An 811,094-nucleotide genomic window follows, 5' to 3' on the forward strand; every position below is an offset into this window, starting at 1 on the left:
ATTTCTTGCACTAGAATTTCAGAGCTAATTACTAATTATTGGTAATTATTGGCTTGACCACTATGGCTTTTAGATTGAAATTATAGAAAATTCAAAATCTTGAATCACGTCAAGGATACGTAATTGACTTCTGAAACCCTAATCAAAAATCAAAAAAAGAGAAAAAACTTCCAGCTTGGATATTGAAAAGCTCTGCAAAATACTTAAATATCGTTTTTACACTTTCTTGTGCGGAGATCTTGAAACCATTTTCTCAATAGTACTAAAAATAAAATTACGATTCAATCTCGAATACAGATTAAAAATATTATCTAAAAAAAAGACAACGTTACTGTCACTTTTAGAGAGGGAATATAAAAAAATTATGATTTAATCGTTTATGCTGATGGCATTCATTCTAACGTCAGGCAATTAATTTTTAGTGAAGAAAATCAATTTTCTCGTTACCTAGGTTATCGTATTAGAGCCTTCATCTAACCAAATACTGCTAATATTTATAATGCATTTTATGCTTATTTTTTCTAGAAAAAGAGGTCGCTATTTATTCTGTAGCTAATGATAAATTGGATAATTTTTTTATTTATAAATTACAGAAATCGCTTTAAGGTAATGCTAAGAAAAGATTGCGCAAACATTTTAAAGAGCTGAATTAGCAAATACTTTATATATTTATAACCTTAGAGCAAGCTAAAGAAGTTTTTTTGAACACTTTAACATAAATTAAAATGCTGAATTGCTACCAAAACTGCGTTGTATTGGTAGGCAATGCTTGTCAATGTCTAACTTTAATGGCAGGACAAGGAGCTTCAATGGCAATGGCTGGAGGCTATACATTATTGACAATGTTGCATCAAAATAGGAGCAATTATCAACGTGCCTTCCGTACTTATTATCAAAAATTACTGAAACCTCCTATCTAACGGAAACAAAAAGACACTCGTCGTTTTATCTGATCGTTTTTACCTAACACGTGCTTCGAGCTTTTTTTACTATTATTTTCTTTCAAAATTTATGACGTTTCCATTTTTTTTGCAAAATTAATTTTTAAAAGTTTATTAAAATAAGACTTGATTTTGACCTAATTAAAAGAGTTAGGTCACTTATATGAGAGTGCTCAGTCATTACGGTCGTTCTATTCATTTCAGAGTCAGCACATTATTTTTAGAGCAGTTTGATAACATTAAAAATCAAAATGATCTATAAACACTTAAATATAAAACATGAATTAACTGATTAAGCTTCGTATTAATTAATAAAAATTTTATCATGCATGATTGTGCAAAATCCAATTATTAGGGTTTTTAATAAGAAAATAAATATAATAAAAAAGTGGATTTAATATTTCGATATTATCGTAAGTCTATATTTATTTTCATTAATAATTTATATAAAGAGTTTAACAATCAATCATACACTCAACAGAATCACTAAGGATCCTGCCATAAAGAGCAATACCTTTGGAGGCAAACAACGAATAATAAATGCAGACAAATGGGCAGTAATCCCTTAACCGACAATTAACCTTAGTATAATAGGCCAATGGGAAATAGCGCAATCGCCTTAAAAAGGTGAGAGAAAAACTCACTGAAATAAGAAATTCAGCGAGATTGGTTTGTATACCTTGGCTCTTCATTATCTCGCGCCAGAAGAGATGATAAGACGATTGTCCCCCATCCCGCCACAACCAACCACATCAGAAAATCCATCTGAAATACTGATCGGAATGAGGAGGTATAACCGGTGAGAAGGCTTTTCTTGTCTAATATTTTATGGATTAGCTGAATTATATTTTCATCCAATTAATTTTATGAAATACTCGATATAAGATGATTACTCCCATTCCAAACAAATAAATAGAAACAATAAGCTTAATAATATTTTCAGCTACTTTTATTAAAAAAATAGGCTCCAATGATACTCTACTAATAATTCTCAGAAGAATAAGGCCACGAAATAAACGGTAATCAATATTTTCAAACATAGCATGTGATAAGCCTGAAATACCCGTTGTTAGAATTTCAGCAGCATGAATTTCTCCACTCGCAGCGCTTAGATCAATTTCCACAGAAAGCAATATACTCATACTAATACGTAAGCCATCCGTAATGCACCATCGATAATCTGCATCAAAAATCCAATGCCTAAAAATATTGAAAATTCTAACAAGGTTACTTCTTCCGAGCTGTAATTTTAATTTAAAATATTTTCTAAAAAAAAGGTGACCAAATTCTCCTTGATAATAAATCGGATCGATCTCAAAAGTGGGCCGGGATGCAGGATAGGTTTTGGCATATTTTCCTTATAGAGCTTTGAAAATCTCTTGCAATTCAAGATTGTCCTCTATAAAGAGCAAAAGCGCCCCTGCGCCAATATAATTAAAGGCGCATGAGAAGGAAATATGGGAACGAATCCGAACGAATCCGTTGGCTTAAAGTGATCAACTGGAACTCTCTTTCTATATAAAATAAGCCTAAATGGATACAAATAAGGCTATTTTGATTCTGCAAGGAACTCCGTTTGAGGGAGGTCCACATCAGAATTTTTTTAACCGTGATTTACGTTGCTTCCCTTGTAATTCTTGTAGAAAGACAATATCTGCATTCAGGGAATGCAGTACTTCACAAATATCGGGCAGCACAAAACGGACGATTGCAAATGCTAAACCTCTTATGGATGTTAATAAGAAATAATAGTTAAATTATTTTGATTGGTTTTCAGACTTTCAATAGCCTTCGCCAATTTGTGTAAATCTTAGCCACCTCTGTATCTATTGAATTCATATTATAACAGGTTATCATATTATAAATAGGTTATAATAAGTTATAATAGAAGTATGGTTTCGAATAATCCACCATTATCCTTGTTTGATTCACTAGAATATGTCAAAAAGCAAACACTTTCCTCATCTCTTTATCCCGAGTACAACCAAAACGATATCGAAAAAGCCTTGAATTTTTTGAAATGTTACACAGGTAGTCAAGGAACTTTTAATTCTTATAGACGCGAAATTGAGCGCTTGCTACATTGGTGTACGTTAGCTGTTAAAAAAAGCTTAAATGAAATAAAACGGGAGGATATAGAAGCCTTTGTGGTCTTTTGTCAAAATCCTCCCAAAAATTGGATTGGGATTAGCAAACTTCCTCGCTTTATTATCAAAGAAAGTAAACGTATTCCTAATGCAAAATGGCGGCCTTTTGTAGTTACTCTTTCTAAAGTGCAGTATCGAAAAGGTCAGCAGCCCAAAATAAAAAATTTCGAACTCTCTCAAGGAGCTTTAAGAGAACTCTTTGCAATTTTAAGCAGTTTTTTTAATTATCTTTTACAAGAAGAATATATAAGAGCTAACCCCGTCGCGCTGATCCGCCAAAAAAGTAAGTTCATCCGAAAAATTCAAGGCCAACCTAAAATAAGACGACTTTCAGAACTACAGTGGTATTATGTCATAAACACTGCCACAACCTTAGCCGATAAGAATCCAGAAATCCATGAACGGACTCTTTTTATCTTGTCAATCCTTTATTCTATGTATTTACGGATATCCGAATTGATAGCAAGCCCGCGTTGGATGCCTAAAATGAATGATTTTTTTCGTGATAGCAATGGTAACTGGTGGTTTGTGACCGTGGGTAAAGGTAATAAACAACGGCAAATTGCTGTAAGTGAAGCCATGTTAGAAGCCCTCAAACGATGGCGAAAACATCTTAATTTATCGCCGCTGCCTTCTCCCGCTGATAATTCACCTCTGCTGCCACGAATAAAGGGCAAAGGTCCTATTCAGAGTACTAACTCTATTCGAAAAATTGTCCAATACTGCTTTGATCAGGCTGTTTATCAGTTAAAAGAAAACGGCTTTGAAGAAGAAGCTGAAGTGCTCCTTGAGGCCACCGTTCATTGGCTTAGACACACAGGCATCTCCGAAGATGTAAAAATTCGTCCGCGTGAACATGTGCGTGATGACGCCGGTCACAGTTCGAGCGTTATTACGGATAAATATATCGACATTGAATTACATAAACGCCATCAATCCGCTAAAAAGAAGTCAATTTATTAACGAAGCGGCGATTTTGTTAGGTAAGGCGCGCAATGCTAACAAAAAACTACTAAAAGCGATTATCGCGACCATATACATGGCAACACTCAAGGCTAAGGTATAAAGCAAATAGCTGGCTTGATAAATAACATTTACGAGATGGGAAGATAAATGTGCTATTGCTTGCTTTTCTGAGAGAGTCCCAGTCAAAATTCCGTTTATTTGTGATTCATGAAGCTGGGCTATTGGGCCTAGTGAGCAAGGAAGAAAGATAAATAAGTCGTCTGTTCACATGAAAAGTAACTGAGCCTATCAAAGCAAGTCTTAGAGAACTTCCGAGTTGCCGAAAAGCCCCCCAATATTCCACCACCAATCCCTCTTTGATGAGGAAACACGGTGATAAGACCTGTACTGTAACCATTGGGCATGAAATCAGAAGTGGAGTAGCAAAACCCAAGGCGAGAAAACTAGGAAACATCCAAATATATTCATATATTCCTGGGTCCATGCTGTTGCCAGAAGTTATGTCATACCACAAGAAGGGCTCCAAAGCTAATGGGTAAGCATAGGCTTAAACTATCACTCCTGCAATGGGTCCTTATAAAAATTAAAGGAATGGTTACCAGCAACATCAAAAACTCAGCTAAAGCCCAGTTAACATTTGACCAAACTGCAAAATATCTTGAATAAAAATCATCTAGAAAAAAGTATAAAAGCTTCCTGTATCAAAATCAATACTAATAACGCCTTGGAAAAAGCTATTTTTAAAAATTCTAAGTTCCACAAGTGGATTTTTTAACCAACGCTCCAGGACTACAAAGAGAAACCTGGTTAATAAACTCGTTATCAAAAGGCCTCAAATTATCAGTGAACACCACCCCAAAGAAGGAGCTTCCATAAAAGTTAAAATAAAACTAGATAAACAAATAGCTAACAAAGCAAACCTAAGCCAATCGATAGAAATTCTTTCTTAGCACTGAGTTTTAGGAAAGTTTTAGGAAAGTTTTAGGAAAAGATTTCAAGAATGACAATGGCTCCCTATCGTGGGAATGATAAAAGCACCTCTAATTCCCTGAATAGCTCGACTAACGATAACACATAGCCCTAACTGATCCATCGCACACAAGAGCGATGCCAGAATAAAAATTAAAAATGATCGTTCCTCCCAAAAACGTGCGATGATGGCTAATTAAATCTCCAATCTTTACTCCGAAAATTACGACAGCTGCTAAACTCAGAACATAGGCATTGATTATTCAATCTAATACATGACTACTGGTATTCAGATTACGCTTCATCTGGGGAAGCACAACAGAAACTGCTACTGTTTAATGAATAAAAATTAATGAAAATGCTGTTGCCATTGCAACTAAAACTCAGCATTTTTGATTACTATTATTTTTACTAGAGTTTTGAGAAGGTATGTTCATGTATTAATTTTTTAGGCTTCAAATTTGCTGAATTTTGATAATGAGTTTTTGATTTTTATTGGCTAAAATTAATTTAAAAATTTTAATTAATTGATCCAGAGGAATTTCCCTAATCACCCCGTCACCCAAAAAATAAAGTATCCTGTCCGTAAAAATAATTTTGGATTAATAAGCTTTCTTCCAAGAGTTTTTCGACTATAGTGAAGGAACCCTTTTGTAAAAACAAGGTAAAGATTTCTGTTAATTCAGAGAGGCTAATATAGCGAAAATTGGGATTATCAGAGTTGCCAAAATTAGCTGTCTTAATGTAAATTCAAGATTGCAATTCTTCATTTCCACTCGATAATCTTTCTATTTCTTCTTTATTCCCTTCCAATAGGGTTTTTTAAATCAGACAATGAAAACCTGCTAGAAAAAACGGAATTCAATTTATCATATCAACCCTTGGAAATGGAAAGGCGTTAAAAGAATGAACATTATTTTAGAAAATAATGTTCGGAGGAAGTTTTAGATTGAGCGCCTTCTTACAGATAATTATTTTTGCTTCTTAATTTGCTTCTTCGATTTTTTTACTTTTTTTCTTAATTAAAAAAAACTGCGCAGTTCACAATTGAAGTACATACCTTTTTTTATAAAAGGTAAATAAAATTTTTTCAATAAATTTATTTATAATCAATAACTTAAAAATAACTCTCTTGCCAGCGACGACCACCATCATAAATTTCGTTTATGATAAAACCAAAAGAAAGGGTGTCTAACTGGGACTGGTTTGAGAGAACTTGGCTTTTGAGATACCACAATCTTCAGTATACTAATAGACTGAGTGATCTCTGATATTTAAATCTTTTATGGAATTCAAGTGAACGAATTAAAAAGCTAATGAAGGGGGGGGAGGAGAAGTTGAAAACTTGCTTTCTTTCGAGCCATGGTTTTGAGTGGCTCGCCATTTTTAAAATGGCTTTACAACACGCTAATAATCAAGTAGTGACCGATTGGAAAGCTATCTACTCCGGGAGCAAATAAGACTTTGTTTCACAAACCTTTATGAAGAAAACAATAAAATAAATTATTTTCGATTAGCTTTAAAAAGCGAAATACCAAAAGCATTTAGGAGAAAAACCTGGAATTCCTTACGTGGTACCAGTCGATAGCCCGAGTAATTAATTTCAGCGAATCCAATCAGAAATCTCAATTATTAGAATCTTAATCCAAAATTTTGATGGGCTTTAATTAGCGGTAGTAATAAATTTATTAACGCAATGTGGAACAACATTCCTCTCTTGAAGACACTTTTTTGTGGACAAATAATTTCTTTAGCGACTTACGGGTTGGGAGGTTTAGCATAGGATTAATACTTCTGCTAGCCTATCAGATCAAATCAATAATTTTCAACACGCCTTAGCGAGCGGGCCAGGTTGACATTATAAAAGAGATATGGAAGAGCAATCTGATTATAAGCTAGTGGGCTATTGGTAAAGCGTACTTGACCGATTCTGAAGGAAGAAATTGGGAAAATTCTACACCTTTAAGCGATGTCGCTATTAATTTTCTATATGCTTTAATAAGTGACTGTAAGGAGATAGTCAGTGTTTTTTGGTATAACTATCATGGGTTGACAGCGTATGTTCGTGAAGAAAATAATACGAAAAATAATATCGCTCCTTCATTACTACTAGCGGCGTTTAGAAGCACATTAAAAAATCATGATAGTTACTTTGTAAAGGCTCTATGGATAGAAAAGATAGAATAACTCTATATTAATTAAGTTTCTTTAGAGTAATGCATTGAAGATTATAAAACCAGCTTATGCATTTGCATTTAGATTCTGGAAATAAGTAGCTTTCTTTGGGACAATGAAGAGTTAAAGAACTAGTTTTGGGGATTTGAAATCAATTTCGGCACACAAAGAAAAACAGCTTTCTATATTACATTGCTCAAAAATTTTAAGTTCGTATTAGCCAGCCGTCAATTAACCCACATAAATGCACTTTGGTTAAATAACAATCGATTGCACAACCTCATTGCTTCTTCTAATTATTAAGGAATTGGTCTTTAAGTAGTTTCAGTACCTTCACCACAAAATTTATCGACATGCTGGATTTAAATACCATTAAGGACACCTTTAAGCCATGATCGGATGGGAAATTCGATAAATGAAATAATTCTGTCTCTTCTCCAAAAACGATTGGGCAATTAAATGATTCAGAAGCTCTTAGTGCTTCGAGACGAAGCAGATTAAACCCTAGCTTGTTTTTTTGCGTCTTACCCCATGATGGAAGAAATTACACCAAGCAGTTCAAATTTAATGATAAAGTTGAATTTAATGATAAAGTTTAGCTAATAAGAAAATTATTCAGATTCTTCCATCCATTTAGTTAGCGCATCCACGATCTTTTGTGCCTGCTCATTGCTAGAAATAGTAAACTTGTAGCGCTGTTTAAATTCACCAGAACGTTTTTGATAGCGCCGAATGGTATAACTCACCGGATTATAAGCTTGTTTCGATCGGTTCCAGGTTTGGATCTTATAAAGAATAGTGCACCAGGCACCTTTTGTTAAGATGACTTTATCAAGCTGTCTAAGCGTGACAATACCATCTTCAACATATTCGACTGTTAAATCATCAATTGTTTCCGACACGATTCTTCCTCCTACTTTAAATAAGTGATATACGTTTGCTTTGGGAGGTTGTCAAGTATTGACTCTTAGTGATCATTATTGAAAAAAAAAGTATAGAGGCGCGTATAATGACTCTCTTCGTTAGTAGGATGGCTTTCAAAAACGACTAATTCTTTGGCTGTAGTGAACCAGATTATCACACAGGATTGAATTAAAGTTTGTGATAAAGCGGCGTAATTTTTCTAACGTAATATGGAGCAAGTAAGGGCGACCCTCGCTTTCAAGCTCCACCTTTTTAGCCAATCCATTTATTCCATGAAAAAAGCTCATTAAGGCTGCTGGAGTTTTCCAGCTAAGCTGCTACAATTTCAGTTTTTTTTAGGAGGAAAATAGTCTATCTTTATATGTGGCTATTAGCGTTCTGATATCGTTGCTGCTATTTCACTTATGTTGAGCATCCTTATTGGAGCTGTGCCTTTTTCAAAGGTTTATTCGGGCTTTAGTAAGCCTGCAGTTATTACTGTAGCTTGTGTAATGATTATTTCTCAAGTAATTACGTGTTTGGAACTGATAGATTTTATTGTTCACAAAATTACGTTTGCCACTAAAAGTCGGATCCTCAATCTAGCCATTTTATCAATAATTAGCAGCACATTATCGACCTTTATGAATAATGTTAAAGCGTTCACCTTCGCTCCTATTAATGCCGATTGCCCTAGCGTCAGCCATGGGCGGATTATTAGTCACATTAATAGGCGACCCATCCTAACTTACTGATTTTTTCTTACTACGAAAGTTTTACGGGCCAACCGTTTGACATTTTTGATTTTGCTTACATTGGATTTTTTGTTGCCATAGCAGGAATTTTATTTATTGCATTGGTCGGCTGGCGTTTGTTGCCTCATCGTAAAGCACCTAAACAAACAGAAGAGATCTTTCAAGTCCAGTACTATTTTACGAAAGTTAAAATTACAGAAAAATCAACGGTAGTGAAAAACACTGTAAATGATTTTGAAAAATTAATTGAAGCAGATTTTTAGATTATCAAATTAATTCGTAATAAGAAGAAATATTTTGTTTTATCACCCGATAAAAAACTCTAAATCGATGATATTTTAATTGTAGAAATTTCTTTAGAAGATTTACAAGATCTTTTACAAGCAGGGAAACTAGAATAGTCAGCGATAGAACGTTTTCTTCAGAAATGTTAAATTCCGAAAAAATTGGCCTTTTGGAGGCCGTAATTCCACCAGGATCGCGAGTAGAAAATCGTTTGTCTAAATTCCTACAATTGTGAGCGCGCTATCGTATTAATTTATTAGCTATCGCTTGGGAAAGGGCCCCTTTTCGCCAACCCCTTCATGAGGAATAGATGTTGGCATAAAAAGATGGGCTTTTGTTCCCGTAATTATTTTCGCAATAGCGATTTTCCTTTCCACTATGCAATAGCTTCCCCTGGAAGTGTCTTTCGGAGCAGCCGTTCTGGCTTTATTTATTATTGCTTCTCTTGCTTCCCACTCGATTAATTTACGAAAGTATTGACTTGTGGGTGATTGTTTTACAGGGGGTTATGATCCCCGTGGGAGAAGCTTTACAGTCTTACCGGCGGTACGACGCTTATCGCTCATTTTATTCTTTTAATTAACAAGCAATATCCCACATTTATCATTTTGAGATTAATTATGATTATTACCATAATCATCTGATTTTATAAACAATGCAGAAACAGCAGTAGTGATGGCTCCTATTGCCGTCGCAGTGACCAAAACCATCCACGTTCACAGAGATCCTTTTTTTAATGGCTGTCGCTATAGGAGGAGCTTCATGTTCTTTCTTAACTCCTCTATCGGTCGTTAATTTTATGGGCCTGGTGGGGCCCCTTTAAGAAGGTAAAGAAGGAATTTCTAATTCTTTAAAATTCCAAAGGTCATGATCCATCAATTGGCTAGGTTTAAGGCTTAATATTGCTTAGTGCCCGCAGCATGTTACTTGGTACTTTTAGATTTTCTTTTGTTAACTCATCAATGAACTGCTTTACTCACCGATGCATGAGGTTTTCTTTAAGAACCAAAAAGATTACAAGGAATTAATGGGAAACATTGTTCTTGAGCATATTTAATAATGTCTTTTTCCTGACAATAAGCTAAAGGTTGAATAAGGATATGACCTTTATTGTCAGTTAATATTTGGGTGGCATCGAACGAATTTGACCGTTGTAGAAAACAGAAAGGAGCAATGTTTGAATCAAATCGTCTCGATGATGTCCAGAGGCGATTTTGTTAAAGTCATGTTCTTCAGCATAGCGATAATAATACCGCGACCTAATCGAGAACATAATGAGCAGTAGGTTTTACCTTCCGGAATTTTATCTTTAACAATGGAATAAGTATCACGAGTGAAAATTTTATAGAGAATTCAATGACTTTTCATCCGTTGACGCAAGGCAGAATCATTCCACACCGGCTGAGATTGGTCAAGTATAAATTCAAAAATATCAAATTTGTAATTACCCTCGGTGCGAATCAGATTAAGGAGCTTTAAAAGAGTATAAGAATCTTTACCGCCCAATAAACAAACCATTACTCGATTACCTTTATCAATCATACGATAGTCATTCATGGCTTTCTTAGTATAATGAAGCAGCTTTTTTCAATAGGAGTTTGGCCGGTCATAGGCAGGTTATATTCACTTCATTCATTACGCTAATTCAATGGCTTATGTCTGTGGTGAGTATTGCAGGGGCTTTAGAGATAAGCCCCTGACGGAAAAATCCTAGCTATAGTGAACGTCGGCGAGCGCCATCGAAGGCTAAAACGCCCTGCTCCAAAGCTCATTATGAAGAGTCCACCGTCCACCGATGATAGAAAAGTTTTTCGTAAAATGCTGCATTTGATTAGTGGCTTCCTGAGCTTGATAGGTCCAAAAGGTATGAAAGACAAAAGTCACCGCTAAAACGAAGATTAACAATAAAAACTCAATAAAAACGCACCAAATCGATCGAACCATCCGAAAAAGACTAGTAATCCCTCCACTAAATTCAAAAATGATCGCTAAAATCAATAATATCCGAGGCGAAGAGAATCCAGCTTGAGTTATCGTTGATAATGTCCAATTATAATCCATGATTTTGGTAATGCTCGCAGCAATAAAAATGAGCGATATTATAAGACTCGTCCAATTAGGGGGGCGGCCCAAATCCGAGGAACAAAAAAACCTTTTGCCATAATATTTTCTCCTTCAAATAAATTAATTTATAGTATAGCCGGTTATCTCTCTGTTAGTACATACGCTTAGACTGATTGCCGTATGGAAAATATTTTTAAAACAGAACTTATCCGACGATCCCAAACGAATTTTGCCCGGGTAACTCAAATTACCACTCCACACGGAGTGGTAATAACGCCCGCATTTATGCCTGTATGCCTGTATGCCTGTATGCCTGTTAGCACCCATGCATTCGTAAATCACATCTGATACCTCACGATTTAACTCTCACAAACAGCCAAATTATTTTAGCTGGGAATACCCCTAGCATATGTTGGTCGCTCCTGGTTTGGAAGTTATCGAAGCAGCAGGTGGGATGCCATAAACTTATAGGTTGGAATAAACCCATGTTGATGGATAGTGGGGGATTTCAAGTTTTTAGTTTATCCAAAGGGAATATTTGTAAAATAGATGCGGAAGGAGCCCATTTTAAACACCCGCTTTCAGGAAAACCCGCTTTCAGGAAAAATTGTTCATTTGACGCCTAAATTCTCTATTGAAACTCAAAAAAAATAGGTGCCAATATTATCATGGCATTTGATGAATGTACCCCAAAAAATGGCGGCCAAGAAGCCACCTTATCTGTCTTGGAACGAACACATCGCTGGCTTATCCAATCCAAAGAAGTTTATGACCGAGTACCCTACTTCCTCCTACGGCGATCGGCAAACCCTCTTTGGTATCATTTAAGGCGCAGCCTCCGCGACTTGATAGAAAAAGTACTCAAATTCGCTATACCATTGGTGTTAGACTTTCCCCACAAGATTTAATTGATGTCGCGTCGCCCCAGGGTGCGGATATTTTCGATTTTGTGTAGCCCCACCAGAAACGCACGTCACGGTGCTCTTTATCACGGTCACTGTGTGGCTGAAAAAGACTGGGGGGGGGAATTTGTGAGCGAATTTGTGAGCGAATTTGTGAGCGAATATGAAAGTGGACGAATACAAATTAAAAAAAGTCAGTATGCGAGAGAGGAAGCACCTATTCTTGAATCTTGAAGGCTATGCTTGTTATACGTGTCAAAATTTTTCCTGAGCTTATCTGCATTACCTTTTCAAACAAAAATAAAAACCCTATGCTCAATTGGCTTGTATTCACAATACTTATGTTATGCAAGAAACTTGACATTTCTTGCATCAGTTGATTTAAGGAGTGGAGGCTTTTCCAAGTTTTCAGGTGAGAGAGTAAGAGGTAAAATTTCTTTATGAAATCGTTGTTAATCTTATTATTCATTACCTTGAGTCCTATCCTTACCTCCGAAGCAAAAGTTTATCAAATTGAAATGATTGTTTTTTACAACCGACTTCCCAAAATAACGGAATGGAAGAATAGTCGACTTCCGCCTCTCCTAATCTTAACTTTCTTAGTGCGAAACAAATTAAGCCGCTTCCTGCCTCGCAATTCCTTTTAAAAAACGAGCAAACCGAATTGAATGAAAATCTGGGGTATCACACCTTATTGCATTTAGCATGGCAAAAATCGATAATTCATTTACCTACTCATCCTATGCGTATCGAAGGCGATTGGGTTTAAGGTTTATTTTGCGCTAATGTTCAACATTATTTTAATATTTCTTTAGCTTTGCTTTTTAACCAACCAAATGGATTAGGCAATTTTTATATAAGTCAGGAACGACGTATGCGAAACAATTATTTGAATTACCTGGACTTTATCTATTACGGGGTACTACTATTACGGGGTACTAATTAAAATTATTCTTCTTACTTGAAAGTTAGTCAGGGTCATTTTTAAACTTATTCATGTTCGGGAGCTACTCGATAAATACCGGGGGCATTACGAAGATATCCTTTATAATCCATCCCGTATCCGAATACATAATGATTTCCCACTTTTAAGCTGCTAAAATCGGCAGATGCAGGACCACTAGGTAACCGAGCATCGCATTTATCTACTAAAACAGCAGAATAAATCGATTGTGCTTCTTGTTCTTTACAAAAGTTAATAATAGCACCCAAAGTGACCCCTCCATCTAAAATATCATCGACGACTACCACCGTGCGACCTTTCATTTTACAAGTAGGTTTGACTTTCCATTCCAAATTTTTACCTTTCGTATCAACGCGATAACGTGTAGCATGGATATAATCTACTTCTAAGGTAAAATCTAACCGGGGTAATAAATTTCCAAGCGGAACAATCCCCCCAACTACTACACATAAAAAAATAGGATTAGAAGAAGACAGAGCTGAGCTAATTTCTATAGCCATCGTATCCAAAGCAGCCTCCACTTCTGTCTTAGAATAAAGACAGGTAGCTTTTGCAAATACTTCACGAATATGCTCAGGTAGAATCATCGGAGCATCCCACTTTATCAGTGCTCCCTCGACCGTCGTGTCCATTATCAATTCCTCCTTTCGCTGTTTTTAAAAATACTCCTTCCGGGAGATAAACAGTTTGAGTAGGGAAAGCACACTCTGCTTCATATTGAGAAATAACATTTATAATTTCCAAAATTACTTTCTGCTGAATAACCTGAAACTTTACCCATTCCGTCGTTTTGGTGAAAGCATAGACCAACATATTCAGCGAGGAAGAGCCAAACTCAAAGAGATTCACAAACAAAGTGTGGGTAGTATCAATAGCGGGATTCTTTCGTAATCTATCCTCAATAGCTTTCACTAAATCGGGGATTTTTGCCGCGTCGGAATAACGCACGCCCACCGTAATTTTAAGGCGTCGGTTTGTCATTTGGGAAGGATTTTCAATAGCAATATTGGATAAAATGCCGTTAGGCACATAAAGCGGACGCTTATCAAACGTCCGGATGCGTGTTAAACGCCAACCGATATATTCTACCGTCCCTTCAATTTGACGATCCGGAGAGCGAATCCAATCACCCACGGAAAAAGGGCGGTCCCAATAAATCATCATCCCACCGAAAAAATTGCCCAAAGTGTCCTTGGCAGCAAAACCAATTACAGCCACTCCCACCCCACCAAATGCTAATAAAGCAGATATTTTCACACCGATAGTTTGGAGAAACATTAATAAAATGAATACGATAATGACAACACGCATCAATTGCGCCAAAGCATGTATACTGGTTTCATCGCTCATCTTACCAACGCCCTGGCGTGCTCGAGCAGTTAGGCCATCTTCTAATTGGCGAAGAAAACGCATCACAAACCAAAAAACAACGACTAGAGTGAAAATAAGGCGTGCTGAGGATGAAGCGTTTGAAAAATCCCCATTGAAGGCAAATACTTGAGCGATAGCAGAAGCAATGAAACTTAAGGCAATCATCCAAACGTAAATTTGGAGGGGTTGATGGAGCGCCTGTAAAAAGGAATACCGCCAAATACGGTTTTTTTGTTTAAAGCGAGGTAAAAGACGACAAAAAATCACCCATTCCAATAAGCTTGCTCCACTTCCTAAGGCAACCAGTAAAGCAATTTTAATGATTAAATTCTTCATATGGAATTGGATAGCTCGCCCCATCATTCGTGAGCTAAGATAGTACAACAAAACAAAGTATTTTTCGAATGGTTCTAAAAATTTCCTTACAGATCTCATTTCTATAACGGAAGAGAATGTGGGAGGAGAAGAAGGTGAGGCGTAAAGGAAGAAAATTGGGTTTAGATGTTTAATTTTGACTTAAATACGCGTAAGCGTTGCTCCAATTCCTAGTTCCGGTAATTGGAAAAGTTGTCTAAAATCGCGATAATCCCCTGAGTGGTTATTACAAATGGTTATTAAATCGCATCCTGCCTCTAGTGCTTCACCGGCTCGGTCGGAATACCCACCCATAATAGCAGCCCCTTCCATAGTGAGATCATCGCTGATAATAATTCTGGTAAATTTAAACTGTTCACGCAAGACGGTTCAAAGCCAGTATGGGTGAAACCCTTCGGGTTTATCATATCAAAAGCATGATACAACAACATATGCTGGCATAATCGCATCTAATTGGTAGCTGAGCCTCGAAAAAGGATGTATATCTACTTTCCATACCATTTTCCATACCATTTCACAATCACGGGAAAATGGGTAGGCAATGGTGAGAGTCGCTCGCTACCCACCCCGCCGTGACTGGGGAAATGTATTAGCTGGCATCTCATTGCTGTGAAGCGTCTCAAATAATGACGCTGCTGGCTAATGCCGTTACTACGGCAGGATCAGGAGACTGAAGCTTCACTCGGCAATCACTTCTCCTTTCTTCTGATCCACATCTAAAACAGGGATCAGATTAACCCCAATTCCTGCATCTTTTAATTCTTTAATAGTATTAAGTAATGGTTAATTGTCTTTGTAGCGCTGTTTTTGCTTGCTCAGGATCACTACTGTAGATTTGGCCGAAATGGCGCATATTCGGCAAATCTGTAAAACCTTCACGAAAGCGTTGAACACGCCCGCCTTCTTGGTCCACGGTAATAAACAATGAAGCATTTGTTTTTTTAATTTTAGAAGTGAGAGAACGGAGTCGGCTAGGGTCCTCATAATTACAGGAAAATAAAATCACTCCAGCGATAGCAGGATGTTCGAGTAATTCATGCTCCTCCGCAGAAAGCTCTATAATTTTCAAGATCAACAATGGCAAATGCCAAATCGTTTATTCCTTATCTTTCGCTGGCTTATTAAAAGCACCGGGGAAATTATGTACATTCCCCTTCATTGCGGGACTTTTAATCTTAGCAGAGCCTTGTTTTTCCATTTCGTCAATTCGCAAGATCATGTGCATGGGTATATAAGTTCGTTTTACTCCTTGAAATTCGGTTTTTAGCTTTTCCTCTGAGGGATCAACAACCACTGAGGAATTATCATTAAAAACCAACTCCTCCATTTCAATAAAGCCCATTAAGCTTTCTTCAGAAATATATCTAGCGTAAATTTCGTAAACTTTTTCGTCTTGACTAAAGATAACTTTATAAATTCGTTGTTTTTCTTCCATCGTAACCTCAAGATCCTTTCATCTCATTTAAATATTGAATTTCTTCAGGGATAGAATCTGGTTCCAAAACAGTGCTATCTTGAGGAAATCTCCCAAAACGACGAATGATATTGTAATGATGGTTGGCGAATTTAAAAAAGCTTTCGTAAATGATTGGGGTTTCTGGTAGTGCCAATTCGTATAACATTTGGTATCCGCGCACGAAAATCTCCTGGTAATGTAAATTTTCCGCAATGTAATAACGGAAGATAATAAAATAATAAAATACTCACTCAATGAGACTCAGTTTATAGTCTTCTTGGTGTTCGATACCATTAACGCATATGCCCAACCAAGGTATAATCATCCTGAGCGAATGCTTTAGGGGAATCTCGGTATATATGTCGTGAAAATTAATCCAAAACAATAACTAAGGCCAATTAGCCAGGAGGTATCTTTTCCTATTCCACGTATTGACCCTTGATAGCCTGTGTAAGATCGGCGGAGAACCGCTGGCTAATCTCCTGATCTACTTCAGAACTTTCACCAAACCAAACACGCGCACGATTTCCCTTGCTCGTCATTCTTTCACCTATTTTTTTGCTAGGTATACCCCATCCTCTGGAAAAAGAGCCTCGAACAATTCTATGAACAATTCTATAATATCGTGATTATCATTCGAATGCAGCCCAGCGACCCCCGGTTTGCCTATGAGAATCTCATCAGGAGAGCTATGAATGTATATGAAGCGCCTCATGGTATTATCCTCCCCGGTCTCCTAACCGATTCTTGCCCACTTCCAGGCCCGGCAACCATAAGGATCCGGGTCAGAATCCAATCGTACTCAGGATAAGGCAATTTGAGTGCCAGAGTATAATCCCTACTGTAGGGCGACGTTCCATAAAAACAGAGTACTCGCCGGATATCCCGAACCAATCTTAGCCCGAATAATATGCCCCCTTGGAGTTTTCTGGCTATCCTTAAGTTCCTACCACTCCTTTTAAGGCAGTAGGTAATTGATATTTTTTTGTTTTTTGGTCACCCTCGAAAAGGATTAACGTTTAAGTAGGTATATGAACAATTACATGTATCATTAAAAACTAAAATACGCCGCGAAGGTGCGGGGTATTCAATCTACAAATGTTTATTGACTTCTATAACGGGACTAGTCGTTATCAACATCACCATTATCGGATTGATCACTACTTTGATCAGCATTACCATTATTGTTATCTTGGTTAGTTTGCTGATTAGTGCTATCGGCATGCTGATCTTTATCGTTATCGGCAAGCAATAACTGACTTGTCATACTAGCTAATAAATTTTGCACTACAAACGCTTTAGCACCTAATGCTGGCAAAGCGATTATACTGCTTAACCTCAAATTTTGTTATAAACCGGTATCTTTCAAATAATCTACAATGCCTTCGATCAAATTTTCCCTATTGCTATCAAACCATTTTGCATAAGGCCACTGTCGAAGCCAAGTTAACTGTCGTTTAGCTAACTGACGCGTAGCAACAATCGCCTTGTACCGCATGGTTTCATAATCAGAGTCACCTTCCAAATACTGCCAGGCTTGGCGATAACCTACAGTGCGAAGCGCGGGCAAGGTAGGATTTAAATTTCGTTGATACAATTGCTTAACTTCTTCTAAAAAGTCTTCCTGCAACATTTGATCAAAACGTTTTTCAATGCGTTGGTGTAAATCTTCCCGATTGGTGGGGCTTACAATGATGTTGATAAACTGGTAAGGCAAAGCCCCTAATCGTTTTAAGTTTTGATAATTCGATAAAGGTTGTCCTGTTGTTTCATACACCTCTAACGCTCGTTGAATACGCTGAGCATCATTCTGATTAATTTGCAGGGCAGATTTTGGATCGATTTTTTTTAACTTCTCATACAAAGCTAGCCAACCTTTCTCTTCTGCTTCTTTCTTAATTTTTTTTCTAATCATGGGTTGGGCGATGGGCAAATCGGAAAAGCCATGTTCTAATGCGTGAAAATACAACATTGCCCCCCCCACTAACAAAGGGATTCGATTTTTTGCATGAATAAGTTCGATTTCTTTTAAGGCATCTTTATAAAATTGACCAGCAGAATACGGGACTTCGGGCTCACAAATATCAATCAAATGATGAGGCGTGCTTTTTAATTCCTGAAGAGTCGGTTTTGCGGTACCAATATCAAGACCACGATACGCCATCGCTGAATCCACACTGATAATTTCAAAGGGTAAAAGTTGTGTTAAGGTAATGGCGAGTTGAGTTTTACCGCTAGCTGTGGGACCCATTAAACAAACAACGTGCTTTTCCATCTTATTGTCCGCGTAAAAATAATCTATCTAATTCTTTAATCTCAAATTGCTTCCAAGTAGGCCGACCATGATTACATAACCCACCATGCATAGTTTTTTCCATATCACGCAATAAAGCTTCCATTTTTTCTAGAGTTAAACGATAAGGGGCGTGGATTGCTGCATGACAAGCTAACGAGGCCAGTGTGGCGTTAATTTTTTCTTCCATGCGTAAAGTAGCCTCATGAACAATAAGGTCCGCAAGTACATCGCGAATTAATTTTTCAATATCAGCTGCTTTGATTAAAGAAGGATGACGACGCACGATAATTTTATCGGAATCTAATAATCCAATTTCAAACTCAAGTTCTAAAAATAAATACTGATTGGCTTGATATATCGCTATTTCTTGAGGGTTCAAAGTAACATGTAGAGGAACAACCAATGATTGAGTTACTATTTCCCCCTTTTCTTTTTCCCGTTTCATTTTTTCATACAAGATGCGTTCATGCGCCGCGTGCATGTCTACGATGACTAATCCCTTTTTATTTTGAGCGAGAATATAAATTTCATGTAATTGTGCTAACGCATGACCTAAAGGATAGTCGAAAGGGGGTTCTACTAATTCACGATTAGGTGTTATTTTCTTTTTTTTATACAAAATGATGTCTTCTTTAAGTGAAAGGGGTAAATGTGGTACATGAGCTATTTGTAGATTATTCTGAATATTTACTTTTTTAACAGGAGATTGAATGCTAGTCTCAGAAAGTCCGGGTCTTATTTGAACTAATGCTTCGGATACCGCATGAATAATAAAATCTCGTACCCAGTGCCGGTCTCGAAATCGAACTTCTTGCTTCGTGGGGTGAACATTCACATCCACTAAGGAAGGATCCACTGTAAGATAAAGGATATAAGCAGGGTGTCGCCCATGAAATAAAACGTCGTGATAAGCTTGACGAACCGCGTGAGCAATTAATTTATCTCGAACAAAACGGCCATCGATGTAAATGAATTGGAGATCCGGTTGGCTCCGCGTATAGTGAGGTTCAGCAATATATCCTCGCAAGGATAGTCCTGACTGAATAAATTCGATGGAAAGAGCGGATTGTAGAAATGCATCACCGAGAATACTTTTGATGCGACTCATTCGATCGGAAGTTGTAAGGGCTGCTCGAAAATTCATTATTTCTTTTCCATTATGATGAAGAGTAAATCCGATCGAAAAATGACAAAGGGCAATCCGGTCTATTACCCGTTCGATATGCTGAAATTCGGTGGTGGGCGTTCGCAAAAATTTCCGTCGTGCCGGTATGTTATAGAAAAGATCTTGAATTTCCACTGTGGTCCCTTGTGGGTGGGCCGCGGGCATGGGTGAAGTAAGATTTTCCTCTAAGTTACTAATAAAATAGGCAAAATTTGCTTCACATTGCCTTGAGGTCAATTGCAATCGAGCTACAGCTGTAATACTAGCTAATGCCTCACCTCGGAAGCCTAAAGTAATCACGCGCTCCAAATCTTCGACATTTTTAATTTTACTTGTCGTGTACCGCTCAAGGGCTAAGGGTAAATCTTTATAATGAATTCCCCTACCATTATCCTGGACGCGAATTTGTTTTAGGCCACCTTGGAGAATATCAATTCGAATCCGGGTTGCCTCAGCATCAATACTGTTTTCAATCAACTCTTTAACCACAGAAGCAGGCCGTTCAATCACTTCTCCGGCAGAAATTTGATTGGCGGTTTGATCACTTAGTCGATGAATGCGCATAGCTAGATTAATTTAATGTGCTACTTGGGAGAAGAGCCTAACGGATTTTTGGAAAATCTGCTAGAAGGAATTGCTATTATGACAGCTAACTTCACTTACGCAGCTCATCGTCTGAGAACCTTGATGAAAATCATCCTGCATGATAGGTTTTGCCATTACATCGTCCATTCCGACATCGAAGCACCGCTTGCGATCATGAACAAAAAACATGAGCGGTCATTGCCACAATGGGAACATGTTTCCTTGGAGCCTCTTCCCGACGAATACACTGAACGGCTTCGAATCCATCCATGTCTGGCCAACCAATCTCCTCTCCAACATAATTTTAGATTTTTTTGATTAATTAAATTGTCTTCGACGACGATAACATTCATTTTAAAATTATGATCTGGTTTATGATATACAAAATTATTAACGGCTTTTTTATCTAGCAAATATGAAGTTTTTTGAGTAATTACCTCAGTTTCTTTTTTGTAAATGGAAGGGAATAATGCACATGAACTTGGAACCCATCTACATTTCATTTCATTACTTACGTTAATAGTATACCCCCTATTTTCTCAACAAGTTCCTTGATATACCGAATTTACTTGTTGGAAGCGATTAAAAATGGAAAAAAGATTAGATTTTTCAATGCCTATTTCTGTATCTTCCACTGTAAAACATACCGTTATTTTCCAAGCGCTTCTACAGAGATAACCTACGGTTAATTGCACATATAACTTTATGTAAATTTTATGGCATTAGATAATAAATTTATTAAAATTTGTTTGATTCGTTTTTTATCTCCATCAATTTTACTGGAAATATTTTATTTTATGGAATTAAATTTCTATTATAGCCCTTTTCTATAAGTATGACTAGCTAAATCCTCTTTGATCTCCATTTATCAATTCATAAAGATAACTCATAAAGATAATCTACCTACTTCCAATTTTGCAAAATCCAGCACATCGTTAAGTAACGCTAATAAATTTTGACCTGCTTAAGCGATCATATTAAGCCCTCCATATTCGCAATTCATGACTCATCATGGCTAAAAAATCAGATTTACTTTGATTAGCCTGTTCTGCCAGCTGTTTTGTCTCACGTAATTCTTTATTCAATTCACGCAGCCGTAATTTTTCTCCGCTGATATCTTTTGCCACTCCTAATATACACAATACATTAATCCATTAACTGGGATTTTGATAAAGATAAAGAGCTTGACAGCTTTTTCCAAAAATATGTTCAAAGATAGGGTTCACATACAGGTAAGTATAAAAATCAAAAGAACGAACCTAAAAAAATATCCTGACTTACCTCTGCCAAATCAAAAAAGAGCGGCCCTAATTTATTAGAGATATACCTAGGAATCCTGAGCATTGAATTATTCCATGAAATTCCTTGCTCACTAGTGATACCATTTTTCTAGTTTTTAACTCCAGATAATGGAAAAAAACATTCTCCTGGTCCAACGTGATTACCAAGCTAAATTTGCGAATAAGTTTTAGAATTTTAAAATCCAGATTCACCTATTTTTTTTGTTATTTGATTTTAGGAATTAACAAAATCTGACCTATTCGGATTTGAGTAGAATAAAGATGATTGATTCGCTTTAAAGCGGCTAAACTTACATTAAAAACGCTCAGCAATATTTAGTCAAACGGGTCTCCTTGCAAAAACCTGTAGCGCTCTTGCTGAACCCGTTGATTGAATTTGCCATTCTGCAAGCCAAGTTCCTCGTGGCGGGCTATGGACGAAATAGGTCCGAATTCCTTGCATTAAAGCAGAGGCAATACGCTGCTGATAAACTGGGTTTAAAAGTTTGTGCTCTTCATGAAAATTAGAAATAAAACCCGTTTCCACTAAAAGTGAAGGAATGTCTGGAGATTTCAATACGACGAAAGCGGCTTGTTCCACATGACCATGGTGCAACCCCCACCCCCCTACTTGGTATAAAGCATAAATAATCTCCTGTCCAATAAGCAAGCTAGCATGAATCGTAGCCGTCTGAGACAAATTGATTAAAACGGATTTGAGCAAATTATTTTTATCGCTGAGATCTACCCCGCCCATCAATTCTGATTCATTTTCATACTTAGCTAACCACCGCGCAGCTTCACTAGTTGCTCCCCGTTGAGATAACGCAAACACAGTTGCCCCATGAGCATCAGAATTTTTATAAGCATCGGCATGGATAGCAATAAACATATCGGCTCGATATTGTCGAGCGATACCTAATCGTTGGCGAAGCGTCAAATAATAATCCCCTTTCCGGGTTAAATAAGCTTTAAATCCTAGCTGCCGGTTAATATCTTGCTGTAAATACCTTGAAATTTTTAATACAATATCTTTTTCATGAGCACCTCCCAAGCCTATTCCACCTGGATCACGTCCTCCATGCCCTGGATCAATTACCACAATTACGTCGCGTGATCGATTAGGCAATGAGGAAAATTGGATCGGCGAAGGGGCTGTCTTTTGAGGGGAGTGTGCATTTTTGAAAGAAGAAACCGCCTTAACAGAAAAATTAAAATCAATTATCCACTGAGGATCTTTTCCAAGATATTCAGGTTTCAACACAAACGTTTTTATTTTTACAGAACGTTTTAAATCGAAAACAATCCGCAACTCATTTTTTTTACGGACTGCATCGCGAATTCTTTTAATAGGTGTATCTTTTAATGAAGATTGATCAAAAAGCTTAACCGCATGAACATTTGGAAAATCAAAAACTAGGCGGTCAGGATGAGATAATTGAAAATAGTGATAATAAAGCATTGGGCTAATTCGAAATATTAAACGACAACCTAGTTCTTGAGAATAAATATGTAAGGCTATGATTTCATTGTTTTTAGCAACCCCACTTAAAGGTATAAGCAAAACAATTAAAAATAGCCAATATTTTCGCATAAGCTACCTTAACAATGCTTATGCGTAGTTGGCAAGGGGTCTTTTCAGAGTGAAAACCATACATATAAGCTAATAGCCTCTCCTCTAATAATAGCCTCTCCTCTAATTTAAGATAAAGAATCAAACACTAAATTTGACAATGCGCTTTTTACCTTGAATATCAATTTTAATCCATAAGGTAGGAGAAGGAAGAAATTTTCCAGATTTTTCAGGCCATTCTATCAATAGAATAGGATTATTTTTTAAATAATCACTTAAACCTAAATTCAAATAGTCTTCAGGTTCCTCCAGCCGATACAAATCTACGTGGACGACCTCTAAGGTCGATAATCTATAAATTTCTACTAAAGAATAGCTAGGGCTTTTAACGAAGCCTTTATACCCGAGTCCCCGTAAAAATCCGCGCACTAAAGTTGTTTTCCCAGCACCCAACTCTCCTGATAAATAAATAACAGCCCCTTTTGGGTAATAATTTGCTATTTCTTCACCCAGTAAAAGCATGGCTTTCTCACTCGAAATAATTTTAGGAGTAAAAGAAATAATCAAAAGTATTTACTTCCGCTAGGAATTCACTAAAGTACGCAAATGAGGGAACAAATCCGTAGCCAATAATCCTCGCTCCCCACCTTCCTTGGCAGCACGATCTGCCGCCAGCGAGTGAATAAAGACTCCCGCCTGAGCAGCCATCATGAAGCTTAATCGTTGAGCCAACAAGCCCCCGATGACGCCACTCAAAATATCTCCCATACCACCGGTAGCCATGCCAGGATTTCCTGCAGAACAAACAGAGATCTCCTCTTCTCTTCCTTTAATTAAAGTGCCGGCTCCTTTTAAAACTACTACGCCCCGGTAACGCTGGGCCAGTTGTCGAATCGCCTTGAATCGATTGCTTTGAATTTCGTGACAAGAGACATTCAATAATCGCGAAGCCTCACCGGGATGAGGAGTTAATATCCAATCTTCTCGGTAAATAGGGCTTTCTGCCAATAAATTCAAGCTATCAGCATCAAGCACCTTGGGAGTTCTCGTAAGTAATACTTTGTTTAATAAAGCTTTTGCCCAGTCTGATTTTCCTAATCCCGGCCCAATTACTACCACAGTAGCTGATTCAAGGAGGCTCTCTAAGTCATCCGCCTCAGCTACTTGATAACACATTAATTCGGGTCGCGATCCACTTACAATCGGTACATGCTCAGGACGAGTCGCAACAGTCACTAATCCGGCTCCTACCCGAGCAGCAGCTTCAGCCGCCATACGGACTGCTCCCCCCATTCCATAATCACCGCCAATTACTAATACATGGCCATAATTACCTTTATGAGCATCACGTTCGCGTTGGAGAGGGAGCAAAGATTGTACGTAGGACCAATCCAATAATTGGGTATGGGTTTTTACCTGTGTGAATAAAGAATTAGAAAGACCCAATGAGGCTAATACGAGTTTACCACAATAAGCTGGTGCTCGAACGGTATATAATCCTTGTTTCAATCCTATAAAGTTAATGGTTAAATCGGCTTTTACAGCCGTTGCCTGTACTTCTCCCGTATCGGCGTTAACACCCGAGGGGACATCAACTGCTAGCACAGGTTCTTCGGCTTCATTAATCGCTGTTATAATTTCAGTGTAGGGTGACTGAATTTCTCCTTTTAGACCACTTCCTAAAAGGGCATCTATGATCACCCCCCCTTCGAAACAAAGTGGGGAAGGAAAAGGTTGAATCGAAATGCCTTGTTTTTCACAAGCCTGGGCTGCTTGAGCAGCAGGACCGCGATAGTCAGTAGGTTGGGCTAGAGAATAAACCGTAACCTTAAAACCTTGCTGATGCGCCAAACGGGCGATAACCAATCCGTCGCCACCATTGTTTCCCTTTCCGCAACAAACTGTAATTTCTTTAAGGGTAGGCCAATGCTTGATCAGGCTTTTAAAAGCAGCTTCCCCGGCACGAACCATGAGCTCGTAGGCATCGATACCAGATTCGGCTGCCAATTGCTCTAGTTCACGGATTTGGTGATTCTGATAGAGTGCGACCATTTATACCCCAGTAAGGTAATGCCTATTCTATAACTAATTTTCCTCTTCAACCACAAAGTCGATTTTGCGCTCATCCAGGTCTACACGAACTACAATGACCCGAAGCGGGTCACCCAGACGGTAAGTTCGGCCGCTACGCTTTCCTCGCAAGAGATGATGGATGGGGTCATGATGATAGTAATCATTCTCCAACGCCGTTATATGAACTAAACCTTCAACATAGATTTTGTCTAACTCCACAAATACACCGAATCCAGTAACATCCACAATGCGGCCATCAAACACTTGCCCCACTTTATTCAGCATATACTCACATTTCAGCCGATCTATCGCATCTCGGGTGGCTCGATCCGCTCGCCGTTCTGACATGGAGCAATGTTCACCCAAAACTATCAACTTTAGTTCATCGTAAGGGAACTTCTTCACTGATCTTTTTTGCAACCGGTGGCAAACTCCCCGGTGAACAATTAAGTCAGGATAACGTCGAATGGGAGAAGTAAAATGACAGTACCCTTCATAGGATAAACCGAAATGACCTACGTTCTCGGGAGTGTAAATGGCTTGGCGCAAGGAGCGTAACATAACGGTTTGTAGCAAATGCGCATCAGGACGTTTTTCAATTCGAAGTAATAATTTTGCATAATCCATAGAGGTTGGCTTATCACCTCCCGTTAATCGAAGTCCAAATGCCCTAAGAAATTGCTTAAGATCGTGCAATTTTTGTTCATCTGGTCCTTCATGAACTCGATATAAGGTGGGGATATTTCCTTCTTGCAAGAAATGCGAAGCCGACACATTGGCAATTAACATGCACTCTTCAATAATCCGATGCGCTTCATTACGAACCATTGGAACGATCCGTTTAATTTTACCTCTCTGATCAAATTCAATTCGAGTCTCAGTCGTATTGAATTCAATGCTCCCCCGTTTTACCCGTTGTTTTAATAATTTTTGATACAACCTATATAAATTTTTAATGTGGGGTATCATTTCTGAATTTTTAGTTTTTTCACCTCGCAATATTGCTGCCACTTGGTTGTAAGTTAATCGAGCGTGGGAATGAATAACTGCCCGATAAAATTTATAGGTTTTTATTTTCCCTTCCGAGGAAATATACATTTCGCAAACGACGGCTAATCGATCTTGGTGGGGGTGAAGCGAACAAAGATTATTTGACAGAGCTTCCGGCAACATGGGTATAACTTTTTCCGGAAAATATACCGAATTACCACGTGCTTCGGCTTCTTGATCTAAGGCACTGCCTAATTTTACGTAATGTGAAACATCAGCAATAGCTACATAAAGCACGAACTCGTTTTTTGTCCGTTCACAATAAACGGCGTCATCAAAATCCTTAGCGTCTTCCCCGTCGATAGTTACTAATGCCAGATGGCGTAAATCATTTCGTCCTGCTTTATCGTGCTCCAATACCTCAACAGATAACTGTTTTGCTTCTCGGAGTACTTCCGAAGACCATTGATAAGGAAGTTCATAGGCACGAATAGCAAGTTCTACCTCCATGCCTGGAGTTAGGTGATCACCAAGAATTTCTATTATTCGTCCTAATGCTTGTCGTCGTTTTCTCGGTTGTGCTGTTATTTCAGCAACGACGAATTGGCCAGGTTGAGCTTTGCCCTGCTGTCCGAAAGGAATTAAAATGTCCTGAGTGATTAGCTTATTATCCGGATCAACAAAAGCAATACCACCTTCTTCAAAATAGCGTCCTACAACTTGGTGAGTATTTCGCTCCAATACCTCAACAATGGCCCCCTCACGTCTTCGCTCCCCTCGATTGGTAAGGCGAACTAAAACCACATCATCCGTAAATACTATACGGATTTCTCTGGCTGGCAAAAAAATATCTCCTGAGCCATTGTCGGGAATTAAAAATCCAAAACCATCTCGATGAGCTTGAACACGCCCTCGAATTAATTCCATTTCTTGAACTAAAGCATAACTACCACATCGATTTCTGATAAGCTGGCCATCCCGAGTCATTGCCACTAAGCGTCGATGTAATCCCTCTTTTTCTCCTGATTTTTTCAACTCAAAAGCTGTTAGTAAATGTTTGAAACTAACCGGGCGATTGATTTCTTTCAAATATTGGATAATAAGTTCTCTGCTGGAAACGGGATGCTTATATAAAGACGCTTCCCGCCTATAGTATGGATCTTTTTTTCGATAGGGTTTAACCACTACCTCCCCTTTTGATTGACTTTTCGCGAGTTAGATAATAACTCATCTATACTATTATTGTAATTGCGAATGAAAGGGGAAAAGAAATGGATAAAATCCTTATGGTTAGTTGCTTCTTTGCTGCCCTGTCGGGATGTGCGGAATACAGTCACCCTCCCACCCGAAATCTACAATCCGCTCATTGCCAAGTCATTGAAAATCAATTAGTGAGGGTTTATCCCTCTCATTCGCGATTGGCGTCCTACTACTGAAAAAGCTAAATTATTGCGAGCTTATCATTCGTATGACTGTGATAAGTTCAGGAGCGAATAAATTTTCATAAGCTCAATGATTATTCGATGGTATCGGCTTTGCGCAATAGCTGATGTTTTTTTAGCAATGATGGTGAGGGTGTACACATAGTCGGTACAATTAATAAAGTAAACATTGTACCAACAACATACCGGTGGCGATTACTAGTACAATATTAAACCGGCTTACAGCACCAGAACCTGTAGCAATCAAAAGAGGAACCACTCCCCAGAACCATGTCTGCTATTGTCATGAAGATTGGACGCAATCGGATAGCAGCCGCCTTTTCAATGGTTTCTCGAATAAACAATCCTTCTTTCTCTTGCAGCTTATTAGCGAATTCCACCATTTTTGAGCAGCATCCACAATTTTCATTGCCGCCAAGTAAATATCTTTAAAGGACGAAATAGACGTAACAATAAACTGTACCGGCAGGCCCATCCCACCGCTAGGGAAAGACGCTAACGGAAAAACGGATGTTTGCAATCCGGCCAAATTATTGAGCGCGGGTTGCAAAAACTGTTGTGCTTCTTTCTGAGTTTGTTCTCATTCGTCCCATGGCTTCATAATCATTCCAGCTAATACTGTATTTATAGTTCTAAAGCCCGTTAATCACGAAATAATTCTCAAGTAAAGAAAGTTGTTTAAAATATTTGGCGTATTCATCCGAATAAGTCTCAATATAATCGATATTAGAGTATTGGGCCTTGTGGGCTTGAATAAATAAAACTCCTTGATCTTCTTCAGGGACTAGTTCTGAAGTCTGAAGTGGTATTAATATAAAAAAGAAAACAACTGGCTAAAACCCCAATAGCTAAAACAATAATTAATGGGCAATGATCCAAAACAGCTGCTAGTCACTGAGAATAAAATTTCTTCATCCGATCGAATGTCCGATCAACCCACTGAACATAACGTTGCTTTTCACTATTTGGAATTAATAATCGAGAACACGTCATTGGTGGGTGATAAGGTTAGTGCAATAATTCCGGATACAATCACATATCCTGTTAAAGTAAATGTGAATTCAGTAAAAAGAGCTCCCGTTAACCCTGTCATAAATTCAATCGAGGCATAAACTGTTGCCAGTGTTAACATCATAGAAATGATAGATAAATCAATTTCTCGGGCTCTTTAATAGCTGCATGGAAACTATCCATCCTTTCTTCAACATGTCGAAACATATTTTCAACCACAATAATTTTATCATCAACAACTAAGCCAATCACTAACACCATCGCTAATAATGTCAATAAATTAATTAATTGAATAATCTAAGAACCACACGAAAAAACAAATATCGATTAAAGAAAGTGGAATAGTGACTACAGGGAATGGTCATGGGCCGGATAGAACCTAGAAAAATAAAAATAACAACAATTACAATAATTGTAGCTTCTAGAATAGTTTTTAAAACTTTAAAAATTGAAGCTCTAATGTATTGAGTAGCGTCGTAAACTACCATGGAATGTAAAGAAAACGGATAATTTTTTTTGCAAGGTCGGGTAATATTTTTTTAACATTAGAAATTACATTTAATGGATTTGCCGTAAATGTGGTATTGATAGAAATAAACGCTGCCGTTTTGCCATTCATTAAAACTGAGGAATCATAACTTTGTGCTCCTAAATCAACATTCCCGATGTCACGTATTCGAATTAGAGTATTTTTTTCTTTTTTGATTACTAAGTTCTCAAACGATCGGACGTTTTAAACCTCGGTCTTCGCCTGAATGTAGAGCGCGTAATAAAATCACTTTTTGTTCCGCCGCTGATTGAAAATTGTTAGCTAAAAAATCATAAACTACATCTTTAGGAGTCACATTAAGAGCAGCCATGCGTTGCGTATCTAACTAAATTCGCATAGCAAAAGGTTCACCACCAAAAATCTGCACTTGGAAGACCTCTATAAGGAATTCAATGATTGCAAGCTAACTAGAGTTTCTCCTGCATTAACATAGTTGGCCAAAATTAACCTGTCAAATGCCAATTTTTCTGGAAAAAGGAGTGTGAACATTTTTTGACTGATGGCAACTAATGAATTATTAACTTGAGCTTCGGCTCGCTGTAAATTTACCAATGCTTGATCATAATCGCTTTGCAAAATTGCACCTACCTTAAATAAAGCTGCTCTTTGCCCATAAACAATTCGATTTAAGTTAAGTTGTGCTTGGTTGTTTTTCAAATTTTGGATATCCGTAGAATCATCGAGCTAAATTAAGGATTGCCCTCTTTTAACTAATTTACCGGATTCAAAATCAATTCCTATAATTGTTCCGCTCACTTCTGAGCTGACATTGACGCCGTTTATTCCTGCTAAACTACCTACCGACATTACGGCTGCCAATTTTCACGGATTGTTTTCGTCGTTGAGACGGTAACAAGCGGAGAAACATATTCCTCGGTAGCTCTTTTAATAAAATAAGTCCGCAGGGCATGAAAAACTAAAACTAAGAGTAATATCAGGATTAAAATGGAAACGACAATAACACCGACCAAGCGGTCCTGCATTTTGTCATTTTGAGATACTCCCTGTCAAAATAATCCTATGATATCATTATGCACCAAAGTTTCCTAATAAGCCCCGGGTGGCACAGTTGGATAGCACAGTCCCCTCCTAAGGGACAGGTCACAGATTCAAATCCTGTCCGGTGCACCATTGTGCACCATTATAAAAAGCGAGGTAATTATGGTCACACGAATTGAAAAGGATAGTATGGGGGAAATTGAAATTCCTGCTGATAAGTATTATGGAGCACAATCCCAGCGTTCATTAATTAATTTCGCCATCGGTCGCGAAACTATGCCACCTGAGCTTATCCGAGCCTTTGGAATTTTAAAAAAGGCGGCTGCTCTCACTAACAATGACTTGGGTAAACTCTCTTCAGAAATTTTAACTTATATTATTCAAGCGGCTGACGAAGTCATCGAAGGTAAATTGAATGACCATTTTCCACTGAAAGTATGGCAAACCGGCAGTGGCACCCAAACCAATATGAATATTAATGAGGTTATTAGCAACCGAGCTATTGAATTAGCAGGTGGAAAACTCGGAAGCAAAAATCCTATTCATCCCAATGATGACGTTAATAAATCCCAATCATCAAATGATACCTTTCCAACCGCCATGCATATTGCTTGTTCTGAAATGATTGCTCATCAACTTATACCCTCTGTAAAAACCTTACGCGATACCTTGCAAAAAAAATCTAATGCTTTCGCTCAGATTATTAAAGTAGGACGAACTCATTTACAAGACGCTGTCCCTCTTACTTTAGGCCAAGAATTTTCAGGTTATGTGGCGCAATTGGATCATAGTTTAGAAGCAATTACTAATGTTTTACCTGTTCTTTATCGATTAGCATTAGGAGGAACTGCCGTTGGTACAGGGCTAAATGCGCCACCCCAATTTGCTGAAAAAGTAGCGGAACATATTGCAAAATTGACAAAATTGTCTTTTTACTCTGCTCCCAATAAATTTGGAGCAATAGCAGCACACGATGAAATTGTGTTGGTGAGCGGGGTTTTAAAAACACTTGCTTGCTCATTAATGAAAATTGCTAATGATATTAGGTGGTTAGCCTCGGGACCTCGTTGTGGAATTGGAGAAATTTTTATTCCGGAAAATGAACCAGGCTCCTCAATCATGCCAGGAAAAGTAAACCCAACCCAATCTGAAGCTCTAACAATGGTATGTGTGCAGGTAATGGGAAACGACACAACAATTACGATTGCAGGATCTCAGGGTAATTTTGAGTTAAATGTTTTCAAACCAGTAATGGCATACAATTTAATTCAATCTATCTATTTATTGACAGATAGTTGCCGCTCTTTCAATGATCATTGCGCCATTGGTATCAAACCGCACAAGGAAAAAATTGATGCTTATCTTAGAAATTCTCTAATGCTCGTGACTGCCTTAAATCAAATTATTGGTTACGATAAAGCATCTGAAATCGTCAAGAAAGCTTATAAAGAGGGCTTCACAATTAAAGAAGCCACGTTGAAACTAAAATATTTGACAGCCGAAGAGTTTGAGAAAGCTATTAATTCTCAAAAAATGGTGGGACTTTAAAAATTTCTATAATCGATTACCGATACGGTGCCAACGGACACGGTGGTTGTGAGAATCCCAACTCATCCACACAAATAAAGCACGTCCAATAAAGGCATTGGTTGAGACAAATCCCCACGACCGGCTATCATCGCTGTCATCTCGATTATCCCCCATTACAAAATATTTACCTTTAGGTACTAGAAGGTCTTTAAAGTTTTGAGCGGGGCGATCAAGGCGACAGAGAATTAAATGCTTAATCCCATTTAGATTTTCTTCATATTCTTTAGCTTTCCAGGTTTTACCATCATCGCCAATTTCAAGTGTATCCTTGATAAATCTCTGAGAAATTTTTTTTCCGTTAATAGAGAGAACTTTGTTTTGATAACTAATATGATCGCCAGGAAGTCCAATAACACGTTTAACAAAAGTAACAGCTGGATTAACCGGCCACCGGAGTAAAGCAATTTGTCCTCTCTTAGGCTCGCCGATAGTAACAAATTTTTTATTCCATAAAGGAAAATATAATCCATAATCATATTGATTAACTAAAATTAAATCCCCCGGCATAATCGTGGGCTCTAAAGATCCCGTCGGAACTCGGTAAGGTTGGAATAATAATGAGCGAATAATTAATACAATTAATAAAATAGGGAAAAAAGAATGTACATAATCGATAATCATTGGATGTTTAGCATTTTTCTCGATAGGTATTTTTTTTACGCGATGCCATATAATATCAACTAAACAAATTATCCCAGTAAAAATAGCCAATAACGATAAAATATTGAGAAAATCAAAAACCATTTTAATTATGTTCTCTTAAATGTTAGGGACAGAATAAATAGCAATGCCTCGGAAAATATAGGAAGATACCCCCCTTTTTACGGCCCCAGGGATAGTATGACCAAACAGAGTCACGATAATTGCATTAGCCCCACCTTGTGCCGCCATTTGTTTGACATATTGTTGAATTTGCGCCTCTCCTTCCGGGGTAGCTTCTTTCGAAGAATATTCAACATTCATATAACCGAGCTGTTTATATACATACGGGACCATTACGGGATTATAAAAATTTACTTGGTCTAGAGAAGTAGGCGGGACCAGCGGAACGGTTGGCAAAAAAATACCTTGAGGAGCAAGCTTAAGTGGTGGGACCGATAAATAAACAGCAATTACTACAATTAAAGCAACCGCTACAGCAACAACACTGCGCTTGGTAGCATCTGAATCCAATGTCATCTCTCCACTTTTCAAATTTTAACGATCTACACTTTATCACGGAATCTAAAGAAAGCCAAGAATTTAGGAGTTATTATAAATTCTGTCTAATTAGTTCCTTGTAGTTCTTTGAGACTGCCTTCACCTTGTGATTGTTCAGAAATATTTATTTTAGAAATAGACGCACTACTACTTAAGTTTGATGTAAATTTAAAGATGTAAATAAAGTGGGACGAGCAGACCTTGGTCGGGAAAGATTTCGTTTATCATTATCATAAGGAATTAACAAGGTATAAACGCCGGCGAGGTTTGTGGCCCAACGGAGCATCATGGGATTTTAATTAATGAATTACCTTTGGTGAAACTCCAGCTAACCGCGTAGCTACACCGCAATCAATTTGAGAATTCATATTAAAAAGAAGAAAAATAAGGGAAGTTAGGGATATAAGGGCAACTTTATGCTATTTAGGCCACATTTCTAATAATAAACGCCAAAGCTAATAATTTTGGTACATATTCCCGAATCTCATTAGGGAGTGGTAAGTCCCAGAAATTGGTACCACAGTCCGTACGTGCGTTGTATTGTTGAGCCGCTTGGACTCCGCCAACTCCTGCATCATAGACCGCCATAGTGACCATCCAATCATGAAAGTACCCTTTAAATAGAGATAAATAATTTAAAGCAGCCCTGAGTAGCTACTACAATGTCTCGCCTGGCGTCATACCACCAATTTGATCTCGAGCCCTAAACTGGACACCGTACCCAGCATCATCTGCGATAAACCTGTAGCTCCCGCTGCTGAAATAAGAAAAGGGATCATAGCCACTTTCGAGCATCGGCAAGAGCGTAAATTCGGCAAACATATAGCGTTGTTGAGTTTGCTCATATCATATACATAGTAGTAAATATAGGGAACAGAATTGGAGAGCATTTGGTTTAAAATTTGCTTGTGACTCAAAAACCACTGGACGCGTATTATTGCTGTCTAATTGAAAATCGGCGATCAAAAAGGCCAAAGATTCGTAGTTTGGTCTGTATCGGGTTGTTAAAAGGCAATCCCTTTAAGAACCATGCCATGTAAAGCGCTATTAATTGCGTCTACTTCTTGAATGGCTTCCGTTGTAGCGGTGAGAATCGACGTAAGAATACGCGGGACATCCCGATAACACTGCACTTAGCAATGCTCAACAGTAATAAAAAGGTTATGCTAATAAGATTCCTCAATTCCCCACCCCTTTTTTTTAATCTCTTCTTAATGTACCCTAGGAAGCTTAAAGTAGTATTAACACTCCCCTTAAAGGATGAAAATTAGCTTTTTATTTTGTCGTGTACAGAGTAGAGTGCCCCAGGGCTAGAAGAAAAAGTTTCTGCGAAATCAGATTCGCCGGGATGCTCAGAAGATCCACTGATATAATTTAAAAAGCGATTACGATTCTCTGCTTGAGAAACTACACTGCCCTTAGCCTCCAGAAGCCCTAACTCTTGCATCTTTTAGCTCAGCCAATTTGCCAGACACTCGTGGTTATTTTTCCTCGCCAAATCAAGAGTAGTAGAAACCTCACGCTTCTTGCCAAATTGAGTAATTTCTGTGGTGATTAATAATTTTCGTTGTTGTGGGAACTCTGCTTGAAAGAAAAACCATTTAACAAAATCAAAATCGCACCTTCTGCAAAGAAAAAGTAGCGCCAATTACATTCTGTAAAAAATGCCATATTACAGAAATCAATATCTTGAAATTTTTTGGGTTTAATAGATGTGTACAAAGCTATAGTTTTTGGCGCATTATTTTCAACCTCTTTATAAAAAGGTTTTGGATTTTAGACCCACTGAGCGAATATCTCTTGAGGCATTATCTCCTGAAGCCATTTAACGATAGTGATGTGATCGTATTTACATGCTTTTTTAAATAGTTTTTTATAATTCCCTGCCAATTCATTTGGGTCAATCCCATTATCGGTAATCATCTCAGTATAATAAGATTTTACAGCTTCCAACCGTCCTTTTTTTACAAGCTCGAATTAGATCTTCTATAGAGAGTTTCGAGAGTAACCATTCCTTCCCAAGGAAGACACTCGTGTAAAAGAACCATTCTTCCCATGGAAAAATAGATGATCTTTCTTTTGTACTCTTTATTTCTGGAAACACCTCTTGATGAAACCAAGTCAAAATTTCCCTCCACCATCGGGGGTTACTAACTCCTCTCATAGTATCTCTATAATCATTAATAATAACTTCTAGAGACACATCCTCATTTCGACCCAATTTTAATGAGTCAGGCATTCTCTTAATTCCTTCGTGATTAATGAATTGAATATATCTAGCTATCTGTGTTCTTTTTGACAAGAAATATATAAATAATCCCTATAACTAAGTGCTCCATCTTCCTTAATAAATAATTTTTTATAATCGTTAAAAACGAACTCTTCTTTAATTATTTTTTTTATAAATCCGAAAAACTTCAGAACGGATTTCTCTTTTAAATTCCTTTTTAAATTCCTTAAGGGTAGATAAAAAATTTTTTGAATTTCTAGGATATTTTAGGGATATCATCAAAGAAATTTTTTCTATAGCCATACCGGTAAATATCTTCTCATCTAATTATAGCTCGATTATATATAAATTTAATGAATCTTATTTTATTTTTATTAAAATATTATTAAACTTACACTTTGTTAGTTACACTTTGTTAGCAAGTTAGAAAAACCTTCCGATTTTCGGGACCCTCATTCTCTCTTAACCACAAAGGAAGTATTTATTGAAATATGCTATAGTTTTGATATGGTATATCTTATGCAAGAAACAAAACAATATATCACTCGTTTAATTGAAATCGATCTCGACCATCGAGAAATAGACAAGCGTTTTAAATTCTATTCCATTCACGGACATTAGATTAAAATCAAACTAAATTTTCAGTTTACGGACCACGATCCTATTTGCTATTGCATTAATTTTAAAGAAATTAAGCGCTTCGATGGCAATGGTTAGAAGATATGCTGGATCATGGTTTTTAGGCTAATCCTCATGATACCGTTGTTATCGATGCTTCCCATAAAACATCTAGTAAACTCTATTTAATGCCTTTAAATGGCACAGGTAAGTTGTATTGTAATCCAACAACCGAAACTTTCCCGGGAAATCTTTCTAGCTATCCAGGTTTTGTTTAGTGATTTCCCTCATCTTAAAATCTTTTATATCTGATTTTATGAAACGCCCAATTACCAGCTTGATACTTACAAAAAAGTATTTCCGAAGAAGAAAGAAAAAATTTTTTAGATTATCATTATCAAGAGATTAAAAGATATTCTAAAGAAAAAGGGAAATTAGAATACGATATTAGAAAATTGAAAGGAAATAAAAATCGTGGACAAGTCAATAAAAAACATACTTAGAGAAACACTCATTAACTTATAAAATTAATGAGCAATTAAACTTTTTACAAGAAAAAAACAATTTTAACTGAGTAAATAAAAATATCTCTGATCACGTAGGTGAGGATTTAGAAATAGCGGAAGCGTCACTTAAAAAAAAATGTTTTCGATTATCCTTAAAATTTTTCTTATTGACACCAAAAATGATTACAACGTCATTGATACACCAAAACGAATATCTAAAAATGTATATCCATGAAATACTGTATGGACGCTATAAACCACAACCCAAAGCCTATCGTTTTCCTAACATCAATCCTAAAAATGATATCCATATGATTGGACTAAGTAAGAGTTCGCAGTTTAGGTGCTCACCATTTTCTTCCGATCGAAGGAAATTTATGGTGCAGTGTTATATATGGGGGTAAACTATTAAGCTTATCTAAATTCAAGCGTATCGTAGATTTGGTAATGGTAAAACCTCAAATTCAAGAAGAAGCCATTGAGGCGAAATAGCTGATGTTTTAAAGCAAAGCAATTAATTCAGACAAAAGGCGTAGGAATTTATATGATGGCGCATTTTTGTATGCTATGGCATGGTGTGAAGGCTGATATTATCACATTCTCAAATTATGCCAAACGTGGCATTTTCGCCAAGGACGATTTTGTTTTTGCTTCTTTCATACAAATACTCTCTTATACACTACCCAAAATTTAAATTTTAATACTCAATCCTCATCTTACTATCAAAGCATCTCGCAAAAAGCCTATAATATATCTAAGGGAGCAGGAGATAATAATGCCAAACATTCTACGCCAATTATGGGAAAACATCGTCCCTATCGTGGGTATGACTGTTTTTGTCATTTTATTTATTATAGGAATCTTTCTTTTTTCTTATCTTTCAATTATTGGCGCTATTATTGGCTTAATACTTTTCATCATTGCTTTTATTCAATTAAAAATAACCCAACGGAGGCGACAAAAGAAAAAGAAACCATCGCCATCGGGCCGTACTATTGAACACGATGACAATCTTTAATTTAAAAGTGTTAAAGGGGGGGTGAAATCTTTTTTCAAATCATGGGCCACTCCTTCGTGTGTTAAATGGCCACAATAAACATTTAGTCCATTTAAAAGATGAGGATCCTCTAAAACCGCTTTGCGATAACCCTTATTAGCCAATGCCATGACAAAAGGTAAAGTGGCATTGTTCAACGCTAATGTGGAAGTACGCGGCACAGCACCCGGCATGTTAGTCACACAATAATGAACAATATCATCGACAACGTAAGTAGGTTCTTTATGAGTCGTAGGTCGGCTTGTTTCAAAACAACCCCCTTGGTCAATAGCTACATCAACCATGACTGACCCTGGGCGCATTCGCTTTAGAATCTCGCGTGAGACTAATTTAGGCGCCGCCTGACCTGGCACTAAAATAGCCCCCACCACAAGATCAGCATCTGTTACGTATTGCTCTATGCTACCCCCGGTTGCATAAGCAGTATTTAAACGACCTCCAAATCGGAAGTCTAATTCTTCTAAACGACGTAATGATTTATCAAGCACGGTTACTTGCGCTTTTTTACCCATTGCCATACGGACCGCGTTCGAACCCACTACCCCACCGCCAATAATTGTCACTTTTCCGGGATAAACGCCCGGAACACCACCCAACAAAATTCCACTCCCGCCAGCGGGTTTTTCCAAACAATGAGCACCGGCCTGGATAGCTAGACGCCCTGCCACTTGGCTCATAGGTGATAAGAGCGGCAATCCTCCCTTGCTGGAAGTAACCGTTTCATAAGCAATAGCAATACAACCCGATTTCACCAATGCATCTGCTTGCTTAGGATCAGGAGCTAAGTGTAAGTAGGTAAATAAAATTTGCCCTTCTCGTAACAAACGATATTCGCTCGGTTGTGGTTCCTTCACTTTAACGAGCATTTCTGCTTGTTGATAAAGAGATTCAGCCGTATCGACAGTAGCTCCCGCTGCCATGTAGGCTTCATCAGTAAAATTGATAGCACTGGCTGCATTGTGCTCAACAATAACTTTATGACCTCGATTTACAAGTTCACGAACGCTATAAGGAGTTAATCCCACACGGTATTCTTCCGTTTTTACTTCTCTTGGAACGCCTATTAACATGAATTTATCTCCGATTAATAACTAATTTCAAAAAGAGCCTGTTCCCATTGCGATAAAACTTCGTCCAAATCTACGACTAAGCCGTAATCTACAACTTGAAATATGGATGCGTCGGGGGTCTTTATTAATGGCCACAATAATTTTGCTGTTCCTCATACCCACCAAATTCTGAATAGCTCCCGAGATGCCTACAGCGAAATAAAGCGTGGGCACTACGACTTTTCCCGTTTGACTGACTTGAAAATCATTATTTAGGTGCAAGACCGGCATCAACCACGGCACGAGAAGCCCCCACTGCGCCTCCTAATTGATCTGCAATTTTTACTAAACGTTCAAAATTTTCTTTATGTTTTAAAGCGCGTTTCCCAAAAATTACAATTTTTGCCGAATCTGACTCGGGTCGATCTTTCGCATGATCTTCTTCGTTAATAAAAATAGAAAGATCGTTTCTTGACGCAAACTCAACTTTCTCAATCGGCGCTGATTTTTTACCCAGTTCATAGGGGGGGGGGGGGACCGTAAGTCTTACAGTAAACACTTGAATAGGATACTGAGAAGAAACAACAGCAATTGCATTCCCGGCATAGATAGGCCGTTGGTAAGTTTTTCTATCGAGGATCGCTATAATATCGCTAATTTGCTCGACATTCAGCTTTCCCGCTAACCGAGGCAAGATATTTTTTCCAAAGGTTGTGGCCGGCGCAAGGAAATAATTAAATTTATTAGCATAATGTGCCAATAAGGGAGCGATGCTTTCCGCTAAAAAATGCTGGTAACACTCAAGATCCACTAACAAAATATTGTCTATACCTTTTATTCGAGTAAGCTCTTGCGCAACAGCTTGGCAGCGATAACCTGCCACTAAAATCGAAATGGGTAGCTTCAATCCACGTGCTGCAGTTACATTAGACTGCGTGGATGAGTGCACCTTAACATTATAATGCTCAGCCAAAACAAGAACACTCATGGCAAAACCTATGCTTCTTTAGAATATTTAATAATTCATTATAATTCATTGATAGTATTTACTTTAATTCTTCTGCTTTTGCTTTTCTCCGCGGGATGCTCAATTTTTAAAATTTTTAAATGGGGAGATAGAGTCACGTTAAGCTCTTAGGGAGTTAATGTTTTTTAAAGGTTTATTTTTTGCTTTCATAATATTTAGGTAATGTCGTATATCAAGGCGTGTTTAAGCGCAAATCAGTGGTAATTACCGCCGGCAGCCGAAGCGAAATACTTTCGAGTCCTCCATCCACTTCTAGAGTAACTCGCACCCGCCCCTCTTCAATTACACATTCTGAAACACCCCCCCCCTGAGGCCAATCTAATAAGGCCACTGACATTTGACCCGTTTGCTTGCAATCATTATCAATTGCTTGATTACCCAAAAACGAGCGAGGGGGATTCTCTTTCAACGACAGATTTAAGCAAGTGCGCTACTTGGATCAGTTCTGGAAGTTGGTCCGTAGTTATTAGAATGCCCCGATCCGCCCCATAGCAAGCGCGCTGCGCAAGGTTTCTTGGCAGCTCGCTGAGTCAATAGAAATTACAATAACTACAATAACTTCCTGTGCTAATCCTTTATCTTTTAAGCGAACAGCTTCTTCAACAGCAATTTCATCAAACGGATTCATGGCCATTTTTACTTGATCGGTTTTAATTCCTGAGCCATCAGCCTTTACTCGGATTTTTACAGCCAAGTCAATGACTCGCTTAAGGGTAACCAAAACCTTCACTCAAAAATTTCCTCAAAAAACTGAATAGCCTCAAGCCAGGAACCCTTATTCCACTTGCGGATTGTAAACGCTACCCATCTTAAAATCATTAGCCTCGGAATTAATAAATGCATGCATAGTTCCACCAAAAACGTGCAATTGCCAGTCCACCTTCGCTTCCGTCATTTTTTTTTCAAATTTGAGCACAACATCTGGGGGGCCCCGCCCCATGGGGCATCATATCCGTATAAAGCTAAAATTTTTGTTTTTATATTTTTGCTGGGACTTCATTGTAGGCTTGCAATAACCCATAAAAACTTAGCATTCCCTTCAAATCAGCCCCACTTCATGCTAAATCTAGTACACAAAGCCCTACAAAAAATATCCCATGGCAGCAATTTTTATTTTGGCTACTACGTCAACTTGCTTAGCCGTCTCTAACCCCATCATCAGTCGATGAACCAACATCTTGCGATCTTCCATAAAAGGCTGCATTAATTTTCGATTGCTTTCTAGCCCATCACCTAATACGCCCTCTTACCATAAACATCCATTGCAAAATCGACATAACCTAATTCAGCAAGATGACGTCCTTTTTTTTCAATAAAATCATCTCGACCGCGCCAAGCATAAGCAATAAGAACGATAGATCGTTTTTGCTTCGTTAAATCTTCATAAGCTACGTAAGCTTGTAATAGGGTGTGTTCATCTCGATAATCGATCGTCTGAGTATCTATCTTCTGACCTCCTTTCAATAACTGAAGTTGAACCTAGAGTCAAATCAGGTCTATTTGCTAAAAATAATTGCGTAGATAGTACACTTCTTTTCTTAGCCCCACAAATGCCTTACTCTGTACTCTACGAAAGAAAATTTGCACCGCGAATCAATGGAATTCGATGTATCAATCGTGGATGCAGGCCCGCTAGGTTAATAATAATAAGCGCTGCAATTCGTCTTTCTCAATCAAAAACCCTTCAATTTCGATCGCAATTTTAGAAAAAGGCGCAATTGTCGGAACTGTCGGGGCCCACATTCTATCAGGCGCTGTATTAGTTCGGGCTTTAAAATAAATTACTTCCCCATTGGAAAGAACAAGAGACGCCGCTTCGGTTTCCAGTTACTCACGATGCTTTTTATTTTTTAACAGAAAAAAGCTTGGTCAGTTCCCAAACCAAAAAATTATGAAAAATAAAAATAATTATATCATAAATAAGTTTGGAAAATTTTTGTAAAGGTTAAGTGAGCAAGCAGAGAATTCGGGCGTTAATATTTTTCCAAGCTTCACCGCCGCCAATCGATTGCTTTTCAATAAAGAAAGGTGCCATGGTGGGTGTTCAAACAGGTTATAAGGGGTTAAACAAAGTGGGACAACCCACAGAACACTATCAAACTGGGCTTAATTTATACGTAAAACAAACTTTACTTGCCGAAGGGTTCCGAGGATCATTGACGGAAGAATTAATCCGACATTTTAATTTACGTCTTAACTCTGATTCTCAAAGTTATGGGATTGGAATTAAAGAATTATGGAAGATTTCTCCTGAGAAAAATAAAAAAGGTTCTGTCATCAACACAGCGAATTGGCCTTTAGATCGTAAAACTTATGGGGGATCTTTTATTTAATTATGAAAATAACCTACTTGCTCTAGGTCTTATTGTGGGACTTGATTATCAAAATCCTTAATTAAATCCTTTTAAAGAATTACAACGACTTAAAATACATACCTTTATCTGACCGTTATTAGAAAATGACGAATGCGTGGGGCTATGGAGCCCGCGCCTTAAAAGAGGATTACAATCCATTCCCAAAATTACTTTTCCGGGACGAATACATAATGGTTGCGCAGCTGTATTTTTAAATGTAGCGAAAATTAAAGGTACTCACACAGTCATGAAGTCAGGAATTTTAGCAGCAGACACAATTCTTCAGGAAAAAATTTTCAATCCGGTCAAGAATTAAAACAATATTCAGATGCCGTCAAGCGTTCGTGGATTTGTGAAGAACTCACTACAGTGCGAAATATAAGGCCTGATTTTAACAAAGGATTTATTGGCCAGGCCTTCTCTATTCTGCCCTAGATCAGTTTATTTTACGTGGCAAAGCAAGCAGCCTTGACATTTCATTATCAACCCGATCACCCCAAGCCATTAAAACCCGCGAAAGAATGCCATAAAATGCTTTATACTAAACCAGATGGAAAATTAACCTTCGACAAATTAACTTAGGTGTATTTAACAGCTACTCGCCACCGTGAAGATGAATCTTGTCATTTAATCGTTAAAAATCCTCAAATCGAAACTAAGATAACAATTGCTAAATATGCAGATCTTGAACAACGTTATTGCCCCGCCCAGGTTTACGAAATTATCAAAAAACAAGGGCAGCCCCGTTTACAAATCAACGCCTCGAATTGCATTCATTTCCAAACCTGCGCGATATAAAGGATCCTGCTTAAAACATTCAGTGGGTTCCCGTTCCCCTAAGGACGGTGACGGTCCTAATTATTCCAATCTCTGATTAATTTTTTCTCTGATTAATTTTTAATCCCTCCACTCTACACCTCGCCTCTAATTCTCTTCCTTCAATTATTTTTCTGAGCCCTCTATATTGCTCTTTCAGAAAGCGTTAATATAAAACTTATGGAATACCAAGATTATTATAAAATTTTAGGCATTTCACGTAGTGCAACGGCCGATGAAATTAAAAAGCGATATCGGCAATTAGCCCGAAAATATCATCCCGATGTCAGTAAGGAACCGAATGCAGAAGAGAAATTCAAGCAAGTAAAAGAAGCTTACCAAGTTCTCAAAGATCCTGAAAAACGCAAGGCTTACGATGCCATGGGTGCGGGGTGGAAACAAGGAGAAGACTTTACTCCTCCTCCCGGTTGGGAATTTCATCCTCGCAGTGAAGCTTCTTATCAAGAATTTCGTCAGGGCGATTTCAGTGATTTTTTTGAAACCCTTTTTGGAGTATTGGGCGCAGGCAGAAGATGGACTCGATCGGAGTTTAGTCAGCGAGGCCAAGATCAACATAGTCGTGTAACTATTAATTTGGAAGAAGCTTTTCGGGGCACAACCCGAACACTCACTTTTCAAGAGCCAACGCTTAACCCACAAACCGACCAAGTAAATTACACAACACGAACCCTCCGAGTAAAAATTCCCGCGGGGGTTACACAAGGCCAACAAATCAGATTGCAAGGGCAAGGTTCACCCGGGATAGGGGGTGCGCCCAACGGCGATCTGTATTTGGAAATCCATTTACAGCCCCATCAACTCTACACGATAGAAGGCAAAAATATCTATTTAAATTTACCTGTAACGCCCTGGGAGGCAGCACTGGGTTCTAAAATCACGGTTCCCACCTTAGGCGGTGCTGTTGACCTCACTTTGCCTTTAGGCTCTCAAACAGGGAAAAAACTTCGTTTAAAAGGACGAGGGTTCCCTGGGAAGCCCCCCGGAGACCAATATGTGTTTCTAAATATTTATATCCCAGAGCCTAAGACAGATCAGCAAAAACAGTTATACCAAAAAATGTCGGAACTCATGCATTTTAATCCACGTAAAGAATTATTGAGACAATCATGATAAAACAAATTTTTAAAGGTATTATCGTGGAGCAGTCTGCATCGCTTAATCTGGAAGAATTCTGCCAAGCGGTGCATTTACAGACACAAGTGGTTATTGAAATGGTTGAACATCAATTAATCAAACCTGAAGGTAGTGCTCCCAATTCCTGGCGATTTGATAATGCTTGCCTAAAACGCGCAAAGATCGCAGTAAGTTTTTATCGCGATCTCGAAGTTAATATGCCTGGAATTGGTATTGCATTGGACCTCTTAGAGAGAATCGAATATTTGGAACAGCGCTTACAAACTCTGGAGTGTTTTGAAAAATAATAAGGAGAGAAAAAATATGTTGCGATCATTACGGATGATGATTTTAATAATTTCTCTTTTTATTTCCCTATAGAGTTTCGTCCAAGACGACTATCCGTGGTGCTTTGGCACCTAGAATGGAAATTATGTACTGACGTCCTTCTTATAACGGTAATGTGTTGCTCCAATCTTCAACATTAAATCATTATAAATCTGCCATCCAACATTTAAATACGTTTATTTATTCAGCCGCTTTATTCTTTATTTAAGAATAATAAGAAACAATGGGGATTTTAAATTCGCCAATATTCTATATTACTAAGCAGAACTTGGCTACTTACCATTAACTACTGGATGGAAACAAATAACATTCATACCATTATGCTTTTTCCCTCGATTTACCCGTTTCAACCACTTTTATCAAACAATATCCAGATCCTAAAAATTAGATTTCTTATGTAGATTAGGCAAATTTAATGGCCTATGAATTTTATGGAGGCAATCCACCCACCCTACACAGAGCTTGATGGTGCACTTGGCGAAGTAACGGCTTCTTATCTATGGGAAAGCTCCCGACTATTCCACCGTAGCTATTGCCAGAACTTTATCCCTTTACACCCAATTAGGAATTCCCAAACGAAAATTAGTTGTTGATTTACCTTTATATGGTAGTATCAATTATATTTCTGAAGTTAATTCCGAAAATAATAATGGCTTCCACAAAAAAAGTTATCGATGATCGCCCAAAAGCAAAAACAGGATCCTGTGTTCATCAATACACATCTGCACAACCGGATTTCGCCAAGGGTAAACACGCCTATTGAGTCACTCATCTGATTATGCAATCAAAAGAAGCTTGTAAGTTTTATGATTTTATTGGTTACCCCGATCTCAAAGCGGCTCGAGAAACTGTCGAATTTATAAAAGAACAAGGTTACCTCGGGGCTGCCCGCATGGCAAATTTCTTTTGATTTACCTTTTAATTATCCAGAAGCGTTTCTTAGAGCCATGTATAAGGGTCTCCACTAAAAATTTAAACCAAATTTTTCAAATAATTTCTAAAAATTGTACGAATAAGAGTTAGTCCTATTGCAGCCACAAGAAATAATTGTCATGGCTTCGATATGGCGAATATCTAATAGCATCACAATAGCTAAGCCGGGCGCCGGAAGATGCTCTAATTTAAGAAAGAATCATTAATAATAAGGTCAAACCCACAGATAAACTTGCTGCTATTTCAAAATAAATGAAAAGAAGGATTAGCAAGAGGTGCAATGAGGGAATAAAATACAATAAAATTAGCAAACAAACGGCATGGCTTCACCGACAAGCATTGCTATGATATACCCTCCAATTATTTTAAGTGGTTTGGCAACCACCGAATTAGGAACACAGAAAACGAGAAATGTACTTAAAGCTAATGTGCTTTCGTCAGCCACCCAAATGATTTTTCCACGAGCAATTTTATTTAATTTTATCAGTACCATCCACATAAAAATCATGTCATCCAGGCACTGAATAAGTACATGAGTCCAATGAGCCCCTCTTTCAGCTTACTTATTTTCTTATTGATTTTCTTTCAGAGTTTTTTCACATAACCGCTCAATTAGAAATGCAGCATGAATTTCGAGTGCCGACAAATTCAGAGCATTTTGTATTTGAATTGCAGTTAATTGTTTAGCTTCTTCAAAGGTTTTGTTTTCAAGCCAGCGACAGACATATTCACAAGCCGCAATGGCGGTAACAGACCCATAAGCCTGAAATTTCGCTTCTTTTATTTTAGTCTGATCATAACGGACATAAAGCCTAAATAAGTAACCTTGCTCGCGAGTCCCTATTTCTCCCTGCTTTACCTGAGGATCTGCCTCTTGCAATATTCCTACATGTTGCGTATCCAAAAAATAATCTAAAACTTCATTAGAATAACGCATGACTTGATCTAATTGATTAACTTTTTCTTAACCTTCTCCCAAAGAGGAGACATTTCGCGCAAGCGATTCACTTGCTCCACAATATGGACAATCGCTGCATCGATTTCCTCTTTAGTAGTAAATCGTCCCAAGCTAATGCGAATAGAATTATAAGCTTCTTCTCGGTTTAACCCCATTGCCAATAATACGTGAGAGGGATTAGGATTTGCAGAATTGCACGCTGAGCCACTCGAAATTGCTACTTTTTGTAATCTTACCATTAACGATTCACCTTCCACTCCATCAAATCGAACATTCAGACATCCGGGAATTCGTGGAGCTGTTTCAGCATTCAGGTGAACACCATCCAACTGGGATAGCCCTAACCATAACCGATCACGAAACTGAGTAATATTTTTTGCATCATCTATCATGCGTTCTTGAGCTAAGGCAAAAGCTTTACCCATACCCACAATCTGATGTGTGGCCAACGTTCCTGAACGTAAACCTTTTTCATGGCCGCCCCCATGAATTAAAGGTTCTAAGCGGACGCGAGGAGTGCGGCGCACATATAAAGCTCCAATACCTTTTGGCCCGTAAAGTTTATGGCCCGAAAAAGACATTAAATCGACTTGCATATAATTTAAATCAATAGGAACTTTACCTGCACTCTGCGCAGCATCTACATGAAAAAGGACGCCGTGTCGGCGCGTGATTTCACCAATAGCAGCAATATCTTGAATAACGCCAGTTTCATTATTGACATGCATAAAGGACGCTAAAATTGTATCCGAACGAATAGTGGCTTCAAATTGGGCCAAATTTAATAAGCCATCACCTTGAGGATTTAAATAGGTGACTTCAAAACCTTTAGAAGAGAGATAAGCACACGTGTCCAGTACAGCCTTATGTTCCGTGCTTGTAGTAATGATATGCTTACCTTTACGATGGTAAAAAGAGGCCGCTCCCTTGAGGGCCAAATTATCTGATTCCGTTGCGCCGGAAGTCCAAACAATTTCTTTAGGATCGGCATTTACTAACTTCGCAACAGACTCGCGTGCTTTATTGATTAATTCTCGCGCACTCCATCCATAAGCATGACTTTCGGAAGCGGGATTTCCGAAAATTCCTTCCTTAGTTAAACAGGCTATCATTTCCTGCACTACAATGGGATCGACGAACGTAGTCGCCATATAATCGAAATAAATAGGTAATGCCATCATTTCTGCCTAGTGCCAATACGATAAAACCACGTACACAATGCTAAGAATACAAGGATCCCCAACACGCTCGCTATTGGAGAAAACCCTTGTCCTACTAACGCTAATGCATTAGCACTTCCCATTATAACAAACGGAATCGCTAAAATTACTCCCATCAAGGAGCTCCCTGCCACCATTCCGCAGGCCATTAATACTCCGTTTTGATGGCTAACCATTCTGCCCTCTTCCTCTGAACGTTCTTTTATCTGCCATGGCTTTTTAACTAAAAAACTTACCAACCCGCCGATGACTACAGGGGTAATTACCTCGGGGGGTAAATAAATACCCAAACCGACTGCCAAAGCAGGCAACCTAGAACTACGGCGCTTTAGAAATTCATCGATTGTGATAATAATGACAGCCACTATCCCACCAACAATGATCATTCCCCAATTAAGATGACGGGTTAATACCCCCTGAGAAACAGCCGCCATTAAGCCCGCTTGAGGTGCTGCCAACATCTGGGAAGGATCCATTCCCGGACGTGGGTAAACACCACCCATGCCATAAGCATCGAATAGAAGTTGAAGCACGGGACCGATAACAAAAGCTGAAACGCCGACACCGATTGCCATCATTAATTGTTGCCGCCAGGGCGTAGCCCCCACCATTTTACCCGCCTTAAGGTCTTGGATATTTTCTCCCGTAATCGAACCAATACCCGCAAGAATAGTAGCAATTACAATAACCACAGACGCAATATAATGTGCCTGCTCCGATTCGCGAACACGAAATATTAGTAAGAATAAAAATGAAAGCAACAAAATAGCAGTAATCAAAAGACCTGATAAAGGATTGTTGCTTGATCCTACTAATCCACAAAAATAACTCGATATGGTTGCTAAAAGAAAGCCAATAATTACTACATAAATAACCGAAATAAAAGTTACAACCCATAAATAATCGACAGTTGCTACAATATGTGCTCGATGTAAATAATAGAAAGTATAAAAAAATAATGAAGCGGCAATAACTAAAACACCGACAACAACCCACATCGGTGGCATATCCATTTCAGTTCGTAAGCGCTTACCCAAACCTCCTTCTAAACCTTCTCGAAAACCAATAAAAGAAAGACGCATTCTTTTTGCAATAAGTTTCAATAATCGAAATAATGTCCATATTCCGCCGACGAGCATTGTCCCTACGCCGACAAAACGCAAATGCGTATCCCACAACTGCGTAGCTGCATCATAAGCTGAAGTTACATTGGCAGGTAATCCATAATAAAGTCCGATAAAAGGCAATAGGATTAACCAACCTACAAAAGCTCCGGTAAACAAACTCACGGCTACTTCAAAACCCACAATAAACCCTGCCGCTAAAGTGGCAGGAGTAAAACCTACCGAAAAACCAAAAATAGTTCTCCCCATAAATGTCCACATTTGCAAACTATCAGTGACCACTTTTAAACCAATTTGTGCAAAAGCTACTAGCCCACCGACTAAGCCGCCCTGAGCCAATAATTTCAGTCCGGCTTTTCCTTGTGCACTCATTCTGAGAACATTTCCGATAGCCGTTCCTTCAGGAAAATGTAAGGCAGGGAGATTAAGCATGATTCGACGCAAAGGAACAGCAAATAAAACCCCTAAAAGTCCCCCTAGTAAAGTAATAATAGCCGTCTCCCAATAAGAAAAACCTTTCCAAATATGGAGAAAAATCATAGCCGGTAACACGAAGGCTATAGCAGCTGCAACACCTTCCCCCGCAGAAGCTGCTGTTTGAATTAAATTACTTTCTAAAACATTATGTTTTTTAAACAGCCGTAAAATTCCTAATGCAAATACTGATGCGGGTATGGAAGCAGAAATGGTGGTCCCAATTTTTAAAGCAAGATAAGCGTTGGCTGCCGATAAAATAACAGCAAGAAGAATAGATAATATAATGGCTTTAAAAGTAAATTCTGGCAGTTGAGTAGAAGCTGGGATTAATGGTTCATTTTCTCTATTAGTATCATTCACTGATATTTCCTTAACTAAAATAGGAATAAGATTTTAACAGTAATTGTCTCGTCTATAAATAGTACTTAGGATGCCTCAAATAATACTTAGGATGCCTCGTAAAATATTCAACTCAGTTTCATCAATCTCAGCGCGGTTGAAGAGACGCTTTAACCTTTTCATAAGCATTTTGGGTTGCTTAATATCTATAAATTTAACCGCTTAGTTAACGGCTATTAGCGTTTTTTCCAAATGATGATAAAATCCAGACATTTGTTCGGCAGTTGCTTTTTCGGTTAAATTTTTCTGATGGTTTTTTGCTTTCCTTCTAATTGAAGGAAGCCATGCACATTTCATACGTAATAATTTGCACAGCTTGCGCTAAATTTAAAGAGCTGAATTCTTTTTCGGCTGGTATTGTCACATGATAATGACAATAAGAAAGCTCTTCATTTGTTAAGACATGATCGTTCCCGCCCAAATACGATCGCTATATTTCACCCACCTGTGTAACAACTTGTTTACCACACCGCCGTACGGTTTTCAGAGGCCATGTCAATGTATGATCTCGGGCGCTGCTTCCATACACAGAATTACAACCCTTGAGTACTGTATTTAAATCATCGACCACAATGGCTTGAGCCAAGATATCATCTGCCCCTGCCGCCCAAGCTGTAGCCTGCTCATGCGGAAAAATTCCGGTTGAACCAAGTACAATCTTGAGAAGCCCATGTTTTTCATAGCTCGAACAGTGGCACCGATATTTCCAGGATGGCTAAGGTTAACCAAAACTATTCGAATGTGATTAAATATCGCGGAATCATAACATTAGCCTCCCTATTGATAAAAGCAAGGAGAGGAAAAATTCCTAAGCCAGAAGCCATAATCAGAACTTCCTAGTAAAAATCTAGGTTACTTTTAAAGGCATAAGTCACATGTTATCATTCTAAACCCTATGACTACCCTAAGGAAGTACACTTATGCACCCAATGCTTAATATCGCTGTTCAAGCTGCCCGCAACGCCGCACGCATCATTGTTCGTTTTGTAGACAGACTCGATACGGTCGATGTTAAAGAAAAACATCAAAATGATTTCGTTACCCAAGTAGATCAACTTTCCGAACAAGAAATTATTCAGACTATTCAGAAGGCATATCCGGACCACACTATCTTAGCTGAAGAATCGGGTCTTCATAAATCTAAAAATGATTTCATCTGGATTATTGACCCTTTAGATGGCACTATTAACTTCATTCACGGTTTTCCTCAAATAGCAATATCTATTGCTTTAAAGTATCGAGATAAATTGAGTGTAGCGGTTGTATATGACCCTCTCCGTCAAGAATTATTTACCGCTACCCAAGGGGGCGGTGCTCAATTAAATAATCGTAAAATCCGGGTTAGCACTCGCACAAAAATAAACGAAGCGCTTGTTGGTACGGGTTTTCATTTTAAAGAAAAGGCACTTTTTCAAACATATCTTAAACTTTTTGAAACTATTTTTCCTCAAACTGCAAGTGTTCGCCGTTCAGGTGCAGCCGCTTTAGATTTAGCCTATGTAGCAGCTGGACGTTTAGATGGTTTTTGGGAAATGGCCTTAAAACCATGGGACATGGCCGCGGGAATTTTACTCATTACCGAAGCAGGCGGTTTTGTAGGTGATTTTCAAGGAAAAAATGATTATATGGAAAATGGAAATTTAATCGGCGGTAATCCTAAAATTTATAAAACCCTACACGAATTAATTTTAAAAAAGACAATTACCAATCATCAAATCGACCTTAATGACAGAAATAATTAGAAATAGTTTCTCGATTAGGCTCAAAATTTACTCTATTTTTAATTCTTATGCAAAGAAACTGTGGCACAATTAATTTCTCCCGCATTTAACTCATCAATTGCTTGCATGTAATCAATATTAGGCCACAGGAGAAATCCAATCAGTAGCTTTCTTCTATATGGAATGTTCCACCTTGTCTACAACGACTTTTTTGACACATTGATAAGGATACTCCGAAATGTTTGTCGATTGGTTCGTGATAACATTCAATTGCTTTTTGGCAAATTCATTACCTGAATCTGCAGTAGCTTCATAAAAACTAATAGCCCTAGCTCTGTCTACTAGCTCTATCTATTGGAACGCCCACTCCAAATTGATAAATATGATCTAAAGCGAGATTGGCTTCCGTGCTTCCTGGCTTTTACTGCTTTTTCGTAAATAAATACGAGGTGAATCTAAATCAATTTTCTGAGCCACCCCAGTTTCACTCATTAAACCCAATTGATACCATACGTTAGGATCATTTTGCTTTGCTGTCCATTTGAAAGCTTTTAAAGCTATCATCGGTTTGAAGCGAACGCCGAACCCTTTCAGATACATTTTTGCTATTTGAAGGGTGGCAGGAACAGACTCATACCGGGAGGCTTGCGCGTAGACTTGAAAAGCTCTTTAGTAATTTACTGGAACTCCTTTGCCATACTCACTCATACATCAAACCTAAATTGTATAATACTTGAGGATTATTTGATTCAACAGCCACTGTATACCATTCTATTGCTTTAGCATAGTCGTAAGTCGTATTACTCATTTCATAAATAAAACCAAGACCAACTTCAAAAAAACATAATGTTGAGCTTCTGATTTCGTTAACCATTCAATAGCTTTATCCACACTACGATCTATCCCCTGCCCAAAAGTAATACATATTTCCCAATAAAAATTGAGCAATCAGATTCCCTTGATCTACAGATTTTTGGTACCACTCTAAAGCCTTTTGATAATTTTTTTTAAAAAACGATTCCATGTTCGTTTATAAATCCTAACTTTAATTCGGCAGCAGGATCTTCTTTTTCAGCTAATTGTTGATAAATATCCACCGCTTTTTTTTAAATCTTCGGAATCAGAAGGGCTAATCAAACAATAATCAGCTAATATTAACTTTATCGTAATGTTCCGCAGCCTTAATAAGGACAGACAAAAAGTTCTCTCCAGGTTTAACATAGAGATTTTGCTTTGCTAAGACCGCTAGATTATAGTGAGAAAAATCATTTCCTTGCTTTGAAGCCTTTTCTAATAAGTGGATACCTTCTTTCTGCTTCTGTTTCTCAGTAAGGTAATAAGTACCCAACATAAGTTCAGCAATCGCATTGTTTTCTTCAGAATTTTTTTTTAAAAAACTCCATAGCTCTTCTTTATATGACTATTAATTCCAATACCACAATCATATAAAATAGCCAAATAACATCATCAACTTCGTATCTCTTAAACTAGTCGCTTTTTTAACACTCTCGATGAGTTTTTCAGATTCGGGAATTAATTTCTTTTGCTACATATAAAAATAACCCAATGCAATATTTGCATTTGTTATACCTTCTTCTGCAGCTTTCTGATAAAGCTTATAGACGAGGGATAAATTCTTTCTTTGTAGGGAAACATTATTGCTAGGGTTAAGCAATCCACTTAAATAAAGTTCTGCCAAACGAAAAGCAGCCACTGGTATAAGCTACTATTAACAGTCAGATTATACATTACCTTTGCGTTATCAAAATTATTAAAAATAGTTTTCCCTTTCACCTTAATACAATATTCATAAATAGTGCCCGAAAAAAACTGTGCCTGGGAATTTCCCTTTAGAGCTGATTGGATGAGCCAATTAATCGCTTTCTCATAGTCTTGGGAAACGACTTTCCCTTGTAAATAGAACAGACCTAGTTCATATTCATCTTTAAAGTCTTCTTGCTCAGAAAATTTTAGATAGTACTGAAAAGCAGTCTGCGAATCTTTTTATACTCCGAAACCATTATCATACATATCTGTCCTAATTTAAACAGCGTTTGAGGATTTTCAAAATAAGCCTGGCTTGATTAGTAATTTAAAAGCTTGCTGATAATTAACTACACCAACGGGTACTTAAAAGTATAATAAAAGACTACCAATTCAACATTTTCTTTTTGGTAATTAAATCGTATCATATAACTTAAGATTTTTCCGGCGATATATTTTGAGGTTCTGTTAAATTAAAATTTAATTTAACAATAGAAGCTTTATGAGGGTTATAGGGCGCGGCGTCATGGTTAAGGAATTTGAAGTTCCCGCAATTTAAGAATCTTTTGTTTTCACTCCATTAATTTTCTGTAGTTTCTAATTAGCTCGTTTGCTACCGTTTGAAGAAGCTTTTTCTAACCACTCAAATTGCTTCTATCTTATCTTTTCTATCTTTGCTTTCATAAAGAATATTACTTAGTAAATATTGAGCTTCAGGATAATTATGCTTTTCAGCTGCTTTCATGCGCTAAATCCTTCCCATCCGTTTATCACCCAGATGTTTACTGGATAAAAAAATCTTTTCTAATTGGTACTCCGCCAACGGAATATCACTTTTCGCTGCTCCAACAATATATTTTTTTGCTAGATCTTTATTTTTTTAACTCCCCATCCATATAGATAACTAACTAATGCCAGTAAATAATTGGGCATTGGTATCTGCTGCTTTTCTAAAAAAGAAGAGCATTTTCTAAATTTTTTTGTTCGGTAAAGTAATAATTTCCTAAATACAACTGAGCAGGCAAATATTTTTGATCTGCAGACTACGTCATTAACTCAAACCCATTAGAAAAATTTCTTCTAACGCCATAACGATTCATGTATATCATGGCTAATGGCTAAATAGAAGAGCGCTTCACCATTTCTTTCTCAGAAAGTTCTTTCAAACCTTTTTCAGCAGCTTAGTAATTTCTTTAGTAATAATCTTGAAAAACTAAGTTATTTTCTCCAAATCTTGATGAAGATAAAAACAATAACATGAGAAGGCTTAATAACCTTTTCATATTAGTCGTCATTTATATCGCTGTTATCTGCTACCATTTTTTCTTTGGATCTATCAATAAAATCCCATGCCACCGCATGGCACTAACCACTCCGTTAGCAGAATCAATATTTTTAATCCCAATAATTTCCTTGATTATTATCGCTAAATCGAGTCCATGGAAATTTACATATATCCAATACTTCCCTACAATCAATCACTTTAAATTTCAAGAGATCACTTCCCTCATTGGTACAAATGTATTTCAATCTCTTCTGATTGGTCGATAGAACAGACCAATTATGAGGAGCTATAGTGGTATTGATATGAATGATGTAAGGGTCTTCTCCCGTGCTGACCTGAAAGAGATTAACACCTTGATTAGAAATTTTATGAATAAAATAAACCGTTTTTTGGATGATATTGACCAGCAAGTTGCAGTACTAAATTATAATAATCAAATTTATATCTTACAGGATAACAACTATAAGGATAGCGGAGTATTTTTTCCTAAGCGCTGATCATCAGTCCACTTAACTAGGGTTATTATTAATTTTCGATGGATTATGCTGATTTAACTCATTCCCTAATAGTTAGTTTTTCAATCACCACTTTTGTTCCTAAATGACTGTCTTTTGTTGCAATATCAACAAAATTTTCATTTAGCCATCATTTAGCATCTTGTTTAAATAAACGAACACAACCATAACTGTCTCAGTACTCTGTAACTTAATTAGAGCCATGAAGAGCAAATTCTTTATAAAAGAACATGCAATAGGGCATGATTGCTCCTCAACTCGTCTCTACCGGGAATACATTAGATTTGCATCCTTCTCTTTTTTTTATGAAAAACATAAAATATATCCGTAATGGTTAAAGGAACGATTAACGTCGTGAGAAAAGTTTTTTCTTGAAGAAATAGGACCCCCATTTAACTAATTGAACTTGCTGATCATATAAGCTCCTCAGGCCAATTGATCTTGATTTACAATGATTAATTTTTCATCAGGTTTTTTAATTTGAAGTGGAAATGGAGAAATACTATAAAGGTTCGTATTTTAAATCCTTTGGTACAACTATCGTTTTACCAGGATATAAAAAAGTATCCGTTCGGTTCAACCTTTGGACTAGATCGCATTGATTTTCATCCGAAAACAAATTTTGCCAGGGTTACCCTTTTTGAACCTTGATGCACTCAAAACCAGGCTTGTTACATAATTGTGCTCCATAAGTTCCATAATAAGTTGCATTAGGAGAATCGTTGACAAAAACAGTTGATAAACCCAAAAGTGATATGAAGAATGTAATTATTGCCTTTACTATAGCCTTCACCAATTTTTTATTCTCGATTAAAGATATAGCCAAAAATACTAAATTTTTCGAATTTCCAGCAAGGCAAGCACGCGCAGGAAGTTTCGTTATCATAAAAAAATATGCTTTCGTCGTTCCGCGGATTGTACCAAAAATCAATTGTTTTATAAGAGTTTTCTTGATATGAGGACAGCCGTGGGAGGATGATTTTAAGAGCAGGTGAGAATGAAAAACTAACAACTAAGGTAAATTATCTTCAATTTTTTTAGGGGAGCGAATGAGATGTTGTCGGTTAAGACCGAACGTAACGGCCAAGGAACTGGCTATGTAGATGGAGGAGTAAGTCCCGATGATGATTCCGATGATTAAAGCCAAAGTAAAAGGTCGCAAGGTGGTACCACCAAAAATAAATAAAGCCACCACAACAATTAATGTTAAACCTGAGGTCATAATGGTTCGGGATAAGGTTTGATTAATGGATAAATCTACAATTTCCATTGGAGTGCCACAACGAACTTTGCCGAAATTTTGGCGAATTCGATCATAAACTACGATAGTATCATTAAGGGAATAACCTATGACCGTTAAGACTGCTGCCAATACAATTAAATTAAATTCTAAATGGAAAAAAGAAAAAATTCCTAAAATTAATATGGGATCATGAATCAAAGCAATAGCAGCACTTAAAGCAAAGCGAAATTCGAAACGTAAAGCGATGTAAATCATAGTAGCAATTAAGCCTACAATGACAGCTAAAATCCCATTCGTCATTAATTGCTGCCCCACCTGCGGACCGATATAATCCAACGATCCAATAGTGCCACCGGGCATCGCTGCTATTAATTTTTCTTTGAGCTGCTCTTGGATTAACTCTTTGTGCGGCGCTATACGAACCAAAATATGACGAACATCATAAACCCGGACTACTGTTTGAGGAAAACCTTGATCCGCTAAATTTTTTCGAATCGCAGATGTATCAACCGGTTGCGCAAAACTCACTTCAACCTGAGTTCCTCCCGTAAAATCCAATCCTAAATTTAATCCATAAATAAAAATAGACATTATAGAAGCAAGAAAAATAATGGCTGAAAAAATACCAGCCCATTTACGTTGACGCATGAATGGAATTTTGGTATTAGCTTTAAAAAATTCCATTACCATTTACCTTCAACAAGTTTAGGTTTAATTCCAATAGATAATCGGGAAACGCCTCGACGTCCATAAATCAAATTGACGACGGCACGAGTAAAGAAAATCGCCGTTAACATGGAGGAAAGAAGTCCAATTGTAGTGGTTACCGCAAATCCTTGGACAGGCCCAGAGCCTAAAGCAAATAAAACGATCATTACAATCAATGTCGTCACATTAGCGTCCACGATGGTAGCAAAGGCACGATCATATCCCGCTTTAATGCTTGCGTGAAACGACATCCCGTTCCGAAGCTCTTCACGGATCCTCTCGTTAATTAATATATTGGCATCTACGGCCATGCCCACGGTTAAAACAATTCCGGCAATACCGGGCAGTGTTAGTGTTGCGCCTAAAATTGACAGTACAGAAACAATAAAAATTATATTTAATATCAATGCGATATCAGCAATAATTCCAAATAAGCAATAATAAAATGCCATAAGTAAAATCACTAACAAGGCACCAATCTCAGTAGAAAGCACACCCATATGGATATTTTCTTGGCCAAGGCTAGGACCCACTACCCGCTCCTGAACAAAATCCACTGGAACCGGATAAGCACCGGAACGCAGCAATAACGCTAAATTCTTAGCGTATTCCATAGTAGAAAGATTAGTGATTTGAAAATCATTTCCTAAAGCCGTCTGGATGGTCGCGATGTTAATTACCCGTTCCAGCTGACGGTGCCACGTAACTACTTTTCCGTTTTCCAAATGCCGAGTGGTTTGGGTTTCCACATATACCACCGCTAATGGTTTACCCACATTTTTCTCAGTAATTCGATTAAAAGAAGACACTTCACTACCACTTACCCGAATTTGTACCGCGGGGCGGCCAGTTTCTCCAATAATACTTGAGGCATTAATAATTGAAGTTCCCTTTAAAACTACCTGCTGCTTGAGTAAGACAGGTTCATTTTCATAGGCATATAATTTTGAACCAAAAGGCACGGCCCCTGTTTTAGCAGCTGTTTGAGCATCGTGCTCCACATCAACCAATTGCAAACGGATGGTAGCCACTTTACCAATAATATCTTTTGCCCGGGCAGTATCTTGGATACCTGGGAGATCGACACTAATATGACTTTCTCCTTGCTGTTGAATTACTGGTTCAGCCACACCTAGCTCATTTACCCGTGTTCGAAGAATACCAGTAATCTGCTCGACTGCATTTTGTTGGATTTGATGGAAAGCTTCCTTGGAAATAGTCCCTCGAATGTTTAGCCCTTGGCCTTGAAATTGATAATCCCTGAATTTTTTTTGTAATAGATTCATTCCTTGCTCACGCGCTTGCATATCGCAGAAATGGATGATAATTCCCTGTGAATCACTGCTCATATTAGTATATCGAACTCGTGCTTCGCGAAGAGCAGCAGTGATACTATGAACATCTCCGCCTTCCTGGGCCTTAAGCATAGCATCGACATCAACGTCTAATAAAAAGTGAATCCCTCCCCGCAAATCCAATCCCAATCGCATGGGTTTGGCGCCAATCGCTTGGAGACATTTCGGAGTACGGGGCGCTAAATTTAATGCGACTGAGTAATCTGTATCCACACTCGCTTGGATCACATCTTGTGCTTTGAGTTGAGCTTCCGTATTAGGAAAGCGGACTAAGATTGAATTCGCAGTGCGTTGAAAATATTGGTAAGGAATACTCTGAGCATTCAGATTCGATGCAATCCGTTTTTCTAGCTCCGGCCTAATAGACACCCCTTTTTTTGCCGAAATTTGAATGGCTGGATCTTCACCATATAAATTAGGGAACGCATAAATCACACCCTCTAGGATGAGAAAAGCGAGCAAAATATAACGCCAGAGCGGATATCGATTCATGCTTTACCTTAAGCAAAAAAAAATTAAATCGAATCGATGGTGCCTTTAGGCAATATCGAAGCAATCGATCCCTTTTTCACAGTGATTTCTGTGGCTTTGCCTATTTCAAGCACAACGAAGTTATCTTTTAATCGCGTTACTTTTCCTGCAATGCCTCCAGTCGTCATAACTTCATCTCCAATGGTAATATTTTCCAGTAACTGCCTTTGTTCTTTCGCTCGCTTAGCCTGGGGTCTGATTAACAGAAAATAAAAAACCAAAATTAATAAGAGTGGTAACCACAGCATCGACCAAAAGCTTCCAGGATGAGGAGGTTGTTGGGCGACAACTGGCGCACCATAGGCCGTACCAATACCTAAAAGATTCAAAAGACTCATAGTTACTCCTCGTAGTTTAGGCGCTTGAGCTCACCAGAAAAAAGCCTTAATGTACCGTTTTCAAAGCCAAGACGCAAATTTACTGTATGAGACATTCCATTATCCTTCTCTCTTATCCTTCTTGACTTTCATTCTGCATCTTCTACACTAGTATCATGTTAAATTTCAAACAAAATCAAGTGATTGCCGTAGGCCTTTCAGGAGGTGTGGACTCCTCTGTGGCCGCACTCACCTTAAAAAAAGCAGGATACAAAATCTTTGGGCTTTTCATGCAAAACTGGGAAGGCGACAAGAATGACCCTATGTGCACAGCCGAACAGGATCTAAGCGATGCCAAGGCCATTGCGGATCATATTGACATCCCTTTATACACGATCAATTTTAGTAAGGAATACTGGACCAATGTTTTTCAATATTGCTTGGACGAATTTGCTAATGGTCGAACACCTAATCCCGATGTATTATGTAATCGAGAAATTAAATTCAAATCCCTACTTGAACATGCTAAAAAACTAGGCGCAGATTATCTTGCTACAGGTCATTATGCCGGCTTGCAAGAGGAAAACGGCTATTTTAAGTTGTTAAAAGCCCGTGACGAGAACAAAGATCAAAGCTATTTTTTGTATCTTCTCAATCAATACCAATTGGCTCATAGCTTTTTCCCCCTAAGTAATTACCGAAAATCTGATATTCGAGCAATAGCAAAAAATGCGGGTTTAATCACCCACGCCAAAAAAGATAGCACAAGCATTTGTTTTATTGGTGAGCGCAAATTTAAGGAATTTCTTAGCGAATTTTTATTGGCACAACCAGGAAATATGGAAACACCCGAAGGCAAGGTTGTCGGCAAGCATGACGGTATCATGTTCTATACTCGCGGACAACGCAAAGGCCTTCACATCGGTGGTCGTCCTGATAGTAACGAAAAGCCTTGGTACGTCATTGATAAAGACGTTAAGCGTAATGTATTAATCGTGGGTCAAGGGCATGATCATCCTTTGCTCTATACCAAAGAACTCTCTTTTTCCAACGTGCATTGGATTCAAGGCAGTCCGCCTTCACCACCCTTGACCTGCAAGGCTAAAACTCGCTACCGTCAAGCAGATCAATCGTGCATCATTTCATCGCTTGCTTCGGACCACTGTCGGGCAGTGTTCGAAAAACCACAACGAGCCATAACAGCCGGCCAATCTGTAGTTTTTTATTTAGGGAATCAATGCTTAGGTGGAGGCATTATTGAAAATGATCGTTCACAAACTTTCTGAAAAAAATGTAAGCCATGCGAAGGTGGCACTCCTGCGCTTACCAAAGAAGAAGTTACTAACCTAATGGAAAGATTAAATACGTGGGAATTAAATGAAAGTGTGCCGCCCAAATCAGAAAAACATTTCGTTTTAAAAATTTTTATCAGACAATGAGCTTCGTTAATGCAATTGTATGGATTGCCAACTAAGAAAACCATCATCCGGATCTTGAAATTAGCTATAATCACTGCCTTGTAAAATTCATTACTCACGCTGTTAAGGGCTTGTCGGAAAACGACTTCATATGCGCAGCTAAAATTGATAATTGATCGGTTAATCGATTAATGTTGATAAGTCCTCTACAACCAGCGGCCCTTCGCGCTGCAGATACCTTTCTTCACTGGGGTAATTTGAAAGGTAATGGTATTAGTCTCGCTGTTAGCACTCTCGCCGCTAAAAATTTTGGACCTCTATTGTTAATCACTTTGGATGTTCATTCCGACAATCGTTTTCTCCACGCGTTGTCCTTTTTTTTACAGCTAAAAATGAAACACCCATTTTACATTTTCTCACATGGTAAACTTTACTTTACGACCACTTCTTTCCCCACCAAGATATTATTTACGAAAGGCTGCTAACTCTTTACCAGTTACCTCGTCTTTCACGGCGAATTATAGTCCGTGCCTTTCCTACCCTTATGCAACGTCTTTGTCCCTCTGATCATTTAGAAAAAAAATAACTTTGTACTTCATTAAGCAAAAATTTTCATTAGAAAAAATTGTGAAAGACTTTTATCTGGTGGTACCGTCCTATTCAGCAAGTTATGGAACATGGAGAATACGCTTAATGAGGATCCATTGTTGACATTTTTCCAATGGGAAGTCCTTTACCTTATCGCATTGAATTGTTCGACAATGAAGTCGTTAGTATTGGTAATTTTGATCCAGAAACCCAATGCTCGCTTGAAAAAATAGAACCGATTTTCTTATTGCCGGCACGTGAATACCCGCTAACTGAAGAAGCGATTACCCGCTTCCGCCAGAGCTGGAGAGCTAAATTTTCAGGAAACCCACAAGATGCTCCTCTTTATTAACAAAGTCAGTGCAGGAAAATCGGCAACGGGCATATAATATTATTTACCTTTATTTTTTTAGAATACCCAAAGCCTTTTTCTTATCTACCTCAAAATATGGTCATTATTTTAATCGGAGATTTAGAGGCATCTGCTAAACAATTTTAGCATAAGGTAAAAAAATCGTTACGAACAATTAGGCTACGACGTTATCCGACCGTTATATGCTCCTGACAAAATATTTTGGTCATTAAGATTTCATCGAAAAAAAGACTAGTATTATTTTGTGCCGAGACAGCAGCTCGCCGCGAAACTTTATTTGATTTAATGAAAGAAATCGAAATTACATCTATCCAAAGTAAAAATTGGCAAGATTTTTTAACTAAAAGTGAACCCTATAACATCACCATTGCCCCTCTCGATCAAGTTATTTTATGTTCTAATCTTCCTTTTATTCTTATTTCAAAATTTCAACTATTCAGCGAGCAAGTATGTCAACACCGTCTAGAAAAAGACAAAAAATAGATCCCAATTTATTAATTCGTAATTTGAAAAAATTGCACATTAGCAATCCTGTAGTTCATATTCAACGTAGCATAGGTCGTTATATGGGTTTATAAACTATTAAAACAAGCAAAAATAAAGACGAATTTTAATATTACGATATGCCGACAACGATAAAATTTATGTTCGTGTTTCTTCATTAAATTTACTTAGACTGCTACTGAATACTGTAAAATCAATCCATCTTGTTTTAGGAGTTTATGAAAAAATCTATTAGAGCGTTATGCCAATGTTCTTATCAGGCTAAAAATAAATAAAGTAATTATTTTTCATGGCCTTTGACTCAATAAGATAAATTGTCTCGGACTTGTAGATGTAATAGAAATCAACGAATATACAAAAACGTATTATTAGCTTGACCCTAAAGATTAGGGTCTTAACTATTCTTCTTTATTAGAGATTAAAGTTAGCAATACCAAAATTAAATTTTTATCCCATAAATGATACATTTTTAATACTAGCGTTGTGTTCTATATTACAGGAGAAACCCTTTCTATTATGGCATAAATTGAGCTAGTACATTAAACTATTAAAAATAGGAGCATTATTAACTATAATTAACCAATTATAGAAAAAATATTATGAAATATTATTTTAAAGAAATTTTGGGAAATAAAAAACAGGAAATCAACTGATTAAAATATCATTTCCCTTATGAGAAAAGATCCCATTCCTTAAAAAAATATTTTAAACAAACTTTACAGTCAGAAAAAATTAACATTATTTCCGAAATTAAGAATAAGTCTTCTTCGAATTAAAATTTAGCTAATATTTCAGATTTCCTTATTTTATCTAAAAATATCTTCCTGAAGGCACTTTAGCTTTATCAATTTTAACTTATGAATTTGCCTTTAAAGGTTCCATTAACGATCTTAAAATAATCAGTACTCTATTTAATTCTACTTCTATTTTTTTCGAAATGATTTTATATTGGATTTTATTAAAATAGAAGAAACTGTTTCAGCAGGAGCAAATTCTATATTATTAATCCTTTCTATTTTAAAATAAAAAACTCAAGATTTATTTTAAACTGCCAAGGAATATAGTATTGATACGTTAATTGAAGTACACAATCGTAATGAATTAGATTACGAACTTAAAATTGACGACAATAATATTGGTGTTAATAATCGAAATATGACAAATTTTTAGGTCGATCTAATAAACGCTTTTTGATTAAAACTCTATATTTTAAATTCTGTTCTAAGCGTTTCTGAGTCCGATATCCAAACTTTGTATGATGCAGAACGTTACATTTTTTATGGATATGACGAGATTTTAATTAGTGAAGTTTTTTTTAAATCCAAAAATCTTAAAAAAATTTATTATTAATATTATACAGTAATTATGATTAATAATATTTACATAAAGATATGTGTTATAAAAGAGCCATTTCTTATAAAAAAACTTTTTATTAAGCTGCTAATTTGATTTGGAATAATTACTTATTCCAAATCAAATTGCTATATGAATATAATTACTGCTCAAGAAATTTCTGGTGCACTCAGAAAACCAGGCAGTACGCGGATTGATATATTTGTCGACTATTCAGACAAAGAAATCAAAGATTTTTTTCGAGATCTACTAAATTAAAGTTATCCAATTTCAAGGTTATTTATATAAATCAGAACGTCATTTGTTACTAAATTTTATAAATGTATACATTTCTTAACAGTTAATAAAGAAGTGATTATTATACCTGACAATGTGAAAGGTACGGATCATTTAAGAGAAAACCGTGACTTCATTTTATTTGATAATTCTAAAGACAGAAGTTGTGAATCCTATGATTTAGTTAATTTTAATTATATGGGAAAATTTTGCTACTTTATTTTAGGTGGACTTTCATCAAAAAATATTTTTTAAGCAGTTTAACTAACTTCACCTTATAACATCGATATATCCGGTGGTGTTTAAGATACCGAAGGAAATAAAAATATTTTTCTCATTCAATCATTTATTTAGAATACTTCCTCAAAATCATGTAACAAAAATTTTTTGAATAGTGTAAGGGGTCGTTTTGAGACTTTTGTATGCTATTATCTTTCTGAAACATTAATAGCATCTGTTAAAGAACTATAAGAAGTAATGAATAATTTTGTTACAACTTCAGCCTTTCAATAGTAATTATAGGCTATTATACATAATTATTCAGGTCGACCAACTCCCTTAACCGAAGCAAAGCAATTGAGGGACACCCTTCAGGGTCCATGTATTTTCTTAAAACGAGAAGATCTGCTTCATACTGGGGCTCACAAATTAAATAACGCCTTCGGTCAATGCCTTCTAGCTAAAAAGCTTCGAAAAACTGAATAATCTTAGAAACAGAGTCAGGACAACACAGTGTAGCTACAGCTACCTCTTATGCTTATTTCAATTTAACCTACGATATTTATATGGGCGCTAAAGAGATCGAACGTCAATCGCCCAATCTAGAAACGATGAAATATTAGGCGCTAATGTAATTCTTGTTACCACAGGATTTCAAACTCTAAAAGACCCCGTTAATAAAGCATCACAAGATTGGTCCGCTTCTTATGAACACACGCACTATTGTTTAGGATCGGCTTTAGACTCCCCGCCCCCACCCTGAAATGGTTGCTTTATTTCAATCGGTCATTGGTAAAGAAGTGAAAGAACAGATTCATGCGCAAATCCAGAAACAACCCGATGTAGTTATTGCTTGCATGGGAAGAGGTTCAAATGCCATTGGTATTTTTCTATTTTTATTGAAGATCCAAACGTGAGTTTAATTAGGGTAGAATCCGGCGGGAAAGGTCCCTCATCTCAACGAGTACGCAGCACGTATTATGTAAAGGCAAAAACGGCTGTTATATGGGTACTTACACTTACGTTTTACAAGACAGATACGGATAAATTGCTTCCACCACTCCGTTTCAGCGGGCTTGGATTATCCCACAATTGGTCCACAACATTCTGCGCTTTATGAAACGGAACGAGCCACTCATACAAGGGCCAGTGATGAAGAAGCTTTACCAGCATTTAAATTACTGGGTCGAATTAAAGTTATTATTCCAGTACTAGAATCCTCTCATGCTTTAGCTTATCTAATTACTCATGGGAAAAAAATATTTACTCAGAACGATAGTATTATTGTTAACTTATCGGGACGAGGCGATAAAGATTTACTACAAGTAATGCAATATGATAAATCGAATTGAATAACCGATAAAAAAACATTCTGGTTATGTCATCTATTTATTTACTGGGAATGGCAGATTGCACTGTTCGCTGGAAGCAATGCTTGCTTTAGTGAAAGGTGGAGTAAATATTTTAGAAATAGGGGTCCCTTTTTCAGATCCCATCGACGATGGACTAATTATCCAACAAACAGCAACCCGAGCTCTCGCACAAGGAATTACTTTTCAAGCTGTCCTTAAATTAATAAGTACGTTTAGAACATACAGTCAAATTCCCATTATTTTATTTACTTATTTTAATCCCCTACTCGTTACATGCGAATAAATTTATTATCAAATGAAATTAGACGGTATTGATGGTTGTCTTGTAGTCGATTTACCTCCGGAGGAGACGCATCATCATTATACCTTATGTAGGGCTACGGACTTTGCTCCTATTTTGTTAATTTCCCCTTCGACCTCTAAACGAATTAAAAAAATTGTTACTTTCGACCAGGGAATGCTCTATTATGTTTATCGCAAATAAAATCCTAAACGACTTTACCGGTTTTCACAGGGTTCGAAATTACTAATAAAGAAATGGCAGTACAAACCCTAAAAAATCGTATGGTTTTTTTATTAGTTCTTTATTTGTAAAAGCAATTTCTGAAGGAATTAGAGGCGAAGCTTTAAGTGCTCTGGAGCAATCGATTAATCCCTTTCCGCTGCCCCCGAAAACCAGCGCGATTAAATAAATATTCCTTAATCTCTAACAAAATTTAAGAATAAGGTTGAAGTGCTTTCCTAATTTAGGCGTACAATTACAGCAACCAATGAGGGTGTACGTCTCTATAGATGGGGAAGATGATAACCCAAATCATTGGGAGCAATAATGACTTTAATGTGACTTTCCCCAATGAGATAGGCTAAAACAAACAACTGTTCAATAGCCTTTATTTCCTAACGGAATACAACCAATAGAATAATGGTTCCCATGGATGAAAATATCATCACCGAAATTACGTCAACCATCTAATTCGGCATGATATTGGTCAAAAGCGTTGGGATAATTAAGCATTAGCGAAAGATCAAATCGACTGTCGGGATTGTAACCGACAATGTTATAAATCCCTTCAGGCACTTGATGATCGCGATCATGAAGTTTAGGTCCAGGGCCTCCACTGGAAAAAGCTAAAATAGAAAAAGAACGAATATAGTGCCAACGACCACTACTTCGAGTCAACAATTACATTCGATGCGTATCCTTAAATACTAATAATGAATTTTTTTTAGGGAGATAGGGAACTCCAGCCCGCTCAAAATAAGGTTCTAAATTTTCCGAAGTATAAGTTTGATACTTTTTAATTACGCTTGCGGTACTACGCCAAGGTTTATAGGGAGAAGCTACACAACCGTCAAATGTTACTAAGAATTAAAGAAGGGAAGATAAATTTAATAACAGCCAATAAAAATCTATGACTCATAAGCACTTGATATAAATAACATTAATTTAATTTGGGAAAAATTTATAATGTTATATTTCAGAAAATATGCTTAAACAAGTAAAAGACATATTACAGTCATTTGCAACCGCGGCAATCCATGAAGTTACTAAGTCCAAAGCCCCCTTCACCCGAGGCTCCTATATGTTATTATCTTCTAAATTCTTAAGGAGACTACAGCTAGGGCAATGGAAATGAGCCAATTAGTTTTTTATCGCTTCTTTCGGCATTCACTTCTCCTTCTCTTTTTAATCGTTTTATACCCTCCCGCTGCTATTATTTATGTGGTACACCAGCGTAGTTTTAGATGGCTTTCTAAAAACTTTACTTCACCTCTTTATTCAAGAAGGATTTTTTACAGGGCTGTCCCGTATCTGGGGCCCTGTTTTCTTTGGAACCCAGAAAGGGTGGCTATAATCGGAATTTTTATGGTTGTCCAGCTCCTATTAATACGAGTCATGCTGGTCAAACAGTTCAAAGGTTCTCATACATCAAAAAAATATTCCTGTTTATAAAGCGAAAGGGGTAACTTATTTTTTTCTTTCATTAATTTTATTTTACCTTAGCGCTTATCAATTGTATTGGCTTTCAGACACGATCGTTTACGATAACTTTGGCAGAATTTTAGGCACATTAAATATTTTTAGTTTATTTTTTCTTGTTTCTTTATTCCAAAGGCCATAACTTTCCATCTACTTCGAATCATAGTGCAAGCGGTAATTTTATTTTTGATTATTACTAGGGTACAGAACTTTATCCACGAATCCTTGATTAGGATATAAAAACATTTATGAATCGTCGTTTTGGAATGATGAGATAGGCAATTATTGTTTTGTCATTTTCTGTAAAACAATATCAATTATATAGCTTAAGTAATTCCATACTAGTAGCTCTCTCAATCTAACTTCTGTACATTAAAAAATTTTTTTTGATGTGAAACAGCATATTTATGCTCCTTAGACATCATGTACAATCGAGCTAGTCTTTATATTTGTTTGAGCTTTTTAGTCTGAGTTTTAAGTGTTTATACCTCACCTATTTTATATCTGGTTAATCACCCTAATCATTTAAGTAAATTAGGAGTTAGTTTAATTCTTCTTTTAGGTGCAAGATGTATCTTTTTATTAATTATCTTCCACATGCACAGTGGAAAAGAGTAAAAGCCACTAATGGAAATTGAAAAATTTAGGGCAAGAAGACTAAAATAATTCATGCTACTTATCTAAAAAAAAGACCAAAAAGATAATATTATTAGCCTATAGTTGGTAAAGAATTTCTTTTCACTTTTAATACCTTCCTAAAATCGGTACTGACTTATTTTACACTATGTCAGCAATCTTCTCGGATACCCTTATTATTTCTATGTAGTATTTTAACGATGCTCTTAATTCACCGTTTACTTTGCTATCAAAAGCACTGTAAAAAAATATAGTCCATACTAAACCAATTATTTTCAACAGGTTTCTAATTAAATCATTCCCAATTTTTTAATTATTAAATTATGTTCTGTATTAAAATTTAAAAAATCCTCAGCGACTTAAAGGTTTTATGATCAATAAAACAATCATTATTAAAAAAACAAAGCCCCTATCATAATCACAACTTTGGACAGGGCAAAGAGCTTTTTATTATCAAAAAGGCGTAGATACTTGGACAGATGAAGTGCCTTTTATATTACTAGTAATCCTTATATTGCTTCCACTTATTCGAAAATAGTAATTTTCTTCATTCAAAATTAACTTAAAAAAACCAAAATCTATAGTTTAACCTTTTTATATTTTAGAATTAGGTACGGGAAGTGGTCAGTTTAGTTATTTAGTTCTCAAAAAAAAACATTCAATTAAAAGAGAAATTGAGTTTATCTAAAGTTGATATTCGTTACATAATTAGCAATTTTATATAAAATAAAATTAAATTTTTTAAAAAACTATTCTATATTAAGTCTATTTCTATAAAAAAATTATATTTTATAATTTATTATTTAGAAAACTATGCTAATATTACTTTAATATAAGAAAATACGATCTGAAAACCTCATTCATTAAAAAAACCTTTGATTATTTTTTCCAATTATATTTTTAATAGCGTTAAAAGCAATTTCTTTTCTATTAAAAATTTTCAATTAAAAGAATTTCTGATTACCTTGAAATAACATAAAAAAATTGACATAGAAAAGGTCTCTATTAATTGAAAAAATTAAAATTGAATTTAATGAACGTTCCATCTCCGATAATTATTACTCAAATTAAATAATAGACCTAATCTTTCACTATTACAAAGAAGTGCTAAAAGATGCACAATTATTATTTCCTATTGGCGCCATTCGTTGCCTTGAGAATTTAAGTAAAATTAAAAAAAGAAAGTTACTGATAATTTCCTCAGATAAAGGATTTAACTCTTTGTAAGAACTGGACGAACTTGATTATTCGAAACTCGATTTCTATGATAACTTTTCCTTAGATTAATTACCAATGCTATTGGAGAATACTTTAAACGAAATCAAGGGGATGTTTTGCCAAAACTCCACGAGATAGCTTATTGAGCATGATTGGCGCCTATGGATTCGGCTTCGATGAATTTTCATTAATTCAAAGGGGCTGCTTTAGGATAATATTGAAGGCTTCAGTCCTACAAATTATTTCATTTGTTATGAACACCTATAAAATACAGCCGATAAAGTATCTCTAGAAATATTTTTATTTTTTTGTGTCTATCTTAGTGGAATACTTTTTTATCAAATTTATTCTGAAATAATTAAGAAATTAAAAAAATGGAGGATCAAATACTTGCGCTATCTCAAAAAAGAACCTGCCCTCGGTGGTCATCAACAATTTTTACTTCTTACCCGGGTATTATGATGATATTTTCTTTTCTTTAGGACTTATTTTCTATGAACTTGATTAATATAAAACCGGCATTCATTATTATTTAGGGTCTGAAAAACAATTCTAACCTTGTTTTCAATCGGCTTACAATCTTAGCCTATGTTACTATTATGACATGCAATATTTTTTTTAACTGTTAATTTCTTTAAAAAAAAATATTTGAAATTTAATCCAAAAGCAAAAAGGCTAAAGATTTACTTAAGAAAGCAACACCTAAAATTAAAAAATAATTACTTATATTTAATTATTACTGGTTGACTTAACGATAAGTCTCTTTAATAAAAAGTATAATAATTCCTTATATAAATAACCCTATTGGCATAAGTATAATTGTCCGCTGTATAAATATAGATACCGTTTTCCAATCGTCCGTCCCATAGCCAATCTAAAATGTTACCTACCACCAGTTTAAAAATGAAACCTCCTATCATAATAACGAAGTTAGTAAATGTAATGGCCGTTCCTGAAATTTTATGCGGATTATTTTCTTTACCAAAGTAAAGCATAAGGGATGGAGGCCACAACAAATACCAAAAATTAACAATAAATGATAGAAAAAGGATAGAAAACGTAAAAAGATAACCAATGGGCAAATAAAACAATACTTGAAACAATAGTTGTAATACTTGGAACAATAGTTGGCAAAAAAGAATAAAAAAGTAAGTTTTTTTTACAGGTCCAAAAAATATCTGAGATAGCTCCGCTAACAAAACTCGATACAATCTAGCCAATTAGTATTATACCGCCCCAAGCTACTTGTTCAGGAGTGAGATGATGAACGTAACGCAAATACGGAATTGCCCATATCTAAAAACACAGAGTAAGGTAAATAAAGTAATGAGCCAACGCGACGCCGGTAAACCACATCTGTCGATTTTTTATAATTTTCTATAAGAAGTCGCCTAATTGCCGATAACCTAAACGGCCATTTCCCAATCATTTTCCTCTAGCAATCTAGGTTTATCTTGAATAAGTAGCCATATGAGCAGAATTAGGCCTACACCAACAAATAATGAAATATACAAAGCAAAATAGAAACTATCTACTTTTATAGCGCGAGTCAAATAAATATCGGTGAAAATTGCAGTAACCATGCCACAACTTGTGACAATACCCCTTACCGTAGCAAAATATTTTCAAGGCAAGCAAGTCAAAGCCAATTTTTAGGCCGTGACATAAGCGAAAGCGGCACCAAACCTCACAATAAAAACGGCCAATCAATGCCAAATCAAATAATTCAAAATAAGCGAAAACTGATATCCCCCACGTTACTAATAGCAATAATTAATGAGCGATTAGGACTGATATGATCAAACCAATACCCCCCCATAGGTAACTGCATTGGAGGGATAGGAGAAATAATAAAATGAAGTTAATAAGCCAAATCCACCTGCTGTAATATGAAATAGCTACATAATTCGTATTCCATTAGACTTGGATGGACTCGTAGCAAATAGGCAAAATAATAATAACCAATTACATTAAAGAAAATAATCCATATTCAATTTTCTCCGCTATATTCTTGTTTTTCTATATTGCTTCATATATTTCCTTATATATATTTTATTGATGTCACCTCCAATAATCTCAAGTGTTGAAATTTAAACAGACCAAGAGGCCTAATATAAATACCTCATTGAATGAACAGCGTCAATGGAGGTTATGCCATTGACGGTACTCTTACGAATCCCTAATTATTATTATCCTCATCCCCCCATCGCTAGGGCGTAGTATAGAAAATAACCTAAAGAGCGAAGGATTTACTGCCGATTTATTCATCACTTCATTTTTACCTCTTTACCTCCGGCGAGAACTTCTAACTTAGTGTTTTTTTGAACCTGACATGTTGAAACAATTATAAATTGCTCACTCTCCGGATTGTGATTCTACCTCTTCACACTCCTCTAGGTTTTCCATTCGCTGATAGGTTCCCTTTGAAATTTTACGTCTTAACAACGAACGATAGAAGTCCTGACCCAAAAGCTAACACTCCACCTCCATTCATAATTGTCGCGTAAATTTGCAAAAATTTCCTATAAAAATCTTTCAAAAAAAGAAAACCAGCTGCCCTTCCACTCTATTCCTTCAGCTTCAGTCTCCATGCCGGCTCCCAATAAAAAAGAAGACCAAAAACTCCGATCAAGACCAAATTCATACAACCTACATTTTAAGCCAATGGCTATTTGTATTACACCAAACAACAAACGAAGACATAAAAAATTATTGACATACGTCTATACGTCTAGAAAATTAAATGAGGCTTTTGGATAAAAAATAACATTAACTAATGAAGTTGCTACTCTTAACCTCTTAACCATTGATACTCTCTCCCAATCCCTCATGTATGCGATTCCAACCTCTTTGAGCCATCTTTTATCCAATACAAAAATGGGTAGCAAAGGAACCTAAAGCAAGTCCACTTAAAATTAACGTCTTCATAGCTTTCAAAGTAGAATGACTCCATTTTTTACAAAAACTTTACGATTTGGCCAATTTTCAGATATTTTTTGTATCGATCTAAAAGACAACAAGACTAGATTACCGAATAAATAGGAATCCTCTTTGCTAATTTTGAATGAAAAACTCGGAAATTTTTCCATCTCTCTTGGGAAAGAATTTTTTTCTAAATCAAGTTCATTATCATCCGTACACCTATTAATTATAGCGAAAACACCTTTACCTAAAGCTTAATATACCAAAAGCACGCGTTGATACCGAAGCTAAAAATATAAAAAATGTGTTAAAACCTCAGAACGCTTCATGGTTTCCAATCTAGGGAATTTCTTTAGCTTCATCATATCCCACAAGGAATTCTGAAATCCTAGAAACTATAGCGACGGCAAACATCGCTCCGGAACTAAATTTTTGTACTATGCTTTTATCCTTAAAGATTTTTATAATAAACTCACCTGAATATTTTCTGTAAAAAATTTGCATAATTCAGTTTAATAGACTGCTAGAAAATAGCAGTCTCTCAACCCCCCATCTTTATAATTCGAACTACCAAAATTAAACTGATAAAACTGTCCAAAATCGAATTAAATCCATTTGTAATTAAAGTAAGTGATTTTCACCCCTTTTTTTTAATATTTGAAATACCTCTCTAGTAACCGGTTTCCTTTGGGCAGTCACATTAATGCTCGGTTATTATTTAGGCTCAGGTTATGGTAAAGAAATGGAAAAAACTATAGGGGATGGCTTATTTTACAGAAATGGAACTTACACACTTCCTCACGATTTTTATGAGTCGTTGATAGGCCTTCCCATCCACATCCTCTAAGTAATTTACTCGTTCCTATTGCCCCCAATTTGTATCAGACGATTTAGTTAATTCCCATGCCTTCGCTGTAGTGGCGAAGAGATATTGGGTTTCTTTTCTCAAAGAACTAACAAGGACATAAAAACGTTTAAAAAAAACAATTGGAAACGACGATGACCCAACGTGACTTTTTAAATACAGATGAGACTACTTTGACAGAAATCGCTTAACCCCGCAGTCAGTGGATTAACAGTGACCAGCTATCAATTGAAGGAAGTATTCTACGATCAGAAAGAATACCAAAATGGGTTTACCACTAATTTGCTTAAAGGGTAGAAAACTCCAAGCTTTCTACCCTTTCCACTCGCTTCACTCATTTCTGAAATGTTAACGCAGAAGAAGTTTCTCGATGATCCTTCAACGAAGGATCTCTTTCTTCTTGAGTAGCTCCTTTAAAAAACTTTAAATTACTGGAAGAAAGTTTAATCGAATTGTTTTCCTTTTCCAATAAATGCTCTTTAGTGAGTAATAATGCTTCTTTAGGATAATATTTACACATTAACGCATTCAATATAGCACAGGTTTCTTTATCTGGAATACCAGAAAAATTACTCGGTCGAAAATGCATTTGGAATACTGTGACGACTGCTTTTGTTTGTTTGTCGAGTATACCTGTCTCTTCAATTGGATAACCATAAATTTTCAATTTTTTTAGCCATTTAATATCAACTTCCTTACTTGGAATGAGTAGTTCTGATTTTTGTTTTTCCGGCTCATTATAACAAGCTCCAATTCCATCGTTCATATAATTTTTTCTAGGGAAACAAATGGCTTGGATCAACTTTTCTCTCTGGGGCTATATTGGCGTCTCCAACAATTCGGGTAGGAGTTATAATTTTATTACCCTGTTCATCTCTATAACGCCGGATAATATCGATGCATAATTCAATTAGCGTTTCAATTTGATAATCAGAAAAAAGAAACCATATCCGTTCTCCTTCTTTCTCAATATAACCTAAATTATCGATGTATCATTTAAATTCGTTCTACCCTACCACCAACTGACACCAGCGTGCTAAGCTCTTTTTTTCCTCTAGAACTAATCCAAAAACTTCACGCTGTCCTTCAACAGGCTCCTTTGGTACCAAATAATGTGCGCTTACCCCACTTTTAGGATTCATAAATGTTGCTAGGGATTTCTAGAAATTTTCTGCTGTGTAATGCAATGCAATATTAAAAATCAAATACGATCATTAACGTTTGTCGAAGAATAACTAATATTAATATTATTAAGGTATAACTTTCTCTCCTAGGTTGAAAAATAAGAATTGTTTTATTTTTTTTAATTTGACCAGATGTCTACGATTTTTCAACCAATCGGAAAATTTAATACCCTGACAGAATTTTATTTTAAAAAATAAAAATTAATTTTTTATTATTTTTTATTAATTAAAAATCTCAATTAAAAAAAATTCATCACTGGTGTGCGAAGTAAAAAAATAATGGCATCGCCAAAAGGTTTCCATCAGAAAATTAAATTGGGAATACCCAAGTAGCCGCTAATACATTGTCTAGTATAAATCGGGTTCAAACGGACGAGAATGGAAAAGGAGTAAATCTAATTGATTGGTTTATGTCGCGCCCGGAGGGATTCGAACCCCCGACCAACCGGTTCGAAGCCGGTTACTCTATCCAACTGAGCTACGGGCGCCCAAAGGGAAACGCATCTTATCACAGCTGCCAACAGAGCGCGAGAACATCATCTTGAATCAAGACTCCCGATTTAAATGCTAGGCTTACACAGGGAGCCACTCCTCTTGAAATTCAGTCTTTAAACCCTATATATCTAAATATAATAATTAATATATTATTAATTAACCGTTAACCAAAAGGAGATCAATTATGGCAAATATTCAAAAACACCCACAAAGTCTTTTAAGTCATTTGCAACAAGATATTAATCGTTTATTTGAACCTTTTGGATGGTCTACAGAAAGCCAGCTATGGGATGCTTTTTCGACAGAATGGTTCCCTCGTATTGATATCAAAGACATGAATGATAATTATGTCATCCGCGCCGATATCCCCGGCGTCGACCCTAAAGAAATCGAAGTTTCAATGGAAAATAACGTTTTAACAATTAAAGGAGAAAAGGAAACCGAAACTGAAGACAAGAAAGAGGATTTTTTAAGAGTCGAGCGCACTAAAGGGGCTTTTATTCGTCGTTTCAGCCTTCCAGAATCTGTAAACGCCGAAAAGATTAAAGCAAAAAGCAAACATGGCGTATTAGAAATCTCCATCCCCAAAATGAAACGCTCTGGAATGCAGAAAATACAAATTGAAAACGAAAATAATAATTAAAATTAAATGGTTATTTAACAATATTCATTCACTATAATAGTGTAAGGAAGGAGGGATTTATTTAATTTCAGGAAGCGTAATTAGTTGGATCGCTGTGGTTCTCTTACTTATTGGGGGGTTAAATATTTGACCATATAATAGCTTTTTTACGAACCATTTATGTCCTTATTATATATTGTATTAGCTGCTATATTATGGTTTATTTTCCATCTCACACGAAAGTAAGAAATCCAGTAACCTTCTTGCTCGTGCAAGAATAAATGGGGTTAGAATTTTCTGACCCCATTTCATCCCGATATAGTAACAATCACTCGACGGCAAAAATTACTACACGATGTTCCCAAAAATAAATGCCTTGCCAGGTACCTCTAGAGCAAGCTTATTTGTCTTGAATCCGAAAGGTAAGGCTTGTTTAAGTTAGAACACTGCACAAATACAACCGGTATATCATCAGACCCTTCTTCGATATGTTTAAAAATGGCGTCTCCATCAAGAATAAAGCACACCATAAATCTCTCCAAATCTTTGCGAACAGTGAGATCCACATTTCCACAAACAATAAGCGATCCACTCATATGCTGAATAAATAAATGACACAATCTTTGTTTACACTCCGAACTTCGAACAACGTCATCGACGGAATCCGTAATATCGATCGTTTCTCGCCCTTTCTTTTGGAAATTCAAAATTTTTTGGTGAATCACTGATTGCAAAACCTTATTCATCCCTTGACGCAAATTTTGGATTTTAAAAAGCTACTACTCGTCGAGCCAGTCCCGCCTTTTTCATCGACTCTACTACTTCGTCTAAATCTTTGTAGGCGCCAGGCACTTCTTCTGCTACTCCGCGCAGAGTACAACTACGTATAGTAATACCTTAATGCTTGGCGACGGCTCATCGAGCGATCTACCCCATGACTAGCGGATGAAAAAGCTTTATTCTCATTTTCGGAATTATTTACCAATAGATAAGAAACCGTGTTCATGCTTTCCCCAATAATTACCGGCTGGCCAATTTCTCGATATTCTGCAGGAAGTTGTTTTTTCCCTGGTCAAAACGCTCGTTTTTTCCCTTTATGGTAGATAAAAAGTGAGCATTTTACCATCCACCTCGTGTTCTTCTTTTTTTACAGGTATTATGTGAAACATTGTACAGCGTTTCAATGCAAGTTCCTGGAATTACTTCATCAAAAACTTCACATGTGAGATCAGTTAATATTTGGAGATTAGCCAGAAGGCAAAACAACCCCCAAATATTTTGTCTCCTTTGCTAAGCTCACCAAAATAATCACTTCCAATTTTGATACCATAAGCCTTGAGATCCACAATGGATGGAAATAAGGATTTGCCCTCCTCAAAAAGGCGATAAGCTTTAGCTGCCTGTTTTATCCAAAATTTTATGGACGAGCTGTATTGATTGAGCTGTATTTCTAAATAATGGTTTCTAGAACCTAAGGTCCCCATTTCATTGTATTGGCGTTTTTTGCTAGCTCAAAAACATTCTTGGGAATGGGTCCCTTCATTTGGTCTTGCTCTTCTACGAAAAGTAAATCTTCTTCTATCCCACAAAAGCCTCGCTTGACCGTCCAGTGAACCCCCACTCTTAAGACCTCCCTCCATCCACTCAAAAAGGCGAGAGTTTTAAACGACCACCCACTCCGACATCTGTTGGAATCGTCTGATAAAGGGCTTCTGCTAGTAGTTTGTTCTCGATACTCTTTTAATCCCTTCCAGGTTAAATCCGTTTGCAAGCAACCGATTCCACAAGAAATATCGAATCCCACGCTGCCCGCGTAAATAAATTCCTCCCTGCTGAAGTGAAGGTCAAAAGCAGTGACACCCCAAAAGGAAGCTATAGCCACAATAGGCGCGTCCGGCATTGGCCATGGCCACGCGTTAACTAACTCGGGCAATTGAGCCATGTTGGTTATTTGTTCAAGCACTTTATCGTCCATTACTCGAATAAGAGATTCACTACCATAGATTCGAATAGGCACAGACAAGTTCCTTTGCTCGCACAAGATCCAGCAGTAATCATTGATTTTTTTAAGTTGGTTGATATCCATCACTAGATATTATAGTCAGCCAGATAATTTACAACCTCAAACATCAACGACGTATTTTGCTTCCCATTGGCTATTTTCTTTCTTTACCGAAAGCATGGTTAATCTAGCTCCCTTCACTTCGGTCCCCCGAACCGTTTCTTCCGTCCATTTTTCTCCAACACCTTTAGATTTCCAATATTCCCCCTGATGACTAAGCTCAAAATGAGAAAATATCAGATTGTTTGCTCGCGCTTCGGCGACCAATCGATTAAGCCAAGTCAACAAAGCAATTTAGGAATCGCTTTCATTAAATTGAATAGGAACTAATTTTTTTTTAATTTGTGACAAGTCATCAACCATGATGGCAAAGAGAGCCTCAGCAGTGTTGATAAAGACCTATTCAATCATTTTACCTTGACCGATATGCCGATATCCGCTTCATGGTCGAAATAATTATTCTCAGTTATTGGAATCGAGAAATTCCTTTCGGGGAATTGCTATCATCGTTTCAAGATCTCCAAAACGACAACCTTCTTCGATTAAATCCGCATAAAGTTCACCATTTAAGCCCGGTTTCATGTTGAATAATTCGCGCTAAAAAATCCTGCGCTATTCCATTCACCTTCTCCCCATCCGGAAGATAAGTTTCGTAATGTATCACATTCCAGCGAAAAATCTCGCCCATTTTTCCGGTACCGAATAATAATCCTCCCAATCTTTCGTTTTCCCTTCTTCTTTAATGGCTTTATAGCTCCGATTAATCCAAACCGTTAATGGTAAAGTATTATAAAAATCCTTATGAACGATTTTTGCTTCTTCGAGAATTTGTATCAGAAAAATGCACAGCGGAATACCAACCCGGGTCGCGGCTAATACCGTAGGCTTGCCATTAGGGCTTTCCAATGACTTTATAAAAGTCTTAAGGTCTTGGATAATTTGTTTGACTTGATCCGGCAAAGGAAAAATTACCGACTCCGCCGAAATGTGTAATATATCATGCTGTGGCTGATCAATAGTAACAATATTAATACTAAAAGTATAATTAAATAAGATTTTCCTCGAAAGATTAAATTTTGAAATTTTTTAATGCGAAATTATTCATTCCCGTATTCCATCAAAATTTATGATTAAGAAATAATTAAATTAAAAATAGCTGTAAAATTATAAGGTTTCGTTAATAAATATCAATAAAAAATTATGAGCTGTTCGGTACGAAACTTTTTCAGGGCTCATCCCAAAAATTACATTGACTAACTCGTCTATTGAGTATTTCCTGGAATCTATTTTCGATCTACACGGTTCCTCAAATGATTTACGACCTTACTGGTGATAACACGGCTTGGGTCTGGAAGCAACTACAAAAAACTTATGGTCACGTTTCTTTTATCGACAAAGGTTCTAAAACACTTCATGCACAACTTGATTCAGTCCATCCAATTTGCCATTGATATTAGTTATGAAAAATATACTTGGGTAAAGAGCTTGTTATTGGAAGAAAATAACTTCGAATTAGGAAGAATATTTTTAAAGCAAAAAGAAGAGATCGCATGGGCAATAACCATTTGGGGAAAGTGCCTCCAACAGTTCTGACATATTTTCTAGCTCAACGTGAAATTTGTTGAGTCTATTGTATTATTCTCACGCGTGAATTAGAAAATATTTCTTTTGATTAAAAAGAAGAAAACACTAAAATAGTAAACCAACTACTGAATTTTTTTATCTTCGTTCTTGATAAAGAAACTCAAGCTCAGGTATCAAAAGTGTTAACTTATTATTACCTATTTCCTAAAGACATCACCGAAATTTTTGACCGAGCTAATGCCAGCCGCTCAGAAGGAAAATATAAATTAAGTTAATTTTTACTATTATCAAGTTATTCAACTGGTTGAGAGTTTAAGTGGTTAATCCTTTAAGTGGTCAATCAATAGAAACGATATCTGAGAAAGAAGATCCAGAAGAGTTGAAGCTTATCTCCATATACTGATGTGCACGCTTGTTATGCGAATTTTCTGACACTGCAGAAAATAGCAAACAAATATTCTTAATAGAACAAGCTTCGACTATTACTGAAAGGATTATTCAGGAGGTTAACTCGGAAAAAATTGAAGGATATGGCGGTTCAGTTCAATCAAAGAAAATGGGCTTAGTTTAAAAGAGATGATTGAAACAATTAAGGAAACCAACTACGCTCAGACATTAATAAGTCGGAATATTCATAAAAGCCGAAGGGATAAATTAATTAATTCAAAAAAGGGAATAACATGCCTTCTGAAATACAGCTGTACTTATCATCTTATCCTTTTTAAGGAAGTGATGATGATTCAAAAACATCTCTTGTTCGAATTAGTAACTTTATTAGGAAAGTGATTAAAGGCAAAACATCCAGTGAAATTATTCCTATCATACTGTCAAAATAAACGGCAATAAATTTCAATATCAGCTAAACTATCCTATTCAATTTCTTCATTTAGAATCTCCAGACAAACTCACTCCTCAACAAAAAGACCTGTTACATCGTCTTATAAAACAAACTCAGAGACGAAATGCTTTCTAAAATAAATAAATTTCATCTGCTACCTTATACATTATATAAACTCATCGACAATCTAACAATCTAGAAGCGTATGTCGTCATTTCTCATGAAATTGACACCCCAGGCGAGCTAAACCCCCTTTTTCAGTTGGATAATCAACCACTCTGGCACTATGCCATACTAGCTGAAAAAGCGATTTACTCATGCCCTTAACGAAAGAACGACTCTAAGCCAAGCACTCATAAATTGAGAATTATTGTTAAATAGCCCCTTCCTGGATATGCTTTCGATTATAGTTCATTTACTTTGAATAAAAATAATCCTGACGATTCAATAATTAAGGAATAAAATATTATACGTGCTGTTTATTATTCTCCAGTCTGTTTCGTTGATGACAAAAATACTTTTCAGTATCAGAAAAAAGAGCATAATAAACTCCTATATATAAAAATCGGGTCAAAAAATAGAAAGAGAAAAAAGAGAACAACTGATTTCTGACTTGCTTTATATCTCTACAGAGGCTAACACAGAATTAGTTCCACACGAGTCCATAGTCATTAGCAATCAAAATGAGGTGAGCGAAGTTAGAATCGTATAAGCCCATTTAGTAAAGTAAAGCTTTAGGAACCTATAGTTTTAAAAAAATTAATTACAGCGAAGTTTTAGGCATCATGATAGATAGGATCGCAGCCCTAGGGGAGCTCTATTCGAAAACGAAAACCGTAATACCTACTCTAATGCACGGAGACTTACATAACAGTAACCTTCTTTATGAACGAAATGCGCGTTCTAATAAGCTGAATATTAGAGTATTCAACTTTAACGCTTTAGAAAAAGTGAGATCGAAAGAGGCCCTTACGGAGCTTCATCTAGCCACCATAAGATTGCAAAGAAAGCCTTTTGAAAATACGTTCTTCTCACTTTCCCTCTGAAGTTAAGAAACATAAAATAAGAACATTGAAGCGAGACTATCTCAACTTAAAAATTCAGCTTGGATTTTTTCTTTATGAATTTTTAGAAATTCAAGCTAAAATTAGCAGCTGGAGAAGCTGAAGAAACAATTAAGCCACTGATAGACAAAATTACAACAATTGACATAAGACTATCCGTTTATTGAGCTTCACAATCTCACTTTAGAAGATATTTTTGAACTCGAAAGATTCGTGTTTCTATTCCCTCACCTTCAAAAGAATAAGGAATTAGAATGCAATCCTCTTTTCGAACTAATTAATTTAATTTCAAAATATAACGACCTCAATGAAGCTAAAAACCATCTTGAACAATTAAGAACATTAATTTAATCACTGAAAGAAAAAGGAGTTGACCTATCTCTTTCAACTTAAACTCTTGACCAAGATAAAAATTTATTTCAATCTTGTAAGAAATATATGGCCTATGATATCGAATTTACAGAAGTTCTAAATCGTGATTTAGACATTTGCAAATTAAAATTAATATTCGATCAGCTCTTATCAAACTGTTAAAAGCCAAAATTTTCTATCGAGAATAATCCTTACCAAGACAGTTTTGGCCAAGTGCAGTACCCTATTCATCTAATGGAAAAAAGACCAAATAGTAAATTTGGATAAAGTCCAATTTATCTTTTGTTCCACCTTGTCAAGACAATTAAAAACGGACCTGATAAAAATGTTTGATATAATTCAATCAGATACCCAAACCCTCGAATCCTTAAAAAAACGTTAAAAGGAAAATAGTCTAAAAAAAGTAGCTTCAGAAAATTTGCATCAAATTTACAATGAACAATTAAATAAAATTAATCAAACAATACCCGCAATTGCATCTCTTCTGGAAAAAAAATTCAGATTATCAAAATCGTCCTGAAGAGCCCTCTGCTGAGGAAATTACAATCGTACTAAATGATATCAGGTCCAGAAAAACAATACGATAAAATTTATTATAGTGTTGACCAGCGCTACCAAAGATTATTCTATTTTAGACGATAGACTTTTTAGTTCGAAATTTATTTCCGATATCTTAACTCGTCCCTTAAGTATTGTTCTTACCTCCATCCGATGGGTATTTAAAGCTAACACCAATAATTAGTCGCAAAGCTTTTAAGTGCAAGCGCCCCCCATTCCTGGAATTAAAAAAAGAAATTTGTCAACATCTAGAAACTCTTCTCCAAGAAAGTTAAACTTTATCTCTTAACGTGCTTAAATTTTCTTAATAATTTTTCTTATCTCAATAAAAATAATTTAATTTTAATTATTATTATTGAACAATCTATCCGATAATATTGTAAATTATTTTTCTACCATTGGAGGTCCCATGTCTCACGAGTCTCAAAATTCTTCACATAACGAAGACTCTCAACAGCCTTTTTACAAAATTCAGAAGTGGAGTTGAGCACTCCTTCAAATGGTGGGTGCTTGCTATTCAAAGCCCAACTCTGCACACTTTTCTGGGTACCCAAACGTCCTAGCGATGAAAATCGAAGACTAGCCCGAGGCCATCACAACCTTAACTTAATGTAGATCCAGAACGTGCAGCCCCTATCAATAAATGCTGTGAAGATCCTACTCAAGACATCAATCCTTGGATGATAAGAATCTACGACTTTTTCGCTGATTTAGCTGTCATTATCGAACGTGCTTATAGTGGCTTTTTTTATGGCTATCCAAAAATCAATACCGATATGGATATGGGTCTTATTAAAGAATTTGGCGGCCACCCGGAAAAAGATTCTTGGATGCCTATTGTTAATTGGGTCCTGACTAGCGTATTTGGTATTGCTGTTTCAGCCAATCTCGTTCATGATTTTATGGCCGTCGATCCGACTGAAGACGTTTTTGCTGCTGACATCCAAACAAATCTTGGAAGAAATAGATGCGATTTGCATCGCTGCTTTAGACGATAACAACTTAAGAACATTAATTCCCACCCATACTATAGTTTCAGTAGTGCTTGGAACTATTTATTATGATTTTATTACCCGCGATAAATTTAAATCCACGCTGTGGAGTTTATCACTCGCGTCTTTGAAAATCTCTCTGACAAAAAAGCGTGGGAGGAAGAATTTATCTATAATATTCTTAAATTTACCAGCGAGGCATCTGAAGCTCTTTTCCCAATCTTTAATAATATAATTAATCGTTCTGTCGCCGACACTTATATTACCTACGACATACTACAAATGTACTCGGAAAAAATATCTAGGAAACCAACATTCGATTCAATCGGTATTGTGGTCGGGCTACCTGCCTTGGCAATTGCTATTACTATGTTGAGTTAACGAACCCAGCGCACAATACGATAATATTTCGATCGCTCCCTAATATTGTTGTGGATACGCAGGGCAATGAGCATCTTCCTGCCCACGATGTTGCTGGTCATACAGTGACAAGAACTTTATTCAGCTTAAATCGCTCTATTTGCGTTTCCGGTTTAATAACCTATGTGCTCTTAGACCAACATACTATAAAAGCAGCTGTAGCAAGTACGGTTACCGGGATTTTGACATTAGGCCACGGCTTTACACGCTAAGGCTCAAAAAAATAAAATCTAATAATGCGCAAAGACAGCCTGTTGTATATACCCCTGAAGAATTATCTAACATGACCTCGGAACAATTATTCGATGCGATGCTATAACTAAATTCGATGCTATAACTAAACTGGCTGTTAATGATGGTCCAAGAGTTTAAAAATTCGTAACAGTAATTAATGTGTTGGCTTTAGTGGCACGCCAAGTTGGGTTTATCCGATTTTTGTGGACACTCTTTCAGTACCAGACTTACCGCTTAAGGAAAGGAAATGATAAATTTACCTGCTTTGGGTATTTTATTTCAACGACCTTGCATTTTATTGTAAAGAGGTACTAGATGCTTGGAGTCAACATTTAACACGCCGCAGGATTTGTAGAATAGTAATAAGGAGAAGAATAATTACCACGACACACATTAGATCTCAAAAAAGCTAATACACCTTCCTTCTGACTAGCTAAATCGGATTGGAATCCTGATTTTCTGAAAAGCGATTGCTGTGAATGGAGATGAACTCCCCACAATGAGCTACGGAAGCACAGGAAAATAGAATACCCCCAATTCCAGGGAATGGGGGTATCTTTATCTGAGAAGGAAGCATTACTAATACCTCACTCAAGAGCTGGACCTCTAATATTTTCAATTATGGCTCCAAAGATTGCAAAATAAAATTCAACGCTTTAATGAAGGGAGGAAGTCCCCAGCGGGGAACTCCTAGCAGGGAAAACCAAATCCAGCCCCAGCGCCGCTCTCTCTAAAGAAGAATCAGAGTTAATAGGAACAACTTGTATCATTAGGCCTACGTGTGTTTAATATTTTAGATAACTGCAGAGGTGAGCTTTAAACAGGCAGCTGAATTTTGGGGAGAAGCATCCCTATTGTCTTACTCTCATGTGTGCGTTTTTTCTTTAATCACTACCCCTACGATAGCAAAACTGATTTCTTATCCTGAAAATTCGAGAGTTCCAGGACAAGCGGTTGCTGCTGCTTATTTCATACATTCGACTGCTCAATTTCTAGGAATAATTTTGTCCTTGACTCAGCAAATAATTCAACTTAACCTGACATGATTTTCCTTCTTAAACTCATTTCCAAGTATGATGTGTATACTTACAACCGCGTACTTTGGTGTAAGAACTGCTCAGCTATCTGGACGGTATCAAGATTTTATCGATAATTTCCCTCAGGAGTAAGCAACACAATCTCTATTAATTGCTTTTCAAAATCCACATCGAACAACTTATATTATTTGCAAGACATTAATTTTAATGAGTAGAGCAAACACTTTACTTTATTCTCTGACAACCAGAGTATTAGAAAATCTGCTTCATTATGGATCCCTATTTTCCGATCAATTAGAAAAGGCTGTTAAAAAGGTTCCTGAGGAATGGTGGACCCACTTAGCGACATTTTCATAACGCTTTTCTCATTCTGTTTTTCCTTTTTCAGAATGACCTAATCCTGAAAATAGTAATGCAGTTCTTATGGAATATGCCCTACTCTCCAATGTCTAATGAGCTTAATTAGCATTAAAGCGCTCGGTAAATTAACTCAACGTTTACCTACGTTTATTCAATTGAAAATAGTGTTACGACTATCCCTACTTACTGTCGGAAACCGATCGCGCTTAGTATTACAGCCGAGTCGCTTATCTTCGATTAGTATCTCGTTGCAATTCAGAAAAAAATATCGATTTAAGATATTTTTATTGAGTTCAAGAAGAATTAGAGAACGCCATTTATGCCTATGGCCGTGTTCGATCTACCTTCTCTTACTTTAAAAAAGCTAAACAAAACATTAAATAATGCAAAATAAAAAATTGGATTCGTTCACAGAATTCGGATGCTCTGGATTCAGCGCCCATCATATCATTACCATACCGCCATCTAGATTTGGAAGAATTAAAAAACATGGCATCCTTTTATAAAGCGGATGAAAAAGAGAAGAAAATAGCTTTCTCTTATCTTTATTATTGACTAGTGGTTGATACTCTGGAAAAAAATCAGGAATTTCCAAGTCACCACTTATCAATCAGCTGAGACTAAAAACTATTTCCGTTCGATTTATAATTGTAGATTCATGTTCGAATGTTTCGCTAAAACAGTAAAAAACAAAAAATCAAAATTAAGCTTTTAGATCAAATAAAAACTTACTATGAGATCGTTCAGAAAAATGTGGGAACGATAACGACAAATGACTGAAATGAAAGCTTGCTCTCAAAGCAAGCAAAAAAACGTTTTCATCAAATAGCTTCCAAGATAAAATCTACTCAAGCTAAATTAGATCCTAGCGCGAGGATGGATCGAGCATCCTGCAGGATATAAATTATTTAAAATTGGCTTTTTAATTATGAGGTTTTCATGACGTCCCTTCCCATTCGCAAAACCGTTTGGATTCTAGCGCCAATGGTAATGGCCCTAGCATTGGCAATGGATTTTTATTTACCCGCCGTTCCCAGCATGTCGACGTTGTTCCACGTGTCGGCAGGAAAAATGCAACTTACCCTAAGCCTTTTTATGCTGACTTGTGGCCTGGTTCAACTCATCATTGGACCCTTAGCCGATCAATTATACGGGCTCCGGCCAATTAGTTTCCTTTCTATTGCAATTTTTACGCTAGGATCGCTTCTTTATGCGACTGCCAGATCGACTCCACAACTAATTCTCTATCGTATCACTCAAGCTATTGAATCCGTTGGAATGCTCGTTGTAGGCTTTACTATTGTTCGGGATCGTTATCATGGCAAAAAAAGTGGTAAGACCTATAAGTATTTAAATGGCATTATTGCTTTCTCTCCCATGTTCGTGCCCTTTCTGGGAAGTTATTTGGATGTCCATTTTGGTTAGCTAGCTACTTTCCTTTTTTATTAATCATTTCTTTATCAGCCGTTTTAAGTATCTTACTGACTGTACCGGAATCATTACCCAAAAACAAAAGGGTTCCGCTAAATACCAATTTATTAACCGAATTTTTTCAATTATACCTTCGCTACCGCTATGGGCCTGAGCTATCTTTTTATCTTCTGCTCAATTTCACTATACATCATCCGGCTGCTTGAAATTCTTGAGTTAAATTACGGTTATTATTTCGCTTTTATGGGAATATCCTTTTTCATCAGTAGCTTACTCTCAGTCTATTTTGTCGGGAAAATTGGTATCTACAAAACAGTTACTTTAGGATTTTTTATTTCACTGCTTGGTGAAATAGTAATGACTGTTTGATATTTTAGTGTCGGCCTGACAATTGATGGTTTTATTTGGCCGATGCTTTTAATTGGTATGGACGGAACCTTTGGCCTTGAGGCTGGTAGTAGCAATGCAATGGAAGCCTTTGGTGATACTGCTGGTGCAGCAGTTGCTTTAAGTAGTTCTTTTCGATTTTTGTTTTCCTCTATCGTTGGCATGGTGGTTATTACCAAAAATATTTCATCCAATTTGCCTTTGGCGTTATCTGCTGTTTTATTTGGTATAGTTGGATTAATCTTATTTTTAAATCAAAGAAAACCATTGATTATTATTCATCGAAAAGCCTTATAAAATTTAAAATTAATTTGTTAGCCCTCAAAAAAAGCTTGCTTTTCTTTGAACTAGAACGAAGGAATTCGAATAATTTCTATTTTCTTTAACGCTTGAGTAATAAGTACTTCTGTTGGCAATAATTTTTCTGTTTCTGAAATTTCTTCTTCTTTGGCTTTTGTCTCTGTATTTTTAGAAGTGAATAAACTACAACAATCTTCATAAGGACGTTTAGAAATTCGAAAGTATCAATTTTTTCCGTTCGATCAATTATCTCTTGCTTATAAAAACTAATTAAAGGCCTCAGGATAGGCAAATTGCCCACTTTATTAATAACAGCGATGTTTTGAATGGTTTGACTGGCTACCTGTCCTAAATTTTCACCAGTAATAAGCGCTTGATAAGAAGGCGTTGAAAGTTTTTTCGCAATATGAATCATAAACTGACGATAAATAATCGTCCATGTGGATTCTGGTAGCTTTTGTTAACTGACTCCTGAACTTTGGTAAAATGAGGAATATATAAATTTATTTCTCACAATTTTCATTGCGTTAGTACACGAGCAAGATCGACAACTTTTTATTTTCCTTTTTCGCCCGTGTAAGAAAAACTGTGAAAGTAGACAGCGTCAATCATCATTCCGCGTTTCAATAAAGTCTAAGCCTGCCACAGGGCTATCAATCCCCCCTGGATAAAACAAGCAAACCACGGCCAGCAACACCAACCAGAAAGCCTTCTGACCCTCTCACATAATCAAAATTGGTGTATCCAAATACTCCTTCTTTATGTACTTCAATAAAAATAGTTAATTGAGGTCAGTTAAGATCGACCTTCAACATAGGAAAACGTTGTAGAACCTTTGTACCTATTTCTCTATTAATTTCTATAGAATCTGAAGGAAAGATTTTAAAAGAACGTCAGGCATCGACGCAAAAAGTTAAAGTCTGAATATTAAGTTTTCCAAAATGCGAAATCATTATCTCTGCAATTTCATTCAAATTACTATTAAGTGGTAAGCGAAAAGATTGAGAAAACGCTACTATTCCAAAAATTCGCTTCAATTCTTCTCGATAATACGAGAGCATTTTATCTTCTACTAAATTCAAATAAAGCTATCTACGTTCTTTTTCTAAAACTCTTTCCTCAGTCCCAGTGGCCAAACGAATATTTTCAAGCAGAGATGATTCGAAAATATGACGATTTTTTTCGCTTAAGCGCAATTTCACCGTATTTAATTAAAATTACCTTTTTCATTTTTATTCGACAATCAAGCGAAAATTATCAATTATCGATTTAATACTTTCCACGGTATAGAAAATTTCATCCTAAGTAGTATAAAAAGAAAAACTAAATCTAATTGCGGATTGTATTCACCTAGGCGATAAACCAATTGTTTTTAAGATGTGACTCGGCTTACGTTTTGTCCCTCTACATGCTGAACCAGCTGACACATAAATTCCTTTTTTTCGAGAGAATGCATTATTACCTCTGAAGGGATCAAACCAAAGGAAAAATTCAAAGTATTTTCAAGCGTCTCCGCAGGAGAATTAATCATTATTTGTAGAATTTTTTTAATTCTTCTAGGAAATAGGGTCTTAAATCTTACAAATGCTTTTGAGTCGTTTCAACCTTGGATAAGCAAGTTTAGCCTCTTCAGCTAATCCCACGATATCGAGAACATTTTCAGTTCCCGAGCGTAAACCAAACTCTTGTTCTCCCTCCGGTGATCAAGGGTTGAATCGGTATTTTTTTCTTTCACATAAAGAGCGCTACTCCCTTTCAGGCTGTGAAACTTGTGGTCACTAATGGAATACAAATCAATATTCAAGATATCTACTTCCCGATTGCCAAATGCTTGAGTCCCGTCTACAAAAAAAAGAATGTCTTTGCGCTTCACCTTTATTACTTTAGCGATCTACCTCCACCGGATTAATGGTTGCTAATTCATTGTTAACATGCATGATGGCTACTAAAAAGGTATCCAGCTTTATCGTTTCGATCACCGATTCCGGCGAAACTTTGCCGTTAGAGTCGATCCGTGTGAAATCAACAGTCACCCCCCCTTTTTGTTCAAATTGTTTCAAAGTGGTTAAAACAGAATGATGCTCTATCGGTGTTGTGACAATGTGAGTCCCGTGTCACTCCGTAGCCTCAATCGCTCCCTTAACCGATAAATTGACACTTTCCCTGCCAACCACCGGAGGGTAAAAATAATTTCTTGCTCTTTGGAGCGCAACAATGCACTGAAACAGCGACGTGCCTCATTTATAGCCCTCCCTGCGTCGATCCCTCTGCGATGAAGACTAGAGGAATTTCCGTAACTCTTTAAAAAAAATGAAAAATTTTTTCAGAAACTTCTGGGGCCACTGGCGTTGTTGCGTTATTATCCAGATACACTTCAAATATAAGTAGATTATACTAGAAAGCCTTGTTCCCCGATAATTTACTTAAAAATTTGGGGAGGTCTCTACGGAAGAACGTTACAAGCACGCGATATTTATATCTTTTTTCAGGATTATGTCGTATAATACTAAAGCCGAGCATAGATTCGTTTGGGTTTTTTTCTGTGACAGTTCCTGACATTCTTGCAAAAGCATTTCTATTTCTATAACCGAAGGAAAATGACGATGAGTCAAAATAAAGTCTATGTAGGGAGCTTGTCATATAATGTGACAGCTGATGATCTTCAATCTTTTTTCGGGCAATATGGCGATATCGAAGAAACCAGATTAATTACGGACCGCGAAACGGGCCAATCTAAGGGCTTTGCTTTTATCACCTATGCGAACCAAAATGGAGCGCAAGCTGCCTTGGTTGCCAACGGCGTTGAGCTACAAGGCCGTAAAATCCGAGTCAACATTGCACGAGATAATAACAGTAATGGTAGCGGTCGCCGACGTGAAGGTAGTGGACGCGACGGTGGAGGCCGACGAGGTCGATTCTAAATATCACTGCGAGCGAAGCGAGGAACTACTTCGCTTCGCTCAAAAGCCACAAAGATTTCCAAAGACTTCAACAGCAAGTTATTAATACTCTAAAAGTCACTAGTTAAAATAGTTTCTGGTGCTTGTGTAAATGCTTTCCTGTAAATCTTCTCGATATTTTTGAATTAAAAATCGAGTGCGTTCTTCTGTGAATTCAATGTGACATTGCAAACCATACACTCGCTCGTTGAATCGGACGATTTATCTCGGGTATCCTCTGCTGCTTTTTGCTAAAATTACAGCCCCTTCTGGTAATCTCATCATGTCTTTATGCCAATGCATACTTAAAAATGACTTCAGAAAATGCGGAAAATATGATCTTTTTCCCTTTTTTTCTGGGCTACGCAAAGGCATAGATCCCAAAGCTACGCTGAATTAACTGGCTACCCTAAACAAATTCCTAAATTAGACCTCCCTACTTAGTTTGCTGATTGGACCAGCTCATCTCTTTGTAGGTAATGATAGAGATGATATACGCAGGCACTGCAGACCGCCCATGAGAATAAGAAAGTCAAAAGTTTCTGGAGTAGGCAAACATTCACCCGCGTAACTTTGAGTACGTGAAAACACATAGTTTTTCGCTGCAACCCAATTGTCAGTCGTCCCCGAAACCTTCATAAGGGGCATGTGAAATTATCTGAATACACATGAGTTCATTTTAACATAGAAAGGTTTCTTCTAAATACAGCTATAAAGTCTTCACCCAATGTAGGTTCTGGCAGATAGTTTTAGTAGCTTCATCAAAGAATATGAGAATAACCATTAGTTTGCGAAAAATTTCCATTACTTAACAAATACGAACGTTCCGTTGTCTCATGTGGCTCATAGTTTGTACGTGGCCTTTTAAAAAGGCCTGCATTTAATAAACTCGAATAAAAAATTCGAATAAATGTTTTGAAGATGCGCCGTAAAGGTAGAATTAGAAGTTTCTCCCGCTACTAAAATTTCTTCTAGTTCTTCTTTGCGAGTTGAAGTTTTATTTTCATTCTGATCAAATACTTCTTTCTGCTGACTGTTGTTCCCAAAAAAGTGCTTTAATAAGTTCTTCACCGTTGGCTGTAACTTCAACGTCCAAGCCGAATAGCTGTTGAGTTATTGCCAACAAAATTTGGATAAAAATCGCTAGATAAATAAGATCCAACATTTTTAACACACTGGCTTCAATATCGAGAAAAATAAACTCAACTTTATTTTTATCTCTCGTCAGCATTCGAGAAAATAATTTCCAAAAACCATTGGTAACAAAACTAACCGAAAAAGATTAGCAACTGCACTAAAAAATAAAGTTCACCAATAAGAAATAGAACTCGATAGAATAGGTAAATTTGTTTGATTTAAGTATAAAGCCGTGCCACAGATATAAGACTAACTAACACCTTTGGCAGAAAAATAATTAATTTAATCTATTCAGGAACACTTGTTCTATTATTCCAGGTTGACTTGATATAATGACTATAATCTTTCAAACTGCTCCACGAATCCGTCATCATTTGTAAAAAAAATTAAGTTCTCTAGGTTCTCTCAATTGCTTACAAATATATTGCACAAGCTTTTCCAATGTCACGCCGTAAATATCATCCACTAAACTTCGCGCCACATAAAGATATAACATTAAAAATGAAAGTACGACAAGACCTTTAAATACCTAAGATTTTTCTTCATACTGAACTACATGAGCCCTAATAGTTTTAGGCGTATTAGCAATATAGTCTACTAGCGTTAAAGTCATACAGACTTGGCCAATAAGAAAAACGCTTTTTTGCAATACCTTATTGAAGGTATTATAATCTTTTTCTTGATTGTATATTTTTTTGTGTAGCGATCTAAAATCCATTATTTTTAAAAATAAATTCATTGCTTCTTCAGAGCTTTTTTTTGATTTTTTTATAATTTATAGATTTCTTTAATCTGCTCTTAATCCAATAAAGACCTTTGATGAATATTTTTTTTGAATACAGAAGAAAGCAATTTCTTAAAATTTTCTAATACTTTAGTTGCAACTTCAAGATCACGATAGAGTTTCCATTCTTCATCTACATAAGGTATAACTGGATAAATAGGAAAAATATTATTAGCTATTAATTTAACTAACAATATTCACAACTTTTCACTTCCAGTCCAATGTAATGTGAAATAAGTAAAAGCTACTATCAACACTTTCTTCATACCTTTCTTTTCCATCCAGGGAATGAAAGAAAACGTGAAAGAAAAATTAGCAGAAAGTGTCCATGAAAAAAATAAGAGCTAAAGATTTTTTTAAATCCGTGCAAAAGTTTATGTCTAAGGCGAGGATCTAAATTTTCTAACATATCTCGATCAAAAAAATTTTTATTCTGCAAAGGAAGTTCTACCGCAGAACCCATGATTTTCTCAAAGAAATCAGAGAGAAAATAACCATTCAATATAGTATTTAATACAAATCCGCTGTACGCGGCAAACATTGGATCCTGCATAAGTGCCGACAACTGTATTAGCTTTACCCCTTCATTTAAAGTGGTTAGAAAAAATTGAGAGGCAAGAACACTAATTAGATGGGCCAAGATTTTAGTTTCGATTCCTTTAGTTAGGAATCTTCTAAATTCTTTATTAAAATCAGTTTGTAACAGCATAAGAAAAGAATTTAGGCTCGGAGAATTAGTAGCCGAAACTGCTACGTGTGGAATTACTTCTTTGTGAGATAAAGATACTTGTTCTTCACTCTCATGTAGACTACCGTTCTGAGCTTCCTTAAATTGGGGGATAAAATATTTACTTACATGGGATTTAGAAACGAAGCTGGAAGCATTATTTTTTGGATAAGTTTCAAAATATTCTTGTTCCATCTGCCATAGACCATTCACAATCTCTGCAGAAACGTTTTTACAACTTGTCCTCCTGATGAGTGAGTTTTAATGGTTAACCACTTTAATTTCATATAGAATTAATAACCTTTTTAGGAAAATTACGGTGCATCTCCTACTGGAACGAATAAATTAATAGCACCTTTACTTGAAGGATAGCTTGCAAGATTTAACCCGCGCCATAACCATAATAACTTAAATTTAATCTTGCGGTAAGGATGCGTACACCCTCTGGAAATACGATAGAAAAGTCTCCTTTTTTCAATAAACTTACAATCTTATTTAATACAGTTTTTGAATTTTACCTAAATAACTAATGAAACGACTAAACAAATTCGACTCATAAAGTTTTGCCAAAGGGATATTCCAAGAAAATCTGGAAAAGCGCACCCAATAATGCCAAAATCGTCAAAAAAAGTTAAATGATTAGCACGGATAAGAATTGGACTCTTATCTTTTTTTAAAAAATTGACGAAATTATTGCCGCACTTCACGCTTATTTTTTTATTTTATACTGACGAATGCGTCAGATATAGAAAGTAAAGATGAAATAAAGCGTCAGAAAATAAAGAAAGGAAAAGCTCGTTGGAAACGTAAACTCAATGTGACTTAATCATCCTATGGTTTTTAACCCTAGACAATTAATTCTTCAAAGTCTATCTAGCCGATAAGTTACCTCTTAAATAGGCATTGATCAACTTTCTATTGGAATCTATTGGAATAGTATTAAAAGTATTAAAACTAGATCCCGTACTTGGCCTATCCAGGAATTATCAGCACTAGCGACGCAGGGTAGCTCCTGCACCTATCTAGAAATTTTATTTTTTTTAATTTATAGTTAAGACTAGTTAAGATGGATTTCTATAAGATCACTTCAATTGACAAAGGAGGCTTTAAAAAAAGGACCCAAGGATTGTGTATAGCCCTAACTAATAGGGAGTTCTTTAATGGCTTTTTCTGAAATGTTAGTTGTGCGCAAACTTCTTCCGAAAGCATTAAAGTCCAAGTTCGAGTAACAGCTCTATCGCACGTTGGTGTTAGAGCAGTAGTTTTTAGTGTCAAGAAACAAAGCAGAGGTTTCCTAAGATACTTAACCACTAAAACTGGCCCTGCTAATGCTACCTATAATTTTGGTTTGCGAACGACGGCTGGCAAAGATGTCAGTTGTAGATCAGTGAAATTGATGAATGACAGCTTATTTGAATTGAACTACAATGGCAAAACCTGCAAACTTAAAAAAGTTATTTCAATGAAAAAATAATAGGAGTCATTTCCTTATTCGATGATTCATTTTACAGCCACCTATACGGACTTCTACCAACTTACTATAGGACAGGTTTATTTCCTGGAAGGAAAAAAAAATCAGGTGGCTGTTTTTGATTATTTTTTTCGTAAATTGCCCTTTAAGGGCGGATACGCTATCTTTTCAGGATTGGAAGATCTGCTCACTATCCTTCAGCAGTTTAAATTTAGCAAAAGAGATATTGATTTTTTATTTCACCAAGGTTTTCATTCCGAATTTCTTCATTATTTAAAAAACTTCCGATTTAATGGCAACGTTTATGCTTCACAGGAGGGGGATCTTATATTCCCCACTCGCCCAGTATTAACCATTGAAGCTCCACTCATTGAAGCTCAAATTATAGAAACGTTGATTTTAAATATTCTAAATTTCCAAACGCTTATCGCTACGAAAGCTAGCCGAATCCGCTATGTGGCGGGAGACAAAAGGCTTATTGATTTTGGATTGCGACGAACAGCCGGATTAGCAGGCTATTATGCCAGCCGCGCTGCGATAGTAGGCGGTTTTGATGCTACCAGCAATGTAATCGCCGGACGTGACTACGCTATTCCAGTTGCAGGAACAATGTCCCATTCTTTCGTACAAAGTTATGACAATGAATTATCGGCCTTTCGTGATTTTGCTGAAAGCCGACCCCAGGATTGTGTTTTATTGGTCGATACCTATGATACGCTAAAAAGCGGCGTGCCAAATGCTATCCAAGTAGGCAAAGAAATGGAGTCACGGGGCCAGCAATTAAAAGGTGTACGGCTGGATAGCGGTGGTCTTAGTTATCTGGCAAAAAAAACACGTAAAATGCTAGATGAAGCCGGTCTTTCTTATGTGAAAATTGTAGCTTCTAATCAGCTCGATGAGTACGTAATTAAAAGCTTATTAGAACAAAAATCACCTATTGATATTTTTGGTGTCGGAACCAAACTTGTTATTGGCGAACCAGATGGTGTTCTAGATGGAGTTTATAAACTCGCTTTTAGTCACAACAAACCTCGTTTCAAACTTTCCGAAACACCTACTAAAATAACATTACCTTACAAAAAGCAGGTGTATCGACTATTAGATAACCAGGGCAGTTTCCTAGGAGCCGATGTTGTTACTTTAGTTGATGAAAAAGATACAGACATCATGTATCACCCTTTTGAATCACTAAAATTCTTTCACATTAAAAATTATAAAAAAGAAGCGCTTCTGCATAAGATAATGGAAAATGGTAAACGATTATCTCCTGCTAAAACGCTCAATGAAATAGCAAAATACAGCCAACATCGCTTAAGTTTGTTGCCAGAAAAATATAAGCGTTTTAATAACCCTCATATTTACAAAGTAGGATTAAGTAGTGAGCTTAATGAGAGACGTAACCATTTAATAGAAGCTTATAAAAAAAATGAAAACTCTAATCATCGTCGACGTTCAAAATAATTTCATGGCTGGAGGTTCTTTGGAAGTTCCTAATGCCGAAGCCATTATCCTGGTTATTGATAAATTACAGCCTCAATTTGATCTGGTAATAGCAACCCAAAATTTGAGATCCTAAAAATCATAAAAGTTTTGCTTCTAACCCATCCAGGAAAAAAGCCTTTTGATAAAATTGTATTGCATGGCCTATAACAAACGCTGTGGCCTGAGTATTGTGTGCAGGAATCAGCAGGTTCGTAATTCCATCCCTAAATTGGAAACAAATTCTATGAAAGTCCTTTTTAGGAAAGGGATAAATCCAGAAATTGATAGTTATAGCGCTTTTTATGATATTGACCATCAAAAAAGCACGAGCCTTTCCGGTTTACCTTAGGGGAAAAAGTAACTGATGTTTATTTTTGTGGCCTCTGTGCAGATATTTGTGTTTATTTCACTATTAAAGACGCGTTGCAAGAAGGTTTTCGGTCCTTTTTAATTGAAAAAGCACCCCCCCTTTAGACGAAAAAGCGTTCCAAGCCATTAAAACGGAATTGTTACATAAACAGGTTAATTTCATAACCGATCTCTAATCTTCTCAGACAGATTTTCAGATTCAGCAGTAGAGTAGATTTAGCATTGCTAGGTGTGGTATCCATCTTTTTACTCTCTTAATCATTGGAGGAGCTAAATTAGAATGAGAATTTTAATAAAAAGGCTCAGCGTGAGGGCCCGGGCTCTATTTATCTTTTTAACAAACGTAATGAACGTGTCTTTCTACGTAACAAGTACGATCGCCCCCATACACTAATCACAATAACGGGTGTAAAATAGACACGACGGCAATCGTAATAATAATGTTCATGGCCCATAGAGGCACCTGCCATCATGCCAATAGCAGTACCAAAGATATGAGTCCAGCAGCTAAAAATTCACCGCTATGATGATAATGATGATAATGATGATAATGATGATAATGATGATAATGATGATAATGATGATAATGATGATAATGATGGGGATGATAGGGTCCCCCATAAGATGGCGTTGCAGCAACAATATTTACGATACCTAAGACCCCAGCTAAAGCAGCGATTAAATTTTTTCTTTTAATTTTGATATCGTTATACTTCTAAAAGGGTAAGGTTACAATCTGGATGAAATATTGCGCTATTCTCAATAGTTGATCAAATTTTACCCTAGCAGAAGGGAGAACGGGCTTCTAACAAATTTTGCTCTCTAGTGTCTGTATTGTATCTACACCTTTTTAAGCCGCCCTTGCCTGCTTTTGCTGACAGGGAAGCTTGTACAGAAATGAAGTCAGCAAAGACCGCTAGGGGTTAGCGGGGGCCAGTGTGAATAGTAACTAGTTGAATGTTAGCAACTAAGACTAATTCACTTCCCAGTTAAGGCACGTTTTGTTGCGGTTGATCAGCCCGCATAACCATAAGATTTTTGGCATTTCGCCAATATATTGGGGAAATTGGAGAATAAACAAAATTTATCCGATGCAAAAAGTAGAGGTTCGAAAACTGTGCATTGAGATTTTTCAATTTTATTTTCATCTGACTATAAACTTCTTGGCGTAAAGCTTGCTCCTTTTCAGCCAAGCTTAGCTCGAAATTGATATTTTAAATCTTATACTGTTGTCCCGCCTAAGAAAGATCTTCAATTTTCTGTCTTAAATTATTAATCAAGGTTAAAGACAATCGTGGGGTGGCTTCCATGCTTAATTCCTCTAATCCGCATTATTGATCCTGTGCCATATTAAAGGAATCAATGTGCCACGTCTTCCCATTACTTAATTCTTCAAGTTTTTTGAGAACTTGGTCTTGGATAACATTAAATTCTTTTTCCTTTTCCTTAGTAGTCGCATTTACAGAAATCCTAACTTCAGCAGAATTAGTGGTCACCCATTTTTTTGTTGCTAATAAAAAAAATGATATTTAAAGTTGATGCGGATTTTCCAGAAACAGCCACTGTATCACTGTATAAAACAAGTTCAAAATAAAAGCAACGGAAATCAAGATTGATTTTTTCAATTTACTCTCCTCCACCCATCTCTTTTATCTGAAAGACAAGTGCTAAGAGTAGTTAATCTAGATGAATAAGATCATTTTCAGTAGATTCAATATACCAAGAAGTATTAAAAAATTCCACTATAGAAATTTACAACCTTCAAGCTGCAGGTTTTTACATTACTTTCCAATGCTCTTTGAAAGATAAGTATCAATATTAGCAAGACGAGATCCAACGTACAGTTATTTACCTTCTGAATATAGAATCCATCATATAATTAGTATATCTGTTTTTTTCTGAGGAAGTTATAAAAAAACACGAGCAGATTTTTGATTTTCTACCCCACGAACCTACTCTTTCAAAGTTAATTCTTCCTTAGAATATAGTGAATTTATTATTTCTGAATAATTTATTCTATCTCTAAAAATCTGCCTCTAAAAAAGTAGGTATCTACCATCTACACATCCCCCCCCCTTTTTTTAGATTTCTTACTAAAAATTTAAAAAAATATTAAATACCACTTTCAGGATAACTATTACCTCTGTACACCAAAAAAATAGAAAAACAGAAATATCGTCGTCCAGAGACTTCACCGCAGGACAACTAAAATGGGTATTTTTTTATTTTTTCCTGTACAAAGACTATTTCATTTCTTAACATTTAAATTTATTTTAATTTTTGGAAATATTACCTAATTTCTTATTTGAATCTCTGATTAAAAATATTAAATTTTTAATTGTAAATAATTATCCTCCTTAAATCATGATCAAAGAACTTGTGAAGGACGAAAGCGCTAATAAAACTCGTTTGATAAAGATGCGGGCAATGAGTTAATTTTTGGGAAAGTTTTGGAAACCATAAAGGGCGAATCAGGTAACTATTGATTATATGGCGCGCCCGGACGGATTCGAACCGCCGACCGCCTGGTTCGTAGCCAGGTACTCTATCCAACTGAGTTACGGGCGCGCGTATTTATAGCTAGCAAGTTTCCTACCTCAGTGCCTCAGGAAGAAACGACCGATTTTACTATAAGTGGCTGCACTGTCAAAGGTTACGACTCCATGATCTGCAACCTATTGATTAGGATTTAGACCCATAATGCGTTAATTCCTGAAGAAGTTTTGACCTTATAAGACCTAAGACGTAAATGCAGCTATACAATTCTTTTTCGGGAATGGGCGAAAGCGCTTCTGTTTTTAACTCTTCTGAAATATGGTTAATTCTCTTTAACATTCTCTGTGCCTTTGAAGTCGGATGGACAGTTTTGCTACGCCAATCTTGAGAATCCGGATGCCACTCCACCCAATTATCTTTTTGTAATCAGTCGATAAGCCGCACCAATGTTGGCCCTTCGATATCCATCTTTTGGGCTAATTCCTTTTAGCCCAACGGAAAAGCTGAACGAGAGAGATTTAATAAAGCTCGCCACTTTGCCTGACTCAAACCCAGCGGACTTAGGAGCTTATCTAACACCTGGCACCAAGCGCGTACGGTTTGGAAAAGAGTCATCAAAAAAAGTTGTGAGTCTATAAGATCAAATTAATAGTAAGCTATTCGATAGTATAACTACTATCTTATTAATTTCGAAAAGGTATCCATCAATAAAATGTCAAAACTTATCAAATCGAAAAAGTATGGCATCGTCGTTCTAATTGTAGCGTTGCTACTCGCTTCTTTTTATGTATTCGCCCGCGGATAAAAAACTGGTCATCTACTCCTTTTCGCCTATTACTGTGGCTAGAGCTGTAATCAAAGCAACACCTATTGAATAGAAAATCCCAGTAAATACTGAGCCTGTTCAATCCGTAGCGATCATGTCGCAGATCTCTGGTATTTTAAAAAATTGATCTTACTCCAGGCCAAACGGTAAGAGCAAGACAGCTTTTATTTGAGATTGACCCTGAGCCTTTCAAAGCTAAATTAGTTCAATCCAAAAAAAGTTTTTTTTAAAAAATCAAGCTCAGTTTAATTACACAAAGATAAATGTTCCTTTAACGGGTAAAACAGGAAATCTCCCCTTCAAAGGTTGAAATTTAATTACAGCAGAAAACGGCCAACCTCTTGTCACGATTAATCAATTAAATCCTGTTTTAGTTAATTTTAATTTACCGTAACAGAAACTTTCTAAGCTGCTCAGTTATCAACGTCTAAACTCAATTATCGTCGAAGTAATTAACGAAAGTGGAGATAAAATTTTAGGAAAAGGTAAATCAACCTTCATAGATAACACTGTAAATTCGAAAACGGGGACTGTGTTTTAAAGGCACCATTGATAATACTCAACAACTCCTATGGCCTTTACAAATGGTCAAGGTAAAATTAATTTTAGCAACAGAAAAATGTCCTCGTTATTCCCAGTTAAGCTATCAAAATCGATGACGAAGGGACTTTTATTTAAATGGTAATGAATGGAAAGGAGGACGGTTGGTTAGAGGATATTGCAACTGTAGAAAACAGTTTTTCTAATGATAAAGCCAACACATGATATAATGGAAAACATTGTCCAGCGGCAACCCAATTCCAACACTGTATCTGTACAAAATATTTTAAAAGAACTCCCTCTCCTTTACAAAAAATTTACTAGGAGGCGCAGAGATTGAAATCCTTTATAATCGTTGTTCCTTCATTAAGGATTCTATAAAAGACGTTTAATTCACTTTACTTTTTTTTTTGCGTTATTGGTTATTGGGGTAATTTTTCTCTTTCTTAATAATTTATTGTCAACCGTAATAGCTATTATGTTTCCACTATCCGTTTCTGTTGTTTCGACCTTTGGATTTATGTATTTATGCGGATTTAGTTTAGATAATCTCTCCTTAATGGGATTAGTGTTAGCTTTAGGATTTATAATTAATGATGCTGTTGTATAGTCTTAGAAAATATTATGCGCCACGTAGAACAAGGACTGGATCGTTTATCGGCGAGTTTAAAAGGTTCTAAAGAAATTGGTTTCACGGTCATAGCAATGACATTATCATTAGTTGCTGTGTTTCTGACTATCTTTTTTTATCGATGGAGTAATCGGCTGTTTCTTCGATGAATTTTCCGCCGTTGTAGGAATTGCTATTTTAATTTCTGGTGTGATTTCATTGACTCTAATCCCGATGCTTTTCAGCCGATTTATATCCTACCTCAGAGTTCCTTCCAAGTAGGCGAAATTTAAAATTTATTTCGATCACATTAAAAGCTGGTATGAACATAGTCTACGCTGGACGATTTCACATATAAAACTAACACTTTTTAGTTCCTTAATTATCCTTATTTTAAAGGGTTTATTATTTCACTTTGTGCTTAAAGGTTTTATTCCTTCAGAAGATACCGATATGGTATTTGGAAACGTTCAAGCTTTGGAAGGAATTAACTTTCCTAATTTTGTTACTCAACAATAAAAAGTTGCTAAAATTATACAGCGCAATCCTAACATCCAGTCATTAGTATCTTCCGTAGGACAAGGCGTAAGCGCTATAAATAGTAGTAATATCAGGCGACTTATTATTCATCTTAAACCAAACGGATCAAAGAAAATTAAATGCGGATCAAATTATTCAACAACTATGTCAGCAATTAAAATCAATTTCTGGGTTGAAAGTGTTTCTAACCAATCCTCATGCTATCAGAATTGGAGGTAAAATAAGTAACAGCAATTACCAATACGTGCTTCAGAGTACCGATTGGGATTCATTAGAAACTAGAAACTGCTGCTTAAAAAATTGCAATCGCAAATAGCTTAATTCAAAGGTGTTCATAGTATAGATTCGGATTTGCAATTAAACAATCCTGAAATGAAATTGCATATATTATTGGACAGAGCAGCGGCTTTAGGCATCACACCAGCACAAATCAAAATAGCCCTATAATCTTGTATATTGAGGGAGAGAAATAAGTAGTATCATGGACGATAAGCGGTGATTACAAGGTCATCATGGATATCGATCCGAGTTATAAAAAGAGTCCCAGCGATATAAATTGATTAAATTTACGGCGCTCCCGTCACGAGTCAAATGGTGCCTTTAAGTACTCTCTCTGTAGTTAAAAAAACAGAAAGCGTAGGTCCATTGTCTATCAGCCATTATGGTTAATTTACCTTCTATCACGCTTTCATTTGACGTCGCTCCGGCTATTTACTAGGCAACATCACACAACAGATTAATACTTTAGCCAAACAAATATTACCTTCCAATGTCTCAGGATCTTTTGTTGGAACCGCTCAAAAATTCCAACAATCACTTACCAGTTTACCTCTGTTATTACTATTTACTATGCTTGTGATCTACATGGTTCTCCTCGCTATTCTCTACGAACATTTTATTAGTCTCATCACCATCTTAACCGCTCTACCATTTGCTTTTGACGCATTACTTTCGCTTTTCGTGCTTCACCACCACGAATTAAATTTTTTAGTTTTATCGGTTTGATTATGCTTGTTGGTTTAACAAAGAAAAATGGAATCATGATGGTTGATTTTGCTTTGGAAGCTAAGCAAAATCAAAATTTATCTGCTAAAGAAGCCAATATTCGATCCTGTTTAATTTGTTTTAGACTGATCATAATGACTACACTAGTTGCTTTGGTAGCTACGATTTCTATCCCGCTTTGGCTCGGCCCGAAGAGAGAGGCGCGTAGTGCCTTAGGAATTGCGGTGGTTGCTGGACTATTTCTTCTTACAACTGATCACCCTGCAAGCAACCCCTGTTTTCTATGTAGTAATGGATAATCTAAGCATCCCATTTCACCAAATCAGAGCAAATCAAAAGAAAGCATTAGAAAATAACCTCATAACAGACGAAATTGATCTGTCTGAAACAAGTCAGGTAAATTAAAGCATATAAACAACAACGATTCCAATGATTTTTTTTAGAATATCAGATAATAGGTCCATTCAAGCTTACGAATTCATCATTACAAATGCCTATCTTGCCCTGAAAGGCGGTGAACATAATCCTGATCTTATATCGAAATCCAGCGATCCCCTCTCTAGCCTTTGTGGGAAAAAGTTTTTAGAGAAAATATTATCCTTCCTTAAAGCTCGAGCACCTTCAATTACTCAGTTAGTTGCCCATGTTGAAGCTTCGCACCGAGCACGAGAGAAACAACGGCGAGTTTCTTGTTTAAGCGCACTTACGGAATTACGTAATGGTTCGCTTCAGTGAGATAGAAACCTATAGTGGTTCCGAACTGCAAGCAGGGCCATCCGCCTCTATGCTGCTATTGCGCTATTTTCTGAATAGTGGGCATCACTGGATACAGATTCGAAAAATAAAATTTAAAACCTGTAGCACAACGGGCAAACAATCGGAAGTGTCTTTGATATTATTCTTGATCCTTCCAGTGCAGTCGATCGTATCGATGCGCAATACTGCGTCGAAATTAAGGGCGGGATTTTGGCCGGGGTGCTAGCCTCCGAAACAGTACAGCGGAAACTTCATGAAATGGACGATTGGCTGTCTTTCCAGCCTTGGAGCCATTCAGAACTTGATGAAATGCAAAAAATACTTCTCCGTGAGATAGAAAGAAACAAAGAAAACCCCCTGCTGTTTTTGACGCTTTCTTTCTGAGATATCCCCTTTCGAGAGCAATTAAATCATTGATTGAGAATAATATACTGTCTTATAAATACATCGCAGTAATAGAAAAACTCAATCCTTTATTAAAACAAAACTAAGAAAGCTTCGTTTCAAGTATTCTCAAAATAGAAGACCTTGATGAGCTCAATATTTTTTATCTCATATTACGAGAAAAACAAAATTGAAAAAAAGTCTATTTATATTGGAGAATTAGCGGTACTTTCAAAAATTGCTTCTTTATCTGAAGAAATAGATTATGAAAACTTAAGAAAATGCTATTCTTTTTGCCTAATTTAGAAAGGATAGCGGAATGGATAGAGGAACAATATGAATCCCAACGACGAGAATGTGAAAGCCTATTATACTTTGGGATTCAATCAGATGCAGTTGAGGTTGTAAAAATTTTCCTAAAAACGGGCGTAACCCAAATGCCTGGCACGAAGAAATCATGCTTGATGTGGGAGAACAATGTGATGCCTTGGACACGGAACGAAAATAGCTTAAGGCTGTAATTTTGGAAGTGGATTTATAGCCGACGACTTGTACATTATTGTGGGTGGACGCTAGGATGAATGGATTGATATAGAAACGCAAGGCAGTCAGCTTTCTCAATACGATACCACTTCACGTAGCGATCGCCGAGTACCCATTCCCTTTAAGGTCTCTGTTCCCGCATTTAAATTTGCCTTTGAAAAAATCCAGCATCGTGGCTGAATTAACGAAACGATGCGCTAGCTTGAAGAATCTTGATGAGATAAAAGCGATTATAGATAGTGGTCGATGATCGAAGCTCTCTGCTTATATTAATAATCTTCCATCACTTTGAGAAAAAAAGGGAATTCTTATAAAGAGCTATTGACAAAAAAAATGGGCGATTAATATTCATTCTATTTAAATACAAAACTACCATTTTGGAATTGGATGTCGATTTTGGCTATTTTCTGATTTAATGAAACAATGTGACGACCATTTTGTAGATTAATGGTTAGTTTCCACAAGCTATTCGACTTCATTTAGAACGGATCTTATTTTTTGAGAAAAAAGCTGGCTCATTTAGCGATTATGCATCTTTTAGAAAAAGAAAATAATAAGAAACATCGAATGCTGCAGCCTTCATTACACTTATTATTGATTAACACACAAATACAAAGCGTCGTTGACAAAGCTCAACACAGCCACTTTGGCTGCTTCAGCCTGAAATGTATTACGATACTGTTCGTAAAAAATGCAATTTCTTCTCAAATCAGCCATTGACTATGATTACATGGAAGTGGTTGTCACTTTAATCGATCAAGGTATCGAGGTTGAACGATCCCTTCCAAAGCAGATAAACCCCAGCCTTCTGAACGTTGTGATGTATGGGATCGTTGCTACAAAGAGTTGGTATAAAGCCTATATTAAATCAGTAACTCGTAACAACCTTTTGTATTCCATGAACAGAATAGAATTGAAATAGGATTACGTTAGGGACCGAAAAGAAACGGCTTGCCGAATACGACATAATGTCTACATCAGAAAGCAGAAGAAAGCAGAAGAAAGCAGAAGAAAGCAGAAGAAAGCAGAAGAAAGCAGAAGAAAGCAGAAGAAAGCAGAAGTACGCCGCCTCCCCCTCCCCATATAGAGAAAACGCTGTTTGATTATGCTTTTTAGCAAGGAAACAAAAATAAGTGAGACTTGTTATTGAAAAAGGTTTTCTGCTTTCCCCTAATTTTTTAAAATTGCTGTACGCATCAGACAGATTGGACGATATTGTGACTTATTTTACTCTGTTATCTTCCAGAAAATCTAACACTCTTTTTCTCAATATAAAAAAAATATATCAGGCATTGACCTGAGAACAAATAAGTTCTTTTAGCGAAGCATCTAAAAAAACAGCTATTTTTTCTCTTTAGCAATAAAGATATGCATTCCGTACTACAAAGATTTACTAAAAAAAAGAGATTAGAGATTTAAATAATTTCATTTTTATGAATTTATTCTGTCAAATACATAAAACCAAGTAACGGAGAGGTAATTTTTTTTACTTTTTTTACGACCTTCACGTCTTAAAACACGAATGAACAGAGCGGAATTGAATAGCTTTGTCACTGAAGACCATTCCCTCCCACATAGGAGCCATTCTACGCTGTTTAGAACCAGGAAATCTGGTAGATTACGCATCTAGGGCACCAATCTACCCTAAACCATTGTTAAAATGAAAAATTTTATCTTGATATATGAGCTTAGGGTTTGTAGCTCATAAAATTGGGTTGTTTAGTTCTTACTTTCGATCAATGTATCATTCGATAATGCAAGCTCCACAAAATCCACAAAGAACCACCAATCAATACGACTAATATCACTATGGTGAATACGAAAGACATTAAATTCATTTGACTTTGTTCATTTTTTACGTTTAATCGTAAAAAGAAAATAACCTGAACTATAAATTGGACAAAGGTAGATACAAATATAATGGCCAACAGCGCCGTTTTAGAGAGCGTCGTGTACATTACAGTCATAAAAGAGATTAAGGTAAGGATCACGCACAAGATCATTCCAGTGATGTATATACTTAATTTTTTCTTTCCAGTGCCGTACGTTTCTTCAGAGAGTATCTCACTCATATAATATGACCCCCATTAAATAAACAATTGTGAAAAGGAAAATCCAAACGATATCCAAGAAATTCCAGAACAAACCCAAATAAACCATTCGTCTTGCTGTATTTCGATTAATTTTCAAAATCGGTAATTGAATGATCATAATCAATATCCACAACAAGCCCATCGTAACGTGAAAACCATGCGTTCCTACAAGGGTAAAAAAGGCAGAGGCAGAACCGCTCACGTTCCAGGCATAGTTCTCAGCGCTTAAATAAATAAATTCTCTCACCTCCATAATAACAAATCCGACACCTAATATAAAAGTTAATACCAACCAGAATATGAGAGCGGGCAATTTATTTTTATTAATTCCAAATATGGCTAAGCAATAAGTAAAATTACTCGCCAATAAAAAGAAGGTTTCAATCAAAACATAAGGCAAATCAATGAATGGCTTTAACGAAGGACCAACCGCTCCGGGATGATGTAATACCAAAAAGGTAGCAAATAACGAAGCAAATAAAATGCAGTCAGTCATAATGTAAAGCCAAAAACCAAAAATATCCGTTGCGTCTGAATCCTGATGGTAATCAGGTCTAGTAGTAGCTGACGCGTGTGTATTCATGATAATGCTTCCTCATAATGACGTAACTCAGTTTGTTTTACTGTTTCGGCTTTAACATAATAATCAATATCTCGACTAAAAGTTCGAGTAATTACGGTAGCGATCACTCCAATCAATCCAAGAATGCTAGGGATCCACATATGCCAAATAATGGCAAATCCAAAAACCCCAGAAAACATAGCGATAAAGAAACCGGCTGAAGTATTTTTTGGCATATGGATATTTTTATATTGAATATCTTGTGGATTGACACGCCAGGGACGGCCTTTCTTTTTCGCTTCTTGTTTTTCAATCCAGAATTGATCCCTTTCCTCCACTTTCGGAATAAAAGCAAAATTATACAACGGCGCAGGTGAAGCCACCGACCATTCCAAAGTTCGACCATTCCAGGGATCCCCAGTATTATCACGCAACTTATGACGATTCTTGATGCTCACGATAATCTGAGCGATTTGCAATAAGATGCCGATCATAATCAGAGCTGCACCACCAGCCGCAACAACGAAATACGGTTGCAAGGTGATATCCGCATAATGATTGAGTCGGCGCATTACTCCCATTAGCCCGAGAAGATAAAGGGGCATAAATGCAGCATAAAAACCCGCTACCCAAAAAACAAAAGACCATTTTCCCAAGCGTTCATCAAGTCGAAAACCAAAAGCTTTCGGGAACCAATAAATTAATCCGGAGAAAAATCCAAACAGAACACCACCGATAATCACATTATGGAAATGCCCAACTAAAAATAGACTATTATGAACCTGAAAATCGATAGACGGCACAGCCATCAATACCCCTGTAATTCCTCCAATCGAAAAAGTAATAAAAAAGGCAAATACCCAAAGCATTGGAGTGCGCATAATAATTTTGCCTTTATACATGGTAAAGAGCCAGTTGAAAATTTTGACTCCAGTAGGTACAGCGATAATCATTGTTGCAATACCAAAAACGGCATTCACATTTCCCCCACTGCCCATGGTAAAGAAGTGATGAACCCAAACGATAAACGAAAAAAAGGTAATAACAACAGTGGCATAAACCATCGTCACATAACCAAATAATTTCTTTTGACTAAACGTAGCTACAACTTCGGAAAACACACCGAAAGCAGGCAAAATTAAGATGTAAACTTCAGGATGTCCCCAGGCCCAAATTAAATTGATATACATCATCATATTTCCACCAGCGTACTGGCTGAAGAAGTGCATTCCTAAAAGCCGATCGAGTGTTAACAAGGCCAAACTAACAGTTAAAATAGGAAATGCAAGAGCAATTAGAATCATTGAACTAAATGTCGTCCAAACGAAAATAGGCATCTTCATGAAAGTCATGCCCGGAGCACGCATCTTAATCACAGTCGCAATGAAATTAATACCCCCCAGAAGGCTCCCTACGCCCGCAATCTGTAACGACCAAATAAAATAATCCACGCCCACTGTGGGGCTATAATACAATTCAGAAAGTGGAGGGTAAGCCAACCAACCTGTTCCTGCAAAATCGCCTACAACGAGAGAAATGTTACATAACATCGCCCCAACAAAAGTCATCCAAAAGCTGAAGGAATTAAGATAAGGAAAAGCGACGTCCCTGGCACCGATTTGTAGTGGCAAAGCAATATTGGCAAGACCAAATACTAATGGCATGGCCACAAAGAAAATCATAATAACACCGTGGGCCGTAAAAATTTGATCATAATGTTGGGGAGGTAAGAAACCAATATTCGCGCCTGCTGCTATAGCTTGCTGCGAACGCATCAATACAACATCAGAAAACCCCCGCAGCAACATGACACCGGCCAAAAGAACATACATGATGCCAATTTTTTTGTGATCTACGGAAGTTACCCATTCATGCCAGATGTAAGACCATTTTTTAGTAATCGTGATAAACGCTAAAACTCCAAAAAAAAACACAGCCATGAAAATGCCAGCGCCCATAATAATTGGGGTATGAAGAGGGATAGCATCAAATGTCAATTTACCTAAAAAAAGTTCTCTTAACATCGCTGATCCTTTTATTAAAAATTAATAATGAGACTCTTTATGTTCGCACTGAGTGGACATTCTAGTTGTTTTCATATACTTTATCATTATCTGTGAAAATAAATTAGATACTACTGACGAATAATAATGCACAGGTTCTTTGATAGAAGGTTGAATAAGCTTTTGGTACATGGGTGTGGTTAATTTCTCACCTGATCGCTTAACTTCAGCAAACCAACGTTGCAATTCATTCGGTTCCACCACTTTCACATCAAAACACATATCCGAAAATCCATCTCCATTATATTGGCTATCAAGCCCTTCATAAGTTCCATCTATTGAAGCAATTAAATGCAAGCGTGTTCGCATTCCGGCCATGGTATAAATTTGGCTTCCTAACTGCGGAATAAAAAAAGCGCTCATTGGAACGTTATCGTTAGTGAACATAAATTCAACCTGCTTACTCCTAGCAATCTCTAAATAGTTAACTGTAGCAATATTTTGTTCTGGATAAATGAAGAGCCATTTCCAGGGCAAAGCTACTACCTGTATCACCATCGGTTTCCCCGCCCCTTTTATTATTATAGGGCGATAAGGATCTAATTTGTGGCTCATTGTCCACGTTATAATGCCCAGAACAAAAATAATGGCCATTGGAATGCCCCACCATATCGCTTCTAACAAAACGCTATGGCCCCAATTCGGCTGGTAATCTGAAGTTTTATGACTGGCGCGGTAACGAACAATAAAGGTAAAGCTCATGATGAAAACGGGTATGACTACGATTAACATCAAGGCAAGCGAATCAAAAAATAACTGCTTTTCTTCGTAGGTTATTACCCCTGTAGGACTCAGAATGCCAGTCATCATCGTACGACAGCCTACTAAAGTAAGGACACTTAAGATGCTTAGGCCAAATAAGGAAAACTTCACCATTTTTTTCAAAGAATTACAAAGTTTTGCGTTTCTCTTATCAATCATCGCAACTTCCATAGTTCATTATTTAACCAATTTTTTATCTGGTAGGGTACTTTTTTCTGCCATAATATATTGTTAATATCGTCTGGAGACAACACCTAAAGACAAAAAATGGAGATTAAAAAATTCTCATATCTTAATTTTTGCTCACTGCTTCCGTTTAGTTTCTATTATTTTGTCCCTTCCCTGGTGGGAATTCTGTTCAACATGGACGATGCCAAAAATATGATCAAGATAATATAAATATACAATGAGTCAGGCTATATTATGGGTGGTGTTCTCCCCATCATTTTTGACTCTCTAGCGTTCATGCAAAATAACAGTTTTGAACCAAGCTGGCAAATTGGAGTCACTATTATCGGCCTTTTCATGTTAGCTGTTGGACTTTTTTGAGTAATCTTCGTGAATGCTTCGAAAAGCTTAATAGAAAAAGATCTGAACAAAGTTCTTTTTTGTTTGGCTTCTTCGGTCTGATTTTGGGATGTCTTTTAATTTACGTTGATTTTTTTCTCCCGTTGTGGCTTACCATCCTCAATAACTGTTAATAATATTACAGCCTCAGCTAATTTTTCTAACAAGGTAAATGTAATTCCCTTTTAAACCCCTTTGTTAATCTTTTCAATTTTTCCAAATATCATCCAGAACAAAATTTCCTTAATAATTATTTAAATTAGAATTATTACAATGCACCGGAATAAATACATTCTGAGTAAAATAAAAAATGGAAAATAAAAAATGAAATTAACAATAAAGATTAGCTACACAACTTGAAATTAGAAATTAACCTACATCAGGCTCTATAAGATACAAATGATGAGTATAATTCAGCTCAAAAATAGACAAGGGGGTGAGAAGGATTCAAAAACGTTCGGGAAAGATATAAAAATATTTATAAACTCATTCAAACAAATCGGCAAAAGGGAATAATTAACGATGTTCTTAACCAATATTTTCTTGAAGCATGGCTAGAGATACTTCAAACTAAAGAAAAATATCTTACCGAAAATCAAATTAATAAAGAAAAATTCTCAAAAATGATTAAAAAATTATAAGAAATAACAACGTCGTTAGAATTTTTCTATGTAGAATCTGATAACTTTTATACCACTATAAAATCTAAAAAATCGAAAGAATTTTTAGATTTTATATATTTTTTAATTGTATTGTAAAGATATTTTATAGCAAATTAAAAAATTTTATCACTCTTGGCAAAAAAGAAACTAATAAAATTAAATTGAATTATTACTATAATTTTGAACAAGACTTAATCGATGAGTCAGAAAAAGAAGAAATTAAAAATAACAAAAATAAAAATTTATTAAAAAACGCTTATGCTTTTTTTTAAAATCTTCTGCTCGATTTTATAACATTTCTGACAAATATCAAGAAACCAAGAAAACTAGAAAAAAATTAAAAGAAATTTTTCATCGTTTAGGTAAATTTAATCTGTCAAAAGGTAAAAAAAGAAATTCTCTACCCTATCCTAAAACAGAGTTTAAAAAGAAAAAACAATTTTAAATGTTACTAACAACAAGGTAGATCTCAATCAAAACGAAGAAAAGATCTACATGAAAAAAATATAAAACAAACTCTTGCCGAAATATCTTTATTTAATAAACCTACATTTTATAGTCGATTATTTTTTTTTGGAAATAGTTATCCTATCTTATTATACGAAAGGGAATAAAAAAGAGGCGGATCAAGTTACTAATTTCTAACTATTTTTTTAGATAACTATATCTAAAAATATTCTTAATTAATCTTAGAACGAATCTTTTTCATATAAAATAATGCTTTCTGATTATTTATACCAACTTAAAAAACGTTATAAAAATTATTTAGAAAAATTTTTCATTAAAAATATTCCGAAGCTTATCCCACTTTTTCTTTAGAAGATCTTAAAGAAAAAGATTTAAAAGATTATTTTATCACAGGAACGATAGATTATTATTCTGGACTAGAAGCTCTTTAGTTTGATAAAAAGCAGTTAGTCACTTTTTTTAAACGCTACTCTCAAAATAACATATAGACTTATTACCTAAAATGAGCATTACCTGAAAGAAAAATATAAGGTAAAAATCATATTTCTAGTTTCTAGTTTCTAGTTTCTAGTTTCTAGTTTCTAGTTTCTAAAAATGGATCTACCAATTATGCTTTATGTAAAATTGTTATGCGAACTTATTAAATTTTACATTGATCGCAAAAATATGGATTATCTTTTATATTTTACTATATTTCACTAAATTGAACCCACCTTTAATTTATTAGTAATGTACTCAACTATTGGAACATTCTTTAAAATTTGAAAAAAAATAATAACTAAACATGCAAAAGATTATGAGATTTTTAATAAAATTCAGTCACTAAAATTTATATTCATTATCAAATAAAATAGGATATCATTTCTATCTTAACCATTAGTTTCTTAAAACATTTTAATGAAATAAAAACAATAGAGAAAATATTAGAAGAACATATAGATTTTTCCATCTCTCTAGTAGGTCTAAAGTGGGCTCTAAAACTCTTTACAAACATCCATTGCACTTTTTAGAAATTAAGTATCAAAAAATATCTGACGAAAAGAAACAAGCAGAGGCGATTTCCAAAAGTTGGATAACATCAGAAAACTGTTAAACACTTACTTAAAACAGACTTAATGTCTTATCTTTTAAAAGACATTAAGTCCCTGCTCTAGATCTCTCCTAATGAGTTCACTTAGGCTGAAACGACAAATCTCCTTCCTTGTATGTCAATCTAGGCCAATTTGTTAGCCATTCATTATATTGATGTAGTCCGTCCAGTAATTTCATACCAAGACGCTTATATTCATTGATGGTCAACTATCGAGTTCTTGTTCGAGTGCATCAATAGATAATCCTATATAATCCAGCTTATGCTCCCATATACTCACCAAATTAGAACCGCATATAGAACAAAAAGTTTTTATAATCCGCTCTGATGAACAATATTTTGATAAATATCTCCACTTAACCCACCCACTAACCCACCACTTAAAAATCCTTTTCCCTCATGGCTGAAGCTGTTCAAAAAGCAGTACCATTCCACCAACGTCAGAATGAAAAATAGCAATTTATAATCAGCCCAAGTTCACTATTTACCTCATGGCCAATTTTCTAGAAAGGCATTATCCAGTTATTTTTTTATCTCAGTTATCCTTTATCCTTTAGTTTGATTATTTCATTTATTTAATTAAAAATATAATAAAATTCCTCTATTAGAGCAACATTAAAGGTGGAGAGTGGGAAATAGAAATTTTTTATTTTATGCTATCTTTTGAAAAATATAAAACTATTTAAGGAACTACGCCGTGAAATTCCAAAAATTACCTAAAGAATTTTCACCACGAAACTTGGAGAACTTGAAAAAGACAAAATTATTGTTAGTTATCGCCCATTTGGCGAACTTTGCTACATCTATTAGCTTATTTAAAAAAAATGCAAAACTTTTTATATTAAAAAGCCAACAAAAATTTAGTACCTAAAATTCTATTGGTATTTTAATTTGAGTAACTTTTTCCTATTTTTTCTGGTTATTTAAATACTAATACTCGATTTTATCTGAAGGCATATTTTTATAAATTAAATTTCCAAAAAAATTTGATATCACCTATTGGCGTACCAACCAGAATTTGAGGTAGACTTTGTTTAGGGCATATAAAAGTAGCTTTTGAAGTAAAATTAGCGAACAAGTCTATCAACAGGATTTAAAGAGTTTAATTAGTTTTCTGAAGAGTATCCTAAAGCAAAATCGTTTTTGTTTAAAAAAAACCATATCAAGGACTTTATAATTATTAAGAATATTGATCGTGGAATAAAAGATCACTCCGCTAACTACATAAATAGCTCAATTATTTTTTTAAGCCTCGAAATACTAGCTTATCTTGATTCTTTAATTTAGCTCTTTTAGAGCTCGATTTAAAATGAGATAAAATGATTTTTTTTATTTTCTAACTTCAATTACATCTTATAAAATAATTAATACCAAAAACAATTTAGATATCAAAAAGAAATTTAAGTTCTAATATATGCTAAATGGATCGCTTATAAATCTATTACGTAGACTCAAAAGGTATACCTAAAAATAAAATAAGAAGCACAAATACTAAAAGAAAATCGTATAAAAAAATTAAATTGTATTGTTTTTTTATTTAAAAAAAGTAAAATTAAAATTAACTGAACACTTATAATATGCAGCGAAACCTTTTGAAATAATACTCATAATTTAGAAAATATTGGTTAGCCATATTAAAGCAATACGAATCTGAACCATAATGAGATAGCTTAAATTGCTGGATATTTTTTGTTTATTGCCTCAGAAAATAATCTGCCACCTCTTACAGTATCATCAATAGTGACACTAAATTATCTTATTATTGCTACGATTATCAATTCATAAGGTAAAATATGATATATTTTACCTTAAATCGATAGATATTGTTTCACTTACGTTGCTAATATTCTTTAAAAGAATAGCTGAGAACTCCACAAAAAGAATATAAACTATTCCTGAAATTAATTGAGCATATCTCATCGTTTTAATACGTATTTCTCAGTTGTGTTCTTCGCCAATATATCTGGACGTTTTAAAGCCTTGGATAATAATGAGCATACTTAGCACTTTCCAAAAACCTTCCTATTATAAAATCCATATATGCCTATAAATAAAAGAATAAATGTTGCGAGACCATTTTCCTAAGCACTACCTTTAAGATTAATTCCTTTCAATAAAAACGCGATTAGTAATTTTTAATAAAATGCGATGCTAATAATATGGGCTATCTATGCCAAGTACAGGATCTGATAAATAATCAATTTTAGGGATCCAACCAGTTTTTTTTTAAATTATTTTTATCTCGGATTTAACATGATTAATATTATTGAATACTCCCGACCAAACCGTAAATGATTAATATCATTCCAGCCATAATTAAGATTACCAAAACACCGTCGATTTTTAGTAATAAAGGATCAGAAATTAAAAAGCTACCCCTAATAATCGAAGATAAAGTCGTAACAGTTTCTAACCAACAATTCTTTATCTCGCAATTTTTTATTAAAAAAATAAGTAAGCTAACTATAATGACGGCTAGTGTTACCATCATAGATTCATTTCTCCATCATAATTCCTTTTGTATATGAAAGAGAATTTTTAAAAAAACTAATTAACGTTAAGTACTAACTTAGACAATGATGTTTCAAATAGCTTCTATGAAATTTAATTTCATGAGTAAGTCATCCATTCTTTTTTTACCACTTTAGCTTGAGTTATGGATCAACTCTGCGCTAATTGCACACCCCAAGATAATAATTTTTGAAGAATCATAATGAGACATACGTTGTAAAAGTTTTTCACCAACTTACTTTTATATCCACGGACCCTCTAAAATATGCGTATAAATAAGCACGAGTGTGTACTAGTCACGCAAAAGTCACGTAATAATTTCTCACACTCAAGGTATATACTATTTGTTTAATACTAGCTCTAAGGTTGCAAAATATACGCTTTTTCTATATCATAAATGTATGAAATTTTAGTAACGACTTGGGAATTCTTTGTCTCTGAAATACAAGAAAAAATCGTAGAGCCTGGAAAAATTATTACTACAGCAGGTATATCTACCGATATTGATATGGCATTAACATTGGCTGCCAAAATTTCAATGGTCGCTCTGTTTGAGAAAATTTAATAAAGATAGGCTATAAAAAATTACGCAAGGAACTAGACAGTATTGACAGTGCTCCACCTCTTGAACGGTAGTTATCCTACACAATACACATAACCGAACAGTCATCGTATGGTGGCTTGGCTGGTTGCGCTAGTCTATAGGTTACGAAGGTGTTTTACTTTGTAATCAAAGTTACACAACCTCCTGCAACTTTTTCACGAAATTCTTCAGAATAGCATTCCAGTCTACGATATCAACTAAAATAGGCAAATCGGAATTTGAAAATTCAAATTTCAACCCATTTATGGTTTCAATGGGAATTGGTTTAGCACCTATTACCACAAGATCTTGATCAGAAAATGTTTTCCCTCGCCCAGTCTCACGCAAACAAAAAACTTTCATCTATATCCGGCAAGTGTTTCTTTAAAATCTTTTTTTATTAATGCTAATGAATTTAAATCTAAGTCAATCATTGTTTTGCTCTAATTCTTTGAGCGAAGCTTTCACTGCTGGTGAAAATTGGATGGCAATATCATAAACATATTTTTTATTTTTTCATTGTTAATGAGTGGGCTGCGGGTCTCATTAAATTCAAATCAAAGAGAAGGATTGTTAATCAATTTTTTTAGCTGCTAATCGAAATAAATCTTTCTTAGTTCTAGGCTCTGCTTCCTCGGGCCCAACATTTAACTTTATCCAACGCTGTAATAATTTCCAACCCAACTCATAAGTGTATTCAAAACGCTGACTAACTGAATCACGAACAATGTGGGCGGCAATAATGTAGGCGGCAATATTTTTAGAAAGGTTGTTAAAATAATCAATCTCTTCTTCAAATGAGCAGATTACCTAATCTACTTAGATCCAGAGCCATAGGAACCTCAATATAATCTGGTGCCCGGGGCCGGACTCGAACCGGCACGGGTTATTCACCCGAGGGATTTTAAGTCCCTTGCGTCTACCAATTCCGCCACCCGGGCATAAAGATAGACAGAGAAATCTATCTAATTTTTTAAGCAAGGCTGAGGCCGGAATCGAACCGGCGTATACGGCTTTGCAGGCCGCTGCATAACCACTCTGCCACCCAGCCCTATTAAGTTGGTAATGTTAGCTTACTCTGATATCTGACTCAACCAATAATTCATGCCATGTGCACGCCAAACATAGATCTGCGATAGAGACGTAAAACAACAGCAACTAGAACAACTGCAACGAGAACAGGAGTAGGAGGAAGTTCCTTCTGGCGAATGGGCGGAAACAGACTAATCCCGACACAAAGAAGTTTCTCATCACCAAGTAATCGTTCACAGCGTTCTTGGAACTTTTGATCCTTGGAATTCTCACCTAATTCTTTGATCGCCATCTGGAGCCCTTCTCGACATTTTTGTGCCAGAGCTCCGTGCAACGCGCTACTGGAGTGGCATTATATATTTGTAATAATGCAACCATATAAAACAAATTCTTAGCTTTTTTCAGCTGCTCTAATTTTTCTTAAATTTTTCGTTAGGGGGGGGGACTGCCTTCAGAAACTCTCCAGTTTGGTGAGCTTTCTGCAAAGTTCTTTCTAAAAGAGAAATGCTATTCTTATAGCAGATAATTAGGTGAAATAACCTTTTTTAGTAGAAGGTGAACAGAACGCTCCTGCCCATGATTCAAGCAGTACGTAAAGCCATCTCGCCCTGATTCATGTGGTATAGATCTCATTTCGAACCTCAGCTCAGGGTGGCCCAATAAAAAATTTAAACTTTTTTCATACCCATTTTTTTAGCTACTGCTACTAAGGGGGGTCATTCCATCGCCCCTTTCTGCGAGAAGATCAGCACCTTTATCAATAGTTTCAAATAAAATTCCCATTCTCTGCAACTGCTAAATAAAGCAGTGGTTGTCCCATCGGGTCTGCGGTCCATAATATTGGCTCCGCTTTCTACCAAAAGTTGCATACAGGCGAAATGACCGACCCTGTTGAGCCACCTGACAAATGAGAGTATCTCCTCGTACCGTGTATCTATTCTGCCAAAAGCTGAGAAATTCTTTTTAATTTAATTACTTCCAATTCCTGACCCCTTAAGCTCACTTGAGATTTTTCATCACTTAATTTTTTATTCGCCATCCTATCCAATATCGCTATATCCCCCCCTTATTCGTTCATGATGAATTTTTCGTTTTTCATCGCCAAAAAGAATCTACCATTCCTCCTCGCATTTTCTAAATATTACTAATTTTCCTTGTCGTAGTTGGATTTTTTCTTCTTCAGAAATTATTTCGGGAATTTCTTGATATGATAACTTGGTAATTACAAATTTCTATGCACCGATTAATAACTTTAAAAACAGAATAATTAATAGAAACATGGCTCTTTTTGTTACCTAATAATTCCTCTAACATGAAATAATGACCCTGACGGGTGGCCTCGCCTCCATAACGGTGAGCCCTCTAAACCTGAAACAACGAAAGGATTAGCGCCCACGCTCTTAATAGCAGGCTTGCACACTTTCTAAAAATCACCATTGCCCGCTGCATAATGAAGCGCTGTAGCCCCTATTTTCGTTACTTGCTTAAGATTAGTCTTGAGCCAACCTTAATAATTCTTCTATCAAATATTTAATTATCTCCGTACGATGATATCAGGCAGCTAATATCAAAACTGGAAATTTGTCACCAAAGGGATTCTGCTTTCCGTTTATTACTAGATTACGGTACACATTCCAAATGACCATTTTTAATAGCTTTATAAAGCGGTATATCTAAATAAATTAAATTTAACTAAATCTTCTTCGGAAAGCACCTTCGTCAAAAGATATTTCCCTATTTCAAAATATCCTTTTTTCATTGCTTGTCCAAAAGCTTTAATTGTTTTTTTTAGAAATGAGAAACGTTAGTTCTATTTCACGTAGGAATTCCATACAATGCGAATATCCTCCGCTTATTATTTTGCTATAACCCGTCTCACCTTTAGTTAGCTGACAGAAAAGAAATATCCGTACCTTCATTAAATAAAATTCCTGCCCTTATTAAATTGCCCCAGATAAGCGCACCATAAAGTTCGTCGTTTTGATTCAATGCGCGACGATGTCTTAGTGACTCGTTAAGAAGATTTTCTTCAGAAAGAGGATTTAAATTTTCAGAAAACTGATGGGTAGGTAGGATCTGGGCTTTTTTTTCCTAGTTGGCCTGTCTTCTCTATCCACGTTTCCTGCTCTGAAACAAAAAAACTTCACATCACACTCTTGATCATTATTACTTCCTAAATATAAGTAGACTTTCAACTCTTTCGTAATGTTGACTAATAGAGAGGAACATTTATTATTTAGAAGTAATCTAACTAAATAATAGAGATAAAAATGCTAATATACTAAAAAACAAAGTCTCTCTTCGCCTTAATAGGGTTAACCTCTTTAGTAGGCCCTTTAAAATCTGCTTTAGTAGGGGGGTATTTATTATACAACGCCATTTACTGGACTCAACCTGAATCTCGGAGTCGCTGTCGTCATTCCCCAAGTTAATCAAGAAAGTTATCAATTAATCTCTAGTACAGATCCTGATATGATAGGAATTAGATATTTACAGATCCCAATGGTATTTTTTCCAAGACAAGATAAGAGGAACGCGAGACCTTAGTCTCAGCTATAATTTTACTTATAAACATTTTCTCATTGGTCTTTCGGTTAACGCCCAATTTAACTAACTACAAACAAAACAAACAGTATACTCAATCTGTTGATCAGGCGGCCTTTAATACACCACATCGACCCTAAAGCTCACTCATCAATTGGAGCTTTTAGCTAAATTAGGTTGGCTTGTCAACGAGAACAGTAACATTTACCTAAAACAGCGGGGGCACAGCGGAGTCGATTTAAATATGCCTATAGTTCGACACTAAACGTCGAACGAGAAGATTTGCCCGCTTATTTTGCCAATTTCTCGCTGAGTAATAAGACCTTATCGACCCGGATGGTTTAATGGGATTCGGTGCCAAGACCCTGCTCTCGCCCCACCTTATTTTAGGTATGAAGTAAGATTATACCCGCTATGGGAAAACTGGTCGACTCTACTAGATCTACATCGATGGAGATAAACGATGATATAATTACTGTAATACCCACACTAAAAGTTAACGTCAACAACGTTATGGTTCGTCTGACATATTACTTTAGCTAGGATGGCTCAGGGGGGGGAGTATTCCTCTTACAAAGTTCCCGCCACGGCTTGCGGGATACTGCCGATAAAACTGGGTATTGTTCGTCGACCAAAGACCGCTGCACAACATCATCGTCAACATGTTTTCTTGAAAGGGCGTGAAACTCTGCCACAATGATAGTATGTAGTGACACATGAGCAGCCATCAAACCCAAGCATAAGCATAAGGGTGAGGAAAAAACTAAAAAAGAGCTATAGCATAACCAGATATTTTTATCGATGAGTTGCGCTAATTCCAACTACGCAATCACCATTTGCTTAGACAACACCATTTCCTTTCGCGCTTATATCTCTACCAATCTTAAGGTCATGCGTTTTTTCACTGCGCTCTTTGTACGAGCGAAATAGCGTTTCTAAAAACGAAACCAAAAGCTTAAATCATTTAAGTCCCCACAACACATCATTCAGTATCGTTTTAATGTAGCTGTGCATTAACACACCCAAATAATAAGTCATATAAAGATCAATTAAAATCTACTTTCTCGCCAGCAATACATGCTCCGAGACCAAATACCCGTCTATTATAACGCCGAAATCGGAAACCACACCAACAACCCCATCGGTTGGTACTACTAACATTTTTTTGGCTTTTCAAAAACCTTTACCATCGTTTGGACAAATCGTTCGACCCATTTTTCGTGAGCAAAAAGACAAAGAGTTTGAGCAAGAAAAAACTGACCATAACAAGACTTTCTTTCAGTTTTTTTAAAAATTCACCAACATCATTAATCATTTTTAACCCAATTTTTGTATCTGACCGTAAAGTAGCCGCCCTTGCTAAGTTGTTAAACGCACATGACTTTGCGCAAATTAAATTACATAAACGCGTCCGCTCCATGTGCCGTCCAGTCTTTTACCGGACCGCTAAAGCTTTTGTCTTTACAATTTTCTTTAGCTCGATAAAGCCGAAGCGCTGCCAACCCTTTCTTAGAGTTCGTTTCATAAAATTCATACTGATCAATAAGGGCTCACACCATTTCAATGGCATCCGATTTGTAACGAATGCGGGGAACACTTTCTATGGGCTCGGATAATAAGGTTCTATAACTCTCAATGATTAAACATGCACTGACAAACTCACGCTTTTTCGCATCATGCGGCAAATAATGGCGCCAGTACGTAAATGAAAACTGCTTCTTAATTTTTTTCAAGTACCTTCACATAATGATTAAGCGCTTCGTTGAAATTTTCATAGTAATAAATAAAACGCGATAACGCTTATCCAAAGAGGGTATCCTTTGAACCTACCAGAGATAGCCGTTCGTCCCGTTTTTTGATTGATACCGATGTCCGAAAGCGTATTGATGGGTAAACGGGAAATCGGAAAATCTTTTATTCGTCCTTCTTTCGGCACGTCGCAACCCCCTTAGAAAAATAAGCACCCGGCAGGCCAGCTTCAAACGAACAATAAAATTCCTGTTGAATCATCTCTTCTCAAATACGGCTCCTTCGCAATTTATTGATTTCTCATGGGGTAATTACCGGTGTGCCATCTCGCCGTTTGGTATCGTCTACCGTTAACCGTTGCAAATACGAATTCGGATTATTTAGATTATTTTGATAGAGATAATAAGCATGATTACGCCCGTGCGGTGTGAAAAAATGCTTGAGAATTATTATCTTCTATTAAAATCGGCGTTAAATAATGCAGTGCCAAAGGATCAATTAACGAATACTCCTACCAAGCAATAAATACAGGGTTCGTGCCCATGTACAAATCGTAATTATCCATTCCGGAAAGTTGATAAATCGACCTGTTTTAAAAGTGAACTTACAGATTGGAGTGATTGACCTTGGAAATCATTGATCGGGGAATGTAATCCAAAAACCGTTTGGCATTTTTGTCAATTCCAAACCAAACTACTCTTTTCGCTTGGGATAGCGTTGAGAAACTGTGTAAACAAACACACACACACATTGTTGCGCCAAAGTAACCATAATATTCAGCGATTTATTATCTTTACCAGCGCACCGGTGTTCGATATCGATTGAATTTCGATAGCCGTTAATAAAAAATGCGCACATCGTGTCAAACTGATAACCCCGTGGATAAAACCGATAAGGAAGATAAATGATACTCATCGTTATAATTTCACAAAAACACTTACATAGGTCGTTGGCGAAAGAAATCGAAAACGGTTTTCCTTGTGCTTTTTGTTGTTCATTTACCGAAGTTGCCTCTTCCGTTTTCCCATGAGGGCGGGTAGAAAAAAAGTCATGCCCGATGGCGCAAAATGTTCATCTAAGCCTGTGGGTTGTCCACTCCACATAACTGTAAATGTGCGACGCAAGTTTGAGTATGGTTAACGCATGCTTCTCAGACCTTACAGAGGATCCCGGCGGATGAGACGAAAAATCCGATAACAGAAAATGCGCACCGGATCCCACGCCACTTAATTCAAGAAACTAACCCTTGTAATACTTTCCTAAGGAATCCATAAGCTTTACCCCCGTAGGTGAAATTTTTTTAGGTAATAGAATTTGTCTTTCTCAAGCGGGGCACGCAACTGACCCTGCGTTTCGAGACGAACCAGTGTTCCCATCATCAAAGACACTCGCATCCGAAATGAGTAAACAATGCGCTTTTGAATCCACTTTAAACGATTGCTTAAGGACTGTCATACTGTATAAACGCCTAACACGCGCCCAACCCACAAGATTAATTAGGTGCATACAATTAGGTGCATACTTTTATTGGCTTTCCAATCCGCCTCAGCACTTTTTCCTCGGCCACCCACCACAGGAAGCCATTGCTGTGGAATCGTATTCCACCACAACACAAAAAGATCGTAAAACTTATCACCTCTAAAATAAGTCTTTGATAGTGGACTTCCTATCGTTTGATTAATGATGGGTATCCATCCCAGTACCGCAGCTAATCGGCTCGATAATTGAAGGTCACCGGTTTTAGAAAGCTGAGAGATAATATAATCGAGCATCTCCTTGACCGTTGATCCCTTATTAAAAGGTGTGTGCTAGCCAACGCAATGCACGCCATCATTGCCGTTGGTATTTTTCAACAAATCCGATCTAAGAGTTAAAAACCCTTCGCCCTCACTACTTTGTGCCGCTAAAATAGCCGTCTCCGTATCATTCATCTTCCAAATATAATCGGTGGCAGTTTTACCAATTGACGATCCGCATCACTTACGTTTTCTGTGACAGCGTATAAAAAGCCCCGCTACCACACCACTCGAAGGTAGCCAGAGTCATCATGGAATTTATGCAATAACATAAAAAAATGTTAGGTCCCCTGACGATTCGAAAAATGCTAACTCAAAGCGATATCTTACACGATTATGATTTTCTTACCAGTATAATTTAATCTCGTCCAGGATTTGTTACTCCAGTTTTATCATTTGTCAAGTTTGATCCCAAAATTCTAAAGTTGTTATAGCAACCTCTACCAGAAAGCGATTGAAACCCTCTTGCTGTTTCTGGACTTTATAGCAAGCATCCGGAAACCGCGATTAAAGCTATTTTAGAATCCCTTTCTCGTTACCGCCATATTTTTGATTCGGAATTAATTAAAAAATATTTTCTGAAACAACTTTAAAAGCTTTTCTTTCCTAGATACGCTTATTTAGTAATTTATTGCTTTTTCACAAACGATTATCAAAACTTAAAATTTATAAAATATAAGACTCAAATAAAATTGATAACTATATATTCATTACAAACTAGCACGCCTGGATTCTTCTAATCATATAGCCGAGATTGACCAAATTATAGCCGCTCACTCACGATTAATATTGAAATATTTTTCACCAAAAATTTTTAAACCTATCAATTTAAGCTGGATTAGCAAAAAAATTATTAGGGAAATATTTAGCTACACTAAAAAAATAAAAAAGAAAATTATAATTCTCCGGTTTTTCCTATAAGAGGTTTATTCCATTGAGGATTACCCTCTCCAACAAAAAAATAGTAGCAGCTGAAGCATTGAAAGACGTAATAGGGGGGTAATATTAATTTTGAAATTTTAAAAAAGTTAAAAAACAACCACCCGGCTCTCTCTGACGGCAATCTTGCTAAACTATTTTACGCTTGTGAAATAATTGTGAGGTATAAAAGTCTGCTGCTTCCAACTTCGATTCATTGGAAAGTTCATTTATATTCAGGCGTTGACAACATGAAAGACTGAATTCTTCAGTATTACGACTAGCACTCTTTGTTTAGTGATTTTGGAGCAGCTAATTTCTTGTTAGCTAATTTCTTGTTATTTACTTAATGAACTAACAATTGATTTAACAATTCCAGGCCCTTGATAGATCAAGCCCGTATAAATTTGAACTAAAGAAGCTCCTGCCTTTAAAAAGGCTTCAGCATCTTCAGAAAAAAAAATCCCTCCCACCCCAACAATCGGAACAGCGTCCTGCACCAACTTATGAAGTTGTTTAATAATGATAAGGGTTTTAGGAAAAAGTAGCTTACCGCTGAGCCCACCCTTTTCATTTGCGTGCATCAACCCTTCCACTCCTTGACGACTATTAGTCGTATTCGTAGCAATCAAGCCTTCTAGACGATGTTCTAAAGATAACAATGCGATGACTTTTAATTGTTCCAGCGTTAAATCCGGCGATATTTTTAAAAGTAATGGCACATGTCTTTGATGACGGTCCTCCAACCGACGCTGTTCTTCTTTAAGCTGACTGAGTAATTTTGAAAGATATTGTTCAGATTGCAATTCTCGTAAGCCGGGAGTGTTGGGAGAAGAGATATTTATTGTCACATAATCTACGTAAGGATATGTTTTTTGAAAACAATATCGATAATCCTCATAAGCATTTTCCAAAGAAGTTGTTAAATTTTTACCGATATTTACCCCGACAATACCCTTTACTTTTCGCTTTTTGAGTTGTTTCACGAAATAATCAACACCCGCATTATTGAAACCCAAACGGTTAACTAACGCTTGTACCTTTGATAGACGAAATAAGCGGGGCTTTAGATTGCCGGGTTGGGATTTTGGAGTCACTGTGCCTATTTCCACAAAACCAAAACCAAGTCCAAGTAATGGATCTATGTAATCACCATTTTTGTCCAAGCCTGCTGCAAGCCCAACCGGATTTGGAAATTGCAAACCAAACGCTGAGATAGGTTTTTGTGGAAAATGCTGTAGATATCGTTTGATCATCCAAGGACGGAAAGATGATTTCAAAGCAGTTAAGGTCAAATAATGCGCTTGTTCGGGTTCTAACTGAAACAATAAAGGACGCAAATATTCGTAAATCATAAAGCCAACTTTTTTGTCCATATCCGCAACATCGCGTTACTTACTTTCTGCAGTTTATAACAAACTTCCCGCACTTCAATTCCGTAATCTCGTTCCTGTAAAAAACCATAACTGCCCCCCGAGCGAAGCAGAAACTTCCTACCCTGCTCATCCAAAAGCGGAAATACGCGTACTTCTGAGGCTGAGGACACTCGGCAAAGTTCGCTAATAACGAGCTGTGGTGAAGTTTGTTTACTTTGGAACAGGAGATCGGTACATAACATTAACTCAAATTGAAAATCTTCGAAAGAAAATCAAGGTAAATGAGCAAATTGATAGTGGTCTTCTATTCGGCCTTGAGAATAATTATTTACAAAAAAGTTGTGCATAATGATTCGAAACGCTGAGGATATTTTCCAGGGTCTTCTCGGTCTTCTCGCCTTGTTCTTGAATTCGATCTTCGTAATGTAAAGTTGGGTCACTAAGTCTTGAATAACCTTATCAACATGCGCGGACATATCACATATCTAAGAGTTCAAGATGATCATAATGAGAATCAGCACTCACCACGCTGATGTACTCGGCTTAATACATTTCAGCATTAAACGAAACCCTGGAAGGATAATCTAAAATTTTTAGCTTCCAATCATCGTGGGTTAAAGTAAATATAGCTTCGTAATCCGTAAGACAATGAACCAAACTGGAAATTAATGGGGTATCTCTTGAAGCCCTTATCATGTTATCTTCCATATTGAATGGTTAAAATAACGAAAACTTATCAGGAACTTCCCGCTAAGTAACTCAGGTATTTATTTGAAAATGAAAATAGTCACCTATGTTGCTTACGAGAGTAACTGAGCTCCATTATACTAAGGTAATCATAACATGATTCACGGAATCAATTTCCAGCTCGATGATACCGTTCACATGCTACGCCAAGGAGTACAACAGTTTTCTGAACAAGAAATTACTCCTCGAGCAAGGGAAATAGATGTGACGAATCAATTCCCACGCGATCTTTGGCCCAAGTTGGGTGAATTAGGTTTTTTGGGAATTACGGTCGATGAAAAATACGGGGGCACCCATATGGGCTATCTTGCCCATGTAGTTGCTATGGAGGAAATTAGTCGTACTTCGGCTTCCGTTGGATTAAGTTACAGTGCCCATTCTAATTTATGCGTTAATCAACTGAGTCGTTTTGGTACGGAAGCACAAAAACAACGTTATTTACCCAAGTTAATTAGCGGAGAGTATGTTGGTGCATTGGCTATGAGCGAAACCGAATCGGGCTCCGACGTCATTAGTATGCGCCTCTCCGCCAAAGAAGAAGCAGATGGATTTATCTTAAATGGCACTAAAATGTGGATTACGAATGGTTTTGAAGCGGATGTGCTAATTGTATATGCCAAAACTGATCCCACCGTCGGGTCACGTGGCATCAGTGCGTTTTTAATTGAAAAAAATTTCCAAGGTTATCGAACTGCTCAAAAGCTCGATAAATTAGGGATGCGTGGATCAGATACCTGCGAATTAGTTTTTGATAATTGCAAAGTGCCCAAAGGAAATGTATTGGGGGAAATTAATCGGGGTGTTCCCATATTGATGAGTGGGCTTGATTACGAACGGCTTGTTCTCGCCGGTGGACCCTTGGGAATAATGCAAGCCTGTTTGGATTATGTGTTACCTTATATTCATGAACGCAAACAATTTAAAAAATCTATAGGTGAATTTCAATTGATTCAAGCTAAAATAGCTGATATATATACCGCATTAAACGCCAGCCGATCTTACGTATATGCGGTAGCCCAATCGGCCGATCGTGGGAAAATTTACCCCAAAGATGCCGCCAGTGCGTTGATGTTTGCTGCTGAAAATGCTACCCAAGTGGCTTTGCAAGCTATTCAATGTTTAGGTGGTAATGGATATATTACGGAATTTCCGGTAGAACGATTTTTGCGTGATGCTAAATTATACGAAATCGGTGCGGGTACATCAGAAATTAGACGAATTGTAATTGGCCGTGAGCTCTTTCAAGAAGGTAAACAATGATAAAAGATCCAATTGTTGTCGTAAGCGCCACGCGTACGCCAATGGGCCATTATGGCGGGTATTTCAAAGAAACCCCTTCGAGTGAATTAGGCACTGCAGCAATCAAAGCGACCGTTGAACGCGCCGGACTTGAGCCAGAAAATATCGACGAAGTCATTATAGGTTGTGTACTCTCCACCAAGCAGGGACAAGCGCCCGCTCGGCAAGCCGCTATAAAAGCAGGGCTTCCGGCGAATATTCCCTACACCACTGTTAACAAGATGTATGGCTCTAGGATGAAAGCTATTATGTTAGCCCATGATGGGATTCTCGCCAGCTCTTATGAGTATGTTGTTGCTGGCGGTATGGAAAATATGTCTGTGGCCCCCTATCTCCTTATGAAAGCTCCTTTTAGTTATCGACTGGGGGACACAACCGAATTTATGACCACATGATTCTGGATGACTTAGAGGATGCATATGATACTAGAAAAGCCATTGGTGTATTTGCAGAAAAATATTATGTCAATAAATATCAATTTTCGCGAAAAGAACTGGATGATTTTACTCTTACATCATTAACTCGAGCAAAAAAAGCAAACGAAGATGGGACTTTTTCGCAAGAAATTGTTTCGATTACAGTAAAACACGGGAAAGAAACTATTGAAGTTATTAAAGAAACTATTGAAGTTATTCATGATGGAAAATGCTCTGAAAGCTAACCCAGAAAAAATCCCCCATTTAAAGCCTGCTTTTAAACCAGATAGATTAGTAACAGTAGCAAACTCCAGCTCCATTTCAGATGGCACAGCGGCACTAATCTTCATGCGACTCTCAGAAGCAAAAAAATTGAATATCCGACCAATGGAAAAAATTGTCGGCCATTTCACTCATGCCCAAGAGCCTGCCTGGTTTACAACAGCACCAATTAACGCTATCCAAGGCTTATTAGGAAAAATTGGTTGGAAAAAAGAAGAGGTCGATTTATTTGAAATTAACGAAGCCTTTGCCGCTTGTTAAAATGGCAGCTATTAAAGAAATTGGTTTACCGCATAAAAAAGTTAATCTCTACGGAGGGGCTTTGTGCGTTAGGTCATCCTATCGGGGGCTTCTGGCGCGCGCATTATGGTCACTTTACTCTCTATTTACAAAAAAATAATTTGCAACGCGGCATCGCCTCTTTATGCATCGGCGGGGGAGAAGCAACAGCCATTGCAATTAAAAGAGAAACTTTTTAAAACCTATCTAACTCTCCCACCCTCCTTCCTTTTCGGGGAGGTTAGGATCAGTATGAGGTGTTAAAAGGAAAAAGATCATCTATGCCAAAAATTATTTCGAAAATAAAAACTAACAGCGATGAATTTAAGAATAACAAAAACGCCATGGACGCACAGATTCAAGAACTGGAAAGAGTGCTGTCTGAAATTAAGCAAGGAGGCCCGGAAAAAGCTCGCAACCGTCAACGGGAACAAGGAAAATTATTAGTACGAGAACGTATCGATCATTTATTGGATCCGGGTTCTCCTTTCGTAGAATTCTCTACTCTCGCTGGTTATCAACTTTACGATGACACTGTGCCTGCAGGAGGCGTCATCAGTGGAATTGGCCAAATTGCGGGACAAGAATGCGTAATCGTAGCTAATGATGCTACCGTTAAAGGCGGCAGCTATTACCCTATTAGTGTAAAAAAACATTTACGTGCTCAAACTATTGCAGAAGAAAATAACCTCCCCTGTATCTATCTCGTCGATTCTGGCGGAGCTTACTTACCCAAGCAAGATGAAGTTTTTCCTGATCGCGATCATTTTGGTCATATTTTTTATAATCAAGCGCGTTTGTCTTCCAAAAATATTCCACAAATTGCTGTCGTTATGGGATCCTGTACTGCAGGAGGAGCCTATGTCCCTGCAATGGCGGATGAAGTAGTCATGGTAAAAAATCAAGCGACTATTTTTCTGGGTGGCCCCCCTCTCGTAAAAGCAGCAATAGGCGAAGTGGTTACTAGCGAAGAATTGGGAGGCGCCAACGTTCATTGTCGACTTTCTGGTGTAGCTGACTATTTAGCTGAAAATGACTGGCAAGCACTCAAATTAACTCGAAATATTGTAAATAACCTGAACCGTAAAAAAAATATCTCCCTTTATATTTGCACTCCTCAAGAACCTGCTTACCCTATTGAAGAACTTTTAGGAATCATTAACACGGATCCCCGGCAACCTTATGATGTTCACGAAATTATTGCTCGATTGGTTGATGGTTCTTCATTTGAAGAATTTAAAGCATTGTACGGAACCACGTTAGTTTGTGGCTTTGCACATATTTATGGTTATCCTATAGGGATTATTGCCAATAATGGCATTCTCTTTTCCGAATCTGCGCTTAAAGGTGTCCATTTTATCGAATTATGTAGTCAACGTAAAATTCCTCTAGTTTTTTTGCAAAATATCACCGGTTTTATGGTCGGTAAAAAATATGAAAATGCAGGCATTGCTAAACATGGTGCCAAAATGGTTCATGCTGTCGCATGTACAGAGATTCCGAAATTCACTGTTATTATTGGAAATAGTTACGGTGCAGGAAATTATGCTATGTGTGGTCGTGGTTACGATCCACGATTTTTATTTATGTGGCCTAATGCACGTATTGGAGTTATGGGGGGCGAACAAGCTGCAAACGTCTTGGCACAAGTGAAACGCGACCAAATGAAACGGCACAGCGAAATATGGGATGGAAAAGAAGAAGCTCAATTTAAAGCCAGTATCCGGACTAATTATGAAGCACAAGCTAACCCTTACTATTCCAGTGCTCGACTATGGGACGATGGTGTTATTAACCCTCTCGACACTCGTCGAATATTAGGTCTTTGCATTTCTGCAAGCCTAAATGCACCTATTCGGGAAACCCGTTTTGGAATTTTTCGAATGTAGAAAAAGAAGGATAATCATGAATGAATTTACTTATATCCGCCAACGTTATGAAGAAAATATAGGTTTAATTACTTTTAACCGTCCTGAAAAACATAATGCGTTTGATGAGCAATTTATTTCTGAATTAAAACAAGCTTTACAACAAGCAAATCACGAAGAAACGTGTCAAGTCATTATTATCAATGCGGAGGGGACAAATTTTTGCGCGGGTGCCGATTTAAATTGGATGAAACGTATGGCAAAATTCACTCGTGAAGAAAACGAAGCTGATGCACTCGCTTTTGCCCACCTTTTGCAATTGATTAATCACTTGTCGAAACCTAATATCGCCTTAGTTCAAGGAAATATTATTGGGGGAGGTATTGGTTTAATTGCTTGCTGCGACGTTGTGATTGCTTCTACCGATGCTAAATTTTGTTTTTCAGAAGTTAAATTAGGACTAACCCCTACAACTATTGCACCTTACATCATTCGCGCTATTGGATATAACGCTACTCGCCGCTATTTTCTAACGGCGGAATTTTTCAATGCCTTAGAAGCGCAAAAATTAGGACTTCTCCACCACGTTGTTAATCAGAATGAATTGCTAACAACTGGAAAAAATCTCGCTAAATTAATTATCCAAAATGGTCCACAAGCTTTATATCAAGTCAAACAATTGCTCAATAATTTGTATCCAATTAACGAAACTGTTATTTCGCAAACTGCAGCGCTGTTAGCTACCATTCGTTCTTCCAAGGAAGCTCAAGATAGAATTCAAGTATTTTTAAAAAATAAAGTCTAATCAGTAGTTAAGGAGTTCAGAATCTCTATATTTCGCAAATTATTAATTGCTAATCGCCGCGAAATTGCTTGTCGAATAATTAAAACGGCTACAAAATATGGCATTAAGACTGTTGTAGTTTATTCTTCGATTGATAAAGAGGTGCGTCATGTCAAATTAGCTGATGAGTCTTTTTTGATCAGTCCGTCTCCTCCTCCTGCAAAAAGTTATTTAAATCGTCAAAAAATTATCGACGTTGTTTTGCTGGAAGCAAAAGTGCAAGCTATTCATCCCGGTTATAGATTTTTATCTGAGGATGCAAAATTTGCCAGTCTATGCCAACAAAAAGAAATTATTTTTATTGGTCCCCCTCCTCAAGCTATTAGTGTTATGGGAGACAAACGCGAAGCCAAGCAATTAATCGAAAAAGCGGGTGTTCCGGTGGTGCCAGGTTATCAAGATACTTTCTAAGATTTAAACATATTGCGCAGGAGTAAGCTATAAGCATAGGATTCCCTCTTTTAATTAAAGCAGCTTCTGGCGGCGGGGGAAAGGAATGCATTTGGTGAGCAATAGTAACGACTTGGAAAACGCACTGCGATCCGCGCAACGCGAACCAAAATCCAATTTTGATGATGATACTGTTTTCTGGAAAAATATATAAAACCGGCGCGCCATCTGGAAGTGCAAATCTTTCTGAACCAGAAAGGTGATGGCATTTATCTATTCAATCGAGATTGTTCTATTCAACGTCGCCACCAAAAAATTATTAAGGAAGAGATTACCGCACAATTTTAAAAAACTACCCGATAAAAAATTTGGGAAACTGCTATAACAGCAGCCAAAACTGTTAATTATGAAGGCGCCGGAACGGTCCAATTTCTGGTAGATCAGTCAGAAAATTTTTACTTCATGGAAATGAATACTCGTTTACAGGTTAAGCATCCGGTAATGGAAATTATAACTAGATTAGATTTGCTAGAATGGTAATTTAGAATCGCTAGCGGCGAATCTCTTTCCTTGTTTCTAAGAGCAAATCAAAGTAACAGGAGATGCTTTTGAAGCGTGGATTTATGTAGATCGCGAAAATAATTTCGCTGCCTCTATTGGAAAAATAACTTACTTTGACTTACCTCCCGAAGAGGAATGAATACGGTTCGATACGGGAGTCACTCAAAATGATATTATTACTCCCTATTACTCCCCCTCATCGCCAAATTAATTGTTCACCAAAAAGATCGAGCAACTGCTTTACAATTATTACAAAATACCTTAGAAAAAAATTTTATTATTGGAATCGATACAAATAGATCCTTTCCCCACAAAATTTGTGGAACTCAAGCCTTTAAAGAGGCTAAAATTCATATAACATTAGTTGAAGCTGAAATCTCCAGAATTCTTAAAAAAGAATTATTACCTGACGAGATTTTATTAATTGTTTGTTTCACCGAGTTGCAGCAATAAAAAACGACAATTAAAAAATTAGCTTTCCAATCAGTAGATCCTTACTCCCCGTTGTTTATTCACGACAATTGGCGTTTGTTTTCACTGCCTAAAAAAATATTACAATTTTGGTATAAAGAAGATAGCTTCGAAATTAAAGCTATGGAAAAGCCCAATGGTGATGAATTAATTCTTCTTGAGCGTTCATTTTTGATTAATGAGCAAAAGCAAAATCATCAACAGTTTAAAATTATTTACAACAATCAAGTTTTAGAAGCAGCAGCCATTCTTTGTGAAGAAGATTGGCATATCTTTTATAAAGCGAGCCATTTTGTACTTTCAAAGAAAAATCCTAAGGCTTCAATGACTAACGAAGAAATTACTGATAATCAATTTATTGCTCCCATGTCAGGAACTGTTATTGAATTTTTGTTGAACCTAATCAATCAGTAAAAAAATCGATTGTCTACTTATCTTAGAAGCCATGAAAATGGAGCATACTCTCACCGCCCCTAAAAATGGAGTGATACAAGCCCTAATGTGTAAAACCAGTGACTTAGTAGATGAAGGCGTACAGCTTTGAAATTAAACTAAGGCTTGTCATAGCTAATTAACAACCAGCTTAAAAGCTAACCAAAAGATTACCATCTTTTACAATAGCTAAAATAGCACATATCTAGCCTGCCACTGAACCAACCGATCACAATGAGTAAAAGTGGTAGGATTTAGCATGAAACTGATTGTGCGAAGTACCGCTCCAAAGCCCCGGCCGAGCACGGTTTTTAACGCAGCATGTATACCATTATTTAATCTATGAATGAGGGCCGATAGGAGACCATCGGGGGGGAGCCCTGCAACCTGATAAGAGGGCCATACAAATTACTCCAAAAATTAAAAAAATAAAATTGCGAAACCTAGGTTTAGCATCTAGTATCTCCATTTTGTTTGGTTGAGCTGCCATCTTATCATGATGGCAATAACAAGACGACAGCTCCACCTCAGATATTATCTCATGCTGCAATGGAGGATATGACAATTACTTGGGAATCAGCTATGGAGCAGTACATTTACCTAGCGCGTTCATGCGAGCACCTGCTTTCGTCGTTGCCCAACCATCCCATCGGCTGTGCAGAAAAATGGATATTACCAGCAACACATCGGTAATTGCTCCAAGCACCTGCTGGATGAACAACGAATTCTGTTTAACGAGGAGGTCTACAGCCTACTACTAATAAAAAAATTGCTAAAACACCGATAAGGGACTTTCCAAAAGTTTTCACTTTTATTTTTTTACTCCATATAAATAAAATGAAAAAGTCATTTTGTATCAAGAATAGCATATAATCAAATATGCAGACAAAACTTCAAAAAATTCTGGCTTAGTGATTTTACTGCCATATGATGAAAGAATTCTCGACAATTTAGCAATAAGGATGGTAAAAAAATATTATGACCTTACAACACAGAGTTTATCTCTTTTTTTATTCTTTTTTGGTTTAGCGCTCAAAAGCTCTAATTATCTGTTTTTACCTTTTCAAATTCGCCATAATCAGTTTAAACACAGACTTTAAAAGGTCGCTATTATGCAAAAAACACACAATTTAAGAATAAAAACTATACGGCCCTTGATCCTTCCCGCTCTTCTTATCGAAGAGTTACCCCTAACAGATACAATTGCCAGCCAGATAAACCAAGCACGAACAGCCGCGAAAAGCATTATCCATGGAGAAGATGATCGCCTGTTGGTGGTTGTCGGCCCTTGTTCCATACACGATTTTGCAGCTGCTCTGGAATACGCTTCTCGCCTTAAAGACTGCATGGCCCAATACTCAAGTGAATTATTTATTATCATGCGAGTTTATTTTGAAAAGCCTCGCACCATTATTGGATGGAAAGGTTTAATAAACGATCCCCATTTGGATGGCAGTTTTCAAATTAATCAAGGTTTACGGATCGCCCGACGTTTGCTTTTAGATATCAATCAGTTAGGAGTGGCCACTGGTAGTGAATTTTTAGACACTATTATTCCCCAATACATCTCCGACTTAACGACCTGGTCAGCCATCGGAGCTCGAACCACTGAAAGTCAAATCCACCGAGAACTCGCTTCAGGACTCTCAATGCCCATTGGCTTCAAAAATGGAACAGCAGGAAGCATACAAGTAGCTATTGACGCTGTCCTTACTGCTCATCACTCCCATCATTTCTTGGGTGTCTCTGAACAGGGCATCGCCGCTATTATCAGCACTACAGGTAATCAAGACAGTCACGTTATTTTGCGTGGTTCCACTCAAGGCACTAACTATGACCCGATAACAATTGCAGAAACTGTAAAAAGATTAAAGTCGGCCCATTTATCTCCCTCGATAATGGTCGATTGCAGCCATGGTAATAGTGGCAAAGATCATAAAAAACAAATGCAAGTTATAGATTCAATTTGCGAGCAGATCCATCAAGGAAATCTCTCAATTTTTGGCATCATGATTGAAAGCAATTTAATTCAAGGCAAACAAGCTCTAGAATCTGGTAAACTGCTAAAGTATGGACAAAGTATCACTGACGCTTGTATTTCCTGGGAAGACACAGAAATAGCATTTAGTAAATTGGCTGAAGCTGTTATTGCCCGGCGTCACGAGAATGAAGAGAAAACGAGTGTCCAATAATAGTGAAGCTTTAATTAAACTACCCAAAAAAAAATCGACGAAATAGATTATCAAATTCATGATTTGCTTAATCAAAGGGCACAATACGCGTTAGAAATTGTGAAAGTCAAGATAGCAGAAGATGGGAAGCTTACGAAATTTTATCGTCCTAAACGGAAAGCAGAAATTTTAGAAAAAAAATCACTACTCAGAATAAATGACCTTTACTGGCGGAAGAAGTCGCCACTATTTTTAAATCCATCATGAAAAAATGTCGAGATCTGAAAATTAATAATTATCCGGAATTAAAAAAATGAAATCGATTGGCATCCAAGGGGCGAAAGGTAGTTTTTCTAAAATTGAAGCTCAACAATTCGCAAAGACATATAAGATTACAAATTTTTCACTTAATTATTTGATATCTTCAAAAAATTTATTTCGAGCTCTTAAAAATAAAGAAATTGATTTTGGCATTTTTACTATAAAAAATGTCCAGGTCGGCATCGTTATTGAGAGTATCGAAGCGTTGGCTAAATATCGTTTTCAAATTGTAGATATGTTTCACATTCCAGCGAGTCAAAATTTAATTACTCTTCTTAGAATTTCAATAAAACAAATTACGGAAATTCATTCTCATCGTCAGGCTCTGAGTCAATGTCTTCAATTTTTAACGACGAATTTTTAAGGCTTCCCTATCATCGATGAGAATGACACAGCAGAATCCGCTCTCCTCTTGAAGGCCTGTGAATTTCCGAAAACCGCAGCTGTTATTGCGAATAAAGCTTGTGTATAACTTTATGACTTACAATTCTCTAAAGAAAGACATTCACGATCTTAAAAACAATCTGATTTTATTTTTAAGTGTCAAGCGTTATGAAGAAAATGAGTAACATAGTTAATATTTTAGGCCGTGGTAGTTTTAGCGCATTACTAGCACAATTATTTCTCCCTGATTTCAACGTCAAAGTTTATGATATTGTTTCTAAAAAAAAGACAATCTTCTAGTTATTTCACTACTCTTAAAATTCTCTTAAAATTATAAACTATTTTGTCACTTTAGCTATTCGCTCTTTTGAAGAAATAATTTAAAGCATTACAAGCTAAATTAGGAAAGAGCACTAGCATTATCAATTTTTGTTCCGTAAAACAGTTACCTCGTATAAGTGATGTAAATGCATCTACCCAATTCTACTGATATTATTGCTATCCATACCTCCCTTATTCGGCCCTGATTCATTCAAAAAAGATCAACGATTGAAGATAGTCATGCATCCCGAGAGGGATCTCTATAATGTGTATGATTTTTTTTTAGAAAAATTATTTTTTAAGAAAAAATTAAAGTTTTAGAAATGACACCTGATCAACATGATAAATTGGTAGCCAAATCACGAAGTATTACTTATTTCATTTGATGCTGTTTAAAAGCAATCGATTCACGATCGATAGAAATCGATATTGTCGGTTATTGTAATTTATTAGCTTTTATAGAACAAAATTTAAACGATAACCGTAAAATATTTATTGAGTTACAAACATAAAATTCTTATGCGCTTAAAACAATTGAAGGTTTTATTAAAAAATATATCGAACTGCAAAGAGAAATTAAAAAAAATCAATAAAATTCTTTCATGAGGTATTGGTATCGCTAATCATAATTTTTTTCTCCACTAACGCTAATTTTTTAATTAACGAATGGCAAACGCTACAAGAAAAAATATTAAAAATGATAAAACCTATTAAAGATAAGACAAAAACAAAAAAAGAATAAACTTTACTTTCAGATCAGAAATTAAATGATATGCTCAATGGATCTTTATAATCTTTTTGAAGCAAAAATTAATTGGCTACGGTTCCGTTACAAAAGCATGTCTTTATTTAGTAGTGATTCGAGATGATATTTTCAAAAATAATCCTCGCGAAAATAGTCTAGAAAAAAAGAATTAGAAAAAATTTTTCCTGAAAGTTTAAACGAAGTGCAACAAAAATTGAATGATCTTACCAATTCTCATCACAACCAATGGCAAGAAAAACAAGAGACGTGGAGCCAACAATTAGCCATGGCACTAAACTTAAAAAATGTTTTCCTCTCAATTCTCCTCTCAGAAATTGAAATAAAAGAACTAAAAGATCAAGAACCCTTGTCAGAACTTAGCAATCGTTTTGTCAATTTAAATATTTCTATGTCGTTTATTACTGTCAAAAATTTTGAAAATTATTATCGTTTAAAAGTTTATTTGACCATTCACAGCGCTCTTAGTCGCCAACAACAACCAGACGATGAGTCAATCCTCAACAAATTGTTAAAAAAGTTAGACACTAAATTTAAAGGAGATTCACTAGGAAGAAACACAACTTCTTAAAATTCAATGGGCTGAAACAAAATAAATCATTAAGCTTATATAACTACTCTTATCCGATAACTTGATTAATGAGCATCCGTTGCCGTTCTACTTCGTACAAACAAATTCCACACGCCACAGAAACATTTAAGCTTTCTATACTACCTCGCAGAGGAATTTGTGCTAAAAAATCGCAATATTCCTTTGTTAAATGACGTATCCCTTTGCCTTCGCTGCCCAAAACGATAGCTACATCTCCTGTTAAATCAATATCTTGAATGTGCGAATCCGCATCGGCCGCGGTCCCAATGATCCAAATCCCTTGTTCTTGAAGCCAACGAATGGTACGCGCTAAATTCGTCACGCGAATAAAGGGAAGCATCTCAACCGCGCCGCACGCCACTTTGCGAACAACAGGCGTTATTCCAACCGCCCAATCCTTAGGTACAATCACAGCCTGGGCGCCCAACGCCTCAGCACTTCGAAAACAAGCACCTAAATTATGTGGATCTTTTACTCCGTCGAGAATTAATAATAATACAGAGGTCTCACGATTTCTTATTACAGTTTGTAATACATTTACATCAAGACTTCCAAAATTTTTACATTCAGCAATTATTCCCTGATGTTTTCCCCAAAAAATATTTAATTCCTTGCGAGAAATATATTTAACAATTACACCTGATTTTTCAGCTATTTTTATAAGGGATTGTAAACGTTGATCTTCCCGATTTTTTTGCACATGCAAATTGATAACAGTGTGAGGCGCCGTTTCTAAAAGAACTCGCACAGCATGGATTCCATACACAATTTTTATATTGTTCATATTTTGATCAATCGTTCTTGCAGAATATTTAACTTCATTAAGATATACTAAATTTAAGTGTAATAATTTATATTTAAAAACCGAAGGACCGTAACTCCCATGAAGCGCTTTTTATTTCGTTCTAGTATTACAATTTTTATCAGCGTTTTGTTTATTCTTTTTTTAGGCTGCGCTTCTCAAATAAAAGATGGCCCTCCTCGATATTATGTGGACGTTAGTAAAATTCCTAATGCAAAACCAAAACCCCTCTCGCGTAGTAAATATGGAAATCCATCCTCTTATGTGGTTAATGGAAAACGTTACCGAGTTTTAAAATCTACACACGGATATGTACAACACGGTATTGCCTCATGGTATGGGACCAAATTTCACGGACAATTGACTTCAACACGCGAACCTTACAATATGCTGGCAATGACTGGAGCAAGTCCTATTTTACCTATTCCTTGTTTTGTGCAAGTAACTAATTTAAGTAACGGTCGTTCTGTCATTGTCAAAATCAACGACCGAGGTCCCTTTGCCTCTCATCGCATTATTGATTTATCCTATGCAGCAGCTAAAAAATTGGGTTATGCCAACAAGGGGACTGCATTTGTAGAAGTTAAAGGGATAGACGTCTATCACCACATTCCTACTCGATCAATAATGCTCGCAAAATCGTCCACTCCTATATCACATTCCCTTCATTCCTCTCATTTATTTTTACAATTAGGAGCTTTTCGGCAGGCCACACATGCTGAAAGTTTAAAAAGAGAATTAAGTTCTTACATAAGAAAACCCATTCTTATTTTAAAAACAATTTATAATCAATTACCTATTTATCGAGTGCAAATTGGACCCCTAACGAATATTAGTGAGTCTGATTATCTCCATAAAAAACTTAAAAAATTGGGCTTTGGAGAGGCTGTAACCATCATCAGCGAAGAGTAATCAATGATAACTATGACTGAAAAAATCACCTGGCAAACTGTTCTCAATGAAAAAAAACAAAAACCTTATTTTCAAGCTATTTTAGATTTCGTCAAAAAAGAACGTAAAGCGGGGAAAACTATTTACCCCCCTCAAAAAGATATTTTTAATGCATTGAAATTAACACCCTATGAGACGGTTAAAGTAGTTATTTTGGGACAAGATCCCTATCACGGGCCTAATCAAGCCCACGGGCTGGCCTTCTCTGTACGTCCTGGCGTCGCTTTTCCGCCTTCTCTCCAAAATATCTTCAAGGAACTGCATGAGGATTTAAACGTTCCTATTCCTTCTCAAGGAACTTTAGAAAAATGGGCCAAACAAGGCGTTCTATTGTTAAATGCAGCTCTGACCGTTGAAGCAGGCAAACCCCAATCCCATGCCTCTATTGGGTGGCATCGTTTTACGGACCATGTGATTGCTAGTTTGAACGATCATCATCCTAAAGGGATCGTATTTCTTCTGTGGGGAGCTTATGCACAACAAAAATCCAGTTTGATCACCAATATCCGACACCGAATCTTAAAAGCCCCCCATCCCTCGCCTTTCTCGGCAAACCGGGGGTTCTTCGGATGCCGACATTTTTCCAAAGTTAACGAATTATTACGTGAAATGGGCCGTGAGGAAATCGATTGGACACTAGACTACCTAATCCAGTCCCACGACTCCTATTAGTTACGCGCTTCTAGCCCCTGTGTTGAGAAGATGAGATTCAAGCTCCTTGCTTGATTTGACATTTTCTGGTCTGCCAGATAGAGTTTTACGCCAAATGCCGAGGTGGTGGAATTGGTAGACACGCAAGTTTCAGGTACTTGTGGGGGCAACTCCGTGGAGGTTCAAGTCCTCTCCTCGGCAAACACCCATAAGATACGAGAATGCTCAAAATTTTACAGTATCCTAATCCACGATTAAAAACCGTAGCGAAACGGGTTGAAACCTTTGATGATGAATTACAGAAAATCATCGACGAAATGTTTTTGACTCATTACAACACCAAAAATTGTGCAGCCCTAGCTGCTACCCAACTAGATTTAAAGAACCAAAAACACATCACCGTTATCGATTTTTCTCTGGAAAAAAATCAACCCTTATGTCTAGTTAACGCAGAAATTATTGAGCGAATAGGAAAGTGCGCAGAAGAAGAAGGCTGTATGTCAGTTGGTGGAGGCACTTTCGAAAAAATCAGTCGCGCTGCTAAAATTAAAGTACGTGCGCAAGATCGTTATGGAAAACCACTAAAGTTAGAAGCCGATGGATTTATGGCAAAATGCATTCAACATGAATTAGATCATTTAAACGGCATCATCTTTCTAGACCATTTGTCGTCATTAAAACGAAGTCGAATCGATAAGCGATTAGAAAAGTTACGAAGACATTATAAATCATCCGAAAATATGGGCTCCTAGTGAAAACATATACTGAAATAGGTCCGCTTATTCAAACCCACGTTACTTGGCAAGCTTATCTTCAATTATGTAAGCCACGTGTCGTTTTATTAATGATATTAACAGCCCTAGTGGGAATGTGTTTGGCTAGTCCCGGTATCGTGTCCTGGCGTATTTTATTGTTCGGTAATTTGGGGATCGCGCTTGCTGCCTCTTCTGCAGCCGCGTTGAACCAGATTTTAGAGCACCATCTGGATAAATTAATGCATCGAACTAGCTGCCGTCCTATCGTGCAAGGCAGAATCAGTCGGCGAAATGCAATTATCTTTGCCAGCATGTTAGGTGTTTTATCTATGGTAATTTTGGTCAGTTTCATTAACTTATTTACAGCACTCTTAACTTTTGCCACACTTATTGGCTATGCGGGTATTTACACACTTTATTTAAAACACGCCACTCCGCAGAATATTGTTATTGGAGGATTAGCAGGTGCCGCTCCTCCTTTATTAGGAGGGGTAGCCGTCACAGGGCACATCAATTCACCTAGTTTAATCCTTCTGCTAATTATTTTTATTTGGACTCCTCCACATTTTTGGGCACTTGCCATTCACCGTATAGATGATTATGCCAAAGCAAATATTCCTATGTTACCTAACACTCACGGCATTCCCTACACGAAATTAAATATTTTATTTTATACGCTGCTGCTTGCCGTAATTAGCTCACTGCCTTTCATTATTGAAATATCGGGATGGATCTATTTTTCCAGTGCTTGTCTTTTAAATTTAGGTTTTATTTATTGGGCGATTCGCTTATTTGTGAGCAATGATTCCAAAATATCGATGCGAGTTTTTCGATACAGCATTTTGTACTTGATGCTTTTATTTTCAGCCCTACTTGTCGACCATTATTTTAATTTATTGATAAATTAATTTTTATAAAAATTCCTTTCTCCCCTTAATCCCTCTACTACGGTAGAGGGATTAAGGGTTGCTCTCTCCAGCTAAGGAAGAGGGAAAAACGCGGGCTTCTTGTGCTTGAAAAATTTTTTCACGTACAATAGTGTGCTTTCGCTCTGGACCTGTAGAAATCATAGTAACAGGGACTTCCAACAACGCTTCAATACGTGCAATATAATCACGGGCTTCTTTAGGCATTTGATTATAGTTAGTAAGCCCATAAGTAGAAATTTGCCATCCGGGCATTTCTTCATAAATGGGCTCGCAAGTTTCTAACAGGAACTGATCGAAAGGAGACTCGTCGAGCAATTCTCCATTACAGAGATAGCCTGTGCATAAACGAATAGTTTCAAACTCATCCAATACATCTAATTTGGTTAACACAATACCCGTCAAACTGTTTACTTGAATGGATCGGCGCATACTAATTACATCAAACCAACCACAACGCCGAGGGCGACCCGTCACTGAACCAAATTCTTTTCCTCGCTTTGCCATTTTTGCCCCATCTTCATCCTTTAATTCTGTGGGGAAAGGTCCGGCACCAACGCGAGTCACATAAGCTTTCGTAATTCCTAATATCTGATCAAAATAGACGGGGCCAAAGCCGCTACCCGTAGCAGCTGCTCCTGCTGTGGTATTTGAAGAAGTAACATACGGATAAGTTCCAAGATCCACATCCAACAAGTAACCTTGCGCCCCTTCAAAAATAATATTTTTTTTCTCTCGACGTAATTCAAATAATAAAGCAGTTACATCTCCGATCATTGGCCTTATTTTATCTCTTATTTCCATTAATTGGTCATAAATCTGGATATAATTGAGAGGTTTTTGCGAATAATATTCCAACTGGAAATTATGATAAGCAGTGGTTTTTTTTATCTTTTCTAACAAGACATCAGGATGCAACAAATCCGTTGCACGAATACCTCGGCGGGCTACCTTGTCTTCATAAGCAGGGCCAATTCCTTTACCAGTGGTGCCGATAGCTTTATTTCCTAACGCAGTTTCACGTGCCATATCGAGCGCAATATGATAAGGCAACAATAAATTACAAGCGGAACTAATTCTAAGTCGATCTGTTACTGGAATCCCTTTAACTTCTAGTTGTTGGATTTCTTCCATTAATGCCGCGGGAGATAAAACCACTCCATTTCCGATCAAACAAAGAATGTCTTTTCGTAAAATTCCCGAGGGTATTAAACGCAAAACTGTCTTTTCACCATCGATAATTAAAGTATGCCCTGCATTATGGCCACCCTGAAAACGAACCACTGCCGCAACCTTATCTGTAAGCATATCGATAATCTTACCTTTACCTTCATCCCCCCATTGGGTTCCCAGAATTACTATATTCATCAACTCATTCTCCGTTAACTGTCAACATTCCTAAATAACTGTTGGTAATCCTTGCGTTGTGTTTCTAAACTTAAATAAAGATGCCCCTTTTGATCACTCTTTTCAGCCCTTACACGTCCATCTTGATCTTGTATAAGAAGGGAATATCGATATGCACCAAAAGAGTACGTTCACCACTATTTCTCTTTAATGTAAAGTTGGCCTTTTTCCAATAAAAAGATTCGATCCATTTTTGCGGATAAGAGGCGGTTATGCGTTACGATGATAAAGCTCGTATTGAGAGAACGATTTAGTTGCAAAGTCAAATCAGCCACCTGCTCGGCAGTTTCTTCATCTAAATTGCCTGTGGGTTCATCGGCGAGTACACAACGAGGTTCCGTTACTAAAGCTCGCGCGATAGTGATTCGTTGCTTTTCTCCTCCTGATAATTCTCCAACCCGATATTTTTGTCGATGAATTAATCCAACTTTTTCAACATAAGCGATGGCTTTTTCTTTTACAAGCTTAGGTTTCATCCCTCGAATGAGCAAAGGGATACAAACATTTTCCAACACATTAAATTCCGGCAATAAATGATGGAATTGGTAAACAAATCCTAAATATCGATTACGTAATAATCCTTTTTCTCGCTCCCTAAGACGATTGATATCTTCATCTCCCACCCATATTTTTCCTGCCGTTGGTTTATCCAAACCACCTAACAATTGTAAAAAAGTAGATTTTCCTGCTCCTGAAGCACCCACGATCGCCACGCGCTCCCCTGGTGCGACAGAAAAATCGACCTCATGTAAAACAGGCACGTGTAATTTCCCTTCGAGATAGGTCTTACTCAATTTATCGCAACGAATGACCGATGTTTCTTTATTCATATCGCAGTGCTTCTGCTGGTTCTGTTCGAAAAGCAATCAGAGCCGGATAAATAGTTGCAATCAAACTCAACACTAAGGCAATAACAGAAATGTTTAAAACGTCCAACCATTGCAATCGAGAAGGAAGAAAATTAACGAAAAAGACTGAACTTTTAAGGAATTGAATATGAAAAAGATTTTGAACAAAATTAACAATAGCTGTTGTGTTCCATGCCAAAATAACTCCTCCGATTATGCCAATTAGCGTACCAATTAAGCCAACTATGGCTCCTTGGATAACAAAAATTGACATAATAATACGGGGACTCGCTCCTAACGTTCGTAAAATGGCAATATCAGCCCGTTTATCATTGACCACCATCACAAGTGTTGAAACTAAATTAAATACGGCTACCGCAACGATCAATAATAAAATAACAAACATGATCGTCTTTTCCATAGCAATAGCATTAAAAAATGAACCAAACTGCTCCGTCCAATTTGTTACCATAAATCCGTTTGTAAGGGCATTTTGCAATTCTCGAGAGACAACTCCTGCTTGATAAATATTTTTTATTTTAACATGTAATCCACTTCTTCCTTGGGGAAATAGTTTCATTGCATCAATCATATTAATGTAAGCAATTCCCGTATCAAAATCAAAACCGCCTTTCACACTAAAAATCCCGCTAACAGTAAAACGGCGAAATTGAGGAAACACCCCCAGGAGTGTTGTTGTAGCTTGAGGAGTGAATAAGTTGACTTTATTTCCGAGAGATAAACCTAATTGGTTTGCTAATTTTTTCCCCAGAATAATATTATAATTTCCTGCAACTAGACTGTTTAAATGCCCTTGCACCATTTTTTGATCAAGCTTTGAGACTTCCATTTCCTGCGAGGATAATATTCCCAAAACATTCACCCCACTAACCACTCCTTTATTACTCAGCATCCCCATCCCCGTGACAAAAGGAGCTGAAGCAATAATATTAGTGTTAGCATTAATGGTCTTTTGTAAAGTCGGCCAAGTCTTAGAAATATCTTGATCTGATAGAATCGTAACTTCAGGCGCGATCGCAAAAAACTGAGTTCGAATCTGATAATCAAATCCGTTCATTACAGATAAAACTACAATCAATACCGCAACGCCTAAGGCAATTCCCAGCATAGAGGCAAGAGAAATGAAAGAGATAAAATGATTACGGCGCTTAGCGCGTGTGTAACGCAAGCCAACATAAAGAGCAAAAGGCCTTATCATAACGGGTAACTATACTAAAAAAACAGCCGTTGGGATAGCCTTGATAGTCACCAACCACAGAGTAAAATGCAGATTATGAGATATTTAAATAACAACTTAGCTAAAATCACCGAGTTATTAAACGATGGAGAATTCCATAATGGGACCGTTATTAAACAACAGCAATTGAATGTTAGTCGCACTGCGGTATGGAAATCCATAAAAAATTAAAGAACTATCAAATTCCAATAAAATCTCTAAAAACTAAGGGCTATTGTTTAGCTCAACCATTAACCTTATTAGACAAACAAAAAATAGTTAGCACTTTAGAAATAAAATCAATTCCACTCGAGTTGTTCGAACAAGTAGATTCTACCAACGATTATTTAAAAACAGCATCCCATCCAAACAAGCTGGCAATTTGCATTTCAGAGATGCAAACAAAAGGTAAAGGCCGATTTTACCGGCCGTGGCATTCGCCCTTTGGACAAAATATTTATTTATCCTTAAAATATTCTTTTGATAAAGATATCAGTGAGCTAGCCGGTTTAAGCTTGGTATGCGGGCTCGTGGTATGTCGCACTATTGAAACAATTTGTCATTTATCTTCACCTATTTTTATTAAATGGCCAAATGATATTATATGTGATAATAAGAAATTGGCTGGTATTTTAATTGAAATTCAAGCAGAAACCCACGGATTCTGTTCCGTTATTATTGGTATTGGCCTTAATGTTAATATGCAAAACGATGCTGACCAAAAAATCAATAAGGATTGGACATCCTTAATAAATTTAACTGAAGCCTATTACGACAGAAATAAGCTCTGTACGGCATTAATTAATTATTTGATTCATTATCTGGAAACTTTTGAAAAACACGGCCTTAGGTTCTTTCAAAATCCCTGGCGAGAAAAAGATTATCTTTTTAATAAATTCTTAAGTCTTAAATCAAATCAAAACGAATTCCAAGGTATTGGAGCTGGAATTAATGAGAAAGGAAATTTAATCCTAAAATTAACTGACGGATTTCAAAAAGCATTTTCTTCCGGCGACGCTACTTTAAAATGAAATAACTCTGATCCGACTCAATCCTTCCCGACTTTACCCTACCTAGCTCTTTCCCATTAGTGAGAGGAAAATAAGCTTCTTTTTTTGAAAAAATTTAATACTGGTTGAAGGGAAAGGTGATCTTGTGGATTCTCTTCGTAACGGACGATACCCACACAAGGCGCTTTTATCCATGTTTTTAAAGTTTGAATATTTTCATCAATTGCTATTGTTTGCGATTCTATACAATTTGCTACCCATCCTATAAGCGGAATTTTCATTTGATTTATTGCATTCACAGTCAAAATAGTATGGTTTAAACAACCTAATTTAATTCCCACCACCAAGACAACAGGAATATTTAATAATTTCACAAGATCAGCAATTGATTCTTCATCATTCAAAGGAACAAACCATCCGCCTACTCCCTCAACAATAAACACATCACTAGAAATTAAAAGTAATTTATTTATTTTTTCTACCAATACACTAGTTGTTAAACGCAAATCTTTCAATTTCGCGGCAATATGCGGGGCAATCGGCGCTTCAAAAGCTACCGGATTAATCAATTCATAACGCTTTTTTACCGAAGAAGCCTCTTGTAGAGCAAGCGCATCTTCGTTGCGAAGCAAACCATTAATATTCCGACATCCGGAAGCGATGGGCTTTATGCCAAAGGTAGAAAATCCTTTGCCCGTGAATGTTCGCAGCAAGGCTGTACTTATATAAGTTTTTCCTACGTTCGTATCCGTTCCAGTAACAAAAAATTTTATAACCATATCTAAATCTTTCTGCAAATAAAAAATCCAATCCGATAAGTTAACTTGACTTTTACTTCATCCGTAAATTTTAAAATCGGCTTAGCTGACAAATCTGATTTTTTCCTCAGAACCAGACAATTTGCTCCAATATATTTGATGGAACGAACTGCTTCCTGTAAAGTTTTAAATTCATTGATAAAAACTTTTTCTTGATAAGAAAGAATCGAAAAACCACTTACTGTCAAAAAATTTATAATAATCTCTGGTGGATAAAATTGATTTCGAGAATTTTCTCCCAATTCATTAAATGTCCCTTTTAAAGGAATTGAAAAAGCCATTATACCGGAGGGAATCAATTGATAAGAAAATGTTTTAAAAGTATTCCTTAAATCTAAAGACCATTGCAACCCCATATTACAAAAAGCTAGCTGCAGTGAATTTTCAAAAAACAAAAAATCATCAAAATCAGCTAAAATAAACATAACTTTAGAATTTCTAATTTTTTTTTGAGCTTCATCCAAAAGGCTATTACAGAAGTCAATCGCATACATGCTATTAAATGAAAAGACCGAACTAATTTCTTGTGTGCTAACTCCAGTTCCACAAGCAAAATCAGCAATAACTTCATAATTAAATTCTATTTTTTTTAACTGCTTCAATAGTTCTTTGCAAATTTTTGCCGGCATATAACTATATGCATCATAGGTTTTAAATGCTCTATTGAAAGAGCGTTGTATACGCATTTTTTTTTCATTAAACATGATTAATAAACTTTAATAACTGAGTATAAAAATTCTTCTGATGTGTTAAAAAAGCTAAATGCCCGGCTTCAGGAATGACATGAATTATAGCGCTGGGATTTAAATCGTAAAGTTCTTGAGGTTTTAACTTAATAATAACATCTCGCTCTCCTAAAAGATAAAATAGCGGTATTTTAATTCTTTTATAAGCCTCTCTGATATCAGATTCGAACAAAATTTTTAAATAGTTATATAATAAATCGCGATGTTTTTCAAAATTTAGAGAATTTTTAGTTAGCAAGTCTTTATAATGAAGCACCTTATTCGGATAGTTGACCATAGCGAGAAAATAATTGAATAAACTAGCAAAATTTCTTTCCGCTAAATTAATAAATTCATTGGCTTCCGCTAAAGAAATCCCCGACCATCCCTCTTCTTGAATAAAGCAAGGGGAACTCGATAATAAAATAAGTTTTTTTACTTTTTTTGGAAACTGAGCAGCTAATAGAATTGCAATTAAGCCTCCTAGAGACCATCCTATTAACGTGGTGTTATCCGGTATCGAACAAGATAAATTGTAAGTAACCTTTTCCAAAGTCAATTCTTCAAGATTAGGCAAATCGATTAAGAAAGACCCTTTTAAATACAAACTACTTTCTCTTAAAAGAGAAGACTTAAATCCCCATCCCGCGATAAATGCCATTGAAGACTTAACTAACATAGAAAAAAAGCAAGGTGATAAAGGAGTTGAATGATTTGCTCCTCAGTGTGTAAGCAATTTAATGAAATTCGAATTCTGGCAGTACCTTCAGGAACACTCGGGGGACGAATACAGGAAATAAAAAAACCCTTTTCCAACATTTTTTGTTGAATCCATTGAATTTTTTCATTGTCTGCAACAAGCAAACACCTAATAGGTGTTTCATCCTCGGATATTAATTTAAGACCTCTATTTTCTGCTTGTTGTATAAAAAAATGAACAAGTTCATTGAGTCGTTCTCGTCGCCAATATTGCATTTGAACAATTTCTAAGGATTTTAAAGCAGCCACACAAAGAGCGGGCGGTAAAGCAGTAGTGGTACGATAGCTTCTAGAAAATTGCAAAACGCCCTCTAGAATATCTTTCCTACCCGAAACAATAGCACCTGAACAACCAAACGCTTTTCCCAAAGGAGTTATAAGGCAGGGAATTTCTAATTGAGTCAATCCCCACTTTTCGCAACTTCCACCTCCATTTTTCCCTAAAACCCCAATACCATGAGCATCATCTACAACAAATAAAACATTTTTTCCATCAATACAGTGATTAATTGCCAGTAAGGGTGAAAGATCACCTTCCATACTAAAAATACCTTCTGTAATCAAAATATTAGGTTTTTTTAAATGTAATAGATAATTAAAATGTTCTAAATCATTATGTCTAAAACGATAATTCTGAGCCTTTGATAATTGAATGGCATCAAGTAAAGAGGTGTGACAAAACTTATCTGAAAGAATAACATCCTTACGCGCCGCTAAAGAAGTAATAACTCCTAAATTTGCCATATATCCTGAATTAAAAAAAATTGCTTGATCTCGCAATAAAAATTCAGCAAATTTCTCTTCTAATTGTTGTTGAGGTTTAAAATACCCTGATACCATTGCCGAAGAGGTGCTTCCAATTCCATAGAGTTGAATCGCTTTAATAAAAGCTTCTTTTACTGCTGGGTGATTGGCTAAACCCAAATAATCGTTATTACAAAAATTAATACAACACTGGTCATTAACTTTGATCAAATTATTATGTTCTCGTCCTGTAATAACAAAACGCTTTCTTAAAAGTGAATTTTCTGCATATCGATCTAGTCTGTTTTTGACTTTAGCAACTAGCATAGCAATCTACACTTGTGCTGGAAGAGGGATCTTAACACCTAATCGATTTAATAAATTAAAATCGCGATCTTGTCCTGGATTTTTTGCTGTCAATAATTTATCTCCACAAAAAATTGAATTTGCTCCCGCCATAAAACACCAGGCCTGTAACTCGTCAGTCATTTCTTCACGTCCCGCAGACAATCGGATCATTGATTTTGGAAATATAAGCCGAGCTACAGCAATGGTTTTTATAAATTCAAAGGAATCTAAAGGCACTGCCTTTTCTAAAGGCGTACCCTTCATGGGAATGAGCTGATTAAATGGAATACTCATTGGCGGCTCTGGCAGTTGATTAAGTTGCAATAATAATTCAATTCGATCTTCTCGCGATTCCCCCATTCCCAAAATACCACCACAGCAAACATTAATCCCCGCATCTCTTACGTTTTTTAAAGTATCAATTCGATCTTGGTAGGTCCGAGTACTAATAATTTTTTGATAAAAATTAGGAGAAGTATCTAAATTATGGTTATAAAAGTCCAAGCCTGCTTGTTTTAAATCATGGGCTTGATCTTTATTAAGCATTCCCAAGGTTACGCAGGTCTCTAAGCCTAATGCTTTAACTGCTTTAATCATTTCAAGGACCTTTGGCAGCTCTCCTTTCGGTGGACTTCGCCAAGCTGCACCCATGCAAAACCGTTTAGCACCATTTTTTTTAGCCAGTTTGGCTTGTTCGATAACCGAATTAATGTCAATTAATTTTTCTCGCTTAAGGCCAGTTTTATAATGACCACTTTGAGTACAATAGGCACAATCTTCTGGACAAGTTCCAGTTTTTATGCTCGATAAGGTGCAAAATTCCATTTCTTTGATATCGAAATTTGCTCGATGCACACTATAAGCTTTGAAAATCAGTTCGAAAAATGGCAACTCAAATAAATGAGAAATAGACTCTTGACTCCAAGTCTCCCTTTCCATATAGAAAACCTCTTTTATTGTTGAAGACAAAAAGTTTATAATAGTCTTTCCAATTAGTCAACCAACCAAAAATAATGAGTTAACGATATGGAATCTCTTGAATTGCTAGATCTTAAACATGTCTGGCATCCTTGTTCGCAAATGAAAGATTATGAAGAATTCAAGCCATTAGTGATTAAAAGCGCCTTGGGTAGTCACATTAAGCTTCAAAATGGCAAAAAATTAATTGACGCTATTTCTAGTTGGTGGTGTAAGTCATTGGGGCACAACCATCCATCGTTAAAAACAGCTTTAAAACAACAACTAGAAAAATTTGAACATGTTATTTTAGCAAATACGACTAACGAAGTTATCGTCGAACTCTCTCAGCAATTAGCTACGCTGATACCCTTCTTAAATAAAGTATTTTATACAGGGGATGGCTCTTGCGCTGTTGAGGTAGCAATGAAAATGAGCCTGCATTCAAGGATTATTACTGGCAATCAAAAACGAACAAAGTTTATTGCTTTAAAAAATAGTTATCATGGAGAAACTGCGGGTGCTCTTAGTGTGAGTGATCTTGGGCTCTATAGATCTCCCTATACAGCCATGTTATTTGAACCTTTTTTTATCAGTGAGATTCCCTACGTTTCCAATATTACGGTTGACCAATGGAATGATTGCACTCACCAGTGGAAAGTGATTGAACATTTACTTGAACCCCATGTGGAAACCGCTACAGCTGTTATCGTAGAACCAATCGTTCAGGGAGCGGCCGGTATGAAAATTTACAGCCAAGATTTTTTAGCCCGACTCTCTCAATGGGCTAAAACACATAATATCCATTTAATTGCAGACGAAATAATGACAGGTATAGGGCGAACTGGAAAGATGTTAGCCTGTGAACACGCCAAAGTTATCCCCGATTTCGTCTGTCTTTCAAAAGGTCTTACTTCAGGTTGGTTGCCTTTCAGTGCGGTTCTGACGCATGAGGAAATGTACAACTATTTTTACGACGACTATGAAACCGGCAAAGCTTTTCTCCACTCCCATACTTATTCAGGAAACGTATTAGGAGCCAGCGTTGCTCTCGCTACCTTACAGACTATTTATAAAGAAAATCTATGCGAAAAAGCCGCCGCCTTTAGCGAAATTCTACATAAAAATATGAATATTGTTTCTGAAAAAACAGGTCAATTAATGAATATTCGAAACATTGGTGCCATAGTCGCAGCCGATTTGCGTTATCATCCCGCTTGTCCTCAACTGGGCTATGAGATCTATAAAGAAGCTATAAAATTGGGCGCCTTACTACGTCCTCTAGGAAATACAATTTATTGGTTACCGCCACTCAATATTGAGCTCTCCGTAATTGAAGAATTAAAAGACATTACTATCGATGCCATAGAACAGGTATGTGCCCGTATTGATGTTCGATCGTTTCCTTAACTTAATTTCTTTAACTGATTAAAAAAGTTGTCATTCTACCTTAGTAAAATGACGATTTCTAAACTCCAACTTCTTCAATATCTAATAAGTAGTACTACATAGCCAATTTTATGAGCCCAATATCATTATTTACACCAAGTGTTTCAAACATATTGTAACGATAGCCATTCACCATTACACTAATTCCTTTAATTAAGAACAATAATACTTCTATTTCTTATTTACTGAGTTGACTGAATGGCGAATTACCACTCGCTTTTCTTAAAGCCAATTGAGTCGCGATATTAGGGTTTAGATAGCGTTGACCACTGTGAATGTGAATTGCGCGAATGGCTCGTTCTAATTCTGCTGAGTTACTGCATTTAGTAATAAATCGATGTACGCCTGCTTCTAAAAGTTGAAGTGGCAGCAATTCACTTTTCATCGCTGTTATGACCAATATTTAATATCAGGATCTCGTCGCAACATTTTCTTTGCTACTTCCAAACCATCTGTATCGGGTAAGTAAAAGTCTAAAATCACGACGTCGCGATTTTTTTCTTGTTTCATCGTCAGACCTTCTTCCCCCGTGCTAGCCCCTCACCTACAATGCGAATCCCTTTAATAGCAGACAACATGAGACGGATACCTTGACGAACTCATACCTGATCTTCGATTAAAAGAATATTAATCATGAGAATTATTCTTTGAAATAAAGAACAACCATTGTAATAAATTGTAATATTATTTAAAGTTTAAGTACACTAAATCTATTTATTCTAGATAATTCTTAAAAATTTGATGAAAATGCATTTTCCTCTAGAAAAAGAAGAATGTTAATTAAGAAGTATATTGCACACTTCGTAAGCATAATTTTTAGGACTAATTGGAAAATTACCAATCGAAGTTCATCCAGTGTTTAAGCTTGAGTAACGGGATTTTCTTCTTTATAATCTTACAAACAATTTCTAATTACCACGAAACTAAAGCGATTTTTACCTGTAATTTGTTCATGCGTGTATCACAAACTTTGATAAGATGTTAAAATATTATATCTATTGCTAAGTGCCCACTCCAGCACTGTGCTTAAAATCCGATTATTAATCGCGTTACGTTCGTCAGATAGAGCCAGTGAGTCAGGTCAAACCAGAAAAAAATAATTTTTCTCATACGTAATCTAAATTTCTAAAAATTCCCAATGGGTTGGCGTATGAACGGGTATCAGTATCAGTAGGGTTAAGGAAGATTGTTCCACAGATAATAATTTATATAATTTATATAAGTGCTTAAGAGAGTATGGAGGATTTCATGTCCTTGTGCAATAAGACCACCTACTCCATATACGGGAAGTGTAAGAGTCGCTTTGCATGTGACTTTACCCGCTTTGATTATTTCCGCTACGTCCCGTAAAAAAGATTAATATCCCATTCACAGAAATAATAGTTTATAAAAAGTCCACCTCTTAGAAATAATTCAATTATATTGTGACCTTCTTGATTGTTATTTTGTAAACACCAGTTTTTTCTTACTAAGGGACTCAAAGTAGTAGTTTGGAGGACTGATCGATCCATCAAATCAAAAAATAAGAGCTCAGAATAGGGTTGATTCTGATCTAAAAACTATGTAAATAAAATCGAGATTGTTTTTGTCCAGCCAAACGATAGAATATTTTTGGTTGGCAAATCTTAAATACTTCTTTATGCTAAATGTGGGCACGGAAGCAGTAGCCATATGTGCCAAGTGTAATATCGTGTTGACACAAAAAGCATAAATTATTGCAAGTCGCAGCTCCAAAGGATTAGAAAAGTGCCTTTCTGTAAATTATTCAGCAATAGGTAAATTTTCTATTGTAATTTATCAGGATAAAAACTTTCCAAATCAGGATATTTAAAAGAAACTCTTTATCAGGATATTTAAAAGAAACTCTTTGGGATGGTTGCTCTAATATGGATTTAAAAAATTGAAAAATAAATTTATACAAAAGTTAAGAGCAAAAAAGTGTAAAATTTTAAATTTCTATAAAACTCTAAGTAGGCTCTTTAAGATAATATTCCTTTTTCATTGAACCACCTGATAAATGCATCAATAGATGGTTCCTCAGGAACTCTTCCAATTTTTTTATATTGATGCTCAAAATATCTTATTAATATTTCATAATTCCTTTTTCGTTGTTCTTCCATCAATGGTTTTCAAATTTTTATTAGTATTTCTCATCATAGGCTTTTTATAATCGAGGAAAATGATTATACTGGTTAAAGATTAAAATTTTATTAAGTTTTTTTAACATTGAATTCCCTAAATGTGTCAAATTAATATTGAGTTACATTCCCGAAACAGAAGAAAAGCCTTAGCGTATATTTATCTTGTGGGTTCTACCACCACTATTCTCGGAAGGACTTTAAAAAATTCTGAATTAAGATAGCCTCTTTTAATAGAAGGAACAATTCTTATTGTATCTTCTTTTTATGTCAATTTCAGAATTTAACATGCTCGCCTAGAACCATTACTGGAAAACGACCGCCGGATCTATAGAGATGTGAGACTTTATTCCTTATTAATTCTAGGTATTATTTCTCTCTACGACTCCGCAGAGGTTTACAATAATTCCTGTAGAGTTTGGGATTGGCGTAGCAATGGGCGTGGCTTTTCTTTCTATCTCATCAATTTATGAATTAATAGTGCAACGTATGCAACACAATTCTGTTCATCCTAATAGAATATTTATTAGGAGAGATCGGAACGAAGAAAATCCAGAAGAAAATTCTGCCTTCAAAAAATGCTTTTCTAGGTAATCATCTATAGGGGATAAACTAATTTCTCTCATAGTCTAGTCTTAAAAAGACATCTTATCTAATACAATTTCTAATACGTACCTTTTTTGATATAACATAAATTATGATTCAGCCATAAAATTACTTGTTGAAGAGTACTATTACATTAAGGAATCAATTGATCATAACTGTCAAATTGATTGAAAATATAATTGTTTCGTAATAGTAAATAATACGATTAATAATATTTTTCCATTTTAAGTTTCTTACTCGTTAATATCTAACATTATTAATAATTCATAGCACCGTTGAGCATTTAATATTTTAATTAACTGTAAAGCCCTCTCCAAAACTCATACTACCATAAAATTAGTATAGGCATTGTTATCCACGCCAGGCGTTGGACTATTAGAGTATTTTTTTTTTGAAATTCATCTGGGTCCATCATACCTTGAATTCCATAACGATCAGAATCGAAATTATAAATAATTAAACTACTCCAAAAACGCGCTATCTCAAATATCATCTCTCGACTATAACGTGACATAAATTTAAAATTCTCAGTATGTATAAATAATATTTCAAAATGTTATAAAAAACTGCAATATTGATATGTCTTTTCGAATTGATATAATCGGGCTACTAAGTATTATAACTTGGATTTAAGTTAATTATTTACGTTTCTTCCTCTTCATTACTCCCACTTTTCCAAGGAAACATAGCTCCTTTAAATCTATTTCTTTTTTCCGATTGACGTGCTTGGAATAAACTCCTATAACTGTATAATAATAATGATCAAGTAATTTCGAAGTAATTTTCAGAAAATGAAAATTAAAAAAAGGAGAGGCATAGAGTTCATCTCAAAAAATATCCACCTGATACGTTTCGCCATGCAAACCGCGGGCACGAGCTCCTACGTCGAGGTCCCTAAGTACAGAAAGATAGTTTGTAATAAATGAAAACTATTTGGTTTGAATTTTCAAATCGTATCGTTTCCAAAACCGTTCCAAAGCGAGTTCATCCGCTATCACTATCTTGGAAAATCGATCAACGATAGTTAAAAGCTTTCGACTACCAAAAGCCATATTAGTAATTACTTTATCGAGAGATGTAAATAATAAAATTATTTTGATTTCTATAAGAAATTTTTTTTTCATAAAATACTATAAATTTTTAAGATACTTTTTTAGTTTGGATAATGTCGGCATTTATTTCTATCATTTTTTGATTCTGATATATTTGCGTCCGATCTGTTAGAACGATAAGTATTTACGATTGACTTGTCGTTGTGCTTAATTGAATCATGTTTTACAATCTATTAAATCTGAATTCTGTTAAATGATGCTGTGCTAATTGTCGATAACGAGCAACCCAATTATTAATAATATTTCTATAAATACTCGAACGTATCTCAATTTCACCATACCAATTTAAAGGCATCAGCTTATATTCAATAGCCGAAAAATGAGGATTAGCCATAGAGACAATAGGTCAGGTAATATTCTTGTTTTACGATTTTTTTATCAACTACAAAAAAATTGTTGTTTTAAAATTTCCTGAAATAGATCTAAAGTTTGTTCATATTCTTACAAACTAGTTTCATTTAAAACAACCCGATCTTCATTTAAGTGTCGCCAAGAAAGAGGTAACCAGTTTGGACAATTAACTAAGTCTTCATTAGTAACATTCTAACCTGAAATTTAAATCGTTAAACGATTGTAATATCCAGAAATATAAGTTTCTGTGTAATGAACGCGATCATATTGAACTTCTTCCCAAGCACCTCGGGTCGAAAAATAACCGTTTCCTAAAGTACATAGAGTTTCTCGAAAATGCTGTTGAGGGGCAATAAAATAACGATATTGTAGTTGCCATGTTTCCATTTTATGCGATTTGATAGAAGCTGATTAACGACTGTAGAAATTTTTTAACTTCGTTCTTATCTTTTAAAATCATAGCGGCTTTTGTTCTACGTTGTTCTTGAGAAACGAGAATACCTAATCCACAATTTTTAACTGCTGAAAAAGTATCCTAGTCCGTAACATTATCCCCAATAAAAATTAGGTAAATACCAACGTAATGATGGATTAATAGTTCCATAATATGTAATAAGGCTTTACCTTTATGCCAATCAACAGCGGGTCGAAATTCGAAAACTTTTTTACCTAAATGTTTTTTTATTGAGGATGTAGTTTTAAAGTTCTATCAATTTTTTCTTTGATTACTGTAAGATCCTCAGATTTTACTAAACTATAATATATAGATAAGGATAAAATTTTATGTTCAATGATAATCCTAAGAGTATTTTGAAGTAATTGTGTCAATAAATTATAAATGTTCGATACAGCTTCTTTATATTCTGTTCCAATCGTGAAAGTATTCTGAGAAAGCAGATCAAAAATTTTAAATCCATGATTACCTACGTAAAATAATTATTTTAAAACAATCAATTGGTACAAACTCTCTAATTGTCATTTACTTAAAATCAAAACTGGCATGTATTGTTATAGATTTATCAATACCTCACAAATTTTATCAGTTAAAATGGGGCATGTTCAGGATTATCTACTACTGGTGTCAATGTTCTATCGTAATTCTAAAAAAACAACCACTTTTTTATTGCTCGATTGCTTGATAATACAAGGTAGACAATTTAATGCGTTAAGAAGTGACAGAGGAATATGTTACGACAATTCTTGAAAACGAATCATTCCAAAGTCATCAACTACCCAATCTCTCCCTTCTCGCTTTAACGATTCGCATAAATTTGAATTACGAGAAATCCCAATAATTAACTCAAAACAACCTCGCACCGAAGCCTGTATTCCTGACAGTGCATCCTTGAAAACCACGCAATCTAAAGGAGCAGTTTTTAATTGGGTAGCTACTTCTAAAAGCATATAAGGTTGGGGTTTTCGATTTAAATTCATTTCTTGACTGGTAATACCATTGATTTAAATTAAAAATAAATCTATGATCCGTGCCCTTTCCAGTAATGTTTGGCAATTTTTACTGGATGATACCACACCTACTCGAACTCCTTCTTACCTAAATTTTTACATTAATTTAATAGTAGAAAGAAAAACTTTAATTTCTTTTTGATTCAATAAATCAGAAAATATATTATTTTTCCAATTGCTAAATTCGTAAAGGGTATTTGTATCCTGAGTATCCTCAGAATCCCCAGAAGGAAGTTCTAATCCTCGAGAGAGTAGAAAACTCTTAATACCATCGATACATAACTTACCATCCACATAGTAGAAATAGTCCTCATAGGTAAACGGAAGTTGCATTTTGTCATAACGTTCAAAAAAGGCATTAAACATAATCTCCCACGCTTCAGCATGAAGCTGGGCCGTATCGGTAATAACGCCATCCATATCAAAAATTGCAGCTTTTAAAGGAATTAAATTTGCTTCGAAGATAAAGAAGTCGGCGAAAAGAGATAATTATTTTAGCATATGGCGCTAAAATATTTGGGCTATCGGGAAAACCTTTGAGGGGAAGATCTTTTTTTCTGCTTCACTTGATTTGATTGGCATATCGATCATTTTATCAGTCAGGGCAAAAGCAAGGCAGCCAGCCTACTGTCGAAAAATAAAAAAATAGCCCACAGCAAAAAAGACATGGCGCCGATAATAACCGCTCCAATACCAAACCCCTCAGCTGTTATAAAGACCGAAAAAGGCAGAACGCGTAAGTCCTTAGTCTCAGTACATGTTTTTCTGTATAGGATTCTTTAACGGTGCGAGCTGTGCTAAAAAAGTATGTTTCTACCAATCCAATCGTTAACCATTTAGCCATCTCAAACGCTGTTTTATAAACCCTCTTACATTTTGAATTCCCTGGGAGCGTAAGATTTGATTTACTTCAATTTCTAAAGGCCTTGTGACTCCATAAATAGGGTGGGACTTTGGAAAGGAGATGTACTTCTAAGCCATCAGGCATTTGATTCTCCTTGGAATTGCTGTAGACAAGAAAGTTGCAGACCGTTTAAAGCTTTATCAATTTCAATCACTCCATATTGCACAACTAATTTAATTAACTCAATATCATTTCCTACTACATTCAACTTTTCAAACATTTCAATAGCGGTGAGAGTACACCGTCTTAGTACTAATATGTAATTGTTTAGCAATTTCTTCTGCTTTCATCCCTTTGGCTAGCAAATAACAAAACTTCCATTTCTCAATCACTCAAGTCATCAAACGGTAACTCCGAAGCAGTGTCTTTCCTTAAAGCTAAGCGGCTTACCACCACCGAACTATAATGTATCACTGACCGCTATGCACTGCACGAATGGCATGTTCTAACTCAGTTAGTAATGAATCGATGTACGCCTGCTTCAAGAAAACGTATAGGAAGCAAGTCATTTTTGATCCCTGTAACAACTAGTATTTTAATATCCGGATCACGACGTAAAATTTTTTGGGCAAGCTCAAGGCTATTCGTATCAGGTAGTTGAAAGTCGAGGATAACCACATCGGGTTCTTTTTCCAGTCGCAGAGTAAGCCCTTCTTCCCCGGTACTCGATTCTCCCACTATAGGCATGCCCTTGATTTGTTCTAGCATCAAGCACATACCGCAACGAATCAATACATGCTCTTCGATTAAAAGAACATTGATCAAAGATTATTCTCCCTCTCAATGCTACTCCATCATAGAGGAGGCTTACTGCAATCAAATCTCATATAAAAACAGATGTAAAAGCAAATAGTTAGCGAAGACATGAAAGTTTTTCTCATTTTCACTCAATTTAATAATCACCTTAACCGAATCCTAAGAATAGCTCGATATAATATGGATGATGTTTAACCAATTTGATTAAGGCACGAATTTAAAGTATGGATCCAATAAAATACACAGACCTGAAGTAACTTACGCTTACGTAGAGCAACGCCTTAGATTATACGATATATCAATCCTCTTCCTCCACCAATTTATAGCGGAGATGCTTCTTATCAGAATTTAGTCACGAGAATTGAATTGCACAACAATCATTTACCCACTTATAATTTTTTCAACCTGCCTGAACTATTCAACCTTATCTTTACAGTATTAAAGAATTATTAATGTCTACTTCGTTAAGCATCCTCAATGGGCGGCCCGTAAATATATTTGAATTTTTTTGATGACAAATAATTTACAAAATGACGCTTTTATCGGATTGTTCGAAATGGGATTTTCAGGAAAAGATCTTTACAAAAAACTGGGTGGCACAGGCATTAGCTTGCTTTATTGGCTTACCAATAAACCATGCATGCCGGCAATTATTCAAAGAGCTTTTAAGAGTAAAACCAGAATTAATGCAAGAAATTTCTGCAGAAGCATTTTACCGTACGGAAATAGCGAGAGTTAAAGTATCCACATTTTACGGGTCAACACCTACCCTGATAGAAGATCGTTTCTCCTAGAAATATTGCCCCAAAATCCTCAATTGACGTAAGGAATTACAGCAGAAGGAAGCCCTTTGTCGTCCTGTGCTCCAAGAACTTGAACCAGGAGCGGCTCTGGCATTTTATTGGCTTATTGGTGCTGCAGATAGAGAAGCGTATGACCTACTTATGAGGTTTCTCGATACTCCGGAGGGGATAATCTAAAACATCAGGGGTGAAGACCTTTGTTGCCCTATTTTAATGGGTCCTTATGAATGCGCCTCTACACTGTTTTTGCTTGTTGATTTCTACTCACGGCGTAAAATTGTGTTTGACAAACTACTGGAAACTAAACCTAAATTACTTTCAGAAATTTCTACTACGACACTCGGACGACGCTTGGCCACGCCGCCATGGGAGAAAGCATTTCTCCTTTTTATTTACTCACCACCTTATCCGAAGGTATAGCGTTACTTGATCGGATGGTAATAGAAAATTCCTCCCTCGCTTTCGAAATCACAGCTCCAATCCTCCAGCATCCAAGTGCGAAGGAAGATGATGTTGCGGGGGCTTCTCCTTTCTTTTGGGTAACAAAGTCTCCTGAAGGCCTAAGCCTATTAACAAAGTTATTTATCAAAAATCCTAAGTTGGCAAAGAAGATTAGCGGCACAGCATTATGTTCTCATAATAAGACAAGGCCCTTATGTGCGTGGCTCTCCACATTCTATAATTTAGCTAGCACCAAGGAAGGCACTAAATTACTTGCATTATTGATAACAAAAAATCCTGAATTTAGTTAAAGAGATTTCCTCCAAAGCGCTCTATAGCCTCGTTTCGCCAAATCCGTCCACTAAAATTTTGGCTTTTTATATGCTTTTTGCCCTTCCCTATGGCTTCCCTATAGCCGCTCTCTCCTTTCTCAACATATGTTAGAAAATCCAAACTTGATACACAGGCTCTTACTAATGAAATCGGCTTAGAAGCCCTGTGTTGTGCCATTCCAGAAGGACAATCTTACCGTCAGTTCTTCTGCACTTTTTTGGCTTAGCGGAACGTCTGAGAGGAGACCGCTTCTCTCTGGCAACTCCTAGCAAAAAATTTCCAATTAACCTTTAAAATTTCAGCGAGGGCACTTTATCAAGTCATCATTCAAGATCCAAATAAGGGTGCTTCGTTATTCTTTTTGTTTGAGCGCCTGTCCTTAAGGTAGAGCGATGGCTTAATGATCTATTTACTGAAAATCTCAATTTAGTAAAAGCAATTACGATGGATATATTTTCCTATTCTCAACCACCCAATACCTATTGCGGCTGTTCAGTACTTTACTTTCTTAGCTTACGCGATGGGTTTAGATGTGCATAAAAAATAATAGTGGTTAATTCCCCAATTACTTCATGAAATTTCCGCCACTTTGTTTTTTTCAACCAGCCTCGAGTAATTAAGATAGAAATTCTGCTGTTTATCAACTGGCCAGGACCTCTAGAGAAGATTAGTTTTATTAAAAAAATTACTGACTAGGAGTCCTCAACTCAACTCGCAAAAGAAATTTCTACACGAGTACTTTGCAATCTGACTACGAGATCAACTGCCAGCGATTTACATCCTTCTGCGCTTTGTTGGCTAACCGGTTCGCCCAGAGCCAACGAGATTTATTTGCATTATCTGAAGCTTTATGCGACCCGCTAACCTCAAACACTCACATGAGTTTACCTACTTTTTTTTGGGGGGGATTGTTTCTTCTTCTCCCGGAAGAGCCTTAGAGCCTTACTTATGGAATTATTAAATGCCAATGAGGAATTAGCCCTAGAAATCACAACTCAGGCCATCAGCCAACCAATGACAAGAGAAGCCAGCACAGGAACTACTGCACTCTTTTGGCTTACTACTTCTCCGGATTATATCATCCTTCTCAGGAAAATTTTAACTGTTAATCCACAAGCCTTCTAAAATAACCACAACAGCGCTTTGTCGAAAAGTTAGAAGAATGGTTGCGGGATTTTCACGATTTTCGATGTTAATTCGCTCCTAAGATGGTTGTGAAATTTTAAAAAATTTAGTTTCTTTAAATGAGAATTTAGCCATTAATTTATGTCTAGAATTTTTAACCTCGAAAAGAAACCCTGAAAAGAGAGTCTGCCAGTGATATACCTCATCGCTTAAAAGGTCTATATTACGTGATCATGGAATTATTGCAGCCCGTGAAGAAAAATTTGGTTCGAGATTAAATTGACGAAAGTTCTTTCTCGCTGGCAAAAAAAGAAGAAATGAAGAATGAAATGAATATTTTGATAGTAAAAGTGGAGAAAAGAGATTCATCTTTGTTATTCAGATCCAAACACCATTTACATTCTCAAGAAAATGGTCAAGATCAAAAGGAAGAGGAGACATCTAAAAAAAGCCTGTTCGCATCCCTTTGGATAATCTATTAAATAAAAGGCCTAGCCCTTTCGCTGCTTGCATTTTCTAGTCTATGATCAGATGTTGAAGCATAGCCCTCGGTTTGAGATGAAAAAAAAGCTATCTCTCTTAACTCCTTTTCTTAAGAAGGCCGTTAGGAAACAAAATTGATTTTCGATTGATTCCGATAAATTAATTACTAAAACATCCCCACCCCCCCCCTAAAAAATATAATTACTTTTTTAGTCTTAATTAAATTATTTTAATAAATCTAGGAAATAAGTTAACAAAATATTAATGGAAACTAAAGACACTTGCTCTGGCTGAATGGACTATATACCCTAAATAATTTAATATTTCTCTAATATTTATCTGACTCTAATAGCTTATTCCTAACTAGGAGCTTAAAGATAAGGTACGAGGACGATTCTCCTATCAGGCAGATATTTAGTCTTAAAGATTTATTTTCTTTCGAAAGGTCAACTTTTACTACTCCCTTAATCATAGATATTCAACAGAAGGTTTAGAAAGTCGAAGGTATCAGATTCTAAGGGAGTAGGACGCGCAAGCTATTCTTTTTTAGATAATCAATTGAAGCATTTAAAAAGGCTTTTAAAAAATTAAGGATATAAAAGAAACTCACCTCATGTGGAAAAACAATCCGAAATTACGCATTTTTTTCTAGCTCAACCAATTAGCAATATTTCTGGAAGTCTACAAATCATATCCTTATGGGAATTAACTGATTTTTTTTCGATTAATTCTCGTCAGCGGCAATAATTTAATTATCAATGAAATGTGGTGGAATAATCCTTATAACTCACTGTTAAAATATGATTTTTTACGGCAGAAGAATTCATAGCTACATTGATAATCAAGCCGTTGGCCTGTTCGCTTGCCCTTGAAGAACAAGCAATCAATTTCGCACACATTTAACAAGTCACCATACCAAAATAATTAAATCAATATGGCAAAATCACGGGAATCCCTTCCTTAAGTCATTGCAAAAATGGATATCAGCTGAACGCGAATTCCCCAATTTACCCTCAATCTCAAATTTAGACGCTCTTTTATATTTTTACTATGCACTGGAAAGTCCCTACGTGCTACGTGTCCGTTATTTTGAAATATGGAAAGGAAGGAAATAACCTCTATTTGCGACAATGGCTATAGAGCGGAGAGGTTGATTTAGAATAATAGAATCAGTGCATTTCACTGATTACTTTGATCAATTACCTCCAGTGGGCTTTAGAAGCAAAGGTTGAGTGAAGTGAATTAAAAGCTGAATTTATCTGGAACTATAATAAATTATTAACATACCTTTTGCAATCCAGAATGTCCTCATGAGGTATTAATAACAACCTTTAAAATCTGCCTTAAGAAGTAAAAATCTCTGTTTTTAGCTAAAATCTGGGACAGTAATAGTAATATATCTACTTACGTCACATTTATATAAGCATTTCTTCTAGTCCAATGCTCCCCTTCCAAACTTTAGTCGAACAAGATTTTCAATTATTTTTAAGAAGTTATGCTTGCTAGATAGTTTTGTTTCTTTGGAATTATAACAAAAAAATTAAAGGCTTGGTACCAAAGAGACGTTCCTGACTTTAAGAAACCTTTTTTTGATTCAGATACTCTGTTAATTAACAACTTTAATCTCTTACTGAAGAGCCAGATATCTTATTTCTAACTAAATAAGAGATGTTTAGGGATTTAAAGGACCTCTACCTCTACGGGCGGCTATTATTTCCATGCTCTTCCCGAAGAAAAAGAAGAGCTGGTTAAGCTTGTCTTGATCAGTTCAGTTATCTACCTGAGGAAGATTCTATAAAAGAAAAAAAGGAAAGGATCGCCTTCTAAGGTCTAAGGATCGCCTTCTTTTTATTAGAAAATTTATTAACTGGTTTGATGACCCGATTATCCTGACTTCGGTTTTTAATAGTATCAAATTTATTTTAGAAAACAGAACTCCTCCTGAAAAAGAGATGGAAATAAAAATTAGTTCCTTATTAAAAAAACCCAAATAAACACATTAACTCATCAAAGACCTCATACTCAAAATTTTTATTTCTCGATCTATTCCACAAGACCGAGCAGAACCAGATAAACCTCAAGACAGCTCACAATACTCCTTCAGAATTCCAGGACAAAAACAAGTTGAAATGATAGGCTTATTGGTATTTTTCAGTATAACAGGTAGGAGGATTATCCGGCTTTATCAAATAATTTTGCTACTTCTATTTACCTTGCTATCATAGGTCTTTGTGGTAAGATTACCATTTGATTTTATTTACCATGATAGTCTATCTACTGTCTTTGTTTTCATAAAGTACAAAACTCAGAAGAAACCCTCTCTCTGCAAAAATGTGGGATAACCGGCTGAATTGATAAAAAAGCAGCTACCAATGAAAATTTATTGCCAGCAGGCTTTTTTTATAAGTTTCGACTACGTCCAAGATGGCGCGCGAGCAGTAAGTTATTTATAAAATTCAAAAGCCTGCATAATTATTACATTGTTTATTTGCTTAATAGTGGCGGAGGTAGTGATATTTTTTTCAACTCTCAGTCAAGTTCGTCGTCAAGGCAATAACCTGATAATCCACTCGCTCATCAGCAGCGATCGTTGCAACGGCGGAATTGCCGAGGTCTCTATGAAAGACGATTCTTTAATTTACGGAATTCAACCTCACGCCCTATGATTTTTTTAGAACTGGCGAAACATAATCTCCACCATCTAAACGCGTATACTGATTTAGCGGCCTGCGACGGCTGTTGTCAGGCTATCGCAACTTTTAAACAATAATTAAATCAACCAATTGGAAAAGAACAGCTAATTTCTGTTGATTTAAATGAAGCATTAACTCGCAATACCTCTCAGGCTTCTTTTAATAAACTTATTACAGAATATCAAAAACAAGTTCAAAAACATTTAACTCCTGCAGAATTTAATGAATTTGTAAAATCTTTTAACTTTAAATGTTCAAAGAAAAAGTAATTTAATTAAGAATTATAACATTTCTAACATTTTCTTGCTTAGAATCTAATTTTGATATTCTTTTTAGAAAAAAATTATCCTCCCAATCCCAATATTGAAAATTAAATTAAAGTTACCTACCTATATTCTAGAAAAATAATAATTACTGTTAAAAAATGAAAACTATTCTCAACAAAATTTTGTTATACCTATTTGGTTTTAGATTTATTATTAACGCATCTGCTCTAACTCTGCATTTCGATGGCTTTATAAATTGTTAAAAGCAGCTGGGCTACTCTTAAACTTCAAGATTTAAAAATTCATATTTCTCACTTGGAGACAATATTAAAAGCTATTTCAAAGGTCTTCTCATGATTGAAAAAAATTATTGGAATACCTTATGTTATCACCCTTACTTAATTAAGAAAATTAACTTTATGGGGCTATCTGATTATTATGGTTATTATGATATGCTTTACCAAACAACATCCTAATCCCCAAAAAAATTTCGACTCAAGAAAAGGTAATTTAGATCTCTTCGGTTAAGTATTCAATCTAAAAATAAAATTAATTGGATTGACTCTCTTCATGTTAAATTAAAGAATGATGAAGGTATAAAAACTTACTTATGAAAATTAAAAATTCATAACCTATCCTATCCTTACCCTCTACCCTCTGCCTTCTTTTATGAATATTTTGATGAATTACTTTTTAGAAGTGAACAGTAAGCCCTCTCTATTTGGAAGCTATAGGAAAAAATTTTTCATAAAAATAAATAGTTAGAGTAACAATCTTAATAATCAAAAAAATAAAAAAATAATAAGTATCTTTAAGATAATTTTAATTCCAACTGGTAATTATATAGTTCTTTAGTCACTAATTCACGAAGAAATAGAAGAAATAGAAGAAATAATAAATAAATACGATGGGTAGATTATTTATTAATCATTTTCATAAAGATAATCTGTTTATCGATATCCGTCATCCGTCATGATGATAATTTTAATACTAGTGAAAAATATAAGATTATTTGTGAGTCACCTTTATGAACATCTATCCCTCCAAGCCCAGGCATAAATTAATGCCACCGGTGACTACGTGAACCAAGAGCCGCTTGCAAATAATCGTGAGAGAAATGCCCAATCCCTTATGATCATTTTTTACGCCTATACGAAATAGAAAAATATAACATGAAAAAATGCTTAGGCTAATCCAAAGCGAAATATATGGAGAAGTTACCAACGGCTAGGAAAAACATCATTTAGTAAGCGATTATTGTTTTTTGCAGTCACTAAAAAAACAAAATCTTTATATTAATCATGCACGGCAATTTGAGAACTTTATGTTTCCGGGAAGAGAAGATGAACTTAAAGAATTACAACAGCTTATCAACCGCCATTTTCAAGCAGGGCTTTATTTTGAGACTCGCCTTTCTCCAGGACGACACGCTTTTTTGTTCAACGATGATAATTTAATGGAGGGAGGGATCTCCATCCTCTCACAAGATCCCTCGCTACGCTCGGGATGACAACAACGGAAAAGCTCAAAATATTTATCTGAAAGTCTAATATGGTATTAGTCTTTAGAAGACTAATACTTAACTTAACCATTAATAATGAAAATAACAGAATTTGACTGGCCTTTCTAGGCCTAACTTAATTAAACTTTGAACACAGATCCCGGCTTTCCCCATTTTTGTTCTTTATCTTTATTAGAATTCTCGTTATTTGCAGGGGTTTCAGTTTAATCTGTAAAAAAAACAATGCGATGCCGTGCCTGAATTGCTCGCACTTTTTGCTACATGTTCTCTATCGTTGTTGAAGGCAAATGATTAAGAAGACAACATGTTGCTTGAAATGGCATCATAACAAACCCTACCACTAGCGCTATACCCATCTCTATTGCTCTGTCATTTAACGAGGATTTAGTTCTCTTAGAATGTTTATGTTCTTCAAGCATGCTACATCCAGAATTTAGGGAGTAAAAAGTCATATAACCTCTCTAAAATACTTTACTACACGCATTATATCCCTCTCCTCCTTAAAAAAAATTTCATGAAAGTTTCAAAAACTGCTTTATAGTACTATTTTTCGTGTTGGTAAATTAACGGTATCTGAAACCAGATATTTTTTACTGAGAAAATGAGGTGTTAATATTGAGTATTTTTTCAAATAAATTCATTGACATGCTTAGGCGTGGGTTAGAACTAGCATTAAAAAAGTCCTCTTAACCGATGCAGCCAAATGCCAGGATCCCTTTGAGAGTGGTACTAGTTTGGCTTCTTTTAATGTTTTCCTCTGTTCCTCTTTAGAGAAATTATTTCTGAAAAAAAGTAAAAGAGATAAACTGATCGTTAAAATGCACTATGAGTAGGGTTACGCTTTGCAAGCAATTGCACAAGCACTCATTTACATTATACGACTGTCAGTAGAATTATCAATGCGACCGAATCGAACTGATAATCAAAGACCTGCCAATCAATTGATTAAATTGGCGGAGAGAGAGGGATTCGAACCCTCGATGGAGCTTTCGCCCCATACTCCCTTAGCAGGGGAGCGCCTTCAGCCAACTCGGCCATCTCTCCATTAATTGCCTTTTACCTGGAACTTCGTGGGTGCAAGGTCAATAATTTTCGGGTCCCCTCTCCAGCCTCTGCGAGGCAAGCATAATAACACTCCTCTCAACAGAAATAAAACGAGTTATTTTCTCAATCTTAAAATTTTAAAATTTGAATGAAGAATTCAACGGATAGAAAAACAAAAATCCTATGAAATAAAACAAGATGAAAGAGGGAACGGAAAAAATCCAAGATATAATCTCACCAGCTGCGGGGTAGAAATTACTCAGATTCAGAAGTCTTTTCAGTGCAAACTTCGCCTTCTGGCTTCGCTAGTTTTTCCTGTTGAATCCGCTCATAAATTTCTTCGCGGTGAACAGAAACCTCTTTCGGTGCTTCAATCCCAATGCGAACTTGGTTGCCTTTCACACCAAGAACAGTCACCTTGACGTCGTCTCCGATAATCACCGATTCACTAATACGTCTCGTTAGTATTAACATCTTCCTCTCCTTCTTTGGAGGAATCCTTACCTGCAAGCCTTTGGGGCGAAACCTCCCTATCTTTAATTTTAGTACAATCGAGAGCCTTAAGCTCCCCGGTCTTCGAAAGACTTTAAGATAATATCGGAATTCCCTAATAAATCAATAATTTTTTAACTTACAATCGAGGTTAAAGGCTGAATGAAGTGTCCGGGCGCCCACTTCCAGGTACTTCTCATCAATAACAGCGGAAATTTTAATCTCAGTAGCAGTTATCAAGTGGATATGAATCCCTTCCTGCCCTAGGGCACTAAACATTTGGGAAGCGATACCTGCATGGGAACGCATCCCAACACCTACTAAAGAGATCTTGGCAACCTCGCTATTACCAAGTACGGTCCAGGCGCCAAGCTCTTCTGCTACTATTTGCATGATAGGATAAGCTTTTACATAATCATCCCGCTGCAAGGTGAAGCTAAAATCGATCTTCATATCCACGGTGGGGACATTCTGAACGATCATGTCCACTTCAATATCTGCCTTCCCAATAGGCCCAAGAATGTAGCTAGCTAATCCAGGCCTTTCTGGAATCCCTTGGAGGGTCAGTTTCGCTTGACGTCTTTCAAAAGCAATGCCTGATACAAGCGGCTGTTCGATACAATCCCGTTCGTAAGTAATTAAAGTTCCCAGTCCTTTTCGTAGGCTGGACAATACGCGAATAGGGACCTGATATTTCCCCGCAAATTCGAGAGATCGATTTTGAAGTACTTTAGCACCTAGGCTGGACATTTCCATTACTTCGTCGAAAGTGATCTTCGAAATTCGCCTCGCAGCAGGAACGACCTTAGGATCACTGGTATAAACTCCGTCGACATCGGTAAAAATTTGACACTCGTCCGCTTGCAAAGCAGCAGCTAAAGCAACCGCGGTAAGATCAGACCCTCCTCGGCCTAAGGTGGTAATCTCACCAATTTCACTAATCCCTTGGAATCCAGCCACCACCGGCGTACGCCCTTCTTTTAAATCGGCCAATAAAATCTGAGGATCAATATCAATAATTCGAGCTTTTTGGTGTTCGTTAGTAGTCCGTAAACGGATTTGCGCAGCGGTATAAGAATGGGCGGGACAATTTCGGGTCTCTAATGCCATACTGAGCAGAGCAGCCGACATTTGTTCACCCGTTGATATTAATGCATCATACTCGCGCAAGTTGGTGTCAGAAATGGAACGAGCTAGTTTAATCAACCGGTTTGTTTCACCGTACATTGCAGAAACGACTACAACCACTGCATGCCCTTGTTGACGTGCTTCCGAAACAATATGAGCAGTGTTCTGTATTCTATTAATGTCTGCAACAGAACCGCCCCCAAATTTTTGAACGATTAATGCCACGTCGATGACTCCAATTTAATTTTAGCAGTTCCCAAGAAGATCCTTGTTAATGTTTTAATGTTCCAGCTGTTGCTGTTAATTTCTCTTTTACCCATTCGTATACCGAGTCCAGAGCTTCATTTAATCGCTCTGGAGAATCTCCTCCTCCTTGAGCCATGTCAGGACGACCCCCGCCTCTTCCTCCGACTTGTACAGCCACAGACATTAATAATTCTGTGGCATTAAAATAATCTAAGGAATTTTTTGTAACCCCCGAAATCAGCTGGACTCGGTCCTTTTCTACTATAGCAAGTACGATAGCCGCTTTTCTAAGTTTTTGCTTTAATTCATCAACCATAGCACGTAAGGTATCGTGATCTACGGCTTCTACTTTTGACGTTAAAACCTTTACCCCTTGAATATCGACTGCCTCATTTATCAAATACGAAAGCTGCTGTGAGGCCATCTGTCGTTTTAATTTTATTAACTCTTTTTCTCTATTACGATTTTCTTCTAAAACTTGATTCAGCTTTAAAATCAATTTGTCCCTATTTGTTTTTAATAAATTACTTAAATTTTCTAACTCCTCTTCTTCGGTTTCAATATAAGATAGCGCTACCTGGCCAGTAACCGCTTCAATACGACGAATACCCGCAGCACAGGCAGATTCAGAAACAATTTTGAATAAACCAATTTCTCCGGTCCGTTTGGTATGAGTACCACCACAAATTTCAGTAGAAAAATCGCCCATTTTTAAAACACGAACTCTTTCTCTATATCGTTCACCGAAAAGGGCTAACGCTCCAAATTCTTTTGCCTCCTCAGGTGTCATGACATTGACATTAGAAGTCAAATTAGCTTGAATTTGCTGATTTACTAATTTTTCTACAGCTTGTAATTCTTGCCGGATCATGGGACGCGGGTGGGAAAAATCAAATCTCAAATGCTTGGCTTCTACAAGAGAACCCTTCTGCATGACATGATTACCCAATACCCGCCGCAAAGCTTCATGCAACAAGTGGGTGGCTGAGTGATTTCGCATAATATCGAAACGTGAACTATCCACCTTTGCTTCCACTTTGTCTTTGACATGCAAAGTTCCTTTGACCATTTCACCTATATGCAAATAAACGACCCCCTGTTTTTGGGTGTCCTTAACACGGAATCTCCCGAATTCAAAAAATAAATAACCCCGGTCTCCCACTTGCCCGCCGGATTCAGCATAAAAAGGAGTTCGATCAAGTACGACCACTCCTTTTCTTCCTTCATTTAAGACAGTTACCGGCTTATTATCTTCCAAAAGCACAGTTACAGAAGCTTCTGCATTTAAAGTCTCATAACCAATAAATTCGGTTTCACCGCTAATGTGTACTTTTTGAGTGTGATCAAGAGTAAACTGTTGGGCTTGTTGAGATTGTTCTCGTTGGCGCTCCATTGCCTTATTAAACCCAGTATAATCCATCGTAAAATTACGTTCTCTAGCAATATCCGCCGTTAAGTCCGGAGGAAAACCGTAAGTGTCATATAATTGAAAAATCATCTCGCCAGGAATTTCTCGATGAGACAACTCGGCCATTTCTTGATCTAAAATCTTAAGACCTTTTGATAATGTTCGGGAAAATTGAATTTCTTCCTGATAAATAACTTGTTCAATAATGGGCTGAGTTCTATAAGGTTCGGGATAAGCATCCCCCATCACTTTTGTTAAGGGAGTTACTAACTGATAAAAAAAGGTCTCCTGTTGTCCAAGTTTATAACCATGGCGCACGGCACGACGAATAATGCGACGCAAAACATACCCCCTTCCTTCGTTAGAGGGAATAACACCATCCGCAATAAGAAAAGCAGCCGAACGAATATGGTCCACAATTACTCGCATGGAGGTATTGCGAAAATCATCATTACCAATCAACGATCCTAAGGTCTTTAAAAGATATTGGAATAATTCAATATCGTAATTGTCATGAACGCCCTGCATCACTGCCGCAATACGCTCAAGTCCCATTCCAGTATCAACAGAAGGTTTAGCTAAAAGATACAATTTACCAGTTAAGTCTCTGTTATATTGAATAAATACTAAATTCCAAATCTCCACATAACGATCCCCATCCGCGTCGGGACTTCCCGGTGGTCCTCCGGCTACGGTGGGCCCGTGATCGTAAAATATTTCTGTGCAAGGACCGCAAGGTCCGCTATCTCCCATCTGCCAAAAATTCTCTTTTTCGCCGCATCGAGAAAAACGCTGGGGATCAATTTTCATTTCTTTAAGCCAAATGGCTTCACTTTCAGGATCATTTCCAAAGACGGTAACCCACAAACGCTCTTTGGGTAACTCTAGAACTTCCGTTAAAAAGCGCCAAGCATAGTCAATCGCTTCCCGTTTAAAATAATCTCCAAAACTAAAATTCCCAAGCATTTCAAAAAAAGTATGATGGCGGGACGTATAGCCCACATTTTCCAAATCATTGTGCTTCCCTCCGGCTCGCATGCACTTCTGTATAGAAACAGCACGCTGATAAGGACACCTATCAATGCCTAAAAATACATCTTTGAATTGGACCATCCCGGAATTCGTAAATAAAAGAGTCGGGTCATTTTCATTAACTAATGAACTACTTGAAACAACTTCATGATCTAGTTTTTTAAAATATTCAATAAAAATTTGACGTAATTGATTGCTATTCATGTAATTTGACATTTTTGTATCCAATTTTGTATCCAACGATAGATGTGTTCTGAATCAAAACCTCGTTGCATTAAAAAGCGGACCAACCGAGCAGAATTCTTCTTAGTTATCTTGCTCCTGATATTTTTTTTGCAAAACTGAGACAGCGCTTCCCACCAAAACATTTCATCATGAGGAATATATTGGCGGACCAATGAATCTGTTATTCCTCGATGTTTAAGTTCTGCTACGATACGATGAGGACCAAACCCTGCAGCGATACGTTGACGCACATAAACTTCAGTATATCGCTCATCACTTTGAAGACCCTCAACAGCTAATGATATTATCAAAATTTCCACTTCTGAAAGTTTATAACCCTTATTTAGAAGTTTTTGCTTTAATTCTAGCTGGGAATGCTCGCGTCTTGCCAATAAAGCAATAGTGTGTTCACGAAGCTCCATCATTCTATCACGGCAGTTTCTTCAGCTGTTTTTTCTCCACTTTTTTGCTTCGACAATAATTTTTCTCGTAAACGAGTTTCAATTTCTTTTGCAACTTCCAGGTTTTCCATTAAAAATTGGCGAACATTTTCTTTCCCTTGCCCAATGCGTTCACCATTATAGCTGTACCAAGCACCTGCTTTTTCGATAAGTTCATTTTTAACACCAAGCTCGATTAATTCGCTTTCGCGCGAAATACCCAGCCCATATAAAATATCAAATTCCACTTGACGAAACGGCGGTGCTACTTTGTTTTTGACCACTTTGACTCGCGTTTCACTACCCATAATTTCTTCACCCTTTTTAATCGATCCAATGCGGCGAATATCCAATCGCACTGAAGAATAAAATTTTAGTGCGTTTCCACCTGTGGTGGTTTCAGGACTACCAAACATGACACCAATTTTAATTCGTATTTGATTAATAAATATTACCAATGTATTGGATTTCTTGATGTTAGCGGTAAGTTTACGCAATGCTTGTGACATTAACCGGGCCTGGAGTCCCATATGAGAATCACCCATATCTCCTTCAATTTCAGCCTTGGGCGTTAAAGCAGCCACTGAATCGACCACCACGACATCAACAGCAGCGGAGCGAACTAGCATATCGGTGATTTCTAAGGCTTGCTCTCCAGTATCAGGTTGCGATATCAATAGATCGTCAACATTAACACTCAATTTTTGAGCGTAGACTGCATCTAGAGCATGTTCAGCATCTACAAAAGCGGCTGTACCACCCATTCGTTGACAAGAGGCGATCGTTTGAAGTGTTAAAGTCGTTTTTCCGGAAGCCTCTGGACCATATATTTCTATTATACGTCCTCGAGGCAAGCCGCCTACGCCCAATGCAATATCCAAACCCAGTGAGCCTGTGGAAATTACATCGATATCTTTAATAATACCAGAATCACCCAGCCGCATAACTGAGCCCTTGCCAAATTGGCGCTCAATTTGGGACAAGGCAGCGCTTAACGCTTTATTACGATCATCCATTCTTGCTCCTTAATAATCGATTTAAAATAATTACACCACAAGTATAGAATTTTCTCACAAAAAATTGTGCAAGTATTATTCCATAAATAAATCGCTTAGGTATTACCGTATCTTTTAACCGGTAACAGATTTAAGCAAACATTTTAATCCATAAGCAATTGCCGAATCCCGAACGTGTTTTCGTCCGCTTTCAAAATGAGCTTTGTAACATTCTACTTCGCCCGTTTTTTTTGCAATTCCAAACCAAACGGTCCCTACAGGTTTATCGGGGATTCCTCCGCTAGGCCCCGCAACACCGGTAATACTCAAAGCGATATCAGCATGACTTCGTTTCAAAGCTCCTACAGCCATTTCCCGTGCTACTGTTTCACTAACCGCGCCTTCCCGTTTTATTAATTGTGGGTCTATTTCCAAAAGTTCTTCTTTTGCACTGTTACTGTAGGTAATAAATCCACGTTCAAACCAAGAAGAACTTCCTGGAACACGCGTAATCACTCGACAAAATCCACCCCCTGTGCAAGATTCTGTCACTGCCAATTTCATTCCCTTTTCTTTTAAAATTAATCCGAGTTGACGGCTTAAAGGATAACTATTAACATCCACTGTAGCTCCATGGTGAAGATAGACTGGAGAATTTAATAAATCATAACAATACCTCTTGAGTATCACCAGTGCTTTTACTAAGCTTTCAGGGACATGGACACTCGAATAAAAGCACAACCTTATCAAGAAGATTTCAGCCAACATACCCCAATGATGCAGCAATATTTGCGGATCAAAAAGGAATATCCAGATCTTTTAGTCTTTTACCGCATGGGTGATTTTTACGAATTATTTTATGAGGATGCTCAGAGAGCCGCTAAATTATTAAATATTACTTTAACCACTCGCGGTCAGTCCGGGGGCCAAGCTATTCCCATGGCCGGGGTTCCTTATCATTCCGTAGACAATTATTTAACTAAATTAATTCGTCTCGGCGAATCAGTAGTTATTTGCGAACAAATTGGCGATCCAACTACCACTAAAGGACCTGTGACTCGCGAAGTAACCCGAATTATTACTCCAGGTACCGCGAGTGACGAAATTTTACTAGAGGAACATCGAGATAATATTCTAATGGTGGTTCACCAAAGAAAAAACATTTTCGGCATTGCTACCCTGGATATCACCAGCGGTCGATTTTTAATTCAAGAGGTTGCTACCGAAACCGAACTTCTTGCAGAAATTGAACGTATTTCTCCTGCTGAATTATTAATTAATGAAGAAATGCAGATCGAATCACTTAAAGTAGAGGTCAAACGTCATCCTCCCTGGGAATTTGATCGTGACACCGCAACAACGCTCTTGTGTCAACAATTTCAAACTCAAGGATTGGATGGTTTTGGGGTCACGCATTTGCCCGTTGCCATTGGCGCCGCCGGTTGTTTATTGCAGTATGCAAAATATACCCAAAGAACGGCTTTACCCCATATTCACTCTATTCAAGCCGAACAAAATGAAGAATCCATTCTCATGGACGCAAGCACGCGTCGTAATCTTGAATTAATCAACAACTTGCAGAGCGAAGAAATTCATTCCCTTGCTTGGGTGTTAGACCGAACAGCAACCCCAATGGGCCGTCGATTATTGCGACGATGGATAAATCGTCCCCTACGTGATCAAGCTCTATTGCAAAAAAGACAAAGCGCGATCACACTTATTTTGAGAAAAAAATTTTATGCTGAGCTGTGGGAAAATATACGTCCTATTGGGGACCTAGAAAGAATCATCGCCCGAGTAGCTTTACGTTCAGTACGGCCTCGAGATTTAATGCAATTGCGGCAGGCGTTAAGTTTAATACCGACTTTACATCAGCAATTAATTTTCTTATCGGCAAGTGAATTATTAGAACAAATTAAAAATAGACTGGGTCGTTTCGATGATTTATTTCAATTATTGCAAGACGCAATAGTAGAAAATCCTCCAGTTGTCATTCGTGATGGGAGCGTCATTGCGCAAGGTTTTGATTCAACTTTAGATGAGCTTCGCAATCTAAACAGAAGTACTCATCAATTCTTATTAGACTTAGAACAACGCGAACGCGAGCGGACAAAAATAAACACGCTAAAAGTTGGTTATAATCGAATTCACGGATATTACATTGAAATTTCACGGGCACAAGCAAAAGAAGTACCTCCTGAATATATTCGCCGGCAAACATTAAAAAATGTGGAGCGATATATAATCGCCGAATTAAAAAATTTTGAAGATAAGGTTTTGAGTAGTCGCTCTCGAGCGTTAGCTCGAGAAAAAGAACTTTATGAGCAATTATTGGATGTGTTAATTGAAAAGTTAATCCCGTTACAACAATGCGCAATGGCCATTACCGAATTGGATGTATTAAATAATTTAGCAGAACGTGCGGATACTCTTAATTATTGCGCTCCACAATTTTGTGATGAGCCCGTCATTCATATTGAAGCAGGTCGCCATCCTGTGGTGGAAAATGTAATGCCCGATCCATTTATGCCAAACGATACCTGCCTTGATGACAAAAGGCGAATGTTAATAATTACCGGTCCAAATATGGGTGGCAAGTCTACTTATATGCGACAAACTGCTTTGATTGTGTTACTCGCTTATATCGGCAGCTTTGTACCTGCAAAAAGTTGTCGTGTGGGCCCAATCGATCGTATTTTTACACGCATTGGTGCTGCAGATGATCTCGCTAGTGGACGATCGACCTTCATGGTCGAAATGACGGAAACGGCGACTATTTTGCATAATGCTACTGAGCGAAGCTTAGTGTTGATGGACGAAGTGGGGCGAGGCACGAGTACATTCGATGGTCTTTCGCTCGCTTATGCATGTGCCTCTTATATAGCTACCCAATTAAAAGCTTTCACTTTATTCGCTACACATTATTTTGAATTAACCGGATTAGCTGAAATATTTCCCGCAGTCAGAAATGTCCATTTGGAGGCCGTGGAACATCAAGAAAAAATTGTTTTCTTACATGCTCTCAAGGAGGGTCCTGCCAGTAAAAGTTATGGGTTGCATGTTGCTCAATTGGCTGGAATTCCTCGAACTGTCATTCATCAGGCGCGTCAAAAACTAGAAGAACTTGAAAATTCAACTCGAGGAGAAAAGCACTTAATGCCACAACAAAACGAACTCTTTTTATCTGAAAATTCTCTGCTAATGGAAATAAATAAAATTAACCCCGATAATCTGACACCCAAACAAGCCTTGGACATTCTTTATTATTTAATTGAACTTCGACAAAAATCATGAAACATCCTTATCCCGATATTGCTATTATTATTCCTGCTTATAATGAAGAAACCAGTATTCGTTACTATTGTTGAACCTGTTTTTTCTTTTACTGATAAAGTTATTATAGTTGATGATGGGAGCACAGATCAAACGGTAATGCAATTGGAAGATTTTCCCATGGCACTTCTTAGAAATGCCACCAATCAAGGTAAAGGTGCCAGCTTAATGCGCAGTTTTCGTCATCTCCAGGAGTCATCTCCAGGAATTAAATGTCCGTGCCGCTATTTGCATGGACGCCGATACCCAACATGATCCTCATAACATTCCTAAATTTATTCAAGCAATGGAGGAATACCCCAACCATATTATCATCGGTGCGTAAACCTATGATGCGGAAAGCGCTCCTAAAGCGCGGCGACGTGCGAACCTGATTGCTGATTTCTTCATCTCCTGGGCTGCCGGACATTGTATTATCGATACCCAATCGGGTTATCATCTCATCTCTACCCTTGTGATTTTCTCTATCAATGCCTGCGTAGGCTACGTTCTCAACGGTTTGCTTTTGAAAGCGAAATATTGATTCAAGCCAGTCGTCGAGGCTATCTACTTACCCAAAAATTTTCGCCCGAGCCATTATAAGCCACTGATTGATACTGTAAAAATCACCTGGATGGTGACATGGAAAATTATTACCCGTGGATTTTGCTTGCCCGGCTTACGGCGTACACTGCTCAAACCTAACAAAATCGCGGATTTTGAAAAAGAGAATTAAATTTCACGCTAATCCCTCTTTGCGGATAGAGGATAAAATTGATCCATAGCCTCTTCTATGGGACCATTATTTAGTTTGGCTTCCTCGAGTAACCCAATGACAGAAAAACATCCGAAAGGCCTCTATCTTTTATTCTTTACCGAGTTATGGGAACGATTTGGCTTCTATACAGTATAACCACTATCATCATTCTTTATTTAGTGCAATCCTTGCATTTTACAGATCAAAACGCTGACTTATTTGTATGGTGCTTTCAGCGCCCTTTTATATTTGATGCCCCCTTAGGGGGCTTTATTGCAGACCGTTATATTGGTTTCCCAAAAACCATTTTATGGGGCGGCTGCTTATTTATACTCGGCTATCTGCTCACAGTACTCCCAAGCCAGCAGGGTTTTTTTATTGGATTGGCTTTACTGGTTGTGGCTAATGATCTTTTTAAACCCAATGTATCTAGTATTGTGGGAACCCTTTATAGAACGGACGATCCTCGTCGAGATGGGGGTTTTACTCTCTTTTACATGGGAATTAATGTGGGTTCACTTATTCCTCCCATTTTCATCGGTACAGTAGTTCATTACTACGGGCTGGCATGCCGGTTTTCTATTCGCTGCATTGGGCATGGTTATTGGTATGATTACCTTCCTCATTGGGCGTAAACGTTTAGGTAATCGCGATCTTCCTACACAAAGCCCTCTTAACAGCTTCTCAGCTAAAATCAAATTTAACACCGTATTATGTTTAAGGATTATAGCGAGTGTTGCTCTTATTAAACTTTGTTTTGATTTCCCGGCTTCAACTAACACGATTGTAGTTATTGGTACTTTTTTAATATTCCTTGCCGTAGTTTATTTCCTTCTCAAAGAGAAACGTGCACAACGAAATAAAATGACGGCAAACCTTATCTTAATTGCCATTTCTATTAGCTTTTGGGCTCTCTACAATCAAACCTTTTCTTCTTTAATGTTATTACGCTGATCGTAATATGGATACCCGCTTGCTTGGCTTTAAAATTGATGCAGAATCTACTCAATTTTTTAATCCATTTTTCATAATTGCTTTGAGTCCACTCTTAAGTCGCTTATGTATGGATCAGTCTTAACAAGAAAAAAATTAACCCTTCGATACCTACTAAGTTTGCATTAGGAGTTTTATTCGTTGCTTTAGGGTTTTTATTGCTAGCTTTTGGTACGCGATTTTTTGGTATTAATGGGCTCACTTCCCCCTGGTGGCTTATTTCAAGTTATTTTTTACAAACTATCGGGGAATTGTTTTTATCGCCTGTGGGGCTTGCTATGATCACTGTTCTATCACCCCCACGCTTAGTAGGGTTGATGATGGGAGTATGGTTCCTCTCTCAATCAGCCGCTTTCGCCATTGCAGGATGTTTGGCCACTTTAGCTTCGGTGCCTGCTCAACTTTCCCCGATCCGCTCGTTATCGATATACTCCCACGCCTTTTTGGTATATGGCATAATTACTTCTATACTTACTATGGTTGGCTTTGTGTTGATTGCACTATTAAAACGATTGATTCGAACATCTGAAGAATCAATTACTCAGGGAAGTGTCGACACTGAAATTAATGCAAAAGCCATTTAGAGGAAACAGGCCATTTAGAGGAGACAGTAACAACATAAATGACGGCAAACCGACCACCCGCTAAAAATAAGATCCGCGAATTATCGAACCTCATTCTAAACGCAGTCAAATGGAGCTACACTGTCAAAAAAAGATTTCTTTAAACAACAAATTTAAAAAATTACCCGCAGTTGATTTGGATTATTATTAAAAAAATAAACTCGGTTTTGATCCCGATCAAAAATTACAAGAATTTTATGACATAGAACTTCGCATTAAACATGAATCAGGCAAATATAATGCTGTCAACACCTTGATCCAACCCCGTTACCGAGAATATCGTGATGTCATTCAGCTTTTGAAAACTCGCGGAACAAAGCAATTTACGAAAATTTCTCAAGATCTTTAAGAGTTCGGAAGATTCTTTTTATGCTAATGCACCGACTTTAAAAGATCTCTCAGTAGTAGTAGTATAGGTAAAACCTTAGAAAACGTTGGCGATAGAACTCTTACCGAAAAAGATGAAAATAAATATTCTGCTAAAGAAGCCGTAAAGATTTTTAAGCCGACGGCTAAAAAAATATTTGGGCAAAGATTAGCAATTCATGTTAATAGTCAATGATGATATTATCGCTGATGTTGTTGCTGGCACTGATACAACTAAATTACGTAAGGATCTAAAATTTAGCGAACGCGTTCTGCAACTTTACGAGGTTTACGAAGGGTGGGTACATTTTGGTACAACTGTGAATGGACTCGAGCAAACGGTTTGTACCTTTTAACTAAAGGACCTCCATCAGTCTCTGCCCTCCTTTAAGAAAAGAAGGTTTGGGAATTTTAGAGATATTTAGATATTTAATAATTGAGATATTTACTTTTTCCTCTTATCCTGAACGGGTCTGGAGAATAATCAATCATATTGTCGCTATCAATATGGGTGGGAAGGCCATAACGAAGAGGAAAGATAATAACACGGTTCATGTTTTCGAGGAAGCACACCTGATCAAGGTCCTTTCACTAATCACTAAAGACTTATCTTATTCCAAAGGATTTGTTTTAATTTTCAATTATATTCGTCTTTCCATTCAGAACGTCGATCCTCCCACCCACGACTTCCGCTTTTATTTTTCGAAAAACAAATTTACAAGGCATTCATTTATTGAGCAAGATAGCAGAAGAAGGATTATTAACCTTTCCTAAATACATTCGCTATCAATTTAATGATTTATCAACATTAAGTGCATGGTCAGGTTATTCGCTGTTTTTTAAATAAATTAAATACTGAAAAATTAGCTAGAGATTTTAAGGATATTTTGTAAGGCTGCAATTTCCGAAGGTTCTAACTCCTTCCATTCGCCCCGGCGTAAAGATTTAGGTAATACAAGCGAACCTAAACGAACGCGGATAAGGCGACTGACTTTAACTCCTTGGGATTCCCACAATCGGCGTACCAATCGGTTGCGTCCCTCTACCACAACCACATGGAACCAATGGTTCTTTCCATTCCCGCCCACATCCACGATATCTTCAAAGCGCGCTTTTCCATCTTCTAATTTCACTCCATGGGCCAAGCGTTTTGTCGTGTCAGCATCAACCTCACCCATAATCCGTACGGCATATTCGCGCTCAATCTTGGATGAAGGATGCATCAAACGGTTTTCAAAGTCACCATCGTTGGTAAAAAGCAATAATCCCGAAGTATTTATATCTAGGCGCCCGACATTAATCCAGCGTCCGCTGAACAGTCGCGGTAATACCTCAAACACTGTGGGTCGACCCTCGGGATCCTTGCGGGTACATACTTCCCCCAACGGCTTGTGATAAAGTAAAACTCGCACTTCCTCAGCAGGACTTATTTGATATAGTTTGCCATCAATATAAACAACATCATCTGGGGAGAGTCGATTGCCCAATTTTGCAGTGTGATTATTAATTTGAATGCGTCCTGCTTCAATAAGTTTTTCGATTTCACGTCGTGAACGGTAACCCGCTCGCGCTAGAACTTTTTGAATACGTTCCGTCATAAAAATTAACCCACGCCTTCTTGGGAGAGGCGAAGGTCTTCGTTATTTTCTTCTTTATCCTCTTCTTCTTTAGGAGAAAGTATAACTGACAATGCTAATTGTTCTGCTAATTGAGCACCCTTTTCTTCTAAATCCACCACCTCCTCTAAAGGAGGTAGATCAGTTATCTTTTTTAAATTAAAATAATCTAAAAAAGCTTTTGTGGTTACATAGAGAGCTGGTTTCCCTGGGACGTCCCGATAACCTTCTACTTTAATCCACTCACGATCCAATAATTTTTTCATAATGTCCGAACTCACTGTTACGCCACGGATCTCTTCAATTTCTCCTCGCGAAATAGGTTGGCGGTAAGCAACTAAAGCGAGAGTTTCTAATAAAGCTCGTGAATATCGAGGTGGTTTTTTTTCCCATAACCGCTGCAACCAAGGAGCAAAATTTGATTTTACCTGGAATCGATAACCACTGGCCACTTCACACAACTCCACGCCACGCTTTTCGTAATCTTCGCTGAGTTCGGATAATAAATTTTTAATTTCGGCAGGTGAAGGTCTATCCTGTTCCTTAAATAATTGTTGCAGTCGCTCCAAAGTTAATGGCTCTGGCGAAGAAAACAACGCCGCTTCTAAAATGTATTTACGATTCACTTCATTCATTTCACCTATCCCCTAGCGCGAATATGAATAAGGCCGAATGGTTCAGCTTGGACCAATTCAATTACAGATTGACGGATTAATTCTAAGATAGCAATTAAAGTAACGACAACGCCGATCCGGCCTTCTTCAAAACTAAATAATTCCGTGAAACTTATAAAACTTTCCTTACGAATTGCCAACAAAACGAGCGACATCCTTTCGCGAATAGATAAAGGTTCACGGGTAATAGAATGCGATTGATATAAAGAAGCTCTCTGTAATACGCCATTTAAAGCTCGAAGAAGCTCTGGCAATTCTACCACCGGATATACTTCAGTAACATTCATCGGAGGAGCTGCAGCGTCGGCAATAAACGTGTCCCGCTCTATTCGAGGTAAAGCATCCAAATCATAAGCTGCCTTTTTATAACGCTCATACTCTTGCAAACAACAAACCAGCTCTGCTCGAGGATCGCTTTCCTCTTCCTCCATCGTCGAACGGGGCAGTAAAAGCCGTGATTTGATTTCAGCAAGCATGGCTGCCATTACTAAATACTCGGCTGCCAGTTCAATTTTCATTTCACGCATAAGATCTACAAATTGCATATATTGTCGAGTAATTTCTGCAATAGGTATATCTAAAATATCGATATTGTGTTTCTTTATCAAATAAAGAAGCAAGTCAAGAGGGCCCTCAAAAGCCTCGAGAAATACATGAAGCGCATCGGGGGAAATATATAAGTCTTCTGGCAACTTCACTAACCGCTGGCCAGACACCTTTATTTCATAGTCGGCCACTGAATTGACAACTTCTTGATTTTCCATAGTAATTCGTATTGTTTAAATGCTACTAAGCATAATACCTTATGTTGAGTTAAGATGGTAGATGACTCCCAATGTACATATTGGCAAGAGGAGCCAAAAGCACTACTTTAGGAAACTTAACCATTTTTCCTAGTTGTTATAAACTTCCCTAAAAGTCAATAACATATGAAACTGCCTCGCGTTCCACTACCTCAGGATCTTCCCCTTTGATAAATCGTTCTAAGTTATTAAAGAAGCTAATTTAACCAAACTCTCATCAAAGCCTTAAAAACTAAAGTTATTTGGTTTTAAACGCCACCTGAATGTAAGTAAGTATCCCTGAATTACCTGCTGGTAACGATGATCGTAAATTTGGCTTTGGCAATGACGCTCCAATCAAAAGCCATACCAATCAATTCAATGGTAAGGTGAATAAGTCCTGATAATTCGCCAATCAATAAATGATAAGTTCTGTCTCCCTTATTCTGAGAAAAGTAGCCTCCCGTATGGTGCCGTATCCAAAGGTTTTTGTCGTAACGAGAATTATAAAAAGAATCTATTTAATGCAGCCAAATTTAATTGTGAAGGTTGCAAAGTATTTGCATGAAAATAGGCTAATAAAGTTCTGATAATTTCTGATTGTTATGGAGAAATTTTATAAGGAGCTATTTTTTCTGTTTATCCAGTTAAACAATTGGAAATAATAAAGGGCCGCATTGGTAAATTCCTTTAAGATGAGCAGTAATGGTGGGTAAATCCGCATTTTGAAAATTTTGAGCATTTTTTTCTGTTTCCTAGTAATAAACGCTTTCATAGGATACAAGTTTTAAAGCATATAAAAAAGCATATAAACCGGATTCGTTTTTTAGCTACCATACCTCATTAATCCTTCCTAGAGATACAGGTAGAGACTCACCAAAGAAAGATCCCAAGGAAAAATAAGAAAAAACCACATCGACGATAGGCTTGATTAAGGTAAAGTCAGCTGTCATAGAAATTAAATTTCACTCATGTCACCCCTGCCTTCGCAAATCACCTTGAGCATCTCCCCAGTAAGATCTACCACAGTGGAAGGATCTATGCTGGTTAATCCTCCGTCAATGATCAAATTCACCTGATCAACTAATTTTTCTTCTAATTCTACTACCTTAGGAAACGGCCAGCCTTGGGAAGAAGTAAGCGTGACACTCATTAAAGGTTTTTGAAAAGCCTGCAATAAAGCCTGGACAATAGGATGTCCTGGCACTTGGATACCGATTGTTTTTCGTTTGGGATGTAACATCTGATGCGGTATTTCTCGCGTAGCTAGTAGAATAAAGGTATAAGAACCTGGCGTATGAGCTTTTAAAAATCGGAAGGTAGGATTATCGATGCGAGCATAATTGGCAATCTCAGAAAGATCACGACAAAGTAAGGTAAAAAGATGAGCTTTATTCAGCTGTCCTAAACGACGTACCCGATCTACTCCGGATTTATTCCTCAAACCACATCCCAATGCATAGCCCGAATTAGTGGGATAAATAATCACTCCGCCTCCCTCGAGAGTGGCCACCGCCTGCCTAATTAAGCGAGACTGTGGATTGTCAGGATGTATTCGGATTGTCGACATAGATTAATAATAGTATATTATTGATTTTAGCAAAGCAGAAAAGACTAATTTTTAATGCGTTTCCTTTTCGATTACTTTCCAATTATTTGCTTTTTCATTGCCTATAAGCTCTGGGGAATTTACACCACTACTGCTGTAGCTATGATTGCGTCCATTTTACAAGTTGGTACTTATTGGCTGGGCTTTCGTCGTTTTGAAAAATTTCATGTTATTACTCTAATTTTCATTTTATTATTGGGAACCTTTACTCTCATTTTCCACAAAGCCATTTTTATCAAATGGAAACCCACCATTGTTTATTGGATATTCTCGGTGGTTTTACTAGGTAGTGATTTTATTGGAAAACACACCCTGATGCATCGAATGCTTAAAAAAAAATTGAGTTACCCAGTAAAATATGGTCTCGATTAAATTTGAGTTGGGCCTTATTTTTTCTTTTCTTAGGAATTTTAAATCTTGTGGTGGTATATGATTATGACACCAATGCTTGGGTGAATTTTAAACTATTTGGAACCTTAGGACTTATGCTAGTTTTTATTTTAGGGCAAGCTTTCTACATTGCGCGTCATTCGCAACCAAAAACCAAGTCCCATAGTTAATTATGTATTATGCAATCTATTGTAAAGATCAAGAAGACAGCTTCGAGCGCCGTCGGAGCGTTCGACCCGCACATTTACAGCGATTAGAGGAACTTCGAGGACAAAATCGTCTTTTGCTGGCGGGCCCTCTGCTTAATGAAGATAATGAAAATCCTATTTTAGGTGAAATTAAAGGTTCTTTGATTGTCGCGGAATTTGCCAATCTTAGTGCAGCGAAGGAATGGGCCGCAGCGGATCCTTATGTTACCGCAAATATTTATTCTCGAGTAATTGTCTACCCTTTTAAAAAAATTATGCCATAATTATTAAGCCTATGTCTCTTCAAGAAGATCGTATTGCTCACATTCAAGAACGACTTATGAAGGTTTTTCATCCAGAAAAATTAACCGTACGCGACGAAAGTCATTATCACGTGGGTCATGTCGGTGCTAAAGAAGGTAAAGGACATTTCGCTATTTCTATCGTAGCGAAAGCTTTTAAAAATAAAAGTCCCGTCAAATCTCATCAAATGATTTATAAAGCCTTGGATGATTTAATGAAAACGGATATTCACGCTTTGCGAATTCAAATAAAAGCATCTTGATCTACGAGCTCAAAACCAGTAACACGCCGACAATTTGTATCTTCTAAATAAAAAGTTAAAAATACACCAAAAAGCAATATAGTAAAACCCAATTGGTAATGCTAGGAATAGATAGAGACATGATGAATAGTATATTGGCGCCAGAATGAATTTAATAACCATCTCACCAAGGAGATAGAAACACCAGAAAAGGCTCTGCTATCATGTTATGTTAGTTAAGGCAGGCTGTCACTGTTAAGGGTGGAGGACTTAATTCACGACTTACTCAAAACACAATAACTTGCATGCTGGCAAATAATCTCAAAAAAATAACCCTAAAAGCAGCGGGTGATAGCTTAAATTAGGCACATATAAAATGACGGATAATAATATCACTTAAAATGTAGCTCCTACTGTCAAAGGCAATCTCCTGGATTTGATTCCGTCAGAGATTAATCCTATAAAGGGAGCTCCCGCAAACCAACCTAAATAAATAAGTAAAACCGTTCCGGCAGAAGCGGGTTTCAGAAAATGATAACTAGCTAATTAAATAAGACCCCAACGAATCAGGAAAGCCTGAAAGAAGAACCTGCAAGAAGAATAAATAACAAACAACCAATTCAATTATACAATTAATCCAAACTTGACGTTTATGAAGTAATTCTCATAATCCTTGTAATCCTTCAGGCAAACTAGACACTAATACTTTTTCTTCTTGAACTTTATGAGAAATAACAGAATTCCTGTTTCCCATTAAGAACAACAAAAGACTTAACAGAGTCCTAATAATAGCCACTAATAGCCACAGAATAGTTGGCAAGTCGCCATCCCTAGTAATTTACTAATCCAATCAACGAGGTGTCCCCCACAACCCCTCCTAATGCACCCAAGGATGTAGTAATTAAAAGCAAATTGATTAGCAGGCAAGTCCAGTCCAATACAAGCAATTTTTAGCGCTACAACAAAAGCAAAAGCTGATCCAAAACCTACTAAAAACCTACTAAAAGCCAACCTATATAAGCGATTTCCAAACTATCAGAATTCGGAAATAAATAAGTCCCCAAATTACACCTTACTAGGGCTATAGCCAAAACAATTCGGGGATTAAAACGATCCAACAAAACCCCTACTACAATACTAAAATCTGTATAGGAATATAAGTATAATAATAAGCCGCTTCTAAATTACGAAATGAGGTGACGTTTAATCGATAAGCAACTAAAAGTTGGGAAGTTATTACACTGGGGATAACTCGGAGAAGATAAGCATAAAAATAGAAAAGACCTATGAAAGCGCAAATTATCCATGGCAGATACCGAAAATTTTCCTTTCTGGCGATCTCTTGCATGATACCAGATTACCATTTTTATCTTTTATTCCAAACGAGCTACTCCACGGAAAGATGAGAAATTCCTATAAAGAAAGCAAAGCTTCTCTTGCCATCCCGTTTAAGTTAGGTTATAGTGCGACCCTCAGTTGCAGAGAAAAGAATATGAAAAAAGAAATTCATCCAAACTATCAAGAAGTTAAAGTCACCTGCAGTTGCGGGAATACCTTTTCTATAGGATCGATTTTGGAGCGAGATTTTCACCTGGAAATCTGCTCTGAATGCCACCCCTTTTATACCGGACAACAGAAAATTATTGATACAGCAGGTCGCGTTGAACGGTTCCGCAAGAAATACGCTAAACGCGAAGTAGCCAATACCGAAAAGGCAAAAAAATAATTCTTTTGGGCTATTGACTTACAAACTGCAAAACGTCTTCAATGGCAGCCAATGTCTTTTCCATATTACCTTTAACGAGTATTTTGATGTAAAAGCCGTCGCCATTTCTTAGCCCCTGGTTGTCCATGAAATAAACCATTCAAATGGCGTACCATCAAACAAATATAAAGGGCACTCCAACAACCAATTGCCAGGCTACATAAGATAAATAACGAAATAATATAATAAATAACGAAATAATATATTTTTTTGGGTTTTTCTTTTTTTGTTCTTCATTGAAATACAAATGATCAAATGGAACAAACGATCAAATGGAGCAAACAATAAAGGGTTAGCGTAGGCTTCTCGGCCAATCATCACCCAATCGACGTGGCCAAAATGACAATTGATGGCTTCGATAGTTTTGATACCTCCCTTAATAACCACCTCTAACTCCAGCAGAAAATCCCGCTTAATGCGGTAAACCATGGGATAGCACAACGGAGGGATAGTTCGATTTTCGGCTAGACTTAATCCTTTTAACCAAGCTTTACGACCGACCATGGATAATAAAAATACGAGAACCAGCGCTCGCCACAATCATCTACCCCTATTCGAGTTTTAATCGAGACGAGAATCTTGGGGACTGCTGCTTGCATAGCAGATACACAATCTGCTACTAAATTAGCTTCTCTTAAATAAGGACGCCCCAAACCGACCTGCTGTTACTCGGTTTCTGGGACAACCTACATTCAAATTAACTTCATCGTAACCTTGTTCATAAGCCATACGCGAATATAACCTGAAATCTGAGGCATTAACATTCGGTAATGTCGATCAGTGCAATTCATCATAGGCAATTCATCATAGGTGTAATAGAAATACGTCGATTTAACATGACAATATTTTAGTTATTTTTAAAAATCAATGAAAGTCTGGATAAGAAAGAATATTCGCTTCGTCAAATAAGTGAAAATTAACCAATTTGCTGTTTTAGGTGCTTTTCTAATTCTTTATCCAAGTCTCTTGGTATAATCTTTCTCAATAACATAAGCAATCATACCATTTAAAGGTTCACTAAGGGATTTATTTAAGAAGACCATAAAACGCCAAATGGGCGACCAAAATCAAGCGGTGAAATAAACCAGCTGTTCGACTGGCCTCTATTTTATTCGCTATTTCCTGAGCAAAAATTTCAGCTTCATATTTTTTCGGGTTGGTAGGTTTCACAAAGCTACCGCTTTCCCTACTTTTTGAATGAAACCACCTCAATCTATCAGAAGTCAATTTCGTATAAGGTTTCCGGCTTTCAGGATGGGTGTATTCCTTAATGGGTTCTAAATGCTCTTTTCCCATGAGGAATTTAAACCTGTTGATAAAAAATATTTTTATTTTACTAGCATTAGCTACAATAACTTAAGTTTTTATAAATCATCCTTTTATTGCATTCTACGATACAATTCGTAAACCCAATTTAACCGACACTGATCAGGAGTTTTCCCAAGTGGCGTTCGGCTATTAAGAATTTCTTTCCCTCGCAAAGTAACACACCAGCATTCCGAAGTGCTCTGATTGCATTGCTTCGAAATATAATCACCGAAGAGAGTACATTGAGGAATATAAATGTCGGCAGGTTTCGGAGTTTTTGACAATAAGGTTTTTCGAACATGCAAACAAGAATCTTCTTTGCGAGTGTAATCGTGACGTTTAATAAATACACTAAACGCAAAAACAAGAATCACTAATATTAAAATGTAAAAAATGGTTCTCATAGTAATTCATTCATAACTTCTTATTCGCTAACAATTCCTTTTTTTTTCGCTGTTTTTTTTGCTTTAGGGGTATCATAATGTAGTCGCCAGTAAAAACAGAATCTTCGAATCGTTCAATTTTTGGCTCCCCCGATATTACCATATCGTTCATCCTCCAATAAACATCTGGAAGATCTTGATATATTAACCAATCTACACCAATTGATTTTTGGACGTCATCAACCGATTTTTCGTGTGCGATTAATTCTGTAACTGTAGGCATATTTCCATACACATTAGGATAACGAATTTCAGGGGCCGCCGAAGCAAAGTATACTTTTTTTGCTCCTACATCGCGCTCCATTTGAATGATTTCTTTTGAAGTTGTCCCTCTTACTATCGAATCATCCACCAATAAAACAATTTTATTGGCAAACTCAGCTCTAATTACATTTAATTTTAAACGTATTGAACTCTGCTGACGCATAGCTTGACCCGGCATAATAAAGGTTCGCCCAATATAGCGATTTTTCATAAACCCTTCCGAATAAGGAATTTTTAAAACCTGGGCTAAAGCCATGGGCGGCATTACGACTCGTGTCAAGAATTGGAATTATCACATCAATATCATGATCCAGCTGCTCTCGTAAAATCTTTTTAGCCAAGCTTTTATCCATCCCGAGCCACGGGCCACGCCTGATATACAGGTACATTATCCATAATAGAATCGGGGCGCACTAAATAAATATACTCAAAAATACAAGGTGAATGACTAACCGTTTTAGCACATTGCTCTCGGTGAATTTGTCCTTCTCGATCAAAATAAATAACCTTACCAGGACCAACATCACCCAACAGTTCAAAGCCCAATGCATCTAAAGCAATACTTTCTGAAGCTAACATGAATTCCAGACCATTTCCGTTATCTCGTTTTCCATACACTAATGGCCGAATGGCGTGAGGATCGTGAAAACCCATTACACCATAACACCATAACCATTAATAATCATGACGGCAGCAAACGCTCCTTCGACTCGCTTATATACCTTCATCATCGCTTTAAATAATTGCTTGGGAGAAAGGTGCGCGCTTTCAGAATGCTATAATTCATGGGCCATCACGTTGAGTAAAATTTCTGAATCCGAATTAGTATTTAAATGGCGCAAATCCGTACGTATTAAATCATTCATCAATTCTTTAACATTCAATAAAGTTCCCATTATGAATTAAACTCAATCCGTAAGGAGAATTTACATAAAAAGCTTGTGATTCGGCAGGGCTCTCCGTTCCTGCCGTAGGATAATGAACATATCCGTCCCATATTTCCCAAGAGGCGGAGCATATGAGATTCATGAATTACGTCACGAACTAATCTACTTGATTTTCGTAAAAAATCCGCTCGCTATCACTTTCATAATACCAGCTGGATCTTGCCCACGGTGTTGTAAAATAGTCAACCAATCATAAATTGCTTGATTTACTTGGTTATGAGAAATAATACCGACAATACCACACATTACCATATCACCTCTATTAACTTCAGTTTGAGGTGGTTCTACCAACCATTGAAAAATATTTTTAAGCTGCCAAGGTAAAAACTGATTTAGCCGGGTTACTATCGGTTCAAATTTGGACGCTAATTGCGATTGGCTAACCGCCGTTCCGTCCTTGATATTACCCACACTAACAAAGATGAGAAAAATGGCAACGATAAGCAAACCACGTGCTGCTCCAAAAAAAATACCCAACAAGCGATCGGTAATAGTAAGTCCGGTTTTTTTTACGAGCACATGTATAATCAAATTAATAAAAATTCCAAAAATAAAAACAGCTAAAAACAAAATCCCAAAAGTGGCCGCATACCGAAGAGAATCCAAATTAATCCACGGGCGCAAATGAATTTGAACAGGTTCTGAAAATTTAAAAGCAATAACGATGGCCCCAATCCATATTACCAACGAAATAGCTTCTCGTACGAAACCACGAAAAAAACTAATAATAATCGAGAAAACAATAATTCCAATAATTGTGAAATCGACCCAATTAAAATGTGAAAAAATATTAAAATTCATTTCAGCGCCTATTATAAATTAAAACTATCTCTAAACCATTTTATATCGTTTAATAACACCCTTTAAATGCAAATTTTGTTTTAACTCCTTCTGGATTTGAATAATTTTAGCGTAATCAATTAGAGGACCTACAAAAATACGGCTGACTTTTTTTCCTTCATTACTCTGACGAATATAAGCATCAAACCCGCTCGCTTGCAATTGTTTAAGAAATCGTTTTGCATTGTCTTGATTTACAAAACTGGCCACTTGAATTACCCAAGCCTTAGGAGTCCTGGATAACAATAAGTTAGCTAACGAATGAGGTTTTTTTACAGCTACTTTTTGCTTAATTTCTGGAGATTTTTCAGCAACATTAAATTCATGGTGTTGAGTAGATGAAACTTCGGTTTGTGAGATGGTAACGACTTTGGGTTTTGCCGGGGATTCTGATGAAACCGTAGAGAGCGGTACATCGGCTGATTGTGAAGTCGAGGGGATAGTCTTTTCTTTTGATTCTGTGGTAATTAACTTTGAAGGAATAGGAATCGCCTTTGAAGTTGCCTTTTCTTCTAGCATTATAGGCTCTGACAATTGCAATTGCACTTCAAGTTTATCTGGTGCTTTCGGAACTGTCGCCACCATTGATAAACTGCTGGTTGGATGCGGGTTATGAAATAACAACGGCAAAAAAATTGCTCCTACGGAAAGAATAACTACCACTCCAATTAATCTTTGTTTAATTTTAATTTCCATGATTCTAGCCTCGGGAAAGAAATTGTTTAGCTATAGCCACTGTATAAAACGAACCAAAAACTACGATGCTGTCCTGCTCTTTACACTGTGCAATTGCTTTTTCAAACGCTTTGTTAATCGAAGTAAAATTATAACAATTTTCAACACCTTCTGTCTTCAAAGTTTCCGCCAATTTTTCACCTAAAGCACCGCGCATTCCTGCAAGGTCACCTACATACCAATGATCAATACAGGAAAGCAGGGGAGAGAAAATGCCTGAAATATTTTTATCTTTTAACATTCCTGCCACTGCAAACGTTCGCCCTGAATGAGGAGAACAACAAAGCTGTTCTGCTAAATAATGGGCCGATTGCGGATTATGTGCCACATCAAAAATAACAGAAACAGGCTTTTCCACTCGCTCAAAACGACCAGGTAGAGTAACTTTTTGAATACCAGCTACAATAGCCAATTTCTTTACAGGCAGGCGATTTTGTAAGCGAGCTACTACCATCAAGCTGGTGGCTACATTTTGAATTTTTAATTGAGGTAAAGGTAAAGCATCGTAATTAATTTTAGGTCCTTGCCACTTCCACGTTTTTTCATATTCGATTATTGAGAAATCTTTCATAAATTGGAAAACGGGGGCTTGCAAGAGTTGAGCTACTTCAAGGAGACTCTTCGGCGGATGAGGGTCGCCGCAAATCACTGGGCGGTGTGTCCGAAAAATTCCTGCTTTTTCCCGTCCAATAGACTCTCGATCACTTCCTAACCAATCTGTGTGATCTATATCAATTGTGGTAATTACCGCGACGTCTGGATCAATGATATTAACAGCATCTAACCTCCCCCCCAATCCTACTTCTAATAAGAGAATATCCAAGGTTAATTTTTTACAAATATAAAAGCAGGCTAAAGTGGTGAATTCAAAAAAGCTGAGAGGTTCCTGATCACGATTTTCTTCAATAAACGTAAAAGCTTCAATAAAATCCCTATCAAGCATTGGTTCGCCATTAAAACGCAAACGTTCATTAAAACATAATAAATGGGGCGAGGTATAAGCGGCTACTTGATAACCAGCAGCAAGATAAATACTTTCGAGGGATTTAACTACAGACCCTTTCCCATTTGTTCCTGCTACGGTGATGACGGGGCATGGAAAAGTAGTCAACCCTAATTTTTTTGCCACATGGATAACACGCGATAAACCTAAATCAATTTCACGACAATGAAGTGTATTAATATAATCCAGCCAATCGTTCATATCTCGCGGAGTCGTCATTTTACTTCTCCTGTTTGGGGAGCCCTAATTACTATACTTGCACCAGGTGAGTTCTGACAATTAATCCACAGAGGTTTAGACAGAGGTTTAAATTAAATTGTTTCTATGGGTTCCACATTCGGCTGAGGTCGGTGGGTTAATTTGGCAATTAGAGATGCTACGGTCGGTCTCAATTCGCGACGATCCACTACCATATCAATGGCCCCATGCTCTAATAAAAATTCGCTGCGTTGAAATCCTTCCGGGAGGGTTTCTCGAATGGTTTGCTCAATTACGCGGGGGCCCGAAAATCCAATCAATGCATTAGGTTCGGCAATGATAATGTCACCTAACATGGCCAAGCTGGCAGAAACCCCTCCCATAGTGGGGTCCGCTAATACTGAAACAAATGGAATTTGCTGTTTAGCTAACTGTGCCAATACAGCACCCGTCTTAGCCATCTGAAACAAGGAAAAGAGCCCTTCCTGCATTCGAGCTCCTCCGCTCGTTGAAAAACAAATAAATGGCCTTTCTTCATCCATTGCTGTCTCTGCGCCCTTTACAAATCGCTCACCCACGGCAGCGCCCATCGAGCCTCCGATAAAAGTAAAATTAAACCCCGCAGCAACAATAGGAATGGTATAGAGATTGCCTTTATACACGACCAGAGCTTCTTTCTCTCCAGCTGTTTTCTGAGCAGCATTAAGCCGATCTTTGTATTTCTTTGAATCACGGAATTTAAGGCGATCAGTTGATATGATGTTTTTTCCTATTTCTTGTTGCCCACCCTCATCTAAAAATTGCATCAGCCGTTTTCGAGCATTAATGCGAATGTGATAGTTACACTTAGGACAAACTTCTAAATTCCGCTCTAACTCGGCACGATAAAGAACCGCCATACAGGAAGGGCATTTATCCCAAATTCCCTCCGGCACTCCTTTTTTAGTAGGTGTAGAAATTCGGGGCAACAATTTTGTAAACCAATTCATCTTACCTGAACCTTAGTTAATTGTGGCAAAAAAACGGCTCCAGCGGGATCCGAGGTAACCTAAATTCTTGAGGATAGGTCACTTCTATCAAATACAATCCATTCGGCGACACCGTTACTCCTCCTTGACGACGATCTTTAGCTTTTAAGACAACTTCCGCCCATTCTGGGTCTTTCTCTCCACTGCCAATAGCAACCAATACTCCTACAATATTGCGCACCATATGCAGCAAAAAAGCATTGCCTTTCACCTCGATGACTACCATACGCCGAATTCGAAAAATTTCAATCTGAAAGATAGTGCGCACCGAAGTTTGTGATTGGCAGCCGGCTCCTTGGAAAGACCGAAAATCGTGCTCACCTATAAAAGATTGTACAGCCTTTCTCATTCGGTTTTCATCCAAAGGCCGGTAATGCCAACCTATCGCCTTGCGTAGAATGCCGGGGCGAATTTCATGATTATAAATCACATAGTGGTATCGTCTCGCTTGAGCAGAAAATCGAGCGTGAAAATTCTCATCTACTTCCTTAGACCATAAGATACTAATGTCGGGAGGAAGTTTACTATTAGCGCCGAAAACCCAAGCGTGTTCACTGCGATAAGAAGTGGTATCAAAGTGCGCCACTTGTCCACTCGCATGTACTCCAGCGTCAGTTCGACCCGCACAAACCAGAGAAACAGCATGATTAGCTACCGCCGATAACGCTTTTTCTACTTCTCCTTGGACCGTTCTAAGCTCTTCTTGAATTTGCCAGCCGTGATAGGCAGATCCGTCATAACGGATGCCTAAAGCAATACGAGCCATGATACTAAGCCCTGATAGGCAGGTCTTTCAAAAGTTCTTCCGCTTCCTTTCGTTGCTCTTTGTTTCCGCTTTGAAGAACTTGTTTTAGCACCCTTCGTGCAGCCTCCTGATCCTCCATAGCAATATACGTTCGAGCCAAATTGATTTTGGCGGGAATGCTTTCCGAACTACCCATGTAATCATACTCCTCCACTGTATCTCCTACGCTCTCACCCAAGAGATTATCCTTTCTCATTTCGCGATTATTCCCTTGGTTTTTTTTTTGATTAGGCCAACAAATCCAAGTTAATAGTAAAAGAATGATGATTGCTCCACCTATCAACATTTGAAACCCGCTGGGTCCAAGTTCTTTTTTTAACGAAGTCACCCAAGCTGCAATACTTAATTTCAGTCCTTGAGTCTGAGACCTGGATAATTCCGATTTGGTTGCTTGTTTTAACTGAATCAACTCCTGATTAAGCAACGTTATGGCTTTTTCCAAATTCTGTAGTCGTTGTTGGAGAAGTTGCACGTTACTACTTAGAGTAATAAATTGTTCATCGGTTTGTTGCTGAAATTGCAAATTATTCTGATTAAGTTGTGCCAACTTTCCTTGCAGGTCGCTCACAGAAGCCTGATCTAACGACGCAGGAGCTAAAGCTGAAACATCATCACTATTCGAAAGAGACATTGTGGCCGTCGAAGGCGCGACCTCCTTAACTGCAGGTTTATTTAGAGTGGCATCGTGAGAAGCTGCTTTGCTCGCTTTACTCAATAGCACATTTTTTTCCGGCGAAGCCTTTTTAGGAGGTTGTAGTTGGGACAAGACAATTGATGAGGGAGTTTGGCTGTCGGCCTCTTGAAAAAATTGTACGGGTGTAGTTCCCACCATCTCAAAACTAATTGCATTGGTAATCAGTGTGGTTAAAGCAAAGCTAAATAAAATACAACAAAGACCAAGATACCGTTTCACCGCCGTCTCCTGCGATTTTAATTTAAATAAGCTAAAACTATACCAAATTTCTCAATTATCAGATAGTTTGTTCGTCTTGGAAGCTGACTGGTCTCGTTCTCTTTCCTATTCCTAAATGTTTTTATAATCGGCCTATGCTATTTCGCCAACTGTCTGACACAACCTCTCGCACTTATATCTACTTAATTGCGAGTGGACCGAGCCGCGAAGCACTGCTGATCGATCGTGTGCTAGAACAACTCCCTTTGTTATCCAACTTTTTGAAGAATTAAAATTAAAATTAGTACTCACGTTAGAAACGCATACTCATGCCGACCACATAACAGCAGCCGGATCGCTCCAAGATAAATTTCAGAGTCAAATTGCGATGGGTGAAACGACCCAAGCTGAATCCGTCAATCTTAAAATTAAAGAAGGCGAAAAGATTGCTATCAGCGGAATAAAATTAGAGGCTCTTTACACTCCCGGACATATGAATAATTCGTATAGTTATCTTTCGAAGTCTGCGAATATTGAGACCACCAATCAACCTACTTTAATTAATCCAAAAGCACCCGTTCAGATTGTCACCTTCGAAGATCTCAAATGTCCTAATTGTGCTGGGTTTAGTAATGAACTCCTCCCCATCATTAAGAAAAAATACATCAACAAAGGGATTGCTAAATACAGTTTAATTACTCTCGCCTTTCTTCCCGGTTCTATTCCAGCCAGGAACGCCGCCTTATGTCTCTACGAACAAAATAAAAATTATTTTTTTCCCTTTTATTACTTATCTTTATCAACATCAGCCGGATGAAGCTCAAGACTGGGCTACAATTCCTCGATTGCTCCAATTTGCTCGGAATTCCGTACTGTAAGCTAACATGCAAAAGCTCAGCAATTTTATTTTTATCAGCAAACATACTAAGCTTCTACAGCAGAATTTAACCCTCGCAGGCAAAATTATGAACCCAACAGCCACTCCCCACGCTATACCTCAATGGAAAGATTGTAGAACCTTTAACAGCAAAACGTGCAACTGCATTAATAGAAGCAGCCGCTACACAAAATAGAACTTGATAATGAAACCTATAGTTTGTATTTCGCTTAATTAGTGGCACTTATTACTACTGCAGTTTCTCTCTATTTTAGTATTGCCCTGGGGTTTTCCTGTCTGTGATTTTTACTGGTATCAACAATGTATTTGAATTTATCCCTTAGTCCCTATCCTCAGAATCGCTGCTTATTTTTTTGATCGAGGAGTAATTAAATACACTTTACCACTCGCCCTCGCCCTCTTAGGTTTTTTATTTTCTCTTTATCAATACTTGCAACAAATGATCCCGGGATTTACGCCAATTGGCTTATGTGGCCCTTCGAGCCCTGACTGCAGTAAAATCCATTGGCAATTGGTAGAATTCATTACCTAGCCTTTGCTAAGGCATGATAGCCTCGTTAATAATTGCATTTTAATAATTGCATTTTTTTAATGCTGGCTTACTGAAGGTCCGATTAAGTTGGCGGTAATCAATTTCATTAAATCGATTGCCAAAAAAGATTTGTTATTTAAAGAAAATTTTTTTATTTCGCCTAAACGATTAATCACAATAACAGTATTTTCATCACATTCGAATGCCTTTTCCGAATTAAGTACAATCATATCCAAATTTTTCTGTTGTAATTTTATTTTTGCATTTTCTAAGTGATTTTCGGTTTCCAATGCAAAACCCACTATGAAAGGTTTGTTAGATAATCCGCCCACTACTGATACAATGTCGGGATTTCTAACTAAATTAAGAGTTAAATTAATTTTAGATTTTTTTATCTTTGTATTTGATTCTATTTCCGAACGATAATCGCTTACGGCTGCCGCACTGATAAATACATCATAATTATTTGAAATTCCCTGCATCACCGCTTCAAACATTTCTTGCGCAGTAACGACGTCAATACGATTAATTTTTTTGGAAAGGGATAAGTTAGTTGGCCCACTGATTAAAGTAACTTCGCCACCCATCTCAGAAGCCACCTCTGCCAAAGCATAACCCATTTTTCCAGAACTTCGATTAGTGAGGTAACGCACAGGATCGATGGCTTCGTGCGTGGGACCTGCTGTTATGAGCACACGCTTGCCCATCAGAATTTTTTCAATAGGAGGCTCTTCCAAACAACCGATTAATTCTTCAGGCTCCAACAATCGCCCCGGACCATAATCTCCGCATGCTTGAGAACCAATTCCTGGTCCAAATATTTCAATTCCATATTTTTGCAACCGTTTAATGTTCGCTTGAGTTACTTTATTGAGCCACATTTGTTGATTCATGGAAGGAGCCACAGCGATAGGCGCCTTCGTCGCTAAACAGAGGGTTGTTAGTAAATCATTCGCATGACCATAAGCCAAACGTGCAATGAAATCTGCGCTGGCGGGCGCTACAAGGATTTGGTCACACCAACGAGCGAGAGTAATATGCTCCATTTCGGAAGCGCTTTCTGAAGAAAATAACTCACTAGCGACTGGGTACCCTGACACTGCCTGAAAAGCCAATGGCCCGATGAAAGCTTTCGCTACCGAAGTCATTACGACTCGAACTAACGCCCCACGCTCCCTCAATTGACGGACCAATTCAATGCTTTTATAAGCAGCAACAGCACCTGTGATACCAAGAAGGATTTTTTGATTGCTTAACATAGATGGGAAACAGCATAACCTTACCTACTGAGCTTTATCAAGAAGCATCCCAGCTCCAAGTTCTACTCATGGGCTAACCTAATTTCGACCGTCCGCACGTAAATTTTGGTTTTTCGTGGTCCAAATTTTCTTCCAAACGTCGTTTCCCAAACAGTGAATTAAGAGGTGGCTGAGATGAGGTAGGTTCAGAGAAGGTGCAGATGAAAGTTGCACCTCTTCTTCTTTGTGCTCGGATTCTGATTATGATTCTAATTTGGCTCCCATTTCAGATGCTGATTCTAGTTCTAATTCAACCTGATAAAGAAGCAAAACCTCTTCTGTTTCAAAATGCAGATCTCCGTCTCGGTGAAGACAAATTAGACACACTTTAGCAGTAGGCACTTCCTCTGAAATTTCAATTTCCTCTTTTCCCATTCTCACATTAGAAACTGCCATTAAAGCTTTCCCTATTTCCTTAAACAAATCGTCCAGAAAAATAATTAAATTTTCCCGATTTCTAAGATGTCTTTCTGCTATTTCTTTAATTTTTAATTTAGTTTGTGGCTAGTCCGTTAGAGAATCCGACCATCTTGTATAAATAACATCTTCATCAGCTATTATCATTCCAGTTTCTTCTTTTAATTTGTTTAGAACTGCTTTGCTAGATAAAGGAATATCAATATTATCTTCTATTATTATCTTTAAGGCGAGCAGTTAAAATCGAAATTGAGCACATTAGGGTAAGCTGCTTTCTTATATCTTTAATTTTATCTATAACGGCTTTATTTAAAGTAGTGACACTGATTTGTTTGAATGGTAGATATTAGGATATAAAACTGTATAATCAACATCGAAATAAACCCAAGTCTTAATCTGAATTTCAGGCTATACGTTCTCAGCGATTTCAATCGATCCTCTCCGAATAAATCAAACAATTGAAGCTCAGTTTCTTGATAACAGGGTAAAGCTTCCCAACTCAATTCTTTTAAAAAAATTGGATAGATGAGGCACTCCTCTTGATAAGGAAAATATTTTATTGTATTTTTTAAGTTCGCCGAGCAATTTTCCTGAAAAATAAAGTTTATCATCTCTTCTTGTATAGAGAATTATTTCCTCTAACTTAGGAAAGGCTTTTAGTTGCTCAAGACTTAATATGATTCCAATTTCGCTAAAAGCTATTTTTTTCTATAATAGATTTGACCTTCTCCCCCTTCAGGATCCAAAAAGGTTTCTGCCATAATCAGCACCTGTATTTTTTCTATCTCAAGGTCGGCGATAATTTTTTGATATAAAGTTATGTTGAGAATTGGAACTGGTAGTTGGTGCTGGGCCCAAAGAATGAACAAATTCTCCAGGGGGGGCTCTAGGGGGCGGGCTATCAACAAATCTTTTTTATTACTTTCTCTCATAGCGCGTAAACTTTGCTCTCAACCGAGAGAGGGAACTATAAAACACTTACATTAAAGAAATATTAAAACTTCACAAAAAACGCTTATTTTTGCCGTCATAAAAAATGATTTCATAAAAAGTGCCTATTCCAGTCATCTCACGGCTGTCCGAGGGACGAGGGAGTGGTAGATGGATAAAAAACGAACTTTACTCGCTATTTTTCCGATCAGCGTTCTTCATGTTCTTTTAAGAATTTTTTACGAAGACGGATAGATTGCGGCGTAACTTCTACTAATTCGTCGTCCGCAATAAATTGCAAAGCCTGTTCTAAGCTGAATTTAATATTTAATAGGCGGCGTTAAAATAATATTTTCATCACTGCCCGCAACAGCTCGAATATTAGTAAGCTGTTTTTCACGGCAAACATTTACAACCAAATCATTATCCCGTGAGTGTTGCCCGACAATCATACCTTTGTAAACCAATTGTGGTCCAATAAACAAATCTCCTCGTGCTTGCAAATTCTAGAGAGGATATGCCGTAGCAACACCTTGGCTATTAGAATTAGTACACCACGATTGCGTGTTTGCAAAGATTCATCGATCAATGGCCCATAATGGTCGAACACGTAATACATAACGCCCGAACCAGATGTTAAAGTCGAAAATTGAGAATGAAATCCAATTAAACCCCGCGTTGAAATCATGTAATCCAAGCGCACTCTTCCTTTTCCATCCGGGATCATATTTTTCAAATTCCCCTTACGTTTTGCTAAATTTTGGATGATGTCTCCTTGATGTTCTTCTTCGATATCCAATACTAAATTTCCAAAAGGCTCACACCCTACTCGATCAATGAATTTTTTAATCACTTCAGGACGTGAAACCACAAACTCATAACCTTCGCGGTGCATATTTTCAATCAATATCGATAAGTGAAGCTCACCTCTTCCGGAGACAATAAATTTATCTGGATCAGCAGAGCCTGGCGTAACTCGCAAAGCCACATTAGCAATTAACTCCCTCTCTAACCGTTCTTTAATTTGGCGACTCATTAAAAATTTTCCTTCGCGACCTGCGAAAGGTGAATTTGCGAAAGGTGAATTATTAACTTGAAAAGTCATGCTAACCGTTGATTCGTCGACAGTAAAGGTTGGCAAAGCTTCCGGGTATTGTGGATCGCAAAGCGTGTCCGAAATTCGCAAATTTTCAATGCCTGTAACCAGCCACGATATCACCGGCGATGGCTGTGTCAATATCGACTCTCTGTAGCCCTAAGAATCCCAACAGCTGCAAAATTCGAACCGAACGCTTCTTACCTTCGCGATCAATAACAATCGCTGGTGTATTTCGACGTACGGTACCGCGTTGAATCCGTCCAATCCCAATGCCTCCCACATAACTCGAATAATCCAACGAGGAAATTTGCATTTGAAAAGGACCATTCAAATCAACTTTAGACGGTTCTACCTTCGACAGAATCGTTTCAAAAAGTGGCTTCATATCCGAAGAAGTTAACGAAGGATCCAATGTAGCATAGCCTTTAAAAGCTAAAGCTGATGCATAAACGAGTGGAAAATCCAATTGAGCATCTGTTACATCCAGGCTTACAAATAAATCGAAAACTTATTCTACTACCCAATCGGGGCGTGCTCCCGGGCGATCTATTTTTTGTTAATTACTACAATCAGTTTTAACCCCCCACAAGAAAGCCTTGCGAGTTACAAACCGTGTTTGGGGCATAGGGCCTTCAACTGCATCTGCCAGAAATAAAACAGAATCCACCATCGATAAAATACGCTCTACTTCGCTACCGAAATCGGCATGACCCGGCGTATCGACTATATTTATACGATAATTTTTCCACTGAATGGCGGTGTTTTTCGCAAGAATAGTGATACCACGTTCTCGCTCCAACTCATTAGAATCCATCATCCGATCAATGGACGCCGTTCGACCACTTAGGGTACCCGATTGCTGGAGCAACTGGTCAACTAAGGTAGTTTTTCCATGGTCGACGTGGGCGATAATGGCAATATTGCGGATGTTTTCTATCATAAATACCTCATCCTTACAAAGAGGCAATCGAATTAGAGAAAAGCATCCTCTTCGCAAGGATAATAAATAATGGATCTTTTTAGTACAAAATGAAGTTCACTGCTAATGAAATGTGCCGTCAGCAAAAAAGTTTTCGTTAATTAATACCTCTGCTATTTGAATGGCATTAAGCGCAGCACCTTTGCGAATATTATCGACCACTATCCAGAAATTTACTCCATTAGGATAGGAAATATCTTTTCGAATACGTCCGACAAAAACCGCATCAGCACTAGCAGTAGCAGCATGGCTAATTGCAGTCGGATAGGAATTATTTTCATCTACTACAATAACCCCTGGTGCTTGGGCCAAGCATTCTCTCACCTCTTCAAGGCTGATAGGATCGCGCGTTTCGATATGCACAGCTTCGGAATGACCAAAGAAGACAGGAACACGAACGGCTGTCGGGTTGACCCACAAATTAACATCGCCCATTATTTTTTGGGTCTCCCAGACTATTTTCATTTCTTCCTTTGTATACCCATTTTCATAAAAAATATCGATGTGCGGAAGGGCGTTGAATGCAATTTGCGCAGGGAAAACACTGGATTTTTTGATAGGTTCACCATTTAACAAATGGGCCGTTTGTTCTGCTAACTCTCGAATAGCTTGTCGACCCGCTCCTGAAACAGATTGATAGGTGGCAACATTGACTCGGGTAATTCCTACCGCATCATAGATAGGCTTTAAAGCCACCACCAATTGAACAGTAGAGCAATTCGGGTTAGCAATGATATTGCGATTACGATAGTTTTCTAAAGCGGAAGGATTCACTTCTGGCACTACCAAAGGGATATCATCCTCATATCGAAAATGGGAGGTGTTATCGATCACAATACATCCTGTTTCTGCAGCCCGCGGCGCATATTCAGCTGAACGTTCGGCTCCAGCTGAAAAAAAGGCAAATTGGACCGTGGAAAAATCGAATTTTGCTAGATTACGAACTTTTTTTTGCTTCCCACCAAAAAGTACGCTCTTTCCTTCTGAATTCTCACTCGCAATTGGGTATATTTCTCCCACAGGAAATTGTCGTTCGTAGAGGAGTTGGAGGATTGTTTCCCCAACTACTCCCGTTGCTCCTACGACAGCAATATCATAAAACACAGTCATTCTTTACTTCCTCAACACTTCATAAATTTTGGGCCTTATGTCGCAAATAGTGGTCCATTAAAACTAACGCCAACATAGCTTCAGCAATGGGCGTAGCACGAAGTCCCACGCAAGGATCATGACGACCCCTAGTAATCACTTCCGCTTCTTTTCCTTTCATATCAAAAGTTTTTCCAGGGATCCGGATGCTTGATGCTGGTTTGAAAGCAAGGCTTACCATGATATCCTGACCCGATGAAATGCCTGCTAATATTCCTCCGGCGTGATTAGATAAAAATCCTCTTTTTCCCATTTCATCGCGATGAGTTGACCCTTTCTGTTCAATTACCGCAAACCCGTCTCCGATTTCTACTCCCTTTACTGCGTTAATCCCCATCATAGCGGAGGCGATCTCGGCATCTAACTTGTCAAATACAGGCTCTCCTAATCCTATAGGAACTCCTTTAGCCACCACGTTAACCTGAGCTCCAATTGAGTCCCCTTTGCGTCGCAATTCCATGATGAACCGTTCAAGTTCAGGAATTTTATCTTCATCAGGAAAGAAAAAAGGATTATTTTCTACAAGAGAGAAATTAATTTTTTCTGCCCGAATAGGCCCTACGGCAGCAGTATATGCTTGAATGTGGATTTGTAATTTTTCTCGCAAATACTTTTTAGCGATAGCGCCGGCAGCAACTCGCATCACTGTTTCTCGAGCTGAAGCCCGTCCCCCACCGCGATAATCCCTAAGTCCGTATTTCTTAAAATAGGTATAATCTCCATGCCCCGGGCGAAACAACGACTTTATTTGTGAATAATCCCGAGGACGCTGATCTGTATTTTCAATTAGTAATGCAATCGACGTGCCTATGGTTTTTCCTTCTAAAACGCCTGATAGTATTTTGACTTGGTCAATTTCTCGTCGCTGTGATGTGAAGCGTGACTGACCAGTTTTACGTCGATTAATGTCCGGTTGGATATCTCCTTCGCTTAAGGCAAGGCCAGGAGGGCACCCATCCACAATGGCCACTAACGCCAAACCATGGCTTTCACCAGCAGTAGTGACGGTAAATAGTTTTCCAAAGGTATTCCCAGACATCGCATTTTAATAGCATTAATACTATAAACTGTCTATATTAAATGAGAAGCCGCATTTATTTCCCACATTCCTGCTCTTAGAATGGCCAGGGGCTGTGGGGTATAAGAGCTTAACTATTCTAGATAAGATAAAGAATTACGGCTATGGCAAAAAAATCAATAGACTCAGAAGAAATTGATTTATTTTGCAAAAGCGTCAAGGAAGTCCAGCCACTCAAACATGATAAACACTGGCTCAGACCAAAGAAAAAAACTTCCATCTCACTCTCACAAAAAAAAATTGCTCCCGCCTCGAGTTGGCAAACGTATCTTGATTCAAATGATTGGCTTGATGCAGAAGATCCGATACACTTTGCCAAAATTGGTTTACAGCATAAATTGATCCATCGTTTAAAGCGAGGGCATGTGCCGATTGAAGCTAATATTAATTTACATCGACAAACAATCGATGAAAGCGTGAGAACAATCACACATTTTATTAATGACTGCTTAGCAAAAAACAAAAGATGGATATGCATCATTCATGGTAAAGGTCACTTATCCAATGACAAACCCATCTTAAAAAATTTTCTAAATAATTGGTTACGCGATAATCCAAATATTCTCGCTTTTCATTCAGCTCCACCCCATCAAGGTGGTACAGGCGCATTGATTGTTTTACTTAAGTAATGGAGAAATCATGAAAAATAATGTCATGATAATTGGTATTTCAGGCCCTTTCGCTTCAGGTAAAAGTTTACTCGCTAATAATACTATCGTTAATGAATTAGGCTCTGATAAAGTAGTAGTAATCTTCGAGGATTCTTAATTATAAAGATCTTAGCAATATGCCCTTTGAAGAAGGTGCAAAAATTAATTGTGACTACCCAGATTCATTGGATCATGAACTTCTCTATCAACATCTTTTACAATTACAAAAAAGCCACGCCTTCTAAATACCCTGTTACGATTACAACAAGCATTTACGACTAAAGGAAACTAAAACAATCAGTCAACACCACATTATTCTGCTAGAAGGAATTTTATTATTCATTGAACCTAAGTTACGAGAAATTATGGACATTCGGATTTTTATGCATACACTTTTAGACATCTGCCTATTGCGACGCCTACAGCGAGATATCGTCGAGCGAGGTCCTCTCTAGAAAGTATTATTACTCAATACCAACAAGAAACTATTCGTCTTATGTATCTTCAGTTTATAGAGCCCTCTTCTAAGCGTTATACGGAGATCATTGTTCCTCGATGAGGTGGAAATCGAATTGCGATTGAAATAATTTAAGCCAAAATGCGAGAACTGCTCGCCAACAAGAAAATAGCGTAATTTTTTAAAAAACAATAAATTAGACAGCTTATTGCCTCTGGCTAAAATTACGCTATCTAAATACACTATAATTAATTTATTAATTTAATATATGAGCACAAGTGAAGCAAATAAGGTTGTTATGCCATAAAACTTTAAAATATTTTTTAGATAAGAATAAGGTAAAATATGTAACGATTAACTACTTGCCTGATTAATACCATACAGGAAATTGCAGAAATTTCCCATGTATCAGCCAAAAAGCTAGCAAAACCTTGTTATGGTTAAAATTAACAATAAATTGGCTATGGTCGTTACCGGGGCAATACCAAAATCGATTTCGAAAAATTAAAAAAAGCCATGGACGCTAAGAAAGTTGAGCTTGCGAGTGAATATGAATTTCAAGAACAATTTCCTGGCTGCAAATTGGGAGCTAATGCCACCTTTCGGCAATTTATTTGATATGGGATGTATATGTTTCAGACGAACTATATAAAGATGAGAAGGAAATCGTTTTTAATCCAAGAACACACTCTCAATTAGTTAAGCTAGTTTGGGAAGATTATGAAAAATTAGTGAATCCCAAAATCATTTCTTTACGATTAAGTTACTATTTTATTGACTAAACTTTGAAATTGAGGACTGGAAGGAATTTCGTGGCCAAGTAACCAATCGTAAAGCAAAGGATCTGGTTCATCGAGGAGACGGTTAAATATTTTTTTTTCCTCGGCCGTCAAAATTTGAAATTGATTTTTATAGAATCGCTCCAAAAGGATATCCAATTCCAGCATTCCACGACGGCATTTCCATTTAATTTTTCTCGCTTCCAAAAGTTCATCCATTTTATTTTTCTCTAAATTGAACGCGTTGAGTTATTTTGCACAATAATTCGTAGCTAATAGTACCAGCCTGTTCAGCTATTTGTTCGACAGGCAAGCCATTCCCCCACAAAACTACCTCATCACCAATTTTAACCTCTGACTCGTGACGCAAATCAATGGCGATCATGTCCATAGATACCCGACCAATTAACGGACATATTTTTCCATGCAATAATGTTGGCGTGCCACAGGGAGCATGGCGTGGGTATCCGTCACCATAACCAATACCAACAATACCAATAGATGTATTTTCGGAGGAACGCCATGTACATCCATAACCCACAACTTCTCCTGCACGACAATTTTTAATTGCTATTATCCTCGCAGATAAAGTCATTACTGGTTTTAAATTTCGTTTCACGCCGGTCTCCCAAGAAAAAGGCGACACGCCATACAACATAATGCCAGGGCGGATCCAATCTAAAAAAGCAGTGGAATAGCTTAATACGCCTGCTGAATTTACAACACTTTTAGGGACGTCTCTATCTTTAACAATTTCCCTAAATTGATTAATTTGCCATTCAGTAAACGACCGATCTTTATTATCAGCATCAGCTAAATGGGTCATTAAGCCAATTGGTTTTTGTACCGACGGACAAGCAGACAAACGGTCATAAGCAGAAGCCACCTTTTCCAGGGGAAAACCCAATCGATGCATTCCTGTATCGATCTTCAACCAAACTTGTAAAGGGGAAGAAACTTTATTTTTTTCTAAAAGATTCAATTGATGGGAATGGTAAATTACTGCTACTAAATTATAGTGAATAAATTTTTTTAACTCTTTTTCATCAATAAAGCCCCGCATAACCACAATTGGCGTTACAATCCTGTTTTCCCGTAAAATTAACGCCTCATCAATACACGCCACGCCAAATGCATTCACCAGGAGAAGCGTTTTAGCAACCCGCACCAATCCGTGGCCATAACCATTGCTTTTAATCATAGCTAAAACAAAAGATTGGGGAGCAATTTCTTTTATCCGAGAAAGATTATGTTTGAGCGCTTGTAAATCAATAGTAGCAACTGCTTGATTCACGCTCGCGCTCCAAAAGGTAATCGCTGTGGCACACTTTCATGAGAAAAATTATCAAAGCGAGTATATTGCCCCCGAAACGTCAGTATCACCTTCCCAATGGGGCCATTCCGGTACTTTGCAATAATAATCTCTGCTTTACCCTTATCGGGAGAGTCTTCATGATAAACCTCATCACGATAAATAAAAGCAATGAGATCAGCGTCTTGTTCAATTGCACCTGATTCACGTAAATCCGACATCACTGGACGTTTATCGGTGCGAGTTTCTAAACTACGGTTAAGCTGAGATAAAGCGATAATAGGAATATTTAATTCTTTTGCTAGCGCTTTTAAAGAGCGGGAAATTTCAGATATTTCTATACTGCGGTTTTCACGATTGTTGGGGACATGCATCAATTGAAGATAATCCACAGCAATTAAACCAAGCCCCCCATGCTCGCGGGCTAAACGTCTTGCCTGTGATCGAATCTCCCCAGGACTTAAAGCAGGGGTATCATCGATAAATAATTTGGTTTCCGAAAGCATTTCAATGGCATGAGTAATTCGAGGCCAATCATCGTCTTTGAGCTGGCCCGTGCGCACTTTATGCTGATCGATACTTCCTAGAGACGAAATCATTCGCATAACCAGTGCTTCAGCGGGCATCTCCATACTGAAAATCAGAACCGGAACATTTCCCTTTATGGCCGCATGTTCAGCAATATTCATCGCTAATATGGTTTTTCCCATAGAGGGGCGGCCTGCGATCACAACTAAATCGGCGGGTTGTAAGCCCGAAGTTAATCGATCTAAGTCGGTAAAACCTGATGAAAGGCCTGTGAGTGCTTTATCGGAATGATAGAGCATATCAATGCGATCCATGGCCTTGGCCAACAAGGTGGTTATTGCCACAGGTCCAGATCCCCAAGAACGACTTTCAGCAATATTAAAAACCCTTTGTTCTGCCTTATCGAGTAATTCTTTAATGTCACGGCCATCGGGGTTAAAACCATCCTGCGCAATATCCGTTCCAGCTTCAATTAATTGCCGTAAAATGGCCCGTTCCCGGACGATATCTGCATAAGCGACAATATTCGCAGCGCTAGGTGTATTTTTAGCTAATTCATAGAGATAAGCTTCTCCAGGCGCATTTAATCGATCCTTCACTTTTAGTGCTTCTGATACAGTCAATACATCCAAAGGTTTATGTTGATCGATCAAGTGTGTCATCGCTTCGAAAATTGCCTGATGATCGGATCGGTAAAAATCTTTGGCACTTATTCGGTCAGTAATGCGATCCCACGCACGATTATCCAACATTAAGGCACCGAGTACAGATTGTTCCGCCTCTTGAGAATGAGGCGGAATTTTAGGAGGTAAATCTTTAGGTTTCTGATGTGGTGGCATGGACGCTAGTGTAGCATTCCCACTCTCTTTCCTGCAAAAGTTACTGGTCCACTAGGAAATACAATTGGATTGGGATTAAAAGCATGAATTAAATAATCAAGCTTTTAGGCATTACAGAAGAAGAGAATTAACTCACACGAGTGAAACGAGGCCAGGTTTTTCGAAAATGAAAATAATTAAGTCGCTATAAGTCTCATTCCATCACAAAAAAGCACCGCTTTTACATCCAGTGGTGGACAGTAAAACGTGTTAAAAGTGTGTGAGAATAAATTTTTTTCTTACCGACAATTTTTGCGATGTCGCTTGTTAGTTTAAGGATGGAATTTAAACTCGTGGACCCATAATGAGTAAAGCGGTATTCTAACTCTAGCTCATCGACTTTGTAGTTCGAAATCCGATCCCCACACTCCCCGGTACAAGCAAATTGGGTCGTGATATTAGCTGATACATTGTAACCATTGGCGCTGCCGTTGTATCAGGATTACCCGAGACTTCCGTATATTGCAAGGCCCGATTCTATTAAGAAAATCCTACGCCGCCAATTAAATAAGGTGATAATACACCTCATAACCGTAATTGGGATAGGGCAAAAAAATGGGAACACTGCTTAAAGTAAAAGAGATGATACTCCTTTTAATTATTCAGAAAGTACTTTAATTTTTACCGTAATAGCAACGTCGGTATGAAGATGAACTGGAATTTCATATTCACCAATTTGTCGAATAGGACCTTCAGGTAAGCTTACTTCGCGTTTTTCGACAACGACACCCTCACTGGAAATTGCTTCAGCAATTTCACGGGATCCCACTGACCCAAAAAGCTTACCCTCATCACTCGCCTTTGCTGAAATATGAAAGCTTTTTCCTTCCAATTTTTTCGCCCGTACTTTTGCTTTCTCTAATTGTTCTTCTGCTAACTTCTCTAATTTTGCACGCCGTTTTTCAAATTCCGAAATATGTTCTGCTGTGGCAGGAACAGCCTTTCCATACGGCAATAAAAAATTACGAGCATAACCAAGCTTTACGAGTACTTGATCCCCAATGTTGCCCAAATTGGCCACTTTTTCCTGTAAAATAACTCTCATATTCATAATTTAAATCCTCTTTAATTCTTTAGTAAAGTATAATGCTTTCGAAAATCATAAAAACTATCGATAAGTCCCACGATGGCTAAAGCGATCACTGTAAAGAATGTTAATAACAATAAAGCGATGTAAACTATTACTATTATTAAGGCCATTTCTCTTCGATTCATTACTAATCGATGAAGGATACTTAAGCCCCCCACCATAAATGGAAATAATAACATAGGGTAAATATCCACCAGCCAATTTGGCTGCCAAATTAAACCAATACTGGCAATGAGTAACAAGCCTGCACCCGCTTGACTGATACGGATTTTAGTAAATTCAAGCTGTAATCGTCCAGGAGAAAAGAGAACCGTTTGCCACCAACGGGCTAAAATCAGCAAAACAATCATCCCAAATAAAACAAAAAAAGCAAAGCCTCCTGTGGCAATAGCAGAAAGATGTTGGGCAAATTCTGCAGAGCAATCGGCGCTTAAATGGAAAGTTAAAGCCCAACCATTAGCCTGCAAATAATTGTGAATTAATCCTATCCATATTTGCCGAATATTCGGAAAAATAAGGTGCACCACAAAAACTGCCAAGACACCAATTACAGCAGCCGCTTCTAAAACCCATTGCCAAGAAACGGTGTGGCGTAGGATTAAAGCGAATATAAACACTAAACCACATTGGATAAGTAGTAAATCAAATTGATAAAAAAAGCCAAAATGACGGGTTACTACCAATGCAATTGCGGGCAAAAGAACAAAAGCTAAAACGGCCAACCCCGCCTTATAGCCTTTTTGGAGAGTAACTAATCCTAAAATTAAAGTGGCAACGAATCCTATAGGCAGAAGAAAAGCTAATAATGAAAAAGCCAGTGCAGCCATAGCTGCGCGAATGTTATCGGCCAATAAATATTTCCCCATGCTCTTCATTAAATTGCCCAAATTATTGCTCTCACCTGCCTGCTAATCCACAAGGGAAGAGGCTGAATTTCTCTTATCGATGCGTATCGCAATATGGCAACAAAGCCAAATAACGAGCCAGCTTAATAGCACGAGATAATTGGCGCTGATATTTAGCGCTTGTTCCGGTAATACGACTCGGAACCATCCGACCGGATTCCATAATATAATCTTTTAATGTGTCGATATCTTTGTAATCGATTTCTTGAATATTTTTTGCTTTAAAAGCACAGAATTTTTTGCGACGAAATGACATATATTTCCTCTTAAGCTTCTTCGGATGTTTCAGCAGTCTCTTCAACGACAACTTTTAGTTTCTCTTTTCGAAACTTCCCTTTTTCAGTGCTTTGCATAATGGGTGAAGGCTCAGTAATAGCGTGATTACGCTTTAAAACTAAATTGCGAATTACCGCATCATTGTAACGAAAAGCATTTTCCAGCTCATCTAGAACAGCTTTATCGCACTCAATATTCATTAAAATATAATGAGCTTTATGTACTTTGTTGATAGAATAAGCTAATTGTTGACGTCCCCAGTCTTCTAAGCGATGGACCTTACCCCCACCTTCTTTAATCATTGCCTGATAGCGCTCAACCATGGCCGGCACCTGCGTGCTTTGGTCGGGATGGACTAGAATCATGATTTCATAATGTCGCATTAGCGATTTTCTCTCGGTTTAACTAACAGCCCCCTCCCCCGAGGTTTGAATCGGTGAAGCAAGGAGTAAAACGCGGTATTTTAACTAATCCCACAGAAGATATCAAATTCAATCCAAGGCGCCCGGAATTCCACCTAAAGCTCTTGGCTTTGTGGGTTTTTGAGCCTAGAGTAGGAACCAACCTCTTAGAAATTCATGCTATGATTGGAACTATCATGAGGACAAAAAACTATGGTACTCACTGAAGACGCTGGTATTGGTAATTATCACATTCGAGCTTACGATGCCGAATCGGTTACGATTAACAAAACCCTCTATACGTCAAGCATGATTGTTTCCCCCTATAAGCTTATTCCTAACTGGGAACCGAAATCTTTAGAGGACTTAAAACCAGAACATTTTCAAACTCTGTTATCTTTAAATCCCGAAGTGGTTATTTTTGGGACCGGAAAAAAATTTATTTTTCCGCCTAAAGAAAAGCTCATGCCGCTTCTCCAAAAACGAATTGGGATTGAATCCATGGATACAGGCGGCGCTTGTCGAACCTATGCAGCGCTAATGTCCGAAGGGCGGAAGATAGTAGCAGCATTAATCATAAATAATAATTCATGAAAAAATTAGTTATTGTAGGAGCTCAAATTAATTTGCTGGTTGGGGATATCGAAGGCAATACCCAACTCATCATCAATACAGCCAATCGGGCTTATCGCGAGAGCAAAGCAGATGTTGTATTATTTCCAGAATTAGCCATTACAAGCTATCCACCCGAAGATTTGCTTTTTCGACCTGCACTTTATCAACGTGTACATCAAGCACTTCAACGGATTGCTGAAGAAGTTAAACACACTACCATCGTCGTAGGATATCCAGATTTTCAAGAAAGTCATTATTATAACAAGGCGGCAGTAATTGCTGAGGGTAAAATAATGGCGACCTACGCAAAACACGCCCTGCCTAATTATCGAGTTTTCGACGAAAAAGGTTATTTTTCCTACGGAGATCAACCTTGTATCATCGAAGTTAAGGGAGTAAAAATTGGGCTATTAATTTGTGAAGATTTATGGTTGGAAAGCCCTTTAGAATATGCTATCAAGGCCGGAGCACAATTAATCGCCTGTATTAACGCTTCCCCTTTCACTCAATATAAATCCCATCACCGACGCGATTTGTTAACGAAACGTACCCAGAAATATCGTATCCCTATTATTTATTTAAATTTAATTGGAGGACAAGATGAACTCGTTTTTGATGGCGGTTCAATGGTATTTAATCAAAATGGAGAGCGCGTTCAGCAAGGCACTTATTTCAAAGAAGAGTTGATGACTATTGAATTTGATCTCAAACACCCATTAGAGGTTTGCACCAAGCATCCTTTTGCACCCGAATCACTACTGGATGAAGAGAAAATTTATAACGTTCTCGTATTAGGCGTTCGCGATTATATTAACAAAAACAATTTTCCTAGCGCCATCATTGGTCTTTCCGGAGGAGTGGATTCTGCTTTAACGCTAGCCATTGCTGTTGACGCCATCGGCCCATCGCGCGTGAGCGGGGTCCTGATGCCATCCTCTTTTACTTCTTCCATGAGCATTGAAGATGCAAAGATCGAAGCTCAAGCATTAAAAATTTCGACTTCCGTTATTGATATTAATTCCATATTCGAAGCTTTCCTTAGAAGCCTTGCACCGGAGTTTGTAGGACTTCCTCGAGATGTTACTGAAGAAAATTTACAAGCACGTATTCGAGGCACATTATTGATGGCTCTTTCCAATAAAAAAGGAGCTATTGTATTAACCACCGGAAACAAAAGTGAAATGGCTGTCGGCTACGCTACTTTGTATGGTGATATGGCTGGAGGCTTTGGAGTCTTAAAAGATATTTATAAAACAATGGTATATCGCTTGTGTAAATACCGCAATACCATTTCGCCCGTCATTCCCGAGCGCGTTTTAACTCGGGCACCTTCTGCAGAATTAGCGCCCAATCAAAAAGATCAAGATACTTTGCCACCTTACCCAGTGCTGGATGAAATTTTGGAACGTTATATTGGAAAAGATGAAGATCCAAACACAATCACGGCTGCTGGTTTTGATATTAATATGGTTAAGAAAGTAGTCCGAATGATAAATCGTAATGAATATAAGCGCTACCAAGCACCGATTGGTATCCGCATTACGAGACGCGCTTTTGGAAAAGATCGGCGGTACCCAATCACCTCTGGTTTTTCAAAAGATGTTTAGAGCGTATTTTTGATTCGAGGTGTTGAGAAAAATCTCGCGAGAATTTCTCAGGAACCTCTAAAGCAACAGATAAACAAAACAATCGTTCATTGTTAAATTGTTTACATTTAACTGCATCTTTTTCTGTCATGAGGATTATTTTGTCATCTCTAAATTTAAAATCCTTTTTCTGGTAAAAATAATGATCGGGAAATGCGTGTTTTATTACTTTTGCTCCTAATAATTCAAGCTGATGAAAGAAACTTTGTGGATTCCCCAATCCAGCAACGGCATGGATAGTTTTCCCTTGTAATTCCTCAAAATTTATTTTTTTTTCCGGATTTTTTAATTGATAAATTTTTACAGGACACAACTGCTTTACAACAAAAAAATCTACAGTATTTAGCCGTGATTTGGGTTCGCGCAAAGGTCCTGCCGGCAAGCACAATCCATTTCCAAATTGACGATCCGAATCTATAACAGCGATTTCAATATCTCGTGATAGTGAATAATGCTGCAAACCATCATCGCTGATAACAATATTACAACTGAAATTTTTCAATAAGTGTTCTATAGCAGCCGTTCGATTGACACCCACCACCATTGGGCAACCGGTTCTTGCCAGTAAAATAGCTTCATCACCAACCACACGAGGATTGCTATTGGGTGTGACAACTTGAGGCCGATTTTTGGTTTTTCCACCATAACCACAACTAACAAGTCCTGGTTGAAATCCCTGCTTTTTTAAGTAATTTACCAGCCAAATCGCTAAAGGAGTTTTCCCACTCCCGCCCACAGTGATGTTGCCTATCACAATGATCGGTGTCGAAAATTGTCGATTTTTTTTAAGCCCAAGGGCATAGGCTGACCTTCGGAGAGTGACAGCCAGTCGGTACAACAAAGAAAAAGGAATTAAAAGGCGACTTATCCAAGAACGTGGTTGGTACCAAAACTGCGGCGCTGTTATCATTATGGACTCTTAGCGACAACTCCAACAGGTTTTTCCGAGAATTGCATCCGATACAATTCTGCATAAATTCCCTTTAAAGCCAACAGTTGCTGATGAGTTCCTTTTTCTACAATGCGTCCCCCCTCCATCATAATAATCCAATCCACCTTCTCAATGGTAGACAATCGATGTGCAATTATTAACGTAGTCCGTTGGTGCATTAGGTTTTCCAACGCTGCTTGGATATGTCTTTCTGCGTGGGTATCTAACGCAGACGTTGCTTCATCGAGAATAAGAATCGGAGAATTTTTAAACAAAGCACGAGCGATAGCGATCCGTTGACGCTGACCTCCAGAAAGAAGAACACCATTTTCTCCTACAACGGTGTTTAAGCCCTCAGGTAATTGATCGATAAATTCCATCGTATGGGCCGCTCGAGCCGCTTCTATAATTTTTCTCTTATCGATACCTCCTACTTGACCATAAGCAATATTATTTAAAATAGTGTCGTTAAATAAGATGGTGTTCTGAGACACTAAAGCAAATTGATTGCGCAATTCTTGCAAATGAAATTCTTTAATATTAATGCCATCAATTTTAATAATGCCTGACGAAATTTCATAAAATCGCGGTAATAAATTAATTAGCGTAGACTTCCCAGCACCCGATCGACCAACTAATGCAACTGTTTGTCCTGCCTCAACAGTCAAATTAATATCTGAAAGGATAGGTTTTTGACTCTTATCATAGCTAAAAGAGACATGAGAATATCCTATGGTACCCTTCGCTCTTAATAAATGGCGGCTTCCCTTGTCCTTTTCGATGTCTTCATCTAACAGTTTGAAGATACTTTCCGCACCGGCAATACCTTTTTGGATGTAACTATTAACCATAGTGAGTCGGCGCACGGGTCGAAGCATCATGATCATTGCAGAAACCACAGAAACAAAGCTACCGGCAGTTACATGCAAAGAAGGCTGAGTAGCAAAAAATAAAATGAGAGCAATCGGGATAGCAATGAGTAATTGCACTAATGAAGTACTGACACTATTAGTGACTACGACCTTCAATTCGCGCTGTTGATTTGCCTTAGTGGCACTGCAGAATTTTTCATTTTCATAAGTTTGTCCGCCAAAAAGACGAACTACTTTATAAGCTTCTATGGCCTCACTTGCAATATGCGTAACTTCGCCCACAGATCTTTGTACGCTGGTACTCAATCGGCGTAACCGTGCACTGCAAATTTTCATTACCCAGGCAATAATCGGAGTAATTATCAAAAAAAATAACGTTAATTCCCAATTGACTAAAAACATCACCGTCAACAAGCCAATTACTAAGGAGGATTCTTGGAGTGTGATTACTAGAGCATCAGAACTTGCTTGAGCAACCTGCTCTACATTGTAGATCACTGTAGATAATAAATAACCCGAATTGTGCTGATCATAAAATTTGGCAGGTAAGCGTAATAAATGACTGAAAATCATACGTCTAAAATCCATTACAATGTTACGAGCCACTCGATTAATAAAATAAGTCGACAAAAATCTTGCCATCCCTCGAAATAAGAAAATTAACACAATGATTAAAGGAAGCCAGCGAATAAAACTGACGTCATGGGCAATAAATCCATGATTAATAATCGGTTTTATTAACCAAGCAAATCCAGCATCCATTAGCGAGACTACTATCGTACCGATAATCCCAAAAATAAAGATCGCCCAATATCGTTTAGTGGCTTGCAAAAGACGTCCATAGGTTTTAACGCCTTCTCGTTTAACTTTTTTCATCAATAGCTTGAAAGCCCCTTGCTAAAAACAACGCCGCTCATAAGCGGCCCAGATGAGCATTTTATCCTCTGAGGAAAGCCGGATGCAAATAGCACCATTTGTGGCAGTATTTAAACCCTTGGCTCCTTTCCTTTTATATCGTTCTACCACCGGATAACTCGGGAAATGATAACGATTATAATAGCCCGTTGGGAAAAGATATATTTAGGGTGGACGCCATAAACAAAGGGTTCTGAAGAAGTGCTACTTCCATAGTGTGGAGCAATCAGCAATGCAGCTCGCAAATTGGGCTCCTTTATAAGAAGCCACTTTTCTTGGGATTTCTCAATATCACCGGGTAATAAAATTGCCTACTGGTACACCTGAATTCGCAACACACACGAGCTGTTGTTACCTTGGTACGTAGCCTCTTTTTCTGGTGATAAGAAACTAAACAAACACCATCCCATATCCATTTTTTCCCACATAAAAAGGTCTTCTCCGCCAAGGCCTTGGGGAAACGATTCGCTACACTGCTTAAAATAAGCGGCATAGACATTTGATTTAGGATTGCTTCTGTTCCGCCAATATGATCATTATCGCCATGGCTGATTATCATGCCATTAATATGATGAATGTGGTGGGTACGTGAATGAAAGCAAAATCTCAACACCCGCATCAAACCCACCTGGATATTTGGGTCCGGCATCAATAGATTAGAACATGATGAGCCGTCCTAATGACCATGGACAATCCTTGTCCAACGTCTAAAAGAGTTAGCCAAAGATCACCTCTTAATGCCTGAGAATGCCGAGAAAAAATCAAAGGCAAACCACACAATAATCTTACTCATCGCTCCAGCCAATGTTTCGGAAGCAAAAGTATCATCCCACTAAGCAGGGTAATTAATACCACAGGCAATGAGGCAGGCTGATTCCAAATCATAATCATATGAGACAAAGAGAATAACCATTTCAAATATCTCTAAAGGCGACTCACAACAAAAGCAACATAATGAAAGCAGGACTCGCCCAACATATTAACAGCTAAGCATATCCAATTGCGGAAATTACGCAAAGGGGAACGAGAATCACTTCAATCCAAAGAATAGTAATTAAATTTGCTACAAGAGCGACCAAGGACAACTGTTGAAAAAATAAAGTCAAAGACAGTAACCCTATAAAAACCAGCCACTCCATTCAAAGCCATTGAGTAAAACGAGATTTGTGAAGCTCGGCATGGATCCCATAAGCAATAGCGGCAACTACTGTAAAACTTAGGCAAAAACTAGCTGAAAACAAACTAAAAGGTTCCTAGATAATAATCATTGAAAATGCTGATAATAATCTGTAGCCTATTGATACTAGCCTATAACAAAACGATCCCAACATAAATATCACAATCATAATAATTGCTCGTTGAGTGGGAAGAGAAAATCTAGCTAATAATCGGTACGAAATAGCTCCCACTATAGCTGCACCAATCCCTGCCTAGGCAGCAGGAGAACGTAATAATAAAAAAGGAAAGCGCCGTCAAATAATCCTCGTTAAAAAATAAATAACAGCGGCAATAAATCCCACATGCAAATCTGAAATAGCTACTAAATGACTGGTACCTGTATTTTGAAAGATTCGCCATTGAGAACTCTGTAAAAGACTTCAAGAACCCACTGTCAGCGCCGAAAGGAGGGACACTAATTCAGGGTTCTTAACCCCTTTTTGAATGGCGGTTTGAGCAGACTGGCCCAAATAACTCATGGGTTCTTCCCACGGTGATCGCTTTAATAATTTAAATGGCATCCGATTAATCACCGAACTGGTTGCCCGAACGCTGTTAATAAACAACCATCGCTGATAATTAAATCCTCCAGGATTGGAGAGCCCATCGGGAAGCTCCAATTTCACTACCAAACACCAACAGTCGTCTACTCTTAAAGTAAGATGCTTTCCGTACCAATTCAAGCGAATGAAAGATGATTGTTTTTTTTGTGATTTAATGAATTTAATAAAAAAATTGAATTAAATTCCTAACGTATTCTCTTGAGGCAAACCATGAATTCGACCGGTTATAACGATGGGCAAGTGCCATACCATTATTTGTTTTGCTCAATAAGCCGACCATACAAATCCCACGCAACAAGTAAATAATCCAATTCTAAGGAAATTTTTAGGTAATACCACAATAAAAAAACTTGCGCAAAGACTTGCGCAAAAAAGTAAATAAACACACTCCCTATCAGTCGGTAATTCTGCTGAATAAAAACAAAAATAAAATACCAATGCAAAAAACAACCAGGGATATGATAAAACCTAAATATCGATTCATTTGGAAAGTAAATCATAAAGGAATCGATGGAGATATACCGTAATTTATCGAGGAATAAATTTATATTAAATAACTCTGAGAAGGAGATTATGCTTGCAGAAAAGTCAGTAGGGTAAGTAAGTATTCACAAATTCTAGCATACGAGAGAACCGGTAGGGGAAATGAGGTCGACTGCCTCTTCATAACACGTCTTTGATCTTGATGACTCGTCTTTAGACTTTAGAAGCGAATAAAGAATATCGCTTTGTCGTGCCTCTTTTACGAGTTTTTCTTCAGGATCGAGTTGATGAGTCGAATGGCGATAAAGTTCTTGTAATTCATTGACGAATAAAGAATCAAAAACTTCCTGGACTTCACGGATTTAGTTAATTTCCTCCGTAGGCGGTTGGGTAAAATATAAAAATAACTCTTCTTCAATATCTTCTCACTTGGATTTTTCAATAAAAGCTTTAATTTTGTTCTTTTTGACTTACGATAAAAAAATTTATTTTCTGATTAGAAATAATCGTATCAATCACAGCTGTTCGGAGTTTTTTGCCATCGTTTCCCGCTTTAACTATAGGATGTTCGTCTTCGCCTAATTCTTTCAGCCCTTTTTGGATGGAAAAATCCATGCACTAAAAGCCATTCTTTTGAATACCGGCGGGTTCAAATTCTACTTCAATACTAGCGCTAGTAACACGATCGCACGATCGATAGCTTGTTGCATATTTTGATAGGCTACGCCCGCTTTGCTGTCGCTGGAGGTGGCCAAAGGATCCCGCAATTGTGCAATTACTCCACGGCCAGAGCTGAATAGTTATAATACTCACTCGTTAATGATTAGCGGCGGCGTGAGGAATGAGCACTTTTACTTCTCTTAAAATTTTCTTCTCTCCCAAGGCTTGGGTGATCTCCTCAAACTGACGCTCATAGGGAACCGGAGAAGAAATATCTTGAGCAGGAAGTACATAACGAGCGGCTTATTTCTTTTGGTTCAGTAAGGTACTTTCCTAAAACATGCCGTATATCTATAAATCCGTACCCCATATTGTAGGGGGAGGAGCCCTCACCGGCATTTATATTTCAGCTATCCCTGATGAGGGTTGAATAGCATATAATTCTGAGAGAGAACATCGTTTTTCTACAGCATTGCACAAACGCTTTTTCCAATTTAATAAGGCTTCATTAATTATCGGTCTTTCAAGATTTAAACGAGAACTCTCTATTGCCATGCTAATAGTGCCAACAATTCTCACCAGCTCCTGCTTTTCCTCTTTAAAAAGATTCATTAGGGTGATAGCGTAGTTTTTCGCAAAATCTAAAATGAGGGATCTAATAGCATCCATTTTTTCTTAGCCGAAAGAAAAATCTTTAAATATATCAGCCAAAATATAAGCCAAAATCGATTCATTTTTAGTTTGCTCACTTTTATTCAATGGCATTGTATTTCCTCAATTGGGAATATATTATCGTGCCTTTTCCTGTAAAAAGTGAATATCGCTATAGTTATTAAACGAATTACTCTAGTGGCTTCATGATCGCATGAAAAAAGGATTAGTGAAATAGGCAGAGAAATACGAAAAAACTTTAAAAAAAAACATACACTTTTGGCCACAGGTTCTACCGGACGCCTCATAGAAACCCTCCTAGGCATGACAATCCACAAGTTGTAAAGTGTGGTCTTTTAGAAGGAGATCTCCAAATTGGAGCCGAAATCGTCAATAAGCACGTCGATATTTTAATTTTATTTTGGGGACCCCTTGGTTGGAAGCTCAGCCGCATGATCATGCTATTCGCGCATTATTACGAATAGCTGTCGTATGGAATATTCCGATAGTGTGCAACCTTTCAACCACCCATTTATTTATATCCTCGACTTTGCTCGATAGCGACTACCAACGGGAACTTCCCAATTATGAAAGTTATCACAACCGCCCTATCTCGTTCGTAACCTCGTCAACCTGTTTCATGCTAAGGCGGACTCGACCTTGTCTATCAATTTCAATGACTTTAACACGAACGATTTGACCTTCTTGAAGATAATCTCGTACGTTTTCCACACGCTCCTGAGCGATCTGGGAGATATGTACAAGCCCTTGATAATTTTGAAAAATTTGAACTACTGCACCGAAATCCAAGATCTTAACGACCGGGCCTTCATACATTTTGCCCAGCTCCACCTCGGCCGTTAATTCTTCGATCCGTCTTTTCGCAGCTTCACCCTCTTCCGTGGAATGAGCAGCAATTTTAATTGTACCGTCATCAGCAATATCGATAGCACAATTCGTTGCTTCGGTAATCTCTCGAATCATTACCCCACCCTTTCCAATGACATCACGAATTTTTTCGGGGTTGATTTTCATCATAATGTAGCGCGGAGCCAATTGAGAAACTTGAGAGCGAGGTTGGGCAATAGCTTCATTCATTATAGTAAGAATATGCAGACGACCCTTCTTTGCTTGATCGAGAGCTCGTTCCATAATTTCTTTAGTGATTCCTTCGATTTTGATATCCATTTGTAATGCTGTCACACCTTTTTCCGAACCAGCCACTTTAAAATCCATATCACCCAAATGATCTTCATCACCGAGAATATCGGAGAGGATTGCGTATTTCTTACCTTCCTTAATTAATCCCATAGCAATACCCGCGACAGGTGCTTTTGTGGGCACTCCCGCATCCATGAGTGCCAAACTACTCCCGCATACGCTTGCCATAGAACTAGAACCATTCGATTCAAGGATCTCAGAAACTACGCGAATCACATAGGGGAATTCCGCTAAAGTGGGAACCACCGGCACGATTGCTCGTTTGGCTAAACGTCCATGGCCGATTTCTCGGCGTTTAGGGCCACTCATAAAACCAACTTCACCGACACAAAAAGCTGGGAAATTATAGTGAAAGATAAAATCTTCCCGCCGCCGATCACCATCCAAGTCATCTATCATCTGTGCATCCCGCTCAGTCCCTAAGGTGGTAACCACCAAAGCTTGGGTCTCGCCTCGAGTGAATAAAGCGGAACCATGAGAACACGGAAGAACACCTACTTGAATAGTAATAGGCCGCACGGTTTCGGTATCGCGCCCATCAATTCGGGATTGGCCGGATAAAATTTGATTACGAACAATCCGGCGTTCCAAATCGTGGAAGATGGCGGTTATTTCATGCAAATTAGGGAAATTTTCATTCTTATTTTCTGACGTAAATTCTCCTAAGAGATTGTCTCGAATGGCTTGAATTCGATTTTGTCGAGCCGTCTTTTCTACAATGCGATAGGCTTCTTGAAGAGCGGCTTCGGCCTTTTGAGCTACTAAAGTTTCTAACTCTCTATTGGACTCAGGCGGCTGCCACTCCCATCGAGTACTACCCGATTTTCTAACAAACTCTTCAATCGCCTTAATAGCGGCTTTCATGGCATTTTGCCCGTGAAGCACAGCTCCCAGCATAGTTGATTCTGGCAATTCTTGAGCCTCTGATTCGACCATTAACACCGCATCACGTGTTCCAGCGATAACCAAATCCAGCTGCGACCCCTTTAATTCTTCTAAAGAAGGATTTAAAAGATATTCACCTTCTCGATAACCTACTCGTGCGGCACCTAAAGGACCGTTAAAGGGAATACCTGACACGCCCATAGCTGCCGAAGCACCTAAAATAGCGGGAATATCTGTGGGCACTTCCAAATCTACAGAAAGTACGGTGGCAATAATTTGAACCTCGTTGGTAAAACCTTTAGGAAATAGAGGCCGTAAGGGTCGGTCGATTAACCGAGAAGTTAGGGTCTCTTTTTCGGTGGGGCGCCCTTCACGTTTAAAATAGCCCCCCGGGATTTTCCCCGCAGCATAGGTTTTTTCTTGATAATTGACGGTTAGAGGCAAAAAGTCACACCCTTCCTCAACATCTTTCTGAGCAACTACTGTAACCAGGACAACAGTGTCGCCCATTCGAACCATCACTGCACCCGTCGCTTTACGCGCTATTTCTCCTGTTTCAAATGTAACATCGTGTTTACCATACTGGAAAGTCTTACTAATTTTTGTCATGTTTTTCCTTTAATTATGATCGCAATCCTAATCGTTCAATGAGTTTGCGATATCGCTCTATGTCAGTTTTCTTTAAATAATTGAGGATCTTCCGCCGTTGACTTACCATCCACAACAAACCTCGGCGCGAATGATGATCTTTATTATGGGTTTTAAAATGCTCAGTAAGCTTGGTAATTTTAGCGGTTAGAATAGCTACTTGAACTTCGGGAGAACCTGTGTCGTTATTATCTCGTTGATGTTCCTTTAAGATTTCAGCTGTTTCTGTAGATGTTAATGACATATTTACCTCTTTTGTTAGTAAAAGAAAATCTACTGTCATTTTCAGACATCGCAGGCTCAAAAAAGCACGGCATTATACCTTGGTAGAGGATCCGACGCAAATAGTGGTTTAGTTCCCGGCCACGCTCTTAGTTAGTGATTTTTCCAAAGAACATCACAGCTTTTTGCCAAGAGAGTTACTTAAAAGAGAAGAACTTCTGCGAAGACTGTTTTTCTATAAAATTTAATAGCTTAGGTTCTTCTTTGAAAACGGACCAAATTAAAAGAGGCAATTAATTGACGGGCAATTAGAATAGTTGCCATGAGAGTAATCTGGGGGATTGCTATAGTAAAATGAAAAACTAAAGCTAACGCCAAAGCCTTAATAAGCAATACATTAAGATAATTAACGAGGTAATAAATAATGGCTGCCTCTCATAAATCCCAATACTAGCCAATGAATAAGGGATAGCTAAAAGATAAAGTGATCGTAAATAAAACGAAAATGGCACCGTTCGCTTTTATATCATGTAAAGGTAAGTTTAAAGTAAAAAAGAACTCATATATTGACAGAAAACTTACCCATATAGCTGCAGATAGAAGGAAAATTCGTAATTTGTTGTGCTTGAATACCCCCAATACCCCCCTCAATAGCGATTAATAGGGGTTTAATCCGCCCCGCTCCCCCCGCGCTCCATGCCTCATACAAGATATATTTTTTTAAAAGCTATACTTCACAATGGCAATAGTGGTAAAAAAACCATAAACCATAATTAAATACTACAATTAAAAAGTGCTATTAATTTAAGTAGATCACGTTGACCTCTAATCCATATTGGACGCTGAATAAAGCAACAGCCCCTAAAATAAGGAGCATAATTAAATCAAAATAGCGTTCCATCAGCGTAGCTGCTAAAGTGTGGACTCATTTCAATCCCATAAAATCGTTTCGAAAAATAAATTTTCAATATATCTCCTAAACGGAATGGCAAGATATTATTAAGTCGACAAGCAATGCTCACAATGTAAAATGCTTTACGAAAAGGAACACTCATTAATAAAGAAAGCTGCACACCGTATACTCATCAGTATAAAAAATAAAAAAGAAAAACAGCAATGAATGTTGCGTTGCAGCCGAGGTAGAGAAAATAGAATTGAAACGTCTATATCTATACATACTCTAAAGTAAGTAATTCCAATAGATAGGCCCGCAAGGGCTCTTTAAATTCATTACGTTCCAAGGCATAAGCAATAGTTGCTTGAAGAAATCCTAAGCGGCTGCCACAATCATAACGACGTCCTTCAAAAGGGTAAGCAATAACTAGTTCTTCTTGTATAAGCTTTACAATAGCATCCGTAAGCTGAATTTCTCCTCCAATTCCATGTTCAATCATATCTAAGTATTTAAAAATACCGGGGGATAAGATATAACGTCCTGTGACCGCCAAATCAGAGGGAGCCCTTCTTATAGGGGGCTTCTCGATCATTCCCGTGATTCGCTTTACTCCTTGATCCTCCCTCACTGAAACAATCCCATATTTGTCCACTTCTTCAGCCTCTACATGCTCAACAGCAATGACATTCGCGTCATATTTTTCGTAAATGTTGGTCATCAATTGAAGACAGCTCTTTTCCCCACAATCAATAATATCGTCAGGTAACAATACCGCAAAATGCTGATCTCCCACCACGTGACGGGCCGATAGGACAGCATCTCCTAACCCTAAAGGATGGGATTGGCGCACATAACTTATACTCGCCTCTTTGGGCAAAATATTTTGAACTAATTTTAATGCGTTAAATTTCCTCTCCGATTGTAAGCGCATTTCCAATTCATAATTGCTATCAAAATAGTCTTCAATGGCACGCTTACTACTGCTTGTCACAAATACTAAATGAGTAATTCCTGCTCTGATCGCTTCTTCTACGGCATATTGGATAATAGGTTTATCTACAATCGGTAGCATCTCCTTTGGACCGGCTTTTGTTACTGGCAAAAAACGAGTCCCCAAACCTGCTACAGGAAAAACAGCCGTAGTGATCTTTTTCATGAAACAGTTTCCGTGTTTTTATTTTTATTCATCGCATAATTAATTAAATGCGTCGTAGAACTATCAAAAGACAAAGAATCGATTTTTCCTTCAAAAGATGCCAAAATATCCTCCGCTAAACGCTTCCCCTGCTCTACCCCCCACTGATCAAAAGCATTAATATTCCAAATTTCACTTTGAACATACACTTTATGTTCGTACAAAGCTAACAAAGAACCTAATGTATAGGGCGTTAACTTTTCCATAACAATAGTATTGCTAGGATTATTGCCTCTGATTTCACGCTGAGAAGCAAGTTTTTCGGCCTCTTGAGTATTAAAACCCTGAGCGATTAAATGGGTAATCAGTGTTTTTTTATCATATCCTCGCATCAAAGTTTCACTTTGTCCCAAACAATTGGCAAGCAAAGAAAATTGGCAACCCGCTTCATTATTCCGCTTGAGTACCGCAATAAAATCAATAGGAACTCGGAAGGTTCCTTGCATAAAGAGTTGATGAAAACTGTGCTGGCTATCTGTCCCAACCCCTCCCCAAACTACAGGACCTGTATCGTAATTAACAGGCGACCCATCTATTTGAACGCTTTTCCCTTGGCTTTCCATATGCAACTGTTTGAGATAATTCAGCAAATAATACAACCGTTGGCTGTAAGAAATAATCGCTTGAGTTTGATTACCAAAAAAATTAATGTACCAAATAGAGAGTAATGCTAATAAAACAGGCATATTTTTAAGGAATTCAGCATTCCGAAAATGTTTATCCATTGCGTGAGCACCTGACAAAAACTTGTAAAAATTTTCCCAACCAATTGCCATTGCTACACAGAGTCCCGCCGACGACCAAACGGAAAATCGCCCTCCAACCCAGGGCCACATAATAAAAACATTCTCTGTTGGGACATTTAACTCATACGCTTTACCTGGAGCTGATGTTGCTGCCATAAAATGAGGACGTATTAATTTTTCCTCTTTCGCAGCTTGCATGAGCCATCGCTTAGCCCGTGAGGTATTTTCTAAAGTTTCTTTTGTTGTTAAAGACTTTGAGGTGATAATAAAGAGCGTCGTTTCCGGATTAAGGCGTTGCAAAACTTCTTCCGCATTAGTTGCATCTAAATTAGAAATAAAATGACAACGCAAAGTAGATTTTGTATAATGCTTAAGCGCATAATAAATCATCTGCTGACCTAAAAAGGAACCTCCCATTCCAATATTAACAATATCGATAATAGGTTTCCCCGTAAATCCTTTGTAATCTCCTTCCCGAATTCGCTCTGAAATTTTTTCAAGTTTTTCCCAAGAAGCTTTCACTTCCGCAGTGAAATTTCTACCTTCCAAGTTTATAGAGAAAAGATCGAGGTTACGTAGGGCTGGGTGAACCACTGATATTTGCATCGAACCTTTTCTTAATTTTCCCTCAAAAAGAGATTCCATCTGATTCCGAAGGTCACACGCTTCAGCAAGCTTACCAAACAAATGTAGGGTTTCTTCATCAATTCTATTTTTAGAATAATCTAAATAGAGACCTGCCGCTTCTAAACTTAAATTTTCACCACGGTGCGGATCGTTAGCAAACATGTCGCGCATATGAGTTTTTGCTAATTTCGCAAATTTTAATTTTAACATTTGCCACTCAGGCATATCCGTTAATCGCTTCATAAAATTACCCTATCGTGAGATGCTCCCAAAATCAATAATTACCGCAAATAAGGTTCATAAGTCCCAATTTTTTCCATATCTATCAGGCATTTTGATTGTTGGTCATTATAATATAATGGCATTTCCAAGCAACTGCTTCTGGACAACCTACAAGGGAGTTATCTTCTCGTTTACACATACTTACAAAATTAGCCGCCTCAAGAAGTACTCCATGAACGCCGGCATCAAACCATCGAACTTAGGACGGCAGAGGAATAATATTTCTTACTTTCTAAATAAAGCTGATTTAAATCAGCTACAATAATTTTTTCATGATCTTCCATTTTGACCGAATGAATAAGCTTAAAAACATTAGAATCGTAAAAATAAAGACCCGTTATAGCATGTTTCGAATTACTATTAAGGGGTTTCTCAATTAATTTTTCGGATTAATCTTCAAATCAAATTGAACAACCTCATAGCGTTGAGTTTCCTTGACAAGGCAGGTAAAAATGCTTACTTTTGGTAAACTCAACTGGGCTTGAGTTAATAAATGAGATAGCGCATGGCCGCAAAAAATATTGTCGTCTAATATCAAACACAAAGGTTGCTTATCAACAAATTCTTCCGCTAAAAGAAAATTTTCGACAATATTTATGGGTTTAGGTTGGGTCTTATATAAATTCGAAGTCCCCACTGAAAGCCATCTTCTAATATTTTTTTGATAACAGCCTATTTCACGAGGGTGGGTAATCACCAGAATTTCCCGGATTCCCGCTCTTATCAATATCGTTAGAGGATAATAGATCATCGGTTTGTTATAAACAGGCAGTAAATGTTTACTCACCGCCCTAGTCATAGGGTAGAGCCAAGTTCCATAACCACCTGTCAAAAAATTCCGCGCATAGCCGACCTCTCGTGATTCCTTCATTTAGGCGACAAACGAAGCGCTCAATCGAGACGAATAACGCTGCTGTTCAAATAGGGATTCCGAATAATTTCCCTAACGAGCTGTGCATATTCAGCCGGAAGGCCAAAAGGAGGAGGAAATGGAACAGACACAGCTAAAGCTTTCTTGTACCTCGTTAAGCATATTTTCCATCATTGGCGTAGCAATAACGCCGGGTGCAATTGCCATAACTCGTATTCCGTATTTGCTAAATTCACGAGCTGTGGGTAAGGTCAATGATAAAACACCTCCTTTAGAAGCACTGTAAGCTGTCTGGCCGATTTGACCTTCGTACGCGGGCTATATAGAAGCCCTATTGATAATGACCCAGCGTTCGTCCTCTTTATTGAGAACCTCCTGTTTCATCATTTGTTCAGCACATAATCGCAATATCTTAAACGTGCCGATGAGATTAACCTCGATTACTAGCTGAAAATTCTCTAAGGGGATAGCTCCCTCGCGAGTAACGATACGAAAAGCAGCTGCAATGCCTACACAGTTAATGCAGATAGTAATGCTCGAAATTCGTTAATCACTGCTTCGATTCCTTGTTTCGTGCTTTGGGCATGACTCACATCACATTCGATTGCCAATCCATTTAACTCATCGGCCACCAGTACTTTTGCACGATTAAATTGTTTATCTAGCAAGGCTATTTTCGCTCCTTGCTGATATAAAAAGCGAGCCGTTTCCGCACTAATCCCCGAGCCGCCTCCTGTAATTACTGCCACCTGATTTTTTATTTCTATATTTCAGTCCCTTGTAATTATACCCAATCACTTACTTTTGAGAGATTTAAATTGGTCTTGTTGGGCAAGTCCAATCGCATAATAATCAACCCCCCACTTCGAAACTTGCTCAAGCTGATAAAGATTGCGACCATCAAAAATTGCAGGATAGCGTAATTTATGTTTGATACGAGCAAAATTAGGATTCTTGAATTCATCCCACTCCGTTACAATAACTAAAACATCGGCATTGTCCAGCGCTGCATAAGCATCTTGACATAATTTCAAACGAGCAGATTCTCCATAGATCTGCCGAATATTTTCCATAGCTAATGGGTCATAAGCTTGAACTCGAACCTCTGCGGACCACAAACTTTCCATTAATTTTCGACTGGATGCGGAACGAACATCATCGGTGCCCGGTTTGAATGCTAATCCCCAAAGTGCCACAACCTTACCTTGCAATTTGTCTTTAAAATAACGACAGATTTTTTCATACAAAATTAATTTTTGGCGCTCGTTAATTTTAAGCACAGAATCAATAAGTGAGGCCCGAATAGCAGCGGATTTCGCAATTTTTTGTAAAGCCAGTAAGTCTTTCGGAAAACAGGAACCACCAAAACCACACCCAGGATTAAAAAATTTGGGGTTAATTCGCGAATCCAATCCCAAGACTGTTCTTACTTTTTCGATATTTGCATTGAAATATTCTGAAAAATAACTGATCTCATTAATGAAACTAATTTTCGTTGCTAAAAAAGCATTTGACACATATTTTGCAAGTTCAGCAGAGCGTTGATCCATCACTACAAAAAGCCGACCATTTTCGATCAAGGGCCTATAAAGCTCTCTCATTTGGCTAGCTGCTCGCTCGTTACTAACCCCCACAACTATTCGATCGGGTTCCAGAAAATCCTTAACTGCTGTTCCTTCTTTCAAAAATTCAGGATTAGAAACAACATCGAATTCAATAGCGAGTCTTCTTTTTTGAAGGCCCTTAGCAATTTGCTGAAGGATGCGATCGGCCGTACCTACTGACACCGTCGACTTCATTACTATCGCAGCATAATCAGATAAATGGCCACTCAAATTTTGCACGACTTGATTGACAAATCGCATATCCACTCCTCCATCTCCCATCGAGGGGGTACCAACAGCAATAATTTGGATAACCCCATGCTTGACAGCTTCTTCGGAATGGCTGGTAAAAAATATTCGTTGCAACTTTAAATTTTTAATTAATAAATCATCTAGATTCTGCTCGTATAAAGGAGAAAGACCTTGTTTAAGTTGAGCGATTTTCTTTTCATCCACATCACAACAACAAACTTCATGCCCAAGATCTGCCAGACAAACAGCACTAACTAAACCAACGTAGCCTGCTCCATAAACGCTTACTTTCATTAAGACGCTCCTAAAAATGAATTGCTGTTTCCTAAGAACTTGCGATAGAATCCGAGAACATGAGTGAGATCATAAGGAAAATTTCCGTCATTGGCCTTGGATATGTGGGTCTTCCCATCGCTGTAGCTTTCGGCCGTACACAGCATGTTATTGCTTACGACAAGAATTCTGCCCGCATTCACGCTCTTAAACAAGGTTATGATGCATGTGACGAGGTAGATTCACAACAATTACGCGACTGTCAATTGCATTTTACTGATAATCCTGATGATCTCGCCAAGACGGATTTTTATATTGTTGCTGTACCTACTCCTATTAATCGCTCAAATCATCCTGATTTAAGTTTGCTCTTAAATGCATCGAAAACCATCGGTCAGTATTTGAAACGGGGCGATATTGTGGTTTTTGAATCAACCGTTTATCCTGGCGCTACCGAAGACGATTGTGCACCCGTACTCGAAGCTGTTTCAGGATTAAAATTCGGTACGGATTTCACTCTCGGCTATTCCCCTGAGCGAATCAATCCCAGTGATAAAACACATCGTTTTGAAACAATTACTAAAGTAGTTTCAGGTTCTGATCCGCAAACACTGGATATCGTTGCCCACGTCTATGGAAGTGTGGTAACAGCAGGCATTTACCGAGCTCCTAATATTCGAACGGCCGAGGCCGCTAAAATAATTGAAAATACCCAACGCGATTTGAATATAGCTTTAATGAACGAGCTAGCAATTATATTTCAACGGATGAACATAGATACCCAAGAAGTGTTGGCTGCCGCTCAAACGAAGTGGAACTTTTTACCCTTCAGACCAGGATTGGTGGGGGGACATTGTATTGGCGTCGACCCTTATTACCTCACCTACCAAGCACAACGTTACGGTTATCAGCCTGAAGTTATCTTGGCTGGTCGGCGCATTAACGATAACATGGGGAAATATGTGGCGAAACAGACTATTAAACAAATGATTCACGCTGGCTACACTATTAAAGACGCTACAGTCGCTATCTTGGGCCTCACTTTCAAAGAAAACTGCCCTGACCTTCGAAATTCAAAGGTAGTTGATATTATCCATGAGCTATCGGATTATGGCGTTAAATGTATAGTTCACGATCCCATCGCTGATCCTCAAGAAGCTAAAAGACTTTACGATATCGAATTGAAACCATGGGAAGATATTTCGAACGTTGATTCTATTATCGTTGCTGTGGCCCACGATCAATTTCGACGCTTTAGCCTGGAAGCGTATCATGCCAAACTGGCACATCATTCACTTATTGTTGATGTTAAAGGATTGCTCAACTTCAAAGAATGCAAAGGGAATGGCATTACTTTGTGGAAGCTTTAGGTGCAAATACTCGTCACCGGTTGCGCAGGCTTCATTGGCTTTCATTTAACCAAGCGCTTATTGGAACAAGGTGAGACTGTTACCGGACTGGATAATCTAAACTCCTATTACGATGTTAAATTAAAAGAAGCCCGTTTAACTCAATTAAAAAACTTCCCTCACTTTAATTTCGTTAAATTAGATCTTGCGAACCGTCCGGGCATATCCGATTTATTTCAACAGCAAGCCTTTGATCGTGTGGTCCATCTCGCTGCTCAAGCAGGCGTTCGTTACTCCATTACAAACCCTTATGCTTATGTCGATGCTAATTTAGTAGGTTTTGGACACATTTTGGAAGGATGCCGTTATCAATCCGTTAAACATCTTGTCTTTGCTTCTTCCAGTTCCGTATATGGTGCAAATCAAAAATACCCTTTTTCAGAAAGTGATAATGTGGATCACCCCATTGCTTTGTATGCGGCATCAAAAAAAGCCAATGAATTAATGGCCCACAGTTATGCTCATTTATTTCATCTTCCTTGTACAGGGCTTCGTTTTTTTACGGTCTATGGTCCTTGGGGGCGTCCAGATATGGCCTTATTCAAATTTACCCGTCGCCTATTAGCTGATGAACCAATCGATGTTTATAACCAAGGAAATATGCTGCGGGATTTTACCTATATTGATGATATTATCGAAGGTATTCTTTTTACTTTAAATCGGGAGCCCAAACCGGATCTCACATGGACAGGTAACCCTGCAAGGAGCAAAGCTCCTTATCGAATTTATAATATTGGTAGCAATAATCCGATTCCTTTATTAGATTTCATCGCAGTTTTGGAAAAAGTTCTTAACAAAAAAGCCATTAAAAATTTTCTACCCATTCAGCCCGGTGATGTTCCCCAGACCTATGCCGATATTTCTCTTCTCGAAAATGATTTCTCCTACCGACCGAAAACCCCTTTACTGGAAGGGATCAAAAATTTTATTGATTGGTATTTAGAATTTTATGGCATTGCTGTTCACTAAGTTCTTCGTATAAATTCAAAGTATGTTGAATAATTCGTTTCAATTCGTGTTCCTTTTCCACCATTGCCCGCCCTTTAAAACCCATTTGTTTTCGAAGCGATGGATTTTGAATTAAGGTTTCAATGGCTAGAGCCAATTCTTCGCTATCTTTCATGGGCACTAATAAACCGTTTTCACCATCGTGCACGAGGTCTCGACAACCAGGAACATCTGTTGTGACAATGGCACGTCCACTCGCAGACGCCTCTATAAGCACACGGGACAAACCTTCCCGATAAGAAGGTAAACATATGATGTGCGCTTCGCGCATAATCTGTGGCATATCGGTTCGTTCGCCCCACCATTCAATAAGTCCTTCCTTTTCCCACTGTTCCAATTGGACATCAGAAATAGCAGTAGGATTAGCTGCATCAATAGCGCCCACTAAAACAAATTGAGCGTTTACTTTGCGTTTTTTAAGTAATCGAGCAGCATCAACAAACTCACCCACTCCTTTATCCCAAAGCAACCGTGAAGCAAACACCACCCGTACCAGCCCAGCAGGCTCATCAATAGGATAAAAGGTCTTCATACATACGCCTGACCCTGGAATCAAAATAGTTTTATTCTCTTTTAAAATATTGGCCTGGATAAAATATTCCTGGTCATTTTTATTTTGAAAAATAACTCGCATATTTCGGTGACCAAAAGCCAACTGATAGCCTTTTTGCATCATTTTATGAATTAATCTCATAAAACGCGATTGAGCAATAAATATAAATCCAAGCCCTGTGAAAGCATTTACCTCTACCGGAATTCGAGCTAATCGAGCAGCAATCCCTCCATATAAAATAGGTTTAACTGTGACATGATGAACAATGTCGGGCTTTAATTTCTGGTATAATCGTAATAAAGAAAAAAAAGCACCCACGTCTTTGGCAGGATTTAAACTCCCGCGATCAAGTATAATTGTGTGATGCACCAAACCTACCTCGCTAATTTGCTCGTTATAATCTGGAGTTGCGACATGGACATCGTAGCCTGCTGCTTTTGCGGCTTGAGCTAAACTTAGGCGATGAGAAATAAAGAATTTTGCACTGCTAACTACTATTAATAATTTTTTTTTCAATTCCGCTCTCGCCATAGTTGAAACATAAGAACACCCCATAGTGGATATTCCCAATTCCTTTTCCCTGATAAATGCTCTTCCCAACGCCGGCGAATTAATTGAGAATTTAATAAATTATCTTCCTGTAATTTGCTAACGGAAAGAAGATCTTCTGCCCATTCTCTCAATTGCCCTCGCAACCAATAATCAATAGGAACACCAAACCCCATTTTAGGACGCTCAAAAAGTGGTGCAGGAACATATTTTTCTAATATTCGACGCAAGAGCCATTTAGTTTCTCCATTTCGCAATTTAAATTTCAAAGGCAATGTCCACACAAATTCCACTAATCGATAATCGAGCAAAGGAACCCTTGCTTCTAAACTAACAGCCATACTGGCTCTATCGACTTTTGTTAAAATATCATCGGGCAGGTAGGTGACCGAATCGACATATTGCATTTGTTCAACAAAATTTAAAGGATTAATAGTCCGCGGCCACAATAAAATTTCTGATCCACCCACTACTAGTTCCGCTGGCCTTTCCCAAAGGCTTACGAGGTTCTTATAAAAATCATCAGACGACTGCATTAAAAGACCAACAAGTTTATGCGCTTTATCACCTACCCGTAACGGTCGCCAACGTCTAGGAATAATTTTAGCAATCTTATCCCATGTCGCGGGATTAAAAGAGCTGATTAATTTACTCGCTGATTTCTTGAAGGGAGAAGGAAGACTAGCTAGGCGCGACCATAGTTTTTCCGCTAAAATATAGCGATTATAGCCCGCAAACAGCTCATCTCCTCCGTCCCCCGACAAGCTGACAGTCACATATTCTCTTGCTAATCGAGAAACTAAGTACGTCGAAATTTGAGAGGAATCTGCAAAAGGTTCATCATACCATTCAGGAATTTGGGGAATTAATTTTGCCGCTTCATCAACGTGCAAATATAATTCGTGATGCTCGGTTTTTAAATGCTGAGCAACAGCTTTTGCATAAGTAGCTTCATTATATGAGGACTCATGGAAGCCAATTGAAAATGTTTTTACAGGTTTTGTGCTCTGTGCTTGCATCAAAGATACTACGGTAGAACTATCAATTCCACCGGATAAAAAAGCTCCTAAAGGAACATCCGCATACATCCGACATTTGACAGCATCGAGTAATAAATAATCCATTTTTTCGAGAGCTTCAAATTCATTGAAGGATGCAAGAACACGATTCTGACAGACAGCTTCCAACGACCAAAATTGTTTTTCACTTAAATGTTGGTTAGCATCAATGATAAGGATATGACCCGGTTCTAATTTATAAATCCCTTGATAAATAGATAATGGAGCCGGAATATAATTAAATCGAAAATAAGACGTTAATGCCTGACGATCGATGCTCCCTTGCCAATCCGAATGAACAATTAGCGCTTTCAACTGAGAGGCAAAATAAAAAATATTATTCTTTAATCCCCAAAATAAAGGCTTAATTCCTAAACGATCACGAACGAGATAAAGTTTTTGTTGGCGCCTATCCCAATAGGCAAAAGCAAACATCCCGTTCATTCTTTTGACAGCAGCTTCAGGACCCCAGTGCTCGCAAGCTTCCAAAAGAACTTCAGTATCCGTGGAACTTCGACAAAAAACACCTAATTTTTCCAATTCAGAGCGAATTGAAGGCGCGTTATAAATTTCTCCATTATAAATGATGGCAGAATTTCCCGATTGAGAGATCATGGGTTGATGCCCTGCCGAAGAAAGATCAACAATGGCTAAACGCCGATGACCAAAAACTAAACCTGTGGTTTCATCACACCAGACCCCTGCCGAATCTGGACCCCGCGATAAAACCTGGTTCGTCATCGTAGTGACGATTTCAAGATATTGCTCTTTTCGACGAGATTGGCGAAAGTCCCAAAAACCTACAATTCCACACATATCATTTCATCTCTTCTATTGCGACAGCTTCCATAGCCCGGTGACAATCCGCTTGTAATAACGCTTGGTAAAACCGATCATAACGATCCACGCAAGTCTGTAAACTGAAATAATTCACAATCCGTTCCCTAGCTGCTCGTCCGTACTCTTTTCGTTTTTCTTCGTCCGTTATTAATGTTAATAATGCTCCAGCCAACTGTTGTGGCTCCTTAGGTGGGACTACTAATCCCGATTGGTGATGAATCACAGCCTCTGCATTACCTCCCACGTCTGTCACTACCATAGGCAGACTGCTGACCATACATTCCAGTAAAGCGTTCGAGAACCCCTCTTCATGGGAACTTAAAACCCCCACATCAGCAATGGCCAATAATTGAGAAACATCGTGTCGCTGACCTAGAAATATAACATGGTTTTTTAAATTTAAGCGATCACGCAAATCCTCCAACGCTTTTCTTTCCCCCCCATTTCTTCCTATACATAATAATTTCCATTTTTTGGGCAATTTTTCTTTAATTAAATTTAATGCGTGTAAAAGATCCTCTTGGCCTTTTCTTTTATACAAATTTGCTACATTTATGATAATAAAATCATCTTCGGCTAAACAGAGAGAGCGTTTGATAGCAGTTTTATTATAGGAAATTTGATAATTATCTAGATTTACACCATTGTAAATTAATCCCAATTTATTCGAAGAAACCCCCTCTTTTAAAAGGTCATCTCGCACTCGTAACGATGTTGCCAATATTGCTCTCATTCGTTTATGCAAGAATGGTTCTATTTGTGCAATAATAGGATGCATTTTGTGATATTCATTAGTAATACGCCGACTCATCACCATGCAGGGCGCACGCATCATTAACCCACTAACGGTTCCTAACACATAGGTACCCGGCAAGAAAAAATGGAGAATTGAAGGTCGATATTTAAAAATAACTAAGCATAGCTTAAGCATCGAAACAGAATATATGAAAGGCTTTCCAATTTTACCTAGCTTGTTTAAGAATTCGCAGAAAGGCGGCACAATGACAGGAACCTCTGCAGCAATCATTTTCTCATACATAATCCCCCGATGGTTAGTGACGTACAAAGCCACATTGTAACCTCGTTGTTTTAATAAGGGTAAGATTCGAAGCAGATGTTTTTCAGCCCCCCCAACATCTAAAGAGGGGATCGCAATAAGAATTAATTTTTTTTTATTCATTGCCATTGCTAATCGACCTATAGTCTTCAAAAGAATAATTCTGGCATAGACTTCATCAGATAAAGGTAAATCGGATGCCCTAAAAATCCAGAAGGCTTTCCTCAAATTTTCATAGGAAGTGCCTAATTCATGAAGCGGAAAAATTATTAAAAACAAGGCGCCAACCGGGAAGCCTCATCAATCACACTATCCCACACATGATAAGCTGATTGATTTGCGATCTCAATTCGTTGACGGGCCGTCCTACCTAAACGCTGTCTCAAGGATTCATTTTCTGCGAGATAGATCAAAGCAGAACAAAGGGCCTCTACATCCTCTGTAGGTACCACTAACCCAGTTTCTTCGTTTTTAACAAATTCCAATAATCCTGAAGATGCGTTGCTCACCACAACTGGCAATCCCAACCCCATAGCTTCCAATAAGGCATTCGGAGTGCCTTCATAACGAGAGGGCATAACGAAAATCGTAGCGGCATGATAATAATCAAAAACATTGGCTCTCATTCCACACCAGATAACAGAGCTTGCCAGATCCAAACTGAACGCAAGTTTTTGCAAATCTTTGCGCAACTTACCGTCACCTACAATGACAAGTCGCCACATTGGATAACGGCAAATAAATTTAGCAAACGCACGTAACAAAATATCATGACCCTTTTCATAACCTAAGCGCCCTACAGCCAGAACCACAGGAAAATTATACTTTAGTAGGCACAGCGTTTTTTCAATATGAACGGGATTGGGAACATATTTTAATTTTTTACTCTTAACAAATTTTTCTAAAAATCTAATAGCGTCATAACTATTCGCCGTAACAACGGTGGCCTGGCGATATAACAAATAACGGAGCAAACTCCATCGTATATTCAGATATTCTTTTGCTAAGTCGCTTCGCTCTGAAATAATCACAGGAATATTCATACCTCGAGTAGCTAAAAGCGTCAAAATATTGGTCGTGCTAAGAAAGCTTAGAATACAGGAGGGACAGTTCTCGCGGATTAACGACCTCAATGCTTTTACCCTTTTAAAGGTATTCCTGATGGCATCCCAAAATCCCTCAGATTCTTTAATAAAATCAATACATTTTCGAGAAACAGTTTCTGGTAATTTAAAAAAATCTGTGTTTTCGATAGAAAAAGTAATTACACAGATTTTCTTATTGTGTCGTAACCATTCTCTCACCAAATTCAGAAGAACACGCTGAGTTCCTCCTCCTCCTAAATCCGGAATGATTACACCTATATCAAACTTTAATTTGGTCATTAATTTATTTCCAACCTATATTATAAGGTCCTATACATTTCAGAAGTAATCATAAGTTCACCATAACTCCCTTCTGAAACCACTTTCCCTTTGTGGAGTACTGCTAAATTATCACAAAACAAAATGGAACTATGTCTATGAGCGATGATCATTAAGGTCTTTTTGCCCATTAAAGACGGTAGAGCTTCATTAAATTAACTTTCTGTTACTGAATCTAATGTCAAGGTCATGATATAAGGCTCTGGCAATTCCAACCCATTGGCGTTGACCTCCTGATAATTTTAAACCTTTTTAATCTATCTGGGTGTTGAGTCCATCGGACACCTCACTCACTAAAGTTTGCAATTGTGCTATCTTAATTGCCCGTTCTACGGCTTGATGATCGATATGGTTTTCTTCTATGCCTATAGCCATATTTTCCAATAATGTTCCTTCTACTATAAGGTGAGTATGTTAAGGTACATATCGCAGCAAATGTGATAAATCCATATGGCTATGCTTGGTGTAATATCCACATCGTCGCAGTAAATAGAAGCACTTTTAACGGGCAAAAGTCCAAGGATAATACCCAGCAACGTACTTTTTACTGCTCCAGAGGGGCCTACAATCCCTAAAAAAGTATTTTTAGGGATTGTCACAGCATAATATCTTTTAACGTTTCTTTTTTTGCCTGCGGATATTGGTAAGGTAAGTAACATTCTCTAATCTTAACTCTCGTTCAAATTTAATATTGCGTTGTGCATTTTGTCTCATTTCCAAAAGATTATGATATTCTGCCAACTTATCTACAGCTTTTCGAAAGACTAAAACATTAGCATGGTATTGCCTCGTATTGCCTCACATTTCCTAATGCCAAGGATATCCGTGCTACGGCTGGTAACATTCTTTGAATAGAAATAGCGATAACCCCGATTATCGGTAAAATAGCAACTAAATTTCCGTGAGAAAACAACAAGTAAATAAGAATAATTAAGAGCATTGCAAAACCTATCGAATTTATAAGCACTGACGGTAAGTTTGAAATGACATTGTAGTTTAGTAAATTTTTAGCATTTTTTCGGCCAAAATAGAAATTTTTCAATAAAATAATTTTCTACGTTATTTATTTTTATCTTTCAACCCTTGAAAAGCATCAGAAACCACATTATATAATCGCATTACAAAATATTCATTTTCCTTTCTGATAGTTTTAATTTTTTTCGTTCCTGCTATTGTTAAAAAGGAGCAAGGTAGCTAATGTCGTAACAGAAAATAAAACCAATTTGAAATCTATCCACAAAATTAAATAACCCAAAGAAATTTCCCCCATAACATCTGTCGCAATTGACAACATATAGATCACGACATTTATAGTGTAGGTAACATCCATTTAATATATGTTTCGATAACTTAGACATGTTCAGTTCAATTGCTCTTTGGTAAGGCATTAAAATATAACTTTTAATACAAAATCCAGAAATCCAGGTATTTAAATTTTGAGCAAATTCTGCCTGACAAAAATCATTTAAACAGGTCATTACAGCCTTTAAGGCCAGTATTATAACACCAATAAATATTAGGAATGAATTATTAGTTTTAAAATAGAAGAAATTAAAAATCAAACTGAAAATTGAATTGGTTTTTATTCATCTCCCAATATTTTTATATATCCTTCATGAAGGATAAAATAGTTTCTGATATAATCAGAACATAGCTTTCTCCTTCTCTTTATCCCAAAGCTTCTATAACCTGATCGATCCTATGCTGATAGGTATGATTACTGATGACATGCTCGTAAGCAGCTTCGGTTACTCTTGTGTATATCGCTTTATCTTTAAGTGAATCGATAATCTCTTCTATATTAGAAAAATTTTTCGTAAGGGGAAAATAATGCTCATAAGGCTTTAGTATGTCAGCATAACGTCCAGGGGTAAGGATCTGTAAAGTTTTTGTACCAATAGCATCAAAATGTCGAGAAGATATTGTCTTCGAATATTCGGGGCAAGGTAGGTGCTTTTTAATAATCTGATGATAAATAACTTTAAAATCTGCGTTCTTTTCTAAATCCTCAGGAATAATAAGATATTGCTTAATTTTATTTTTTATAAATTTTGGCAAAAGTCCTCTTGCCATCGCTCTTAAGAAAGATCTTTCCTCAAGAATTGGCTTTTTACTGTTTTTTAAGAAAAAATAGTTGATTTCATCTACTAAAGCGTCGTCCTTTTGCAAATAAAAACTTCCCACTTCAGTTGCTATAGTTGCTTTACATTGATTTAAAAAAGCGGCCCACCCCTCTCTATTAAACCGAGTACTAGTATCCACATTGCATCGCAAATGGAATTTATTTGGAACTGTATTAGCAAAATACTCGAGAAGTCGGTTACGCTCATCATCTCCGAGATGGGGGGAATAACGATGAGAACGTGTACCCACGTCAACCAATCTTTTCTCATAAGTTTTTTTAGCAGAAAAAACTTTGGGATTTAGTGCATGAGGTATTGAAAGAACTGTAGAAGTACAGTCAGCATAGAGCCATTCACCCGCAGCTTGTAACAATTGGGTTGCAATAATTTGAGGTTTTATTTGTTTAAGTAGGGTTAACTTGGGTTTCATACCCAGAATAGGTAAGTTAACTTCGTTACCTACAAAGCAAAGCATTTTTCCTCGTCGATATTTAAATGCTTGCACATACCGTTGAATATATTGAAGTGAATCGCCAAAAACGGAATGATGGACAATAATATAAGGAACTTTCTCTATCTTATCCTGAATTTGTCTGACAAGAACACTGTCTTCTGTAGCAATATTAATTAAATCTACTTCCAACTCGGGGCGCGAAATGAAGGCGTCTAACCAGTCATCAAGGTAGGAAAGCTTTGAAGCATAAGTAAACTTAACATGTACTAACGCAATCTTCATAATTATCTAATTTAAATAGTCGTTTATCATGTTCACAATATTAAAAGCTGCATTACCATCTCCATACTCATAAATTTCCTGTCGAGGTTGGATATATTGAGGAACTTTCCAAAGACGATTCCAACCCCTTTCAATTGTTTCTACCCATTCCGTTTCATCACGTAAGGTAACACAAGGCACACGGTGGAAATAGGCTTCCTTTTGTACCCCCCCAGAATCTGTAAAAACAGATTGCGCATTCATGATGGCTACTTGCGTTTCAAAATAACCCAAAGGGTCAACCATAATTAGGCTATCATTCATTTTTTGGCACAAATCAGTATCTATCCGTTTCTTCGTTCTCGGATGAACGGGAAATAATATCTTATGTTTGAAGTGTTTTGCATAATCATAAACATAATGCAAAAGATCCCGCAATTGGCTTACTTCAATTACATTGGCTTCCCGATGGATAGTTAAAAATATATATTTTCCAAAACTAAGATTATACGCATTAAGGAATTGCTTTGAATTCAGTTTATTTTTAAAATGTTGTACCATATCATACATCACATCTCCTACGTGATGTACATTAATCATAATATTTTCGTTTTTAAGATTTTCGACGGCTCGAAAAGTTGGGCAAAAATAAATAGCACTGACTTGATCGACAAGAACGCGATTAATTTCTTCAGGCATGGATTTATTAAAGGAGCGTAATCCGGCTTCGACATGCGCAATAGGGATGTTTAATTTAGATGCTGCTAAGGCTCCAGCTAGAGTAGAATTTGTGTCGCCATACACTAAAACTATATTTGGCTCTTCTTGCAACATTATCTTTTCTAAAGCAATTAACATGTGACCCGTCATCTCAGCATGAGATTTATTATTTATATTAAGCTGATGTTGAGGTAAAGGTATATTTAAATCTCTAAAGAAAACTTCTGACATATTATCATCAAAATGTTGACCGGTATGAATCAGAATTTCATTCAAATTTGGAGCTGTACAGAAATGATAATTTACCACTGCAGCCTTGATGAATTGAGGTCTAGCGCCGACTACAGTTAATATTTTTCTTTTTTTGTTCTTCACCATCAATATTCCACAATCAAACTAGACTACCCTCTCCTCTATGTTGGATTGATAACAAGCAAGTTCTGGCAAATAGAAGCGGTGTTTCAGAATATACCGTCTGATGGTTTCTCTATTTTGAATAGCCCATTTAATGGTCTCTTGTAACCCTTTCTCCAAGCTGACCTTTGATTTGAAACCTATTTCCTTCTCTGCTTTAACTATATCTCGATAACGACACCCCGAACGGTCCCAATTTCGAGCAGATTCAAATTGAATGGGTGTAGGATTCCCAGTAAGTATATAATGGTCTCAGCCAATTCTCTAATTTTTTGTTCTTTTCCTGAAGCTAAATTGTACACTTCCCCCGTTTTTCCCTTCAAAGCACAGGCGATGGCGATCAAGCCATCCACAATATCCTCTACGTAGATAAAATCACGTGAAGTTATGCCACCGTTTTCGACAGGTAGCGGTTCTTCATGAATGGACTTCCAAATAAAAGTCGGAACTACATTACGCCAGGCGGTATCTGGAGTTCCACGCCATTTCCCAGCTCCTAAAATTTCTTCAGGCTCATAAACGTTTTGAAACCGTGCTTTTACGAAGGAAAGCTTGTGTCGCATCCAATAGTAATTACCACAAAATTCTCCAATAATTTTGGAAATTTGATAGGGACTATCCAAAAATAGAGAAACTGGTTTATCTTCTTTAGTAGCTTCTGCTTCATCAAAAGTTTTTTCAGCCACTGTGCAACCTGCAGAGGCATAAACAAATTTTTTAATTTCACGAGATTTAAAGTGCTCATAAAGCTAAAGTGCTCATAAAGCTTAAATGTTGTCAAAGTATTATTTCTATGGTCTTCAATAGTATCAGCTATACTTGATTGATTGCCATGATAACTAGCTAGATGAAAAATATAATCAAATTTTTTATCCAAACGAGCTAAGATTCTGTCATCAGAACAAGAACCATCAATCAAGTGAATTTTATCCACATTCGGTACATTAACTATATCTGCCGACAAGAAATTATCTAAAATTACAATTTCGACCGCCCCCTTTAAGCAAGCGTTTACAAAGATTACTCCCCACAAACCCGGCTCCGTCAACCACTAAGACCTTACTATTTTTCATGGTTAAACCTTTCCACTTTCTTTTGCTTGTTTTAAATGAGTGTAAGTTTCCTCAATATCATATTCCTTATAGTATTGAATTGTTTTCAGAACTCCTTCATTCAATGGTGTTTTAACATTCCAATTAAAGTCTTTTTTGGTACGTGAAGGATCTAAAAAAATAGAAAACACATCATCCGACTCTCTTTCTCTAACTTCTACATCCATTTTAATATCCAAGACAAATAAAACAGCATCAAATAATTCTTTGATTGTGTAATCAGAACCAGATGACAAATGATAGGTTCCTCGTCCCTGTCCATCAATAGCGAGCAGGATGCAATCCACCATATCATCGATATAAACAAAATCACGTCGTGTATCCATAACAAAACAAGACTGATTGGAAGTAAGCCTTTTATAAAATGTTGGTAGTGGACCACTAATATTTCGAGGTCCATAAGCGTTAGCCAATCGAAAAGTCACATAATTGAGCCCAGAAAGATGCACATATTCCTCTCCGGCAGTTTTACTAATAGCATAGCTGGAGCCGCCTGGTAGAATAGGGTGACTTAAAGTAATTGGCTGCTCCAAAGGTTTAAGGCCATAACACAATGCAGTCTGAAAATAAATGAATCGGTCCACTCCTTCAACTTGCGCAGCTTGAACTACATTTGCCGTTCCTACAACGTTCGTAAGTGCATCTTCTTTCCAATCATTGGGATCTTTATAGGACGCTGCTGCATGAACTATCACGTTAGGTTTAAATTCTTTTATTAAGGAATGGACCAATGTTGCATTGGAGATAATATCCTCGATTAATTTTAAATTGGGATGCGGCTTAAGGTTATCTCGTCGTCCAGTCGCATAATTATCAATTGTCACCACTTGATCACCACGTGCTAAAAGACGGTCTATTAAATGTGAGCCAATAAAACCAGCACCACCCGTTACAAATATTTTTTTCATAATTATCCTCCCACTATAGAAAATTTATTTTATTTCTGCTCTTGTGTAAAAATACTCTTGTTATTTAGCATTTTCTTATATTCTGTATGTCTATCGAAAAAGATTTGATACCACATCTCCAAACTTAATAATCCCCAAAGTTTACGAGAAAACTGGCGTTGTTGATTCTGTATAGTATCCCATACATTTTTATAATTAAAGAAAGGCCTATTTTTTACTTTTATTGTACTAAAAGTATCTAATAAAAATCCTTTAAGCTCATTTGAAAACCACTCTTTCAATGGCACTGGGAATCCCATTTTGTCACGCCGATTAAGCAATATTTCCGGCAAGATATTTTTATACGTATTTTTCAGTAGATGTTTCATTCTCCCTCCAGGAAATTTTATATCTGCAGGAATGGTTGCAACAAACTCAACAAGCGGATGATCAAGAAAGGGAACACGTGATTCAAGGCTATGAGCCATACTCATTCTATCTTCAATATGGAGCAAGGCGGGAAGCAAAAATTTGAAATCGAAGCGAGTCATTTTATCAAAATAGGCTTTTTTCCCGACTCGAGAACTGTCATTAAATATTTCCATAAACTTTAAATTGACTGCTTCTTTATCTAACTCATCCCATATAATTTCGTTTTGCATATCTGTCGATCGATCAATTAGACGAAAGTAGCGCTGATCAAGATCTTCAAATAAACCTTTACACCAAAATTCACTAATTAGTGGTTTATATTCTTGCAAGACTTGCAAGTTAGGAATAATAGATTCGGCTGTAACAACGAAGTGACCCGAATGCGAAGTCCCCTCAATAGAGGCTTTGATACATTGTTCGAAATAAGCAATCAAATAGCGCGCATAACCTCCAAAAATTTCGTCAGCTCCCTGTCCTCCCAATAAAGTTTTAACGTGCTGAGCAGCCTTTTTCGCTACCATAAATTGCGGGAAAGAACCCGGACCAGCCACAGGAAAATCCATGTGATAAATGATCTTAGTTAAATTTTCAATGAAATCTGTATATTTAATATCAACAATATGCAATGGCTGGCCAATAGAATCCGCCACTATTTGAGCATAATAACTTTCATCATAACCTTTATAATCTGTAAATCGACCATGAAAAAGTCCAGAAAATTCCCCTTGCTGCGCGTTAGCTTGAAGTGTAACAAGACTAGAATCAATACCACCACTCAAATAAGTACCCACGGGAACATCGCTTCGTAAATGCAAATTAATACTTTCAGACAAAAGCTCCTGCAAGCGCCTTTCAAAATAGGGGGATATATGATTATAATCAATTTGGTAAAACACATCCCAATATTTTCTACATTTGATTTCTTTTCCAGAAACCAGCAAATACTCTCCGGGCATCAATTGTTTAATATTTTCAAATAAAGTATCTGAGCCAAGAGTATATTGGAAAGTTAAATATTCACTAAAGGCATTCACATTTATGTTTAATTCAGATAAAAAAGGAAGTAAAGCCTTAGTCTCAGAAGCAAAATAAAAAATGTTATCTACAATAGTATAATAAAAAGGCTTAATACCAAATCGGTCTCGAGCACAAATAAGTTCTTGGCGCTTTTCATCCCATATTGCAAAAGCAAACATTCCACGCAGATGCTTTAAAAATCCGTCGCCGTAACATTCATAAGCAGCTAAAATTACTTCCGTATCTGAATAGGTTAAAAATGTCCAATTATGAGAAAGTTTTTCTCTCAATTCGATATAGTTGTAAATTTCACCATTAAAAACAATAACATTCCCATTTCTTGCAATCATGGGCTGATGTGCCGAGGCACTAAGGTCTATAATGCTTAACCTTCTATGGGCTAAACCAATACTATGTTGGCTATCGCACCAACTTCCAACATCATCGGGACCTCGATGCGATAACAAGTTACTCATTACCTCAAGATGGAATTTTATATTCGTATTAGGGAAATGATTTAAATTACAAATTCCACTTATTCCACACATTTAAACGGTTCCACCACTAACCTCAAGCGCTTCATTGGCTTCCTCTTTTAGAAAATTATTTTCTGTTACATAGTAACGTCTACCTTCTCGTGGACATACTAAATCATACCCTAGCCGCTCACCGGCATGACTCATCCATCCAATTTGTTTAGCGGGATTCCCCACCACTAACGCATGCGGTTTAATATCTTTAGTAACCACCGCTCCTGCTCCAATAAACGAATAAGCTCCCAATTGGACCCCACAAACAATGGTGGCATTGGCACCTATCATTACTCCTTGCTCTACTCGGGTTTCTTTAAATTCATTTTTTCTTTCAATTTCAGCACGTGGATTATTTACATTCGTAAATACGCAAGAAGGGCCACAAAAAACTCCATCTGCCAATGTAATTCCTTTATAGAGGCTAACATTGTTTTGTATTTTACAACGATTACCAATGATAACGTCCGGCCCGATCATAACATTCTGTCCAATAATACAATTTTCTCCTATTTGACACCCTCCTAAGATGTGAGAAAAGTGCCATATTTTTGTACCGCGGCCTAATTTCACTCCCTTATCCACAAACGCAGATTGATGAATAAAGGTGTTGTCGTTACGATTTTCTGGTTCTGCACTAGGGAACTGGGAAGAGAGAGAATAATGCAACTTAAGCGAGTTTGTAGCCTGATTTAAAACCTTCAATACACGCAAACCTTCTCGAGCATCCGTAATTGCCTGGCTACGTGTAACCACGCATTCTATAAAGTGAGAACATTCTTGTTTTAATGGCTCACCTTCTGGCAAAGGAATATAATTAGCTTCAGATTTATCCGGCAACGGCATCCCATTTTCCCAGTTAATTTGATGAGGATAGTGAATTAATTTTTCCTTCCAAAGCTTGGTATCATCAAAAACAGCCATTCCCTTAGAACCAATCACAATTAATTTTTGTTCTTTATAAGGATGTAACCATGAAACAAAAACTTGCGCTTGGACACCACTGGAAAATTCCAGATGTGTCGTAGTAACATCAGCAATAGATTTATGGAGAAAATATCCTCCTATTGTTTTTACCAGAATGGGCTCTTCATTTACTAAGCTTAAAATCATTGAGATATCATGGGGCGCGAAGCTCCACAAAATATCCTCTTCCCGGCGGATTTTTCCTAAATTTAAACGATTGGAGTAAAGATATTGTAATCTTCCCAATTTCCCCTCATAAACCAGAGATTTTAATGTAATAAAAGCGAAATGATATTGTAGTAAATGGCCTACCATCAAAATCCGATTGTTTTTTAAGGCAATTTGATAATTTTTTTCTGCATCTTCTATTTTTAGCGCCAAAGGTTTTTCAACGAATACATCCTTTCCGGCCTCTAAAGCTTCTCTTGTCAATTTCGCATGATGGACAGCCGGAGCTGCAATTGCAACAGCGTGATATTCTGGACTATCTAAAACTTCTTTCCAAGAAAGGAACGCGGTTCCATATTGGACTGCAAGTTGTCTTGCCAGAGTTTGATTAGATTCACAAATACCGCCTAATACCGCTAATTTCGCAAAATTTCGAACTAAATTTTCCCCCCAGTAGCCTGCTCCCACAACTACAACCTTTAGTGAATTCATTTATTTGCTCCTGCAAATGGAAATTAATTTCCTGCAAATTTGTCACTTGAATTAAGTATCGTGGACACTCTCTCTACTAAAAAAATCGATCAGCGCTCAATTCCTGAGCAATGTATCCGACTGCGAAAAAAATATCAAGATACTCTAGGAAGTTAGAATATTTAGCTAACAGTCACCATGTTCAAGAGTTCTTCACAAATCGAGTCAACCACTTCTTCAGTTAAATAAGGGTGGAATGGCAAACTTAAAACTTGCTGGCTCGCAATTTCGGCTTCAGGATAATTGTAATCATCTTGCAGATAATTCCGAATGGCCGGTTGCTTATGTAATGGTTGTGGATAATGAACGGCTGTGGGAATACCTGCATTATTCAAGACAGATCGAACTTCTTGTCGTCGTTCCACTCGAACAGTGTATTGTGCAAAAGCACTAATATTCCCAGCCTCAATATGAGGTGTAACAAGATGATCGCCCAATTTTTGGGAATACCATTTCGCTACTTGTTGGCGGCGTTTTAACTCTTGGGGGAAGACTTCTAATTTTGCCAATAAAATAGCCGCCTGTAAGGTATCAAAGCGTACATTTAAACCAATTTGAATATGACGATAACGTGTTTGTTGGCCGTGATTACGAATTAAGCACATCTTTTCAGCTAAAATATCATCATTTGTAAAACAAGCACCGCCATCACCATAGCATCCCAAGGGTTTAGAAGGAAAGAAACTCGTGCAGCCTATAGTCGTAAGGCCACAAGATTGATGCCCCCAATGGGTAGCTCCTAAACTTTGGGCGCCATCTTCAATAATGGGAAGGCCATAACGATGAGCAATGGCATTAATTGCTGTCATATTAGCGCACTGACCATACAAACTAACAGGCACAATTGCTTTCGTTCGCTCAGTAATCGCAAGCTCGATTTGCGAAGGCTCTATGTTGTACGTACGAGGATCAATATCGACAAAAACAAGCTTAGCTCCTAAAAAAACAATAGTTTCTGCGCTGGCAAAAAAGCTAAATGACGAAGTGATCACTTCGTCACCTGGACCGATCCCCAATGCCAATAAAGCAACCAATAAAGCCATTGTTCCATTAGAAAGGGTAATACAATGACGAACGCCTACCCATTCAGCCAGGCGATGTTCTAATTCCTCCACTTCTGGACCCATGATATATTGTCCATGATCTAAGATGGCCTGGATATTCTTATCGACAGTGCTTTTTATTAGACGATATTGTTGATTTAAATCAATAAATTTCATCATTAATAAATTTCATCATCCCGATGCCCCTTTCTATTATTTGCGCGCCATTGCGGACAAATACTACCCTAAAACAAACTCCAACTGCAATCTCAATTATCCAAGGCTGCTCACTATTTCCTAAGCTCCCAAGAAAGCCCCTTTTTTCACGAACTATTCTTTGTCGATTTAAAATCACTCCTCATCGAGGGCGAAAATCGCGATGGTGATTTTAAAGAATCTCTTGTGTATGATTTTATAATTATGAAATTAACGCCTCTCACAGCCTTATCACCTCTGGATGGCCGATATCATAAAAAATTGAATAACTTACGACCAATTCTCAGCGAGCATGGTCTCATTCGATACCGCATTTTAATTGAATTACAATGGCTACTTTTTTTATCTCGTGAACGCTTCCTTACCGAAATTCCAAAATTAACTACACCAGATTATAAAAAATTAGAAGCGATTTCGAAAAATTTTGATCTACAAGCTGCGGAAACGATTAAAGAAATCGAAAAAACTACCAATCACGACGTCAAAGCAGTCGAATATTATTTACAACAAGAGCTAAAAAAAGAAAAACGATTCATGGATTTGATCCAATTCATTCATTTTGGTTGTACTTCCGAAGATATCAATAATCTTTCTTATTCTCTTATGATTAATGAAGCTCGCGAGAAAGTTTTGGTTCCCATCTTTAAAAAAATTGGACTGCGTTTGCAGGCTATGACATCAGACTACGCAAACCTTCCCCTACTGAGTCGCACTCATGGCCAACCCGCTACACCAACAACTTTAGGCAAAGAATTAGCAAATATAGTAGCCCGTGTTCACTCCCAATATCAGCATTTTTCAAACCTAAAATTATTAGCCAAGATAAATGGTGCCGTTGGCAATTTTAACGCTCATCAAGCGGCATATCCTAATTTTGACTGGCCTGGTTTTGCAAAACGCTTTGTCGAATCGCTCGGGTTAGAAGCCAATGAGTATACCACCCAAATTGAGCCTCATGATCGGTTAAGTGAGCTCTTACAATCACTAATTCGTCTTAACAATATTTTAATCGATTGTTGCCGAGATATATGGGGCTATATCAGTCTGGGCTATTTTTATCAGAAAGCCGTAAAAAATGAAGTAGGCTCTTCAACAATGCCCCATAAAGTAAATCCTATTGATTTTGAAAATGCCGAAGGCAATTTAGGGCTCGCTAATGCGTTAGCCGATCATATGGCAAATAAACTCCCGATATCACGCTGGCAAAGGGATTTAACAGATTCCACGGTTTTGCGAAATTTAGGATCTGTATTTGGCTACTCGCTTGTCGCCTATGAGTCATTATTTAAAGGCCTAACAAAAATAAGCGCCAACAAAAATCGAATCAAGAAAGACCTTAATTCTCATTGGGAAGTACTAGCTGAAGCACTACAAACGGTCATGCGTCGATACAGCGTATCAGACGCTTATGAGCAATTAAAAGAACTGACTCGGGGTAAATCGATTAATGAAAATCAATTGAAAGACTTTGTTGAAAAGTTACCTATTCCCCAGGAAGCCAAAGAATATTTAAAATCACTCACTCCTAACAATTATACTGGCTTCGCTGCATCGCTTGCAAAAAAAATCCGAAATTTTAAATGGAATTAATTTATTAAAGTATAATAGCTACTATGCTATATTTTCTCTTCAAATCCGACGAAAATGGCGAGCCTTATATCGAAACTAACATTTCAGGTAAAGCTATTAACTATCTCCCAATTAAATAAAGGAACTGCATTTAGTAGAGAAGAACAGCGAATTTTTAACTTAAGAGGGAAATTACCCAATAGGGTGGAAAGTCTTGATGATCAGGTGGTCCGGGCTTACTTGCAATATAAATCCTTCGATATTTAAATTAATCGTAATAATTAATTAAATTAGCTATTAAATACTAATCAAGACTAATCAAGTTTTGTTCTATCGTTTGATTAAAGATCACTTACAAGAAATGCTACCGACTATTTATACTCCTATTGTAGGAAATACCGTGCGCGCATTTAATAAAAAATTTATGTATCCACGTGATCTTTACATTTCCTACGAAGATCGATCGTAAGAACATTCCTGAAATTTTAGATAATCGATCTATCTAATCCCCCTCATTGACCTTATTATTGCTAGCGATGGCGAAGGCATACTTGGCATCGGAGATTAAGGGGTGTAGGTGCTATGGCAATTCCTGTAGCAAAGCTCATCGTATATACCGCTATTGGTGGCATCAACCTATTACGAACTTTACCAATTCTACTTGATGCAGGTACTAACAACGAAGAATTATTAAATAATCCTATTTATTTATAGGTTGGCGTCATAAACGCTTAACAGGAGACCAATACGCTGAATTTATCGACAAATTTATTCAAGCCCTTCAAGAAAAATTTCCTCACGTATTTTTACATTGGGAGCATTTTTCGAGCGCACTAACGCTTATCGCAATTTGATTAAATATCGCGACGTCATGTACAGCTTTAACGACGATATTCAAGGGACAGGTGCCGTAACTTTGGGAGCTATTTTAGCTGCCTTAAAGATCACTCATTCTACCCCGGGCGAACAACGAATAGTGATTTATGGTGGTAGTACTGCTGGAATAGGAATTACGGATACCATATTCCGCGCTGTGTCTCAAAATGGTCTCTCTGAAGCTGAAGCAAGAAAACTTTTTTTTGGTTAGTAGATCGGACTGGATTATTAACGGAGCTTAGTGAAGACGTAACACCGGTACAACAACCTTATTTGCGAACGAAGGATGAAATTAAAAATTCGAAAATTGAAGATCCTCACCAAATTTCACTACTGGACCTAATGGAAAATATAAAACCAACAATTTTAATTGGCACCTCCACACATGGGCATGCATTTAATCAGACTATCGTGAAAACGATGTTAAAATATGTGGCCAAACCCTATCATCTTTCATTTATCCAATCCAACCAAAAAATGCTAAGCAGAACCCATTGATCTCTTCCAGTGGACTAAGGGAAAAGCATTAATTGCAACCGGCAGTCCTTTTGAAGATATTATTTTTGAAAATAAGAAATTTCTCATAAATCAATGTAATAATTATTTAGCTTTTCCAGCAATTGGTCTTTGTGTTATTGCTATTAAAGCTAAACGCGTTACTGAAAATTGGTATGTAGACGAAACTACTTATCGTTTACTGCCAAGCATTCCTCAAGCACAAGAAGCCTCTTATCATGTAGTTATTGCAGTAGCAAAAACTGATATTAAAGAAGGTATAACAGTAGTTTCCAGTGAGGATTCCGAAAAAGTTCTCGTGAAACAAAATATCTGGGAACCTCGTTATCTTCCTTATCTAAAAAATATGATTAATGTCTTCACTCCACTTAAACAGGTGGTTCAACAACTACCGCATTTTATTTGAGACAAAGTCACCCCAGTTCAACCCTAAAAATCTTCTCTAAATTCATAACTTTTCTAAAAAGGCTTTCCTTCTGCTTTAAAGAAACGAATTGTAGCAGTCCACGTTTTCTTAAAGACCTCGCTGCAATTCAAATTAATGGTTTCAGATAAAGTGTATTTTCTCTTCCCTCAATGACGCATTAAATAACCTATTTCAGCTATAAAATCATTAGTTACCTCTAAAATTTGAGCTAAATTCTGTAATATCAATCGTCCTTTATCTCATTTATCACGGTGACGGCGCGTAATTAATTTATCAACTCCATTAAGATATAGCGTTTCTGACTTCGCGATCAATTCCTCTAAAAAAAATTCAATAACTTCATTATTCAAATTTCTTATTTTTTCTCTAAAATTAATATTTAACATAGATAAGATTAAGTTCGATAGCTCTTGCTCTATCTTAAAGCCCGAAGAGAATGTAATAAAGACTAAGAATAATACAAATTGATAAAGGGATAAAAAATTAAATGAAATGTCGAACCTAATAAAGAACGAGATATTTTAACAACAAATAAACCCAGTTCAGACATATAAGTACCTGTTATTTCAGTGACTAGAATGGTCAAAATAATAGGCCCTGAAAATGTTTTAGTTAAAATTCCTCATAGCATTAATAAACTAGTAATAATGCTTAAAGCATAAAAAATATCTAAAATAACGAGCCCACATTTTTTTAAGAAAGGATAATTTATATTCGTGCTCTTTGAGTTTCTAATAACCTTAACTGAACTCCAATTTCTTTCTTCTTCACTTAATGCAAATCTTTCAAAATTTCAAATATCGAATTTCATAATTTCAAATAAATGACTTATTTCAGAAAAATTACACTGAAAAATTTTTATATCTTCGCTACTTAACTTCCTAAACCGTTTTAGTACATGAATCAATGACTATCGTGTCAATAACACTTCTTTTAATTCTTTTAAATTTTTTATAGCTTAGTCAATAAAAGCTCCTAGATTCAAAAGTTCCCCATTTATTTTACCTTATTGCAGAGTTATAGAACTTAGTTTTTATTTAATTGCCTTTAATGGATAAAATAATCAAAAATAATTCTTTATAAAATTTATCAACGTCACCTTATTTGTTCTTATCTGAAGAATTTATAGAGATCCAACCTTAAAAAACATTTCTTAATCTGTTATAACTAATTCACCTGATTAATGATTTATGATAAACATCCGAAAGTGAATGTTTATTTTTTTTACTAAAAAATAAACCCTCTTGAGGTTATATTCAAAAGAATAATTTTTATTGATTAAAAAATTATTAAGTTCAGATATTAATTTTTAAAATTTTTTAAAGAAGAAATTCATTCTAATTATATTTTTCTAGATAATAGAGTTCGAATGACACTGTCATTTTCACGATAATAATAGCAAATAACCAGTATATGAGATAGACTCAATTCTATTTATTTTTTAAAAAGATCCCTATATTTTTTATATTTTTCAATATATCTTTCAAAAAAAGAAAATATAGGAATGACTTTGTAGTGGTGCTCTCTGACGTATTCTAAAGAATGCTATACTATTTCTCCTGAAAATCTTTTATTTCTAAAAGATTTTATAAAAAAGTTCTAGTAAAATAAAAAGTACCATAATCTATTTTTTTATATTTTAATTCATTGGTTTCATCTTAAAAATTTATGTAAAAACGTTTTCCTTGATTAGTTTTTTTGATCGAGCCATAAGCTAGCTTAATTTATTAATCGTATGAACTATTTCTTTTATAGACCTTTTGTTATGATTGATTTAAATTCTGGTTGAAAGCGCCTCCTTAGGTCTTAGGTCTTAGGTGTTGGATCCTGTTTCCCTGCCAAAACGATGTTCTGAGGATGTTAGCTCTTGAGGAGTCAGAAATGAGTATTAAAAAAAGAAGTCATTATCTTTTCTAAAGATAATTATCAATAAAACTTTGGTACTTACTGTTCCGGATTAAAGAAGAAAAAACAAAAGCTACTATCGTGGCATCCAAAGCTAAATAAACTTATAAAAGTAAACTTGGCTACCCTGTCATTTCTGATGCTGATGAGAACTTAATTGATGATAATAATTTGGACATGTTAATCATTCCTGGCAGTTATTGTCCAGATAAAATGTGAATTAATTCTGGAATGATTAATTTAGTAGGTGCCATATTCAAACTAGAAAAAACGGTCGCTACAATTTTTCATGCTGATTGGATATTAATATCTATCTATATTGTAAAAGGAAAGAAATTGACTTGTTATCACACAATTAAAAGATGACGTCATTATTGATGACGTCATCAATGCAGGAAGTAATTATGTAAACCAATTTGTAGTTAAAGATCATAATTTAATTACTTCTAGGAATCCGAATAATTTATCCAAATTTTTTTTAAAACCATTATTACTTATCTTCAAGAATAATTTGAGGAATGAAGGTAATACGACAAGAAGCGCATAAAATCCATGAGTGAAAGTCTGGACTATGAAAAAGATAATTTAATATCTTTCTAGCGAATATGTATTTGCATTATTTTTTTGGATTTATGGTTTGAAAAGAAATTTAAATCGCAATACTCAGTACCAAAATAATAAAGTGATATCATTTCGTTTTATTTGGATATGAATTTTGTATGGGAATTCAATACTAGTTTTATTTCAGAAAAGTATTTTTTTATAGATAAACGATTAATTAAAAAATAATCAATAAGTATTTTGCATTAACTAATGAAATAATACGATTGAATATAATATATTTATAGGAGTAGAAATTTATTATTAAATTAAAATAAATAAACTTCAACTTGCTAAGAAATCTTAAAAATATATAAATAAAATATCGCATAAAAAATTATGAGTATATATTTATTCAGATGTAGAAACTTTAGGTTTCGTTGCTTTGTATGATTTTAAAATTGCCTTTTATTTTGATAGTACTAATAAAGAGCTACCTAAAATTTCTCAATCTCAATTAGATTTTTTTTAATACTAAAATTAGATCTCTCATTCGAAATAAAATTATTTTTTATAAAAAAATTAAAAAACTAAATTAAATAAAAGTTTACGTTCTCCTCTCATATAGATATATCAAAATTTAAAAAAAACCTACAAAATATTTAAGATTATGATTTAGATTTAAATTTAGAATTTTTGGCTAATGTTACTTCTTATGAAATATTAGTGCGTAAATTTAAAACTGATACAGGTAAGGAATGGGCTATAGTATAGTTTGATAACATAGATATTCTTTTTTGCCCTAGATAAGCTCAATAAGTTTAATAAAAAGATTGTCTAGTTTCAATGAAGATAGAAATAAGAAATATTTGAGATATGGAGAATTTGAAGAGACAGGAATTCCTGAGGCTTTAATTGATCGAAGACTATATTTTAATCATCTTATTTATGAAGTTTTTATTTCCTTATCTCATAGAGTTGAAAATTGTAAAGTGATGGATGAATTCGCACTTCTTAGTTCTATTCTGAAAGATATTCCTTGTAAGATTAGTTATATCAGATTTTAATCAAAGAAATATAAGGAATTAAATATTATTGCTTTTGGTGATTAGCCTCAAATAGGTTGTTTAATTATTTGCTTTGGCTTGGAGAGGATGGTAAAATTTTTGTTTAGAAAGGAGAAGTGTTCGCGAAACGGAAGAAATTTCATATTACCAATCCATTTAGAATAATTTTTGATATTGAATCTGGTAGCGAATGAGAGTGTTATAAAAAGGATCTAGAAACGATTAAATTTCTAAATTTTTGTAGAGATAGATCATAATAAAGAAAATATTTTGATAAATATTGAAGCGTGATCTGACCAATTTCCTAATGTATTTAAAGAAAAGATGATGAAAGTGACAAGGTATACAGATATTCAAACTCTATCTCATAGATTATTTTCAAAAACCGCTCGAGAGATGAGAAAGAAGAGAGAAGATTCTAGCGATTCCGTTTCTTTTTCGACACACGAATCGTTGTTAGCCTATTAATTAAAAAAAAGAGAAAAATTGATATCAAGTTTTCAAAAACATACAAGATGTCCTTGCGATCATGTTAGAAAACATGATCGCAAGGACATCTTTAAAATTTTCTTAGTTCATAGACTCTTTTGAAGGCAAATAGAGTGGCCTTATTTAGGGTAAGGTAACACGCGCTCCAGGCAATATTAGTTACTTACTGTACTAGTTTAAATTCTTAAATTGATTAACACGTTGTCGCTACTGCCAAAATACTAAAAAGTCACCAATCAATAAAGCAGTGGTAGACGTGATACGAAATCAGATAACTCAGTAATGAAAAAAAATTCCTAACAAATAACCACCTGGCACCGAAATGAGCTAAATAACAGCTAGACCAACCTACATGGGTATGCGAGTATTGTAAAAACCACGTAAAGCTCCGCTTAAAATACTGCGCCAAATATCAAAAATAATACTGAAAGAGAATAAAATAAATAAAATTTTAATTAAATTAATAATTTTAGCATAGCCATGGAATATTTGCTTCAAATAAAGTGACTCTAAAAACTTTGAAAAAACAGGAAAATACTGCCGATATAACCAAAGAAAAAGAGTGGAAATAATTAAATAACCTTCTTCAATTCTTTTTACAACCTGATAACACTCTCCTCTGATAGCTTGACTAACCATAATTCTAGTCGTCTTTGCTATGGAAAACATCAGCACTACAAACAAGAACATACATTGCTGAGTTACTTCTGAAGTGGCTAATTCGTTTGTACCTAACCACCCGATTATTAGAGCTACCACAAAAAATCCTACCAATTCAAGATAAAATTGAAGGCTTATGAGCTATCCAATTTAAAATAATTGCTTGAGGTAATTCCAGTTTCGGGGACAACGCCATTTAAAAATTTCCATGGCTTTAAATTTCTTTTCATAATAAAAACAAAATAATAAAATTAGGATATTGAGAATCGTTGATGAGAGATTCTATATAGTATCCTGCTGTAGGGCTACCGATAACATAAAACCAGGAGTTCCCCATACTAAAGTGTAGAAATAATGTCTTAAATAAACTACTAATTGGGGTAACTGACCAGAAGCTAATAGAAAACGATCCACTATTAAAAATAAAAATATTAACGGAATAGAAAGAATTAAAGCCAACATGCACAGCCTTGGTAAAGAATTACTCCTATTTTTGATAGTTCTGAGTACCATAGGTCTGACCCAGACCTACCACAACTCTCATAGAAAACAAAACAGAAATAAAAATAACAATAAGAGTAGCTTGTACAGAGGTCATCAACATAATAGCTGCTAAAATTGAATAGCCTAAGCGAGCTAACATCAGCATTCCGATAAATCCGTTTAATATTTAAATCAAGCGCGAACCAGCCATCGGCAAAGCTAAACTCACAACACTTTTTGTTAGCTAACAGGTAGATTCCACGGCCTTTAAAGAAGGAAGATTAATGTTCACGGGTTTCACTAAATATAATCTTAGGCCACTTTTCCATAGTGATTTCTAAATTAACTTGGGATGGCGCTAGGTAAGTCAAATATTCTGAACTGTCATAAGCTAAATTGTGAGATTGCTCTCTTTTAAATTGCTCCATAATAGTTTTATCATCGTAAGTAATCCATCGAGCGGCGGCCACGTTAATAGCTTCATAAACACATTTTACGTTATATTCATTTTCTAATCGATAAGCAACTACATCAAATTGTAAAAGACCCACCACCCCTAAAATTAAATCATTTCTATCCAGAGGCCGAAAGAGCTGGGTGGCACCTTCTTCAGACAATTGCGTTAATCCTTTTAATAAAGCTTTTTGTTTAAGAGAATCTTTAAGTCGCACCAATCGAAAAAGTTCAGGCGCAAAATTCGGAATACCACTAAATTTCAGTTTTTCTCCCTGCGTAAAAGTGTCTCCAATTTGAATAGCTCCATGATTATGCAAACCAATAATATCCCCTGGCCAGGCCTGGTCTGCGTTCTCGCGTTTTCCCGCTAAGAATGTTAATGCGTTATTGATTTGAACTTCTTTATCGAGTCGCACATGATAAACTCTCATTCGTTTTTGATATTGACCTGAAGTGATCCGTAAAAAAGCAATTCGATCACGATGGTTTGGATCCATGTTGGCCTGAATTTTAAAAATAAATCCACTAAATTTTTTCTCTTCTGGTTTAACCACTCGGACATCGGTTTCTCGCGATTGCGGCGCGGGCGCTTCTTTTACAAAAGTATCCAATAATTCACGTACGCCAAAATTATTTATAGCGGATCCAAAAAATACTGGTGTTAAAGCCCCTTTCAAATATTGCGTGTGATTAAAAGTATGACTTGCTTCTTTTACTAATTCGACTTCACTGCGCAATTCCCAAGCTAAATCACCCAATGTTTTATCCAATTCGGAATTATTAAGATTTTTTATCCGTAAGCTTTCATTAACACGTTCGTATTTTCCCGGTTGGTAAAAATAAATGGCATCTTCAAGCAGATGATATATTCCTTTAAAACTCTTACCCATCCCTATCGGCCAAGTAACAGGAGCACAATAAATTTTCAGAACTGATTCGATTTTATCTAAGAGTTCCACGGGATGACGGGAATCGCAATCCATTTTATTAATAAAGGTCATAATCGGCGTGTTTCTTAGTCGGCAAACTTCCATTAATTTAATAGTGCGCGGCTCAACCCCTTTTGCTGCGTCAATCACCATTAATGCTGAATCTACTGCTGTCAGTGTTCGATAAGTATCTTCTGTAAAATCTGCATGACCAGGGGTATCTAATAAATTAATTAAATAATCCTGATAAGGGAACTGCATGACGGAGGTAGTAACGGAAATTCCTCGCTCTTTTTCCAGCTCCATCCAATCGGAGGTGGCATGACGAGCTGATTTGCGGCTCTTAATCGTCCCCGTTAATTGAATAGCGCCGCCAAAAAACAATAACTTTTCTGTTAAAGTGGTTTTTCCTGCATCTGGATGGGAAATTATTGCGAAAGTCCGACGCATAATTGTTTTACTTTCTAATGACATCTCACTAATTTACCTATTACCTAACCTTAAACGTCTTTATCGTCGCGAATAACGGAGCAGGATAACACAAGCAATAGCAAATAACACGGTGAGCATTAAGGCTGCTAATAGTGGAGGCAACTGATAAACCATCGCAAAGGGTCCAAAAAACTGGTTCAACATATAAAAAGCAAAACCAATAATGACGCCAATCAAAACTCGAATCCCCATGCTAGCCTGACGTAACGAACCAAAAATAAAGGGTACTCCTAAACAAATCATTACCACAGTGGTAAAAGGCTGAATAATTCTCTGCCAAAAAGAAAAAACGAAGGAATTAGTTTGGAGCCCTGCTTGAATACGATATCGAATCGTATGGTAGAGGCCTATAATTGATTGTTCTTCAACCGTCTTTCGACCTTGCTGCAATTGTTGAGGATCAAACACAATCTGCAGGGGCAGCTGACTTATTTCGATTTTTTTTATTTGAGTGGGTGTAAAAAGAGACTGTTTAACATGATAGAGCACCCAGCGGCCTTCTGAATAGCGGCCTTCGGAAGCAAAGGCGGCTGATAGCAATCGATGTTGATTAAATTGAAAGCGACTTACATTACTAATTTTATGCTTTGAATCAATGGAGCCAATGTGGATGAATGAATCTCTATCACGTAGCCATACCCCACCCAATGCCTGATAGCCGACTGCCTTTGAGAGAGCAAGAGATCTCATTAGTGCCCCTTTCGATTCTAATCGGGGGGCCACAAATTCACCAATAAACGTTACCACTAGAATCATAAGCAATGCTGCTTTTACAACCGATCCTGTTACGCGAGAAATAGAAACCCCTGCTGCCTGCATTACGATTAATTGACTACTAGAAGCCAATCGGCCTAAACCAATCAAACAACCTAAAAATCCGGCCATTGGGAACAACTGATACAAATCGGAAGGTAATTGAGTCAAAACATACAGAAAAGCTCGTTCCAAATCATAATGACCTGAGCCGATTTTGGATAATTGGCCGATAAATTCCATAAAAATTTCAACGCCAAGTAAGATAAGAACGACTAGCACTGTCGCGCTAATGACAGCTTCACGGATATAGCGATTTAGTAGTCGCATGAGGGCGCTCTTCGATTCAGACGAAGGCGGTGCCACCAATGCGATTGAAAAAAGAATAAAGCACACGCTACCACTAAAAATGATCCATTTATCCATTCTAATCCGACTGTTGGGCTCATTACCCCCTTTTCAATCCAGGTTCGGGCCAAAAACATTAAGTTAGCATAAACGATATAAATCAAAACAGCCGGTAAAATTTGAGCAAACTTGCCTTTTCGAGGATTAGCTTCACTTAAAGGCACCACTAATAAAGCGAAAATCCACACAGAGATAGGTATTGCCAATCGCCATTGCAATTCAGCTGCTGCCTTCAGATCCGTTTTGCTTAATCGCCATATTTTAGTTGTGGGCATGGCTTGTACTTTCCCGGAAATGCTCATTTGAGGTGAGTCGAGACGGATCCCGTATTGGACAAATTTTATAATATCGTACTTTAAATCTCCCGGCATCCCTACATAACGGGATCCGTTTTTAAACAAAACAAAGTTAGAATTATTAAATTCCCTATTTTCACCGGCCTCACTGGCTGAGACAAGACTCCAGCGCTCCTTGTTCCCCACAGTTTGTTCGCTTTCTGCTAAAAAAACGTTGGCCATTTTTCTATGATGATTATTAACACCGCTAGTATAAAAAACCTTCCCATCATTGCCCAAAGGTTGAAACCGGCCTGGGATAATCTTCGCTAGAGAAGCTCTTGCCAAAGCCTCGTTAAGAATCTTAGCACGATACCACTCCATTCGAGGTTCAACCGAGAACATCAACCAAGCCACTATCAGTGCGATAAAGGTGGCTATGATCATAATCATAACTACAATCTGAGAACGACTTACCCCACACGCAGTCAAAACAAGCACTTCATGATCCACACTCATCCGTCCCAAAGCCAACAAGCTGCCAAGAAACAAGCTCAAGGGCAGTAAATAACCCAATAATAGAGGTACCTGCAATGACATAATTTCCATTACCGCTTTAACGGTGATCTTACCAGCAGCGGCATCATTAAGATAATGAACAAATTGGTTAGTGATAAAAATAATTAGTAAGATTAACGTTGTCGCTAACAAAGTACTGAGAATTTCCTTACTCAAATAACGGAAGACAATCACTGACAAATCAAACCTTTTATGGTTGAATACAATATTTCTCATTAGTAAGCTGCTTACATTTTACCAGAGCACAATATAACATGGAAAAAACTTACGACCCCAAACTCATTGAAAAAAAATGGGCTGATTACTGGAAAAAGCATCAGTTAAGTCGCCCCCCGGGTTCAGGGACTCCCTATTGCATCATGTTACCCCCCCCCAATGTAACAGGCACCCTTCATATGGGCCATGGTTTTCAGCAAACTCTCATGGATGTTTTAACTCGTTATCACCGAATGCAAGGTCATCGAACCCTTTGGCAAGGAGGCACAGATCATGCAGGCATTTCTACCCAGATGGTGGTCGAACAAAAACTTGCTCAACAAGGACTCACTCGCCATGATTTAGGACGGAAATCCTTTATTGAGCGAGTGTGGGAATGGCGCGATCGTTCGGGAAATAAAATTACTCGCCAAATGCGTCGCCTGGGTGTTTCCATCGATTGGTCCCGCGAACGTTTCAGTATGGACGAAGGTCTTTCGCGAGCCACTACTCAAGCCTTTGTTCGTCTTTATAATGAAAGTTTGATCTATCGAGGAAAACGGCTCGTCAATTGGGATCCTATTTTAAACACAGCCATATCCGACCTGGAAGTAACCACCAAAGAAATGGATGGTGCGCTGTGGTATCTTCGTTACCCATTAACTGATGGCACCGGACATTTAACAGTAGCAACCACTCGACCGGAAACATTATTAGGTGATGTAGCCATTGCTGTTCATCCCGATGATGAACGTTATCAACATTATATTGGCAAAAAAGTTCATTTACCTTTGACTAACAACCGGACTATTCCTATCATTGCAGATACCGCTGTGGATCGGGAATTCGGAACGGGTAGTGTAAAAATCACGCCCGCACATAATTTTAATGATTATGAGATGGGCCAACGCCACCAATTACCTTTAATTAATATCCTCACTCCTGAAGGACAATTAAATGAAAATGTACCAAAGCCTTATCAAGGTTTAGACCGTTTTGATGCCCGAAAAAAAATTGTGGCTGATCTTGAAGAAAATCATTTTCTCGAGAAAACCGAGCCTTATCGTGTTCCAGTTCCTCGAGGCGAACGTTCCGGAGCTGTTATCGAACCATTCTTAACGGATCAGTGGTTTTTAAAAATGGAATCGCTTGTAGAACCAGCCTTGGCCGCTGTCAAATCGGGAGAATTAAAGCTAATTCCAGCCACTTGGAAAAAAACTTATTTACAATGGTTAACCAATATTCAAGATTGGTGTATCAGTCGACAATTATGGTGGGGACATCGATTGCCAGTCTGGTACGATGAAGAAAAAAATTACTACGTCGGTCATTCGCCAGAAGAAATTCGAAAAAAATACCATTTGGGAACTGAAATAAAATTAGAGCAAGAAACTGATGTGCTTGATACTTGGTTTTCGGCCAGTCTATGGCCCTTCGCTACTCTAGGTTGGCCCGATAAAACTGAAACCTATAAAATTTTTTATCCTACCCAAGTCTTGGTCACTGGTTTTGACATTATTTTCTTTTGGGTTGCCCGCATGGCAATGATGGGATTAAAGCTCACGGGGAAACTTCCCTTCCATGAAGTTTATATTCACGGGCTAATCCGGGACAATCAAGGAAGGAAAATGTCCAAGTCGAAGGGTAACGTTATCGACCCAATCGATATTATTGATGGAATTTCTTTGGAAGAGCTTATCAAGAAACGAACTCGTGCTTTATTACAGCCTAAGATGGCTAAATCAATTGAAAAGCTAACACGAAAGGAATTTCCGCAGGGCATCGCCAGTTATGGAACAGATGCTTTGCGATTTACTTTTTGTGCTTTGGCGAGTACCGGACGCGACATTAATTTTGACATGGGCCGTATTGAAGGCTACCGCAATTTTTGCAATAAAATTTGGAACGCGGCTCGTTTCGTTATCATAAATACGGAAGGCAAAGATTTAAATCCTGAAAAACCTTTAACCTATAATATTGTTGATCGTTGGATCCGAAGTCGCTTACAACAAGCTATTAAAGAAGCTAAAAAAGCCTTGGATCATTACCGCTTTGATTTTCTTGCTCAAATTTTATATGAATTCATTTGGAACGAATATTGCGATTGGTATATAGAATTCGCTAAGTGTCTACTCTATAATGAGAATACCAAACCCTCTCAGCAACGTGGCACTCGGATAACTCTCCTTGAAATACTAGAATCCTTATTACGACTGCTTCATCCTCTTATGCCCTTTATCACCGAGGAAATTTGGCACACGGTAGCGCCACTCGTAGATAAAAATGGCAATAGCATCATGATCGAACCTTACCCTGAATTTAATAAGTCCGAGCTTGATAAGGAGGCCAACGCAGAAATTGAGTGGCTTAAAAATATCATCACCGCCATTCGAACGTTACGAGCTGAAATGAATATTTCTCCCGCTAAAACTATTACACTTATTTTCAACAAAGGAGAAGACAATGATAAAAAACGTCTGCGGGAAACTGAACAGTATGTAAAATCATTAGGGAAAATTGCCCAATGGCGATGGGCGGATACTAATGAACCGCTACCTCTCAGTGCCACAGATATTATGGGGAATCTTGAAATTCACATTCCTTTAGCAGGATTAATCCTTAAAGATATTGAACTTGCTCGATTAAAAAAGGAAATTACCAAGCTTCAAAGAGAGCAAGAAAACTCTCTAAAAAAATTAGATAATCCTAATTATATAATAAAATCCCCTAAAGAAATTGTAGAAAAGGAACAGCTGCTTTTAGAAACAACACAAAAGACCTTAAAGAAATTACAATTACGATATGCGAAAATTGAAAGTTTATAACACCACTTGGATTAATTTAGAGCAGTATTATTTTAATAAGTCCTGAAAAATTGGAGCCACTAATGTGGGCTCATGAAAATTAATAATTTTTCGACTTACATTGACAGCTAAAGCAAAAGTGACATTTCGCTCTATAACATGAGCCACCAACACCCCATATCCTAAATTATTACCAGCGCTCCACACCACATCGCCCCACCGTCGAAACCTTGTCTTATATAGTCCTAGACCATAAAAGTCTTGATCCTCACGAGGACTTGCCTTGGGGTCTACTGGAACTCCATCAAATAATTGTTTAAGAGAGCCCCTTAAAATTCGCCCTTCTAACAACATTCGCATCCAACGAATAAGATCATTGGTGTTGGATAAGCTAGCCGCGCCAGCCAATCCATTAAAATTATAAGCACCGGTAACATCATATACTTGCAATTCGCGATTATCATTGTAAGTTACTACGGGCTGATTACTAAAACCACTGGCGTAAGGATGGGAAATAGGTAAATAACCATGCGCCAATTGAGGCAATAAATCTTCCTCCAGCACACCGTAAGAGCAATAATGCGTCGATTTTAAACTTACGGAATCAAATAATTCTCGCATTTGCTGTGAAGATTTACGGCCCGTTGCAGCCTCTAAAACTAAACCAGCAATAATATAATTAGTTGCAGAATCACTTAAAATTCCTCGAAAAGGTAATAAATATCCTAAGCGATATCGTACATTGGAACCTGTAATTAAATCTAAATAGCTTTCAGCTTGCCAAACCTTCTGGGGTTTGGCAGCAAATGCTTTTTGATAGGCCACAGTTTCATCATAAGACGGAAGACCCGAGGTGTTATTCAGCAGTTCTCGCAAAGTTACAGGTTTTAGGTAAGGATAGAGATCGACGATGAGCTTTAAGCGGCCACCATCCAGGAGATGTTGATTACTTAAAAGAGCCAATGGCGAATCTAAGTCCAATACACCTTCCTCAACTCGCTTCAAAATAAGAGCGGCAGTAAACATTCGAGTAATTTTCCCACTTTGGAAAATATGTTCCGCAGAAAGAAGTTCGCGAGTTTCTACGTTAGCGTAACCTGCGCAATAATGGCGGATACGATTTCCCGTTTTACAAACACTTAAGATCACTCCAGGTAAATTATTCTTAATGATATCGATTGATTTCATACAAGAACTATACCGGATTTAAAGAAAAACCCAAAGATACTCATTAATCGTAAGTAAAGTATCGTTAAAGAATTATCTTGTACCCGAAGCAGAAATTAAGGATTTCTCAAATCGAGCGAAATACGAATAAGCGATGGGAACCACAATGAGAGAGAAAAAAGTACCGAACAATAAACCACCTACAATCACCCAGCCGATCTGATGTCGACCAATAGAGCCTGCTCCTGTGGCTAAGGCCAAAGGAAGTGCACCAAATACCATACTCATTGTTGTCATTAAGATAGGTCGCAATCGAATCGTCGTGCCTTCAATAATAGCATCTGAGGTAGCTACACCTTGTTTGCGTAAATCATTTATAAATTGCGTAATCAAAATTCCATGTTTACTAATCATACCAATTAATGTAACTAACCCAATCTGGGAGTAAATACTCAAAGTTCCACCGGCTAACTTTAATGACAACAATCCCCCCACGATGCTCAAAGGAACAGCTAATAAAATAATCAAGGGATCAATAAAACTCCCAAATTGAGCCGACAACATCAAATAAATCAAAATAAATGACATAATAACAATGCCAACAATTCTTTGGGATGATTCTAAAAATTGCGCTGCTTTTCCTGAAAAGGCAGCATGTACGTTTGAGATTAATACTGTAAGCAAATGAGCTTTAATATAATTAATTACCTGATTTTCGGAATATCCTGGCGAAAGACGAGCAGAAATAGTTCCCGAACGAAAACGATCATAATGCATGAAATTCCCCTGTCCCACAGTTGGAGTCAAATTAATTAAACTTGAGACGGGAATCATATTTTCTTTATTACCAGATGAGGGGGCCGCACTGCTTCGCACATACAGCTTTCTAAGTGCATTAAAATTGGATAGATCATCCTTTTGCATTTGAACGATAACTTCATAGCTCTTATTACCTGCTTGAACATCGGTCCAATGATTCCCACTCATCATCGCGCTTACCGTATCCGCAATATCTTGAATGTTTACACCCAGTACCGCCGCTAGATCACGTTTGATAGTAATGGCATATTGCTGAGTATCATATTTCAAATTGGTATGGACATTCATTACTCCAGGGTATTGCTTTAAAATTTTAACCATCTTATTAATCGGGTCGAGTAAATCCATGTAATCCCCACCTGTCATAAAATTTAAATTGATATCATTTCCTTCCAATCCATAATTAACAATATCTGGAATATAAGCCGTTGCATCGATTCCCGGTATTACTCCTAATTTTGGATTTAAGTCGGCGATCACTTCCTCAGTAGTTTCTTTTCGCTCACCCCACGGTTTTAAGGTAACGCGAATATTTACGCTGCTAGTGGATACTTGACTAATAACACTGGCAACAGCAGGGTTCTGCTTAATAATATGTTCAATCTGTTCAGCATATTGATCGGTATAATTTAAACTAGCACCGGAAGGTGAAGTCACACTTACCTGAATTAAACCAATATCTTCTTTTGGTATTAATTCCGAAGGTAAGCTAATAAAAAGCAGATAACCTAGGCCTGCAATAAATATCAAAGCAATGACAAAGAATCGACGCTTGCTTAAAGCAAATTTCAAGAGACGTTGGTAATGATTTGCCAGTTGAAAAAATAAGCGATCAATGATTACGACTAATCGACTATCGTGAGTATGCACCAATAATATTCTCGAGCACATCATTGGTGATAAGGTCAATGCAACAAAGGCTGAAATAATTACCGCAGCGGCCAACGTAAATGCAAATTCTTTAAATAACTCTGCCGTAAATCCCTGAACAAACCCAATGGGTGCATATACAGCCACCAATGTGAGAGCCATTGCAATAACAGGGAAAGTAATTTCACGGCTCCCTTTAATCGCTGATTGCATTGGTGTCATTCCCTCTTCTATGTGACGATGAATATTTTCCAACATCACAATAGCGTCATCTACCACCAAACCAATGGCCAATACAATACCAAGCAATGACATGGTATTTATGGTGAAACCTAATAATGCAATAAAAGCAAACACCGCAATTAAACTAACGGGAATAGTTATAATCGGAATACTTGCCGCCCTTGCCGAACCCAAAAATAAAAATACGACGAGAATAACTAAAATAACCGCTTCACCCATCGTATAAAACGTTTCTTCTATTGAAGATTTTAAAAACGTAGAGGCATCATAATTCACGCTTGCTTGCATTCCCAGCGGTAAACTCTCCTTAATCTGGATCATGGCTTGTTTTACTTCATGAGCCACTATAATTGGGTTGGCTTCTTGCAAGGGTTCAATTAAGACTTCAATACCATTTTGACCATTAATTCGCATAGGTGCTTGATATAAACTACGATAGCCTAGCTCCACATGGCCAATATCGTTTAAGCGAACCGTACCGCCATCGGTGTGTTTAATTATTATATTGCCGAAAGCAGCCGCATTTTTTAATTGAGTATGCGACACAATGCTGAAATCTCGTTTAGCTTCTTGGATGGAGCCGGCAGGAAAATAGATATTATTGGCGGTCAGCGCATTTTTGACATCAGTCACAGTCACTTGATGAGCAACCATTTTTGAAGCATCCAACCATATACGCATGGCATAATCGCTTGCGCCTAAAATATCAACCTCGCCCATACCGGGCAATTGCCGCAAAGCAGGTTGAACCGTGCGTTCTACATAATCTCGAATATCAGCGGATGATTTTTGAGGATCAATAAACCCCACTCCTAAAACTGGACTCCCTTTAGTTCCTACCGTGATGGTCGAGGGATTAGCATCGGGAGGCAATTTATCGCGAATACCAAATACTTTATCTCTAACGGCGTTCGCTTCTTCTTCAAAGTTGCCTCCCAGACGAAATAAAACAGTCACATAACTACTACCCGAATAACTTGTTGAATTAATAGCAGCCACATGATCAACGCCCAATAGCGCATTCTCAATTTGAGTCGTAACCTGGCTCTCCATCAACTCAGCACTTGCACCTTCATAAAAAGTAGCCACTGTCACTGTCGGTAGTTGTAATTTAGGAAAAAAACGCAGTTCAAGACGTTGGAATGAAATAATTCCCAAAAAAACTAAAATTAAGCTTAAAACAATGGCCAAGACAGGCTGACTAATGCAAATTTCAGACAATTTCATTTCAAAACTGTTACTACTCAAATTACTTGGTAAATTACGCCTCTTGCTTCATGACTCTCACGACACTTCCATCGTCTAATTTTTGCTGTCCTGCCACTACTATGGTATCTCCAATTTTCAAACCACTTAACACTTGTGCCTGATTATCCAACCGGGCACCGATTTTGATATATATCTGCCCTACTTTATCGCCCATCACCTTATAAACATAATATCCCTTTACGTCGGCTTGAATAGCTTCTTCTGGAACCACGGCTGTATTTTTAGAAACCGAAATTTGATGAGAAACATGCACAAACATACCCGGTAACAATAATTTCATATCATTGGGGACTAATGCTTGGATAGAGATTGAATGTGTATCGGAATTAACTGTTGGTGAAATGAAACTCACTGTGCCATAAAAAACTTTTTTAGGATAAGTGCTGCTAGTGATAGTAACCAGCTGATCTAACTTCAATTCAGGCAAAAAACTTTCGGGCAATTGATAGTCCGCTCGTAACTGGGAGGTGTTTATTAAAGTAACTAAGGGATCTCCAGCTTTAACGTAATCTCCTATTTGGACATGAAAAACACCCAATACGCCAGAAAACGGTGCGGTTGTAATCTTTTGATTTAAGGTAGCTAACTTACTTTTTACCGCCGCTTCCTTACTTTCCATATCTGCTTTCAAGGTAGCTAATTCCTGTTGAGAAATCGCCTGATTTAACAATAGCTTGGAACGCTCATATTTGGTGCGAGCTAATTTCATGGCAGTTACCGCTGACTGATAATCGGCTTGTGCTTGCACATTATCGAGCTCCACAATAGGCATTCCTTGATCCACTTCTTGACCGCTTTTAAAATGAATTCCTGCTATTCGTCCGTCCGATTCGGCGCTAATTATGACGACTCGCACCCCAGACAAACTGCCTAACGCACTAACAGCATTGGGAATATTGGCCGTTTTGACTTGAGTCACATCCACGAAAACAGGCTGTGGCCCTACAGGCACGGGCTTAGCAGCTCGAGCCCACATAGAGCTGAACAAGAAATAAATGCCAACAATGAAGACAAGACTCAAGAAGAAGCCAGATTTCCAGTATTTATACATGAACAATGCTCATTTCACTGTCGCGACATCGAGTCGCTGAGTATAATTGGATTTACGTCTCACTTCCATTTCCTTATCTGGGTTCTAACACCCAACATTAGACCGAAATTCAATGAACCAAGGAGGCTACGAAGAATCAAAATCATATCACGTTTTTAATCTTTTTAAGGTTATTGAAGTATATTGCTCAATCTCATTTTCTTAGATACAAGAAAATATAAGGAGTAAAAATTCATGGCAAAACTCAAATTAATTCCTCGTTTCTCTAATCAACAAGCAAAAAAGAAATACCTTGAAAAAGTAAAAACCAATTTATTAGAAGGGACTAATCAAATTGTTGCAGAGTTACCTACCCCGTACCCACCAAAATCTACAGGAATAGAGAGCAAATGGTATGACTTTGGTTCGAGATCGAAAATTGCTCTTGCGAATAGCAAAAAACAAGGAATTGATGTGGGCGCTGATAAGACAAATAATGGGTAACAAGTCCCTCTGATATGTATCGATTACTTAATCAATATGGCAAAAAAACTTATTCCTCTTTTTAACATACATCTCTTTTTAACACTAACACACATATTTAGAAATAGTTTTTAAAGATAACCAAAAAAATACTGCTACAAAGAGTAATAACTCTACTCCTTTTTCACCATTAAATCAAAGCCTAAATCCTTTATTTTTAGAATTTATTAATACCCAGGTCCTGAATTTACAAAATGCCATAGAAACCCAAGTAGAAAACGAAATGCATCATAATGAACTTAGGGAAGAAGAAACAACTGAAAACGATATGAGTTATGAAGAACTTATGTGCAATCTCGTCGCTGATGAACAATTAAAAAAAGCGGCTAAAGAAAATACCCAAGCATCTTCTTGTCATCCTTATGCCTTATTAGAATTAACAACTGAAGCCACTGCAGAAGAAATCGCTGCCACTTCATTAGCATTGTTCGCAGAGGCAGCGCCCGCTGAGAACGAAGAGCTAAGCCATACATTTTATTTTGCGAACGTGCTGCAGCGCTCAGTGCAATCGCAGTCGCTCTTAAAGAAGGGATCAAACCCGGAGAAGAATTAATATCTCACCTCTCAGCAAGAAATAAATGCTGGACATCAGATCCGCACAGTATTAGAAAGATGAAGTTCATTTCTTTTAAATAGTACCTGATTCTTCACAGAATTGAATTTTACGTATTATCTTTTTTCTAGACTCAGCCGGATAGTAAGATTCGATAAAAATTTCATTTCTATTTTTTTTCGGAGTGCAAATGGAGCTCAAATTTCCTACAAATCATTTCAACTACAATACAAATTTCTAGAAAAGCAAAATTCCTTGACAAACAACTGAGCCTGCCTCCCCAAAAGGAGAGATATAAGCATATTGGCAATCTTGCTCCCATCGCCTTTCTAAAAAGCGTTGAGGATAAAATTGCTTGGGATTACTCCGGAACTTAGGATGACAATATAATATTATAAATAGACTTTAATGATCAAAAGAGTCGTCTGGTTGAATGAGATATTCTCTAATTTCATCTTTAGGAATGGCCTGTCGCAAAATATAAACAACAGGTGTATATTATATAATCGCAATATTTCTAAAACCACTGCTTGAGTATAAGTTAGTTTTTCAAAATCCGCATAATTTACGAAGGAGATTATAACAGACTGACGCCACTTCTTCAGAAATTTTCTGAAGAGTGTTCGGATTTTGAGATAATAAAACCAGAATCCAAGAAAGAGCAGCTGCACTGTTAAAACACCCAACCATATTATAAAACATTACATGATTTCGAACTAAGACAAACTTTGAAGAATCCTCGTTAGTAATAGAATATGAATGTAGTAGAGTTCCTAATAAATTATCATAATCTCTATGACGATATAACCTCTCAAGAATTACCCTATTAGCAGAAGCTCGTGCAAATTTAATATCATATCGATATTGAAATTTTTTCTTAGTGGGTAAAATCCATGGCAGCTGTGTGATAGCCATATTTTTATCTCTAATCATATTTAAAATTTTAGGAATACGTTTTACCAATGTTTCAATATTGATATCAATATCATGGAAAAGAGTATCTTTTACAATATTTAAAACTAGCCGGTCCATTTCCTCATCAAAAAAAATAATATTCGATCTGCCAATCAAGCTTTTCCCTCAATTAATTAAAATTGTTTTACATTTACCAGAAATTGTTTCGACATACTGATTAAAATAAACTTTGCTATCAAAAAGTTTTTTTTCGAGTCCTCGGATCTTTTTCTATTAAGGGACGTTATTCATTGTTAACAAATTATCCTTATCTATAAAAGGTTCTAATTTTACTAAATAAGGATTCTTTCGACAATTATTCTGATTATTTATTAAGATATGCTAAATAAAGTCAGGATTATAAACATAATAATGATTGTCTCAATGATAATATTTATAAAAAATATCTCTATATTTATCGTATAATTTTTTAAAATAAGTTAAATAATCATTTCGAAAGTGTAACAAGAAGAGTAATGTCGGATCCTTAACCGTAGGAGCAGAAGCCATATTTTTTCTTTTACATAAATTAAATTACCAACGGAAGAGGTTCTCCCGAGTATGTAAACTCTTCAATATAAACTTTATCAAAGGATACCCTCGCTTTCTCTAGCATCGATTTAACCGCATTCTCGTACGATTTGGGACCACAGATAAAAATATTAGCCTTGGGATGTTGTATAATTAATACTTGAACATTCAATTCGCTAATATGCCCTTGTTGTCTAGTAATTCTTAAAAAGATTTAGATTTAGTCATAATTTTTTGTCCATTTCTTTAATTCCTCCCGAAAAAATAAATTAATAGACTACGATATGGATTAATCAATATGTAATCTTCGTTCACCTTGACTTTTAATTAATTTACGATCAAAGGCAATGGTGGGCGTAACCACCATTGCCATCCATAAAATAAAGAGCCAGATCTTTTTTTTTCAGCCTGAAAGATTAAAGAACCTTGAGGTTCGAAAATTCGTAAAACTGTTTTAATTTCGGCGTGCGAAAAAAGCTAAGGAGAAAAAATTTCAAATTTTTCATGTTTCACTGTAATCTCATAAAAATCTTTATTTTCTGAGACAGAAATTAATGTATAAGGACGTGTAATCATAAGCCCGTTAATATTGGCTTCTAAAACTACAAGTTGTCCCTCATCAAAAGAACGAATTTTCTGCTCAATGGGTTATAATTTGTAATTTTTAATCTCTTCATTATGCTCTTCATTATGTTTTATGACATTGATAATTTTAACATACGTCCAACTCTCCTAACCCAATAACTTTTTAATTTTAGGATGACAACTGCTGCATACAGTCCCTGATACGGTTTTTTGAAATCGCATCTAAAGTAATTACTCTCTGTGTGATCACATCTTGTAATAACTTGATACTTCATTTGCATACATTCACACAATATATCACTCTGCACGAGAGACACATCAGTCGCATTCAACTGATCCGTTTTACAAAAATGCTGTAGCTCATCTGAAGTAAACGAAGACATTTCATATACCAATTGAAAAACTTGGTCAAGATCATCCCACTGGCCCACACTCACTAACTTATTATCGGCTAATTCAATCTCACTCCATTGGCTTTCTGTCCCTTGGAATGATTCTTTACGGGATTTCCTTAATTCCCAAATAATAAATCGTAAAAATATCGGAACCAATCACTCGAGAGGCTATAATGATCTCATCGTTTAGTTTTCGAATGGTTATGGTGATCGTGAGGTGCTCTAAAAAACTGCTGATATTAAGCTACTAAACCAACAGATAGAACTTCATACAAACTAGTCTGAGAATTAATAAGATTTTTTTTAAATTAGTCTTTTTGATAAAATTTAGAAAATATTTTTGCATCAATAACTGCCACTGTCACATCTGTTGCAGAAATAGCTGTTCCTAAACGTGAGGTTTTTTTCAATCAGACCTAACTCACCAAAAAAATTACCCAGGATTAATTAATAGTCTCGATATTACTCGGTCTTCACCCTTAAGAAATTATATTTCTACCGTGCCATTTAACAAATAATAAACTTTGTCGGATTTATCTCCCTCTCTAAAAAAGACTTCTCTCTTTGAAAAATGCTGGATGCGCTTAAAAATCGACATTGCTAATTTTTTGTGTGCCTTCCTTCCTCTTGAAGTTGCTTAGTAAATTTAAATATTAATTGTTGCTGCCCCTGTTCTTTTAATAATTCCTTTAATTTTTAATTGGTTTTGAGAAACTGTTTGAAAAACAGAATGTGAAATAGTAAAAGTTTTCACTACTTTATTTAAAGCTCTAGCACTGACATTGCGCCTAATTGGTTTTTCTGTCAATAAAGCCTGCTCTCCAAAATAATCACCCACTTCGATACAAGCCAGCACTATTTCATTTCCTTTCTTAATCATAGGTGAAAATCCGCACTGCCCTAGAAATGATTATATGATTTGATCTCCCAAGTCACCTTCCTTTAGAGCTTATTTTCCGTAATAGCAGTTTTAAGATCCTCAGCTATAACAATTCTTGTCAACAATGATGATTATAAATTCAAAACGAACACTTCATTCAAAACGAACACTTCCGCATCTTCTCTCTGACCATTTTGTGCAGGATAATAATTTTACCGAATTCTAATTTTAATGGCCCTCATTTTTTTATAAAAATCAATAGCCACTTCATTACTAACTTTGCACTTCTAATAAAATACGAGTAGCTAAAACGTTCTCTAGTAAAATCAATCGCTTGAATCAACAAACATTCAGCAAACTTTCTTCTTTGATGTTGAGGTTTTACAGCAATATTCATCAATTGGCATTAATTGGGATTCGGCGTGTTGTAATAATATTACAATGAAACCAACGATTTGATTATCGTATCCCCAAACCCACTCGAAATACTGATCTTTACAAACAATCACGAATTTTTTTCAGACGAAGGATATGGCATACTGATTTTTGCGATTTCAACGAGATCCGTAATATATTGCTCCGTGAGAGAATGGATTTTCATTCTCTCATCAACTTTATGGCTGTTTTTAAGTCGCTCCATGTTTGAACTTTTAACGCTGTATTTTGCAACAAATCTGCTGGAGAATAGCTTCTAATTATTTGCGATTGCTTCGCGGAATTAATTAAATAGGCGACCCGAGAACCTAATAAAATGACACATTCCACTAATTCACTAGACTCCCAGGGACCCGTTTGAAGACCACCTCTAACTTGCTTTTTCGTAGCTTTTGCAATTTTTTCTACTAATTGAGCCTCTGCCTCATTTAGCAATACCGCATCAGCCAGCAAAACACCAACTTGGTGATTCTGAGAGTCCAATAAATCATACCTGTAGTATTCAAATAAAACCGACGTTCGAAAACGCCAGACATCAATACCCATCAACGGCAAATAATGTCTCACGACTTAATTTTACTCATCCACTTTATATCAATACCTTATCCTACCATAAGAGGATTAAATTCGCCTCCTCTTAGTGAAATTCTTAGAGTAACACTCAAAGTATGAAGATTCTGACCACGGGAGCTTCATTTATCAAAGTCACCTCTTATGCTAAGATAACCCAGCATTATGATAAAGAAGATCATTAAAGTTGTTTTGCCTTTTTCACTCATTGCCATTCTGCTTATCAGCGGTTATTTTTACTGGCGCCATGAAAAGCGTTATCCCAGTACGGACGATGCCTACATTCAGGGAAATGTAATTAATATCGCTCCTAAAATCAGTGGCACTATTGCTAAGGTGTACGTTCGTAACCACCAGCACGTCCAGAAAAATCAACCTCTCTTTGATATTGATCCAGCTCCATTCACCATCGAGCTTATCAAATCCAGCGCACAGCTCGATGAGACCAAACAGAAAATTCAAGCCGCTGATATGGCTGTACAATCAGCCAAAGCAGTAGTAGCCGAAAGGAAAGCGGAACTTATTCATGCTCGTCTTGTTACCCATCGCATATTGGCTTTAATGAAAAAACAATTTGTTTCCCGCGCAGACGGCGACCTTGCCATTAAAAATTTAGATGTAGCCAAAGCCGCATTAACCGCAGCCAAAAACCAACTGCAAGAATTAATTGAGAAACGGGGAGAAATTGATGATAAAAATGCTCAATTGCGATTAGCCAAGGCAGCCATAAAAAAATCGCGCCTCGATTTAGAATACACCCATGTTGTTGCTCCAGCCGATGGCTTCATAGCTAATTTTAACTTGCGGCGAGGCGATAATGTTAACTCTTATCAAGTTTTATTCGCCTTAATCGAAGATAAAGTTTGGTGGGCCACGGCTAATTTTAAAGAAACGCAACTTGAAAATATTCGATCCGGTCAATCAGCCACCATTAAAATTGATATGTATCCCGATCAAGTTTTTCTTGGGCACGTTGCGAGCATTAGCGAAGATAGTGGAACGAGCTTTTCCTTACTGCCCCCGGAAAATACTAGCGGCAATTGGGTTAAGGTGACTCAACGGTTTCCTGTAAAAATCATTATTACCGATCGAAAACCTAATTATCCTCTCCGCTTAGGAGCAAGCAGCACTGTTACTATTGACACAACTGCCGTTCATTGACACAACTGCCGTTCACTAATTATGAAGACTGCCATACTAATAAATAACAATAATCTCTATTCTCGAAGATGGCTCGTTATCGCAACTATTATGATAGTTGCTATCTTAGAAGTGCTGGATTCTACCATCGTTAATGTCGCTTTACCCTACATAATGCCTTCACTCGGAGCCAATCAAAATCAAATTACGTGGGTATCGACTTCCTATATTGTCTCTTCAGCCATTATGTTGCCTCTAACTGGATTTTTTAGCAGTCGCATCGGTCAAAAACAATTACTTTTAACGAATATCACTGGTTTTATGGTAGCGTCCGTTTTATGTGGAATTGCACAATCCTTATCAGAAATCGTCATTTTCCGAGTTTTCCAAGGACTTTTTGGCGCTTCCCTTATCCCCTTATCTCAATCTATTTTACGAGAAACTTTTCCCCTGGAAGAACAAGGCAAAGCGATGTCTATTTGGGGAATTGGAATTATGGCTGCGCCGGTATGCGGACCCACTTTAGGTGGTTTTATTACAGAACATATGAGTTGGCGGTGGATTTTCTATATTAATCTTCCAGTATGCCTATTAGGCTTAGCATCGACGCTAATGGTAATTCCCGAAACAGAACGTCGTTATCAACGTATCGACTGGTTGGGGCTAATTTTAATGGTCATTGGCGTTGGCGCTTTACAAATTTTTCTCGACAAGGGCAATGAAAATGACTGGCTAAATTCCAATCTAATTTTAATACTCTTGGTAATGGCAATTTTTTGTACGATATATTTTATCATTCGAAGTTTAACCCATTCTTCTCCAGTCGTTAAATTAAAAATTTTTAAAGATCGCAACTTTAGAATTTCCTGCCTGGTGCTTGCTTTATTTTCTGGCTCGTTATTTAGCTTAATTACCTTAGAACCTATCTTATTAGAACGTTTATTTAATTATCCGGCTCTAACCGCAGGATGGACGATGGCACCTTTAGGAATTGCTAGCTCAGTTTCTATGATATTTGTGCCACAATTAATGAAATATATTAACATTAAAATTATTTTAACCACCGGTATAGTATTTTGCATTTACGGTGCCCTTCGATTTACACACATCAATCTAAACTCATCGATTCAGGAATTTTTAGCGAATAATGCCTTCTTAGGTTTTGGTATGGGATTTCTAATGGTACCACTTACTACTTACTCCTTGGCTACTTTACCTAAAAAAGATATTACGGAAGGTGCTGGTTTATATAGCTATTCGCGAATGCTCGGGACATCAATAGGAATTTCTCTCTTAAGCACACTCGTCAGCCGTACCACACAAATTAATTGGAATACTTTCTCAAGTCACATCACCATTTACAATCCTAATCTTCATCAATTGGTTGCCTCCCAACAATTGACTTTTCTACACCCTGTAGAAGTCAACCGCCTCGGTTTGATTGCGCAACAACAAGCAAGTATGCTCGGCTTTTTGGATGGATTCAGAGTCATTGCTATTATCTTTATCTTATTGATACCATTGCTACTCACTTTGAAGACCATTGAATTACGCAGCGATACCAGCGTTGCTTCACATTAGAAAGGTGAAAAAAATGGAATGTACTTTCTGCAAAATTGCTAAAGGTGAACTTGGAGAATTAATTTATGAAGATGATCAGGTAGTAGCTTTTAACGATATTACGCCTCAAGCTCCTACCCATATTCTCATTATTCCACGTCGTCATATTTCTACAATTAATGATACATCCCAAGCAGATGAGCAACTTTTAGGACATGTGATAACCACAGCGATCCAACTCGCTCGGGATAATAACATGGCGGATGCGGGTTATCGTCTCGTACTCAATTGTAACCGGGGCGGAGGACAAGTCGTATACCATATCCATCTTCATCTACTCGGGGGGCGCCAAATGAATTGGCCGCCAGGCTAACTCTATGATCAAATTGCGGTTTCGGCACGCCCTGAAACTCTACAAGACAATCGGAAATCTAGAAAATGACCAATACCACCACAGAAAAACATGTTGAAGCCATTTTAACCAACCTGGGGGAAGATATTCGCCGTGAAGGCTTAAGGGAAACCCCTCACCGCTTTCAGAAAGCCCTGGAATCTCTTACCTCAGGCTACCAAGACAAATTGCATGAGATTGTTAACAACGCCATTTTCGAATCCGATATGGACGAGATAGTTATTGTTAAAAATATTGAGCTTTATTCGTTATGCGAACATCACCTTCTACCTTTTATTGGCAAATGCCACGTAGCTTATTTGCCCAATGGCAAGATCATCGGTCTTTCAAAAATTGCACGTATTGTGGATATGTACGCCAAACGCTTACAAGTCCAAGAAAATCTCACCAAGCAAATTGCAGAATCTATCGCTAAAGTCACGGATGCCAAGGGAGTCGGCGTCATTATTGAGGCAAAACACCTTTGCATGATGATGAGAGGGGTAGAAAAACAAAATTCTGACATGACAACCTCCATGATGCTTGGTACTTTCCGCAAAGATGAGCGAACTCGGGCCGAGTTCTTGAGTTTGATTAGGAATTAGCTGATGGTATACTAACCTCCATCAAGCCGAGGTGGCGGAATTGGCAGACGCGCCGGACTCAAAATCCGGTGGTGACGACACTGTGAGGGTTCAAGTCCCTCCCTCGGTATTTAAATCAAAGTGTTACAACACTTCCCAGTTAACCACTTTACCCACTGTATTTTTGTGTGACTTTTGCGGGAGTGAGCTCGTTCTATTTTTACCACAAAGAATAACAACTAGGCTAAATATAATTTGGCGTTAAGGATGGATAGCCCATTAAAAATGGCGTGAATAGTTACTTATTTAGCGTTTAAGATTTTTTGTTAACAGGAAATCGCCGGCGTATATATACTATATCAAGATTAGGGTACATATTATTTCACATCAGCTTAAGCGAGGTTATTGCCTTGAGAAGAACTACTCTATCAATCTAATTACATAGAAACTTATCATTTTAGTCTAAAGTTGTCTATAGTCCAGGCGCAGATGTTAGAGATGTTAGAGATGTTAGAGATGTTAGAGATGTTAGAGATGTTAGAGATGTTAGAGATGTTAGAGATGTTAGAAAGATCGGTGCATCTACACCTACCGTTGCAGATAAAAAAACAAATGCATTTAAAAGTACCATTCCAGAGGCTAAAAGTTCGACCCCAAAAGCGCTTATTAAAAATAAATCCAAATATCCATACACCCATAAAAAATATCAAGACGTTAGAGGTTTTGGCGAATAGGTAAGGTTCCAGATCAAATAACAGAATGCGCTGAAATTCTCAAAAATTTCGAAGCTTACGAAAAAATAGTGGCTAGAATGCCTCCAGGTCTATTGATGCCCCCACAGGCACTAGGAAAACAAGCCTTGTTAGGGCAGTAGCTGAAGAAGCCGATATATGTTGGTTGTCAAGTACAACGCAATTTAATAATCCATACTTTGGTAACTCTCCGAAAAGAATGTACGTGATGCATTTGAGAGAATGCGAGAAAGAGCGAAAAAAGAATCACGACCAAGTATTACTATTCTATAGATGAAATTGATGCTATAGGCTCACATCTTAACTCTAATGGTGATAGTGGTGCAAATCGTAGAGTATTGAGTGAGTTGCTAATTCAGATGGATGGAGGGTTTAGGAAGAATGAGAATTTTTTTTTAATTGGCGCAACTAATGCTCCTAATATATTTAGACCCTCCATTAAAGCGTCTAAGAAGATTTGATAAAATTATTAAGGTTCCACTTCCTAATCATGAAAACCGAAGAGCTCTTGTAGAGTTTTATCTATCATTTACTTGTTATAATACGAGGAGTATCAATGATGAATTTATGGAAGAATTCGCATCGGATTTAGAAGGTTATAGTTCACAGTACATCAAACATCTTGTCAACAAAGCACAGATTTTTGGAGTAAAAAGTCATGCAACAGCAATAAATAGAAATCAGATTCTAAAAGCTATCAGAAGAAAATCTATCAGAAGATTTAAAGAGCACAATACCAATGCCACTCAAAGCCTACAAGATATCTATGCTCCGAGACGATGAATGGTGATAATGATTTTAAAAAAAATCATATCGACAATACAATCAACATTTAACGTATAATGAACACCTGGTGAAACTGAAACAGTAATAATAAAGAGCCGTATACAACCCACCTAAGAAATAAGAAAACGATCTCAGAACATAAATCACCCACCTTATCTGCTACAAAATGCAACATTCTAATATTAGCAAGTTTAATCATTTTATTATTTTTCCTTTTTTAATAATCTCTTAAAAATTTGGTAGCCATATTGCGTTCACACGGACGTCCGTCCTGAATAAAAATTATTAATTTAGATCAAATTAAAAAGATTTTAACTAAATTTCCTTTCGTAACAGATTGATTGGTTTTACAATTTAGTAAAAAATAGTTCTTTTATTTTTAAAAAATGTGTTCACTATATGGGGAGATCTATGCTATACAATTTATCTTCATTAGATAAGCCAAATAATTGTAAGCCAAATAATTGTGGATATTACCGAAAATCCAATGATAAGAATTTAATTAAAACATTGGAAATTTTAAAAGAGATACTAAACAAAGTTGATGGTAACGCTTGCTTAGTCATTGCGAATAGGTCCGTTAGCGAATAGGTCCGTTATTTATTGGTTCGACGTATACCATGGCTAAGTGTAAACCAACACCTTTTACAGCAGAAGCGCTTGATGGCTTGATTGTCTATTCGATCGACATTAAGGAATAGTACTAATTTATTGAAAAAAATCCTACATTCGCAAAATGCTATAGCACTTTTTTGGAAGATATTATAACATGAATTGAGTCTTCTCTAGGACTCACCTCAAAAACTATATCAAAAATTTTTAGCGAAATATTCAGATTATCTTGACAGAATTCCTCAATGGATGGTCACCACTTATCTGAGTATTACGATGGAAGCCTTGAGTCGCTTGAAAAAGCGGAGTTAAATTAAATAACAGTCTCTCTATTATTTAAAATATGCTTTCGCACCTTCCATAACAATTAAATGAGGATCTGTTAATCTATTTATTATTATACCACGGTGTGGTATCTCACTTTTACAATGAGGACATTTTGGATTTGCTTCCAGAAGAAAATTTCCCTTCACAATTAGAATTAGGAAAAGATTGGACTATATCTTGCAATAAATCCTCAGATATATTATTCTGCATAACCTTTTTAAAATCAGATTTCCTTAAAATTACATTTGAGCAGGTATTACAATAAAAATGTGGGAACGCCTAAGACATCCCGCTATATCTCATAAAATGAAAGTTATAATTACAAAAGGGACATGTTCCTTTATAAGCACATTTACCTTTAGTAATAAAATTTTTAATCGACTTAATAAATTGGAACATATTTTCAACTAATTAGGCCTTAATACACCCCTTCGTACCACTTTCCGGCACATCACGGAAGAGATCAAATGCTTTCACATGCGATTAAATTCAATTGGTAGTTACTGTATTTAATTATTCATAATTACGCAGAAGAAGCAGCACAACCATAATTTACTTTCTTCCTCTTCATCTTCGAGAAAGTTCCCCTTCACGCCCCCAAAGCCCCAGTCCTGCGTTTATCAAAAATTAACGATAGCCGTACTGGATTTCCATTAGAAGCTTCAACCATTCGTGTTAAATATTCTAGGACTTGTAGTTTGTGTCTGATAGATGTTCCAAGAGTTTTTGAACGGTTTTCCCACTGGCTCCCACTCCCACTCCACTACCCACTATTAGGATTTTCATATTTCTCATTTACTTATTAATGCTGGGTTTTCCAATCAAGAAGAGAATAGGCAATCCGAAAGCGAAGAGCTCTTTAATCCGAACACCTTCCTTCGATCAACCCTGAAAACCCTTCTTTCGATGCAAGCATAACAAGCATTTTCCAGTCAGTAAAGCAAAAGCCGTCATTTGAAGAGGAACTAAGAAGAGACGAGTTAAGGAAAGCGGCAGCAAGTATGGTTTAGTGCGCTTTAAAAAAATCCTCCTTAAAGGAAGCTTTCTTTTAAGAGGTAAGCAAACTAAGAGATCTTGGATGTCGTTAAATCAATAGATATAATAGACGAAACGTGAAGCCTATGGTTGGCGGAATGAAAGCCCAAAAAGAAATAGATAAAATAGATAAAATAGATAAAATAGATAAAATAGATAAAATAGATAAAATAGATAAAATAGATAAAATTGTTAGCGCCTTTACTAAAATTCCTGAACATATTTTCTGGCAATTTCCTGGCTATTTAATCGTAAAAGATAGCAAGAGCTAATCATTTCCTCAAAAAAAACTTTTTGGAACTATGGGATTTTAATTCGATCGATGAAATTATTGGTATATATGATGACGATTTAAAATGTGAAGCTTCTCTATTTTCTGAAAATTTCAGGCAACAAGATAAGAAAGCGAGAGAAAAAATTAAAAATTCTAGATATCTACCGCTATGCAGATGGAAATATTTGGACTCTGGTTGCTGATAAAAAAGTCATATTCGATAAAAATAAGAATTTTATTTGAGTAATAAGTCAAGTATCGCTACTCAATAAATATTTAATGAAACGTGCCTCGCTAATTCTAGAAAACAGTTTAACAAAAGAAGCAGGAAACAGTTATTTACTAAATCAACCAATTTCTTCTTTAAATTTATCTCCACGCAAAAACGAATGTCTTTATTATTTATTGTGAAGAAAATAGCTAAACAGGGGGATGCTTTACTCGGATTATCTCCCAGAACGCTGTAGAATCATAATAACACTCTTAAATGTAAATTTAACTGTCAAAGTAAATTTAAACTAATTGAAAAGGCTATTTTCATTAGCTAAAAGCCATTGTGACGGGCGCCCGATTTGACAACCATTCCAATTCCACGCTGTTTTCGATTACTTTCTCATCTACCAAGCTTTGATAAGCTTTAGATACTATGAGGGGATTGATTCGATATTCCGTGCTGATTTTTCTAATCGATGGAATCACTCCCCTTCGGGATAGCTTCCATCTACAATCGCTTCAATAATTTTCTCTTTAAGCTGTTTATAAATGGGTTGTTTGTCTTTCCAGTGCATCGTCTCGCCTTCGCTTTGCTCTAGTGCCTCTGGCACGATGATCCACATCAAAATATAAGCGATAATTACAAAGCTTACCGAAAATAAAATCACTAAAATATCAATAAAATAAAGAACCATCCGCATGATTATTCGATCAACGTTGAAACATTCACCCCCACACACTCCAGTAATCTTACGGTTGGTACAGGAACGATATAAGCATTTAATTGTATAGCGCTTACAAGCTAAATAAAAATACTTTTCGAGTAAATCCGAAAATATTTCCTGATAAACCCCACATCTGTAATCCAAAGGTGAAATCATATTTTTTTACCTCCGCGCATTTGGCCGATAATATTGATAACATGCTCGCCCCCGTTCGGCGAAATATTCTGCAAGCCATTCTTTGAATAAATCTTTAACTTCATAGGGGGCAGATGAACCAGAGTGTAGTTCGCATGCTTTGCTCCCGCTCCACTCGCTGCTTTTTTAGGATATTCTCTAATTCCTTATCATTAATCATAGGTATCATCAGAGCTGCTATCACACGAACAGGAATACCTACTGTCGTTAAATGTGAAACAGCTGGTAATGAAGCTTTAGGTGTGGAAGCTCGAGGTTCTAATATTTATTTTAATTCATTGGAAAGTGAAGTAACACTTACCCCTACTGTTGTTAATCGCCGTTTTACCATGGCTGTTAAAAGATCGATATCCCGCTCGATCATTGAATTTTTAGTAATAATACTCACTGGGTGATTATAGGCATTCAAGACTTCTAAAATACTACGAGTTACTTTTAAGTTTCTCTCTACCGGCTGATAAGGATCAGTATTAGCGCCTAATATAAGGGATTTACAGATATAACTGGGCTTGTTAATTTCTCTTGTATGTAATTGCGCCGCGTTAACTTTATAAAAGATTTTCGTTTCGAAATCGAGTTCTGCCGACATGTTCATATAAGCATGACTGGGTCTCGCGTAATAATAAATACAGCCATACTCACAACCCCGATACGGATTAATCGATTATTCAAAACCAATATCTGGAGAATCGTTACGGGTAATAACCGTTTTGGCATTATCTTTAAAGAGCGTCGTTTCTAATGGAGACAACGATTCGTCTTCTGCGTTACTGTCGCAACCATCATCAAACTTCTCATATTTTTCTTTCTCAAACTGCTCTTCCGGATTACTAATAGCACCTCTGTTTTTGGTAATCATGATATTCCTCAACATGAGTAAAGCCTGAGAGTACTCAGAAAAAACTTAGACTGATCATTTCACAAATGAATATTAACTTTCTTGCGACAGATAAGAGAGATTTTATGCCTCATGTAGAAACTGTTGGAATTTTTTTTAAAATGATCCGACACTGCTTGCTTTCTGCATATTTGTATTTGCTATAAACGAGCCTCACCGGGATTCCCAAGACAGTTAGTATTTGAACCAACAAACCCACCCCACGCTTCCATGCAGGATCTCGATGAAGAGATTTGTTTCCATGAAGAGATTTGTTTCCATCTTTACAATGATTCAATCTTTGTTGATACATGCTCATAACGTCCCTGGCCTGCGTTCGTTGATAGAACAGTGATTTTTTTCGAAAAAATGTATTGTAAGAATGCCTTGTAATTCTTGAACCAAGGATTTTTTCGTAACATGACCTCTTTTTCTTCTGATATTTTGTGTGTTTTACAGGACCCAGAGGCTTCATTTTTTTAATTTCCTGATTCAAAATTTTTATATATTCTTTATTTTCTTGATCTAATTTTTTTATGAGGACAAATAGGGGATCTGAATCTTTAATAGCTTCTTGAGCTTTCTAGATTTTTTGATACTTTTCGGAATTCTTATACTTCTGAAGTAGTATTGCTTCCTTTTTTATGACCGTCAGTCACGTCCATCCAAGAGGTACCATCAAGTTTCTAGGTCTCTTCATTACAAGGATGAATCATTCTATAAATTTCTTCATTGCTTTTTTTGATCTTCACCAACGGCCTTGACCGCTATCATCCAAGAAGCAAACCCAATCATGAAGTTCATTCCGCTCTGGATGTCAAAGAGCTCCCAAACCACAGTATTTCAAGAATCATCCTTGCTTGCTTTTGATGCATTTAAACAACTATTCAAAAATTTCTCTTCAAAAATAATTTCTACTACTCTTAGCTACAATGGACATCATAAAAAAACCGTTTTCCGTTTCCCTTTAATTTACCAATTATTTATTTCTCAAATTTAGTGCGTAACAGGTCCTGCTACTTCTCAAAAGACTTCATTTCAGCTACTGAAGATAATTCTACAGAAGAGGATTCAGCTCTATTTTTCGTCCACAGTTGCTTAGTTTTTTCATAAGCTATATTTTTAAATATTCATAACGTGTGTAAACTTCAGAAAACGCCAGCATCAATTTGGTCAAGATTTTGTTGGATCAAAAATTCTAAAATTTCAGGAATACTTCGCATAACCATCCCACACTGTTAACGATTCTTACTTTAAATTTAAAGAGTAACATACTAATGTTAATAAAATCTTAACCCCTGGAAGTTTTTAATTCTGAAATTCAAAAAAAATACTTAAAAATTAGATTCTTATATAATATACGACGGATAAAATAAAGACATAGAAAAACAATGTCAGGCCGCTTTCAATAGCAACGAGGTGATTATATTTACCGAGGGTACCGAGGGTATAGTTTTAGCACAATAAACAAGTCCTAAGAGAAAACCGACAACAACGGCAATCACAAACCGAGTAAAGAAGGAAGTCTTACCCAAAATACCTCTTCCTAAGAGACGTTCTGGCGTATTCTGGACCGTCGGCATTGTACCCAGGTGATAAAGACTCAAGACTATGGCAACAATACTCGTCAACAGTAATTCCTAAGTCCAGGTGGGCATAGATAGCTCCCAGATTAGGGGGCCAGGTGGCAAGTACACCAAACTCGATATAAATTAATAAAAGAAAAAGAGCGGCGACGATGATCATAAAAGGTGCACATAGTACCAGATTGACCAAGGCTAAAGCACAAACCGACTCAATCACCAATTCCACAGGCATCATAATGTCTGCTTTGGCTCCAATAAAGACAATGAAGTTTAAGAACCATCCAGGGGTATGACTGTATTCTGAATAGATATCCACTAACTGTCGGTAGCCCGTTATGCTAAACCAATGCAAAAATTTATCTTCAAACACCTGAAACACTAACATTGCACCAATGATAATAGTCAATAAATTGAGCTAGGGAAAATCTAAGAGCCGTGCGTAGAAAGGATGATTGCGACGAAAAATGACCCCGGAACTTCGCTTTTGATGGGAAAAGTGCCGCTTATTGAGAAACAAACTAGCCAGGGTAAGAATAATAAACTCAATCAAAGTTTCCAAACCTACAAAATTGGAAAATTGATTCACGTTGTTAGATAAGTAATTAACATACTAAAGTAAAATACCCGATAAAAAAATAAGAAAAAGATTCGCCCAAAGTTGATCATTTTGAAATACCTTAGCTCCCCAAAATCCTGAATATTTTTTTCGCTTCAATAAAGCATGAACAAGTAACGTCGCTAAATAAAATACACGCCGTATAGAGAAACGGCAAAAGATATTCAAATAACCATGTGCCAAGAACATCCAAGTGTGCTAAAAAATAATAAAAAAGAAATATTATCGTGGTGCTAACTAAAACAACCATTCGCATAAGAAAGTAAGATTAATAATATGGCAGTAACAAAAAAGAGAAGAGCTATTAAATGGCGCCAATATCCATCTGTAACAATTTACAAATAATAAAAGTTCTTAACAAAGAAGCTAATGTATTGTAACTAAACAGAAAAAGCAGCCTTTGATGTGCATCCCGCTTTCAGAAAAAACCCGCCGCTAATAATTCAAAAAATTCATTTAATAAAACAACACTAATTACTAAATTAAGAAAATCTATCCAGCTAATTGTGCTAAGATAATTTCTGAGACGAGGCCCTAATAGCTTTGCTCTAATGGTTTTTTCTAAAATTTTGCTTTCGTAAATATCATTATACCTCCCTTCTATCCAGAAAATCAAAAAAATTAAGCCTTGTCGATAGAAACTAAGCTATACTGAGCAGCTAAACGAATAAAACCAATACCATTTTTAACTCAAATTTCCTATGCATTCTATAACGAAAGGCATTTACGGTCTTCGAGGTGATAAATAATTTGGTGGCAATTTCTTTCACTTTTATTCCTTTAGCTAAAAGCAACAGAACTTCCATTTCTCATTTTCTGATTTTATCAAAAAGCGAATCCAAATTTTTATCGGCTTTATTTAAAATTAATTGACTCGCTAAGAGGCCCCCCAGGGCTTAGATAACGTTGGCCACTGTGAATAGCCGGAATGGCTCGCTAAATTCACAATAGAATTTCTGGTTTTCGTCATAAAGCCTTTAACTCCAGCCTCTAATAAGCGCATTGGTAAAACGTCACTCTCCATAGCCGTAATTACCAAAACTTTTATATCGGGATTGCGATGGAGAATCTTTCGAGCTACTTCCAGCCCATTTATATCCGGCAATTGAAAATCCAAGATCACAATATTTGGCTCATTTTCGCGTATTAGATTTAGCCCTTCTTCACCGATGCTAGCTTCACCAACAATAGATACACCTTTAACATTGTCCAACATCAAACGAATACCCTGACGAACCGTCACGTGATTTTCAACTAAAAGTACATTAATCATCACTAGCTTCTTAACTTTGGCGGATTTACCCACTTGGGTAATTTATCAAATATTACCAGATTAATTTTAAAACAAAAGGGATAGTGCCTAATAAGTGTAATTATTTCATTATATTTAAAATTTACCTGGTTAGAGGTATGCTATATTTTGATTAATGAGCAAGATTTACTAGGAGGAAAACTATACAAGTTAAGGAAGTTATGTCTAAGAAACCAGCTTATCTATCACCTACCAGTACAGTAGCCCCTACCAGTAGCATAAAGGAAGCAGCTAAAAAAAATGGCGGAATTAGATTGCAGCTTTATTCCAGTAAGAGAAAACGATCGTTTAATTGGCACCATTACTGATAGAGATATTGTTGTACATTTCATTGCAAAAGGAAAAAATCCCGATCAGACCTCTATTCACGATGTGATAAGTCAAAGCATCGAATATTGCTTTGAAAGTAATGATTTGGATGAAGCTGTAAAGCATATGGAAGAAAAACAAATCTATCGCTTAGTAGTACTCAATGACCAAAAAAGACTGACAGGAATCCTTTCCTTAGGCGACATTGCAAGACAGTCAAAAGATACAGAGCTAAATGGAGAAGCTGTCGAGAGAATCTTGGAAGACGAAAATCGTATCCACTAAGCCTCTTTTTAATTCTCGAATCTACGCCGCTTTCCTCATTGATAAATACCTAAAGCGGCGTTATTCTATTGGATTTTTTTAAAGTTGGCTCTCCACTATAAGTGCAAAACCCTACATCACTTTATAGTTACCTTGAGAGGCTGTTGTTTTGGATTTTAATTAAGCATAGGTCATTTAGCTAATGAATATCACATTATTGATAATTTTTTTATTATAGTAGGTCTAGGGGCAGGTCTCGTATATGGGCTTTTTGGTGGTGAGATCCGGCTTAATTCTGATGCCAGGCTTCTATTATGTGTTAGATTATTTTGTTCTTGCTCACACAATTATAAAATTCAAATAGCTATCGCAACCACCGCTGCCATAAGCGCTCTGCTTGGGATATCGGCTACTCGAGTCTAATGGCGAAATCAATACATTGACTTTTTTTGCTTTTAAAAAAAATCGCATCCGATTTATTAATTAGGCACTCTTTTAGAAGTTGTTTTGTTAAACATAATCTCTAATACCTTATTAAAGGGCTTATTTGGGGCAGTGGTAATACTCGTTGTTCTTTGGCTAGGCTTCTACTATCAAGAACGGGATAAACACGTTTGGTCACTATCCTCTTTTAAAAATTGAATTCTATCTACTATTATAAGTTTGTTATTATTTTTGCTCGGAATTTCGGTATTTACAGTTCCTTACCTGCATAAATGCGGATTAGATCTTAGACGAGCTATTGGATGTACCACTTTAACAAGCACTATATTTTCGGCAGTAGCTGCTATTTTGTTAATGATAACAGGATTATTCAAAATTGGTCTTTCAGGAGAGGAGACCACGTTAGATTTGTCAATTTACCCTTGCTTGGAATTGCTGTAATTCTAAGCGCTTTAGCGGGATATTTTTGTTCAAAATTAAGTATAAAATTTCCCAGATCACAATTAAAATACGTATACGTTGCCTTGATTAAAATTGTGACATTTTTAATGCTCTGATAAATGCTCCTTAGAGTCGAGCTTACTCAGCCATTTTTCCAGTTCATATAGTACTCCGACTAAATGCTCTAAACAAAATTCAAAAGCATGAACATTAATAATTCGATAAGTTCCCCCTGTAGATTGAAAGAGAAGCCGTATTACTTTATCAATTACCGCATGAATTTCTTCTTTAGGAAGCAAAGTAATTTTGGGTGTTTGTTTCGACGAAAGGGCACTTAAAAAATCAAATAAATCTAATATTCGGCGATGAAGCTCAAAAAGTTGCTTATTCTGAGAAAAACTTCGGATTTGCGCTGACTCCGCTAGAATAGTTTGGACAAGCATATAGATGCTTCTCAATAATTTTCTTTCGAGCAAAAAAATAGCTTGGTAAATAAAGCGTTTCTTTTTTACTCGAGGATCTTCATTTATTGTCTCTTGCAATAACGTGCTCTGCTTTAAAATCTCATTAATCACATTGTTTTCAATTTTTTCTTGCTCTTTTAAAGAATCGAGGGTCAATTCTTTAGTAACAAAGAATTCAAAAAGTTCCTGGAATTGCTGTAAGGTATTGGTAATACTTACACGAAGGAGCTTTTTGGCATGCCGAGGAAAAACAAATCGGCTAACAACGATAGCAATCAAAATTCCAATGAAAATTTCTAAGGTTCGGTCAACAGCTGTTTTTAATGTAGGTGCTCGGGCATCCAATATCATCACCATCGTCGTGGCACCCAGTAAACCAAATTGAGCTATGTCTGTCGAGCTGGAAGCTAAATAAGCAAAAACTCCTATCAATAAAATTAATAGAAAATGAATGATGTTAGGGTGATCTCCTATGAAAAATAAAGCTACACCCGCTAAAAACGCGCCTATAATTGTTCCTAACAGTCGAAAATAAGACTTTCTTATCGCTCCGCCAATACGAATATTCGTGGCCATAACTACGAAGATGGTAATCAAAATCCATTGAGGCATTGCCAAATGGAATGTTTTTCCGATGAGTATACCGATCAAACAAGCCAACGCGGTTTTAAAACTCCCAACGATGCGCTCTCCAGATAAACGCTTAACCGAATCAGTCAACTTATTGAAAAAAGCGTTCATAATGACTTAATTAGTAAATTAATTATCGATTGTTACACTAATTGCAGTTTTTTAAAGGAGGCTAATCCAGACAATAGAAAGGTGATTAAAATCAAAAGACCTCTAATATTATTTAAATAAATTTTTTCGCTATTGAGAAGATAACCAAAAATCCTAGAAAAAATAGGTTCAAAAGCATAAATTAATACTGCCTTTCTCATAGATACATATCGCTGATACCAAAATTGCAAATAAAATACAAGACAGGTAACAAAAATTAAGAAAAATAGAACGGGTATAACAACAAACCATGAAAAAATTACCCCCATATTTTCATACGAGAAAGTTAGAAGAGACAAAAATAACGAAAAGGCAATTTTATAACTCAAAGCTAAAGTAGTATCTTTTGCCTTTATTTTTTTAGAGAAAGCTTGTAATGCCACAATATAACAGCTGTAAAAAAAGGCACAAGCGAGCGTCCAAAAATCTCCACTAGTCAATGTAAATACATCGGCATCTATTTGGATAAAAATCCCTACCAGGCATAATAATGCAGCCGCAAAGTCAAACCATTGTAGTTTTTTTCTAAGGAAAACTAATGTGAGAAAAGATACCACAACTACACTAAAGTCTGTCAAAAATTCAGAATTTGCTGAACTTACTGTTTCCAATCCTATGGATTGAAAAACATAGGTGGCGCTTTCAAAAAATCCAAGTACTACTGTCCACTTTATCATTGTGAATGACATCTTTTTTCGATAAGCAAGGATAAAAGGTAAAAAAATTAAGCTGGCAATGGCTAATCGCAAAACGATAAAAATGGAAGGCGGTATTACACTTACAGCCTCTTTGATGAGGGGAAAGGTCAATCCCCATAACAAGGTCAGGGAAAAAAGAGCACTATGTACCTGTGCGAATTGATTCATAGCCAGATTTTACCATACAAAACTATCATCTCTTATCCTCATCCTTAATACTTCAACCACGATTTAATTAGATGGAGTATCTAATATTCAAGTTCCACTTTTTCTTTGCCACACAATTGGCTGAGTTGACTCAAAAGCTCTTCGCTAGGCTTAACCTTCCAGGTTTCACCCAACATTAATTCAGCTGATGCAGTTTCGCCTTGGTAAGCAATGGCAATAGGGCATTGTCCTTTCAGATTGCCCTTGACTAACAGAGGCAGCTCCGTGAGCAATCGATTAACTTCTTCCTTTGCTGTGACTCGAATTAACAGTCGTTTGGCCTGTTCTCGCATTTTATCCAGCGTATAAATAAGGTCAGCCACGATTTTTAATCCGCCTGTAAAATCGTCTTTTCCTACCATTCCACGAACAATCAAAATGGTGTTTTTATCTAAATCCCCTGCTACCTGCTGATAAAGCTCGCTAAATAAAGTGACTTCTATGATCCCGGTACGATCTTCAAGCGTAAGAATGGCCATCCGCTTGCCGCTTCGGGTTATTAGATTGCTTATCGCCAATACCATACCAGCAATCACCACTGAGTTTTTTTTCGAAGCAACTAACTGGCCAATGGGAACAGCCCCTATGGTTTTTATTTCCTTCTCACAAGCTTGTAAGGGATGACCAGTTACGTAGAAACCCAAGGTTTCCTTTTCCCCCCGCAACCGCTCGTTATCATTCCATTCGGGTGTATCCTCATAATTTTCGTCCTGTTTTGTATCCGGCTCATTACCAAATAAATCATTTTGGCCCAATTGGGCATTGCGATTTTTTTGCTCGGCTGATTGAAGCGCCTTATCTAATGATTTAATCAAAGAGGCGCGCGAACCCCCAAAAACATCCATTGAACCAGATTTAATTAAAGGTTCCAATACACGCCGATTAACTTTTCGTAAATCTACTCGATGACAAAAGTCAAAAAGCCCTTTGAATTCTCCTTCTTCTTCACGGCAAGCCACAATGTGCAAAACAGCAGCTTCACCAACCCCCTTAATAGCCCCTAAACCGTATTCAATTTGGCCCTTGACGTTGACTGTAAAAGGATATTGTCCACGATTAATAGATGGCGGCAATAATTCTAACCCCATATCGCGACATTCATTAATAAAACTAACAACTTTATCGGTATTATCCATATCCGAAGATAAAACTGCTGCCATAAATTCAGCAGGGTAGAGAGCTTTCAACCAAGCTGTTTGATACGCAATCAGAGCATAAGCCGCTGAATGAGATTTATTAAATCCGTAACCTGAAAATTTCTCCATTAAATCGAAAATTTGGTTCGCTAAATCAGCCTTTAATCCACGAGAGGTGGAACCCTTTATAAAAACTTCGCGTTGTTTAGCCATTTCTTCAGGTTTTTTTTTACCCATCGCATGACGCAAAACATCAGCAGCTCCCAACGAGTAACCTGCCAACACTTGAGCAATTTGCATAACTTGCTCTTGATAAAGAATAACCCCGTAAGTCGATCGTAAAACAGGCTCTAAATCAGGATGAAGATAATGGACACTTTGTTCGCCATGTTTACAAGCAATAAACGTATCTACCATTCCCGATTGCAAAGGCCCCGGACGAAATAAGGCTACTAATGCCATGATATCAGAAAAATTATCAGGTTTTAGGCGACGAATTAAATCCTTCATGCCTCGTGATTCTAATTGAAATACGGCAGTAGTCGCGCAACTTTTTAAAAGTTCATAAGTCTTTTTGTCGTCTAACGGAATAGTACTAATGTCCAACAAAGGTTCATTTTGCGCTTTTCGTTTCGCATTCACACTTTGCACTGCCCATTTGATAATAGTCAACGTACGCAATCCCAGAAAATCGAATTTGACAAGACCGGCCGCTTCTACATCATCTTTATCAAATTGGGTAACTAGATGATCATTATTAGGTTCTGAATAAAGAGGTACAAAATCTGTTAATTTAGTAGGTGCAATTACTACACCTCCTGCATGTTTCCCCGCATTACGCGCGAGTCCTTCTAATTTCATCGCAAGATCAATAAGATTTTTGATTTCGTCGTCTTCTGCGTAACATTTTGCTAATATTCCCTCTTGATCCATGGCTTTTTTTAATGTCATTCCCAGTTCAAAAGGAACAAGTTTCGCGATTTTATCGACATATCCATAGGGCAATCCAAGTACGCGCCCTACATCGCGTAAAACTGCGCGCGCAGCCATGGTGCCATAAGTAATAATTTGTGCTACAGCGTCATGACCATAACATTCTGCTACATAATCAATAACGCGATCTCGCCCTTCCATACAAAAATCAATATCGAAATCGGGCATAGAAACGCGCTCTAAATTTAAAAACCGCTCGAATAACAATTCATGTTCTAAAGGATCCAGTTCCGTGATACCCAACGAATAGGCCACTAAAGATCCTGCTCCTGAACCACGACCGGGACCCACTGGAATATCACTTTTTTTAGCCCAGGCAATAAAATCGGCAACGATTAAAAAATAGCCTGAAAATCCCATTTTTATAATAACATCGATTTCTCTTTCTAATCGTTCTTCATAAATGTTTTTTATTTTTGATTTACCCAGGCGCTCTTCTAAACCGCGTTTTGCTTGTTCATGGAAAAAATCTTCTTCAGTTCGATTATCTGGAACAGGAAATTTAGGTAAAAAAACTTCATCTAAAGAAACTTGAACATTGCAGCGTTTAGCAATTTCCAAGGTATTTTCTAACGCTTCAGGGATGTCAGAAAATAGTATTTTCATTTCCTCCGTGCTTTTCAAATATTGTTGATTACTATAACCGCGAGGACGACTAGGATCATCTAATAGATATCCCTGTTGGATACAAACCCGAGCTTCGTGTGCTTCAAAATCTTCTTGATGTAAAAAGCGGACATCATTGGTCGCTACCACAGGAACGTCGTAAGCCAAAGCTAATGTAACAGCGGAATGGATATATTCCTCTTCTTGATCACGTTGGGTTCGCTGTAATTCTAGATAAAATCGATCGGGAAAATACTTTAACCATCGTGCTAAGCGTTCTTCTGCTAGAACATTTCGATTCTGCAACAATGCTTGGCCTATGTCTCCTTGCCGTCCTCCTGACAAAACAATTAAACCTTCTTTTGCTTCCATTAACCATTCCCACCGAATGAGGGCTTTCTCACGTTGACGCCCTTCTACATAAGCTCGAGATAACAATTGAATAAGATGACGGAAACCAATTTGGTTTTTACAGAGGACCGAAAAACGGAATAATTCTTCACCTTCGGCTAATATTAATTCAGCTCCAATAATGGGCTTTACACCTTTGTTTAGTGCCCCACGATAAAATTTAATAAGTGCAAAAAGATTAACTTCATCGGTTAAAGCAACAGCTGGCATTTTTAAATCCACAATGCGTTGCAAAAGTTGATCCACGCGTATCACACTATCGACGATCGAATATTCGCTATGAACTTTTAAGTGGATAAACAAACTCATCAATTAATACTCTGTTTCGGGATTCGCTCTGGATTAGTGTTTTTAAACCATCCAGGCTGAACAAACATTGGATTCTAATTGTTTCTGTCATTGTTTGTTAATTGGATAACGACGAATTAATTTTTGCTGATTTTGATGGCGCTCCAGCGCCAATTCAATTAACCGATCTAATAATGCTGAATAGGATAAACCTGTCGCTTCCCACATTTTTGGATACATACTAATATTGGTAAACCCTGGAATCGTATTTATTTCATTTACCATTATCTGATTTTGGGGAGTCACAAAAAAATCTACCCGCGCCATTCCGGAACAACGAACAATCTTGAAAGCATCAATAGCTATTTGTTGGATTTTTCCAATTATTTCTTCTGGAAGATTCACGCTGGTCGTGGTAGTCGCACCATTGGGATCAAGATATTTTGCCTCGTAAGAATAAAAATCATGGTTGGATATAATTTCGGCCGGCAACGAAGCTTTTGGGTGTCCATTTCCCAATACAGCACATTCGATTTCCCGTCCGTAAATTCTAGGTTCAACAATAAGCCGATCATCATAACAAAAAATATTCTCAGCTCTTTTTTGGAATTCTATTGCACTTTTGACAGGAAAAATAGCTACGGAAGAACCCAGGCTCACAGCTTTCATAAAAAGCTCGGTGGTTTCCCATTGATCGATCAGGCGTTCATAAACTCCTTCAAGCCGGTCAAAAGGCCACAAAGTGTGCCAGTCGACTACTGGTACCTTCGCCGCTCGCAGTAAGCTCTTAGTGATATCTTTTTCAATACAAATAGCAGAACTTTGAACATTAGCGCCCACGTAGGGTAGGTTCAAAAGTTCCAGTAGCCCCTGGAGGACCCCGTCTTCACCTTGAGTTCCATGAATCATAGGGAAGACACAGTCCAGTCCATAAAAATGCTTTTCACCATTAAGCACTCGCCAAGGTCTTATTTGTTCTCCTAACGCAATAGTAATAGGGACAGCCTTCTCAGCAGAAACTAAATTCTGAGGCCCCTGGGTTAAAAAATTTTCTTTATCATCAATAAGATACCATTTTCCACTTTGATCAATATATACCACCGAGACCTTATATCTATCAGGGCTCAATGCTACCACAATGTTTCGAGCCGACTGAATAGAAATTTCGTGCTCCGGGGAACGCCCCCCACAAAGTACTGAAACAGTTAGTTTTTTTTCCATAGAGCCCTTACTTAAACCTTGAGAATTAACTTTAAAAGATAATAGGGAATTGATCGGCAATTTGCAAAACTGGATTCAATGTTGTCGATCACTATTAAATTGAAATAAGTTTTTTATCATTAACGCACATGAATGATCCTATTAAAATTGCTTCACAAGCTGCTGTAACAGCAGGAAATTAAATACATGAACAAAGTCACTATCTTATATAAAATTAAAAGCCTTAGAAAAACATCAAATGATTTCATTTGTGAAGTAGTCATTTGTGAAGTAGATATTACTGCTGAAAAAATTATTAATAACATTATTAAAAATTCCTACCTCGAACGTAATCCTCTCTGAAGAAAATAGTCAAGAGGACTCCAACGCAAACTATTGTTGAATAATTGATTCCTTGGATGGAACTAATATTTTTTTTACATGGTCGTCTGCCATTCTATAACGTTTCTATCGCTCTACAAATGAAAGAAGAAATCACAGAAGGGGGTTATTTATAACCCTATATTAGATAACCCTTATATTAGATTAATTATTTTTGTGCATAAAAAGGATCTACTTTAAATGGAAAAAATATCAGTCACATCCAAACTAGATTTTTACGGTCGTTTATTCGCTGCCATATTCCTCCCCCTCCCTCCTATGCTAAGATTCTAGAAAAAACTTATTCGTTCACCCTCCCAAAATTACACCATAAAATTAAAGAGTTTCGCTACAGCGGATCATTTCCATTAGATATGGCTTATGTAGCTGACGGTTACTATGACGCAGCCTGGACAGGCCACAAGTAACTACTAGGACATTGCTACTAGATCTTTATTAGTAAAAGAATCAGGTGGTGTAGCTTATGAAATTAATGGAGGAGAAAATACCTTACTAAAGGCAGTATAATTTTAGGAAATCCTATAATTGTCTGAAAAATTATAAAATGCTCTCTTCCAATATGAATAAACTAAGAAAAAATTTAGAAAAATACTATTTAAATAGTATATAAAACCAATATTAGAAAACCAAGCGGAAAGGCAAATTCTGAAACTTAAACAAAAAATAATCAAAAAAATCAGTGATAGAAAAAGAATAACGCATATCAAACAATTTAATGAAAAACATTAAAACAGGAATAGAAGCCGCAATAAGACTCGCTGAAAGAGGTGTTGCTCTTTCAATTTCTTTCTAGAAAAAAATAAGTAGAAAGGAATACAAAGAGCAGTGATAGCAAAATAAAATTAATCAGATCAGGGAAGCTAACCATTAAGTTAATATGCGTGATCTTAAACACGACAAAAGCAGAGACTATAAGAAAAAGAAATGATATTTTTAATACAGAAAGTGTATTAAACCTACCTTTAAATAAATTTTTACTAAAAATATCAGTAAGTCCTGTCATAACGCCTGCAATAAAAGAAAATCCTACAGCTAATAAAATAATTTCTTTTTCTGATATGGCAACCAAACTATAATAATGAATAGATAAAAAAATTAGAATTAAAAATATCAATAAATTAAAAAAAAGCATTGATTCCTTGTTTTTTTTATAATTCTCATAGAACGAAAAGAAAGAAAAAAGTTGCCACAGGTAAAGTGACAAACACAATATTATTAACAATTGATCCATTAATATATTTTAAAACTAAAAATATCAAGATCTAATCAATGCAGGTAGATAAATTCAATCTTAACACATTTTTCCATTCTATAGCCATTTTACTTCATAATTGAGATAGTTTATTTAATACAATAAATTATATAAAAAAAGAAAAATAAAAAATAATAATTAATCGATTTAACGTTTATGATAAATTATGAATAAAAATAATAACTAGTGAAATCAGAATACTAAATAAAAAAATAAATATTTGAACAATTTGTATTTAAAATAAAAAATCTTCAAAATATTCCAGCTTATATCCACATTCAACAGCTTCAATCTTTTTTATAAAATCATATCTTCCATGCTTCTTTTCACTACTGTATTAAATGAAGGTGTTGATAAATGATGTTCACCAAAAATCTACTGCCAAGTAATGCGAAAATTTAGGTCCCTTGAAAAGTTACGAAAGTCTAATATAAACTTCATTTTCAAAATGTTTTTTTGACTAAGTTTCTAAATCCAAGATAAAGTTTCAGCTGATTTATTGCATTTTGTTTCGCTTCAGATTTCTTATTTTTTAAAATTGTGCAATATATTTTTTTATAGACTACATACAGTTTTTTAATTTTCTCTTACTTTTCAATCTTCTTTCGACATTCCTTGTCTATAATTAAATGATTTTTAAAAAAGCTTTCCGACAACTTTCATAAGTATCTTGTTCTAGAAAAATCTTTAAGCGCCATACTCTTTATATATGGATACTGCTTTAAAAGAAGCTGAATCTTTTCCAAGTAAGCATCTATATTTTCATCAATTTTTGTAAGGAGTGTGTTCACATAAAAATGTCCTTCGTGTACTAAAATTAATTCAACTCTAGAGCTATGTAATTTCTTAATGTCCTTATAAAAAGCAAAAAAGTTTTTAATACCTAGAATAATTTCCAAGATCGGGAAAGTGATCAATAGTGCACTCAGAAGATTCAACTTTCTTGTGACAAGCTAGCATTATCATTATCATTATCATTATCATTATCATTATCATTATCATTATCATTATCATTATCATTATCATTAGAAAGTGAGAAAGTTTAATAACCGACCTAAAAGCACTGGAGTATCCTACCCGATACAGAAGTAACAAACCATTTTAAATACACGTTTGAACAATCTACTTTACAATCGTTAAATAATTTACTCTATGAATCTCTATATAAATAGCCCATATAGCTCCTTTTACAATTCACCTCTCTTATAAGAAAAGAATAATGAATTTTCAGAAAAGAGAATTCTTCCATAAAAAACATTCTCTAACCTTTGAATTTTAAACTAATTTTTCTTCTTTTAAAATCTAAATATTTGATTCAGCAACTGCACAGTATGTATATCGGATTTTCACTATGCATAGAATTCAATTCCTTTGGTTTATAAATATTAATGACATCAAGTTATATAATAACAGCTGATAATGATAAAGAGGAAGTGATTCCTTTACCGGAAATAATAACATCTTGAAGAATGTCGTAATGCTCATAATCATAATGCTCATAGGCCCACTATTTTCCAGTTTTAGAAAATATAGATTGGATTTCATCCACAATAAGTAAGATTTCATCCTATTGACACCATTCCTTTAAACGTTGAATGTATTCTTTTTCAGGAAAAGTCACGGTGGTTCCCTGATAGCATTCCAAAAACATAGCTGAAATGTTGTTCCCATTAATGTACTCGGACTGCAAACAGTCTGTGAATTCATAAAAAGTTTCACAGTTTGAATATAATTTTTCTGGATGAGTCGCATAGATAAAAATTGATTGAGTGATCTCATTAGGTATTAAATTTTTAAGGGCGTGAAGAACCTACTTAAACTTAATAAACTCAGGGTTTTTCTATAAAAAGAATTGTGAAAACATAAAAATATACTTTTGAGCCTAATTTATATTTTATAGTCCGCAATTGGGCTATTTTCATAGAAGTTTCAACTGCTTCAGCTCCTGTACTGAATAAACCTGTTTTATAATCTGAAGGTATCACAGAAGATAAAGTTTTTTACCAATCTTGCCATTGCCTCCATAGGAAAAGAATAGCTGGTAAAAACTTCAGTATTCAATTGATCAATAATTACCTGCTTAATTTGCTCATGATCATAGCCAGCATTCGTAATCATGACTCCCAAAGAAAAATCAATATAAGATTTTCCCTTTCCATCTCTAACTTGACATCCTGAAGCAGATTCCTAAATAATATTCGACTGGCAACAAGCGCCTTTATCTTCATATTTAATAAGCGAATCTAAAATTTTAGACTCAGAAAATATTTTATTTATATAACCCTAAATAACCCTAACCTTCAGAGCGAGGAAAAAGCATCATTTCCTTCACCGGTTCAAAACTTTTTCGATGAATAGGCGACAAGCCCAACCGATAAATTGCTTTCAAGTGAGGCGAAGTTGCATACCCTTTATTTTTAGTTTAGTAAAACCATAACCCGGATATTGTTTGTCATATTTAATCATATCCCGATCACGAGCGACTTTCGCTAAGATAGATACCGCGCTAATGGCAGGAATACAGCTATCCCCTTTAACAATTGTTTCTACAGGGCAAGATAATTTCGGACAAACGCGCCCATCGACTAGAACTTTGTTAGGAGGAAAATTTAATTGATTCACCGCACGCTGCATAGCTAATAAACTTGCCCTCAAAATATTGAAGCAATCAATTTCATTAACATCAGCACTTGCAATGGCATAAGCCTTACAATCTCGAATTATCAATTCGTATAATTCTTCTCGTTTTTTTCAGTTAATTTTTTAGAGTCAGGAATGCCTTCAATTGATTTTGCAGGATCTAAAATAACTGCAGCAGCAACTACAGGCCCAGCTAACAGACCACGCCCAGCTTCATCTACCCCAGCAACCAACAGGTCACTGGTGATTATTAGCGAAGGTGACATCCTTATTTCCTTTTTTGGGAATTCTATCGTTGAAAATGATGAATTCGTCTACACAAATCTTCAATATCTCCTTTAAATAAAGCTATAATCATAAAACATAAAGGAATCCAAAAAAGCTTCTTCGGGTACCAGGAGATAAATTAAATTCAGGAAAAAACCGCTGATCATTAAAATTTACCATAGCCGTGAGATTAATAGTTATCTTTAAAAATACAAAAAATAGTCAACATAAGCATTGCAAAGGTAAAAAAAAGATCAACGCCTTTCCTTCTAAAAAATCAAATCCTGTCGCCTTTCCCAAGGTGCCTCTAAATTTTCTTGTGCCTGGTTTGCCTGTTCTTTTTCATTCTTTACTCCCACTCAATCGTCGCTGGCGGCTTATTCGTAATGTCATAAACCACACGAGAAATTTCTTTAATTTCATTTATAATTCGCTGACCAACGCTTGTTAAAAATTCATAAGGTAATTCTGCCCAGCGTGCTGTCATAAAATCCACTGTTTCCATAGCCCGCAAAGCTACTAGATAACTATAATGACGCGTATCTCCTTTAACACCCACCGATTTTATCGGCATAAAAACAACAAACGCTTGACTCACCTTGTGGTAATAATCATGTTTTTTTAATTCTTCAATAAAAATTGCATCGGCACGTTGTAATATATCAATGTATTCAGCCTTAATTTCCCCCAAAATACGAATAGCCAAACCCGGGCCTGGGAAAGGATGGCGATAAACTAAATCGTAAGGCAAGCCTAACTCTAAACCCAATTTCCGAACTTCATCTTTAAATAATTCCCGCAAGGGCTCAATAAGTTGCAAATCCATTTTAAGCGGTAATCCTCCTACATTATGATGTGTTTTGATGACATGGCCTTTCGCGGTTTTTGTTTTTGCAGATTCAATTACATCGGGATAAATTGTTCCCTGGCCCAACCAATTGACGTCTAACTTTCTAGCCTCTGTCTCAAAAACTCGAATAAATTGTTCACCTGCAATTTTACGCTTTTCTTCTGGATCCAAAACCCCTTCCAAGGCTTTCAGGAAACGCTCTTTCGCACTAACGCAAATAACCCTTACACCCATATGTTTTTTGAATACACGCAATACTTCGTCCGCTTCATTTAATCTAAGTAACCCCGTATCTACTAACACACACACCAATTGATCACCAATCGCTTCGTGCACAATAGCTGCTGTCACAGCGGAATCTACTCCGCCTGACAAGCCTACAATGACTCTCCCACTCCCCACTTTATTACGAATCTCATGAATGCTTTCTTCAATAATATTTTTCGTTATCCACGTTGCTCGACATTGACAAATGTCTTTAACGAATTGAATTAAGATCCGATGTCCCTGAGGCGTGTGCGTAACTTCAGGATGAAATTGCAAGCCAAAAAACCGTCGTTTAAAGTCAGCCATCGCTGCATAAGGAGAATTATCGGTACTGGCAGTTGCTTCAAATCCCGGGGGCAATTTTGTAACGATATCACTGTGACTCATCCAAACATCTAATAAGGGAATACCTTCAGAAGAGATGCGATCATCAATGTTTTCAAATAATAAGTCAGACTTTAATATTCGCACTTCCACATGACCAAATTCAGCCTTAGCGGTCATATCCACTTTGCCGCCTAATTGATAGACCATCGTTTGCATCCCGTAACAAATTCCTAATACCGGACAACCAATTTCAAAAACAATGGAAGGGGCACGCAAAGTGTAGCTCAAGGTGACTGTTTCAGGACCTCCTGAAAGGATGATACCGTGAGGATTATAATTGCGAATGGTTTGCTCATCCACTTCGCAGGACATTAACTCACAATATACGCCAATTTCACGCACCTGCCGAGTAATTAATTGCGTATATTGCGAACCGAAATCAAGGATCAAAATTCGATGGTAATGGATATCTTTCGGCATATTTTATTGTTAATTGTTATTATCCTTCCATGAAATGAACATAAAAATAGAAAATAATTTATTGTTACTCTTCTACTGAATAATTTGGCGATTCCTTTGTTACTGTTACATCGTGGGCATGGCTCTCTCGAACCCCTGCACTTGTTACGCGAACAAACTGAGTTTTCGTTCGCATTTCCTCGATCGTCTTACAACCCGTATAACCCATCCCCGAGCGCAAACCACCAGTCAACTGATGAATCACTCCTCGTAAAGGACCTTTATAAGGAACACGACCCTCGATGCCTTCAGGAACGTATTTTTCTTGTTTCTCTTGGGCTTCTTGAAAATATCGATCGGATGAACCATAGGCTCCAAACATAGCTCGCGCAGAACCCATTCCCCGATAAGATTTATAGGAACGACCTTGATACAAAACCTCTTCCCCTGGCGCTTCTTCAGTTCCAGCAAACAACCCACCAATCATTACAGCGTGTGCCCCCGCTCCAATGGCTTTACAGAGATCGCCAGAAAATCGAATTCCTCCATCAGCAATGATAAAAACATCATCATTTTTTAATTCAGAAGCTACCTGCGAAATGGCCGTAATTTGTGGAACTCCTATACCCGCCACGATGCGTGTAATACAAATGGACCCAGGCCCCATTCCGACCTTAACCGCGTCAACCCCTGCATCGGTTAATGCTCTTGCTGCCGAAGCCGTGGCTATATTACCAGCAATCACGGGCACATCGGGATAATGCTTCTTAACCCATTTCACTCGATCAATAACTCCTTTCGAATGGCCATGTGCGGTATCCACCACCAAAATATCAACGTCTTCGGCTACCAAAGCAGCTACCCGATCCGGAGTTTCGTTTTCTGTACCGATGGCTGCACCCACTCGCAATTGTCCCGAAGCAGTTTTACAAGCATTGGGATTTTGTTGTGAGCGTAGAATATCTTTCACAGTAATTAATCCACGCAATTCAAAGCGTTCGTTGATTACTAGCAATTTTTCTACACGATGTGGGCGGAAAAGATTAATAATTTCTTCGCGTGTGGCGCCTTCTTTGATGGTAATGAGGCGTTCTTTTGGAGTCATTAAATTAGCAACTTTTTGCTCCATATCCGATTCAAAACGAATATCGCGATTAGTAATAATTCCAACAAGCTGCTCACCTTCTACAACAGGAAGCCCCGAAATATTGTATTCGCTCGTGATTTTTTTGAGTTCACCAATAGTACTAGCTGGCGAAACAGTAATAGGATGAAATACAACACCGCTTTCAAATTTTTTCACTTTTCGGACTTCACTCGCTTGGCGTTCGGGGCTCATATTTTTATGTAAGATTCCGACACCACCTGCTTCAGCCAATGCAATGGCTAAGCGCGCTTCGGTCACAGTATCCATAGCAGCGGATAATAGAGGAATATTAAGAGTTATATTGCGAGTCAGACGCGTAGTGAGTGAAACATCTTTGGGCAAGACTTCGGAGTAGCCAGGTAGTAACAAAACGTCATCAAAGGTCAGAGCTTCCTGGTTAATCCTTATCATCATAATTGCGCCCCTTCAATAAGCCTGGAAGTGTAGCCTCTTCTTGACGATTTGTCGAGCAGAAGGGAATATAAAGCCAAATCCCATGAAGCGGATTTAGTCCCCTTAGCAGCCCGTTTCTCCAGCCTTAATCTAAAGGGCCCGTATGAGAAAGGAAAGGAGACGAGGTCCCTTCTGGAGGGAGGGACTTGAATCCGCGAAGTGTTCACTTTCACTTTCGCAGGACTATCGCAAACCTGATTCGTGATCTTTTTACCTAATTTAAACAAACCCCAACTTCCACCAATGCTCAATGACGCCCTTAATAACGAGAATTTCCAGCCTGACAAACACAGCACGACACCCAAGCGGGGAAATACTCTGGGTCAAGGAAAGAATAAAACCCGCCACTCCCAACCCAAGAACAATGAGTGACAGAAATTCAATGTCATTTCTTCTTCCCTCTTGGCTCACGTAAACCGGCTGTCCCGTAATCACCGGTAAGCCTGCTCTGGAAAGTAGTGATTGAGCGGTTGAATCACAACGAGTATGGTTGCGGCTAATCTCACCCGAAACGGTCGTTTGGAAAACCCCTGTGACGGAAAGCTGATTTTCCCTGGGCAATTGCGCTAAAATCGCTCGGGCGTGTCCCGGATAGCCGAGTCGTTCATAGTAGTTCGCCATTTTCTCAGCCGTTCGTTTTACATCGCTAAAAGAAACTCTCTTCTTACAATAATCAGCCCACCCCGATTCCATTCGGCACTTGATTTCAATGAAATCCTCTTTATCGATCCTTTGATTACCAATCCAATGAGCGATTATGGCTTCTAATTCTTCATGAAGAAATCGAGCGGAGTCCGTAACCGGGCGATGATATAAATTCATCACACCGGAAATAATTAATTCTAATTGATGGCACTCTTCAGCACTTAATCGTCAATTTCGTAGCTCTGGGTGATCTGAGACATCCAGAGATTTAATCATTTCTAACAAAAGCTTATATGTGTCAACATCAATATATCGATACGCGCTCTCTTTAATCCGTATAGATTTTTCCACTATAGCGACAGGGGTATCCGATTTCTCTTTAATCGTGTAATCTCCGGGACAAATAAAATGACTACTTTTTGTATATCTATTTTCTGAAGCAACTGAATAATGATAATAGTGTCATATTTTAAATTTTTAAAAGCGCCGAAGCCCCAACTTCTATAAATTATTTCTTCTAGGCTGTTGTAATGAGGTTCATAGTCTGCTAGCACCAAAGCCTGAATAGATTCGGAGGTTCCTCCGTATGTTAAAAATAATTGGACCCACTCATCTTTGCCTTGCGCAATCATATCGCTTACTAACGGTATATAAGAGCGAATTAACCGTTAAATCTTCATTACGTCGGCGATCTTCTTCGGATAACAAATCATCAAAATCCAATTGAAATATTTTGCGAAGCCATTCTCGACCTTCCTGGTCGGAAGGGTTGACGACCCGTAGTAACCAGCCCATAAAAGTCGCAATCGGTCGCTTTATGGTTTCGGTATGACAATTTTTGAGTAATAACACCAATTTTTCCCATTCAGGATTTTCTCCCAATAAATACGAATACAATTACTAAAGGAAAATAATTTGAAAAAAGGAAAGCCAGGAAAAAATTGATCGGCTTCACCATCCTACATCCCCTATGCGCTATATCAAGAAGTTCCCAAAAGTGCCGTTACTTCTTGATACGATTTAATCATATTAATCCTAAAAAAAATTAGGCCTATTAAAATACATTGAAAAAAGCTTACTATCCGTTCTTAAATGAAGAAAGGTCTCTTTTTTTCTAAAAAAGAGCTGATTTCTTTTAAAAATTAATCAAAAATAACGGCTATAAGCTTAACAAAGAATTAAATAGCGACAGTTGCTGAGAAAAGGACCTGGAGGATCAGTGCCACTAGGAAAACATAACTCTACTTATCCTAAGTGGGTGAAACTACCATTTAAGGACTAGTATTTGGCATCATTCCCTCTGTCGGCTCTGAAAAAATTCCCGCTTGATCTAAAATAGCGTAGGCTACATGGAAAGACGATTGGCTCAAACTCCTTAGGTTTTAGATTAAATAACAATTTCTTTTTTTAGCTTGTTGATAAAGATTTTCACCTTTAATTAATATGCAGGTTACTAACGTAAGCGTTCTAAAAAAATAGCGAAAGCAGTGGGCCATGCTAATAAAATTAATCGCGCTTACGCGGGGGCTCCTACCCTCAGCTTCTTCAGCAGAAACTAAATTAGCCAGAGCTATGCTTCTGAAAAAACCAATGACGAGAGCACTAAAAAAATTCCCTTACTTAAAGTACTAATCTGGAGTAGTTGAGATTGTTTTCGCTTATTACAAACATTCAAAAAAGTTGTCGACAATCAATGACTATATCGCGACAAGCACTCATTCCTAAAGGACCATTCCGTTGGAAACTAAAAAAGATGCCGAATAAAACAGCAATATCATCTTGGAAAAAAGTATGTTTTACTGATTCAGAAGAAAGTTTCATTGTGTCCAAAAACAATTCACAAAAATCACTAATGGCATGTTGACCACCATTATAAGTTTGAATTTGTCCAAATACGCCTACTGCCAATGCTATAAAGAGGATAAATCGAAAAAATTTACTTTTAGAAAGCCGCTCTTTAGGATAAGGTTCAAATAAAATTTTGAATAGTTCCTCTGCATGCTGTACATTTCGAATTTTATTATTCTAATTCGCTAACTCTTTCAATGACATCTCATCAGTCGCCTCATCCACTAATTCTGCTCTATTTTTTTAAATCTTTCCACTACTGGCGTATTCAAAAATCGCTTTTCTTAGTACGAAAAATAAAGTTAGAAATAACTTCCACCTATTTTAACTCAGTAAATTCTGTTAGAATTTGATACAAATCAGGGCCGTTAACCCAATAAGGCACAATCAACCTAAAAGGAAGGCAAAGGTATTTAAGAGGAAGTGGTTCTTAAACAATGCATGCTTCAAACATTTTCGCACCAGCACCAAGAACCCCCGTTAAATTATGCAAATAAAATAATTTCTGCTTGGAAGCTTGAATTTCTTTTAATTCTTTCGTTATTTTTTCAGTTGCGCGATTCCAAGTGGCAGGAGAAGCTAATGGGAAAATCGACAATTTCTCTGGAACAGATAAAAAATACTCTATCCCTTCCTTATCACTAAAGCTTTTAGAGAGGAAAACGCACACCAAAGAAGAAACAGCCACAGAAAAAATAGCCGAACTACCTTTCCATGAAAAATGGCTAATTATTCAATCTTTCCAGATTAATTGGGAAAATTTATTTGGAGGGAAAAGCTTGAGATCGTTTCTTATCCAAGTTAAAAACTGACTCTTTGCACCAGACTCTATTTAGCTATTATAGTCAGAGGCAGAAACTAAATTTAACTTTTCTAAACCAGGTAATTTTTGATAATTCTGGCGCAAGAGACACCCCATGAATTTAATACTATGGTAGCTCACCTCATTAATAAAATCTTAAAGATTTTTTACGCTTGAAAAAATGGTCGAATGCGTATACCTTAAAAAATATTCTTAAATAAAACCTATGATGGTAGGGTTTATTTTATAGGGTAAATCAAAAATTAGCATGATCTATATCCTATAGAGAGGTTAAGCCCTTTCTTTTCTTAAATTATTTTGTTTTCGCCATTCTTTTAATTATGTTGGGACCGTTATTCTTTAGGTTATTAATCATTATCACGTTACTAAATCTCAAGCAGAGAACTTAGATGCATAAAGGTATCACCATTGCTGTTTTTTCCCTTGTTATCGCTACTTATTTACCGCGTTTGGGTTATAAATTTTCAATGCTACTGGGCAGTTATTAGTATTACTTGTTATAACGCCTATTATCGGTCAAATCTGCATGATTTATCTTTTACTAATTAATGTGGGAATAGGTTTTGCCCTGGTTAAAGTATCGGTGTATTCGAGCATTGGTTTAATTACCAAAAGTGAGCAAGAACACGCCAGCTTTGCAAGTACGCTCAAAGGCATTTTTATGATAGCCGTTTTAAGCGGCTATTGGATTTTTAGCTTTTTCATTAATTCATCTTCGACTACTTGGCTGGACAGCTTTTGGCTTTTGGGAGGATTGGCTACAGTGGCATTTATATTATTAGCTACTACTCGGATAAAAGAAAATGAAAGAACTGCATTGAACTATTCTGCGAAACAAGATTTTAACGAGATGATAGCACTCGCTCACCACGGCGTGATGATTATTTTTATTATTAGTATTCTTGCCTATGTTTTTATTGAACAAAGTATTAGCACGTGCTTACCATTTCAATAATAAAATTTTACGTCTGAGTCCAACGATGAGTGTTGAAATAGCAAGTATTTTATAATGTGCTTATGTAATTAGACGCTTAATGGGTAGTTTTTTATTGAAAAAATTTGCAAAATTCGCTGGCTCACTTTATTGTTTCTATGCATTTTAATTTCGATTGGTATGGTCTTATTATTGTTACCTTCTGCCCATACTCCATCCTCTACGCCCGTTACTTCCTAGTGGCATGCTCCCTGGCACGCTTATCTCTTCCCTTTAATAGGTTTCGCTCTTCCTGCGGTTTATCCTGCACTTTGCTCAACTTTATTAAGTGCATTTCCCCTTCCTCGCCATAGTGCAATGATGGGCCTAATTATGATTTTTTCTACACTAGGTAGGACTATGGGTTCAAAATTAACAGGGGTATTTTTTTCAATGACAAGGTGGCTACGCGGATCTGAGACTTTCACTTATTCCTCTTGGTCTTTTACTTTTTTTGCTTCTATCCTATTTATTTATATTGCGAAAAAAAGAAATTATTTCAGAGACATCATCTAAAGCACTTCCTAACAATTTAGACAAAGAGATAGTCACAGCAAAAGAGTTTTCTTAATTTGATCAAACTTCACTCTAAAGTTACAAAACGAATAAAATCTGTATAGTTTAGAGACCTCCATGACTGTATGGAAAGTCAAACTTTCACTTTATTGTGTTAATACAGTAATCCTAGAAGTTATTAATCAATATAATATCTCTAAATCACAGACTGGCAACCTAGATACCTACAAAGACATCACCATTGTTATCTTTTCATTTCTGATAGATGCCTATTTACCTCGTCTTGGCTACAAAACTTTTATGCTATTAGGCTTAGCCCTCATCAGCATCACTTGCTATTTGACACCAATAATTAACCAAATGTGAATGATTTATCTCTTGCTAATAAGCGTAGGGATTGGTTATTGCTTTGGTTAAAGTTTCCGTTCATTCCACAATTCGTTTAATTACAAAAAACGAACAAGAACACGTTAGCTTTACCAGTACTTTTGAAGGAATTTTCATGATCGGTATATTGTGGTGGGTACTGAATTTTTACTTTTTTTATCAATTTACCTCACACAACCTGTCTTGATGAATTCTGGCTTTTAGGAGGATTAGCTACAGTTACTTTTCTTTTCTTAACTACCATTCGTTTTGAGGAGTCCCATATTCGATCCACGCGGTACTCTACGAAAAAGAAATTCCTCGAAATGATGACTCTCATCCGTCATCCGCCCATAATTACATTTATCATTGCTGTTTTTGGTTATGTATTTATCGAGCAAGGAATTAGCACTTGGCTTCCTACATTTAATAGTAAAGTTTTACATATAACGCCTACAATGAATGTCGAAATGGCGAGTATTCTTTCGCGAGCTTATACTATTGGGCGCTTATCTGCTGATTTTTTACTTAAGAAAGTCCATTGGATGGTACTGCCGGTTATCTACATAGTCGCTTCCGCATTAACGATTATCGTGTTATTCTGTCGGCCCACTCTGCAAGTGGGCATTGTGAATGCATAGAGTCAAGCGCCCTAGGCGAGCCTATCTCTTTCCGCTTATCAGGCTTTTTTTCTGGCACCTATTTATACCCTACCCTACCGTGTGTTCGACTATGCTGAGCGCTTTATCCAAATACCGTCATAGCACCATGGATGGGGTATACTTTTAATTTTCTCAGCACTGGGGGGGGGACAGTGGGCTCTAAGATAACCGGTGTGGAATTTTGGCAATTGGGTGGCCAATAGAGTCCTTCACCCTAATGCGTATCCCCCCCTAGGGGGCTTTTATTCCTCCTACTTTTCCGTTATTAGACGTTATTTACAGATTAGATTCATCAAACACCATCCCCCAGATAATGCTTTGATTTAGTCAGGAGAAGGAGCAGCCAGGATTTGATTTTACTCATTTTATCGATCAGCATTACGTATTTCACCGCTGAAGGTCTCGCTTGTTCAGGTCGCTTAGATCTCGTAATGGCTCTTACAAAGAATTTCGCTCATCCGAATTCTTTTCAGAAGCTTCAACTTTTTCAAAATATTCAGGCAGCCTGTGAGTCAGGGTGTGATTTTTCATCTCGCTGGATGCACGATAATACGTCACTGACTTCACTTTATACCACTGAATTAATTCCTGTTGATTTGAATGTTTTTCTATTTAATATCGAAAATAAAATCGAAAATAAACTGGCTGATTATTTTCGCCACTTTAAAAATTATAATAAGGCTGAATTTTATCAGTGGCGAGCGGAATATCGAAAGCAGGCCATCGAAAAATTTTTTTGGGATCCTTCCTGAGGAGCAATTCCACTTTGATTATTGCTGGAGCGAAGAGAAAAGATCGACAGTTCATACATTATAGCAGCTGCTTTTCCTTCATTCTTCAAATTAGCTTCCTTACCTCAAACCACAGCTATTACTCACAAATTGTTAAATTATTTCCTTTATGAGGGTATGTTAATTACTATTTTACAGAAAACAATCAGCAATGGGATAAACCCAATGGATATCCCCCTTCATTGGATTGTTATTAAAGGTTTACTAAATTACGGTTTTAAGGCTCAGTCAAAAATTATCACCGAACGGTAGTTTATCCTTAAACCGTTTAGTATTTCAACACATAGGGAAAATTATGGAGAAATATAATATCTAAAATCCTTCTAGTATAGCTAGTGGAGGAGAATATCCCGTACAAGATGGATTTGGATGGACTAATTGGCGTCGTTGTCGCTTTAAATTCCTTATTCAGTTTTGCTAACAGCATGTTCTTAGAAGCGCTAACTCCAGAGAAAGCAGGTCTCTAACAATCTTCTCCTTGCAAATTTTAATTGTCAGCGTCGTCAATAATTTTAAGAAGTTAACTTGTAACGGCCATGCCAATTTTTATGAAATATTCATTTAACCACTTAGAGTCCTCATGAAAGAGTCGAACGCATCCGTAACTGTTATGATAACCTGGGAAGGTAGAGCCGTGTATTACCCCGATAAAAAAAACATACAAATAGGGCATCGGCGCACCACCGTTAGTTTCAATGGGATATTTTCCCAATTTACAATTTTCACCATGTACGCAAAATATTTTAAATTTTCCTACAATTGTTTCGAAATTTTCCCTATCAGAACAAACCATCCTTTCCAGCAGAAATAGGTCCCCAAATGAACCAAATTTCCTTCAGCGTCATAGGTAGCAAAGGCATGCTCTTTTAAATTTTGATGAGCAATAATTTTTTATCCTAAGTATTAACTTTTAAAGGCAATGGAGAAATAGAATTATAACTTAGCTGCAATAAGTTCATCCGGAACGAGAATCCACGGGCGCAAAGTCACGGACATATTCATTTGATTGAGTCGCATTACTAATTGACGCTCCTTTGAATTTGGAAATAATTTTGTCCAAGTATCGCTACTTTTAATTTTTATGCAATGAAAATTTTTTGGCTTGGCATAACTTCCGCCTATGAAATCCCTTACCACTTTCGCGAGGAAAAAATTTAGGACGACTCAAATGTCCAACCGATGAAAGATTCGAAGTATGCAGTGTCGAAGAATTTGAAATTAATAAAACAGGTTACCACTAATAAGAATTTATTCAATTTATGAAATTTTATGAAAATTCACCTTATTTGTTAGTCTTACTCTCTTTCTGTAGAAAAGACTGGTGAAAAGGAAGATATCGTTCGGTTTCGAGTAATAAAATATAAAATCAATGGAAGGAAGACTCATAACTACTAAACCTGTGCTGAACAATATTTCATACTGAAAATACTGCTTAAAAGAATGGTATTGGGCGGAATAAATTCTACAATTAACTTAGTAACCGAGCCAATTAAACCTACTAGGGCAACCATCCAAATTACCCAATTTCTTCGAGAAATTTAAAGGCCTTTGAGCTTTTAAATGTTTTTATAACGCAATCGAATAGCAGCAATAAACATTAAGAATATACATAAACATATATAATTGCGAAGCCAGAGCAGTCAATAACCAATATGAAGCATTAACACTGGGCAATAATAAAAAAACTAATGCCAGCTCCATGACAATGAATGCTTATAAAATTAATAAAGTACCGGAAGCGCCCAAGCAGTTTTCACACAAGAAATGAAAATTTATTTGGGCATCTTGTAAAGCATAAGACAAATCGCGAGTAGGTGCAATAATCCAATTATTAACTCTGCCCATCCCTCCAATAATTAACATCAACGCAATTACCAGGTAAAATCGAATTTAAATCATAAATATTAAAAAAATGCATCAAACGCCTGCATAATTGCAGTGACCAAACTAATTTCTTTCCTCGGTAAAACCATAACGATCGACAACGATCCACAAATTAAAGTAATTACAATAATAAATGTGGCAATTAACATTGCTCTGGGATAAGCTCCTTGCGGGTTATTTACATCGGAAGCATGGACAGTCGCGATGATTTCCATCCCACAAAAAGACATCATTACACCTGTTAAAGCTACCCTACCCACATCCCACTTTTAACATGAGGTAACAGTTCTTCTGCATGAAAAGAAATTTGTATCAGTTTCCCGGAAAATAAGCACGCAGCACCTAAAGCGATAATTAACGTCATAGGTAATAACAACCCCGCTAATGTGCAAAAATTGCTAAACTGCGCTGAAGATTTAATTCCAAATAAATTAATGACAGTTATACCCCGGAAGGCACATAAAATTGTGGTAACTAAAAAAAATTTTGTTCATTGCGCTAAAGCTAAAGTAGGAGAAATTAAATAGCCAATCGTCCCTGTAATAAAGTATAAGATAGTCGGATACCAAATAACATTTTCTATCCACTGGAACCAGATCGCAAGAAAGCCAAATTGTACACCAAAAGCACTTTTTACCCACGAGTAAATCCCACCCAGATCTTTACTGTTCGATGAAAGCTCCACTGCTACCAACGCACTTAGTAGTAAGAAAAAGATCGCACCTAGAATAAAAAAGAAAATTAATGAGCTACCAAACAGAGCCGTCGCTCATAAATTCCGTATACTATCCACCACGGATCCCACCCAGTAATCATTGTTAAACTAAATACACTCAGCGTGCGCTTATTTACTACATAACTCATTAATTTATAAACCTTCGAGAACCCGTCTCACCAATCCTACGCTTGCCGAGTAAAAATTTTTATTTCATCCGGTTTTATGTAAGGCAACTGATTGACTACCATCACTAACATTTTGGCCGTCTTTCTTATAGTCTCTTCGTCGTGTCCTTCCACCATTACTCGAACTACTGGTTCCGTCCCCGAAGGACGTAATAATACACGCCCCTTACCATTTAATTGTTTCTCCGCTTCTGCTACTGCTTTTTCAATAGTCGGATGCTGCATATTAAGCATCCCATTAACAGGAACGTTAATTAAGACTTGTGGGTGCTTAACCATTACTTTTTTAAGCTCTGACAGAGAATTATTGGTTTGTTGCATGATTCTTAATATCTGTAAAGCAGTAATAATACCATCTCCTGTAGTAGTAAAACCAAGATCGACAACATGACCAGAAGATTCGCCTCCCAATAACCAGCCTTTCTGTTGCATCAATTCTAAAACGTAACGGTCACCCACTCGCGAACGCTCAAACGCAATATGATAGCGCTTTAATGTTTGCTCTAATCCTAAATTACTCATTATGGTACCTACCACTCCCAAGGGGCAATTCTCTTTTAAATGGAAGCGATCGATAGCCATAATGCATAATAATTCGTCTCCATCTACTCTAACACCGTGATGATCTATCATAATCAGACGATCGCCATCGCCATCGAAAGCTATGCCAACATTAGCTTTGTGCTTAAGAACACTCTTTTGGAGTTTCTGAGTATTAGTGGCTCCATATTCATGATTAATATTAAATCCATCGGGCTCATCACCAATCGCGATCACATCTGCACCCAGTTCATGAAAAATACTGGGTGCAACAGAATAAGCAGCACCATTGGCACAATCGACAATAATTTTTAATTTTTTCAAAGATAAATTTGAAGGAAAAGTGCTTTTACAAAATTCAATATAACGGCCGTGAGCTTCGCTCATTCGCGCTGCTTTTCCTAAACGGTCAGCTGACACCGTACGCATGGGTTTATCGATATGATCCTCAATAGCCAGCTCCAATTCATCGGATAGTTTAAAGCCATCCTTATTAAAAAATTTCACTCCATTATCAGGATAGCTGTTATGCGAAGCACTAATTACAATTCCCGCATCAGCGCGAACAGAATGTGTCAAATACGCAATCGCAGGAGTAGGCATAGGTCCTGTCAATTTAATGTTAACTCCGGCAGCAGATAATCCTGCTTGCAAAGCCGATTCAATCATATAACCTGAAATACGTGTATCCTTCCCAATTAAAACCGTCGCCGAATGACTATTCGCTAAGACTTTTCCCACCGCCCAACCGAGCTTGAGCATGAACTCAGCGTTAATCAACGATTTTCCAACTTGTCCCCGAATTCCATCGGTTCCAAAATATTTTTTTTCCAGTTCCTTTCCCTCTATTTTTTCATCCTATCCAATGAGATTAACCTCGCGGGCATAGGCAGCAATACGAACTGCTTCCCAACTGGCTTTAACATCATGAGTGCGAATGATAGAAGCGCCCTGATAGACGGCTAACACATCAGCAGCGACGCTGCCAAATAGTCGGTGTGCCGGCAATTGGCTTAAGATATCACCGATCATCGATTTTCGCGACCATCCTGATAACACCGGTAACCCTAAAGATAAAAATTCAGATAAGTGGTTTAATAGATAAAAATTTTCCTTCAGATTTTTTCCGTAGTGACCTTGACCAAAGCCAGGATCAATAATTATTTGATTCCGAGAAAGTCCCTGGATTTCACAACGGTCTACAGCAGCTTTCAAGTCTCTCTTCACAGTTTCTAAAAGATGGACGCACGAAGTTGAACCCGGTTTTCGCTTCGAAGTAGGAAAATGCATTAGGCACACAGGACTTTTTAATTCTCTTGCGACTATTAATGCGCCTTCTACCTGCAAGGCCCGTTGGTCATTAATAATATCTGCTCCCGAATTTATCGCTTCACGCATAACTTGAGGACGGCTGGTATCGATGGAAATTAAAATATTAAAACGTTTTTTTATTTCTTCGATAGTAGGTATCAATCGATCAAGTTCCATCTGAAGAGAGGGGGAGTCCGTATCAATATTCACAAAGGGGTTCGTAGCCTCACTGCCAATATCTAGTATATCAGCCCCCTCACGGGCCATTTTCTCTGCTGTCTGGAAAGCGGAATTTAAATCAAGATGCGGATTGTAAAAAGAATTAGGAGAAACATTAATGACTCCCATAATGGCAGGCTCGGAAAAGGTGATCTTTCGGTTTCCCCTTAACTGCAAATGAAACTTTACTTCTGACATCAAGCAGCCCCTCCTTACATTAACCCTTCCGCGGGCGGGAGATGGAATACGAGGACGATATTATAACGGCTGAACATCTTCGGCAGGACAAATTTTTCCTGAATGTAATGGTTTGGATTCACCATCTCGGGAAGATGAATCTTTTTTCACAGATTCTGAAGCAGCTCCATCATCCTCTTTCCACCCAGGCGGTGGAGAAGGCTCTTTCCCCGCTAAAATTTCCTTAATTTGAACCTCATCAATAGTTTCATATTTAATTAATGCATTAGCCATAAGGTAAAGCTGATCCATATGTTCTTCCAGCGTTTTCTTCGCCATCTCATAAGCCGTATCAATAATGCGACGCACTTCAAAATCAATTTCTTTACTGGTTGCATCAGAAATGTCTTTACGCTGTGTCACGGAACGTCCGAGAAAAACTTCACCTTCTTCTTCCCGATAAGTTAAGGGACCTAGTTTGGCCGACAATCCCCACTTTGTTACCATATTGCGGGCAATCTCAGTGGCTTTTTCAATGTCATTGGATGCACCTGTGGTCACCCGTTCTTCACCAAAAATAAGTTCTTCAGCAATTCGTCCACCAAACAACCCCGCTAATTGGCATTCTAAACGACGTTTGGTCATACTATAGCGATCTTGTTCAGGCAAGAACATTGTCACGCCTAAAGCCCGACCTCGCGGAATAATCGTGACTTTATAAACGGGATCGTGCTCAGGCATATGCAATCCCACAATTGCGTGACCTGCTTCGTGATAAGCCGTCAATTTCTTTTCTTCATCACTCATTACCATTGAGCGTCGTTCAGCTCCCATCATAATTTTATCTTTCGCACGCTCAAATTCAGCCATTCCAACGTCTTTCTTGTTTTCACGCGCCGCAAATAAAGCAGCTTCGTTGACAGTATTAGCTAAATCGGCCCCAGAAAACCCTGGGGTGCCTCGAGCAATGACAGAAGCTTTAACGTCAGACGCCAACGGCAATTTACTCATGTGAACTTGGAGAATACGTTCACGTCCCTTAATGTCTGGCAGGGGAACTACTACTTGGCGGTCAAAACGCCCCGGCCGTAATAAGGCAGGATCAAGTACATCAGGCCGATTGGTGGCGGCCATTACAATAATGTCCTCTTTGCCTTCAAAACCGTCCATTTCCACTAAGAGTTGATTGAGGGTTTGTTCTCGTTCATCGTGACCGCCACCTAAACCAGCACCACGGTGACGACCTACGGCATCGATTTCGTCGATAAAAATGATACAGGGCGCTTGCTTCTTGGCTTGATCGAACATGTCACGAACCCGGGAAGCACCTACACCCACGAACATTTCAACAAAATCGGAACCCGAGATAGTAAAGAACGGTACTTTGGCTTCCCCAGCTACCGCTTTAGCCAGAAGGGTTTTACCGGTTCCCGGAGGGCCAACTAGCAATACACCACAGGGCATTTTCCCTCCTAAGCGCTGAAATTTACCGGGATCGCGCAGGAAGTCCACTAACTCTTTGACTTCTTCTTTTGCCTCTTCTACCCCAGCGACATCATCAAAGGTTACCTTGACTTGATCTTGGTTGAGTAGACGAGCTTTACTACGACCAAATGACATGGGACCTCCGCCACGGCCTCCACCTTGCATCTGCCTCATAAATAAAATCCACACAAAAATCAAAATGAGGAAGGGCAGCCAACTAATAAGAATATGTAAAAAGATACTTTGTTGTTTTGGAGGCTCACCTTTTACACTCACGCCCTTAGCCATTAATTGATTAAGCAGAGCTTGATCTTCCATAGGCAAATAGGTCGTAAAATGCTTGCTGTCTTTGGTTATCCCTTTAATCTCATGACCCTGGATAACCACACTGCTGACTTTGTCAGCATTAACTGCTTGGACAAATTGCGAATAGCTATAGGGCTGAACATCGGGTTGTCGTGCACCAAAATTACTGAAGACCGTAATAAGGACTACTGCAATAACCAACCAAAGCAGTAAATTTTTAATAATACTATTCAAGGTGTTACCTCGTTTTTACTTATACCTGCTGATTATAGCCCAGAAATTTAGTGGCGAGTATATAAATTTCACTCGATCGGGCTCGTGAAGAACTCGGTTTGAGGAGTTTGACATGCTTAAAATAGGGACGCAAATCAGTTAAAAAAACATCAACACCAGACCCTTGGAAAACTTTAGCCAAGAATCCTCCACCTATTAGCAAAAATTTTTGAGCACAATACCACGCTAACTCAACCAAATGCAACGATTTCGGCTGATCAATACTCTTCATACCTGAAATATTGGGGGCCATATCCGAAATAACAAGATCTACTTGTCCTTCTTTAGTTTTTTTATGGATCACCTCATTCAACTGATTAAACGTTTCCGCTTCATTGAAATCTCTCCAGATAAATTCAACGCCTGAAATCGGCTGCATGGGTAAGAGATCGAAGGCCACGACCAAGCCCTTGGGTCCTACAAGCTTTTTAGCCACCTGAGACCACCCTCCCGGAGCCGCTCCTAAATCGACTACAGCCATCCCAGGCCTAAAAAGCTTACATTTTTTATGCATCTCCAAAAGCTTAAAAGCTGCTCGCGAAGCATAGCCTTCTTTCTTCGCACGCTTTACATAAAGATCTCTCTCGTGTTCTTGGAGCCAACGTTTACTTTGGGTCATTCTTAATTAAGTCGCTTTATGTAAGTCGCTTTCCGTCTAAGTTACTAATAAAAAACTCCTAATTGCAATTTAGCAGCATCAGACATCATCTCTCGATCCCACGGAGGGTCAAAGACAATTTCTACTTCCGCATCGCTTACCTCAGGAATAGCCAAAATTTTGCGTTTAACATCTTCCACTAATACCGGTCCCATCCCACACCCAGGTGCCGTTAACGTCATTTCGATAACCACACGGAAAGTATCTTCTTCCAATCGCTCAATATCGCAAACGTATACCAATCCCAATTCGACAATATTGACAGGAATTTCCGGATCAAACACCATACTGAGTTGGGCCCATACTTTATCTTTGATAGTGGCATCAGGTGGCAAATCTTCCAAAGGGCTTTTAATTGCTTTTCCTAAAGCATCGGCGTCCCTCCCTTCAATTCGGACTAAATTCCCAAAAATATTTACCGTAAATGTGTCACCCGAACTCTGTACTACAGTCACCTCGGTTCCTTGAGGAACTCTAATAGACGTCCCCGACGGCACCAACATTGCCGTCGTATCACGACTTAGTACAATAATTTCTTTTTCATGTTCATTATTCCTTATCATCAACGTCTTCGTCTTTTCTTAAATGAAAACTTTCTCCACAACCACAAGCACCAATCGCATTAGGATTATTAAAATGTAATTGATGTTGCCCAAAATCTTTTTTTACATAGTCCACTATTGTGCCCTTGAGGAGAGGCACACAATGAGCATCAATTAAAACAGTTAATCCCAACGCAGTTTTGAGAGAGATATCGCCCTCTTGCGGTCTTTCTACAATCTCCAACTGGTACATGTAGCCTGAGCAGCCGGTTTTTTTCACCGATAAGCGAAATTGTACTTCTTTCCCACGTTTTTTTATTACCGATTGAAGGTGTTTATAAGCTGCCTCTGTCAGTTCGATAATTTTCACATCATTCATTATTCTGTCCTCACGGGTAGGTCGTAGGTCAATCTGACCACGCAGAGCGGCAAACATAGTGTGCCAACATAAAGTAGCGCATTTCACCCGTGTAGGAAATTCAGCAACACCACCTAAAGCAGCTAATTTCCCTAATTCCTCTACGTTAGAACTTTTCCCAGTCACCAAATCATGAAATTGAGAAAATAAAATTTCACTTTGCTCGAGGGTTTTGCCTTTTAAGGCCTCCATCATTAGCGAAGCTGAAGCAATAGATATGGCACAACCACTCCCTTCAAAAGTTGTTTCTTTTATCACACCTTCTTCTTCACAAAAATATACCGTTAATCGATCACCACACAGCGGATTATAGCCATCATGTACGTGTGTGGGATCTGCTAAACGCCCAAAATGTCGTGGCTTTCGACCGTGATCGATAATTATTTCTTGATATAAATCACGTAAATCATTCATTCTTTTAATCTGTGAAAGAACTTTCATTAAATATTTGATTAACCAAAACTAAACCGTCAATCAACCGATCAATATCGTCGAACGTATTATAGAGACCGAACGTAATTCGTGCCGTTGCAGGCAACTTAAATCGCTCCATTAAAGGCATCGCACAATGATGACCAGCCCGGATAGCAATCCCTTCATGATCTAAAATCGTTGCAATATCATGCGGATGAGCCTGTTCCATAGTAAAAGAAATTACACCGACTTTATTTAGAGCGTTACCTATAATTTTTAACCCAGAAATTTGTTGTAATTTTTGCGTCACATAATTCAATAAAGCTTTTTCATGAGCATTAATTTTTTCAAAACCAATCGCCATAAGGTAATCAATGGCTGTCCCAAGCCCAATAACACCAGCTATATGAGGCGTACCTGCTTCAAATTTATGAGGTAACACGTTGTATTCCGTTTTTTCAAAGGTGACTCGGCGAATCATATCCCCACCCCCTTGATAGGGAGGCATCTTCTCTAACAAGTTAGTCTTTCCGTAAAGAACACCAATCCCCGTAGGGCCATACAATTTATGTCCGGAAAAGGTATAAAAATCACAATCTAAATCTTGAACATCCACAACCATATGAGGAATCGCTTGTGCACCGTCTAATAAAATGGGAATATTTTTCTGATGGGCTAAACGAATCATTTCCTTAACAGGATTAACTGTGCCTAATACATTAGAAACATGAATTAGTCCTACAATTTTCGTACGTTCTGTTAAGAGTTTTCGATATTCGTCTAAATTTAAAATTCCATTATCATTAACTGGAATTATTTTTAACTTTGCCTCCGCTCGCTCACATAACAGTTGCCAAGGTACAATATTGGAATGATGCTCCATTTCTGAAATTACAACTTCATCGCCCTGTTGAACTTGCATAGCGCCAAAACTAGAAGCAACTAAATTAATCGACTCTGTGGTCCCTCGGGTAAAAATAATTTCGTGTGTATGGGCAGCATTGATAAATGCTTTAATTTTTTTACGCATATTTTCATAAGCGGTCGTTGCCCGCTCGCTGATAGTATATATCCCCCGGTGCACATTGGCATTGTTATTACAATAATAATGACTTATAGCATCAATCACTATCTGGGGTTTTTGCGCCGTCGCTCCAGAATCCAAATATACTAGCGATTTTCCCCGAATCCGCTCTTTTAAAAGAGGGAAATCATCACGTAAAGAATCAAGTGAATTAATTATGACAATCTCCTAGGGAATTCAATAGCCCTAAACATTTAATAATTCTTTGATGTATTCGCTCGGCAATAAACTTATGAGGTATTTTTTCTATAATTTCACTAGCAAATGCACAAGCGAGTAAATGCTGGGCTGCAGAACGGTCAATACCGCGACTACACAAATAAAATAGAGCTTCATCGTTTAATTGACCCACTGTAGCGCCGTGAGTGCAATTTACATCGTCATTATAAATCTCAAGCTCCGGTTTGGTATTAACCTCAGCTTCATTTGAAAATACTAAATTTTTATTGATTTGATGCGCGATCGTTTTCTTTGCCTCTGAATGGACAAAAATTTTTCCATTAAACACAGCCCGAGATTTATCACTAATAATACCCTTATAAATTTGTTGGCTCACACATCCAGAAACACCATGATCAATACGAGTGTGATTATCAATATGCCTCCCACCTTTCAAGTGATAAAATCCTAGCAACTGACACGAAGCATTATGGCCTTGCAATGCGTAATTCAAATCTTCACGCGCCAGTGCTCCCCCTAATGAAACATGACAGGAAATCACTTGACTGTTTCGCGCTTGACAAATTTGGGTATTTGCAATATGAAAAGAATTGTTATTTTCTCCCTGCAATTTATAAAATACCAAATTAGCAGAGGCTCCAACATTTATTTGAGTCACGATATTATTAAAATAAGTTGTGGGATAGACCCCCTGATATTCTTCTAAAAGAGTGACGCTAGCATTTTCTTCAATAAAAATTAAATGACGCGTTTGGGTCATAGAAAATGGAAAATTCGGCTTCATCAAGTAAAGGAGATGAATCGGTTTTTCAAGCTGGTAATTTTTCGGTACATGAAGAAACATGCCGTCTTGAAAAAGACTATCATTTAGCAATGAAAAAGGAGTTTCATAACTCCTCATCTCACCTATAATCTCCTTTTGATTTTCTTTTAGAGCTGCCTTTAACGACATTAATTGAATCTCAGCTGGCAGTTGCATCAAATTTGATAGAGTGGGTGCAAAATGTCCGTTAATAAATACTATGCGATGGGTATCCTCCATAATAAAACGGGTTATATCACAATCAGTTATTTCTCCAAATGAAAAAGTTTGAGAAGCAATTGAGGTAATGTCCGTATATTTCCAATTTTCTATTTTGCAATTAGGGAAGCCCATCAACAAAAACGTTTTTAATTGTTCGTGTTGCCATGCCTGTAAAGAATTTCGGTTTTGATTTTGCAATCTCTTTAAACGAGCTTCTGACCAACCTTCACTAAGCATTCTCATAACCAACCATACCCTTTCTTTTCAAGTTCATAAGCTAACAAGGGACCACCCGATACCGCAATGCGACCGTCAACCAAGACATGCACAAAATTTGGATTAATATAATCTAAAAGACGCTGATAATGAGTAATTAATAAAATAGCTCGTTTAGAGTTGCGTAAACTGTTAACCCCTTTTGCAACCATTTTTAGGGCATCTATATCGAGACCCGAATCGGTTTCATCTAAAACGGCAAGAGAAGGTTCGAGCATTAGCATTTGCAAAATTTCATTGCGCTTTTTCTCCCCCCCGGAAAATCCTTCATTAACTGATCTTTTTAAAAATTTATCCTCCATATCAACTAAGGCTAATTTTTCCTTGACTAAAGTCATTATATCCAGCGCATCTAATTCTAATTCACCACGTTTTTTTCGGATGCTATTAACAGCCGTTTTCAAAAAATAAAGGTTATTAACACCAGGGATTTCCACAGGATATTGAAATGCCAAAAATAAACCTGCCACAGCACGATCCTCAGGTGATAGTTCGAGTAAATTCTGATTGAAATAGGTCACTTCACCTGCTGTAACAGCATAATTATCCCGACCAGCCAATACAGACGCTAAGGTACTTTTACCAGAACCATTAGGCCCCATAATAGCGTGAACTTCACCAGCATTAACAGCTAAATCCACTCCGCGGAGAATCTCATTATTATTTACATTCACATGTAAGTTTTTTATTATTAACATATGGATATCTCTTTTTAAATTATTAACCGCCATCATCCCACAGTTCCTTCTAAACTGACCTCCATCAATTTTTGTGCTTCAACAGCAAATTCCATTGGCAATTTTTGAAAAACTTGTTTACAAAAACCATTTACAATCATTGAGATAGCGTCTTCTTCAGTAATACCGCGTTGACGACAATAAAATAATTGATCCTCTCCAATTTTCGAGGTCGTAGCTTCATGCTCAATACGTGCCGTAGGATTTTTCGCTTCAATATAAGGAAAGGTATGAGCGCCGCAATGACTTCCCAACAATAAAGAATCGCATTGGCTATAATTATGAGCATTTTCAGCAATTGGTCCAACACGCACTAAACCACGGTAACTATTTTGCCCATGGCCGGCGGCAATTCCTTTAGAAATAATTGTGCTCCGGGTATTTTTACCGATGTGGACCATTTTCGTACCTGTATCAGCTTGCTGAAAATTATTCGTCAGAGCCACGGAATAAAATTCTCCAACGGAATTATTGCCTCTTAAAATAACACTAGGATACTTCCAGGTAATTGCAGATCCCGTTTCGATTTGTGTCCAAGAAATTTTAGAATTATTTCCGCAACACGTACCCCGTTTTGTCACAAAGTTATAAATCCCCCCTTGTCCATTTTCATCTCCTGGGTACCAGTTTTGTACGGTGGAATACCTTATCTCGGTATTGGCTAAAGCTATTAATTCGACCACGGCAGCATGTAATTGGTTTTCGTCCCGCTGCGGAGCAGTGCAACCCTCCAAATAACTCACATAGCTTCCTTCATCAGCGATAATTAACGTTCGCTCGAATTGCCCCGTATTAGCTGCATTAATTCGAAAATAAGTCGATAATTCCATAGGGCAACGAACCCCTTTCGGCACGTACACAAATGAACCATCGCTAAAAACAGCGGAATTTAACGTCGCGAAAAAATTATCACGATAAGAAACAACACTGCCTAAATATTTTTTCACTAAATTGGGATGTTTTTGTACTGCTTCGGAAAATGAACAAAAGATTACTCCTAACGCAGCCAATTTTTCTTTAAATGTTGTTGCTACCGAGATACTGTCGAAAACTGCATCCACGGCAACACCAGCCAGTCGCTGTTGCTCATGCAAAGGAATGCCCAATTTATTGTAAGTCTCGAGTAATTTAGGATCGATTTTCTCTAAGCTTTTAGGTTTCTTTTTCGATTTTGGTGCCGCATAATAACTAATAGCTTGATAATCAATGGGCTCGATACGCAAATGAGCCCATTGTGGCGATTCCAGAGTCAACCAATGGCGATAGGCACGGAGCCGCCACTCTAACAGGAAATTGGGTTCGTTCTTCTTGGCTGAAATAAGCCTGATTACCTCTTCGTTTAACCCAGGCGTGATAACATCTGTTTCAATGTCGGTAGTAAAACCATGTTCATAGGTTTTATTAACGACTTTCTGTAAATAACCTTCATTCGTCATTATTTTCCCCAAATTCGGATCGTTAGCAGAAGAGTTCTGCCCACGCTCACGGAGAGTCACTGCACTGGCAGTGATCGCATTGAAAAGTGGTTATTCGTTTTTTAGTTAATGGTTTTTTCATATCTGCAAGATTTAAACTATCCAACACTTCAAATACCAACCCATTAATGAGCTGCCAATTGTTACGTAATCCGCAAACAGTGTCATGTTCGCATCGATTCTCAGCTCGGCTGCATTCGGTCATCGCCGGCTTGCCATCAATGGCAGTGATAATTTCGGATATACTAATCGCTTCCGGTGATCGTGCCAATTGATAGCCCCCATTAACACCGCGTTCAGAATTAACTAACTTGCTTTCATTCAAAAGCTTCAACACCTTACTTACGGTAGCCATTGAAAGAGGTGTCACCCGCGCAATTTGTGCCGCACTAAAGCGCTCTTGTCGGGAAGCCAAGATGCTCATTACCATCGTGGCATAATCAGCTAGTCGACTAATTTTCAACATCTTATCTTTACCTATCCTCTTTCTCACGAAAACTTTCTTTACTTTCCTGCGGGACGAGGGAACCTTTAGTTTTTCTATATTTGTCCCGTAGAGAGCGTATTACTCTTGCCTTTGCTTAAATATTGACAATATAGTACCATACTTGTCCTATTTCGCAATGAAGAATACGAACGCTGCTATGATTTTTTCAAAAAGCAAAAATCGTCGCCTTTCCACGCTCTTGAGCGTTTCGCTTATAAGTGCTGTCGTAAATACCTTACTCGCTTTATTTAAAATTGACGTTGGAATTATTGGCTATTCTCAAGCTTTAATTGCTGATGGAATTCATTCCTTATCAGACCTCCTTACTGACGGGCTTGTAGTCATAGCGGCGCATCTTGGGGCCCAATCACCAGACAAGGAACATCCCTACGGTCATGGGCGCATCGAAACGATTGGAGCAATTATTATTTCGCTCATTCTCATTTTTGTTGCTCTGGGGATCACTTTTGATACCCTCCAGCATATCATTCATCGGGTTCACTCTACGACACCCACTTTTTCCGTTATTATTGTGGCCATCGTTTCTGTGATTGCAAATGAAAGCTTATTTCGCTACACCCTAATAAAAGACAACAAAATTAATTCTGACCTGTTGCGTACTAACGCCTGGCATAACCACAGTGACGCCCTCGTTTCGTTGATTGTTTTAGCCAGCGTGATTGGTACTCGGTTAGGCATCACTTATCTTGATTCGATCGGCGCCTTAATTATCGCACTTTTAATCTTGCGTATGGGCCTCAAAATGATATGGAAAAATATTCAAGAACTCATTGATGCGGCTGTCGATGACGAAACTCTTGAAAAAATTACTAACATTATTTCCACTGTCCCTGGTGTTCTTTCCATCCACCAGTTACGAACGCGTTCGCACGGAGGCAATATTTTCATAGATGTTCATATTCAAGTCTCCCCCGACATCAGTGTATCGGAGGGACATTACATTAGCGAGCAGGTGCATATAAATCTTATGAAAAATATTTCCCATATCGTTGATGTTACCGTTCATATTGATCCGGAAAATGACGCTACTTCAACACCTTCAGTAAATTTACCCAGTCGCGAAGATATTCATCGTTTATTAAAAGTCCATTGTCAAAATTTACCAAGTTTTAAAGAAATCCGGCGGACAATCTTACATTATTTGGACGGTAAAGTTTATATTGAAATTTATCTGCCATTAACAGCGGTTAAAGATGAGAAAGAAAAGTTAGAATTGCAGTATCAGGATATTGTCTCTCGAGTAAAATATATTGCCAAAGTATCTCTTTATTTTGAATAGAGGATCACTTACTCCATGAAAAAAAAACTTATTTATTCTATGACATCGAAACCACTGGTTTAAATAAGTGCTTCGATCAAATTTTACAATTCGCTGCTATTCGAACTGATGAATCATTAAATGAACTAGAGCGACACGAAATTCGCATTCGCCTCAATCCCGACATCATCCCTTCTCCTACAGCAATCATCACCAATCGAATATCGGTTGCCAAAATGCTTTCCGGAAAACCTGAAATTGAAGCCATTCGAGAAATCCACCAATTAATGAACAACCCTGGTACTATTAGCGTTGGGTATAATACGCTCGGTTTTGATGACGAATTTTTACGCTTTTCCTTTTATCGAAATTTACTACCACCTTATACCCATCAATTCAATAATCAATGCGGACGATTGGATCTTTTTCCAATTACCATTTTATATTACTTATATAAATCAGATGTTTTAAATTGGCCAAACCCGTTAAATATGAAATTAGAAAATTTATCCAGAATGAATCAACTAGCACACGGGCAGGCTCATGATGCCATGGTAGACGTGAATGCATGTATTAGCTTAGCTAAAAAATTAATGGCTCACAAGGAAATGTGGCAATACGTCATCGGATATTTTGATAAAAAAATAGAAACTCATCGATTAGCCCAATTACCAGCGGCAATTAAGAGCAAATTTTATCATCATCGGGAAGGGATTTTAATCCAAGGAAACTTTGGTTCAACGCTTGCTTACCAAGCTCCTGTAATTGGATTAGGACCTCACAAGCATTATAAAAATCAATATGTATGGTTGCGCCTCGATCGTGAGGAATTATCAACTACCACTGAAAAAACGATTCCAAAAACTACTTACACCATCCGTAAAGTTGTAGGTGTTCAAGCCATTGTGCTACCTGCTCTCGGGCGCTATCTTCATCATTTGTCACTCAAGCGATTCCAGCTAGCAAATGAAAATAAACAATGGTTAGCCGCCCACCCCAATATTTTCCAGAGCATTTGCGATTACCACCAAAACTTTATTTATCCTAACGTTCCAAATCTAGATCCCGATGCGGCTTTATATGAAATTGGTTTTTCTACACCTTACGAAGAATTTCTATTTCAACGCTTTCATCTTGCTGTACCAGAAGAGAAAGAAAAAATTGCCTTCGAATTTCCTAACCCAATCCGAAGAGAACAAGCTTTACGGTTAATCGGCAGACATTATTGGGATCTCCTATGTAAGGAAAACCAACAAAAATTTTCTGATTATTTAAAGCATACGTATGATGGTGAAAAAAATTTATCTTTTGATTATCGGGGGGGAATCCGACTCACTCGAAACGATGCTCTAAAAGAGATTGCTTTTTTAAGAAAAGAAAAAAATTTAGATGCGGAGCAGTCTATTTTATTAGATGATTTAACTAATTATTTATTAAAAAAATATTTTAATATAAATTCAATTGGAAATATTTAAAATAAGGAGTTGCTAATGTCAGCACTTTATCAATACTCTCACTTTCTATCAGTTTCTAAAGGCTACTATGATGTGGATTTTTAATTAAAGAATTAAAAAAATATGGCAATATTGAATTATCGACATTTAACTCATTAGATAGAAAGTTGGTTATAATTGATAATGTTTTCTATTACTGCGCAAAAGGACGTGTACGAATTGCTCAAGAGCATGAACTATTTCCTTGGTCCGCTATTACTAAGTTACGGATGGAAAAAAATTTTTACTATAAGCCATATTCCATCTTTACAGGAATTAAAGACATCGCTATTGACTCATCTATCTTCTAAGAACTATCCCATTCCATTTCACATTAAAGCTAATGTAGAGAATATAGTTTTGAGAAGTATTCTAAAAGAAAAAAACTTATAGACTAGACTAATTTCAGAAATTATCGACAGCGCTATTCTTATAAATACTAAAAAAATTAATAACAACGTAGTTAGATTTTATGCACCTTGGTTTATGATCTAATTAAATCTGACAGCCTTCATCTACATTTTGTAGATGAAGATATAAGTATTGGAGTCCATTTTTTAGACATTAACTTATCCTCAGAAAAAATTTATTTTCAAAAAATAATTTCTATAAATATCATATTTCCTCAAATGGAATTTTATAAAAATGTAGATTGAATCTTGCCGAGAAGAACACTTATTTACCAAAATTTTAAGATAAGGTTAAATAAATAAAAGGATCGATAAGAAAATAAGAATGAACGATTCAATTACTTAATGATTTCCACTTCATGGATTTATTTTTATAATTTCTTTATTTTCAGTATTTAATTGAGCTTGTACTTATTGAATTTGATTTTTCAAAATAGTGATTTTCTTTTGCATCACCTGTTGTGTAATTGGGTTATCTCTTTTTAAGTTACTGCAGCTTGTGCTTTATTTCTGGGGAACACTGTCTTGAACTTGTTCAATTTAGTTTTACAAAGTTGCAATGATAGTTTGCATATTGCCTGATGGCGCCGCCACTGAATTAGAAAAAAAACTCTTTGATAATCCAAACAATTCCAAAAAAAATATTTTAATTGTCAATAATTTTAGCATAAGATACTTCGCTTTACATAGGAACACCATACCATAAAAACATTAAAGAAATATTAAAAATAAGGGATTCATTTTTAAAACTCCTTTATACATTAAAAAAAATAGATAATTTAATTAAATAAAAATAAAAATCACTGGATATTCAGTAGAATTTCTGATCTTACTGAAGGATAATAATGGTACGTAGAAGCGATTAAAAATTAGAAATGACTAAATTGAATGGTAATGTATTTTCTGATATTGACTTACACGATGTAGAAAAGTACTTAGCCAAAGAAAATCTAGCAAACTAGATTAATCATATTATTGAGAAACGGGGTTTAAAACAAATTGAAGCAGTGAAGGTACTTGACATGGCAACCTAAAGTATCTGCACTAAATTTTAGACGATTAGATGATTTTTCCATCGAACGCCTCATTAGCTTTCTAAATAAATTGGATCGCGACGTTGAAATTATTGTGAAGAAAAACCAACGGAGGAAAGATCATGATCACTTACGAGTTGCGTTTGGATGATTAGGCGTTAATAATGATAATAATTTGGATAATTACCTTAATAAATGATTTCGTGTTTAACACCGTAGTTCATTTTTTTAATTTTTAATAGGCCTTTCTCTTGCTCGTTTAATACATTTATTACAACTGAACCACCTGAAATGTATTTTAGTAAAACGTTAGCTACTACACTTAATCTTGAAAACAAAGAAAATCTGACTCTTGTAGGCAACATAGCATTACTAGTTTCATTCCATTTAACAGAAAAATCTAAATAAAAATTTTTCGTTAAATAGTAAGGAACCATTACAATTGGATTGACCAAATAAACTATACCAATTTCTAATAGCTTTTTTAGCATATAAAGTATTTTCATCATGTTATCAAGTTTAAGTTGTGTTTCTTGGTCATCTCCCTTTCGTGCACTATAGGCCCAGTCATAAGGAATGCAGCCTGTTATCGACATATTACCACGTATCATCATATGACTTACCATTCGTAAAATTTCAATATTTCGACTATTAATGGATCCAAAATTTTCACTTGAAAAAATCTATAGATTTTTCTGGAGGTAATCTGATGAATTTCGCTAATTTCAGGACCTTTCAACCACATCATAAGAGCAGCTAAGGCAGTAAGCAAATTGACCAACAATAAGGTTATCATTTGGATAATAATAAAAATTAAGAAATTGGGCCAAAAAAAGTGATCTGATCAATAATATTAATCGGGCGGTTACAAAACCATTTTAACGATACTGATTTGAGCTTAAAAGGAATTAAATAATTTTCTCCTTTAATGTTTAGCGTTGTTGTTCACTGATCCAGATGCGTTGTCGTTTTGATGTCGAAAGATTAGCATTGGGCATACTGGAAAAGCTCAGCCAGGGATATTTTATCTGTAGCGCTAAAATCAGTAATTCGAATATGATCACTTCTCGCTGTCACATATATGGTGTCATAACTAGAGCCAGTCGTAATTACGGTGTTACCTGCGTATATTCGATCGTTTCCGAGTCCCGTTATAATATTTTTGATTGAAGTGCCTTGAGCAAATTGAAAAAAATTATCACCAACATCGCTGAGTTGATCGCTACCCTCTACAAAAAGACGCACATCACCTGCGTAATCGGTACAATCAAGCGTATCATTACTAGCTGGATCCCAAAGAGTAAATAAATTCATGCCTGCACGAGGAAATCTGTGAATAGTATCGCCAGAATTAATTGCTCTATTGGCACCATAAACTTTTTGCAGCGTGCTAACATCTAATGCCATGGGTGTATCAGGCCTACAAAAATAATTTCTGCCAAACTGATAAAAAGAATAGGCTCGTAATTATCAAAAAGATAACTCTAAAGGATAAGCCGCCATCATGATAGTATCATAATTGGCTTTCTTTATAGATAAATGTGGAGGGTAAGCATTCATATTCCAAAATATCCACAAAAATCGTTGTATCGACGCAGGATAATCCAGCCCAAGAAAATGTCCTAATTCATGTAAGACAGTCCTATAACTTCAAGCCTTAAAAAAATTTCTTTGATTTAATATAATCAAATTCCCAGAGACTCCACCTGTTTTATCTTCTAAATCGGTAACAAAAGTAAAAAATAAATCGGACTGGAATGAAGTAATAAATTTGATATTGATAAAATTCTCTAATTCCTGAAATGCTTTTTGTATCACTTCCTCCATTCCATCCAAAGGAGACACAAACGTAAGATCAAAAAGATTGCCGGAAGGAAGTATCCTATAAACTATTCCCTTTGGTGAACGAATATCGTGAAATAAGCTTAGTGGAACATCTGTCGGATGAAGTAAGGTTCTTTCGTCTGGACTAAACAAGTTATCATTAATACGATGGTGCTTCGCATGGGCTCTCCAAAAACTTATCAGTTAATGCTAATGGCTGAAATTAAAGGAATATAAATTATAAACTCTCTTTACAATGTATGCGCGACTTAACATTAAGAGAGCTGCTGAATCAATCTCTCAATCAGAATGAAAATGTAGGTATTCTGAAATAGTCTTCAATTAATTCTATCCTTGCTAGGCGCTTTCGTACTTCTTCTGGGAGTTTAATTACCTCTTCGTATTTTAATTCCGCCTCAATAGAATCAACAATATTTTAGCTGAACCTTTCATCTTCTATCTGGTCTCTACTCAACACCATTAAACAACCATTTATTTGCACTAATTTTTTTAACCCTGCTACTTGATAATATTCTAAACCAAAGGTTATTCCTATTTGCTCATGTTTCGATAAAACTATTTCTTTATTCTCCGCTTTCATGACTTCAGCACAAATGAAATATTCTATTTCCTTTTTAAGCCCATTTTCAGAAACCTAAATCCGCTGCTGAAACGGACGATTCATGCGTTATTGGGCGGGATGAATTTAGCCCTAACCAACAAAGAGCTTGTGATCCGTCAAATAGCAATTTCGGTCGTTGTTTAAAATAAACTGGGTCAGACAGACATGATATCTTGTGATATAAAACATATCATTTCCTTAGGATTTTTTTTTCACGTGGAAGAAAATTAATTTTTTTCCAACGCTAACACCTGAGGTCCAGTTCCTGGAGACGATACTGGCGGTGCTTCCCGCACATCAACTAAATTATTGGGGTCATAAGCTTGCTAACCATCATCATAGCTAAGTGGCTGAAGCTAAAAAAGGAAAACCCCTCTGTTGTTGGTGGTGAATAGCCCGGCGAATGTGGGGCAGAGCTCCTCAAGCGTCGCCTCTCCTGTTTTGCATATCATCTAAATTGAGCGAAAAATCGACTGTTAATGGCAACACTGGCTCTTCAAGTTCAACGTCTATCAACGACTCTTCTGCTTAGAAGCGTCTATTTACTCGAAGCGCTAAAAACCCCTGCAATTGAGCTCTAGAATCCTCATTAATTTAGACGCCAAATTGAGGAGCTAGAAAAACTCCTTACAAAAGGACAAGAGTAGCGATTGACCTAATTTGAACTAATGGCTCATTAGGACGAGCCGATAATACTCCTTGTCCCACTTGTTCTGATTGTTCATCGTTTAAGTTTTTTGGGTACTTCCCATTGAACCTCTCTTAATTCCTGATTGTTTAGAATATACAGTATAAATCTTAATTAAATCTTAAAATTAAATCTTAAAGACATCCCTCAAAACGCAAAGGTCCTCCGTATACTGACAAAATAGATAATTTGATGAAATAAATCGTCTCATGATTTTTATCATGTACAGAGTTAAAACTCTTTTCCCGAGGAACGGGCTACTTTTTCACGAATATATGTAGGTTCTGCTTTTTCAGGTGGTAACACATCACCTTGCTTAAATTTCTCATGAGCAATCATGGCTACTGAAGCGGCGTCGGGATAGATTTCCTTCTCTATGAACGGGAAATCCGGCGACAAAGAGGCTCGATATACGGCCCACGCATTTCCTACGCCTATTCCATTTTCCGTTGGAAATTGGATATCTTCCGGATGGTCCACATGATCACCCGTAATCACTTGCATGATTTTTCTGTCATCTACTTGGTAAACACCCCAGTAAATAGAATCCATTCGTGCGTCCCAACCTGCAATCACCCGCTCACTATTTATTTTTTGATAAGCTGCCTGAGCTAATGCTTGTAACGTTGATACCGGGATAACCGGGAGATCGATTCCATAGGCAATTCCTTGCGCAACACCCGTAGAAATACGAACACCCATAAAGCTTCCTGGCCCCGATCCGAAAGCAATTGCATCAAGGTTTTTCAAATTTATTCCTGCATCGCTCAGCAACTCATCAACACGATCCAGAAGAATATCCGAATGTCTCTGCGGAGCAATTTCGAATTGTTGAGTAATCTCCCCATTTAGCCATAGCGCAACAGAGCAAGCAGCTGTGGCAGTCTCAAGGGCCAGCAGTTTGGACATCTTCAACCGCCGCCTCATTAGAAATTGTTTTTATTGTTACATTCGTATTTTGTAAGCGCACATAACCCAAACTCGACAGATCATTATAGGTAAAGCCGTGCTTCCACAGTGGATTATAAGTCAAAAGTAAAGTCCCTTTGGCTTTTTCAAAGTCGTAACGACTTGGATCCATGCTTAACGTTAATCCATCATAACAAACCGTAAGCTTAACGAAATGAGCTTGGTCCCAGCTTGTTAGTTGAACGTGCTGGCATTTTCCAGGAGCAATTTTAAATTTTACCGACTCAAAATAATAAGCTTGGAAAAGCGGCGGCATCAGAGCTATCCCTCTAAAGAGAGCGACTTGAATTCTAGGACCCTGGTAAACAGTTTTCAATTCAAGGGTATTGTGAATTTGGTAATAGTTCGCTCGTAACTGTTTGCGTTCTGTGGGATTCATCATTTGCCATTGTTGAGGTGTAAATCCCAATTCTCTGGGCCCGACTGTACAACCTGTCAACCAAAATGCGCTAAGAATAAGAAGAATTCGGCCTACCATATTTACTCCCATTGAAGGCGCCCATCATAGGGCTATTATATAAGATGAGAGCAAGTCCATCCAACGATACTTAAAACCGTCCAATATTCAACTCCAGCATTCTTCGGATGATATTATAACCACATCATGAATCCGTAGGTTTAATATGTCTCAGAAAACACCGTTATTTCGTTTCTATGAAGAACTCAATGATTTCTTAATGATAATGAAATAATCAACCTTTCCCAAGAGGAAAATCAGATTATTCTGACATGGAATAAGGGTATCCCTAAAAAAATAAAAAGGTAACCCATGGCTACTGGATATAAGAAACAGATCCTGAACCACAAATCCGCGAAGTTATTAAACAATTTGACCTGCTATCTTCTGTTAATCCATTTACTCGTTGTTTGCATTGTAATGGAAAGCTTAGACTTATTAATAAAAAATTCATTAGTAACGAATTATAGCCGAAAACTAAAAAATTTTATCAGGATTTTATGAGATGTGATCAATGCCATAATATTTATTGGGCAGGCTCTCATTATGAACGGATGATACTTTTTTTGGATCAATTAATTAAAAGTATTCAATTATAATGATTAAATTGGCTCTAAAATGAAGGAATAACCATGTTGGAAAATACGGAGGATAAAAAATTTATGACCTTAGTTTTCGATTTGGTTAAGAAAGCGGTGTTAGAAAATTATGGTGGGCATTTCGGATCTATCATCGTAAAAAATTCTCAAATTATTTCCGAGGGAACTAATCAAGTTAACGCCATTAATGACCCAACTGCACACGGTGAAATCGTTGCTATTCGTAAAGCCTTCAAATCCCTAGGCACTTACTATCTAAGTGGATGTCATCTGTACACTAATTGCGAACCGTCCACTATGTGCCCGAGCGCTTATTATTGGGCAAGAATTGACAAAATCTTTTTCTCGTTAGAAAAAACTGATGCGGACAGGATTGGATTTGATGACACTTATTTCTATGAGAAAATTTCTAAACCCTTTTTGTTAAGCACGACCTACCGATGGTGCAATTTATGAGAAAAGAAGCACTGCCTTTATTTGAAGAATGCAAAAAAAGAGGATAAAATGCTTTATTAGTAGATTACGAGGTGTCGGATCTAATTCATACCATCTCGTTGCGCCAACCGTAGTTAGTGACAAATGTCTTGATTATTTGCCATAATAAGTGGATGGATGTATTCATCGAAAATCAGACCCTTATTAATCCATCGCTTGCAGAAACAGTCTATACCATCTCACAACTTAATGCTGAAACTCGTGTCTTTTTAGAAGAGCGTTTTCAACGCCTATGGATTACTGGAGAAATTTCTAACCTGTCGCAGCCAAGTTCCGGCCATTTTTATTTCTCTTTAAAGGATGAGCGTGCGCAAGTTCGATGTGCATTTTTTCGTAATTACTGCTGTCAATTGAATTTTATACCCGAAAATGGCCACCATGTATTATTACAGGCCTCCAAGTTAGTCTCTATGAACCACAGGGCAATTTTCAATTGATTGTAACGCAAATGATTATGACAGGCAGCGGGGCCTTGCAAATCGCCTTTGAACGATTAAAACAACGACTTGAAAAGGAAGGCTTATTTGCTTCCAAAAATAAAAAGCCTATTCCTACTTTCCCTAAGACCATCGGAGTGATCACCTCTCCTTCCGGTGCGGCAATCTGGGATATTTTAAAGGTGCTAAAAAGACGATTTCCTAACGTTCCAATAATCGTTTATCCCCTACATTGGTTCAGGGTGAAAAAGCTGCTGCTCAAATCGTAGAGGCGATAAACAAAGCTAATAAACGCAAAGAATGCGACGTGCTCATGCTAGCTCGTGGAGGGGGTTCTTTGGAGTATTTATGGCCATTTAATGAAGAAAAAATTACTCGAGCAATTTTTTCTTGCCAAATTCCGATTGTTTCAGGAATTGGTCATGAAGTCAATTTTACAATTGCCGACTTCACAGCTGATCAACGCGCGGCTACCCCTTCCGCTGCTGCAGAAAAGGTAAGTCCTAATCGAATCGAATGGTTACAACATATTCAAACTTTCCAACGACGCTTAAGTCATTTAATAACTACTCAATTGCGTCACTGTCGGCTTCAATTGCAACCAATCATGGCTCACTTGCAGCGCCAGAATCAGCGTCTAGAAGCTCGTTGCCGTCGGATTGAATCACTTCATCACCGACTAATCATGGCAATGGATTACCATCTTAATCGGCGACAACAATGGCTTGCGACAAAGCCCAAGCATTTCAAACGATGAGCCCGTTAATAACGTTAGACCGGGGGACCGGGGGTATGCCCTTGTTACTCACCAAAATCAAATCATTCGAAAAGAAATGGTTCTTAAAGTTGGAGATCGAATTTCAGTACAACTATCCGAGGGACAAATAAACTCTTGTGTCGAGAGAATTTATGCAGCAACATCAGTCAAGCTAAAATAATAGTTTCCAGATAAATATTCTAAGCTTAGAGGACTTTAGGAGATAAAGTCAGATAATCTAAAACACGAATAAAAAATAAGGAAGTTTTTGGAGTGTTAAGAACTTATTATCTAGAAGGCAACTCTCTACACAAATGGTTAGTTCTTGGCGCCGTTTGTCTAGCTGTTTTCACTACGACATTAAATACTACGGCAGTAATGAATGCTCTCCTGGCGATGAGTAATGAATTGCATTTAACTTCCATTTCGTTGCAATGGATTGTAAATTCTTATCTTCTAGCGTGTGCTTCATTTATCATGGTCTGAGGCCAACTCGGTGATCTTTTCGATCGGCGAAATATGTTTTTAACAGGAGCCTCGCTATTTATTGTTGCTTCCTTAATTATCGCACTGGCACACGAACCGACTATTATAATCATCGGTCACGCTTTACAAGGGCTTAGCGCCTCTCTCATTACTCCAATGACCCTATCCATAGCCAAGATAGCCTTTTCCGGCAGCCAAGAAGATTTAGCTGTCATCTTCTGGACGGAGATAGTTGGATAGGAGATAGTTGGATAGTCGGTCTTGGCTTTGCTTTTGGTCCAGTTATTAGTGGAATTTTCACTAGTTATGACACATGGTACGATATCTTCTGGACTAACATTCCACTTATGGCTATGGTTATGATTATTGCTCGTTTATTCGCAAAGAAAACGCGGAGCGAAAGAGAAAATATCCGTATGGATATCAAATGTATGGGGATGGACTTCTCTAAAAACTTAATTTTATTGATTGTGGGAGTTTCACTGCTGATATTTTTTTTGGTTTGTGGAACATAAAGTCAAAATCCCCCTGGTCCACTTTTATCATTTTCATAAACGCTTATTTATTTCAGGTAACGTAGGTATTGCGGTGAGAATATTCATAATTATGGGCGTGCTTTATTTTTTTCAACACCTTCATTCAAAGCCCTTATTTACTAGATTGTTCGCCAATTCATGCAGAAATCGCTATTTTGCCCATTAGGGTTAGTATTTTTTTATTTTTACTTATTGTTTCGAGAATTATTCGGCGTTTGAGTTATCGACTTCCTATGATAGTAGGCTTAACATTAATTGCTCTTGGTACCTTTTTATTTTATTGGACACCTCTACATGCCACCTATCATTTTTTCTCGTTACCACTACTTTTAACAGGACTCGGTCTTGGTTTAACGTTTCTTAACAGCCCTGCGCTCGGAATGCAAGCGCTACCTAAAGAAAAGCTAGGCGAAAAAGCTGGCATTATTTACTATTAACTATCTTTGGGCATTCTTCGTATTCCTATCGACACGTTGCTTTCAATCCTTTTAAGCCGCAATTACTTCAATCAAGCCCTTTCCGAAAATAATTTTTCTCCTGCTGAGTGTTAGCTCAAATCGATCGAGTTGTCTTCGGCCATCATTAAAGCATGCAACAAGTTTTTAATCAGCTAAAACTGGATACTCAAGAAGTTTTAATCTACGCCCTACTACAAACAGTAACCCTTAAAAGTTTCACGGCGGTTATGGCTATGTGTTTCATTGTTACATTAGGAGCACTCGTTGGAATTTTCTTTTTTTGCAAAAAGTAAGAAAAGTAGTTATTAGTTAGGCCTCTTCATAAGGATTAGGATCGGTTTTTAATTTAATGTAAACGGGAACTCCAATAAAATTAAATGTTTTTCGGAAATAATTAGCAAGGTAGCGAGAGTACGATTGAGGAAGGGATTGAGTTTGTTTGCCGTGGATAACAATAGTCAAAGGATGACGACTACCAAGATGCGCAAACCGTAAGCGAATTCGTCGACCTTTCACTAACGGGGGCTCATGCTCTAAAACTGCTTTTTCCAAAGTTTTCGTCAGTTGGCTCGTAGTTAATTCCTGCTGAGTTGATTGGTAGGATTCCTCAATTGCTCGAAATAATTTTTCTAGCCCCGTTCCTTCTAACGCAGAAATAAAATAATGGCGAGCAAAATCTATAAAAGACATTCGTCGATCGATGTCTTGTTTTACTTGTTCGCGTTCATCATTCTCTAAACTATCCCATTTATTAATAGCTATTACTAGGGGAACACTTGCTTTAATGATTAAATTTAACAATCGTAAATCCTGCTCGCTTACACTTTCACGAGCATTTAAAACAAAAATAATCACATCAGCGACATGCATAGCTTGCATTGATTTAATAATTGAAATTTTTTCTACTTGATTATGAATTCTTGATCGCCTGCGAATACCCGCCGTATCAATTAAGGTGTAGTTTTTATCCTTTCGAACAAAAGGGATATAAATACTGTCTCGCGTTGTGCCAGGTTGGTTATAGACGATAACGCGTTCTTCACCTAACAATCGATTAATAAGTGTAGATTTTCCAACATTCGGTCGGCCAATTACCGCAATTTTAATTCTTGGCTCCTTTTCAATGATTTCTTTTCCAACAACTTCTTTTTCTAACGTCAATTCACTAAGAACACTAGTCATCAAGCGTTTAATGCCACGACCTTTTTTTGCCGAAATTACGTAAAGTTCATTAAAGCCTAATCGATAAAATTCGCTTCGAACCGTTTCCGCTTCAGTTCCATCTGCTTTATTAACCACAAAAAAGATTTTCTTATTTTTTTTCCGCAATCGCTCTGCTACTATTTCATCGGCACGAGTAAGGCCTGTTTTCGCATCCACCAAAAATAAAGTACAGTCCGATTCTTCAATTGCCTGATCCACTTGAGTTTCCGCAAGTGCTGCTATAGCAGGTTCTTCTGAATCTACTAATCCGCCCGTATCCACCACCAAGATAGGTTGAGATCCAATTCTCACTTCTCCATATTGACGATCCCGTGTAACTCCAGGAACATCAGCCACTAATGCTGCTCGACTTCTTGTTAAATAATTAAATAATGTCGATTTACCAACGTTAGGTCGGCCAACGATGGTGATGACTGGAAGCATTTCTCTACCCCTTATGGCCGCTTTCTCTAAAAATAAGGACTTAGTTCTTAACTGTATATTTTCATTTTTAAATACGGATTCTCAATCCCAATAGCTTTCATTCCATTTTGTGCTGCTTCATATTTGTGCTGCTTCATAGGATTTTTCAGCGGCTGGCTTATTACCTATCGCGGCATAAATATCACCTTTAATATTTTTCAATAAGGGGATTAAAAGTAAAATCATTAATTGTTCGCAATAAATCTAACGCTTGATTAGGCTGGTTTTGAGCAAGATATATTCGAGCAGCCCGCAAACGGGCGATCTGTTGTAAAGGGGGAGCGGCATTATCCATATAACCCAATGCAATTGTTTTAGCGCCTCTGCATATTTTTTGTGCTACAGCATTCTTAGCATTTAGTAATGAAGCCATCACTCCATAAGGGGTTTTCGCGTACTTTTTAACAATCTGATTCGTTAATTGATTTATTTTTCCCAATTCGTGCTGACTGGTTAGTGCTTGCAATTGTATATAAAGTTGCGAAGCTCGTTCTGTTTTCTTAATATGGAAATGATACCAATACCGCCCGCCAACCAATTAATCATTTTAATTTGTTCTTTAATAGGAAAGATATTCTATCATTTTATCATTCCTTCACTGTTCTTCTACTCAATGGAAAATAGGGATAGTTAAGTTGTTTTTTCATGTAAATTTTTTCACGCAAATAAGCTATTACCTCATTTTCTTTGAGTTGTTGTTGTGGTAATGCCTCACTTAAAGGTTTAAGGGTTACTGTATTCGTTTTCATTTCTTCTTCACCAATAACCAATGCCCATTTTGCACCACTTTTATCTGCACGTCTAAATTGACTTTTAAAACCACCTCCGCTGAGATGTGTCTCAATAACCAAGCTGGGTAATGCATCGCGGAGGTGTTCTGCTACCATCAATCCACGTTTCACTGCCCGCTCCCCCTCCACCACGAGATAAATATCCGAATGAATAACATATTCCCGCATCGCTTGCAACAGTAAGACGACCCGTTCCAAACCGGCAGAAAATCCAGCCGCTGGTGTTGAACGATCCCCCATTTGCTCAACGAGATCATCATAGCGTCCTCCTGCACAGACAGTCCCCTGAGCGCCTAACTGGCTGGTTACCCATTCAAAAACAGTGTGAGTGTAGTAGTCAAGCCCTCTAACCAAGTTGGGATTAACAATATAAGACAATCCTGCTTGCTCTAAGAGGGCTTGTAATTGATCCCAATGACGACGAGATTCATCGTCCAAATGATCCAGAAGTTTTGGCGCTTCCATGATAATAGGTTGTAGGACAGGGTTTTTACTATCCAAAATCCGCAAGGGATTGGTTATTAGACGTCGTTGACTGTCTTCATCCAATTCTATTTTTCGCGACTCCAAATAATTAACCAGTCTTTCCCGATAATGGAGTCGGCAATTCAGGGTGCCCAAGGTGTTCAATTCCAAAGTAATGTATTTCTCTAAACCAAGCATTTTCCAGAAGCGACGGCCTATTAAAATTAATTCGGCATCAATAGCAGGATTCCCTATTCCATATGTTTCCACGCCAACTTGGTAAAATTGACGATAGCGTCCTTTTTGAGGCCGCTCATAACGAAACATGGGGCCTATATACCATAATCGTTGGGTTTGATTGTAAAAAAGACTATTCTGAATGCCTGCTCGAACGCAACTAGCCGTTCCTTCAGGGCGCAACGTGAGGCTTTCTCCATTGCGATCTAAAAAGGTATACATTTCTTTTTCCACAATATCTGTAGCTTCGCCGATCGTGCGTTTAAATAAAGCAGTTTTCTCTACCACAGGGAAGCGGATTTCTCGATAGCCGTAAGAAGTGATAATGGTTCGAAATGTTTCCTCAAAGAAAGACCAATAAGGTATCTCATCGGGGAGGACATCTCTCATTCCCCGAATCGCTTTGATGATTTCTGTCAATGATCCGTTCCTGAAAAAATAATCTTATTTTTTGTTGTTGGTGTTGCAGGTGGCGTTGATTCCTTCGTCGTTTCTTTCAAGGACAATTCTTGACTCGGTGCTATAATCGATTGAATTTGACCCATAAAGTGTTTCTTCCCCTGCCACCAAACACCAACCAATATAATCAAAATAGCTAAAGCGAGAAAAGTGATCCAACGGATCGTCTTGCGACTAATCATTCGAGTCGAACGCGAGATTACGGGAACTGATTGATGTTTCACTGGTTTTTCTTCTCGCGCTTTAATTCGCTCAAACTCCTCGTTTAAAGCTAAGGCGTCGAATGCAGCCATAACTTCTTCTGGGATAAGTCCAACACAACGAGCATATGCACGCAAATAACCCCGTACATAAATTAAAGCAGGCGCTTGGGAATAGTTATCCTTTTCCAGGTTTTTTATCCACTGAACGCTCAAATGCATTTGTTTCGCTACGTCCTCATACTTGAGGTTTTTAGCTTGACGAGCTTCACGCAATAAGATTCCGGGCGTTTTAATAACGCTGTTAGATAATTCGGCATGAACTTCCATATCTTCAATTACACTTTCCGTCATGGCAGCATTCCTGGTGGTAATAGTTAATTGGCATTATAACTGAGTTGATGACTGTCTAGAAGCACATCATTCTTGTTCGTATTGAAATTTCCCATGGATTACGTACCAGACGCTTCTTTATTTATAGGAACAATACGCCGGCCCCGCCCGGTCCCGGTTCTGAGCCAGTGTTGATGACACCCTTGTGCGATCTCTTGAAATTGTCCCGCTAATTGACCACAAGCGCCTGCAATGTCATTCCCTGGTGTTCGCTGAACACGCGTATTAAATCCAGCTTCTATCAACCTTTTTTTAAAAGTCGTAATAGCTGCTTCCGTTGAGCAGCGATAAACAGTCCCTCCAAAGGGATTAAAGGGAATCAAATTTATTTTACAGCTCAACATCTTCCAAGAGCCGGATTAGCTGCTGCGCTTCGCCAAGGCTCTCATTAACCACCCTATCAATCATTACATATTCGAATGTGACGTAACGATTGCTCCCTCGTGGATAACAATCCTGATAGAGGGGAATTAATTTCTCCAAGGGAAACTTTTTATTAAGTGGAACGAGAATATCTCGCAATTCGTCGTTGGGAGCATGGAGAGAAACAGCCAAAGCCACTGGACTTTCTCAACAAAGACGCTGCATTTCAGGGGATAACCCCCGACGTACTGAGGGTTACTCGATACTTAGATAAGCCATAGGCGTGATCGTGCATCATCAAATGCATGGCTGCCACAACGGGATCGTAATTTAATAAGGGCTCTCCCATCCTCATCATGACCACATTAGTAATCTTGTAAGAAAATCTTGTAAGAAGATTTTTTTTAAGAGCTGACCTAACCAAACTTGCCCAATAATTTCAGGCAATTTACGATTAAATTCTTCTTTTCCCGTCGCACAAAAGCTACAATTCAAGGTGCATCCTACCTGGAAAGACACCCATAAGATCCCCCTATTACGGTCAGGAATAAACACAGTTTTTATTTTGTTATTATCCGCTAAGCAAAATAACCATTTATGGGTTCTATTCTATCTTGGGATACATGATCCAACACCAATTCTGGCATCTTAACTAAAGCCTTCTTAGTTAATTGTAAAGCCTTCTCAGTTAATTGGTGTCGGAACAATTTGCTAAGATCTGTCATCAAAGAAAAATCTACTACCGCCCGCTGATGGATCCATTGCAAAAGCTAGGGTCGTACGATAAGTCGGCTGGCCACAAGAGATTACAAACTTCCTAAGCGCTTTCTCGTTTAAATCTAAAAGATTTATCTTTTCTTCCATAAACATTTAATAGAAATTAAATAGGGAAGTTTACCTAATTCTCTTTGTTGAGGCTACCCGCTCTCTCAATCGAAGACCGACTAATAATCGCTTCCAGCCCGCTAAAAAGTAGGGCCCAATCCCAAAACAAAATATTTGAATGAAAAACTTCGATTGTTGCGATTTTTTCAAAGCAAGAAGAACTGCAAAAAAACTTTAAATTAAGGTTAAATTTCAATTTGATATTTTTATATTTTTAGCTAATGTATTTTATAGTTAGGACTATAAAATATTCTATAAAGAACATCTAAATTCATATCTGCCGCGTCTACATTTTAAACTGCACAACTACCAAGCACGAATTGCATTAATATAAGCAAATTTTTATGCCTTTTATGCACCCAACACTTGATAACATTACTAATGTTGTAAAATCGCTAGTTTTCAATTGCTCGAAATTGCCGACTCTAACCCGTAAATATTTGGAAACACTCAAATTACTTTTAATTCCAGAGTTAGGCCTACCTGATATAAATATGACACGCGAAATTACCCACCTTACTTATCAGCTAAGCATTTCAATAGCCCATACAGAATTTTTTAATTTCGTTATTTTCTTTCTTAATTCTCAAACTCAAGCAAAGATCGATGAACAAACTCAAAAGAAAAATCTAAACTGAAGCTATTCAACTTATTCGAAATGCTATTGAAGCAGGCATACTTCCTTTAAGAGATAATGGGGAATGGTATATTCCTCAAATTCAGGCTATTCGGAACGGATTTGGATTACATCCTTCTTTCCAACCCAATTTACCCAAAATTGAACTGAATGATATACACAGTTTTTATGGGAGAAAGTTTCTTGACAACTTTAACAGAGATTGTGACAATATTATAATCAACAAAGGTAACTTTATTCAACAAATTCAAGTATTTTGCGAAACTCGCCAAAGAGAGTTAGATAGGGAATAAAGTATTCTCAACCCAATCGACGGGCTTCTTCTTGCTCAGGCTGCTATTCGATTAAGAAATCAAACACTAAATTGAGTAAAATTTGTAAGCGGCGTGTTAAGTAAGAATACAGCCTTCTCCCAACGATATGCTCTCTACACCACCAGACACTGATGGTAATGGCAACGAAGTTAATCAATTACCAAATAACACAGAGGGTGACAGTTCAGAGATTTTATCAACATCCACGGAGTCACCATCTTCTCCGCCAGAAGCCATCCCTTCAGAAGAAGGGAAAAAGTTACCTAAAGAAAACTACCTTTTCAATTACTGAGGAAGAAAGTGTCTCACTTCTTATCAAGTGGATGTAAATACAACCGACTGGCACCTCGATCGGCTTAGTCAGGGAAACACACCGTTGCATTATGCGCTTGAAGCAGGAAACCAGTAAGCAATTTATTTGTTTTTTATGAATGGTCCTCGACTGGATATTAAAAATAGGCAAAATAAATCCCCTCTCGACCATCCAAAGCCAAATAAATTTCTCGTAAATTTATTGATCCAGACACGGGTAATAATCCCTTTCATTTATCAGTAATTAATGGACAAATAGAATCTTTCCAAAATTTTTTCGTTTTCAAAAAAAAGCCGAAAATTAAAAGAACTATTAACCTCAAAAAACAATGAAGACCCAACACCCTTAGAAGTAATAGACAGAGAAAAAATATGGTTTTTCATCTCATTGTAAGTAAAATAGCGGGCGATGAAGCAGCCCATCTCAAAATGATTTATGAATTAATGCTTTTTTCAAAAAATTATTGTGAAATTGAATCGGAAGCCTCTTATGACGATGAACGTAAAGAAGCCGACGAAGGTGAAGAAGTCAGATATGATACGGATAAAATTAAATCTTTACTATTACGGGAAAATAAAGCAGCGCAAACATGATTCGAAGTTGCCACTCTTACAGCAAGATAAAAATTGGAAGATCTAAACAAAGTACTGCCTCAAGAGGCAGAAATAGAAAAGCATTTACAGGACTCCTGCATACCCTTTACTATGAATTTGAAAAATCCCGCAAACTGAACAGAAAAGGATATCAAACTTTAAAAGCGAAATTAGATAACGTACATATGGCTATGCATCGAATTCGAAAAGGAGAAAATCAGGCAATTAAATTATATTAAATGATTTGTAAGCCAAACTTACTGACACAGCATGGTGTTTCCCTTCCACAAGATGGTCTGATCTAGTTAACGAAATTAAAATTTCCAAAGCACAACCAACAACAACGCAATATTCGAAGCAACTCTTGCGAGATTTTAGACGGCTACATAAACAAATTTGGCAATACAATTACCTTGACGTAAAACTCACTTGTAATGAAATTCTCAACGGAGTGTAGCCCAATCCTGGACCGGTTATTGATCTTTAAAAAAGATCACCCTGAAATTGAAGACAAAGCGGTTAAAGATTATTTCCACCCTCACTGTCCTCACACACCGTTGGAACTCGCTTTGTGGCAAGCAGCTACTCATCAACGAGAACGTAAAAAACTCTTAACATTACCGGATAGTATACTCGGCGGTTTGCGTTAATCGAAGGCCATTTCATTACAGAAAAAAGAAGCATGAAACTAGTTTTAAAAAGGTAAAATATCAGAAAAATTGGCAATTGTTCACGAGCAACAACAAATTCTAATGTGAGGGAAAAGACGTAACATAGCGGTTTTGTTGGAAGAATTAACAAAAAATGAAAAAATTAAAACACAAAGAAACTGGTCCTTTTGGAAAAAGTCCACATGCACCCAAGAACTGACTGAGAAAGAGCTTCGCCAAGTATTATCCGCTCGTGCCGCTTAAGCGCCTCTTTGTTGATGGTTTTGAGATAAAGAATTAATTATCAAATTAATAAAAGTTGTATTGCCACTTAAAGTTCCTACTAATTGCTCTGTTTTGTTAAATAATAAATCAATACGTTCGCCGATAAAATTTTGCGTTTTTGTACCCATTTCAATTTGATCATCCAAATCATCTTGCCATTGAAAAATTAATCCAATAGTTGTACCCAGTTCACGCAATTGTTCAAGTACGATTTCATTCATGCAGTTGGCGCAAAGCGCACCTAGTTCAACAGCTGCACGAAATAAGGCGCCTGTTTTTAATTGATAAACAAACTCATTACCTTTACTACCTAAATCGAGTTGTTGGCCGCCAGCCATACCTAAAGAACCTGAAGCACGTGCTAAAGTGGCTACTAAACGAGCACTGTCTTCTCGAGCTAATATTTCAAAGGCCAACGACTGCAAAGCATCGCCTACTAATATAGCCGTTGCCTCATCAAAAGCTCTATGACAAGTGGGCTTGCCTCGCCGGTAATCATCGTTGTCCATTGCCGGCAAATCGTCATGAACCAATGAATAAGAATGAATAAGTTCAATAGCACAAGCTGCGTTATCCATTCGCTTTGGCTTAGCTCCAAAAGAAAGACCCGTTGCATAAACCAATAAGGGACGTAAACGCTTCCCTCCTGACATAACAGCATAATGCATCGCCTGATGCAGACGTTCAGGCGATTGCGCACGATCCGGTAATAAATTTTCCAGTTGATGATTAATACGATCTTGATAGGTTGAGATAAAATTAAGCATTTAACTACTCGAAAAAATTTCCTCCGGCTTGAAGAAAAAGGAAATTTCTTCTTTCGCTGTCTTTGGGCCGTCGGAACCATGCACAGCATTAGCATCAATAGAATCTGCAAAGTCAGCTCGGATCGTTCCAGGCACCGCTTCTTTAGGATTAGTGGCTCCCATGAGCTCGCGGTTCTTAGCAATCGCATTTTCGCCTTCAAGCACTTGGATCATGACAGGGCCCTGGGTCATGAATTTGACTAAATCCTTGTAAAAGGGACGTTCTTTATGAACGGCGTAGAACGCTTTTACCTGTTCCTCACTCAAATGTTGCATTTTCGCTGCAATAATTTTAAGGTTGGCCTCCTCAAAACGCATATAAATTTCACCAATAACATTCTTTGCAACCGCATCCGGCTTAATAATTGAAAAAGTTCGTTCAATAGCCATGATTAAATCCTCTACTGTAAAAAGAAATCGGTAATTATATGATTATTAGCTAAGTAAGTTCCACCGGATCTTAAATCACGTTAAAATTGACTCGAACTTTGGAGAAAACCTGAGGTATATTAGGTGACTGCATTTGAGATAATACCTTTCATTCTCTTTCTCGTCGTTATTGGTACAGCCATTGCGGAACGAATTAATATTCCCTACCCACTGGTATTAGTTATCACTGGTTTGTTAGTTGGCTTCATTCCGAGAATTCCTAATTGGCACTCTCCTAGCCCTATTGTATTGCCTTTATTTTTACTACCTATTTTATTCGCCGCGGCCAGGTTGATTTCTTGGGAAGTTACAAAATAATAAAAGCGAAATTACCTCTCTTTTAATACTCTTAGTCATTGCTTCCACAATTGTAATCGGATTGACTTTATAATTTAGATGCTTCCCAGTATGCCACTCAATGTCGGTTTGGTCTTGGGAGTCATTATTTTGCCTACCGATGTGATTGTCTCCACTTCGATTCTCAATCAGATGAAAATACAAAAATATATTATATGCAGTCTAGAGGTAGAGAGCTTATTCAACGACGTGGTAAGTATTGTACTCTATAAAGTAGCTCTTTTATTCGTGTTTATAAATTCAATTGATTTATTACAAGCTGGCGAAAATATGCTAGTGGTTGGTCTGGGGCATTCTTTTTGGACTTTTGTTTTCTTATTTCACAAAATTAATTGTAAAAAAAAATTAACAGAATCCGAAAATGAATTGCCCATTATTTATAAGTATCATCTTAGCTTACGTTTCTTTCTTATTTGCAGAACGAATTGGCGTTTCGGGAGTTTTGGCCACAGTCACTGCCGGACTTTTTCACAAGCGAACAGACCGAACTATTAAAGCTCGAACACGCTTGTCAGAAAAATCCGTATAGGATACAATGATTTTTTTCTCAATGGTTTGATTATTCATTATTATTAGAATGTAATTTCCTAATTATTTAGGTAAAGTTAATTATCTTCTTCCCAACCAGTTAATATTTTTTCAGCAATTACTATATTTACTCTAACTTTCTTGGGATTTTTTTTGGGTGATGACCAACCGTACGTACTTCTAGTTAATTTATTTTCTCGTTTAAAAAAATATAAAAATAACCATTATTTTTTCATGGACGGAAGTCGTTATTTCTTCTTGGTCGGGTATGCGCGGACTCGTATCATTAGCATTAGCCATTGCATTGCCCATCATGTTACCTGAAGCCGTACCGTTTCCTAATCGCAATTTGATTATTTTTTTTAACTATAATTACTATTTTATTTACGTTGTTTACGTTGTTAGTACAAGGTTTATCTTTACCTTATCTTGTTAGATTATTAAAGCAGAAAAAAGCGATGTGGCTCTCATCAAAGAAAGTACAAAAATTCATCAAAAATTAACTAGGGAAGCGATTGAACATATCGATCATTTGGAAGCAAGGAAACACATTTGCTCTGAAAATGCGAAAAAATTAGTAAATAGTTATTACGCTAATCGGTTACTCCAATTTAAAGTAACTTATGAAACTGAATGCGAGAGGCATGAAGTGGGTCATGAAGCGGAAGCACTATTAGCGAAAATACTATTAGTCAAAATATTAAATTATGAGGAGCGTAGTCGATTACATGATATGCGCGCTCTCAAAGGAGAAATTTTCGAAGAAGTTTACATACGCATTCTTTCTAAAATCGATCGCGAGGAAGTGGGATTTGCTTCTTACAAATATTATAAGCTATTAATTTTTATTAAAAATTTTTGGACGTCCTTTTTTACAGAAGTGAAAAATTCCAACGTATATTGACACGTCAATAGCTTGTTTAATAAGATTAGACTCTTAATGGACCTCACTAAGGAAATGTTAATCATTTCCTTTCTCTTAGTGTTTCACCTGATGGATCTTCATTTAATCCAGCACTGGTTCTGGACGAATAATCACGTTACGAGAGTAAAAAAAGAGGAATAATCATTATGTTGAAAAAATTTGTAATCGGCTCGACAGCTGTTGCCACTTTTGGTCTTTGCACCGATGCTTTAGCTGATTCGATGGATTCATCGGGTTCCAATGGTACTGGTTTTTACGTTCGCGGCGAAGGAGGTTACGGATGGGCTGACTCCAAAGCTAACAAAGTTATTCGTTTTCCAGCCGGCATTGTAGCTCCACTGGATGTACAACCTACGTTAAGCACCAATAACAAAAAAAGTCTTGGATTTACGGGTCGTATTGCTGCCGGTTATAGCATCAACCAATATTTTGGTATTGAAACCGGTTTTAACGTGTACCATCCAGCTTACCGATCTTTGACCTTCAAAGGTAATCTTCCTTTACCTCAAGGGAAAACCGGTACGGGAGCTGCCAAAACTTCCTTGTATGCTTTTGACTTAATGGGCAAAGCAACTATCCTCTTCAATAATTTTTACGCTTTTTTAGAAGGTGGTTCTGCTTACGTTCACGCAAAAAATAGTGCTTTAACAGCAAACTTTGGCAACAATCCAATAACCTTCTTGAAAGCAAGCTCTAAAGGTTTTGTTCGACCGAAAGTTGGTGCGGGTATTGGTTACAACCTCACTTCCAATTTGGCTGTTGATGTTTCCTATTCTCGTATTTTTGGAAAAGGCTCCATTAGCAATCCTAATTATTTACCTAACTTAAACACCACCATAGTCGGTTTAACTTATAAGTTTTAAGGTAAAGCACGTTCACTTAAAAATGGGTTTTACGACCTTTTTTTATAACAATAGATAGATACCGATAGGATTCATCAAAATTCTAATAAAACTTACTTCAGGAAATTGAACATGAAGTTTTTATCTTCCCGCGCAAGAGTAATTTTTTTTCATGTAGTCAGCTTGTCTCTTTCTTTTGGGATAGTCACTGCTTGGGCAGGCGACCCAAACAGCACAGCTCAAAAAAATCTAACTTTAGCAAAAACTGCTACGAATCAAGTACCCGAAACACCTCCCTCTTTAGTCCCTCCGCCCCCGAATTTAAATGTAAAAGGGTATGTGTTGATGGACGCCAATTCCGGTGCCATTATCGCCGAAAAAAATATGAATCAGCGCCTTCAGCCTGCAAGCTTAACCAAATTAATGACGCTTTATTTAGCTTTCCAAGCGCTTAAGAGTGGGCAAATACACTTAGACGATAAAGCGAGCGTCAGTGTTAGTGCATGGAGAACAGACGGTTCTCGCATGTTCTTAAAAGAGGGCTCAAGTGTACCTGTCGATTCTCTGATCCAAGGAATAATTGTTGCTTCCGGTAATGATGCGTGTGTGACCGTAGCCCAGTATATTGCTGGCACAGAACAGACCTTTGCCCAAATGATGAATCAAACGGCACAGCGTCTCGGAATGAAAAGTTCACATTATGTGGATTCCCAAGGATTACCCAATCCCGATCATTACTCCACCGCTTATGATATAGCTCTTTTAACCCGTGCTATTATTAAAGACTTTCCTGAATATTATCATTTCTTTTCTCAGAAATGGTTAACCTACAATAATATTAAACAACCCAATCGCAACCGCTTGCTCTGGCGTGATAATTCCGTAGACGGTTTAAAAACGGGACATACCGAAGAGGCTGGTTATTGTTTAATTGCATCCACCCAACGGGAAGGAATGCGCTTAATTTCCGTGGTGTTGGGAGCACCTACTGATAGCGACCGTGCGGACGATTCCGAAGCATTGCTAAATTACGGATTTCGTTTTTATCAAACTCAACGGCTATTTAACGTCCATATTCCCATTACTCAGAAACGGATTTGGTTCGGTAAGGAAAAATACGCCTCTTTTGGTTTAGCAAATCCTTTATATGTTACCTTTCCTATAGGAGATAACAAAAATTTAAAAGCCACTATACAATTTTCAGAACCGCATTTACGAGCACCGTTAAATGAAGGTCAATCCTACGGCGTCATTAATATCTCACTCAATGGAAAATTAATGGCTACAGCACCTTTAATTGCGCTGCAAAAATATTCTACGGCGGGTTTATTATCTCGAATGTGGGATCATATAGCTTTATTCTTTAAAGGGATTTTTAGCAAAGCATCATGAAGGATGAAACGATTAAGCCATGATGCCCATTTTTTAGCCTTTAGCATCACAGTTCACGCTGGAAACAAAGCAACGCTAGATGCTTGATACCAAGAGTTAAGTAGTTCGCCACTTGTTCTTATGGTTCTGTAAGAATTCTGTCAGAGAAAGGAAATTGCCCCTTCCACTACAAAACCCCTGGTACAATATTTGAACCTAATCTGTCAGCAGTAGTTTTTATCTCGAAGGTATTACCTCCGTCGGTACTAATCGAAAATCCATCCGTCGTTCCAACATACAGCTTCTGTCTGTCTTTGCTGACCATGATCATACCCAACTAAGTTGCTTCCTAAACCATTCGCCGTGGTTCTGGTTGTAAAAGACTGTCCGCCGTTGGAACTAATAGCCAATCCTTCCGAGGTACCCACATATACCCGCTGGCCGTCTTCACTGACAAATACAAACTTGACATATTAGTAGGCAAGTTAGCGTTTGCTATGGTTCGATTTGTGAAAGTTTGTCCTCCCATCTGTGCTGTGATGGAAAGACCATCAGTGCCTCTCCCTCAAGAGGCGTAGTCGCTGCATAGACTCACTGGCCATCAGGATGATGGCTAAGCCAGCAACAACATTGCTTCCTAACCCATTGGAGTAGTTACCATTTACAAAAGTTTGGCCACCGTTCGTACTAATTGAAAGTCCTTCAAAGTCCCCACATAAATACCTTGTCCATCGGGGGTGACAGCAAGTCCTCTTGTGCTGTTATTACCTAAACCACCTACAGTTGGGGGTTCGATTAACAAAGGTCTGTCCTCCATTCGTGCTAATGGAAAGACCTCCGCCAGGTTTATCAGGATTGGGGGCGGCAAGTAGCCGCATATAAGTGTTGGCCGTTTTCCCTGGGTGTATACGCCAAAAACCATATTACTGCCTAATCCATCCGCCGTTGTTTTGTTAGTAAACGTCTCGACTTGATTTGTACTTTCTCGGCCAATAGAGACCACCATTAGTTCCTTCAAAAACAATAGTGGGACCAGGCGGAGGTGGTGGCGAAGAACCGACGGGAGCGATTTTTACATTAAATGCTGCCGCCAGTGAAAAACAAAGTAACCCATTAAAGCCAAAAACCCAGACTTAGAATATCAATGCCTTCTTTACTTCCTACCTATATTTTTACTCCCAGCGTACAAGCTCCACCATTTGGTAAAGTTTGATTTTGGTTACACGTAGTCGTGTCCCAGAGTCCAATGAAGTTGTTATTAAAATAAGGGAAGATAATTGGCTTCATAACTAACATTGGGGATGGAAGCCCCCGGGGGCTATATACTAGTCACCGTAAAGAGAGTTACAGGACTATTATTTTTAGGCACAGTGGCTGATGCTCCTGTTTAGAAACATGTTAAAAACAGGCTTGCAAACTCCCAACAAAGGGATAATTATTAAGCTCACTAAAAGAAAAAATAACGTCCTGATTTTTTTTATAGTCCCTCTTCTCACAAAACAGTAAACTCATTGTCAGAAAATGAACTTAACACACCCGATTGCAGAGCTTGGTTTGTATTTTGAATGTCACTAGGTTTAAACTTCGCACGCCATATCGATACCTACTCGTAACCAAACTCCACTGCTAAATGTCGTCGAATGGGGTAAGAGATACCGACTCCCAATGCATAGGAAAATGCACTTTGAGTATTAGGTTGGAAAAAGGATCGCATTGGAGCAGGCGTACTTCCCTAGCAAAGGTACTTCTTTATAATCCTGTAGATGATTCCAGGCCATGCCCAAACCCGCAGAAAAATAGGGTTGCACACCATTCCGTACCCATTTAAATCAACTTTATACTAGCAATAAGTAGCTTTTCGCTTTGTAAGAATAATGAAGTGCATCGAAATCAGGGGCGATATTTACAAAATAAGCCCTTTGCAGGGCTAATCCAAAACAAAATTGATACACTAACCCCATTGATAACCTACCATCGCCCTAAATAAACCTGCCACATCCGTGTCACAATCCGCTTCATAGCGGTTCACTAAAGTTGGGGGTATCAAGTAAAACATTTTGTGTTTTCCAGCAATAGAAAGGCCAATGCCTGTGTTGAGTGCACCAAACCAACTGGCGTAGACGGAAGAGCTTGTAAATAGAAAAGATAACAACGAAAAAATGATAAGAAATTTACCAATAGAGAAAATTTTATTTAAATTGTCGATTTTAGTAGGATAATCCTTTCATTAATTTAGAATCCAACTATAAAATTTTAAAGATCCATTGTCTACTAAAAATTAAGGGGGAAAAGCGAAATGGATAATTGCTTTTTTGCTTACCAAAATTCTCCTTACACTTTTCATTGTTATTTTACCCGTTTATTGGAAATTATAGACTTCAAAATTTTTTTTGCTGTCAGATATTACTTTTTTTATTATGCTCTTGGCCTTGTGGTTAAATTCCTCTCTGTTCATTAGTACGGCTATCATTAGCATTCTTATACCGGAATTATCGTAGGATATTGATTTTTTTTAAATTAATTACCCGTCGTCGTTTGTTTCAAATTACCAATTACATGTTTAATCTAGCCCATTCACTTTTCCTTCGCTGGTTTTCTCTTTTTCATGTTGTCTTACAGATTATTTGGATTTGGTGGCTTTTTCTCTGGGGTTAGAATCAAAAAGCACCACCTTACACTACGGTTCTGATTTGGGTGATATTGTTTTAATTACTTATTTTTTCACTGATCCACAAAAAATATTAACTGGGTATTTTTACCTAGATATTTCAAGTGAGAAAAGAAGTCTTCGTTCGCTTAGCTCATCTTTCTTTTTGGGATCGATTCCCCTCTTTATGATCTGGCCTTTGCACCTTATTCCTGAGTAAAATACTGTCATCATGGATGTTATCATTCGCCAGTTCAATCAAGTAATGCCTTATCAACCCGTTTGGCAAGCCATGCGGATGTTTACTTCTCAACGAAAACCTACCACCACAGATGAAATTTGGATGTTAGAACATCTGCCTGTTTTTACGCAAGGATTAGCGGGCAAGCCAGAACATGTACTTAATACTCATGAGATTCCACTTATCCAATGCGACAGAGGTGGACAAGTTACTTACCATGGACCAGGGCAGCTCATGGTGTATCTGTTGCTTGATCTTAATCGTCTCAACCTTAAGACTCGATCCTTTGTACGCGCTATCGAAAACAGCGTTATTGACTATTTAAAACAATTAGGAATCAACGCCCAAGGAAAGGAAGAAGCACCTGGCGTCTATGTCGGAGAAGCAAAAATAGGGTCCATCGGTCTTCGCATGCGCAAAGGATCGAGCTACCATGGATTAGCATTTAATGTAGCAATGGATTTAACCCCTTTTACTTATATTAATCCTTGTGGATTCAAAGGATTAATGATGACACAAGTACGTGATTATGTGAGCAATATTAATTTGCCTACGGTTCGCCAAGCAATCATTCGACCTCTCCTAAAGAATTTCGGATATAATCAGCTTCTCATCAAAACAGAAACCACGCTGGAGTCTTTCACCGATGTCTAAGTATGACCCAACTCAGAAAACTCTCGGAAAAGAAAAATTGTCACGCATTCCCATTAAAATCGAGGCTACCGATACGCCGCTGCACAAACCTGATTGGATTCGCATTCGTTTATCTACCGACAACAAAGTCGCTCAACTGAAAAAATTACTTCGAAAAAATCGGCTGGTGACAGTCTGTGAAGAAGCTTCTTGTCCAAATTTAAATGAATGCTTTGGTCACGGTACCACAACCTTCATGATTATGGGTGACAAATGTACCCGTCGTTGTAGTTTTTGTGATGTGGGCCATGGGCGTCCCGATCCTCTCGATCCTGAAGAACCCATCAATTTGGCTAACACTGTAAATCTCATAGCTTTAAAATATGTGGTTATCACATCAGTGGACCGTGATGATCTACGAGATGGAGGGGCTTTGCATTACGTCCAATGTATTAAGGCCGTACGCGAAAAAAACCCAACGATTAAAATTGAAATTTTAGTTCCTGATTTTCGTGGACGAATGGAAAAAGCTTTGGACATTCTTGCACAAGGACTGCCGGATGTTTTTAATCACAATATTGAAACAGCTTCTCGATTATATAAGCAAGCTCGACCTGGCGCGGACTATCAATGGTCCTTAACCTTATTACAGCAATTTAAAAAGCGCTTTCCTGAAATTCCTACTAAATCAGGCATGATGTTGGGGCTTGGGGAAACGCGTGAAGAAGTGAAAGTAGTGATGCAAGATTTACGCAAACACAATGTGGACATGTTAACACTCGGCCAATATTTACAGCCTACCCGTTATCACATGTGTGTCGATCGCTATGTTACTCCTCAAGAATTTCGTGAATTAGGCGAACTTGCAAAAAGTTTAGGATTTATGAATGTCGCCAGTGGCCCCTTAGTTCGCTCTTCGTACCATGCCGATTTACAGGCGAAAGGGGATATAATTTTATAAATTTTCTCATTTCTTAAATGGCAATATAAAAATAATCGGATGATTGAGCATTACCTGACGCAAATTAATCATTACCTACAGGCTCACGCCTATATAGGGATATTATTTGCTTTTCTCGTGTCGCTCGCTGAATCCTTACCTTTAGTTGGAACTATTATACCCGGTTCTATCACCATGTCGATTATTGGTATTCTAGTAGGTCAAGGGATGATTTCGTTAGATGCCACTTTATTTTGGGCGTCGATTGGTGCGTTAGCAGGGGATACTGTCGGTTTTTTTGTAGGAAAACATTATAATGAACGCCTTCGTCTGATCTGGCCTTTCAAACGATATCCTCAATGGTTAACGGTGGGAGAAGCCTTTTTCAGAAAACACGGTGGGAAAAGTATTTTAATTGGCCGTTTTGTGGGTCCGGTAAGAAGTTCCGTTCCATTAATTGCAGGCCTTTTGAAAATGAGCTGGCCACGTTTTTTTCTTGCAGCCATTCCTTCAGCAATACTTTGGGCAATCGCTTATTTATTACCTGGAGTGCTTATCGGCACAGTCTCCTTGCAATTGCCCCGGCATGTAACCACTACGTTTATATTAACGGGATTAGCTATTATCGTTTTGGTTTGGTTGGTTTTTGGGGCTATCCAGCGTTCTTTCAGTTACTTAATTTCCATGGTTAATGACGCCATCGACCGTTTGTGGCAATGGTTATATCTTCACCATTCTTCACGCTTTTTATTACGACTTATTACTAACCATAGAATTCCTACCGATCATCATCAATTAACTATGCTACTGTTAGCATTTCTAAGTCTTTGTTGTTTTTTCGTATTAGTTATTGTTGTCGCCATACTAGGGCCCGCAACTAACTTTAATGAACCTTTGTTTTATTTCTTAGAAAGTTTACGATTGCCCAACGCTGATAAATTTTTTACAATCATAACAATTCTAGGCGATCCTAAGGTAATAATTAGCATCGTTTTACTCTTCATAGCCGCCCTTCTTATTAAAAAACTTTGGCGCCCTGCCTTACATTTAACAGCCCTTACCCTAACAGCAGGTTGTCTTACTTTTGTTTTAAAAAAATTAATTTATTCTCCCAGGCCCGCCAGCTTTTTAGTTTTTGATCACTCCTCTTCTTTTCCCAGTGGCCACATAAGTCTTAGCCTTCCTGCCCTGGGTTTTATTGCCTTCTTAACTTCTCAGCAGATACCTAAAAAATGGCACTGGATTCCTTACACCATTGCAACCATTTTAATTATTTTAATAGGCTATTCTCGTTTATATTTAGGCGCGCACTGGCTAGAAGACGCTTTAGCTAGTCTTTTTCTCGGATTTTCAATTTTGTTGAGTGTTATCATTTCATATCAACGCTATCCTCCCAAAGCCTTTGGTAATTTAAAATGGTTAATTTTTTTAATTCTTGCTATTACCTTTCCTTGGGCTGGCTTTAGCAAAGTAAAATACCACACTCTTATGCACTCACCCATATTAGCTATCCAAGAAACAACTATTGAGGATTGGTGGCAAGATCCTTCACGATATATTCCTATTTTCCGGCTTAACCGATTCGGACATCCCACTCAACCTTTTAACATTCAGTGGGTGGACGGATTAAGTACTATCGAACAAACATTAGAGCAGCATGGGTGGAAAATTATTCATAGTAAAACCGATGTCCAAACTGTATTAGGACGATTCGCAAGTTATAAACCTGAGCACCATTTACCATTATTTCCTTGGCTTCATCGAAGCAAACCGCCAGTTTTATTTATGATTAAACACCTTCCCCATGCAACTACTATTGTCGAACTTAGATTATGGGAATCGGGCGTGCGGTTTGAAGATGCTACCTTACCTCTCTGGATAGGTTCAATTAATTATCATCTAGCACCTAAGCATTTAATCACTCTGCATCGACCTCATGAGATTACGTGGTTGAATGGTGGAGGAATCAATCAACTTATTCCAGCCCTATCTGGCTATCAATGGAGAAAACTACAGATTCATCCACCTGGAAAATCCAAAAAAATCCACCGTCTCCCCGACTGGAATGGAACTTTGCTCCTTATTCGATCTCAGGAAGGAGGAATATATACTATCTTATTGAAAATTAATTAAAAATTCTTTTACAGGCCAAGTTACATTTTTTCTGCTATAGTATCATTAATTAAAAAATAGGAGATATTCCCATAGAAAGACAAAGTCAATCTCAACAACAAGCTGGACGAGTATAACAACGACCTTCTGCCAATCCAAGTTGCCAAAATACACGAGTACAAAGATAATCTTTAAAGATAAATCTTTGATTAACCCCTCCTACTGAGCGTTTACAAAGTGGGAGGTGTTTTTTTAAAGGCCATATTTTTGCCACAGTACGTATTATCATTCTAATATCCTTCCACACAATAATTCCGGAATGAACGTCGTAATCTTGAAAAGTAACTTGCCAAACGAAGGAACGCTCGCTGAGAAAATCCAATGGCATAAATAGCTTTCGTGCACTGAGGTAAATAAATAGCCAATATTCTCTTCGGATGAGCTATATCGCGCTCTAAAAGCAGTAAATTATTGCGAATGAGGTTCTCTCGAACACATTGAGCAGTCTCTACTTTTAATCCGGTGTTGTCATACAAAATCCAATCATTCAGTCAAACGGAAAAACGAATAGGAAGTAAATAAAAATTAATAATTCTTTCTACGGCTATCTTTCTACAGCTATTTTTACTAATTCACGAATAATAATCATGGAAGAATGAGAGGACCCCAAAACAGCAATTGTATCGCCAGATTCATAAATTGCCGCTAATTTTTTGGGGTTAAGGACATCAATAAATATTAATTGGGGTCACATTTTCGTAATGATTTTCATATTGAGGCAATGTTTTGGGAGTGGGCCCCATAACCAATCTTTTATTGATATTTCATGTACAAATGTGCACTCAGCATAAACTCGACTTTTTAAATAATCGTTAAATAATCATTAATCCATTGTAAAGGTTCAGCGACCTGACCTCTTTCAGATAACAAAAATTATTTTCATTTTCATTTAATGAGTCGATCGGAAAAGGATTTGAACTACTTGACGTAGTTAAATGATTTGTAGCCATTTAAAAAATTCCAAAAATAATTTAACCGCCATATTAGAGATCACCCCCCCAATATCGGCCAAAATCGCCCACTCGCCCACTTGAAAATGAGAATCCTACCAGACAATAGTGATGAGCTGAAACCCCTAAGTCTAAAAGCTCTCCTAATGCTGCTAACCATGCTGGACCTGCAAACCAACCACCGCGTATTTGAAATCGGTTGCTGAGCCCATTAATTAGTTTCCCTTACTAACTATTCGTATACCCCCTCCGTTTTCGCCGTTCATCGGCTTCTGCACGCCGATGTTGTCGACGATAATCCGCTTCTTCATAACGACGCTTTTCAATATCTGTCTCAGGTATTACACCAGGAACTTCGATGGGACTGCGATTTTCGTCTACCGCCACAAAAGTAAAATAGGCTGATAAAATATGACGGACCTCTCTTGTTCTTGAGTTTTCGGCTAACACTTTGACCCCAACTTCCATAGAAGTACACCAAGCACGATTCAGTGAGGCTCGAATTAACAAAACATCACCTCGTGTGGCCGGAGCCAAAAAATGCAAAGCATCTACTGAAGCCGTTACACACGTACAACCACTATGCCGCTCAGCGACCACCAATGCAGTTCGATCTAAAATGGCCATTACCAATCCGCCGAATACCGTATCCGTAGCATTTAAGTCATTAGGGAAAATTTTATAAGTTTGATCATGTATAGCAGATTCTGATACCATTTTTGCTTTTTTAGGTTCCATTAATACCTCTTGAGTAGACAAAATGATACCAAAATGGACCGCCATAGCCTATAGATATAAAGTAGACATAATTAATGGCGATAGTTTTAACTGAGTTAGGAGAAACTTCGATAAAAACGGAGAATTTTTATGAACATCATTATTGCCGGAGGGAGCGGATTTATTGGCAGTTTCATGACAGAACGCTATTTAAAGTAAGGTCAACGAATTAAGGTTACTAGTTGTTCAGAGACTAAGGTCCGCAAAAAATTTGGGGACCGAGTGGAGGCTATAGAATGGCCTGCTTTGAGAGCTGAAGTATTAGAAGCTGTGGATCTTATTGTTAACCTTTCAGGAACTGGCATTGCTGATAAGCGCTGGAGCAAAGCTCACAAAAAAGAAATTATTGAAAGTCGAATTAAGCCAACAGAAACTCTCGCCTTACTTCTCAAGGGGCTAGGGAAAGCAACCCCCTCCCCCTTTTTCAATGCCAGCGCTGCTGTGGGTATTCATGGATTGCAGAAACCACTGCCTCATAACTTACCCGCGCAGCCTTGGATGAGTCACAATCTATTCACGAAGGGAGCGATTTTGTTTCTCGAGTAGTACGGGCATGGGAAAAAGATGCCTCATCTGCCAAAAACGAAGGCGTTAGAGTTCTTCATTTACACGCTTCGGCGTTTAGGCAAATAAAGGGGAGAGGCGCCCTTTCACGATTTGCGCCTGCCTTTAAATTGGGTTTAGGAGACAAATTGAGTCAGGGTCGACAACCTTATTTCCTGGATCAGCATCGTTGATCTTTGCCGCACAGTAGATTTTCTCTTAGAACAACCAGAAATTAGGAGGGCTGTTAATGTTACTGGCTCCCGAATGTTTTACCCAGGCTGAGTTTGCTGACGCTATTGGGAAGGTATTACACCGACTGGTTTTTCTCACTACCTGCGATTTTGCTGTAAAACTGTTTTTTGGGCAAATGGGTGAAAAGCTTCTTCTGAATGGACAACATGCGATGCCTCGCATGCTTCTGCAACACAGATTTGATTTTCAATATCCTGATATCGAACCTGCCTTAAGTTACGCTTTGACAACTTAACTATTCCATGTCATAAACTTCCCGTTGTTCAATCTACAGAACTAAAGGAAGCAAAAAAACGCCATGAGTAAAAAGAATATCTTTTACGCCCAGTCTGGTGGCGCAACAGCAGTTATTAACGCTACAGCCTGTGGTGTCATTCAAACTGCCGAAAAATATCCTTTACAAATTAATAAAGTACTGGCTGGACGAAACGGAATTATCGGCGCACTTAAGGAAGAACTCATTGATACGAGCTTAGAATCCTCCGAAAATATTGCTGCTCTCCTCCACACACCTTCAAGCGCTTTTGGTTCCTGCCGTTACAAGCTCGCAGACATCAACAAAGACCGACGCCAATATGAACGGCTAATTGAAGTTTTTAAAGCTCACGATATCGGTTACGTGTTTTACAATGGTGGCGGGGATTCGCAAGATACTACCTATAAAATTTCGCAAATGAGTCAACTCATGGATTACCCCTTGATCTGCATTGGCTTACCGAAAACAATCGATAACGATTTACCTTTTACGGACAATTGTCCCGGCTTTGGATCGGTAGCTAAGTATGTGGCAGTTTCCACAAAAGAGGCTGCTTTAGATGTGAGAGGTATGGCAGCAACTTCCACCAAGGTTTTTATTTTAGAAGTTATGGGACGACATGCCGGTTGGATCGCCGCTACTGCTGCATTGAGCCAACAATACCCTAATGACGCTCCTCATATAATTTTATTTCCTGAAATTCCTTTGCAAACCGAAGCATTTCTCACAAAAGTCAAAGGAGTGGTCCATAATTATGGCTATTGTGTGATCGTAGCTTCAGAAGGAATTCGTTATCCAGATGGTCGATTTATTACAGAATCGGCGGGATCCCAGGATACTTTTGGTCATGAACAATTAGGCGGTGTTGCGCCTATCTTAGCTCGCCTCATTAAAAGACACCTTGGATTTAAATACCATTGGGCGGTAGCTGATTATCTGCAACGTGCAGCTCGGCATATTGCTTCACAAACAGACCTGGATCAAGCTTATGTGCTCGGACAATCTGCTGTTGAATATGCCCTCGTAGGACAATCCGATGTAATGCTTACTATTCAGCGTGAAGAAAGCCCTGATTATCAATGGCATGTGGGAACAGCTCCTCTCTCTCAAGTCGCCAATGTAGAACACAAATTGCCTCGGAATTTCATTGCTAATGACGGTTTCGGAATAACCAAACCTTGCCGTCGCTATCTGGAGCCGCTTATTCAAGGGGAAAGCTATCCGCCCTATAAAAATGGAGTTCCTGTTTACGTGAAATTAAAAAACCAACTGGTTGAGAAAAAATTAAAAGAAGCTTTCGCATTATAAATTTTTTCCAACTATTAGGTATAAGCCCCTGATTTTTTTCTAGGTTGATAACTACCAGAAATTTAAGTTTGTGTCCATTAACCAGAATTTCCTAAGGCTGAGCATATTGAAGGGTAATTTCAGTTATTTGTGGCACTGAAAAAGGATCGGAATTTACCTTAAATTGCCAAAGTTCATATCCGGAAGCATCCTATCCGCTTTCCTTGTGCAGGCACATATCGATGGCCCACAGGTGAAAATAATTGATGATCATAATTTAAAACCAGGAACCAGGAATATCCTATTGTAGGATTTAATTTTAGTTTTAAAGTTATCTCAGGGGAGGCTGGAGAAATTAAAATAGGCTTATCGGAATTACTTAGCATGCCTTTTTCTACTCCAAAAAACAGGCATCTAAAGATAAAGAAATCCATAAAGAAAAAATTAATCCTATATAATCCTATATATTTTATTAATTTTTTCATTTTTTTAAATCCTATTTTAAAATTTCCTACCAGCCCTATTGGGAAAAAACATGGAGAGTAAGAAAACTTTTCCTGACTCCCCCATAGGCCAAATTGCTACTAATTATAATCGTGCCATCCAATTTACGATTGATCGGAAAATAAGCCCGCCCATAGGGAAATTTAGCCACTAATTTCTCATCAAAATCTACCCCTAAACCTAGCTCATCTTTCACATTGAGATAGCCTTCTTCAAAATAATAATTATGAGGGAAGACTTCATCAGTTTCAGGAGTATGACGCATAAATTCTTGAATGCCAAAGTTATTATCGCTGTTTTAAAATGCAAAGAAGCTGTCATGGTAATGGGCGAAACATCGGTTGGTCCATGACATCCCATACGTATATGATAAATATCCGCAAAGGAAGCGACTTTCATCATTGGCGTAAACCCCGCGCCATGCACTATGGACATTCTAATTATAATCAATTAATTGCTCTCTATTAATTGCTCTCTAATTAAGGTCGTGCAATCATAAGTAACATTAAACACCTCGCCTACGGTTAAAGGCGTTGTAGTATGTTCACGAATAATTGGAAACCCTTCCTACAATTCTGCTGTGGAACCGTATCTTCAAGCCAAAATAAATGATAAGGCTTCCAATTCTTTTCCTAGACGTGCTGCTTCAATAGGCGTCAAGCAATGATGACAATTCATGGAGGAAATGAGGATCATCACCATATGTATCGCGCAATTTTTTAAACAATTTAGGCACGTGATTAAAATATTTTTTTAAGGAATTAAGTGATCTTCCAAATAAGAAGCCACCATGAGTTCACGACCATTTAATCTCCGAGGTTCACGACCATTTAATCTCCTATCCCCCAATCCATAAACCTTTATCCGTATAGATTTTTAAGGTATAGATTTTTAAGGTGACGAAATTACGCCCCGGAGAACATACAAAAACTTTTGCGTGGGTGATTTTCATTTATTTTTTCTCTTCTTCTAAAGCCTTCTCTCTCGCACATGCAAAAAGGGATAGTTTTTTATTTAAATATTTCTAAAGGAATTTCGTTAATTAAATTACGTCCTACCACGAGGTATTGTTCTAATTCATAAACCACCCCATTTACTGGGGCTGATATACATCGGAAGCCCAGAATACCGCATGTCGCGCAATATCTGCAGGACGGAGCAAAGATCCTAACGGTGCGTACGGGTAGCACAAGAATTTTGATTCCCAATGGGTGGGGAAAGCCTTCACCTTCTTTAATCTCGCTTTCGTTCTCAGTTAGCGTCCAACCTACATTTAACTGATTTATCCGAATACCTTCTTTTCCTAGGGCATTTTCTAGGTTCTAAGTCATGCTCATTAAACCGCCCTTCGTAAGGGAATAGACTAACAAATCTGCCTGACCTCAATAGGCATTAATAGAACCAATGTTCACAACTATGCCACTGCCCTCTGCTTCTTAAATTCCTTAACAACTTGCTTGTGTCAAAAATAGAGGAGCTCTGAGATTTAAAAGGACAATCCAATCGAAATCATCCCAGAGCGACACTCGAAATATCATTGCGTGGCGACTTACCAGCATTATTAAATAAGACTATCAATACGACCAAAATGCTCCATGGTCGCCTCTGAAAGTTCGGTAGTGCTTTTGATATCGGAATCTGAAAGTTTCGATAAAAAATAGGCCGTTTTATCTTCCCCTAATTTTCTTCTACCAGGGCCTTAGCTCGCGCTTCATCTCGGCCATATATTATGACCTTTTAGCACCTTCTGCTACACACTCCTTTGCGATAGCAGCTCCAATACCGGAGTGTAGATCCAGTCACTATGACCAATTTATATTTCTCTCAGAGAAAAATATGGATTACGAGTATACGCACGCTTTACTCTTGTGCCAATGAGGGATAGGGTATTACAATCTGATAAAAATCAGGAATGAATATTAAGTGATTGATGGCATAAATAATATTCTCGCCCCTTTTCCTATCATTCCCGTAATCGTGTTGAATGATGTTGAACATGCTGTGCCCTTGGTTCACGCTTTAGTCGAAGGCGGTATAAAAATAATAGAAATTACTCTGCGGACGCCTATCGCCCTAACTGTAATTAAAGCAATAAAAAAGAACTTACCGAAATGTATCGTAGGCGCTGGAACTATCGTAAAACTATCTCAATTATCGGAAATTAAAGAAGCAAATGCGGATTTTTCAGTAAGTCTCAGTATTTCGAGTGAATTAATTCGAGCTGGTCAGAAAGAAGATATTTCCTACCTGCCAGGTGTTGCTACTCCATCCGACCTATTGCTCGCTATTCAACATAATTTTTCTTTCGTAAAATTCTTTCCTGCTGCTTTAAATGGAGGCGCGAAAGCAGTACGAAATTTTATGACTATTTTTCGCATTATGCGGTTTTGCCCTATGGGCGGTATTAACCCAAATAATATGATGGAGTATTTTTCACTCAAAAATGTTGTATGTATAGGCGGCTCATGGTTAGCTCCCCAAAATCTCATTGAAGGTCAGCAATGGAAAGCGATCTCTGAATTAGCGGATAAAGCAATAAAAGAAATAAAAAATAAGGAGAAAAAATAATGGCCTTAACTTCATCAAAGATGATCCCCTTAGGAACGAAAGCTCCAAGCTTTAACCTGCCTGATGCTGTAAGTGGTGAAAAAAAGTCATTAGCTCAACTGAAATCCAACATTGCCACAGTCATTATGTTTATCTGTAATCACTGCCCTTTTGTTCAGCACATCCAAAAAAAATTGGTTGAAATAGCAAAAAAATATCAAGCCAAAGGTATTCAATTTGTGGCTATCAGTTCTAACGACATCAAAAATTATCCAGAAGATTCTCCTGAAAAAATGAAAGCCGTAGCTGAAGAGTTTGATTATCCCTTTCCCTATCTCTATGACGAAACTCAAGAAATCGCTCAAGCTTATCAGGCAGAATGCACTCCTGATTTCTATGTATTTGACCGCAATCTTGTTTGTATTTACCGCGGTCGTTTCGATGGTTCGAGCCCGGGCAGAGATATTCCTGTAACGGGGGAAGACCTTAGCAAGGCACTGGACAATATACTTTCGGGTAAACAACCCATTGACGCCAATCAAAAACCCAGTCAAGGATGTAACATTAAATGGAAATCATAACCAACTGTCGTATTTGGATACTTACCTTGACGGCCTGTCCGTGGAAAGGAGATATTGTCACCACCACGGTTGATATTAAAACTCAGCATAGACGCTCTATCGGAAGTCATCAAGGAAATTACTCAAGATATAAAATCCAACGGCGAACTTACATATCAAGTCATCTCACAGAAACTGGGAAATCGCGCTTTTGGACTTGCCTTGTTATTTTTTACAATTCCTAGCGCCCTTCCTTTTTCGGCGATACCAGGGGTTTCTTTTATTTTTAGTTTCCTCATCGCTATTTTTGCATTCCAATTGATTTTCGCTAGAAAACATTATAGTTACCAAAATTTATCGCCAATCGGACAATTTCGCATGAAAAAACTTCTAAATTTATCTTCAAAATATTACCTTATATTAAAAAATTAGAACGCTTACTTCATCCTCGTTTAACATTCATGACCTCAGGAGTAATGGAAATAATTAACGGAATCGTTATTTTTTGTTTCGCTTTTCTGTTACTCCTACTAATTTCTTTTAGTAACTTCATATTCGGGATACTAATCATCCCATTTAGTCTGGGCCTCGTAGAAAGAGACGGAGTTCTTATTATTGTTGGTTATATTGAAGCTATTATTTATATAAATTTTGTCTATTTGCTTATAGCAACAACAATTAAGACATTCTTTGTCTTAAAGATATTCGACGTCAACAATCTCATATTCAGTTATCCCTTCCGGCGTTTCGACTTCCACAACATCCTCAATGTATTTTCCAATCAAAGCTCTCGCCAAAGGCGAGGATATCGAAATTTTATTTTCTTTCAAATTAGATTCATCTACACCTACAATCTGATAGGTGACTTCGGTTTGAGTTTTTAAATTTAATAAAGTAACTGTAGCTCCGAAAATCACTTTCCCCTCATTAGGGATATGCGAAATATCGATTATTTGGCAATTAGCCAGCTTCGTCTCGATTTCTAAAATACGTCCCTCTACAAACGATTGACGTTCCCTCGCAGCATGATATTCGGCATTTTCTTTCAAATCACCGTGGGCGCGTGCTTCTGCAATAGCTGCAATGATGTTAGGGCGTTCGACAGTTTTTAAAAATTCTAACTCCGAGCGTAACTTAGCTATCCCATTTATAGTGATAGGAACAATCGTTTGCATCATTATTACCTCAAGAAAACGTAAAAGTATATAGTATAACAAACTGCTGTGGCGCTGCACATCTTAAGGAGTAAGGAACCACTTGAACTCAGAATGAGTATTTTGTGAAAAATGCTATAATTATTAGATTAGTATTAGCGATGGAAAAATAGATTTTTTCATAAATCATAGGAGTAAACAAACATGAAGTTTAAAAAAAATCAAATGATTCGAATAGTTGGCCTCAGTGACTTACTTCTAAGCATTAATGGGTATCAACGGCCGGCATACTACCCCGCGGCTCACGCTCTCGGTACCCGCCCGCCTCGCCAGATGGTTTTACGGACCCCGCTTGTAAAGGCGGAGCCACTATACCTGCTTATCACCTAATTGTCAGCCCCCCACCAACCAAAAAATCGCCACTCTTTGCGTACCCGAAAGAAATGCTTACCCCTTGTAATAGAGGGGCGGGAGTGTGTTTCACGCGCAGATCTGCTCATCTTTGACGATGAAGATCTTGCAGAGACTGAAGATGATTGGAATTCCTCGCCTGTAAGGCTAAAACAGTGGCCTCTCCCCCAGCTAATGTCGTCGTGTAACATACTTTGTGTTGGACGGCGCTAATTCGAATAACGTTTGAATCTTCAATGGATTGCTCGCCCTCCGTAGTATTAATAATAAAACTAATCTGGTCATTTTTAATCATATCGAGAATGTGAGGGCGACCCTCAGTGACCTTATTAACCACGGTACACAAAATTCCCGCATTTTGTAACACCTTAGCAGTCCCTCGAGTAGAAACAATCTCAAACCCTAAATCCACTAAGGCGCGAGCCACTTTCACCACACGCTCTTTATCGGCATCGCGAACGCTCACAAAAGCACGCCCTTCTCGAGGAATAATATCTCCACCCCCTAATTGGCTTTTTGCAAAAGCCTGACCAAAATTCTCCCCTATCCCCATGGCTTCTCCCGTAGAACGCATTTCCGGCCCCAAAATGGGATCGACACCTGCAAATTTATTGAAAGGAAAAACGGGTTTTTTAACGGAGAAATAGTTAGGAATGTATTCTCGCACAGCCTGTTCTTTCAAAGATACATTAACCATACAACGAGCTGCAATTTTAGTAAGAGGAACCCCTGTAGCCTTTGCAAGAAAAGGGATTGTCCGCGAAGCACGAGGATTGACTTCAAGCACATAGATTTCATCCCACTGAATTGCAAATTGGGTATTAATTAGACCTACTACATTGAGTTCTTTTGCTATTAGCCGGACTTGCTCTCGCAACTGATCTTGGATTTTTGTGCTTAAACTATGAGGTGGAAAGGTGCAAGAGGAATCCCCGGAATGAATGCCGGCCTGCTCGATATGCTCCAAAATTCCTCCAATTAAAACGTTCTCACCATCACATACTGCATCAATGTCCACCTCAATGGCATCATCCAAAAATCGATCTAAAAGTAAAGGTTCATCTTCGGAAACGATAACATTTTTAGTCATATAACGAGTCAATTCTTTCTCACTATAAATAACTTTCATAGCTCGCCCACCCAATACATAAGAAGGACGAACGATTAATGGATAAGCAAATACTTTTGCTAAACGTAACCCTTCTTCAACGCTGCGCACAGTTCCATTGGGTGGCTGTTGTAAATTCAATTCTTGAATCAACATTTGAAATCGCTCGCGATCTTCGGCTCGATCGATAGCATCCGGTTGTGTTCCTAAAATAGGCACTTTTGCTTTTGCTAAGGCTCTAGCTAATTTTAAAGGCGTTTGCCCCCCAAACTGGACAATGACGCCTTTTGGTTTTTCAGCGGCTACAATTTCTAAAACATCCTCTAATGTAAGTGGTTCAAAATAAAGACGATCGGAAATATCAAAATCTGTCGAAACGGTTTCGGGATTACAATTAACCATAATACTTTCGTAACCCATTTCACGCATAGCTAATACCGCATGTACACAGCAATAGTCAAATTCGATGCCTTGACCAATTCGATTGGGTCCACTTCCCAACACCATTATTTTATTTCGCTTCGTTGGGAAGCACTCATTTTCTTCTTCATAGGTCGAGTAAAGATAAGCCGTATCTGTAGCAAATTCGGCGGCACACGTATCGACTCGCTTATAAACCGGACGGATCTTTAATTTATGCCGATAATTCCGCACTTGCTCTTCGGTAGTTTTTAATAACTGAGCTAAACGTTTATCAGAAAATCCTTTACGTTTTAAATAAAAGAATTGTTCGCGAGATATTTTTTTTAAAGATTTATTCTTTATTGCTTTTTCTAAACGAACCAATTCTTCTATTTGAACCAAAAACCAAGGGTCAATTTGACTATCCCAATGAACTTCTTCAACACTAAAGCCCATTCGAAAAGCATCCGCGACGTACCATAACCGCTCAGGGCCGGCAAAGCGCAATTCTTTTCTAATCTCTTCACGAAACGCTTCATCGACAATTTGGGAATCTTCAATCTCCAGTTTAGGTTCTAACCCACAAACGCCTATTTCTAAACCACGAATGGCTTTTTGTAAAGACTCTTGAAAAGTGCGACCAATAGCCATCACCTCACCTACTGATTTCATCTGTGTCGTTAGGCGAGGCAGCGTTTGGGGAAATTTTTCAAAATTGAATCGAGGAATTTTAGTCACAACGTAATCAATTGTCGGTTCAAAGGAGGCGGGAACCCTACCACCAGTAATTTCATTCTGTAATTCATCCAATGAATAACCAATAGCTAATTTGGCTGCGACTTTTGCTATAGGAAAACCCGTGGCCTTTGAAGCAAGAGCCGAAGAACGTGACACGCGGGGATTCATCTCAATTACTATCATTCGTCCGTCCTTAGGATTAATTGCAAATTGCACATTAGACCCGCCAGTCTCTACTCCGATTTCTCGCAAAATCGCAATAGCGGCATCTCGCATTCGTTGATATTCTTTATCTGTTAACGTTTGTGCCGGTGCGACAGTGATGGAATCTCCTGTGTGAATACCTACAGGATCAAGGTTTTCGATACTACAAATAATAATACAGTTATCTTTTTTATCGCGTACAACTTCTAATTCAAATTCTTTCCATCCGACAATAGATTCATCAATTAATATTTCATTAGTAGGAGATAATTCGAGGCCGCGGGTGCAAATTTCTAAAAATTCGTCTCTGTTATAGGCAATGCCACCCCCACTTCCACCCAAGGTAAAAAAGGATCGAATAATCGCGGGAAATCCAACTTTATCAAGGATTTCCCAAGCTTCTTCCATCGAGTGCGCAAGGCCCGAACAGGTTGTCTGTAAACCAATTTTAGCTATAGCTTTTTGAAAGAGAGCCCGATCTTCTGCTTTATCAATAGCTTCTCGGGAAGCACCAATTAACTGCACCTTATATTTTTCTAAAACACCTTCTCGCGCTAAATCCAATGCGCAATTTAAACCCGTTTGCCCCCCCATGGTTGGTAGGAGCGCATCCGGCTTTTCTTTTTCGATAATTTTGGCAATTGTTTCCCAATTGATAGGCTCAATATATGTAGCATCTGCTACATCTGGATCGGTCATTATGCTGGCGGGATTCGAATTAACTAAAATTACACGACAACCTTCTTCCCAAAGAGCTCGACAAGCTTGCGTCCCAGAATAGTCAAATTCGCAGGCCTGCCCAATGATAATAGGTCCTGCACCAATAATTAATACGCTTTTTATATCTGTTCGCTTTGGCATGTTATTTTATTGTCCACGCTCACTTATCAACTCAACAAACTCTTTAAATATCCCCCGCATATCCTGAGGCCCGGGACTTGCTTCCGGATGGCCTTGAAAAGCAATCGCTGGTTTTGTCTTATGTGAAATCCCTTGCAAGGTCCCATCGAATAAAGAACGGTGAGTCACGCGCAAAGTGTCAGGTAAATTTTTTTCATTCACCGCAAAACTGTGATTTTGGCTGGTGATATAAACTCGCCCAGTTGTACTATTTTGAACGGAATGATTGGCACCATGATGCCCAAATTTCATTTTTTCCGTTTGACCACCGCAAGCTAAAGCCAAGAGCTGAAAACCAAAGCAAATCCCTAATAAAGGAATACCGTTTTCTAAAATTTCTTGAATCGCAGTAATGGCATAATCACAAGCCGCTGGATCGCCCGGACCATTTGACAATACGATCCCACTGGGATTTAAATTCAAAACCTCTTTTATGGGTGTTTGAGCAGGAACTACAGTTACCGAGCAACCATGGTCTACCAATAAACGCAAAATTTGCCGCTTCAAACCATAATCGTAAACAACAACATGATAGTTATTTTTCTGTGCAATTTTTTGGCTGCCTTCAAGAGCTAAGGTTCTCTCAACCCAGGTTTGCATTCTTCTTGTTGAAGCTGTTTGGGCTAAATCTTTACCTTTTAAGCCAGGATAAGCACGGGCACATGCAAGGGCTTGATCAGCATCTACGTCTTCACCAGCTATAATACATCCATTCAATACACCTTGTTCACGGATCAGCCGCACCAATCGTCGAGTATCGATTCCTGCAATGGCGACAATTCCATCAGATTTTAAATAATTCTCAAGAGATTGCTCCGCGCGCCAATTACTGGCTATAGGAGATAATTCACGAATAATTAATCCAGCAGCCCAAATTCGATGTGATTCTTGATCGTCGGCATTGACTCCCACATTGCCAATGTGAGGGTAAGTCAGAGTAATAATTTGTTCTGCATAGGAAGGGTCTGTCAAAATTTCCTGGTAGCTTGTCAGCGTCGTATTAAAAATAACTTCCCCGACAGTTTGACCTTCTGCTCCGATAGCGTATCCAAAAAACAAGCTGCCGTCGGCTAATGACAAAATTGCTGGCTTTCGCCCGTTAAGCGGATTTAAATCGCTCATCGTGGCAGCAGGACCTCTTTTTTGAGTCTGAAACAAAACTTGTCCAAGGATAAGCGATTCTAGAGCGAATGGGAAGGAAGTTAAAACCTCGTCATCCCGAAAAAAACTCCTCATCCCGAGCGTGGCGAGGGATGAGGAGTTTTTAAAAGTGGCGGGGTTGACTTCTAGTTTTTACTTAGCGGCAAAAAACTCTTTTAAGCTATCAAACCAACTTCGTCTATGCGGACTATGATTCTTATCGTCTTTTTCCAATAACTTAGCAAAATATTTTAAGGATTCTTTCTGTTCTGCATTTAACTTTATTGGGGTTTCGACTGTAACATGACAAATTAAATCCCCAACTGCACCACTTCTCAATGCCTTCACCCCTTTTCCTCGCAAACAAAATTGTTTTCCACTTTGTGTTTCCGGAGGAATCGCTAATCGTACAGCCCCATCTAACGTAGGGATTTCAACTTCCCCTCCTAAGGCGGCTGTGACGAAGTCAATGGGCGTCTCCGAATGAAGATCATTACCTTCCCTTTGGAAGATAGGGTGAGGTTTTACTCGAATTTGCACATAAAGATCTCCCGGCGGCGCCCCAAAAAGGCCAGCTTCTCCTTCACCGGCAAGGCGAATACGGTCTCCAGTATCAATGCCGGGAGGAATTTTAACGGACAACGTCTTGGTTTGTTGAAAACGACCTTGACCCTGACAATCCGAGCAAAGATCTTTAATAATTCGTCCCGTTCCGCGGCATCCAGAGCAGGTTTGCTGCACTTGCAAAAAACCATGTTGTATGCGCATTTGCCCACTCCCACCACAGCGTTGGCAAGTAACTGAACTGGTGCCTTTCTTAGCACCGCTCCCATTACAAGTTCCGCAGGTTACCCAAGTTGGGACTTTAATTGTTTGAGTGATTCCGTGAACTACTTCTTCTAACGAAAGAATAAGATCATAACCTAGATCAGCTCCTCGTTGTTCTCGAGGTTTAGATCGTCCCGCTCCAAAGATATCTCCAAAAATATCACCAAAGATATCTCCGAGATCGCTAAAACCGAAACCTCCCGAGCTCCCTCCAAAAGTTTGCTCTACACCAGCATGACCAAACTGATCATAAGAGGCCCGTTTACGGGAATCAGAAAGCACTTCGTAAGCTTCTCGTGCTTCTTTGAACTTCATCTCTGCTTCTTTATCTCGGGGATTTCGATCGGGATGGTATTTCATTGCCAGGCGACGGAAAGCTTTTTTGATTTCAGCTTCAGTCGCCGTGCGGCTGACACCAAGGAGTTCGTAATAATCGCGTTTTGATGCCATGTGGTCTTTTTATTTATCCTGTTTTTTAACACGTCATCCCGAATTACCGTGTCATCACGAGTGTAGAGAGGGATCCTCGTGATAGCGGGATGAGGCGGCCGCTCAGGGTGAGGATTACGCCGGGATGAGCCGGGATGATGGTAAAGTTTTTTCGCTATTATTTTCGTCTTCTTTTTTCTTCTAGTCTTTGACTTCTTCGAACTCAGCATCCACGACATCTTCCTTCCTGTCACTTTCCGTTTGAGTTTCCGTGGGACCTGTTTCGCCGCCTGGAGGAGCTCCAGCAGCTCCCTTCTTAGCATAGGCACGTTCTCCCAATTTAGAAGAGTGCTCGGTTAATACCTTCGTTTTCGCCTTAATCGTATCCTTATCATTTCCCTTCATTGCTTCTTTGAGTTCTTTAATCGCTTTTTCGATGACATCTTTTTCATCAGCCGTAACCTCTGCTCCTAGGTCTCGCATGGATTTCTCAACAGTGTGAATCATCATATCGGCTTGATTTCGCGCATCTACTAATTCGTGGAATTTACGATCCGCCTCTCGATGCGCTTCCGCGTCTTTGACCATCTTTTCAACTTCGTCATCAGATAAACCGCTCGAAGCTTTAATCACGATTGATTGTTCTTTACCCGTCGCTTTATCTTTCGCCGAGACATGAAGAATACCATTAGCATCAATATCAAAGGTAACTTCAATTTGCGGCACACCACGTGGCGCTGGCGGAATATCTGTCAAGTCAAAACGTCCCAGCGATTTATTCGCTGAAGCCATCTCGCGCTCCCCTTGCAAGACATGAACCGTAACAGCAGTTTGATTATCTTCAGCCGTTGAAAATACTTGATTAGCCTTTGTCGGGATTGTGGTATTTTTATCAATCAACTTGGTCATAACTCCGCCTAAAGTTTCAATTCCTAAGGAGAGTGGTGTGACGTCAAGTAACAACACATCTTTTACTTCGCCGGACAATACAGCACCTTGAATAGCCGCACCAATAGCCACCGCTTCGTCCGGATTAACGTCCTTACGCGCCTCTTTGCCGAAAAATTCTTTAACGGCTTCTTGGACCTTTGGCATTCGAGTTTGACCACCCACTAAAATCACATCGTCGATTTCGGAAACTTTAAGTCCTGCATCTTTAATCGCTATTTTGCAAGGTTCGATAGTTTTTTCAATTAAATCTTCTAATAAGGATTCTAACTTTGCACGAGTGAGACGAATATTTAAATGCTTAGGACCGGAAGCATCCGCTGTGATATAGGGTAAGTTGACATCTGTTTGTTGGCTAGACGAAAGCTCAATTTTCGCTTTTTCAGCCGCTTCTTTTAGCCGTTGTAATGCCAGAGGATCGTTATGTAAATCCACCCCTACATCTTTCTTAAATTCGTTAGCTAAATAATCAATTAACCGCAGATCGAAGTCTTCACCTCCTAGGAAGGTGTCACCATTCGTGGCCAGGACTTCAAATTGGTGTTCGCCATCTACGTCAGCAATTTCAATAATAGAAATATCAAACGTTCCACCGCCTAAGTCATAAACAGCGATCTTACGATCACCTTTTTTCTTGTCCATTCCATAGGCCAAGGCAGCAGCGGTAGGTTCATTGATAATACGCTTAACGTTAAGACCTGCAATTTTGCCCGCATCTTTGGTCGCTTGACGTTGGGAATCGTTAAAGTAAGCCGGTACTGTAATTACTGCATCGGTTAACGGATGGCCTAAATAATCTTCTGCCGTCTTTTTCATCTTCATTAAGACTTGAGCGGAAATTTGCGGTGGCGCCAACTTTTCAGGACGACCGTCTCTGCCAGTCACTTCCACCCAGGCATCTCCGTTATCGGCCTTAGTAATTTTGTAGGGCACCATCTTGATATCTTTTTGGACAACATTATCATCAAAGCGCCGCCCAATTAAACGCTTGATTGCAAAGAGAGTCCGATCGGGGTTCGTGACAGCTTGCCGCTTCGCGGAGGCACCCACTAAGATTTCAGCGTCTTTGGTATATGCCACAATCGATGGCGTGGTGCGCGAACCTTCGGCATTTTCAATTACTCTTACCTTTCCACCTTCCATCACTGCAACGCAGGAATTAGTGGTGCCCAAATCAATACCAATAGTTTCAGCCATTCTCTTTCCTCTCAAAAACAGAAATTCTCAAAAACAGAAATTTAGGATGCCTTACTCTCTAAGTGGGGACAGGGTTTAGGATTTCAAGGGATAAAATTCGTTAACATTTTAAAGTCGGTATAGGCAGGCTGGGAAACATGATCCTCCGACGTGGCCACAATCGTATTCTCCATTCCTCGAAGAGGAGGCGAATGTTTGTTAAGGCCGTACGATCTACCACCCAATTTCCCTCCAAATAGGCAACGTCACTTACGGAAATCTTCGTGGGAAAATTTTCCAATAATTGCCAATATTTTTCCACATCATTTCTACGCTGATAGGCATCTCCCAAGACAAATTCTATCCATCGGCGTACAAAATCATGAACACTACCAGAAATAATTGAATCAGGGCCTTGCGATGCAGAAGAGATTCCATCTCATCTAGTTTTAGCGTCATCCCGCGAAAAGGGAGATGATTTTCATGAACTATTCTAATCTTTAAATATTATCATTATCTTTAAATATTAAGCTAACCTTAAATTTTAGGCTGCCACGAACACTCGTGCGGCTCGTAATACCCGGCCATTGAGTTGATAGCCTTTTTGTATCACCTGAGCAATTGTATCAGGTTCGGCATTCGGCACTTTTTCAATGGCCATGGCTTCATGAAAAGCAGGATTAAAGGGATCCCCAGGCTTAGGATCAATAATCTCAACACCGTGCTTTTCGAGCGTTTTGTGTAATAAATCCAATGTTAAACTCATCCCTTCTCGCAAACTTTGGGTATGTGGATCACTCGATTCTCGACTTTCAAGACCGTGGATTAAACTGTCAACAACCGGTAAAAGATCGGTAATCAATCGCTCTCCACCATATTTTATAGCGTTTGTAATATCCCGTTCGGCCCGCTTACGTAAATTATCGATTTCAGCCTGTGAGCGAATGTATTGATTTTTATATTCATCTAACTTTCGCTCCAGACTAGTGAGATGGCTCTCTAACTTTTCGTGGCTGGGAAATTCGAGTTCCTCTCGATGCGGCTCTATCTCTTGAGAAGCATTTTCTTCTACTTTTATTTTTTCTTCCTCGCTTTCTAATACTTTTTCCCATTTGTTTTGGGATTCAAGCCCAGATTCGGTCTTCTCTTTTTTGCTCATTCGGATCTCCTCGGTCATATGAGATCAAATACTAAATAAAATATGAGATGCTGTAAAATCCCTAGAGCTCTCTGGCTGTGAAAACATAATCTGTAGCTTTCTTATTTTAAAAAAGTTATCCTCAATTCTTATGAAAAAGCCACCATTCCATCAGATCGTTTTAATGGGACGCAAAGGAGTCAATGGGGCTCCAGAAACCCTGCAGGCCCTAAAAGAATATCTTTTATCTTTAAATCGGACCGTTCTCCTTGAGGAACACGCTGCACATATGATGAACGACCATAATTTAACTGTCCTGTCAGCCAATCAATTAAGAGAAAAAGCAGATTTATTAATCGTAGTAGGCGGAGATGGAAGTTTACTCAATGCCGCACATATTGCTGTTCCTCAGAAGATTCCTGTTCTAGGAATTAATCGGGGACGTCTTGGCTTTCTCACAGATATCCCCCCCCACGAGTTCCTAAAAATAAATGCTATTTTGGAGGGGGATTATATGGAAGAAACCCGCTTTCTTTTAGAAATGACCACAGAATACGAAGGTGAGATCATTACTCAAGGTATTGCACTTAATGATGTCGTACTGCTCCCAGGGGATGTAGCAAAAATGATTGAATTCGATATTTCAATTAACGACGACTTCGTGTGCAGTCAGCGCGCCGATGGATTAATCGTCACTACTCCCACAGGCTCGACCGCTTATGCCTTGTCTGGTGGTGGGCCTATTTTATATCCGCAATTAGATGCCATCGCTTTAGTACCCATGTTTCCCCACACTTTAAGTAGCCGTCCTATAGTTGTCCAAGCCCATAGCCAAATAAAAATAAATGTTTCTTCCCAAAATGATATATCGCCCTCTGTAAGTAACGACGGACAACAGCGCGTAGTATTAGCAGCAGGTGGAAGCATCTGCATTCATAAATATAAGCACCTATTGCACCTCATTCATCCAACGGATTACAATTATTACGATACATTACGTCGTAAATTGGACTGGGAAAGACGCGCCTCGAAGGTGTAGCATGTTAATGCATATTCATATTAAAAATTTCACGATCGTTGAATGCTTACCCTTGACTTTGAAAAAGGCTTAACCGTATTAACGGGTGAAACGGGCACAGGAAAGTCTATTATTGTGGATGCTGTTGGTTTAGCGTTGGGTGGTCGATGAGCGGATACTACCCTAATCCGTTCCTCCACAGAACAGTGTGATATTAGTCTGTGTTTCGATCTTATCCATAATTCGGAAGCTCAAACCTGGCCTTGAAACACATGATTTTTTTTCGACAGTGAATGCATAGTACGGCGAATTATTTATCGGGATGGTCACACTTGAAGAATTAATGCAGGAATTTGCTTCTTTTATTTTACGGATTCATGGTCAGGTATCAGCATCAAAATTTATTAAAGCACCATATCTAGCTACAATGGTTAGACAATTTCGCACAATATCAAGATTTACTTGAAAAGATTACAGAATTAAATCAACTCAACAGACAAGCGAAAAATCGCGACCACGAGCTTTCCTTATTGCGTTATCAATATGAAGAATTAGAACGCGCTAAATTACAAGAAAACGAATGGGAAATTCTGAGTCAGCAGCATCAAAAAATTCACAATGCAAAATCATTAGTTGAAAAATTAATTCAAACTATGGATCTCACGGTTCTGAATAAAGAAATTTCTGCTTCGATGCTTTTACAGCAAGCTATTGATCGTATAAACGAAATTAAAACCCAAGACCCTCAGCTTATCGCTATCAGAGAAATGTTAAATACCCCCCGCTGTTTATTTACAAGAAGCCGGAACAGAATTAAATCATTATTGCGAACAACTCGATTTAAGTGCTGAAAAGCTAGAAACTATGAAATTTCGATTATCTCTTTTGCACGACCTTTCTCGAAAACATCATATTAGTCATGAGGAATTAATTGATGTAAAAAAAAATCGCTTTATCACCGTATAAAAATTCGAAACTCTTGAAGTACGCATTCAGGATTTAAAAAATCAGAAAATCCGCATTAAATCTGAATATGAAAAAATCGTTCAAAAACTGAATAGAAGCTGGAAAGAAGCCACTAAAATTTTGGAAACTAAATTACCAAAAAAAATGAAACAGCTAGGAATGATCAGTGGATGCTTCGTTATTCGCTTTAAAGAAAGCGAAAAAGAAATTTCGTGCTTGGGGAGAGAAAGAATTGTTTTTCATCTCAATACTAATCCTGGGCAGAAACTGCTTCCTTTGCAAAAAGTAGCCTCAGGGGGGATTATCCCGAATTAGCTTAGCTCTTCAAGTTATTACAGCCTAAAAAGAAGGGACGCCCACATTAATTTTTGATGAAGCCGACACAGGCGTTGGCGGTAAAACGGCGGAAATAGTAGATCAATTGCTTCGCAAATTAGGCGAAAAACTGAAGTGTTATGCATTACTCATTTACCCCCAAGTGGCTGCTCAGCGCCACCACTATCTTTACGTAAATAAAATTATGACAAAAACCGATGTCTTAACAACCATCAACGGCTTTAAAGCACAAAGAACACGTTGAAGAATTAGCGTGAATGTTGAGTGGTGTCAAAATAACTCAATAGACAATTGCTCACGAAAAATCTTGCTTAAATGCGAATAATGATTTTTTAGCTATCAATAAAGGAATGTTCTTCGCAAGGCTGACAAATACCATAAATTGTGAGATTATGGTCGGTCATTTTAAATTTGGATTTTTTAGCAATTGCTTTTTGGCGGCTTTCGATAATTTCGTCGATGAATTCTTCCACTTTACCGCAATTGATGCAAACCAAATGATCGTGATGGCCTCCTTGGTCCATTTCAAAAACAGAATGTCCACCCTCAAAGTTATGCCGTTTTACAAGCCCAGCCGCTTCGAATTGCGTGAGCACGCGATACACCGTAGCAAGTCCCACATCTTCACCCATGTCTACTAGTTTGCGATAAACATTTTCAGCGCTCATATGATGGGGATCGGCGCTTTCTAAAATTTTTAATATCTTAAGACGCGGGAGCGTTACCTTAAGCCCAGCCTTACGCAATTCTCGATCTTCCAACCTAAAATCCTCTGATATTTAAAGTTATTCTAACATAGCGGCCTTTGGAGGTTAACTCTAGATATTTAACTAAGACCGGTACCGGTGTGCTACCTGCTAAAAATCTCTAAAGTAAAATGACCCAAACTCCTCTCTTTATTTAAACATGGTGGGACAGCTGCATATTGGGCATAAGATGCGTTATAATCGCGTCTCATTTTGAAACATCGAAAAATAAGGAGGAGGCTTCCCCCATGCGACGTGTGACATTGATCTTCCTAGTTTGTTTAATTACGACATTATGGGGTTGCGTTTATCATCCAAATATTCAACAAGGGAACATTATTACGGATAAAGATCTAGGTAACTTAGATACAGGAATGACAAAAGATCAGGTGCGGGCAGCGTTGGGTAATCCAGTGCTTGTCAATATTTTTTCTGATAACCGAATGGTGTATGTTTATACTTTCCAACCTGGCCATCGGCGAATGCAATCGACCCATTTAATTATTTATTTACACAATAATCATGTCACCAACTTTTGGACAGACAAAAACAAACCTATTGGCTGGGTAAATCTACCCAATCTTTAAATTATTTTGCTCTTGCAATCTTAGAAGACAAACGCTGAGCTCTCAATAAACGCGCTTGTTTTGGATCAATGAGGAGAGAACGGTAGATTTCAATTCGATCGCCATCCCCCACATTGCCATCAAGGGTGGTACGTTTACTGTAAACTCCTACGCAGACTTGGGCCAAATTAATTTCCGGAAATTGCTTCAAAATACCTGAGCGCTTGATTGCTATAGCTACAGTACAGTTTTCTTCAACTTCCAGAGGAATCTCCACTTGTTTTTTTGGCGTAGCGTAACAAATACTAATCTTAATCATGATTTTTTTCCATAAATAATATCAGCACGTTTACAAAAGGCATCAACTAGCATAGTGGCAACTTGGTTGAATAAGGGACCAAACATCAAGGCAAGCCACCGTGAGGAAAACTCAAATTCTAAATCTAACAACACTCTACAACCCCCTTTCTCCAAAGCTTTAAACTGCCAAAAACCTTCGAGTTGTCGGAAGGGTCCGTTCACTAAACGTATTTCCACCATTTTGTGAGGTTGTAGGCGGTTTAAGGTAGTGAACGATTTATTGAGCCCACCTTTTGAAAATGACAACGTTGCTCGTATTTCATCGTCCGTACGACTATTGATTTGACTATCGCTACAAAAGGGAACAAACTTCGGGTAGGATTCAATATCACTTATTAGTTTGTACATTTCTTTTTTCCCATAGGGTACTACTTTACTTTTATTGATATCAGGCATACCGTTCCGATAATATAGCCAACGCCATGAACAAGCAAATCACAAAAAAATCTGGGCCCCGCATTATTGCTTTAAATAAAAAGGCGCTCCATGATTATCATATTGAGCAGCGATTAGAAGCGGGATTAGTCCTAGAGGGTTGGGAAGTCAAAAGTATTCGGGTTGGACGGGTTCAGTTACAGGATGGTTATGTCATTTTTAAAGCTGGAGAAGCTTGGTTAATCGGAGCTCACTTCTCTCCTCTTCCTAATGTGGCCGACTACATGAAACCCGATCCTCAACGATTTCGTAAATTACTTTTAAGTAAGTGCGAAATTGGCAAGCTATTTGGCGCAGTTCAAAAAGAGGGGCTTACCGTTGTGCCTTTGGATCTTCATTGGCATAAAAATCATGTTAAGGCCGAAATTGCTCTGGCTAAAGGTAAAAAAATCCATGATAAACGGGAAACGATTAAACGTCGGGAATGGGAACGTGAAAAGCATCGGGTGTTTAAGTCTCATGGATAAGTGTTTTTCTTTTCCACATCTCCGTCCGTGATTACATGTGACCAGATAACGGAACCCGCTTTTCAGGGCGAATATACCGCCCTGGCAGACAGGGGAACTTACCTTTGCCGTCAATGTGATTTGGCACTCTTTCGTTCAGAGAATAAATTTCACTCTGGCTGCGGCGTCTAACCGAGCTTCGACGAACCTCACCATTGCAGGAACTGTAAAACGGCTGCCCGACTCTGATGGGAAGAGCACAGAAATTCGATGTCAACGATACGATGCGGATTTGAGCCATGTCTTTGAAGGAGAAGCCTTCACGCCAAAAAATACCCATCATTGCGTTAATTCGTTGAGTTTGGATTTTGTTATTGATAATCAAGTTCGCGATACAAAAGAAGGGATTTTAGCAGGCGGTTGTTTTTGGGGAGTTGATTATTATTTCAAACAACTGCCGGGGGGTTAAAAACAGAGGTAGGCTATACAGGCGGGGGAGATGAAGAAACTGATTTATTGAGGCCGTTTGCGAAGGAACGACAGGACATGTGGAAGCTATTCGTGTTTTATATGATCTTATATGATCGCCAACGAATTAATTACGATAAAGTTATCAGGTATTTCTTTAAAATTCATAACCCGACGCAAACGAACGGACAAGGCCCTGATATTGGAGAGCAATACGAGAGTGTTATTTTTTATTACGATAATCAAGAAAAACAAATTCCCGAAACAGCCATAAACCAGTTGATAGCAAAAGGTTACCCTGTTGCCACTCGCCTCGTTCCCGTTAGCACTTTTTAGCGAGCTGAAGAGTACCATCAAGACTATTACGTACGGCAAGACCGGGAAAGAACCTTACTGTCATTAGCATGTGAAACGATTTTAACTGGCTTTACGATACCCTCCTGTCTAATCTATAATATTAAGAGATAATAAGAGATAAGTCCGGGGGCGACCAGGCTTAGACGTGAATCCTGAAACCTGAGACGCATGCCGAGCCGGCAACGGAGGCTCGTAAATCCATCAGTTGCAATTGTATATCTGCAAACGATACACAATACGCTGTAGCTGCCTAATAACGCGGCCTCCCATTGTCAGGATTGGCTTGTAGATTCTGTCTAATGGTCATATTTTATAAGCTCGCTTTCAAGCATGGCCCATGACTTGGAAGTTAAACTTCAGGGCTCGCTGTCAATCTCCCCTGCACGTCGGATGGTTGTCAGCTAAATAATAGACGATGCTAAGCATGTAGGGTCAAAGGCGTATGATTTACGGACGCGGGTTCAATTCCCGCCGCCTCCACCATTTAATGCAATGTCTCACATTAAAAATTACCGATTCCTTCTTAGAATGTCTAAATAACGTTGGTAGATATAAATTTTATAACGTTCTTTCCCTGTAATTTCTTTGGCAATACCTAATGTTTCTAAATGTTTGATGGATTTTGTTGTGGTAGGAATAGTGATATTGCAATGCGCTGAAATTTTTTCAATATCCGTCACAGAATGCTTTTCTAAATAATGATGCACTAATAATGCAGAAGCGGCTGGTCTACCTAGATCTTGAATTTTTTGGTGATCTTCCGTAAAAAGTTCAATGATATCTTTTGTATTTTTTACAGCTTTATTGGCTGTCTCAATCACACCTTCTAAGAAAAATCGAATCCACGATTCCCAATCACCTGTTTCTCGAACACTTTGTAAATAATCATAGTGTACTGCTCGCAATATGTTTTAAAATACAAGCTTAAATAGAGCAGTGGTTTATTTAATAATCCTTCTACATATAAAATAAAGGTAATTAGTAATCGCCCTAAACAGCCATTAACATCTATAAAAAGGGATGAATAGTTTCAAACTGCACATGAACTAATGCAGCTTTGACTAATGTAGGTAAAAACTGTTTTTCGTCATGCAAAAATAACTCAAATTCTCCCATTAATTCGATGAATTTTTCAGGCCACGGGGGACAAACGTAGCATTACCCGGTCGTGTGCTTGCTAATCCAGTTTTAAGAGGGACGAAATTCACCAGGTTGTTTGACACTGCCCCTACCTTTACTTAATAAAATTTCATGAATTTCTTTTATCAAATTCAAACTCAGTGGAAAGCCTTCACTTAAACATTTAAGGCCGTACTCCATAGCGGCCACATAATTTGAAATCTCAATGACATCGTATTCTGGCACACCCAGGCACTTTTCCATTTTCATACATCAGCAAATCCGACAATGAGGATTGAGTTCCTTCAATTTGAAAAGAAAGCACGGCTTCCTTTCGAATATATATGTAAAGGAATAATTCTATAATTTAGTAAAATGTTCCCAATGCCATCAAACCGCCCAATGGCGAGATTGGCTCGATCTAACAAGGGGTAGATCAGCTCCAGTTGCAGCTCAGGTTTCGGTGGTAAGGGCTTTGGAATATAAGCAAAGGAGCTCTCCCCGCCATAAATGATTTAACTCTTTGTCCAATTCTCGTTCTTTTATGTTCATGAATCGTGATTATTAATTAAACTTTAAAATCAAAATCCTTTAACTAATTAACATTCTAACTAAAAAGCTTAATTAGTAAGATCTAATTAAAGGAAAATGTTCTCCCATACTTCACACAAAAATCACAGCCCATCCTCGATGGGATCATTTTTTTGTATTTTTTAAATATTTTCATTAATATTTTCTTGTTCCTTAGCGGGTTGTTGTTCTTTCAAAAATCCAGAAAAGAAAGAGGAAACATTGTCCAAATAGACAGAGGTTAGATTTGAAGTAGATTTATCTTACAGAAATCGCTTTTCTCTAGAAAAACAGAAGAAAAGCAACGAATAACTGCTATTCAACAATTTAGAATAAACAGTTTTAGAAAGTAGCCTTTCTTCCGAATAAACCATTCGACTCATTCTTAGCCCAGGAACCCAGTAGTTGCCTTTCGCTCTCCGCATCACCCGGTAAAATAAAAGCTCTAGCTAGACATCTTGGATAATTCATCTTTGCTTTCTAAAAAATTTTATTTGCTAGTTGTAATATGAGACTTTGATTAGCGATTTTTTTTCTACCAGTATTTCTAGTAATTTTTTACTTGTCAATAATTCCAACATTTTAAGTAAAACACATCTCTTTCTTTTAATTGGAATAATACCCGCGTTAGATAAATAATGTGTACTATCGATAAATAATGTGTACTATCTTTCAGAAGATATATTGCCTTATCTTTTTCTAAAACGACGTCTTCTAATTCTGAATAGATAAATTCTAAACGTTATGCTTCATCTGTTATAAGATTACGAAATTAAATATCAAAAAAGCTTGGCGAAAATGTTACTTTCTACGTGTAATGCTAAAAAAATTCTCTCAGCTCCTCTATTAATTCTGCATCTTCACTCTTAAAGATTGATAAGAACTGATTTTAAAAAGACTCAGTTGATAAAGGTATTCATTAAAAATTCTCAAAAAATTTTTCTATTTCCTGCACCGTGCAACGTTGCACCAATTCTTCACCACTATATAAAAATTCTTCTATCGGTATATTGGAATCGAGCTTTTCATCCAAGAAAATATTTTCCTTCACAAGCCGTTGTCGTAATATCCCAGAATTGACAGACCTACCTTCCTCATAAACTCCATATACCAAACGATGCGGCGCACTTGAGATAGTTCCTTGAAACATAATTTTATTCGATAAATAAACAGTAGCGCCCCTATGCAGTCTGTTGACAGCGGAGTTGCGCCGAATACAGGCTCCCTAATACAGGCTCCCTATTCTTTCTAGGCGACATCTAAATCATCTATTCCAATAAGAGGGTGTGTAGGATATCATGAATTGTCATACGATGTTTTTGAAAGGGCTATCTCTCATTAGTGGAATCACCAAAATGGTCATCGCCCAAATAATGCGCCTCAAAAGCTTCAATTTTAGGATTCAAATAAACAATTTTTGCTGCAAGATCAGCAAAGCTACACGTCTCGTCCAGACTGGATACGAATACGCCAAACATTGACTTCAAGTCTTTTAGCCACCTGAACTAAAAATTTATTAAAAATTCTTCTAAAGGTAGGACTAGAACTATATATCATATCGTAAAATTCTCCTATATTGAGTCCTATATCTTCTGAATCTCCTGTCACTTTAAAATATTTCTAAAATTCCTCCAGGAAATTACGATGTATGATATAGTCATCTACCCCATCCATTACTGCTAGTATTTCTTTAACAGTATGCCGTTGCTTCAATTCAGCTTCGGATAAAAGTTCAACAAAGGTATCATACCGTCCACCTCCTTTTAGGGCTGAAGCAGCGTACTGTACAGTCTCATTATTAATATAAAAATCAACGGCTTAAGATAATCCACACGACCTGTCTTAAGATTGATTTCACGGTAATAGCCTCCTTGAGGTTTAACCACCGTATATCGTCCATCCTCTGAAAAGTAAACAATTATGTATTCTCCTTGTACAACAGGAATGGAAATTTCAGAGAACAACTCGGCAAAAGGAAGATAAAGTTCTTCCAGTGGGGCATTTAGTGAACTCACCGTCATTCTTTTTCTTACCTAGAGCGAGCTGGCGGCGAGACTCTCCCTCACTAACGCAGAACCTGCTACTTCTTCAGCTCCTTTAGATGCTAATAGTCCAGCGCCAAACCACACATCCAACGAAAGAAAAGTACCTCCCAATAGAACTTCTTTCCAATTTTTATCTTTAACACCATCGACCATCGTTTCGATAGGAGCGATTACCGGCAACTACTAATAGGACCATTCTTTAACCGGCTGCAACCACGTTTGATGGCCTTGCGTTTCGTTTTTATATTTTCCAAAAAGGCGCTTTACTTCTTGCTCCAGATTAGCAGGGGTGACTTTCACATCCTGCGATTCCAAGGACTGCGTTGCTTTTTCCCAAATCCAAGGATCGCTGGTTAAACGATCAACAAGATCATCTATAAAAGCTTTTTCTTTTTTCTGCAATTCAGATTTAGACTCTAAACGTTGGTTATTAAAAAAAATCTAATTCTCGATGGGGGTGTGGCTGATATCATTCTCATTAGCTTTCATCAAAAATTTATCAATCATATTCCTTCGATATTTGAAAGCAGCCAGGACTAGCTTACCCTTTCAAATTCGTTAGCTAAATAATTCAATAAAAATTTTACCTTTTTCTTCTAGTTTTCAGCTTCAATAAGGATACTTCTGAAGTAAGTCAAATGCAGCGCTAAAAATATTTTCGGATAAAAATGACAATTATTACTATTTTTTTTCTAAACTTTTTCTTCTTTCATAAAAAATTGAATTAATTATTTCTTATCTTTAAAAATGAAATAATATTCGAAGATAGTGATAACGAAAAATAGGAATTAGAGAGAAAGCCATCGAATACCATAAGCTGTCAACTTCATACTGAGTGCTTTCTCCTATTCGCTCAAAAGCTTCTTGAAGAAAATCGCGGTTCTATACTGGCGTTAATTTTTAATAATCCGCTATTCTTTCTAATTCTAGGTGTGTCTTATTCAAAAATAAGACAATCAATTTTTAGCATTCTTAAAAGAAAAGCTATCGAAATAAATATCCTTGCTTTTATTCACATCGCCATTAAGTTAAAATAATTGATAAACTATTTTTTATTTTTGATACACCAAATTTAATGCTGCTAAATAAAACAAACGCAATTTAAACCAAAAATGCAATTTATTTAAGAAAAGTTTACTGCTCACCCGAATGTCATTAAATACATTGTTATTTTGCAATCAATTCAAAATCGAAAAAGTCTCAACCAAAAATCAAAGATAAGAGATTTTTTTAATCTCGAATTAAGGCGCTGTCTCAAAGAAAGCTGCCTTTGAGAAAGGCTGATTGTTATATATTAAAACTGTCTTTAATAATTTTAAAAGATAGCCTTTTAACGCATCCACTTTCTCAAAATTAACCCATTGCGAGTTCTCTTTTAATTTATAAAGACGTATTTCTTCCAAAAAAAATGAAAGCGTCAAAAGTTCCTCATCTTAAAATAAGGAAATCGTGTAACTGTAGACTGTATTATATTCTGATTCGGGATGAAGATCAATGTAAGCAAAAATCGCTAAGTTTATCAAGTCCACTTTTATAAAACGTCAGTAGGTGGACTTATTTAAGGGCTAAAATTAATTTATTAGTCAATCACATAAATTTAGATCCACATTAAAAAAATAATTGAAGTCAATTATTTAATTCTTTATACAAAATTTTTAGAGTACAGTAGAATTCTGATTCTCTAAAAGTTTATTGCATTACGCTCTTTACTTTCTTTTTCAGAGATGACGTCTACCAATTTCAAAGGAAAAAGCTAATTAAATGCTCAGGAAATTTTGTTGCTAAAAGCAAAGGAAGAAGAGAGTTATTTTTTTATTTTTGAGGGAGTGTTGAAGGAGGTAATCCTCTCATAAAATTAAAAAATTTATAGTTATAAAATCGAATGTGGTCATAATTTATATACTTTTTTGTAAATTAAAAATTTCATTATACATAATTTATTTTATTACTACTTGAATTGATAAAAAATATAAAAAAATTATCAGAAAAAATACATTAATTTTAAAAAATTTAAAAAAAATAAAGAGTTAATTAAAATAAAGAGGACAAAATATAGATTATATTATGAATAATAATTTTTTTAGATACAAGCTCTCATACTACTATATATAATTATACAATCTTCTTATATCGAAATTTCCGCTTATTAAGATCACCCTAACCCAAACATCCTTTATATCTACTATTTTATTTAAAATAGCGGAACGCCAAAACAACCTGTTAGTTCTACAATAATTTTTATCCTTTCAAAAAAAATTTATTTATTTACATAATTGATCATCACTTACCTTTACAATATCTTTTAAAATTTTAATTAAAATAGTAAAATTAATTGGACAATAAATTGAATTTGTACTCCATCTGAAATAGTTTTAGACGTTTCTATATTAAAAAATTTCTCGTTCAAAAGAAAATATTGTGCATGATTACCTACTTCAGATTCTACATCAATTATAATGCAATTAGGTGATAAATAAGCTTCAGTAATATCAGATCCTGAAATAAGCCCACCCTCACCTACAGGTACGAAAAAATAATCCAATTGTCCTATTTCCTCAAAGAATTCTTTTTCTAGAGTACTTTAACAAGCAACGATGTCTTTATGATTATAGGATGGAATTAATACTAAGTTGTTTTATTTCATTAAATCTTATGAAATTTTTTCTCAGATAGAATTAGTTTTGTCATAAAAAACAATCTCAGCCTCATAATAAAGAGTTTCAGATAATTTTACAGATTGTACCTCATTTTAAGTTACAATCGTCACAAAAACTTTTAAAAGATTTGTAGATAATGCTACAGTTTCTACATGATTACCTGATAAAAATGCAAAAATACCATTTTCTTTTATGCACTTTTTTAATTGAGAAATTGAATTATATACGCCACTAAACTTAAACGTGCCTCTTCTTTGAAAATTTTTACATTTAGAAAATAATTTAGAATTTATTTTCTCATTTATTTAATGAGATATGAATACTAGTGTTCAGTGAGAAATGCTCTCTAATCTTAAAGATACGTAGTGGATATCATTTTAAATCACTGCCAAGTTCGTTGCTTGCATTATTTATTTTCTATAGTCGAGTAAGAAGTCAATACAGTTATTCTATTTTATAATACCATAATCCTTTATAAATCGATTACTAAAGTCAGGAGAATCTTTGAAACTTCTCGACAGAAGTTAAATAGAAAGGCTTATATTATTTCAATGTTTTAAAGTCTTCACATAAAATTGAATAAGTCATCATTGACAACAAGAAAAATAGCTGATATTTCGACTATAGTTCAGAGAACGTACATGGTTTCATTCTCTTTTAAAAATCATTGCATCTCATAGTAGCTTTTTAAATTAGGCTCGTATAATTTTTTAATAATGCTCTGCTGCATTAGCACATTAACTCTAATAACATTGGTTGAAATGAGGGAATATTTAATTTCATTTAAGAATACATCCTATTTATACTTCTCACGGGGAAGTGCGATGATACCTCAAAAAAAAAGATATTTTTATTCTTCAGGAGTAATAAACAATTTAATATCGGAAGCACAGTCGATCAAACCTAAATAGTACAAATAATTTTCTGAAAATTCTAAATTTTTTCCTTTAATGGATTAGCATCTAACAATAATATGGAAGCATTAATTTTTCCACTCAGGATAACTAACGGCAGAAATAAATCCTTTAAAACAATGTAATATATTTTTTCTATTCTGATAAAACTAATCGACATGATAAAACGTTCCTTCGATAAATTTTTCTGCTTCGAAAGGAATATCTAAAATAGTATTGCTAAAAATTAATTTTTTTAAATTCAGAATAATTATTTATTTTTTAATTTAAAACACTTCCTGCTCCTGTTTAGAGTTTTATCACAAATATTAAAAATACTTTTTCAATAAAGTTCTAATAGAAGTCTTTAATATTATAAAAATAATCAGAAAAATTAATGGTTTCATATTTAGAAACTGTGATATTATCTGAATTAAGACTATATTTCATTAAAAATTTATCATAATAAGATAAAAGCGATCATAACTTTGACAAAGAATTCCATAAAAATTAAGTATTTTTCTTGATAATGGAAAATTAAAATTATTATAACAAATAATATTATTTTTTTATGATCGACTAATTTAATTTCTTCTTCTAATTTTTTTTAATCTCATTTTTATCAAATGAGATAAATGAACTTATTTTATTTTTAGTACTTCCTTTAAACACAGTATCTTATAAAAATATTTCTTAATAAATTTGGAAAATTTCTGATAGTAATAATTTAATAATAGGGTAATGAATCAATTAGATTCCTGATCTCGAAATTCTTTCCATGAAAATTCATCATAATGCTAATGATTTAAAAAATAATTATTTTCATATCCTTATACTTTTTCCATTTATTTAAGATAACATAAAAACAAAATAATATTAAATATTTTAATTAGAAAAAGAATAAATCTTTTTTTTAAATTACATTGTTTCCTCAATAAAAATAAAAATTCTAAAATCATATATAACGTCAGAAGAAATAAGGAAAAATGAAAAGCAGATAAGCTAAATAAAGGCGCACAGTTTCTCATCTTACCATGCTAAAAAAGTCAAATAATTTTTCTACTAATTCTTGAGAAAATGAACCCAATAAAACATTTCCAGTTAATAATAACTATGACTGAAGCCGAAATCTATACGGAATTTAAGTCTTTTCCTACCATAAATCCATGAATAAACACACCAGTACTAAATCCAAATAAAAATAAAGAAACACTTTAAAACAAAATTGAAAAACTGGATAAGTAAATATAAAAAAAGCAATGAGACTAAGAAGAGAGCGAGTCTACTTGATATAATAGTGAAATAGCTATTTAATCAGACATAAAGCTAACCAAAAAAGATGAACCTACATCTTCTAGTCCTAAAAAAATATATGAAATTACTAAAACTACTTTAAGTCTATCTAAATGAAATAGTGTTTGTTCAAACGCTGTCTCCCGAAAACCACCTAACACCGCTAATGTCGAAAAGTCAGTCCACTATACAGAAGAGAATTTAAAAACTAATTACATTTTTTAACAACAAAACGAAATCGCTCATTTTCATATTACAGCGATCATTTCTTTTTTAAACTGTTTTGGCTTAAAACCACGAGGCTATCATTTTTTTAAACAACTAAGTATCGCAAAAGAAACGCCTATCCTTATTATTAACTCACGTGCTAGCAAATAAGAATTCAATGTTTCTAGATGAGATGTGCGAAAACAAGGGCTTCTCCTTCGCACAATGTATTAGCTCTTGCTATAAATAATCGTGGATTATATAGTGATCTAAAAAGTTCTGACTAAAAGTTTCTCCCATAAATAAGAATAAAAAAAGAAGTATATAGATTTTCCAAGAGAATACTCTTTAAGTGGAACTAGCGTATAAGCTTTTCGACTATCATAATATGGGAAATTTTCAATACGTATTTATAAAATAAAAATAACGCACATAATCTTAAGAAAAATCAGGAATAAAAAAATTAAGACTTTGTCTGTTCTCTATTTTTTTAATTGTTTATAACAGATGCTATAAAGATAAATTAATGATTAATTTTATACTATAATTAATGATAGATATTTCTAATTCATTTAAATGTTAATTTAGATATTTTAGTATACTCTATGTCATTTATATCTTTTTTTAATAGGAAGGAATATTAAGATTTTGTTTAGGTGTTATCGTTTCCTTAATAGTTATTCTCTCTAGTAGATTTTATTTTGTTCATCTTATTAATCAAATAGAACAGTTTATAAAAAAATTTTTGTTTCTATTAGTCTTCTTATATGTTCTAACTCTTTTATAAATTTTTCTTGGTATGACTATTTAAGAAATTTTTCTTCTAAACTAATAATATTTTTCATTATTATCAGGTCTATTTATTTACTTTTTTTTGAATATATGTTTCAGGTGCTAGAAAATCAAATTAGTTTTAATAATACAAATTTAAATTTAACGCAATTAAAAATCATTTAAGAAATTATTACTCTTTCCATTTTTATCACTTTTTCTATTTATTATATGAAGAAAAGTTATCTCTAATTTTTTAGAGGCTAGATTATGTTCTACTGGGAGCGTATTTTTTATATTCAAAAATACTAATTAATATTATCTCGTAATCGAATGAATTGACTTAAATTTCCCATTTTCTAAAATTAAACTAATGTATAGAATATTCTCATGGTTAAAAAAATTCCATTTTTAATTAAACTTCTTTTGATTTTTTCTTTCAAATCCGATTTCAGATTTTCTAAAGCATTCACTTGTAGAATTTTTTTAAACTACCATTCTCTCATACTATTTTAGCATGTACCAATCAAATATTATTTATTCGTCTTATTTCAATTCAAAGAAATAGGAAAAATCATAACTTCGAATTATACAGAATATAAATATCTTTTTACCTCTCTTCATGGCCAAACCTAACAACCAAAGACATAATTTCTTCTAATGTTTTAACACATGAATTAGATATCTATATTCTAAAGACAAGAAACTTTCTTCCAACAAGTCAATTTTATATATTAGAGGCAGAATTAAAATTTATAAACAACCGAAAATGATAATCCTGAACTCATACTTAGCTAACTTATTAAACATACTATTGTCGTTGTTTTCAAGGATATTCATAATCAATATTTAAAATATTAATGGAAAAAATTTAAAAGAAAATAAAATTATTGTATTTTCATGGAATCAATTTATATTAAATCCGAACCTATTTTATTAATCCATTGAATATTCTAATGGCCGTAGGATCATCAGAAGCGATTACTATGAATCAATAAAAACTTTTAATAATAGGTATTTATATTAAAAATTTTATAATAATGGGTGCTTAAAAACGCGGTTGATGCTTAACTAGATTTCTTAATAAGAGTCATTTCTATTATACCTATTGTCGCCGATATATTACAAAGGAACAAATTCCTCACATATATAAAACTTATGCTCACCACTGGCTACTGGCCTTAATTAATTATTGCAAAGAAAACATTCCAAAATTTTTCAATTCTAAAAATCCATTTTATTAAAATTACTTAAAAAATTAATATAAATTGAGGATTTGTTTTCTTATTTTCTGACCAATTTTATTTTGAAAAATTAGCCACTCTACCTAAATATATCGTTAACTCAAGCGGCAATGATTTTTTCCTACCATATGCTTCTAGTTTTTATTTCAAAGAATTACCTGAACAGAAACTATTATTTTATATTGCTAATTCAAGATACTTTATTAATAAATAATTACAGGAACTGCTAATATTCTCTTCTTTTCTTGATTTTTATGAACGAATTATTAGTCATTTTCCTCTTCCGTCCTTAGAATGGAAAAAGAACCAGAAAGGAATGGAATAGAATTCAGTATTTATAGAAGCTAATTTTATAGGACTCCATGTAACTACTCCTATCTTCATTTTTTCCCAGACATACCCTAAAGAAAATCAAATTATGCCACAACATGATATGTGCAGACTTATTGAGGTACTAAATTTTAAATTCTAACAAATAGATACCTCTTCTAGAACACAAAATTAGTCTATAATTTAAATTGAAAGTAATTCTTCATGAAATTATATGAAGGGTCGACAAAAAAGAAGTTTCTTTATAACAATGTGCTACTTGTATAACTGAGAGGTTTTCAAATCGGAAGCCTTATCAGTAAAAGGCGCTAATTATATTCGCTATTTCTGCAGCTCCAAGTATCTTGAATCTTGTCAAAAAAGAAACTTACAGATAGAGTAAGAATTAAAAAATTTTTCTTTCAACAGATTAACAAAACTTTGGATTATTTATAAATCTAACTGAAATGAATCACTTAATTAATTACAGCAATTTAAACATGATATCTCTTTAAGACACTGCTAAATAAAAATAGGTGTAGGATTGAGTAAAACCCAATTTGACTAAATAATACATTATTTTATTAGTACGTGTAAGAGTTCTTCTAGAAAGATAACATCAGGGTATTCTAATTTAATTTTAAAAATCAATAACTCCAAGAAAAAAAGAAGGGGTTAGTGTAGGTATTATCTACTCGAAAAATTTTGATTCCTTCCTTGATCTAAAATAATATTTTTTTCTATTCTTGCTATAAAGATTTCTAATCCTTGGTATCAAAATAAAAAGGATAAATGTCTTCATATTTTTAGGACGATTTTCGACATATTGAAGGCTTCTATCCAGATGGATTTTGAACCATTGAGGGTGCCCTTTTAAAATAAGGATGATGAGGACTGCATTGTAAGGCAAAATCGAATGCTATCATTAAATTAAGTTGCCTTGGCTGCTTAACTAAATTTTTAAAATCTTGTAAAGTCCAAGTTTGGGATGAATAACCATATGATCCTCCCCTCTTTTTTTTCACTCCCGATGGCCCATGGGCTTCCTGGGTGGGTGGACGCAGCCCTTAGAGCATTATTTTTTCCTTTGCGATTTGAATGAGCAATTGGATAGATAGGCAGGAAATAAATTACATCAAATTCTATAGCTTTGATTCGAGGCAACTACCTAACAACATCTTTAAATAAACTATGCTTAAATTTACTATTTTTTTGAATTGCGGGACTGAAGAAAGAATTCATACTATGCACTGAAGTTAGCCTGTAAGGGATCTACAATCACCACTAATTCTTTTTGATAGCGAGTAATCGCCAAAGGACGGAAGTTTTTTTCCATTAATGATGATAGTTACTCTTCAAAAATTGATTTCAGAATTTTGGAGTGAGTGGCTGATTTTTTTAACTGATATTAGTAAGTAGGCTAGCAATTGTTTTTCCATCCGGAATAGCATTTAAAATTTCTTGATCAATAAGTTCTAAACCTATCTGAATGTCAATATTATCTTTGTTTGGCTTCAATCTTTTTTTCAAATCATTACCCCACATGCGAAAATCATAAATCCACGCTTTTAGGACGTAATAATAAATACCTATTTTTTGAGACAGGAAAAATAGCATAGCAACGAACATTTTCTAGCAGATTTAAGGGTATACGATGCCCTTTATTTTTGGAATCATGTTTGAATCATAAAAATCGCTTTATTTCTACATGCTCTTCTGAAAATATGCCCGCTTCAACCCGTACCTCTTCCCCTATACAGCTCTTTAATAACAAACCCTCCACAATCGATTTCAGAATAAACGCTATTAATTGACTACCCACGGCTGTTCTTCGGTAATGGTAAGCAAATGTTTGGAAAGCACTTTAACACTAAATATTATCTGCTACAGCATCTCCTTACCTAATCCCATGAGCTGCTAAATTTAAGTAGTTTAAATTTAAACTAACCTATCGTTTTACAATCAAGGACTCTAATCCTTAACGAATAGGATTTCATCGACAAAACGAAATCCATATTGGAAAATCCCTATCTTCCTCAAGTTGGAAAATCCCTATCTTCCTCAAGAAGGTATAGCAAAACGTTCTTATCTTTTCCTATGACTATGCCCCATCTTATTAAATTAACAAAGGTGGCTACTAAATTGCACAAAAAAATGTTTATTTTAGATATTTTTTTTACGAATGATATAATTAAGAATGTTTTAAATGGGATATTTTTAAAAAAAATCAATAAGTTAAGTAATTCTTATGGCAATAATAGTATCTACACCTCCATAAGAATTCTTAATGCCCACTTAACCCAATTATTGATGCCAACCCTCGAAAGAAACATCAAATCATCAATTAGCAGCACAGTTAAGATACTTGAGCTAAAATGAAGACTACATTAAACAAATTTCCCAAGTTCCAAAAATCCCTACCGTTGTCAACAGGATCGTAATTTTGCTTTTCGCTCTGAAGCTTAGGGTTTATCAAATGAAATATTGTTTCCAGAAAAAAACAAAAGGGGTGTGCTAAATGATTGAGAAAACTAAGGTAATGGTTCAATTTTATTTAGAACCTTTTCTTTTTAAGAAATGCAATTAATTCAAGAATAGCCATTTGATTTTATCAGCTAATATGATAGCTATATGAAGTAACGATAGCTTGGACAGCTTCCGGATTTGCTAACGTTGAAATATCTCCGAGACTATCAACTTCCCCATTTACTATTTTACGTAAAATACGTCTCATGATTTTTCCTGACCGAGTCTTAGGAAAGTCTTTGGCTCATTGAATGCGGTCTGGGTGTTGCGATGGGGCTAATTTTTTGCGAACTAAATTAATTAATTCTCTCGATAAGCAATCATCAGGAACTATTCCAAATTTGGGCATCACAAAAGCAAAAATACCTTGGCCTTTAATTTCATGGGGAAAACCAACTACCGCAGCTTCTGCAATATCGGAATGCGCCATTAAAGCGCCTTCTATCTCAGATATATCCAATCGATGTCCGGATATGTTGATCACATCATCGATACCCCCACTAATCTAATAAAAATCACCCCGATCTCGGTGAGCTCCATCGCCCATATAATACATCCCCAGGATATTGAAAAAATACGGCGCTTTCTAGCGTTCTGGATCTCCATAAATAGTTTGCATTTACCCCTCTCCCCCCTAGCCAGCTAGCCAGGGCTGAGTAATTAAGATGCCTGATGCTTCTCCTTTCTTACTCCAAAAAAAGCAATCTCGCAGATCCAAGTTTTAAAGGCGTGACTCCCAGAAAAGGGGCAATCATAATACCGCCGGTTTCTGTTTGCCACCATGTGTCGACAATTAGGACAACGTTTTTCTCCAATGATATTATAATACCAAAGCCAAGCTTCTGGATCAATGAGCTCGCCTACCGTGCCTAAAAGCTTTAAGGTCTGACAGCTTGTGTGTTTAACAACCTCCTCTCCTTCTCACATTAATGCTCGAATCGCTGTTGGAGCCGTATAAAAAATATTTACCCCATGTATTATCAATCACTTCCCAATAACGAGACAATAACGAGACAATAACGAGACAATAACGAGACAATAACGAGACAATAACGAGACAATAACGAGACAATAACGAGACAATAACGAGACAATAACGAGAGGGGCCGGAGTAAGTCGGAACACCTGCAAACATTAGCGTTGTTGCTCCGCTGGCTAAATGAGCATAGACCAAATGTGAATGTCCCTGTCCCGTAATCCATCCGACATCGCCTGTACGCCAGAAAATATCATTTTTTTTGATAATTAAAAACTAATTGAAAAGGCATAGTTACATACAACAAATATTCTCCATGAGTATGCAATATTCCCTTTGGGTTTCCTGTCGAACCAGACGTATATAAAATAAAAAGTGGATCTGTAGCTTCCATAGGTTCCGCAGGACATTCAGGGGAGTTCGCTAGAAATCAAATTCCTATATTCAATATCCCAAATATTACTTTTTATCCGCTAACTTCGTCCGACTTACAACGATCACGTGCTTGACAGAAAGGCATTCATCAATAATTTCATCAACGTTAGTCTTTAAAGCGTATAATAGTTTTTTCCTCCTCGCTGATTAACGCACGCGGTTATAATGATAGAACATTCAGAATCGTTAATCCTCTTCTTTAAGCTCTCCGGAGAAAATCTCGCAAACACGACCGAATCTGCTCCGATACGCACGTAAGCCAACATTGCCACCACTGCTTCCGGTATCATAGGGATGTAAATACAAACACGGTCGCCCTTCGAAACACCTAATCTCTCTAGGCCGTTGGCAAAACAACGAACTTCTTCATACAACTCATGATAGGTTAAATTTCCCGACTGAGAGGGATCGTCCCCCTTCCCACATAATGCTAGTTTGATTAGCGCGCTCGGAGAGATGGCGATCAATACAATTCATGCAAGCATTCAATAATGCTCCCGGAAACGAACGAACATTATTTGTGAAAAATCACCCGTTAAGACTTGATCCCAGCGCCATGTCCAACTAATGTATTTTTCCGCTTGCTCTGCCCAAAAAATTTCTGGGTCTTGGATCGATTTTTGATAGAGAGTTTGATATTCATCGAAAGAAATTGGCACAGTGCTCGAATGGAAACAATCATGAAATATCTGAGACATTCATTTTCCTCTAATTGAATCTATATGATCATCAAGCTTATTTTAAAATTTCATTTAGAACTTCTGAAACATGGCCTTCTACTTTAACCTTGGACCAAATAGCGGAAACGTTACCCTTTTCATCAATAAGAAAGGTGGTACGTTCAATTCCTCTATATTTCTTTCCAAAACGATTTTTATCAACCATAACACCGTATCGTTCACATATAGCACCTTCTTTATCCGACAATAAAGGAAAGGGTAAATTATATTTTTTTTTAAAAGATTGATGGGTTTTAACGCTATCTTTTGAAATGCCAAGAACCGTTGCTCCTGCCTTAATTAAATCAAACCATACATCACGAAATCCACAGGCTTCTTTTGTGCATCCTGGAGTGTCATCCTTAGGATAAAAGTACAAAATAATTTTTTTCCCCTTCAGCTTTTTAAGCGACAACAATTCTCCTTCATCAGTTTGCAAAGTAAAATTAGGAGGCGGTTGTCCAATCTCAATAGGCATTTTAGTCTCATCTCACGAAATAAACTCAAAGTCAATTTACAATAGACGGTTCCATATCGCAAGTTATTAAACTGAATTTGTCAATTCGAAAGCATCAATTATTTTTTCAGCCAAAATTTGATTTTTTCCTATTCATTTCTTCATACTTGCGGATTAAATTCCGAAGCGAATCTGTTTCAATATGTTCAACGATATAAGACTTGCCTTGATTTAAAAATCCTATAAATATTTCTCTTTATAAATATTTCTCTTATTAAATTGGGATATACCCAAATCTAAAAAAAAAATCAAACACATAAAATTTTTTGCCGTTAATAATTTTTTCACGTGGGAAATTTTGAGATAAATTACTTAACTTTTTTCACAATTAAGAAGATCTTCAGAGAAAGTGCTCACCCCTACCCTCACAAAAGCTTAATAATAATATTCCTGTCTATCTTTAAGTAGTACTTCTTATATTTTGAAGCTGAATTTCCACATAAGTGTGTTGTTGCACATTATTGTCGTTATAAGTATCGATGCTCCACCCTCTGCCTACAAAATAAGCCATACTAAAATCCTTTTGGATCTTTCAAAGAGGAAGGATAGCCTTACCTTAAATTGATACTCCGGGTTAGAATAGGTCTTCCATTGGGCACTTAATCAAAAAGGAGCATACAGAAAAAAAGCATACAGGCTATCATCCAAATTTTTATTATTGTTCTCCTCTTTTAACTTCTCCTACTAAAACAGGCTCAAAGAAACAGAAAAAATAGCCAACAGAATTCATGAAATACTACTCCAGTTGGTAAATCCTTAATTATTTCATATAATTATAGAAATTTCATATAATTATAGAAAAACATAGCCAATCCAAATCTTTGAATTACGTTCACCGCCTAAACTCGAGGAGCTGTATGTTATTCGGTTATTCGGTTATTCGGTTATTCGGTTATTCGGTTATTCGGTTATTCGGTTATTCGGTTATTCGGTAATAAGATTTATCTGTCTACTTTAGAAAAAGAAAATTTGAAGTTCGTCCATGAATTAAATAATAACTTTTCGATTATGTCATACTGGTTTAAAGAGCCTTACGAATCATACATGGATCTAGAAGATCTGCATATTAAACACATTCATGATCAATCTAAAAGGCATTTTATTATTAAAGAGAAAGCAGATCTTAAAGTCGGACTGGTGGAGCTAATGGAAATTAATTTCATTCATTGACGTTGCGAATTTGCCATAATTATTTCACTAGGTCAAGAAGGGAAGGGCTATGCAACGGAAGCTACGCAACTTGCGATAAAATATTCATTCAATGTCCTTAATTTACATAAACTTTATCTTTTGGCCAATCTATTCCGTCCTGGTATGGTATCAATTGATAATAAGAAGACGGGAGCGCAGGCGCTAGACTTACATTTAAGTGGGGATAAATAAAGAAAAATTTATGAAACCGATCCAAAATTTTTTTGGTGGTAGTGAATATTGGTGGTAGTGAATAATATAATAAGGACATTATAACAAAAAAAACGCTGATTGAGCTCAGGTCAGCTCTGAGCTCAATCAGCGTTGAATGAAGAACCGCTACCAACGAAATTAAAGAGAGCTTTTCTTACGCGAACGGCCAATTTTTTTTTCAGCTTTAACGGACTTCGTAATGTTTTTTTTGCGTTTTGCTCTAGTTTTCATTGGTGTTTTTTTCTTCAGCATCGTATCTCGTCTTTTTGCCACTTTTTTACTTGATTTTCTTACCTTTGCCGATTCCTTTTTAACTTTTGCCTCAGCTTTTTTCAATCGCACCTTTATTTTTTTTACTGCCATTTCAGCTTTCTGAAGAGCAGTTGATTTTGTGGATTTTCTCATCTTACCTCCCTCCTTACTCTACCATTTCTTTTAATCGCTTGAGCGGGCGGATTTTAACAACATTTCGCGCTGGCTTAGCCTTAAAAGTCATCGGTTCACCCGTAAATGGATTAATTCCTTTACGCGCTTTTGTCGCTGCTTTCCGCTTAACGACACATTTAGCTAGGCCTGGAATAACAAATTCTCCTACCCCACCTTTTTTAAGATGAGCCTGTGCTAAATCAGCCAATGCCTCAAATACCCGGGTCACTTGTCTTTTAGTAAGATCCGTTATTTCAGCTACGTGAGCAAATACTTGAGTTTTCGTCATCCGATTTTTGACGGTTGATATTCTTGTTGTTCTAGATTTTCCAGATTTAGATTTTCGAGAAGTTTGTTTTTTTATTACCATGATTTTTTTCCTTTTAATAGAGTAGGAACAACAAATTGTAAGTAAATTTAAAAAAAAAAGGAAGTATATTTTTATTAATTCTGATTTGAATAATAAATTATAATCATAACAATAATCCTAAAATGGACATTTCCATCAAATGAGGGATCATCATACTTAAAAAATCAAAAATATATTTTTTTTAAATATAAAATATCAATCAGTAATACATAAATTTTAAAAATAAAAAAAGAATTAAATAGCTTACTCTAAAAATAGCTTACTCTATGAGCCCGCCTGAATCCCTCAAAAATTTTACAAAAACTAGACACTTTAAACCACGAAGGTCGATGAGAAGTCTTTATTTTATTGAATCCCACGCAGTATAGTTAAGTTAACTTGCCATAATTGAGGTTAAACTTCTTAAATAAGCTGCTGTATCGCGCCATGATCTATTCCTATAATCAAAATAAAGAATTATGGAGACCTAATATGATTTTCCGGGATCGGAAAAATGCTGAGAAACAGCTCGCTAAAGTGCTAGGAAACTATTCGAGGCGCCCCAATACCTTAATTCTCGCTTCACTTCGAGGCGGCGTGCTGGTGGCATTTTAAGTCGCCCAAGCCCTCCAATTAACTTTGGATGTTTTCCTAGTTCGTAAATTAGGTGTATCAGGACAGGAAGAACTTGCTATAGACGCTATCGCATCAAATGATATTGTGGTTTTAAATAAATACATCGTCCAAAAACTCCTAATTTCACGAGAAACAATCCAAAATGTAAAAGCCGAGCAGGAGAAAATTCTAAAAGAGCGAGATTTACGTTATCGTGGTCACCGCACTGCTCCCAATATCTAAAGATAAAATAATAATTTTAATCGACAACGGTATCGCAACAGACGCTACTATGCGGGTTGCAATTAAGCTTCTTCAAGAACTGGATTGTCAGCGTCTAATTATCGCGACCCCGGTTGCTCCGGAATCGACTATTCAGGAATTAAGCGCGGAAATGGATGAAGTAGTATTGCCTAGAACTCCCGAGCCCTTTTCGCTATTGGCAATTGGTATAAAGCATTTCTTCAGACTTCTGACGAAGAAGTCTAAACCTTACCGGCAAAAGCAAACGCAAAATAGACAAATTCGAAGATTTAGCCATTAAACCTCGAGAAAATTGAAATGATTCTAATTCAAACTTTTAAAAAAAACGGTAGATGGTTATAGTGCAAAGGCTCTATTAGAAAACCACGGTATTCGTTGCCAGCTAAGAGACGATTTAATCTCCGGAAACTACCCACTAGACTAGACAAAATTGAGCAGTTTGTGGATGAAAAATGCTACACTAACTCCGTGACGTGCTCACAAATAGCATGGGTGAGAATCATCGGTATTAATTAAGGAAGGTATTTCACACCTCAGAAAAAAGAGAAAGAGTTTAATTTTGAAAAAGCACTCGATCAATTAACCGAACTCGTCGAAATTATGGAACAAGGGAGTCTACCTCTCAAGGAATCTCTTAAAAAATTTGAAATTGGAGTCAATCTCATCCGCAACTGCCAACTCGCGTTGACGGAAGCTGAACAAAAAGTCAAACTCCTAATTTCTCGGCAAGGAAAGGACGTATTAGTCCCATTTGAAACTAATTCTGATACCTGACCTCATGAATCTTGCTTTTTTCGTCAACAAATACACTGATAAATGCCCTCTTCATTAAATTAACCATATTTACCCTAAATGCTCTCTCGTACCTTTTTCACGGGTGACAAAATAAGCTTCATCACTTAAAATTTCCGGCCATTGTGCTTTGGTTTTTTAACTTTTTCCATTGTTTGGTCTCCGTTTAATATGACTCACTGGGATTAAGACTTCTTGCTCTTGATCGCTTTGGAAGGAAGCAACCTCAGATCCTAAAGCATGACCATAAATGACTTCAATCGTTGCGGGAATGGCGCGATTTTCGTCTCGCCATTTTTCATAAGCTTTCAGCATTTGATGCCACTGGTTTCTTCCCATTAATCCTCGAGATCGATCCTGAGCAGCATTATGTGCGCCTATAGCTTTTAAATCCGCCATCAGCTGAAGAACTGAAGAATAACGCACGCTCAAGTATTCCATATCCATAACCGGATCAACAAAATGCAAATGGATAAGCATATCGCCAATATCATGCATGTCGTAGAAAGTATGGACATGCCGCTTCTCATCGGAAAAGCTCGCTCGTAATTCCTTCAATGTATCAGGTCCCACAGTACTAAATAACAAAAGTCCTCCCGGTCGCAAAATTCGTTGACATTCTTGCAAAGTTTTCTGAAGGTCAAAAGACCACTGAAATGTTAAATTAGAAAAAATCAAATCGACAGACTGATCCATAAACGGTAGAAGAGTATATTCCCCCACTACCATTTTCGGATGGCGCCTCCAAAAACCATCCTTAGCTCGATTTAACAAAGATACAGAAAAATGGAAGCTAATAATGTTAGCCTTCTTATAGCGCTTTAATAACGCTCTTGTGGTATGTCCCATTCGAGAACCGAAATCTACTACCCGCAAAGGGTTGAGACGAATGAAATCCAGCCGTTCTAAAAGCCGATCAGCGATGGCGCCAGGGATTTCTCCTCCTTCTCCGTAAGTCTTAGCAGCAGCCTCCAGAGCTTTTGCTACCGCTTGGGAATCAATACTAAAGGGTTCTTGTTTCACAATCCCTATTTTAGGCTTTTTATTCTAGATTAAAACCCTGTTAAAGACAGATCTGACCCATTCAGCAAGCGGATTCGAAGGAAGATTCTGTGACAAATATCTCTTTAAAATTTACTGTATTGAAGGAGCTTTTAACTAAGAGCCTAATACCTCAACCAACTTTTTTCCAGTGTAAAACTTATGAAGTATTCTATGCACCAGCTTATCGATTAGCTATTTCCACAAAAATGTCTTTTTTGTTATGACTACTACCTCGATAAGTCTCCCATGATCTGTGAACTTTGTAATAGAGAGCTGCCTTGGAATTTAAATTCATTTGACGGCCAATCCTTAACTTTATTTCGCTACGCTAATCCTATTCCTATCGATCGTTTAATTTCCATGTTGAAATTCAACCAAAAAATTTTGTAGGCCTATTTTTCTCTACGTGCTTTTAATTATTAATTCCTGTGCCTTTGCACAAAAAAGCGTCTGCAAGAATGAGGTTTTAATCAATCCTTAGAAATCGCCAGGCCAATCTCCAAACGATTAAAAATCCGGCTCGATTTCCGAAGCATTAATTGAATCGAGAATACTAAACCACAAAGTGAATTGTCTACATCACAGCGCATTAAAAACGTCAAAAATGCCTTTGTGCTGAAAAAAATCATTTTCAGCTAAGCATATTGCTGTCTTAAATGATGTGATGATAACGGAAAGTACGATTAATGAAATTGTTCGGGTCTTAAGAAATAACGGCGGCAACGTAGAAAAAATTGAAATTTGGTGTTGTGCCAAGACATAATAATATATCAATTATGTTTTGTCATTGAGTTACCTTTTTAAGTAGACTACACGCCTGCGACGCTAATCCAGCATTTCCCCCGCTTGGGGGAGAGATAGAGTGAGAGAATTTTTTTTGGGAATGAGTGCTTATTTCCTTTTAGGAGGAATTAAATCCGTAATAGTTCCTTCAAACATTTCACAAGCCATCATTATTGTTTCCGATAAAGTTGGATGAGGATGAATGGTAAGCGCCACATCTTCCGCATCACAACCCATTTCAATAGCTAAGGCTATTTCAGAAATTAAATCACCTGCATTTACACCAACGACGCCCCCCCCAATCACTGTGCCATTTTCATCGAAAAGCAATTTAGTAAAACCCTCACTGCGACCTAAGGATAAAGCACGGCCACTAGCCGCCCAAGGAAATACTCCCTTCTCGTACTTAATCCCTTCCTTTTTTGCCTCGTTTTCCGTCAACCCAACCCAGGCTACTTCTGGATCTGTATAGGCTACGGCTGGAATGCAACGAGCATCGTTGTAATGTTTCTTACCGGCTATTACTTCAGCTGCTAACCGACCTTCATAGGTTGCCTTATGGGCTAACATGGGTTGGCCAACGACATCACCAACAGCATAAATATGCGAAACATTCGTTCGCATCTGGTTATCCACCGCAATAAATCCTCTGTCGTCAACTTTAACTCCCGCTTTTCCTGCATCAATCAATTTACCATTGGGACTACGACCCACCGCCACCAAAATGCGGTCGTATTTTTTCGGTTGCTTAGGAGCGTTTTCACCTCCAAAAGACACATATAATCCATCTTCTTTAGCTTCTACTTTTTTTACACTGGTTTTCAATAAAATTTCATTATAGCATTTCTGAATGCGTTGGTAGAGGGGCTTCACTACATCTGCGTCTGCTCCAAGAATAATCTGATCCATTCGCTCTACTATGCTAATCTTACCGCCCAATGCGTGGTAAACCGTGGCCATTTCTAAGCCGATAATGCCACCCCCTATTACCAATAAATGACCTTCCACCTCTTCTAGTTCTAGCGCATCTGTGGAATCCATTACTCGCGGGTCATCAGGAATAAAGGGGAGTTTTAAGGGCTGTGAGCCTACGGCAATAATTGCTTGCTCAAAGCGAATAACTGTTTTTTCTTTATTATCGATAGATAATTTATTGGAGGAAGTAAATTTTCCATAACCCGTAACAATTTCGACCTTGCGCTGCTTCGCCATCATTTTTAGTCCGCTTGTTAACTTTTTAACAACACCTTCTTTCCATTCGTAAATTTTACTTATGTCTAATTTGGGTTTGTTAAAATCCACACCAAAAGACGCTATATTGTAAGCATCATCAACAACTTTAGCCACATGCAATAAAGCTTTTGAGGGAATGCACCCCATATTTAAGCAAACGCCACCGATTGTCTCATATTGTTCTACTAGAACGACCGTTTTTCCCAAATCAGCGACCCGAAATGCTGCTGCATACCCTCCAGGTCCGCTCCCTAACACCACAACATCAGTTTTAATTTCTTTTGCCATCTTTCCTCTCGTTTTTATGAGTTATTAAAGCATCTATTCCTTTTCTCATCTTCCCCCCCTAATTTATGAGAGAAGCCAGCAGCTACAATAATAGTGTTCTAATATCGGATAAACGTTCAGCCAAATAAACAATAAACCGCGCTCCATCAGCACCGTCAATGACACGGTGATCGTAAGATAAACTCAAGGGCAACATTAGTCGGGTCTTACAATCACCACTTTTAGAACAGACGGATTTCCATTGCATTTGTGAAACTCCTAAAATCGCTACTTCGGGCGCATTGATGATTGGCGTAAAAGCTGTGCCTCCGATTCCTCCCAAACTGGAAATACTAAAACAACCGCCTTGCATGTCATTCAAACTTAGGCCCTTGGTACAAGCTTTTTCACTAATTTCGCCCAGTTCTTTAGCCAATTCGAATAATCCCTTTTTATCCGCGTCCCGAATAACGGGAACCACTAATCCTTCAGGAGTATCAACCGGCACGCCGATATGAAAATATTTTTTTAAAATCAAATATTCCTCCGAGGGGTCTAACGACGCATTAAAATGGGGGAATCTTTTAAGCGCATTAACTACTGCTTTTATAATGAACACTAAGGGAGTCAATCGAAGCTTATTTTTCTCTGCATAAGATTTTTGACTTTGACGAAATGCTTCAAGCTCAGAGATATCTGCTTCTCCAAATTGAGTTACATGAGGAACAGTCATCCAATTACGAGTGAGATTAACGCCTGTAGCTTTTTTAATTTTAGATAAGGCTTTTTCTTCAATAGCACCAAATTTGGAAAAATCAATTTTGGGTGCGGGAGGGAAGAACCGTAACCGTTCACCCCCTTTTTTTTCCGCAATTTTTAATTGCTGCTTTACGTATTGCTGAACATCCTCTTTGAGGATACGATCCTTCTGACCAGTTCCTTTAATTTTAGTTAAATTGACACTAAATTCACACGCGATTCGACGAACACCGGGTCCCGCATGAACAGTAGTACCAAAACCTTCGCCTTTGGAAACCTCTATTTCAGTTTTTTCTTCTGGTTTTGCTTTCTTTTCTTTGGGAGATTCTTTTACTTCTTTTTTCTCGGATCTTTCTTTCTCAGCTTCTTTTTCGTCCTCTTTTTCTTCTTTTTTCCCTTTGTCTTCTTTTTCGCCCTTCTTCACCTCGATAGTTAAAATTTCATCTCCTTCTTTAACTTTGTCCCCAACTTTTACTTTAATGTCTTTAATCGTACCAGCTAAGGGTGAAGGAACATCCATCGAAGCTTTATCGCCTTCCAAAGTGATTAAACCATCTTCTTTTGCTACTCGATCACCGGGTTTTACTAATAATTCAATGACGTCAACTTCGGACACTCCACCCAAGTCCGGTACAGAAATTTTTTCTATCGAATTTGCCACCATCTTCCCCTTTTTATCTTCTCCACGGATCAGGTCGATTCGGATCAATTCCTAGTTTCTGTATGGCATTTATGAGTTGACCCATTTCAAATTCACCTTGGTTCGTTAGCGCCTTCAATGCTGTATACGCAATCATCTTGGCATCTACTTCAAAGAAATCCCGCAAGACAGATCGAGTATCACTACGACCAAAGCCATCAGTTCCTAACACATAATAAGGGTTTTTAATTGCCTGGCGAATTTGATTTGCCTGTAATTTCATATAATCGGTAGCAGCAATCACTGGACCCTTTCGATCATTAAAACACTCTTCTACATAACTTCTTTTCAAAGTTTCTTGAGGATGCAAACGATTATAACGATCTACAGATTCGATATCATGACGCAATAAATTAAAACCAGGAACGCTCCAAACATCCGCAGCTACATTAAATTGCCGCTCTAAAATTTCGGCAGCTGCAATAACTTCAAGTAAAATAGCTCCTGCTCCCAACAATTGGACGCACTGGGGCAATTTTCTATTGCCTTCTTTAAACAAATACATCCCTTTGATAATTCCTTTTTCAACTCCTTCGGGCATCGGCGGATGTTGATAACTTTCATTCATGAGTGTGATGTAATAAAACACGTTTTCTTTGTCTTGATACATGCGGCGCAAGCCATCTTGAATAATTACAGCCAGCTCATAACCGAAAGCAGGATCATACGCCCTGCAGGTGGGTACCATACTGAACATCAATAAATTATGCGAATCTTGATGCTGCAATCCTTCACCCGCCAAGGTAGTTTTGCCTCCCAATCCTCCTAAAATAAAACCTCGTGATTGCATATCCGCAGCCGCCCACACTAAATCACCCACACGTTGATAACCAAACATTGCGTAATACACGTAAAAAGGAATTAGAGGACAATTATTATTAGCGAATGAGGTAGCAGCAGCGATCCAACTGGACATAGCACCTGCTTCCGAAATGCCCTGCTGCAATATTTGTCCGGATTGATGTTCACGATAATAAACTAATTTCTTTTCATCTTCCGGAGTGTATTTTTGCCCTTCTACCGCATAGATACCCGTTTGTCTAAACAACCCGTCTAATCCCAACGTTCGAGCTTCATCGGCTACGATTGGAACAAGCCGTTCTTTGATATTTTCATCCCTTAACAACAATCCCATAATTCGAGAAAACGCTGCCCCGGTTGAAATTGAGCGATCGCCAGTGCCTTTTAAAAGGCCCTCAAATAAGCTTAAATCCGGAATTTTCAAAGCCTCATAACAACCATCGCGCACTGGCAATGGCCCTCCTAACTTTTCACGCTGTTTATGTAAATACTGTATCTCGGGAGTTTTTTCAGCCGGTTTATAAAATTTCAGATCTTTTAATTGCTTATCCGAGAGGGATAATTTAAATCGATCACGAAAGATCTTTAACCCTTCGTCGCTGATTTCTTCTAAATTATGAGCAATATTTTGAGACTCTCCCTCTTTGCCGTAACCGTAACCTTTGACGGTTTTCATTAACAGGACGGTTGGCTTTCCCGTTTCCTTTAGTGCTTCCGTATAAGCCGCGTAAACCTTTTGAGGATCATGACCTCCATCCGTTAATTGTTCCAGTTCACGATCACTCATATCAGAGACAAGCTCCTTCAATTCTGGGAACTTGCCAAATAAATTTTCTCGTAAATAAGCACCGCCTTTAGCACAATACGCTTGGTATTCTCCATCCACCATCTCACCCAGGCGTTTTAGTAATAAACCGGATTTATCTTTTTGAAACAATTGTTCCCAATTATGGCCCCAAATAACTTTAATCACCCGCCATCCCGCTCCGCGGAAAATACCTTCCAATTCTTGAATAATTTTTCCATTACCTGAAACAGGTCCATCGAGACGTTGCAAATTGCAATTAATAATAAAGATGAGGTTATCAAGACGCTCACGAATTGCCACCAATAATCCACCTAAAGTTTCAGGCTCACCCGTTTCACCATCACCACAGAAAGCCCATACTTTGCGCTTCGCCGTATCGGCCAACCCTCGATAGTGTAAATATTTCAACAATTGGGCTTGATAAATAGCCATTAATGGTCCTAAACCCATAGAAACGGTCGGAAATTGCCAGAAATGGGGCATTAAATAGGGGTGGGGATAAGAAGAAATTCCCTTAGTTAAAGCTTCTTGACGAAAATGAACTAATTCATCTTCTGTTAGCCGCCCTTCAAGAAAAGCACGTGCGTAAATTCCTTCCGAGGAATGGCCTTGAAAAAAAACCAGATCGTTCGCATGAAAAAAATAATTTAATCCCACTTCGACTAAAGTTGCTATCGAAGCATAACTGGAAAGATGTCCTCCTAGTCCGGCTTTTTTACGACCCGCACGCATTACCATAGCGAGGGCGTTCCATCGCATATAATTCGTTAAACACTGTAAAATATTTATTTCATTCTCGGGCAATTTAGCTTCTGCGTTAGCAGGAATTGTATTAATGTAGGAAGTATAAATACCAGCGGGAACAGGTACACCAATTTTTCTGGCATGCGACCATAATTGTTGCAAAATAAATTCAGCACGCTCGACGCTTTCATATTGAACAACCGAATCGAGCGCTTCTTTCCACTCCTGGGATTCTATGGGGTCAACATCCTGAGAAGTTACATTTTTCTCAGTCATGATCTCACTCTTTAAACTATCTTTTTATTTAAACGATTCCTGCTTAATGGGTGATTATCGTTTCGTAATCTAACCAATCCAGCACCCAATTGTAAACAAGGCTATCACCACAAGCCACACCCACAACGCTGCTCGATTAACTAATCCATCAATAGCCACCTTCTTCCACTAATAATGGATGACCTTCTTCAATTCCTAAAGCGGTTAGCCCGTATTCGATGATCTGCTGTCGCGCAGAAGCGATTCTATTGTATACATAGGAATAGCATCGTTTAAAGGTTGCTGAGAAGTGACCAACGAGAGCGAATGTAATACCCACAGTCAACCTTTAGGAACCCAATCTAATACGCCTTCCACTCTCCTTGCTGCCAAGTACAAATTGTTTTCCTCCTCCAGAGAATGATTTCCTAAATGGCGATTCAAGCTCGCTACTAATGTGTAAAGGACCACGCTTGTTGTTGATCCGAGGATTAATAAAAAAAATCAATGCAAAGATGGGTTCGATAGGCATTAATCAGAATCCCCCCCCAATTGTTACATGAGCTATATTTTCTAGAGCAAGGGGACGTGCATCCATAGAATACCATAAAACCACCACCGTTAGAAAATAATAACCGACTATCGTTAAGAGATACAGACAAAATGAGCAATCAGAATATAAATAGGAATCAGGGGCAGGACAAAACAATACCAACACCGCCAATTCAACGCCAAAAAGACAAATGTTCAAACCGTTTTCCTTCAGCCAATGAAAATAGGTGTCAAACCAATGATATTGCCTGCTATAGCTATTAAAATGAAGCCAACACTGTATCACCAAACAATAACAAAATGGTGGTCAAAGACATAGACTGCCACTCTCTACTGACTTTCAAATGGGTCTCATTCTCGCTTATCTTTTTGTGGCTATAAGCAATCCATTCTTCAACTATCCCATAGCTCTCAATCTCGTCGCAGACGGTCGGACATTGCCAAAGGCGTAGGGTATTTAATAACAACCCAATATGAAGAAATGATGAAAGATAATATAGTAACACTCTCAATTAAATAGCCTGCTTTATCTGAAATAATATGGCTGCTAAGAGCCATGTAAGCAATAATCAAAGAAAATTCGCTAATTTGACCTAAACGTACTCCTACTTCCCAAGCTACTTGCTTGGATTCCCCCATCCAACGTAGCAACAACCCATAGGTTAAAGGCTTTATCCCCATCAATAAAACAAGCAAAATTAATGCAGGGATGATAACAAGAGGTAAAAAGTTAAGATCGAAAGTAGCCCCCACAGAGAAGAAAAATAAAACTAAGAAAAAATCTCGTACTGGCTTTAAACTTTCAGAAATATAAACAGATACCGGTCTTGAAGCCAAGCTAACCCCAGCAATGAAAGCACCTACCTCACCTGACAAACCCAATAATGAAGCTAACTCAGCCATACTGAGGCACCAGCCAATTGCCAATAAAAAGAGATATTCCTTAATCCGATTAAATTTAGAAAATAAAGGAAATAAAACCAACCGATCAAATAAATAAGCAAAAATTAAAATAGCAGGGAATCCTAATATTACTAAGCCAATATCAACCAGAACCTTACCCTCACGTGAAGCCCCATGTAATAGAAACAAAACGGCAATAGCAATTAAGTCTTGCAGCAAAAGAACACTAATCATTACTTCTCCGGTATGTTGATGATGCAAAATCGTGGTTGGCAATAACTTAATGCCGATAATCGTACTGGAAAACATCATCGCACCACCAACAACTAAGCACTCCACTGACGAGTAACCAAAAAAATAAGCAACGAGATATCCTATAATCGCGAAGACGATCGAACTGATTAAGGCTACCCAGGTGATTTCCTTGAACATAGTTATCAATTTTTGCGGAGGCAAATTAAGGCCTAAAAGGAATAATAAGAAGATAATTCCCACGTCGCTGACCGTTCGAAGCATGTCGGTATTAGCAATTAATTTTAATCCCCACGGCCCAAACAAAATCCCTAATAGCATGTAAGCAACCAACATCGATTGGCGGGTCATTAAAGCAAAAGTTGATAGAACTGCTGCACCAGCGAAAATGAGAAAAATTGAAAAGATTATATTGTGCTCCACATTCAGGTCCTATCGTCAATGCAATTTGCGGTGTTATTCAAGCTCTAATTTTCCTCTCAGCCAGATTTCCTCTCCCCTTCCTTCTTTTAAGAGCTCTAAAAGATCAAAATTCTATCACTTCCGCTCGATTTTTCTATTAAAATCATAAAAAGCTACTTATTTCTTTAAACTTATTAATTTTTTATGTAAAATTTAATTATCATTTTTATTAGCTAATCATAGAGAAAAAGATTCCAGCAAAAAAAACAAAAAATCTCTCGCAAGCGAGGACGTCCAACAGAGGTGGTGCTTCAATAAATTCCGCACGTTTAAGAAGTATCACGAAACAACGTGACGACGCGCAAGAAGTTACGTACCACACAAAAGAAATTAGCGAAAGCAAAGAAAGATGCTGCACGTAAACTCGCTAAACTTCCAAAAGATACAGCCCGAAAAGTAACTGCGGCTAAAAAAATCACGAACCACAACCAGAGGTGGTAAAACCACTGGAAGAAAACAAGCAGGTCCTCCCCATAAAATAGCCCCCAAAGTTAGCACGATAAAAACGAAACGTGATCGCGGTCACCCAAGAAAAACAGTTTCGATGGCGTCAACTGCTGCCCGTCGCCGTGGACGTCCTCGCAAAACAGCAGCGTAGCTTCTTTGAAAAAAATTCGCAAAGCGGGATTTTTTTCTTTATTCTCATTAAAGAAACCGGCTTTTAGAGAATTTCTCAAGTTAAATTATACTGTTCACGTTATATCTTTAATTAATTAACACCATTGCGATTAGCAAATTTGTAGCTATTTAATAGCTTTAAAATACGCTCCCACACTTCATCCATAGTACCAAGGCCTGATATACGATAATAATGGGGTGCCTGAGAATCGCCTGATTTTTTCCACACCGAATAATAGTGGCTAAGAGGACTAGTTTGTTGTTTATAAATGGCTAAACGTTTTCGAACCGTCTCTTCATGATCATCGGCTCGCTGAACTAAAGGTTCACCCGTTAGATCATCTTTACCAGGTATTTTTGGAGGATTGTATCGTCGATGGTAAGTTCGGCCTGAAGCAGTATGGACCAATCGACCCGTCATACGTTCAATAATTTCTTCTTCTGGCACATTGATATTAATTACCAAATCGATTTTAATTTTCTGACTATGTAATGCTTCTGCTTGTGCCGTGGTACGTGGGAAACCATCTAATAAATAGCCCTTTCGACAATCAGGTGAATTCACGTGTTCTTTTACCAATGCAATCATAATGTCATCTGAAACAAGCCCCCCTTCTTCCATTACCTTTTTTACTTCTAACCCTAAAGGAGTTCTTGCTTTGACAGCAGCACGTAACATATCTCCTGTCGAAATTTTGGGTATATCCAATCTCTTGGCAATAAATTCTGCTTGAGTTCCTTTACCGACTCCGGGAAGCCCTAATAAAATAATTCGCATTATGAATTAACCCTATTAATTGATAAGAATCATACACTTTAGCACGGTTTAGACATAATCGACCACTTTGAGTGATTATAAAACTCACGGCAGCTTGTTTATCCTTAGTTAGGGAGGGCAAAAATAAAAAGTACCTTGTTGGCCTCTGATAAAGCTACTGACAGTAAAATCCAAATAAGTATTTAAACTACTCCACCATATTAACCGATATCCGGAGAAATATTTGGCATAATATCGACAGAGCTTTTTAGTATTCAATTCTTGAATGATTTGTCCCTGGATCCATTGACGATCGCAATGTTGTCCATCACGACTACCGCATAAACGCATCACTTGGCCTTGCTCAACGGCAGTATTTCACGCCAAATGAATAGCTCCAATTAAAACGATTAACAAATAAAGTAATTCGCTCCTCTCCTCAGAAGGATGCTTTCCAAATATTCAACGATGAGCCTATTTAATGTCTTAGACCCCGTTATTTGCAAATTCCATTGCATAAGACGATTTAAATCGCGCACACTAATTCGCTCATCTATTAAAAAACTGCCGTCTTTTTGTTTATGAATCAATCGCGAGAAATCACCCCAACACCAATCGAAAATTCTCCTACAATTTCTTCCAAAATATCTCGTAAAGTTACAAGCCCTTGAATGTCTCCATACTCATCTACCACCAACCCCATTGTTTTATTTTTTGTCGAAAATTAACTAACTGATGATTCAACAAAGTAACATCAGAAATAAAATAAACCTCTTCTGCCTCATTCACCAATTTATCTTGAGTGAGCTGATTCTGAAAAAGAAGACGTATCACCCGGCGCACGTTTAATATCCCAATAACATCATCAATACTTTCTCAAAAAAGAGGGAAAGAATCATATTTTGACCCCAAAAGATCCACTAGAATCTTATCCCACTCATCAGTGACATCAATACCGTATATTTGATTGCGCGGTATCATTACATCTTCTATTGTCATTTCCTCTAAATCTAAAATGCGTAATAGCATTTGTTGATAACCCAAAAGATTTTTTCCTGTTACTTCACGAACAATACTTCGCAACTCTTCGGGCTTAAAGGCTCTGTTAAAGGCTCTGGTAAATGTGCAGCTACCTTTAGCAATTAAGACAGCTAATGTTTTAGGTGTAGTTTCTGCAAATATCAAAATCAATAAAGTTAAAATTACTGTTGCAACGATAACTCCCAAATTTCCTAAAAAATGAACAGCAATAACGATGGCAATCACCAAATCCAAAATATTGGCGAAAGTGTTACCAATCAAAATAACGCCAATTAATCGATCCGGCCGTTGTAAAAGCTGTATTACTCGTTGCGCCTTGACATTACCTTTACGGGTCAAATGAACGCAAACGATAGCGGTTAATAGCCATCATTCCTGTTTCTGAATCAAAAAAAGCAGATATTAAAATAAGTAAGAAGAACAATACGCCAAAGTATTGAACATCAACATGGGTCAATGGAGTCCTACCATAGTCTCAAAGGTTTCCAAATAAAGGTCTTAATTAGAATTAATGCTCCCGAATTGGAAGACCATAGAGCTCAAGAAAATTACTGAATCACAATTAATTGACTACTATGACTACTAAAATATACAACTAATTAATAGTAATACAACTATTAATAGTGTAATACACCCAATAAAGTGCCATAAATAGCCTTTTGTCCTCGCCCCTCGGTGCCGACCGACCAATTAAAAGAACCGCAAAAACTAACCAGGCTGACAATACTAAAATGGTTTTTCGCCATAAAGAATTACGCCCTAACTCTTGGTGAAAAAAGTAAATGCTGGAATCTAATAAAATGCTTAAAAATAAAAATTCTACTGCAATAGTATGAAAAACTTTTTTTTTCATGGTAATTATAAAGGGGATAATTTTTGAATATGTGTGCCCGATGGGCGAAGTCGCAACAATCGTTCTTGGAGAGCTAACAATACAGTTTGAAGGCCAGCAATCACCAATATACCCGAAGTGACGATTGAAAGAACTATATCAGCCAAAGTATAAAGGTTTCCTGCTACTTCAAGCACCGAATGACCTGGAAATATAAAAGCCAACGCTACCGATAATAAAACAATTGTGGTCATCGATAATGAAACAACACTTCTATTCATGGAAGCATACCATATGTGATATACTCACCCTCATGTTTAGTACTCTGATTGACCATTTAAACATGACTGTTAATAAACTGAGGGGGTTGGGCCGTCTCACCGAAAAAAACATCCAATCTACCCTTGAAGACATTAACACTGCCTTACTGGAAGCGGACGTTGCCCAATCTGTCGTCAAGGACTTTATTGATCAAGTACGCGAAAAAGCGCTCGGCCAAGAAGTAATTGGCAACGTGCGACCTGGCGAGGCATTGGTCAAAGTTGTCCAGGATGAATTAATTCATATACTCGGCGATGAACAGGCAGAAATTAATCTGAATGCCAAACCCCCTGTCGTTATTGTGATGGCCGGCCTCCAAGGTTCTGGAAAAACCACCACTGTCATCAAATTGGCACGATGGCTTCAAGAAATAAAGAAAAAATCCGTAATGGTGGTTTCAGCCGATGTTTACCGCCCTGCAGCAATAAAACAACTGGAAACCTTAGCAGGACAAATTAACGCACATTTTTTTCCCTCAAAAACCAATCAAAAACCCACTGACATTGCCAAAAGAGCTTTAACTCAAGCTAATAAGCAATTTATAGATATCTTACTCATCGATACGGCGGGTTGTCTCCATGTGGATAAGGAATTAATGGAAGATATGCAGGCTATTAGCGACACTGTCAATCCCACGGAACTTTTACTCGTGGTCGACAGCATGATGGGTCAAGATGCAGCGAATGTGGCAAAGTCATTCAATGAAGCACTACCACTAACGGGGATAATTTTAACAAAAGCTGACGGTGATGCTCGAGGGGGTGCCGCACTCTCTATGCGAATGATCACTCAAAAACCCATTAAATTTGTAGGCGTTGGTGAAAAAATTGAGGCCTTAGAACCTTTTCATCCTGATCGGATGGCCTCTCGTATCTTAGGCATGGGAGATATCATCAGCCTAGTAGAGGAAGCAAAGCGTAAAGTTGACCAAAAGCATGCTAAAAAAATTACCCAAAAGCTCAAAAAAGGCAAGCCTTTCGATTTTGACGATTTCTTAATGCAACTTCATCAAATAAAAAAAATGGGTGGAATGCAATCCCTTCTAGCGAAATTACCGGCGATGGGGCAATTACCTAAAGGAGTGTCCGCTTTCATGGATGATAAATTATTAGTTAAAATGCAAGCCATTATTCAGTCGATGACAGCTAAGGAACGACGCTTTCCCAATTTGATCAATGGCTTACGAAAACAGCGTATTTCAGGAGGTTCAGGAACCACCTTGCAAGACGTTAATAAACTTCTCAAACAATTCACCCAAATGCAAAAAATGATGAAGCGCATGAAAGGCAATAAAATGATGAAGCGCATTTAAACAAATGCAAGGCCAAACTAGCTGGTGACTTACTCAATCACCCTCCTGACTGGCGTAATAAATAAATAATAACAAAGTAAGAGTTTCCGAATACTTGGGCTGGTGATTTCAAGTGATTAGCACAAGTAGAGCGAGGGAGTGGTAGGGTAAGTCTCTAAGTTGTCTTTTCTCTTGCATATTGTTAGCAATTTCGCATAAAATGTTTTTGCCTTTCAACGAATACAGGTACTTACATGGTAATCATTCGTCTTGCTCGCGGGGGCAGCAAAAAAAAACCGTTCTACCACATCGTAGTAACTAACAGGCGTATGCCGCGTGATGGTCGGTTTATCGAACAAGTGGGCTATTATAACCCTATGGCCCGAGGACATGATGTGCGATTGAGGGTCGAAAAAGACCGTATTGCCTACTGGCTGAGTCAAGGTGCTGCAGCATCTTTACGAGTAAAACACCTCTTCAAACAGCTTAAAAAATCGCCGAAAGAAGCCCAAAAAGGTGACCCACGTAAAGGCGAGCTCAAACGGGCCCAAGCAGAGCAATCCGCAAAAGCTCAAAAAGCTAAAATGGCGGAAGAAGCGAAGGCCAAAGAAGAAGCTGAAGCTCTTGAAGCATCGAAAGAAGAACCATAAGCCTCTCGCATTCCATGCAAAACAAAAAAGTCATTATGGGTCGTTTAGCACGGGCCTACGGCGTCCAGGGCTGGATAAAAATCGTTTCTTTCACTGATCCCATCAAAAACTTATTAACTTATAAAAACTGGTTCATTCGACATCACAATGAATGGCAACTCTTTTCCCTCCGTACTGGGCGAATTCACGGTCCATTTTTAGTTGTAAAGTTAGAAGGGCTCGATGATCCCGAAACTGCTAAACAATACACGAATGATTTAATCGCTGTGGAACGAAATACACTTACTCCTTTGGAAGAAAATGAGTATTACTGGACCGATTTAATAGGAATGCGAATAATTACCACAGAAGGAGTCGCATTAGGAACCGTGAAATCCCTGCTTGAAACGGGATCTAATGATGTGCTGATAACATCCAACCAAGGACATGGACGATTGATTCCGTATCTTTCACATGTCGTTAAATCTGTGGATATAGAAAACAAAATTATAATGGTAAATTGGAATGCTGACTTTTAGCATATCGCTAACAATTGGCGTTATTACTCTTTTCCCAAAGATGTTCGAAGCACTTAAGTACGGTGTAATTGGACGCGCCCTTAAACACAATCTTTTAACTCTTCACTTTTGGAATCCACGCGACTATGCCACAGATATTCACTGTACCGTAGATAATCGACCTTACGGCGGGGGGCCGGGCATGGTCATGAAATTTGAACCTTTAGCTGCCGCTATAAAGGCAGCCAAAGCAAAATTAGGCGAAAGTACCAAAGTCATTTACCTTTCTCCACAAGGCCAATTACTCAATCAGGAAGTAATAAAGAAAAAAGCACAAGATTCAACATCCATAATTCTTCTCACGGGTCGTTACGAGGGGATAGACGAACGTTTAATCGAAGCTGAAGTAGATGAGGAATGGTCAATTGGGGATTATATTATTAGCGGGGGAGAATTGCCGGCTATGGTCTTGATTGATTCCCTAACCCGTCTTTTGTCAGGAGCCCTAGGGCACGAAGATTCTGCCTCTCAAGAGTCATTTACCTCCGGACTATTAGATTATCCCCAATATACGCACCCAGAAAAAATTGCCAACCGGCCTGTCCCTGAAGTGCTACTCAGCGGTGATCATGCCGCAATAGCTCGTTGGCGACTCAAGCAAGCACTTGGTAGGACTTGGCAAAGACGTCAAGATCTGATAAAAAGACGTACCCTAAGCGAAAATGAGCAGCGGTTACTCGACGAATTTATTGAGGAGTCATCATGAATAAGATTATCCAAACCCTTGAGCAAGAACAAATTCAAAATAAAAAAATTCCTGCTTTTCGTGCCGGGGACAGTGTCGTGGTGCAAGTGAAAGTAAAAGAAGGTAATCGTGAACGACTGCAAGCTTTTGAAGGTGTGGTAATCGCTCGTCGTAACCGTGGGTTAAACTCATCTTTCACCGTTCGCAAAGTTTCTCATGGTGAAGGTGTTGAACGCGTTTTCCAACTTTATAGTCCCCTGATCGCTTTCATCAATGTAAAACGTCGAGGCGACGTGCGCCGCACAAAACTTTATTATTTGCGCAATTTACAAGGCCGCAAAGCAAAAATTAAAGAAAAAATATAATTTTTAAAAATATAATTTTTTATGGTGGACGCCACCTTAATTTATCAAGCCACCATCTCAACACCGATCGGAAAAATTGGTATTCGCACCTCGGACAACTATTTATTAGGCATCAACTACCTGGGCGACAGTAAGCTGATTATTAAACCGAAAACCATCATGGCTAAAGAGACAGTCGAACAAGTTCTGTGTTATTTTGCCGATCCTGAATTTTCTTTTGAAATTCCTTTTAGTTTGAATGTAACACCCTTTCAAGAAACAGTATTACAGGCATTGCGAAAAATCCCCGTGGGAGCAACCCAAAGTTATGCGGAATTAGCTCAACTATTAGAAACAAAACCACGTCCCATAGGTAATGCCTGTCGTAAAAACCCAATCCCTATTGTAATTCCCTGCCATCGAATTATCGCTAGCACTGGCATGGGTGGTTACGGCGGCGCTATTAAAGGTCCTATTCTAGAAATTAAACGTTGGCTCTTGCAGCATGAGTGCACACCTATTCCTTCTGCCTGAAAGTAATATTTATCGCCTTTTTTATTCTAAAGAAATTCACCTTTTCCTCTAACCGGCATCCATTTTGTTAAAATTCCTGCAATTAAAATTAAAAGTGGAATTAAGGTTAATGCTTCTTGATAATTATGGATCGAGTAATATTCACCAGCATTTGTTGCAGAACGTGCTGTAAGATGCAAAACAAGACCAATAATAGGTTGCAATAAAGGAGCAGCGCCTACAGATAATGCATTAACTAAACCTAAACTTGTCCCACGCATGTGGCGCGGGACAATTTCATTAGCAATGCCAAACGTGAGTACATAGCCACTGGCAAAAATGCCTAATAACATCATAACACCCATTACCATTGGCAAGGGTAATTGCGGCACGTAAATAATAACTCCTATTAATCCTGCTGACACCAAAGAACAAGTCAAGAGAAGCCATCGACGATCCGCAATACGACCATCCAGCCAGCCCACCAGAGGACCCGCCAGCACCACTCCAATGAAAACCAGATTACATACAACACTAGCCATAACAAGGCTCAAATGATGCGCTAATTGCATGTATGGAATAGCCCAAAGAGCGACAAATACGGTAATGATGGAAAACATCAACCCAGAATAAAGACCATTTAACCATATCTTGGGTTTTTTAATGAGCAAATAAAAATCTTGCTTCATGCTCTGAGGACTCTTTTCAGAAGAAGCTGAGATTGGGCCAGGAGGCGCATCACGGACAATCATCCAGACGAGCCCACCAATGACAGCCATAATGGCTGCAGCTCCAATCATCGAGTAACGCCAACCCATGCATTGAACAAAATCCGCCAGAAAAAAACCGCCCACAAGTGTTCCACTCATACCAATGGTTTCGGCTACCGCTGCCATTAGCGCGAATCGTTTAGGAGGAAACCATTTTGCAATAACATTCAAAGATCCAATGAAAGCAAAAGCGGCGCCAAAACCCATTAAAAGACGACCGATTATGGCCCAAATTAAGAGATGAGCAGAAGCAAACAATAAACAGCCAAATGCACAAGCCAATGCTCCCAATGAAAGCAACCGTCGCGGCCCGAAACGATCGATCAAGAATCCTGCGGGTGTTTGTAATGCCACGTAAATATAATAGTAAGTGCTAGCCAACACGCCTCCGCCGAAGGCGCTCAAGGAAAAACTCTTCATCAAGCCATCAACAATCTCCCCTGAGGATAACTGTAAAAAAAACTGAAATAATACAAACAAGGCCGTCACACCCCACATAAGCCATGCGAGAGCGATACGAGGAGTGCCTTGAACGGGTGGCCAACAGGTAGATGGATTGGCTGTGCCTGAAGTTTTCATGGTGGTTAACCTTTACCCAACGGTGAGCTGGCATGATAATGATTTCGGGTTAAAATGCAAGAGATGTTATAATCTTTATAGCATTATGCCAATTTACACTATTCCACTTAATCATTTCGCAGCTATAGCCATCAACGGTGCAAATGCCACCACCTTTTTACAAGGTCAACTCACTTGTGACGTGCATAAGATTACTGAAACTCATGGATCACTTAGCGCCTGTTGCGATCCTAAAGGTCGAATGATTGCAAATTTTTACATTTTCCGCCAAGGAGAAAATTATTATTTTTTGCTGCCAAAATCAATGGTTCCTTTTATCCTCGATCATTTAAAAAAATATGCCGTTTTTTCCAAAGTTGAATTAGCAGCTGTCGATGATTTAACAACGACAATTAGACCTCCCGTCGACATCGAAATAACCGAAATTAAGGAAAACGCGTGGCGCGCCCTAAATATCAACGTCGGATTGGCATGGATTTATCCCAAAACCACAGCGAGCTTAATTCCGCAAATGATAAATTTACAAAGGTGGGGAGCTCTTAGTTTTACGAAAGGATGCTATATGGGTCAAGAAATCATTGCGCGCACCCACTACCTGGGAAAGTTAAAACGTCATCTTTATCGCGCCGATGTTATTTGTCAAACTTTACCGGCATCGGGAGATGAATTAAAAAACCAAAAAAACCAAAACGTGGGGATTATTATTGAAGCAGCCTCGAAAGGAAATAAAGAATACGAATTGTTAGCCGTCATTCTGGATGCTGTTATTGGCAGAGAGATTTTTTTTAATCAAGTTGCGTTGAAAAATGTTATTGCTATCCCGGCAAAAGCAGAAAGTTAAAAACCAAAAGGAGCCTTACCCTTAAACTATACACGAAGTGTTTAGAAAATTAAGTCATTATAATTTTTGGATATGATTTCGGCACAGTGTAAGCACATCATCCAGAGCCCTGCGAGGGATCTCCTAAAAATAGCACGTATTTGACGTAAAATTACAATAACCTATATTTAAAAGCTTTGTTTATAGTACAAAATTAATTTTTGCTTTCATTTTTAATCCGCAACAGCGGGAATAAAATCACGTCTCGGATAGAAGGGCTATCAGTGAAGAGCATTACCAGGCGGTCAATACCAATACCCTCGCCTCCTGTAGGCGGAAGGCCATATTCCAGCGCCGTAATGTAATCTTCATCAAAGTCCATCGCTTCCAAATCACCTGCGTCACGAGCTTTTAATTGTTCACGAAAACGAGCTGCTTGATCTTCGGGATCATTTAATTCAGAAAACCCATTCGCAATTTCTCGACCTCCGACATAAAATTCAAAACGATCCGTAACAAAATCGTTAATTTCATTGCTCCGCGATAATGGCGATACTTCCTTTGGAAAATTAGTAATGAAAACAGGTTGTTGCAATTTTTCTTCAACGAGTTTTTCAAATAATTCTGTTTGAATTTTTCCTAACCCATAATGTCTCGGGGTGGCAATCTCGTACTGATTAGCTAAGACGCGTGCTTTATTAAGATCATCAATCTGGTCACTCTTTATTTCAGGATTAAATTTTAAGATTGCTTCACGTAAAGAAAGGTGCAGGAAAGGTTTGCTCAGATCAATCTCTACACTTTGATAAGTCATTTGTAATCGACCAAAAATTTTTTCAGCTAAATACCGAATCATCTCTTCAGTAAGTAGCATCATTTCTTGATAAGTCGCATAAGCCTGATAAAATTCCAGCATAGTAAATTCCGGATTATGCCGGGTTGAAATGCCTTCATTACGGAAATTACGATTAATTTCATAAACCTTTTCAAAACCACCAACTACCAATCGCTTCAAATACAATTCAGGAGCAATACGCAAATATAAATCCATATTCATCGCATTATGGTGGGTTTCAAAAGGGCGGGCAGCTGCACCCCCTGCTAAGGGATGCATCATAGGGGTTTCGACTTCTATAAAACCACGATTATCTAAAAAATGACGAATTTGCGTCATAATTCGTGAGCGCGTTTGAAATAAATGACGCGATGTTTCATTAACAATTAAATCGAGATAGCGCTGACGAAAACGTTGTTCTTGATCATGTAGCCCATGAAATTTATTCGGCATAGGGCGTAGTGCTTTGGTTAATAATCGAATCTCTTTAGCTTTAACAGATAATTCCCCGGTTTTTGTTTTAAAAAGTTCACCTTCAACGCCAATAATGTCTCCAAGATCCCAATTTTTAAATTTTGAATAAACGCCTTCTGGCAAATTATCTCGGGTAACATAAATTTGCATTCGCCCCGTCATATCCTGAATATGAGCAAAAACGGCCTTTCCAATAAGTCGACGAGTCATCATGCGTCCAGCCATTTTGATAGAAATAGCTTTGTACGCTAAAAGTTCCTCTGTATATTGATCATAAGCGGCATGTAAATCAGATGCTAAATGGTCACGTTTAAAATCATTGGGATAGGCCTGGCCCATTTCGCGCAATTTTGCAAGCTTTAACTTGCGTTGTACAATTTGCTCATTTTCTTCTTTAATTTGTTCTTTTAATTCCATCTCATTACTCATTAAAAGCGATTATCATAACGTACTTGAGAAGGGTTAGGAATCCAATGGTAGGATTATTCTCCTTGTTTCAAACACACTTTGATAAATAAATCGATATCTCCATCTAAAACAGCCCGAGTGTTACTCGTTTCAACTCCAGTTCGCAAATCTTTTACCCGCGAAGCATCTAAAATATAAGAACGAATTTGACTCCCCCAACTAATGTCTGACTTAGAAGCCTCAAGAGCAGCTTGTTTCTCACACTGCCTTAGCATTTCCAACTCATAGAGCTTAGCTCGGAGCTGTTTCATTGCTTGAGCTTTATTCTTGTGTTGTGATCGATCACTTTGGCATTGGACCACAATACCACTGGGCATATGAGTAATACGCACCGCTGAATCTGTTCGATTTACGTGCTGACCACCAGCACCGCTAGCACGGTAGGTATCAATTCGCAATTCAGCGGAGTTAATTTGAATATCGATATCTTCTTCTACTTGCGGAGAAACAAATACAGAAGAGAAGGATGTATGCCGACAGTTGCCCGAATCAAAAGGCGATTTCCGAACCAAACGATGGACTCCGGTTTCCGTGCGTAACCATCCGTAAGCATACTCCCCTTGGAACTCCACAGTGGCACTTTTAATGCCAGCCACTTCTGCCGGAGAAACTTCCATTAACCTGGTAGTGAATCCGTGTTTATCCCCCCAACGCAAATACATGCGCAAAAGCATTTCTGCCCAATCCTGTGCTTCCGTTCCGCCTGAGCCCGCTTGAATATCTAAATAGGCATTTCGGGAGTCCATTTCTCCAGAAAACATCCGTTGAAATTCCATCTCTCCAATTTTATTTTGCAGGCGTTCGATTTCATTATTTAATTCTTTACGCAAATCAACGTCTGGTTCTTCTTTAAGAAGATTGATTAATTCAAAAGCATCATTGATTCCTTGTTCAACTTCATCACATCGCCGAATAAGGGTTTCCAATTCGGATCGTTCACGGTTTAAGGATTGAGCTTTTTTAGGATTTCCCCAAAGAGCTGGATTTCCCAATTCACACTGAATTTCTAATAATCGCGTTTTCTTGACGTCAAGGTCAAAGATACCCCCGCAAGGCTTGCCCACGAGCCTTGAGGTCATTAAGTTTTTCGACTAACGCATTGATTTCTAACATTTTCCTCTCTTACAAAGAATGTGGCTCTTCCCTATCTTGAGCCAATCGAAGATTAATCGCAATTTTTTCCTTGTCAGATAAAGAATTCCACTGACAAACTTCTTCAAAAGTACGCCCACAGCCAATACAAATTTCGTCACCCAAGGCCGTTGCACTGCAAATACCAATGCAAGGGGAATCCGTAAGGTCGCGATCACCCACTACATTCACATTATTCTCCTTCTCATTTTTTTCACCGGCCGCTCCGAACAAGTATATAATTTTCTAGTTGTCCTTCAAAAGGGATGTACAATGAAAATTGAAACGAACTTTTAGTCCACTAGTCATACTTCTTATTTTCAATTAATCAGATGATTGCATCTGCTTGGTTTTTGGGGCATTATTATGCAGCGAAAACCGCAGGCTCTGTAGCACTCTCATTTCATGGTTGATAGGCGGTGAGCCATGGTACTAATCATCACTTTTACCATTTTCAGAATTGTCTACTATGTTTCCTGTAGCGGGAGGAGTAGCACAAATTTCTCAATACAGCCATGGAATGACTACGAGTTTTGTTAAATTAGTGGATAAGTTGGATTTCCTCTGGCTTTCGTGCGTCACAATGCCGCCAATGAAGTTCAAGCCATTTTGTAATATAGAGCAGTATTTTTTTTCCCGATACCTCACGCCATCTCTAAGGCAAACAACATGCCCTTACGCACATAGGGCTATTGGAGGCCACTCTATTTAATGGTTTTTCTTATGTTGGTTGTGAATATCGAGAGTGTTCGTCATCTTAGTCCGCTCGAATATGTTAATGACTGCTTTTATGTTAATGACTGCTTTTAAAATTGGGATCATAATTCTCATTGCTATCACACTATTATCAGTGAATTTTCATACACAAAATTTTTGCCTCTATGAAGGATTTCCTCCGCTGAGATGGCATGGTATTGTTAATGCGGTTGCGATGGGTGGGATTGGCTTTGCTTTTACTAGGTTCCGTCATGGCCTCGAACTAGCAGCAGAAACTCAAAATTCTAAGCGTGCTATTACTCTCTCGCTTATTCGTTCTGTTATCTGCTGCTTATATTACTGTATTGTCTTTTTCAAGTGGTGTTCTGGAACTCTTCATAGTTCTTCCTTAACCACTCACTGGGTGGGCAAAATTGACTTGACATGATGATGTTCGGTCCTTTTTTGGGTATGGTTGCTCTATTCAGTTTGGGTTGGCTCGTATGTCTGGTTTATGCTAACGCTGTGGTTTCACCCCTGGGAAGTAGGCTGGTTTATGTAACGTCCACGTCGCGCATCGTTTATGGAATGAGTAAACACCAACATTTCCCTACCTTTTTTATACAAGTCAATAAAAAATCAATTCCTATTTGGTGTATTGCATTAAATTTTTTAGTAGGACTTTTTTTATTTTTGCCCCTTTCTGGGTAGCTAGGTAGCAAAGCATGATTAATTTTGTGGATGGAAAAGCATAAAAAAATTATTTATTGCCATTCTAATTGTGGTTGTCTTTTTACTTTTTTCAAAGACTTAAAGGTCGATCGCTTCGAAAAATTCAGTTTAAGTCCAGTCTATGGCTAATTATCTATGTAGCACAACATTAATATCTTATTTTTTAGGATCCATCGGAGGGGAGGTAAGGGGGTAATCCCTTTCGGTTAGCATTTTTTAATCATTGCACTTTTCAAGGCTATGACTTTACTCCTTGCTGTCAAATGCTTGAACCATCATCCCTTCGTTGTTTAAAGCGCAGATAACTAAAAACTTACGACATTTTCTAATTCCCTTGCGTTTTTTTCCCCTTAAGTTTATTCTCTTTAAAACTTTAATAAGGACTTAATCCAATGCGACAGGTACCTCTAAAAAATCACTCTATTTTCTCATCTTATTTCGCTATTCCTTTCATTTTCGGTGAACGCCAATGAATACCTATGATTTTCAATTCATGAAAGAAAATAATAAAAAAATTAGTATAGTAACCTGCTACGATCATTGGTCCGCTTATATTATTTCACAGAGCCAAGTCGACTGTATTTTAGTAGGGGACAGTCTTGCTATGGTCATGTATGGTCATTCAACCACTCTCCCAGCAACTGTAGGCATAATGGCGCAACACATCCAAGCTGTGGCGAAAGGCGCCCCTAATAAATTTCTCATTGGAGATATGCCTTTTTGCTCCTATCGTAAAGATTTAACTACCAGTATGACAGCCATCGAAAAACTCATGCAAGCAGGAGCCAACGCTATTAAACTAGAAGGCGCTGACGGCAATTTAAAATTAATCGGCCACGTCGTAAAATCAGGCATCCCTGTTATGGGGCATCTTGGGCTGACCCCTCAATCCATCCATGCTATCAGTGGTTTTAAAGTTCAAGGTAAAAATCAATCGGCGGCTGATAAATTAAAGAAGGATGCTGAAGCACTAGAAAATGCAGGCTGTTTTGCTCTCGTATTGGAATGTATGCCTAGCAATTTAGCCAAAGAAATAACAAATTCTATTGCCATTCCAACAATCGGTATTGGGGCAGGTCCTTATACTTCAGGGCAGGTTCTCGTATTACAGGATCTATTAGGCATGAATAATCAATTCAAACCTAAGTATTTGAAAAAATTCTTAGATGGCTTTGAGCTCATTAAAGATGCATTAAATAATTTCAATCAAGAAGTAAAAACCTCCACTTTTCCTAATATTGAAGAACACTGCTATTAAGAAAAAATAACTTATGCTTGAAATAATTAACAGAATGACTGAGTGGGTATCAATCCGAAAAACTTTACCAAAAGATACTATCGGCTTTGTGCCAACTATGGGAAACCTGCACGCCGGACATGCAAGCTTATTACAACGATCGAAACAGGAAAATAAGTTAACCATTTTAAGTTTGTTTGTTAACCCTACCCAATTCAATGACCATAATGATTTTAAAAATTATCCTCGCTCGATAGAGCAAGACATTTCGTTAGCCAGAAACTGTGGCGTCGATTACATTTTAATACCCTCTTATAAGGACCTGTATCCTGACAATTTCACTTATAAAATAATTAACACTACTCCACCATATCAAGAAGTGATGTTTCGTCCAGGTCATTTCGATGGAGTTTTAACGATTGTGATGAAATTGTTACTTCTGGTAAGACCAACTCGCAGTTATTTTGGTGAAAAAGATTATCAGCAATTGCAGCTCATAAAAGGGCTAGTTGCGGCCTTCTTCCTAGAGACTGAAGTTGTGGGATGTGAGACTGTTCGCACCGAATTTGGTTTGCCTTTAAGCTCGCGGAATAACCGTTTGACAAAAGAACAATTTCAATTAGCAACATACTTTTCTAAAATTTTCCACTCGTCCCTTTCCTGTGATCAAATTAAAAATTTATTAATTCAAGAAGGAATAGCTGTCGATTACATTGAAGACTATGAAGGGCGACGGTTTGCAGCAATTCACATTGGCGATATCCGATTGATTGATAATATTCCTCTTTCAGAAGGAAAATAACCTTATTTATGCTCATTACAGTTTCAAAATCTAAAATATCCTAGGCCACCTACGCCACCACTATCACTTAAAAAGAACTTTTTTATGTAGGGAATTACTTATCGACTAATCTATTATTGACAATCTATTATTGAACAGGCTCGTCTCATCGCCAATGAACAGGTATATGTAGTAAACCTCAGTAATGGTGAGCGCTTTGAAACATATGTTATTCCTGGCGAACGCCATAGCCGTATCATCGCTTTAAATGGGCCCACTGCTCGAAAAGGCGAAATCGGGGATTAAGTGTTTATTTTATCTTATGCATTAATCAACCCCGATAAAGAAGAAGTGACTCCTAGTTTAGTAGAGATAGCAAAGAAGGGGATAATCAAAATGATCCTGTGCCTGAATGTAGGAAATAGTCATTTTTATGGCGGAGTATTCCAAAAAGAAAACCTGATATCCTTCGTTATCCAAGCACAACCACTTGCAATTCAGACCAATTAGGCATTTTTTTAAAAACCGGTGTTGAGAGAAAATGAAGTTGCAGCAGAAAAAATAACCCAAGTGGCTATAAATTCAGTAGTCCCCGTCCCCTCTTTGGATTATTCTATCCGTGCAGCATTTCTAAGATACTTTAAAAATAGATCCTTAAAAATAGATCCTTTTAAAAACCCCGGGGTTAAAACTGGATTAAATTAAATTATAAAAATCCTCAGGAAATTGGAGTGGATCGCATTACCAATTTCGTAGCTGCTAGTCATCAATTTCCTCACAATGATATTATTATTGATTTGGAGACAGCTATCACTTTTGACATTCTTTCTTGCGAATGAATTTATTTAGGTGCAATTATAACCGCAAGCATCGGCTTGTCCATGAAAGTACTCAATGAAAATACTGCAAAGTTACCTCTAGTCCCTATCGTTCAACCAAAAAATATTTTGGGTCAAACGACCGTAGCAAATATCCAAGCTGGCTTATTTTATGGGAACTTGGGAGCTATCAGAGAGATTATCCAACGAGTACAAACTGATGTGTTTAAAAACAAAGACGTGATGGTCATCGGCACAGGCGAATTTGCCCACCTCTTTGAAAAGAAAAATATATTTACACTTACTATTCCGGATTTAGTGTTACAAGGATTATTATTCGTATTAAGGAAAAGTTTATAAGAGGGTTCTTTTATGTCACCTTGCGATACAGCTAAATGGCTCTGGCAAGCTCTGTCTCGACATTTCAATAATCCTCGTTACATTTCTTTGGAAGAAATGCAAATATATCCTGGCTAAAGTCATTAATGAAAATCAGAATAGGTTACTAGCTCTCTGTTCAAAAGAAAAAATATTGTTAAAAGACATTGCTCGAGAATCTTATTTAAATCCTAAGCATTTCCTTAGCATTTCCTTGAAACTATTTTCCCTTTAATGATTTGGGAATAGCTGGAAGCTAACAGATCTAACTTTAATCATTTTGTTTTTCTAGAACAATTAGGTGCCATCGGTCACCCAGACCACCCGGCACCTAAAAATAAATCAGGGCTGTCTTATGAAGAGAGTCTCAAATATTCGCTTGAATTTAATTGCCCGTTATGACATTTCTTTTATTACATTACACAAGTCGTGTGCTCATCACAAAAGTTTAAATAATGATAAAATAATCAATACACATTTCGAAACGAACTTTCCGGATACCTTATCTTGCCTGGAAAAAAGAAATGGAGAATAACCAATTTACTCAAAAATATTATTGGCTATTTACCCCTATTACCTATCCACCCTTGGCAATATAAAAATGAATTGAATAAATTTAAGCATTTGATATTATAAAATAAACTTTTAACTCTTCACTTTTCCTCGCTAACCGTCACTCCTACTCTATCCTTTCGCACGGTCATTCCTATCGGAAAATCACTAAAATCACACATTAAACTTCCTATTGGCATTTGCATCACCAGCACAATGCGCAGCGTTTCACCTGGAACCAGTCGGATGAGCTCTCGCGTAGGAAAATTATTATTAGGTCAGATCTTAAAAAGAGAAAATTATTTTTCAAAAAGCTTTTATCTTTGCGAAGATATTCTCGGTGTTCATCTGCAAGCACCCGAGTATGATTACAATAACCAAGGCCATCTGAGCATTTTAATTCGCAAAAATCCACTTACTCTAATTAAAAAATCAGAAATAATTACTCCTGTTGCTACACTCTTTAGCCCGTCGCCCCTCTCCCAACTTCCAATATTAATTGATATTATAGACTCAAAAAAACATTTTCTCCGCCGCAAAGACTTTCGATTATTTTAGACAGTATGCAGCCCTTACACTGGAAGCTACCTTATCTCTGTATCTCATTTACGGGATAGCAATAGAAGCCCATAAACAAAATACCTTGGTAAAATATTTAAGAAAGGGATTCCCCAACGACTGGTAAACCGCGATTTGGGCGGAATCCGCATTCATATACTAAACCCCTTACTTACAAGATCAAGGTTTCTCATTACTCCAAGATATTCCAACGCTCATTTTAACAACCGATCCCGTAGTTGCTACGTTATAAACTTTTGTATACAGTTTATCAAATCCATCTCCGAAGTCTCATAGATTGTATTTCTATCTATCCACTACAACATCCCTTCGGAAACGCTTTGGGCTTCAATTGCAAAATTAACTCTGGATTGTTTTTCGGAAGTAAAGCAGCGCATGCCCCAATTTCGCTGGGAAGCTGAATATCAGGGCATCCTGGAGGAGAATTGGTCTATTAAAGCTTCTTACCCGCATGAAACTAACCAATGCCTCTGATTATATTCAATATTGACAGTAGAGAAAATCCTTTACGCTTTAGATCTGCTATTTCTGACCCTCCCTCCTACTCCGTAATTCGAAATTCTTATTTTTCGCTACTTATTCTGAGTTCTCGAAATTACCACAGAATCTCTGGCTACACCAAAGCTCTAATTCGCTAAAGTGGAAAACCCTTTAAGCAACTACTATATTCAAAATGAAAGCAAGGAGGCTCATGAAATGCTGGGGAGGTTTTAAGCATTTTTCCTTATTCCTCATTTTGAGGTTATCAATTAATTTACTATATGCTAATGAAATCGCCATAACCATCGACGATTTGCCTTTTATAGGAAGTGTAAATGGCAATGCAGCGAAATACCGTCGAGAACATGACCGCTTTATGAAAATTCTCCAAACGCTTAAGCAATATCATATTCCAACCACAGGCTTTGTCATTGCAGGTTCCATTGAACCCGGGCAACGAAAATGGCTTAAAACTTTCAAACAAGCAGGATATGGGCTTGGTAAGCATACCATACCTATTCTCATTGTATTGAAGATATTATCAAACTGTATCAGAAACACGGTTACCAATTTGTAAACTTATTGGAAGCGCTTCAAGACTCCTATTACGGATACGCAAAATTGGACCCTCAAGATTTTATACCTCAAAAAACTATAACGGCTCTGAACAGCAATCATCGAGAAAATCCATAATCACTTACTACTTAATATTTGTCCGTAGGGCAAGGTGGTTTAAGGGAGCTTAAAGTTTTATTTAGCACGAAATCTTCATTTAAGGATCTTCATTTAAATAAATTAGAAAATTTCTAATATAAATATAATCTTGGAAACGCGTAACTGTATACTTAGGGTGGCTGGGAATTAAAAAGACGAAATTCTGATCTCGGATGATTCAAATAGCACTCCACTATATAAAGATTTTGCTTCAGTACGTCAAAAGTTTTTGGCTCAATTAATCTTATATTACTTTTACTTTCTTCAGTTATATCTTCCAACATTTTATTAAGAAAAATTAAACAATCATGGCTTTGTCTACTAAAATGAAATCTTCATCTACCATTAAAAGGAATACCAAAGTGTGTGGTTGAGATATTATCGCTCCGTTTTTTAACAAAGTTTTAGCTATTACGGAGTGATTAAAAAAAATCGCAGCATCAAGTAGCTTTTAAATAAATTTCTAAATAAAAAGCGAGTTCATTTTTTTCATAAACACCACTAAATTGAGCCATTCGAACAAAGAAAAACTGAGAAAGTACGAATAGGTCATTGTAATTTTTGGGAGTATGTCCGCAGTGTGATGTAAACACGTCATCCCAAGCTCTGTGAGGAATATCTCCAAATTAAGCACCGAACTAAAATAACTTTTTCATACGCGCTCGGGATGACGTGCTTTATTAGGGTGTTACTCATCACAAAAGAACAGTCTTGGTATTGACAACATTAGGTATTGTTTGTTGGCTGGGATAGAGATTAAATAAATTCCTTCATAAAGCATTCCACTCTTCCGAATGCTTCGGATAAATTAAGTCAATCAAAGCCTAATCGGAAGTGGTTATTTAAATTATCGAAAAGTGTTCCTGGGAGGAAGATGACTCCTTCTTCAGCAATCAGTTTGTCGGTATATTGGGTTATATCAACCTTCGTGATTAAAGGGGGGAATTAATAAACCCCACGTTAGACCAGTACCATTCGAACAGATTGCAATAGTGAGAAAAAATCATCCAATAAATCTAAATTCTTATTGGTTATAGCTATATTACATTAATGATGGCTTTCTTATTTCTTAAGGCAATTAAGGCCAAAATTTCGTTCGGGGCTCTATTACAGATAGTTATATAATTTTTATAAGAAGCAAGTTCGCTGATTAATGATTTGTTTGATGAAGGCAGCCAACCAATGCGTAACCCAGGCAGTCCAAAAGTCTTGGACATAACGCTCAAGCTTAAAGAATTCTCGTAACAATCAACGGCGGCTATCAAACGATCGGCTAAATCGTATTTAGAAAGTCGATAAACCTCATCACTAAATAGAAGAGCCTTATGTCGTTTTACAATACTGATAATTTCATTGAAGATAGATTGGGTCGGTTAAAAAGAAGTCAAATTATGCGCGAAGTTAATAATGACTAATTTAATATGATCCGTCATCATCTATTCAAATTTTTCTAAATTGAAGGACCAAGTATCGTTTTTCCAATCTAATTTAAATTCAATTACTTTAGCCTCAATCGCTTTGAGAACTTCCTTGAGAGATTGATAACAAGGCGTCATTACGATAACTTTTTCTTCGGCTTTAAGGAGCGCGCACGCACGCATTGCTAGATAAATCGCTTCTTCTGTCCCAGAAAAAACTAAAATATGATTCTTAGTTTTATATAATTTTCTAATTTCTTCTCGCAATAAAGGCAGATCGTAGATTTTGATGTAGCCTAAATTCAATTCACTTTTCGGGAATGCTTTTTTTACTAAGCGTGGGCTTTTTTTAGGGGAGGGGAGGATGATTTTTACAATCTCGGTTCCCTCATTTTTCCTCTGCCTACGATGAATCGGAAGAGGATGAAGATTTTTTTACCGACGAATTCTACAAAAACTTCCGCAGAAGAATAGCCTCATACATAAACCAGCTCATCAATAAAGTTAAAATCTTATTCTTTTCTGAGGCTAATTCAATTACTCCTCCTCAGAATGAATCTTCCAATAATCAGGACAAGATCACCAGATCAAGACCTTGCTAGAAGAGTGATAGGATCAAGTCTTTATTTATCACAGTTTTTAATAAAAACTGTGATAAATAAAGACTTGATCCTATCACTCACACAATTGGAAAAGACCTGGTTTTATTGGTGGGCCGTATAGGATTTGAACCTATGACCAACGGATTAAAAGTCCGCTGCTCTACCAGCTGAGCTAACGGCCCACAAAGGTTTAAAACCAGTAATGATAACGATTTTTGACGAAATAACAAGTCATCAAGGGCCTAGAAGGTCTCTTTTTGAATCCTACTATGCCTCCTCCTTTGATGGTTCAAGGAAATGTGAGCGCCACGGTAGTGGATTTTACTCCATTCATTCACAATGAAGCATGGATATGCGGGGCATTTAGTTTATTAGAACTTAATAGTAGCCGTTGGGCATCCTAATGATTTTAGGCACTATCACCTACCCTTCCTACTATTATCACGTTCTCACTTCTCACCGCTATGCGACTGAAGTTAAGCTAATAGAAATCGCAAGTCGACTCGAAGCCTTTTAAATTAGCATACTTCTTACCGAGATGCTAAGCTCCCTAAACTAGAAATCGGACATGAGTCCAAAGTTATTATTTCCAACTCACTCATCTCACCGACGAAAATTATTCAATTAAACCCATTCTGCAAGGACATCAAAATAAAGGACCTTTGCGGTAATCTCTAGTTAGATGAGACAGGACATCGAGACGCGAGGAAAGCGTCTTGTTAGTAAGGTGTTAGGATGACGGCCGTTTTTCGAAAACCGTTTCTATTATCAACAAAAAGACTCCTGCGCAAATAGCACCGTCAGCGATATTGAAGGTGGCATAGTGCCAATCCTTAATATGGAAATCGATAAAATCAATCACATACCCTAAGCAAACTCGATCGATAAAATTGCCTAATGCACCCCCAACAACCAATGAAAGACCAACAGCCTTCCACTTATCGGAATGCTGTATTCGGCTTAGCCATATCATAAGAAATACGCTAACTATCAAGGAAATTAGGGCGAAAAGATAAATCTGCCAGCCACCACCCTCAGTACCCCAAAAACTAAAGGCAGCGCCGGTATTGTAATGCAATGTTAAATTCAACCAAGGAAAAATTTTAATGGGCCGGCCAAATGCCAAATGATGAACTATTAAGTATTTTGTCCATTGATCTACCACAATAATAAAAACACTCAACCATAACCAAGGTAATGCTTTTTTTTTCGAAGTTATTTTCACTTTTTCAAACTCACTATTCTTCGACTGAAATTCTTTGCATCGGCGAAGTTAACGTTTTCCTTATCAGGCGAATCGCCGTTCTTCCCCATCTCCAAAGGCATTACTCACACAGCGCTCACACAAATCGGGATGTTCCTCAATTTGACCCACACTGGGCTGATGTTGCCAACAACGAGCACATTTTTTGAATTCAGAAACGCGAATTTCTAAAACTAACTCGGGAAGATTCGTACTGAAGGCTTCTTTGGTTTTTTCTTTAATCGGGAAAACTTTTGCTTCAGAAGTAATTAATACAAAACGTAATTCATTGCCAAACTTGGCAAGAATTGGATACAAATTTTCATCGGCATACAATAAAATTTCTGCTGCCAACGCAGAACCAATCTTGCCCTCATTACGGTAGCTTTCTAACGCTTTATTAACCTCATCGCGAACTTGCAACAACACCCGCCACTCCTGATCCTCTTCTTCACGCAGTTTAATTGCCGGAAAATCCGAAAACCATTGCGTTAAGAAGACAGATGCTTCGCGATCATTCGGCATAAATTGCCAAATTTCATCCGCAGTGAAGCTGATAATAGGAGCAATCCAGCATACAAAAGCCTCTGCAATATAATATAACGCCGTTTGTGCCGAGCGTCGGGCTAAGCCTGTTTTTTTACTGGTATACAGACGATCTTTCAGAATATCCAAATAAAAACTGCCCATCTCAACAGTACAAAAATTATGAATTGCTTGATAAATCGTAGGAAACCGATAGTGATCGTAAGCGGTTATGATTTTTTCCTGAAAACGCTGGGTCACGACGATAGCCCATCGATCCAATGCAACTAATTGTTCTGTCGCCACAGAGTCTTTTCTTGGATTAAAATCATATAAATTTGATAATAAAAATCGCGCGCTATTACGAATTCGTCGATAAGCATCTGAAGCACGTTTTAAAATTTCATCCGATACATTCACTTCAACAGTATAATCCATAGAAGCAGCCCATAATCGCAGCACATCAGCGCCTAAATTTTTCACTACATCAGAAGGTAAAATAACATTGCCTAGAGATTTGGACATCTTTCTGCCTTGGCTGTCAACCACAAAACCATATGTCAATACGGCTTTGTAAGGCGCTTTATTTCGAATGGCCAAAGCAGTTAATAAAGATGATTGAAACCAGCCTCGATGCTGATCTGAACCTTCTAAATAAAGTTCAGCAGGTACATGCAATTCCGGTCGCTCTTCCAAAACACTAAAATGAGTTACGCCAGAGTCAAACCATACATCTAATACATCCGTTACTTTCTCGTAGCGTTCAGCTTCATCACCTAATAATGTTTTTGGCTCTAAATCAAACCAAGCATCGACACTATTTTTTTCAATTAATTGTGCTACCTTTTCCATTAAAGCGGGCGTGTTGCGATGCAAATCTCCTGATTGTTTTTCTATAAACAAAGGAATTGGAATTCCCCATAACCGTTGCCGCGAAATACACCAATCGGGACGATCGGCAATCATCTTTCCAATACGCGCTTGACCCCAAGTAGGAATCCATTTTACTTTTTTAATCTCTACTAATGCGAGATTACGCAATCCTTTTTTATCCATACCAATAAACCATTGCGGGGTTACCCGAAAAATTAATGGGGTTTTATGGCGCCAACAATGTGGATAACTATGTTGAATAGTTTCGGTATGTAATAAATGTCGACTATTCGCTAACAAAACAATGATGGGCTCATTGGCTTTAAAGACGGATTGTCCACCAACCAAAAACGTTCCTTCAACGAAACGACCACGCGCATCGACGGGATTATTGATTGGCAAATTATATTTTTCTGCAACAAAATAATCTTCCAATCCATGTGCAGGCGCAGTGTGGACGTTTCCAGTTCCCACTTCGGTAGTGACGTGTTCGCCCAGAATAATCGGCACAATTCGATCAAGAAACGGATGTTGTAACTGGATACCCTCTAACTTTTCACCTTTTAAATTGCCATGCACTTCATAATTGTCAATACCATAACGTTGCATCGTCTTGTCGACTAAATCTTTAGCTACCACCAGATAAGTAGGTTGGCTGTGCAATTCACTTTTTACCAGGGCGTAATGCAAATCAGGATGAACACTGATCGCTTCATTAGCTGGCAACGTCCAAGGTGTCGTGGTCCAGATGGGTATTATTACCAGGGTCTTTTCACTTTTAACTCCAAAACGTCGACGCACCTCTTCAAAATCAACTGCCTCAAAAACCACATCAATGGAAGGCGACGCTTTATCGCGATATTCCACTTCCGCTTCAGCCAATGCAGAACCACAAGCTATACACCAATGAACTGGTTTTTGTCCCCGAAGCAAATGGCCATTCGCCACGATTTTAGACAATGAGCGAACCGCATCTGCTTCGTAATGAAAATCCATAGTCAAATACGGATTTTGCCAATCTCCAATTACTCCCAACCGTTTGAAATCTTCTCGCTGTAACTCTATTTGCGAGGCTGCATAATCACGACAAGCCTGGCGAAACTCATTTGCAGATAATTTTTCTTTACCCACATTTTTTTCAACGTTCAGTTCAATTGGCAAACCATGACAATCCCAACCGGGTACAAAAGGGGAGTCGAATCCGCTCAATGTTTTTGATTTCACAACAATGTCTTTGAGAGTTTTATTAAAAGCAGTTCCTAAATGAGCACGACCGTTGGCGTAGGGGGGGCCGTCATGCAAAATAAATTTCGACCGACCGTTACAGGCTTCACGGATTTTTTGGTAAAGATCCAATTCTTGCCAGCGCGCTAATATTTCTGGCTCCCGCTGAGGCAAATTAGCTCGCATGGGAAAGTCAGTTTTTGGAAGATTTAAGGTGTCTTTGTAATCAGTCATTCTCAGAGGTGCCTTTTTCCACTTTACCTTTGCCAAAGATAGATTGATTTAAGAACGCGAGATTACCAAAATAAACGACTTCACCGTTGCCCGCAACACGAACATCCAATTTCCGATTAACATGAACTGCAGACCAAGCTGATCCTGCCAAATATAAACCCATCGTTTCCGTAATCAAACGACGCTCATCAACACGCCCTTGTCCCACAACGTTAATTGACGCTTTATCCACCTCTTCCCTTCTAAAAATAATTGGCTGCTGCCACTAACATGAACATCCAAACTATCGCTATCAATAGCTGTGGCATCTATTTTTATGGCACCAGCAGTAGCCAAGCTTTCCATTTTCTTCATGCTGATTTCCACCGTAATTGGATGGGCGAGAATCAATTGATAACCATTTTAGGCTAAATTTCTAAAGTATCGTCTTTTACGCTCGTAAAATATAAGGTTTAATATTATCGTTGGTTTTTACTACCACTTTTTGCAATTTTCCTACTATCACAACTATTTTCAACTCCCCAGCAGCGCGAATATGTTCAAACGAAGGTACTTCACGAGCCTGGGAAATAACCTTGCCGCTTCCCTTTATAGTATTCCGATCGCAAGCCGCCAATACCATCACCACAACGATGATAATGACTAACCTAAGAAAAGATTTCATCGGTTCCACTCCTGTCGGTTTTTAATGAAAAATATCATACTCGATCATTTTACTTTCGTCATTCATCAAAATGAGCAGGCCTTCAGGCGAGGTCCTAAGGGGCAGATAGAATCATTCATTTGAAAAATATTTTTTTGCCTCTGATACGTCTTGATACATTTGCTTCACTAAAGCATCCACCGACGGAAAATGCTCTTCAGATCGCAATTTATGTAAAAACTCGACTCGCAAATAGTTGCCATAAATATCACGAGAGAAATTAAACAGATACACTTCTAATAACATCCGGGTTCCTCCAAAAGTAGGGCGTACTCCTAAACTGGCGACCCCTTGAAAGACTTTCTCCTCTAAATAAGCCCGGATTACAAAAATACCTGTCAATGGCACTTTATCTCTATACAGATTGATATTAGCTGTCGGAAAGCCTAATGCACATCCGCGTTTTTCCCCAGAAATGACCTTACCACAAAGCCAATAAGGATGACCCAACAAACTCCGTGCCAAATCCATATTTCCCTTTTCCAACGCATGACGCACTCGAGTGCTACTAATTCGTTGTTCTTCATAAAGAACGGATGCCATTTCTATGGCTTCAAAACCATAATGTTCCCCTAATTTTTTAAGTAGCTGATAATCGCCTGCGCGTTTGGCGCCAAACCGACAGTCGTCTCCCAGAACAATGGCTTCCACTTCTAGTTGATCCACCAAAATTTCTTTAACAAAGTTTTCAGGGGATAGATTTGCCAAGGCTTGATTAAAGCGAAAGCACACAAGGAAATCGACTTTCCATTCTTGAAATGCCATCCATTTTTCCTGAAATCGCATCAATCGCGAATCCGCTTGGCTTTTCGCAAAAAATTCTTTAGGTTGAGGTTCAAAAATAATAACTGCCGTAGGTAAATTTAATTTCTGTCCCAAGGATTTTAATTTTGTAAGAAGTGATTGGTGACCTAAATGCATCCCATCAAAATTTCCTAGTGTGACAACGCAACCACCTATTTTTTTTTTTAAAGGGTATTTACCACGTATTAATTCCATGATGTTAATCAATCACAACCGGAGACCGTAGATCAGAAAGTTTTAGTCCTGAAATCCACAACGTCACTAAATAAGTAAAAAATCCCAACAAAATAACAACTAGCAAATGCCAAATCCGTTCTCCCACGGACCAAACCAACCATCGCCCAATATTCCCAGAAAACCAAACAATGACAAAACCCATTACAAAATTAGCCACTACTAATCGGAAAATTAATTTTGACCAGTTTGGAGCAGGTCTGTAAATCGAACGCCGCAATAAAAAATATAAAAGAAGGCCTGCATTAAAAGCAGAGGCTAACGAGGTGGCTAAAGCCAGCCCCGCATGGGCAAGAGGATGGATAAGTAACACGTTTAAAATAAGATTAGCACCCATCGCAGTTGCCGCAATTTTTACAGGAGTTTTTATATTCTGGCGGGAATAAAAAGCAGATGCCAAAATTTTAACAAGCATGAATCCCGGCAAACCTATCGAGAATACCCACAGACTTTTTCGAGTCATAAAAACATCGTGTGCCGTAAAAGCACCGTGATAAATCAATGTCGCTAACAAAGGGCCAGCTAAAATAAATAAAGCTACAGCAGCAGGAATACCAATTAATATTGCCATTCTCAAAGCCCAATCGAGCGTAGCGGAATAAGCGTTTGCAGACTGTGAACTATGATGGCGTGACAAATTGGGCAACACTACAGTCGCTAAGGCAACACCAATAACCCCGAGAGGCAAATACGTTAATCGATCGGAATAATACAACCACGAAATACTTCCAGCGGCTAAAAAGGAGGCGAAAAAATTATCGATTAATAAACTAATTTGAGCGACAGAAACACCAAATAATGCCGGCACCATCAATTTTAGAACCCGAATTACCCCGGGATCACGCCACCACCATTTAGGGATAGGAAGAAATCCTAAACGATATAAAAAAGGGAGTTGGGTAGCTAATTGTAAAAGACCCCCGATTAGTACCCCCCAAGCTAAAACGTAAATGGGGGTTGAGACATGAGGCGCCCACAACCATGCTACCGCAATCATGGCAATGTTTAATAACACAGGAGTAAATGCCGGTACGGCAAATCGGCTGAACATATTTAATGTAGCTCCAGCAAAGGCAGTTAAAGCAATTAATAATAAATAGGGAGAGGTAATTCGCAACATGTGGGTGGCGTAAGTCAGGCGAACAGGATCCCTCACGAACCCCGGCGCGAACAGCATAATGACCAAGGGAGCAATAATTTCAGCAAGCGCCACAATGACCAGCAAAGCCGTACCTAAACTTCCAGAAATTGCATTGATAAATTGATGGACTTCTTTCTGCGAGCGATGGATTCGATATTCCGCTAATACCGGCACAAAAGCCTGAGCAAAAGCCCCTTCACCAAACAATCGGCGCATGAAATTAGGGATTTTGAATGCAACTACAAAGGCATCAAACGCAGGTCCAGCGCCAAAAATTACAGCAAGCACCACATCTCGAGCAAATCCCACCAAACGGGAAATGAGCGTCATACTAGAAACAATAAATGTGGATTTGAATAACTTACGGCTCATAGAGCGCTTCTGTTATTGAGAGCAAGGTGGTAAGGATATCGCAGGCTCATTCTATTGACAAACGCCGTGTAAAAACGGCATATTGTCTGGCTCGGATAAAAGATTTTGGAGGATATCCATGGCTAATACTCCCCAAGCAAAAAAGCGTGCGCGACAAAATCAGAAGCGACGACTACACAATGCAAGCCAACGTTCGGCCGTTCGCACGATCGTGAAAAAAACATTAAAAAGCCTCCAAGCCAATGATCATTCTGCTGCACAAAGTGCTTTCCAACAGGCCGTCCAATTACTTGATAAGGCCGCAGGCAAACGGATTATCCATCCAAATAAAGCAGCTCGCTTGAAAAGCCGCTTAAATCAAAAATTAAAAGCGTTAAAATCCTAAATAGGGCGAGCTAAAATAAAAAAGCTTAGGTGCTTAAGCTCCCATCGCGTATTACTTTTTCTTTTCAATAAATTCCATCAAATCGTAACATAACTTCCATAACTTCTGAGTCCCTTCGTATTTGAGTGCTGAAATTTTATAGACGGGGCCGTGCCAATTAAGTTCCTTAATAACCGCTTTGCAACGCGGCTCAATCTCCTCTGGAGGCAATAAATCCGTTTTGTTAAATACTAACCACCTTGGTTTTTCTAAAAGCTGGCTGCTAAATCTTTTAAGTTCATCTACAATTGCTTTCACAGCTTGAACCACAGAATCCAGCCCCTCTACCGGGGCTGTATCGACGATATGTAATAGAATTTGAGTTCGTTCGAGATGCCTTAAAAATTGGATACCCACTCCTGCTCCCGCGGTGGCCCCTTCAATAATGCCGGGTATGTCCGCAATGACAAAGCTTCGATATTCTCCAATCCGCACTACCCCGAGATGAGGGTAAAGAGTGGTGAACGGATAGTCGGAAATTTTGGGGGTAGCCTTTGAAACCGCGCGGATGAAGCTGGATTTTCCTGCGTTAGGCAAGCCTAATAAACCCACGTCAGCTAATAATTTCAATTCTAATTTTAATTTGCGTTTTTCACCCTCTTCGCCGGAAGTTGTTTTACGTGGGGCTCGATTCGTGCTGCTCTTAAAATAAGCATTCCCTAAACCATACCGTCCTCCTTGAGCCACACAGAGCTTCTGGCCTTCCTGCATTAAATCGCCAATCAGTTCTTCCGTTTCTTTGTCATAAACCATAGTTCCTAGGGGGACAGACACTACCAAGTCTTCCCCCTTTTTTCCACTACGAAGCTTACCCATGCCCGGTTGGCCATTTTGTGCTCGTAATAGTCGTTGATACCGAAATTCTACTAAGGTGTTAACAGATTTATCGGCAATAAAATAAACGCTCCCACCCTGTCCACCATCACCACCATCAGCCCCCCCTCGGGGAGTAAACTTCTCTCGACGAAAACTTAAGCAGCCGTACCCACCATTTCCGCCTTCTACTTGCACGAATACTTCATCTACAAATTTCATGATTGCAATTATACTAACCAATTCTCGGGAGCAGAGAATATAAATGTAATGCTAGCAATAGAAGGGTTGTTTAGTAAATCAAATAAATAATACTATAGCCTTCCATCTTGAAGAGACTGGCAAGTGAGGTATCTTGAAAAGACTAAATCTCTTCCATAGGTTCTATAGAAACGTAATTACGTTGGTTGATTCCTTTACGCGTAAATTTAACCTTGCCATAAACTAAGGCATACAAAGTATGATCTCGACCCATACCCACATTTTCTCCCGGGTGATAATGGGTGCCCCGCTGCCGAATAACGATATTGCCAGCGACTACTCGCTCACCTCCAAAACGTTTTACACCCAACATCTTTGGATTAGAGTCGCGACCGTTTCGTGTGCTACCACCCGCTTTCTTATGAGCCATTATCTATTCCTCTTTTTTCTTTTCTCCGAGACCGATATCTGATACCGGTAACTTTTACTGTAGTAAAATCTTGTCGATGCCCCATGCGTTTCATATGATGCTTACGCCGTTTAAATTTGATGATATTAATTTTAGAAACTCGGCCCTGATCAACAATTTCCGCTGTTACTTGGGCGCCTTTTACTTGAGGAGATCCAATGTGTAACTCATCGCCTTCCCCGATTAACAATATATCGTCAAATTTCACAGAAGCACCAATGTCTTGAGCTAATTTCTCTATTTTTAATGTTTGACCTTCGGTAACCCAATATTGTTTACCGCCGGTTCTAATGATTGCATACATTGCAAATCTCCATCGAACAATGAAGAGGATGCATTTTACGGAATCTTTCAGTCCCTGACAAGCCATAAATACAATGCCTAATAGTTCTAGCTAAGATTCTGGTCTTGACACAACCGCCACCACCCTCCTAACATGGAATGACATGAAAGCCATTGAAATCATTTCAGATACGTCTCCTTCTCTGGAATCGCTTCGATTTCCCATAAAACAGGATCTGAAGGCTGTCGACGCTCTTATTCTCAACAAGCTTTCCTCTCATGTACCCCTGATACGAACGATTACTCATCATATTATTCGAAGTGGAGGCAAACGTTTGCGACCGTTGGTTGTGCTCCTAGCTGCTCGAGCCTGTGGTTATGATCAAAACACCGAACATCACGAATTAGCTACTGTCGTTGAATTCATTCATACCGCTACTCTACTGCATGATGATGTCATCGATAAATCTAATCAACGTCACGGCCAACAAACCGCTAATGCAAGGTGGGGAAATTCTGCGAGTGTATTGGTAGGGGACTTCCTCTATTCCCGTGCTTTCCAGATTTTGGCCAAACGCAAAAATATTCCCGTCATGAAAGTATTGGCTAATACGACCAACGAAATTTCGGAAGGAGAAGTCTGGCAGCTTATGAATCAAAACGACCCTAACATTGAAGAGTCAACTTATTATGAAGTGATTCGCCGCAAAACAGCCCAATTGTTTTCCGCCGCTGCCGAAATTGGCGCAATTATTGGAACGAAAAACGAGCCCCTACGAAAGGCCATGGCTTCCTTCGGCTTACATGTGGGAATGGCCTACCAAATTATTGATGACCTTCTCGACTACAGCGAGGATTCTTCTAAGTTGGATAAAAATATCGGCGATGATTTGGCAGAAGGAAAAGCGACACTACCATTAATTTATGCCAAACAAAAAGCTAATCTTCGAGAAGTCGAGCTTATTCGTGAAGCTATTAAAACAGGAGGCTTGAAGAATCTACCCTCCATTATGCAAATTATCTCTGATACTAAAGCTCGAGAATATACCCGACAATGCGCTGTTCAAGAGATTGAAAAAGCACAAATTCAATTACAACAATTACCCCCTTCTCCTTTTCGCTACAGTTTGGAAGCGTTAGCAAAATTCGTCGTAAGCCGCCAATATTAATAATTTGCGATACGGCTGCTCATCCAGTAAACTCTCTGCGAAAGACAAGTTTCCTTACACTCCTCCCCAGGATCTCTAAAAAATAAAATTAGGCGAGCTTAGTTTAGGTTTAGGTGAAACGAAGAAAGGGTGTCTGACGAATTACGTCGTGTAGCTGAGCTTGGTAGAGCACTGCCCTTCGGGAAGTAGGCACCGGCGGTTCGAATCCTATTCTCACCCCGATTAAATAGGGTCTTTGGGTAGGCTCAAAAAGGTCTCTAGCGAGATTGTTTTGCGACGAAAAGAGCAACCTCACCGATTACTTTTATTTCAACCTAGAAAAAAATGACTTTTTAACATGATTTCTAATCCTACTTTATCATCTTGCCAATTTTAAAAATACCTTTTTTTGTTATAAACGGTAAGTAACTTAGCCAACCAATTGGATTTCTGATCTTGGCTATTCTTAATTTAAGTCTTCATTTAAGTCTTCAAGTCGAGCAATTAGGTTTGCAACTTGGCAATTGATAAATATCTATGAAATAACTGGCGCCCAATCCAAGCGCCACTTAGATAATGGTCGTTAGCTGCAGAACAAAAAATTTACTAAATTTCAAAAAGTTGAGAAATTTAACTTATACTCAACTGTAATAGAATAATAGAATTATATTTCAAAATTAGCATGGGGAGATGTGTTATGAAGGATATTCTCCGAATAGTCGGATATTTTGTATCTTTAGTGCTGTGAGCTTTGCTTTTGCTGATAATTCAGTAACCATACATACAAAATAACCCCACTTAACAAGTCTGGGTGCTTATTCGAGACCAAACGGGCATAAAACACCGTTTAGGGGGGGGATAATTGTATTAGGGGCATGCCACTTACAAATTTACAAATAGACACTTAAGTGAAACTACGGTTTTCAAATTTTCTATTAAATTAGTAAGAACTGTTACGTAGTTTGTGAAACGAAAAGCTCACCTCCTTTACAAGGAGAGGTTGTTATATCTTCGGATTCCTCCCTCTAAAAATATTGTACTTTTAATGGCACACCTGTATCCAGCGGCTCGGAACTCATCCATTTTAAATTTTTCAATGCCTGTCTCGTGCAATAACGTCGAGCAAAATAACTATAAATATTAAATATCTTTAAAAATTTATAGAGAGGTTTTCCATAAGCATGATTCAATATTTTCTCTATTATCAAATTGGATTCATCTCCAATACCACTTTTCCGGTAACTATGAAAAGCCTTACCAGGATCAGATTATTCATTGAATATTTTATATATTCGCTCACGTATTCGCTCACGAATTGATTGATCAAATTAGCTTCTTGCGGATCCAAGACAATAACACGTTTAGCATCATCAAAACTCAATAGTAAATTTTTTATTTAATTTACTCATGACCTCTAAGGGTCTACTAAGTAATGATGTAATAAAGATACCGGATGTACATCATTCCAGAACATATAACCATGAGATCGAAATTATAAGCCTCAGGGTTATCATAAATTTTATTAAATTCTTGGTACATATCAAAAAGTCTTGGTACATATGAAAAAGTTCAATAGAACAATCGTTATTTTCCTGACTAAATCTATTAACCTCTTCTTTAATAGGTAATTAAAATATTCAACTACTTCTGTCGCCTTTTTCGTTGTTCCTCAGTTCGTTCTTTTTTAGTAACGAGGTGTTTTAGCTAAATCAGGGATTAAACAATATAAAATTCTTGTATCCCGATTCGGTTATTTTTTCAGTTTTTTTATTCTAGCTTTTACAGCATTTTCTGCTGCTGTTATCGTAGGTTCTTTATTGACAGTAAGAAGATCGTTAGACACCGACCATTCAAAAATCAAAGTCTAAATTTTAATTTCCTCCGAAACACCTTTTTGTTTTTCCTCTGCTAAGAATATTTTTCGTTGTGCTTTAAAGTTGGTAACAATACCTTGGGCTTCCAAAGCTTCAATTTCTGCTTTCGCCTCCTTCCAAGAAACTTTTTTTGATAGATCGAATAGGGTTTTTAACAATGTAATATAACTCGCTTCCTAAACTTCGCATTAGCGAATAATGCGCAGCTGTTGCTCCACCGATAGCATAATTCCTACAGACCTGCTTTCCTGCAAAGTGAATATTGGTTCCTTGGTGAGCTATTTGATAATGATTGAGGTGCTCAAATTCTCTTTGAGAAAAATTATCAAGGTCCAACGAATCATAATAGTCAGCTATTTGCTAAGTCGGGAATTTCTTCTTGATCCAAAGTAGCTTTCTCTAACATTATAGTCATTAACTGTTGAATAGCGGATTAAACTAAAAAGTCAAGCCAAACTCGTTCATTGGTAACCCCCCCCAATCCCGATTTATTTATGTCTGTGCCAAAAACAGGAAAAACAAAAAGATACTTATGATCCATTCTTCCTTCATCTATCATACTATCGCCAAATCCTATCAATCGTGATATTTTAATTTACATTTTTTGATTTATTCCAAAAAAAGGAAACACTCATATTTTTCTCTCTATAAATAAAAAAATTTCCATCAAATTAATAATAAGATAAAAATGTTTTTATAAAAAATTAAAATTAAATTAACTAAAATTTATTTTTTAGAATGGGATAAATTTTTCAAATCTAATCTGGGCGAAGAAAAACAAAATTATCCTAAAGAATTTTTAAAAATTGCTTCTAATTTGCATTTAGTTTTTTTCGAGAATTAATAAAACGTTACTATAAACTATTAAAGGACTAACTCTATGAAAATGACTTTCATAAAATTATTCATAAAATTAATTGTTGTTGGTGGCTTGTTGAGCTTCTTAACCTTAAGCTTGTCGGGTTGTGATTGTCGTACGGTAGGCGCAACTGGTGCTGCGCTAGGTGGCACAACGGGAGCTTTTGTGGGTGGAGTTTCGGGTGCCACCGTAGAGTAGCGCTATTACTCGGTAGTAAGCATCTAGTAGTAGTCAGCCTTAAAGCGGTTGGTAGCTAAAGCTACCAACCGCTTTTTTGACCTTTTCCCAGCCACCAGGACTTTACTTTGTTTTTGTAATCCCCGAAGCAGTTCCACTTTACAGCGTAACCCCGGCGGGATATTACTGGCACTACCCACAAAAGCACCCCCCTTGTCCACGTCTATTCACACAAGTAAATCTTCTACTCCCAGCTCTTCCTGGCGAAATCATTTTATCTTTTTGCTTAATCCACTTGGTCAGGCCTATTTTTTTATTCGCGGGCCAGGTCCTTTTAGTCCCTTGCCAGGCAGTTGAGTAAATACCGCACTAGTTGCAAAAATTGCCAAAATAACAAATTTATTGAAACGAGATCCCATAATGCCTCCTGCATAACAGATAAAGAGACTTTTACGCTAAACCTTTTAGAAGACGAAGGTCAAGTCATGATTTCAGTGGCCCTCGACTAACACTTCGGGCTTAACGGGGAGGATCTTATCATCTCCCTCATGAGGGATACCTCTGCTATCCCCCCCGATTGCTTGTATTCCTTGTTGAGATATATAATAAATTATTAGGGTCTAGTACCACCGTCCTTAGCCAGCCAAATTGATCTAGAAAATAATGACTTAATTTTTTAATTTTTAAATTGAATTCATACAAGCTTTTGCCACATAAGCCGCCAAAATCATGCCACTTTGGAGAACCGGAGCTTCCAAACCCTTCTTTTTTCATCCCCTTGAATGACAGGACACCCATAATTTTTTCCAGGTTTTATTAAATTAATCTCATCGTGAATGATAGAACCATATTCGATTATCCAAAGGATTTGAAGAAAAGTCCTAAGCCATCCTTTGCGGGTCTCGTCTCGAGGCCCATAAGCATAAATAAGGGACCCAGGATAAGGATTGTCATTTAGCAACATTTCTATCGTCTTTAATTCTTAAAATTTTTCCAGCGAGAGAATTAAGATACTGGGCTAATTTTTCTTCTTGGGCATCCCCGGTACTGATATACAAATTCCGATCAGGACCAAATTTCATTCCTCCGCCATCGTGGTTTTTAGCTTCTGGCATTTTCTCCAACAAGATTTTTAGCTTTATTAACTGATCATTATTAACTAATCATTTATTAATTTATAACAGACTAGCTTAAGAATTATTTTTATGGCGATAGGTATAAGTTATAATTATAATGTATACTAAAGATAAACTGAGTAGTTTTCTTTAAAATTGGGATGAATAGTAATTCCCAGCACCCCCCACTGCACTGGTATTAATTCGGGCGATAATTTTTTCTTCCATCCTTTTTTGATTTAAGTCGATTAGGCGGACAGTACCCTTCCTTTCTATGAACTAAGAGCCGCCCATCCGGCAAGAACTCCATGCCCCAAGGTACTTCGAGGCCGGTAGCTAGACTAGTATCGACACTTGAGTTTGATTGGGTGGATTCTCCCTTTTTAAAGGACGCCACCAACCAAACACCATAGCAATGCCCGCCAAGACAACTAACTAACTAACATAATTATTAGAATTTGAGACATTTTCATAACTCCATTATAGAAGTATTCTCCAAAATCGTAAGTCCAGAACTTCACCAAAACTGCTGAGATCTTAATTTTATCGGGGAATGCCTGCTAAAAATTCGTTATACTAAGTATCCTGAAAATAAATAGAAGATCTCACTTAGAAATGAAAAAAACAACCTTACTTATTATTGAAGACGAAGCAGCCATTCGGGACATGATTCGCTTTTCTCTTCTTACGGAATTTGGGTTAATCGATGCTGAAGATGTAATAAAAGCGAAAAAACAGCTCGAAAATCAACTGCCTGATCTTATTCTACTCGATTGGATGTTACCCGGAAAAAGTGGTATCGAATTTATCGAATGGATTAAAAAACAAGCTGATTTTCGAGACATTCCTATAATTATGCTCACTGCTAAAGCTGAAGAAGAGAACAAAGTTAAAGGATTGATGACGGGCGCTGATGATTATATTACAAAACCCTTTTCTCCTGATGAATTAACAGCAAGAATAAAAACAGTTCTACGTCGAGGACCTTTACTTTCTCCATCCCAGCAAATTAAACATCAAAATATTGTCATCAATACCGCTAAGCACCAAATTACCATCAATAAAGAGCTTCTAGTCCTTTCACCTATCGAATATAAAATGCTTTATTTTTTTATGAAGCATCCTAATAAAACATATACTCGGGACCAGCTTATCACTTATATTTGGGGTGGAAATGTTTATTTAGATGACCGCACAGTCGATGTTCACATTCTTCGTCTTCGAAATAAACTAAAAAAACATGATTACCATCATCTGATTAAAACAATTAGAGGAACTGGATATCAGTTTGCAACTAATGATGCAGAAAAGTAATAAATTAAATTTAAAAACCTTACCTAAGGCAGTAAGAGAGCACATCAATCAATTAGAGCGAATCCGGCGTGATTTTGTCGCTAATGTCTCCCATGAACTCCGAACACCCTTAACCGTTATTCGGGGTTATTTGGAAACTTTACTTAAGAAAAAAAAACCAGAAATTAAACGCTATCAAAAAATTTTCAGTCAAATGTATCAATACAGCGCCCGGATGGAGGCGATCATTGATGATCTTTTGTTACTCTCCCGTCTTGAAAGCGATGACCACCCCCCCGAAGAAAAGGTTAACGTCTCCGTCTCTAAAATTCTAAAAATACTTTGCGCCGATGCCAAAAGAATCAGCGGAGAAAAACAACATAGAATTAAACTCGAAGCAAATACCAATTTATACATCAGTGGATCAGAAGAAGAACTAAAAAGTCTGTTTTCAAATATCATCATTAACGCAGTGAAATATACATCGGCAAAGGGCCGTATACACGTAAAATGGTATTCGGACGATGGTCATGCTGTATTTAGCGTGTCTGATACTGGCATCGGAATTGCTAAAGAACATATTCCACGCATCACCGAACGATTTTATCGCGTAGACAAAGCGCGCTCCCGCGAGAGCGGCGGAACGGGTCTCGGGTTAGCCATTGTCAAACATGTGCTCATGCGCCATCAAGGTGATTTACATATTGAAAGTGAGCCAGGCAAAGGAAGTACGTTCACTTGCCACTTTCCTCACTAGAAAAGAACGATTTTCTCGGCAGAAAAAAGTGGATTCCAATCCCCTTATGAACACAAAGTTGTCATCAAATCGTCATAATCAACTGCTATGGTTCTTGTTAGAATCGAAACATGAGGGCATGAATGAATATTGACAAGGCTAAGAGCCTCGCACTGAAATTAGATGAACAAAAACTTAACCGTCTTCATTGGCGGATGGTCGTCACCGCAGGGATAGGATTTTTCACAGATGCTTACGATTTATTTGTCATTGGAGTCGTTACTGCTTTACTAATGCCTTTATGGCATCTCACCGCTAATCAAATTACTTTACTTAATGGTGCTTCCTTAGCTTCAGCAGCTTTCGGGGCTGTAATTTTTGGCTGGTTCGCTGACAAATGGGGGCGTAAGAAAATGTATGGCGTCGAAGTATTTATTTTATTTGTCGGGGCATTACTTTCTGCTTTCTCGCTTTCTTTTACCTGGCTTTTAATCTCACGAATTTTAGTCGGTATTGGAATCGGTGGAGATTATCCCACTAGTGCTGTGGTAGCGAGCGAATACGCTAATCGAAAAAACCGGGGCTTTTTAGTGCTGCTCGTTTTTGCTATGCAAGCTGTTGGGTTAATTGTAGGGCCACTTTTCGCCTCTCTGCTAATGATTTGCCATATTCCTCATCCCTACATCTGGCGTATCTTACTGGCTTTTGGTGCACTCCCAGCAGCCTCTGTATTTTATTTACGAAGAAAAATAGCAGAAACTCCCCAATTTTTGCTTAGTAAGCAAACTCCCCTAGAAGTGAGTCGAATTGTTAGTGATTTAGCAGGTCATACAAACGAAATTAGGGTTACCGCTGTTGTTCCTATACCCGAAAAACTATTTTCCTCAAAATGGCTCAAATGCTTACTTGGAACAGCTGGTGCCTGGTTTCTATTGGACGTGGCCCTCTATGGCAATGGCGTATCCTCTGTTCTCATCATGAATGCCATTAGTCCACATGCATCGCTTTTAAAGCACACTTTGTTATCAGCACTCATTTTTTTATGTTTCGCCGTTCCAGGATATTTTTTCGCAGCCACCTATGTGGATAAAATTGGACGAAAATTCTTACAAATAATGGGTTTTGCGATCATGACCTTGTGTTATTTGCTAATCGCAGGTATTCCCAGTATCCGACAGATTTTGCCTCTATTTATTGGACTATTTGGCATCAGCTTCTTTTTTATTAACTTCGGTCCTAACGCGACTACATTTTTAATTCCTTCAGAAATATACCCCACCCATATACGTGCTAGAGCCCATGGTCTCTCTGCTGCTATTGGCAAGGCTGGTGCTTTTATTGGGGCTTTCTTTTTACCCCTAATTTTAAAAAGTATGGGATTACGCTTCACCATGATTTTTGTGGCTATTGCCTCTTTGCTTGGTATTTTTGCTAGCTTTTTAGTACCTGAAATGAAAGGGATTTCCCTCGAAGCGAAATTTGCCCAAAATGCTTCTAGTGATCAATAAAGATTCTTCACTCGAATCAATTCCAGAGTTTCTGCAGGCAATTCATCTCCAAGCCACACTATAAAGCCAAACTAAAAATTATTGCACTAAAAAATGTAATTACTTCAAAATTCCACCCGAAAGATAAACTATTTTTACTGCCAAACAAGCCATAATAGGAAATAAAAGCAATTCCGATCATATATAAAAAAACTACCAAGATTGGCAATAGTTCCAATTAAATTGTGTTTAAAAAGTAAATATAAACCAAGCCAGATATAGTCTATTAAAATAGTAACCACCATTTTCTAAATAACTTCCCAGACTAACTAGACTAAAAAAAATTAAATTATAAATATTAAATTATAAACATATATAAACATAAAAAGTAAAAAAACTGAGTGTTTTAGCCATTGGCAGGCAAAATGGGCGCGCCTGCTGAGACAGAGTTTTTTGCAAAACGATTAATGATAAGAGTCCTACTGCATAAGCAAATACTAATAGAGATACCAAAAACCCCATCATATTTTTTCATCTGGGAAACGGAAAAAATAAAAAGAGTCCAATAATAAAATTGACCATAATCATTCGATGAAGGAACACCAAAGCGATTTAATTTCATTAAAAATGAATGTAAATAGTCATTTTTGCCTAAAGCTTAACTCATTCGTGCTATGGGACGCTGTGTAAATTAACGCTTGTTCCAAAGGGAGAAACAGAAGTATCGAAATAAAGCAATTTAGGAAGCCACACCATACCTAAAGCAATGGCAATTCCGGAAAAAGGACCCGCGTCATCTTGAAAATGTAAAGTAGGCCATCCTTGGTGGAAGGAACTAGGATTTAAAGCTCCAATAAAAGCAATTTACAATAACATATATAAAATAATACAAATAATTAGAGAATCAGTAATAACTTATGGAATTGACCATTGCAGATTTTTTTCTTTTCCAGCGAGTTAGATAACAGGGGACCGTAGCCAATGAATGAAAAAATAACACAGGCCATTGGCAAAGCGGTTAAAATTCCTTTTATCCCCTGGGGAGAAAAACCAGTAACCACAAAATTCTGAATATAAAAATTGGAGAGCAATAAAATTAGTGCAGTAAGGATTGGAACAGCTAATTTAGCAACTACAATAAATGCATTCGCTCGGGTTAAATAAACGCACGCTAGTAGTATTTATGACACTTAATATCAACAAGAGGACGGTTGCCATCCCTAATTCTGGCAAGGTCAAAACTTCTTTCCCCTTCCCCTGAATGCATTAACCAAGGTAAATAATTACTGGCATAATGCAATAATGCGAGCGTTTCAATTGGAGCTACCGCGATTGAAGAAACCCAAGCCATTCCAAGCCGACAAGCGGTCCGTGACTGAGTTACAAATAACACACTGTTCCACCAGTAAAAGGGAAGCTACTTGCCAATTCTGCAAATGTTAGTGCAATGAGAATCATCAAACCGTCCTTAATTATCTATGCGAGAATTGCAGAAGGGCTGTCCAAACGTGCCGCGAAATAAAGGCGAAATAACCAACCTGAGCCCACCATCACACCTACAGCCGCAAATAGTAAGGCAAAGGCACCTACAGTACGTTTTATTATTACTATCCTCTAACTCGAAAATTTCTTGAAAAATTTCTTGAATTAGTTATTAAATTATGTTAATGAAGATAATCTTACTACCCGCGGCAGCAAGAGTGTGGGTCGTAAGGCAAAAAATGAAGAGAGATAATTATTAAACATAACTTTAATTAATTCAAATTGGGGCATATTTGTCAAGAAAAAATCAAACCTTTCCATAGATTTCGATATCTTTTAAGATATAAAGCAACGTGACACAAACCACTGTTGTTCATATCACAAAGAAATTAACACCAGAAATTATAATGACCAATATAACAGTAGTACCAAAACTTAAATTTATCAAGCATTTTTTATTAAAATTGATAACACATTTCTCGAAACAATACGCAATGATTATCCATTGGGTAGTCCATATATTGCACGGTCATCATCCAAGCATTTGATAAAAACCATAACGGCGCTGCAATAACTTGCATTAACAGAATAAAAAATAAAATTAATACCAAAATAGCTCGAGGAAGATAGTAAAAGATAAACTGAACTTGTCGTTTAAAGGCTAGCGGAATGTCTTTTAAAATGCACTCACCACTGCTTGCTGGATCTTTTTCCGTTTCTAATTTTTCTATTTTTTTCTGCTAAAAAACTATTAAGAAGGAGCGCTAATAATATTTCCAACCAGGGTAAAAGTATAAACCACAACAATAAAAAATGAGATAGTAAATAAAATCCAGAGCAGCCAATTTAACCCATCGCAACCATTTCGATAATAAATTTTTAATCCAATGCGTGGAATACAGAGAAAAAAATGAATTCCCAACCATAAAAGAAAAGCAAATAAGAGCAGGTTAATTATAAAAGGGATAAGAACAAATCATCGAACTTCTCAGCGATTCAACATTTGAATACCTCGAAGAAAAAAATAAATACCATTAACTTGATGCATGATCTATTCTAATCCAAAACTTACGCTTTATCCAAATAGGTTATATTGAAATTCTAATCCTGAATGGCTTACTAGCGATTAGAATCGATCTTTTAGCTGAAAAAGGTAAAAAAACAATCTTTTTGCACAAAACAATAGGCAATGATAAGATTCAGGCATGGAATTTCTTAGTAACTACAGTTTATTTTTAGCTAAATTGCTCAGCATTGTGGCTGCCATTTTGATTATTCTTTTTGCCTTTTAGGTATGCTTGCGTATGTGAAAGGAAAATCCAAAGATAAGCTGGATGTTCGAAAGCTCAATGATAAATATGAAGAATACAACCGCATTTTTCCACATGCCATTAAAAGCAAACATGAGCTTAAATTGCAATTAAAATCACAAAAAAAGATCACGAGAGGATGAGATTCTCGTGCGCCTTGAAAGTGGCGGCGGAATGGTTCACAGCTATTGGTTAGCTGCTTCCCAATTACAAAGAATTAAAGAAGCTAATAAATAATTAACTAGTAGCCATTGATAAAATGGCCGCAAGTGTCGTTTATTTGATGGCTTGTGTGTCTGATCAGATTATTGCTGCGCCTTTCGCAATCCTCGGTTCCATCGGCATTCTAGCTCAAATGCCTAATTTCTATCGCTACTTACAAAAAAAGGCCATCGACTTTGAACAGATAGATCACTACTGGTGAATATAAACGCACGCTTACGATTCTTGGTGAAAATACCTAAAAGGGACGAACTAAAATGCGGCAAGAAGTCGAAGAGATGCACACGCTTTTCAAAAATTTCATTAAGGAGCATCGCGAGGTCATGGACATTGAACAGGTGTCCACCGGCGAGCATTAGTGTGCTTCCCAAGCCATGGATTTACGACTAGTCGATGAACTAAAAACAAGCGACGATTACCTGTTAACAGCAAGCCAAACGTGCGACCTCTACGAAATCCGTTATAGAATTAAAGAGAATCCCCTTAGTCAAGCGACTTGCCCACAGGCTTAGCCCACAACAGGCTTAGCCAGGCTTATTACCAATTCCTTAGACCCTATAATGCCCCCCACAACACCATTAGCACGTCTTTTCCCCTTACACGTAGGGAAGAAGATCCAATGAGACATCAGCAAATGTGGAAGTGTGAGCGATTAGCAAGATGGTGTAGAATATGACACCATGCATCATAATCATCATCACTCTCACAGTTCACCCACCACTCACCGGATCTTAATCCTGGTGATCTTCCTTATAGTGGGTTTTGCTTTGGTTGAAGCAGTTGGCGCTTATTTTTCTCATTCTTTAGCTCTCTTAGGCGATGCTGCCCATATGGCTTCTGATGCTGTTGCATTAGGAATTGCGGCCTTTGCTTCCTGGGTTGGATTGCGGCCCCCTTCTCCCCGCCATAGCTATGGTTTTGGTCGAGCAGAAGTGATCACGGCTTGGGTTTCCAGCGTACTAATGTTTATTATTTCCCTAGCGGTTATTATTGAGGCTATCAAACGTATTCACTATCCTTCATCGGTCCAAAGTTTCTCTGTAATGATTATTGCCATGACCGGAATTCTCCTCAATCTTTTAATTGCTAAGCTTTTTTCGGGCAGCAAAAAATCGTTAAATATTCGTGCTGCTTTATTGCATGTGATCAGTGATCTCATTGGCACAGGAGCTGCACTCATTTCAGGTATCGTTATTTTCTTTACTCATTGGACCTTAATCGATCCCGTCCTCTCTATTTTCATTGGTGTTTTAATAATGGTTTCTAGCGCTCGGCTATTGCGCGAATCTATGATGGTTCTCATGGAAGGCGTTCCTCACCATTTAAACATTTGTCAAGTGTCGCAAACTATTGGTCGATTTGATGGCATAAAATCAGTACACGACATTCACATTTGGACACTTTCCTCTGGAATGACAGCGCTTTCCGCTCACGTTAATATTAAAAACTTGACAGCTTGGGATGATCTTTTGCTAGGTTTAAAGGCCGTTTTAAAACAAAAATATCACATTAATCATGTTACCCTACAACCGGAAGTAGATATCGAAGATTGTGACCCTTGTTACAAACTCTAGATTTCTCTTAAAAAGGGAATGGTTAAAATGGCAAACAAACTTATTGACTGAGTGACAAGCTCTGTTAAAATTAACTAAACAATAGGCCTCAACTTGATAGAGAACTTCTTAAAATGTTTGCCATGGAATTGCCCCAATTGCGTCACGCTATCAATGAAGTTAATAAAAGTGGAAGCAATAAATAAAAGTGATTGGAAAGAAATGAAAAAGCAGGTACATAAATTGCACGGTTCTTACTGTTATACGGGCGTGCCGGATTTAAAAAATTTGTCCCAGCAACTGGAAGAATCTTTAAAGTTAGACGACAATCGTAATTCTCTGCAAGTAACTTATTAGAATCAGTTAAATTCTGAAATTGATCGGGTTTCTCAATGCCATTCAAGAAGAGACTTATGACAACAACTACTAGTGAAAAAAAGAAGAATATCAATCCTCAAGAAGTCGTCAAATTCTCTGAAATGGCTGAGGAATGGTGGAATCCAGAAGGCCACATGAAACCTCTGTATTTAATTAACCCTATACGAGTAAAATATATTCAACAGCATGTAGTTTTAAATGATAAACAAATCCTTGATGTAGGCTGCGGAGGAGGACTGTTAAGCGAAGCTTTGGCCAAACACCGTGCCCAAGTTACCGCCATTGATATGAGTGATGCTTTAATAAGCATCGCTAAGAACCATGCCCAGCAACAGCAATTAAATATCGATTACCGATGTCAAGACATAGAAATTTTAGCAAATAATACCAGTGAACGCTTTGATATTGTGACCTGCATGGAATTACTGGAGCATATTCCTGATCCTGCCCGGATGGTGAAAACCTGTGCGTTGCTTACGAAATCCGGCGGTAAACTTTTTTTCTCAACCATTAACCGCAATCTTAAAGCTTATCTTTTTAGCATTGTTGGCGCAGAATATCTTTTAAATTGGTTACCCAAAGGCACTCACGACTACGCTCAATTCATTCGCCCTTCGGAATTAATTCGATGGACGGAGAGTGTTCAATTACATTTAGTGGACATGAGTGGCCTCAATTACCGTCCTTTTAAAAATGAATTTGATTTAAGCGCGGATGTGTCAGTCAATTATCTCGCCTGCTTTTCAAAAAATTATGTTTAGAAACTCACTATCGGCTATTTTTTTTGATCTGGATGGAACTCTGTTAGATACGGCACCCGATTTAGTGGATGCTTTAAACCAATTGCTAATTAAATATGGCGAGTCCCCTCTTCCTTTAGAAATCATTCGTCCCACCATAGCGCTAGGAACGACAGGTATTTTAAGTAATGGTTTTCAGATCGATGCCACTCATCCTTGTTTTTCAGAACTACGAAAAGAATTTTTAACAACTTATCATCATTGCATGATGAACAAAACCACTTACTTTGATGGGATGTCAGAAGTATTGGATTATTTAGACCATCATCACATTACATGGGGCATTGTCACAAATAAACCTGGCTGGTTAGCGAAACCTTTACTAGATCATTTCCAGCTAGCTCATCGATACTGCTGTCTCGTATCAGGAGATCAATTAACAAAACGCAAACCCGATCCTGAACCTTTACTCTATGCTTGTAAAACTGCAAATGTTCTTCCCCAGCAAGCTTTGTACGTTGGTGATGCTCAAGGAGATGTTCAGGCCGCCAAAGCAGCCGGTATGATGGCGATGGTTGCTCTTTATGGCTACCTTCCTGCAGATAGTCAACCCCTATGTTGGGAAGGGGATGCTTTAATTAATTCTCCACATCAATTGATTGATTGGATTAAAACATTATAATTGTCCCTAATAAAATTAACTGAACCATCTCTTCCGCTAAAGAAAAGTCGCTTCTATTGGTGGATCATTGCTTTTATTGCTGGGTTCGCTGATTTTATTATTGGTACGGCTTTTTCCAGTATGGCTACTTCGATTGGCTGGCTGGTAACTGGTCGTATTATTTGTGGGTCGGTATAGGAATTTCCTCGTATATTGCACCATTATATATTTCGGAAATCTCTCCGCCTTATCGCCGGGGAGCTTTAGTTTCACTCAACCAATTAGCCATTACGATCGGTATACGATCGGTATTTTCTTTCCTATGTAGTAGATTACTACTTTGTTCCTGATTCCGCTTGGTGCTCCATGTTCGCAGCTGGAATTATTCCCGCTGCATTATTGCTTATTGGAATGTTAGGACTTCCGTACAGCCCTCAGTGGATATTATCCCAAGATAGAGATGAAAAAGCACTATGGATTTTGCAAAAACTCCGTGGTTCAGTGCCCGAGGCGAAAAGAGAATTGAAACAAATTAGAACTACTTTGCAACAGCAAAAAGGCAGTTGGAAAGCTTTATTTTCAAAAATAATTCAGCCTACTTTAATTGTCGGAGCAGGGCTTGCTATATTCCAACAAGTCACAGGGTATCAATACCAATACTATTCTTTACTACGCTCCTAGCATAATTTAAAACAGGTTTTCATGCTGCGGAAACTGCCATTCTTTTGCAACGATGGGGATTGGAGCGGTGAATGTTTTGTTCACCATAATTAGTCTTCCTTTAATCGATTGGATAGAGCGGCGTCCACTTTTAATTTATCGGTGTTAGTGCGATGTCCATTAGCTTGCTTGTCTTAAGTTAGGCTTTTGAAGCCCATGGGCACCAAAATTATTTCCGCTGGATCGCCTTTGGAAGTTTATTAAGAAGTTTATTAATCTATATAGAAGGATTTACCATCACCCTTATGCCTCATTATGTGGTTAATGTTATCCGAAATTTTTCTGCTTAGAGTCCAAATGGTTAATGGTTAGGTTCCAACATTGCACAGGCATCAACTGGGCCTCTAATTGGCTGGTTGCCATTACGTTTGTAACTTTAATTCAATATTTGTCCCCCAGTGGTACCTTTTTAATCTTTTTTTATTATCAGTATTATCGCTTTATTGTTTATTCACCATGGGTACCCGAAACGAAAGTAACCCACATTAGAGCAAATTGAAGAAAATCTTTATTCGGGAAAACCAATGCGCTACGTAGGAAAATAATTATGTTTTCCTGAACGGACGGACTCTCTCTAAGGCCACTAAAGAAAATAAATGGATCCTATAAAAAAATTACTTATCCTTACGGCTATGCATAGGGTATGACAGCGATTCCAGCCGTGGTACGGAAGTGCGCTACACTATGAAATGGAAGTTTTTGGTGCTCAAATGGGTTTTGCAGAACTGTTCAAACAACAAATTGTTTCATTAAATTCTTGACCAGTAGTTAATTGTATTCAACGAGGTAGCTCTATTTTGCGAACAGGCCATTTTTTAAGGATTTTCATTCTAAGAATATTCGCCATAAAGTTCGTCAATAAAGCACGTAAATATTTAGAAAAATTAAAAATCGATGTAATGGTAATTCTGGGGGCAATGGAAGTTTTGCAGGAGCCTCAAAACTCTACCACGAAAGCGGATCTAAAATGATCCGCATTTTATGCACAATCGACAATTATATTCAAGACACAGACTATTGCGTTGGATTTGATACAGCTTGTAATACAGCACTAGAGACTATCGACAAAATTTGAGATACCGCATTTAGTCTAGAGCGAAATTTTTTAATTGAACTTATGGGCTGGCCGTACGTCACGTTTTACGTTAATGTCAACATTGCGGGCGGTTCTGAAATTATTGTTATTCCTGAGTTTCCTATTGAAGTTAATACGTTGACACAAAAAATTAAGAACCAGCAAGGAAAAAATCGGCATCTATTTGTCGTTGCTGAAGCAGACGCACCTAGTCATAGTTTTAAGGTCATAGTTTTAAGCTCGCTGAACGAATTAAGGAAAAAACTAATATCGATTTATCGAGTTTGTATTTTAGGCCATACCCAGTGTTTCGGAACTCCCACTGTCAAGGATCGCCTTGTTGCTTCCCTCAATTGAGGCTTTAAGGGAAGGACTTACCGAAAAAATGTAGCTTACAAAAATGGCGAAGTAATCTCCGTACTACTCCCTGATCCTGACAATAGTACACGATATTTTACAAATAAAGCATTGCTAAATGTGAATGACATTATCTACGAAGTATAGATCTACTTCATGAAATTACGTCAAACTCTTTGTAACAATTTCATAAACATCTGTTGATAATCGTGGAGCTTCTGCAATCCGATTGAGTTCTGCTTTCATTAATCCTTGACGCTTTTCATCCATGATCTGCCAACAGGACAGTGGTTGTAATACTCGTGCAGCCACCTGTGGATTCATTGGATCAATTTTAAGTACCTGATCGGCAATTAAACGATAACCCTCTCCACTCTTATCGTGGAAACAAACGACATTCATACCAAAGGTCACTAATAACGCACACACATTATTGGGGTTTTTGATATCGAAAGCAGGGTGCTGAATTAATTTTTTCACAGTTTCTACAGTTGACGGTAATTGTGACGATGCTTGTAACGCCATCCATTTATTAATTATTAGAGGCTGATTCTTCCATTGTTGATAGAATTCATCTAATGCGCGCTGGCGTTCTTCACATTCGTGATTAATTAAGGCAAACAAAGCACCCACAATATCTGTCATATTATCGCTATTTTTAAACTGTTGGTAAGCCAATACGTATTGATCTCCTCCATTTTCAGTTAAATAGTCCAAACAACGATTTTTCAAGGCACGTTTACCAACATCTGCCCAACTATATTCGTAGACAGGTAGTTGATGATTTTCATAGGTTGTTGTTAACTCTGATATCAAGGCTGCTGACAATTCTTTTTTTACAAATTGACGAATGGGGTGCAATGCTTCGATATCCATATTTTTTATAAACTGCATTAAATAAGCTTCCGTAGGCAAAAGCAGGAGGGTAGCTTCGTATCCATGATCTCTATGCGGTCCTTGAATAATTTTTCGGAAGCTTTCTATAAGTCGATTGTCAAGTTTTAATGACTTTTGTTGTTGATAATCTGCAACTAAATTGAATATCAACCGCTTCGCAAACACTTGGCCTGCTTCCCAGCGACCAAAAGGATCACTGTCACATTGAAAGAGCCATAAGAGTTCCTCATCACCATAGGAATAATTTAAGCGCACTGGAGCCGAAAAATCCCGTAGAAGCGACAGTGCCGGTTTGTGTTTCACATTGATAAATCTAAATATTTCCTCTAGTTTTTTAATTTCTAAAATACGCGTGCCTTGAATAACTTCATCTTCTCCCGCTAATTGGGTCGGTATATCTTGACATTCCGGACCTACAAAACCCAGTGCTAAGGGAATGTGCAACGGTAATTTTTCAGATTGTCCCGGAGTGGGAGGACAGGATTGCTTCACTTTCAAGGTCAGCGTTTCTTCATTTTCGTTATATTCACTCTCTAGATCGAGTACCGGCGTCCCAGCTTGATTGTACCACCGTTTAAATTGATCGAAATTGTTGTCCGAAGCATCTGCCATCGCTTGAATAAAATCTTCAGTGGTTACCGCTTCCCCATCATAACGCCAAAAATAAAGATCCATTGCTTTACGAAAAACTTCAGGCCCTAATAAGGTTTGTACCATACGGATAACTTCTGCGCCCTTATTGTAAACCGTGCTCGTATAAAAATTATTAACTTCAATGTACGAACGGGGGCGAATAGGATGGGCCATTGGACCCGCATCCTCAGCAAATTGCACGTTACGCAAATAATTAACACTTCCGATACGAGCTACACCTTTTGAAGTCACATCCTCAATAAATAATTGATCCCTCAAAACAGTTAATCCCTCTTTTAAAGTAATTTGAAACCAATCACGGCAAGTTACACGATTACCAGACCAATTGTGGAAATATTCATGTCCGATCACATTTTCGATACGGATGTAATCTTCGTCAGTAGCCGTTTTTGAGTTAGCTAAAATATTTTTGGTATTAAAAATATTAAGCCCTTTATTTTCCATCGCTCCCATATTGAAATCACTTACTGCAACAATCATATAAATATCAAGATCATATTCGCGGCCAAACTTTTCTTCATCCCATTTCATTGCTTTCTTTAAAGCTTGCAAAGCAAAAGGCCCTTGATCTTTAAATCCTTTTTCTAAATAAAGACGTAATGCTACTTCTCTACCCGATTGAGTGACAAAAGTATCTTCCAATAAATCGAAATTTCCTGCTACTAAGGCAAATAAATAAGAAGGCTTTTTCAAAGGATCTTCCCAATGTACCCACTGTCGATTACCCTCCAACGTTTTTGTTTCAATCAAATTTCCATTTGATAATAAAAAAGGATATTTATCTTTATCCGCTGTAATCGTGGTGGTATAACGCGCTAACACGTCTGGACGATCTAGAAAATAAGTGATTCGACGAAATCCATGCGGCTCACATTGAGTGCAAAAATTATCCCGCGATTTATAGAGGCCGCTTAATTGCGTATTTTCTTGCGGTTTAATTATTACTTCGGTCTCTAGAATAAATTCTTCCGGAACATCGGGAATTGTTAAGGAAAAATCATTAATTTCATAATCAGTAGACGACAATGCCTGCCCATTAAGTGCTATTCGCTTCAATGTCATCGCTTCCCCATTGAGTATTAATGGCGGTGATGTTTTTATTTTTGGATTACGTTGTAAACTTAAAACAGTCTTGATGCTGGTTTCTTCTTCATCAAGATCTATGTGCATATGTACAGTATCAATCAAGAATGAAGGAAAATGATAATATTTAAGATATATACTTTGCGGTTTTTTATCACTCATTATTAACCTCACATTAACCAACTTGGGATTTTATCTCTGACAAGCACAGCACATCAATAGTTGAATATTTTAAAATGAATCTCTAGCACTAACCCATTGATTAAAGACCACTCACTAAAAGACTGCTAAAAAATGCGATAATCTACTACATTCTGGTTAAATTTCTCTCTTGAGCTTATAAATTTGGATGTTATAATGAGAAACTTGTGGCTTAATGGAAAATTTTTTTCCATTCTGGTTTTAATCCATAAACAACTAGGAGTAAGACCTTGGAAGGAATTGCAACTATGGAAGCCGATTTTTTAGTTCAAAAAACCGAAGTGAAACCCGTCACGACCGGTCAATCGTTTGGGTCGAGTGTCCAACAATCATTGCAAAATTATTTTGCGCAACTTGATGGTCAGGATCCTGCTAATCTCTACAACATGGTTTTGGCTGAAATGGAAGTGCCCTTACTAAAAGTGGTAATGCGCTATACCAACGGTAATCAAAGCAAAGCAGCTAAAATTTTAGGAATTAGCAGAGGAACTTTGCGTAAAAAACTCGCTATTTATCAGATTGATGAGCCACGTCGTTGATCCCCAACAAGCAATTAAACGTACTTAACTAGTGTGTTGCAGACAAAATCGATGTCTCTGGCCTACACAGGGTTTCCGGAAATTTTGGACGGTCGTGTAAAAACATTACATCCCAAAATTCACGGTAGCCTTCTAGTCAGGCGGGGCTCGATGATGATGTTCTTAAGCAACATACCATTAAACCTATTGATTTACTCGTTGTAAATCTTCATCCCTTCTCACAAACCATAGCGTCTCCGAACTGTACACTTGAGAAAGAATTTCAGTGCGGTTACCGTGGTGGTCGACCCCGACGATTATTCATTGGTTTTACATGAAATAGATGCCCATCAAAATTCAACCACATTATCTACACGTAGACTTTTAGCTCACAAAACCTTTGAACATCTACTCCCATTACGATGCGGAAATTGCAACCTACTTAGCGCACGAGACTCCTCCTCCCTTTACGCCAGTATTGCCGGTAACTTTCAGAAAAAAATGGATCTTCGCTACGGAGAAAACCCTCATGAAGCTGCAGCACTTTACAGCACTACCCACCACTACCCGACAGCTTAACCGAAGCTCAGCAACTAGAAGAAAAACCACTTTCGTTTAATAACTTACTTGTCAGCGATTGCGCTTATCGCACCATATCGGAAGGACCACAAATAATCCCCGTGTGCGTTATTGTTAAACACGCTACCCCTTTGTGGGGGCTGCTCAAGCAGAAGATCAGTTAGTAGCCTATGAAAAAGCTTACGCTACCGATCCTCTTTCTGCCTTTGGCGGAATCATTGCTTTTAATTCAACACTAGATAGAGGCTAAAACCGAAAAAAAAATTTAGCGAAACAATTTGTTGAAGTGATTATTGCCCCGACTTTACCCTCGATGCTTTATAACTATTGAAAACTAAACCGAATTTTCGATTTCTAAAAGCTAAACTTTCCCAGAGTAAGAAAACAAGCTACTCTTTCCACTCAATTAATGGGGGTGCTTGCCCAACAAGCAGACACCACCGGAATTGAGCTCAAAACCCTTATGGTGGTTAGTCAGCGCCAACCCTCAAAATAAAAGCTGCAAGATTTGTATTTCGCCTGGCGAATTGTTAAATATGTAAAATCGAACGCGATAGTCTGTGCGAAAATAGAGCCACTTTGGGAATCGGCAGCGGCAAAACTAGTTGAGTATTCGCTGCTAAAATTGCTGTGATGAAAGCGCAAGAGGCTGGCCTCTCGCTAAAAAAATGCTGTAATGGCTTCCGATGCCTTTTTTCCCTTTAGTGACGTATGGAAGTAGTAGCAAAAGCTGGAATTATTTCCATTATTCAGCCCGGAGGGTCCGTAAGAGATAAAGAGGTTATCGAAGCCGCTAACAAAGCGAACATCACAATGATCTTCACCCATCAACGTCATTTTAGACATTAGGACCGAAAAGTCTCCTTAAGAGCTATGTATGAAGCTTAAGGAATAAATTACATACAATTAGGAAAAATTTATAAGTCGAATCGTTATAACCACCAGCAAGGTCACTCTTTTGCTCCCCTAAATTTAAAACAATATCGTAACCTTCTTTTGTAATTGCTTTTCATTGCGCTGTTTTATAGGGAATGACTGATGCTAAGTGATAGTTATTAGGTTTCATATAAAGATGGACCCACTTTGTATATCCCGCATCTTTCAAATTCATTATGGTGGGTGCTTGATGATTCTCATAGCGCCCCGTAACAAAAAAAATAGCAACTATTGTGTTTAATAGCCTAATTTATAGAGTTCAAACGTTGGTAGAATTGTTGGATCATTCGCACGCACTTCTGCATTATTTTATTCTGTTCTCGTACCACCAAAATCTAAGTTTTTGATGTTGGAATAAGAAGACTATTTCTTTTTTAATATTTCTAAATTTTCAGGAGGAGATGCTAGAGAAAGAATAGGCATTAAATCTAGTACTCCAATAACTATTTTGCTCATTTTTATTCTGTTTTTAGAAAAAAAATTAGAAAAAAGCCCGAAAGGGCTTTTTTCTTTCAAATAAATAATATAAACAACTTTAATTATTTTTCATCATCTACCAAGGTAACCTTAAACCCAAGCCGGGGACCGCTGACCGGATAATACCGGCTGCTTTTTCTGGTTGCAAGTAATTAGAAAAGCTATAACGAATATCAGTTCTACTTAAGTTTGGTTGTTTTGCTTGATATTCAATATGCTCCACATAAGATCCACTCTTACCGTCTTTATGCACATCAAAACTTACCATTTTATAATTATCACAGCTGAAGGAATATTCCATGGTAACCGGCATTTCTGCGCTTTCTCCTGGCTTAAAGGTATGATCCGCCCATCTCGGCGATCCGCGGGTGAACGCAATGGGTTTTCTGAGTTACGAAAGTCAAAGAGGATCCAGTTCCATTGGCAAGGCCGATAGTGGATTTAAAGGTACCTGCAAAACCACTAGTTGCTGCAACCAACAACCCCGCACTCAGTATGTAACTAATTGTTTTTTTTTATAAAGCCCTCGTTTCGTTGAACGTTGTTCCTTTTCCAAATTATCATTACAAACATAATCATAACATTTTACGCCAATTACGTACTTAACTTAAAATTAGCGTAATTAGTTCGAGACCCTAGCCATCCCCAGGAGTAGGAAAGCAGAAACTACCTTTTCAGGCTCATCAGCGACCCTTACCGCAGAAATAACTACTACATTCATGACTCCCGTACTCAAAACAGCCCCTAGCCGCTCTAAACCAATACCTTCGATCGCTACAATGGAATAAAGGGAGATTTCTAACCAATAACATAGGACCGCTAATCCATGAGGTGAAAAGCGATTGTTTTTACAGTCGTTTCATAAATAGGCCCAAACGCAATATAAGAAGAAGGAAAGGCATGAGCACATGCTAACTCGTAAAGCGAATGAGTACTAATGCCTAAGCGTAAGTTAGCACCGTAAATAGCAGAAATATCGGCAGTTACCAAATCCTCTTGTCCTAAATAAACGCCATAAACACCAGCCTCAATGGCAAGTTTCCAATAATCATTAATAAAGAGTTTTACTTGATAGTGTCGAGCTAAACGTACACTTTCAATTACAGATTGTTTAATAAGCGCTAACTTTTGATTTTTAATTCGTAACTGTATCGTGCGAATTCCCCAAGTTAATAACTTTCGCACCCATTCAACGCTATCAAAATAGGATAAAAACCCAATTCACCACAACTTAAAAAAAGAAGCTGAAGAAAAATTGCCTTGTCGTGCCACCGACGGCAAGTCAAGCAAACGTTAAGGAAAACCGCACCACCTTAATTTAAGATATTGTTATTAATTTCAAAATTCTCACGAATTACTTTTGTTGGGTATACATTTTTCCTAAAATAAGAGAATTTTCTAATCAATATCCTCGAGCCAAAGCAGAACTAATCGCTGAGCTTAAACTACAACCCGTTCCGCGAGCACAGACCTTCTTAATTTTGGAATTAATTAACCAAAATTTCTGCTCGCTATTTGTAAAAAAATCAACTGACTTCACTCCTAATTCTAAAAAAGCCCACGCTGCCATTGCGATATCTTCTAGCGAGTAAATTTTTTTCTGAAGTAAAATTTTAGCTTTAGGAATATTTAGGAGTTAACAAATCTACATAGAGAAAAATAAGATCTTTTAAAGCACTAAATTCGGTAAATGAGACACCAGATGTTAATTTTAGGATCGGATCACAAACGACAAGACCTTTATAATTTTACAAATAAGAATTGATCGTAGCCAAAATTGATTTTTTAACTAAGAGTCAAAATTTAATGACGGATGGCACAAATGCTTTTTCTAAACTCGTAATTTACATTTGGATAAGATGAGACGAATAAAGAATTTCCAACACCTGGTGCGCATTCTGTGCTATGAGAGCAGTGATAATAGTAGCTGCGTGAACATCAAAATCATGGCATGTGAGCAAATCAACTTGGCAGCTTGCGCTGCCCAAGCAATCAGAACCGCCTATTACCTAAACAATAGCTTTTTTCATTTTGGAAGGTCCGAAAAAAGGGTTTATCGATCAAAAGTGTTGTATCTTTAGCGATATTACGTTTTTCAATCATGCTGGCTTCATAGCCCAATCGGTCAGCTTTGATCGCATGGGCAAAGGCAAACGCCCAAGCCATGGAAATAGGATCATTAGACAAAGCTACCGCCAAATTTAATAAAATGGCATTAAAACCCATTTCCTCCATAAACTCGCACTGCATGTGAGGGCCTTCCAATGCCCGCGTCGATAATCAATGTGATATCGAGAAATCTTTCTCGCAAGAGGCACAACGCATTAGGGGTTCATTAATCCTCCTCCCGAGTGGCGAAGCCCAAGGTATTAAAATACGACAGCCGACAATCGATTAAACCGCTGACACAAAATCAGGTCTTCCGTATAATAGAGCCACACCTCAAACCTTTTTTTAATTAACGTTTCAGAGAGACTTCTATCAGGACGAAAGGATTTGGCTGTAGGGTAGTGGTATTCATCCTCAATGATTTCTAATTTAACCCAATGCGTATTAAATAATTCTCGGGCTAGTTGCGCTGTTATTACAGCTTCTTTAACGGTACAGCATCCCGCTGTGTTCGATAAGATGTGACAACCCAGTGATTGTATTAACTTCCCAAAATAATTCTTTTTTTTGCGCTGCATATCATCGGAGTTATTACTTCGATATGATCACCTGGTTGAAGACGGTTAATTACTACTTTGTTAATCGCCACCGAAAAAACTTCTGAAAAGCATTTATTAACTAGTAATTTTTTTCAATGTAGTTTGAAGCAAAATTATCAGAGGTTCGCCATTTAAATAGATGTTGAGCAATTTAATTACCCTTCTCACCCTCTCCACCCCTTCTCCAAGCAGGAGAGGCAAAAAAATTTTTCCAAGATTTCATTTAATCAAGCCCAGTGCTAACAAAAAACTATGTCGATAGAGAGCATTAATAGCGATTAAACCATGTTGCCAATTAATGCGAGGTAGATTATCGAATAAAGCAGGTCGTAAGGCTGTCACTGTTTCTACAATTCGGGCCTTAGCAAAGCCTCGATGAAACGCTATAAACTGCTGATAATAATTCCAAATAAGTGCGCACAGAAATGGACGAAGTATCTTCTGATTCAATTTCGCTTGCGCCAACCAGGTAAATCTAGTTAGGCCGCGGAACGATGTAAACTCTATAATGAGAATGTAGCAATCGAATAGGACGACTTAAATGTACATCAGGGGCGTGCAAGTAAATTAATTCCAATCGAAACAGCACGTAAATCATTAAATTGATTGCTTCCACCAATTCCTCGACAATCAAATACACAATCAAATAAATATTGTTTTCCTTTCAATTGTTTTCCTTTCACAAAAAACTAATTAGGAATTACTTTCTCTACAAATGTATTTTCATGCCAATTCACAGTTATTTTTTTTGCTAATGCTTATAAAAGTAAGCGGGAATCAATGTGCGCTTCCAGAGGTAAAAAATAACCATCTCTAAAATTTAATTCTGGTTCTAATTTTTTTAATTTCAGATTGAGATAATTTCTGAATACATAATTCTTTCATTTTAAATTGCATTTGTTTCAAGCATTGCTCTTTTCTGCTGTATCTTCTGAGTGCGCAATCACGAGCGTTCCTTTTTGTTAAAAAAATTCGCTCAGACAACGCAGTATAGTAGCCATTGTTTTAATGAATATACAGCCTGACCAAAAATCATTTTATGTGATGTTTCGCATTCAGCCACTGGCGATAACATTCTTGCTGCAGCATAAGCGGCACTTTTTTGTCCGCTTTTATCATCCTTATTAAATAAAGTCACCGGCCATCCTGCTAGATTTAATCACCAGGCTAACAAACGACCTATTAATCCAGAACCTAAAATCCAAGCTTGAATTTTCAAAGCACTTTTTCTTTTTCTAAAGCACACACTTCGTAGCTTATCTTATAAGGACAAAACTTAGGCCCACACAATGAAAAAAATGTCAGTGTTTTCCTGATTCTTTCTGTAAGGTTTCATCATGAAATGTGCAGGCTGTTTCTGGATCTAACGCTAAATTAAACTGATCGTGCTACCAAAATTCAAGTCGCGCTCGGGATAATAAATCATCGCGTTGTCGCGCGGCTGGATGTCCTTTGGCTAAATCCGCCGCATGTGCGGAAATTTTGTAAGCGATTAAACCATCCTCAACATCTTTTTTATTGGGCAACCCTAAATGTTCTTTCGGCGTTACATAAGGAAGAAGCACATACCCCTGCCAGGCAATCAACGCCCCCCCTGCCAGGCAATCAATGCCGCGACAATGCTGCTTGCTATATGATCGTAACCAGCAGCAATGTCAGTGGTTAGTAGGCCAAGCGTATAAAATGGCTCCTCTTGGCAATACATTAATTTCTTAGTCATATTTTCTTGGATCAAATGAAAGGGAATGTGTCTCGCTCCTTCATTCATCACCTGCACGTCGTTTTCCCAAGCAATGCGATTTAATTGACCTTGAATTTCTAATTCAGTAAATTGTGCTTCATCATTAGCATCTGAAATAGAACCGGGTCACAACCCATCACTTAATGAAAAACTGACATTGTAAGCACCCATAATTTCAGATATTTCTTCGAAATGCGTATAAAGAAAATTTTCTTGACGATGTAGTGTGCACCATTTCGCCATAATCGAACCACCTCGAAAAACAATTCCCGTTATACGTTTTTTCGTCAGAGGAATAAATCACCGCAAAACACCAGTGTGGATTGCAAAATAATCAACGCCTTGTTCGGCTTGAGAAATTAATACCTCGCAAAAAATATCCTAATTAAGTTCCACAATGTTTCCATTCACTTTCTCTAAGGCTTCATAAAGTGGGACTGTGCCAATAGGCACTAGGAAATGGCATAAAATCATTTCGCGGATTTTTTTAATTTTCTTTCCTGTCGATAAATTCATTACGGTATCAGCCCCCACCGCACGACCCAAATTAATTTTTCTAATTCTTTGTCGAAGAATGAGCGAACTGCCGAATTGCCAATATTTGCATTTACTTTAACTAAAATCCCACCAACCAATAATCATGGGCTCACATTCAGGATGATTGATGTTGGCAAGCAAAATAGGACGTCCTTTGGCAATTTCATCACGCATAAATTCCGGAATAATTTGTTGCGGAATTTGAGCTCCTAAGGAATTTCCATGTAAACGTATTTCGCGTTCTTAATTAGTTTCGCGCGAAGCTTTTTGTTTTTTGATTTTCACGAATTCCTACATGTTCGATTTCTGGGGTAATGATTCCTCGTTTTGCACAGGCTAATTGCATCATAGACTGGCCATTTTTTAATCTATGGTTCACGCAATCGAGGCAATCCATGCGAGACTTGGAGGGCAATATTCTTATCCGAGTAGGGACTTGAGGTGAGGTATCGTAAAGAATTAAGGCATCCCCATTCGTCAATTGAATTTCGCACATCCCTACGCGAAGATTAGGAAAAAGTTTTCCATGATAATAAATTTTTTTCGAAGCAGGATAAGAAATCATAGTTCTCCTTCAGGCATACGAAGAGAAGGAAAAGCATAGAAAACAGGTATTTCTCTTTTCTTTGAAAGCATTATCTTGTGCAGGTTCAACGGGTCCAATTAAATCGTCTCAGCTTTCGCTCCCCGAGAGATAATGAAAGAATATCGGATTAACAGCTCAAATAGCAAATGGAAGGCAAAATAAATTACTCTAATCTTGGCTAGAGGTTTTTTCTTAAGCAGGGAAGCTTATGGTGCTACTTATGCTAATAATAGTAAGCGAGCAGAAGCTCCGGAATTTCCATCCTAAACACTTCACCTTTCTTCCCTCTCTTTCCAGAGTAAATGAATACAACGAACAAGTCCTATTACAGTCTGAGGAAGAGCACCATAGGCAATTACCTGTCCTATCAAAGTAGATCCGAAAACACTAGGAAAAATAAAAATATTCCTGAAATAAAGACAAGTGAAACTCTTGTCTTTATTTAGAGTTTCACTACCTCCAAATTGAAGCTCCAGAGGATTTTTTCAGAAAACGCCGAGTAAAATTAGTTAAAATTAAATTTAAAAACCACAACCACCCACCCAGCTTCCAAAATATAAAAGTATTTTTGCCCCTATCGCCTCTCGTTCATATTGTTCTATACCACAAGCTGCTCGAGCAATAACTTGTTTTGAATCATACAAATCAGGGTATTATTCCACCCTATAGCTGGGATCTGGAAAGATGAGTTCAAGGACAGCATTCCTGTATTCACAAACTTGGATGGCCGTTGCATTTACTCAATCGGGAGCAAGAGAACGCATCACGGTGGTTCCCCATTGACGAATATTATCCTCATAATATCCCTCAATAATTGTGGATATGAACTCGTTAAAAGCGACGCTTTCGTAAGTAGGAGTAATCCCAACATCTTGATTACTCATCAGACAATCCGCAAAGCGAATGTATACTTCTTCCGCATAAGTTTTGACGGGCACGGCAATTGTGCACAAAACTAAAAATCAACCCTGACCATGACGACAAATTTGCTCTCATGCCCAACCAACCATCTGCATAACAATGCTTTCTCGCAAAGATCCGAAACCAACTTGATAATTTCTGATTGAAAAGAGGGGAAGACGCACTATAAATTTTTCTAAGATTACTATTCGCTATCTTATTATAATGTTTTTGTCAATCATACTCCATTGAAATTAATGTTTTATTGAACTCCTATTCCTCTCTCTAGAAAAATGCTACCATGTCGCTCTATGAAGTTTTTATTACAATGGAGGAAAAGGGAGCACGCTTTAGCATCGAAAGTGACCCAATCAGCTCAGGTTAAAAGATCTGGGTTGCTCCCGGTAACGCCGGGACCGCTCTAGAAAATAAAGTTTAAAATATTTCTATCAATGTTTCCAACATCAATGCATTAATTAATTTCATGCAAAAAATAAAATAGATCTCTCCCTTGTGGGTCCCGAAGTGGCCCTAGCCGATGGAATTGTCGATCAATTTCATCAAGTAAATTTAACCATCTTCGAACCAACACAAGCAGCTACACAATTAGAAACCTCCAAAAATTTTTGTAAAGCGTTTTTAAATCGTCACAATATTCCTACCACAAATTTTGTAACTTTTAAAAATCAAAATGACGCTTTAGCATATCTTTTCGTATCGTTATTAAGGCGAGCAGCCTTTCAGCTGGGAAAGGAGTCTTTATCACATAATCGTTAACAGAAGCAAAAGCACTGTTATTTCGATGATGGAGGAAAAACAATTCGGCATAGCAGGACAAGAAATCGTAATCGTAGTTGAAGAATTTTTATCCGGCGATGAACTAAGCTTTATTGGAATGGTCGATGGCGAACATATTTTACCCCTTTCTGGTTCGCAAGATCATAAACGGCTCTTAAATGGAGATCGGGGTCAGAATACGGGTGGGTATGGGGGCTTATTCACCCGTTCCACGGTTATCGGATACCTTAGAAGAAAAGGTAATGGCTAAAATTATATACTCAAGTATTACCGGCCTAAAAGAAGAAGGAATTACTTATGTGGGATTCTTATATGCAGGATTGATGATCACGCCAGATGATAATGATCCAAAAGTATTAGAATTTAACGTACGCTTAGGCGATCCCGAAACCCAACCCCTTATGATGCGGTTACGTTCCGATTTAATTAAATTAATTTTAGCCGCTCTGTCTGGTAAGTTAAATCAAGCAAATAGTATTTGGGATCCGGGGCCGCCTTGATCATAGTCATGACTGCTCGTAGTTACTCTATGAATTATGAAAAGGAGCATATTATCGAAGTATTAGACCGTCCACTAATTTCCAATGTTAAAATTTTTCACGCGGGCACGCGAAAAAACCACAACAGCATCGTCACTGACGGCGGACGTGTTCTTTCTGTCACCGCCTTAGGCATCGGTTTATGCGATGCGCAACAAAAAGCTTATCGTGTGGTTGATCAAATTAGCTGGCCATGTCATTATCGGAACGATATTGGTTACCGTCCTATTACCTGATTTTCATCTAAAGAATTAAAGTTATTGCCAAATCGTAATTTGATCGAAATGGTCACAGGAAGCCAATCGAATTAATTTATTATCTCGATAGGCTGCTTGAAAGGTTTGTCGTTGTATTTTACCATTCATAGTTTTAGGTAAAGTTTTAGAACAAATAAACAATTTCATAAATTTTAATACCAAAATTTTTGCTGATACATTCACGGATATTTTCAAATAGAGGTCGCCATTCATTTTCGTTCTTAACTCCTTTTACTTCAGAAACCACCTTTTACTTCAGAAACCACAATTAATTGCTCTTGGCTCTCCCATTCAAAAGAAAAAGCGGCAACGCTAGATAATCGGACACTTGGATCACTTTCGCTGACTGCTCATTCAATATCATCGGGTGAATAACTTTCGCTTCGAATAATGATTAAATCTTTTAAGCGACCATAAAAAAATAATTCCCCATCAACGACGAAACCTAAATCCCCAGTACGAATATAAAGCCCCTGTCCTTCTTTGATGTAGGCGTTAAAAACGCCATTGGTCAAAATTTTATTTTCCCAATAACCCAGGGCCACGCTTGGTCCGCGTAATCATATTTCTCCAACCTCACCTGCTATCAAAAAATGTGTAGATTTAGGGTCAACAATTATTAATTCGCAATCTTCGAAATATCTTCCCACACTTAAAAACGACCGATAAATTACGGGAATCCAATTAACCACACTGCCAGTAGCATATAAAATAGACTCCGCCAATCCATAGCACGGATAAAACTTATTATGGCTAAACCTACAACCTGAAAATTTCTTTGAAAATTCACGACGTTTTTAGGTAGTTCATTTCTGAGCTGGAAAAAGCTACTTGCCAATAAGTTAAGTTGAGTGTCTGTAGTTGTTTTTCCGTAACACGTTGCATACATAATTCATACATAAAATTTGGTCCGCTACTAATTTGTATCGGACATCTTGGAGATAAGCTCAAACCAAATTAGGGGGTGTCGCAAAAAATCCATTGACGATAAGAGCACACTGGGAATACCATCAAACAAAGGCAAAAATACCCCTACCACAACTCCCATGTAATGAGTTAAGGGCAACCAGCTAACAGCAAACTGAAAAAACCAGGCACCTCCAATTTAAAAATATTCTGTACATTATGATATTTTCATGGGTAATCATAACTCCTTTGGGGTCACTGGTTGAGCCAGAGGTATATTTCAATAGAGCGATTTCAGAGGCGGTGGGGAGAAAATTTATTTCTTTTCCTTTTTAATTTATTTCTTTTCCTTTTTTAAGTCCAATCGATCTATCGTTATTTTTTTTGAAATTGAATATTTTCTTTAGCTAAAAAAATGAATAATATTTTTCAGTCGTCAATACAATCGACGGACTTGCATTTGTAATAATGCTCTGCAAGTGTGGCACAGAAACATCAATACGGCCAGGTATTTGATTCTGAGGATAGGCTGGTACCGCAATAATACCGGCATACAAACAGGAAAATAAAGCAATAATAAAATTGATATCGGTGTCATAAATTAATAAAGCCCTATCATCGCCACGGTTGACTGTTTTTAACAATAATTCAGCTAATCTATTGCGCTTTCTTGTTTAATCCGGCATAAGTAATTTCCTGCTTTATGCAGCCTTGGCTATTAACCAAACGATAAGCAATGGAGTTTAATTTTTCTAACGCTTGGCGGTGTAAACAAAAAAGCATAATTAAAATATGTCATCAGGTTTTTTCATTAATCTTTTTCTGGATATAATCAATTAACTCGCTAACCGTTTCTATTTTAAGAATATCGTTTCCCATTATATTTAGATCGTATTCCATATTAATCGCACTGATTAAATTCACTATATCTAAGGAATTGAACCCTAAATTGGCCTGAAATTTTGAGGTATCATAAATATTTTCTATGGGTATCTGAATCTGTACGGAAATAATTTCTTTAATTCGATTTTCATAAACTACCTGTATACGTTTCTGAAAATAAGGAGCCCAATATTTATCCCATCGTTGTATAAGATCACGATCATCAATTTCCCACGGATGGAATCCAGATTTTCTGTAAGCTTCATATAAACTGTAGGGAGCAAAAATACCTAAAGCCCCCAAAAAAAACTCTTCGCACAATTTATTTTTATCGATAGTAATTGGTTTACCTCCTATAAGCTGATCAATTGCCATAAAATATAAAACGCTTTTAAATAAATCTTCTAAAACCATTTCGTTAAACGTCTTCCATTCGTTTTTATGCGCAGAGTTCTCAGTAGGCATATGGCCATACATATCGGTATAACGATCAAAACAAACACCTTTATGTTCCAATTCTTCCGCGGTGTGATAGCCAAATAAATAGGCCATCATAGGGTCAATCTCTTGATATTTTTTCTAAAATTAAGAATAAACCGTCGAAGCACATAAGCAGAAAGATTTTCCAATAAACAACCTACCCAAAAAGCCACTCGGAAATCGCGATCGGGGTGATCGGGGTCTAAAAGTTTAAAAAATTCATCGTGCTGTTTTTGAATAATTATAGGGATTCGCGCATACCCCAAGATTTCAACCCTTCATTAAGTTTATGGTGCAGACTACGATGATTGCCTTCCTGTTTAATAAACTATTTTGCATTAAAGCAAAACGAGGGGGGTTAATTAGCGGTAAGGCTTGTCGCATCACTCGCATAGCATACGCTTCTGTAACATGCAGTATTCACCGAAAATAAATTCAGGAAATGAGATTTTAGTGGATCATCAGCAAGCTAAATTTGACTGAATTTCGAAGGACAATCGAAGTTAATTTATCGACATTGGAGCTTGATCTCAGGTGGTGAGAAGAGGGGTTGAGACATTAATCATTTCTACTAGTGCTACCTCCTGGCTACTCTTTAAAAAAAATAAATTATCATTAAATTAGAGCCCAGTCAATTATTAAGCTCAGAGCGCTCATAGGGCATAGGGGACTGCCCTCGGATTCAATCCTAAGTAAGTGCTTTAGTAATTCAAGCTCCTAATTACACTAAGCTGCTCAAGTACATTACAGGTATAATAAACTAATCGGATTGATTTTATGAAGTTTTTTCGTTGATGAGCAGAGAAATCCTCAATAATTTTCTAACCGGTGAAACGGCAATCGACGGTTTATTGACCAATGGTATCGAAGAGTAATCGAAAGTATTTGATTCTCAGATGGCCATTAATCCTTTGGTCGATGCTTGTGCCCCGTTTCTAACTATTGCCACCCAACTGAGGGTCAAAAATCACGGACCTAATTTCAATAAACTGCATTTCCAATTATCTGATGACATAAGAGTTTTTGAGGCTAAAACTGATTCTCAAGCTTACCATTCTCATATCGTTTTAGCTGCGCGCTATTTCATCTGTGTATTGATCGATGAAATTATTCTTCAAACAAGCTGGGGGAAAGACAGAGGATGGAGGATGGCGGCAAATAGGCTTGTTAAAGACTTTCCAAGGGGAAATGTGGGACGGAGAACGCTTCTTTGTCATTCTTAAACGAAGCGCTGAAGAGCTAGCTCTTCATTTGGATCTCCTCGAATTAGGTTATCTTTGCTTAAGCTTAGGATACCAAGGAAAATATGATGAAAAACCTGATGGGTGTGGGGATTTTTCAAGATCTTTTTTCCAAGTTACTCCTTGATCAAAACCCAAATAAAAAACGTATTTGGCGTTTACCTCCCCTATGGGCTACCGTAAGTGGTACTCTTGTGGTTGTTTTAATTGGGATTTATCTTTCCTACCTACCATATTTATCTCAATAAAGCAGTAGCGCCTCTTATTCAAAGATTAGAAAGTGTATCGGCGACTCAGACTAGCCAAAAAATCTCATGAAATTTCTTTTACTTCGAAATAAAACGAAATGGATATTATTTATTTAGTCTTAAAAACTCAGTAAAAACTACCCTTCTGTCTCGTTCTGAATTTGAATTAATTTCTCCCTATCAACAATTTTTAAAAACTATTAAAAATACTCAAGCTATTGATTGGTGGATTCAGCAGGACGCTGTCTTTATTGATCTTCCTGGAAAATATTGTTCTACAAAAACTCTCAACGAAGAAACCAAAGGTCTTTGGAAAAGGTCTTTGGAAAATGCTTCTTGAATCATTCAAAGGCAAACGCCGACCGAATGCAATCCTCTTGACAGTAGATTATTTAACTCTTTTTCAAGATCAAGAAACCATTTCTGAAGAAGCTCAAGGGGTAGTATCACAATTACAAACCCTATTCGCTCTAGGACCTATCCCTATTTCCCTGTTTTCCTCGTGATTACTGAATGCCATCGTTTGAGCGGTTTTTTAGATTTTTTTTGGATCTGGGACCAGTAAGAACGTCAACAATCCTTGGGGTTTAACTTATTTAAATAATTCAGAAAAATTACCTTTTCCAGAATTATTGAAAGAGCGCTTTCCCACTTTTATTAAAGGCCTTTCCCCACGTTTATTCTGACGTCTTCATTATAAACAAAATCTCACCCGTCGGGTTCAAATTAAAGATCTGCCTCTGCAATTCGGAAAATTAACTGAGAAATTAGAATATTAGATCGATAACTTGCCCATTGATAAAATGCTTTTAGCAGGTATCTATTTCACTAGTAATCAACAAAGTGGCACATCCGTAAATATATTAACTCAAGCTATTGCTGAATCTTTTGTGCTTTCTGATGTTTCTTATCAGCTAACATGTTACCGTTCACAACCTTACTTCGTTCAAGGGATGTTCGATAAAGTGATCCACTAATCAACGCATTTCTTGCCACCGCCTATCCAACCTCGTTGGCAACAACTCTCCATTTACCAATCGGCAATTTTAGTAATTTTAAGCACCTTTCTGTTTTGGAATCACAGCTACCATCAGAATCTGAAAATTATCAATGCGGTTAAAACCTCATTACCCACTCTCCACTCTCACGAACGATAATTCGCTTTCTTACCTTGAGCAGCTGCAAGAAACCTTGATGGCTCTTAGTGACAAGAAAATTTCTAAGATTGGATTTAACCAAGCCGCTAAATTACAGAATCACATGCAAAATCCGTATTCACAATTAATTTACAATGATTTTGTTCTTTATTTGGATGGAATTTTAACTACAGAGATTCATGAAATGATCAATTATAACGAATTTGCTCTATACCAAGCTTTGCAAACCTATCTCATGTTGACAGAGTCATTGCATCGTAACGGTGAAGTTATCTGAAATTGGTTCAGTCAACATTGGAAAAAACAATACCCCAACCAAACCCAAAAACAGCAACAATTATATCAGCATTCAAATAATCTCTTACAATTGCCTTCCTTCGTATGGCCAATTGATGAAAATACAATTAAAAAAGCTCGAACAGCTTTACAGAAAAGCCCATTACCCGAAATTGTATTTGCCATAGTGGACAGCCAATATGAACAAAATTAAATCCCGCTCTCCTTTCAGGAAAGGACCTGTCGAATACAAACATTCCGATATTTTATCAAGCGGATTATTTTAAATGAATTTATTATAATCAAATTCCTAAATTAGCAAAACTCGTTAGCCACGGTGACTGGATTTATAGGTTCGACGGAAAGTAACCTTACTTCAAAACAATTAAATACGTTAAATAAACCAAGCCAGAAAAATTTATCTAAATAATTATCTCACAGCATGGCAACAGGCAATTAATCAAATCAAATTGACTCCTCCCCTCCCACCTGCTTAAAAGAGACTATTAAGGATCTTCAAATGTTGGATGACATCCAATCGTTTTTTTGGCAAACGATAGAAAAGACAGTAAATGATCCTGCTATTCAGAATTATTTAAATAACACTAAAGAATTCGATTTAATGCGCTTTATTACCGCTGGGGACAATCAACTCCTTGTGCAATCGAATCTAAAAGCGCTCAATTCAATATGTGGAAAAAATCACTACCTCAATTGATCCCATCCAAGCTGCTTATAAAAACACAGTGCAACGAATGTAAAATGATCGAAAGGATGATCCTTTAACATATGCACAAGCGATAGGAACGAAAATACCAGCACCTATTAATCAGTGGGTTCCTATTCTTTCTCAAAAGATATGGAAATCTATGCTTGAGAATTCTCATCAATACTTAAATTCAATTTGGACCTCTCTCTAGTGGTGCCTGATTATAAGCACTCTATTTTTATTCCATATTTTCGAAGATTCCATAACCTACGTCTTGATTAAGAATTTTAATCATTTCTTTAGACCTGATGACGTTGTAGAAACGTTTTTTTTAATGATTATTTGGTACCTTTTGTGGATAACCTCACACCCTTTATTTGGACCTAGAAGAAATTAGACTGTGAAACGACCGGAATCCCTAAAACAAGTCTCGACATGATAACTCGAGCTTCGATGATCTAAAAAATGTTTTATACCAATAACTCAGATGAACCAATACTCAATTTTACATTAACTCCCACGAGTTTCTCTCCGAACGTAAGCCGTTTCACTTTTAAATATCGGTGGTCAGATAATTAATTTCGAGCCGGGTATTAACCCTGTGACACAAGTCAGTTGGCCAGGTTTTGAAGGTGACTTCGTCACCTTCAGTTTCGATACCTTAACTCCGCACAAACCGACTACCGCGTTAACAGGTCCTTGGTCATGGTTGCATTTGATCTAACAATCTCAAATAAAAACAATCAGCAATCCTAAAACTTTCCAACTGGCTATAAGATTGGAAAGCAACATAGCTCATTATCAGCTCACCGCTGATAACTCGATTAACTCCTACTCACCCACACTTCTATCCGCGTTTCGCTGCGTAGATAATCTATAAGGTTCAATTACTACTTTAAATATTTGAATAATTTATGAAAATTTTCTTTAGTAATTGTCTATGAATCGATCAATTTCGTTGGTTTTTATACTTCTTCGATACTATAGTTCTAAATATGAATACGACCTTTCTAACTAAGTGGAAGAAGGAATTGAACCATGAAATCACTACTTATACCCACTTTCACCATAGCTTTTCTATTGGGTAATATGGCGCTCTCTGATAACTACGACGATAACTTTGACATCGCTTCAAGCTATTCCATGGACTTTGATGGTGAGAAAACAGCTGGAGAGGATTTTCTTGATAGTCAGAATGCTATTTTTTTTTAGACAACAGCCCTTACAGTCTCATTGCTGAAGCCGAAAACGTGGTAGAAAGCTACGATAAGCCTACCCAAGCAAATTCGCCCTCCGGGAGAGTGGGTTTTTATCTTTAGTACCCGTATCCTCCGATGAGCCACTTAATGATTCGGACAGTTACCTGGTTGCAAGCAGTACAGTAAGTCTAATGGGGAAGGTATCAATTACTGTCCGAGCTTAAGCAGACCTTGTCAAACCCTAACGGGTAACTTTCAAATTTCACGCAAAGGGGACACCAGTTAGTGTGTCCAGTCGTTTCCCTCTCACACAAGGGGGAGAGCACCTATGCCCTATTGCATGTTTTTCAAGGAGGCGATACTATCATCCATGGTTCCCCGTATATCTCAAATCGTAACACCAGTCATCGCTGTATTCGGGTTTATCCCAGTACCGCAGCTTGGCTTTCCAAATATTTCATGCGTCTGGGAACTAAAGTAATTGTATTGCCTTAACTAGGAGCTAGTCGGTTAGTACATCGGACCACAGACAAACACCCCTTCTCTTTAATAACTCCAAAAAAGTCCGATGTGCTACTTTTTCTTCCTTATTCGCCGCTATAACCGGCAAAGGCTTACGGTCGATATCTAATCGTCGAATTTGAGGCGATTGCATAACTAGGGCAGGATCTTGCTGTTCAAATAATTTAGTTTGACCACCGGTCATCAACAAATAGACCTGGGCTAGAAGTTCAGCATCCAATAACGCCCCATGATATTCACGGTTAGAGTTATCAACATGGTATCGTCGACATAGAGCATCTAAATTATTATGCTGTCCAGGATGTTTTTGTCGAGCAATTACTAAGGTATCCAAAATTTTACAATAATCAGGGATTATTTTGAAAGGCTTTCCGGTCAACTTCAATTCATGATTTAAAAAACCCACATCGAATGAAGCATTGTGAATGATTAATTCAGCTCCTTTGAGAAAAGCAATAAGTTCATCAACAATATCGTTAAATGAAGGCTTATCGGCCAAAAAGCTTTCCGTAATGCCATGGATATCAACAGCGTCGCGTTCGATAGAACGACCCGGATTAATATAGAAATGTAGATATCGGCCTGTTAAACGCCTATCAACCATTTCTAAACAACCAATTTCAATAATGCGGTGCCCCTCTTCTGGAACAAGACCGGTCGTTTCTGTATCTAAGATAATTTGCCGCATAAAAATCCTAGTTCATTTAAAACAACAATTCATCAATACCACGATTGGCTAGACGATCGGCAATCTCATTTTCGGAATGGCCACTATGCCCCTTCACCCATTGCCAACATACCGTATGCCGTTCAATTTCTTTTTCTAGGGCTTCCCACAATGCTTTATTTTTAACTGGTTTTTTCCCGCTGGTTTTCCATTCCCTCTTCTTCCATACAGGGAGCCACTCCGTTACTCCGCGACGCAAATATTGAGAATCCGTCGTGGCAATAACATAACAAGAGAGTTTTAGCGCCTTGAGCCCTTCAATAGCGGCGGTCAGCTCCATTTGATTGTTGGTGGTATTAGGAACACCACCATAAAGTTGTCGCTCATGACCGTTATAACGCAATAAAACTCCCCATCCCCCAGGGCCTGGATTACCGCGACAGGCACCATCACAATAAAGGTATACAATATTTTTTTCTTTTTTCATAATTTCAAGGATGGGGTTGGTTTAATAACACTCTGTACAATCACCGATTCTTTTTTCCACAAAATTCTACGATGAACTGGTGCGTAGATCTCTTTTTTAGCAGCTAATAGATAAATACCACCTGCGGTAGGGAAACAAACCTTTCCAATTATTTCTTTAATTAAGTGAAGCCGTCGATTCGACCTATTTTCAGGCAGAAAACCATAATAAAAAGTTTTGCTAAAAGAAATGGAATATTTAAAATTAATTAACCAGCGCTTTACTTGTTCGCAAGCCCAAAATTTTCCATTCCAGGGAACTCCACGTTTAATAAAAAATAATTTCTCAAGCCCCCACAAGCTCCATGGATTAAAGCCAAAAATAAATAATCTACCTCCAGGTTTCAACACTCGGAAAATTTCTTGAATTAATTTAACAGGATAATTAATAAATTCTAATACATGCACCAACACAAACACATCGATGCTGTCTGACAATAAAGGCAATTCCTGCCAATCCATTTGTATGGATAATAAATTATCAGTCGGCTCTGAAGTTAATTGAATATGATAGAGGATAGGGCTCCCTGCCGAATGTGCCAGAGTCGTTTCTCCGCCAATCTGAATTAAATATTTTCCGCGAATCGTTTTCAAGAATCGTGTCGCTTCTTCATTTTCCCAGGATAATATCAAGGACCCCGGAGGATGTTGATACCAATCCCGCATGATCTCTAGCGACGACCCGTCCATATTCGCAAATTCCGAATTCATATTTTATACTGTCAAAGTACTTAATTTTTCTTATAAGAAAAGTAATCTTTGTCTAATGTCTCACACAATTCTTGCTATTCCCACTCTTAATGATAACTACATCTGGACCATAGTGCATCTAAAGAAACAAACGGTTATAGTAATCGATCCAAGGGAATGAAAACCCGTTCTGGAAATACTCGAACAACAAGGTTTAATGCTTAACCGCTATATTACTAACTCACCATCATTGGAACCATAGGAACGGGTATTTCCGGACTTTTAGAGAAACATATCCCGTCTGTTTATGGACGCCCGCTAAGGACACTATTCCGCTCCGTGTTCGCCCTGTTAAGGATGATGATCAGATTACTTTATCTTCAATTAATTTACCTTTACCATTTTAGCCATTCCAGGCCATACCTTAGGCCACATTGCTTATTATGGCCATCAGTGGGCTTTCAGGTAATACATTTTTTGCTGGCGGCGGCTGCGGGGCCGACTTTTTGAAGGTTCGCCGGATCAACTCTATCATTCGTTACTTAAATTAGCAGCCCTTCCTTCTGATACTCGACTTTATTGTGGTCATGAATATACCTAAGAAAAACCTCACTGTTTTTGCGGCTTTACGCTGATGGAAAGATGAGTTTTGATAAGGAATGAGTAAAAAAAATTTACTATTTTCTAAAAATTTTCAATTAGTTATCAACTATTAGTCAAAATTTTAATCAATATTTCTTGATTGTGGAGGTATTTATCAGTAATATCGCCGAATGCGAAAATGGATCTCCAAAATTACCATTGCGCTATTTGCTTTAAGTCTTATCGGCGTTACTACTATCGCAATGCCAGCCTCCTCGGGTCAGCGGTGGAAGATTAGCGATATTTTTTTTCATTCGAACAACTTATGGAGGGCAATCAGTCCCTATTTTGCCATTTATGGAAAATACGTTAACAATTATTATGTCCAAAACCAAATCCGTTGGTTTCGAGGTCGACAATCCTACCTTTATGAGTTAACGCAAAATGCGCGACCTTACATTTACTACGTACTTCAACAAACAAAAAAGCGTGGAATGCCGGCGGAAATTGCACTTTTGCCAATGATTGAGAGTAATTATAATCCCTTTTTGTATTCTAAGTGCGGAGCCACAGGACTTTGGCAATTAATGCCGGAAACTGCTACGGGTTTTGGCTTACTTATTAACTGGTGGTACGACGAACGACGGGATGTCGTAGCGTCGACGAATGTGGCTCTAAATTACCTTCAATATCTTCACGATTATTTTCATAGTTGGCTTTTAGCTGTAGCGGCCTATGATGCAGGAGAAGGAACTGTGGCAGCAGCCATTCGATATAATCGTCGCCGTGGCCAGCCCACTGATTTTTGGTCTTTACCGTTGCCCTATGAAACTCGCGAATATGTACCAAAATTGTTGGCGTTGGCCGATGTGATTAAAAATCACAACTTCTATGGTTTGCACCTCCAACCGGTGGAAAACCACCCTTACTTCACGACGGTGGTTTTAAAAACACCAATGAATTTTAAACAATTATTAAAACTCTCCGGTTCTTCTCTGAAATCGTTAAGGCTATTAAATCCGGGCTTTTGCCGATCCACTACAATTCCAAACCACACCTATAATCTTCTAATTCCTACTAATAAAGTCAATGAGTTACAAGAAAATCTCACCGTGCTGGGGGAACAACATTTGATGAGCTTATTATTGCATCATCGCGTGCATGCTGGGGATTCATTGAGCATTTTAGCAAATCGTTATCACACAAGCGTCACGGAAATCCGTGAAATGAATAAATTAAAAGGGGATATGATTCGAATTGGCGAAAATTTATTAATTCCTGAAGCTCAAGCTACTCCCTATACCTCTAACAATTATCATATCTCCGAAGATAATATCTCGCGTCCTCAGCGTGTGGTGGATAACGTAAAATCCCATGAAACCATTATTCATATTGCTCACCGTTACCATGTCACTCCTCAGAAAATTTATTTTTGGAATAGGATAACGAAACCTAAAGAATTAGTGGTAAGACAAAAATTAATCATTTGGGAGCCTAGCGCTTACAAAATCCGATATCATATTGTCAAATGGGGAGAATCGCTTTCTACTATCGCCCACCATTATAAAACCACTGTAGCCAAACTGCGCCACAGCAACCATATAGTCGGAAATACAATTCGTATTGGACAACGCTTGGTGGTATAAGAAAAATTATTGACAGGGCTGTTCTTATACGAAAAGTTTTTGCGTTAGAGGAAGAATTCTATGACCTCTCGAATTTTGGATGGGCGTGCTTGTGCAGAAAAGGTCAAAACCCATGTTAAAGAAGCTATCTTGGCAAGACAAAAGAAGGGCCTCTCCACCCCTGGTTTGTCTGTTATTTTAGTCGGAGAAGATCCTGCGTCCGCTGCTTATGTTCATCAAAAAGAATTAGCTTGTCAGGCAGTTGGTATCCGCTCAATCATTCATCAAATGGCTAACACTACGTTAGAAGCTGAACTCGCAGCAAAAATTGATCAATGCAATTCCGATTCAAACACCCACGGTATTCTTCTCCAGTTTCCTTTACCTACGCATATTAATTCTTTCCATTTGCTCGAACGCATCCACCCAGATAAAGATGTCGATGGTTTTCATCCTTATAATCTCGGCCGTCTGGTGCAGCGTCACCCTATGTTACGTCCTTGTACTCCTGCTGGAATTATGACACTGTTAAAAGAAACTAACGAGGATCTTACAAGAAAGCACGCTGTTGTGGTCGGTGCTTCAAATATTGTAGGCCGTCCTATGGCTCTAGAACTATTATTAGCCAAATGCACCGTAACCGTATGTCATCGTTTTACTAAAGATTTAGCAAAACACGTCAAGGCGGCAGACCTATTAATTGTCGCCATTGGAAAACCTGGGATTATACAAAGTGAATGGATTAAACCCGGTGCTATTGTCGTGGATGTTGGTTTTAGTCGATTAAGCCAAAATAAAATTGTTGGTGACGTCGATTTTGAAACCTCTCAAGAAAAAGCCGCTTGGATAACTCCCGTTCCAGGAGGCGTGGGGCCAATGACTGTTGCCACCCTTCTCGAAAATACCCTTCAAGCCGCGAGGAATATGGATTAATTCTAGAAGGCAATAAAACTTCTTAACAGAAATTAGAAACAACTACCTGATAAAATTAACAGTCTATATCCTCTGTTAGATATTGAACAGGTAATTAGCAATTATACGGTAATACCATTAATTGCTACCCACGTTGTGGGCTATTAACCCGTAGCGGTAAGTCCTTCAGAAGTAGTACTTACACCGCCAGTTTTCCTTTTATACAAAGAATAGGAATAGTGAAACATCAACGAAGATATTATTCATGAAATAATGTCTTCAGCCGATTGCTGGAACGCTACCGTTCAATCTTTCTTTAACAGTTCGCGAAACAAAAGCAGGTACGCCTGGAAGAACGGTTATTCTAACCCAGAGTGGGGGTTATCCACCTTCTAAGTAAACAGCATTGCAATCGTTTACTTTAAGACCTGTTAACAGCTTAGCTGAAAAATGAGATCCTATACGAGTATGGGTATAGTATGGAAGACAAGCATCGGATAAAAATCCAGGCTGAACAACAATCCAGGCTGAACAACACGAATATTATCGTATTGAAACTGACATCGAACACCAAATATCCAGTTATAGGTTATGAAGGTGTAACCCAATTCTCCTACTAGACCAAATTGTATCAGTGAAACGGAAGTTGGGTGGACAAGAGAATCATCTCTAGCATCAGCTACTGAAGATGCTTTATCCCAAGTATAAGAATATACTAAGTATAAGAATTATACCCAACTCCCAAACCGACATGAAAACCATTCATATCACAAACAGAAACATTAGGCCGACCTGAAAAAGCAGCAGTGGCCAAGCAACATAGTGCAGAAAAACTTATGGGAAGTTTTGTAGTTGTTTCTATTTTGAATTCTCCGTTTTCAACTAAAGTTAAAAACCAAATCAAAATAAGTTTATAGTTAAGAGTATTCTTAGCTTTTTGAAAAGCTAAGGGGGAGATAAAGATATATACATATTTTAAAAATGTCAACACTTAGTTTTAATAAAAACATTAAATAATAGGTTTTTTTTCAATAGGTTTTTTCGTTCAAAATTAATTTATTCTTGCTTAAAAAATAATCAATTAGTGTTCAATTTAAATACTATTTATGAATCTAATAATAATTCGTTTACCACTTTCACAAATTCAGCCGGATTTTTAAGTTGCTCTCCTTCTGCCAAAAGTGCTTGATTGAGCAATAACTCGACCCAACGATTTAAGCGCTCTTTGTTTGACTCACTTTTCACACGTAAAATTAAAGGGTGAGTAGGATTAATTTCTAAAATAGGTTTTGTTTGAATAAACTCTTGACCTGTTTGCAATAATAAACGTTGCAAATGACCACTCATTTCATTTTCATCAAAAACCACACAGCTAGGTGAATCAGTTAATCGATTCGTGAAACGAACTTCTTTTACTTTTTCACCTAGAGTTTCTTTTAATTGTTTGAGTATGTCGTCTAATTCTTTTTCCGCTTTTTGGACTTCTTCTTTTTCTTCTTTTTCTAATTCACCTAAATCCAAAGCCCCTTTAGCTACTGATTGTAAGGATTTTCCTTCAAATTCTGCTAGATGTGCAACAAGCCATTCATCCACGCGATCATGCATCAACAAAACTTCTATTCCTTTTTTTTGAAAGACTTCAAGTAAGGGACTATTTTTTGCAGCTAAATAGGTATCTGCAATAATATAATAGATCTTATCTTGCTCCGGTTTCAGTCGATTAATGTAATCTTTCAGCGAAACATTTTCTTCTTCATTATTATTATGAGTCGAAGCAAAACGTAACAAATTAACAATCCGATCACGATTAGCAAAATCTTCTGCTGGACCTTCTTTTAAGAGCTGACCGAATGCTCTCCAAAATTTCGCATATTTCTGTTTATCGTTAGTGAGTTCTTCTAAAAGACTTAATACACGTTTGACGCAACCCGCTTTAATTTTGTTAATGATCTCGTTAGATTGTAATAATTCTCGCGAAATATTTAGAGGTAAATCGTTTGAATCCACAATTCCTTTAACGAAGCGAAGATACATTGGCATGAAATGTTCAGCGTCATCCATTATAAAAACGTGTTTGACATATAATTTGAGTCCGTGCTGACCTTCACGATTCCAAAGGTCAAATGGTGCTCGCGCTGGGATATATAGTAAAGTTGTATATTCTAATTTACCTTCAACTCGATTATAAGCCCAAGCTAATGGATCTTCAAAATCATAAGCAATATGTTTGTAAAGCTCTTTATATTCTTCTTCTTTAATTTTATCTTTAGATAATGTCCATAAGGCATTTGCACGATTAACAACTTCTTCTTCAGGTTCTTTCTTATTTTTAGCCTCATCCTCATTAATGGTTATTTTTTTCATTACAATAGGACGTAAAATATGATCAGAATATTTAGTAATAATTGAACGTAAACGCATGGGGTCTAAAAACTCTTCTTTCTCTTTTTTAAGGTGCAAAATAACTTCAGTCCCACGCGAAGATTTATTAATGTTTTTAATGGTATATTCACCTTCCCCATTTGATTTCCATTCAACACTCTGGTTTGCTTTCATACCTGCTCGCCGTGTACGCACTATGACGCGATCAGCCACAATAAAAGCCGAATAAAAACCTACGCCAAATTGACCAATTAATTGAGACTCCTCGGCGTTTTTTTCTGTTAATAATTCACGAAATGCACGTGTTCCCGATTTAGCAATAGTGCCTAAATTTTCAATCACTTCCTCTCGATTCATACCGATGCCATTATCACGAATGATAATGGTGCGACTGTCTTTATCAATATCAACCCAAATTTTTAATTCGGCATCGCCTTCATATAAAGTTGCATCCGAAAGGGCTTGGTAATCTAACTTATTCTCTGCATCGGAGCTGTTGGAAATCAATTCTCGTAAAAAGATTTCGTCGTTGCTGTAAAGAGAATGCGCTACCAGGTGCAATAACTGCTTAACCTCAGCTTCAAACGACAAAATTTCCGTTTTGGGTTGAAAAGACATTACGTGACTCCTAGAAAGGTTTTACTCAAAGCTTAACATAAGGGCAAGACGACGAATTTCAAGCCAAAAAAAGGGGGCAAAAGCCCCCCTTTTCCGATACTGTTTTGATTACATTAAGAATTTGTAACCAATACCAACGGTAAAGAGGTCCGCAACAGGTGCCACGAAGCGACTGGAGGAAGCACTTCGGTAACCTGGTACGAACGTATATTGAGCGTTCACAGACCAATTTGGCGTGAAGTAGTATTGAACGCCGACAGAAAACAATGGATTCCAGTAGTTTGAACGAGGACTGATAAAGTTAATCAGGTCTGAGGTTACTGAAGCAGCACTGGATTGATTGTAGGTATAAGCAACACCTAACTTACCAAATACATAAGTATTTTCGTAAATAGGTGCCATAGCCTTCAATGCTGCATAAGGAATTCCACCTTTAATTGTAAAGGTCGTTGGATTAATAGTAAATTTTGCTTTAGGCAAATAGAACCAACCACCTTCAACAGCAAAATATTGGTTAAATTGATAACCTAAATCACCACCAAAAGTAAAGCCACCATTTCCTCGGGAAGAGCTTGAAAGAACACCCAAATTGTTGAGTGTACCGGGTAGAGTCGTTACATCACTTTTCCAGGGACGATAGACATAACCCACATTACCTTCAACATAAACACCTGCATAGCTTGGAGCAGGTATATAATCAGGACCGCCAGCTACTGCAGCGGAAGTAACACCGACGCTAGCAATACCAGCAGTAGCGAATGTTATTATTTTTTTTACCGACATTAAATTTCCCCTATTGATAAATTAATGTTGCTGCAAAGAGCGAACCTATTCTAATAGCAACTTCTCTCTTAATGCAACCTTTTTAATTTTTTTAAAGAAAATTTGTTTTCAAGCTTTTTATTTAAAAATAATTTAAGAATAAATAATTTAAGAATTAAGAAATTAAGTTTATTTTATAATAGTTAGTTATTAATAAGTTACAATAAAACTCTAAAAAGTGGCTAAACCGATGAGTTCATCTTTAACATTGCTTCACGAAAAAATCGAGAACGTCGACTGAAATAATAAAATTTTTCTGAATAAAGGGGCGCGCCTTTGAAACTTGTTTTAAGGATTCAATTTAGTTTTTTAGTGAAAAAACCTTTGTCTGTCGTTAATTTAAATCGAAATAAGTTCGATAATAGTTAAAAAAGCAAGAGGTTACTATCAGACTTCTACATAGGTTTCGGCATTCCTCAACCAGCGCTGTAATAATCGAGTAGCCTGAAGCGGATATTGCTCGAGCATTCGGGTAGCAACTGATTGTGCTCGAGATAATAAACATTGGTCCCGAATTAAATCTGTAATACGAAACGCTAGCATCCCAGCCTGCCGCGTTCCCAATAATTCTCCGGGTCCTCGCAATTCAAGGTCCTTTTGGGCTACTACAAACCCGTCTTGTGAATTACGTAGTAAAATCAAGCGATCGCGCGCGTATTGTGATAGCGGTTTTTGATACAGTAAAACGCAATAACTTTTATCTTTCCCGCGTCCTACCCGACCTCGCAATTGATGAATTTGGGCAAGACCCAACCGCTCTGCATTTTCTATTATTATTAAACTCGCGTTAGGCACATCCACGCCGACTTCAACTACTGTTGTTGCAACTAATAAATCAATGCCGCCTGCTTTAAAGTCCATCATAACCGCGTCTTTTTCATTCCTACTTAATCGTCCATGAATCAGCCCCACGGTCAAATGATTTAGTAATTGTCGCAATTTTTGATACGTGGCTTCTGCGGCTTCGCATTGTACCATTTCAGAATCTTCAATTAATGTACAAACCCAATAGGCTTGCTTGCCCTGTTCGCAATTTTGTTTAATTCGAGCAATCACCTCATTGCGTCGCGCATTAGACATTAAAACAGTAGTAATAGGCTTTCTTCCGGAAGGCAATTCATAAATCGTAGAGACATCAAAATTCGCATAGGCCGTTAACGCTAAGGTTCGCGGGATGGGCGTAGCTGTCATGATTAATTGATGCGGATAGATAGAATTATTATTCCCTTTCTCTTTCAAAGCTAATCGTTGATGAACCCCAAAGCGATGTTGCTCATCGATAACAATCAAACCCAATTTAAGAAAGGCCACATCTTCTTGAAAAAGCGCGTGGGTTCCCACAATCACTTGATCCTCGCCCTGACGTATTTTCTGTAATGTCTGTTCTCGCGCTGAATTATTTAAACTCCCAGTCAGCCACCCTACTTGAATTCCCAAAGGGTTTAACCATTTTTGAAAGGCACGATGATGTTGCTCGGCTAATATTTCTGTCGGCACCATTACAGCACATTGATAGCCGTTTTCCACTACTTTGATAATTGCCATCGCTGCCACAATAGTTTTGCCTGAACCTACATCCCCCTGCACTAATCGCTGCATAGGATGCGATCGCTTTAAATCTTCATTAATTTCAGAAATAACACGCTCTTGGGCTGCTGTTAGTTTAAACGGTAATGCTTGACGTAATTTATTCTCTTTCTCTGCTTCTAAATTTAAAACCGGCGCCAAATACATTTTTGCACGTGAACGTAATTTCAGAAGCTCAATCTGTTGCGCTACTAATTCTTCAATAATTAATCGTTGTTGTGCCGGATGTTTGCCTGCTTTTAACAATTTTAAAGGGGCATTCGAAGGAGGACAATGTACATAGAGCAATGAAGCTATTAAGGTTGGCAAATTAAATTCTTGACGCAAAGATTCTGAAAATAATTCTTCAAGAACATCTGGCTTTTTTAAATAATTCAATGCTTGAGATAATAAATCGCGTAATTTGGCTTGCGGTAATCCTTTTGTAGTTGGATATACAGCAGTTAAATTCTCTTCGGTGGGAATAGGAATAGTTGCGTCAACCACCCGATATTCTGGATGAACCATTTCCAATCGACCTTGATAATTCTGCCGAGCCGTACCAAAACACCTCAATCGCAATCCTCGTTTCATTAATTGTTGGTATTGTTGAGAATTAAAATGATAGAATCGTAGGATGAGAGATCCCGTTCCATCTCCGATGCAACAATGCAAACTTCGTCTTCGACCATAATTGATATTCGTAAATTCAATAAAACCCTCAATAGTTGTTTGATCAGCGTGACGCAATGCACCCAATGACGTTAATCGAGTTCGATCTTCATATCGTAATGGTAAATGAAACAAAAGGTCTTGAAGAGTACGAATGTTGAGACTAGCTAAAAGTTCAGTTGTTTTACGCCCGACGCCTCTTAACGAAGCAACAGGAATTTCATAGAGCACGTTGTCTCATTCTCCCAATACCATGAGTGCATCCATTTCTACCAACGCATTTTTTGGTAATTGCTTAACTACAACTATGGTTCGCGCAGGATAAGGTTCTTCGTAATATTCTTTCATCACTTCATTGACTGCAGCAAAATTTTCTATATCCACCAAATAAATAGTTAATTTTACAATTTGAGAAAGACCCCCCCCCGCCGCTTCAGCAATTCCAGCAATATTTTTAAAAACACGATGAACGTGTTCTTTAAAGTTACCCTGAACTATTTCCATAGTTTCAGGATCAAGAGGAATTTGACCTGAAAAATAGACAGTGTTACCAGCTTTAATCGCTTGGGAATAGATACCGATGGCATGTGGTGCCTTGTTAGTTCCAATTATTTGTTTCATCTCTAAAATCCTCCTATTATACGTTTAACCAAACCGACGTATGATTTTAACCACTTCTTTGACCTGACGTAACCTTCTTAAAACTTTCGCGAGATGTGCACGGTCTCGCACAGAAATACGAAACATAACAATATAATGTAAACCTTCACGTTCTTCTACCGTAATGTCTTCAATATTAGCTTCAGACTCCGAAAAAGCTAAAGCTAACATAGCCAGAGCCCCCCGTTCGTTAACAACTTGAACACGGACTACCGTCGGAAATATTTCTTTGGCTTTTTCCGACCACCGCAGAGGAATACATCGATCCAGTAGATGCCGCACTTTTGAAATCGAAGAACAATGTTCCATGTGAACCAAAATTCCTTTGCCAACATCAATAACACCTACAATGGGATCACCGGGAATGGGATAACAGCACACTGCGAAATTAACAAGCATTCCCTCTGTACCCTTGATCACCAACGGTGTCTCAGAAGTAGGTGGCATTTCTGTTTCCGCTTCAGCTTCTTTGGCCACAGCCGCCAATCGTTGCACTACTAAGACAGCTACGCGATTACCGAGGCCAATTTCCTCTAACAAATCGTCAAATGACTTCAATTGCATTTCTTTTAAAGTAAAGTCGATAGTTCGTTGCGATAATTTTTTTAGAGAAAGCGCATAATTTGCAAGGGACTTTTTCAACAATTGTTTTCCGAGAGAAACGGACTCTGAGCGCCGTTGCGTTTTTAAAAATTGACGAATACTACTTCGCGCTTTACTTGTTACTACAAAGTCTAACCATGCAGGATTAGGCCGGCCCGATTCCGAAGTGATCACTTCTACCGTTTGCCCATTGGCAAGTCGAATCGATAAAGGAGCCATATGTCGATCGATTTTCACGGCGACGCAATTATTTCCAATATCCGTATGAACGGCATAGGCAAAATCGATTGCAGTAGCGCCAGCTGGCAATTCCATAATATCTCCCCGCGGAGTAAAGACATATACTTCTTCACGAAATAAATCGATTTTTACATTTTCTATAAATTCCAGAGGATTTAGCGCATCTTCCTGCAATTCCAATAAATTCTTTACCCAAGCTTTAGCACGTATTTGTGATTCAGTAAGAGGAGTATCGGTCGTTTTATAAAGCCAATGTGCAGCAATACCTGTAGTTGCCATTCGATCCATTTCCGCAGTGCGAATTTGCACTTCAATAGGCAAACCATAGGGTCCAAAAAGCGTGGTATGCAACGATTGATAGCCATTAGCTTTTGGAATAGCGATATAATCTTTAAAACGCTCTGGCACAGGTTTAAACAATCCGTGAATAATTCCCAATGCGCGATAACAGGAATCAAGGTCATCCATGATGATTCTAAAAGCATACATATCCATAATTTCATTAAAGGGAATATGCTTAGTGTGCATTTTGTGATAAATACTATACAAATGTTTTCCCCGACCCGTTATTGTGTAGGAAGACAAATTACTTCGACTTAAACCCTCATCTAGGGTTTTTTCAATTAAATCGAGCATTTTTTTTCGATTACCCCGAGCTTTTCGAACAGCATCTTTCAAAACTCGATAACGCATTGGGTAAAGCGCGGCAAATCCTAGCTCTTCTAATTCAACTGATAATTCACGAATCCCAAGTCGTTTAGCAATTGGTGCAAAAATACCTAAGGTTTCTCGCGCAATCCGTCTTCGTTTTTGTGAATGAAGTGAACCCAGAGTACGCATGTTATGCAAACGATCTGCTAATTTAACAATAATCACACGAATATCGCGCGCCATAGCCAAAACCATTTTTCGAAAATTTTCTGCTTGGGCTTCAGCACGGCTAACAAATTCAATTTGGGTTAACTTGCTTACACCATCGACAAGTTCAGCAACTTCTTCCCCAAATCCTTCAGCAATTGTCTTTTTTTCGATGGGCGTGTCTTCGATAACGTCATGCAATAAAGCCGCCATAATGATTTGATAGTCCATTTTCATTTCGGCCAAAATGCAGGCAACAGCCACGGGATGACTAATATAAGGTTCACCTGTTCGGCGTTTTTGACCACCATGAGCTTTCTGAGCCATCAAATAGGCTCGATGGATAGAATCGATTTGTTCGTCGCTCAAGTAATCGAGCTTTCGTCGTAACTTTTTGAAGGGGCGCAAGACTTCCTCCTTACAGAATAGAGGTGTCTCGCCTTAGTCCTCTTCTCTAAGTTGCGAATCGGCCACAGGACTTGCGGCAGGCAAAATAGTGTTAGATTTTTTCACTTCTTCTTTTTCGGCTTGAGCTTCAACGTCTTGCGTAACATCGTATCCAGCAGCAATTTCCCGAAGCGCGATAACGGTGGGCTTATCATTATCTCGTGGAACCATAGGATCAGCCCCGCCTAATTCCAGTATATGTGCTCGCTTTGCTGCTTTTAAGACGAGATCAAAGCGATTTTCAACGTATTGAAGGCAATCTTCAACGGTTACGCGTGCCATGGAGAAACCTCTTTGTTTAAGAAAATTATTTAACTGTTCCTCAAAAGAGTTATTTTACTGCTTTTTCAATAGCTCTGCCAGAAGCCCTGCCAGCTTTTCCTCTTGTACGTCTCGCTGCAATCGTTCGGCATTAATGATGTGAACTAGGCTTTGGACTGCTTGATTAAAATCATCATTGACTACAAGATAATCAAAATCTTTATAATAAGTCATCTCTTCACGAGCCATTGCCAACCGCTGGTCAATAATAACACTTTTATCTTGGCGTCGCTTAATCAGCCGTTCTCGCAAAGCCTGCGAAGAGGGAGGTAGAATAAAAATGGTAAGCGCAGGTGGAAATAACTTTCGTATTTGTCTAGCACCCTGCCAATCAATTTCTAATAAAACATCCTCTCCCGCTTTTAATCGCTCGAGAACCCATTCGCGGGCAGTCCCATAATGATATCCATAAATCGTAGCATACTCTAGAAAAGCACCATCTTTTATCATCGTCTGAAATCGATCTTCGTCGACAAAGAAATAATCTACACCTTCCCGATCACCGGGCCGCAACAGTCGAGTGGTATGAGAAACGGAAATTTTTATTTCATCCAATTCGTTTACTAAGGCACGAACCAAACTGGTCTTCCCCGCACCAGAAGGAGCCGATATGACAAAAAGATTCGCTTTATGTCCTTTATTCAATAGTCTTGTACCTATTCACGCATTTGTTCAATCTGAACTTTTAGTTCAATAACTGCCTGCGAAACGCTGGCATCGATTGATTTATTTCCCAAAGTGTTTGCTTCTCGATTTAATTCCTGCATCAAAAAATCCAAGCGGCGTCCCCCACTACTTCACTTTGATCAAGTACTCGTTTAACCTCATTAATATGCGTCTCTAAGCGTTTCAGTTCTTCAGTAATGTCTACTTTCTGAGCTAGCCATAACATTTCTTGCTCTAAACGTTTTTTGTCTAAACCTACGGCTAAATTCTTCAAAGCGAACCATCATTCTTTCTCACGCAGCTTTTAGTAAAATAGGCATACGTTTTTTAATGGAAGAAATTAATTTTTTACTAATTTTAAGACGGTCTTCCAAAAAAGAGTTGAAGTTCCTTACCTTCTCTCTGGCGCACCCTCACACATTCATCTAAAGTGCTTTTTAGCAGATCTGAAACAGCCGTTCCTATAACATCCACTTCGGTTTCTTTTGTTTGTAATATTCCGGGCTACGCTAATACATCCATTGCGTTAACGGTGGCCGAAGAGAAAAAGCTAAGAACAGCCTCACTAGCCTTGGCCAACCGTTCTGTAAGGGCCTGATTAACGCTAACTTCAATAGGAGCTTTTTGGCCGGGCTGAAAGCGTAATATCGCTTCTATTTTACCGCGACTTAAATAATTTTGAATAATTTTCTCCGAAGACTGTTCAAAATCACGCAGAAAATCTGGCATACGTAAAGTGACTTCTAAATAATGGTGATTTACAGTTCGAATTTCCTACGTTAATGTCCCCCAGTTGACTTCATAAGAACGCCGGGCGAAAGTAGTCATGCTTGCAACCGTACAAAATCCTAAACACGCACTAACGATGGAGAACATAATAACATAGGAATCGCCGGATGGCGGCTCAAATTTGGGAAGAGATTTCTGCGAATTCTGAACAGGTGATTTTTTTCAGCTTGTTTATTATCTAACAAACGATAGTGTGGTATATAAGCCCCTCAGATTCATATAAAAAATAATTAAGAGGTAGTCATGCGACCAAGTAAGCGAGCAACGAATGAGTTGCGCTCCCTTTCCTTCACTACTCAGTTTACTCCTTACGCCGAAGGTTCTGTTCTTGTTGAGATGGGACAGACCAAAGTAATCTGCACTGCCAGTATCGTCGAGGGCGTTCCCCGTTTTCTTAAAAATATCGAGCAAGGGTGGTTAACTGCCGAATATGGAATGTTACCTCGCTCTACCCATAGCCGTATGGAACGTGAAGCCGTACGTGGTAAGCAAGGTGGGCGAACAGTGGAAATCCAACGGTTAATTGGCCGTTCCTTACGTGCCGCTCTCGATTTAAAATTACTAGGTCCTTACACCATCACCCTTGATTGTGATGTCATTCAAGCAGATGGCGGAACTCGAACGGCAGCTATCAATGGGGGCTGTGTCGCTACGGTACAAGCGTTGCGGTATTTACAGAGAAAAGGTATCTTACAAACAGATCCTCTTAAACATTTAGTCGCAGCTGTTTCTGTCGGGATTTATAACGGTACGCCCGTTTTGGATCTCGATTATACCGAAGATTCGAATGCTCATACGGATATGAATATCGTAATGACCGACAACGATGCCTTTATTGAAATTCAAGGTACTGCAGAAGGAGATGCTTTCCATCCCCAAGAATTAGAGGCGTTGATTGATCTTGCGCGCCAAGGCATTAAAAATATTATCGGAAAACAAGAAGAAGCTTTAAGGAAAAGCTAGTGGAAAAGTATATCACAAGGAATCAACTCCCTATTGGTGTCTTCGATTCAGGGATGGGTGGACTCACAGTCTTGCGAGAACTCGTTAACCATTTACCTTATGAATCTTTTATTTACTTGGGCGATACGGCACGGTTACCCTACGGTACCAAGAGTCGCGAAACGGTCACGCGTTATGCCGCTCAAATGGCGTCCCTTCTCGTCGCTCAAGGAATTAAATTATTAGTAGTAGCTTGCAACACAGCCTCCACGGCGACACTTCCATTTCTTAAAATGCAATTTCCCGATATTCCCATTATCGGCGTTGTCGAACCAGGAGCACGGGCAGCTATTAGCGCCACCAAGAATAATCGAGTGGCTCTGCTCGCTACTGAAACTACTATTCAGTCGGGAATCTACCAGAAAACGATTCTCACATTAAACCCCGAAATTAAAATTAGTAGTCAAACCTGTGGGTTATTTGTGGCGTTGGCGGAGGAAGGTTGTATTAACAACGAAATTGCGAGACTTGTTGCAAAACAATATTTGGAGCCGATTATTAATAATCATCAGCAATGCGATTCTGTTATTTTAGGATGCACTCATTTCCCCGTTTTTATTGAATCCTTAACTGCAATCTTGGGAAGCGAAATAAATATTATTAATTCAGCAACGGCAACTGCAATGGCAGTAAAATCAATTACTCAAAGAATGAATCTAGAAAGTACTGCTCAAAGTCCTCAGCTGACTTTTCTAGTTACCGACTCCCCCGAACGATTTTCTCGCATCGGCGAAATTTTTTTTGGCCAGCCTATTGAGGCTAGCATTGTACACTTGATCGATGGAATGAGAATCAATAATTAAAGGCTAAGTATATTAGCGAATGACTTGCTTTTCCCGAAAAAACTGTCTAAAACAATTAACAATCATAATCAATAATCAGGGGAGCATGATCAGAAAATCGTTGTGCTTTATAAATATTTACCGATTTCACACAATTTTTTAAATCTGGAGTAATGACTTGATAATCAATTCGCCACCCGACGTTTTTCTCCCACGAACGCCCACGACTTGACCACCAAGTATATTGATCAGGCTCCTTATTAACCACACGAAAAGCATCTACCATTCCTACTTTAGTAAATACTTCATCTATCCAGGCACGCTCTTCGGGGAGACAACCAGAATTTTTCTGATTACCTTTAAAATTTTTAATATCAATTTCTTTATGCACAATATTCCAATCACCACAAATAATAAAAGAACCTTTCACACGACGCATATTTTTTAATTGTTTCATATAATATTTCATAAATTCAAATTTAATTTTTTGTCTCTGCTCTCCTGTTGTGCTGGATGGCATGTACAATGAGACTACACTTAACGAATCGAAATCTGCTTGAATGTAACGTCCCTCTTTATCAGCCTGTTCCCAACCCAAATGTCTCACTACTCGTTTTGGTTTCTCGCGACAAAAGATTCCTACCCCACTGTAACCACTTTTTTGAGCATCATGATAATAGCAATAGTACCCTTTGGGATGAAATTGATCTCCATTGGTGATATCCAGACAAGCCTTTGTCTCTTGAAGACAAACTACGTCAGCATTCTGGGTCTTAAGCCAGTCAAAAAATCCTTTACGGGCAGCGGAACGGATACCGTTAGTATTTAAAGTGATAATGCGCATAATTGTTTTCTTCTCAGTTTAATGTTTAAATTAATACCATTACATCTGTTCCTGCTCTCTTTTCCCTACGGAAAAAGAAAGAAAATAAAAGGCATTTTATGAATCAGGCTACAGAAATAGCAAAAATACTACTCGATATCAAGGCTGTTACTTTAAATTTACGAGAACCTTATCGTTATTCCTCAGGGCTGCTATCTCCTATCTACTGTGATAACCGTCTAATCATTTCTTACCCAGAAAAACGAAAGAGAGTTATCGATGCTTTATTACACTTAATTGAAGAAAACCATTTACAATTCGATGTTATAGCGGGTACTGCCACGGCAGGCATACCCCATGCAGCTTGGATTGCGGATCGATTAAACTTACCAATGGTATATGTGAGAGATAAATCAAAAATTCATGGAAAAAAAAATCAAATTGAGGGTAATTTGGAGCAAGGGCAAAAGGTACTTGTGGTCGAAGACCTAATTAGTATTGGGAAAAGCGCTATCGCTGCTAGCCTTGCACTTTGCCAATTTGCCACTGTTAAGGATTGTATTACTATTTTTTCTTACCAGTTATCTAACGCGCAACAAAATTTTGCAAACGCTAACCTTAATTATTATACTCTTTCCGATTTCAAGACATTGATCAAAGTTGCCGTTGCTGAAGGCTATATCACTGAAGAAGAGAGACAAAAAGCATTGGCTTGGAATAAAGATCCCAAAAATTGGGACCCTTAAAAAGGCAGCCTTAAAGTGTTATCCACCTTGAGCAATTGCGTTCTAAAAATATCTTGAATACGCTTTAATTCAGATTCTGTATCTGCTTCAAAACGCAAAATTAAATACGGCGAGGTATTAGAAGGTCTAATTAACCCCCATCTGTTCTGAAATTCCACCCTTAATCCATCCAACGTAATCAATTTCGCCTCACCGAAATCCGCTTGACGAACCAATTTTTGCATAAAAATCGGTTTCTCTTCTTCAGACATAGGCAATTTTAATTCAGGTGTATTTATACTGTTAGGCAAACTTGCAAATATTTCACTCGCTGATTTGTCTTGTTTCGAAATAATACGCAATAACCTTGCCCCTACATAAATGCCATCATCAAAACCAAACCATTCATCTTTAAAAAAGATATGCCCACTCATTTCACCTCCTAAAGGTGCATTTATTTCAAATAATTTGGCTTTCAAAACCGAATGCCCTGTTCGCCACATAATCGGGTTTCCGCCATGTTTTTTAATAATTTCAGGCAAGTGGCGAGAACATTTAACATCGAAAATAATATCTGAACCAGGTAGTCGTGAGAGTAAGTCCATTGAAAAAAGCATCATTTGTCGGTCGGGCCAAATAATTTCACCCTTATTCGTCACCACTCCCAAACGATCGGCATCACCATCAAAGGCTAAACCTATATCTGATGAAGTCTTTTTTACCGTATCGATTAAATCACTTAAATTTTCGGGAATTGTTGGGTCCGGATGATGATTAGGGAACCGACCATCCACCTCACAAAAGAGTTCTATTACCTCACAACCTAATTTTTGATACAAATCAGGAGCAATCTTTCCAGCTACTCCATTGCCGCAATCAACCACTATTTTTAAGCAACGCTTTAATTGGATTTGTTTTAAAATAAAGTCTTCATAATCTTGAACAATATCGACATCGATCTGCTTTCCTGTGCCCTTCACAAAATGGCGTTCTTGAATCCGTGTGCGCAGAGCAGCGATTCCCTGGCTCGTTAATGTTTTTCCATCCAATACAATTTTGAAACCGTTGTGATGTCCTGGGTTATGGCTCGCGGTAACCATCACCCCTGAATTCGTTTCTAACCAATTAGTAGCAAAATACACAAGAGGAGTAGGCACTATCCCAATATTAAGAACAGTAAGGCCCGTTTCACAAAGTCCTCGTACTAAAGCCGCTGTTAGCTGGGGACCGGATAATCGTCCATCACGACCTACGACGATGGCCTTTTGTCCTTGCTCTCGCGCTCCACTACCAATGGCTAAACCAATAGGATAAGCAATATCAGCATTAAGTCCTCCTGCACCGACTGGACCTCGAATATCATAGGCTCGAAAAACATCTGCTGGAACGGACTCAGGCAGATTACCTTCCGAATTAATGTTGACCGGAGCTTCCAAATCCACCTACGCCTCGTTCACTATTCTCAAACTCCTCAACCACTTCAAATTGCGCTTTTAAAATGGGAACAATCACTAATTGCGCAATTCGCTCTCCGGGTTGGATAGTGTAAGGAACTTTTCCGCGATTCCAGCAAGATACCATTAGTGGACCTTGATAATCAGAATCAATTAAACCGACGAGATTCCCTAACACAATTCCATGTTTGTGCCCTAATCCGGAACGGGGCAATATAGTGGCTGCTACATTAGGATCCCGCAGGTAAATTGCCAATCCCGTGCTGATCAGGTGGGTTTCCCTAGGGTGAATTTCAAGCGGATAATCGATACAGGCCCGCAGATCAAGCCCCGCCGAACCTGCCGTTGCATAGGCCGGTAACGGTACCTGGTCCCCCAGACGTTTATCCAAAATTTTTATTTTAACCGAATGCGACATCGCGTCTCCGTGAAAAGGTAAAATGTACCGTTTATTCCTATTCTAGACAAGCCATTCCAATTCTTTTCCGCAGTTCTTGGCTGACAAGAAGGACTTGAGGGAATTCCTGGGCTCTTCCATCCCGGTATTGCGACTTCACTTTCGCTCTCTATACTTACAGCCATGCCAATCACCATGGCTATCCAACGGAACGGCCGAAAGAAAAACTCCTTCGGGGAAATGCTGAAACTCTTTCGGATGCCAAACTCATTGCTATAATCATTCAAAAAGGCAAAAAGGCGTCCGCGGTTGCGATGCTGTCGAGCTGGCACGTGAATGACTTAACTTCCGGAAATCTGAAGAATCTTTTAAATAGTGATTTTAAGCTACAGTGATTTTAAGCTACTTTCTGACCTACGAGGGGTAGGGAAGCAGTTTACTGCCAACTCAAAAGCCACCGCAGAAATACAACGCCACTATCTTCAAGAATCATTGGCGCGCAAAGGCAATCTGTTCTGCACTCAAGATGTCCAACGTTTCCTTTCCGCTCAATTGCGTCACCATGAAAACGAAGTTTTTACCTACCTTTTCCTTTACAACCGACATCGAATCCATCTAGTTCAAAAAATTATTTTATGGCTCGATTAATCAAGCCTCAATTCATCCTCCGCGAAATCATTAAACGGGCACTCTATCATAACAGCGCTGCTTTAATCATGCATGGCCCACAATCACCCTTCGGGCATACCAGAGCCAAGCCAAGCCATGCCAATCGTGTTACCATAGAAAATCTCAAAAAAGCAATGACACTCATTGATATGCACCTTTTGGATCATGTCATCATTAGCGACCCCGATTTTTTTCATTCGCTGAGGCGGGGTTCTTCTAACTCTAATTAGGTGAATTGCTGTACTCACAGCTAGGAAAATGTGAACATAGGCCCCAGGAATCATACCGTCAGACTATCCTTGCTTTGCGGTTGTGCTGATTCAGCATTTCTGGTATAAAGTAGAGCCTTATTGCTGATATTTTGGAGAACACTGTCATGGCAAGAGTATGCCAAGTGACTGGGAAGCGTCCCCAAAGTGGGAATAACATCTCCCATGCAAACAATAAAACTAAGCGCCGTTTTTTACCCAATTTAAAAAAACGTCGGTTCTGGCTGCCGGAAGAGAAACGCTTTATAACTCTGACGGTCTCGACTCACGGAATGCGAATTATCGATAAGTTGGGTATTGAGGCAGTAGTTAAGAAAATCCGTGAACGTGAAAAAAATAAGTAAAGTAAATAAAGGATTAATCCATGGCCGTCAGTCCTCGTGAAAAAATAATGCTCCAGTCAACTGGTAAAACCAAAGCAGGTAAACCAACGAATATCTATTACACAACCACAAAAAATAAACGAAATACTGAAAGAAAATTAAGCATCAAAAAATTTGATCCTCGAGCTTGGAATCCTAAAACAGGAAAATGCGGAATGCATATAGCCTTCAAAGAAAAGAAAATACCCAAATAAAATTTTTTTAGATCCCCGTAGACGCAGAACCCTCCCCTCGGGATCTAAATCCTATTTCTTCTTTGTTTGTAACCGCTGATACCTTTGCATTAAAACTTCTTGAGATTCTGGGATTCCCACAGAGATACAATCCACCGGACACACCTGACGGCATTGGGGTTCATCAAAATTCCCTACACATTCGGTACACCGATTAGGATCAATTTCATAAATTAATTCTCCCATAGAGATAGCATCATTCGGGCACTCAGGTTCGCAGACATCGCAATTAATGCATTCTTCTATAATCTTTAACGCCATAAATTAATTAATTATATTTTCTTTCTTTTTGCTAATCGTTGAGCAACAAGTGGAGGTACAAAAGGAGATATATCACCCCCCAATTTAACAATTTCTCTCACCAAAGTTCCCGAAATATGACTGTAACTTTCTTTAGCCAGTAAAAAAACAGTTTGGATTTCTGGTGATAAATGGTGGTTCATATATGCTAATTGAAATTCATAATCGAAATCAGAAACGGCGCGAAGACCACGTAAGATAATCTTCGCATTGTGCTGCTTCGCAAAATCAACCAACAATCCTTCGAGTGGTGCCACCTCTATATTAATCTCATCAGAAAAAAACACTCCTTTAATCAAATCTATGCGTTCAGCTAAAGACAAATGGGGCGTTTTACGACTGGTCGGAGCACAAGCTACAATAATTTTCTCGAACAGAAACATAGCACGTTCAACAATGTCGACATGACCCTTTGTTAAAGGATCAAACGTACCTGGATAAACAGCCACTGGTTTCATTACATGCCCTACTTATTTGAATGATAAGTATAATAGTACTTTAAACTCTAACCTACCAGTCTACGTTCCTGGGCCTGATATTAGCCGAAATCTTAGGACATATCAGCGACGAAAGGCATCAATCGCTTAATCTCTTTTGGGGGACATTGTTCCTTCAAAGCCAAGACAGACTCACCTGTCGGCAAAACCAAGCTTTCTGCAATTTCAGCTAGAGGATAAAGAACGAATTCTCGCACCTTAAGTTGAAGGTGGGGAATTGACAGCGTCTCAGTTCGAATTACCTCGTTACCATACAACAAAATATCAAGATCAATGACGCGAGCCTCCCACCGTATGGCAGAGCGCTGACGCCCTTGATTTTCTTCCAATACCTGAAGTGCTTTTAAAAGAGCTTCTGGGGATAGCCTGGTTTCAAGAGCCACAACGGCATTAATATAATCCAGCTGATCCGGAGGGCCTATTGGGCGGCTCTGATAAAAACTGGACTGATTTAAAATTGTCGTTTCTGCCAACATCGATAAATTAGCAATTGCTGTTTTTACTTGTTGGATAGGTGAATTAAGATTGGAACCAATCCCAATATAAACTATCGTCATCCTCATCCCTTTAATTCATCAATCAATTGCTGACGCTGCTTAGTGTTACCATCGCGAAAAATACGCCACCAACAAACAATTTCAGTCAAAGGCTCACCGGCGCGTTCGCGCAATTCTAAAAAATCAAATGCCGCCTGAAAAAAACGCTGGTTAGCAATCCGATAAATACGATTACGGCGTCGTCGTTCTAAATGATATTGCAACAGCCAAACAGAACGCATCATCGCTGTTAAACGACACGGAATGGTTAAGGTTTGTGTCTGGAAATAAAGAGCTTGATTTATCCCATGATAAAGCGAAGAGAATAATCGCTTGTGCTTTTTAAAATACTGCTCCATTAATCCTTGGACCATAGGCCACAAGAAAATAGCCAGCAAAAACCCTGGATTTAATGTTTGATTTTTATAATAGCGTTCATCAGTGGCTTTTAAGGCAAGTTCAATCAAACTTCGGTAATGCGAATTTCGATCTTTTTCTAGAAAAGTAACCATTTTCGGAAATAACGCCTGTATATAATTAGTGCGCATTAATAATTGATAAGAACGGTATGCATAGCCTTTGAAAAAAAATTTTAATAGTTCCGTAAATAAACGAGCGCTGGGCACATGATGTAAGAGGTTATGTAATCGGAGGAGTGGCTCTTCTGTATCTGGATGAATTTTGAAATTGAGCTTTGCTGCTAACCGCACAGCTCGCAATAATCGTACAGGATCCTCGTGGTATCGCTGAGTAGGATCACCTATTATGCGAATTAACCCTCTTCGCAAATCTTCCATCCCACCCGTGAAATCCACTACCGAAAAATTAGTAATGTCGTAATAGAGCGCATTTACGGTGAAATCTCGTCGCCATGCATCTTCTTTGATTGTTCCATAAGTATTGTCATCAACCAACATAAGTGGTTTGGCTGCTTTGCTCTCATCTCTTTCATCCAAGGATTCTTCCTTTAAATATTCTTCTGCATTAGCACGAAAAGTGGATACCTCAATAATTTCGCTGGAGAAAAAAACGTGCACTAGACGAAACCGCCGCCCAATAAGGCGGCTATTTCTAAAGAGTTTTCGGATTTCAAGCGGACGAGCATTAGTAACAATGTCGAAATCTTTGGGATGAAGGCCCAACAACATATCTCGTACCCCCCCCCCAACAAGAAAAGCTTCATAGCCGGCTTTACTCAATCGATAAAGCACCTTCATAGCATTAAGACTAATATTATCACTTGAGATCGAATGGTTTTTACGCTTAATGATATGGGATCGATCTTTTTTCCCGCCTCGAAATAAACGTCCAAGGCCATCCCAACGAGTTGGTTTAAACATGAACTCCTGCCATCGATTGCACTCTTTATGTTAGAGCCTATAATAGGCCGGTTCATTTTATGTCATCCCGCTCCCTTCGTCTAGAGGCCTAGGACACCGCCCTCTCACGGCGAGAACACGGGTTCGAATCCCGTAGGGAGCGCTATTTTAATCAATGAATTATACTTCCCTACCGCGGGTAATATGAAATTTACCTAAGTTTTTCCTAATAGGCTGGTAAAAATTTCGCGCCAATAGAATCAAGATTAATTATGCAGCTTTTCTCTTGTCCGTTAATGACCAAGCGAGGTTTCATTTTTAAAAATGTACAAATATGTGCCACAGAGGCGAGCGTTAAGTTGGCCTCACCGCTTTGAATTTTAGAGGCTTGTGTTGGACTGATATTTAAACGGCGCATTAATTTATTAAACCCGATTTCTTCATCGGCCATGTAATCGGCCATGTATTTGGCAACAGCCTTGGAGACAGCTTCTTGTAGGGATTCCAAGAATTCTGCCTCCAGTCTGGCTATTATTCTTTCAATCTCTGCTATAATGTAATTAGATTATCTCTGCTATAATGTAATTAGATTAAATTATTAAGTAATAAACCATAATATACTGCAATAAACAGTAATGATTGGGGCTGCGAAGAGTAACAAAGCTAATACAATGGCCTCCTGAAAAGGTACTGTACCCTACTGACGAAGGCAACAAGAGCCTTTCAATTTACATGGCCTAGTCCAAAATATCACTCTGAATTGTTCGAGATATAGCGAAACACTATAAGCTACACGAACGAAAATTATTTTGTTACTGTGTTAACCCTTTAGATAGTTATTTACACAAGCAAACAGAACTTGAAATTTTTGGATAGGTTACCACATAAATAAAAAATCGTTTTAGGCTCCTAGAGTTCCTGAGAAATTTTATAGGCTTATCCTTTCTATTTCTATCATCACTAGTCATGTGGTCGTGAGGAAAAGAGGTAAAATTTCGTTTTTTTCTTTTTCTTATTGTATTGTTAAGTACGTGACTTACTGGATTTACATTCTAGAATGTAATAATGGAGCCTATTACACGGGGGGTATACGACCGATCTAAAACGGCGCTACGAGGAGCACTTAGCCGGTTCTGCTAAATGCAAATACACAAGAAGCTTTAAACCATTGCATATCTTAACAGTGCTAGGAGATGCTTGGTGAGAAAACAACAGTATTTCAAGGTGAAAAATATATTAAAAAATGAACAAAAAGGAAAAACAGTGTTTAATTCAAAATCCAGAAATGCTCACAAATAAATTCGATTGTAAACCAGTCCCCCCCTCTCTCTCTCCCCTCTCTAAAAAACTACCACATAGCTACTAGCAAAGGTTTGTTGTAAATTAAAAGTGCTTTCTTAAGCAAAAATGATTCCCACTCCTATATAATCGAACGGGTTTTAATTGTCCTTTAAAAGGTTGATGAAGCAAACGCTTAAAAAGATCAAAAGAGACCATAGAAACAACTAACTCCGCTTTGGTAATGTTAAAATCATTAAATTTGATTTTAACAAATTGTTTGTGAATAATCCGATGGGGATGCTTAGATAATCGCTGCTTGAGATCTCGGCAAAGATTCATGAGCTCTTTTTCACAGCTGTCTAGAGTTGGCATATCCTGTGAGAAGGTATGTTCTACACTAATCAACTTCCTAAGACAATTAGGTTCTACCTTGTGCTTATCAACCCAACGACATCAGTTATAGAGAGTAGCTCCAAAGCTGCCAAAATGCTCTACCAAGGTTTCGAGTGGAAGTGCTTGTAAGTCTAAGCAGGTATGAAGATTCAGGGACCTTATCTTTTGTACTGTTGACCTTCCCTACTACCCATATCTTTTCAACAGGGAGTAGTTTAACGAATCCTCAACTCCTGCTGGGGAAATTATTTTTAAAGCATTCGGCTTTTGTTCGATGTTCACAGGCAAAAAAATTAACTGGGGCAAAGTTTCTTTGATTTAATAAGAAGGCATTGCTGATCGAATACCGTAATTGCCTGGCAATGTAATTTGCCGTGCAAACCACTCTTCGCGAATGAAGCGGCCCGCCTACTGCAATAGGTTTATGACGTAAAGCTGGATTATCCCGCATCTTGATGGCCGCATAAAAGCAATCCATATCTACGTGACTACGTGAATAATTTCACAAATCTTTCTGAGAGTTGTGTACTCATCATCGGTATAAGCGCCAACATGCTTTGCTTTTAAAAAATCTTGTCGATTAGGCTAGTGTCGCATATTTTGATTTTACTTAATTATCGAATACACTTTTATCATAACTCGAGGGTTTATAATGAGTGATCTTCTTAATTTACTGATGTGTAAACCCCAGCATTTTGGAGTTAAGTACGTGATCAACCCCTGGATGGTGGATCACATTCACGGAGTAGATAAGAATCTAGCGAGTCAACAATGGCAAGCTTTTTAGGATCATTTAAACCCGGTATACCAAAATTAAGCTGATAAACCCACAGCCCCATCTGCCTAATTTTTTTTACGGCTAATGCAGGTCTTGTTCACAATACTATTTATTCTAAGCCATTTTCATCATAAAGAACGTCAAGGAGAAGAAAGCCATTTTAAACAGTGGTTTCAAAGTAAGGGTTACACCATTTGTATACTACTTGTATACTACTTGTATACTACCTAAATCCATTTATTTTGAAGGGGAGGGCGACGGATTGTTTCAGCCTGATTTTCCTTATTTTTGGATGGGCTATAACATCCGTTCCGATTTACAGGCTTGCGAATATTTGGAAACTTATCTTTCCATGTTAGTTATTCCGCTGAAATTAATTGATAAAAAATTTTATCATTTAGATACTTGTTTTTGGCCTTTACTTGATGGCGCTGTTATGTACTATCCTGCGGCTTTCAATGCAAATTCTTTACAACTCATCGAAAATAACCTAGCTAAAAATAAAAGATTGATCGTTGAGTAAGATGATGCTTACCATTCAGCCTACAACGCAGTTGTTATTAAAACAGATAAAATTCCTAATAAAAAGCTGTTATTTTTATGAATGCAGCCAGCTCTGATTTAAAATCAAAATTAAATCAATGGGGCTATAAAGTAATTATTCAATGCGTTTCAGAATTTAAAAAATCTGATGGCACAAATAAATGTTTAGTACTTAATATTTAAGGGGTAATAGAATGAAATTCAATTTCAAGCGGATTATTCAATTTGAACTTAACGAGGTTTCAAAAATAGCCGTAGACACCCTCATTGCTAAAGGAAAACTTCCTCACTTTAAGCAAATTAATGAACAATGGACTTACTTAGAAACAACCAGCGAATACACTTATGAGCTTCTGGAACCTTGGATTCAATGGATTACAGCACATACAGGAAAAACATTTGCCGAACATCAAATTTTCCATTTAAGTGATGCTGTTCATTTAAAACATCCTCAAATTTGGGAAACCTTAAGTGCTCAGGGAATTGAGTCTGGTATTGTCGGTAGCATGAACGCATTGCGTGGCGAAACGAAAGGAGGCTTCTTTTTTCCTGATCCCTGGTCCAGGAAGGGAGCTACCCACCCCAAAAACATCCAACCTTTATGGGATTTAATTAGTAAAAAAGTGCAATCTCATGCCACCGCATCAATAACTTTCTCAGATTTATGGAAGAGTTTAAAAATTTGCCGTGCCTTTAAATTTCCTTTTTCTCTTTATCAACGCATTGCTTACCAATTAATTTCTGAAAAATTAGACCCTTTTATGCGATGGAAACTTCCAGGAATTTTTGATTTGTTTTTAACACAAATATTCAAATGGCTTCTAAGTGTTTCAAATTATAATTTTTACACCTTATTCCTTAACGCGTGTGCCCATTATCAACATCATTACTGGCGTAACTTTCAACCTGAGCTGTTCAACGAAAAAATAAAATCGCCGGATTGCGAACCTCATCATGACCCCCTTACTTATGGATTAGAATTGTATGACAACATCATTGCATTAGCTTTAGAATTAGCTAAAGATCCCGAAACTCTGGTGCTAATTGTTACAGGACTTTCTCAAGTTCCTTTTACGGAAAAAGAAAATGAAGGCGGTATGAATTATTACCGTCTTTACGATCATAAAGCATTATTGAAGAAATTATGGCTAAATAATTATCGTGTGGTCCCCTTGATGAGTCGAGATTGGCAAATTGAAGCAAAGATGCAATCGGAACTCGATCAAGCAAAAATTCGATTGTCCCACTTATCCGTTAATAACCACCCATTATTTCGCATTACCCAAAATACACCTTACTCATTATTTATAGAAACCGCTTTTACTAAAGGTATTCAAGAAGAAACTGAAATTAGGGATTTAAAAAAATCGATTGGGTTATTCATTAATTACTTTCATAATATTGCAGTAAAATCAGGTCACCATCAAGGTATTGGTTCCATTTGGTCCTCCGCTAACCTGCCGTTTGATAAACCCCAAATTCCTTTAACAACACTTTACCCTTTTACTTTAGAAACACTGGGAGTTACATCAAGGGATAATGTAAATATTGTGCAACGCCGGAAAGAAACATTTGTACCGCAATAGTAGTTAATATCATTCCCATTAATCGTTCGATTGCCGTTAGGCCCCGTTTCCCCAAAATTTTCATCAAAAAAGGTGCAAATAACATAATTACTGTAAAAATTGCAGAGGCAATAAGTACGCCTAAAAACACTAACCAAAGATGATGGGGATATCGAGTAACAAACAATAACACCATTGCCATTGCTGATGGTCCAGCTGTTAAGGGCACAGCGAGGGGGACGATTAAGGGTTCTTCAAAGTCTTCTTTAGCTGTTTTTTGTTCCGATGGAAAAATCATTCGAAGAGCAATAATAAAGAGAATAACTCCTCCAGCTATACTCAAGGCGGGAGTAGTAATATGTAATCCATGTAAGATATAACGCCCAAAGAAAACAAATAATGCCAAAATGAGAAAGGCAATTAGGGATTCTCGCAGAATAATTCGTGTTTGAGTTCGCGTGTCGTAATTTCGCAAGATAGCTAAAAATACAGGAATATTTCCCAGTGGGTCCATCACTAGGATTAGTGTGATTGCAATCGTATAAAGCGTCATTTAAATTCTCTCCAACCCAAGCTTATGACTGAGGAGTATATCATTTTCGCACAAGGGAAATTCAGACACAGATAATTGCTAAATTTTAAAAGACGGCCGGCAATTGTTGCGTAAGCAACATTCTCTCCTTAACGCAATCCCCTGACAAGGCAAATCCAAGCAATTTACCCTCTCGGTTGTAAAATAAAGCTTTCTGATGGTTCCCCTCCCCCCAATATTGCCATTCACCTTCTATCGTTTCGGGAGGGGGATAAGTGGCAAGGGCACAAGCAGGTGTTTTGATTATGATGGGCATAGGCGGATATTGCACAGGGTGCTTATCACCCATCAGATGACGAGCAAGAGCTCGGGCACACTGTAAGAGTGGCGCCACATATTGACGTACCTCACCAGCCACTTCGGCACAATCACCGAGGGCATAAATATTCTCGATACTCGTTTTTAGGTAACGATCTACCACTATACCCCAATTTCGCTTAAGGTTAAGCGTTTCCGCTAGATCGCATTGGGGCCTGATCCCGATTGCCGAAAGAACTCCATCAGCATGGATGGTATTCTCATCCCCCAACGCAATTCGATAATCATTTCCATCAGAACTAACGACTGTAGCTGCTTTATTTAAATGCCAATTTACGCCCTTGTCCGCAAGAGACTTCTGCAAAGCGACTCCTACACGTTCGGGCACCAGTTTGGATAAAGGATAAGGATCTGGCGATATTACCTCAACGTGATAACCCACGTTAATTAAATCGTTAGCGAATTCGCAACCCACTAAACCTGCTCCCAGAATGACAAGAGATTTTTTGTCTTCTATCCATGCACGAAATCTTTCATAGGCATCCAGATCATTTATGGCAGTTACAGCGGAAAGGCCATCACCCTGTAAGGTCGGCGTTACCGTCTTGGAACCACAAGCCATAATGAGCTTTTGGTAAGCGATCTTTTCTCGGCGAATTTGAATCACTTGCGAAGAAGGATCAATAGCTTCCACCAGCATATGAGTGTGAATTCGGGCTTGCAATTGCGAGCTCATTTCATTTGCAGAGTACACTGCTAATTGAGCAACCAATTTTTTATTAGTTAAGGCTGTTGATAATAACGGTTTGGAGTAAAAAGCACCGTCGTTGGCGGTAATAATTTCCAAGGGTGTTGTCGTGTCCAATTTACGAAATTCTTTCGCAAAGAGGTAACCTGCCAACCCACTACCGATAATAACTACTGGTTGCTTCTTCATTTTTAATATTAAAATTTTGAACAGCCTCAATCATCGCGGATACATTTTCTACAGGTATAGTCGGATCAATTCCATGTCCTAAATTAAATACGTGACCCGAACCCTTTCCATAAGTCTTTAAAATCTCGGTCACAGCGATGACAACCATCTTTGGATTAGATAATAAAAATTGCGGAATCTAAATTACCTTGCAAAGCTACTCGATCTCCTATGCGCGAACGCGCTTGTGCGATACCAATTGTCCAATCCAATCCAATCGCATCCGCTTGTTGTAATTTTTTCTAACCATTGTCCGCCATTTTTGGTGAAAAAGATCAGAGGGATTCTCCGTTCTTCCTTTTCCCACATCACTTCGACAGCAATTTGCGATAAATAATTTAATGAAAATTGTTCATAGGCTGTTGATGTTAATAACCCACCCCAGGTATCAAATATCATCAAAGCGTCGATGCCCGCTCGAATCTGGGCGTTCAAATAATTTATCGTCAACGAAGTTAATTTTTGCAATAACCTATGTAAGAACTTAGGATTTTGATAAACTATGGCTCTTGCAATTAAAAATGCTTTACTACTCTGCCCTTCAATCATATAGCAAGCCAAATGTCCAAGGACTTCCAGCAAATCTAATCAAAGGAACTTGTCGAACCAAGGCTTTAATGACAAGGTTAATCGTCTCGAAAACGTAGGAAAGTGCTTCTTCCACATCCGGATCTCTTAGCCGTTCAAGGTGTTCCATCGTTCGGATAGGATTAAGAATGACAGGTCCTACAGAGGGTTCAATTTGCAAATCAACTCCCATCGCGTCGGGAATGGTTAAAATATCGCTAAAAATGATCGCAGCATCCAAAGAAAAGCGTTCTAGCGGTTGCAAGGTTACTTCACAAGCCAATTCCGGGGTCTTACAGAAAGCCATAAAATTACGCGCTTTCTCACGCAATCGTTGATATTCTGGCAAACACCCTCCTACTTCGCACATCAACCACACTGGCGTTCCGGTCTACAGGCTGTCGCAGCAACACTCTGATAAAACGATCGTTTTTAATCATTGACATAGAGTGTGGTATTGTACACGAATTCACTGCCCCACGCAGCTTCTAAAAAACTTCACAGCTAAACTTACGCATGGAAAATTCGCCTCTAATCATTCGTGAACTGGTACAAGGGGAGCAAACGCGTTAGAAAGAAAGGGTACGCCAATTGGCAATAATGATTTAGGTTGCCGCTCACGCATTATCTCTGGAAGTCACACTAATTACCAACAATGAGAAAGAATTTGGTCGCATTCCTGGCTTAGCTATTGAAAAATTGGTGTTCTTTCTAGTGATCGTATTTAATTTCCACCACTACTTTCCCGCGTTTATTTTTTCTTGCTGGGAAGTGAGAAAGGGGGCGATTCTAAAACCGTCTTTAGAAACTTTCCTGTGTGAGAAAATTTGCATTTTGCAACAGTTTCGGGGGTACCAGCAACGACGACTTGCCCTCCCCCATCACCACCTTCCGGACCCATGTCGATTATCCAATCGGCTACTTTGATGACATCGAGATTATGCTCGATGATGACAATAGTGTTACCATCATCGCGCAGTCGGTAAAGCACTCGCAATAAATGTAAAATATCGTGGAAATGAAGTCCGGTTGTAGGTTCATCTAATAAATACAACGTGCGACCGGTTGCCCGTTTTGATAATTCACGTGACAATTTAATTCGTTGTGCTTCCCCCCCTGATAAAGTCGTTGCACTTTGCCCCAATGTGATATAAGAAACACCGACATCCATCAACGTTTGTAACTTGCGTGCGAGCATTGGGATTACATCAAAAAATTTACGTGCCTCTTCAACCGTCATTTGTAGCACATCATAAATATTTTTCCCTTTATAATGTATCTCCAGCGTTTCACGGTTGTATCGTTTTCCTTTGCAAACATCACAAACGACATAAATATCAGCTAAAAAATGCATTTCCACTTTAATAACACCATCACCTTCACAGGCTTCGCAACGACCACCTTTTACATTGAAACTGAATCGGCCTGGCGAATAGCCTCGTGCGCGTGCTTCTTGTGTGCCTGCAAATAATTCGCGAATCGGTGTAAAAACACCCGTATAAGTTGCTGAATTTGATCGTGGCGTTCGACCAATGGGGCTTTGATCGATCTCTACAACCTTATCTAAATATTCTAACCCCTTGATGGATTTATAGGGGCCCACACGTCGTTGCGTGGCGCCATTTAATTGTGAAACAACAATAGAATAAAGCGTATCGCTAATAAGGCTCGATTTTCCTGAACCTGATACGCCTGTTACACAAGTCATAAGACCAATGGGAATATTTATATCCACATTTTTTAAATTATTGTAGGTGGCACCTTTTAGCGAAATAGATTGTCCTATGTTTAATCTGCGTTTTTTCGGAACTGGAATTGTGCTTTTTCCCGATAAATAACGTCCTGTTAATGAGCGGGGATTTTCCATAATTTCAGCAGGGGTACCTTGTGCAACAATCTCCCCCCCGTGAACCCCAGCACCTGGCCCAATGTCAACAACATAATCCGCTATACGAATGGCTTCTTCATCATGCTCCACAACAATAACCGAATTTCCCAAGTCGCGCAGATGTTTTAATGTATCTAATAATCGTTGATTATCTCGTTGGTGTAAGCCAATCGACGGTTCATCTAAAATGTACATTACGCCTACTAACCCAGAACCAATTTGACTTGCCAATCGGATACGTTGCGCTTCCCCACCTGATAGAGTTTCTGCGCTTCGAGCTAAATTTAAATAATTCAGGCCAACGTTTACTAAAAATCCGAGCCGAACATTAACTTCTTTTAATATTTTTTCTGCAATCATTCCCCGGCGCCCTTCTAACTTTAGCGATTGAAAAAATTTGAGGGCATCACCAACAGACATCGCCGTAATTTCAGGAAGATTTTTATTTTCTACAAAAACATGTTGCGCTTCTGTTCGCAAACGAGTTCCTTCACAGGCTTCACATTCATTCACCGTCAAATACTTCGCTAATTCTTCTTGCACAGCCTGCGATTCTGTTTCGCGATAGCGCCGTTCCATGATAGGTATTACACCTTCAAAAGGATATTTCCGTTTAATTTTTTTACCATCATGCGAAGGAAGGTAAAAAGTAATGATTTCATTCCCACTTCCATACAGTAATTTATTTTTGATCCATTTTGGCAATCGATAATAAGGAGTTTCCATACCGAAGCCATAGTGATCGGCTAAGGAAGTCAACAATTGATGATAATATAAATTACGACGATCCCATCCACGAATGGCACCATCGGCGAGACTAGCTTTTTCGTTGTGAATTACCTTTTTGGGATCAAAATATTGCTTAACACCTAATCCATCGCACGTCGAACAGGCGCCCACAGGGTTATTAAAAGAAAACAATCTCGGTTCTAATTCTTCTAAACTGTAACCACAATCAAAACAGGCATAACGAGAGGAAAAAATACGCTCTTCAATTTGTCGGTTATTAAAGGGAGCTACTACAGCTAACCCGTCCGATAAACGTATCGCAGTTTCGAAGGATTCTGCTAAGCGCTGCTTCACATCCGGGCGAACTTTAACACGATCGATTACTACTTCAATGGTATGTTTTTTACGCAAACTTAATTTAGGCGCTTCATCCAATTCCACCAATTCACCGTCAATTCGCACACGAATGAACCCTTGGGTTTTTAATTGGTTAATAAGCTGGACATGCTCCCCCTTACGCTCTCGAACAACAGGAGCCAATATCATGATAGGTGTCCCTTCTGAAATTGCTAAAACCGCATCCACCATCTGGCTTATGGTTTGCGCTTGCAAGGGATAGTGATGCTCTGGGCAACAAGGCTGACCAACCCGAGCGTATAACAATCGTAGATAATCATAAATTTCTGTAATCGTACCTACAGTAGAACGGGGATTATGCGACGCCGATTTTTGTTCGATGGCAATTGCTGGGGAGAGTCCTTCGATGACATCTACCTCCGGTTTCTCCATCATTGATAAAAATTGACGGGCGTAAGCTGACAGTGATTCTACATAGCGTCGTTGCCCCTCTGCATAGAGGGTATCAAACGCCAGGGAAGACTTTCCCGACCCCGACAGACCTGTAATGATAATTAATTGATTTCGCGGCAGGTCAAGATCAATATTTTTGAGATTATGTGTCCGAACACCGCGCAACTGGATATGGCTCATAGGACCGATATTGTACAGTAGTGGCCTTGATAAGCGAAGCCCATTCAAGCAATTGAACCGTTCTCTCATAGAATAAATAGAGGTTCGTTAGAGTCCGTTATGAACACTGACCGTTAACCCAATCTATTACTGGGATATGTGTTGGACCTTGTGCCTTCGGAGTTGGGGCCAAGATTGTATAACCACAAGCTATTTGGCTCCCATAAAGCTGAGCGATAGGGGAAAATACAGAAGGTGTTATATTTTTTACCATGGCTTTGTAAACTTGTCTCAGATGGGGTGTGTCACACTTTTGCGTTTGAGGATTACAAAGAGTAGCTCCCCGCGTCACCCATTGATGCTCGTTAAAGGGAAACGAAGTGGAATATCCTATGTAAAGATTAGGCGCACTACTTGATGTGTTTGTCCCTTGAAAAGCGGTACTTTGAATCTTAGAAACTGGAGGACAATGGGGATAACTTAGGGACTGCGAAAAACGAAAAGAAACAGTACCTAATAAGACCAAAACTAGAAGAAATGGAACGTTGATCATAAAACCCCACCAAGAAACTTGATCAATTTTAACACAATCGAGGATGCTTGAAAAATATTCCTGGATTTGTTTATTTTGGATTTAAGGCCAAGGACCTAAGGTCTTGGGGCAGCTACTTCTAGCCTGCCAATAACTCAAGGATAAAGCATGGTAAACAAACAAAAACTCATTATTCTTCCTGGATGGAGCGGCAATGCTATGCTCTGGGAGCATCAGTGTCAGCACCTAAATATGATAGACCTAGAAGATGGTAGACCCAGAAGTTATTGTTATTCACAGACCAAGAAACTGTCGAAAAATGGCTGAAGCTGTTGTAAAGCGAACACCTCCTAAATTTATTTTAGTGGGGCATTCCTTAGGGGGGGGCTAGGTCACCCAAGTCTATTGCCAATCGCTATCCGGAAAGAGTCAGTAAACTCATTTTAATTGCCACTTGGGAACGCGCTGAAAAGGACCAGAAAGATATCGACTTTATGCAACAAACCTTAGTCCAGATAAAAAATAACCAACGCGAAACACTATTTGATGAAATGAGGCCTAACCTTGTTTAACCTGAGCGTAAAAACGAAAAACCCCTAATACAAAAAATCAAATTGGCTCAATCACAGTTTCCTACAGAAGGATTAATCAATCAAACACTAGTTAAAATCCACAGTCCCAATACTCATGGGATTTTACCAAACATTCAATGTCCCACATTAATTATTCATAGACATCAAGCATAGACATCAAGACCACCTATGTTCCATTGAACAACAGGAAATTCTAAAAAAATAAAATCTCTAGAGCTATTTTGATCATTGTCGAAGATTGCGGGCATTTGCCATTAATCGAAAGACCACAAACTATTACTGCGCTGATTCGATTGTGGGTTCAGATAGAAACCTAACGATTAAAAATATTTTTGTCTTGATTGAAATAAATATCAATTAATAGCAATAAACCTGCATATAAACCCCCGCTAAACTGCGCATTGTGTTGATTCGATTGCCACATTAGAAACCATTCGGAACCAATAGCGATAAATCCAAAAAAATAAAGCATAATATCCAACCAGAGACCTACCTGAGTGAAATTTTAATGCGATAAAATACATCAGTTTTAAGATGCCGAAATAATAAAATTGCCCGCTATCCACAATAAAATAGCCGTGATCATCTTTGATCATCTCTTCCGTAATGACTGAAAGATACAGAATAGTTTTCAGTAGCAGATTCGTAATTCGTAATAGCGCACCAGATTACTTCGGGGCTTCTAAGGGTAGTATCCATGCTGAGAATATGCTTTACCAACTCCCAATTAGTGCCATAATCTGTAAAATTAGTGAACGCAGAAAAGGTAAATAATAGAGCAGTTGCTAAAATTAAATACTTTTTAATTAAACGTTAATTAAACGCAGGTAGATCATACTAATCCTTACGCTTGAAGGAAAAAACATCTAACTCTAATACCTATAGAGCATTATAGCTGTATCAATCATTTTTCGTTAACAAGAAAAAGTGTGCATCAAGTTTTAATCCTTCTCTTGATGCTACGTGATGTTTTTACTTTTGATGGCAGTGTTGTTGAGTCCTTGTCCTACAGGAAAGGTGGGTGGGATATTTTTTGGATGAATAGTATTATTGTCTTGAACAGCAATCGTAGCTAATTTTGGATCGATATGATAATCTACGCGTCACTATAAGAAGTTCCTTTGTGCTCCCTCCCCAAATTGGCGTTTCCTAAATTTACACCTGTTTTTATGTTAAATTTGATACTCAATATGGGCCTTCCCAGTCCAATAGCAGGAGGAGAAAATTCCAGTTTCAACCCCAAAATAGAGATTTACGCTTTATTCTGATGCATAATCCACTCTTCGACAGGAAAACTTAAATCAGTCGGCTACTCACCCCTCTTTTGATAGGACCAATCATGAATTTAGTTAGAGATTATAAGTTGTCTTACCAAGCTCCTCTTTTGAAGGTACAATAAGGTTTTTTCAGCACTTATCGTTGATTATTATGTATGCGAAAGAACCAACTGCAGTAGCTTCCCTCGCCGCTATTATGGCCTTTCGGATGCTGGGATTATTTATGCTCCTCCCGGTATTTTCTCTCTATACCAACCAAATACCCTTTGCTACACCAGCCCTCATCGGGATAGCGCTTGGTATCTATGGACTCCTACAAGCGTGTTTTCAAATCCCTTTTGGGATGCTCTCCGATCATATTGGTCGCAAACCTGTTATCACCGCAGGCCTGATATTGCTCGGCGTTGGAAGTATTCTTGCTGCCCTATCGCATTCCATTTACGGCATTATCATCGGCCGAGCCCTTCAAGGTGCCGGGGCAATCGGGAGTACCATTCTTGCCATGATCGCTGATTTGACTCGTGATGAAGAACGCAGTAAAGCTATGGCGCTAGTGGGAATGGTAATTGGATTTTCGTTTGCTATCGCTCTTATTATTGGCCCAGTCATTAACACATGGTTTCAGCTTAAAGGCATTTTCTGGACGACCGTAATTTTTGCAACGCTAGGAATTATTCTTCTCTATACTGTAGTGCCAACTCCCCCTCAACCACTACCCCATCCTGAAGTGAAATCCGAGTCAGGGTATTTTAAAAAAGTAATCCGCAGTAGTGCCCTTTTACGCTTGGATTTGGGTATCTTTTCTCTTCATTGTATTTTAACAGCAATGTTTATTGGCCTTCCTATCATTCTAAGCCGGGTAATTAATCTTAGCGAACATGAGCAAGTATCTCTTTATCTAATTATACTTTTATTTGCCTTTATAATAGCCATGCCCCTCATTATTCTTTCCGAAAAAAAACGCCAACTTAAGTGGTCTTTTATTAGTGCTATCGTTCTTCTAATAGTTTGTCAGTTTTTATTAATAGCTTTTCACCGCTCAGTCATTGAAATTGGAATCATCTTATTTCTTTTTTTCACTGCTTTTACTTTATTAGAAGCCACCCTCCCCTCATTAATCTCAAAGATTGCCCCGATTCGTCAAAAAGGCACAGCGCTCGGAATTTATTCTTCCGCCCAATTTCTTGGCATTTTCTTGGGTGCCAGTCTAGGAGGATGGATTTTTGGTCACTTCCAGTGGATAGGTGTGTTTATTTTTTGCGCAATTATTGCGCTGTTATGGTTGGTACTGGCCATTACCATGCAAAATCCGACTTATCTTTGTACGGTTATTATAAAACTAGACGATTATTTAAAACAAAATCTCGTCTCTTTGAAAGAAAATCTCCATACCATTCCTGGCATTTCTGAAGCAGCGGTTTTGACTCATGAAAATTTAATTTATCTTAAAATTGATAAAAAAATAATTACCGAAGACGAATTGCGAAAACGAATCAGAGAGAGTAACCTAAACGGAACCAGGAACCGTTTAAAGTCAGCGGATGTTAGCTTTATTTGAGATTTGAGAACTTAGGAGAGTTTTGTAATGTCTAGAGGTGTAAATAAAGTTATTTTAATTGGGAACTTAGGCCAAGACCCCGAAGTACGTTATACGCCCAACGGAAACGCTGTTACGAATGTAACATTAGCTACAAGCACAACCTGGCGTGATAAACAAACCGGCGAATTGCAAGAGCGTACGGAATGGCATCGAATTGCATTCTTTAATCGTTTAGCTGAAATTGTAGGAGAATATTTACGCAAAGGTTCAAAAGTGTATATCGAAGGGAGTTTACGGACGCGTAAATGGCAAGATAAGAATGGTGCCGATCGCTATACTACAGAAATTATTGCAAATGAAATGCACATTCTGGATAGCCGAAGCGGCGGTGGCTATGGAAATCAGGAAAGGAGTTCTTCTTACAAACAAACCAATGCGGTAGAAAATCAACCCGCCGCATCTAATGAGGATGGTTCTTACTCTGATCTTGAAGATGATATTCCTTTCTAAATGAGAAAGACACAACTCAATTCCACCAACCCAACGACTCCATTCCGGTCCAGGCGTGTTTGATGCATTATCAGCTCGCCTGGTAAAACAAGCCGGATTTTCAGATGGTCTATTTATCGAAGCTCTTCAATCGCTTGAACAAATTAAAAAAATAGCCGAAGAAGTCCCCCAACCCAAATTAATTAATTATGTTTTATGGCGGCAAAACCTCCTTACTTCCTCTTAATCAACTAGAACGGTTAGGTTATCAATTGGTTATTATACCCTATACCTTTCGAGTTACAACGCGCTGCCATTGCAGCAATGCAAAAAACGCTAGCGTTCATTAAACAAAATGGGGATAGCCAATTAATCGCAAGTGAGTTAACTACCTTTAAAGATTGCGAAATGATCACTGGTACCGCCGATTGGCTCAAACTTAGCAAATAAGGAATACGGATTCTGGCGAATCTTCGTATTTCTAAAAAGGAATAGCAACGTCGATGTCCACATCCTTATCATAATCAATCCCGCTTAAACCAAAACCAAATAATTTGTAAAAATCTTTACGGTACCCCGCAATATCAGAAACTTGTTCGACATTTTCGCTCTTAATGGATTGCCATAATTCTTTCACTTCAGCTTGAACGTCGTCACGCATTTCCCAATCGTCCATGCGAATACGACCTTCTTCATCTCTGGGAATATCATTACTGTGATATAAGCGCTCACTAAATAACCGCCACATCTGTTGGATACAGCCTTCGTGCAGATTTTTTTCCTTCATAACTTTATAAAGCAATGAGATGTAAAGAGGGAGCACCGGTATAGCAGCGCTAGCTTGCGTTACCAGTGCTTTATTCACAGAAATAATGGCTTGTCCTTCTAGTTTCGATTTTAAAAGAAAATCCAATTTTTTGGCTGTTTCTTCTAAATGGAATTTTGCTCTTCCAATAGTACCATTACGATAAATCGCGTGGGTTATTTCAGGGCCAATATACGTAAAGGCAGCCGTTTTAATCCCTTTTGCTAAACAATTATTTTCCAACAAAGCACTTATCCACAAAGCCCAATCGTCACCACCCATAACTGCTTCTGTATCTTGGATTTCTTTTTCAGTCGCGGGCTCAATGATCACTTCGCTTACCTCACCCGTCATAACATCCACTGTTTTATTTCGATAGGACTGGCCGATGGGTTTTAATACAGAATTAAAAATTTCGCCAGTTTTGGGGTGAATTCGGCGCGGAGAGGCAATACTATAAATAATTAAATCAACCTCACTTTGCCAATCCTGTTGAATTAACTCAATGGTTTTTTGTTTTATTTCGTCTGAAAACGCATCACCCTTAATGCTTTTAGCATATAATCCTGTCTCGTGGGCGGCTTTTTCAAAGGTTGCTGTATTATACCATCCTGGAGAGGCGGTTCGTTTTTCACTAGCTGATTTTTCAAAAAAAACACCGATCGTTTTAGCGCCTGCAGCAAAAGCAGCCACAATGCGGCTTGCCAAACCAAAACCGGTAGAAGCACCAATAATTAAAACTTTTTTAGGACCACCAGAAAGATGTGTTTGTTTTTTAACGTAATCAATCCATTCTGTTACATGTTCTTCGCACCCCGTTGGATGAGCCGTTGTACAAATAAAACCACGAACTTTTGGCGTGACAATCATGAAGCTTCCCCTTTATATTTTTTCCCATCTTTACATAAGATAGTGGCATGGTTTTTAGCCAATTTAGAGAGGGCATTCTAACAAAAAGCTGTATTTAAGGCTACACTAAGAGCTTCCAGTAAGGCTCTGGTCTTAACCCACTTTCTTAAATATTTTCTTAAGTGAATTAGAAATTTAATATTGTGATTAAGAAAGATTCTTTGCCTGTGTTGTTGTTCCATTGGCACTGTATTTTTAATTAAATAAATCTCTATTCGAAGATTGAGCTATGAGCCGTATCCCAAATACCCCTGATAATGCTCAGTTAGACCAGTTAAATCAAGAATTTTCTCCAGTAGAGATAATAAGCAATACTTATGGGCAAAAGATTTTAAAAATGCTCAACCAACTTGATGTTTTTACGCATTTTCGATTCTCTTCACTTTTCATTTGTTTTATTCCTTATTTCACTGAAGAAGAGTTAACAGAGTATGTGGCATCTCAAACTAAGAATAAAACGCAAGAAGAGAAGGAATTGTTTTTCCTTTTTTTAGTAAGTTCTTTAAAGAAGAAATCAACTTATGCTACCATTTTAAAGCTCTTATGTTTACTAATAACAAAGATTATGTACAAAAAAAGGTAAAAAAATATTTAGGCGACGAGTATACGAAGGTCCTCATGCGGCACGCCTCCTTTAAGGGAGAAATCCTGTGATGCTAGCAATGACACAACACCTATCAAAACGCCGGGAGAGATTTTTGCAGCATTTATTTTGAAGAAATTGCCTAATTGACGGTATTACGATGATTTACCCAGATTCAAACTTCTTTGGAACAAAAGGAGAAAATAAAAGGTAAAAATAAACAATTCAGATATCTCTTGCACAAATAGGACTACCTTATATAACCCCGTTTGGGTTGCTTGTTCCGATTTGCCAGTATTTGTGTGGCCAGAATTATCGTGTCGACGGCGGTAGCATAATGATAACGGCTGATATTCAATCGTTTGATGCAGGATTTTATATACCGAAAAACAGACGATACAAAAAGACAACCAATATGAAACAGTGGTTAGCTCGAGGATCGTTACGAATACGATTACGTATAACGCTAAAGATGAAGAAAACTAACGTTATCTCATATTTAATATGTGGACAAGATTGGAGCGCAAAATTAATGATGAAATAATGAAAAACTTAATTACAGATTTTCAACAACAAGCCGTAGATCAGTTTGATTATTAAGAAGTACTTTATGGCACTTCTGCGCGGAGAAATGCCTTTCTTACAATTTTTAAGAATCTACCTCATAATGGTGGAGGTAGTCATACTTTTAAAACTATTGTACCCGTAGATGAGGAACTCACTCTTTTCAAAACCTAATATGATAGTAGAGAACTGGCTTGTTTGTCTAGAAAAATTAAACGCCTCAACTAGGTTAACTTACTTTATTTGGTTTTTAGCCCGAATTCATAAACCTTTTCCTTCTTCACATCATTTTTAAGTTTGTTTTTACTATATTTTTTTATCATTAGCGTCGTAAAATGATTAAAGAATTATTTATAAAAAATATTCATGTTAAGAAGCAGCGCTTTTCTAGAAATAAATAAGGAACCTGACGAATATAATTTTATTAAGTCAGAAAATTATGTTGATCCCTTGTCACATCCTATAGGATGATTTTGTGCTTTTTAAAGATCCTCTAATCGAAAAAATTACCCCAATCGATTTGGAAAATTATAATTACTGACAAAACATCTTTAGATCAGGAACTCTTTGATCAACTAAATTAAAACTCTCGCATTTATGTCGCTTCTTTGGTCAGGGCAACTCCTCAACATCTCCAATTCCTCCCTGAAACTATCGAAACCGTCGAAATTGATTTCAGCACTTCTTCGCAAGCATTAAGATATCTTCCAACCCATATCAAAAGTGTAGCTAGGGCGAGGAATCAGAAGGGATGCTATTGAAGCGTTGCCTCCAACAGTGCGTTGGGTAGAAATCAACAAAGATACTTCGAGAGAAGCAAAAGCAATAAAGCTCTCGCAACAAAATCCCATATAAACACTATTTCCTTAATGCGCGGCATTACTTCTACTCAATTACATACTTTACCAGAGACAATAAAAAAAGTTAAAGTTATGCATTCCACCTTTTCAGAAGCATTAAATACGCTGCCCAATATTCATTCAATCATCCTTGGCCATAACCTCTCTCCCACAGATGTTTCTAATTTACTGGCCAAGTTTCAAATCATATATATTAATGGAGACATCCCTTTGGAAGTGTTAGGTGCTCTCCCTTGTCGACTGCATACTCTATTTAGAAGCGGACGTCACAGCAGAGCAATTAAAGGCGTTGCCTAATTTATCTACCACCAAAAGTCGCCATCAACGGAAGTACGCCCCAAGACGTTATTGAGGTCCTAAAAAAGATAAATATTCCACTCCTTTATTTTAGGGTCCAGGTAGTTCGAGGCCTTACCAACCTCGACTTACCAAATTGAAATCTCCAGACATTCCTCGTTAACACCAGAAAAATTATTGTCCGTACCGTACTCAGAAAAAAACCAACCATTGAGACACACTAATTGTGTTAGGACAAGAAACTAGTCCACGCTACTTATCTGGGCTGCTAGATACGATTTGGAAAGTCATTATTAAAAATGATACACCCGATTTCATTACTTTCTAATCTTAAACAATCTTATGTCCATACTGTATTTCTTTCTTCAGCGACTCAAGAACAAATTCAAGCATTACCAGCTACTGTTCATTAGAAATCGATACAAAAAATCTCTCATTAGAGATCACTGATGCGCTTTTAAATAAAACAACCATTAAAAGAGCTATTCTCGGGGATAGTTTGGCTCAATCCCAAATTGAGAGAATACTCCAAAACAATAACATTACGAAGGTTCTGATTTCTCGAAAAAAGCAAGAAACGATGCCTATTAACGATTGGCGCTTTCAAATAATTGAAGATTTATAATGAATATTGCAAAAATGGTACCAGCGCATCAGATTTACTAGAAAAAGCTTCAAAGCGGCCCTGTCTTAAAGAAACTCCACGAAGGTTATAACTTTGTTTTCGCTTTCCTCTAAAACGAAAAATAGACCGTCGCACCCATCAAGAAATAATATAAAAATACCTTCGCGTTCTTAGTTTCTAGATAGAAGAATTTTTAATGAAGAAAAGAAGGGAGATGAGAGCATCATGTAAAGCGCATATCCAGCGATCATGAGATAGGAAATTATCAACAAAACAAATGATCGCTGGAGACAAATATAATCTGAAAGAAGCCCTTTTATTTCTGTAATTACAGCGCTACCCACGATAGCCATAATGAGAAATCCACTCGCTTTATTTTTCAAAAACTCATTCGGCAATTTAGCAATAGCTAAAGCGAAAATAGTTGGAAACATGACGGAATTAAAAATTCCTAATAACAACAAAGACCACATTGCTATTAGACCTTTTGTCAAAATAACACTAGCTAATAGCAATAAATTAGTAATCGCACAGGCAACCTAACGTTTTGAGCGAACTGATTTTAATTAACACATAAGTACCGACTAACCCGACCGATCATCGCCCCCCAATAGAATGAAAGATAACGTGCTAATTGAGTGAATGTTAGAGCAGCGATTTGCAGTAAATTTAAAAAATTCACAATTAAACTGCCCACAGAGACTTCGGCACTCACATAAAAAAGATACTGATCAACTCCCAAAATGAAAGGAAAATGTTTCCATAATTAGAAATCAATGCCCCCTGGCTGCTTCTTTTTGTAATGGATCATTCACAGAATTAAAGTTGAATCGACTAATAAATAGAGCAACCAATATCATTAGCCCAGCAATGATCATATAAAGGACATCTAAATCTGTCGAAGCAATAAAACCACTTACCAATAAGGGAGCTATTACATAGCCTAAAGAATTCACACCTTAGGCTAAGATCAACCGCTCCGATGATGTTCTTACATTTCCCAGTAATGTCACTAGAGGATTAGCCAAAACTTGAAGAACAACCACCACTGTAGCCAAAATAAATAATCCAAATAAAAAACCCTTATAAATAAGAGTAATTCTATCGGGAATAAAAATAAGGCACCCAAGAGCAATAATGAGTAGACCTACAATAATTCTTTTCTTGTATTTCAGCTTGTTAACCAATAGCGCCATAGGAAGAGACATTAAGAAATAGGTAAAAAAGAAGCTAAACTGAACCAGCATAGCTTGACCAGGATAGCTTGCCCATAACTTACTTAAATGGATAACTTACTTAAATAAATTTTTGCTCGAAGGAACAGGATTAATAATCATTAAGTAAAGTAATGAATCCCCAAATTAAAAACAACAGCACTATCGCACTATAATAAGACAAGCGGCTAGGTCGTAAATTTTTTGCCATGCTTCCGTACAAACGAGGGAAGGAAGTTCATGAACTAGACTTCTTCTGACGCCGTTTCTACTTCTCCTCGATCAACTAATTCAACAATTGCCATAGGCGCATTATCTCCAGGGCGGAAACCACATTTTAATACGCGGCAATAACCACCCGGACGTTCTTTATGTCGCGGTGCGATTTCTTTGAAAAGCTTAATTACGGTTTCATCATCACCTAAACGATTGAAAGCTAGACGGCGGTTAACCATACTGTCTTCTTTTGCTAAAGTTATTAAAGGCTCTACTACCCTCCGCAATTCTTTTGCTTTTGGTAAGGTAGTTTTGATTAGCTCGTGTTTGAGTAATGACACAGCCATATTTTGCAGCATCGCTTTGCAATGTGCACTGGGACGATTTAAATGTCTACCACTTTTACGATGATACATGTCTTACTTCTCCGGCAAATTTTCAGGAGGCCATTCTTCGATATGCATACCTAGACTTAATCCTTTTTGTGCAAGTACGCTTTTAATTTCTAACAAGGACTTTCTACCTAAATTCGGTGTCTTTAACAAATCGTTTTCGGAACGCTGTACTAAATCACCGATGTAATAAATACTTTCTGCTTTCAAGCAATTAGCTGCTCGCACGGTTAATTCCAAATCATCGACAGAACGCAGCAATAAAGGATCGATTTTATCTTCTTTTCCACCGGTGGATCGATATTCTTCATGCTTCAAATCGACAAAAGCAGCTAATTGGTGTTGTAAAATAGTTGCTGCAAACTGAATGGCCCCCTCAGGATTGAGCGTACCATTAGTTTCAAGCTCTATAATCAATTTATCTAGGTCAGTGCGCTTTTCCACCCGTGCGTTTTCTACAGAATAAGAAACACGTCGTACCGGACTGTACGAAGCATCTAGTAATAATACACCTGCTGAGCGGATTTCTTCTTTTTCGGCACGCACGCTAGCAGATTCATAACCTCGACCCATCGCTGCTTTCAAGGTCATATTAACTTCGCCATCTTTAGTAAGATGTGCAATGATATGATCAAGATTGACGATCTTGACACCATGATCGATTTGGAAATCTCCTGCAGTAACCACACCTGGACCTTTTTTATTCAGAGTTAAGGTAGCTTCATTGCGTCCTTCTAATTTAACAGCAACTCCTTTTAGATTTAATATAATACTCACTACGTCTTCACGTACGCCCTCGAGAGAGCTGTATTCATGTAAAACACCTTCCATCTGGGCTTCGACAATAGCGGCTCCAGGCATGGAGGATAATAAAATTCGTCTCAGAGCATTTCCTAAAGTATGTCCAAATCCACGCTCTAATGGTTCTAGCACGATGCGAAAGTTATTAGGCGACACCGGATGAACCTGAATATTTTTTGGGGTTAAAAAGGATTTAAGAAGATCTTGCATATCTAGTGCCCCTTATTTCGAATAGAGCTCAACAACGAGGTTAACTTTAAATTCAGCAGGTAATTCTGTCACATCGGGTTGATTTTTAAATGTACCCACCATTTTTTTAATGTCTACTTCGATCCAGGAAACCGGCGCACGCTGCTGTACTAATTCTAATGCGCCTTTAATTCGGAGTTGTTTCTTTGCTCGACTCCGAACTTCGATCAAATCTCCAGGTTTTACTTGGCAAGAAGGAATATTAACCACTTCCCCGTTAACGAGGATCGCTTTATGACTTACCAGCTGTCTCGCTTCTGCTCGGGTAGCCGAAAATCCCATTCGGTAGACAACATTATCTAACCGCCTTTCCAATAGGCTCAATAAATTATCCCCAGTTGATCCCTTTAGCCTATCAGCTTGCCGATAATAATTATGAAATTGTTTTTCTAAGACATTGTAATAACGTTTAATCATTTGCTTCATTCGCAATTGGACTCCATAGTCTGTCGTCCGCCCACGGCGTTGCCAGTGCATCCCAGGAATACGTTCAATATTGCATTTCGAATCAATAGCCCGAATACCACTTTTCAGTTGTAAATCAGTTTTTTCGCGTCGTGACAATCGACATTTTGGGCCTAAATACCTTGCCATTACTTAATTACCTCCTAAACTCGTCGTTTCTTACGTGGTCGACAGCCATTGTGCGGTAATGCTGTGCGATCTTCGAGACTAACAATTTTCAAACCTGCGGAACGTAATCCTCGAACAGCAGAATCACGTCCCGCACCTGGACCTTTAATACAGACAGAAACAGCCTCCATACCGAAATCTTGAATGGCTCTTTCAGCCACTCCTTCGGCAGCTAATTGCGCACCATAGGGGGTTCCTTTACGCGAACCTTTGAATCCAGATCCACCCGCCGACCTAAAACACAATACATTACCCTGGAGGTCAGAAATACATATTTTTGTGTTATTAAATGTTGCATTGATATGAGCAATGCCTTCACTGACTTTGCGATAACGTTTTTTTGCCATGAAATAACCTTTTTCTTTTTGTCAAGTTCGTATAGGTTTACGTTTACCTTTGCGCGTGCGACCATTCGTACGGGTTCGTTGACCACGGACTGGAAGTCCACGACGATGACGGATACCTTGATAGGTTCCTAAGTCCATCTTCCGTTTGATATCCATGGAACGTTTACGTCTTAACCCTCCTTCCACCGTGAACTTACTCACTTCGTTCCGTAAAGCATCAAGCTCGACCTCGGACAAGTCCTTTATTTTGGAAGCGGGATCAATGTTCGCTGCTTTGCAAATTTTTACCGCACGAGAATTGCCTACGCCGTAAATGGCTTGAAGGGCTACTCGTGCGTGTTTTTCCATCGGAAGGTTAATGCCTGCGATACGAGCTAGCATTCTGTTATTTACTCCAACTTATTAATAATTCATCAAAAAAGCGTTTAAGCATACTCTTCATGGCTTGATAAATCAAGGGATGAAGAGCACTCCTAGCAGCTCCAGTAAGTACTCCCTAGCGATTTTCTAACCTATAGTTTGACACCCCCCTCCTGAACGAAGGAATCGCTAGCAAAGTCTTACTTCCCGCCTTTTTGCCGTTGCTTGTGCCGAGCGTCACTGCAAATTACTCGCACGACGCCCCCCCGCCGAACTATCTTACAATTTCGACAAATTCGTTTTACTGATGCTCTTACTTTCATCCCCTTTCCCCCCTTCCCCTTTATCGAATAAGCCCAAATTTTGAGCCTTTCATACCCGACTTTTTCATTAAGGATTCATATTGATGGCTCATTAAATAAGCCTGCACTTGCGCTATGAAATCCATAATAACTACCACCACAATTAACAAGGAAGTGCCTCCAAAATAAAAAGGAACATTCCACGTTAAAATCAAAAATTGAGGGAGCAAAGCTACTAAAGCAAGGTAGATAGAACCGACTAAAGTTAATCGAGTCATTACTTTGTCAATATAATTCGCTGTCTGTTCACCCGGTCGAATACCTGGAATAAATGCCCCGGATTTTTTTAAATTTTCAGCAGTTTCTTTTGGGTTAAAAACCAAGGCTGTATAGAAGAAACTAAAAAAGATTACTGCAATAGCAAAAATCACAATATAAGCCGGCTGCCCATTTGAAAGTGCTAAGGAAACATTATTCAGCCATCCCAACCCTCGAACAGATGCCATAAATTTAGCCACAGCACCCGGAAATAAAATAATACTTTGAGCGAAAATTACTGGGATAACCCCCGCCATATTAATTTTTAAGGGAAGATGACTGCTTTGAGCAGCATATAATTTTCTCCCTTGTTGGCGTTTGGCGTAATTAATAGTAATTCGGCGCTGAGCTCGTTCAAAAAAGACGACCACCAAAGTAACTGCAATAACTGTTGCAATTAGAAGTATTAAAGTTAACATGGACATTTGACCTTGACGTACTTGTGTAAATACCTGACCAATAGCTGTAGGAAATCGTGAGGCGATACTCGCAAAAATAATTAAAGAAATTCCGTTGCCTACTCCTCGTTCCGTCATTTGTTCGCCCAACCACATAAGGAACATAGTGCCCGTTACTAGAGTAACAACAGCTGTAAAATAGAAGCTGAAATCCGGGTTAATTACTGTGCCACTGCTAGCAAGCCACTTTGTCATAAAAATCGATTGCAATAAGGACAATATAACGGTGCCATACCGGGTATATTGATTGATTTTTCGACGACCGGCTTCCCCTTCTTTACGAAGGGCCTGCATTTTGGAAGAAATTTGGCTATACATTTGAATGATTATGGAAGAGGAAATATAGGGCATTACCCCTAACGCAAAAATTGTCATCCGGCTTAAAGCACCGCCGGAAAACATATTGAACATTCCCCAAAAGCCTAGCTCATGTTGGTGGAAAAGGGCTGCTAGACGAGCAGGATCAAGTCCGGGAACAGCAATGTAGGCACCTAATCGGTATACAATGATGCCAATTAATACAAACAACAAACGTCGTTTTAATTCCCTTAGTCCGCCTTGTGACAACGGTAGCCCGAATTTAGTTCTAGCCATTGACCTTACCGCCTGCTGCTTCTACGGCGGCCTTAACACCTTTTGTTACTCGCAGACCACGAATCGTCACAGGTTTTTCTAATTTGCCTGAAGCAAATATTTTAACGTATTTAACGTGACGACCAATAAGGTTAGCCGCTTTCAGGGTATCGATATCAACCACATCATCAGGAATTTTATTCAATTCATGTAAGCGCACTTCTGCAGAAATTAATTTCTTTTGCGAAGAGAACCCAAATTTGGGAACCCGACGTTGCAGAGGCATTTGTCCCCCTTCGAAACCTACTTTATGATAACCACCAGAGCGAGAATGCTGTCCTTTATGTCCACGACCACACGTTTTGCCTTTGCCACTGCCAATTCCCCGACCTACCCGCATTTTATTTTTTCGTGCCCCTTTACTCGGTTTTAAAACATTCAGCCGCATTTTAAACTTCCTCAATCTTTAACATATAAAAGACCTTGTCAATCATGCCTCGATTAGCAGGTGTATCAATAACTTCTACTGTCTGATACATACGTCGCAATCCCAAACCTTCTATGCATTTGCGATGATTAAGTTTTCGCCCATATTTACTTCCCACTAGGGTCACGCGAATCTTTTTCAATTGTGCCATAACTTACTCCAAAATTTCTTCAATAGTTTTTCCACGTTTCTCAGCCACGGACTCGGGCGTTTCCATGCTCTTGAGAGCTTTGAAAGTGGCTCGAACTACATTAATCGGATTGGAAGAACCAATACACTTCGCCAAAACATTTTGAATACCCATAACTTCAAAAACTGCTCGCATTGCGTTCCCAGCAATCACCCCAGTTCCTTCCGAAGCAGGCAATATTAACACTGTTGATGATGCATGGGTGTCCTTTACTGGATGACTTAACGTATTGCCATCTAACGGCACAGAAATCATATTTCGACGAGCGTCTTCCGTAGCCTTCTGAATAGCGGCTGGAACTTCTCGCGCTTTCCCCAAGCCAAATCCTACTTTCCCTTCACCATCGCCCGCAACGACCAATGCGGAAAAACCAAACACGCGTCCACCTTTTACGACTTTCGCCGTACGCCGAACATAAACCAGTTTATCCTGGTTACCATCGGTTGTCGTATCAGTACCCACTTCACGCATAGATGCACCTTTTAAAATTCAATTCCACCCTCACGTGCTGCTTCTGCCAATGCCCGCACGCGCCCGTGGTATTTATAACCACTACGATCGAAAGCCACTTTCGTAACCCCTGCTTTTTTGGCACGTTCCGCAATAAGCTTACCGACCACCGCAGCTGCTGCGATATTGCCCCCATACTTTAATTCACCTTTCACTTCTTTTTCCAAAGTCGATGCAGCAGCTAATATGCTTGCATCGGAAGAAATAAGTTGAGCATAAATATGATTGAGCGAGCGGTGAACACATAAGCGCGCTATATTCAATTCTTTAATTTTCGCCCTTGTTCGACACGCACGTCGAAGTTGTTTTTTTCGTTTATCCATTATTTCTTCTTAGCCTCTTTACGAACCACGTGTTCATCATCATAGCGAATGCCTTTACCTTTATAAGGTTCAGGCGGCCGGATCGCACGAATATTTGCCGCCACTTGGCAAACCCCTTGCCAATCAGCTCCCTTGATAATAATTTCAGTCGTACTGGGAGTTTCCACGGAAATTCCTTCTGGCATTTTAATGTTCACCGGATGAGAAAACCCGACTGTTAAATTCAAAGTCTTCCCTTGGGCCTTCGCCCGATAACCAACCCCTACCACCACCAGTTTCCGTTGAAATCCTTCATGCACACCGCGAACCATGTTTTGGATCACAGCGCGGGTCGTTCCTGCTAACGCATTCGACTCTGGCAGATCATTCGCTGGTAACATTTGGAGTTTACCATTGCCTTCTGTAACTTTGACGGCGTTATGAACTCTTTCGGTAAGTTCACCCAGCTTACCTTTAACCGTCACGAGTTGTCCCTGAATTTTAATATCAACACCATCAGGGATTTTAATCGGATTTTTTGCTACACGACTTACCATAAACCTCTTCTCCTAGCTAACGTAACAAATAACTTCTCCGCCTTCACCACGACGCCGTGCCTCACGATCAGATATCACCCCCTTTGAAGTTGAAATAATGGCAATACCTAAGCCATTGTTTACTTTAGGTAATTTATCCTTACCTTTATATACACGCAAAGCTGGCCCGCTTAAACGTTTTATAGTTGAAATAACAGGTTCCCCTTCGTGATATTTCAAGGTAATTATTAACTCTCGTTTGATCGGATCGTTTTTCTCTCGATAACCGATAATATAACCCTCGTTCTTCAACACCTCCGCAATACTTAATTTTAATTTTGATGAAGGCATAGCGACTTCTTTTTTGGCCACTGCTTGTGCATTGCGAATACGTGTCAACATATCGGATATAGGATCTTGCATCATAATTTTACCAACTCGCTTTTTTCAAACCGGGTACATCACCCCTCACCGCAGCTTCCCGCAAATGAATTCGACACAACCCAAATTTTTTAAATGTGCCACAGGGCCGGCCACATTCTCGACATCGATGTCTCACTCGAACTTCGGACTCATTACGAGGACTTTTTTGCAATTTCAATAAAGCTAACTCTTGATCTTCTGGAGTGCCCTTTTTAATAATTTTTTTTAATTCAAAGCGTTTTTTTCGCGCCTTTTGAGATTGTTGAATACGTCTTTTATTTCGTTCGATGATACTCAATTTCGCCATAAAATTACCCTTAATCTTTTAATGGGAAGCCAAAAGCTTTTAATAAAGCTTGCCCTTCCTCATTGGTTCGCGCTCTAGTAGTGATCGTAATATCCATCCCACGAATAGCATCGATTTTATCGTACTGAATTTCTGGAAAAACAATTTGTTCTCGAATTCCGAGACTAAAGTTACCTCGTCCATCAAATGACTTAGCATTAAAACCTCGAAAATCTCGAATACGAGGTATTGCAATCGAAATTAACCGTTTTAAAAATTCATACATACGTTCTCGGCGCAAGGTTACTTTACAGCCAATAGGCCATCCAGTACGAATTTTAAACCCAGCCTCTGACTTACGTGCATAGGTAATAATCGGTTTTTGTCCCGAAATTCTCATCATATCCTCCATAGCCCGTTCAATCACTTTTTTATCAGCTACAGCCTCACCAATACCCATATTTAAAGTAATCTTTTCAATACCTGGAACGGCCATCACTGATTTAAAACCAAACTCTTTCTGCAAAGTTGGAATAATCGTTTTTTTGTAGAGTTCTTGTAGTTCTACCATATTTTTTGCCTTATACGTCAATGACTTCGCCATTTGAGGTAAATACTCGGACTTTTGAGCCATCCTCCAATACTTTAATTCTCACTCGGTCTGGTTTTTTGGTGGTAGGGTTATAAATAGCAACATTAGAAACATGAATCCCTAATTCCCGTTCTAATATCCCACCCTGCTCATTTTTATTAGGATTAGGCCTTACATGTTTTTTAACTAGATTTACGCCTTCCACCAACACGCGTCCATTAGGAAGAACTTTTACTACCTTACCCTGACGACCTTTATCTTTTCCTGTGATTACAACAACAGTGTCATCTTTTTTAATTTTCTTCATTGCCATCAGCTTCCACCTATAAAACTTCTAAGGCCAATGAAATAATTTTCATAAAATTGTCGGTTCGTAATTCGCGAGTCACTGGCCCAAAAATCCGGGTACCAATCGGTTGTAACTGATTGTTTAACAGTACTACCGCATTACTATCAAATCGAATCACTGAACCATCATCCCGTCGGACACCCTTACGGGTTCGCACTACTACAGCATTCATTACTTCCCCTTTTTTTACTTTCCCCCGGGGAATGGCTTCTTTAATACTCACCTTAATGACATCACCGATATTTGCGTAACGACGTTTAGAGCCACCCAAGACTTTGATACACATCACACGTCTAGCTCCACTATTATCTGCCACATCAACAACTGATTGTGCCTGAATCATGATTGGCTCCTCACACCTTTTCCGCTTTTTCTCTAATTTTTACCAATGTCCATCTTTTTGTTCTTGAAATAGGACGTGTTTCGCGAACGGTTACGATCTCACCTTCCTGACATTTGTTGCCCTGATCATGGGCATGAACTTTCGTGGAACGTTTAATGAACTTCCCATATTTAGGATGTTTTACTTGCCGTTCTACTAATACAACAACAGTATCATTCATTTTATTACTAACCACTATTCCCGTTAGAGTACGAACTGTTTTTTCATTCTTACTCATACTGTACGTTCCTTTTCTCTCAAAAGGGTCTTAATGCGAGCAATATTACGGCGCACCTTTTTATAGAGATGCGGACGGGGAACTTCCCCCATACCTTTTTGCATCCGAAAATTGAATTGCTCTTTCAGCAACTCCAGAAACTCTTTTTTGAGTTCAGCTTCTGTTTTATTACGTAGGTCATTGGTTTTCATTACATCACCGTTCGTTTAACAAATATACATTTCACAGGCAATTTAGCCGCCGCCCGAGCAAAGGCTTCGCGGGCCAGAGCTTCATCAACCCCTTCAATCTCAAAAAGTATCCGCCCAGGCTGAACAAGTGCCACCCAATATTCAACACTCCCCTTACCTTTACCTTGGCGCACTTCCAAGGGCTTTTTCGTAATCGGTTTATCCGGATAAATACGGATAGTAATTTTACCGCCGCGCTTAATATGTCGCGAAAGCGCACGCCGTGCCGCCTCTAATTGACGTGCAGTAATTTGAGCACAAGCCATTGCTTTAAGGCCAAACTCTCCAAAATTAACACGATTACCGCGATGAGCTACCCCTTGATTCCGGCCTTTAAAGTCTTTTCGGTATTTTCTGTTACTCGGTTGCAGCATTTACCTGTTTCCCCTATTCCACTTCTTCTTCAGCTACTTGCTCAACAGCTATTTCTTCAGTTGGTACTTGCGCTTTCGGCGTATGGATTTCACCTTTAAAAATCCATACCTTTACCCCGATCGTTCCATAGGTAGTTTTGGCTGTAGCCGTCGCGTAATCGATATCCGCGCGAAAAGTATGCAGAGGAACACGCCCTTCCCGATACCACTCGGTACGAGCGATCTCAGCTCCGCCTAAGCGCCCACTCACACTTATCTTAATTCCCAAAGCACCCTGACGAAGAGTATTTTGGACAGCACGTTTCATAGCTCTTCGGAATATAACTCGCCGCTCTAATTGTTGAGCAATATTCTCCGCTACTAATTTCGCATCTAATTCAGGCTTTCGAATTTCTTCGATGGAAATGTGCACCGGAACTCTCATTACCTTTGATATTTCTGCCCGTAAAGCGTCAATTTCTGCGCCTTGCTTTCCAATGATTACACCTAGGCGTGCAGAGTAAATTGCAATTTTAGCATTACGAGCTGGACGTTCGATTTGGATTCGACTAATGGACGCGCCTTTTAGACGCTCTTCTAACAATTGACGCACTTGTAAATCATCGTTTAACCGATCAGCAAAATCTTTTTTATCCGCATACCAGTTTGATGTCCAACCTCTAGTAATACCAAGTCGTATGCATATTGGATTAACTTTTTGACCCATTAATCGCTCTCCACTTAAGAATCCGATACTTTAACAGTAATATGGCAAGTGCGCTTTAAAATTCGATTGGCACGGCCACGAGCTCGGGAATGAAATCGTCGCGCCACAACAGGCCCTTCATCAACCATTACCGTCGAAACCTTTAATTCATCCACGTCAGCGCCCTCATTATGCTCTGCATTAGCAATAGCGGAATCTAAGACTTTTTTCATAATAGCCGCCGCTTTTTTATTGCTAAAGCGCAACAAGTCAACCGCTTTTTCAGCCGGCAAGCCGCGAACTTGATCAGCTATAAGCCTTACCTTTTGAGCTGAAATACCTGCATATTTCAATCTTGCGCTAACTTCCATCACTAACCCTCTTTCTTCACTTTGCGATCACCAGAATGAGCCCTAAAGGTACGAGTTATGGCGAACTCCCCTAACTTATGACCCACCATGTTTTCCGAAATATAAATAGGCACATGTTGGCGACCATTATGAACTGCAATAGTTAACCCGACCATTTCAGGAGTTACCATAGAGCGCCGCGACCAGGTCTTAATAGGCCGCTTGCTGCCTTCTTTTTGTGCTTGTTCCACTTTCTTTAAGAGATGGTGGTCCACAAAGGGGCCTTTATTTGTTGATCTTGGCACCGCCTTACCTCTTATTTTATTTCTTGCGCCGATCACGAATGATCATATTAGTCGTACGTTTATTACGACGAGTCTTATAGCCTTTCGTCGGTTTACCTGTTGGAGAAACCGGATGGCGACCGCCTGAAGTCTTGCCCTCGCCCCCTCCATGAGGATGATCTACTGGATTCATGGCCACACCACGAACAGTAGGTCGGCGTCCACGCCAACGTTTGGCACCCGCTTTACCCAGGGAACGTAAATTATGTTCCGAGTTAGATACTTCTCCCACACAAGCACGGCAACTTGCTAAAACCTTTCGCATCTCGCCAGAACGCATCCGAACAATGGCGTAAATTCCCTCTTTGGCTGCTAATTGAGCAGAAGTACCTGCGCTCCGAATAAGTTGCGCCCCTCTTCCCGGTTTTAATTCAAGGTTATGAATAGTAGTCCCTAAGGGGATATTCTGCAATGGCAAACAATTACCCGGTCTAATTGGAGCATCTTTTCCTGAAGCCACTCGGGAATCTTTATGGAGCCCTTTGGGAGCTATAATGTAACGACGCTCCCCATCCTGGAATAAAATTAAGGCAATATGAGCACTGCGATTCGGGTCATATTCCAATCGTTCTACAGTACCTTCCCCTCCCTTATCCCGTTTAAAGTCAATAATGCGATAATGGCGTTTATGTCCACCGCCGCGATGACGCACAGTAATGCGCCCCTGATTGTTACGGCAATTAATACGCTTTTTACTTTCTACCAGCGGTGTATACGGGTTACCTTTATGCAAGTCCGGGTGTACAACCTTGACAACAAAGCGTCGTCCGGGTGACGTGGGTTTTGTTTTTAATAAAGCCATTTTCTTATTCACTCCAACTCTTATTCGCCAGCTACAATATCAATTTCATTGCCTGGTACTAATGTAACGTACGCCTTTTTCCAATTCTTACGCCGGCCGCGCACTTGTCGAAATCGTGTAGCTTTTCCTTTAACATTGCAAATGCGCACTGCCTTTACTGCGACATTAAATTGATTTTCCACAGCGGACTTAATTTGGGATTTCGTTGCACCCGCTGTTACTTCAAATACATGTTGACCGCTAATTAAAGCACTCTTTTCTGATACGTGAGCAGCCATAAGAATTTTTAATAATCTCTCTTGATTCACGACAATCTCTCCTCAAGTTTTTTCAGAGCATCTACCGTAATCAATACATTTTCTGCAGCGACGAGACTGATGGGATTTACCCGCATAGAATCAGAAGTTGTAACATCAATCATATTTCGTGAGGCCAGCTCAATATTGCGATCTTGCCCATCCAGAATGATCAAAGCTTTTTCTATATTTAAGCCTACCAGTAACCCCTTCAATTCCCGAGTTTTAGGCTCTTTCAGTTTCAAATTTTCTATTACAGTAAGGCGCTTTCCCCGAATTAATTCGGACAAAATAGAAACCATTGCCCGATGATACATTTTTCGGTTCACTTTTTGTGAAAAATCACGGGGGGTTGCTGCAAAAGTTACACCACCACAGCGCCACAGAGGACTTCGAATGCTTCCGGCTCGAGCTCGGCCAGTCCCTTTTTGTCGCCATGGCTTAGTTCCACCTCCCCGAACCCCACTTCGTGGCTTTTGCGCTTTGCTCCCAGCTCGCGCATTAGCTAAATAGGCAATAACAACTTGATGAACTAAACCTTCTTTAAATTCCTCTCCGAAGGCAGTATCAGCCACAGCGATTTTTCTTAATTCTTTTTTGTCGAAGGAATGTACCGCAAGCTCCATCACTTATCCCCTTTACTCTTTTTAGTTGATTCCGTAATAATCACCTCGCCACCAGGAGCACCAGGCAATGCACCTTTGATTAAAAGGAGGTGTCGTTCGGCATCAACTCTAACAATTTTTTGATTCTGGACTGTACGGTAGATATTTCCCATATGGCCTGCCATTTTTTTACCTTTCCACACACGCCCTGGTGTTTGACATTGACCTATGGAACCCGGCGCACGATGGGACAAGGAATTTCCATGGGTAGCGTCCTGAGTGCGAAAATTATGGCGCTTTACAGTACCCGAGAATCCTTTTCCGCGAGTTAAACCCCACACATCAACAGCCTGCCCTTCTTTAAAAATATCCACTTTGAGCTCATCACCTATTTTAGCTTTGACCAACTCCTCAGCAGTCACACGAAATTCACGGATAACCTCTCCTGCCTCTACACCACTTTTCGCATAATGTCCTGCTATTGCCTTATTGACACGAGCAGAGGATTTTTTGCCGTAAGCCACTTGGATGGCGCAATACCCATCGATATTCGCCATTTTTATTTGAGTAACCCGATTAGGCATTACTTCAACCACGGTGACAGGAATAGAAACTCCCGTCTCTTTAAAGACGTGAGTCATACCACATTTTCGACCAACTAAACCAATAAGCATTGCCTACTCTCCAATTATCTAACCGCCATAAAAAAGGCTAAGCCTAGTTCTAGGCGGATTCTGATTCAACACTTATTTGAACATCTACTCCGGCAGCCAAATCTAATTTCATTAATGCATCAACTGTTTTATCAGTAGGCTGCACAATATCTACCAATCGCTTATGCGTTCGAATTTCATATTGATCCCGAGCATCTTTATCTACGTGAGGGGAAATCAACACTGTATAACGCTCAATTTTTGTAGGCAACGGAATCGGCCCTTTAATGATTGCACCCGTTCGCCGTGCTGTTTCAACAATCTCTCGTGTAGATCGATCAATCAACCGATGATCAAAAGCTTTCAATCGAATCCGTATACGTTGGTTATTACTAAAGACTGCCATAATTTGCTTCCACAATTATTCAATAATTTTCGTTACGACACCGGCTCCAACGGTACGTCCGCCTTCCCGAACCGCAAATCGTAACCCTTCATCCATCGCCACCGGCGCGATCAACTTCACTGTCACCTTCACATTGTCTCCCGGCATCACCATCTCAACATCTCCCGGCAGACTCAATACCTCCCCCGTCACATCCGTCGTGCGAAAATAAAATTGTGGCCGATACCCTTTAAAAAACGGCGTATGACGGCCTCCCTCTTCCTTCGACAATACATAAATCTCCGCCTCAAACGTCGTATGTGGTGTGATCGTCCCAGACTTCGCCAATACCTGTCCTCGCTCTACTTCTTCTCGCTTCGTCCCTCTCAACAAAATACCAACATTATCTCCCGCTTGTCCCTCATCCAATAACTTGCGGAACATCTCCACACCCGTACACGTCGTCTTCGTCGTCGCCTTGATCCCCACAATCTCAATCTCATCTCCGACCTTCACAATCCCTCGCTCAATTCGTCCCGTCACCACCGTCCCACGACCCGATATCGAAAATACGTCCTCAATCGGCATCAAAAAGGGCTTGTCTTTCTCTCGTTGCGGCTCCTCAAAATACGCGTCCATCGTCTCTACTAACTTCAATACCGCCGGAACCCCTAATTCTCCACTGTCTCCTTCCAACGCCTTCAGCGCCGAACCCACTACAATCGGCGTCTCATCGCCCGGAAAATCATAACTCGCCAATAAATCCCTTACTTCCATCTCCACCAATTCCAACAACTCCTTGTCATCTACCATGTCCGCTTTGTTCAAAAACACTACGATCGCCGGAACCCCTACCTGCTTCGCCAATACAATATGTTCTCGCGTCTGCGGCATCGGACCATCCGCCGCACTCACCACCAATATCGCCCCATCCATCTGGGCCGCTCCCGTGATCATGTTCTTCACATAATCCGCGTGCCCCGGGCAATCTACGTGAGCATAGTGGCGCTTGTCACTTTGATACTCCACATGCGACGTCGCTATCGTGATCCCTCGCGCACGCTCTTCCGGTGCATTGTCAATCTGATCAAAGGCACGCACTTCCCCTCCAAACTTATCCGATAACACCTTCGTCAACGCCGCCGTTAACGTCGTCTTACCATGGTCCACATGGCCTATCGTCCCTACATTTAAATGCGGCTTCTCTCTTACAAATTTTTCCTTAGACATGGGAGAGTACCTCTCTTACTCAACTCTGTTGTTTAATAATTGCTTCAGCGATATTGGTTGGCGCTTCAGCGTATTTTAAAAATTCCATCGTATAAGTCGCACGCCCTTGGCTTAACGAACGAAGATCAGTCGCATAACCAAACATCTCTGCTAAAGGCACTTCAACATCAACGATTTTACCCGCAGGACTTTCATCCATACCTTGAATCATACCTCGACGGCGATTAAGGTCGCCGACGACATCACCCATATATTCTTCTGGGGTAAGAACCTCTACCTTCATAATGGGTTCAAGTAATACAGGATGTGCCTTGGCAGCTCCCTCCTTGAAACACATGGAGCCAGCGATTTTAAACGCCATTTCGCTGGAGTCAACATCATGGTAAGAACCATCAAAAATAGCTACCTTTACGTCTACTACGGGATAACCAGCAATAACCCCGTTTTCCATCTGTTCCCGGACACCCTTTTCCACAGCGGGGATATATTCTTTGGGTACTACCCCACCGACAATTTCGTTTACAAATTCAAAACCAGAACCTGCTTCTTTGGATTCGATCCGAAGCCATACGTGCCCGTATTGTCCGCGACCACCCGTTTGGCGAATGTATTTCCCTTCTTGTTCTATAGTTTTTCGAATAGTTTCCCGATACGCCACGCGAGGCTTCCCAACATTCGCAGCAACATTAAATTCACGCTGCATTCGATCCACAATAATTTCCAAATGTAGCTCACCCATTCCCTCAATAATGGTCTGCCCGGATTCCTCATCGGTATGAACGCGGAACGATGGATCTTCTTGAGCTAATTTTCCTAAGGCTACCCCCATTTTCTCCTGATCTGCTTTCGTTTTAGGCTCAATAGCCACTGAGATCACGGGTTCTGGAAAGTCCATTTTTTCAAGGGTAATAATTCTCTGCTGATCACAAAGCGTATCTCCAGTAGTAACATTTTTTAGGCCCACAGCAGCAGCAATATCGCCCGCGTGCACTTCTTTAATCTCTTCCCGAGAATTGGAATGCATTTGTAAGAGACGCCCAATACGTTCTTTTTTACGCTTAACTGGGTTATAAACTGAGTCGCCGGATTTTAATACGCCGGAATAAACGCGGAAGAAAGTTAGTGTCCCAACAAAGGGATCGGAGGCAATTTTAAAAGCTAACGCCCCAAAAGGTGCCTCATCAGAAGCGGCACGCGATCCTTCGGAACCATCGTCTTCCTGACCCCGAATAGCAGGCACATCCGTAGGCGCAGGTAAGTAATCAATCACAGCATCCAACAAAGCCTGTACCCCTTTATTCTTAAAGGCACTTCCACATAACATCGGCACAATCTCATTAGCCAAAGTACGTCGACGCAAGCCTTCTCGAACTTCCTGCTCCGAAAGATCCCCATTTTTTAAATATTTTTCCATTAATTCTTCTGACGACTCGGCGGCAGTTTCCACCATTTTTTCACACCATTCTTGAGCGTCTAATTTCATGTCTTCGGGAATGTCTGCCAATTCATAGGTACGACCCTTATCTGCCTCATTCCAATAAATGGCTTTCATTCGAATTAAATCGACAACCCCTTGAAAATCTTCTTCTGCGCCAATAGGAAGCTGAATAGGCACTGGATTGGACTTCAATCGCTCTTTTACTTGCTGCACCACTCGCAGAAAATTTGCCCCCGCGCGGTCCATCTTGTTTACAAAACCTAAACGCGGAACACCATAGCGATTAGCCTGCCTCCAAACGGTTTCACTTTGGGGTTCTACCCCGCCCACAGAACAGAAAACAGCAACCGCTCCGTCCAGCACTCGCAAGGAACGCTCAACTTCAATGGTGAAATCTACGTGCCCAGGTGTATCAATAATATTAACTCGATGTTTTGGGTATTGCTGATCCATCCCCATCCAAAAACAAGTGGTGGCTGCAGAAGTAATGGTAATACCCCGCTCTTGCTCCTGCTCCATCCAATCCATGATAGCACTACCTTCATGAACCTCACCCATTTTGTGAGAAACGCCTGTATAGTAAAGGATGCGCTCAGTCGTCGTAGTTTTTCCTGCATCTATGTGCGCCATAATCCCTAAATTGCGGATATGTTCTAATGGAATTTCTCTAGACGTTGCCATTGTTTTCTCTTACCACCGATAATGTGCAAATGCTTGGTTTGCTTTGGCCATGCGATGAACGTCTTCTTTTTTCTTCACCGCTCCACCACGATTCTCTACCGCATCCAAGATTTCATTTGCCAAGCGTAAAATCATTGTCTTTTCATTGCGCTTATTCGCATATTCACTCAACCAACGCATAGCCAAGGCTTGACGTCGAACTGCTCGTATCTCCACAGGCACCTGATAGGTGGAACCACCTACTCGACGTGATTTTACTTCCACACTAGGCATCACATTGCCCAAAGCTTTCTTAAATGTGTCTAAAGCCACAGCACGAGTTTTTTCATTAACACGGATATCATCCTCCTCCCCCCCCCCTTTTTTTTTCGGTCCTCCTCCGACCTTATCGCCCCCTTCTCCACCTTCTTCCTCAGCGCGCCCCTTACCACGCACACGCTTTGCTACGACATCCAGAGCTCCGTAGACGATACTTTCTGCTACCGATTTTTTACCATTGCGTATAACAGTATTTATGAACTTAGCTAAAAGCTCACTGCGAAAGAGCGGATCTGGGAAAATTTCCCGTTTGGGTGCTCCTTTTCTTCGTGCCATCTAAAGTTCTCCACACTTATTCTTTTGGTTTTTTTTCACCATATTTAGAACGACCTCGACGTCGCCCTGAAACACCCGCTGTATCCAAGCTTCCACGCACAATGTGATAGCGCACACCGGGCAAGTCTTTTACACGGCCACCTCGGATTAATACTACGGAGTGCTCTTGTAAATTGTGGCCTTCGCCTCCGATATAAGCGGTGACCTCAGTACCATTAGTAATTCGTACCCGAGCTACTTTCCGTAAAGCTGAATTAGGCTTTTTAGGAGTAGTGGTGTATACCCGAGTACACACGCCCCGTTTTTGGGGGCAGCCTTCTAATGCCGGAACGTCGCTTTTCTTTACCTTCACGCGACGGGGCTTTCTCACTAATTGATTGATTCTAGCCATTAAAACTCTCTCCAAGCAAAAAAAATCTCTTGCACTACTAATGCGTAACGCAGAGCGAGGATTATAAATAAAGGTAATGATTTCTGTCAAGCTAAATTAGCTCTCTCGAATGATTTCCGTTCTTACTCGAAAAATGTTACATCGACTTTCTTTCCTAAGCCGCCATCATCGTCCCATGGTGATGAGACGAAGCAATTAAAGAACTTATTCTATTTTTATTCTATTTTCACTTCTTCGGATTTAAATGCTGCACTCAAAGCTTTTTCAGCTTCAGTGGCAGTCACACCTTTTTCTTCCTTACTCCCTTCCATTACTTTTTCTTCTTTCTGCCGACGTTTTTGATGGTAGCTAAATCCAGTCCCGGCAGGAATTAGACGCCCAACAATTACGTTCTCTTTGAGGCCTCGAAGATCGTCGCGTTTTCCACCTACTGAAGCAGCCGTCAACACGCGGGTCGTTTCTTGGAAGGATGCTGCCGAGATGAAAGACTCGGTAGCTAAAGAAGCTTTTGTGATTCCCAGTAAAATAGGTTCTACTTTCGCCGTCCGCCCATCCTTTTGAATAATTTTTTCATTTTCCTCTCGTACACGAGGTCGTTCAACCTGCTCATCTTGGAGAAATTCTGTTTCACCCGGCTCGACAATTTTAACCTTACGTAACATCTGACGGATGATCACTTCGATGTGTTTATCGTTAATTTTTACCCCTTGTAATCGATAAACTTCCTGTACTTCATTAACGATATAGTTCGCCAGCGCATTCACTCCCAACAAGCGCAAAATATCGTGTGGATCTGGAGGGCCATCTGCAATCACTTCACCCTTTTCTACCGTCTCCCCTTCAAAGACACTTACGTGACGCCATTTAGGAATCAGTTCCTCATGGGTAGTACCATCTGGAGTGCTAATAATTAAACGCCCTTTGTCTTTGGTATCCTTACCAAAACTAACTACACCAGAGATTTCGGCCAAAATAGCAGCATCTTTGGGTCGACGAGCTTCAAAGAGATCAGCTACTCGTGGCAATCCCCCAGTAATATCTCGGGTTTTGGAAGTTTCTTGAGGAATACGCGCAAGGACATCCCCAATTTGGACTGTAGAACCATCTTCTTTCGTAAGAATAGTCCCTTCCGGCAAGAAATAATGCGCCGGAACTTTACCCCCCGGTAAAAAGAGATCGTTATCATTTTCATCCACCAGCTTAACCATGGGACGAAGCTCTTTACCTCCGGTAGTGCGTTGCTTGGTGGAAGCCACTACGATACTGCTAAGACCTGTCAATTCATCCGTTTGCCGATTCATTGTGACACCATCCACTAAATCAACGAAGCGCAAGGTACCTGCTACTTCCGTGATAATAGGATGCGTATGAGGATCCCATTGAGCCACGACTTGGCCAGCTTTTACCAAATCATCATCACGTACACTAATCGTCGCACCATAAGGAACTTTGTAATGCTCACGCTCTCCACCTTGAGTATCTTGGACGACTAATTCTCCCGAACGTGAAACTGCCACTAAATTGCTATTGGCTTGTTCCACCGTCTTTAAATTGCGCAGCTTAATTTTCCCAGCAGACTTTACTTCGATGCTGTTAGCAGCCGTTGCTCGGGAAGCAGCCCCCCCGATGTGGAACGTCCGCATGGTTAATTGAGTTCCTGGCTCACCGATTGATTGAGCGGCCACCACACCGATAGCTTCCCCTACATTTACCATGTGTCCACGAGCAAGATCGCGTCCATAGCACATCGAACAAATGCCATAGGCTGTTTCACACGTAATTGCAGAACGTACCATAACCCGATCCACGTTGTGTTCTTCTAAGATATCGACCAGTTTTTCATCCAGAAGGGTACCTTCAGCCATTAACTCTTTTTTCGATTTAGGATCGTTAACGGATTTCGCTAAAACTCGTCCCAGAACACGTTCTCGGAGAGGCTCAACAACATCGCCTCCTTCGATGTGAGGCATCATCTCAATGCCTTGATCAGTCCCACAATCGTATTCTGTAATAACCAAATCTTGTGCGACGTCAACGAGTCGTCGAGTCAAATATCCCGAGTTTGCCGTCTTCAAGGCCGTATCGGCTAAGCCCTTACGGGCACCGTGGGTGGAAATGAAGTACTGCAAAACATTTAACCCTTCACGGAAATTAGCTGTGATAGGGGTTTCGATAATGGTACCGTCAGGTCTTGCCATTAATCCCCGCATCCCCGCCAACTGACGGATTTGTGCTGCAGAACCTCGCGCACCGGAATCGGACATCATGTAGATAGAATTAAACGAGCTTTGTGTTACTTCTTTGCCTTGAGCATCTTTTACTTTTTCCATAGCAATTTTTTCCATCATGGCTTTAGCGACTTGATCATTAGTTCGCGACCAGATATCAATCACTTTGTTGCGATGCTCCCCATAAGTCACCAAGCCAGAAGCATATTGCTTTTGAATTTCTTGGACTTCTTCTTCGGCCCTAGAAATGATGGCTTCTTTTTCATGCGGAACTACAAGATCATTCACGCCGATCGAAATACCAGAATAAGTTGCATAGCGGAAGCCCATGTACATTAAATTATCTGCAAAAATGACAGTAGTTTTGAGACCTAAATTCCGATAGCAAATATCCAATAATTTGGTCACCGCCTTCTTAGTCATTGGCTGATCAATTAACGTAAAAGGTAATCCCTTTGGAACAATCTGCCATAATAAAATCCTCCCTACGGCAGTATTAACCAAGCGCTCACTCTCTTCCATATTGCCCGCTTCATCCAAAACACTTTCTTTAATTCGAACATCGACGCGCGCATGTAAATCCACTTGTCTATTCTCATAAGCACGGACCACCTCGTCCACGTCAGCAAACTTCATACCTTCGCCTTTCGCATTAACACGATCCCGAGTGATGTAGTAAAGACCCAACACCACGTCATGGGTGGGAACAATAATCGGTTCACCGTTTGCAGGATGTAAGACATTGTTGGTGGACATCATTAATGAACGCGCTTCTAATTGCGATTCTAAGGTGAGCGGGACGTGTACAGCCATTTGGTCCCCGTCGAAGTCTGCGTTATAAGCCGTACAAACGAGGGGATGAAATTGAATTGCCTTCCCTTCTACCAATACCGGCTCAAACGCTTGTATACCTAAGCGATGCAAGGTTGGCGCTCGGTTCAATAAGATAGGATGTTCCCGGATAACCTCTTCAAGAATGTCCCAGACTTCGGGAACTTCACTTTCCACCATTTTTTTAGCCGCTTTAATAGTGGTGGCTAAACCTCGTCGCTGTAATTTACTAAAGATAAAGGGTTTGAATAATTCCAATGCCATTTTCTTTGGCAAGCCGGCTTGATGGAGTTTCAATGTCGGACCTACCACAATAACTGAACGACCTGAATAATCCACACGTTTACCAAGAAGATTTTGACGAAAACGCCCCGATTTACCCTTAATCATGTCCGCTAAAGATTTCAAAGGACGACGGTTGGACCCTAAAATAGCCCGTCCACGGCGACCATTGTCCAGAAAAGCGTCTACGGCTTCTTGAAGCATTCGTTTTTCATTGCGCACAATGATATCAGGCGCATTGAGATCCAATAGACGTTTTAATCGGTTATTTCGATTAATCACTCGACGATAAAGGTCGTTCAAATCAGAAGTAGCAAAACGCCCACCATCCAACGGAACCAAGGGCCGTAAATCCGGAGGTAAAACAGGTAATACAGTTAATATCATCCACTCCGGCTTATTTCCCGACTCCAAAAACGCACTTAAGACTTTAAGACGTTTAGTGAGTTTTTTCATTTTCGTTTCGGAAGTAGTGGTCAGCATTTCGGCACGTAACGCTTCAACTTCTGCAGCAACATCGATATCACGCAACAATCGTTGAATAGCTTCTGCACCCATAAGTGCGGTAAATTCGTCGCCATATTCTTCTAAGGCATCGAGATAAGCTTCTTCCGAAAGTAATCGCCTCTGCTCCAATTCCGTCATCCCCGGATCTACGACTACGTATGCTTCAAAATAAAGAATACGTTCAATATCGCGCAGAGTCATATCGAGGAGTAAACCAATACGGGAAGGTAACGACTTGAGGTACCAAATATGAGCCACAGGCGAAGCAAGTTCGATGTGACCCATTCGATCCCGTCGTACTTTAGCCAGGGTAACTTCCACCCCACATTTTTCACAAATCACACCGCGATGCTTGAGGCGTTTATACTTTCCGCATAAGCATTCATAGTCTTTAATAGGACCGAAAATTTTGGCACAAAACAAACCATCGCGTTCAGGTTTGAAAGTTCGATAATTAATTGTTTCTGGTTTTTTTACTTCGCCGTACGACCACGAGCGAACCTCTTCTGGAGATGCCAGCTTGATGCGCAGTGCATCGAATTCAGCTGCGTGGTTTTCACTTTTTAGCTGTTTTAATAGGTCTCTCAAGACAGTTCTCCCGATTAACGTTAATCATTTTCTAAATTAATATCAATAGCTAACGAACGGATTTCTTTTATCAGAACGTTAAAGGATTCTGGCATCCCAGCATCCATCCGGTGATCGCCATCGACAATATTTTTATACATACGAGTGCGACCAGTGACATCATCGGACTTCACAGTTAGCATTTCCTGCAATGTGTAAGCAGCCCCATAAGCTTCCAATGCCCAAACCTCCATTTCTCCGAATCTTTGTCCACCAAATTGAGCTTTACCACCCAAGGGTTGCTGGGTTACCAGGCTATAAGAACCCGTAGAACGAGCATGCATCTTGTCATCTACTAGGTGATTAAGCTTCAACATATACATGTATCCTACAGTGACAGCCCGATCGAATCTTTTTCCGGTTCGCCCATCATACAGATGGGCTTGACCTGAGGTAGGAAGACCCGCCATCTCTAATAAATGCTTTATTTCTTCTTCCGTGGCACCATCGAATACTGGTGACGATATGGGCACACCCTTTCGCAGATTCTTAGCTAAAGTAGTAACTTCTTCATCGTTTAAAACCTCCAGATTAAATTTTTGGGTCTTGCTTAAGTCATAAATCGGCTTAAGGATTTTACGCAATTGTTTTGCATCAACGCCTTGATCGATCAACTCACCAATTTTAATCCCCAAGCCCTTTGCCGCCCATCCCAAATGAGTTTCGAGCACCTGGCCAATATTCATCCGGGAAGGAACACCTAAGGGATTAAGCACGATATCTACGGGCGTACCGTCTTCTAAATAAGGCATATCTTCGACTGGAACGATGGTAGAGATAACCCCTTTATTTCCATGACGCCCTGCCATTTTATCGCCAGGTTGAATACGACGTTTAACTGCTAAATAAACCTTCACTATCTTGATGACGCCGGGTGCTAAATCGCCACCTTGAGTCAATTTCTGACGGAAGTCTTTGAGTTTTTCGTCACGTACTTTATGAAGTTCCTCATAGTGTTCATGAGTAGCTTCGAGACGTTTCGTTGCATTGTCATCATGCAATTCAATTTCAAACCACTTTTGTTGAGGTAATTCGGCCAAATAAGCTTTGCTAATTTTTGTGCCTTTTGCCAATTTAAGTGGACCACCAGCGGCCACTTGATTGACAAGAAGCTTTTCCAAGTTTTCGAACAAAGCATCTTCACGTACGCGAAGTTGATCATTTAAATCTTTTTCCACCTTCGCAAGCTCAGCTTTTTCAATATCTAAGGCACGTTCGTCTTTCTTCATCCCTTCGCGAGTAAAAATACGAACGTCAATAACGGTACCTGTAATTCCAGGAGTAACTCGTAAAGAAGTGTCTTTTACGTCTGATGCTTTTTCACCAAAAATAGCTCGCAGTAATTTTTCCTCCGGCGTAAGCTGAGTTTCACCTTTAGGAGTTACCTTCCCGACTAGGATGTCTCCCGGTCCCACTTCAGCTCCCATATGCACAATTCCGGATTCATCCAACTTTGCTAACGCACTCTCTCCGATATTGGGAATATCCGCCGTAATTTCTTCTGGGCCTAATTTGGTATCGCGAGCAATGCAGGTAAATTCTTGAATATGAATCGTCGTGAATCGATCTTCTTCTACTAATCGTTCGGAAATTAGAATGGAATCTTCAAAGTTGTAACCGTTCCAAGGCATGAAAGCAACTAATAAATTTTGCCCCAATGCCAACTCACCAATATCTGTAGAAGGACCGTCAGCCAATACATCCCCTTTTTGTACACGATCACCAACTTCCACGATTGGGTGTTGATTAATACAGGTGTTTTGATTGGAGCGGGTGAATTTAGTCAAATTGTAAATATCGACCCCAATATCATCTTCATCCACTTCCTCTAAATCTATCCGAACCACGATACGTGAAGCATCAACGGAGTCTACAATACCACTGCGTTTAGCAACCACCGTGACTCCAGACTCTACGGCCACAGTACGTTCCATTCCAGTTCCTACTAAGGGCGTTTCTGGTCGAATTGTAGGTACCGCTTGACGTTGCATGTTCGAACCCATCAATGCCCGGTTAGCATCGTCATGTTCTAGGAAGGGAATCAAGGCAGCTGCCACAGAAACAATTTGCCGCGGTGAAACATCCACATAGTTCACCTTATTCGGTGTTGTAAGAGTAAATTCCCCTTTATAACGGCATGAAATTAATTCATCCACCATGCGGCCATTTCCATCGACATTAGTATTCGCTTGTGCAATATAATAATCGCCCTCTTCAATAGCTGATAAATATTCCGTTTCATCGGTAACCACTCCGTCAATCACTTTTCGGTAAGGCGTTTCTAAAAAGCCATACTCATTTGCACGCGCAAATACCGCCAACGAATTAATTAAACCAATATTAGGTCCCTCAGGAGTCTCAATAGGGCAGACTCGCCCATAATGGGTGGGGTGCACATCTCGCACTTCGAAACCTGCTCGCTCCCGTGTTAATCCGCCCGGCCCTAAAGCAGACACTCGGCGTTTATGGGTTACTTCAGATAACGGATTATTTTGATCCATAAATTGTGATAATTGGCTCGAACCAAAAAATTCCTTTATTGCCGCTGACACAGGCTTTGCATTTACCAAATCTTGGGGCATTAAGTTTTCGATATCCGCTAAGCTCAATCTATCCTTTACGGCTCGCTCAACGCGAACCAATCCCACACGAAATTGGTTTTCAGCCATTTCGCCTACACTCCGGATGCGTCGATTCCCTAAATGGTCAATGTCATCCACATCTCCTTTTCCATCTCGAATATCAACAAGAACACGTAACGCATCTACTACATCTTCTTTAAATAAAATTCCTGATCCCGTTAATTCTTTTCGTCCGACGCGGCGATTAAATTTCATTCGACCCACAGCGGATAAATCATAACGCTCCGGTGAGAAAAATAAATTCTCGAATAAGCTTTCAGCAGCTTCTTTGGTGGGTGGTTCACCTGGGCGCATAATGCGATAAATTTCTACTAAAGCCTCTAATTGGTTATTGGTGTTATCCAACCTCAAGGTATCAGAAATATAGGGTCCACATTCAATTTCGTTGATATATAATGTATGCAACGAAGAAATATTTTGAGCTCGGAATTTCTTTAATAAATCGGGCGTAATAATTTCGTTAGCTTGAGCAATTACTTCTCCCGTTTCTTCATCAATAACAGCTTTACCAATGACTTTGCCATATAAATATTCATCGGGCAGCTCAAGTTCGCTTATTCCAGCTTTTTCAATCAAGCGAATATGCCGTGCGGAAATTCGACGATTAGCTTCAACAATTATTTTCCCTTTTTTGTCTTTTATAGTCACTGCTGCTAATTCACCACGCAATCGCTGCGGCACTAATTCTAAAGTGACATTTTCTTTATTGAGATGGAAAGTATTTGTCTCATAAAACATATCGAGGATTTGTTCGGTATCATAACCTAACGCTCTTAAAACCACTGTCGCTGGTAATTTACGGCGTCGATCAATCCGCATAAATAAACAGTCTTTGGGATCAAACTCAAAATCCAACCACGAACCGCGATAAGGAATAATTCGAGCTGAATATAATAATTTTCTAGAAGAATGTGTCTTACCTTTATCATGCTCAAAGAAAATCCCAGGAGATCGATGTAATTGGGAAACAACTACTCGCTCAGTTCCATTAATTATAAGACTCCCCGTTTCTGTCATTAATGGAATTTCGCCCATATAAACTTCTTGTTCTTTGATATCCTTGATGACTTTTTTGCCTGGAGGTGCATCCTTGTCGTAAATGACTAACTGCATATTCACTTTCAGAGGAGCAGCGTAGGTTAAGCCTCGTAACTTACATTCTTCTACATCGAAGATGGGCTCTTCACCCAAACTATAACCCACATATTCCAATTCCGCATGACCAGAATAACTGGAAATAGGGAACACGGACTTAAAGGCGGCATGTAAACCTATATCTTGCCTGTGTTCGAGCGCTACATCCTTTTGCAAGAAAGTACGATAAGATTCTATTTGCGTTTCTAATAAATAAGGCGTTTTTAATACCTCAACTTCGCGTTTTCCTAGGTTGACGCGTGCACGCTTTTTCTCAGCATAAGAAATCGCGGCTGAATTTCTGCTTCTAACATTCGCTTGCGCCATGAACACACCTCATTTTTATAAGTAGAATATTTTGTTACTAGTCTTTACGTCAATCTCGCACCAGCGAGACCCAGATTTTCTAATTTTCTAAAACAAAAAAACATTCCCATTCTCTGAATTTTTGCTCTCGCAAAGACGACGTGAATTGGATATGCCTTCGATTAGTGTCTACTAGCCAACTACTCAAGTTCGACCTTAGCACCTGCCTCTTCAAGTTCTTTCTTAATTTTTTCAGCTCCTTCCTTGTTAACACCTTCCTTAACAACGCTTGGGACAGATTCAACGAGATCCTTAGCTTCTTTTAAACCCAATCCGGTAATACTACGGATCGTTTTAATGACACCAATTTTGTTACCACCAAAGCTGGTCATTTTTACATTAAATTCGGTTTTTTCTTCCGCCGCAGCCGCTTCGCCCCCAGCTGTCATAGGCCCTGAAAAGGCTACTGCCTCTTGAGCTGAAACACCAAATTTTTCTTCCATCATTTTTACCAAATCAACCACGTCCATCACACTCATGTTGGATACTGCTTCTAAAATATCTTCTTTCGTTATTTGAGCCATTGTCATTTACTCCAAAAGATTAAATGGATTGCAAATTACGCCGCTTTCTTTTGATCTTGAATCGCAGCCACTACGCGAACAACCTGAGCAACAGGCTCATTAAGCGCACGAAGAAATTTAGTCACCGGGGCCAACAAAACAGCCGCCGACTGACTTAAAGCTTCTTCACGTGAAGGGAGTTGGGCAACGGCTTTTAATTTATCTGCCGATAGTAACTCTGCTCCAAACGCCAAGGCTTTTACTTCCAGTTGTTCATGTTCCTTAATGAATTTTTCGATCAAACGAGCAGCAGCACCCGGCTCCTGTTGTGAAAAAAACAACACAATAGGCCCGGTCAAGACTTTATCGAGACAGGCATAGGGCGTCTCTTTAAATGCACGACGTGCAAGAGTGTTACGGTATACCCGCATAGTTACCCCAGCGTTACGAGCCGTTTTTCGCAACTCCGACATTTCCGAGACGGTTAGTCCACGGTAATCCGCAACCACCACCGAGATTGCTTGCTGGGCAATGTCTGATAATTCTGCGACAATTGCCTTTTTCTGTTCGAGATTTAAAGCCACTGTCTCTTCTCCAGTTATTACTAATTAAGAAATAGCTCTTTGCTATTTCCATCCTTTCGGTGTCAACCTTTGAGGCGGCTACCGTCTGCGTGGGCAACCTAAAAAATGCTTAAGTTTTTAGGCATTTGCACCCGCAGTCTTCGACGGTTGGACCTCAATAAATGAGGTCTACCGCAAAATCTGTTATTTTCCTCACCTAACCCTCTCCTCTCCCCTTAAGCAGAGAGAATTCCTTTCGTCTTCTCCTCGCTAGTAGAGAGAAGGACGAGGGGATTTATCCTATTGTCGTTCGATTTACAACCACAACCGGCCCCATCGTGCTCGATAGGGTTAATTTCTTTAAATAGGTTCCTTTGGCAGTGCTGGGTTTGGCTCTCTTAACATCCGCTAACAAGGCTAATAAATTTTCTTCTAGCGCTTTTTCTTCAAAATCGACCTTTCCGATCGTGCAGTGAATAATACCATTTTTATCAGTACGATAGCGAACTTGTCCGTGTTTGGCGTTCTTAACCGCTGTGACCACGTCAGCAGTCACGGTCCCATCTTTAGGATTAGGCATTAGGCCACGAGGACCTAAGATTTGACCCAATTTCCCAACTACACGCATTATTTCCGGAGTAGCAATTACTATATCGAAATCAATATTTCCGGATTGAATTTGTTCAGCTAAATCATCCATTCCCACAATATCAGCACCCGCTTCTTTAGCTTTATCCGCCTTATCGCCTTGGGCAAAGACGGCCACTCTCACACTTCGGCCAGTTCCATGGGGCAATATAGTAGATCCCCGAACTGCTTGATCCGATTTACGGGAATCAACACCGAGATTAATGGCGACATCGACACTTTCTTTAAATTTGGCGGTTGCACAAGCTTTAACTAATTTAAGAGCTTCTGTTAGAGAATAGACCTTTTCAGGTTGGACCTTTTCTGCCGCTAATTTTTGTCTTTTTGTGTGCTTTGGCATTATTCTACCCCCTCCACATCAATACCCATGCTACGCGCAGTCCCGGTAATGGTACGGACAGCAGCCTCAAGATCCGCTGCGCTGAGATCCGGCGCCTTCATTTTGGCGATTTCTTCCAATTGCGCACGCGTTACTTTTCCAACTTTTTCTGTGTTGGGTCGAGCACTTCCGCTTTTTCCTTTCAACACAAATTTTTTCAGTAGAACAGAAGCTGGCGGTGTCTTAGTAACAAAGGAAAAACTGCGATCAGCATATACTGTAATGATCACAGGAACGGATAAGCCCTTTTCGATATTTTGTGTTTCCGCATTAAATGCTTTACAGAACTCCATGATATTAAGGCCATGCTGTCCCAACGCGGGCCCAACTGGCGGACTTGGATTCGCTTCGCCCGCTTTAACTTGCAGACGAATGTAACCACTTACTTTCTTCGCCATAATTTTCTCCTAAGTACAAGCGCCTTTTCAGTTCCCCAATTAATTAAAAATTGCATGAGTTTTTCAACTATGCTCCTAACTTTTCTCTACTTGCCCAAATTCCAATTCCACTGGGGTAGAACGTCCAAAAATACTCACCGACACTCGCAACCGGCTTTTCTCGTAATTGACATCCTCCACCACTCCATTGAAATCTGTAAAAGGTCCTTCGATAACCCTCACTACTTCGCCGGGTTCAAAGAGGACTTTGGGCTTGGGCTTAGTTTCACCCTCTTTAACACGTTGTAAAATTTTCGCTGCTTCCTCGTCGCTAATGGGCGCGGGCCGTTCGGTTCCAATAAAACGCAATACCTTGGGAACGTTTCGAACCAAAAGCAATGTTTTGTCATTCATCACCATTTGTACTAGGATATACCCGGGGAAAAACTTACGTTGGCTTTTACGCTTACGCCCCGCTCGCATTTCCACTACTTCTTCAGTGGGTACAATAATGTCATCAAAATAATGTTCCAAACCCTCTTTTCGGATATGTTCGTTTAACATCTTAACAACATAGTTCTCATGACCCGAATAAGTATGAAGAATGTACCAGCGTTTTTTTTCTTCAATCATCAATTATCCTCTTTCCCCAGTCATCCAAGCGACAGCCCACATAAAGAAGCTATCGAGACCCCATAGAATAAGTGCTGTCACTATCACCATAACCACGACTACTAAAGTGGTCTGGAGAGTCTCTTGACGGGTTGGCCAAACGACTTTGCGCAGCTCTGTACGGGAGCCCTTCATAAAACCCCACGCCTTTTGGCCTTTTTGGGTTTGGGAAGCAATCACCAGTACCCAAATAGCGAGAACAATTCCAATAGCGGCGCGGATCGCCACGGCAACGTGACTGTAATAAAAATTAGCTACAATACCTCCCGCGAGCAGGAGAATAATTAGAAGCCATTTTAAACTGTCGAACCGCGACTTAGTGTCTTGTACCGCATTTTGTTGGGCCATAATTACTGTTTAATCTCGCTATTTTAAAGCTGTTTTTTTGGGTCACATTGGCAAGCCAGGAGGGAATCGAACCCCCAACCTTCGGTTTTGGAGACCGCTGCTCTGCCAATTGAGCTACTGGCCTTTATCTCTAAATCTCAATAATTTTTAAACTTCTTTTTTATCTTATTCAATAATTTTCGTTACGACACCGGCTCCAACGGTACGTCCGCCTTCCCGAACCGCAAATCGTAACCCTTCATCCATCGCCACCGGCGCGATCAACTTCACTGTCACCTTCACATTGTCTCCCGGCATCACCATCTCAACATCTCCCGGCAGACTCAATACCTCCCCCGTCACATCCGTCGTGCGAAAATAAAATTGTGGCCGATACCCTTTAAAAAACGGCGTATGACGGCCTCCCTCTTCCTTCGACAATACATAAATCTCCGCCTCAAACGTCGTATGTGGTGTGATCGTCCCAGACTTCGCCAATACCTGTCCTCGCTCTACTTCTTCTCGCTTCGTCCCTCTCAACAAAATACCAACATTATCTCCCGCTTGTCCCTCATCCAATAACTTGCGGAACATCTCCACACCCGTACACGTCGTCTTCGTCGTCGCCTTGATCCCCACAATCTCAATCTCATCTCCGACCTTCACAATCCCTCGCTCAATTCGTCCCGTCACCACCGTCCCACGACCCGATATCGAAAATACGTCCTCAATCGGCATCAAAAAGGGCTTGTCTTTCTCTCGTTGCGGCTCCTCAAAATACGCGTCCATCGTCTCTACTAACTTCAATACCGCCGGAACCCCTAATTCTCCACTGTCTCCTTCCAACGCCTTCAGCGCCGAACCCACTACAATCGGCGTCTCATCGCCCGGAAAATCATAACTCGCCAATAAATCCCTTACTTCCATCTCCACCAATTCCAACAACTCCTTGTCATCTACCATGTCCGCTTTGTTCAAAAACACTACGATCGCCGGAACCCCTACCTGCTTCGCCAATACAATATGTTCTCGCGTCTGCGGCATCGGACCATCCGCCGCACTCACCACCAATATCGCCCCATCCATCTGGGCCGCTCCCGTGATCATGTTCTTCACATAATCCGCGTGCCCCGGGCAATCTACGTGAGCATAGTGGCGCTTGTCACTTTGATACTCCACATGCGACGTCGCTATCGTGATCCCTCGCGCACGCTCTTCCGGTGCATTGTCAATCTGATCAAAGGCACGCACTTCCCCTCCAAACTTATCCGATAACACCTTCGTCAACGCCGCCGTTAACGTCGTCTTACCATGGTCCACATGGCCTATCGTCCCTACATTTAAATGCGGCTTCTCTCTTACAAATTTTTCCTTAGACATAAAAAAATGACCTCCAAAAAAATACCTTAAAATTTAACCTAGATACTTTTAGTCTGGAGCCCACAACCGGACTTGAACCGATCACCTCTTCCTTACCAAGGAAGTGCTCTACCGCCTGAGCTATGTGGGCGGAGCGGGTGATGGGAATCGAACCCACGCTATCAGCTTGGAAAGCTGAAGTTCTACCATTGAACTACACCCGCTTACTAGAGAACAAAAGACTAAAGACAGAGGACAGATAATAATGTGCCTTCGCTTTTATTTTCGCGAAGCTGCATCACTACTATCTTCTGTCTTCAGTCTTCTGACATGGAGGGGGTAGGATTCGAACCTACGAAGGCATAGCCGTCAGATTTACAGTCTGATCCCTTTGTCCGCTCGGGAACCCCTCCAAACGCTCTCTTACTCATTCGAACATCCTTGCCCTAGCTCAACTATTTTCTAAATTTAAAACTAACTACTCGAGTAGCACTTATCTGAAGTTGCTAGTCGAGTAAGTTAGCTTCAGGAACCACAAATTACTTAAAAAATCAAGGGTGATATTTTACTTAAATAAAACAGCAGATGTCAACCAGCCTGATAAAGAAATTTGCCTCTGACACCTCTTGCCAATTATTGCTTAGCGGTAAGCGACCAAGCAAAATAACGGATTTTTTTAATGGGGCCTTCGGTTGCTAAAGAGGCCATATAGCCTGGTGCACTAGGTATCGAACATAATGTCCACTGCCTAGCCAAGTTAGGATCCTCATCAACGGTTAGAAGTCCATCCATTTTAACAGCATCTACATTAACATTCGTGGTAAACCGATTGAGACCAAATGATAAACCTTGGCCAATAATCTTAATATAGGCTTCTTTCAGAGTCCAAATTCGAAAAAAGCCTTCTAAGTGTTGATTCTGAGGAAGCCTTCTAAAGGCTGCAATTTCATCGGGGGAAAAAAAACGTTCCGCGATATCTTCAGTGTGAATATTACTTCTTATTGATTCAATATCAACGCCTACTTCCCGATTCGTCGTAATTGCGTAAAGAGCCACTGTATGAGAGTCCGAAAGATTAAAATATAAAGAGGCGTCATTTAATAAGTAAGGTTTTCCATAGTCATCGTAACGAAATCGCAACGTACCTGGCGTGGGCAGATATAGGGCCAAAATAGCATGTAATGCTGAATGTGAAGCGATATAATAACGTCGGTGCTGACTATTAACTAAGCGCTTTATGCGTGCTTTTTCTTCCATAGATAAATTAACTAAGCCTTTTTTAACTTCTTCATCGGGCCAATCTAAAAACACCCGCCAGACGTGCACCTCTCCCTCTTTTAAGGAGGGTCTTGTAACAGTTTCCCAGGGATCATCTTTATTCATCTAATCACTCGTTTCCTCACGAGGCCCTTGTTCGATCTGGTGGCCTACCCGGAGATTAAATAGAAAGAAAAGCTTATTGCTAACAACAAAAATCTAGAAGTAATTACATAAAACATATTGATCCCTAAATAAATAATAAATATGTTTATTTTCTTCAAGATCTTTTTCGGTCATGATAGGCTGCTTCGACCACATAACGTGATAAGCGTAAAGTTTATACCCTATAAAGATAATGACAAACGTAACTAAACCCCCACATACAGCGTCACATTTAAGCTATATTGGCTCGAGGCCGAATTCCAAACGGTTAGGCTTTGGCTCGGGTTGTTCGAGGAAGGTATGATAAAGGGGAAAAAGTGTAAATCCTACTGTTCCAATTTGCCCCAAGATAGCCAAGGTACTAGACCAAAAACAGAAAGTATACCAACGAAAATAATTGCCCCATAAAGAAAGAAAGAAACATGCCCAAATAAGCAAAAAACGGTCCGAAATATTTTCAGAGATAATTTTTATAACTTCTAAGCCACGCTCCCACAGAACGAGTAACCACATTATTTAAAGGGATAGATAGTAGTATCTTTAGGGTATGAAAGTATAATTTAGAAGGTAATCAAAAGCTTGGCGATCGAGAAAGTAATTGCCAATAAGAATATACTATCACATAGTGGACTTTTCGACCTAATTCACGCAATTTCCCCTCGGTATAGCGCTGCATATAGGCTGCTCCGTGGATTAATACCATTAACGCAGGTAGCACTATCCAATAAAAGACCAAATCCGTTGAAGAGATTAAAAGTTGAAGAGATAAAAAAACTGCCGGCCGGTATAATAATGAAGAAATCTCATTAGGATCGAAATGAAAAGGAAGTCCTAATAAATAATTATCAGAAGTCCTAATAAATAATTATCAAAAGCAACGCCAAAGAAAAACATCGGAACAATAGAGCTAATAAAACAGTGCCCAATCCCATAGCTGACGCCAAATATGATTTGGTAATTTTCTTCGATAATCATAGGCCGGGCGACGTAAAAAAAGGCCCTAAAACGATAAATAAAAAAATAAAATAATCGGAAAATGAGGTACTGTACCGGCCAAACCAAAAATAAACCGCCTCCCGCAAATAGAATCCACGTTAATCCATCCAAACTCAGCAGCCAAAAAAGGCAATGGAATCGCACAAAGAATCAAGCGTAAAAATAATCAATGTTGAGTAAGCGTATTTCGATACGCTCTAAATTACCTAAAAAATCAGAAACAAAGTCATTAATACCCAAAATCCAAACATAAATCGAAATTCCCAAAAGGCAATTGCAACGTTGGGAATAGGGTCTCTGGTTGCTGCTTCAATTTGTCTGGGCGTCGCTTTCACGACAGTTAAGTTATAGTGTTCTAACAAAAATCCAAAACCTAAATCTTTACTGTAACGATCATAAATAGTCCGATCTTTAGCAATTGCTTTTCACACTATTAATTTTTCCGTAGTACCAAAAGCGAATTTTCCATTTTCAATTCGCTGTTTGTATCCTCCCATCAATTCTATGGCACCTGGAACAACGGTATTTAGAGAGTGTGTAGCAATAAGACTTAACTAACGCATAACGCATAACGCATAACGCATAACGCATAACGCATAACGCATAAGGAATAGGGATAACAAAATGTTTTTTTCTTCTTTCTGATTGGGGAAAGCGATCAGATACAATGCTGCTGGTGGCTTTTGGCTTTTCCCACTGTGCTTCGATAGCAGCCATTTTTCGGGCTCATATTTAACGACTTGTAACCCATTCTGATCGCCATAAAAGGCGACTGATAAAACACAAATAAAGGCCACCCCCCAACTGTAAAAGAACGTTTCGCAAATTCGACATCTTGTTCTCGTAACAAATAGAAAGCTCTAATTTCGATAATAAAAATAGAGCCCGTTAAAAATCCAACAAAAGCAATATGCGAAATTCGAATTTGCGCTAATGAATTCAAATAAATGGCTAAAATACTATACAATTCCAAGCTCATGTTTAAACTCATGTTTTAATAATTAAAAGTAGGTGCGATCGGTTTCTACATCCAACTATTAGCAGAAAAGATATTAACAATCGAAAGGCTCGCTCCTAAGGCCATTAAAAAAGTGATCCCAAGATGGGCTTTTCCCCCAACTTTATTCCAACTAAAAAAGAACAACCCAAACATTGTAGCCTCTATCATAAAAGCGGTAATATAATACCCTCAATTACGAATACCGGGGCAAAACTGCCTCCAATCATTCGCAAGAAATAGGCCAAATTTTGACCAAACTCGAACTCAAGTATGATGCCTGTGAGCACTCTCATGGCAAAGTTAATCGCTAATAACTTTACCCGGATGAGTCATATTTTTGTAATAATATTCCCTGTTTTTACATACACTGCTTCCATGACAAACAAATAGAATCTAACTTAAGCCTGGGGTTAAGGGAACAAAAAGAAAATGAAAAAGTGCAGTAACTGTAAATTGCAGTCTCGAAAGATCAACTAGCGCGTTTGAAGGAAACACATTGGACATCCTTATTCAAAAACGAGCAGAAAGAACCTTATCTAAACTCAACAGAGCCTAGAATACCTGACAAGCCTATTCAAATTGCACGGGAATAATGATTTCTATATAATCTCGACAATCTTTTTTTCTCAACAATCTTTTCCAAACGAGGTATTCTATGCGAAACTCAATGAATACTTATCACCAAAGCCAAAGGCGCATTCAAAGCGGTTCCGTTGCTCGGTTTATGAGTAAGGTTTACCTGTGGATGGTGTTAGGGCTAGCTCTTTCAGCCAGTGTGGCTTATTACTTGTTCTCACATGGCGAAGTATTTAACAAAGTAATTCATACGCCGGCATTATTTTTGGGTTTAATTATCGCCCAATTTGCAGCGGTTATCGGACTCACCTCGATGAATCAACGACTTACGGCTACAATAGCCACATTGATTTATATCTTCTACACCGTTTTAACCGGAATTACCTTAAGCGTCATTTTATTTACTTACACAAAACAAAATATTTTTGACACTTTCGCCGTTACAAGTGTGGCATTTTTAGGTTTGAGTGTATTCGGCTATACTACAAAACGAGACTTGGGCCCTATCGGAACTTTTTGTATCATGGGCCTATTTGGGATCATTGGTATTATCTTACTTGCCTTTTTAATCCCCAGCCTACATTCAAATACCATGCAGCTCACCATCGCAGCCATTGGTGTTATTATTTTTTCGGGTCTTACTGCTTACGACACTCAACGGATTGAATTCGCCTACTTTCAAACTGGTGGCGCTTTCACAGAAAGCCAACAACGAAAAGCTGCCATTAATGGCGCTCTTATGTTGTATTTGGATTTCATCAACCTATTCTTAAGCTTACTGCGATTATTTTCACGCCGGTAAGTCTTTAAAATCGCTTACCGCACTAACGTAAGAAAAAAATCCCTACCTTCTATTTCCCTCTCCTATTGCAAAGGAGAGGGAAATTAAAGCATATTATATCCTTTTTTAATCAGCATATATTCTGCTTCGATGTTTCGCCTGGAACAAGCAAAAATTGCCTGAGCGGCCCTACTACTAAGGTAGAATACCGCTACACATCGGATTGATGATCGGAATTTCTACCTTAATTTTGGTATCAAGTCAGGATAAACTTCCATAGGATTTTCGATGCCGCTTTGACGTAATAAATTATTTAAACTTTTTAGGTAATTCTCGTAGCCTTCAGGAAGACTATCTTCCTTAACTTTCATTCATTACAGTAACTTTGTCCTGAGGATTTAATAATAGATATTTTAAGAAAAAGTCTTGTGTTGCCTTTAATTTCCGTAACAGAAATAAATATTTCATACCAAAGATCAATAATTAAGCAGTCCTCATTCTAGGTGGTTAAATTGGCTAATCTTAATTTAGGATCAATTTAGGATCACGATTGATTATAACATAACTATGACCATCAAATTCCTTCCCCATTTTTATAACACGCTCTATGAGAAAAGGTATTTTTTTCTCAATCAACTTTAATACTAAAAGCGCTGACATAGAAACGCAATCAAATAACTTATTTTTTGTATTTAATAAACCCTGCAAAATTGCCTCATGTTCAAAAAATTTTATATCTGTACTTCTAATCCCCTTCTTTAAACTTTCGTCTTTGGTTAATAAATGTAGCAGGGGAAGGAAATGGACTCAAAGATCAAATGAGATTGCTTTTCTTAAATAGTTTTATCCATTCGGTAAGCAAGTTCGAAAAGCTCTCTTTCTTCTCGATTTTAAAAAAAGCATATTTATATACCGAGATTGAAGCAGGATAGCAAATCTCCTTTAGAAATAATGAATAAAAATAGTAAGCATAGCCGTCATCATTATAGGCGTTAGCAAATTAATTTTCTCTTTCGTAAAGGTAAAGATTTCCAGAAAAAAACATACTAAAAAAACAACGAAAAAAATCCAGTATTGTGCAACTATTGCTTTTACACCATTTATTTTTTTAGTAAAGGCATTATAATGACGCAGATATTCTTGTTTTTCTTTCCCAAAATTACTAATTCTTTGATCCATTATAGGAATAAAAAGTTCCTTACTAACATACTATCCTTAATTAATTTAATGTTAAGAGACTGAAATGCTTCCCAACATGGTCTTTTATATTTTCCGAATTGAATTTCAGTAAAAAATTTTTGTTCCAACATATCTTTTTGACTCCGCGCATGAGTAATCTTAATTGCCAAATTTCCCTTCCATTGATTCTAGCTAATGCGATAAAAATATTTAGGAAACAACTTAGTAAAAAGAAACAACTTAGTAAAAATTTAGACTTAAAGATCAATATCTTAATGTCTTTCGCAGAATGTTTGGTGCTACAACCCAAGAAATCAGCAAATTACAGGTACCCCCAAATCCACGACCCCTAATAAACTTCAACAAGCGCCAAAAGGATTGTGAATTATGAGAAAACAAACAGAATCTTTTGGAATTTTTTATTTAAATCATATTCTTACTGCAAGTTGTCTGGACTAAGAAATACGGTATAAAATCCTCTCTCAGTTAATATAAATTTAATAGGACCGTGGCTACTTTAAGCCCGCTCGGATGCCCACTTAAATCTCCAGAAGTTGATTTTAATTTAACTCTATACAGGTGTATCGTATGTCCAAAACTGATACCCACGAACTATATGCTTCACAAGATTTTTTAATCAAAAAAGAATTTTTAATTTTTCAAGAAAAATTTATTCGTCATAAAGAAAGAAGAGATTAAGAACTTTTCTTAGAAAATTTTGTAATCTTCTAAATAATCAAGAAATGTCTATATCAAATTTTAAACCAATCTTGATAAGAATGGAAAAAAATTTCTATAGTAAGGAATCTCAAAATTCAATAAAAAAACTTATTAACTCTACCTATTCGAGCCAGTTATTTAAATTAAAACAACGGAATTATTAAAAATTAATATATCTGTCAACTATTCTCAGAAAATGCAAAGTTTATTACAGCTCCTTTTCGTGAACGTGCAACTTGAGATCTCTTTATATTGAATGCACAATCTAGTCTAGAATTAAAAAATGGCTGGAATCAATTTTTCGACTTGCAGAATAACATTGGCAGATTATCTATCTGATAGAAAATTAAAAAAGAGTTATTTCGCTGCCATTAGAAGAAAGAGCTCTTCAGAAAATAGAAATCGATCTTGTTGATTAATAAGTGGAAGTATTTCTCCTTTACATGAATTTCTATATAATAATTTCAGGGATCACCGCACTTCTCTATGAAAATAGAGATATCCTTAAAACTCTCAGTGAGTAATTTAAAGCGTTTCATGATTATCATTCTCTAATTGAGACTATCTAATTTTTCCAGTTTGATTTATATTTTGATTTCTTAGTTGTACTTTTAAAGCCTCAATGGCAAGGCTTACTTACAGCAGAAAATGAACGATATTTTTTGCTCTATCGAAAAGCAAGGAAACACCCGTCCCACCCGTCGCATTCTTTCCTCTCCTCGTGGAAAAGACTCGCTTACCTACAAGGAATTCCTCCAACTCACACGAAAAGGAGGAGAGCGATTGCGCGATACCGGGATTCCACCCGAAGATCGGGTGGCATTTTTTTGCCACCAGTCAACCACAATTAATTGTTACCTTTTTGGATACACAATATCTTTTCCGCAACTGCTGTTTTTCTAGATCCTTCATGAGATAATCATTTTCTTATTGAATATCTGAAACTTTTTGATCTGAAAACAGTCATTGCCACGAATGAAACAATACAAAAATATACACTTTCTACCACGACACCATTATTTCGACTTGCTACATAATCTTAAAAAATTAAATTTTGCAGAACGCAGATCTCCTACCTTTTCTGATAATGCTCATGAGGTGGCCTACATATTTATTTTCTGGAACGTCCAGCATTAGAGCTTAAGGTTGTGGAGTAATGATCTCCGACGAAGTGCTAATCACTAGATCGCTAGTGGTTGGCACAGCGTAAATATTGCCGACTTGGGGTCTTCAGACTTGGTCACTCTGTTTTTGTCCTTCTACCATGTATTTCCTTTGTACAAGGGATTTTGGAAGCCTTGTTAGCTGTTTATCCTGTGATTGTGTTTCCAGTAACAAGCCCCATGGAGTTATTTCAAATTTTTAGAGAAGAAAAATCGACCATGATAATGATAGTTTTGCAAATTTTAAATTTATTTTATCAACGCATAAACAATGAGTTTTCTAAAAAGAATCGCTTAACTTGAAAATGGATTTATTTTATTAGCTCTACTAGAAAAGATATTTAAAATATAGTAGGAATTAATATTAATAAATAGTAGTTATTCAGTAGTTATTCAAAAAAATTTGTGATCCATTCGGCAACCGCTTAAATAGTATCATCACAGGCAGTGCAAAAATGAATCCCGAAGTTCTACAGGACTTAGCGGCTTTTAGCTTTAGCATTAGAGAAGGATACGGCTTCACCGAAACTTTCGGAGCTATTTCCGTTAACCCAATTAAAAATCTACATCTAGGTTTAGTAGGAAAACTTAAAAAATATCACAGTTAATATCAATAAACCCAATCGCCAAGGAGAAGAAGAAATTCTTATTCGATGTATTAAAAGACGGGTATTTAAATACAGGAAACCTAGTTCATTTTAATAAGCAGGACTACCTAACCATCTCACTGGGAGAAAGAAAAATGTAATTGTAACCTCATCAGGCAAAAAAGCATTGCCAGAGCAAATAGAATTATTATATTCGGGAATTCCTTGAGTCATTGAGCTTGATATTGTCTGTGTACCTCGCGGAGACGAAAAATCGAATGAGATCTATGTAGGGGTAGTCCGTGAAGATGAAGCAATTAAAAACGGTTACTTACATGACAATGTCCAAAACGAAATTAAAAAAACAATTTACGTAAAAGGTATGCAATATCCAACTCACTAACGTATTCAAAATATTCGCTTTCTAAAAAGTTACCAAAAACAGAGTCTTTAAATATAAAATATCTTTTATTAAGAGATATTCTCTTTCACCCAGAAAACTATTAAACTGAATATTTTTTTAAAAAACCTCTCCCTGTAATTAGGAACACCTATTTCTAAAAACACTAAGTTTATAGAAGATTTTTTAATAGATTACATTGCTAATATAAATCTAGCTATCGGAAAAGTGGATCTAACTCGTTATCTAAGTCAATATAAATTTGATTCGTTAGTAATTGCCGAAATAATTTTAAGAACAAATAAAAAATTTAACTTGGCAATTGAACCGAACATCCTTTTTAAAAATCCCACCTAAGGGCTTTAGCTAAAGATATTGTAATGAACAACCTAAAAATACTATTCAAAAAAAATAGAAGATATTGATACGTCCAATATGCCCTCAATAACACCAATCAAACCTTTATTGGAGGATAATAAACTAGAACAGGTTAACAAATAAAAGCAATAAATATGGAATCCTTTTAGCGAAAACAGAAGTGGACATACGGGAAATTTTTCAGGTTTAACAAGCCACATTCGATAAAGGCAGCTGATATCATGAACTTAATAACCAATTTTAAAACATCATTTTCTATAAAAAAAGAAACTAAAAAAAACAGCAGGCGCTATTTGCTTCAAAGATTACAGAATGGCTCAGCAAGGTAAGAGTTACTATAACGACAAGTTTCTTTATTTAGAAGATTTCTCTTCTGAAGTTTTGCCCAATACATTAGAGTTTGGTCGTTTATGCATACATCCTGATCATAGAACTGGCGAAGTATTTTTTCTAGTCGCTGAAGCTTATAAATATTTTATCAAATATTTTAATTTTATGAAATATTTTAGAAAACGCTACCTATTTTCTTCCGTTTCCATTTTTGTCAAAAGTTACCAAGAAGTAATGATAATTTAGAATTCTTTTGATAAAATTCATTTACACCCTTCATTTACAGTCCAATCTAAATCATGGGCCCTAAGGTAGGACAATAGGCTCTTAATAAGTAAACCGCCTACTTTCCCAGAAGATACAAAAGCTCAACTACGTTTTTATTTAAATTAAGACGCTCAATTTTGTTCTCCACAGCCTTTTAAACACGAAGCACTCACTTCCTATGACTTCCTAATCATTTACAATTCGTTTAGAGCTTCAACTACGATTTAATTACTTTCCACATAAGTTAAAAGAGACTTTAAGCAAATTCTTAGAGGTAGAATCGAATTACGACCAGCTGATTATAAAAATTCTTGATAGTTTTTTTTATTCAAAAGCCAATTAATCTACTATTTATATTTTCGAAGTATTTTAAATCAATGTCACTTTATTACTACGATAATCATTTATTGATGGTCAATCAGCATTGAAAATCCCTTCCACTTTTTTATCAAGATGCGCCACAAATATTTTATTGGCTTCTTAATTAATATAAATAGCATCGATATCGCTTAACTCTATGTGTATTGAGCCGCATTTAGAAATTCTACATTATACGTATTTACCATCATTTCATAAATATTTTATAAGATCTCGACTTTCAAGCTATGTTTTTAATAAAAACAATATCCACGATTTTTTTTGGATGTTTAAAGATAGGTGGTGCAATTAACAAAATCTTTGGTGCTTTACAGTCCGGGGCCCGCAATGCTTTTCATAATTTCTTCGATGCATTTCCCACAACCCCGTGCTACTCTACTGTCTTAGCATTATTCTAACGATGTGGCTGAAGATCATTGCTCCCTAACATCAAAATAACGAAATTGAGGGGAGGAGTGTGGGAATCCAATATTATTATGTTAACACTGTAACGCCAACACCGTAATGCTTAAAGAGTAAACATATCATCATAAACAGTAGTGGTACGGCCATTCAGTCCTTCTTCAATAATTTGATAACCCTTCCCAAGCTTTTGCTGTAGAAATTCTGTCCAAGATTTATGGTACGAAAAACGCTGCCTTATTTCTTTGAACCCTCCAGGTTAGCGAATCACCAAAACATAAAATGCGCTTCATTTTCATTTAAAAAGCTTCTCCTCATTCGATCTAAACCTATCATTATTTTTTTGGGTTCCATTCCAGTATACTATATGACATTAATTTAGTATTCCAGTCGACAATCAAATATTCAAAAAAAAAAAATAACTAAATAAAACCGTCGAAGCGAAGTTTTCTGCTTTACATTAACTGCTTAATTACAGGAATTACACCGAAACTTAGCCTTATAAACAGGCTAAATAAATTTGATTGTAAAGCTGGCGATAGGAATCGAACCTACGACCGGCTGATTACAAATCAGTTGCTCTACCTACTGAGCTACGCCAGCGCATTATCGACTTTTGGATATCCTCGTTTTGTCCTCTCTACACAGTCCCGCTCTTCTCAGGAATTTTTGTATATTTAATTATAGCACCACTTTTAATCAACGTCAAGATTGTAACTATTCGAATACAATCCAACGAGTTAACTCAATCAGCGCTTCATATCTGGAAGGGCTTGTAATGACGGCCTATTCCATTGTCCATCTTACCGAATTCCTTATCGCCCCATCATGTCTAATCCTCAACAGACGTCTAGATGTGTGTTACGTCTAGATGTGTGTTATAAGGCTATGAAGACATCCCTCTGTACCCGCACGCGGCCAGTACCAATGGCGCGGACTTCATCGGGTGATAAAAATCTAGCAATTAACCAAGGATCATTTTCTCTTCTTTCGTGTTTTTTTACTGACCAAACTCCTGTATTTTTCTCCCACCAAATTACGCTTTATTTAGTTTTTCTTTCATTAAAAAAACTACACTTTCAATCACACTCGCTTTACACAATTTCCATCCAACAAATTGACCGCATCGTTTTGTCATTTTGAATTCTTCCAAACAAATAAATTTTTTGACAGAAATCGTTATTACTTTGAAAAGAACCATCTAATAAATCTAATTTTTTTTGCTATTAATAAAATTGCAATTTATTATTTTCTTTATTTCTTTGGAAGAAATAACCTATTCTACTTAAAAAAAGGATAATCTATCTCAATACAATAGGCACGTTGAAAAAAAAATTTTTCATCAACAACATGAAAGAATCCAGACCTTCTGAAGCCTAAAAGTATCTTTTCATTCTAAAATAGCCTATTCGTCACTATCTTAAAAAAGATTTTTAATATACAAGTAATTTTAGCTTTTTCAAATTCTTATTTAAAACATTTTATAGATGGATGCTTTACCTTTTAGAGGTTCCTGAGTCACTTGGTGATTAACCGCATCTTGTTCATAGAAATCTGAAAGTTTTTTTAGGATTTGCTCGATTGAACGTGTTCACTAAGTCTAGTATTAATTTTTTGTCGTCATAAAATGAAAGTATCTAATTTCAACCTTTTTTAAATGAAAATTAGACGATGTTTGAAGAAAGAAACTGCATCAATATTCTAAACCAAAATTTTCTTGATTCTTATCGAACACGATAAGATCTTTCTGGGAAAAAACACTTACGGGTATAATTTATTCATTTTACTAGTCCCCTAGTGTAGGCACTGTTATAAACTTGCAGAAAGTCACACGACTCAATTTTCAAATAGTCCATAATAATCTAAAAAATAATTCCATCAAATCAAATATAATTTCTGGACGCAGGCTACAAATTAGCAATGAGAAAATCAAAGATAGTCCATTCGAATAAATACTATGTTAGCATAGTAAAATTTTACGTTTATAGATTTCAAGAACCTCATATTTATTTGTAAACATCAAAAAAGAAAAAAAGATTGATGAAAGAAAAACGTTTTATTTAAAGAAAATAAGTAAAAAATAATCTAGATTAGATTACTAAGTTTTTAACCTAAAAATTAATCATAACAACGCAGGCTAATCCATATCATTAAAGAAATTCAAAATTACAGAAATGTAACTTATATTATTTTTTAATATTAGAGAGATAATCCTTGTTGTTATGAAGATTACTAAAGAAAATTAATAAGAATATTTATAGTTATGATTATTTAAGAAGTTTATGTAAAATTTTTTTAGAACCAGCATTTTAATGAAATCTGGCGAACTTCAAACGCAAATAGTAAAACTCTAAAACAACAATATCATCAAATGATAGCTAAACTTGAACAAGCTTATCGTGCAGGAAATAAGTTTTATCATAAATATTAGTATATCCTAAATTGAAAAGGTAAAATCAATAAAGATAATCTGTGACTTCAAAAATATTTATATTTAGATATAGAAAAGTTAAAGCTCTTCATGGCTTTTTACTCAAATTTTTCTGTAATTAAAAAATACAATACAAATGGAACAACCCACAGGTATTATTAATTACTACAATGAACTTCGCTCAATTAATTTACATTATGGAATCCTTCTCTATTTTCCCATCAGATCTAACTTAACACATAACAAACATTTTAGTAAAAGATTTATTCTAAATTACATTTTTAAAGAAATATTAAGAATGATAAAAAAGTTATGGCTTAGGTATTGTTGACATTAAAGTCTGAAAAGTTTATAGATCATTGAAACTGGTATCTTTGGTAAATTTTAAATTAAACGGAGTTCTTAAAAAAACAACCGTTATTATTGATAATCTTCTACAAATTCTCTAGCTTCTTGAGCTAATACTTCGTTAGGTTGTAAATCCTTTTTTTCAACGTTATTAGATTAAATAAATTTTTACCTCTTAAATCAATTTCTCTTTCAATTCATCTTCGTTCTACAGGAAGCAAGTTCTTCACTTTATTTTTGACTGGATCAGTAAAAATCTTAGTAGATAAAGGAAAAATCAAATGAGGATTTATTTTATAAGCTTTTTCTCTCTCACTTTCATCTAACCCTGCTTAATTTGCTCCATCTGGAACTAAAGCTAATGGGCGAAGGGGGATTATTCTCTATGATTATAGGTAAAACCGAATCACGTAAAGCAATAGGATTTGAGACAAACGCTAGAAGCATCCCTGATAAAAACGTGGACTAAAAAAATCTAGCAAACACCAAAAAATTTGACTCTGAAACTACGCTTCTATCTGTGTTGAAGGTATATGTATAAATAAATGCAAAAATGGGGTCTTTAAATATAATACCTCCATATGCAACCCTTCGAAGAAAAGAGTGAGCTCTGATAAGCTCACTCATGGTCTGAGCCCAATGTAAGCTTCCGATAATGCCTACTGTCTCAAACCCGTCTTCCACTTGCAAATTTTGGACTCTCAATTGATCAACTTGGGATGGGATGCAATGGTTTTCTGTCCAAGGAAAGCTGCATCATACTCATCTTGCTTAATTGGGTGTGATAATATTGTATAAGCGTCGTTAATCTAGTGCATTTTCATTCCTGTCAATTACTCCGTGGAATCATTTTCCTCTTTAAAATTTTTATAAGGAGTATGAAATAAGCCTATGTATTAGCGGAAAAATTTTTTATGGTTCTTACACGGAATACGTTTATTTATTATCAATCCAGCATCCATCTGTGCTAAACAAGGTAAATTTGATGTAGAAGTGGCTGCCGCAGAACTTCGCTATTTACCTTTTCGGGTACCTTATAGCTACCTGCTCGGAAGTGATTTATTAACCTCAGCCACTAAAGATACTCTGTTGCCCAAGTTAATTGTCATCAAGCCTACTTCAGCCACTTCTTACAGTGATTGTAAAAAATATTTTACTTTCAACATATTACCTTACTCTATCTAGTTTCGTATATTAAATAAAATGGAAGAACTGAATGCAGTCAATGAAATTAATTCTTCCATTTTAATGTAGGAACTCGTCAAGAAATAAGGAGAAGAAAAATGATTGAAACTAAATTGTTTCTTTGGAAAAGATATCATCTATCCCTTTAGTATAAAAAAGCAACCTAAACCTAAGATTATCCATAATCGTTTTAGTGTCGGAATATCAGAAAAAGAAAAGGAAGCTATTAAATGTCGAAATAAATAAAATAGCGCTAAATTTTCTTACTATTCAATAACACCCTATTGTTCTTGGAATGAAGTGCTGTAAATTATGTATAATCCTAAAACTTTAATGACGGGCTTTGAAACCAGAAAATCGCCTTCATTAAGAAATGAACTATTGATTTGCGGAAATTCCAATAAACAAATTTTTATTTATAATTCCTTAGGAATCCCTAATAAAAATTGACTTTTTTACTAAGATACTCCGGAAATAGAAATTCAAATAAATAATATTAGCAGCTTATTTTTTCACAATAAGCCCAGCTCTGAAATATATTCCTTATTACGATGAGCGTTCCTTATTGCATTACAGAGTCAGATCTAACAATGATCCTGTTATGGTATTTTCTCAATACCCTGATCTTGTTGAATTTTTAGAGAGAAACAACGATTTATTGGCTGTCCTACCTTACGAAAAAAAGATATCAAAAAAAATTTATCGAATGCTCATCATGGAGAAGCTAAACTACAATATCATTGACTTCACCTGCACCCCTTCCATTTTGATGACTCGTATTCAATCGTTTGAAATTACCCCCTTCCCAAAACAAATAGTGGTTAACCATCGACTTAAATCGTTTGGTGGAAAATTTCAATATCAAAAATTATCTTTTACGATTGTACGAAAAATTCGTGAATAATAGTAACAACATAATTGTTTATCAAGCGACAAAATTCTTCCAGCCTAACGGCTTTAATATCCTTGAATTGTTATTTTACAAGGCTTACCTCATGGTCATTTGTCAGATGATCAATTTATCAGCCAGGATGATTCTAACAAAAATAGATACTGGCAGGCTTCTTTTCCAGAGGATTCTTATATTGCTTTAAGTAGTCTGCTTATCGAATTTCATCGGCGCCCAAATTATTATGAAGCGCATGTCACTTCGTTAAGAAGCGCGCCTTAAGCTACCAATGATGATTACACAAAAAACCCTCAAGGTTGGTATAATAGTGAACCGTTATTTTTTAGATCGAAGGATGCTTGTCACACCAGCTTTATTAAGCTGTCAAGTTAATAAGCACTATGTATTAATTACTGTTTCTGATCACGTTGAACAACTACCACTCACCCGGTGATACAGTCTATCCCTTTAATGCATGGAAAGGTGTCAAGGCTGGTTCCTTCCCATAGCCAGTCAATTAGGACTTTTTTTCATCAAAACATAATCCATGATTTATTTCTTTGGCAAAATTGGCTACTCACTAATGCCGCTGTGCGCTACGTTATTGAATCGGGTATTCCTCGCCATACCTTAAAATCCCTACAAACTCACATTATTTTAAACTGTCATAGCCAATCGGACGCTTCCCCACTATCCCAACCTGTCAATACCATCATTATCAATTTGAGCAAGATACCGCGCAAATTGATTTTGAAAACCTCAGAATACAAGCTCATAAAACAAATAATTATTTTCTTCTTTTATTAGCAGCTATCAAACAACTCAAGCATTCACCACTTTGCGAAGTTATCGCAACAATCCTGATGCTCATTGAGTTGGCCTTAAATATGAGAAGTGAAAGAAAAAAGTCCACCATCGAGAAGGGGCTTTCGACCAGACGAAATCCTCGCAACTGATGCAAAACGTTTACGTTCTCGATTGAATCTCCACCGAGCACAGCGAGAAAACTACCAAATTCCCTAACGTTCCAGCCGCTTGAATATACTCGGCCGCTTTAAAGAAAATTTTAAGGTAAGTGTCGCCTCTACTATTATCCGTTTAGCCAATAAATAGGAACCCTTCTTTTCCTAAAGGGACTACATTTTAAGAACGGCATTGGTTAAGGTAAGTAAAGCCTATCTCACTTCACTCGGGATGACACGACCTTAGCCATATTTTGGATCGAATTTCACATACCCATTGACACAAAAAAACAAATAAATACCAAATAAATCAAATAGACAATTGCTGCCCCGGTGAGGTAATCCCGATGAGCCAATTAGGCCGCTTTAGCCACCATCTGGCAATGGATTTTGTGTGGCATCGAAACAAAAAATTTGGATGATCCCACCAATGAAAACCAAGCATGCGATAATGGTAATGACCACTCGCCAATCAGTCACCCTCACCCAGATATTGTGGCTTACCATTATCAAAATTCTGATTACAAGAGTGATAAGACCCATCAAAAACATAACGCTCTAATGCTTAGTCAATCCCCTCATCAAACTAATCAAGTGGTTATGCCGGATGAGCATGAATAAACTCAGGATTATAAGAGTCCAATCGCCAAAGCCAAAAATAACGAAACATCCATGATTATTCCTCCTTTTCCATACCGTACTAATTATAGGCAAAACACTTCTTATTAATGGGAGGTTGGGGTATGCAGGAAAGCAACCGCACGATCTAAGCGGCGAAGGACTGAATCTCGTCCTATTAAATACAAGGTAGCATCGATAGGTGGAGATATTATATCCCCGGTCATAGCTACACGAATCGGTTGAGCAAGCTGACCCAACTTTAACTGACAAGCCTCAGAAACCTCAATTATAATTTGATGAATAAGCTCTTTCTCCCAACTCTGGAGTTGGGCTAACTGATCTCGAACCAATTGTAAGGGTTTAGTAATTTCCGACCGCAAATGGTTTGCTACCGCTTTTGGTTCATATTCGATAATATCTTCAAAAAAATACCGGCTCCGTTCCGCCATCTCCTTTAAGGTCTTGGTACGTTCAACCTGGATACTGATAACTTGCTCTAATGGGGGGCCCTTCCGGTAGTCAATCCCCAGCTTGATTAATTGTGCGGCCAATGCTTCCGTCATTAAAACCGGACTTTGAGTTTTTAAATAATGTTGGTTAAACCATAGTAATTTTTCTGGATTAAAGGCGGCAGGAGAGCGGCTTACGGCATTAATATCAAATAAATTGATCATTTCGTCACGAGAAAATATTTCCTGATCACCATGTGCCCATCCTAATCGCACCAAATAATTAACCAATGAGTCGGGCAAATAACCCTCATCCCGATACTGCAAGACACTTACAGCCCCATGTCGTTTTGACAAGCGTTTACCATCAGATCCTAAAATCATAGGAACATAAGCATACCGAGGCAAATCAGCCCCCAACGCTTTCAGGATATTGATTTGGCGGGGTGTATTATTAATATGATCATCACCGCGAATAACGTGGGTGATTTTCATATCCCAATCATCCACGACTACAGTAAAATTATAAGTTGGCGTACCATCCGTACGCGCAATAATAAGGTCGTCTAACTCACTATTCATAATAGAAATTGTTCCGCGAATCATGTCATCAAAAACTACTAAACCTTCGGTGGGGTTACGAAAACGAATCACAAACGGATTACCTGTATGACGGGGCTGCTTGTCACGGCAAAAGCCATCGTAGCGTGGCTTTTGTTTATTTTTCAACTGTGTATTACGCAATTCAATGAGTCGTTCTTTGGAGCAGTAGCACGGGTAAACTTGTTCTTTTTCCCTCAAGTATTGAATGGCTTCTCGGTATCGCTCTATCCGTTGAGATTGGAAATAGGGCCCTTCTTCCCAATCAATTTGTAGCCATCGCAAGCCATCCAAAATCGCATCCACAGAAGCTTGCGTAGACCGCTCAACGTCGGTATCTTCAATACGCAAAATGAAGGTCCCTTGATGTTGCTTTGCAAATAACCAACTAAACAGGGCTGTTCTCGCACCCCCGATGTGAAGATAGCCGGTAGGGCTGGGTGCAAAACGCGTGCGTATAATTTGATCTGAATTTTTCATGGGCATAGAATACACGACAGCGTCTTTTCCTTCTAGAAAAGGACCTCTGATTTGGACTAATAATATGTGATGATTTCGATTTCGCACGTTATAGAGTTGGAATTAATAGTGGATAATTCTATTAATAAAGAACTGCTTAACGCCGTAATCGGCAATAATTTTCATACCGTCAAACGCTTGTTAGAAAATGGAGCTGACCCAAATTATTTTGAAGACGAAGCTCAGATTCGGCCTTTGCACTTTGCTGCGCTCTACAATTTCCCCGATGTTATTCCCCTTACTGATTATGGCGGGAGCCGATTTAGTGGCTCACTACCAAATGCGACAACACACCTTTAATAATTGCCAAACAACACGATTACACATAGGTCATCAACGTACTGCGCCAATTTTATGGGATGTGGGTAGACCAACAAGACCGAGCAATAAAATTTCCAATACCTTCAGCGGTCATATGAATTTGATAACCTTTGGGATAATGGAGCATTATTTCTTTATTGTCACCTAACTACGTCAATTGTTTATTAATCACAGGATTCATCACACTGACTGGCAAAGAAAAAACTGATGTTTTTCCTACAAGATCGGTTAAATCATCATTATAAATGAATCAACGCTTGGGATGATAATTTAAAATCACTTTTTCTTTGCCTCTTGCTGGCGGGGGGAATTAAAAAACAACGTAATTTAATCTCAAAAGAAAAAGGATAGCTTTCACGCGTAATAGCAGTATCTTTCAATACCAAGATAAGATAATCCTCACCTTCTTCCTTAACCTCCCGGGGAAGATACCAAGCAAAACCGTGAATTTTTAGTTGATAAAGCGTACCATAAAATAAATAGATACCTTCTTTCCCCTGCCATTTAAGACGAGCGCAAACCGGAAAACAAAAAGGCCAGCCTCTCGGTAAATCTCCAATTTCATGCTTCCAAAAAAATCGGGTAATAAAGAAGCTCTCGGGACTCCTGATTAATCGTCATTTGAATCAAACAAGCTTCGCCCCCTCGCTTGGGAACAAAAGTAGCTTGAATAGAGCCTTGCAGTGAAATTATTGTAACTGTTTCAAAATTTTTAAATAATCGATGTTTGGCCATATTCAGCCTAAATTTTTCTTAAATATACTCTTTGAACCGAGTGATCGGCGGACTTCTCTAAAATTAATTGAGCACGATTCTTAAAAGGTAATATATTTTTAAGCAAATTTACTTCATTAATTTCGCGCCATATTTTTTTAGCAAATTGAATAACTTCTGATTCAGAAAGAGAAATTAAATAATGAAAATAGGAATCGGGTACCCTGAAAGATCCGCGCCAAAAACTCAAAACCCGATCAACATACCATTTTTTAATAATTTCAAATTCAGCATCTACAAATAAGGAAAAATCAAAAAAATCAGAAACAAATAATTTAGAAGAATGGTCAGTCTTTTTTGTAAAAGTCTGTAAAATATTCAGTCCCTCTAGAATAACAATGTCTGGTTGATCAATAATTTCATATTCATTAAGAATGACGTCGTAATAATGGTGAGAATAAATAGGAATTGGTACTTTGCGTTTTCCCGATTTAATTGCGTTGAGAATTCGTAATAAATGGGGCATATCGTAGCTTTCCGGAAATCCTTTTCGTCCCATAAGCCCTTTGTGTTCTAATTTGGCGTTGGAATATAAAAAACCGTCCGTTGTAATAATCTCTACGTTAGGATGATCCGGCCAACGCGATAATAAGGCTTTTAATACCCGAGAAGTCGTACTTTTGCCCACAGCCACACTTCCGGCAACTCCGATAATGTAAGGGACTCTAGGTTCCGGCTTACCTAAAAATTGCCCCGTCGCGCGGTGTAATGCCCGTCTTGCAGTAACGTAGAAACTCAATAATCGAGAAAGAGGCAAATAAATTTCTTCAATTTCTTTCAACGAAACGATCTCTGTATGACCATGCAGTTTGTCAAGATCATCTTCGGTCAAGGTAAGTGGCGTATCTCGGCGAAAATTGCACCATTCTTCGCGCGTAAATTGCAAATAAAGAGTTAATTCTGATTGCTTAAAATTACTATTCATTATGTTCTATATTTATGATTCAATCTCGCGGAAAGCGAGAAACTTAGAGGTTAATTGTAAGTGGGTTCTATTATCGCAGTTCCTTATTCTTCGTCAATTTTTTAGAGATTCCTGTATAATCGAGCTGATGAAGAACTATCTGATTATCATCAGTTTGTTTTGTTGCAGCCTTTCAAGATTTGCTTGGGCAATACTTCCTCCACCTCTTGTTAACACCCTCGAAGTTCAAATTTTAGGTTTGCCCTTAACCCCATTAGAGAATGTTTTTAAACAATTGATCGAAAAACAAGCAGCAATTAAAGACCAATTTACGACTGCCGCCATTATGAAATTTTACCGAGATATTCCTAAAGAGATCGAAGAAGGTATTAAACCCTACGGCTATTTTAAGCCGTATATCCGCTCTTATATTCAACGTTGCCATTCTTCGTTATTTTATAGCCACTTTATCGTAAATTCGGGCCCACGAATGTATTTTACTCATGTGGAACTGGAGATTATAGGACCTGGTAGTTCCGATAAAGATTTTCAACGACTCTATGAAAATTTTCGAATAAAAGCGGGGGATTTTTTCGATTCCGAAAAATACGAGCAAGCGAAAAATGATTTGTTTAATGTGGCTGCTGCTCGAGGATTTTTTAAAGCAAAAATGGTAAAAAGTCAAATCCAAATCAATTTAAGTACTTATCGCGCTACGGTAACTATTATTTTTGATACGGGCCCCCGATTCCACTTTGGAGTGACTCATTTTTCCTATACTCCTTTCAACGAAGCTTTCATGCATCGCTTTTTGCAATATCTCGAAGGTCATTATTTTAGCCAAGAAAAAATCAAACAGACTCGAGAAGGTCTCACTAATAGCAATTACTTTTCCACAGTAGTAGTCACCCCAGAACCTGAAAAGACGAAAGGCTTATATGTTCCTGTCGCGATTCATCTCCATACCGAACCTAAAAAGCAATATAGCTTTGGACTAGGGTATGGAACCGACACAGGGGTGCGTGCCCTAATCCGAACTAATTTCCGTTGGATTAATCCTTATGGGCATCGATTTAATGCTTATTTGTGTGCCTCTTCTGTTAATAGTGCCTTAGTCGCTAACTATTATATTCCTGGACGAAACCCAGCCAAGGATCAATATGTATTAACAGCTGCTTTTTTAAATCAAGACCAAGATACTGGAAAAGGTCGCAGTGGACGGCTCACCGCAAGCTATCAAACCGATCTTAATGGATGGCAACAAATAATTAATTTAACAGCTTTACAAGAACGTTATAATTTAACAGGTCTGCCGCGAACTAACGCGAGGGTTTTATATCCTTCAATTTTGTGGCAACGCATTCATGCGGATAATTTGCTTAACCCCAAAAAAGGGTACAGTATAATAGCTACAATTAGCAGTGCTGCTAAAGGTTTTCTTTCAAAGACTGGTTTTTTGCAAAGTCGAATTGATGGCCGTTTTCTCTTTACAGCGTGGGATCAAACTCGCTTTATTATTCGAAGTTCACTAGGTTACACCGCCATAAAAAATATCGTTAATTTACCGATTTCGTTTCAATTTTTCGCAGGCGGAGCTCAAAGCTTACGGGGATATAGTTACAATTCAATTGGCCCTGGACGAGGTTTGGTTGTTGGTAGTTTTGAAATTCAACAAAAAATTTTGAAAAACCTTTATCTTTCAGCTTTTATTGATGCGGGAAATGTAAGCGATCAGATTTCTAAAAATAAATTAAAAGTTGACATTGGTTCAGGTTTGGTAATATTAACCCCTATTGGCATGTTCGAACTCACCATTGCCAACGCAATCAGTGAATCTAAAAAGCCCTGGGTAATTCAATTTTCCATGGGATCACCATTATGATAACGAAATGGATAACTGGAATTATTATCGGGCTTACTATTTTAATTTTAGTTCTTACTTTAATTTTCACAACACCTATCGGTCTACGGGTAGGATTAAAAATTGTAAAAAAAATAATACCGGGTGAATTTACCTATTCAAAAGCCTCAGGTCTTGTCCATGGGCCTTTAACTTTCACCAATTTTAATTATCGACACAACGGACTTAACATTATGATCGATAAATTAGAAATCGACTGGCAACCCCTTTATTTGTTAAGAGACCAAGTGTCTATATCTCATTTGGCAGCAAAAAATACTAAAATTATCTTGTCTCCTCAACCAGATGATGAAAAAATACGTAACCTGTTAAAAGAACCACTTCCAATCGCTGTACATATTCAAAGAGGATCTTTTTCTAATTTGATTATTCAGAGGAATGCAAAACCTTATCCGATACATTTCAAAAACCTTTTGCTCCATAACGTGGCTCTCAACAATTCATTAATTGCTACGATAGATGGTCAAATGATTGAACCTTTTCCGGTAAATATTCACCTAATTTCTTCTGGGACCTGCGATAATTATCGTATTGCGCTCCGAGCAAAAAATCGTGATATTGATTGGCTCATTACGAGCAAAGGCACTCAAGAATGGATCGAAGCTCAAACACACGAAGCGCATACATTAAATGGGCAACTCAATGCTTTCGTGAAAATTCAATTTGAGCCTACTTTCCGCTGGAAAATGGACGTTGATATTGCTCATTTAGATCTACAGAGAATACTTAATAAATGGCCTCACCAATTAACTCTTCAACTTAGAACAGAAGGGTATTATGAAAATAAAACGGATGTTATACCTAATTTTACTATGACAGGAATGTTGCAATCTCAAAAAGCTTACATACATATTACCGGCCAACACCAACAGAAATGGGATTTGAATTGGATTACAAATGTGGAAGATTTTTCGAATTTATTTGCGACAGCTCGTGGAACTTTACAAGGCCATGGCACAATCACTGGCCCTTCTAAATCACCTATCATTATGGGCGATATGATCGGTCATAATATTGCTTTTCCGAGTATTAAAATCAATAAACTGGAAGGCCATTGGCACATCGATTCTCTTTTTAATCAAGCCTTCGCTCTCCAACTCCACGCACAACAAATTCAAACTCCTACTCTACAACTATCGCAATTAGAAGTTAATGCTAGGGGACAACAACACGCGCACTATGTCGAGGCAAAAATGTTGATTGACGATAGATCTTCTGGAAAATTTGTTATTACTCTAGTAGGAGCAGGCAATATACAAAATAAGGTTTGGACTAGGATTTTTCATCAATTTAACATTCAGTCACAAAAATTCGGCGATTGGAACGCCGATCAGCCGGTAAAAATCACCATTAGCCAAAACCAAACTATCCTCGCTCCAATTTGTTTGCACTCCGGGCAAAATCATATGTGCTTGCAAGGTCAATGGGGCACAAAACCCATTTCTTTTATTCGCGGAAAATTAACTATAAACTCCAATGATCTAGGTCTCATTAGCGCTATTCTCCCAGACACCATTCAACCTCATGGGCAATTAATCGCTAACCTAGATATTAGCGGGTCATCTACACAACCAGCTATCTATGGTACGGTAGAATTGCGACAGGGAAGTATCAATTTTCCAGGATTGAGAGTGAGTCTTACTAAGGTTCAAGCTTCTATAGAAGCAACCTGGTCAACTATTTATTACCATTTAGAAGGTTACTCCCAAAATCAGCCAGTCCAAATCGTGGGTCAAACACAATTAAATATACCGGGTTACCCAACAACGTTTAGTTTGCGTGATGAAAATCTTTTAATTGTAAATACTCATCAATATATAATTTACGGTTCACCTGATTTAAGAATCGATATTGCGGGACGAGATGTCGACATAACTGGTACGCTCATGATTCCTCGCGCTATTCTTAAACCCACTACATTTAGTCGCTCCGTCATTTTAACGGGTGATGCGGTTTTTGTGGGTCCTGAAGCTGAAAAGGAATCCCTATGGCGAATCAATAACATAGATATCCAAGTCGTGCTAGGTGATCAAGTCGTTATTGATTCCTTGGGGACAAAAGGTCGGTTGGGGGGTGAATTTACGCTCCTGAAAACAGCGCCTCAGCCCCTAATTGCCAATGGTCGAATTACTATTATCGACGGAACGTTCACTACCCATGGGCGGACCTTGGATGTCACCCCCCACTCTTCGATTAGTTTTATTCAAAGCCTAGTCACTAATCCTATTTTAGGCGTTCGCGCCGTACGCGTATTAAGAACCTCTCCTATCGTTGCCCAGCCGGGGCCAGGCCTTGGGCTTGGAGGAGTGGTGACCATAGGTCTTGATATTAATGGAACTTTACACCATCCGGAAGTCAGCTTATATGCTTCAGATCCTGATCTTACTCAAGCAGATATTTTATCTTATTTAATTTTCGGGCACCCAGCGAATGCCAATACGCCCGATAATGTGAGTTTTTTAGTAGATGCTATTGATACATTAAACATCGGCGGAGGAAAAACTTCAGTAGGTGGAATTGTTGATCAAATTACTCAAGGCTTGGGGCTAACAGAATTAGGCATCGAATCCCAAACTACGGCAACTGCGCTGGGGACTCCCACCAAGAGCCCTACTCAAAGCTCCTTTGTAGTGGGGCGGTATTTATCGCCACGTCTTTATGTTCGATACAGTCGTGGAATAACCACACCAATCAATATCGTACAGTTTCGCTATCTCATCAGTGAAAATTGGGCCATCCAAACAGAAGCGAGCTCTTTAGGCAACGACGTAGATATCCTATATAGCATCGAACAAAATTAGACTAGTGCCTTATCACTTTTTAATATTAGGGATTTAGAAATTTATTTTCTCAACATCTGTAGATGACCTGCGTACGGGATGATGGAACAGATTTTATAAGCACACGCGGGGGGGGAACACCCTAAAAATAAATATTGATTGTGGCGCTGGGCTTAATTTGAATTCGGTATTGCTCCTCGTATTGAAGTGTTGGCTAGCTTATGAAAAAGATCTGAATTCCTCGCGTTTTGAATCGCTGTTTGCACAGAACTTATCGTTGAATTAGTGAATTGTACGTCTCCCCAGAGAGAAAGATGTCGATGTGTAAAACGAAAGTTCTCTATAATTGTCTTAATTTCCTCCAACAGACCCTGCGCTGTCTCGAAACTAGCACTAATTCTATCTTGGATTTCTGAGTATTCATCGAGCTTATCTACTAGACTAGACTGTCTACTTGTTCTAATAGAAAAAAATATTTATCGATAGTCACACCCAAATCAATATCAGAGCGAACAATTTGATTAGCGAAGAAAATGAATTTTTTCCAAAAATAAATTGCTGTAGTTAAATCTTTAACTTGCCTATCATGAAGATAATTCTGATGCCAGACCAGACCTTGGCTAAAGAATAACAAATTAAGCACCTAATGCGATAAGACAGTTTCCCTTCCTTCTTTTTCTTCATACGATATTGTTTTATCATTTTTGTTTTGTTCCAGTTCCGAAAGCACTGACTCTAAAGCCACGGTATAGGTCTCAGACTGATTGCTGAGACTCTCAAGCTGTTCGCTGATGGTATAACGTTGCAATTCATTAAATACGAGTAGAAATTTTACAAGAAGAGGAGAAACATGGACCGGTGAATCAGTCGTATCTCCAGGTATTGTGGTTGCCTCTCTCTCGCTACTTCTTATTTTTTTTCTTCTTGTTTTTTTTTCTTCTCCTTCTTTCTTTTTATTAGTTCCTTTAGGTTTCAGAGCAGAGTGTGTGGCGTTTTGAAGCTTAACTGGTTTTACTGAGTCCAAAAATTTCTAAGCTCTTGTTTTGCTATCTCTTCGCGATTTAAACAATTTTGGATATAATTTAATAAGAAGATGCTTAGTTTTTCTTTTGAGAACCCAAACGTTGTGTAATGCCTGATATATGGCTTGCTCTGCCTTTATCAAATGAGAAATATTTTTCTATTTTTTCCATTTTTGTAGTAACGGTCGTTAAAAATTCCTCTGTTTTTAATTATGAACCTCATAAAATGTTATTTTATCTTCTGCGATGATGGGGAACGTATTTTCGCCAAACCGAAATTGAACCTGATAGTCTGCAATCTTTTCATCAAAGACATCTGCCCAAGTTGCATAATTGTCTAATTCTGTTCTTTCCCTTTCCTTAAGGAGAGAAATAATTCTATATATCGTCTTTAGAAAAGCGATCAAAGTCCCAGCCGAGGTATGACAAATTCACCAGCAAATCCGCCTAAGAGTGAAGCAATAACACTGACTAATTTGTACGTATAGCCTAAATTCTAATAAAGTAAATCCTACCCCACGCATTAAAAAGGTTGTATTTAAGGATAAAGCTAGTGCGTCGCCAAACTTATAAATCAAAACCAGAAGTAAAATCATTCCAATATATTTACGGGTTAGTAATTCTTTAAAAGGTGCAATTATAATGCTTTAAAATTTTTCTGCCGCCGGAGCCGGTTTTTTAGAGGTGGAAGTGTTAATGTCGGGATAATCTGCGCAAGCATTAACAAAGCCATGCAAATATAAGTTAGGTGCCAATCATAATCTGCTGCTAAAATTAAGGCCAAGCCGCCTCCTTCTAACATAGCTAGTCCGGGTTCTCACCTACTGTAGTAATAGCAGTCCCCAATCCTTGTTCTTTGGCTCGTAAAATGTTCACCCTGTACTTATACAATCCCAATATCTTGTGAAGCGGAGATAAATGCAATCCCAGCCGCTAACCAAAATATTCCCCAAGGATGTCGAGCAGGATCTATAAATGCCAACAAAGTCAGCGTTATTGCTAATCCAATTTGGGTAATCAAAATCCACCCTCGCCTATGCCATAAATAAATTAAGAGGGGTATACTGGTCCATGAACGGCGCCCGTAGAAACTTGATAAGATAGGCATACTATAATAAAAAGACTGAAACTCCCAATAAGCATCAAACTCACTCCCGCAGTGGTATACCAAGCCTGGAGAGTGCCAGTTAGCAAAACGAAGGGCAATGTAGAAGAAAAACTGAGAAAAAAACCGCCATCACACGGCAGTTAAACAAAAGTTTAATTGGTCCTTTCTGGTTTTTGTGACTCATCTAACATTCATCTAACATTCATCTAACATTCATCTATACAAAAATTCACTGTCCCCTGTTAAGGAAGGATTGCTATTTTCTTACCAAAGTCCCTATGACTTGTGTTAAAGTAGGAGAAAAATTTAACAATTCATTTTATAACTATGATTAGCGTTTTTGAATTATTTTCCATCGGTGTGGGGCCTTCCAGTTCACATACCGTGGGCCCTATGAGAGCAGCTCATGATTTCATCCAGGCTCTCCAGCACAAATTAACTCATATTGACCGAATAACAATTACCCTCTACGGATCTTTGGCTTTTACCGGAAAAGGCCATGGTACGGATAAAGCCGTTACTCTAGGACTGATGGGTGAACAACCTGAAACTATTGATCCAGATAGCATCGATGATCAAATGAAACAAATTCGTGATAAAAGCAAATTAAGCTTATTAAAGCAACATACGATTAATTTTTCTGCAGAAAGCGACCTTATTTTTAATTATCAGAAAGTTTTTGATTTCCATTCAAATGGTCTTGAGTTTGCAGTTTATGACGCTAATAAAACCTTGATTAAAAAATCTTTGTATTTTTCCATTGGTGGGGGCTTTATTGTTAAGGACGAAAATAAAGATCAAGAAGTTTCTAACAGTCTTCCACTGAACACTCCATACCCTTTTAATTCCGCTGCTGAACTTATGGCTTACTGCCAAAGGGACAATCTCTCCATCGCTGATATCATGTTAGCCAATGAGAAAATGGGCCGAAATGAAAAAATTATTAAAGAAAATTTATTGCATATCGCCACGATTATGGAAAATTGTATTAATAAAGGTTGTCAATCCGATGGTTTTCTGGCAGGTCCTTTACGGGTACGACGACGTGCCCCTTCGCTTTATCGCAAGCTATTGATTCTGGGTCCACCGACGGCTCAACATCCTCAAACCATGAATTGGTTGAATGTCTACGCAATGGCTGTTAATGAAGAAAATGCAGCGGGAGGCCGTGTCGTGACAGCGCCTACGAATGGGGCGGCGGGAATTATTCCAGCAGTTTTAAGTTATTATAAATATTTTTGTAAAGGGGCTACTGAAAAAGGTGTTATTGATTTTTTATTAACAGCTGGTGCTATAGGCATGCTCTATAAAAAAAATGCTTCCATTTCGGGCGCTGAAATGGGTTGTCAGGGAGAAGTAGGCGTTGCATGTTCTATGGCTGCAGCCGGATTAGCAGCTTCTCTAGGCGGCACCGTGGCCCAAGTAGAAAATGCTGCTGAAATGGCAATGGAACACAATCTCGGCTTAACCTGCGATCCTGTTGGAGGGCTGGTGCAAATTCCCTGCATCGAACGTAATGCGATGGGTGCCGTTAAAGCAGTGAATGCGGCTCAATTAGCCCTTTCTGAGGATGGCGAACATAAAATATCCTTAGATATGGTAATTGCTACTATGCGCGAAATTGGCCGGAATATGAATTCTATTTACAAAGAAACCTCAAAGGGTGGGTTAGCTGTTGTGGTTAATATTACTGAATGCTAGTAAGTAGCTAGCTAGCCTTAAAGCGCTTTGGAGATCAAACAGATGGACAGTTTTTAGTGGGAATTAGTAGCTCAAAATGGTTTTTCTTTATCTTTAAATGCCGAAAATAAAAGATCATCATGGTTTTTCTTTATCTTTAAATGCCGAAAATAAAAGATCATCGGTAATCTTATTAAAACAAGGTAGTATAAATAGTGTGGTTATGATAACGGGCCGTTAGTTTAGTCACAATTTCAGGAATAATAGTAGCACAAGCTGGTCTGGATGTAAATTAATTGTCGAGAGAGTATTTGTTAAGCTAAATAGTCTTAATCAATCTTCGTCCCACCGAAATAATGATTAGCATGCTATTTTGCGTAAGTTATTATAGTTATAATTAGAGAGAGTATAGGGGGGGAAACTGATATGTGCATTTTCAAAAGACCTTCATCGTGCACCATCGCTAAAATCACGACTTTTCCGTTACTAAATATTAAGTTATATTAAGTTACTAAAAAAATGAGTTTAAGAACAAAAAAACCCTACCGTTTAAAAAAACAGTAGGGTTTTTTCAATAAAAACCTGGCGGTGACCTACTTTCGCATGGAAATAACCATACTATCATCGGCGCTGAGCGTTTTCACTTCTGAGTTCGGAATGGGATCAGGTGGGACCCGCTCGCTATAGCCACCAGGAAACCGGTGAAATTTAGTAAAAGGGCTTATGAAACCATTTAGGGTACATAGTCAAGTCGCACGATTAATTAGTACAGGTTAGCTTCACTCATTACTGAGCTTCCACATCCTGCCTATCAACGTTGTAGTCTTCAACGAATCTTTAGGGACCTCTAGGGTCCGGGAGATCTCATCTTGAGGGGGGCTTCCCGCTTAGATGCTTTCAGCGGTTATCCTGTCCGTACTTAGCTACCCGGCAGTGCCACTGGCGTGACAACCGGAACACCAGAGGTACGTCCACTCCGGTCCTCTCGTACTAGGAGCAGCTCCTCTCAAATCTCCAACGCCCACGGCAGATAGGGACCGAACTGTCTCACGACGTTCTAAACCCAGCTCACGTACCACTTTAAATGGCGAACAGCCATACCCTTGGGACCGGCTACAGCCCCAGGATGTGATGAGCCGACATCGAGGTGCCAAACACCACCGTCGATATGAACTCTTGGGTGGTATCAGCCTGTTATCCCCGGAGTACCTTTTATCCGTTGAGCGATGGCCCTTCCATAAAGGACCACCGGATCACTAAGACCTACTTTCGTACCTGCTCGACTTGTCAGTCTCGCAGTCAAGCACCCTTACGCCTTTGCACACAATGCACGATTTCCGACCGTGCTGAGGGTACCTTTGTACTCCTCCGTTACTTTTTTGGAGGAGACCGCCCCAGTCAAACTACCCACCATACACTGTCCCCAACCCGGATAACGGGTCAAGGTTAGAACGTCAAACACACCAAGGGTGGTATTTCAAGGATGGCTCCACTGGAGCTAGCGCTTCAGCTTCAAAGCCTCCCACCTATCCTACACAGGCATATTCAAAGTTCAATGTAAAGCTGTAGTAAAGGTTCACGGGGTCTTTCCGTCTAGCCGCGGGTACGCTGCATCTTCACAGCGATTTCAATTTCACTGAGCCTTGGGTGGAGACAGCGTGGCCATCGTTACGCCATTCGTGCAGGTCGGAACTTACCCGACAAGGAATTTCGCTTGAAATCTTAACTTATTCAATTAATTTGTAATTTGAATAGGTCGAAAAGTAATTTTACTTTTCCTACATGTCGCCATGTAGTCGGGACTATATCTTCATTCGAAGTTTATCGCGAAGTTTATCGCGAAGTTTATCGCGAAGTTTATCGAATATCCGGCATATAGTCTCTGAGGATTCTGATAAATTCGGCTCGCGATTGTTGACAATTCATTGTTTGAGTAATTTCAGCAATCTTAATCTTAATCAAATGAAGTCTACAATGAATATCGTCAAAAAAAACGGAATGATTATTTCTAATAAATCTTTCCGCCGTCTTACGAGATATCGATACAAGTGGTCTTTATAATTGTCATATCTTTAAATATTTATTTGATTTGCCCAACTTTAAAGAGCTCATGAAGTTCCTGTAAACTGGCAAGGCTTTTTCCACTTTGAGTAACAGCGAATTCATGAAACACTTGATAGCCAGTTTTGTAACCTTTCTGAGTTTTTCTACTTTGCTGTTTAACAAAAGTCGATCAAAAAGTATCCTTCGCCATCTACAAAACTAACTGTCTAATCCAATTTTTACCAGTCTTTCCTGCTGATTGTCCGCACCTGTCAGATTTTCACTGCTTTGCATAAAAATTAAAAAATTTTATGCAAAGCGAGTACTGCAGGATGCTCGGAGTTTCCAGCATATAGCCAGATTTTACTAAGGCAGCAATCCTACCTTAGGACCGTTATAGTTACGGCCGCCGTTTACCGGGGCTTCAATCCGGAGCTTCGCCCGAGAGGGCTAACCCCATCATTTAACCTTCCGGCACCGGGCAGGCGTCACACCCTATACGTCCTCTTACGAGTTTGCAGAGTGCTGTGTTTTTAGTAAACAGTCGCAGCCACCTGGTATCTGCAACCCTCTTCAGCTCTAATCGCGAGGACTTTCACTTACTAAGGGCACACCTTCTCCCGAAGTTACGGTGTCATTTTGCCTAGTTCCTTCACCCAAGTTCTCTCAAACGCCTTAGTATTCTCTACCTGTCCACCTGTGTCGGTTTGGGGTACGGTTCTACAATACCTGAAGCTTAGAGACTTTTCCTGGAAGCGTGGCATTAGTCACTTCGCATAAACGAGTCATGCTTCGTCATCATATCTCAGAATTGAGCTCCCGGATTTGCCAAAGAACTCTTCCTACGCACTTAAACCACTACAACCATCGAGTGGCTGACCTAGCCTTCTCCGTCCTCCCATCGCAGTATTGTAAAGTACAGGAATATTAACCTGTTTCCCATCGACTACGCATTTCTACTTCGCCTTAGGGACCGACTCACCCTGCGCCGATTAACGTTGCGCAGGAAACCTTGGACTTTCGGCGTGTAGGTTTTTCACCCACATTATCGTTACTCATGTCAGCATTCGCACTTCTGATACCTCCAGCAAACCTCTCGATTTACCTTCGCAGGCTTACAGAACGCTCCTCTACCAGCTCTAAAAAGAGCTCCGCAGCTTCGGTACATAGTTTAAGCCCCGTTAAATCTTTCGCGCAGGACGACTCGATCAGTGAGCTATTACGCTTTCTTTAAAGGATGGCTGCTTCTAAGCCAACCTCCTGACTGTCTGAGACTTCCCACATCGTTTTCCACTTAACTGTGATTTTGGGACCTTAGCTGGCGGTCTGGGCTGTTTCCCTTTTCACCACGGACCTTATCACCCGCAGTGTGTCTCCCGTGCTAAAACTTCTTGGTATTCGGAGTTTGCTTCGGTTTGGTAGGCCGGGATGGCTCCCTAACCGAAACAGTGCTCTACCCCCAAGAGTCATACACGAGGTGCTACCTAAATAGCTTTCGAGGAGAACCAGCTATCTCCGAGCTTGATTAGCCTTTCACTCCTATCCACAACTCATCCCCTACTTTTTCAACAGTAGTGGGTTCGGGCCTCCAGTCAGTGTTACCTGACCTTCACCCTGGCCATAGATAGATCGCCCGGTTTCGGGTCTACTTGTTGCAACTAAACGCCCATTTCAGACTCGGTTTCCCTACGCCTCCCCTATACGGTTAAGCTTGCTACAACAAGTAAGTCGCTGACCCATTATACAAAAGGTACGCCATCACACTTCCAAAGAAATGCTTTGACTGCTTGTACGCATACGGTTTCAGGTTCTATTTCACTCCCCTTGCCGGGGTTCTTTTCACCTTTCCCTCACGGTACTAGTTCGCTATCGGTCAGTAAGGAGTATTTAGCCTTGGAGGATGGTCCCCCCATATTCAGTCAAGATTTCACGTGTCCCGACCTACTCATCGTTACCCACATTATTAGCCCTTTTACATACGGGGCTATCACCCACTATAGCTGAACTTTCCAGAACATTCTGCTAAAGCCAATAATGATTTAGTAACTGGGCTGTTCCGCTTTCGCTCGCCACTACTGACGGAATCTCGGTTGATTTCTTTTCCTCTGGGTACTTAGATGTTTCAGTTCCCCAGGTTCGCCTTATGTGCCTATGAATTCAGTACATAATAACCTTAATTAAAGGTTGGGTTTCCCCATTCGGAAATCTCCGGATCATTGCTTGTTTGCCAGCTTCCCGAAGCTTATTGCAGGCTACTACGTCCTTCATCGCCTCTTACTGCCAAGGCATCCACCATACGCGCTTATTCACTTGACTATGCAACCCTGAATGATTTCACGGTTGCTACGTCAATAACGACATTAGAATACCTAAAATTGGCGCCTTTACTTTTTCACCGAATTGTTAAAGAGCTCCCTGCTTCGAATAAACTGTACAGGGCCTACCATCATACATTAGATAAAACATGAATGGCAAGAGAAACAAACGGAACTTAAAACTTCACTAAAGCTAAGCATAATCAATCCACAAATTAGTTCGCTATGCATAGTTTTAGCGAAGTATATGAAGTGGAGCCAGGCGGAGTCGAACCGCCGACCTTCTGCTTGCAAGGCAGATGCTCTCCCAACTAAGCTATGGCCCCGAAATTGGTGGGTCTGGGAAGATTTGAACTTCCGACTTCACCCTTATCAGGGGTGCGCTCTAACCAACTGAGCTACAGACCCGAGTTCATTGATCAGAGATCTCAGGAATTTTCGTTATACCTGATTCTGAAATTCTGAAATAAACTCAGATCCTGGATTCTAAATTGCCTAAATTGCTATAAAGCAGTTTGTGTGGATACACGTACAATAATTTTATCACTTAAAGTTAAGGAGGTGATCCAGCCGCAGGTTCCCCTACGGCTACCTTGTTACGACTTCACCCCAGTCATAAATCATACCGTGGTGAGCGGCTTCCCGAAGGTTAGCCTACCCGCTTCTGGTACAATTCACTCCCATGGTGTGACGGGCGGTGTGTACAAGGCCCGAGAACGTATTCACCGCGACATTCTGATTCGCGATTACTAGCGATTCCAACTTCATGGAGTCGAGTTGCAGACTCCAATCCGGACTACGAGCAGCTTTTTGGGATTAGCTTTACCTCACGGTTTGGCAACCCTTTGTACTGCCCATTGTAGCACGTGTGTAGCCCTACCCGTAAGGGCCATGATGACTTGACATCATCCTCACCTTCCTCCGGTTTATCACCGGCAGTCTCCTTAGAGTTCCCGGCCGAACCGCTGGCAACTAAGGACGAGGGTTGCGCTCGTTACGGGACTTAACCCAACATCTCACGACACGAGCTGACGACAGCCATGCAGCACCTGTCACTCGGTTCCCAAAGGCACCAAGTCATTTCTGACAAGTTCCGAGGATGTCAAGGGTAGGTAAGGTTTTTCGCGTTGCATCGAATTAAACCACATGCTCCACCGCTTGTGCGGGCCCCCGTCAATTTCTTTGAGTTTTAACCTTGCGGCCGTACTCCCCAGGCGGAGAACTTAACGCGTTAGCTTTGCTACTAGAAATTAAACTTTCCAACAGCTAGTTCTCATCGTTGACGGCGTGGACTACCAGGGTCTCTAATCCTGTTTGCTCCCCACGCTTTCGCGCCTCAGTGTCAGTATTGCTCCAGGAAGCCGCCTTCGCCACTGATGTTCTTTCCGATATCTACGCATTTCACCGCTACACCGGAAATTCCACTTCCCTCTATCATACTCGAGATACCTAGTATCGGATGTAATTCCCAGGTTAAGCCTAGGGCTTTCACATCCGACTTAAATATCCACCTACGCGCGCTTTACGCCCAGTGATTCCGATTAACGCTTGCACTCTCTGTATTACCGCGGCTGCTGGCACAGAGTTAGCCAGTGCTTCTTCTGTGGGTAACGTCAACGCTCAAAAGGGTATTAGCCTTGAGAATTTCTTCCCCACTGAAAGTGCTTTACAACCCGAAGGCCTTCTTCACACACGCGGCATTGCTGGATCAGGGTTTCCCCCATTGTCCAATATTCCCCACTGCTGCCTCCCGTAGGAGTCTGGGCCGTGTCTCAGTCCCAGTGTGGCTGATCGTCCTCTCAGACCAGCTACGGATCGTCGCCTTGGTAGGCCATTACCCTACCAACTAGCTAATCCGACGCAGGCTCATCTCATAGCACGAGGTCCGAAGATCCCCCGCTTTGCTTTGAAAAGATTATGCGGTATTAGCCCGAGTTTCCCCGGGTTATCCCCCACTAACTATATAATTAAGGTAGATTCCTACGTGTTACTCACCCGTCCGCCACTCGCCGTCAGGGAGCAAGCTCCCCCCGCTGCCGTTCGACTTGCATGTGTTAGGCATGCCGCTAGCGTTCAATCTGAGCCAGAATCAAACTCTTCAATTAAATAAACGTTTTGCCCATAAGGGGCAAAATTAAGGCTCGACACAAAACGCTGCAGTTAAGCAGGCTGTGCGTCGAATAATTTTTAGTGATTCGACTATCACACGGTACCCACACAAACTGCTTCCGTTTGTTACTAGTTGTTAAAGAGCAATTCCATCAAGAAAGTAAGGGATATTTTACGCGCCTTGTGAGCAATGTCAACAAGAAATACGCGTCCATTTCTTTTGAGGCTCCTGTCGCGAACATAACATCACCAAACTGGGCTAAAATATAGTATCATCAGATTGGACAATAGATTCCGTGAATAAAACTCCAATAACAAAGTATAACATATTTTTTGACCAGTTTAACTCGAAAATCAATCACTTAGCCATACTTATTTGATCAGATATTACTCACAAAAAGAGTGCCCTCCCCTGCAGACTCTTTTACTTGCTTATTTAGACAATTTGCACATGGGCTTTTAGGTGCATGAGTTAGGGAAGAACGATTATGAAATACATAATTAAAAAACTGGGTTTACTATTTATGAGTACGGTCCTAATGACTATACTTATATAGTACGGTTAGTACGGTCCTAATGATAGTACGGTCCTAATCACTATTTATTGTTACCATAAACCCCATACTCGATCTCCCCTAAATGCTAGTACAACGAGTGAATGGTCCACGATTCTTGACGACTCTTTTAGGTGAGCACCTACATTCTAGATTGGGGCTTAATGACTCCAACCTAGGCATGCAACCTAGGCATGATATAGTTAGTTATCTCCTCTCCTATATCACCAGTCACCAGTGAGGAATTTAATTCCACAAATCACGTTTGGGTTTAGTAGTGACAACATTCAAGATTCCATCGAATTTAATTCTCTCTTTCACCAATTACACCAAACCATAAATCAAATAGCCGGCATAAATATAGAAAATTGTAAATCTTGAGCTAAAAAAATTAAATTACTATTACGTAGGAAAATAGGTGGGAAAAATAAAGTGTTTAAAATAAAGCCTTTATTCATTTAGATTTATTTCTTCTGAAAGGGCGAACTACCACTATAAAGTAATCCTTAGGAGAAGCAGTATTAAATTTATTAGAAACCCTTTATCCTAAAATCAAAAGAAAATTTAGACTTACCAATTACCATACGCATAGATAATATTAAACGCGATACTTATTTTAAATATTCTAGTGGCACCTTCACTCTATTGGGAAATAAATAATACAGCTGGATTTATCGGGAAAACGTGCCTTAGTCTGTGATGCCCCAAAAGGCATTGGCAAAGCTTGTGTAAAATCACTTGCAGAATTGGGTTGTGAGTTATTGTTGTTCTTGCCTATAACGAAAATGATTTAAAAGCTGTTATTTCCTCTCTTCCAAAAAAAACACGCTCAGGATCAATCTTACTTATGCACAAATATTTCTACTTTCTAATTTAGATGTTTTACGAAGAATCATTATTCAAGAAATTAATAGCAACGTAGCCATTGAGATTTTAATTAATAATGCTGGAGGGCTCTGCCGCCCGGGACCTATCCTCGAGGCAACTGATGAAGAGTTTGAAACCGCTTTTAACATCCATTTACGTCCTAATATACTTTTAATAACGCAATGCCTAATTCCAAACATAGAGACAAACCAATTCAGTAGTGTTATTAATATATTTCTACGTCGGTAAAATCGCTTATCGAAACTTTAGATGTTTCCAAAACACCACGCGATGGGCTGTATCCGCATCAGCAAAAATGCTAAATGCTATCTTATAAGGTAACAAAATATGGAATCACCGTAAATAATATTCTATCGGACTCCACATTGAAACGGAGCAACTAGAAAAACTCATCGAACAGCAAGCGGAAAAAAAGAAAGTCGATATTAAAACTATTTATCAAGAGGTTGTCGCTCAAATTCCAGCTGGAAAAATTGGCACACCTGCCCCGATGTAGCTAAAATTCCCCATCTAACGCAATTTGGCATTTTGGCGCTGGTGTAAATGTTGGGTATTGTGGGAGGACATTCACAAAAGCCAGCGAAATACAGAAAACAGCAATTGCCGATGCTAGAAATTGAAATTGGGCTATTTTCATTAAGCTCTCCTAAATAAGTTGTGTAGCCAAGATACTACAAGCAGTAAGCCAACCTCAAGGGCTGAGGCACGTAGTAGTATCTGTCTGAGGATCGGTTTGCAATTTAGGAGGTTGCGCTCAGCCTTGTGCAAAAAAACTTAACCTACTTTATGCTTCTTGTTCATCTCGCTTTTTCTGCAGGTCTTCCACAACCTTTTTTGGATTCTCTGCTCTTGGACGTCTCTATAGATTTCTTTCGTCAAGATTTTTGATTGGTGTAAAAGAATCAATACTTCAGAAAACATTTCTAAATTTAGATGAGCAAAAACCTTCTTAATCGTTCCCTCCAATATTAATCCTATTTTTGAAAGAGAAAGAAACACATTAGAAACGCTCTGGGATTGTTGTGATCAGCAATTTCTTTCTGATAAGTATTAAGCAAATCAGTATTAAGCAAATCAGTGGAAACACCAGAAATATAGATGAATGACCATATTAGGGAGACAGGATCGGAAGAATCCTAAAGTAACTTCTGCAGTGAAAATGTTGCTGTAAAGTAGTAGCTTTCATTTTTCTGAGGAAATTTAAAAAAGCACGTTTGTTTTCATTCATGATTCAAATATCAAATAGGATTTTGATGATTTCAAAAGACTTTTCGTAGGAAAGAATTTTATCTTTTCTGCTCTTTCGGATGATAGTCGATAGGAATTTCTTCCAGGATCTTGTCCACCAATTTCCATAATTCTTCTTCAGTAATCATTTCTTCAAGATTATCCTCTAAACGCTCTTCAACAAAGACCACTAAATCGTTCTTCCCTGTCACTCCCAAAACCTAAAGATTCCTACAAACTTTCTTATTACTCCCTGTTATTCTTGATAAAGTTGATCGATTTCTTTGATTTTCTACCATTTCACCATTTGTCTCTCCTCGAATATCTTTTGTTTTTGATAGTAAAAGCTTATCAAGCTAAGCTTATTTAAGTCTTAATATTTAAGATGCACAGATTTTATTTAATAATCAGAGAAATTTAAGACAGATTTAATCTTCGAATGTTAAAGTAGTTCGGTTAGATAACCACTGAGAATTCCAAATGAGAAGAAGTCGACTAGAACAGCTAATTAAGGAATACGATAAAAAAAGAATGCCGAAGACAAAAAAGGAGCTTTCTATTGTCTTTGTATTAAAACAGTTTATGCAATCTAAAGAATTAACTCCTACGGAGAATCAAATTATCCGTTACGAGGATTTCCTTCAATTTTGCATTCATAATAATAAAGAATGGCCCTCACTCAAATATCTCAAGACTAAAAGCTATAGTGACAAAATTTTTCTTGAATGGATATAGCTAGATGCTGCCCTACAGACAATTGAAAAAAGCGATAAGCTCAAAGCAAATTTTATTGTTCAAGTGGGGAAGGCAGTAACCTAAAAGAAAATTAAAGAGGCGATTACTTCCTTTTCAACTAAAGGATTAAACACTATCAATGCTTTATCTATTAATAAAGAGGAAAAGAAATTCCTCTATTCTCATTTTGGAAAAGAAGACAGACGTTTTGCTTTACGACGGAATAACCGCATTACACTATTTACCCCGCCTTGCTTTCCCACGCCTGCAAAAAACATGATTTTTTTTTACTGGAAATGATGGCCTTAGAATACTTAGAATACTTAGAATACTTAGAATACAAAAATTTATTTACTTCTTAAGAATTACCTGTGAAAATAAAAAAATATCTAATAAATTTAGAATCAAATAAATTCGTTAAACTGCATGTAAAAAAGAAAATGAAAATAATGACGAGAGTTATTTTTTATCTTCCTATATCAACAGAAATAGAAGCGAAGCTTAACTCACCCAAAATCAAGAGGGGTTTATTTCTGCGACAGAGATGGTCACTCTGGTTGGACCCAATTCTCAACGGATTTTTCTTCGATCTGTACCGACGTTAGAAGCAGAAGGATATATAACTTTGTATCCTTTCTGCTTTTTAAAAAACCAAGGGCAGAGAAGTATTTTTGCTTCGCCCCCTTTAACGGAAGAAATAATAATTTTTTTCCTATGGCGCTACGCTTCACGTTAATGATCAAATGCTTAAGAAACGATGGGACCCGACCAACACCCCCCTTATCATCCCTTGAAACGACTCCCACAAATGAAACACCCAAGTGTGGGATGTCTTGATTATTGATTATTCCACAACTTTAAATCTTATTTACTTTTGCTTAATAAATGTAAGTCTCAGGCCCAGGCCAATAAAATTTATCGCTCAACACACTACAATTTTTGTGATCAGAAATGATAATTTTTTAATACTTAATATCCCTATAAGGTAGTCATTCCCACTTTCGCGGGAATGACGCCCCTAATTAAATTAATTCTAAAAAATACAACGTTCAATAAATAGAATTCTAAGTCAATTATTCTTTAATGATTCACTTATCAAAAATTGTCGTGTGCTAAGAATTTAAAAAATTTCTAAGGTTTTTTTAATATTTCCCTAAGACCATTTTGATATGCTAGGTAGAAGAATTTTGTTTAATGGGAGGTTGTATGACGACGTGGAAAGAAGTAAATGACATATATAAAAAACATGAGAACATGAGAAATCGACTTTACAGCGTTTTTTTCTTCCCAAGCCGTTTCGAAACTCTTACCACGGGTAACCCAAGAATTAAAGAAGAAGAAATTAAATGCTAAAATAAATTCAGCAGATAGTTGGCAATTAATCACAGACACTCTTCAAGAAACTAAGAACCTTACTTGTGAAAAGGGGAGTAAATCTTATAAAACGGCTCGTGAAACGATTAATTTTCTACTAACTCACAAGAATAATGAAGATCGTCAATTATTAGAACCTCTTTTAATACTGAAAACAGGCGAAAAACTAGAAAAAAATACTGTTGAGAGAATTTCAGGAAGCGAAAATATTGTCATTCTAGCTAAAGAGCTTCTTAAATTTAATGAAACCCTTGGACTACTTACTCGAAATAATCTATTAGAAGCTTTAGCCCTGTTTATTCATCACAAAATGAGCGAATACACTGATATCATCATCTCTAGCAATAATGAAAATCTTAAAGCTCTTATTCAGCTTAGAAAAAATAATTCTTTCCGAATTCGAGAAAACAATGGCGTGCTGTTGCAAAATAAACATTCTTTTAAAGCTGCTTATACGTTGTTATCGCTTAATGAAAATGGCATTTTAAATGACCATGTTCGACAAGCGATCGCTATCGCACATCGAAATTCGAAAGCGGTGGCTGAGAGATCGAGGCACCTTAACAAGATAGGATTATTGAACTCCCAAAACATCCAAGCAGTTGCTACGCACTCCAAGCAAGCTGAGAGCCCTGTGCAATGCCTTGCGCGTTCTGGATGGCGCTCAGATTTTAACTCAAGAAGACCTAGAACTTGTGCTAAAGCAGCCAACAATATCTGATGATAGAAATTTTGTAGTCGCCCTTACTCAACAACTGCCTCATCCATCCCAGAATAAAGACAAGGATGCAGCCAGCACTTTTAAGAAATTACTTCGAGAGGCTGCTGCTTTAAGAAGATCTTCCCCATCTACACAATCTCAGAAATTACGTTGTTCAGGATTCCCCGCACTTTTTTTCCCATTCTCGCAAGATTGCAGCTCTTCTGTTGTAATTGTTCCAAGATCCACAAAAATGAGGGAAGAGATCAAATCACCTTCACCTTAGCAAAACGACGTTTCCCCACTTGGTACAAATGACTTTCACCAGTGGGGATGGTTAATCGAACATCTTCAACTCGCTCGCCATCTATACGAACGGCACCCTGCGATACCATCCGACGAGCTTCGGAAGTCGTGCTGACTAAGCCCGCGCGTTGCAGAATGTACCCAATTCTTAAATGGTCGTTTTCAGCTGGAAGCTCAATTTCCTCAAGATCAGTGGGCAATTCATGATTTTTAAAGCGATCGATGAAGTGCTGATGTGCGGCCTTCGCTGCTTTTTCTCCGTGAAAACGCGCTACTAATTCTTCACCTAATAAAATTTTTATATCCCGGGGATTTTTTCCTTTAACTACCTCTCTACGCCAATGATTAATTTCCTGCATGGACCGAAAACTCAATAATTCATAATAGCGCCACATTAAATCATCGGATATTGACATAATTTTTCCGAACATTTCTTCCGGAGGTTCCGTGATACCAATATAATTATTCAATGATTTGGACATTTTCTGAACACCATCCAATCCTTCTAATAAAGGCATTGTCAGAATACATTGGAGTCGTTGGCCAAAATGTTTCTGTAATTCTCGGCCTACTAATAAATTGAACTTTTGATCGGTGCCACCCAATTCAACGTCAGCATGGAGAGCCACGGAATCATAACCTTGTAATAAAGGATATAAAAATTCATGGATGGCGATCGGTTGTTGCGCAACATAACGCTTATTAAAATCATCGCGTTCTAACATTCGTGCGACCGTATAAGTTGATGCTAAACGAACGAGGTCATCGGCCTTTAAATTATTCATCCAGTTTGAGTTAAAAGTAACTTGGGTTTTCTCAGAATCTAAAATGCGGAAAGCTTGTGTCTCATAAGTTTTAGTATTCTCCATAACTTGTTCAGTGGTCAATGGCTTACGTGTTATATTTTTACCGGTAGGATCGCCAATCATTCCCGTAAAATCACCAATTAAAAAAATCACTTCATGCCCTAAAACTTGAAATTGACGCAGCTTATTTAATACGACGGTGTGGCCAAGATGAATATCTGGGGCTGTGGGATCAAATCCCAATTTTATTCGCAATGGTTTTTTTTCACTTAAACGTAGAAGTAATTCTTCTTCAAAAATAATTTCGACAGCACCTCGTTTAATTTCTTCTAGTGCTTCTTTGGGTGAAATCATCTAATCCTCTCATTATTCCGGATCTTTGTATTACATGGTATGATTCGAAATTGTAATCAGTCAAAATCCCAAAGGAAACCGAATGCGACCAGAAAAAATGAGGTGGAAATTGACCGTATTGATCATTTTCACCGTAGGTCTCGTCCTGTCCGTTTTAATAAGATTGCTTTGGGTTCAGACACCCCCACCCGTCAAACAACTTACCCTTAACACTTCTGCTCCGCTTAATGTAAAAAAAATAAACAAACTGGATCTGCAATGGCAAATTATCGTAGTAACACATGGTGATACTTTAGCGGCTATTTTTAGTCGTTTAAAAATTAACCAAGAAGATTTGGTGCAGCTGCTCAAGCAAAATAAATTTCTGGCTGTGCTTCGTCCTCATGAAAAACTCGCTTTCCAAACCAATTCTTCTCATCAACTCATGGCACTTCAATATCCACTATCGACAGCTAAGACATTAATTTTTATTCGTCAAGGAAATGACTTTATAAAGAAAATGAAAACCCAACCCGTTACAACTACCTTGACTTATAAATCAATTGTAATTCAACATTCCATAATTCAAGATGCAAAAAAATCTGGCCTAACTTCTCGAATGCTTAGCGAATTACAAACTATTTTTGGTGGGAAGATTAATTTTGCGCGTGACCTCCGTCGAGGGGATCGCTTTGATTTTCTGTATCAAGAAGATTACATTAATGGAAAGAAATACCGTAATGGCAATATCCTTGCTGCTGAATTCATTCATCGAGGTAAAATAGAGCAAGCCGTTCGGTATACTTATCCTATCGATCATACTGCCTATTATAATCCTAATGGTCGTCGCAGTGTGGAAGCGCATTTTCTGCGTGCCCCCCTGGATTATAAACGGATCAGCAGTTACTTCAGCTATCATCGCTATGATCCCGTATTACATAAAGTTCGACCTCACCTAGGCGTTGATTTTGCTGCTCCTCTTGGTACACCTATTAAATCTATTGCTGAAGGCCAGATCGTCTTTATGGGCCATGACGGCGGCTATGGCAGGACAATTAAGGTAGATTATGGTCACCATTATCTCGCCCTGTATGGACATATGTTGGGATTTGCAAAACTTCACCTCAATGAATGGGTGCATAAAGGAGAAATAATTGGATATGTAGGCGAATCGGGTTGGACCACAGGGCCACATCTTCACTTTGGCTTCTATGTCAATGGTAAACCCCAAAATTGGTTGGCTATGAAACTTCCCACAGACCAAAGCGTTCCCCAAAAATACGAGAAACCTTTTTTGAATACAGCTAAGGAATTGTTAGCAGAGCTGTATCTGCATCAAGATACTCAATTAGCCGCCAACAATACGAAACTTAAAAATTCAACCTAAATCTGCAAGTGTGCGTGCCACAAGAACCTTTTTACATCGGCCTTATCTATCCGGCACAAGTTTGGATGCCATTGACGCTGTACTTGTCCAATTCAATCCTCTCCAGCTGGTAGCCAGTCATAGCGAACCGATTCCTAAAGAAATAAGACAAAACTTGAACCTTCTCTGTTTATTTTCCTCTTGTTCCATTAGTAAACTCATGGAAATTGATGTGGCGCTCGGGCGATTATTTTCAGCCACCTCGCTTAACCTCCTAAAAAAGCTTAAGCTTATATTAAATCAAAAGCGATTTACGCTATTGGTAGCCATGGCCAAACAATCCATCATAAACCCGAAGGAAATTATCCTTTTACCTTACAACTTGGGGATCCTAATATACAATCGCGACCCTAACAAGAATTACAATGGTGGCTAATTTTCGCTGCCGGAACATGGCACTTAGGGGATCAAGCCACACCACTTGCACCTGCTTTCCATAATTTCCTATTTCGGAATACTAAAGAAAACTAACTGGTAGCAAATATTGGGGGAATTGCTAATCCTACGTTCCTTCCTCAGGATCCTCATCAATCTGTTATAGGTTTTGATACTGGGTCAGGAAAATACTCAGCTTGATGCTTAGTGTGGCCGGCATTTAAAAAAAAGACTGGGACCACTCTGGGAAGTGGGCAGCAAGCGGCCGCATACAAGAAAAGACTTATTAGAGAGCCTACTTAGCAGACCCCTATTTTCAACGTTCTTCGCCCAGAAGAAAAATTAATGGGAAGCGATTTTGCCCCAGAAAACATCCAAGCTACTTTAGTGGAACCCACTGCTCGAAGTATTAGTCAGGCTTACCATCGCTTCTCTTTAAATTCCGGCAGACTATGGTTGTGTGTGGGAGTATCCATAACCACTATCTCCTCGATGATTGAGAGAATTATGTCAACCCTTAAGAGTAACCACCACTGAAGAGTCGTGTATATCTCCCGATTGGGTAGAGGTGGTTTGCTTTGCCTGGTTAGCCAGGCAAACTCTAGAAAAGAAAGCGAGCAACTTACCTAGTGTGACCGAAGCTAAAAAAACGGCTATTTTAGGAGAAGTCTATTGGGCCTGAAAGCTTAGCTAAGCCGTTGTTTCTTCATTTCAATTAAATCTCTTATATAGAGGCGAAAGCTCTTTTAAGGTTCGAACAATATAATTTTTCTGGTAAAGGAAGTCCTCTTGCATCGGTATCGGTAAGCATTGCTTCAAAGGCTTCTTTATTTTTATATAAGGAAAAAGGTTGATACACCCTTTTAGTTAAGGGCAATATCTCCTTTATTTGACGATTCCACAAAGACCCAAAGAGTAGAATATCTTTCCCACAAATCCTTCTCCGGCACTCAAGGTGTTCACAATAACAATCCATGGAAAAAAGAAGATTTAATACGCTGTAATCACAAGTTATCTCTTCACCCGCTCGGATGTCTCTTCTAATAGCAACTTCAATTTCAGGACCCACTCCTCGAAAATTAGGTTGACACCGCATAGTTCATTTAGCGCCAAAGTCCCAACAGAAGTATGAACGCCCCTTCTACATTGATGTAGGCATTTTATATAAAATCTTCCGATAATCAGGAGGAATTTTCTTAATGCTGTCTAAATGCTGTCTAAATGCTGTCTATTGAATATTCTCTATCGAGGTGACTAAAGGTCCATACTGGTGGTGTGGTGTGCCACGAGGTATTTTTTTGCGTAACAAAAACACCATGACCGATTGTTTCATTAATATATTTAAGTTCAGTATTTGGATGTATCATCATCCCTTACTTTCTTCTGCCCTTACTTTCTTCTGCCCTTACTTTCTTCTGTTAGATTGATTTTTAAAATTAAACAAATTTTGTAAAAAGTTATGACATTAATCAAGTCATTTTTTCAGGAGAAAGCCATCACTGTTTGCAGCAACGCAAAACATAGATCACTTTAACCGTTGGGCTTGAAAGATAGGCCTCCAGGTATTGAGCAATAAGCTCATCAACCACACACTTCTTTGCCAAAGAAGCATATCTAAAAATTAAGTTCTTTCCACTCCACAACGCAAATCCTAGATGAGAGATATTCAAATTGGTGCCAATTTTATCTCGCATATCCTAATTAAAGCAAACAATTTCAATAATCGAACCATAATTTGTTTAAATAACATATCTCTTCGTGCATCATCCAACAATTTCTTTAAGGAAAGATAAGGTAATCGACTCTTTTCTAATTTAACTTGAGAGGAAAAGGCTTGCGGTTTTTTTAGTAAAGCTCGTCCATCAGAATCTGAAATTGGCTTCAATAATTTAATATCAGCCAAAGTACGATGTTTAAACCAATTAGGTCAATCAATGAATGCCTCAGCTATTTCACAATGGGGTGGATCCTCTATATCTTTAATATCGCTGCTTATATCTTAATTAGCTGATTTTTTTGCGTTCTGAATATTCGGAGTCGACACTGGTGAAGTGAAATCGATTTTCGTAACAAGGAATGGCATTATAATAATTAAAAGCCAGAATGTTTCAGAGAAAATCATCTTTTTTCTGACAGAGCTAGGGGTAGGGTAGGGCACAGACTGTATTCACAAGCGTCAAACAATCAAAATAATCCGTTCGATACAAGGGAGTTTGATACAAGGGAGTTTCGTCAAACTGTCCCTCTTCCCCTTCACCTAAAGCACCTGGAAGATAGGGTTTTCCCAAAAACTGATTACTAATAAAGACAATTCGTTTATCTAAACTTTGCAATTTTAACGAATGCAATTCGCCTAAAATATTAACGATTATATTATCGTAATCGCACTATAATAAGGAGAAATTATTTTAATGCTGTTTATATCTTTTATTATAAAAAAATTATGCGAGGTGCATAATTCCCTTCTTACGTTATAATCTCAGCATGATCACGTTGGACCATGTTACTAAAGCTTATCCCGGTATTTCTACCTTAGCCATGGATAATGTTTCTTTTAAAGTGAAAGATGGCGAAATCTTAGTTTTATTAGGCTCCTCCGGAAGCGGAAAAACTACCTTAATGAAAATGATAAATCAATTGATCGAGCAATTGATCGAGCCAACGCGTAAGTAGGATCAAGATTGATGGCAAAGATATTATTCAATACGAACTCAGTCTCTTAGGTCGATCGATTGGTTACGTTTTCCAACAAATAGGGCTCTTTCCTCATATGACGGTGGGGAAAATATAACCACCCTTTTAAAGCTGATACATGTTCCCAAGAAAAAACGTATTGAACAAGATTATGAGTTATTGGATCTCGTCCACTTAGACCACCAAAAATTCACCACCCGGTACCCCGATGAATTATCTGGGGGAGGCAGTAGCAGCGTGTAGGCGTTGCCCAAGCATTAGCGGCTGATCCTTGAATACTTATTGATGGATGAACCGTCTGGTGCTCGATGCTATGACTCACTCGGCTTTACAAGATGAGATGATCTATCTCAATGAAAAACTCGGAAAAACCATTATTTTCGTCACCCACAATATTTTCGAAGGATTTCGCATCGCAGACCGCATCGCTGTTATGCATAATGGGAAACTCGATCATAATAGGTACTAAAACCGAACTTGTTACCAATCCCGCAACCGAATTTGTTGCATAACTTGTTAAACTACCGGAGCAACAAATGGAACATCTGGACAGGAGTTCACGATAAGCGCTTTGGGGATCAAATTATTAGAACATATTTATTTAGCTTTATCCGCTATTTTCGCAGCCATCCTTATTGGCATTCCTTTGGGGATATTAATTTTAAATCGCACAATTTTTCAAAATATTATTTTAGGAATGGCTAGCATTTTCTAAACGATCCCTAGCCTTGCTTTACTCGCTTTTTTAATTCCATTTTTAGGAATTGGTTTTAAGCCCACTATTGTCGCCCTAATCGTTTACACTTTATTGCCAATCACTCGTAACATTTATATCAGTTTGTTAGGGGTCCCTTCTGAAAGCGTTGAAGCCGGCTTGCACGATGGGTTTTACTCTCTGGCAGCGCCTCCGTTTGGTGGAATTGCCGCTAGTCCTTCTTCCCGTCTCATCGTAGGGGGGATTCCAACGGCAACTGCAATGACCATTGGGATTACTACCATTGCAGCGTTTATTGGCGCAGGTGGTTTAGGAGATTTTATCACCCAAGACTTATCGTTAAACAATATTTGCCTTATCTTACTCGGCGCTATTCCTGCGGCTTTATTAGCTGTTGCGTTAGATTTCATCATTGGCTATATCGAAACTTCACTCTCGCATCGTCCTTGTATCTTCAACGCAAGATAATGAAATATAAAAAAATAAAATTAACTATTATTTTTGTGATTTTGTTTACCTTAATCTACTTAATTGTTAGATCAGTATCGGCTCTACTTTTCAAAAATCGAAAAAATACAATTATTATTGCCACTAAAAATTTTTCTGAACAATATATACTCGGCAATATAATGGCTGATATTATTAAATTATGAACTAAATTAGCTATTAAATAGGACTCCATTTCATAAATAGGTACTCCTATGTACAACATTAGTACTATAGCATATGCAATTGCGTATCGGCTCTCCCACCCAATATTTTCTAAGTACAGCCGTAAGTGACCTGTGGTATTAAATTGCTCCCGAACAAGATTGTGTTTCCTACCTAAAACAAATTGTTTGATGTGATTGCTACACCGCCGATAGCCTGCTAAACTTTCAATCATTTCCTAAAAGATATTAATGAGATCATAAACATCCTGCTAGATTTTACTTTTCGTGGAAGGAACCCAAATGCAGCAAATCGATTAAATGCACCTTAAAACCTGGACTTTTTTCTTAATCATGATCTTATAGAAATGAATATAGCCATGATATGCTACATGAAAATGAATTTGTTCTACTCCTTGAATCAAGGCATATAATAAATGAAGAGCCTCAAAAGGCAGTAAGCGTTTCCCTTTTTGACGAGCAGTGTAGCCTGAAAGCACTTCTCCATCTACAAAATTTAAAGCAAAAAAATTCATTTTTTTGCTTTAAATAAATGACATCACGAAAATGACATTGAATAACGATCGGACATTTGCTTAATTTATAGAGCTTTTTAGCATAATGAATGTAGGTTCTTTCACCGTTAGCCTTTCAGCGATAAAATAATTTAGCTGCCCGAATGATACCGGTTTTTCATTCCTCGACTTTATAAACTTCACCTTTCCACCCGGAACCCAAATACTTTAACACTCGATAGTACCCTCCTAGGATCATCCATCCCCCTAAAAACCTGAAAAATTAGGTGTAAATCAAGAAACTTATGTTACAGAGAGAAATAAGAGGTAGCAATAGCAAGTACAAAAAAATGCCTCAAAAAAAGTTTAAAACTAGCACTAATTTGCGCCCGAAGTCCAACCAAATCCTGGATAATAGAAGTTACTGACATTTTGCTAGATTGTGATTTAGGGATTTTATGCCATGGACTCAGGAAGAATCAACTCTTTCTTCGATCAATACTTTAATGAAGCGATTAAGAGAGTAATTGACGCGAGATTGCCACCCCATTTAACCTATCTTCTCTCGAGAAATCACGATATCTCTGATTCCCTAAAACAAAAAATACAAACCACTCAAAAAGAACTGCAGGAAGAACGGAGGCGAATACGGTTAGCACAACTTCCCGTCCGAAGTGAAAATGAAAGCTAGTAAGCCAAACTGCTTTATCAATTAGGTATTTACCATCATCTTATCGAAAACCCAATCGCTTACGCCTATTATAATGAAGCCATTAAGCCATTAATTTAAATTACCCTCCCGCAATACGTATCCTTGGTTCCCTCTTATCAACTACGGAAAAATTCGCCCAATCAAAGATAATGATTATCTCTCTGCTTACACCAACTTGTGAATGGCAGTTACTTTAAGTGATACCAAAGCGATGGTAGACCTCGCCAGGATGTATGAAGGAGGTGATTTGCAGCAATTAGTGAGTTATTTACAAAATTATGAGGCTGCTAGGAGCTTGCTTAATCAAGCCGCCTCTTTAAACGAACCCTTAGTACGAACAGAACTCGCCTTAATAGAATTAAATTGGTACGAAGCAGAAGAATGGTCGGAAATGGTTGTTAAACCAGAAAATTATTAAAAATTATACACTTATTAGATAAAGCTACTCAGCGAAACGAACCGAATGCAATGGTTTTTCGCGCTCTAATATACGAATCGGGGTATGAAGTTAATAATCAGTCTAATTACACTGCAGCTATTCACTTGTTTGAAAGGGCCATCCAGTTAGATTCCCTAGATGCTGATAATTCAGCGAGCAAGAATGTATTATCAGGGGCATGGAACATGGAACTCCAGACGGATAGCCTGACATCATCAATGCCATCATTCTTTACGAACGACTCTACTCACCTTAGACAACTCAACAGAGATAATATCTAGAATACTCTGGTAGCTGTTACGGTAATATTTAGAGAGAATTTCACTAGTGACATAGCACTGTGTTTACTCGATAGTTTGTGGGATCAACTAATCAGGGATATTTCTTTATCTTGAAGTACTTCTAAAATTCTTATAAAAAAATTTCCAGAAGTACTTATTTAAAATCAAAAGCAAAACAGATATTGATCTTCTGGAATGTATAACTACACCGAAACACCCTATCCGAAATTTGTTGGATAAATTTAATCAAGCGAAAGTGGCTTTAAAAGAAATTAAAAATAAATTACTAAGTATATTATGAATTTAAAAGCCTTCCGGATATTTCTCTTAGACACGCACCAAAAGAACTCTAGCTTATATAAATTTTTTGATACCAAAAATTTTAATCTCCATGAGCTATCTCCTCTTATTTCAAGTTATCTTTTTGACACACCAACCGCTAAAAAACCAACACAAAGAAAAAAGCAGGAAGATGAAAAATCTTCACCACCACCACTAACAAGGCTCACCCAAAAGAAATAATTTATCGACCAGAAGAAACGATGTGTTACTTCTTAGATTCAGACTTTTTAATAATTTCAATTTAATAATTTCGATTCTATTTAAAATAGAAATTAAAGATTTTTTATTTTCACAATTGAATTTGATTTTGATATTCTAAATATAAAATTCTATTGTACGAACGGATAATGAAAGTAGTTCAACAATTGATTCGTAATACTGTTCTCCTACTAAATAAGGTAGCAATCTCAAATTCTAGCGAGGTTAAATAAACTTCAGAATCCGCTTCCCTCAAATAATATCGTTCCAAATAATATCATTTTTGAATTAAAGACCTTGAATGAGTCTTTTTTTTTATTTTATTTTTTAGTAGAAGATCAGTTAGATAGAAGGTCAGTCAAAGAAGTTTCTTTTTGATTAAGAAGAGTCCTGATCCACAGGTTAAGCTTATTATCCTCATATAACCTCCTTCAAGGTTCTATTACTTTTGTTGAGATTCTAAAGCATGATTCAAATAATCTATCCCAGTTCTAATCCACTTCTATCCTAGTCTTGTCCTAAAGCTTAATAAATAGAACCTTAAATATGAGCGATGAATTGACATATGTATTATTATTAGTCATAGCTTACTAAGCTCGATTTCTTCCCTCAGAAAAAAAACTAAAATCAATCTATTCTCAGATTAGGCTAAACTATGAAATATTACATATAAAAAATAATAAAGTCAATAGCAGATATCTATGTTCAAAAAAGTAAATTGAATCTCCAAAATTGCTTAAAATTTTAAATTAAAAATAAAGACAGTATTTTATAATGGAGCATGAAGTATTCAGATTTATCCAAGGAAGTTGGACTTTCTTCTTTCACTATTAATCACTTGGTTACTGGGAAATCCAATCGCCCTCATGTAAGTTCCTTAAAGCCTATCTCTGATTTTTTTAACATTTCAATCGAGCAAATCAAAGAGGAGATAATATTTTTTTTCAAGAAACACTTTTTGACTATTCATTATCAACTAGAAAATTTATAAAAATTCCTTTACTGGAATGAGTAGAATTTCCTTATACCACTGAAAAAATAGTATCACGAACTATCATTTCATAAAACGATTTATCGCCTGAGTATTTTTAAATTTCTATGAACAATTCTTTCATGGAACCTCAATTCTCAAAAGGTAGTATTTTAACTCTAGATCCAAATAGATAAGCCTTTGATCAAAGTTATATACTTGTACGTTTAAAGGAAAGAAAATTATTTATTTTCAACAACTTATAATAGACACAGAATATATGTTTCTAAAACCTTTAAATCCCGATTTAAATATATTTAATAATATTTCTCAAAGAAAAGGATGAATTAATAGCTACTCTAGTTAAAGCTAGATATATTTATAATGAAAATTATGGAAATTTGATAATTAAATTTTTAGAAAATATATTTTTTCATTTTTTAGAAAAATTAAATCTTTAGTATCAATTTTTGAAAAAAGTCGTCTATATAATATAGCTATCAAATAATTTCAATTTAAAAAGATAACAAGAATAATTATGCCATATCTATTCAAATAACAAAAAAGCTAAATATTTAAAATAAATTCTGAATAAATTCTTTCGGATAACAATATGACCGATTCTTTTTTTCAGAAAGATGTAAGAATTTTAACTTACTTTAGATACCATAATATCAATATTCCAAAATACAAAATTTTAGCAAAGCAACTACTCCAAAAGAATAAAAAATTAGTATTTAGATTCAAGAATTGGTAAAAAAGAAGTTTTTGATTCAGAAAACTAATAAAATAATTTTTAATAAAAGAAAATATTTTTTTAAACTTAATTAGAAAGACTTTTATCTATTTTAATATAAATTGTCTTAAAAATTATCTTTTGTTGATAGATATAAAAAATAAGCTATTACAAAATAATAAAGAAAATTTTAAAAATTATTTAAATTATAATTATTTTAAAAATAAATTCAGTAGAAAATATTTAAGTATAATAAAATAGAAAAGATTTATATAAAAAATTAACTGAATTTAAAATCATTAATTCCTTGATTCATCTTTATCTAAAAAGGTTTTATATTATACTGAATTACAAATCAAGATTTCCAAACAATGCTTCTACTCTTTAATAAATTCAAAAATAACAATTTTTTTTCCTTTTACAGAAAATTTAATTCTATTAATTGAAGAAGATTTAAAAAAAAATCAATATTTTCTCTTAAAGAAAAATATGCGAACGTTAAAAAAACAAGATAAGCTAATACGATAACAATAAAAAATTATAACTACTTTTTAGTCAGATAGTTTAAAACACATATAAAACTATTCGATTTTTAATTTTCTTTTTAAGAAATCACTATATTATCTAACCATACTCTAAAAAGACTTTATCGAGAACTTTTTATTTAATATATATATAGAATTTATACTAAAATAATAAAACGAATCTTTCTCAATTTTTAAATAGATTTAGTTAATTTAGATTTAATCTCATTTTTACATTTGAGAAAATTTTTTTCTGAGAAGAAGAAAGGATCTTCTTATATAAAGACTCTTTAGATAACATCCTATAAATTATGAGGGGATTTATGGAATGCGGAAACATATAGGAGTTATTGACATTACTACTATTAGGGCAAAAATCTATATAAGAACTATTTTTAAAAAATCTGAACAAATAGATTCTTGATTCGACAATCATCCTATATTTAGCTTTCATTCTATTTTTTTGAGCGATATAAAGCATAGGTTATCACTTAAAATTGTGACCAAATTGGGTACATTAGAATCTATTCACAGTCTTAAAATGATAGATGCAAATTTTATTATTATTCGATCAAATATTCCTCATTATGGATTTAAACGAATACAAAAAAATTGCCTTTGATTGTACTTAACCTGATTGCAATAACAGTAGAAGAATACCAACTAAAAATTTTTTAATATGTTGATGTGTTAAAAACTAGAGCTAGCATGTAAGGTGGTCTTTATTGAGAAATACTAGAAAAAGGCATAGTTTCAGTAATCTCTTTATCAGAATTATGTAAGGAAATAAATTCTTTAATTATGAATAAAATTATTCCTAGAAAATAAAGTCTAAATAAGTTGGAAACATAGAAATACAATTAAAGCAGTTAGATTTTGATTCTTATATCCTATGCTGTACTGAATTGCCTGAAGTGTACAACAAGACTAACTTAGGAAAACCCTATATTGATACACATCTCCTAGGGCATAAAGCTTTATTTTTTTCTAGTTTCTATTAATAAATACATGAAAATAATGATTTAATCCATTTAGCACCTTGCATGTAAACTTTAACGCAATCTAAATTGTAAAAAAATATTATGAATACTGGTGTAGAAAATCCTGTTTTAATTTGGTCCTATAAGTACTTTCAACTGTCAAGCACATTCTATATGACCTTTGTAATATTAATAATGCTTGTATAAAATAAAATTACCATAATAAACAGCTTTAAAATATTAAGTAGAACTTTTATCCTTGCTTTTTATTATACCATTAGCGATATAATTACGGAAGTGTATAACTATAGAGAGATGAGAAATCTAATATGGATAAATCCTCTAATGTTATATATTTTCAGTGAAATACTTTTTATAGTTATAAACTTTACAATCAAAAATTCTACTCAGATTGACATTCCTTACTATATTGTTTTTTCTTTATTTCTAAAACATATAATTACTTATTCCATTGCAACAGTTCTTAGTATATTTTTAAATAGTTATATTTTAAGAAAATTCAAACTTTTAATTTAGAGAAAATATTTTTGGATGAAAAGTTTAAGTTATACTACTATTGTGAAAATAGTTTTTATTTTAATATTTTTCTTGAATTTAGATCTTAATTTATTTTATAATATTTATTTAAAGAAATTTTAGATTTTTATATTTTTAAAATTATCTATAATTTTATTTATATTCTTTCTTTTTTCTTAATTGTAGATTTTTAAAATATCAGTAAGATTTATATATTTTTGATAAAAATATCAAATTCAAACAATTTTTTAAAAGAATTTAATAGTTTTTATTATATAAAATACAGTACTCCTTTAGTCTGAAAGTAGATGATTGTAATTACAGTAACGAATTTCATTCCAATTAGATTCAATAGAAGCTAAAAAATTTTTATAAGAATTATCAATTAATAAAATTTTAAAAGTACCTCTGATATAATTTTTCTATATAAGGAAAGGTAGATTTTTTTGGTTTAAGAAATCGAAAAAATGAGAATCTATTTCACTTGAAAATTTTTAAAGAATCTATATTTTTAAATAATAAAATCCTAATGAATTTTATATGTTTTCAATAAACAGGAGAATTTATATTTTCTTGATAGAGGTTTAATAAAACGTGCTACCGTTTTACTTTCATTTCCTAACATAGATTTAATTTCATTAATCAATTCTTCTCGATCGAAAACGTGATCTAAATAAGACTTAAGATTTTTTAAATAGACCTTACTATTAATTTTCTCAAATATAAATTAGCGAATAAAATGATTTTCTTTTTTATAATTAAGAAAACTTTAAGTTATCATTTTTGATATGAATTTTACAGAGTAATTAGTTATCTTTTGAATTTTAATTATCCCGACTCATTTTTGAAGTTTAAGAACAACATTACCTAAATCAAATACAATCCATTTAATTGTCATGTAACTGCTATAGGATTAATAGTTTTTTTTAAATGGCACTGTTTTATAAATAAAAATCTTAAATAGAGCTACCAAGCTCTAAAACAGTAAGAATAAATTTCTAATCCATACGAAACCAAATAAAGACCTATAAAAGTAGCCATTGACTTCTAGAGACCCTAAACGAAGCCTAAAAGGACTAAAGCGTATATAAAATTCTTATTAATATTGTATAGGGTTGAATTTCTAAAGCTTGATACAGTGGGTTATAAATTAGTTTTGCAATGGTTATTAAGAAAAAATCTATAATGCAATCCATCAAAAGACAGGGTACAACAAATAAATAAAATACCGATATTAGTCATAGCGTTACCCACAATGATAGATTTATGCTAGCTTACTTTTTCAAAGAATCGAGTAACGACAACTCGAAAAATAACTATCATAAAACTACTTAGTAAAAATAAGCCACTTATTATATACGCTCCTCCAAGGAATAGATATTAAACATATGAAAAACATAATAAAATTGACTATAGCCATTAAGGTTAAAAAGTTAATCACCATAAATATTAGAAAAGACCTACCGCCTAATGAGAACTTATAATTTCATCTTTTTTTTCAGTTTTCACATCTTTTAGAATTTTAAGTACAATAAAAATAGAAATTAGCATAAAAGGAATTGCAGTTAGCGGCAACCATTCTTGATGGTAATACAAAACAAAAAACCTATAAGAGGACCAATCTCTACACTTAAATTCATGGAAATATTAGTAAAGGAAAACCCCCATCTATGTTTTTTTGGCTTTGAACTGAAGTGCTACTGCTGAAAGCAGAGCTAAAGAGATAACCGAAATAAAAAGCTTGAGTAGTAAGGAAGTTATTAAATCCTAAATTAAAAATATTTGAATATGATACTACGCTAACACCAATATACATACATAAATGAATAATAATACAATTAGGCTAAAAAGAATGACATTCTTTTTGTGATAATGATTAACATTTTAATGAAAGCCACCGCAGCGAGACAAATAGAAAATATCCAAAAACTGACTATGTCTATACCTTGAGTAACTGCCAGAAGTTTTTGATTAAAAAGACAAACAGCAAAAAATGGGGGAAAATATTTCTTGAGTAAAAAATGTGAAAAAGGGAGTAATGTAAATGTACTTCCTGTTCATAATTGTATTATTGTATGAATTGAGCTTTTATAATAGCGTAATAAATATTTAGGGTTTATATGTGATATTAGGTAAATTTTTGGAAAGAATCGCTTTAAGACTATAAATCCTTAAAAACTACCCATACCCCTTCAAAAAAGTCATATATTTTTATTTATAGCCTATCATAAAAATTTTTCTGAATGGAAGTAAAACTTTATTATTTGTCTGTATAAGAGGAGAATGAAAATTATTTGGCATCTAGAATCCAATTACTCCGCCTAGATTTAGTAATTTTAAAATATTATGAATCAATACGTTATGAGAATTAAGCCACTAGAAATATGCATTAGTAAAAAGATAATCATAATCTATCTTTTTCTGAAGGGGAAAAATTCGCTATATCTCCTTCAATAAATTTAAGATGTGGGGTGGTGGGTAAGAGGCTTTTGCTTCCTTAAGCATGTCCAGGGAAGAATCTAGTCCAATCACATTAATATTAAGTCACCGGTCTTTTAATAAATGGTACTATTCCCAGGACCGCAACCCAGATAATAGACAATACGGGGACTGAAGGAATTTGGAATCATAGCCAATAAATTTCGATCCGGTCGAGTCCTTGCACTAAGAAATTAACTATAGATTTTAGCGTTCCAGGATATACTTAATCTGAAATCATAAGATCAACCATTTACCATCATTAGTCCCTTAACGCAAGCTTTACTCGTATTCAGCATTCTAAAGACTTATGTGCCTAGCTCCATTTGACTTAATATTTCTTGTAGATCCTTATTGGATGAATAAGCCTCTGTCTTGAGAATAAATTCAATTTTCTGTGTGAACCTTCGTTTATAATCAAAATCTATGCTATTCTCTTAAAATGAGTAAAAAAATATAAATATTACAATCGTCGGATCCTAGTTTTGCTCTGTTAAGTGCTTTTTTATTTTTTATCTAACCATTACCATAAATAATCAATTTGGATTTTTACTCTTTGAACAATTTAAAGAGCTTGATTTTATAGGACCTTTAGAAATCATTGCACTTTGGAGTCAAAAATTTAATGGTCCTAAAGAACTAATTATAGTAAATGAAACAGGCAATGAAGTTACTAGCGCTAAGGAATTAACTATTAAAACTCACACTAGTTTTGAAAACTGCTAATTCATTAGATTATTTTTTAGTACCAGGAGGCCTAGTGTACCCGAAAGGAAGTTAATAATAAATTAATTTCTTTCATTAAAACACAATTTTTATTGTACAAATAGATTTTATCCGTTTGCATGGGCATGTTCTTACTTCACTCCGCTGGATTGTTGCATGGCAAGTATTACATGGCAAGAGAATAAAAAACTCATTGAGCATCTTTGAATAGACTGAAAGAACTAAAAGAGATTAAAGTAATCAAAGAACGATTTGTTAGAGACAACAATATATAGACGTCGGAAGGCATATCAGCTAGCATTGATATGACACTAGCATTCATTTCTGAAACAGATGATGAGAAAACAGCTAGAGATGTACAATTGCACATAGAATATATTGTTATTGACAAGAAAAAATTTATCTGAAGCACGATAATTATTTGTCAGCTTATATTACCAACAAACTTTTCTAAAATATAAGATGAGACACTTAATTAAATCATTAGTTAGGGATATAAAGCCGCCTGACCTTTGAAAGGGCATTTCATTTATTCAATTAATGAACTAATGAAAAAATGGAATAGACAATTTATTTTCAGTTTGATGAAAATATAATAATTTCTATTTATAAATAGTATTAAATAAAAAAAATCTTAATGAAAATCTATTTTTTTTATTTATTATTAGTAACTCAAACTAGTAGGTAAACAATATGTTTATTATTATTTCGAAAGGATTGAACACCAATTTATTTCATAAGAAAAAGTTTGTATTATTCTAATTGAATCCGAAACTAAAATAAATAATGTAAAAAAAATAACTTTATCCAAGAAATTATAGATAAGATTAATAATAGCAGTCTAAAAAATAGCCTATTCTATCTAAGCTAACTATTGATGAGCACGTATCAAAAGCAGAGTGTGCGACAAATTTATTGCTCTTGCTTAAAATTAATTGCCCGCGACATTTCTTTTTCTGTTTTGTTTAGCTTGATTTTTTAAAATTTTTATTCAAGATATGTGCTTCTTTTAGGTAGATCTTTCTTACTTTTTTATTATAAGTCTAACTTCTTGTTGCATGTTCTTAGGATTTTTCGCTTAACAACTAGTTTTGAAATCCTAGGGCTCTTTAAATTAAGATTATAAAAATTAGTTAAAACAAAATTATAAAGTTCCGTGTCAGTAGGTTCGCGACTAAAAATTTAACTGCTACAGAGTATACTTCATTATCATTTCTTTCAAAAAGATCAACCCAGAAAGAATTTTCTAATAGACCCGTTACTGTAATTGTATATTGTTTTTTTATGATATTAAAAAGCATATCTATTGAGAAGCAATTAGTTTAAATCCTAGAATAATGAAAATGATGCATATATTCAATATTTACTTGAGAGAAGAGATAGTTGAAAATAAGCTTGATATTAATAGTAAAATCTTTCTGTAAGAAAATTTTTTTTATTATATATAAAAACATGGGTCCTAAAGAACTTTGTTAATATGATTATAATATTTTCTATCATAACAGGATCTACATAGTCACTATTCATATTAATAAATTCTATACTTTACTTAAAAAGTATTACTATCATATCGACTTTTATTGGAATAATTATATAGGAATTATACAGCACGCAGTGATAAAAAAATTCAAACACGGTGTACAACAGCTCAGAAAAATGAATTAGTATTTCGCTCTCTGATAAGAACTCTCAATGAATGAAACTTCCAAAAATTTGCTTATACTGAACTCCTGGAGTCTATTAAAGACCGTATCATTCAAGTACAGCATAAAGCATTTAAAGCTGTCAATAAAGAATTAATCGCTCTCTATTGAGATATTGGCCAGGCCATTGCGGAGCACCAGAAATTTGAAAATTTTGAAAAATCTATCGTAGAAAGAATAGATCATGACCTTCAAATTTTTTACTTAGGGATAAGGGGTTTTTCAGATGAAAAACTTTGGCGTATGAGATTATTCTATAAAATCTATTGTTCTCAAAAAAACTCGCACCACTAGTTCGAGAAATTAGCTGGATCTATAACCTCGTTATTATGGAGAAATGCAAAGATAATCTACAACGTAAGTTATACATCTGCATGTCTCATAAATATGGATAGAGAAAATTTTTTTGATTTACTATATCAAAAATAAAATTTATGAAAAAACTCTACTTAATCAGACTAATTTTTATAAAACTCTTCTAAATAAGATACACGATCAAGCTAAATTAGCTGTAAAAGATAAATATATTTTCAGCTTTTTAGAATTAGCTGAGGAGCATACTAAACCTGAGCTAAAAGAAGGATTGTTGACTAAAATTGAGTGCTTCTTATGAGAAATCGGTAACATGTTTACTTTTATACGAAATCAATATCGCTTGGAAGTCGACGGACATAAATTTTTTATTCATATTTTACTTTACTATCGGCAACTACATTGCTTAATGGCAATTGAATTAAAATCTGTTGAATTTCAACCTGAATACATTGAAAAAATTAAATTTTATTTATGAGCACTTTGATAAAAAATATTAAAATTAAAAAATGAAAATTTTTCGATAGGAATTATTCTCTTTGCAGAAGTAAAAATAAAACGATTGTTGAATACACATTACACTATACTACTAAACCTATCAGCGTTTCCGAATATAAGCTTTTTAACCAATTACCAATTACCAATTACCAATTACCAATTACCAATTACCAATTACCAATTACCAATTACCAATTACCAAAAATTACAGAAAAAACTGCCGTCACAAGAGCTTATTGCTATATTTCTCGATGGAATTTATTCAAAAGGGCTTCATATTTGACACATGCTAGAAATCCTAATGAGATCAAGTTTAATAAAAGACGGCTTGATAAGAAAGAAAAGCTTTTATATATTAATGAAAACTTTTACACAACTTTCAAACTTTTAGCCACCGTAGGAAAAACATTTTACCAATAGCGGTAGAGATTGTTCATATGTAGTGTTTCACTAAAAATACTTCACTAAAGAACTCTATCGCAAAATTAAATTGATTCATCAGCGCTTATGGCTTTTAAAACCTTGAGAATTATCATTTATGAGTTAGAAGTATTATGTTCGTGATAAAGTGCCTCCACAATTGGGAAAGACCTTTTTATGATGCCGGTGCGCAGACTCGAACTGCGGACCTACTGATTACGAATCAGTTGCTCTACCACCTGAGCTACACCGGCAAAACTTCTTGATTTTCCTCCGTACTTCCCTGTACTTGTTTTCTTAGTCTTCTCACTGTATCCTGCCCACCATTCCTTAGAGGGCGTTCGGCGGCGTAAACCTTCGGCTTCGTGGAATTTCTGTCTTACCCACCTAAGCACCTCCGTAAATATCAATCACTACGAGCGGTGCTTATGATCACGTAAGCTAGCACTGAGGTCAAGTCGTTCAAAACAAATTCCTAAATTGCAAATTAATACCACTTCACTTATAAGAAGCAAACATTTATCAGGAAGACTAATGCAAAGGCAGAATGCTGCTGGGTTTACATTGATGAAATTTTTCGTTGTAATCGCCATTATTGGAATCTTGGTAATCGTCACCATCCCCTCCACCATCCCCTCTTATCGGATATATACCCATTGAGCACATTACACCGAGGTGGTACAAGCCACAGCTTCCTATAAATTAGTCATCGAAGAATGTTATCAAACGACTAAAGATCTTTCTGAATGTTCAGCCGGCAAAAAATGGTATTCCTCCCACTATAGCTTCCGGTAGCGGACGAGGATTTATAAATACCATTGACGTTAAAGACCGAATTATTACAGTAATACCACAGGCAAAATATGGTATTTAACCTAAAGACGACTATATCTTAACATACACCCTACAAGAAGAAATTTTATTGTGGTCAACCAGCGCGGCGGAGGAGTAGCGACCGGTTATGCCAATTGATTCCGAGGGCTTAACCCACATTCTAGTTCAACAAAACATCTTGACCCAAAAACAAATTCTGTCAGTCCTGGAGCAGGCCCAGAAGGTCTGATCTCTTCGCCTTTCTTACATTATCTTGTAACTCAAAAAATTATACCTTCAAAGGAGATAGCAAAGGCTTGCACAAATTATTTTGAGTTCAAAACTATCGATTTAAATAAGTCTTCAGACTGATTTCTAACGGAACTGCTGCCACGCAATTGTTTAAAATATTATGGCTTTCCTTCCTCTTCTTGAAAATCCAAATACGCTCATGATTAGCAACCCTGCGATTTTCCCACTGATTGAAAAATTACAATTTCAAACTAATAAACAATATAAAATAGTTTTTTTCTAGTTAAAATTAATTTATTGTCTTAATAAATAAATTAACCAGCCAACAGATTTACAGTTCTGCAATTCATATAAAGAGTACTGTTATAGAATTAGTAAACCAGATTCTCACCGACACCATTTACCGAGAAGCTTCCGATATTCACTTTGAACCAATGAAACAGTATTATCGCATTTGAGAGTCGATGAAATTTTATATCCAATAATAGAGTTATTCCTGACGAAATCAACAGCAATTTGCAGTCGGTTAAAAGTGCTTGTAAAGTTAGATATTTCAGAGAAGGGTCTTCCTTAAGATGGTCGGTTTCAATTTACTGCGTCCATAAACCTAACTCGAGATTGTCGCCTCAGTAGTTGTTCAACAGTATCTGAAGAGAAAATTATCATTTGTTTATTGAACCCAGTTCACCATTTTTTGAATTTAGAAGAACTTAGAATGGATGAAAGATCACAACAATTATTCATAAAGAAAATTGAACAACCTCAGGACTTGATCCTAATCGCTGGGCCCAACGGGAAGCGGAAAAACAGTTTCGCTTTACGCAGCTCTTAACCATATTAATTCCTTTCAAAAAAATATTTCTACCATAGAATATCCCATCTAAATTCAACTTGCTGGTATCAATCAAGTAGCTGTTAACAAAAAATTAGGGCTTAATTTTTCGACTATTCTAGGAACTTTTTTACGCCAAGATCCTGACATTATCATGATTATCGAAATCCGTGATCTTGATACAACCTCAATCGCTATACGTGCCTCTTACACTGGGCATCTTGTTTTAGCCACTTACATACTAACAGCGCATCCGAATCCATTGCTTGTTTAATAGATATGGGTATTGAGCCCTTCAATATTTTGTTAACACGCTCAAACTCGTCATTGCTCAGCAATCAATTCGTTGTCTCTGTTCCCATTGAAAAGCCACTCTTCCACCCTATACTTTCTGTTCAAACGGCTATTAAGGGCGAACCAGTATCTATGAATTATTATCTCTTACCTCGACTATCCTATCCATGAACTTATTTTAAATAAATGTTGAGCACAGATTATTGTAAAACAAGCTGTAAAGAAGGTATACAAACTCTCTGGAAAGCAGGTTTAACAAAAGTAGCAGAAAACATTACCGATCTTACAGAGCTCCGTCGCGTTGTTCAGGAAGACAGTTATGTTTAATTTTTGGTATAAGAGAATCAAGCGAAAAGCTATTGTTATTTTTTGCAGCTCTTAAATATATTAGTTAATGCTGGGTTTTCCAAAAGATTCTCACTTTCCTTGTTGGCATCGGACACCGCTTTGAACCCTCTACATCAATTAATTTTAGAAATTAGCGACAAAATTTAAAATGGATGGAGTCTATCTAAATCTATGTATGAAAGCATATCTTCGTTATTTTAAACACATTCACTCGGAAATAGTTTACGCAGCCAAAAAATCTGGAAAATTACAAAATTTATTGAAATTGCTCATTCAGCATGAAGAATAACTTTTTACGCTTAAGAAAAAAATTAGAAAAGTGACCCATTATCTTTTAGTTTTTATTTAAACTGTAATTTAAATTACTTTTGGTTTCCTGGAATTTATAATTCTCCAATTTCAAAATATTTTCTCCGAATTTTACACTCGGTTACTCCTATTTACTCGTTTTATTATTACATGCTCCCAGAATATACAGGAATATGGCCTTCCTAATAAACTTTTCGTGAGCTGCTTTTATCTAAATCAAAAAAAATTTCTCAAAGATTTCAGATTATATAGATTTGATTTTATTTAAAATACCAATTCTTGGCAGCTTAATTAAAAAATAACTCACTTTCGTTGTATCTAAAGATAGTGACAAAAATGACAGCAGCGAGTATCCCTTTAGTGAAAACTATACTAACAACGAATCATATTATTTCTAATCGAATTTTAAAGCATTGTCTTGCTAAATTACCTGATTGGATTAATGCTGGAAAATCCTTAAAAGCCTCCGTTCAAAAAACAAATCTATTTTCGCTACAGATTATTCAACTTCTTCATATTTCAGAAAATTTAGAAACTTTAAATGAAATGCTTTAGACCATTGCTTGCTAGCGTTTACCACGAAACAATTACTAGCATTTACTATAAAACAATTAATGGACAATATACTCGTTTAATTGAACGTTTCGAACCTCTCATCATGATATTATTGGCTTTAGTCATTGGAAGTCTCGTTATTGCTATGTATTTACCTTTATTCCAAATGGGTTCCGTTTTATAAAATAAGGCATTTTTTTATGAAATTTATTTCAAACTTTCAAGCCAATTTTTATATTATTGTTGCTATAAGTACTCTTATGGGATTAGTAGTAGGTAGTTTTCTAAATATCGTTATTGTTCGTTACCTTATTATTTTGGAAACTGAATGGCGCCGCAAATGTCAGCGTCATCTCAATTTTCCTCTTGAACCAAAGCTAAAATTTAATTTTCTCATTTTTTGTTCACACTGTTTGCAATCTAAAAAGCCTATAAAAATTATTCACAATATACCCTTAGTGAGGTACTTCCTATTTCGGGGACGCTGTGTCAATTGTTACAAGAAAATAAAGACATATTACATTCTAGTAGAATTCTTGTCTGCTGTTCGTTTTTATTGTGATTCGTTATCAAATTACCTGGCATTCGCTAGCTTCTCTCTTATTTACATAGCTATTAATCGTACTTTTTTATTGATCTTTACAAGTAATTCTTACCGGATAGCATCACCTTACCCACATTGTGGCTTGGACTCTTTTTAAGTTTGTTCTCAGTTTTTACGACACCTCATCACGCCATCTTCGGCGCCATATTGAGTTATAGGCTCTTGTGGATTACAGCTATTTTCTATTGATTAATCCGCGGAAAATAAGGGATGGGGCATGGAGATTTTAAAATGCTAGGGATGATTGGTGCCTAGTTAAGAGCTCAGGCTGTATTAAATACACTCTTATTGGGTGTATTTCTGGGTCTTCTATCTAGTATTCTCCTCCTTTTTCTGAAAAAATATCTTTCAAAAATCCAATTCTATTTGGTCCCTTTATTGCTATTAAAGGCTGGGTTTCCCTTTTATGGGAACCAGAGGTATTATACGCTTTATTTTCTTCTTTATTTTAAGGATGGAAAATGTTACGAATTGGTTTAACTGGAGGAATTGGCAGCGGTAAAAGCACCGTTGCAAATTATTTTGCTGAATTGGGGATTCCTATCATCGACGCTGATGAAATTGCCCATGAAATTACGATCTTGAGCCAAATAGCATTTAAAAAAATCGTGGCGCATTTTGGAAAGAAAGTTCTAAGTGGAGAAAACTCGTTAAATCGCTCTCGATTACAAAGATTAATCTTCAAATATCCACAAGAACGACAATGGTTGGAAAACTTATTACACCCTCTTATTATTTTGAAAATGAAGGAAAAGCTTGAAGAAATAAACTCTCCTTATTGTATTTTAGTGATTCCTTTATTAGAAAGGACTAGACATTCAATAAATTTTATTGATCGCATTTTAGTGGTTGATGTCCCTGTATTTTTGCAAATTCAGCGCACAAAAATACGTGATCATCTTTCTAACAAACAGATTAAATTAATCCTTGAATCACAAAGCAGCCGCGAAGAACGGCTAGCCATAGCGAACGATGTGATTGTTAATGATAAAACACTTCCGGCATTAGGTGAGGCAGTGTTTCAGCTACATGCCCAATACCTGAAATTGGCTAAATAATGAATAAAAAAACAGAGATTAAATCAGCCGCCTCCCATTGAGAGCCTCTTGAACAAAAAATTAAGCGAAGGAAAATTTTTAAATAAGAAAAACACGCTTCTCTGGAACTTCATCCTGCTACTTCTTATTTTTCTGATCAAAATTTCATGTTATGATGAATAAACAGATGAAGAACCTCAACAGCCATGATCGAAGAGACTATTACTTATGAACAGCCACTTAATGAGCTTATCCGGATTTGTCTGAGGCTTGAGCACCTCTTTTGTCAACTTCACTCCAACCTCAATGCTTCTACCTCAGGAGGAAGTCATTTAGCTATGTTAGCTTTGCTCAAATCATTAAACGTTATCGACCGCCCCGACTTAAAGAGTAAGCTTACTCAAGCCCTTGCCCAACAAGCCTCTACTCTTGCCCAACTAAAACACTTATCCCAAATCGATGGCTATAAACTAAAAAAATTATTGACCATTCTTGATCAGCACATTAATCAATTGCATCAGATACCAGGAAGAATAGCTGATAATCTTCGCCAAAATACTTTCTTGAACCAAATTCGCGTTCATTTACATAATCCAGCAGGTCCTTGCAACTTCACTACCCCTGCTTATTCATTATGGTTGCGCCAACCTAGCGAAAATCGTATTGCTGACTTACAAAACTGGGCGGGGGAATTTAAATCGTTATCCCTAATGATTAATACCATTTTACAGATCACTCGCGAAAGTACCTCTCCTCAAAATGTTGTCGCACAAGAGGGTTTTTTTCAACAAACACTTAACGTTAATTCACCCTGTCAACTCATCCAATTAACTTTGCCTATCAAAAAAAGGGTTTATCCAGAGATTTCTGCGGGTAAACATCGTCTTGTCATCCGTTTTTTATCATTAGATGTTAAGGACAATAGCAGCAGTGGCAAGAGCGTCTCTGACGATATTTTCTTTATGTTAAATTGCTGCAAGATTTAATAAACGATGAATAATCAACTTATTGGGTTTAGGAAAAGATAATTCTTGTAATTTCTTCAGCGGAACAAACTTAATCTCTTGACCCTCTAAGCCACGAGGATGTCCCGTAAATTCTTTAATTTGCCATACATGTAAAATAACTTCGTTTTCATCATACGAATGATGAATATTCATAAATGGCTGTGCCGTCAAAACTGTTATATTTACCTCTTCTTTTAATTCTCGACATAACGCTTCATAACTATTTTCACCCGATTCTAATTTTCCTCCAGGAAACTCCCAAAGCCCTCCTTGAGCCATATGCATAGGCCGCAATGACACAAGAACTTCATTTTCTAAATTAATAACAAGACCAATAGCAACATGAAGAAGGCAGCCGCTCATCGGATAGGTTAGGTTAATTTTCCGTGACAATATTTATATTTCTGGCCGCTACCACAAGGGCAAGCTTCATTTCGCCCGATTTTAGGTTGGGAGCGTACAAAAGGCTGTACGGACTCAGCTTCAGCGATAGTAACATCTGTTTCGCCTTGCAAAGCAGTCATTTCAGCATGTTGATATTGCAATTCGGTAGTCGGTTGGTGAAACAATCGTTGCTGCTGCTCAACTACTTGTTCTTCCGTCGTGATTTCTAATTTCGATAAAGTAGCAACAACCTCATATTTAAGTCGCGCCAACATTTGCGTAAATAATTCAAAAGATTCACGCTTATATTCTTGTGCGGGATTTTTTTGAGCATAACCACGCAAATGGATGCCTTGTCGCAAATGATCCATTGCTGCCAAATGCTCCTTCCAATGATGATCCAATAATTGCAGCATAATTGTTTTTTCCACATCGCGCATAACGTTTGAACCGACTCTCGCTTCTTTTTCTTTGTAGCCATGGGTAATTTCGTCAATTATCCACTGATGCAATGTTTCTTCATCCAGAGCTTCGTCTTTTTCGAGCCATTCCGTGATAGGGAGAGCCACACCAAAATCTTCACGAATCTGCTTCTCTAAGGCCGTGACATCCCATTCTTCTTCTAAACTTTGAGGCGGTATAAAAAGATTAAGCATATCACTCACTGCTTCTTCGTGAATTGCTTCAATCGTATTGGCAATATTATCGGCTTGTAATAATTCAAATCGTTGCTGATAAATTACTTTACGTTGGTCATTAGCTACATCATCATACTCTAACAACTGCTTTCGAATATCAAAATTCATTCCTTCTACACGTTTTTGGGCTTTTTCAATGGCGTGACTAATCCATTTATGTTCAATAACGTCTTCTTCTTTTACTCCTAAGCGACGCATCATATTGGACATTCGTTCAGCGGCAAAAATGCGTAGCAAATTATCTTCTATTGAAAGATAGAATTGGGAAGATCCAGGATCGCCTTGTCGTCCTGAACGACCACGTAATTGATTATCAATGCGGCGAGACTCGTGACGTTCAGTTCCTAATACGTGTAGCCCCCCTGCCACAATAACGGTGTCATGTCGTTTTTGCCACTCTACTTTACGCTTTTTGATTTCTTCCTCAGACAAGTTATCCAATTCAGCTAATTCAGCTTCCAAATTTCCACCTAAAACAATATCGGTCCCACGTCCAGCCATATTCGTGGCAATGGTCACCGCCCCCGAACGCCCTGCTTCAGCAATAATTTTCGCCTCACGCTCATGATTTTTAGCATTCAAAACTTCATGTTTTATATTGGCCTTTTTCAAAAACCTTGATACTACTTCAGACGCTTCAATGGAAGCAGTTCCAATTAACAATGGTTGTCCTTTTGCACGACGTTTTTTAACTTCTTCAACAATCGCCTGGAGTTTCATTTTGGAAGTTAAGTAAACTTGATCCGGCTCATCTCGGCGAATCATCGGTCTGTTAGTAGGAATGACGACAACCTCCAAACCATAGATTTTCTGTAATTCAAACGCTTCGGTATCCGCCGTGCCTGTCATTCCGGACAGCTTTTCATAAAGGCGGAAATAATTTTGGAAAGTAATCGTCGCCAAGGTTTGATTTTCTAATTCAATAGGAACACCTTCTTTTGCTTCAACTGCTTGATGCAAACCATCAGACCAACGACGTCCTGGCATTAACCGCCCCGTATGTTCATCAACAATAATCACCTCGTTATTTTTTATAATGTAATGAACATCCCGGTGGAACAGTGCATGTGCGCGCAAAGCGGCGTATACATAATGCATTAACGATATGTTTGCCACATCATATAAGCTTTCTCCGGCTTTCATGAGCCCTTCTTTTACAAGCAAAGCTTCGATGGTTCGGTGACCTTGTTCCGTCAGATAAACTTGTCGATTTTTTTCATCCATGGTATAATCCCCACCATCTTCTTTCGAAACCTCTTCTTCTTTTTGCCCTTCTTCCATTTTTTGTAATCTTAAGAAGGGAAAGAGTTTGTTTATTTTGATATAAAGATCCGAGGACTCTTCCGCCTGACCTGAAATAATTAAAGGTGTTCGGGCTTCGTCAATTAAAATTGAATCGACTTCGTCGATAATGGCGTAATGCAATGGGCGCTGAACACGTTGATCCAAGCTAAAAACCATATTGTCCCGCAAATAGTCAAAACCAAATTCATTATTGGTACCATAGGTGATATCTGCTGCATAAGCAGCTTGCTTTTCTGCAGGCCCCATTCCTGGTACGTTAATTCCCACCGTCAAACCCAGAAATTCGTAAATAGGCTTCATCCATTCCGCATCACGTTTAGCTAAATAATCGTTTACAGTGACAAGATGGACACTTTTTCCAGTGAGGGCGTTAAGATAAGCAGGCATCGTTGCTACCAGCGTTTTCCCTTCACCCGTACGCATTTCTGCAACTTTACCATTGTTAAGAGCAATTCCCCCTATTAATTGCACATCAAAGTGACGGAGCCCTAGGGTTCGGATGCTCGCCTCGCGCACTAGAGCAAACACTTCGGGTAATAGCGCGTCCAGATTTTCACCTTCCTTAAGTCGCTTCTGAAATTCACTGGTTTTGGCACGCAAAACCTGATCAGATAGAGCCTTAATCCTGGGTTCTAAGGCGTTAATTTTGAGGACTGTCTTGGAATAGCTTCTGACCAACCGTTCATTGCGAGTACCAACTACTTTCTTAATAAGATTGCCAAGCATAAACGGCATTGTATATCATTGATGGATGAAGGAGAATTTTCTCATAGTATGAAGTAAATGCAAGCCAGTGATGCCAAATCGATTAAACAGTGTTTTCAAACCAATTCACTTAAGCTACTTGTCCAAAAAGCACAGCAAATCCTCGCCGTGGAAAGGTTTTTGAATCAAATTCTGCCTCCAGAAATTGTTCCTCATTGCCGAATTATGAATCTTTCGCAGGGAACGTTAACCCTCCAGTTAAAGAGCCCAGTTTGGGCTACCCGAGTTCGCTACTTAGTTCCTCATTTATTGGAACAGCTTGCTCAGCAAGATCTTGCGATTCAGAGGATCCAATGTCGGGTTCGACCCGATTTATAGAAGAGATAGGCGCAGCAGACTCAAATATTAATTTAAAGCCGAGTCAGATTTACCAATAATTTCTAATGGTTAAAAGAAAGTATATAAGTTTCGTCTGGCGTGATATCTTCTGTTACGTCAGAATTTCTGCTAGAGCAAAATAGATGCGGACCTTGAGTCCGAGAATTTACTTCATTTGAGCTCTGGGTTATTGGCATCTTGGCACAAACTTCTGAGACCTTCTCGCGGAGACAATTTTTATTTACCAGAATGGTAGGAAGAATTAACCGTTGGTGCGATTAATTGCAACTCAAATGTTGTTTTCATTAACTCACTTTCTTCGTGAGGAAGAATAATATCCTTTAATGCAGCCATCAATAACTTCTGATAGTTATGTATGCTTTGTATAGTTGCTTTTGGCAGTTCTTTCGCAGAAATAGTCCTAAGAGCTTCTTCTACCTCCTTCTTAACATCCTTATCAGGGTGGGGATGAAGCTTCCAATAAAAGGCATACCTACAAACAGCTATAAGCTCATAAGTTTTTTTGTGCTTCTGGCTTTTTTAAAAAGAGATTTGAAGGCTTCAATTCCTTGTCAGTTTGTAAACACGCCTTTGTGGTTTTTACCATGCAAGTTCCTAAACCGACGATAATACCTAACATTTGGTGTATACGAAGTTTATAAAGAACAGCAATTAATAACGTAAATGTTATCGAAGGAATTACCAATGATAATTATTAACTACCACGGACTATGACTTCTTGATCCGTCCAGTCAATTACCTCGCAAGCCGATGAAGCAGGCGATTTTACTATCGGTTTACCAAATTCTAAAATTTTTTCCAGCGAAAAATTAATAGCATCGATTATTTCTTTCTCAGCTGCATTAATTAATTTTATACTTTCAACTTTTAAGCGGTTTATTTCTTGCTCTACGTTGGCACCCCCACAGCAACAACGCCATCCTTTATAGTAATCTCAACCGATTCAACTTCTCCAATCGCTTTGTCTTTAACAGCGTTAATTCTGTTAATAGCATCGTTAACTATTTAAATTTTTGTTTTTTCAGCTCTTCACTAAATTTTTAAGTTTCTGCTCACTTATTTTTTTTGGCTTCATTAAATTTTTTTAGAGAAGACGCAACAAGGATATCCAATTCGCTTTTTATGTCTATTTTTATTTTTCAATTTGCTCTTTTGAGCTATTTAAAGCAGAATTAAATAATTTTCTAGGTTCCTTTCTTATTTTATCAGGATTAAATTTATCAAACAAATATCCAATACCGCGTTTTTTCTGATATGAGGTGAGGTGTACGCTCCCCACTTACTTATTTTCCCTTTATACTTATTTTATTCCCTTTATGAGGTTAGCATAAGGTTATGCTTGTATTTCATTTAATTTTACTGAAGAAATGGCATGAGCAAAGGAATTGTAAGACGGAGTTTCTATCATGATAATGTTAAAGCCTAAATCAAGGGTAAACTCACTGGTTTCCAAACTTGTTCACTTGATCCGAAGCAAAAGATAATTCGTTATGAATGGATTCTTTAGCAACTTGAATTACTAAAAAAGTTTTCCAACTGAAAAATAGCTTGCCGCCAGGAAAATAAATAGATGTAGAAGAAAACTACTAAAAGAAAAATTAGCAAAAATCTTCGATACATCAGGAAAAGTCCATGACTGATTTTTTCTATTTTTTTCTTCAATCTTTTTTTTCGATGTTCTTCACTAATTTCATAATTGACTCATTGTCAAAGAATTTTAAGTTTTTATTCTTTCGACCCAATTAGCTAATTCAGAAGATAATAGGCGGGGAGATGGGTCGATCATTGACATTTCTATTATAGTTTCTTTAGGCAGGTCTCATAATTTCTTCTCATTTGAATTTAATTATTATTTAAAATAATATGACAGATTATATTCTGAAATTATTAAAATATTATTAAAATATTATTTTTTGGGAACAATTAGAATAGCGGTACTTTTTAGCTATGAAGTGATTTATTTTCAGAATGAGAATAAAATTTTCTAAATAGAAATATTTTAATTTACAACAAAATAAAAAAATGCCTATTTTCATCGTGCATACAAAATAGGAATAAGCCTCCATGCGGCATCAAAGGAATAATTAATTTATCCGATCAGATTAAGCAGCTACAGCGGTGGGAGTAAAAGCAAATGGTAATTCTGAAGAATCTTTGAAAGTAATAATTTCCCAAACGTCTTTTTGAGCTAATAATTTCTTTAATAAAGAACTATTTAGAGTGTGACCAGATTTAACCCCATGGAAAGCTCCAATTAGTCCATAGCCTAATAAATAAAGATCCCCAATCACATCGAGGATTTTATGTTTAACGAATTCATCAGAGTAACGCAAGCCATCTTGGTTTAAAATTTTATATTCATCTAAGACAATCGCATTATCCAAACTAGCACCTAGGGCTAAATTATTTTTTCGAATAAATTCATAGTCCGACAAAAAACCAAAAGTGCGTGCACGAGAAACTTCTTTTACATAGGAAGTGCTCGAAAAATCAAGAGTTGCATTTTGGTTCTGTTCATTAAATAAAGGATGATCGAAATCGATACTAAAACTAATTTTAAATCCGTTATAGGGTTCAATCATTACACTTTTTTCGCCGTCTTCTACCTTAATCCTTTTTTTAATTCGAATAAATTCTTTAGCAGCATTTTGTTCTTCAATCCCAGCCGACTGGATTAAAAATACAAAAGGACCAGCACTTCCATCCATAATAGGAAGCTCTGGCGAAGTGAGATCAATATATAAATTATCAATACCAACACCCGCTAAAGCCGACAATAAGTGTTCGACAGTAGCCACCCGAACATCGTCTTTTGCTAAACAAGTCGATAAACTGGTATCACCAATATGATTAACTGTGGCAGGAATTTCTACAATAGGATTTAAATCCGTTCGGTAAAAGATAATGCCGGTATTGGATGGCGCGGGACGGAGGGTCAAATAAACTTTTTCTCCAGTGTGAACACCAACACCGGTTGCTCTGACAACATTTTTCAAAGTTCTTTGCTTGATCATTATTTCAATCCTTTCCCAAAAAGAGGCGCATTCTAGCATATCCTTTATTTAAATTTAACAGGAACACAATTATCCCCAAAAAAAAGAGAGAGGCACGTTTTACAAACGTTAATCTTCTTCCTGACGGCGTAAAAAAGCAGGAATATCTAAATATTCAAAATCACGGTCTCGCTGTTCCTCTATTTCCATTGTTCGTTTAGAGGGTTCTTGGTTTCGCATATACGTCGGACGATCCAATTGGTGATAATCTAACGTGCCATCGTTTTTTGTATTTTTTACAGGTTTAAGAGGCACACTAGCACCTCGACTATTTTGCGTACCAAGTCCAGTAACCACAACAGTCACTCGTAATTCATCGCTCATTTCAGGATCGATCACTGTGCCAACCACTACCGTTGCGTTTTCCGATGAAAATGCTTTAACAGCTTCACCTACTTGCTCAAATTCTCCGATAGAAAGATCCATTCCGGCGGTAATATTTACCAATACTCCACGGGCACCTGTGAAATCTACGTCTTCCAATAATGGGCTGGCAATAGCTGCTTCGGCGGCTTCGCGTGCACGATTTTCACCACTGCTAACACCCGTCCCCATCATAGCCATACCCATTTCGGACATCACTGTTCGCACATCCGCAAAGTCCACGTTGATTAAACCCGGACGGGTGATTAAATCCGCAATACCTTGCACTGCACCTAACAATACGTTATTGGCAGCTTTAAATGCATTTAATAAGGTAATATTTTTACCCAGCACATTCAGCAATTTATTATTAGGAATAGTAATTAAGGAATCGACATATTTAGTTAATGCTTTAATTCCTTCTTCAGCCACTTCCATTCGCTTTTTACCTTCAAAAACAAACGGCTTGGTCACAATAGCGACGGTTAATATTCCTAATTCTTTAGCCACTTCCGCAAATATCGGCGCCGCCCCGGTTCCAGTACCGCCCCCCATGCCGGCCGTTAAAAAAACCATATCAGTTCCTTCGAGAATTTCTCGAATCCGATCGTGCGCTTCTTCAGCTGCCTGACGTCCAATATTCGGATCTGCACCCGCACCCAAACCTTTTGTTATTTCTTCACCTAACTGGAGCACGATTCGAGCACTGGAACGACCCAATGCTTGAGCATCGGTGTTCGCACAAACGAATTCGACGCCATCAATACTTTCAGCAATCATATGCTCGATTGCATTTCCGCCGCCCCCTCCGATACCAATTACTTTTATTTGGGCATCTTGGGGTGAAGTTTCGCCAAGCTCAAACATGCTCTTTCTCCTAAAAATTCCCCTGGAACCAACTTTTCATTCGTTGCCATAAACTCAAACTGTAATCTAAATCAAACGTCGCTGGATTGTTGTTTTGATTTTGATGGCCGTGGATCAATAAGCCGACTGCTGTTGCATAAATGGGATTATCTCGAACATCTGCTAATCCGTTAACGTACTGAGGCAACCCCAGCCGCACGGGCATTTGGAAAATTTTTTCACCCAATTCAACACATCCGAAAATTCGCGAAGCACCGCCTGTCAAAACGATACCAGCAGAAATTAAGTCTTCAAAGCCACTACGTCGCAATTCGGTCAATACCAATTCGAATAATTCCTCATAGCGCGCAGCAACTACCTGAGCCAGTGCTCTTTTGGGGACTTGTTTTGGTGGTCGTTTAGCAACACTCGGGACCTGTATGGTTTCTTCAGGATCAACTTCTTCCGGCAATGCTGACGCGTGCTTCATTTTAATTTGCTCAGCATATTGCGTAGGAGTACGCAAAGCTACTGCTACATCGTTGGTTACATGATCGCCCGCAATCGGAATAACATAAGTATGACGAATAGCCCCTTCTGTAAAGATAGCCATATCCGTGGTACCCCCGCCAATATCAACCATGCAAACACCTAATTCTTTTTCATCATCAGTCAATACCGAATGGCTCGAAGCAAGCTGTTCCAAAACAATATCACCCACTTGCAACCCGCAACGGCGAACACATTTGGTAATATTCTGAGCAGCACTCACGGCGCCGGTAACGATATGTACTTTCGCTTCCAAGCGAACACCTGACATTCCCACAGGTTCGCGAACACCTTCTTGGTTATCAATGATGAATTCTTGCGGCAAAATATGGAGTATTTTTTGATCAGCAGGAATAGCCACTGCTTTCGCTGCATCGATTACCCGATCTACATCCGATTGATTAACTTCGCGATCGCGAATTGCCACAATCCCATGAGAATTTAAACTGCGAATATGACTACCGGCAATCCCCGTGTAAGCAGAGCGAATTTCACAGCCAGCCATTAATTCTGCTTCCTCAACCGCGCGCTGAATTGATTGCACGGTTGATTCAATATTGACTACTACACCACGTTTTAATCCACGCGATGGATGTGTTCCAAAACCAATAACTTCAATTTGGTTATCTTGGCCCCCTTCTCCAACGAGCACAGCTATTTTGCTAGTGCCAATATCTAACGCAAAAATAAGGTTTTTTTCCGGATTTTTCGGCATAGTTGCCAAAGTCTCCCTGTGTCTCCACTCACATTGACTGTTAAATCATTAGTATAAGCGATATACCTTGAAAGCACTATTAAAAATTAATCGTAATCCTAGCACTCTTTTTTTAAATTTTATTACTCTTAAATATTTTTTTTAAATAATTAAAATCTTATAGCATTTTCTTCATTTTATACTTAAAATTAAGAGAGCGTCTAAAATTAATTCAATTCAGGATGGAAAATATAATCTAAAACTTGTACAATTACATTAGTTGGTAGAAAAGGCATACTTTCAAAAATAATCTTAATGAGATTAACAAGTAAAAAAATTTCACGAGTGTCTTTTTAATCGCTCTATTCCTCTACTATACGCCCCTGATTTTCGCTCATTCCTGTACATAAATACGCCATCTTAATGACAGCAACCCAACCTTGGAACCAAGGCAATCTCGAACAATATTTGAAAATCTATCATAACTCTCCGGACACGTTATACATCACGCATTCTCTCGTTCACGGCTACTCTCAAATCCGAGAAAATTTAATCCATCGCTTTCCCAACTCAAAAGCGATGGGAAAACTAACTTTATTCCCTTATCGGATCGATTGGTTATCACAGGATTATGTTTTAGTTGTGGGTCGTTATTATTTAAAGCAGACTTCAGGAAACATTTTTTTCTAGTGCTTTTTACAACTCTTTTCCAACACACTCAAGCAGGTTGGAAAATAATCGTAGACCATACTTCGTAAAATGAAAAATCTTTTAACAAAATTATTCAAGACTACCCCGTTCTTTCCGAAAAAAATACGCCACTGGTAATAACTCTGTCATGCAGGATTTGGCTTACTATGGTTAACGCCCTGAAATCAGGGTAGTAGCTTGTTTCGATTCGCGCGTTGATCCCGCCTTAGTTCTTCAGTGCGACCCAGGGAAATTATTTGTAGTGCGTAATGTAGCGAATATTATCCCACCCTATGAATTTGGAATTTATTACTTACAAGTAAAACATTTTCCTTTCTATTCAAAACTCAAGCTAATGCAACATCGCTCATCGGCTTATTGCCTTCTTATCCCTCTATTAGTTTTCTTTCACTCTTTTTATTAACTATTTTCGGCATTCTGCAAACCATGGCCGTTAGCGCAGAGCCAAGCAATTCAGGCCGCTTTGCTAATGAAAACGAGTCGTCCAAACGTAAAGGTTTCATGACCATGTGGCGATGAAAGATTATTAAGGCGCTCCCTCAGTCATTTTTTGAAAATACCCTATCTGCTTTTTTATCGGTACGAGATTTAGCAAGAGCTCAACCAACTTGCCGATTTTTCAGCTCGAAATTAACAACCCATATTACCATTAGCGTCACTAATTATTCCGATCTCAGTTATAAACCAAGCTTTTGAATTTAATTGAGGTTTACCGTTCTATCAAAAATCACGATAAACTTATTCAAACGTTAAAGAAAATCCCTTCTTTTGAAAGACTTTTCGTAATGCTTTGGCAACTTTATTGTCTCAGCGGGTGAGGAGGAATCTGCGATAGAAGAAGCCCTTGCTAAAAGGACTCAGCACGAAAACCAAGGACCTACGTGGGCACCAACGCCTTGCATTGGGTGACACTGAGTGGGAACGCAACTGCGGATAAGGCTTATTCGCAGTCGCTTGAGAATCCAACCTGGTGCAAATAATGATGCCAATAATACGAATCTCCTGTATATGGCGACCTTAAAAGTGGTTCTCTTGAAGCTATGCGATATGCCCATGAAGAATTTGAGGTTGTAAGAGATTTCACAGACACCCAGGATGCTAATGTGCTCGACCTCGCCGCACAAAATAATTTTGTCGAAGGAATGAAATACGCTATTAATTTTGGAAATTAATCTCCATAGCGGAGATGAGGATGGGCAGAATGCATTGCATTACGCTGCTCGCGGCAATGCTATACGCGTAATGAAATATTGAGTAGAAACGCTTAATATTCCTAAGGATTGCATGAAGAGACGGCGATGGCACAGACATACTTCTTTCGGCAGCGGGGAAAGGTGCTATTGAAGCAATGAATTCTTCCATCACGGAGTGGGGAATTCCTGCGAACAGCCTCGATAGGATGGAACATAATATATTGCTTCTCCACTGCCCAAAGCCGTTCTGTCGAAACTATAAAATACGCAATTACAGTCTTTGTAAACACTGCATATGACTATATGAGAGGCTCAAAATCCTGAGCTTCTGGTTACCCTGCGTTTTCTCGCCCTCCTTCGTGGCAGAAATCGACAATCTACTCGCACACTACATTGTGCCGCCTAGAATCGAAATACCAAGGCGGTATCTTTTATTCTTCAGTTAACGGCTAGCCTGGACATTAATCTTAATTTGATAGACCTCTTAGGAATATGATGCTCAACACTATGGGAAATTCTCCACCAATCGAGAGGCAATTGCTGAACTACTGGCGGGCTACACCTGTCCCGCAAATTAGGGAAACCCTTATTGTGGATTTACTCGCTAGCTTAGGAATTAAAAATATTAGCCCCCTGGGAAGCCAAAACCACTAGTTTATCTATGGAAGAAAGGGAGGAAGGAAGGACCAGAGCCTCATGCTACATTCGGAGCGAGTTAATTTCCTTCTGCATTAGAAGACGAGTTAGGGCGAGGGCGCGCTCTTCCATTGAACGGCTAAGCCATTGGGATAACGAAGATCGATATGTTCAACGTGCTCGCTTCGATTCCCAATAATTTGGCGATAAAAACGAACCAGCTTTTCAAATCGTTGATCGATATCTTCACGCCCCAAATAAACTTGGATATGATTGTTTAATACGAAAAACCAAGCTTCACGATCACTTACCCGCAAGGCGGTTATTTTTATATGCAACGGTTCCAATAATCGATCAAACTGTTCAAATCGAGCAAGAACAATTTTTTCACTGCCCTCAGATCCTTTGAGTTCAGGCAAATCTTTAGGAATTGTCGCGATGGGCGGGGTAAACAATGTACCTATCTTGGATACTAATTGAGTTTTGTTCCATCGGGCTAAAGGCTTTTGCTCCGCGACTGCAATTTCTAATTTACTCGACCACATTCGCCGAATAGAAACATCATACACCCATGGTAACGCCGTTAAAGCGGATCGCAATTCACGAGCATTAAAAGAAAAAAACCCTCCGTTTATATGATGAATTACAATATTCTTTAATTCTGGTATTTGCAGGTGAATCCCAGTCGCGGTTATTTCAATCTGACGAAAAGGCAAGGTTTTAGGATTACGTAAGGTAAATATTCCCGCTAAAATCACAGCAAAAACGACTAGCCCTAAAAGAGAAGGAATTGATTTTCGCAGTTGGATTGTCCACGAATATTTATTTTTCTTACGCGATTTGATGATCACCAATAATATGTACTTCTCTTATCAATTGGATGCTATGAATTTCATAAACTCGCTGGGCAACGTGTTGAATTAAACGTTCGATATCGGAAGCGTTTGCCTCGCCTTTATTTAAAATAAAATTAGCATTTTTTTCTGAAACTTCTGCATTACCGATTTTTTTTCCCTTCAATCCTGCAGATTCAATGAGTCGGGCTGCATAATTGCCCGGCGGATTTCGAAAAACGGAACCACAACTAAAAGTCCCGATGGGTTGAGAGCTACTGCGTTTTTTTAACAACTCACTTATGGCTTTCTTAGCTCTAGTAGCATCCCCCTGATTAAAACAAAAATAACCGGCGACAAAAAAATGATTGGTAAGACCCTGAATTTCGCGATAACTAATTTTAAACTCATCCGGCTGTCGCTTATGGAGAACACCTCCATGGTCGACTATTTCCACACGAACAACATGACGCCAGGTTTCTCCGCCGAAAGCACCAGCATTCATGGCTAAAGCTCCGCCTACGGTTCCCGGAATTCCCGAAAAAAAAGCGCCGTCCTCTAGCCCTTGGCTCGCACAAAATTTTGCTAACTTAGCACAAGTTACACCCGATTCGGCACGGATCATTAGTCGCTCATCTTCTTTAAAAAATGAAACGTCCTTTAATCGGTTCAAAGTTAAAATTACTGTTCCTTTGATTCCACCATCCCGAATTAAAACATTACTCCCTAAACCCAACCAGGTTAATGGCTCACCAGGTGGTAATTGGCCAAGGAAATTTTGTAAATCCGCTAAATCAGCAGGCCGATAAAATCGTTCGGCATTACCGCCCACTCGCCAGGAAGTGTAACGCGCTAAATTATGGTTATAAATTAAATTCCCTCGTACATTATTAAATTTTTCTTCCCGCATAAGAACCCTGCTAATTAAAAGAAACTCACTGGTGGGCTTCCGATTAAAGTGGTTGCAGCAGATCCCACATTACCGGCACCTTGCAGAATAACTACGTCATTGGGTTGCACCAACTTTCGCAATATTTTCGGCAAATCTTGCAATCCTGGGACAAAGGCAGCCTTTTTAGTGGTCTGTTGCTCGATAATCTTTAATAATGTTTTTCCATCGGCCCCTGGAATAGGTGTTTCCCCTGCACTATAAACCTCAAGCAATATTAATAAATCAGGCTCTGTTAAAACTGAAGCAAAATCGTGCATTAATTCTTGTGTCCGACTGTAACGGTGCGGCTGAAAAACAAGAATAAGCCGCCTTTTAGGCCAGGCAGCACGCGCCGCTGATAGAGTCGCTTTGATTTCATTCGGGTGATGCCCATAATCTTCAATCACCAGCGCTTGTCCATTCGAAAGAACTATTCCACCTCGAATAGCAAAACGACGATCTACTCCAGGAAATTGCGCCAAGGATTTCAACATTTTTTTTTCATCCATCCCAATTAATTCACCGACCCCTATGACCGCTAAAGCGTTAAGGGCGTTATGGCGACCCGCTAGATTAAGCTTAACCGGCAAAGGCGATTTATCTTGTAACGAGCGATGAACTTGAAAATGGGTTTGTAACCCTTTTTGTAAATAATTATTCGCTCGATAATCGGCTTCCGCTGAAAATCCATAGCTAATCACTCTCTGAGGTAACGTGGGAATTAACTCATTCAACACAGGATCATCCCTACACAAAACAGCCACTCCCCCTTGGGGAATTTGATGAAGAAATTGTACGTAGGTTTTTTTCAAGCAATTAAAATCTCCTCCGTAGGTGCTTAGATGGTCGGCATCGATATTTGTTATTATGCCAATGTTAGGATACATATAGAGAAAAGATGCATCGCTCTCATCGGCTTCGGCAATAAAATAAGGTCCATTTCCTACCCGAACAGGCGTTTGGCTATCATTTAGCACACCGCCAACCATAAACGTAGGATCTAAATCAGCAGTAACAAAAGTACTAGCCAGAAGAGCACTAGTGGTAGTTTTTCCATGGGCACCGGCCACTGCAATCGATTGGTAATCCGCCATCATTTTAGCCAGCATTTGACCCCGCTTTAAGAGCGGGATTTTGGCTTGTTGGGCGGTAATGAATTCAGGGTTAGTCAACGTAATTGCGCTCGAATAAATAGCACAATCGGCCCGCACGACAGCTGTCCCGTTATGATTAAATATGATTTCAGCTCCTAAACGATGGAGCCTTTCGGTGTTTTTATTGGGAGCAATATCAGAACCACTAACTTGGTATCCTTTTTTCAATAAAATTTCAGCAAGCGCGCTAACGCCAATTCCGCCAATCCCTAGGCAATGAATATGCTTAATTACTTTTCCATCCAGAATCATAACAGCTTCTTACATTCACTAATCACATTCTGCACAGCTTTAGGCTCCGCTAAATTTCGCGCGCATTCTGCCATTGTTAACAGACGATTTCTGTCGCGAGCAAATTTCTCAAAATAAAGGATCAAACATTTTTCCGTTAATGATTTCTCTGGAATAATAATAGCAGCCCCTGCTTGCTCTAAAAAGCGACCGTTGTGAAATTGATGATCATCTACAGCATAAGGATAGGGAACAAAAATACTGGCTACACCTACCGCTGCAATTTCACTTACCGTTAAAGCACCCGAGCGGCACACAATTAAATCAGCCCATGTGTAGGCCTTTGCCATATCATCGATAAATGCATCGATTCGTGCTTCGAAGTCCAGCATTTCATAAGCTTTTTTAAGCCGCTCGAAATCCGCCTGACCCGTTTGATGCCATAGCATGAGTTCTTGGGGATTAGGATAATTCCTTAGAGCAATCACCATTTTTTGGTTAATCAGACGAGAACCTTGACTACCCCCCAAGACCAAAACTCGCAGAGGACCTTGCCGATTCAGCAAGCGGACTCGCGGCAAAGGCGTGTTGATTAATTCAGCTCGGATGGGATTTCCGGTAGTCCTTACGCCCCCCCCCCCAGCAAAAGCCCCCGGGAAAGCTTGTAGCACAGAGCGGGCTATTTTTGCTAACACACGATTAGTTAATCCTGCCACCGCATTTTGCTCATGAATTACCATTGGAGTACAAGTCAACCAGGCGGCAAGACCACCAGGCCCTGCCACATATCCTCCCATCCCTAAAATAATTTGGGGCTTCACTCGTCGGATCACTCGATAAGATTGGAAAACGGCTCGAGCCAGACGAAAAGGCAGAAAAAACTTCTGTAACAATCCTTTTCCTCGAAGTGCTCTAATTTGGATAAAACTCAATGGAAATTCGGGAGAAACCAGTTTCTTTTCCAAGCCGCTCGCAGTTCCTAACCAATAAATCTCTACGCCTTGCTGTTGCAGGGCACGCACCACCGCTAGAGCAGGAAATATATGCCCTCCCGTGCCTCCAGCCATAATTAATATTCGCTTCATTTATTTACTGCCCAGCAGAGTTTCCCATTAGGCTGCCTGACTGGTTTTTTTCATTGTTCAAGCGCAGGCATAATCCCAGCATTAATAATTCGTCAATCGTGATCCCTTCGTACCATTTTCCTGGTGAACTTCATAAGCAATTCGCAGTAAGATTCCAATCACTAAACAATTAATCAGCATGCTACTTCCTCCATAGCTGATAAAAGGTAAAGTTAAACCTTTAGTCGGTAAAACACCTATGTTGACACCAATATTGATGAGTGTCTGCAAGCCAAGCCATAAAGCAAATCCGTAAGCGACATAGGCTGAAAATAATTGATTATTTGTTTCGGCACAGCGCCCAATTACAAAAATGCGAACAATTAAAATAATAAATAAGGTAAATACCAAAAGCTCGCCAATGAGACCCAGCTCTTCAGCAAGCACTGCAAATAAAAAATCCGTGTGCGCTTCCGGCAAATAAAACAGCTTCTGTATGCTATTGCCTAAACCAACACCGAATAACCCTCCGCGTCCAAAAGCAATTAACGATTGAATTAATTGATAACCTGAACCAAACGCATTATGCCACGGGTTTAAAAAAGCGGTTAGTCGCTGCAATCGATAAGGGGATAAAACTGCCAATAAGGCTAAGGAAATTAGTACTAAAATTAATAACACACAAAAAGGCCACAAGCGCACACCGCCGAGAAATAAAAGAGCCATATAGGTCATAGTAACTACCACAGCGGCACCAAAATCAGGCTCTAATAATAATAAGCTGGACAAAAACATCACGAGAACCATAGGTTTTAAAAAACCTTTAAGCTCTTTACGTACTTCGTTCTGGTAGCGTTGCAAATAACTCGCTAAATATAAAATTGCAGCCAATTTTACTATTTCCGAGATCTGTAATGAGAAAAATCCCAACTGGATCCAACGTCGGCTCCCGTTAACCGTTCTGCCAATCCCGGGCAATAAGACGATTATTAACAATAAAAAACTTAATAAAAATAAATAACCACTATATTTCTGACAAATTTTAATTGGCACGCGAGAAGCTGTAACAGCAAGCAATAAGCCTAAAATTAAATAAACCAGTTGGTGAATAAAATAATGAAAAGGATAACCAAATTGACGATCTGAAATAACCATAGAAGCCGAAGCCACCATGAGTAAACCCAAGGCTAACAAGGATAAAGTAGAAATAATAATCCAACGGTCGTAAAGTCCTAAGGCTGGCGATTTTTGCCGCATTAAAGTCCTTCTACCATTTCAATAAACACATCACCCCGATGTTCATAGTTTTTAAACATATCATGACTGGCACAGGCAGGGGATAACAAAACGACATCACCCTGTTGAGCAATGTCGGTAGATTGTTTTACAGCTTCTTCCATGGAAGAAGCACGCGAGATTTTTGTGTAGCGCTGCAGAGCTTTTTCTAATAGTGGCGCATCTTCGCCAATTAGAACGATTTGTTTCAAATAACGCTTGACTACGTTCCTTAAAGCCGAAAAATCAGCGCCTTTACCTTGGCCACCCGCAATTAAAATTAATTTTCCTTTGGCAACTTCTCCCAAGCTTACAATAGCTGCTTGGGTTGCACCGACATTGGTTCCTTTTGAATCGTTATAATAATCAACGTCTTTGTATTTTCGTACCCACTGACAACGATGACGGATTCCCGTAAAGTCACGCAAAACCTCAAGCATAGCCTCCATAGGTACACCTACTGCTTTTCCTAAGGCTAAAGCAGCCAATGCATTTTGAATATGATGGCTGGCGTTTAGTTTTAACTTTTCAATAGGCATAAGCCTCTTGCGTTGATAGGCGAGGAAAGTTTTATGATTATGTTCTATTAACGAAAAATCAGCACGATTCTGTAATCCAAAGGATAGAGGTTTTTCCTTAAATAAAATTTTTTTCCAGATTTCCGGTTCATCCCCATTGACAATAGGAGTCCGGCAGAAATTATAGATTCGTTGTTTGGCTCGAATATACTCTTCAAAACTAGCATAGCGATCCATATGATCCTCACTAATATTCAGTACCGTCGCAGCGTGAGGTTGGAGGGAAGAGGTTGTTTCCAATTGAAAACTCGATAATTCCAGAATGTAATATTCAGGATCGAGGTGGAGTTGCTGTAATACCGGTTGTCCGATGTTACCACAAACAACAGCATTTATCCCTGCGGCCTTCATCATTAAGCCTACAACGGTCGTCACCGTTGTCTTACCATTGGAGCCCGTAATGGCGATAACGGGTTTTTTGACGGCGCGAGCAAATAATTCAATATCACCAATAATAGGTTTACCTATCGCCACTTGCTTGACAATGGCGAGATCATAAAGAGGTACACCGGGACTTAATACAATTTGGTGTGCTTCATTTAATAAATTTTCAGAAAATCCCCCTAGCGCTAATTTGGCATAGGGATAAGCTTGGACAAATTTTTTTAATTGTGGAGGTTCTTGTCGGTTATCAGTAATCGCAAATGGTTGATTTGTTTCCGCCAAAAATTGGGCACAGGATAATCCGGTTTTTCCTAAGCCTAAAATGACGGTTAGTTGTTTGTCTATCATATTATCTCAATTTCAAGGTAGCCAACCCACAAAGCACTAAAATAAAAGTAATAATCCAAAACCGAACAATAACTTTGGGCTCAGGCCAACCTTTTAATTCAAAATGATGATGCAGTGGTGTCATCCGAAAAATCCTTTTACCCCCTGATAGTTTAAAATAACCTACCTGGATAATGACGGAGAGAGTTTCTAGAACAAAAATCCCTGCCATAAAAAAATAAACTATTTCCTGACGAACTATTACCGCAATTATTCCTAAAGCAGCACCCAACCCTAATGAACCTACATCTCCCATAAAAACTTGCGCCGGATAAGCGTTGTACCACAAAAAACCCAGGCCTCCGCCAACTAAAGCACTGCAAAAAACAACGATTTCACCTACCCCTGGAATATAAGGAATCACTAAATATTCTGCAAAAAGGTGGTTCCCACTAGAATAAGCGAAAATTCCTAGTGCCCCCCCAATTACTATAGTTGGAATAAGAGCTAAACCATCTAAACCATCGGTTAAATTTACGGCGTTACTGCTACCCACTATGACAAAATAAGCAAGAAAAAGATAAAGAAGGCCTAAATTAGGGGATACATTTTTTAAAAAAGGAATGACTAATTGAATTTCGGCAGGAGTTGTGGCGGTGAGGTAGAGGTAAATCGCTGCTACGAGGCCAATTAGGGATTGAAGTAGGTATTTCGAACGCGCAGATAACCCCTTACTATTTTTTTTAATTACCTTACGATAATCGTCAACCCAGCCTATAAGCCCGAAGGCTACTATAACCAATAAAATAATCCATATAAATCGACTGGTAAGGTCTCCCCACAATAACGCACTAATGGCAATACCCAAAATAATGAGAATACCGCCCATAGTAGGAGTGCCGGATTTTTTCAAATGGGCTTGAGGACCATCATTTCTTACCATTTGGCCAATTTGTAATTTTTTAAGTTTTTTTATTAAATAGGGAGAAAAAGCGAGAACAATAATCAATGCAGTCAAAGCACTTACGATAGAACGAAATGTTAAATAATTAAAAACGCGAAAACTATAAAAATGGTGACTTAAAAAATTAGTGAGCCAGAGTAGCATGCTTATTCCTCGATTAGTCCCTTCACAATTTTTCCCATATTCATGTAAAGGGAACCTTTTACCAACACGACCGTATTTTCATCTAAATTATTTTTTAACGCTCTCAGTAATTTCTCTTGATCATCAAAATGATACGCATTTTTGCCAAAAGCCTCAACGGTATGTCGGGTTAAAGATCCATAACAAAAGAGTTCATGAATACCAGACTGCAACGCTTGCTCACCCATTTTACGATGTAATTGATCTCCTTCTTCACCTAATTCCCTCATATCTCCTAAAACCAAAATCGAGCGACTGCCACAAGTAGCTAAAACGTCGATAGCAGCCGATACTGATAAAGGATTAGCATTATAACTATCGTCAATAATAGTGGCTCCTCGATACCCTTTTAGAGACGCTAAACGTCCGCTAACTGCCGAAGCTGCCTCTAAACCGGCTTTTATCGTCATAATCGGCAACTGTTGAGCGTAGGCCGCCGCCGCTGCTGCTAAGGCATTCATTACATTATGTTTTCCTAAAAGCGACAATTGAACATCAACTTCCCCATTCGGCAAAATTAAACGGAAGCGGGATTGCCCTTCGGGGTTTACTGAAATATTTTTTGCGGCAACATCGGCTCGGTTATTACACGCAAAAGTAATAATTCGCCGAACACCTATTATTTCTCGCCAGAAATCTCTAAAACGATCGTCGTTGTTAACGATAGCAATCCCATTCGGGGGTAATCTTTGATAAATTTCACTCTTAGCTTTTGCTACGCCCTCAATACTGCCAAAACCCTCTAAATGCGCAGGGCCTGCATTGGTGATAATAGCGATGTTGGATTTTGCTATTTCCGCTAACTGAGCAATTTCAGCAAGATGGTTGGCTCCAAGTTCTACAACAGCATAATCATGCTCGGCACGCAATCGCATCAAAGTCAATGGTAATCCAATATTATTGTTAAAGCTTCTTTCGCTAGCTAACACATTTCCCTTCTGGCGAAAGACACTGGCGAGTAATGCTCGGGTGGTTGTTTTACCACAACTCCCTGTCACCGCTATCACAATTACTTTTCTCATTTGATCGCGTTGGTGACTTCCTAATTGAATAAGAGCGGCATGGGTATCATTGACACAAATTTGGGGCAAGGGTATTTCTATCCAACGACTCACAATCGCTCCCATGGCCCTTCGTTCCACCGCCGTATCTATGAAATTATGAGCATCAAAATGCGGACCTTGCAAAGCAATAAAAAGACTCCCGGGTTGAATGGTGCGAGTATCGGTACTGATAGATTCGAAATCTCCATCTTTTCCCTTGAATTTTGCATTAAGAATGTGAGCTATTTGTGAAAGTTTCATAGGTTTAACGCCTTCTGGGCCTCCTGCACATCATTAAAAGGTAAGACGTCCCTGCCGATGACTTGGGTGGTTTCATGTCCTTTACCTGCGATTAAAACAATATCATCAACGGTGGCTTTTTGCACCGCATAATGAATTGCAGCAGCACGGTCAGTTTCAACTATCACTGACTGCGGATTTTTAAACCCTGCTTTAATATCTTGGATAATTGCTAAAGGCGATTCGCTGCGGGGATTATCATTAGTCACGATAACCTGATCCGCATAGCGTTCCGCAATAACCCCCATTTGCGGACGCTTTCCTCGATCGCGATCGCCACCACAACCAAAAATACAAATTAATTGGCCACGGCAATGCTCTCGCAGTGACATCAACGCCTTTTCTAAGGCATCGGGAGTATGCGCATAATCCACCACCACCTGAGGACCACTTGCACATTCAACTGACTGCATTCGACCAAGAACGTTTTTTAATTTTGATAACTCCAAAAATGCTTTTTCTAAAGACACACCCGATAATCCTAAAACCCCGATGACAGGCAAGAGATTACTAATATTAAATCGTCCAAAGAGAGGGATAGTTAATGTACCATTTCCCCACGGAGTTTGAACCGTCACCGAAAATCCTTGGGCTAATGTTTTTATAGCTGTTGCCATTATTAAAGGAACTCGATCATCCTTTATTCTCTTCATAGAATAACCAATCAGAATGAGTTTTTTATGATATTTCGCAATAAGGCATCTGCCAAACTCATCATCGCAATTAACCACTCCGTAACTTAAACCAATTTGCTGAAACAATAATTCTTTTGCCCGAGCATAATTTTCCATACTTCCATGATAATCTAGATGATCACGAGATAACTGGGTGAAAACGGCAATATCAAAATGCACCCCACTCACTCGATGTTGATCTAAGGCGTGTGAGGAAACTTCCATTGCAACAGCCCTCGCCCCTTCTTTGCGCATTTGCACAAAAGCTTGTTGCAATTGAAGAGGATCCGGAGTGGTGTAATTTGTTTTTGTTAAATTTCCTACAAAACCATAGCCGAGAGTCCCTACTATCGCGCACGGCATCCCTTGGGATTCCAACAATTGGGCGATAAAATGCGTGCATGAAGTTTTTCCATTGGTTCCTGTGACGCCGATAATTTTCAGGTGCTTTGTGGGATGGCTATAAAAACGAGCGGCAATTTCTCCCACCTGATTTTGTAATCGTGAAATAGGAATTAGAGGAACTGAGCTCTCTATAGAAAGTTTATAATCATGTGGATCGAAAAACACAGCCACCGCCTGTCTATCAATCGCTTCTTTAATATACTGACGTTCGTCTGAATGCATCCCCGGATAAGCAATAAAAAGATCGCCTTTCTGGACTTTTCGACTATCAGTTTGAAGTCCTTGAATTAACACATCGGATGACAGCTCATTGCTGAATCCTTTCACCAATCGATTAAGAGAGACGCCGTTCATCTAAGAAATTATAAGTCAGGAGATCTTCTAAGCGAAGCTATAACCCGAATCAGCAGCGGTTCCCGGCTAGTTTTGGATGGTGATTTTGGAGCGACTAACGCCAACGATTAGCGAGGATTGGCCAGTGAAGAGCCCATGCAGAGTAAAAATCACCACCCAGAACCTTAGTGGGAACTCTTGTACCAGGGTATATATTATGAGGAAGATTAAGTTAAGGGCGTTGGCGGAATGTCCAGTAATCGCAAAGATCCACTCATAATTTTAGAAAATAAAGGAGCCGCCACAAGTCCCCCGAAATGTTCATCTTGAGGTTCGCGGATAACGACAGCCACTACTAACTGAGGATTGTTAGCCGGCGACAGTCCGACGAAAGAAGACATGTAATGGTGCTTATCGTAGCCTTTAGGACCCGCAATATAAGTCGTGCCGGTTTTACCCGCAACACGATATCCATACACGGCTGCTCGAGTTCCCGTACCCCCTTTTTGAACCACGGTTTCCAACATTCCTACAATTGTTTTTGCTACCTTTTCTAGCAAAACCCGCACACCAGTCGGGGGATGCTCTACTTTTAAGAAAGTTACCGGCCTTTTAATTCCTCCAGCTCCCAAAATAGCATAGGCTTGGGCCAATTGAAGAGTGGTGACTGCCATACCATACCCATACCCTAAAGTTGCCACGACGGAAGGCACCCAAGTGTCGTGGGAAACTAATGCGCCGGAAGATTCTCCGGGAAAGCTGCTACTAGTGTGCTGGCCAAATCCTAATGCTCGTAATAAGGCGTAGTAATGTTGGGGTTCCAATGAGAGTAAAATTTTTGCTGCAGCGATATTACTTGAATGCTGCAATAACTGGGTGAGTGAAATAACGCCAAAATTTAACTCATCGTCGCTAATCCGGTAACCGCCAATTTTCATCCATCCCGGGTTGGTATCAATCTTAGTGTCCGGAGTATACTTTCCACTTTCTAACGCCAAAGCAATAGTAAATGCTTTAATCACGGAACCGGGTTCGAACATATCTGTCACTGCCCGATTGCGGTAACGACCATCGTGATCGGCGGGACGATTGTTGGGGTTGTAACTAGGCTGATTAACCATTGCTAAAATTTCTCCACTCTTTACATCCAAGACTACCGCGGAACCTGCTTTCGCATGATAAGTAGAAACTGTTTCTTTTAAAGCTTGATAAGCTAGATATTGAATACGATGATCGATGCTTAAAGTTAAATCATGCCCTTGAATTGGTTTTTTCACCATGGCAATATCCGCCACTATATGACCCAGACGGTCTTTAACTACTTCCGTCTTACCGGGTTCTCCTGCCAACCATTGGTTGTAAGCTAACTCCAAACCTTCTTGTCCTTGATCATCAATATTAGTGAGTCCCACTACATGGGCTGTCACCTCTCCTTCGGGATAATAACGCCGATATTCATGTTGAAAAAAAATACCTGGAATATTTAATTGGCAAATTTCTTTTGCAATATAAGTGGGGTTACCTCGTTTTAAATAGACAAATTGGTGATTTGCTTTATGTTGAATTCGTTTTTTAATAAAAGAAATAGGCAGGTGCAAGACACACGAAAGTGCAACAATTTGAGAAGGTGTTGCTTGAAACAGTTGTGGATTGATCCAAATAGAATCAACGGGCGTGCTAATGGCTAGCGGTACTCCTAATCGATCGGTAATCATACCGCGATAGGCTGGAATATTGACAAGACGAATGATTCTTGCCTTGCTTTGTTTTAGTAAAAAAGATCGATCTAGGATGTTTAAATCAATCAAACGCCATAACAATCCGACCACCGCGACACACAATAAAAACCATAACGCATAAAACCGCCAAGTTCGTTGTTGCACGTAAATTTACCTAAGGGCGACATTCGCGTCATATCCATTGACTAATATCACTTCCTTTGCAGTGGGAATTTGCATCCCCAATTGTTTTTGCGCTACCTGTTGAATCCGCGATTGTGTGGACCAGGTACTTTGTTCTAATAACAATTTTCCCCATTGAATAAGTTCTTCAGCTTTTTTACGCTGTAAAATTTGGTATTGAATAAACAATCGTCGATTAAGATCTTTAACGTAAACAACTCCAAAGGCTGAACATAATAAAGCAATCACTAAGGAAACAACCAAAATTCCTCGTTTCGTTATTTGAAACGTGCGGCTTTGTCTCCTTAGACTTTCTGAGACAATGACACGAGTTGCAGTGTTCATGCTAATTTCTCCACGATTCGTAAGCGAGCACTTCGTGCTCGCAGATTTTCCCTGATTTCCGCCTCCGTAGGCTTAATCAGAGCGCCTATTTTTTTCAAACGGTGTTTCACTTCGCTTGCCAAAATTGGCAACTCCCGCGGCAAAAGATCACGCGATTCTTTTTGAATAAAACGTTTAACAATGCGATCTTCCAATGAATGAAAACTAATCACACATAATCGACCCTTTATCGCTAATATTTCCAAACATTGAGGAAGGCATTCACGCAACTCATCCAGCTCACGATTGATAAAAATTCGGATCGCTTGGAAGGTGCGCGTTGCTGGGTGTTTTTTAATTTTATGGCGAGGCGATGCCTTCGCTACAATTTCGCTTAATTGCAAGGTATGGGTAATAGGTTTCTCTTCCCGCGCTTTTACAATTGCTTCCGCAATACGTTTGGCATAACGTTCTTCGCCATAATTCCAAAGCACACGCTGAATATCTTCTTTGCTGGCTTCATTGAGCCAAGTCGCTGCATCCATGCTTTGTTCTGGATTCATTCGCATATCTAAGGGTCCATCCTTTGTAAAACTAAAACCTCGCTTGGGTTTATCTAATTGGGGGGATGAAACACCTAAATCAAGCACAATTCCATTCACTTTTCCGTACCATCCACGATTCCGTATCACCCTTTCCAGATTCGAAAAAGTCTCATGGACGATAGCGAATCGTTGGTTTCGAAAAGGGCCTTCAACACCGGTTGCAATGGCCTCGGGATCTTTATCCATTGCCAGCAAACGGCCCTCCGGCCCAAGTCGCTGCAACAAACCGAGACTGTTTCCCCCTCTACCAAATGTCGCATCGACATAAATTCCGTTTTGACGAATAGCGAGTCCTTCCATAACTTCATTAAATAAAACCGGTCGATGCATCATTTTATAAAGAAATTGTTCTTAATTCTGGGGGCAGTTTCTCTTCTCTGGGAAGTTCTTCTGACAACCAATCCTCGCGCACCAACCTCCCATTGCGATTCACCCCATAATTCAATTTTTTCCCTTGTCCTACCATACCAGCATTACCATCTGTCCTAATCGCGCATACTCTCGCAAAAGTGGAGGCACTAAAATCCGGCCATGATGCTCCAACTCCACTTCAGTCGCATGGCCCAAATCAATAGCCGTTGAATTCGCTGGCTTACCGGATGGTATCTGGGTAGACTCTCTAATTTTTTCAATTTCTTCCCACTGAGGGGTGGGGATAAATTAAAAGACAGCGTTCTTCTATGTCTAGTGAAGCTTCGAAACATCAGAATAGTTCCACATTTATCCACATTATACCACTTTTTTCCACAACACATCTAAATCTATAGCCCACTTTTGAAAAAAATGGAGATAAGAGAGAGCCTGAGCGAGCCTCACAAGGGAGTTTCCGCAACGGTCTCTCTATCGAGTGAAAGAGGAGTTTGGCGTATCCTCCTCTACTCCAGATGCTCCTCTACTCCAGAAGAGGAGCTGGTGGTTTTTTTTGAGAGAAAGATTAGGGAATAAAAAATGCTCAGAGACTTAACAGAGTACTTTACTGCTTTTAGTCTGGGAAGTTATTGAATTGGAGGGGGAACACCGACATCTTGCTCGCGCAAGAAACTGATCACAGATTGCAAATCATCCCATTTTTTTACCCGTAACACGTACTTTTTCGCCTTGGATAGCGGCTTGTACCTTTAGTTTTTGATCTTTTGAGAGTAACCACTTGTTGCACGCTTTTGTGTTGGATCACCAGTTCTTCGAGTTTCATATGTCCCACACCGATTTGCCGTTTGGAAAATTTATTTTGTAATATATCAATTATCAATCACTTGCTTGAGTTAAAAATCCGTTTCTGCTCGAAGAGTGATGGTGTTCCTTTCATAGTTATAAGTTGCTCCTAATCCTTTAAAGTCAAATCGCTTAGTGACCTCTCGGTTAGCCTGATCTACCACTACTACATTGCTCACTTCATGTTTGTTCAATTCAGAAAGAATAATCAAATGAAGGCATGACTTGACTCCAGCTCAGTGATTGAATGAGAATTTTACCATTAACTGCTTTTACCTAAAAATATTAAATATTAAAAGAGCATTAAATAGTAAAAGGCTGTGTCTTTTTAATTTTTCTCGTGAGAAAATATAGAGGAATAATACAATAGCGCTATAAAATAAATAAAAAAAATGGGAAGTTAATGAGACTAATACTTTTTTACACCCTTAGAAAAAACTGAAGAAAAATTGGCTGAATTGACAATACGTCGATTGGTAGAAGACCAGAAGAAAACGAATAGCGAATATGAAGAGTATCTAGCACGAATGGCTTCAAGAATATTTCCCATTCGTACTTAATTTGTTAGCGGAGAGGGGGCAGTTCTTTGCCCCCTCAACCAGAATCATTAAACCCAATCCAGGATTACTTTTCCGGCTTTACCAGATAACATCACATCGAAAGCTTGTTGAAAGTCTTTCAAAGGAAATTCATGAGTAATCACAGGTGAAATATCAAGTCCACTTTGCAAAAGATTAATCATTTTATACCACGTTTCGAACATCCGTCGGCCATAAATCCCTTTTATCGTTAAACTCTTAAAAACCACCAAATTCCAATCGATAGCAAAAGGCGTGGGTGGAATTCCCAAAAAGGCAATTCGCCCCCCATTGTTCATAACGGTTAACATACTGCGAAAAGCTTCTGCGTTGCCCGACATTTCCAAACCAATATCAAAACCTTCTGTCATGCCTAGGTTTTCCATAACTTTCGTTAGCGATGTGCTCGTGGGGTTTACTGCCAAGGTCACTCCAATTTTTTCAGCCAACTCTAATCGGTATTCATTAACATCCGTAATGACCACATACCGGGCACCAACGTGACGCGCAATAGCCGCTGCCATTAAACCCACAGGTCCTGCTCCCGTAATGAGGATATCTTCCCCTACTAAATCAAATTCCAACGCAGAATGTGCGGCATTACCAAAAGGATCTAAAATAGCTGCAATATTATCGCTAATTTGTGGAAGAATTTTATAAGCATTGCGAGAGGGAATTACTAAATAATCCGCAAAAGCACCGGGACGATTAACGCCCACTCCAAGGGTATTGCGGCAGAGATGTCTTTTACCCGCGCGGCAATTGCGGCAATAACCGCAGGTGATATGCCCTTCTCCTGATACCCGGTCTCCAATATTAAATCCTTTTATATCCTGACCCATTTCAACAATTTCACCCACAAATTCATGGCCTACATGCATAGGAACCAGTATGGTTTTTTGCGCCCATTCATCCCATTTATAAATATGTAAATCAGTTCCGCAAATCGCCGTTTTTTTAATTTTAATTAATACTTCATCACGCTCAGGTTTAGGTGCAGGGACTTCTGACAGCCAAATCCCAGGTTTTGATTTAAGTTTAGAAAGGGTTTTCATAAGTTTTAAACCGCTCCTATTTTTTTTCCTACACGTTCAAACGCATTAATCGCTCGATTAAGCTGTTCTTTAATGTGAATCGCCGACATTTGGACACGAATGCGGGCTTTACCAATTGGCACAACAGGATAGGAAAATCCAGTTACATAAATACCTTCTTTCAACAATTGATCGGCCATTTTCTTCGCTAATTGTGCATCACCAAGCATGACGGGAATAATAGGGTGATTGCCCGGAACTAATTGAAAGCCGAGCTTTTCCATATTCGAACGAAAATACTGACTATTCTCTTGTAATTGTTGGCGTAATCGTTGGCCTTCTGTTTTTAACAACTTAAGCACTTCTAACGAAGTGGCAACGATAACCGGTGCTACGGAATTAGAAAATAAATATGGTCGGGAGCGATTACGCAACCATTCGATAATTTCTTTGTGACCAGAAGTATAGCCGCCTGAAGCCCCCCCTAATGCTTTTCCTAGCGTTCCCGTGAGAATATCAACTCGATTCGCCACTCCACAATATTCTGGCGTTCCACGCCCATTTTCACCAATGAAACCTACCGCATGCGAATCATCCACCATCACAAATGAATTATATTTATCAGCTAACTCACAAATGGATTTTAAATCAGCGATAATACCGTCCATTGAAAAAACCCCATCAGTCGCGATTAATTTATAACGTGTGCCTTTTTCGTCAGCTTCCTTGAGTTTCATTTCCAAGTCCTTCATGTCGTTATTTTTATAACGATAGCGTTGCGCTTTACATAATCGAATTCCGTCAATAATACTGGCGTGATTCAATTCGTCACTAATAATTCCATCTTCCGGTCCCAATAATGTTTCAAATAATCCTCCGTTTGCATCAAAGCAAGAAGAATAAAGAATCGTATCTTCCGTTCCTAAAAATTGACTGATGCTTTTTTCTAGTTCTTTGTGAATATTTTGCGTTCCACAAATAAACCGAACTGATGCCATGCCAAAACCATATTGTTCCAGCGCTTTCTGTCCTACCTTAACCAACTGCGAATGGTCCGCTAATCCTAAATAATTATTGGCACAAAAATTAAGAACATATCCTGATCCCACATTAATCTCCGCATTTTGGGGGGAAGTGATAATCCGTTCTGACTTGTAAAGCCCTGATTTTTTTAAGCTTTCAATATCGGTGCGTAACTGATATAACATTTCCTGCATTTACGAATACCTCCAAAGGAAAATTATTTACTCTTAAACACAACAAGTCCTAGATTTATATACCTTAATCTGGTTAGATAAGAAAAAATCCGTAACCCTAACTTAGGGATCCATAGCTTTTCGAAGAGTTTAAATACTTTTACCGATCACAAGAGAATTATGCTTCTTACTTAAGCTCACTGCAATGGGACTTTTCTCCAATAATTATTAATGCGAAGTTATATTTTTTGATCCTTGCCACAATCAATGCCAACGAATGTCGACTAATAGGAATCCACGACTCCTAAAGCACAAACTACTAAATCATCACCTGCTCACTACTACAGTAGAAAAAAGAATGTTTGACCCTCATCTCTCCTTCTTATACTCTGATATAGTATATCCACTAACCAGAAAGGGCTCGATGCCTACAGGTACTTAGAATTAAAGGCTATCGTTTTTTCCTCTTCAGTCTAAAAATAAATCAACAACCTCATATATTCCATGTTGAATATGGAGATAAAGTAGCTAAATTATAGTTAAATCCGATAAACTTGGCTAGTTCATCCAGTTTTAGAAGTTATAAATTAACTAAAATTAGGGCAATCGTTATAGAATACAGTGAAAACTTTTTGGAAAAGTATGAATACCTTGGCCGTTAAATTTGATGATCATCCTATTGACGTGTCTTTCACACAAACTTCATTACATTACAAAAATAATCACCACTATTTCGAGTGTGGAGAAACTAGTGTGAAGTGCAAGTTTTTAACTAAGACATCAAATAAAAAGAAGTTCTCTTTTCTCTATTTTCTTAATTGACTGTATCGAGCTCCTTCGGATTCCTTTTCTTTTTCTCTTTCCGCGTTCTTGGGGCAGGTAACCATGGGTGCGTTGAGCCTGTGGAACGGATCTGTGCTATGATGAAGCTTCTTTGGGGCTCAATTTCGCTCAAGGTTTCTGATGTTCCTTTCGTTTCCCTTTCTTCATCGTTTTTTTCTTCTTCCATTAAGCGAACTTTTTTGCGAGGATTCTCTAACTCCTGGTCTCCTTCCTTTGAAGGTTTTTGGATTAGATGGATTAGGACAAGCGAATTTCGCAAGGATATATTTTCTTTTTCAAGCTGTTGCACTTTTTCCTTTTGATCTCTTATTTTTTTTTCAACGGGTTTTCTTTTTCTAATTTTTGCCGCTTAACTTAATCAGATGAAAGAATGGAGCAGCACTTTTCCAAAAATCCCACATCAATAAAATTTTCGTTTAGCAGAGAAATTACGCAGCTTTTATAATCTACTCCGTCTTCGTCTAAAGGCAAATTTTTAAACAAAAAATTAATTGGATTCTCATCGAAGGGTCCTGCCTCACAAAGCTTCAGAAAATCATTGGATAAAAAATCCTCCTCAGACCAAGGAAGATATTTTATTACTTCTGCTACAAAAGGGTCTTCCTCGCTACAAAGGGTTCTCACGAATAGGTAATCATTCTCCTCCGCAAGTACAGCTCTACCTTCTTGGGAGCAGCTTTCCAAATTTCTTTCGCAAACCCTAAACCGCGCTCGTAGTCGTAACGCCTGCAGAATACTGATGAGGAAAAAACTTGGGGTACGGCCACCCCCCAACTCCTCCACGTCGCTCATCATCACAGTCATTTGTTCTTTATCTTTATCAGTTACATTTGACTAAAGAAATTCAACTGTTTCAAAGCGACCACCCTCATGGGGTTTCCAGAAGGCCAAATAATTTTCATAAGTTAAAAATTCTCGTTGCTTTTCTTTTGACACAGAATCCCAGAGGTATTCAACCACACTAATGCTATTAGCATGGCAAGCTTTTCGAAAAAAAGTTGATGTGAATACGGTCTCTCTGAGTTCAGGAGTTAGTGAAACAAGTTTTGCACAACCTTCACTCGATCGTTGATGAAAACGCAGCTGATAGCATCCTCCAAGCGGGGATGGTCTATTAGTTCTATTAGTTCTATTAGTTCTATTAGTTCTATTAGTTCTATTAGTTCTATTAGTTCAGGGCATCCATTCTACAACAAGCGAATAGCACCCAGAATACTCCACTGACAAGAAAACGCGAAGGGCATTATTGGATTGTTGAGGGGAACCGTAATTCTTAGGAGGTCTCCCCCTCCCTGTAGAATATTCATTTTTACTAAATAGGAACTCAGTCGACCGCCGTATTTGTCTCCAACTTTCGGCAGCGGACCTTGCTTCCCGCGCTACATTAGCTGCTTCGTTTAGGCGGTCTCTCGCGCACAAAGCAACACATATTTATTCTGATATTGACGCCCAATTCTTTTACCTCCTTCGCACCACGCAGAAATAGCCTCCTTTATCTTTTTTTGCTTTTCCTTAGAAAAGTCGGAGGGCAAAGAGATTAATTTGCCCTCAAACGGGATCTTAATCGCAGGCAGGATCCGCAGGACGGCGGACGTACTGCAGTTTTGAATCACAGAACTCATTGTTCAGAAGAGATAGTAAAATTAAGACGGCCGTTTCTTTTAGTGCTGATTCAGCTAGCGATTCTAGTTGACTCATTTGTATTTCCCGTTCGCGCATTACTGGATTCTTCATTGTGCTTAAGATTTAAGATACTATTCATGGAGCTATTCCGTATTTGAAAACGCTTCCCTAGATTTTTAAAATTATTTTTATTTCAGTAACGTTCTAAAATCAAGCCATAAAATAAGCTGGCACAATACTGTAAAATTAAATTTTTATTTAATATATTTTTAATAATATTTAAGTATAATTTTAATCTTCGAATACATATTTTTATTTTCTTGAAGATTAACTTCGTAATTGAGAGCTGGAAAATTGTCCATTTGCGCCGTTTTTTAGGCCTATTCTGTTATTAAATTAAAATCAGGTCTTAAAGGCTTCTAATGATTCAAACAATTTAAAATGATCACCAATTTTGGGCTACCTTAACTAATCACCATTCTCTCCAGTAATAGTGAATACTTTTTCTGCTATATTACTCTGGCTATGCCCTGCTCGTTATAATCCATAAATTTTGCAACGCGGAATATAGGTCAAGTGTTTTTCCAATAATCAGCATTATTTCTCGACAGGGTGAGGAGGGGGCTGGCTAAATGTCCCTACTTACCTAATATATTTTTTATTATTCGCTTGGAAAGCACATTTTATTTAACTAATTTATCGGAAGTATAAAACCCCCGCTCAATATTGCCTATCATCAACTGTTGTAAAATTAGTTTAATTACTGAAGAAGCCCTTAAATCAGCTAGCGACGCATCGGTAAGGATTTACAAAAAAACAAAACAACTTTTTCATAATAAAGTCGTGCCGGAAGCGATTTTTTTGTGTCCGGAAAATGCGTGTTGTTTCGAATATCGTTGACAATTTCACTGAAATCCATTTTGGCTAAAATCAAAGCGCGATAACTCATCCGGCGTTAAACCATGGCAGTCGGGGTTATTCGTTTTTCCCGATACATTGATCGTAGTTTGATAAATTAAGCAAAGCCTTGACATTTTGCGCCAGTCTTTAAAGGGTGTTTTGACTGAAATTAAACGGCTATGGAAAGAGCAACAACTCGTTAAAGCCCGGCGGCGGTGGCATTTTTCTTTGTTTATTGGTCTGGGGAACAAATTAAAGCCCCAGATATATTTTCACCTTTACTAGAGATGACTCTATCACAATCCACCGACCACGAAGAATATTTCGTAGCTAAATTGACAAGAGTAGTATCAAGACCTACCGGATAGTTCAGTTTCAAAAAAGCATGGCCATCCTTACTCATTAATAAACACTCTTGCATTATTGTTATCTCTTTATAGTTAATAGTTATTTTTTTATATCGATTTGAATTTGGTAACAATGTTCCCGCGGGTTAGGGTCGTTGACACGACTCCATATTTTTAGACAGTTCGCTAACTGTAAGTATTGAAAATAATAAATAAAGCCAACCGATAAGCCGGGTTCTGTCGTGAACAGTCATCTATCTAGGATGTGTTGTCACCACACATCTCAAGCAGCCTACCCGAATCCAGTATGGGCCACACGATAAGGATTCTTATTTGGCCTTGCTCCGAGTGGGGGTTTACCATCGCCGTTGCTGTTACCAGAAACGCGGTGCGCTCTTACCGCACCATTTCACCCTTACTATCGAAATTCCGACAGCGGTATACTTTCTGTTGCACTTTCCGTAAGCTTTCGCCTCCCAGGGGTTACCTGGCACTCTGCCCTATGGAGCCCGGACTTTCCTCCCAGCTAATGCTGAGCGACTGTTTAGCTGGCTCACCACATATTATACCAAAATTTGGAATAAGGACGACGAAATCCCTACTTCCATGCTGGAATTCCTCCATTTCCAAGATATCTGCTTCGCCGTTTGGCGTACTTGACGTACTTGATTGGAGTGCAAGGCATCTACCAGTTGTTTAAAGCGAGGATCATTTTGATTGTTTTCGTAAGCAGCGACGATATTGGTATAAGGCGAATCAGGGCCCTCGAGAAATAGTGCATCTCGCGAAGGGATGATAAGCCTCTGGAATTACAAAATTCGTATTGATGGCTGTTAAACTCACATCGGTAAACGAATGTGGTAGTTGGGCAGCATCCAATTCGATGAAACGTAAATGTTTGGGATTGGTAACAATATCCAAAGGAGTTGTATTGATGGAAGCTCCAGGCTTTAAGCGGATTAACCCAGCTTTTTCCAATAAAAGGAACGCTCGAGCTTCGTTGCTTGGATCCTTGGGAATTTCGACCTTGTCACGGGTTTTTATCTGAGATAAGTATTTGATTTTATTGAAAAATAATCACATGGATACACGAAGGTTTTTCCAATTGGAACAATTTTATAACCCTAAACCTGGATTTGTACTTTTAAATTAGGAAATATGTTGGAACATATTGGCATCTAAACTTCCATATGCCAGCGCTTCATTTGGGATATTATAGTCAGAAAATTTAACGATAATGACGTGCAAACCATACTGCTTTAATGCTACTTCTTTGCCTGTTTCCATCAACTCAGTTTCTGGACCCGAAATAGTTCCTACGCGAATCGTATCTTTCGCTTCTTTTTGGTGGTACCCTACCCTGAGACTCCCAAAATAATGAGAGTCGTTACCAAGATAATGGTCAATTTTTTTAACATTTTTTACCCTTAATTCTTAATTATTTATAATGTGAAAGTCTTCGTGCAATAGCATCTCCGAGATATTGCAAAAATTGCATTAAAATAATTAAACACTAAGATGCTTACTATCATTACGCGAATATCAAATCGTTCATATCCATAACGGATTGTTAAATCTCTTAATCCTCCTACACCAATAGCACCTGCCATTGCAGAATAACCCCACTACGGTCACTGCCGTTAATGTGCCCCGAATTAAAGTGGGTAGCACTTCTAGAAACTAGACTTTCCAAATAATTTGTAACGGCGAAGCACTCATAGATTGGCTGGCTTCAACTAAGCCATAAAGGGACTTCTTGTAAAACTGTTTCTGTCAGTAGAGCAAAAAAAGGAATGGCACATAAGCTTAATGGAACAATAGCCGCTGCCGTGCCAATATATAAGTGCCTACAAGAAATCGCGTAAAATGAATAATCGCTATCATAAAAATAATGAAAGGAACCGAATATATAGCCTTAATTACCGCCAACAAAAAACGATTTAAAAAAGTTCAGGATAATAATTGTTTTTTGGGGTAACAAATAAAATTACTCCTAACGGTAATCCAATTATTACCGCCATAAAAGAAGGTATAATTACCATCTCAATCGTTTGCCAAATGGCATCAAGAATAGCGCCAATCATCTGCACTGACATAACCAAAAATCTCAACTTCTAAACCTTTATTTTTGAGGTAAAGAATGCCCTGCGAAAGGATTTCCTCATTATTTCGAACAGAAATTAACATCATTCCAATAAAATTGCCCCGCAAAAATTCTAAATTAGCTTGAAGGATATTTAGTTGATTCGTAGCAAAGCATATCCCTCTAAAATGGGCTCTTTCTGTAACCGGGTATGTAAATTTCAGGAAGTTTGATTTTAATTAAAGAATGAGTGAATTTTTTCGCGATTTCAGTTTTCGGTCGCTTAAATAAAGTTACAATATCGCTTTCTTCTACAATTCTTCCTTGGTCTAATACAGCCACTCGTTGAGCAACAGTTTTAATAATCTCTATTTCATGTGTGATTAGAAGTATCAACAATTTCGATTCGCAATTAACTTGTTTAATAAGTTCCAAAATAGAATGTGTGATTTCAGGATTGAGCACCGAAGTCATTTCATCTTAATTCCAACAAAGGGAGGACCACTTTTTTATTCGGTTTTACTTTTTCCGATGAGTTGTAGTGGAAATGCTACGTTTTGAATACCGTCCAAGTATTTAACAGATTAAAATGCTAAAAAAATCATATCCATTTGATGACGTACCCGCCGCAATACTTTCTCCGAAAACAAAGTGAGATTTTCACCATCGATAATATAATAGAACCCTTTCCAGGCCATTCCAATAAATTAACGTAGCGAATTAAGGTGCTTTTATCTGCACCACTTTTTCCAAGTAACGCCTACAATCTCCGCCACCCACTACATGTAAATTGACATCCTTCAATGCAGAGAAAGGCACTTATGTTGACTCACTCATTATACGTTTTTGTCATTCCGTAATTCAATCATGCCACACTAACTCATAATGTGGCTAATCGTTCTTCTAGAACGGGAAAAACCCTCCCTCTAACCTTGTAGTTATCGTATTCTTTCCTTTATTATGTTCACCCCATTAGCTAGGAACTCAGATGAGCAATAATCGCTTCGAAAATTACGCCCACGAAATTTATCAAACTATTTCCGATACCTGGGATAACAGCATCATCCCTCAATTAATAGAATATATTAAAATTCCTAATAAATCAGTTCATTACGATTCTAACTGGAAAGAAAATGGCTATATGGATAAAGCTATGACACTTCTAGTGGATTGGTGTCAGCAACAATCTATTCAGGGGATGCAACTAGAAGTAGTAGAGTTGCCAGGACGAACCCCTTTATTATTTATTGAAATTCCTGGCACCTTAGATGAAACCGTATTGCTTTATGGTCATATGGATAAGCAACCTGAAATGGCAGGGTGGGATGAAGACCTTGGACCTTGGAAACCCGTGTTGAAAGGAAATAGATTATATGGCCGCGGAGGCGCCGATGATGGATACGCGGTATTTGCCTCACTTACAGTCATTGCTACCTTACAACGTTATCAAATTCCCCATGCACGATGTGTCGTGATCATCGAAGGATCCGAAGAAAGCGGCAGTATTGATCTGTCTGCTTATCTTGAGTATTTAAACAACCGCATTGGAAATCCCACTCTAGTGATTTGCTTAGATAGCAGTTGCATCAATTATGATCAGCTGTGGTGCACTACTTCACTCCGAGGGCTCGTGGGAGGTGAATTAAAAATTGAAGTATTGGAAAATGGTATTCATTCAGGAGCTGGAAGTGGTATTGTCCCTTCGCCTTTTTCTATCCTGCGCCAACTTCTAGATCGAATTGAAGACAGCGCTACCGGAAGAGTGATTTTGGAAGAATTAAAAGTTCCCATACCCAATCAATATAAAGAGCAGACAAAAAAAGCCGCCCAGATGCTGGGAAATGGGACTATTCAAGGCAAGCTGCCATTTTTACCTGGCGTAAAGCCAGTGACCCCTGATGTTACGGAATTATTATTAAATGGGACTTGGCGTCCTCAACTCAGCGTGACGGGACTCGACGGTTTGCCTCCCGTCGCCAATGCAGGAAATGTTACCATACCTTATTTAAAAGTAATTCTCTCTATGCGACTTCCTCCAATCATTGACGCCAAAAAAGCCTCAGCTGTATTAAAGAATGTCCTAGAAAGAGACCCTCCTTACAATGCAAAGATATCCTTTTCTCCTGAGGCCGCTTCAAGTGGTTGGATGGCTCCTCCCTTAAGCGATTGGCTTTCTGTTGCTAATCAAACTGCCTCTCACCAATTCTTCGGAAATCCGGCTGCTTATTTTGGCGAAGGGGGAACCATTCCCTTTATGGGCATGTTAGGCAAAATGTTCCCAAACGCCCAATTTATGATTACAGGTCTTCTGGGGCCTAAATCTAACGCACATGGACCTAATGAGTTTCTGGACATCCCTACGGGGAAGAAATTAACAGCCTGTGTAGCTTCGGTTGTGACAGCCCACCACGAAAATTATAGTTCCAAATAAATGGCAGGATTTTTGGGACAAATCTTAAGTCCACATTCTAAAAATGTGTTTACAGCATTAATTTAAGTATAACGGCCGTTACTAATGCAAATAAGCTATGGTGGATCCATTTCCAGAACCGAGTTTGGAGATAACTCCCTTCGTATTGCCCTCCAAAATTAAGAAGGACGATAGTATAAATACCAATTCCCATCAATAAAATGAAAGACCATGTGTAAAAAATGAAGGCCTAATATAAGGGAGGGGGAATAGTGCCCGATCCTGGGGACTACATGGAGGGCCACCTGACGCAAAGAGACAAAGGCAGTAAATAAAGCTTCAACCGATGCCAATTGAGCGGGATGAAAGCGAAATCAGAGGTTGAATAACAAACCCACGCAGATGCTAATAAAGCCTACTTGCTGCAAAAAACAGAGAGAACAAGGAACCTCTCATGGAAAAAAACTGAAAAACTAGTGCTGTGGCAAGTATCAAAGATATCCCTAAAATTTCCAAACTATATTAAAGTGACAAAAAAACACTTTTTAATAACAGCAGATAGCGCCATAGGAAATTCCTCCTTAAAGTTCAATGGGTAAGGGACTCGTAATGTGAAGTTAAAATAAGACAACACCAGATATCAGCATAATTATAAAATAAGATAATAGCCGAACAATAAAAGCCTATCCAAATTAGTAAACCATCAATAAACCACAATATGAATAAATATCGTCATCATGGCGATTTATATCCTTCGAACGGAAATAATATAGGAAATAATATATATAGATTGATATCAATTTATTACCTCCATTGACATGATTCAAAGTTTCCATGCTCATTTGAATGCTTAAAAGAGCTCTATTCCTTAAATAAGAAGCCGTGATATAGTCCTCTATACTGAAAAATTTATGAAGCTAGTAAATTATGACTTACATATGAGGTGTTGATCATTGTCAGCGGAGCTGGAAGCTTAGCGCTGGCGTTGAACCTGGCCAATGAAGCCCAAGTGGCCCTCTTCTTCTTAGTAAAGAGGCACTTAGTAAAGAGGTACTTACAGGTAGCTCTTCCCCTCATACGCAAGGCAGCATTGCCGCGGTTATGGGAGCTACAGAGGATAGTATTGAATTGCATGTGCAAGATACCCTAAATGCGGGAGGCGGCTTATGCGACCCTGATGTTCTCCAAGCTACCTACTTTATCTCAAGCTAAATCAGCAGTCGAATGGTTAAACAAGGGGTGCAATTTACCAGCGATCCTAAAAAACGTTATTACCTAACTTAAGAAGGAGGGCATAGTTGTCACCGGATTTTCCACGCTGCTGATAAGACTGGAGCAGTAGTGGTAAAACGCTAGCCGAACAAGTGATCAATTATCCCAATATCGATTGTTTTACTAGTCATATGGCGTAGATCTGCTTATTGAAAAGAAAAGCTGCAGAGGGGCCTTGGTTTATATACCCAAAAACATTCGTGGTTATACCTTTACCACCCACCATATGGTTCTTGCTACCGGTGGCGCTAGTTTTGTCTATCTAGATATCAGTAATCCTAATTGCACCAGTGGCGATGGAATAGCAATGGCTTGGCGAGCAGGATGTCGCGTAGCGAATTTAGAATTTAATCAATTCTATCCCATTTGCTTTTTACTATCCTTTAGCCAATTATTATTCAATTTCTGAAGTCGTCCGGGGAGAAGGAGGTTATTTATTGCTTCCGAATGGTAATCGCTTTATGCCCGCTAATGACAAGCCGGGCTGAAATGGCTTCCCGTGATATTGCAGAAAAACCAACTGGATTGTGTCTATAGTTAGATATAAGCCCCTATCCTGCCGATTTTATTAAAAAGGCCCTTCTTCCCCCTCCCCCACACCATTTATTCCATGTGTATCAAATTCGATTTAGATATGGACGGAAGACCCAATGCCATCAGCGAAGTTGCCTTTACGAGGACTACATGGGGCTAATCGTATGGCTAGTAACTCCTTATTAGAATGCGTAGTATTTGCAGCTAATAAGTGCCCAAGCGATTAAAAAAGTCCTCCATTCATTACGTTATTCACGCAACAGGACAAAACCGGAAGCTAGAGAAAATTAACCTCTGCCTTTTGTTTCTGCTTCTGCAGCAATACCAGATGAACGAACCTCCTTAAATTTTCTTATCCAACGCGTGCGAAAAATCATGTGGGATCATGTAGGAATTATTCATACCAATGCAGAGCTCAATAAAGTGTGCTTTTGCGTAACTTTTGCGTAAAGAGAGCCGTGGTTTAGATTATAATAAAGAGATTATCCGCAAACCGATCTTTCCACTAAAAATACTATTTTATATCCCTCTGATTTAGAGCGAGTAACATACCCAAGTAGGCATAGGAGGATCCGGGAACGGAATCAGGAAATAAAAATAGTGAACACAATGTGTGTGTTCTCCATAACCCTTCTAAAATTGAGAAAAATAAAATATCTCGTAATAATATGCGTCAATTCTGTTACATATATTTTTCCCGACTTTAAGGTCAACTGCTAATAACGATTCGAGAGATCGAATGTGGAAATAGCTGTAAGTAAATTCAACAAAAAGTGTTTTCTGATTAAAAAAATAAAATGAATTAGAGATAAAAGTGTGATCACTACTTTTAACCAGAAATAAATAGCAGAGAGCCAAAGGCAGAGAATTCCACTTGTCCACTTGAATAAATAGTCAAGAGCAAACTAAAAAAAATAGGGAGAGAACTGTAGCCGAAATAAAAATTAATCTCCTCGATCGGGCACCAAATCGGGGCGCACTACCCAATTAAGTATCCAGTGATGATTTTCAATTCGCTCTAAACAGACAACTGTTCCCGGAGGGAAGCGAAGAATATTGTAGCTATCTTTTCCTAAAATAAGAGCACTAACTAACTGAGATATGAAAGGCATATGACCCACCAACATCGTGTCATCATGCCATTCTTGAATGAGATCGATTAAAGGCACTGTAGGATGATCGGATCCTAATAACGGACAAACTTCTATAGCCTGGCCTTCAGCCACCGCCGCGGCCAGAATTTCTGCGCTTTGTTGTGCTCGTAACTTCCCGCTATGCATAAGATGCACGACGTGTACTCCTCGATGTTTCAAGTAAGCAGCAACCTTGCTTACTTCGTCGGTTCCTTCTTGAGTAAGCGGCCGTTTACCGGCAGGATTCAGCAGCTGTTCAGCGTGGCCGTGGCGAACACAAAATAATTTCATCAAAGCTCCTCCCGATGTTAATAGGGACCCGATTCTATACTGGTAGCAGTAGAATATAAATCCCTGTAACGCTCACTGCTATTATGAAAGCTTGCTGCAGGATTGTTAGAACAATCTTTTCTACTTTTTAGAACCACCTTCTCCCCGAAACAGATATTGACAGAGTCATAGAAGAGTCCGTAAAATGCCCATTCCTGGCAGCGCTGTAGCTCAGCTGAGAGAGTGTTTACATGGCATACAAGAGGTCACGCGGTTCGATTCCGCTTAGGTTCAATTTAATTCCCTCTTCGGGCTTTTGTAGAACAAGTTCTGCTCCCGACTTGGAGACTTAGGACAAAAAGACTTAGGACAAAACAAAAAAAGAAGCAAAAGAAGCAAAAAAGGAAAATACAATAGCTAAAAAAGCTCGCAGAAAAAAACGCTTTAGTGAAGAGGGACAAAAATCCCATATCGCTTTTAGCGAACCGGTCCCCATCGTCTAGAGGCCTAGGACATCGCCCTTTCACGGCGGTAACAGGGGTTCGAATCCCCTTGGGGACGCCACTTAGCATAAGCTCACGCTTTTGTTCCAGACTAGATAAGTAGTCGAGCTATAAGAAAAATGTCTGGCTTCTAGTAATATCGATCCTTCGAAAATTTGTTTATTGATTACTATGACCAACACAGCTAATCGGCGTTTACCTTGTTTAGTTACAAAACGCTGTTAAAACTCTTCCCGCTTCTTCTCCCTCATATCAATGTCATCAATATGCAAGACCAGGGCTGTTCCGTCCTTTTAAAAGGAATTGAAGTAGTCCAATATTATCTGTAAACCTTTCCTCTAATAAATATATCTTGCTGGTAGCAGCGGAAAGCCATACGGGTTTTGTTCCCGCTTTTAAGAAAAAGCATTACAGTAGTCTTCGAGAAATACAGCCCGACGAAATCTAAGCCAAGCAAATAAGGGATACATTAACAATCATAGAAGTTTTTTTTGGTGATGGCGCGGTGGCTTTTCTCGTCGGAATAAATACCGAATATTCAGCTTTTGATGCACTAACCATATCTCACAGACATGAAAGAAGAGGATTTAAGTGTTATTCATATGGACGGAGGGCGGAATTTTAATCCCCTCTTACCGCAGATATCCTCACTATGTAAATGACTCGCGCCATTCCTAAATGTAGTATATTCTATACGCAAAAAGCCAATGAACTTTTATTAAAAAACCAAATGCCTTGTTTAGGTTTAACTCAGTGAAAGACGCCGATTTTTACCTCACATCCATACTGGAAGTAAAAAAATACTCGATGGGGTTTTCAAAAAATTGGAAATAGATCCACTTTTGTTAATTCACCTCTTCTCAGAAGCTCAAACTAGGTTTCTTTTCATAACATTAGCATAATAAGGCAGACAGATCTAGCCATAATTCTTCTCTTTTTAGAGAACTCAAAAAATCTAATTTTCTATTGCGCACCCCTTCTTGAAAAACGTCTTCACCCTTGGTAGACTCTTCTCCATTTGGGTAAGGTTTTCTCTAATCGTCAGAACATTTTCATCAAATTCCTCTTTCAATTGGTGAACATGCACGGTAGAAAACAAATTAGAGACTAACCTATCAATTCCTTATTATATCAGGCCTTCCCCCATAATCATATTCTTGCTTAAACACTTCCCTAAATATATATGGCAACTGTCTACTATCAAGCAAAGATTCTATTGCTAATTTAAAACTTTTTAAAATATTATCAAGGGCTTTTTTATTTTTATCCTTTCTGCTCTCTTCTTTTAAACGAATTAATTCTAGCCATTTGGCGTGTAATTTATTTAAATTGAAATTGTTGTTAATAAAATTTCGAAATCTCGTAATCCCTTGCTTTTTAACTTTTTTTAAAAAGAAAGTAAGCTCTCCAGAATGCGATTCTTTTGGCTGGCATCAAAAGACAAACTATCAATCATCATAAATTGATTTTGAGGATAGAGAGAGGTCCCCGTCGACTGACTTGATGCCCTATCTGAATGCATGAAGTAGAGATCTCTGAATAACCCGAGAAAAGTAACACGCCACCAATTGGTTTCTTAACGGGTGCCACCGGTGGCTGTGCTGGCTGATTGCTCCAATTGAAGTCGATGGAAAATTCGCGTTGGGAACTTCGCGAGCCGCCTCTTTACCAACATTAGCTGGCGTTGATTGCGGTTTTGATGTTGGCTGAGAAGGTTTCTCATTCAAAGGCGAGAAGCTGGAAGAAGGAGCCTCTGGTTTTGGCTGCCCTAGTTTTTGGAGTTTGAATCTAAGTTATAGAGAGCTTCCCAAGTCGAATCCGTTGAGGAGTTACGGTCCTCATTAGAAAGGACTTCAGCCGTCATTGATTGTATCTCAGGTTTTTTTGTTTGAGCTGGAAGTGGCTCAGTTTTTTCTGGGAGAGCTGAAGAGCGGCTTGCAGATGCTTATTTAGCTTTAAATTTTTCATTAATTTTTTTATGGAATTTACTCTTCAGCTATAATATTTTTTACTAGGCTAGAGATTACCTCTGTAGTCTTTCCTGAAGACCACCCCACCCCAATTGGGATTCTTTTGTAGATTCTTTTTCTGGTCAAGGATTTTTTCACAAAAATAAGCCAATAGATTGAAAGATTTATTAAGTAAGTCACTTTTCTTAGAATAAAATAATATTAAGGTTAACAAGCCAAGAAAGACAACCAAGTTTCCTCTAAAAAACTGGGCGTCCCCCCATCCGGAATTTGTTTATTGAACGACCCCAGGCCAAATATCGCTTTTTTAACGGATTTCCCTCCTTACACTTGGATTTTTAGTAAAATCAGAACTACTTATCGTTTTATAGCTTTCAATGATATCTAAAAGATCCTTTATTTGAGGCACACATTTGGCACTATCATCAGAAATAGAGTGATTAATATGATTAAATAAATATACAGCATAAAATTTTTATATAAGCATCTCCTTTAACTTCTTTAGAAAAAAACAATTTCCCTTAAATTTTCATACTTGGATAAATCGAAAATTAATGTCGGTTTTTTTAAAGATTTTAACACAAATGGCTGATACGTTCTCTACAACGTCTTTAAATTCGCTTTCGGTTATAAGCCGTTCTTTTTTCTTTTTGCTATTTTATAATTTGGAACTACAACGTCTAAATCTGCAAAGGGCGTATCAGCCTCAGATACATCTCCAGAAACCTCTACATAATTTAAATAATGAATAAAATTCTTCATCAATAAAAAATCATAGCAATATTTGATAATAAATTAATTTTCTTAATGTTAAAAATAGTAAATATTTTATTAATTAAATATTCGAATTGTTTTTTCAAAATTTAATTATTACAACAATTTTTTTCACAAAATTTTGAGTGGAAATAATTACAAAAATTATTTATACAAATAAATTGGGATCGAGAAATCGACTACGAAAAGATCTTTAGTTAAAGCACCCACAGAAATAAAATCAATGCCTATTTTAGCAATTTTACAAATATCTTACAAATTTACATTTCCAGAAACTTCAAGTTTGGTTTGACGATTATTTATAGTAACAGCTTTTTTTATACTGTCAATATCAAAATTATCGAGCATAATAACATCCAATTTTGCTTCCAGCGCTTCTCGCAATTCATCCATATTCTCAACTTCTACTTCTATAGATTTTTTCGGGTGATAATTTTGTCCTTTTTTGAATGGCCTTAACAATTGGAGCCGCAGCTCATAATATGATTTTCCTTAATGAGATAAGCGTCATATAAACTCATACGATGATTTTTTTACCTCCACCCATCATCGAACAGCATATTTTTGGGCATAACGCAGTCCGGATATTGTCTTACTGGTATCCAGTAATTGGGCTTTAGTATTTTGTAATTTTTCTACATAACGATGGACGAGAGTCGCTGTACCCGATAACGATTGCAACCAATTAAGCGCTGTCCGTTCGCCCGTCAAAATTGAGCAAGCTTTTCCTGTCAATCCTGCAAGCAACTGGCCACTCGCAATAAAATCTCCTTCATTTAAATTCCAATTTATTTTTACTTCAGAATCTATTTTCTGATAAACCATCTCAAACCAGGGGATACCACAAACGATACCATTTTCCTGCAAAATAATAGTGGCCCTGGCAAGTTTATGGGATAAAATTAATTGAGTAGTGATATCTACTGTCCCGATGTCTTCTTCAAGGCTCATTCGGACAGCTTTTTCAATAGCCTCTTGATTCATTGGCGAGGGTGCTTAGAAGCCTTTAGTTTCTTTTTTTGCTGACGACGTCTGTGCAAAGACCACAAGGTTTCAATAGGTCCAGAAATCACATAGAGAAAAGAAAGAATGAGCAGAATATCGGGTGGATCGAAGGCAATTAATGCAAGGATCAATACTATTCCCAAGATCACCACAAAAGGAACACGATTGCGTAAATTGACGTCTTTAAAACTACGATAACGAATCGTACTCACCTTTAGAAGTCCCAATAAGATAACCACAATGCTCATGGGCAATGCAATGCATTCCCCTGCCACATCATAAGTACTACATACCCATACGATACTCGCTACCAATGCCGCCGCAGGTGGTGTGGGAAGACCCTGAAAATAACTTTTGTCGATTTTTTTTGCCTGAACGTTAAATCGTGCCAAACGCAAAGCAGTACAAGCCGCATAAATGAATGCAGCCAACCATCCCGGCTTGCCCATAATGGCCAGAGACCAGCTATAAACTACCAAGGCTGGAGAAATGCCAAAACCAATCATGTCAGACAAACTATCAAGCTGGGCTCCAAATTCACTCTGGGCATCCAATAGCCGAGCAATTCGGCCATCCAAACCATCCATAATAAGAGCAACAAAAATGGCTATAGCGGCCGCTTCATAACGACCTTCCATGGCAGCTACAATGGCACAAAATCCTGTAAACATAGCACCTACAGTGAACAGGTTTGGCAATAGATAGATGCCACGAACTCGGAGTTGCTTGGTTTCGGTCACAGTTGCCCCTGGCAGATTTTGTCAAAGTGCTATAATATGTGCCACCTAAATATATCACACATTATAGTGCGTCATTCAATAGACCATACAATGAAAAATAAGAAACCGAGAATAATCATTGAAGGAGTGACAGAATCAGGTGAACCATTTCGACCCAGCGATTGGGCCGAACGCATGAGTGGCACGCTTTCTACCTTCCATAAACACCGCATTCAATACTCCCCCCTGCTACAGCCTTCTCTTAAAGATGGCCACAAATGTGTCATCGTCGACCCTCATCTCAAACAATCTAATCCTGAGCTTTATCAGTCTATAATAAAATTTGCCAAAGCTAATAACTTACGCATTTGTGAGGAAGATTCCGATTGAATAGCCAGAGGAGAGGGTATCATGCAAGGTCGCTTAACGAAAAACCGCCAAGAAACTGTTTTTACAGAGGGACAGAAGCATTTTGACGCCTTGTTATCGGATATTGCAAAAGCAAAACATTCGATTGATTTAGAGACCTATCTATTTCACAACGATACACTCGGGAAACGGATTGCACTCGAGCTAGCAGAAGCTGCAAAGCGTGGAGTTAAAGTTCGGGTAATGGTCGATGGTGCCGGTAGCCCTTTATGGAGCGCAAACTTTGCTCGTTTCCTAGAAGAAGCAGGGGTAAAAACCAAAGTTTTTCATCCGTTTCCTTGGCAATTGTGGGATTGGAGTCGTTCTATAGTTAAATTACCCTCTCTCATAAAATGGATTTATTTAATTCTAAAAATTAATTTTCGCAATCATCGGAAAGTCTGCATTATCGATAAAGAAATTGCCTATATTGGTAGTCTTAATATCAGCAAATATCATCTGTCCCCAGAAGAAGGGGGCGATGGTTGGCGCGATACTTCGGTGCGCCTTACTGGAACTGACTTAAAAGAATTAATCAAGGCATTTAATGTAGCCTGGTATCATCGCACAATTAAAGAACGTTTGCGGGAAATTTTTCGTCAAATTCGAAAAGATCCCCTCATTCGTCTCAATTACACTCACCACCGCCGACGCATTCTTTATAAAAATTTACTCCGTAAAATGGCTAATTGCACGCGCCGCATTTGGATTACCAATGCATATTTTGTTCCTGATAATTTTCTATTAAAAAGATTGAAAGACTCTGCTCGCTCTGGGATCGACGTACGTATTTTATTACCTCGGAAATCCGATATCGCTATGATGCCATGGGCCTCTTCTACTTTTTATTACAGTTTGCTTAAGGCGGGAGTAAGAATTTTTGAGTACCTGCCTTCGATGTTGCACGCGAAATCATTAATTATCGATGACTGGATGGTTATCGGTTCAAGCAATCTCAACCACCGTAGTCTAATTCACGATTTAGAAGCGGATATTCATATCAATTCCAATGAAGCGAAAAGAACATTAGAACAACAATTTTTAGAAGACCTCAAAAATTCTCGTGAGGTTTCATTAGACAGTTGGCAAACGTTGCGTCCTCGAAGTCAACGGTTGATGGGGCGGTTAGTCCTCTACATTAAATACTGGATATAAGCAGGACTAAATACCTTAAATACCTTAAATACCTTAAATACCTTAAATACCTTAAATACCTTAAATACCCTAAATACCCTAAATACCCTAAATACCCTAAATACCCTAAATACCCTAAATACCCTAATAAAAATAAAATACCAAATCCTCTCCAAATTCCACCCCAGCGCGAAATGGCTAAAGTAAAAAACCATGGTCTAAAGGTAAAAACCATCATAAATTATAATAGGATAATTACGCCTAAAAACCGCCGATGAAACTGGAGCAGGCACGATAAGAAGCTGGCATCACCATAACAGCTAGCGAATTAAATAGGTTAGAACCAACGATATGGCCAATGGCAATGTCATGTTCTTTTTTTCAGTGCCCTCATCAACGTAGCTGCAAATTCCAGCAGAGAAGTACAAATTGTCACGACAGTTAAGCCAATGACAAGCTCACTAATTCCTAAATAATTGGGCCGCATTCACAGCACCATCTACTAAAAGTTCAGAACTAACAAATAATAACGCTACCCCCCCAAGCCACAAAAAAACACTTTTTACGATAGTCATGGTGGCCTTCTCAAGTTTTGCCTGAGGCGATATTTCTTTAAGTGGAATGCTTGATTTTTTTAGCATCGTGAGCGACATCCAATACAGATGAACGGATTAGCAGAAAAATTAAAAGAACTGCTTCTACGAGACAGATAATCACTCCACAATAGAATCCCGAGCATAAGGGACATAATTAATAATTAAAATAGGAAGTTCCGATTTAATCAAACGACTGTGCACTTGTATCCGAATTATTAGAGCAACTACACCAAGAACCAATCCAATATATCCAAGCAATCCCGCGCCAACGACAAGCTCAGCAATAATCTTTAAAATTATCATGCTTTAACAAATGTCAATTGATCATCCTTTCTCTCGACTTTAATTGTCGAGCCTGGCACAAATTTCCCCTCTAAAATTGCTTGAGAAAGGGGGTTTTCCAAATAGTGTTGTAAAACTCGTTTTAAAGGTCGAGCACCATAGACGGGGTCGTAACCCAGTTTCGCTAAATAATCAAGAGCCTCACTATTTATCGTTAATTGATAATCTTTTTCTCTCAAACGCGCTTTAATCCGCTCGATTTGAATCGCTTCAATATTGCGAATTTGGTTTTCTTTTAAAGAATGGAAAACAACCGCTTCATCGATCCGATTAATAAATTCTGGGCGGAAATGCTGAGCAACTACCTCCATTACAACTTCCTTCATCTTTACATAACTTTCACCAGCAAATTCCTGAATCAATTGAGAACCGAGATTTGAAGTCATTACCACAACGGTATTACGAAAATCAACTGTCCTTCCCTGTCCATCGGTTAATCGTCCATCGTCGAGAACTTGTAATAAAATATTAAACACATCATTATGCGCTTTCTCCAACTCATCTAACAAAATAACGGAATACGGTCGACGCCGGACAGCCTCAGTAAGGTATCCTCCTTCTTCATAACCAACGTAGCCCGGAGGAGCGCCAATCAAACGAGCGACGGAATGTTTTTCCATAAATTCGGACATATCAATGCGCACCATAGCCTCTTTAGTATCAAAGAGAAAAGCGGCTAGTGCCTTACATAATTCAGTTTTACCCACACCCGTGGGACCTAAAAATAGGAAGGAACCGATAGGTCGATTAGGATCAGATAATCCAGCACGCGAACGACGGATAGCATTCGAAACTGCACTCACCGCTTCATCCTGGCCAATTACTCGTTGATGAAGCACTTCTTCCATATGCAACAATTTTTTGCGCTCTCCTTGAAGGATTTTTGAAACAGGAATATAGGTCCATTTAGACACAACTTCGGCTACTTCTTCTTCTGTTACCCGACTTCGTAATAATTTATGCTCCCGAAATTGATCTTCTTTTTTAGAAGCAGCTGCTAATTTTTTTTCTAATTCAGGAATAATTCCATACTGCAATTCAGACATTCGCGTCAAATCAACTGCACGACCGGCTGCCTCTAAATCAATACGCACCTGCTCCAATTCTTCTTTGATTTGTTGCGTTCCGTGTAAAGCAGCTTTTTCACTTTTCCATATTTCTTCTAAATCAGAATATTCTTTTTCAACGTTTTTAATTTCTTTTTCCAAGTCACCCAACCGCTTCCTGGATGCTTCGTCTGTCTCTTTTTTTAATGCTTCACGCTCAATTTTCAATTGAATAAGTCGGCGTTCCAACCGATCAAGTTTGACAGGCTTTGAATCCATCTCCATACGAATTTGGCTTGCTGCTTCATCTATTAAGTCAATGGCTTTATCAGGCAAATTTCGATCAGTAATGTAACGTTGTGATAAGGTTGCTGCCGCAATTATGGCGAGATCTGTTATCTCCACACCGTGATGCACTTCATAGCGTTCTTTTAAGCCACGCAAAATAGCGATAGTATCCTCTGTGGAAGGTTCATCCACCAGTACTTTTTGGAAACGACGTTCCAAAGCAGCATCTTTCTCAATATATTTTCGATACTCATCCAATGTGGTAGCACCTACGCAACGAAGCTCGCCCCGCGCTAAAGCTGGCTTTAACATATTACCAGCATCCATAGCTCCTTCTGCCTTACCCGCGCCAACCATAGTATGTAATTCATCAATAAATAGAATAATTCGCCCTCCCTGTTTAGCTAAATCTTTTAATACTGCTTTTAACCGTTCTTCAAATTCTCCGCGAAATTTTGCCCCTGCAATGAGCGCTCCCATATCCAACACTAAAATTCGTTTATTTTTTAAACCCTCTGGAACTTCTCCATTGACGATTCGCTGCGCCAAACCTTCTACAATCGCGGTTTTACCGACACCAGATTCTCCAATCAACACAGGATTATTTTTAGTGCGTCGCTGTAAAACTTGGATAGTCCTACGGATTTCTTCATCACGACCAATAACGGGATCTAATTTTCCAATTTTAGCTTTTTCTGTAAGATTAATAGTATATTTTTCCAATGCTTGTCTTTGTGCTTCAGCACCTTGTTCAGTAACGCGTTCCCCACCACGTAAGTTTTTGATATTTTTTTCAATAGTTTTTTTATCGGCACCAGCTTCTATCAAAAGATCTCGCAATCGACCTTTAGCCTCTAACGCGGCTAGAATAAACAATTCCGAGGAAATGTATTGGTCTTTGTTTTGTTGGGCCAACTTGTCCATTAAAGTTAAAATTTGCGCCAACTCCCGAGATAAATGAACCTCTCCGTTCGTACCTTGAACTTGAGGATAATTATCGATTGCCTTGTCCAACCCATCGATCAACCGCAACAAATTAACACCTGATTGTTGTAATAATGGTGCAATAGTGCCGTGTTCTTGCTCTAGCAAGACTTTCATTACATGGGCCGGCTCGATAAATTGTTGGTCTCGACCCACGGCTAAAGATTGGGCATCCGCTAATGCTGTTTGAAACAATCTCGTAAATTTATCCATTCGCATGAAAGTCTTCTCCAAAGTTCGATTTTAATAACACTTATTCAGAGTCTGGGAGAGTAACCATTAGTTCTCTAAAATTATTAAACCTACCCACCCCCGGTCACGAGACGGCACTAAGAATAACTATTATTTCTTAAATCTGGGCGATATGCGATAATTTCAACTATTACTGATGAATTTTAATCACTAATCCATGAGGAGTAGGTTCAGTAACACCGAGATCTCCCTGGCTTGCTCGCGGAGTGGCTTCGATGGTTCCACTCTCCGAAGGTTACATCCTTGAGATTGTGGCTGGAACCGGCACTATCACTAAGACCATGCTGCGACGTGGGATTTCCCACCATCGACTCATTATGGTTGAAAGTTCCAAAATTTTAGTAGAAAAGTCTAAAAGCAAATTTCCTTTAATTAAAATCCTCCAAGGCAATGCTAAAAATTTATCAGCATTGCTGGGAGATTTGTCGAAAAATATTGACACAATAGTTTTGAGTTTACCTTTATTAATTCTTTCAGAGGAAAGGAAACAAAAAATAAAATAATTCATGAAGAAAAATTATTGAAGCCGAAAAGTTATTACATTCAATATACTTATGGCTTTTTTTCCAGTGTCTTTGAATCGAAGGTTCAATTTAAAAAAATTAAAACTAAAAAAATATTTGGCTTAATTTCCCACCAGCACGAATCAATATCTTTAAATTTAAAATAGAATAGAATTAGCTATCTTTCAGGAATAGGAATACCGCCCTAAATATATTTACGTAATTTCAGTTGAAAGCGGACTGAGAGATTATCGTTCAATATCCACTCCACTAATGTTTGGTTATCTAATTGGCCATCGCTGGGCGAAAATAACACTTCAGAATACGAGCTTGGCCCATTCATAATCATGACGATCGCATATAACAAATTTAATCTGATCATCAGAGGAAAGGTAATTAAAATTTTCAAATTTATTTCGGGAAGTTTCAGAAGTTTCATTAGAGCCAGGAGTTTTAACGTCAAGATTTTTTATTACCCGAGGATCTACTGCAGAAATATCTAACGCCCTGCTCGTTTCCAGAGAAACTTTATAACCCAAATCACATAATGCTTTCAATAACGCGAAACAACCTGGCTGAACCAAGGGTTCCCCCCCCGTAGTAACCGTGTCATGTTCACATAGGACACTGAATAAGCGCCTGCAGCCTCAAGCACCCTCTTCTTCAAGGGAAAAATTTCCCTCCTGAAAAGGCATAGGACATATCACAATAGGAACAACGGAGCGCCCCGGGATTAGACCGAATAAAAACGCTGGGTAATCTTACACTCTTTATTTCTCTCTGTAAGGAATAAAAAATTTCGGCAATCCGAAGCTTGTTCACAATAAAGGGTTCGTTGATGGTGAATTAGCCGCTTCCAACTGCTGCAAACGAATACTGGCTAATTGCGCCACCATTGAGCTGGAGTGCTGTTTTTTTATTTCCATTAATTCTTGTTTAGCTTGAGCAACTTGACCATTTTCCGCATGAATAATGGCTAACTTTAGTTGAGCATCGAGTACTTTTTCTGATTTAGGGAATTTATTTTTAATTATTTGAAACTCTAACGCTGCTTTTTTTCTGTCTTTCTGTTCTAAATAGATTTCCCCGAGCCAATAATGGGCATTAGCGACATAATTTCCATTAGGATAATCATTCAAATAATTTTGAAAAGAAGCTTCAGCTTTATCATATTGATTTTTAGTTAAAAAATTAAGCGCCGTTTGATAAGCAGTGGAGTCTTGTAATTGAATATTCCCATTATTAGAAAGCGAATTTCCGGTAGTTTTTTGTGAAGAAGAATTATCATTTGAGCTATCACTATTTAAATTTTTAAGTTGCGTTATTCTTTGGTTAAGATCGTTATAAAAACTACGCAGTTGGTTATTTACCAATTGTAAATCGCGCTGCTGCTCTTGCAATTGACCTCGCACTTGAGCAATTTGCTGTTGTAGATCTATAATTTGCTGCGGCAGATTTATATTAATAAGGTTATTCATTTGCTGTTCTAGACGAGCTATGCGCTGACTATCGGTCAACGGCTGCCTAGGTAAAGAAACCGCAGGATCAGGAGGAGTGATTTCAGTAGCTGACCCATTGGAGCTTTCGGCAGTACCTGTTGTAGGTATTTCCACTGGAGTCTCTTGGCCACTAGCTTGCTTGGTAATATCAACGACAGGTGCATCACCCAGCGCGACGACCTCTATTAACAAGAGGGTAATTAAGCCCGTTAGGGCATACAAAATTTTTATTTTCATCCTCAATAAGCCTCATAAATCAAATTAACTCGTCGATTCAATCGCCATGCGTATTCATTGTTACTCGGAACCGCTGGATGCTCCTTTCCGTAGCTCACCATATCCAGCTGTGATGGCGCTACCCCTTCTTGTTCGAAAATGCGAGCAATGGCCTGATCACGGCGCCAACCTAATCCGATGTTGTATTCTCGACTGCCTCGGTTATCAGTATTACCTTCAAGGCGGACTTTTGCTTTCGGATGGATAGCTAAATAATTAGCCTGGATATGAATTGCTTGAAGATCGACAACCCGCACTGCCGTACTATCAAAATCGAAATAATACGTTTGATTAGCAGGCGTAACCAAGGGATTGATAATTCGACCTTGCGAATCTTGCATCACTTGACCATGGTAACTGGATTCTCCTACCAACGCATAGGTTTTAGCGCCGTCTCTAACCCCAGTTGCTGCACTTCCACCATCCATAGAAGCAGTGTGGCTTTTACAAGCCGTCAAACCGAGTATCACCATACTCAAAATAGCCCATTGGAATCTAGCCCATTGGAATCTTTTGGGCATATTTACTCCTCTAACTGTCGTTGATCCCACCATTCTTTCTGTCTCCCACTCCGAATTATGTATTAACCTAAAAATGGAGACCACGCGGGTTCTTGGACAATTCCCTCTCTCGAGGGGAATCGCAATTTCACTTGTCCATTGATAGAAACCTGCGCAAGTACTCCTTGTCCTCCATATTCCGTCGCATAAATGATCATCTTACCATTCGGAGCCAAACTCGGCGATTCATCTGCCCCACTTTGGGTTAAAATTTGCAATCGCCCTGTTGTTAAATCTTCATACGCAATCCCAAACAAGCCGTTCTCTCGATGCATCATCACAATCGATTTCCCATCCGGAAAAAAAGACGCTCGCGCATTGTAATCACCTCGGTAAGTCAACCGAGTAATTGCATTATCGCTGAAAGAGTATTTATAAATTTGCGGTGTCCCATCACGATTAGAAGTAAAGAGAAGAATTTTTCCATCAGGCGACCAAGCGGGTTCGGTGTCAATAGCCCAATCATTAATGATTTCACGCAATTGTTTTGTGGCCAAATTTAGAACATAGATATTAGGATTGCCTGTTTTGGTAAGTACTAACGCTAAACAGGTTCCGTTTGGTGAAAAAGCAGGTGCTCCGTTGATCCCTGGGGCGTCGCTAATTCGTTTCCGCTGTCCAGTAGATAAATTTTGCACATAAATAGCCGCATGTTGCCCTTCAAAAGAAACATAAGCAATTTTTTTTCCATCCGGAGACCACGTGGGAGACATAATAGGCATATGAGAAACCAAAAGAGGTTGAGGATTAAAACCATCTGCATCTGCCACCTCTAAAGTATATACAGGAGGTTTATCTGGAGAACGCTGCACAAGGACATAAGCAATTCGTGTGGGGAAAACCCCTCGGACTCCGGTCAGCTTTTGATAAATGAGATCACTGATATGATGAGCGAGGCTTCGTAAATTTTGCACCCTTACATTAAACGAATCGCTTAATAAGACATTGTCCAAATCAAAAACATTCACTAAGGTAAAGGTCACTTGATAATGATTAATTCCGGATGGTCGAATAGCACCAATAACCACTGCATTGACTTTTTGTTTTCGCCAATAACTGTAATTTACCTCTTGTACAGATTCTGGAGTCTGGCCTAAATTATCGGGTCCCATTACTCGAAATTGCCCACTTTTCTGTAAATCGTTTTTGATTACTTGAAGAATTGTTTGATCTCCGGGAACGGAAACGGATGTTCCTGCGAAAGGTGCAATAGCAATGGGGATCGCAGAAGTCATCCCCTGGATTAATTCTAAATCTAATGCGCCATAGGCGGGAATAAAAAATAATGAAGCGAGGATATAAAGGGCTAGTCGATATTGTTTTCGCATGGCTTTTACTTCGTGGAGTAACTAACTACCGCCAGATTATAGTACTGCTACTATCATTCATGCAATGGTCATGAATTCGCTTGGGCCTGAAGAGGTCGAACCGTTAAGCGCAATTCCCGAAATTGAGAAAAGAGAGCAGTATCTTGGGAAACGGGTAAAGGAGAAGCTTTAAAGACCGCCATTCGAGCCGACTGGTCGAGGACAGGGTCGCCGCTGCTCTTAAGTGTCGTTACCAATAAAACAACTCCACCCGGTGCTAAGTGAATAAGCAAAATACATGAAAGATTCTTATCGGCGTTTTCAGGCACAATCCATTGTCGTTGAATAGCTTGTATAATTTGCGCTTTGTATTGATCTAAAACTCCCTGATTCTGCGCCGTTTGACGCGCTTTAGCTACTTGAGCCTGTTCTCGCTGTATTTCTTGTTGCAATAATTGCTGTTGTAATTGTTGTTGTTTGGATGCCAGTTGATGTTGTTTAATTTTCTCCTGCTTTTTCAAAGCTAATCCCTTTTTCTGTGCTAATGCTTCTTCTTCCTGTTGCTTCAAACGCAGTTGTTTTGCATGCAAAGCCGCAAGTCGCTTTTGTTCAGCGATTTGTTGTTTTTTTAAGGCCTGAACTCTTTCTTGTAATGCTCGAGCACGTGCTTGCTCAGCTTCGCGCTTTTGTTTTTCTTCTTTTTTCATAGCATTAATTTCATTATCGATAGCTACCTGGTTTACCGTTTCTGCTTTAATAATAGTCATAGGGCGCGATGGATTATTCAGTCGATACGTATTCGAGGAAGATAAGTTAATCGTAAGCGCAATCAATAAAATTATATGACAGAAAATAGAAACGCCAACGGGTAAGCGATAAGGCGGTGGTATTTTTAGCACTCAATCTCCTAGAATAAATCACATTAGTATTAGAAATATTTTTGTAATTCTTCCAATACTTGTTGTAACGTATTCTTATCCAAATACGCCCCATACTTCGGGCGATCGTTAAGATAATTAATTATATAATTATAAATCGTTAATTATATAATTATAAATCGCCACCAGAGTAAATACACCTTACCTGATCCTTTGTAAGGACAGCATAATCCACATAACTCACTGAAATTAAAAAGAGATGAGATTCTGCGGTAAACAAAGAATGGCCGATAGTATAATCAGGGAGGAGGTTTTTGAAACCAAGTATTTCTGTTTAGTTAGGGTAGGCATAATATCATAATGGGAGCATAATGGGAGATAAGAGGAGATAAGATATTAATAAATCTGTGGTTTTTTCCAAACCAATAAATTAATATTAAGGAACATGTAATTGATAGGGCGAAGGATAGGGTGTATAAGCGCTAGCATGAACCCAGTACCCCTTCCCCCATATGCTCTCACCATTAAGTTATTCATCGTGATCCGCTGTAATAATGACAATCGTATTTTTTAATAAATCATGGCTTTTAAAATCATCCAGTACTTTCTTAACTTCACTATCTACAAAATAAACGGCATTGTGGTAACGATTGACATAGGGAATTGGATCGGAATTGGGAGTAAGCGAAAAACGATCGCACTGTTTAACAGCGAGTTGGAAAGGTTTGTAATCTGGTGTAGTTAGGGTCACAATAATTATGCACGGCATCATAAAGAATGAATCCCCAAAGAATGAATCCCCAAAAAGGTCGATCCGGTTGTCGCTTTTTTAAAAATTGGTCAAATTCGCGAGTAATAGCACGATCACAAGCTACCGTACTATTTTCAAGCGTTTGCATTAACATGTGTTTTATTTCTGCAAAAATAGTTTTTTTTCAAATGCTGGAAAATTTAGAGCGGCACTGGTGAAAATCTCCATTTGATAATTGTTTTTTAAAAAATGATGGATTAATAAAGGTTCTCGATGCTGACTTAAAAAAAGCTCGCCAATAATTATTGGGTATCCCATAAAATAGGGATACTAATCCAGGTTAGGTACAATTGCCCCACTCCAGTGATTTTTAAATTGCAACCTTCCTTGAGGAAACTCATAAATGTTAGGCGTGTATATTTTACTCATGCCATCATAACGCCAGGTATCAATGCCTATAATGAGTACGTTTAATAATTTTTTAGGGACGCTAAATTGAAGTCGATGGAGAGGATATTTAAGTGGGTGATTTGATTTCTCGTACCAAAAATAAACTTCGGCTTTTGGCGTTAAAATTCGTCGGATGCCAGGATCACCTGGCATTAATAAATCCGTAGACCTCGTCATAATAAGTAAAAATTCACGCTGCTTTCAAAACAATATGATTATCGATATGGCTAAACCAATGTCGGTAGATCATCGCTGTTATAACAAACATGCAACTGTAAGAAGCCAGGAAGAAGGTGAAGCCAGGAAGAAGGTTATTAAACTACCAGCAAAAACATACCCTCGATATCCTTTATTTTCTTTAACTACTCTACACACTAATAAAGCAACGAAATACTCCACTACGAGTAAAACAATAACTAAATCAACTAATAAAATTTGCTCCAATAGTGATAATAAAATTACTTCTGATAAAGCACCGGCTTAAAAAATACACCATCCCACACTGGGGGTGCATTTGATACAAGCCAAAAGTCACACTATCAATAATCAAAGCAACAACGAGTAATGAAGTAAAAATGATACCTAATGTAAATCCAAGCCATCGACGGGGGAACAGAGTGATTATTCCAATTACAATCAAGCAACTAAAAAAAGAACAAAACTCCTAGTTGAGTGATGAACGAAGCAATTAAAAATATCCATCCTAATGCTATGTGACCTACCGTAATACCATTCATTGAGTGAAAATTTGGCAGCATTCGAAAATAATTAAGACCAATTAATAGGCCCAAGAACGTATTAACCAAAAAAACCATCCTGCCCAATGACGGTATAAAGTGCGTCGGGATTTGGCGGGTGATTGAGACATGAGGGATTCCTTATAGTCGTAGTCGTCTAGTCGTAGTCGTCGCTAGAAGCGTCTATTATTGAATGAATAGTCCGTGAGATGCAAGATTGATGAGTTAACCCATCTAGGACAGGGTGTAATTTTCTGTCTCTGCTTGGACTAATACCTCTCACAATCCTACTATAACCCATAAAAAAGGCTATCTAATGAAGGAGTCAATTTAATGGTAGGATTTTTCTGTAGTCAGCATTGGTTTTCGTTAAAGAAGAACTCCACAATTTCCCAATGACATACCAGTCGCGTTGTAGAGAATCGTGTCCCGTTCTCTTTCGCTTCTTTGCATATTTATCCTGCTATTTCAGCTGCTTATAGGTAGGTAATTACATGGAGCGACTTTCTTTTAAGAATATTTATCGGAAAAATCTATTTAAAAATATTAAATACATTTGCCAACATTTTAGTATCCAAATTAGTCCCAGGAATAGGTTTACCATTACCATTAGGATAAAGAATGGGATAGTTTCGATAGTTTCCTTCAGGCTCGTTTCGGGCTTACAATCGCATAGTCAATATAGCTATTGATAATTAGAGGAGAGCACTCTCTTTTTTGAGCAAAGATTTTCCAACACTGTAGTCCGACACGGGATTTTGACAATTCAGTGCTCCTTGCATTAGGGTGGGAATCACATCGTAATAACTGGTTCGATAATTAAATATTTTAGCCTTTTTAGAAGGCCAATAGATGATCAAAGGTGTATGCACTTGTCACGGTGTATAATCGCTCGCATGCCCCAATAGTTCTGATGATTTTCATTAAATTCTTCGCCATGATCCGCAGTAATAATCACAATAGTATTTTTTAATAACTGATGGCCTTTCAGCGCCTGTAATACCTGTCCTACTAAAGCATCATCAAAATGCGCCGCATTTCGATAACGATTTAAATAAGGGTAACGGGTCAGTAGAATTGTTTAACAATAAACGATTGCAAACTTTGATAGCAGGTTGGAAGGGTTTTAAGCAATTTGCCGATGACTCGCAATAATTGTGTGTTTCATCATAAAAAAACAAAACTAAAAAAAGGCTTCTCGGAGTTTAAGTTTATATGGTTGATAAAATCTTTAAATTCTTGCGTGATGCGTCGATCACGGTCAAAAGATTCAGCACCGGGTGCGGGTGTATTGATCTGTAAATTTTTTATTTCATGAAACACCGTTTCATCAAAAGCGGGATAATGCAAAGAAACACTGCGGAAAATACTCGTCTGATAATGATCTTGTAATAATTGATGAATAAAGGCAGGAGAACAATGTTGTTTCAACATCGCCGTCCAATAGTTAGCTGAAAGGCTTTAAAATAAAGAGAAAATCCTAGGACGCGTGCAATTTCCGCCACTTAAATTATCTCGAAATACCCAAGATTTTTGGGGAAATCGATAAATGTGATGATAAACAAGCGCATCTGCCAAAAAAAAGGACTAATACCGGCAAGGAGCACAAAAATGCAAAGAAGGCCGATTGACCGAAAAGTCCTGTTAGCATAAAAATCTAACCCAGAATCACTCTCGTGTGGGTCATCAAAGGAATGGAATCAAAATTGGGTAATTAGAAAAGGTAATTAAGACCAATAAAGAAGTAAATGAATGCATTAGCAGTGAAAAACCACCCTGCCCAACGACAGAGTAATCGTCTGCTCGGATTTTGTTTTAACATTGGGCAAGGATATCTAATAAACCTTAAGAAAATATTAAAAGAAGGCGATATTCTTTGAAGGCGATATTCTTTCTTTCAAATTTGTGCTAGATTTACAGGTGAATCTCTTTAAACAGAAAGAGATCAAATGGACAACAACTCGGAGAAACCATAAAAATAAAAAAACTCTTAACAATCATAGGAAACGATTAATCACCACGTAAACCGACTAGGACTTTTCGGATTTCGCATTTTGGATTTAGCGAGTTTAGTTGCATTCAGTTTTTTCTTTAAGTAAAACCACTAGGTGCTCAATGGGTAAATCTTCTATTTCCTGATTTTGACGAAATTTATACTCCAAAGTATTTTTATCCAAACCACGCTCACTAATCAGTAATCGATGTGGAATGCCTATTAAATCCATGTCAGCAAACATGACACCTGGTCGTTCTTTGCGATCATCCCAGAGTACCTCAAAACCTGCTTCGATCAACTCATGGTAGATTCGTTCACAAGCTGTCTGCACTCGATAAGACTTATGCCTATTCAGACCAATTAAAGCTATTGAAAAAGGAGCCATTGCTTCAGGCCAAATAATTCCAGCTTCATCATGATTCTGCTCGATTGCTGCCGCCACCGTTCGCGAAATACCGATTCCATAACAGCCCATTTGCATATAGCGGCTTTTCCCCGTTTCATCGATAACTGTGGCCTTCATCTTACGACTATATTTTTGGCCAAGTTGAAACACTTGACCCACCTCAATTCCCCGAGCAAAACGTAAGTGACCTTTACCATCAGGACTTCGATCCCCTGCAACCACATTTCGAAGGTCAGCCACTTCTCCTAAAGGAACATCACGATCCCAATTAACGTTTATAAAATGAAAATCATCTTCGCTGGCTCCGCAACAAAAATCAGCCAAATGCGCAGCGTCTCGATCCACGATATAGGGAAGCGGCAAATTCACAGGCCCCAAAGATCCAGGCCCAGCACCAATAGTTTCCCTAATTTCTTTTTCATTGGCAAAAACTAAGGGAGAAGCAACACCGGCTATGTTCTGTGCTTTTACTGTATTTAATTCGTGGTCACCTCGTAAAATAAGCGCCACAAAAGGAGATTCTTCTCCTTTCACGATAAAGGTTTTGACGCCTTTTTCCGGGAAAATATTGCATGTCTCCGCTAATTGTTTAATCATACGAACGTTGAGGGTTGCTATTTTTGTCATGTCAGCCGTAGGTTCTGGTCGTTCACCTTGCGGCGCCTGAGCGCTCGCTTTTTCAATGTTGGCCGCGTAATCACTTTCATCACTATAAACCACAACATCTTCACCCACATCGGCCAGCACTTGAAATTCGTGGGAATAGTCACCACCAATAGCGCCAGTATCCGCTAATACTGCACGAAAATTTAATCCTAAACGAGTAAATATACGCGCATAAGTGTCATACATTTTATTGTAAGCCGCTTGCATCCCCTTTTCATCGAGATCAAAAGAATAAGCATCTTTCATTAAAAATTCACGGGAACGCATCACGCCAAATCGGGGACGAATTTCATCGCGAAATTTAGTTTGGATCTGGTAAAAATTAACAGGTAATTGTTTATAACTACGCAATTCCTGGCGAGCGACATCCGTAATTACTTCTTCGTGGGTAGGACCAAAACAAAATGCATTCTCATGCCGATCAATAATCCTTAACAATTCAGCTTCGTAAGCTTCCCAGCGATTCGATTCTTGCCATAAGTTCGCCGGTTGCACTATAGGCATTAATAATTCTAGCGCACCACTCCGATTCATTTCTTCCCGAACAATGTTTTCCACTTTTTTTAAAACACGCAACCCTAAGGGCAACCAGGTATATAAACCGCTCGCCAATTTACGTAACATGCCCGCACGAATCATCAATCGATGGCTGCTAAGTTCAGCATCTGAAGGGATTTCTTTAACAGTAGCTAAAAAAAATTGACTAACTTTCATAAGTGAAAAAGTGTAGCACAACCAATGATTCCCATCTAATGTTAGACTTAGGACGATATCATGATTAATTTACCAATAACTCTTTAGTGGTTTTGAAGGCCAAGAGGATGACCATCAGTACCAGCCGGCGCGACCATGGTTTCAGATTCATCTGTCTGTTGTTCGTTCCAGAGCAAAACTCGTATTGGATTCTTTCTTCCATCTACTAAATACTTGATTCCTCTTACATCATTTAAACTAAATTAGTTAATGCATAACTGCCCAGCCCTACGGAGGCAATAGAACAAATGATATAAATAGCCTTGTATTCTCTGCTAAATAAATCAAATTATCTTTTACTAATTCAAATTGCCTCACTAACAGAATCAATGAAGGAACACTAGGCAATAGGATATTGGCCACTGATCGCCAAACGATAGTCATGCTTTGTCGGACGTTAGAATTTGATTTTACCACTTTGAAACTTTCCGATTGCGGCAATTAACCCATTTCCTCTATCCCTTCTGGGACTAAAGGTGTTTGATCCGAAGGGCAGGGACAACTAACAAAGATTATAATAGTGCGAGCCACCAGATAGATCTGGTAACCGCAAAGACAACCAACTCATGCAGCAGGCGCACTAAGTTCTTCCAAAATATGATGGTCAGTGGTGAAAATATAGTTATCTACAAAAAACCTAACCAATTTTTCTTTCACACTAAGGTAACAAGCCGCTCCCGAGCCTCCAATTAAAACTAAGGAGGAAATCATTTCGGGAAACTATTTCTTCCAATTTTTCAAATCAAAATCAAAGAAAGTTTGAGGTACAATGGCTTTAATAGGGCCTCTCATAAAAATCTCCTTATAATCGGTGAAGCCCCCGCGACATTATCACACCCGTCTTCAACGTCAATGATGAAGAAAAATTAATTTTATTTTAATTAATTTAACGTATAATTAATTTAACGCATAATTAAATCAGGCAAATCGAGTGACTTACCCATCGCAATTTTCATAAAATAGTTTTTAAGGAAGTTAAGTCGATTAGTCATTGTCAATCCCATATTGCGCGCTTGAACGATAAAAGGCGATTGAGTGCCAAAGCATTCTTTAAAGAATCGCATGGCTGCTAGCATCATAACGTTATCTCCTTTGCGCCAACGTTCATAGCGACGCAAAACCCGAAAACTACCCACGTCACATTTTTCGTGGTGAGCGTCAATAATGCATTGTGCTAAACAAGCGGCATCCATAAAACCTAAATTAACTCCCTGTCCTGCTAGAGGATGAATCGTATGCGCTGCATCACCGATTAATACCCTGCGAGAATCTAAATATTTTTTTGCATGACGCATTATTAAGGGGATAGATTTGGGTTGCGTTAGCCGCTGAATCTCACCTAATCGTAACCCAAAAGCATTATTTATTTTGGCATTAAATGATTTTTCATCCGCGGCTATTAATTGTGTTGCTTCTTCTGGAGAAATCGACCAAACAATAGCACAATGATGGGGAGCGGCTAAAGGTAATAAAGCTAACACGGCGTCTGGTAAAAACGCTTGCCAACCAGTTTGTTCATGAGGATTTTCGGTTTTAACGACGGCGATGACGGCGCTTTGTTCGTAAGAACGTTCTTGTATATTAATATTCATTTGCTCGCGAAGCCATGAGGCTGAACCGTCGGCTCCCACGAGCAGTGAAGTCCGAATTGTTTTTTGATTATCTAACTCAAGAGCAATAAATTCCTCAAAAGATGAGAGGTTCCAAGGTTGAGCTGGGCAAATAAATTCGACTAAGGGATCCTCTTGTAATTTTTGCCAGAGAACTCGAACAATCTCCCGGTTTTCGATAATGGCGCCCAAAGCGGATGCACTAACGTCGGCGCTATCAAAAATAATTTCTCCTCCACCAGCGCTATCCCACACATCCAATTTAACCAGAGGAGAATAAGTTGACTTGCGAATATCCTGCCAACAATTAATTTTGTTTAATAATCGTCTGGAAACTGCGTTAATTGCACTTACCCGAGAATTTAAACTGTCTTTACTCAAACACAACAAAGGTTTTTTTGCTTCAATAAGGGTAACTTTTATTTCTGCATTTGCTAATAATGCTGCTAATAACAGCCCTACCATCCCGCCACCAATAATGGTGACGGGTATCAATTCAGACGGCGTTGTCATATCCATTCGAGTTCACCTCGCACTAGTTTGGGTAAACGTCCCGCTAAACCGAGCAAGCGTTTGGCCAATTGATTTTTAATCGGGGGCAACAATTCTGTCGCTAACAACCCTAAACCTCGGACTCGATTCGCTAAGGGTAATTGTAAGCCAAACCATTGTGAAATATTTCGAGTTAATCCAATTATTCGATCCTGATCCTCTTTACGCCATTTAATATATTCTTGTAAAAGATTAATTTCCCCCAAAAGTTTATGCTTCTGATAAGCAGAGACTACCAATTCGCTGAGCGCTGCCACATCTCGTAATCCTAAATTAAAACCCTGAGCAGCAATGGGATAAAGGGTATGGGCAGCATTTCCTAATAAAACAAAGCCTGGACGAATTTGTTCTTTAGCAATTAGTAGCTGTAAAGGGAATTGCTTCCCTCGTTTAAGCGATTTAATTTCTCCTAAACGATTTTTAAAAATTTTTTGAACCTTACTTTGAAATTCTTCATCAGACCACTCGCTAACTTTGTCAGCCAATTGTTTCGACAAAGACCAAACTAAATAACACTGACTCTGGTTAAAGAGCGGTAAAATAGCCAGCGTTCCTTGCGGCGTAAATCGCTCATAGGCAGTTTGATTATGTGGTTTTGCTAATTCCATTGAGGCAATCAGCGCAACTTCATTTTCATTTTTTTCTTCTGTAGGAATATTTAATAATCGCCGCGCTGTAGATTGGGTTCCGTCCGCAGCAACGAGCAAATTTGTTTGCAGATCTTTTTCTCCCTCAACGGCCAGACAATTAACCGAAGCCACCCCACCACAATGAATAGCAAGAATTTTAGTAATGGGGATAATTTCCACATTCTTTTGAGAGGCTGCTCGTTGATAAAGTACGTGCTGTAATTTATAAAAAGGAACTACATAACCTAAAGCGGGAACCCCTAATTCACTGGATCGAAAACGTAAGGTGCCTAATGCACCTTGATCAGAAACCTGGACGGTAGAAATGGGACAAGATTCAACAGCCAGGTCTTCCCATACACCTAATGTTTGTAATATTTGATAACTAGCATATGAAAGTGTAATAGGCCTCATATCTTTCTGAAGAGCTAAAGTTGCCTCGGGCAAATAATGCTCTAAGATTTTGATTTTCAGCCCCTGATTTTGCATAGAAACTGCCAAACTTGTCCCGACAAGACCCGCACCAATAATAATGAGGCCTGATTTGTTTTTAGAAACTGGCATAGCAAGCATCCTATCATGCCAGAGCCAATTTGAGATACTTTTAACTTTCACCAAACTAACCGGCCTCGCGAGAGTGGATAAAATCGAGTATGATGGCGACTTTTCAAGCACAGGAAATTACCATGAGCAACAGCTCAATTAAAAATCGATTATTCCAATTACGACAATTAATGCGAGAATTTGGTGCTGATTATTACTATATTCCCGCCACTGACCCCCATAAAAATGAATACCTCCCTCCTTGTTGGCAACGTCGAGCTTGGATTAGTGGATTTACAGGATCCGCAGGAGACGTCATTGTGGGAATGGATAATGCCTTTCTGTGGACCGACCCTCGGTATTTCTTACAAGCAGAACAGCAGCTTGATAGCACGCTTTTTGAATTAATGAAAATGAGTCAAGGTGAAACGCCCAATATCGATCAATGGTTACGTGAGCAAAAAGGACCCATCATCTTTGCTACAGACCCTCAAGTTATTAGCATCCGCCAAGTAGAAAAAATTGAGAAAGCCTTGCTCCCACAGAAAGGAAAACTTCTATTGGTAGACAATAATCTCGTGGACCAATTATGGAAAGATCGTCCAGCGCTCCCAAACCATCCCATTCAACTCCACCCCGAACAATATGCTGGGGTAAGTGCTGAAGAAAAACTTGTCACTCTTCGTAGAATTCTGCAATCTGAAGGCGCAGATGTTCTGGTAATGAATATTCTTGATGCTATTGCCTGGCTATTTAATATTCGAGGAAACGATATTGATTACAATCCACTCGCTTTAAGCTACGCCATAGTCACGCAAAATGAGTCCTTCTTATTTACAGACCCACAAAAGATTACTGAAGAGGATAAAATCTACTTCAAAAAGATTAAGGTCCAAATAAAATCTTACCACACTTTGGGAGAAGCCCTTACCAACTTGTCGGGCTGTGTTTGGATTGATCCTGAAACAACCAATTGGTGGATCCGAAAACAGTTGAAAAATGCCAAAAATTTTATTTATAAACCCTCCCCTATTACATTGCCCAAAGCACTTAAAAATCCCGTAGAAAAAAAAGGTGCGCAAGAAGCACATATCCTTGACGCTATCGCCATGGTGCGCTTTTTACATTGGCTGGAAAACCACTGGCAAGAAGGCGTGAGTGAAATAACGGCTGCTCAAAAATTGGAAGCCTTTCGTCGAGAAGACTCGCGCTGTTTAGATTTAAGCTTTCCCAGTATTAGTGGTTTCGGCTCTCATGGGGCCATCGTACATTATGCAGCTACACCAGAAACTGACATCTCTATCGATGATTCTACACTTTATTTGATCGATTCGGGTGGGCAGTATCTCTCAGGGACTACTGACATTACTCGCACTATTCACTTAGGAAATCCCACGCAAGAACAAATGCATCTTTATACCTTAGTCCTTAAAGGACACCTTGCGATTCGCCACATAATCTTCCCGAAAGGAACGTGTGGGGAACACCTCAATACTTTTGCCCACCAATTTTTGTGGCGTGAAGCACTAGATTATGGTCACGGGACTGGACACGGCGTCGGAAGCTATTTGTGCGTGCATGAAGGACCCCAAGCCATCACGGCCCGCTATACACAAATTCCCCTGCAACCAGGCATGATCGTAAGCAACGAGCCTGGCGTTTACATGACCAATCAATATGGAATCCGAATTGAAAACCTCTGTTTGGTTACTGAAAAATTCAAAGCGAACGACAGTATGACGGGTCACGGCCCTTTCTATGGCTTTGAAGACCTTACATTAGTTCCCTATTGTCGAAAACTCATTAACCTACCAGATCTTTCTGAGCAAGAAATTCAACAGGTTAATGATTACCATCAGGAAATTTACCTCGCATTAAAAAATTTATTACCGAATAACGAATTAAATGACTGGTTGCACCAAGCAACAGCACCGCTCTGAGAAAACTATGTGAGGTTGACCTAATTAGGGGAAGACATTATTCTTAATTTATAAATCAATACCTACAATACCTAAGTAAAAGAAATACTAAGAGGATATCCCAAGGATGCAACCACCCCACACTATTGAACTCAGTGAACTCGAATATCAAGTAGATCACTTATTGCGTTCATTAGAGCGTCTAAAAACAGAAAATAATATGCTACGGCAAAAATTAGCAAATAATGCGCGGGAACGATCTTTATTGGTAGAAAAAAATCTTCATGCCGCTCAGAAAATAAAAAAAATAATCGCACAATTAAGGGAAGAAATACCATGAGTTGTTATGTTGAGCAAAATATTATTTCGGTAAAAATTCTCGACCGCAGTTATAAAATTAAATGCCCTCCCGAACAAGCGCAAGCGCTTCAAAAAGCTGCTAACTATGTCAATGAGCAAATTCGGAAAATGCGTCAAACCGTAAACATCAATAGTACCGAACATATAACTATAGTAACGGCTCTAAATATCTGCCATGAACTCATGCAGTTGCGTAAACAAAAAAATAATTATATCGATGTTATGAACCAACGTATTCAGAACCTTCAACGACGCATTGAAAATTTCCTGGAAACTAACGAAGAAATTGCTGTATAATTTATAGTGTCCTCTGTGAATGTCGTTGCAAGTACCGCATATTTGAACCTATACGAATATGATAGGGAATTGGCTGTGGTCACGCTGTTGAGCAAGCCCATCGAAGTCACATCACCGATGGGGAGCCTGAGGTAGTGCCCGCCTACTCCCACTTGAGCCTTTGGGTTCAATCAACGGCTTGCGACGACGTCATAGAGGTTTTTAATGAATTCAGCTTCTGACAAAAAGCACCTGCGCGCCCTTCTTCGTCATCGCCGTAGCGCTCTTTTTATTCAAGAGCGAACTTATGCGGCCCAAGCCGTTTATAATAAAATAATGACGCTCAACCCTTTTGAAGTTAGTAAAAATATTGCGTTTTATAAGGCACACGATGCTGAAGTGAGTATTGACAAAGTGCTCACAAAAGCGCAGACAATGCGAAAAAATTGTTATTTGCCTGTCTTGCGTTCTTATCAGCACCACTTAGATTTTTATTCCTATCATTTAAAAAACCCTTTAATTAAAAACCGTTTTGGCATTGAAGAGCCTGATACCTTTCAAGAAAAACTTATTTCTATAGCCGATCTCGATTTAATTTTTCTACCCTTAGTCGCCTTTGACAAAAGTGGTAATCGGTTGGGCCGTGGCGCAGGATATTATGATCGGGCTTTAGCACCTTTAAAAGATAGAGCTTTTAAAAAACCGGTATTGGTAGGCATCGCTTACAACTTTCAAAAAATCAACAAAATCCCCATCGAAAAATGGGATTTTCCATTAAATTTTGTTATAACGGAAAAAACAATTTATCAATTTTAACATGCCATAGTTAAAATTTCTTGCCATTCCGTTTTGTAACAGGAGTAATCGGCAACCGATTCCCTTTACGCAAAATAATCATATCCTTTAATCGGGGGGTTCCGCAGCTCCTCCAATGTTACAGTTCGATCAAATTTTTTCTTAAATTGAATATCTACCGTAAACCAGCGGGACTTTTCAGGTAAGGTTTTGAGATCGTAATACTTACTTCTTTTATCAAAAGCGGTAGTATCAGGATAGGCTTCTCGCACGATTTTTACCACTCCTACAATCCCGAGTTCTTTACAGTTAGAATAATACAAAAAAGCATACTCATTTTTTTCATTCCTTCTCGGATGAAATTGCGTGCTTGATAATTACGAACACCATCCCATTGCGTAATTTTATTTTGCTTCAAATCATCGATGCTAAATATGAAAAGTTCCGTTTTAAACAACCAAAACACTTATCGTCTTTTCCGCAACAAGAATCCGATAAATAAAAATATTATTAATAATTAGGTATTACAATTTGAAAAATAACGGGAAATAAAATAATGGCCAAAAGCGTCCAAATAAAGCCAATAATTCCTAAAACCAGAATGCTCACACACCCCCCCAAAAAAACAAAAAAGTATAATGGTAATACTCAATACTGTAATGGTCGCAACCACCACACCCCAAGCTGCAGCAGTAACTACTAACGTTAATCCAAGCAAAGGCAAAACTAAATGCCAACCCAACACCAATAATAAAATTATAATAATCGCAAGCACCCAGGGAAAAGTTCGACGATTGGGCTGTTCCATAGTTAACTCCTCAAAGCATTCATTAATAATATCATAGGTTTTAACTACCCGAGTTCCAATAGAGTGACCCTCCTAATCATTTACAACAAGAAATCCTGCCTCCTTCCATGCGATAACCCCTCCACCCATTGATAACACATTACGATAGCCCATTTTTTGAATACTATCTGCAGCAAGAGCGGAACGGAAGCCACTTCCGCAATACAAGACTAATTTTCGCTGATTATTAGGGATCACTTTCTCGAGGTCTCTTTCAATGACGCCTTTCCCCAAATGGATAGCTCCCGGGAGGTGACCATTATCCCATTCGCTTTCTTCGCGAACATCGATAAGATCAAAGTCCTCCCCTTCTTCGATCATTTTTTTAACGGAATAGATATCTGTTTCTTCCACATTAACTTTAGCAGCGGTGACCAATGCCACAAAACAAGGACTGTGCTGTTTTTTCATCGATTTTTCTTCTCTAAACTTCAATTTTAGCAAGATTTCCTTTTTTCTCTAACCACTTGCGACGATCCGCAGCCCGCTTCTTAGTTAACAACATATCCAAAAGCTGTTCCGTTTTATCTTTAGCTTTTACTATTAATTGAACTAAGCGACGAGTATAGGGATTCATAGTAGTTTCTCGGAGTTGACTGGGATTCATTTCTCCCAATCCTTTAAACCGCTGGATATTAATAGCGCCTTTTAATTTTTCAGCTTTGATACGGTCTAAAATACCTTCTTTTTCATCTTCGTCCAATGCATAAAAAATTTTTTTACCGACATCAATGCGATAAAGTGGCGGCATTGCGACAAACACATGACCTTTTTCTACTAAAGGATAAAAATGTTTCATAAAAAGGGCACAGAGTAGCGTTGCAATATGATAACCGTCCGAGTCAGCATCCGCTAAAATACAAATTTTTCCATAACGAAGACCTTCTAAATTAGAAGAGTCGGGGTCAACACCAATTGCAATAGCAATATCATGTACTGCTTGACAAGCTAGTACTTGCTCGGCGTCTACTTCCCAGGTATTTAATATTTTTCCACGTAATGGCATAACGGCTTGAAAATTTTTATCACGAGCTTGTTTTGCCGAGCCACCAGCGGAATCTCCCTCTACTAAAAACAATTCAGATTGCATGGCATCCGATAAAATACAATCTGCTAATTTTCCAGGCAAGGCTGGGCCCATGGTTACTTTTTTACGTTCTACTTTTTTGCTAATACACAATCGCTTTTGGGCATTAGCAATAGCCAGGTCAGCCAATGCTTTTCCTATTTCCACATTGTGATTAAGCCATAAACTAAAAGCGTCCTTTACTACCCCGATCACAAACACTGCAGATTGACGCGATGTTAATCGTTCTTTGGTCTGGCCCGAGAATTGAGGTTCTTCTATTTTTACAGACAATACATAGCGACACTGCTCCCAAATATCTTCACCTGTTAATTTTAAATTTCGAGTCAACAACTTATGAATTTCGCAAAATTCGCGCATTGCTTCCAATAATCCAGTACGAAATCCATTGACATGCGTCCCACCTTGTAAGGTAGGAATTAAATTCACATAACTTTCCTTAATACCTTCTTCCCCTTCAGGAAGCCAAGTAACCGCCCAATCCACCATTTCTTGAGCTCCCTTAAAACTTCCTACCCAAGGCTCCTCTGGCAAACGTTCGCAGTCACGGACAGTATTCAACAAATAGGTTTTTAATCCTTCTGCGTAATACCATTCAAGGTGTTGTCCGGTGTGTTCGTCGGTAAACCGAACCATTAATCCAGGACACAAAACTGCCTTCGCGCGTAGAGTATGCTTTAAAGCAGAGATGCTAAATTTGGGACTATCAAAATACTGAGCATCGGGCCAGAATCGAATACTAGTTCCTGTTTCTTGCTTACCACATGAGTCGACGGCATGTAATTTTAATATTTTTTCACCATTCGCAAAATCCATTTGATAAATTTTCCCTTCCTTTTTCACTTGAACAATTAATTTTTTTGATAGTGCATTTACAACGGAAATACCAACACCATGCAATCCGCCCGAATATTCATAAGTTTTATTGGAAAATTTAGCACCCGCATGAAGACGGGTAAGAATTAATTCGACCCCAGAAACCTTATGTTCGGGATGAATATCAATCGGCATTCCGCGGCCATCATCAATAATTTCAAACGAGCCATCTTTATAGAGAACCACTTCAACATTGCGCGCAAATCCCGCAATCGCTTCATCCACGCTATTATCAATAGCCTCGTGAGCAAGGTGATTAGGACACGAAGTATCGGTATACATACCCGGGCGTCGCTTTACCGGTTCCAAGCCACTTAAAACTTCAATAGCCTCGGCCGTGTAGCCTTTTTTACCTATCTTTTGTGTTGCTTTCGTCATTTTCTTACCTTTACTAGAGGCTTTTAGACAATTATTTTAACTACATTTTATATTGCATCGGAATATGATCCACGTTATTGTGCTTAGTTTCTTGATACCACTGTTTCTAAGCAGTGGGTAAATGATAAGTGGATTGTACTAAGCTTATGCGTTATCTGTATACTTTGTTGTTTTATGCAGCTTTTCCTTTTGTCTTGCTTCGAATGTTATGGCGGTCCTGCAAAGTTAAAGGTTATCGCTATCGTCTTTTAGAACGTTTTGGATACATCGCTGCTCTGAATTTGAATGAAAAATCTCTCTGGCTTCATGCTGTTTCAGTGGGAGAAGTTATTGCTGCTATTCCGCTCATTAAAGCTTTGTTGGAAGGTTATCCGCAATATACTTTGGTAGTTACTACCACTACCCCTACCGGTTCCGAACAAGTTTATAAAAATTTTGGAGATCAAATTCGCCACGTATATTTTCTCTATGATCTACCAGGCCCCGTTAATCGATTTTTAAACCGCATTCATCCGCAATTGGCGATTATCATGGAAACCGAACTTTGGCCTAATGTACTGTATTATTCGCATCGAAAAAGAATCCCCATCCTCCTAGCGAATGCTCGCTTATCTGAACGTTCTATGCATAATTATCGGCGCATTGCTCAAGTTACTCGAAAAATGCTCTCACAGATCACGTGCGTTGCAGCACAAAGTGATCTCGACGGCAAGCGCTTTCTCCAGCTTGGATTACCCTCCAATCGTTTACTCGTTACCGGCAATATAAAATTTGATTTACACTTACCCGAATCCTTAATCGATGAAGGAAAAAGTTTACGGAGAAATTGGGGACTTCGTCCGACCTTAATTGCTGCCAGCACTCATGAAGGGGAAGAGATTATCATTCTTGAGGCCTTTCGCCAATTACGCCATCAATTTCAGGATGCTCTTTTAATTTTAGTTCCTCGTCACCCTGATCGATTTGATAAGGTGGCTCGTCTTTGTGAATCCACTGGTTTTTCGATCGCTAAGCGCAGTTTAAATAGAATCCCCCATTCCCACACAGACATTTTACTCGGCGATACAATGGGTGAGTTGCGCTTGCTTTATGCGGCGAGCGATGTGGCTTTTGTAGGCGGCAGCTTAGTTCCAATAGGGGGACATAATTTAATTGAGCCCGCTGCGGTTCGTCTTCCCATTATTAGCGGGCCTAATTTGCAAAATTTCGTGGCAATAAGTCATTTACTAAAAACTGCTAATGCACTGATAATTGTTTCTGATAGCAAAAACCTTTTTACCAATGTAGCGCGATTGTTTAATAATCCACAAGAAAGAAAAAATCTTGGAAAACGAGCCTACCAAGTCAGTACCACTAACACGGGAGCACTTGATCAGCATATACAATGGATCGATACTGAATTAACTAGAGGACACCTGAAAGGTAACAAGCCTTCCCGAGCTACAGCTACCTTTCATTGAACCCTTCGTTTAACACCCTCACCCTCAATAGGGCATCAAAAGCTCTATCATTTCGTCACAGGCAGCTGTGTTTCAGTAATTGCCAGATTACTCATCGTAGCTAACGTTAATGAAGGGCCCGACACAGCCGACACCTAGGGCTTTTCTTTTCTTTATATTACTTTGTACCAGCCTTTCTGATAAACAATCTTAAGTTTGAACGGTGTGTGCTTTGTGTGCTTTTTCCTAGAGCTCTCTGCGTCAGACTTTTTTACGAGAGGCGAATAATTGCACTACGAAATGGTGTCCTTACGAAATGGTGTCCTTTTGGAGTAATTGCGACAACCTGGCGTCGATTGTTATGAGGAAACGGAAGGGGTTGAGCTCGTTCCGCCTAAAGGGGTCCCCAACGTAGTATGTTGCAGTCTGGTAGATTTTCCGCCTCGAGCGGGGGACAAACCTGCCTCCCTTACATTATTTAAGTTATTGTTGGGCAAGGCAGGTAGTTTGGTAGCATATTTACTTACAGTAACAGGTTTATTCACGTCAAATTTTACGGATTTCCCTAGCCAGGAATTGATCTCCAGCAAATCTTGAGGACATAGAGTTCCAGCCTGTTGTTTTAAAATAATAATATTGATGATATACGTATAACGATCGCTAGCCCATTGTTGTTGAGCTTGATATAAATTCGTTACAGCATCCAACACATTCACCATCGTGCGTGTTCCTACCACATAGCCGGCTTGAGTAGCTTCTACTTTATTTTGGGCAGAAACAATAGCCTGTTGATCCGCTTTAATTTTGCTAATACCAGAATCCACACCAAGATAAGCCTGGCGGGTTTGCTGTATCACCTGCCGATGGGTAAGGTTCAGTTGTTGGCTAGCAGAGAGATAATTATATTCTTCCTGCCGAGTAGAATGGATCACATATCCACCTTGAAAAATAGGGAAATTTAAATTAAGCCCACCACTCGTGCTCGTTGTAGTCGTATTTATAAAACCAGCTTCATCAGCGGCTGTAGACCCACTAAGACTGGGGGGGGAACCTTGTTGCTTGGTCCCATGCGTGATAACACCAGTTAAGGTTGGATACCAACCCATGGCAGTTTGTTTGACCAACTCCCGCTGCGCCAGCATGGTATACAACACTGATTGGATAGAATAACTTTGTCGCTCAGCAATTATTGTCCACGCATTAATATTCCTGGGATAGGGTATTACCAATGGGATTATTTTTTTCAACCCAGCCAGAGATCTATATTCCCTTCCCGTGATGGCACGTAAATTTTCAAGTTGATTAGCTAAATTGTTGCGATCCTGAATTTCTTGAGCCACTGCTTGATCGTAGCTAGCTTGGGCATCATAAACTCCGGTAATGGCGATTAAACCGACTTTAAATTTCTCTTCCGCGGTTATCAGCTGATGAAGAAAAGATTCTTTTTGAGCGAGTGTGAATTGCAATTGGTCATAAGCATTCAATACATTAAAATAGGCTTGAGCTGTCCGAAACATTAAATCTTGAGCAGCGGCTATGTATGTGGTTGTCGCCGCTTTTACCGTAAAATGAGCACGGCTGATCAATTTCCAAGTGGCATAATTAAATATCGGCTGGGTTAAGGTCACCAAATAACCATTTTGGTTAAAATACCCACTCGCACTATTAGGAGGACGCACACTAATTCTCTGATGAGTTCGTGTAAGTGACCCAGTGATCGTCACATAAGGGAATAAACCGGAGCCCGGCGCACCGGTTCCTGACATTGCAATGGGTAAATCTTGCTGGGCCGATAACCAGCCCGCGTGTGCTTTTAAAAAAGTGGGATCTCTCTCTACTGCTTGGCAATAAACTTGAATAAGATTATCTGCATAGAGCGACGGCATAATTAAAGAAAGAAGAGCCGCAGTGAAGTCAATGAGTTTTCTTTTCATAAGATTGTCTAATAGTTCTCGCGAGGTACCGTCCCCATTATAATCATCACCAACCCACCCCATTATCCTATAAATCCGCACAGCCTAGCAAACCTTACCGTATAATGGGAATAAATTAATCAATTATCGCACGTAAGTGAGAAAAATACCCAGAAAAATAAAAAACCCCACCCAATTATTATTGCGAAAGGCCTCAAGACATCGCTTTGGCTCTCGCCCTCGGATTAAAACATGCTGGTAAATCATTAATCCAAAAGCTGCCACCAATCCTAAATAAAATAAATAATTAAAGCTTAAATACCAACCCAAGATACTAAGCATAATCAACATACCTATTTGTAAGAGTGCGATAATGATTCGATCATAATTTCCAAATAAAATAGCAGTTGATTTTACACCCACTTTAAGATCATCTTCCCGATCCGCCATTGCGTATTGTGTATCATAAGCAATGGGCCATACCACAGCCTGAAGAAACAACAACCAAGCAATTGCAGGGACGTTCCCTTGTTGAGCAACAAAAACCATCGGGATACTCCAAGCAAATGACACGCCTAACCATAATTGGGGCAGATGAGTAAATCGTTTCAAGAAAGGATAAATAACAACAAGCAAAATTCCTAAAATCCCTAATTCAAGCGTCGGACGATTTAATAGCAAAACTAAACCGAACGCAATAAAACATAAAAAAATAAATAACCCTATTGCCTCCAGAAGACTCACGACTCTGATAGTCAGCGGTCGATCTTGAGTACGGCGGATATGTTTATCGATATTGCGATCCGCAAAGTCATTGATTACGCACCCTGCGGCACGCATGATAACGACGCCGAAAATAAAAACACTTGCTAGCTTTAACGGGGGATGACCATGGGTAGCAATCCATAGCGCCCATAATGTGGGCCACAGTAATAAAAAAATCCCGATAGGTTTATCAAAACGCATCAAATAAAAATAATGAGACAGTTGTCGGCGCAAATTAATCATTATCAATTGACACATTAGAAAATAAAGTTGGCAAAAATATTTCACTTACGAGCAAAGGACTTCCACTAAAATAAAATAACGAACGTCGAGCCCAAATTGCCGCTCTTTCATTAGTGGCAGCTGAGCTAATTCGCTGATAGTAAATATGATTCTTCTTGATTTGGGCAAATTCAAAATCGCTGCGATAAGATTAAGGATCAGAAAACAATATATCGCCCAAAGATCGCTCACCAATATATTTTAATTGTCTTCCTTTCGCCTACATGGTTGCCAAGGGAATTACTACTCGCACGGCAACCCACAAATCATTTTGATACCGCCAATCAATTTCACGAATTCGCATAATGCCGGGAAAAGTATTTTCAAAAACAGTCCGTTCTTCTTCTTGGGACATTTCAAACACATCACGAATGAGTCGATCTTGAATGCGGCCTGAGGTGAAGTGACGCAAACGTTGCGTTAAGGAGCCGGAATACATTATTAACTAATCCTGTTCATAGTCTGATGGCGTTGGGGGGATTTCATTTTGCCGGTGCCAAGAGAATTATAGATTCATGACCCAACACTAGAAGATGTTGCCTCCGCAGTCAAGAAAAAGAATGAGAATCCACGCTTACGCATGAGAGGCACTGTGACATCACAGCACCACTTTTGCTGTAACTTGGGATATCTAGCTAACAAAACAACACTAGCGAGTCACAATAATTTCGGTTCCGATGTCTAAAAAATGCTTATTCAACCATTCTGCATCCTTCGAAAAAAGGCGAATGTAACCATGGCTCACGTGAAAACCTCGCAAGGTAGAGGCCATGAAGCGAGTATCCTCGAAAATAAAACATACAGTAGGGCATACAGTAGGGCATAGGTGCTCCCTCCCTTTCCGTTTCAATAAGGTATTGGATAGAAATACAGTCAGCTCCTCCTTTACGAAAAATTTGGAAGGTCCCGGTAGGGGTATTACAAACTCGTCCGATATCCGAATACCAGTCCTTTCCGCCTGAAACGAATCCCCAATGAACCAAATACACGTCCTTATCGTAAGCGCTATAAGCCTGAAGGCCTAAATTTACTATCACTAGTTTTTTATTAGTTCACTTGATAGTAGCTGGAAACGGCGACAAATCTAAATAGTTTATTTCTGATAAGTTAGTGGGGACTACGATCCAACTACGAGAACTTAAGAAAGTATTAGTTCGGTTAAGGCGCTTAACCATTTCCACGCTCCACGCTCATTGGGAAACAATTGTGACCATGTATCTCCTGGCTTTACAGGCACGAATTCAAATTCAGGATAGGCACAAAGATGTACACCATAAATAGGCAGCCCGTTGGCATAATTATGATCAGGACTGGAGACGTTAACGGGCTCTTGGGTTCCCACAAGCAACTGTTGGCTAAGATTAAGAGACTTAAAGGAATCAAAAGTAACCTATTGATTTTTATATTTTCTCTCTTTCTCACAACTGAACTACTTCCCCTCTTCCTAAATATAGTATTTGTTTTAGAATTTATAATTCATATTATCTTTAAGGTAATTAAGATACTGTACTGTTACCCAGCGTTACTCTCAGTATTGTAGAGGATATTGAAAGAAATCTAGATAGTGGTAGTGCGTGGTAGTGCAAGTTATTATTCCTATTCGGAAGTGGGACATTTTTTGCAACATTTAAGAGAATTTTTAGAAAATTACGAAATTGAGAACAATCACGTCATTCATCGTTCACAAAAAGCCTCGCGAGCCTTGGTTCAAGCTATTCAATTGTTGACCTTGCCGCACAATCAACTTACAGAAGAAATTAAAGAAAAATTAGCCCATTGCAATAAAGTAATTGCTACTTTTGGGTCGGAAGAGCAGCGCAAGTTACAAAAAATTACTTTACAAAACACGATTCGCAAATAGCAGGAACAAAATATAGCATTTTATAATTCTATCTTGGATAATTTCCAAGAGCATATGTAAGAAGTTAATTCTTAATTTCACTTAGAGCGATTATTTATGAATATTAATTTTGCTGATCATCCCTTCGTAACATTTGTAGAACAATTGACAGCGCAGCCCCTTACTAAAGCAGCTTTGAACCAACTAGAATTATAGAATACACTGAATGTTAATCTTATTTTATACGCGATCTAGCATGGACAAAATCAGCGCGGTCGGCTGCTACGGCAAGATTTAAAGAAATTACTTTCTGCTGTACATTCTTGGCACGGATCTATTCGATTGGCGCTACAAAGATCGATTAATACTGTTAAGCATGATGATTTTAAGAAATGAAAAGAATTACAAGAAATTCTTTCAATTAAATTAAAACTAACTAATCAAAAAGAAATCCTGCTCAACAATTAAGTGATCCATGTTATAGTATAATCAGCTATTCTAATTTTTTTACACTTACATATCAATGAGGAAGATCGAAAAGCAATTGGTATTTTATTGCAAGCTTGCTTTTCCTAATTTAATCGCAGCCGAAATTGAGGAAGCATGTGAAAATTCCTTGAGCCAGTCGTCAAACACAAAATATTATGCTCAATTAAAACTAGATGAAATTTAAATGGAACAAGAACAAGAGTATCAATTTCTCAAACAGTCTGTTTCCGCTACTAACATAAAAATTTTAGAAAATCAAGCTGACCTTGACCCCAAAGACCGAGCCACTCCCGAAATGTTAACAATGTTGCCGTGAACAAAAACATATTGTGGTGTTAGAAAGTGGCACCATCCTCACTAGTCATCCAAACTCGCGCCTGGTACAAAACTGTAAAATTGCAATGTAAGATCGTAATGATTAAGACTCATTTGCGGCCAAGTTTATCCTGCCTCAAGCAGCTTAATTCGTATTTTATTCTAAAATGCGGAAGATTTTTCTGAAAAGAAAACCAATATATAACTATCTCTCCCGTCAGTTCTCAGCAACAACGTCTACGACTCCTGGTAAAAGAAGCATTAGCATTAGAAGCCAGCGAATTCACATCGAAGTTCAAAAAAACATTGCCAGAATTCGCTTCTGAAAGCACGGCGAATTATTTCTTCATCCAGAGTAGTTGTCCAAAGCTTGGTCGTGAAATCGCCTCTATCGCCTTTAACAAGGAGACCGATCATGCCGTAACCAATTTTAATCCCCTTATTCCACAAAATGCTTCCATGCTGCTCCAAATTGGATAGAGGGAAATTCACATATGCGTCTGTCAAGTTTGCCAGCGCATCAAGGCTTTGACGTCACCATGCGGATATTAACCATGGATGATGAAAAAATTGAAAACCTCTAATCTCTCGGCTATCTTGCTAAAAAAATTAAAATATAAATTAAAATGCTAAGTAAAGCAGTGCGTATGCCCTATAGCGCGGGTTATTATTGCGAGACCTACGGGCGCTTGGAAAAAAACAACGCTTGCAAGTTGTATGAACCTTGTGGATAATCAATCAGAGAAAAATTTTCACTATCGAAGATCTAAGATCCTGTAGAAAAAAATAATTACTCTAGCTACTCAAGTTTCTATTAATATTGAACATTACAATCGAAGTTTTACCAGTATGACTCGCACAGTACTACGCATGGACCCCGATGTCATTGTTCTTGGTGAAATACGGGATGAAGATATGGCAAATATGATGATTCGCTCTGCCATTATTGGTCACTTAATTTTTTGATATAGTTCACACGAATACTTCCCCCGAACATAATTACTTGGCTTACCGATTTTAGTCTTTCTCCTTCTCTTCTCTCCAGCCCCAATTTACTAATTTGCTTAATTTGCCAAAGGCTCGTACCGCTATTGTGTTCCCAATGTACAACTTTTTTAAGCAAATCGGCTTCTCATCAAAAACACCTTACTCGATGGAAAATGGTTTTTAGTTAAGATTTTTATGTACTTAAAGCTCGTGTGGGCTGCAATACTTGTCACGGACGTGGTATTCATAGACGAACACTCGACGAACAGTCATTGCAGAAATTATATAGGTAGACGAAATCGGCCGCCAATATATTAAAATATTGATGTGTTATACTAGTGAACTTATTTAGAGACCAACAGATAGCAACCTTATCAAGAACATTTGTCAACATTAGTTAAACATAGCCGCTGCGACCCACTGGATGGAGAAAATATTATTCGTGAAATTCACTCACAAATCAAAGCAAAAACATTTAATTAATATTTAATAATATTAAAAATTTGACATTTTCGGAATAAACTGCAATTTACTCGTAAACAGCAGAAAACATTTTTAGAAGATCTCTCTTCATTAATCCATGATGGAATCCCTATTAATCCATGCGATATAAACAATTTATCAAGTGTCAACCGGCATTATCCAAGAAGTAACTATCGATATTTCTGCCAGGCTGGCTCAAAGAAAAGACCTGGCTGAGAGTATGCAAAATTGGTTTCAACAAGCTATTGTTGAAATTATTCGCGCTTGAGAAAATAGTAGTACATTATCTACTTCCATCAATTCAGCTGTTAAATTTCTGTCTTGAAAAACAGAACCATTAGCGAGATAATAAATGCCATCCCGTATCCTCTTGCTATTGTTATATTGGCTTTCAGTGTGACTGTTTTTATCAAAAATTCCGTTTTACTCAATTTCGCCAAGATCAAACCGATTGCACAATGGCCTGATATTGGGCAAACTCTTTTTCATTTAGCTGAATTTATTGAAAATTGGTGAGTATTGATCATTCTCGGCATACTTTCTGTTATTTTATTAATTTTTTAAATTATTTTCTAATTTGACTGGCGAATTAAGATACGTGATCGATAATTTCCCTTTAATATCGCTATATCACAACAGTATTGCTGCTCGTCTTATGGAGACCTAAAGCACTCCACATTTTACAGCGAGATACTTCTCCCTATCTTGCTTGGCATTTACTTATGATGGAACTCCGCCTAAGAAATGGAACTGACAATATTGCAGATGTATTTAGACACCCGTTTAATTCGCTCTAATGATTTTGTGCGTTTATTGGTATTTGCCAAAAGAAAAGGATTCAAACAAGCGCTCACCCGTGTGGGAGAGTAAGCTAGAGAAAGAAATTATAAATTAATAGTTAGAACCAGGAAAATTTTTGGAAGTTTACTATTAATATTAGGAGCCTTTATTGCTGTCATATTAATTATAGTAATCTATACTATTTGGTAGCACTCTAGGAACCTAAAATTTATTTATTTCAGATATTTATTTCTGCATAAAAAAATAAAAAAGTTATTAATTAAACTAAAAATATTAATTATATTGAAAAAATAAAAAATAAATTTAAAATCATATTCAGTCTATTAACAGAGAATTCCAATAGAAAAATCTTTTAGATCTATCAGCAAGCAAATAGATATTAGTTTATTAGAAATCATGTTGTCTCTCTATTATTGCTATTATTCTCATTATTGGAACTCGATATTTTTTTCTAGTACAACTAACAATAAAATGAATACGACCATTAGTCAGGTTTCTGGTCTTATTTCTCCTGCTGAAAGCTGGAAAAACCTTTGAACCAGCTTCGAAGGTCTAAGTATTCAAGCTCTCTATGAATCAGGACAGTTAAAAAACTTTCCGGGATTAGACCGATAGCTCTTCTTCTGTTTCTGTTAATGATTTATGGAACGATCCCTTTTTTCTCGCACCTGAATCCAGCAACAAAAATAAAGCCATTATTACCTTTACGTTACCTAATTCTAAAAATTGTGAAGCACTCAGAAATAATTTATTCAGATCTTCCTAGCAAGTACAGAATTTTAGGTATACATTTTCTTAAACGCAACTAATTTTTTCTCATTCGCATGCTAGAGGCTTTACATTTCTAGAAATCTTATTGGTATTAATAATTATTTGGATACTCATTTTTAATTATTAATTACTATCAAAAATATAACCAGAAAATAATCATCGCAGAAATTAATAGTAAACTTAGCATTATTTACCAAACCCACATCGTTATTTTTACCTTATCGGTTGTTAAAAAGACGACCATTTTCCTGAAGACAAAAGTAACTACTCCATTTCGGATTTAGGTTTGCTTTTTTATCAAGCCCAAAACCATTGGTTAGTCAATATACAGCACAGATTGTTGATAGCCAGAAACTTGATAATCAAAAGAGAATCTATTTTTTTTTGAAATAGATACCCAATTTGATCCAAGGCTGTCAGTTACTACATTAAATTGATATAAAAAGGAGCTTAATGTAACAGAAGTAAATATTAACTCGCATACTCTCATTTAGAAAACCTTACCTCTCAATCCTATAACAAAATATAAAAAGCAGTTTTGGATATTGAATAGTTCAAGGCAAATTTTCTAGCAGTTAGAAAATAAAACTTGCCCTATCGGAAATTATAATTATTGTGCAGATTAAACGATAAAAACCCAAAATGGATATACATTAATCTAAGTATTACTTGTTATTACAATCTTGGAAATTTTAAGTGCTCTTGCCATTCTTACTTATCGCAAAAATTCAGAAAATAATTGAATTGAAAAGGTTTCTTTAGAGATACAACAAGTCTTAGAAGCAACTATGGCTTATCGTTCCCAAGAAAACAAATGGCCTACTTGCCAATAACATTTTACTTAGTTGTACTCCGCTCAACCCACTGAGTGATAAATTTATTACAACCTATCTTCCTAATAAAAATTATATAAGTTCGTACGGAACTCATCTTTGTTGGTCCGTAGATATTAATAATAAAACGAATTCTTTATTCTAGGTGACCTTAAAAATTCCCTTTTCCGACTCAGCACGTAATTATGCTGTTGCGCGTCAAATTGCCTTCCAATTACCCAATGCAGCTACAATGAGTAACCCAACTAAAGACCCACTCACAGATACTTTTGCCACAACTAGTTCCAACTGCTATATTCGTGCTAAAATAGCACTTCTAAGCACTTCAGGCACCCAACCTACCAACAGAATTGCTGGTATGGGTTATTGCGATCCAAAACAAAACAGCGACTAACCTGGTTCTAAAAAAATCTCACTTGCGCGTAAGGATCTTCTAGAAATCATTACACTATCAAATTTCTTTTCTCAAGCTCCGAAGGGGAATAAGGCTAGGTTTATATCGTACCCGATTTTTATCGGGCAACCAGATTTCAGTAAACATCCACAATACTCACCGTACTTTTTACAAAAACTACAACGAACACTTAAAAAAAATTTCTAAAAATTGTTCTTACTGAATTACGATCAATGCAGAATACAATATGGATAGCAAATCCGTTGTTAATCCAAGCGGTCTCTCCTGGAAGCATTGGTGTATTTTATATTCCCTACTGTATTTTACTAAAACTTAAAACAATTATTTATTAAATTTTCAAAGTTAATAAAATTAAATAGATCTTTTCCAAAATTAATTAGCATTTTAGGTGATAATTTAGAAAATACTTGATAATATTTGTTTTTATTAGGGTCGACAGATCCAAAAATTAATTAATTGGCTAAGGAGGAAATAACATGATTAAAATAATAATTATAATTAGTCGCGCATATGTCACGTCTAACTTCACCTCATAAATTTCGACCTATTCCTTCATTAATTGAAAAAATTCGCAATCTAGGCAGACACAATACTTGGAACAAAATACCTCTGTTTATAATTCCTTCTCTTGCTTTGAGTAGTCTATCAATTTATTTTCTCTCAGATACAAGTCCATCTATTCAAGTTACTCCTTTATCAATGGAAAAATTAAAGAAATAGACATCTATCTTATGCAGGGATAGTTTTTCATGACAACGGCAGCTTTGAGTCTCCATATGTTTGGTGTCGGATATCTTATAGGTGAACGATGGAATGATCGTAATAGATAGCATACACGGTTTTGATAATTTAATATCCCATTCAAAATAGTCATTTACTTCCAGTTGATACTATTCGTAAAAACCTGCGAAATTTTCGCAAAATTTTCGAGATTTTCATGCTTTTTTTTATATGAATTAATTGACCATCTCTTCTAAGAAAAAAAATAAATGGACAACCTCTACCTCTCACTACCCCTCAAGGCTATTTAGAAACAATAATGGAAATCATCATTTTAGTTCAAAAATACATAAAGCAGTTATAGAAAACCATTTTCCCTAGGAAGATTCTGTAACAAACCCTATTTCTCAAGCTTCCTTGGAAGGAAGCACCGTATCAAAGGAATTTGATGCGATGGCTCTCAATCTCCGAGCACTCCAAACGCAATTAGAAAGCCAAAGTACCATAGGAACGATCTCAACTCAAGCAGTTAATACTATTACCTTAGTTGGATAACAAACTCGTAAAGTACTCCCTAATAAAATCATTTCCGCTATGGAATCGCTCCAAAGACATATCCAGAAATTAGAACAGCGTCTTTCCAAAAATTAAATTTATCGAATAACACGGGAAGAAGTCACATCTTTAGAGCAAGCTCTATTGCATTACGCTAAAGAAAAAATGAGAGGAGCTTATTATGGCAATCAAAGAAAAATTAATTTAGGCACTATTCCACTGACCTCTTATTTTTATGTGGATCAAGCAACAGCTGTTATGCTATTATTTCATCATTGCCACAATAGTCTTCTTGTGGAGTTCTTTTCTCGCGGATGGATAAGTTCTGAGGACAAAGTTTTAGACGATGACCATGCACGCGAAATATTAAAAGAAGATATTACAATAATTAAATCATTACCTCTCAAAAATCAAAGTATTTTTTAAGATTTGTTAACTAAAAATTCTTACATAGAAGCAATAATAAATAAATTATTTCCTGATGAACCCATAAATATTTCTAATAACAGATTTTTTTAGATCCCATACAGATTCCCGATAAAATTTGTGCGAAGAATCTAATATAGAGTCAAATAACTTTTCTAGCCCAAACAAAATTAGAGTAGTTGCTTTTTTCTCATCTTTTCTTATATATTCACAATTACCTATTCCTAAAATTTCACATCTAAAATGTCAAAACTCACCTCAAATCAAATCTACTTTTCATCCTGGATCATTAAAAAAATATTGAATGGCTAACGAAATAATTTGTTTAGAATGTAGTTATCTGGAAACACAAAAGCGATTATTGCTGTATTGGAAAAACACAATTTATCAATAAAGATTTTTCTTTTATTTTAAGCCAATTTCTTGTAGGCTATCTGTTGAAAGAAATTCTTTATTAAGGTAATCATATTCTGATCATCGTTCCAAGAAATCCCAAATTAGAAAAAATCTAAAAAATTTAATTCTATTTTCTAATCTACTTTTATTAGGTTGATTTTAAAAAACCTATCATAATAGCGACACTCAGATCGATCAAACTCAGTAAATGATAAAACAAACAAAATTAATTACCGATAAACCTGAACATCCTGTTATTCGTAAATCCGGCTATTATGTGGATGCAAAACCCGTCGCTTTAGATACAGAGCGAAAATTTCTGAAACAATTAGTTTCTTTTTAGGCTCATAATATGCCTCTCTATTTATTGATGAACCGTTTTCTGCGTGACACCCAGGTTAATGTTAGTTATGATAAAAATATATAACCCCAGCGATTGGTAAATTTAAATTATTCAGTTCACTCTAAAAGGTTCTTTGGAGACCCTTTCTGATACAAAAAAACTATTTTTTATACTTCCGCTGATCATGATCTTCACTAGACTGCTTTTGAAACAAAAACATTCAATATTTCCTTTATGCCAGGTTAATCAAATTATTTAGTAAGTCAGAAAAAATAGCACCCGTGATAATAATTCGGTGTCAGGTTCTTTATTAGGCCAAATAAGCGAGGCCAAATAAATGATCAACAATTGAGTAATATGGAAAGTCAATTATGCTTATGAAAAGATTTAAAAAATATGTTAAATAAATTAAAATGGCCAAAAGGCTGCATGATTGTATCTGAATCTACTATAAGTGTCACCGTCCAAGATCATCCCGCCAACTTGCAAGCTATTGGACGTTACATTGCCTAATTAAATAAACAATTATCTCTACAAGTCGCCATTAAAAAGTTCAGGTATTAGAAATTGAGCTAAATAAAGAATTTAATTATGGAATCAATTGGAATTTAGTATAGTAGTCAACGCATTAGGCACGTGTTTTAATCTCGTCGACGATATTAGGTAAGCTACTAATTTAACGAAAAAAAATGATCGTTTTAAAGGGGAAAGCTTCGGTAAGCGGCGGCTTTAAAATTAGAAACCCTAATGGGGCATAAACCCTTATTAATATGTACTCAACTAACAAAGAAAATTCGTATAGTCACAGAGCCTGAACTGGTAACCATGAACAATCAAATCGCTTCTATCCGTATCACCCAGAATGTTAGCTATGTGGAAAGCGTACGCCAATCACTGAGTCAAAATTTTATGACCACCTCCATTACTCCTGGTTCCGTAACAGACAGTTTCACATTATACGTCTTTCCTAAAATTCAAAACAATAAAGTTTATATACAAATTTCTAGCACGATCGCGAATTTAGAGAGATTAGACAAGGTAAATACAAATGATGAAAATTCTAAAAGAAAAGAGAAAAATCAACAATCTCAAGAGATCTAGGTGCTAACCCTAGTACATAAATACTTTAATTAAACTAGTTTCATCAATTCCAATGCTACACTCATTATTGTCGGTTACAAACGATTACACGATGCAGTAAATCAAGACAGCTATTTTGGTATTCCTACATTAGTCAGAAAAAGAGCGCAAAGTAATAATATTGAGACTCTCGTGTTAATTACTCCCATTATTCTTAATAGCAGTCAATCCAATGTCGATATTAACACACTCTGATGGCACACAATTCGTGACCTAAGCCTATCAGAAAATAGTCACATGAAAAAATATTTGATTTCGCAACGAGTGAAGTTTTTATCTCAATAACACAGACGTTTTGTACGTTTATTTAAAAAAGATGATAGCCTCTATGAATTTTCTCTTATTTTTTTTGTGAAAGTCTCTCCAATAAGAGAGACCTATTGCTGGTTGTTATCCGCGGGAGTAGTGTTTACATAGATAATGTTATACTCACAAAAACAGTTTTCCAAGAATTAGTGCTTTTATTATAAGATCCTAGATAGTTATCAAATTATTCTCTCTGGAAACGTTCCTATCCGGAAAAATTCCAATCACGACACAGTATTTGCCCCTCAGGAATTAATAAAAAGTTTTAAAATTTTAAATGATCTGCTTTTTCCTCGATCACCTTCAGCTTCTTCATTTCAATTACTGCCCTTGCCTTTGGCATTAAAAGAAGAACGTTTACAATTTTAGTCTGTAATCTTTGTCTCTTATTTGTCGTGACTGCTATTTCTTTACTTTTCGGAATTAGTTATTTACTTAGTCATTCAAATAAGTCTCATTATTTAATAATAATTCAACACAAAATTTCTGATTATTGAAGTTATAGCTAGATCCTTGATGACCCCCCTCGCCAGAAAGAGAGTTAGCTGAATCAACTCGAATAATTGAAATTTTCTATATGCTTCTAGGTTGGGAAATATTGAGCATTACCTTTTAACAACAAACGTATGAAATCTATTTAATTTCTAATGGCCCTAATTTAAAAGAATTAATAAGTTTGGCTAAACAACAAAACTATTATTTCCAATTAACCACTACTGCAGCAGTATTTAAAATTTCTAGCTCGTTACTATCGCGTTCCAAACTAGCAGATATTTATTCAGTTCAGCAAGTAGTAAGTGCTTTAATTGATCAATTTGATATTATTCTGGCAGGAAAAAATTCATATTGATAATTTTTTACAACACTATGAAATTAATCAAGCACATCTATCCCTTAAGCTAGAAGATCTTTCCCATTCAATTCTGTGCTTAATTGGGAAGGTGTTAATTCATTTACCAATTATGATTACTAAAATAAATTTAAATGTAACATCAGGAGTTATCAATGGAACTATCTACGGAACTATCTACTTCTCCGTATGGGGAAAATAAAATAAAAAAATATAAAAGACAAACAATTACGTTGATACTTTTCATAATTGTCGTTCTCTTTCTAGATTGGCAAATATATGAATTAATTAATGAAAACAGAAAATCTGAACGTTTATCATTTCCAAAAACCACTCGGTATTCGAATCATTCCTTTTCACAGTACACCACTCTCAAACCCACTTTCAAAAACATTTACCGGATTTAAATGTAAAAGTAGACCAACTTACCTCTTATCAAAAGTAATATCTCACTCTGGTTAATCAATACCAGATGCTTAAACTGGAACGACAATTTCTTGACGAAGAGGTAGTAGCCTACTTAGACCACCAAGCTCAAGATTATAGTGCTACCCTCTTAATCCAAGGTCATTACCTCGAAATCACCTCTGACACTCGATTAGCTAATGGATCTCGTGTTATCTCAATCAATAGTGAAGGTGTTTTATTTCAGCAGGGAAATGAATATTATTGATTAACTTTTAATGGGTTATCATTAATAAAGGATCCGCCTAGCGAATTTTCTGCCGATTCGACAAAACCAACCGCACTACCCCTCCACCTCTGTAAAACTAAAAATTTCAAAAACCCTTGCTCAAAAAACTGAATCTTCAACCGATGTTAAGGACCTCCACTATTCTTTAGATGAGATTCTCCTCTTGGAATTGCCTATCACCAATTACATTCGCATTAAAGTCAGTTTCCATAAGGAAGATTTACTTTCACTTACTAAAGAATATTGGTTAGATGGAAATGCTCTTTATTATTCCTACTTGATCAGAAAAGCTGGTATGAATTACTGTACAGTCCACTTGGACACAAAAAAGAGCCTTCTTTAGCTTTAACGAAATTAGCGAAAGAATTTTCTAAGGAACAACTCGAAATTGTTAGCCTCGCTACTATTCAAAATCATCTTAAATCGCCTGGAAGCTATTTATTCAATCAATTTATCTCTTTTTTTCTATTTATTACTATTGGCAGGCTGCTCCAAATATAAATCTGTACTTATTCAAGGCTATATTGAAGGAAAATTTGTTTACCTTTCTTCGAGCATTTCAGGCGTATTAAAATCATTGCCTATCTATCGTGGCAATCAGGTAAAAGTCAACCAAACGCTCTTTATTCTTGACTCCGAACCCCAATAATCTAAGCTAAAACAAGAAAAAGTAGAACTCACCTGACAAAAATAAAATCTTGAAAATATTATCAGGGGCGAGCGCCAGACAATATTAGAGCGCATTATCGCTCAACGTGAACAGGCTATTGCTGACATGACTTATACAGACCAAACATATATTCACTTTCAAAAGCTTTATCAAATGAAGGCCATTTCTAAAAATGAACTCGACCAAGCAGCTGCTGACTATAAGGCGAAAAAGCAATTAGTTAAGAAAAACGAAGCGAATTTAGAAGAAGCTAATTAGATGAAAGAAAACATGATGCTATTCTCGCCCAGCAGGCTTCCCTAGATGCTGCACAGGCGAATGTAATTAAATTAATTTGCAACTTGATCAAAAGACTGTGTAGCACCTAGAGCAGGAAAATTTTTTGATACCTTCTTTAAAGTTGGTGAATATGTACTTGAAGGAGAACCTGTTACTGCTTTACTTTCCTCAAATAATATTAAATTAATTTTTTGTATACTATGACCCCTATTCAGCTAGTTAAAATTAAGTAGCGTCGTCGATTTTAAATGCGATAGCTGTGGAATGCATCAAGCAAAAATCTACTTATATTTCTCCAGAAGCAGAATACACTCCACCAGTCATCTATAGCGAGAAATTACGAGCGAAATTAGTATATCGTGTTGAATTTTTCATTTCTAAAAATGAAGCTCCTCACTTATGTAAGAATGGAAAAACATCATGACTGATCCAATTTATATCATAGACGTTAAAAATTTAAATAAATCATTTGATAGAATCAGAGCCGTTATTAACACTTATTTACACAAGTTAAAAAAGGAGAAATCTTTAGTTTCCTAGGACCTAACGGGACTGGGGAAACGACCACTATTTGTATGTTATGGGATCCTATAGTTCCCAATTCTGTCTCCAGACAATTTCTAAGTTATGATGTTATTAAAGAATCATCAGAAATTAAAAGACAATCAGGATACATGATGCAACGTTTTAGTTTTTATGAAGATCTGAGTGTGGCAGAAAATTTAAATTTCGTCGCAAGATTATATGGAATAAAAAATGGCAAAACCCTTGTGAAACGAAGTATTGAGGAATTAGGGTTAGCCGATAGGAGCGAGCAATTAGCAGGAAAGTTATCCGGTGGTTGGAAACAACATCTAGCTCTTTCTGCAGCACTAATTCATGGTCCCAAATTATTGCTGTTAGACGAACCGACCGCAGGAGTTGATCCTAAAACTCGTCGAGAATTCTACGATCATATTCATTATTTAGCGAAACAAGGAATCACAATGCTAGTTATTACCTATTTATATGGATGAAGTTGAACGATGTACTCGGCTCGCTTACATTTCTTATATCCGCATACTCGCTCAGGGTACTGCTCATTCAATTATTGAAGATTCCCATTTATCTACATGGAAAGTCTTTGAGGAAAATCTCATAAAATTAGCAGAGAAATTAAAGACCTTAAGCCGGCTTAGACTTAGTTGCTGCCTTTGGAAGTGCTTTACATGTCAGCGTGACCAATGCTAACTAATTAGGAAAAGGAGGCCAGTGAGTGAATAAATATTTTTCTTGGCGCCGTTTTGTTCTGGCGTAATTCTCAAAGAATTCGTCCAAATGCAGCATGATCCTTTAACCTTTGCTATGATTATCGATATTCCTCTAATTCAACTAATCTTATTTGGTTTTGCCATTAATACCAATTCCAAACATTTACCGACAGATCTTGTAAGAGAATACCCTATTGGCTGAAGGTAAGGTGTTATTTATCGTCAATATTCCCGATGATTTCAGACGTAAATTAATTCGTGGCTTACGACCATAAATTTTAATTGAAGCGGATGCCAGCGATCCGTTATCAGCGCCCAATGCTTTAGCGGCAGTGCCGCAATTAACAACAACCGTTTTAATCCTCTCTTTAAAGGACCCCTTGAAAATCTCGATGCTTCTACACTGCCTATCGATCTTGTTCTTCATCAAAAATATAATCCCGAAAATATTACCCAATATAATACGTTCGAGGTTCATTAGGCGTAGTATTAACAATGACAATGGTATTAATCATCAGTTTAGCCATGACCAGAGAACGCGAACGGGGTACATTAGAAAGTCCTTTAGCTACTCCAGTGCGACCGCTGGAAGTCATGGTGGGGAAAATCACTCCCTACATTATTGTAGGATACATTCAAGTCTTTATTATTTTATTAGCAGCACGCTATTTATTTAGCGTTTCAATGGAAGGAAGTATTATTTTCTATTGCTTCTCAGCACCCTTCCATTTATAAGGAGCCAATTTATCGGTAAGTCTTACATTTTCTAGCATAGCCAAAAATTAATTACAAGTAGTGCAATCTGCCTTTTTTTCTTTTTGCCATCAATTTTATTGTTGGGTTTTATTGTTTCCTTTTTTTGGAATGCCCAAGTGGGCTTAATAGGTTTGGAAAGTTTTACCGCTTACGAATTTTTTACGTATTACGCGGGGAATTTTATTAAAAGGAAATAACCTGGAAACAAATCGTTCCCAATTTATTGTCTATCGTGCTTTTCCCGGTAGTAGCATTAGAAATCGGACTTAAAAATGTTATCGCCAAACACTCGATTAGCGTGGCTCTTTTTGCACCTTTGCCCCCCCTAAGCTCAAAGCGATAACAAAAACTATTGAATAAATCTAGATTAGCAGCAATATTTCGCGCTAAAATTACACAGTCTCATCAAATCAGTTTTATTGAGGACCCCATAAAACTATCATTTCTTCGAGCTATCGTTTCTATGACTCTTGCTACTTTAGGGCTCATGCTATTTAATTTAATTAACCGCTTGTTGCGCGCATAAACCGCTACCACCCGCCAGTTCCTTATTACTAGTATTCGGGTAACAACTCCTCTTTCTCATGTCCGACAAAAGCATCTACTTACTAAATTGCAAAATCGAGGAGTGCAAACAATCCATCAAGGCTCTCGCTTGCAATTGCCTTTACCGATAAATCGATTTTTCGTCGGTCAAAATACCACTATTAAAGAGGAGCAGGCTACCACATTGCGTTTAATTGCACTTTATCTACATAACTATATGTCCGCACCCACGTGAGGTGCTATCCGATAAAGATTTATCCCTACACAGCTCAAGTGCATACTCGAAAATATCAATATTATGTCACTAATCAATATGCTCAAGTGATTGCTTCCTTTCTTTGGAATCATGGCTTTTCACCAATGCAAATGAAGTGTAGTGGGCTTGGAGGGGAATCTCCCATTGGCAGTTACCGGACCCCTGAAGGTAATGCGTTTAATCAACGAGTGATGATCCAAGTAAATTAGAAAAAGAACTACCTCCTTAATTCCCTCCAAGCCATTTGGAGGACATTTCCCAATTGCTTAGCATCTCGGGTTAATTTTTTTGGATAGCTGTAATAATAAATATTTGACCACCCTGAAGCGAACGAACACTCGCAACAATATTAATGGCATTACATGCGTAACAGAATGATTTTGAGCCTGAATGCTTGAATATTTTTTACCCACAGATATTGCGCACTTCTAAAGTAGGACATCCTGGAAGACGCGCGTAAAGTGTTTGAGCTAAGCCCACTAAATAGACGCTTCCTCTTCCCTTGCTATCAATTGTCAATGTAGTGGCATTAACACAACGTAAACGAATATGATTGGGGCCTTTCTGGGTAATTTGATTGACCTTCATCATCCCTAGAAGTCGGATATTGCCACTTCCTAAAGAGATTATAGATAATCCCCGACTACGGAGGTGATTACTTGTTACGCTAGCCGGTCTATTAATCATTAATAATCAATTTCGTTAAATCCGATTTTGCTATTTGTCGGAAGCTTTTTAATAAGAGGTAACCAAGGAGCTTGAATAAAAAGCGTATGATTAGGTCCGATGAATATGGACTGGTTCCGAAGAATACCGCGATACGGTCACTTTTGTAGGATTTCCACTCTTAATTATGAGGTTAAAGTAACCTTCTGTATTGATGGTCGTAAAGCCAGCCTTATTTTTAGGACATTCAGGATCCTAACATAAGCAAGGGGCAAAAATAAAATTAGAATACTCAGAATAGAAAAACCGCTGTAATAATTCATGTGAACACCTAACCTATTGATACAATTGATCTCTGTTTAAAATATCCAAGGTATTTTCTTTTCAGAAGCTGCTATCCTCTCAGAAGCTGCTATCCTCGAACGTGAAATTCGTTCTATTATGAAATATTTGTTCAATAGATACCAGCTTTTCAAATTTTGTAGTTCGCGTCAGTGTATTTAGTCAGTTAATAAGTCGGCATCTATCCCAAGCTAGGCTAAAAAAGCATTTGTCAAAATAGCCACTAATTCTTGAAGAGCCTGACCCCGATGGCTAATTGCATTTTTTTCTTTGAAGTCTAACTCAGCAGCAGTGCAACGATAGGAAGGGATATAAAAAATAGGATCATAACCAAATCCATTTTTTCCCTTAGGTTCATAGGTAATTTCTCCTTCCCACACTCCGTGGCAAATAAGAGGTGCCGGGTCCGTTTCATTTTCTATTAAAGCTAAAATACAATGAAAACTCGCGCTGCGATCAGGACTATCTGCGTTCTCTAATTCTTTTAAAACTTTTTGCATTCGATTTGCATCGGTTGCATTATCACCTGCATATCGAGAAGAAAAGACCCCTGGGGCCGAATTCAAAGCAGTAATGATTAAGCCAGAATCATCAGCTAAAGCAGGGAGGCCTGAATACTTTGCTGCGTGACGCGCCTTAATAATAGCATTTTCTACGAAGGTTGTTCCAGTTTCTTCTACCGGGGGAATATCCAATTTTGTCTGGGGAATAAATCGTATTTCAAGACTCTTTAACATATCTTGTATTTCTACCAATTTTCCTTCGTTTTGACTTGCTAAAACAATTTCCAACATAATTACAACTCTATAAAATAATTTAACCCTGAAAAAGCCCTTTTATGACTTTGATGATGTGTAACCGTGCACATTTTCTGCCAAATGTTCAAGAAACTCCTTTAGGGGATGTCATTAAAAATAATTTTTACATACCGCTTGCAATTTAGGATTGTCAATTGCTGTAGTTCCGGATCAAAAATCAGCTTGACGCTGCATTTGTAGCCATTAATAACTCGCCTGAGATAAAATTTGTATTTGCTTTATCGTTCGCTCTACTTTATGGTTGAATTCGACCATCATTAAAGTAACGAATGCTGAATGTAATTATTAAGGCACTAATTGTAATTGCCAAAATAACTTCAAGCAAAGTTATTCCTTTTTTATACATGAGTTATTACCTGCTTTCTAATTATATCGGCAACTGCCTTTACCCATTGAGGATGAGAATTTAAGGAAGGAATTAAGCGCAATTCCTCACCACCTAATTCTTTCCATTGAGCATTGGCCCGAATACCAATTTCTTCTAAAGTTTCTAAACAGTCTGCAACAAATGAGGGGCAAATGACAACTAATTTTTTAATTCTCTTTTTTTGCTAATTCTACTAAATAATGATCGGTATAAGGGTGTATCCACGCCGTTCGACCCAGACACGACTGGAAAGTAACTCCCATAATACGCAAACCCTAAGTTTAATTGACTAGCGAGCAAATGAGACGTCATAAAACATTGAACACGATAACAATTGCTATTTAAAAGTTAAAACAGATGGACATTCCTTCTGTCGATCACAGAAATCTAATGTGCAAAGACTCTTTAAATATATCTCAGGAAGGCCATTATAGCTAAATAAAAAATAATTCGATTGAAAATTATGAGTATTTTCTTGAATTAGCTTAATTAAAATATTAATAATAGCCCGGCTCGTCAAAAAACCAATCGATAATAGTTAAGGTTTTATTTTTACTTTTAGTTTGCACTTCAACTGAAGCAGATTCTGTCGCCGATGAAGAAAATTATGGAAACAAGGGCAATACCACAATTTGCTTGTAACCAGCAGCTTGCAATTTTTGCAAGGCGGAGTCAATAGAAGGTTGTCCATAGGGCATTCATAAGGCTACGCAAAAATCCCATTCTAAGTTTTTTTTTGCTACCTCTTTGTAAATGCTCGACTATGGAATTAATAGCGGCGAACCTTGAGAAGTCCAAATCTTTCAATATAATTGGGCTGAATATTTCGGCCGGATCGGCAAAATAAAAAAATTAACCCAGTGTAGAGGTTTTGGAAAATCGATAATTCGGCGATCTGAGAGAAATTGTTTTAAATATCGTCGTACTGCCGATGAGGTGGGAGCATAGGGTCTGTCAAGATTAGTTAATAAGACACCTATTTTTTCGCCAACTGGAGATTTCATTAATTCAAAATTATTTTTTTCCAACGACCATTCTCGCCAACCCTGCCAAATCTTTATAATCCTTAACCGATTGATAACCCACATCTTGCATAAGAATACTAATTTTTTCGGACTGATCAAATCCATGCTCTAACAACAACCAACCTCCGGTTCTTAAGTATATTTGCGCTTCTTCAATAATAACCCTAATTGCCGATAAGCCGTCTAGACCACCAGCTAAAGCTTCTCGAGGTTCATATTTTAATTTCTGAAGATGTTTATCTCTATCAGGAATATAAGGTGGGTTTCCTACAATAACGTGATAATCACGCTGAGGCAAAGCCTTACACCATTCACCCAAATATAAATTAATATTTTTTATTTTATAACGCCTTATATTAGTTTTAGCTACTTTTAACGCTTTTGGTGAATTATCAGTAGCATCAATTTGCCAATGTGGCCGTTCCCAAGCAAGAGCTAAAGCAATTGCACCCGAGCCTGTTCCTAAATCAGCAATTCGAATTGCCTCATTTTCCGGGAGCAGCTTTAAAATATGTTCCACAAGCATTTCTGTTTCGGGACGGGGAATAAGCACATCCGGCGTCACTGTCAAATTCAAAGACCAAAATTCTTTGTTCCCTACAATATAAGCGATCGGTTCACCAGCAAGACGATGCTTCCCATACTCCATTATTTGTTTCTGTTGTTTTTTAGTTAATAGTGCTTCGGAATAAGCAAACAATTCGGTACGCGATTTTTTTAGAACTTTACCTACGAGTATTTCGGCGTCCAACTTAGCAATTTCTGAACCTATTAATTGTAATTGCTGCACTATTTTATCTATCATCTCCTTAATTGAAACCATTTGATCGTCCATTTTCATCTCATTCCCCGCTTAATTCAGCCAATTGTTCTGCTTGCAATTCACGAATCAAAGGACCGATGACAGGATCTAAATCCCCTTCCATGACTTCATTGAGTTGGTACAGCGTTAAATTGATTCGATGATCGGTAACTCGCCCTTGTGGGAAATTATAAGTACGAATTCTTTCAGAACGGTCACCGCTACCAACCAGCAATTTTCGCTTGGTGGCTTGTTCTTGTTCTTGTTTCGATCGTTCTGCAGCTAATAATTTTGATTGCAATAGAGACATTGCACGAGCTCTATTTTTATGCTGCGACCGCTCATCCTGACATTCCACCACCACCCCAGTAGGGATATGGGTAATACGAATCGCTGAATCCGTTCGATTTACATGCTGTCCGCCAGCACCAGAAGCTCGAAAAGTGTCAATGCGCAATTCAGCGGAATTAATCTTGATTTCGTCAATCTCTTCCACCTCAGGCATCACCGCCACTGTACAAGCAGAGGTATGAATCCGCCCCTGCGATTCTGTGACTGGAACTCGTTGAACCCGATGAGTCCCCGACTCGAATTTTAATTGAGAATTAACCCCCTTGCCAACAATTCGAGCAATTACTTCCTTAAATCCACCGTGTTCGCCTTCATGAGCGAATACGATGGTCATATGCCATTCCTTCTTTTCCGCGTAGCGCGCATACATACGAAACAAATCCCCCGAAAAAATTGCCGCTTCGTTCCCGCCCGTTCCTGCACGGATTTCGAGAAAAATATTTTTCTCGTCATTGGGATCTTTAGGAATTAAGAGAATTTTTAATTGATCTTCTAATTCATCTTGTTTAATAGTTAATTGCCCTAACTCTTCTTCAGCCAATTTTTTTAATTCAGGATCTTTTTCGGCAATCATTTCTTGGACCGATTCAATAGCCTCATTATTTTTTTCATAAGCTTGGAAACACTTTACAATAGGTTCTAATTGTGCATACTCTTTTCCTAATTCTCGATAGCGATTTTGATCACTCATCACGCTGGGATCGCTCAGTAATCCGCCAATCTCACTATAGCGAAAGCTTAGAGTTTTTAGTTTTTCAAGGAGAGAAGTTTTCATCATAGAATTTAAATATCAAACAATTCTTTTTCGCACAACAATAATTGCATATGTTCTTCATAAGCAGCTTGACACAATTTTACTGTCGGTTATTTGATTACGGATGTGCTTACTCGCAGCAAAAACAGCAGAAAATAAGTGCTTTAATTCTGAGCCCACCGCACCTTCCTGACAGGCGACCTCGTAAGCTTGTTTCATCTGACCAAATATCTGCGGCTCCCCCACAATCATGGAATCCAAACCACTATAGCAACCCGAATAAGATGATTAACCCCTTCCAAATCACGACAACTGTAGCAAACGGATGCTATATCGGTATTTGCTAATTGGGGTTGGTTCAATAAGCATTTAAGAATAGGAGTAATCTCCGCTTCCGCTGCTGCAGTATAAATTTCCGTACGATTACACGTAGATAATAGCATGGCCTCATTGATTGCCTCACGTGTCAAGAAACTGCGAAGAGTCTAGGGTATCAAATTAGCATTGAATACTAACTTTTCTCGAATCTCTAACAGAGCCAATCTATGATTAACACCACACATTAGGAGATTAACACCACACACTAGGAACTTCACTGTTAAATCTCTCCTCTCTTGGAGGGGGATTTAGGCAATACCACCCACCCCTTTCGGCTGAAAAATAATACCACAGGAAGAGTGTCTTTATAGCCCTTTAGATTCCAAAGTAAAACTGTTTAGCTTAGAGAGGAAGGGTTTGATCTGCAGAGATAGTTTCTCGCATACGCTCAATGGTTATTCCAGCACCATCGGCATCATCAAACACCGATAATTTTGTAACACTCAACTGAAGCCAATGTATGCGAAATTGAGAAAAAAGAAAATCGGCACAACGATTCGCCAACGTTTCGACTAAGTTAAATCGTCGATTGCTAAAAAATTCAATTAAGCTACTTCGGACCCTTGCATAATCGATAGTAGAATTAAGATCATCGGACCTACAGGCTTGTTTACTGTCGATACCCAAAACAACATCGAGAGCAATTCTCTGCGACGAGGTTTTTTCGTGTGGCAAAATACCAACCTGGGCAGATATTTTGAGGTTACGAATAAAAAGTTTATCCACCGGACTGTTTTTCTCGGATCTCTTCAAAGGTCTTACAGTCTATGCACTTACTCGCCGTAGGACGCGCTTCTAAGCGTCGAATACCAATTTCTGCACTGCAATCTTCACAATACCCGTACTCACCTTCTTCAATTGAATCTAAGGATTGCTCAATTTTTTTAATAAGCTTGCGTTCACGATCGCGGGTTCGTAGTTCTAAATTAAACCCTTCTTCCTGGCTAGCACGATCTAACGGATCAGCATAGACGTTCGCTTCTTCCTTTAAATGACCCACTGTAGAATCGACCTCTTCCATAAGTTGTTTTTTCCACTGAAGCAGAATTTTACGGAAATGATGTTTCTGCTTTTCATTCATATATTCTTCACCCTTTTTAAACTTGTAAGGTGAAAAATCTACAACCGCAGTCTTCATTTTTGTAGTAGTTGCTTTTGGTACCGCCATTGCCACCTCCTCCAAGGGCCTTAAAAGTTGACACATTCTATACCAAACCATAAAACACACAAGCTAATTTTTGTTTAAAAATTGGTTCGGCCGGAACTCTTAAATATTCAATTAAGGATACTATAGGAAGACTAATCCGACCACTCACCACAAAAAACGGTGGCTGTCAGACCTGTCATGATGACCGGAGTTAAAGGACCTTGCCAATCAACGATAAGGCTTCCGCCGGGCTGATTAACAACAACACGTTCCTGCAATAAACCCGAGCGCCGACCTACCGCCACTGCTGCACAAGCGCCGCTACCACAAGCTAGGGTTTCTTCAGCGCCGCGCTCATATACCCGCAAGCGAATGTTTTGTGCATCAATAACTTGCATGAACCCCACGTTTGTACCTTCCGGAAAACGCTCGTGAATGCTTAATTGAGGACCGAGCTTCGATACTTGTAGCGCATCGATAGTATTTACTGGAATTATCGCATGTGGATTTCCGATATTGACTACACCTAATTTTATCTTTTGATTATCGATTTCCAGGTTATAAAAATTGGCAGTTTTAGGTGCTATAAAGGGAATGTCGGTAGGATCGAATCGAGGCACCCCCATTTTAACGGAGACTTTATCGTCTGATTGGATTTTGAGTTCCAAAATATCCTTCAGGGTAGAAACCCGCAATTCATCTCGCTCTGTAAGTTGATTGGCACGAATATATTGAGCAATACAACGAGCACCGTTTCCACACTGACTTACCTCGCTTCCGTCCGTATTAAAAATTCGGAAATGAAAATCAACGGTAGGGTCTTTAGGAAGTTCAATAACTAATAATTGATCAAACCCCACCCCTAAGCGACGATTTGCCATTTTTTGGATTTGAGAAGTCGTCATTTGAAAAGGCTGTTTCGTAGCATCTATCACCACAAAATCATTGCCTAATCCATGCATCTTCGTGAAATTAATTTTCATCGTATTAGCGATCCCCTACGAATGTGGGGCTTAGTCGATTTTGGCTACCTTTCGACTGTTGGGTTGAGTCGGTTTTTTTTGGTAAATATAAAGGCCCTCGAGCTCCGCAACCAACGAGGATTAAAGAGGCATAAATAAGGATGATTTTTTTCATAATTGATAATAATATTAATTGATAATAATATATTAGTGAATGGATATGAACAATTCTTTGGAAAGCATTACAATACCTCCCACTAAAGCGGCCGTAGGCAGTGTGATTTGGCTGCACGGGCTAGGCGCTGATGGGCATGATTTTGCTGATATTGTACCCCAGTTAGCCTTGCCACAAGATCTTCACCTTCGTTTTATATTTCCCCACGCTCCTATAAGACCAATCACAATGAATGCTATGATGCAAATGCGTGCTTGGTATGACATTTATAGTCTCGCTGATCTCACACGTGAAGACGAAGAAGGTATAGCTCAGACCCAACGATCCATTAATCAGTTAATTGAAAAAGAAATTACTAAGGGTGTTCCAAGTCATCACATCGTTCTCGCTGGGTTTTCTCAAGGTGGCGCGATGGCTCTTTATACTAGCCTTCGGTATTCAAAACCACTCGCGGGCGTTATTGCTCTATCGACTTATCTTCCTCTCGCGGACCAATTGGCAGCAAAAGTGAGTGGTGTTATTAATCAACAAATACCCATTTTTATCGCTCATGGGGACTCAGATCGCGTTCTTCCTCTCACTTTAGGAAAACAAACTTTCCAACTCTTAAATCAACTGGGTTATCCTGTGGAATGGCATGAGTATGCAATGGGTCATCAAGTATGTTATGAAGAAATTAAAGCAATTGGAAAATGGCTAGCCAATCGCTTTTCTTAATCGCTCTAATTCTCCTGTAGTTCCCACATTGAACCATTTCTCCTGATAGAGTTCTCCGCTAGTGGCCTTGTCGAGAAATAGCCTCAGTAAATAATTGATGGGGGAATCGAGTTGGCAATTAGCAAATAATTTCGGATGGAGCTTAGCAATATTCGCATAGGTCAGTTTAGGTACATCAAAAACAACTTTGTCTTCTGGCGTCAATGCATAATCCCCTTCCGGATGGTAATCGGGATTTTCTACAAAAAGAAGAGGCACTTACGACGATAAACGGTTCGTTTTCTAATAATGGTAAGGCTTGAAATACCACCGCCTGTTCCTAAAGGATTTGGTTCAAACTAAGAGTAATATAATAATTTAAGAGTAATAAATTGTTACTCTGTAACTTTCGCCACTACCTAAGTAATCCATAATTTTATTAGCATGATGAGAAATATTAATGACCACTTCGCAAATATTCACCACGCTTAACATTTTCAAATTATGTTCTATTAACCCCCTCTCAGTACCAACAGATAATAAAGGCTTAGGAATATACTATCTGTTAAAGGTTTCAACCGAGAACCGCGGCCTGCTGCCAATATCATTGCTTTCATTAATCTCTCTTTAATCTAGGACTGATGCCTCTCGTCAATTCAATCCAACCACTGCTTCCTGAAGCAACGGCTTTAGTTCTTTCAACTCGGAATAGCGTCCGCACACGCTTTCCACATACCGTATATCACTCTTGGAATATATTACAAATAATTTGGTTTCTGATCTCGTTCATTCAATCGAGCAAAAAGGCCAATATAATTTAAATGCCCTTGTAAACCGATCCAATCAAACCAGCGCAAAAATTGTTCTGGATTTCGATCTTTTAATACCCCTTCTTCGCAGACTTGACGATGAAACTGTAATACCCATTGCGCAACTTGCTCGGACGGCCAATCGATATAACAATCTCTTAATAAAGAAAATAAATCATAAGTTACAGTCCCCCCCAAAGCGCATCCTAAAAATCTAAAATTCCCCAGCTGATGCTTTCCAGCCACAACCCAGCCAAAACCATTAAATTACGCGAATGGTAATCCCGATGTACACATACTTGGGGGTGCGATAAAGCAGACTCAATTAACAATTGAAAAATAGTTGCTAAAATATTTTTTCTTTTTAAAGACAATGAAGTTTTTAATCTTTCTAAATACCAATCGGGAAACAACCTCATTTCACGATAATAGAGATCAGACGTATTCTGATGCAAAGAAAAATTTTCTATTTCTCGATAAGGATAAGATTGAATAGGTAATAAATCACTAAAAGCACCTTGATATAAGTCATTCACCGTTCCAAAATCTGGTAACAACAAAAAACCCTTTTTGTTGTTACCACAAATGTAAGAAACATTTAAACCTAATTTTTCAAATGGCTTGGAAATTGCAACCTAAAGGAAATTCTCTGGAATGGCTTTCCCATGTGTTTATTCAACCATGCACAGAGGTCTTAAAATCGTTTGTCGGGAACACTTTCTCCCATAATCACACTCATTTCACTATTAACCATGGTCAAATAACCATGGTCAAATGGTACTTAAGAGGTTACCATTCTCCAACAACTTTAAAATTAGAAAGAAATTCTTACAGTGAAGTTAAGAAATTTATTTATTTTGGTTTTTTTTATTCTAACTTTGCTTTTTTTTCAGCAACTTGGTGTTGCTAAAAAAGCAAGCAAAGCTACCAAAATTTCTTCATCAAAACAACGTCTCGTTTCCGAAACCTTACCGGAGGGCTGGTCTCGCTATCGCTTCCAGAAACACATTGCAAATATCCTCGGATGGATTCCTACTGAGGGAATCTGCCTTTTTTGTCATGGTTATTTTGAAGAGCCCCTGATGGTAAGCGAATTTCCCCACCCCGCTGCAGCGAAAAAAGAGCCCACTATAATTACTGCTAGAGGTTCTTCCACTGTAACAGCTAAGGGAATATCTATTTTGCAGAAAGACGTGGTTGTTATTCAGCCAGGTCGTATTGTCAATGCTGATAAAGCCTATATATATCGAGACGAAAAAACTGGCCAGGTTAACAAAATTGTTCTCGTTGGGCATGTTCGTTTGCGCGAAGCTGGTAAATTAATTGTTGCGGATAAAGGGAAATTAACACTTCACCCAAAGACAGCGGTCTTAAAAAATTTGGCCTATCGAGGCTATAACGATAAATCTTATATTCCGCAATTTAATCCCTTCAATGCTTGGGGAACAGCAAAACAGGCAACCCGAGATGCATCCCAAGTCATAACCTTACAGCACGCTACCTACAGCACTTGCGATCCCACTAGCCCTACGTGGTGGCTTAGTGCCACAACATTAGTGTTAAATAAACAGACATATCGAGGAGAAGCCTACAACGTGCTATTGCGGTTTTATGGTTTTCCTGTTTTTTATTTTCCTTACTATAACTTTCCTATTGATAATTATCGAAAGACGGGATTTTTAACTCCTCGCATTGGTCTTAGCGGTAGTTCAGGCGGGCTTTTTTCTCTTCCTTTTTACTGGAACATGGCACCCAACTACGACCTTACCTTAACACCTGAACTTATGAGCAAGCGCGGTCTCGATATGCACGCACTTTTTCGCTTTTTAAGCGCTATAAGTAGCGGCGACATGTACGTGAGCTATCTCCCTGACGATACGCTCTTCCAGCAGTTTCGGGAAGAAACTTTAAGCAAATTTTCTAACCCTTATTATGCTAACAATCCCCGCTATGCCCCCTATCTTGATCAATTAAAAAATATGAAAAATCAGCGCAGCCTTTTTTCAATAAATGAGCATACGGCTTTAAACCCAGAATGGTCATCCAATATTATTTTAAATTACGTTACAGACCCTTATTTTTTCCAGGATTTAGGCGGCCAAATGAATGCAAGTTCCCTCTCTAATCAACTTTTAAATCGAATTGATTTGCAATATAGTGGATTACATTTGCAGTTTAATGGCATGCTTCAAGCCTATCAGACACTCCACCTAATTTCACAAATTTCGGCCCATGCGCTTGATCAATACGCTCGGCTTCCTGACTTCAATGTTGATGGCTATTATCCAGATATTACGCCCCACATGGACTTTAATCTTAATGCGGAAGCAATCAATTTCAGTTATCAAAGCAATTTCACACCTGATAAACCCATCGGGCAACGTTTCCATATGCGACCCGGTTTAAGCTTTCCTTTTTATTTTGTATCTGGCTATATGAATCCTCAGATATGGGCCGATGCAACAGCCTATAATGTTGAACATTTTCAACCCGGTCAGGTACAAACTGCTGGCCGCTTATTGCCGATTTTTGATATTGATTCGGGGCTTTACTTCGATCGAGATTTTAGTCTCCGGGGACGCAACTTCACCCAAACGCTTGAGCCTCGTTTCTTTTATTTGTATGTCCCTTATCAAAATCAAGATAAATTACCTAATTTTGATACCGTCTTATTACCTTTTGCTTTTGAGCAACTATTTGTATTGAATCAATACACGGGCGACGATCGTCTGCAAAATGCTAATCAAGTAATCTTTGGGCTTACCTCTCGTATTTTTGATGGCATTACCGGGGCCCCACTCCTAACAGCCAACCTCGGTTTCATGTATTTAATTGGAAACCAACGTGTTTGGCTTCCCGCAGGATGCACACCCCTTAATTTTCATTTCTCTCCCATTGTCAGCGAACTCATTTATTATCCTTTTCCTCACTGGTCCCTAACCACCAGCATGGCATGGAATCCTAACCTTCGCCAAACCAATAACTCTTCTACAGTAATAAGCTATGCTAATGAAAGACGTAAAGTCAGCCTAGGCTATATTTTCGTGCATGGTAACGGTCAATCTATTGTAGGCCCCAGTATCATTAGCCCGCCCAGCAGTATTTATAGCACTAACACCAGTGTCAGTTATCTTTCCGTACAGTGGCCTCTTTCTGCCCAATGGTCTGCCAGGACCTATTGGGACTACGATCTCACTCGTCATCATACCGACGTCGCCGCTGTTGGTGTACAATACAATACGTGTTGCTGGGCATTGAGTTTTATTACACGCCGAACTTATACAGGCTTAATCGTTGATCCAGTTAGCGGCCTTAAAAATAGTTATGATACGAGCTATTTTGTTCAACTCGAGTTGAAAGGGCTTGGCGATTTTGGAAACGCTCCTATTGCAGGACAATCGTTATTTAATACGATATATGATATTCCCAATGATATGAGGTAAAAATAATGTTTAAAATAATAATCCGTTTAATAGCAATATCTCTGCTTACAATAAGCGCTACCAGCATGGCACAACAATCTCCCCTTCCTGAACCTAACGCTACGCAGGAGGAACCGCTAGATCAAATTGCTGCGGTAGTCAATAACGAAATTATTACTCAAAGTGAATTCAATCACGCCTTAGCCGCTGCAAAACAACAATTTACTCAGCATCACATTCCTATGCTCAATGAAAAAGTATTTCGAAAACAGGTGATAGAGCAATTGATTTATCAAAAATTGCAATTACAGTTGTCTAAACGAAATAAAATCAAAGCCAGCGACGAAGAAATAAATGCAACCATCTCTAGAATAGCAGCTCAAAATCAGCTATCTGAATCAGCTCTCAAAGAAAAGCTCAATCAACAAGGTATTTCTTATCGGGAATTTCGTAACCAAATACGGAAACAATTGCTCATTTCCAAATTGCAACAGCAAGTGATGGCGAATAATATCACTATTAGCAAATCGGACCTCGTAGCTTTTCAAAAACAACATCTAGCACAAATTGCTTCTGCTCGTTATCATGTGGCTACCATATTAATTCGGGTTCCGGAGGGTGCTACTCAAGCTCAAATCAATCATGCAAAGGGCAAAGCCTTTTTAGTTTTAAAACAACTTCGTAAAGGATTAAGTTTTGAATCCGCCATGTCTGCTCACCCAGGCAGTAAGGATCTTGGATGGAGATTAAGTAGTAATCTTCCTCAAGTCTTTGTGAACCCCATTAGAAAAATGAAACCTAACGAGCTAATAGGGCCGATACAAGCTCCCAATGGATTTCATCTCGTTAAATTACTAGGTAAAGAAAATCAAAATAGGTCTAATAATCAGCAAATTCAACAGGCCGTTTATCAGAAAAAATTTGAAAAAGCCTTGCAACAATGGTTGGGGCAATTGCGTCGTTCCTCTTACGTTCGTATTTATATTAATTCCTGATGACCCCTATCGTTATTACACCCGGAGAACCTGCAGGAATTGGACCGGATATTGTAATCCAGCTGGCGCAACATAAGCTTTCAATGCCTCTTGTTGTCATTGCCGATCACACTTTATTGATGGAAAGAGCAAAAGTGCTTGGTCTCGAAATTCCTAATAATTTAACAATACGTCATATTCCTTTGAAAGTTCGATCTATAATGGGAAAACCGACTCCCGCTAATGCACAATATGTTTTAGAAACACTTCAGGTTGCTGCGGAGGGTTGTTTAAATGGAAATTATAAAGCTCTAGTAACAGGGCCGGTAAGCAAAACAGTCATAAATGATGCCGGTATTCCTTTTACTGGTCACACTGAATGGTTAGCAAAGCACGCAAAGGTAGAACAAACTGTAATGCTCTTTGTAGCAGATGCCTTAAAAGTAGCTTTATATACGACGCATGTTCCATTATCTCAAGTTTCTGATTTAATTGAAAAATTACCCTTAGAAAAATGTATTCGCCTTCTGAACGTGGGTCTTAAAAAATATTTTTTAATTAAAAAACCTACTATTGCTCTCTGTGGAGTAAACCCTCATGCAGGCGAGAATGGACATTTAGGAAAAGAGGAACTATCAACAATTATTCCTGTTGTTAGAGCTCTTAACCAAGAGGGTTTTTCACTTATAGGTCCCCTCCCAGCCGACACTGCATTCACACCTCGGACAATTGAAAGTTGCGATGCTATTTTAGCAATGTATCATGATCAAGGATTAGGACCAATTAAAGCTTTAAAATTCGGCTCTGTTGTAAACATGACACTGGGCTTGCCTTATATACGTACTTCTGTAGACCATGGAACCGCATTTGACCTCGCAGGAACCGGATTGGCCGATGAAAAAAGCTTAATTACAGCAATTAAATTAGCAGCAAAGAACGCATGAACGGATTTCATCTGCCACGTAAGCGTTTTGGTCAACATTTTCTTAAAGACCCCTTTATTTTTGAGAAAATCATTGCTGCCATTCATCCTCAAAAAAAAGATACAATAATAGAAATTGGACCCGGTCAAGGTGCCTTAACCGATTTTTTAATCAACGAATGTGCTAAATTAATTCTGGTGGAAATCGATCGAGATCTTGCAGCTTCCTTACAAAATAAATATTCTACCTCAGAAAACTTTAAGATTTATCAATTGGATGTATTACAATTTTATTTCTCGACCTTAGAAATCGAAAATAACTCACTCCGTATTATAGGTAATTTACCCTACAACATTTCGACCCCCTTACTTTTCCATTTATTTACCCAAATAGAGTTTATTCAAGATATGCATTTTATGCTTCAAAAAGAAATTATGTTGCGATTAACGGCTCCGATAGGAAGTCCCAATTATGGTCGCTTAAGTCTCATGACTCGGTTTTTTTGCGATAATACTTCATTGTTTAACGTTCCCCCTAACGCTTTTACTCCTCCTCCCCAGGTAGAATCAGCTTTTGTACGCTTGATTCCCCGAAAAACGGCAACCAAAACTGTAAAGGATTTTAATCAATTCAGCGCAGTTGTCAAAGAGGCGTTTACTTACCGCCGAAAAACAATCGCCAATGCGCTTAAAAAATTAATACCCAATGAAAAATGGAATATAATAGGTATTAATCCTCAATCACGCCCACAAGAACTAACGGTAGAGGATTTTATTAAAATTAGTAATTCACTCCAAGACAGCTAGATAGCTGAATGATAAGGAATCCTATAAACTAATCCCTATGAACTATAAACATATACTTGGTCGCCATCGACCTTTTCTCCTCGCAGCAAACAAGTAATTCGACGTACGAAATCAAGTTACGTTGAACGCCGTCCACGTAATTGAACATTCGCCAGCTGCTTATGGCGGTGAATTTTCTATCCCAATTAATGTCGATCTTGAACAAACTATTTGAAGCCCACGCCAGCAAATCTCTGGCAAAATTTTATAAGGAAGTTAACATTCTGCCTGAAAGACAATATACCCTTTCGGGTATTTTAAAACACGTCCATAATGGAACTTGCTGAAAAATTAAGTATTGATCTTATTTATTGTAGGAACTCATGGACATCATGGTATCGATAAATTATTAGGCTCTTGGGCTAATGCTATTCTCCATGCGGCTAAATGTGATGTTCTTGCTTCGTACTAAAGAATAGCATTAAAATTTTTTAGAAAGATTTAAGTAGAAAGATTTAAGTAGAAAGAGAAGACTAGGTTAAAAATAGATGATTTATTTCCAATTTTCACGTATTATACAGTGGGATAGTTAACAGATATAGAATTATTAAGCAACTATCGCTTGAATTATCTATCTTTGTTCCTTTTTTCTTTATTTCACCCATTTCTCTTAACTTCAATTCATTTCGTCTAACTACAAAGGATCTTGAAAATGAAAAAATTAATTCTATCAAGCATTATTTTTACTCTCAGCATCTTGTCATTTTCTGGGATAGCTTTTACTAACCCCTTTACTTTAACCAACTAATAAAAGATTCTCTAAATTTAAGTCGAGGAGAATGCAAAACCACAAGTGATCCTAGTTTTTACAAGTGTTTCACTCATCAGTGGATATTAGGGGTATCAGTCTCGAGGTACTAGGTAATTACAGCCCTCAACATATCAACGATGTGTTTACAATCCATGCTTAATGAAAGCTATTCTTATGAGCAGATATACCAAAAATATGGATCACCAGTAGGACCCGCAGAATGTTTCACCGATTTAAAAGTATTGGCATGAGCATTTCAGTACATGCTCTCAACCCAGTTAAAAAAATGGAAGTCCCAGCGAGTTTTTAAAAATTGCTAGGACTTTTTTGTGATTAACGATAGATAATAATATCCAGAAAAATAGCTATTTTAGTTAGCCTTTCCTTCCTTATTATTAAAAATAGAACTGCAGTTGCTAATCATTTCGAATTTAAGGATTTTCCTTCTCTCTGGCGTGCTCATTACTTCTATTTGGGTGTTAGCCTAGTTTACGGGAGTACCGATTGGAGCTAGTTGGTCGCCGAAGGAACAAAATATGACATGGTAATGCTTACCACTTCAGCACCAATTTCTTCCGACGATCGCAGCTTCTTATATGGCTTAGTTTTAGGTTATGAAATTCAGCCACCTATTGTCATGAATTCGCTAGTCGATAATGGCTACATCTCTCCTACCTTCAGTAATGGAACGATTAATGCTGGAACTCGGATTTCAGTATCATGTGCTGGGTATGGTAAAGCTGTTTTTATTCCTACTGTCAATTATGTCCCCTTTATTATTATATGCATTGACATTGAAAATAGCTTACCGATTTTAGGGGAACTGTTTCCAACACTCCGATTTTTTATTGCGTTGAAGATCCCTTTCTCGTACCCTACTATAAATAAATAGAACTTATGGGCTAATTTCATGAATGATGAGTCGCTTGAAAACACATTGATTAAAGCTATTCTTGAAGATCGTCGCTCAGAGCGACGATGGCGAAATATTCGCTTCGCAGGCTGGATGTTTATTTCGTTACTTCTAATTATCTTAATTTTTGCTCCCTCAACTTCGGAATTAGAAGCCAGAAAAAGCAACACCCCCTATGTTTCCCTAATGCGCTTAAATGGACCAATTATGTCGAATACCTCTTTTTCGGCCTATCAAATTCTGCCTAATTTAGTGAACGCGTTTGCTGATAAAAACTCCAAAGGGGTTATTTTGGTAATCAATTCCCCCGGAGGTAGTCCTGTTCAAGCTTCCACCATCCATGACAAAATTCTTGAATTAAAAAAAGAATACCATAAAAAGGTTGTGGTCCTAGGAGAAGATGAACTTGCTTCGGGTGCTTACCTAGTATCTACGGCGGCCGATAAAATCTACGTTAATAAGAACACTCTCACCGGCTCAATTGGCGTAATTATGGGAGGATTCGGATTTGTAGATACCTTAAAGAAAGTGGGAATGACGAGACGCTTATTTACAGCAGGAGCTCATAAAGATCGTTTGGATCCCTTTGAACCTTTAGATTCTCAGGATGTTATTAAAGTCAAAACGGTACTTGAACAAGTTCATCAAAATTTTATTAATACAGTTATTGTTGGTCGAGGAAGCCGATTACGGGGGAGTCGTGAGGAACTATTTTCAGGTGATTTTTGGACGGGCAAAGAAGCCACGCAACTGGGAATTGTCGATGGTACCGCAAACCTATGGACCGTGCTTGATCAGGAATTTGGAGTAAAGCATTATCGTGATTACACTGCCAAAATTCCTTTTTTTCAAGCTCTATTCCACAACACAGCTACACAACTTTATTTTCATTTAACGAACGAAATTTCGCCAATTCGCGAAGAAATTTATTAGCGTAAAGAACAAATGAGTACGTATATTATTGGTGACGTGCAGGGATGCTACCGCGAATTAAAGGAATTATTAGCTCTGATCCAGTTTGATCCTTCTCAGGATCGATTAGGCTTTGTGGGCGATCTGGTTAATCGCGGTCCTCATTCCCTTGAAGTATTGCGTTTTATCAAATCTCTTTCTTCGCCATTAATAGTTCTTGGAAATCATGATTTATTTTTATTAATTCTAGGCTACGAGCTTATGCCTGAAGATTCTTATGAACATACCCTACACAACATCTTACGCGCTCCCGACAAAATGGAACTCTTAGAATGGTTACGAGGTCGCCCCTTAGTTCATTACGAAAAAAATGATTATGCTCTTTTAGTGCACGCCGGACTTCCTCCACAATGGTCTATCGAGGAAAATCTTGAGCGCGCCAATGAAGTATCGCTTACTTTACAAGGACCCTATTTTAAAGAATTTTTAAAGAATTTATTTGGAGATGAACCCTTCCAATGGGATAATGACCTTAAAGGACAGGAACGACTCCGATACATCACCAATGCATTCACGCGGATGCGTTTTTGTGACGAAAAAGGGGGGCTGGATTTAAAAGCAAGCGGTAAGACAAGCACAAACAGAGAACACTTCCAACCGTGGTTCGATTGGCGCCACCATGAAAAAGAAAGAGTTAATATCTTATTCGGCCATTGGGCTGCACTTAACGGCCAATGCGATGCACCCTACTGCCACGCATTGGACACCGGCTGTACATGGGGTCACCAACTTACCGCATTAAACCTTGAAACAAAACAACGTTTCGCCATTCCTTGTCGTTCTTCTCTTCGGATGTAATGCTACCATTGACAATAAAACGGACTGGCATTATTACATACCCTATTAGGCACATTAAAATGAATGCAGTTACCTTTACCGAGCTCAGAGCACAACTTAAAGAAATTCCGGATCTTTTTCTTATCAACATGAGCCCATCATTTAAACGGTCCTTATTTACTTAGTAATGAAGGCAACGCCGCTCATCTTCGTCAACCTATTCGCAGTTTAAAACAAGGTAAAATCAAAAAAAAGAAATTAATGTATGATTGATGCTAATCACTTTTACTGCCGAAGCCTGGGAAGATTATTTATATTGGCAGAAACTCGATAAAAAAATGTTTCGCTGAATAAATAAACTCCTTAAAGAATAAAGAAACTCTGCGTGAGCCCTTTTCAGGAAAAGGAAAACCGGAACCTCTTAAATTTGAACTGCAAGGATATTGGTCAAAGAGCATCGATTAATTTACAAAATTTTAGATGATTCATTAATTATTATTTCTCTAAGATTTCATTACAATTAAATTTATTCCATTATTTTTTAGTGATCCTTATTTTTCGCTTTAATTCCAAAAAGCTAAAAGCATACAGATTATTTTCATTCGGCCCATGCTTTATTTTAGAGACCACGATCCATTCGTCGGCATTCCACAATGGGAAATAAGTGTCACCCTCAAACGAATGCTCGATAATTGTTAGAATCATTTTATGAGCTTTGGGTAACGTTTCCTTGAAAAGACATCCGCCACCAATAATCATAACCTCAGACTCATCCGCCAAAGCATTTAAGGCATCATCAACCGAAGAAAAAATTTCACATCCTTCAATTCTCAAACCTGGCTGTCGGGAAATCACAATATTGCGGCGGCGAGGTAAGGGTTTTCCGATGCTTTCAAAAGTTTTCCGTCCCATAATAATGGGTTTTCCAAAAGTAACCGATTTAAAATGAGCTAAATCAGCAGGTAAATGCCAAGGCAACTGATTTAGCTGACCGATGAGGCGGTTTTTGTCCATGGCAGCAACGAGAGTGATGAACACTATTATTGGCCTATTTTCCGTAAAATTTCACACCAATTTCAATTTGTGACCGCCCATTTTTAAGCCACCAAGGATTCGTATCACGCAAAGAATACACACAACCGCAATATTCCTGTTGATAAAATTGTTCTAGTTTGGAAATTTCAATCATTCGCTGCGAACCGCCCTCTTTACGCCAATTGAATGTCCAGTAGATCATGTCAGGATATTTAGCCGCTGCACGAACGCCGCAATCATTTATTTGCTCCATATTTTTCCATCGAGAAATGCCCAACGTACTCGATATTATCTTAAAATTATTTTCATACGCATAAAGTTGCCGTTCGTTCAAATCGCATGTCAAAGCACATCGTGCATCGCATCCCACCCTCCGGCTGATATTCCATGCCTTTGGATCTTGCCATCCAATTCTCTCAGTCATAATCTGTGTCGACAAGGAATCTCCAATTTTTCAGTGAAACGAATATTTTCCTCTTTTCGAATAAAATACTCTTTTTCTGGATGAATATTAGGGTTATAAAAAAGACTTTAAAATCAATACCCGATTAAACCAACCGCTCGATAATCGCTCCCACACAAGGTGTACAGAAAGAATGCAACAATAATTTATCAGCATTGTTGGGCAACTTAAACTCGTTCTACATCATATTCCCCCATTCCAGGCAAAAAAACACCTTTAAATTACACTGATTTGATTTTAATTTCACTTATTGAAGTTAATGTCAACCAAAACTTCTCATTGAATAGCAGAAAAGAACCCGTTCGTAATAGATTAGGTACAATCGCTTCCTGCAATCGCTTCCTGCAGGAGTGGAGTTTGTCGGTAAATCATGTTTCAACTAACAGATTGATATTCAAGATTCATCAGCAGTATATTCCTCTTGGGAGAAGAAAATGGTGGAAGTTACAAAAAACAAAATATGCATTCGCGCTACCGTATCCGGTAAAGTACAAGGTTTTTTTCCACGACACCACCCACCCGCCAAAAAGCAGAAGAGTTGGAGCTAACTGGCTTGATAAAAAACCTTTCTAATTAATAGAGATGTGGAATTAGTAGCCTGTGGAGAGCGAGATTCTATTATAGTTCTTACCGAATGGCTATGGGGGTGGACCCCCTTCTGCCTCTGTAAGGCAATGTTCATTAGGAAGAAATTACTTGCGAAAATCATTCGGATTTTAACGTAAGATGACTTACATAATCACTTAAATCTTCAAAGATCGGTATTCCCTTCAATCCTTTATTACGATCAATAGTTTTTCTACCATTTCCTGTCTTCACTAATACAGATCGACATCCAGCCTTTTGGGCAGCCTGAATATCGCGAAGACTATCTCCTACTAACGTGGCATCTGGAAAAGCTTTGGGAAAGTCCTGAGCAATAGCATATAACAATCCGGAATTTGGTTTTCGGCAGACGCAATTAGCTTCAGGCGTATGAGGGCAGAAATAAATCTGCTCTATGTGCCCTGCCACTTTCGCCAATTCTTCTCTCATTTTTTGATGAATAGCTTTCAACGTTTCTAGAGAATAATAACCATGAGCAACGCCGGATTGATTGGTCGCTACTACAATTATGTAGCCTAATTTAGTTAAACATGCAATGGCAGAAAGACTGCCTGGAATAGGGATCCATTCATCCGGAGTTTTAATATAATTTTCCGAATCGTAATTAATAACGCCATCACGGTCTAAGATGATAAGTTTTTTTTGCATTTTTCATTTTATATTTAATTAGAATATTATTTTTATCCCCAAATGGTTTCGCCTGGAATTAACTCTTTTCGATAAGCATTGATAAAATCTCGAGCTGATTGAATTCTTTTTCCGGGAAACTGTAACTGATGAAGACGTAAAACACCATCGCCGGTAGCCACATCCAATCTATTTTTATCTAATAGGATCAAACTCCCTGCTCTTAATTGAGTTTTTCCTGCGAGAACTTCTGCCTGCCAAATTCGAATCGGTTGATGCTTAAAATAAGTAAAGGTGACGGGAGCAGGGTTAAATGCGCGCACTTTTCGTCCTAAATTAACAGCAGGTTGATACCAATTCAACTCGGTATTTTTTTTCTGGATTTTTAGGGCGTAGGTAGCCCGGCTCGCATCTTGTTTTTTTGCATGAATAGTCCTTGACTCAATTTTATCTAAGGTCTCGATTAATAGGTCAGCACCTAGAGACGAAAGTCGCTCATAGAGACCACCGGCGGTATCCTCTTCCCCAATGGGACAAGATTTCTGAGTTAAAATATCACCGGTATCTAATCCCTCATCCATTTGCATAATCGTTACGCCTGTTTCTTGATCTCCCGCTAGAATAGCGTGCTGAATAGGCGCAGCTCCTCGCCATCGAGGCAGGAGAGAAGCATGAACATTGATCCCACCTAATCTATGAGCAACTAGGACGCTTCTAGGCAACAATAATCCATAAGCTACAACCACCATAATATCAGCTTTTAAAGCTATTATTTTTTGTTCTTCTTCCCCTCGTAAAGAGAGTGGCTGGCGAACAGTTATTTTTTGAGACAGAGCTAAAGTTTTAACGGGGCTTTCTGTCATTTTCCGCCCACGGCCTGCTGGTCGATCAGGTTGCGTGTAAACGGCGATTACCTGATGCTTGGATTTAATCAGTGCTCGGAGCGTCGGCACAGAAAATTGAGGCGTTCCAGCAAAGATGACATTAAGAGACATGTGTTAGCCTTTTTATACACTAGAATCCAGGGGTTTATTTCTTAAGTTTGCCATTATCCCGGTATTGCAGAAAGTTACCGAAATGGGATAGCATTCTTCTCCCATGCCGCTTACCGTTGACGAAGAACTTTACCAGTATCTTGCCTTTTTTTGTACGAAGGAAACACTCAATCCATTGAGAAAGATTTAGAATGGGCATTTGAACCTAATCATTATATTTTGACACCGAATCAAGCTAATTATCCCCTCTAATTATCCCCTCTTATTAAAACAAATATCCAATTTTCCCCCATCCTGTATATTATCGACAATCCTCATATTTTGAATGGCCCTCATGAATGGCCCTCAAGTAGCTATTGTGAGCAGTTAAAATCCGACCCCCACAGAAGCGGGAATAGCAGAACAATAATTAAAAGCCAAGGGGCATATCACGAGCGGTCTTGCACTAGAAATTGACGCTGCAAGCCATCAAGGCACACCTTGCGAGAAGGAGGGCAAACTGTTGCTATACTCGGCAGCGGTCTATCTCATATATACCACCATTATTCATTAGCTAGCCGGATTTCCCAAAATAATGGTGCCTTAGTTTCTGAATTCTTTTTAACTATGAAGCGCTTCCGTCCAATTTTCCTCGTCGGAATCGTATTATCAGCGGTCTCGTCTCAGTTTTAGGTACTGTAGTAGTGGAAGCTGCATTGGGTTGTGGTTCGTTGATCACCGTCCAACTGGCAGCCGAGCAGAATTGAGAAGTTTTTGCTATTCCGAGTTCGATTTTAAATCTTCTTTCGCGGAGTTGCCATGCTTTTATTAAGGAGTGTGCAAAACTGGTTGATTCTATAGGGGATATTATTGCAGAATTGGGAAGCAGGTCTGTTGTCACCTAAGCTAGCAGACCCGTGCTGAAAGATGGTAAACAAAAATTGATCGAATGCATTGGCTTTAAAGCGACCTCTATCGAGCAAATGGTGGTAAGAAGTGGCTTTACGGCATAAGAGGTAGCATCTCTATTGGTATCTCTTGAATTACAGGGTTATATTAAAGCTATACTCGGTGGGTTTATACGGGTGAAGTAATGAAAGATGAAAGTGTGTTAACAGTATTAATGTATTTATTCAAAAATCACATGCAAGAAAATTACACCCTTGATGTGAGGGAAAAAAAATTGCTTCTTCGCTTGGAAGAACTCGGGTTCCACCGCGCTGTCATTGATCAAGCCTTCCGCTGGTTAAATAACCTCTCACAAGGCGTTCATGAGCCCATGCAACTACCGAACAAAGATTCCATTAGAATATTTAGTGACTATGAATGTGAGTTATTCGATAGCGATTGCCGCCGTTTTTTAATCACCTTAGAACAACAATCAATTTTAAACCCTCATACACGAGAGCTCGTTATTAACCAAGCCATTGAATTAGCCTCAGAAGGCATCGACGTCAGCCTTCTAAAATGGGTAACCTTGATGGTTCTTTTTAATCAACCCGATGAAAAAAAATCTCTCGCCAGCATGGAGCTTCTTGTTCTTGATGACACGTTAGGTGGTATACATTAATTTATGGTGAAATCGTTAGTGGTGGTCGAATCACCCGCCAAAGCAAAAACAATAGAAAAATACTTAGGTAAAGATTTTAAAGTAATGGCCTCTTATGGTCACGTTCGAGATCTTATTCCCAAAGAGGGCGCCGTAGATCCAGCCGATAATTTTAAAATGTATTATCAAACGATAGAGCGCAATAGCCGTCACATGGAAGCCATCGCAAAGGCCCTCAAAACTTGTGAAAATTTATTTCTAGCAACAGATCCTGATCGTGAAGGCGAGGCCATTGCTTGGCACGTAAAACAACTGTTAGAAACTAAAAATAGTTTAAAAAATAAAAACTTCGCCCGCGTGGTCTTTTATCAGATCACTAAAAAAGCAGTGCAAAATGCAATAGAATATCCACGCGATATTTCGATGGACTTAGTGAATGCGCAACAAGCACGGCGTGCTTTGGACTATTTGGTGGGTTTCAATTTATCTCCCTTATTATGGCTAAAAATCCGTCCAGGACTCTCTGCAGGTCGGGTTCAAAGCCCTGCTTTACGCATGATTGTGGAAAGGGAAATAGAAATTGAAAATTTTAAAAGTCAGAAATATTGCACTATTCATGCGGACTGTCAGTTTCAGCAACAAAGTTTTGACGCACGATTAATTGAATTTCAAAATGAAAAAATTGAGCAATTTTCTATAACTAGAGAAAAAACGGCTCAAGCCATTTGTAAGACTGTAACCGAAGCTGCTGGCGGGAAACTTACAGTTACTAAAGTTCTCAAACGAGAACGCAAACGCAATCCTGCGCCCCCTTTTATCACTTCGACAATGCAACAAGAAGCGGCACGAAAATTGGGATTTTCCGCTTCCAAGACCATGCAAATCGCTCAGCAATTATATGAAGGTATTGAGATTGGGGATGAAGGTGCAATGGGGCTCATTACCTATATGCGAACCGATTCTGTCACATTGGAGCCGGAAGCTATGGAAGAAGTCCGAGAATTAATTAATAAAAAATATGGACAAGAAAATGTGCCGAAGGAAGTACGTGTCTATAAAACCAAATCTAAAAATGCTCAAGAAGCACACGAAGCTATCCGTCCTGCTTCTGTCTTTCAACTTCCCGAAAATTTAAAAAAATATTTAACAAGCGATCAATTGAAATTGTACACTTTAATTTGGAAACGAACGGTTGCCTGTCAAATGATCGAAGCTACTTTGCATACGGTTGCTGTTAATTTAGCAGCACCTAATGCTCTTTTTCGAGCTAATGGTTCTACCCTAGTTAAACCTGGTTTTATTACAGTTTACCAAGAAACCAGCGATGATAGTAAAAAAGACGACGAAGGAGAAGGCGGAATGTTACCTCCTCTGGAGGAGGGACAAATTATCGCTATCACTGATATTAAAAGCGAACAGCATTTTACCGAACCCCCGCCTAGTTATACCGAAGCCAGTTTAGTCAAAGCTTTGGAAGAACATGATATTGGCCGTCCTTCCACGTACGCGAGCATTATCACCACTTTAAAAAATCGTAAATACGTCGAAGTGGATAATAAGCGCTTTGTGGCTACGGACGTTGGACGCATTGTTAATCGTTTTTTGACTCATTATTTTACTAAATACGTGGGTTATGGGTTTACAGCGAAATTGGAAGATGAGCTAGACGATATCGCCCAAGGAGAAAAAACCTGGATCCCGGTATTAGAAGCTTTTTGGTCACCCTTTAAAAATCTTGTCGATGTTACCAAAAAGACTGTTAAACGCAGTGATGTGACACAAGAAAAAATTGATGAAAAATGCCCTAAATGTGGGGTTCAATTATCTATCCGCTTGGGGAAACGGGGACGTTTCATTGGGTGCACCGCTTATCCCGACTGCGATTATACTCGTAACGTGACGGATATAGCTGCAGAAGCTTCACAGCAACTTATTGAAGGTCGACAATGTCTGGAGTGTCAATCCAATCTTGTTATTAAAAGCGGGCGCTATGGCAAATTCATTGGTTGCAGTGGGTATCCGAACTGTCGTTATATGGAATCCCTGGAAAAAGCGAAAGATACCCGAGTTACCTGTCCTAAATGTAATAAGGGGACTATTTTTCAACGTAAGTCGCGTCGAGGCAAAATCTTTTATTCCTGCGAGAGATACCCAGATTGTGATTATGCTATTTGGAATATGCCTATTTCGAAGGAGTGTCCCAAATGCCATTGGCCCATTTTGTCAGTAAAAACGACAAAAAGCCGGGGAACAGAAAAAGTGTGTCCTCAAAAGAGTTGTAACTTTACAAAACCTTATCCGGAAGGTGAGACAGAAATCAATGAATAAATCTTTTATTGCTATTTTAATGGGATCTGATAGCGATCTGTCGGTTATGGAGACGACTTTTACCCGAATTAAAATCTTTAGGCATTCCTTTTGAAGCGCGTATTCTCTCTGCTCATCGCACTCCAGAGGCAACTAGAGAGTTTGTTGAAACAGCCAAAAAATGAGGATGCACTGTTTTTCATCGCTGCCGCTGGACTCGCTGCCCATCTAGCCGTATGGCCGCTCATACAATCAAGCCTGTTTTGGTGTCCCCATGGCCGCTGTCAGTTTAGGCGGATTAGATGCTCTCCTTTCAACTGTTCAAATCCCAGGCGGTATTCCTCGTTGCCTGCACCACCATTCGAAAAGCCAGAGCTAAAATGCCACCCTCTTAGCAGCGCAAATTATTGCAATTGGAGATCCAGCCTTGGCAAAAAAGTTAGGAGAAAAGAGAACGATGGCTCAAGCAAACTTAAGACAAGGTAGACGAAAAACTCCAAACCGCCTTGTAAACATGGATGAGTACACGCGATCGATTAAACAGACTGTTGAAGCATTGCAACAAGGAAAGGTGATTGCCTACCCTACGGAAGCTGTTTATGGGCTTGGATGTGACCCCTTTAATCCTCATGCTGTTATTCAAATACTCACTCTCAAGAATCGCTCAATTAAAAAAGGTTTTATTCTGATCGCTTCCGAATGGAAACAAGTAGAAGCCCTCACCCAACCCTTAGATCCCAAAACTTTAGCCCACGTTTTCAGCACGTGGCCTGGTCCTGTCACATGGCTTTTCCCAGCTACGACCGAAGTGCCTTATTGGGTGAAGGGGGATCATAACACCGTTGCTATTCGTGTCACTGCTCATCCGTTAGCCCGATTGCTCTGTCGTCATTTCGGGGGGGCAATTATTTCCACAAGTGCCAATCTGGAAGGACAGCCTCCCACGCAGGACCTGAAAATGCTGAGGATAATTTTCGGCAACAAAATTGATGGCATCCTCGAAGGCGCTCTAGGGACTTCCAAACGACCCAGCGAAATCCGCGATGCCATTAGTGGTGAAATTTTGAGAGTCGGTTGATCGGCCTATTCCTCGGAAAGAGGGCTAGACCTAGTTCTCGCTCACTCACAAAGAAGGAACGAATTGTAATTCTACAAATAGTTTTTCAAGCTGGTCTCTCACTTCATCAACACTAATTAATGCCATAGCCTCTCGAGAATGCACTCGCTCATGCCAAGTTATTTTTGAGGGATCTTTACGTAAAATGGTTTTGACTGCTTGGGGGAATTTATTAATTACCAATCTCTGAGAAAAATAAGGTCCCGTTTTTTCTGGAGGAGCAACTGCGTAAAGGCCCATCACCGGTGTTCCTACCGCTTGAGCGATATGTAAAGGGCCAGTATCTGGCGACAAAAGAACATCCACTTCGCTTAGGAGCGCTGCCAATTGCTTTAAAGAACTTTTACCTACGAGATTAAGAGCAGGTTTTATCAGCTGGCGATTGATTTCTTCTGCCATTTGTTTCTCTACCGCACTTGGTCCGCCTACTAAAACAACATTGAAATCCCATCGCTTTTTGGTAAGGTAATTAACCACAGTAGCATATCGATCACTAAACCAATTGCGTTCCTCTTTACTCGTAGCAGGACAAATAGCCAACCAACGGCCATCGTAAGAATTCAATTGTGCTTTCGCCCACTCATAATCCTTTTCTTCGATGGGTAATCCCCATTCAATATTTTTATCTGTAACTCCAAAGGGCTCCGCAAATCGCAAAAAGCTTTCCACCAAATGTTCAGGCCTCGCAGCTACAGTGCGATTTACAAAATAATACTGCAAATCACGACTATGTAATTTTTCATAACCGTATTTTATTTTTGCTTTTGTTAAAAAACACAATATATTGGAACGCAATGTGGCTTGGGGCACCAATAAGACATCCAAGGGACAAGATTTCAGCTGCTGGTAACATCTCCAATAATCGCTTAATGATTTTGGTTTATCCAAAACAATAAAATTTACATTCGCTAATCCTCGGACCAGTGAAAAGAAAGGGCGACTGATAATCCAATGAAGTTCGATGTGCGGTAGGTGTCTGCATAACGCGCGGATCAAGGGGACTGTTAGACAAACATCTCCCAGCGCACCCAGCCGTAAAATACCAATAGAACGAACAGAGGCAGGATTCATACGGTGGGATTTTAATGGATGTTTAGGGGTAATTCTACAACAGCACGTAATCCTCCCTGCGGTTTTTTGATCAAAAACACTTTTCCATTATGGGTCACTAATGACGTCACGAGTCACTGCCAAACCCAAGCCCACACCTTCCAGTATCACGTGAACGGGAGCTCACCCCGATAAAAGGATTCAAACACTTGCTCTAATTCTTTCTCTTCGATTCCCGGGCCATCATCTTCGATGTAAATATTCACACGATTGTGATGGCACCGGATACGAACGGTAACGTTTTTAGCACATCGAACAGCATTGCTCAACAAATTAAAATTAGTAAAAGCTTGTTTCAATGCAGTGGAATGTCTTAACAGACTAATCCGATTAAAACGGCTATTATAAAGTTGGACATTGTACCCCATATCCTCGATCGATTCTACCAAGGACCTTACTAGAGAAACCGAATCTAAATTCACTTTCGCTTCTTCTGCAAAATCATCTCGTGCAAACGCTAACGTTTCGTTGATCATTTTTCCATTTCATCCAAGTCTTTGGTTAATATTTTTTAGTTGTGGCATCTTTAACAAACTGGGCACACAATTTCATGCGGGTGATTGAGGTTCGCAAATCATGAGAAATAGCTGCTAGCATTTGGGTGCGATTATAAATTAAAGCCTGAATACGCTGTTGCATGCGATTCATCGCCTTCGCTGTTTCTTGCACAACTAAAGGACCATCGATAGGTACTGCTGGCTTGGAATTTAAATCCGTACTCAAGCGTTCGGCCGCCCATCTAAAATTTTCAATGGGACGGGTAAAGCGATTAATCGACCAAGCCAGAATTAAAAACAAAAAATATAAGCCACCTTACAAGAAAATGTGCATATAGCGTAGCATTAATATTTACCCATTGATTTTTCGTTTACCAAAATAGAAAAAACAAATGTGCCTAATTGTTTACCCAAAGCTTCATTAATTTTCCAAAAGGAAATATCTCGAAATTGTAATTTAAATTGAGGCTTCTCAGGAAATAGAGGCTTTGAGATCAGGGTCACTCATGGCACCAATAGCTTTTGCGCGGAATGCTATGGGTGTTGCTTCCAACAAATTAATCACATTAATTATTTTTTGAATCATCGCGTCTCGATCTGCCGGGCGTCGCTCATGACGATTATCATTAATATAACAAAGAGGTAGTAACGAAGATGTACTACAATAATGACGAACAAAATCGCAAAGGCCTTGGTGCCACTTACGTGTCGAGCAAACTTATCAATTACGCGCATCATTACTTTTGTTTTCGCAGAACTTCAGTCGCTAGTATATAACTACCACCGCAAACGGTTTTAATGAGTTATGGATTTTTAGGATCTTGCTCAATCTTGTAGGCGCAATCGGCTAATTTGAATATCAATACCGCGGTCAAAAGGCTCTGCTGGCCAGTTCTTTGTTAAGTCGAATAATTTATCACGACTCAGTACGTGCTGGGGACGCCGCACGAGCGTATAGAGTAAATCAAATTCACCCGTACTTAATGTAATTTCCAAATTATCCGGCGACATTGGTGGCATTCGGCGGGATCTAATTTCCATTTACAAAACTCATAAACTATTCGGTCGCCAATGGGCCCTCCCCGAGGATATCCGTGCCCATTACTGCGTCGCAATATAGCTTTCACCCGCGCTAACAATTCTCTAGGATTAAAGGGCTTACTTAAATAAATAATCATTCGCCCCTATTTCTAACCCTAAGATTCCGGTCAACCTCTTCACTAATAGCGGTTAACATAAGGATTGGAATGGTCTAATTCGCCGGCATTTGGCAGCACAACGTTAACCCATCATCCCCCCCAGGCATCATGATATCGAGAATAATTAAATCGACAGAGTGCTTCTTTAAAAGAACTCGAATCTCTTCAGCATTTTTTGCCAAACTCGTTTAAACCTATGACGCCCCAAAAATTGTCCTAAAAGATCGCGAATACCACTGTCGTCATCAACGATAAGGATATGCTGAGACATGTTCATGGAATGAGTACAACATTTCTCCCTTTAGGATAAGCTTAAGAAAAAATTAAATTAAGCGCGAACTCTAGCGCAATCGCATTCCAATTTCCACAGGCAAGTTGACTTCAGCACAACGGGCTTTCTCTTTCTTAGCCTCGAAAGAGAGGGAACGAAATAATCCTGCAATTCGAGAACTGTTTGTGATTTGATTCCTTCCTCCCAGATTTAAAAATTGCCGTCCTAAAAAAGGTTTCTTGGGTATCTTCGTTTTTGATTTTTTTAATCGCAGAATTCACTTCATACCCATACCCATTCTTCTTGATCTCTTCCTGAAGAATGGTCAATAAAGCTATTTTATATTCTTTCAAATCAATTCTATTTTGAATTACAGCACCTATTTTATTTAAAAGCCAAATCAAACCAATAAAGCCTTAAGTGTCTTTCTTTAAGGCTTCACTTTCTTTCCCGCCACTTGTTTTTTCTGCTAACGTCGATACGTCCACAAAATTCTCCTTTACACTCGATTTCGTTTTCAATAGACCGAGTGTGCTCTTTAGATTTTTCTCTATAAGCATTTTTTAAGGACAGAGGTGCTTAAGGAAGTTAAATATTTACCTTCCCCGCCGCTGAGCATGGCGAGCATATTCATTGACTTGGGAAGAATCTATTTTTAATATCGAATGGTATTCGTAACAAAAATAATAATCCTGTATATAAAAATGATGAAGGGATAAGCCTTTTAAGGAGTAAGGAGCTATGGTATTGTTTGAAAGGAAGAGTTTTTCTACCCCTTGTCAGATTCGAATCAAATCAGGTGACAGTAAAAAAACCCATGGTCCAAAATATTCCAGTATCTAAGGTACTGATATTCAGTAACGTGTGGTTTATCGCTATTATTAACCACTTTCATTGGTTTTAGGGGATCGTCAATTAATTTTAATCAACCAACCGTCTATTTTGTCACATTCCCATTGGTCCATAATTTCATAATATCATAATTCCATAATTTAAGTTACTACTTTGAAAAAATTGCGGATATCGAGGATTACAAAAAAACCATTTTTGATATTCGGATTCTTCCAGTTGTAAATCATCCAATCTATTCAATTTTGGATTAATCTCAATCAATGTCATGCAATGAACAAGGAGGGCCGCCTATAAAGAATTTACTCTTTCTCCGTGGAATGGATAAGGGCCTGATTCAGGCGGTTGTTGAATTTCAAGTTCCCGCTTTTGTCGGTCGTATGCAAAAGTATATAAATCTCTCATGGAAGAGAATTCTATCTTCCAAGCGTATCATTTTTATTTCAATAACTTTGAGTTGGGTAACATTACGTAACAGTTTACTCTTTGGAAAAATTATGGGAATTATTACCGTGATTTAATTCCAAGCCCAACATGATAGACTTATGAACTTATGAAGAAGAATCTTGAAACATTATTGAATCAAGCCATTGAAAAGTTAAAGGCAGAAGGGACATTGAACCCCCATCTCGCTCCAGTACTCAAAGTTACCCATAGCCAGAACCCCCAATATGGCGATTTTACTACTAATTTAGCCTTAATAATGGCGAAAACTGCAGGGCTTAACTCACGCGTCCTCGCTGAAAAAATTGTCTATGCTTTACCATCTTCGTCATATATTACCAAAGTGGAAATTGCTGGCCCCGGTTTTATCAATTTCTATGTCGCGGAAGGCAGTCATCAGAAAATCATTGCTGCCATTTTAGAAGCCGGACCGCACTATGGTGAGAGTCGAATCGGCCAAGGAAAGCGGGTACACATAGAATTTGTTTCTGCTAATCCAACTGGACCTCTTCATGTCGGTCACGGTCGAGGAGCTGCTTATGGTGCTTGTGTAGCTAACTTATTAAAAACGATCGGTTATAAAGTACATCGCGAATACTACGTTAATGATGCTGGTCGACAAATGGGTATTCTCGCATTAAGTGTCTGGATCCGGTATTTACAGCAATATAAAGAGGACATTGCTCTACCCCAAAACGCCTACCAAGGCCAATACATTGTAGATATTGCTTTCGGATTGAAGGATAAATACGGCGATCGTTTCCTTTACTCTAAAGAAATGATCCAGGATCTATTGCCTACCCTTGACGCTGAAGCCGACCCCGAGGGCTACCTTGACGCATGGGTGAAAGTTCAAAAAGACGTGCTTAAAGAAGACTTCACTATTATCTTTGATGTGGCACTCGATAATATTTTGGGAGATATTAAAAATGATTTAGAAGAATTTGGCGTTGTTTACGATGAGTGGTTTCCAGAAAGTCGACTCATAAAAAAGAAGTTAATTAACGAAGCTCTAGATGTTTTGTATCAAAAAGGTTATTTTTACGAGAAAAATGGCGCGAAATGGTTCCTAGCTACTGCCCTTGGCGATGAAAAAGACCGAGTATTAATTCGCAACAACGGTGTACCAACATATTTTGCGGCCGATATTGCCTATCATCTCTATAAATTTAATCAAGAATATGATCTCATCATCGATATCTTCGGAGCAGATCATCATGGATACATCCCTCGGCTGCGTGCCTTTTTACAAGCTTTAGGAAAATCTCCTGCTAAATTACGAACTCTATTAGTGCAATTCGCCATTCTCTATCGAGGTGACAAGAAAATATCTATGTCAACCCGTGGCGGGACTTTTGTAACTTTGCGAGAATTGCGTAAAGAAGTTGGAAATGATGCCGCGCGGTTTTTTTATATTATGCGCAAGCCCGATCAGCATTTGGACTTTGACCTCGAACTAGCAAAGTCCCATTCGAATGAAAATCCTGTTTATTATATTCAATATGCTCATACACGAATTTGCAGCGTTTTCCGGCAGCTTGATGTGGCTCAAAAAAAATGGAACTCTGCAGAAGGAATGGCTAATTTAGATTTATTATCAAGCCCTTATGAAAAAGAATTACTAAGTACCTTGTCGCGTTATAGCGAAATCATGAATACTGCCGCTATACAACAATCGCCTCATCTGCTTGCTCACTATCTACAAACTCTCGCCAACCAATTTCATGCCTACTACAATGCGGAACGATTCCTCATTGAAAATGATAAATTATGTAATGCGCGATTAAATGTAATTGCTGCTGTGCGCCAAATTATTGTCAACGGTTTAACTCTGTTAGGTGTATCTGCCCCAGAAGAAATGTAGGAGCAAAAAGATAAGCAAAATAACTAAAGTGGTTAATAGTTTTGTGATTCCCGCTCTTGTTGTTAATTGTTGTCCTTCTCTTACTGCCTCTAGGTATGAGTTTCTGGGTTAAAAATAATTATTCAAAGCTTTTAAGCCATCTAGGTCAGGTAGACAATATCAATTTAAAACTTGTTAAATTCGAGCGTGGTTGGTTTACTTCCAGCGCACTCATTCAAGTAACCTTACCTCCTACTAATTAAGAATAATTTTTCCCCTGCAATTTATGCTCAAGCAACGAATACTTAATGGTCCTTACCTGGTAGGAAAAATGGGGGACAAAAGAGAATCTATTTAGCTAAGGGCTTGATTTATTATAATGCGAGCGAGGAACTACCTTATTTCATTTTCCACTCATCGACATTGATCCATTTCAACAATGCTAACGAGACGACTCTTTATATACTAATCAGATTAATTTCATTACTGGACAACAACAACAACAAATTAATCTTCAGAATTTAGGCTTTAAAGTCAAATATAATCCTAGTGCTAGTCAATTGATTTCTAATGCTAAGGCTAAATCACTGACTATTATTGAACAACAAAATAACTTAATAACATTAAATAACCTTGTACTGCACAATGAATTACAACAAAAAAACTCTTTATGGTACGGACAACGTTCTTTAGAAGCTAACAAACTTATCTATTTACCTTAGTTCTCATAAGAAATCTATTCAGATAGAGTACATGGCCTTACAAACTCAGAAAACAACAACTAAATGAACAACCGATCTCACTCTTAACAGTCATGCCTACAAGGCTAAAAGTAATCTTTTTGATATCGCCCTACTAAATATTAAATTGTCGCTCATTCAAATGAATATCACAGCTTTAGGAACTTTAGTGACGACAGCTTTAAATCTCAATCATTCAGGCGCCGTAGATACTGAATTCCTCCACCAAATTTATTCTCCCTTTCTAAATGTTTTAAGTCAGGGTGCTTTGCTCTCTTTGGACCAACTCGCCTTTGGTACTAAAGGAAGGTACAGTGACTGTGCATGGAGAACTTCAATTTTTCAAACGAAACCAGGTTACTGATTTAAAAAATATAATGCTGAGCTCTAAAGGTAAAACGGAAATAACCATGCTTCTAACGTGGCTAAAAATACAATTAAGTCATCTTTATCAAAAGAAAAAGGTAGAAATTGAAGGGCAAGATTTAACCCCAGATCAAATGGCTAATCAGTAGATCCAATATTGGTTAACCAATAAAAAGCTGATTTCAGATGGCCCAAATGTTAATTTGAAGCTAATTTATGATGGAGGAAAATTATTGATCAATGATATGCCCTCTTCCTATATACCACCGCAGCAATGACTTGAGATTATCCCAAAAAATCACTTAGTCCCCCGCGTCGTTCGAGTCCCAAACTCGTAATTTCCATAATTTTAGTTTTTGGCATCGCCATTACGATTTTTTTCTCTCTTCGTTTACACCATCCTGTAAGCAATCCCCCCCATTCCAGAAAGGAAATAAAATTGCACTTAACTTCCAATGGCTCAAGCATCCGCTTCATCATTGATTCCTGTCAAATTGGAACAACCCCAATTTGGGTTTTATACTCTTCTTCCTAAAATGGAAGTGACCGCGCTACTGCCCATGTCACCAACATTATTTGCTAGTCGAACTGTACCTCTTGCCCATTTCATTCTCCAAATTGCTTCATTCAAAATATCACCGATGCCTAACGGCTCAAATCACGACTTAGTCTAAATTTCCCTGCCTACGTTCAAACTTACCGAACACAGATGGGGGATGGTATGATGGTATGGAATCGAGTTATGGTCGGTCCTACCACCCCAAGAAGCCGAACGAACTCAAAGTGAGCTTCAGGCCCAGTCCATTGATAGTTTATTGTTAAAAGCAGTCCCCTAGGCGCTTGAAAACCGGATCCTCCAACCCAATCTATGTGGTGGTATAACCTCTTCTTGAGGTTTGATCAGTGGGGAAATAATAGTGGAACAATTTCGTGGTACTACAATAGTTTCTGTACGTAGGAAAGGCAAAGTTGTCATAGGGGGTGATGGTCAAGTGTCAATGAATGGCACTATTTTAAAAGGCAATGCGCGCAAAGTTCGCCATCTTTATAAAGATAAAGTACTTGCTGGATTTGCTGGAGGCACAGCAGATGCTTTTACCCTATTCGAGCGATTTGAAGAAAAATTAGAACATTATTCGGGCAATTTGACCCGTGCTGCCGTTGAATTAGCCAAAGACTGGCGGACCGATCGGATACTTCGTCGCTTGGAAGCACTATTGACTGTAGCTGATGCGAAGAAGTCGCTTATTATTACGGGACTTGGAGATGTTATCGAACCTGAACAGAGCTTAATGGCGATTGGCTCTGGCGGACTTTATGCCCAAGCTGCAGCAAAATCTTTATTGAATAATACGGATCTAAGTGCACGAGAAATAGTTGAAAAAGCACTTACTATTGCTGCCAAGATTTGTGTTTACACCAACTTTCATTTCACAATCAAAGAGCTCGATAGCGAAACTTAACTTTTCATCAAGCGGATAAAAATTATGACAGATATGACCTCTTCCTCATTAACCTTGAGTAATCCTGAACTTCAAATGACTATGACTCCACGGGAAATCGTCGCGGAATTGGATAAATTTATCATCGGACAAAATGACGCAAAACGAGCCGTCGCCATTGCTTTGCGCAATCGTTGGCGCCGGATGCAATTGCCGGAAGATTTACGACGGGAAATTTTTCCAAAGAATATTTTAATGATCGGTCCGACAGGTGTGGGTAAAACTGAAATTGCCCGTCGCCTATCCAATTTAGCTGGAGCGCCCTTTATTAAAATCGAAGCCACCAAATTTACCGAAGTGGGTTATGTAGGTCGCGACGTCGAATCGATCGTCCGCGATTTAGTGGACGCTGCGGTCAAAATGACCCGTGAAAAAGCTATTAGACAAGTAAAAAGTTTAGCGGAAGAAGCCACAGAAGAGTGTATATTGGATGCTTTAATTCCGCCTCCGCGAGGCGCTTTCCAAGGGGAACCTTCGACTGAAGAACAAGCAAAACCGGCCGAAAAAAAAGAATCTGCAACAAGGAACTTATTTCGTAAAAAATTACGTGATGGTGAATTAGACAATAAAGAAATTGAAATTGAAGTCAGCGTTCATCCTTCCTTTGAAATTATGGGCCCTCCCGGTATGGAGGAAATGATCAGCCAACTACAAGGAATCATGTCGAATATGTCTAGTCACCGCACCAAGTCTCGGCGCTTAAAAGTGAAAGATGCCAAACGCATTTTAATCGAAGAAGAAGCGACAAAATTAATCAATGAAGATGAAATTAAATCAAATGCTGTTATGAGTGTGGAACAGAATGGAATTGTCTTCTTGGATGAAATCGACAAAATTGTAAAACGAGAAGGGGCCGTGGGTACCGATGTTTCGCGTGAAGGTGTCCAACGGGATTTATTACCACTGGTGGAAGGCAGTACTGTCTTCACGAAATACGGCATGGTGAAAACCGATCATATTTTATTTATTGCTTCCGGTGCCTTTCATATTGCAAAGCCTTCCGACTTAATTCCTGAATTACAAGGTCGTTTCCCGATCCGGGTCGAATTAAAGGCGTTAACGGCCGATGATTTTGTTCGTATCTTAACCGAACCCAAAGCTTCACTGACCGAACAATATGTTGAATTAATGAAAACGGAAAATTTTGGACTATCTTTCACTAAAGATGGCATCAAACGTCTGGCCGAAATCGCATATCAAGTGAATAGTCGTTCCGAAAATATTGGAGCCCGCCGCTTGCACACGATTATGGAACGATTATTAGAAGAAATTTCTTTTGAAGCAACAGGCAAACAAGGAGAGTCAATTGCTATCGACGCTACTTATGTTAACAAACAACTCGATAAATTCGTGGAAGACGAAGATTTAAGTCGTTATATTCTTTAAAAGACTAAGTCTTAAAAATTTTAGTTCCTCTAATTAAATTTTTAATGATTCGAGTTGCAGCAAACAAAAAGAGGCCTATTGTCAGCGTAAATAATCCTAATTGAAGAAAGGCACAACTGTAAAATGGGTTCGTGATTAATGGATCAAGTACCTGGGTGTGGGATCCAATGCATAATTAGAAAAGAAACTCGCTAATACAACCGCAACTCCTGTGTTTACAACGTTTCCATGCATAAGCTTTACCATCGGATAGGAATCAATTGTCCTATCATCGAAAAACCAATAGGATTAATCAATAATTCCGCGACAGCTTGAAACAAATAGGTTATAAACAACCAAGAAAATGCCATATAACCTGATTTCCGGAATGCGATCCCTACGGGAAGAATAAGCAATCCGAAAGCAACCAATAGCAACCCTGATTCACATTGCAATCGCAATAAAGCAGTGGTTTGTGTTTTACAATGACAATGGTGATGCTATTGATATTTTGTACCCACCCAGGAGTAATAGGAAATCCCAAAAGATGAAGATTGACATTATATTTTGCAAATAAAGTTAGACTCATCGGCGCTAATTGATAGACAACCCAAAAAATAGGCTATTATTTTTTTCGCTCAGCCCCCCCAATGCTTGAATATTATTCTGATTATCACAATCATCATTAAACCACCGGCCGCTAATACTAATAAGTCATCGCTTATTTCCATATGCCGCAAGAGCCAATGTAATGCAGGAAGCAACAACAAAATAATAACGACACCTATATTGTCAAACAACGTAACTGAACCGTTCGCGGGTTTTTGCTCTGCTAAAAATAATCGTATCTTTATCATTTAATCGCTTCCACTGTAACAATAAAACGCCTAATGCCACGATATTATTAAAGGCTGTTAATATGAAAAGCATAGGATAATTAACTTTTAATTCATAATATCCGGCTAAAGTGAATCCCAAAATAAATCCAACATTCATTCCACTATAATTCCATAAAAATCCCTTCTAGCGCTTGCCAACTTGATCAACTTGATAAAGTTTCGATAAGAGCATATTAAGACAGGTCACCATCGTGGCGGTCCGAATTAACATGAGAGCAAGTCACCAATAAACACTACCTACTGTTCCATGAGCAAGAACAAGACATGCCATAAGTTGAAATATAATTCCATTACCTACTAACATACGGTAACTAAAATATCTGCCCCGAGAAAGCTAGATAATAAATGGAGCACGAAATTATAACCAAAATAAACTCCTGTAAGGAATTTTTTCATAAAACTTCTATTTATGCTCGCTACGAGGATTTGAACGCATTTTATAAGCGCCTTTCTAGCCTTACTACTAAACTGTGTATCGGCCATTCCGACGCTTTTATTGATAAATTCTACAACACCATCATTCAAGCCCAAAATTTTATCGACATCACAACTTTAGAACTTTTTCCGGACATCCGTTATTTAGCAGCCTTACGTAACGGCCTTACTTATCTCGCTGCCAATGTGGTCGACCAGTGACAGTCCCTATAGAAGGGTTGTATCCCTCCTTTAGCTCTTCAGATTCTCAAGTGCCGCTTGTTGATTCGGAAGAAACAGACACTGCTTATCTCAAGCAACTTACACTCGAGATATTCAAAAAAATTTCCCCACGGCACCTCTCAAAATTTACTTCGGTAGCACCTAGCACTCGCAGTTGCTTTGATATTCTCGGCGGTTGCGGAGTAATAGCCAAACCAGCTTAATTGACCCCACGAGCTTAAATCATGGCAAAATTGTGGTAGTCGATGGTCAGACTCTGATAACAGAGGGTCATAATTTACAAACTGGAGAATACCTAGAAAATTCCGCAGTTCATGATGTAAGTGTGGAATTAACTGGTTCCGCCGCACGCTCTGCTGATAGGTTTTCAGATCAATTGTGACAATTTAATATGTACCCATCAAGGAAAACCTCTTTCATAAGGACAACAGGCCGATAATAAAACTTATTATCGAGGCAAAATAAATAACTAATGATTGTTTGTTTAATCCATGGCCGCTATTACCTGAGACCCCTTCAACGACCGCTGGTGTCTCTGTGACGACAATTGCTCGCCTGGGTTTAGGATTATTTCCCAACGGTGGGTGCTATGCCCGCTAATCAATTGGATGTGGCTCGAACTTTATTCTTCCAACATGCCCAGAAAGTAATTCGAATTTCCTAGCAAGATTTAGGTTACAACATATTGGGAACCGATTACTTAGTTAGAAGACAATGCGACGGGAAACACCATGACGGCCCCTGCTAATTTATTATTGAAAAGCGGCGATGGTTTATTATTTTGAGTAATTATAAAGCAGAGCATGTTACGCATTCTCTGAGGGCCCAAATGAGTGAAGCGATTGCAAAACAATTAGAATCTCAAACTTGCTTTCCAATGATGTGAAATTGACGGACGTTTCTGAAAAAATCAAAGCTGATGTCAGCGCGTTAAATGCTAAAAGCAGTCGCCCAAAAACCCAAGAAGAAGTTATTAAGCTCTTATGTACCCATTTATACTTAGCGCCCTTACGGTTTGATTTTTATGACGAATGGTAGCAACCAATATTTAATTTCTAATCATTCTAAAGTTTGGATTATTGACAATAAAGTCTTTTATGTCGTCTTCCAGAATCTTTACCCCAGCAATCTACAGGAATTTGGAGTTATCATTGGTAACCAGGCATTAACTCAACAATTCATTAACGATTATTATGACCAATTGTAGAAATACTCTTCTCGCGCTACAATTTCGGGAAGTAAAGCAGTAAGTTGTTATTTTCGTAACCCACTCCCCTAATCATCTCGTTAGCTTGTCGCCTCTTCACTGGCAAGTTATGATTAACCCATGAATAAAATTGAAAAAACTACCTATTTTGGTTATCAGACCATTCCTGAAAATCAAAAAACAGACAAAGTTAAAAATGTCTTTGAATCGGTTGCAAGCAAGTACGATTTAATGAATGACCTTATGTCATTGGGCATTCATCGATTTTGGAAAGATTTTGCAATTAAACTTTCTCAATTACGTCCTGGTCATCAAGTTCTCGATTTGGCAGGAGGAACCGGCGACCTAGCCAAACGTATCAGCCTCATAATTGGAAATAATGGAACGGTGGTTTTGGCAGATATCAGTGACGCAATGTTAACAATAGGGAGAAACCGGCTTTTGGATCAAGGTATTTTCCGTAATATTCAATTTATCCAAACAAATGCGGAAGTACTTCCTTTTCCCGATAATTTTTTCGATCGGATCATCATCGGTTTTGGCTTGCGTAATGTAACAGATAAAATGGCAGCACTTCATTCTATGTATCAGGTTCTAAAGCCAGGAGGACTTGTTACTATCTTAGAGTTCTCAAAACCTCATTCCCTATTGCAGGATCTTTATGATCTCTATTCTTTTAAATTATTACCTTGGTTAGGGAAAAAAGTCGCTAATGATGAAGAAAGTTATCGCTATTTGGTGGAATCGATCCGAATGCATCCCGATCAAAAAAACCTTATCAAAATGATGACTGAGGCGGGATTGGAAGATTGCGATTACCATAATTTAAGTGGTGGTATCGTCGCGGTTCATAGAGGTTATAAATTTTAATGTTCACGTTAGCACTTTCCAGCTTAGAAAAAATAATAAGTGCTTATTTACAGTTGGATTCCGACCATGTTCAACGATTATCTCTTTTAGAAAATAAAATTATTAAAGTTCGAATTATTGACTGGAATACTGAATTTTTTATTTTACCTACTAAAAAAGGCTTGCAATTAACTGCGGCCAGAAAAAAAGAGCCTGACACTATTATCTCCGGTACCTTACTAAATCTCTTTAAAACATGCTGTGCGAAGGGCTCAAGTTCTGCATTATTTAAAAATCAAGTAGAGATTAGCGGAGACACTTGGGTAGGTGAACAAATTCGAGATATTTTGACGGGTATTGATATCGATTGGGAAGAATATTTGTCTAAAATCACTGGTGATATTCTAGCCCATCAAATTGGGCTCCAGGTTAGGCGCGCTGCAAATTTCGGGAAATTTGCTCTTAAAGCCTTTAGAATGGAGGTCCAGGATTACTTACAAAATGAATCTCAAATTATGCCATCTTCAGAAGAGATTGAATTCTTTATTCAATCTGTTACGGATCTGAAACACAATGTCGATCGCGTAGAAGCACGAATTCAGCGGTTGATGATAAAAATGGATCCAACAGCATGAAATGGCTCTTTCAATTAATTCGGTTAATTCAAATTAATTTAATTCTCATCCGTTATGGCCTCATCCGCCCAGTGGTTCGAGAATTACCTCCTTGGCTTCGAATTTTGAGCTATCTCAATCCTTGGAGTTTTACTCAAGAAGATAAACCTAGAGGGGAATCTTTACGCATCATGTTGGAGGAACTCGGCCCTATCTTTGTCAAATTCGGTCAGCTTCTCTCCACGCGTCGCGACCTTTTGCCGGATGACATTACTGACGAATTAGAAAAATTGCAAGATAGAGTCCCACCTTTTCCGAGCAAAATAGCAAAATCATTAATAGAAACCGCTTATGGTAAATCGGTTAACGAGGTATTTGCTAGTTTTGATGAAAACCCTTTAGCATCTGCTTCCATTGCCCAAGTACACGCAGCCACGCTACATGATGGAAGCGAGGTTATCGTTAAAGTACTTCGACCACATATAGCACGAACTATTCGGCGTGACATCGCTTTAATGTATCTCGGGGCTAAAATGACACGTAAATTATGGAAACACGGTAAGCGATTGAAGCCGATAGAAATAGTCGCTGAATTTGAGCAAACCATTTATCACGAATTGGATCTCATGCATGAAGCAGCTAATGCCTCTCAATTACGTCGCAATTTTTTAAATTCAGAAAAAATGTATGTTCCTAAAATTTATTGGGATTATGTTCATCGCGATGTGATGGTAATGGAACGAATTCATGGAATTCGCATTTCTAATATTGCGGAATTAAAAGCGGCAAATACCAATTTGAAGAAATTGGCAGAATATGGCGTCGAAATCTTTTTCACTCAAGTGTTGCACGATAGTTTTTTTCATGCCGACATGCACCCCGGGAATTTATTTGTTGACGTTAGTGATCCCGAAAACCCTCAATATCTTGGTGTGGATTTTGGTATTATGGGATCTCTTGCCCCTCAAGATCAACGCTACATCGCTGAAAATTTATTAGCCTTTTTTAAACGAGATTATCGACAAGTAGCTGTTTTACACGTAGAGTCTGGTTGGATTTCTGCAGACTCACGTATCGATCAATTTGAAGCAGCCATCCGCACAGTTTGCGAACCTATTTTCGAGAGACCTTTAAAAGATATTTCTTTTAGCAAGTTGTTACTACGATTATTTCAAACCGCTAATCAATTCAATATGGAAATTCAACCTCAATTACTTCTATTACAAAAAACTCTTTTTAACGTTGAAAGCCTTGGTCTTCAGCTTTATCCCGACCTCAATCTTTGGCGAACTGCCAAACCTTTTATTGAACGATGGATGCGTAAACAAAACGGAGTAACGCATTTAATTGAAACAATTGCTAAAGAACTCCCGGCGAGTAGTGAAGCCTTAGCAAAACTGCCGCTCTTGTTTCACAATGTTTTGGATGAAATTAATTTTCGCCAACGTTTAGAGCGCAAAGAACTACCTCCCCTACCTACTAAAAAACAAAAGCACAGTTTTCTTCTCGGAGCAGGAATTGCTTTTCTGATAAGTGCCCTCAGCAGCTTCTTCATTACTTCAACGACAATCTCTTCTTCCTGGCAATGGAGCGCTTTAGGTCTGGGGGTATTCTTATTCCTAGTGGGTTGGATGCTCTAATGAATAGATCTTGTAACGGATTATGCGTCTCGGTCCTAATCCACTGAGATGCTCTGACACTCATTCTAATTGATAAAAGCCTTCGGACTCCCAACTATACCTCTGTCCTCATCAAACTCACTCTTCTCACGACCGCCGATCACAAGCTCAATGAGCGGACTTGAATACGAATTCCAACTCCTGCAAGAAACCCTTAATTAAAGGGCATCCCCAAAGCCCTCGCTCTTGAGCAGGTCGGGCTCCAACTCGTCTTAATCTTAAAAGCTGAACCCGATTTAACCTTAGATCAGTAGATCAGTTTGTCGATAAAGAAAAACCCTCGCTCACCACGATTTTGACACTTGCTTTGCGCCTGTTGCAGATCCTCACCCAAATCCACAAAGCCAAAATCGTCCATAAAGATATTAAACCCGACAATATCCTCGTCGATCCCAAAAATCTTACCATCACCCTTTTTGATTTCAGCCTCGCTCAAAAAGCTTCTTTGAAAACCCAACCCCACGAAGGCGAATTCGAAGGCAGTTTTCTCCCACATGGCCCCTAAACAAACCAGGCACATCCATCGCCCCATCGATTATCGCACCGATTTTTATACCTTCGATGCCACCCTCTTTAAACTGCTCGGCCGGATAACCTCCTTTCCAAGGCGATCCCCTCGAATTAATTCAAGCGCACCTCCTTACTTAAAGCACCACCCAATTTAACTCAGCTTAATCCCAACATCCCCGCCCGTTTTAACTCAGATCGTGCAAAAGCCGCTCGCTAAATCTAAAGTGCTCATGCGCCCATCAAAGATTTGGAAACCTGTCTGCGGATGCTCAAAGCCGGGGAACGCAAGTCCTTCCACATCGCCATCGGCCGATCTCCCCGAACGTTTCGCCCTCACTTAAAAACTCTATGGACGAAAGCGCCTCATTCAGGAAGTCACTCAATTCCTTGATCGAGCCCAACCCTTAAAAGCACTCTTTATCGCCGGGCCTCCCGACGTCGAGAAAACCTTCCATCATCCGCGAAGTCGAAAAATACATCACCCTCCACGGCGGCTTTACCGCCAAAGGAAAATTCGATCAGCTCCATCGAACCACTCCCTACAGCGCTTGGATTACCGTCACCGAAGCTATCGAAGCTATCATTTTGATAACTGGTACGCGAAATACATAGTTGTTCTCTCTTAAGGGTTAAGGGTTCGCGCAAAGATTCTAAAACTGATCGAGAAAATTCGGGTAGTTCATCCAAAAATAAAATTCCATAGTTAGCAAAGGTTATCTCACCCAGTTGCAGAGGCAAACTACACCCTATCATTGTGATACTTGAAGTTAAATGGTGGGGAGCGCGGAAGGGTCGTTGCTGCCAACACCTAAAATCAAAACCCTTCTTGCTCAGAGAATAAACCGTAGCAATTTCCAGAGCCTCATCCACGGTTAAAGAGAGTAAAATACCCGCTAATCGCCCCGCCAGAATGGTTTTTCCTGTCCCAGGGGGGAACCCTCATAAGCAAAATATTATGGCGGCCGGGTAAGCCGTAATTTCTAAAGCACGCTTTCCTCCAAGCTGACCCTTCACATCGCTACGACCTTGATAAACTGAACTTTGTGTCTCTTCTTTCAAAGTAAGAAGAGGTAGTCGATTTTCTTTTCGTAAATGCACACAAACGTCAAGTAAGTGATGGGCAATGAAAATTTTACCTATGGCACTTAACGACACTTCATTGGTATTCATGGCAGTAATTATTAAACTTCGGCCAGCTTTTGCCGTGGAGATCGCGAAGGGTAAGCCCCTGCGAATAGTACGAAGTTCACCGGATAAAGCCAATTTGCCTCCAAATTCCTAATCATTTAACTGATCTTGAGGAATTGATTGGAGGCCGCTAAAATTTCCAATGCGATGGCTAAGTCAAATCTCCAACCCTCTCGAGGTAGATCCGCAGGCGCAAGGTTTATACAGTAATCTGCTGAATGGGAAATTCTAATCGGCTGTTGATAATTGCACTACGAACACGGTGGCGGCTTTCTTTGACAGCCATTTCCGGTAATCCGACAATGGAAAAGCTCGGCATTCCATTTAGATAAGTGAACTTCGACAGTCACCGGAGGAGAGTCAATGCCGGTGCTAGCTCGGCTATACTCTATAAGAAAGAGACATGAAGAATACTATCTTTGGTGTCTTTCCAGCTCGTTTAGCTTTTCTTCAAGCGCCTGTAATTTTGCCCGGGTCCGAGCTAACACCTTCATTTGGATATCAAATTCTTCTCGGGTTACCAAATCAAGTTTACTAAACGATTGTTGTAAAATGCTTTTAAAATTTCTCTCTAAATCTTTAGGCAAGTTTTTAATGCCAGGTGGTATCGATCCTAAAAGATAGGTGACAATATCATTGATGTTTTTTGGATCAAACATAAGCGATTCCTTTTTATTTTAATATTATATCATCCCATTAAAATCTCGTGAGTACCGAATAAAATAATCTGATTACTTATGATCGAAATACAATACAGTAAATTTACTTAGCTTATTCACCAATACCCCACCCCACCCAATTAGGTTATACTTCGTTTCTATAATTATCGATGCCATACTCCCAAGCTATATAGGTAAAACTCCCTATTGTTCGCCTTCAACGTATTGGTAAAACTCTCTCCTCCGAACTTTATGGTAAATGCAAATTTTTAAATCACGGGGGGTTGTCAAAGATCGTATCGGTATTCCAATGATTGAATAAGCTTAAAAAGAAGAAAAAATTAAGCCGGGCGATACCTTAATTGAACCGACGTCCAGCAATACCGGCATTGGTATCCCACTGGCCGGAGCCGTGAAAGGTTATAAAGTTATAATTACGATGCCAGAAAAAATGAGCCATGAAAAGCAAGTCGTTTTAGAAGCCTTAGGGGCTAAAATATATCGCACGCCCACAGAAGCGGCTTTTGACAATCCTGAAAGTCATGTTTCACTAGTCAAACGATTAAACGAAGAAATTTCTCATTCTTTTATTTTGGACCAATATAGCAACTCGGAAAACCATGATATTCATTATCGAACCACTGCACAAGAAATTCTTGATGATGAGATGGGCGATAATCTTGTAATGGTGGTGATGGGGATTGGAACCGGCGGTACTATTACGGGCATCGCTAGAAAATTAAAAGAAAGGAATTTCTCCATGCAAATTATCGGAGTCGATCCAATCTGGTCAATTATAGACGGGGGAGATGAAATAAAACCCTATACTATAATTAGTTGAAGGAATTGGTTATGATTTTTTTTCCGGAGGTATTGGATAATAATTTTGTCAATGAATATATTAAAATAAATGATAAAGATTCTTTCTTAATGCTCCGACGCTTAATTCGTGAAGAAGGATTGTTCGTTGTCGGTTCTTCAGGCTCTGCCGTATGGGCCGCCCTTCAAGTGGCGCAACGTTTAAAAGAAGGCGATCGTTTCCTGGTTCTTTTACCCGATTTCATCCGTAATTATTTAACTAAATTTTTTAATGATACCTGAATGAAAGCACAAGGATTTTTGTAGTCAAAAAATTATGTCTATTAATAAAAAATCCGATATTGCCACGCGAGTTATTCACGCTGGTCAAGAGCCTGATCCTACTACCGGAGCGGTAATGATGCCTGTCTATCTGACATTGACTTATGCCCAAAAAAGTCCCAGACAGCATCAGGGTTACGAATATTCCTGCAACCAAAATCCAATGCGTTTTGCTTATGAACGTTATGTTGCTGATTTAGAATCGAGGCAATGCGGATTTACATCCGCTTCTGGAATGGCTGCTACGGCGACCATTCTAGAACTCTTGCAAACCGGCGATCATGTGATCGTGATGAACGATGTTTATGGCGGCTCGTATCGTTTATTTGAAAATGTCCGCAATCGATCAGCTGAACTTTCCTCTTCGTTTGTTGATTTTACAGATGAAAATAAAGTACACGCAGCAGTCACCGCAAAACAAAAATGCTCTGGCTGGAGTCGACCAGCAATCCTCTATTACTATTATTAAAGATAGTTGATTTAAAAAAATCGTCGCTATCGCCAAAGAAAAAAATATCTTAGCTGTGGCTGATAATACATTCGCCACACCAATTATCCAACGACCTTTGAAGTTGAGTTTTGATATTGTTGCTCACTCTTCTACCAAATATTTATTTAAAATGGTCATTCGGATATTGTTGGTGGCATTTGTGGTTGTGGGTGACAGACAATAAAGCGGTCGCTGACCAATTAAAATATTTAGAAAATGCGATCTGTTCCATTGCAGCTTCTTTTAATAGTTTTTTAGTGCTGCGTGGCTTAAAAAACCTTAGCTATTAGAATGGAACTCCATTGTGAAAATGTTTTTCAATTTGCTGAATGGCTGGGAAAATACCCGAGAGTTAATCGCGTGTATTACCCCGGTTTACCTCATTCACCCCCCAATATGTCCTGTCTAAAAAACAAATTGCATTATTTTGGTGACATGATTTCCCTACTAGAGTTAAAAGCCGATTTTCTTGCCACAAAAAAATGTTATAACGCTGTCGAATTTAGTCTGGCTAAAAGCTTAGGAGGCGTCGAAAGCCTCATTGAACACCCTACTATCATGACTCTCACACGAGCATTCCTCAATCTGAACAAGAAAAAGTCGGGATTACCGACAGTTTTATTCGATTTTTGGGAATCTAAAATCGGATGGATCTTCGTGAAGATCTCGCAACCGAGCTTTAATAATAACCTTATAGCAAAGCAAAATCCAGGTTATTTTATTTTTTACTTTTTATCTTTCTTTGTGGATGGTGGTGAGGGTGTTGGACTGGACTGCAACACTTGCGAAGGACCTAGGATAATCACAGGCTGGATTACAGACGGCTCAAAGCCTAACAGATCCTCACTTAAAGGGTCCACCAATTGATTCATTTCTCGCATTTGTTCCACCATCAAATGGTTTACCCGCCAAAAAGTTTGTTGCATGTAACGTGCTTCTTCTGCTCGTTGTTTCTCGATACGCTGATACAATTTTTTTGCTTCTTCATCTGATAATTTTTTTCCGTTTTTGTAAGCTATTACGTTTATAACCGGCTTCCCTTTATAATTATGCTCCGTACGAATAAACATCGTTTGAATATTGGGTTGGTAATAAGTTTCAAACACCTTACGATATTGTTCACGATTTATCCATCCTACTTTCCCATTGCGGAGGTTACCTACTTTAATCCAATCTTTCTTGTGGTAAATAGGTATTAACTGCTCGTCAGGTGAGACTTTCTGTAATACAGTTGATTTCAATTCAGGCGATTGATAAAGATTAATGAACTCGCTCTTTTTCAAGTTCGCTGAGGATTGTTGTTGTAAAACTGCGTAAGACACACCTGAAATAGACAAGCAGAAGGAAAGCCCTAGAGTAATGATTAATTTTCGCATTTTTTCTCCTTCATTTATCATAATTATTACGCAGACTATTATAACTACGCAGACTATTATAACGTTTTCTTTCCTTAATTAAAAAGAGTTAACTTAGGAGAGCTAACCTAATTTAAGCGTAGTCAATCCATAGATCTGCTGCATCGGCAACTTTGTCAGCATTTGTAAATACATTCGAGCTGTTTCAAAAACGAAATTCATGTTATGACGCTTTACCAAAACACCATAGCATCCAAATTTAATTCAGTTATATCCAAATAAATATCCTGCCCCAACGGCGTAATTGGCTAAATAACTAAATAAAGATTCTGAAATTGAAAGATTCTGAAATTGTTTCTTCATTTACAAGTAAAAAAATAAAAACCCTATTTTATATCCTTTCTGGCAGCGCCGAATAACACCGTAACCCTTCAATAGGTTATCGCTTACATAACCTACAACCAGTGCATCCGCTTGACTAATCCAAGCTAACAAAAATGCAGGACGCATTACCAGAAAATGCAAGCTATTTATAGTGAAATACCTGTGCCAAAGTCAGGAAAGTTAAAAAAATATTTTTTTTGGCTGAAATTTCTTCATTTTTTCACCCACACCATGAAATCGCAGATTACGATGTGAATATTTAAATCCGTTCTTAGCATAGGCTGCCTGCATTTCCACCACACCGTCCAATCCAGCATTGCGCGAACCAATATAATCTAATCTCTTTTTAGTCATGGCTAAACCGCAATCGCGATCACGAAATTCCTTTTTAATAATTAACAACCTAAAAAAGCAAAATTTTCCTCATAAATAACACTGGAAGCCACCGCCACTGGTTCGTCATTACATTTTCCAATAAATAATCCTGTTGGATTAGCTCTATAAAAAATCTCTGCATCGTGAATTCCGGGATTCCAGCCTTAGCACCAGCGCACTCAATAGCAATTTGAGCTTCAGAAGGCATCATGGAACAAATCTAAAAATTATTTTTCATACAGATGTTGCTCACACCAATATTTTGCAATTTCATAACGGGTAGTAACCCAAATATCTTTAAACGAAGCCAAATAATCTAAAAATTTCCTAATCGCTTGTATTCGACCCAGTCGGCCTGAAATACAAGAATGTAAGGCAACTGTCATCAATTTTAGTTTTGTTTTTCGTTCTCATGGATTTTTTTCATAGGCCATTCCACAATCCCACAGAGTAACAGGAATTTTATAATCATTGAACAAACGAAATAATCGCCAAATCCCACAGCAAGACCCGTATTCGAAAATCGATTCGCTGAAAGGATGCCGATCCGCCTTTCAAATTTCCAAGTTGTCAATTTCTGTTAGAAAATTTTCAGACTGAGAATCACCATTGAGGACAATTTAATTCAGCCCTTTTTTCATAATTGATAAATTAATGGCCACTCAAGCTTGATTAGGCCAATGCGTGTTGGGCGGATTTTTCCCCTAACCAATATAATTTAAAGGTAGATAGGTCATTGCTCTCCTCGAGCTCTTCAGAATATAGCATGGTTCTGAAAGGAGGTTTAAATTGGCAGCCTCATTATTAGCGAAGACTCCCTCACTCAAATAAAATATTAGTGCAATTTTCTTAAAATTTTATTACCATGACCACTTCATTTGAATTAGGGATTTTAGCATGACGCACACAACATGACGCACACAACCTTATTTACTTCAGAATCTGTCTCGGAAGGCCACCCAGACAAAATAGCCGACCAAATTTCTGACGCTGTTTTAGATGCACTCATTGCTCAAGATCCCCGTTCTCGCGTAGCCTGTGAAGCCGTAGTGAAATCCGGCATGGTTTTTGTTGCGGGAGAAATCACTACCAGTGCTTGGGCTGATATAGAACAAATTGCTCGTAATACCGTCTTAGAGATTGGTTACAATGACCCTCATATTGGTTTCGATGGAGAGACTTGCGCCGTGCTTTCGGCTATTGGCAAACAATCGCCGGATATCGTAATGGGTGTTGATGGACGCGAAGATCGAGAATTAGGGGCTGGTGATCAAGGTTTGATGTTTGGATATGCTTCGAGAGAAACCGAAGTACTTATGCCTGCCCCAATTACCTATGCTCATCGCCTCGTTCGTCGGCAAGCAGAGTTGCGTAAAGAAGGCATTTTTTCCTGGTTACGTCCAGATGCTAAATCGCAAGTTACGCTCCGTTACGAAAATGGCCTTCCTGTAGTAGTAGATTGCATTGTGCTTTCCACACAACACAGTCCTCATATTATTCAAAAAGATTTACGAGAAGCCGTGATTGAGGAAATCATTAAGCCTGTTATTCCTCGGGCTTGGATTACAAAGGAAACTCGATTTTTAGTAAACCCCACTGGGCGCTTCGTTATTGGTGGACCGGTTGGCGATTGTGGATTAACGGGACGAAAAATCATCGTTGATACCTATGGAGGAATGGCTCGTCACGGAGGGGGCTGTTTTTCAGGAAAAGATCCTTCTAAAGTAGACCGTTCGGCTGCTTATGCCGCTCGTTACGTTGCTAAGAACGTAGTAGCTGCCGGAGTCGCGGATCGCTGTGAAATCCAAGTTTCTTACGCCATAGGTATTGCTGAGCCTACTTCAATTAACGTTGAAACCTTTGGAACCGCCAAGATTGATGAGGTACGTATTCAACAATTAATTACCGAATTTTTCGATCTTCGTCCGGGACGAATTATCGAAGATCTTCGATTGCTCCGACCTATATACAAAGCTACTGCTACCTATGGCCATTTTGGTCGGGAAGAGCCAGAATTTACGTGGGAGCGAACTGATAAAGCGGAAGTGCTTCGCGAGGCTGCGGGTTTAACTTTCAACCACCACCCAACATACTTAAAATAGCAAAATAGCGAGTATTAAAAATAGAAATGATAATGACTCAAGATTTTCGAATTGCTGACAGTAAATTAGCAGATTGGGGTCGAAAGGAAATCGACATTGCTGAAACGGAAATGCCTGGATTGATGGCCTTATGTCAAAAATATAAAAAAAGTCAGCCCTTGAAAGGCGCTCGCATTGCGGGCTGTATCCATATGACGATCCAAACAGCTGTTTTGATCGAAACTTTAATTGAGCTTGGTGCTGAAGTTCGATGGTCTTCCTGCAATATTTTTTCCACCCAAGATCATGCAGCTGCCGCGATTGCGGAAAAAGGTATTCCAGTTTTTGCTTGGAAGGGAGAAACTGAGGAAGAATACTGGGAATGCATCGCTTCTACTTTGGAAGGTCCTAACGGCTGGCAGCCTAATATGCTATTGGATGATGGTGGAGACTTAACCGCTTACCTTCTGGAAAAACATCCCAAATTAGGCAAAGATATTCACGGCGTATCCGAAGAAACGACCACCGGAGTTCATCGTCTTTATAGGATGCTCAAAGATGGAACTTTGAGATTCTCCGCTATCAATGTAAACGATTCAGTAACGAAATCAAAATTTGACAACCTTTATGGATGTCGCGAATCGCTCATCGATTCTATTAAGCAGGCAACGGATGTGATGATTGCAGGAAAACGTGTCGTTATCTGCGGATATGGGGATGTAGGTAAAGGTTGTGCACAGTCCCTTCGTGCCTACGGCGCCACGGTATATATTACCGAAATTGACCCTATTTGCGCTCTACAGGCCTCCATGGAAGGTTATCAAGTTGTGACCATGGAAGAAATGGCTCCGATCGCTGATATTTTTGTTACTGCAACGGGCAATACTGACATTATCACCCACGAACACATGACTCAAATGAAAAATCAGACCATTGTTTGCAATATTGGCCATTTTGATAAAGAAATTGACGTCGATTCTTTAAAAAAATACGAATGGATCAACATTAAACCCCAAGTCGATCAAGTTATTTTCCCTAACGGAAAACGACTGACGGTCCTGGCAAAAGGCCGTTTAGTTAATCTTGGCTGCGCGACAGGCCACCCCAGCTTTGTTATGTCGACTTCCTTCACCAATCAAGTATTGGCGCAGATAGAATTATGGCAACATCCAGAAAAATATCCCCTGGGCGTATACGTATTACCTAAGCACCTGGATGAAGAAGTGGCACGTCTTCATTTACAACAAGTGGGCGCTAAATTAACGGAATTAACTGAGAAACAAGCCGCCTATATCGGAATCGGTCGCAAAGGACCGTTTAAGTTGGATCACTATCGATATTAATCTTGCATCATCTCTACGCAACAAAACAAATTAAAACAATTATTTCCATAAATTAACGAATTAATAGTCTCTCCTTACAGTATTTATACAGTAATCAAAAAAATCATGCGAGAGATGGAAAATTTTTTCACCCCACCAATTGGAGCTTATTATATTATGATCCCGAGGCTGATGAACTCTTCTTTGTTTATGCTATGCAAAAGGACTAGATGAAAACCTCATTCGAGAAATACCGCTAAAAAAAGGGAAGGCATTGCTGGCACCGTGGTAAAGACAAGAAAACCTCTCTTTATTCAAGACTGTCAAAATGATCCGCGTTTCAGACAAACAAAAAACTCGCTCGCTTATTGCCGTTCCCATTAAATACAAAGATATGTTATTTGGTGTATTGGAATTAGTTAATTTAGAAAAAATTCTTATTTTAGTGAAGAAGACTGTTTTTTATTCGAAATAACTGCTAATTTTTCAGCTGTGGCGCTTAGTTAGCACCACCTTTTTTGAACATACTAAATCTCTTTCTTATCTTGATCCTCTCACAGGAATTTATAATCGTGCCAAGTTAGCAAAAGTTTTGAAGAAATAGAAAGAAAATTCCATTCAATATGCTAAAAAAACAGTAAGTATTTTTTATTAGATCTAAATCAGTTCAAAACAATTAACGATAAATATGGCCATCGAAAAGGAGATGAAGTATTAAAAGAAACTTGGAAATCATTCGTTCACAGTCTCGAGTAAGAGATTTATTTTTTCGTATCGGTGATGACGAATTCCTTTACCTTGTTCTGCACAACTCTAACCGTGAGGACACGAATATTGGGAAACCCATTGCGACACCCAATTAGAAATTATTTCTCCCAAACTTGAACCTAAGCAAGGGCGGATTTTTTATTGGTTATGCGACAGGTCCATTAAAAGCTATTAATGAACTTATTCAAGAAGCGGATAAGGATATGTACTAAGACAAAGAACGACGCAAGAATCTATACGCGTTTTTGGCTAAGTTCTAAGGTTCTAAAAAGAATTTCTCACTAATTCATTAATTTATGCTATAGTTTAGAGAGTAGATCTAACGGGATGGAGAAAGGATAAAGAAATAAGATATTCAAATAATTGAGCGAAATTTATGACTACCTATAAGAAATCCAGCCTAACTCAGGCCATCCGATAAGGATTAAAGTTAAAGGATTATCAAGAAAAGAAAGAAGACATGAGCAATTCCCCCCACTGCAGATGAAACTGTTCTTTTAGGAAGCGCTGTTTTCCCCCATTATACTGAAACTGGATGATATAGTTGAAGTCAATTACCTAGCGGAAGACTTGTATTTTTTCTACGAATCCTTCTAGAGCTGAAGGGGTTAGCTCAGGAAACAGAAACTCCTCCCACATTTGAGTCCCCAATGCCAGAAGCAGCATTTGCTCCAGGACAAAGCTTTCAAATTGAAGAGCAATCAGAAACTTCCTTCCTCCCCCCACGACCCCAATGTTCATATCTCACCCTTAGATGAAGCGGGGGTAAAAGCAGCAAACCTCTCTTCTACGACAGGAAAATCCGAAGAGGGAGTAGATACTGGGGAAACAACGATTTAAGCTGAGGAAGTATCAGCTCTAGAAAGCGATTAGAATCCCCCGTAGTTCGTGAAGAGGGTACCACCGAAAGTACGAACAAAATACAGACAAAACTAAAACTATTGAGGAAAAAGCTGAAGATAAGTCTCAAGAAGAAGCTAAAGAGACTGAATAGGAAGAAAAGGTTGAAGACGAAGAAGATCGTGAAGACACCAAAGAGGCTAGTAAAAAAGAAAAAGCTGAAAACAAAGTTCAAGGTAAAGAAACCAAACAAGCTAAAAATGATCAGCCGGCTGCTATCCCTTCTGGGATAGCAGCCAAGGGCCTAGCATGGACTATCATTCTGGTGAGGACAGCGCTGTAACAGAAACCTCCGTCGATATTGACCAAGATCATACGGCTCAAGCTCATCCTCAGAACATTTTTTCAACCCTCTGTCTTCAAGAAAGGGAATGATTTACTATTTTATTTGTAAGAAGACAGTAAAAAAGGCGTACCATGGAATGGAATTTATCATTTCAAAATGAATTTCATGAAAGACCGCTAAACTTGTGGCGTGATTATTTTGGTATTGTTCGCGAATTATGGAAGCTTCTCGCCCAATGGGGCACATCAGCCACATTGTGGCTTGCATTACTATTACCTAGTTTTTATCATTAACTTTCTTTCACTTGCATTCCCCTTAATTTTCATTCAAGTCTATGATTGAATTATTCCTCATCATTCGACTTTCGCACTTACATTTTTGATCATCCGCCGAATTACCGCCATTGCCATGCTTCTTTTTTTGTATTGCGGAGTATTTATTTCTATTAATTGGACTAGTGCACGTTTTACATATTTCACCAATCGTGATATTTTCCATCACCTTTTAAATTATAAAGCTTGAAGAATTTCAAAAAGAAGGTAGCAGATATTATTTAAAACGTATTTATGAGATTCTTTATATTAAAGATTATTATCTTAATAAGGTATTGATAACTTTATTCGATTTACTTTTTGTCCTTTTATTTCTTGGACTGATTGCCTATATCAGTGGCTATTTACTCTTCATTACAATAGCAATGATTGCATTTTTATTTTTTTTACTTCAGGGCAATTAAAGGATTTAGAAATTCATGTTAAAATTAAACATGCCGAAGATAGCCAGCTCTAGAGTTTTTTAACTAAGATTTTCTTAGGTACTAAAACATTAAAAGCTATAGTTTCAGAACCTCTGATATTACGGAGATACAAACGACTTCTTAACAAAATTTAAAAGAAAGTCGATCGATTCATAAAGCTTCTACTTGAGTTTAAGGAACCGCACACTTCATCCAATATAGCACATCAGGACTTCTCATTTTGGCTAGCGGTGGAATGCTTCTGGAAGGCAATTTAAGTCTAGATGCTCTAGCAGCCACTGTTTTGTTGACCGAACTAGCCATCCAACCGGTTCAACGAATATTAGTTTTATGGCAACAATATCAATCAATTCCAGTGGCGAAGAAATCAATAGAATCTTTGCAATCATTCCCATTAGAAAAATTGAAAGAAATCTCTAATTCTCATCCGTTAGAAATAAAAGGAGATATCCTTTTAAAAAATTTTTCCTTATAATATCAAAAAGATAAACAAATTTTAAGAGATATTAATTTTCATCTCGCACCAGGTGAAATCATAAGCATCACTGGATAAAATTTTAGTGGCAAAACGACATTACTTAGACTTATTCTAGGACTTTATGAACCAACCAAAGGTGAGATTCTCATCGACGGGAAAAATATAGAGGATCACAACAATAAAATAAAATTAAGAGAAAAAATTTCCTTCTTATCAGCTCAAGAGAAATCATTTCGTGGAACAATTCTAGAAAGTCTTACATTATTCTGTTCCGAAAAAATAGAAGAGGCTATAAAATTGTCTGACCATTTCAGGTTATCTGAACTTATTTAGTCCCTCCCGGAAGGCTTCGAAACTATCGTTGGGACGATTTAGCGAAGTTTTATCTCAAGGTATTATCTAAATCATTTCCCACACCACAATCCACGAACTAATTGCAAAACCAAAAATTATCTTATCTAATTAATTTACTCCCCTTTTATTCTGACTTATTCCTTTTCTAGAAGCTTCGCATTTCGGAGGAAATACTTGCAATATCGTCCAAGCATTCCCTATTTTTTCTGCATGTCTTGAGATTAATAATTTTCTCTAAATGATTGAGACATTGGGTTTTAGATACAAAGAATTTCAAACTTCCTTAGCCAATTTGAATGAACAATTTCTTCCTTGTCTATTTATCACTTCAGATCAAATTCTTCATATTTTATTCAAACGCGAAGATAAGCACTATGTTACTTTTTCAGAATAAAACAGGAATAAGATAACCTTCCTCTTACCACAGAAGAGACTATTTTTACTTTCGTCAGCTTATTAAGAAAGAATATGAAGTCGAACAACGACAACTTACTTCTTAGCTATTTGGTTTTATTAAAAGATTTAAATAAAATTAACATAATTACTTATCATTAACTTGTCAATCGGAATTTTTACATTAGCCATATCACTTTATATCCTGGTTATCTATAATTAGGTAGTTCATGCTTTATCTACCAAAATTCTATGGGGCTTTTAGTGAAGGCGTCCTCATCGCTCTTATTGGAATTATATTGTTTGAAAGGCTTTAAGGTAGCCTTTCAAACAATATTGGCAAACAATTATATGTAACGACAATTATATGTAACGACAATTATATGTAACGACAATTATATGTAACGACAGGAAGAGAAATATTAGAAAAAATTTTATTTTTGCCAATTTCCTATTTAAAAAAATCAATTGATTCTCAGATTGAGAAAGTTAAATATTATGGTTCCTTACAAAATATATTTACAGGAGAATTAATAAATATTATTTTAACATACTTGTTCTATTTTATTCTTAGTAATAATTGCATTTCTATCTAGAATACTCGCTTTAACTCCAATTATTACAATGACACTATTTTTATTATTTATTCTATTGTTTTATAAATTAATTTTTCAATATATTAAATGCCCATCTCATATTAATTCAGAAAAAAATTATTTCCTGCTCAAATCATGAGAAAAAATGGACATCCTGAAATATACCAACGCGACTCCTATTTGGGAAATCTGTTATCAAATTATTATCAGAGACGGTGTTTTTAGCTTATCACTTAGCACTTTTCATAATTCAATTACTGCATTATCGGAATTCACTGTGTTCATGGTGAGATTCTTAGTTATCCGTTTTAGTATAATAAAATTCTTCTCTGGAATCATAACAATAGATGCATTAAATTGCAGTAATGATATTAAATTTGCGAATTTTAGATCCTTTTCGTACTACATTTATCTCTATTACTCAAATTGTACAAATACAGTTTAGTATTAACCAGTTGTTGGCACTGATTAAAATGCCTCATGAAACTCAACTTTATCATTGAGAACTTGTATTGGACATATTCTTAGCTAGATTCATTTCTCTAATATCACTTTCTATTATTTACCTAAAGTAAATAAGCTGTTTTTAATCTCTCTTTCAACTTGCCTGAGCTAACAACTACCGCCATCACAGGCCCTTCTGACTCAGGCAAATCAAGCTTGATAAAATTGATATTAGGTCTCTATGCGCCACAAGCAGGAATGATTTAAATCGATAGTAAGAATGTAAGGTAAGCTAATTTATTAGAACTCCGGAAAAAATCAGCTACGTTGTAGAAGACAACAAATTCTTTTATGACACAATAGAACAGAATCTCCGTTTAACAACCTCCTTAGCTACAGATAGTAAAATTCTCAGTGTACTAGAGATAGTAAATCTCACTGAAGAAATAAATGCTATACCTAACAGATTGAAAACGATAATCTGTGATAAATACCAAAATATTATTAGCTCCAGCGTGCAAAATCGACTTTCCTTAGCACGAGCATTATTGTCAAATTCAGCTATTCTTCTTTAGACTAACCCAGTGCCGCACTTAATAAGCGAAATGATTAAATACTTATGATGCTCATGAAAAAATAATATCAAAAGAAGACAATTGTCCTAGTAATAGTTTGCCCTCCCATATTCAGCTGGCAGATCACGTTATTATTCTTGAACAGGGTAAACTTTCCAAAGAAGAAAAAACTTCAAAAATTATTCCGAAAATAATGATCAGAGTTAAATGAAGGAACCGCAACTGTAGTATTTACCTAAAAAACTCACATTGAATCCATTCAAGTACAACGATTATTTTTTCACTTATTACTATGATCTGTGAACTTCTTTTAGCTCTTCTTATTTTGGCTTCATTTGTAAAACTTTAAGATTATCTTTGATAGTAGGAGAAATTACCTCTGTGGATTTGATTATTGTTTTTGAATATCCTTAAGGTGGCATTGTTTATAAACTATTAGTCAACAAAGGCACTTGCGTAAATCAAAGGTAACCTCTTTCAAAAATCCACGAAACGTTAGAAAAATCAGAATTAAAAAAAATTAGAAGTGGAACGGTTCAATTTACTATCTGATATAGATCGTAAAAAAATATTTTATTAAAGGAAAGAAATACTAGCTAATATTACCAACATCTTCAGTGCATAATAATGAAATTGATATTTTTTTGATAAAATATTAAAAAAACAACATCATCTTTATCAAATGCAATCTCAAGAAATTAAATTTGCAAGAGGCCGTTATCGTACAAAAAATTTTTTTCGACGAGAAAAAGAATTTTTAAAATTTAGTGCACAGCTAGAAACGGCTAATAAAAACCTTGCCCTTTATCAACAAGAAGTTGACATGTTTAGGAATTTGATAGAATCCGCTTATATATCTAAATTAGATCTCATTCATGCCGAAAGGGCTTTGAATTCTACAGATGGAACTGCTTTTCGTCTTACTAAAGAAATTTTAGTAACTTAAAAAACCTTACAAGAAGCAGAAAATTGTCTGATTCAATTAACTCAGAGTAGAAAACTTGACTCAGCTAATCGTTTACGAAAATTTTAATAAGAGTTATTTACGACAAAATTCAAGATACAAAAAGTAAAAATACCAATTAAATAATAATGTTATCCGATTACCAATTACTGGAACAGTCGTAAATCTTAAAATTACCGAGGGTTAACTAGCTTTTTAAAGTTTTACAATGAATATTGTTCCTGTCAATGCTCCTTTACAAGATAAAATTCATATTTTCACTTTAGATATAGAGTTTATTCGTATTGACGATTTTATTCTTGTTAAAGTAATCGCCTATCATTTTACCCAATTTTGAGGAATTCAAGGAACTCTAAGTCATTTATTTACTACATTTTTTATTGACAAAAACAACATTCCCTATTTAGGCCGGCTTTCTTTGAATCCTAATTACGTAGGATTAGTATCAAATAAAATTATTCCAAGAATAATTTGTTAACGCTAATATTATCATTGGGGAAAATTCTTTGTTGACCTATATTTTCAAACCAGTTAGAATTTTACATCCAGATCATTTTATTAAAATAACAAGAATAAATTGATGGTAAAAGAAATTCTGGAAACATACCTTATTCAAGCTTAGAAAAAAATTAATTTCATCTCATTTATCAACCTCAATACGATTTGATTAATCAAAAAAATTATAGAATGGAAGTTCTTTTAAGATGGTACCATCCTGAACTCGGTGAACTACTTCCAGAAGAATTTATATCAATCGCCGAACAGTCTGATCTAATAATTCCTATTGGATAGTGAGTCATTCATGAAGCCTGTCGTCAATATCAAGAATGATAAGCATTAATTTCAATGAAAGGTCTCAAATTAGCTATTGATTTTTATCTCCTCAATTAACGAAAAATCTTGTGACTGCTGTAATCGATGTTGTTAACGACACAAATATATTGCATACCGTCCTTGAATTTGAGATTATAGAAAATTCATTAATAACTCATTTATAAAAATTTTAAATGGTGCTAACAGAATTGAAAAATCCTTGATTTTCTATATTGCTTGATGATTTTTTGTACTGGCTATTCACATTTTATTTAAGGCAGTTATCTCTCTAAACCACTCAACTCAAATCTGATTCGATATTTATAAATTATTAGTAAAGAATTTAAAAAATTAATTTTCATTAATTAGTCTTATAACTTCTTTGTAGAAATATAATTCTAGAAGGCCTGACTCGTATTTTTATCCACTAAATAGATAGCCTAAACCTGTCTTTTATCCTAAAAAAAATCAAGGTAAAACAGCATTTTTTCGATTTACAATCTGCCAACAATCCTAAATGGGAAATAATTATTTGTGTAGATTTACTTTAGTTCAAAGTATAAAAATGCAGTCTTGGAACCCCATAATTGATTATAAATCTTCATAAAGTCTGGTAACTACTTCAACCCTGTATCTTTGAAGCACTTCTTTTCATTCTTATAAGTTTCTAACTGCTTATAAAGCCATCGGGATATTTCTACTCTAAAAATTTTAAAAATCTCATTAATCTTTTGAAATCATTAATTGGCATAATTCCTGGAATAATGGGAACATTTACATGTAGTTTCTGGCAACTTTCTAAAAAATAAAAATAGGCGTCATGAGTATAGAAATATTGAATAATCGTCCAATTAGCTCCAGCTGAATTTTTTCTAAAAATTTTTAAGTGCATCCATTACATTTTCTGATTCAGGATAAAATTCTGGATAACCAACTACCTCAATATAGAAATAGTTGTCCATTAGCTTGCGAATATATGCCACAATTTCATTGACGTCCTCAAAATCTTCATGGATTAATGTCGTTCCTTCAAGAAAATCACCTCGTAACACTACCAACCGTTTAATGACTAATTGTTTATAATAATGCAGTAGTTCTCTAACAACAGTTTTAGAGAGCCCAATACAAGTCAAATGAGGGGCAACATCAATAACTTCTTCAGATAAAGCTTTCATGACATGCTTCATTTTATCCTGACTTCGCCCACCCGCACTAAATGTCACCGAAAAATAATCCAGCGCAAAAATCGGATCAAGTCTTCGCCATGTTTGCCGAAGTTTATCGAACCTCTGCACCATATAGGTGGAAACAGTTCAAAGCTTAGAGAGAAATGTCGAACTTTCATGCTCTTATATCTGGTTACTTCCCCTTATGTACTGGCTGGACGCAACTCCCCTCGGATAAAGAATCTTTTTCCGTAGTAAAAGCCTCTCATAAGTGAATGGCTGCTTGGAACATATGATGAAGTGCTTTCTTAACTTCCTCCCAACCCTGTGTTTTCAATCTATAATCTGGATTAATCCATAAGCGTTCTATAGGAATGTATTAAAGCGCACGAGTTATCTAATCTTTAATTTCAGCAATGTGTAGAATATGCGGAGAGTGAATATCATAAATACCTAGCCCAATATCGTTAGGATAATCAAATTTTTCAAAGGATTTTAAATCTCCATTTGGGAGCGGAAACTTTCAATAGTAATAACATCTAGATACAAGGCTGATATCGCTTCAATAATATCGTTGAATTCGGCATAACACATGTGAGTATGAATCTGTGTTTAGTCTTTTATACACCACATAAGGCTAGCCGAAAACATTTTACTACCCAATTAAAATAGTCCTGCTAATCTGCTTTTCGTAACGGCAAGCATTCCCGAAAAGTAGGCTCTATCAATTTGAATGACATTGACACCTACAGCCTCTACATGTACTTCATCACGCAAAGCTAAAGCAATTTGTTTGGCTGTATGTGAACGTGGTTGATCATCACGAACGAATGACCAAGAAAGAATTCTAAGAAAGCCTGTCAGCATGCCTTTTAATGGGTTTAGTGCTGAGTAACTGGGCATATTCAATCCAATGCACAATCATGAGACGGTCACGATTAACATCACTATATAATCGGGGGTTTAACACAACGCGAAACCGTAACTCTGTACCCAACCATTGGAAGTAATTCCTATTCCTTCCAACAATTCTCCAAAATATTCTACCATGTCATTCCATTTTGCTTCACCCATGTACTAACAGATCTAATCCCAAGTCAACCTGGACACCGATTACTTCAGCAATATATTGAAAAATATTTTCTTCGTAGCGTCACTTCATCTAAAGTCCCTTGCTTATATTGCGTCGTAAACAGAGAATCGCTGGGGTTTGAGGAAACAAACCAATGGTAATAGTAGGAAATAAAGGTAAGTTTAGACACTTTTTTGTGCTTCTTTACGTATAGCGTGCTCGTGTTGACGCCGCATCCATCGTTTAGTAATAGTGGTTAATTGTTTTTGTACATTTGCATTGTAGATTCACCTAAAAGTTTTCTGAGATAAAATGACCTAATTATTTTCTGATAGTGCAACAGCAATACTTTCTCGACCTTCCCATAAACTACGCGCTAATAACGTTACTTCTTCAACCTTTTGTTTGGAAAATGCTAACCATGATCTCAATTCGATATCCAATTTATTTTCTTGATTCAAATCAATGGGGACATGCAATGCAATAACGAACAAGAAGGCGCTACCCATAATCTGTTATCTAAAGAAATTTGAGCTTTCTCTAAAAAAATTAATGAACGATGTAAATCATTATGCCAAATATTACGCCCATACACAATGCCTAGCGACAATACTTTTTCTTTTTGAAATTGAGGCAACAGAGAATTAAACTGCTCTGGTGCTCGACAACAATCGATATGTAAACCATCTATTAGTAAACTGGCAGACGATGGATAAATTATCTTCGAGAAAACTAAAATAAGTAGCCAATAAATTTTTAAGATTAGAAAAATTAATATCTTGATAAGTTTGAAAAAAGCTCTACTGCCATTCTTTTGGTAAATCTAAAACTAGAATTGGTTCGCCAATTTAAACTCATTTCACTCCTAGATAAGCTAATTGTTAAAAATTTCATTGTAAACGGGAATCAATTTTTCTAGTAAGGATAATTTATCAAAAGGTTTCCCTTTTACTTTCCCTAACCACAAAAATGATAGAGGATCTAAAATAACAGTCTTTGCTCGGTAACCGTTTTCCAGAGCCAATTTTGTATATTCGAATAATTCTTTCGTCTGCAATTCGAAGGTTTGATCCACGGTAAATTCATGAACAATATAGTAATAATTTGTATCAAACCACTTAGTCATTTCGCAAGCCGATGTTTTAATCCCATTAGGGGCTTGGCCCGAGCCATGCAAAACATTGTGTCAGTTGGATTTGAATTTAATTCCCGAAAACGTGATGGGGTCATACCAACAAAATCACCTACAGAGATAAAATCAAGGCCGGCACTTTTGCTTGAATCTTCCAATGAGAAAGCTGTAATTGAAGGGCTTGTTGATGCAGTTGCTTTTGTAAAATTTCTTCTCGCCAATAAGCCTCTACGATTTTTTTTCATTTCACGTTTAATTCCAATGCGAGGAAAACCGTAAATTACGTGCGTAAACCACGTGTAGTATCTCCTTATATCATTGATAGAAAGATTACCATAATGATTGCACAGGAAATTCGGCAGGAACTCAATTAATGATTCAACCACTTTAGCTGTTTGGTGCCTGAAAGCTAATGATTAAATCGGCATTTCGGCTATACTAACTGACTTTTTTGGAAAACGTCAAGAATTTTGCTCTTAAATCTAACTTATTTCATCTTTTCAAAGAAATTCTATGCACAAAAATTTTATCCATTTAGCGCCTTGTAGGTAGGTTAAAAATAATTCTGCTGGGTTACTTCCTTTACAAGGCGTAATGTTTCGTCCGCAATATCATTAACCTGATCAGCACCATTCTGAAAAATTTTATACACGTACGTATGATTCGTTTCATATTCAGCACGACGTTTCTGAAGAGGCGCCAAAAATTCTAATAATACGTCCACTAAGCGCTTTTTACATTCTACATCACCAATTTTACCTTCACGATAACGCTGCTTCGCTTTTTCTACCCATTTTTTGTCGGGGTTAAAGGTGTCGTGAAAAACCCATAGGGGATTATTTTCAACGGTTCCTGGATCCGTCACGCGTAAACGATTCGGATCCGTATACATATTCATAATTTTTTTTCGCACAACATCCGGCGGATCACTTAAAAAAATGGCGTTATTTAGCGATTTACTCATTTTTAATAATTGGCCATTTTTACTAGGCCCTCCAGTCCCAACTAATCGCCGGACACGCCCAACCTTAGCTTCCGGTATTGGAAATAAACCACCGGCCTTTAAATAATCTTTATCTTCACTATGCGGGTCTACTCCGCAATACAATTGATTAAAACGCTTCGCCACCTCACGAGTTAATTCCAGGTGGGGAACTTGATCTTCACCTACAGGAACGATTTCGGCACGAACCGACAAAATATCAGCTACTTGCATAACAGGGTATAATAAAAAACCCATCGAATAATTGTCCCCCAATTCTTTATCTCGAATTTCATTTTTAATAGTGGGATTTCGCATTAAACGGGGAAACGGAATGAGCATACTAAAAAAAGCCGTTAACTCCAAAATGGCTGGGACGTCCGATTCAATAAAGATCGTGCTTTTGTCGGGATTAATACCCGCCGCTAAATAATCGAGAGCGATGTCTAATGTGCTTTGGCGAATCGCCTCAGGTTTTTCGGCCTGGGTAGTAAACGCGTGAGTATTGGCGAGCAAAAAATAACATTCATATTCATCCTGGAGAGAAACCCGATCTTCAACTGAACCTACCCAGTTTCCCAGGTGGAGACGCCCTGTTGGCGTATCGCCACTGAGCAATCGCGGTTTCTGTTCAAATTTAGGCATGGAGCCATCATCGCTAGTTCATAGGCTTCTGTCAACCTCGGCACAGTTCGGGTACAATGGATGACATGGAAAATTTGGTTCTTTTACAATCATTAAATCCTCAACAAAAAGAGGCGGTTACCTCCTTATCTCCCTACGTGCGTGTTTTAGCCGGCGCAGGTAGTGGCAAAACGCGTATATTAACTTATCGCATTGCTTGGCTTATCCAACAACAAGGTGTACCTCCTTATAGCATCCTAGCAGTGACTTTTACCAACAAAGCTGCGTACGAAATGCGAGGACGAATTGAAGCGATGCTGGGTATTCCCATTAGGACAATGTGGGTGGGGACATTTCATGGTTTGGCTCATCGTTTACTGCGAGTACATTGGAAAGAAGTTGATCTACCCCAATCGTTTCAGATTCTCGATTCCGACGATCAATACCGTTTAATTCGTCGTGTTCAACGGAGTCTTAATTTAGAAGAAACCCAATGGCCACCTAAACAAACCCAATGGTTTATCAATAAGCAAAAGGAAAAAGGTTGGCGACCTCATCAAGTCGCTAATAGTAGCGATGACAGCTATTTCACAGAAGTTCTAGTCAAAGTATATAAAGCCTACGAAGAAGTTTGTCGCCGGAGTGGGCTCGTTGATTTCTCGGAATTATTATTGCGCTCGCTTGAATTGCTCCGCGATGTGCCATCGATTCGCCATCACTATCAACAACGCTTTCATCACATTTTAGTGGACGAGTTTCAAGATACCAACACTATCCAATACGCCTGGCTGTGCGCTTTGATGGGGGATAATACGGGAATGATGGCGGTGGGAGACGACGATCAATCTATTTATAGTTGGCGCGGCGCGAAGATAGAAAACATTCATCGTTTCTCTCGGGATTTTACTGATGTTCAAACAATTCGTTTAGAACAAAATTACCGATCAACACAAACCATACTCGACGCTGCCAATGCCGTTATTGAAAATAATACGAATCGTCTCGGAAAAAAATTATGGACCACGAGCAATACAGGTGAGCGAATTAGCCTATACACGGCTTTCAATGAGCGTGATGAAGCTTTTTACATCATCTCATGCATTGAATCGTGGATACAACAAGAACGAAAATACAGCGATATCGCAATTCTTTATCGTTCTAACGCTCAATCCCGTTTATTAGAAGAACGTCTTATCGATCGACAAATCCCCTATCGTATTTATGGGGGCCTAAAGTTCTTCGAACGAACAGAAATTAAAGATGCACTTGCCTATTTGCGCTTATTAGCCAACCGCCATGATGACGCTGCTTTTGAGCGTGTTGTCAATACCCCCACCCGTGGTATTGGTAATACCACACTGATAACATTGCGCGCTGCCGCTCGTGACCAAGGCATCTCTTTATGGCAAGCTGCAATGGACTTAATTAATAATCAGGGTTTGAGCGCTCGCGCGCTTAATTCCTTACAACAATTTTTAAATTTAATCGAAACACTCAGTGCGCAAACAAAAAACCTTTCTTTAGCTGAACAAACGGAAAAAATCCTAAATCAGAGTGGTTTGCTCGCTCTCTACAAAAAAGATAAAAATGAAAAAGGACTTTCTCGCGTCGAAAATTTAGAAGAATTGATCAGCGCCACCTCGCAATTTACCCCAGAGCCGATGACGGACGAGACTATTTTATTATCACCCTTAGATGGTTTTCTTTCTCACGTCGCTTTAGAAACCGGTGAAGAGCAAGCAAGTTCGCATAGTGATTGTGTAAATTTGATGACCTTGCACTCTGCTAAAGGACTAGAATTTCCCTTAGTTATTATAGGTGGATTAGAAGAAAACTTGTTTCCTCATCATATGTCTACAGATAGTGAAAATGGATTGGAAGAAGAACGGCGATTATGTTATGTGGGAATGACTCGTGCTAAGGAAAAATTAATTTTAACTTACGCCGAATGTCGACATTTACACGGCCTAGAAAAATTTAATCAGCCTTCACGATTTTTGAATGAAATTCCACCAGAATTAATCGACATAGTCCGACCCACACCTAAAATATCTCGACCAGTTTCTATTACCTATCAACGACCTCAAGCGGGTGAGAGCGAATTTTATGTAGGACAGCGCGTTAATCATACCAAATTTGGTAGTGGTATCATTATTAATTACGAAGGCCAAGGTGAAAACACTCGTCTACAAGTCAAATTTGACAGCCATGGGGAAAAATGGCTGGTGTCCAGTTACGCAAAATTGGAAGCATTGTCATGAATACTTCCTGGACATTAGTACTAGGATACACTAGCATCCCTGTAGCATTAATGCTAATCGGAGGGATTTTAAGCTTCTTTAAAAACCTACTTCAGCCTTAAACAAGCGTAGTCCAACACTTTGCAGCAGGAGTCGTTTTCGCTTTCGCTGCAGTTGCTGTAGAATTAATCCCTGTATTAATTCTAATTCATCACGAAATCCGTTGGATTATCGTCCTTGGCTTTTCTGCCAGCGTTGCTGTGATGCTTTTCACAGAATGGCTTGCCGATAAACTTTCTGGTATCTACCCGACCGTTAAAAAAAACTACCGTTATCGCTCATCATTGTTGTAGTAATCGATGTTTTTATTGATGGTATCTTAGTAGGGGGGTTCCTTTTGACAAGTTAAAGTAGCGGAATTATTACTGCCTTAGCATTAGCTCTGGAAACTCTTTTTCTCGGTATAGTAACTATTTTAAACATGGCCAAAAGAAATGATAAACAACTGAGTGGCATTACTGTTATTTTTCTCATTTCGCTTTGTATTTTATTGGGGGCTTTGTTGGGCTTTGGTGTCGTTTCTGATTTATCTTACAGTATTCAAATAGCAATTATTGCTTTGGGGGGTTGCTGCCTTACCTTACCTGGTAGCCGAAGAATTATTAATAGAACCTTATAAAGCTCCAGAAAAACATGCCTTGCGACAATTACTTTTTTCGTGGGACTTTTAATCGTATTATTTGCACATTAATATTTTTTTCCGCTAGAAAGAATTGTAGTACCCGCTTGCCATGCTTAAGCTGTAGGAACTTTCTGAAAAAATGGTAACTACTCAAATATAATTACTAAATGCGATGTTTTGTATTAATCGATTTTGACTGAGATAATGAAAGTCGACCATCTCGGTGTCCACACAACCATTAAGGCAAAGTTTTTCCACGTCGGCAAATAAAATTTCAAAAATTGTTTGTGCTTCTGCCAATAAAACCGGTCTAAGTGAAGCAGAAGAGGATAATCGTAGAGAAATGTTTTAAGAACATTATTAATTATTTCTTTCGGGAATTTAAATGTAGCATATTCCCAATGATCGCTAACGATCACGCTGTTATGATAGACCAATTGATACAAGGGAATACTGTATTTAGGTGAAAAATAAATTTCAAAAATGAGAGGTTTTAACAGAGTTAATTTTTAGCATATTTTGGAGGAATCCCCAATGGAGAAAAGTATTTTCCCATGTAATATTATTGAGACACCTCATTCCTTTATATATCCTTATCCCAAATATCGGCGGTGACATTGCCGTGACCAAATGCGATAACATTCACACTATAATCATAACCGTCTTCCGTTCCAATTATTAAGATGCTCTTGCTCAATTGCATAACACATTCGCTCCAAACAATTTTTCGTGTCTTGTACTTGAGTCATTTTATGTGCTTTTGAAAAATCGTTATAAAGTTCTCCTGCACCATCCGTATCAAAAAACTAAGAATTAAAAGGTATTTGGTGAATTTTTAATATTTCTCGAGGGCGGTATTTTACTTCTGGCATAGCAAAGTCCAAATTTAATGTCCATCCAATATTAAGGAATCCGCGAAGTGGAACACCCTTCTGATCAATGATCGTATCTTTTTTGATAAAGGACTTGATTATTAGGAATCGTAAGGAGCTATTTAGATAGCCATCTTTTACAGTTTCTTTGATAACATTTCGATTTAGAATCCCTAGCGAACGATCATCAAACCCAAGCCACGCGTGGTAAAGGTCGATAGATTGGAATTGTGACAACATCCAAAAAGAAACTCCATTTCTCCATTCAGAAACTGGATTAATTGAACTACTAAAAATGGATTGAATTAAATTTTTATTAAATTCAATTTGCTCGCTTGTCGTTAATCGATTTTCCCCTTTCTTTAACAGGGAAGTAGCTTCAGAATTTAAGCATACAACAACGAATCTAGACCTATTGTAAAGTGACTTATCTTTTACTAAATTCATCATCAATTATTCAAATTCATATTTACCCTAATTAAAAATCTAAGATTGATCTGCTAATAGCTGCAAAACAGCATTCTGATATTTGGTTTTTCCTAAATATGAAAGATATTTGACGATATTTTCAGACGGAGTATGTAATTTTTCTGAAAGAATACTTTGTAATTTTTTTCTAATTCACGTTCGAAGCCCCAATGAGCTCATCTCCCCATAAATAAATCAAAGGAGCTCCATAGAGCTTATGGATGTTTGGAGCTGCTTCTTCTTTCTGAGCTAGGGTAACAAACTAATTATGTCTTTTATTGGCGAGATAAGTTTTTGAAATAGCAACAAATAGTCGGCTTTACAATAAAAATACGATTTGTTTAAAAAAAAAGACTAATAAATTATTCCCCAACTTATTAAACCAATATTGGTTGTCATAAATATTGTCAACAATAAAGGTATCTAAAAAATCCGAATACAGCGCGCCTAGAAATTGCATGGATAATCCCGAAGTGGCCTCAGTTTTATTTTGAACGCCCATATTGTTTGTTAAATAATTTATCCAGGTCAGATTAGTCTCGGGTATCACTTTCCCCTCTCTGATGATGGATAAAACCAGAGTTTTTGCTTCTCTCCCTACAATAGAAAAGATAATGGCAACCGTATTTTTTGGCGGTAAAATCTACCAGAAGACTCTGATTAGACCGTAAAAAAAACAAAAAAATATCTATAGATCACCTCTCTGGAAGCTTATTTTCTTATCGGTTTTTAGGTGCTGTACAAGTGTCAAATCAGCAGGCTGACCTTCGAAAATTATAGTGTTGTTATAACGAATACTTAGGCTCTGAGGCGAAACATAAAAACAATCTTTATTCTCTTGGCATAGAGGTATTTCTTTAGTAGCCGAAAATCCCCATACAGGAAAGATAACCATTAACAGAAAAAAGATAGTTTTATTCATCGACATGAGCCCTTCTTTATAATCAATATTGAAAAGTAATAAATTTATTGCTTCTCAAACTATTAATATCTTATATAATCTTAATAAAAACATGAGAAGTCATATAAAACGCCATTATCAATAGAAAAATGGCATAAGAGCTATATACACAACCAATAAAAATACTAGTAGTTGATCCAAACGCGATAGATTTTTTTTAATAGAAAAAAGAATTTTTAAATACCTATTAGGAATAAATTTAATTATGGAAACTCCCATAATAGTATGGAAACTCCCATAATAGCTCCCACAATCACAAAAGGCACCCATTGTTTGAATAATGGAAAATCAAAGTATACCCATTTTGTACTGATGCTGCGCAGCGAGAAAAGCATTGGGAAGGAGCAAAGCGAAAGAAATTCCGACCGCAGTATGCATAACAGCTCCATGGGCCACATGGGAAAAGGGTGAAATCGTTAATAATAGGAACTAGAATAGAACAATACCGTCGCCAACACCAAATAAAACACCTAAAAAACCGCCTATGGGCTTCCTACTATTAATAAGATTAATGCGAAATAAAAGTCTTCTATGCCGTTGTTGACATTCTAATTTTCATTTATTAATTCCGAGAACGACAATAAGTTTCTCGTAAACAAAGAGCAGCACCCAGAGCGATTAAAAATCCGATAGGTAAAATCAACATAGCCCAGTGAAAATCTGAAGCCACGTAAACACCCATTGAATGATGAAAATAAATCGTATGCAAATCCATGAGACGACCAAATAATGGTTGGAAGATAGCCTGTCCACCCATAGTAGTAATACTAACAACGCTGACTGACATAGCTGTTATTACGGGTATACTATTTTCAGCGACTGTAGGATATCCAATAATTTGACTACTAGTGGTTAAACCCATTGCCAAAAATAGTATAAGCAAAGAAAAGAATGACAAATGGGGTATTTCTATAATTACTAAGATTAAGGCTAACGATAAAATAGCACCTACTAACATCGGCAATCTTCGTAAACCAATTTTATCAGATAAAAAGCCTACCAGAGGTCCACCCATGACAGTTCCCATAAATAACATACTCGTAATATAGGTAGCCTCAATTTTTGGAACGTGATGCGCATCACTCAAATATAATATACCCCAAATTCCTCCCAACAAACATAAAGGCAAATTCATTAAACAAGTATATACTCCACCTAGCCAATTTTGTAATTTTAAAAAAGCTAAGCCCATACTTTTCCAATAACCCATGTCATTAATTTGCTGACGTTCTACACGATGGTGTTCGAGATGATAATGAGGGAAATCTTTCACAACACTCGCAATAATCAAAAAAATTAAGCAGCCAAAAGCCGCATCTATTAATAAAACCTTTCGCCAATTTAATACCTCTGCTAATAAGGTAAGAGGTGTTTGCGCTACCATTCCTCCTAGCATTGCCATAGTTACAATGACGCCTGTAACCAAGGCCAATCGTGTGGAGGAAAACCAACGTGTGGCTAAGCGTATGACACTTAAAAAGCAAAACGCACTCCCAATACCCATCAAAAAGCGAAAAATGCAAGCCGAAAATAATGAAGTAGTTAGCGCAAAAGCGGCAATGCCTAAAATACAAACGCTAAGTGAGAACAAAATTATTTTCCGGGTGGAATATCGGTCGAGTAACATCCCTGCTGGAAAAAGGAAAATAACATTCGAGATAAAATAAAAAGAAGATAATTGCCCTAATTGAGTTGCTTGGATATGGAAAGCCTGCATTAGTGGAAGGCTAATTGCATCAAACATATTCATCTGAATAAATTCATAAAAGAAAAAAAGAGATGCCGACAAACATACCACCCAAGCTCGCCAAAGATTGGTATGTGGAACTGACTCTGATAGCTCAAGAGAATTATCGAAACTAATTAGAGATTCTTTCATTTTATATTTGTCTTTCTTTTATTAAGAGATGCAATAGGTTTCCCTGGATAAATACGCCATGACTAATCCTAAATATAAAAACCAGCAGCATAATCCGCCAACGCGAATTGGTAATCGCTGGATAAAAATAAAGGCACATGGTTAACAACCTGATGTGACCATCGCCATTCCATTAGTCGCGCAAATAGAGGTTGCGTACTCCCTCTCCTCCCCAACCGCCATAATCAAGACGGAAGCCATACCCTCCGCAGTGCCAGTTAGAGCCAAAGGATTACTTTCAGCGATCAAAGGATAACTAATAATCTGTGTACTGATAATAAATCCGAGTCCCCAAAAAATAATTAATAAGACTAGCAAGGCTAGCAATGATAAATACGGTAAATACATCAATAATAAAATTAGAAATAACGCAATAACAGCGCCCACCATCATAGGTATTCGCCGACGTTTGATTCTATCTGACAACCATCCCACTACTGGAGCAGCACCAATAATAGTGCCTATAAACAGCATAGAGTTTACAAAAGAAGCATCAGCTCGCATTAACCCTCGAATTTGAACTAAATAAAGGCTTCCCAACATAGCGCCCAGAAAAAAAAATCGGAAAATTCATTAACGAGCTATACAGATCCCACCTAATAACCAAATTCTGACTGTTTTTTACAGTTCGCCACAATACTCGCCAAAGACCTAGGTCGTGCAAATACATTTGATGCTCTCGGAAAAGACTGGCCTGACCCCGAGAGGGAAATCTTTCACTAATAAGACAATCAACAAGAGCATTATGAGACCTAAAGAAGCGTCGATGAGTAAGGTCATTCGCCACCCCAGGGCATCCGTCAGAAAGGTAAATGGGGTTTGTGCAACCATTCCTCCGATCATGGCCAGGGTTCACGATCAAGCGGATAACTAAAGCCATCTGACGAGGCTCAAACCATCGGGAAGCTAAGCGAACATTGCTTAATAAGCAGAAAGATCCTACAATTCCGGTAACAAAACGACATGAGTCTGCCTGCCAAATTGATGTGGAAGCTGCGAAGCTAAACATGCAAACTACGCTAGCTGCCGCTGCCATAGCTAAAATGATTACTTTTCGCGTCGATACTCGATTGAGCAGCATCCCAGCAGGAAACAAAAAAATGACATTGGCATAAAAATAATTTTCTGATAGATGGCCTAAACAGCTAGGCCCAATATGAAAAGCACGCATTAAATTAGGGCTTAACGCATTAAACATATTAATCTGAACAAACTCGAAGAAAAAAACACTGAGCCAGTAAAACAAACAACCCAAAGCTGCAAAGGATAATCGTAACTAATGCTTTTTAAATTGATCATCGACACAGCCAATGTCGGTTCCCCTATAAAGTGCTCCCAGACTAAATTAAGTGAGCATTATATAGAAAAAGTGTTTAGAAGAATAGCTGTGAAGAACTGTAAAAATATGTGGCAACTATTTCGTGTTACTTGATCCCTCTCCTCTGTTGAGGTACGGTTAATCTCTAGATATTCAGGAGGAATGCTATGCCCCCTGAGCGAAAATCGAAGCAGCAACATCCCGCCTAGAAGCAAAAGACTCAGCCCAGAATTGAGTCCAAAATGATTTTTTGTCCTAAATACCAAGATCCTGATTACCAAGGCAGTGATAAACTTCTCAACAAAGTAGGCTATTATCACTGTAGGTGATAGTGGCATCGGCCGTGCCGTTTGCCGTCGCTTTTAGTATTGAAGGTGTTACCTATCTCAATGAACATAAGGATGCCACTGCCACTCAGAAAGCAGTTGAATCAAAAGAACGAAAATCCTTCCTTTTGTCCAGAAATATAGCTGACCCTGCTTTTTGCCAATTAGTGGTAAAAGATACCACTAGAAAGTTTAAAAAAATTGATATTTTGATGAATAATTTAGCCCAATAATATCCTCAGGATAATCTCGAAGACATTACCGGCGAGCAGCTAAGAAAAACTTTTTAAATCAATATCTTTTCCTATTTTTATTTGACTACAGCCGCTTTGCCTTACCTTAAAAAAGGCAGCGTTATAATTAACATTACGTCCATTACCGCCTATATAGGGAGTGAACAACTCATTGATTATTCGGGCACTAAAGGAGCCATTGTCTCATTTACTCGCTCTTTATCTGAAAACCTTATCAAAATCAAAAAAGGGAATCCGAATCAAAATCAAAAAAGGGAATCCGAGTAAACGGCGTTGCTTGAGAGACCCGACCCTATCTGGACTCCTTTGATTCCAAGCAGTTTTTCTCCTAAGCACGTCCAAAAATTTGGTAGCAGCGTTCCCATAGGTCGGGCGGGGAGGGGGAACCTAAGGAGGTTATTACTGTTACGTCTTTTTGGTTTCAGCTGATTCTGCCTATATGTCTGGCCAAGTCTTACATCCACAATGGCGAAGTTATTCTTAACGAATAACTATAACTAAATGAGAGACAATTTAAGGAGGTCCTTATGAATCAGGAAAAAAGAAAAGCTTATGTTAAAAGCTTGTTGGAATTGTCGCCATATATGCCAAAAATATTATACAATCATTGTATTCAGGAAGGTGGTAAGAACACTGAACTAAGCCACCTACGTATGATAATGGACTGTATTCAAATCTGTCAAACAAGCGCCGACTTCATGACGCATAATTCTAAACTTTAAAAATCCATCTGCCAAACTTGCACCGAAGTTTGTGAAGCTTGTGCCCAATCCTGCGAAGCTATCGGGGATGATAAAATAAAGGAATGTACACAAGCTTGTCGCGATTCCGCTTTCTTGGGAACTTTAGCTCCCTTTTTACGCACTTTCGACAAGCCGATAGTAATCGCTTGTTTTCGACTTTTTACTTTTTTGTGTTTAGGACTACTATGAACCTTTCCCCGTTTGTAACTGTGCATTTCTTTTTAACTTCTTTTTTGTGTAGATTTGCCATATTTTCTAGCCATGATAAAAAGTCCTTTATGTGGTATTTATACTCCAATTATATTAGACCAGAAAATTTTCAGCTGAGGCAATTAGAGACTTGTCCTAACTAAAAATGCTTCTGAAAAGTGGCTATATAGGGTTCATTACCGCCAATTTCGACTTGCTCTCTCCTCACAAACAGGATTCCCTTCATCATCAATACGTAAATTCATTGTAGCCTTGCGACCACAGTGGCAAATAGTTTTTATTTCAATTAAAAGATCTGCCCAGATCTGCCCAGATCTGCCCATGCCAGAAGATAGAGACTGCCCTCAAACTGTTCGCCTTGAAAATCGGTTCGAATCCCATAAGCTAGAATGAGAACATTCAATTCATCGGTCACTAAAGATAATTCTTTCACCTGTAATTTTTTAAAAATTGAGATTCATCAACTAAAACAAAATGAATGTTCGGATTTGTTTTTAATTTAGCAGAAATAATTTCAAATAAATTACTCTTTGTCTGAAATGTGCAAGCTTCGGCCTCTAAACCAACTCGCGTACTGATTTTACTTTCTCCATCACGATCACTAAATCGCAGCAAGAAATAAGAGCGTGTCCATACCCAGTTCATTGTAATTGTAGCTCGATTGTAAGAGTGTGGTGCTTTTACACGCATTCATTGCGGAATAGTAGAAATGTAATTTCGCTATTGGCCTAGCTATACAAGTGTCATAATCCGGAATGTTGAACTCGTGGATGGCACACCAATAATATGGCACAAATATGGCACACCAATAATTAAGAGCATGCGTTTGGATCCCTTTCGATAGGTTGTCCGTCCGTACCCGTTGCATAATATTCTTTATAGAATTGAACTAATGGATTGGTTCGCTGCAATTTTTCCATTCTGTTAATTAATAACAGTGCATACACTGAGGTTGGTATTTTTTGTTAAAACTATATAAAACTTGCCAATGTTGATCGGCAGAAGAAATATTTTATTAATAAGCAAATAATAAGTATGAAAATTAACCACATCAAAACTGCTGACATCGTATTGAAATACTTTAAATCCGGAATTATTGCCAAATCGCGGACTTATTGGAGGAATGTAGCTATCAAAAATGTCTTCATTTAAATTATTTCTCACTAGAGAAAACCTGTCCATATGAAGATGAGAGCTCAAGATTCCCTCAATCACGGAACTATATTCAGACATAAAAGAGATAAATTGTCGTAGATAATCAGGTTACCATAAAGACGTTGTCTTTCCCGAAGTCAACGTTTTATAAACATCAATTCCAAAGGGAATATGAAATACCACCCGAAACCCACTGACGTTCGAGAACCGCTTGGGAAAGTATTTCTTTGAGCCATTTTAACTCCTCCTGAACGGCAGCCACAACATGGGGGCTGTAGCTTTTTTCCGAAAAAAGCACGGAATTTAATACTAAAATTCTATTTCTATTATTTATTAGGAGGACCCGGGAGGCATAATTTCATAATAGCCCGCATAGGGAAAGGTTTGAAGAAAACTCGCCCGATTCGCCGCACTCATCAAAAAAAAACGACCAGAGGTTAGCCATATCACTATAAAAATCTCCTTCCGGTTTGGAATAATAGTCTTCCCCATAAGAATCATTATTACCTATAGCAGGTGATAAATGGGCGTTTTTGGAAAGGTAGTGTGGAACTCATTTGTTAAAAACTGCATCGTTTTCTGAACAAAAGATTGATATCCTTTAAAGGAGGAATCCAATCCTCCGAATAGAGTGTATATTTCTCTTTGTAATCATTCGCCAGATAGTCACCTATCAGGAACACAAAAGAAGGCTGATTTTGTGCTCCTAGCATTTCCAATTCATTGAGTGTCCACTTTAAAAGAGCGTAAAAAGAGCGTAATCTGTATCTTGACCATAGATAGATAGATAGATAGATAGATAGATAGATAGATAGATAGATAGATAGATAGATAGATAGATAGATAACGTTTTTGGCTCATATTGTTCAAAAAAAAACAGTCCATTGATCGGCAGGGCTGTTTTTAATTTAACAATCAGAGGACAAATACTCTTTTTGCTTTCACATGTATCAAATGGATCAAAATGAATATCTGTTACACTAAAGAAATTAGTTACCCCCAGGCGAATAGAGGGAAAGGGAGGAACCAAAACTAATCTCATTAAGACAACATAAATAAAACCCCGAGGAACTTCAATGTTTCCTCATTCTTTAGGAGTTTCCACTTCAATCCTGGAGAAGATAGATTTATAATACATGAACAAAAATTAAACTGAGCATTTTGTCGTGAAATTACTACCTGCTATCCTTTGTATCGTTGGTTTTGCTGTCTTTTCCCAAATGGTGCTGGCTTCCCCCACCCACAATAGCAGTCCCGCAGACCCAGCATCCCGAACACCTGCCAATGGATTGTCCTCCGGTTATCTCAGTTGCCCCCAAATAAGCAATCTTCAAAAAGATTCTCGGAAAATGGTTTGGTTTACGAAAAACGGTTGGCTAAGTTATGCGGCTTCCTTTGCCACTCATATAGATAAATTTTTAGGGGCCCAATGGCAGGGGGTAAACCTAGGAAATATCACTTGCCTTTATGCTTCTAACGAAAAAATGACATTCCCCATCGCCTTGGAATACAAGCTGCTTGTGTATGCAACCTACTGGCGGGAAGTGGAGTAAAAATTTAGGTGGTTAAACCAATTGTAAGGCATCTAATCAATACCAATGTATTTTTAAACCCTAAGCTCAACCAAAAGTCGGCGATGTTTATCAACAAGCTAGGCAATTAAAGAACAGCGCTATTCAAGAAGAAATGGGGTTTTAAGAAGAAGGATTTAGCGAATGTGGCGTTTCTTTAATTCTCCGTTAGGACTTTTTCTTATTTTTCTCTATATCATTCCTTCTTTTATCTTAGGAGTATTTGCGCTTATTTTTGGTCTTCTAGCTCGACTCATGCCGGTTAAGTCCTGGTATCGGGCGGTAATGAAAATTGCTTTATTCTTTCCTACTCTCTGGGCCATTACTTCTGGTAAATTCCTAAGTGTGCGCCGTCATCGCTGGAAAATTGAAGGCGAAGGCGATCTTTATCCTAATAAATGGTATCTCTTAATTAGCAATCATCAAACCTGGCTTGATATATTAGTGCTCGGACGCGCATTCGGTCATAAAATTTCCGTCATTAAATTTTTTATGAAACGAGAACTGCTATGGAGCTTGCCTATACTCGGTCTGAGTTGTTGGTCTTTGGGTTATCCTTTCGTTCGCCGGTATTCTCCCCAGGCAATTCGCAAACAACCAGAATTGAAAGGACAAGATATAGAAACCACAAAAAAAGCATGTGAAAAATTTAAAGAATTCTCAACCACAGTAATGAATTTTGTAGAAGGTACTCGTTTTACGATTGCTAAGCAGCAACGCCAATCTTCTCCTTATATGCATTTGTTAAAGCCGAAATCAGGTGGGATTGCGATCGTTATTAAAGAATTGCAAAAGGAATTGAGTGGAATTTTAAATGTGACCATCCATTATTCCCAACCACTCACCTTATGGAAATATTTTCGCGGTGACCATTCTACTATCACCATTCATTATGAATTGTTACCCTTAGCTGCTGATCTTATCGGTGATTATTATGAAGATCGCGATTTTCGTCGTTATTTCCAGAAATGGCTAAATTTTCTCTGGGAACGCAAAGATTTATTGTTAGATGAACTAAGTCGCGCAAACAATTGATGATCAGTAGAAGAAAATCACCATTATCAGCTGAAAAGTCTATTGGAACTGCGGCAAGGAGAAATTTTAAAACAATAACTTAAAGGAAATAATTCTAGCATTCATTTCACTATCATCGGGCGGACTACGGAAGGCGACTGCCTAACAAGGTCATTAGCCCAAAGTGGCGGGAAAGATCTCTTCGTTAAGGACTTACAACAGGCTTTGCTTGACGAAGAGGCTGATATTGCTATCCATTCTTTTAAAGACCTATCAGTACAAAATAAAGCCGGGTTAATCATCGCGGCTTTTCTACTCCACGAGGATCCCCGAGATGTTTTAGTCACCAATGAATTTAATTCTTTAACTGATTTGCTACCTCAAGCTATTATCGGCACATCGGGCCCACGACGACACTGTCAATTAAAGAGAATCCAATCTAAATCGAAAATTGGAAATATTCTGGGAAATATCGAAACACGTTTAGCAAAACTAAACGAGGGATATTACGACACCATCATTTTAGCAGCAGCAGGATTAAAAAACGATTGCAGCTAGAAAATCGTATTAGTGAGTATCTCGATGTTCGGAAATTTATACCGGCTATTGGACAAGTAGCTATTGGTGTGGAATGTCGTAAGGAAGATGCCCAAATTCATGACTTATTATTGAAACCCTTGGACGATAAAAAAACACGGCAGTGTGTATAATTTCAGAACAAGCTGTTAACTACAAACTCGGGGCGTTTGCTTCACTCCCATTGCAGCGGATGGAATCTTTAATAACGAAGATTTTTCTCTCTCTGCTATGATAGGAAAGCTGGAGGGTTCTTTGGTTCTCTGATACTACACAGTTAAGGGCAAATCCGAAGAGGCGTAAACTCTTGGTTTGCAAGCTGCTCAAGAACTCTTAAAGCAAGGTTCTGATTCGATATTGGCAGAATTAAAACAAAAATGTTGAGCGACTTAAAGATCTGTGTCTCGGTAATTGGGCTAACTCTCGAATCGTTTTTATTGCAACTCGAGAAAGCTCAAAATCTGACTGATTTTATAGAGCTTCGTGTGGACTTCATTCAAGATATAAACCCAGAAATGTTAGATGTTATTGCTACAAATACCAATAAAAAATCTATCCTATGCTGCCGCGCTAAAAAGGATGGCGGAAAATTCCAAGGCACTTTGGAAGAGCAAAATAAAATTTTACAAGTGGGAAATAATCTCGGATTTAATTATTTGGACATTGATCTTTACCTTGCAAATAAAATTACTATTCAAAATAAAAAAGCTAAATTTATTCTCTCTTATCATAATTTTAAAAAAACCCCAGATTTCAAAGAGCTCAAAACTATTGCAGCGCATATGTGGGATTTTAAGCCCGATGTTCTAAAATTTGCAGTTATGACGAATAGCCAAACTGATGTTAAAACTTTATTTCAATTACTACTCAATAAAAAAGAAAACGAAAATATGATTGTTCTTGGCATGGGCAAACAGGGAAAAACGACCCGATTATTGGCACCGCTATTAGGGGGGTATTTAACCTTCACCTCTCTGGAAGAGGCAAAATCAGCACCAGGACAAATTGCTTACGAAGTAATGGAAAATTTCTATTATAAGTTCCAAGAAATTTTAGATCACTAATACCATTCCGCTCCCATTAATCTGATTATATAATACAAAACACTTTATTCACGAGGAATTTACCATGTACAAGCTCACTTTCTATGTTCCTGAAGAACACTTAGACGAGATCAAAAATGCCTTATTTTCAAAAGGGGCCGGGCGAATTGGCGATTACGATTGCTGTGCGTGGCAAACCTTGGGAGTGGGACAATATCGTCCTCTGAAAGGGAGTCACCCCTATGTAGGCAGCCAGGACCAAATTGAAACTGTTAAAGAATATTTGGTAGAGATGGTTTGTGAAGATCAGCATTTACATGCTGTAATCGAAGAATTAATGCGCCTTCATCCTTACGAAATACCTGCTTATGCAGCATGGAAAATAGAGCTTTATGCGAAACAATCGATTAAAAAGATAAGACTATAGTCATTACTCGTCCTAAAGATCAAGCGAAAAAACTAAAAAATGACATTAAAAAAATGGGTGGGAAAGTGATTTTATTTCCTACGCTGATTATAAAACCGCTAAAGGTAGACCCAAAACAATCCAGCAAATCTTTTTTCCAGCGACTTTATCTTATTTTTAAACGACAATGCTGTAAGATATGCTCCCAATCTAAGCTTTCAAGCCAATCAAAAAATAATAGCTATTGGACCAGGAACAGCTAACGCATTGTATAAACGAGGAATTTCTGTAAATGCGCTTTCGAAAAAATATAGTAGCCAAAGCCTTCTGAAATTATCTATTCTATCTATTCTAAAAAAGATATTCACGGAAAAACTATAACTTTCTTTTGTGGAGAAAACACCTGACCTTATTTAAAGCATAAATTAAGAGAGTGTGGAGGAAAGACGTTTCTAATTTTTTGTTACCGGGGGAAAGCCTTTAGATAGGTCGCAAAATAATCAAAACTTTAACTAAGAAATCCATTCATGCTATAGTATCTACGAGTGTGGAAAGTCTTCAGAACGTAAAGGTTTTATTTTCTTCACACTGGCAATAGCTACAAAGCATTTCCTTACTAGTCATCAGCGAGGAGATGCATGATACTGCCATTTTTATAGCTTTAATTACGTAATTATGGCGGAGAATCCTACGGAAAAAGCCATTATCGAAATATTGCAAAAACAGATACCTTAATTTAAGGTAATTCAAATTACTTTTTCAATAAGGAAAAGCCGTGCCTGAGACGTTTACTTCAAACGACTTGACTAAAAAGCTGAAACCGCGCCGCCCTCCACGGAACACTGGTTTATTGCTCAGTGTAATTGCACTTATTTTAGCTTTGGGAGGTATAGGTATTGGCTCAAGTATCGCTATTTGGCGCCACCTCAACACCCATCAATTTGAACGTCAACTAGCTGAACTGAGAACCGATTTGCAACAATCGCAAGCACCAATGCAAGCAACCCTTAACGCTAACCAGGCAGACATTGCTCAACTTTCTCAAAAATTCACTGAGGCTACTTCTCAAAAAAACATTTCTGAAGCAGCTTACTTAATTCGTTTAGCCAATATCCACTTGCTGGTTGAAAAGGATTCTGCCGTCGCTCTTCAATTACTGAAAATGGCACGACAACAATTAAAATCCTCCTCCCAAGAGAGCCTCGTTACATTAAAGGAAGCGATCGATCAAGATATTACCACTCTTTCTGCCAGTGCGCCCGTTGAAGTAACGAAGCTCTCTGACCAATTAGATCAATTAAAAATCGACGTAGGTAATTTATCACTGCTTCCCTCTAAGGAATTCTCTGAAACAACACCGGCGAAAACTGAGCCTACTCCAGAAGAAAAAAATTGGTGGGAGAAACTCAAATATAATCTGGGTGGTTTAAAGAAACTCTTTGTCATTCGGCGCATCGATCATCCTACTTCACCTTTATTGGAACCTCAGCAAACCTTGTTTTTAAAAGAAAACATCCAATTAAAATTAACTCAAGCCCAATGGGCCCTAATCAATAAAAATTCTTCGCTCTATCAAAAAAGTTTAAGTTCTGCCATTCAATGGTTGGCTGAGTATGATTCTAATCAAACCGAAACAGCTGCGCTTATTAAAAGAATACAAACTTTAGATGCGGTTGATATTGAACCTACGCTTCCCTCTTTGAAGTCCTTACAGGCACTCGCACTCGCTAATACTTCGGTTCCCGAAAAAAAAACATGAAATTTTTAATTTTATTATTTCTTCTTCTTTTATTGTCACTTTGGCTAGGGCTGGAAATGGCTCAAGATACCGGCTACATATTAATCACTTACCGTCATTGGAGTATTGAGACAACCTTGTGGGTAGCTCTCATTTCTTTGATTGTTCTCTTTCTTCTTCTTTATTTTATATTTCGTCTAATCAGCCACGCTACTCATCTTTCAAAGAATATGCAACGATGGCGGAAAATGCGGCTTTATCGACGCGGACGTCATCTCACTAATACTGGCTTGTGTGAGCTTGCCGAAGGACGCTGGCAGCGCGCCGAACAGACTTTAACAAAATCGGCCAAGATGATTCGAAGTCCTCTTATTAATTATTTGGCCGCGGCTCAGGCCGCCAATGCCAAACAGGCTTATGAACGTCGAGATAATTATCTACGCTTGGCTCATACGACTACTAAGGGGTCTGCTATTGCTGTAGGTCTTACTCAAGCACAATTACAAATTTGTAACCACCAGTGGGAACAGGCACTCGCTACCTTGCAGCATTTAGATCAAGAAGACTCTCATCATGAATATACATTAAAATTATTAAAACAAGTCTATTTAAAACTTCAAGATTGGCAAAATTTGCGCCCTTTATTTCCCGGTTTACGAAAATTTAAAGTGGAACCTCCCGAGACTTTAGCTGCTTTAGAAAAAGAAACTTATATTAATTTGCTCGCTGAAGCTTACCAAAAAGGTAAGCAACCTTTAATTAAAGCATGGGAGTCGTTGCCTTGTCATTTTCAACAAGACGTTGATTTAATTGAACCCTATACACGCTATTTAATAACTCTGGGTGAAGCAGACAGGGCTATTCCCTTAATTGAACACATACTCAAAAAACAATGGAATCCAGCTCTGGTTACGACTTATGGTTTAGCCTGCCCTATTAAAGAATTTAAACAATTAGCAACGGCTGAATTATGGCTTAAAAAATACCCGAAGGAGCCAGAATTATTCCTTTGCTTGGGAAGATTAAGCCTCCGAGAAAAATTCTTAGGCAAAGCTCGTGATTATCTTCAAAGCAGTATTAAATTAGCACCTACACCAGCCGCTTACCAAGAATTAGGGAGAATTTACGAGGAACAAGGCCAAAAAAATACTGCTCTAGATTGTTATCGAAAAGCATTAGCCTTTGGAAATATCTAGAAATTAATTATGAATTCATTTCGCTTTTTCAGTATGGTTATCTTTTTATGTGTCGGCTGGATTTCCTGTGCAAATTCCAAAATTTAAATGTTTAACTGCAGGTATTGAATATACGGCTGTTAATCCTTCCTATTCTCAGTCTATAGAAAAAATATATGCTTTTAAAATTGATTTAAATCGCTATAATTTTCAAATAATAAGAGCAAAGGATTTAAAACAAACTTCTCTTTTTGCTAATCAATGGACACAACCTCATAAAGTTTTTATTGCTATAAATGGTGGATTCTTTACGCCCACTTTACACCCTCTTGGACTAAGAATTAGTAACGGAGAAACATTGAGTCCCTTACGACCCATAAAATGGTGGGGAATTTTTTTAATTAAAAATAATCAGGCCCGGATTGTCAGTCCGCAAAATTATTCTCCTTCTCCACAAATTAATTTTGCTATTCAAGCTACTCCTCGACTAATTATTAATGGTCAGATCTTAAAACTTCAGGAGCGATTGGCTCAACGATCTTCACTCTGCATTACAAAATCGGGAAAAGTAATTATCGCTATTACTGATCTTAATTTATTATTAACACCCACCCAATTGGCCATCTTGTTAAAAAAATTGGATTGCTACAATGCCCTCAATTTAGATGGAGGGACTTCTTCTCAATTATTTGCTCGAATCAATGATTTTTCACTAAACGTACCAAGCCTTCGACCAGTGGCCGATCTTATTCTAGTGAGCCAGGTAAACTTATTCTCGCTTAAAAAAAACAACCAATTAATTGATATTTCACGTCGGGAATGACCTAGCAGACAGATATTTTAGAGATAAAATTAGCTTGTATGGTTTTCCCTGAAACAGTGCTTTCACAGGTTAAAGTGTAAGAATTAGGTTGGTTTTTTTTAATTAGCTACCGCTCACATTTAGAAATACCAAATTTTGCAGAGGTCCCATTCTGGATAACTAATGTCCATAATTTACCATCTGCATTTTTTACAGTTTGACTGGAACGGCAAACTCTTTCTTTAAGCTGAGGACAAATTAAAAGTAATCTTTCAGGTTGGGCTAAAACTCCTCCAGTGATCAGTAAGGAAAAAAAGCATATCTTTTTCTTCATAGTTTTGAATATAGGACAGATTGCTTCATAAATTACGGTATTTCTTTCTAAGACTCTTTTGATGATACTTCTTATTTTTGAAGAGGATGTTGTGATTGATGATTATAAAAAAATGTGCCGTTTAGTCTTGGGAGGGCTCTCTTTCTGTTTTGATACTGTCCCATTTTCTAATCCAATTCTTAAATAGAGAAATCCGAGCGATAAACAATTCTTTGTACGATGCTTCCTTTGTATTACAAAGTGTAAAACATGGTAGAAGTTGGAAGCGTAGTGTCGATACCGGACAACAAGTGGAAGTTCCCCAACGACGATAAAGAATTTTATTTTCCATCCAATTAAATGATCATCTTTGTATTATTGTGTTCTTTCTCATTAGAAGATACCCCTATTGTAAGCATCGTTTTACAAACTGGGAAGGAAAAATTTTCTTGCATTATCACCACAACCAAAGGAGAACGAAGGCAAATAAGTGGCAAAAACACCTTAAATAGACTTCCAGAGTGCAAATTATAAAATTTTTGTCTACTCTTGATTTTGAACTACTCTGCAATCAACCACAAACCTAGAAGAGGAGAGTTGCTAAAAGAGGTATTTTAGCCTTTCATTGAGTCAAAGAAATCATTATTTGTTTTTGTTAGCTTTAAGCGATCAATTAAAAATTCGCTTGCTGCCACTTCGTCCATAGGCTGTAAAATCTTACGAAGAATCCAAACTTTTTGTAAAACATCCTGCTTCATCATCAATTCTTCACGCCGCGTACCCGATCTATTGATATTAATAGCGGGGAATATTCGTTTTTCAGCAATTCGACGATCCAAATGAATTTCCATATTACCCGTGCCTTTAAATTCCTCATAAATCACATCATCCATTTTGGACCCAGTCTCGATTAAAGCAGTTGCAATAATTGTCAAACTACCACCCTCTTCGATGTTGCGTGCAGCTCCAAAGAAGCGTTTTGGACGTTGAAGCGCATTCGCATCCACACCTCCCGTTAGAACTTTCCCTGAGGCTGGAATTACAGTGTTGTAAGCACGTGCTAATCGAGTCATAGAATCAAGCAAAATTACTATGTCTTTTTTGTGCTCAACGAGTCGCTTTGCTTTTTCAATAACCATTTCTGCTACTTGGACGTGACGGAGGGCAGGCTCGTCAAAGGTGCTGGCCACCACTTCTCCTTTTACAGAGCGATCCATTTCCGTGACTTCTTCCGGCCGCTCATCAATTAACAGCACAATTAGTACACACTCAGGGTGATTACTGGTAATCGAATGGGCAATATTTTGTAGCATTATCGTTTTACCCGCCTTAGGCGGTGATACGATTAAACCTCGTTGGCCTTTTCCAATAGGTGCTACCAAATCAATAATTCGAGCAGTAATATCTTCCGTACTGCCATTTCCCATTTCCATTTGGATTTGTTTATCCGGAAAAAGTGCCGTTAGGTTTTCAAAAAGAATTTTGCCCTTAGAAGCTTCGGGTTTCTCTAAATTAATTTCATTAACTTGTAATAAGGCAAAGTAGCGTTCGCCCTCTTTGGGAGGACGAATTTTGCCTGAAATCGTATCCCCAGTACGTAAATTAAACCTTCGGATCTGGCTGGGAGAAACGTAAATATCATCAGGACCGGCCAAGTAAGAACTGTCAGAGGAACGTAAAAATCCAAAACCGTCTTGGAGAATTTCCAAAACTCCATCGCCAAAAATGTCTTCCCCCTTTTTAGCATGGGATTTTAAAACCGCAAAAATAATATCTTGCTTTCGGGAGCGTGAAACATACTCCAAATTCATTTCTTGGGCGATTTCCATTAACTCTGGAACTGATTTCTGTTTAAGCTCAGTTAAGTTCATAACTTATTGATAAAACCTCTTCGTTGTTTAAATAAATCGATTTAGGACTTGCCCGTTATTTCGAACAAGCATCCTCTTTCAAAAGGTGTATCCCGATTGGTATTCATAGTTAGGAATAAACCTAAAAGCGATGGGATTATAACCGGTAGGCCACCGTGATATTGGTGATTCTAGTGGCTTATCATGAAGAATGCAAGTTCTCGTCTAAAAAGGCGGCTAACTGCGATTTGCTCAATGCACCTACCTTAGTAGCAATCACATCCCCTTCACGAAAGATCAAAAGACTGGGTATTCCTCTTATTCCATATTTAGCCGGTGTCTCCATATTATCATCCACATTCATCTTGAACACTTTAACACGACCAGAATATTCTTTCGCTATTTCCTCTACGATTGGACTAATCATTTTGCAGGGTTGACACCATTCAGCCCAGAAATCCACCAATACGGGCTTGTCTGCTTTAAGGACGTCTTTGTCAAAATTATCATCCAACGTGGAATGTACATATTCGCTCATAAATTATCTCCTTTGACAACATCCTAATAGAATCCGGGTGATGGAGCAACTATTTCCTATAAGGCCCACCGCGTTCCTATTTCTATTATAGGATTAAAAACAATTATTGAAATTAATTGCAACAAAACTAACAAGAAAAGATGCGAAAAATCAAATCCAGCCACTATTGGAATAAATCGACGTACCGAACGCATTAAAGGCTCCGTAATCAAAAATATTATTTCTGCAACCGAACTGCGCTGTAAAAAAGGTGACCAACTCATGATTACTCGGATGATTATGGCGTAAAAATATAAATTCATAAATTTGTTGCCCAACGAGCCAATTGCTATCAAAAATAATCCTAGCCAATGAGGCATTACCTGAAACCGAAACCCAAATATAAGCAAGACCTGAATAAGCTCAAAAACCATCAGCAGTAAAACGATAGCGAGATTAAATCCTCTAAAACCAAGAATAATACGCTGCAAAGGGCGAACAAAAATATTAGTTAAGCGAATTACCAATTGCGAAACAGGGTTATAGTTAGCGCCCATTTTTTGCATCAGCAAACGAAGCATGAGGATAATAACGTAAAGATCAAAAATAAGACCCATTAAAAATATACCAGCATTTGTAAATACAATCATATCTCTGCTAATGCTGTGAATATTTTTCTAGATATCCAAATTTCCATCACTGTTAGTATTCCTATTTTGACCATTTCAATCTTCTTTTCTTCTTGAGACCCATCACGAAAAGCTATTTTCGGTTTTTTTTGGAAACAAAGATAAACGTCTAGTCTAGTCTAGTCTAGTCTAGTCTATTAGGTTTCCCTAATAAATGAGAAGTTGAACCATTTCAACTAATAGAGCATCTAAAATATTCAGCTCTTGACTCAGAAGGGTAAACCCCTAAAGGCTAGCCTGCCTGTCGAGACTGCGCAGTTAAACTAAAAAGTCCTTGTCTGCCTGTGAACAAATTTACTATAGATTATGAGATCTCTGCGGAGCAGAAGTTCAATAGGATTGGCCTCGCTCGGCCTCAACGCGTTTTTGCCTTCGAAAAAATTTTTCATCCTATAATCGCACTGCGACGACTTCCTCTAACCACAATTCAACATCAGGAAGATGATGCCGAATGAGTTTACCATCCACTTCAAACCATCCCTGCCCATTTTTAGATATTTCGGAGGCTAGCTCTATGCCATAGAGGATGAATAATTTTAACAAATAGCCTCTACTTGGGTAGGATTGGAATTCATCACAGTTAATAAATCTCTCCCTAAGAACAGAGGAGTTTATTTTCGTCTAGAGAAAACTTCTCACATTTTTCAAAATATGTTCTATCAAAAAAAAAGCTGAATTTGGATCAGCTTAAATTTATCTTCCGATTGCAGAAATAGGCTCTTCAATACAGTCGTTATCCAATTATAAGCTTCTTCTACATCGATGGAAGGAGCCAAGTCTTCTGCTTTAATAAATGATCTTAGCTCTTCCCAAAAAATCGCTAGATTTTTGGTGTCTCCTCACTTTCTAAACTCCAGCTTACTAAAAATTAATGATTGAATGTCGTAGCTTGTCCAATTTCTCTCAAATTCCTCAAATAAGAAGTTAATAATAGACCCTTGAAAAATTTCTGAAGATCCTTCAATAATTCTAATCAAGGTAGTCCGGATACGATCAATACTACCTTCCTGGCGATAGACTACCCAATTCATCACCTGCTCCATAATCTATTCTCATGAAAAATTTAAGCACGACCCTTACCCTTCGCCTCACAATTTAAATAGACTTTCCGAAACTGTTCGCCCACATTTTTTTGTTCCTAGAATATCAAATGAAAGTAATAAAATATTAAATTAGGATAGGGGGGCAATTGCGTAACTTATCGAGCGCTTTCGCTGAGTTAACTATCTATGACATTCGTAACATGGAGATTTGGCTTGTTGGTTAAAATGAAAAACAATCCACTGCGTTTTCTTTAAATCGACTTCTCTAATTCAACGGATAATTCTTTAGCACGCTGAACAGCCGCCTTTAATACGTTAGTAAATAATTCAGGCAAATTGCCTGATTTTAATACTTTAATCGCTTGTTCCGTTGTGCCACCTGGAGATGTAACAAATCGACGCAATTCGACCAGATCTTCTTCTGCCTCCAACGACATCCGCGCAGCACCCCATACCGTTTGAGCCGTCAGTAATTGCACCGTTTCTTTTGGTAGTCCTAAACCTTCTCCTGCTTCCTGTAAAGCTTCCATCACGAAAAAAATATAAGCGGGACCAGAACCAGAAAGAGCGGCTACCTCATCAATTTGATCTTCCAAAGATAACCAAACCACAAGCCCAACGGCGCGAAGAATGGATTCCACCAAATTTCTTTGCTCCTTAGTCGCCTTCTCATTAGCAAATAAAGCCGTTGCGCCAGCTCCCACGGAAGCCGGAGTGTTCGGCATGGCTCTTACAATGGCTGGCTCGCTTTGTAGCCATTTCTGAAGCAATTTAACCCGGACACCAACAGCTACAGAGATAATAAGAGGATGAAGCGTATTAACGATGTCTTTCAATTCTTCACATACTCCTTTAACCTGATTAGGTTTCACAGCCAGAATTATAGCATCGGCGTTCCTTGCGCCCTCGCGGTTATTCTGAGTCGTGCGAACTTTACATTTTTCTCGAAAAAAAGTGAGCTTATCGGAAGTAGGGTTCGTGACACAAATACGATTAGAATCATATCCATTAGCAAGAAGGCCGACCACAATATTGCATGCCATATTGCCACCACCAATAAAAGTAATGTTAGCTATGCTCATGCGTCAATCTTCCACATAATTTCTTTTTAAAAACTAAATTGTGCTTTAATCTCGCGGACCAAAAATACCGGTACCTATTCGTACCATCGTGCTTCCTGCCGCGATAGCTGCCTGAAAATCGTGGGTCATCCCCATCGATAACGTATCCAATAAAAAACCTTCTTCTATTAATTGTTGTTGAGCATTTTTTATTTTTTCAAAATCGTGTTTTTGCGCCTTAAAATCCTTTTTAAAAGCTGGAATTGTCATTAATCCGCGCAATCGCAACCGCTTAAATTGATTTATTTCAGCAACGAATTTTGGCAAATCAACAAGACTGATTCCGCTTTTATTTTTCTCCTCACTGATATTGATCTGAATACAAATGTTTAAGGGAGATTGTTCCGAGGTTCGATATTGGTTCAACTGCTCCGCAATTTTTAATCGCGAAATGCTGTGTACCCATTCAAAATGAGTCGCGATAAGACGCGTTTTGTTAACTTGAATAGCTCCAATAAAATGCCATTCCAAATGAAGATTCTGTAAAGCGGCGATTTTAGTAATGGCTTCCTTCACATAATTCTCCCCAAACAGCGTTTGTCCCCCAGCAATTGCTGCCTTCAATTTATCGATATTTTGTGATTTGCTAACAGCTAATAGAATAATGGAATGATGTTCCCGCCCATATTTTTTTTCTGCTTCACGAATTTTCTGCTCAATATTTCTAATATTTTTTGCTATGGACATTTTTCTATATCAAATTTAAAAAGAAATTATTCAATTACCGGGCCTGCTTTTTGAATAGCATCTGTTACTTGAAACTTTACGAAGTTTTCTCGAAATTTTTCTATCAACGTGAGGGCTTTAATATCGTACGCTCTAACATCTGTCCAGGCTTGGCGAGGATTTAAGATTTTATCCTCTACACCGGGAGCCGATTTAGGGATTGCCAAATTAAATCCTTTCAAATTTTCTGTAGGTTGATTTCTCAATTTTCGAGTAAGTATGGCATCAATGATGGCACGAGTTGTAGGAATGGAAAACCGCACACCTCCTTCGCCATAAGCACCGCCTGTCCAACCCGTATTGACAAGATAGACTTGACATTGTGTTTCTTCAATTCGCTTCATGAGCAATTCTGCATATACCGTGGGAGGACGAGGGAAAAATGGCGCTCCAAAACAAGTGCTAAAGGTGGGTGTGACACCTTTGACACTTCCCACTTCCGTGCTGCCTACTAAGGCGGTATAACCACTCAAAAAATAATACGCGGCTTGTTCTTTCGTGAGCAAAGCAACGGGAGGTAATACACCGTACAGATCACACGTCAAAAAAATGACTGAATCTGGGGGTCTTCCACGATTGTCTTTGACACGCAAGGAAATATGTTCTCTGGGATAAGCAGCACGGGTATTCTGGGTTAAGCTCGCGTTCCTATAATCGGGTTGACCATCCGCTTGTAAAACTACATTTTCCATAATGGCGCCATGACGAATGGCTTCCCAGATCATGGGCTCGCGTTCTGAAGATAAATCTATACACTTGGCGTAGCAACCCCCTTCAAAATTAAAAACTCCTGTACGGCTCCACCCGTGTTCATCGTCACCAATCAAAAATCGATTAGGGTCTGCAGACAATGTTGTTTTGCCTGTCCCCGATAACCCAAAAAACAAGGCAACATCGCCCGATTTACCAGCATTTGCAGCACAATGCATAGGTAAGACGTCGTGAGGAGGTAAGAGATAATTCAATACCGTAAACATTGCCTTTTTTATCTCCCCCGCATAAGCCATGCCTACCAAAAGAACGCGACGTTGCGAGAGATTAATTATGACAGCAGCATCACTATTTACTTTATCCCGTTCAGGATCCGTTTTTAACCCGGGTACACTTAAAATAATCCACTCAGGCTTCCCTTTGGCATAATCGCCATCAGGTCGAATAAAAAGATCACAAGCAAACAAATTATGCCAACCAAATTCAGTAATTACTTGTACCGGAAGAAAATAATTCTCATCCGCCCCCACTTGCAAATGAGATACATACATAGGGCGCTTGGAAAGATAGGCATTTGCTCGATTCCACAGCTGATCGAATACACCTTGCACGATAGATTGATTAACATTCCCCCATTGAACTTGATCGGCCGTTTCAGCATCTTTGACAATAAATCGATCTTTAGGAGAGCGTCCTGTCCGCTTACCGGTTGTAACAGCCAAAGCACCTGTCGAGCTCAATTTACCCTCACCTTTTTTAAGGGCCTGCTGAATGAGTTCATCAACGGAAAGATCGGTGTAAACAGTTCGCGAAGCGATTTGATCCATATGCTTTCCCTCAGCCATGCTAAAATGAAATCATTATCGCAAATTATTGATGTATTGAAAAGGGAGTTGCAGCCTAGGAAATATCGCCGCATACTTGCGCTGGTATGTTAAAAACAAATTTTTTATCGAATTATTTTTTAGTGGCCATGCCCCAATTAAATGATTTTAATTTCACCCAATCTGTTGTGTATATTTCCGAATATGACGATAAAGGAGCACTAGGAATAATTATTAACAAGCCTCTGCAACAAGTGACTTTGAGTAACGTGCTAGAATATTTGAATATTAAACTCACGGTCTCCAATATTGGGGAACTTCCTATCTTAATGGGAGGACCGATCAACCAAGAAAATGGTTTTATTATTTATGAAAAGCAGGCTAAAAACAAAAAAGTCCAACTCTCTGTATCTGCTTCTAAAGAGAAGCTAGAAGATATTGCTAATAATAAAGGTCCTGATAATTTTCTAGTTGCATTAGGTTACGCTGGTTGGGAAGCTGGTCAGTTAGAACAAGAAATTTCTCGCAATGATTGGCTTATTGTGCCCTATAATCGAATTATTTTGTTTGAAACGCCTTTAAAACAGCGATGGCAAAAAGCAGCATCTCTGATTGGCATTGATATCAAAAGACTTTCTGATCAAGTAGGTCATGCTTAAGAATGGCTGTACCTCGTGTCCCAATAGGTATGAACGCCATTAAATTTTCCCATTTCACAGCATTAGGATTTGATTTTGGTCTGAAGCGTATTGGTGTAGCAGTAGGTCAAACATTAACACAATCAGCAAATCCAGTCGCTATTTTAAAAGCTGGAAAGGGGGTTCCGGATTGGGAAAAAGTAAAAGAGCTTATTGAAACATGGAAGGTCGATGTCCTTATCGTTGGAATTCCTTACAACATGGATGGCTCAGAACAGCCTCTTACTCATGCTGCGCGTAAATTTGCAAACAAATTGAAATTAAAATCGGGCCTTCCGGTTTACACCATAGATGAACGTCTCACCACTATTGAAGCCAAAAGATTCTGGTTTGAGCAGAAGTTTCAAAAAAATGTCAAGCTTCCTCAACAATTTGATAGTCATGCCGCCAAGCTCATATTGGAGCAGTGGTTACAAGAAAACGTAGGTCGAATCGACAATGGTTAAGAAAGATTTTCCTTATCACCTACTGGGTATGCAATCGCTCACCCGTAATGAAATTGATCTGATTTTGAAACGAGCAAACGACTTTCTTCGTAATATCAAAGAAAATCGAGTGTTTGACACATTAAAGGGGGAAGTGGTCGCTAATTTATTTTTTGAAACCAGTACCCGTACGCGTAATTCTTTTGAAATTGCAGCAAAACGATTAGAAGCTATCGTCCTAAGTCCTGATCTTAAAGTCTCTGCTTTAAATAAAGGCGAATCGCTTTTAGACATGGCTCGAAATTTACAGGCTATGGGAACGCGTTTTTTTGTTATTCGTCATACCGAAAACAATCGGCCGAGGATGTTAGCAGAACATTTAGAACAGGGTATCGTTATTAATGCTGGTGATGGGAATCATCAACATCCCACACAAGGACTCATCGATTTAATGACCATCCAACAACATAAACCCGATTGGACAAAATTATGCGTTACCATTATTGGTGATATTTATCATTCTCGAGTAGCGAACTCCTTAGTGGATGGATTATTAATAATGGGAGTTCCTGAAATTCGAATCACGGGTCCTTCCCAATTATTACCAGAAACGGTTAAGAATCCCCGAATTAAAAAAATTCCTGAATTGGAAGCAAGCTTAATTAATAGCGATGTGGTTGTTACTCTTCGTCTGCAAAAAGAACGGCATAGCAATCTCACAGAATTAAATACTTTCCGTCAGCTATTTAGTTTGTCAGCCGAAAAATTTGCACTAGCGAAACCTGACGCAATTGTTATGCATCCAGGTCCTATCAATCGAGAAATTGAAATGACTTCTGAAGTGGCTGATGGAAAGCAATCAGTCATTCTGCAACAAGTACAAAATGGAGTGGCTATTCGCATGGCGGTCTTAGAGTTACTATTTCTTGCCGCCCAGGATCCGAACCTAATACACCACCAATAATTTGAGAAACCATTTAACTGCCCCAAAGTTCTTGCCGTGGACTTCAATAAGGTTTCTGAAACACTTTGATGCAGCCACCCTCGGGATTTTTTAGGTTTCACAGGCGCAAGACTTAACCTGTTGTGTTTGCGTCGCCTGCTTTTGTTCGATTCTTTTTTTTTGAATGACTTCAATAGGCTGATTCGCGATCAATTTTTGGTCATAGACCCCTTGCAAAGGAGAGGTCGCTATAAATGTGGAACGTTCTTGATCGGTCAACTTTCCCACTCAAGAACTGGGAAGCAGAATCTTTACTTTCTCAAGCATTTCCGGCGTTCCTGATTTATCCAAGAAAGAAACTAATGCCTTTCCGGTTAATTCCATGATTATCTTTTCAGTTACCAAGTTGGGATTTTGTCGGAAAGTTCACGCCGCCGTTTTTACGGCTTTCTGATCTTTGGGTGTAAACGTGAGTAGTGCGTATTGTACCCGATTGACTAATTCTCCTAAAACAGATTCCGGCACATCGAGCGGGCTTTGCGTTACGAAATAAACACCTACTCTACTCCTTACTGAACGAATTAATTTCACCATTTATTCTATCATTTGTTCTATTTTTCCTAAATAATAATATAGAGGCCGATTTGAATAATAAATATGCTTCATCAAAGAAGAAAATTAATTTTGGTTTGGGGGAGTGTCGCCAACTTTAGGCAATTGTTTAAATAATTTAGATAAAAGCTACAAAAGAAAAGTTGTATAGATCCGGCATCATTAATAATCGATGTAGCATCCAGAATACTAATTACTTCTTTTCCAGAAGAATCTACCCACACTAAATCTTCTAATTTAACTGCTGGTTCTCAAAAAAATTCATTGCCCCCCCCTTAACGTGCATTTGCAAAAACCGGAACCCCCCAGCTAAAGCATGTCGATTTGCCATCAATAAATCTAAATATTCAAACCCATCGTCCATTTTTTTAGCAATCAGCCTTCTTTATTTAGTATATAAATTGTGTCGCAAATAAAAATTTTGAAGAAACTTTAACCAACTTGCTTTCTTAATTTGGCTATGGATAACTTATCCACAGCAAGTTACAATAAACTCCTTACAAAATTCT

783 protein-coding genes, 18 tRNA genes, 3 rRNA genes, 2 other RNA genes and 86 pseudogenes are annotated in these 811,094 nt (G+C 37.9%); 353 read left to right on the forward strand and 539 right to left on the reverse strand.

The window, feature by feature from the left end; genetic code table 11:
• Positions 1-725 precede the first annotated feature (725 nt).
• Positions 726-920, forward strand: coding sequence for a hypothetical protein (locus CleRt_RS04440; RefSeq protein WP_048875242.1), 195 nt, complete (start codon positions 726-728; stop codon positions 918-920).
• A gap of 863 nt (positions 921-1,783) precedes the next feature.
• Here the strand turns inward: CleRt_RS04440 and CleRt_RS10050 are convergent.
• A complete protein-coding gene (locus CleRt_RS10050) occupies positions 1,784-2,083 on the reverse strand; it encodes a hypothetical protein (protein WP_048875243.1) in 300 nt (99 codons plus the stop codon).
• A gap of 750 nt (positions 2,084-2,833) precedes the next feature.
• On the opposite strand from CleRt_RS10050, the gene CleRt_RS04450 reads away from it, so the two are divergent.
• Positions 2,834-4,051 carry a tyrosine-type recombinase/integrase gene (locus CleRt_RS04450; RefSeq protein ID WP_048875244.1) on the forward strand — a complete coding sequence of 406 codons (1,218 nt, stop codon included), beginning with the start codon at positions 2,834-2,836 and terminating at the stop codon, positions 4,049-4,051.
• Here the strand turns inward: CleRt_RS04450 and CleRt_RS04455 are convergent.
• Entirely contained in the window at positions 4,040-4,240 is a 201-nt protein-coding gene (locus tag CleRt_RS04455) for a hypothetical protein (protein WP_048875245.1), read from the reverse strand. The two genes, CleRt_RS04450 and CleRt_RS04455, sit on opposite strands and share 12 nt — an antisense overlap.
• A gap of 2,120 nt (positions 4,241-6,360) precedes the next feature.
• On the opposite strand from CleRt_RS04455, the gene CleRt_RS13255 reads away from it, so the two are divergent.
• Positions 6,361-6,483 (forward strand): hypothetical protein, encoded by a 123-nt coding sequence (locus tag CleRt_RS13255; RefSeq protein ID WP_306686591.1) that lies wholly within the window; start codon positions 6,361-6,363, stop codon positions 6,481-6,483.
• Positions 6,484-6,943: 460 nt separating this feature from the next.
• A complete protein-coding gene (locus CleRt_RS04465) occupies positions 6,944-7,210 on the forward strand; it encodes a hypothetical protein (protein WP_048875247.1) in 267 nt (88 codons plus the stop codon).
• 599 nt (positions 7,211-7,809) lie between these two features.
• On the opposite strand, the gene CleRt_RS04470 is transcribed toward CleRt_RS04465, so the two are convergent.
• On the reverse strand, positions 7,810-8,100 hold the full coding sequence (locus CleRt_RS04470) for a hypothetical protein (RefSeq protein WP_048875248.1): 291 nt from the start codon (positions 8,098-8,100) through the stop codon (positions 7,810-7,812).
• A 426-nt stretch (positions 8,101-8,526) separates the two neighbouring features.
• Here CleRt_RS04470 and CleRt_RS08355 point away from each other — a divergent pair, with 426 nt between their 5' ends.
• Both CleRt_RS08355 and CleRt_RS10055 read left to right on the forward strand, forming a co-directional pair.
• A complete protein-coding gene (locus tag CleRt_RS08355; RefSeq protein WP_053097883.1) occupies positions 8,527-8,856 on the forward strand; it encodes a hypothetical protein in 330 nt (109 codons plus the stop codon).
• Between the two features lie 101 nt (positions 8,857-8,957).
• Positions 8,958-9,119 carry a hypothetical protein gene (locus tag CleRt_RS10055; protein ID WP_157870836.1) on the forward strand — a complete coding sequence of 54 codons (162 nt, stop codon included), beginning with the start codon at positions 8,958-8,960 and terminating at the stop codon, positions 9,117-9,119.
• Positions 9,120-9,960: 841 nt separating this feature from the next.
• Here CleRt_RS10055 and ttcA read toward each other — a convergent pair.
• Together ttcA and CleRt_RS04485 are read right to left on the reverse strand one after the other, a co-directional pair.
• Positions 9,961-10,698: pseudogene (gene ttcA, locus CleRt_RS04480) on the reverse strand (tRNA 2-thiocytidine(32) synthetase TtcA).
• A gap of 189 nt (positions 10,699-10,887) precedes the next feature.
• On the reverse strand, positions 10,888-11,202 hold the full coding sequence (locus CleRt_RS04485) for a DoxX family protein (RefSeq protein WP_200899547.1): 315 nt from the start codon (positions 11,200-11,202) through the stop codon (positions 10,888-10,890).
• A gap of 386 nt (positions 11,203-11,588) precedes the next feature.
• On the opposite strand from CleRt_RS04485, the pseudogene CleRt_RS14080 reads away from it, so the two are divergent.
• Both CleRt_RS14080 and CleRt_RS13265 read left to right on the forward strand, forming a co-directional pair.
• Positions 11,589-12,113 (forward strand): annotated as a pseudogene (locus tag CleRt_RS14080) (tRNA-guanine transglycosylase).
• Between the two features lie 3 nt (positions 12,114-12,116).
• Complete coding sequence (locus CleRt_RS13265) at positions 12,117-12,341, forward strand: hypothetical protein (RefSeq protein WP_082160429.1); 225 nt, start codon at positions 12,117-12,119, stop codon at positions 12,339-12,341.
• Positions 12,342-13,097: 756 nt separating this feature from the next.
• Here the strand turns inward: CleRt_RS13265 and CleRt_RS04500 are convergent.
• The 10 genes from CleRt_RS04500 to mutL form a co-directional block, all read right to left on the reverse strand.
• Positions 13,098-13,658, reverse strand: coding sequence for a hypoxanthine-guanine phosphoribosyltransferase (locus tag CleRt_RS04500; protein ID WP_048875250.1), 561 nt, complete (start codon positions 13,656-13,658; stop codon positions 13,098-13,100).
• Positions 13,645-14,778 carry a mechanosensitive ion channel family protein gene (locus CleRt_RS04505; RefSeq protein ID WP_157870951.1) on the reverse strand — a complete coding sequence of 378 codons (1,134 nt, stop codon included), beginning with the start codon at positions 14,776-14,778 and terminating at the stop codon, positions 13,645-13,647. The genes CleRt_RS04500 and CleRt_RS04505 overlap by 14 nt, the downstream gene beginning before the upstream one ends.
• Before the next feature lie 180 nt (positions 14,779-14,958).
• Entirely contained in the window at positions 14,959-15,180 is a 222-nt protein-coding gene (locus tag CleRt_RS11860; RefSeq protein WP_235378839.1) for a glycoside hydrolase family 3 N-terminal domain-containing protein, read from the reverse strand.
• Between the two features lie 409 nt (positions 15,181-15,589).
• Positions 15,590-15,901, reverse strand: a complete 312-nt coding sequence (locus CleRt_RS11865) for a glycoside hydrolase family 3 N-terminal domain-containing protein (protein ID WP_235378840.1) — start codon at positions 15,899-15,901, stop codon at positions 15,590-15,592.
• 12 nt (positions 15,902-15,913) lie between these two features.
• Positions 15,914-16,252: a DUF1820 family protein gene (locus CleRt_RS04515; protein WP_048875251.1), complete on the reverse strand. Its 339-nt coding sequence runs from the start codon at positions 16,250-16,252 to the stop codon at positions 15,914-15,916.
• Positions 16,253-16,259: 7 nt separating this feature from the next.
• The gene (locus CleRt_RS13270; RefSeq protein WP_306686592.1) at positions 16,260-16,454 is read right to left on the reverse strand and encodes a DUF924 family protein; all 195 of its coding nucleotides are present in this window, start codon (positions 16,452-16,454) and stop codon (positions 16,260-16,262) included.
• 238 nt (positions 16,455-16,692) lie between these two features.
• The gene (locus CleRt_RS13275; RefSeq protein ID WP_306686593.1) at positions 16,693-16,815 is read right to left on the reverse strand and encodes a hypothetical protein; all 123 of its coding nucleotides are present in this window, start codon (positions 16,813-16,815) and stop codon (positions 16,693-16,695) included.
• Positions 16,816-17,396: 581 nt separating this feature from the next.
• Entirely contained in the window at positions 17,397-17,591 is a 195-nt protein-coding gene (locus tag CleRt_RS04530) for a hypothetical protein (protein ID WP_157870839.1), read from the reverse strand.
• Between the two features lie 30 nt (positions 17,592-17,621).
• Positions 17,622-18,524: a tRNA (adenosine(37)-N6)-dimethylallyltransferase MiaA gene (miaA, locus tag CleRt_RS04535; RefSeq protein WP_306686828.1), complete on the reverse strand. Its 903-nt coding sequence runs from the start codon at positions 18,522-18,524 to the stop codon at positions 17,622-17,624.
• A gap of 25 nt (positions 18,525-18,549) precedes the next feature.
• Positions 18,550-20,298 carry a DNA mismatch repair endonuclease MutL gene (gene mutL, locus CleRt_RS04540; protein ID WP_048875254.1) on the reverse strand — a complete coding sequence of 583 codons (1,749 nt, stop codon included), beginning with the start codon at positions 20,296-20,298 and terminating at the stop codon, positions 18,550-18,552.
• A gap of 15 nt (positions 20,299-20,313) precedes the next feature.
• Here mutL and CleRt_RS04545 point away from each other — a divergent pair, with 15 nt between their 5' ends.
• Positions 20,314-20,637 (forward strand): hypothetical protein, encoded by a 324-nt coding sequence (locus CleRt_RS04545; RefSeq protein WP_048875255.1) that lies wholly within the window; start codon positions 20,314-20,316, stop codon positions 20,635-20,637.
• 659 nt (positions 20,638-21,296) lie between these two features.
• Here CleRt_RS04545 and CleRt_RS10070 read toward each other — a convergent pair.
• The 5 genes from CleRt_RS10070 to rnr all read right to left on the reverse strand — a co-directional run bounded on the left by CleRt_RS10070 (position 21,297) and on the right by rnr (position 27,420).
• Positions 21,297-21,461: a hypothetical protein gene (locus CleRt_RS10070; protein ID WP_157870840.1), complete on the reverse strand. Its 165-nt coding sequence runs from the start codon at positions 21,459-21,461 to the stop codon at positions 21,297-21,299.
• A 478-nt stretch (positions 21,462-21,939) separates the two neighbouring features.
• Complete coding sequence (locus tag CleRt_RS04550; protein ID WP_082160430.1) at positions 21,940-23,193, reverse strand: N-acetylmuramoyl-L-alanine amidase; 1,254 nt, start codon at positions 23,191-23,193, stop codon at positions 21,940-21,942.
• Positions 23,194-23,313: 120 nt separating this feature from the next.
• On the reverse strand, positions 23,314-23,739 hold the full coding sequence (gene tsaE, locus CleRt_RS04555) for a tRNA (adenosine(37)-N6)-threonylcarbamoyltransferase complex ATPase subunit type 1 TsaE (protein WP_235378842.1): 426 nt from the start codon (positions 23,737-23,739) through the stop codon (positions 23,314-23,316).
• Between the two features lie 15 nt (positions 23,740-23,754).
• On the reverse strand, positions 23,755-25,224 hold the full coding sequence (locus CleRt_RS04560; protein ID WP_048875256.1) for an NAD(P)H-hydrate dehydratase: 1,470 nt from the start codon (positions 25,222-25,224) through the stop codon (positions 23,755-23,757).
• A gap of 33 nt (positions 25,225-25,257) precedes the next feature.
• Entirely contained in the window at positions 25,258-27,420 is a 2,163-nt protein-coding gene (rnr, locus tag CleRt_RS04565) for a ribonuclease R (RefSeq protein WP_048875257.1), read from the reverse strand.
• Between the two features lie 86 nt (positions 27,421-27,506).
• Between rnr and CleRt_RS09090 the strand changes: the two genes are divergently transcribed.
• Positions 27,507-27,671, forward strand: coding sequence for a hypothetical protein (locus CleRt_RS09090; protein WP_235378843.1), 165 nt, complete (start codon positions 27,507-27,509; stop codon positions 27,669-27,671).
• A gap of 80 nt (positions 27,672-27,751) precedes the next feature.
• Here CleRt_RS09090 and CleRt_RS14510 read toward each other — a convergent pair.
• From CleRt_RS14510 to CleRt_RS11880, 8 genes and pseudogenes are all read right to left on the reverse strand, one after another.
• Positions 27,752-28,060 (reverse strand): annotated as a pseudogene (locus CleRt_RS14510) (efflux RND transporter permease subunit); the annotation flags it as partial.
• Between the two features lie 578 nt (positions 28,061-28,638).
• The gene (locus CleRt_RS13285) at positions 28,639-28,812 is read right to left on the reverse strand and encodes a hypothetical protein (protein WP_306686595.1); all 174 of its coding nucleotides are present in this window, start codon (positions 28,810-28,812) and stop codon (positions 28,639-28,641) included.
• Positions 28,809-28,949, reverse strand: coding sequence for an efflux RND transporter permease subunit (locus CleRt_RS13290; RefSeq protein WP_306686829.1), 141 nt, complete (start codon positions 28,947-28,949; stop codon positions 28,809-28,811). The genes CleRt_RS13285 and CleRt_RS13290 overlap by 4 nt, the downstream gene beginning before the upstream one ends.
• A 23-nt stretch (positions 28,950-28,972) precedes the next feature.
• Positions 28,973-29,176, reverse strand: coding sequence for an efflux RND transporter permease subunit (locus tag CleRt_RS13295; RefSeq protein ID WP_442778086.1), 204 nt, complete (start codon positions 29,174-29,176; stop codon positions 28,973-28,975).
• Complete coding sequence (locus CleRt_RS11870; protein ID WP_306686834.1) at positions 29,170-29,394, reverse strand: efflux RND transporter permease subunit; 225 nt, start codon at positions 29,392-29,394, stop codon at positions 29,170-29,172. Before CleRt_RS11870 ends, CleRt_RS13295 begins: the two co-directional genes overlap by 7 nt.
• Before the next feature lie 10 nt (positions 29,395-29,404).
• On the reverse strand, positions 29,405-29,548 hold the full coding sequence (locus tag CleRt_RS11875) for a hypothetical protein (RefSeq protein ID WP_235378844.1): 144 nt from the start codon (positions 29,546-29,548) through the stop codon (positions 29,405-29,407).
• A 68-nt stretch (positions 29,549-29,616) separates the two neighbouring features.
• On the reverse strand, positions 29,617-29,895 hold the full coding sequence (locus CleRt_RS08365) for an HlyD family secretion protein (protein WP_053097887.1): 279 nt from the start codon (positions 29,893-29,895) through the stop codon (positions 29,617-29,619).
• Between the two features lie 27 nt (positions 29,896-29,922).
• Positions 29,923-30,045: an HlyD family secretion protein gene (locus CleRt_RS11880; RefSeq protein WP_235378846.1), complete on the reverse strand. Its 123-nt coding sequence runs from the start codon at positions 30,043-30,045 to the stop codon at positions 29,923-29,925.
• Between the two features lie 354 nt (positions 30,046-30,399).
• On the opposite strand from CleRt_RS11880, the gene fumC reads away from it, so the two are divergent.
• On the forward strand, positions 30,400-31,785 hold the full coding sequence (fumC, locus tag CleRt_RS04585) for a class II fumarate hydratase (RefSeq protein WP_048875259.1): 1,386 nt from the start codon (positions 30,400-30,402) through the stop codon (positions 31,783-31,785).
• Between the two features lie 6 nt (positions 31,786-31,791).
• Here fumC and lepB read toward each other — a convergent pair whose 3' ends face one another.
• The 3 genes from lepB to CleRt_RS10085 all read right to left on the reverse strand — a co-directional run bounded on the left by lepB (position 31,792) and on the right by CleRt_RS10085 (position 33,624).
• Entirely contained in the window at positions 31,792-32,571 is a 780-nt protein-coding gene (gene lepB / locus CleRt_RS04590) for a signal peptidase I (protein ID WP_048875260.1), read from the reverse strand.
• A gap of 15 nt (positions 32,572-32,586) precedes the next feature.
• The gene (locus tag CleRt_RS04595) at positions 32,587-33,006 is read right to left on the reverse strand and encodes a hypothetical protein (protein ID WP_048875261.1); all 420 of its coding nucleotides are present in this window, start codon (positions 33,004-33,006) and stop codon (positions 32,587-32,589) included.
• Positions 33,007-33,450: 444 nt separating this feature from the next.
• Positions 33,451-33,624, reverse strand: coding sequence for a hypothetical protein (locus tag CleRt_RS10085; protein WP_157870841.1), 174 nt, complete (start codon positions 33,622-33,624; stop codon positions 33,451-33,453).
• Positions 33,625-36,717: 3,093 nt separating this feature from the next.
• Here CleRt_RS10085 and CleRt_RS14090 point away from each other — a divergent pair.
• Positions 36,718-36,873 (forward strand): annotated as a pseudogene (locus tag CleRt_RS14090) (GTP cyclohydrolase I); the annotation flags it as partial.
• Between the two features lie 283 nt (positions 36,874-37,156).
• Positions 37,157-37,399, forward strand: coding sequence for a hypothetical protein (locus CleRt_RS04620; protein ID WP_048875264.1), 243 nt, complete (start codon positions 37,157-37,159; stop codon positions 37,397-37,399).
• On the opposite strand, the gene ald is transcribed toward CleRt_RS04620, so the two are convergent.
• The 7 genes and pseudogenes from ald to CleRt_RS11895 form a co-directional block, all read right to left on the reverse strand.
• Positions 37,396-38,508 (reverse strand): alanine dehydrogenase, encoded by a 1,113-nt coding sequence (gene ald, locus CleRt_RS04625; RefSeq protein ID WP_048875265.1) that lies wholly within the window; start codon positions 38,506-38,508, stop codon positions 37,396-37,398. The two genes, CleRt_RS04620 and ald, sit on opposite strands and share 4 nt — an antisense overlap.
• A 27-nt stretch (positions 38,509-38,535) precedes the next feature.
• Positions 38,536-38,778 (reverse strand): FAD-binding protein, encoded by a 243-nt coding sequence (locus tag CleRt_RS14095; RefSeq protein WP_371440255.1) that lies wholly within the window; start codon positions 38,776-38,778, stop codon positions 38,536-38,538.
• Positions 38,756-39,475, reverse strand: a complete 720-nt coding sequence (locus CleRt_RS04630) for an electron transfer flavoprotein subunit alpha/FixB family protein (protein ID WP_235378847.1) — start codon at positions 39,473-39,475, stop codon at positions 38,756-38,758. The genes CleRt_RS14095 and CleRt_RS04630 overlap by 23 nt, the downstream gene beginning before the upstream one ends.
• A 211-nt stretch (positions 39,476-39,686) precedes the next feature.
• Positions 39,687-40,148: pseudogene (locus tag CleRt_RS11885) on the reverse strand (adenine nucleotide alpha hydrolase family protein).
• A 141-nt stretch (positions 40,149-40,289) separates the two neighbouring features.
• Positions 40,290-40,454: a dienelactone hydrolase family protein gene (locus CleRt_RS11890; RefSeq protein WP_235378852.1), complete on the reverse strand. Its 165-nt coding sequence runs from the start codon at positions 40,452-40,454 to the stop codon at positions 40,290-40,292.
• A 141-nt stretch (positions 40,455-40,595) separates the two neighbouring features.
• Positions 40,596-40,718 carry a hypothetical protein gene (locus CleRt_RS13300; RefSeq protein ID WP_306686596.1) on the reverse strand — a complete coding sequence of 41 codons (123 nt, stop codon included), beginning with the start codon at positions 40,716-40,718 and terminating at the stop codon, positions 40,596-40,598.
• Positions 40,719-40,747: 29 nt separating this feature from the next.
• On the reverse strand, positions 40,748-40,978 hold the full coding sequence (locus tag CleRt_RS11895; protein ID WP_235378853.1) for a dienelactone hydrolase family protein: 231 nt from the start codon (positions 40,976-40,978) through the stop codon (positions 40,748-40,750).
• Between the two features lie 485 nt (positions 40,979-41,463).
• Between CleRt_RS11895 and CleRt_RS11900 the strand changes: the two genes are divergently transcribed.
• The 5 genes from CleRt_RS11900 (at position 41,464) to CleRt_RS13305 (ending at position 45,076) form a co-directional block, all read left to right on the forward strand.
• Positions 41,464-41,847 (forward strand): NAD(P)/FAD-dependent oxidoreductase, encoded by a 384-nt coding sequence (locus CleRt_RS11900; protein ID WP_235378855.1) that lies wholly within the window; start codon positions 41,464-41,466, stop codon positions 41,845-41,847.
• Between the two features lie 603 nt (positions 41,848-42,450).
• Positions 42,451-42,666 carry a 4Fe-4S dicluster domain-containing protein gene (locus CleRt_RS11905; protein ID WP_235378856.1) on the forward strand — a complete coding sequence of 72 codons (216 nt, stop codon included), beginning with the start codon at positions 42,451-42,453 and terminating at the stop codon, positions 42,664-42,666.
• A 198-nt stretch (positions 42,667-42,864) separates the two neighbouring features.
• Positions 42,865-43,815 carry a DnaJ C-terminal domain-containing protein gene (locus CleRt_RS04650; protein ID WP_048875266.1) on the forward strand — a complete coding sequence of 317 codons (951 nt, stop codon included), beginning with the start codon at positions 42,865-42,867 and terminating at the stop codon, positions 43,813-43,815.
• On the forward strand, positions 43,812-44,126 hold the full coding sequence (locus tag CleRt_RS04655) for a chaperone modulator CbpM (RefSeq protein WP_048875267.1): 315 nt from the start codon (positions 43,812-43,814) through the stop codon (positions 44,124-44,126). Before CleRt_RS04650 ends, CleRt_RS04655 begins: the two co-directional genes overlap by 4 nt.
• Before the next feature lie 818 nt (positions 44,127-44,944).
• Positions 44,945-45,076, forward strand: coding sequence for a hypothetical protein (locus CleRt_RS13305; protein ID WP_306686597.1), 132 nt, complete (start codon positions 44,945-44,947; stop codon positions 45,074-45,076).
• Positions 45,077-45,403: 327 nt separating this feature from the next.
• On the opposite strand, the gene CleRt_RS11910 is transcribed toward CleRt_RS13305, so the two are convergent.
• The 8 genes from CleRt_RS11910 to CleRt_RS14100 all read right to left on the reverse strand — a co-directional run bounded on the left by CleRt_RS11910 (position 45,404) and on the right by CleRt_RS14100 (position 50,006).
• Complete coding sequence (locus CleRt_RS11910; protein ID WP_235378857.1) at positions 45,404-45,592, reverse strand: HPP family protein; 189 nt, start codon at positions 45,590-45,592, stop codon at positions 45,404-45,406.
• Positions 45,593-45,670: 78 nt separating this feature from the next.
• On the reverse strand, positions 45,671-46,036 hold the full coding sequence (locus tag CleRt_RS04665; RefSeq protein ID WP_048875268.1) for an iron-sulfur cluster assembly scaffold protein: 366 nt from the start codon (positions 46,034-46,036) through the stop codon (positions 45,671-45,673).
• Positions 46,037-46,044: 8 nt separating this feature from the next.
• Positions 46,045-47,235 (reverse strand): IscS subfamily cysteine desulfurase, encoded by a 1,191-nt coding sequence (locus tag CleRt_RS04670; protein WP_048875792.1) that lies wholly within the window; start codon positions 47,233-47,235, stop codon positions 46,045-46,047.
• Positions 47,235-49,238 carry an OPT family oligopeptide transporter gene (locus tag CleRt_RS04675; protein WP_235378858.1) on the reverse strand — a complete coding sequence of 668 codons (2,004 nt, stop codon included), beginning with the start codon at positions 49,236-49,238 and terminating at the stop codon, positions 47,235-47,237. Before CleRt_RS04675 ends, CleRt_RS04670 begins: the two co-directional genes overlap by 1 nt.
• A 75-nt stretch (positions 49,239-49,313) precedes the next feature.
• Positions 49,314-49,427, reverse strand: coding sequence for a hypothetical protein (locus CleRt_RS14560; RefSeq protein ID WP_503465670.1), 114 nt, complete (start codon positions 49,425-49,427; stop codon positions 49,314-49,316).
• Between the two features lie 118 nt (positions 49,428-49,545).
• Positions 49,546-49,641: a hypothetical protein gene (locus tag CleRt_RS13310; protein ID WP_306686838.1), complete on the reverse strand. Its 96-nt coding sequence runs from the start codon at positions 49,639-49,641 to the stop codon at positions 49,546-49,548.
• A 66-nt stretch (positions 49,642-49,707) separates the two neighbouring features.
• The gene (locus CleRt_RS11915) at positions 49,708-49,863 is read right to left on the reverse strand and encodes a hypothetical protein (protein WP_235379250.1); all 156 of its coding nucleotides are present in this window, start codon (positions 49,861-49,863) and stop codon (positions 49,708-49,710) included.
• Positions 49,833-50,006, reverse strand: coding sequence for a TrmH family RNA methyltransferase (locus CleRt_RS14100; protein WP_235378859.1), 174 nt, complete (start codon positions 50,004-50,006; stop codon positions 49,833-49,835). Before CleRt_RS14100 ends, CleRt_RS11915 begins: the two co-directional genes overlap by 31 nt.
• Positions 50,007-50,197: 191 nt before the next feature.
• Between CleRt_RS14100 and CleRt_RS04685 the strand changes: the two genes are divergently transcribed.
• On the forward strand, positions 50,198-51,019 hold the full coding sequence (locus tag CleRt_RS04685) for an inositol monophosphatase family protein (protein WP_048875270.1): 822 nt from the start codon (positions 50,198-50,200) through the stop codon (positions 51,017-51,019).
• A 366-nt stretch (positions 51,020-51,385) separates the two neighbouring features.
• On the opposite strand, the gene CleRt_RS11925 is transcribed toward CleRt_RS04685, so the two are convergent.
• The 8 genes and pseudogenes from CleRt_RS11925 to yajC all read right to left on the reverse strand — a co-directional run bounded on the left by CleRt_RS11925 (position 51,386) and on the right by yajC (position 58,737).
• Positions 51,386-51,598, reverse strand: a complete 213-nt coding sequence (locus CleRt_RS11925; RefSeq protein ID WP_235378860.1) for an SEL1-like repeat protein — start codon at positions 51,596-51,598, stop codon at positions 51,386-51,388.
• Between the two features lie 292 nt (positions 51,599-51,890).
• A complete protein-coding gene (locus tag CleRt_RS14565; protein WP_503465667.1) occupies positions 51,891-52,022 on the reverse strand; it encodes a hypothetical protein in 132 nt (43 codons plus the stop codon).
• A 656-nt stretch (positions 52,023-52,678) separates the two neighbouring features.
• Positions 52,679-52,924: a hypothetical protein gene (locus CleRt_RS11930; RefSeq protein WP_235379211.1), complete on the reverse strand. Its 246-nt coding sequence runs from the start codon at positions 52,922-52,924 to the stop codon at positions 52,679-52,681.
• 1,233 nt (positions 52,925-54,157) lie between these two features.
• Positions 54,158-54,457, reverse strand: a complete 300-nt coding sequence (locus CleRt_RS10090) for a hypothetical protein (RefSeq protein ID WP_157870842.1) — start codon at positions 54,455-54,457, stop codon at positions 54,158-54,160.
• 145 nt (positions 54,458-54,602) lie between these two features.
• Positions 54,603-55,346: pseudogene (locus tag CleRt_RS14105) on the reverse strand (L,D-transpeptidase).
• A gap of 228 nt (positions 55,347-55,574) precedes the next feature.
• Positions 55,575-56,489, reverse strand: coding sequence for a protein translocase subunit SecF (secF, locus tag CleRt_RS04705; protein WP_048875793.1), 915 nt, complete (start codon positions 56,487-56,489; stop codon positions 55,575-55,577).
• Positions 56,489-58,360 (reverse strand): protein translocase subunit SecD, encoded by a 1,872-nt coding sequence (gene secD, locus CleRt_RS04710; RefSeq protein ID WP_048875272.1) that lies wholly within the window; start codon positions 58,358-58,360, stop codon positions 56,489-56,491. The genes secF and secD overlap by 1 nt, the downstream gene beginning before the upstream one ends.
• Positions 58,361-58,383: 23 nt before the next feature.
• Positions 58,384-58,737, reverse strand: a complete 354-nt coding sequence (gene yajC, locus CleRt_RS04715; RefSeq protein WP_048875273.1) for a preprotein translocase subunit YajC — start codon at positions 58,735-58,737, stop codon at positions 58,384-58,386.
• A gap of 155 nt (positions 58,738-58,892) precedes the next feature.
• Between yajC and mnmA the strand changes: the two genes are divergently transcribed.
• The 8 genes and pseudogenes from mnmA (at position 58,893) to trpA (ending at position 65,512) form a co-directional block, all read left to right on the forward strand.
• The gene (mnmA, locus tag CleRt_RS04720; RefSeq protein WP_048875274.1) at positions 58,893-60,002 is read left to right on the forward strand and encodes a tRNA 2-thiouridine(34) synthase MnmA; all 1,110 of its coding nucleotides are present in this window, start codon (positions 58,893-58,895) and stop codon (positions 60,000-60,002) included.
• A pseudogene (locus CleRt_RS10710) lies at positions 60,003-60,310 on the forward strand (4a-hydroxytetrahydrobiopterin dehydratase); the annotation flags it as partial.
• 545 nt (positions 60,311-60,855) lie between these two features.
• Entirely contained in the window at positions 60,856-61,074 is a 219-nt protein-coding gene (locus tag CleRt_RS11940; protein ID WP_053097890.1) for a hypothetical protein, read from the forward strand.
• Positions 61,075-61,296: 222 nt separating this feature from the next.
• The gene (locus CleRt_RS11945; RefSeq protein WP_053097892.1) at positions 61,297-61,578 is read left to right on the forward strand and encodes a hypothetical protein; all 282 of its coding nucleotides are present in this window, start codon (positions 61,297-61,299) and stop codon (positions 61,576-61,578) included.
• 1,083 nt (positions 61,579-62,661) lie between these two features.
• Positions 62,662-62,769: pseudogene (locus tag CleRt_RS14110) on the forward strand (indole-3-glycerol phosphate synthase TrpC); the annotation flags it as partial.
• A 1,442-nt stretch (positions 62,770-64,211) separates the two neighbouring features.
• On the forward strand, positions 64,212-64,364 hold the full coding sequence (locus tag CleRt_RS11950; protein WP_235378863.1) for a hypothetical protein: 153 nt from the start codon (positions 64,212-64,214) through the stop codon (positions 64,362-64,364).
• 159 nt (positions 64,365-64,523) lie between these two features.
• Positions 64,524-64,799 carry a PALP domain-containing protein gene (locus CleRt_RS11955; protein WP_235378864.1) on the forward strand — a complete coding sequence of 92 codons (276 nt, stop codon included), beginning with the start codon at positions 64,524-64,526 and terminating at the stop codon, positions 64,797-64,799.
• Positions 64,800-64,806: 7 nt separating this feature from the next.
• Positions 64,807-65,512 (forward strand): annotated as a pseudogene (gene trpA / locus CleRt_RS13315) (tryptophan synthase subunit alpha).
• A 269-nt stretch (positions 65,513-65,781) separates the two neighbouring features.
• Here the strand turns inward: trpA and CleRt_RS11965 are convergent.
• From CleRt_RS11965 to CleRt_RS04755, 4 genes are all read right to left on the reverse strand, one after another.
• A complete protein-coding gene (locus CleRt_RS11965) occupies positions 65,782-66,000 on the reverse strand; it encodes a hypothetical protein (RefSeq protein ID WP_235378866.1) in 219 nt (72 codons plus the stop codon).
• A 6,776-nt stretch (positions 66,001-72,776) separates the two neighbouring features.
• Positions 72,777-73,208, reverse strand: a complete 432-nt coding sequence (locus CleRt_RS10110; RefSeq protein ID WP_157870843.1) for a peptidoglycan-binding protein — start codon at positions 73,206-73,208, stop codon at positions 72,777-72,779.
• A 241-nt stretch (positions 73,209-73,449) separates the two neighbouring features.
• Positions 73,450-73,584: a hypothetical protein gene (locus tag CleRt_RS13320; protein WP_306686599.1), complete on the reverse strand. Its 135-nt coding sequence runs from the start codon at positions 73,582-73,584 to the stop codon at positions 73,450-73,452.
• Between the two features lie 456 nt (positions 73,585-74,040).
• Positions 74,041-74,114 (reverse strand) — tRNA-Arg (locus tag CleRt_RS04755).
• Positions 74,115-74,305: 191 nt separating this feature from the next.
• Between CleRt_RS04755 and CleRt_RS04760 the strand changes: the two genes are divergently transcribed.
• Complete coding sequence (locus CleRt_RS04760; protein ID WP_048875275.1) at positions 74,306-74,764, forward strand: Hsp20/alpha crystallin family protein; 459 nt, start codon at positions 74,306-74,308, stop codon at positions 74,762-74,764.
• Positions 74,765-75,132: 368 nt separating this feature from the next.
• Here the strand turns inward: CleRt_RS04760 and CleRt_RS04765 are convergent, their stop codons facing one another.
• The 5 genes and pseudogenes from CleRt_RS04765 to CleRt_RS04780 all read right to left on the reverse strand — a co-directional run bounded on the left by CleRt_RS04765 (position 75,133) and on the right by CleRt_RS04780 (position 77,888).
• Positions 75,133-75,489, reverse strand: a complete 357-nt coding sequence (locus CleRt_RS04765; protein WP_235378867.1) for a YjbQ family protein — start codon at positions 75,487-75,489, stop codon at positions 75,133-75,135.
• Between the two features lie 22 nt (positions 75,490-75,511).
• Positions 75,512-75,749, reverse strand: a pseudogene (locus tag CleRt_RS11970) (RtcB family protein).
• Positions 75,750-76,214: 465 nt separating this feature from the next.
• A complete protein-coding gene (locus CleRt_RS11975) occupies positions 76,215-76,760 on the reverse strand; it encodes an RtcB family protein (RefSeq protein WP_235378868.1) in 546 nt (181 codons plus the stop codon).
• A gap of 105 nt (positions 76,761-76,865) precedes the next feature.
• Entirely contained in the window at positions 76,866-77,093 is a 228-nt protein-coding gene (locus CleRt_RS11980; protein ID WP_235378869.1) for an archease, read from the reverse strand.
• 372 nt (positions 77,094-77,465) lie between these two features.
• Positions 77,466-77,888 carry a peptide deformylase gene (locus CleRt_RS04780; protein WP_082160431.1) on the reverse strand — a complete coding sequence of 141 codons (423 nt, stop codon included), beginning with the start codon at positions 77,886-77,888 and terminating at the stop codon, positions 77,466-77,468.
• A 4,013-nt stretch (positions 77,889-81,901) separates the two neighbouring features.
• Here CleRt_RS04780 and CleRt_RS04795 point away from each other — a divergent pair.
• The 4 genes from CleRt_RS04795 to CleRt_RS11990 all read left to right on the forward strand — a co-directional run bounded on the left by CleRt_RS04795 (position 81,902) and on the right by CleRt_RS11990 (position 86,379).
• On the forward strand, positions 81,902-82,219 hold the full coding sequence (locus tag CleRt_RS04795; RefSeq protein ID WP_048875279.1) for a hypothetical protein: 318 nt from the start codon (positions 81,902-81,904) through the stop codon (positions 82,217-82,219).
• 425 nt (positions 82,220-82,644) lie between these two features.
• Positions 82,645-82,845 carry a hypothetical protein gene (locus CleRt_RS10115; RefSeq protein WP_157870844.1) on the forward strand — a complete coding sequence of 67 codons (201 nt, stop codon included), beginning with the start codon at positions 82,645-82,647 and terminating at the stop codon, positions 82,843-82,845.
• 2,358 nt (positions 82,846-85,203) lie between these two features.
• Complete coding sequence (locus CleRt_RS11985; RefSeq protein WP_235378870.1) at positions 85,204-85,689, forward strand: MFS transporter; 486 nt, start codon at positions 85,204-85,206, stop codon at positions 85,687-85,689.
• 417 nt (positions 85,690-86,106) lie between these two features.
• Positions 86,107-86,379 (forward strand): hypothetical protein, encoded by a 273-nt coding sequence (locus CleRt_RS11990; protein ID WP_235378871.1) that lies wholly within the window; start codon positions 86,107-86,109, stop codon positions 86,377-86,379.
• Positions 86,380-86,464: 85 nt separating this feature from the next.
• On the opposite strand, the gene CleRt_RS09125 is transcribed toward CleRt_RS11990, so the two are convergent.
• The 3 genes from CleRt_RS09125 to CleRt_RS13330 form a co-directional block, all read right to left on the reverse strand.
• Positions 86,465-86,797, reverse strand: coding sequence for a hypothetical protein (locus CleRt_RS09125; protein ID WP_082160432.1), 333 nt, complete (start codon positions 86,795-86,797; stop codon positions 86,465-86,467).
• A 1,218-nt stretch (positions 86,798-88,015) separates the two neighbouring features.
• Positions 88,016-88,255 carry an aminotransferase class V-fold PLP-dependent enzyme gene (locus CleRt_RS13325; protein ID WP_306686600.1) on the reverse strand — a complete coding sequence of 80 codons (240 nt, stop codon included), beginning with the start codon at positions 88,253-88,255 and terminating at the stop codon, positions 88,016-88,018.
• A 10-nt stretch (positions 88,256-88,265) separates the two neighbouring features.
• Entirely contained in the window at positions 88,266-88,442 is a 177-nt protein-coding gene (locus CleRt_RS13330) for an aminotransferase class V-fold PLP-dependent enzyme (RefSeq protein ID WP_306686601.1), read from the reverse strand.
• A gap of 543 nt (positions 88,443-88,985) precedes the next feature.
• Between CleRt_RS13330 and CleRt_RS04825 the strand changes: the two genes are divergently transcribed.
• Entirely contained in the window at positions 88,986-89,303 is a 318-nt protein-coding gene (locus CleRt_RS04825) for an RNA recognition motif domain-containing protein (RefSeq protein ID WP_082160434.1), read from the forward strand.
• Positions 89,304-90,333: 1,030 nt separating this feature from the next.
• Here the strand turns inward: CleRt_RS04825 and CleRt_RS04830 are convergent.
• The 3 genes from CleRt_RS04830 to CleRt_RS10715 all read right to left on the reverse strand — a co-directional run bounded on the left by CleRt_RS04830 (position 90,334) and on the right by CleRt_RS10715 (position 92,182).
• Positions 90,334-90,552 carry a hypothetical protein gene (locus CleRt_RS04830; protein WP_048875283.1) on the reverse strand — a complete coding sequence of 73 codons (219 nt, stop codon included), beginning with the start codon at positions 90,550-90,552 and terminating at the stop codon, positions 90,334-90,336.
• 704 nt (positions 90,553-91,256) lie between these two features.
• Positions 91,257-91,436 (reverse strand): hypothetical protein, encoded by a 180-nt coding sequence (locus CleRt_RS04840; protein ID WP_048875285.1) that lies wholly within the window; start codon positions 91,434-91,436, stop codon positions 91,257-91,259.
• 68 nt (positions 91,437-91,504) lie between these two features.
• Positions 91,505-92,182, reverse strand: a complete 678-nt coding sequence (locus tag CleRt_RS10715; RefSeq protein ID WP_048875286.1) for a hypothetical protein — start codon at positions 92,180-92,182, stop codon at positions 91,505-91,507.
• Positions 92,183-93,464: 1,282 nt separating this feature from the next.
• On the opposite strand from CleRt_RS10715, the gene CleRt_RS04855 reads away from it, so the two are divergent.
• Entirely contained in the window at positions 93,465-94,901 is a 1,437-nt protein-coding gene (locus CleRt_RS04855) for a nicotinate phosphoribosyltransferase (RefSeq protein WP_048875288.1), read from the forward strand.
• Positions 94,902-95,315: 414 nt separating this feature from the next.
• Positions 95,316-95,396, forward strand: a complete 81-nt coding sequence (locus CleRt_RS12000) for a hypothetical protein (protein ID WP_235379213.1) — start codon at positions 95,316-95,318, stop codon at positions 95,394-95,396.
• 402 nt (positions 95,397-95,798) lie between these two features.
• Here the strand turns inward: CleRt_RS12000 and CleRt_RS13335 are convergent, their stop codons facing one another.
• Entirely contained in the window at positions 95,799-95,930 is a 132-nt protein-coding gene (locus CleRt_RS13335) for a hypothetical protein (protein WP_306686602.1), read from the reverse strand.
• Between the two features lie 1,852 nt (positions 95,931-97,782).
• Positions 97,783-97,859 (reverse strand) — tRNA-Arg (locus CleRt_RS04870).
• 1,163 nt (positions 97,860-99,022) lie between these two features.
• Here CleRt_RS04870 and CleRt_RS14570 point away from each other — a divergent pair.
• From CleRt_RS14570 to CleRt_RS04890, 8 genes and pseudogenes are all read left to right on the forward strand, one after another.
• The gene (locus tag CleRt_RS14570) at positions 99,023-99,154 is read left to right on the forward strand and encodes a hypothetical protein (RefSeq protein WP_503465671.1); all 132 of its coding nucleotides are present in this window, start codon (positions 99,023-99,025) and stop codon (positions 99,152-99,154) included.
• A gap of 417 nt (positions 99,155-99,571) precedes the next feature.
• The gene (locus tag CleRt_RS14115; protein ID WP_157870845.1) at positions 99,572-99,763 is read left to right on the forward strand and encodes an efflux RND transporter permease subunit; all 192 of its coding nucleotides are present in this window, start codon (positions 99,572-99,574) and stop codon (positions 99,761-99,763) included.
• Positions 99,760-99,933: an efflux RND transporter permease subunit gene (locus CleRt_RS14120; RefSeq protein WP_371440256.1), complete on the forward strand. Its 174-nt coding sequence runs from the start codon at positions 99,760-99,762 to the stop codon at positions 99,931-99,933. The genes CleRt_RS14115 and CleRt_RS14120 overlap by 4 nt, the downstream gene beginning before the upstream one ends.
• A pseudogene (locus CleRt_RS13340) lies at positions 99,902-100,282 on the forward strand (efflux RND transporter permease subunit). The gene CleRt_RS14120 and the pseudogene CleRt_RS13340 overlap by 32 nt, the downstream one beginning before the upstream one ends.
• Before the next feature lie 735 nt (positions 100,283-101,017).
• Positions 101,018-101,308 (forward strand): annotated as a pseudogene (locus CleRt_RS14125) (efflux RND transporter permease subunit); the annotation flags it as partial.
• Positions 101,281-101,607: an efflux RND transporter permease subunit gene (locus tag CleRt_RS13345; protein ID WP_306686843.1), complete on the forward strand. Its 327-nt coding sequence runs from the start codon at positions 101,281-101,283 to the stop codon at positions 101,605-101,607. The pseudogene CleRt_RS14125 and the gene CleRt_RS13345, both read left to right, overlap by 28 nt.
• 130 nt (positions 101,608-101,737) lie before the next feature.
• Positions 101,738-102,043, forward strand: a complete 306-nt coding sequence (locus CleRt_RS04880; protein ID WP_048875289.1) for a hypothetical protein — start codon at positions 101,738-101,740, stop codon at positions 102,041-102,043.
• Positions 102,044-103,682: 1,639 nt separating this feature from the next.
• Positions 103,683-103,913, forward strand: coding sequence for a hypothetical protein (locus CleRt_RS04890; protein ID WP_048875291.1), 231 nt, complete (start codon positions 103,683-103,685; stop codon positions 103,911-103,913).
• An 814-nt stretch (positions 103,914-104,727) separates the two neighbouring features.
• On the opposite strand, the gene cyoD is transcribed toward CleRt_RS04890, so the two are convergent.
• From cyoD to CleRt_RS10565, 6 genes are all read right to left on the reverse strand, one after another.
• A complete protein-coding gene (gene cyoD, locus CleRt_RS04895) occupies positions 104,728-105,063 on the reverse strand; it encodes a cytochrome o ubiquinol oxidase subunit IV (protein WP_048875292.1) in 336 nt (111 codons plus the stop codon).
• Positions 105,056-105,667, reverse strand: a complete 612-nt coding sequence (gene cyoC / locus CleRt_RS04900; RefSeq protein ID WP_048875293.1) for a cytochrome o ubiquinol oxidase subunit III — start codon at positions 105,665-105,667, stop codon at positions 105,056-105,058. Before cyoC ends, cyoD begins: the two co-directional genes overlap by 8 nt.
• Complete coding sequence (gene cyoB, locus CleRt_RS04905) at positions 105,664-107,670, reverse strand: cytochrome o ubiquinol oxidase subunit I (protein ID WP_048875294.1); 2,007 nt, start codon at positions 107,668-107,670, stop codon at positions 105,664-105,666. Before cyoB ends, cyoC begins: the two co-directional genes overlap by 4 nt.
• A gap of 21 nt (positions 107,671-107,691) precedes the next feature.
• Positions 107,692-108,630, reverse strand: coding sequence for a COX aromatic rich motif-containing protein (locus tag CleRt_RS04910; RefSeq protein WP_200899548.1), 939 nt, complete (start codon positions 108,628-108,630; stop codon positions 107,692-107,694).
• 4,431 nt (positions 108,631-113,061) lie between these two features.
• The gene (locus tag CleRt_RS14575; RefSeq protein WP_503465672.1) at positions 113,062-113,193 is read right to left on the reverse strand and encodes an Aq_097 family APC-type transporter; all 132 of its coding nucleotides are present in this window, start codon (positions 113,191-113,193) and stop codon (positions 113,062-113,064) included.
• A 328-nt stretch (positions 113,194-113,521) separates the two neighbouring features.
• The gene (locus CleRt_RS10565) at positions 113,522-113,749 is read right to left on the reverse strand and encodes a hypothetical protein (protein ID WP_048875295.1); all 228 of its coding nucleotides are present in this window, start codon (positions 113,747-113,749) and stop codon (positions 113,522-113,524) included.
• A gap of 417 nt (positions 113,750-114,166) precedes the next feature.
• On the opposite strand from CleRt_RS10565, the gene CleRt_RS10145 reads away from it, so the two are divergent.
• Positions 114,167-114,334: a hypothetical protein gene (locus tag CleRt_RS10145; protein WP_157870847.1), complete on the forward strand. Its 168-nt coding sequence runs from the start codon at positions 114,167-114,169 to the stop codon at positions 114,332-114,334.
• Between the two features lie 171 nt (positions 114,335-114,505).
• Here CleRt_RS10145 and CleRt_RS04920 read toward each other — a convergent pair whose 3' ends face one another.
• The 11 genes and pseudogenes from CleRt_RS04920 to CleRt_RS12015 all read right to left on the reverse strand — a co-directional run bounded on the left by CleRt_RS04920 (position 114,506) and on the right by CleRt_RS12015 (position 123,937).
• Entirely contained in the window at positions 114,506-114,715 is a 210-nt protein-coding gene (locus CleRt_RS04920; RefSeq protein WP_235378872.1) for a hypothetical protein, read from the reverse strand.
• Between the two features lie 63 nt (positions 114,716-114,778).
• Positions 114,779-115,187, reverse strand: a pseudogene (locus tag CleRt_RS09145) (nucleotidyltransferase substrate binding protein).
• A gap of 18 nt (positions 115,188-115,205) precedes the next feature.
• Positions 115,206-115,293: transfer RNA gene (locus CleRt_RS04925), tRNA-Leu, on the reverse strand.
• Between the two features lie 39 nt (positions 115,294-115,332).
• Positions 115,333-115,403, reverse strand: a tRNA-Cys gene (locus CleRt_RS04930).
• Between the two features lie 51 nt (positions 115,404-115,454).
• The gene (locus CleRt_RS04935; protein WP_048875296.1) at positions 115,455-115,676 is read right to left on the reverse strand and encodes a hypothetical protein; all 222 of its coding nucleotides are present in this window, start codon (positions 115,674-115,676) and stop codon (positions 115,455-115,457) included.
• A 4,023-nt stretch (positions 115,677-119,699) separates the two neighbouring features.
• Positions 119,700-119,864, reverse strand: a complete 165-nt coding sequence (locus CleRt_RS10570) for a hypothetical protein (RefSeq protein WP_162198819.1) — start codon at positions 119,862-119,864, stop codon at positions 119,700-119,702.
• Positions 119,865-120,370: 506 nt separating this feature from the next.
• The gene (locus CleRt_RS04950) at positions 120,371-120,592 is read right to left on the reverse strand and encodes a hypothetical protein (protein WP_048875299.1); all 222 of its coding nucleotides are present in this window, start codon (positions 120,590-120,592) and stop codon (positions 120,371-120,373) included.
• A gap of 581 nt (positions 120,593-121,173) precedes the next feature.
• On the reverse strand, positions 121,174-121,449 hold the full coding sequence (locus CleRt_RS04955; RefSeq protein WP_048875300.1) for a hypothetical protein: 276 nt from the start codon (positions 121,447-121,449) through the stop codon (positions 121,174-121,176).
• A 36-nt stretch (positions 121,450-121,485) separates the two neighbouring features.
• Positions 121,486-121,608: a hypothetical protein gene (locus CleRt_RS13350; protein WP_306686603.1), complete on the reverse strand. Its 123-nt coding sequence runs from the start codon at positions 121,606-121,608 to the stop codon at positions 121,486-121,488.
• Positions 121,609-122,729: 1,121 nt separating this feature from the next.
• Positions 122,730-123,746: a quinone-dependent dihydroorotate dehydrogenase gene (locus CleRt_RS04960; protein ID WP_048875795.1), complete on the reverse strand. Its 1,017-nt coding sequence runs from the start codon at positions 123,744-123,746 to the stop codon at positions 122,730-122,732.
• Entirely contained in the window at positions 123,743-123,937 is a 195-nt protein-coding gene (locus CleRt_RS12015; RefSeq protein ID WP_235378874.1) for a hypothetical protein, read from the reverse strand. Before CleRt_RS12015 ends, CleRt_RS04960 begins: the two co-directional genes overlap by 4 nt.
• Positions 123,938-124,610: 673 nt before the next feature.
• Between CleRt_RS12015 and CleRt_RS04970 the strand changes: the two genes are divergently transcribed.
• From CleRt_RS04970 to CleRt_RS09150, 16 genes and pseudogenes are all read left to right on the forward strand, one after another.
• Entirely contained in the window at positions 124,611-125,774 is a 1,164-nt protein-coding gene (locus CleRt_RS04970; RefSeq protein ID WP_048875301.1) for an isovaleryl-CoA dehydrogenase, read from the forward strand.
• Complete coding sequence (locus CleRt_RS13355; protein ID WP_306686604.1) at positions 125,771-126,208, forward strand: thiolase family protein; 438 nt, start codon at positions 125,771-125,773, stop codon at positions 126,206-126,208. The genes CleRt_RS04970 and CleRt_RS13355 overlap by 4 nt, the downstream gene beginning before the upstream one ends.
• Positions 126,205-126,474 carry a thiolase family protein gene (locus tag CleRt_RS13360; protein WP_306686605.1) on the forward strand — a complete coding sequence of 90 codons (270 nt, stop codon included), beginning with the start codon at positions 126,205-126,207 and terminating at the stop codon, positions 126,472-126,474. Before CleRt_RS13355 ends, CleRt_RS13360 begins: the two co-directional genes overlap by 4 nt.
• Positions 126,449-126,772, forward strand: coding sequence for a thiolase family protein (locus tag CleRt_RS13365; protein WP_306686606.1), 324 nt, complete (start codon positions 126,449-126,451; stop codon positions 126,770-126,772). Before CleRt_RS13360 ends, CleRt_RS13365 begins: the two co-directional genes overlap by 26 nt.
• Positions 126,766-126,990 carry a hypothetical protein gene (locus CleRt_RS13370; RefSeq protein ID WP_306686607.1) on the forward strand — a complete coding sequence of 75 codons (225 nt, stop codon included), beginning with the start codon at positions 126,766-126,768 and terminating at the stop codon, positions 126,988-126,990. Before CleRt_RS13365 ends, CleRt_RS13370 begins: the two co-directional genes overlap by 7 nt.
• A gap of 81 nt (positions 126,991-127,071) precedes the next feature.
• Positions 127,072-128,679, forward strand: a complete 1,608-nt coding sequence (locus tag CleRt_RS04980) for a carboxyl transferase domain-containing protein (protein WP_048875302.1) — start codon at positions 127,072-127,074, stop codon at positions 128,677-128,679.
• Between the two features lie 16 nt (positions 128,680-128,695).
• Positions 128,696-129,463, forward strand: coding sequence for an enoyl-CoA hydratase-related protein (locus CleRt_RS04985; RefSeq protein WP_048875303.1), 768 nt, complete (start codon positions 128,696-128,698; stop codon positions 129,461-129,463).
• Positions 129,464-129,541: 78 nt separating this feature from the next.
• On the forward strand, positions 129,542-129,913 hold the full coding sequence (locus CleRt_RS12020; protein WP_235379214.1) for a biotin carboxylase N-terminal domain-containing protein: 372 nt from the start codon (positions 129,542-129,544) through the stop codon (positions 129,911-129,913).
• Positions 129,914-130,126: 213 nt separating this feature from the next.
• Positions 130,127-130,432, forward strand: a pseudogene (locus CleRt_RS12025) (ATP-binding protein).
• A gap of 231 nt (positions 130,433-130,663) precedes the next feature.
• On the forward strand, positions 130,664-130,906 hold the full coding sequence (locus CleRt_RS12030) for a hypothetical protein (protein ID WP_235379215.1): 243 nt from the start codon (positions 130,664-130,666) through the stop codon (positions 130,904-130,906).
• A gap of 141 nt (positions 130,907-131,047) precedes the next feature.
• Positions 131,048-131,338, forward strand: a complete 291-nt coding sequence (locus CleRt_RS12035; RefSeq protein ID WP_235378875.1) for a hypothetical protein — start codon at positions 131,048-131,050, stop codon at positions 131,336-131,338.
• A 37-nt stretch (positions 131,339-131,375) separates the two neighbouring features.
• Complete coding sequence (locus CleRt_RS12040) at positions 131,376-131,468, forward strand: biotin/lipoyl attachment domain-containing protein (RefSeq protein ID WP_235378876.1); 93 nt, start codon at positions 131,376-131,378, stop codon at positions 131,466-131,468.
• Between the two features lie 1,000 nt (positions 131,469-132,468).
• Positions 132,469-133,548 carry a 3-deoxy-7-phosphoheptulonate synthase gene (locus CleRt_RS04995; RefSeq protein ID WP_048875304.1) on the forward strand — a complete coding sequence of 360 codons (1,080 nt, stop codon included), beginning with the start codon at positions 132,469-132,471 and terminating at the stop codon, positions 133,546-133,548.
• Positions 133,549-133,581: 33 nt separating this feature from the next.
• Positions 133,582-133,794, forward strand: a complete 213-nt coding sequence (locus CleRt_RS14130; protein WP_082160436.1) for a chorismate mutase — start codon at positions 133,582-133,584, stop codon at positions 133,792-133,794.
• Between the two features lie 46 nt (positions 133,795-133,840).
• The gene (locus tag CleRt_RS12045) at positions 133,841-134,212 is read left to right on the forward strand and encodes a prephenate dehydratase domain-containing protein (protein WP_235378877.1); all 372 of its coding nucleotides are present in this window, start codon (positions 133,841-133,843) and stop codon (positions 134,210-134,212) included.
• A 1,288-nt stretch (positions 134,213-135,500) separates the two neighbouring features.
• Positions 135,501-135,887 carry a hypothetical protein gene (locus CleRt_RS09150; protein ID WP_082160437.1) on the forward strand — a complete coding sequence of 129 codons (387 nt, stop codon included), beginning with the start codon at positions 135,501-135,503 and terminating at the stop codon, positions 135,885-135,887.
• 49 nt (positions 135,888-135,936) lie between these two features.
• On the opposite strand, the gene rlmB is transcribed toward CleRt_RS09150, so the two are convergent.
• Positions 135,937-136,692 carry a 23S rRNA (guanosine(2251)-2'-O)-methyltransferase RlmB gene (rlmB, locus tag CleRt_RS05015; RefSeq protein ID WP_082160438.1) on the reverse strand — a complete coding sequence of 252 codons (756 nt, stop codon included), beginning with the start codon at positions 136,690-136,692 and terminating at the stop codon, positions 135,937-135,939.
• Between the two features lie 99 nt (positions 136,693-136,791).
• On the opposite strand from rlmB, the gene CleRt_RS05020 reads away from it, so the two are divergent.
• The 5 genes from CleRt_RS05020 to cyoE all read left to right on the forward strand — a co-directional run bounded on the left by CleRt_RS05020 (position 136,792) and on the right by cyoE (position 139,975).
• A complete protein-coding gene (locus tag CleRt_RS05020; protein WP_048875307.1) occupies positions 136,792-137,622 on the forward strand; it encodes a septal ring lytic transglycosylase RlpA family protein in 831 nt (276 codons plus the stop codon).
• Between the two features lie 3 nt (positions 137,623-137,625).
• On the forward strand, positions 137,626-138,333 hold the full coding sequence (gene ung, locus CleRt_RS05025; protein WP_082160439.1) for a uracil-DNA glycosylase: 708 nt from the start codon (positions 137,626-137,628) through the stop codon (positions 138,331-138,333).
• A 96-nt stretch (positions 138,334-138,429) separates the two neighbouring features.
• Positions 138,430-138,513, forward strand: a tRNA-Leu gene (locus tag CleRt_RS05030).
• 20 nt (positions 138,514-138,533) lie between these two features.
• Positions 138,534-139,064, forward strand: a complete 531-nt coding sequence (gene def, locus CleRt_RS05035) for a peptide deformylase (protein ID WP_048875309.1) — start codon at positions 138,534-138,536, stop codon at positions 139,062-139,064.
• Complete coding sequence (gene cyoE / locus CleRt_RS05040; protein WP_048875310.1) at positions 139,064-139,975, forward strand: heme o synthase; 912 nt, start codon at positions 139,064-139,066, stop codon at positions 139,973-139,975. Before def ends, cyoE begins: the two co-directional genes overlap by 1 nt.
• 51 nt (positions 139,976-140,026) lie before the next feature.
• Here the strand turns inward: cyoE and CleRt_RS05045 are convergent, their stop codons facing one another.
• From CleRt_RS05045 to CleRt_RS05055, 3 genes are all read right to left on the reverse strand, one after another.
• Positions 140,027-141,361 (reverse strand): adenylosuccinate synthase, encoded by a 1,335-nt coding sequence (locus tag CleRt_RS05045; protein ID WP_048875311.1) that lies wholly within the window; start codon positions 141,359-141,361, stop codon positions 140,027-140,029.
• Positions 141,362-141,537: 176 nt separating this feature from the next.
• Entirely contained in the window at positions 141,538-142,230 is a 693-nt protein-coding gene (locus CleRt_RS05050) for an ABC transporter ATP-binding protein (RefSeq protein ID WP_048875312.1), read from the reverse strand.
• Positions 142,223-143,467, reverse strand: coding sequence for a lipoprotein-releasing ABC transporter permease subunit (locus CleRt_RS05055; RefSeq protein WP_048875313.1), 1,245 nt, complete (start codon positions 143,465-143,467; stop codon positions 142,223-142,225). Before CleRt_RS05055 ends, CleRt_RS05050 begins: the two co-directional genes overlap by 8 nt.
• A 188-nt stretch (positions 143,468-143,655) precedes the next feature.
• Here CleRt_RS05055 and CleRt_RS05060 point away from each other — a divergent pair, with 188 nt between their 5' ends.
• Positions 143,656-144,516, forward strand: a complete 861-nt coding sequence (locus CleRt_RS05060; protein ID WP_235378879.1) for a biotin--[acetyl-CoA-carboxylase] ligase — start codon at positions 143,656-143,658, stop codon at positions 144,514-144,516.
• Positions 144,517-144,572: 56 nt separating this feature from the next.
• Here the strand turns inward: CleRt_RS05060 and bioD are convergent, their stop codons facing one another.
• Genes bioD through bioB form a run of 5 tightly spaced genes read right to left on the reverse strand, consistent with a single transcriptional unit; the run spans position 144,573 to position 148,828 of the window.
• Entirely contained in the window at positions 144,573-145,274 is a 702-nt protein-coding gene (bioD, locus tag CleRt_RS05065) for a dethiobiotin synthase (protein WP_235378880.1), read from the reverse strand.
• A 2-nt stretch (positions 145,275-145,276) separates the two neighbouring features.
• Positions 145,277-146,017, reverse strand: a complete 741-nt coding sequence (locus tag CleRt_RS05070) for a methyltransferase domain-containing protein (protein ID WP_048875314.1) — start codon at positions 146,015-146,017, stop codon at positions 145,277-145,279.
• Positions 146,010-146,717 (reverse strand): alpha/beta fold hydrolase, encoded by a 708-nt coding sequence (locus CleRt_RS05075; RefSeq protein ID WP_048875315.1) that lies wholly within the window; start codon positions 146,715-146,717, stop codon positions 146,010-146,012. The genes CleRt_RS05070 and CleRt_RS05075 overlap by 8 nt, the downstream gene beginning before the upstream one ends.
• Positions 146,711-147,868: an aminotransferase class I/II-fold pyridoxal phosphate-dependent enzyme gene (locus CleRt_RS05080; RefSeq protein WP_048875316.1), complete on the reverse strand. Its 1,158-nt coding sequence runs from the start codon at positions 147,866-147,868 to the stop codon at positions 146,711-146,713. The genes CleRt_RS05075 and CleRt_RS05080 overlap by 7 nt, the downstream gene beginning before the upstream one ends.
• Before the next feature lie 6 nt (positions 147,869-147,874).
• A complete protein-coding gene (gene bioB / locus CleRt_RS05085) occupies positions 147,875-148,828 on the reverse strand; it encodes a biotin synthase BioB (protein ID WP_048875317.1) in 954 nt (317 codons plus the stop codon).
• Between the two features lie 87 nt (positions 148,829-148,915).
• Between bioB and bioA the strand changes: the two genes are divergently transcribed.
• Positions 148,916-150,256: an adenosylmethionine--8-amino-7-oxononanoate transaminase gene (bioA, locus tag CleRt_RS05090; protein WP_048875318.1), complete on the forward strand. Its 1,341-nt coding sequence runs from the start codon at positions 148,916-148,918 to the stop codon at positions 150,254-150,256.
• Between the two features lie 94 nt (positions 150,257-150,350).
• Here bioA and CleRt_RS05095 read toward each other — a convergent pair.
• From CleRt_RS05095 to CleRt_RS05120, 9 genes and pseudogenes are all read right to left on the reverse strand, one after another.
• Positions 150,351-150,873 (reverse strand): annotated as a pseudogene (locus CleRt_RS05095) (response regulator).
• A gap of 2,491 nt (positions 150,874-153,364) precedes the next feature.
• On the reverse strand, positions 153,365-153,586 hold the full coding sequence (locus CleRt_RS14135) for a hypothetical protein (protein WP_371440257.1): 222 nt from the start codon (positions 153,584-153,586) through the stop codon (positions 153,365-153,367).
• Positions 153,587-153,681: 95 nt separating this feature from the next.
• Positions 153,682-153,789 (reverse strand): annotated as a pseudogene (locus CleRt_RS14140) (hypothetical protein); the annotation flags it as partial.
• 179 nt (positions 153,790-153,968) lie between these two features.
• Positions 153,969-154,163 (reverse strand): hypothetical protein, encoded by a 195-nt coding sequence (locus CleRt_RS05100; RefSeq protein WP_048875319.1) that lies wholly within the window; start codon positions 154,161-154,163, stop codon positions 153,969-153,971.
• A 151-nt stretch (positions 154,164-154,314) separates the two neighbouring features.
• Positions 154,315-154,485 (reverse strand): hypothetical protein, encoded by a 171-nt coding sequence (locus tag CleRt_RS14145; protein ID WP_157870850.1) that lies wholly within the window; start codon positions 154,483-154,485, stop codon positions 154,315-154,317.
• A gap of 221 nt (positions 154,486-154,706) precedes the next feature.
• Positions 154,707-154,889: a hypothetical protein gene (locus CleRt_RS05105; protein ID WP_048875320.1), complete on the reverse strand. Its 183-nt coding sequence runs from the start codon at positions 154,887-154,889 to the stop codon at positions 154,707-154,709.
• An 801-nt stretch (positions 154,890-155,690) separates the two neighbouring features.
• Positions 155,691-155,936 carry an HAD family hydrolase gene (locus CleRt_RS05110; protein ID WP_048875321.1) on the reverse strand — a complete coding sequence of 82 codons (246 nt, stop codon included), beginning with the start codon at positions 155,934-155,936 and terminating at the stop codon, positions 155,691-155,693.
• A gap of 126 nt (positions 155,937-156,062) precedes the next feature.
• Positions 156,063-156,431 carry an HAD family hydrolase gene (locus tag CleRt_RS05115; protein WP_371440258.1) on the reverse strand — a complete coding sequence of 123 codons (369 nt, stop codon included), beginning with the start codon at positions 156,429-156,431 and terminating at the stop codon, positions 156,063-156,065.
• A 515-nt stretch (positions 156,432-156,946) separates the two neighbouring features.
• Positions 156,947-157,635: pseudogene (locus tag CleRt_RS05120) on the reverse strand (response regulator).
• Between the two features lie 1,159 nt (positions 157,636-158,794).
• Between CleRt_RS05120 and CleRt_RS05130 the strand changes: the two are divergent.
• The 3 genes from CleRt_RS05130 to CleRt_RS05140 all read left to right on the forward strand — a co-directional run bounded on the left by CleRt_RS05130 (position 158,795) and on the right by CleRt_RS05140 (position 165,280).
• Entirely contained in the window at positions 158,795-159,181 is a 387-nt protein-coding gene (locus CleRt_RS05130) for a hypothetical protein (RefSeq protein WP_048875324.1), read from the forward strand.
• A 970-nt stretch (positions 159,182-160,151) separates the two neighbouring features.
• Positions 160,152-160,328: a hypothetical protein gene (locus CleRt_RS10170; RefSeq protein ID WP_157870851.1), complete on the forward strand. Its 177-nt coding sequence runs from the start codon at positions 160,152-160,154 to the stop codon at positions 160,326-160,328.
• 4,706 nt (positions 160,329-165,034) lie between these two features.
• Entirely contained in the window at positions 165,035-165,280 is a 246-nt protein-coding gene (locus CleRt_RS05140; RefSeq protein WP_048875326.1) for a hypothetical protein, read from the forward strand.
• A gap of 963 nt (positions 165,281-166,243) precedes the next feature.
• Here CleRt_RS05140 and CleRt_RS05145 read toward each other — a convergent pair.
• From CleRt_RS05145 to CleRt_RS05175, 7 genes are all read right to left on the reverse strand, one after another.
• Positions 166,244-166,336: transfer RNA gene (locus tag CleRt_RS05145), tRNA-Ser, on the reverse strand.
• 255 nt (positions 166,337-166,591) lie between these two features.
• The gene (gene csrA, locus CleRt_RS05150) at positions 166,592-166,810 is read right to left on the reverse strand and encodes a carbon storage regulator CsrA (protein ID WP_048875327.1); all 219 of its coding nucleotides are present in this window, start codon (positions 166,808-166,810) and stop codon (positions 166,592-166,594) included.
• Positions 166,811-166,951: 141 nt separating this feature from the next.
• Complete coding sequence (locus CleRt_RS05155) at positions 166,952-168,181, reverse strand: aspartate kinase (RefSeq protein ID WP_048875328.1); 1,230 nt, start codon at positions 168,179-168,181, stop codon at positions 166,952-166,954.
• Positions 168,182-168,227: 46 nt separating this feature from the next.
• On the reverse strand, positions 168,228-170,846 hold the full coding sequence (gene alaS / locus CleRt_RS05160; RefSeq protein WP_048875329.1) for an alanine--tRNA ligase: 2,619 nt from the start codon (positions 170,844-170,846) through the stop codon (positions 168,228-168,230).
• Positions 170,843-171,292, reverse strand: coding sequence for a regulatory protein RecX (locus CleRt_RS05165; protein ID WP_048875330.1), 450 nt, complete (start codon positions 171,290-171,292; stop codon positions 170,843-170,845). The genes alaS and CleRt_RS05165 overlap by 4 nt, the downstream gene beginning before the upstream one ends.
• On the reverse strand, positions 171,289-172,323 hold the full coding sequence (gene recA, locus CleRt_RS05170; RefSeq protein WP_048875331.1) for a recombinase RecA: 1,035 nt from the start codon (positions 172,321-172,323) through the stop codon (positions 171,289-171,291). Before recA ends, CleRt_RS05165 begins: the two co-directional genes overlap by 4 nt.
• Before the next feature lie 114 nt (positions 172,324-172,437).
• The gene (locus tag CleRt_RS05175) at positions 172,438-172,992 is read right to left on the reverse strand and encodes a CinA family protein (RefSeq protein WP_235378881.1); all 555 of its coding nucleotides are present in this window, start codon (positions 172,990-172,992) and stop codon (positions 172,438-172,440) included.
• Positions 172,993-173,019: 27 nt separating this feature from the next.
• Here CleRt_RS05175 and mutS point away from each other — a divergent pair, with 27 nt between their 5' ends.
• The 8 genes from mutS to CleRt_RS12065 all read left to right on the forward strand — a co-directional run bounded on the left by mutS (position 173,020) and on the right by CleRt_RS12065 (position 178,709).
• Entirely contained in the window at positions 173,020-175,596 is a 2,577-nt protein-coding gene (gene mutS / locus CleRt_RS05180) for a DNA mismatch repair protein MutS (protein ID WP_048875333.1), read from the forward strand.
• Between the two features lie 42 nt (positions 175,597-175,638).
• Entirely contained in the window at positions 175,639-175,890 is a 252-nt protein-coding gene (locus tag CleRt_RS13375) for a glycosyltransferase (RefSeq protein ID WP_306686608.1), read from the forward strand.
• Positions 175,868-175,960: a hypothetical protein gene (locus CleRt_RS13380; protein WP_306686609.1), complete on the forward strand. Its 93-nt coding sequence runs from the start codon at positions 175,868-175,870 to the stop codon at positions 175,958-175,960. The genes CleRt_RS13375 and CleRt_RS13380 overlap by 23 nt, the downstream gene beginning before the upstream one ends.
• Before the next feature lie 536 nt (positions 175,961-176,496).
• Positions 176,497-177,006 (forward strand): POT-type proton-dependent oligopeptide transporter, encoded by a 510-nt coding sequence (locus CleRt_RS13385; RefSeq protein ID WP_048875334.1) that lies wholly within the window; start codon positions 176,497-176,499, stop codon positions 177,004-177,006.
• A complete protein-coding gene (locus CleRt_RS13390; RefSeq protein ID WP_048875335.1) occupies positions 176,969-177,325 on the forward strand; it encodes a POT-type proton-dependent oligopeptide transporter in 357 nt (118 codons plus the stop codon). The genes CleRt_RS13385 and CleRt_RS13390 overlap by 38 nt, the downstream gene beginning before the upstream one ends.
• Before the next feature lie 113 nt (positions 177,326-177,438).
• Entirely contained in the window at positions 177,439-177,948 is a 510-nt protein-coding gene (locus tag CleRt_RS13395) for a POT-type proton-dependent oligopeptide transporter (RefSeq protein ID WP_082160441.1), read from the forward strand.
• 253 nt (positions 177,949-178,201) lie between these two features.
• Positions 178,202-178,336 (forward strand): DUF1704 domain-containing protein, encoded by a 135-nt coding sequence (locus tag CleRt_RS12060; RefSeq protein WP_235379216.1) that lies wholly within the window; start codon positions 178,202-178,204, stop codon positions 178,334-178,336.
• Positions 178,337-178,532: 196 nt separating this feature from the next.
• On the forward strand, positions 178,533-178,709 hold the full coding sequence (locus CleRt_RS12065; RefSeq protein ID WP_235378883.1) for a tyrosine/phenylalanine carboxypeptidase domain-containing protein: 177 nt from the start codon (positions 178,533-178,535) through the stop codon (positions 178,707-178,709).
• Between the two features lie 507 nt (positions 178,710-179,216).
• On the opposite strand, the gene rluB is transcribed toward CleRt_RS12065, so the two are convergent.
• From rluB to CleRt_RS05225, 4 genes are all read right to left on the reverse strand, one after another.
• Positions 179,217-179,951 carry a 23S rRNA pseudouridine(2605) synthase RluB gene (gene rluB, locus CleRt_RS05210; RefSeq protein ID WP_048875337.1) on the reverse strand — a complete coding sequence of 245 codons (735 nt, stop codon included), beginning with the start codon at positions 179,949-179,951 and terminating at the stop codon, positions 179,217-179,219.
• A gap of 5 nt (positions 179,952-179,956) precedes the next feature.
• A complete protein-coding gene (scpB, locus tag CleRt_RS05215) occupies positions 179,957-180,604 on the reverse strand; it encodes an SMC-Scp complex subunit ScpB (RefSeq protein WP_048875338.1) in 648 nt (215 codons plus the stop codon).
• A gap of 5 nt (positions 180,605-180,609) precedes the next feature.
• Complete coding sequence (locus CleRt_RS05220) at positions 180,610-181,407, reverse strand: segregation and condensation protein A (protein ID WP_048875339.1); 798 nt, start codon at positions 181,405-181,407, stop codon at positions 180,610-180,612.
• 976 nt (positions 181,408-182,383) lie between these two features.
• Complete coding sequence (locus CleRt_RS05225) at positions 182,384-182,995, reverse strand: L-threonylcarbamoyladenylate synthase (RefSeq protein WP_048875340.1); 612 nt, start codon at positions 182,993-182,995, stop codon at positions 182,384-182,386.
• Positions 182,996-183,049: 54 nt separating this feature from the next.
• Here CleRt_RS05225 and CleRt_RS05230 point away from each other — a divergent pair.
• From CleRt_RS05230 to rpmE, 4 genes and pseudogenes are all read left to right on the forward strand, one after another.
• Positions 183,050-183,594, forward strand: a pseudogene (locus CleRt_RS05230) (septation protein A).
• Between the two features lie 2 nt (positions 183,595-183,596).
• A complete protein-coding gene (locus CleRt_RS05235; protein ID WP_048875341.1) occupies positions 183,597-183,896 on the forward strand; it encodes a YciI family protein in 300 nt (99 codons plus the stop codon).
• Between the two features lie 11 nt (positions 183,897-183,907).
• Positions 183,908-184,177, forward strand: a complete 270-nt coding sequence (locus CleRt_RS05240; RefSeq protein ID WP_048875342.1) for a BolA family protein — start codon at positions 183,908-183,910, stop codon at positions 184,175-184,177.
• 1,471 nt (positions 184,178-185,648) lie between these two features.
• Positions 185,649-185,882 carry a 50S ribosomal protein L31 gene (gene rpmE / locus CleRt_RS05250; RefSeq protein ID WP_048875343.1) on the forward strand — a complete coding sequence of 78 codons (234 nt, stop codon included), beginning with the start codon at positions 185,649-185,651 and terminating at the stop codon, positions 185,880-185,882.
• Between the two features lie 195 nt (positions 185,883-186,077).
• On the opposite strand, the gene CleRt_RS12075 is transcribed toward rpmE, so the two are convergent.
• The 11 genes and pseudogenes from CleRt_RS12075 to CleRt_RS05300 form a co-directional block, all read right to left on the reverse strand.
• Entirely contained in the window at positions 186,078-186,461 is a 384-nt protein-coding gene (locus CleRt_RS12075; protein ID WP_235378885.1) for a tRNA-dihydrouridine synthase, read from the reverse strand.
• Positions 186,462-186,545: 84 nt separating this feature from the next.
• Entirely contained in the window at positions 186,546-186,650 is a 105-nt protein-coding gene (locus CleRt_RS14150; protein WP_371440221.1) for a tRNA-dihydrouridine synthase, read from the reverse strand.
• A gap of 297 nt (positions 186,651-186,947) precedes the next feature.
• Positions 186,948-187,217: a host attachment protein gene (locus CleRt_RS12080; protein WP_235378886.1), complete on the reverse strand. Its 270-nt coding sequence runs from the start codon at positions 187,215-187,217 to the stop codon at positions 186,948-186,950.
• Between the two features lie 83 nt (positions 187,218-187,300).
• Positions 187,301-187,633 (reverse strand): thyroglobulin type-1 repeat-containing protein, encoded by a 333-nt coding sequence (locus CleRt_RS05265; RefSeq protein WP_048875344.1) that lies wholly within the window; start codon positions 187,631-187,633, stop codon positions 187,301-187,303.
• Between the two features lie 76 nt (positions 187,634-187,709).
• A pseudogene (gene purF / locus CleRt_RS05270) lies at positions 187,710-189,129 on the reverse strand (amidophosphoribosyltransferase); the annotation flags it as partial.
• Positions 189,130-189,246: 117 nt separating this feature from the next.
• Positions 189,247-189,684 (reverse strand): annotated as a pseudogene (locus CleRt_RS05275) (CvpA family protein); the annotation flags it as partial.
• 30 nt (positions 189,685-189,714) lie between these two features.
• Positions 189,715-190,419 (reverse strand): SPOR domain-containing protein, encoded by a 705-nt coding sequence (locus CleRt_RS05280; RefSeq protein ID WP_048875345.1) that lies wholly within the window; start codon positions 190,417-190,419, stop codon positions 189,715-189,717.
• A gap of 4 nt (positions 190,420-190,423) precedes the next feature.
• Entirely contained in the window at positions 190,424-191,680 is a 1,257-nt protein-coding gene (folC, locus tag CleRt_RS05285) for a bifunctional tetrahydrofolate synthase/dihydrofolate synthase (protein ID WP_235378887.1), read from the reverse strand.
• A 92-nt stretch (positions 191,681-191,772) separates the two neighbouring features.
• Positions 191,773-192,648 (reverse strand): acetyl-CoA carboxylase, carboxyltransferase subunit beta, encoded by an 876-nt coding sequence (accD, locus tag CleRt_RS05290; RefSeq protein WP_048875346.1) that lies wholly within the window; start codon positions 192,646-192,648, stop codon positions 191,773-191,775.
• 16 nt (positions 192,649-192,664) lie between these two features.
• On the reverse strand, positions 192,665-193,453 hold the full coding sequence (gene truA / locus CleRt_RS05295) for a tRNA pseudouridine(38-40) synthase TruA (protein ID WP_048875347.1): 789 nt from the start codon (positions 193,451-193,453) through the stop codon (positions 192,665-192,667).
• Positions 193,454-193,457: 4 nt separating this feature from the next.
• Positions 193,458-194,405 (reverse strand): FimV C-terminal domain-containing protein, encoded by a 948-nt coding sequence (locus tag CleRt_RS05300; RefSeq protein ID WP_048875348.1) that lies wholly within the window; start codon positions 194,403-194,405, stop codon positions 193,458-193,460.
• A 367-nt stretch (positions 194,406-194,772) separates the two neighbouring features.
• On the opposite strand from CleRt_RS05300, the gene CleRt_RS12085 reads away from it, so the two are divergent.
• Complete coding sequence (locus CleRt_RS12085) at positions 194,773-195,201, forward strand: thioredoxin domain-containing protein (protein ID WP_235378888.1); 429 nt, start codon at positions 194,773-194,775, stop codon at positions 195,199-195,201.
• 297 nt (positions 195,202-195,498) lie between these two features.
• Positions 195,499-195,811 (forward strand): annotated as a pseudogene (locus tag CleRt_RS13400) (disulfide oxidoreductase); the annotation flags it as partial.
• Positions 195,812-195,870: 59 nt separating this feature from the next.
• Here CleRt_RS13400 and coaBC read toward each other — a convergent pair.
• The 5 genes and pseudogenes from coaBC to aroC all read right to left on the reverse strand — a co-directional run bounded on the left by coaBC (position 195,871) and on the right by aroC (position 202,725).
• Entirely contained in the window at positions 195,871-197,073 is a 1,203-nt protein-coding gene (coaBC, locus tag CleRt_RS05310; protein WP_048875349.1) for a bifunctional phosphopantothenoylcysteine decarboxylase/phosphopantothenate--cysteine ligase CoaBC, read from the reverse strand.
• Positions 197,074-197,313: 240 nt separating this feature from the next.
• A complete protein-coding gene (locus tag CleRt_RS05315; protein ID WP_048875350.1) occupies positions 197,314-197,508 on the reverse strand; it encodes a hypothetical protein in 195 nt (64 codons plus the stop codon).
• A 1,159-nt stretch (positions 197,509-198,667) separates the two neighbouring features.
• A pseudogene (typA, locus tag CleRt_RS05325) lies at positions 198,668-200,498 on the reverse strand (translational GTPase TypA).
• Positions 200,499-200,600: 102 nt separating this feature from the next.
• The gene (locus CleRt_RS05330) at positions 200,601-201,647 is read right to left on the reverse strand and encodes an aspartate-semialdehyde dehydrogenase (protein ID WP_048875352.1); all 1,047 of its coding nucleotides are present in this window, start codon (positions 201,645-201,647) and stop codon (positions 200,601-200,603) included.
• Between the two features lie 19 nt (positions 201,648-201,666).
• Positions 201,667-202,725 (reverse strand): chorismate synthase, encoded by a 1,059-nt coding sequence (gene aroC, locus CleRt_RS05335; protein ID WP_048875353.1) that lies wholly within the window; start codon positions 202,723-202,725, stop codon positions 201,667-201,669.
• 143 nt (positions 202,726-202,868) lie between these two features.
• Here aroC and CleRt_RS05340 point away from each other — a divergent pair, with 143 nt between their 5' ends.
• The 3 genes and pseudogenes from CleRt_RS05340 (at position 202,869) to CleRt_RS12090 (ending at position 204,489) form a co-directional block, all read left to right on the forward strand.
• Positions 202,869-203,393, forward strand: a complete 525-nt coding sequence (locus tag CleRt_RS05340) for a Smr/MutS family protein (protein ID WP_048875354.1) — start codon at positions 202,869-202,871, stop codon at positions 203,391-203,393.
• Positions 203,394-203,403: 10 nt separating this feature from the next.
• Positions 203,404-203,970: pseudogene (udk, locus tag CleRt_RS05345) on the forward strand (uridine kinase); the annotation flags it as partial.
• 417 nt (positions 203,971-204,387) lie between these two features.
• Positions 204,388-204,489, forward strand: coding sequence for a hypothetical protein (locus CleRt_RS12090; RefSeq protein ID WP_235378889.1), 102 nt, complete (start codon positions 204,388-204,390; stop codon positions 204,487-204,489).
• Positions 204,490-204,629: 140 nt separating this feature from the next.
• On the opposite strand, the gene CleRt_RS05355 is transcribed toward CleRt_RS12090, so the two are convergent.
• From CleRt_RS05355 to rpsF, 7 genes are all read right to left on the reverse strand, one after another.
• Complete coding sequence (locus CleRt_RS05355; RefSeq protein WP_048875355.1) at positions 204,630-204,869, reverse strand: FAD assembly factor SdhE; 240 nt, start codon at positions 204,867-204,869, stop codon at positions 204,630-204,632.
• A gap of 1 nt (position 204,870) precedes the next feature.
• Positions 204,871-205,944, reverse strand: coding sequence for an alanine racemase (gene alr / locus CleRt_RS05360; protein WP_048875356.1), 1,074 nt, complete (start codon positions 205,942-205,944; stop codon positions 204,871-204,873).
• A complete protein-coding gene (dnaB, locus tag CleRt_RS05365) occupies positions 205,941-207,329 on the reverse strand; it encodes a replicative DNA helicase (RefSeq protein WP_048875357.1) in 1,389 nt (462 codons plus the stop codon). The genes alr and dnaB overlap by 4 nt, the downstream gene beginning before the upstream one ends.
• 637 nt (positions 207,330-207,966) lie before the next feature.
• Complete coding sequence (gene rplI, locus CleRt_RS05370; protein WP_048875799.1) at positions 207,967-208,413, reverse strand: 50S ribosomal protein L9; 447 nt, start codon at positions 208,411-208,413, stop codon at positions 207,967-207,969.
• A 20-nt stretch (positions 208,414-208,433) separates the two neighbouring features.
• A complete protein-coding gene (locus CleRt_RS05375; RefSeq protein WP_235378890.1) occupies positions 208,434-209,309 on the reverse strand; it encodes a hypothetical protein in 876 nt (291 codons plus the stop codon).
• Positions 209,310-209,397: 88 nt separating this feature from the next.
• The gene (rpsR, locus tag CleRt_RS05380; RefSeq protein ID WP_048875358.1) at positions 209,398-209,619 is read right to left on the reverse strand and encodes a 30S ribosomal protein S18; all 222 of its coding nucleotides are present in this window, start codon (positions 209,617-209,619) and stop codon (positions 209,398-209,400) included.
• A 10-nt stretch (positions 209,620-209,629) separates the two neighbouring features.
• Complete coding sequence (rpsF, locus tag CleRt_RS05385) at positions 209,630-210,022, reverse strand: 30S ribosomal protein S6 (RefSeq protein WP_048875359.1); 393 nt, start codon at positions 210,020-210,022, stop codon at positions 209,630-209,632.
• Positions 210,023-210,253: 231 nt separating this feature from the next.
• Between rpsF and CleRt_RS05395 the strand changes: the two genes are divergently transcribed.
• Positions 210,254-210,634: an Mth938-like domain-containing protein gene (locus tag CleRt_RS05395; protein ID WP_048875361.1), complete on the forward strand. Its 381-nt coding sequence runs from the start codon at positions 210,254-210,256 to the stop codon at positions 210,632-210,634.
• On the forward strand, positions 210,631-212,262 hold the full coding sequence (locus CleRt_RS05400) for an NAD+ synthase (protein ID WP_048875362.1): 1,632 nt from the start codon (positions 210,631-210,633) through the stop codon (positions 212,260-212,262). The genes CleRt_RS05395 and CleRt_RS05400 overlap by 4 nt, the downstream gene beginning before the upstream one ends.
• On the opposite strand, the gene lpxK is transcribed toward CleRt_RS05400, so the two are convergent.
• From lpxK to CleRt_RS05455, 16 genes and pseudogenes are all read right to left on the reverse strand, one after another.
• Positions 212,234-213,211: a tetraacyldisaccharide 4'-kinase gene (gene lpxK / locus CleRt_RS05405; RefSeq protein ID WP_048875363.1), complete on the reverse strand. Its 978-nt coding sequence runs from the start codon at positions 213,209-213,211 to the stop codon at positions 212,234-212,236. The genes CleRt_RS05400 and lpxK overlap by 29 nt on opposite strands.
• Positions 213,211-214,980 (reverse strand): lipid A export permease/ATP-binding protein MsbA, encoded by a 1,770-nt coding sequence (msbA, locus tag CleRt_RS05410; RefSeq protein WP_048875364.1) that lies wholly within the window; start codon positions 214,978-214,980, stop codon positions 213,211-213,213. The genes lpxK and msbA overlap by 1 nt, the downstream gene beginning before the upstream one ends.
• Positions 214,981-216,272: 1,292 nt before the next feature.
• Positions 216,273-216,602, reverse strand: a pseudogene (locus CleRt_RS14155) (ComEC/Rec2 family competence protein); the annotation flags it as partial.
• 15 nt (positions 216,603-216,617) lie between these two features.
• Positions 216,618-216,965, reverse strand: a complete 348-nt coding sequence (locus CleRt_RS05415; protein WP_082160442.1) for a DUF4131 domain-containing protein — start codon at positions 216,963-216,965, stop codon at positions 216,618-216,620.
• 768 nt (positions 216,966-217,733) lie between these two features.
• Positions 217,734-217,898 carry a hypothetical protein gene (locus tag CleRt_RS10190; RefSeq protein WP_157870858.1) on the reverse strand — a complete coding sequence of 55 codons (165 nt, stop codon included), beginning with the start codon at positions 217,896-217,898 and terminating at the stop codon, positions 217,734-217,736.
• Positions 217,899-218,342: 444 nt separating this feature from the next.
• Positions 218,343-218,612, reverse strand: a complete 270-nt coding sequence (locus CleRt_RS05420; protein WP_048875366.1) for a hypothetical protein — start codon at positions 218,610-218,612, stop codon at positions 218,343-218,345.
• A gap of 579 nt (positions 218,613-219,191) precedes the next feature.
• A complete protein-coding gene (gene pnp, locus CleRt_RS05425) occupies positions 219,192-221,309 on the reverse strand; it encodes a polyribonucleotide nucleotidyltransferase (protein ID WP_048875367.1) in 2,118 nt (705 codons plus the stop codon).
• A 13-nt stretch (positions 221,310-221,322) separates the two neighbouring features.
• Entirely contained in the window at positions 221,323-221,592 is a 270-nt protein-coding gene (gene rpsO / locus CleRt_RS05430) for a 30S ribosomal protein S15 (RefSeq protein ID WP_048875368.1), read from the reverse strand.
• Between the two features lie 537 nt (positions 221,593-222,129).
• Positions 222,130-222,279 (reverse strand): hypothetical protein, encoded by a 150-nt coding sequence (locus tag CleRt_RS10200; protein WP_157870860.1) that lies wholly within the window; start codon positions 222,277-222,279, stop codon positions 222,130-222,132.
• Positions 222,280-222,739: 460 nt separating this feature from the next.
• Positions 222,740-223,621 (reverse strand): UTP--glucose-1-phosphate uridylyltransferase GalU, encoded by an 882-nt coding sequence (gene galU / locus CleRt_RS05435; RefSeq protein WP_048875369.1) that lies wholly within the window; start codon positions 223,619-223,621, stop codon positions 222,740-222,742.
• On the reverse strand, positions 223,618-225,276 hold the full coding sequence (gene pgi, locus CleRt_RS05440; protein ID WP_048875370.1) for a glucose-6-phosphate isomerase: 1,659 nt from the start codon (positions 225,274-225,276) through the stop codon (positions 223,618-223,620). The genes galU and pgi overlap by 4 nt, the downstream gene beginning before the upstream one ends.
• 224 nt (positions 225,277-225,500) lie before the next feature.
• A complete protein-coding gene (locus CleRt_RS14160) occupies positions 225,501-225,692 on the reverse strand; it encodes a sugar phosphate nucleotidyltransferase (protein ID WP_157870958.1) in 192 nt (63 codons plus the stop codon).
• Complete coding sequence (locus CleRt_RS05445) at positions 225,692-226,186, reverse strand: sugar phosphate nucleotidyltransferase (protein WP_048875371.1); 495 nt, start codon at positions 226,184-226,186, stop codon at positions 225,692-225,694. Before CleRt_RS05445 ends, CleRt_RS14160 begins: the two co-directional genes overlap by 1 nt.
• A 90-nt stretch (positions 226,187-226,276) precedes the next feature.
• On the reverse strand, positions 226,277-226,441 hold the full coding sequence (locus tag CleRt_RS12095; RefSeq protein WP_235378891.1) for a hypothetical protein: 165 nt from the start codon (positions 226,439-226,441) through the stop codon (positions 226,277-226,279).
• Between the two features lie 254 nt (positions 226,442-226,695).
• Positions 226,696-226,935 (reverse strand): SDR family NAD(P)-dependent oxidoreductase, encoded by a 240-nt coding sequence (locus tag CleRt_RS12100; protein ID WP_235378892.1) that lies wholly within the window; start codon positions 226,933-226,935, stop codon positions 226,696-226,698.
• Between the two features lie 45 nt (positions 226,936-226,980).
• Entirely contained in the window at positions 226,981-228,336 is a 1,356-nt protein-coding gene (locus tag CleRt_RS05455; protein WP_048875372.1) for a UDP-glucose dehydrogenase family protein, read from the reverse strand.
• Between the two features lie 59 nt (positions 228,337-228,395).
• On the opposite strand from CleRt_RS05455, the gene CleRt_RS05460 reads away from it, so the two are divergent.
• The gene (locus tag CleRt_RS05460) at positions 228,396-229,685 is read left to right on the forward strand and encodes a nucleotide sugar dehydrogenase (protein ID WP_048875373.1); all 1,290 of its coding nucleotides are present in this window, start codon (positions 228,396-228,398) and stop codon (positions 229,683-229,685) included.
• On the forward strand, positions 229,686-230,693 hold the full coding sequence (locus CleRt_RS05465) for an NAD-dependent epimerase (protein WP_048875374.1): 1,008 nt from the start codon (positions 229,686-229,688) through the stop codon (positions 230,691-230,693).
• Here CleRt_RS05465 and CleRt_RS05470 read toward each other — a convergent pair.
• The 15 genes and pseudogenes from CleRt_RS05470 to CleRt_RS05520 all read right to left on the reverse strand — a co-directional run bounded on the left by CleRt_RS05470 (position 230,650) and on the right by CleRt_RS05520 (position 247,048).
• On the reverse strand, positions 230,650-231,816 hold the full coding sequence (locus CleRt_RS05470) for a glycosyltransferase family 4 protein (protein WP_235378894.1): 1,167 nt from the start codon (positions 231,814-231,816) through the stop codon (positions 230,650-230,652). The genes CleRt_RS05465 and CleRt_RS05470 overlap by 44 nt on opposite strands.
• Entirely contained in the window at positions 231,798-233,708 is a 1,911-nt protein-coding gene (asnB, locus tag CleRt_RS05475) for an asparagine synthase (glutamine-hydrolyzing) (RefSeq protein ID WP_048875375.1), read from the reverse strand. Before asnB (CleRt_RS05475) ends, CleRt_RS05470 begins: the two co-directional genes overlap by 19 nt.
• A gap of 1 nt (position 233,709) precedes the next feature.
• Positions 233,710-235,068, reverse strand: a complete 1,359-nt coding sequence (locus tag CleRt_RS05480; protein ID WP_053097898.1) for a glycosyltransferase family 4 protein — start codon at positions 235,066-235,068, stop codon at positions 233,710-233,712.
• A complete protein-coding gene (locus CleRt_RS05485) occupies positions 235,059-236,174 on the reverse strand; it encodes a glycosyltransferase (protein ID WP_048875376.1) in 1,116 nt (371 codons plus the stop codon). The genes CleRt_RS05480 and CleRt_RS05485 overlap by 10 nt, the downstream gene beginning before the upstream one ends.
• Positions 236,175-236,465: 291 nt before the next feature.
• Positions 236,466-236,597: an ABC transporter ATP-binding protein gene (locus CleRt_RS13405; RefSeq protein WP_162198822.1), complete on the reverse strand. Its 132-nt coding sequence runs from the start codon at positions 236,595-236,597 to the stop codon at positions 236,466-236,468.
• Positions 236,598-236,611: 14 nt separating this feature from the next.
• Positions 236,612-236,872 (reverse strand): ATP-binding cassette domain-containing protein, encoded by a 261-nt coding sequence (locus CleRt_RS12105; RefSeq protein ID WP_157870861.1) that lies wholly within the window; start codon positions 236,870-236,872, stop codon positions 236,612-236,614.
• A 491-nt stretch (positions 236,873-237,363) separates the two neighbouring features.
• Positions 237,364-237,543 (reverse strand): hypothetical protein, encoded by a 180-nt coding sequence (locus CleRt_RS12110; protein WP_157870862.1) that lies wholly within the window; start codon positions 237,541-237,543, stop codon positions 237,364-237,366.
• Positions 237,544-237,881: 338 nt separating this feature from the next.
• The gene (locus CleRt_RS05490) at positions 237,882-239,072 is read right to left on the reverse strand and encodes a glycosyltransferase family protein (protein ID WP_048875377.1); all 1,191 of its coding nucleotides are present in this window, start codon (positions 239,070-239,072) and stop codon (positions 237,882-237,884) included.
• Between the two features lie 6 nt (positions 239,073-239,078).
• Positions 239,079-240,149, reverse strand: a complete 1,071-nt coding sequence (wecB, locus tag CleRt_RS05495; RefSeq protein WP_048875378.1) for a non-hydrolyzing UDP-N-acetylglucosamine 2-epimerase — start codon at positions 240,147-240,149, stop codon at positions 239,079-239,081.
• A gap of 197 nt (positions 240,150-240,346) precedes the next feature.
• Positions 240,347-240,910: pseudogene (locus tag CleRt_RS10730) on the reverse strand (NAD-dependent epimerase/dehydratase family protein); the annotation flags it as partial.
• A 41-nt stretch (positions 240,911-240,951) separates the two neighbouring features.
• Positions 240,952-241,233: pseudogene (locus CleRt_RS14165) on the reverse strand (hypothetical protein); the annotation flags it as partial.
• 27 nt (positions 241,234-241,260) lie between these two features.
• Positions 241,261-242,205 (reverse strand): NAD-dependent epimerase/dehydratase family protein, encoded by a 945-nt coding sequence (locus CleRt_RS05505; protein ID WP_048875379.1) that lies wholly within the window; start codon positions 242,203-242,205, stop codon positions 241,261-241,263.
• Between the two features lie 29 nt (positions 242,206-242,234).
• Positions 242,235-244,181, reverse strand: coding sequence for an asparagine synthase (glutamine-hydrolyzing) (gene asnB, locus CleRt_RS05510; protein ID WP_048875380.1), 1,947 nt, complete (start codon positions 244,179-244,181; stop codon positions 242,235-242,237).
• Positions 244,182-245,789 carry a Gfo/Idh/MocA family oxidoreductase gene (locus CleRt_RS05515; RefSeq protein ID WP_048875381.1) on the reverse strand — a complete coding sequence of 536 codons (1,608 nt, stop codon included), beginning with the start codon at positions 245,787-245,789 and terminating at the stop codon, positions 244,182-244,184.
• 161 nt (positions 245,790-245,950) lie between these two features.
• Positions 245,951-247,048: a DegT/DnrJ/EryC1/StrS family aminotransferase gene (locus CleRt_RS05520; RefSeq protein ID WP_048875382.1), complete on the reverse strand. Its 1,098-nt coding sequence runs from the start codon at positions 247,046-247,048 to the stop codon at positions 245,951-245,953.
• A gap of 243 nt (positions 247,049-247,291) precedes the next feature.
• Between CleRt_RS05520 and purB the strand changes: the two genes are divergently transcribed.
• From purB to CleRt_RS13440, 9 genes and pseudogenes are all read left to right on the forward strand, one after another.
• The gene (purB, locus tag CleRt_RS05530; protein WP_048875384.1) at positions 247,292-248,677 is read left to right on the forward strand and encodes an adenylosuccinate lyase; all 1,386 of its coding nucleotides are present in this window, start codon (positions 247,292-247,294) and stop codon (positions 248,675-248,677) included.
• A 340-nt stretch (positions 248,678-249,017) separates the two neighbouring features.
• A complete protein-coding gene (locus tag CleRt_RS13410; protein ID WP_306686850.1) occupies positions 249,018-249,125 on the forward strand; it encodes a hypothetical protein in 108 nt (35 codons plus the stop codon).
• 113 nt (positions 249,126-249,238) lie between these two features.
• Positions 249,239-249,370, forward strand: a complete 132-nt coding sequence (locus tag CleRt_RS13415; protein WP_306686633.1) for a hypothetical protein — start codon at positions 249,239-249,241, stop codon at positions 249,368-249,370.
• Positions 249,371-249,414: 44 nt separating this feature from the next.
• On the forward strand, positions 249,415-249,510 hold the full coding sequence (locus CleRt_RS13420) for a hypothetical protein (protein WP_306686851.1): 96 nt from the start codon (positions 249,415-249,417) through the stop codon (positions 249,508-249,510).
• Positions 249,468-249,743, forward strand: coding sequence for a malic enzyme-like NAD(P)-binding protein (locus CleRt_RS12120; protein ID WP_235379251.1), 276 nt, complete (start codon positions 249,468-249,470; stop codon positions 249,741-249,743). The genes CleRt_RS13420 and CleRt_RS12120 overlap by 43 nt, the downstream gene beginning before the upstream one ends.
• 47 nt (positions 249,744-249,790) lie before the next feature.
• Positions 249,791-250,030: pseudogene (locus CleRt_RS13425) on the forward strand (malic enzyme-like NAD(P)-binding protein); the annotation flags it as partial.
• A gap of 31 nt (positions 250,031-250,061) precedes the next feature.
• Positions 250,062-250,232, forward strand: a pseudogene (locus CleRt_RS13430) (malic enzyme-like NAD(P)-binding protein); the annotation flags it as partial.
• Positions 250,233-252,611: 2,379 nt separating this feature from the next.
• Positions 252,612-252,746 (forward strand): DJ-1/PfpI family protein, encoded by a 135-nt coding sequence (locus CleRt_RS13435; RefSeq protein ID WP_306686636.1) that lies wholly within the window; start codon positions 252,612-252,614, stop codon positions 252,744-252,746.
• 19 nt (positions 252,747-252,765) lie between these two features.
• Positions 252,766-252,927 (forward strand): hypothetical protein, encoded by a 162-nt coding sequence (locus CleRt_RS13440; RefSeq protein ID WP_306686854.1) that lies wholly within the window; start codon positions 252,766-252,768, stop codon positions 252,925-252,927.
• A gap of 1,897 nt (positions 252,928-254,824) precedes the next feature.
• On the opposite strand, the gene CleRt_RS12130 is transcribed toward CleRt_RS13440, so the two are convergent.
• The 6 genes from CleRt_RS12130 to lptF form a co-directional block, all read right to left on the reverse strand.
• Entirely contained in the window at positions 254,825-255,235 is a 411-nt protein-coding gene (locus CleRt_RS12130; protein ID WP_235378898.1) for an MATE family efflux transporter, read from the reverse strand.
• 183 nt (positions 255,236-255,418) lie between these two features.
• Positions 255,419-255,598 carry a hypothetical protein gene (locus CleRt_RS12135; protein WP_235378899.1) on the reverse strand — a complete coding sequence of 60 codons (180 nt, stop codon included), beginning with the start codon at positions 255,596-255,598 and terminating at the stop codon, positions 255,419-255,421.
• 25 nt (positions 255,599-255,623) lie between these two features.
• On the reverse strand, positions 255,624-255,779 hold the full coding sequence (locus CleRt_RS12140) for a hypothetical protein (RefSeq protein WP_235378900.1): 156 nt from the start codon (positions 255,777-255,779) through the stop codon (positions 255,624-255,626).
• Positions 255,780-255,900: 121 nt separating this feature from the next.
• Complete coding sequence (locus CleRt_RS05545) at positions 255,901-257,478, reverse strand: peptide chain release factor 3 (protein ID WP_082160443.1); 1,578 nt, start codon at positions 257,476-257,478, stop codon at positions 255,901-255,903.
• A 36-nt stretch (positions 257,479-257,514) separates the two neighbouring features.
• On the reverse strand, positions 257,515-258,579 hold the full coding sequence (gene lptG, locus CleRt_RS05550; RefSeq protein WP_048875386.1) for an LPS export ABC transporter permease LptG: 1,065 nt from the start codon (positions 258,577-258,579) through the stop codon (positions 257,515-257,517).
• Positions 258,567-259,685, reverse strand: a complete 1,119-nt coding sequence (gene lptF / locus CleRt_RS05555; RefSeq protein WP_235379217.1) for an LPS export ABC transporter permease LptF — start codon at positions 259,683-259,685, stop codon at positions 258,567-258,569. The genes lptG and lptF overlap by 13 nt, the downstream gene beginning before the upstream one ends.
• 80 nt (positions 259,686-259,765) lie before the next feature.
• On the opposite strand from lptF, the gene CleRt_RS05560 reads away from it, so the two are divergent.
• The gene (locus CleRt_RS05560; protein ID WP_048875388.1) at positions 259,766-262,531 is read left to right on the forward strand and encodes a valine--tRNA ligase; all 2,766 of its coding nucleotides are present in this window, start codon (positions 259,766-259,768) and stop codon (positions 262,529-262,531) included.
• A gap of 27 nt (positions 262,532-262,558) precedes the next feature.
• On the opposite strand, the gene CleRt_RS05565 is transcribed toward CleRt_RS05560, so the two are convergent.
• The 3 genes from CleRt_RS05565 to CleRt_RS05575 form a co-directional block, all read right to left on the reverse strand.
• Positions 262,559-263,698: a serine hydrolase domain-containing protein gene (locus CleRt_RS05565; protein ID WP_048875389.1), complete on the reverse strand. Its 1,140-nt coding sequence runs from the start codon at positions 263,696-263,698 to the stop codon at positions 262,559-262,561.
• Positions 263,699-263,770: 72 nt separating this feature from the next.
• Positions 263,771-266,836 carry an efflux RND transporter permease subunit gene (locus CleRt_RS05570; protein ID WP_048875390.1) on the reverse strand — a complete coding sequence of 1,022 codons (3,066 nt, stop codon included), beginning with the start codon at positions 266,834-266,836 and terminating at the stop codon, positions 263,771-263,773.
• Positions 266,837-266,870: 34 nt separating this feature from the next.
• Complete coding sequence (locus CleRt_RS05575) at positions 266,871-267,929, reverse strand: efflux RND transporter periplasmic adaptor subunit (RefSeq protein ID WP_048875391.1); 1,059 nt, start codon at positions 267,927-267,929, stop codon at positions 266,871-266,873.
• A gap of 234 nt (positions 267,930-268,163) precedes the next feature.
• Between CleRt_RS05575 and CleRt_RS05580 the strand changes: the two genes are divergently transcribed.
• Entirely contained in the window at positions 268,164-268,412 is a 249-nt protein-coding gene (locus CleRt_RS05580) for a hypothetical protein (protein WP_048875392.1), read from the forward strand.
• A 262-nt stretch (positions 268,413-268,674) separates the two neighbouring features.
• The gene (locus CleRt_RS05585) at positions 268,675-269,004 is read left to right on the forward strand and encodes a hypothetical protein (protein ID WP_048875393.1); all 330 of its coding nucleotides are present in this window, start codon (positions 268,675-268,677) and stop codon (positions 269,002-269,004) included.
• Positions 269,005-269,553: 549 nt separating this feature from the next.
• Here CleRt_RS05585 and CleRt_RS05590 read toward each other — a convergent pair.
• The 4 genes from CleRt_RS05590 to CleRt_RS05605 form a co-directional block, all read right to left on the reverse strand.
• Entirely contained in the window at positions 269,554-270,075 is a 522-nt protein-coding gene (locus CleRt_RS05590) for a cytochrome P450 (RefSeq protein WP_048875394.1), read from the reverse strand.
• A gap of 891 nt (positions 270,076-270,966) precedes the next feature.
• On the reverse strand, positions 270,967-271,134 hold the full coding sequence (locus CleRt_RS14170) for an FAD-binding oxidoreductase (protein WP_157870959.1): 168 nt from the start codon (positions 271,132-271,134) through the stop codon (positions 270,967-270,969).
• Between the two features lie 981 nt (positions 271,135-272,115).
• Positions 272,116-272,349 carry a cyclic nucleotide-binding domain-containing protein gene (locus CleRt_RS05600; protein WP_048875396.1) on the reverse strand — a complete coding sequence of 78 codons (234 nt, stop codon included), beginning with the start codon at positions 272,347-272,349 and terminating at the stop codon, positions 272,116-272,118.
• A 597-nt stretch (positions 272,350-272,946) separates the two neighbouring features.
• On the reverse strand, positions 272,947-273,351 hold the full coding sequence (locus tag CleRt_RS05605) for a hypothetical protein (protein ID WP_235378901.1): 405 nt from the start codon (positions 273,349-273,351) through the stop codon (positions 272,947-272,949).
• A 168-nt stretch (positions 273,352-273,519) separates the two neighbouring features.
• On the opposite strand from CleRt_RS05605, the gene CleRt_RS05610 reads away from it, so the two are divergent.
• The 9 genes and pseudogenes from CleRt_RS05610 (at position 273,520) to CleRt_RS05645 (ending at position 280,813) form a co-directional block, all read left to right on the forward strand.
• Entirely contained in the window at positions 273,520-274,515 is a 996-nt protein-coding gene (locus tag CleRt_RS05610) for an HlyD family secretion protein (protein ID WP_048875398.1), read from the forward strand.
• A 21-nt stretch (positions 274,516-274,536) separates the two neighbouring features.
• A pseudogene (locus CleRt_RS05615) lies at positions 274,537-276,048 on the forward strand (DHA2 family efflux MFS transporter permease subunit); the annotation flags it as partial.
• Between the two features lie 40 nt (positions 276,049-276,088).
• Entirely contained in the window at positions 276,089-276,427 is a 339-nt protein-coding gene (locus CleRt_RS05620; protein WP_048875400.1) for a histidine triad nucleotide-binding protein, read from the forward strand.
• A 65-nt stretch (positions 276,428-276,492) separates the two neighbouring features.
• On the forward strand, positions 276,493-277,050 hold the full coding sequence (gene folE, locus CleRt_RS05625; protein WP_048875401.1) for a GTP cyclohydrolase I FolE: 558 nt from the start codon (positions 276,493-276,495) through the stop codon (positions 277,048-277,050).
• A gap of 25 nt (positions 277,051-277,075) precedes the next feature.
• Positions 277,076-277,159, forward strand: a tRNA-Leu gene (locus CleRt_RS05630).
• Positions 277,160-277,518: 359 nt separating this feature from the next.
• Entirely contained in the window at positions 277,519-277,767 is a 249-nt protein-coding gene (locus CleRt_RS05635) for a hypothetical protein (RefSeq protein ID WP_157870864.1), read from the forward strand.
• Between the two features lie 301 nt (positions 277,768-278,068).
• Entirely contained in the window at positions 278,069-278,242 is a 174-nt protein-coding gene (locus tag CleRt_RS14175) for an AAA family ATPase (protein ID WP_371440259.1), read from the forward strand.
• Positions 278,181-278,564, forward strand: a complete 384-nt coding sequence (locus CleRt_RS10585; protein ID WP_048875403.1) for an ATP-binding protein — start codon at positions 278,181-278,183, stop codon at positions 278,562-278,564. Before CleRt_RS14175 ends, CleRt_RS10585 begins: the two co-directional genes overlap by 62 nt.
• A gap of 2,063 nt (positions 278,565-280,627) precedes the next feature.
• Positions 280,628-280,813, forward strand: coding sequence for a hypothetical protein (locus CleRt_RS05645; RefSeq protein ID WP_048875404.1), 186 nt, complete (start codon positions 280,628-280,630; stop codon positions 280,811-280,813).
• Between the two features lie 697 nt (positions 280,814-281,510).
• Here CleRt_RS05645 and CleRt_RS14180 read toward each other — a convergent pair.
• The 4 genes and pseudogenes from CleRt_RS14180 to CleRt_RS05675 form a co-directional block, all read right to left on the reverse strand.
• Positions 281,511-281,813, reverse strand: coding sequence for a PspC domain-containing protein (locus CleRt_RS14180; RefSeq protein WP_371440261.1), 303 nt, complete (start codon positions 281,811-281,813; stop codon positions 281,511-281,513).
• 3 nt (positions 281,814-281,816) lie between these two features.
• Positions 281,817-282,807, reverse strand: a pseudogene (locus tag CleRt_RS14185) (PA0069 family radical SAM protein); the annotation flags it as partial.
• A gap of 1,412 nt (positions 282,808-284,219) precedes the next feature.
• Positions 284,220-284,456, reverse strand: coding sequence for a hypothetical protein (locus tag CleRt_RS12145; protein WP_235378902.1), 237 nt, complete (start codon positions 284,454-284,456; stop codon positions 284,220-284,222).
• A gap of 1,192 nt (positions 284,457-285,648) precedes the next feature.
• Positions 285,649-286,300: pseudogene (locus CleRt_RS05675) on the reverse strand (response regulator).
• Positions 286,301-286,579: 279 nt separating this feature from the next.
• Here CleRt_RS05675 and CleRt_RS05680 point away from each other — a divergent pair.
• Positions 286,580-286,933 carry a CBS domain-containing protein gene (locus CleRt_RS05680; RefSeq protein WP_200899551.1) on the forward strand — a complete coding sequence of 118 codons (354 nt, stop codon included), beginning with the start codon at positions 286,580-286,582 and terminating at the stop codon, positions 286,931-286,933.
• Positions 286,934-287,901: 968 nt separating this feature from the next.
• Here CleRt_RS05680 and CleRt_RS05690 read toward each other — a convergent pair.
• From CleRt_RS05690 to CleRt_RS05705, 4 genes are all read right to left on the reverse strand, one after another.
• Positions 287,902-288,981 (reverse strand): FUSC family protein, encoded by a 1,080-nt coding sequence (locus CleRt_RS05690; RefSeq protein WP_235378903.1) that lies wholly within the window; start codon positions 288,979-288,981, stop codon positions 287,902-287,904.
• Between the two features lie 53 nt (positions 288,982-289,034).
• Complete coding sequence (locus CleRt_RS05695) at positions 289,035-289,907, reverse strand: DMT family transporter (RefSeq protein ID WP_048875407.1); 873 nt, start codon at positions 289,905-289,907, stop codon at positions 289,035-289,037.
• Between the two features lie 80 nt (positions 289,908-289,987).
• A complete protein-coding gene (dnaE, locus tag CleRt_RS05700) occupies positions 289,988-293,401 on the reverse strand; it encodes a DNA polymerase III subunit alpha (protein WP_048875408.1) in 3,414 nt (1,137 codons plus the stop codon).
• A gap of 87 nt (positions 293,402-293,488) precedes the next feature.
• Positions 293,489-294,601: a D-alanine--D-alanine ligase family protein gene (locus CleRt_RS05705; RefSeq protein ID WP_048875409.1), complete on the reverse strand. Its 1,113-nt coding sequence runs from the start codon at positions 294,599-294,601 to the stop codon at positions 293,489-293,491.
• Positions 294,602-294,787: 186 nt separating this feature from the next.
• Here CleRt_RS05705 and CleRt_RS10230 point away from each other — a divergent pair, with 186 nt between their 5' ends.
• The gene (locus CleRt_RS10230; RefSeq protein WP_157870868.1) at positions 294,788-294,943 is read left to right on the forward strand and encodes a hypothetical protein; all 156 of its coding nucleotides are present in this window, start codon (positions 294,788-294,790) and stop codon (positions 294,941-294,943) included.
• 3,256 nt (positions 294,944-298,199) lie between these two features.
• Here CleRt_RS10230 and CleRt_RS14190 read toward each other — a convergent pair.
• The 8 genes and pseudogenes from CleRt_RS14190 to CleRt_RS05760 all read right to left on the reverse strand — a co-directional run.
• A pseudogene (locus CleRt_RS14190) lies at positions 298,200-298,403 on the reverse strand (hypothetical protein); the annotation flags it as partial.
• Between the two features lie 124 nt (positions 298,404-298,527).
• Positions 298,528-299,140, reverse strand: a pseudogene (gene rnhB / locus CleRt_RS05720) (ribonuclease HII).
• Between the two features lie 350 nt (positions 299,141-299,490).
• Positions 299,491-301,065, reverse strand: coding sequence for a glutamine-hydrolyzing GMP synthase (gene guaA, locus CleRt_RS05725; RefSeq protein WP_048875412.1), 1,575 nt, complete (start codon positions 301,063-301,065; stop codon positions 299,491-299,493).
• Between the two features lie 64 nt (positions 301,066-301,129).
• Entirely contained in the window at positions 301,130-302,599 is a 1,470-nt protein-coding gene (gene guaB / locus CleRt_RS05730; RefSeq protein WP_048875804.1) for an IMP dehydrogenase, read from the reverse strand.
• A gap of 264 nt (positions 302,600-302,863) precedes the next feature.
• Positions 302,864-303,466 carry a hypothetical protein gene (locus tag CleRt_RS05740; protein ID WP_048875000.1) on the reverse strand — a complete coding sequence of 201 codons (603 nt, stop codon included), beginning with the start codon at positions 303,464-303,466 and terminating at the stop codon, positions 302,864-302,866.
• A gap of 432 nt (positions 303,467-303,898) precedes the next feature.
• Entirely contained in the window at positions 303,899-304,141 is a 243-nt protein-coding gene (locus CleRt_RS05750; RefSeq protein WP_162198810.1) for a hypothetical protein, read from the reverse strand.
• 819 nt (positions 304,142-304,960) lie between these two features.
• Positions 304,961-305,197, reverse strand: coding sequence for a hypothetical protein (locus CleRt_RS05755; protein WP_048875414.1), 237 nt, complete (start codon positions 305,195-305,197; stop codon positions 304,961-304,963).
• A 370-nt stretch (positions 305,198-305,567) separates the two neighbouring features.
• Positions 305,568-305,735 (reverse strand): hypothetical protein, encoded by a 168-nt coding sequence (locus tag CleRt_RS05760; protein WP_157870869.1) that lies wholly within the window; start codon positions 305,733-305,735, stop codon positions 305,568-305,570.
• A gap of 751 nt (positions 305,736-306,486) precedes the next feature.
• On the opposite strand from CleRt_RS05760, the gene CleRt_RS10735 reads away from it, so the two are divergent.
• From CleRt_RS10735 to CleRt_RS12150, 3 genes are all read left to right on the forward strand, one after another.
• Positions 306,487-306,915 (forward strand): hypothetical protein, encoded by a 429-nt coding sequence (locus tag CleRt_RS10735; RefSeq protein WP_053097900.1) that lies wholly within the window; start codon positions 306,487-306,489, stop codon positions 306,913-306,915.
• Positions 306,916-308,078: 1,163 nt separating this feature from the next.
• Positions 308,079-308,456 (forward strand): MFS transporter, encoded by a 378-nt coding sequence (locus tag CleRt_RS08405; RefSeq protein WP_371440262.1) that lies wholly within the window; start codon positions 308,079-308,081, stop codon positions 308,454-308,456.
• Between the two features lie 371 nt (positions 308,457-308,827).
• Complete coding sequence (locus CleRt_RS12150) at positions 308,828-309,229, forward strand: trehalase family glycosidase (protein WP_053097904.1); 402 nt, start codon at positions 308,828-308,830, stop codon at positions 309,227-309,229.
• Between the two features lie 972 nt (positions 309,230-310,201).
• Here the strand turns inward: CleRt_RS12150 and CleRt_RS12155 are convergent.
• The 15 genes and pseudogenes from CleRt_RS12155 to CleRt_RS05845 all read right to left on the reverse strand — a co-directional run bounded on the left by CleRt_RS12155 (position 310,202) and on the right by CleRt_RS05845 (position 323,640).
• Positions 310,202-310,405, reverse strand: coding sequence for a hypothetical protein (locus tag CleRt_RS12155; RefSeq protein WP_235378904.1), 204 nt, complete (start codon positions 310,403-310,405; stop codon positions 310,202-310,204).
• Positions 310,406-310,981: 576 nt separating this feature from the next.
• Complete coding sequence (locus CleRt_RS12160; RefSeq protein ID WP_235378905.1) at positions 310,982-311,134, reverse strand: hypothetical protein; 153 nt, start codon at positions 311,132-311,134, stop codon at positions 310,982-310,984.
• Between the two features lie 38 nt (positions 311,135-311,172).
• Positions 311,173-311,412: an amino acid permease gene (locus CleRt_RS12165; protein ID WP_235378907.1), complete on the reverse strand. Its 240-nt coding sequence runs from the start codon at positions 311,410-311,412 to the stop codon at positions 311,173-311,175.
• Positions 311,400-311,912: pseudogene (locus CleRt_RS14195) on the reverse strand (amino acid permease). Before CleRt_RS14195 ends, CleRt_RS12165 begins: the two are co-directional and overlap by 13 nt.
• Positions 311,913-312,052: 140 nt before the next feature.
• Entirely contained in the window at positions 312,053-313,429 is a 1,377-nt protein-coding gene (gene glmM / locus CleRt_RS05790) for a phosphoglucosamine mutase (RefSeq protein WP_048875416.1), read from the reverse strand.
• A 24-nt stretch (positions 313,430-313,453) separates the two neighbouring features.
• Positions 313,454-314,323, reverse strand: a complete 870-nt coding sequence (folP, locus tag CleRt_RS05795; RefSeq protein WP_048875417.1) for a dihydropteroate synthase — start codon at positions 314,321-314,323, stop codon at positions 313,454-313,456.
• A 60-nt stretch (positions 314,324-314,383) separates the two neighbouring features.
• Positions 314,384-316,327 (reverse strand): ATP-dependent zinc metalloprotease FtsH, encoded by a 1,944-nt coding sequence (gene ftsH, locus CleRt_RS05800; protein WP_048875418.1) that lies wholly within the window; start codon positions 316,325-316,327, stop codon positions 314,384-314,386.
• A gap of 19 nt (positions 316,328-316,346) precedes the next feature.
• Positions 316,347-316,985: an RlmE family RNA methyltransferase gene (locus tag CleRt_RS05805; RefSeq protein WP_048875419.1), complete on the reverse strand. Its 639-nt coding sequence runs from the start codon at positions 316,983-316,985 to the stop codon at positions 316,347-316,349.
• A gap of 44 nt (positions 316,986-317,029) precedes the next feature.
• Positions 317,030-317,587, reverse strand: a complete 558-nt coding sequence (sufT, locus tag CleRt_RS05810) for a putative Fe-S cluster assembly protein SufT (RefSeq protein ID WP_048875420.1) — start codon at positions 317,585-317,587, stop codon at positions 317,030-317,032.
• Complete coding sequence (gene sufA, locus CleRt_RS12175; RefSeq protein WP_235378908.1) at positions 317,574-318,398, reverse strand: Fe-S cluster assembly scaffold SufA; 825 nt, start codon at positions 318,396-318,398, stop codon at positions 317,574-317,576. The genes sufT and sufA overlap by 14 nt, the downstream gene beginning before the upstream one ends.
• A gap of 4 nt (positions 318,399-318,402) precedes the next feature.
• Positions 318,403-319,641 carry a cysteine desulfurase gene (locus tag CleRt_RS05825; RefSeq protein ID WP_048875421.1) on the reverse strand — a complete coding sequence of 413 codons (1,239 nt, stop codon included), beginning with the start codon at positions 319,639-319,641 and terminating at the stop codon, positions 318,403-318,405.
• Complete coding sequence (sufD, locus tag CleRt_RS05830; RefSeq protein ID WP_235379219.1) at positions 319,634-320,929, reverse strand: Fe-S cluster assembly protein SufD; 1,296 nt, start codon at positions 320,927-320,929, stop codon at positions 319,634-319,636. The genes CleRt_RS05825 and sufD overlap by 8 nt, the downstream gene beginning before the upstream one ends.
• Positions 320,926-321,660, reverse strand: coding sequence for a Fe-S cluster assembly ATPase SufC (sufC, locus tag CleRt_RS05835; RefSeq protein ID WP_048875807.1), 735 nt, complete (start codon positions 321,658-321,660; stop codon positions 320,926-320,928). The genes sufD and sufC overlap by 4 nt, the downstream gene beginning before the upstream one ends.
• Positions 321,661-321,692: 32 nt before the next feature.
• On the reverse strand, positions 321,693-323,135 hold the full coding sequence (gene sufB / locus CleRt_RS05840) for a Fe-S cluster assembly protein SufB (protein ID WP_048875423.1): 1,443 nt from the start codon (positions 323,133-323,135) through the stop codon (positions 321,693-321,695).
• Positions 323,136-323,181: 46 nt separating this feature from the next.
• On the reverse strand, positions 323,182-323,640 hold the full coding sequence (locus CleRt_RS05845) for an SUF system Fe-S cluster assembly regulator (RefSeq protein WP_048875424.1): 459 nt from the start codon (positions 323,638-323,640) through the stop codon (positions 323,182-323,184).
• Between the two features lie 178 nt (positions 323,641-323,818).
• Between CleRt_RS05845 and CleRt_RS05850 the strand changes: the two genes are divergently transcribed.
• From CleRt_RS05850 to CleRt_RS09210, 5 genes are all read left to right on the forward strand, one after another.
• On the forward strand, positions 323,819-324,961 hold the full coding sequence (locus CleRt_RS05850; protein ID WP_048875425.1) for a cation diffusion facilitator family transporter: 1,143 nt from the start codon (positions 323,819-323,821) through the stop codon (positions 324,959-324,961).
• Between the two features lie 44 nt (positions 324,962-325,005).
• Positions 325,006-326,415, forward strand: a complete 1,410-nt coding sequence (locus tag CleRt_RS05855) for an exonuclease domain-containing protein (RefSeq protein WP_235379220.1) — start codon at positions 325,006-325,008, stop codon at positions 326,413-326,415.
• 83 nt (positions 326,416-326,498) lie between these two features.
• Complete coding sequence (locus CleRt_RS14200) at positions 326,499-326,744, forward strand: acetolactate decarboxylase (protein WP_082160448.1); 246 nt, start codon at positions 326,499-326,501, stop codon at positions 326,742-326,744.
• Between the two features lie 168 nt (positions 326,745-326,912).
• Positions 326,913-327,089 (forward strand): acetolactate decarboxylase, encoded by a 177-nt coding sequence (locus CleRt_RS14205; protein ID WP_157870871.1) that lies wholly within the window; start codon positions 326,913-326,915, stop codon positions 327,087-327,089.
• A gap of 771 nt (positions 327,090-327,860) precedes the next feature.
• Entirely contained in the window at positions 327,861-328,028 is a 168-nt protein-coding gene (locus CleRt_RS09210) for an XRE family transcriptional regulator (RefSeq protein WP_082160450.1), read from the forward strand.
• 37 nt (positions 328,029-328,065) lie between these two features.
• Here CleRt_RS09210 and CleRt_RS05865 read toward each other — a convergent pair whose 3' ends face one another.
• The 5 genes from CleRt_RS05865 to CleRt_RS05885 all read right to left on the reverse strand — a co-directional run bounded on the left by CleRt_RS05865 (position 328,066) and on the right by CleRt_RS05885 (position 332,470).
• The gene (locus CleRt_RS05865; RefSeq protein ID WP_048875428.1) at positions 328,066-328,503 is read right to left on the reverse strand and encodes a hypothetical protein; all 438 of its coding nucleotides are present in this window, start codon (positions 328,501-328,503) and stop codon (positions 328,066-328,068) included.
• A gap of 358 nt (positions 328,504-328,861) precedes the next feature.
• Complete coding sequence (locus tag CleRt_RS05870) at positions 328,862-329,284, reverse strand: M10 family metallopeptidase C-terminal domain-containing protein (RefSeq protein ID WP_048875429.1); 423 nt, start codon at positions 329,282-329,284, stop codon at positions 328,862-328,864.
• Positions 329,285-329,527: 243 nt separating this feature from the next.
• A complete protein-coding gene (locus CleRt_RS05875) occupies positions 329,528-329,854 on the reverse strand; it encodes a hypothetical protein (RefSeq protein WP_048875430.1) in 327 nt (108 codons plus the stop codon).
• 1,388 nt (positions 329,855-331,242) lie between these two features.
• Entirely contained in the window at positions 331,243-331,920 is a 678-nt protein-coding gene (tsaB, locus tag CleRt_RS05880) for a tRNA (adenosine(37)-N6)-threonylcarbamoyltransferase complex dimerization subunit type 1 TsaB (protein WP_048875431.1), read from the reverse strand.
• Positions 331,898-332,470 (reverse strand): hypothetical protein, encoded by a 573-nt coding sequence (locus CleRt_RS05885; protein ID WP_048875432.1) that lies wholly within the window; start codon positions 332,468-332,470, stop codon positions 331,898-331,900. Before CleRt_RS05885 ends, tsaB begins: the two co-directional genes overlap by 23 nt.
• A gap of 311 nt (positions 332,471-332,781) precedes the next feature.
• Between CleRt_RS05885 and CleRt_RS14210 the strand changes: the two are divergent.
• The 8 genes and pseudogenes from CleRt_RS14210 to CleRt_RS12200 all read left to right on the forward strand — a co-directional run.
• Positions 332,782-333,036, forward strand: a pseudogene (locus CleRt_RS14210) (Mut7-C RNAse domain-containing protein); the annotation flags it as partial.
• A 33-nt stretch (positions 333,037-333,069) separates the two neighbouring features.
• Complete coding sequence (locus CleRt_RS05890; RefSeq protein WP_048875433.1) at positions 333,070-333,492, forward strand: nucleoside deaminase; 423 nt, start codon at positions 333,070-333,072, stop codon at positions 333,490-333,492.
• A 152-nt stretch (positions 333,493-333,644) separates the two neighbouring features.
• On the forward strand, positions 333,645-333,968 hold the full coding sequence (locus CleRt_RS12180; protein ID WP_235378909.1) for an exodeoxyribonuclease VII large subunit: 324 nt from the start codon (positions 333,645-333,647) through the stop codon (positions 333,966-333,968).
• The gene (locus tag CleRt_RS13445; RefSeq protein ID WP_306686658.1) at positions 333,965-334,237 is read left to right on the forward strand and encodes an exodeoxyribonuclease VII large subunit; all 273 of its coding nucleotides are present in this window, start codon (positions 333,965-333,967) and stop codon (positions 334,235-334,237) included. The genes CleRt_RS12180 and CleRt_RS13445 overlap by 4 nt, the downstream gene beginning before the upstream one ends.
• The gene (gene xseA, locus CleRt_RS12185; RefSeq protein ID WP_306686659.1) at positions 334,201-334,725 is read left to right on the forward strand and encodes an exodeoxyribonuclease VII large subunit; all 525 of its coding nucleotides are present in this window, start codon (positions 334,201-334,203) and stop codon (positions 334,723-334,725) included. The genes CleRt_RS13445 and xseA overlap by 37 nt, the downstream gene beginning before the upstream one ends.
• Positions 334,726-334,998: 273 nt before the next feature.
• Positions 334,999-335,211 (forward strand): hypothetical protein, encoded by a 213-nt coding sequence (locus tag CleRt_RS12190; protein WP_235378911.1) that lies wholly within the window; start codon positions 334,999-335,001, stop codon positions 335,209-335,211.
• Between the two features lie 12 nt (positions 335,212-335,223).
• A pseudogene (locus tag CleRt_RS12195) lies at positions 335,224-335,451 on the forward strand (MFS transporter); the annotation flags it as partial.
• A gap of 451 nt (positions 335,452-335,902) precedes the next feature.
• Positions 335,903-336,184: an MFS transporter gene (locus CleRt_RS12200; RefSeq protein WP_371440222.1), complete on the forward strand. Its 282-nt coding sequence runs from the start codon at positions 335,903-335,905 to the stop codon at positions 336,182-336,184.
• Positions 336,185-336,514: 330 nt separating this feature from the next.
• On the opposite strand, the gene der is transcribed toward CleRt_RS12200, so the two are convergent.
• The 5 genes and pseudogenes from der to rlmN all read right to left on the reverse strand — a co-directional run bounded on the left by der (position 336,515) and on the right by rlmN (position 341,663).
• The gene (der, locus tag CleRt_RS05905; RefSeq protein WP_048875434.1) at positions 336,515-337,852 is read right to left on the reverse strand and encodes a ribosome biogenesis GTPase Der; all 1,338 of its coding nucleotides are present in this window, start codon (positions 337,850-337,852) and stop codon (positions 336,515-336,517) included.
• A 187-nt stretch (positions 337,853-338,039) separates the two neighbouring features.
• Positions 338,040-338,429 (reverse strand): YfgM family protein, encoded by a 390-nt coding sequence (locus CleRt_RS05910; protein WP_053097908.1) that lies wholly within the window; start codon positions 338,427-338,429, stop codon positions 338,040-338,042.
• Between the two features lie 49 nt (positions 338,430-338,478).
• Positions 338,479-339,804, reverse strand: a complete 1,326-nt coding sequence (gene hisS, locus CleRt_RS05915) for a histidine--tRNA ligase (RefSeq protein WP_082160452.1) — start codon at positions 339,802-339,804, stop codon at positions 338,479-338,481.
• Complete coding sequence (locus tag CleRt_RS05920; RefSeq protein ID WP_053097911.1) at positions 339,801-340,397, reverse strand: helix-turn-helix domain-containing protein; 597 nt, start codon at positions 340,395-340,397, stop codon at positions 339,801-339,803. The genes hisS and CleRt_RS05920 overlap by 4 nt, the downstream gene beginning before the upstream one ends.
• A 98-nt stretch (positions 340,398-340,495) precedes the next feature.
• Positions 340,496-341,663: pseudogene (rlmN, locus tag CleRt_RS05925) on the reverse strand (dual-specificity RNA methyltransferase RlmN).
• 1,656 nt (positions 341,664-343,319) lie between these two features.
• On the opposite strand from rlmN, the gene CleRt_RS05935 reads away from it, so the two are divergent.
• Positions 343,320-343,541, forward strand: coding sequence for a hypothetical protein (locus tag CleRt_RS05935; protein ID WP_048875436.1), 222 nt, complete (start codon positions 343,320-343,322; stop codon positions 343,539-343,541).
• Positions 343,542-344,017: 476 nt separating this feature from the next.
• Positions 344,018-344,191: a hypothetical protein gene (locus CleRt_RS10250; protein ID WP_157870873.1), complete on the forward strand. Its 174-nt coding sequence runs from the start codon at positions 344,018-344,020 to the stop codon at positions 344,189-344,191.
• Positions 344,192-344,451: 260 nt separating this feature from the next.
• Here CleRt_RS10250 and CleRt_RS05945 read toward each other — a convergent pair whose 3' ends face one another.
• A complete protein-coding gene (locus tag CleRt_RS05945) occupies positions 344,452-345,243 on the reverse strand; it encodes a polyprenyl synthetase family protein (protein WP_048875438.1) in 792 nt (263 codons plus the stop codon).
• Positions 345,244-345,672 carry a nucleoside-diphosphate kinase gene (gene ndk, locus CleRt_RS05950; RefSeq protein ID WP_048875439.1) on the reverse strand — a complete coding sequence of 143 codons (429 nt, stop codon included), beginning with the start codon at positions 345,670-345,672 and terminating at the stop codon, positions 345,244-345,246.
• A gap of 123 nt (positions 345,673-345,795) precedes the next feature.
• On the opposite strand from ndk, the pseudogene CleRt_RS14215 reads away from it, so the two are divergent.
• The 3 genes and pseudogenes from CleRt_RS14215 to CleRt_RS05965 all read left to right on the forward strand — a co-directional run.
• Positions 345,796-347,422, forward strand: a pseudogene (locus CleRt_RS14215) (cation:proton antiporter); the annotation flags it as partial.
• A gap of 245 nt (positions 347,423-347,667) precedes the next feature.
• The gene (locus CleRt_RS05960; RefSeq protein ID WP_048875440.1) at positions 347,668-348,384 is read left to right on the forward strand and encodes an outer membrane protein; all 717 of its coding nucleotides are present in this window, start codon (positions 347,668-347,670) and stop codon (positions 348,382-348,384) included.
• Positions 348,385-348,600: 216 nt separating this feature from the next.
• A pseudogene (locus CleRt_RS05965) lies at positions 348,601-349,755 on the forward strand (D-alanyl-D-alanine carboxypeptidase family protein); the annotation flags it as partial.
• 640 nt (positions 349,756-350,395) lie between these two features.
• Here the strand turns inward: CleRt_RS05965 and CleRt_RS05970 are convergent.
• Positions 350,396-350,740 (reverse strand): hypothetical protein, encoded by a 345-nt coding sequence (locus CleRt_RS05970; RefSeq protein ID WP_048875442.1) that lies wholly within the window; start codon positions 350,738-350,740, stop codon positions 350,396-350,398.
• Positions 350,741-352,613: 1,873 nt separating this feature from the next.
• Between CleRt_RS05970 and lipB the strand changes: the two genes are divergently transcribed.
• Genes lipB through CleRt_RS05990 form a run of 3 tightly spaced genes read left to right on the forward strand, consistent with a single transcriptional unit; the run spans position 352,614 to position 356,328 of the window.
• Entirely contained in the window at positions 352,614-353,276 is a 663-nt protein-coding gene (lipB, locus tag CleRt_RS05980) for a lipoyl(octanoyl) transferase LipB (protein ID WP_048875444.1), read from the forward strand.
• Positions 353,269-354,216, forward strand: coding sequence for a lipoyl synthase (lipA, locus tag CleRt_RS05985; protein WP_048875445.1), 948 nt, complete (start codon positions 353,269-353,271; stop codon positions 354,214-354,216). The genes lipB and lipA overlap by 8 nt, the downstream gene beginning before the upstream one ends.
• Before the next feature lie 39 nt (positions 354,217-354,255).
• A complete protein-coding gene (locus CleRt_RS05990; RefSeq protein ID WP_048875446.1) occupies positions 354,256-356,328 on the forward strand; it encodes a bifunctional DedA family/phosphatase PAP2 family protein in 2,073 nt (690 codons plus the stop codon).
• 91 nt (positions 356,329-356,419) lie between these two features.
• On the opposite strand, the gene CleRt_RS05995 is transcribed toward CleRt_RS05990, so the two are convergent.
• A complete protein-coding gene (locus CleRt_RS05995) occupies positions 356,420-356,695 on the reverse strand; it encodes a hypothetical protein (protein ID WP_048875447.1) in 276 nt (91 codons plus the stop codon).
• An 850-nt stretch (positions 356,696-357,545) separates the two neighbouring features.
• Complete coding sequence (locus CleRt_RS06000) at positions 357,546-358,055, reverse strand: acyl-CoA thioesterase (protein ID WP_048875448.1); 510 nt, start codon at positions 358,053-358,055, stop codon at positions 357,546-357,548.
• A gap of 261 nt (positions 358,056-358,316) precedes the next feature.
• Here CleRt_RS06000 and CleRt_RS06005 point away from each other — a divergent pair, with 261 nt between their 5' ends.
• The 3 genes from CleRt_RS06005 (at position 358,317) to CleRt_RS06015 (ending at position 360,456) form a co-directional block, all read left to right on the forward strand.
• Complete coding sequence (locus tag CleRt_RS06005; RefSeq protein WP_048875449.1) at positions 358,317-358,640, forward strand: hypothetical protein; 324 nt, start codon at positions 358,317-358,319, stop codon at positions 358,638-358,640.
• 247 nt (positions 358,641-358,887) lie between these two features.
• Positions 358,888-359,127, forward strand: a complete 240-nt coding sequence (locus CleRt_RS06010; protein WP_048875450.1) for a DUF1731 domain-containing protein — start codon at positions 358,888-358,890, stop codon at positions 359,125-359,127.
• Between the two features lie 63 nt (positions 359,128-359,190).
• On the forward strand, positions 359,191-360,456 hold the full coding sequence (locus CleRt_RS06015; protein ID WP_048875451.1) for a 6-phosphofructokinase: 1,266 nt from the start codon (positions 359,191-359,193) through the stop codon (positions 360,454-360,456).
• A gap of 571 nt (positions 360,457-361,027) precedes the next feature.
• On the opposite strand, the pseudogene CleRt_RS06025 reads toward CleRt_RS06015, so the two are convergent.
• Positions 361,028-361,699: pseudogene (locus CleRt_RS06025) on the reverse strand (enolase C-terminal domain-like protein); the annotation flags it as partial.
• Between the two features lie 1,163 nt (positions 361,700-362,862).
• Here CleRt_RS06025 and eda point away from each other — a divergent pair.
• From eda to CleRt_RS13465, 4 genes and pseudogenes are all read left to right on the forward strand, one after another.
• Positions 362,863-363,507: a bifunctional 4-hydroxy-2-oxoglutarate aldolase/2-dehydro-3-deoxy-phosphogluconate aldolase gene (eda, locus tag CleRt_RS06030; RefSeq protein WP_048875452.1), complete on the forward strand. Its 645-nt coding sequence runs from the start codon at positions 362,863-362,865 to the stop codon at positions 363,505-363,507.
• The gene (locus CleRt_RS06035) at positions 363,507-364,067 is read left to right on the forward strand and encodes a thioredoxin family protein (RefSeq protein ID WP_048875453.1); all 561 of its coding nucleotides are present in this window, start codon (positions 363,507-363,509) and stop codon (positions 364,065-364,067) included. The genes eda and CleRt_RS06035 overlap by 1 nt, the downstream gene beginning before the upstream one ends.
• Before the next feature lie 54 nt (positions 364,068-364,121).
• Positions 364,122-364,478 (forward strand): exopolysaccharide biosynthesis protein, encoded by a 357-nt coding sequence (locus CleRt_RS13460; protein WP_306686670.1) that lies wholly within the window; start codon positions 364,122-364,124, stop codon positions 364,476-364,478.
• Positions 364,445-364,642 (forward strand): annotated as a pseudogene (locus CleRt_RS13465) (exopolysaccharide biosynthesis protein); the annotation flags it as partial. The gene CleRt_RS13460 and the pseudogene CleRt_RS13465, both read left to right, overlap by 34 nt.
• 99 nt (positions 364,643-364,741) lie before the next feature.
• Here the strand turns inward: CleRt_RS13465 and greA are convergent.
• The 6 genes from greA to grpE form a co-directional block, all read right to left on the reverse strand.
• Positions 364,742-365,221: a transcription elongation factor GreA gene (gene greA / locus CleRt_RS06045; RefSeq protein ID WP_082160454.1), complete on the reverse strand. Its 480-nt coding sequence runs from the start codon at positions 365,219-365,221 to the stop codon at positions 364,742-364,744.
• Between the two features lie 475 nt (positions 365,222-365,696).
• Positions 365,697-368,924 carry a carbamoyl-phosphate synthase large subunit gene (gene carB, locus CleRt_RS06055; protein WP_048875456.1) on the reverse strand — a complete coding sequence of 1,076 codons (3,228 nt, stop codon included), beginning with the start codon at positions 368,922-368,924 and terminating at the stop codon, positions 365,697-365,699.
• Positions 368,925-368,930: 6 nt separating this feature from the next.
• Entirely contained in the window at positions 368,931-370,085 is a 1,155-nt protein-coding gene (carA, locus tag CleRt_RS06060; RefSeq protein WP_048875810.1) for a glutamine-hydrolyzing carbamoyl-phosphate synthase small subunit, read from the reverse strand.
• 171 nt (positions 370,086-370,256) lie between these two features.
• Entirely contained in the window at positions 370,257-371,381 is a 1,125-nt protein-coding gene (gene dnaJ, locus CleRt_RS06065; RefSeq protein ID WP_048875457.1) for a molecular chaperone DnaJ, read from the reverse strand.
• A gap of 180 nt (positions 371,382-371,561) precedes the next feature.
• Entirely contained in the window at positions 371,562-373,505 is a 1,944-nt protein-coding gene (dnaK, locus tag CleRt_RS06070) for a molecular chaperone DnaK (protein WP_048875458.1), read from the reverse strand.
• Positions 373,506-374,028: 523 nt separating this feature from the next.
• Positions 374,029-374,643: a nucleotide exchange factor GrpE gene (gene grpE, locus CleRt_RS06080; RefSeq protein ID WP_048875460.1), complete on the reverse strand. Its 615-nt coding sequence runs from the start codon at positions 374,641-374,643 to the stop codon at positions 374,029-374,031.
• A 130-nt stretch (positions 374,644-374,773) separates the two neighbouring features.
• Between grpE and CleRt_RS06085 the strand changes: the two genes are divergently transcribed.
• The 4 genes from CleRt_RS06085 (at position 374,774) to CleRt_RS12235 (ending at position 377,186) form a co-directional block, all read left to right on the forward strand.
• Positions 374,774-375,661, forward strand: a complete 888-nt coding sequence (locus CleRt_RS06085; protein ID WP_048875461.1) for an NAD(+) kinase — start codon at positions 374,774-374,776, stop codon at positions 375,659-375,661.
• Positions 375,662-375,703: 42 nt separating this feature from the next.
• A complete protein-coding gene (locus CleRt_RS12225; RefSeq protein WP_235378920.1) occupies positions 375,704-375,811 on the forward strand; it encodes an AAA family ATPase in 108 nt (35 codons plus the stop codon).
• Between the two features lie 359 nt (positions 375,812-376,170).
• Positions 376,171-376,491 (forward strand): hypothetical protein, encoded by a 321-nt coding sequence (locus tag CleRt_RS12230; protein WP_157870877.1) that lies wholly within the window; start codon positions 376,171-376,173, stop codon positions 376,489-376,491.
• A 536-nt stretch (positions 376,492-377,027) separates the two neighbouring features.
• Complete coding sequence (locus CleRt_RS12235) at positions 377,028-377,186, forward strand: hypothetical protein (RefSeq protein WP_157870878.1); 159 nt, start codon at positions 377,028-377,030, stop codon at positions 377,184-377,186.
• Positions 377,187-377,274: 88 nt separating this feature from the next.
• Here the strand turns inward: CleRt_RS12235 and fur are convergent, their stop codons facing one another.
• Entirely contained in the window at positions 377,275-377,703 is a 429-nt protein-coding gene (fur, locus tag CleRt_RS06095; RefSeq protein WP_048875462.1) for a ferric iron uptake transcriptional regulator, read from the reverse strand.
• Between the two features lie 233 nt (positions 377,704-377,936).
• Here fur and CleRt_RS06100 point away from each other — a divergent pair, with 233 nt between their 5' ends.
• Positions 377,937-378,275: an outer membrane protein assembly factor BamE gene (locus CleRt_RS06100; RefSeq protein ID WP_048875463.1), complete on the forward strand. Its 339-nt coding sequence runs from the start codon at positions 377,937-377,939 to the stop codon at positions 378,273-378,275.
• A 1-nt stretch (position 378,276) separates the two neighbouring features.
• Here the strand turns inward: CleRt_RS06100 and CleRt_RS06105 are convergent, their stop codons facing one another.
• Both CleRt_RS06105 and CleRt_RS06110 read right to left on the reverse strand, forming a co-directional pair.
• Positions 378,277-378,573 (reverse strand): RnfH family protein, encoded by a 297-nt coding sequence (locus CleRt_RS06105; RefSeq protein ID WP_048875464.1) that lies wholly within the window; start codon positions 378,571-378,573, stop codon positions 378,277-378,279.
• On the reverse strand, positions 378,570-379,010 hold the full coding sequence (locus CleRt_RS06110) for a type II toxin-antitoxin system RatA family toxin (protein WP_048875465.1): 441 nt from the start codon (positions 379,008-379,010) through the stop codon (positions 378,570-378,572). Before CleRt_RS06110 ends, CleRt_RS06105 begins: the two co-directional genes overlap by 4 nt.
• A 26-nt stretch (positions 379,011-379,036) precedes the next feature.
• Between CleRt_RS06110 and smpB the strand changes: the two genes are divergently transcribed.
• The 5 genes and pseudogenes from smpB to ssrA all read left to right on the forward strand — a co-directional run bounded on the left by smpB (position 379,037) and on the right by ssrA (position 380,803).
• The gene (smpB, locus tag CleRt_RS06115) at positions 379,037-379,516 is read left to right on the forward strand and encodes an SsrA-binding protein SmpB (protein ID WP_048875466.1); all 480 of its coding nucleotides are present in this window, start codon (positions 379,037-379,039) and stop codon (positions 379,514-379,516) included.
• 27 nt (positions 379,517-379,543) lie between these two features.
• Positions 379,544-379,687, forward strand: coding sequence for a peptide-methionine (R)-S-oxide reductase (locus CleRt_RS13470; RefSeq protein ID WP_306686677.1), 144 nt, complete (start codon positions 379,544-379,546; stop codon positions 379,685-379,687).
• A complete protein-coding gene (locus CleRt_RS12240) occupies positions 379,632-379,964 on the forward strand; it encodes a peptide-methionine (R)-S-oxide reductase (protein WP_306686679.1) in 333 nt (110 codons plus the stop codon). Before CleRt_RS13470 ends, CleRt_RS12240 begins: the two co-directional genes overlap by 56 nt.
• A gap of 35 nt (positions 379,965-379,999) precedes the next feature.
• Positions 380,000-380,299 (forward strand): annotated as a pseudogene (locus CleRt_RS12245) (peptide-methionine (S)-S-oxide reductase); the annotation flags it as partial.
• Positions 380,300-380,445: 146 nt separating this feature from the next.
• Positions 380,446-380,803: a transfer-messenger RNA gene (gene ssrA, locus CleRt_RS09235) on the forward strand.
• A gap of 26 nt (positions 380,804-380,829) precedes the next feature.
• Here the strand turns inward: ssrA and CleRt_RS10750 are convergent.
• The 10 genes and pseudogenes from CleRt_RS10750 to CleRt_RS06150 form a co-directional block, all read right to left on the reverse strand.
• The gene (locus tag CleRt_RS10750; protein ID WP_200899574.1) at positions 380,830-381,225 is read right to left on the reverse strand and encodes a Fic family protein; all 396 of its coding nucleotides are present in this window, start codon (positions 381,223-381,225) and stop codon (positions 380,830-380,832) included.
• 103 nt (positions 381,226-381,328) lie between these two features.
• Positions 381,329-381,457, reverse strand: a pseudogene (locus CleRt_RS14220) (Fic family protein); the annotation flags it as partial.
• A gap of 51 nt (positions 381,458-381,508) precedes the next feature.
• The gene (locus tag CleRt_RS12250; protein ID WP_235378922.1) at positions 381,509-381,703 is read right to left on the reverse strand and encodes a hypothetical protein; all 195 of its coding nucleotides are present in this window, start codon (positions 381,701-381,703) and stop codon (positions 381,509-381,511) included.
• Entirely contained in the window at positions 381,663-381,764 is a 102-nt protein-coding gene (locus CleRt_RS14225) for a hypothetical protein (RefSeq protein ID WP_200899553.1), read from the reverse strand. The genes CleRt_RS12250 and CleRt_RS14225 overlap by 41 nt, the downstream gene beginning before the upstream one ends.
• A gap of 1,164 nt (positions 381,765-382,928) precedes the next feature.
• Positions 382,929-383,159 (reverse strand): hypothetical protein, encoded by a 231-nt coding sequence (locus CleRt_RS06130; RefSeq protein ID WP_048875467.1) that lies wholly within the window; start codon positions 383,157-383,159, stop codon positions 382,929-382,931.
• 178 nt (positions 383,160-383,337) lie between these two features.
• Entirely contained in the window at positions 383,338-383,487 is a 150-nt protein-coding gene (locus tag CleRt_RS10285) for a hypothetical protein (protein WP_157870879.1), read from the reverse strand.
• Between the two features lie 285 nt (positions 383,488-383,772).
• A complete protein-coding gene (locus CleRt_RS06135) occupies positions 383,773-384,024 on the reverse strand; it encodes a hypothetical protein (protein ID WP_162198823.1) in 252 nt (83 codons plus the stop codon).
• An 18-nt stretch (positions 384,025-384,042) separates the two neighbouring features.
• On the reverse strand, positions 384,043-384,234 hold the full coding sequence (locus tag CleRt_RS06140) for a hypothetical protein (RefSeq protein ID WP_048875469.1): 192 nt from the start codon (positions 384,232-384,234) through the stop codon (positions 384,043-384,045).
• Between the two features lie 3 nt (positions 384,235-384,237).
• A complete protein-coding gene (locus CleRt_RS06145) occupies positions 384,238-384,456 on the reverse strand; it encodes a hypothetical protein (protein WP_048875470.1) in 219 nt (72 codons plus the stop codon).
• Between the two features lie 1,912 nt (positions 384,457-386,368).
• On the reverse strand, positions 386,369-386,596 hold the full coding sequence (locus CleRt_RS06150; protein ID WP_048875471.1) for a PALP domain-containing protein: 228 nt from the start codon (positions 386,594-386,596) through the stop codon (positions 386,369-386,371).
• Positions 386,597-389,869: 3,273 nt separating this feature from the next.
• Between CleRt_RS06150 and CleRt_RS14230 the strand changes: the two genes are divergently transcribed.
• Positions 389,870-390,061 carry a DMT family protein gene (locus tag CleRt_RS14230; protein ID WP_371440263.1) on the forward strand — a complete coding sequence of 64 codons (192 nt, stop codon included), beginning with the start codon at positions 389,870-389,872 and terminating at the stop codon, positions 390,059-390,061.
• A 1,125-nt stretch (positions 390,062-391,186) separates the two neighbouring features.
• Positions 391,187-391,333: pseudogene (locus tag CleRt_RS14235) on the forward strand (PhoPQ-activated protein PqaA family protein); the annotation flags it as partial.
• A gap of 1,493 nt (positions 391,334-392,826) precedes the next feature.
• Here the strand turns inward: CleRt_RS14235 and CleRt_RS06155 are convergent.
• The 11 genes from CleRt_RS06155 to CleRt_RS06190 form a co-directional block, all read right to left on the reverse strand.
• The gene (locus CleRt_RS06155; RefSeq protein WP_048875472.1) at positions 392,827-393,057 is read right to left on the reverse strand and encodes a hypothetical protein; all 231 of its coding nucleotides are present in this window, start codon (positions 393,055-393,057) and stop codon (positions 392,827-392,829) included.
• A 55-nt stretch (positions 393,058-393,112) separates the two neighbouring features.
• Positions 393,113-393,250 carry a hypothetical protein gene (locus CleRt_RS10590; RefSeq protein WP_162198824.1) on the reverse strand — a complete coding sequence of 46 codons (138 nt, stop codon included), beginning with the start codon at positions 393,248-393,250 and terminating at the stop codon, positions 393,113-393,115.
• Between the two features lie 789 nt (positions 393,251-394,039).
• A complete protein-coding gene (locus CleRt_RS10765; protein ID WP_200899554.1) occupies positions 394,040-394,162 on the reverse strand; it encodes an acetate--CoA ligase in 123 nt (40 codons plus the stop codon).
• Between the two features lie 36 nt (positions 394,163-394,198).
• Positions 394,199-394,438 (reverse strand): AMP-binding enzyme, encoded by a 240-nt coding sequence (locus CleRt_RS10770; protein WP_200899555.1) that lies wholly within the window; start codon positions 394,436-394,438, stop codon positions 394,199-394,201.
• Between the two features lie 417 nt (positions 394,439-394,855).
• The gene (locus CleRt_RS12255; RefSeq protein ID WP_235378923.1) at positions 394,856-395,089 is read right to left on the reverse strand and encodes a hypothetical protein; all 234 of its coding nucleotides are present in this window, start codon (positions 395,087-395,089) and stop codon (positions 394,856-394,858) included.
• Positions 395,090-395,183: 94 nt separating this feature from the next.
• Positions 395,184-395,324 (reverse strand): AMP-binding protein, encoded by a 141-nt coding sequence (locus CleRt_RS12260; protein WP_235378925.1) that lies wholly within the window; start codon positions 395,322-395,324, stop codon positions 395,184-395,186.
• Between the two features lie 154 nt (positions 395,325-395,478).
• Positions 395,479-395,832, reverse strand: a complete 354-nt coding sequence (locus CleRt_RS10780) for an AMP-binding protein (protein ID WP_053097917.1) — start codon at positions 395,830-395,832, stop codon at positions 395,479-395,481.
• A gap of 18 nt (positions 395,833-395,850) precedes the next feature.
• Positions 395,851-396,063 (reverse strand): acetyl-coenzyme A synthetase N-terminal domain-containing protein, encoded by a 213-nt coding sequence (locus CleRt_RS10785; protein ID WP_053097919.1) that lies wholly within the window; start codon positions 396,061-396,063, stop codon positions 395,851-395,853.
• 37 nt (positions 396,064-396,100) lie between these two features.
• Complete coding sequence (bcp, locus tag CleRt_RS06175) at positions 396,101-396,562, reverse strand: thioredoxin-dependent thiol peroxidase (protein ID WP_048875474.1); 462 nt, start codon at positions 396,560-396,562, stop codon at positions 396,101-396,103.
• A 1,581-nt stretch (positions 396,563-398,143) separates the two neighbouring features.
• A complete protein-coding gene (locus CleRt_RS06185) occupies positions 398,144-398,368 on the reverse strand; it encodes a hypothetical protein (RefSeq protein WP_235378926.1) in 225 nt (74 codons plus the stop codon).
• Between the two features lie 55 nt (positions 398,369-398,423).
• Positions 398,424-398,801: an HU family DNA-binding protein gene (locus tag CleRt_RS06190; RefSeq protein WP_048875476.1), complete on the reverse strand. Its 378-nt coding sequence runs from the start codon at positions 398,799-398,801 to the stop codon at positions 398,424-398,426.
• Positions 398,802-399,419: 618 nt separating this feature from the next.
• Here CleRt_RS06190 and CleRt_RS12265 point away from each other — a divergent pair.
• The 3 genes and pseudogenes from CleRt_RS12265 to CleRt_RS09250 all read left to right on the forward strand — a co-directional run.
• Complete coding sequence (locus CleRt_RS12265) at positions 399,420-399,638, forward strand: hypothetical protein (RefSeq protein ID WP_235378927.1); 219 nt, start codon at positions 399,420-399,422, stop codon at positions 399,636-399,638.
• On the forward strand, positions 399,610-399,939 hold the full coding sequence (locus CleRt_RS12270; RefSeq protein ID WP_235378928.1) for a phosphoribosyltransferase family protein: 330 nt from the start codon (positions 399,610-399,612) through the stop codon (positions 399,937-399,939). Before CleRt_RS12265 ends, CleRt_RS12270 begins: the two co-directional genes overlap by 29 nt.
• A gap of 269 nt (positions 399,940-400,208) precedes the next feature.
• Positions 400,209-400,433, forward strand: a pseudogene (locus CleRt_RS09250) (exodeoxyribonuclease VII small subunit); the annotation flags it as partial.
• A 156-nt stretch (positions 400,434-400,589) separates the two neighbouring features.
• On the opposite strand, the gene CleRt_RS06200 reads toward CleRt_RS09250, so the two are convergent.
• From CleRt_RS06200 to CleRt_RS06225, 7 genes are all read right to left on the reverse strand, one after another.
• A complete protein-coding gene (locus tag CleRt_RS06200) occupies positions 400,590-401,474 on the reverse strand; it encodes a methyltransferase domain-containing protein (protein ID WP_048875477.1) in 885 nt (294 codons plus the stop codon).
• Positions 401,475-402,386: 912 nt separating this feature from the next.
• Positions 402,387-403,799, reverse strand: a complete 1,413-nt coding sequence (gene lpdA, locus CleRt_RS06205; RefSeq protein WP_048875478.1) for a dihydrolipoyl dehydrogenase — start codon at positions 403,797-403,799, stop codon at positions 402,387-402,389.
• An 82-nt stretch (positions 403,800-403,881) separates the two neighbouring features.
• A complete protein-coding gene (locus CleRt_RS06210; RefSeq protein WP_048875811.1) occupies positions 403,882-405,198 on the reverse strand; it encodes a 2-oxo acid dehydrogenase subunit E2 in 1,317 nt (438 codons plus the stop codon).
• A gap of 13 nt (positions 405,199-405,211) precedes the next feature.
• A complete protein-coding gene (aceE, locus tag CleRt_RS06215; protein WP_048875479.1) occupies positions 405,212-407,866 on the reverse strand; it encodes a pyruvate dehydrogenase (acetyl-transferring), homodimeric type in 2,655 nt (884 codons plus the stop codon).
• A 148-nt stretch (positions 407,867-408,014) separates the two neighbouring features.
• A complete protein-coding gene (locus CleRt_RS12275; protein ID WP_235378929.1) occupies positions 408,015-408,185 on the reverse strand; it encodes a hypothetical protein in 171 nt (56 codons plus the stop codon).
• 195 nt (positions 408,186-408,380) lie between these two features.
• Entirely contained in the window at positions 408,381-408,596 is a 216-nt protein-coding gene (locus CleRt_RS12280; protein ID WP_235378930.1) for a hypothetical protein, read from the reverse strand.
• Positions 408,597-408,808: 212 nt separating this feature from the next.
• Positions 408,809-409,975 carry a cation:proton antiporter domain-containing protein gene (locus CleRt_RS06225; protein ID WP_048875480.1) on the reverse strand — a complete coding sequence of 389 codons (1,167 nt, stop codon included), beginning with the start codon at positions 409,973-409,975 and terminating at the stop codon, positions 408,809-408,811.
• Between the two features lie 330 nt (positions 409,976-410,305).
• On the opposite strand from CleRt_RS06225, the gene CleRt_RS13475 reads away from it, so the two are divergent.
• Together CleRt_RS13475 and CleRt_RS12285 are read left to right on the forward strand one after the other, a co-directional pair.
• Complete coding sequence (locus CleRt_RS13475; RefSeq protein ID WP_306686681.1) at positions 410,306-410,455, forward strand: hypothetical protein; 150 nt, start codon at positions 410,306-410,308, stop codon at positions 410,453-410,455.
• A 71-nt stretch (positions 410,456-410,526) separates the two neighbouring features.
• Positions 410,527-410,679: a hypothetical protein gene (locus tag CleRt_RS12285; RefSeq protein WP_235378933.1), complete on the forward strand. Its 153-nt coding sequence runs from the start codon at positions 410,527-410,529 to the stop codon at positions 410,677-410,679.
• 44 nt (positions 410,680-410,723) lie between these two features.
• Here CleRt_RS12285 and adk read toward each other — a convergent pair whose 3' ends face one another.
• The 6 genes and pseudogenes from adk to CleRt_RS12300 all read right to left on the reverse strand — a co-directional run bounded on the left by adk (position 410,724) and on the right by CleRt_RS12300 (position 413,543).
• A complete protein-coding gene (adk, locus tag CleRt_RS06235) occupies positions 410,724-411,410 on the reverse strand; it encodes an adenylate kinase (protein WP_048875481.1) in 687 nt (228 codons plus the stop codon).
• A 108-nt stretch (positions 411,411-411,518) separates the two neighbouring features.
• Positions 411,519-411,743 carry a hypothetical protein gene (locus CleRt_RS10295; RefSeq protein ID WP_157870880.1) on the reverse strand — a complete coding sequence of 75 codons (225 nt, stop codon included), beginning with the start codon at positions 411,741-411,743 and terminating at the stop codon, positions 411,519-411,521.
• A 232-nt stretch (positions 411,744-411,975) separates the two neighbouring features.
• A complete protein-coding gene (locus tag CleRt_RS14240; RefSeq protein WP_371440223.1) occupies positions 411,976-412,092 on the reverse strand; it encodes a hypothetical protein in 117 nt (38 codons plus the stop codon).
• Entirely contained in the window at positions 412,077-412,232 is a 156-nt protein-coding gene (locus tag CleRt_RS12290; RefSeq protein ID WP_235378934.1) for a hypothetical protein, read from the reverse strand. The genes CleRt_RS14240 and CleRt_RS12290 overlap by 16 nt, the downstream gene beginning before the upstream one ends.
• 306 nt (positions 412,233-412,538) lie before the next feature.
• Positions 412,539-412,887: pseudogene (locus tag CleRt_RS14245) on the reverse strand (CNNM domain-containing protein); the annotation flags it as partial.
• Positions 412,888-413,288: 401 nt separating this feature from the next.
• Complete coding sequence (locus CleRt_RS12300; protein WP_235378938.1) at positions 413,289-413,543, reverse strand: hypothetical protein; 255 nt, start codon at positions 413,541-413,543, stop codon at positions 413,289-413,291.
• 32 nt (positions 413,544-413,575) lie between these two features.
• Here CleRt_RS12300 and ffh point away from each other — a divergent pair.
• From ffh to CleRt_RS06275, 6 genes and pseudogenes are all read left to right on the forward strand, one after another.
• A pseudogene (gene ffh, locus CleRt_RS06250) lies at positions 413,576-414,960 on the forward strand (signal recognition particle protein).
• A 168-nt stretch (positions 414,961-415,128) separates the two neighbouring features.
• Entirely contained in the window at positions 415,129-415,524 is a 396-nt protein-coding gene (gene rpsP / locus CleRt_RS14515; protein ID WP_048875482.1) for a 30S ribosomal protein S16, read from the forward strand.
• A gap of 14 nt (positions 415,525-415,538) precedes the next feature.
• Positions 415,539-416,042, forward strand: a complete 504-nt coding sequence (gene rimM, locus CleRt_RS06260) for a ribosome maturation factor RimM (protein WP_048875483.1) — start codon at positions 415,539-415,541, stop codon at positions 416,040-416,042.
• Between the two features lies 1 nt (position 416,043).
• Complete coding sequence (trmD, locus tag CleRt_RS06265; protein WP_157870965.1) at positions 416,044-416,787, forward strand: tRNA (guanosine(37)-N1)-methyltransferase TrmD; 744 nt, start codon at positions 416,044-416,046, stop codon at positions 416,785-416,787.
• Positions 416,784-417,131 (forward strand): 50S ribosomal protein L19, encoded by a 348-nt coding sequence (rplS, locus tag CleRt_RS06270; protein ID WP_048875485.1) that lies wholly within the window; start codon positions 416,784-416,786, stop codon positions 417,129-417,131. The genes trmD and rplS overlap by 4 nt, the downstream gene beginning before the upstream one ends.
• Before the next feature lie 21 nt (positions 417,132-417,152).
• Positions 417,153-417,644 (forward strand): methylated-DNA--[protein]-cysteine S-methyltransferase, encoded by a 492-nt coding sequence (locus CleRt_RS06275; protein WP_048875486.1) that lies wholly within the window; start codon positions 417,153-417,155, stop codon positions 417,642-417,644.
• Positions 417,645-417,670: 26 nt separating this feature from the next.
• On the opposite strand, the gene CleRt_RS06280 is transcribed toward CleRt_RS06275, so the two are convergent.
• The gene (locus tag CleRt_RS06280) at positions 417,671-418,972 is read right to left on the reverse strand and encodes an MFS transporter (protein WP_048875487.1); all 1,302 of its coding nucleotides are present in this window, start codon (positions 418,970-418,972) and stop codon (positions 417,671-417,673) included.
• Between CleRt_RS06280 and ygfZ the strand changes: the two genes are divergently transcribed.
• Positions 418,956-419,813 carry a CAF17-like 4Fe-4S cluster assembly/insertion protein YgfZ gene (ygfZ, locus tag CleRt_RS06285; protein WP_235378940.1) on the forward strand — a complete coding sequence of 286 codons (858 nt, stop codon included), beginning with the start codon at positions 418,956-418,958 and terminating at the stop codon, positions 419,811-419,813. The genes CleRt_RS06280 and ygfZ overlap by 17 nt on opposite strands.
• A gap of 193 nt (positions 419,814-420,006) precedes the next feature.
• On the opposite strand, the gene lysS is transcribed toward ygfZ, so the two are convergent.
• The 3 genes from lysS to CleRt_RS06300 all read right to left on the reverse strand — a co-directional run bounded on the left by lysS (position 420,007) and on the right by CleRt_RS06300 (position 422,934).
• Positions 420,007-421,518 (reverse strand): lysine--tRNA ligase, encoded by a 1,512-nt coding sequence (gene lysS / locus CleRt_RS06290; RefSeq protein WP_082160455.1) that lies wholly within the window; start codon positions 421,516-421,518, stop codon positions 420,007-420,009.
• Between the two features lie 65 nt (positions 421,519-421,583).
• Positions 421,584-422,682 (reverse strand): peptide chain release factor 2 gene (gene prfB, locus CleRt_RS06295; RefSeq protein ID WP_157870882.1). Its coding sequence is split into 2 segments (ribosomal slippage): positions 421,584-422,606 and positions 422,608-422,682, totalling 1,098 coding nucleotides; the frame shifts between segments, so codons are not numbered across the junction.
• Positions 422,683-422,691: 9 nt separating this feature from the next.
• Positions 422,692-422,934: a DUF1289 domain-containing protein gene (locus tag CleRt_RS06300; RefSeq protein WP_235378942.1), complete on the reverse strand. Its 243-nt coding sequence runs from the start codon at positions 422,932-422,934 to the stop codon at positions 422,692-422,694.
• 544 nt (positions 422,935-423,478) lie between these two features.
• On the opposite strand from CleRt_RS06300, the gene CleRt_RS06305 reads away from it, so the two are divergent.
• The 10 genes and pseudogenes from CleRt_RS06305 to CleRt_RS06340 all read left to right on the forward strand — a co-directional run bounded on the left by CleRt_RS06305 (position 423,479) and on the right by CleRt_RS06340 (position 429,530).
• Positions 423,479-423,844 carry a hypothetical protein gene (locus CleRt_RS06305; protein WP_235378944.1) on the forward strand — a complete coding sequence of 122 codons (366 nt, stop codon included), beginning with the start codon at positions 423,479-423,481 and terminating at the stop codon, positions 423,842-423,844.
• Positions 423,841-424,107, forward strand: coding sequence for an amino acid permease (locus CleRt_RS06310; protein ID WP_048875490.1), 267 nt, complete (start codon positions 423,841-423,843; stop codon positions 424,105-424,107). Before CleRt_RS06305 ends, CleRt_RS06310 begins: the two co-directional genes overlap by 4 nt.
• A gap of 490 nt (positions 424,108-424,597) precedes the next feature.
• Positions 424,598-425,386 carry a 3-methyl-2-oxobutanoate hydroxymethyltransferase gene (gene panB, locus CleRt_RS06315; protein WP_048875491.1) on the forward strand — a complete coding sequence of 263 codons (789 nt, stop codon included), beginning with the start codon at positions 424,598-424,600 and terminating at the stop codon, positions 425,384-425,386.
• 13 nt (positions 425,387-425,399) lie between these two features.
• Positions 425,400-426,167 carry a pantoate--beta-alanine ligase gene (gene panC / locus CleRt_RS06320; RefSeq protein WP_048875492.1) on the forward strand — a complete coding sequence of 256 codons (768 nt, stop codon included), beginning with the start codon at positions 425,400-425,402 and terminating at the stop codon, positions 426,165-426,167.
• A 62-nt stretch (positions 426,168-426,229) separates the two neighbouring features.
• Positions 426,230-426,521 (forward strand): annotated as a pseudogene (locus CleRt_RS12305) (aspartate 1-decarboxylase); the annotation flags it as partial.
• 356 nt (positions 426,522-426,877) lie between these two features.
• Positions 426,878-427,324: pseudogene (locus CleRt_RS06330) on the forward strand (type III pantothenate kinase).
• 324 nt (positions 427,325-427,648) lie between these two features.
• Positions 427,649-427,744: an IucA/IucC family protein gene (locus CleRt_RS12310; protein ID WP_235379223.1), complete on the forward strand. Its 96-nt coding sequence runs from the start codon at positions 427,649-427,651 to the stop codon at positions 427,742-427,744.
• 297 nt (positions 427,745-428,041) lie between these two features.
• Positions 428,042-428,452 (forward strand): annotated as a pseudogene (locus tag CleRt_RS12315) (IucA/IucC family protein); the annotation flags it as partial.
• A gap of 46 nt (positions 428,453-428,498) precedes the next feature.
• Positions 428,499-428,579, forward strand: coding sequence for a hypothetical protein (locus tag CleRt_RS12320; RefSeq protein WP_235379225.1), 81 nt, complete (start codon positions 428,499-428,501; stop codon positions 428,577-428,579).
• A gap of 585 nt (positions 428,580-429,164) precedes the next feature.
• Positions 429,165-429,530, forward strand: a complete 366-nt coding sequence (locus tag CleRt_RS06340; RefSeq protein ID WP_048875495.1) for a polysaccharide deacetylase family protein — start codon at positions 429,165-429,167, stop codon at positions 429,528-429,530.
• Between the two features lie 1,174 nt (positions 429,531-430,704).
• Here CleRt_RS06340 and CleRt_RS12325 read toward each other — a convergent pair.
• Both CleRt_RS12325 and CleRt_RS06350 read right to left on the reverse strand, forming a co-directional pair.
• Positions 430,705-431,499: pseudogene (locus CleRt_RS12325) on the reverse strand (pyridoxal phosphate-dependent aminotransferase).
• Between the two features lie 294 nt (positions 431,500-431,793).
• A tRNA-Lys gene (locus tag CleRt_RS06350) sits at positions 431,794-431,869 on the reverse strand.
• 75 nt (positions 431,870-431,944) lie between these two features.
• On the opposite strand from CleRt_RS06350, the gene CleRt_RS10305 reads away from it, so the two are divergent.
• On the forward strand, positions 431,945-432,091 hold the full coding sequence (locus CleRt_RS10305) for a hypothetical protein (RefSeq protein ID WP_157870885.1): 147 nt from the start codon (positions 431,945-431,947) through the stop codon (positions 432,089-432,091).
• A 326-nt stretch (positions 432,092-432,417) separates the two neighbouring features.
• Here the strand turns inward: CleRt_RS10305 and lspA are convergent, their stop codons facing one another.
• The 7 genes from lspA to murJ all read right to left on the reverse strand — a co-directional run bounded on the left by lspA (position 432,418) and on the right by murJ (position 439,040).
• Positions 432,418-432,912 carry a signal peptidase II gene (gene lspA / locus CleRt_RS06355; protein ID WP_048875497.1) on the reverse strand — a complete coding sequence of 165 codons (495 nt, stop codon included), beginning with the start codon at positions 432,910-432,912 and terminating at the stop codon, positions 432,418-432,420.
• A 63-nt stretch (positions 432,913-432,975) separates the two neighbouring features.
• Complete coding sequence (ileS, locus tag CleRt_RS06360; protein WP_048875498.1) at positions 432,976-435,786, reverse strand: isoleucine--tRNA ligase; 2,811 nt, start codon at positions 435,784-435,786, stop codon at positions 432,976-432,978.
• Positions 435,779-436,018, reverse strand: a complete 240-nt coding sequence (locus CleRt_RS12330) for a GIN domain-containing protein (protein WP_235378946.1) — start codon at positions 436,016-436,018, stop codon at positions 435,779-435,781. Before CleRt_RS12330 ends, ileS begins: the two co-directional genes overlap by 8 nt.
• A complete protein-coding gene (locus tag CleRt_RS12335) occupies positions 435,961-436,140 on the reverse strand; it encodes a hypothetical protein (RefSeq protein ID WP_235378947.1) in 180 nt (59 codons plus the stop codon). Before CleRt_RS12335 ends, CleRt_RS12330 begins: the two co-directional genes overlap by 58 nt.
• Before the next feature lie 76 nt (positions 436,141-436,216).
• Positions 436,217-436,450, reverse strand: a complete 234-nt coding sequence (locus CleRt_RS12340; protein WP_235378948.1) for a hypothetical protein — start codon at positions 436,448-436,450, stop codon at positions 436,217-436,219.
• Between the two features lie 111 nt (positions 436,451-436,561).
• Complete coding sequence (ribF, locus tag CleRt_RS06370) at positions 436,562-437,488, reverse strand: bifunctional riboflavin kinase/FAD synthetase (protein WP_048875815.1); 927 nt, start codon at positions 437,486-437,488, stop codon at positions 436,562-436,564.
• 4 nt (positions 437,489-437,492) lie between these two features.
• Positions 437,493-439,040 (reverse strand): murein biosynthesis integral membrane protein MurJ, encoded by a 1,548-nt coding sequence (gene murJ, locus CleRt_RS06375; protein ID WP_048875499.1) that lies wholly within the window; start codon positions 439,038-439,040, stop codon positions 437,493-437,495.
• Between the two features lie 118 nt (positions 439,041-439,158).
• Here murJ and rpsT point away from each other — a divergent pair, with 118 nt between their 5' ends.
• Complete coding sequence (gene rpsT / locus CleRt_RS06380) at positions 439,159-439,425, forward strand: 30S ribosomal protein S20 (RefSeq protein WP_048875500.1); 267 nt, start codon at positions 439,159-439,161, stop codon at positions 439,423-439,425.
• 51 nt (positions 439,426-439,476) lie between these two features.
• Here rpsT and cgtA read toward each other — a convergent pair whose 3' ends face one another.
• From cgtA to rplU, 3 genes are all read right to left on the reverse strand, one after another.
• Positions 439,477-440,499, reverse strand: a complete 1,023-nt coding sequence (gene cgtA, locus CleRt_RS06385; protein ID WP_048875501.1) for an Obg family GTPase CgtA — start codon at positions 440,497-440,499, stop codon at positions 439,477-439,479.
• 142 nt (positions 440,500-440,641) lie between these two features.
• Positions 440,642-440,908, reverse strand: coding sequence for a 50S ribosomal protein L27 (gene rpmA, locus CleRt_RS06390; RefSeq protein ID WP_048875502.1), 267 nt, complete (start codon positions 440,906-440,908; stop codon positions 440,642-440,644).
• The gene (gene rplU / locus CleRt_RS06395; RefSeq protein ID WP_048875503.1) at positions 440,898-441,251 is read right to left on the reverse strand and encodes a 50S ribosomal protein L21; all 354 of its coding nucleotides are present in this window, start codon (positions 441,249-441,251) and stop codon (positions 440,898-440,900) included. Before rplU ends, rpmA begins: the two co-directional genes overlap by 11 nt.
• 142 nt (positions 441,252-441,393) lie before the next feature.
• Between rplU and CleRt_RS06400 the strand changes: the two genes are divergently transcribed.
• The gene (locus CleRt_RS06400; protein ID WP_048875504.1) at positions 441,394-442,398 is read left to right on the forward strand and encodes a polyprenyl synthetase family protein; all 1,005 of its coding nucleotides are present in this window, start codon (positions 441,394-441,396) and stop codon (positions 442,396-442,398) included.
• A 1,843-nt stretch (positions 442,399-444,241) separates the two neighbouring features.
• Here the strand turns inward: CleRt_RS06400 and CleRt_RS10310 are convergent.
• Positions 444,242-444,409, reverse strand: coding sequence for a hypothetical protein (locus tag CleRt_RS10310; protein ID WP_157870886.1), 168 nt, complete (start codon positions 444,407-444,409; stop codon positions 444,242-444,244).
• A gap of 728 nt (positions 444,410-445,137) precedes the next feature.
• Here CleRt_RS10310 and CleRt_RS14250 point away from each other — a divergent pair.
• On the forward strand, positions 445,138-445,308 hold the full coding sequence (locus tag CleRt_RS14250) for a hypothetical protein (protein ID WP_157870887.1): 171 nt from the start codon (positions 445,138-445,140) through the stop codon (positions 445,306-445,308).
• A 23-nt stretch (positions 445,309-445,331) separates the two neighbouring features.
• On the opposite strand, the gene CleRt_RS10320 is transcribed toward CleRt_RS14250, so the two are convergent.
• From CleRt_RS10320 to CleRt_RS13490, 3 genes are all read right to left on the reverse strand, one after another.
• Positions 445,332-445,487 (reverse strand): hypothetical protein, encoded by a 156-nt coding sequence (locus CleRt_RS10320; RefSeq protein ID WP_235378949.1) that lies wholly within the window; start codon positions 445,485-445,487, stop codon positions 445,332-445,334.
• A 527-nt stretch (positions 445,488-446,014) separates the two neighbouring features.
• Complete coding sequence (locus CleRt_RS13485) at positions 446,015-446,251, reverse strand: PQQ-dependent sugar dehydrogenase (RefSeq protein ID WP_048875505.1); 237 nt, start codon at positions 446,249-446,251, stop codon at positions 446,015-446,017.
• Entirely contained in the window at positions 446,238-446,402 is a 165-nt protein-coding gene (locus CleRt_RS13490) for a PQQ-dependent sugar dehydrogenase (RefSeq protein WP_306686683.1), read from the reverse strand. Before CleRt_RS13490 ends, CleRt_RS13485 begins: the two co-directional genes overlap by 14 nt.
• A gap of 615 nt (positions 446,403-447,017) precedes the next feature.
• Between CleRt_RS13490 and CleRt_RS06410 the strand changes: the two genes are divergently transcribed.
• The 3 genes from CleRt_RS06410 (at position 447,018) to CleRt_RS06420 (ending at position 449,939) form a co-directional block, all read left to right on the forward strand.
• Complete coding sequence (locus CleRt_RS06410) at positions 447,018-447,716, forward strand: response regulator (RefSeq protein WP_048875506.1); 699 nt, start codon at positions 447,018-447,020, stop codon at positions 447,714-447,716.
• Positions 447,700-448,452, forward strand: a complete 753-nt coding sequence (gene phoR, locus CleRt_RS06415; RefSeq protein ID WP_048875507.1) for a phosphate regulon sensor histidine kinase PhoR — start codon at positions 447,700-447,702, stop codon at positions 448,450-448,452. The genes CleRt_RS06410 and phoR overlap by 17 nt, the downstream gene beginning before the upstream one ends.
• A 122-nt stretch (positions 448,453-448,574) precedes the next feature.
• Positions 448,575-449,939, forward strand: coding sequence for an MFS transporter (locus CleRt_RS06420; RefSeq protein ID WP_048875508.1), 1,365 nt, complete (start codon positions 448,575-448,577; stop codon positions 449,937-449,939).
• 1,150 nt (positions 449,940-451,089) lie between these two features.
• Here CleRt_RS06420 and CleRt_RS12355 read toward each other — a convergent pair.
• The 3 genes from CleRt_RS12355 to CleRt_RS14260 form a co-directional block, all read right to left on the reverse strand.
• The gene (locus tag CleRt_RS12355) at positions 451,090-451,311 is read right to left on the reverse strand and encodes a hypothetical protein (RefSeq protein ID WP_235378950.1); all 222 of its coding nucleotides are present in this window, start codon (positions 451,309-451,311) and stop codon (positions 451,090-451,092) included.
• A 547-nt stretch (positions 451,312-451,858) separates the two neighbouring features.
• Positions 451,859-452,131, reverse strand: coding sequence for an EI24 domain-containing protein (locus CleRt_RS14255; protein ID WP_371440265.1), 273 nt, complete (start codon positions 452,129-452,131; stop codon positions 451,859-451,861).
• Positions 452,132-452,151: 20 nt separating this feature from the next.
• Positions 452,152-452,367, reverse strand: coding sequence for a hypothetical protein (locus CleRt_RS14260; protein WP_371440266.1), 216 nt, complete (start codon positions 452,365-452,367; stop codon positions 452,152-452,154).
• A gap of 238 nt (positions 452,368-452,605) precedes the next feature.
• Here CleRt_RS14260 and sohB point away from each other — a divergent pair.
• From sohB to CleRt_RS12375, 9 genes and pseudogenes are all read left to right on the forward strand, one after another.
• Positions 452,606-453,444, forward strand: a pseudogene (gene sohB, locus CleRt_RS14520) (protease SohB).
• 168 nt (positions 453,445-453,612) lie between these two features.
• Positions 453,613-454,506 carry a cation diffusion facilitator family transporter gene (locus CleRt_RS06435; protein ID WP_048875509.1) on the forward strand — a complete coding sequence of 298 codons (894 nt, stop codon included), beginning with the start codon at positions 453,613-453,615 and terminating at the stop codon, positions 454,504-454,506.
• A gap of 153 nt (positions 454,507-454,659) precedes the next feature.
• Positions 454,660-454,842, forward strand: coding sequence for an Hpt domain-containing protein (locus CleRt_RS10790; RefSeq protein ID WP_306686684.1), 183 nt, complete (start codon positions 454,660-454,662; stop codon positions 454,840-454,842).
• A gap of 56 nt (positions 454,843-454,898) precedes the next feature.
• Positions 454,899-455,624, forward strand: coding sequence for a bifunctional 2-polyprenyl-6-hydroxyphenol methylase/3-demethylubiquinol 3-O-methyltransferase UbiG (gene ubiG / locus CleRt_RS06445; protein ID WP_048875510.1), 726 nt, complete (start codon positions 454,899-454,901; stop codon positions 455,622-455,624).
• On the forward strand, positions 455,617-456,285 hold the full coding sequence (locus tag CleRt_RS06450) for an HAD family hydrolase (RefSeq protein ID WP_048875511.1): 669 nt from the start codon (positions 455,617-455,619) through the stop codon (positions 456,283-456,285). The genes ubiG and CleRt_RS06450 overlap by 8 nt, the downstream gene beginning before the upstream one ends.
• Positions 456,286-456,462, forward strand: coding sequence for a hypothetical protein (locus CleRt_RS12360; protein ID WP_235378959.1), 177 nt, complete (start codon positions 456,286-456,288; stop codon positions 456,460-456,462). It abuts the gene before it with no gap.
• Positions 456,447-456,614 carry an MFS transporter gene (locus CleRt_RS12365; protein ID WP_235378960.1) on the forward strand — a complete coding sequence of 56 codons (168 nt, stop codon included), beginning with the start codon at positions 456,447-456,449 and terminating at the stop codon, positions 456,612-456,614. The genes CleRt_RS12360 and CleRt_RS12365 overlap by 16 nt, the downstream gene beginning before the upstream one ends.
• Positions 456,615-456,630: 16 nt before the next feature.
• Complete coding sequence (locus CleRt_RS12370) at positions 456,631-456,945, forward strand: MFS transporter (RefSeq protein ID WP_235378962.1); 315 nt, start codon at positions 456,631-456,633, stop codon at positions 456,943-456,945.
• Positions 456,946-457,951: 1,006 nt separating this feature from the next.
• Positions 457,952-458,416: pseudogene (locus tag CleRt_RS12375) on the forward strand (6-phosphofructokinase).
• Between the two features lie 162 nt (positions 458,417-458,578).
• Here CleRt_RS12375 and pepN read toward each other — a convergent pair.
• A complete protein-coding gene (gene pepN, locus CleRt_RS06465; RefSeq protein ID WP_048875512.1) occupies positions 458,579-461,212 on the reverse strand; it encodes an aminopeptidase N in 2,634 nt (877 codons plus the stop codon).
• A 269-nt stretch (positions 461,213-461,481) separates the two neighbouring features.
• On the opposite strand from pepN, the gene fis reads away from it, so the two are divergent.
• The 5 genes and pseudogenes from fis to CleRt_RS12385 all read left to right on the forward strand — a co-directional run bounded on the left by fis (position 461,482) and on the right by CleRt_RS12385 (position 462,982).
• A complete protein-coding gene (gene fis / locus CleRt_RS06470; RefSeq protein WP_053097921.1) occupies positions 461,482-461,790 on the forward strand; it encodes a DNA-binding transcriptional regulator Fis in 309 nt (102 codons plus the stop codon).
• Positions 461,791-462,039: 249 nt separating this feature from the next.
• The gene (locus tag CleRt_RS13495; protein ID WP_306686685.1) at positions 462,040-462,348 is read left to right on the forward strand and encodes a hypothetical protein; all 309 of its coding nucleotides are present in this window, start codon (positions 462,040-462,042) and stop codon (positions 462,346-462,348) included.
• 50 nt (positions 462,349-462,398) lie between these two features.
• Positions 462,399-462,512 (forward strand): annotated as a pseudogene (locus CleRt_RS13500) (hypothetical protein); the annotation flags it as partial.
• Positions 462,482-462,598, forward strand: coding sequence for a hypothetical protein (locus CleRt_RS13505; protein ID WP_306686686.1), 117 nt, complete (start codon positions 462,482-462,484; stop codon positions 462,596-462,598). The pseudogene CleRt_RS13500 and the gene CleRt_RS13505, both read left to right, overlap by 31 nt.
• A gap of 258 nt (positions 462,599-462,856) precedes the next feature.
• Positions 462,857-462,982 carry a hypothetical protein gene (locus tag CleRt_RS12385; protein WP_235378963.1) on the forward strand — a complete coding sequence of 42 codons (126 nt, stop codon included), beginning with the start codon at positions 462,857-462,859 and terminating at the stop codon, positions 462,980-462,982.
• A gap of 375 nt (positions 462,983-463,357) precedes the next feature.
• On the opposite strand, the gene CleRt_RS14275 is transcribed toward CleRt_RS12385, so the two are convergent.
• The 11 genes and pseudogenes from CleRt_RS14275 to CleRt_RS06510 form a co-directional block, all read right to left on the reverse strand.
• The gene (locus CleRt_RS14275; protein WP_371440268.1) at positions 463,358-463,534 is read right to left on the reverse strand and encodes an HAD family acid phosphatase; all 177 of its coding nucleotides are present in this window, start codon (positions 463,532-463,534) and stop codon (positions 463,358-463,360) included.
• A gap of 303 nt (positions 463,535-463,837) precedes the next feature.
• Complete coding sequence (locus tag CleRt_RS06480) at positions 463,838-464,074, reverse strand: hypothetical protein (RefSeq protein ID WP_048875513.1); 237 nt, start codon at positions 464,072-464,074, stop codon at positions 463,838-463,840.
• Between the two features lie 309 nt (positions 464,075-464,383).
• Positions 464,384-464,946 (reverse strand): annotated as a pseudogene (locus CleRt_RS12400) (thiamine phosphate synthase).
• Positions 464,947-465,163: 217 nt separating this feature from the next.
• Positions 465,164-465,331 carry a bifunctional hydroxymethylpyrimidine kinase/phosphomethylpyrimidine kinase gene (locus CleRt_RS12405; protein ID WP_235378967.1) on the reverse strand — a complete coding sequence of 56 codons (168 nt, stop codon included), beginning with the start codon at positions 465,329-465,331 and terminating at the stop codon, positions 465,164-465,166.
• Between the two features lie 274 nt (positions 465,332-465,605).
• The gene (locus CleRt_RS12410; RefSeq protein ID WP_306686687.1) at positions 465,606-465,749 is read right to left on the reverse strand and encodes a hypothetical protein; all 144 of its coding nucleotides are present in this window, start codon (positions 465,747-465,749) and stop codon (positions 465,606-465,608) included.
• A 4-nt stretch (positions 465,750-465,753) separates the two neighbouring features.
• Positions 465,754-466,011, reverse strand: a complete 258-nt coding sequence (locus tag CleRt_RS13510) for a beta/alpha barrel domain-containing protein (protein ID WP_053097923.1) — start codon at positions 466,009-466,011, stop codon at positions 465,754-465,756.
• Between the two features lie 119 nt (positions 466,012-466,130).
• On the reverse strand, positions 466,131-466,448 hold the full coding sequence (locus CleRt_RS13515; RefSeq protein WP_053097925.1) for a beta/alpha barrel domain-containing protein: 318 nt from the start codon (positions 466,446-466,448) through the stop codon (positions 466,131-466,133).
• Positions 466,449-466,688: 240 nt separating this feature from the next.
• Positions 466,689-466,919 (reverse strand): hypothetical protein, encoded by a 231-nt coding sequence (locus tag CleRt_RS10795; RefSeq protein WP_200899557.1) that lies wholly within the window; start codon positions 466,917-466,919, stop codon positions 466,689-466,691.
• Positions 466,920-467,684: 765 nt separating this feature from the next.
• Positions 467,685-469,349, reverse strand: a pseudogene (gene thiC / locus CleRt_RS06500) (phosphomethylpyrimidine synthase ThiC).
• A 505-nt stretch (positions 469,350-469,854) separates the two neighbouring features.
• Positions 469,855-469,977 carry a hypothetical protein gene (locus CleRt_RS13520; protein ID WP_306686688.1) on the reverse strand — a complete coding sequence of 41 codons (123 nt, stop codon included), beginning with the start codon at positions 469,975-469,977 and terminating at the stop codon, positions 469,855-469,857.
• 96 nt (positions 469,978-470,073) lie between these two features.
• Positions 470,074-470,271 (reverse strand): hypothetical protein, encoded by a 198-nt coding sequence (locus CleRt_RS06510; protein ID WP_157870889.1) that lies wholly within the window; start codon positions 470,269-470,271, stop codon positions 470,074-470,076.
• Between the two features lie 487 nt (positions 470,272-470,758).
• On the opposite strand from CleRt_RS06510, the gene CleRt_RS13525 reads away from it, so the two are divergent.
• From CleRt_RS13525 to CleRt_RS12425, 4 genes are read left to right on the forward strand one after another with little or no spacing between them, the layout of a single operon-like run.
• On the forward strand, positions 470,759-471,010 hold the full coding sequence (locus CleRt_RS13525) for a hypothetical protein (RefSeq protein ID WP_306686866.1): 252 nt from the start codon (positions 470,759-470,761) through the stop codon (positions 471,008-471,010).
• A gap of 25 nt (positions 471,011-471,035) precedes the next feature.
• Positions 471,036-471,281 (forward strand): hypothetical protein, encoded by a 246-nt coding sequence (locus CleRt_RS13530; RefSeq protein ID WP_306686689.1) that lies wholly within the window; start codon positions 471,036-471,038, stop codon positions 471,279-471,281.
• Positions 471,274-471,531 carry a hypothetical protein gene (locus CleRt_RS12420; RefSeq protein ID WP_235378969.1) on the forward strand — a complete coding sequence of 86 codons (258 nt, stop codon included), beginning with the start codon at positions 471,274-471,276 and terminating at the stop codon, positions 471,529-471,531. The genes CleRt_RS13530 and CleRt_RS12420 overlap by 8 nt, the downstream gene beginning before the upstream one ends.
• Positions 471,528-471,806 (forward strand): phosphoribosylglycinamide synthetase C domain-containing protein, encoded by a 279-nt coding sequence (locus CleRt_RS12425; protein ID WP_235378970.1) that lies wholly within the window; start codon positions 471,528-471,530, stop codon positions 471,804-471,806. The genes CleRt_RS12420 and CleRt_RS12425 overlap by 4 nt, the downstream gene beginning before the upstream one ends.
• 21 nt (positions 471,807-471,827) lie before the next feature.
• Here the strand turns inward: CleRt_RS12425 and CleRt_RS12430 are convergent, their stop codons facing one another.
• From CleRt_RS12430 to CleRt_RS12450, 6 genes are all read right to left on the reverse strand, one after another.
• Positions 471,828-472,040 carry a hypothetical protein gene (locus CleRt_RS12430; protein ID WP_235378971.1) on the reverse strand — a complete coding sequence of 71 codons (213 nt, stop codon included), beginning with the start codon at positions 472,038-472,040 and terminating at the stop codon, positions 471,828-471,830.
• A 137-nt stretch (positions 472,041-472,177) separates the two neighbouring features.
• Positions 472,178-472,342: a hypothetical protein gene (locus CleRt_RS12435; protein WP_235378972.1), complete on the reverse strand. Its 165-nt coding sequence runs from the start codon at positions 472,340-472,342 to the stop codon at positions 472,178-472,180.
• A gap of 555 nt (positions 472,343-472,897) precedes the next feature.
• Positions 472,898-473,017: an AMP-binding protein gene (locus CleRt_RS14280; protein WP_371440225.1), complete on the reverse strand. Its 120-nt coding sequence runs from the start codon at positions 473,015-473,017 to the stop codon at positions 472,898-472,900.
• Between the two features lie 123 nt (positions 473,018-473,140).
• Entirely contained in the window at positions 473,141-473,377 is a 237-nt protein-coding gene (locus CleRt_RS12440) for a hypothetical protein (protein WP_235378974.1), read from the reverse strand.
• A 154-nt stretch (positions 473,378-473,531) separates the two neighbouring features.
• Positions 473,532-474,170 (reverse strand): phosphopantetheine-binding protein, encoded by a 639-nt coding sequence (locus CleRt_RS12445; protein WP_235378976.1) that lies wholly within the window; start codon positions 474,168-474,170, stop codon positions 473,532-473,534.
• Positions 474,167-474,361, reverse strand: a complete 195-nt coding sequence (locus CleRt_RS12450) for a hypothetical protein (protein ID WP_235378978.1) — start codon at positions 474,359-474,361, stop codon at positions 474,167-474,169. The genes CleRt_RS12445 and CleRt_RS12450 overlap by 4 nt, the downstream gene beginning before the upstream one ends.
• A 630-nt stretch (positions 474,362-474,991) precedes the next feature.
• Between CleRt_RS12450 and icmH (CleRt_RS14285) the strand changes: the two are divergent.
• The 10 genes and pseudogenes from icmH (CleRt_RS14285) to CleRt_RS14295 form a co-directional block, all read left to right on the forward strand.
• Positions 474,992-475,171, forward strand: a pseudogene (gene icmH, locus CleRt_RS14285) (type IVB secretion system protein IcmH/DotU); the annotation flags it as partial.
• A gap of 25 nt (positions 475,172-475,196) precedes the next feature.
• Positions 475,197-475,463, forward strand: a complete 267-nt coding sequence (gene icmH / locus CleRt_RS10330; RefSeq protein ID WP_235378984.1) for a type IVB secretion system protein IcmH/DotU — start codon at positions 475,197-475,199, stop codon at positions 475,461-475,463.
• Positions 475,464-475,913: 450 nt separating this feature from the next.
• A complete protein-coding gene (locus tag CleRt_RS06545; RefSeq protein WP_157870891.1) occupies positions 475,914-476,090 on the forward strand; it encodes a hypothetical protein in 177 nt (58 codons plus the stop codon).
• A 282-nt stretch (positions 476,091-476,372) separates the two neighbouring features.
• The gene (locus tag CleRt_RS09315) at positions 476,373-476,561 is read left to right on the forward strand and encodes a type VI secretion protein IcmF/TssM N-terminal domain-containing protein (protein ID WP_082160462.1); all 189 of its coding nucleotides are present in this window, start codon (positions 476,373-476,375) and stop codon (positions 476,559-476,561) included.
• 133 nt (positions 476,562-476,694) lie between these two features.
• Complete coding sequence (locus CleRt_RS13535) at positions 476,695-477,018, forward strand: ImcF-related family protein (RefSeq protein WP_048875519.1); 324 nt, start codon at positions 476,695-476,697, stop codon at positions 477,016-477,018.
• A 12-nt stretch (positions 477,019-477,030) separates the two neighbouring features.
• Positions 477,031-477,231: pseudogene (locus CleRt_RS14290) on the forward strand (ImcF-related family protein); the annotation flags it as partial.
• A 306-nt stretch (positions 477,232-477,537) separates the two neighbouring features.
• Positions 477,538-477,735 (forward strand): hypothetical protein, encoded by a 198-nt coding sequence (locus CleRt_RS06555; RefSeq protein WP_048875520.1) that lies wholly within the window; start codon positions 477,538-477,540, stop codon positions 477,733-477,735.
• A 550-nt stretch (positions 477,736-478,285) separates the two neighbouring features.
• Positions 478,286-478,450 (forward strand): hypothetical protein, encoded by a 165-nt coding sequence (locus CleRt_RS12460; RefSeq protein ID WP_306686867.1) that lies wholly within the window; start codon positions 478,286-478,288, stop codon positions 478,448-478,450.
• Positions 478,451-478,764: 314 nt separating this feature from the next.
• On the forward strand, positions 478,765-478,938 hold the full coding sequence (locus tag CleRt_RS12465; RefSeq protein ID WP_235378988.1) for a hypothetical protein: 174 nt from the start codon (positions 478,765-478,767) through the stop codon (positions 478,936-478,938).
• A 272-nt stretch (positions 478,939-479,210) separates the two neighbouring features.
• Positions 479,211-479,420, forward strand: coding sequence for a L,D-transpeptidase family protein (locus CleRt_RS14295; RefSeq protein WP_371440226.1), 210 nt, complete (start codon positions 479,211-479,213; stop codon positions 479,418-479,420).
• A 7-nt stretch (positions 479,421-479,427) separates the two neighbouring features.
• Here the strand turns inward: CleRt_RS14295 and dnaQ are convergent, their stop codons facing one another.
• The 3 genes from dnaQ to CleRt_RS06570 are packed head-to-tail and all read right to left on the reverse strand — an operon-like array spanning position 479,428 to position 481,329.
• Positions 479,428-480,135, reverse strand: a complete 708-nt coding sequence (gene dnaQ, locus CleRt_RS06560) for a DNA polymerase III subunit epsilon (protein ID WP_048875521.1) — start codon at positions 480,133-480,135, stop codon at positions 479,428-479,430.
• Positions 480,136-480,151: 16 nt separating this feature from the next.
• Positions 480,152-480,604 carry a ribonuclease HI gene (gene rnhA / locus CleRt_RS06565; protein ID WP_082160463.1) on the reverse strand — a complete coding sequence of 151 codons (453 nt, stop codon included), beginning with the start codon at positions 480,602-480,604 and terminating at the stop codon, positions 480,152-480,154.
• Complete coding sequence (locus CleRt_RS06570; RefSeq protein WP_048875818.1) at positions 480,598-481,329, reverse strand: class I SAM-dependent methyltransferase; 732 nt, start codon at positions 481,327-481,329, stop codon at positions 480,598-480,600. Before CleRt_RS06570 ends, rnhA begins: the two co-directional genes overlap by 7 nt.
• 773 nt (positions 481,330-482,102) lie before the next feature.
• Here CleRt_RS06570 and CleRt_RS06580 point away from each other — a divergent pair.
• Entirely contained in the window at positions 482,103-483,557 is a 1,455-nt protein-coding gene (locus tag CleRt_RS06580) for a lytic transglycosylase (RefSeq protein WP_048875523.1), read from the forward strand.
• 60 nt (positions 483,558-483,617) lie between these two features.
• On the forward strand, positions 483,618-484,469 hold the full coding sequence (gene folD, locus CleRt_RS06585; protein ID WP_048875524.1) for a bifunctional methylenetetrahydrofolate dehydrogenase/methenyltetrahydrofolate cyclohydrolase FolD: 852 nt from the start codon (positions 483,618-483,620) through the stop codon (positions 484,467-484,469).
• Positions 484,470-485,552: 1,083 nt separating this feature from the next.
• On the opposite strand, the gene htpG is transcribed toward folD, so the two are convergent.
• The 10 genes from htpG to CleRt_RS12480 all read right to left on the reverse strand — a co-directional run bounded on the left by htpG (position 485,553) and on the right by CleRt_RS12480 (position 495,032).
• Positions 485,553-487,448 carry a molecular chaperone HtpG gene (gene htpG, locus CleRt_RS06595; RefSeq protein ID WP_048875526.1) on the reverse strand — a complete coding sequence of 632 codons (1,896 nt, stop codon included), beginning with the start codon at positions 487,446-487,448 and terminating at the stop codon, positions 485,553-485,555.
• A gap of 108 nt (positions 487,449-487,556) precedes the next feature.
• Positions 487,557-488,231, reverse strand: coding sequence for an outer membrane beta-barrel protein (locus CleRt_RS06600; protein WP_048875527.1), 675 nt, complete (start codon positions 488,229-488,231; stop codon positions 487,557-487,559).
• A 426-nt stretch (positions 488,232-488,657) separates the two neighbouring features.
• Entirely contained in the window at positions 488,658-490,739 is a 2,082-nt protein-coding gene (recG, locus tag CleRt_RS06605; RefSeq protein ID WP_048875528.1) for an ATP-dependent DNA helicase RecG, read from the reverse strand.
• Positions 490,740-490,745: 6 nt separating this feature from the next.
• Positions 490,746-491,129 carry a Rid family detoxifying hydrolase gene (locus CleRt_RS06610; protein ID WP_048875529.1) on the reverse strand — a complete coding sequence of 128 codons (384 nt, stop codon included), beginning with the start codon at positions 491,127-491,129 and terminating at the stop codon, positions 490,746-490,748.
• Positions 491,130-491,153: 24 nt separating this feature from the next.
• Entirely contained in the window at positions 491,154-493,277 is a 2,124-nt protein-coding gene (gene spoT / locus CleRt_RS06615; RefSeq protein WP_048875530.1) for a bifunctional GTP diphosphokinase/guanosine-3',5'-bis pyrophosphate 3'-pyrophosphohydrolase, read from the reverse strand.
• A gap of 33 nt (positions 493,278-493,310) precedes the next feature.
• Positions 493,311-493,598 (reverse strand): DNA-directed RNA polymerase subunit omega, encoded by a 288-nt coding sequence (gene rpoZ / locus CleRt_RS06620; protein WP_048875531.1) that lies wholly within the window; start codon positions 493,596-493,598, stop codon positions 493,311-493,313.
• A 54-nt stretch (positions 493,599-493,652) separates the two neighbouring features.
• Entirely contained in the window at positions 493,653-494,282 is a 630-nt protein-coding gene (gene gmk / locus CleRt_RS06625) for a guanylate kinase (RefSeq protein ID WP_048875532.1), read from the reverse strand.
• A gap of 11 nt (positions 494,283-494,293) precedes the next feature.
• Positions 494,294-494,416: an endoribonuclease YicC domain-containing protein gene (locus CleRt_RS12470; protein ID WP_235378989.1), complete on the reverse strand. Its 123-nt coding sequence runs from the start codon at positions 494,414-494,416 to the stop codon at positions 494,294-494,296.
• Entirely contained in the window at positions 494,404-494,577 is a 174-nt protein-coding gene (locus CleRt_RS12475; RefSeq protein WP_235378990.1) for an endoribonuclease YicC domain-containing protein, read from the reverse strand. Before CleRt_RS12475 ends, CleRt_RS12470 begins: the two co-directional genes overlap by 13 nt.
• A 230-nt stretch (positions 494,578-494,807) precedes the next feature.
• Positions 494,808-495,032, reverse strand: coding sequence for a YicC/YloC family endoribonuclease (locus tag CleRt_RS12480; protein WP_082160464.1), 225 nt, complete (start codon positions 495,030-495,032; stop codon positions 494,808-494,810).
• 303 nt (positions 495,033-495,335) lie between these two features.
• Between CleRt_RS12480 and rph the strand changes: the two genes are divergently transcribed.
• Complete coding sequence (rph, locus tag CleRt_RS06635; RefSeq protein ID WP_048875533.1) at positions 495,336-496,055, forward strand: ribonuclease PH; 720 nt, start codon at positions 495,336-495,338, stop codon at positions 496,053-496,055.
• Positions 496,056-496,066: 11 nt separating this feature from the next.
• Positions 496,067-496,897, forward strand: a complete 831-nt coding sequence (murI, locus tag CleRt_RS06640; RefSeq protein WP_157870967.1) for a glutamate racemase — start codon at positions 496,067-496,069, stop codon at positions 496,895-496,897.
• 55 nt (positions 496,898-496,952) lie between these two features.
• Here murI and CleRt_RS06645 read toward each other — a convergent pair whose 3' ends face one another.
• On the reverse strand, positions 496,953-497,720 hold the full coding sequence (locus CleRt_RS06645; RefSeq protein ID WP_048875534.1) for an exodeoxyribonuclease III: 768 nt from the start codon (positions 497,718-497,720) through the stop codon (positions 496,953-496,955).
• A gap of 98 nt (positions 497,721-497,818) precedes the next feature.
• On the opposite strand from CleRt_RS06645, the gene pyrE reads away from it, so the two are divergent.
• Positions 497,819-498,445: an orotate phosphoribosyltransferase gene (pyrE, locus tag CleRt_RS06650; protein ID WP_048875535.1), complete on the forward strand. Its 627-nt coding sequence runs from the start codon at positions 497,819-497,821 to the stop codon at positions 498,443-498,445.
• On the opposite strand, the gene CleRt_RS06655 is transcribed toward pyrE, so the two are convergent.
• Both CleRt_RS06655 and dut read right to left on the reverse strand, forming a co-directional pair.
• On the reverse strand, positions 498,442-499,842 hold the full coding sequence (locus tag CleRt_RS06655) for a phosphomannomutase/phosphoglucomutase (RefSeq protein ID WP_048875820.1): 1,401 nt from the start codon (positions 499,840-499,842) through the stop codon (positions 498,442-498,444). The genes pyrE and CleRt_RS06655 overlap by 4 nt on opposite strands.
• Positions 499,838-500,296 carry a dUTP diphosphatase gene (gene dut / locus CleRt_RS06660; protein ID WP_048875536.1) on the reverse strand — a complete coding sequence of 153 codons (459 nt, stop codon included), beginning with the start codon at positions 500,294-500,296 and terminating at the stop codon, positions 499,838-499,840. The genes CleRt_RS06655 and dut overlap by 5 nt, the downstream gene beginning before the upstream one ends.
• Positions 500,297-500,541: 245 nt before the next feature.
• On the opposite strand from dut, the pseudogene CleRt_RS14300 reads away from it, so the two are divergent.
• The 5 genes and pseudogenes from CleRt_RS14300 to rpmG form a co-directional block, all read left to right on the forward strand.
• Positions 500,542-500,670 (forward strand): annotated as a pseudogene (locus CleRt_RS14300) (hypothetical protein); the annotation flags it as partial.
• A complete protein-coding gene (locus tag CleRt_RS09340) occupies positions 500,651-500,923 on the forward strand; it encodes a Mov34/MPN/PAD-1 family protein (RefSeq protein ID WP_082160465.1) in 273 nt (90 codons plus the stop codon). The pseudogene CleRt_RS14300 and the gene CleRt_RS09340, both read left to right, overlap by 20 nt.
• Positions 500,911-501,174: a JAB domain-containing protein gene (locus CleRt_RS09345; RefSeq protein WP_082160466.1), complete on the forward strand. Its 264-nt coding sequence runs from the start codon at positions 500,911-500,913 to the stop codon at positions 501,172-501,174. The genes CleRt_RS09340 and CleRt_RS09345 overlap by 13 nt, the downstream gene beginning before the upstream one ends.
• Before the next feature lie 146 nt (positions 501,175-501,320).
• A complete protein-coding gene (gene rpmB, locus CleRt_RS06670) occupies positions 501,321-501,557 on the forward strand; it encodes a 50S ribosomal protein L28 (protein WP_048875537.1) in 237 nt (78 codons plus the stop codon).
• Between the two features lie 20 nt (positions 501,558-501,577).
• Entirely contained in the window at positions 501,578-501,790 is a 213-nt protein-coding gene (gene rpmG / locus CleRt_RS06675; RefSeq protein WP_048875538.1) for a 50S ribosomal protein L33, read from the forward strand.
• Positions 501,791-501,841: 51 nt separating this feature from the next.
• Here rpmG and CleRt_RS06680 read toward each other — a convergent pair whose 3' ends face one another.
• From CleRt_RS06680 to pcnB, 4 genes are all read right to left on the reverse strand, one after another.
• The gene (locus CleRt_RS06680) at positions 501,842-502,090 is read right to left on the reverse strand and encodes a YfhL family 4Fe-4S dicluster ferredoxin (protein ID WP_048875539.1); all 249 of its coding nucleotides are present in this window, start codon (positions 502,088-502,090) and stop codon (positions 501,842-501,844) included.
• A gap of 11 nt (positions 502,091-502,101) precedes the next feature.
• Positions 502,102-502,587 carry a pantetheine-phosphate adenylyltransferase gene (coaD, locus tag CleRt_RS06685; protein ID WP_048875540.1) on the reverse strand — a complete coding sequence of 162 codons (486 nt, stop codon included), beginning with the start codon at positions 502,585-502,587 and terminating at the stop codon, positions 502,102-502,104.
• 92 nt (positions 502,588-502,679) lie between these two features.
• Positions 502,680-503,183: a 2-amino-4-hydroxy-6-hydroxymethyldihydropteridine diphosphokinase gene (gene folK, locus CleRt_RS06690; RefSeq protein WP_048875541.1), complete on the reverse strand. Its 504-nt coding sequence runs from the start codon at positions 503,181-503,183 to the stop codon at positions 502,680-502,682.
• A 2-nt stretch (positions 503,184-503,185) separates the two neighbouring features.
• Positions 503,186-504,502: a polynucleotide adenylyltransferase PcnB gene (gene pcnB / locus CleRt_RS06695; RefSeq protein ID WP_048875542.1), complete on the reverse strand. Its 1,317-nt coding sequence runs from the start codon at positions 504,500-504,502 to the stop codon at positions 503,186-503,188.
• A 69-nt stretch (positions 504,503-504,571) separates the two neighbouring features.
• Here pcnB and CleRt_RS06700 point away from each other — a divergent pair.
• A tRNA-Glu gene (locus CleRt_RS06700) sits at positions 504,572-504,644 on the forward strand.
• A gap of 63 nt (positions 504,645-504,707) precedes the next feature.
• Here CleRt_RS06700 and CleRt_RS06705 read toward each other — a convergent pair.
• Positions 504,708-505,037, reverse strand: coding sequence for a helix-turn-helix domain-containing protein (locus tag CleRt_RS06705; RefSeq protein ID WP_157870968.1), 330 nt, complete (start codon positions 505,035-505,037; stop codon positions 504,708-504,710).
• An 827-nt stretch (positions 505,038-505,864) separates the two neighbouring features.
• Positions 505,865-506,633, reverse strand: a pseudogene (locus tag CleRt_RS14525) (Y-family DNA polymerase).
• 174 nt (positions 506,634-506,807) lie between these two features.
• Between CleRt_RS14525 and CleRt_RS13540 the strand changes: the two are divergent.
• The 3 genes from CleRt_RS13540 (at position 506,808) to CleRt_RS06720 (ending at position 509,062) form a co-directional block, all read left to right on the forward strand.
• Positions 506,808-506,942 (forward strand): hypothetical protein, encoded by a 135-nt coding sequence (locus CleRt_RS13540; protein WP_306686691.1) that lies wholly within the window; start codon positions 506,808-506,810, stop codon positions 506,940-506,942.
• A gap of 253 nt (positions 506,943-507,195) precedes the next feature.
• A complete protein-coding gene (locus CleRt_RS12495; protein ID WP_235378992.1) occupies positions 507,196-507,456 on the forward strand; it encodes a hypothetical protein in 261 nt (86 codons plus the stop codon).
• Positions 507,457-507,670: 214 nt separating this feature from the next.
• Entirely contained in the window at positions 507,671-509,062 is a 1,392-nt protein-coding gene (locus CleRt_RS06720; protein WP_048875543.1) for a hypothetical protein, read from the forward strand.
• Here CleRt_RS06720 and CleRt_RS06725 read toward each other — a convergent pair.
• From CleRt_RS06725 to uvrA, 6 genes and pseudogenes are all read right to left on the reverse strand, one after another.
• Positions 509,001-509,594: a MarC family protein gene (locus CleRt_RS06725; RefSeq protein WP_048875544.1), complete on the reverse strand. Its 594-nt coding sequence runs from the start codon at positions 509,592-509,594 to the stop codon at positions 509,001-509,003. The genes CleRt_RS06720 and CleRt_RS06725 overlap by 62 nt on opposite strands.
• An 85-nt stretch (positions 509,595-509,679) precedes the next feature.
• Positions 509,680-510,828, reverse strand: coding sequence for an NAD(P)/FAD-dependent oxidoreductase (locus CleRt_RS06730; protein ID WP_048875545.1), 1,149 nt, complete (start codon positions 510,826-510,828; stop codon positions 509,680-509,682).
• A complete protein-coding gene (locus tag CleRt_RS14310) occupies positions 510,797-510,961 on the reverse strand; it encodes a uroporphyrinogen decarboxylase family protein (RefSeq protein WP_371440227.1) in 165 nt (54 codons plus the stop codon). The genes CleRt_RS06730 and CleRt_RS14310 overlap by 32 nt, the downstream gene beginning before the upstream one ends.
• Positions 510,962-510,983: 22 nt before the next feature.
• Positions 510,984-511,416 (reverse strand): annotated as a pseudogene (locus tag CleRt_RS14315) (uroporphyrinogen decarboxylase family protein).
• Positions 511,409-511,804, reverse strand: coding sequence for a uroporphyrinogen decarboxylase family protein (locus CleRt_RS14320; RefSeq protein ID WP_371440270.1), 396 nt, complete (start codon positions 511,802-511,804; stop codon positions 511,409-511,411). Before CleRt_RS14320 ends, CleRt_RS14315 begins: the two are co-directional and overlap by 8 nt.
• A 381-nt stretch (positions 511,805-512,185) precedes the next feature.
• The gene (gene uvrA, locus CleRt_RS06740) at positions 512,186-515,041 is read right to left on the reverse strand and encodes an excinuclease ABC subunit UvrA (protein ID WP_048875546.1); all 2,856 of its coding nucleotides are present in this window, start codon (positions 515,039-515,041) and stop codon (positions 512,186-512,188) included.
• A gap of 779 nt (positions 515,042-515,820) precedes the next feature.
• Between uvrA and CleRt_RS13545 the strand changes: the two genes are divergently transcribed.
• On the forward strand, positions 515,821-515,943 hold the full coding sequence (locus CleRt_RS13545) for a hypothetical protein (protein ID WP_306686692.1): 123 nt from the start codon (positions 515,821-515,823) through the stop codon (positions 515,941-515,943).
• 515 nt (positions 515,944-516,458) lie between these two features.
• On the opposite strand, the gene CleRt_RS13550 is transcribed toward CleRt_RS13545, so the two are convergent.
• Together CleRt_RS13550 and CleRt_RS13555 are read right to left on the reverse strand one after the other, a co-directional pair.
• Positions 516,459-516,617 (reverse strand): DUF2165 family protein, encoded by a 159-nt coding sequence (locus CleRt_RS13550; protein WP_157870969.1) that lies wholly within the window; start codon positions 516,615-516,617, stop codon positions 516,459-516,461.
• A 110-nt stretch (positions 516,618-516,727) separates the two neighbouring features.
• Positions 516,728-516,952: a DUF2165 family protein gene (locus CleRt_RS13555; RefSeq protein WP_157870970.1), complete on the reverse strand. Its 225-nt coding sequence runs from the start codon at positions 516,950-516,952 to the stop codon at positions 516,728-516,730.
• 621 nt (positions 516,953-517,573) lie between these two features.
• Between CleRt_RS13555 and CleRt_RS06750 the strand changes: the two genes are divergently transcribed.
• The 3 genes from CleRt_RS06750 to CleRt_RS10350 are packed head-to-tail and all read left to right on the forward strand — an operon-like array spanning position 517,574 to position 519,698.
• The gene (locus CleRt_RS06750; protein WP_048875548.1) at positions 517,574-518,980 is read left to right on the forward strand and encodes an MFS transporter; all 1,407 of its coding nucleotides are present in this window, start codon (positions 517,574-517,576) and stop codon (positions 518,978-518,980) included.
• 27 nt (positions 518,981-519,007) lie between these two features.
• Complete coding sequence (gene ssb / locus CleRt_RS06755; RefSeq protein WP_048875549.1) at positions 519,008-519,472, forward strand: single-stranded DNA-binding protein; 465 nt, start codon at positions 519,008-519,010, stop codon at positions 519,470-519,472.
• A gap of 55 nt (positions 519,473-519,527) precedes the next feature.
• Positions 519,528-519,698, forward strand: a complete 171-nt coding sequence (locus CleRt_RS10350; protein ID WP_157870893.1) for a hypothetical protein — start codon at positions 519,528-519,530, stop codon at positions 519,696-519,698.
• 234 nt (positions 519,699-519,932) lie between these two features.
• Here the strand turns inward: CleRt_RS10350 and fabV are convergent, their stop codons facing one another.
• The gene (fabV, locus tag CleRt_RS06760) at positions 519,933-521,126 is read right to left on the reverse strand and encodes an enoyl-ACP reductase FabV (RefSeq protein WP_048875550.1); all 1,194 of its coding nucleotides are present in this window, start codon (positions 521,124-521,126) and stop codon (positions 519,933-519,935) included.
• Between the two features lie 268 nt (positions 521,127-521,394).
• On the opposite strand from fabV, the gene CleRt_RS06765 reads away from it, so the two are divergent.
• Both CleRt_RS06765 and CleRt_RS06770 read left to right on the forward strand, forming a co-directional pair.
• Positions 521,395-521,748 (forward strand): hypothetical protein, encoded by a 354-nt coding sequence (locus CleRt_RS06765; protein WP_048875551.1) that lies wholly within the window; start codon positions 521,395-521,397, stop codon positions 521,746-521,748.
• Positions 521,749-523,181: 1,433 nt separating this feature from the next.
• Entirely contained in the window at positions 523,182-523,469 is a 288-nt protein-coding gene (locus tag CleRt_RS06770; RefSeq protein ID WP_048875552.1) for a hypothetical protein, read from the forward strand.
• A gap of 1,398 nt (positions 523,470-524,867) precedes the next feature.
• Here the strand turns inward: CleRt_RS06770 and CleRt_RS10360 are convergent.
• From CleRt_RS10360 to CleRt_RS12505, 51 genes and pseudogenes are all read right to left on the reverse strand, one after another.
• Positions 524,868-525,050, reverse strand: coding sequence for a hypothetical protein (locus CleRt_RS10360; RefSeq protein ID WP_157870895.1), 183 nt, complete (start codon positions 525,048-525,050; stop codon positions 524,868-524,870).
• A gap of 3 nt (positions 525,051-525,053) precedes the next feature.
• Positions 525,054-525,341 (reverse strand): MFS transporter, encoded by a 288-nt coding sequence (locus CleRt_RS10365; RefSeq protein WP_157870896.1) that lies wholly within the window; start codon positions 525,339-525,341, stop codon positions 525,054-525,056.
• A gap of 212 nt (positions 525,342-525,553) precedes the next feature.
• Positions 525,554-525,940, reverse strand: a complete 387-nt coding sequence (gene rplQ, locus CleRt_RS06780; protein WP_048875553.1) for a 50S ribosomal protein L17 — start codon at positions 525,938-525,940, stop codon at positions 525,554-525,556.
• A 3-nt stretch (positions 525,941-525,943) separates the two neighbouring features.
• A complete protein-coding gene (locus tag CleRt_RS06785; RefSeq protein WP_048875554.1) occupies positions 525,944-526,927 on the reverse strand; it encodes a DNA-directed RNA polymerase subunit alpha in 984 nt (327 codons plus the stop codon).
• 12 nt (positions 526,928-526,939) lie between these two features.
• Entirely contained in the window at positions 526,940-527,560 is a 621-nt protein-coding gene (rpsD, locus tag CleRt_RS06790) for a 30S ribosomal protein S4 (protein ID WP_048875555.1), read from the reverse strand.
• 14 nt (positions 527,561-527,574) lie between these two features.
• Positions 527,575-527,946: a 30S ribosomal protein S11 gene (gene rpsK, locus CleRt_RS06795; RefSeq protein WP_048875556.1), complete on the reverse strand. Its 372-nt coding sequence runs from the start codon at positions 527,944-527,946 to the stop codon at positions 527,575-527,577.
• Positions 527,947-527,967: 21 nt separating this feature from the next.
• Positions 527,968-528,327: a 30S ribosomal protein S13 gene (rpsM, locus tag CleRt_RS06800; protein WP_048875557.1), complete on the reverse strand. Its 360-nt coding sequence runs from the start codon at positions 528,325-528,327 to the stop codon at positions 527,968-527,970.
• A 4-nt stretch (positions 528,328-528,331) separates the two neighbouring features.
• Positions 528,332-528,403, reverse strand: a complete 72-nt coding sequence (locus tag CleRt_RS10370) for a hypothetical protein (RefSeq protein WP_157870971.1) — start codon at positions 528,401-528,403, stop codon at positions 528,332-528,334.
• A 103-nt stretch (positions 528,404-528,506) separates the two neighbouring features.
• The gene (rpmJ, locus tag CleRt_RS09360; RefSeq protein ID WP_082160467.1) at positions 528,507-528,629 is read right to left on the reverse strand and encodes a 50S ribosomal protein L36; all 123 of its coding nucleotides are present in this window, start codon (positions 528,627-528,629) and stop codon (positions 528,507-528,509) included.
• Positions 528,630-528,649: 20 nt separating this feature from the next.
• Positions 528,650-529,978, reverse strand: coding sequence for a preprotein translocase subunit SecY (gene secY / locus CleRt_RS06805; protein WP_048875558.1), 1,329 nt, complete (start codon positions 529,976-529,978; stop codon positions 528,650-528,652).
• Positions 529,971-530,405, reverse strand: a complete 435-nt coding sequence (gene rplO, locus CleRt_RS06810; RefSeq protein WP_048875559.1) for a 50S ribosomal protein L15 — start codon at positions 530,403-530,405, stop codon at positions 529,971-529,973. Before rplO ends, secY begins: the two co-directional genes overlap by 8 nt.
• A 1-nt stretch (position 530,406) precedes the next feature.
• A complete protein-coding gene (gene rpmD, locus CleRt_RS06815) occupies positions 530,407-530,595 on the reverse strand; it encodes a 50S ribosomal protein L30 (protein WP_048875560.1) in 189 nt (62 codons plus the stop codon).
• A gap of 3 nt (positions 530,596-530,598) precedes the next feature.
• Entirely contained in the window at positions 530,599-531,105 is a 507-nt protein-coding gene (gene rpsE, locus CleRt_RS06820; RefSeq protein WP_048875561.1) for a 30S ribosomal protein S5, read from the reverse strand.
• Between the two features lie 11 nt (positions 531,106-531,116).
• Positions 531,117-531,467 carry a 50S ribosomal protein L18 gene (rplR, locus tag CleRt_RS06825; protein ID WP_048875562.1) on the reverse strand — a complete coding sequence of 117 codons (351 nt, stop codon included), beginning with the start codon at positions 531,465-531,467 and terminating at the stop codon, positions 531,117-531,119.
• Positions 531,467-532,003: a 50S ribosomal protein L6 gene (rplF, locus tag CleRt_RS06830; protein WP_048875563.1), complete on the reverse strand. Its 537-nt coding sequence runs from the start codon at positions 532,001-532,003 to the stop codon at positions 531,467-531,469. The genes rplR and rplF overlap by 1 nt, the downstream gene beginning before the upstream one ends.
• A gap of 12 nt (positions 532,004-532,015) precedes the next feature.
• On the reverse strand, positions 532,016-532,405 hold the full coding sequence (gene rpsH / locus CleRt_RS06835) for a 30S ribosomal protein S8 (protein ID WP_157870972.1): 390 nt from the start codon (positions 532,403-532,405) through the stop codon (positions 532,016-532,018).
• A gap of 7 nt (positions 532,406-532,412) precedes the next feature.
• Positions 532,413-532,712: a 30S ribosomal protein S14 gene (rpsN, locus tag CleRt_RS06840; protein ID WP_048875565.1), complete on the reverse strand. Its 300-nt coding sequence runs from the start codon at positions 532,710-532,712 to the stop codon at positions 532,413-532,415.
• Positions 532,713-532,722: 10 nt separating this feature from the next.
• A complete protein-coding gene (gene rplE / locus CleRt_RS06845; RefSeq protein ID WP_048875566.1) occupies positions 532,723-533,262 on the reverse strand; it encodes a 50S ribosomal protein L5 in 540 nt (179 codons plus the stop codon).
• 10 nt (positions 533,263-533,272) lie between these two features.
• A complete protein-coding gene (gene rplX / locus CleRt_RS06850) occupies positions 533,273-533,596 on the reverse strand; it encodes a 50S ribosomal protein L24 (protein WP_082160468.1) in 324 nt (107 codons plus the stop codon).
• 10 nt (positions 533,597-533,606) lie between these two features.
• On the reverse strand, positions 533,607-533,975 hold the full coding sequence (rplN, locus tag CleRt_RS06855) for a 50S ribosomal protein L14 (protein WP_048875567.1): 369 nt from the start codon (positions 533,973-533,975) through the stop codon (positions 533,607-533,609).
• 10 nt (positions 533,976-533,985) lie between these two features.
• Positions 533,986-534,252 (reverse strand): 30S ribosomal protein S17, encoded by a 267-nt coding sequence (rpsQ, locus tag CleRt_RS06860; protein ID WP_048875568.1) that lies wholly within the window; start codon positions 534,250-534,252, stop codon positions 533,986-533,988.
• Positions 534,249-534,443, reverse strand: coding sequence for a 50S ribosomal protein L29 (rpmC, locus tag CleRt_RS06865; RefSeq protein WP_048875569.1), 195 nt, complete (start codon positions 534,441-534,443; stop codon positions 534,249-534,251). Before rpmC ends, rpsQ begins: the two co-directional genes overlap by 4 nt.
• The gene (rplP, locus tag CleRt_RS06870; RefSeq protein ID WP_048875570.1) at positions 534,443-534,856 is read right to left on the reverse strand and encodes a 50S ribosomal protein L16; all 414 of its coding nucleotides are present in this window, start codon (positions 534,854-534,856) and stop codon (positions 534,443-534,445) included. Before rplP ends, rpmC begins: the two co-directional genes overlap by 1 nt.
• 13 nt (positions 534,857-534,869) lie before the next feature.
• Positions 534,870-535,562, reverse strand: a complete 693-nt coding sequence (rpsC, locus tag CleRt_RS06875; protein ID WP_048875571.1) for a 30S ribosomal protein S3 — start codon at positions 535,560-535,562, stop codon at positions 534,870-534,872.
• A 14-nt stretch (positions 535,563-535,576) separates the two neighbouring features.
• Positions 535,577-535,912, reverse strand: a complete 336-nt coding sequence (gene rplV, locus CleRt_RS06880) for a 50S ribosomal protein L22 (protein ID WP_048875572.1) — start codon at positions 535,910-535,912, stop codon at positions 535,577-535,579.
• A 2-nt stretch (positions 535,913-535,914) separates the two neighbouring features.
• The gene (rpsS, locus tag CleRt_RS06885) at positions 535,915-536,196 is read right to left on the reverse strand and encodes a 30S ribosomal protein S19 (protein WP_048875573.1); all 282 of its coding nucleotides are present in this window, start codon (positions 536,194-536,196) and stop codon (positions 535,915-535,917) included.
• Between the two features lie 16 nt (positions 536,197-536,212).
• Positions 536,213-537,037 carry a 50S ribosomal protein L2 gene (gene rplB / locus CleRt_RS06890; RefSeq protein WP_048875574.1) on the reverse strand — a complete coding sequence of 275 codons (825 nt, stop codon included), beginning with the start codon at positions 537,035-537,037 and terminating at the stop codon, positions 536,213-536,215.
• Between the two features lie 20 nt (positions 537,038-537,057).
• On the reverse strand, positions 537,058-537,345 hold the full coding sequence (rplW, locus tag CleRt_RS06895; RefSeq protein ID WP_048875575.1) for a 50S ribosomal protein L23: 288 nt from the start codon (positions 537,343-537,345) through the stop codon (positions 537,058-537,060).
• The gene (rplD, locus tag CleRt_RS06900; protein WP_048875576.1) at positions 537,342-537,959 is read right to left on the reverse strand and encodes a 50S ribosomal protein L4; all 618 of its coding nucleotides are present in this window, start codon (positions 537,957-537,959) and stop codon (positions 537,342-537,344) included. The genes rplW and rplD overlap by 4 nt, the downstream gene beginning before the upstream one ends.
• Positions 537,959-538,612 carry a 50S ribosomal protein L3 gene (gene rplC, locus CleRt_RS06905; RefSeq protein ID WP_048875577.1) on the reverse strand — a complete coding sequence of 218 codons (654 nt, stop codon included), beginning with the start codon at positions 538,610-538,612 and terminating at the stop codon, positions 537,959-537,961. The genes rplD and rplC overlap by 1 nt, the downstream gene beginning before the upstream one ends.
• A 49-nt stretch (positions 538,613-538,661) precedes the next feature.
• Positions 538,662-538,997 carry a 30S ribosomal protein S10 gene (gene rpsJ, locus CleRt_RS06910; protein WP_048875578.1) on the reverse strand — a complete coding sequence of 112 codons (336 nt, stop codon included), beginning with the start codon at positions 538,995-538,997 and terminating at the stop codon, positions 538,662-538,664.
• A gap of 15 nt (positions 538,998-539,012) precedes the next feature.
• Positions 539,013-540,206 (reverse strand): elongation factor Tu, encoded by a 1,194-nt coding sequence (gene tuf / locus CleRt_RS06915; protein ID WP_048875579.1) that lies wholly within the window; start codon positions 540,204-540,206, stop codon positions 539,013-539,015.
• A gap of 19 nt (positions 540,207-540,225) precedes the next feature.
• Entirely contained in the window at positions 540,226-542,325 is a 2,100-nt protein-coding gene (gene fusA, locus CleRt_RS06920; RefSeq protein ID WP_048875580.1) for an elongation factor G, read from the reverse strand.
• Between the two features lie 9 nt (positions 542,326-542,334).
• Positions 542,335-542,919, reverse strand: a complete 585-nt coding sequence (gene rpsG / locus CleRt_RS06925) for a 30S ribosomal protein S7 (RefSeq protein ID WP_048875581.1) — start codon at positions 542,917-542,919, stop codon at positions 542,335-542,337.
• A 16-nt stretch (positions 542,920-542,935) separates the two neighbouring features.
• The gene (gene rpsL / locus CleRt_RS06930; RefSeq protein ID WP_048875822.1) at positions 542,936-543,310 is read right to left on the reverse strand and encodes a 30S ribosomal protein S12; all 375 of its coding nucleotides are present in this window, start codon (positions 543,308-543,310) and stop codon (positions 542,936-542,938) included.
• Positions 543,311-543,525: 215 nt separating this feature from the next.
• Positions 543,526-547,746, reverse strand: coding sequence for a DNA-directed RNA polymerase subunit beta' (gene rpoC / locus CleRt_RS06935; RefSeq protein WP_048875582.1), 4,221 nt, complete (start codon positions 547,744-547,746; stop codon positions 543,526-543,528).
• Positions 547,747-547,766: 20 nt separating this feature from the next.
• The gene (gene rpoB / locus CleRt_RS06940) at positions 547,767-551,894 is read right to left on the reverse strand and encodes a DNA-directed RNA polymerase subunit beta (protein WP_157870897.1); all 4,128 of its coding nucleotides are present in this window, start codon (positions 551,892-551,894) and stop codon (positions 547,767-547,769) included.
• A 173-nt stretch (positions 551,895-552,067) separates the two neighbouring features.
• Positions 552,068-552,451, reverse strand: coding sequence for a 50S ribosomal protein L7/L12 (gene rplL, locus CleRt_RS06945; RefSeq protein WP_048875584.1), 384 nt, complete (start codon positions 552,449-552,451; stop codon positions 552,068-552,070).
• A 35-nt stretch (positions 552,452-552,486) separates the two neighbouring features.
• The gene (gene rplJ, locus CleRt_RS06950; RefSeq protein WP_048875585.1) at positions 552,487-553,014 is read right to left on the reverse strand and encodes a 50S ribosomal protein L10; all 528 of its coding nucleotides are present in this window, start codon (positions 553,012-553,014) and stop codon (positions 552,487-552,489) included.
• Between the two features lie 274 nt (positions 553,015-553,288).
• On the reverse strand, positions 553,289-553,984 hold the full coding sequence (rplA, locus tag CleRt_RS06955) for a 50S ribosomal protein L1 (protein ID WP_157870973.1): 696 nt from the start codon (positions 553,982-553,984) through the stop codon (positions 553,289-553,291).
• A complete protein-coding gene (rplK, locus tag CleRt_RS06960; RefSeq protein ID WP_048875587.1) occupies positions 553,981-554,418 on the reverse strand; it encodes a 50S ribosomal protein L11 in 438 nt (145 codons plus the stop codon). Before rplK ends, rplA begins: the two co-directional genes overlap by 4 nt.
• A 75-nt stretch (positions 554,419-554,493) precedes the next feature.
• Positions 554,494-555,030 carry a transcription termination/antitermination protein NusG gene (gene nusG / locus CleRt_RS06965; protein ID WP_048875588.1) on the reverse strand — a complete coding sequence of 179 codons (537 nt, stop codon included), beginning with the start codon at positions 555,028-555,030 and terminating at the stop codon, positions 554,494-554,496.
• 3 nt (positions 555,031-555,033) lie between these two features.
• Positions 555,034-555,417, reverse strand: coding sequence for a preprotein translocase subunit SecE (gene secE, locus CleRt_RS10810; protein WP_048875589.1), 384 nt, complete (start codon positions 555,415-555,417; stop codon positions 555,034-555,036).
• A gap of 48 nt (positions 555,418-555,465) precedes the next feature.
• A tRNA-Trp gene (locus tag CleRt_RS06975) sits at positions 555,466-555,541 on the reverse strand.
• A 41-nt stretch (positions 555,542-555,582) separates the two neighbouring features.
• Positions 555,583-556,776 (reverse strand): elongation factor Tu, encoded by a 1,194-nt coding sequence (gene tuf / locus CleRt_RS06980; RefSeq protein WP_048875579.1) that lies wholly within the window; start codon positions 556,774-556,776, stop codon positions 555,583-555,585.
• 54 nt (positions 556,777-556,830) lie between these two features.
• Positions 556,831-556,906, reverse strand: a tRNA-Thr gene (locus CleRt_RS06985).
• A gap of 2 nt (positions 556,907-556,908) precedes the next feature.
• Positions 556,909-556,979 (reverse strand) — tRNA-Gly (locus CleRt_RS06990).
• A 107-nt stretch (positions 556,980-557,086) separates the two neighbouring features.
• Positions 557,087-557,168 (reverse strand) — tRNA-Tyr (locus CleRt_RS06995).
• A 220-nt stretch (positions 557,169-557,388) separates the two neighbouring features.
• A complete protein-coding gene (locus tag CleRt_RS07000; RefSeq protein WP_048875590.1) occupies positions 557,389-558,138 on the reverse strand; it encodes a 4'-phosphopantetheinyl transferase family protein in 750 nt (249 codons plus the stop codon).
• 1,693 nt (positions 558,139-559,831) lie between these two features.
• A pseudogene (locus CleRt_RS12500) lies at positions 559,832-560,341 on the reverse strand (cytochrome ubiquinol oxidase subunit I).
• Positions 560,338-560,466 (reverse strand): cytochrome ubiquinol oxidase subunit I, encoded by a 129-nt coding sequence (locus tag CleRt_RS12505; RefSeq protein ID WP_235378994.1) that lies wholly within the window; start codon positions 560,464-560,466, stop codon positions 560,338-560,340. The pseudogene CleRt_RS12500 and the gene CleRt_RS12505 overlap by 4 nt, the downstream one beginning before the upstream one ends.
• 362 nt (positions 560,467-560,828) lie before the next feature.
• Between CleRt_RS12505 and CleRt_RS07015 the strand changes: the two genes are divergently transcribed.
• Positions 560,829-561,551, forward strand: coding sequence for a Bax inhibitor-1/YccA family protein (locus CleRt_RS07015; RefSeq protein WP_048875592.1), 723 nt, complete (start codon positions 560,829-560,831; stop codon positions 561,549-561,551).
• A 921-nt stretch (positions 561,552-562,472) separates the two neighbouring features.
• Here the strand turns inward: CleRt_RS07015 and CleRt_RS07025 are convergent.
• Complete coding sequence (locus tag CleRt_RS07025; protein WP_048875594.1) at positions 562,473-562,709, reverse strand: hypothetical protein; 237 nt, start codon at positions 562,707-562,709, stop codon at positions 562,473-562,475.
• A gap of 3,089 nt (positions 562,710-565,798) precedes the next feature.
• Between CleRt_RS07025 and CleRt_RS14325 the strand changes: the two genes are divergently transcribed.
• Both CleRt_RS14325 and CleRt_RS07035 read left to right on the forward strand, forming a co-directional pair.
• A complete protein-coding gene (locus CleRt_RS14325; RefSeq protein WP_371440271.1) occupies positions 565,799-565,936 on the forward strand; it encodes an acyl carrier protein in 138 nt (45 codons plus the stop codon).
• Positions 565,937-566,242: 306 nt separating this feature from the next.
• Positions 566,243-566,533 (forward strand): annotated as a pseudogene (locus tag CleRt_RS07035) (GNAT family N-acyltransferase); the annotation flags it as partial.
• Positions 566,534-567,864: 1,331 nt separating this feature from the next.
• Here CleRt_RS07035 and CleRt_RS07040 read toward each other — a convergent pair.
• Positions 567,865-567,937: transfer RNA gene (locus CleRt_RS07040), tRNA-Thr, on the reverse strand.
• A gap of 3,926 nt (positions 567,938-571,863) precedes the next feature.
• Between CleRt_RS07040 and CleRt_RS07050 the strand changes: the two genes are divergently transcribed.
• Together CleRt_RS07050 and CleRt_RS10380 are read left to right on the forward strand one after the other, a co-directional pair.
• Positions 571,864-572,202 (forward strand): hypothetical protein, encoded by a 339-nt coding sequence (locus CleRt_RS07050; RefSeq protein ID WP_157870899.1) that lies wholly within the window; start codon positions 571,864-571,866, stop codon positions 572,200-572,202.
• A 1,337-nt stretch (positions 572,203-573,539) separates the two neighbouring features.
• Positions 573,540-573,770 (forward strand): hypothetical protein, encoded by a 231-nt coding sequence (locus CleRt_RS10380; RefSeq protein WP_048875599.1) that lies wholly within the window; start codon positions 573,540-573,542, stop codon positions 573,768-573,770.
• Positions 573,771-573,874: 104 nt separating this feature from the next.
• On the opposite strand, the gene gltX is transcribed toward CleRt_RS10380, so the two are convergent.
• A complete protein-coding gene (gltX, locus tag CleRt_RS07060) occupies positions 573,875-575,299 on the reverse strand; it encodes a glutamate--tRNA ligase (RefSeq protein WP_048875823.1) in 1,425 nt (474 codons plus the stop codon).
• A gap of 108 nt (positions 575,300-575,407) precedes the next feature.
• On the opposite strand from gltX, the gene CleRt_RS07065 reads away from it, so the two are divergent.
• Positions 575,408-575,638, forward strand: coding sequence for an ankyrin repeat domain-containing protein (locus tag CleRt_RS07065; protein ID WP_371440228.1), 231 nt, complete (start codon positions 575,408-575,410; stop codon positions 575,636-575,638).
• Positions 575,639-576,401: 763 nt separating this feature from the next.
• Here the strand turns inward: CleRt_RS07065 and coaA are convergent.
• Complete coding sequence (coaA, locus tag CleRt_RS07075) at positions 576,402-577,358, reverse strand: type I pantothenate kinase (protein ID WP_048875600.1); 957 nt, start codon at positions 577,356-577,358, stop codon at positions 576,402-576,404.
• 127 nt (positions 577,359-577,485) lie between these two features.
• Between coaA and CleRt_RS07080 the strand changes: the two genes are divergently transcribed.
• Both CleRt_RS07080 and CleRt_RS07085 read left to right on the forward strand, forming a co-directional pair.
• A complete protein-coding gene (locus tag CleRt_RS07080; RefSeq protein ID WP_048875601.1) occupies positions 577,486-579,219 on the forward strand; it encodes an autotransporter assembly complex protein TamA in 1,734 nt (577 codons plus the stop codon).
• On the forward strand, positions 579,216-582,059 hold the full coding sequence (locus CleRt_RS07085) for a translocation/assembly module TamB domain-containing protein (RefSeq protein WP_235378996.1): 2,844 nt from the start codon (positions 579,216-579,218) through the stop codon (positions 582,057-582,059). The genes CleRt_RS07080 and CleRt_RS07085 overlap by 4 nt, the downstream gene beginning before the upstream one ends.
• A gap of 622 nt (positions 582,060-582,681) precedes the next feature.
• On the opposite strand, the gene CleRt_RS07095 is transcribed toward CleRt_RS07085, so the two are convergent.
• The 3 genes from CleRt_RS07095 to CleRt_RS12515 form a co-directional block, all read right to left on the reverse strand.
• Complete coding sequence (locus CleRt_RS07095; protein ID WP_048875603.1) at positions 582,682-583,062, reverse strand: hypothetical protein; 381 nt, start codon at positions 583,060-583,062, stop codon at positions 582,682-582,684.
• A gap of 635 nt (positions 583,063-583,697) precedes the next feature.
• Positions 583,698-583,862 carry a hypothetical protein gene (locus CleRt_RS12510; protein ID WP_235378997.1) on the reverse strand — a complete coding sequence of 55 codons (165 nt, stop codon included), beginning with the start codon at positions 583,860-583,862 and terminating at the stop codon, positions 583,698-583,700.
• A gap of 81 nt (positions 583,863-583,943) precedes the next feature.
• Positions 583,944-584,081: a hypothetical protein gene (locus CleRt_RS12515; RefSeq protein WP_235378999.1), complete on the reverse strand. Its 138-nt coding sequence runs from the start codon at positions 584,079-584,081 to the stop codon at positions 583,944-583,946.
• Positions 584,082-584,495: 414 nt separating this feature from the next.
• On the opposite strand from CleRt_RS12515, the gene CleRt_RS07110 reads away from it, so the two are divergent.
• Positions 584,496-585,869, forward strand: a complete 1,374-nt coding sequence (locus tag CleRt_RS07110) for an L-serine ammonia-lyase (protein WP_048875605.1) — start codon at positions 584,496-584,498, stop codon at positions 585,867-585,869.
• 559 nt (positions 585,870-586,428) lie between these two features.
• On the opposite strand, the gene rrf is transcribed toward CleRt_RS07110, so the two are convergent.
• The 6 genes from rrf to CleRt_RS10390 form a co-directional block, all read right to left on the reverse strand.
• A 5S ribosomal RNA gene (gene rrf / locus CleRt_RS07115) occupies positions 586,429-586,543 on the reverse strand.
• Positions 586,544-586,590: 47 nt separating this feature from the next.
• Positions 586,591-590,207, reverse strand: a 23S ribosomal RNA gene (locus CleRt_RS07120).
• A 252-nt stretch (positions 590,208-590,459) separates the two neighbouring features.
• Positions 590,460-590,532, reverse strand: a tRNA-Ala gene (locus CleRt_RS07125).
• A gap of 5 nt (positions 590,533-590,537) precedes the next feature.
• Positions 590,538-590,614: transfer RNA gene (locus CleRt_RS07130), tRNA-Ile, on the reverse strand.
• A gap of 146 nt (positions 590,615-590,760) precedes the next feature.
• A 16S ribosomal RNA gene (locus tag CleRt_RS07135) occupies positions 590,761-592,311 on the reverse strand.
• Together the 16S, 23S and 5S rRNA genes with 2 tRNA genes alongside form the textbook arrangement of a ribosomal RNA operon.
• A gap of 2,732 nt (positions 592,312-595,043) precedes the next feature.
• Positions 595,044-595,196, reverse strand: a complete 153-nt coding sequence (locus tag CleRt_RS10390; protein WP_157870901.1) for a hypothetical protein — start codon at positions 595,194-595,196, stop codon at positions 595,044-595,046.
• Between the two features lie 2,207 nt (positions 595,197-597,403).
• On the opposite strand from CleRt_RS10390, the gene CleRt_RS07155 reads away from it, so the two are divergent.
• Positions 597,404-597,814 carry a hypothetical protein gene (locus CleRt_RS07155; RefSeq protein WP_048875609.1) on the forward strand — a complete coding sequence of 137 codons (411 nt, stop codon included), beginning with the start codon at positions 597,404-597,406 and terminating at the stop codon, positions 597,812-597,814.
• A 245-nt stretch (positions 597,815-598,059) separates the two neighbouring features.
• Here CleRt_RS07155 and tyrS read toward each other — a convergent pair whose 3' ends face one another.
• Positions 598,060-599,259 (reverse strand): tyrosine--tRNA ligase, encoded by a 1,200-nt coding sequence (gene tyrS / locus CleRt_RS07160; protein ID WP_048875610.1) that lies wholly within the window; start codon positions 599,257-599,259, stop codon positions 598,060-598,062.
• Positions 599,260-599,341: 82 nt separating this feature from the next.
• Here tyrS and CleRt_RS07165 point away from each other — a divergent pair, with 82 nt between their 5' ends.
• Together CleRt_RS07165 and CleRt_RS13560 are read left to right on the forward strand one after the other, a co-directional pair.
• The gene (locus tag CleRt_RS07165) at positions 599,342-600,625 is read left to right on the forward strand and encodes a peptidoglycan DD-metalloendopeptidase family protein (protein WP_235379000.1); all 1,284 of its coding nucleotides are present in this window, start codon (positions 599,342-599,344) and stop codon (positions 600,623-600,625) included.
• 14 nt (positions 600,626-600,639) lie between these two features.
• Positions 600,640-601,721 (forward strand): annotated as a pseudogene (locus tag CleRt_RS13560) (anhydro-N-acetylmuramic acid kinase).
• A 42-nt stretch (positions 601,722-601,763) separates the two neighbouring features.
• Here the strand turns inward: CleRt_RS13560 and CleRt_RS07175 are convergent.
• The 3 genes from CleRt_RS07175 to CleRt_RS07185 form a co-directional block, all read right to left on the reverse strand.
• Entirely contained in the window at positions 601,764-602,135 is a 372-nt protein-coding gene (locus CleRt_RS07175) for an SET domain-containing protein (protein ID WP_048875611.1), read from the reverse strand.
• 570 nt (positions 602,136-602,705) lie between these two features.
• Complete coding sequence (locus CleRt_RS07180; protein WP_048875612.1) at positions 602,706-602,942, reverse strand: hypothetical protein; 237 nt, start codon at positions 602,940-602,942, stop codon at positions 602,706-602,708.
• 235 nt (positions 602,943-603,177) lie between these two features.
• On the reverse strand, positions 603,178-603,387 hold the full coding sequence (locus tag CleRt_RS07185; protein WP_048875613.1) for an N-acetylmuramoyl-L-alanine amidase-like domain-containing protein: 210 nt from the start codon (positions 603,385-603,387) through the stop codon (positions 603,178-603,180).
• Positions 603,388-603,523: 136 nt separating this feature from the next.
• Here CleRt_RS07185 and CleRt_RS12530 point away from each other — a divergent pair, with 136 nt between their 5' ends.
• From CleRt_RS12530 to CleRt_RS12540, 3 genes are all read left to right on the forward strand, one after another.
• Positions 603,524-603,712, forward strand: a complete 189-nt coding sequence (locus CleRt_RS12530) for an ATP-binding cassette domain-containing protein (RefSeq protein WP_235379003.1) — start codon at positions 603,524-603,526, stop codon at positions 603,710-603,712.
• Positions 603,713-604,034: 322 nt separating this feature from the next.
• Entirely contained in the window at positions 604,035-604,202 is a 168-nt protein-coding gene (locus CleRt_RS12535) for a P-loop NTPase family protein (protein ID WP_235379005.1), read from the forward strand.
• 339 nt (positions 604,203-604,541) lie between these two features.
• Positions 604,542-604,916, forward strand: a complete 375-nt coding sequence (locus tag CleRt_RS12540) for an ABC transporter permease family protein (protein WP_235379007.1) — start codon at positions 604,542-604,544, stop codon at positions 604,914-604,916.
• 277 nt (positions 604,917-605,193) lie between these two features.
• Here CleRt_RS12540 and CleRt_RS07200 read toward each other — a convergent pair.
• Positions 605,194-605,872 (reverse strand): annotated as a pseudogene (locus CleRt_RS07200) (protein kinase family protein); the annotation flags it as partial.
• A gap of 634 nt (positions 605,873-606,506) precedes the next feature.
• Between CleRt_RS07200 and CleRt_RS07205 the strand changes: the two are divergent.
• The 5 genes from CleRt_RS07205 to CleRt_RS10825 all read left to right on the forward strand — a co-directional run bounded on the left by CleRt_RS07205 (position 606,507) and on the right by CleRt_RS10825 (position 617,029).
• Entirely contained in the window at positions 606,507-606,743 is a 237-nt protein-coding gene (locus CleRt_RS07205; protein WP_048875614.1) for a hypothetical protein, read from the forward strand.
• A 1,623-nt stretch (positions 606,744-608,366) separates the two neighbouring features.
• Entirely contained in the window at positions 608,367-608,576 is a 210-nt protein-coding gene (locus tag CleRt_RS14330; protein WP_048875617.1) for a helix-turn-helix domain-containing protein, read from the forward strand.
• Between the two features lie 2,474 nt (positions 608,577-611,050).
• A complete protein-coding gene (locus CleRt_RS14335) occupies positions 611,051-611,332 on the forward strand; it encodes a VUT family protein (RefSeq protein ID WP_371440272.1) in 282 nt (93 codons plus the stop codon).
• A gap of 5,021 nt (positions 611,333-616,353) precedes the next feature.
• Positions 616,354-616,533 (forward strand): DUF1016 N-terminal domain-containing protein, encoded by a 180-nt coding sequence (locus tag CleRt_RS14340; protein WP_200899572.1) that lies wholly within the window; start codon positions 616,354-616,356, stop codon positions 616,531-616,533.
• A gap of 331 nt (positions 616,534-616,864) precedes the next feature.
• The gene (locus CleRt_RS10825; RefSeq protein ID WP_200899559.1) at positions 616,865-617,029 is read left to right on the forward strand and encodes a PDDEXK nuclease domain-containing protein; all 165 of its coding nucleotides are present in this window, start codon (positions 616,865-616,867) and stop codon (positions 617,027-617,029) included.
• 621 nt (positions 617,030-617,650) lie between these two features.
• Here CleRt_RS10825 and CleRt_RS07235 read toward each other — a convergent pair.
• Positions 617,651-617,723: transfer RNA gene (locus tag CleRt_RS07235), tRNA-Thr, on the reverse strand.
• 1,397 nt (positions 617,724-619,120) lie between these two features.
• Between CleRt_RS07235 and CleRt_RS13565 the strand changes: the two are divergent.
• From CleRt_RS13565 to zapD, 8 genes and pseudogenes are all read left to right on the forward strand, one after another.
• Positions 619,121-619,366, forward strand: a pseudogene (locus CleRt_RS13565) (ATPase, T2SS/T4P/T4SS family); the annotation flags it as partial.
• A 4-nt stretch (positions 619,367-619,370) separates the two neighbouring features.
• Positions 619,371-619,640: pseudogene (locus CleRt_RS12545) on the forward strand (ATPase, T2SS/T4P/T4SS family).
• A 206-nt stretch (positions 619,641-619,846) separates the two neighbouring features.
• Positions 619,847-619,987 (forward strand): hypothetical protein, encoded by a 141-nt coding sequence (locus CleRt_RS12550; protein WP_235379008.1) that lies wholly within the window; start codon positions 619,847-619,849, stop codon positions 619,985-619,987.
• A gap of 657 nt (positions 619,988-620,644) precedes the next feature.
• The gene (locus CleRt_RS07245) at positions 620,645-620,872 is read left to right on the forward strand and encodes a hypothetical protein (RefSeq protein WP_157870902.1); all 228 of its coding nucleotides are present in this window, start codon (positions 620,645-620,647) and stop codon (positions 620,870-620,872) included.
• Positions 620,859-621,056 carry a hypothetical protein gene (locus tag CleRt_RS10835; protein WP_048875619.1) on the forward strand — a complete coding sequence of 66 codons (198 nt, stop codon included), beginning with the start codon at positions 620,859-620,861 and terminating at the stop codon, positions 621,054-621,056. The genes CleRt_RS07245 and CleRt_RS10835 overlap by 14 nt, the downstream gene beginning before the upstream one ends.
• A gap of 76 nt (positions 621,057-621,132) precedes the next feature.
• Complete coding sequence (locus CleRt_RS12555; protein WP_235379229.1) at positions 621,133-621,573, forward strand: prepilin peptidase; 441 nt, start codon at positions 621,133-621,135, stop codon at positions 621,571-621,573.
• A 364-nt stretch (positions 621,574-621,937) separates the two neighbouring features.
• Positions 621,938-622,534 (forward strand): dephospho-CoA kinase, encoded by a 597-nt coding sequence (coaE, locus tag CleRt_RS07255; RefSeq protein ID WP_048875620.1) that lies wholly within the window; start codon positions 621,938-621,940, stop codon positions 622,532-622,534.
• Between the two features lie 185 nt (positions 622,535-622,719).
• Positions 622,720-623,499, forward strand: coding sequence for a cell division protein ZapD (zapD, locus tag CleRt_RS07260; protein WP_048875621.1), 780 nt, complete (start codon positions 622,720-622,722; stop codon positions 623,497-623,499).
• Here zapD and mutT read toward each other — a convergent pair.
• Together mutT and secA are read right to left on the reverse strand one after the other, a co-directional pair.
• The gene (gene mutT, locus CleRt_RS07265; RefSeq protein WP_048875622.1) at positions 623,479-623,883 is read right to left on the reverse strand and encodes an 8-oxo-dGTP diphosphatase MutT; all 405 of its coding nucleotides are present in this window, start codon (positions 623,881-623,883) and stop codon (positions 623,479-623,481) included. The genes zapD and mutT overlap by 21 nt on opposite strands.
• An 8-nt stretch (positions 623,884-623,891) precedes the next feature.
• Positions 623,892-626,633: a preprotein translocase subunit SecA gene (gene secA, locus CleRt_RS07270; RefSeq protein WP_048875826.1), complete on the reverse strand. Its 2,742-nt coding sequence runs from the start codon at positions 626,631-626,633 to the stop codon at positions 623,892-623,894.
• 57 nt (positions 626,634-626,690) lie between these two features.
• On the opposite strand from secA, the gene CleRt_RS07275 reads away from it, so the two are divergent.
• The gene (locus CleRt_RS07275) at positions 626,691-626,990 is read left to right on the forward strand and encodes a DciA family protein (RefSeq protein ID WP_048875623.1); all 300 of its coding nucleotides are present in this window, start codon (positions 626,691-626,693) and stop codon (positions 626,988-626,990) included.
• Between the two features lie 2,123 nt (positions 626,991-629,113).
• On the opposite strand, the gene lpxC is transcribed toward CleRt_RS07275, so the two are convergent.
• From lpxC to ftsA, 3 genes are all read right to left on the reverse strand, one after another.
• Positions 629,114-630,025 carry a UDP-3-O-acyl-N-acetylglucosamine deacetylase gene (gene lpxC / locus CleRt_RS07285; protein WP_048875827.1) on the reverse strand — a complete coding sequence of 304 codons (912 nt, stop codon included), beginning with the start codon at positions 630,023-630,025 and terminating at the stop codon, positions 629,114-629,116.
• Between the two features lie 108 nt (positions 630,026-630,133).
• On the reverse strand, positions 630,134-631,294 hold the full coding sequence (ftsZ, locus tag CleRt_RS07290; RefSeq protein WP_048875625.1) for a cell division protein FtsZ: 1,161 nt from the start codon (positions 631,292-631,294) through the stop codon (positions 630,134-630,136).
• A 10-nt stretch (positions 631,295-631,304) separates the two neighbouring features.
• Positions 631,305-632,546, reverse strand: a complete 1,242-nt coding sequence (gene ftsA, locus CleRt_RS07295) for a cell division protein FtsA (protein WP_157870904.1) — start codon at positions 632,544-632,546, stop codon at positions 631,305-631,307.
• Between the two features lie 393 nt (positions 632,547-632,939).
• Here ftsA and CleRt_RS07300 point away from each other — a divergent pair, with 393 nt between their 5' ends.
• From CleRt_RS07300 to CleRt_RS13570, 3 genes and pseudogenes are all read left to right on the forward strand, one after another.
• Entirely contained in the window at positions 632,940-633,206 is a 267-nt protein-coding gene (locus CleRt_RS07300; RefSeq protein ID WP_048875627.1) for a hypothetical protein, read from the forward strand.
• A gap of 89 nt (positions 633,207-633,295) precedes the next feature.
• Positions 633,296-633,534: pseudogene (locus CleRt_RS12560) on the forward strand (carbonic anhydrase); the annotation flags it as partial.
• Between the two features lie 733 nt (positions 633,535-634,267).
• Positions 634,268-634,399, forward strand: a complete 132-nt coding sequence (locus tag CleRt_RS13570) for a hypothetical protein (protein WP_306686693.1) — start codon at positions 634,268-634,270, stop codon at positions 634,397-634,399.
• A 764-nt stretch (positions 634,400-635,163) separates the two neighbouring features.
• Here the strand turns inward: CleRt_RS13570 and CleRt_RS07305 are convergent.
• The 22 genes and pseudogenes from CleRt_RS07305 to CleRt_RS12575 form a co-directional block, all read right to left on the reverse strand.
• A complete protein-coding gene (locus CleRt_RS07305) occupies positions 635,164-635,907 on the reverse strand; it encodes a cell division protein FtsQ/DivIB (RefSeq protein WP_048875828.1) in 744 nt (247 codons plus the stop codon).
• Positions 635,888-636,799, reverse strand: a complete 912-nt coding sequence (murB, locus tag CleRt_RS07310) for a UDP-N-acetylmuramate dehydrogenase (RefSeq protein ID WP_048875628.1) — start codon at positions 636,797-636,799, stop codon at positions 635,888-635,890. The genes CleRt_RS07305 and murB overlap by 20 nt, the downstream gene beginning before the upstream one ends.
• 14 nt (positions 636,800-636,813) lie before the next feature.
• Positions 636,814-638,226 carry a UDP-N-acetylmuramate--L-alanine ligase gene (gene murC, locus CleRt_RS07315; RefSeq protein WP_048875629.1) on the reverse strand — a complete coding sequence of 471 codons (1,413 nt, stop codon included), beginning with the start codon at positions 638,224-638,226 and terminating at the stop codon, positions 636,814-636,816.
• Entirely contained in the window at positions 638,223-639,290 is a 1,068-nt protein-coding gene (gene murG, locus CleRt_RS07320) for an undecaprenyldiphospho-muramoylpentapeptide beta-N-acetylglucosaminyltransferase (protein WP_048875630.1), read from the reverse strand. Before murG ends, murC begins: the two co-directional genes overlap by 4 nt.
• Positions 639,291-639,371: 81 nt before the next feature.
• A complete protein-coding gene (gene ftsW / locus CleRt_RS07325) occupies positions 639,372-640,526 on the reverse strand; it encodes a putative lipid II flippase FtsW (RefSeq protein ID WP_048875631.1) in 1,155 nt (384 codons plus the stop codon).
• Positions 640,526-641,854: a UDP-N-acetylmuramoyl-L-alanine--D-glutamate ligase gene (gene murD, locus CleRt_RS07330; RefSeq protein WP_048875632.1), complete on the reverse strand. Its 1,329-nt coding sequence runs from the start codon at positions 641,852-641,854 to the stop codon at positions 640,526-640,528. Before murD ends, ftsW begins: the two co-directional genes overlap by 1 nt.
• Position 641,855: 1 nt before the next feature.
• On the reverse strand, positions 641,856-642,941 hold the full coding sequence (mraY, locus tag CleRt_RS07335; protein WP_048875633.1) for a phospho-N-acetylmuramoyl-pentapeptide-transferase: 1,086 nt from the start codon (positions 642,939-642,941) through the stop codon (positions 641,856-641,858).
• Positions 642,942-642,943: 2 nt separating this feature from the next.
• Positions 642,944-644,284: a UDP-N-acetylmuramoyl-tripeptide--D-alanyl-D-alanine ligase gene (locus CleRt_RS07340; protein ID WP_048875634.1), complete on the reverse strand. Its 1,341-nt coding sequence runs from the start codon at positions 644,282-644,284 to the stop codon at positions 642,944-642,946.
• Positions 644,281-645,756, reverse strand: a complete 1,476-nt coding sequence (locus CleRt_RS07345; RefSeq protein ID WP_048875635.1) for a UDP-N-acetylmuramoyl-L-alanyl-D-glutamate--2,6-diaminopimelate ligase — start codon at positions 645,754-645,756, stop codon at positions 644,281-644,283. The genes CleRt_RS07340 and CleRt_RS07345 overlap by 4 nt, the downstream gene beginning before the upstream one ends.
• Before the next feature lie 206 nt (positions 645,757-645,962).
• Complete coding sequence (locus tag CleRt_RS07350) at positions 645,963-647,618, reverse strand: peptidoglycan D,D-transpeptidase FtsI family protein (protein ID WP_235379009.1); 1,656 nt, start codon at positions 647,616-647,618, stop codon at positions 645,963-645,965.
• Between the two features lie 6 nt (positions 647,619-647,624).
• Complete coding sequence (gene ftsL, locus CleRt_RS07355; protein WP_048875637.1) at positions 647,625-647,981, reverse strand: cell division protein FtsL; 357 nt, start codon at positions 647,979-647,981, stop codon at positions 647,625-647,627.
• Positions 647,978-648,898 carry a 16S rRNA (cytosine(1402)-N(4))-methyltransferase RsmH gene (gene rsmH / locus CleRt_RS07360; RefSeq protein ID WP_048875638.1) on the reverse strand — a complete coding sequence of 307 codons (921 nt, stop codon included), beginning with the start codon at positions 648,896-648,898 and terminating at the stop codon, positions 647,978-647,980. Before rsmH ends, ftsL begins: the two co-directional genes overlap by 4 nt.
• 126 nt (positions 648,899-649,024) lie before the next feature.
• Positions 649,025-649,132, reverse strand: a complete 108-nt coding sequence (locus CleRt_RS14580) for an MraZ-related protein (RefSeq protein ID WP_503465668.1) — start codon at positions 649,130-649,132, stop codon at positions 649,025-649,027.
• 415 nt (positions 649,133-649,547) lie between these two features.
• Positions 649,548-649,999 (reverse strand): annotated as a pseudogene (locus CleRt_RS07370) (YajQ family nucleotide-binding protein).
• A gap of 385 nt (positions 650,000-650,384) precedes the next feature.
• Positions 650,385-651,410 (reverse strand): L-threonine 3-dehydrogenase, encoded by a 1,026-nt coding sequence (gene tdh / locus CleRt_RS07375; protein WP_048875639.1) that lies wholly within the window; start codon positions 651,408-651,410, stop codon positions 650,385-650,387.
• A 5-nt stretch (positions 651,411-651,415) separates the two neighbouring features.
• Positions 651,416-652,606 (reverse strand): glycine C-acetyltransferase, encoded by a 1,191-nt coding sequence (locus CleRt_RS07380; protein WP_048875640.1) that lies wholly within the window; start codon positions 652,604-652,606, stop codon positions 651,416-651,418.
• Positions 652,607-656,508: 3,902 nt separating this feature from the next.
• Positions 656,509-656,854: RNase P RNA component class A (gene rnpB, locus CleRt_RS08530), an RNA gene on the reverse strand.
• A gap of 7 nt (positions 656,855-656,861) precedes the next feature.
• On the reverse strand, positions 656,862-657,095 hold the full coding sequence (locus tag CleRt_RS13580; RefSeq protein ID WP_306686869.1) for a MetQ/NlpA family ABC transporter substrate-binding protein: 234 nt from the start codon (positions 657,093-657,095) through the stop codon (positions 656,862-656,864).
• Positions 657,055-657,585, reverse strand: a pseudogene (locus tag CleRt_RS09415) (MetQ/NlpA family ABC transporter substrate-binding protein). Before CleRt_RS09415 ends, CleRt_RS13580 begins: the two are co-directional and overlap by 41 nt.
• 653 nt (positions 657,586-658,238) lie before the next feature.
• Positions 658,239-658,394: an ABC transporter permease family protein gene (locus CleRt_RS12565; RefSeq protein ID WP_235379010.1), complete on the reverse strand. Its 156-nt coding sequence runs from the start codon at positions 658,392-658,394 to the stop codon at positions 658,239-658,241.
• A complete protein-coding gene (locus CleRt_RS12570) occupies positions 658,363-658,488 on the reverse strand; it encodes a hypothetical protein (RefSeq protein ID WP_235379011.1) in 126 nt (41 codons plus the stop codon). Before CleRt_RS12570 ends, CleRt_RS12565 begins: the two co-directional genes overlap by 32 nt.
• Positions 658,489-658,564: 76 nt before the next feature.
• Positions 658,565-658,855 carry an ATP-binding cassette domain-containing protein gene (locus tag CleRt_RS12575; protein ID WP_053097934.1) on the reverse strand — a complete coding sequence of 97 codons (291 nt, stop codon included), beginning with the start codon at positions 658,853-658,855 and terminating at the stop codon, positions 658,565-658,567.
• 514 nt (positions 658,856-659,369) lie between these two features.
• Here CleRt_RS12575 and CleRt_RS07420 point away from each other — a divergent pair.
• Both CleRt_RS07420 and CleRt_RS13585 read left to right on the forward strand, forming a co-directional pair.
• Positions 659,370-660,812: a M20 family metallopeptidase gene (locus CleRt_RS07420; RefSeq protein ID WP_048875646.1), complete on the forward strand. Its 1,443-nt coding sequence runs from the start codon at positions 659,370-659,372 to the stop codon at positions 660,810-660,812.
• A gap of 1,426 nt (positions 660,813-662,238) precedes the next feature.
• Positions 662,239-662,472, forward strand: a complete 234-nt coding sequence (locus tag CleRt_RS13585) for an FAD-binding protein (protein ID WP_053097936.1) — start codon at positions 662,239-662,241, stop codon at positions 662,470-662,472.
• Positions 662,473-663,541: 1,069 nt separating this feature from the next.
• Here CleRt_RS13585 and sixA read toward each other — a convergent pair.
• Positions 663,542-664,021, reverse strand: coding sequence for a phosphohistidine phosphatase SixA (sixA, locus tag CleRt_RS07430; protein WP_048875647.1), 480 nt, complete (start codon positions 664,019-664,021; stop codon positions 663,542-663,544).
• A gap of 467 nt (positions 664,022-664,488) precedes the next feature.
• Here sixA and CleRt_RS07435 point away from each other — a divergent pair.
• Positions 664,489-664,564 (forward strand) — tRNA-Glu (locus tag CleRt_RS07435).
• A 2,935-nt stretch (positions 664,565-667,499) separates the two neighbouring features.
• On the opposite strand, the gene CleRt_RS13590 is transcribed toward CleRt_RS07435, so the two are convergent.
• From CleRt_RS13590 to pssA, 4 genes are read right to left on the reverse strand one after another with little or no spacing between them, the layout of a single operon-like run.
• Positions 667,500-667,709, reverse strand: a complete 210-nt coding sequence (locus CleRt_RS13590) for a beta/alpha barrel domain-containing protein (RefSeq protein WP_306686694.1) — start codon at positions 667,707-667,709, stop codon at positions 667,500-667,502.
• A complete protein-coding gene (locus CleRt_RS14345; RefSeq protein ID WP_244897232.1) occupies positions 667,703-667,768 on the reverse strand; it encodes a hypothetical protein in 66 nt (21 codons plus the stop codon). Before CleRt_RS14345 ends, CleRt_RS13590 begins: the two co-directional genes overlap by 7 nt.
• A 25-nt stretch (positions 667,769-667,793) precedes the next feature.
• Positions 667,794-668,231 carry a beta/alpha barrel domain-containing protein gene (locus CleRt_RS13595; protein ID WP_306686695.1) on the reverse strand — a complete coding sequence of 146 codons (438 nt, stop codon included), beginning with the start codon at positions 668,229-668,231 and terminating at the stop codon, positions 667,794-667,796.
• Positions 668,228-668,992, reverse strand: coding sequence for a CDP-diacylglycerol--serine O-phosphatidyltransferase (pssA, locus tag CleRt_RS07450; protein ID WP_048875649.1), 765 nt, complete (start codon positions 668,990-668,992; stop codon positions 668,228-668,230). The genes CleRt_RS13595 and pssA overlap by 4 nt, the downstream gene beginning before the upstream one ends.
• 90 nt (positions 668,993-669,082) lie before the next feature.
• Here pssA and CleRt_RS07455 point away from each other — a divergent pair, with 90 nt between their 5' ends.
• Together CleRt_RS07455 and CleRt_RS07460 are read left to right on the forward strand one after the other, a co-directional pair.
• Positions 669,083-669,361, forward strand: a complete 279-nt coding sequence (locus tag CleRt_RS07455; protein WP_048875650.1) for a DUF3579 domain-containing protein — start codon at positions 669,083-669,085, stop codon at positions 669,359-669,361.
• A gap of 21 nt (positions 669,362-669,382) precedes the next feature.
• Positions 669,383-670,534, forward strand: coding sequence for a phospholipase D-like domain-containing protein (locus CleRt_RS07460; RefSeq protein ID WP_371440229.1), 1,152 nt, complete (start codon positions 669,383-669,385; stop codon positions 670,532-670,534).
• Positions 670,535-670,880: 346 nt separating this feature from the next.
• Here CleRt_RS07460 and CleRt_RS14350 read toward each other — a convergent pair whose 3' ends face one another.
• From CleRt_RS14350 to clpB, 4 genes are all read right to left on the reverse strand, one after another.
• Positions 670,881-671,000, reverse strand: coding sequence for a calcium:cation antiporter family protein (locus CleRt_RS14350; RefSeq protein ID WP_371440230.1), 120 nt, complete (start codon positions 670,998-671,000; stop codon positions 670,881-670,883).
• Entirely contained in the window at positions 670,975-671,154 is a 180-nt protein-coding gene (locus CleRt_RS12585; RefSeq protein WP_053097938.1) for a hypothetical protein, read from the reverse strand. The genes CleRt_RS14350 and CleRt_RS12585 overlap by 26 nt, the downstream gene beginning before the upstream one ends.
• A 72-nt stretch (positions 671,155-671,226) precedes the next feature.
• Entirely contained in the window at positions 671,227-671,412 is a 186-nt protein-coding gene (locus tag CleRt_RS12590) for a hypothetical protein (RefSeq protein ID WP_053097940.1), read from the reverse strand.
• Positions 671,409-673,988: an ATP-dependent chaperone ClpB gene (gene clpB, locus CleRt_RS07470; protein ID WP_048875652.1), complete on the reverse strand. Its 2,580-nt coding sequence runs from the start codon at positions 673,986-673,988 to the stop codon at positions 671,409-671,411. The genes CleRt_RS12590 and clpB overlap by 4 nt, the downstream gene beginning before the upstream one ends.
• A gap of 248 nt (positions 673,989-674,236) precedes the next feature.
• Between clpB and CleRt_RS07475 the strand changes: the two genes are divergently transcribed.
• Complete coding sequence (locus tag CleRt_RS07475) at positions 674,237-674,524, forward strand: class I SAM-dependent methyltransferase (RefSeq protein ID WP_048875653.1); 288 nt, start codon at positions 674,237-674,239, stop codon at positions 674,522-674,524.
• 317 nt (positions 674,525-674,841) lie between these two features.
• Here the strand turns inward: CleRt_RS07475 and CleRt_RS14530 are convergent, their stop codons facing one another.
• The 7 genes from CleRt_RS14530 to CleRt_RS12605 form a co-directional block, all read right to left on the reverse strand.
• A complete protein-coding gene (locus CleRt_RS14530) occupies positions 674,842-675,108 on the reverse strand; it encodes a hypothetical protein (RefSeq protein WP_235379012.1) in 267 nt (88 codons plus the stop codon).
• A gap of 234 nt (positions 675,109-675,342) precedes the next feature.
• The gene (gene ybgF, locus CleRt_RS07485; RefSeq protein ID WP_048875654.1) at positions 675,343-676,260 is read right to left on the reverse strand and encodes a tol-pal system protein YbgF; all 918 of its coding nucleotides are present in this window, start codon (positions 676,258-676,260) and stop codon (positions 675,343-675,345) included.
• Between the two features lie 2 nt (positions 676,261-676,262).
• On the reverse strand, positions 676,263-676,820 hold the full coding sequence (locus CleRt_RS07490) for an OmpA family protein (RefSeq protein ID WP_157870906.1): 558 nt from the start codon (positions 676,818-676,820) through the stop codon (positions 676,263-676,265).
• 62 nt (positions 676,821-676,882) lie between these two features.
• Positions 676,883-678,187, reverse strand: coding sequence for a Tol-Pal system beta propeller repeat protein TolB (gene tolB, locus CleRt_RS07495; protein WP_082160473.1), 1,305 nt, complete (start codon positions 678,185-678,187; stop codon positions 676,883-676,885).
• 68 nt (positions 678,188-678,255) lie between these two features.
• Entirely contained in the window at positions 678,256-679,065 is an 810-nt protein-coding gene (gene tolA / locus CleRt_RS07500; protein WP_048875656.1) for a cell envelope integrity protein TolA, read from the reverse strand.
• Between the two features lie 508 nt (positions 679,066-679,573).
• Positions 679,574-679,816 (reverse strand): sulfatase-like hydrolase/transferase, encoded by a 243-nt coding sequence (locus CleRt_RS12600; RefSeq protein WP_235379013.1) that lies wholly within the window; start codon positions 679,814-679,816, stop codon positions 679,574-679,576.
• A gap of 309 nt (positions 679,817-680,125) precedes the next feature.
• Positions 680,126-680,422, reverse strand: a complete 297-nt coding sequence (locus CleRt_RS12605) for a hypothetical protein (protein WP_235379014.1) — start codon at positions 680,420-680,422, stop codon at positions 680,126-680,128.
• A gap of 46 nt (positions 680,423-680,468) precedes the next feature.
• Here CleRt_RS12605 and CleRt_RS12610 point away from each other — a divergent pair, with 46 nt between their 5' ends.
• Positions 680,469-680,729 (forward strand): hypothetical protein, encoded by a 261-nt coding sequence (locus tag CleRt_RS12610; protein WP_235379252.1) that lies wholly within the window; start codon positions 680,469-680,471, stop codon positions 680,727-680,729.
• On the opposite strand, the pseudogene CleRt_RS12615 reads toward CleRt_RS12610, so the two are convergent.
• From CleRt_RS12615 to ubiH, 6 genes and pseudogenes are all read right to left on the reverse strand, one after another.
• Positions 680,667-680,894, reverse strand: a pseudogene (locus tag CleRt_RS12615) (hypothetical protein); the annotation flags it as partial. The gene CleRt_RS12610 and the pseudogene CleRt_RS12615 sit on opposite strands and share 63 nt — an antisense overlap.
• Before the next feature lie 944 nt (positions 680,895-681,838).
• Complete coding sequence (locus tag CleRt_RS12620; protein ID WP_306686870.1) at positions 681,839-682,060, reverse strand: sulfatase-like hydrolase/transferase; 222 nt, start codon at positions 682,058-682,060, stop codon at positions 681,839-681,841.
• Between the two features lie 89 nt (positions 682,061-682,149).
• Positions 682,150-682,416, reverse strand: coding sequence for a hypothetical protein (locus CleRt_RS12625; RefSeq protein ID WP_048875657.1), 267 nt, complete (start codon positions 682,414-682,416; stop codon positions 682,150-682,152).
• Between the two features lie 635 nt (positions 682,417-683,051).
• On the reverse strand, positions 683,052-684,764 hold the full coding sequence (locus CleRt_RS07515) for a proline--tRNA ligase (protein ID WP_048875658.1): 1,713 nt from the start codon (positions 684,762-684,764) through the stop codon (positions 683,052-683,054).
• A gap of 941 nt (positions 684,765-685,705) precedes the next feature.
• Positions 685,706-686,926 carry a UbiH/UbiF/VisC/COQ6 family ubiquinone biosynthesis hydroxylase gene (locus tag CleRt_RS07520; protein WP_048875830.1) on the reverse strand — a complete coding sequence of 407 codons (1,221 nt, stop codon included), beginning with the start codon at positions 686,924-686,926 and terminating at the stop codon, positions 685,706-685,708.
• Positions 686,923-688,158 carry a 2-octaprenyl-6-methoxyphenyl hydroxylase gene (ubiH, locus tag CleRt_RS07525; protein ID WP_048875831.1) on the reverse strand — a complete coding sequence of 412 codons (1,236 nt, stop codon included), beginning with the start codon at positions 688,156-688,158 and terminating at the stop codon, positions 686,923-686,925. Before ubiH ends, CleRt_RS07520 begins: the two co-directional genes overlap by 4 nt.
• 89 nt (positions 688,159-688,247) lie before the next feature.
• Between ubiH and CleRt_RS07530 the strand changes: the two genes are divergently transcribed.
• The 4 genes from CleRt_RS07530 to CleRt_RS07545 all read left to right on the forward strand — a co-directional run bounded on the left by CleRt_RS07530 (position 688,248) and on the right by CleRt_RS07545 (position 691,508).
• On the forward strand, positions 688,248-690,077 hold the full coding sequence (locus CleRt_RS07530) for an aminopeptidase P family protein (RefSeq protein WP_235379018.1): 1,830 nt from the start codon (positions 688,248-688,250) through the stop codon (positions 690,075-690,077).
• Between the two features lie 106 nt (positions 690,078-690,183).
• Positions 690,184-690,396, forward strand: a complete 213-nt coding sequence (locus CleRt_RS07535) for a TIGR02449 family protein (protein WP_048875659.1) — start codon at positions 690,184-690,186, stop codon at positions 690,394-690,396.
• The gene (locus tag CleRt_RS07540) at positions 690,393-690,713 is read left to right on the forward strand and encodes a cell division protein ZapA (RefSeq protein WP_048875660.1); all 321 of its coding nucleotides are present in this window, start codon (positions 690,393-690,395) and stop codon (positions 690,711-690,713) included. The genes CleRt_RS07535 and CleRt_RS07540 overlap by 4 nt, the downstream gene beginning before the upstream one ends.
• Before the next feature lie 204 nt (positions 690,714-690,917).
• Entirely contained in the window at positions 690,918-691,508 is a 591-nt protein-coding gene (locus CleRt_RS07545; RefSeq protein WP_048875661.1) for a 5-formyltetrahydrofolate cyclo-ligase, read from the forward strand.
• Positions 691,509-691,573: 65 nt separating this feature from the next.
• Here the strand turns inward: CleRt_RS07545 and CleRt_RS14355 are convergent.
• The 4 genes and pseudogenes from CleRt_RS14355 to parE all read right to left on the reverse strand — a co-directional run bounded on the left by CleRt_RS14355 (position 691,574) and on the right by parE (position 694,675).
• Positions 691,574-691,953: pseudogene (locus tag CleRt_RS14355) on the reverse strand (EVE domain-containing protein).
• A gap of 51 nt (positions 691,954-692,004) precedes the next feature.
• On the reverse strand, positions 692,005-692,295 hold the full coding sequence (locus CleRt_RS07555) for a hypothetical protein (protein ID WP_235379023.1): 291 nt from the start codon (positions 692,293-692,295) through the stop codon (positions 692,005-692,007).
• Between the two features lie 72 nt (positions 692,296-692,367).
• A complete protein-coding gene (locus CleRt_RS07560; protein ID WP_048875662.1) occupies positions 692,368-692,745 on the reverse strand; it encodes a rhodanese-like domain-containing protein in 378 nt (125 codons plus the stop codon).
• A 13-nt stretch (positions 692,746-692,758) separates the two neighbouring features.
• Positions 692,759-694,675 carry a DNA topoisomerase IV subunit B gene (gene parE / locus CleRt_RS07565; RefSeq protein WP_048875663.1) on the reverse strand — a complete coding sequence of 639 codons (1,917 nt, stop codon included), beginning with the start codon at positions 694,673-694,675 and terminating at the stop codon, positions 692,759-692,761.
• 128 nt (positions 694,676-694,803) lie between these two features.
• On the opposite strand from parE, the gene waaA reads away from it, so the two are divergent.
• Positions 694,804-696,135, forward strand: coding sequence for a lipid IV(A) 3-deoxy-D-manno-octulosonic acid transferase (waaA, locus tag CleRt_RS07570; protein ID WP_235379026.1), 1,332 nt, complete (start codon positions 694,804-694,806; stop codon positions 696,133-696,135).
• A 338-nt stretch (positions 696,136-696,473) separates the two neighbouring features.
• Here the strand turns inward: waaA and CleRt_RS07575 are convergent, their stop codons facing one another.
• The 6 genes from CleRt_RS07575 to CleRt_RS08490 form a co-directional block, all read right to left on the reverse strand.
• Positions 696,474-698,111, reverse strand: a complete 1,638-nt coding sequence (locus tag CleRt_RS07575) for a TolC family outer membrane protein (RefSeq protein ID WP_053097942.1) — start codon at positions 698,109-698,111, stop codon at positions 696,474-696,476.
• A 60-nt stretch (positions 698,112-698,171) separates the two neighbouring features.
• A complete protein-coding gene (ubiA, locus tag CleRt_RS07580; RefSeq protein ID WP_048875833.1) occupies positions 698,172-699,035 on the reverse strand; it encodes a 4-hydroxybenzoate octaprenyltransferase in 864 nt (287 codons plus the stop codon).
• Positions 699,028-699,195 carry a chorismate lyase gene (locus CleRt_RS14360; protein WP_082160512.1) on the reverse strand — a complete coding sequence of 56 codons (168 nt, stop codon included), beginning with the start codon at positions 699,193-699,195 and terminating at the stop codon, positions 699,028-699,030. Before CleRt_RS14360 ends, ubiA begins: the two co-directional genes overlap by 8 nt.
• A 99-nt stretch (positions 699,196-699,294) precedes the next feature.
• On the reverse strand, positions 699,295-699,513 hold the full coding sequence (locus CleRt_RS07585) for a hypothetical protein (RefSeq protein ID WP_048875665.1): 219 nt from the start codon (positions 699,511-699,513) through the stop codon (positions 699,295-699,297).
• A gap of 253 nt (positions 699,514-699,766) precedes the next feature.
• Complete coding sequence (locus CleRt_RS10405) at positions 699,767-700,111, reverse strand: L,D-transpeptidase (protein WP_157870907.1); 345 nt, start codon at positions 700,109-700,111, stop codon at positions 699,767-699,769.
• A gap of 101 nt (positions 700,112-700,212) precedes the next feature.
• Positions 700,213-700,416 (reverse strand): hypothetical protein, encoded by a 204-nt coding sequence (locus CleRt_RS08490; protein WP_053097944.1) that lies wholly within the window; start codon positions 700,414-700,416, stop codon positions 700,213-700,215.
• A 222-nt stretch (positions 700,417-700,638) separates the two neighbouring features.
• On the opposite strand from CleRt_RS08490, the gene CleRt_RS07595 reads away from it, so the two are divergent.
• The 17 genes from CleRt_RS07595 (at position 700,639) to CleRt_RS12655 (ending at position 715,404) form a co-directional block, all read left to right on the forward strand.
• Positions 700,639-700,935: a hypothetical protein gene (locus tag CleRt_RS07595; RefSeq protein WP_053097947.1), complete on the forward strand. Its 297-nt coding sequence runs from the start codon at positions 700,639-700,641 to the stop codon at positions 700,933-700,935.
• Between the two features lie 652 nt (positions 700,936-701,587).
• A complete protein-coding gene (locus tag CleRt_RS13605) occupies positions 701,588-701,719 on the forward strand; it encodes a hypothetical protein (protein ID WP_306686696.1) in 132 nt (43 codons plus the stop codon).
• Between the two features lie 812 nt (positions 701,720-702,531).
• Positions 702,532-702,684, forward strand: coding sequence for an ATPase, T2SS/T4P/T4SS family (locus tag CleRt_RS09445; RefSeq protein WP_306686871.1), 153 nt, complete (start codon positions 702,532-702,534; stop codon positions 702,682-702,684).
• A gap of 646 nt (positions 702,685-703,330) precedes the next feature.
• A complete protein-coding gene (locus CleRt_RS13610; protein WP_306686697.1) occupies positions 703,331-703,456 on the forward strand; it encodes a hypothetical protein in 126 nt (41 codons plus the stop codon).
• A 53-nt stretch (positions 703,457-703,509) separates the two neighbouring features.
• Complete coding sequence (locus CleRt_RS07615; RefSeq protein ID WP_048875668.1) at positions 703,510-703,704, forward strand: hypothetical protein; 195 nt, start codon at positions 703,510-703,512, stop codon at positions 703,702-703,704.
• A 1,093-nt stretch (positions 703,705-704,797) separates the two neighbouring features.
• The gene (locus tag CleRt_RS14365) at positions 704,798-704,887 is read left to right on the forward strand and encodes a prepilin-type N-terminal cleavage/methylation domain-containing protein (RefSeq protein WP_082160513.1); all 90 of its coding nucleotides are present in this window, start codon (positions 704,798-704,800) and stop codon (positions 704,885-704,887) included.
• Between the two features lie 851 nt (positions 704,888-705,738).
• Positions 705,739-705,987 carry a hypothetical protein gene (locus CleRt_RS07620; protein WP_048875669.1) on the forward strand — a complete coding sequence of 83 codons (249 nt, stop codon included), beginning with the start codon at positions 705,739-705,741 and terminating at the stop codon, positions 705,985-705,987.
• Between the two features lie 1,440 nt (positions 705,988-707,427).
• Entirely contained in the window at positions 707,428-707,709 is a 282-nt protein-coding gene (locus CleRt_RS07625; RefSeq protein WP_048875670.1) for a hypothetical protein, read from the forward strand.
• Positions 707,710-708,313: 604 nt separating this feature from the next.
• A complete protein-coding gene (locus CleRt_RS13615; protein ID WP_306686698.1) occupies positions 708,314-708,448 on the forward strand; it encodes a hypothetical protein in 135 nt (44 codons plus the stop codon).
• 747 nt (positions 708,449-709,195) lie between these two features.
• Positions 709,196-709,549: a secretin GspD/PilQ domain-containing protein gene (locus tag CleRt_RS07630; RefSeq protein WP_048875671.1), complete on the forward strand. Its 354-nt coding sequence runs from the start codon at positions 709,196-709,198 to the stop codon at positions 709,547-709,549.
• Between the two features lie 1,667 nt (positions 709,550-711,216).
• Positions 711,217-711,417, forward strand: a complete 201-nt coding sequence (locus CleRt_RS07635; RefSeq protein WP_048875672.1) for a hypothetical protein — start codon at positions 711,217-711,219, stop codon at positions 711,415-711,417.
• 796 nt (positions 711,418-712,213) lie between these two features.
• Positions 712,214-712,366, forward strand: a complete 153-nt coding sequence (locus tag CleRt_RS10415; protein WP_157870912.1) for a hypothetical protein — start codon at positions 712,214-712,216, stop codon at positions 712,364-712,366.
• A 545-nt stretch (positions 712,367-712,911) separates the two neighbouring features.
• Positions 712,912-713,403: an ATP-binding cassette domain-containing protein gene (locus tag CleRt_RS12640; protein ID WP_235379231.1), complete on the forward strand. Its 492-nt coding sequence runs from the start codon at positions 712,912-712,914 to the stop codon at positions 713,401-713,403.
• Between the two features lie 301 nt (positions 713,404-713,704).
• Positions 713,705-713,839 (forward strand): hypothetical protein, encoded by a 135-nt coding sequence (locus CleRt_RS13620; RefSeq protein ID WP_306686699.1) that lies wholly within the window; start codon positions 713,705-713,707, stop codon positions 713,837-713,839.
• A 293-nt stretch (positions 713,840-714,132) separates the two neighbouring features.
• On the forward strand, positions 714,133-714,372 hold the full coding sequence (locus tag CleRt_RS12645) for an ABC transporter permease (RefSeq protein WP_235379028.1): 240 nt from the start codon (positions 714,133-714,135) through the stop codon (positions 714,370-714,372).
• A 634-nt stretch (positions 714,373-715,006) separates the two neighbouring features.
• Positions 715,007-715,174, forward strand: coding sequence for a hypothetical protein (locus CleRt_RS12650; protein WP_235379029.1), 168 nt, complete (start codon positions 715,007-715,009; stop codon positions 715,172-715,174).
• Between the two features lie 38 nt (positions 715,175-715,212).
• Positions 715,213-715,404: an OmpA family protein gene (locus tag CleRt_RS12655; protein WP_053097950.1), complete on the forward strand. Its 192-nt coding sequence runs from the start codon at positions 715,213-715,215 to the stop codon at positions 715,402-715,404.
• 196 nt (positions 715,405-715,600) lie between these two features.
• On the opposite strand, the gene CleRt_RS10420 is transcribed toward CleRt_RS12655, so the two are convergent.
• From CleRt_RS10420 to dapF, 13 genes are all read right to left on the reverse strand, one after another.
• Positions 715,601-715,882, reverse strand: coding sequence for a hypothetical protein (locus CleRt_RS10420; RefSeq protein ID WP_157870913.1), 282 nt, complete (start codon positions 715,880-715,882; stop codon positions 715,601-715,603).
• A 512-nt stretch (positions 715,883-716,394) separates the two neighbouring features.
• Positions 716,395-716,997, reverse strand: a complete 603-nt coding sequence (gene rdgB, locus CleRt_RS07665) for an RdgB/HAM1 family non-canonical purine NTP pyrophosphatase (protein ID WP_048875673.1) — start codon at positions 716,995-716,997, stop codon at positions 716,395-716,397.
• Between the two features lie 259 nt (positions 716,998-717,256).
• Entirely contained in the window at positions 717,257-717,367 is a 111-nt protein-coding gene (locus CleRt_RS14370) for a prepilin-type N-terminal cleavage/methylation domain-containing protein (protein WP_157870914.1), read from the reverse strand.
• The gene (locus tag CleRt_RS12660; protein ID WP_306686872.1) at positions 717,360-717,560 is read right to left on the reverse strand and encodes a ferrochelatase; all 201 of its coding nucleotides are present in this window, start codon (positions 717,558-717,560) and stop codon (positions 717,360-717,362) included. The genes CleRt_RS14370 and CleRt_RS12660 overlap by 8 nt, the downstream gene beginning before the upstream one ends.
• Before the next feature lie 433 nt (positions 717,561-717,993).
• Complete coding sequence (locus CleRt_RS14375) at positions 717,994-718,086, reverse strand: CbiX/SirB N-terminal domain-containing protein (protein ID WP_157870915.1); 93 nt, start codon at positions 718,084-718,086, stop codon at positions 717,994-717,996.
• Between the two features lie 105 nt (positions 718,087-718,191).
• Positions 718,192-718,392: a ferrochelatase gene (locus CleRt_RS10440; RefSeq protein WP_157870916.1), complete on the reverse strand. Its 201-nt coding sequence runs from the start codon at positions 718,390-718,392 to the stop codon at positions 718,192-718,194.
• Positions 718,393-718,402: 10 nt separating this feature from the next.
• On the reverse strand, positions 718,403-719,236 hold the full coding sequence (gene prmC, locus CleRt_RS07675) for a peptide chain release factor N(5)-glutamine methyltransferase (protein ID WP_048875834.1): 834 nt from the start codon (positions 719,234-719,236) through the stop codon (positions 718,403-718,405).
• A gap of 19 nt (positions 719,237-719,255) precedes the next feature.
• Entirely contained in the window at positions 719,256-720,341 is a 1,086-nt protein-coding gene (gene prfA, locus CleRt_RS07680; protein ID WP_048875674.1) for a peptide chain release factor 1, read from the reverse strand.
• Positions 720,342-720,398: 57 nt separating this feature from the next.
• Positions 720,399-720,572 carry a hypothetical protein gene (locus CleRt_RS13625; protein WP_082160476.1) on the reverse strand — a complete coding sequence of 58 codons (174 nt, stop codon included), beginning with the start codon at positions 720,570-720,572 and terminating at the stop codon, positions 720,399-720,401.
• Positions 720,569-720,790, reverse strand: coding sequence for a hypothetical protein (locus tag CleRt_RS13630; RefSeq protein ID WP_162198826.1), 222 nt, complete (start codon positions 720,788-720,790; stop codon positions 720,569-720,571). The genes CleRt_RS13625 and CleRt_RS13630 overlap by 4 nt, the downstream gene beginning before the upstream one ends.
• Before the next feature lie 250 nt (positions 720,791-721,040).
• Positions 721,041-721,424, reverse strand: coding sequence for a dihydroneopterin aldolase (gene folB / locus CleRt_RS07690; protein WP_048875676.1), 384 nt, complete (start codon positions 721,422-721,424; stop codon positions 721,041-721,043).
• On the reverse strand, positions 721,417-721,866 hold the full coding sequence (dksA, locus tag CleRt_RS07695; RefSeq protein ID WP_048875677.1) for an RNA polymerase-binding protein DksA: 450 nt from the start codon (positions 721,864-721,866) through the stop codon (positions 721,417-721,419). Before dksA ends, folB begins: the two co-directional genes overlap by 8 nt.
• Positions 721,867-721,997: 131 nt before the next feature.
• Positions 721,998-722,828 (reverse strand): diaminopimelate epimerase, encoded by an 831-nt coding sequence (dapF, locus tag CleRt_RS07700; RefSeq protein ID WP_082160477.1) that lies wholly within the window; start codon positions 722,826-722,828, stop codon positions 721,998-722,000.
• A gap of 199 nt (positions 722,829-723,027) precedes the next feature.
• Between dapF and CleRt_RS07705 the strand changes: the two genes are divergently transcribed.
• Positions 723,028-723,699 carry an alpha/beta hydrolase gene (locus CleRt_RS07705; RefSeq protein ID WP_048875678.1) on the forward strand — a complete coding sequence of 224 codons (672 nt, stop codon included), beginning with the start codon at positions 723,028-723,030 and terminating at the stop codon, positions 723,697-723,699.
• Here CleRt_RS07705 and CleRt_RS12670 read toward each other — a convergent pair.
• The 3 genes from CleRt_RS12670 to CleRt_RS10450 all read right to left on the reverse strand — a co-directional run bounded on the left by CleRt_RS12670 (position 723,679) and on the right by CleRt_RS10450 (position 725,044).
• A complete protein-coding gene (locus tag CleRt_RS12670; RefSeq protein ID WP_235379030.1) occupies positions 723,679-723,957 on the reverse strand; it encodes a glycosyltransferase family protein in 279 nt (92 codons plus the stop codon). The two genes, CleRt_RS07705 and CleRt_RS12670, sit on opposite strands and share 21 nt — an antisense overlap.
• 479 nt (positions 723,958-724,436) lie before the next feature.
• Complete coding sequence (locus CleRt_RS10445; protein ID WP_157870918.1) at positions 724,437-724,685, reverse strand: hypothetical protein; 249 nt, start codon at positions 724,683-724,685, stop codon at positions 724,437-724,439.
• Positions 724,686-724,693: 8 nt separating this feature from the next.
• The gene (locus tag CleRt_RS10450) at positions 724,694-725,044 is read right to left on the reverse strand and encodes a phosphotransferase (RefSeq protein ID WP_157870919.1); all 351 of its coding nucleotides are present in this window, start codon (positions 725,042-725,044) and stop codon (positions 724,694-724,696) included.
• Positions 725,045-725,320: 276 nt separating this feature from the next.
• Here CleRt_RS10450 and CleRt_RS07720 point away from each other — a divergent pair, with 276 nt between their 5' ends.
• From CleRt_RS07720 to CleRt_RS09480, 10 genes and pseudogenes are all read left to right on the forward strand, one after another.
• Positions 725,321-727,930, forward strand: a complete 2,610-nt coding sequence (locus tag CleRt_RS07720) for an LPS-assembly protein LptD (protein WP_048875679.1) — start codon at positions 725,321-725,323, stop codon at positions 727,928-727,930.
• A 5-nt stretch (positions 727,931-727,935) separates the two neighbouring features.
• Entirely contained in the window at positions 727,936-728,904 is a 969-nt protein-coding gene (locus tag CleRt_RS07725; RefSeq protein WP_048875680.1) for a SurA N-terminal domain-containing protein, read from the forward strand.
• Complete coding sequence (pdxA, locus tag CleRt_RS07730; protein ID WP_048875681.1) at positions 728,904-729,827, forward strand: 4-hydroxythreonine-4-phosphate dehydrogenase PdxA; 924 nt, start codon at positions 728,904-728,906, stop codon at positions 729,825-729,827. Before CleRt_RS07725 ends, pdxA begins: the two co-directional genes overlap by 1 nt.
• On the forward strand, positions 729,824-730,612 hold the full coding sequence (gene rsmA, locus CleRt_RS07735; protein WP_048875682.1) for a 16S rRNA (adenine(1518)-N(6)/adenine(1519)-N(6))-dimethyltransferase RsmA: 789 nt from the start codon (positions 729,824-729,826) through the stop codon (positions 730,610-730,612). The genes pdxA and rsmA overlap by 4 nt, the downstream gene beginning before the upstream one ends.
• 37 nt (positions 730,613-730,649) lie before the next feature.
• Positions 730,650-731,063 (forward strand): annotated as a pseudogene (locus CleRt_RS12675) (universal stress protein).
• 853 nt (positions 731,064-731,916) lie between these two features.
• Entirely contained in the window at positions 731,917-732,294 is a 378-nt protein-coding gene (locus CleRt_RS08505; RefSeq protein ID WP_053097952.1) for a hypothetical protein, read from the forward strand.
• An 18-nt stretch (positions 732,295-732,312) separates the two neighbouring features.
• Positions 732,313-733,248, forward strand: coding sequence for a S49 family peptidase (locus tag CleRt_RS07745; RefSeq protein ID WP_048875683.1), 936 nt, complete (start codon positions 732,313-732,315; stop codon positions 733,246-733,248).
• Between the two features lie 12 nt (positions 733,249-733,260).
• Complete coding sequence (locus tag CleRt_RS07750; protein WP_048875684.1) at positions 733,261-734,085, forward strand: symmetrical bis(5'-nucleosyl)-tetraphosphatase; 825 nt, start codon at positions 733,261-733,263, stop codon at positions 734,083-734,085.
• A gap of 153 nt (positions 734,086-734,238) precedes the next feature.
• Positions 734,239-734,337: pseudogene (locus tag CleRt_RS14380) on the forward strand (type II toxin-antitoxin system Phd/YefM family antitoxin); the annotation flags it as partial.
• A pseudogene (locus CleRt_RS09480) lies at positions 734,337-734,588 on the forward strand (Txe/YoeB family addiction module toxin). The pseudogenes CleRt_RS14380 and CleRt_RS09480, both read left to right, overlap by 1 nt.
• A gap of 10 nt (positions 734,589-734,598) precedes the next feature.
• Here the strand turns inward: CleRt_RS09480 and folA are convergent.
• Together folA and CleRt_RS07760 are read right to left on the reverse strand one after the other, a co-directional pair.
• Positions 734,599-735,102, reverse strand: a complete 504-nt coding sequence (folA, locus tag CleRt_RS07755; RefSeq protein WP_048875685.1) for a type 3 dihydrofolate reductase — start codon at positions 735,100-735,102, stop codon at positions 734,599-734,601.
• Positions 735,103-735,112: 10 nt separating this feature from the next.
• Positions 735,113-735,728, reverse strand: a pseudogene (locus CleRt_RS07760) (epoxyqueuosine reductase QueH).
• A 268-nt stretch (positions 735,729-735,996) separates the two neighbouring features.
• Here CleRt_RS07760 and CleRt_RS13640 point away from each other — a divergent pair.
• Positions 735,997-736,292: pseudogene (locus CleRt_RS13640) on the forward strand (acylphosphatase).
• On the opposite strand, the gene gmhB reads toward CleRt_RS13640, so the two are convergent.
• The gene (gene gmhB, locus CleRt_RS07770; protein WP_048875687.1) at positions 736,268-736,816 is read right to left on the reverse strand and encodes a D-glycero-beta-D-manno-heptose 1,7-bisphosphate 7-phosphatase; all 549 of its coding nucleotides are present in this window, start codon (positions 736,814-736,816) and stop codon (positions 736,268-736,270) included. The pseudogene CleRt_RS13640 and the gene gmhB sit on opposite strands and share 25 nt — an antisense overlap.
• Before the next feature lie 32 nt (positions 736,817-736,848).
• Positions 736,849-737,790 (reverse strand): methionyl-tRNA formyltransferase, encoded by a 942-nt coding sequence (fmt, locus tag CleRt_RS07775; RefSeq protein WP_048875688.1) that lies wholly within the window; start codon positions 737,788-737,790, stop codon positions 736,849-736,851.
• Positions 737,791-738,270: 480 nt separating this feature from the next.
• Here fmt and CleRt_RS14385 point away from each other — a divergent pair.
• The 4 genes and pseudogenes from CleRt_RS14385 (at position 738,271) to tsaC (ending at position 742,703) form a co-directional block, all read left to right on the forward strand.
• A pseudogene (locus CleRt_RS14385) lies at positions 738,271-738,536 on the forward strand (DNA-processing protein DprA).
• Between the two features lie 326 nt (positions 738,537-738,862).
• The gene (locus tag CleRt_RS07780; RefSeq protein WP_048875689.1) at positions 738,863-739,339 is read left to right on the forward strand and encodes a Smg family protein; all 477 of its coding nucleotides are present in this window, start codon (positions 738,863-738,865) and stop codon (positions 739,337-739,339) included.
• 3 nt (positions 739,340-739,342) lie between these two features.
• On the forward strand, positions 739,343-741,646 hold the full coding sequence (gene topA, locus CleRt_RS07785; RefSeq protein ID WP_048875690.1) for a type I DNA topoisomerase: 2,304 nt from the start codon (positions 739,343-739,345) through the stop codon (positions 741,644-741,646).
• Positions 741,647-742,139: 493 nt separating this feature from the next.
• Positions 742,140-742,703, forward strand: coding sequence for an L-threonylcarbamoyladenylate synthase type 1 TsaC (gene tsaC / locus CleRt_RS07790; protein ID WP_048875836.1), 564 nt, complete (start codon positions 742,140-742,142; stop codon positions 742,701-742,703).
• 45 nt (positions 742,704-742,748) lie between these two features.
• Here tsaC and CleRt_RS07795 read toward each other — a convergent pair whose 3' ends face one another.
• From CleRt_RS07795 to CleRt_RS12705, 6 genes are all read right to left on the reverse strand, one after another.
• Entirely contained in the window at positions 742,749-743,813 is a 1,065-nt protein-coding gene (locus CleRt_RS07795) for a glycosyltransferase family 9 protein (RefSeq protein ID WP_048875691.1), read from the reverse strand.
• Positions 743,814-743,959: 146 nt separating this feature from the next.
• Positions 743,960-744,328 carry a sensor histidine kinase gene (locus CleRt_RS12685; protein WP_235379031.1) on the reverse strand — a complete coding sequence of 123 codons (369 nt, stop codon included), beginning with the start codon at positions 744,326-744,328 and terminating at the stop codon, positions 743,960-743,962.
• Positions 744,329-744,353: 25 nt separating this feature from the next.
• The gene (locus tag CleRt_RS12690; RefSeq protein WP_235379032.1) at positions 744,354-744,650 is read right to left on the reverse strand and encodes a HAMP domain-containing protein; all 297 of its coding nucleotides are present in this window, start codon (positions 744,648-744,650) and stop codon (positions 744,354-744,356) included.
• Positions 744,651-744,931: 281 nt separating this feature from the next.
• Positions 744,932-745,087 carry a hypothetical protein gene (locus tag CleRt_RS12695; RefSeq protein ID WP_235379034.1) on the reverse strand — a complete coding sequence of 52 codons (156 nt, stop codon included), beginning with the start codon at positions 745,085-745,087 and terminating at the stop codon, positions 744,932-744,934.
• 87 nt (positions 745,088-745,174) lie between these two features.
• Complete coding sequence (locus tag CleRt_RS12700; protein WP_235379035.1) at positions 745,175-745,390, reverse strand: winged helix-turn-helix domain-containing protein; 216 nt, start codon at positions 745,388-745,390, stop codon at positions 745,175-745,177.
• A 211-nt stretch (positions 745,391-745,601) separates the two neighbouring features.
• Entirely contained in the window at positions 745,602-745,730 is a 129-nt protein-coding gene (locus CleRt_RS12705) for a response regulator (RefSeq protein WP_235379037.1), read from the reverse strand.
• Between the two features lie 1,491 nt (positions 745,731-747,221).
• Between CleRt_RS12705 and argS the strand changes: the two genes are divergently transcribed.
• Entirely contained in the window at positions 747,222-748,976 is a 1,755-nt protein-coding gene (gene argS, locus CleRt_RS07820) for an arginine--tRNA ligase (RefSeq protein ID WP_048875694.1), read from the forward strand.
• Between the two features lie 59 nt (positions 748,977-749,035).
• Positions 749,036-749,218, forward strand: a complete 183-nt coding sequence (locus CleRt_RS14390; RefSeq protein WP_157870921.1) for a DUF945 family protein — start codon at positions 749,036-749,038, stop codon at positions 749,216-749,218.
• A gap of 1,128 nt (positions 749,219-750,346) precedes the next feature.
• On the opposite strand, the gene CleRt_RS07830 is transcribed toward CleRt_RS14390, so the two are convergent.
• Positions 750,347-750,541, reverse strand: a complete 195-nt coding sequence (locus CleRt_RS07830; protein ID WP_157870923.1) for a hypothetical protein — start codon at positions 750,539-750,541, stop codon at positions 750,347-750,349.
• Between the two features lie 437 nt (positions 750,542-750,978).
• On the opposite strand from CleRt_RS07830, the gene hslV reads away from it, so the two are divergent.
• Both hslV and hslU read left to right on the forward strand, forming a co-directional pair.
• Positions 750,979-751,524 (forward strand): ATP-dependent protease subunit HslV, encoded by a 546-nt coding sequence (hslV, locus tag CleRt_RS07835; protein ID WP_048875697.1) that lies wholly within the window; start codon positions 750,979-750,981, stop codon positions 751,522-751,524.
• Positions 751,525-751,599: 75 nt separating this feature from the next.
• The gene (gene hslU / locus CleRt_RS07840) at positions 751,600-752,949 is read left to right on the forward strand and encodes an ATP-dependent protease ATPase subunit HslU (RefSeq protein WP_048875837.1); all 1,350 of its coding nucleotides are present in this window, start codon (positions 751,600-751,602) and stop codon (positions 752,947-752,949) included.
• Positions 752,950-753,566: 617 nt separating this feature from the next.
• Here hslU and CleRt_RS10475 read toward each other — a convergent pair.
• Entirely contained in the window at positions 753,567-753,785 is a 219-nt protein-coding gene (locus tag CleRt_RS10475; protein ID WP_162198828.1) for a hypothetical protein, read from the reverse strand.
• Between the two features lie 468 nt (positions 753,786-754,253).
• Between CleRt_RS10475 and CleRt_RS07850 the strand changes: the two genes are divergently transcribed.
• The 6 genes from CleRt_RS07850 (at position 754,254) to CleRt_RS14400 (ending at position 759,338) form a co-directional block, all read left to right on the forward strand.
• Positions 754,254-754,463, forward strand: a complete 210-nt coding sequence (locus CleRt_RS07850; RefSeq protein ID WP_157843819.1) for a hypothetical protein — start codon at positions 754,254-754,256, stop codon at positions 754,461-754,463.
• A gap of 888 nt (positions 754,464-755,351) precedes the next feature.
• On the forward strand, positions 755,352-755,522 hold the full coding sequence (locus tag CleRt_RS10480) for a hypothetical protein (protein ID WP_157870926.1): 171 nt from the start codon (positions 755,352-755,354) through the stop codon (positions 755,520-755,522).
• Positions 755,523-755,811: 289 nt separating this feature from the next.
• Positions 755,812-756,561: a bifunctional demethylmenaquinone methyltransferase/2-methoxy-6-polyprenyl-1,4-benzoquinol methylase UbiE gene (gene ubiE / locus CleRt_RS07860; RefSeq protein ID WP_048875700.1), complete on the forward strand. Its 750-nt coding sequence runs from the start codon at positions 755,812-755,814 to the stop codon at positions 756,559-756,561.
• Positions 756,561-757,175, forward strand: a complete 615-nt coding sequence (locus CleRt_RS07865) for a ubiquinone biosynthesis accessory factor UbiJ (RefSeq protein WP_048875701.1) — start codon at positions 756,561-756,563, stop codon at positions 757,173-757,175. The genes ubiE and CleRt_RS07865 overlap by 1 nt, the downstream gene beginning before the upstream one ends.
• Complete coding sequence (ubiB, locus tag CleRt_RS07870; protein WP_048875702.1) at positions 757,172-758,794, forward strand: ubiquinone biosynthesis regulatory protein kinase UbiB; 1,623 nt, start codon at positions 757,172-757,174, stop codon at positions 758,792-758,794. Before CleRt_RS07865 ends, ubiB begins: the two co-directional genes overlap by 4 nt.
• Positions 758,795-759,149: 355 nt before the next feature.
• A complete protein-coding gene (locus CleRt_RS14400) occupies positions 759,150-759,338 on the forward strand; it encodes a protein kinase domain-containing protein (RefSeq protein WP_371440273.1) in 189 nt (62 codons plus the stop codon).
• Positions 759,339-759,760: 422 nt separating this feature from the next.
• Here CleRt_RS14400 and CleRt_RS08520 read toward each other — a convergent pair whose 3' ends face one another.
• From CleRt_RS08520 to CleRt_RS07885, 5 genes are all read right to left on the reverse strand, one after another.
• Positions 759,761-760,255 (reverse strand): ATP-binding protein, encoded by a 495-nt coding sequence (locus CleRt_RS08520; protein ID WP_082160478.1) that lies wholly within the window; start codon positions 760,253-760,255, stop codon positions 759,761-759,763.
• A gap of 27 nt (positions 760,256-760,282) precedes the next feature.
• Positions 760,283-760,513, reverse strand: coding sequence for a hypothetical protein (locus tag CleRt_RS08525; RefSeq protein WP_162198829.1), 231 nt, complete (start codon positions 760,511-760,513; stop codon positions 760,283-760,285).
• A 116-nt stretch (positions 760,514-760,629) separates the two neighbouring features.
• Positions 760,630-760,764, reverse strand: coding sequence for a magnesium chelatase domain-containing protein (locus CleRt_RS14405; protein ID WP_157870976.1), 135 nt, complete (start codon positions 760,762-760,764; stop codon positions 760,630-760,632).
• A complete protein-coding gene (locus CleRt_RS12715) occupies positions 760,731-760,850 on the reverse strand; it encodes a magnesium chelatase domain-containing protein (RefSeq protein ID WP_235379039.1) in 120 nt (39 codons plus the stop codon). Before CleRt_RS12715 ends, CleRt_RS14405 begins: the two co-directional genes overlap by 34 nt.
• Positions 760,851-760,944: 94 nt before the next feature.
• Positions 760,945-761,190 (reverse strand): accessory factor UbiK family protein, encoded by a 246-nt coding sequence (locus CleRt_RS07885; RefSeq protein ID WP_048875703.1) that lies wholly within the window; start codon positions 761,188-761,190, stop codon positions 760,945-760,947.
• Between the two features lie 160 nt (positions 761,191-761,350).
• On the opposite strand from CleRt_RS07885, the pseudogene CleRt_RS07890 reads away from it, so the two are divergent.
• The 4 genes and pseudogenes from CleRt_RS07890 to CleRt_RS14420 all read left to right on the forward strand — a co-directional run.
• A pseudogene (locus tag CleRt_RS07890) lies at positions 761,351-762,291 on the forward strand (pyridoxal-phosphate dependent enzyme).
• 34 nt (positions 762,292-762,325) lie between these two features.
• On the forward strand, positions 762,326-762,799 hold the full coding sequence (locus tag CleRt_RS14410; RefSeq protein ID WP_371440231.1) for a PLP-dependent transferase: 474 nt from the start codon (positions 762,326-762,328) through the stop codon (positions 762,797-762,799).
• A gap of 55 nt (positions 762,800-762,854) precedes the next feature.
• Positions 762,855-763,004 carry a PLP-dependent transferase gene (locus tag CleRt_RS14415; RefSeq protein ID WP_371440232.1) on the forward strand — a complete coding sequence of 50 codons (150 nt, stop codon included), beginning with the start codon at positions 762,855-762,857 and terminating at the stop codon, positions 763,002-763,004.
• Between the two features lie 107 nt (positions 763,005-763,111).
• Positions 763,112-763,336: pseudogene (locus CleRt_RS14420) on the forward strand (PLP-dependent transferase); the annotation flags it as partial.
• A gap of 209 nt (positions 763,337-763,545) precedes the next feature.
• Here CleRt_RS14420 and CleRt_RS07900 read toward each other — a convergent pair.
• From CleRt_RS07900 to CleRt_RS10500, 4 genes are all read right to left on the reverse strand, one after another.
• Complete coding sequence (locus CleRt_RS07900) at positions 763,546-764,196, reverse strand: SH3 domain-containing protein (protein WP_048875704.1); 651 nt, start codon at positions 764,194-764,196, stop codon at positions 763,546-763,548.
• Between the two features lie 342 nt (positions 764,197-764,538).
• On the reverse strand, positions 764,539-764,685 hold the full coding sequence (locus tag CleRt_RS14425) for a GNAT family N-acetyltransferase (protein ID WP_157870928.1): 147 nt from the start codon (positions 764,683-764,685) through the stop codon (positions 764,539-764,541).
• 54 nt (positions 764,686-764,739) lie between these two features.
• Positions 764,740-764,913, reverse strand: a complete 174-nt coding sequence (locus tag CleRt_RS07905) for a hypothetical protein (RefSeq protein ID WP_162198830.1) — start codon at positions 764,911-764,913, stop codon at positions 764,740-764,742.
• A gap of 248 nt (positions 764,914-765,161) precedes the next feature.
• A complete protein-coding gene (locus CleRt_RS10500) occupies positions 765,162-765,320 on the reverse strand; it encodes a hypothetical protein (RefSeq protein WP_157870929.1) in 159 nt (52 codons plus the stop codon).
• A 525-nt stretch (positions 765,321-765,845) separates the two neighbouring features.
• Between CleRt_RS10500 and metK the strand changes: the two genes are divergently transcribed.
• The 11 genes and pseudogenes from metK to CleRt_RS14440 all read left to right on the forward strand — a co-directional run bounded on the left by metK (position 765,846) and on the right by CleRt_RS14440 (position 775,644).
• Positions 765,846-767,036, forward strand: coding sequence for a methionine adenosyltransferase (metK, locus tag CleRt_RS07915; protein WP_048875707.1), 1,191 nt, complete (start codon positions 765,846-765,848; stop codon positions 767,034-767,036).
• Between the two features lie 26 nt (positions 767,037-767,062).
• On the forward strand, positions 767,063-768,358 hold the full coding sequence (gene ahcY, locus CleRt_RS07920; RefSeq protein ID WP_048875708.1) for an adenosylhomocysteinase: 1,296 nt from the start codon (positions 767,063-767,065) through the stop codon (positions 768,356-768,358).
• Positions 768,359-768,665: 307 nt separating this feature from the next.
• A complete protein-coding gene (locus CleRt_RS12730) occupies positions 768,666-768,812 on the forward strand; it encodes a hypothetical protein (protein ID WP_235379042.1) in 147 nt (48 codons plus the stop codon).
• 200 nt (positions 768,813-769,012) lie between these two features.
• Positions 769,013-769,093 (forward strand): hypothetical protein, encoded by an 81-nt coding sequence (locus CleRt_RS12735; protein ID WP_235379235.1) that lies wholly within the window; start codon positions 769,013-769,015, stop codon positions 769,091-769,093.
• A gap of 651 nt (positions 769,094-769,744) precedes the next feature.
• Positions 769,745-769,945, forward strand: a complete 201-nt coding sequence (locus CleRt_RS10505) for a hypothetical protein (RefSeq protein ID WP_157870930.1) — start codon at positions 769,745-769,747, stop codon at positions 769,943-769,945.
• Between the two features lie 309 nt (positions 769,946-770,254).
• Complete coding sequence (locus CleRt_RS13650) at positions 770,255-770,380, forward strand: hypothetical protein (RefSeq protein ID WP_306686701.1); 126 nt, start codon at positions 770,255-770,257, stop codon at positions 770,378-770,380.
• 903 nt (positions 770,381-771,283) lie between these two features.
• The gene (locus tag CleRt_RS07940; RefSeq protein ID WP_157870932.1) at positions 771,284-771,523 is read left to right on the forward strand and encodes a hypothetical protein; all 240 of its coding nucleotides are present in this window, start codon (positions 771,284-771,286) and stop codon (positions 771,521-771,523) included.
• Between the two features lie 96 nt (positions 771,524-771,619).
• Positions 771,620-771,859 (forward strand): annotated as a pseudogene (locus CleRt_RS14430) (ATP-binding cassette domain-containing protein); the annotation flags it as partial.
• Between the two features lie 1,610 nt (positions 771,860-773,469).
• Positions 773,470-773,580 (forward strand): annotated as a pseudogene (locus CleRt_RS14435) (ATP-binding cassette domain-containing protein); the annotation flags it as partial.
• A gap of 990 nt (positions 773,581-774,570) precedes the next feature.
• On the forward strand, positions 774,571-774,834 hold the full coding sequence (locus CleRt_RS12740) for a hypothetical protein (protein WP_235379043.1): 264 nt from the start codon (positions 774,571-774,573) through the stop codon (positions 774,832-774,834).
• 660 nt (positions 774,835-775,494) lie between these two features.
• Positions 775,495-775,644, forward strand: coding sequence for an EAL domain-containing protein (locus CleRt_RS14440; RefSeq protein ID WP_082160480.1), 150 nt, complete (start codon positions 775,495-775,497; stop codon positions 775,642-775,644).
• A 718-nt stretch (positions 775,645-776,362) separates the two neighbouring features.
• Here the strand turns inward: CleRt_RS14440 and CleRt_RS07950 are convergent.
• From CleRt_RS07950 to trpS, 7 genes and pseudogenes are all read right to left on the reverse strand, one after another.
• Positions 776,363-776,963, reverse strand: a pseudogene (locus tag CleRt_RS07950) (methylenetetrahydrofolate reductase).
• A gap of 133 nt (positions 776,964-777,096) precedes the next feature.
• Positions 777,097-777,905 (reverse strand): annotated as a pseudogene (locus CleRt_RS12750) (hypothetical protein).
• A gap of 315 nt (positions 777,906-778,220) precedes the next feature.
• The gene (locus CleRt_RS12755; protein ID WP_235379044.1) at positions 778,221-778,412 is read right to left on the reverse strand and encodes a hypothetical protein; all 192 of its coding nucleotides are present in this window, start codon (positions 778,410-778,412) and stop codon (positions 778,221-778,223) included.
• Entirely contained in the window at positions 778,361-778,726 is a 366-nt protein-coding gene (locus CleRt_RS13655; protein ID WP_306686873.1) for a uroporphyrinogen decarboxylase/cobalamine-independent methonine synthase family protein, read from the reverse strand. Before CleRt_RS13655 ends, CleRt_RS12755 begins: the two co-directional genes overlap by 52 nt.
• A 51-nt stretch (positions 778,727-778,777) precedes the next feature.
• Positions 778,778-779,029 (reverse strand): hypothetical protein, encoded by a 252-nt coding sequence (locus CleRt_RS13660; RefSeq protein ID WP_306686702.1) that lies wholly within the window; start codon positions 779,027-779,029, stop codon positions 778,778-778,780.
• The gene (locus CleRt_RS13665; RefSeq protein WP_306686703.1) at positions 779,026-779,280 is read right to left on the reverse strand and encodes a hypothetical protein; all 255 of its coding nucleotides are present in this window, start codon (positions 779,278-779,280) and stop codon (positions 779,026-779,028) included. The genes CleRt_RS13660 and CleRt_RS13665 overlap by 4 nt, the downstream gene beginning before the upstream one ends.
• Before the next feature lie 308 nt (positions 779,281-779,588).
• Positions 779,589-780,662, reverse strand: coding sequence for a tryptophan--tRNA ligase (gene trpS / locus CleRt_RS07960; RefSeq protein WP_048875712.1), 1,074 nt, complete (start codon positions 780,660-780,662; stop codon positions 779,589-779,591).
• Between the two features lie 56 nt (positions 780,663-780,718).
• Between trpS and uvrD the strand changes: the two genes are divergently transcribed.
• Both uvrD and CleRt_RS12770 read left to right on the forward strand, forming a co-directional pair.
• Positions 780,719-782,902 (forward strand): DNA helicase II, encoded by a 2,184-nt coding sequence (gene uvrD / locus CleRt_RS07965; RefSeq protein ID WP_082160481.1) that lies wholly within the window; start codon positions 780,719-780,721, stop codon positions 782,900-782,902.
• A gap of 460 nt (positions 782,903-783,362) precedes the next feature.
• Entirely contained in the window at positions 783,363-783,560 is a 198-nt protein-coding gene (locus CleRt_RS12770) for a hypothetical protein (RefSeq protein WP_235379045.1), read from the forward strand.
• A gap of 185 nt (positions 783,561-783,745) precedes the next feature.
• Here CleRt_RS12770 and CleRt_RS14445 read toward each other — a convergent pair whose 3' ends face one another.
• The 7 genes from CleRt_RS14445 to CleRt_RS12780 all read right to left on the reverse strand — a co-directional run bounded on the left by CleRt_RS14445 (position 783,746) and on the right by CleRt_RS12780 (position 788,980).
• Complete coding sequence (locus tag CleRt_RS14445; RefSeq protein ID WP_082160482.1) at positions 783,746-784,063, reverse strand: glycoside hydrolase; 318 nt, start codon at positions 784,061-784,063, stop codon at positions 783,746-783,748.
• Between the two features lie 153 nt (positions 784,064-784,216).
• Positions 784,217-784,312 (reverse strand): hypothetical protein, encoded by a 96-nt coding sequence (locus CleRt_RS14450; RefSeq protein ID WP_371440233.1) that lies wholly within the window; start codon positions 784,310-784,312, stop codon positions 784,217-784,219.
• A 57-nt stretch (positions 784,313-784,369) separates the two neighbouring features.
• Positions 784,370-784,675, reverse strand: a complete 306-nt coding sequence (locus CleRt_RS10600; RefSeq protein WP_162198831.1) for a glycoside hydrolase family protein — start codon at positions 784,673-784,675, stop codon at positions 784,370-784,372.
• A 547-nt stretch (positions 784,676-785,222) separates the two neighbouring features.
• Positions 785,223-785,453 carry a hypothetical protein gene (locus CleRt_RS07980; protein ID WP_157870935.1) on the reverse strand — a complete coding sequence of 77 codons (231 nt, stop codon included), beginning with the start codon at positions 785,451-785,453 and terminating at the stop codon, positions 785,223-785,225.
• 973 nt (positions 785,454-786,426) lie between these two features.
• On the reverse strand, positions 786,427-787,743 hold the full coding sequence (locus CleRt_RS07995) for an MFS transporter (protein WP_048875717.1): 1,317 nt from the start codon (positions 787,741-787,743) through the stop codon (positions 786,427-786,429).
• Between the two features lie 141 nt (positions 787,744-787,884).
• Entirely contained in the window at positions 787,885-788,286 is a 402-nt protein-coding gene (locus tag CleRt_RS12775; RefSeq protein WP_235379046.1) for an MFS transporter, read from the reverse strand.
• Positions 788,276-788,980: an MFS transporter gene (locus tag CleRt_RS12780; protein WP_235379047.1), complete on the reverse strand. Its 705-nt coding sequence runs from the start codon at positions 788,978-788,980 to the stop codon at positions 788,276-788,278. The genes CleRt_RS12775 and CleRt_RS12780 overlap by 11 nt, the downstream gene beginning before the upstream one ends.
• A gap of 445 nt (positions 788,981-789,425) precedes the next feature.
• On the opposite strand from CleRt_RS12780, the gene CleRt_RS10845 reads away from it, so the two are divergent.
• A complete protein-coding gene (locus CleRt_RS10845; protein WP_200899561.1) occupies positions 789,426-789,659 on the forward strand; it encodes a Rossmann-fold NAD(P)-binding domain-containing protein in 234 nt (77 codons plus the stop codon).
• A gap of 63 nt (positions 789,660-789,722) precedes the next feature.
• Positions 789,723-789,947, forward strand: coding sequence for an SDR family NAD(P)-dependent oxidoreductase (locus CleRt_RS14455; protein WP_371440274.1), 225 nt, complete (start codon positions 789,723-789,725; stop codon positions 789,945-789,947).
• Positions 789,948-790,398: 451 nt separating this feature from the next.
• Here CleRt_RS14455 and CleRt_RS12785 read toward each other — a convergent pair whose 3' ends face one another.
• On the reverse strand, positions 790,399-790,638 hold the full coding sequence (locus CleRt_RS12785; protein ID WP_048875719.1) for a DUF6496 domain-containing protein: 240 nt from the start codon (positions 790,636-790,638) through the stop codon (positions 790,399-790,401).
• 134 nt (positions 790,639-790,772) lie between these two features.
• Positions 790,773-791,357: pseudogene (locus tag CleRt_RS08020) on the reverse strand (thymidine kinase).
• 1,597 nt (positions 791,358-792,954) lie between these two features.
• Between CleRt_RS08020 and eirA the strand changes: the two are divergent.
• From eirA to CleRt_RS08060, 10 genes are all read left to right on the forward strand, one after another.
• Positions 792,955-793,341, forward strand: coding sequence for a T4SS-associated protein EirA (gene eirA, locus CleRt_RS08025; RefSeq protein WP_157870936.1), 387 nt, complete (start codon positions 792,955-792,957; stop codon positions 793,339-793,341).
• 162 nt (positions 793,342-793,503) lie between these two features.
• Entirely contained in the window at positions 793,504-794,394 is an 891-nt protein-coding gene (yihG, locus tag CleRt_RS08030; RefSeq protein WP_048875720.1) for a 1-acylglycerol-3-phosphate O-acyltransferase, YihG family, read from the forward strand.
• A gap of 99 nt (positions 794,395-794,493) precedes the next feature.
• A complete protein-coding gene (locus CleRt_RS12790; RefSeq protein ID WP_371440275.1) occupies positions 794,494-794,931 on the forward strand; it encodes a hypothetical protein in 438 nt (145 codons plus the stop codon).
• Positions 794,922-795,083: a hypothetical protein gene (locus tag CleRt_RS13670; protein WP_306686704.1), complete on the forward strand. Its 162-nt coding sequence runs from the start codon at positions 794,922-794,924 to the stop codon at positions 795,081-795,083. The genes CleRt_RS12790 and CleRt_RS13670 overlap by 10 nt, the downstream gene beginning before the upstream one ends.
• Before the next feature lie 243 nt (positions 795,084-795,326).
• Entirely contained in the window at positions 795,327-796,013 is a 687-nt protein-coding gene (gene aroD / locus CleRt_RS08040) for a type I 3-dehydroquinate dehydratase (protein ID WP_048875721.1), read from the forward strand.
• A 64-nt stretch (positions 796,014-796,077) separates the two neighbouring features.
• Positions 796,078-796,419, forward strand: a complete 342-nt coding sequence (cutA, locus tag CleRt_RS08045) for a divalent cation tolerance protein CutA (RefSeq protein ID WP_048875722.1) — start codon at positions 796,078-796,080, stop codon at positions 796,417-796,419.
• Between the two features lie 147 nt (positions 796,420-796,566).
• A complete protein-coding gene (locus tag CleRt_RS14460; protein WP_371440276.1) occupies positions 796,567-796,779 on the forward strand; it encodes a hypothetical protein in 213 nt (70 codons plus the stop codon).
• Positions 796,780-797,173: 394 nt separating this feature from the next.
• Positions 797,174-798,157 (forward strand): uroporphyrinogen-III C-methyltransferase, encoded by a 984-nt coding sequence (locus CleRt_RS08050; protein ID WP_162198832.1) that lies wholly within the window; start codon positions 797,174-797,176, stop codon positions 798,155-798,157.
• Positions 798,154-799,332, forward strand: coding sequence for a heme biosynthesis protein HemY (locus tag CleRt_RS08055; RefSeq protein ID WP_048875724.1), 1,179 nt, complete (start codon positions 798,154-798,156; stop codon positions 799,330-799,332). Before CleRt_RS08050 ends, CleRt_RS08055 begins: the two co-directional genes overlap by 4 nt.
• 67 nt (positions 799,333-799,399) lie before the next feature.
• Positions 799,400-800,134, forward strand: a complete 735-nt coding sequence (locus CleRt_RS08060; RefSeq protein ID WP_235379048.1) for a phosphodiester glycosidase family protein — start codon at positions 799,400-799,402, stop codon at positions 800,132-800,134.
• A gap of 906 nt (positions 800,135-801,040) precedes the next feature.
• On the opposite strand, the gene rho is transcribed toward CleRt_RS08060, so the two are convergent.
• From rho to CleRt_RS08100, 8 genes are all read right to left on the reverse strand, one after another.
• The gene (rho, locus tag CleRt_RS08070) at positions 801,041-802,297 is read right to left on the reverse strand and encodes a transcription termination factor Rho (protein ID WP_048875726.1); all 1,257 of its coding nucleotides are present in this window, start codon (positions 802,295-802,297) and stop codon (positions 801,041-801,043) included.
• 181 nt (positions 802,298-802,478) lie between these two features.
• Positions 802,479-802,814, reverse strand: a complete 336-nt coding sequence (gene trxA / locus CleRt_RS08075; protein ID WP_048875727.1) for a thioredoxin TrxA — start codon at positions 802,812-802,814, stop codon at positions 802,479-802,481.
• Between the two features lie 56 nt (positions 802,815-802,870).
• Complete coding sequence (locus CleRt_RS08080) at positions 802,871-803,443, reverse strand: YggT family protein (protein ID WP_048875728.1); 573 nt, start codon at positions 803,441-803,443, stop codon at positions 802,871-802,873.
• Between the two features lie 429 nt (positions 803,444-803,872).
• Positions 803,873-804,025 carry a hypothetical protein gene (locus CleRt_RS10515; protein WP_157870937.1) on the reverse strand — a complete coding sequence of 51 codons (153 nt, stop codon included), beginning with the start codon at positions 804,023-804,025 and terminating at the stop codon, positions 803,873-803,875.
• Between the two features lie 296 nt (positions 804,026-804,321).
• Positions 804,322-804,525, reverse strand: a complete 204-nt coding sequence (locus CleRt_RS10605; RefSeq protein ID WP_100623470.1) for a hypothetical protein — start codon at positions 804,523-804,525, stop codon at positions 804,322-804,324.
• A 251-nt stretch (positions 804,526-804,776) separates the two neighbouring features.
• Positions 804,777-805,607 (reverse strand): pyrroline-5-carboxylate reductase, encoded by an 831-nt coding sequence (proC, locus tag CleRt_RS08090; protein ID WP_048875730.1) that lies wholly within the window; start codon positions 805,605-805,607, stop codon positions 804,777-804,779.
• Between the two features lie 45 nt (positions 805,608-805,652).
• Complete coding sequence (locus CleRt_RS08095) at positions 805,653-806,333, reverse strand: YggS family pyridoxal phosphate-dependent enzyme (protein WP_048875731.1); 681 nt, start codon at positions 806,331-806,333, stop codon at positions 805,653-805,655.
• Positions 806,334-806,359: 26 nt separating this feature from the next.
• A complete protein-coding gene (locus tag CleRt_RS08100; protein ID WP_048875732.1) occupies positions 806,360-807,910 on the reverse strand; it encodes a phosphoenolpyruvate carboxykinase in 1,551 nt (516 codons plus the stop codon).
• Positions 807,911-808,014: 104 nt separating this feature from the next.
• On the opposite strand from CleRt_RS08100, the gene CleRt_RS08105 reads away from it, so the two are divergent.
• The 3 genes from CleRt_RS08105 to CleRt_RS08115 are packed head-to-tail and all read left to right on the forward strand — an operon-like array spanning position 808,015 to position 809,994.
• The gene (locus tag CleRt_RS08105; protein ID WP_048875733.1) at positions 808,015-808,566 is read left to right on the forward strand and encodes a YqgE/AlgH family protein; all 552 of its coding nucleotides are present in this window, start codon (positions 808,015-808,017) and stop codon (positions 808,564-808,566) included.
• 29 nt (positions 808,567-808,595) lie between these two features.
• Complete coding sequence (gene ruvX / locus CleRt_RS08110; RefSeq protein WP_048875839.1) at positions 808,596-809,051, forward strand: Holliday junction resolvase RuvX; 456 nt, start codon at positions 808,596-808,598, stop codon at positions 809,049-809,051.
• A complete protein-coding gene (locus CleRt_RS08115; protein ID WP_048875734.1) occupies positions 809,044-809,994 on the forward strand; it encodes an aspartate carbamoyltransferase catalytic subunit in 951 nt (316 codons plus the stop codon). Before ruvX ends, CleRt_RS08115 begins: the two co-directional genes overlap by 8 nt.
• Before the next feature lie 90 nt (positions 809,995-810,084).
• Here CleRt_RS08115 and CleRt_RS12795 read toward each other — a convergent pair whose 3' ends face one another.
• From CleRt_RS12795 to CleRt_RS13675, 3 genes and pseudogenes are all read right to left on the reverse strand, one after another.
• Positions 810,085-810,252 carry a DUF853 domain-containing protein gene (locus CleRt_RS12795; protein WP_235379050.1) on the reverse strand — a complete coding sequence of 56 codons (168 nt, stop codon included), beginning with the start codon at positions 810,250-810,252 and terminating at the stop codon, positions 810,085-810,087.
• A gap of 9 nt (positions 810,253-810,261) precedes the next feature.
• A pseudogene (locus CleRt_RS12800) lies at positions 810,262-810,567 on the reverse strand (helicase HerA-like domain-containing protein).
• Entirely contained in the window at positions 810,536-810,652 is a 117-nt protein-coding gene (locus CleRt_RS13675; protein WP_306686875.1) for a hypothetical protein, read from the reverse strand. Before CleRt_RS13675 ends, CleRt_RS12800 begins: the two are co-directional and overlap by 32 nt.
• Positions 810,653-811,094: the final 442 nt, after the last annotated feature.

The sequence above is a fragment of the Candidatus Coxiella mudrowiae genome (assembly GCA_001077715.1).
In the GTDB taxonomy this organism is placed as follows: Bacteria; Pseudomonadota; Gammaproteobacteria; order Coxiellales; family Coxiellaceae; genus Coxiella; species Coxiella mudrowiae.

Coding starts and splice junctions, on each gene's coding strand:
- CleRt_RS12565 (WP_235379010.1), bottom strand. CDS start 658,394: ATGTCAGTGCAGATGATTGGCGCTATTCTTGATGCCATTTGGCAAACG.
- CleRt_RS12260 (WP_235378925.1), bottom strand. CDS start 395,324: ATGGAAGCTACAGATCCACTTTTTATTTTATATACGTCTGGTTCGACA.
- CleRt_RS13515 (WP_053097925.1), bottom strand. CDS start 466,448: ATGCAGCGCAAAAAAAAGAATTATTTTGGGAAGTTAATACAATCACTG.
- folD (WP_048875524.1), top strand. CDS start 483,618: ATGACCTCTCGAATTTTGGATGGGCGTGCTTGTGCAGAAAAGGTCAAA.
- CleRt_RS12420 (WP_235378969.1), top strand. CDS start 471,274: ATGGCTAAAATTATATACTCAAGTATTACCGGCCTAAAAGAAGAAGGA.
- CleRt_RS07420 (WP_048875646.1), top strand. CDS start 659,370: ATGAGCAATAATCGCTTCGAAAATTACGCCCACGAAATTTATCAAACT.
- rpsJ (WP_048875578.1), bottom strand. CDS start 538,997: ATGGCAGTCTTTAGTAATAACCAACGTATACGGATTCGATTGAAAGCT.
- CleRt_RS06190 (WP_048875476.1), bottom strand. CDS start 398,801: ATGGTAATAAAAAAACAAACTTCTCGAAAATCTAAATCTGGAAAATCT.
- CleRt_RS04980 (WP_048875302.1), top strand. CDS start 127,072: ATGCCAAAAATTATTTCGAAAATAAAAACTAACAGCGATGAATTTAAG.
- lipA (WP_048875445.1), top strand. CDS start 353,269: ATGTCTAAGTATGACCCAACTCAGAAAACTCTCGGAAAAGAAAAATTG.
- CleRt_RS10785 (WP_053097919.1), bottom strand. CDS start 396,063: ATGTCTCAGATATTTCATGATTGTTTCCATTCGAGCACTGTGCCAATT.
- clpB (WP_048875652.1), bottom strand. CDS start 673,988: ATGCGAATGGATAAATTTACGAGATTGTTTCAAACAGCATTAGCGGAT.
- CleRt_RS14320 (WP_371440270.1), bottom strand. CDS start 511,804: ATGTGCGAAGTAGGAGGGTGTTTGCCAGAATATCAACGATTGCGTGAG.
- CleRt_RS05740 (WP_048875000.1), bottom strand. CDS start 303,466: ATGAATTTATATCATCGCCCGGTTACGGACTCCGCTCGATTTCTTCAT.
- accD (WP_048875346.1), bottom strand. CDS start 192,648: ATGAATTGGTTTACAAAATTGTTGCCCCGAATTTCTACACCTACTAAA.
- CleRt_RS07865 (WP_048875701.1), top strand. CDS start 756,561: ATGTTCACGTTAGCACTTTCCAGCTTAGAAAAAATAATAAGTGCTTAT.
- CleRt_RS13300 (WP_306686596.1), bottom strand. CDS start 40,718: ATGCAGCCTTTTATGGAAGATCGCAAGATGTTGGTTCATCGACTGATG.
- CleRt_RS05355 (WP_048875355.1), bottom strand. CDS start 204,869: ATGGATGAACTTTTGGAAGCGAGAAAAATTAAATGGAAATGCCGTCGT.
- CleRt_RS10420 (WP_157870913.1), bottom strand. CDS start 715,882: ATGATTAATAGACCGGCTAGCGTAACAAGTAATCACCTCCGTAGTCGG.
- msbA (WP_048875364.1), bottom strand. CDS start 214,980: ATGAAAAAAGTTAAACGAGAAGGCGTTAAAACCTATGGACGTCTTTTG.
- rph (WP_048875533.1), top strand. CDS start 495,336: ATGCGACCAAGTAAGCGAGCAACGAATGAGTTGCGCTCCCTTTCCTTC.
- truA (WP_048875347.1), bottom strand. CDS start 193,453: ATGGCTCGTATTGCTTTAGGCATCCGTTATGACGGATCTGCCTATCAC.
- CleRt_RS12090 (WP_235378889.1), top strand. CDS start 204,388: ATGGACGCTAAGAAAGTTGAGCTTGCGAGTGAATATGAATTTCAAGAA.
- CleRt_RS05445 (WP_048875371.1), bottom strand. CDS start 226,186: ATGAAGGAATCACGAGAGGTCGGCTATGCGCGGAATTTTTTGACAGGT.
- CleRt_RS12180 (WP_235378909.1), top strand. CDS start 333,645: ATGGATGTATTCATCGAAAATCAGACCCTTATTAATCCATCGCTTGCA.
- fusA (WP_048875580.1), bottom strand. CDS start 542,325: ATGGCAACGTCTAGAGAAATTCCATTAGAACATATCCGCAATTTAGGG.
- CleRt_RS06400 (WP_048875504.1), top strand. CDS start 441,394: ATGAAAGCCATTGAAATCATTTCAGATACGTCTCCTTCTCTGGAATCG.
- CleRt_RS05100 (WP_048875319.1), bottom strand. CDS start 154,163: ATGAAAAAAAAATTTCTTATAGAAATCAAAATAATTTTATTATTTACA.
- CleRt_RS10285 (WP_157870879.1), bottom strand. CDS start 383,487: ATGTTTGGCGTATTCGTATCCAGTCTGGACGAGACGTGTAGCTTTGCT.
- lipB (WP_048875444.1), top strand. CDS start 352,614: ATGGATGTTATCATTCGCCAGTTCAATCAAGTAATGCCTTATCAACCC.
- CleRt_RS07905 (WP_162198830.1), bottom strand. CDS start 764,913: ATGACTAAAAAGAGATTAGATTATATTGGTTCGCGCAATGCTGGATTG.
- CleRt_RS12785 (WP_048875719.1), bottom strand. CDS start 790,638: ATGCACAGTTACAAACGGGGAAAGGTTCATAGTAGTCCTAAACACAAA.
- trpS (WP_048875712.1), bottom strand. CDS start 780,662: ATGCCTAAATTTGAACAGAAACCGCGATTGCTCAGTGGCGATACGCCA.
- pnp (WP_048875367.1), bottom strand. CDS start 221,309: ATGACAAAAATTAGTAAGACTTTCCAGTATGGTAAACACGATGTTACA.
- CleRt_RS13485 (WP_048875505.1), bottom strand. CDS start 446,251: ATGTTGCTAAATGACAATCCTTATCCTGGGTCCCTTATTTATGCTTAT.
- CleRt_RS12255 (WP_235378923.1), bottom strand. CDS start 395,089: ATGTTTGCAGGTGTTCCGACTTACTCCGGCCCCTCTCGTTATTGTCTC.
- CleRt_RS08055 (WP_048875724.1), top strand. CDS start 798,154: ATGAAATTTTTAATTTTATTATTTCTTCTTCTTTTATTGTCACTTTGG.
- CleRt_RS05515 (WP_048875381.1), bottom strand. CDS start 245,789: ATGAATTCACTAAAGGTTGTAGTTGTGGGAGCAGGCTACTGGGGGGAA.
- phoR (WP_048875507.1), top strand. CDS start 447,700: ATGATGCAGAAAAGTAATAAATTAAATTTAAAAACCTTACCTAAGGCA.
- sufB (WP_048875423.1), bottom strand. CDS start 323,135: ATGACGAATGAAGGTTATTTACAGAAAGTCGTTAATAAAACCTATGAA.
- dnaB (WP_048875357.1), bottom strand. CDS start 207,329: ATGCCACCACATCAGAAACCTAAAGATTTACCTCCTAAAATTCCGCCT.
- CleRt_RS07540 (WP_048875660.1), top strand. CDS start 690,393: ATGAGTTGTTATGTTGAGCAAAATATTATTTCGGTAAAAATTCTCGAC.
- pdxA (WP_048875681.1), top strand. CDS start 728,904: ATGACCCCTATCGTTATTACACCCGGAGAACCTGCAGGAATTGGACCG.
- CleRt_RS08080 (WP_048875728.1), bottom strand. CDS start 803,443: ATGATTGTATTTACAAATGCTGGTATATTTTTAATGGGTCTTATTTTT.
- CleRt_RS13490 (WP_306686683.1), bottom strand. CDS start 446,402: ATGCCAGAAGCTAAAAACCACGATGGCGGAGGAATGAAATTTGGTCCT.
- CleRt_RS13380 (WP_306686609.1), top strand. CDS start 175,868: ATGGACGCCGATACCCAACATGATCCTCATAACATTCCTAAATTTATT.
- CleRt_RS06310 (WP_048875490.1), top strand. CDS start 423,841: ATGATGATGTTCGGTCCTTTTTTGGGTATGGTTGCTCTATTCAGTTTG.
- sufT (WP_048875420.1), bottom strand. CDS start 317,587: ATGATAAGGAATAATGAACATGAAAAAGAAATTATTGTACTAAGTCGT.
- CleRt_RS04650 (WP_048875266.1), top strand. CDS start 42,865: ATGGAATACCAAGATTATTATAAAATTTTAGGCATTTCACGTAGTGCA.
- CleRt_RS13535 (WP_048875519.1), top strand. CDS start 476,695: ATGCGGTTAAAACCTCATTACCCACTCTCCACTCTCACGAACGATAAT.
- CleRt_RS14330 (WP_048875617.1), top strand. CDS start 608,367: ATGAAGTATTCAGATTTATCCAAGGAAGTTGGACTTTCTTCTTTCACT.
- CleRt_RS05885 (WP_048875432.1), bottom strand. CDS start 332,470: ATGGGAGTAAATATGGTAGGCCGAATTCTTCTTATTCTTAGCGCATTT.
- CleRt_RS07175 (WP_048875611.1), bottom strand. CDS start 602,135: ATGCGGTGTCAACCTAATTTTCGAGGAGTGGGTCCTGAAATTGAAGTT.
- CleRt_RS12035 (WP_235378875.1), top strand. CDS start 131,048: ATGGAAAAGCCCAATGGTGATGAATTAATTCTTCTTGAGCGTTCATTT.
- cyoC (WP_048875293.1), bottom strand. CDS start 105,667: ATGAATACACACGCGTCAGCTACTACTAGACCTGATTACCATCAGGAT.
- CleRt_RS12135 (WP_235378899.1), bottom strand. CDS start 255,598: ATGTTGGCTTTAATTCTTTCTATTCCGTTAATATTTTTATTTTTAATA.
- rlmB (WP_082160438.1), bottom strand. CDS start 136,692: ATGAACAATATAAAAATTGTGTATGGAATCCATGCTGTGCGAGTTCTT.
- rplB (WP_048875574.1), bottom strand. CDS start 537,037: ATGGCTTTATTAAAAACAAAACCCACGTCACCCGGACGACGCTTTGTT.
- CleRt_RS04890 (WP_048875291.1), top strand. CDS start 103,683: ATGCAATTTCTTCTCAAATCAGCCATTGACTATGATTACATGGAAGTG.
- CleRt_RS10085 (WP_157870841.1), bottom strand. CDS start 33,624: ATGGTCACTATGGCGGTCTATGATGCAGGAGTTGGCGGAGTCCAAGCG.
- CleRt_RS04950 (WP_048875299.1), bottom strand. CDS start 120,592: ATGAGTATCATTTATCTTCCTTATCGGTTTTATCCACGGGGTTATCAG.
- rpsH (WP_157870972.1), bottom strand. CDS start 532,405: ATGCAAGATCCTATATCCGATATGTTGACACGTATTCGCAATGCACAA.
- CleRt_RS12585 (WP_053097938.1), bottom strand. CDS start 671,154: ATGCTAAAAAAATCAAGCATTCCACTTAAAGAAATATCGCCTCAGGCA.
- CleRt_RS05070 (WP_048875314.1), bottom strand. CDS start 146,017: ATGTTTAATGAAAAAAAAATGCGTATACAACGCTCTTTCAATAGAGCA.
- CleRt_RS06600 (WP_048875527.1), bottom strand. CDS start 488,231: ATGTCGGTAAAAAAAATAATAACATTCGCTACTGCTGGTATTGCTAGC.
- CleRt_RS06130 (WP_048875467.1), bottom strand. CDS start 383,159: ATGTTTCAAGGAACTATCTCAAGTGCGCCGCATCGTTTGGTATATGGA.
- lpxC (WP_048875827.1), bottom strand. CDS start 630,025: ATGATCAAGCAAAGAACTTTGAAAAATGTTGTCAGAGCAACCGGTGTT.
- CleRt_RS05850 (WP_048875425.1), top strand. CDS start 323,819: ATGATTTTTTCAAAAAGCAAAAATCGTCGCCTTTCCACGCTCTTGAGC.
- ubiE (WP_048875700.1), top strand. CDS start 755,812: ATGAATAAAATTGAAAAAACTACCTATTTTGGTTATCAGACCATTCCT.
- CleRt_RS04920 (WP_235378872.1), bottom strand. CDS start 114,715: ATGAAAGTTTTTTGTTTGCGTGAGACTGGGCGAGGGAAAACATTTTCT.
- CleRt_RS07080 (WP_048875601.1), top strand. CDS start 577,486: ATGAAGAACTATCTGATTATCATCAGTTTGTTTTGTTGCAGCCTTTCA.
- CleRt_RS11875 (WP_235378844.1), bottom strand. CDS start 29,548: ATGGCTGCTCTTAATGTGACTCCTAAAGATGTAGTTTATGATTTTTTA.
- CleRt_RS06610 (WP_048875529.1), bottom strand. CDS start 491,129: ATGAAACAAATAATTGGAACTAACAAGGCACCACATGCCATCGGTATC.
- uvrD (WP_082160481.1), top strand. CDS start 780,719: ATGGATGACATGGAAAATTTGGTTCTTTTACAATCATTAAATCCTCAA.
- coaE (WP_048875620.1), top strand. CDS start 621,938: ATGTTACGAATTGGTTTAACTGGAGGAATTGGCAGCGGTAAAAGCACC.
- adk (WP_048875481.1), bottom strand. CDS start 411,410: ATGCGAATTATTTTATTAGGGCTTCCCGGAGTCGGTAAAGGAACTCAA.
- CleRt_RS06580 (WP_048875523.1), top strand. CDS start 482,103: ATGCGAAAATGGATCTCCAAAATTACCATTGCGCTATTTGCTTTAAGT.
- CleRt_RS07780 (WP_048875689.1), top strand. CDS start 738,863: ATGAAAGATGAAAGTGTGTTAACAGTATTAATGTATTTATTCAAAAAT.
- CleRt_RS09125 (WP_082160432.1), bottom strand. CDS start 86,797: ATGATTCATATTGCGAAAAAACTTTCAACGCCTTCTTATCAAGCGCTT.
- rsmH (WP_048875638.1), bottom strand. CDS start 648,898: ATGATGCATCGACCGGTTTTATTTAATGAAGTTATGGAAGGACTCGCT.
- bioD (WP_235378880.1), bottom strand. CDS start 145,274: ATGGTTATAAAATTTTTTGTTACTGGAACGGATACGAACGTAGGAAAA.
- CleRt_RS13365 (WP_306686606.1), top strand. CDS start 126,449: ATGATGGAAAATGCTCTGAAAGCTAACCCAGAAAAAATCCCCCATTTA.
- CleRt_RS13660 (WP_306686702.1), bottom strand. CDS start 779,029: ATGACTAAGTGGTTTGATACAAATTATTACTATATTGTTCATGAATTT.
- CleRt_RS06275 (WP_048875486.1), top strand. CDS start 417,153: ATGGTGGACGCCACCTTAATTTATCAAGCCACCATCTCAACACCGATC.
- CleRt_RS13415 (WP_306686633.1), top strand. CDS start 249,239: ATGGCAATTCCTGTAGCAAAGCTCATCGTATATACCGCTATTGGTGGC.
- CleRt_RS06545 (WP_157870891.1), top strand. CDS start 475,914: ATGCTTCTTGAATCATTCAAAGGCAAACGCCGACCGAATGCAATCCTC.
- dnaE (WP_048875408.1), bottom strand. CDS start 293,401: ATGAGTTTGTTTATCCACTTAAAAGTTCATAGCGAATATTCGATCGTC.
- CleRt_RS07795 (WP_048875691.1), bottom strand. CDS start 743,813: ATGAATCCTGCCTCTGTTCGTTCTATTGGTATTTTACGGCTGGGTGCG.
- rpsK (WP_048875556.1), bottom strand. CDS start 527,946: ATGGCAAAAAAACGTTATCGCAAAGTCAGTGAAGGCATTGCTCATATC.
- CleRt_RS04795 (WP_048875279.1), top strand. CDS start 81,902: ATGATAAGAATCTACGACTTTTTCGCTGATTTAGCTGTCATTATCGAA.
- rpsM (WP_048875557.1), bottom strand. CDS start 528,327: ATGCTAGCTCGTATCGCAGGCATTAACCTTCCGATGGAAAAACACGCA.
- sufA (WP_235378908.1), bottom strand. CDS start 318,398: ATGAATGATTTACGTGATTTATATCAAGAAATAATTATCGATCACGGT.
- CleRt_RS05545 (WP_082160443.1), bottom strand. CDS start 257,478: ATGTCATTAGAAAGTAAAACAATTATGCGTCGGACTTTCGCAATAATT.
- rho (WP_048875726.1), bottom strand. CDS start 802,297: ATGAACTTAACTGAGCTTAAACAGAAATCAGTTCCAGAGTTAATGGAA.
- CleRt_RS04440 (WP_048875242.1), top strand. CDS start 726: ATGCTGAATTGCTACCAAAACTGCGTTGTATTGGTAGGCAATGCTTGT.
- rluB (WP_048875337.1), bottom strand. CDS start 179,951: ATGACGGAACGTATTCAAAAAGTTCTAGCGCGAGCGGGTTACCGTTCA.
- CleRt_RS05635 (WP_157870864.1), top strand. CDS start 277,519: ATGTTAGAGATGTTAGAGATGTTAGAGATGTTAGAGATGTTAGAGATG.
- CleRt_RS05080 (WP_048875316.1), bottom strand. CDS start 147,868: ATGCTAGTTGCTAAAGTCAAAAACAGACTAGATCGATATGCAGAAAAT.
- CleRt_RS11890 (WP_235378852.1), bottom strand. CDS start 40,454: ATGGGGCGGGGCCCCCCAGATGTTGTGCTCAAATTTGAAAAAAAAATG.
- rplN (WP_048875567.1), bottom strand. CDS start 533,975: ATGATTCAGGCACAATCAGTTGTTGATGTGGCAGATAATAGTGGAGCT.
- CleRt_RS12605 (WP_235379014.1), bottom strand. CDS start 680,422: ATGACGAGGTCTACGGATTTATTAATGCCAGGTGATCCTGGCATCCGA.
- CleRt_RS05075 (WP_048875315.1), bottom strand. CDS start 146,717: ATGTTAGTTAAGTCTTCAATGGCATTTATCGCGGGATGGGGATTTAAG.
- CleRt_RS07345 (WP_048875635.1), bottom strand. CDS start 645,756: ATGAACGGCGTCTCTCTTAATCGATTGGTGAAAGGATTCAGCAATGAG.
- CleRt_RS05485 (WP_048875376.1), bottom strand. CDS start 236,174: ATGACCAAATTAAAGTTTGATATAGGTGTAATCATTCCGGATTTAGGA.
- CleRt_RS05165 (WP_048875330.1), bottom strand. CDS start 171,292: ATGATGGAGCTTCGTGAACACACTATTGCTTTATTGGCAAGACGCGAG.
- CleRt_RS07015 (WP_048875592.1), top strand. CDS start 560,829: ATGCGAAACTCAATGAATACTTATCACCAAAGCCAAAGGCGCATTCAA.
- CleRt_RS12755 (WP_235379044.1), bottom strand. CDS start 778,412: ATGGGTAGCGCCTTCTTGTTCGTTATTGCATTGCATGTCCCCATTGAT.
- CleRt_RS10110 (WP_157870843.1), bottom strand. CDS start 73,208: ATGAACGATGGAATTGGAGCTTGTTATAATGAGCCGGAAAAACAAAAA.
- aroC (WP_048875353.1), bottom strand. CDS start 202,725: ATGTCTGGGAATACCTTTGGAAAACTATTTACCGTCACTACTGCTGGT.
- CleRt_RS13665 (WP_306686703.1), bottom strand. CDS start 779,280: ATGAAAAAAAATCGTAGAGGCTTATTGGCGAGAAGAAATTTTACAAAA.
- CleRt_RS07705 (WP_048875678.1), top strand. CDS start 723,028: ATGAACAATTCTTTGGAAAGCATTACAATACCTCCCACTAAAGCGGCC.
- CleRt_RS05580 (WP_048875392.1), top strand. CDS start 268,164: ATGGCAAAACTCAAATTAATTCCTCGTTTCTCTAATCAACAAGCAAAA.
- CleRt_RS06305 (WP_235378944.1), top strand. CDS start 423,479: ATGACTGCTTTTATGTTAATGACTGCTTTTAAAATTGGGATCATAATT.
- der (WP_048875434.1), bottom strand. CDS start 337,852: ATGCTTCCAGTCATCACCATCGTTGGCCGACCTAACGTTGGTAAATCG.
- CleRt_RS12510 (WP_235378997.1), bottom strand. CDS start 583,862: ATGTTAGAAGGAGGCGGCTTGGCCTTAATTTTAGCAGCAGATTATGAT.
- murC (WP_048875629.1), bottom strand. CDS start 638,226: ATGATTCTGGATGGAAAAGTAATTAAGCATATTCATTGCCTAGGGATT.
- CleRt_RS10825 (WP_200899559.1), top strand. CDS start 616,865: ATGTTTACTTTTATACGAAATCAATATCGCTTGGAAGTCGACGGACAT.
- CleRt_RS14145 (WP_157870850.1), bottom strand. CDS start 154,485: ATGGCTAATCCTCATTTTTCGGCTATTGAATATAAGCTGATGCCTTTA.
- ftsZ (WP_048875625.1), bottom strand. CDS start 631,294: ATGTTTGAGCTTGGCGAAACTTCACCCCAAGATGCCCAAATAAAAGTA.
- CleRt_RS06765 (WP_048875551.1), top strand. CDS start 521,395: ATGAGCCGTATCCCAAATACCCCTGATAATGCTCAGTTAGACCAGTTA.
- CleRt_RS13360 (WP_306686605.1), top strand. CDS start 126,205: ATGATTCTGGATGACTTAGAGGATGCATATGATACTAGAAAAGCCATT.
- CleRt_RS06480 (WP_048875513.1), bottom strand. CDS start 464,074: ATGCCGGTTACCATGGAATATTCCTTCAGCTGTGATAATTATAAAATG.
- CleRt_RS10050 (WP_048875243.1), bottom strand. CDS start 2,083: ATGAGTATATTGCTTTCTGTGGAAATTGATCTAAGCGCTGCGAGTGGA.
- CleRt_RS04550 (WP_082160430.1), bottom strand. CDS start 23,193: ATGCGAAAATATTGGCTATTTTTAATTGTTTTGCTTATACCTTTAAGT.
- gmhB (WP_048875687.1), bottom strand. CDS start 736,816: ATGCAAAAAAAACTTATCATCTTAGACCGTGATGGCGTTATTAATTAC.
- CleRt_RS05585 (WP_048875393.1), top strand. CDS start 268,675: ATGCATCATAATGAACTTAGGGAAGAAGAAACAACTGAAAACGATATG.
- CleRt_RS10145 (WP_157870847.1), top strand. CDS start 114,167: ATGTATGAAATTTTAGTAACGACTTGGGAATTCTTTGTCTCTGAAATA.
- ybgF (WP_048875654.1), bottom strand. CDS start 676,260: ATGAAAATAAAAATTTTGTATGCCCTAACGGGCTTAATTACCCTCTTG.
- CleRt_RS05110 (WP_048875321.1), bottom strand. CDS start 155,936: ATGAATTTAAATCGAAAACCCCAACCTTATATGCTTTTAGAAGTAGCT.
- CleRt_RS04485 (WP_200899547.1), bottom strand. CDS start 11,202: ATGGATTATAATTGGACATTATCAACGATAACTCAAGCTGGATTCTCT.
- mraY (WP_048875633.1), bottom strand. CDS start 642,941: ATGCTACTCTGGCTCACTAATTTTTTAAGTCACCATTTTTATAGTTTT.
- CleRt_RS12700 (WP_235379035.1), bottom strand. CDS start 745,390: ATGGAAATTAGATCCCGCCGAATGCCACCAATGTCGCCGGATAATTTG.
- CleRt_RS13355 (WP_306686604.1), top strand. CDS start 125,771: ATGATAAAAGATCCAATTGTTGTCGTAAGCGCCACGCGTACGCCAATG.
- CleRt_RS06725 (WP_048875544.1), bottom strand. CDS start 509,594: ATGACGCTTTATACGATTGCAATCACACTAATCCTAGTGATGGACCCA.
- CleRt_RS07635 (WP_048875672.1), top strand. CDS start 711,217: ATGCTTAAACTGGAACGACAATTTCTTGACGAAGAGGTAGTAGCCTAC.
- CleRt_RS11950 (WP_235378863.1), top strand. CDS start 64,212: ATGGTTGCTTTATTTCAATCGGTCATTGGTAAAGAAGTGAAAGAACAG.
- dut (WP_048875536.1), bottom strand. CDS start 500,296: ATGTCGCATTCGGTTAAAATAAAAATTTTGGATAAACGTCTGGGGGAC.
- rplL (WP_048875584.1), bottom strand. CDS start 552,451: ATGGCTCAAATAACGAAAGAAGATATTTTAGAAGCAGTATCCAACATG.
- bioB (WP_048875317.1), bottom strand. CDS start 148,828: ATGGAAAGGGAGACTTGGAGTCAAGAGTCTATTTCTCATTTATTTGAG.
- CleRt_RS14150 (WP_371440221.1), bottom strand. CDS start 186,650: ATGGCTTATGAACAAGGTTACGATGAAGTTAATTTGAATGTAGGTTGT.
- icmH (WP_235378984.1), top strand. CDS start 475,197: ATGAAATTATTCTTCAAACAAGCTGGGGGAAAGACAGAGGATGGAGGA.
- CleRt_RS05505 (WP_048875379.1), bottom strand. CDS start 242,205: ATGAAAAAAATATTTGTAACGGGTGGTGCTGGTTTTATTGGCTCACAT.
- CleRt_RS13545 (WP_306686692.1), top strand. CDS start 515,821: ATGGTAGACCCAGAAGTTATTGTTATTCACAGACCAAGAAACTGTCGA.
- CleRt_RS07585 (WP_048875665.1), bottom strand. CDS start 699,513: ATGTATTCCGGCTCCTTAACGCAACGTTTGCGTCACTTCACCTCAGGC.
- rpsT (WP_048875500.1), top strand. CDS start 439,159: ATGGCTAATACTCCCCAAGCAAAAAAGCGTGCGCGACAAAATCAGAAG.
- rpmG (WP_048875538.1), top strand. CDS start 501,578: ATGGCCGTCAGTCCTCGTGAAAAAATAATGCTCCAGTCAACTGGTAAA.
- CleRt_RS04655 (WP_048875267.1), top strand. CDS start 43,812: ATGATAAAACAAATTTTTAAAGGTATTATCGTGGAGCAGTCTGCATCG.
- CleRt_RS12110 (WP_157870862.1), bottom strand. CDS start 237,543: ATGGATGTTACCTACACTATAAATGTCGTGATCTATATGTTGTCAATT.
- yihG (WP_048875720.1), top strand. CDS start 793,504: ATGTGGCGTTTCTTTAATTCTCCGTTAGGACTTTTTCTTATTTTTCTC.
- CleRt_RS07995 (WP_048875717.1), bottom strand. CDS start 787,743: ATGAAAGAATCTCTAATTAGTTTCGATAATTCTCTTGAGCTATCAGAG.
- panC (WP_048875492.1), top strand. CDS start 425,400: ATGCTTGAAATAATTAACAGAATGACTGAGTGGGTATCAATCCGAAAA.
- lpdA (WP_048875478.1), bottom strand. CDS start 403,799: ATGGCAAAAGAAATTAAAACTGATGTTGTGGTGTTAGGGAGCGGACCT.
- CleRt_RS10190 (WP_157870858.1), bottom strand. CDS start 217,898: ATGGATTTTTCCATCCAAAAAGGGCTGAAAGAATTAGGCGAAGACGAA.
- CleRt_RS04995 (WP_048875304.1), top strand. CDS start 132,469: ATGCAAAAAACACACAATTTAAGAATAAAAACTATACGGCCCTTGATC.
- CleRt_RS10735 (WP_053097900.1), top strand. CDS start 306,487: ATGATTTATCTTTTACTAATTAATGTGGGAATAGGTTTTGCCCTGGTT.
- CleRt_RS10500 (WP_157870929.1), bottom strand. CDS start 765,320: ATGACAGTTGCCTTACATTCTTGTATTTCAGGCCGACTGGGTCGAATA.
- CleRt_RS08525 (WP_162198829.1), bottom strand. CDS start 760,513: ATGAATACCAATGAAGTGTCGTTAAGTGCCATAGGTAAAATTTTCATT.
- lpxK (WP_048875363.1), bottom strand. CDS start 213,211: ATGATAACAGCGCCGCAGTTTTGGTACCAACCACGTTCTTGGATAAGT.
- purB (WP_048875384.1), top strand. CDS start 247,292: ATGAAATTAACGCCTCTCACAGCCTTATCACCTCTGGATGGCCGATAT.
- folC (WP_235378887.1), bottom strand. CDS start 191,680: ATGACGACTCCGCGAGATATGAACGATTGGCTGGATTATATTAATACA.
- CleRt_RS12770 (WP_235379045.1), top strand. CDS start 783,363: ATGGCCAAAAGAAATGATAAACAACTGAGTGGCATTACTGTTATTTTT.
- CleRt_RS07460 (WP_371440229.1), top strand. CDS start 669,383: ATGCAAGGTCGCTTAACGAAAAACCGCCAAGAAACTGTTTTTACAGAG.
- CleRt_RS13285 (WP_306686595.1), bottom strand. CDS start 28,812: ATGATGTTAACACTGGCAACAGTTTATGCCTCGATTGAATTTATGACA.
- CleRt_RS08115 (WP_048875734.1), top strand. CDS start 809,044: ATGGTTAAGAAAGATTTTCCTTATCACCTACTGGGTATGCAATCGCTC.
- CleRt_RS06000 (WP_048875448.1), bottom strand. CDS start 358,055: ATGGAACCTAAAAAAGCAAAAATGGTATCAGAATCTGCTATACATGAT.
- rplE (WP_048875566.1), bottom strand. CDS start 533,262: ATGGTAGAACTACAAGAACTCTACAAAAAAACGATTATTCCAACTTTG.
- CleRt_RS13390 (WP_048875335.1), top strand. CDS start 176,969: ATGGTTATTGGTATGATTACCTTCCTCATTGGGCGTAAACGTTTAGGT.
- prfA (WP_048875674.1), bottom strand. CDS start 720,341: ATGAAAACTTCTCTCCTTGAAAAACTAAAAACTCTAAGCTTTCGCTAT.
- CleRt_RS05340 (WP_048875354.1), top strand. CDS start 202,869: ATGGCAAAAAAATCAATAGACTCAGAAGAAATTGATTTATTTTGCAAA.
- CleRt_RS07165 (WP_235379000.1), top strand. CDS start 599,342: ATGCGACCAGAAAAAATGAGGTGGAAATTGACCGTATTGATCATTTTC.
- ileS (WP_048875498.1), bottom strand. CDS start 435,786: ATGACTGATTACAAAGACACCTTAAATCTTCCAAAAACTGACTTTCCC.
- murJ (WP_048875499.1), bottom strand. CDS start 439,040: ATGAGCCGTAAGTTATTCAAATCCACATTTATTGTTTCTAGTATGACG.
- CleRt_RS12465 (WP_235378988.1), top strand. CDS start 478,765: ATGAAATCACTACTTATACCCACTTTCACCATAGCTTTTCTATTGGGT.
- CleRt_RS08100 (WP_048875732.1), bottom strand. CDS start 807,910: ATGGATCAAATCGCTTCGCGAACTGTTTACACCGATCTTTCCGTTGAT.
- CleRt_RS13530 (WP_306686689.1), top strand. CDS start 471,036: ATGATGGAGGAAAAACAATTCGGCATAGCAGGACAAGAAATCGTAATC.
- CleRt_RS05060 (WP_235378879.1), top strand. CDS start 143,656: ATGGAAATCCATAAAAAATTAAAGAACTATCAAATTCCAATAAAATCT.
- panB (WP_048875491.1), top strand. CDS start 424,598: ATGAATACCTATGATTTTCAATTCATGAAAGAAAATAATAAAAAAATT.
- rdgB (WP_048875673.1), bottom strand. CDS start 716,997: ATGTTGGAAATTGTTTTAGCAAGTCAAAACGAAGGAAAATTGGTAGAA.
- CleRt_RS05845 (WP_048875424.1), bottom strand. CDS start 323,640: ATGTTGAAAATTAGTCGACTAGCTGATTATGCCACGATGGTAATGAGC.
- CleRt_RS12405 (WP_235378967.1), bottom strand. CDS start 465,331: ATGGCAGCGTGGGCTTTTTTAGAATTAGGAGTGAAGTCAGTTGATTTT.
- tdh (WP_048875639.1), bottom strand. CDS start 651,410: ATGAAAACCCTTTCTAAACTTAAATCAAAACCTGGGATTTGGCTGTCA.
- ubiB (WP_048875702.1), top strand. CDS start 757,172: ATGAAATGGCTCTTTCAATTAATTCGGTTAATTCAAATTAATTTAATT.
- CleRt_RS12250 (WP_235378922.1), bottom strand. CDS start 381,703: ATGGAAAAGTGCCTGGGTGTGCCAGAATACGATGTCATTGAGATTTCA.
- CleRt_RS12045 (WP_235378877.1), top strand. CDS start 133,841: ATGAAATCGATTGGCATCCAAGGGGCGAAAGGTAGTTTTTCTAAAATT.
- CleRt_RS06155 (WP_048875472.1), bottom strand. CDS start 393,057: ATGTTCGTTGCTATGCTATTTTTCCTGTCTCAAAAAATAGGTATTTAT.
- CleRt_RS05600 (WP_048875396.1), bottom strand. CDS start 272,349: ATGATTAAGAAAGGAAATGAAATAGTGCTGGCTTGTATCGAAGTGGGT.
- CleRt_RS04545 (WP_048875255.1), top strand. CDS start 20,314: ATGTGCTACTTGGGAGAAGAGCCTAACGGATTTTTGGAAAATCTGCTA.
- nusG (WP_048875588.1), bottom strand. CDS start 555,030: ATGATTGAAGAAAAAAAACGCTGGTACATTCTTCATACTTATTCGGGT.
- CleRt_RS11925 (WP_235378860.1), bottom strand. CDS start 51,598: ATGTATCTGAAAGGGTTCGGCGTTCGCTTCAAACCGATGATAGCTTTA.
- CleRt_RS10475 (WP_162198828.1), bottom strand. CDS start 753,785: ATGATAAAGATACGATTATTTTTAGCAGAGCAAAAACCCGCGAACGGT.
- CleRt_RS12645 (WP_235379028.1), top strand. CDS start 714,133: ATGACAATGGTATTAATCATCAGTTTAGCCATGACCAGAGAACGCGAA.
- CleRt_RS04500 (WP_048875250.1), bottom strand. CDS start 13,658: ATGATTCTACCTGAGCATATTCGTGAAGTATTTGCAAAAGCTACCTGT.
- htpG (WP_048875526.1), bottom strand. CDS start 487,448: ATGTCTTTTCAACCCAAAACGGAAATTTTGTCGTTTGAAGCTGAGGTT.
- CleRt_RS12370 (WP_235378962.1), top strand. CDS start 456,631: ATGTTCGCAGCTGGAATTATTCCCGCTGCATTATTGCTTATTGGAATG.
- rplI (WP_048875799.1), bottom strand. CDS start 208,413: ATGAGAGTTATTTTACAGGAAAAAGTGGCCAATTTGGGCAACATTGGG.
- tyrS (WP_048875610.1), bottom strand. CDS start 599,259: ATGATTTCACCCAAAGAAGCACTAGAAGAAATTAAACGAGGTGCTGTC.
- rpsN (WP_048875565.1), bottom strand. CDS start 532,712: ATGGCGAAATTGAGTATCATCGAACGAAATAAAAGACGTATTCAACAA.
- CleRt_RS06105 (WP_048875464.1), bottom strand. CDS start 378,573: ATGATTAAGATTAGTATTTGTTACGCTACGCCAAAAAAACAAGTGGAG.
- CleRt_RS07000 (WP_048875590.1), bottom strand. CDS start 558,138: ATGAATAAAGATGATCCCTGGGAAACTGTTACAAGACCCTCCTTAAAA.
- CleRt_RS06110 (WP_048875465.1), bottom strand. CDS start 379,010: ATGCCTGATATCAATAAAAGTAAAGTAGTACCCTATGGGAAAAAAGAA.
- smpB (WP_048875466.1), top strand. CDS start 379,037: ATGAACAAGCAAATCACAAAAAAATCTGGGCCCCGCATTATTGCTTTA.
- dnaJ (WP_048875457.1), bottom strand. CDS start 371,381: ATGGCATCAAAACGCGATTATTACGAACTCCTTGGTGTCAGCCGCACG.
- CleRt_RS05870 (WP_048875429.1), bottom strand. CDS start 329,284: ATGGCATTAGATGTTAGCACGCTGCAAAAAGTTTATGGTGCCAATAGA.
- CleRt_RS05520 (WP_048875382.1), bottom strand. CDS start 247,048: ATGAAATTTATTGATTTAAATCAACAATATCGTCTAATAAAAAGCACT.
- cgtA (WP_048875501.1), bottom strand. CDS start 440,499: ATGAAATTTGTAGATGAAGTATTCGTGCAAGTAGAAGGCGGAAATGGT.
- miaA (WP_306686828.1), bottom strand. CDS start 18,524: ATGGGTCCCACAGCTAGCGGTAAAACTCAACTCGCCATTACCTTAACA.
- CleRt_RS12775 (WP_235379046.1), bottom strand. CDS start 788,286: ATGCGAGCTGATGCTTCTTTTGTAAACTCTATGCTGTTTATAGGCACT.
- CleRt_RS05315 (WP_048875350.1), bottom strand. CDS start 197,508: ATGGCAGTTTCTAATGTGAGAATGGGAAAAGAGGAAATTGAAATTTCA.
- CleRt_RS05395 (WP_048875361.1), top strand. CDS start 210,254: ATGGTACTCACTGAAGACGCTGGTATTGGTAATTATCACATTCGAGCT.
- CleRt_RS10170 (WP_157870851.1), top strand. CDS start 160,152: ATGGAATTATTAAATGCCAATGAGGAATTAGCCCTAGAAATCACAACT.
- CleRt_RS05705 (WP_048875409.1), bottom strand. CDS start 294,601: ATGGAAAAAAAACTAACTGTTTCAGTACTTTGTGGGGGGCGTTCCCCG.
- CleRt_RS12600 (WP_235379013.1), bottom strand. CDS start 679,816: ATGATGCCGTGCATAATTATTGTGACCCTAACTACACCAGATTACAAA.
- rpsC (WP_048875571.1), bottom strand. CDS start 535,562: ATGGGTCAAAAAGTTAATCCAATATGCATACGACTTGGTATTACTAGA.
- CleRt_RS12575 (WP_053097934.1), bottom strand. CDS start 658,855: ATGACTTCGGTGCTCAATCCTGAAATCACACATTCTATTTTGGAACTT.
- CleRt_RS08355 (WP_053097883.1), top strand. CDS start 8,527: ATGTTGAGCATCCTTATTGGAGCTGTGCCTTTTTCAAAGGTTTATTCG.
- CleRt_RS05610 (WP_048875398.1), top strand. CDS start 273,520: ATGATAAAGAAGATCATTAAAGTTGTTTTGCCTTTTTCACTCATTGCC.
- CleRt_RS05560 (WP_048875388.1), top strand. CDS start 259,766: ATGGAAAAAACTTACGACCCCAAACTCATTGAAAAAAAATGGGCTGAT.
- secF (WP_048875793.1), bottom strand. CDS start 56,489: ATGGAATTTTTTAAAGCTAATACCAAAATTCCATTCATGCGTCAACGT.
- CleRt_RS13570 (WP_306686693.1), top strand. CDS start 634,268: ATGCGATATGCCCATGAAGAATTTGAGGTTGTAAGAGATTTCACAGAC.
- CleRt_RS07205 (WP_048875614.1), top strand. CDS start 606,507: ATGGCAGTTACTTTAAGTGATACCAAAGCGATGGTAGACCTCGCCAGG.
- CleRt_RS06410 (WP_048875506.1), top strand. CDS start 447,018: ATGAAAAAAACAACCTTACTTATTATTGAAGACGAAGCAGCCATTCGG.
- coaA (WP_048875600.1), bottom strand. CDS start 577,358: ATGAATAGTAATTTTAAGCAATCAGAATTAACTCTTTATTTGCAATTT.
- guaA (WP_048875412.1), bottom strand. CDS start 301,065: ATGCCGAAAGATATCCATTACCATCGAATTTTGATCCTTGATTTCGGT.
- fumC (WP_048875259.1), top strand. CDS start 30,400: ATGGTCACACGAATTGAAAAGGATAGTATGGGGGAAATTGAAATTCCT.
- CleRt_RS13435 (WP_306686636.1), top strand. CDS start 252,612: ATGATTAATTTAGTAGGTGCCATATTCAAACTAGAAAAAACGGTCGCT.
- CleRt_RS07275 (WP_048875623.1), top strand. CDS start 626,691: ATGCAAGCCAGTGATGCCAAATCGATTAAACAGTGTTTTCAAACCAAT.
- CleRt_RS04760 (WP_048875275.1), top strand. CDS start 74,306: ATGGCAAATATTCAAAAACACCCACAAAGTCTTTTAAGTCATTTGCAA.
- rplF (WP_048875563.1), bottom strand. CDS start 532,003: ATGGTAAGTCGTGTAGCAAAAAATCCGATTAAAATCCCTGATGGTGTT.
- trxA (WP_048875727.1), bottom strand. CDS start 802,814: ATGAGCGAATATGTACATTCCACGTTGGATGATAATTTTGACAAAGAC.
- CleRt_RS13290 (WP_306686829.1), bottom strand. CDS start 28,949: ATGGTGTTAGTGATTGGCTTAGTTGTTGATGATAAAATTATTGTGGTT.
- CleRt_RS12445 (WP_235378976.1), bottom strand. CDS start 474,170: ATGATGGCCTATTTATTTGGCTATCACACCGCGGAAGAATTGGAACAT.
- tsaB (WP_048875431.1), bottom strand. CDS start 331,920: ATGTCCAAACTGCTGGCCCTTGAGACTGCCACAGCTGCTTGCTCTGTT.
- CleRt_RS13510 (WP_053097923.1), bottom strand. CDS start 466,011: ATGCAGTGCGAGTTTATGGAGGAAATGGGTTTTAATGCCATTTTATTA.
- rpsQ (WP_048875568.1), bottom strand. CDS start 534,252: ATGAGTAAGAATGAAAAAACAGTTCGTACTCTAACGGGAATAGTGGTT.
- CleRt_RS13595 (WP_306686695.1), bottom strand. CDS start 668,231: ATGAATCAAGAGGCTATTGAAAAAGCTGTCCGAATGAGCCTTGAAGAA.
- CleRt_RS12610 (WP_235379252.1), top strand. CDS start 680,469: ATGGCTAAACCAATGTCGGTAGATCATCGCTGTTATAACAAACATGCA.
- CleRt_RS05050 (WP_048875312.1), bottom strand. CDS start 142,230: ATGAATAAAGAAACATCGGTCATTCGTTGCGATAAATTGAGTAAGACC.
- topA (WP_048875690.1), top strand. CDS start 739,343: ATGGTGAAATCGTTAGTGGTGGTCGAATCACCCGCCAAAGCAAAAACA.
- bioA (WP_048875318.1), top strand. CDS start 148,916: ATGGAATCTCTTGAATTGCTAGATCTTAAACATGTCTGGCATCCTTGT.
- CleRt_RS06770 (WP_048875552.1), top strand. CDS start 523,182: ATGCGCGGCATTACTTCTACTCAATTACATACTTTACCAGAGACAATA.
- CleRt_RS04620 (WP_048875264.1), top strand. CDS start 37,157: ATGCCAAACATTCTACGCCAATTATGGGAAAACATCGTCCCTATCGTG.
- CleRt_RS04670 (WP_048875792.1), bottom strand. CDS start 47,235: ATGGCATTACCTATTTATTTCGATTATATGGCGACTACGTTCGTCGAT.
- CleRt_RS06015 (WP_048875451.1), top strand. CDS start 359,191: ATGAGTAAAAAGAATATCTTTTACGCCCAGTCTGGTGGCGCAACAGCA.
- CleRt_RS04855 (WP_048875288.1), top strand. CDS start 93,465: ATGATTCATTTTACAGCCACCTATACGGACTTCTACCAACTTACTATA.
- CleRt_RS04880 (WP_048875289.1), top strand. CDS start 101,738: ATGATTTTTTTTAGAATATCAGATAATAGGTCCATTCAAGCTTACGAA.
- cyoB (WP_048875294.1), bottom strand. CDS start 107,670: ATGTTAAGAGAACTTTTTTTAGGTAAATTGACATTTGATGCTATCCCT.
- tsaC (WP_048875836.1), top strand. CDS start 742,140: ATGGATGAGTACACGCGATCGATTAAACAGACTGTTGAAGCATTGCAA.
- CleRt_RS12625 (WP_048875657.1), bottom strand. CDS start 682,416: ATGTTGAAACAACATTGTTCTCCTGCCTTTATTCATCAATTATTACAA.
- rpmD (WP_048875560.1), bottom strand. CDS start 530,595: ATGGCACAATTGAAAAAGATTCGCGTGACCCTAGTGGGAAGTAAATAT.
- CleRt_RS06680 (WP_048875539.1), bottom strand. CDS start 502,090: ATGGCGTTAAAGATTATAGAAGAATGCATTAATTGCGATGTCTGCGAA.
- CleRt_RS04830 (WP_048875283.1), bottom strand. CDS start 90,552: ATGCTGACGAGAGATAAAAATAAAGTTGAGTTTATTTTTCTCGATATT.
- CleRt_RS05265 (WP_048875344.1), bottom strand. CDS start 187,633: ATGAGAACCATTTTTTACATTTTAATATTAGTGATTCTTGTTTTTGCG.
- CleRt_RS07515 (WP_048875658.1), bottom strand. CDS start 684,764: ATGAAAGTTAGTCAATTTTTTTTAGCTACTGTTAAAGAAATCCCTTCA.
- CleRt_RS05620 (WP_048875400.1), top strand. CDS start 276,089: ATGGAATGTACTTTCTGCAAAATTGCTAAAGGTGAACTTGGAGAATTA.
- CleRt_RS14370 (WP_157870914.1), bottom strand. CDS start 717,367: ATGTATAAAAAAGGAATAACTTTGCTTGAAGTTATTTTGGCAATTACA.
- CleRt_RS04630 (WP_235378847.1), bottom strand. CDS start 39,475: ATGAGTGTTCTTGTTTTGGCTGAGCATTATAATGTTAAGGTGCACTCA.
- CleRt_RS10230 (WP_157870868.1), top strand. CDS start 294,788: ATGAACAAAGTCACTATCTTATATAAAATTAAAAGCCTTAGAAAAACA.
- CleRt_RS04910 (WP_200899548.1), bottom strand. CDS start 108,630: ATGATTGATAAGAGAAACGCAAAACTTTGTAATTCTTTGAAAAAAATG.
- CleRt_RS06570 (WP_048875818.1), bottom strand. CDS start 481,329: ATGGACGGGTCGTCGCTAGAGATCATGCGGGATTGGTATCAACATCCT.
- CleRt_RS06280 (WP_048875487.1), bottom strand. CDS start 418,972: ATGAAAACTTCAGGCACAGCCAATCCATCTACCTGTTGGCCACCCGTT.
- rpoZ (WP_048875531.1), bottom strand. CDS start 493,598: ATGGCACGCGTAACCGTTGAAGATTGCCTTCAATACGTTGAAAATCGC.
- CleRt_RS12715 (WP_235379039.1), bottom strand. CDS start 760,850: ATGCCGAGCTTTTCCATTGTCGGATTACCGGAAATGGCTGTCAAAGAA.
- CleRt_RS06750 (WP_048875548.1), top strand. CDS start 517,574: ATGTATGCGAAAGAACCAACTGCAGTAGCTTCCCTCGCCGCTATTATG.
- CleRt_RS12080 (WP_235378886.1), bottom strand. CDS start 187,217: ATGGGAAAAGAGCATTTAGAACCCATTAAGGAATACACCCATCCTGAA.
- CleRt_RS12550 (WP_235379008.1), top strand. CDS start 619,847: ATGTTGAGCACAGATTATTGTAAAACAAGCTGTAAAGAAGGTATACAA.
- secD (WP_048875272.1), bottom strand. CDS start 58,360: ATGAATCGATATCCGCTCTGGCGTTATATTTTGCTCGCTTTTCTCATC.
- cyoD (WP_048875292.1), bottom strand. CDS start 105,063: ATGAGTGAGATACTCTCTGAAGAAACGTACGGCACTGGAAAGAAAAAA.
- CleRt_RS13625 (WP_082160476.1), bottom strand. CDS start 720,572: ATGATTGTGGGGGAGCCGCAGATATTTGGTCAGATGAAACAAGCTTAC.
- CleRt_RS12480 (WP_082160464.1), bottom strand. CDS start 495,032: ATGCCAGATTTTCTGCGTGATTTTGAACAGTCTTCGGAGAAAATTATT.
- CleRt_RS07560 (WP_048875662.1), bottom strand. CDS start 692,745: ATGAAAAAACAGCACAGTCCTTGTTTTGTGGCATTGGTCACCGCTGCT.
- fmt (WP_048875688.1), bottom strand. CDS start 737,790: ATGTCTCTTAATGTCATCTTTGCTGGAACGCCTCAATTTTCTGTGCCG.
- zapD (WP_048875621.1), top strand. CDS start 622,720: ATGATCGAAGAGACTATTACTTATGAACAGCCACTTAATGAGCTTATC.
- ftsW (WP_048875631.1), bottom strand. CDS start 640,526: ATGCGGCAAAAATCGCCAGCCTTAGGACTTTACGACCGTTGGATTATT.
- dapF (WP_082160477.1), bottom strand. CDS start 722,828: ATGAAAATTAATTTCACGAAGATGCATGGATTAGGCAATGATTTTGTG.
- CleRt_RS07750 (WP_048875684.1), top strand. CDS start 733,261: ATGAGTACGTATATTATTGGTGACGTGCAGGGATGCTACCGCGAATTA.
- rplP (WP_048875570.1), bottom strand. CDS start 534,856: ATGCTGCAACCGAGTAACAGAAAATACCGAAAAGACTTTAAAGGCCGG.
- dksA (WP_048875677.1), bottom strand. CDS start 721,866: ATGGCGGTACCAAAAGCAACTACTACAAAAATGAAGACTGCGGTTGTA.
- CleRt_RS07455 (WP_048875650.1), top strand. CDS start 669,083: ATGAAAAATAAGAAACCGAGAATAATCATTGAAGGAGTGACAGAATCA.
- rpsR (WP_048875358.1), bottom strand. CDS start 209,619: ATGTCATTTCGTCGCAAAAAATTCTGTGCTTTTAAAGCAAAAAATATT.
- CleRt_RS13615 (WP_306686698.1), top strand. CDS start 708,314: ATGATAAAACAAACAAAATTAATTACCGATAAACCTGAACATCCTGTT.
- ald (WP_048875265.1), bottom strand. CDS start 38,508: ATGTTAATAGGCGTTCCAAGAGAAGTAAAAACGGAAGAATACCGTGTG.
- CleRt_RS07530 (WP_235379018.1), top strand. CDS start 688,248: ATGATGGCGACTTTTCAAGCACAGGAAATTACCATGAGCAACAGCTCA.
- CleRt_RS11880 (WP_235378846.1), bottom strand. CDS start 30,045: ATGTCGGTAGGTAGTTTAGCAGGAATAAACGGCGTCAATGTCAGCTCA.
- CleRt_RS11910 (WP_235378857.1), bottom strand. CDS start 45,592: ATGGTACTGATAAAATTAAATAAAATTGCTCGTGGAAAAATCATTTGG.
- CleRt_RS05890 (WP_048875433.1), top strand. CDS start 333,070: ATGTTGGAAAATACGGAGGATAAAAAATTTATGACCTTAGTTTTCGAT.
- CleRt_RS12570 (WP_235379011.1), bottom strand. CDS start 658,488: ATGATGTTAATTTCTGTTCGAAATAATGAGGAAATCCTTTCGCAGGGC.
- lptG (WP_048875386.1), bottom strand. CDS start 258,579: ATGCGACTACTAAATCGCTATATCCGTGAAGCTGTCATTAGCGCGACA.
- CleRt_RS12140 (WP_235378900.1), bottom strand. CDS start 255,779: ATGTTAGCTCGCTTAGGCTATTCAATTTTAGCAGCTATTATGTTGATG.
- CleRt_RS07555 (WP_235379023.1), bottom strand. CDS start 692,295: ATGGAACAGCCCAATCGTCGAACTTTTCCCTGGGTGCTTGCGATTATT.
- CleRt_RS12530 (WP_235379003.1), top strand. CDS start 603,524: ATGATCACGTTGGACCATGTTACTAAAGCTTATCCCGGTATTTCTACC.
- greA (WP_082160454.1), bottom strand. CDS start 365,221: ATGCAAACGATTGTTCCTATCACTATAAATGGGATAGCTAAGTTACGC.
- rpmJ (WP_082160467.1), bottom strand. CDS start 528,629: ATGAAAGTAAGAGCATCAGTAAAACGAATTTGTCGAAATTGTAAGATA.
- ubiG (WP_048875510.1), top strand. CDS start 454,899: ATGACAACAACTACTAGTGAAAAAAAGAAGAATATCAATCCTCAAGAA.
- CleRt_RS05945 (WP_048875438.1), bottom strand. CDS start 345,243: ATGCTTAATTTTATCTCAACCTATCAAGATCGTATTAATCATCAACTG.
- ahcY (WP_048875708.1), top strand. CDS start 767,063: ATGATAATGACTCAAGATTTTCGAATTGCTGACAGTAAATTAGCAGAT.
- grpE (WP_048875460.1), bottom strand. CDS start 374,643: ATGAGCAAAAAAGAGAAGACCGAATCTGGGCTTGAATCCCAAAACAAA.
- CleRt_RS05970 (WP_048875442.1), bottom strand. CDS start 350,740: ATGGTGGTCTCTATTGGCCGAGAAAGTACAAATCAAGTCGAGACGTTT.
- ftsL (WP_048875637.1), bottom strand. CDS start 647,981: ATGAACACTGCAACTCGTGTCATTGTCTCAGAAAGTCTAAGGAGACAA.
- CleRt_RS07725 (WP_048875680.1), top strand. CDS start 727,936: ATGTTTAAAATAATAATCCGTTTAATAGCAATATCTCTGCTTACAATA.
- CleRt_RS05400 (WP_048875362.1), top strand. CDS start 210,631: ATGAAAAAATTAGTTATTGTAGGAGCTCAAATTAATTTGCTGGTTGGG.
- metK (WP_048875707.1), top strand. CDS start 765,846: ATGACGCACACAACCTTATTTACTTCAGAATCTGTCTCGGAAGGCCAC.
- CleRt_RS05225 (WP_048875340.1), bottom strand. CDS start 182,995: ATGTCGACAATCCGAATACATCCTGACAATCCACAGTCTCGCTTAATT.
- CleRt_RS07300 (WP_048875627.1), top strand. CDS start 632,940: ATGACAGCAACCCAACCTTGGAACCAAGGCAATCTCGAACAATATTTG.
- sufC (WP_048875807.1), bottom strand. CDS start 321,660: ATGTTAATAATAAAAAACTTACATGTGAATGTAAATAATAATGAGATT.
- coaBC (WP_048875349.1), bottom strand. CDS start 197,073: ATGTTAAGCAATCAAAAAATCCTTCTTGGTATCACAGGTGCTGTTGCT.
- CleRt_RS05280 (WP_048875345.1), bottom strand. CDS start 190,419: ATGGAAATTAAAATTAAACAAAGATTAATTGGAGTGGTAGTTATTCTT.
- CleRt_RS05420 (WP_048875366.1), bottom strand. CDS start 218,612: ATGGATGCTATTAGATCCCTCATTTTAGATTTTGCGAAAAACTACGCT.
- galU (WP_048875369.1), bottom strand. CDS start 223,621: ATGAAAAAGATCACTACGGCTGTTTTTCCTGTAGCAGGTTTGGGGACT.
- murB (WP_048875628.1), bottom strand. CDS start 636,799: ATGCGGGAAGAAAAATTTAATAATGTACGAGGGAATTTAATTTATAAC.
- rplC (WP_048875577.1), bottom strand. CDS start 538,612: ATGCTTATTGGTTTAGTTGGTCGAAAATGTGGTATGACTCACGTCTTT.
- rpsD (WP_048875555.1), bottom strand. CDS start 527,560: ATGGCAAGGTATTTAGGCCCAAAATGTCGATTGTCACGACGCGAAAAA.
- bcp (WP_048875474.1), bottom strand. CDS start 396,562: ATGCCTATTGAGATTGGACAACCGCCTCCTAATTTTACTTTGCAAACT.
- CleRt_RS14250 (WP_157870887.1), top strand. CDS start 445,138: ATGACTTTCATAAAATTATTCATAAAATTAATTGTTGTTGGTGGCTTG.
- CleRt_RS12065 (WP_235378883.1), top strand. CDS start 178,533: ATGTTAATAGTCAATGATGATATTATCGCTGATGTTGTTGCTGGCACT.
- rimM (WP_048875483.1), top strand. CDS start 415,539: ATGCAAAACAAAAAAGTCATTATGGGTCGTTTAGCACGGGCCTACGGC.
- CleRt_RS05330 (WP_048875352.1), bottom strand. CDS start 201,647: ATGACTGTGTTTTATGATATTGCTGTCGTAGGAGCAACGGGAGTAGTT.
- coaD (WP_048875540.1), bottom strand. CDS start 502,587: ATGAAACCAGTGGCTGTTTATCCAGGTACGTTTGATCCTTTAACAAAG.
- CleRt_RS04825 (WP_082160434.1), top strand. CDS start 88,986: ATGAGTCAAAATAAAGTCTATGTAGGGAGCTTGTCATATAATGTGACA.
- CleRt_RS13410 (WP_306686850.1), top strand. CDS start 249,018: ATGCTACCGACTATTTATACTCCTATTGTAGGAAATACCGTGCGCGCA.
- prmC (WP_048875834.1), bottom strand. CDS start 719,236: ATGGTTTCAATTAAGGAGATGATAGATAAAATAGTGCAGCAATTACAA.
- rpmC (WP_048875569.1), bottom strand. CDS start 534,443: ATGAAAACCAATGACCTACGTAATAAAACAGAAGCTGAACTCAAAAAA.
- pepN (WP_048875512.1), bottom strand. CDS start 461,212: ATGAGTGATAAAAAACCGCAAAGTATATATCTTAAATATTATCATTTT.
- murD (WP_048875632.1), bottom strand. CDS start 641,854: ATGATAGACAAACAACTAACCGTCATTTTAGGCTTAGGAAAAACCGGA.
- CleRt_RS07575 (WP_053097942.1), bottom strand. CDS start 698,111: ATGGGGTGGGTTGGTGATGATTATAATGGGGACGGTACCTCGCGAGAA.
- CleRt_RS08095 (WP_048875731.1), bottom strand. CDS start 806,333: ATGTCCATAGCAAAAAATATTAGAAATATTGAGCAGAAAATTCGTGAA.
- rplX (WP_082160468.1), bottom strand. CDS start 533,596: ATGGCAATGAAGAAAATTAAAAAAGATGACACTGTTGTTGTAATCACA.
- CleRt_RS09090 (WP_235378843.1), top strand. CDS start 27,507: ATGGATAAAATCCTTATGGTTAGTTGCTTCTTTGCTGCCCTGTCGGGA.
- rplV (WP_048875572.1), bottom strand. CDS start 535,912: ATGGAAGTTAGCGCAAGATTGAAATATGCAGGTATTTCAGCTCAAAAG.
- CleRt_RS05240 (WP_048875342.1), top strand. CDS start 183,908: ATGTCTCTTCAAGAAGATCGTATTGCTCACATTCAAGAACGACTTATG.
- CleRt_RS13275 (WP_306686593.1), bottom strand. CDS start 16,815: ATGACGAGCAAGGGAAATCGTGCGCGTGTTTGGTTTGGTGAAAGTTCT.
- carA (WP_048875810.1), bottom strand. CDS start 370,085: ATGAGCGATTTAAATCCGCTTAACGGGCGAAAGCCAGCAATTTTGTCA.
- CleRt_RS06085 (WP_048875461.1), top strand. CDS start 374,774: ATGAAAAAGCCACCATTCCATCAGATCGTTTTAATGGGACGCAAAGGA.
- CleRt_RS04560 (WP_048875256.1), bottom strand. CDS start 25,224: ATGGTCGCACTCTATCAGAATCACCAAATCCGTGAACTAGAGCAATTG.
- CleRt_RS14425 (WP_157870928.1), bottom strand. CDS start 764,685: ATGCGTCCTGCATTTTTGTTAGCTTGGATTAGTCAAGCGGATGCACTG.
- CleRt_RS12430 (WP_235378971.1), bottom strand. CDS start 472,040: ATGAATGGCGACCTCTATTTGAAAATATCCGTGAATGTATCAGCAAAA.
- CleRt_RS13650 (WP_306686701.1), top strand. CDS start 770,255: ATGGACTATCATTCTGGTGAGGACAGCGCTGTAACAGAAACCTCCGTC.
- CleRt_RS05235 (WP_048875341.1), top strand. CDS start 183,597: ATGTATTATGCAATCTATTGTAAAGATCAAGAAGACAGCTTCGAGCGC.
- folP (WP_048875417.1), bottom strand. CDS start 314,323: ATGTCAGAAGTAAAGTTTCATTTGCAGTTAAGGGGAAACCGAAAGATC.
- argS (WP_048875694.1), top strand. CDS start 747,222: ATGAAGAAGAATCTTGAAACATTATTGAATCAAGCCATTGAAAAGTTA.
- ruvX (WP_048875839.1), top strand. CDS start 808,596: ATGAACGCCATTAAATTTTCCCATTTCACAGCATTAGGATTTGATTTT.
- CleRt_RS12730 (WP_235379042.1), top strand. CDS start 768,666: ATGATCCGCGTTTCAGACAAACAAAAAACTCGCTCGCTTATTGCCGTT.
- rplS (WP_048875485.1), top strand. CDS start 416,784: ATGAATAAGATTATCCAAACCCTTGAGCAAGAACAAATTCAAAATAAA.
- CleRt_RS12740 (WP_235379043.1), top strand. CDS start 774,571: ATGCAATCTCAAGAAATTAAATTTGCAAGAGGCCGTTATCGTACAAAA.
- CleRt_RS07630 (WP_048875671.1), top strand. CDS start 709,196: ATGGGGCATAAACCCTTATTAATATGTACTCAACTAACAAAGAAAATT.
- CleRt_RS07490 (WP_157870906.1), bottom strand. CDS start 676,820: ATGCCCAAAAGATTCCAATGGGCTAGATTCCAATGGGCTATTTTGAGT.
- CleRt_RS11940 (WP_053097890.1), top strand. CDS start 60,856: ATGGGAAGTCCTTTACCTTATCGCATTGAATTGTTCGACAATGAAGTC.
- CleRt_RS04505 (WP_157870951.1), bottom strand. CDS start 14,778: ATGAAGAATTTAATCATTAAAATTGCTTTACTGGTTGCCTTAGGAAGT.
- CleRt_RS06100 (WP_048875463.1), top strand. CDS start 377,937: ATGCGACGTGTGACATTGATCTTCCTAGTTTGTTTAATTACGACATTA.
- CleRt_RS07110 (WP_048875605.1), top strand. CDS start 584,496: ATGATTAGCGTTTTTGAATTATTTTCCATCGGTGTGGGGCCTTCCAGT.
- CleRt_RS13320 (WP_306686599.1), bottom strand. CDS start 73,584: ATGAATCCTAAAAGTGGGGTAAGCGCACATTATTTGGTACCAAAGGAG.
- proC (WP_048875730.1), bottom strand. CDS start 805,607: ATGAGCATAGCTAACATTACTTTTATTGGTGGTGGCAATATGGCATGC.
- wecB (WP_048875378.1), bottom strand. CDS start 240,149: ATGGTGAAGAACAAAAAAAGAAAAATATTAACTGTAGTCGGCGCTAGA.
- yajC (WP_048875273.1), bottom strand. CDS start 58,737: ATGAGTCTTTTGAATCTTTTAGGTATTGGTACGGCCTATGGTGCGCCA.
- CleRt_RS04985 (WP_048875303.1), top strand. CDS start 128,696: ATGAATGAATTTACTTATATCCGCCAACGTTATGAAGAAAATATAGGT.
- CleRt_RS04665 (WP_048875268.1), bottom strand. CDS start 46,036: ATGCGTTATTCTAATGAAGTTTTAGATTATTTTTTGGATACGCAACAT.
- secE (WP_048875589.1), bottom strand. CDS start 555,417: ATGGCCCAACAAAATGCGGTACAAGACACTAAGTCGCGGTTCGACAGT.
- CleRt_RS07940 (WP_157870932.1), top strand. CDS start 771,284: ATGCTTCTGGAAGGCAATTTAAGTCTAGATGCTCTAGCAGCCACTGTT.
- rpsP (WP_048875482.1), top strand. CDS start 415,129: ATGGTAATCATTCGTCTTGCTCGCGGGGGCAGCAAAAAAAAACCGTTC.
- CleRt_RS13265 (WP_082160429.1), top strand. CDS start 12,117: ATGTCGCGTCGCCCCAGGGTGCGGATATTTTCGATTTTGTGTAGCCCC.
- rplU (WP_048875503.1), bottom strand. CDS start 441,251: ATGTATGCAATCATTAGAACCGGCGGTAAACAATATTGGGTTACCGAA.
- CleRt_RS13540 (WP_306686691.1), top strand. CDS start 506,808: ATGAGTGATCTTCTTAATTTACTGATGTGTAAACCCCAGCATTTTGGA.
- CleRt_RS07885 (WP_048875703.1), bottom strand. CDS start 761,190: ATGTTTGATCCAAAAAACATCAATGATATTGTCACCTATCTTTTAGGA.
- CleRt_RS11990 (WP_235378871.1), top strand. CDS start 86,107: ATGCTTTTAATTGGTATGGACGGAACCTTTGGCCTTGAGGCTGGTAGT.
- CleRt_RS05490 (WP_048875377.1), bottom strand. CDS start 239,072: ATGAAGATTGCGTTAGTACATGTTAAGTTTACTTATGCTTCAAAGCTT.
- CleRt_RS13295 (WP_442778086.1), bottom strand. CDS start 29,176: ATGGTAGTTTACGACGCTACTCAATACATTAGAGCTTCAATTTTTAAA.
- uvrA (WP_048875546.1), bottom strand. CDS start 515,041: ATGAGCCATATCCAGTTGCGCGGTGTTCGGACACATAATCTCAAAAAT.
- rpsL (WP_048875822.1), bottom strand. CDS start 543,310: ATGGCTAGAATCAATCAATTAGTGAGAAAGCCCCGTCGCGTGAAGGTA.
- CleRt_RS06340 (WP_048875495.1), top strand. CDS start 429,165: ATGAAATGCTGGGGAGGTTTTAAGCATTTTTCCTTATTCCTCATTTTG.
- CleRt_RS05990 (WP_048875446.1), top strand. CDS start 354,256: ATGATTGAGCATTACCTGACGCAAATTAATCATTACCTACAGGCTCAC.
- CleRt_RS12685 (WP_235379031.1), bottom strand. CDS start 744,328: ATGATCAACGAAACGTTAGCGTTTGCACGAGATGATTTTGCAGAAGAA.
- sixA (WP_048875647.1), bottom strand. CDS start 664,021: ATGAAATTATTTTGTGTTCGCCACGGCCACGCTGAACAGCTGCTGAAT.
- rplQ (WP_048875553.1), bottom strand. CDS start 525,940: ATGTATCATCGTAAAAGTGGTAGACATTTAAATCGTCCCAGTGCACAT.
- CleRt_RS05570 (WP_048875390.1), bottom strand. CDS start 266,836: ATGAAATTGTCTGAAATTTGCATTAGTCAGCCTGTCTTGGCCATTGTT.
- CleRt_RS10790 (WP_306686684.1), top strand. CDS start 454,660: ATGAAGTTAATAAAAGTGGAAGCAATAAATAAAAGTGATTGGAAAGAA.
- CleRt_RS11985 (WP_235378870.1), top strand. CDS start 85,204: ATGACGTCCCTTCCCATTCGCAAAACCGTTTGGATTCTAGCGCCAATG.
- CleRt_RS04935 (WP_048875296.1), bottom strand. CDS start 115,676: ATGGCGATCAAAGAATTAGGTGAGAATTCCAAGGATCAAAAGTTCCAA.
- secY (WP_048875558.1), bottom strand. CDS start 529,978: ATGGCTAGAACTAAATTCGGGCTACCGTTGTCACAAGGCGGACTAAGG.
- CleRt_RS13350 (WP_306686603.1), bottom strand. CDS start 121,608: ATGAATGATACGGAGACGGCTATTTTAGCGGCACAAAGTAGTGAGGGC.
- CleRt_RS05455 (WP_048875372.1), bottom strand. CDS start 228,336: ATGAAAGTAAGCGTTTATGGAGCAGGCTACGTTGGTTTAGTTAGTGCT.
- CleRt_RS10835 (WP_048875619.1), top strand. CDS start 620,859: ATGAAATGCTTTAGACCATTGCTTGCTAGCGTTTACCACGAAACAATT.
- CleRt_RS07380 (WP_048875640.1), bottom strand. CDS start 652,606: ATGCAGGAAATGTTATATCAGTTACGCACCGATATTGAAAGCTTAAAA.
- CleRt_RS05460 (WP_048875373.1), top strand. CDS start 228,396: ATGAGTGAGATCATAAGGAAAATTTCCGTCATTGGCCTTGGATATGTG.
- asnB (WP_048875380.1), bottom strand. CDS start 244,181: ATGTGTGGAATAAGTGGAATTTGTAATTTAAATCATTTCCCTAATACG.
- rplK (WP_048875587.1), bottom strand. CDS start 554,418: ATGGCGAAGAAAGTAAGTGGTTACATTCGTCTGCAAGTTAAAGCGGGC.
- ribF (WP_048875815.1), bottom strand. CDS start 437,488: ATGGAATTAATACGTGGTAAATACCCTTTAAAAAAAAAAATAGGTGGT.
- ssb (WP_048875549.1), top strand. CDS start 519,008: ATGTCTAGAGGTGTAAATAAAGTTATTTTAATTGGGAACTTAGGCCAA.
- CleRt_RS04955 (WP_048875300.1), bottom strand. CDS start 121,449: ATGCTCGATTATATTATCTCTCAGCTTTCTAAAACCGGTGACCTTCAA.
- CleRt_RS09345 (WP_082160466.1), top strand. CDS start 500,911: ATGGCTCGATTAATCAAGCCTCAATTCATCCTCCGCGAAATCATTAAA.
- CleRt_RS10600 (WP_162198831.1), bottom strand. CDS start 784,675: ATGTTGTCACAATTCCAATCTATCGACCTTTACCACGCGTGGCTTGGG.
- CleRt_RS14375 (WP_157870915.1), bottom strand. CDS start 718,086: ATGCCCTATGGACAACCTTCTATTGACTCCGCCTTGCAAAAATTGCAA.
- rpsO (WP_048875368.1), bottom strand. CDS start 221,592: ATGTCATTAACATCTACAGAAACAGCTGAAATCTTAAAGGAACATCAA.
- CleRt_RS13375 (WP_306686608.1), top strand. CDS start 175,639: ATGAAGAAACCAGTATTCGTTACTATTGTTGAACCTGTTTTTTCTTTT.
- CleRt_RS05045 (WP_048875311.1), bottom strand. CDS start 141,361: ATGAATATAGTAATTCTGGGAACCCAATGGGGGGATGAAGGTAAAGGT.
- mutL (WP_048875254.1), bottom strand. CDS start 20,298: ATGCGCATTCATCGACTAAGTGATCAAACCGCCAATCAAATTTCTGCC.
- CleRt_RS12105 (WP_157870861.1), bottom strand. CDS start 236,872: ATGTTACTTACCTTACCAATATCCGCAGGCAAAAAAAGAAACGTTAAA.
- CleRt_RS13605 (WP_306686696.1), top strand. CDS start 701,588: ATGGAACAAGAACAAGAGTATCAATTTCTCAAACAGTCTGTTTCCGCT.
- hslU (WP_048875837.1), top strand. CDS start 751,600: ATGACTATGACTCCACGGGAAATCGTCGCGGAATTGGATAAATTTATC.
- CleRt_RS04960 (WP_048875795.1), bottom strand. CDS start 123,746: ATGATTTACGAATATTTGCGTCCTTTATTGTTTCAGTTAGAACCCGAA.
- scpB (WP_048875338.1), bottom strand. CDS start 180,604: ATGAATGAAGTGAATCGTAAATACATTTTAGAAGCGGCGTTGTTTTCT.
- rsmA (WP_048875682.1), top strand. CDS start 729,824: ATGAACGGATTTCATCTGCCACGTAAGCGTTTTGGTCAACATTTTCTT.
- CleRt_RS05105 (WP_048875320.1), bottom strand. CDS start 154,889: ATGGAAACATGGCAACTACAATATCGTTATTTTATTGCCCCTCAACAG.
- CleRt_RS06450 (WP_048875511.1), top strand. CDS start 455,617: ATGTTTAGAAACTCACTATCGGCTATTTTTTTTGATCTGGATGGAACT.
- CleRt_RS13305 (WP_306686597.1), top strand. CDS start 44,945: ATGCAATCAAAAGAAGCTTGTAAGTTTTATGATTTTATTGGTTACCCC.
- CleRt_RS04765 (WP_235378867.1), bottom strand. CDS start 75,489: ATGAATAAGGTTTTGCAATCAGTGATTCACCAAAAAATTTTGAATTTC.
- sufD (WP_235379219.1), bottom strand. CDS start 320,929: ATGAGAATGCTTAGTGAAGGTTGGTCAGAAGCTCGTTTAAAGAGATTG.
- CleRt_RS14565 (WP_503465667.1), bottom strand. CDS start 52,022: ATGGAATCGTTTTTTAAAAAAAATTATCAAAAGGCTTTAGAGTGGTAC.
- CleRt_RS12085 (WP_235378888.1), top strand. CDS start 194,773: ATGGGTGAAACGACCCAAGCTGAATCCGTCAATCTTAAAATTAAAGAA.
- CleRt_RS05565 (WP_048875389.1), bottom strand. CDS start 263,698: ATGAAATCAATCGATATCATTAAGAATAATTTACCTGGAGTGATCTTA.
- CleRt_RS06555 (WP_048875520.1), top strand. CDS start 477,538: ATGTTGGATGACATCCAATCGTTTTTTTGGCAAACGATAGAAAAGACA.
- CleRt_RS05805 (WP_048875419.1), bottom strand. CDS start 316,985: ATGACCCAAAGTAAACGTTGGCTCCAAGAACACGAGAGAGATCTTTAT.
- tolB (WP_082160473.1), bottom strand. CDS start 678,187: ATGCGAAAACAATATCGACTAGCCCTTTATATCCTCGCTTCATTATTT.
- rplR (WP_048875562.1), bottom strand. CDS start 531,467: ATGGATAAACGAAAAAAACAACTTCGACGTGCGTGTCGAACAAGGGCG.
- CleRt_RS06785 (WP_048875554.1), bottom strand. CDS start 526,927: ATGCAAGATCTTCTTAAATCCTTTTTAACCCCAAAAAATATTCAGGTT.
- rpmA (WP_048875502.1), bottom strand. CDS start 440,908: ATGGCTCATAAGAAAGCGGGTGGTAGCACACGAAACGGTCGCGACTCT.
- CleRt_RS07545 (WP_048875661.1), top strand. CDS start 690,918: ATGAATTCAGCTTCTGACAAAAAGCACCTGCGCGCCCTTCTTCGTCAT.
- def (WP_048875309.1), top strand. CDS start 138,534: ATGCTCAAAATTTTACAGTATCCTAATCCACGATTAAAAACCGTAGCG.
- CleRt_RS06010 (WP_048875450.1), top strand. CDS start 358,888: ATGTTACTGGCTCCCGAATGTTTTACCCAGGCTGAGTTTGCTGACGCT.
- murG (WP_048875630.1), bottom strand. CDS start 639,290: ATGAAGCGAATATTAATTATGGCTGGAGGCACGGGAGGGCATATATTT.
- CleRt_RS13550 (WP_157870969.1), bottom strand. CDS start 516,617: ATGCTTTATTTTTTTGGATTTATCGCTATTGGTTCCGAATGGTTTCTA.
- CleRt_RS07535 (WP_048875659.1), top strand. CDS start 690,184: ATGCAACCACCCCACACTATTGAACTCAGTGAACTCGAATATCAAGTA.
- CleRt_RS06185 (WP_235378926.1), bottom strand. CDS start 398,368: ATGGCAGTAAAAAAAATAAAGGTGCGATTGAAAAAAGCTGAGGCAAAA.
- CleRt_RS07025 (WP_048875594.1), bottom strand. CDS start 562,709: ATGGATCAAAGAATTAGTAATTTTGGGAAAGAAAAACAAGAATATCTG.
- CleRt_RS10365 (WP_157870896.1), bottom strand. CDS start 525,341: ATGCTGGTTCAGTTTAGCTTCTTTTTTACCTATTTCTTAATGTCTCTT.
- mutS (WP_048875333.1), top strand. CDS start 173,020: ATGGACACTCGAATAAAAGCACAACCTTATCAAGAAGATTTCAGCCAA.
- asnB (WP_048875375.1), bottom strand. CDS start 233,708: ATGTGTGGAATTGTAGGTTTTTGGGACTTTCGCCAATCTCGTCGAAAA.
- CleRt_RS05865 (WP_048875428.1), bottom strand. CDS start 328,503: ATGGTAAGTCATATGATGATACGTGGTAATATGTCGATAACAGGCTGC.
- CleRt_RS06645 (WP_048875534.1), bottom strand. CDS start 497,720: ATGCGCATTATCACTTTAAATACTAACGGTATCCGTTCCGCTGCCCGT.
- cutA (WP_048875722.1), top strand. CDS start 796,078: ATGTACAAGCTCACTTTCTATGTTCCTGAAGAACACTTAGACGAGATC.
- lepB (WP_048875260.1), bottom strand. CDS start 32,571: ATGGTTTTTGATTTTCTCAATATTTTATCGTTATTGGCTATTTTTACT.
- CleRt_RS07900 (WP_048875704.1), bottom strand. CDS start 764,196: ATGCGAAAATTAATCATTACTCTAGGGCTTTCCTTCTGCTTGTCTATT.
- folE (WP_048875401.1), top strand. CDS start 276,493: ATGACCAATACCACCACAGAAAAACATGTTGAAGCCATTTTAACCAAC.
- gltX (WP_048875823.1), bottom strand. CDS start 575,299: ATGAAAAATTCAGATCAAATTATACGCACGCGTTTTGCACCCAGCCCT.
- rplO (WP_048875559.1), bottom strand. CDS start 530,405: ATGCGGCTGAATGTTTTAAAACCGAGTAAAGGGGCACGAAAAAATAAA.
- dnaQ (WP_048875521.1), bottom strand. CDS start 480,135: ATGCGGCAAATTATCTTAGATACAGAAACGACCGGTCTTGTTCCAGAA.
- CleRt_RS05055 (WP_048875313.1), bottom strand. CDS start 143,467: ATGATAAGGCCTTTTGCTCTTTATGTTGGCTTGCGTTACACACGCGCT.
- CleRt_RS05960 (WP_048875440.1), top strand. CDS start 347,668: ATGTTGAAAAAATTTGTAATCGGCTCGACAGCTGTTGCCACTTTTGGT.
- aceE (WP_048875479.1), bottom strand. CDS start 407,866: ATGACTGAGAAAAATGTAACTTCTCAGGATGTTGACCCCATAGAATCC.
- CleRt_RS12340 (WP_235378948.1), bottom strand. CDS start 436,450: ATGAAATCTTTTCTTAGGTTAGTCATTATCATCGTTGTGGTGATGGTA.
- CleRt_RS07745 (WP_048875683.1), top strand. CDS start 732,313: ATGAATGATGAGTCGCTTGAAAACACATTGATTAAAGCTATTCTTGAA.
- pyrE (WP_048875535.1), top strand. CDS start 497,819: ATGAATCAGGCTACAGAAATAGCAAAAATACTACTCGATATCAAGGCT.
- dnaK (WP_048875458.1), bottom strand. CDS start 373,505: ATGGCTGAAACTATTGGTATTGATTTGGGCACCACTAATTCCTGCGTT.
- CleRt_RS10565 (WP_048875295.1), bottom strand. CDS start 113,749: ATGATGGTAACACTAGCCGTCATTATAGTTAGCTTACTTATTTTTTTA.
- CleRt_RS05995 (WP_048875447.1), bottom strand. CDS start 356,695: ATGCCATTGGATTTTCTCAGCGAGCGTTCCTTCGTTTGGCAAGTTACT.
- CleRt_RS05575 (WP_048875391.1), bottom strand. CDS start 267,929: ATGTATAAATACTGGAAATCTGGCTTCTTCTTGAGTCTTGTCTTCATT.
- rpmE (WP_048875343.1), top strand. CDS start 185,649: ATGAAAAAAGAAATTCATCCAAACTATCAAGAAGTTAAAGTCACCTGC.
- CleRt_RS06420 (WP_048875508.1), top strand. CDS start 448,575: ATGAATATTGACAAGGCTAAGAGCCTCGCACTGAAATTAGATGAACAA.
- CleRt_RS06035 (WP_048875453.1), top strand. CDS start 363,507: ATGGCCTTAACTTCATCAAAGATGATCCCCTTAGGAACGAAAGCTCCA.
- CleRt_RS05935 (WP_048875436.1), top strand. CDS start 343,320: ATGGTTTTTCATCTCATTGTAAGTAAAATAGCGGGCGATGAAGCAGCC.
- CleRt_RS06435 (WP_048875509.1), top strand. CDS start 453,613: ATGCATCATAATCATCATCACTCTCACAGTTCACCCACCACTCACCGG.
- mutT (WP_048875622.1), bottom strand. CDS start 623,883: ATGAGCGGCTGCCTTCTTCATGTTGCTATTGGTCTTGTTATTAATTTA.
- aroD (WP_048875721.1), top strand. CDS start 795,327: ATGTTGAGCGACTTAAAGATCTGTGTCTCGGTAATTGGGCTAACTCTC.
- CleRt_RS04685 (WP_048875270.1), top strand. CDS start 50,198: ATGCACCCAATGCTTAATATCGCTGTTCAAGCTGCCCGCAACGCCGCA.
- CleRt_RS06730 (WP_048875545.1), bottom strand. CDS start 510,828: ATGAAGAAGCAACCAGTAGTTATTATCGGTAGTGGGTTGGCAGGTTAC.
- fabV (WP_048875550.1), bottom strand. CDS start 521,126: ATGATTGTCACGCCAAAAGTTCGTGGTTTTATTTGTACAACGGCTCAT.
- CleRt_RS12505 (WP_235378994.1), bottom strand. CDS start 560,466: ATGAGAGTGCTCACAGGCATCATACTTGAGTTCGAGTTTGGTCAAAAT.
- CleRt_RS12695 (WP_235379034.1), bottom strand. CDS start 745,087: ATGATGCGCGTAATTGATAAGTTTGCTCGACACGTAAGTGGCACCAAG.
- CleRt_RS12040 (WP_235378876.1), top strand. CDS start 131,376: ATGGAGCATACTCTCACCGCCCCTAAAAATGGAGTGATACAAGCCCTA.
- CleRt_RS12590 (WP_053097940.1), bottom strand. CDS start 671,412: ATGATAATTTTAAAGATTATTGCTGAGCTTGTCGTTGGCGCGGGATTG.
- CleRt_RS08105 (WP_048875733.1), top strand. CDS start 808,015: ATGTTAAAAACAAATTTTTTATCGAATTATTTTTTAGTGGCCATGCCC.
- CleRt_RS06720 (WP_048875543.1), top strand. CDS start 507,671: ATGAAATTCAATTTCAAGCGGATTATTCAATTTGAACTTAACGAGGTT.
- CleRt_RS04515 (WP_048875251.1), bottom strand. CDS start 16,252: ATGGAAGAAAAACAACGAATTTATAAAGTTATCTTTAGTCAAGACGAA.
- CleRt_RS12225 (WP_235378920.1), top strand. CDS start 375,704: ATGCTTACCCTTGACTTTGAAAAAGGCTTAACCGTATTAACGGGTGAA.
- CleRt_RS05920 (WP_053097911.1), bottom strand. CDS start 340,397: ATGACGGAAAGTGTAATTGAAGATATGGAAGTTCATGCCGAATTATCT.
- CleRt_RS12300 (WP_235378938.1), bottom strand. CDS start 413,543: ATGAATAGAAGTGTTGTTTCATTATCGATGACCACAATTGTTTTATTA.
- rpsG (WP_048875581.1), bottom strand. CDS start 542,919: ATGGCACGAAGAAAAGGAGCACCCAAACGGGAAATTTTCCCAGATCCG.
- CleRt_RS05470 (WP_235378894.1), bottom strand. CDS start 231,816: ATGGCGAGAGCGGAATTGAAAAAAAAATTATTAATAGTAGTTAGCAGT.
- CleRt_RS10765 (WP_200899554.1), bottom strand. CDS start 394,162: ATGAGACGTATTTTACGTAAAATAGTAAATGGGGAAGTTGATAGTCTC.
- pgi (WP_048875370.1), bottom strand. CDS start 225,276: ATGAAGCGATTAACGGATATGCCTGAGTGGCAAATGTTAAAATTAAAA.
- CleRt_RS13620 (WP_306686699.1), top strand. CDS start 713,705: ATGCAGCATGATCCTTTAACCTTTGCTATGATTATCGATATTCCTCTA.
- CleRt_RS07085 (WP_235378996.1), top strand. CDS start 579,216: ATGATAACGAAATGGATAACTGGAATTATTATCGGGCTTACTATTTTA.
- mnmA (WP_048875274.1), top strand. CDS start 58,893: ATGTTAAATTTCAAACAAAATCAAGTGATTGCCGTAGGCCTTTCAGGA.
- ubiH (WP_048875831.1), bottom strand. CDS start 688,158: ATGCCAGTTTCTAAAAACAAATCAGGCCTCATTATTATTGGTGCGGGT.
- CleRt_RS07520 (WP_048875830.1), bottom strand. CDS start 686,926: ATGACAACGCCGTCTGAATTGATACCCGTCACCATTATTGGTGGCGGG.
- lysS (WP_082160455.1), bottom strand. CDS start 421,518: ATGGAATTAAAAGAACAAATTAAAGAAGAAAATGAGCAAATTGTACAA.
- rplD (WP_048875576.1), bottom strand. CDS start 537,959: ATGGAGCTTGCGGTACATTCCTTCGACAAAAAAGAATTAAGAAAAATC.
- CleRt_RS12555 (WP_235379229.1), top strand. CDS start 621,133: ATGGGATTAGTAGTAGGTAGTTTTCTAAATATCGTTATTGTTCGTTAC.
- CleRt_RS10415 (WP_157870912.1), top strand. CDS start 712,214: ATGACTTATACAGACCAAACATATATTCACTTTCAAAAGCTTTATCAA.
- CleRt_RS04595 (WP_048875261.1), bottom strand. CDS start 33,006: ATGACATTGGATTCAGATGCTACCAAGCGCAGTGTTGTTGCTGTAGCG.
- rpsF (WP_048875359.1), bottom strand. CDS start 210,022: ATGCGACATTATGAAATCATGATTCTAGTCCATCCCGACCAAAGCACG.
- CleRt_RS07340 (WP_048875634.1), bottom strand. CDS start 644,284: ATGAAACTTTCACAAATAGCTCACATTCTTAATGCAAAATTCAAGGGA.
- CleRt_RS07155 (WP_048875609.1), top strand. CDS start 597,404: ATGAGCGAATACACTGATATCATCATCTCTAGCAATAATGAAAATCTT.
- csrA (WP_048875327.1), bottom strand. CDS start 166,810: ATGTTAATACTAACGAGACGTATTAGTGAATCGGTGATTATCGGAGAC.
- CleRt_RS10605 (WP_100623470.1), bottom strand. CDS start 804,525: ATGGAGCAGGTGATGAATTGGGTAGTCTATCGCCAGGAAGGTAGTATT.
- ung (WP_082160439.1), top strand. CDS start 137,626: ATGATAACTATGACTGAAAAAATCACCTGGCAAACTGTTCTCAATGAA.
- CleRt_RS13385 (WP_048875334.1), top strand. CDS start 176,497: ATGGGAACGATTTGGCTTCTATACAGTATAACCACTATCATCATTCTT.
- CleRt_RS10440 (WP_157870916.1), bottom strand. CDS start 718,392: ATGAAATCTCCAGTTGGCGAAAAAATAGGTGTCTTATTAACTAATCTT.
- ndk (WP_048875439.1), bottom strand. CDS start 345,672: ATGGCTATTGAACGAACTTTTTCAATTATTAAGCCGGATGCGGTTGCA.
- pcnB (WP_048875542.1), bottom strand. CDS start 504,502: ATGTTTAAACCAACTCGTTGGGATGGCCTTGGACGTTTATTTCGAGGC.
- CleRt_RS05130 (WP_048875324.1), top strand. CDS start 158,795: ATGGGAGAAAGCATTTCTCCTTTTTATTTACTCACCACCTTATCCGAA.
- carB (WP_048875456.1), bottom strand. CDS start 368,924: ATGCCAAAGCGAACAGATATAAAAAGCGTATTAATTATTGGTGCAGGA.
- CleRt_RS04450 (WP_048875244.1), top strand. CDS start 2,834: ATGGTTTCGAATAATCCACCATTATCCTTGTTTGATTCACTAGAATAT.
- parE (WP_048875663.1), bottom strand. CDS start 694,675: ATGACGAAAGCAACACAAAAGATAGGTAAAAAAGGCTACACGGCCGAG.
- CleRt_RS14350 (WP_371440230.1), bottom strand. CDS start 671,000: ATGCGGCCCAATTATTTAGGAATTAGTGAGCTTGTCATTGGCTTAACT.
- tuf (WP_048875579.1), bottom strand. CDS start 556,776: ATGTCTAAGGAAAAATTTGTAAGAGAGAAGCCGCATTTAAATGTAGGG.
- CleRt_RS14450 (WP_371440233.1), bottom strand. CDS start 784,312: ATGACTCAAGTACAAGACACGAAAAATTGTTTGGAGCGAATGTGTTAT.
- CleRt_RS05695 (WP_048875407.1), bottom strand. CDS start 289,907: ATGAATCAATTCGCACAGGTACATAGTGCTCTTTTTTCCCTGACCTTG.
- CleRt_RS07830 (WP_157870923.1), bottom strand. CDS start 750,541: ATGATGAAGCGGATGCTTGAGCCATTGGAAGTTAAGTGCAATTTTATT.
- tuf (WP_048875579.1), bottom strand. CDS start 540,206: ATGTCTAAGGAAAAATTTGTAAGAGAGAAGCCGCATTTAAATGTAGGG.
- CleRt_RS05645 (WP_048875404.1), top strand. CDS start 280,628: ATGGTTGGCGGAATGAAAGCCCAAAAAGAAATAGATAAAATAGATAAA.
- CleRt_RS05020 (WP_048875307.1), top strand. CDS start 136,792: ATGAAGCGCTTTTTATTTCGTTCTAGTATTACAATTTTTATCAGCGTT.
- rpsE (WP_048875561.1), bottom strand. CDS start 531,105: ATGCGTGAAGTGGGTACTGATACGACAACCGATGGTAACCAGGATAAA.
- CleRt_RS14095 (WP_371440255.1), bottom strand. CDS start 38,778: ATGCCGGTCTTGCACCTAAATAATGATTTTCAAGTCAGTCAAACGGGA.
- ubiA (WP_048875833.1), bottom strand. CDS start 699,035: ATGATTAATTTGCGCCGACAACTGTCTCATTATTTTTATTTGATGCGT.
- CleRt_RS12780 (WP_235379047.1), bottom strand. CDS start 788,980: ATGTTTAATGCGTTAAGCCCTAATTTAATGCGTGCTTTTCATATTGGG.
- CleRt_RS14240 (WP_371440223.1), bottom strand. CDS start 412,092: ATGGGGTTGGTGGTAGATGAGTATGGAGACATTCAAGGGCTTGTAACT.
- rpmB (WP_048875537.1), top strand. CDS start 501,321: ATGGCAAGAGTATGCCAAGTGACTGGGAAGCGTCCCCAAAGTGGGAAT.
- secA (WP_048875826.1), bottom strand. CDS start 626,633: ATGCTTGGCAATCTTATTAAGAAAGTAGTTGGTACTCGCAATGAACGG.
- folK (WP_048875541.1), bottom strand. CDS start 503,183: ATGACGATAGTTTATATTGGGATTGGTTCCAATCTTAATTCACCTATC.
- CleRt_RS12335 (WP_235378947.1), bottom strand. CDS start 436,140: ATGAAGAAAATGGAAAGCTTGGCTACTGCTGGTGCCATAAAAATAGAT.
- CleRt_RS04970 (WP_048875301.1), top strand. CDS start 124,611: ATGATTCACGGAATCAATTTCCAGCTCGATGATACCGTTCACATGCTA.
- CleRt_RS07475 (WP_048875653.1), top strand. CDS start 674,237: ATGGTTCCACTCTCCGAAGGTTACATCCTTGAGATTGTGGCTGGAACC.
- CleRt_RS05220 (WP_048875339.1), bottom strand. CDS start 181,407: ATGGAAAATCAAGAAGTTGTCAATTCAGTGGCCGACTATGAAATAAAG.
- recA (WP_048875331.1), bottom strand. CDS start 172,323: ATGGATGATCGTAATAAAGCGTTAAGCGCTGCCTTGTCCCAAATTGAG.
- CleRt_RS05680 (WP_200899551.1), top strand. CDS start 286,580: ATGGCGGAATTAGATTGCAGCTTTATTCCAGTAAGAGAAAACGATCGT.
- CleRt_RS14410 (WP_371440231.1), top strand. CDS start 762,326: ATGTCTATTAATAAAAAATCCGATATTGCCACGCGAGTTATTCACGCT.
- alaS (WP_048875329.1), bottom strand. CDS start 170,846: ATGAATAGCAATCAATTACGTCAAATTTTTATTGAATATTTTAAAAAA.